This is a genomic window from Salinicoccus sp. Marseille-QA3875, from assembly GCF_054950095.1.
On sequence record NZ_CM143103.1, the window covers coordinates 1,725,804 to 2,648,549 of the forward strand.

General features: G+C 42.3%; 922 protein-coding genes, 1 tRNA gene, 3 other RNA genes, 3 pseudogenes, 6 riboswitches and 2 other annotated features (2 of these 937 running past the window's edge). Of the genes and pseudogenes, 767 read left to right on the forward strand and 162 right to left on the reverse strand.

Annotation, left to right across the window (positions count from 1 at the left end; genetic code table 11):
* The 10 genes from ACY8DT_RS08855 to ACY8DT_RS08900 form a co-directional block, all read left to right on the forward strand.
* Positions 1-957, forward strand: partial view of a DUF4097 family beta strand repeat-containing protein gene (locus ACY8DT_RS08855; RefSeq protein ID WP_462419945.1) — the 3' portion only. 240 nt of this gene lie to the left of the window's left edge; 957 of the gene's 1,197 nt are visible here — the last part of the coding sequence; the start codon falls outside the window, past its left edge; its stop codon occupies positions 955-957.
* Positions 958-1,054: 97 nt separating this feature from the next.
* Positions 1,055-1,993: an HPr(Ser) kinase/phosphatase gene (gene hprK / locus ACY8DT_RS08860; protein WP_462419946.1), complete on the forward strand. Its 939-nt coding sequence runs from the start codon at positions 1,055-1,057 to the stop codon at positions 1,991-1,993.
* Positions 1,983-2,879, forward strand: coding sequence for a prolipoprotein diacylglyceryl transferase (gene lgt, locus ACY8DT_RS08865; protein ID WP_462419947.1), 897 nt, complete (start codon positions 1,983-1,985; stop codon positions 2,877-2,879). Before hprK ends, lgt begins: the two co-directional genes overlap by 11 nt.
* A 2-nt stretch (positions 2,880-2,881) precedes the next feature.
* Positions 2,882-3,361: an acyltransferase gene (locus tag ACY8DT_RS08870; protein WP_462419948.1), complete on the forward strand. Its 480-nt coding sequence runs from the start codon at positions 2,882-2,884 to the stop codon at positions 3,359-3,361.
* A 1-nt stretch (position 3,362) separates the two neighbouring features.
* Positions 3,363-4,784: a tetratricopeptide repeat protein gene (locus ACY8DT_RS08875; RefSeq protein WP_462419949.1), complete on the forward strand. Its 1,422-nt coding sequence runs from the start codon at positions 3,363-3,365 to the stop codon at positions 4,782-4,784.
* An 83-nt stretch (positions 4,785-4,867) separates the two neighbouring features.
* The gene (trxB, locus tag ACY8DT_RS08880; protein WP_462419950.1) at positions 4,868-5,797 is read left to right on the forward strand and encodes a thioredoxin-disulfide reductase; all 930 of its coding nucleotides are present in this window, start codon (positions 4,868-4,870) and stop codon (positions 5,795-5,797) included.
* A gap of 223 nt (positions 5,798-6,020) precedes the next feature.
* Complete coding sequence (gene rapZ / locus ACY8DT_RS08885) at positions 6,021-6,878, forward strand: RNase adapter RapZ (protein WP_462422251.1); 858 nt, start codon at positions 6,021-6,023, stop codon at positions 6,876-6,878.
* Positions 6,865-7,860 carry a gluconeogenesis factor YvcK family protein gene (locus tag ACY8DT_RS08890; RefSeq protein ID WP_462419951.1) on the forward strand — a complete coding sequence of 332 codons (996 nt, stop codon included), beginning with the start codon at positions 6,865-6,867 and terminating at the stop codon, positions 7,858-7,860. Before rapZ ends, ACY8DT_RS08890 begins: the two co-directional genes overlap by 14 nt.
* 10 nt (positions 7,861-7,870) lie before the next feature.
* Positions 7,871-8,818, forward strand: a complete 948-nt coding sequence (whiA, locus tag ACY8DT_RS08895; RefSeq protein WP_462419952.1) for a DNA-binding protein WhiA — start codon at positions 7,871-7,873, stop codon at positions 8,816-8,818.
* Between the two features lie 169 nt (positions 8,819-8,987).
* Entirely contained in the window at positions 8,988-9,746 is a 759-nt protein-coding gene (locus tag ACY8DT_RS08900) for a SurA N-terminal domain-containing protein (RefSeq protein WP_462419953.1), read from the forward strand.
* 329 nt (positions 9,747-10,075) lie between these two features.
* Here the strand turns inward: ACY8DT_RS08900 and ACY8DT_RS08905 are convergent, their stop codons facing one another.
* Positions 10,076-10,990, reverse strand: a complete 915-nt coding sequence (locus ACY8DT_RS08905; protein ID WP_462419954.1) for a TIGR01777 family oxidoreductase — start codon at positions 10,988-10,990, stop codon at positions 10,076-10,078.
* 101 nt (positions 10,991-11,091) lie between these two features.
* The gene (clpP, locus tag ACY8DT_RS08910; RefSeq protein WP_462419955.1) at positions 11,092-11,682 is read right to left on the reverse strand and encodes an ATP-dependent Clp endopeptidase proteolytic subunit ClpP; all 591 of its coding nucleotides are present in this window, start codon (positions 11,680-11,682) and stop codon (positions 11,092-11,094) included.
* 158 nt (positions 11,683-11,840) lie between these two features.
* Between clpP and ACY8DT_RS08915 the strand changes: the two genes are divergently transcribed.
* The 10 genes from ACY8DT_RS08915 to eno all read left to right on the forward strand — a co-directional run bounded on the left by ACY8DT_RS08915 (position 11,841) and on the right by eno (position 20,587).
* A tRNA-Arg gene (locus ACY8DT_RS08915) sits at positions 11,841-11,912 on the forward strand.
* A 38-nt stretch (positions 11,913-11,950) separates the two neighbouring features.
* On the forward strand, positions 11,951-12,736 hold the full coding sequence (locus ACY8DT_RS08920; RefSeq protein WP_462419956.1) for a threonine/serine exporter family protein: 786 nt from the start codon (positions 11,951-11,953) through the stop codon (positions 12,734-12,736).
* Positions 12,737-12,748: 12 nt separating this feature from the next.
* Complete coding sequence (locus tag ACY8DT_RS08925; RefSeq protein WP_462419957.1) at positions 12,749-13,201, forward strand: threonine/serine exporter family protein; 453 nt, start codon at positions 12,749-12,751, stop codon at positions 13,199-13,201.
* Between the two features lie 22 nt (positions 13,202-13,223).
* Positions 13,224-13,472, forward strand: a complete 249-nt coding sequence (locus tag ACY8DT_RS08930; RefSeq protein WP_462422252.1) for a glutaredoxin family protein — start codon at positions 13,224-13,226, stop codon at positions 13,470-13,472.
* A gap of 107 nt (positions 13,473-13,579) precedes the next feature.
* Positions 13,580-14,596 carry a sugar-binding transcriptional regulator gene (locus ACY8DT_RS08935; RefSeq protein ID WP_462419958.1) on the forward strand — a complete coding sequence of 339 codons (1,017 nt, stop codon included), beginning with the start codon at positions 13,580-13,582 and terminating at the stop codon, positions 14,594-14,596.
* 19 nt (positions 14,597-14,615) lie between these two features.
* Positions 14,616-15,614: a type I glyceraldehyde-3-phosphate dehydrogenase gene (gap, locus tag ACY8DT_RS08940; RefSeq protein WP_462419959.1), complete on the forward strand. Its 999-nt coding sequence runs from the start codon at positions 14,616-14,618 to the stop codon at positions 15,612-15,614.
* 100 nt (positions 15,615-15,714) lie between these two features.
* Complete coding sequence (locus tag ACY8DT_RS08945; protein WP_462419960.1) at positions 15,715-16,902, forward strand: phosphoglycerate kinase; 1,188 nt, start codon at positions 15,715-15,717, stop codon at positions 16,900-16,902.
* A 21-nt stretch (positions 16,903-16,923) separates the two neighbouring features.
* Positions 16,924-17,676 carry a triose-phosphate isomerase gene (tpiA, locus tag ACY8DT_RS08950; protein WP_462419961.1) on the forward strand — a complete coding sequence of 251 codons (753 nt, stop codon included), beginning with the start codon at positions 16,924-16,926 and terminating at the stop codon, positions 17,674-17,676.
* Complete coding sequence (gene gpmI / locus ACY8DT_RS08955; RefSeq protein ID WP_462422253.1) at positions 17,673-19,205, forward strand: 2,3-bisphosphoglycerate-independent phosphoglycerate mutase; 1,533 nt, start codon at positions 17,673-17,675, stop codon at positions 19,203-19,205. The genes tpiA and gpmI overlap by 4 nt, the downstream gene beginning before the upstream one ends.
* A gap of 80 nt (positions 19,206-19,285) precedes the next feature.
* On the forward strand, positions 19,286-20,587 hold the full coding sequence (gene eno, locus ACY8DT_RS08960) for a phosphopyruvate hydratase (RefSeq protein ID WP_462419962.1): 1,302 nt from the start codon (positions 19,286-19,288) through the stop codon (positions 20,585-20,587).
* Between the two features lie 406 nt (positions 20,588-20,993).
* Here eno and ACY8DT_RS08965 read toward each other — a convergent pair whose 3' ends face one another.
* The gene (locus tag ACY8DT_RS08965) at positions 20,994-21,905 is read right to left on the reverse strand and encodes a nuclease-related domain-containing protein (RefSeq protein WP_462419963.1); all 912 of its coding nucleotides are present in this window, start codon (positions 21,903-21,905) and stop codon (positions 20,994-20,996) included.
* Positions 21,906-22,157: 252 nt separating this feature from the next.
* On the opposite strand from ACY8DT_RS08965, the gene secG reads away from it, so the two are divergent.
* From secG to ssrA, 5 genes are all read left to right on the forward strand, one after another.
* Complete coding sequence (secG, locus tag ACY8DT_RS08970; RefSeq protein ID WP_052255715.1) at positions 22,158-22,388, forward strand: preprotein translocase subunit SecG; 231 nt, start codon at positions 22,158-22,160, stop codon at positions 22,386-22,388.
* A gap of 112 nt (positions 22,389-22,500) precedes the next feature.
* Positions 22,501-23,250, forward strand: coding sequence for an alpha/beta hydrolase (locus ACY8DT_RS08975; RefSeq protein ID WP_462419964.1), 750 nt, complete (start codon positions 22,501-22,503; stop codon positions 23,248-23,250).
* Between the two features lie 13 nt (positions 23,251-23,263).
* Positions 23,264-25,543: a ribonuclease R gene (rnr, locus tag ACY8DT_RS08980; protein ID WP_462419965.1), complete on the forward strand. Its 2,280-nt coding sequence runs from the start codon at positions 23,264-23,266 to the stop codon at positions 25,541-25,543.
* 6 nt (positions 25,544-25,549) lie between these two features.
* Positions 25,550-26,014 (forward strand): SsrA-binding protein SmpB, encoded by a 465-nt coding sequence (gene smpB, locus ACY8DT_RS08985; RefSeq protein ID WP_462419966.1) that lies wholly within the window; start codon positions 25,550-25,552, stop codon positions 26,012-26,014.
* Between the two features lie 75 nt (positions 26,015-26,089).
* Positions 26,090-26,452: a transfer-messenger RNA gene (gene ssrA, locus ACY8DT_RS08990) on the forward strand.
* Positions 26,453-26,546: 94 nt separating this feature from the next.
* On the opposite strand, the gene ACY8DT_RS08995 is transcribed toward ssrA, so the two are convergent.
* The 5 genes from ACY8DT_RS08995 to ACY8DT_RS09015 all read right to left on the reverse strand — a co-directional run bounded on the left by ACY8DT_RS08995 (position 26,547) and on the right by ACY8DT_RS09015 (position 29,711).
* Positions 26,547-27,608: a site-specific integrase gene (locus ACY8DT_RS08995; RefSeq protein ID WP_462419967.1), complete on the reverse strand. Its 1,062-nt coding sequence runs from the start codon at positions 27,606-27,608 to the stop codon at positions 26,547-26,549.
* 10 nt (positions 27,609-27,618) lie between these two features.
* Positions 27,619-28,068, reverse strand: coding sequence for an ImmA/IrrE family metallo-endopeptidase (locus ACY8DT_RS09000; protein ID WP_462419968.1), 450 nt, complete (start codon positions 28,066-28,068; stop codon positions 27,619-27,621).
* Positions 28,069-28,332: 264 nt separating this feature from the next.
* Complete coding sequence (locus tag ACY8DT_RS09005) at positions 28,333-28,557, reverse strand: hypothetical protein (RefSeq protein ID WP_462419969.1); 225 nt, start codon at positions 28,555-28,557, stop codon at positions 28,333-28,335.
* Positions 28,558-28,656: 99 nt separating this feature from the next.
* Positions 28,657-29,295 carry a DUF4352 domain-containing protein gene (locus ACY8DT_RS09010; RefSeq protein ID WP_462419970.1) on the reverse strand — a complete coding sequence of 213 codons (639 nt, stop codon included), beginning with the start codon at positions 29,293-29,295 and terminating at the stop codon, positions 28,657-28,659.
* Between the two features lie 65 nt (positions 29,296-29,360).
* Entirely contained in the window at positions 29,361-29,711 is a 351-nt protein-coding gene (locus ACY8DT_RS09015) for a helix-turn-helix domain-containing protein (RefSeq protein WP_462419971.1), read from the reverse strand.
* A gap of 136 nt (positions 29,712-29,847) precedes the next feature.
* On the opposite strand from ACY8DT_RS09015, the gene ACY8DT_RS09020 reads away from it, so the two are divergent.
* From ACY8DT_RS09020 to ACY8DT_RS09270, 51 genes are all read left to right on the forward strand, one after another.
* Positions 29,848-30,075 (forward strand): helix-turn-helix domain-containing protein, encoded by a 228-nt coding sequence (locus ACY8DT_RS09020; protein WP_462419972.1) that lies wholly within the window; start codon positions 29,848-29,850, stop codon positions 30,073-30,075.
* A 15-nt stretch (positions 30,076-30,090) separates the two neighbouring features.
* Positions 30,091-30,867: a phage antirepressor KilAC domain-containing protein gene (locus tag ACY8DT_RS09025; protein ID WP_462419973.1), complete on the forward strand. Its 777-nt coding sequence runs from the start codon at positions 30,091-30,093 to the stop codon at positions 30,865-30,867.
* Positions 30,867-31,121, forward strand: a complete 255-nt coding sequence (locus tag ACY8DT_RS09030; RefSeq protein ID WP_462419974.1) for a hypothetical protein — start codon at positions 30,867-30,869, stop codon at positions 31,119-31,121. Before ACY8DT_RS09025 ends, ACY8DT_RS09030 begins: the two co-directional genes overlap by 1 nt.
* A gap of 157 nt (positions 31,122-31,278) precedes the next feature.
* Positions 31,279-31,785, forward strand: a complete 507-nt coding sequence (locus ACY8DT_RS09035; RefSeq protein ID WP_462419975.1) for a helix-turn-helix domain-containing protein — start codon at positions 31,279-31,281, stop codon at positions 31,783-31,785.
* Entirely contained in the window at positions 31,786-32,010 is a 225-nt protein-coding gene (locus ACY8DT_RS09040; RefSeq protein ID WP_462419976.1) for a hypothetical protein, read from the forward strand.
* Positions 32,011-32,163, forward strand: a complete 153-nt coding sequence (locus ACY8DT_RS09045) for a hypothetical protein (RefSeq protein ID WP_462419977.1) — start codon at positions 32,011-32,013, stop codon at positions 32,161-32,163.
* Complete coding sequence (locus tag ACY8DT_RS09050; RefSeq protein WP_462419978.1) at positions 32,160-32,372, forward strand: hypothetical protein; 213 nt, start codon at positions 32,160-32,162, stop codon at positions 32,370-32,372. The genes ACY8DT_RS09045 and ACY8DT_RS09050 overlap by 4 nt, the downstream gene beginning before the upstream one ends.
* Positions 32,365-32,565: a hypothetical protein gene (locus tag ACY8DT_RS09055; RefSeq protein WP_462419979.1), complete on the forward strand. Its 201-nt coding sequence runs from the start codon at positions 32,365-32,367 to the stop codon at positions 32,563-32,565. Before ACY8DT_RS09050 ends, ACY8DT_RS09055 begins: the two co-directional genes overlap by 8 nt.
* Positions 32,566-32,623: 58 nt before the next feature.
* Positions 32,624-33,571, forward strand: a complete 948-nt coding sequence (locus ACY8DT_RS09060) for a YqaJ viral recombinase family nuclease (protein ID WP_462419980.1) — start codon at positions 32,624-32,626, stop codon at positions 33,569-33,571.
* A 2-nt stretch (positions 33,572-33,573) separates the two neighbouring features.
* Positions 33,574-34,398 carry a recombination protein RecT gene (gene recT / locus ACY8DT_RS09065; protein WP_462419981.1) on the forward strand — a complete coding sequence of 275 codons (825 nt, stop codon included), beginning with the start codon at positions 33,574-33,576 and terminating at the stop codon, positions 34,396-34,398.
* Positions 34,388-34,885, forward strand: a complete 498-nt coding sequence (gene ssb, locus ACY8DT_RS09070; RefSeq protein ID WP_462419982.1) for a single-stranded DNA-binding protein — start codon at positions 34,388-34,390, stop codon at positions 34,883-34,885. Before recT ends, ssb begins: the two co-directional genes overlap by 11 nt.
* Positions 34,886-34,896: 11 nt before the next feature.
* On the forward strand, positions 34,897-35,703 hold the full coding sequence (locus tag ACY8DT_RS09075) for a putative phage replisome organizer (protein WP_462419983.1): 807 nt from the start codon (positions 34,897-34,899) through the stop codon (positions 35,701-35,703).
* A gap of 11 nt (positions 35,704-35,714) precedes the next feature.
* A complete protein-coding gene (locus ACY8DT_RS09080) occupies positions 35,715-36,506 on the forward strand; it encodes an ATP-binding protein (RefSeq protein ID WP_462419984.1) in 792 nt (263 codons plus the stop codon).
* Positions 36,506-36,733, forward strand: a complete 228-nt coding sequence (locus ACY8DT_RS09085; RefSeq protein ID WP_462419985.1) for a hypothetical protein — start codon at positions 36,506-36,508, stop codon at positions 36,731-36,733. Before ACY8DT_RS09080 ends, ACY8DT_RS09085 begins: the two co-directional genes overlap by 1 nt.
* Positions 36,730-37,233, forward strand: a complete 504-nt coding sequence (locus ACY8DT_RS09090; RefSeq protein WP_462419986.1) for a hypothetical protein — start codon at positions 36,730-36,732, stop codon at positions 37,231-37,233. The genes ACY8DT_RS09085 and ACY8DT_RS09090 overlap by 4 nt, the downstream gene beginning before the upstream one ends.
* A 22-nt stretch (positions 37,234-37,255) precedes the next feature.
* A complete protein-coding gene (locus ACY8DT_RS09095; RefSeq protein ID WP_462419987.1) occupies positions 37,256-37,726 on the forward strand; it encodes a hypothetical protein in 471 nt (156 codons plus the stop codon).
* Between the two features lie 97 nt (positions 37,727-37,823).
* A complete protein-coding gene (locus ACY8DT_RS09100) occupies positions 37,824-38,288 on the forward strand; it encodes a hypothetical protein (RefSeq protein WP_462419988.1) in 465 nt (154 codons plus the stop codon).
* Between the two features lie 97 nt (positions 38,289-38,385).
* The gene (locus tag ACY8DT_RS09105; RefSeq protein WP_462419989.1) at positions 38,386-38,568 is read left to right on the forward strand and encodes a hypothetical protein; all 183 of its coding nucleotides are present in this window, start codon (positions 38,386-38,388) and stop codon (positions 38,566-38,568) included.
* 1 nt (position 38,569) lies between these two features.
* Entirely contained in the window at positions 38,570-38,782 is a 213-nt protein-coding gene (locus ACY8DT_RS09110) for a hypothetical protein (protein ID WP_462419990.1), read from the forward strand.
* Positions 38,779-39,000, forward strand: coding sequence for a hypothetical protein (locus ACY8DT_RS09115; RefSeq protein WP_462419991.1), 222 nt, complete (start codon positions 38,779-38,781; stop codon positions 38,998-39,000). The genes ACY8DT_RS09110 and ACY8DT_RS09115 overlap by 4 nt, the downstream gene beginning before the upstream one ends.
* Positions 38,997-39,167 (forward strand): defense against restriction DarA-related protein, encoded by a 171-nt coding sequence (locus ACY8DT_RS09120; protein ID WP_462419992.1) that lies wholly within the window; start codon positions 38,997-38,999, stop codon positions 39,165-39,167. Before ACY8DT_RS09115 ends, ACY8DT_RS09120 begins: the two co-directional genes overlap by 4 nt.
* Positions 39,164-39,469 carry a MazG-like family protein gene (locus ACY8DT_RS09125; RefSeq protein ID WP_462419993.1) on the forward strand — a complete coding sequence of 102 codons (306 nt, stop codon included), beginning with the start codon at positions 39,164-39,166 and terminating at the stop codon, positions 39,467-39,469. Before ACY8DT_RS09120 ends, ACY8DT_RS09125 begins: the two co-directional genes overlap by 4 nt.
* Positions 39,469-39,657 (forward strand): hypothetical protein, encoded by a 189-nt coding sequence (locus ACY8DT_RS09130; protein ID WP_462419994.1) that lies wholly within the window; start codon positions 39,469-39,471, stop codon positions 39,655-39,657. The genes ACY8DT_RS09125 and ACY8DT_RS09130 overlap by 1 nt, the downstream gene beginning before the upstream one ends.
* Before the next feature lie 103 nt (positions 39,658-39,760).
* Complete coding sequence (locus ACY8DT_RS09135; protein WP_462419995.1) at positions 39,761-40,183, forward strand: RusA family crossover junction endodeoxyribonuclease; 423 nt, start codon at positions 39,761-39,763, stop codon at positions 40,181-40,183.
* 7 nt (positions 40,184-40,190) lie between these two features.
* On the forward strand, positions 40,191-40,610 hold the full coding sequence (locus ACY8DT_RS09140) for a hypothetical protein (RefSeq protein ID WP_462419996.1): 420 nt from the start codon (positions 40,191-40,193) through the stop codon (positions 40,608-40,610).
* A 275-nt stretch (positions 40,611-40,885) separates the two neighbouring features.
* Positions 40,886-41,302, forward strand: a complete 417-nt coding sequence (locus ACY8DT_RS09145; RefSeq protein WP_462419997.1) for a helix-turn-helix domain-containing protein — start codon at positions 40,886-40,888, stop codon at positions 41,300-41,302.
* Positions 41,286-42,542 (forward strand): PBSX family phage terminase large subunit, encoded by a 1,257-nt coding sequence (locus ACY8DT_RS09150; protein ID WP_462419998.1) that lies wholly within the window; start codon positions 41,286-41,288, stop codon positions 42,540-42,542. The genes ACY8DT_RS09145 and ACY8DT_RS09150 overlap by 17 nt, the downstream gene beginning before the upstream one ends.
* Positions 42,543-42,545: 3 nt before the next feature.
* Entirely contained in the window at positions 42,546-43,919 is a 1,374-nt protein-coding gene (locus tag ACY8DT_RS09155) for a phage portal protein (protein ID WP_462419999.1), read from the forward strand.
* On the forward strand, positions 43,900-44,838 hold the full coding sequence (locus tag ACY8DT_RS09160) for a phage minor head protein (RefSeq protein WP_462420000.1): 939 nt from the start codon (positions 43,900-43,902) through the stop codon (positions 44,836-44,838). Before ACY8DT_RS09155 ends, ACY8DT_RS09160 begins: the two co-directional genes overlap by 20 nt.
* An 81-nt stretch (positions 44,839-44,919) precedes the next feature.
* On the forward strand, positions 44,920-45,090 hold the full coding sequence (locus tag ACY8DT_RS09165; RefSeq protein ID WP_462420001.1) for a hypothetical protein: 171 nt from the start codon (positions 44,920-44,922) through the stop codon (positions 45,088-45,090).
* 14 nt (positions 45,091-45,104) lie between these two features.
* A complete protein-coding gene (locus tag ACY8DT_RS09170; RefSeq protein WP_462420002.1) occupies positions 45,105-45,299 on the forward strand; it encodes a hypothetical protein in 195 nt (64 codons plus the stop codon).
* A gap of 284 nt (positions 45,300-45,583) precedes the next feature.
* Positions 45,584-46,165, forward strand: a complete 582-nt coding sequence (locus ACY8DT_RS09175) for a DUF4355 domain-containing protein (RefSeq protein ID WP_462420003.1) — start codon at positions 45,584-45,586, stop codon at positions 46,163-46,165.
* A gap of 24 nt (positions 46,166-46,189) precedes the next feature.
* The gene (locus ACY8DT_RS09180) at positions 46,190-47,107 is read left to right on the forward strand and encodes a phage major capsid protein (RefSeq protein ID WP_462420004.1); all 918 of its coding nucleotides are present in this window, start codon (positions 46,190-46,192) and stop codon (positions 47,105-47,107) included.
* A 20-nt stretch (positions 47,108-47,127) separates the two neighbouring features.
* Positions 47,128-47,262 (forward strand): hypothetical protein, encoded by a 135-nt coding sequence (locus ACY8DT_RS09185; RefSeq protein WP_462420005.1) that lies wholly within the window; start codon positions 47,128-47,130, stop codon positions 47,260-47,262.
* Between the two features lie 5 nt (positions 47,263-47,267).
* Complete coding sequence (locus tag ACY8DT_RS09190; protein WP_462420006.1) at positions 47,268-47,645, forward strand: head-tail connector protein; 378 nt, start codon at positions 47,268-47,270, stop codon at positions 47,643-47,645.
* A complete protein-coding gene (locus tag ACY8DT_RS09195; RefSeq protein ID WP_462420007.1) occupies positions 47,632-47,976 on the forward strand; it encodes a phage head closure protein in 345 nt (114 codons plus the stop codon). The genes ACY8DT_RS09190 and ACY8DT_RS09195 overlap by 14 nt, the downstream gene beginning before the upstream one ends.
* Entirely contained in the window at positions 47,973-48,359 is a 387-nt protein-coding gene (locus tag ACY8DT_RS09200; RefSeq protein ID WP_462420008.1) for an HK97-gp10 family putative phage morphogenesis protein, read from the forward strand. Before ACY8DT_RS09195 ends, ACY8DT_RS09200 begins: the two co-directional genes overlap by 4 nt.
* Before the next feature lie 11 nt (positions 48,360-48,370).
* Positions 48,371-48,775, forward strand: a complete 405-nt coding sequence (gene gp17, locus ACY8DT_RS09205) for a tail completion protein gp17 (RefSeq protein WP_462420009.1) — start codon at positions 48,371-48,373, stop codon at positions 48,773-48,775.
* A 19-nt stretch (positions 48,776-48,794) separates the two neighbouring features.
* Positions 48,795-49,340 carry a phage tail protein gene (locus ACY8DT_RS09210; protein WP_462420010.1) on the forward strand — a complete coding sequence of 182 codons (546 nt, stop codon included), beginning with the start codon at positions 48,795-48,797 and terminating at the stop codon, positions 49,338-49,340.
* 61 nt (positions 49,341-49,401) lie between these two features.
* A complete protein-coding gene (locus ACY8DT_RS09215) occupies positions 49,402-49,905 on the forward strand; it encodes a tail assembly chaperone (RefSeq protein ID WP_462422254.1) in 504 nt (167 codons plus the stop codon).
* A gap of 137 nt (positions 49,906-50,042) precedes the next feature.
* Positions 50,043-50,255 (forward strand): hypothetical protein, encoded by a 213-nt coding sequence (locus ACY8DT_RS09220; RefSeq protein ID WP_462420011.1) that lies wholly within the window; start codon positions 50,043-50,045, stop codon positions 50,253-50,255.
* Between the two features lie 20 nt (positions 50,256-50,275).
* Entirely contained in the window at positions 50,276-53,575 is a 3,300-nt protein-coding gene (locus ACY8DT_RS09225; protein ID WP_462420012.1) for a phage tail protein, read from the forward strand.
* A 108-nt stretch (positions 53,576-53,683) separates the two neighbouring features.
* Positions 53,684-54,913: a phage tail family protein gene (locus tag ACY8DT_RS09230; protein ID WP_462420013.1), complete on the forward strand. Its 1,230-nt coding sequence runs from the start codon at positions 53,684-53,686 to the stop codon at positions 54,911-54,913.
* 41 nt (positions 54,914-54,954) lie between these two features.
* Entirely contained in the window at positions 54,955-56,637 is a 1,683-nt protein-coding gene (locus ACY8DT_RS09235) for a DUF4886 domain-containing protein (RefSeq protein ID WP_462420014.1), read from the forward strand.
* Between the two features lie 8 nt (positions 56,638-56,645).
* Positions 56,646-58,868, forward strand: coding sequence for a phage tail spike protein (locus tag ACY8DT_RS09240; protein ID WP_462420015.1), 2,223 nt, complete (start codon positions 56,646-56,648; stop codon positions 58,866-58,868).
* On the forward strand, positions 58,855-58,998 hold the full coding sequence (locus tag ACY8DT_RS09245; RefSeq protein ID WP_462420016.1) for a hypothetical protein: 144 nt from the start codon (positions 58,855-58,857) through the stop codon (positions 58,996-58,998). The genes ACY8DT_RS09240 and ACY8DT_RS09245 overlap by 14 nt, the downstream gene beginning before the upstream one ends.
* Before the next feature lie 36 nt (positions 58,999-59,034).
* Positions 59,035-59,466, forward strand: coding sequence for a hypothetical protein (locus ACY8DT_RS09250; protein WP_462420017.1), 432 nt, complete (start codon positions 59,035-59,037; stop codon positions 59,464-59,466).
* The gene (locus ACY8DT_RS09255; protein WP_462420018.1) at positions 59,442-59,834 is read left to right on the forward strand and encodes a hypothetical protein; all 393 of its coding nucleotides are present in this window, start codon (positions 59,442-59,444) and stop codon (positions 59,832-59,834) included. Before ACY8DT_RS09250 ends, ACY8DT_RS09255 begins: the two co-directional genes overlap by 25 nt.
* An 11-nt stretch (positions 59,835-59,845) precedes the next feature.
* Positions 59,846-60,142 carry a hypothetical protein gene (locus ACY8DT_RS09260; protein WP_462420019.1) on the forward strand — a complete coding sequence of 99 codons (297 nt, stop codon included), beginning with the start codon at positions 59,846-59,848 and terminating at the stop codon, positions 60,140-60,142.
* A 61-nt stretch (positions 60,143-60,203) separates the two neighbouring features.
* The gene (locus ACY8DT_RS09265; protein WP_462420020.1) at positions 60,204-60,344 is read left to right on the forward strand and encodes a hypothetical protein; all 141 of its coding nucleotides are present in this window, start codon (positions 60,204-60,206) and stop codon (positions 60,342-60,344) included.
* Positions 60,328-62,016 (forward strand): LysM peptidoglycan-binding domain-containing protein, encoded by a 1,689-nt coding sequence (locus ACY8DT_RS09270; protein WP_462420021.1) that lies wholly within the window; start codon positions 60,328-60,330, stop codon positions 62,014-62,016. The genes ACY8DT_RS09265 and ACY8DT_RS09270 overlap by 17 nt, the downstream gene beginning before the upstream one ends.
* A 78-nt stretch (positions 62,017-62,094) precedes the next feature.
* On the opposite strand, the gene ACY8DT_RS09275 is transcribed toward ACY8DT_RS09270, so the two are convergent.
* On the reverse strand, positions 62,095-62,268 hold the full coding sequence (locus ACY8DT_RS09275; protein ID WP_462420022.1) for a hypothetical protein: 174 nt from the start codon (positions 62,266-62,268) through the stop codon (positions 62,095-62,097).
* A gap of 237 nt (positions 62,269-62,505) precedes the next feature.
* Between ACY8DT_RS09275 and ACY8DT_RS09280 the strand changes: the two genes are divergently transcribed.
* The 3 genes from ACY8DT_RS09280 to ACY8DT_RS09290 all read left to right on the forward strand — a co-directional run bounded on the left by ACY8DT_RS09280 (position 62,506) and on the right by ACY8DT_RS09290 (position 65,363).
* Positions 62,506-63,957, forward strand: coding sequence for an ATP-binding protein (locus ACY8DT_RS09280; protein ID WP_462420023.1), 1,452 nt, complete (start codon positions 62,506-62,508; stop codon positions 63,955-63,957).
* Positions 63,944-64,636, forward strand: a complete 693-nt coding sequence (locus ACY8DT_RS09285) for a hypothetical protein (RefSeq protein WP_462420024.1) — start codon at positions 63,944-63,946, stop codon at positions 64,634-64,636. Before ACY8DT_RS09280 ends, ACY8DT_RS09285 begins: the two co-directional genes overlap by 14 nt.
* Before the next feature lie 526 nt (positions 64,637-65,162).
* Complete coding sequence (locus ACY8DT_RS09290; RefSeq protein ID WP_462420025.1) at positions 65,163-65,363, forward strand: cold-shock protein; 201 nt, start codon at positions 65,163-65,165, stop codon at positions 65,361-65,363.
* Between the two features lie 118 nt (positions 65,364-65,481).
* On the opposite strand, the gene ACY8DT_RS09295 is transcribed toward ACY8DT_RS09290, so the two are convergent.
* From ACY8DT_RS09295 to ACY8DT_RS09305, 3 genes are all read right to left on the reverse strand, one after another.
* Positions 65,482-67,515, reverse strand: coding sequence for a YehR family lipoprotein (locus ACY8DT_RS09295; protein ID WP_462420026.1), 2,034 nt, complete (start codon positions 67,513-67,515; stop codon positions 65,482-65,484).
* 260 nt (positions 67,516-67,775) lie between these two features.
* Positions 67,776-68,615: a serine/threonine-protein kinase gene (locus ACY8DT_RS09300; protein ID WP_462420027.1), complete on the reverse strand. Its 840-nt coding sequence runs from the start codon at positions 68,613-68,615 to the stop codon at positions 67,776-67,778.
* 18 nt (positions 68,616-68,633) lie between these two features.
* On the reverse strand, positions 68,634-70,514 hold the full coding sequence (locus ACY8DT_RS09305) for an ABC transporter ATP-binding protein (protein WP_462420028.1): 1,881 nt from the start codon (positions 70,512-70,514) through the stop codon (positions 68,634-68,636).
* Positions 70,515-71,160: 646 nt separating this feature from the next.
* Between ACY8DT_RS09305 and ACY8DT_RS09310 the strand changes: the two genes are divergently transcribed.
* The 3 genes from ACY8DT_RS09310 to aroD all read left to right on the forward strand — a co-directional run bounded on the left by ACY8DT_RS09310 (position 71,161) and on the right by aroD (position 74,213).
* On the forward strand, positions 71,161-72,483 hold the full coding sequence (locus ACY8DT_RS09310; protein WP_462420029.1) for a Na+/H+ antiporter family protein: 1,323 nt from the start codon (positions 71,161-71,163) through the stop codon (positions 72,481-72,483).
* Between the two features lie 106 nt (positions 72,484-72,589).
* Positions 72,590-73,003, forward strand: coding sequence for an organic hydroperoxide resistance protein (locus tag ACY8DT_RS09315; RefSeq protein WP_462420030.1), 414 nt, complete (start codon positions 72,590-72,592; stop codon positions 73,001-73,003).
* A 463-nt stretch (positions 73,004-73,466) separates the two neighbouring features.
* Positions 73,467-74,213: a type I 3-dehydroquinate dehydratase gene (gene aroD, locus ACY8DT_RS09320; protein WP_462420031.1), complete on the forward strand. Its 747-nt coding sequence runs from the start codon at positions 73,467-73,469 to the stop codon at positions 74,211-74,213.
* A 50-nt stretch (positions 74,214-74,263) separates the two neighbouring features.
* Here aroD and ACY8DT_RS09325 read toward each other — a convergent pair whose 3' ends face one another.
* Entirely contained in the window at positions 74,264-74,581 is a 318-nt protein-coding gene (locus ACY8DT_RS09325) for a thioredoxin family protein (RefSeq protein WP_462420032.1), read from the reverse strand.
* A gap of 151 nt (positions 74,582-74,732) precedes the next feature.
* Between ACY8DT_RS09325 and ACY8DT_RS09330 the strand changes: the two genes are divergently transcribed.
* From ACY8DT_RS09330 to sufB, 14 genes are all read left to right on the forward strand, one after another.
* On the forward strand, positions 74,733-75,086 hold the full coding sequence (locus ACY8DT_RS09330; protein WP_462420033.1) for an arsenate reductase family protein: 354 nt from the start codon (positions 74,733-74,735) through the stop codon (positions 75,084-75,086).
* 74 nt (positions 75,087-75,160) lie between these two features.
* Complete coding sequence (gene gcvH / locus ACY8DT_RS09335; protein ID WP_462420034.1) at positions 75,161-75,541, forward strand: glycine cleavage system protein GcvH; 381 nt, start codon at positions 75,161-75,163, stop codon at positions 75,539-75,541.
* A gap of 65 nt (positions 75,542-75,606) precedes the next feature.
* A complete protein-coding gene (locus ACY8DT_RS09340) occupies positions 75,607-76,014 on the forward strand; it encodes a toprim domain-containing protein (RefSeq protein ID WP_092987690.1) in 408 nt (135 codons plus the stop codon).
* Positions 75,962-76,273 carry a thioredoxin family protein gene (locus ACY8DT_RS09345; protein WP_462420035.1) on the forward strand — a complete coding sequence of 104 codons (312 nt, stop codon included), beginning with the start codon at positions 75,962-75,964 and terminating at the stop codon, positions 76,271-76,273. Before ACY8DT_RS09340 ends, ACY8DT_RS09345 begins: the two co-directional genes overlap by 53 nt.
* A gap of 45 nt (positions 76,274-76,318) precedes the next feature.
* Positions 76,319-76,419, forward strand: a riboswitch (SAM riboswitch).
* 78 nt (positions 76,420-76,497) lie between these two features.
* Positions 76,498-77,517, forward strand: coding sequence for a methionine ABC transporter ATP-binding protein (locus ACY8DT_RS09350; protein WP_462420036.1), 1,020 nt, complete (start codon positions 76,498-76,500; stop codon positions 77,515-77,517).
* A complete protein-coding gene (locus ACY8DT_RS09355; RefSeq protein WP_462420037.1) occupies positions 77,517-78,209 on the forward strand; it encodes a methionine ABC transporter permease in 693 nt (230 codons plus the stop codon). Before ACY8DT_RS09350 ends, ACY8DT_RS09355 begins: the two co-directional genes overlap by 1 nt.
* 45 nt (positions 78,210-78,254) lie before the next feature.
* A complete protein-coding gene (locus ACY8DT_RS09360; RefSeq protein ID WP_462420038.1) occupies positions 78,255-79,142 on the forward strand; it encodes a MetQ/NlpA family ABC transporter substrate-binding protein in 888 nt (295 codons plus the stop codon).
* 147 nt (positions 79,143-79,289) lie between these two features.
* The gene (locus ACY8DT_RS09365) at positions 79,290-79,625 is read left to right on the forward strand and encodes a DUF4870 domain-containing protein (protein WP_462420039.1); all 336 of its coding nucleotides are present in this window, start codon (positions 79,290-79,292) and stop codon (positions 79,623-79,625) included.
* Positions 79,626-79,769: 144 nt separating this feature from the next.
* Positions 79,770-80,672: a sulfurtransferase gene (locus ACY8DT_RS09370; RefSeq protein WP_462420040.1), complete on the forward strand. Its 903-nt coding sequence runs from the start codon at positions 79,770-79,772 to the stop codon at positions 80,670-80,672.
* Positions 80,673-80,928: 256 nt separating this feature from the next.
* Complete coding sequence (sufC, locus tag ACY8DT_RS09375; protein ID WP_462420041.1) at positions 80,929-81,714, forward strand: Fe-S cluster assembly ATPase SufC; 786 nt, start codon at positions 80,929-80,931, stop codon at positions 81,712-81,714.
* Positions 81,715-81,729: 15 nt separating this feature from the next.
* Positions 81,730-83,046 (forward strand): Fe-S cluster assembly protein SufD, encoded by a 1,317-nt coding sequence (gene sufD, locus ACY8DT_RS09380; protein ID WP_462420042.1) that lies wholly within the window; start codon positions 81,730-81,732, stop codon positions 83,044-83,046.
* Between the two features lie 22 nt (positions 83,047-83,068).
* A complete protein-coding gene (locus tag ACY8DT_RS09385) occupies positions 83,069-84,292 on the forward strand; it encodes a cysteine desulfurase (protein ID WP_462420043.1) in 1,224 nt (407 codons plus the stop codon).
* Complete coding sequence (gene sufU / locus ACY8DT_RS09390; RefSeq protein WP_462420044.1) at positions 84,282-84,719, forward strand: Fe-S cluster assembly sulfur transfer protein SufU; 438 nt, start codon at positions 84,282-84,284, stop codon at positions 84,717-84,719. Before ACY8DT_RS09385 ends, sufU begins: the two co-directional genes overlap by 11 nt.
* A 21-nt stretch (positions 84,720-84,740) precedes the next feature.
* The gene (gene sufB / locus ACY8DT_RS09395; RefSeq protein WP_462420045.1) at positions 84,741-86,138 is read left to right on the forward strand and encodes a Fe-S cluster assembly protein SufB; all 1,398 of its coding nucleotides are present in this window, start codon (positions 84,741-84,743) and stop codon (positions 86,136-86,138) included.
* Between the two features lie 131 nt (positions 86,139-86,269).
* Here the strand turns inward: sufB and cyoE (ACY8DT_RS09400) are convergent, their stop codons facing one another.
* Together cyoE (ACY8DT_RS09400) and ACY8DT_RS09405 are read right to left on the reverse strand one after the other, a co-directional pair.
* Positions 86,270-87,208: a heme o synthase gene (gene cyoE / locus ACY8DT_RS09400; protein WP_462420046.1), complete on the reverse strand. Its 939-nt coding sequence runs from the start codon at positions 87,206-87,208 to the stop codon at positions 86,270-86,272.
* Positions 87,209-87,414: 206 nt separating this feature from the next.
* Complete coding sequence (locus tag ACY8DT_RS09405) at positions 87,415-87,972, reverse strand: M15 family metallopeptidase (protein WP_462420047.1); 558 nt, start codon at positions 87,970-87,972, stop codon at positions 87,415-87,417.
* Between the two features lie 201 nt (positions 87,973-88,173).
* Here ACY8DT_RS09405 and ACY8DT_RS09410 point away from each other — a divergent pair, with 201 nt between their 5' ends.
* Both ACY8DT_RS09410 and ACY8DT_RS09415 read left to right on the forward strand, forming a co-directional pair.
* Positions 88,174-88,503: a PH domain-containing protein gene (locus ACY8DT_RS09410; RefSeq protein WP_462420048.1), complete on the forward strand. Its 330-nt coding sequence runs from the start codon at positions 88,174-88,176 to the stop codon at positions 88,501-88,503.
* Positions 88,504-88,565: 62 nt separating this feature from the next.
* Complete coding sequence (locus tag ACY8DT_RS09415) at positions 88,566-89,120, forward strand: thioredoxin family protein (RefSeq protein ID WP_462420049.1); 555 nt, start codon at positions 88,566-88,568, stop codon at positions 89,118-89,120.
* Between the two features lie 496 nt (positions 89,121-89,616).
* Here ACY8DT_RS09415 and ACY8DT_RS09420 read toward each other — a convergent pair whose 3' ends face one another.
* Genes ACY8DT_RS09420 through ACY8DT_RS09430 form a run of 3 tightly spaced genes read right to left on the reverse strand, consistent with a single transcriptional unit; the run spans position 89,617 to position 91,575 of the window.
* Positions 89,617-90,099 carry a hypothetical protein gene (locus ACY8DT_RS09420; RefSeq protein WP_462420050.1) on the reverse strand — a complete coding sequence of 161 codons (483 nt, stop codon included), beginning with the start codon at positions 90,097-90,099 and terminating at the stop codon, positions 89,617-89,619.
* Between the two features lie 10 nt (positions 90,100-90,109).
* The gene (locus tag ACY8DT_RS09425; protein WP_462420051.1) at positions 90,110-90,874 is read right to left on the reverse strand and encodes an ABC transporter permease; all 765 of its coding nucleotides are present in this window, start codon (positions 90,872-90,874) and stop codon (positions 90,110-90,112) included.
* Entirely contained in the window at positions 90,874-91,575 is a 702-nt protein-coding gene (locus tag ACY8DT_RS09430; RefSeq protein WP_462420052.1) for an ABC transporter ATP-binding protein, read from the reverse strand. Before ACY8DT_RS09430 ends, ACY8DT_RS09425 begins: the two co-directional genes overlap by 1 nt.
* Before the next feature lie 50 nt (positions 91,576-91,625).
* On the opposite strand from ACY8DT_RS09430, the gene ACY8DT_RS09435 reads away from it, so the two are divergent.
* The 5 genes from ACY8DT_RS09435 to ACY8DT_RS09455 all read left to right on the forward strand — a co-directional run bounded on the left by ACY8DT_RS09435 (position 91,626) and on the right by ACY8DT_RS09455 (position 97,188).
* Positions 91,626-92,474, forward strand: a complete 849-nt coding sequence (locus tag ACY8DT_RS09435) for a DUF72 domain-containing protein (protein ID WP_462420053.1) — start codon at positions 91,626-91,628, stop codon at positions 92,472-92,474.
* Positions 92,475-92,486: 12 nt separating this feature from the next.
* On the forward strand, positions 92,487-93,308 hold the full coding sequence (locus tag ACY8DT_RS09440) for a sulfite exporter TauE/SafE family protein (protein WP_462420054.1): 822 nt from the start codon (positions 92,487-92,489) through the stop codon (positions 93,306-93,308).
* A 12-nt stretch (positions 93,309-93,320) separates the two neighbouring features.
* Entirely contained in the window at positions 93,321-94,640 is a 1,320-nt protein-coding gene (locus ACY8DT_RS09445; RefSeq protein ID WP_462420055.1) for a bifunctional metallophosphatase/5'-nucleotidase, read from the forward strand.
* 45 nt (positions 94,641-94,685) lie between these two features.
* Positions 94,686-94,847, forward strand: a riboswitch (Lysine riboswitch).
* Positions 94,848-94,914: 67 nt separating this feature from the next.
* Positions 94,915-96,501 carry a Na+/H+ antiporter NhaC family protein gene (locus ACY8DT_RS09450; protein WP_462420056.1) on the forward strand — a complete coding sequence of 529 codons (1,587 nt, stop codon included), beginning with the start codon at positions 94,915-94,917 and terminating at the stop codon, positions 96,499-96,501.
* A gap of 120 nt (positions 96,502-96,621) precedes the next feature.
* Complete coding sequence (locus ACY8DT_RS09455) at positions 96,622-97,188, forward strand: YutD family protein (RefSeq protein WP_462420057.1); 567 nt, start codon at positions 96,622-96,624, stop codon at positions 97,186-97,188.
* 671 nt (positions 97,189-97,859) lie between these two features.
* Here the strand turns inward: ACY8DT_RS09455 and ACY8DT_RS09460 are convergent.
* Positions 97,860-98,147, reverse strand: a complete 288-nt coding sequence (locus ACY8DT_RS09460) for a DUF3055 domain-containing protein (RefSeq protein WP_462420058.1) — start codon at positions 98,145-98,147, stop codon at positions 97,860-97,862.
* Between the two features lie 86 nt (positions 98,148-98,233).
* Here ACY8DT_RS09460 and ACY8DT_RS09465 point away from each other — a divergent pair, with 86 nt between their 5' ends.
* The 5 genes from ACY8DT_RS09465 to ACY8DT_RS09485 all read left to right on the forward strand — a co-directional run bounded on the left by ACY8DT_RS09465 (position 98,234) and on the right by ACY8DT_RS09485 (position 101,356).
* On the forward strand, positions 98,234-98,653 hold the full coding sequence (locus ACY8DT_RS09465) for a DUF86 domain-containing protein (protein ID WP_462420059.1): 420 nt from the start codon (positions 98,234-98,236) through the stop codon (positions 98,651-98,653).
* Between the two features lies 1 nt (position 98,654).
* Entirely contained in the window at positions 98,655-99,416 is a 762-nt protein-coding gene (locus tag ACY8DT_RS09470; protein WP_462420060.1) for a TIGR01457 family HAD-type hydrolase, read from the forward strand.
* Position 99,417: 1 nt separating this feature from the next.
* Positions 99,418-100,377, forward strand: a complete 960-nt coding sequence (locus ACY8DT_RS09475; protein ID WP_462420061.1) for a 2-hydroxyacid dehydrogenase — start codon at positions 99,418-99,420, stop codon at positions 100,375-100,377.
* 19 nt (positions 100,378-100,396) lie between these two features.
* Positions 100,397-100,714 carry a cupin domain-containing protein gene (locus tag ACY8DT_RS09480; RefSeq protein ID WP_462420062.1) on the forward strand — a complete coding sequence of 106 codons (318 nt, stop codon included), beginning with the start codon at positions 100,397-100,399 and terminating at the stop codon, positions 100,712-100,714.
* Positions 100,715-100,813: 99 nt separating this feature from the next.
* Positions 100,814-101,356, forward strand: a complete 543-nt coding sequence (locus ACY8DT_RS09485) for a biotin transporter BioY (protein ID WP_462420063.1) — start codon at positions 100,814-100,816, stop codon at positions 101,354-101,356.
* Between the two features lie 46 nt (positions 101,357-101,402).
* Here the strand turns inward: ACY8DT_RS09485 and ACY8DT_RS09490 are convergent, their stop codons facing one another.
* From ACY8DT_RS09490 to ACY8DT_RS09505, 4 genes are all read right to left on the reverse strand, one after another.
* Positions 101,403-102,533 carry a YdeJ family lipoprotein gene (locus tag ACY8DT_RS09490; RefSeq protein WP_462420064.1) on the reverse strand — a complete coding sequence of 377 codons (1,131 nt, stop codon included), beginning with the start codon at positions 102,531-102,533 and terminating at the stop codon, positions 101,403-101,405.
* Between the two features lie 18 nt (positions 102,534-102,551).
* Positions 102,552-103,373 (reverse strand): hypothetical protein, encoded by an 822-nt coding sequence (locus ACY8DT_RS09495; RefSeq protein ID WP_462420065.1) that lies wholly within the window; start codon positions 103,371-103,373, stop codon positions 102,552-102,554.
* Entirely contained in the window at positions 103,363-104,049 is a 687-nt protein-coding gene (locus tag ACY8DT_RS09500; protein WP_462420066.1) for a helix-turn-helix domain-containing protein, read from the reverse strand. The genes ACY8DT_RS09495 and ACY8DT_RS09500 overlap by 11 nt, the downstream gene beginning before the upstream one ends.
* Before the next feature lie 194 nt (positions 104,050-104,243).
* Positions 104,244-104,552: a DUF1462 family protein gene (locus tag ACY8DT_RS09505; protein WP_462420067.1), complete on the reverse strand. Its 309-nt coding sequence runs from the start codon at positions 104,550-104,552 to the stop codon at positions 104,244-104,246.
* 95 nt (positions 104,553-104,647) lie between these two features.
* Between ACY8DT_RS09505 and ACY8DT_RS09510 the strand changes: the two genes are divergently transcribed.
* The 14 genes from ACY8DT_RS09510 (at position 104,648) to mnhG (ACY8DT_RS09575) (ending at position 115,338) form a co-directional block, all read left to right on the forward strand.
* Positions 104,648-104,890 (forward strand): NifU family protein, encoded by a 243-nt coding sequence (locus tag ACY8DT_RS09510; RefSeq protein WP_462420068.1) that lies wholly within the window; start codon positions 104,648-104,650, stop codon positions 104,888-104,890.
* Positions 104,891-104,952: 62 nt separating this feature from the next.
* Positions 104,953-105,219, forward strand: coding sequence for a YuzB family protein (locus ACY8DT_RS09515; protein ID WP_462420069.1), 267 nt, complete (start codon positions 104,953-104,955; stop codon positions 105,217-105,219).
* A 60-nt stretch (positions 105,220-105,279) separates the two neighbouring features.
* Positions 105,280-105,639 carry a HesB/IscA family protein gene (locus ACY8DT_RS09520; protein WP_462420070.1) on the forward strand — a complete coding sequence of 120 codons (360 nt, stop codon included), beginning with the start codon at positions 105,280-105,282 and terminating at the stop codon, positions 105,637-105,639.
* Positions 105,640-105,767: 128 nt separating this feature from the next.
* On the forward strand, positions 105,768-106,979 hold the full coding sequence (locus ACY8DT_RS09525; protein ID WP_462420071.1) for an NAD(P)/FAD-dependent oxidoreductase: 1,212 nt from the start codon (positions 105,768-105,770) through the stop codon (positions 106,977-106,979).
* Between the two features lie 61 nt (positions 106,980-107,040).
* Entirely contained in the window at positions 107,041-107,361 is a 321-nt protein-coding gene (locus tag ACY8DT_RS09530; RefSeq protein WP_462420072.1) for a YuiB family protein, read from the forward strand.
* Positions 107,362-107,372: 11 nt separating this feature from the next.
* The gene (locus ACY8DT_RS09535) at positions 107,373-108,854 is read left to right on the forward strand and encodes a leucyl aminopeptidase family protein (protein ID WP_462420073.1); all 1,482 of its coding nucleotides are present in this window, start codon (positions 107,373-107,375) and stop codon (positions 108,852-108,854) included.
* Positions 108,851-109,237 (forward strand): PaaI family thioesterase, encoded by a 387-nt coding sequence (locus tag ACY8DT_RS09540; RefSeq protein WP_462420074.1) that lies wholly within the window; start codon positions 108,851-108,853, stop codon positions 109,235-109,237. The genes ACY8DT_RS09535 and ACY8DT_RS09540 overlap by 4 nt, the downstream gene beginning before the upstream one ends.
* 307 nt (positions 109,238-109,544) lie before the next feature.
* On the forward strand, positions 109,545-111,962 hold the full coding sequence (locus ACY8DT_RS09545; protein ID WP_462420075.1) for a Na+/H+ antiporter subunit A: 2,418 nt from the start codon (positions 109,545-109,547) through the stop codon (positions 111,960-111,962).
* Complete coding sequence (locus ACY8DT_RS09550) at positions 111,959-112,390, forward strand: Na(+)/H(+) antiporter subunit B (protein WP_462420076.1); 432 nt, start codon at positions 111,959-111,961, stop codon at positions 112,388-112,390. The genes ACY8DT_RS09545 and ACY8DT_RS09550 overlap by 4 nt, the downstream gene beginning before the upstream one ends.
* Entirely contained in the window at positions 112,390-112,728 is a 339-nt protein-coding gene (locus tag ACY8DT_RS09555; RefSeq protein WP_462420077.1) for a Na(+)/H(+) antiporter subunit C, read from the forward strand. Before ACY8DT_RS09550 ends, ACY8DT_RS09555 begins: the two co-directional genes overlap by 1 nt.
* Positions 112,721-114,202, forward strand: coding sequence for a Na+/H+ antiporter subunit D (locus ACY8DT_RS09560; protein WP_462420078.1), 1,482 nt, complete (start codon positions 112,721-112,723; stop codon positions 114,200-114,202). The genes ACY8DT_RS09555 and ACY8DT_RS09560 overlap by 8 nt, the downstream gene beginning before the upstream one ends.
* 5 nt (positions 114,203-114,207) lie before the next feature.
* Positions 114,208-114,684 (forward strand): Na+/H+ antiporter subunit E, encoded by a 477-nt coding sequence (locus ACY8DT_RS09565; protein ID WP_462420079.1) that lies wholly within the window; start codon positions 114,208-114,210, stop codon positions 114,682-114,684.
* Positions 114,684-114,959, forward strand: a complete 276-nt coding sequence (locus ACY8DT_RS09570) for a Na(+)/H(+) antiporter subunit F1 (RefSeq protein WP_462420080.1) — start codon at positions 114,684-114,686, stop codon at positions 114,957-114,959. The genes ACY8DT_RS09565 and ACY8DT_RS09570 overlap by 1 nt, the downstream gene beginning before the upstream one ends.
* Positions 114,946-115,338, forward strand: coding sequence for a monovalent cation/H(+) antiporter subunit G (gene mnhG, locus ACY8DT_RS09575; RefSeq protein ID WP_462420081.1), 393 nt, complete (start codon positions 114,946-114,948; stop codon positions 115,336-115,338). Before ACY8DT_RS09570 ends, mnhG (ACY8DT_RS09575) begins: the two co-directional genes overlap by 14 nt.
* Positions 115,339-115,407: 69 nt before the next feature.
* Here the strand turns inward: mnhG (ACY8DT_RS09575) and mnhG (ACY8DT_RS09580) are convergent, their stop codons facing one another.
* The 7 genes from mnhG (ACY8DT_RS09580) to ACY8DT_RS09610 are packed head-to-tail and all read right to left on the reverse strand — an operon-like array spanning position 115,408 to position 121,261.
* Positions 115,408-115,797 (reverse strand): monovalent cation/H(+) antiporter subunit G, encoded by a 390-nt coding sequence (gene mnhG / locus ACY8DT_RS09580; protein WP_462420082.1) that lies wholly within the window; start codon positions 115,795-115,797, stop codon positions 115,408-115,410.
* Positions 115,772-116,071 (reverse strand): Na(+)/H(+) antiporter subunit F1, encoded by a 300-nt coding sequence (locus tag ACY8DT_RS09585; protein WP_462420083.1) that lies wholly within the window; start codon positions 116,069-116,071, stop codon positions 115,772-115,774. The genes mnhG (ACY8DT_RS09580) and ACY8DT_RS09585 overlap by 26 nt, the downstream gene beginning before the upstream one ends.
* Positions 116,068-116,547, reverse strand: a complete 480-nt coding sequence (locus ACY8DT_RS09590) for a Na+/H+ antiporter subunit E (RefSeq protein WP_462420084.1) — start codon at positions 116,545-116,547, stop codon at positions 116,068-116,070. Before ACY8DT_RS09590 ends, ACY8DT_RS09585 begins: the two co-directional genes overlap by 4 nt.
* The gene (locus ACY8DT_RS09595) at positions 116,548-118,044 is read right to left on the reverse strand and encodes a Na+/H+ antiporter subunit D (RefSeq protein WP_462420085.1); all 1,497 of its coding nucleotides are present in this window, start codon (positions 118,042-118,044) and stop codon (positions 116,548-116,550) included. It abuts the gene before it with no gap.
* Positions 118,034-118,378, reverse strand: a complete 345-nt coding sequence (locus ACY8DT_RS09600) for a Na(+)/H(+) antiporter subunit C (RefSeq protein WP_462420086.1) — start codon at positions 118,376-118,378, stop codon at positions 118,034-118,036. Before ACY8DT_RS09600 ends, ACY8DT_RS09595 begins: the two co-directional genes overlap by 11 nt.
* Positions 118,378-118,881 carry a Na(+)/H(+) antiporter subunit B gene (locus ACY8DT_RS09605; protein WP_462420087.1) on the reverse strand — a complete coding sequence of 168 codons (504 nt, stop codon included), beginning with the start codon at positions 118,879-118,881 and terminating at the stop codon, positions 118,378-118,380. The genes ACY8DT_RS09600 and ACY8DT_RS09605 overlap by 1 nt, the downstream gene beginning before the upstream one ends.
* Complete coding sequence (locus ACY8DT_RS09610) at positions 118,859-121,261, reverse strand: Na+/H+ antiporter subunit A (protein WP_462420088.1); 2,403 nt, start codon at positions 121,259-121,261, stop codon at positions 118,859-118,861. The genes ACY8DT_RS09605 and ACY8DT_RS09610 overlap by 23 nt, the downstream gene beginning before the upstream one ends.
* A gap of 186 nt (positions 121,262-121,447) precedes the next feature.
* Here ACY8DT_RS09610 and ACY8DT_RS09615 point away from each other — a divergent pair, with 186 nt between their 5' ends.
* The 20 genes from ACY8DT_RS09615 to ACY8DT_RS09710 all read left to right on the forward strand — a co-directional run bounded on the left by ACY8DT_RS09615 (position 121,448) and on the right by ACY8DT_RS09710 (position 146,829).
* Entirely contained in the window at positions 121,448-122,041 is a 594-nt protein-coding gene (locus tag ACY8DT_RS09615) for a peptidylprolyl isomerase (protein ID WP_462422255.1), read from the forward strand.
* Positions 122,042-122,357: 316 nt separating this feature from the next.
* Entirely contained in the window at positions 122,358-122,561 is a 204-nt protein-coding gene (locus ACY8DT_RS09620) for a hypothetical protein (RefSeq protein ID WP_462420089.1), read from the forward strand.
* A gap of 382 nt (positions 122,562-122,943) precedes the next feature.
* Positions 122,944-123,324, forward strand: coding sequence for a S1 domain-containing post-transcriptional regulator Ygs (ygs, locus tag ACY8DT_RS09625; protein ID WP_462420090.1), 381 nt, complete (start codon positions 122,944-122,946; stop codon positions 123,322-123,324).
* Between the two features lie 472 nt (positions 123,325-123,796).
* Entirely contained in the window at positions 123,797-124,990 is a 1,194-nt protein-coding gene (locus tag ACY8DT_RS09630; protein ID WP_462420091.1) for an ornithine--oxo-acid transaminase, read from the forward strand.
* Between the two features lie 77 nt (positions 124,991-125,067).
* Complete coding sequence (locus ACY8DT_RS09635) at positions 125,068-126,312, forward strand: Glu/Leu/Phe/Val family dehydrogenase (RefSeq protein ID WP_462420092.1); 1,245 nt, start codon at positions 125,068-125,070, stop codon at positions 126,310-126,312.
* Positions 126,313-126,484: 172 nt separating this feature from the next.
* Positions 126,485-127,729, forward strand: a complete 1,245-nt coding sequence (locus ACY8DT_RS09640) for a Glu/Leu/Phe/Val family dehydrogenase (RefSeq protein ID WP_462420093.1) — start codon at positions 126,485-126,487, stop codon at positions 127,727-127,729.
* Positions 127,730-127,797: 68 nt separating this feature from the next.
* Positions 127,798-128,017: a binding site (T-box leader), on the forward strand.
* A gap of 283 nt (positions 128,018-128,300) precedes the next feature.
* On the forward strand, positions 128,301-129,359 hold the full coding sequence (gene trpD, locus ACY8DT_RS09645) for an anthranilate phosphoribosyltransferase (RefSeq protein ID WP_462420094.1): 1,059 nt from the start codon (positions 128,301-128,303) through the stop codon (positions 129,357-129,359).
* Entirely contained in the window at positions 129,359-130,123 is a 765-nt protein-coding gene (gene trpC / locus ACY8DT_RS09650; protein ID WP_462420095.1) for an indole-3-glycerol phosphate synthase TrpC, read from the forward strand. Before trpD ends, trpC begins: the two co-directional genes overlap by 1 nt.
* Entirely contained in the window at positions 130,120-130,734 is a 615-nt protein-coding gene (locus ACY8DT_RS09655; protein ID WP_462420096.1) for a phosphoribosylanthranilate isomerase, read from the forward strand. The genes trpC and ACY8DT_RS09655 overlap by 4 nt, the downstream gene beginning before the upstream one ends.
* Entirely contained in the window at positions 130,735-131,943 is a 1,209-nt protein-coding gene (gene trpB / locus ACY8DT_RS09660; RefSeq protein ID WP_462420097.1) for a tryptophan synthase subunit beta, read from the forward strand.
* Positions 131,936-132,721 (forward strand): tryptophan synthase subunit alpha, encoded by a 786-nt coding sequence (gene trpA / locus ACY8DT_RS09665; protein ID WP_462420098.1) that lies wholly within the window; start codon positions 131,936-131,938, stop codon positions 132,719-132,721. The genes trpB and trpA overlap by 8 nt, the downstream gene beginning before the upstream one ends.
* Before the next feature lie 487 nt (positions 132,722-133,208).
* Positions 133,209-134,537 carry a glucose-6-phosphate isomerase gene (locus tag ACY8DT_RS09670; protein ID WP_462420099.1) on the forward strand — a complete coding sequence of 443 codons (1,329 nt, stop codon included), beginning with the start codon at positions 133,209-133,211 and terminating at the stop codon, positions 134,535-134,537.
* An 80-nt stretch (positions 134,538-134,617) separates the two neighbouring features.
* Positions 134,618-135,217, forward strand: coding sequence for a TVP38/TMEM64 family protein (locus tag ACY8DT_RS09675; RefSeq protein WP_462420100.1), 600 nt, complete (start codon positions 134,618-134,620; stop codon positions 135,215-135,217).
* 12 nt (positions 135,218-135,229) lie between these two features.
* Positions 135,230-135,763: a signal peptidase I gene (gene lepB / locus ACY8DT_RS09680; protein WP_462420101.1), complete on the forward strand. Its 534-nt coding sequence runs from the start codon at positions 135,230-135,232 to the stop codon at positions 135,761-135,763.
* A 51-nt stretch (positions 135,764-135,814) separates the two neighbouring features.
* Positions 135,815-139,309 (forward strand): PD-(D/E)XK nuclease family protein, encoded by a 3,495-nt coding sequence (locus ACY8DT_RS09685; protein WP_462420102.1) that lies wholly within the window; start codon positions 135,815-135,817, stop codon positions 139,307-139,309.
* A complete protein-coding gene (gene addA, locus ACY8DT_RS09690) occupies positions 139,287-142,742 on the forward strand; it encodes a helicase-exonuclease AddAB subunit AddA (protein ID WP_462420103.1) in 3,456 nt (1,151 codons plus the stop codon). Before ACY8DT_RS09685 ends, addA begins: the two co-directional genes overlap by 23 nt.
* Positions 142,732-143,844, forward strand: a complete 1,113-nt coding sequence (locus ACY8DT_RS09695; RefSeq protein WP_462420104.1) for a DUF418 domain-containing protein — start codon at positions 142,732-142,734, stop codon at positions 143,842-143,844. The genes addA and ACY8DT_RS09695 overlap by 11 nt, the downstream gene beginning before the upstream one ends.
* 49 nt (positions 143,845-143,893) lie before the next feature.
* Positions 143,894-144,796 carry a fumarylacetoacetate hydrolase family protein gene (locus ACY8DT_RS09700; protein WP_462420105.1) on the forward strand — a complete coding sequence of 301 codons (903 nt, stop codon included), beginning with the start codon at positions 143,894-143,896 and terminating at the stop codon, positions 144,794-144,796.
* A 75-nt stretch (positions 144,797-144,871) separates the two neighbouring features.
* Positions 144,872-145,258, forward strand: a complete 387-nt coding sequence (locus ACY8DT_RS09705) for a YisL family protein (protein WP_462420106.1) — start codon at positions 144,872-144,874, stop codon at positions 145,256-145,258.
* Between the two features lie 137 nt (positions 145,259-145,395).
* On the forward strand, positions 145,396-146,829 hold the full coding sequence (locus ACY8DT_RS09710; protein ID WP_462420107.1) for an alpha-amylase family glycosyl hydrolase: 1,434 nt from the start codon (positions 145,396-145,398) through the stop codon (positions 146,827-146,829).
* A gap of 274 nt (positions 146,830-147,103) precedes the next feature.
* Here ACY8DT_RS09710 and ACY8DT_RS09715 read toward each other — a convergent pair whose 3' ends face one another.
* Genes ACY8DT_RS09715 through ACY8DT_RS09725 form a run of 3 tightly spaced genes read right to left on the reverse strand, consistent with a single transcriptional unit; the run spans position 147,104 to position 150,128 of the window.
* On the reverse strand, positions 147,104-148,450 hold the full coding sequence (locus ACY8DT_RS09715) for a CoA-disulfide reductase (protein ID WP_462420108.1): 1,347 nt from the start codon (positions 148,448-148,450) through the stop codon (positions 147,104-147,106).
* Positions 148,451-148,453: 3 nt separating this feature from the next.
* Entirely contained in the window at positions 148,454-149,296 is an 843-nt protein-coding gene (locus tag ACY8DT_RS09720; RefSeq protein WP_462420109.1) for a DegV family protein, read from the reverse strand.
* 19 nt (positions 149,297-149,315) lie between these two features.
* Positions 149,316-150,128, reverse strand: a complete 813-nt coding sequence (locus ACY8DT_RS09725) for a Cof-type HAD-IIB family hydrolase (protein ID WP_462420110.1) — start codon at positions 150,126-150,128, stop codon at positions 149,316-149,318.
* A 109-nt stretch (positions 150,129-150,237) separates the two neighbouring features.
* On the opposite strand from ACY8DT_RS09725, the gene ACY8DT_RS09730 reads away from it, so the two are divergent.
* Positions 150,238-150,546, forward strand: coding sequence for a metal-sulfur cluster assembly factor (locus ACY8DT_RS09730; RefSeq protein WP_462420111.1), 309 nt, complete (start codon positions 150,238-150,240; stop codon positions 150,544-150,546).
* A 150-nt stretch (positions 150,547-150,696) separates the two neighbouring features.
* Here the strand turns inward: ACY8DT_RS09730 and pcp are convergent, their stop codons facing one another.
* Together pcp and ACY8DT_RS09740 are read right to left on the reverse strand one after the other, a co-directional pair.
* Positions 150,697-151,338 (reverse strand): pyroglutamyl-peptidase I, encoded by a 642-nt coding sequence (gene pcp / locus ACY8DT_RS09735; RefSeq protein ID WP_462420112.1) that lies wholly within the window; start codon positions 151,336-151,338, stop codon positions 150,697-150,699.
* 12 nt (positions 151,339-151,350) lie between these two features.
* On the reverse strand, positions 151,351-152,172 hold the full coding sequence (locus ACY8DT_RS09740; RefSeq protein ID WP_462420113.1) for an undecaprenyl-diphosphate phosphatase: 822 nt from the start codon (positions 152,170-152,172) through the stop codon (positions 151,351-151,353).
* 146 nt (positions 152,173-152,318) lie between these two features.
* On the opposite strand from ACY8DT_RS09740, the gene clpB reads away from it, so the two are divergent.
* On the forward strand, positions 152,319-154,910 hold the full coding sequence (gene clpB, locus ACY8DT_RS09745; protein WP_462420114.1) for an ATP-dependent chaperone ClpB: 2,592 nt from the start codon (positions 152,319-152,321) through the stop codon (positions 154,908-154,910).
* 423 nt (positions 154,911-155,333) lie between these two features.
* Here clpB and ACY8DT_RS09750 read toward each other — a convergent pair whose 3' ends face one another.
* The 5 genes from ACY8DT_RS09750 to ACY8DT_RS09770 form a co-directional block, all read right to left on the reverse strand.
* Positions 155,334-156,995 (reverse strand): glycerol-3-phosphate dehydrogenase/oxidase, encoded by a 1,662-nt coding sequence (locus tag ACY8DT_RS09750; protein ID WP_462420115.1) that lies wholly within the window; start codon positions 156,993-156,995, stop codon positions 155,334-155,336.
* A gap of 45 nt (positions 156,996-157,040) precedes the next feature.
* Positions 157,041-158,540: a glycerol kinase GlpK gene (glpK, locus tag ACY8DT_RS09755; protein ID WP_462422256.1), complete on the reverse strand. Its 1,500-nt coding sequence runs from the start codon at positions 158,538-158,540 to the stop codon at positions 157,041-157,043.
* A gap of 45 nt (positions 158,541-158,585) precedes the next feature.
* Positions 158,586-159,404 carry an MIP/aquaporin family protein gene (locus tag ACY8DT_RS09760; protein ID WP_462420116.1) on the reverse strand — a complete coding sequence of 273 codons (819 nt, stop codon included), beginning with the start codon at positions 159,402-159,404 and terminating at the stop codon, positions 158,586-158,588.
* A 147-nt stretch (positions 159,405-159,551) separates the two neighbouring features.
* On the reverse strand, positions 159,552-160,088 hold the full coding sequence (locus tag ACY8DT_RS09765; protein WP_462420117.1) for a glycerol-3-phosphate responsive antiterminator: 537 nt from the start codon (positions 160,086-160,088) through the stop codon (positions 159,552-159,554).
* An 82-nt stretch (positions 160,089-160,170) separates the two neighbouring features.
* Positions 160,171-160,356, reverse strand: a complete 186-nt coding sequence (locus ACY8DT_RS09770) for a DUF2929 family protein (RefSeq protein WP_462420118.1) — start codon at positions 160,354-160,356, stop codon at positions 160,171-160,173.
* A gap of 489 nt (positions 160,357-160,845) precedes the next feature.
* Here ACY8DT_RS09770 and ACY8DT_RS09775 point away from each other — a divergent pair, with 489 nt between their 5' ends.
* The 7 genes from ACY8DT_RS09775 (at position 160,846) to fabF (ending at position 169,601) form a co-directional block, all read left to right on the forward strand.
* Positions 160,846-161,910: an ABC transporter ATP-binding protein gene (locus ACY8DT_RS09775; RefSeq protein WP_462420119.1), complete on the forward strand. Its 1,065-nt coding sequence runs from the start codon at positions 160,846-160,848 to the stop codon at positions 161,908-161,910.
* On the forward strand, positions 161,900-162,835 hold the full coding sequence (locus ACY8DT_RS09780) for an ATP-binding cassette domain-containing protein (RefSeq protein ID WP_462420120.1): 936 nt from the start codon (positions 161,900-161,902) through the stop codon (positions 162,833-162,835). The genes ACY8DT_RS09775 and ACY8DT_RS09780 overlap by 11 nt, the downstream gene beginning before the upstream one ends.
* A gap of 6 nt (positions 162,836-162,841) precedes the next feature.
* Positions 162,842-163,804, forward strand: coding sequence for an ABC transporter permease (locus tag ACY8DT_RS09785; RefSeq protein ID WP_462420121.1), 963 nt, complete (start codon positions 162,842-162,844; stop codon positions 163,802-163,804).
* A gap of 218 nt (positions 163,805-164,022) precedes the next feature.
* On the forward strand, positions 164,023-164,934 hold the full coding sequence (locus ACY8DT_RS09790; protein WP_462422257.1) for an ABC transporter permease: 912 nt from the start codon (positions 164,023-164,025) through the stop codon (positions 164,932-164,934).
* 482 nt (positions 164,935-165,416) lie between these two features.
* Positions 165,417-167,288 (forward strand): oligopeptide ABC transporter substrate-binding protein, encoded by a 1,872-nt coding sequence (locus tag ACY8DT_RS09795; RefSeq protein WP_462420122.1) that lies wholly within the window; start codon positions 165,417-165,419, stop codon positions 167,286-167,288.
* A 113-nt stretch (positions 167,289-167,401) separates the two neighbouring features.
* Complete coding sequence (locus ACY8DT_RS09800; RefSeq protein WP_462420123.1) at positions 167,402-168,367, forward strand: beta-ketoacyl-ACP synthase III; 966 nt, start codon at positions 167,402-167,404, stop codon at positions 168,365-168,367.
* On the forward strand, positions 168,360-169,601 hold the full coding sequence (fabF, locus tag ACY8DT_RS09805) for a beta-ketoacyl-ACP synthase II (protein WP_462420124.1): 1,242 nt from the start codon (positions 168,360-168,362) through the stop codon (positions 169,599-169,601). The genes ACY8DT_RS09800 and fabF overlap by 8 nt, the downstream gene beginning before the upstream one ends.
* A gap of 280 nt (positions 169,602-169,881) precedes the next feature.
* Here fabF and trpS read toward each other — a convergent pair whose 3' ends face one another.
* The gene (gene trpS / locus ACY8DT_RS09810; protein WP_462420125.1) at positions 169,882-170,880 is read right to left on the reverse strand and encodes a tryptophan--tRNA ligase; all 999 of its coding nucleotides are present in this window, start codon (positions 170,878-170,880) and stop codon (positions 169,882-169,884) included.
* A gap of 301 nt (positions 170,881-171,181) precedes the next feature.
* Between trpS and spxA the strand changes: the two genes are divergently transcribed.
* From spxA to ACY8DT_RS09855, 9 genes are all read left to right on the forward strand, one after another.
* Entirely contained in the window at positions 171,182-171,580 is a 399-nt protein-coding gene (gene spxA / locus ACY8DT_RS09815) for a transcriptional regulator SpxA (RefSeq protein ID WP_097042729.1), read from the forward strand.
* A 200-nt stretch (positions 171,581-171,780) separates the two neighbouring features.
* A complete protein-coding gene (gene mecA, locus ACY8DT_RS09820) occupies positions 171,781-172,440 on the forward strand; it encodes an adaptor protein MecA (protein ID WP_462420126.1) in 660 nt (219 codons plus the stop codon).
* A 67-nt stretch (positions 172,441-172,507) separates the two neighbouring features.
* Entirely contained in the window at positions 172,508-173,470 is a 963-nt protein-coding gene (locus ACY8DT_RS09825; RefSeq protein WP_462420127.1) for a competence protein CoiA, read from the forward strand.
* A gap of 68 nt (positions 173,471-173,538) precedes the next feature.
* Positions 173,539-175,341 (forward strand): oligoendopeptidase F, encoded by a 1,803-nt coding sequence (pepF, locus tag ACY8DT_RS09830; RefSeq protein WP_462420128.1) that lies wholly within the window; start codon positions 173,539-173,541, stop codon positions 175,339-175,341.
* Between the two features lie 381 nt (positions 175,342-175,722).
* A complete protein-coding gene (locus ACY8DT_RS09835) occupies positions 175,723-175,881 on the forward strand; it encodes a hypothetical protein (RefSeq protein WP_462420129.1) in 159 nt (52 codons plus the stop codon).
* Positions 175,882-175,910: 29 nt separating this feature from the next.
* A complete protein-coding gene (locus ACY8DT_RS09840) occupies positions 175,911-176,381 on the forward strand; it encodes a cytochrome c oxidase subunit II (protein WP_462420130.1) in 471 nt (156 codons plus the stop codon).
* A gap of 4 nt (positions 176,382-176,385) precedes the next feature.
* A complete protein-coding gene (locus tag ACY8DT_RS09845) occupies positions 176,386-178,029 on the forward strand; it encodes a cbb3-type cytochrome c oxidase subunit I (protein ID WP_462420131.1) in 1,644 nt (547 codons plus the stop codon).
* A gap of 34 nt (positions 178,030-178,063) precedes the next feature.
* Positions 178,064-178,711, forward strand: coding sequence for an SCO family protein (locus tag ACY8DT_RS09850; RefSeq protein WP_462420132.1), 648 nt, complete (start codon positions 178,064-178,066; stop codon positions 178,709-178,711).
* A complete protein-coding gene (locus ACY8DT_RS09855) occupies positions 178,708-179,292 on the forward strand; it encodes a hypothetical protein (protein ID WP_462420133.1) in 585 nt (194 codons plus the stop codon). The genes ACY8DT_RS09850 and ACY8DT_RS09855 overlap by 4 nt, the downstream gene beginning before the upstream one ends.
* A 638-nt stretch (positions 179,293-179,930) precedes the next feature.
* On the opposite strand, the gene ACY8DT_RS09860 is transcribed toward ACY8DT_RS09855, so the two are convergent.
* From ACY8DT_RS09860 to ACY8DT_RS09875, 4 genes are all read right to left on the reverse strand, one after another.
* Positions 179,931-180,608, reverse strand: coding sequence for a Crp/Fnr family transcriptional regulator (locus ACY8DT_RS09860; RefSeq protein ID WP_462420134.1), 678 nt, complete (start codon positions 180,606-180,608; stop codon positions 179,931-179,933).
* Between the two features lie 150 nt (positions 180,609-180,758).
* A complete protein-coding gene (locus ACY8DT_RS09865) occupies positions 180,759-181,556 on the reverse strand; it encodes a DsbA family protein (RefSeq protein ID WP_462420135.1) in 798 nt (265 codons plus the stop codon).
* 39 nt (positions 181,557-181,595) lie between these two features.
* Entirely contained in the window at positions 181,596-181,982 is a 387-nt protein-coding gene (locus ACY8DT_RS09870) for a globin domain-containing protein (RefSeq protein ID WP_462420136.1), read from the reverse strand.
* Positions 181,982-182,566, reverse strand: a complete 585-nt coding sequence (locus ACY8DT_RS09875) for a CYTH domain-containing protein (protein WP_462420137.1) — start codon at positions 182,564-182,566, stop codon at positions 181,982-181,984. Before ACY8DT_RS09875 ends, ACY8DT_RS09870 begins: the two co-directional genes overlap by 1 nt.
* Positions 182,567-182,817: 251 nt before the next feature.
* Here ACY8DT_RS09875 and yjbM point away from each other — a divergent pair, with 251 nt between their 5' ends.
* The 4 genes from yjbM (at position 182,818) to fabI (ending at position 186,581) form a co-directional block, all read left to right on the forward strand.
* A complete protein-coding gene (yjbM, locus tag ACY8DT_RS09880) occupies positions 182,818-183,438 on the forward strand; it encodes a GTP diphosphokinase (RefSeq protein WP_462420138.1) in 621 nt (206 codons plus the stop codon).
* A 23-nt stretch (positions 183,439-183,461) separates the two neighbouring features.
* Entirely contained in the window at positions 183,462-184,265 is an 804-nt protein-coding gene (locus tag ACY8DT_RS09885) for an NAD kinase (RefSeq protein ID WP_462420139.1), read from the forward strand.
* Positions 184,266-184,287: 22 nt separating this feature from the next.
* On the forward strand, positions 184,288-185,664 hold the full coding sequence (gene mgtE / locus ACY8DT_RS09890; protein ID WP_462420140.1) for a magnesium transporter: 1,377 nt from the start codon (positions 184,288-184,290) through the stop codon (positions 185,662-185,664).
* Between the two features lie 149 nt (positions 185,665-185,813).
* Entirely contained in the window at positions 185,814-186,581 is a 768-nt protein-coding gene (gene fabI, locus ACY8DT_RS09895) for an enoyl-ACP reductase FabI (RefSeq protein ID WP_462420141.1), read from the forward strand.
* Positions 186,582-186,936: 355 nt separating this feature from the next.
* On the opposite strand, the gene ACY8DT_RS09900 is transcribed toward fabI, so the two are convergent.
* Positions 186,937-187,446 (reverse strand): 2'-5' RNA ligase family protein, encoded by a 510-nt coding sequence (locus tag ACY8DT_RS09900; protein WP_462420142.1) that lies wholly within the window; start codon positions 187,444-187,446, stop codon positions 186,937-186,939.
* Between the two features lie 63 nt (positions 187,447-187,509).
* Positions 187,510-188,235, reverse strand: coding sequence for an alpha/beta hydrolase (locus ACY8DT_RS09905; RefSeq protein ID WP_462420143.1), 726 nt, complete (start codon positions 188,233-188,235; stop codon positions 187,510-187,512).
* Positions 188,236-188,437: 202 nt separating this feature from the next.
* Here ACY8DT_RS09905 and ACY8DT_RS09910 point away from each other — a divergent pair, with 202 nt between their 5' ends.
* Both ACY8DT_RS09910 and ACY8DT_RS09915 read left to right on the forward strand, forming a co-directional pair.
* A complete protein-coding gene (locus ACY8DT_RS09910) occupies positions 188,438-189,547 on the forward strand; it encodes an AI-2E family transporter (RefSeq protein WP_462420144.1) in 1,110 nt (369 codons plus the stop codon).
* Positions 189,548-189,661: 114 nt separating this feature from the next.
* Entirely contained in the window at positions 189,662-190,429 is a 768-nt protein-coding gene (locus ACY8DT_RS09915; RefSeq protein WP_462420145.1) for a peptidoglycan DD-metalloendopeptidase family protein, read from the forward strand.
* A gap of 272 nt (positions 190,430-190,701) precedes the next feature.
* On the opposite strand, the gene ACY8DT_RS09920 is transcribed toward ACY8DT_RS09915, so the two are convergent.
* Positions 190,702-191,112 (reverse strand): hypothetical protein, encoded by a 411-nt coding sequence (locus tag ACY8DT_RS09920; RefSeq protein ID WP_462420146.1) that lies wholly within the window; start codon positions 191,110-191,112, stop codon positions 190,702-190,704.
* A 108-nt stretch (positions 191,113-191,220) separates the two neighbouring features.
* Between ACY8DT_RS09920 and tatC the strand changes: the two genes are divergently transcribed.
* Together tatC and galU are read left to right on the forward strand one after the other, a co-directional pair.
* The gene (gene tatC, locus ACY8DT_RS09925; protein ID WP_462420147.1) at positions 191,221-191,979 is read left to right on the forward strand and encodes a twin-arginine translocase subunit TatC; all 759 of its coding nucleotides are present in this window, start codon (positions 191,221-191,223) and stop codon (positions 191,977-191,979) included.
* A 55-nt stretch (positions 191,980-192,034) separates the two neighbouring features.
* On the forward strand, positions 192,035-192,931 hold the full coding sequence (gene galU / locus ACY8DT_RS09930; protein ID WP_462420148.1) for a UTP--glucose-1-phosphate uridylyltransferase GalU: 897 nt from the start codon (positions 192,035-192,037) through the stop codon (positions 192,929-192,931).
* Positions 192,932-193,063: 132 nt separating this feature from the next.
* Here the strand turns inward: galU and ACY8DT_RS09935 are convergent, their stop codons facing one another.
* Positions 193,064-194,254 (reverse strand): MFS transporter, encoded by a 1,191-nt coding sequence (locus tag ACY8DT_RS09935; RefSeq protein ID WP_462420149.1) that lies wholly within the window; start codon positions 194,252-194,254, stop codon positions 193,064-193,066.
* Positions 194,255-194,398: 144 nt separating this feature from the next.
* Between ACY8DT_RS09935 and ACY8DT_RS09940 the strand changes: the two genes are divergently transcribed.
* The 7 genes from ACY8DT_RS09940 (at position 194,399) to ACY8DT_RS09970 (ending at position 205,039) form a co-directional block, all read left to right on the forward strand.
* Entirely contained in the window at positions 194,399-195,886 is a 1,488-nt protein-coding gene (locus tag ACY8DT_RS09940) for a UDP-N-acetylmuramoyl-L-alanyl-D-glutamate--2,6-diaminopimelate ligase (RefSeq protein ID WP_462420150.1), read from the forward strand.
* A gap of 19 nt (positions 195,887-195,905) precedes the next feature.
* The gene (locus ACY8DT_RS09945) at positions 195,906-197,468 is read left to right on the forward strand and encodes a peptide chain release factor 3 (RefSeq protein WP_462420151.1); all 1,563 of its coding nucleotides are present in this window, start codon (positions 195,906-195,908) and stop codon (positions 197,466-197,468) included.
* A gap of 782 nt (positions 197,469-198,250) precedes the next feature.
* The gene (locus ACY8DT_RS09950; RefSeq protein WP_462420152.1) at positions 198,251-199,048 is read left to right on the forward strand and encodes a MeeY/MeeF family manganese export membrane protein; all 798 of its coding nucleotides are present in this window, start codon (positions 198,251-198,253) and stop codon (positions 199,046-199,048) included.
* Between the two features lie 55 nt (positions 199,049-199,103).
* Entirely contained in the window at positions 199,104-201,194 is a 2,091-nt protein-coding gene (locus tag ACY8DT_RS09955) for a S1C family serine protease (protein ID WP_462420153.1), read from the forward strand.
* 93 nt (positions 201,195-201,287) lie between these two features.
* Complete coding sequence (locus ACY8DT_RS09960) at positions 201,288-202,646, forward strand: TrkH family potassium uptake protein (RefSeq protein ID WP_462420154.1); 1,359 nt, start codon at positions 201,288-201,290, stop codon at positions 202,644-202,646.
* A 229-nt stretch (positions 202,647-202,875) separates the two neighbouring features.
* Complete coding sequence (locus ACY8DT_RS09965; protein ID WP_462420155.1) at positions 202,876-203,556, forward strand: bifunctional UDP-sugar hydrolase/5'-nucleotidase; 681 nt, start codon at positions 202,876-202,878, stop codon at positions 203,554-203,556.
* A 547-nt stretch (positions 203,557-204,103) separates the two neighbouring features.
* Entirely contained in the window at positions 204,104-205,039 is a 936-nt protein-coding gene (locus tag ACY8DT_RS09970; protein WP_462420156.1) for a nuclease-related domain-containing protein, read from the forward strand.
* A 102-nt stretch (positions 205,040-205,141) separates the two neighbouring features.
* Here ACY8DT_RS09970 and ACY8DT_RS09975 read toward each other — a convergent pair whose 3' ends face one another.
* Complete coding sequence (locus tag ACY8DT_RS09975) at positions 205,142-205,327, reverse strand: YkvS family protein (RefSeq protein WP_462422258.1); 186 nt, start codon at positions 205,325-205,327, stop codon at positions 205,142-205,144.
* A 104-nt stretch (positions 205,328-205,431) separates the two neighbouring features.
* Complete coding sequence (locus tag ACY8DT_RS09980; protein ID WP_462420157.1) at positions 205,432-205,941, reverse strand: LuxR C-terminal-related transcriptional regulator; 510 nt, start codon at positions 205,939-205,941, stop codon at positions 205,432-205,434.
* A 196-nt stretch (positions 205,942-206,137) separates the two neighbouring features.
* Here ACY8DT_RS09980 and ACY8DT_RS09985 point away from each other — a divergent pair, with 196 nt between their 5' ends.
* The 5 genes from ACY8DT_RS09985 to ACY8DT_RS10005 all read left to right on the forward strand — a co-directional run bounded on the left by ACY8DT_RS09985 (position 206,138) and on the right by ACY8DT_RS10005 (position 210,244).
* Positions 206,138-206,734: a competence protein ComK gene (locus tag ACY8DT_RS09985; protein ID WP_462420158.1), complete on the forward strand. Its 597-nt coding sequence runs from the start codon at positions 206,138-206,140 to the stop codon at positions 206,732-206,734.
* A gap of 82 nt (positions 206,735-206,816) precedes the next feature.
* On the forward strand, positions 206,817-208,394 hold the full coding sequence (locus ACY8DT_RS09990; RefSeq protein ID WP_462420159.1) for a hypothetical protein: 1,578 nt from the start codon (positions 206,817-206,819) through the stop codon (positions 208,392-208,394).
* Complete coding sequence (locus ACY8DT_RS09995) at positions 208,391-209,176, forward strand: hypothetical protein (RefSeq protein ID WP_462420160.1); 786 nt, start codon at positions 208,391-208,393, stop codon at positions 209,174-209,176. Before ACY8DT_RS09990 ends, ACY8DT_RS09995 begins: the two co-directional genes overlap by 4 nt.
* A gap of 75 nt (positions 209,177-209,251) precedes the next feature.
* Positions 209,252-209,668, forward strand: a complete 417-nt coding sequence (locus tag ACY8DT_RS10000) for a MarR family winged helix-turn-helix transcriptional regulator (protein WP_462420161.1) — start codon at positions 209,252-209,254, stop codon at positions 209,666-209,668.
* Positions 209,669-210,013: 345 nt separating this feature from the next.
* A complete protein-coding gene (locus ACY8DT_RS10005; RefSeq protein ID WP_462420162.1) occupies positions 210,014-210,244 on the forward strand; it encodes a hypothetical protein in 231 nt (76 codons plus the stop codon).
* A 155-nt stretch (positions 210,245-210,399) separates the two neighbouring features.
* Here the strand turns inward: ACY8DT_RS10005 and ACY8DT_RS10010 are convergent, their stop codons facing one another.
* The 3 genes from ACY8DT_RS10010 to ACY8DT_RS10020 are packed head-to-tail and all read right to left on the reverse strand — an operon-like array spanning position 210,400 to position 212,767.
* Positions 210,400-210,828, reverse strand: coding sequence for a GNAT family N-acetyltransferase (locus ACY8DT_RS10010; RefSeq protein ID WP_462420163.1), 429 nt, complete (start codon positions 210,826-210,828; stop codon positions 210,400-210,402).
* A gap of 8 nt (positions 210,829-210,836) precedes the next feature.
* On the reverse strand, positions 210,837-211,304 hold the full coding sequence (locus ACY8DT_RS10015) for a DUF2538 family protein (protein WP_462420164.1): 468 nt from the start codon (positions 211,302-211,304) through the stop codon (positions 210,837-210,839).
* 23 nt (positions 211,305-211,327) lie between these two features.
* On the reverse strand, positions 211,328-212,767 hold the full coding sequence (locus tag ACY8DT_RS10020) for an LCP family protein (RefSeq protein ID WP_462420165.1): 1,440 nt from the start codon (positions 212,765-212,767) through the stop codon (positions 211,328-211,330).
* Between the two features lie 154 nt (positions 212,768-212,921).
* On the opposite strand from ACY8DT_RS10020, the gene ACY8DT_RS10025 reads away from it, so the two are divergent.
* Positions 212,922-214,097 (forward strand): glycosyltransferase family 4 protein, encoded by a 1,176-nt coding sequence (locus ACY8DT_RS10025; RefSeq protein ID WP_462420166.1) that lies wholly within the window; start codon positions 212,922-212,924, stop codon positions 214,095-214,097.
* 29 nt (positions 214,098-214,126) lie between these two features.
* Here ACY8DT_RS10025 and ACY8DT_RS10030 read toward each other — a convergent pair whose 3' ends face one another.
* Positions 214,127-214,951 carry a glycosyl transferase gene (locus ACY8DT_RS10030; RefSeq protein ID WP_462420167.1) on the reverse strand — a complete coding sequence of 275 codons (825 nt, stop codon included), beginning with the start codon at positions 214,949-214,951 and terminating at the stop codon, positions 214,127-214,129.
* A gap of 137 nt (positions 214,952-215,088) precedes the next feature.
* On the opposite strand from ACY8DT_RS10030, the gene ACY8DT_RS10035 reads away from it, so the two are divergent.
* On the forward strand, positions 215,089-216,930 hold the full coding sequence (locus tag ACY8DT_RS10035) for a hypothetical protein (protein ID WP_462420168.1): 1,842 nt from the start codon (positions 215,089-215,091) through the stop codon (positions 216,928-216,930).
* A 55-nt stretch (positions 216,931-216,985) separates the two neighbouring features.
* Here ACY8DT_RS10035 and ACY8DT_RS10040 read toward each other — a convergent pair whose 3' ends face one another.
* Positions 216,986-219,421, reverse strand: a complete 2,436-nt coding sequence (locus ACY8DT_RS10040) for a GW dipeptide domain-containing protein (RefSeq protein WP_462420169.1) — start codon at positions 219,419-219,421, stop codon at positions 216,986-216,988.
* Positions 219,422-219,708: 287 nt separating this feature from the next.
* Here ACY8DT_RS10040 and ACY8DT_RS10045 point away from each other — a divergent pair, with 287 nt between their 5' ends.
* The 5 genes from ACY8DT_RS10045 to ACY8DT_RS10065 all read left to right on the forward strand — a co-directional run bounded on the left by ACY8DT_RS10045 (position 219,709) and on the right by ACY8DT_RS10065 (position 227,663).
* Positions 219,709-221,547: a hypothetical protein gene (locus tag ACY8DT_RS10045; protein WP_462420170.1), complete on the forward strand. Its 1,839-nt coding sequence runs from the start codon at positions 219,709-219,711 to the stop codon at positions 221,545-221,547.
* 251 nt (positions 221,548-221,798) lie between these two features.
* Positions 221,799-222,977, forward strand: a complete 1,179-nt coding sequence (locus tag ACY8DT_RS10050) for a glycosyltransferase family 4 protein (RefSeq protein WP_462420171.1) — start codon at positions 221,799-221,801, stop codon at positions 222,975-222,977.
* An 18-nt stretch (positions 222,978-222,995) separates the two neighbouring features.
* Positions 222,996-225,794 carry a glycosyltransferase gene (locus ACY8DT_RS10055; protein ID WP_462420172.1) on the forward strand — a complete coding sequence of 933 codons (2,799 nt, stop codon included), beginning with the start codon at positions 222,996-222,998 and terminating at the stop codon, positions 225,792-225,794.
* Positions 225,795-225,902: 108 nt separating this feature from the next.
* A complete protein-coding gene (locus ACY8DT_RS10060; RefSeq protein WP_462420173.1) occupies positions 225,903-226,715 on the forward strand; it encodes an ABC transporter permease in 813 nt (270 codons plus the stop codon).
* Positions 226,716-226,751: 36 nt separating this feature from the next.
* The gene (locus ACY8DT_RS10065; RefSeq protein WP_462420174.1) at positions 226,752-227,663 is read left to right on the forward strand and encodes an ABC transporter ATP-binding protein; all 912 of its coding nucleotides are present in this window, start codon (positions 226,752-226,754) and stop codon (positions 227,661-227,663) included.
* Between the two features lie 21 nt (positions 227,664-227,684).
* On the opposite strand, the gene ACY8DT_RS10070 is transcribed toward ACY8DT_RS10065, so the two are convergent.
* Positions 227,685-228,896 carry a DUF6270 domain-containing protein gene (locus tag ACY8DT_RS10070; RefSeq protein WP_462420175.1) on the reverse strand — a complete coding sequence of 404 codons (1,212 nt, stop codon included), beginning with the start codon at positions 228,894-228,896 and terminating at the stop codon, positions 227,685-227,687.
* A gap of 92 nt (positions 228,897-228,988) precedes the next feature.
* Between ACY8DT_RS10070 and ACY8DT_RS10075 the strand changes: the two genes are divergently transcribed.
* The 13 genes from ACY8DT_RS10075 (at position 228,989) to ACY8DT_RS10135 (ending at position 247,477) form a co-directional block, all read left to right on the forward strand.
* Entirely contained in the window at positions 228,989-229,507 is a 519-nt protein-coding gene (locus ACY8DT_RS10075) for a hypothetical protein (RefSeq protein ID WP_462420176.1), read from the forward strand.
* A gap of 12 nt (positions 229,508-229,519) precedes the next feature.
* Positions 229,520-230,155 carry a ParA family protein gene (locus ACY8DT_RS10080; RefSeq protein WP_462420177.1) on the forward strand — a complete coding sequence of 212 codons (636 nt, stop codon included), beginning with the start codon at positions 229,520-229,522 and terminating at the stop codon, positions 230,153-230,155.
* A gap of 31 nt (positions 230,156-230,186) precedes the next feature.
* Positions 230,187-231,440, forward strand: coding sequence for a nucleotide sugar dehydrogenase (locus ACY8DT_RS10085; RefSeq protein ID WP_462420178.1), 1,254 nt, complete (start codon positions 230,187-230,189; stop codon positions 231,438-231,440).
* Between the two features lie 71 nt (positions 231,441-231,511).
* The gene (locus tag ACY8DT_RS10090; protein WP_462420179.1) at positions 231,512-232,714 is read left to right on the forward strand and encodes a hypothetical protein; all 1,203 of its coding nucleotides are present in this window, start codon (positions 231,512-231,514) and stop codon (positions 232,712-232,714) included.
* A 26-nt stretch (positions 232,715-232,740) separates the two neighbouring features.
* Entirely contained in the window at positions 232,741-235,347 is a 2,607-nt protein-coding gene (locus tag ACY8DT_RS10095) for a glycosyltransferase (RefSeq protein ID WP_462420180.1), read from the forward strand.
* A gap of 150 nt (positions 235,348-235,497) precedes the next feature.
* Positions 235,498-237,132 carry a heparinase II/III domain-containing protein gene (locus ACY8DT_RS10100; RefSeq protein ID WP_462420181.1) on the forward strand — a complete coding sequence of 545 codons (1,635 nt, stop codon included), beginning with the start codon at positions 235,498-235,500 and terminating at the stop codon, positions 237,130-237,132.
* A gap of 18 nt (positions 237,133-237,150) precedes the next feature.
* Positions 237,151-238,245 carry a hypothetical protein gene (locus ACY8DT_RS10105; RefSeq protein ID WP_462420182.1) on the forward strand — a complete coding sequence of 365 codons (1,095 nt, stop codon included), beginning with the start codon at positions 237,151-237,153 and terminating at the stop codon, positions 238,243-238,245.
* Between the two features lie 32 nt (positions 238,246-238,277).
* Positions 238,278-240,890, forward strand: a complete 2,613-nt coding sequence (locus ACY8DT_RS10110) for a glycosyltransferase (protein WP_462420183.1) — start codon at positions 238,278-238,280, stop codon at positions 240,888-240,890.
* 58 nt (positions 240,891-240,948) lie between these two features.
* On the forward strand, positions 240,949-241,758 hold the full coding sequence (locus ACY8DT_RS10115) for a hypothetical protein (RefSeq protein WP_462420184.1): 810 nt from the start codon (positions 240,949-240,951) through the stop codon (positions 241,756-241,758).
* A 1-nt stretch (position 241,759) separates the two neighbouring features.
* Positions 241,760-242,278, forward strand: coding sequence for a hypothetical protein (locus ACY8DT_RS10120; protein ID WP_462420185.1), 519 nt, complete (start codon positions 241,760-241,762; stop codon positions 242,276-242,278).
* Position 242,279: 1 nt separating this feature from the next.
* On the forward strand, positions 242,280-243,155 hold the full coding sequence (locus ACY8DT_RS10125; RefSeq protein ID WP_462420186.1) for a GW dipeptide domain-containing protein: 876 nt from the start codon (positions 242,280-242,282) through the stop codon (positions 243,153-243,155).
* On the forward strand, positions 243,142-245,316 hold the full coding sequence (locus ACY8DT_RS10130) for a glycosyltransferase family 2 protein (RefSeq protein WP_462420187.1): 2,175 nt from the start codon (positions 243,142-243,144) through the stop codon (positions 245,314-245,316). The genes ACY8DT_RS10125 and ACY8DT_RS10130 overlap by 14 nt, the downstream gene beginning before the upstream one ends.
* Before the next feature lie 268 nt (positions 245,317-245,584).
* The gene (locus ACY8DT_RS10135; RefSeq protein ID WP_462420188.1) at positions 245,585-247,477 is read left to right on the forward strand and encodes a hypothetical protein; all 1,893 of its coding nucleotides are present in this window, start codon (positions 245,585-245,587) and stop codon (positions 247,475-247,477) included.
* A gap of 400 nt (positions 247,478-247,877) precedes the next feature.
* Here the strand turns inward: ACY8DT_RS10135 and ACY8DT_RS10140 are convergent, their stop codons facing one another.
* The gene (locus ACY8DT_RS10140; protein WP_462420189.1) at positions 247,878-249,191 is read right to left on the reverse strand and encodes an IS1380 family transposase; all 1,314 of its coding nucleotides are present in this window, start codon (positions 249,189-249,191) and stop codon (positions 247,878-247,880) included.
* 259 nt (positions 249,192-249,450) lie between these two features.
* On the opposite strand from ACY8DT_RS10140, the gene ACY8DT_RS10145 reads away from it, so the two are divergent.
* The 7 genes from ACY8DT_RS10145 (at position 249,451) to ACY8DT_RS10175 (ending at position 259,545) form a co-directional block, all read left to right on the forward strand.
* Positions 249,451-250,731, forward strand: coding sequence for a hypothetical protein (locus tag ACY8DT_RS10145; protein WP_462420190.1), 1,281 nt, complete (start codon positions 249,451-249,453; stop codon positions 250,729-250,731).
* 52 nt (positions 250,732-250,783) lie between these two features.
* On the forward strand, positions 250,784-252,382 hold the full coding sequence (locus tag ACY8DT_RS10150; RefSeq protein ID WP_462420191.1) for a glycosyltransferase family protein: 1,599 nt from the start codon (positions 250,784-250,786) through the stop codon (positions 252,380-252,382).
* A 43-nt stretch (positions 252,383-252,425) separates the two neighbouring features.
* The gene (locus tag ACY8DT_RS10155; RefSeq protein ID WP_462420192.1) at positions 252,426-253,997 is read left to right on the forward strand and encodes a glycosyltransferase; all 1,572 of its coding nucleotides are present in this window, start codon (positions 252,426-252,428) and stop codon (positions 253,995-253,997) included.
* Positions 253,998-254,062: 65 nt separating this feature from the next.
* Complete coding sequence (locus ACY8DT_RS10160; RefSeq protein ID WP_462420193.1) at positions 254,063-255,646, forward strand: glycosyltransferase family protein; 1,584 nt, start codon at positions 254,063-254,065, stop codon at positions 255,644-255,646.
* A gap of 80 nt (positions 255,647-255,726) precedes the next feature.
* Positions 255,727-257,043: a nucleotide sugar dehydrogenase gene (locus tag ACY8DT_RS10165; RefSeq protein ID WP_462420194.1), complete on the forward strand. Its 1,317-nt coding sequence runs from the start codon at positions 255,727-255,729 to the stop codon at positions 257,041-257,043.
* Positions 257,044-257,237: 194 nt separating this feature from the next.
* Positions 257,238-258,047, forward strand: coding sequence for a hypothetical protein (locus tag ACY8DT_RS10170; RefSeq protein ID WP_462420195.1), 810 nt, complete (start codon positions 257,238-257,240; stop codon positions 258,045-258,047).
* A gap of 22 nt (positions 258,048-258,069) precedes the next feature.
* Complete coding sequence (locus ACY8DT_RS10175) at positions 258,070-259,545, forward strand: polysaccharide deacetylase family protein (RefSeq protein WP_462420196.1); 1,476 nt, start codon at positions 258,070-258,072, stop codon at positions 259,543-259,545.
* Positions 259,546-259,933: 388 nt separating this feature from the next.
* Here the strand turns inward: ACY8DT_RS10175 and ACY8DT_RS10180 are convergent.
* From ACY8DT_RS10180 to ACY8DT_RS10195, 4 genes and pseudogenes are all read right to left on the reverse strand, one after another.
* Positions 259,934-260,106: pseudogene (locus ACY8DT_RS10180) on the reverse strand (IS4 family transposase); the annotation flags it as partial.
* A gap of 431 nt (positions 260,107-260,537) precedes the next feature.
* Positions 260,538-261,356: an alpha/beta hydrolase gene (locus ACY8DT_RS10185; protein ID WP_462420197.1), complete on the reverse strand. Its 819-nt coding sequence runs from the start codon at positions 261,354-261,356 to the stop codon at positions 260,538-260,540.
* 85 nt (positions 261,357-261,441) lie between these two features.
* Positions 261,442-262,893, reverse strand: a complete 1,452-nt coding sequence (locus tag ACY8DT_RS10190; protein ID WP_462420198.1) for a hypothetical protein — start codon at positions 262,891-262,893, stop codon at positions 261,442-261,444.
* 218 nt (positions 262,894-263,111) lie between these two features.
* Positions 263,112-263,543 (reverse strand): annotated as a pseudogene (locus ACY8DT_RS10195) (ATP-binding protein); the annotation flags it as partial.
* A gap of 22 nt (positions 263,544-263,565) precedes the next feature.
* Between ACY8DT_RS10195 and ACY8DT_RS10200 the strand changes: the two are divergent.
* Positions 263,566-263,979: pseudogene (locus ACY8DT_RS10200) on the forward strand (ATP-binding protein); the annotation flags it as partial.
* A 209-nt stretch (positions 263,980-264,188) separates the two neighbouring features.
* The gene (locus ACY8DT_RS10205) at positions 264,189-264,671 is read left to right on the forward strand and encodes a hypothetical protein (RefSeq protein WP_462420199.1); all 483 of its coding nucleotides are present in this window, start codon (positions 264,189-264,191) and stop codon (positions 264,669-264,671) included.
* A 71-nt stretch (positions 264,672-264,742) separates the two neighbouring features.
* Here ACY8DT_RS10205 and ACY8DT_RS10210 read toward each other — a convergent pair whose 3' ends face one another.
* The 4 genes from ACY8DT_RS10210 to ACY8DT_RS10225 all read right to left on the reverse strand — a co-directional run bounded on the left by ACY8DT_RS10210 (position 264,743) and on the right by ACY8DT_RS10225 (position 270,994).
* Positions 264,743-266,731, reverse strand: coding sequence for an acyltransferase family protein (locus ACY8DT_RS10210; protein WP_462420200.1), 1,989 nt, complete (start codon positions 266,729-266,731; stop codon positions 264,743-264,745).
* Positions 266,732-267,029: 298 nt separating this feature from the next.
* Entirely contained in the window at positions 267,030-268,235 is a 1,206-nt protein-coding gene (locus ACY8DT_RS10215) for a hypothetical protein (RefSeq protein ID WP_462420201.1), read from the reverse strand.
* A gap of 42 nt (positions 268,236-268,277) precedes the next feature.
* A complete protein-coding gene (locus ACY8DT_RS10220; RefSeq protein WP_462420202.1) occupies positions 268,278-269,474 on the reverse strand; it encodes a hypothetical protein in 1,197 nt (398 codons plus the stop codon).
* A gap of 320 nt (positions 269,475-269,794) precedes the next feature.
* Complete coding sequence (locus ACY8DT_RS10225) at positions 269,795-270,994, reverse strand: hypothetical protein (RefSeq protein ID WP_462420203.1); 1,200 nt, start codon at positions 270,992-270,994, stop codon at positions 269,795-269,797.
* 112 nt (positions 270,995-271,106) lie between these two features.
* Here ACY8DT_RS10225 and ACY8DT_RS10230 point away from each other — a divergent pair, with 112 nt between their 5' ends.
* Positions 271,107-272,285 (forward strand): ATP-grasp domain-containing protein, encoded by a 1,179-nt coding sequence (locus ACY8DT_RS10230; RefSeq protein ID WP_462420204.1) that lies wholly within the window; start codon positions 271,107-271,109, stop codon positions 272,283-272,285.
* Positions 272,286-272,505: 220 nt separating this feature from the next.
* Positions 272,506-273,183: a hypothetical protein gene (locus tag ACY8DT_RS10235; RefSeq protein WP_462420205.1), complete on the forward strand. Its 678-nt coding sequence runs from the start codon at positions 272,506-272,508 to the stop codon at positions 273,181-273,183.
* A 106-nt stretch (positions 273,184-273,289) separates the two neighbouring features.
* Here ACY8DT_RS10235 and ACY8DT_RS10240 read toward each other — a convergent pair whose 3' ends face one another.
* Positions 273,290-274,906, reverse strand: a complete 1,617-nt coding sequence (locus ACY8DT_RS10240) for an amidohydrolase (RefSeq protein ID WP_462420206.1) — start codon at positions 274,904-274,906, stop codon at positions 273,290-273,292.
* Positions 274,906-276,330, reverse strand: coding sequence for a sodium:solute symporter family protein (locus ACY8DT_RS10245; RefSeq protein WP_462420207.1), 1,425 nt, complete (start codon positions 276,328-276,330; stop codon positions 274,906-274,908). Before ACY8DT_RS10245 ends, ACY8DT_RS10240 begins: the two co-directional genes overlap by 1 nt.
* 196 nt (positions 276,331-276,526) lie before the next feature.
* Between ACY8DT_RS10245 and ACY8DT_RS10250 the strand changes: the two genes are divergently transcribed.
* The 8 genes from ACY8DT_RS10250 (at position 276,527) to ACY8DT_RS10285 (ending at position 281,540) form a co-directional block, all read left to right on the forward strand.
* Positions 276,527-277,336 carry a hypothetical protein gene (locus tag ACY8DT_RS10250; protein WP_462420208.1) on the forward strand — a complete coding sequence of 270 codons (810 nt, stop codon included), beginning with the start codon at positions 276,527-276,529 and terminating at the stop codon, positions 277,334-277,336.
* Positions 277,337-277,357: 21 nt separating this feature from the next.
* Positions 277,358-278,104 carry a sulfite exporter TauE/SafE family protein gene (locus ACY8DT_RS10255; protein ID WP_462420209.1) on the forward strand — a complete coding sequence of 249 codons (747 nt, stop codon included), beginning with the start codon at positions 277,358-277,360 and terminating at the stop codon, positions 278,102-278,104.
* A gap of 79 nt (positions 278,105-278,183) precedes the next feature.
* Positions 278,184-278,561 (forward strand): hypothetical protein, encoded by a 378-nt coding sequence (locus tag ACY8DT_RS10260; protein WP_462420210.1) that lies wholly within the window; start codon positions 278,184-278,186, stop codon positions 278,559-278,561.
* On the forward strand, positions 278,551-279,120 hold the full coding sequence (locus tag ACY8DT_RS10265) for a YdcF family protein (RefSeq protein ID WP_462420211.1): 570 nt from the start codon (positions 278,551-278,553) through the stop codon (positions 279,118-279,120). The genes ACY8DT_RS10260 and ACY8DT_RS10265 overlap by 11 nt, the downstream gene beginning before the upstream one ends.
* A 117-nt stretch (positions 279,121-279,237) precedes the next feature.
* Positions 279,238-279,651 (forward strand): RelB antitoxin-like protein, encoded by a 414-nt coding sequence (locus ACY8DT_RS10270; RefSeq protein WP_462420212.1) that lies wholly within the window; start codon positions 279,238-279,240, stop codon positions 279,649-279,651.
* A 162-nt stretch (positions 279,652-279,813) separates the two neighbouring features.
* The gene (locus ACY8DT_RS10275; RefSeq protein ID WP_462420213.1) at positions 279,814-280,065 is read left to right on the forward strand and encodes an AbrB/MazE/SpoVT family DNA-binding domain-containing protein; all 252 of its coding nucleotides are present in this window, start codon (positions 279,814-279,816) and stop codon (positions 280,063-280,065) included.
* Positions 280,059-280,391: a type II toxin-antitoxin system PemK/MazF family toxin gene (locus tag ACY8DT_RS10280; RefSeq protein ID WP_462420214.1), complete on the forward strand. Its 333-nt coding sequence runs from the start codon at positions 280,059-280,061 to the stop codon at positions 280,389-280,391. Before ACY8DT_RS10275 ends, ACY8DT_RS10280 begins: the two co-directional genes overlap by 7 nt.
* 114 nt (positions 280,392-280,505) lie before the next feature.
* Positions 280,506-281,540 (forward strand): LLM class flavin-dependent oxidoreductase, encoded by a 1,035-nt coding sequence (locus ACY8DT_RS10285; RefSeq protein ID WP_462420215.1) that lies wholly within the window; start codon positions 280,506-280,508, stop codon positions 281,538-281,540.
* A gap of 177 nt (positions 281,541-281,717) precedes the next feature.
* Here the strand turns inward: ACY8DT_RS10285 and ACY8DT_RS10290 are convergent, their stop codons facing one another.
* Positions 281,718-282,098, reverse strand: a complete 381-nt coding sequence (locus tag ACY8DT_RS10290; protein ID WP_462420216.1) for a type II toxin-antitoxin system HicB family antitoxin — start codon at positions 282,096-282,098, stop codon at positions 281,718-281,720.
* Complete coding sequence (locus ACY8DT_RS10295) at positions 282,082-282,351, reverse strand: hypothetical protein (protein ID WP_462420217.1); 270 nt, start codon at positions 282,349-282,351, stop codon at positions 282,082-282,084. The genes ACY8DT_RS10290 and ACY8DT_RS10295 overlap by 17 nt, the downstream gene beginning before the upstream one ends.
* 133 nt (positions 282,352-282,484) lie before the next feature.
* Between ACY8DT_RS10295 and ACY8DT_RS10300 the strand changes: the two genes are divergently transcribed.
* The 3 genes from ACY8DT_RS10300 (at position 282,485) to ACY8DT_RS14085 (ending at position 285,818) form a co-directional block, all read left to right on the forward strand.
* Entirely contained in the window at positions 282,485-284,254 is a 1,770-nt protein-coding gene (locus ACY8DT_RS10300; RefSeq protein ID WP_462420218.1) for a DUF2207 domain-containing protein, read from the forward strand.
* Positions 284,255-284,531: 277 nt separating this feature from the next.
* Complete coding sequence (locus ACY8DT_RS10305) at positions 284,532-284,963, forward strand: pyridoxamine 5'-phosphate oxidase family protein (protein WP_462420219.1); 432 nt, start codon at positions 284,532-284,534, stop codon at positions 284,961-284,963.
* Positions 284,964-285,563: 600 nt separating this feature from the next.
* The gene (locus ACY8DT_RS14085) at positions 285,564-285,818 is read left to right on the forward strand and encodes an AbrB/MazE/SpoVT family DNA-binding domain-containing protein (protein ID WP_510177642.1); all 255 of its coding nucleotides are present in this window, start codon (positions 285,564-285,566) and stop codon (positions 285,816-285,818) included.
* Positions 285,819-285,873: 55 nt separating this feature from the next.
* On the opposite strand, the gene ACY8DT_RS10315 is transcribed toward ACY8DT_RS14085, so the two are convergent.
* Positions 285,874-286,302, reverse strand: coding sequence for a GNAT family N-acetyltransferase (locus ACY8DT_RS10315; RefSeq protein ID WP_462420221.1), 429 nt, complete (start codon positions 286,300-286,302; stop codon positions 285,874-285,876).
* Between the two features lie 129 nt (positions 286,303-286,431).
* On the opposite strand from ACY8DT_RS10315, the gene ACY8DT_RS10320 reads away from it, so the two are divergent.
* The 6 genes from ACY8DT_RS10320 to ACY8DT_RS10345 all read left to right on the forward strand — a co-directional run bounded on the left by ACY8DT_RS10320 (position 286,432) and on the right by ACY8DT_RS10345 (position 298,627).
* A complete protein-coding gene (locus ACY8DT_RS10320) occupies positions 286,432-286,743 on the forward strand; it encodes a helix-turn-helix domain-containing protein (protein WP_462420222.1) in 312 nt (103 codons plus the stop codon).
* A 124-nt stretch (positions 286,744-286,867) separates the two neighbouring features.
* Entirely contained in the window at positions 286,868-290,248 is a 3,381-nt protein-coding gene (locus ACY8DT_RS10325) for an LPXTG cell wall anchor domain-containing protein (RefSeq protein WP_462420223.1), read from the forward strand.
* Positions 290,249-290,365: 117 nt separating this feature from the next.
* Complete coding sequence (locus ACY8DT_RS10330; RefSeq protein ID WP_462420224.1) at positions 290,366-290,659, forward strand: helix-turn-helix domain-containing protein; 294 nt, start codon at positions 290,366-290,368, stop codon at positions 290,657-290,659.
* Between the two features lie 681 nt (positions 290,660-291,340).
* Complete coding sequence (locus tag ACY8DT_RS10335) at positions 291,341-292,081, forward strand: tyrosine-protein phosphatase (RefSeq protein ID WP_462420225.1); 741 nt, start codon at positions 291,341-291,343, stop codon at positions 292,079-292,081.
* Between the two features lie 647 nt (positions 292,082-292,728).
* A complete protein-coding gene (locus ACY8DT_RS10340) occupies positions 292,729-296,220 on the forward strand; it encodes an LPXTG cell wall anchor domain-containing protein (protein WP_462420226.1) in 3,492 nt (1,163 codons plus the stop codon).
* A gap of 289 nt (positions 296,221-296,509) precedes the next feature.
* Positions 296,510-298,627, forward strand: coding sequence for a DEAD/DEAH box helicase (locus ACY8DT_RS10345; protein ID WP_462420227.1), 2,118 nt, complete (start codon positions 296,510-296,512; stop codon positions 298,625-298,627).
* Positions 298,628-298,709: 82 nt separating this feature from the next.
* Here the strand turns inward: ACY8DT_RS10345 and ACY8DT_RS10350 are convergent, their stop codons facing one another.
* Positions 298,710-298,919: a hypothetical protein gene (locus ACY8DT_RS10350; protein ID WP_462420228.1), complete on the reverse strand. Its 210-nt coding sequence runs from the start codon at positions 298,917-298,919 to the stop codon at positions 298,710-298,712.
* 90 nt (positions 298,920-299,009) lie between these two features.
* Entirely contained in the window at positions 299,010-299,228 is a 219-nt protein-coding gene (locus tag ACY8DT_RS10355) for a hypothetical protein (protein ID WP_462420229.1), read from the reverse strand.
* 180 nt (positions 299,229-299,408) lie between these two features.
* Here ACY8DT_RS10355 and ACY8DT_RS10360 point away from each other — a divergent pair, with 180 nt between their 5' ends.
* The 5 genes from ACY8DT_RS10360 (at position 299,409) to ACY8DT_RS10380 (ending at position 303,801) form a co-directional block, all read left to right on the forward strand.
* The gene (locus tag ACY8DT_RS10360; protein WP_462420230.1) at positions 299,409-300,395 is read left to right on the forward strand and encodes a thiamine pyrophosphate-dependent dehydrogenase E1 component subunit alpha; all 987 of its coding nucleotides are present in this window, start codon (positions 299,409-299,411) and stop codon (positions 300,393-300,395) included.
* 26 nt (positions 300,396-300,421) lie between these two features.
* Positions 300,422-301,441, forward strand: coding sequence for an alpha-ketoacid dehydrogenase subunit beta (locus tag ACY8DT_RS10365; protein WP_462422259.1), 1,020 nt, complete (start codon positions 300,422-300,424; stop codon positions 301,439-301,441).
* Between the two features lie 18 nt (positions 301,442-301,459).
* Positions 301,460-302,689: a dihydrolipoamide acetyltransferase family protein gene (locus ACY8DT_RS10370; RefSeq protein WP_462420231.1), complete on the forward strand. Its 1,230-nt coding sequence runs from the start codon at positions 301,460-301,462 to the stop codon at positions 302,687-302,689.
* 518 nt (positions 302,690-303,207) lie between these two features.
* Positions 303,208-303,531 (forward strand): AbrB/MazE/SpoVT family DNA-binding domain-containing protein, encoded by a 324-nt coding sequence (locus ACY8DT_RS10375; RefSeq protein WP_462420232.1) that lies wholly within the window; start codon positions 303,208-303,210, stop codon positions 303,529-303,531.
* Positions 303,532-303,534: 3 nt separating this feature from the next.
* Positions 303,535-303,801 (forward strand): type II toxin-antitoxin system RelE family toxin, encoded by a 267-nt coding sequence (locus ACY8DT_RS10380; protein ID WP_462420233.1) that lies wholly within the window; start codon positions 303,535-303,537, stop codon positions 303,799-303,801.
* 61 nt (positions 303,802-303,862) lie between these two features.
* Here the strand turns inward: ACY8DT_RS10380 and ACY8DT_RS10385 are convergent, their stop codons facing one another.
* Positions 303,863-304,171, reverse strand: coding sequence for a hypothetical protein (locus ACY8DT_RS10385; RefSeq protein WP_462420234.1), 309 nt, complete (start codon positions 304,169-304,171; stop codon positions 303,863-303,865).
* Between the two features lie 296 nt (positions 304,172-304,467).
* The gene (locus ACY8DT_RS10390) at positions 304,468-307,704 is read right to left on the reverse strand and encodes a DEAD/DEAH box helicase (protein ID WP_462420235.1); all 3,237 of its coding nucleotides are present in this window, start codon (positions 307,702-307,704) and stop codon (positions 304,468-304,470) included.
* Between the two features lie 275 nt (positions 307,705-307,979).
* Between ACY8DT_RS10390 and ACY8DT_RS10395 the strand changes: the two genes are divergently transcribed.
* A complete protein-coding gene (locus ACY8DT_RS10395) occupies positions 307,980-308,714 on the forward strand; it encodes an MBL fold metallo-hydrolase (RefSeq protein WP_462420236.1) in 735 nt (244 codons plus the stop codon).
* Positions 308,715-308,995: 281 nt separating this feature from the next.
* Here ACY8DT_RS10395 and ACY8DT_RS10400 read toward each other — a convergent pair whose 3' ends face one another.
* The 3 genes from ACY8DT_RS10400 to ACY8DT_RS10410 form a co-directional block, all read right to left on the reverse strand.
* Positions 308,996-309,862, reverse strand: coding sequence for a YsnF/AvaK domain-containing protein (locus tag ACY8DT_RS10400; protein ID WP_462420237.1), 867 nt, complete (start codon positions 309,860-309,862; stop codon positions 308,996-308,998).
* Between the two features lie 100 nt (positions 309,863-309,962).
* A complete protein-coding gene (locus ACY8DT_RS10405; RefSeq protein ID WP_462420238.1) occupies positions 309,963-310,289 on the reverse strand; it encodes a YrhK family protein in 327 nt (108 codons plus the stop codon).
* 62 nt (positions 310,290-310,351) lie between these two features.
* Positions 310,352-310,702, reverse strand: a complete 351-nt coding sequence (locus tag ACY8DT_RS10410; RefSeq protein ID WP_462420239.1) for a DoxX family protein — start codon at positions 310,700-310,702, stop codon at positions 310,352-310,354.
* A gap of 166 nt (positions 310,703-310,868) precedes the next feature.
* Here ACY8DT_RS10410 and ACY8DT_RS10415 point away from each other — a divergent pair, with 166 nt between their 5' ends.
* Positions 310,869-311,180 carry a type II toxin-antitoxin system Phd/YefM family antitoxin gene (locus ACY8DT_RS10415; protein ID WP_462420240.1) on the forward strand — a complete coding sequence of 104 codons (312 nt, stop codon included), beginning with the start codon at positions 310,869-310,871 and terminating at the stop codon, positions 311,178-311,180.
* Complete coding sequence (locus tag ACY8DT_RS10420; RefSeq protein WP_462420241.1) at positions 311,181-311,477, forward strand: type II toxin-antitoxin system RelE family toxin; 297 nt, start codon at positions 311,181-311,183, stop codon at positions 311,475-311,477.
* 281 nt (positions 311,478-311,758) lie between these two features.
* Here the strand turns inward: ACY8DT_RS10420 and ACY8DT_RS10425 are convergent, their stop codons facing one another.
* The gene (locus ACY8DT_RS10425) at positions 311,759-312,862 is read right to left on the reverse strand and encodes a YkvI family membrane protein (protein WP_462420242.1); all 1,104 of its coding nucleotides are present in this window, start codon (positions 312,860-312,862) and stop codon (positions 311,759-311,761) included.
* 227 nt (positions 312,863-313,089) lie between these two features.
* On the opposite strand from ACY8DT_RS10425, the gene ACY8DT_RS10430 reads away from it, so the two are divergent.
* The 14 genes from ACY8DT_RS10430 (at position 313,090) to ACY8DT_RS10495 (ending at position 330,555) form a co-directional block, all read left to right on the forward strand.
* Positions 313,090-314,253 (forward strand): Zn-dependent hydrolase, encoded by a 1,164-nt coding sequence (locus ACY8DT_RS10430; protein ID WP_462420243.1) that lies wholly within the window; start codon positions 313,090-313,092, stop codon positions 314,251-314,253.
* Between the two features lie 82 nt (positions 314,254-314,335).
* Positions 314,336-315,400, forward strand: a complete 1,065-nt coding sequence (locus ACY8DT_RS10435; RefSeq protein ID WP_462420244.1) for a YkvI family membrane protein — start codon at positions 314,336-314,338, stop codon at positions 315,398-315,400.
* 990 nt (positions 315,401-316,390) lie between these two features.
* Complete coding sequence (locus ACY8DT_RS10440) at positions 316,391-317,425, forward strand: tripartite tricarboxylate transporter substrate binding protein (protein ID WP_462420245.1); 1,035 nt, start codon at positions 316,391-316,393, stop codon at positions 317,423-317,425.
* Between the two features lie 36 nt (positions 317,426-317,461).
* Complete coding sequence (locus ACY8DT_RS10445) at positions 317,462-318,475, forward strand: mannonate dehydratase (RefSeq protein ID WP_462420246.1); 1,014 nt, start codon at positions 317,462-317,464, stop codon at positions 318,473-318,475.
* A 159-nt stretch (positions 318,476-318,634) separates the two neighbouring features.
* Positions 318,635-319,342 (forward strand): FadR/GntR family transcriptional regulator, encoded by a 708-nt coding sequence (locus ACY8DT_RS10450; RefSeq protein WP_462420247.1) that lies wholly within the window; start codon positions 318,635-318,637, stop codon positions 319,340-319,342.
* Between the two features lie 168 nt (positions 319,343-319,510).
* On the forward strand, positions 319,511-320,425 hold the full coding sequence (locus tag ACY8DT_RS10455) for a dihydrodipicolinate synthase family protein (protein WP_462420248.1): 915 nt from the start codon (positions 319,511-319,513) through the stop codon (positions 320,423-320,425).
* Positions 320,426-320,471: 46 nt separating this feature from the next.
* Complete coding sequence (locus ACY8DT_RS10460) at positions 320,472-321,908, forward strand: aldehyde dehydrogenase family protein (RefSeq protein WP_462420249.1); 1,437 nt, start codon at positions 320,472-320,474, stop codon at positions 321,906-321,908.
* A gap of 99 nt (positions 321,909-322,007) precedes the next feature.
* A complete protein-coding gene (locus ACY8DT_RS10465; RefSeq protein WP_462420250.1) occupies positions 322,008-323,174 on the forward strand; it encodes a mandelate racemase/muconate lactonizing enzyme family protein in 1,167 nt (388 codons plus the stop codon).
* A 29-nt stretch (positions 323,175-323,203) separates the two neighbouring features.
* Positions 323,204-324,550, forward strand: coding sequence for a TRAP transporter large permease subunit (locus ACY8DT_RS10470; RefSeq protein ID WP_462420251.1), 1,347 nt, complete (start codon positions 323,204-323,206; stop codon positions 324,548-324,550).
* A gap of 53 nt (positions 324,551-324,603) precedes the next feature.
* The gene (gene kdgD, locus ACY8DT_RS10475) at positions 324,604-325,527 is read left to right on the forward strand and encodes a 5-dehydro-4-deoxyglucarate dehydratase (protein WP_462420252.1); all 924 of its coding nucleotides are present in this window, start codon (positions 324,604-324,606) and stop codon (positions 325,525-325,527) included.
* Between the two features lie 203 nt (positions 325,528-325,730).
* Positions 325,731-327,032 carry an enolase C-terminal domain-like protein gene (locus ACY8DT_RS10480; protein WP_462422260.1) on the forward strand — a complete coding sequence of 434 codons (1,302 nt, stop codon included), beginning with the start codon at positions 325,731-325,733 and terminating at the stop codon, positions 327,030-327,032.
* Positions 327,033-327,224: 192 nt separating this feature from the next.
* Positions 327,225-328,214, forward strand: a complete 990-nt coding sequence (locus ACY8DT_RS10485) for a 2-hydroxyacid dehydrogenase (RefSeq protein WP_462420253.1) — start codon at positions 327,225-327,227, stop codon at positions 328,212-328,214.
* A gap of 290 nt (positions 328,215-328,504) precedes the next feature.
* Positions 328,505-329,047 carry a tripartite tricarboxylate transporter TctB family protein gene (locus tag ACY8DT_RS10490; RefSeq protein WP_462420254.1) on the forward strand — a complete coding sequence of 181 codons (543 nt, stop codon included), beginning with the start codon at positions 328,505-328,507 and terminating at the stop codon, positions 329,045-329,047.
* Positions 329,048-329,058: 11 nt separating this feature from the next.
* A complete protein-coding gene (locus ACY8DT_RS10495; protein WP_462420255.1) occupies positions 329,059-330,555 on the forward strand; it encodes a tripartite tricarboxylate transporter permease in 1,497 nt (498 codons plus the stop codon).
* 595 nt (positions 330,556-331,150) lie between these two features.
* Here the strand turns inward: ACY8DT_RS10495 and ACY8DT_RS10500 are convergent.
* Positions 331,151-333,013 carry a LysM peptidoglycan-binding domain-containing protein gene (locus ACY8DT_RS10500; protein WP_462420256.1) on the reverse strand — a complete coding sequence of 621 codons (1,863 nt, stop codon included), beginning with the start codon at positions 333,011-333,013 and terminating at the stop codon, positions 331,151-331,153.
* 350 nt (positions 333,014-333,363) lie between these two features.
* Between ACY8DT_RS10500 and ACY8DT_RS10505 the strand changes: the two genes are divergently transcribed.
* The 3 genes from ACY8DT_RS10505 to ACY8DT_RS10515 are packed head-to-tail and all read left to right on the forward strand — an operon-like array spanning position 333,364 to position 334,925.
* On the forward strand, positions 333,364-333,579 hold the full coding sequence (locus ACY8DT_RS10505; RefSeq protein ID WP_462420257.1) for a hypothetical protein: 216 nt from the start codon (positions 333,364-333,366) through the stop codon (positions 333,577-333,579).
* A 16-nt stretch (positions 333,580-333,595) separates the two neighbouring features.
* Positions 333,596-333,916: a DUF3219 family protein gene (locus ACY8DT_RS10510; RefSeq protein ID WP_462420258.1), complete on the forward strand. Its 321-nt coding sequence runs from the start codon at positions 333,596-333,598 to the stop codon at positions 333,914-333,916.
* Positions 333,917-333,926: 10 nt separating this feature from the next.
* The gene (locus ACY8DT_RS10515; protein WP_462420259.1) at positions 333,927-334,925 is read left to right on the forward strand and encodes an LLM class flavin-dependent oxidoreductase; all 999 of its coding nucleotides are present in this window, start codon (positions 333,927-333,929) and stop codon (positions 334,923-334,925) included.
* 158 nt (positions 334,926-335,083) lie between these two features.
* Here the strand turns inward: ACY8DT_RS10515 and ACY8DT_RS10520 are convergent, their stop codons facing one another.
* Positions 335,084-335,224, reverse strand: a complete 141-nt coding sequence (locus ACY8DT_RS10520; protein WP_462420260.1) for a hypothetical protein — start codon at positions 335,222-335,224, stop codon at positions 335,084-335,086.
* Between the two features lie 4 nt (positions 335,225-335,228).
* On the reverse strand, positions 335,229-336,413 hold the full coding sequence (locus ACY8DT_RS10525) for an amidohydrolase (protein ID WP_462420261.1): 1,185 nt from the start codon (positions 336,411-336,413) through the stop codon (positions 335,229-335,231).
* A gap of 330 nt (positions 336,414-336,743) precedes the next feature.
* Between ACY8DT_RS10525 and ACY8DT_RS10530 the strand changes: the two genes are divergently transcribed.
* The gene (locus tag ACY8DT_RS10530; RefSeq protein ID WP_462422261.1) at positions 336,744-338,264 is read left to right on the forward strand and encodes an SLC13 family permease; all 1,521 of its coding nucleotides are present in this window, start codon (positions 336,744-336,746) and stop codon (positions 338,262-338,264) included.
* A 188-nt stretch (positions 338,265-338,452) separates the two neighbouring features.
* Here ACY8DT_RS10530 and ACY8DT_RS10535 read toward each other — a convergent pair whose 3' ends face one another.
* Both ACY8DT_RS10535 and relB read right to left on the reverse strand, forming a co-directional pair.
* On the reverse strand, positions 338,453-338,719 hold the full coding sequence (locus ACY8DT_RS10535; RefSeq protein ID WP_462420262.1) for a type II toxin-antitoxin system RelE family toxin: 267 nt from the start codon (positions 338,717-338,719) through the stop codon (positions 338,453-338,455).
* On the reverse strand, positions 338,709-338,942 hold the full coding sequence (gene relB, locus ACY8DT_RS10540; RefSeq protein ID WP_462420263.1) for a type II toxin-antitoxin system RelB family antitoxin: 234 nt from the start codon (positions 338,940-338,942) through the stop codon (positions 338,709-338,711). Before relB ends, ACY8DT_RS10535 begins: the two co-directional genes overlap by 11 nt.
* 270 nt (positions 338,943-339,212) lie before the next feature.
* On the opposite strand from relB, the gene ACY8DT_RS10545 reads away from it, so the two are divergent.
* The 8 genes from ACY8DT_RS10545 to ACY8DT_RS10580 all read left to right on the forward strand — a co-directional run bounded on the left by ACY8DT_RS10545 (position 339,213) and on the right by ACY8DT_RS10580 (position 348,216).
* Positions 339,213-339,893, forward strand: a complete 681-nt coding sequence (locus ACY8DT_RS10545; protein ID WP_462420264.1) for a YveK family protein — start codon at positions 339,213-339,215, stop codon at positions 339,891-339,893.
* A gap of 13 nt (positions 339,894-339,906) precedes the next feature.
* Positions 339,907-340,617, forward strand: a complete 711-nt coding sequence (locus ACY8DT_RS10550) for a CpsD/CapB family tyrosine-protein kinase (protein WP_462420265.1) — start codon at positions 339,907-339,909, stop codon at positions 340,615-340,617.
* 2 nt (positions 340,618-340,619) lie between these two features.
* The gene (locus tag ACY8DT_RS10555) at positions 340,620-341,414 is read left to right on the forward strand and encodes a tyrosine-protein phosphatase (RefSeq protein ID WP_462420266.1); all 795 of its coding nucleotides are present in this window, start codon (positions 340,620-340,622) and stop codon (positions 341,412-341,414) included.
* A 19-nt stretch (positions 341,415-341,433) separates the two neighbouring features.
* Positions 341,434-342,297, forward strand: coding sequence for a penicillin acylase family protein (locus tag ACY8DT_RS10560; RefSeq protein ID WP_462420267.1), 864 nt, complete (start codon positions 341,434-341,436; stop codon positions 342,295-342,297).
* A gap of 317 nt (positions 342,298-342,614) precedes the next feature.
* Positions 342,615-344,291, forward strand: a complete 1,677-nt coding sequence (locus tag ACY8DT_RS10565; RefSeq protein ID WP_462420268.1) for a glutathione ABC transporter substrate-binding protein — start codon at positions 342,615-342,617, stop codon at positions 344,289-344,291.
* A gap of 96 nt (positions 344,292-344,387) precedes the next feature.
* A complete protein-coding gene (locus ACY8DT_RS10570) occupies positions 344,388-346,106 on the forward strand; it encodes an alpha/beta hydrolase family protein (RefSeq protein WP_462420269.1) in 1,719 nt (572 codons plus the stop codon).
* A 237-nt stretch (positions 346,107-346,343) separates the two neighbouring features.
* The gene (locus tag ACY8DT_RS10575; protein ID WP_462420270.1) at positions 346,344-347,042 is read left to right on the forward strand and encodes an NAD(P)-binding domain-containing protein; all 699 of its coding nucleotides are present in this window, start codon (positions 346,344-346,346) and stop codon (positions 347,040-347,042) included.
* A 280-nt stretch (positions 347,043-347,322) separates the two neighbouring features.
* Complete coding sequence (locus tag ACY8DT_RS10580; protein ID WP_462420271.1) at positions 347,323-348,216, forward strand: NAD(P)/FAD-dependent oxidoreductase; 894 nt, start codon at positions 347,323-347,325, stop codon at positions 348,214-348,216.
* Positions 348,217-348,452: 236 nt separating this feature from the next.
* Here the strand turns inward: ACY8DT_RS10580 and ACY8DT_RS10585 are convergent, their stop codons facing one another.
* The 4 genes from ACY8DT_RS10585 to ACY8DT_RS10600 all read right to left on the reverse strand — a co-directional run bounded on the left by ACY8DT_RS10585 (position 348,453) and on the right by ACY8DT_RS10600 (position 350,680).
* Positions 348,453-348,872: a universal stress protein gene (locus tag ACY8DT_RS10585; RefSeq protein ID WP_462420272.1), complete on the reverse strand. Its 420-nt coding sequence runs from the start codon at positions 348,870-348,872 to the stop codon at positions 348,453-348,455.
* A 315-nt stretch (positions 348,873-349,187) separates the two neighbouring features.
* The gene (locus ACY8DT_RS10590; RefSeq protein ID WP_462420273.1) at positions 349,188-349,514 is read right to left on the reverse strand and encodes a four-helix bundle copper-binding protein; all 327 of its coding nucleotides are present in this window, start codon (positions 349,512-349,514) and stop codon (positions 349,188-349,190) included.
* Positions 349,515-349,702: 188 nt separating this feature from the next.
* Positions 349,703-350,110 carry an ion channel gene (locus ACY8DT_RS10595; RefSeq protein ID WP_462420274.1) on the reverse strand — a complete coding sequence of 136 codons (408 nt, stop codon included), beginning with the start codon at positions 350,108-350,110 and terminating at the stop codon, positions 349,703-349,705.
* 399 nt (positions 350,111-350,509) lie between these two features.
* Positions 350,510-350,680 (reverse strand): hypothetical protein, encoded by a 171-nt coding sequence (locus ACY8DT_RS10600; protein WP_462420275.1) that lies wholly within the window; start codon positions 350,678-350,680, stop codon positions 350,510-350,512.
* Between the two features lie 219 nt (positions 350,681-350,899).
* Here ACY8DT_RS10600 and tcuA point away from each other — a divergent pair, with 219 nt between their 5' ends.
* Positions 350,900-352,396, forward strand: a complete 1,497-nt coding sequence (tcuA, locus tag ACY8DT_RS10605; RefSeq protein ID WP_462420276.1) for an FAD-dependent tricarballylate dehydrogenase TcuA — start codon at positions 350,900-350,902, stop codon at positions 352,394-352,396.
* Between the two features lie 195 nt (positions 352,397-352,591).
* Here tcuA and ACY8DT_RS10610 read toward each other — a convergent pair whose 3' ends face one another.
* Complete coding sequence (locus ACY8DT_RS10610) at positions 352,592-353,461, reverse strand: LysR family transcriptional regulator (RefSeq protein WP_462420277.1); 870 nt, start codon at positions 353,459-353,461, stop codon at positions 352,592-352,594.
* A 168-nt stretch (positions 353,462-353,629) separates the two neighbouring features.
* Here ACY8DT_RS10610 and ACY8DT_RS10615 point away from each other — a divergent pair, with 168 nt between their 5' ends.
* The 42 genes from ACY8DT_RS10615 (at position 353,630) to ACY8DT_RS10820 (ending at position 397,342) form a co-directional block, all read left to right on the forward strand.
* Entirely contained in the window at positions 353,630-354,745 is a 1,116-nt protein-coding gene (locus tag ACY8DT_RS10615) for a hypothetical protein (RefSeq protein ID WP_462420278.1), read from the forward strand.
* An 11-nt stretch (positions 354,746-354,756) separates the two neighbouring features.
* Positions 354,757-356,244: a tripartite tricarboxylate transporter permease gene (locus tag ACY8DT_RS10620; protein WP_462420279.1), complete on the forward strand. Its 1,488-nt coding sequence runs from the start codon at positions 354,757-354,759 to the stop codon at positions 356,242-356,244.
* Positions 356,241-356,684, forward strand: a complete 444-nt coding sequence (locus ACY8DT_RS10625; RefSeq protein ID WP_462420280.1) for a tripartite tricarboxylate transporter TctB family protein — start codon at positions 356,241-356,243, stop codon at positions 356,682-356,684. Before ACY8DT_RS10620 ends, ACY8DT_RS10625 begins: the two co-directional genes overlap by 4 nt.
* A 20-nt stretch (positions 356,685-356,704) precedes the next feature.
* A complete protein-coding gene (locus ACY8DT_RS10630; protein WP_462420281.1) occupies positions 356,705-357,892 on the forward strand; it encodes a 2-methylaconitate cis-trans isomerase PrpF family protein in 1,188 nt (395 codons plus the stop codon).
* Between the two features lie 252 nt (positions 357,893-358,144).
* The gene (locus ACY8DT_RS10635) at positions 358,145-358,315 is read left to right on the forward strand and encodes a hypothetical protein (protein WP_462420282.1); all 171 of its coding nucleotides are present in this window, start codon (positions 358,145-358,147) and stop codon (positions 358,313-358,315) included.
* A 22-nt stretch (positions 358,316-358,337) separates the two neighbouring features.
* The gene (locus tag ACY8DT_RS10640; protein ID WP_462420283.1) at positions 358,338-359,549 is read left to right on the forward strand and encodes a lipopolysaccharide biosynthesis protein; all 1,212 of its coding nucleotides are present in this window, start codon (positions 358,338-358,340) and stop codon (positions 359,547-359,549) included.
* 127 nt (positions 359,550-359,676) lie between these two features.
* Entirely contained in the window at positions 359,677-360,900 is a 1,224-nt protein-coding gene (locus ACY8DT_RS10645; protein ID WP_462420284.1) for an O-antigen polymerase, read from the forward strand.
* 85 nt (positions 360,901-360,985) lie between these two features.
* Positions 360,986-362,167: a glycosyltransferase family 4 protein gene (locus ACY8DT_RS10650; protein ID WP_462420285.1), complete on the forward strand. Its 1,182-nt coding sequence runs from the start codon at positions 360,986-360,988 to the stop codon at positions 362,165-362,167.
* A 140-nt stretch (positions 362,168-362,307) separates the two neighbouring features.
* On the forward strand, positions 362,308-363,432 hold the full coding sequence (locus tag ACY8DT_RS10655) for an O-antigen ligase domain-containing protein (RefSeq protein WP_462420286.1): 1,125 nt from the start codon (positions 362,308-362,310) through the stop codon (positions 363,430-363,432).
* A 501-nt stretch (positions 363,433-363,933) separates the two neighbouring features.
* Positions 363,934-364,911, forward strand: coding sequence for a polysaccharide deacetylase family protein (locus ACY8DT_RS10660; RefSeq protein ID WP_462420287.1), 978 nt, complete (start codon positions 363,934-363,936; stop codon positions 364,909-364,911).
* Complete coding sequence (locus ACY8DT_RS10665; RefSeq protein ID WP_462420288.1) at positions 364,904-365,671, forward strand: formyl transferase; 768 nt, start codon at positions 364,904-364,906, stop codon at positions 365,669-365,671. The genes ACY8DT_RS10660 and ACY8DT_RS10665 overlap by 8 nt, the downstream gene beginning before the upstream one ends.
* Positions 365,672-365,689: 18 nt before the next feature.
* Positions 365,690-366,742, forward strand: a complete 1,053-nt coding sequence (locus ACY8DT_RS10670; protein WP_462420289.1) for an NAD-dependent epimerase — start codon at positions 365,690-365,692, stop codon at positions 366,740-366,742.
* 106 nt (positions 366,743-366,848) lie between these two features.
* Positions 366,849-367,952, forward strand: coding sequence for a sugar-transfer associated ATP-grasp domain-containing protein (locus tag ACY8DT_RS10675; protein WP_462420290.1), 1,104 nt, complete (start codon positions 366,849-366,851; stop codon positions 367,950-367,952).
* Between the two features lie 20 nt (positions 367,953-367,972).
* Positions 367,973-368,647 carry a YveK family protein gene (locus ACY8DT_RS10680; protein WP_462420291.1) on the forward strand — a complete coding sequence of 225 codons (675 nt, stop codon included), beginning with the start codon at positions 367,973-367,975 and terminating at the stop codon, positions 368,645-368,647.
* An 18-nt stretch (positions 368,648-368,665) separates the two neighbouring features.
* Positions 368,666-369,373, forward strand: a complete 708-nt coding sequence (locus ACY8DT_RS10685) for a CpsD/CapB family tyrosine-protein kinase (RefSeq protein WP_462420292.1) — start codon at positions 368,666-368,668, stop codon at positions 369,371-369,373.
* 121 nt (positions 369,374-369,494) lie between these two features.
* A complete protein-coding gene (locus ACY8DT_RS10690; RefSeq protein ID WP_462420293.1) occupies positions 369,495-371,342 on the forward strand; it encodes a polysaccharide biosynthesis protein in 1,848 nt (615 codons plus the stop codon).
* Between the two features lie 67 nt (positions 371,343-371,409).
* Positions 371,410-372,585 carry a glycosyltransferase family 4 protein gene (locus ACY8DT_RS10695; RefSeq protein WP_462420294.1) on the forward strand — a complete coding sequence of 392 codons (1,176 nt, stop codon included), beginning with the start codon at positions 371,410-371,412 and terminating at the stop codon, positions 372,583-372,585.
* Complete coding sequence (locus ACY8DT_RS10700) at positions 372,551-373,906, forward strand: phenylacetate--CoA ligase family protein (RefSeq protein ID WP_462420295.1); 1,356 nt, start codon at positions 372,551-372,553, stop codon at positions 373,904-373,906. The genes ACY8DT_RS10695 and ACY8DT_RS10700 overlap by 35 nt, the downstream gene beginning before the upstream one ends.
* Positions 373,899-375,173 carry a nucleotide sugar dehydrogenase gene (locus ACY8DT_RS10705; protein WP_462420296.1) on the forward strand — a complete coding sequence of 425 codons (1,275 nt, stop codon included), beginning with the start codon at positions 373,899-373,901 and terminating at the stop codon, positions 375,171-375,173. The genes ACY8DT_RS10700 and ACY8DT_RS10705 overlap by 8 nt, the downstream gene beginning before the upstream one ends.
* A 2-nt stretch (positions 375,174-375,175) precedes the next feature.
* A complete protein-coding gene (locus ACY8DT_RS10710; protein ID WP_462420297.1) occupies positions 375,176-375,778 on the forward strand; it encodes a sugar transferase in 603 nt (200 codons plus the stop codon).
* 36 nt (positions 375,779-375,814) lie between these two features.
* On the forward strand, positions 375,815-376,969 hold the full coding sequence (locus ACY8DT_RS10715; protein WP_462420298.1) for a DegT/DnrJ/EryC1/StrS family aminotransferase: 1,155 nt from the start codon (positions 375,815-375,817) through the stop codon (positions 376,967-376,969).
* A gap of 34 nt (positions 376,970-377,003) precedes the next feature.
* The gene (locus tag ACY8DT_RS10720) at positions 377,004-378,245 is read left to right on the forward strand and encodes a GNAT family N-acetyltransferase (protein ID WP_462420299.1); all 1,242 of its coding nucleotides are present in this window, start codon (positions 377,004-377,006) and stop codon (positions 378,243-378,245) included.
* An 18-nt stretch (positions 378,246-378,263) separates the two neighbouring features.
* Positions 378,264-378,836, forward strand: a complete 573-nt coding sequence (locus tag ACY8DT_RS10725) for a YdcF family protein (protein WP_462420300.1) — start codon at positions 378,264-378,266, stop codon at positions 378,834-378,836.
* A gap of 48 nt (positions 378,837-378,884) precedes the next feature.
* Positions 378,885-379,409, forward strand: a complete 525-nt coding sequence (locus ACY8DT_RS10730) for a hypothetical protein (protein ID WP_462420301.1) — start codon at positions 378,885-378,887, stop codon at positions 379,407-379,409.
* 96 nt (positions 379,410-379,505) lie between these two features.
* Positions 379,506-380,693, forward strand: a complete 1,188-nt coding sequence (locus ACY8DT_RS10735; RefSeq protein ID WP_462420302.1) for a DUF5780 domain-containing protein — start codon at positions 379,506-379,508, stop codon at positions 380,691-380,693.
* 67 nt (positions 380,694-380,760) lie between these two features.
* Positions 380,761-381,192 (forward strand): pyridoxamine 5'-phosphate oxidase family protein, encoded by a 432-nt coding sequence (locus ACY8DT_RS10740; RefSeq protein ID WP_462420303.1) that lies wholly within the window; start codon positions 380,761-380,763, stop codon positions 381,190-381,192.
* A gap of 155 nt (positions 381,193-381,347) precedes the next feature.
* Complete coding sequence (locus ACY8DT_RS10745; RefSeq protein ID WP_462420304.1) at positions 381,348-381,878, forward strand: hypothetical protein; 531 nt, start codon at positions 381,348-381,350, stop codon at positions 381,876-381,878.
* A gap of 130 nt (positions 381,879-382,008) precedes the next feature.
* Entirely contained in the window at positions 382,009-383,229 is a 1,221-nt protein-coding gene (locus tag ACY8DT_RS10750; RefSeq protein WP_462420305.1) for a CynX/NimT family MFS transporter, read from the forward strand.
* A 291-nt stretch (positions 383,230-383,520) separates the two neighbouring features.
* The gene (locus tag ACY8DT_RS10755) at positions 383,521-384,630 is read left to right on the forward strand and encodes an XdhC family protein (RefSeq protein ID WP_462420306.1); all 1,110 of its coding nucleotides are present in this window, start codon (positions 383,521-383,523) and stop codon (positions 384,628-384,630) included.
* 86 nt (positions 384,631-384,716) lie between these two features.
* Positions 384,717-385,286 carry a nucleotidyltransferase family protein gene (locus ACY8DT_RS10760; protein WP_462420307.1) on the forward strand — a complete coding sequence of 190 codons (570 nt, stop codon included), beginning with the start codon at positions 384,717-384,719 and terminating at the stop codon, positions 385,284-385,286.
* Positions 385,249-387,672: a xanthine dehydrogenase family protein molybdopterin-binding subunit gene (locus tag ACY8DT_RS10765; RefSeq protein ID WP_462420308.1), complete on the forward strand. Its 2,424-nt coding sequence runs from the start codon at positions 385,249-385,251 to the stop codon at positions 387,670-387,672. Before ACY8DT_RS10760 ends, ACY8DT_RS10765 begins: the two co-directional genes overlap by 38 nt.
* Positions 387,672-388,127, forward strand: a complete 456-nt coding sequence (locus ACY8DT_RS10770) for an SRPBCC family protein (protein WP_462420309.1) — start codon at positions 387,672-387,674, stop codon at positions 388,125-388,127. The genes ACY8DT_RS10765 and ACY8DT_RS10770 overlap by 1 nt, the downstream gene beginning before the upstream one ends.
* Positions 388,128-388,158: 31 nt before the next feature.
* Positions 388,159-389,058: an FAD binding domain-containing protein gene (locus tag ACY8DT_RS10775; protein WP_462420310.1), complete on the forward strand. Its 900-nt coding sequence runs from the start codon at positions 388,159-388,161 to the stop codon at positions 389,056-389,058.
* Positions 389,045-389,545, forward strand: coding sequence for a (2Fe-2S)-binding protein (locus tag ACY8DT_RS10780; RefSeq protein WP_462420311.1), 501 nt, complete (start codon positions 389,045-389,047; stop codon positions 389,543-389,545). Before ACY8DT_RS10775 ends, ACY8DT_RS10780 begins: the two co-directional genes overlap by 14 nt.
* Before the next feature lie 5 nt (positions 389,546-389,550).
* Positions 389,551-391,104, forward strand: coding sequence for a class I adenylate-forming enzyme family protein (locus ACY8DT_RS10785; RefSeq protein ID WP_462420312.1), 1,554 nt, complete (start codon positions 389,551-389,553; stop codon positions 391,102-391,104).
* Between the two features lie 2 nt (positions 391,105-391,106).
* Positions 391,107-391,901 carry an enoyl-CoA hydratase/isomerase family protein gene (locus tag ACY8DT_RS10790; protein ID WP_462420313.1) on the forward strand — a complete coding sequence of 265 codons (795 nt, stop codon included), beginning with the start codon at positions 391,107-391,109 and terminating at the stop codon, positions 391,899-391,901.
* Between the two features lie 50 nt (positions 391,902-391,951).
* Positions 391,952-393,193, forward strand: coding sequence for a benzoate/H(+) symporter BenE family transporter (locus tag ACY8DT_RS10795; RefSeq protein ID WP_462420314.1), 1,242 nt, complete (start codon positions 391,952-391,954; stop codon positions 393,191-393,193).
* An 80-nt stretch (positions 393,194-393,273) separates the two neighbouring features.
* The gene (locus ACY8DT_RS10800) at positions 393,274-394,788 is read left to right on the forward strand and encodes a class I adenylate-forming enzyme family protein (RefSeq protein WP_462420315.1); all 1,515 of its coding nucleotides are present in this window, start codon (positions 393,274-393,276) and stop codon (positions 394,786-394,788) included.
* Positions 394,789-394,809: 21 nt separating this feature from the next.
* Positions 394,810-395,574: a helix-turn-helix domain-containing protein gene (locus ACY8DT_RS10805; RefSeq protein WP_462420316.1), complete on the forward strand. Its 765-nt coding sequence runs from the start codon at positions 394,810-394,812 to the stop codon at positions 395,572-395,574.
* Positions 395,575-395,882: 308 nt separating this feature from the next.
* Positions 395,883-396,056, forward strand: a complete 174-nt coding sequence (locus ACY8DT_RS10810) for a hypothetical protein (protein ID WP_462420317.1) — start codon at positions 395,883-395,885, stop codon at positions 396,054-396,056.
* 174 nt (positions 396,057-396,230) lie between these two features.
* The gene (locus tag ACY8DT_RS10815; RefSeq protein ID WP_462420318.1) at positions 396,231-396,581 is read left to right on the forward strand and encodes a hypothetical protein; all 351 of its coding nucleotides are present in this window, start codon (positions 396,231-396,233) and stop codon (positions 396,579-396,581) included.
* A gap of 155 nt (positions 396,582-396,736) precedes the next feature.
* Positions 396,737-397,342 carry a YdcF family protein gene (locus tag ACY8DT_RS10820; RefSeq protein ID WP_462420319.1) on the forward strand — a complete coding sequence of 202 codons (606 nt, stop codon included), beginning with the start codon at positions 396,737-396,739 and terminating at the stop codon, positions 397,340-397,342.
* A 277-nt stretch (positions 397,343-397,619) separates the two neighbouring features.
* On the opposite strand, the gene ACY8DT_RS10825 is transcribed toward ACY8DT_RS10820, so the two are convergent.
* The 3 genes from ACY8DT_RS10825 to crcB (ACY8DT_RS10835) form a co-directional block, all read right to left on the reverse strand.
* On the reverse strand, positions 397,620-399,029 hold the full coding sequence (locus tag ACY8DT_RS10825) for an aldehyde dehydrogenase family protein (protein WP_462420320.1): 1,410 nt from the start codon (positions 399,027-399,029) through the stop codon (positions 397,620-397,622).
* Positions 399,030-399,112: 83 nt separating this feature from the next.
* On the reverse strand, positions 399,113-399,469 hold the full coding sequence (gene crcB, locus ACY8DT_RS10830; RefSeq protein ID WP_462420321.1) for a fluoride efflux transporter CrcB: 357 nt from the start codon (positions 399,467-399,469) through the stop codon (positions 399,113-399,115).
* A complete protein-coding gene (gene crcB, locus ACY8DT_RS10835) occupies positions 399,466-399,852 on the reverse strand; it encodes a fluoride efflux transporter CrcB (protein ID WP_462420322.1) in 387 nt (128 codons plus the stop codon). Before crcB (ACY8DT_RS10835) ends, crcB (ACY8DT_RS10830) begins: the two co-directional genes overlap by 4 nt.
* Before the next feature lie 180 nt (positions 399,853-400,032).
* Here crcB (ACY8DT_RS10835) and ACY8DT_RS10840 point away from each other — a divergent pair, with 180 nt between their 5' ends.
* The 3 genes from ACY8DT_RS10840 (at position 400,033) to ACY8DT_RS10850 (ending at position 402,785) form a co-directional block, all read left to right on the forward strand.
* The gene (locus tag ACY8DT_RS10840; RefSeq protein WP_462420323.1) at positions 400,033-400,158 is read left to right on the forward strand and encodes a hypothetical protein; all 126 of its coding nucleotides are present in this window, start codon (positions 400,033-400,035) and stop codon (positions 400,156-400,158) included.
* A 184-nt stretch (positions 400,159-400,342) separates the two neighbouring features.
* Entirely contained in the window at positions 400,343-401,593 is a 1,251-nt protein-coding gene (locus tag ACY8DT_RS10845; protein ID WP_462420324.1) for a cytochrome P450, read from the forward strand.
* Between the two features lie 178 nt (positions 401,594-401,771).
* On the forward strand, positions 401,772-402,785 hold the full coding sequence (locus ACY8DT_RS10850; RefSeq protein WP_462420325.1) for a WD40/YVTN/BNR-like repeat-containing protein: 1,014 nt from the start codon (positions 401,772-401,774) through the stop codon (positions 402,783-402,785).
* 143 nt (positions 402,786-402,928) lie between these two features.
* Here ACY8DT_RS10850 and ACY8DT_RS10855 read toward each other — a convergent pair whose 3' ends face one another.
* Positions 402,929-403,945 (reverse strand): NAD(P)/FAD-dependent oxidoreductase, encoded by a 1,017-nt coding sequence (locus ACY8DT_RS10855; RefSeq protein WP_462420326.1) that lies wholly within the window; start codon positions 403,943-403,945, stop codon positions 402,929-402,931.
* Between the two features lie 113 nt (positions 403,946-404,058).
* Here ACY8DT_RS10855 and ACY8DT_RS10860 point away from each other — a divergent pair, with 113 nt between their 5' ends.
* The 5 genes from ACY8DT_RS10860 (at position 404,059) to ACY8DT_RS10880 (ending at position 409,289) form a co-directional block, all read left to right on the forward strand.
* Positions 404,059-404,973 carry an ABC transporter substrate-binding protein gene (locus tag ACY8DT_RS10860; protein ID WP_462420327.1) on the forward strand — a complete coding sequence of 305 codons (915 nt, stop codon included), beginning with the start codon at positions 404,059-404,061 and terminating at the stop codon, positions 404,971-404,973.
* Positions 404,974-404,991: 18 nt separating this feature from the next.
* Positions 404,992-405,816 (forward strand): ABC transporter ATP-binding protein, encoded by an 825-nt coding sequence (locus ACY8DT_RS10865; protein ID WP_462420328.1) that lies wholly within the window; start codon positions 404,992-404,994, stop codon positions 405,814-405,816.
* Positions 405,806-406,777: a FecCD family ABC transporter permease gene (locus tag ACY8DT_RS10870; protein WP_462420329.1), complete on the forward strand. Its 972-nt coding sequence runs from the start codon at positions 405,806-405,808 to the stop codon at positions 406,775-406,777. The genes ACY8DT_RS10865 and ACY8DT_RS10870 overlap by 11 nt, the downstream gene beginning before the upstream one ends.
* On the forward strand, positions 406,770-407,762 hold the full coding sequence (locus tag ACY8DT_RS10875) for a FecCD family ABC transporter permease (protein ID WP_462420330.1): 993 nt from the start codon (positions 406,770-406,772) through the stop codon (positions 407,760-407,762). Before ACY8DT_RS10870 ends, ACY8DT_RS10875 begins: the two co-directional genes overlap by 8 nt.
* A gap of 87 nt (positions 407,763-407,849) precedes the next feature.
* Positions 407,850-409,289: an APC family permease gene (locus tag ACY8DT_RS10880; RefSeq protein WP_462420331.1), complete on the forward strand. Its 1,440-nt coding sequence runs from the start codon at positions 407,850-407,852 to the stop codon at positions 409,287-409,289.
* A gap of 240 nt (positions 409,290-409,529) precedes the next feature.
* Here the strand turns inward: ACY8DT_RS10880 and ACY8DT_RS10885 are convergent, their stop codons facing one another.
* A complete protein-coding gene (locus tag ACY8DT_RS10885; RefSeq protein ID WP_462420332.1) occupies positions 409,530-410,612 on the reverse strand; it encodes a GGDEF domain-containing protein in 1,083 nt (360 codons plus the stop codon).
* A gap of 111 nt (positions 410,613-410,723) precedes the next feature.
* Here ACY8DT_RS10885 and ACY8DT_RS10890 point away from each other — a divergent pair, with 111 nt between their 5' ends.
* The 5 genes from ACY8DT_RS10890 to ACY8DT_RS10910 all read left to right on the forward strand — a co-directional run bounded on the left by ACY8DT_RS10890 (position 410,724) and on the right by ACY8DT_RS10910 (position 416,638).
* A complete protein-coding gene (locus ACY8DT_RS10890) occupies positions 410,724-411,122 on the forward strand; it encodes a response regulator (protein WP_462420333.1) in 399 nt (132 codons plus the stop codon).
* Complete coding sequence (locus tag ACY8DT_RS10895) at positions 411,119-412,123, forward strand: HEAT repeat domain-containing protein (RefSeq protein WP_462420334.1); 1,005 nt, start codon at positions 411,119-411,121, stop codon at positions 412,121-412,123. Before ACY8DT_RS10890 ends, ACY8DT_RS10895 begins: the two co-directional genes overlap by 4 nt.
* Positions 412,120-413,526, forward strand: coding sequence for a glycosyltransferase family 2 protein (locus ACY8DT_RS10900; RefSeq protein ID WP_462420335.1), 1,407 nt, complete (start codon positions 412,120-412,122; stop codon positions 413,524-413,526). Before ACY8DT_RS10895 ends, ACY8DT_RS10900 begins: the two co-directional genes overlap by 4 nt.
* Positions 413,526-415,652, forward strand: a complete 2,127-nt coding sequence (locus ACY8DT_RS10905) for a glycoside hydrolase family 113 protein (protein WP_462420336.1) — start codon at positions 413,526-413,528, stop codon at positions 415,650-415,652. The genes ACY8DT_RS10900 and ACY8DT_RS10905 overlap by 1 nt, the downstream gene beginning before the upstream one ends.
* 266 nt (positions 415,653-415,918) lie before the next feature.
* Positions 415,919-416,638 carry a hypothetical protein gene (locus tag ACY8DT_RS10910; RefSeq protein ID WP_462420337.1) on the forward strand — a complete coding sequence of 240 codons (720 nt, stop codon included), beginning with the start codon at positions 415,919-415,921 and terminating at the stop codon, positions 416,636-416,638.
* 90 nt (positions 416,639-416,728) lie between these two features.
* On the opposite strand, the gene ACY8DT_RS10915 is transcribed toward ACY8DT_RS10910, so the two are convergent.
* Positions 416,729-416,893: an SAS049 family protein gene (locus tag ACY8DT_RS10915; RefSeq protein ID WP_462420338.1), complete on the reverse strand. Its 165-nt coding sequence runs from the start codon at positions 416,891-416,893 to the stop codon at positions 416,729-416,731.
* A gap of 209 nt (positions 416,894-417,102) precedes the next feature.
* On the opposite strand from ACY8DT_RS10915, the gene ACY8DT_RS10920 reads away from it, so the two are divergent.
* A complete protein-coding gene (locus tag ACY8DT_RS10920) occupies positions 417,103-417,612 on the forward strand; it encodes a type 1 glutamine amidotransferase domain-containing protein (RefSeq protein ID WP_462420339.1) in 510 nt (169 codons plus the stop codon).
* Positions 417,613-418,064: 452 nt separating this feature from the next.
* On the opposite strand, the gene ACY8DT_RS10925 is transcribed toward ACY8DT_RS10920, so the two are convergent.
* Positions 418,065-418,811 (reverse strand): immunoglobulin-like domain-containing protein, encoded by a 747-nt coding sequence (locus ACY8DT_RS10925; protein WP_462420340.1) that lies wholly within the window; start codon positions 418,809-418,811, stop codon positions 418,065-418,067.
* Between the two features lie 4 nt (positions 418,812-418,815).
* Positions 418,816-419,229: an RrF2 family transcriptional regulator gene (locus tag ACY8DT_RS10930; protein WP_462420341.1), complete on the reverse strand. Its 414-nt coding sequence runs from the start codon at positions 419,227-419,229 to the stop codon at positions 418,816-418,818.
* Between the two features lie 165 nt (positions 419,230-419,394).
* Here ACY8DT_RS10930 and ACY8DT_RS10935 point away from each other — a divergent pair, with 165 nt between their 5' ends.
* The 3 genes from ACY8DT_RS10935 to ACY8DT_RS10945 all read left to right on the forward strand — a co-directional run bounded on the left by ACY8DT_RS10935 (position 419,395) and on the right by ACY8DT_RS10945 (position 422,799).
* Entirely contained in the window at positions 419,395-420,546 is a 1,152-nt protein-coding gene (locus ACY8DT_RS10935) for a globin domain-containing protein (protein ID WP_462420342.1), read from the forward strand.
* Between the two features lie 110 nt (positions 420,547-420,656).
* Positions 420,657-421,634, forward strand: coding sequence for a calcium/sodium antiporter (locus ACY8DT_RS10940; RefSeq protein WP_462420343.1), 978 nt, complete (start codon positions 420,657-420,659; stop codon positions 421,632-421,634).
* A 193-nt stretch (positions 421,635-421,827) separates the two neighbouring features.
* Positions 421,828-422,799 carry a nuclease-related domain-containing protein gene (locus ACY8DT_RS10945; protein WP_462420344.1) on the forward strand — a complete coding sequence of 324 codons (972 nt, stop codon included), beginning with the start codon at positions 421,828-421,830 and terminating at the stop codon, positions 422,797-422,799.
* 355 nt (positions 422,800-423,154) lie between these two features.
* Here ACY8DT_RS10945 and folD read toward each other — a convergent pair whose 3' ends face one another.
* Complete coding sequence (gene folD, locus ACY8DT_RS10950; RefSeq protein ID WP_462420345.1) at positions 423,155-424,006, reverse strand: bifunctional methylenetetrahydrofolate dehydrogenase/methenyltetrahydrofolate cyclohydrolase FolD; 852 nt, start codon at positions 424,004-424,006, stop codon at positions 423,155-423,157.
* A gap of 248 nt (positions 424,007-424,254) precedes the next feature.
* Here folD and purE point away from each other — a divergent pair, with 248 nt between their 5' ends.
* Genes purE through purD form a run of 9 tightly spaced genes read left to right on the forward strand, consistent with a single transcriptional unit; the run spans position 424,255 to position 434,517 of the window.
* Positions 424,255-424,740, forward strand: coding sequence for a 5-(carboxyamino)imidazole ribonucleotide mutase (gene purE / locus ACY8DT_RS10955; RefSeq protein WP_462420346.1), 486 nt, complete (start codon positions 424,255-424,257; stop codon positions 424,738-424,740).
* On the forward strand, positions 424,724-425,845 hold the full coding sequence (purK, locus tag ACY8DT_RS10960; protein ID WP_462420347.1) for a 5-(carboxyamino)imidazole ribonucleotide synthase: 1,122 nt from the start codon (positions 424,724-424,726) through the stop codon (positions 425,843-425,845). Before purE ends, purK begins: the two co-directional genes overlap by 17 nt.
* A 5-nt stretch (positions 425,846-425,850) precedes the next feature.
* The gene (gene purC, locus ACY8DT_RS10965; protein WP_462420348.1) at positions 425,851-426,555 is read left to right on the forward strand and encodes a phosphoribosylaminoimidazolesuccinocarboxamide synthase; all 705 of its coding nucleotides are present in this window, start codon (positions 425,851-425,853) and stop codon (positions 426,553-426,555) included.
* Positions 426,555-428,735 (forward strand): phosphoribosylformylglycinamidine synthase subunit PurL, encoded by a 2,181-nt coding sequence (gene purL / locus ACY8DT_RS10970; protein WP_462420349.1) that lies wholly within the window; start codon positions 426,555-426,557, stop codon positions 428,733-428,735. The genes purC and purL overlap by 1 nt, the downstream gene beginning before the upstream one ends.
* Positions 428,714-430,150, forward strand: a complete 1,437-nt coding sequence (purF, locus tag ACY8DT_RS10975) for an amidophosphoribosyltransferase (RefSeq protein WP_462420350.1) — start codon at positions 428,714-428,716, stop codon at positions 430,148-430,150. Before purL ends, purF begins: the two co-directional genes overlap by 22 nt.
* 2 nt (positions 430,151-430,152) lie before the next feature.
* The gene (gene purM, locus ACY8DT_RS10980) at positions 430,153-431,175 is read left to right on the forward strand and encodes a phosphoribosylformylglycinamidine cyclo-ligase (RefSeq protein ID WP_462420351.1); all 1,023 of its coding nucleotides are present in this window, start codon (positions 430,153-430,155) and stop codon (positions 431,173-431,175) included.
* Positions 431,168-431,752, forward strand: a complete 585-nt coding sequence (purN, locus tag ACY8DT_RS10985; protein WP_462420352.1) for a phosphoribosylglycinamide formyltransferase — start codon at positions 431,168-431,170, stop codon at positions 431,750-431,752. The genes purM and purN overlap by 8 nt, the downstream gene beginning before the upstream one ends.
* Positions 431,749-433,224 carry a bifunctional phosphoribosylaminoimidazolecarboxamide formyltransferase/IMP cyclohydrolase gene (purH, locus tag ACY8DT_RS10990; RefSeq protein WP_462420353.1) on the forward strand — a complete coding sequence of 492 codons (1,476 nt, stop codon included), beginning with the start codon at positions 431,749-431,751 and terminating at the stop codon, positions 433,222-433,224. Before purN ends, purH begins: the two co-directional genes overlap by 4 nt.
* 39 nt (positions 433,225-433,263) lie before the next feature.
* Positions 433,264-434,517, forward strand: a complete 1,254-nt coding sequence (purD, locus tag ACY8DT_RS10995) for a phosphoribosylamine--glycine ligase (protein WP_462420354.1) — start codon at positions 433,264-433,266, stop codon at positions 434,515-434,517.
* Between the two features lie 260 nt (positions 434,518-434,777).
* Here purD and ACY8DT_RS11000 read toward each other — a convergent pair whose 3' ends face one another.
* Complete coding sequence (locus tag ACY8DT_RS11000; RefSeq protein ID WP_462420355.1) at positions 434,778-434,939, reverse strand: hypothetical protein; 162 nt, start codon at positions 434,937-434,939, stop codon at positions 434,778-434,780.
* 200 nt (positions 434,940-435,139) lie between these two features.
* Here ACY8DT_RS11000 and auxA point away from each other — a divergent pair, with 200 nt between their 5' ends.
* The 11 genes from auxA (at position 435,140) to ACY8DT_RS11055 (ending at position 446,562) form a co-directional block, all read left to right on the forward strand.
* Positions 435,140-436,399 (forward strand): lipoteichoic acid stability factor AuxA, encoded by a 1,260-nt coding sequence (auxA, locus tag ACY8DT_RS11005; protein ID WP_462420356.1) that lies wholly within the window; start codon positions 435,140-435,142, stop codon positions 436,397-436,399.
* Positions 436,377-437,291: a formimidoylglutamase gene (locus ACY8DT_RS11010; RefSeq protein WP_462420357.1), complete on the forward strand. Its 915-nt coding sequence runs from the start codon at positions 436,377-436,379 to the stop codon at positions 437,289-437,291. The genes auxA and ACY8DT_RS11010 overlap by 23 nt, the downstream gene beginning before the upstream one ends.
* Positions 437,288-438,472, forward strand: a complete 1,185-nt coding sequence (locus tag ACY8DT_RS11015; RefSeq protein WP_462420358.1) for a class I SAM-dependent rRNA methyltransferase — start codon at positions 437,288-437,290, stop codon at positions 438,470-438,472. The genes ACY8DT_RS11010 and ACY8DT_RS11015 overlap by 4 nt, the downstream gene beginning before the upstream one ends.
* A 62-nt stretch (positions 438,473-438,534) precedes the next feature.
* Complete coding sequence (locus ACY8DT_RS11020) at positions 438,535-438,987, forward strand: hypothetical protein (protein WP_462420359.1); 453 nt, start codon at positions 438,535-438,537, stop codon at positions 438,985-438,987.
* Between the two features lie 116 nt (positions 438,988-439,103).
* Positions 439,104-439,370, forward strand: coding sequence for a phosphocarrier protein HPr (locus ACY8DT_RS11025; protein ID WP_462420360.1), 267 nt, complete (start codon positions 439,104-439,106; stop codon positions 439,368-439,370).
* On the forward strand, positions 439,370-441,097 hold the full coding sequence (gene ptsP / locus ACY8DT_RS11030; protein WP_462420361.1) for a phosphoenolpyruvate--protein phosphotransferase: 1,728 nt from the start codon (positions 439,370-439,372) through the stop codon (positions 441,095-441,097). Before ACY8DT_RS11025 ends, ptsP begins: the two co-directional genes overlap by 1 nt.
* A gap of 386 nt (positions 441,098-441,483) precedes the next feature.
* Positions 441,484-442,797, forward strand: coding sequence for an MFS transporter (locus ACY8DT_RS11035; RefSeq protein ID WP_462420362.1), 1,314 nt, complete (start codon positions 441,484-441,486; stop codon positions 442,795-442,797).
* A 99-nt stretch (positions 442,798-442,896) separates the two neighbouring features.
* On the forward strand, positions 442,897-444,246 hold the full coding sequence (locus tag ACY8DT_RS11040; RefSeq protein ID WP_462420363.1) for a cytochrome ubiquinol oxidase subunit I: 1,350 nt from the start codon (positions 442,897-442,899) through the stop codon (positions 444,244-444,246).
* Between the two features lie 5 nt (positions 444,247-444,251).
* Positions 444,252-445,277 (forward strand): cytochrome d ubiquinol oxidase subunit II, encoded by a 1,026-nt coding sequence (locus ACY8DT_RS11045; protein ID WP_462422262.1) that lies wholly within the window; start codon positions 444,252-444,254, stop codon positions 445,275-445,277.
* 135 nt (positions 445,278-445,412) lie between these two features.
* Positions 445,413-446,072, forward strand: a complete 660-nt coding sequence (locus tag ACY8DT_RS11050; RefSeq protein WP_462420364.1) for a potassium channel family protein — start codon at positions 445,413-445,415, stop codon at positions 446,070-446,072.
* 7 nt (positions 446,073-446,079) lie between these two features.
* Positions 446,080-446,562 carry a hypothetical protein gene (locus ACY8DT_RS11055; protein WP_462420365.1) on the forward strand — a complete coding sequence of 161 codons (483 nt, stop codon included), beginning with the start codon at positions 446,080-446,082 and terminating at the stop codon, positions 446,560-446,562.
* Between the two features lie 111 nt (positions 446,563-446,673).
* Here the strand turns inward: ACY8DT_RS11055 and rnjA are convergent, their stop codons facing one another.
* Positions 446,674-448,371: a ribonuclease J1 gene (gene rnjA / locus ACY8DT_RS11060; RefSeq protein WP_462422263.1), complete on the reverse strand. Its 1,698-nt coding sequence runs from the start codon at positions 448,369-448,371 to the stop codon at positions 446,674-446,676.
* Entirely contained in the window at positions 448,368-448,583 is a 216-nt protein-coding gene (locus ACY8DT_RS11065) for a DNA-dependent RNA polymerase subunit epsilon (RefSeq protein ID WP_462420366.1), read from the reverse strand. Before ACY8DT_RS11065 ends, rnjA begins: the two co-directional genes overlap by 4 nt.
* 285 nt (positions 448,584-448,868) lie before the next feature.
* Here ACY8DT_RS11065 and ACY8DT_RS11070 point away from each other — a divergent pair, with 285 nt between their 5' ends.
* Positions 448,869-449,132 carry a hypothetical protein gene (locus ACY8DT_RS11070; RefSeq protein ID WP_462420367.1) on the forward strand — a complete coding sequence of 88 codons (264 nt, stop codon included), beginning with the start codon at positions 448,869-448,871 and terminating at the stop codon, positions 449,130-449,132.
* A 24-nt stretch (positions 449,133-449,156) separates the two neighbouring features.
* Here the strand turns inward: ACY8DT_RS11070 and def are convergent, their stop codons facing one another.
* On the reverse strand, positions 449,157-449,708 hold the full coding sequence (gene def / locus ACY8DT_RS11075; RefSeq protein ID WP_462420368.1) for a peptide deformylase: 552 nt from the start codon (positions 449,706-449,708) through the stop codon (positions 449,157-449,159).
* 109 nt (positions 449,709-449,817) lie between these two features.
* On the opposite strand from def, the gene ACY8DT_RS11080 reads away from it, so the two are divergent.
* The 18 genes from ACY8DT_RS11080 (at position 449,818) to ACY8DT_RS11165 (ending at position 470,090) form a co-directional block, all read left to right on the forward strand.
* Positions 449,818-450,450 carry a YkyA family protein gene (locus ACY8DT_RS11080; protein ID WP_462420369.1) on the forward strand — a complete coding sequence of 211 codons (633 nt, stop codon included), beginning with the start codon at positions 449,818-449,820 and terminating at the stop codon, positions 450,448-450,450.
* A gap of 171 nt (positions 450,451-450,621) precedes the next feature.
* The gene (gene pdhA, locus ACY8DT_RS11085) at positions 450,622-451,728 is read left to right on the forward strand and encodes a pyruvate dehydrogenase (acetyl-transferring) E1 component subunit alpha (RefSeq protein WP_462420370.1); all 1,107 of its coding nucleotides are present in this window, start codon (positions 450,622-450,624) and stop codon (positions 451,726-451,728) included.
* A gap of 3 nt (positions 451,729-451,731) precedes the next feature.
* Positions 451,732-452,709 carry an alpha-ketoacid dehydrogenase subunit beta gene (locus ACY8DT_RS11090; protein ID WP_462420371.1) on the forward strand — a complete coding sequence of 326 codons (978 nt, stop codon included), beginning with the start codon at positions 451,732-451,734 and terminating at the stop codon, positions 452,707-452,709.
* Between the two features lie 29 nt (positions 452,710-452,738).
* Positions 452,739-454,037 (forward strand): dihydrolipoamide acetyltransferase family protein, encoded by a 1,299-nt coding sequence (locus ACY8DT_RS11095; RefSeq protein WP_462420372.1) that lies wholly within the window; start codon positions 452,739-452,741, stop codon positions 454,035-454,037.
* A 5-nt stretch (positions 454,038-454,042) separates the two neighbouring features.
* The gene (gene lpdA / locus ACY8DT_RS11100) at positions 454,043-455,449 is read left to right on the forward strand and encodes a dihydrolipoyl dehydrogenase (protein WP_462420373.1); all 1,407 of its coding nucleotides are present in this window, start codon (positions 454,043-454,045) and stop codon (positions 455,447-455,449) included.
* Between the two features lie 65 nt (positions 455,450-455,514).
* Positions 455,515-455,790: a UPF0223 family protein gene (locus tag ACY8DT_RS11105; RefSeq protein ID WP_462420374.1), complete on the forward strand. Its 276-nt coding sequence runs from the start codon at positions 455,515-455,517 to the stop codon at positions 455,788-455,790.
* Between the two features lie 133 nt (positions 455,791-455,923).
* On the forward strand, positions 455,924-456,973 hold the full coding sequence (locus ACY8DT_RS11110; RefSeq protein ID WP_462420375.1) for a DUF4064 domain-containing protein: 1,050 nt from the start codon (positions 455,924-455,926) through the stop codon (positions 456,971-456,973).
* 366 nt (positions 456,974-457,339) lie between these two features.
* Positions 457,340-458,329 (forward strand): bile acid:sodium symporter family protein, encoded by a 990-nt coding sequence (locus tag ACY8DT_RS11115; protein WP_462420376.1) that lies wholly within the window; start codon positions 457,340-457,342, stop codon positions 458,327-458,329.
* Between the two features lie 15 nt (positions 458,330-458,344).
* Positions 458,345-460,054, forward strand: a complete 1,710-nt coding sequence (ilvD, locus tag ACY8DT_RS11120) for a dihydroxy-acid dehydratase (protein ID WP_462420377.1) — start codon at positions 458,345-458,347, stop codon at positions 460,052-460,054.
* A gap of 681 nt (positions 460,055-460,735) precedes the next feature.
* Positions 460,736-462,481, forward strand: a complete 1,746-nt coding sequence (ilvB, locus tag ACY8DT_RS11125) for a biosynthetic-type acetolactate synthase large subunit (RefSeq protein ID WP_462420378.1) — start codon at positions 460,736-460,738, stop codon at positions 462,479-462,481.
* Positions 462,469-462,987, forward strand: a complete 519-nt coding sequence (ilvN, locus tag ACY8DT_RS11130; protein ID WP_462420379.1) for an acetolactate synthase small subunit — start codon at positions 462,469-462,471, stop codon at positions 462,985-462,987. Before ilvB ends, ilvN begins: the two co-directional genes overlap by 13 nt.
* A gap of 31 nt (positions 462,988-463,018) precedes the next feature.
* Positions 463,019-464,020 (forward strand): ketol-acid reductoisomerase, encoded by a 1,002-nt coding sequence (gene ilvC, locus ACY8DT_RS11135; RefSeq protein ID WP_462420380.1) that lies wholly within the window; start codon positions 463,019-463,021, stop codon positions 464,018-464,020.
* Between the two features lie 17 nt (positions 464,021-464,037).
* Positions 464,038-465,582, forward strand: coding sequence for a 2-isopropylmalate synthase (locus tag ACY8DT_RS11140; protein WP_462420381.1), 1,545 nt, complete (start codon positions 464,038-464,040; stop codon positions 465,580-465,582).
* Positions 465,583-465,601: 19 nt separating this feature from the next.
* On the forward strand, positions 465,602-466,669 hold the full coding sequence (gene leuB / locus ACY8DT_RS11145; RefSeq protein ID WP_462420382.1) for a 3-isopropylmalate dehydrogenase: 1,068 nt from the start codon (positions 465,602-465,604) through the stop codon (positions 466,667-466,669).
* Between the two features lie 26 nt (positions 466,670-466,695).
* Entirely contained in the window at positions 466,696-468,111 is a 1,416-nt protein-coding gene (leuC, locus tag ACY8DT_RS11150; protein WP_462420383.1) for a 3-isopropylmalate dehydratase large subunit, read from the forward strand.
* 14 nt (positions 468,112-468,125) lie between these two features.
* Complete coding sequence (leuD, locus tag ACY8DT_RS11155) at positions 468,126-468,719, forward strand: 3-isopropylmalate dehydratase small subunit (protein ID WP_462420384.1); 594 nt, start codon at positions 468,126-468,128, stop codon at positions 468,717-468,719.
* A 44-nt stretch (positions 468,720-468,763) separates the two neighbouring features.
* Positions 468,764-469,777: a threonine ammonia-lyase gene (gene ilvA / locus ACY8DT_RS11160; RefSeq protein ID WP_462422264.1), complete on the forward strand. Its 1,014-nt coding sequence runs from the start codon at positions 468,764-468,766 to the stop codon at positions 469,775-469,777.
* Between the two features lie 109 nt (positions 469,778-469,886).
* Positions 469,887-470,090: a hypothetical protein gene (locus ACY8DT_RS11165; RefSeq protein ID WP_462420385.1), complete on the forward strand. Its 204-nt coding sequence runs from the start codon at positions 469,887-469,889 to the stop codon at positions 470,088-470,090.
* 133 nt (positions 470,091-470,223) lie between these two features.
* Here ACY8DT_RS11165 and ACY8DT_RS11170 read toward each other — a convergent pair whose 3' ends face one another.
* Together ACY8DT_RS11170 and ACY8DT_RS11175 are read right to left on the reverse strand one after the other, a co-directional pair.
* A complete protein-coding gene (locus ACY8DT_RS11170) occupies positions 470,224-471,123 on the reverse strand; it encodes a nuclease-related domain-containing protein (RefSeq protein WP_462420386.1) in 900 nt (299 codons plus the stop codon).
* Positions 471,123-471,731 (reverse strand): YktB family protein, encoded by a 609-nt coding sequence (locus tag ACY8DT_RS11175; protein ID WP_462420387.1) that lies wholly within the window; start codon positions 471,729-471,731, stop codon positions 471,123-471,125. Before ACY8DT_RS11175 ends, ACY8DT_RS11170 begins: the two co-directional genes overlap by 1 nt.
* 82 nt (positions 471,732-471,813) lie before the next feature.
* On the opposite strand from ACY8DT_RS11175, the gene ACY8DT_RS11180 reads away from it, so the two are divergent.
* The gene (locus ACY8DT_RS11180; protein ID WP_462420388.1) at positions 471,814-472,626 is read left to right on the forward strand and encodes an inositol monophosphatase family protein; all 813 of its coding nucleotides are present in this window, start codon (positions 471,814-471,816) and stop codon (positions 472,624-472,626) included.
* Positions 472,627-472,789: 163 nt separating this feature from the next.
* A complete protein-coding gene (locus ACY8DT_RS11185; RefSeq protein ID WP_462420389.1) occupies positions 472,790-472,966 on the forward strand; it encodes a hypothetical protein in 177 nt (58 codons plus the stop codon).
* Here the strand turns inward: ACY8DT_RS11185 and ACY8DT_RS11190 are convergent.
* Both ACY8DT_RS11190 and ACY8DT_RS11195 read right to left on the reverse strand, forming a co-directional pair.
* Positions 472,935-473,489, reverse strand: a complete 555-nt coding sequence (locus ACY8DT_RS11190; protein ID WP_462420390.1) for a hypothetical protein — start codon at positions 473,487-473,489, stop codon at positions 472,935-472,937. The genes ACY8DT_RS11185 and ACY8DT_RS11190 overlap by 32 nt on opposite strands.
* Before the next feature lie 171 nt (positions 473,490-473,660).
* Positions 473,661-473,852 (reverse strand): DUF5325 family protein, encoded by a 192-nt coding sequence (locus ACY8DT_RS11195; RefSeq protein ID WP_462420391.1) that lies wholly within the window; start codon positions 473,850-473,852, stop codon positions 473,661-473,663.
* Between the two features lie 150 nt (positions 473,853-474,002).
* Between ACY8DT_RS11195 and typA the strand changes: the two genes are divergently transcribed.
* Positions 474,003-475,853, forward strand: coding sequence for a translational GTPase TypA (gene typA / locus ACY8DT_RS11200; RefSeq protein ID WP_462420392.1), 1,851 nt, complete (start codon positions 474,003-474,005; stop codon positions 475,851-475,853).
* Between the two features lie 6 nt (positions 475,854-475,859).
* Positions 475,860-476,222 (forward strand): YlaH-like family protein, encoded by a 363-nt coding sequence (locus ACY8DT_RS11205; protein WP_462420393.1) that lies wholly within the window; start codon positions 475,860-475,862, stop codon positions 476,220-476,222.
* A 35-nt stretch (positions 476,223-476,257) separates the two neighbouring features.
* Here ACY8DT_RS11205 and ACY8DT_RS11210 read toward each other — a convergent pair whose 3' ends face one another.
* Positions 476,258-476,740, reverse strand: coding sequence for a hypothetical protein (locus ACY8DT_RS11210; RefSeq protein ID WP_462420394.1), 483 nt, complete (start codon positions 476,738-476,740; stop codon positions 476,258-476,260).
* A gap of 149 nt (positions 476,741-476,889) precedes the next feature.
* Here ACY8DT_RS11210 and ACY8DT_RS11215 point away from each other — a divergent pair, with 149 nt between their 5' ends.
* From ACY8DT_RS11215 to ACY8DT_RS11230, 4 genes are all read left to right on the forward strand, one after another.
* Positions 476,890-477,183, forward strand: coding sequence for an Fpa/YlaN family protein (locus tag ACY8DT_RS11215; RefSeq protein ID WP_462420395.1), 294 nt, complete (start codon positions 476,890-476,892; stop codon positions 477,181-477,183).
* 32 nt (positions 477,184-477,215) lie between these two features.
* Positions 477,216-478,397 (forward strand): FtsW/RodA/SpoVE family cell cycle protein, encoded by a 1,182-nt coding sequence (locus ACY8DT_RS11220; protein WP_462420396.1) that lies wholly within the window; start codon positions 477,216-477,218, stop codon positions 478,395-478,397.
* Positions 478,398-478,499: 102 nt separating this feature from the next.
* Positions 478,500-481,940, forward strand: coding sequence for a pyruvate carboxylase (locus ACY8DT_RS11225; protein WP_462420397.1), 3,441 nt, complete (start codon positions 478,500-478,502; stop codon positions 481,938-481,940).
* 138 nt (positions 481,941-482,078) lie between these two features.
* On the forward strand, positions 482,079-484,019 hold the full coding sequence (locus ACY8DT_RS11230; protein ID WP_462420398.1) for an aconitate hydratase: 1,941 nt from the start codon (positions 482,079-482,081) through the stop codon (positions 484,017-484,019).
* Positions 484,020-484,882: 863 nt separating this feature from the next.
* Here the strand turns inward: ACY8DT_RS11230 and ACY8DT_RS11235 are convergent.
* Entirely contained in the window at positions 484,883-485,779 is an 897-nt protein-coding gene (locus tag ACY8DT_RS11235; RefSeq protein WP_462420399.1) for a COX15/CtaA family protein, read from the reverse strand.
* A 317-nt stretch (positions 485,780-486,096) separates the two neighbouring features.
* On the opposite strand from ACY8DT_RS11235, the gene cyoE (ACY8DT_RS11240) reads away from it, so the two are divergent.
* The 7 genes from cyoE (ACY8DT_RS11240) (at position 486,097) to ACY8DT_RS11270 (ending at position 492,677) form a co-directional block, all read left to right on the forward strand.
* Positions 486,097-487,017: a heme o synthase gene (cyoE, locus tag ACY8DT_RS11240; protein ID WP_462420400.1), complete on the forward strand. Its 921-nt coding sequence runs from the start codon at positions 486,097-486,099 to the stop codon at positions 487,015-487,017.
* Between the two features lie 28 nt (positions 487,018-487,045).
* Positions 487,046-488,224 carry a cytochrome c oxidase subunit II gene (gene coxB / locus ACY8DT_RS11245; RefSeq protein ID WP_462420401.1) on the forward strand — a complete coding sequence of 393 codons (1,179 nt, stop codon included), beginning with the start codon at positions 487,046-487,048 and terminating at the stop codon, positions 488,222-488,224.
* Positions 488,225-488,227: 3 nt separating this feature from the next.
* Positions 488,228-490,147, forward strand: coding sequence for a cytochrome c oxidase subunit I (locus ACY8DT_RS11250; protein ID WP_462420402.1), 1,920 nt, complete (start codon positions 488,228-488,230; stop codon positions 490,145-490,147).
* Entirely contained in the window at positions 490,147-490,773 is a 627-nt protein-coding gene (locus ACY8DT_RS11255; protein ID WP_462420403.1) for a cytochrome (ubi)quinol oxidase subunit III, read from the forward strand. The genes ACY8DT_RS11250 and ACY8DT_RS11255 overlap by 1 nt, the downstream gene beginning before the upstream one ends.
* Before the next feature lies 1 nt (position 490,774).
* Entirely contained in the window at positions 490,775-491,119 is a 345-nt protein-coding gene (locus ACY8DT_RS11260; RefSeq protein WP_462420404.1) for a cytochrome C oxidase subunit IV family protein, read from the forward strand.
* A 128-nt stretch (positions 491,120-491,247) separates the two neighbouring features.
* Positions 491,248-492,201, forward strand: coding sequence for a cytochrome c oxidase assembly factor CtaG (gene ctaG, locus ACY8DT_RS11265; protein WP_462420405.1), 954 nt, complete (start codon positions 491,248-491,250; stop codon positions 492,199-492,201).
* Positions 492,202-492,221: 20 nt separating this feature from the next.
* Positions 492,222-492,677, forward strand: a complete 456-nt coding sequence (locus ACY8DT_RS11270; protein WP_462420406.1) for a DUF420 domain-containing protein — start codon at positions 492,222-492,224, stop codon at positions 492,675-492,677.
* 145 nt (positions 492,678-492,822) lie between these two features.
* Here ACY8DT_RS11270 and ACY8DT_RS11275 read toward each other — a convergent pair whose 3' ends face one another.
* Positions 492,823-493,179, reverse strand: a complete 357-nt coding sequence (locus ACY8DT_RS11275; protein ID WP_462420407.1) for a YugN family protein — start codon at positions 493,177-493,179, stop codon at positions 492,823-492,825.
* 125 nt (positions 493,180-493,304) lie between these two features.
* Between ACY8DT_RS11275 and ACY8DT_RS11280 the strand changes: the two genes are divergently transcribed.
* Both ACY8DT_RS11280 and ACY8DT_RS11285 read left to right on the forward strand, forming a co-directional pair.
* Complete coding sequence (locus tag ACY8DT_RS11280) at positions 493,305-493,742, forward strand: YlbF/YmcA family competence regulator (RefSeq protein ID WP_462420408.1); 438 nt, start codon at positions 493,305-493,307, stop codon at positions 493,740-493,742.
* A gap of 57 nt (positions 493,743-493,799) precedes the next feature.
* Positions 493,800-493,925 carry a hypothetical protein gene (locus ACY8DT_RS11285; protein ID WP_462420409.1) on the forward strand — a complete coding sequence of 42 codons (126 nt, stop codon included), beginning with the start codon at positions 493,800-493,802 and terminating at the stop codon, positions 493,923-493,925.
* 396 nt (positions 493,926-494,321) lie between these two features.
* Here ACY8DT_RS11285 and ACY8DT_RS11290 read toward each other — a convergent pair whose 3' ends face one another.
* Positions 494,322-495,242 carry a glycerophosphodiester phosphodiesterase family protein gene (locus ACY8DT_RS11290; protein WP_462420410.1) on the reverse strand — a complete coding sequence of 307 codons (921 nt, stop codon included), beginning with the start codon at positions 495,240-495,242 and terminating at the stop codon, positions 494,322-494,324.
* A 97-nt stretch (positions 495,243-495,339) separates the two neighbouring features.
* On the opposite strand from ACY8DT_RS11290, the gene ACY8DT_RS11295 reads away from it, so the two are divergent.
* A complete protein-coding gene (locus ACY8DT_RS11295) occupies positions 495,340-495,603 on the forward strand; it encodes a DUF2129 domain-containing protein (protein ID WP_052256707.1) in 264 nt (87 codons plus the stop codon).
* Here the strand turns inward: ACY8DT_RS11295 and ACY8DT_RS11300 are convergent.
* Positions 495,600-495,971, reverse strand: a complete 372-nt coding sequence (locus ACY8DT_RS11300) for a DUF7147 family protein (RefSeq protein ID WP_462420411.1) — start codon at positions 495,969-495,971, stop codon at positions 495,600-495,602. The genes ACY8DT_RS11295 and ACY8DT_RS11300 overlap by 4 nt on opposite strands.
* 62 nt (positions 495,972-496,033) lie before the next feature.
* Between ACY8DT_RS11300 and rsmD the strand changes: the two genes are divergently transcribed.
* Together rsmD and coaD are read left to right on the forward strand one after the other, a co-directional pair.
* Positions 496,034-496,582 (forward strand): 16S rRNA (guanine(966)-N(2))-methyltransferase RsmD, encoded by a 549-nt coding sequence (rsmD, locus tag ACY8DT_RS11305; RefSeq protein ID WP_462420412.1) that lies wholly within the window; start codon positions 496,034-496,036, stop codon positions 496,580-496,582.
* On the forward strand, positions 496,579-497,064 hold the full coding sequence (coaD, locus tag ACY8DT_RS11310) for a pantetheine-phosphate adenylyltransferase (protein WP_462420413.1): 486 nt from the start codon (positions 496,579-496,581) through the stop codon (positions 497,062-497,064). The genes rsmD and coaD overlap by 4 nt, the downstream gene beginning before the upstream one ends.
* Here the strand turns inward: coaD and ACY8DT_RS11315 are convergent.
* Positions 497,051-498,196 carry a nucleotidyltransferase gene (locus tag ACY8DT_RS11315; protein ID WP_462420414.1) on the reverse strand — a complete coding sequence of 382 codons (1,146 nt, stop codon included), beginning with the start codon at positions 498,194-498,196 and terminating at the stop codon, positions 497,051-497,053. The two genes, coaD and ACY8DT_RS11315, sit on opposite strands and share 14 nt — an antisense overlap.
* 112 nt (positions 498,197-498,308) lie before the next feature.
* On the opposite strand from ACY8DT_RS11315, the gene ACY8DT_RS11320 reads away from it, so the two are divergent.
* Together ACY8DT_RS11320 and rpmF are read left to right on the forward strand one after the other, a co-directional pair.
* Positions 498,309-498,827 carry a YceD family protein gene (locus tag ACY8DT_RS11320; RefSeq protein ID WP_462420415.1) on the forward strand — a complete coding sequence of 173 codons (519 nt, stop codon included), beginning with the start codon at positions 498,309-498,311 and terminating at the stop codon, positions 498,825-498,827.
* Between the two features lie 2 nt (positions 498,828-498,829).
* Positions 498,830-499,003, forward strand: coding sequence for a 50S ribosomal protein L32 (gene rpmF, locus ACY8DT_RS11325; RefSeq protein WP_462420416.1), 174 nt, complete (start codon positions 498,830-498,832; stop codon positions 499,001-499,003).
* Between the two features lie 26 nt (positions 499,004-499,029).
* Here rpmF and ACY8DT_RS11330 read toward each other — a convergent pair whose 3' ends face one another.
* On the reverse strand, positions 499,030-499,497 hold the full coding sequence (locus tag ACY8DT_RS11330; protein ID WP_462420417.1) for an N-acetyltransferase: 468 nt from the start codon (positions 499,495-499,497) through the stop codon (positions 499,030-499,032).
* 110 nt (positions 499,498-499,607) lie between these two features.
* Between ACY8DT_RS11330 and bshC the strand changes: the two genes are divergently transcribed.
* From bshC to pyrE, 29 genes are all read left to right on the forward strand, one after another.
* Complete coding sequence (gene bshC / locus ACY8DT_RS11335) at positions 499,608-501,194, forward strand: bacillithiol biosynthesis cysteine-adding enzyme BshC (RefSeq protein WP_462420418.1); 1,587 nt, start codon at positions 499,608-499,610, stop codon at positions 501,192-501,194.
* 140 nt (positions 501,195-501,334) lie between these two features.
* Positions 501,335-501,766 (forward strand): division/cell wall cluster transcriptional repressor MraZ, encoded by a 432-nt coding sequence (mraZ, locus tag ACY8DT_RS11340; protein ID WP_462420419.1) that lies wholly within the window; start codon positions 501,335-501,337, stop codon positions 501,764-501,766.
* Positions 501,767-501,777: 11 nt separating this feature from the next.
* Positions 501,778-502,707 (forward strand): 16S rRNA (cytosine(1402)-N(4))-methyltransferase RsmH, encoded by a 930-nt coding sequence (gene rsmH, locus ACY8DT_RS11345; RefSeq protein WP_462420420.1) that lies wholly within the window; start codon positions 501,778-501,780, stop codon positions 502,705-502,707.
* A 12-nt stretch (positions 502,708-502,719) separates the two neighbouring features.
* Positions 502,720-503,103 carry a cell division protein FtsL gene (ftsL, locus tag ACY8DT_RS11350; protein ID WP_462420421.1) on the forward strand — a complete coding sequence of 128 codons (384 nt, stop codon included), beginning with the start codon at positions 502,720-502,722 and terminating at the stop codon, positions 503,101-503,103.
* 79 nt (positions 503,104-503,182) lie between these two features.
* A complete protein-coding gene (locus ACY8DT_RS11355; protein WP_462420422.1) occupies positions 503,183-505,261 on the forward strand; it encodes a penicillin-binding transpeptidase domain-containing protein in 2,079 nt (692 codons plus the stop codon).
* 9 nt (positions 505,262-505,270) lie between these two features.
* Positions 505,271-506,233, forward strand: a complete 963-nt coding sequence (gene mraY / locus ACY8DT_RS11360) for a phospho-N-acetylmuramoyl-pentapeptide-transferase (protein ID WP_462420423.1) — start codon at positions 505,271-505,273, stop codon at positions 506,231-506,233.
* The gene (gene murD / locus ACY8DT_RS11365; RefSeq protein WP_462420424.1) at positions 506,234-507,568 is read left to right on the forward strand and encodes a UDP-N-acetylmuramoyl-L-alanine--D-glutamate ligase; all 1,335 of its coding nucleotides are present in this window, start codon (positions 506,234-506,236) and stop codon (positions 507,566-507,568) included. It abuts the gene before it with no gap.
* Between the two features lie 21 nt (positions 507,569-507,589).
* A complete protein-coding gene (locus ACY8DT_RS11370) occupies positions 507,590-508,840 on the forward strand; it encodes a cell division protein FtsQ/DivIB (RefSeq protein ID WP_462420425.1) in 1,251 nt (416 codons plus the stop codon).
* A 107-nt stretch (positions 508,841-508,947) separates the two neighbouring features.
* Positions 508,948-510,408 carry a cell division protein FtsA gene (gene ftsA / locus ACY8DT_RS11375; RefSeq protein WP_462420426.1) on the forward strand — a complete coding sequence of 487 codons (1,461 nt, stop codon included), beginning with the start codon at positions 508,948-508,950 and terminating at the stop codon, positions 510,406-510,408.
* A 26-nt stretch (positions 510,409-510,434) separates the two neighbouring features.
* On the forward strand, positions 510,435-511,580 hold the full coding sequence (gene ftsZ, locus ACY8DT_RS11380; protein WP_462420427.1) for a cell division protein FtsZ: 1,146 nt from the start codon (positions 510,435-510,437) through the stop codon (positions 511,578-511,580).
* Positions 511,581-511,641: 61 nt separating this feature from the next.
* On the forward strand, positions 511,642-512,427 hold the full coding sequence (pgeF, locus tag ACY8DT_RS11385; protein ID WP_462420428.1) for a peptidoglycan editing factor PgeF: 786 nt from the start codon (positions 511,642-511,644) through the stop codon (positions 512,425-512,427).
* A complete protein-coding gene (locus tag ACY8DT_RS11390) occupies positions 512,420-513,052 on the forward strand; it encodes a YggS family pyridoxal phosphate-dependent enzyme (RefSeq protein WP_462420429.1) in 633 nt (210 codons plus the stop codon). The genes pgeF and ACY8DT_RS11390 overlap by 8 nt, the downstream gene beginning before the upstream one ends.
* Positions 513,049-513,684 carry a cell division protein SepF gene (locus ACY8DT_RS11395; RefSeq protein WP_462420430.1) on the forward strand — a complete coding sequence of 212 codons (636 nt, stop codon included), beginning with the start codon at positions 513,049-513,051 and terminating at the stop codon, positions 513,682-513,684. The genes ACY8DT_RS11390 and ACY8DT_RS11395 overlap by 4 nt, the downstream gene beginning before the upstream one ends.
* 11 nt (positions 513,685-513,695) lie before the next feature.
* Positions 513,696-514,007 carry a YggT family protein gene (locus tag ACY8DT_RS11400; RefSeq protein ID WP_462420431.1) on the forward strand — a complete coding sequence of 104 codons (312 nt, stop codon included), beginning with the start codon at positions 513,696-513,698 and terminating at the stop codon, positions 514,005-514,007.
* A gap of 59 nt (positions 514,008-514,066) precedes the next feature.
* Complete coding sequence (locus tag ACY8DT_RS11405) at positions 514,067-514,846, forward strand: YlmH family RNA-binding protein (RefSeq protein ID WP_462420432.1); 780 nt, start codon at positions 514,067-514,069, stop codon at positions 514,844-514,846.
* A gap of 23 nt (positions 514,847-514,869) precedes the next feature.
* Complete coding sequence (locus ACY8DT_RS11410; RefSeq protein ID WP_462420433.1) at positions 514,870-515,388, forward strand: DivIVA domain-containing protein; 519 nt, start codon at positions 514,870-514,872, stop codon at positions 515,386-515,388.
* Between the two features lie 264 nt (positions 515,389-515,652).
* Positions 515,653-518,394, forward strand: coding sequence for an isoleucine--tRNA ligase (gene ileS, locus ACY8DT_RS11415; protein ID WP_462420434.1), 2,742 nt, complete (start codon positions 515,653-515,655; stop codon positions 518,392-518,394).
* Between the two features lie 8 nt (positions 518,395-518,402).
* Positions 518,403-518,903 (forward strand): signal peptidase II, encoded by a 501-nt coding sequence (lspA, locus tag ACY8DT_RS11420; RefSeq protein WP_462420435.1) that lies wholly within the window; start codon positions 518,403-518,405, stop codon positions 518,901-518,903.
* Positions 518,875-519,783, forward strand: a complete 909-nt coding sequence (locus ACY8DT_RS11425; protein WP_462420436.1) for an RluA family pseudouridine synthase — start codon at positions 518,875-518,877, stop codon at positions 519,781-519,783. Before lspA ends, ACY8DT_RS11425 begins: the two co-directional genes overlap by 29 nt.
* A 714-nt stretch (positions 519,784-520,497) precedes the next feature.
* A complete protein-coding gene (pyrR, locus tag ACY8DT_RS11430; RefSeq protein ID WP_462420437.1) occupies positions 520,498-521,022 on the forward strand; it encodes a bifunctional pyr operon transcriptional regulator/uracil phosphoribosyltransferase PyrR in 525 nt (174 codons plus the stop codon).
* A gap of 10 nt (positions 521,023-521,032) precedes the next feature.
* Positions 521,033-522,352 carry a uracil-xanthine permease family protein gene (locus ACY8DT_RS11435; protein ID WP_462420438.1) on the forward strand — a complete coding sequence of 440 codons (1,320 nt, stop codon included), beginning with the start codon at positions 521,033-521,035 and terminating at the stop codon, positions 522,350-522,352.
* Positions 522,345-523,226 (forward strand): aspartate carbamoyltransferase catalytic subunit, encoded by an 882-nt coding sequence (locus ACY8DT_RS11440; protein WP_462420439.1) that lies wholly within the window; start codon positions 522,345-522,347, stop codon positions 523,224-523,226. The genes ACY8DT_RS11435 and ACY8DT_RS11440 overlap by 8 nt, the downstream gene beginning before the upstream one ends.
* Positions 523,226-524,497: a dihydroorotase gene (pyrC, locus tag ACY8DT_RS11445; RefSeq protein ID WP_462420440.1), complete on the forward strand. Its 1,272-nt coding sequence runs from the start codon at positions 523,226-523,228 to the stop codon at positions 524,495-524,497. The genes ACY8DT_RS11440 and pyrC overlap by 1 nt, the downstream gene beginning before the upstream one ends.
* Complete coding sequence (gene carA, locus ACY8DT_RS11450; protein ID WP_462420441.1) at positions 524,497-525,579, forward strand: glutamine-hydrolyzing carbamoyl-phosphate synthase small subunit; 1,083 nt, start codon at positions 524,497-524,499, stop codon at positions 525,577-525,579. The genes pyrC and carA overlap by 1 nt, the downstream gene beginning before the upstream one ends.
* Positions 525,580-528,756 (forward strand): carbamoyl-phosphate synthase large subunit, encoded by a 3,177-nt coding sequence (gene carB / locus ACY8DT_RS11455; RefSeq protein WP_462420442.1) that lies wholly within the window; start codon positions 525,580-525,582, stop codon positions 528,754-528,756.
* Positions 528,757-528,764: 8 nt separating this feature from the next.
* Positions 528,765-529,514, forward strand: coding sequence for a dihydroorotate dehydrogenase electron transfer subunit (locus ACY8DT_RS11460; RefSeq protein WP_462420443.1), 750 nt, complete (start codon positions 528,765-528,767; stop codon positions 529,512-529,514).
* The gene (locus ACY8DT_RS11465; RefSeq protein ID WP_462420444.1) at positions 529,511-530,425 is read left to right on the forward strand and encodes a dihydroorotate dehydrogenase; all 915 of its coding nucleotides are present in this window, start codon (positions 529,511-529,513) and stop codon (positions 530,423-530,425) included. The genes ACY8DT_RS11460 and ACY8DT_RS11465 overlap by 4 nt, the downstream gene beginning before the upstream one ends.
* Positions 530,426-530,442: 17 nt before the next feature.
* Positions 530,443-531,150 (forward strand): orotidine-5'-phosphate decarboxylase, encoded by a 708-nt coding sequence (gene pyrF, locus ACY8DT_RS11470; protein ID WP_462422265.1) that lies wholly within the window; start codon positions 530,443-530,445, stop codon positions 531,148-531,150.
* Positions 531,140-531,751 carry an orotate phosphoribosyltransferase gene (gene pyrE / locus ACY8DT_RS11475; protein ID WP_462420445.1) on the forward strand — a complete coding sequence of 204 codons (612 nt, stop codon included), beginning with the start codon at positions 531,140-531,142 and terminating at the stop codon, positions 531,749-531,751. The genes pyrF and pyrE overlap by 11 nt, the downstream gene beginning before the upstream one ends.
* 40 nt (positions 531,752-531,791) lie before the next feature.
* Here pyrE and ACY8DT_RS11480 read toward each other — a convergent pair whose 3' ends face one another.
* The 4 genes from ACY8DT_RS11480 to ACY8DT_RS11495 form a co-directional block, all read right to left on the reverse strand.
* Positions 531,792-532,010: an SND2/TMEM208 family protein gene (locus ACY8DT_RS11480; RefSeq protein WP_462420446.1), complete on the reverse strand. Its 219-nt coding sequence runs from the start codon at positions 532,008-532,010 to the stop codon at positions 531,792-531,794.
* Positions 532,000-532,572: a DUF488 domain-containing protein gene (locus tag ACY8DT_RS11485; protein ID WP_462420447.1), complete on the reverse strand. Its 573-nt coding sequence runs from the start codon at positions 532,570-532,572 to the stop codon at positions 532,000-532,002. The genes ACY8DT_RS11480 and ACY8DT_RS11485 overlap by 11 nt, the downstream gene beginning before the upstream one ends.
* Positions 532,573-532,856: 284 nt before the next feature.
* On the reverse strand, positions 532,857-534,503 hold the full coding sequence (locus ACY8DT_RS11490; protein WP_462420448.1) for a phospho-sugar mutase: 1,647 nt from the start codon (positions 534,501-534,503) through the stop codon (positions 532,857-532,859).
* A gap of 14 nt (positions 534,504-534,517) precedes the next feature.
* The gene (locus ACY8DT_RS11495; protein ID WP_462420449.1) at positions 534,518-536,212 is read right to left on the reverse strand and encodes an Rqc2 family fibronectin-binding protein; all 1,695 of its coding nucleotides are present in this window, start codon (positions 536,210-536,212) and stop codon (positions 534,518-534,520) included.
* A gap of 131 nt (positions 536,213-536,343) precedes the next feature.
* Here ACY8DT_RS11495 and gmk point away from each other — a divergent pair, with 131 nt between their 5' ends.
* From gmk to ACY8DT_RS11545, 10 genes are all read left to right on the forward strand, one after another.
* Complete coding sequence (gene gmk / locus ACY8DT_RS11500; RefSeq protein WP_462420450.1) at positions 536,344-536,967, forward strand: guanylate kinase; 624 nt, start codon at positions 536,344-536,346, stop codon at positions 536,965-536,967.
* The gene (rpoZ, locus tag ACY8DT_RS11505; protein ID WP_462420451.1) at positions 536,967-537,161 is read left to right on the forward strand and encodes a DNA-directed RNA polymerase subunit omega; all 195 of its coding nucleotides are present in this window, start codon (positions 536,967-536,969) and stop codon (positions 537,159-537,161) included. Before gmk ends, rpoZ begins: the two co-directional genes overlap by 1 nt.
* A 46-nt stretch (positions 537,162-537,207) precedes the next feature.
* Positions 537,208-538,410: a bifunctional phosphopantothenoylcysteine decarboxylase/phosphopantothenate--cysteine ligase CoaBC gene (coaBC, locus tag ACY8DT_RS11510; protein ID WP_462420452.1), complete on the forward strand. Its 1,203-nt coding sequence runs from the start codon at positions 537,208-537,210 to the stop codon at positions 538,408-538,410.
* A complete protein-coding gene (priA, locus tag ACY8DT_RS11515) occupies positions 538,410-540,791 on the forward strand; it encodes a primosomal protein N' (RefSeq protein ID WP_462420453.1) in 2,382 nt (793 codons plus the stop codon). The genes coaBC and priA overlap by 1 nt, the downstream gene beginning before the upstream one ends.
* 9 nt (positions 540,792-540,800) lie before the next feature.
* Positions 540,801-541,730: a methionyl-tRNA formyltransferase gene (gene fmt, locus ACY8DT_RS11520; protein ID WP_462420454.1), complete on the forward strand. Its 930-nt coding sequence runs from the start codon at positions 540,801-540,803 to the stop codon at positions 541,728-541,730.
* On the forward strand, positions 541,730-543,037 hold the full coding sequence (rsmB, locus tag ACY8DT_RS11525; RefSeq protein ID WP_462420455.1) for a 16S rRNA (cytosine(967)-C(5))-methyltransferase RsmB: 1,308 nt from the start codon (positions 541,730-541,732) through the stop codon (positions 543,035-543,037). Before fmt ends, rsmB begins: the two co-directional genes overlap by 1 nt.
* A gap of 2 nt (positions 543,038-543,039) precedes the next feature.
* On the forward strand, positions 543,040-544,143 hold the full coding sequence (rlmN, locus tag ACY8DT_RS11530) for a dual-specificity RNA methyltransferase RlmN (protein ID WP_462420456.1): 1,104 nt from the start codon (positions 543,040-543,042) through the stop codon (positions 544,141-544,143).
* Position 544,144: 1 nt separating this feature from the next.
* Positions 544,145-544,891, forward strand: a complete 747-nt coding sequence (locus tag ACY8DT_RS11535) for a Stp1/IreP family PP2C-type Ser/Thr phosphatase (protein ID WP_462420457.1) — start codon at positions 544,145-544,147, stop codon at positions 544,889-544,891.
* On the forward strand, positions 544,888-547,053 hold the full coding sequence (gene pknB, locus ACY8DT_RS11540; RefSeq protein WP_462420458.1) for a Stk1 family PASTA domain-containing Ser/Thr kinase: 2,166 nt from the start codon (positions 544,888-544,890) through the stop codon (positions 547,051-547,053). The genes ACY8DT_RS11535 and pknB overlap by 4 nt, the downstream gene beginning before the upstream one ends.
* Before the next feature lie 89 nt (positions 547,054-547,142).
* Positions 547,143-548,417, forward strand: a complete 1,275-nt coding sequence (locus ACY8DT_RS11545) for a cytochrome P450 (protein ID WP_462420459.1) — start codon at positions 547,143-547,145, stop codon at positions 548,415-548,417.
* Between the two features lie 50 nt (positions 548,418-548,467).
* Here ACY8DT_RS11545 and ACY8DT_RS11550 read toward each other — a convergent pair whose 3' ends face one another.
* A complete protein-coding gene (locus tag ACY8DT_RS11550) occupies positions 548,468-548,779 on the reverse strand; it encodes a rhodanese-like domain-containing protein (RefSeq protein ID WP_462420460.1) in 312 nt (103 codons plus the stop codon).
* A gap of 93 nt (positions 548,780-548,872) precedes the next feature.
* Between ACY8DT_RS11550 and rsgA the strand changes: the two genes are divergently transcribed.
* The 4 genes from rsgA to ACY8DT_RS11570 are packed head-to-tail and all read left to right on the forward strand — an operon-like array spanning position 548,873 to position 551,719.
* Positions 548,873-549,736, forward strand: a complete 864-nt coding sequence (gene rsgA, locus ACY8DT_RS11555; RefSeq protein ID WP_462420461.1) for a ribosome small subunit-dependent GTPase A — start codon at positions 548,873-548,875, stop codon at positions 549,734-549,736.
* A 1-nt stretch (position 549,737) separates the two neighbouring features.
* Positions 549,738-550,382, forward strand: coding sequence for a ribulose-phosphate 3-epimerase (gene rpe / locus ACY8DT_RS11560; protein WP_462420462.1), 645 nt, complete (start codon positions 549,738-549,740; stop codon positions 550,380-550,382).
* 3 nt (positions 550,383-550,385) lie between these two features.
* Positions 550,386-551,003, forward strand: a complete 618-nt coding sequence (locus tag ACY8DT_RS11565) for a thiamine diphosphokinase (RefSeq protein WP_462420463.1) — start codon at positions 550,386-550,388, stop codon at positions 551,001-551,003.
* Positions 551,004-551,017: 14 nt separating this feature from the next.
* The gene (locus tag ACY8DT_RS11570; RefSeq protein WP_462420464.1) at positions 551,018-551,719 is read left to right on the forward strand and encodes a DUF554 domain-containing protein; all 702 of its coding nucleotides are present in this window, start codon (positions 551,018-551,020) and stop codon (positions 551,717-551,719) included.
* Here ACY8DT_RS11570 and ACY8DT_RS11575 read toward each other — a convergent pair.
* Both ACY8DT_RS11575 and rpmB read right to left on the reverse strand, forming a co-directional pair.
* Positions 551,716-552,402 (reverse strand): hypothetical protein, encoded by a 687-nt coding sequence (locus ACY8DT_RS11575; RefSeq protein WP_462420465.1) that lies wholly within the window; start codon positions 552,400-552,402, stop codon positions 551,716-551,718. The genes ACY8DT_RS11570 and ACY8DT_RS11575 overlap by 4 nt on opposite strands.
* 70 nt (positions 552,403-552,472) lie before the next feature.
* Positions 552,473-552,661 carry a 50S ribosomal protein L28 gene (rpmB, locus tag ACY8DT_RS11580; protein WP_462420466.1) on the reverse strand — a complete coding sequence of 63 codons (189 nt, stop codon included), beginning with the start codon at positions 552,659-552,661 and terminating at the stop codon, positions 552,473-552,475.
* A gap of 353 nt (positions 552,662-553,014) precedes the next feature.
* Here rpmB and ACY8DT_RS11585 point away from each other — a divergent pair, with 353 nt between their 5' ends.
* The 6 genes from ACY8DT_RS11585 (at position 553,015) to ACY8DT_RS11610 (ending at position 559,317) form a co-directional block, all read left to right on the forward strand.
* Entirely contained in the window at positions 553,015-553,383 is a 369-nt protein-coding gene (locus ACY8DT_RS11585; protein WP_462420467.1) for an Asp23/Gls24 family envelope stress response protein, read from the forward strand.
* Between the two features lie 23 nt (positions 553,384-553,406).
* A complete protein-coding gene (fakA, locus tag ACY8DT_RS11590; RefSeq protein WP_462420468.1) occupies positions 553,407-555,059 on the forward strand; it encodes a fatty acid kinase ATP-binding subunit FakA in 1,653 nt (550 codons plus the stop codon).
* Between the two features lie 69 nt (positions 555,060-555,128).
* Positions 555,129-555,794, forward strand: coding sequence for an L-serine ammonia-lyase, iron-sulfur-dependent subunit beta (sdaAB, locus tag ACY8DT_RS11595; protein WP_462420469.1), 666 nt, complete (start codon positions 555,129-555,131; stop codon positions 555,792-555,794).
* Positions 555,795-555,812: 18 nt separating this feature from the next.
* Positions 555,813-556,685 (forward strand): L-serine ammonia-lyase, iron-sulfur-dependent, subunit alpha, encoded by an 873-nt coding sequence (gene sdaAA, locus ACY8DT_RS11600; protein ID WP_462420470.1) that lies wholly within the window; start codon positions 555,813-555,815, stop codon positions 556,683-556,685.
* Position 556,686: 1 nt separating this feature from the next.
* Entirely contained in the window at positions 556,687-558,657 is a 1,971-nt protein-coding gene (recG, locus tag ACY8DT_RS11605) for an ATP-dependent DNA helicase RecG (protein ID WP_462420471.1), read from the forward strand.
* Entirely contained in the window at positions 558,658-559,317 is a 660-nt protein-coding gene (locus tag ACY8DT_RS11610; RefSeq protein ID WP_462420472.1) for a class A sortase, read from the forward strand.
* Between the two features lie 58 nt (positions 559,318-559,375).
* On the opposite strand, the gene ACY8DT_RS11615 is transcribed toward ACY8DT_RS11610, so the two are convergent.
* Complete coding sequence (locus ACY8DT_RS11615) at positions 559,376-560,563, reverse strand: NADH-dependent flavin oxidoreductase (protein WP_462420473.1); 1,188 nt, start codon at positions 560,561-560,563, stop codon at positions 559,376-559,378.
* 166 nt (positions 560,564-560,729) lie between these two features.
* Between ACY8DT_RS11615 and ACY8DT_RS11620 the strand changes: the two genes are divergently transcribed.
* From ACY8DT_RS11620 to rny, 61 genes are all read left to right on the forward strand, one after another.
* Entirely contained in the window at positions 560,730-561,740 is a 1,011-nt protein-coding gene (locus ACY8DT_RS11620; RefSeq protein ID WP_462420474.1) for an LLM class flavin-dependent oxidoreductase, read from the forward strand.
* 21 nt (positions 561,741-561,761) lie between these two features.
* Positions 561,762-562,094 (forward strand): glycine cleavage system H family protein, encoded by a 333-nt coding sequence (locus tag ACY8DT_RS11625; protein WP_462420475.1) that lies wholly within the window; start codon positions 561,762-561,764, stop codon positions 562,092-562,094.
* 78 nt (positions 562,095-562,172) lie between these two features.
* Positions 562,173-562,946 (forward strand): protein-ADP-ribose hydrolase, encoded by a 774-nt coding sequence (locus tag ACY8DT_RS11630; RefSeq protein ID WP_462420476.1) that lies wholly within the window; start codon positions 562,173-562,175, stop codon positions 562,944-562,946.
* A gap of 16 nt (positions 562,947-562,962) precedes the next feature.
* Positions 562,963-563,844, forward strand: a complete 882-nt coding sequence (locus ACY8DT_RS11635; RefSeq protein WP_462420477.1) for an SIR2 family NAD-dependent protein deacylase — start codon at positions 562,963-562,965, stop codon at positions 563,842-563,844.
* 5 nt (positions 563,845-563,849) lie between these two features.
* The gene (gene lplA, locus ACY8DT_RS11640) at positions 563,850-564,872 is read left to right on the forward strand and encodes a lipoate--protein ligase (RefSeq protein WP_462420478.1); all 1,023 of its coding nucleotides are present in this window, start codon (positions 563,850-563,852) and stop codon (positions 564,870-564,872) included.
* A 132-nt stretch (positions 564,873-565,004) separates the two neighbouring features.
* Positions 565,005-565,577, forward strand: a complete 573-nt coding sequence (gene fapR / locus ACY8DT_RS11645; RefSeq protein ID WP_462420479.1) for a transcription factor FapR — start codon at positions 565,005-565,007, stop codon at positions 565,575-565,577.
* Entirely contained in the window at positions 565,570-566,547 is a 978-nt protein-coding gene (gene plsX / locus ACY8DT_RS11650; RefSeq protein ID WP_462420480.1) for a phosphate acyltransferase PlsX, read from the forward strand. Before fapR ends, plsX begins: the two co-directional genes overlap by 8 nt.
* Entirely contained in the window at positions 566,547-567,452 is a 906-nt protein-coding gene (gene fabD, locus ACY8DT_RS11655; RefSeq protein ID WP_462420481.1) for an ACP S-malonyltransferase, read from the forward strand. Before plsX ends, fabD begins: the two co-directional genes overlap by 1 nt.
* A complete protein-coding gene (gene fabG / locus ACY8DT_RS11660) occupies positions 567,439-568,182 on the forward strand; it encodes a 3-oxoacyl-[acyl-carrier-protein] reductase (protein WP_462422266.1) in 744 nt (247 codons plus the stop codon). The genes fabD and fabG overlap by 14 nt, the downstream gene beginning before the upstream one ends.
* Before the next feature lie 33 nt (positions 568,183-568,215).
* Positions 568,216-568,449: an acyl carrier protein gene (locus ACY8DT_RS11665; RefSeq protein WP_462420482.1), complete on the forward strand. Its 234-nt coding sequence runs from the start codon at positions 568,216-568,218 to the stop codon at positions 568,447-568,449.
* Positions 568,450-568,551: 102 nt separating this feature from the next.
* Positions 568,552-569,301 (forward strand): ribonuclease III, encoded by a 750-nt coding sequence (gene rnc / locus ACY8DT_RS11670; protein WP_462420483.1) that lies wholly within the window; start codon positions 568,552-568,554, stop codon positions 569,299-569,301.
* Positions 569,302-569,311: 10 nt separating this feature from the next.
* Positions 569,312-572,851: a chromosome segregation protein SMC gene (gene smc, locus ACY8DT_RS11675; protein ID WP_462420484.1), complete on the forward strand. Its 3,540-nt coding sequence runs from the start codon at positions 569,312-569,314 to the stop codon at positions 572,849-572,851.
* 27 nt (positions 572,852-572,878) lie between these two features.
* Positions 572,879-573,994, forward strand: coding sequence for a signal recognition particle-docking protein FtsY (ftsY, locus tag ACY8DT_RS11680; RefSeq protein ID WP_462420485.1), 1,116 nt, complete (start codon positions 572,879-572,881; stop codon positions 573,992-573,994).
* Positions 573,987-574,328: a putative DNA-binding protein gene (locus ACY8DT_RS11685; RefSeq protein ID WP_462422267.1), complete on the forward strand. Its 342-nt coding sequence runs from the start codon at positions 573,987-573,989 to the stop codon at positions 574,326-574,328. Before ftsY ends, ACY8DT_RS11685 begins: the two co-directional genes overlap by 8 nt.
* 2 nt (positions 574,329-574,330) lie before the next feature.
* A complete protein-coding gene (gene ffh / locus ACY8DT_RS11690; RefSeq protein ID WP_462420486.1) occupies positions 574,331-575,677 on the forward strand; it encodes a signal recognition particle protein in 1,347 nt (448 codons plus the stop codon).
* 101 nt (positions 575,678-575,778) lie between these two features.
* Positions 575,779-576,054 (forward strand): 30S ribosomal protein S16, encoded by a 276-nt coding sequence (gene rpsP, locus ACY8DT_RS11695; protein ID WP_462420487.1) that lies wholly within the window; start codon positions 575,779-575,781, stop codon positions 576,052-576,054.
* A gap of 5 nt (positions 576,055-576,059) precedes the next feature.
* Positions 576,060-576,287 carry a KH domain-containing protein gene (locus ACY8DT_RS11700; protein ID WP_462420488.1) on the forward strand — a complete coding sequence of 76 codons (228 nt, stop codon included), beginning with the start codon at positions 576,060-576,062 and terminating at the stop codon, positions 576,285-576,287.
* A gap of 584 nt (positions 576,288-576,871) precedes the next feature.
* Positions 576,872-577,366, forward strand: a complete 495-nt coding sequence (rimM, locus tag ACY8DT_RS11705) for a ribosome maturation factor RimM (RefSeq protein ID WP_462420489.1) — start codon at positions 576,872-576,874, stop codon at positions 577,364-577,366.
* The gene (gene trmD / locus ACY8DT_RS11710) at positions 577,363-578,028 is read left to right on the forward strand and encodes a tRNA (guanosine(37)-N1)-methyltransferase TrmD (RefSeq protein WP_462420490.1); all 666 of its coding nucleotides are present in this window, start codon (positions 577,363-577,365) and stop codon (positions 578,026-578,028) included. Before rimM ends, trmD begins: the two co-directional genes overlap by 4 nt.
* Positions 578,029-578,157: 129 nt before the next feature.
* Positions 578,158-578,505 (forward strand): 50S ribosomal protein L19, encoded by a 348-nt coding sequence (gene rplS, locus ACY8DT_RS11715; RefSeq protein WP_462420491.1) that lies wholly within the window; start codon positions 578,158-578,160, stop codon positions 578,503-578,505.
* Positions 578,506-578,600: 95 nt separating this feature from the next.
* Positions 578,601-579,470: a ribosome biogenesis GTPase YlqF gene (ylqF, locus tag ACY8DT_RS11720; protein WP_462420492.1), complete on the forward strand. Its 870-nt coding sequence runs from the start codon at positions 578,601-578,603 to the stop codon at positions 579,468-579,470.
* The gene (rnhB, locus tag ACY8DT_RS11725) at positions 579,454-580,221 is read left to right on the forward strand and encodes a ribonuclease HII (RefSeq protein ID WP_462420493.1); all 768 of its coding nucleotides are present in this window, start codon (positions 579,454-579,456) and stop codon (positions 580,219-580,221) included. Before ylqF ends, rnhB begins: the two co-directional genes overlap by 17 nt.
* A 70-nt stretch (positions 580,222-580,291) precedes the next feature.
* The gene (gene sucC, locus ACY8DT_RS11730) at positions 580,292-581,461 is read left to right on the forward strand and encodes an ADP-forming succinate--CoA ligase subunit beta (protein ID WP_462420494.1); all 1,170 of its coding nucleotides are present in this window, start codon (positions 580,292-580,294) and stop codon (positions 581,459-581,461) included.
* 20 nt (positions 581,462-581,481) lie between these two features.
* Positions 581,482-582,390: a succinate--CoA ligase subunit alpha gene (gene sucD, locus ACY8DT_RS11735; protein WP_462420495.1), complete on the forward strand. Its 909-nt coding sequence runs from the start codon at positions 581,482-581,484 to the stop codon at positions 582,388-582,390.
* A gap of 156 nt (positions 582,391-582,546) precedes the next feature.
* Complete coding sequence (gene dprA, locus ACY8DT_RS11740; protein ID WP_462420496.1) at positions 582,547-583,344, forward strand: DNA-processing protein DprA; 798 nt, start codon at positions 582,547-582,549, stop codon at positions 583,342-583,344.
* Between the two features lie 107 nt (positions 583,345-583,451).
* Entirely contained in the window at positions 583,452-585,521 is a 2,070-nt protein-coding gene (topA, locus tag ACY8DT_RS11745; RefSeq protein ID WP_462420497.1) for a type I DNA topoisomerase, read from the forward strand.
* 208 nt (positions 585,522-585,729) lie between these two features.
* Complete coding sequence (gene xerA, locus ACY8DT_RS11750; protein WP_462422268.1) at positions 585,730-586,611, forward strand: site-specific tyrosine recombinase/integron integrase; 882 nt, start codon at positions 585,730-585,732, stop codon at positions 586,609-586,611.
* Between the two features lie 4 nt (positions 586,612-586,615).
* The gene (hslV, locus tag ACY8DT_RS11755; protein ID WP_462420498.1) at positions 586,616-587,155 is read left to right on the forward strand and encodes an ATP-dependent protease subunit HslV; all 540 of its coding nucleotides are present in this window, start codon (positions 586,616-586,618) and stop codon (positions 587,153-587,155) included.
* A 13-nt stretch (positions 587,156-587,168) separates the two neighbouring features.
* Positions 587,169-588,542 carry an ATP-dependent protease ATPase subunit HslU gene (gene hslU / locus ACY8DT_RS11760; RefSeq protein WP_462420499.1) on the forward strand — a complete coding sequence of 458 codons (1,374 nt, stop codon included), beginning with the start codon at positions 587,169-587,171 and terminating at the stop codon, positions 588,540-588,542.
* A 21-nt stretch (positions 588,543-588,563) separates the two neighbouring features.
* Entirely contained in the window at positions 588,564-589,334 is a 771-nt protein-coding gene (codY, locus tag ACY8DT_RS11765; protein ID WP_462420500.1) for a GTP-sensing pleiotropic transcriptional regulator CodY, read from the forward strand.
* Between the two features lie 154 nt (positions 589,335-589,488).
* Complete coding sequence (gene rpsB / locus ACY8DT_RS11770) at positions 589,489-590,274, forward strand: 30S ribosomal protein S2 (RefSeq protein ID WP_462420501.1); 786 nt, start codon at positions 589,489-589,491, stop codon at positions 590,272-590,274.
* 86 nt (positions 590,275-590,360) lie between these two features.
* Positions 590,361-591,242: a translation elongation factor Ts gene (tsf, locus tag ACY8DT_RS11775; RefSeq protein WP_462420502.1), complete on the forward strand. Its 882-nt coding sequence runs from the start codon at positions 590,361-590,363 to the stop codon at positions 591,240-591,242.
* 69 nt (positions 591,243-591,311) lie between these two features.
* Positions 591,312-592,034, forward strand: coding sequence for a UMP kinase (gene pyrH / locus ACY8DT_RS11780; RefSeq protein WP_462420503.1), 723 nt, complete (start codon positions 591,312-591,314; stop codon positions 592,032-592,034).
* Positions 592,035-592,057: 23 nt separating this feature from the next.
* A complete protein-coding gene (gene frr, locus ACY8DT_RS11785) occupies positions 592,058-592,615 on the forward strand; it encodes a ribosome recycling factor (protein WP_462420504.1) in 558 nt (185 codons plus the stop codon).
* A 123-nt stretch (positions 592,616-592,738) separates the two neighbouring features.
* A complete protein-coding gene (gene uppS / locus ACY8DT_RS11790; protein WP_462420505.1) occupies positions 592,739-593,485 on the forward strand; it encodes an undecaprenyl pyrophosphate synthase in 747 nt (248 codons plus the stop codon).
* A 2-nt stretch (positions 593,486-593,487) separates the two neighbouring features.
* Positions 593,488-594,282: a phosphatidate cytidylyltransferase gene (locus tag ACY8DT_RS11795; protein ID WP_462420506.1), complete on the forward strand. Its 795-nt coding sequence runs from the start codon at positions 593,488-593,490 to the stop codon at positions 594,280-594,282.
* Between the two features lie 18 nt (positions 594,283-594,300).
* Positions 594,301-595,425, forward strand: coding sequence for a 1-deoxy-D-xylulose-5-phosphate reductoisomerase (locus ACY8DT_RS11800; RefSeq protein WP_462420507.1), 1,125 nt, complete (start codon positions 594,301-594,303; stop codon positions 595,423-595,425).
* 5 nt (positions 595,426-595,430) lie between these two features.
* On the forward strand, positions 595,431-596,720 hold the full coding sequence (gene rseP, locus ACY8DT_RS11805; protein ID WP_462420508.1) for an RIP metalloprotease RseP: 1,290 nt from the start codon (positions 595,431-595,433) through the stop codon (positions 596,718-596,720).
* Positions 596,721-596,731: 11 nt separating this feature from the next.
* Positions 596,732-598,423, forward strand: a complete 1,692-nt coding sequence (locus ACY8DT_RS11810) for a proline--tRNA ligase (RefSeq protein WP_462420509.1) — start codon at positions 596,732-596,734, stop codon at positions 598,421-598,423.
* A gap of 37 nt (positions 598,424-598,460) precedes the next feature.
* Positions 598,461-602,741, forward strand: coding sequence for a PolC-type DNA polymerase III (locus tag ACY8DT_RS11815; RefSeq protein ID WP_462420510.1), 4,281 nt, complete (start codon positions 598,461-598,463; stop codon positions 602,739-602,741).
* Between the two features lie 117 nt (positions 602,742-602,858).
* On the forward strand, positions 602,859-603,326 hold the full coding sequence (rimP, locus tag ACY8DT_RS11820; RefSeq protein WP_462420511.1) for a ribosome maturation factor RimP: 468 nt from the start codon (positions 602,859-602,861) through the stop codon (positions 603,324-603,326).
* Positions 603,327-603,366: 40 nt separating this feature from the next.
* A complete protein-coding gene (gene nusA, locus ACY8DT_RS11825; protein ID WP_462422269.1) occupies positions 603,367-604,401 on the forward strand; it encodes a transcription termination factor NusA in 1,035 nt (344 codons plus the stop codon).
* Positions 604,402-604,427: 26 nt separating this feature from the next.
* A complete protein-coding gene (rnpM, locus tag ACY8DT_RS11830; RefSeq protein WP_462420512.1) occupies positions 604,428-604,712 on the forward strand; it encodes an RNase P modulator RnpM in 285 nt (94 codons plus the stop codon).
* The gene (locus tag ACY8DT_RS11835; protein WP_462420513.1) at positions 604,709-605,017 is read left to right on the forward strand and encodes a L7Ae/L30e/S12e/Gadd45 family ribosomal protein; all 309 of its coding nucleotides are present in this window, start codon (positions 604,709-604,711) and stop codon (positions 605,015-605,017) included. The genes rnpM and ACY8DT_RS11835 overlap by 4 nt, the downstream gene beginning before the upstream one ends.
* Positions 605,018-605,021: 4 nt before the next feature.
* A complete protein-coding gene (gene infB, locus ACY8DT_RS11840; protein ID WP_462420514.1) occupies positions 605,022-607,109 on the forward strand; it encodes a translation initiation factor IF-2 in 2,088 nt (695 codons plus the stop codon).
* Between the two features lie 5 nt (positions 607,110-607,114).
* Entirely contained in the window at positions 607,115-607,450 is a 336-nt protein-coding gene (gene rbfA / locus ACY8DT_RS11845) for a 30S ribosome-binding factor RbfA (protein ID WP_462420515.1), read from the forward strand.
* A gap of 53 nt (positions 607,451-607,503) precedes the next feature.
* Positions 607,504-608,421, forward strand: a complete 918-nt coding sequence (truB, locus tag ACY8DT_RS11850; protein ID WP_462420516.1) for a tRNA pseudouridine(55) synthase TruB — start codon at positions 607,504-607,506, stop codon at positions 608,419-608,421.
* Positions 608,422-608,437: 16 nt separating this feature from the next.
* Positions 608,438-609,382 (forward strand): riboflavin biosynthesis protein RibF, encoded by a 945-nt coding sequence (gene ribF, locus ACY8DT_RS11855; RefSeq protein ID WP_462420517.1) that lies wholly within the window; start codon positions 608,438-608,440, stop codon positions 609,380-609,382.
* Positions 609,383-609,477: 95 nt separating this feature from the next.
* Complete coding sequence (gene rpsO, locus ACY8DT_RS11860; protein ID WP_462420518.1) at positions 609,478-609,747, forward strand: 30S ribosomal protein S15; 270 nt, start codon at positions 609,478-609,480, stop codon at positions 609,745-609,747.
* Positions 609,748-609,854: 107 nt separating this feature from the next.
* Positions 609,855-611,972, forward strand: a complete 2,118-nt coding sequence (pnp, locus tag ACY8DT_RS11865; RefSeq protein WP_462420519.1) for a polyribonucleotide nucleotidyltransferase — start codon at positions 609,855-609,857, stop codon at positions 611,970-611,972.
* The gene (locus ACY8DT_RS11870) at positions 611,972-612,229 is read left to right on the forward strand and encodes a hypothetical protein (RefSeq protein ID WP_462420520.1); all 258 of its coding nucleotides are present in this window, start codon (positions 611,972-611,974) and stop codon (positions 612,227-612,229) included. The genes pnp and ACY8DT_RS11870 overlap by 1 nt, the downstream gene beginning before the upstream one ends.
* Before the next feature lie 17 nt (positions 612,230-612,246).
* Complete coding sequence (locus ACY8DT_RS11875) at positions 612,247-613,923, forward strand: ribonuclease J (protein WP_462420521.1); 1,677 nt, start codon at positions 612,247-612,249, stop codon at positions 613,921-613,923.
* 56 nt (positions 613,924-613,979) lie between these two features.
* Positions 613,980-616,475: a DNA translocase FtsK gene (locus tag ACY8DT_RS11880; protein ID WP_462420522.1), complete on the forward strand. Its 2,496-nt coding sequence runs from the start codon at positions 613,980-613,982 to the stop codon at positions 616,473-616,475.
* A gap of 10 nt (positions 616,476-616,485) precedes the next feature.
* On the forward strand, positions 616,486-617,730 hold the full coding sequence (gene yfmF, locus ACY8DT_RS11885; protein WP_462420523.1) for an EF-P 5-aminopentanol modification-associated protein YfmF: 1,245 nt from the start codon (positions 616,486-616,488) through the stop codon (positions 617,728-617,730).
* Between the two features lie 4 nt (positions 617,731-617,734).
* The gene (gene yfmH / locus ACY8DT_RS11890; protein ID WP_462420524.1) at positions 617,735-619,036 is read left to right on the forward strand and encodes an EF-P 5-aminopentanol modification-associated protein YfmH; all 1,302 of its coding nucleotides are present in this window, start codon (positions 617,735-617,737) and stop codon (positions 619,034-619,036) included.
* Complete coding sequence (locus ACY8DT_RS11895) at positions 619,029-619,721, forward strand: SDR family NAD(P)-dependent oxidoreductase (RefSeq protein ID WP_462420525.1); 693 nt, start codon at positions 619,029-619,031, stop codon at positions 619,719-619,721. Before yfmH ends, ACY8DT_RS11895 begins: the two co-directional genes overlap by 8 nt.
* Positions 619,718-620,560 carry a DUF3388 domain-containing protein gene (locus ACY8DT_RS11900; protein WP_462420526.1) on the forward strand — a complete coding sequence of 281 codons (843 nt, stop codon included), beginning with the start codon at positions 619,718-619,720 and terminating at the stop codon, positions 620,558-620,560. Before ACY8DT_RS11895 ends, ACY8DT_RS11900 begins: the two co-directional genes overlap by 4 nt.
* A gap of 8 nt (positions 620,561-620,568) precedes the next feature.
* Positions 620,569-621,411: a helix-turn-helix domain-containing protein gene (locus tag ACY8DT_RS11905; protein ID WP_462420527.1), complete on the forward strand. Its 843-nt coding sequence runs from the start codon at positions 620,569-620,571 to the stop codon at positions 621,409-621,411.
* A 4-nt stretch (positions 621,412-621,415) separates the two neighbouring features.
* Positions 621,416-622,000: a CDP-diacylglycerol--glycerol-3-phosphate 3-phosphatidyltransferase gene (pgsA, locus tag ACY8DT_RS11910; RefSeq protein ID WP_462420528.1), complete on the forward strand. Its 585-nt coding sequence runs from the start codon at positions 621,416-621,418 to the stop codon at positions 621,998-622,000.
* A gap of 174 nt (positions 622,001-622,174) precedes the next feature.
* Positions 622,175-623,233 carry a recombinase RecA gene (gene recA / locus ACY8DT_RS11915; RefSeq protein ID WP_462420529.1) on the forward strand — a complete coding sequence of 353 codons (1,059 nt, stop codon included), beginning with the start codon at positions 622,175-622,177 and terminating at the stop codon, positions 623,231-623,233.
* 142 nt (positions 623,234-623,375) lie between these two features.
* The gene (gene rny, locus ACY8DT_RS11920; protein ID WP_462420530.1) at positions 623,376-624,935 is read left to right on the forward strand and encodes a ribonuclease Y; all 1,560 of its coding nucleotides are present in this window, start codon (positions 623,376-623,378) and stop codon (positions 624,933-624,935) included.
* A gap of 149 nt (positions 624,936-625,084) precedes the next feature.
* On the opposite strand, the gene ACY8DT_RS11925 is transcribed toward rny, so the two are convergent.
* Positions 625,085-625,306 carry a hypothetical protein gene (locus ACY8DT_RS11925; protein WP_462420531.1) on the reverse strand — a complete coding sequence of 74 codons (222 nt, stop codon included), beginning with the start codon at positions 625,304-625,306 and terminating at the stop codon, positions 625,085-625,087.
* Positions 625,307-625,403: 97 nt separating this feature from the next.
* On the opposite strand from ACY8DT_RS11925, the gene ACY8DT_RS11930 reads away from it, so the two are divergent.
* The 18 genes from ACY8DT_RS11930 to hfq all read left to right on the forward strand — a co-directional run bounded on the left by ACY8DT_RS11930 (position 625,404) and on the right by hfq (position 646,740).
* A complete protein-coding gene (locus ACY8DT_RS11930) occupies positions 625,404-626,162 on the forward strand; it encodes a TIGR00282 family metallophosphoesterase (RefSeq protein ID WP_462420532.1) in 759 nt (252 codons plus the stop codon).
* Between the two features lie 102 nt (positions 626,163-626,264).
* A complete protein-coding gene (locus tag ACY8DT_RS11935; RefSeq protein ID WP_462420533.1) occupies positions 626,265-628,028 on the forward strand; it encodes a 2-oxoacid:acceptor oxidoreductase subunit alpha in 1,764 nt (587 codons plus the stop codon).
* Positions 628,029-628,895 carry a 2-oxoacid:ferredoxin oxidoreductase subunit beta gene (locus tag ACY8DT_RS11940; protein ID WP_462420534.1) on the forward strand — a complete coding sequence of 289 codons (867 nt, stop codon included), beginning with the start codon at positions 628,029-628,031 and terminating at the stop codon, positions 628,893-628,895.
* A gap of 218 nt (positions 628,896-629,113) precedes the next feature.
* Complete coding sequence (locus ACY8DT_RS11945; RefSeq protein WP_462420535.1) at positions 629,114-630,016, forward strand: NERD domain-containing protein; 903 nt, start codon at positions 629,114-629,116, stop codon at positions 630,014-630,016.
* 436 nt (positions 630,017-630,452) lie between these two features.
* Positions 630,453-630,971, forward strand: coding sequence for a cysteine hydrolase family protein (locus ACY8DT_RS11950; RefSeq protein WP_462420536.1), 519 nt, complete (start codon positions 630,453-630,455; stop codon positions 630,969-630,971).
* Positions 630,972-631,089: 118 nt separating this feature from the next.
* A complete protein-coding gene (locus ACY8DT_RS11955; protein WP_462420537.1) occupies positions 631,090-632,811 on the forward strand; it encodes an ABC transporter ATP-binding protein in 1,722 nt (573 codons plus the stop codon).
* Positions 632,804-634,624 carry an ABC transporter ATP-binding protein gene (locus ACY8DT_RS11960; protein WP_462420538.1) on the forward strand — a complete coding sequence of 607 codons (1,821 nt, stop codon included), beginning with the start codon at positions 632,804-632,806 and terminating at the stop codon, positions 634,622-634,624. The genes ACY8DT_RS11955 and ACY8DT_RS11960 overlap by 8 nt, the downstream gene beginning before the upstream one ends.
* 51 nt (positions 634,625-634,675) lie before the next feature.
* A riboswitch (TPP riboswitch) is annotated at positions 634,676-634,767 on the forward strand.
* Positions 634,768-634,829: 62 nt separating this feature from the next.
* Complete coding sequence (locus ACY8DT_RS11965; RefSeq protein ID WP_462420539.1) at positions 634,830-635,411, forward strand: ECF transporter S component; 582 nt, start codon at positions 634,830-634,832, stop codon at positions 635,409-635,411.
* A gap of 5 nt (positions 635,412-635,416) precedes the next feature.
* Positions 635,417-636,823, forward strand: coding sequence for an ABC transporter ATP-binding protein (locus ACY8DT_RS11970; RefSeq protein WP_462420540.1), 1,407 nt, complete (start codon positions 635,417-635,419; stop codon positions 636,821-636,823).
* Positions 636,816-637,607, forward strand: coding sequence for an energy-coupling factor transporter transmembrane component T family protein (locus tag ACY8DT_RS11975; RefSeq protein ID WP_462420541.1), 792 nt, complete (start codon positions 636,816-636,818; stop codon positions 637,605-637,607). The genes ACY8DT_RS11970 and ACY8DT_RS11975 overlap by 8 nt, the downstream gene beginning before the upstream one ends.
* Positions 637,608-637,688: 81 nt before the next feature.
* Positions 637,689-639,227, forward strand: coding sequence for a tRNA (N6-isopentenyl adenosine(37)-C2)-methylthiotransferase MiaB (miaB, locus tag ACY8DT_RS11980; RefSeq protein ID WP_462420542.1), 1,539 nt, complete (start codon positions 637,689-637,691; stop codon positions 639,225-639,227).
* 1 nt (position 639,228) lies between these two features.
* Positions 639,229-639,660 carry a YlbF/YmcA family competence regulator gene (locus tag ACY8DT_RS11985; RefSeq protein WP_052256581.1) on the forward strand — a complete coding sequence of 144 codons (432 nt, stop codon included), beginning with the start codon at positions 639,229-639,231 and terminating at the stop codon, positions 639,658-639,660.
* Between the two features lie 77 nt (positions 639,661-639,737).
* The gene (gene thiW, locus ACY8DT_RS11990) at positions 639,738-640,223 is read left to right on the forward strand and encodes an energy coupling factor transporter S component ThiW (protein ID WP_462420543.1); all 486 of its coding nucleotides are present in this window, start codon (positions 639,738-639,740) and stop codon (positions 640,221-640,223) included.
* Between the two features lie 75 nt (positions 640,224-640,298).
* On the forward strand, positions 640,299-642,845 hold the full coding sequence (gene mutS, locus ACY8DT_RS11995; protein WP_462420544.1) for a DNA mismatch repair protein MutS: 2,547 nt from the start codon (positions 640,299-640,301) through the stop codon (positions 642,843-642,845).
* A complete protein-coding gene (mutL, locus tag ACY8DT_RS12000) occupies positions 642,838-644,718 on the forward strand; it encodes a DNA mismatch repair endonuclease MutL (protein ID WP_462420545.1) in 1,881 nt (626 codons plus the stop codon). The genes mutS and mutL overlap by 8 nt, the downstream gene beginning before the upstream one ends.
* 10 nt (positions 644,719-644,728) lie before the next feature.
* Positions 644,729-645,604, forward strand: coding sequence for an alpha/beta fold hydrolase (locus ACY8DT_RS12005; protein WP_462420546.1), 876 nt, complete (start codon positions 644,729-644,731; stop codon positions 645,602-645,604).
* On the forward strand, positions 645,594-646,526 hold the full coding sequence (gene miaA / locus ACY8DT_RS12010) for a tRNA (adenosine(37)-N6)-dimethylallyltransferase MiaA (RefSeq protein ID WP_462420547.1): 933 nt from the start codon (positions 645,594-645,596) through the stop codon (positions 646,524-646,526). The genes ACY8DT_RS12005 and miaA overlap by 11 nt, the downstream gene beginning before the upstream one ends.
* Before the next feature lie 16 nt (positions 646,527-646,542).
* Positions 646,543-646,740: an RNA chaperone Hfq gene (gene hfq, locus ACY8DT_RS12015; protein ID WP_462420548.1), complete on the forward strand. Its 198-nt coding sequence runs from the start codon at positions 646,543-646,545 to the stop codon at positions 646,738-646,740.
* A gap of 30 nt (positions 646,741-646,770) precedes the next feature.
* Here hfq and ACY8DT_RS12020 read toward each other — a convergent pair whose 3' ends face one another.
* Complete coding sequence (locus ACY8DT_RS12020) at positions 646,771-647,265, reverse strand: glutathione peroxidase (RefSeq protein WP_462420549.1); 495 nt, start codon at positions 647,263-647,265, stop codon at positions 646,771-646,773.
* A gap of 118 nt (positions 647,266-647,383) precedes the next feature.
* Here ACY8DT_RS12020 and hflX point away from each other — a divergent pair, with 118 nt between their 5' ends.
* Genes hflX through ACY8DT_RS12035 form a run of 3 tightly spaced genes read left to right on the forward strand, consistent with a single transcriptional unit; the run spans position 647,384 to position 651,290 of the window.
* On the forward strand, positions 647,384-648,634 hold the full coding sequence (gene hflX / locus ACY8DT_RS12025; RefSeq protein WP_462420550.1) for a GTPase HflX: 1,251 nt from the start codon (positions 647,384-647,386) through the stop codon (positions 648,632-648,634).
* Complete coding sequence (locus ACY8DT_RS12030) at positions 648,612-649,832, forward strand: methionine gamma-lyase family protein (protein WP_462422270.1); 1,221 nt, start codon at positions 648,612-648,614, stop codon at positions 649,830-649,832. The genes hflX and ACY8DT_RS12030 overlap by 23 nt, the downstream gene beginning before the upstream one ends.
* Before the next feature lie 15 nt (positions 649,833-649,847).
* On the forward strand, positions 649,848-651,290 hold the full coding sequence (locus ACY8DT_RS12035) for a protein adenylyltransferase SelO (RefSeq protein WP_462420551.1): 1,443 nt from the start codon (positions 649,848-649,850) through the stop codon (positions 651,288-651,290).
* 128 nt (positions 651,291-651,418) lie between these two features.
* On the opposite strand, the gene ACY8DT_RS12040 is transcribed toward ACY8DT_RS12035, so the two are convergent.
* Positions 651,419-652,300 (reverse strand): ketopantoate reductase C-terminal domain-containing protein, encoded by an 882-nt coding sequence (locus ACY8DT_RS12040; protein WP_462420552.1) that lies wholly within the window; start codon positions 652,298-652,300, stop codon positions 651,419-651,421.
* A gap of 74 nt (positions 652,301-652,374) precedes the next feature.
* Between ACY8DT_RS12040 and panB the strand changes: the two genes are divergently transcribed.
* The 3 genes from panB (at position 652,375) to ACY8DT_RS12055 (ending at position 655,131) form a co-directional block, all read left to right on the forward strand.
* On the forward strand, positions 652,375-653,193 hold the full coding sequence (gene panB, locus ACY8DT_RS12045; RefSeq protein ID WP_462420553.1) for a 3-methyl-2-oxobutanoate hydroxymethyltransferase: 819 nt from the start codon (positions 652,375-652,377) through the stop codon (positions 653,191-653,193).
* Positions 653,177-654,022 (forward strand): pantoate--beta-alanine ligase, encoded by an 846-nt coding sequence (gene panC, locus ACY8DT_RS12050; RefSeq protein WP_462420554.1) that lies wholly within the window; start codon positions 653,177-653,179, stop codon positions 654,020-654,022. Before panB ends, panC begins: the two co-directional genes overlap by 17 nt.
* 110 nt (positions 654,023-654,132) lie before the next feature.
* Positions 654,133-655,131 (forward strand): CAP domain-containing protein, encoded by a 999-nt coding sequence (locus tag ACY8DT_RS12055; RefSeq protein ID WP_462420555.1) that lies wholly within the window; start codon positions 654,133-654,135, stop codon positions 655,129-655,131.
* Between the two features lie 53 nt (positions 655,132-655,184).
* Here the strand turns inward: ACY8DT_RS12055 and lexA are convergent, their stop codons facing one another.
* A complete protein-coding gene (gene lexA / locus ACY8DT_RS12060; RefSeq protein ID WP_462420556.1) occupies positions 655,185-655,799 on the reverse strand; it encodes a transcriptional repressor LexA in 615 nt (204 codons plus the stop codon).
* Positions 655,800-655,940: 141 nt separating this feature from the next.
* Between lexA and ACY8DT_RS12065 the strand changes: the two genes are divergently transcribed.
* From ACY8DT_RS12065 to ACY8DT_RS12105, 9 genes are all read left to right on the forward strand, one after another.
* The gene (locus tag ACY8DT_RS12065; protein WP_462420557.1) at positions 655,941-656,186 is read left to right on the forward strand and encodes a hypothetical protein; all 246 of its coding nucleotides are present in this window, start codon (positions 655,941-655,943) and stop codon (positions 656,184-656,186) included.
* A 68-nt stretch (positions 656,187-656,254) separates the two neighbouring features.
* A complete protein-coding gene (locus tag ACY8DT_RS12070) occupies positions 656,255-656,491 on the forward strand; it encodes a DUF896 domain-containing protein (protein ID WP_462420558.1) in 237 nt (78 codons plus the stop codon).
* Between the two features lie 13 nt (positions 656,492-656,504).
* Positions 656,505-658,490, forward strand: a complete 1,986-nt coding sequence (gene tkt, locus ACY8DT_RS12075) for a transketolase (RefSeq protein ID WP_462420559.1) — start codon at positions 656,505-656,507, stop codon at positions 658,488-658,490.
* Between the two features lie 71 nt (positions 658,491-658,561).
* On the forward strand, positions 658,562-658,804 hold the full coding sequence (locus ACY8DT_RS12080; protein ID WP_052256561.1) for a YneF family protein: 243 nt from the start codon (positions 658,562-658,564) through the stop codon (positions 658,802-658,804).
* Between the two features lie 73 nt (positions 658,805-658,877).
* Complete coding sequence (locus tag ACY8DT_RS12085) at positions 658,878-659,036, forward strand: hypothetical protein (RefSeq protein WP_462420560.1); 159 nt, start codon at positions 658,878-658,880, stop codon at positions 659,034-659,036.
* A 136-nt stretch (positions 659,037-659,172) separates the two neighbouring features.
* Positions 659,173-660,954, forward strand: a complete 1,782-nt coding sequence (locus ACY8DT_RS12090; RefSeq protein WP_462420561.1) for an ABC transporter ATP-binding protein — start codon at positions 659,173-659,175, stop codon at positions 660,952-660,954.
* Positions 660,947-662,710, forward strand: coding sequence for an ABC transporter ATP-binding protein (locus tag ACY8DT_RS12095; protein ID WP_462420562.1), 1,764 nt, complete (start codon positions 660,947-660,949; stop codon positions 662,708-662,710). The genes ACY8DT_RS12090 and ACY8DT_RS12095 overlap by 8 nt, the downstream gene beginning before the upstream one ends.
* An 88-nt stretch (positions 662,711-662,798) precedes the next feature.
* Positions 662,799-663,503 (forward strand): cytochrome c biogenesis CcdA family protein, encoded by a 705-nt coding sequence (locus ACY8DT_RS12100; RefSeq protein ID WP_462420563.1) that lies wholly within the window; start codon positions 662,799-662,801, stop codon positions 663,501-663,503.
* Between the two features lie 14 nt (positions 663,504-663,517).
* Positions 663,518-664,003, forward strand: a complete 486-nt coding sequence (locus ACY8DT_RS12105; protein WP_462420564.1) for a CcdC family protein — start codon at positions 663,518-663,520, stop codon at positions 664,001-664,003.
* On the opposite strand, the gene ACY8DT_RS12110 is transcribed toward ACY8DT_RS12105, so the two are convergent.
* On the reverse strand, positions 664,000-664,494 hold the full coding sequence (locus ACY8DT_RS12110; RefSeq protein WP_462420565.1) for a DUF2621 family protein: 495 nt from the start codon (positions 664,492-664,494) through the stop codon (positions 664,000-664,002). The two genes, ACY8DT_RS12105 and ACY8DT_RS12110, sit on opposite strands and share 4 nt — an antisense overlap.
* 91 nt (positions 664,495-664,585) lie before the next feature.
* Between ACY8DT_RS12110 and ACY8DT_RS12115 the strand changes: the two genes are divergently transcribed.
* From ACY8DT_RS12115 to rbsK, 10 genes are all read left to right on the forward strand, one after another.
* Positions 664,586-664,786, forward strand: coding sequence for a DUF1659 domain-containing protein (locus tag ACY8DT_RS12115; RefSeq protein WP_462420566.1), 201 nt, complete (start codon positions 664,586-664,588; stop codon positions 664,784-664,786).
* Between the two features lie 22 nt (positions 664,787-664,808).
* The gene (locus tag ACY8DT_RS12120; RefSeq protein WP_462420567.1) at positions 664,809-665,021 is read left to right on the forward strand and encodes a DUF2922 domain-containing protein; all 213 of its coding nucleotides are present in this window, start codon (positions 664,809-664,811) and stop codon (positions 665,019-665,021) included.
* On the forward strand, positions 665,021-665,137 hold the full coding sequence (locus tag ACY8DT_RS12125; RefSeq protein ID WP_462420568.1) for a YvrJ family protein: 117 nt from the start codon (positions 665,021-665,023) through the stop codon (positions 665,135-665,137). The genes ACY8DT_RS12120 and ACY8DT_RS12125 overlap by 1 nt, the downstream gene beginning before the upstream one ends.
* A gap of 61 nt (positions 665,138-665,198) precedes the next feature.
* Entirely contained in the window at positions 665,199-666,308 is a 1,110-nt protein-coding gene (locus ACY8DT_RS12130) for a metallophosphoesterase family protein (RefSeq protein WP_462420569.1), read from the forward strand.
* The gene (locus tag ACY8DT_RS12135; protein WP_462420570.1) at positions 666,295-669,279 is read left to right on the forward strand and encodes an AAA family ATPase; all 2,985 of its coding nucleotides are present in this window, start codon (positions 666,295-666,297) and stop codon (positions 669,277-669,279) included. Before ACY8DT_RS12130 ends, ACY8DT_RS12135 begins: the two co-directional genes overlap by 14 nt.
* A 34-nt stretch (positions 669,280-669,313) precedes the next feature.
* Positions 669,314-670,732, forward strand: coding sequence for an MDR family MFS transporter (locus ACY8DT_RS12140; protein WP_462420571.1), 1,419 nt, complete (start codon positions 669,314-669,316; stop codon positions 670,730-670,732).
* Positions 670,733-670,837: 105 nt separating this feature from the next.
* Positions 670,838-671,452 (forward strand): SCO family protein, encoded by a 615-nt coding sequence (locus ACY8DT_RS12145; protein ID WP_462420572.1) that lies wholly within the window; start codon positions 670,838-670,840, stop codon positions 671,450-671,452.
* A 108-nt stretch (positions 671,453-671,560) separates the two neighbouring features.
* Positions 671,561-672,757, forward strand: coding sequence for a CynX/NimT family MFS transporter (locus tag ACY8DT_RS12150; RefSeq protein WP_462420573.1), 1,197 nt, complete (start codon positions 671,561-671,563; stop codon positions 672,755-672,757).
* A gap of 74 nt (positions 672,758-672,831) precedes the next feature.
* Complete coding sequence (locus ACY8DT_RS12155) at positions 672,832-673,770, forward strand: nucleoside hydrolase (protein WP_462420574.1); 939 nt, start codon at positions 672,832-672,834, stop codon at positions 673,768-673,770.
* Positions 673,763-674,653 carry a ribokinase gene (gene rbsK / locus ACY8DT_RS12160; protein ID WP_462420575.1) on the forward strand — a complete coding sequence of 297 codons (891 nt, stop codon included), beginning with the start codon at positions 673,763-673,765 and terminating at the stop codon, positions 674,651-674,653. The genes ACY8DT_RS12155 and rbsK overlap by 8 nt, the downstream gene beginning before the upstream one ends.
* Positions 674,654-674,914: 261 nt before the next feature.
* Here rbsK and ACY8DT_RS12165 read toward each other — a convergent pair whose 3' ends face one another.
* Positions 674,915-676,135, reverse strand: a complete 1,221-nt coding sequence (locus tag ACY8DT_RS12165) for a YeeE/YedE family protein (protein ID WP_462422271.1) — start codon at positions 676,133-676,135, stop codon at positions 674,915-674,917.
* 186 nt (positions 676,136-676,321) lie between these two features.
* The gene (locus tag ACY8DT_RS12170) at positions 676,322-677,512 is read right to left on the reverse strand and encodes an MFS transporter (protein WP_462420576.1); all 1,191 of its coding nucleotides are present in this window, start codon (positions 677,510-677,512) and stop codon (positions 676,322-676,324) included.
* A gap of 225 nt (positions 677,513-677,737) precedes the next feature.
* Between ACY8DT_RS12170 and ACY8DT_RS12175 the strand changes: the two genes are divergently transcribed.
* Positions 677,738-678,286, forward strand: coding sequence for a GNAT family N-acetyltransferase (locus ACY8DT_RS12175; RefSeq protein WP_462420577.1), 549 nt, complete (start codon positions 677,738-677,740; stop codon positions 678,284-678,286).
* Positions 678,287-678,404: 118 nt separating this feature from the next.
* On the forward strand, positions 678,405-679,301 hold the full coding sequence (locus tag ACY8DT_RS12180) for a YitT family protein (protein WP_462420578.1): 897 nt from the start codon (positions 678,405-678,407) through the stop codon (positions 679,299-679,301).
* A 51-nt stretch (positions 679,302-679,352) separates the two neighbouring features.
* On the opposite strand, the gene ACY8DT_RS12185 is transcribed toward ACY8DT_RS12180, so the two are convergent.
* Positions 679,353-680,267: a DUF5996 family protein gene (locus ACY8DT_RS12185; protein WP_462420579.1), complete on the reverse strand. Its 915-nt coding sequence runs from the start codon at positions 680,265-680,267 to the stop codon at positions 679,353-679,355.
* 241 nt (positions 680,268-680,508) lie between these two features.
* Between ACY8DT_RS12185 and ACY8DT_RS12190 the strand changes: the two genes are divergently transcribed.
* The 16 genes from ACY8DT_RS12190 (at position 680,509) to ACY8DT_RS12265 (ending at position 694,377) form a co-directional block, all read left to right on the forward strand.
* The gene (locus ACY8DT_RS12190) at positions 680,509-681,225 is read left to right on the forward strand and encodes a prepilin peptidase (RefSeq protein ID WP_462420580.1); all 717 of its coding nucleotides are present in this window, start codon (positions 680,509-680,511) and stop codon (positions 681,223-681,225) included.
* A complete protein-coding gene (gene radC, locus ACY8DT_RS12195; RefSeq protein ID WP_462420581.1) occupies positions 681,222-681,905 on the forward strand; it encodes a RadC family protein in 684 nt (227 codons plus the stop codon). Before ACY8DT_RS12190 ends, radC begins: the two co-directional genes overlap by 4 nt.
* A 12-nt stretch (positions 681,906-681,917) precedes the next feature.
* The gene (locus tag ACY8DT_RS12200) at positions 681,918-682,280 is read left to right on the forward strand and encodes a hypothetical protein (protein WP_462420582.1); all 363 of its coding nucleotides are present in this window, start codon (positions 681,918-681,920) and stop codon (positions 682,278-682,280) included.
* A gap of 338 nt (positions 682,281-682,618) precedes the next feature.
* Complete coding sequence (locus tag ACY8DT_RS12205; protein ID WP_462420583.1) at positions 682,619-683,113, forward strand: CarD family transcriptional regulator; 495 nt, start codon at positions 682,619-682,621, stop codon at positions 683,111-683,113.
* A 627-nt stretch (positions 683,114-683,740) separates the two neighbouring features.
* Positions 683,741-684,406: a GntR family transcriptional regulator gene (locus ACY8DT_RS12210; RefSeq protein ID WP_462420584.1), complete on the forward strand. Its 666-nt coding sequence runs from the start codon at positions 683,741-683,743 to the stop codon at positions 684,404-684,406.
* Positions 684,407-684,410: 4 nt separating this feature from the next.
* The gene (locus ACY8DT_RS12215; protein ID WP_462420585.1) at positions 684,411-685,583 is read left to right on the forward strand and encodes an iron-containing alcohol dehydrogenase; all 1,173 of its coding nucleotides are present in this window, start codon (positions 684,411-684,413) and stop codon (positions 685,581-685,583) included.
* Positions 685,576-687,057, forward strand: a complete 1,482-nt coding sequence (locus tag ACY8DT_RS12220) for an aldehyde dehydrogenase family protein (RefSeq protein ID WP_462420586.1) — start codon at positions 685,576-685,578, stop codon at positions 687,055-687,057. Before ACY8DT_RS12215 ends, ACY8DT_RS12220 begins: the two co-directional genes overlap by 8 nt.
* Positions 687,058-687,075: 18 nt before the next feature.
* Positions 687,076-688,233 carry a CaiB/BaiF CoA transferase family protein gene (locus ACY8DT_RS12225; protein ID WP_462420587.1) on the forward strand — a complete coding sequence of 386 codons (1,158 nt, stop codon included), beginning with the start codon at positions 687,076-687,078 and terminating at the stop codon, positions 688,231-688,233.
* A gap of 30 nt (positions 688,234-688,263) precedes the next feature.
* Positions 688,264-689,256, forward strand: a complete 993-nt coding sequence (locus ACY8DT_RS12230) for a DctP family TRAP transporter solute-binding subunit (protein WP_462420588.1) — start codon at positions 688,264-688,266, stop codon at positions 689,254-689,256.
* Positions 689,257-689,268: 12 nt separating this feature from the next.
* A complete protein-coding gene (locus ACY8DT_RS12235; protein WP_462420589.1) occupies positions 689,269-689,763 on the forward strand; it encodes a TRAP transporter small permease in 495 nt (164 codons plus the stop codon).
* A gap of 3 nt (positions 689,764-689,766) precedes the next feature.
* Positions 689,767-691,044, forward strand: coding sequence for a TRAP transporter large permease (locus ACY8DT_RS12240; RefSeq protein WP_462420590.1), 1,278 nt, complete (start codon positions 689,767-689,769; stop codon positions 691,042-691,044).
* A gap of 9 nt (positions 691,045-691,053) precedes the next feature.
* Positions 691,054-691,935: a hydroxymethylglutaryl-CoA lyase gene (locus ACY8DT_RS12245; RefSeq protein ID WP_462420591.1), complete on the forward strand. Its 882-nt coding sequence runs from the start codon at positions 691,054-691,056 to the stop codon at positions 691,933-691,935.
* 139 nt (positions 691,936-692,074) lie between these two features.
* The gene (locus ACY8DT_RS12250) at positions 692,075-692,584 is read left to right on the forward strand and encodes a YfiT family bacillithiol transferase (RefSeq protein ID WP_462420592.1); all 510 of its coding nucleotides are present in this window, start codon (positions 692,075-692,077) and stop codon (positions 692,582-692,584) included.
* A 112-nt stretch (positions 692,585-692,696) separates the two neighbouring features.
* Positions 692,697-692,802, forward strand: a riboswitch (SAM riboswitch).
* Positions 692,803-693,002: 200 nt separating this feature from the next.
* Complete coding sequence (locus ACY8DT_RS12255; RefSeq protein WP_462420593.1) at positions 693,003-693,269, forward strand: hypothetical protein; 267 nt, start codon at positions 693,003-693,005, stop codon at positions 693,267-693,269.
* Positions 693,270-693,552: 283 nt separating this feature from the next.
* Complete coding sequence (locus ACY8DT_RS12260) at positions 693,553-693,999, forward strand: reverse transcriptase domain-containing protein (protein ID WP_462420594.1); 447 nt, start codon at positions 693,553-693,555, stop codon at positions 693,997-693,999.
* Between the two features lie 6 nt (positions 694,000-694,005).
* Positions 694,006-694,377: a group II intron maturase-specific domain-containing protein gene (locus ACY8DT_RS12265; protein ID WP_462420595.1), complete on the forward strand. Its 372-nt coding sequence runs from the start codon at positions 694,006-694,008 to the stop codon at positions 694,375-694,377.
* Positions 694,378-694,722: 345 nt separating this feature from the next.
* Here ACY8DT_RS12265 and ACY8DT_RS12270 read toward each other — a convergent pair whose 3' ends face one another.
* The gene (locus ACY8DT_RS12270) at positions 694,723-695,964 is read right to left on the reverse strand and encodes an IS1182 family transposase (RefSeq protein WP_462420596.1); all 1,242 of its coding nucleotides are present in this window, start codon (positions 695,962-695,964) and stop codon (positions 694,723-694,725) included.
* Positions 695,961-696,158: a hypothetical protein gene (locus ACY8DT_RS12275; RefSeq protein WP_462420597.1), complete on the reverse strand. Its 198-nt coding sequence runs from the start codon at positions 696,156-696,158 to the stop codon at positions 695,961-695,963. The genes ACY8DT_RS12270 and ACY8DT_RS12275 overlap by 4 nt, the downstream gene beginning before the upstream one ends.
* Before the next feature lie 460 nt (positions 696,159-696,618).
* Here ACY8DT_RS12275 and ACY8DT_RS12280 point away from each other — a divergent pair, with 460 nt between their 5' ends.
* The 6 genes from ACY8DT_RS12280 (at position 696,619) to ACY8DT_RS12305 (ending at position 701,813) form a co-directional block, all read left to right on the forward strand.
* Positions 696,619-697,302, forward strand: a complete 684-nt coding sequence (locus ACY8DT_RS12280; RefSeq protein ID WP_462420598.1) for a GntR family transcriptional regulator — start codon at positions 696,619-696,621, stop codon at positions 697,300-697,302.
* Positions 697,303-697,313: 11 nt separating this feature from the next.
* A complete protein-coding gene (locus ACY8DT_RS12285; protein WP_462420599.1) occupies positions 697,314-698,339 on the forward strand; it encodes a DctP family TRAP transporter solute-binding subunit in 1,026 nt (341 codons plus the stop codon).
* A gap of 8 nt (positions 698,340-698,347) precedes the next feature.
* Positions 698,348-698,866, forward strand: coding sequence for a TRAP transporter small permease (locus tag ACY8DT_RS12290; RefSeq protein ID WP_462420600.1), 519 nt, complete (start codon positions 698,348-698,350; stop codon positions 698,864-698,866).
* Complete coding sequence (locus ACY8DT_RS12295) at positions 698,863-700,143, forward strand: TRAP transporter large permease (RefSeq protein WP_462420601.1); 1,281 nt, start codon at positions 698,863-698,865, stop codon at positions 700,141-700,143. Before ACY8DT_RS12290 ends, ACY8DT_RS12295 begins: the two co-directional genes overlap by 4 nt.
* 12 nt (positions 700,144-700,155) lie before the next feature.
* Positions 700,156-701,163 carry a proline racemase family protein gene (locus ACY8DT_RS12300; RefSeq protein WP_462420602.1) on the forward strand — a complete coding sequence of 336 codons (1,008 nt, stop codon included), beginning with the start codon at positions 700,156-700,158 and terminating at the stop codon, positions 701,161-701,163.
* A 140-nt stretch (positions 701,164-701,303) separates the two neighbouring features.
* A complete protein-coding gene (locus ACY8DT_RS12305; RefSeq protein WP_462420603.1) occupies positions 701,304-701,813 on the forward strand; it encodes a YfiT family bacillithiol transferase in 510 nt (169 codons plus the stop codon).
* A 238-nt stretch (positions 701,814-702,051) separates the two neighbouring features.
* On the opposite strand, the gene ACY8DT_RS12310 is transcribed toward ACY8DT_RS12305, so the two are convergent.
* Complete coding sequence (locus ACY8DT_RS12310; RefSeq protein WP_462422272.1) at positions 702,052-702,111, reverse strand: putative holin-like toxin; 60 nt, start codon at positions 702,109-702,111, stop codon at positions 702,052-702,054.
* Positions 702,112-702,507: 396 nt separating this feature from the next.
* A riboswitch (SAM riboswitch) is annotated at positions 702,508-702,613 on the forward strand.
* Between the two features lie 63 nt (positions 702,614-702,676).
* On the opposite strand from ACY8DT_RS12310, the gene ACY8DT_RS12315 reads away from it, so the two are divergent.
* The 4 genes from ACY8DT_RS12315 to ACY8DT_RS12330 are packed head-to-tail and all read left to right on the forward strand — an operon-like array spanning position 702,677 to position 706,307.
* Positions 702,677-703,690, forward strand: coding sequence for a methionine ABC transporter ATP-binding protein (locus ACY8DT_RS12315; protein ID WP_462420604.1), 1,014 nt, complete (start codon positions 702,677-702,679; stop codon positions 703,688-703,690).
* On the forward strand, positions 703,683-704,342 hold the full coding sequence (locus ACY8DT_RS12320; protein WP_462420605.1) for a methionine ABC transporter permease: 660 nt from the start codon (positions 703,683-703,685) through the stop codon (positions 704,340-704,342). The genes ACY8DT_RS12315 and ACY8DT_RS12320 overlap by 8 nt, the downstream gene beginning before the upstream one ends.
* Positions 704,343-705,146, forward strand: coding sequence for a MetQ/NlpA family ABC transporter substrate-binding protein (locus ACY8DT_RS12325; RefSeq protein WP_462420606.1), 804 nt, complete (start codon positions 704,343-704,345; stop codon positions 705,144-705,146).
* Between the two features lie 3 nt (positions 705,147-705,149).
* The gene (locus ACY8DT_RS12330; RefSeq protein WP_462420607.1) at positions 705,150-706,307 is read left to right on the forward strand and encodes an aminotransferase class I/II-fold pyridoxal phosphate-dependent enzyme; all 1,158 of its coding nucleotides are present in this window, start codon (positions 705,150-705,152) and stop codon (positions 706,305-706,307) included.
* Between the two features lie 310 nt (positions 706,308-706,617).
* Here ACY8DT_RS12330 and ACY8DT_RS12335 read toward each other — a convergent pair whose 3' ends face one another.
* On the reverse strand, positions 706,618-707,040 hold the full coding sequence (locus ACY8DT_RS12335; protein WP_462420608.1) for a universal stress protein: 423 nt from the start codon (positions 707,038-707,040) through the stop codon (positions 706,618-706,620).
* Between the two features lie 297 nt (positions 707,041-707,337).
* Between ACY8DT_RS12335 and ACY8DT_RS12340 the strand changes: the two genes are divergently transcribed.
* The 30 genes from ACY8DT_RS12340 (at position 707,338) to ACY8DT_RS12485 (ending at position 739,319) form a co-directional block, all read left to right on the forward strand.
* A complete protein-coding gene (locus tag ACY8DT_RS12340; protein ID WP_462420609.1) occupies positions 707,338-707,832 on the forward strand; it encodes a DUF3995 domain-containing protein in 495 nt (164 codons plus the stop codon).
* 14 nt (positions 707,833-707,846) lie between these two features.
* Entirely contained in the window at positions 707,847-708,725 is an 879-nt protein-coding gene (locus tag ACY8DT_RS12345; RefSeq protein ID WP_462420610.1) for a CPBP family intramembrane glutamic endopeptidase, read from the forward strand.
* Between the two features lie 149 nt (positions 708,726-708,874).
* Positions 708,875-709,330 carry a VOC family protein gene (locus tag ACY8DT_RS12350; RefSeq protein ID WP_462420611.1) on the forward strand — a complete coding sequence of 152 codons (456 nt, stop codon included), beginning with the start codon at positions 708,875-708,877 and terminating at the stop codon, positions 709,328-709,330.
* A 311-nt stretch (positions 709,331-709,641) separates the two neighbouring features.
* The gene (locus ACY8DT_RS12355; protein ID WP_462420612.1) at positions 709,642-711,381 is read left to right on the forward strand and encodes an ABC transporter ATP-binding protein; all 1,740 of its coding nucleotides are present in this window, start codon (positions 709,642-709,644) and stop codon (positions 711,379-711,381) included.
* Positions 711,374-713,125, forward strand: a complete 1,752-nt coding sequence (locus ACY8DT_RS12360; protein WP_462420613.1) for an ABC transporter ATP-binding protein — start codon at positions 711,374-711,376, stop codon at positions 713,123-713,125. The genes ACY8DT_RS12355 and ACY8DT_RS12360 overlap by 8 nt, the downstream gene beginning before the upstream one ends.
* A 286-nt stretch (positions 713,126-713,411) precedes the next feature.
* Positions 713,412-714,260 carry a rod shape-determining protein MreC gene (gene mreC / locus ACY8DT_RS12365; protein WP_462420614.1) on the forward strand — a complete coding sequence of 283 codons (849 nt, stop codon included), beginning with the start codon at positions 713,412-713,414 and terminating at the stop codon, positions 714,258-714,260.
* A gap of 1 nt (position 714,261) precedes the next feature.
* Positions 714,262-714,780, forward strand: a complete 519-nt coding sequence (gene mreD / locus ACY8DT_RS12370) for a rod shape-determining protein MreD (protein WP_462420615.1) — start codon at positions 714,262-714,264, stop codon at positions 714,778-714,780.
* A 42-nt stretch (positions 714,781-714,822) separates the two neighbouring features.
* Positions 714,823-714,895, forward strand: a sequence feature (ribosomal protein L21 leader region).
* A 14-nt stretch (positions 714,896-714,909) separates the two neighbouring features.
* On the forward strand, positions 714,910-715,218 hold the full coding sequence (gene rplU / locus ACY8DT_RS12375) for a 50S ribosomal protein L21 (RefSeq protein WP_462420616.1): 309 nt from the start codon (positions 714,910-714,912) through the stop codon (positions 715,216-715,218).
* Positions 715,218-715,538 carry a ribosomal-processing cysteine protease Prp gene (locus ACY8DT_RS12380; protein WP_462420617.1) on the forward strand — a complete coding sequence of 107 codons (321 nt, stop codon included), beginning with the start codon at positions 715,218-715,220 and terminating at the stop codon, positions 715,536-715,538. The genes rplU and ACY8DT_RS12380 overlap by 1 nt, the downstream gene beginning before the upstream one ends.
* A 10-nt stretch (positions 715,539-715,548) precedes the next feature.
* Positions 715,549-715,833, forward strand: coding sequence for a 50S ribosomal protein L27 (gene rpmA / locus ACY8DT_RS12385; protein ID WP_462420618.1), 285 nt, complete (start codon positions 715,549-715,551; stop codon positions 715,831-715,833).
* A gap of 121 nt (positions 715,834-715,954) precedes the next feature.
* A complete protein-coding gene (gene obgE, locus ACY8DT_RS12390; protein WP_462420619.1) occupies positions 715,955-717,235 on the forward strand; it encodes a GTPase ObgE in 1,281 nt (426 codons plus the stop codon).
* Between the two features lie 8 nt (positions 717,236-717,243).
* On the forward strand, positions 717,244-717,822 hold the full coding sequence (ruvA, locus tag ACY8DT_RS12395; protein WP_462420620.1) for a Holliday junction branch migration protein RuvA: 579 nt from the start codon (positions 717,244-717,246) through the stop codon (positions 717,820-717,822).
* 10 nt (positions 717,823-717,832) lie between these two features.
* Positions 717,833-718,837 (forward strand): Holliday junction branch migration DNA helicase RuvB, encoded by a 1,005-nt coding sequence (gene ruvB, locus ACY8DT_RS12400; protein ID WP_462420621.1) that lies wholly within the window; start codon positions 717,833-717,835, stop codon positions 718,835-718,837.
* Between the two features lie 26 nt (positions 718,838-718,863).
* Positions 718,864-719,913, forward strand: a complete 1,050-nt coding sequence (gene queA / locus ACY8DT_RS12405) for a tRNA preQ1(34) S-adenosylmethionine ribosyltransferase-isomerase QueA (protein ID WP_462420622.1) — start codon at positions 718,864-718,866, stop codon at positions 719,911-719,913.
* Positions 719,897-721,042: a tRNA guanosine(34) transglycosylase Tgt gene (tgt, locus tag ACY8DT_RS12410; RefSeq protein WP_462420623.1), complete on the forward strand. Its 1,146-nt coding sequence runs from the start codon at positions 719,897-719,899 to the stop codon at positions 721,040-721,042. The genes queA and tgt overlap by 17 nt, the downstream gene beginning before the upstream one ends.
* A gap of 18 nt (positions 721,043-721,060) precedes the next feature.
* Complete coding sequence (yajC, locus tag ACY8DT_RS12415; RefSeq protein WP_462420624.1) at positions 721,061-721,321, forward strand: preprotein translocase subunit YajC; 261 nt, start codon at positions 721,061-721,063, stop codon at positions 721,319-721,321.
* A 97-nt stretch (positions 721,322-721,418) separates the two neighbouring features.
* Entirely contained in the window at positions 721,419-723,698 is a 2,280-nt protein-coding gene (gene secDF, locus ACY8DT_RS12420; protein ID WP_462420625.1) for a protein translocase subunit SecDF, read from the forward strand.
* A 52-nt stretch (positions 723,699-723,750) separates the two neighbouring features.
* Positions 723,751-726,024, forward strand: coding sequence for a single-stranded-DNA-specific exonuclease RecJ (gene recJ, locus ACY8DT_RS12425; RefSeq protein ID WP_462420626.1), 2,274 nt, complete (start codon positions 723,751-723,753; stop codon positions 726,022-726,024).
* Entirely contained in the window at positions 726,014-726,532 is a 519-nt protein-coding gene (locus ACY8DT_RS12430) for an adenine phosphoribosyltransferase (RefSeq protein ID WP_462420627.1), read from the forward strand. The genes recJ and ACY8DT_RS12430 overlap by 11 nt, the downstream gene beginning before the upstream one ends.
* Positions 726,533-726,635: 103 nt before the next feature.
* Entirely contained in the window at positions 726,636-728,807 is a 2,172-nt protein-coding gene (locus ACY8DT_RS12435; RefSeq protein WP_462420628.1) for a RelA/SpoT family protein, read from the forward strand.
* Positions 728,808-728,816: 9 nt separating this feature from the next.
* Positions 728,817-729,269 (forward strand): D-aminoacyl-tRNA deacylase, encoded by a 453-nt coding sequence (dtd, locus tag ACY8DT_RS12440; protein WP_462420629.1) that lies wholly within the window; start codon positions 728,817-728,819, stop codon positions 729,267-729,269.
* Positions 729,269-730,015 (forward strand): N-acetylmuramoyl-L-alanine amidase family protein, encoded by a 747-nt coding sequence (locus ACY8DT_RS12445; protein ID WP_462420630.1) that lies wholly within the window; start codon positions 729,269-729,271, stop codon positions 730,013-730,015. Before dtd ends, ACY8DT_RS12445 begins: the two co-directional genes overlap by 1 nt.
* A gap of 306 nt (positions 730,016-730,321) precedes the next feature.
* Positions 730,322-731,581 carry a histidine--tRNA ligase gene (hisS, locus tag ACY8DT_RS12450; protein WP_462420631.1) on the forward strand — a complete coding sequence of 420 codons (1,260 nt, stop codon included), beginning with the start codon at positions 730,322-730,324 and terminating at the stop codon, positions 731,579-731,581.
* 2 nt (positions 731,582-731,583) lie between these two features.
* Positions 731,584-733,344, forward strand: coding sequence for an aspartate--tRNA ligase (aspS, locus tag ACY8DT_RS12455; RefSeq protein WP_462420632.1), 1,761 nt, complete (start codon positions 731,584-731,586; stop codon positions 733,342-733,344).
* A 460-nt stretch (positions 733,345-733,804) separates the two neighbouring features.
* Complete coding sequence (locus ACY8DT_RS12460; protein ID WP_462420633.1) at positions 733,805-734,077, forward strand: YciI family protein; 273 nt, start codon at positions 733,805-733,807, stop codon at positions 734,075-734,077.
* Between the two features lie 10 nt (positions 734,078-734,087).
* A complete protein-coding gene (locus tag ACY8DT_RS12465) occupies positions 734,088-734,963 on the forward strand; it encodes an NAD(P)-binding domain-containing protein (protein WP_462420634.1) in 876 nt (291 codons plus the stop codon).
* Positions 734,964-734,967: 4 nt separating this feature from the next.
* Entirely contained in the window at positions 734,968-735,648 is a 681-nt protein-coding gene (locus tag ACY8DT_RS12470; protein ID WP_462420635.1) for a GntR family transcriptional regulator, read from the forward strand.
* Positions 735,649-735,795: 147 nt separating this feature from the next.
* Entirely contained in the window at positions 735,796-736,851 is a 1,056-nt protein-coding gene (locus tag ACY8DT_RS12475) for a tartrate dehydrogenase (protein ID WP_462420636.1), read from the forward strand.
* 23 nt (positions 736,852-736,874) lie between these two features.
* Positions 736,875-738,182, forward strand: a complete 1,308-nt coding sequence (locus ACY8DT_RS12480) for a 2-hydroxycarboxylate transporter family protein (RefSeq protein ID WP_462420637.1) — start codon at positions 736,875-736,877, stop codon at positions 738,180-738,182.
* A gap of 15 nt (positions 738,183-738,197) precedes the next feature.
* Positions 738,198-739,319, forward strand: a complete 1,122-nt coding sequence (locus ACY8DT_RS12485; RefSeq protein WP_462420638.1) for a glycerate kinase — start codon at positions 738,198-738,200, stop codon at positions 739,317-739,319.
* 65 nt (positions 739,320-739,384) lie between these two features.
* Here the strand turns inward: ACY8DT_RS12485 and ACY8DT_RS12490 are convergent, their stop codons facing one another.
* From ACY8DT_RS12490 to ACY8DT_RS12500, 3 genes are read right to left on the reverse strand one after another with little or no spacing between them, the layout of a single operon-like run.
* Positions 739,385-741,064, reverse strand: coding sequence for a cbb3-type cytochrome c oxidase subunit I (locus ACY8DT_RS12490; protein ID WP_462420639.1), 1,680 nt, complete (start codon positions 741,062-741,064; stop codon positions 739,385-739,387).
* Complete coding sequence (locus ACY8DT_RS12495; protein ID WP_462420640.1) at positions 741,057-741,551, reverse strand: cupredoxin domain-containing protein; 495 nt, start codon at positions 741,549-741,551, stop codon at positions 741,057-741,059. Before ACY8DT_RS12495 ends, ACY8DT_RS12490 begins: the two co-directional genes overlap by 8 nt.
* Positions 741,552-741,566: 15 nt before the next feature.
* Positions 741,567-741,731 (reverse strand): cytochrome c oxidase subunit 2A, encoded by a 165-nt coding sequence (locus tag ACY8DT_RS12500; protein ID WP_462420641.1) that lies wholly within the window; start codon positions 741,729-741,731, stop codon positions 741,567-741,569.
* A gap of 120 nt (positions 741,732-741,851) precedes the next feature.
* Here ACY8DT_RS12500 and ACY8DT_RS12505 point away from each other — a divergent pair, with 120 nt between their 5' ends.
* Positions 741,852-742,547, forward strand: a complete 696-nt coding sequence (locus tag ACY8DT_RS12505; protein ID WP_462420642.1) for a Crp/Fnr family transcriptional regulator — start codon at positions 741,852-741,854, stop codon at positions 742,545-742,547.
* Positions 742,548-742,603: 56 nt separating this feature from the next.
* Positions 742,604-742,796: non-coding RNA, 6S RNA (ssrS, locus tag ACY8DT_RS12510), on the forward strand.
* 44 nt (positions 742,797-742,840) lie between these two features.
* Here the strand turns inward: ssrS and ACY8DT_RS12515 are convergent.
* Entirely contained in the window at positions 742,841-744,118 is a 1,278-nt protein-coding gene (locus tag ACY8DT_RS12515; protein ID WP_462420643.1) for a replication-associated recombination protein A, read from the reverse strand.
* Positions 744,119-744,207: 89 nt separating this feature from the next.
* Here ACY8DT_RS12515 and ACY8DT_RS12520 point away from each other — a divergent pair, with 89 nt between their 5' ends.
* Together ACY8DT_RS12520 and ACY8DT_RS12525 are read left to right on the forward strand one after the other, a co-directional pair.
* Positions 744,208-744,624, forward strand: a complete 417-nt coding sequence (locus ACY8DT_RS12520) for an RrF2 family transcriptional regulator (RefSeq protein WP_462420644.1) — start codon at positions 744,208-744,210, stop codon at positions 744,622-744,624.
* 23 nt (positions 744,625-744,647) lie between these two features.
* Complete coding sequence (locus ACY8DT_RS12525) at positions 744,648-746,330, forward strand: ABC1 kinase family protein (protein WP_462420645.1); 1,683 nt, start codon at positions 744,648-744,650, stop codon at positions 746,328-746,330.
* Positions 746,331-746,362: 32 nt separating this feature from the next.
* On the opposite strand, the gene ACY8DT_RS12530 is transcribed toward ACY8DT_RS12525, so the two are convergent.
* Positions 746,363-747,724 carry an aspartate kinase gene (locus ACY8DT_RS12530; RefSeq protein ID WP_462420646.1) on the reverse strand — a complete coding sequence of 454 codons (1,362 nt, stop codon included), beginning with the start codon at positions 747,722-747,724 and terminating at the stop codon, positions 746,363-746,365.
* Between the two features lie 147 nt (positions 747,725-747,871).
* Here ACY8DT_RS12530 and ACY8DT_RS12535 point away from each other — a divergent pair, with 147 nt between their 5' ends.
* From ACY8DT_RS12535 to thrB, 3 genes are read left to right on the forward strand one after another with little or no spacing between them, the layout of a single operon-like run.
* A complete protein-coding gene (locus ACY8DT_RS12535; RefSeq protein WP_462420647.1) occupies positions 747,872-749,074 on the forward strand; it encodes a homoserine dehydrogenase in 1,203 nt (400 codons plus the stop codon).
* Between the two features lies 1 nt (position 749,075).
* Complete coding sequence (thrC, locus tag ACY8DT_RS12540; RefSeq protein WP_462420648.1) at positions 749,076-750,152, forward strand: threonine synthase; 1,077 nt, start codon at positions 749,076-749,078, stop codon at positions 750,150-750,152.
* On the forward strand, positions 750,136-751,008 hold the full coding sequence (gene thrB, locus ACY8DT_RS12545) for a homoserine kinase (RefSeq protein WP_462420649.1): 873 nt from the start codon (positions 750,136-750,138) through the stop codon (positions 751,006-751,008). The genes thrC and thrB overlap by 17 nt, the downstream gene beginning before the upstream one ends.
* A gap of 92 nt (positions 751,009-751,100) precedes the next feature.
* Here the strand turns inward: thrB and ACY8DT_RS12550 are convergent, their stop codons facing one another.
* Positions 751,101-751,748: an endonuclease III domain-containing protein gene (locus ACY8DT_RS12550; protein WP_462420650.1), complete on the reverse strand. Its 648-nt coding sequence runs from the start codon at positions 751,746-751,748 to the stop codon at positions 751,101-751,103.
* 140 nt (positions 751,749-751,888) lie between these two features.
* On the opposite strand from ACY8DT_RS12550, the gene ACY8DT_RS12555 reads away from it, so the two are divergent.
* Positions 751,889-752,653, forward strand: coding sequence for a 2OG-Fe dioxygenase family protein (locus tag ACY8DT_RS12555; protein ID WP_462420651.1), 765 nt, complete (start codon positions 751,889-751,891; stop codon positions 752,651-752,653).
* A 264-nt stretch (positions 752,654-752,917) separates the two neighbouring features.
* Here ACY8DT_RS12555 and ACY8DT_RS12560 read toward each other — a convergent pair whose 3' ends face one another.
* Entirely contained in the window at positions 752,918-753,919 is a 1,002-nt protein-coding gene (locus ACY8DT_RS12560) for an LLM class flavin-dependent oxidoreductase (RefSeq protein ID WP_462420652.1), read from the reverse strand.
* 148 nt (positions 753,920-754,067) lie between these two features.
* Here ACY8DT_RS12560 and ACY8DT_RS12565 point away from each other — a divergent pair, with 148 nt between their 5' ends.
* The 24 genes from ACY8DT_RS12565 to ACY8DT_RS12680 all read left to right on the forward strand — a co-directional run bounded on the left by ACY8DT_RS12565 (position 754,068) and on the right by ACY8DT_RS12680 (position 775,660).
* Positions 754,068-755,204 (forward strand): cysteine desulfurase family protein, encoded by a 1,137-nt coding sequence (locus tag ACY8DT_RS12565; protein WP_462420653.1) that lies wholly within the window; start codon positions 754,068-754,070, stop codon positions 755,202-755,204.
* Between the two features lie 20 nt (positions 755,205-755,224).
* Positions 755,225-756,331, forward strand: a complete 1,107-nt coding sequence (gene mnmA, locus ACY8DT_RS12570; RefSeq protein WP_462420654.1) for a tRNA 2-thiouridine(34) synthase MnmA — start codon at positions 755,225-755,227, stop codon at positions 756,329-756,331.
* Positions 756,328-756,969 carry a tetratricopeptide repeat protein gene (locus tag ACY8DT_RS12575; protein ID WP_462420655.1) on the forward strand — a complete coding sequence of 214 codons (642 nt, stop codon included), beginning with the start codon at positions 756,328-756,330 and terminating at the stop codon, positions 756,967-756,969. The genes mnmA and ACY8DT_RS12575 overlap by 4 nt, the downstream gene beginning before the upstream one ends.
* Before the next feature lie 25 nt (positions 756,970-756,994).
* Complete coding sequence (gene recD2 / locus ACY8DT_RS12580; RefSeq protein ID WP_462420656.1) at positions 756,995-759,397, forward strand: SF1B family DNA helicase RecD2; 2,403 nt, start codon at positions 756,995-756,997, stop codon at positions 759,395-759,397.
* A 242-nt stretch (positions 759,398-759,639) separates the two neighbouring features.
* On the forward strand, positions 759,640-762,264 hold the full coding sequence (gene alaS, locus ACY8DT_RS12585) for an alanine--tRNA ligase (RefSeq protein WP_462420657.1): 2,625 nt from the start codon (positions 759,640-759,642) through the stop codon (positions 762,262-762,264).
* A gap of 60 nt (positions 762,265-762,324) precedes the next feature.
* Entirely contained in the window at positions 762,325-762,588 is a 264-nt protein-coding gene (locus ACY8DT_RS12590) for an IreB family regulatory phosphoprotein (protein WP_462420658.1), read from the forward strand.
* Positions 762,581-763,015 carry a Holliday junction resolvase RuvX gene (gene ruvX / locus ACY8DT_RS12595; RefSeq protein WP_462420659.1) on the forward strand — a complete coding sequence of 145 codons (435 nt, stop codon included), beginning with the start codon at positions 762,581-762,583 and terminating at the stop codon, positions 763,013-763,015. The genes ACY8DT_RS12590 and ruvX overlap by 8 nt, the downstream gene beginning before the upstream one ends.
* Positions 763,016-763,018: 3 nt before the next feature.
* Complete coding sequence (locus ACY8DT_RS12600) at positions 763,019-763,321, forward strand: DUF1292 domain-containing protein (RefSeq protein ID WP_462420660.1); 303 nt, start codon at positions 763,019-763,021, stop codon at positions 763,319-763,321.
* 68 nt (positions 763,322-763,389) lie between these two features.
* Entirely contained in the window at positions 763,390-764,517 is a 1,128-nt protein-coding gene (gene mltG / locus ACY8DT_RS12605; protein ID WP_462420661.1) for an endolytic transglycosylase MltG, read from the forward strand.
* A 102-nt stretch (positions 764,518-764,619) separates the two neighbouring features.
* Positions 764,620-765,240 (forward strand): O-methyltransferase, encoded by a 621-nt coding sequence (locus tag ACY8DT_RS12610; protein WP_462420662.1) that lies wholly within the window; start codon positions 764,620-764,622, stop codon positions 765,238-765,240.
* A gap of 9 nt (positions 765,241-765,249) precedes the next feature.
* A complete protein-coding gene (gene udk / locus ACY8DT_RS12615; RefSeq protein ID WP_462420663.1) occupies positions 765,250-765,876 on the forward strand; it encodes a uridine kinase in 627 nt (208 codons plus the stop codon).
* Positions 765,877-765,898: 22 nt separating this feature from the next.
* The gene (gene greA / locus ACY8DT_RS12620; protein ID WP_462420664.1) at positions 765,899-766,375 is read left to right on the forward strand and encodes a transcription elongation factor GreA; all 477 of its coding nucleotides are present in this window, start codon (positions 765,899-765,901) and stop codon (positions 766,373-766,375) included.
* Positions 766,368-767,084: a 5'-methylthioadenosine/adenosylhomocysteine nucleosidase gene (locus tag ACY8DT_RS12625; protein ID WP_462420665.1), complete on the forward strand. Its 717-nt coding sequence runs from the start codon at positions 766,368-766,370 to the stop codon at positions 767,082-767,084. Before greA ends, ACY8DT_RS12625 begins: the two co-directional genes overlap by 8 nt.
* A 190-nt stretch (positions 767,085-767,274) precedes the next feature.
* On the forward strand, positions 767,275-767,799 hold the full coding sequence (locus ACY8DT_RS12630; protein WP_462420666.1) for a YqeG family HAD IIIA-type phosphatase: 525 nt from the start codon (positions 767,275-767,277) through the stop codon (positions 767,797-767,799).
* A gap of 3 nt (positions 767,800-767,802) precedes the next feature.
* Positions 767,803-768,909: a ribosome biogenesis GTPase YqeH gene (gene yqeH / locus ACY8DT_RS12635; protein ID WP_462420667.1), complete on the forward strand. Its 1,107-nt coding sequence runs from the start codon at positions 767,803-767,805 to the stop codon at positions 768,907-768,909.
* Between the two features lie 2 nt (positions 768,910-768,911).
* Complete coding sequence (gene aroE, locus ACY8DT_RS12640) at positions 768,912-769,745, forward strand: shikimate dehydrogenase (protein ID WP_462420668.1); 834 nt, start codon at positions 768,912-768,914, stop codon at positions 769,743-769,745.
* On the forward strand, positions 769,717-770,013 hold the full coding sequence (yhbY, locus tag ACY8DT_RS12645; protein WP_462420669.1) for a ribosome assembly RNA-binding protein YhbY: 297 nt from the start codon (positions 769,717-769,719) through the stop codon (positions 770,011-770,013). Before aroE ends, yhbY begins: the two co-directional genes overlap by 29 nt.
* Positions 770,010-770,573: a nicotinate-nucleotide adenylyltransferase gene (gene nadD / locus ACY8DT_RS12650; RefSeq protein WP_462420670.1), complete on the forward strand. Its 564-nt coding sequence runs from the start codon at positions 770,010-770,012 to the stop codon at positions 770,571-770,573. Before yhbY ends, nadD begins: the two co-directional genes overlap by 4 nt.
* Positions 770,563-771,132, forward strand: coding sequence for a bis(5'-nucleosyl)-tetraphosphatase (symmetrical) YqeK (gene yqeK, locus ACY8DT_RS12655; protein WP_462420671.1), 570 nt, complete (start codon positions 770,563-770,565; stop codon positions 771,130-771,132). The genes nadD and yqeK overlap by 11 nt, the downstream gene beginning before the upstream one ends.
* 4 nt (positions 771,133-771,136) lie before the next feature.
* Complete coding sequence (gene rsfS / locus ACY8DT_RS12660) at positions 771,137-771,478, forward strand: ribosome silencing factor (RefSeq protein WP_462420672.1); 342 nt, start codon at positions 771,137-771,139, stop codon at positions 771,476-771,478.
* Complete coding sequence (locus ACY8DT_RS12665) at positions 771,450-772,193, forward strand: class I SAM-dependent DNA methyltransferase (protein WP_462420673.1); 744 nt, start codon at positions 771,450-771,452, stop codon at positions 772,191-772,193. The genes rsfS and ACY8DT_RS12665 overlap by 29 nt, the downstream gene beginning before the upstream one ends.
* A 111-nt stretch (positions 772,194-772,304) precedes the next feature.
* The gene (locus tag ACY8DT_RS12670; RefSeq protein ID WP_462420674.1) at positions 772,305-772,931 is read left to right on the forward strand and encodes a helix-hairpin-helix domain-containing protein; all 627 of its coding nucleotides are present in this window, start codon (positions 772,305-772,307) and stop codon (positions 772,929-772,931) included.
* A 12-nt stretch (positions 772,932-772,943) separates the two neighbouring features.
* On the forward strand, positions 772,944-773,408 hold the full coding sequence (locus tag ACY8DT_RS12675) for a ComE operon protein 2 (protein WP_462420675.1): 465 nt from the start codon (positions 772,944-772,946) through the stop codon (positions 773,406-773,408).
* A 74-nt stretch (positions 773,409-773,482) separates the two neighbouring features.
* Positions 773,483-775,660, forward strand: a complete 2,178-nt coding sequence (locus ACY8DT_RS12680) for a DNA internalization-related competence protein ComEC/Rec2 (RefSeq protein WP_462420676.1) — start codon at positions 773,483-773,485, stop codon at positions 775,658-775,660.
* Positions 775,661-775,663: 3 nt separating this feature from the next.
* Here the strand turns inward: ACY8DT_RS12680 and ACY8DT_RS12685 are convergent, their stop codons facing one another.
* Positions 775,664-775,807 (reverse strand): YqzM family protein, encoded by a 144-nt coding sequence (locus tag ACY8DT_RS12685; protein WP_462420677.1) that lies wholly within the window; start codon positions 775,805-775,807, stop codon positions 775,664-775,666.
* Positions 775,808-775,900: 93 nt separating this feature from the next.
* Here ACY8DT_RS12685 and holA point away from each other — a divergent pair, with 93 nt between their 5' ends.
* On the forward strand, positions 775,901-776,863 hold the full coding sequence (holA, locus tag ACY8DT_RS12690; RefSeq protein WP_462420678.1) for a DNA polymerase III subunit delta: 963 nt from the start codon (positions 775,901-775,903) through the stop codon (positions 776,861-776,863).
* Positions 776,864-776,894: 31 nt separating this feature from the next.
* On the opposite strand, the gene rpsT is transcribed toward holA, so the two are convergent.
* Positions 776,895-777,140, reverse strand: a complete 246-nt coding sequence (gene rpsT, locus ACY8DT_RS12695; protein WP_462420679.1) for a 30S ribosomal protein S20 — start codon at positions 777,138-777,140, stop codon at positions 776,895-776,897.
* Between the two features lie 159 nt (positions 777,141-777,299).
* Between rpsT and lepA the strand changes: the two genes are divergently transcribed.
* From lepA to recO, 26 genes are all read left to right on the forward strand, one after another.
* Positions 777,300-779,123, forward strand: a complete 1,824-nt coding sequence (gene lepA, locus ACY8DT_RS12700) for a translation elongation factor 4 (protein ID WP_462420680.1) — start codon at positions 777,300-777,302, stop codon at positions 779,121-779,123.
* Positions 779,124-779,168: 45 nt separating this feature from the next.
* Entirely contained in the window at positions 779,169-780,287 is a 1,119-nt protein-coding gene (gene hemW, locus ACY8DT_RS12705) for a radical SAM family heme chaperone HemW (RefSeq protein ID WP_462420681.1), read from the forward strand.
* Positions 780,288-780,374: 87 nt separating this feature from the next.
* Positions 780,375-781,361 carry a heat-inducible transcriptional repressor HrcA gene (gene hrcA, locus ACY8DT_RS12710; RefSeq protein WP_462420682.1) on the forward strand — a complete coding sequence of 329 codons (987 nt, stop codon included), beginning with the start codon at positions 780,375-780,377 and terminating at the stop codon, positions 781,359-781,361.
* The gene (gene grpE / locus ACY8DT_RS12715; RefSeq protein WP_462420683.1) at positions 781,354-781,968 is read left to right on the forward strand and encodes a nucleotide exchange factor GrpE; all 615 of its coding nucleotides are present in this window, start codon (positions 781,354-781,356) and stop codon (positions 781,966-781,968) included. The genes hrcA and grpE overlap by 8 nt, the downstream gene beginning before the upstream one ends.
* A 51-nt stretch (positions 781,969-782,019) precedes the next feature.
* The gene (gene dnaK / locus ACY8DT_RS12720) at positions 782,020-783,858 is read left to right on the forward strand and encodes a molecular chaperone DnaK (RefSeq protein ID WP_462420684.1); all 1,839 of its coding nucleotides are present in this window, start codon (positions 782,020-782,022) and stop codon (positions 783,856-783,858) included.
* Positions 783,859-783,941: 83 nt separating this feature from the next.
* Entirely contained in the window at positions 783,942-785,066 is a 1,125-nt protein-coding gene (gene dnaJ / locus ACY8DT_RS12725) for a molecular chaperone DnaJ (RefSeq protein ID WP_462420685.1), read from the forward strand.
* Between the two features lie 2 nt (positions 785,067-785,068).
* On the forward strand, positions 785,069-786,001 hold the full coding sequence (gene prmA, locus ACY8DT_RS12730; RefSeq protein ID WP_462420686.1) for a 50S ribosomal protein L11 methyltransferase: 933 nt from the start codon (positions 785,069-785,071) through the stop codon (positions 785,999-786,001).
* Between the two features lie 5 nt (positions 786,002-786,006).
* Positions 786,007-786,732 (forward strand): RsmE family RNA methyltransferase, encoded by a 726-nt coding sequence (locus ACY8DT_RS12735; protein ID WP_462420687.1) that lies wholly within the window; start codon positions 786,007-786,009, stop codon positions 786,730-786,732.
* Between the two features lie 78 nt (positions 786,733-786,810).
* Positions 786,811-788,163 carry a tRNA (N(6)-L-threonylcarbamoyladenosine(37)-C(2))-methylthiotransferase MtaB gene (gene mtaB / locus ACY8DT_RS12740; protein WP_462420688.1) on the forward strand — a complete coding sequence of 451 codons (1,353 nt, stop codon included), beginning with the start codon at positions 786,811-786,813 and terminating at the stop codon, positions 788,161-788,163.
* Between the two features lie 19 nt (positions 788,164-788,182).
* Positions 788,183-788,848, forward strand: a complete 666-nt coding sequence (gene deoC / locus ACY8DT_RS12745) for a deoxyribose-phosphate aldolase (RefSeq protein ID WP_462420689.1) — start codon at positions 788,183-788,185, stop codon at positions 788,846-788,848.
* Between the two features lie 100 nt (positions 788,849-788,948).
* A complete protein-coding gene (rpsU, locus tag ACY8DT_RS12750) occupies positions 788,949-789,125 on the forward strand; it encodes a 30S ribosomal protein S21 (protein WP_462420690.1) in 177 nt (58 codons plus the stop codon).
* Between the two features lie 136 nt (positions 789,126-789,261).
* Complete coding sequence (locus ACY8DT_RS12755) at positions 789,262-789,945, forward strand: NfeD family protein (protein WP_462420691.1); 684 nt, start codon at positions 789,262-789,264, stop codon at positions 789,943-789,945.
* 22 nt (positions 789,946-789,967) lie between these two features.
* Positions 789,968-790,978, forward strand: a complete 1,011-nt coding sequence (floA, locus tag ACY8DT_RS12760) for a flotillin-like protein FloA (RefSeq protein WP_462420692.1) — start codon at positions 789,968-789,970, stop codon at positions 790,976-790,978.
* An 11-nt stretch (positions 790,979-790,989) separates the two neighbouring features.
* Positions 790,990-791,688 (forward strand): hypothetical protein, encoded by a 699-nt coding sequence (locus ACY8DT_RS12765; protein WP_462420693.1) that lies wholly within the window; start codon positions 790,990-790,992, stop codon positions 791,686-791,688.
* Between the two features lie 91 nt (positions 791,689-791,779).
* Positions 791,780-792,058 (forward strand): GNAT family N-acetyltransferase, encoded by a 279-nt coding sequence (locus tag ACY8DT_RS12770; protein WP_462420694.1) that lies wholly within the window; start codon positions 791,780-791,782, stop codon positions 792,056-792,058.
* Between the two features lie 116 nt (positions 792,059-792,174).
* Positions 792,175-792,906, forward strand: a complete 732-nt coding sequence (locus ACY8DT_RS12775) for a YwiC-like family protein (RefSeq protein WP_462420695.1) — start codon at positions 792,175-792,177, stop codon at positions 792,904-792,906.
* A gap of 287 nt (positions 792,907-793,193) precedes the next feature.
* The gene (locus tag ACY8DT_RS12780) at positions 793,194-793,940 is read left to right on the forward strand and encodes a DeoR/GlpR family DNA-binding transcription regulator (protein ID WP_462420696.1); all 747 of its coding nucleotides are present in this window, start codon (positions 793,194-793,196) and stop codon (positions 793,938-793,940) included.
* Positions 793,941-794,843 carry a 1-phosphofructokinase gene (gene pfkB / locus ACY8DT_RS12785; RefSeq protein WP_462420697.1) on the forward strand — a complete coding sequence of 301 codons (903 nt, stop codon included), beginning with the start codon at positions 793,941-793,943 and terminating at the stop codon, positions 794,841-794,843.
* Positions 794,844-794,857: 14 nt separating this feature from the next.
* Complete coding sequence (locus ACY8DT_RS12790) at positions 794,858-796,729, forward strand: PTS fructose transporter subunit IIABC (RefSeq protein ID WP_462420698.1); 1,872 nt, start codon at positions 794,858-794,860, stop codon at positions 796,727-796,729.
* A gap of 82 nt (positions 796,730-796,811) precedes the next feature.
* Complete coding sequence (locus tag ACY8DT_RS12795) at positions 796,812-797,540, forward strand: SGNH/GDSL hydrolase family protein (protein WP_462420699.1); 729 nt, start codon at positions 796,812-796,814, stop codon at positions 797,538-797,540.
* Positions 797,541-797,734: 194 nt separating this feature from the next.
* The gene (locus tag ACY8DT_RS12800) at positions 797,735-798,673 is read left to right on the forward strand and encodes a PhoH family protein (protein WP_052256428.1); all 939 of its coding nucleotides are present in this window, start codon (positions 797,735-797,737) and stop codon (positions 798,671-798,673) included.
* A 9-nt stretch (positions 798,674-798,682) separates the two neighbouring features.
* Entirely contained in the window at positions 798,683-799,147 is a 465-nt protein-coding gene (gene ybeY / locus ACY8DT_RS12805) for an rRNA maturation RNase YbeY (RefSeq protein ID WP_462420700.1), read from the forward strand.
* 2 nt (positions 799,148-799,149) lie between these two features.
* On the forward strand, positions 799,150-799,497 hold the full coding sequence (locus ACY8DT_RS12810; RefSeq protein ID WP_462420701.1) for a diacylglycerol kinase family protein: 348 nt from the start codon (positions 799,150-799,152) through the stop codon (positions 799,495-799,497).
* Between the two features lie 13 nt (positions 799,498-799,510).
* The gene (cdd, locus tag ACY8DT_RS12815; protein ID WP_462420702.1) at positions 799,511-799,918 is read left to right on the forward strand and encodes a cytidine deaminase; all 408 of its coding nucleotides are present in this window, start codon (positions 799,511-799,513) and stop codon (positions 799,916-799,918) included.
* Entirely contained in the window at positions 799,918-800,823 is a 906-nt protein-coding gene (gene era / locus ACY8DT_RS12820; RefSeq protein WP_462420703.1) for a GTPase Era, read from the forward strand. Before cdd ends, era begins: the two co-directional genes overlap by 1 nt.
* 8 nt (positions 800,824-800,831) lie before the next feature.
* A complete protein-coding gene (gene recO, locus ACY8DT_RS12825; RefSeq protein ID WP_462420704.1) occupies positions 800,832-801,587 on the forward strand; it encodes a DNA repair protein RecO in 756 nt (251 codons plus the stop codon).
* A 133-nt stretch (positions 801,588-801,720) separates the two neighbouring features.
* On the opposite strand, the gene ACY8DT_RS12830 is transcribed toward recO, so the two are convergent.
* A complete protein-coding gene (locus ACY8DT_RS12830) occupies positions 801,721-803,097 on the reverse strand; it encodes a glycine--tRNA ligase (RefSeq protein WP_462420705.1) in 1,377 nt (458 codons plus the stop codon).
* Between the two features lie 289 nt (positions 803,098-803,386).
* On the opposite strand from ACY8DT_RS12830, the gene ccpN reads away from it, so the two are divergent.
* The 10 genes from ccpN to phnE all read left to right on the forward strand — a co-directional run bounded on the left by ccpN (position 803,387) and on the right by phnE (position 812,719).
* Positions 803,387-804,004, forward strand: a complete 618-nt coding sequence (gene ccpN / locus ACY8DT_RS12835) for a transcriptional regulator CcpN (protein WP_462420706.1) — start codon at positions 803,387-803,389, stop codon at positions 804,002-804,004.
* 11 nt (positions 804,005-804,015) lie between these two features.
* Positions 804,016-804,840, forward strand: a complete 825-nt coding sequence (locus tag ACY8DT_RS12840) for a pyruvate, water dikinase regulatory protein (RefSeq protein WP_462420707.1) — start codon at positions 804,016-804,018, stop codon at positions 804,838-804,840.
* A 5-nt stretch (positions 804,841-804,845) separates the two neighbouring features.
* On the forward strand, positions 804,846-806,591 hold the full coding sequence (dnaG, locus tag ACY8DT_RS12845; protein ID WP_462420708.1) for a DNA primase: 1,746 nt from the start codon (positions 804,846-804,848) through the stop codon (positions 806,589-806,591).
* Positions 806,592-806,615: 24 nt separating this feature from the next.
* Positions 806,616-807,725: an RNA polymerase sigma factor RpoD gene (rpoD, locus tag ACY8DT_RS12850; protein WP_462420709.1), complete on the forward strand. Its 1,110-nt coding sequence runs from the start codon at positions 806,616-806,618 to the stop codon at positions 807,723-807,725.
* 105 nt (positions 807,726-807,830) lie between these two features.
* On the forward strand, positions 807,831-808,232 hold the full coding sequence (locus tag ACY8DT_RS12855; protein WP_462420710.1) for a c-type cytochrome: 402 nt from the start codon (positions 807,831-807,833) through the stop codon (positions 808,230-808,232).
* 54 nt (positions 808,233-808,286) lie between these two features.
* Positions 808,287-808,970 carry a tRNA (adenine(22)-N(1))-methyltransferase gene (locus ACY8DT_RS12860; protein ID WP_462420711.1) on the forward strand — a complete coding sequence of 228 codons (684 nt, stop codon included), beginning with the start codon at positions 808,287-808,289 and terminating at the stop codon, positions 808,968-808,970.
* The gene (locus ACY8DT_RS12865) at positions 808,960-810,045 is read left to right on the forward strand and encodes a Nif3-like dinuclear metal center hexameric protein (protein WP_462420712.1); all 1,086 of its coding nucleotides are present in this window, start codon (positions 808,960-808,962) and stop codon (positions 810,043-810,045) included. Before ACY8DT_RS12860 ends, ACY8DT_RS12865 begins: the two co-directional genes overlap by 11 nt.
* Before the next feature lie 118 nt (positions 810,046-810,163).
* Entirely contained in the window at positions 810,164-811,108 is a 945-nt protein-coding gene (phnD, locus tag ACY8DT_RS12870; RefSeq protein ID WP_462420713.1) for a phosphate/phosphite/phosphonate ABC transporter substrate-binding protein, read from the forward strand.
* 1 nt (position 811,109) lies between these two features.
* A complete protein-coding gene (gene phnC, locus ACY8DT_RS12875) occupies positions 811,110-811,937 on the forward strand; it encodes a phosphonate ABC transporter ATP-binding protein (protein WP_462420714.1) in 828 nt (275 codons plus the stop codon).
* Positions 811,934-812,719 carry a phosphonate ABC transporter, permease protein PhnE gene (gene phnE, locus ACY8DT_RS12880; RefSeq protein ID WP_462420715.1) on the forward strand — a complete coding sequence of 262 codons (786 nt, stop codon included), beginning with the start codon at positions 811,934-811,936 and terminating at the stop codon, positions 812,717-812,719. Before phnC ends, phnE begins: the two co-directional genes overlap by 4 nt.
* Before the next feature lie 42 nt (positions 812,720-812,761).
* Here phnE and ACY8DT_RS12885 read toward each other — a convergent pair whose 3' ends face one another.
* On the reverse strand, positions 812,762-813,724 hold the full coding sequence (locus tag ACY8DT_RS12885; protein ID WP_462420716.1) for a 4-hydroxy-3-methylbut-2-enyl diphosphate reductase: 963 nt from the start codon (positions 813,722-813,724) through the stop codon (positions 812,762-812,764).
* Between the two features lie 141 nt (positions 813,725-813,865).
* On the opposite strand from ACY8DT_RS12885, the gene ACY8DT_RS12890 reads away from it, so the two are divergent.
* The 5 genes from ACY8DT_RS12890 to ACY8DT_RS12910 all read left to right on the forward strand — a co-directional run bounded on the left by ACY8DT_RS12890 (position 813,866) and on the right by ACY8DT_RS12910 (position 818,230).
* Positions 813,866-815,179 (forward strand): DEAD/DEAH box helicase, encoded by a 1,314-nt coding sequence (locus ACY8DT_RS12890; protein WP_462420717.1) that lies wholly within the window; start codon positions 813,866-813,868, stop codon positions 815,177-815,179.
* 18 nt (positions 815,180-815,197) lie between these two features.
* On the forward strand, positions 815,198-816,103 hold the full coding sequence (locus ACY8DT_RS12895) for a deoxyribonuclease IV (RefSeq protein ID WP_462420718.1): 906 nt from the start codon (positions 815,198-815,200) through the stop codon (positions 816,101-816,103).
* Positions 816,104-816,211: 108 nt separating this feature from the next.
* Positions 816,212-816,994, forward strand: coding sequence for a metal ABC transporter ATP-binding protein (locus ACY8DT_RS12900; protein ID WP_462420719.1), 783 nt, complete (start codon positions 816,212-816,214; stop codon positions 816,992-816,994).
* The gene (locus ACY8DT_RS12905; RefSeq protein WP_462420720.1) at positions 816,991-817,842 is read left to right on the forward strand and encodes a metal ABC transporter permease; all 852 of its coding nucleotides are present in this window, start codon (positions 816,991-816,993) and stop codon (positions 817,840-817,842) included. The genes ACY8DT_RS12900 and ACY8DT_RS12905 overlap by 4 nt, the downstream gene beginning before the upstream one ends.
* Positions 817,817-818,230 carry a Fur family transcriptional regulator gene (locus tag ACY8DT_RS12910; RefSeq protein WP_462420721.1) on the forward strand — a complete coding sequence of 138 codons (414 nt, stop codon included), beginning with the start codon at positions 817,817-817,819 and terminating at the stop codon, positions 818,228-818,230. The genes ACY8DT_RS12905 and ACY8DT_RS12910 overlap by 26 nt, the downstream gene beginning before the upstream one ends.
* A gap of 47 nt (positions 818,231-818,277) precedes the next feature.
* On the opposite strand, the gene ispG is transcribed toward ACY8DT_RS12910, so the two are convergent.
* Positions 818,278-819,393: a flavodoxin-dependent (E)-4-hydroxy-3-methylbut-2-enyl-diphosphate synthase gene (ispG, locus tag ACY8DT_RS12915; protein WP_462420722.1), complete on the reverse strand. Its 1,116-nt coding sequence runs from the start codon at positions 819,391-819,393 to the stop codon at positions 818,278-818,280.
* Positions 819,394-819,640: 247 nt separating this feature from the next.
* Between ispG and ACY8DT_RS12920 the strand changes: the two genes are divergently transcribed.
* From ACY8DT_RS12920 to ACY8DT_RS12970, 11 genes are all read left to right on the forward strand, one after another.
* Entirely contained in the window at positions 819,641-820,243 is a 603-nt protein-coding gene (locus ACY8DT_RS12920) for a superoxide dismutase (RefSeq protein ID WP_462420723.1), read from the forward strand.
* A gap of 110 nt (positions 820,244-820,353) precedes the next feature.
* The gene (locus tag ACY8DT_RS12925) at positions 820,354-822,546 is read left to right on the forward strand and encodes a peptidoglycan D,D-transpeptidase FtsI family protein (protein WP_462420724.1); all 2,193 of its coding nucleotides are present in this window, start codon (positions 820,354-820,356) and stop codon (positions 822,544-822,546) included.
* A gap of 144 nt (positions 822,547-822,690) precedes the next feature.
* Positions 822,691-823,752 carry a PstS family phosphate ABC transporter substrate-binding protein gene (locus ACY8DT_RS12930; protein WP_462420725.1) on the forward strand — a complete coding sequence of 354 codons (1,062 nt, stop codon included), beginning with the start codon at positions 822,691-822,693 and terminating at the stop codon, positions 823,750-823,752.
* A 69-nt stretch (positions 823,753-823,821) separates the two neighbouring features.
* Complete coding sequence (pstC, locus tag ACY8DT_RS12935; RefSeq protein ID WP_462422273.1) at positions 823,822-824,748, forward strand: phosphate ABC transporter permease subunit PstC; 927 nt, start codon at positions 823,822-823,824, stop codon at positions 824,746-824,748.
* Entirely contained in the window at positions 824,749-825,627 is an 879-nt protein-coding gene (gene pstA / locus ACY8DT_RS12940) for a phosphate ABC transporter permease PstA (protein WP_462420726.1), read from the forward strand. It begins immediately after the preceding gene.
* A 16-nt stretch (positions 825,628-825,643) separates the two neighbouring features.
* Positions 825,644-826,495, forward strand: coding sequence for a phosphate ABC transporter ATP-binding protein PstB (gene pstB / locus ACY8DT_RS12945; protein WP_462420727.1), 852 nt, complete (start codon positions 825,644-825,646; stop codon positions 826,493-826,495).
* 2 nt (positions 826,496-826,497) lie between these two features.
* Positions 826,498-827,142 (forward strand): phosphate signaling complex protein PhoU, encoded by a 645-nt coding sequence (gene phoU, locus ACY8DT_RS12950; RefSeq protein ID WP_462420728.1) that lies wholly within the window; start codon positions 826,498-826,500, stop codon positions 827,140-827,142.
* A 95-nt stretch (positions 827,143-827,237) separates the two neighbouring features.
* Entirely contained in the window at positions 827,238-827,795 is a 558-nt protein-coding gene (locus tag ACY8DT_RS12955; protein WP_462420729.1) for a 5-formyltetrahydrofolate cyclo-ligase, read from the forward strand.
* Between the two features lie 3 nt (positions 827,796-827,798).
* On the forward strand, positions 827,799-829,220 hold the full coding sequence (locus ACY8DT_RS12960; RefSeq protein WP_462420730.1) for a rhomboid family intramembrane serine protease: 1,422 nt from the start codon (positions 827,799-827,801) through the stop codon (positions 829,218-829,220).
* Positions 829,207-829,407 carry a YqgQ family protein gene (locus ACY8DT_RS12965; protein WP_462420731.1) on the forward strand — a complete coding sequence of 67 codons (201 nt, stop codon included), beginning with the start codon at positions 829,207-829,209 and terminating at the stop codon, positions 829,405-829,407. The genes ACY8DT_RS12960 and ACY8DT_RS12965 overlap by 14 nt, the downstream gene beginning before the upstream one ends.
* Complete coding sequence (locus ACY8DT_RS12970; protein WP_462420732.1) at positions 829,404-830,357, forward strand: ROK family glucokinase; 954 nt, start codon at positions 829,404-829,406, stop codon at positions 830,355-830,357. Before ACY8DT_RS12965 ends, ACY8DT_RS12970 begins: the two co-directional genes overlap by 4 nt.
* Before the next feature lie 27 nt (positions 830,358-830,384).
* Here ACY8DT_RS12970 and ACY8DT_RS12975 read toward each other — a convergent pair whose 3' ends face one another.
* On the reverse strand, positions 830,385-831,113 hold the full coding sequence (locus ACY8DT_RS12975) for an SDR family NAD(P)-dependent oxidoreductase (protein WP_462420733.1): 729 nt from the start codon (positions 831,111-831,113) through the stop codon (positions 830,385-830,387).
* A gap of 66 nt (positions 831,114-831,179) precedes the next feature.
* Positions 831,180-831,419 carry a DUF2759 family protein gene (locus ACY8DT_RS12980; protein WP_462420734.1) on the reverse strand — a complete coding sequence of 80 codons (240 nt, stop codon included), beginning with the start codon at positions 831,417-831,419 and terminating at the stop codon, positions 831,180-831,182.
* 91 nt (positions 831,420-831,510) lie between these two features.
* Here ACY8DT_RS12980 and ACY8DT_RS12985 point away from each other — a divergent pair, with 91 nt between their 5' ends.
* Positions 831,511-832,140 (forward strand): MBL fold metallo-hydrolase, encoded by a 630-nt coding sequence (locus tag ACY8DT_RS12985; RefSeq protein WP_462420735.1) that lies wholly within the window; start codon positions 831,511-831,513, stop codon positions 832,138-832,140.
* A 43-nt stretch (positions 832,141-832,183) separates the two neighbouring features.
* Here the strand turns inward: ACY8DT_RS12985 and ACY8DT_RS12990 are convergent, their stop codons facing one another.
* Complete coding sequence (locus tag ACY8DT_RS12990) at positions 832,184-832,423, reverse strand: DUF2626 family protein (protein WP_092986168.1); 240 nt, start codon at positions 832,421-832,423, stop codon at positions 832,184-832,186.
* Positions 832,424-832,652: 229 nt separating this feature from the next.
* Here ACY8DT_RS12990 and comGA point away from each other — a divergent pair, with 229 nt between their 5' ends.
* The 8 genes from comGA to gcvT all read left to right on the forward strand — a co-directional run bounded on the left by comGA (position 832,653) and on the right by gcvT (position 838,062).
* On the forward strand, positions 832,653-833,645 hold the full coding sequence (gene comGA / locus ACY8DT_RS12995) for a competence type IV pilus ATPase ComGA (RefSeq protein WP_462420736.1): 993 nt from the start codon (positions 832,653-832,655) through the stop codon (positions 833,643-833,645).
* Complete coding sequence (gene comGB, locus ACY8DT_RS13000) at positions 833,605-834,663, forward strand: competence type IV pilus assembly protein ComGB (protein WP_462420737.1); 1,059 nt, start codon at positions 833,605-833,607, stop codon at positions 834,661-834,663. Before comGA ends, comGB begins: the two co-directional genes overlap by 41 nt.
* A gap of 30 nt (positions 834,664-834,693) precedes the next feature.
* Entirely contained in the window at positions 834,694-835,005 is a 312-nt protein-coding gene (gene comGC, locus ACY8DT_RS13005) for a competence type IV pilus major pilin ComGC (RefSeq protein WP_462422274.1), read from the forward strand.
* Positions 834,983-835,414, forward strand: coding sequence for a prepilin-type N-terminal cleavage/methylation domain-containing protein (locus tag ACY8DT_RS13010; protein WP_462420738.1), 432 nt, complete (start codon positions 834,983-834,985; stop codon positions 835,412-835,414). The genes comGC and ACY8DT_RS13010 overlap by 23 nt, the downstream gene beginning before the upstream one ends.
* Entirely contained in the window at positions 835,371-835,676 is a 306-nt protein-coding gene (locus tag ACY8DT_RS13015; protein WP_462420739.1) for a hypothetical protein, read from the forward strand. The genes ACY8DT_RS13010 and ACY8DT_RS13015 overlap by 44 nt, the downstream gene beginning before the upstream one ends.
* Positions 835,633-836,067 carry a competence type IV pilus minor pilin ComGF gene (locus ACY8DT_RS13020; protein WP_462420740.1) on the forward strand — a complete coding sequence of 145 codons (435 nt, stop codon included), beginning with the start codon at positions 835,633-835,635 and terminating at the stop codon, positions 836,065-836,067. The genes ACY8DT_RS13015 and ACY8DT_RS13020 overlap by 44 nt, the downstream gene beginning before the upstream one ends.
* Positions 836,068-836,225: 158 nt before the next feature.
* Positions 836,226-836,732 carry a shikimate kinase gene (locus ACY8DT_RS13025; RefSeq protein WP_462420741.1) on the forward strand — a complete coding sequence of 169 codons (507 nt, stop codon included), beginning with the start codon at positions 836,226-836,228 and terminating at the stop codon, positions 836,730-836,732.
* An 83-nt stretch (positions 836,733-836,815) separates the two neighbouring features.
* Positions 836,816-836,905: riboswitch (glycine riboswitch) on the forward strand.
* A 74-nt stretch (positions 836,906-836,979) separates the two neighbouring features.
* Positions 836,980-838,062 (forward strand): glycine cleavage system aminomethyltransferase GcvT, encoded by a 1,083-nt coding sequence (gcvT, locus tag ACY8DT_RS13030; RefSeq protein WP_462420742.1) that lies wholly within the window; start codon positions 836,980-836,982, stop codon positions 838,060-838,062.
* 48 nt (positions 838,063-838,110) lie between these two features.
* Here gcvT and ACY8DT_RS13035 read toward each other — a convergent pair whose 3' ends face one another.
* The 4 genes from ACY8DT_RS13035 to ACY8DT_RS13050 all read right to left on the reverse strand — a co-directional run bounded on the left by ACY8DT_RS13035 (position 838,111) and on the right by ACY8DT_RS13050 (position 840,367).
* The gene (locus ACY8DT_RS13035; RefSeq protein ID WP_052256382.1) at positions 838,111-838,497 is read right to left on the reverse strand and encodes a rhodanese-like domain-containing protein; all 387 of its coding nucleotides are present in this window, start codon (positions 838,495-838,497) and stop codon (positions 838,111-838,113) included.
* 155 nt (positions 838,498-838,652) lie between these two features.
* Positions 838,653-838,877 (reverse strand): SA1362 family protein, encoded by a 225-nt coding sequence (locus ACY8DT_RS13040; RefSeq protein ID WP_462420743.1) that lies wholly within the window; start codon positions 838,875-838,877, stop codon positions 838,653-838,655.
* The gene (locus tag ACY8DT_RS13045; RefSeq protein ID WP_462420744.1) at positions 838,874-839,782 is read right to left on the reverse strand and encodes a DUF1385 domain-containing protein; all 909 of its coding nucleotides are present in this window, start codon (positions 839,780-839,782) and stop codon (positions 838,874-838,876) included. Before ACY8DT_RS13045 ends, ACY8DT_RS13040 begins: the two co-directional genes overlap by 4 nt.
* 18 nt (positions 839,783-839,800) lie before the next feature.
* The gene (locus ACY8DT_RS13050; protein WP_462420745.1) at positions 839,801-840,367 is read right to left on the reverse strand and encodes a hypothetical protein; all 567 of its coding nucleotides are present in this window, start codon (positions 840,365-840,367) and stop codon (positions 839,801-839,803) included.
* 102 nt (positions 840,368-840,469) lie between these two features.
* Here ACY8DT_RS13050 and ACY8DT_RS13055 point away from each other — a divergent pair, with 102 nt between their 5' ends.
* From ACY8DT_RS13055 to recN, 13 genes are all read left to right on the forward strand, one after another.
* The gene (locus tag ACY8DT_RS13055) at positions 840,470-841,525 is read left to right on the forward strand and encodes a M24 family metallopeptidase (RefSeq protein WP_462420746.1); all 1,056 of its coding nucleotides are present in this window, start codon (positions 840,470-840,472) and stop codon (positions 841,523-841,525) included.
* 19 nt (positions 841,526-841,544) lie between these two features.
* A complete protein-coding gene (gene efp, locus ACY8DT_RS13060; protein WP_462420747.1) occupies positions 841,545-842,102 on the forward strand; it encodes an elongation factor P in 558 nt (185 codons plus the stop codon).
* 94 nt (positions 842,103-842,196) lie between these two features.
* Positions 842,197-842,634 (forward strand): acetyl-CoA carboxylase biotin carboxyl carrier protein, encoded by a 438-nt coding sequence (accB, locus tag ACY8DT_RS13065; protein WP_462420748.1) that lies wholly within the window; start codon positions 842,197-842,199, stop codon positions 842,632-842,634.
* A complete protein-coding gene (gene accC, locus ACY8DT_RS13070; protein WP_462422275.1) occupies positions 842,634-843,980 on the forward strand; it encodes an acetyl-CoA carboxylase biotin carboxylase subunit in 1,347 nt (448 codons plus the stop codon). The genes accB and accC overlap by 1 nt, the downstream gene beginning before the upstream one ends.
* Positions 843,981-844,001: 21 nt before the next feature.
* Positions 844,002-844,352 (forward strand): Asp23/Gls24 family envelope stress response protein, encoded by a 351-nt coding sequence (locus ACY8DT_RS13075; RefSeq protein ID WP_462420749.1) that lies wholly within the window; start codon positions 844,002-844,004, stop codon positions 844,350-844,352.
* A gap of 18 nt (positions 844,353-844,370) precedes the next feature.
* Positions 844,371-844,781: a transcription antitermination factor NusB gene (nusB, locus tag ACY8DT_RS13080; RefSeq protein ID WP_462420750.1), complete on the forward strand. Its 411-nt coding sequence runs from the start codon at positions 844,371-844,373 to the stop codon at positions 844,779-844,781.
* Positions 844,768-846,108 (forward strand): exodeoxyribonuclease VII large subunit, encoded by a 1,341-nt coding sequence (xseA, locus tag ACY8DT_RS13085; protein WP_462420751.1) that lies wholly within the window; start codon positions 844,768-844,770, stop codon positions 846,106-846,108. The genes nusB and xseA overlap by 14 nt, the downstream gene beginning before the upstream one ends.
* On the forward strand, positions 846,098-846,307 hold the full coding sequence (xseB, locus tag ACY8DT_RS13090; RefSeq protein ID WP_462420752.1) for an exodeoxyribonuclease VII small subunit: 210 nt from the start codon (positions 846,098-846,100) through the stop codon (positions 846,305-846,307). Before xseA ends, xseB begins: the two co-directional genes overlap by 11 nt.
* Complete coding sequence (locus ACY8DT_RS13095; RefSeq protein ID WP_462420753.1) at positions 846,300-847,175, forward strand: polyprenyl synthetase family protein; 876 nt, start codon at positions 846,300-846,302, stop codon at positions 847,173-847,175. The genes xseB and ACY8DT_RS13095 overlap by 8 nt, the downstream gene beginning before the upstream one ends.
* 79 nt (positions 847,176-847,254) lie before the next feature.
* Entirely contained in the window at positions 847,255-849,144 is a 1,890-nt protein-coding gene (gene dxs, locus ACY8DT_RS13100) for a 1-deoxy-D-xylulose-5-phosphate synthase (RefSeq protein ID WP_462420754.1), read from the forward strand.
* Entirely contained in the window at positions 849,125-849,907 is a 783-nt protein-coding gene (locus ACY8DT_RS13105; protein ID WP_462420755.1) for a TlyA family RNA methyltransferase, read from the forward strand. The genes dxs and ACY8DT_RS13105 overlap by 20 nt, the downstream gene beginning before the upstream one ends.
* A gap of 84 nt (positions 849,908-849,991) precedes the next feature.
* Positions 849,992-850,444, forward strand: coding sequence for a transcriptional regulator AhrC/ArgR (gene ahrC, locus ACY8DT_RS13110; RefSeq protein ID WP_092984970.1), 453 nt, complete (start codon positions 849,992-849,994; stop codon positions 850,442-850,444).
* Positions 850,445-850,462: 18 nt separating this feature from the next.
* Positions 850,463-852,133 (forward strand): DNA repair protein RecN, encoded by a 1,671-nt coding sequence (gene recN / locus ACY8DT_RS13115; RefSeq protein ID WP_462420756.1) that lies wholly within the window; start codon positions 850,463-850,465, stop codon positions 852,131-852,133.
* On the opposite strand, the gene ACY8DT_RS13120 is transcribed toward recN, so the two are convergent.
* Entirely contained in the window at positions 852,130-852,390 is a 261-nt protein-coding gene (locus ACY8DT_RS13120; RefSeq protein WP_462420757.1) for a DUF2627 domain-containing protein, read from the reverse strand. The genes recN and ACY8DT_RS13120 overlap by 4 nt on opposite strands.
* Positions 852,391-852,543: 153 nt before the next feature.
* Between ACY8DT_RS13120 and ACY8DT_RS13125 the strand changes: the two genes are divergently transcribed.
* From ACY8DT_RS13125 to ACY8DT_RS13160, 8 genes are all read left to right on the forward strand, one after another.
* Complete coding sequence (locus ACY8DT_RS13125) at positions 852,544-853,434, forward strand: phosphate acyltransferase (protein WP_462420758.1); 891 nt, start codon at positions 852,544-852,546, stop codon at positions 853,432-853,434.
* Between the two features lie 27 nt (positions 853,435-853,461).
* Positions 853,462-854,556 carry a Leu/Phe/Val dehydrogenase gene (locus ACY8DT_RS13130; RefSeq protein ID WP_462420759.1) on the forward strand — a complete coding sequence of 365 codons (1,095 nt, stop codon included), beginning with the start codon at positions 853,462-853,464 and terminating at the stop codon, positions 854,554-854,556.
* A gap of 10 nt (positions 854,557-854,566) precedes the next feature.
* Positions 854,567-855,631 (forward strand): butyrate kinase, encoded by a 1,065-nt coding sequence (gene buk / locus ACY8DT_RS13135; protein ID WP_462420760.1) that lies wholly within the window; start codon positions 854,567-854,569, stop codon positions 855,629-855,631.
* 12 nt (positions 855,632-855,643) lie between these two features.
* Positions 855,644-857,059, forward strand: a complete 1,416-nt coding sequence (lpdA, locus tag ACY8DT_RS13140) for a dihydrolipoyl dehydrogenase (protein ID WP_462420761.1) — start codon at positions 855,644-855,646, stop codon at positions 857,057-857,059.
* A gap of 11 nt (positions 857,060-857,070) precedes the next feature.
* Positions 857,071-858,066 carry a thiamine pyrophosphate-dependent dehydrogenase E1 component subunit alpha gene (locus ACY8DT_RS13145; protein ID WP_462420762.1) on the forward strand — a complete coding sequence of 332 codons (996 nt, stop codon included), beginning with the start codon at positions 857,071-857,073 and terminating at the stop codon, positions 858,064-858,066.
* Complete coding sequence (locus ACY8DT_RS13150) at positions 858,059-859,042, forward strand: alpha-ketoacid dehydrogenase subunit beta (protein WP_462420763.1); 984 nt, start codon at positions 858,059-858,061, stop codon at positions 859,040-859,042. Before ACY8DT_RS13145 ends, ACY8DT_RS13150 begins: the two co-directional genes overlap by 8 nt.
* Positions 859,043-859,070: 28 nt before the next feature.
* Positions 859,071-860,321 (forward strand): dihydrolipoamide acetyltransferase family protein, encoded by a 1,251-nt coding sequence (locus ACY8DT_RS13155; RefSeq protein ID WP_462422276.1) that lies wholly within the window; start codon positions 859,071-859,073, stop codon positions 860,319-860,321.
* Between the two features lie 106 nt (positions 860,322-860,427).
* Complete coding sequence (locus ACY8DT_RS13160) at positions 860,428-860,859, forward strand: BrxA/BrxB family bacilliredoxin (protein WP_462422277.1); 432 nt, start codon at positions 860,428-860,430, stop codon at positions 860,857-860,859.
* 35 nt (positions 860,860-860,894) lie between these two features.
* On the opposite strand, the gene prli42 is transcribed toward ACY8DT_RS13160, so the two are convergent.
* Positions 860,895-860,996 carry a stressosome-associated protein Prli42 gene (gene prli42, locus ACY8DT_RS13165; protein WP_462420764.1) on the reverse strand — a complete coding sequence of 34 codons (102 nt, stop codon included), beginning with the start codon at positions 860,994-860,996 and terminating at the stop codon, positions 860,895-860,897.
* A gap of 82 nt (positions 860,997-861,078) precedes the next feature.
* On the opposite strand from prli42, the gene ACY8DT_RS13170 reads away from it, so the two are divergent.
* The 4 genes from ACY8DT_RS13170 to ACY8DT_RS13185 all read left to right on the forward strand — a co-directional run bounded on the left by ACY8DT_RS13170 (position 861,079) and on the right by ACY8DT_RS13185 (position 866,219).
* Positions 861,079-862,197: a M20/M25/M40 family metallo-hydrolase gene (locus ACY8DT_RS13170; RefSeq protein WP_462420765.1), complete on the forward strand. Its 1,119-nt coding sequence runs from the start codon at positions 861,079-861,081 to the stop codon at positions 862,195-862,197.
* 237 nt (positions 862,198-862,434) lie between these two features.
* Positions 862,435-863,238 carry a zinc ribbon domain-containing protein gene (locus tag ACY8DT_RS13175; protein ID WP_462420766.1) on the forward strand — a complete coding sequence of 268 codons (804 nt, stop codon included), beginning with the start codon at positions 862,435-862,437 and terminating at the stop codon, positions 863,236-863,238.
* Positions 863,239-863,259: 21 nt separating this feature from the next.
* On the forward strand, positions 863,260-864,723 hold the full coding sequence (locus tag ACY8DT_RS13180) for a TcaA second domain-containing protein (protein WP_462420767.1): 1,464 nt from the start codon (positions 863,260-863,262) through the stop codon (positions 864,721-864,723).
* 50 nt (positions 864,724-864,773) lie between these two features.
* Positions 864,774-866,219 carry a hypothetical protein gene (locus ACY8DT_RS13185; protein ID WP_462420768.1) on the forward strand — a complete coding sequence of 482 codons (1,446 nt, stop codon included), beginning with the start codon at positions 864,774-864,776 and terminating at the stop codon, positions 866,217-866,219.
* A gap of 59 nt (positions 866,220-866,278) precedes the next feature.
* Here ACY8DT_RS13185 and ACY8DT_RS13190 read toward each other — a convergent pair whose 3' ends face one another.
* Positions 866,279-867,121 (reverse strand): helix-turn-helix domain-containing protein, encoded by an 843-nt coding sequence (locus tag ACY8DT_RS13190; protein WP_462420769.1) that lies wholly within the window; start codon positions 867,119-867,121, stop codon positions 866,279-866,281.
* A 114-nt stretch (positions 867,122-867,235) separates the two neighbouring features.
* Here ACY8DT_RS13190 and ACY8DT_RS13195 point away from each other — a divergent pair, with 114 nt between their 5' ends.
* Positions 867,236-868,171, forward strand: coding sequence for an MBL fold metallo-hydrolase (locus ACY8DT_RS13195; protein ID WP_462420770.1), 936 nt, complete (start codon positions 867,236-867,238; stop codon positions 868,169-868,171).
* On the opposite strand, the gene ACY8DT_RS13200 is transcribed toward ACY8DT_RS13195, so the two are convergent.
* Together ACY8DT_RS13200 and ACY8DT_RS13205 are read right to left on the reverse strand one after the other, a co-directional pair.
* Positions 868,104-869,057, reverse strand: coding sequence for an alpha/beta hydrolase (locus tag ACY8DT_RS13200; RefSeq protein WP_462420771.1), 954 nt, complete (start codon positions 869,055-869,057; stop codon positions 868,104-868,106). The genes ACY8DT_RS13195 and ACY8DT_RS13200 overlap by 68 nt on opposite strands.
* On the reverse strand, positions 869,054-869,965 hold the full coding sequence (locus tag ACY8DT_RS13205; RefSeq protein ID WP_462420772.1) for an aldo/keto reductase: 912 nt from the start codon (positions 869,963-869,965) through the stop codon (positions 869,054-869,056). Before ACY8DT_RS13205 ends, ACY8DT_RS13200 begins: the two co-directional genes overlap by 4 nt.
* 154 nt (positions 869,966-870,119) lie before the next feature.
* On the opposite strand from ACY8DT_RS13205, the gene ACY8DT_RS13210 reads away from it, so the two are divergent.
* From ACY8DT_RS13210 to deoB, 4 genes are all read left to right on the forward strand, one after another.
* Positions 870,120-870,668 carry an NUDIX domain-containing protein gene (locus tag ACY8DT_RS13210; RefSeq protein ID WP_462420773.1) on the forward strand — a complete coding sequence of 183 codons (549 nt, stop codon included), beginning with the start codon at positions 870,120-870,122 and terminating at the stop codon, positions 870,666-870,668.
* A 105-nt stretch (positions 870,669-870,773) separates the two neighbouring features.
* Positions 870,774-871,235: a ferric iron uptake transcriptional regulator gene (gene fur, locus ACY8DT_RS13215; RefSeq protein ID WP_462420774.1), complete on the forward strand. Its 462-nt coding sequence runs from the start codon at positions 870,774-870,776 to the stop codon at positions 871,233-871,235.
* On the forward strand, positions 871,231-872,115 hold the full coding sequence (xerD, locus tag ACY8DT_RS13220) for a site-specific tyrosine recombinase XerD (protein ID WP_462422278.1): 885 nt from the start codon (positions 871,231-871,233) through the stop codon (positions 872,113-872,115). The genes fur and xerD overlap by 5 nt, the downstream gene beginning before the upstream one ends.
* A 6-nt stretch (positions 872,116-872,121) precedes the next feature.
* Positions 872,122-873,294, forward strand: a complete 1,173-nt coding sequence (deoB, locus tag ACY8DT_RS13225; protein WP_462420775.1) for a phosphopentomutase — start codon at positions 872,122-872,124, stop codon at positions 873,292-873,294.
* A 147-nt stretch (positions 873,295-873,441) separates the two neighbouring features.
* On the opposite strand, the gene ACY8DT_RS13230 is transcribed toward deoB, so the two are convergent.
* Positions 873,442-873,969, reverse strand: coding sequence for a DUF309 domain-containing protein (locus tag ACY8DT_RS13230; protein ID WP_462420776.1), 528 nt, complete (start codon positions 873,967-873,969; stop codon positions 873,442-873,444).
* 28 nt (positions 873,970-873,997) lie between these two features.
* Between ACY8DT_RS13230 and ACY8DT_RS13235 the strand changes: the two genes are divergently transcribed.
* The 9 genes from ACY8DT_RS13235 (at position 873,998) to ACY8DT_RS13275 (ending at position 882,445) form a co-directional block, all read left to right on the forward strand.
* The gene (locus ACY8DT_RS13235) at positions 873,998-874,705 is read left to right on the forward strand and encodes a segregation and condensation protein A (RefSeq protein ID WP_462420777.1); all 708 of its coding nucleotides are present in this window, start codon (positions 873,998-874,000) and stop codon (positions 874,703-874,705) included.
* A 5-nt stretch (positions 874,706-874,710) separates the two neighbouring features.
* The gene (scpB, locus tag ACY8DT_RS13240; RefSeq protein WP_462420778.1) at positions 874,711-875,253 is read left to right on the forward strand and encodes an SMC-Scp complex subunit ScpB; all 543 of its coding nucleotides are present in this window, start codon (positions 874,711-874,713) and stop codon (positions 875,251-875,253) included.
* Positions 875,243-875,968: a pseudouridine synthase gene (locus ACY8DT_RS13245; protein ID WP_462420779.1), complete on the forward strand. Its 726-nt coding sequence runs from the start codon at positions 875,243-875,245 to the stop codon at positions 875,966-875,968. Before scpB ends, ACY8DT_RS13245 begins: the two co-directional genes overlap by 11 nt.
* An 89-nt stretch (positions 875,969-876,057) precedes the next feature.
* Positions 876,058-876,603 carry a thiol-disulfide oxidoreductase ResA gene (gene resA / locus ACY8DT_RS13250; protein WP_462420780.1) on the forward strand — a complete coding sequence of 182 codons (546 nt, stop codon included), beginning with the start codon at positions 876,058-876,060 and terminating at the stop codon, positions 876,601-876,603.
* A complete protein-coding gene (locus ACY8DT_RS13255) occupies positions 876,603-878,249 on the forward strand; it encodes a cytochrome c biogenesis ResB family protein (protein WP_462420781.1) in 1,647 nt (548 codons plus the stop codon). The genes resA and ACY8DT_RS13255 overlap by 1 nt, the downstream gene beginning before the upstream one ends.
* A 14-nt stretch (positions 878,250-878,263) precedes the next feature.
* Entirely contained in the window at positions 878,264-879,451 is a 1,188-nt protein-coding gene (ccsB, locus tag ACY8DT_RS13260) for a c-type cytochrome biogenesis protein CcsB (protein WP_462422279.1), read from the forward strand.
* Positions 879,452-879,469: 18 nt separating this feature from the next.
* A complete protein-coding gene (locus ACY8DT_RS13265; RefSeq protein ID WP_462420782.1) occupies positions 879,470-880,180 on the forward strand; it encodes a response regulator in 711 nt (236 codons plus the stop codon).
* Positions 880,177-881,883 carry a HAMP domain-containing sensor histidine kinase gene (locus ACY8DT_RS13270; protein WP_462420783.1) on the forward strand — a complete coding sequence of 569 codons (1,707 nt, stop codon included), beginning with the start codon at positions 880,177-880,179 and terminating at the stop codon, positions 881,881-881,883. The genes ACY8DT_RS13265 and ACY8DT_RS13270 overlap by 4 nt, the downstream gene beginning before the upstream one ends.
* Before the next feature lie 10 nt (positions 881,884-881,893).
* A complete protein-coding gene (locus ACY8DT_RS13275) occupies positions 881,894-882,445 on the forward strand; it encodes an ECF transporter S component (RefSeq protein WP_462420784.1) in 552 nt (183 codons plus the stop codon).
* Between the two features lie 32 nt (positions 882,446-882,477).
* Here ACY8DT_RS13275 and ACY8DT_RS13280 read toward each other — a convergent pair whose 3' ends face one another.
* Positions 882,478-882,732, reverse strand: coding sequence for a ferredoxin (locus tag ACY8DT_RS13280; protein WP_462420785.1), 255 nt, complete (start codon positions 882,730-882,732; stop codon positions 882,478-882,480).
* Positions 882,733-882,904: 172 nt separating this feature from the next.
* On the opposite strand from ACY8DT_RS13280, the gene ACY8DT_RS13285 reads away from it, so the two are divergent.
* Together ACY8DT_RS13285 and ACY8DT_RS13290 are read left to right on the forward strand one after the other, a co-directional pair.
* The gene (locus ACY8DT_RS13285; RefSeq protein ID WP_462420786.1) at positions 882,905-883,951 is read left to right on the forward strand and encodes a LysM peptidoglycan-binding domain-containing protein; all 1,047 of its coding nucleotides are present in this window, start codon (positions 882,905-882,907) and stop codon (positions 883,949-883,951) included.
* A gap of 16 nt (positions 883,952-883,967) precedes the next feature.
* Positions 883,968-884,945: a YpdA family putative bacillithiol disulfide reductase gene (locus ACY8DT_RS13290; RefSeq protein ID WP_462420787.1), complete on the forward strand. Its 978-nt coding sequence runs from the start codon at positions 883,968-883,970 to the stop codon at positions 884,943-884,945.
* A 31-nt stretch (positions 884,946-884,976) separates the two neighbouring features.
* Here ACY8DT_RS13290 and ACY8DT_RS13295 read toward each other — a convergent pair whose 3' ends face one another.
* Complete coding sequence (locus ACY8DT_RS13295) at positions 884,977-885,930, reverse strand: asparaginase (RefSeq protein ID WP_462420788.1); 954 nt, start codon at positions 885,928-885,930, stop codon at positions 884,977-884,979.
* A 122-nt stretch (positions 885,931-886,052) separates the two neighbouring features.
* On the opposite strand from ACY8DT_RS13295, the gene cmk reads away from it, so the two are divergent.
* From cmk to nth, 32 genes are all read left to right on the forward strand, one after another.
* Complete coding sequence (cmk, locus tag ACY8DT_RS13300; protein WP_462420789.1) at positions 886,053-886,712, forward strand: (d)CMP kinase; 660 nt, start codon at positions 886,053-886,055, stop codon at positions 886,710-886,712.
* Position 886,713: 1 nt separating this feature from the next.
* A complete protein-coding gene (locus tag ACY8DT_RS13305) occupies positions 886,714-887,286 on the forward strand; it encodes a lysophospholipid acyltransferase family protein (protein ID WP_462420790.1) in 573 nt (190 codons plus the stop codon).
* 74 nt (positions 887,287-887,360) lie between these two features.
* Positions 887,361-888,644 (forward strand): 30S ribosomal protein S1, encoded by a 1,284-nt coding sequence (gene rpsA / locus ACY8DT_RS13310; RefSeq protein ID WP_462420791.1) that lies wholly within the window; start codon positions 887,361-887,363, stop codon positions 888,642-888,644.
* A 90-nt stretch (positions 888,645-888,734) separates the two neighbouring features.
* A complete protein-coding gene (gene der / locus ACY8DT_RS13315) occupies positions 888,735-890,048 on the forward strand; it encodes a ribosome biogenesis GTPase Der (protein ID WP_462420792.1) in 1,314 nt (437 codons plus the stop codon).
* Positions 890,049-890,110: 62 nt separating this feature from the next.
* A complete protein-coding gene (locus ACY8DT_RS13320) occupies positions 890,111-891,121 on the forward strand; it encodes an NAD(P)H-dependent glycerol-3-phosphate dehydrogenase (RefSeq protein WP_462422280.1) in 1,011 nt (336 codons plus the stop codon).
* A 3-nt stretch (positions 891,122-891,124) separates the two neighbouring features.
* Positions 891,125-891,322, forward strand: a complete 198-nt coding sequence (locus ACY8DT_RS13325) for a DUF2768 family protein (RefSeq protein WP_462420793.1) — start codon at positions 891,125-891,127, stop codon at positions 891,320-891,322.
* On the forward strand, positions 891,323-892,042 hold the full coding sequence (locus ACY8DT_RS13330; RefSeq protein ID WP_462420794.1) for a YphF family lipoprotein: 720 nt from the start codon (positions 891,323-891,325) through the stop codon (positions 892,040-892,042).
* Positions 892,023-892,433: a non-specific DNA-binding protein Hbs gene (hbs, locus tag ACY8DT_RS13335; protein WP_462420795.1), complete on the forward strand. Its 411-nt coding sequence runs from the start codon at positions 892,023-892,025 to the stop codon at positions 892,431-892,433. Before ACY8DT_RS13330 ends, hbs begins: the two co-directional genes overlap by 20 nt.
* A 60-nt stretch (positions 892,434-892,493) precedes the next feature.
* Positions 892,494-893,000 (forward strand): hypothetical protein, encoded by a 507-nt coding sequence (locus ACY8DT_RS13340; protein ID WP_462420796.1) that lies wholly within the window; start codon positions 892,494-892,496, stop codon positions 892,998-893,000.
* On the forward strand, positions 892,993-893,688 hold the full coding sequence (locus ACY8DT_RS13345; protein ID WP_462420797.1) for a demethylmenaquinone methyltransferase: 696 nt from the start codon (positions 892,993-892,995) through the stop codon (positions 893,686-893,688). Before ACY8DT_RS13340 ends, ACY8DT_RS13345 begins: the two co-directional genes overlap by 8 nt.
* 2 nt (positions 893,689-893,690) lie before the next feature.
* Complete coding sequence (locus tag ACY8DT_RS13350) at positions 893,691-894,644, forward strand: polyprenyl synthetase family protein (protein ID WP_462420798.1); 954 nt, start codon at positions 893,691-893,693, stop codon at positions 894,642-894,644.
* 63 nt (positions 894,645-894,707) lie between these two features.
* On the forward strand, positions 894,708-895,154 hold the full coding sequence (ndk, locus tag ACY8DT_RS13355) for a nucleoside-diphosphate kinase (protein WP_462420799.1): 447 nt from the start codon (positions 894,708-894,710) through the stop codon (positions 895,152-895,154).
* A gap of 70 nt (positions 895,155-895,224) precedes the next feature.
* Positions 895,225-896,391 carry a chorismate synthase gene (gene aroC / locus ACY8DT_RS13360; RefSeq protein WP_462420800.1) on the forward strand — a complete coding sequence of 389 codons (1,167 nt, stop codon included), beginning with the start codon at positions 895,225-895,227 and terminating at the stop codon, positions 896,389-896,391.
* A 2-nt stretch (positions 896,392-896,393) separates the two neighbouring features.
* Positions 896,394-897,446 (forward strand): 3-dehydroquinate synthase, encoded by a 1,053-nt coding sequence (locus ACY8DT_RS13365; protein WP_462420801.1) that lies wholly within the window; start codon positions 896,394-896,396, stop codon positions 897,444-897,446.
* The gene (gene aroA / locus ACY8DT_RS13370) at positions 897,443-898,729 is read left to right on the forward strand and encodes a 3-phosphoshikimate 1-carboxyvinyltransferase (RefSeq protein WP_462420802.1); all 1,287 of its coding nucleotides are present in this window, start codon (positions 897,443-897,445) and stop codon (positions 898,727-898,729) included. The genes ACY8DT_RS13365 and aroA overlap by 4 nt, the downstream gene beginning before the upstream one ends.
* Before the next feature lie 13 nt (positions 898,730-898,742).
* Entirely contained in the window at positions 898,743-900,014 is a 1,272-nt protein-coding gene (locus ACY8DT_RS13375) for a tetratricopeptide repeat protein (protein ID WP_462420803.1), read from the forward strand.
* Entirely contained in the window at positions 899,995-900,471 is a 477-nt protein-coding gene (locus tag ACY8DT_RS13380) for a YpiB family protein (protein ID WP_462420804.1), read from the forward strand. The genes ACY8DT_RS13375 and ACY8DT_RS13380 overlap by 20 nt, the downstream gene beginning before the upstream one ends.
* A gap of 4 nt (positions 900,472-900,475) precedes the next feature.
* Entirely contained in the window at positions 900,476-900,901 is a 426-nt protein-coding gene (locus ACY8DT_RS13385; protein ID WP_462420805.1) for a DUF2487 family protein, read from the forward strand.
* A 149-nt stretch (positions 900,902-901,050) separates the two neighbouring features.
* On the forward strand, positions 901,051-901,551 hold the full coding sequence (locus tag ACY8DT_RS13390; protein ID WP_462420806.1) for a Rieske (2Fe-2S) protein: 501 nt from the start codon (positions 901,051-901,053) through the stop codon (positions 901,549-901,551).
* Between the two features lie 12 nt (positions 901,552-901,563).
* Complete coding sequence (gene qcrB, locus ACY8DT_RS13395) at positions 901,564-902,238, forward strand: menaquinol-cytochrome c reductase cytochrome b subunit (RefSeq protein WP_052256318.1); 675 nt, start codon at positions 901,564-901,566, stop codon at positions 902,236-902,238.
* A gap of 21 nt (positions 902,239-902,259) precedes the next feature.
* Complete coding sequence (locus ACY8DT_RS13400) at positions 902,260-903,063, forward strand: c-type cytochrome (RefSeq protein WP_462420807.1); 804 nt, start codon at positions 902,260-902,262, stop codon at positions 903,061-903,063.
* Between the two features lie 46 nt (positions 903,064-903,109).
* On the forward strand, positions 903,110-903,697 hold the full coding sequence (locus ACY8DT_RS13405; RefSeq protein WP_462420808.1) for a DUF1405 domain-containing protein: 588 nt from the start codon (positions 903,110-903,112) through the stop codon (positions 903,695-903,697).
* 40 nt (positions 903,698-903,737) lie between these two features.
* Positions 903,738-904,436 (forward strand): zinc metallopeptidase, encoded by a 699-nt coding sequence (locus ACY8DT_RS13410; protein ID WP_462422281.1) that lies wholly within the window; start codon positions 903,738-903,740, stop codon positions 904,434-904,436.
* A 109-nt stretch (positions 904,437-904,545) separates the two neighbouring features.
* Entirely contained in the window at positions 904,546-904,923 is a 378-nt protein-coding gene (gene mgsA, locus ACY8DT_RS13415; RefSeq protein ID WP_462420809.1) for a methylglyoxal synthase, read from the forward strand.
* Between the two features lie 4 nt (positions 904,924-904,927).
* On the forward strand, positions 904,928-906,061 hold the full coding sequence (gene bshA / locus ACY8DT_RS13420) for an N-acetyl-alpha-D-glucosaminyl L-malate synthase BshA (protein WP_462420810.1): 1,134 nt from the start codon (positions 904,928-904,930) through the stop codon (positions 906,059-906,061).
* 2 nt (positions 906,062-906,063) lie between these two features.
* On the forward strand, positions 906,064-907,266 hold the full coding sequence (locus ACY8DT_RS13425) for a CCA tRNA nucleotidyltransferase (protein WP_462420811.1): 1,203 nt from the start codon (positions 906,064-906,066) through the stop codon (positions 907,264-907,266).
* Entirely contained in the window at positions 907,226-908,194 is a 969-nt protein-coding gene (locus tag ACY8DT_RS13430; RefSeq protein ID WP_462420812.1) for a biotin--[acetyl-CoA-carboxylase] ligase, read from the forward strand. Before ACY8DT_RS13425 ends, ACY8DT_RS13430 begins: the two co-directional genes overlap by 41 nt.
* A gap of 16 nt (positions 908,195-908,210) precedes the next feature.
* Complete coding sequence (dinG, locus tag ACY8DT_RS13435; protein WP_462420813.1) at positions 908,211-910,727, forward strand: ATP-dependent DNA helicase DinG, 3'-5' exoribonuclease type; 2,517 nt, start codon at positions 908,211-908,213, stop codon at positions 910,725-910,727.
* 44 nt (positions 910,728-910,771) lie between these two features.
* Positions 910,772-911,959: a pyridoxal phosphate-dependent aminotransferase gene (locus ACY8DT_RS13440; protein ID WP_462420814.1), complete on the forward strand. Its 1,188-nt coding sequence runs from the start codon at positions 910,772-910,774 to the stop codon at positions 911,957-911,959.
* 2 nt (positions 911,960-911,961) lie between these two features.
* On the forward strand, positions 911,962-913,251 hold the full coding sequence (asnS, locus tag ACY8DT_RS13445; RefSeq protein WP_462420815.1) for an asparagine--tRNA ligase: 1,290 nt from the start codon (positions 911,962-911,964) through the stop codon (positions 913,249-913,251).
* 77 nt (positions 913,252-913,328) lie between these two features.
* Entirely contained in the window at positions 913,329-913,946 is a 618-nt protein-coding gene (locus ACY8DT_RS13450; protein ID WP_462420816.1) for a DnaD domain-containing protein, read from the forward strand.
* Positions 913,939-914,601, forward strand: coding sequence for an endonuclease III (nth, locus tag ACY8DT_RS13455; protein ID WP_462420817.1), 663 nt, complete (start codon positions 913,939-913,941; stop codon positions 914,599-914,601). Before ACY8DT_RS13450 ends, nth begins: the two co-directional genes overlap by 8 nt.
* A 69-nt stretch (positions 914,602-914,670) precedes the next feature.
* Here the strand turns inward: nth and ACY8DT_RS13460 are convergent, their stop codons facing one another.
* Positions 914,671-917,124, reverse strand: a complete 2,454-nt coding sequence (locus ACY8DT_RS13460; protein WP_462420818.1) for a transglycosylase domain-containing protein — start codon at positions 917,122-917,124, stop codon at positions 914,671-914,673.
* Positions 917,124-917,735 (reverse strand): Holliday junction resolvase RecU, encoded by a 612-nt coding sequence (gene recU, locus ACY8DT_RS13465; protein WP_462420819.1) that lies wholly within the window; start codon positions 917,733-917,735, stop codon positions 917,124-917,126. Before recU ends, ACY8DT_RS13460 begins: the two co-directional genes overlap by 1 nt.
* A 92-nt stretch (positions 917,736-917,827) precedes the next feature.
* Here recU and ACY8DT_RS13470 point away from each other — a divergent pair, with 92 nt between their 5' ends.
* The 6 genes from ACY8DT_RS13470 to ACY8DT_RS13495 form a co-directional block, all read left to right on the forward strand.
* On the forward strand, positions 917,828-918,154 hold the full coding sequence (locus ACY8DT_RS13470; protein ID WP_462420820.1) for a hypothetical protein: 327 nt from the start codon (positions 917,828-917,830) through the stop codon (positions 918,152-918,154).
* Positions 918,151-918,693 (forward strand): SLOG family protein, encoded by a 543-nt coding sequence (locus ACY8DT_RS13475; RefSeq protein ID WP_462420821.1) that lies wholly within the window; start codon positions 918,151-918,153, stop codon positions 918,691-918,693. Before ACY8DT_RS13470 ends, ACY8DT_RS13475 begins: the two co-directional genes overlap by 4 nt.
* Before the next feature lie 11 nt (positions 918,694-918,704).
* Positions 918,705-919,031, forward strand: a complete 327-nt coding sequence (gpsB, locus tag ACY8DT_RS13480) for a cell division regulator GpsB (protein ID WP_462420822.1) — start codon at positions 918,705-918,707, stop codon at positions 919,029-919,031.
* A gap of 10 nt (positions 919,032-919,041) precedes the next feature.
* Positions 919,042-919,429, forward strand: an RNA gene (gene rnpB, locus ACY8DT_RS13485) — RNase P RNA component class B.
* 97 nt (positions 919,430-919,526) lie between these two features.
* The gene (locus ACY8DT_RS13490) at positions 919,527-920,648 is read left to right on the forward strand and encodes a THUMP domain-containing class I SAM-dependent RNA methyltransferase (RefSeq protein WP_462420823.1); all 1,122 of its coding nucleotides are present in this window, start codon (positions 919,527-919,529) and stop codon (positions 920,646-920,648) included.
* 3 nt (positions 920,649-920,651) lie between these two features.
* Positions 920,652-922,746 carry the 5' portion of a dynamin family protein gene (locus tag ACY8DT_RS13495; protein WP_462420824.1) on the forward strand. It continues 1,280 nt past the right edge of the window, so only the first 2,095 of its 3,375 coding nucleotides appear in the window; the start codon lies at positions 920,652-920,654; its stop codon lies off the right edge, out of view.

The window sequence follows — 922,746 nt, forward strand, 5'->3', positions numbered from 1 at the left end:
AACGAAAAATATAAAGATGTGAATGAAAGAGCGAACAAAACATACAAAGATGTCAGAACGAAGTTCGACAGCAGCCAGCAGGCATCGAATCTTTTTAAATCTGTTGAAAAAGCGTTTGACTCTGTTAAAACGACGAATTTCGACTCGATGTTTGCAGGCGGTGCGAAAAATCGTCTGATTGAGACGATTGATGAAGAGTATTCATCAATCTCACTGGATATTACAAACGGCAATATCAATATTGTTCCGACAGACCGTGTCCAGACAGCTAAATTTGAAGTCACACCTTTCTACAGAAAGTTGGACAAAAAAAGAAATTACTTCAAGGACATCATCTGTGAAGTGAAAAATGGCGAGCTGGTCATCGTCTCCGATATCAGGGCGGCCAAAGTCAATGTGGAATTGAACCTGAATCCTGAGACGATCAAACGCATGATCATCTCAGGCTCGAACGGTGATGTGACTTTAAACAGACAGGAAGTAAAAGATCTGACAATCGATCTGTTGAACGGTGATGTGAACCTTGAGGAGACGGTCACAGACCAGGCATATGTGCGGACGTCACGGGGGAACGTTACAGTTACCAAGGGTGCATACGGCAATGTGGAACTGGTATCGATGGTCGGAACGATCAACACTGATCAGTTCAATGCGAAAGATATTACTGTGTCAGCTAACGGTTCAGTGAATCTGACACTGCAGAGTTCAACTCAGTCTGCGACGATCAACACCAATATGGGAAGTATCAATCTGAGCATTCCCCAGGGCCGTGCACTGGAAGGCAGACTCTCCACCGTAGTCGGACAATTGAATTATCCGCCGGAAGTGGACGCAAGATTCATGAAGCATCAGGACTTCGGATTGAAGGAACTGATGCTGGTCAACGATACGGAAGAGCCGGGATTGTTTATAGAAGCCAGCACGAAGTTCGGAAGTGTAACTTTGCATAGAAGTTAACAGATTGTATAAAAGACCGGCGGATGCCGGTCTTTTTTTTGTTATAATGGAGATGAAGACAATTAATTATTAACATGGGAGTCGAAGAGGTGATTGAGTGTTAACTGTGCATGAACTCGTAGATCAATTTACATTGAAAGTGGCCGCCGGTAACGAAGGTCTGACGAATGAAATAAAAAATTACGACATTTCGCGGCCGGCATTGGAGATCGGTGGATATTTTTCACATTATTCCTCTGACAGGGTCCAAATACTCGGAATGACAGAAATCTCTTTCTTTGAAAGGATGCTGACAGAAAAAGAACGGGAAGACCGTTCCAACCGTCTCTGCCGTAAAGAGACACCGTGTATAGTGCTGGCCAGACAGATCAATCCGCCTCTTGAGCTGATAGAAGCATGTAACTCGAGTAAAACTCCTTTACTTGTCACGGATGCGAACACGACGACATTCTATTCGAGACTGTCGAGCTACCTGGAAAAGGCACTCGCACCGGAAACGAATATGCACGGCGTTCTGGTGGATGTGTATGGCATCGGTGTCCTCATTACCGGTGAGAGTGGTGTGGGTAAAAGTGAGACCGCACTTGAACTGGTGAAAAACGGTCACCGGCTTGTTGCAGATGATAATGTGGAAATAAAAGAAGTGACGGATAATGTCCTGATGGGCAGTGCACCGAAACTGATAGAGAATCTTCTGGAAATCAGGGGACTCGGCATTATAAACGTGATGACACTATTCGGCGCAGGCTGTATATTGGCTGAAAAAAGAATTATGCTGAATGTTAATCTCGAGACGTGGGAAAAAGGCAAAGCATATGATAGAGTAGGTCTCGACCGCACAAAACTGTCCATCTTGAATTCTGAAATAGAAAAAAGGACGATACCAATCCGTCCCGGACGGAGTTTGGCAGGCATCATAGAAGTTGCCGCAATGAATTACCGTCTGCAGAATATGGGATATGATGCAGCTGTGGAATTCAATGACCGCCTGAACAAGCAAATCAAAGTCAACGGAGGACTGGACAATGATCTTTAATATGCAACCGCTTGACCCTGTAATCGTATCACTCGGGCCCATCGATCTCAGATGGTACGGTGTCATCATCGCATTCGGAATGCTGCTCGGCTTTTTAATCGCAAGCAGGGAAGCCGATAAGAAGAAAATGCCTGAAGGAATGTTCATCGATCTGATGTTTTATATCATTTTATTCTCGCTGATCGGTGCAAGACTGTACTATGTATTTTTCAATCTGGATTACTACCTTCAGGATCCGATTTCAATAATAATGGTCAATGAAGGTGGAATGGCAATCCATGGGGGCATCATCGGCGGTATTCTGGCAGGGCTGATCTACTGTTACAGAAAAAACTTGAGCTTTTTCCAGGTGGCCGACATCGCAATACCGAGTCTGATTCTTGGACAGGCGATCGGCAGATGGGGCAACTTCATGAACCAGGAAGCCCACGGCGGCGAAGTGACGAGAAACTTCCTTGAATCATTGATGCTGCCCGAATTCATCATTGATCAGATGTACATAGACGGCGCTTATTATCACCCGACATTTTTGTATGAATCAGTGTGGAACATCATCGGATTCATCATTCTCATACTGCTCAGACCGAAGCTTAAAATCGGTCAGACGATGCTGCTCTATTTAATTTATTATTCAGTCGGAAGATTTTTCATCGAAGGCATGCGTACTGACAGCCTGATGATCGGTGACGTACTGAGAACGGCACAGGTCATATCCATCATAACGGTGGTCATTGCGATTGCGGTTTGGATCTATCGCAATAGAGCATATGACCTGCCGAAGTACGGCGATGTCGACGGTGTCTATGACCCGGACAACAAACGGAATAAAAAGCAGTCCAAAACTAAAGGCAGACCTGTAAATAAGAAACATAAAAGGAAGAAATGATCATGAGAAATGTCACGCGGTACAAAGTTGGAAAGTATAACCCGCTATGGAATCTATACCGGACGGTTTCCGTATTCAAAGTTGCAAAGAACTTTATTTTCATAGAAATCGGGCGTTTTTCACCGTCTACAAAAATGAAGCATTTTTTGTATCGTAAGTTTTTAAATATGAAATTGGCCGATAAAGTATCCTTTGCCTACAAGGCGATGCCGGATCTGATGCATCCGGAACGGATACATATTGGAAAGAACAGCATAATCGGTTATAATACTGTAATATTGACCCATGAGTATTTAGTTGATGAATACAGGCTTGGAGACGTTCATATCGGAGAGGACACGATGATCGGCGCCAACGTTACCATATTGCCCGGCGTCAAGATCGGCAGCAATGTGAGTGTCGGTGCCGGCGCTGTCGTGTCCAAGGACATCCCGGATAATTCAAGCTGTCATGGAAATCCACTTGTGATAAGGAGCAGATAAAATGTCTGGAAGAAAAGTAATACCCTTCAATCAAAGTGGTTCATTTTACTTCAATCAGGGATTAAAGAGAATAGAGCAGAAAAAGAAAAGAGATGCTCTCAAAAGCTTTGAAAGAGCATATGATATAGATAATAACAATTTAGCTTATTTGTCACAATATGTGTATCTACTAGCTGAAAATGGACGGCAGGCTGAAGCTGAATATCTATTGATAAATAAATTCATTCAGCATCAATATGATGCTGAATTTTATTTTATACTCAGCCAATTGTTTGTCATAACAAACGATCCGAACAAATCTTTTTTATTTGGAGTAGAGTATGCGAAGCATTTCCCGGAAGTGGGATATGATGAGGAACTGGAAAAAATGTTCGATCTGGCAATCGAGGATGAGGACGAAGTCGAGAAAGAATCAGAGCGCTTTGTCAGCCACCATATATTCCAGCATCTGTTCATGAATGCACGCATAGATGAAGCACTTGATTATTTATCAATGTTACCTGTTAACCTGCAGGAAGAACGAACGTTCAGAAACTTAAAAGCGATGGCATATTTATTTTTGAACAAGTTTGATGAGGCTTATGAAATTTTGGAGACTCTGCTTAAGGAAAATAAAACCGACATGCATGCATTAAGTCATCTGACCCTGCTTTACTATCATACAGGCCAGGAGAAAGAGTATGAATCATACTTGAAGAAATTAGAAGTTGTTGAACCTATGGATGACGACTCCAGATTCAAAGTCGGTCTCGTACTGAACTTCCTCAAACAATACAACCGGTCTTATGAGCTGTTGTTGCCGTTATATAAAAGCCAGCAGTTTATAAGTTTTCAGCTGCTGCATGCTTTAAGCCATGCAAGCTATCATATGGGAAACACTTCTGAAGCGGAAATGTTCTGGGAAAAGATGCAGAACTTCCATGCGGTGAATGAAATGTACAGTCCGTGGAAAAAGCAGGAAGCAGCTGATGCAATAACGGATATTGCACATGTGTATCTGCATGACGATGATGTCCATATGCGCCTGCTCGGCCTTTACAAGATCAATCTGATCAAGCCGAAAGAGGCGGTTCTCGGCCATCCGGTCTGGGATACGATTGAACAGTTGGATGATTATGAAAAATTATATGTTACTTTTCTGTTCCAGGGTGTTAAACTTGTCAGGCTGGGCAAAATGCATAACGGTTTGGAAATAATGAGAGCGGCCGGATATGAGAGTGAGGAAGACAGTCTGCAATGGATCGATACGTTCCATCTTCTGTATGAAAAAATCAAAGAGTATGAAGATGTTTCATCACTTGTTGCAGCAACATTGTATTTATATCCGAAAGACAGAAAAATTACGAAGAAAGCAATGACCGAACAATTTGAAATCACTTCATACCGTTTGAATAAAGCCATTGGCATCATTAAGCAAATTTAATGTAAAGAGAATGACTAACGCTTATAATGTGAATGATGTGGTATTGGAAGAATCAATAATAGTTAAATGTTAGGAGAAGAATAATGGCGGAAGAAAACATATATGATGTAGTAATAGTGGGTGCCGGACCGGCGGGAATGACCGCTGCAGTCTATGCATCCAGAGCGAATTTGAAAACGGTGATGCTCGAAAGAGGCGTCCCGGGCGGGCAGATGGCAAACACTGAAGATGTCGAGAACTTTCCTGGCTTTGATTTCATAACAGGACCGGACCTGTCATCTAAAATGTTCGAACACGCACAGAAATTTGGTGCCGAATATAAATACGGTGATCTTCAATCTGTGGAGGACCACGGGACTTACAAACTTCTCAAAACATCCTCGGAAGAATTCAAGACAAGAACGGTCATCATTGCAACGGGTGCTGAATACAAGAAAATCGGTGTACCAGGCGAGGAACTTCTTACTGGACGCGGTGTAAGCTATTGTGCGGTATGTGACGGTGCATTCTTCAAAGAGCGTGAGCTCGTCGTCATCGGCGGCGGTGATTCGGCTGTAGAAGAAGGTGTCTACTTGACCAAGTTCGCAAGCAAAGTGACCATCGTCCACAGACGTGCGGAACTCCGTGCTCAGAAAATACTCCAGGAACGCGCATTTAAAAACGACAAGATCGAGTTCATCTGGGACACCGAACTGCAGTCCATCAATGGTGACGGCAAAGTCGGCAGTGTCACTCTGCTCGATAAGAATACAGGCAACACATACGATTATGATACTGACGGAGTCTTTGTCTATATCGGCATGCTGCCTCTGACAAAACCGTTCAAAAATCTCGGCATTTTAAACGAATTGAATTACGTTGAAACAAATAGAGAAATGGAAACGAGTGTTCCCGGCATATTCGCAGCAGGTGATGTAATTGACAAAACACTGCGTCAAATTGTAACTGCAACCGGCGACGGCAGTATCGCAGCTGAAAATGCACAGAAGTATATTGAAACATTAGGAGACTGATTGATTCCGGAAGACAAAATGTAACGTTTTGTCTTCCTTTTTAATGTGTGCTGAATTACAGGGGGCTGTAGTGGCTCCGACGTATGATGTTGTAAAAAGTAATGAAATTTAGTATTATGATATATTGGCATTAACTTTAGTTCGATCTATTTGTGATGTAAAATAAAGTTAAGAATATGAACGGGATGTGAAGCCATTGAAGAATTTAATCATTCTAACAGGTATGAGCGGCGCCGGTAAATCGGTAGCCCTGGAAGCACTTGAGGATATGGATATTTTCTGTATTGATAATTTACCGCCGATCTTAATACCTAAAATTGCAGACTTGATGGAAACAACGGATGGCAGGATGGACAATGTCGGTCTCGGTATTGATTTAAGAGGAAAAGAACTTTTTGATACTCTTATTTCAGAACTGGAAAAAATCAATGCAAACGAGAAAATCGAACTTAAAATCATCTTTTTGGATACTACGGATGAAAAGCTGGTGGCGCGTTATAAAGAAACAAGACGTTCACACCCACTGGACCACGATATGAATGTGCTGCAGGCAATCAAAAAAGAACGTGAACTGCTTGATGAGTTGAAATACAGGGCGGATATACTCATCGATACGACAGAACTCAAACCGAAGCAGCTCCGTTCCAAAATGTTTGAAGAAATTACAGGCGATGGGGAAAGCGGCTTTCATGTCAACGTGCTCAGCTTCGGTTTCAAGCACGGGGTGCCGATAGATGCCGATTTATTATTTGATGTGCGTTTCTTACCTAACCCGCACTATATCAGTGATTTGCAGCCATTTACAGGGCTGGATCAGCCGGTGTATGACTACGTGATGAGTTCCAAGGAGACAAATATTTTCTACACTAAATTACTGGATATGATGCGTTACCTTCTGCCGCAGTATTTGAAAGAAGGAAAATCCCAGCTGGTCATCGGTATAGGATGTACAGGCGGCCAGCACCGTTCTGTATCGCTGGCAGAACGTCTGAGCAGGGACCTTACCGACTACTTCGATTTTAAAATAAAAGCAAAACACCGGGATGCTTATATAGAAGGCGTTAAACATGAAGAAAGTTAGAGTGACGATAATCGGCGGCGGTACGGGGCTCAGCGTATTGGCGCGTGGTTTAAGGCAGTATCCGGTTGAAATCTCAGCGATTGTATCAGTAGCCGACGACGGAGGATCTACAGGTATCATCCGCGACCAGATTGATATGCCGGCACCGGGGGATATCAGAAATGTGATGTCGGCACTGTCCGACATGGAATCGAAACTTGAAAGCCTGTTTAAATACAGATTCAAAAAGAATGAGATCAGCGGGCATTCGCTCGGGAATCTGATGCTTGCAGCGATGTATGATCTGACAGGTGATTTCGCTCTGGCGGTCGAAGAGCTGAGTGATATTCTGAATGTCCGGGGGACGGTGATCCCTTCCACTAATATCAGTCCGAAGCTTGCTGCCCGCATGCAGGATGATTCAATCATCATCGGTGAAAGCTATATACCCAAAGTGCAGCAGCAGATTTCCGAAGTGTTTCTATTGCCGAAAGATACAATCGCCACACCGGAAGCAATCGAAGCGATCGAAGAGGCGGATATTGTGGTGCTGGGGCCGGGAAGTCTGTATACAAGCATCATTCCAAATCTTTTGCCATCAGGAATGAGAGAGGCACTGATCCATTCGAAGGGTACTAAAATATATATATCCAATATCATGACTCAGGTCGGGGAAACGATCGGATATACCGCAACAGATCATCTGAAAGCAATCAATAAACATATCGGAGAGAATATATTTGACTACATCGTCCAAAATGAAAAGAATATCACATCCGATATTTCCAATTATTATAAAGAAAATGGCATGACTGTCGTAACCAGCGATAAAGATCAGCTGGACGAAATGGGCATCTCCATACTGACGAGGGATGACCTGGTCAGTGTGGATGTAGAAGGGGCAGTAAGACATAACAATGATGTCATTGCGGAAATTATTTATGATATTGCGCTGAAAGAAATCAGTACACTGCAATATCGTTTGAACAAAGATCAAAGTTAGGGTTGATGAAATGTCTTTTGCATCAGATATGAAAAATGAACTTACGCGTGTGGATGTCGATACATGCTGTCAAAAAAGTGAATTGTCCGCACTCATAAAGATGAACGGTGCATTAAGCTTTTTTAACGGCGAGTGGGTGATCAGCGTTCAGACGGAAAATGCGGCGATCGCACGTCGGATCTTCTCTTTAATAAAAAATCTTTACGGCGTTGATATCGAGCTGCTCGTACGCAGAAAGATGAAGTTGAAAAAGAATAACGTCTATATAAGCAGAGTGAAGAAAGATGCTCATAAAATGCTGTCGGATCTCAATATCATCAAAGATGGCATGATTACAAACGACATCAATGATGAGATCAAAAAGAAAGACTGCTGCATCCGCAGTTATCTGCGGGGCGCATTTTTAGCGGGCGGTTCGGTCAACAATCCGGAGACATCAGCCTATCATCTGGAAATCGCATCTTTGTATGAAGACCATGCAAGAGTGCTGACGGAGCTGATGAACGGCTATGAGCTGAATGCGAAATATATCGAGCGTAAACGCGGGGGATATATCACCTATTTGAAAGGTGCTGAAAAAATCGCCGAATTTTTAAGTCTCATCGGCGGCTATCAGGCACTGCTGAAATTTGAGGATGTCCGGATTGTCCGTGATATGAGAAACTCCGTGAACAGACTCGTCAACTGCGAAACGGCCAATTTGAATAAAACCGTCAGCGCAGCGATGCGGCAGGTTGAAAATATTCAGTTGATCGATGATGAAATAGGGATCGGCGAACTGCCGGAAAGGCTGCAGGAAATAGCGAGACTGCGTGTCGAACACCAGGATGTCTCCTTGAAAGAACTCGGTGAAATGCTGTCTACCGGGGCGATTTCGAAGTCCGGTGTAAACCACCGTCTGAGAAAACTCGACACCATAGCAGAGAAGATTAAAAGCGGCGAAGTGATGGAATTTTAATTTAAGAATGCAATCATTCCTGGTGAAGATATACTTGCCGGGGATTTTATATGTCACTAAATGGCCAAATATTGAAAGAAAGTATTCAGTTTGAGCCTTCTTTAAATTGAAATTTGAATACTACAGGAGTAGAATGACGGATTATAACGACATGGAGGTAATTATTAATATGAAAAAATGGTTAACAATGATATCACTCGCTGCCACAATGCTGACAGTAGCAGCATGTGGAGATGAATCAGCAGAAGGTGGCGATGGTGAAGGTGCAGAAAATGCCGGACAGAGCGCAGAAGAAGGCCAGGCTGCAGAAGCTCCGGAGCCGGATCTTGAAGACGTCCCTGACGTTGTCGCTGAAGTGAACGGTGAGGAAATCACTAAAGATGAATTCGAACAGGTATATACAGGCCAGTTCCAACAAGCTGCAATGATGGGTCAGGAAGTGAACCAGGATGAAATGAAGACACAGATTGCTGACGGAATGGTTTCAGAGAGATTGCTTGTACAGGAAGCTGACAATCGTGAGGTCAGTGCTTCTGAAGAAGACGTCGACGCCATGATCAGTGAAATCGTAGAAGCAAACGGCATGGAATCCGAAGACGAATTCTTTACGGCTATGGAAGAAAGCGGCATGTCAGAAGATGAAATCAGAACTGAACTTGAAAAACAGGTGAAAGTTGAAGCACTGATTGCTGAAGAAACGGGAGACATCGAACCGTCAGATGAAGAGCTTGAAGAAATCTATGACGAGCAGATCGCAGCACGTGAAGAAGCACAAAGCGAGGGTGAAGGCGAAGAAACTGAACCCCCTGCCTTTGAAGACGTAAAACCTCAGATTGAACAGCAGCTTATCAGTGAAAAACAGGCAGAAGCGGCACAGGGACTCGCTGAAGAGTTACGTGAAGATGCTGATGTGACGATCAACTTGTAATTGATGGTGGGAAGAAGAAGGCAGGGCTTTATGACACCCTTCTGCGCTACAACTCTGTAGTTTTCATACGAGTTATAGCGTCTGACACCCTTCTGCGCTACAACTCTGTAGTTTTCAGATGAGTTATAGCGCCAGACGCCTTTCTACGCTACAACTCTGTAGCTTCCATATGAGTTATAGCGCCAGACACTCTTCTGCGCTACAACTCTGTAGTTTTCAGATGAGTTATGGCACGAAAAAGAGTTTTTGATGAGTTTCGTGCTACCACACCCCTAAACACAAATAAAAAAATCCGCAGGCAATCACAAATTGTCTGCGGATTTTTATTTTCATTCGCCATAAATGTTGTCGAGTGCGACATCGAGTGTAGGGTAGTTGAATTTAAACTCATTGGCAAGCAGTTTTTCAGGGATGACCTTCTGTCCTCTGATGATCAGTATCGACTGGTCGCCCAGCACTGTTTTAAATAAAAAACCGGGTGCCTTCACAATTGTCGGTCTGCCGAGTGCCATGCCCAAATATTTCGCAAACTGTTCCTGTCTCAGCGGCACTGGTGAGGTCATATTCACCGGTCCGTCCATATCATCTACGGCAAGAACGTAGAGCAGTGAATTGATTAAGTCTTCCAGGTGGATCCAGCTGTAATACTGCTGTCCTGTGCCGATATTTCCGCCGGCTCCGAATTTAAAAGGCAATGCCATAAGCGGCAGTACGCCTTCATCTTTATCCAGTATGAGGCCGAATCTGCTGAGGACGACCCTTGTGCCGAGTTCCTGAAACTTGAGCGCTTCCTTTTCCCATGCACTCACCACACTCGCCAAAAAGTTCGACGGCTGGAATTCATCTTCTTCGGTAAAGCTGACACTTTCGCTTGTCGGGTAGTATCCGACTGCACTTGCATTGATCAAAACTCCAGGCTTGACGCCGGTATTCTCTGCCCAGTTATAAAGCAGTCTTGTCGTATTTATTCTGGAATCCATTATCGCTTCCTTATGGCTGTCCGTCCACATTTTTTGCAGGGAAGCGCCGGCGAAGTTGTAGACTGCATCTATATTGACAGGTAACTCATCTGCCCAGCTCAAATCATCAATGTCATTCGGGTTATATTTTACGTAATGTATGAAGGGATGGTCGTCTGAATGGTCGCTGCGGCTTAAAATGTATACATGGTTGCGTTCCTCGACTAAAACTTCTGTTAAACGGGAACCGACCATACCTGTGCCGCCTGTAATCAATATATTCATTAATGGAGGGCCTCCTTATATCCTTTACCTTCTTTACCCAAAAATGGCGAAAATAAAAGTGCTATATGCCTTTTTGACATATAGCACTCCTTTAAAATTCATTATTGAACTTTTTCAGGCTCCATCACTTCATCGATCAAACCGTATTTCTGTGCTTCTGCAGCAGTCATGAAGTTATCACGGTCAGTATCTTTTTCGATTTTTTCAAGCGGCTGGCCTGTTCTTTCAGATAAAATTTTGTTCAGTTTTTCTCGTGTTCTTAAAATGTGCTTGGCAGCAATTTCAATTTCAGTTGCCTGACCTTGTGCGCCGCCCAGCGGCTGGTGAATCATCACTTCAGCGTTCGGCAATGCAAAGCGTTTACCTTTTGCGCCTGCTGCCAGTAAGAATGAGCCCATTGAAGCAGCCATGCCGACACAGATCGTCTGCACGTCCGGTTTGATGTGCTGGATTGTGTCATAAATAGCCATGCCGGCTGTTACACTTCCGCCTGGTGAGTTGATATAAAGGTAAATATCTTTCTCAGGATCCTGTGCCTGCAGGAATAAAAGCTGACTCACTACCGAATTGGCAACATTATCATCAATGCCGCTGCCAATCATTATGATTCTATCTTTTAATAGTCTACTATAAATATCATAAGCTCGTTCTCCGCGATTCGTCTGTTCAATCACTGTAGGTATTAAATTCATAGTCTTAACCTCCATATATATCTGTAATTTGCTACTGTTTTAGTTATATCACATTAGTCAAACTAGGTCAAAGGATTAAACTATCTTTAAATTGTCATAAATATTTGATACAATTATGATGCTTTTCCTCACACGTTCAGGTTACAATATATAAGTATGCCCCCATGGTGTAATGGATAACACGTAAGATTCCGGTTCTTAAGATAGGAGTTCGATTCTCTTTGGGGGCGTTTTTTTATTTTCCATCAATAAAATGGCAGGTGAGGATATGCTGAATGATATTGAAATCATTGAGGAGCCGAATGATAATCTTAAAGAAGATTATGTGCGCGATGTCTTTTTCGTCGCTATTAACTGCGGCAAACTGTTGTTGGAAAGCGGTGCTGAAACTTACCGCATTGAAGATACCATGATGCGTATCTCTAATACATACGGCATCAGCAATCCTCAAGTTTTTGTCACACCCACCGTAATCATATTCTCTATGAATGAACATTCACTGACTCAGACTGTACGCATTGAAGAGCGTGCAAACGATCTCGGCATGGTTGATGTGATCAATAACTTATCCCGGGATATCGCACAGGGGCTGCCGATAAAGTCGGCAATCAAAAAAATCGAGAATATACACGAGGCGCTCGTTTTTCCATTTTGGTTAATGGTGCTGTGCGGCGGCATGGTCGGGTTCATGTTCCTTCTGTTGTTTGGTGGTTCTCTTGCAGATCTTCCGGCTGCAGCATTCGGCGGTGCACTGGGCGTATTCATCATGGAAGGCATTTTACGTTTTACGAAAGTGAAATTCTTTACAGAGTTCTTCGCATCATTCTTTATCGCCATTGCATCTCTTCTCTACGTCCAGTATGGCCCGGGTTTAAATATGGATTTGATCATCATCGCAGCAGTAATGCCGCTCGTTCCCGGTGTTTTGATCACCAACGCCATACGTGAAATGATTCGCGGGCATCTGCTTGCAGGCGTGATGAAAGGTGCTGAAGCGATGCTTACGGCATTTGCGATAGGTGCAGGTGTCGCATTGATCTTCATGCTCATTTAAGGAGGCTGTTACATGTTAACTTTACTTTATCAGTTCATCTTAAGCTTTTTTGCCTCCATGGGTTTTGGCATCTTGTTCAATGCACCGAGAAGGGCGTTGATGCAATGCGGCCTGACCGGCGCTGCCGGTTGGCTGACATACTACATATTCATCAATATGGATACTAATCAGATATTGGCAAGTTTCGCCGGCGGAATCATATTGACCGCTGTTTCAATTTTTAATTCAAGGAAAATGAAGATGCCGGTCGTCATATTCATCACATGCGGAATCATTCCGCTCGTCCCTGGCGGCACAGCCTACCAGGCGATGCGCAATGTCGTTCTGGAAGACTATCAGCTGGCATTTTCATTCGGCATGGAAGCGGCGCTCATAGCCAGTGCCATAGCACTCGGCATCATTACTTCAGAGATGGTCCACTCATTAATGAACACATTATTAATAAAATTAAAGACAGGTGAATAAGGTGTTAGTTTTAGATTATTATATGAGAAATCGTTGTGCACTTTGTGATGAAGGCATTCTTCAAATAAAGATCGCATTGTCGGAGCTCAGGGAAATGAATGTCAAAATCAATAAAATAAATATTGATGAAGATGATGAACTGCAGGAAGAGTACATGGTGAGAGTCCCGGTATTGAAAGACGAATCAACGGTCATCCAGGAAGGCGTCCTCGATTTTGTCCAGATATATGATTATTTAAAAGCAAACAAGGGTAAACATAATATGAATTAATTAAATTAATTGCATTGTTACATATATTTCTGATATATTAATAATGTAATTTTTTTGTCCCTGGTGGGACGGTAAATGTCTCACTATGATGAGAGGTGGTTGAACCAATGTGGCAGAGATTGATTGACATCCAGAAAAATATTGTACCTGATATTTTATCCCACATGCTTAAACGCCTGGATATATTAAGCTTTATTGAAGCAGAACAACCGATTGGAAGAAGGACACTGGCCAGACAGCTGGGGATGACAGAAAGAGTTTTACGCAGAGAAGTCGAAGATCTTTCGGGATTGAACATGATAAAGGTCGATGCGAAAGGCATTTCCATTTCAGAAAACGGCAGAGAGACTTTAAAGAATGTCGAACCATTTCTTACATTGATTGAGAGCCGCAACGACCTGGCATCACAGCTGAAAACAAAATATCCTTTGAAAGATATATTTGTTGTCAGAGGAGATGCCGATCAGAATGCAATGGTCAAAGAAGAATTGACGAGATTGATGGCGGAAGTACTGACTGAAAACCTGTTCAATGAAGCGGTTGTTTCAGTCGCCGGCGGTTCCACCATGGCATCGGTCAGCAAGTTTCTAAGACCGAAGCATGAAGGGCTGCTTTTCGTCCCTGCAAGGGGCGGGCTCGGTGAGGATGTCGCATTTCAGGCGAACTCGATAGTGAGCCATCTTGCACAAGCCACATCCGGGGAACACCGCATGCTCTATGCGCCGGACAGCATCAGCAAAGCATCACTTGAATCATTGAAAGAAGAACCGATGGTCAGGGAAATCATTGATCTGAACAAACGTTCATCGATGGTCATCCATGGTATCGGAGACGCACTTCAGATGGCCAAACGCAGAAATGTCACCGAGGAAGTGATGACCGGCCTCGTTAATTCAAATGCAGTCGGAGAAGCTTTCGGTTTTTATTTTGATGCTGAAGGGAATATCGTCCACAAGGTGAAAACGATAGGATTGCAGCTGGATGACCTTGGAAATAAAGAGTCCATCTTCGCAGTAGCAGGCGGAGAAAGTAAAAAAGGAGCAGTAAAAGCATATTTGAAATTAGCACCGCGAAATACGATCTTATTCATTGATGAAGTGGTAGCACAATATTTATTAGGATAAAACTAAGGAGGCCATTTTAATGGTTAGAGTAGCAATTAATGGATTTGGAAGAATAGGCAGACTTGCAGCAAGAGAGATTCAGAATTATGACGACATGGAAGTCGTAGCAGTAAACGATTTGACGGATGATGACTTTTTAGCACACTTATTCAAATATGATTCAACCCAGGGCCGCTTTGACGGTGATATCGAAGTGTTGGAAAACAGCTTCAAAATCAACGGCCAGGAAGTGAAATCATTCACTGAAAAAGATCCTTCCAACCTGCCTTGGGGCGATTTGGATATAGATATAGTTCTTGAATGTACAGGTTTCTTCACTGAAGAGAAAGATGCAAGAAAACACCTGGATGCAGGCGCTAAAAAAGTATTGATCTCTGCCCCGGGCAAAGGCGACATGAAAACAATCGTATACGGTGTAAATGAAAATACGATTGACGGTTCTGAAGAAGTTGTATCAGCAGCATCATGTACAACAAACTGTCTGGCGCCTGTCGTTAAAGTGTTGAACGACGAATTCGGCATCAAGCAGGGACTGATGACAACAATCCATGCTTATACAGGTGATCAGAACACATTGGATGCACCGCACGCAAAAGGCGACTACCGCCGTGCACGTGCAGCAGCGCAAAATATCGTACCAAACTCTACAGGTGCAGCTAAAGCGATCGGTCTTGTCCTGCCTGAACTTGAAGGCAAACTTGACGGTGGTGCACAACGTGTACCGGTAGCAACAGGTTCACTCACTGAAGTGACTGTATCATTGGATAAAAATGTGTCAGTTGAAGATGTTAACAGCGCAATGAGGAACGCAGTCAATCCTTCATTCGGCTACAACGAAGATGAGATCGTATCTGCTGATATCATCGGCATCAAAGAAGGGTCATTGTTTGATGCGACTCAGACGCGCGTACTTGACGTTGACGGCAAACAGCTCGTAAGAGCCGTTGCCTGGTATGATAACGAAATGTCCTATACTGCCCAGCTTGTACGTACTTTAAATCATTTGGTAACACAATAATCAACTTGACCAGGCGGGTGGATATTCCACCCGTTTTTTATTTTTTATGTGGAGCCAAATTGGGTATAATGAAGACAATGAATATTTTAGGAGGCAAGACATGAAGAAAACTGTTGAAGATATTGAATTAAAAGGAAAAAAAGTGCTCCTCAGAGCCGATTTGAATGTACCGATGGAAGACGGAAAAGTTACAAATGATAATCGGATCGTGCAGGCACTCCCTACAATAAAGTATATATTGGAACAGGGCGGCCGGGTCATTTTATTTTCACATCTTGGCAAAGTGAAAACAGAGGAAGATAAAAAAGATAAAACTTTGAAGCCTGTTTCTGATGAATTGAGCGGCCTGCTCGGCCAGACAGTTTTATTTGTGCCTGAAACCAGAGGAATTGAACTGGAATCGGCCATCGATGATTTAGAAGACGGAGAAATTCTATTGTTTGAAAATACCCGTTTTGAAGATGTGGACGGTAAGAAAGAATCCGGAAACGATGCAGAGCTCGGCAAGTACTGGGCAGCACTCGGCGATGTCTTCGTCAACGATGCATTCGGTACAGCACACCGCTCACACGCCTCAAATGTCGGCATTGCAGAAAATGTTGAAACCGTATCCGGCTATCTGATGCAAAAGGAGATTGATTTTATCGGCGGTGCAGTGGATGCGCCTAAAAAGCCTTTTGTTGCAATTTTAGGCGGTGCGAAAGTCTCGGATAAAATCGGTGTCATAGAGAACCTGCTTGAAAAAGCGGATAAAGTGCTCATCGGCGGCGGCATGGCTTACACATTCTTTAAAGCACAGGGCAAAGAAATAGGCACTTCGCTTCTTGAAGAAGACAAAATCAACCTGGCAAAATCACTGCTTGAGAAGGGTAAAGATAAAATCGTTCTGCCGACAGACGCTGTCGCAGCTGAGAAATTTGATAAAAATGCGGCACATAAAACGGTATCTGTGGATGAAATCCCCGGAGACATGATGGGTCTCGATATCGGGCCGGACACTGTCAAAGCTTTTGAAAGCCATCTGAAAGACGCAAAGACTGTGGTATGGAACGGTCCGATGGGCGTATTCGAATTTGAAAACTTTGCCCAGGGCACGATCGGTGTATGCAAATCACTTGCCGGACTGGACGACGCAATAACGATCATCGGCGGCGGCGACTCTGCTGCTGCTGCATTCGACCTCGGGTACGAAGACGACTTCTCCCACATTTCAACAGGCGGCGGTGCCTCCCTTGAATATTTAGAGGGCAAAGAACTGCCGGGACTTGCAGCAATCAATGATAAGTAAAGATATATAAGGAGGATAATAATGAGAACACCATTTATCGCAGGAAACTGGAAGATGAACAAAACGATTTCTGAAGGGGAACAATTTCTGGACAGCTTAAAGAATCTGCCGGCTAAAGACGAAGTGGAAAGCGCAATCTGTGCACCATTCATCCATCTGCCGTCATTAGTAGAGAAAGCAAAAGATCTGAATCTCGGCATCGGTGCCGAGAATGCCCATGCTGAAGACAACGGTGCGTTTACAGGCGAAGTTTCTGTCGCTATGCTCCAGGACCTCGGAGTGGACTATATCATCATCGGCCACTCCGAACGCCGTGAACATTTTAACGAAACAGATGAAACTGTAAATAAAAAGACGCTTGCCACTTTGAAAAATAATATCGTCCCGATTGTCTGCGTCGGTGAAACTGATGCTGAACGTGAAGACGGCAGACATATCGAGCGTGTTGAAAGCCAGGTTGAAAAGGCACTGCTCGAAGTGTCTGCTGAAGACGTGAAAAAAGTGGTCATTGCATATGAACCGATCTGGGCGATCGGCACAGGAAAATCGGCAACGAGCGAAGATGCAAACGAAATGTGCGGCACTGTTCGTAAAAAGATCGCTTCATTATACAGCGATGAAGTCGCTGATAAAGTACGCATCCAATACGGCGGTTCTGTAAAACCTGCAAATATCAAGGAGTATATGGCGCGTGAGCACATCGATGGTGCGCTGGTCGGCGGAGCGTCTCTTGAAGCGGACTCTTTCCTCGAATTGCTGGAAGGTGCTAAATAATGACTAAGCCGACAGCTTTAATCATTTTAGATGGTTTTGCGAACCGTGAAGAAACGAAAGGCAACGCGGTAAAAGCGGCTGATAAACCGAACTTCGACCGTTATTTCAACCAGTATCCCCATGGCGAACTGTCGGCGGCCGGCCTGGATGTCGGGCTGCCAGAAGGACAGATGGGCAATTCGGAGGTCGGTCACTTGAATATCGGAGCCGGCCGCATCGTATATCAGAGTCTGACACGCATCAACAAATCGATTGAAGACGGTGACTTCTTTAAGAATGAAGTGCTGCTTGATACGATGAAGCATGTCGAGGGTAATGGCAGCGAGCTCCATGTGATGGGACTGCTCAGTGACGGCGGTGTTCATTCGCATTATGAGCATTTATTTGCCATCTTGAAAATGGCGAAAAACGAGGGGCTGGAGCGTGTGTACGTTCATGCATTTTTAGATGGGCGCGACGTCGGGCAAAGTTCTGCACTCGAATTCATAGAAGAAAGCGAGCGCCGGTTTGAAGAAATCGGCATCGGTGAATTCGCCACAGTTTCAGGGCGATACTACGCGATGGACCGCGATAAGCGATGGGACCGCGGAGAGCCTGCATACCTTGCCATCTCAAACGGCCGCGGCCCTGTATTTGACAGTGCGGCCGAAGGGATTCAGGCGAGCTATGATGAGGAAGTTTACGATGAGTTTGTCGTACCGTTCGTGGTTAAAGGTTATGAGGATAAGGAAGGGACCGGCATCAAAAACGATGATGCAGTCATATTTTTCAATTTCCGTCCGGACCGCGCAGCACAGCTTTCCGAAATCTACACAAATGAGGATTTCATGGGCTTTGAAATGGACCGCAAATACAGCGGCTTAAAGTTCGTGACATTTACTAAATACAGTGAAGACGTCATAGCAGATATCGTCTTTGAGAAAAAAGACATCGTCAATACAATTGGTGAAGTTGTCGGAGATGCGGGTGGCAGGCAGTTAAGAATCGCAGAAACTGAAAAATATCCGCATGTCACTTACTTCATGAGCGGCGGGCGTCACAGTGAATTTGAAGGTGAGCGCAGGGTGCTTGTCGATTCGCCGAAAGTCGCGACATATGATCTGCAGCCTGAGATGAGTGCATATGAAGTCCGTGATGAGTGTCTGGCAGAACTCGACAGGAAGGATCTTGACCTGATCATTTTAAATTTTGCGAATCCGGATATGGTCGGGCACAGCGGTAAACTTGAACCGACGGTCAAAGCGATTGAAGCGGTGGATGAGTGTCTCGGACCGATAGTGGATGAAATCATTGCTCAGGGCGGTCATGCAATCATTACGGCAGATCACGGCAACTCGGATGAAGTGACAACTCCTGAGGGCAAGCCGATGACGGCCCATACGACAAATCCAGTGCCGATCATCATCACGAAAGAAGGCGTAGAAGTGAGAAGCGGCGGTATACTTGCAGACATCGCACCGACTCTCCTCGATCTGATGGAAATCAGTCAGCCGGAAGAGATGACCGGAAAGAGTTTACTGCAAAAGTGATAAGATTTTTATTTTCGTTGAAATTAATCTTTGTTTCACACATAATAAAATAGACAAATACAATTTAAGGAGATATTGATATGCCATTAATTATTGATGTTTATGCACGTGAAGTAATCGACTCCCGTGGCAACCCTACAGTTGAAGTGGAAGTATTAACTGAAAGCGGTGCGTTTGGTCGCGCTTTAGTGCCGTCCGGAGCGTCAACAGGTGAATATGAAGCGGTTGAATTGCGTGACGGTGACGATACACGTTTTTTAGGTAAAGGTGTAGAAAAAGCGGTGGAAAACGTCAATGAAGAAATTGCTGCTGAACTTATTGAAGGTGAATTCAGTGTGCTGGAGCAGGTGTCCATCGATAAGATGATGTGCGCGCTTGACGGCACTGAAAACAAAGCAAAATTAGGCGCGAATGCAATACTGGGTGTATCTATTGCAGTGGCTAAGGCAGCTGCAGATTTCCTTGGACAACCATTGTACAAATATTTGGGCGGATTCAATGCCGTACAGCTTCCGGTACCGATGATGAATATCATCAACGGCGGAGAGCATGCTGACAACAACGTCGACATTCAGGAATTCATGATCATGCCGGTTGGAGCTGAAAGCTTTAAAGAAGGTCTCCGCATGGGTACTGAAATTTTCCACAACTTGAAAAAAGTGCTGAGCGAAAAAGGTCTGAACACTGCAGTCGGTGACGAAGGCGGATTCGCACCAAACCTCGGCTCCAATGAAGAGGCGCTGTCAACGATTATTGAAGCGATTGAAAGAGCAGGCTACGAGCCGGGTACGGATATCCGTCTGGCAATGGACTCTGCATCCTCAGAATTCTATAATGCTGAAAAAGGCGTGTACGAATTAACGGGTGAAGGTAAAACATTCACATCTGAAGAAATGGTCGACTGGTATGCTGACATGGTGGATAAATATCCGATCATTTCCATCGAAGACGGATTGGATGAGAACGACTGGGAAGGCCACAAGTTATTGACTGACCGCCTCGGCGACCGCGTCCAGCTTGTCGGTGATGACCTGTTCGTGACGAATACTGAAAAACTTGCCCGCGGCATCGAAGAAGGCGTCGGCAACTCAATTCTGATCAAAGTGAACCAGATCGGTACATTGACTGAAACTTTCGAAGCCATTGAAATGGCCGGACGTGCCGGGTACACATCTGTCATTTCTCACCGTTCAGGTGAAACTGAAGATACGACAATCGCAGACATCGCAGTTGCGGTAAATGCCGGTCAGATCAAGACAGGCGCACCATCCCGTACAGACCGCGTTGCGAAATACAATCAGTTACTGCGCATCGAGGACGAATTATTTGAAACAGCTAAATACGAAGGACTTGATTCATTCTTTAACCTGGATGAAGTCTAGTCCGGGAGGATGACGAGGGACCCCGCTTCAGTCGAAGCGGGGTTTTTGGTGTATTTATGGCGCGGTAAAACATTTTACAATGAAGTTTAAAGATTGGCGCTATAAGTGTCGATCCGTCCTATGAGTTATAGCGCAGCAAAGGTCGTGGCGCTATAAGTGTCGGTCCGTCATATGAGTTATAGCGCAACAGAGGTCGTGGCGCTATAAGTGTCGGTCCGTCATATGAGTTATAGCGCAACAGAGGTCGTGGCGCTATAAGTGTCGATCCGTCCTATGAGTTATAGCGCAACAGAGGTCGTGGCGCTATAAGTGTCGAGCCGTCATATGAGTTATAGCGCAGCAAAGGCGGCCACGCTATAAGCTACCAAATATATCACCACATATAGCACGACGATACCACCCTAAATCAATAATCAATATTTCCATTTTGTTTTTGGCGTCTTATGTACGCACTGGAAATCTGATGGCCGCTGTACTTGGCTATAATAGAAGAATCCAGCTTCCAATCCCCATTCAACATCTTCAACTCATCAATTAACCGGCGGGTTACAGTAAGAAGGTCAAAATTTTCATTGCACTTCTGGCAGCGGTATCTACCTCGATTCACACGCTCCAGCTCCCGATAACACCCCGCACAATACACCCCGCCACCCAGCGCCTCCAAGTCTACATTCGCCTTCCCGTCGTACATCGATTTCGTCACCCGGCGTGATTCAAGAAATTCCAGCAGCCGGTCATAAGAATAATGGTTATCCCGCACAATCCGATCCAAAAACTTCTCCAGTCCGCTGTAAGTCAAAATATTTTTGCCGTAAGGCAGATTATAAATGGTCTGCTTCGGGTTAATAAACACCAGACAGCTGTATACTTCGAAGTCAGCTCCGAATTTCTTCAGCAGATGCCGAAGTGTATCATTATGCCGGGACACCTGCTGCATCAGATTTTTAAATTTATCTCCTCCGGTAAATGTCCATACAGTATCCGAATAAACTAAATCAAAATTATATTTCTTCACTTCAAAAGTGAAGATTCGATCGCCGGCGATTAAAATATTATCTATCTGCACCTCACTTGAACTCCTCGAAACTTTCAGGCTGTCACTGCCAGCCTGATCTAAAGAAAATCTGTAATCCTTCAGGTGAATGCAATTCCTTCCCCCGATTCTCTCATCAATCATCAAATCCAGTTCACCTTCTCCTTCCCAGCCCAGCTGCAAATTACCGAGCTCGTTCATTTCGTCACCCACGACCCCTGTCCGGCATTTCAAAATCTCCAGCTGTTCCAGTTTCAACGGCTTGTATCTTAATATCGCAACCATCCCCTTAAAATTGACTAAAACTTATTCCAACTTTAAAATCCGCTGAAATTGTTGTCAAATCGCAATAATTCGATAACTGCACAAACTGTCTCCCGAAATCCCAAAACCCGCCAGGGCAGAAATCCCAAAACTGCACAAAAGACCTCTTCAAAACACTAAATCTGTTGTCAGAGAAAAATTCAACCCTGCTTGCAATAGACCAACACATTTGTTATGCTTTCTAATGTTAATATTTATTGGAGGGACTACCACATGCAAACAGTTTTAATCGTTATGTTGATAATCGTTTGTATATCTTTAATTGCAGTGGTATTGCTTCAGTCAGGAAAAAGCGCCGGCCTTTCGGGTGCAATCAGTGGCGGGGCAGAGCAATTATTCGGTAAACAGAAGGCACGCGGAATGGATCTTGTATTACACAGAGCAACTGTGATCCTATCCGTACTATTTTTCTTAATTATGCTTTTACTCACATATGTGGGCTGAATTTAATGAAAATGACTGAAAAGAAAACCCTCGACAGCCAGGGTTTTCTTTTTCTTTTGTTTGATGAATTTTTAACGTACAATTGAGGTAACACACAAAAGGGATGTTGACGATGAACGTAAAATTGCCAGGAGAATTTTATTTTAACGAGCACTCTGATTACGCTGTCCTCCTCCTTCACGGCTTTACAGGAAACACATCGGATGTCAGACAGCTGGGCAGATTTCTTCAAAAGAAAGGCATCACCTCATATTCATTCAACTACCAGGGACATGCAGAGGCACCTGAAAACATTTTAAAGTCCTCACCGCATGTCTGGTACCGCCAGGTCACAGAAGCCTATGACTTCCTGAAGTCGGAAGGATACGACAAAATTTTCACAGCAGGCGTATCCATCGGCGGTGCACTCGGCCTGCTGCTCACACAAGACCGGGACGTCACCGGCGCTGCAACGATCTGCAGCCCGATGTTTATAAAGTCGCATAAAGAGTTATTGGAAAGCTATAAGACCTATGCTGCGAATTTCAAAAAGCGTTTTGAAAATAAAGACCGTCAGACGATTGATGACGAAGTCAACGCCAGTCTCGGAGACGCTGATGATATGCTCACAGACATCAACGCCATCATAAACAAGGCGGAGCAGTCTCTGGAAGATATATTTGTTCCGGTGTACGTTGCACAGGGGGCACTGGATGAAGTGATCAATCCGGAGTCCGCGAATGTAATCTACAACAATGTGTCCACTGAGGGTTCCGAAAAGCGGTTGAAGTTTTATGAAAACTCCGGCCATGTACTGACGATAGATAATGACAAAAACGAACTATTCAAAGATCTATATGAGTTTATAGAAGAAATAATATAATGGAGGTATTCTCATGAGTAACTACAGAGAAATGGTTTTGGAAATCATAAATAAAGAAGATTATAAACCGATGACGATTGACCATTTTATAAATGCGTTTGATGCCCATGATTCAGAGGATTTCAAAGAAGTGGTCAAAGTAATGGTTGCTCTTGAGGAAGAAGGCATCATTTTCCGCACCAAGAAAGACAAGTACATGAAGGTTGCTGAAACCAATCTCGTCAAAGGGAAGCTGTCGATGCATAAGAGAGGCTTCGGTTTCCTGCGGGTGGAAGATGAAGATATTGATGATATCTTTATTCCGCCCACTGGCATTAACGGCGCACTCGACGGCGACACCGTGCTTGTTGAAACATTCAACGAAAGTTCCGGCACCAACATGGAAGGGAACATTACGAGCATCCTGACACGCGGCATTACGAAAGTTGTCGGGGAGTACGTGGATAACAAGTCCTTCGGCTTTGTGCTGCCGGATTCGAAAACTTTCAAGACGGATCTCTTTATTCCAAAAGGGCAGAATTTAGGTGCGATCGACGGGCATAAAGTGCTCGTTGAAATCACAAAATATCCGGAAGATGAAAATGCAAATCCTGAAGGTCATGTAACTCAGATTTTAGGGCACAAAAATGATCCAGGCGTGGATATACTGTCCATCATCTTCAATCACGGCATCAACATCGATTTCCCCCAGGAAGTGTTGGATCAGGCAGAAAGTGTACCTGATACGATCCAGAAAGGGGAGCTCGCGGACAGAACGGATCTGAGGCATGAAAACACAATCACGATTGACGGTGCAGACGCGAAGGACCTTGATGATGCGATTGCTGTGAAAAAGCTCGATAACGGCAACTATGAGCTGACGGTCAGCATTGCGGACGTGAGCTATTACATCACCGAAGACTCGGCGATGGATAAGGAAGCATACGACCGTGCGACGAGTGTGTATCTTGTCGACCGTGTGATCCCGATGATTCCTCACAGACTGTCAAATGGTATCTGCTCATTGAACCCTGAAGTGGACCGTCTGACGATGAGCTGCCGCATGGAAGTGAACGCTGAAGGCCATGTAGTCAATCATGAGATTTTCCAGAGTGTCATCAACTCGAACAGAAGAATGACATACGATGCAGTGAACGGTATGCTTGAAGATGAGGATCAGGCGCTGATGGCAGAGTACGGCGATGTGGCCCCGATGATTATGGATGCGGGAGCCCTTGCCCAGATTTTAAGAAATAAAAGAGTGAAGCGCGGTGCGATGGACTTCGATTTCAAAGAGGCGCAAGTACTGGTCGGTGAAGACGGTACGCCTGAAGATGTCGTATTAAGAAACCGCGGACAGGGCGAAAAGCTCATTGAAGAGTTCATGCTGCTCGCCAACGAAACAGTGGCGGAACATTTCCACTGGATGGATGTACCATTCCTGTACCGTATTCACGAAGACCCGAAAGAGGAGAAGCTTCGTAAGTTCTTTGATTTTATTTCCACATTCGGAATCGTGGTCAAAGGTAAAGGCAATGAAATCCACCCGCACGCACTGCAGGATATTCTGGAGGAAATCGAAGGACGTCCTGAAGAACTCGTCATCAGTACATTGATGCTGCGTTCGATGCAGCAGGCGAAATATTCACCTGAAAGTATGGGGCACTTTGGTTTATCCACCGAATTCTATACGCACTTCACATCACCGATCAGACGTTATCCGGACTTGATTGTTCACAGACTCATCCGCAAATATCTGATTGAAGGCAGGACGGATGACAAGACAATCAGCAAGATTGATGCATTCCTGCCGGATGCAGCCGAACACACATCCGAAAGAGAACGCCGTGCGGTCGATGCGGAACGCGATACGGACGATCTGAAGAAAGCGGAGTACATGAAGCAGTATATCGGTGATACGTATGAAGGAGTCATTGCCGGTGTGATGAACTTCGGTATGTTTGTGGAACTGCCGAATACCATCGAAGGGCTTGTTCATATTTCCAATATGACAGATGACCACTATCAGTACCAGGAACGCCATATGGCGCTTATCGGTGAGCGGACCGGCAATGTCTTCAGAATCGGAGACCCGATTGAGATCAAAGTGGTGGATGTCAATGTCGAAGAACGACTTATCGACTTCCAGGTGATCGGCATGCCGGAGCGTAAAAAATCTGAAAGACGGTCAAGACCTGTGGAAATCAAAGCCAGGAAGAAAAAGCCTGAAGATCATAAAAAGGGCGGAAGTAATAAAAAAGGCAAAAAGCCGTTTTATAAATCAGTTGCCAAAAAAGGTAAAAGAAAGAAGTAATGTATTATGAAAAAACATCATACCAAGCCGCTTGCCCAGAACAGGAAGGCAAGGCACGATTATACAATTGAAGACACCATTGAAGCGGGCATTGCACTTAAAGGCACTGAGATCAAGTCCATCAGACGAGGGTCGGCGAACCTGGTGGATGCCTATGCAAAGACGTACAGAGGTGAGATGTATGTGTACAATATGCACATCGCACCTTATGAAGAGGGGAACCGCTTCAACCACGACCCCCTCCGTACGAGAAAGCTCCTTCTTCACAGAAAAGAGATCAACAAGCTGATGGGTCATATACAGGAGACCGGTAACGCTTTGATCCCCCTTAAGCTCTATATTAAAAACGGGGTGTGCAAAGTCCTCCTCGGCATGGCCAAAGGTAAGAAGAAATATGATAAGCGTGAAGATTCGAAACGTAAACAGATGAAACTCGAAGCAGACCGCGCGATGAAAGACCGTATGAGGTAGGCGGCACCGCTTGAAGTACAGCCTGATTCCTGTTATAATATACTTCACTCGAAAATATCGAGACCTTTTAAATCCGGGGACGTTCCGGATTCGACAGGGGCTGTTTGGGCATTTTAAGCGTGTCGGAGGTTGCGGCTTCGTCATCAACGCTACACAGTTTATAATAACTGGCAAACAAAACAATTTCGCAGTAGCTGCCTAAGAGCGCTCTGCATCATCCCATGAGCTTTCCTGTGGCCCATGACGATGATTCAATTTTAACAGGATATTCAAAGAGTCTGCCGTCTTAAGACTCTTTGAAGAAACCAATAAGACTAGCATGGACTTGACGGTTCGTTCATTACCATCATCCATGCGAAACTGAGAAATGAACTACACACGTAGAAAGAAATGTATCAAGGTCTCTGGACGCGGGTTCAACTCCCGCCGTCTCCATATACAAGGCTCTAACCCTAGTGGTTGAGCCTTTTTTTATTGTCGTGACCACCGTATGACCACTTAAAGACCACTGATAAGCCTGATTTGACGCATTTTACAATAAGTCTGCAGCGGATTTCTGAGTATCAGAATAGGGATTGGCATAGATTTCTTCAATGTAGTCCAGGTTGGAATGGCCGACCCGTTTCATAACAAGATCTTTACTCATATTTGCCCGAAAAATACAATCCGTAATATGTGAATGTCTGAATTCATGTATTTTTATCTTCGGCAAACCGGATAATTTATGATAACGATCATACCATCTATCAATCGTTGTCTCCCCAACCGCTTTATAAAAGCTGCCAAAAACCACATACGCCGCCTTGTAGGGTTTATTATCTTGATACCATGTTTGGTATTGTTTCAATACATTCATCGTATGCGCCGGCATATAGACAATCCTGACGGACGATTTCGACTTCGGTTCATGCACTTTCCCTTTGTAATTTGTTTTATCTACGTTAATATATGACTGCTCAAAGTTGACATCTTTCCATGACAGCGCTCGTGCCTCTCCCTTCCGAAGTCCGCTATAAAATAATAATCGAAACATGGCTTGATGCTCAATGTCATCAATCAAGCTGTAGAAGTGTTCAAATTGCTCGACTGTCCACACGTTATGAATGACTTTATCACTATCTTTAATATAACCAGCCAGGCTCGATGCGTTTAATTTTAAAGCGAAGAACCGAATGCCGTGCGACAACATGCCGGTCAGATGTGACTGCGCCTTGATGATGTAACTGGTCGATAAATCTTTATTGATCATATACTTTTGAAAGTCGAGTACATCTTGCGGTGTCATCTTGTGTACATTGATTTCTTTAAAGAACGGTCTCAGATTCACTTTGATGTGTGACTTTAATGAATTGGCACTCGATGGCTTATTCTTTTCTGTGTAATATGACAGATAGTGGTCAGCTAGTGTATCGAAGGGCAGCACATCGAATGTTTCCCCGCCTTTAATCAAGTCATGAAAATCTTCTTCCCACTTTTTGGCGTCCTTCCGTCGTTTAAAGTTGCGTTTGGTTTTATATCGCCGCACACCGTACTGATCAATGTAACTGGTATTCACATACCACGTCTGCCTTTTTTCATCTTTGTAAATCGCCATGTGATCCCTCCTAAAAATACAGCATCTGCGTTCTGGCATGATTCTTCAATAATTCCAAGCGATCCAATGCCAAAGGCTCTGTGACGTTAAAATGATGCATCAACGCCTGCGCATCAAATAACTCATGCTTACATATCAATTTCTCCGGCATCATCAGGAGCAGGGCAAATTTTCCCGCCTCCGCCTCCTGCATGACATTAAAGCCTTTCGGCATGACGTTCTGATTCGTTGCATGCAGAAACATGTGCGCAGACTCATGGCAAAAAGCATGAAACATTTCACGGCGTTTATCAAATTTCAATCCGACGATATCCACGCCGGCTTTCTGTACATAAAAGTTTGCTTCATGGTTATACAGGATGTGCACCCCGAAGACATACGACAGGTGCTCGATGTTCAAATCCATCGTATCAATGATGCAGCAATCTACAATTTGATTGACCTTTTCTTCAATTCTCATAAAATCCCCCTAATTTAGAACGTGTGTTCGGTTTAATGATTAAAATAATACTGACCACTCAAAAGGCCAGTGGTCAGCTGGTGTGCTATTATTAAGTTATATAGGATGCCGGGCGCTCGTGGATTAAGTTATTGCTTGTCTGCTCATTAATCTATGCGTTGCACTTTCTGATTACTTTCATGACATTCATCAGCTTAGCTCAAGGTTGCCATATCTTGCGACTTAGGTTTTCCTTGAATTCACCCGGTACTCGGCTTACTATTACTAATAAGCAGGGCATTTACTACCTAGGTCTAAATCACCGCATTCAGTGTTAACGATTGACTCTGCCATACGAGAGATATGCTCATCGAACTCATTCTTCATCTCTGGCATCTCTCCCATACGGTTTATTGTTTCTTCAATGCTTTTCGGAACTTCTATAACATTTTCAGTAAACGGCGTAATAGCGTCCTGTGAAAGACCAAACTTCAATTTTGTTACCGCCACGGTTTTTTATCCGTGGCTTCTTTATGTTTCCATAAAGTTCAGCATACTTGTTCATCCTATAAGTGCCGACCACCGTCACCAGTGGTCAGCTGGTTGTTACTATTGAATATCTACACTATAAATGGCTTTTTCGCCACTAAAGTTCATGAAAGGTGAGAACTCTAATTCAATTTCAGAAGGTTCACCCATAATAGCGAATGATTGTTGTCCTGAAATTGAACGTCCAGCAGATACGCCATCCATTAAAGTCGCTACTGGATATGTTTCGGCTTTGCTACCATCTACATACAATTGAATATCCATACCTACAGGGTAGTCCTGATCAGTGTCATTCTGAATTGTTACATCTAACATTAGAACATTATCTGGCTGAATTTCTGCAAACTGATTTCTTTCATCTGTGTAGTAAGCATCGTCTAATGTGAAAGTAATATCATCAATTGTTGCTGAATCTCCAATAGATAAGCTGCTTTCAGCAGTCTCTGTTTCTTCTTCAATCACTTCTTCGGTATCTGCTGTGTCACTTGATGAACTATCATTCGTTTCTTCTGTAGCTTCTTCTGTAGCTTCTTCTGTAGATTCTTCTGTAGATTCTTCTGGAGTTGTATTAGTGGCGTCATCCCCACCACTTAATAGTGCACCACAAGCGCCTAATAGAATGAGTACACCGAAAATGATTAATACCCATTTGAGACAGCCGCCACGTTTCTTCTGTTGCTTACGTTCTTCTTCTGACATTCAAAATCCCCCTCTAATTCTAATATATGTAATTGCAATCTATAAATAATAGGGCATAGCCCCAATTACTTATCTTTATTCTTTTGTTTATACGCAAGGAACTCTATCTTATCGTTAATCTCTTTTATCAATTCCTGTTTCACATCTTCTGGCAGGGCATCAAACGCTTCTTTATCCTCAAACATGAAAGCGTCGAAGTCGTCTGATGAATCGTGACGTTCCCTTCCATTAAGTTCATCGAGTGAAATGTCGAAGATATCCGCAATTTTTATTTGAGTATCGTTATCTGGAGTTCTAACTCCACTTTCATATCTTGATAGAACAACATTAGAAACTCCTATTTTCTCAGCGAACTCTTTTTGAGTGTAACCGTTGATAGTCCTGTAATGTTTAATCCTTTTAGCTATGTCACTCATGACACCACTCCCTTAACTTCATGTTACCATAATGGCAACGCTAAATTAATTTCCGTTTAGGTAATATTTATGCTTGACTTACCTTTATGGTAATGTAATAATAGAGTTACCGAAAAGGAAAGTGAGGTGCAGAACTATGGCAGGAGAAAAAATTGACATCAAACGTATTAAAGAGGCTCGTGAAGCGAAAGGCATAAGCGTTTATGAAATGTCTAAAGCGTTGGGGTATAAGAGTTATGTTGCTTACTACCGTAAAGAAGAAGGTACTAGAAAATTCAACACCAGTGATGTTGCTGGCATTTCGAAAATATTGGGGTTGGAACTCGACGATATTTTTTTAAATGATAAGTTACCGCAAAGGTAATAAAGGAGAGGAACAATGAATCGACTGCAAGTACTCGAACAAAGAAATGTATTGGATCAGGAGCTAAGGATTTACGGCACTCAAGAAGAGCCACTATTTATGGCGAAAGATATAGCGAATTGGATAGATCACAGTAATGTCTCAAAAATGGTTTCAGATGCAGACCTAGAAGAAAACGAAAAACAAATCCACAGAGTAAGCACACTAACTAACAGTTATAGCGCCCTATTTCTTACTGAAGACGGCATGTACGAAGTATTGATGCAATCTCGCAAACCAATTGCGAAAACATTTAAAAAGAGGATTAAAGAAATCCTGAAGGATATCCGAAAGCATGGCATGTACGCAACTCCACAAACTGTTGAAACAATGCTGAATAATCCAGATACGATGATCGAATTATTACAGAACTATAAAGAAGTGAAGGAGAAGCATGCTGCCGCTGAAATGCAAATTGCCAAAGATAAACCAAAAGTGCTTTTCGCAGAAGCTGTAGATGCCAGTGAATCATCAATCCTCGTCGGAGAACTCGCGAAGCTAATTGCTCAAAACGGTTACAAGATCGGACAAAATCAACTCTTCGATTGGTTGAGAGAGAATGGCTACCTTATTAAACGCAAGGGCGAGTCTTACAACTTGCCAACACAACGCAGCATGGACTTAGAAATCATGGACATCAAGAAGCGTGTTCACAACAACCCTGACGGCTCCATTCGGACGACTAGAACGACGAAGATCACCGGCAAAGGGCAGCAGTACTTCATTAATAAGTTTTTGGGAGGCAACGTGTAATGCATCCGCACACTTACAACCGACTGAAAGAGTTAATCGACCTGATGGAACAAGCGCGACTCAACAAAGAAAAAGTGTACACCATTCCCGAAGTATATAAGGGTGCAAAAATTGGAGTTCTAACAGATAGAGAAGGATTTTTGGAATATATCCTCACTCATGCTCAAAACGTCTTGATTGACGAAACAACTATGAAAGAACTAGAGGATGAAGCTCATAGAGGAAAGAGTATCACTCTATTAAAGAAGAAGTGATGCCAGTGAGCGACCAACTCACTGACATCTGCTATTAAATCAGTCTTCGACTGACTCAGCATGAACAATCAGTTATGCGACTAACTTTGTTCTAACTACAGTATAGAACTTAATTGAGACAACAAACAATAGATAAATCATGACAGGAGGACAACAAATGCTAACAACAATTGAGAAATTCAGAAAACGTACTGGACTCACACAGCAAGCCGTAGCAGACATGCTGCATACCGATAAATCATATATATCTCATATAGAACATAACCGCAGAGACATGACACAGACGATGTACAGCGCAGGTTTCAACAACGCCACAGACAGCCACCTGCTGAACGATATGGCGCATGAGGTGACTGCAGGACATACACCACCATCTGCCAGTAATCGAGTGTATGACGACCATCGTATGAGTATCAAGCACCGATTGAAAAGAGAGATACAGGAATTTATAGAAGTGACTTCAGACCACTGTTTAGACAAACGGCCTGAGTTCCTGACGCCGGACGAAAAAGAACTGATCGTGACACAGATTTCAGAACTACAAGACATCTTATTCGAGGGCAATCACTTCATCAGTCGAATCGTCGAAGATTACGACTTCATCAATCCGCAGCACCTGAAAAAGAATCGGGATGCCCGTTTGAAAATGGAAAGGAGAATCTAAATGAAGAAGTTTTATCAGCTGTACATCGCAAGGAATGAAGCTGGCGATTCACTCACTGCATCCGGTGAATTGATTGGCGTAAGCAAATCGAACTACTGGGAGAAGGAAAATGGCAATACACCATTCAAACTGCATGAGGCGTTCATCTTAGCGAGGCACTACAACATGAAGGTGGATGAACTATTCCCGGAGACACTGCTGATGCTTGAAAAGGAAGTGGTGTAAATGTGGGCATGGATCACTCTATTTTTAATCATCATGGGCGTTGCGTTAATCGGAATGGGGCAGACAACCGAAATCGTGATTGTCGGAATAATCGGCTTTCTGGCAGGCGTCACAACAATGGTATTAGGCGTTGAAAAGGAGGAATCACAATGATTCAGGAAAAAATCAAACGAATTATCAACCGTGAGCAGTCGAAAAAGCAGGCGATTATTACGATTACTGCAGCTGTTGATGTGGATGTAAACAGTTACGAATCAGTCGAAAGGCAAGCGGCTAGAGCCGTTTTGAAAGCTGATTCGGAAATTGATTCTATCGACGGTCTGGAATTTGAAGAAGTGATCGAGGTGAGGGCGCATGAGTAGGTTCACGATTGCCAGAGCGTTGTACGAATCAGAATATGAAGCGTTGAAGTTGAGAACTCGAATCGAATCGCTCGAAGAAGAAAATGCACGACTAAGGAAGCAGGTTTCCGACATCAAGAAAATCAAGATGGGCGACCATACAGATCTGTTGTTCGATGATGTGCCGCACATTTTCAAAAGAAAAGGCCTCTGACGGCAATCAGAGGCGAATAAGAAATATACCAACTAAATTATATCATAGGAGGGTTTTCATGGTAAGTGCACTCAATATTAAAAATATGACACATGAAGAATGGCTCCAGGAAAGAAACACTGGAATCGGTGGATCAGACGCTGGCACAATCCTTGGAGTGAATAAATGGAAGTCGAAAGCGCAGCTGTTTCTGGAAAAGACGGACCCAGAGCTGAGGCAAGAAATCAATAACGAATATATTTATTGGGGCAATGTCCTAGAGGATATTGTGGCAGATGAATTTGCAAGACGAACAGGAAAAAAAGTGAGACGAGACAACCGCATGCTAAGGCATCCGGAACATGATTTCATGCTGGCCAACCTGGATAGGGTGGTCGTCGGTGAAAAAGCGCTGCTCGAATGTAAGACCACCTCACAATACAACAAAGATCTTTGGGTGGATGATGAAATTCCGGCGCAGTACCTGTGTCAGGTTCAGCATTACATGGCTGTCACAGGCTATGAGAAGGCTTATGTTGCTGTCTTGCTCGGTGGTAATGAGTTCATCTGGAAAGAAATCGACCGGGATGAAGAACTGATTCAAATTATCATCGATGCAGAATATGACTTTTGGCATAACCATGTACAGGCCGGTGTGCTGCCCGAAATCGACGGCAGTGAGGCAATGACGAACTTTATCAATCACATGTATTCAGATATCGATGATGAAGAAATAGAGCTGAATGAGGATGCTGACACCTTAATCAAAGCAATCCAATCCTGCAAGGTATCTGTCAAAGAAACGACTGAAATGCAAAAGAAGTATGAGAATCAACTGAAAGACACACTGAAACATAACGTCAAAGGCACCAGCAAAAACTATCAAGTGACATGGAAGCCTCAGACTCGTCGATCACTGGATAAGAAATCACTGGAAGAGAAATATGGCAGGGACACACTGGAAGATTACTACAAGGAAACGGAATCTAGAGTATTACGCATTAAAGAAATCAAGGAGGAACAATAATTATGGCGACAAACGACAGTTTAAAAAATCATGTGGCAACAAAGCAGAAAAACGAGGTCAGCACTGGTAAAAAACCAATGACCATCAATGACTATATCGATCAGATGGCACCAGCAATGGCACAGGCGCTGCCAAAACACATGAGTATTGAACGTATGACGAGAATGGCGACCACAGTCATCAGAACGACCCCGCAACTCAAAGAGGCGGATGTTTCAAGCCTGCTTGGTGCAGTCATGCAATCGGCACAGCTCGGACTTGAACCGGGGCCGATGGGACACTGCTACTTCCTGCCATTCAGAAACAATAAAAAAGGTACGACGGAAGTCACGTTCATTATCGGTTACAGGGGGATGATTGACCTTGCTAGGCGTTCAGGTCACATCCAGTCAATTTACGCTCATGCAGTGTATGAAAATGACGAGTTCAATTATGAACTTGGCTTACATGCAGACTTGAAGCACAAGCCGGCAGAAGAGAATAGAGGACAGTTCAAAGGCGCTTATGCCGTCGCGCACTTCAAAGACGGCGGTTATCAGTTCGAGTATATGCCGAAATCAGAAATTGAAAAACGCAGAGCAAGAAGCAAGGCTGGAAATAGTAAGTATTCACCGTGGTCAACGGACTATGAAGAAATGGCGAAGAAAACAGTCATTCGTTACATGTGGAAGTATCTGCCGGTATCTGTTGAAATGCAGCAGGCAGTTGAGAATGACGAAGGCACAGGCAAGAACATTAAAGATATTACACCAGATGATGAAAGTTATGTGGATATGCCTGAATTAGTTGGTGAGTATCCAGAAGAAGGTGCGGCTGATGATCAATAGAGTCGTATTGGTTGGGAGATTGACGCGTGATCCAGAAATGCGCGTCAGTCAATCCAACGTCGCAGTCACAAACTTCAACTTAGCAGTTAATAGACCGTTCTCTAATAAAGACGGTGAGCAGCAAGCCGATTTCATCAATATCGTAACATTCCGTAAAACTGCAGAAAACGTCAATCAGTACCTCAGTAAAGGATCTCTATGCGGTATAGATGGTCGCATTCAGACAAGAAATTATGAAAATAAGGAAGGTCAGCGAGTGTACGTGACAGAAGTTGTCGCTGATTCAGTGCAGTTCCTGGAACCGAAAGGGAGCAACAATAATCAATCTAGCGGTACACCATCTAGCAATAGCAGTCAACGCTATGGTCCAACGCCCGGCGGTGAATCCAGAGGGCGAGCTGCACAAACTCAAAGTAAGCCGGTAGAGGAGAATCCGTTCCAAGGTGATACCCAGGTGAATGTCGATGATGATGATTTACCATTTTAAGGAGAGGTTCTATGACAGAGAATAAAAGATATTTCTGGCTGAAATTGAAGGAGGACTTCTTCAGCCAGAAAGAAATAAAGATGTTGCGAAAGATTGCAGGCGGAGACACTTACACAATCATTTATTTAAAAATGCTTCTGCTCAGTTTGAAAAATGACGGCAAAATATATTTCGATGGTATTGCTGATAACTTCGTTGAGGAGATTGCACTCGATATTGATGAGGAAATTGAAAATACACAAATCACATTCAATTACTTACAACAAAAAGGATTGATTGAATTTGACAGCGACAGCGAGCTAGACATGGTTAATATCGCCTCAATGATCGGTTCTGAGACTGAATCTGCAAGAAGAGTACGGAAACACCGAAATAAGAAAGCGTTACAAAGTAACAACGATGTAACCAGTCAGAAACACTTAGGTAACACAGAGATAGAGAAAGAGACAGAACTAGAGAAAGAGATAGACACAGAGACAGACAAAGAAGGTGTCGGTGTCGTCTTCGATAAGTATTCCGAATTGGGTTTCGGTGCAATGAACCCTTACAAAGCAGAGCAGATTCAAGACTGGCTAAAAACATTTGAACCAGGTGTCGTTATTAAATCTTTAGAGATTGCATCGAATAATAATAAAACGACGATGCAATATGTAAATGGCATTTTGAATAACTGGAAGCAAAGAGGGCTGACGACGGTTGAAAAAGTGGAAGCAGAAGAGCAAAAAGAGAAGGTGCAAAAATTTAAATCGGGCAACCGTTCATTTGGCACACCAAACGACGAAGAAACTCGAAATCAATATAAAGATCTAGGGTTTTAAGGAGGCTCACTATGGATAAAATCGCAGAGTTTATGGCAGAGCACAAAATGAAAGATACGAGAGTTGAACATCTTGGAGAAAGGTGTGAGGGGTGTGGACGAGATTTGCAAAGAGTAACCATCACATTTGAAGATGGCTCTGAAAAAGTAAATTTAGCCGGTTGCATGTGTGAGGCAAATCGTAAAGCGCAAGAAAGACAACGTGAACTGAACGCACGAGATTATGATCGGTTTTCTGTCATTCAAAATGAGTACCTGGAAAAATCATTCGATAATTATATTGTCAATAGCGATGATGAAGAACAAAAGAAGATGCAATCTGAAGCACTCAAATTCACTAAACACTATGCATTGAATTTCAGTTCGCATCTTAAAGAGAAACAGAATCTTTTTATTCAAGGCACGTTTGGAACTGGCAAGACACATCTTGCTGCTGCCATTCGAAATGAAGTATCAAAGCAAAATTATAAAGTGTTATTTATTTCACTGCCAAACTACATCGAAGCACTCAAGAAAGAGTTTCGAGATAAATCGAACCATCACTCAATTTATAAATGGGCAACTGAAGCCGATCTTTTAATTCTGGATGATGTGGGTGCGAATCGTATGAATGAGTTCGCAATATCAGAATTGTTCAGGCTCGTCGATGCTCGCATTGATAAATGTACTGTGTACACCACAAACATGACCAGTGAAGAATTTACGCAGACAAAAGAACTAAATAGAATCTTGTCTCGTATGGTTAACCGTGCAAAAGCGATTGTTATAAAAGGTACAGATTATAGACGAAAGGGATTGATGTAATGACCCAAACATTACAATCAGTCGAGATTCGGATTCAGCAATCGCCTGAATCCATTCTCACTGACAAATTACTGAATGACGTTCCCATCACTAAAACGGACATCGAAGCGCTCGACCTGTTCAACGATCACTATATCAACATGCTGATGCAGGACGAGCAGACGATGAAATATAAACTGGCTGAAGTATTAACGAGGCAGTCGATGACGGAGGTGAGATCGGAATGAGCCATCAAGTATTCACAGACGAAGAATATGCCATCGGCGCACAGAATGGCGTGACCCGACAGAACATGTGCCGCCGTTTAAGACGAGGGTGGAAATATGAAGACTGCTACACCGTGCCGGTGACGAAAGTCAGACAGACCCGACTGAAAGAGAATGAGAACCTGAACGGTAAAACGTTATGCGGTCAGTTTGTCAGCCATGAACAACTCAACACCGCCGAGGACAACGGCATCGCATATAACACGTTATGGACACGCCTTGAAAAAGGCATGGACTTAGCCACAGCCATCAGTCAACCGGTCGGCAGACGCCAGAAAGTGAAAGATAATCTGCCGTCGGAATTCGATGCACCGGAAATCAAAGAAATCGTATCTCGTATAAAAGCTCTAAATCAGCACGAGATGAAATCTTTTCCTGTTATGATACCGAAGCCCATAAAAGTAAAAATGGACCAACTAGGCATAAAATTTGAGGATATTAAGCCTATGACTAAGAGTTAGTCAGGATGAAAGGAGAAAATAAATGAATATTAGAGCATTGAACGCCTATGAATTTAAGATTGCAAACAAGCGTTACATCGGTTCAGTGGAGGATGTTGTTAAGGAATCGGGATTGACCGAAGACTATTTAAGAAAAATCATCGATGCACCGGACATTGAAACGTATGGCGAGCTGATTGGCAAGAAGTATCCCGTTTTTTACATGATGGATCGTGCCACAGACATGTTGCAGATGAAGGGCACACGTCACGAACTGGCACAGCAGTTGGACATTCAGATGGAATCGCTGTACAAGCATACGAAATATAAATTGATATTCGCAGATGAATACAAATTTGAAGCGATTGAACGTGTGCCGGCGGTCAAAGAACCGGTGAAACGAGTCAGGAAAAAGCAGTTGCTGCCGTTTGCAGGTCCCGTACCGTTTAGAGCCAGTCGATATGTAGAGTCGCTTTATCATTCGTATTTCAAAGGATGGAGTGATGTGAAATGAACCTATTCACATTATTACTCACGCTAATCATCATCAACATCATATTGATCGCTTTGTACTTTGCCTTTGAGATTTATAAATATTGGAGGTCTTATAAATGAAAATCAAGACAGTTAAAAAGATGAACCTGCCGGAATTGATCCAGTATGTGTGGGAGAACGATTTTTCAGTAAGGGGATTCATGGTTTTCAGGAGCGATTGTGACAATTTCGAAGTAAGGGTATCCACCCATATGCTAGATTACGTTTGGGACAAAACTTCAAAATTTTCGGGTGTTCCCAGACACACAACTTTCACAGTATCCACCGAAAAAGAACTAACGGAGGAAACGGAGTTTGAAGAGTTGTGGGAGGTTTACTACAACAAAGGTAGAAGCGATGTAGACTCTTACACAGATGGCAAAGTGAACGCAGTCACTTCAACAAGCGTTTCCCAGATATTGCAGGAAAATTCAATAGACTATGAAAACGTCACTTTAGCTATATTCCGCAAAGATACCCTCATCTGGAGCAAAGACACAGGCATCCCCGAGCATGGCATGGTGGAGGTGGAGGTGGAATGACCAAACAACCACAACCCGTCACACCGGAAGAACAGCCGAAGCGAGTGAGCAAGGAGAAACCAAAGCCGGTGCGCATTCATACAGGGAGGGATAAGTAATGCAAATCAAACAAGGCGACACATTCCATGTACAAACAGGTGGCACAATACGCATCGAACACATCGATGTAAACACAGTCAAGTTCCGTTACATTCAAGGCATGAGCAAGTCGGGAGAGATACACAGGGAAACGTTTAGTCAGTTTGTGGAGAATAAATACTTTGAAAAGGTGGAGGGCTGACGTGAAGATTCGTAAAACGACTATAAAAGAGCGGAGGGCGACATACTTCGGAGGTGCATTTCTTATGCTGCTTTTGCTATTGGGCCGGTCAATCACAAACTTCCACGATTGGCACACATTGTTACTGACAATTACAGCTCTGGTGTCACTGTACCTTTTCGACATCGAGGACAAAAGGATGTATCAAAATCCCAAAAGGGAGGATGACCAATGAACCAACTCACTATATTCGACACATTAGACCGTCCAACTGGTCTATTGCACCGCTGCCACCTGTACCATGGCGACCAGTTCATGTACACCGCCTTCCCGTCTCTCAAAGGCATGAAAGCGATTGGCATACGCAGTAGTGAGGTATATGACATGACGGCGGATGAGTATCGAGCATGGATTGACGAAAATGGATATGAGGAGAGGGGAGTGAAGCCGTGAAGTTACATTGGTATGAACTTACATTACGTGGTATTTCACCGGGATGTCAGCCAGATGGATTTAAAGATAAAGATTTTAACTATGGAAAATATGGAGCGGTCGCTTACGACAGACAATTACGTGATGAAGAGGTCTCGAAATACGAAATGAAGGAGATTAATAAATGAACATTACAGAACTAACAAGAAAAATAGAGGTGTGGGCGATAGATCGTAACTTGCACACGGCAGACAGCTCAAAACAAGCGTTGAAGCTCGGAGAAGAGTTCGGTGAACTATGCGAGGCGTTGGCAAAGGGTAATCGTAACATGCTGAAGGACAGCCTCGGTGACATGTATGTGGTGATGACTATCCTTGCCATGCAGGAGAGAGTAGATGTGAAGGCTTGCGTCGAGATGGCTTACGAAGAAATCAAAGACCGAAAAGGCAAGATGATTGACGGTGTATTCGTTAAGGAGGGTGACTATTGATGGCTAAACATACAGTAATTCTTAAAGAGGATGCGAAGAAGTATCTATCCATGAAATCGCAGTATCGTCTGAAAATGATGATTGATGCAATTAATTTAGGCAGAGAGTCGGACGGCAGAGAACCGATTGAGGCGCTGGAAGTCGATGATTATGAATACAGTCAATGGTTCGATAGGGGGCGACGTTGATGGATAATAATAAATTTACAAATTTGATGGCGCAGATTGTCGTCGGGTGCATTGCATTAGGCATTGTCGCACTTACAGTCTGGTTCATATTGTGGTTATTCTTATGATCGAATTTAAGGTGGAGGGGAGACCAGTACCGCAGCCACGTCCGAGAGTGTATACGACCCGGTCAGGGCAATCGAGGGCGGTCAACTCTTCCAAAAGCAAAGTGTATAAACGGTTGGTGAAGCTGACGGCGAAAAGTTACATGAACCGGGAACGAATTACCCTCACAGAAAAGCCGCTGTCCGTCGCTCTGACGTTCGTTTTCAAACCGCCGAAGTCTTATGCAAAAAGTAAATTAAAGGCTGTAGAAAGCGGAGAATTAAGGTATGTGAAGAAACCGGACTTGGATAACTTGGCAAAATCCGTACTGGATGCGCTTAATGAAACCATTTACAAAGATGATTCTCAAATTATCAACCTGAGTTTAAATAAAGAATATGGACACGACGACCACGTGTTAATCAAAATCAATGAGGTGTAGATGAATGATGAGTTATGCGACTAACGAAAGTTATACAACTGAAAAGATAATGGATTTAATCAATAATTATCCGTATTACATCTCAAGGATTAAAGAGTTAAGAAAAAGATATGACACATCAGTAGGTGGTGGCAACATCGGGCAGTATGGCATCGAGTCTACGCTGCCGAAACCGCAAGGCGGCAACACTGATCCCGTCCACAATGAGGTGCAGCGACTACTTAAAATGGACAAAGAATTGTCGAGACTGGAGTATAAGGCAAGGTACATTCAAAATCGATGGGATAGAATCGTCGATGAAAGAATGGCATTAGTATTCAATTTGAGACTGAGTGGTAAGACGTATCGAGAAATCGCAAAAGAAACGGATATGTCTAAATCACGGGTACATCAAGTAATGGATGAAGTATGTGAGTTACTTAAATAACTGGACAAACTGGACATGTTGGAAAGGTTAGGTGATTTATAAACTGAGATTGTACAATGGAAGGGAGGATAGGCGAGGCTAAAGCCCGCTGCATCCTTTCGACAGATTCTAGGCATGAATGTGTCCTCCTAATTAGAACGAACCGTACCTACTGGCCTGGGTGCGGTTTTTTGTTTATTGAAAACCGTTATCTACCACGAAGCAATTAATGAAACTCAGTCGGGTGATGTAGATGGCGGTTTTGAATGAATAAATTACAGAAAGGTGGTGATGAAGTGGCTAGAGTTAATGCGAAGGATTGGTTAACAGATGAGGGGCTCATATTGATTGAAGGTTGGGCGAGAGATGGCTTAACCGATGAGCAGATTGCGCATAACATAGGTTGTAGCGTGAAAACTTTATATAACTGGAAAAAGAAATACTTACCGATTTTACAGGCCTTAAAAGCAGGTAAGGAAGTAGTTGACAGACAAGTCGAAAATGCTTTACTGAAGAATGCACTCGGCTTTGATTATGAAGAAGAAGCAGTAACGAACCTGGGTGAAGTTGTGGAAGTTAAAAAGTACTCTAAGCCTAACATCACCGCCCAAATATTCTGGCTGAAGAACAGGAAGAAAGACGAGTGGCGCGATAAGACTGAGCAACAAGTTGAACATTCCGGTGGTGTGAATATATATGACGACTACAAATGATATTAAAATATCTGAAATTGTAGGAGAAGGATACAGGGACTTCTGGAATAACAAGAATAGATACAGAGTAATCAAGGGTGGTCGTGGTAGCAAGAAATCTACTACAGCCGCCCTTAATTTTATGTATAGACTGATTAAGTATCCTGAGGCGAATCTGCTTGTCCTCAGACAAGTGTTTAAAGATCATAAGGACAGCACATACGCGCAACTCAAATGGGCGGCGAGGCAACTTCATATATACGATGAGTTCGATTGGAGAGTATCCCCTCTAGAGGTCGTCAGACGCTCTACAGGACAAAAAATACTATTCCGTGGCTTGGATGACCCTATGAGTGTTACATCCGCCACAGTTGAAAATGGTTACTTATGCTGGGCATGGTTTGAAGAAGCATTCCAAGTCAGAAAAGAAGATGATTTCGACAAAATTGATATGTCCATCCGTGGCTATACAGGAGATGTATTCAAACAGATTACACTCACTTTCAACCCGTGGTCGGAAAAACATTGGCTGAACAAACGTTTCTTCAAGTCGGACAGCCCGAACGTTTTCACCAAGACGACTAACTACTTGTGCAATGAGTTTCTGGATGCGCAGGATATCGAGATATTCGAGGAGATGAAAGTAAAGTCCCCAAGACGGTATAAAATCGAAGGTCTGGGAGAATGGGGCATTGCTGAGGGTGGCATATATGAAAACTGGCATGAACGGTTGTTCGACCCACAGGAGATAGCGAAACGCCCTAAAGTTGAATCGGCATTCGGTCTGGACTTTGGGTACTCAGTCGATGAAACCGCCCTCTCTTGCTCTCTGGTAGACCCTGTAAACCGTGAAATATACATTTTTGATGAATTATATGAAAAAGCGCTACTCAATGACGAGATCGCTGAACGCATTGTAAACAAAGGATACGCCAAAGAATATATTGTGGCGGATTCCGCAGAGCCGAAGTCCATTGCAGATTTAAGGCGACACGGGATAAAGAAAGTTGTCAAAGCGGCGAAAGGTCCGGACAGCATCAAGCATGGCATTCAGTACATTCAACAGTACACGATATTTGTGCATCCGAAGTGTACGAACGCCATTAACGAGCTGTCCAACTATGTATGGGCGAAAGATAAAAACGACGAAACAATGAATAAACCGATAGATGAATATAACCACTTTTTAGATGCGCTCCGTTACAGCATGGAACACATCAGGAAAAAAGATAAATTCAAGAAAGTGAAAAGAGGTGCTTAACCGATGAACGAAAGAGAACTCATCCAGGACATCCGCAAACAGGGCGTGAAGCCGAAACATATAGAAACCTTAATCGAGATGCACAAGAATGACAGACAGCGCATGAAGCATATGTACGAACGGTATAAGTCGAACATTGATGCCGTCCCTGTATTCAAGCACGACCCACTCAAAGAGTATGAGGACTTTGAAACCGGCGGAAACGTGAGACGTGTGGATCACTTCGTAAACAACAAGCTGAACAATGCGTTTGATGTCGAGATTGTAGATACAAGGGTCGGTTACCTTCACGGTGTGCCGATTGTATACAAAGATGAAGATGAGGCAGAGTATAAGCTTATCAAAAGATTTAATCTGATGAATAACGTAGCAGATAAAGACTCCGAACTTGGGAAAATGGCTGCAATATGTGGGTACTCCTCCCGATTGGTGTATGTCGATAAAGAGGGCAATCCGAGAATCATCAACTTGAAGCCATATAATACAGTCCTTGTCGGCGATGATATGAGTGAGCCGGATTATTCGATGCACTATTACGATGAAGAAGATACGAGCACCGGGAAAACGACATGGTATGCAGAGTTTTATGACGGCGCTTATTATCACGTATTCCGCGGCGATGTGGACGCAATGCGATTTGAAGGACAGTACGAGCATCTATCTGATTACAATCCGCTATTCGGTGTACCGAACAACGAGGAATTGATCGGCGACGCCGAGCGTGTCATCCACCTCATAGATGGATATGATCGTACACTATCCGATGCATCATCTGAAATCAGCCAGACACGGTTGGCATATCTGGTATTAAAAGGCTTGGGGCTTGATGAAGAAGACATACAGGATGTCCAGAAGTCCGGGGCATTTGAACTGTACGACGAGAAACAGGATGTCAGTTATCTGACCAAAGATGTAAACGATACGATGATTGAAAACCATCTGGACAGACTGGAGAAAAATATCATGCGGTTTGCGAAGTCGGTCAACTTCAACAGTGATGAGTTTAACGGCAATGTGCCAGTAATCGGCATGCATCTGAAGCTGATGGCACTGGAGAATAAATGTATCACGTTTGAGCGTAAGATGACGGCTATGCTGCGCTACCAGTTCAAAGTGCTGTATAGCATCTGGAAACGTAAGAACGTGCTGACAGGCGGCGATATGGACTATCTGAACGTAACGTTCGGATGGAAACGCAATATACCAGTGAATAAGCTGGAAGAAGCACAGGTATTGTCCACATTGAATGGTCAGGTGTCCGATAAGACACGTTACTCACACTCGACACTTGTGGATGACGCAGAAGAAGAGAAAGAGTTAATGGATGCGGAGGGTATCGTGACTGGAGTTGGTATAGATGGTCCAGAATCAATCTGATATAGATAAGCACATCGACAAACTCATTGCCGAAGCCGAGCACGAAGCTGAGAAGATACTGGCGAAGCGATTAAAGCATATTAAACAGTCGTTTGCTGCCATGCTTGATAAGTATCAATCAGATGATCCCCATATCACATGGACAGAGTTCAACAAATACAACCGCTTTAAGAAAGAGCTTCAACGCATCGAGGAACTTTTGCAAGGCGATTACAGCGAGATAATCAATCTCATCGTATTCAGCCAGACGAAAATATATCTCGACAACTACATGCGACATATGTACCTGTTTGAACAGTCCTCACAAATACAAATGAGCTTTACTGTGCCTTCCACAGAGCAAATACGACAGGCTCTGGCGCAACCAATCGAATTGATTAAGCTGGCACCCACATTTGAAAGACACCGCAAGACAATCATTCAAAAGCTTCAGGGGCATATTGCCAACGGTATCATGGCGGGGAACAGCTACAATCAGATAGCGCATGAGATCAATAAAGATATGAAATGGGGCATGCATAAGTCACGGATGGTTGCACGGACGGAGGCGCACCGCAGTCAAACGCAGAGCGCTGACAAGGCGGCATCAGATGCAAAGTCATTCGGCGCACGAATAAAAGGTTACTGGGATGCGACACTGGACAGGCGCACACGGCTCAGTCATCAGAAGATGGACGGCAAGGCAGAGGATGAGAATGGCATGTTTAAAGTCGGATTATCCACTGGTCCAAGTCCGGGGAATCTAATCGGTGTGGATAGTGCATCGCAGAATATCAATTGTCGGTGTAAGAAACTGTACCGTGTCAACGGACAGCTACCAGAGGTCAGACGTGCGAGAAATGAGGATGGTAGCACGTCACTCATCCCATGGCAATCATACGAAGACTGGGAGCGTGATAAGCGTGCAAATAGCAATTAAGCCTATCAAGCGCAGTAATGGCACATACACGATTGTAAATCCGTTTGACGGCACAATTATTATTGTGAGGAGATGATAAGTGTGGACAAAGGTAAATACAAAGGTTCAATCAATATTTACGCCGAAATATATGAAGTAGATGAAGAATATGAGGAATACCTCGACACGCTGTCTCCCGAGGGATTGGAAGCAGAGCGGTTACAGTTGGAAATGCAGATGCTGGCATTAGATAATATGGAGTTTGACCACTGAGGGGAGTGATGGAAATGGATAAATCAGAGCGCTACTTAAAAGAGATAGCCAATAACACTGCTGAAATCGCTAAAGAGTTGAAGAAGATGAATCGGAAGTCTGTAGGTAATGATAAAAACGATCCAGAATTTGAACGGATTCGAGATGCGCTTAATTCTGCCCCTCCAATAGCGAGTGGCATCCAATCCGCACTCGACAACCGTAATTAATCAAAAGGGATGACGATATAACCTTACACCCATTTAAAGGAGGTGAGGATTACATGAGATTTTCTACTACCCGATATGGGAGAGAGGAGCAGTGATCCAAGCCTATGATGGCAGTATCTATGTAGCGATGGCTACCTTGTAACGTTTATCAATTACGGTAGGCGTATTTTTTCATGTCCAATTAACCAATGATGACTCTAAAAGCTTTGGTATTGCGTTTATTTGCGCAAATAACATGCAAACGTTGTGGACTATACGTACATGACGGTTGAGGAGGAAGAACAATGGATTTTGAAGAGTTCAAGCAGTATCTGGAAGATAACAAAGACAATAGCGATGTACAGTCTGCGATAAAAGGATTCACGACGGTCTCTAAAGAGGACGTGAGAAGCTTTTTAGATACAGATGAAGGCAAACAACTCATTCAACCGACACTGGATCGTTATCACTCGAAGTCTCTCGAAACATGGAAAGCAAACAACCTCGATTCTATCATTGAAGAAGAGGTAACCAAACGTAATCCGCAGGAGACGGAAGAACAGAAACGCATCCGAAAGTTGGAAGAGGAATTACAGAATCGAGATAAGGAAGCCAAGCGTAAGGATTTACAGAATAAGGCATTCAAGATGGCACAAGATAAAGGTGTACCAACTGATTTGGTTGATTACTTTATTGGCGAAGATGAGGAATCAACGTCTGCCAATCTCGATTCACTGAAAGAGCACTTCGACACTACAGTCAAAGCACAAGTGGAAAATCGTTTTAAAGAGTCTGGACGTGACGTTCAGCAAGGCGATGGTAAGGGCGGAGGCACTTCACAGTCCGTTCAGGATATCATCAACGATGCAAGCATCAGAAAAATATAAAACAATTTAAGGAGAGGTTATATTATGGCAATTCCAAATTATACTCCGGATAACGTACTGCTATCCGATGCGAAAACAGGGGTCATCCCACAAGAAGCAGGTAACTTAATTCTCAAAGACGTAACGCAAGGTTCTGCTGTCATGCAGCTCGCTAAAGGCGAACAGATGACGAAGCCGAAAAAGACATTCACATACCTAGCAGACGGCATTGGCGCTTACTGGGTATCTGAGACTGAGCGTATTCAGACAAGCAAGGCGCAATACCTCCAAGCTGAAATGGAAGCGAAGAAGCTGGGTGTTATCATCCCGCTTTCCAAAGAGTTCCTGCGCTATACAGCATCTGATTTCTTCAACGAAGTGAAACCACTGATTGCTGAAGCGTTCTACAAGAAATTTGATGCCGCTGCGCTATTCGGCATAGAAACACCATACGGCGCGTCCGGCACGTCCATTATGCAAGGTGCGACGACTGAAGGGAATACGATTGCAGACACTGGCAACCTGTATGAAGATGTAAACGGCGTCCTTTCCCTCATTGAAGAAAATGAACACGATCCAAACGGCATTCTCACTACACGTTCATTCCGCGGGAAAATGCGTGGTGCGCTTGACACTAATGGCCAGCCATTGTTTGATGGACAAAACGAACTGCTCGGACAGCCGATTGCATACACTGAAGGTGGCGCATTCGACAAGACGCAGGCGCAGGCACTGTTTGGCGACTGGGATTATGCCCGTTACGGCATCCTGCAAGGCATTGAGTACGCTATCTCTGAAGATGCGACACTTACAACGCTTTCTGCAGACGACGCTTCAGGACAACCTGTCTCCCTATTCGAGCGTGATATGTTCGCACTCAGAGCGACAATGCACGTTGGCTTCATGAACGTTAAGCCGGATGCATTCGGTGCATTGACACCAGCGGCAGACCCAGAAGTATAAATGATATAGGAGTGATATGAATGAAAGTTGAAAAAGACGGTCATACACTCGAAGTAACTGAAAAGGCGTATAGAGTAGTCTATGCGCCGAAAGGTTACAAAGAGGTTAAAAAGACCACTCGCAAATCAACAAAAAAGGACGATGACAAGGAGTGATGTGAATGTCACAAGCACTCATTACTGAAGTAACGGAAATACTGGAAGCAAGAGGCGTTAAAATTGACCCGGAGCATCAGGCGATTTTCTCTAAAGATGTGTTGAGCGTACTCAGTCATATCAAGTATCACACAGGCAATGAGTTCATTGATTATGTGGACGATGCAGGGGAGATTGTATATCCGTATGCCGTAGCGAAGTTCATTGCCGGCGCGATAGAACATCGCGAGCGCCCTGAAGTGAAAGGGAATCTGAAGTCACGATCCATGGGAAGTGTGAGTTACACCTTCAAAGACAGCGATGGTATTTATCCCGCTTATCTTTATAGTTTGCTGGATGAATTCATGCTAAGAAGGAAGGCGAAATTCCATGTATTCAAATAATAATTATATGGAAGAATTTCCCCACGACATCGACATCATCACACGGGTAGTCACTGAAACCGGCAGTTATCCGAACTACGAGGAAGTCGTACAGGAAACTGTCGTGCCGGTTAAAGGCTTCATGGACACGCCGAGTACGTCAGAGCGACTTGTCTATCACAATATGGATAAACAGCTCACACGAGCGTTGTATGTGCCTTACAGCGTACAGCCAAAGCATACGGACATCATCATGTACGATGCCAAAGAGTACGAGATTGTGGGCGATGTGGAAGACCAGGGAGGACAGCATGAAGTGAATCGCATACCTGTGAAGGAAGTGATGCCGTGAAGGATTTAGTAACGGCTTTGCAGGTGTATAGCGACAGGGTGCAGGAGGAAGCGGAGCAAGGCGTCAGTGAAACGGCAATGTTGCTTAATACTGAAGCGTCGAGTAAAGCACCTGTGGACGAGGGGAATCTCAAAAACAGCATACAGTCGGATATCGGTGGGCTTGAAGCCACAGTCAGTGTGGGCGCTTTTTACGCGCCATTCGTTGAATACGGGACCGGCATCCACGCGAGTGGACCGGGTGGCAGTCGTGCTAAAAAGATCCCTTGGACATATAAAGCAGCTAATGGTCAGTTTTATACAACGTACGGTAATCCCGCCCAACCGTTCTGGTTCCCAAGTATCGACGTGGCGCAGAAATACTTTAAAAACTACTTTAGTTAGGAGGTGGCTGGATGAATTGGGTATCGGCCGAGCCGGAATTATTTAACAACCTATTCAGACACATCGAACAGTCACCGCTGAAAGGTAAAGTGACTGCCATTGTCGATGGGGTAAGGAAAGACTTGACCACACCGTATATTGTGATTGGGGAGACGGATATTATTGAGTCTGTTGGCTCCCAATCCATGACGGAAGATATCGCTATACAGATGCACGTTTATGCGGATAGCAAGCCACTATGCAGAGAATTAAAGAAAGACTTGAAGCACTATGCAAAACAGCATTTTCCGCTTGAGCATTACGAAATAAAGAAAATCAGACTAAGCAACGAGCAGGTCATGACGGACATTGATCAGTATACATCCCACGGGGTGTTGCGGTTAGTGTACACCATCGACCATGCCGTTGCTTTTTAAATTATAAGGAGATGATTGAATGTCAGTAGAAAGATGGACGTTGATAGGTATTCCGGCAGATACTCCAGTTGCGGAGGCAACGGCCGAAGACTATGTATTCAGTGGCACTACAGAATTTTCGCATGAGATGGAATCTGAACTCATGGAGCGTATTGTCGGTAAAAAGAAAGACTGGAATCAGGGTGTGGTCGAGGAAACGATTAACATCACATTCAACTATGATAGAGAAATTAAAGGTGATCAGGCGCTGCTTGAATCCGTCAAAAATGGCAAGCAGATGCGTTTCTGGATTATCAATAATGCAGTGATTCAACTGTCGGACGGCACTTCTGAGGGGCACAATGCCACGTTTGCTTATGTGATGGCTGAATCCCCTAACTTATCTGTGGATGATGAATCTGAAACGATTGAGGGCGGATTCAAAGTGAAACTGAACTCGGCAGAAGGCGAAGAGCCGAAACTGCCCGACGTCATCCTTGACCCGTCACTCGCTGCAGCTGTCGTTTATGAAGAAATTGGCGCTGCTGAAGGCGACATGGAAGATGCAAGCACACAAAACGTATAAACACTCTGGGAGCTGAAATGCTCCCTTTTTTATTTATCTATTTTGAAAGGACTGTTTGAATATGGCAGAAAAAGTTGAAGGTATCACAGAATTAAGAATTAATGATCGGATTTATAAAGCGAAAGGCACGTATCTTTTCGGTAAGACTGCTCAGCAATATGCACAGAATGAAGTCAATGAAAAGACGGGGAAAGAACAAAAAGGCGATGGTGTCACATCCATCTTTATGGGTTTGATGCAGCAGGACCCGGACAAACTCATTGAGTTCTGGCATTGTGCAACGTCTCATTACGGTAAAGAAGCGCCTAAATTTGAAGCCGTATCAGGTACGTTGAGTGACATTGCTGAAAAAGAGGACTTACTCCCGTATTTTGTTGGTGCTTTGAGACTGCTCAATGAGGGTGGTTACTACAAGGGAAAGTTGCAAACGTTGTGGTTCATGATGAACACTTCTTCGAAACGAGCGAAAGAGGACGAGAAGGAAGACATGAAGGCGCAAATCGAAACGTTCAAGGACATGTACAAGATGATCACTGGGAATCCTCCGTATCAAAGCGAGGGCTAGATTTTGATTATGTCATTGAAAAGACCGTCCAGCTGATTGGCTATATTGCAATAGACGAGCTGGAACTACTCACACCGCATGAATGGGAACAAATGATCAAAGGTGCCCGTCATCGACGTTTAGACAACTTAGAGGACATGCGGACACAAGCCATCATGTTCGCTCATCTGAACAATGGCAAGAACGTTAAGAAAATTACAAAGCATATTGAAACTGAACGCAAGGCCATCAATGAAGCGAAAAACAGTTCAGACTATGAACATAAGAAGTCTAAGGCTTTTGATAAGCGTGTACGTGCTGTACAGCGTAAAGCGCTTCAGGAATGGCTCGACAAGAAACAAAATAGATAAATAAGAAAAGGGGTGGAGCGATGGATAATGTCAGCCGTTTTGTGGCACAGATACAAGCGAACATTCGGGATTTTGAAAGGAAAATCAATCGGGCGCAGTCTCAAGCTGCAAAAATGCCCGACGAAATAGAGACAGATGTGGATGCTGATATTTCAAAATTTCGTCGCGGGCTATTGCAAGCGGAAGCTATGGCTAAACGTTTTCAATCTAATGCGATAAGCAAGAAGATATTAGGTGACGCTTCGAACTTTAGAGAGGCAATATTCGGCGCAAAAAAGTCTGTCATAGACTTTGATAAACATTATCAAGATGCTAGAGGTCGATGGCATGACATTGACTCTGGGGCTTTCGTTAAAGAGTTCAAAACTATCGATAGCATGTTTACAAGAGTGAAGAATAAATTTTCTAGGCCGATAGTCGCTAGATTTAAAGTGAGGAGCAGGGGCTTTAGAAACTTTGTCACCGAAGTCGATAAAATGAACGACAACTTCCAACGTGAATTCATCCGACTGGCAAAAATGATTTCTGCAATCGGCGTTGTTATCAGTAATGTCATCGGCGGTTTCCTGATCGGGTCATTCATGGCACTCGTTCCAATCATTGCAGGTGCAACATCTGCGATTATGGCACTCGGTAACGCTCTGGGCATCACGGTGGGTAATGTACTGGCGTTTGTCGGTGCGCTCGGTGTGGCAGGACTTGGTGTGGCTGCATATGGTGGCTTGGTTGCATCCGTACTGCAAAGGTACAATGACGAAGCATTTGAAGCGACAGAGGCGAGTAATCGGTTCACCGAAGCACTCGAAGGTATCAAGTCATCATGGAACGGAATCGTCGATATGCATGAAGATGCAATATTCGAGCAAATGGCAACAGCAATTGATACAGCAAATTTCGCACTCAATGAGATGACGCCTTTTATTGATAATGTGGTCGGTGCAATGGGTCGAATGACGAATGAGTTGCAAACGTTCGTACAGGAATCTCCAACCATGCTAAGATTCTTTGATAACATGAACACTAAAGGATCAGATGTTTTTGAAAACTTAGTAAGGGGCATTGGACGATTCGGTCAAGGTATCATCGACACGATGAACGCTGCCTTTCCACTCATCGAATGGGTAGCTGAAGGATTTAACAATTTAGGTACTCAATTTGCTGACTGGGCAAATCGCATGGCTGAAACGAATGGCTTTCATGATTTTATCAACTATGTACAAGAGAACATGCCGAAAATCGGCAAGATATTCGGTGACTTCTTCTTAGGTGTCATCAATCTGTTTGCCGCTTTTGGTGAGAACAGCTCAACAGTTCTAGATGGTCTGCAAGATATGATGGCTCGATTCAGGGAATGGTCTGAAACCATCAAGCAATCAGACGGTTTTCAGCAGTTTATAGATTACATTCAGCAACATGGACCAACAGTAATCAGTTTAATCGGTAATATCGTTATGACATTGGTTAATTTTGGCATTGCCATTGCACCATTAGCCGGTAAGGTCTTGGAAGTTGTGAATGCTGTATTTGCATTTACGAATGAATTGTTCAGGAGCAATCCGATTGTCGGTCAAATAATTGGCGTACTTATTTCGTTATTTGGTGCATTTAAAATTCTCGCACCGCTTATCTTAGTAGTAACGCAGGTGATTGTGCCGTTTATCGGTATGTTAGTGCGATTATTTACTCAATCGATGCTAGTAAAAGGCGCAATTGCATTATTGAAAGGTGTATTCACATTACTTTCTGGGCCGGTCGGTATCGCAATCGGTGCTTTAACAGCACTATCTGCCATATTCATTGTGCTATATGACAATGTGGAATGGTTCAGAAACGCCGTAGATGCGGCATGGTCTTTCATTACCAACTTTATCAGTACGCAAGTTCAAACAATCATCGGTTGGTTCAATTATTTTAGAGATGAAGGAAATAATATATTTCATTCGGCGATGCTAGCCATTGCTACGACGATTGTGCAAGGATTAACAGAGGCGGCGGTGGCCTTTACGGTATGGATTTCAGGTGTACTTGCTCAAATTGTTGGATTCGGCGTTAGCTTGGCAACTAACATCATTAGTGCGCTCACGCAGTTCATTTCAGCAATTGCAATGAAGTTGGTCGAGGGATCACTCGCATTTACAAATTGGTTTGCCAGTGTCATCGCAAGTGTTATCACATTTGGTGCAAATTTAGTGTCAACAATCGTATCAGCAATTGCTAGTTTTACAATTTCGATTGTGACCGGTCTTGCAAGCGCATTGGCTGCGTTCACATCATTTGTGGCATCAGGTATAGCGACTATCGTCACTTTTGCAGCAGGTATCGTATCGAATATCATTTCAGCGATGACCTCATTTGTATCTACCATTGCAAGCGGACTAGCCTCGGCGTTCTCGTCTATAAGCTCATTTGTCGCTTCGGGAATATCAGCTATTGTCAGTTTTGTAAGTAGTGTTGTATCTTCAATCGCTTCAGGCATGGCTAGTTTCGTCAGTTCAATCGCTTCAGGTACAGCAAGTGCGATATCAGCAATATCATCATTTGTATCATCTGCGATTAGCTCGATAGCCAGTTTTGTATCAAGCCTAATCAGCAATATAAGCTCTGGGATGAGTAGCTTTGTATCGACCATCAGCTCAGGTGCGTCAAGCGCGATGAGTACGATCAGTTCATTCGTGTCATCAGCCATCAGTGCCATCGTGAATTTTGTGTCACAAATCGTGTCCAACATCACATCAGGAATGGCGAATTTTGTTTCGGCAATTGTTTCAGGTGGTTCAAACGCCGTTTCGGCAGTGAGCACTATGGGTAGTAATATCATTTCGACAGTCGGTTCATTCGTCGGTCAAATGGTGTCTGCTGGTGCAGATTTAATTCGAGGGTTGGTCAATGGCATTAAGAGTATGGCTAGTTCTGCCATTAGTGCTGCAAAAGGCGTCGTCGGAGATGCCGTAGCAGGTGCTAAAAATTTACTCGGCATTAACTCTCCATCCCGTGTATTCCGTTCATTCGGTGAGTACACCATGCAAGGTTTAGCGATTGGTATTCAACGGGATGCAGATAAAGCGATCGGTGCAGTGACAAATGTTGCTAAAGACATGACCAACTCATTTGCACCTGATTTAACTACGACGGCGGATATTGATAGTCAAATTGGCAATTTTGACAGGCAAATCAGAAGTACAGTGGATGCAGATATTCAGTCTGGAATCGAAACACAACGTCCACAAGTCAATGTGACTGTACGAAATGAAGGCGATGTTGAAATGATCCGTAGTTATATTCAGGAAGAAGACGGAATAGATGAAAGTTTAGCATTCTAGGAGGTGCTTTAAATTAAGACAGTCGATGCAGAATTAATTAAAAATGGCACGTCGTTTTTAGTGTCGGACAACAAATTGACAGGCACCTCACTAGAGGTGCTTTCTTTTATGTCTTCAGGCATTAAAAAACGGACAGGCAGTGAGTATTCAGATGGTCGACCTGGAAGAATTAATTACCATTCAGAAGACGAATACAGAACGATTACTTTATTAGTACAGTCAACAGCATACGATATACAAGATGTCGCACATTTAAGAGATGCGGTTAATGAATTGTTCGATGGAGAACTTATGCTACGTGAGATGCGTATCAAGAGTGTGGAAGTCGAATATGAAAGTCTAGGTCAACGCACAGGTGAAATGCAGTTAGGAATGCCTGAATACGTCAATGGTAAGCAAATCAAAGTGACTATGGTAAATAGTCCCGAAATAGATGATACAGCGCTTGTAAGTACGTTTACAGTCGAATTTGAAACAACTGAATCTCCTTACTTTGAAACGATTTACACAACTTTAGAACTACATGACAGTGGCTATTCCGCAACGGCTGAAAAGTACGGTCTGGTCGATAATATCGATGATGAAAAAGTGAAGTATCGATTTGAGCCACAGAACGCGTTTAATCCAAATTTGATTCCTTTGAACGAGGGGGATTGGGAAAACGGTTCACGGTGGTCTAGTGGCACTAATAATAATAATTCGAATGATATTCGTTTAAAGATGGAGGAAGCAATTCCGATAGTAGATGGTCGGAGGTACACTATCCACGACAGTTCAACTTATAATTCTAGACTTAACCAATTTATGGTGCATTGTTTTGATGACGAGGGCAATATGACTTACTATTTTATTCGCTTCCGTGGGTCAACATTTACATTTACTGCTAGAGGCACTAAATTAGTTATTTCGTTAACTGCGATCGATGGTTTTGCTATCCCACCAGATTATATAGAAGGCGACAGAATACGGATGAAATTGGAGGAGGGTGATAATCATACGGGTTTCGAACCCAGAACAGAAAACTTCACCGTCTACAACGCAGGTAATGTCACAGTCGAGCCGGAGAGTATGTTTTTGGAAATCCGTTTGCGTTATGCAACTATTCAAGAAAAATTGACAATCAGGAACAAAACGACAGGTGATGAATTTGAGTTTAGCAACACCCAAAATGAATTACACGTGGGCATCTTAGGTTTAAATGTTCGGTTGGGTGCGTTGAATGGATTTAGGTATTCCAATAGGAGGTTCATCAGCTTGGCGCCGGGTGATAACGAGTTCGAAATATTCGGCGGAACTTTTAACGAGTTCCGGATAGATTTTAAGTATTATTATAAATAAATTGAGAGTCGATAAGGTGGCTCTTTTAATGGGGTGAGGAATTGAAATTAAATAGAACACCTTCTCTTTATGATAGGCAGTGGCGAAATGAGGAGAATGAAAACTGGGAAGAAATTGAAAATGAATTCCATAGTTTCAGTAACATATCTGGAGAACTAAAAAGTTTCATCGATAATTTTAACGGTGAGAATTTGCTCGAAAAATCCTATAATCTATTCAATAAGGATGCGGTTGTAAAGGGTCGATTAAATGGCAATAACGGAGAGCTTATTGTAATCTCCGAAGAGAATTGGGTAACAAGTGAGTTCATTCCTGTAGATCCTGGCAAAAGGTTGCAAATAAAACCTGCAATGGGAATTACGGTGATGTATGATTCAGATTACAATTACGTGGGGCAAATACCTGCATCGTCTCATCCGATGATACTCCCGAATAATGCGAGGTATATCCGCAATACTATGAATGCGAACTCCGCTGAAGATAAGTATATTTATTTGGGGGATAACAACCTTCCATACGTTGAGTACGGATACAGCTATTCAGATAAACTGATCAGCATAATTCAGTCAATGATTGACTCACACGATGATGTCCCCGAATACGTCAACCTATTTGACAAATCTAAGGTGGTTTTGGGTCAATTGAGTGGCGGAGAGGTAGTGGAGTCATCCGGAACTTTCCATGTAACAGACTTTATCAGAGTGACTCCAGGTAAGCAATTGAACCTCTTGCCGAACTTTGGTATAACAGCGATGTACGACAGAGATTATAATTACATCAGAGATATCGGACTTTCAGAAAATCCGATCGTCTTGCCCAGCGATGTAAGGTATATCCGGAACACTATGTCTCAGGCATCTATAGATGGTAAGTATATTTATTTAGGCGAAGATTTTATGGGATACTTCCCTTACGGTGAAGGACCAGGCGCTTCTGAAAAAGACGACTCAAAACCATTGAAAGTCTTGATTATAGGCAACTCATACAGTGTCGACACATTTACGCACTTACACGATATATGTAAATCCGCAGGCGTTAATGCAGTAGTTGGAGTCGCTCATGATTCGGGTGGAAGTCTGAGGGATGCCATGACTAAAATAAGAAATAATGAAACGATCCATTCTTACTACAAATGGACTAATCAAAAAGGTTACGTCAGAGTTGCCAGTCCTTTGATTGACTATGCGATTGCTGATGAATCTTGGGACATCGTGTTGTTTCAACAAATGAGTTTTAACTCATTAGATTATACTACCTTCCAACCACATTTGAATGATTTGAAAGCTCATGTAAAAGCCAATGTCAGCAATCCTAATGTTCGTTTTGGCATTAATGCTATATGGTCAAGAGCGACAACGAGTTCGACTGTAGGGGATGAAGTTACTCAAATCGAACAATTCAACACAATCACAGAAAACTACAGGACTGCAATGTTTGATAGTGATTTAGAAATATTGATACCCACAGGCACAGCAATTCAAAATGGCAGGGCAAACGAATACTTATCTCAGATAGGTACAGAATTAACTAGAGATGGCTCACATTTAGATGAACCTGTTGGAAGGTATATTGCTGCGATGACTGTGTTCTATACCCTATTTGGAGAGAGTGCTTTCGGTGATGTATCATTCAAGACTGCCGGCACAAATGGATATTTAATATACCTCGCTAAAATGGTTGCTAAAAAAGCAGTGGACAATCCTTATAAAATCAGTGAACTGTAGGTGATTAAATGCTGACGGCAAGAGATTACACAAACAATGAGTATCCGTTACTCGCAACCAAAGTACACACTTCGGAATTAAACGGACAGGACGATTTGGAGTTAAAAATACCGCAACAGAAAAACAACAATCTAGATTTACTTTCGATTGATAAACTGTGGGAGTTCGATTACAACAACATCATATATAAAGCCGTGAATGTTAAACGGCAAACGAGAGGTAATAGTTTTAACTTAAACGTTAGAGCGATACCTCTTTTTTATTGGGAATTTTCCAAGTCGATTATTCACGAAAATCACGATGGTTCACATACGGCGAATAGTGCATTTAGAACGGTGTTTGAGGGTTCGGGGTTTAACTTTGTATTAGTTGATTTTAGTCCGTCTGTGGAGATTGAGGGATTCGGCAAGGGTGCGAACAGGTTGGAGTTGTTTAAACGACTGCTTGACCGTTACAATTACGAGTTTATCATTCAGGGCAGAACGGTCTACATGCACCATCGTATTGGTAATGATACGAACTTCATGTACAAGTACAAACTGAACGCCAGTAACGTATCAAGCACGACTGACGCGACAGAATACTTCACGCATATTAAAGGTTTTGGAGACTTTGAAGAAGGCGAAGAAGATTACTTTAATAATGCGAAGTTGAAACGTGAGTATACGCATCCACTTGCTGATGTGGTCGGTAAATGGGAAGGTCCGCCTGTAGTGGACGGTAGAGTGACGCAGACTTCCACACTGGACGAAGCAATGGCGAAAGCTGTTGAAGAATCCCTCGCAGTCACAATCGAAGGCACTCTACACGATGTCCGCAAGATATATGACATTGCCGTTCCTGTTAAAGGTGACAGAGTGTGGCTACACGATGAACGCATCGATTTAGAGCAAGAGATTCGCTTGCACAAGATCGTGACCACATACGATGAGAAAGATAATATTATCGCTTGTGATGTCACATTCGGAAGTCAGTCGATTGGAGAACGTCATAAGGCGAACATCAACAGTTTATCGAAAAGATTTGCCGACTTGCTCACAGGTAAATTAAAGTTACCGGTGATTAGCTTAGAAAAAATCGGCATGGATATGATCAATGCGATTCATGCAGCCAGTTCCGAGATTATATTCGGCGACTTCGGGATGCAAGCGATTAGTAAGACGAACCCGAACCATGTATTCGGATTAAACTCCGAGGGTTGGTATATCTCTCAAGATGGCGGAAGAACTCCGCGGACAATAGCAACCGCACAGGGAATATACGCAGATGCACTATTTGCAGGGACGCTGTGGCTGACGAATGACTTAAACATCGAGGGTATCGATGGATTTTTAAATATATCTTCACAACGCTTTACGATGCGAAATCATAACGGTACAAGTAGCACAGTCATTGAGCCTGGCCGATTGCAAATGAACCAATCCGACTTCGAGCTTGGTGGCGGGGCGGACATGCACTTATTAGACGCTGGGAACAGAATATATTATCAACGTGAAGATTCGCAAGGCTCTCAAATGCGGTCTGCAGGTGTGGGATTCGGTCGAAGTATTAACGATAGATTCCCTTTTGCTTATCTAGGAACATCTGATAGCGATCGTCCACATGCGGTTGATGAATATGACTTCACTGGTTTCATAACAAACACCTTAGAACGTTCGAAAGTCGACGGCATTGGGAACTCGGCGGTCGGGGATATATTCCACGTCAGGGATAATGCAGTGCTATTTAGCAAAGGATTTCTCTACAATCTCAATACAAGTGCTGATGTGGATGCTTATTTCAGCCCCATCAACACAGGATCTCACAGTTATCATTTAGGACGACCGAACAACCGTTGGGACGAAACGTACCTTGCCAATGAGCCGAATGTATTTTCAGATGAACGGTATAAAACGGGTATGACTGCCATTGATAAAGCAAGCGAGATTATCGAGCATTTGAAACCGATTGAGTATCGAATGAAGTTGACTAACAATGACTTGATTAAAAGAAATCAAAATATCAGAGCACGTGGACCGAATCAAACGCAGTTTGGCTTCTCGGCACAGCAGGTTAAGGAAACAATGGACCTTTTAGGCATTGACAGGCAGACAGTTGTGGAAGTCGATTCTGAGGGGCGCTACGGTCTTAAAACCGGTCAAATCATCCCTCTGTTAGTCGCTCATGTTCAATCATTATCAAAACGAATCGAGGTACTCGAAAATGCAGGACGAAAAAATGACGCCGAATAAAGATTATATTATCCAATCGTTGCAACAACAGTTATTAAACGCGAATATGATGGTCGCTGAACGTGAAGCGATTATCAGTCAGTTATATGATGAAATTGAGAAGTTGAAAGGTAAGGGTGCTGATAAATAATCAGTGCTTTTTTTAATTTCAGAAAGAGGTGGATCTATGGATAAGCGCATAAACTATGCTGAGATTATCGCTAGTGTTATGCTGTTCGGCTCCGGTCTATTATCGTTAGCAAGGGGCGTATTTTGGATATTTGAGAATCAGGAATCCGTTCAAGACTCAGCACTATACACAGCGCTCAATCATGCCATGCCGATTTGGGCTTGGGGGGTGATGTTCGCGGTCAGTGGCTTAATGGTCATTGGTGCAAGTTGGCATATGCCGAGGCGAATAACTGGCAAAAGTTTTGCGTGGCTTTTGTTAGTCGGTGGTTTAAGCTCATCAGTCGCTTATTTCATCATAGCAATTGCCGGCTTCGATAGTGCGTCGAATTGGATGACTCCTCTACAATACATTACGTTAAGTGGGATGAATGGTTTCCTGGCATTCATAGGGGGTGTCCGAGTTTGGGCAGCGAAAGATACGTATTAAAGCACGAATTTGAACAGACGAAAGGGAATATCCACAAACGCATTAACGAAGTTGACAACAAGCATGATGAAAAGCACAGCAATTTAAATTTGATATTGCATACATTTATCGAACAACAAAGACCTTTAGGAAAAACACTGAGCAGTATTGACGATGAAGTGAAGAAATTAAATGGCACGATGAGTGTTTATGATAAGCGTGTGACTGATATCGAATACAGCTATAAGGATCATAATCGACGACTCAGCGATATAGAAGATACACAAAAGAGCAAACAGAAATCGAACACACAAATCATTGTAGCGTTGATTGGATTGATTGGCGTATTGGGTTCCGCTGCATTCGGTCTGGCGCAATTCTTTTTTTAGGTGGTGAGTAAATGGATAGAAATCAAACAACTGTGAGTGAAGCGAAAATTAAAGAGCAAGTTAAGAATGATAAAGTAAAAGGCTTGATACACCAGATTCTAGGTGTCTTGCTTGCGTTTTCAGCGTTCGCAGGTGTGGCTGGATTCGGCTTAGATTGGTTAAACGAAGAACTAATCAATTCATTCGGATTATTGTTATACGCAATCGCGGGTTTTGCTTATACAGCGTATACGATTTATAAAAATCATTTTAGTGGCAAGAAAGCACAGGAGCAAAACAAGAAGCTAAAAGAAGAAGGCTTGAAATGAGGCAATTATTCGGGAATCCCGAAGGGTTGTTTTTTTAATTTATATAAAGGAGAGGTTAAAAATGGCGAAAGATAATGAAAAACAGTCCAACAAGAGAAATCAAAAGAAGGAACAAGGTAAAAAAGTAAGTATGGATCCAACTGTATTAAATCCCGAAACTAAATTCGGTGGAGGTGGTGGTACTGATGACGGCAAAAATTAATCCGATTACAGAATTGAAAGCTGATGGTCATCGCATTACGTCGAATCCTCATAAGTATTATGACGATTATGGACCACCTGCAAAAGGGAAGAGGCCATTTGGAGACCGTCGGCATATCGATGGTAACGGTAATCATGTAGACTCGTATTGTGGAGGTGATCATAATGCGTATGACACAAGCAAGGGGCACAGAGCGCCTATTCACGCTTTTGCACGCATGACGGTGCTTAATGGTACTGGCTGGAATACATTCGGTTGGACGTTTGTCGGTGGTTTTGTGGATGCGGACGGTAAACACAGGCAAGTGATTTATGGCCACCTTTATGACAACCCTTTGAAGCGTCTAAAAATAGGGCAAAAGTTGAATAAAGGTGACGTTGTTGGCTATCAGGGCGCATCAAATAATCTAGGTATTTCAATGGCTTCCCATCTGCATATTCAATTTCAGAATTATGGGGCTTTGGCTGCTAAACCATTTACCTGCAATGGTATCGATCCGTTAAAAATTGATGTAAGCAAAACGTGGCCAGATATGGAAAGTTATAATGCTGATAATGGTTCAGATGCAATGATTATTGATGTATCGCACCATCAACCTGTTAACTCTATCAACTATGCGACACTGTCCAAACACGTTAATCATGTAATTATCAGAACTATGGACGCAGATATGATTGATAATGCGTACAAGCAACATCATCAAAACTTTAGAAAACATGGCGTACCGACTGCAGCTTACGCATTTTTCCGTGCTCAAAACAATACTCATGTGAAAAACGAAGCGAAAATGTTCTGGGATCGTACCAAAGATTTAGACCCGACATTCTGGTGGATTGACGTAGAAACGTCGCCACATTCGAATATGAGGTCAGCAGTTAATCTGTATATTGACGAGTTGAGAAAATTGGGTGCTAAGAAAGTGGGCTTGTATATTGCACATCATCTGTATAAGCAACTTAATCTTGATACGTCCAAAGCTGATGCGGTGTGGATTCCGCATTATGGCTCAGGTAGCTCTAAACCGGACAGCAAGCCGAGCTTCCCGGCGGACATCCATCAATATACAGAGCATGGACGTTTACCGGGGTATAATAGTAATTTAGACTTGAACAGAATTATCAGCAATAAGGAATTAGAATTCTTTACTGATGGTAAAAAGTCCAAAAAGAAACCATCAGCGCCGTCTAAACCAAAACAGTCCAAACCAAAAAGTAATAAAATCACTGGTTCGACTTATACGGTTAAATCGGGTGATACGTTAAGCGGTATTGCAACCAGAGCGGGAACAACTACTAAGAAGCTTCAAAACTTAAATGGTATCAGCAATCCTGATTTGATTAAAGTCGGTCAGAAGTTGAAATTGAAAGGTTCTGCTACATCGACGTACACTGTTAAATCAGGTGATACACTTTCTGGCATCGCTTCACGTTTTAACACATCAACTAAAGCACTTCAAAACTTAAACGGCATTTCTAACCCTAACAAGATTTATGCAGGTCAGAAACTTAAAGTATCTGGAGCGGCTTCAACACAGTATCACACTGTTAAATCAGGAGACACTGTCAGTCATTTAGCTCAACGCTACGGATCAAGCCAGCGTAATATTGTTAGTTGGAATAACCTTAGAAGCGCTGATCAGATTTATGTAGGACAACGTTTAAGAGTCAAATAATCCAAGTCAATAACGCACCTTATTTTAATTTACCACGAACATGTTGTTTGTTATTAGGACGGCCTTACCACCCGTCCTTTACATATTTTCATGTCGTTTTACTTCCTCCAATATACTTTTTTCAGTCGTACTGGTACTTGCAGGTATTGCAATCCATTCACCATTGACTTTCACAACAACGATCTGACCATACTTATCAATGCGGCTTAAATCGACAACAACGTTTACTGTCTGCTTACTTCTGCGTATCATAAAATCATAACCTTCCAGTAGTTCATGTAATTTCATTGAGTTTAATGAAATAGTATCACTCCTATATAAATATTCCTTTAATTTACAGTATGATGTATATTTTAACTATTAGAGTCTAATTTATCTTAAATAGTCATCTTTTAATTTTATACATTGATTTTACCATTTTTAACTTTTGATGATTAAATGTTTTTACTATGATAAAATTGATTGACTATAATTAAGGAGTTTATAAACATGTATCCAAAAATAAATGTTAAAGGATTCGCCCATTTTGAAGAATTCTCACTAAACATTAGTCCATTCTCAGTTTTTAGTGGACAAAATGGAACTGGAAAAACCTTGCTCATTAAACTATATAATACTATTAAAGATTCTTTGTTTTCTCGAGAATTATCAAGTAATCCTAGTAAAGATTTCCCTAAGTTAGATTTTGAGATTGACAAAGTTTACTCTAATATAGAGACGGAAAAGATATTTAATAAATATATAGATTATCTTCTTGAACCGAATAGACTGCTAATAAATTCTTTTGGTCATTCCAATATTCAACTTAAAAGCGTTACAGTTTCGGGTATAGACACTTCCTCAATGAAACTCTCCACGCGAACAATTAAAAGTAATGATCAAATAACATTATACTTCAATATACATTTTAACGATGAAAATATAGAAGATATAAGTAATGAAATTAATTTCCGCGAGGAATCATATGACAATAGATTTATTAAAGAGGTGATATTGCCCACCCATTTGCCAAGTATAATGCGGGAAGCTTTAAATAGTTTGATTAACAGAAGCATGAAAGGTAAGATTTCTAAGAGTTCTGCACTATACTTTCCAGCCTCTAGGGAGGCATACATACGAGATTATGACCAGTTAATAAATGCTGTCGTTACGAAACAAAGGCAGGATATAAAGAAAGAAATACAAAATCTTTTTGATAACAAAACAGAAGAAGAATCTGCGAGCATGGTTGATACTTTTTTTCAATATGATCTTTTAAAATCAAAAAATAATTATAGTGATGATCCGTATATCGAAGCATTTTGTACTCACTTGGCGAGATTGACAAGTAAACGGAAGATGTATCGAAGAAACGACTTAGAATTAGAGTATTTTAAAAACGATATATTAAAATCTGAATTCTTCATAGAAGACGGTAATGTCACTTATAAATTGAATGATGATATAACTTATTCAGCAATAAACGCCTCTTCTCTTGAAAATGAATATTCAATTTTATATGAGAGTTTACAAAGAAGTGATAAGAATTCTTATATTATTGAAGAACCGGAAGCACATTTATCAATGATTAACTCTATGAAAATAGCATGGTATATGATTTCATTATTCATGAAAGGTTTTAATTTCACACTTTCTACTCATAGCACTGTCATAATTGACAGTTTAAATTATTGTTACTTGTTGTCTAAATTGGAGAGTCCAAAAAGATCAGAACTCATTAAGAAACACAATTTGCCAAAAGGATTAATTGACCTAAGTGAAGAATCGTTTAATAGCCTTAATGTTTATTTTATAAATCATAAGAGTGTCAAGATTATCACTCTTTCAGAGTATGGATATATTATGGAAGACTTCGTTAAACAAATAGGGAAAGTTAACGATTTGTTAATAGAAGTTGAACAACTGGCAAGTGAGAGTGAAATAAAAAATGAAGAGGAATAGATTCCTTACGAAGCGCTTAGCCGCTAATGTCCGACATCATTTTCATGAGATTAACCCTAATGATACCGTCATCACAGAAGATTTTAACGATGAAGTTATGGAGGCAGAACTAAAAGATGTAATAAAAATTCGAGATACTTCTAAATATTTCATTTATGGAAAAAAGAATAATGAACCATATAAGAATGAAGAGTCATATTTCAAAGATCTCAAGAATAGTCATTTCAAAAATAAAAGAGCTGATTTGACTATTTTAGAATTTGATGAAAATGAAAATGAAACCTTCGCCCATGTAATAGAAATGAAATCTAAGCTAGATTTAAAGAACTTTAAAACTGCGAGAGCACAATTATTAAACAGTTTATTAGATGTTGAAATAATTTCTCTAATTTCTTCTAATGGCGCATTTTCTATTGAGCCAAGTTTTCATTTGATTTGCAATAAAGAAGAAATCATTGAAGATAATTTTCTGAATAAAGTCAGTCGAGTATCAGCAACCGCAAGGCTTAGGAGAAGCGATGGTAAAGTGGCAGAGCCCGATGTCCTAGCTACTCAAGAGTATAGCAATAATAGAATTATTACAGATATGGATTTAGAAGATTATGAAGATAGGGAAAAGTACAGAGGTTTAGATAACCCAAGCTGTAGAGTTGTACAATTTAAAGTACATGTTATTTAATAAAGTCACAATGAGTCGGCAAAAGACATGTATGAAAATAAACGACCTGGTCATGAAGTGATCACTATGGATTTTACGGATGCTGATTTTGAACGTTTAACAAGTAGGCTGAATTTGACCACATAATGCACTTAAAAACATATGTAATTCGTTTCTCACAAAATAACCTATTTCATAAAACGTATCATATCAACCGTTTTAAGAATACATATAATAGTAGGAAACGAACAAATAGTCTCCCGCCGTCTCCATATAAAAAGGACTCCGACAATATAAGTCGGAGTCCTTTTTACTGGTTCTATAATTAATGTTATAGACTTTGAAATATCTTGTCTTTTAATGACAAGTTCACTTATTACAAATACTTTTGCTAATAGGGTTGACAGATTAGAGAAAGCAGTGTAGTATACTAAGAGTAGTTTAAATTAACACATTTTAATTTTTTCATTCATCTGAAAAACCCTTAAAACAACTTAATTTACAACGAACAAATATTTAAGTGCAAAAGCACTAGGAGGTTTTTTCTATGAATGAAGGAACAGTAAAATGGTTTAACGGCGAAAAAGGATTTGGCTTTATTACACAAGAACAAGGTGACGACGTGTTCGTACACTTCTCAGCTATCCAAGCTGACGGTTACAAGACTTTAGAAGAAGGTCAAAAAGTTAACTTTGATGTAGAAGAAGGTCAGCGTGGTCCACAGGCGACTAACGTTACACCAGTATAATCTACTGAAAATATAAAGCTAAAAGGGACGACTCCGGTCGTCTCTTTTTTTTTATACAAAAGATAAACTCTCTCCAGGTCATAGTAACCTGGAGAGAGTTTTATAATTGATATGAATTTTATTCCGGAGTAACATTGAATACTGCTGAATCTTCTGCGTCGAGTGGTGAAAACACCAACTCTATTTCAGAAGGATCTCCGGTAACCGCGTATGCGAGAGTACCTGTTGCGCTTTCTCCATCGGCTGTTTCATCCAGTATGATGTCTCCTACCGGATAAGTTTCGGCTGGTTCACCGTCCAGCATAACTTCCATATCACGACTGCCCATCAGGTAGGAATCTCCGGAGTTGTTCTCAAATGATAGTTCAAGCATGATGACTTCATCTGCTTCGACTTCTGCAAACTCATTTCTTTCATCAGTGTAACTCACATCTTCCACAGTCAACGTCATGCCGTTCAATTCAGCTGAATCACCGACAGTCAGTCCGTCCTGTGTAGAGCCGGATGACTCTTCTTCAGAACCGCTGCCGGATTCTTCTGTCTCTGTATCAGGAGCTGGATTTTCCTGCACATCGGGAACAGTCACGCCGCCGTCGTCATATTCACCATATTTATCAATTTGTTCAGCAATTTCTATATGCAGCGTTTCCTCCGGATTTTGCTGGCCTGGAGCGGTGGAGATATACGCTACATGCACAAGGTCACCACTTGATTTTTCAACGATTCCGACAACTGCGTTTTCCATTTCATCTGTGTTTGCACCTGTATATTCTACATTGAATATACTTCCGAACGTTTCATGCAATGATTCTTCATCTCCGATATTATGCAGGAAATAATAATCATCGTCTTCCGACACATCAATCACATCACTGTTTTCCATGAATGCTTCATGTAGGTTGGAGTAACTTCCATAGAACACTTCATCACTTTCAGCTGTTCCAGTCTGGTCGACCCATCCGGTACCGTCAAAAGCAGCGAATTGATCCGGATTGGCATAAATGTTTGGAAGGAGTTTTCCGGATTCCTTATCATATACTTGTGAAAATACTTCAAAACCATCCCTTTCATCGATTTCTGCGCTTAAACCAGCGACATCGGATTCAGCTGGTGTGTCAGATCCCGCCCCAAATGCATGTATGGCCATATAAGTTTCAGCGAAATATGTTGAGATTTCCTCTGAAGGTTTCAATACTTCTTCGATATCTGCATCGGATTCTTCAGCATTACCCAAAAGTTCCGCAATTCCGGAATTCCCTATGAACATCGAAGTAATCTCTGTATCATCACCTGTCAAAGTTTCCCCGGTTATTGTAGAAAAGTCGATACCGCCTGCAGAACTTTCTCCAGAAGAGCTTTCACTGTCTGAACCGCTGTCAGCATCCGAAACGGCTTCGCCTTCTACAAGCTCATAACCTGCATTTAACAGCTGTTCTTCGGAACGTTCCATACTGACGAATTCTGCAGATTCTTCGCCTTCAAAGTCAGCACCGTCAAGACCAGCAACTTCATTCAAATCTGCTTCATCATAATTAACTTCTGTTGTTTCAACAAAACCGTCTTCATTATATTCAATATTATGATCTACACCATCTGTATCAGTATATTCCTGGCTGGCATCAGCAAGTAGTTCTTTTGCTTCCTCTTCATTTGATGCACCGATTGCTTCGTAATCCATTTCAGTTACTGAAGTTTGTCTTTTCACTTCATCACCGACGTAATAGTAGACGAGTTCGTTATAAGTGCCGTTTTCTTCCAAAGCAAATGTTTTTGTTTGTTCTTCACCACTTGTGGCATCTTCAGATTCATCAGAAGCTTCTTCATCTACGTCTTCTTCATCTAAATCCTCTGTGCCGCCGATTCCTATAGAAGAATTATCTTCGTCACTGTCCACGTCAACAGAATCTTCACCATCACTGTCATCCCCGGAATCTGCGGAGTCGTCTTCTGAATCCGTGTCATCCCCGGAATCTGCGGAGTCGTCTTCTGAATCGCTGTCATCCCCAAAATCTTCTGATTCAGTGTCTTCTGTCTCTTCGGATGATTCTTCCTCAGAGCTGCCTTCTTCCTCTTCTCCATCTCCAAGCCCACATGCTCCAAGGAGAAGCATTGTTGAAAGTCCCCCTGCTAATAAATATTTTTTTAATGACATATAGTCGTCCTCCAGAATTTTAATATTTTAACACTTTTCTTTATAAATAATCAGAAAGATGAAATCTTCCGTTATTACTATTTATAAATATTTAATTTAATTTTTCATTAAGTCTGTAATATCTGTTTCTTTTATGAGGTTCAAAGAAGTTATAAGTACAGTATAAGTAACAATATATAATAATTCCACAAAATGTTCACAATTTGTACAAAAAATTTCAAAAAAATAAACTCCCACCGGCTGATGAGAGTTTTACGATATTACATATTTCTATGAATATATGTTTCACACATATTAAATATTTCTGTTGCTTCGGGTCTGTTTCCCGGATTTTTATCAAGACATCGGTTGATTATGCCGCTTAATGAAGGATCCATCTCACGCAGTGTTTCAACAGCTTCAGCGTCGCGTTCAAGCTGTTCGTAACGCTTTTCTTCATATGTTTTGAACGGCCTTTTCCCTGTGGCCATGAAAAACAGTACGACACCGATTCCCCAAATATCCGCAGCTGTGGTCAAAGGTTCACCAATTGCCTGTTCGGGGGACATATATGGCTTGGTGCCTGTACCTTTTCTGATTGTTCCGGGTTTAGTTGCGAGATTAAGGTCGAATAATTTAGCCAACGGTGGCTGTGAGATGATATTCGACGGCTTAATGTCTAAATGTATAATATTATTCTGATGCAGATAATTAACGACGGATGCAATCTGTTTTCCGAAATGTGCGAGCTGTATCAACGGAAGTTCTTCATCTCTTTTATAAGTATTTCTGATGAGATGTGAAATTGTTTCTCCTGTCAGCGTCTCCTGAATGACGATAGGGCGAGGTTCAGTATAAAGTGCGTATCCTCTTATAAGATTCGGATGTGACAGTGTTGTAATGGCTTCGCCTTCCTGGATCAGACGTTCTTTTGCGGCTGGTTTTTCCATAGCGAGCGGTTGAATCGTCTTACCGATACAGCTCGTCATGCGTTCCTCACTCCAAAGGTGATACAGATCGCAGTCTTTTCCGCGCCTTAAATGTTCAACGACAGTGTAGTCCATAATCAGCGTTTCTCCGCGTTCAAGTGGTGCTACTCTTATTTCTTCTTCAGTTTTCAATATCTCCGCCTCCTTTGTTTATCTTGCAGCCACGGGTTCTAGAGCCTTATCCTCTTTTTCTTCTTCTCCCTGCTGCGCAGTATAAAGCTTTTTATAATTACCGTTTTGGGAAATCAGTTCATCATGTGTACCGATTTCTGTAATGTTCTCCTTATCCAAATAAACGATCTTATCTGCAATGCTTGCGCTTCTTAAGTTATGTGTAATCATTAATGTAGCTGTGTTTTCCATCAGTCTCTGCATCGGCTGCATGACACGTTTTTCTGTCGCACCGTCCAGGCCTTCAGCGGGTTCGTCGAGTATGACGACAGAAGCTTTTCTGATCATTGCACGTGCGATGGCGACGCGCTGCTGCTGTCCGCCGGATAAATTTCTGCCTTTCTGGCCGACGTTTGTGTCATAGCCATCTGAAAGATTGCTGATAAACCCGTGGGCATCAGCTTTTTTAGCCGCTTCAATGATTTCTTCAGTTGTTGCATCCGGTTTACCGTATGCTATGTTTTCTCTTACGGTGCCGTCAAAAATAAGTGATTCCTGAAAGACGACTGCAATCTGATTGCGCAGTGACTGAAGGTCGGTGTCTTTCAGAGCATGCCCATTGAGGTAGACTTCTCCTTCAGACGGTTCATAAAATCGCATCAGCATTTTTACAATCGTCGATTTACCGACGCCGCTGGCGCCGACCAGGGCAACAGTTTCCCCGGGATTAACGTTGAACGACAGATCTGAAAGGACATGATGTTTTTTGCCGGGATAGGCAAATGATACGTCCCGGAAAGAGATGCTGCCTTCATTGTTGTTAATTTCTTCTCCATTCTCTGATATGACTTGAGGTTTCTGCTCCATGAACTCGATGACACGTTCAGCACTGGCTGAAGCTGAGTAAATGGTGTTAAGCAGCTTGCTCAAGCCTCTGACAGGACTGTACAGCCGTCTCAGCAGAGTGAGGAAGGCGACCAGCACACCGATAGTCACCTCATTCTGCATCAGTAGAAATGCACCGAAGACCATAACGGTCAGTGTCCCGCCGGTTTCTATCATCGAAACTGTCGGTGAGAAAGTGGCCTTCAGACGGACTTTCGTCATTTGGGCATCATATGCAGCAACGTTCTGATTTTGAAATTTTGAAGCTTCATGCTTCTCCTGGTTGAAAGCCTGCATCAGTGAAATATTTGAAAAACCTTCTTCGGCAAGGGAGTTTATTGCGCCCATACGCCTCGAACGTTCACGGGATGCAAGTTTCATTCTGACAGAGAAGTATCGTGTGACCATATAGAATAGTGGTACGACGATCAGTGAGACAAGCGCCAGTTTCCACTCCATGAAAAATAGCATGCCAATAAAAACAATAAGCTGGAAAATGTATGATAAAGCTGACGTTGCACCGCTGACAATCAATCTTTCAATGGAAGATATATCACCTGTCAGCCTTGCGATGATATCTCCGAGTTTACGTCCTTCAAAAAAGTGTAGCGACAAACTCTGCAGATGTTCGAACAAAGTCTTTCTTAATGACAGAACAAAATTCTGTCCGACCCAGTTGGACACGCATGTTCCGGCAAACGAGAATATGCCGCCTGCCAGACTGAGACCTAAGTAAAGGAGTACAATCCATAACAACGGACCGAGATTACGTGCATCCAGAACATTATCTATAAAAATCTGAAGCAGCCACACCGTACCTGACAGTGTGAGTGGTTTCAATGCGATGAATATCAGTCCGACGACAATCCATTTACGATAATTTTTTGTGTAGGGCCAAAACCATTTGAATATTTCTTTAAGCGGCACCGGCGGTGCTTCGCGAATAATATTGCCCTCGGTATTATTCAGTGCAAAAAATTGATCGATCTTTGCTTTCCAGGACTGATTTTTTTTAGCTCTGTTTAATCTCCTCATGACACTCGCTCCTTTCATATGTAAAAACAGACGACCACAACAGAATGGGCCGCCTGTTTAAAATTACTCTTAAGATTATACCCAAGATTATTATTAAAGCTAGTCGGAAGAGACACTTGATGCACTTGACGCACTGGATACACTTGAATCGCTTGAATATGAATCTGATGAAAAGTCGTTTGATGATGCCGGTTGGATATCTTCGAAATAAGTCATGGTTATTACCTCCTTTTCATTAATCTTCTTTTATGAGATCTAGTCAGAAGAAACACTTGATGCACTTGACGCGCTGGATACACTTGAATCGCTTGAAAATGAATCATTGGAAAAATCATTTGATGCTGCTGGTTGAATGTCTTCGAAATAACTCATGAATTTTCCCTCCCTTCGTTTTGTTAGTACCATCATTCCATTTGAAAATTAAAAAATAATTATCGGAATATTAAAAACTCATTAAAAAAACCTGAGATTACTAATATTATGTAAATAAATAGTAAATAATCGATATAACATTTACTTATTTGTATAAATATGTAACTTATAAGAGATTTTCATTATTAAATTTTGTACTCTCATTCTTATTTGTCTGATAGAATAGTGATATTGTTCCATCATTTTTACATTAATGGAAGAGGAGGCATGGAAAATGGATGTATTGCTCAATCCAGTCGTTATTTCGGTTCTTGTATTAATCGTTTTGAGTCTTTTAAAGATCCATGTCATTTTCGCATTGATCCTCGCTGCAATTTCAGCAGGGCTTCTTGCGGGGCTGCCACTCGGCGAGACTGTTACAGTCCTTGTTGAAGGTATGGGCGGGCAGTCCGAGACGGCGCTGAGCTATTTATTGCTGGGGATTTTTGCTTCAATGATTGCGATGTCCGGAATCGTTAAAGTACTGCTTAATTATTTGCTGAGAGTAATAGGGAAGCGGAAGTATCTTCTTATATTCATATTTGTAGGAATCGGGGTGCTTGCTGAAACGGTTGTACCTGTACATATCGCATTTATACCGATATTGATTCCGCCGCTGTTGATGCTGTTCAACAAATTGAAAATAGACAGAAGAGCGGTTGCGAGTGCTTTGACATATGGTCTGAAAGCCCCTTATATGTTGATTCCGGTCGGCTACGGTTTAATATTCCATGGCATTCTGGCAACAGAAATGCAGGATAACGGTCTGGATATCGCTTTGTCTGATATTCCTTATGCGATGCTGATACCGGTCCTCGGCATGACGGTCGGGCTGCTTGTAGCGGTTTTCATCACTTACAGAAAACCGAAGGACTATCAGGATATTGAAACAGTCGACTCCGACAGCATGGTTTCTGAACAGCTGACGGAAACACGCCAGACAGTGAACCATGTCATTACATTATTTGCGATTGTCGCTGCATTCGTTCTGCAGCTGTCGTTCGATTCGATGATCATCGGGGCGCTCGGAGGTATTACGATCATGCTTCTGAGCCAGGTTATCAAGGTGAGCAGAAGTGACGCTGCAGTCAAAGAAGGTGTTCTCATGATGGGTGCAATTGCCTTTATCATGCTGATCGCTTCGGGTTATGCATCTGTTCTGACTGAAACAAATGCAGTGGATAATCTGATCGGCACGGTTTCAGGCTGGTTCGACGGTACACCACGTGCGGTGGCAGCAGTCGTATTACTGCTGGTCGGACTTGTGATTACAATGGGTATTGGAACTTCTTTCGGCACGATACCAATCATTGCAGCGGTTTTCGTACCACTCTGTATGTCACTCGGATTCAGTCCGATGGCAACGGCGGCGCTTATCGGAAGTGCAGCAGCACTTGGTGATGCAGGATCTCCTGCTTCCGACAGTACGCTCGGTCCGACGTCGGGCCTTGCGGCTGACGGACAGCACGACCACATCTGGGACACGTGTGTTCCGACATTTGTGCATTACAACATTCCGCTGATCATATTCGGTACGATCGCGGCAGTCATACTATAGAAGACATCGTCCAGCCGGACGGTGTTTTTTCTTACAAATAAAAGATTAATATAATTATATTGGGGTAGAGAGGGTTGTAAGCATAATATTAGGAGGTAGTAAGATAATGGCACTTAAGTATGAGGTAACAGCAACCAACACAGGCGGACGCAAAGGACACGTTCAGACAGATGATAAGGCGATCGACTCAGCGGTACTACCACCGGATCAGGACGGCGACGGCGTCAACCCGGAACAGCTTTTCGCAGCAGGCTACGCTTCATGTTTCAATGGCGCATTCGATTTGATGCTGAAACAGGGCGGCGTTAAAAACGCGGAGCCTGAAGTGGATCTGACAGTCCAGTTATTGGATGATGAAGAAAATGAAGGTCCGAAACTCGGCGTTAAGATCAATGCGAAAGTTAAAAACATGTCTCAGGAAGATGCAGAGAAATATTTAGAGCAGGCACATCAGTTCTGCCCGTATTCAAAAGCGACGCGCGGCAACATTGATGTTGAATTGAACGTTACTGCAGAGTAATATAGAAAGTTTTACAGGCACGGAACCTTTAAATGGGTTTCGTGCTTTATTTGTTTTGGAGCGTGGCTGGGGAGGCGCTTTGTGCTATAAGTTGCGGTTTGGGACTTGAGTTATAGCGTAAAGAAGGGCGAGACGCTATAACCGGGAGAATAACTGCATTCCGTGCCATTCCGAGGTAATCAGCTGAATTTTAAATTAGCTATAAATGTCAATTAAGGGAATCATTGATTTTTCATAAGCAAACCTTATGGATCATAGTAACTTTTTCAGTGAAATAAAGTGAGCATCTTAACATTAACTTAATAATTAATGGGTATACTTTAAATATAAACATCATTTGACCATTCCCCTTTGGTCAAGTCCCCTTACCCGAAATCCTTCCCCTGGGATTTTGGGTACTTTTATTTTTATGGAAGTATGTGTACAATAAAGCAAATATCAACTTGACTGACGGGGGATAGGAATGAACATAAAAAATATTGAAATATTTGAAGGGCTTCCGAAAGTGGTGGTGTCCATAAGCGGAACGTCGCTTTCTGATATACAGAAGGAAATCACAAATGTTAAAAATAATATCGATTCTCTGGATATTGTGGAAATCCGCAGTGATGCGCTTGATAATATGAGCCGCTCTGAGCATTTGAGTCTAGTGAATGAAGTGTGTTCGGAATTAACCGACCTCCCGATCATCTATACATATAGAACGTCTCATGAAGGTGGCAGCGGTTCTAAATCATACGCCGAGTATAAGGACCTTCTGATGGATGTCATCATAAAGTGTGATATCGACATCATCGATATTGAATTTGTGACCGGGGGCAAAGTGATTTCGGAAATTGTGGAGTGTGCCGGGGAACATGGCAGGACGGTTCTCTTCAGCCATCATAATTTCAAGGAAACACCGAGGCTGGAAGAAATGCAGAAGATGTTATACAACATGCATTCGGCAGGCGGTGAGATTCTGAAGCTTGCCTTTTTGCCGAATGATGCCGATGATGTGGTCAACATGCTGAAGATAGTCAAGATCGGCAAGGAGGCCATCGGTAATAAAGTCATCGGCATCTCCATGGGAGAGCTGGGTAAAGTGACGCGTCTTGCAGGCGGTGATTTCGGATCATGTCTGACATACGGCTATATCACTAACAACAGTGCACCCGGACAGGTTCATGCATCCAGAATCAAAGATGCACTTAAAGCATATGAAATTTAAAAAAATGCCTGAGGATTCCACTTCAAAGAATCGTCGGGCATTTTTATGTTCTACAGATTTTCTTTTAAAAACTGCCTGACATCTCCCGGCGTTTTTGCGTGCACTGGATGGAGGTGGGCAGTCTTCCTGCTTTTATTAAAGATAAGGAGCCCGGGGATGCCCGTAACGTCATTTTCATCTGCTGCGGCAGGTACTTCATCACGGTTCAGTTCGTACCAGTCAATATATCTGTATTCTTTCATGATCGGCTTGATGAAATGGTCCAATACACTGCAGTCCGGACACCAGTCAGCATAAAATTTTATGATGATCTTATCGTTGCTTTTAATTATCTCTTTATAATCATTATATGTTCTGATTGCATCCATCATTATCCCTCCAGTCAGTTTTTATGAATCATCTTAATATTACCACTTAAAACTTAAATATTGTAGAATGGAAATAAGGGGAAAACTTAGTATGAATACCTGTCAGAGTATCGGGTATAGACTATAAACTGACTATCTATGGAGGTACCGGATGATTACTTTTTACGAATATTCCAAGTGTACGACGTGCAGAAAAGGGAAGAGGTTTTTAGAAGAGAATGGTGTGGACTTCGAAGCGCACGATATGGTGAAAGAACCGCCGTCAAAAGAAACGCTGAAACAGATCATTGAGAAATCAAATCAGGATATCAACAAATTTTTCAATTCAAGAGGGAAGAAATATAAAGAACTCGATTTGAAAAATAAGCTGCCCGAGATGTCAGATGCTGAAAAGATCGAGATCCTGTCTTCTGATGGAATGTTGATAAAACGTCCAATGGTCGATGCAGGAGAGCGTGTCCTGCTTGGGTTTAAAGAAGCGGAGTACAAGGAAGCGCTTTTATAAGTAATAAGCTTGAGAAACTATGTGAAATATGTCATTATGTAGTTGTATAGATTAATTTGAGGAGGTTTTCTATTATGGCATTACCAAACGACTTAAAGTATTCTGAAGATCATGAATGGGTAAAAGTTGATGGAAATACAGTAACAATCGGAATTACTGATTTCGCTCAAGGTGAGCTTGGAGACATCGTTTTTGTCGAGCTTCCTGAAGAAGACGATGAAATGACTAAGGGTGAATCTTTCGGCAGCGTAGAATCAGTTAAGACTGTTTCTGAACTGTATGCTCCATTAAACGGAAAGATCGTTGAAGTGAACGAAGAGCTTGAAGACAGCCCTGAGTTAGTAAACGAATCACCATATGAAGAAGCTTGGATGGTTAAAGTTGAACTTGAAGACACATCACAATTAGATGACCTGTTAGATGCTGACGGATACAAAGCAGTTATCGAAGCATAATTTAAAAACTCTAGACATTGTCTAGAGTTTTTTTAAAATAAAATAAAACTCCAAGGGTGATGAAAATGTATCTTTCTGATAAAGTACTCATTGTTGAGGGTAAAACTGACAAACGCCGTATCGAGGAAGTGCTTGTAGAACCTGTGCAGATCATATGCACTTTTGGTACAATGGGAGTTTCAAAACTTGATGAAATTTTGGAACAGCTTGACGGCTCTGATATTTATATATTATCGGATGCCGATAAAGAAGGCCGCAAAATCCGTAAATGGTTCAAAAAACATCTCAGTGAAAGTACCCACATTTATATTGACCCTAAATTTGGAGAAGTCGGCAGATGCCCAAGAGACTACCTCGCAAACCTCCTGATGCGTCATGGTTTTTATGTCGACACGAGCTTGATTATGAAAGGTAAGTTTTATGATGAAAGAGCAGTTAGAGACACAGGATATATACAATCTTATTCATTCTGAAGAAAAATTTATTCTGTACGGTTATGCGCCGATCTGTGCAAACTGCCAGATTGCGGAACGCATGTTGAATTTGACTCAGGAAATTATAGATTTTGAATATACAGCAATTGATCTGAATTACCATGTGGATTTTATCAATGATTATAAAATAACCTCCGCACCGGCGCTGTTGATATTTGAAAACGGTGAACTGAAAGAAAGTGTCTACCGTTTTGAATCCGTCACAAATCTGATGGATATACTCAGCCGTCAGTATTGACGGAAGTCCGGACTGATGGTATTATGATTCACAATCGAATAATAACTCTTATCAAGAGTGGTGTAGGGAAGTGCCCGTTGATGCCACGGCAACCGTCTCAAAGACAAGGTGCCAAATCACTGAATCAATCGATTCAAAGATGAGAGGCTGAAGATAAAAGAAGCCTACTCATTTCATAGCAAGTGAGTAGGTTTTTAAATTTATAATAGTTTGGAAGATGATTAATGATAGATATTTTAAATGTAAATAAAAACTACAGTACGAAATCAGCTGACATCACTGCAGTGGATGATGTCAGCCTGCATATAGAAAGCGGGGAAATCTTTGGCGTCATCGGATATTCAGGTGCCGGAAAATCGACATTGATCCGTCTCTTGAACGGTCTGGAAGCCCCGTCATCCGGCGAAATCATCATCGGAGACGATACCATCAACAAATTGTCTAAAAAGGACCTCAGGCAGAAGCGGCAAAAAGTTTCGATGATCTTCCAGCATTTCAATCTGCTCTGGTCACGGACGGTCGAGGAGAACATCAGCTTTCCATTAGAGATTGCGGGAGTCGCAAAAAAGGAACGGAAAAAACGGACCGGGGAACTGATTCAACTGGTTGGTCTCACAGGACGTGAGAAAAATTACCCGAGTGAATTGTCCGGGGGTCAGAAACAGCGTGTCGGCATCGCAAGGGCACTTTCAAATGAACCGACGGTTCTGCTCTGTGATGAGGCGACAAGCGCACTCGATCCGGAAACAACGGATGAAGTGCTCGAGCTTCTGCAGAGAATCAGGAAGGAAATGAACCTGACAATAGTGCTTATCACACATGAAATGCATGTCATCAGGAAAATATGCGACAGAGCCGCTGTCATGCAGAACGGCAAGGTCGTCGAGACGGGCAGAGTGCTGCAGCTGTTCCAGAACCCGTCACACAGTGTAACTAAAAGATTCGTCAAAGATGATATCAACGATGAAGAAACAGCGCTTGCCCTCGACGAAGTGAGAGAGCTGTTCCCGGATTCCAAAATACTTAAAATCGGCTTTGTCGGCACTAAATCCAAAACACCGGTCGTCTCCAGAGTGATCAAGCAGTTCGATCTGGATATGAACATTCTGTCTGGTAACATCAAACAGACGAACAACGAATCATACGGCCACCTTTATGTTGCGATGGACATTGACGGTACGACGCTTCAAAAAGTGATCGATGAGCTTGCCAATGAGGATATTACAGTGGAGGTGGAGAAGTAATGAATGAATTTTTCCAGGCCTTCAGAGATATGTTCAGTTTTGAAAACGTCAAATGGGATGTCGTTTGGGAAGCGACAGTCGATACAATCTATATGACGGGCATCGCAACTTTCTTTACATTGATGATCGGGCTTGTTTTAGGAATCATACTCTTTCTGTCCGATAAGAGCGACAATGCGGGGAGCCAGCCGGTTTACGGCGTTACGGCTTTTCTCGTCAATCTCTTCAGGGCGATACCGTTCATCATTCTGATCATTCTGCTCATCCCGTTTACAAAAGCGATTATGGGAACCATCATGGGTGTCCAGGGTGCACTGCCGGCGCTCATTATCGGTGCATCACCGTTCTATGCACGTCTTGTTGAAATTGCACTTAAAGAAATAGATAAAGGTGTAATAGAAGCGGCCGAATCGATGGGTGCAAACACATGGACGATCATATGGAAAGTATTGATACCGGAATCACTGCCTGCACTTGTTTCAGGCATCACAGTGACGGCCATCATGCTGGTCGGCTCGACTGCAATCGCCGGCGTCATCGGCGCAGGCGGCCTCGGGAACCTTGCCTACATGGTCGGGTTTACGCGGAATCAGAGTGACGTCACTTTAGTTGCAACAATAGTAATACTGATTATTGTTTTTATCATCCAGTTCGCAGGAGACTTCCTCGCAAAAGCTGTGGATAAGAGATAATAATCATATATTATAAATAGAATACCTAGAGAGGATTGGATGTATATGAAGAAATTTTTACTGTTTTTAGCTTTATCAGTTTTTGCAGTTGTTCTGGTTGCATGCGGCAGTGGCGAAGAAGGTGCAGAAGAGAGCGCTGATACAGGTGAAGAGTCTGCTGAAACTGAGCAGGGTTCATCTGAAGAAGCGTCAGAAGAAGAGGGCGGCACATTGTCAATTGCTGCATCCCCTGCACCCCATGCTGAAATTTTAGAAGAGGCTGCAACAATTCTTGAAGAAGACGGCATTGAGCTCGACGTTAACATCGTCAACGACTATACAACACCAAACCGTCTCCTTGCTGATGAAGAAGTGGATGCAAACTTCTTCCAGCACACACCATACCTGGATGGTGAAGTTGAATCACACGGCTATGATCTGGTATCGGCAGGCAACGTACATATCGAGCCGATGGCTGTTTATTCACAGGATCATGAATCATTGGAAGATGTCCCGGACGGTTCTACAATCCTTGTATCGAACAACCCTGCTGAAGAAGGCCGTTTCCTGTCATTCTTCGTCGATGCAGGCCTGGTTGAAATCGAAGAGGGCATCGATATTGAAAATGCGACGTTCGATGATATTACCGAGAACCCGCACGACTTTGAATTCAATAATCAGACAGCACCGGAATTATTGGTTGAAATGTACAATAATAATGAAGCTCCGGTCGTCATCATCAACTCCAACTTTGCCCTTGACGGCGGATTGAACCCGGTTGATGATTCTATCGCGATTGAAGACGGGGAATCTCCTTATGCAAACCTCGTTGCGGTGCGTTCAGGCGATGAAGAGAGAGAAGATATCAATAAGCTGATGGAAGTGCTTCAAGGCGATGAAATCAAACAGTTCATCGAAGATAACTACGAAGGTGCAGTCATCCCGGCAGAATAATAGTAATAAAGACCACGATAAATCTTATAAAATTTGTCGTGGTTTTTATTTTCAGCACGAACTTTCCCCGGAATAATCAATTGTACACAAAGTATATTAATGGTAAACTTACAATAAGGCTATAAAAAGAAAGGGGGAGGGTAATAAATGACACAGAACACTCAAACAGGTTACGATTCGTCACTCGTCCTTGTATCATATATTTTAGCGATTTTTACTATGATTGTCGGCCCCTTGCTTATTTGGGCATTAAAAAAAGATGATGACCCCGAAACTGCAGAGGCGTTGAGGCATGTGGCAAACTTTGGAATATCATATACGATTTACGCGTTTATCGCATGGGTATCAACAGTAGTATTGATCGGCTTCGTTCTGGGACCGATCATTCAGGTAGCAATGATTGTATTCATCGTCATCGGTATCATTAAAACATTGAATGGTGAATCATACAGACCGCCGTTCACAATGGATATCATCAAGTGAATAAAAGACGATTGAAAGCCGGATGCTAAAAAAGTATCCGGTTTAAATTTTTCAGTATATAAAAATCATATCTTTTTCATTGAATGAGTTTGTATGATATATTTAAATCATAGTAATTAAATATGATTTAAAGAGGTGCTTCAATTGTCAGATAAAAACACTGGATTTGTTTCAACAGAATGGTTAAACGAGCATTTGGAAGATGAAAATTTAAGAATCATAGATGCTACGACATTTTTACAGATTCCTGAAGCAGGCGGCTATTATGATGTATGGAGCGGTAAGGAAGAGTATGATAAAGAACATATTCCCGGCGCAGTATTCGCAGATTTGAAAAATGACTTCTCTGATGCGGATGCATCATATAATTTTGCCGTCATCCCTCATGATGAGTTCGTAGAAAAAATAAAAGAACTTGGAATTGATGATGATTCCTTTGTAGTGATTTATGACCGTGGAGCAATGGTGGGCGTCGACTTCGAAGCTTCCGACTGGGCATCGCGCTTCGCATGGCAGCTGAAATTTGAAGGGTTCGACAATTTTGCGATACTTGAAGGCGGCTATAATAAATGGAAAAAGGAAAACCGCCCGGTGACTGATGAAGTGAGTACACCAAAAAAAGGCGGGTTGAACATACAACGCAGATCTGAACTTTATGCGGACAAAGAAGATGTATTGAATGCAATAGACGATGACGGTGTAATCATATTGGACAGTCTGCAGCCTGAAAGTTATAACGGCACTGCAGACACTTATGCACGTCCGGGCCATATTAAAGGTGCGGTCAATGTATTCTTCGGTGATCTGGCTGACCCTAAAACCGGGGAAATCTACGATGACGAAAAATTAAAACGGAAATTTGATGAAGTTGGTGCACTTGATGAAGATAAGAAAGTCATCACTTATTGCGGAAGTGCAATCGCAGCGACCTGGACGCAGTATCTGCTGAATAGACTCGGACAGGAAAATGTCTCTGTTTATGACGGTTCATTATCAGAGTGGGCAGCAGATGAAAAATTACCGATGGAGACTAAAAATTCAAAATAATCTCTCTGGTTTTATGAGTGAATTATTACAACCTGAATGATTTCTGAAATCATTTAGGTTTTTTTATTCTCAAAGAAGACGAATTCAATTCAAGCTGGGAATCATACTTTAAGATGAGGGGATTCCCTTTAATATGTTTCATTTTTAAGGTATAATAAGACAGTGTGAAACATACTCCATATCTTTGACTATAGATTAGAATTATTATAAACTAGTGGAGTATGGAAATAATATTTTCTAATTGGAGGATAAGTAAATGACTTCTGTTCTAGAAATCAAAAACTTACATGTCGAAATAGACGGTAAAGAAATTTTAAAAGGTGTCGACCTGACACTTAAGCAAGGCGAAGTTCACGCGGTGATGGGACCAAACGGTACTGGTAAATCCACTTTGGCACAAGCGATTATGGGTCACCCTCGTTACGAAGTGACAAAAGGTGAAGTAATTCTTGATGGTGAAGATGTATTGGAAATGGAAGTGGACGAACGCGCACAGGCTGGTCTTTTCCTCGGGATGCAGTATCCATCAGAAATCTCAGGCGTAACGACTTCAGATTTCCTGCGTTCAGCAATCAATGCTCAGCGTGAAGAAGGCGACGAAATCAACTTAATGCAATTCATTAAGAAATTAGATAAAAACATGGAATACCTTGAAATCGATCAGGATATGGCTACACGTTACCTGAACGAAGGATTTTCCGGCGGTGAGAAGAAGAGAAACGAAATCTTACAGCTTATGATGCTGGAACCTAAGTTCGGTATTCTGGACGAAATTGACTCAGGTCTTGATATCGATGCACTGAAAGTTGTTTCCAAAGGTATCAACAAACTGCGCGGTGAACAATTCGGTTCATTGATCATCACTCACTACCAAAGACTTCTTAACTACATCTCACCTGACCATGTACACGTTATGATGAGAGGTAGAATTGTTAAATCCGGAGGCAAAGAATTAGCTGAACGCCTGGAAGCGGAAGGTTATGACTGGATTAAAGAAGAATTAGGTATTGATGACGTAACTGTAGAATCTGACGTTAATTAAGACAGGAGGATCATAATGGCTACTGTATCTAATGATTTTATTATAAATGCGGACGAAGTCATTCAGCGTGCAACAGAGCGCGGCGAATCAGACTTTTTAATCAATAAAAAGAAAGAAGCACTGGAACTGATAGAAAACATCGACATGCCTAAACCGGACAAGACGAACATCAAAAGATGGGATTTCTTCACAATGTCCGAGCCTGTTGTTGACAGCAGTGTTTACAACAGTCTTGAAGAACTGCCTGAAACGGTGAAAGAACTTCTTGATATCGATAACACTAAAAATATTTATGTACAGCACAACAACACGCCTGCTTACCTTCAAATCGATGAGAAATTACAGGATAAAGGTGTGATCATAGAGAACATTGTCGAAGCGACACACAATCACCCTGAATTAGTTAAAAAATATTTCATGGAAGATGGTGTCAAAGTTGATGAGAATAAACTCACAGCTTTCCACACTGCGATGCTGAATGGCGGATTGTTCGTCTATGTGCCTAAAGACGTGCTTATTGAAGACCCTGTACAGATGGTCTTACTTCATGATGATGAAAAAGCATCCATCGTCAATCATGTATTGATCGTTGCCGATCAAGGTTCAGAAATGACGTATGTAGAAAACTATTTATCCAACGTGGAAAACACAAGTGAACAGATCAACATCGTTTCAGAAGTGCTTGCACTGGATAATGCTAAAATCACATACGGTGCAGTGGATGTGCTTGCAGAAGGCATGACAGGCTACATCAACCGCCGAGGTATTGTAGGCAAGGACGCACGAATCGACTGGGCACTCGGCCTGATGAACGATTCGAACGTCATCAATGACAATACGACTTACCTGATGGGCGACCGTTCGAATTCAGATATGAAGACGGTCACAGTCGGACGCGGTGAGCAGAATCAAAACGTGACGACACAGATCATCCATTACGGCCAGGATTCCAATGGGCATATTCTGAAGCATGGCGTCATGAAAGACAGAGCGACAAGCATCTTCAACGGTATCGGTTACATCAAACATGGTGCGACACGCAGTGATGCACAGCAGGAATCACGTATCCTCATGCTGAGCGAACGTGCGCGCGGAGATGCAAACCCGATCCTTCTCATTGATGAAGATGACGTTACTGCAGGCCACGCAGCTTCAGTCGGGCGTGTGGATCCACTTCAGTTGTTCTATCTGATGAGCCGCGGCATTTCCCGGGAAGAAGCTGAGAGGCTTGTCATTCACGGTTTCCTGGATCCTGTAGTAAAGGCGCTGCCAATCGAATCGGTCAAGAAGCAGCTTACAGAAATCATAGAGATGAAAGTCTTATCGAAATAAGCGTTAAAGGGGTTTTTCCCATATGGATATAAATACTATCCGCAAAGATTTTCCAATCCTTAATCAAAAAGTTCATGGTAACCCTTTGATTTACCTGGATACTTCTGCGACGAGCCAATCACCTGTCCAGGTGGTTGACGCGATGAGTGAATATTACAATGAGTACAATTCGAACGTTCACAGAGGTGTCCACACACTGGGAACTAAAGCGACGGACGGCTATGAGCAGGCACGCATGAAAGTCAGAGGCTTCATCAACGCACAGCGTTATGAAGAAATCGTCTTTACACGCGGCACAACAGCTGCAATCAACCTGGTTGCCCGAAGCTTTGGCGATGCAAACATTTCAGAAGGCGACGAAATCGTCGTCACTGAAATGGAGCACCACGCGAATATTGTACCTTGGCAGGAACTTGCAAAGCGCAAAAATGCCAAACTTGTTTTCATTCCACTTGAAGAAGATGGAACGATTAAGTTAGAAAATGTCGAAGCGGTAATGACAGACAAAACGAAAATTGTCGCAGTTACACATGTCTCCAATGTACTCGGTACGATCAATGATATTAAAAGTATCGCAGAAATCGCTCATAAGCATGATGCCTTCATCATCGTAGACGGCGCACAGTCAGTGCCGCACATGAGCGTAGATGTACAGGATCTGGACGTGGATTTCTATGCGTTCAGCGGCCATAAGATGTTGGGTCCGACAGGTATCGGCGTGCTTTACGGCAAAGCTGAATTGCTTGATAATATGGAACCTATCGAATATGGTGGAGATATGATTGACTTCGTAGATTTAAGAGAATCTACTTGGACCGATGTACCGGTTAAATTTGAAGCGGGAACACCGATGATTGCCGAGGCAATCGGATTATCCGCAGCGATTGATTATATAGATGATGTCGGTGCTGATGAGATTCTTCGCTATGAACAAGAGCTGGTTAAATATGCCTATGACAAAATGTCTGAAATCGAAGGCATAGAAATTTACGGTCCAAAAGAAGAACGTGCCGGACTGATCACATTTAATTTAGACGGTGTACATCCACATGACTTGGCAACGGCGCTGGACTCAGATGGTATCGCAGTCAGGGCAGGGCATCATTGTGCCCAGCCGCTGATGAAGTTTTTGGGCGTGTCGTCCACAGCCAGAGCGAGTTTTTATTTATACAACACTAAAGATGAAATTGACTTTTTCATCGATTCACTGAAACGTACGAAGGAGTTTTTCACACATGAATTTTAACAATTTGAACCAGCTCTATCGTACAGTCATCATGGACCATTACAAAACACCAAGAAACAAAGGTGTTATAGACGATGGTACAATGACTGTAGATATGAACAACCCGACATGTGGAGATGCGATTCGTTTAACATTAGACGTTCAGGATGAAATCGTCCAAGATGCCAAATTCGATGGTGAAGGTTGTTCCATCTCACTCGCAAGTGCTTCCATGATGACTGAAGCCATCAAAGGGAAGTCCATAAAACATGCACTTGAGATGAGTGAAGAATTCAGCAAGATGATGCTTGGCGAAGACTACGATATATCAGAAGAAGATGGGGATATAGAAGCATTGTCCGGGGTCAGCCAATTCCCTGCACGTATAAAATGTGCGACGTTAACTTGGAAAGCACTAGAAAAAGGCGTTAAAGAATCCGGACAGTAATATTTAGAAGGAGTGTTAGTCATGGCTAAAAATGTACCTGAAATAGAAGATTATAAATATGGTTTCCATGATGAAGACGTTTCAATTTTCCGTTCAGACCGCGGTTTGACACCGGAAATTGTAAAAGAAATTTCAAAAATGAAAGAAGAGCCGCAGTGGATGCTGGATTACCGTCTGAAATCATTGCAGCATTTCTATGACAGACCGATGCCTATGTGGGGTGGAGATCTATCAGAGTTGAACTTTGATGAGATCACTTATTACGTTAAACCATCAGAACAGACAGAACGTTCATGGGATGAAGTGCCGGAAGAAATCAAATTGACTTTTGATAAACTCGGTATTCCGGAAGCGGAACAGAAGTATCTTGCAGGTGTTTCTGCGCAGTATGAATCAGAAGTGGTCTACCACAATATGGAGCAGGATCTTGCAGAAAAAGGCGTAATATTCAAAGATACGGATTCTGCACTTCGTGAAAACGAAGATCTGTTCAGAGAGTACTTTGGAACTGTAGTGCCGGCGACAGATAACAAATTCTCGGCATTGAACTCAGCTGTATGGTCCGGTGGATCATTCATCTATTGTCCGCCGGGAGTATCTGTCGATTCACCTTTGCAGGCTTATTTCCGTATCAACTCCGAAAACATGGGTCAGTTCGAGCGTACGCTGATCATTTGTGACGAAGGTTCAAGCGTCCACTACGTTGAAGGTTGTACAGCACCTGTTTATACAACGAACTCACTGCACTCGGCAGTTGTTGAAATTATTGTTAAAAAAGATGCTTACTGCCGTTACACGACAATCCAGAACTGGGCAAACAACGTTTACAACCTGGTTACAAAACGTACTTTCGTTGATGACAACGGTACTATGGAATGGGTCGACGGCAACCTGGGTTCTAAGATCACCATGAAATACCCTTCAATCTTCCTTAAAGGTGAAGGTGCACGCGGTATGACATTGTCAATCGCTTTAGCAGGTAAAGGACAGTTGCAGGATGCAGGTGCGAAGATGATCCACCTTGCACCGAACACATCTTCAACAATTGTTTCGAAATCCATCGCTAAAGGCGGCGGTAAAGTTTCTTACCGTGGACAGGTCCACTTCGGCAGAAAAGCTGAAAATGCCAGAGCGAACATCGAGTGTGACACTATGATCATGGATAACGAATCCACTTCGGATACGATTCCGTATAATGAAATCTTAAATGATAACATTTCACTGGAACACGAAGCGAAAGTTTCAAAAGTGTCAGAAGAGCAGTTATTCTACTTGATGAGCCGTGGGATTGGTGAACTCGAAGCGGTCGAAATGATCGTCATGGGCTTCATCGAGCCATTCACAAAAGAACTTCCAATGGAATATGCGGTAGAAATGAACCGTCTGATTTCATTCGAAATGGAAGGTTCAATCGGTTAAAAGATAAATTTAAAAGAGGCTGTGTCTTAAATGACAGCCTCTTTTTATATGCAGAAAATAAGTTATGTATGATATTTTTATGAATAAAATCCTCCTTACTGCGAATGAGCGGGTAAGGAGGTCTTTATTCATCAGACGGCAATGACCGGTGAAGTCAATATAATCATAGAGATGAGTATGACGATCAGATAGATTAATGAGTAACGGAGATTCAGCTGAGCCCATTTCTCAATGTCTTCAGTCCTCAGGCCGGTAACACCGAGGACGATCCAGCCTGCGGTGAGGATGAGAGTGATGACAAAGAAAATTGCGCCTATGGAATCGAGGAGCAGAAACGGGACGGGCAGGAGTGCGATGATGTAGATGAGTATTTGTCTTACACTCGCACTGACACCAGCGACGACCGGCAGCATGGCGACACCTGCACGTGTGTAATCATCAAGTCTTTTAATGGCAATCGCAAGTGTATGCGGTATTTGCCATATGAACAGCAGATAGAACAGAGTAATCGGTATGATATGGCTCGCCGGTGCAATGGCCGACCAGCCGATCAGCGGTGTGAAAGCACCGGATATACTGCCGATGATAGTGTTAAGAGTGTACCTTCGTTTAGACCAGAATGTATAGAGGACCACATAGAAGAACCAGCCGAGAAAAGAATAGATGGCCGCTTCGAAAGTGGTCAGCATCATAATGCCCATTCCAATGATTGTTGTGATGATGCCGGACCAGAGCACCGAACGCAACGAAAATGCTCCGGTCACAGTAGGACGGTTCCGGGTGCGGACCATTTTCTTATCGAGGTCGGCTTCGTACCAGTTGTTCAACATCAAGGCACCGGAGATGACGAGCGTACTGCCGGCCATGGTCAGTGTGAATGTTGCCAGATGATCCGTAAAAGATGCGCCTGTGAAATAGATGGCAAGCCAAAATGCTGTAAAGACAGGAAGCACATTCGCGATGAGTACTTTGCCTTTTAAAAGATTTTTTATATTCAGCAGAAAACCGGTTATGCCGGAAGTGTTTTCTGCCTCAGTTTTATGTTGAGATGATAGTTGTTCGTTATTCAAAAATATTCCCTCACAAAAAATATATTCGGCATGGCCGATATTGGAAATGTCCACTATACATTATACCAGTTGATAAGGCTTTTGGCTTGCCCGTAATATCACAAAAGGGAGAACAAACTTAACAAATATAAAAACACCCCGAAAGTTGGAGCTGCAGTCCGACTTTCGGGGTGTTTATCATTCATATTTCATTTTATCTTATAATGTTAATCGGCAAATTGGTAATAACCCTGATTATGCCAATGCTGCACGTCGGCGAGTGACATTCCATAATCCAATTGAAGGTGTGGGTAATCGACAAATTCTTCCCAGTCGCCACCCCATGTAAAGCCGACGCTTTTCGCAATGTTACCGACGTCTTCCCAGTCCGCTACGCCATTACCGTTGGCATCGCGCTCCAGACCCCACTGTGCATTACCGTATGCATCAGTGAGCACGAAGTCGATTGCCAGACCGAAGTTATGGTAGGATTGTCCGCTGCGTGCGTTGGTAACGATAGGACCCGGTGCAGTGCGTCCCTGTTCAAAAAGAGCATCCTGACTGTCAAAAGAGCGGTAGCCGTCAGTATATCTGATCAGTATACCCTGATTTGCTGCGATCTGTTTCACGAGTTCAGCTTTCTCTTTTACATCAGGATGTAATCCGTAATATACAGAATCGGATGATTCATCTGCTTCTGCTTTATTGCCGTATGTAAATGCTACGGCAAATAAAAGTGATAAACCTATAACAAGGCTTGAAAGTTTCCTGAATGAATATTTCAAAAATTATGTCCCCTTTCACAAATTTGTTACATTTCCACCCTAACACAGTGAACTTTTAATTTTTGCAATATTAACATGATGAAATTGAATTGTAATTTCGGTGTAATCTTTTAGTTAAATACAGTGAATATATGTCAGATTCTGCTAACTCAAGTATGTTATAATACCGACTATATATTTAATAATGAGAGGACGTTTATTTTGGCTGAGAATATCATAAAAAAAGGTACGGCTAATTACTGGTATGGCATCCATTCCGTGAAAGGACAGTTGTTCCTGACCGCAACACGCCTGCTCCATCAGCCGGGCTTAATGCAGGCGACAAGGGATGAAAGCATCATCATGCTGGAGGATGTCAAATCAGTGGAAATCGTGAATAATATGCTTGGTAAGATTCCCATTCCAAACGGTCTGAGAGTGACAACAAAAGAGGGTGAAGTATTCCAGTTCGTCGTCAACCGCCGTAAAAACTGGCTGAAAAAAATTGAGGAGGCAATATCAGTATTGCCTGAAGAAACTGAGGGCAGATAACTAAGAATTTAAAATGATTATGGTAAAATTAAAGTAATAAGAGTGATTTAGGAGGAATTACTGTGAATTTAAATGAATGGTTTGAGCGTGGCATCACTTACGGAGAGTATGAGGAAGGTCTGACAGATCATAAAGAAAATTACAATCTGATTTACGATAAATTTACACTTCCCAATGATGAAGAATTTTTTAATCAGCTGGATAACAGCAATTTGAGAGCAGTCATTATAGCAGAACCATGGTGTGGTCACTGTATGATGAACCTGCCGATATTCAAAAACCTTGCTGAAAAGACTAATTTGGAGACAAGAGTCAGTTTGAGAGATACACACACTGAGCTGATGGACGCATATGAAACAGACGGCAAGCGAGTGATCCCAATTTTCGTTTTCATAGATGAAGAAGGTAACGAAGTCGCAAAATGGGGACCGAGAGCTCCGGAAACGACCGAAATTCAAAAAGAGGTCCTGAAAGATATGCCTGAAAAAGGCGCACCGGATTACGATGAAATGTTCAAAGTCAAAGTTAAAGAACTCTCTGACACATTTGCAGGTAATGAAGACCTGTGGCAGTCGATCTATCAGGATATGAAGAAAAATATCAAGACAGCTTTATAAAAATAAAAAGTCACCCCCCTCACTTTATGATGTGAGTACGGGTGACTTTTTGATTTGATGATTGCCAACACTCATTGTAGAACTTTCCGGACAATTTTTGAGCTCAAATGATAAAGTTTTTGCAGTGGCCGATGATAAAGTGGCACTCTACACTTTATCCGGTCACTCACAGTTCCCAATGATCGACAACTTACTTTATCGAGTCACTCACAGTTCCCAGTGACCGACAATTTACTTTATCGAGTCACTCACAGTACCCAGTGACCGACAACTTACTTTATCGAGTCACTCACAGTACCCAGTGACCGACAATTTACTTTATCGAGTCACTCACAACTCTCAGTGACCGGCAACTTACTTTATCCAGTCACTCACAGTTCCCAGTGACCGACAACTTACTTTATCGAGTCACTCACAGTACCCAGTGACCGACAACTTACTTTATCCAGTCACTCACAACTCTCAGTGACTGAAATAGCACTTTACTTTACTCTTTCTACTCATACTTCATCTCCGACCCGTAAACATCGAGGTTATGGAAGTCCGTCTGCTCTGTTTTCACATAAAATACAGCCGGGTTTGCGACTTCAGTACAGACGATATCGTCCGGGTGGGCTTCGCCTGCTGCGACGGGTGTGAGCTCGAACATGAATTTCAGCAGTCCGTCATCGTCTTCGATGGATACGAGGCTGAAGCCGCAGCCATTTTCTGTGATTGATACTTCGAATAGGAGCTCTTCTTCAAAATTAATATCTTCCGGATCGATATCGACGCCGCTCGCTTCTGCTGATGTTTTCAGCATGTCCTCATCATGAATGAGTTCGGCGCCGTTTTGAAATCCTTCACCGGCGACTGCCTGTGAGCGATCGAGTACTTCGAATTCGATGTCTGTCTCCCACTCTGGATCATCTCCGGAGCAGCCCGCCAAAAACACCATCGTCAAGCTCATAAAACTGATAAATAAGAATTTTTTATTCATATAAAAGCACCTACTGTTCTGATTGTGTGAGTCCGACGTACTGGAGTCTTTCATTAAATAGTTTCGGATAGGATAAGTACCCGACCATGACGGATGCCATTGCGGCTGTCGTCAAGATGAGGAACAGGATCAATAGCTGATACATGACCGCTTCGAAAGGGTCGGCTCCACCGATGATCAGTCCGCTCATCATGCCCGGGAGCTGGACGAGTCCCATCGTTTTCTGAGCTTCGATCGTCGGTATCATGCTCGTTCTGATCGAAGACTTCAGACTTCTCGAAATGGCATCTTTCGGTTCACCGCCGAGAGACAGTATCAGTTCGATCACTTCTTCACTGTAGTTCAGCTCATCTTTGAGCTTATTCAAAAAGAGCAGTGACAGGACCATACAGTTGCCGATGACCATGCCGCTGATCGGTATGATCTGCTCGGGTTCTGCCGGGATGATGCTGAAACCGAGCAGTATGCCCATTGTCACGGCTTCGACGATGATGAGTGTAAATATGATGATGAGCGTAATGCCCGGGATGCCGGACCCTTTTTTAACAACGTTCTGGCTCGCTGCTGCGATCATCAGAAGGATCATTAAAATGATGAATATCACAGAATCACTTTCAAAGACGAATGTCAGTATGTATCCGACGATCAGCAGCTGGATGATCGACCTTACAGTCGCGATGATGATGTCCTTTTCAAGACCGAGTTTCAAATACAACGCGAGGGCAAGCGGAATGGCGACAAATATAAGGGATAGGGCAAGCTGTGCAAAAGACATTACTTCTCCCCCCTGACAAACGCCTGTATCTCAGGATTCTCCGATTTTTCGATGAACTCCGCCGGTCCCTGTTCGAGCAGTTCCCCGTCGCGGAGGAACCACATATCATGGCTCACTCTTTTAGCCTGCTCGAGGTCATGCGTCACCCAGATGATCGTGATGTCCATTTCGGACTGCATGCGTTGTACAAGTCTCTCGATTTCCCTCACCAGAACATAGTCCAGGCTGGCCGTTATTTCATCCAGCAGCAGCACTTCGGGTTCATGGACGCATGTCCGTGCAAGAGACACACGGCTTCTTTCGCCGCCGGATATATCCCTTACCCGGCGGTCGAGAAATGATTCATCCAGGTCGACAAGGCCGAGCAGACTTGCTGCACGTCCGCGGTCAAGTGTCTCGCCATGGATATCACTGGGCAGGTTCAGATTATCATAGACCGTACCGTCAATCATCGGAGAACTTTGGAATGCCATGCTTATACTCTTTCTGAGTTTCGTAATGTCATAATCAAAAATGTTTTTCCCTCTGAATAAAACTTCGCCCGTATCCGAGGAAAGCAGGCCGTTGATCATTTTCAGGCATGTCGTTTTGCCGGCACCGCTCGGTCCGACGAATGTGGTGATTTTACTCTCTCTCAGCGTGCCGGATATATTATGCAGAATGTCATTATGGCTGACATTCCTAAATTCTAAAATGTCCATTATAAGTTTCCTCCTATGAATATATGGTAAAATAATAGTAAGGTGATTTAATGATATATATCGGTTTGACAGGCTGGGGAGACCATGAGGATCTTTACACCCACCTGACTAATAAAAAAGATAAATTAACTACATATTCAAGTGTTTTCCCTATTGTTGAACTGGATGCCACATATTATGCAATTCAAAGGACATCAACGATAGACAAATGGTGCAAAGAAACGCCGGATGATTTTAAATTCATTGTAAAAGCGCATCAATATATGACGGGCCACAGTGATTACAGAACGGATTACACATCAATCAAAGAAGTGTTTAAAGCATTCAAAGATATGTTACACCCAATGGCAAAACAAAACAAACTCGGTTTCGTATTATTACAGTTTCCGCCATGGTTTGACTGTACAAGCGAAAATATACGCTATGTAAAATTTGCGAAGACGATGCTGGAGCCTTATAAAGTGTCTGTGGAATTCAGAAACCAGACATGGTTCAAAAGTGAATATAAAGAGGAGACACTTTCGTTTTTGTACAACAATGATATCATTCACAGCATATGTGATGAACCGCAGGCGGGCATCGGAAGCATCCCTTTCGTAAACCGTGTGACGGACAATACAGCTTTCATAAGGCTGCACGGCCGTAATGTCCATGGCTGGACCCAGAAAGATCTGACCTCAGAAGAGTGGCGGAATGTCCGCTACCTTTATGATTATAATAAGGAAGAACTTGAATGGCTGAAACGGCAGGTGGAAATTCTCAAACATAAAACCAAAGATATTTTTATTGTTTTTAATAATAACTCTGGAAGACATGCGGCAGGCAATGCACAGAATTTTATTGAAATGATGGACATCAAATACACAGGTCTGTCACCAAAACAAATGAAATTATTTTAAGGGGTAGTGCATATGGAGTATCTAATATTGATATTGATCGGCCTATTTGCAGCTGCTGTCGGTTCACTTGTCGGTATCGGCGGTGGCGTCATCATCGTTCCGCTCCTTGTCTTTTTCGGTATAGATAACGACATCATTTCAAATGTCACACCCCAGTCCGCTGTCGGTACTTCGAGTGTCGTACTGATATTCGTCGGACTGACAGCAATGATGTCCTACGGGCGCAGCAACCAGCTTGACCGGAAGAATGGAACTTTATTCCTCTTCGGCATCATTCCCGGGGCTCTCGCCGGCTCATACTTAAGTGATGTATTTACAACGGAAAGTTTCAAACTCTATTTTGGTATATTCCTGATATTTTTAAGTATCCTCTTAATAGTCAGGGACAGGATCAAACCGATGAATATTTTTCAGGATGAACGCTACGTCAGACCCCATGTCGATCATATGGGGAACGTGTATCACTACGGTTTTCCTCCTTATATCGCAGTTATTGCCAGCTTTATCGCCGGTCTGACGGCGGGGCTGTTCGGCATCGGGGGCGGCGCAATTATGACACCGATGATGCTGATGCTGTTCCGCATGCCGGCATCGATTGCCATCGGGACAAGCATGCTGATCGTCTTTTTCGGCGCTCTGGCATCCGGGACAGGGCACCTGCTCCAGAATAACGTGAATTTCTGGCATGCGGCATTTCTGGTGCCTTCTGCATTTGTCGGTGCTAAAATAGGGGTGTACCTCAACCAGAAATTCAATTCCGACACTGTGATCATTGCCCTCAGGACGGTACTTTTACTGCTCGGTCTATATATGATCATTGAATCTTTTCTTTAGGAGAGTGACAGCATGGAAATCAAACTCTTTCATACCAACGATATCCACAGTCATCTATATAACTATTTAAAAATAAAGAACTACTTGACGCATCAGAAGAAAAGATATCGTGAGAAGATGGTCTATCTAGACCTTGGTGACCATGTAGACCGCTCACATCCTTATACAGAAGCGACTCTCGGCAAAGGCAACATAAATCTGTTGAACCAGGCCGGATGTGATGTGGCGACACTTGGCAACAATGAAGGCATCACGCTTGAAATCAATGATCTTAAAACTTTATATGATGAAGCTGATTTTGATGTCGTCTGTGCAAATCTGCTTGAAGCGGGTTCAGACGAACCATATTTCAAGCCGTATACGATAAAAGAAGTAAACGGCATCAAGTTCGGTTTTATCGGCATTACAGTTGAGTTCACCCCTTTTTATAAAGCACTCGGATGGAATGTGTCCGACGCGTTCGAATGGGTGGAAAGATGTGTGGACCAGCTGAGAGGGCAGGTGGACTGCCTTGTGCTGATGAGCCATCTCGGCAAGTATGATGATGAAACACTGGCGAACCGCTTCCCTGAAATAGATGTCATACTCGGCGCCCATACCCACCATCATTTTGATTACGGCGAAAAAGTCGGTCCGGTGCTGATCGGTGCGGCGGGCCGTTTCGGAGATTATATCGGTGAAATCACTTTGACTTTCGAAGGGAAAAAACTGATTAATAAAAAGGCGCGCCTGATCGATACGGATCTGCTTGCGCATGTGGACGATCCTTATTATGAATACGGCCGAGATTTGATGAGAGAGAACGTCATCAAGTGGGATACACCGCCTGTTCCAAGGCATCTGTACCATACAAGCCGTTTCATCAGCCGTCTGGCGTATATGATCAGAGACTTTACGGAAGCAGATGCGAGCATCATCCATACCGGGCTGATCGCCAAAAGTTTTGAAGGCGGCACACTGTCTGAATACGAACTGCATAAAGTACTGCCCCATCCGATCAACGTGGTAAAGATCAAATTGACAGGCAGAGAGCTGAAAGAGATTTTCAACCAGTCGATGCGTCATGAATTCCGTGACGACGTCGTCAGGGGGATGGGTTTCAGAGGCGATATCTTCGGCACTTTCATCACCGACAATATCGGCTATGTGGAATCGAAACGTGAGTATTACATCGGCGAGGAGCCGGTAAAGGAACATCAGACCTATACTCTCGGCACACTTGACATGTATACATTCGGCAGAATATTTCCGCAGTTCAAATCAGCGAAGAAGATATATATGATGCCTGAATTTTTAAGGGACATCGTAAAACTGTACAATGAAGATCTATAGTTGCTGAAATCTGCAGTTATGCTATAATATTAATGTTAATTGAATATAAAAAGTAGAGGTTGCGATTATTATCAGTACAGATGACGAGCAGGCATGCGTCCGAGTCATTTGGAAAGGAATGATTGCCGAAGGGCGTTTTTGGCGGAAAACTTCCTGGGACCGGTTTGAATAGACCCGGTACTGTCATTATGATGCGCTACACGAATATATATTTTGTCACGCGGCTAATCATAATGTCACGTGACTTTTTTTAATTTTTTAGGAGGAAATACATATGGAAAGTTTTTTATCATGGGAATATATGCCGCTCATACCCCCGCTGTTGACACTTATACTCGTCGTTCTGACGCGTAAAGTCGGTATCAGTCTGGGTGCGGGCATCATCACTTCCGCCTTTGTTGTAGCCGGCGGCAGCATTATGGAAACAATCACTCTGCTGTGGGAAGCATTCATCGGCATTTTCATCGCTGACGGCAGCATCAATACATGGGAAGCATTCATTCTGATCTTCCTGACGATGCTCGGCATCATGACTGCGTTCATGAATATGTCAGGCGGTGCGAAAGCATTCACAAGCTGGGCACTGAATAAATTCAAAACAAGAAGAAGTGCCGGACTTGCAACAGGGTTTTTAGGTATCATCATTTTCATAGATGATTATTTCAGTGCATTGATCACAGGCCAGGTAGCAAGACCGCTTACGGATAAATATAATATTTCCCGGGCAAAGCTCGCATATTATGTGGATACGACCGCTTCACCGGTCTCGGTAATTGCGCCGATTTCAAGCTGGGGTGCCGGAATCATGGGACTTGTTGCACCGTTACTGCTTGCAGCAGGTTTGACATCCATTTCACCGTTCCAGGCATTTCTGTATATGATTCCAATGAACTTCTACGTCATTACTGCTTTGATCATGATGTTCATCGTCATACTGACCCGTTTCGACATCGGACCGATGCGCGAACAGGAAAGAAAAGCGATCGTTGACGGCGTGCTTGTCGACCAGATGAGGGAAGTTCCAGGAGATACGGACGAGGATCTGCCGTCTGTAAATAACAGTTCGGCACAGGCACTTTTAGTACCGATGATCGGACTTGCGGTGACAGTCATCATCATGATGTTCATCACAGGCGGACTTGAAGCGGGTTCATGGAATCTGTATTCCGTGCTTGAGAACACGATGGTTACACACAGTCTGATTGCAGGCGGCATCGTCGGTCTGATTTTAAGTCTGTTTTATTATTTCAGATACACCAAAACGAATGATGACTTTGGTTCGGACAAAATCTGGCTCGGCGTAAAGAGCGGATTTAAAGCGATGTTCCCGGCAATGTTGGTTTTGACACTTGCGTGGATGATTGGTAACCTGATCAGCCAGCTCGGCACGGGCGATGTGCTCGGTGCGATGGTTGAAAACTCCAATCTACCGGTGAGTCTATTGCTTGGCGTCGTGTTTGTCGTGGCCTGTATCATGGCGCTTGCGACAGGTACGAGCTGGGGTTCATTCGGAATTTTAATCCCGGTGACGGGTGAAATCATGATTTCACTCGGCGAAACTGACCTGCTGCTGCCGGCTGTTGCGGCAGTACTTGCAGGGGCGGTATTCGGAGACCACTGTTCACCGATTTCCGACTCGACCATCCTGTCATCGACAGGGGCGGGAAGCAACCACATTACACACGTCATGACACAGCTTCCGTATGCGGTGCTGTCAGCATCAATCGCTTTGGTCGGCTATATCGTACTCGGATTCACATCCAGCGTCTGGCTGTCACTGCTGATCATATTCATACTGCTCGCAGTCGTAGTCTTCGTGTCAAAGGCGATTTACAAACCGATTGAAAAACCAGCACAATAATAAATGAACCTCTTCTGATGAAGGGGTTTTTATTATACAGAAATACTCAGTGGTCAAAATTTGTGATAGTATAAAATAAATGCATATGTGCGAAGAATTATTGAGAGGTGGGCGTTGACCATGATTACGATTGATCATATGAATTTTGAACTGATGGAAAATTATCGTGATGCTTTTGATGAAGAGCAGTTCATGGGAAAATACAGCGAGGTTTTAAACAAATATGATTATATCGTCGGTGATATCGGTTATGAGAAATTAAGACTCGCTGGATTTTTCAGGGATAATAAGAAAAAAGTAGAGCGCGATAAAAAGTACAGCGCCATCGAAGACTATCTGAACGAATACTGCAACTTCGGCTGCGCATACTTTGTGCTGCGTAAAGTGACCAAAGCAGAGATGAAAGAAAAAGGTCTTGTCGCTGAAGAACCGGATGAAAAGCCGCAGGAAGAAGACGTTGCTGATGCGCAGGAGACACCGGCTTCGGGGCTTACGAAAGAGGTTGCCCGTGACGCGGAGACCCCAAAGCCTGAATCGGACAAGGATACTCTTGATGAAAGCGCGCCGGCGTCTGACGGAAAGAAATCAGACAGCCGGACAGAGAAAAATCAGAAGACCGAAAAAGGTAAGAATAAAAATGAAACACCACAAAATAAAACATTCGCTTCCTTCCAGAGGGATAGATAGTCATGTTAGAGGAAGAGAGAGCCGTGACACGGCTCTCTTTTTATGTTGCTTATAATTTGTCAGCATCTGCCCAGCTGCGGTGATGAGCAGATGTTCGTTGTGAAGAGAGTGAGTTTTAATATTAGCGTTTAGTTATACCGTTTTTCACGCCTATCTAAACGCCAACCGCCTTCAAACGTTTAGTCAGTCAAAGCTTCAGCAGCATCTAAACGGCAAACGAGGATTCGCGTTTAGTTATACCGTTTTTCACGCCTATCTAAACGCCAACCGCCTTCAAACGTTTAGTTAGCCAAAGCTTCAGCTGCATCTAAACGGCAAACGAGGATTCGCGTTTAGTTATACCGTTTTTCACGCCTATCTAAACGCCAACCGCCTTCAAACGTTTAGTCAGTCAAAGCTTCAGCAGCATCTAAACGGCAAACGAGGATTCGCGTTTAGTTATACCGTTTTTCACGCCTATCTAAACGCCAACCGCCTTCAAACGTTTAGTTAGCCAAAGCTTCAGCTGCATCTAAACGGCAAACGAGGATTCGCGTTTAGTTACGGCATTTTTCATGCCTATCTAAACGCCAACCGTCTTCAAACGTTTAGTCAGTCAAAGATTCAGCAGCATCTAAACGGCAAACGAACAAAAAAGCCGCACTCCCAATCCAGGGAAGCGCAGCTTAAATTTACTCCATATCTCCGAAGTCTGTGACGATGATGTCGCTTAAAAATTCGACGACTTCGTCTCCCTGTTCGGGTTCGAGCTCCAGAATGTGGGCGATGTAGCCTTCTTCTTCCAAATCGTCTGAACCGATTATGCCGAACCGGTTGCTCTGGGTATTCAACACGAGGGCTTTGCCGAAAAATCTGCCTGTCTGGATGATGACGAGGTCATATCTTCCATGATCGCCTACAAATCCAACGTATCTCGAGTGGTTGTCTTCAGTTTCATCATATAAGAAAAAGTCGAGCATCATTGTTCCTCCGCTTCTACTGTACTGTCAAAATTATGCTATCATAATATTATCATGACCACAAAGAATGTAGAGGAGTGTAGGCTTTGTATTTTGTAGATCGACGATTACTGGATGAGCGGCTCGATTATATCGAATCACTCACGAAAGAATTTAAAAATGCTGAAGGATTTGCACTGGAGCGTATTTGTCATATGCTCATCGAGTCCACTGTGGATGTCGGCAATATGATTATCGACGCTTTCATTTTAAGAGACCCGGGCACATATTTGGATGTAATGTTCATTTTAAAAACTGAAGGTGCACTGACTGAAGCGGATGAAGATGATTTTAAGGCAACATTCGAATGGAGAAATAAACTCAATCGTGAATACACGAAACTCGATCGCAAAAGCATGAAAGAAGATTTTAATAAACACATCGCTGCTTATGAAAATTATAAAGCGAGGATTTATGCTTTTGTAGAAAATGATGGTCAGTCTGTGACTGCCTTTAAAGGTGAATAAAATGAATTATAAAGGATATCTGATAGACCTCGACGGCACTTTGTACAGGGGGACTGAACTGATTGAAACAGCAAGAGACTTTGTCGGGAAATTGACAGCGAAGAATATCCCTTATGTCTTCCTGACGAACAACGCTACGAAATCACAGGAAGAAGCAGTGCAGAAAGTGCTGGACATGGGTGTAGAAACGACAGCCCGGAACATGTACACTTCTTCAATGGCAACGGCGGCCTATGTCAGGGAGCATCATCAGGGCAAGAAGGCGTATGTCATCGGCACCCCTTCCCTGAAAGGAATTCTGCTGGATGCGGGCATCGAAATGACGGAAGGGGAGGCTGATCTTGTAATCATGGGTCTCGACCTGGAAGTGAACTATGAAAAACTGAGCCATGCAGCATTGCTCATCGGCGGAGGCGCAACGTTCATCGCAACGAACCCGGATAAGCGGTTCCCCACTGAAAAAGGCATCGTTCCCGGAAATGGTGCCATCCAGCAGGTGCTTGTCGAGACGACAGGTGTCAAGCCGGTCACCATCGGCAAGCCGAGCGGATTCATTTTGGACGGTGCCCTGAAACAGCTGGGTCTGGCAAAAGATGAAGTGGCACTGATCGGTGACAATTATGATACGGATATTTTGACAGGCATCAATGGCGGTGTGGATACGATTCATGTCAATACGGGCGTAAGCCGGACCGGGGATGTGCTAAAAAAAGACATCCCGCCGACACATACTATAAATAATCTATCTGAATGGGGCGTTTAATATGACGAAAAAAGTGGTTGTTACAAGACAGATCAAAGAAGAACATTTAAAACAATTGAAAGAAAAATTTGAAGTTTTCATGTGGGACAGTGCGAATGATCCGCTGCCGAGAGAAAAATTTTTAGAAGAAATAAAGGACGCAGATGCGGCACTTACCATGCTGAGCGAAAAAGTCGATAAAGAGATGTTTGAAACCGCACAAAACTTGAAAGTCATTTCAAATCTTGCGGTGGGGTATGACAATATCGATCTTGAAACAGCAGAAAAAAATGACGTCACCATCACGAATACACCGGAAGTACTGACGGAGACGACGGCAGAACTGGCATTTACATTGATGCTGACATCTGCACGACGTGTCATCGAAGCGAACCGTGAACTGGAAGCGGGTGACTGGACAGGCTGGAGTCCGTACCATATGGCAGGCACTGATGTGTTCGGTAAAACGATCGGTGTATTCGGCATGGGCTCGATCGGTGCAGCATTTGCACGCCGCCTGAAAGGGTTCGACTGTAAAATAATCTATCATAACCGCAGTGAGTCAAAGTATGCGGCTGATCTGAACGCAGAGCTCGTTTCATTTGACGAGCTGCTCGAACAGTCGGATTTTGTATTATGTGCGGCTCCTCTGACAGATGAAACAAAATATAAATTCGATAAATCAGCTTTCGCCAAAATGAAGTCAGAAGCACACTTTATAAATATCGGCCGCGGCGGGCATGTTGTTGAAGCGGACTTGAAAGAAGCGGTGGAGACAGGTGAAATCGCTGCAGCGGCACTTGATGTCTTCGACGGCGAACCGATTTCAAAAGACCATCCGTTCATCGGCATGGACAATATGACACTGCTTCCGCATATCGGAAGTGCATCGGTTGCGACACGTGATAACATGGTTCAGCTGTGCGTGGATAATATAACGAACGTACTGGAAGGCAAGTCACCGCTCACTCAAGTAAAATAATTTTAAGGGAGAGATGACCATGGAAAAGAAATCTATCGCATCTGCACTTGAATTCAGTGAAGAACGCTTCACGAAAAACGATATTTTCAAAAGCAGGAACAGTTCGATGTTTACGCTGAATTTCACCCCTGGCCAGACGATGAAGTCACACAGCCACCCCGGAAAAGAACTGTATCTCCATGTCTTAAGCGGGCACGGAGAATTTACAATTGATGACGAGAAAATTAAAGTGATTGAAGATGATGTCATTCATCTGGAAGCAGACGAAATGATCGGTTTTGAAAATGGTAAAGAAAATACATCCATTTACGTCACGATGAACAAAATGCAGGATTAATTTTTAAAATACGGACCCTATTGTTAACCCTTTTAAATTATAGGTTAACAATAGGGCTTTTTCATGCTATGATATAAAAAACATCGAGGGGGTTTCATAATGAAGACAAAACACTTAATTTTCGTTGCACTGTTCGCAGCACTGATTGCAATCGGCGCACAAATCCGTGTACCGATCGGGCCTGTACCATTTACTCTGCAGATGCCGATGGTTTTACTTACAGCACTTATTTTAGGTTCCAGACTGGGCGCGTTATCGACGACGGTATATCTGCTGGTCGGCCTGATCGGCGTGCCGGTCTTTGCAGGAAGCGGCGGTATCGGCGCATTCATCTCACCAAGTTTTGGTTTCGTTCTCGGTTTCATACCTGCTGCATACATCGCAGGAATCGGAGTCAAAGAGGACCAGCCTCTGTATCAGTCGATCATCTATACATATCTGGCGATATTAGTGACATTCATATTCGGTGCATTATATTTTGTGCTTATCATGAATACACTCATCGGAACACCGGTGGGTATAACTGAAGCGTTGATGGTCACAGTAATACCTTTTGTCATCAAAGACCTGATCGTGGGCACGCTGACGGTAATGTTTGCACGGGTGTTGAAATCCAGGGGCATTTTAAGGATAGCTCATTAAAAATGACGAAAACCTCTGCTCTGAAAATTCAGGGCAGAGGTTTTGTTTATTCAACCATTACATTTAAAATATCACGGGTATACAGATGTTCCAAATCATCAACATGATAGACTTCGGACGAATTCAGTATGTTGGCTGATTCTTCTTTTGAAAACTTCGGGTCGTTCGTCCATCTTTGGTTCGAGAAGCGTGTTGGTGCATCATAAATTCTGAAAGAACCGTCTGCGTTCATGGTGAACACTACTATGCCACCGCCTGCAGTCGGTGATGATGATATGACAAAGGTCTGCGGTGGGTATGATACTGTTGCCTCAGGTTGATACGGGTTCACCGGATCAATGTGTATATCTAAATGAAGTGATTCTATACCTTCAGTGGATTCACTTTTAGCAAATGCCCAAATTTTTGCGGCAGTCTCAGATGTTACAGGCTGGTAGGTGGCGATTTCATTTGTAATGCTTATCTTGTCAGCCACCTGCTGAAAATTTGAATTGTTCCCGTGACGGTTATAGAGTTCTTCCAGATCAAGTTCAATGCCGTCTGATAAAATCTCGTCGTATGTCTGTACATTATATTGTGAACCATAGATGACAGCCGTCTCATCATTGAATCCTATTAACGAAGCGAAATTGCCGTAGCTTGGTGTAATGTTGTAGATGACCATGCCTTCAGGAAGGCCTGAAATGCCGTCGGCGATACCGTAATCCTGTAGCACAAGATCGAAAATCGCAGTCTGACTGTTTTCAGGTACGCCCGGCGCAATCAGTTCAAATCTTTGATTAATCAGTTCATCAGCAGAGAAAGTATAATCAGAACTTCTTTCATCCATCATGATCAGTGCAGTTTTCTCCTGATCGGAAAGATGTGCCACATCAGAGGCCAGCACTTTCTCTCCAACACTATCTTCTTCAATTTCTTCTTCAGTACTGTCAGAGTAAGTTTCATCAGAAGTCACATCTTCGGAGTCTTGCTCTTCGGCATCATTTGAATCAGTATTTTCCATCGAGTCATCTTCATATACTCCAGTTTCTGATTCTCCCTCCGTACCGGCTTCCTCTTTATATTCTTTCGCCACATTTTCAGAATTACCAACATCTGCAACTTCTTTTGCATTATCATTTCCGCAAGCCGCTAAAAATAATATCATTAATAAAGTGCTCAAAAAATGTTTTTTCATCGTTGTCCATCCTTATAATTATTTATAGTACTTTAAATCGTCGATGCTTTTACGGAGTTTATGTTCATACTGGGCCTTTTGGAGCTTCAACTCTTTAGACTTCCTTATTTCGTCCCTGTTCATCGCTTCTATGGTCAGCTTCAAATCTTCAATTTCCTGTTTCTGATTTTCAAGCGCCTTTTCTTTTTTTCTAAAGTTTTCTTCTTGCTCATACAGATTGATTGCTTCTTTCAGATTATCTGCTCTGCGGTTTGTTAAATAGCCTCTAATTTTTATCAGTGCTTTTTCAGTTCTATATGCCGGAGGGATATGGACTTCCTCATGATAAGTCCGGGTGGGAGCTGGCCTTCCGACAGCATTTTTCTTACGGTTTTCAGCCCTTCTTTCTGTTGCGGCTGTCAGCTTCTTCACATCAGGCTTTGCAGTCAGTTCTTTTAAAATTTTTATATCCTTTAAAACTTCCGCATCATTCTCCAGAAATCTTTTTTTCTTTTTAGAAAATGTCGGGATGAATCCGAAAATGAATTTTTTGTGTTCCCAATTATCCTTGCCGACTAAAGAAATGACAGAGACAGCTATAGAGAAGACCGGGAGCAATACAAATGCTAAGGATATTTCTACGACAATCCCGGGGTGGGGAAGAATATAGCTTTGGATATAGAACAATACAAGCAGTAACGACATGCCCAGAAGTGTATATGAAATCAATGTTTTTGCCATGAATGAATTGACTTGATTCGCAATGTTCATATTCAATTTGTTGATTCTTTCAATTTTATACCTGCTGTTCTGTATGGAAGCTAGCTCCTTATCAATCTGTGAAGTCAGATTACTCTTCATAGTTATCCCATCCTTCTTCTAATATGTATGAATGATAAATGTTCAGGACAATCCCTTCCAAGTCGATCAATGCTTCGTGATCGATTGAAAGCGAGTAGAGATAGACCTGCATCAGTCTCGGATCATCGTAAAGATTCATATCAATGTCACTCGGTGCTACTTCGAATATTTTTGAAGCTATCTTAATTTCCTTTAAACCGAGCGAGATTTTTGCCCGCAGTATATTTCCCATCTTATTCGGATTCAATTCAAGCAAATTCGATAATTTCATCTGATTATATCCAAAGACCCGCATATAATATTTCAGATTTTTGGCAGTATGGAAATCATCCCAGTCTAAACTGTGATTCCGGACTTCTTCATCGATGTCAAAATCCGTTTTTTTCAACAATCTAAAAACATGCTGTTTTTGCTCCTCATTGAAATATTTCATCGTTCTGAAAATCCGTCTTGTCCGTTCTTCCTTATCCAAGCTGAAATCAATGTGCTCCGGCATTATATTTAAAATTTCAGCAATCATATAAATTTTTTCAAGAGGAATTTCGCTTTTGCCATTTAAGTAATTATTTATTGTCATCCTGCTCACGCCAAGTTTTTCTGCCAGTTCTGTTTGAGAATACGGATTTCTATCCAAATGATATCTTAGATTTCTGCCGAGAGATTCCGCCCTTTTCATACATTCACCTCTTTCAATAAAATAAAATAACAAATAATATATTTTGGTTTACAAAAACTATATTATACCGTAAGAAACGATATGTAAAGTTAAATATATAAAATAATAAAAATTTTTATAAAATGCAGTATTTACTCTTCAAAAAACCGGAATATCATTAATATCCCTTCATCTTAGTTCTGCCTTCTGAATCATCATCGTTTCTTTTCCAGCCACCTTAAGATATACTCCACTTTTATATCACCATGGCTGACAATTTCATCGTTGATGGTAATCAGGGGAGACGACAGATCATCATTGTCAATCTGTTCTATAAGATTTTCATCATGGTCTGTTAAATTATCAACGGTATCCATATCTATATGGTTACAATAAAAATCATCTTCCGGAAATTTGTTTTGAAAGGTATGCTGAAGCTGTTTACAGACTGCCCTATAGTCAGGCATAACCGGATCGCCGGCAGACGGGACTTTCCGGCCGTACACATTCACTACATATTTCACAGCAACATCCTCCTTTAAGATGATGGATTTTTTCGTCCATATCTATTATAATACATATATAGAATCTGTATCATTAAGATTGGAGGAATCAACCGATGGCAACAACTCAAGATACGATGCAAGAACAGGTCGAAGTAGTCATAGAGAAGTTACGTCCGTTCCTGCTCAGAGATGGCGGGGACTGCGAATTGGTGGATGTGGAAGACGGTATTGTCAAACTGCGTCTGCTGGGAGCATGTGGTACATGCCCGAGTTCAACAATTACACTTAAAGCAGGTATTGAAAGAGCAATGCTCGAAGAAGTGCCGGGGTTCGTTGAAGTTGAACAAGTATTCTAAACCGATCGTTGGGACTCCGGGTTCCAACGGTTTTTTTATTTTTGAACGGAGGAGGGACGGATATGTACCCGATGAACCTTGTGGAGTTCTGCAGCGCGAATATGCAGAAGGGCTCTGATGAAGTGTACAGGCAATTAGATGAAGATGGAGACGTGGATGTGTTAGATTATGAGTGTACCAACAATTGCGGCATCTGCAGCAAAGCGACATTTGCCATCGTCAATGGCCAGCTCGTCGGTGCACAGTCTGCTCCCGATCTGCTGATCAAAATATATAAACAGATAGAAAAACAAGAGAACATGGAAGATCAATACGATTTTTTAATATAGACATAAAGATTGAGCTGTAAAAAAACTTCTTATATAATATAGGTAATGGAGGATGATGATATGACTCATATTGAACTCACAGAAAGTGCAGCTTACGAAGTGAAGGATATGCTTGAACAGAACGATATGCCGGAAGGATTTTTAAGATTCAAAGTCCAGGGCGGCGGTTGTACAGGTCTGACTTACGGCATGGCAGCTGAGATAGAAAAAAGTGAAAATGATGAAGAATATGAATTTTACGGTGTGAAAGTTTTGGTGGACAAGTATGATTCACCGGTCGTCGACGGTACGGTAATCGATTTTAAACAGTCGCTCATGGGCGGCGGTTTTACGATTGATAATCCAAACGCATCATTATCATGCGGATGCGGCGCGTCATTCAGGACGAAAACAAATGCAGGAGCTCCGGGAGATTGTTAAATAATTATCAAAAACTCTTGAAATATGTGAAGTAAATCGCTAATATTGATAATGATATTAATATTAGCGGTCTTATTTATGATGTAGATATATTTAATATAATTTATGAGGAAAAGGTGAAATTTATTATGAGTTTTGAGAGAAAGAAAATTCTAGTACTCGGAGCTGGTTACGCTGGGTTGACAACTGTGACCAAACTGCAGAAATCACTGGGTTTCCAGGATGCGGATATTACTCTGATCAACAAGAATGAGTATCATTATGAATCTACCTGGCTACACCAGGTCGCAGCAGGAACGATCCACTGGGAAGAGGCTACATACCCGATTACTAAAGTGATCAATACTCAAAAAGTAAGATTTGTACCGGCAGAAGTGACCGCCATCCACCGTGACGAGCAGCGTGTGGAAACAAATCAGGGTGAATTTGAATACGATATCCTTGTCGTTGCACTAGGGTTTGAAAGTGAATCATTCGGCATCGAAGGTATGGATAAGTATGCCGAAACGATTACAAGTCCACAGACGGCTGTCGCAGCACGTCAGGAAATCGAAAGAAACTTCATCAACTACAAAACTTCAAACGATCCGCGCGACCTTGCGATCCTTGTCGGCGGCGCCGGATTTACAGGTGTTGAATTTTTAGGTGAACTGATTGAAAGCATTCCTGAACTTGCAAAACAGCATAACATTGATTATAACGATGTTAAAATCACGTGTGTTGAAGCGGCGCCGTCAATGCTTCCGATGTTCAGTGATGAACTGACTCAATATGCGGTCGATTTCCTTGAAAGTAAAGGCGTTGAATTCAAAATAGGCACACCGATTGTTGCAGCGAATGACAAAGGTTTCGTCGTTAAGGTTGATGACGAGGAGACTCAGCTGGAAGCAAGCAGTGTGATCTGGACTGCAGGTGTACGCGGCAACAGACTGATGGAAGAATCGTTCGAAGGTGTCAAGCGCGGTCGTATCGTGACAAATGCCGACCTGACGATCGAAGGTTATAATAATATATTTGTAATCGGTGACGTTGCAGCAGTGATGAATGGTGAAGGCGAAAATGCCAGACCGCATCCGACGACAGCACAGATTGCAATGCAGCTGGGTGATCTGACTGCCAAGAACATCAAGAACAAACTGAATGGCGACAGACTGGAAACATTCACTTTTGATGATAAAGGTACAGTGTGCTCTTTAGGTGCTGATGAAGGTATCGGTGTTGTATTCGGCCGTGAAGTCAAAGGCGCAAGGGCAGCATTCTTAAAACGTGTCATCGATACGAGAGCGGTCTTCAAGATCGGCGGCCCGTTCCTCGCTTATTCCAAAGGTAAATTTTTATAAAAAGTAATGAACAGGCATGGGCGCTTTCTTGCCCATGCCTATTTTTTTGGAGGTTAAAAACGTGGCAATCATTATCCAACTGATCATCTCTATGGTTTTATTTTTCGTCTTATTCTACGGTATCAGCTTCATATTGAATATGATTTTAAAAACAACATGGCTCATGGTGGTGGTCTATCCATTCATCATCGTTCTGCTGATGGACGGGATATCCACTTTCAGTTACCTGACAAACCCTCTGCAATCGTTCGAGGCGGCATACGATGGCATTGCCGGCCTGGATGTGCCGAACATACTTATGCTGGGGAGCGGTTTTATAGGCGTCATTTTAGCAGGATTCACCATCAGATTTTTAAGAAACGCCGGATATAAAATGTTTTAGGGGAGGACACAATGAATATTAAGTATTTAGAGAGATATGAATTATCGCAGGAGCCGATCATCATCGGACTGCCGGACAATGTGCATGACCTGACAAATTTTGATGATGTGGATTCATTATTGAATGGTGTGCTGGAAGAATTGGTCAATCAGCGTGTATTATCGACCAAGTATGGAGAAATCACATCTACAGGTGTGACGATTCAGACTGAAGTGAGGAAAATTATCGCAATCGGTCTCGGCAGAGATGCGGACATGACCAGCCATAAACTGCATAAAGTTTTCGGCAGGCTGTTCCAGCATTTAAAAGGTAATGATGAGACGAGTGCACAGTTATTATTTGAAACATTCCCAGGCGACGTCAAAAAGACAGCTGAATCGATAGGCTATATGTCTCATGTCAGCGTCTATGAATATACCGGTAAAAAGCACCGCGATAAAGGACCGTTCCTTCGGGACTTCGATCTGACAGTCACTTCGAAAGAATCTGTGGAGGAACATGTCTCAAAAGGGATGGTCATCGGACGCAGTGTGAACTATGCGAGAGATATTTCGGAAACGCCGCCGAACTACATGACACCGGAAATATTTGCGGACAGAATTTCATCCACTTTTAAAGGGCGGAACCACGTCAGCATACAGATCAAAGACGAGTTCGATCTGAGTGACGAAGGATATGGCCTGATTACAGCCGTCGGTAAAGCGTCTGAAAATAAACCCCGTCTTGTAACAGTGGAATACCGTCATCCTGCGGCGCATGACATCAAACCGGTCGCACTGGTCGGCAAAGGCATTACATACGACTCCGGCGGCTACTCGATCAAGAGCAAGACAGGCATGCCGGGAATGAAGTATGACTTGAGCGGAGCAGCCAATGTCATCGGTATGATCAAAGGTATCGTTGAAATGGAGCTACCGGTCCATGTCGTTGCGACAGTCGTACTCGCAGAAAACATGATCAGCGGCAATGCAATGAAACCGGATGATGTATTCACTTCACTCAGCGGACAGACTGTAGAAGTGAAAAACACTGATGCCGAAGGCAGGCTGGTTCTTGGAGACGCAGTATTCCACGCATCACAGTACTCACCGCGCATTATTTTGGACTTTGCGACGTTGACAGGTGCAGTAATCGCAGCAATAGGCAGTGAACGGACAGGCGTATTTACAAATAAAGAGCAGGACCTCGTGTCACCGATTTTCGATCTGTCGCAGGAAGTGGGAGATGAGTTATGGAGACTGCCTCTTGGAGACATCGAAAATAATTCAGTAAAATCTTCAAAAGTGGCTGATTTGACGAATCATGTTGAAAAACCGGGCCGGGCCTCATTTGCTGCAGGTTTCATCCGTCAGTTTGTCAATGGCAGCCCATGGGCACACTTTGATATCGCAGGCACAGGCACACAGTCAAAAAGAGACGCATACGGCCCGAAAGGTGCAACCGGTGTTCTGATCAGATCAGTGATTAAAGCAGTGGAGGGTGATTTGATATGACACAGAAAGAACCGTCGAACTTTTTGGAATTTCTCGATATCAAAGTGGTCAGTGAATCTGAAGGGCGTATGGTAATGTCCATGCCGGTCACACCTAAAGTGCATCAGACTAAAGGATTCATCCACGGCGGTGCGAACGTGGTTCTTGCTGAAACTGCCGCTTCTGTCGGAGCATCGAGACTGATTGCGGAAGATGAGATAACTTTTGGCATGGAAATCAATGCCAATCATCTCCGTACGGTCACGGACGGCATGATCTATGCAACGGCAACCATGCGTCATAAGGGTAAAAGTACACAAGTGTGGGAAATAGATATTACTGATGAATATGAAAATTTGACGTGCGTTTCAAGATGTACCATGGCCGTCAAGAAAAAAAGATAACTACCATAAGTTTTCTTAACTTGGTATTCGACATCAATAGTGACATATTACACCGATAAGTTATATTTCAGTGTACAAAAGCGCTTTATTTTTGTTATGATTACTTCTATAGGAAATTTATAGTCGAATGTATGCGCTTTTGACTGAAAATTCACAATTGATCCAATTGAATAAAAGGATTTTAGGAGGAGTCTGTCACCAAGGCATAGCTATGCCCTTTTTGACAAGCACTCCTTTTTATTTTGGAATGCTTATTATAGAAAATCTGAAAAGTTTATTATTTATCGGAAATATTGGGGGATCGGACATGACTTTATTACATATTGCGGTATTGACACCTTTTCTGTTTGCAATACTGGTGCCTTTTCTATTTAAATATTTAAGGAAGGTTCATACGGGCTGGTTCGTAATGTTTGTACCACTCGTACTGTTCATCTATTTCTTGTCATATTTATCGACGACTGCCGGTGGCGGGACAGTGATGGAGAGGTTTGAATGGGTGCCTTCACTCGGCATCAACTTTGATTTATACGTAGACGGACTGAGTCTGCTGTTTGCATTATTGATTACGGGAATCGGAACACTGATCATCCTGTACTCGATCTACTACCTGGCAGATAAGAAAGAAAGGCTCAATCACTTTTACGTGTACATATTACTATTTATGGGTGCGATGCTCGGAGTCGTGCTCTCGGACAATATCATCGTCCTTTATGTATTCTGGGAAGTCACAAGTATTTCTTCAGCTCTGCTGATCAGCTATTGGTACACGAAAGATGCTTCTGTATACGGTGCACAGAAATCGATGTATGTCACTGTATTCGGCGGCTTGACGATGCTCGGGGGTTTTTCTCTTCTTTACGTGATGGCTGAAACATTCAGCATAAGGGAAATGATTGCCGCATCTGATGTGATTTTGAACCATGAGCTGTTTTTACCGGCAATGATCTTAGTGCTGGTCGGTGCTTTCACAAAGTCTGCACAGTTCCCTTTCCATATCTGGCTTCCGGATGCGATGGAAGCGCCAACACCGGTGAGTGCGTACCTCCACTCTGCAACAATGGTCAAGGCGGGGATCTATCTGGTGGCAAGAATGACGCCGGTATTCGGCGGCGGAGCGGAATGGTTCTGGATCATCACATCATTCGGTATTTTCACGATGCTGTGGGGCGGGGTGTCCGCACTCCGTCAAAAAGATTTGAAAGCGATACTCGCTTTCTCCACGATCAGCCAGCTGGGCATGATCATGAGTCTGCTCGGCGCGGGGTCAGCTGCGTTTTACTATATGGATGGTGACAATGCACTATATACCACGGCAATACTTGCCGCTGTCTTCCACCTCATAAACCATGCAACATTCAAAGGAAGCCTGTTCATGGTAGCAGGAATCATCGACCATGAAACAGGTACGAGGGATATAAGAAAACTGGGGGGACTGATGACGATCATGCCGATAACGGCGACAATTTCAGTCATCGGGCTTGCAGCCATGGCAGGACTTCCGCCATTCAACGGTTTCCTGAGCAAGGAATTATTCTTTACAGGAATTACAAATGTCGTACAGTATGATATGTGGAACGGCGATACGATCGGATTTCTCCTGCCAGTCATTGCCTGGATTGCGAGTATCTTTACATTCGTTTACAGTGCGATTATTTTCTTCAGGACATTCAGAGGGAAATTCAAGCCTGATCTACTGCCTGTAAAGAAAGTTCATGAAGCACCGATCGGTATGCTGATCAGTCCGATAGTACTCGTCATTGCAGTACTGGCAATCAGTATTTTCCCGAATATACTGGCATATTCAATAATAGAGCCGGCCATGATGTCCATTCTGCCGGGGATACTCAGTGAAGGAACGAATTTCGCGGTCGACATCTACCACTGGCACGGAATCAATCTCGAGTTGATGATGACAATCGGTGTGGTGATCATCGGGATCATCATATATATGACGATGGACAAATGGTCGAAACTGGGCATATATCAGAAAGAACAGGATGTTTTCACCACAATATACGATTACGGTTATGACGGGCTGATCAAAGGATCACAGTGGATTACACGCATTCAGATGACGGGACTGCTCCGTGACTATTTGGCTTATATGGTCGGGTTTATCGTTCTGCTCATGTTCTATGCGATGTTCAGGTTTGATGTGTTCCAATTCAGCATGGATAATACAAGTCGCATTCAACCGTTCATGTATTTGATCCTTGCGGTACTGATCATATCGGTCATCCTGCTGCCTTCGGTCAAAAGCCGGATGACGGGGATTATACTGGCAGGCTTTGCAGGATTTTTAGTGGCATTCATATTTACAGTATTCAGAGCTCCTGACCTTGCGCTGACACAGTTGATGGTTGAGACGGTGTCGGTCATCATGTTCATGGCGGTATTCTATCATCTGCCGAACTTGACGAAAGAAGATATCAAACCGCTGACAAAGGTGGTCAATGTTGTCATTGCAGCTGGAGCCGGTCTGATGGTAACGCTTGTTTCCATCAGTGTATTCACGTTCGGTCAGCTTGTACCATTCTCGACAATTGCCGAGTACTATCTTGAAAACTCGAAAACGTTAGCCGGCGGGTATAACGTGGTCAACGTTATTCTGGTCGACTTCCGTGGACTGGATACTTTGCTTGAAATACTTGTGCTGGCAATTGCGGCTTTCGGTGTCATTTCAATGATTAAATTAAGGTTGGGGGAGAGTGATGACGTATGATGAATAAACCGAATGATATGATGTTCCGTGTATTTATCAGATTGATTGTTATTGTCGTCGTCACCTTTTCATTTTATATTTTCTTTTCGGGACACAATGAACCTGGCGGCGGATTCATCGGAGGTCTGATGACCGCGATTGCGATACTGGTGTTATATCTGGTGTTCGGGCTTAAAACAATCAAGGCGGCACTGCCGTTCAATTACACTTATTTCATGGCAGCCGGGCTTCTTCTCGGCGGACTTACAGGGGTCATTTCAATGCTTGCCGGAGATCAGTATTTAAAACAGTATTTTGATTACTTCCAGCTTCCGATATTCGGAGAAGTCGAACTGACGACAGCGCTGATTTTCGACCTCGGTGTATATCTCGTTGTCGTGGGTACGGCGATGACATTAATATTAACAGTAGTGGAGGATGATTCTTAATGGAGATAGTGATGTCTATAGTCATCGGCATAATATTCGGAACTGCAGTATATCTGATGTTCTCCAACAACATCATCAGAGTGCTGTTCGGGACATTAATGCTGTCCCACAGCGTCCATCTGCTGCTGCTCACCATGGCCGGCCTTCAGACCGGCGCGCCGCCGGTCATTTCCCTTGAAGTGGAAAATTTCACAGACCCTTTGCCGCAGGCGATGATTCTGACGGCGATCGTCATCAACTTTGCAGTGACGGCATTCATGTTTGTGCTGGCATACAGAATTTATCAGGACCATGGCACATTGGATCTACAACAGTTGAGAGGAGCTAAAGATGAGTAATTTAATCATTCTACCCATATTATTACCATTTATCGCAGGCGCAGTACTCATATTTTTTGCGAAAAGCTCCAAAATACAGAGAATCATCAGTGCGGTCAGTGTGCTTGCATTGGTCGGTGTTGCAATCTATCTGGCAATTCTTGCGTTTCAGGGTACGATAGTCCTTGAAGCCGGCGATTGGGCTGCACCATACGGTATCATCCTGGTGTTGGATAACTTATCTGCCCTGATGATTCTGATTACCAGTATACTCGCAGCCTCGAGTCTGTTCTTCGCTTTTGGCACCATTTCGAAAAAGCGTGAGAAATTTTATTTCTATCCGTTCTACTTCTTCCTGCTGGTCGGGGTGAACGGTGCATTCTTGACAGGTGATATATTCAACCTGTTCGTATTCTTTGAGGTCATGCTGTTATCTTCCTACGTACTGATCGTTAACGGCGGCTCGAAGTATCAGCTGAGGGAGTCGTTCAAATATGTCATTTTGAACGTCTTTGCTTCGGCGTTGTTCGTCATGGCAGTGGCATGGCTGTATTCCGTTACGGGTACGGTCAACATGGCGCACTTGTCGGAGCGTGTGGCAGAGCTTGATCAGCCCGGTATACTGACCGTCATTGCGGTCATGTTCTTTATCGTCTTCGGCTCGAAGGGTGCTTTATTCCCTTTATACTTCTGGCTGCCGAGATCGTATTATGGACCGCCTGCCGCAATTGCAGCATTATTCGGTGGTTTACTTACAAAGGTCGGAATTTATGCGATCATACGGACGTTTACGCTGATTTTCTACCACGAGCCGCTCTTTACTCATAAAGGTCTTATTACAGTCGCCGCAGGATTGACGATGTTCTTAGGCGTACTCGGTGCAGTATCACAGTTTGACTTTAAACGGATATTATCCTACCACATCATCTCCCAGGTCGGGTACATGGTGATGGGTCTCGGGATATTCACACCGCTGGCGGTTGCAGGGGCGATATTCTATATCGTCCACCATATGTTCGTCAAAACGGCATTGTTCCTGCTGGCGGGTGCCACCGAGAAAATTACCGGCACCACGGATATAAAAGCGATGGGCGGACTCATAAAATCACATCCGGTTCTCACATGGTCATTTTTCATCGCAGCGATTTCTCTTGCGGGTATCCCGCCGCTGTCCGGATTTTTCAGTAAGTTTCCGATCATCTTATCCGGTTTCCAGGAAGGACAGTGGGTCATTGCGGCAGTTGCACTGCTGGTCGGTCTTTTGACTCTGTTTTCAATGATGAAAATATTCGGCTATGTGTTCTGGGGTGAAAATAAACTTACCGAAAAGCAGTATAATACATCTGTGACGAAATTATTGATTCCTATTGCACCGCTGGTTGCATTTTCAGTCGTACTGGGTTTCGCAGCAGAACCTATTTTTTCATACTCGCTTCATATTGCAGAACAGATTTTGGAGCCGTCGAACTATATAGATGCGGTACTTAAGGAGTAGATAATATGGTAGTTCAATTTATGATCAATTTATTGATCGCAGTCGTCTGGATGTTTCTGCAGGACAGTTACTTGATGAGTACATTCCTTTTCGGCTTCATACTGGGTGTGCTCATATTGTTCCTGCTCAGAAGATTTTTCGAGTTCGATTTTTATTTCAGAAGAGTCATTGCTTTTATAAAACTGATGATGCTGTTTTTGAGCGAACTGATAAAAGCGAATATAGACGTTATAAAAGTGGTCGTTAAACCGCATCTTGATAATCAACCGGGTATTATCGCAGTCGACACGAATCTGGAAACGGAAATTGAGATTGCAACACTTGCAGCATTGATCACATTGACGCCGGGAACAGTTTCAATGGATTTTTCGGCAGACGGTAAAACAATATTTGTCCATGCACTGGACGTTGATGACAGGGATGAAATGGTAGCAGATATTAAAGGATCGTTTGAGAAGGCTATTATGGAGGTGACGAGATAATGTTCGATATCATATTAAATATTTCATTGGTCATCACTTCGGTATCACTGCTTCTTGCACTGGTCCGTGCAGTGATCGGGCCGACGACCAACGACAGGATCATGGCGCTGGACACACTCGGCATGATGCTGGTTGCAATCATCGGTATGGTGATGATGCTGCATGAGACAGTCATATACGCGGATATCGCATTAGTTGTCGCAATCATAGGATTTGTCGGTACGATAACGATGTGCAAGTTCCTGGAAAAGGGTGATATCATTGACAATAACTGAGATAATAGTCAGTCTGTTCGTACTGACGGGATCGATATTGGTCTTTCTGAGTGCGATCGGCATACTGAGACTGCGTGATGTTTACTCTAGAATGCATGCTGCAGGTAAAAGTTCGACGCTTGGTGTGATGTCCATCATGACCGGCGCCGTCCTGTTCTTTCTCATAGACCAGGGCAACTTCAATTTCAAATTGCTTCTGACGATCATATTCATCTTTTTGACAGCGCCGCTTGCCGGCCTTGCAATCAACCGCTCGGCATACCGGACGCATGTGCCGATGTGTGAGAACAGCGATGTGGACGAGCTCGGAGATGCGATGGATATAGAGAGGGAGAAGAAACGGCTGAAGGAATTTGGTCAAAGTTACGATTACGATTAGAAAAAGCTCACTGGCAGAAATGATTTTGTTATCATTTCTGCCAGTGAGCTTTTTATTGTATGAATGATACTATTCCCCCAGGTCCCTGTCCGGATCATTTGCTGCATCCGGATTGGTTTCATCTCTTTTCAGGTCGTTCAGTACAGTTAACTGATAGGGTTTCACATCTGCGTGGAATGCACTTCTTGACAGCAGGTGGCTCGATGCCGGTGCTGTAAGCAGTATGAACAGGGCACCGAGCAGCAAGTTGGTTTCAATCAGTCCTTCTACATACCAGAAGTAGAGGAATGCGCCTGTCATGATCATAATGACACCCAGCGTCGTACTCTTGGTCGATGCGTGCAGTCTGGAGTACATATCCGGCAGCCTTAAAATGCCGATGACCGCAAGGGCGCTCATAACCGTTCCGCCAATCAGGCAAAAAGCAATCAAGCTATTCATCATTATCTCTATCATCATCTATAATCACATTCCTTTCTAAGTATTTCGAAAAGGCGATCGTTGACAGAAATGCGAGTGTACCAATGAGCAGGATGATCGGGATGAAGTAGATCGACCCGAGTGTAATCGCGGTCAATGCGATCATGCCCATCAGCATGATACCGAATGCATCCAGAGCGACTATTTTGTCATGCAGCGTAGGGCCGACGATGATGCGGTACGCAAGACCGATGAGTGACAGTGCAAATACGATACTGCTGATGATGACGACTACACTTAAAAATGTGGTCATGGCTTGCTCACCTCTACAATCAGCTTTTCAAAGCTGTTTTTAATCGTCGCAATCTCTTTATCCACATCAAGTGCATTTATACCATGAATGTAGATTGTTGAATAGTCATCTGAAATGGCAACAATCAGTGTTCCGGGTGTCAGTGAAATCAGAGCTGAGATCAGTGCGACTTCCCATTCTTCTTCAAGCTCGCATGGATAGGCAAAGAACCCGGGGTGGATGTCTATTTTAGGACTCAGGACAATTCTCGTCAGCTCATAGTTTGCTTTTATCAGTTCTTTCGTAAATACCAGGATGAGTTTTATCACATAGTATACTCTGATCAGATAAAATCGGCCGGGCAGAAATCTTCTGATGATATAGATTGGAATGATTCCTATAATATATCCCCACAATAAACTGCCGAGGGAGAGGTCGGAAACAATCAATACCCATATGAAAGCAAGGGTAATATTAATCAGAATCTGTAATGCCATTTATTCCACCTCCAACAGGTAACTAGAGTAAGATGCAGGATCATGCAGTGACTGCGCTGCACTTTCAAAGAGTGGATATACAATATCTGCACCGAAACCGAATATCACAACAATCGCTATCATGATGAATGATGAGAAGAGCAGCTTATCATAGCTGATCGGTTTTAATTTTGAAAAGTCCATGCTTTCGCCCCAGAATACCGAGATGAATATGCGCATGACCGAGTACAGTACAACGAGGCTTGAGAGCAGTACGATGACCGCTGCAATCAGGTGATCGTTGTCGATGAGTGATTCTGTGATGAACAGTTTTCCGTAAAATCCTGAGAATGGCGGTACACCCGCGATGCCCAGTGCGGCTATGAAAAATGTCCAGCCGACGACGGGGTGGATTTTGATCAATCCGCCGAGGCGGGTAATATCGCTTTCGCCCGTTCTGTATATGATGAAACCGATCAGGAAGAACAGTCCGGCTTTTATTATGATGTCATGTATCAGGTAATATGTGGCTCCGATTGTTCCAGCTTCGTCCATCATTGCGAATCCTGCAGTGATGACTCCGATTGCAATCAGAATATTGTATATGATGATTTTCTTCATATCGGTGTATGCAAGGGCACCGATCGACCCCATGACGATTGTCAGGATTGCAATGAACAGGAGCATCTGGTGTGTAAATCCGATGTTGTCTGTAAAAAATAATGAATAGGTTCTGGCAATCGCGTACACGCCGACTTTGGTCAGCAGTGCACCGAAGAATGCCATGATCGGTATCGGCGGTGCAAAATATGAGCCCGGCAGCCAGAAGTAAAATGGAAACAGCCCCGCTTTAGTTGCAAAGACGAACAGCATCACAACTGCGATGACGGTCAATATGGCTGTGTCACCTTCGAATGCGGCCAGTTTGTTGTGTATATCCCCCATATTCAGTGAACCGACAGACACATAAAGGTATGCAACTGCAAGTACAAAGAAGTTTGAAGATATGACGTTGACAAGATAATACTTGAAGCCTTCCTGCAGCTGAATCTTCGTTCCGCCGATCGTAATCAGCACGTAGGATGCAAGCAGGAATACTTCGAAGAATACGAACATGTTGAATATATCACCCGTGATGAAAGCGCCGTTGACTCCGGTAATCATGAACATGATCATCGGATAGTAAAAGTAGCGCTCTCTTGCGACACCGATGGATTGGAATGAGTAGACAACTACGGTGAAAGTGACAATTGCGGTTCCAAAGAGCAAAAGTGCAGCCAGCATGTCTATGACCATGCTGATGCCGTATGGTGCTTCCCAGTTCCCCATATGTGTCACGATCATCCCATTATCTGCTACATAGATAATGGTGATGATCGACACGATGACCAGAACAAGTCCCGATACGGATGCGATGACTCTTTGCAGATAGACGTTGTTCCTGCCTGTAAAGAGCATGATGATTCCGGAAATGATCGGAATCAGTATCGGCAGCAGAGGTATAATATCAGTCATCATCTCTAGGCACTCCTTTCATTTGTTCGACATTGTCTGTGCCCAGTTCTTTATATACACGGATTGCAATGACCAGCATATAGGCAGTCAGTGCAAAAGTGATGACGATGACAGTAAGAAGCATCGCCTGGGGCAATGGATCTGCATAGGATTGAACACTGTCATCCAGCACGGGGATGCCGCCGCGTTTCAGCCCGCCCATTGTAAGAAGCATGAGCAGAATGCCGTGGCTGAGTACACCTGTACCGATGATGATGCGTAAAAGGCTTTTCGACAGCATAAGGTAGACGGAGGCACCGATGAGAATGCCTGCAAGAATAATTACGAGAATTTCCATCAGTTTTTGTCCGCCCCTTCACTGTTTGACATCGCCTGTTCCGTTGCAAGTAGACTGATGATCAGCAGTGTTGTACCGGCTACTGTGATGTAGACACCGACATCAAAAAATACTGCTGAGTGAATCGGCACTTCGCCGAAGATCGGCAGGGTCAGATACAGAGCCTGATGTGTAAAGAACGGCTGGCCGAAAACCATCAGCAAAAGCGGGACAAGAATTGAAATTGCAAGTCCGAGCGCAATCATTTTTTTATGATCGACAGGAATCATCTTATTGATCGTTTTCAGATCATATGCAAGCAGCAGAAGTATGATCGCAGCCGCCGCAAGAAGACCGCCGACGAAACCGCCGCCCGGAGTGTAGTGTCCGGAGAAGAATAGATTGATGGAAAATGTAATGATGATCAGAAATACGACTTTGGCAGTGTATTTCAGGAATACATCATTCATCTGCTTATGGACTTTGGCATAACCGAGTTTTTTAAGCGTGCTCTTCAAATTCATTCTCTCCTTTCCTGTTCACTCTGAGTCTCAGCAGGATGAATACTCCAAGACCGGCAAGTCCGAAGACGAGTGTTTCAAATAAAGTATCCATTCCGCGGAAATCGACAAGTATGACGTTTACCATGTTGCCGCCTGAAGCGAGGTCGTATACATTGTCGATATAGTACTGGCTGATTGAATCAAACAGTCTGTTTGAATATGCGGCGATGCCGAAAATGATGGCTATGGCACCGACCAGTACAGAAATGATCATATTATTGAGTCTGAACCTTCTCCGTTCTTCGTGACGCGCACTTTTTGGCAGGTGGAAGAACGCGAGCAGGAACAGCGACGTAATTATGGCTTCAACTGAAAGTTGTGTCAACGCCAGGTCGACTGCACGGAAAAATACAAAGAGCAGTGACAGTGAGAACCCGATGACACTGAACATGATGATTGCCACCATTCTTGATGACGTAATCATGATGACGATAAGTGCGGCGAGGATGATCAGCATGATCGCCACTTCAGGAATTGCAACTGGTGAAACAGTGTCCCAGTTGAAAGTGATGTCAGTATTCAGCATCGTGATGACTGCAAGTACGATGAAGCCGCTGAAAGTGTAGACCAGGTAGGAACGGATGTAACCGCTCATATAACCATCCGTGATCTTCAGAGCACCGAGGCTGGAGTATATCAGGCCCTGATCGTATAAATGATTGATTGTAAATGTCTGGCTGCCCAGCCTGTACACAGGCATCCATGTATTTCTGAATAAATACATCAGAGTACCGATGACGATGATGGCTATTGTAGCCCACAGGGCCGGGGAATCCCAGCCGTGCCAGTGGGAAATCTGTGTATTCAGTGGTTCAGCCGTTCCCAGTATGCCCATTGCTGCCGGATCGATGATCGTACCTGACAGAATATTCGGGAACAGGCCGAAAACAACGACGAGAACCGCCAGGACAATCGGCGAGATCAGCATCAGTGCCGGAGCTTCCTTAGGTTCTTTCGGCGTCTTAGGCTGTACTTTGCCGAGGAAGATCCCTCTAATCAGAATAATTGAATATACCAATGTGAATATACTGCCCACAATCGCAAGTATCGGGAACAGTACACTTACATCGGCGAGAACACTGAAGTTCGCTTCACTGATTTCAAACATCGCTTCTAAAAACAGCTCTTTGGACAAGAAACCGTTGAAAGGCGGTATGCCCGCCATGGAAAGCGATGTGATGAGGGTCAATGTGAACGATACAGGCATGATGGCAGCGAGACCGCCGAGCTTTTTCAGGCTTCTTGTGCCTGTTTCATGGTCGACGATGCCGATGATCATGAACAGCGCACCTTTGAAGGTGGCATGGTTGATCAGATGGAACACTGCTGCGACTACGGCTATTGTAAAGATCTGTTCAGATGCACCGCTGTGTACACCTAAAGCGCCAATGCCGAGAAGTGACATGATGAGTCCGAGTTGTGAAACGGTGGAGAAAGCGAGCACCGCTTTCAGGTCATCCTGTTTGACGGCATTGAACGCCGCCCATACGAGCGTGATGAGGCCGACAAGTAAAATACTCCAGACCCATAATTCTGAAAAGGCGAATAATGGAGTAAATCTTGCGACGAGGTACAGACCAGCTTTAACCATTGTCGCCGAGTGCAGGTATGCACTGACCGGTGTCGGTGCCTCCATGGCATCCGGCAGCCAGACATAGAATGGAAACTGGGCTGATTTTGTGAAGGCTCCAAAAAGTATGAGAATCAAAGCGAACACTGTCAAAGGGCTTTCCTGGACAGCCGGCAGCTGTGTCATCATTTCCCTTATACTGAATGTATCTGTAATCAGGCTGAGGGAAAGGAAACCGCCCAGCATCAGAAATCCGCCGAACATCGTAATCAGCATTGATTTTTGAGCGCCGTATATCGAACGTTCCCTGGTGAACCAGAAGGCGATGAGAAGAAAGCTAGATATAGATGTAAGTTCCCAGAAAAGATAAAGCATCAAAACATTATCATTCAGGACGACACCCAGCATTGCTGTCATAAAGATTAACAGGTAGACATAGAAATTGCCGAGTTTCTCCTGGTGCGACAGATAGCCGATGGAGTATAGCACGACCAGAGCACCGATTCCCGATATCAAAATCGCGAACAAGAGACTCAGACCATCTATGTAGACATCAAAGTTCATACCGATTCTCGGCATAAACTGTAGTGATTCATAGATCACCTGGTTGCTGCTGACGGTTGGAATTAAAGTGAATAAATAAACGACAATGAGTACCGGAACCGGAAGCACAAACCAACCGAGATGCACATTTTTATAGTACCTGTATAATACGCCGATAAATACTGCGGCAATTATAGGTAACAGTATGGCGAAGTGAATTAGAGTCACTGGCTCTCCTCCTTCGTAATTTTCGCATTATAAAATTATTATACATTATTGATACATCGAAATAAATGTATAGAGTTTGAAATATGTGAACTTTTTATAGTAGTATGTATGAAGAGATTAACATTTTGACATTTATAAGTTTTTAAATTTAAAGTGTGAATTTGAAATTTTTGAAATCAGGAGGCTATTATGACTTACCCACAGTTAACAAAAACATTAAGTGAGAACGAAGTACAGGCAACAATAAAAACCAATCACGGTGACGTGACGGTTAAATTATTCAAAGATATTGCACCAAAAACAGTGGAGAACTTCACTACACATGCGAAGAACGGCTATTATGACGGACAGATCTTCCACAGAGTAATCAAAGACTTCATGATCCAGGGCGGCGACCCGACAGGTACCGGCATGGGCGGCGAAAGCATCTGGGGCGGCACTTTTGAAGATGAATTCTCAACAGAGGCATTCAACCTTTACGGTGCACTGTCCATGGCAAACGCAGGACCAGGCACCAACGGCAGCCAGTTCTTTATTGTCCAGCTGAAAGAAGTACCATCACAAATGGTTTCACAGCTTGAAGGCGCAGGCTACCCGGCAGAAATCATCGAAGCATACAAAGAGCAGGGCGGTACACCTTGGTTAGATCAGCGTCACACAGTATTCGGCCATGTCATCGAAGGACTGGACATCGTTGAAAAAATCGCTGAAGTCAAAACAGGCGCACAGGATCGTCCTGAAGAAGAAGTTAAAATCCAGACAATCGAAGTTTCAGAATAAACGACCGCTGCAATATTGGCGATTCGATAAGATAAACGGCCACCCCGATGGGCAGGCCGTTTTTTGATGAGGTTTGTGAAGTGATGACTCCGTAAGGCGGGACGGTTTGTTGGACACTGTACGGCTCATCCATGATGCCTGGATGGCCCGTCAGACATTTATATACTATCTCATACCTATGGGGTGATTGTCAGGAATGCGCCCCCTGCGCACCCCCGCGAAGCCTTTAAAAATTTCTCACAAAATAGTCATTAATCTGATGTTTATTTGTATTATGGGTTTGATATAATGACTTGGAAAAGGTGAGTGATTGAATATGATGGAATTTTTATATTTCCCAGATGATCCAACGGAATATATTCCAGCAGCGATAGCTATGATTATTTGTTTCCTGGTAGCATACTTTGTTTTTCGTTATATAAAAAAATATTCAAGAAACCAGGAACAAAAGATGAAGCACTTCGAGGAAGAAGTCATGAGAAAGCTCGAACAAGAAGAAAATAATGGGACCAGAAGGTAATATAGAGTTGTACAGATAGATTGAAGCCTGGAAGTTTTTAAGTTCTGATTGAAATTCCGGTTGAAGATATTTATCCTATGGTTGATAAGGCTCACCATATAATAGAAAAATATAAAAGCTGATTTTACACCCTGACTGTCCAGGGTGTTTTTTAATGAAATTTTTGGAGTTTTAAATGTTGCTGAATTTTATTTTGTTGAAAGCGTTTTTGATATGAAAAATCATTCTTCCGGATAAATACGTTCAATAACTGATGACCCGAAACCTTCCAAACCCTTGAACTCATAGTTTCACACTAAAGTTAATTTATTAACATTAGATAATATATATTGTGTGTGGTAAAATGACAATTGTATATAGCTAACGTAAGTGGGGTAATTATGTGACAAAAAAATACCGCAAAAACCAGTTTGTAAAAGTTAAAGTTACTGGTATCCAACCATACGGTGCTTTTGTCAGAACCCCTGATAATCAAGAAGGTCTCATTCATATTTCTGAAGTGATGAATGACTATGTTCACGACGTCAGTCAATATTTGACGAAAGGCCAGACTGTGAAAGCAAAAATAATCAGTATCGGGCCTTCAGGCAAATTGAATCTGACGTTGAAGGAGAACGAATATTTCAAGAACGAAGAGAAGAAGAAAGACAAGCGTTCCATAATAGAACAGATCCAGGAATCAGAGGAATATGGCTTTGAGACGCTCAGACAAAAGATGCCGCAGTGGATCCAGGAAGCTAAGATGCGGATGTACGATAAGTGAATGCACTTATAAAGATTAAAATCTACAGTTTTTGCTGTAGATTTTTTTAATTTCCGGCATTGAATATATATTCCGTCATATATGCATTCACCCCCTGTTTTCAAATTGCGTAATGAACTCTGTATTATATTCATCCAATTAAGTGTATACGGTTTCAAAATAAACGCCGGGAAAATTAATTACAGCGCAGTCACATGAATATTAATGCTTGAAAAACATCCTTAAAATTGTCATTATAAGGAGTAGAGAGTTTATCAATAATTTAGAGGGTATACATAGTCGGTAACTTGCTTACAGCGACGGTTTACGGATTTTCTGGATGGATGCCGTAAACGTCTGAATGTGTTTTCGGTATGATCAGGTTTTATTCGTGACAGTCTGCCGGTCATGACCGTGGAATTCAGAAAGATTCAAATGATTATCTATGAACCGCAGATAAAGATCTGCTGTTTTAAATGAAGGGATGAAAAATATGACAAAATCAACAGAAATTATTGAACAGACTAACCATTACGGTGCACCAAACTACAATCCGCTGCCAATCGTAGTATCGGAAGCGGAAGGCATTTGGGTGAAAGATCCTGAAGGCAACAAATATATGGATATGCTGAGTGCATACTCTGCAGTGAACCAGGGCCACAGACACCCTAAAATCATTCAGGCGCTTAAAGATCAGGCGGACAGAGTGACGTTGACTTCAAGAGCTTTCCATTCAGATAAACTCGGTCCCTGGTATGAGAAGGTCTGTAAACTTGCGGATAAAGAGATGGCTCTGCCGATGAACACAGGGGCGGAAGCTGTAGAGACAGCAGTTAAAGCAGCACGCCGCTGGGCATATGATGTCAAAGGTGTCGAAGACAACAAAGCTGAAATCATCGCGATGAAGCAGAATTTCCACGGACGTACACTGGTTCCTGTATCCATGTCGTCAGAACCTGATAACAGACGCGGCTACGGTCCACTTGTCGAGGGGTTCAAACTTGTTGATTTCGGTGATATCGAACAGATCAAAGAAGCGGTTACAGAAAACACTGCTGCTGTCATCCTTGAACCGATCCAGGGTGAGGCGGGCATCAACATTCCGCCGGAAGGTTTCTTAAAGCAGGTCAGAGAAGTATGTGACGAGCACAATGTATTGTTCATCGCTGATGAAATCCAGTCAGGGCTCGGCCGTTCAGGTAAATTATTTGCGTCGGACTGGGACGAAGTGACGCCGGATATGTACATTCTGGGTAAAGCACTCGGCGGCGGCGTATTCCCAATTTCATGCGTGCTTGCAGACAGTGAAATCCTGAGCGTCTTCAACGCAGGCTCCCACGGCTCGACATTCGGCGGGAACCCGTTGGCATGTGCTGTATCAGAAGCGGCGCTGGATGTCATGATTGATGAGAACCTGATTGACAAATCACGTGAACTTGGTGAATATTTCAAATCTGAACTTCAAAAGATAGATGACAAGAGAATCAAAGAAGTGCGCGGACGCGGTCTGTTCATCGGTCTTGAACTGAATGAATCCGCACGTCCATTCTGTGAAGCATTAAAAGAAGAGGGCATCTTATGTAAAGAAACGCACGATACGGTCATCCGTTTTGCACCACCGCTCATTATTGAAAAGAAAGATCTTGATCTCGCATTGGATAAAGTCAGAGCAGTTTTCGGTAAATAAATTTTTCAGCAGTGTCAGCAGTGATTATTGTGATATAATATTAATGAAAACAGTTTCAAAAAAGAGGCGAATATATAATGTCAGAGAATACAAACCTAGTTACTTCTACACAAGCCATTATTAATGAAGCATTAGACAAATTAGGCTTTGATGAAGGCATGTATGAATTAATTAAAGAACCAATGAGAGTACTCAGAGTACGTATTCCGGTCCGTATGGATGATGGCTCGGTACAGGTGTTCACGGGTTTCCGTGCACAGCATAACGACGCAGTGGGACCGACAAAGGGCGGTGTCAGATTCCACCCGGACGTGACCGAAGAGGAAGTCGTCGCATTATCGATGTGGATGACATTGAAAGCGGGTATCGTCGACCTGCCGTACGGCGGCGGTAAAGGCGGGATCATATGTGATCCCCGCGAGATGAGCATTGAAGAAGTCGAGCGTCTGTCACGGGGATATGTCCGTGCGATTTCACAGTTTGTGGGGCCGGCAAAGGATATTCCGGCACCGGACGTATTTACGAACTCACAGATCATGGCATGGATGATGGATGAGTACAGCATGCTTGACGCATTCAACTCACCGGGATTCATCACAGGTAAACCGATTGTTCTCGGCGGTTCCCAGGGACGTGACCGCGCCACAGCAATGGGTGTTGTACTGTGTCTCGGCTATGCCCTCGAAAAGCGCGGCAAGACATTCAAAGATGTGAGAATCGTCATCCAGGGCTTCGGTAATGCGGGAAGCTTCCTGTCGAAAATCCTTTATGACTACGGTGCTAAAATCGTGGGCATTTCAGATGCCAACGGCGGACTGCACGATCCGGAAGGGCTCGATATCGACTATCTGCTCGACCGTCGTGACAGTTTCGGCATGGTAACGAACCTGTTCGATGATGTCATCACCAACAAAGAAGTTCTTGAAGTCGACTGTGATGTATTGATACCTGCGGCAATCGAAAACCAGATTACCGGTGAAAATGCCGGCAGAATCAAAGCGGATATCGTTTGTGAAGCGGCAAACGGCCCGACGACATCTGACGCAACAACAATCCTTCATGAAGCAGGCAAACTGCTTGTACCTGACGTGCTTGCATCGGCAGGCGGTGTGACTGTGTCATACTTCGAGTGGGTACAGAACAACCAGGGTTATTACTGGGATGAAGATGAAGTGAATGAAAAGCTGGAGACGAAATTGAAAAAAGCGTTCAATGAAATTTATGATATGCATGAAAAACGCCAGATCGATATGCGTCTGGCAGCATATATCATCGGCCTGAAGCGTACTGCAGAAGCTGCAAGGTACAGAGGCTGGGCATAGTATTATAATTTAAGGAAGCCTGGATATCAACATATCCCGGCTTTTTTTCGTTGAAAATTATTAGAATATTTTGTGTACATTTCATGTAAAACATTGAAAATAGTCAAAAGCTATAGTAAGATTATATTTTAATATGTATGATTATTCACGAAAACCCAAGGGGGATAAAGGAATGGCAGAAACATCTAATTTGATACAATCCACTCAGAAAGTACTACATAAAGCATTGGACATGCTGGGGTATGATGAGGGGATGTATGACCTGATAAAAGAACCGTCAAGAGTACTGACTGTCCGCATACCGGTCCGTATGGACGACGGTTCCGTAAAAGTATTTACAGGATACCGCGCCCAGCACAGTGATGCTGCAGGCCCGACAAAAGGCGGTATCAGATTCCACCCGGATGTCGATCGTGATGAAGTGATCGCACTGTCGATGTGGATGACATTGAAAGCGGGCATCGTCAATCTGCCGTACGGCGGCGGTAAAGGCGGCGTCATCTGTAATCCGAAAGAGATGAGCGAGAGAGAACTGGAGGGTGTTTCAAGAGGCTATATCAGGGCGATATCACAGTTCGTCGGACCGCTTAAAGATATCCCGGCACCGGATGTATATACGAACGCACAGGTCATGTCCTGGATGCTGGATGAGTACAGTATGAAACATAGTGATAACCCTCTTGAGTTCATCACAGGTAAACCACTTGCACTGGGTGGTTCAAAAGGAAGATCGACAGCAACGGCGATGGGCGCTGTGATGGTGATTAAAAAAGCACTTGAGAAAAGAAATATCAAGATGGAAGATGCGAGAGTCGCTGTTCAGGGCTTTGGTAACGCCGGCAGCTTCATCTCTAAAATACTTCATGAAGAAGGCGCGAAAATCATCGGCATCTCAAGGTCGACCCACGCGTTATATGATGAAAGTGGTCTGGATATCAACTATATCATCGACAATAAAGATAAAGTCGACATGGCTGAAAAATTGGGCGCCCAGGTGATGACGAACCCGGAACTGCTTGAAATCGATTGTGATATATTGGTTCCTGCAGCAATCGCAAACCAGATCACTGAAGAGAATGCAGACAGAATCCAGGCGGATATCATCGTTGAGGCGGCAAACGGTCCGACGACTGAAAAAGCGACTGAGATGCTTACTGAAAAAGGCAAATTGCTTGTACCTGATGTGCTTGCATCAGCAGGCGGTGTGACTGTATCTTATTTCGAATGGGTACAGAACAAGACGGGATATTACTGGGAAGAGGACGAAATCCAGGAATTGCTCGAAGAGAAGATGAATAAATCTTTCGACGAAATTTATGATTTCCATGAAACGAGACAGGTGGATATGCGTCTCGCAGCCTACGTCATCGGCATCAGAAAGACGGCCGAAGCAATCAGATATCGTAACTGGGCATAAAAGAATTTATTTTATGCTTGCAATATTCAGACTTTTGATATAACATGAATTCCAACATCAAAAATAATTGATTTTGAAAGAAGAGTAGCAGACTTATTTTTTACAGAGAACCAGTGGCTGCTGTGAACTGGTAAAGTAAATTTGTGAATGGACTTTCATTTAAACCAATATTCAATGTATTGGCGCTTAACCGGCGTTATATGGACTTTCAACATTTTAAATGTTGTATATAAAGTGGACTGCATTACGCAGTCAATTAAGGTGGTACCACGGCTCCCCGTCCTTTTTACAGGATTTTGGGGAGCTTTTTTATTTTAAAAATTAATAATGATATCGATCAGAGTAAGTACACTTATATGAATTGTCACAGAGAGATGCCCGCAGGTGAGAGGGTGTCCGGTCATATTAGTGGAATGGGCCTGATAAAAGAAGGTATCACGTGTAGTTGACGTTATGAACTGTGAGTGAAGCATTAGCTTAACTGAGGTGGCACCGCGGAAATCCGTCCTCCATTGGTCTATTGACCGGTGGAGGATTTTTTATATCAAATATTAAAATGGAGGTTTTTATCATGACACAATCATTAGTGCAAATCACAGAGGACACAATTTCAGTTTATCCATATATTTTAAAATTATCCCGCAGGGAAGACCTGACGTTTGACGAGATGTACAAAGCGTTTGATGCAGTGCTCACGGGACAGGCGACGGACAGTGAAGTGGCATCACTGCTTGTCGGGTTGAAGGAAAAAGGTGAAACTGTCGAAGAGATTACAGCTCTTGTTACTGTACTGAAAGATCATGCAACAAAACTTCCACAGGATATACCGAATGTCATAGATAACTGTGGTACAGGCGGAGACGGCTCACACAGTTTCAACATTTCAACGACATCAGCATTCGTCATTGCAGGTGCCGGCGTTAAAATCGCCAAGCACGGTAATAAAAGTATTACGAGCCTGACAGGCAGTTCGGATGTTCTGACGGCACTCGGACTTCAAATGAAATATTCCCCGGGAAATATCTCGGACCAGATAAACGATATCGGCATCGCATTTTTATTCGCACCGTATGTCCACCCGAAAATAAAACAGATCATGAAAGTGAGAAATGATCTGAAAGTACCGACGGTCTTCAATATGATCGGGCCGTTGATCAATCCGGTCGATCTGGACTACCAGTACCTCGGCATCTATAAGCGGGACCAGGTCGAAACGATGGCACACGTCCTTAAATCGCTCGGCAGAAAGAGAGCGGTCGTCGTCAACGGTGCATACGAGATGGATGAAGCGAACCTTGCAGGTGAAAACCGCATCGCAATTTTAAAAGACGGACAGGTGACGACACACATACTGAAACCTGTTGATGTCGGCATGAAAGAATACGACATGGAGCAGTTAAGAGGCGGCGACGGTCACGTCAACAAGGACATCCTCTTGAACGTCCTTAAAAATAGAGCGACGGATGCACAAAGAGATACAGTGCTCCTTAATGCAGGCATCGGCCTGTTCGTTGCAGAAAAAGCACACTCCATCAAAGAAGGCATCGAACTGGCAAAAGACAGCCTCGCGTCAGGCAGTGCGGATGAAAAATTGACACAGCTGATCAACTATACGAATGAGGGAAAATAATGACTATACTGGATAAAATCGTAGCAGCAAAAAAAGAGACTTTAAAAGACTGCCCGGAAGTAATTGAAGCTTCATCAAAAAGAAAACCGGTCCCGTTTAAGGAACGGGTCGAAAAAGAAGAACGACTCAGCATCATCAGCGAAATAAAGAGAGCGTCACCGTCGAAAGGGGATATCAATACGGATATGACCCCGGCGGAACAGGCTGCCCTGTATGTCGAAGGCGGCACGACGGCAATCAGCGTACTGACAGAAGAGAAGTTTTTCAAAGGCTCGCTTGAGGACCTGGAAGCTGTGCGTAAGACAGTCGATGTGCCGATATTGAACAAGGACTTCATCATTGATGAACGTCAGATCACAGATGCATACAACCACGGTGCAGATATCATTTTGCTGATCGTTACGATACTGGATGATGAAAAACTCGAAACTTACTATGAAAAAGCGAAGTCGCTCGGCATGGAAGTCATCGTTGAAGTGCACGATGAAGAGGAATTGAAACGCGCACTCCGGATCAACCCCGACATCATCGGCATCAACAACAGAGATCTTAAAACATTCAAAGTCGATTTGGACAATACGGTCAGACTGATCGACAAATATTATGATGACAATATTCTTTTCATCGCGGAAAGCGGTATTGAGACAGCAGCGGACGCGGCGGAGATGGCTGAAGGAAAAGCACAGTGTCTGCTCGTTGGAGAAACGTTGATGAAGGCGGATCATCCAGCTGAAATGATCAGGGAACTGAAGGTGAAGAAATGACAAAAGTGAAAATTTGCGGCATGCAGACATTGGAAGATGCCGAATATGCGATTGATGCAGGGGCCGATTTCATCGGTTTCGTCTTTGCACCAAGCAAAAGGCAGGTTACATTCGAACAGGCGGCCGGCATTATAAAAAAACTGAACACTCAGCAGACGAAGACCGTCGGAGTATTCGTCAATCCGACAGCTGAAGAAGCGGCGGCTGCACTTACACAAACGGGTCTTGATTATATACAGTTCCACGGTGATGAAGAGGAAGCGCTCGTTGAACAATTCAAAGAGCGTTCGATCAAGGCATTTCCGAGCAACTCGGAATTATCCAATCGGGAGAAATTCAACTATCCATGCGAGTTTATTTTAATAGACAGTCCGAGGAAGGAATTTTACGGCGGTACCGGAACGGCTTTCGACTGGGAATCTTTTGACCGGGAAGGTTTGGATAAAAGACGTTTAGCACTGGCCGGCGGACTGAAACCGGACAATGTCAAAGAGGCGGTAACGACATTCAGGCCGGCGCTCGTGGATGTTTCAAGCGGCGTGGAGACTGACGGCAGGAAAGATCATAAAAAAGTAAGTGAATTCATAAAAAATGTTAAAGAGGTGCTTTAGATGGTGATGTCATATGAATTTCCGGACAAGAGAGGAAAGTACGGCGGGTTCGGCGGTAAATATGTCCCTGAAACTCTGATGGGGGCACTGGACGAACTTGAAGCTGAATACAATAAAGCGATCAGGGACGAAGAATTTTTAAAGGAACTGGATGACTATTTGACAGATTATGTCGGACGGACAACACCGCTGTATTATGCAGAGCATCTAACCGGGCATATCGGCGGCGCAAAAATCTATTTGAAGCGTGAAGATCTGAATCATACGGGTGCGCATAAGATCAACAATACAGTCGGGCAGGGACTGCTCGCAAAACGCATGGGCAAGAAGAAAATCATCGCAGAAACCGGGGCGGGACAACATGGTGTCGCAACCGCGACAATATGTGCAAACCTCGGCCTTGAATGCACAATTTTTATGGGCAGGGAAGACGTCAGACGACAGGAACTGAACGTTTTCAGAATGGAACTGCTCGGGGCGGAAGTCGTCAGTGTCGATGCGGGGAGAGGTACATTGAAGGATGCGGTCAACGCGACGCTCCGCCACTGGGTGGCGAATGTCGATGATACGCATTACATTCTCGGCTCCGTACTCGGGCCGCATCCGTTTCCCCAGATCGTCAGAGATTTCCAAAGCGTCATCGGCAGTGAAACGAGAGAGCAGATTATAGAAAAAGAAGGACGTCTGCCGGATACTGTTGTTGCATGTATCGGCGGCGGCAGCAACGCGATGGGCATGTTTTACCCATTCATCGAAGACACCGGTGTGGAACTGATCGGAGTGGAAGCATCAGGAAAAGGTCTTGATACGGATGAATATGCAGCATCGATTTCCAAAGGACGGGTCGGCGTGCTGCACGGTGCGAAGATGCATCTGCTGCAGGATGCGGCAGGGCAGATTGAAGAGGCATACTCCGTATCTGCCGGTCTTGACTACCCGGGCATCGGTCCGGAACACAGCCACCTTCATGAAACAGGGCGCGTCAATTATGTTTCCCGCACCGATTCAGAAGCACTGGATGCATTTACGCTGCTCAGTAAAAAGGAGGGCATCATTCCGGCACTGGAAAGTGCACATGCCGTGGCAGAAGCAATCGAAGCCGCAAAAGGAAAAAATGCTGATGAAGTCGTCGTCATCTGCCTGTCAGGCCGCGGCGACAAAGATGTCAGCGAAGTAAAACGTCTGCTCGGAGGTGAAGACAATGACTAAAACTAAAATCGATGAGGTATTCAATAAACTGAAAGAAACCGGTGATAAGGCGTTTATTTCGTATATTATGGCCGGCGACGGCGGACTTGATAAATTACAAAGCCAGATCAGGACGCTCGAAGAGTCAGGAGTGGACATCATCGAACTCGGCATCCCTTTTTCAGATCCCGTCGCAGACGGTCCGGTCATCCAACAGGCTGCAATACGTGCGCTAGAACAGAACATCTCATTACAAAATATTTTGGATGAACTGAAAAATATTAAAGATGAAATTACGGCACCGATTGTTCTGATGACATACATCAATCCTATTTTGAACATCGGCTATGCCGAATTTGCAAAATCGGCTTCAGAGTCCGGTGTTTCCGGCATCATTTTACCGGATGTTCCACTCGAAGAAGAGGAAGAGCTCAAAGTCCATTTTTCGGAGCATGATATAGCGCTGATCCGACTCGTCACGTTAACAAGTGACGAGAACAGAATTAAAGAACTGTCCGAAGGGGCGGAAGGATTCCTGTATGCCGTCACAATCAAAGGTACGACAGGCGGTAGAAAGTCATTCGATTCCGACACATACAGCCACCTGGAGAAAATCAAATCCATTGCGGATGTGCCCGTATGTGCAGGATTCGGCGTTTCCAACGTGGAAATGGCTGAAAAACTGGGCAGCTATTCAGACGGCGTCATCGTCGGCAGTAAAATTGTCGAACTCCTCCACCAGGGTGAGGATGATAAAATAAAAGATCTCATCCCTGAAAAGAGTACAGCAGTTAAATAATATTATGATATATGTGACCGGCAGAGTATGTCTGCCGGTCATACGCGTGTCTGCATGACCGATTGGTGGGCGCTGCCGGTCACTGAGAGTTGTGAGTGACCGGATAACGTGGCTTGCCGGTCACTGGGAGTTGCGAGTGACCGGATAACGTGGCTTGCCGGTCACTGAGAGGCGTGAGTGACTGGATAACGTAAATTGCCGGTCACTGGGAGTTGCGAGCGACCGGAAAACGTGGCTTGCCGGTCACTGAGAGGCGTGAGTGACTGGATAACGTAAATTGCCGGTCACTGGGAGTTGCGAGCGACCGGAAAACGTGGCTTGCCGGTCACTGGGAGTTGTGAGTGACTGGATAACGTGGCTTGCCGGTCACTGGGAGTCGCGAGTGACCCGGCAACCAGTCACCACCCTCGAAAATAGAGATATCATTTGAAAAGTTAACCGGATATTTTTACAATGAGAGTTATCAATGATTTAGAAGGATGGTTTGATGTCTGACAACTATATAGATTTAAACTTACAATATACAAACTCATTTATGAATGATCATGAACTGGAGCTTCTGAGCCCCTATGTAGAGGCGGCGCATGATCTCATATTTGATAAAACCGGTGCGGGTAACGAATTCCTCGGATGGACGGCGCTGCCGGAAACATATGACAAAGAGGAATTCCAACGCGTGAAAAAAGCGGCTGAAAAGATCAACGGACATTCTGATGTTCTTGTGGTCATCGGTATCGGGGGGTCTTACCTCGGTGCGAAAGCGGCGATGGAAATGCTGCAGCCGACTTTTGAAAATAAAGGGACTGAAATAATCTTTGCGGGGCATCATCTGTCCGCACATTATATGAACGAGCTGAAAAGCTATCTGAAAGACAAGGATTTTTCAATCAATGTCATCAGTAAATCAGGCACGACGACCGAGCCTGCGATTGCATTCCGTGTATTCAAGCAGCTGCTTGAGGAGAAATATGACGATGTCAAAGACCGCATATTCGTTACGACGGACAGTGAAAAGGGTGCGCTGAAAAAATTGGCGGACGCTGAAAACTATGAAACATTCACTGTGCCTGACGATATCGGCGGCCGTTTCTCGGTGCTGACTGCTGTCGGGCTGCTGCCCATGGCTGCAGCGGACATCAATATTGACGATGTCTTGCAGGGTGCAAAACAGGCAAAAGACGAACTGCACAGTAAAAATGCCGGTGAAAACCAGGCATACCTTTATGCTGCGGCCAGAAACATCTTATATAAAAAAGGATATGATACGGAACTATTCGTAAACTATGACGAACGTTTCAAATATTTCGCAGAATGGTGGAAGCAGCTGTTCGGCGAAAGTGAAGGCAAGGACAACAAAGGCATATTGCCGCACAGTGCGAACTTCACGACGGATCTGCATTCACTCGGCCAGTATATACAGGATGGCAGGAGAAGTTTATTTGAAACGGTTGTGACAGCCCGCACACCGTTGAGCGATATGACTATTGAAGAGGACGGCGGTAACCTGGACGGCCTGAATTATTTAGCCGGCATGTCTGTCGACGCGGTCAATAAAAAGGCGGCGGAGGGCACGGTGCTTGCCCACGTCGACGGCGGAGTGCCGAACATTCTGATCGAAGTGCCGGACCTCAGTGCCAGGACTTATGGCTATCTCGTGTACTTTTTTGAATTGTCATGTGCGATGAGCGGTTACCTGCTCGGTGTCAATCCGTTCGATCAGCCTGGTGTAGAGGCTTATAAGAAGAATATGTTTGCGCTTCTCGGCAAACCTGGATTTGAAAACTTACGGAAGGAATTAAATGACAGACTCCAATAAAAATAATATAATAATGAATAATGATATAATAGGCTATATTCTAGAAATATAGCCTATAATTTTTCAGGAGAGGTTTTTTATTGGAGCGGATTATTGAATTACTTACCACTGAAGAGGGGATTAGGACCATCTTCGAACAATTTGAACAATTTGGGATATTGGCAGGCTTTTCATTGATAATATTGGAAGCATTCGTTCCGATACTGCCTCTATTTGTCATTGTGATTTTAAATATCAACTCCTATGGTATAATCGTCGGCTTCCTGACGAGCTACACTGCTTCGGTGACAGGAAGTTTTCTTGTCTTTCTGGTCGTCAGATTTTTATTCAGGGACACGGCACAGAGATATATCCACAGGAGGGAAAAGTTGGAACGGTTACTCCGATTCGTGGATGACCGGGGTTTTACATTTGCATTCATCATGCTTGCCCTGCCTTTTACGCCCACATCGGTTGTCAATGTCATTGCTGCATTATCCAATATGAGGGCGAGAGTGTATCTGCTGATACTGGTAGTTGCAAAATTTATAATGATTGCCTCTATGTCTCTTGTGGGATATGATATTATCGGCTTTTTCGGTTCTCCGGCCCGTTTGGTCACTTCAGTCGTATTGCTCGTGGTATTGTATCTGTTCTCCAAATGGTATCAGCGTTATTTAAATAAGAAATTGAATAAATAGAGGTGCATCATTTTGAAAAAAGAAATTATGGAGTGGCTGGCGGCCATTGCGGTTGCTGTAATTTTAATAGTGGTTATACGGACATTTTTCTTTGTGTCCTATACAGTCGATGGATTGAGCATGGATCCGACGTTTAAAGACGGGGATCGTGTCGTTGTAAATAAAATCATGGATAATTTCCAGGATTATGAATATGAAGATGTCATCGTCTTCGACTCGGAAATGGGACCGGCATACGTTAAGCGCGTCATCGGCTCTCCCGGTGATACAGTGGAAATGGAAGATAAACAGGTGTATCTGAACGGAGAAGCCTTAGAAGAAGATTACGTCGTACATAGAGAAGATTCGTACATGGACAACTTCACGCTCGAACAATTGGGGGTGGAAGGCGACACCATCCCTGAAGACCATTATCTGGTGCTCGGCGATAACCGGCCGATTTCAAGGGACGGCCGTGATTTCGGGCTGATCCATGAAGACAGCATTGTCGGCGAAGTGGCTTTGAGATTCTGGCCGCTCAATGAAATAGCAATTAATTTTGATTGATGAAAAGACACCGGTGCGGTGTCTTTTATTTACTTATGAAGGAGTGAGACGATGGTCGTCAATATATGGACCGGCGTCAGCGGAACGGGTAAGACCGATCAGATGTTCCGGGAAATAGAAGCGGTTACGGCAGATGAGCCGCTGGGGCCGAATATTTATATCATCACACCGACACAGAACACGCTGCAGTATGAACGCATCATCACTGCGAAGACGAATGAGCATATCGTCGGCAGCCTGAGAGCGGGTGTATTCAGTTTCCAGCGCTTCATCTGGCATATTTTCAATGAGATCGGCCACGGCAGCCGTGAGACGTTGTCGGAAAGCGGCCAGGTGATGCTGCTGCATAAAATAATGAACGACATGAAATCAGGCTTTAAATATTATCAGGATTCGAGCCAGTATATAAAGTTTTCGAAAAAGGTGCTCGATATGCTGAAGGAGTTCAGAACGTACCAGGTCGGCGTGGATGATATCGGCCTCGTGACGTCTGAAAAGGAGCGTTATCAGGATAAGCTGTACGACTTGACACACATATATAAAACTTGGCTGGAGCAGATTGAACTTTACAATATTGAAGATCTGAACATCATCAATACTTTCATGAAAGCTTTGGATCTTCATCCGGATGTGAAATCTCTGAAGGACGCCGTCATTTATATCGACGGCTTCCATAACTTTACGGAAAGTGAATTCCAGCTCATTGCCAAGCTGTCGAAAAGGGTGAAGACAATCAACGTCCTTTTAACCCATAAGGGTGAAAATAAAACCCTCTTCAGAAAGACGGATGCGAGCATTGAAAGACTGCAGGAGCTGCTCGGTAGCGATGTTAAAATCGTCCACTTCGATGACCAGTTCAGACGTTCCGGCAAGATGGGGCTGATCCAGCTTGAGGAATATTTCTCAAACAGCCGCCCGATGACTCTTTATGACGGCATCAAAATCACCGAATCGCCGAACATCATCGATGAAGTCACGAATGTGGCGCGGGAGATTGAAAGGCTGACTGCAGCGGGAGATGTGAACTACAACGATATCGGCATCCTTTACCGCGACCAGGGTTATATTCAGCACATCCATTCGATTTTCAGACGGTTCGATATTTCTTATCACGTCGACCGGAAGGTCCCGATGTATTCCCATCCATTCATCCAGTTCATCATTGCGGTGCTGGAATGCTACATGCGGAAATTTGATTTCACTGCATTGATGGATGTTTTAAAGACCGAATATCTGACGGAGGATTCTGAACAGGATTTCATTTTTCAGTTCGAAAACTTCGCACTGGAGCGCGGACTGACGAGAGGCGCTTTATTCAAGGATGAATTATTCACTGTCAAAAAGATCCGCAGTGCCGAAGGGAAAATCATCGAAAAAGATGTGACCGAAGACGTGCAGGAACTGCTTGATTTTAAAAATAAAGTGCTCGGGCAGCTGTCGGAGCTGTATAACAGATTTGACGCGGCCTCTACGGTGAAAGAATATATCACCATCATCTACGGCTTTATCACCGAACGCGGCATCGATGTAAAAATTGAAGCGGAAATCGAGCATTTGGAACATACGGATGCCATCATCAAAAGGGATGAAACCGAACAGGCATACAACCAGTTCATCCGTCTGATGGATGATGCGTTTATCGTCTTCAAAGATGATGAAGTCCCGTTCGACATCTTTTATGAAACATTCAAGGACGGCCTTTTGAATGCAGAATTCAATCTGCTGCCGTCAACGATCGACCAGGTCATCATCGGTAACCTCGACCTTGCGAAAGTGGAGAACAAGAAATATGTCTTTCTGATCGGCATGAACAGAAATGTCATGCCGAAGGAAACGCGGTCGAACGCAATCATCAGGGAAGAGGAAAAAGAGCTGTTCGAAAAACATGACATCATTCTGTCGCCGAGTGCCAAAGTGCTCACACAGGACGAAAGGTTCGTCTTTTACCACGGCATTACACGTGCGACCGATGGTCTGTACATCAGCTTTTCCAATACGCTCGCAGGCGGGGAGACGACGAAGATCAGCCCGTTTGTGCAGGAAATCATTCCGGAGCAGGATCATCAGAAGGACCTGGTCTACAGCCGTACGTCACTGTATGAAAACTTCGAGCCGGAAAAACTGGTATCGTCGGCAAGAAGCATGGAACCGCTCATTCATCTGAAGATGCGGGAACTGCTCAACATAAATAATATTGCGGTGCAGGAAATCGCAAAGTACCCTGAGTTCAACACTTGGATCCGGCTGTATCAGATGATTAAGCGTTATGATACGACAGGCATGTACTCGAGAATCAAAGCGAGCCTGACGGATGACAACCGTTCGGAGCCGATTTCGCATGAGACGGCAGAAGCAATATACGGTGAATCAATGCTTGCAAGTGTGTCAAGATTCGAGTCATTCAACCGTTGTGAGTTCCAGCATTTTTCAAATTACGGACTCAGACTGAATGTCAGGCAGCCGTTCAAAGTGGCGCCGCTCGACCTCGGTAACCTGTATCACCACGTGCTTGAGCATGTGACGAGAGCTCTCGGTTTCACATTCCAGCATGAGAACGACCATATCGGACGTATCATTGAAACGGCGATTGACGAGGAAGCTGCGGCCATCCAGCACGGCATCTTCAACGAATCATTTTATAACGCTTCATTGAAAAGGCGTGCAAAAGATGCACTGGAGCGCCTGATCCACTTCATGCGGGATATTGAACGGCTCGGGGAATATAAGATTTCCCGCGTAGAAATGGCATTCGGCAAAGCGCAGGATGATCTCGGCGAAGTGACTCTCGAGAGTAACGATGGCCGAAAAATCGCCCTCCGGGGTAAGATCGACCGCATCGATGCGTATAATACCGGCGGCAGTTCATACGTCAATCTGATCGATTATAAGTCGAGTACAAGAAGCATCTCAAGGGCCGGCATCCTGAACGGTCTCGAGCTGCAGATGATCACCTATATGTATGTTCTCACCGAAAAGGGCGATAGTTTATTCGACGGGGAAATCAAACCGAACAGCATGCTGTTCTTCCCGGTTAAGGATCCGGTCCTCAATCTGAAAGAGGAGAAGGACCCGGAAGACATCATCAAAGAACAGAATAGACAGCTCAAACCCGACGGTGCGTTCATCAATGAACATCCGTCGTTCAATGAGTATCTTGACGAAACTTCCGTGGGCCTCGCCGGACTGCTCAGAGACCTCGATGACTATACGGAGTACGGAGAATATTATCCGATCACGGTTTCAAAAAAAGGCAAGATCAACGCACGGACGAAAGGGCGCTATTTCAGCCCGGCACTGTTCAGCCATTATGCGGACTATGTGATGGAACTGTATAAGACGGTGACAGATGACATATACAGCGGAGCGAATAAAGTGAACCCGATGGCGGTGAATGATGTCCTGCCATGTAATTTCTGTGATTTCAAATTTGCCTGCCGTGTGGATTATTTACTGAATGCGCGCGACATCCGCGAACAGGAGATGGATGAAACTGAAATCGGGAAATTTGAAAGTGAGGTGACGGATGATGGTGACATGGACGGATGAACAGTATGAAGCGATACATTACAGCGGCTCGGATATTCTGATTTCAGCCGCAGCCGGCAGCGGCAAGACGACGGTGCTTGTCGAACGGATCATCCAGAACATCGTCGGCGGCCGGTATTCGGTGGATGAACTGCTCGTTTCGACATTTACGAATATGAGTGCGAAAGACATGAAAGAGAAGATTGAAAAAGAACTCAGGAAAAAGTATATGGAAACCGGAGACGTGCGTCTGAACGAAGAGATTCTGAAGCTGAATGAAGCGCATATATCGACGCTTCACAGCTTCTGTCTCTATTTGATCAAGATGCATTACAACGTCATCGGCATTTCACCGGATATGCGGACACTGGCTGATATCGAGGGGCAGATCCGTCTGGAACGTGCAATCGACCAGGTGCTGGAACACTACTATGAGGAAAGTTCAGAAGCGTTCACAGAGCTGAATCTGATGACTGCCTCCGACAAGAACAACAGCGGGCTGAAAGACATCATCAAAAGTATGTACTACACCGCTGTCGCAAGCCCGGAGCCGCTTGTCTACCTGACTTCCCAGTCAGACCAGTATAAAGATGACAGTCATATGCAGAATATATTGGATGACTACAACGACATCATCAGACATAAACTGATTGCGCTGGAATCATCATTGGAAGACCTGCATAGGGATTATAATTCGGTATACCATGAAGAGTTGAAAGATACGCACAGAAGAGACGCCTTCGATGCACTTTCGGATATGATCCGTACGGTGGAATTTGCGCGGGAAGACAATCTGCGGGGCAGGGCGGTAACACTTCCGCCGTTCCAGTTGAAAGACGGCAGGACATCATTTTTCAAGAAGATCGCAGATCCTGACGCGAAAAAAGAATTGACCGCTTCGCAGAATAAAGTGAAAGATTCCTATAATGACTTGCGGGCGCTTTATGCATACACTTACGAAGAAGTGGAAAGTGAACTGTCGCCGATGAACCAGATGAATAATACTTTGGTCCAGATCGCGATAGATGTAATGGAACTTTTCAAAGAGAAGAAAGAAAGCAGAAATGAGATGGACTTTTCGGACTATGAACATTATGCGCTCGCAATTTTGAATGCGAACGATCATGAAGTCGCGAAAATCTATCAGGCACAGTTCAAGGAAATCATGATTGATGAATATCAGGATATCAACCGTGTGCAGGAAGCGATCATCTCACTGCTCAAAACAGGCGGTGAACATGACGGCAACCTGTTCATGGTCGGAGACGTCAAACAGTCGATATATAAATTCAGACAGGCGGACCCGTCCCTGTTCATAGAAAAAGCCAGCCGGTTTTCAGAACCCGGCAGCGGAAAGGTAATCCATCTGAACCATAACTTCCGCTCTAAAGGTGAAGTGCTGGATCTGACGAACAGTGTATTCGAACGGATCATGGATTCCACGGTCGGTGAAATCGATTATGACGAAGGCCAGAGACTGGTCCAGGGCAACTATCTGGATGCGCCGGAAATCCGACAGGAAGTGCATATTTTGGAAAATGCCGATGAGATTGACGGCAACACTGAAATCAGACATATCATCAATGTCATCAAAGAAAAGGTCCGTCAAGGTGCGAACTATAAAGATATCGTCATATTAACCCGCAACACGAGGGATAATGAAGACTACCGCAAAATGCTGAGTGAAGCGGAGCTGCCGGTCTACGTCAACAACCGGACGGGCTATTTGGATACTCTTGAAGTACGCACACTGCTCAGCATATTATCCATCATCGACAATCCTCTGCAGGACGACCACTTTGTCGGTACGATGCGTCTGCCTCAGTTTGATTTCAGCGAGGAGGATATTGCGAAGATCCGTTCTCTGTCGGATGCGGATTACTTTTACACAGCATGCAGTGAGTACGGCACGGAAGATGACTTGAAAAATAAAATCGATCAGTTCTTCATCATTTTGGATGAACTGAGGATGCAGGCGAGGTACTTGAGTGTGCCCGAGCTCATCGATGAAATTTATTATCAGTTCAATCTGCCGGAATATTTCTCCGGCCTTCCAGGCGGTGAGAACAGACGGGCGAATTTGAACGGCCTGATTGAAAAGGCGATGGAATTTGAAGAGATGTCCCATATTTCCCTGTACCAGTTCATTACGACGATCAGCCGGATGATCGAGGACGGCCAGGATTTCGGCGAGGAAAACACAGTGTCGCCGGATGATGATATTTTACGCGTCATGACAATACACGCTTCAAAAGGGCTGGAGTTCGAATATGTCATATACGCAGGCATTCACAGACGGTTGAATTTCAGGGATCTGCAGGCGAGGGTCATCGTCCATGCGGATTACGGCATCGGATTCAGACAGTTCAGGCCGGAGCATAATACGATCTTGCCGAGCATCCATTCGACCGTGATGCAGGAGTACATCAAAAAAGAAACGATATCGGAAGAGATGCGCCTGATCTATGTGGCGATGACCCGTGCAGTCGAACAGCTGATCATACCGGTCGTCTTCAAAAAAGAGGAAGACGAGAAGTATTTATATAATGGCGGCATGGTCCTGGCCGACCACAGGCTGAACATCACGACTGTGCAGCAGCTGCTTTATCCGATATTGAAATATCTGAATGAAGAAAACTTTGATTTCATCAAGATGGACAAAGTCACGCCCGAAGACGATGCAGAAGAAGAAAAGACGCATCATCTGACGCTGGAGATGCTTGAAGAAGTGGAGGCAGGGCGCTCAGAATCATTATATGAACGGTTCAACCACCAGTACCACAGCCCGAAACCGACAAAAGTCGTGCATAAGGAATCGGTGACTGAAATCAAGCGTAAAAACGACGCTCCGCCGGAGGACGCGAAAGTGATACGGCATACGAGACAGGTCAGTTTAAAAGAGCCGAACTTCAAAAGGGACCAGGTGGAGGCGCCGATTTTCGGGACGATCATGCACGAAGTGATGATGCACCTTCTGAATGACTGGAACGCGTTCAGTGCGCTTGAAAAATCGGACAGGGAAAGCCATGTCAAGCGGCTGATCCAGAATATGGAAGACAGGGAAACATTCCTGACAGAAGCCCATGTCAGGAAGATTCATGAAAATGTCCACCGTTTCATCAATGATGGCACGATGATGGCGCTTCTCGGCAGACAGAAGCAGATCCACACTGAAATCCCGTTCATCATGAATCAGCAGGCCATCGGCTACTCGGAATACGAATCGCAGATTGTCCAGGGAATCATGGACTGTCTGTTGGAAATCGACGGCCATTATACTATCATTGACTATAAAACCGACTGGATTCCACCGATGTTTACAGAACAAGATCTGGTGGACCGGTACAGGACACAGATGGACATTTACCGGCGTTCGGCCGAAAAGGCGCTGGGTACCGAAGTGACGGTATATCTCTATTTCTTTTCTTATGGAGCGATAAAAGTTGAAGACTGACAATAGACGACGCATATTTTTTATAATGGCCATTGCGATTCTTTTCCTCGGCCTGTCAAACGGCATGAGGTTTACAATACCGCTTGATGTGATCAATCCGTACGAGTACTTTTACGGCAACGAGCGGACACATTTTCAAATGATGAATATATTTCTGGGCGGTGCGGCGGTTCCATTCGCCGCCGTTGCCGGGGGCTATATGCTGATGACCTTCAAGGAACACCGGCTTCCGAATATCATTTTGACACTTGCCGTGATGCTGATCGTGTCGGTGCTGTCTGCACTGTTCCTCTTTGGATTCGATCCATTGCCGGGCATCATCCTGATGCTGATCACAGCGGCGCTTTTCATAAGGGCGGACAGAAAAATCGTGCTGGGCTCATTTGTACTGCTGCTGGCAGCCCATGTTACCGTCAACGGAGTAACCGTCGTTTTAAGCGGTCTGAATTCACCGGGGGACATCATATATTCGAGCATCCAGGAAGTGAACAGATTTTCAGGCACTTTCCGGAGCAGTGACTATTTTGCCATCATCGGCCTGAATCTGGAAGTGTTCTTCACTTACCAGCTGAGTGAGTGGTTCATGTGGATACTCGGCATTCTGCCGTGGGTCCTGCTCGGTATCGTGATGTACATGTTCAATGTGGCCGAACTGTTCAAAAACAACGGTCTTCTGATGATATTCATCACGATCGCACTGCTTGCGGGCGGCCTCGCCATCAAGATGATCGAAGTCATCTCGCTCGGCTCATTCACAGCGGCTGAATTTGCCGGACGCTTCGGCGGCCCGCTCCTCGGAACAGGATACTTCATGCTGATGTTCCTGATCTATGATATGCTGCCTGAAAAATTGTCGAAAGTATTCGGCGCGGCAGGCGAAAAGGGTCTGACTGTCTATGTGAGTTCCAATCTGATCATGGCAGTTGCATCATACGGCATCGGCTTCACACTGTACGGAGAAGTTTCAATCGGCAATATGATCTTTATTGTAATGATCATCTATGCAGTTTTGCTTGTCATCATGAACATTTTGAGGCATTATGGCGTAAAAACGCTTGAGGAATTAAGTGCTGTGACGATTGGAAATGAAAACATTAAGTGAGTATGTTTGTTATAATATATATAACTAAAATTTGCGAGGAGAGAATTCCATGAAATTTTTAACTTTTGAATATGAGAATGAAACTTATTATGGGGTAAAAGTAAAACGGGAAGAAAGTGCATGGATTTTACCAAAGTTATTTACGGATTTTGGAGAAGAGGACAATTATCCAAAGACTTTACTCGAAGGAATCTCAACTTATCACACACTGGATTTTCAGGAAATCGTCAGAAAGTTAGTGGAGAAGGCGACTGCATCGGAAAATCCTGAACGATATAAAGCACCTTTCAATGATATTAAATTTTTAGCGCCGGTGACGCCGCCGAACAACGTCATTGCTCTCGGCCGCAACTATAAAAAGCACGCTGAAGAAATGAACAACAAGGCGGACAGTCTGTATGTCTTCACGAAAGCGGCATCGAGCCTTGCGGGTGACGAAGCAGTCATTCCGAATCACAAGGATATTACGGATGAACTGGACTATGAAGGTGAACTTGCAGTCGTGATCGGTAAGCAGGCGTGGAAAATAGACAGTAACATGGCGCTTGATTACATCTACGGCTATACGATCATCAATGATATTACGGCGCGCGACGTGCAGAGGGAGCATGCACAGGCATTTTTATCCAAAAACCTGAAAGGTTCTTCACCGATGGGGCCGTTCATCGTCACAAAAGATGAGCTTCCGAATCCTGAAGAAACGTCCATCGTCACAAAAGTGAACGATGAAATCCGCCAGGATGGCTCAACGAGTGACATGGTCCTTAAAATTGCGGATATGATTGCCGAAATTTCCAAGTACATCACTCTTGAGCCGGGCGACGTCATCGCAACGGGCACTCCGAGCGGTGTGGGCGCAGGCATGAATCCGCCGCAGTACCTTGAACCAGGTGATGAAATCCGCATTTCCATCAATGGAATAGGCACACTTACGACACATATCGAAAAATAAAGGCTGAAAATATGTTGAATTTGGTGCTATAATGGAGCGGAAATCTTTATAAAAGAAATGAAAGAGGTAAGTTTAATGATACATTTACACTTGACTACAATCGTCCTTGCGGTTCTCCTGTATGTGATCGCCCTTGTCTTTTATCAGAAGAGCGGCCCGGGCAACACAGGTAAAATGACCCATATGATTTTACGTGCAGATTATATCTTCTTAATCTTCAGCGGTCTGATCGTCTATATCCAGAACATGGAAGGCATCAGTGCTTCAGACGGTCATATGATGTACGGACTTAAAGTGCTGTTCGGCCTGGCGGTCGTTGCGCTTATGGAAATGAGCCTGATTAAAACTCAAAAGAATTCAGGTTCTGCAAATACGCTCAAAATCATATCCTATATAGTAATCATTGTTACTATCGCGCTCGGTATTTATTTACCGCTTGGTCCTTTAAGCTCCATGTTTTAATTTAGGCAGTATGCTGCAGACCACTGATGGTCTGCAGTTTTTTTGTATATAATTTATGAACTTTTCATAAAAACCGACCGGAAAATATCTGAATCTAGTATACTGGTATGATATGAAACTAAAGGCAGGCATAGATAATGAAAATATTTAAGTTGATGATGGTAATGTTTATAACCGGTGCGGCAGTGCTGACACCATATACATATATATCCGCCAATAATCTGACGGATACGGATGCAGACAGAATATACAGCATTGTGGTGGACAGGTTCTTGAATGCGGATACCACAAGCGATGAAAATGTGACCGTGGATGAAGACCCTGAAATGCGCTTCGGCGGGGATTTCCAAGGAATCGAAGACAATCTCGACTATATAAAGAAAATGGGCTTTACAGCAATCCATCTGTCTCCGGTGTTCAAATTCTCGGATGATGATTATTTGGGCTATGACGTTGAAAGCTATGACGAAATCGATCCGGGTCTCGGCGGTGAAGAAGGTCTCAATGATCTGGTCGATGCCGCGCATGACATGGACCTTGAAGTATTCGTCGACCTTCCCGCAGTATCCGTGGATGGTGAAAATGCGGCTGAGGACGTGAACGTCAATGAAATATACGGAGATTACCTGAACGAAAAAGATATCGATATTCTTGATCTGACTGACGAATCGGTCCAGAGCGAGTATCAGGATATGGTCCAGACTTTCGTCGATGACTTCAATATTGACGGCGTATCGATGATGGTTGCGCAGGATGATGTGAATGCGTCTGAAATCCTCCCCGGAGGAATAAAGACTTATGGCTTTTTGACAACCGAAGATGCGGTTGCGGGCGGGTTTGATTATATGGCTATCGAGTCAATGAGAACAGAGCTTGCGGAATCATTCGCAACAGTCGACCGCGAAGTGCCCGAAATTCCGGATTCAGAAAATATGCTTCTTGTGGACCACTGGTTCAGTGAACGCTTCACTTCGCATGCAGTAGAAGAAAATATGTTCCCAGGCACACGGGTCAAGCAGGTCATGACATATATGTACAGCCATCCCGGCCCGGTCGGCATGCTGTATGGAACAGAAGTTGCCTTCAATGGTGAAGAGATGCCGACGATCCATCCACAGATGGATCTTTGGACCGACCAGGAAGTTGTGGAATATTTAGAGCATATCAATATGGTGTTCCAAGACCATAAAAATGTGCTGTCAGGCGAACTTGAAACACTGCATAACAACGATGGCCACTACATCACACGCTATCACACCAACGAAGTGGACTTTATTTTAAACGTCAATGATACGAGCGCGACGCACGGTGTCAACCTGGCGCTCGATGATGTAGAGGACAATCAGGTGCTCAGCGGCATGCTGATCGGCGATATGGTCAGAGCAACATCACCGGGAGAATACATCGTCGTCCTCGACCGTGAAGAAACAGAGCTTTACGCAGTCATCGAAGAGCAGGGCTTCAACAATGGCTACATCATTGCAAGCATCATCATCTTCGGCGGATTTGCAGTATTCATCTTCTTCGCAGCATGGAACGGCAGAAAGCATAAGAAAAAGAAACAATCATAATTTTGAGATGAGCCACTGAAAACCTTCGGGTTTTTGGTGGTTTTTTTGTTTTGATGGTGTTATAGGCGTGGGCGCGGCGCTATAAGTGGCGGCTCCGGACATGAGGTATGACACGAGCCAGGTGAAAATTTTGGTTTCGTGCCATCTGCATCTCCGGAATGGCACGAGTCAGGTGAAAAGTAGAATTTCGTGCCATCTGATGGACGATTCCCATCACTCCCCAACCACAAAAAAGCCACAGCGCACCGGTGAAGGGGGAGCTGTGGCAGCCAAATTACATTAATCCTCTTTTTTTCATTTCTTCGATTGTTTTGTATCCGACCATGTTCAGGAAACTTTTCGGACTTGAGAACGGCGGTGAATAGGCGACTTCGATATTGACGAGGTCCTGGGCTTTTCCGCCCATCCGTATATGTGTTGCCAAAGTATCCAGTCGTTTATCGGCACCGCGTTTGGAAATGATGGACGCCCGCAGGATTGTACCGTCATTTGCTATATAGATTTTGATTCTGATCTTCGACGCACCTTCCATATAGCCTGCTTTGAAATTTTGCTGATGGTCGATGACGAAATGTTCATAATCACGGACGGCTTCCTGTGGAATGCCGACTGAACCGACTTCATAATCGAAGAATCTCATTATATTCGTACCGAGAAGACCTTCGAATTTCACATCGTATTCACCATGAATATGGTTAGCGATAACGTAGGCGATGCGGTGGGCCGGCCAGGCAAGTTTAATGTTTGCCGGCACTTCCGGTACATGGAGATATTTAGTTTCCATGACGTCACCGAGTGTATAGACATTTTCCACGTTAGTCTGACCGTATTCATTAACAGGTATCAGCCCGCCGTCTGTCATCGTGATTCCCGATCCCTTTAAAAATTCAGTATTCGGATTGAGTCCGATGCCTTGAATGATCAGAGGTGCTTTGACCTTTTCATTATTCGTCAAATGAAGATACCCGTCCTCATAACGCTCGACTTCGGCATTCAGTTTCAGATCGATGCCGTTCTTCTCCATTTCCTGATGAAGGACCGCAACGATATCTGCCTCAATGTGTCCGTAAATATTTTCATTTCTATGGACGACGGTCACACCGATATCGCGCAACCTTAAATTCTCGGCCATCTCCATCCCAATGAAGCCGGTGCCGACGACAATGGCCTCCTGAACTTTATTCTCATCAATAAACGCCATGATTCTGTCCATATCTTCTATGTTATGAAGCGAGAGTGCTTCTTCGACATCTTCAAGACCGGAAACGATTCTCGCCCTGCCGCCCGGAGAAAGGATCAAATAGTCGTAAGTATCGTTGAATTCTTCGCCGGTTGTGATGTTTTTGACAGTGACAAACTGCTTGTCGGTATTCACGCCTGTCACTTCATGATAAGTAAACACGGACACGCTTTTCTCATTGAATGATTCAGGTGTCGCTGCAATAAGTTTACGGCGCTCGTCGACCTCGCCGCCGATATGGTAGGGCAGGCCGCAGTTCGCAAAACTGATATCGCGGTCTTTTTCGTAAATGGTAATGTCCAGTTCCTGGTTCAGGCGTCTCAGCTGAGACGCTGCGGTAGCACCGCCTGCGACACCGCCGACTACAATGACTTTTGCCATTAATTACACTCCTTCATTGAAGTAAAACATTGCGATTGTTCCGTTACCTGTGTGGCTGGAGATTGTCGGGCCGATCATGCTGATGTTGACCACTTTAACTTCAGTTTCCTCAAGTATTTTTTCCTTGAGCTGCTCAGCGGAATCCAGTGCATTTGATTGTGTGATGTGGATCTTGCCGGTGACCTGATCATCATTGATATGTTTGATCATACTTTTGAATACTTTTTTGACGCCGCGGTGTTTCTCGAGTGGAACGAGTTTGCCGTCCTCAACATGAAGGAGAGGCTTGATATTTAAAAGACCGCCGAGAAATGCACTGCCTTTGGATAGTCTGCCGCCTTTTGCCAAGTAGTCCAGGTCGTTGACCGTAAAGAAGTGACGGATATTTTTAATATTTCTTTCAGCATTTTTAATCACTTCGTCGTCTGAAAGGCCGTCTTTTATATCATCACTCGCACTTTCAACAATCATGCCGAGGCCGTAGCTTGCAGCATGTGAGTCGATGATTGTGATATCCGCATCAGGATAATCGTCCAGAATGGTGTCGCGTGCAATGACTGCACTTTGATACGTTCCTGATAACTCACTTGAAAATGCGATATAAAGGATGGATTCCCCTTTTTCAACGTGAGGTTTGAAACTTTCAACAAAATTTTCCGGGTTGATCTGGGAAGTTTTCGGACGCTCACCGTCAGTGATTGCCTGAAGTACTTCTTCACTGGAAATATCAATCTGGTCCTTATAGTCATTCTCACCGATATTGATTGTCAGAGGCAAAACTTCTATACCCCGTTCCTTACTGTCTTCCAACGTCATATCCGCACAGCTGTCTGCAATTAAAATCATAGTATACCCCTTTCGTATTTTATATTTTTAAATTAAAGTAATCTGCTAAAAATTTACCGACACCGTTATCGTTGTTCGATCCGGTGACATAATCCGCAACGGATTTAATATCTTCGATGGCATTGCTCATCGCGACGCCATGCTGCACATATTCAAGCATCTCGGTATCGTTGTCCTCATCGCCGAATGCGATGGTGTTTTTATGGTCGATGCCAAGATATCCGCGGACATAATCCACACCGACTGCTTTGTTGATGCCTTTTTTGATAATCTCAAGAACTGGATACGGTGCGCCCCAGCGTCTGTGTTCAATCGCTTGCGCGAACAGATCGTCCAATTCCTGTCTGATTGCCGGAATTTCTTTTTCTTCTGCCTGAATCAGGATTGTTGTCGGTCCTTCTTCCATCGTCTGAGTCAGCTCGCCGACTTTGATGACCGGCTCGCCCATGCTGAACGCGTCAAATAAAACTTCATCATGATAATGAAGGTAGACCGTGTCTTTTATTTCAGCGACTATATTTTGTATATTAAGATCAGGAATTCTCTTTGCAATCTCGATGGCAACATCAAGATCCAGCTCTTCATGGACCGTTTTGAAATCGAAGTCGTGCGGGTGGTGGACGAAAGCACCGTTGAAATTGACAACAGGCGTAGTCATACCCAGTTCTGTATAGTAAGGCTCACTCGCACGGTAAGGTCTCCCCGTTGAAATCATGATCTCATGGCCTTGACTTTTAAGTTCATTTAAAACCTTTTTTGTGTACGGACTGATTGTTTTTTCATCCGTCAATAGTGTTCCGTCTAAATCCAGACATATTAAATACTTCTCCATAGCTTTGCTCCTCTATAAAAGTTCACAATTCCATAATAGCATTTATATTTAAACCTTGTTAATAATTTGTTATTATAAAGATAAGTAATTCTCTAAAGGAGTGAGATGGATGGATAAGGAAATGGAAGAGAGCATGATGGGTGCAATAGAAAACGTCATCGACCCTGAGCTTGGTATAGATATTGTCAACCTGGGTCTGGTTTATGGCGTCAACCTTGATGAGGACGGTAACGCAGGTGTGGAAATGACATTGACATCGATGGGCTGTCCGATGGGACCGCAGATCGTTGACGGCGTTAAGCAGGCACTTGCAGAACTGCCGGAAGTAAAAGACACGGAAGTGAACATCGTCTGGAACCCGCCTTGGGACAAAGACAAGATGAGCCGCTACGCCAAGATTGCGCTCGGCGTAAGCTAAATAGATGATTGATTAACGAAGGGCCGTCACATTGTGACGGTCTTTTCTTTTTTTGAAATAAAACCCCCTCGGCCAAGTGGGGAGTAGTTTGACCGGCAGGCGTTCCAACCATACAAAAACAGACGGCCTCAGCCGTCTGCTCTCTATCAATCAATGTATTTCCCCGAACGGACTGTTGAGGTCGTCACCTTCCTCCACCATCGCTTCGACAGCCGCGTGCAGCCCTCTCGTGATATCACCCGGCGGCATCGCGGGCATACGGTTTTTATTTTCAACCTGGTCTTCTGAAAACGGCACATGGATGAATCCGAATTTCGCAGCGGGAAATTCGGTATCCACGAGGTTGCCGAGCTGATAGAAGACGTGGTTGCAGACGAACGTGCCTGCGGTGTTCGACAGGCGTGCCGGAATGCCTGCATCATCCATCGCCTGCACCATCTTCTTCACCGGCATATTGGAAAAGTAGGCGGCCGGTCCTTCCTGCTCAATCATTTCGTCGATGGGCTGGTTGTTCTCGTTGTCCGCAATTCGGGCGTCGTCGATGTTGAGCGCGACGCGCTCGACGCACATTTCACTTCTGCCGCCGGCGAGACCGACTGCGAGGATGAATCTGAAATCATCACTGAGCATCAAGTCACGTAGGACTTCTTTTGATTTGCGGAAGACGGTTGGGATTTCCGCTTTCACTACGTCGCAGCCCGCAATCGTATCCGGCAGGTTTTTCACAGCTTCGTAAGAAGGGTTGGTGTCTGCACCGTCAAACGGATCGAATCCTGTGACTAATATTTTCATCAAAACACTTCCTTAAAAAATGAGTTGGTAAAGAATCGCAAATGTTCCGAGTCCAAAACAATAATAGCTGAATATGATCAGGTTGCCGCGCTCCATCACGCCCTGCAGCCATCTGAGTGCATAGTAGGTCGCAATCAGCGATGCAATGAATGCCAGTACATAAGCGAACCATAAAGTATCGATGTTCGGGTCGCGTGCGATATCGGGTATACCGATCAGTGCCGTCCCGAGTGATACCGGAATATATAGCAGGAAGACGAATCTGAGCGCGTTTTTCTGATTCAATCCGACTGCCATCGCGCCGACGAGGGTCGCGCCGCTCCGGCTGACGCCGGGCGTCAGTGCGACGACCTGCGCGAGACCGACGATGACAGAGTCTTTGATGGTGAGTTCGCCGTCACGCTTCTGGCCGCGTTTATTTTTAATGAACCACAGCGCAAGCCCCGTGACAAGCAGCATCAAGCCGACGAAGCCCATCGAGATATTTTCACCGATGACGTCTTTAAGTAAAATTCCCATGATACCGACCGGGATCGTCGCGATGATCAGGTACATCGTATATTTGGCGTCCTTGATCGCCTGGGCGTCCCGCGCCCCCTGGAATAAAAACCTGAATAAGTTTGTAACGATGACGATGATATCGTTTCTATATATGAATAGAACAGCAAGCAGTGAAGCGGTGTTCAAAAATATTTCAAAGGACAGGCCGGTCGCTTCTATGCCGAAAAGCTCTCTTGCAATGACGAGATGTCCACTGGATGATACAGGAATCGGTTCTGTGATTCCCTGAAGCAGCCCTAAAAATATGTATTTGATCAGTTCCCAAAATTCCATTGATATGCCTCCTAAAAATCTAAACTATAGTATAAAATAAAAATCTCCCAAAAGCGATAAATAACTTGATAATAGGGTAAAAAGTAGTATAATTAAATTAAGGTCAAAAAAGGTCAAACTATTAAAAGTCATGTGAGGTGACATTTATGGATATTAATAAAATGACCTATCAAGTGCAGTCGATCATAGAGCGTGCCCAGAGCATCTCCGTGGACCTGAAACTGCAGGCGATAGAAGCTGAAGCGGTGGTAAAAGCGATGCTGACCATCGATGAAAGCATGTCGAGAGACATATTGGAACGCGTCAATATCGATGTAGACGCGCTCATTGGAAAATACGATGAGAAATTACAGAAATATAATGTTGTTACAGGCGAGAATGTCCAGTACGGACAGTACATGTCCAATGGATTTACAAGCATCATCAACCGTGCTGAAAAGTATATGGCTGAAATGGGCGATACTTTCATTTCCCAGGAACATATGCTGCTCGGTGCGATCCAGAACGACAATATAATGAAAGAAACCGTCGGAAACAAAGATGAAATTGTCAGAGAAGTCATAGAGAAAGTCAGAGGAGGGAATCATGTGACATCACAAAATCCTGAAGTACAATATGAAGTTTTGGAAAAATACGGCCGTGACCTGGTCGAAGAAGTCAGACACGGAAATGTCGACCCCGTCATCGGCCGTGATGAAGAAGTGAGAAGCACGGTGCGTATTTTAAGCCGTAAAAGAAAGAACAACCCGGTGCTGATCGGTGAGCCGGGTGTCGGTAAAACTGCCATTGTCGAAGGGCTCGCACAGAGGATCGTCAGACGGGACGTGCCGGACAGCCTGATGGATAAGACCATTTTTGAACTGGACCTGTCCGCGCTCGTCGCCGGTGCGAAATACCGCGGGGAATTCGAGGAGCGTCTGAAAGCCGTCCTTAAGGAAATAAAAGAATCCGAAGGCCGGATCATTTTATTCATAGACGAAATCCACATGCTTGTCGGCGCCGGCAAGACTGAAGGTGCCATGGACGCTGGGAACATGTTGAAACCGATGCTCGCAAGAGGCGAACTGCACTGTATCGGTGCAACGACTCTGAATGAGTACCGTGAATATATCGAAAAGGACTCCGCTTTGGAACGCCGCTTCCAAAAGGTGCAGGTCCCTGAGCCTGATGTTGAAGATACGATTTCAATACTGCGCGGACTGAAAGAGCGTTATGAAGTCCACCACGGTGTCAGGATCACCGACCGTGCACTTGTTGCGGCTGCAGAATTATCAGACCGTTACATTACGGACAGATTCCTGCCGGACAAGGCAATTGACCTGATGGACCAGGCGAGCGCAACGATCCGTACGGAAATGGGATCGAACCCGACCGAACTGGATCAGATCAACCGCCGGGTCATGCAGCTTGAAATCGAGGAACAGGCACTTAAAAATGAAGATGATTCCGTTTCAAGGCTGCGTCTCGATGAGTTGCAGAAAGAATTGTCCGAAGCACGTGAAGCGCAGGGAAGCCTGTCCCAGCGTGTGGAAAAAGAGAAAGAGCAGATCGGCCGTGTTAACGATAAACGTGCCGAAGTGGATAAGGCAAGGCAGGAGCTTGAAGAAGCGGAAAACAACTATGAACTGGAACGTGCCGCTGAACTCAGGCACGGCAGACTGCCTCAGCTTGAAAAAGAAATGGTCGAGCTCGAAAATGAGCTGCAGGAAGCGAGTGCCGGTGAGAACCGTATCATACGGGAAGTCGTGACCGAAGAGGAAATCGGCTATATCGTCAGCACATGGACGGGTATTCCTGTCAGCAAACTCGTTGAAACGGAGAAAGACAAGCTGCTCAAGCTGTCAGATATACTTCATGAACGTGTCGTCGGCCAGGATGAAGCTGTAGATCTGGTTGCGGATGCAGTCATCCGTGCAAGAGCCGGCATCAAAGATCCGGACCGTCCGATCGGGAGCTTTTTATTTTTAGGACCGACGGGTGTGGGCAAGACCGAGCTCGCAAAAACACTCGCATCCACGATGTTCGACTCCGAAAAGCACATGATCCGGATCGACATGAGTGAGTACATGGAGAAACATGCCGTGTCCAGACTCATCGGAGCACCGCCGGGATACGTCGGCCACGAAGAGGGCGGGCAGCTGACAGAAGCCATCCGCCGCCAGCCTTATTCCGTCATACTGCTTGATGAAGTGGAAAAAGCGCACAGTGATGTCTTCAACATTCTGCTGCAGCTATTGGACGAAGGCCGCCTGACAGATTCAAAAGGGCGTTCCGTCGACTTCAGAAATACCATCATCATCATGACATCCAATATCGGTTCCGGCCACTTGCTGGACGCAGTCGAAAACGACGGTGTGCTGACAGATGAAGTCAAAGATACAGTGATGGGCGAAGTCCACATGTACTTCAAGCCTGAAATCATCAACCGCATGGATGACATCGTCATGTTCAGCCCGCTGTCGAAAGACAATATGGGCATGATCGTCGACAAGCTGGTCGACGACCTGAACCGCAGACTCGAGAGCCAGCATATGAGCGTCGAAGTGACCGAAGCTGCGAAAAATTGGATTACGGACGAAGCATACGAACCCCAATTCGGTGCACGCCCGCTGAAACGCTTCATCACCAGACACATCGAGACACCACTTGCCCGTAAAATGATTGAAAGCGATCTGGTAGAAGGCCAGAACTTCAAAGTCGATTATGCAGACGGCGAACTCAAATTCGAAACACAATAATTAAATGGAAATAAAAATCATGCCCCGGAAGATGAGGACACTCTCAACTTCCGGGGCATCTTTTTGTATTTCAGGGCGTTCCGGGCACTCGCGTGCGTGGCGAGTACCTATTAAAGTTTCTGCAGGTATTCGTGAGTATGGCGAGTACCTATAAAATATATTTAACCCGTGTTCGCCGTCCGCGCGAGCATGCATTGGAGGTTTAAGACGTGTTCGCCAGCCGCGCGAGCATGCATTGGAGGTTTAACACGTGTTCGTCAGCCGCACGAGCATGCATTGGAGGTTTAACACATGTTCGTCAGCCGCGCGAGCATGTGGTATACGCTCCAACGGAGCTTCGATTCCAAAACGAAGCGCTGATAAGAAACAAACACAAAAAATCCCCTGCCATCTCCTGACAGGGGATCCAACCCAATTCAATATCTATTTAACAAACTCTCCGACTGCATTCTTTAAAGCGAATTCGAGCTCTTCCACCATCTGATCGTGGGTTTCATCGCTCCAGCCGAGTGTGCTCTGCATCAGGGCGACGACACCGTCCTGATATTTTCTGACAAGATCGACATCGAAATATAAGTCGCCTGTACGGCGCACGAAGTAGTCTGTCGGTTTTGCGGTCATTTCATTTTGAATGCTGTATATCACTTTGGCATACTCGACAGGCGGAAGACCTTGTTCGTTGTCTCGATCGACTGCGCTTGCGAGCGTGAATATTTCTTCAGCGTTACTGCCGTATTTCTCAGCAATATCGCGGCCTTCTTCTTTAGTCAGCCCGTAGGATTCAGCTTTCTCGGCAGCAGCTTCTATGAAGGCCTCGAAGTTATCACTGCCGCCCACATCTCCGCCGGAAATGACCTGGTTCTCCGTATCGCATGCTTTGAATTTCACACCGTACTCTTTCTTCAGTTCTTTCGCAACGCGGTCGACGATATCTTCAGCCATATGACGGTACCCTGTAAGTTTACCGCCGGCAATATTGATCAGCTTGCTGTCTGCCACCCAGATTTCATCTTTTCTGGATAATTCAGAAGGGCCTTTACCCGGCTGCTGAATCAACGGACGGATGCCTGCCCAGCTGGATTCAATATTGTCATCGGTCAGATCGAGTTCAGGGAACATATAGTTCACATTTTTCAGCAGATAATCGCGGTCTTCCTGTGTTGCAATCGGTTTTGCAATATTTTCATCATAAAAAGTATCTGTTGTGCCGACATAAGTTTTGCCGTTTCTCGGAATTGCGAACATCATTCTGCCATCATCTTTCGTATCAAAATAAATGGCCTGTCCGAGTGGGAAATCACTCTTATCGAAGACGATATGGACGCCTTTTGATAAGACGATATGCTTCTTGATCTCTTTGGATGCCGGATCTTCTTCTCGCACTTCGTCGACCCACGGGCCGGCGGCGTTTATTACCCGGCGGCCTAAAATCTGATATTCACGGCCGCCGAGTTCATCACGCGCGCGAATACCGACGATCTGCCCTTTGTCATATACGAAACCAGTTGATTTCATGTAATTGACGGGGTCTGCACCAAATTCCACGGCCTTTTTCATCACTTCAATCGTCAGCCTTGCATCATCGGTTTTGTACTCGACGTAATAACCGCCGCCGAGAAGGTCTTCCTGCTTGACGAGAGGTTCTTTATTTATAACGTCGTCGACTGAAAGCATCTGACGGCGTTCACTTTGTTTGACTCTTGCAAGTGCATCATATACTTTCAACCCGATGCTCGTCATCAACTCACCATATGAACCACCTTTATGAAAAGGCAGCAGCATCCATTCCGGTGTCGTTACATGCGGGCCGTTTTCATAAACGACTGCACGTTCGAGACCTGTGGATCTGACCACACCAATCTGCATCTGTTTCAAATAGCGCAGGCCGCCGTGCACAAGTTTCGTACTGCGGCTCGATGTACCTGCTGCAAAGTCCTGCATCTCCACCAAAGCGACTTTCATACCCCGTTTTGCTGCATCCAGTGCGACACCTGCACCGGTAATCCCACCACCAATCACCACGACATCATAATCGACTTTTTCCATATGCTCAAGTTGATCTTTTCTGGTTAACATATTCAACATGTTGCAAATCCTCCTAAAATGATTGGTATTCCTATATGAATAAACCTATTCTTCTTCTTTTAAACGTTTCGGCTTGAAAGACTGCGTCGCACTGACTGCCGCCTGCCAGCCTTCATATAACTCATCAATCTTTTCCTGGTCCATTTCCGGTTCGAATACGGAATCCGTATCCGATACCTGCTCAATTTCATCGACAGAAGACCAGAATCCTGAAGCAAGGCCTGCAAGGTACGCTGAACCGAGTGCAGTCGTTTCCAGCACTTCCGGACGCTCGACGCGGGTTCGGAGCAGGTCGGACTGGAACTGCATCAGGAAATCATTTTCTGCAGCGCCGCCGTCCACTCTGAGCATATCAAGATCTGTACCCGCATCCTTTTGCATTGCATCGAGAACATCTTTCGTCTGATACGCAAGCGACTCGAGCGTCGCACGCACAAAGTGTTCTTTCTCGGTACCGCGTGACAGTCCGAAAACTGCACCGCGCGCCTCTGAATCCCAGTAAGGCGCACCGAGCCCTGTAAATGCCGGAACGACATACACGCCTCCGGTATCATCGACACGTTCTGCATAATTTTCGGTCTGAGAAGAATCTGTAAACATTCTGAGGCCGTCTCTCAGCCACTGGATGGCGCTGCCTGCGACGAATATTGAACCTTCAAGAGCGTAATGCACTTTGCCGTCCAGTCCGTAAGCGATTGTCGTAAGCAGCCCGTTTTCACTCTTCATCGCTTCAGTACCCGTATTCATCAACAGGAAACACCCGGTACCGTAAGTGTTTTTCGTATCACCTTTGTCAAGGCACAGCTGGCCGAAAAGTGCTGCCTGCTGGTCGCCGGCGACACCTGCAATCGGTACGTTGATACCGAAGAAGTGTGCTTTGGTCGTTTCACCGTAGACTTCACTTGAAGATTTGACTTCCGGAAGCATGGACTCCGGCACCGTCAGATGTTCGAGCAGCTCTGAATCCCACTTCAGATCATGGATATTGTACATTAAGGTGCGGCTCGCGTTCGTATAATCCGTTACATGGACATTGCCTTCGGTAAAGCGCCAGATGAGCCATGTATCTATTGTACCGAATAAAAGGTCGCCGTTCTCCGCCTTTTCCCGGGCGCCATCCACATTATCAAGAATCCACTTGACTTTCGTCCCTGAGAAATACGGGTCAAGAAGCAGACCTGTGCGCTCCTTGAATTTCGGTTCGAGATCCTGGCTCTTCAGTTCTTCACAAATATCCGCCGTCTGGCGAGACTGCCAGACAATCGCGTGATAGACCGGACGGCCGGTATTCTTATCCCAGACGACCGTCGTTTCTCTCTGGTTTGTTATACCGATGGCCTCCACCTGTGAAGCCTTGATATCATTTTCCGACAACACTCCGGCGATGCATGCGAGCACCGAACTCCAGATTTCATTCGCATTGTGCTCGACCCAGCCGGACTCCGGGAAGTACTGTTTGAATTCCTTCTGGCTCGTTGCCACCACTTCCGAGTTTTTATTGAAAAGTATCGCTCTTGAACTTGTTGTCCCCTGGTCAATGGACATGATATATTTTTCCTCATATTTTTCCAATTTCAAATCCCCCTTGGATTACATTAATTTTGATGTTTCTTCTTTTAAGACAGCTTTGTTTAAGAATACCCCTAAAACGAGTACGGCAATCACAAAGATGATTGCGAACAATAAGTAGATGTCCGGTGCGCTCAAGAATACGAAATTGTAGACTGCGGCACCGAGAGCACCACCGGCAAGCGGTCCCAATATAGGTACCGGTGCATATTTCCAGTTTGAACCGCCTTTGCCTGGAATAGGCATCAGGAAATATGCAAGCCTCGGACCGAAATCACGTGCCGGATTGATTGCATATCCCGTCGTACCGCCGAGTGACAGACCGATTGCGGTCACAAGAAAACCGACAATGAGCGGATTCAGGCCTTCCGTGAACTCGTTTGCACCGATGAACAGCAGTCCCATCAACAGGATGAATGTGCCGATCATCTCACTCGTAAAGTTGGCGACGTAGTTCGGATAGACCGGACCGGTCGCATATACTCCGAGCTTAGTATCCGGATCTTCCTCTGCCTTGAAGTGCGGCATGAAGTGGAGCCACACGAGAAATGCACCAAGCATGGCGCCCAAAACCTGGGCGATGATGTACGGGATGACGTCCACCCATGGAAATACGCCGGCGAACGCAAAGCCGAGAGTCACTGCCGGATTGATATGGGCGTCAGAAAACTGACCGACCGCATACACGCCGAACGCGACGGCAAAGCCCCATCCAAATGCAATGACGATCCACCCGGCCCCTTTCGCAAGCGATCCTTTCAAATTGACGTTTGCAACAACGCCGGCACCGAATAATATCAGTACCGCAGTGCCGACAAACTCTGCAATGTAAACATTCATTACTTGATTCCCCCTTTGTATTTTGTTAATAGATATTAAAAAAGTCCACACTTATAGTAGGAACACTATAAATGCGGACTCTGATTCTCCATCGCTATTAACTTGTTTAAAATATAACCTCTCGATTTTAAAATGTCAAATTTAAACTTAATCAAACCACAGATTTATTTTTGAAGTGGTGACGAATTCGGCGCCAGCCTGGATCGCCTGTTCGACTTCCTGTTTCGTCTCGATCAGCCCGCCGGCAATGACATCGACATTTTGTGTATGCGTATAGAAATGAATCATCTTCGGCACGATGCCCGGCAATAATTCTATATAGTCCGGATTGGTCTGGTTGATCATATCTATACTTTTCTCCACAGATGAAGAGTCGATCAGAAAGACACGAAGAATCGTCTTAAGTTTCATCGCCGTCGCCTTGTTGACCAGCTTCCCGCGGGTCGTAATGATGCCGTACGGTTTGAACTTCTGGTGAATATATTCAAGCGCTTCATTATTGATGGCAAGCCCTTTGATCAGGTCCAGGTGGATGAACACCTGGAAACCATGGTCATGCATCACCTTCATATGGCTCGCAAGATTACCGATATGGATATCCAGTAAAACAACTTTCTTATACGGACTGCCGATCAATTTTTCAAAATCTTTCAATGAACGTATTGCAGGTAAAATATTAGTCATGCTGAACCTCGATCATCATTTATTAGGAAATAAAAACCCCCACCGCCGGATTACAGCAGGTGAGGGAAGGATTTCTGCTGCTCTATTCAGCAGCTTTGTCCGGATCTTTCATCATGATATCCAGAACGAAAACAGTCAGGGTAATCAATACCGCGAGCAGTATACCGCTCATAAAACTGTACGGTCCACCGCCGGCCAGACTGTTCAATATAAAGTTGACCATCTGTGACAGCATTAATGCCCAAACGAATGTAACGATATATTTCATGGAAGCGACAACTCCTAAACATATTTAGCTACTCTATATAATAATACAAACAGGATGAAAAGTATAGGTGCATGGCAATAAAATTATTCATTAAATAATTTTTTCACAAAGTCTTTGTGAACCCTCTACCAGTCAAGGGTTCTATTGTAATCGCTTTCATTCAGGGTTCATTCATTACAAATATGTTATTGAAAATAAATATTCAATGGTGTATATTTAAATCCGTCAAACCGTATTGTGCCAAAACGTTGAAGTTGCTATTGAAAATTCAAGATTGAATAATTACAATGAGAATAAGAAGTGATATTATTTAAAAAGTCCCGCAATTCCAAAATCACAAAGATAATGCAAGATTGTGAAAAACAAATAAAAGCATCTGAAGAACAGCCTAAAAGAATTTTTAAAAAGTGGTATAATTGTTAGAATTTTTCGACATTTTGAATATAACAGCATTTTAATAATAAATGAAGGAGAGATGGGTGATGGTTAATGGTTAAACATCTTCTGGAGGTCAATAACTTAACAACTTCATTCAAAATAGATGGTGAATATTATCCAGCTGTTGATGATGTAAATATGAAAATCCGTGAAAATGAAGTGCTTGCACTGGTCGGGGAATCCGGCTCGGGTAAAAGTGCAACGGCATTTTCGCTGATGGGGTTACATAGACACGCACGGGTGACAGGAGAAGTTTTATTCGAAGGGCAGGATTTGCTCAAAAATAATGAGCGTAAGATGAATAAAATAAGGGGCGGCCATATGGCAATGATCTTCCAGGACCCGATGACGGCGCTCAATCCGTTGATGAAAATCAAACATCAGATTTTGGAAACGCTGACAATACATAATACTAAAAGAAAAAGCGAGCGGGAAGCATATACTATAGAACTTCTTGACAGGGTGGGCATTCCGCGGCCGGACCGTGTGGCGAATTCGTACCCTCATGAATTGTCCGGGGGGATGCGGCAGCGTGTAGTTATTGCGATCGCAATCGCGAACCGTCCGAAGCTGCTTATTGCAGATGAACCGACGACGGCGCTCGACGTCACCATCCAGGCTCAGATTCTTGACCTGATCCGTGAGCTTCAGGACGATCTCGGTTCCGGGGTTTTATTGATCACACATGACCTTGGCGTCGTGGCGGAGATGGCGGACAGGGTAGCAGTGATGTACGCGGGGCAGATTGTTGAAGTCGCACCTGTAAAAGAGCTGTTCACCAATCCGCAGCATCCTTATACACGGTCACTCCTCAATTCACTGCCGACCGAAGAACTGCTCGGTGCAAAACTGCATGTGATACAGGGCGTCGTGCCGGCGCTCAACAAGATGGACCGTGACGGCTGCAGGTTCGCCCCCAGAATTCCATGGATCGGGGCGGATGAGCATGAGCATAAGCCGGAGCTCAGGGAAATTGCGCCCGACCATATGGTGAGATGTACATGCTATAAGAACTTTTATCTGGACAATTCAATGGACCAGAGAGAAATGGAAAGACGCGTTGAAGCCGGGCAGATGGATGGTAAGAAGGGGGCGTCGGTAAGCAATGAGTCATAAACTTTTAGAAATCAATGATTTGAAAATTCATTTTCCAATCAAGGGGGGCTTCTTTAACATGGTGAAAGACCATGTCAAAGCGGTTGATGGAGTGAGTATTTCAATTCCGAGAGGTACAACATACGGACTTGTAGGGGAGTCCGGTTCCGGCAAAACGACAACCGGAAAGGCAGTGATGGGCCTCAATGACATCACTGAGGGAGAAATTTTTTTCCAGGGGGAAAAGTTAAGTGGTAAAGGGAAGAAATTGGGCGTCAACCGGGATATCCAGATGATATTCCAGGACCCGTATTCTTCATTGAACGTACGTAAACGAGTATTCGACATCGTTGCGGAGCCATTGAAAAATTATGAGAAATATTCGAAGAACGAACTTATTGAAGAAGTGCTCAAATTACTGGAAAGAGTCGGTCTGCCGCCGGGTTCATTATATAAGTTCCCGCACGAATTCTCCGGCGGACAGCGCCAGCGTATAGGGGTCGCCCGCGCCATCGCACTGAGTCCGAAACTGATCATCGCAGATGAGCCGGTTTCAGCACTGGATGTATCGGTGCAGGCGCAGGTCTTGAACTTCATGCAGGAAATCCAGCAGGATATGGATCTGACCATGCTGTTCATCGCACATGACCTTGGTGTCGTACGCCACATGTGCCAGCATATCGGCATCATGTATCACGGACGCCTTGTCGAAGAGGGGACCGCCGAAGAAATATTCAACAATCCGCAGCATATATACACGAAGCGTCTGATTGCTGCGATACCGGATACGAATGTTGAAAAAGTGGAAAGTAATCTGAAACTGCGCCAGCAGATCAAAGAAGAGTACGACCAGCATTTCTCAGAGTATCTGGACGACGAAGGCCGGGCTTTTCCGCTCCAGGCAATTTCCGATACGCATAAAGTTGCGCTACCGGTGAAAGGTTGATGATCTATGATTAAATTTACGTTAAGACGGTTACTTATCACTTTCCCGCAGCTCATCCTGCTCAGTGTGCTTGTATTTTTCATGGGGTCACTGATGCCGGGGGATGCGCTGTCCGGTCTGATTGATCCATCGATACCGGCTGATGCGATCGAAGCGCGACGCGAAGCTTTAGGACTTAACGATCCTTGGTACATACAGTACAGGGACTGGGTCGTCGCCATGTTCCAGGGGGATTTCGGACAGTCGATATTCCACCAGAGACCGGTGATGGATGTTATCGGGGACAGGCTGATGAACACGATCTGGCTGTCTTTATTCTCTGTCATCATAATTTATGTCATCGGTATTCCATTAGGCCTGATTTCTGGCCGCTATAAGGACTCGATGCTCGATTCAGTGATTACAGGTTATACTTACTTAGGTTTTGCGACGCCGACTTTCGTGTTCGGTCTTGTGATGCTTTGGATTTTCGGTTATCATTTCGGCACTTTTCCGACAAATGGAAGTGTGGGCGCCGGACTTGAACCGGGATCGGTCGATTATATTTTAAGTAAAATAAACCACCTGATACTGCCGAGTTTCTCAATCGCCCTGATCGGGCTGGTCGGAACTGTACAGTACTTGAGAAGTGGTGTCATCGAAGCGCAGCAGAAAGACTACGTCATGCTTGCACGTGCCAAAGGGGTCAAGCAGGTATCATTATATCTTAAACATATATTCAGAAATGCCATCATACCGATTGCCGCTTTCTTCGGATATGAACTCGTCGGGCTGCTCGGCGGTTCCATATTCATCGAATGGGTATATGCATATCCGGGCATGGGCGCACTGTTCCTTGAGTCCATTCAGACGAGGGACTTCAGCGTTGCCAACGTACTGATATTATTCTACGGATTTCTGACCATCGTCGGTGCACTGTTATCCGACATCATTCTGAGTATCGTGGATCCAAGGATTCGAATCAAGTAGGGGAGGGATGTAAAATGAGTCAAAAAGATAAAGATTTGAACAATATGACAAATGAAGAGACGACTGATGCATCTCAGGAAGAAACCGAAAGGCAGAACCGCAGGGCAAGTGACGAACAGAGCACTTCCCGTGATTCGGACGGCAGGGACCCTTACGGAAATCGAGGGGATGAAAGGCTTCACGGCACTTCTGAAATGTCGACGCATATGAAATCGGATATGCCGCCGGGTGCCGGTGACCACGGCGGATTGGATTATAAAAATCTTCCGAAGAGTACACCGGGCTGGAAAGTATTGGTGCAGGAACTGATAGCGGATAAGCTGGCTTTATTCTCGTTGATTGTATTCGTCTCGATTACAGCCTACGTATTCGGCTTGACGATGTTCCTTGACCAGGCACAGATCGTATTCGTCGATCTGTTCGCGATACATCAGCCGCCGGGCGAAGAATTCAGGCTGGGTACAGACTACGGAGGTCGTGATATATTCGGCCAGCTGATCATCGGTACGAGGAATTCGCTTGCCATCGGTTTCCTGGTGACATTGATGAGTGTCGGCTTTGGTATCATATACGGATTGATTTCAGGCTACTTCGGCGGACAGATTGATAATGCTTTAATGCGTGTCGTCGACTTCTTCCTTGTACTGCCATTCCTGATGATCGTCATCGTTTTCGTTACAATTGTGCCATCTTATGATATTTGGACATTCAGTGCGATCATGGCGGCGTTCTTATGGATGGGCACGGCAAGGCTGATACGTTCATTGGCACTGCAGGAGAAAGAGCTTGATTATGTCAATGCATCCAAAACACTGGGGACACCACCCATTAAAATCATATTTTCACAGTTGATGCCGAACCTGGTCGGAATCATCATCGTAAACGGCACTTTATCACTCGCTGCAAATATCGGCATCGAGTCAGGGCTTTCATTCCTTGGCTTCGGTTTCCCGGAGGACTATCCGTCTCTTGGAACGCTGCTTTCTTATGCCACGCAGACTCAGACACTGCAGCACAGATGGTGGGTATGGCTGCCGGCGGCATTGATGATCTTAGTCCTGATGTTATGTGTGCGTAATATCGGTGAAGCATTGAGACGTGCCGGGGACGCAAGACAGAGACAGGCTTAATATGATTGGACAGCGGCTTTTACGGCCGCTGTTTTTTTAGAAGAAATATGACGAAATTTAAAAGAACAAGTATTGTTGAATTTTTACAATAACTTTGTTAAATGTTGTGAAAGCGCTTTACATACAAAATATAACAATTTATAATAGAGGGACAAACTGCATTCACTAAATGTTCAAGAAGACTGAAAATATCAGAATTAAATTACAAATATAAAATTATACATGGAGTAAAGAAACAGACCAGTTTTCAAGTGTCTGTAAAAATCATACAAGAGATTATACATAATGGTATAAATTTACATTTAACATGAAAATAAAGAATTGCATATTGTCTTTTCAGATAATTGTGATAATATTATTTTCAAAGGCATTTCATTTATAAAAATATAAAATGAAATACTTATCCAATTTCTGGTACTGAGTTTCAGGGGACTGGACTTTAGTATATATTCAGTTTAATTTTCTATAATGGGGGAGGAAAAATGATGACGAAATTTTCGTGGTCAAGATTAATGTTTTTTACGATGCTGATCTTTGTATTGGCACTCGCTGCCTGTGGTAACGGCGACTCTTCGGAGGATGATACATCTGAAGAAGGCTCGGATGCAGGTTCAGAAGAAGGTGGCGATTCAGAATCAGGTGATGACAGCGCTGCTGACGGCGGCGAAGTATACAACTATGAAGATTTCCCGCAAGTCGTTTCTAACGACGCTGATCCGACAGGGGAAGGGGAACTGACAGTCGGTTACGGTTCAGACACTCCTTTTGAAGGTACTTTGAACTGGGCGTTCTATCAAGGTGCTCCGGATGCTGATATGATGAGTTTCTTCGATGAATCAGTATTCACGTTTGATGAAAACCAGATTGCAACGAATGACGGTGCAATCACTTATGAAATGAATGAAGATGACAACACTGTGACATTCACTGTGCAGGACGGGGTGACATGGCATGACGGCGAGCCGCTCAAGATTTCCGACTATGTCGCTTCATACGAAGTCATCGGACATCCTGACTATGACGGCGTCCGCGGTACGACGGACGGATTCACTCTAATCGAAGGTTACAGTGAGTATCAGGCTGGTGAAGCGGATGAGATTTCAGGTATTGAAATCATCGATGAGCAGACAGCAGTATTTACTTATACAGAACTTGCACCTTCACTGACTAACGGTGGTTTCTGGTTCTATGCATTCCCGGAACACCATTATGAAGGTGTCGAAGTTGCAGATATGACAACAGCAGAACAGACACGTGAGAACCCGATCGGAATCGGACCGTACCAGGTGGAATCAATCACACCGGGTGAGGCGATTGTTCTGACTAAATATGAAGACTACTGGAGAGGCGAACCGAACCTTGACGGCATCACTGTTGAAGTCACACCGACTTCTTCGATTGCGAACGCAATGGAAAGCGGCAATATTGATGTAGCGATGAGCTTCCCGACCGACCAGTATCCGGATGTAGCGGATATGGAAGGTGTCGAATGGCTTGGACAGCTTGATGCAGCATACACTTACATCGGCTTTAAGCTGGGTAACTGGGATGCAGAAGAAGGACGTGTAAACTACACACCTGAAGAAATGAAGATGGGTGACGTTGAATTACGCCGTGCAATGTGGCATGCAATGGACAACGATGCAGTAGGCGAACAGTTCTACAACGGCCTGCGCTGGAAAGCGACATCACTGATTACACCTTACCACGCAGCATTCCATAAAGATGATCTTGATGTACCGGAATATGATCCTGAAGAAGCAGAAAGAATTCTTGACGAAGCAGGATACGAAGATACAGACGGCGACGGATTCCGTGAAACACCGGACGGCGAGCCGCTTGAAATCCAGATGGCATCCATGAGCGGCGGGGACGTTGCTGAACCGCTTACGAACTACTATATCCAGTCATGGAGAGAAGTCGGCCTGAACGTTGTTAAAACAGACGGCCGTCTGATCGAATTCAATACATTCTACGATATGGTTGAAAATGATGACGAAGGCATCGACATCTACCAGGGCGCATGGGGCGTAGGTACGGATGTTGACCCGGGTGGATTATACGGTCCTGAAGCACCGTTCAATTATCCGCGTTATGAAACAGAAGAAAGTTCTGAACTGATCCAAAGAGGTAACTCTGAAGAAGCACTTGATACTGATACGCGTACTGAAATCTACCACGAGTGGCAGGAACTGATGGTCGAAGACATTCCGGTTGCACCGACACTTTACCGTGCATATGTTACACCGGTAAATGAAAATGTCGTTGGCTGGAGTGAAGAATTCGGCCATGATTCAGAAGGTTATAACAGTCTTACAGGTGGCGGATTATACCAGGTCGGCTTCTCTGAATAAACACATCTTAGGACACTCACTTCAAAAGTGGGTGTCTTTTTTTATTTGTGAAATTACAGGTTTTATGATAAATTAGTACCAAGTTATAATATGAGATTATAAGGTGTGGTCAAATGAAAAATGTAGGCGTATTAGGTTTAGGTACCTATGTGCCCGATAAAGTATTCACCAATTTTGATTTCGAAAAAATTCTGGATACATCAGATGAATGGATTACAGAAATGACGGGAATAAAAGAACGCCGTTTCGCAGAAGACGATATGGAAACGTCTGATATGGCAGTGCTTGCTGCGGAGCAGGCACTCGAAGACTCCGGCGTCGATAAAGAAGATATAGATCTGGTCATCGTAGCGACTTCCACCGGGGACCACCGTTTCCCTTCTGTTGCCAATATTGTGCAGGACAGACTTGGGCTCTCCAACGTACCATCAATGGACCAGCTCGCAGCATGTACCGGTTTTATTTACAGTATGGTCACAGCGAGCCAGTTCATCGAAGCGGGCACATATAAGAATGTATTGATCGTCGGTGTGGACAAGCTGTCCAAGATCACTGATTTTACAGACCGCTCGACTGCAGTCCTATTCGGGGACGGCGCGGGTGCTGCTGTCATCGGTGAAGTGGGTGAGGGCTTCGGAATCAAGTCGTTTGAGCTCGGCAGTAAAGGCAGCGGCGGTCCTCATCTATATGATGATTCTGAAACCGGCAAGCTGCACATGAACGGACGCGAAGTATTCAAGTTCGCCGTCCGTCAGATGGGTGAATCCAGTGTGAACGTCACTGAAAAAGCAGGTTTCGAAGCAGATGATATCGACATGCTCGTACCGCATCAGGCAAACATCCGCATCATGGATGCGGCACGCGAGCGGATGAACATGCCAAAAGACAAAATGAGCTGTACAATAGATAAATATGGCAATACTTCTGCTGCCTCCATACCTCTCAGTATTCATCACGAGCTGAAAAATGGTAAGATAAAGGCAGGAGATAACCTTGTGTTGGTCGGCTTTGGCGGCGGCCTGACCTGGGGAGCAATTTGTCTGACTTGGGGTAAGAATAAGGAGGAGAAACATGACTAAGCGAAGAGTCGTAATTACGGGGATTGGTGCACTCACACCAATCGGAAACACAGCAAAAGAAACATGGGAAAATGCACTGGATGGTGTGAACGGTATTGATAAGATCACAAGGTTCGACAACAGTGAATTCAGCATCCATGTTGCTGGTGAATTGAAAGACTTCAACATTGAAGACTACTTAGATAAAAAAGAATCAAGAAGGATGGACCGTTTCACACAGTATGCGGTCGTCGCTTCTGATGAAGCGGTGAAAGACTCAGGTCTTGTAATAGATGAGAACAATGATACACGTGTAGGCGTGTGGATCGGTTCAGGAATCGGCGGCATCCAGGCACTTCAGGACGGTTTCAAAGTATTGTATGAAAAAGGGCCGCGCCGGGTGAGTCCATTTTTCGTACCGATGATGATACCGGATATGGCTAGTGGACAAGTGTCCATCCGCCATGGTGCAAAAGGACCGAACGGTGCAACAGTTACAGCATGTGCGACAGGTACAAACTCAATCGGTGATGCTTATAAAATCATTGAACGCGGTCAGGCCGATGTAATGATTTCAGGCGGTACAGAGTCACCGATCACTGAAATGGGCGTTGCAGGGTTCCAGGCGAACAGAGCCCTCTCCAAGTCGGAAGATCCGGATTATGCATCCGTGCCATTCTCCAAAGACCGTGACGGCTTCGTCATCGGTGAAGGTGCAGGCGTTGTCGTCATTGAAGAATTGGAACACGCACTTGCACGCGGTGCACACATCTATGCAGAAATCGTCGGTTATGGCATGACAGGCGACGCCTACCATATTACAGCACCAGCTGAAAATGGCGAAGGCGGCGCCCGTGCTATGGCAGAAGCATTGAAAGATGCAGAAGTTGAGCCGGAAGAGGTCGGGTACATCAATGCACACGGTACAAGTACAGGCTATAACGACCTGTATGAAACACTCGCGCTGAAAACAGTGTTCGGCGAACACGCACCGAACCTGCTGGTGAACTCGACTAAATCCATGACAGGACACCTGCTCGGAGCAACCGGCGCAGTCGAAGCGATAATCGCTTCATTGAGCCTGCAGAATGGTAAAGTCCACCCGACAATCAACCTGACCAACCCGGACCCGGAATGTGATCTCAACTACGTACCGGACGGTGTTGTCGAAAGCGACATCAAATACGCGATGAGCAACAGTCTTGGCTTCGGCGGACACAACGCATCACTGTTATTTAAGAAATATGAAAAATAATTGATTCGAACCTCTCTCCGGATACGGGGAGAGGTTTTTTATGGAATAAAGAGCTAGGCGGTGGGGGCGTTCTATCGGCCAAGTGAAGATTGGTTTGGCCGATGGGAACTGAATATAGCTTTGACGATTCTTTATTTCCTGCATCCCGCGCCCCGGGATGACGCGTCAACCACTAAAACCCACCAGCCAAAGCAAACCAACATAAAGAACCACACACTTCTCGCGGTGTGCGGCTCTTTATTCAAATATACATATTATAGTAGGAACTCGTCAGCAAAAATTATTTTCTCTTACGGCCGAGCCCCATCGCGCGCTCCATTTTTTCGACCATCTTATCGGCTTTCCTGCTCGCGCGCTCGCGTCCTTCGTCTAAAATGTCGTCAATGCGTCCACTCTCGACGTATTCGTTCACACGTCCTTGGAAGTCAGCCAGAAATGTCTCGACGACTTCGCCGAGTGCAACTTTGAAGTCGCCGTAGCTCTTTCCTGCATACTCGGACTCAAGGTCTTTGATGCTCTTATCAGTCAGTCCGCTGTAAATCGTCAGCAGATTCGAAATCCCCGGCTTATTATCTTTATCGAAAACAATTTCAGAACCTGAATCTGTCACTGCACTGCGGATTTTCTTCGCAGCGGTTTTCGGGTTATCAAGCAGTGAAATGAATGATTTCGCATTATCATCACTCTTACTCATTTTACGGGTCGGGTCGTTCAGGCTCATAATGCGGCCGCCGACTTCTGGGTGTTTCACTTCCGGCACTGTGAAGATGTCATTATATCTGTTGTTGAAACGCTCTGCGAGTGTGCGCGTCAGCTCAAGATGCTGGTCCTGGTCATCACCGACCGGTACGACGCTTGCGCTGTACAACAGAATATCCGCTGCCATCAAAGTCGGGTATGTAAGGAGTCCGACGTTGATGCCGTCCTTTGAGCTCTGCTTCTGCGCCTTATCCTTGTACTGCGTCATGCGCTCGAGCTCACCGATGTAGCTCACGCACTGCAGCATCCAGCTTGCCTTTGCATGTGCTGCGACTTCACTCTGGACGAAAAGAGTGATCTTCTCCGGATCGAGTCCTGACGCCAGGTAGATGGCTGCCAGAGTTTTCGTGTTGTCCCTTAATTTCAATCTGTCCTGCGGTACTGTGATTGCATGCTGGTCGACGATGCAGAAATAGGAGTCATATTCATGCTGAAGTTCAGTGAATTGTTTATAAGCGCCCAGGTAGTTTCCGATTGTCGGAATACCGCTCGGCTGTACGCCTGAGAATAATGTTTTCATTTTAGTTACCTTCCCTTTTGACTGTCGATTTTAGTCTTAATAATATAATGATAATAAAATTCGTACATAACTGCAATACAGCCGTACTTAAAATGACATGAAACCAAATGTGACAGAAATATAATTTTTCTAAATTTTTGTGTTTTATTAACGTTTTCTCATTTCATTTTAATGTTGGACCGTTATAATATGAATTGTAAGTTAGTTAGAGAACATAATCATTCTTAAGGATGGTTACATTTTGTCCCACATGGGGTATACTAATATTACAAATCTAATTGAGTATTGGAGTGTGATTTATATGGTAACATTGTTTACTTCTCCAAGTTGCACGTCTTGCCGAAAAGCTAAAGCGTGGTTACAAGAAAATGAAATTCCGTATACTGAAAGAAATATATTCTCTGAGCCATTAACTTTAGAAGAAGTTAAAGCCATTCTCAGAATGACAGAAGATGGTACAGATGAAATTATTTCAACTCGTTCAAAAACTTTCCAAAAATTAAATGTGGATATCGAGTCATTACCTATGAAAGAATTATACACGTTAATTATGGAAAATCCAGGTCTCTTGAGAAGACCGATAATCATGGATGAAAAACGTCTGCAGGTCGGCTACAACGAAGATGAGATCCGTCGTTTCTTACCTCGTAAAGTTAGAAACTTCCACCTTCTTGAAGCTAAAAGACTCGCAGAAATGTAAATCTTCCGCTAATAATTTAAAATTCAGTTTTATCCCCCCTTATATAAACTGATATATACTAATTGGAATGCCTGCAGATTTGTTGAAATCTGCAGGCATTTTCAGTATACTTTACAGAACAAAATCAATGTATTTGTTTTATTATTGTAAATGAAGGTATACTATAAGTAAGAATTCTCTTGTGAGAGGAAGTGAAATCAATGAGGATAGAACGTGTTAATGAGTCCACGATAAAATTCTTTATGACTTATGCAGATATTGAAAAGCGCGGCTTTGACAGGGATGAGCTGTGGATGAACAGAAAACGCGGCGAGGAATTCTTCTGGTCGGTCATGGATGAAGTCAACGTGGAACACGGTGAAGGCTTTGGCATGGAAGGTCCCTTATGGATTCAGGTGCATGCATATGACCGTGGTATCGAAGTCGTCGTTTCCAAGTCTCAAAATGGTGAGGAAGATTATTCAATGGACCAATCAAATATGAACGTCAATAACAACGATATAGAATCTTTTCTGAACAATGCCATAGATGAAACTGACAGCAGAGGGAAATCAAAGGTTGCCGAGCAGTTTGCATTGGTCAAATTTGATGATTTTGAAACTCTGATTGAATATGCCCACCAGGTCGATCAGGATGAAACGGTATATGAGGACCTGTTGCATGTCTACAATGATGAATACTATTACCAGGTTATTTTCGACAATCGTCTGTCAAAAGTCGAAATTGAAGGCATAGAGGCTTCTTTAACCGAGTATAGCAGTCCGTCAGACGTCGCACCGGCATTGATTGAGGAGTATGGTCAAATTATCATGAGCCACAACGTCCGTCGTCAAGTAAGAAGATTTTTCCAAGAAAAATAATTTATTTAACAATAAAATAAATCAAAAACCCCCTTTTTCGGCATATATATAAAAGGGGGTTTTTATTTTGATATCAGCAATGAACGACCAGGGTGAACAGATTACCGCCGAAAATGCCGAAAGAGGTCAGAAATATTTCTGCCCGGTCTGTAATTCACGTCTTACACTGAAGCGCGGCGGAGTCAAGGCAGCGCATTTTTCACATCTCCACATCATCGACTGCATGCGCTATTTGTATAAACGCGAGTCGGCCAAGCATCTGGAGCTGAAGCACGTGCTGTACCTCGAGCTCACACCGCACCATCATACGGCCATGGAATTTTATTTGCATGAAATTGAACAGATCGCGGATCTGCTTATAAATAAAAACCATGCGCTGGAAATACAGCTGTCCCAAATTTCACCGGCGCTGATTGTCAAGCGGACGAAAGGATATGCATCCCTCGGCATCGAGGCGACGTGGCTGCTCGATACGGCATCCATGAAACACGACGCCAATTATATGTATCCCACGCATTTTCAGCTGTCGACACAATCGGGCCACAAAATATACACCATCGATCTGAAAAGCCACGCCATTACGGTCTGGCACATCGGCAGCCATATGGGGTGCAACCGGTTCAATTACAGAAAAGAACATATCACTCCGAAAGAACTCATCGCAGGAGGCCCGGCACAAAAACACATCACCAATAGAAAGCTCTCCACCCGTGAATTGAAAAACATCATCGCACGGGAGAAAAGTCAGCGGACGGTCCAGAACTTGACGCTGACTTTTTTATATCATCTGGGGTTGACCGTGGAGACACTGCCGGAGTACTTGACGTACAGCACGCCGAATGACCGCTATGTGATGAATTCGCCGCTCGAGTGGAAGCTCTTCATCTACTACCATCTTGAGCGCGGGACGTTCAGCAAAACGCTGTTCAAGGAGATGCTGAAGCCGAGGATCATGTTTGACGCTCCCCGCATCGACGTGCTGTCAAACAGACTGATCGAAGAATACATCATGTTATACAATTCACAATAACGTCCGGAACTTGAAATTTATCAGAAAAATTGAGAAAATTGAAACATCATAAATATGGAGGGGTTAAAATGGCGGAAGTCATAACGAGAGATGAGCAGAAACTGGAAAATACGTGGGACTTGACCACGATTTTTGAAAGTGATGAAGCTTTTGATAAGGAATATGAAAAACTGGAATCACATCTAGGGGATGAAGAACAATTCAAAGGTAATATAGATTCTGCTGAAAAATTGGCGGAAGCGCTTGAAACAGAGCGAGAACTGGGGGACAGGCTCGGCAGATTATTCGTCTACGCACATTTGAAGCATGACCAGGATACATCGAACGATACTTACAGCGCACTGGAATCACGGGCAAGGACGCTCGCCGTCAAATACAGTTCGGCATGGAGTTTCCTGACGCCTGAAATCTTGAAGCTTGACGAAGAGACATTGAAAACTTTCATCCAGGATGATCGTCTGAAAGAATTCAAGTTCGATCTCGAAATTTTAAATGATGAGCGCCCGCATATACTGAGTGATAAAGAAGAAAAACTGCTGGCGCAGGCGGGCGAAGTCATGTCGACACCGTCTTCCGTATACGGCATGTTCAATAACGCGGATCTCGAGTTCGAGCCGGCTGTCGATTCAGAAGGTAACGAACATGCCCTTACGCAGGGGACATACATCGACCTGTTGAAATCGCCGGACAGAGCGCTCAGAAAATCCGCATATGAAAACTTATACAGCAAGTACGGCGCGTTCAAAAATACACTCAGCCAAACCCTTTCAGGTGTTGTGAATACGCACGTCTTCAGTGCGAATGTGCGCGGATATGAATCGAGCCGCCACCAGGCGCTGCAGAACAACCATATTCCGGAAAGTGTTTACGACCAGCTTGTGTCGACAGTCAATGACAACCTGCACTTGATGCACCGCTATATGGAGCTGCGCAAAAAGGTTCTGAAACTGGATTCACTTAAAATGTATGATATTTATACACCGCTGATCGAGGATGTCGACTTTGAAGTGTCCTATGATGAGGCGAAAGACTGGCTTAAGCGGGGTCTGTCACCGATGGGCGACGACTATTTAAGCATCCTGAACGAAGGACTGAACAACCGCTGGGTCGACATTTATGAAAATAAAGGGAAACGGAGCGGCGCGTATTCGTCCGGCACATACGGCACCAATCCTTTTATTTTAATGAACTGGCAGAATAACGTAGACAACCTGTTTACGCTTGCGCACGAGTTCGGCCATTCGGTGCACAGCTACTACAGCCGTAAAAACCAGACGTCGAACCAGGCGGGATATTCGATTTTCGTTGCGGAAGTGGCGAGTACTTTCAACGAGGCGCTGCTTGCAGACTACATGTATGAAAATCTGGATGATACGAAGAAGAAGCTTTATCTTCTGAACCAGCAGCTTGAAGGCTTCAGAGGAACTGTCTTCCGTCAGACGATGTTTGCCGAGTTCGAGCATGAAATTCACAGATTGAAAGAGGAAGGTGTACCGCTGACAGCATCGAAGCTCGACGAAGTGTACGGCGGACTCAATAAGAAATATTATGGCGATGCGGTGGACTACGATGAATTCATCGAAGTGGAGTGGGCACGCATCCCGCACTTCTATATGAACTATTATGTATACCAGTATTCAACAGGGTATGCTGCAGCAGCGACACTGTCGAAACAAGTGCTTGACGGCGGAGAAGAAGTGCGCGACCGTTATATCAATGAGTTTTTAAAGAAAGGTTCCTCAAACTACCCGATCGAAATTCTTAAAAATGCGGGTGTCGATATGACGACGAGAGAGCCGATTGACCATGCGATGAGAGTATTTGAAAGTCAGCTGGATGAGTTTGAAAGACTGCTCGAAGAAGCGGAATAAGCTGAAAAACGTCAACATGTACAGTCTTTAAATACAAGTAAGTATGTGAATACGTTTACATTATGAACAAATTGTGAAAAGCTGTTCATAATGTTGCTTGAAGCCAGCAGGGATGTTATATTTTATACATGAAAATTTTATCACTGAAAAACATACCCCTTTGTTAAACAGTGAAAAATTTCTCCCATCCCCTTTGTTTAAAGCAGCACACTATAGAAGGTGTGCTGCTTTTTTATGTCCTGATATATCAGAATATTGGGACTTATTTTTTTATTTCAATAAACTCCCAAGGTGTGACGTAAATCACAATACCTGTATCAAAGCAGTTATACAATAGAGACAAGTTAAAAACGAAAACAAATCAAACAGGAGGGTTTATCCATGGCAGAGAAATTAAGAGAAGAGGAAAAGCCGGTTGAAAGAAGCGCACCTGAAGATCTGACTTTGAAGGGGACTTTATTTTCAACATTGTTCTTCGTCGGCGGTTCGATTGTTTTATGGACCGGGGTATTGCTCGTATTATTCCTATTACGTTTCTAAAAACAGGTTAAGAAGGGAGTCTTAATACAATGAAAATGAACAAGATGGAAGAAATCTGGATGATCGTTGCGGTCGTCATCATCATCATTGCGATGGGTATTACAGGATACCAGGCATTCGCAATGGGCATGGCACCGCCGTCACATAAGGAGCATATCGATCCGCAGACGGTGGAGGAGCATCCGGAATTTTCGGAACCGGGCGTCTATGAAGTTGGCGATAATGAGTATGAAGTCATCATGACGCTGCAGGCATTCCAGTTTGAACCGAGTGAAATCTCGGTGCCTGAAGGCGCTGAAGTGACATTCAGAATGGCGACCAAAGACGTGGTGCACGGGGTCAACGTACCACACACAAACTTGAACACGATGGTAATTCCCGGCTATATCCAGGAAATCACACAGACGTTCCATGAAGCGGGCGAGTACATTATGGTATGTAACGAATACTGCGGTACCGGCCACCATATGATGTCTGCAACAATTACGGTAGAGGAGTGAGACGATGAAGAAACCACTTAGAATCGTCACTGCAAATAAACTGGCACTTACGAACATGGCAACAGCATTCGCTCTGCTCCTTGTCGGCGGATTTTTCGGACTGATCCAGGGGCTGAACCGCGCAGGCGTGCTCGAAATCGTCGGCGGCTTGAACTATTATGAAATATTGTCGCTGCACGGCATTTTACTCATACTGGCCTTTACGACATTATTCATGAACGGTTACTTATGGTCGGCGGTGGACTACGTCCTCGGCGGACTCACTAAAGGAATAAAGACCCTGGGATGGGTCGCATACGGTATTTTCATGGTCGGGGCGATACTCGTAGCGATCATGGTCCTCGCCGGAGAAGCGACGGTACTGTACACATTCTATGCACCGATGGCGGCGAACCCGTGGTTCTACATCGGACTCGTATTTGTCGTACTGAACATCTGGATGTCTGGAATCGGTGTATTCATCAGCGCATTCAGATGGAAGAAACAGAATAAGGGCAAGCATCTGCCATTGTTCGCATTTTTCGCAGTCGGCGTGTACGTACTGATCACATTCGGTACGGCATTCGTCGCAGCGGAAGTATTTTACATCATCCCGTGGACACTCGGCTGGATCGATACGATAAACGTCCTCTTGACGAGAACTTTATTCTGGGCATTCGGACATACGCTCGTCAACGTCTGGTACCTGGTTGCGGTTTCGGCGTGGTACATGGTCGTGCCTAAAGTCATCGGCGGCAAGCTGTTCAGTGACTCGCTCGCGAGAGCGGTCGTCATCCTGATCGTCGTACTGAACGTGCCGGGCGGGTTCCACCACCAGATTGTGGACCCGGGATTCACTGAAGGCTTGAAATTCATGCACTTGTTCATGAGTCTCGCGATCGCTGTACCTTCATTGTTGACGGCATTCGCACTGTTTGCGACTTTGGAGAGAACGGGACGCAGACGCGGCGGGAAAGGCCTTCTCGGCTGGTTCTGGAAACTGCCCTGGCATGACGTCAGATTCCTTGCCATCATGCTGGCGATGATTTCATTCATCTTCGGCGGAGCGGGCGGTATCGCCCAGACGAACAACCAGCTGAACCAGGTGGTCCATAACACGCTATGGGTCGTCGGACACTTCCACGTGACCGTCGGGGTCGCAGTCGTACTGACATTCTTCGGACTGGTCTACTGGCTGATTCCGCATCTGTCAGGAAGAGTGCTGACCAAGAAGATTCACAACCTCGGCATATGGCAGACGATGATCTGGACGGTCGGCATGCTGTTCATGTCGCTCTCCATGAGCTACGTCGGGCTGATCGGTTCACCGCGCCGTACGGAGTACACGACATACGGTGGACACGAGACCGCGCTTGCATGGGATCCGTACTTGATCTTCCTCGGCGCAGGGGGGACGCTGTTATTCGCAGGGGTCGTCCTCATCGTCTACATCGTGTTCCATCTGATGTTCCTTGCACCGAAAGGCTATACGGAATTCATGGTAGTCGAAGAACAGGAAGAAGATGCACACAAAACACCGAAATGGACGGAAAACTGGGGTCTCTGGGTCATCGTTGCGATACTGATCATCTCGATGGGTTACGTCGTACCGCTCGTCGACATCATCGGCAATGCACCGCCCGGATCACCGCCGATACGTACATTCTAACTTGATGAATAATATTTGAAGGAGGTTGCCGGAGATGAAAAAAGAACTCATAATCAGCGGAGTCATTCTAATCCTGGGCGGCCTCCTGCTTTTTTTCTCAACAAGCGGATTCAGCGCATTAACAATGGAAGCGCAGAGGCTGCAGAATCTGAAAGCACAGCCGCCTGAGTTCCCGAATATCGAAGTCGTTGACAATAAAGGCCGCGAGTACAATTTTGATGCGTTCGAAGGCAGGCACATGCTCATGACGTTTATTTACACATCATGCGCAACCGCGTGCCCGGAAATGTCATCGAATATGAAATATGTGTATGATATGATCGATATGGAGAAATACGGAGACGACCTGGTATTTCTCAGCATGTCGTTCGATACGGAACGCGATACGGTTGAAGTGCTGGACAGATACGCCGGTTACTTCGATGCCGACGGTGAGAGCTGGAGAATGCTCCGCGTGCCCGATGACGATGATTTAGAAGAGATTTTGAACATGTATGAAGTGACGGTCATTCCTGAAGGCGATGCAGATTTCCAGCATAATACATCATTTTATCTGATCGAACCCGACGGCCGTCTTGGTGAAGTGCTGGATTACCGCGAAGTCGATGAAGCAGCGGAGACGATTATTGAAGCGGTTGAATCGGATGATTCGGATGAGGAGGAGGAGGTTGCTGCACAATGAAACAATTCTGGTACGGCTTGGCATTATTCTTATTTTTAGCACTGCCGCCCGTGAGAGACCTGCTCGAGTCGGTAATGGCCTTTCACATGCATATGCAGATGCTGCTGCTGTTTGTTTCAGGACTTTTGATGGCGCCGTTCTTTCAGAAACATTTCGGGGGTGTGTTCGATAATTATAATAAAACCGGCCTGCCCGGCGTCGTGTTGTTCCTCGTCATCCTGCTCTACTGGATGCTCCCGCGCACGATGGACGAAGCACTCGAAATATGGTTTGTGGAACTATGGAAATTTGTATCGCTGCCGTTTCTCGCCGGTGTGCCCCTCAGGGACAGCTGGAAGAAAATCTCCCAGACATTCGAGATCATTTTGTTCTTGATTTTAATGTTCATCTTCTCAGTCATGACATATCTATATATATTTTCAGAAAGCACACTGTGCAACAACTATTTGATGATCGACCAGCAGACAGTCGGCTGGGGATTCGCATTCTTCGTGCTATGTATCATCATGTACATCCTGCTCGTGCTGTTCACCGACCAGAGCCAGTACTTCGGCGAAGACTCAGAAGAGTCCGGGGCATGAACGAAACTGAACCCGCATATCAAAGTTGACTTGATATGCGGGTTCTTTATGTATATACGAATGAATCGGATTCTATCGGCCAAGTGGCGGTTCGTTTGGCCGGAAGCGTTGTTCTATCGGTCAAGTGGAGATTGGGTTGGCCGGCAGCGACTGGATATATAGCTATAATAACGCATCCCGCCTCCCGGGACGACGCATTAAACGCCTCGCGATACATCCCGCTTCCCGGGACGAGCCGTTAAGCGTCTATTGGTTCATCCCGCTTCCCGGGACGAGCCGTTAAGCGTCTATTGGCGCATCCCGCTTCCTGGGACGGTCCGTTAAGCGTCTATTGGTTCATCCCGCTTCCCGGGACGAGCCGTTAAGCGTCTATTGGCGCATCCCGCTTCCTGGGACGGTCCGTTAAGCGTCTATTGGTTCATCCCGCGCCCCGGGACGAGCCGTTAACCGTCTATTGGGTCATCCCGCATCGAGGGACGAGCCGTTAACCGTCTATTGGGTCATCCCGCTTCCCGGGACGGTCCGTTAAACGTCTATTGGGTCATCCCGCTTCCCAGGACGAGCCGTTAAACGTCTATTGGTGCATCCCGCACCCGGGGATGCGTCATTAACGAGCAGCCAACATCAACCCTCACCAATCACAAATAGGTCTCCAGCTCCTCAAGATCCACAATCATCCGACCCGCACCGTCAATATCGATAATCCCGGTTTTCCGGAACATGGAAATATTGCGGCTGACGGTTTCGCGGGTCAGTCCGATCATGCTGGCCATCTCCTGCTTGGTCAGCTTCAGCGTAATCTCCCGGCGGCCGTCACCAAGCACGAGCCCGTGGGCATGGGCGAGCCGGCGGATCAGAAGCAGCACCTGCTCGTCGGTCGGTTTCAAGATTTTTTCCTGCAGCCTGTGCTGGAGGTCGATGATGATCTCACCTATGTATTTGAACAATTTAACCGCAATATCCGGCTGGCTCCGCACCAGGTCCTCGAATTCAGCTTTATCAATGACGATCACTTCGGATTTCTCGGTCGTCATCGCACTCGCCGGGTAGGGATCCGTCCTGAAAATGGCGTGATGCGGAAACATTTCCCGCTCTCCGAAGAAATTGATGATCTGCTCGCGGCCTTCCTCGTCGATTCTGTAAATCTTCACATTCCCGCTGACGACGAAGAAAAAGCTCGTCATCTCCTCACTCATATGGAACAGATGTGTATTCTTCTCAACATTCTTATGGAGCGCAATACCGGCAAGCGACTCGATTTCCGGTTCCGTCAACGCCTCAAAAATCTTCATGGATGATAAGTATTCTGCCAGCAACAATCTCTCCTCCTTTAAAAAACCATCTTCCAATATTAATATTAACATTAACTATCGAAAAAACCTGCGAAGCGGCGGTTTTCCACTCAGCAGGCTTAAAATTTATAAACTACTTGAAAATCATATTAAAAATAAAAACCGATCGTCCGCTCAATGCACATTATCCAGGACCCGGGTCCCGCCGCGGACCTGGTAATACGTTGCTTCATCCGTCGTGACTTCCTCGATCAGGCGCTGCAGCCTCAGTTTCTTCAATTCATTCAGCAGCAGCCCCGTGCGCCATTCGAAAACGGTTTTAAGCTCATGGAAGCTCACGACTTCAAATGATTCGATGTAATCATAAATGCTCGGCAGTGGTTTTTTCTCTATGTCCAGATCGAGCAGTTCATTGATGATATAGGTGAAAATATGATACGGGTATACACCTTCCACTTTGATGCCTTCGGAGTGTATATCACCGCTGAAGAACACCATCGAAGGGAGTTCCTCGATATCCATTTCACGGTATACGGCAAGGTCTCTTTTCAGCATGCTTTTAACAGTGCTGGAGTTTATTTCTTCGAAAAAGCTTTGTACGTCCAAACCGGCAAGCTGTGCACTTTTATACATGTGATCGTAAGTGCAGATGCTTTTTGTCGGCATGATACGGTTTAAAATATATCGCATGAATGCACGTGCCTTGTTACGGCCCTGTACTTCCGCTGCTTTGTAGGCAAGTGCGAGATTATCATGGTCTGAGGTTGACTGTGCCTGACATTTTGTCAAAACTGTCAGAGACGGGGCAAGTATCTTTTGAATGGTGACATATCCGCGGTACTCGATGATCAGTTTGTTGATGATCGGTTCCATTTCACGGCACTGTTCGGAAAACGGGTCGAAGAAATAGAATATCTCAACCTTCTGATCGGTCGGCTGCACCGTCGGCCATTCCTGTGTCATACGGTCCATCGAAGCTCCTCCTTACTCATAATCACACTTGACTGTAATTTAGTCCGGTGTATTCACCATATGGTTTGCTGTCATCGTATATCTTTGGAATAAAAAGTCACGCAGCTCCTCCGGAATCTCCACATCAAGCATCGCCTGGTACATATTCTCAAGCCATGCCTCTTTCGCATACGGCGTAATGACGAACGGCATATGGCGCGCCTTCATCATCGGGTGGCCGTATTCCTGGATATACAAGTTCGGTCCGCCCAGAAACTGGACTTGAAACAGCTTTTGTTTGAAGGCTGTCTCTTTAAAATCTCCCGGAAACAAATAGTTGATCCGGTCATCACGTTCAACATAGTAGTAGAAACGGTCGATCATTTCAAATAATTTCTCTGTACCGATGGCTTTATATGGGTTTGACAGCGGGTTCTTCTTGACCATTAAGACTCATCCTTTTCTTTCCTTAAGACCTGATAAAAGCGTTCACTCTTCGTCATTTCCGGACGGCGTTCGATTTTGTATTCTTCGAGCAGGTGGTCAAATCTCGTCTCACCCTGATCGTAGTCGGACACTTCATACTCGATTTCAAAATCGTCTGTATCCAGGTAGGCGCTCCGGTCGAGCACGAGCAGGCCGTCCTTGTAATCCGTTTCAAAACGTTCGGTCACAAGGCTGCCGTATATGATCAGTTCATCGTCATCGATGTTTCTTGTTTTCAATTCATGGGTAATGATTTCAGGAAGGTCGTCATACGACAGTTTCCGGACCGTCTTCAAATCAAAATCGACCTCTGCATTGAATTCCAAAACACCTTTTTCAATGGGTGCCTTCAAAGTCATCATCTGCTTACCTGATATCACGCGTATTCTGAGAAGCAGTGTATTTTTTCTGAGATCCAGATTTTCTGTATCTATGTAGTAGTTGACAAGGGATTGCTTTTTCTCCGATTTGAAGAAAGTGTTGTATAAAGTATCATGTTCTTTCGCTGTCAGCAAATTTTTAAATTCAATTTCCAACTCCGGCATTGTCTCACTCCTTAATACATATTATCTAAAATTTAAAATGGACTGTAAAGTAAACAGATTTAAGAGATTATCAAAGCCATGGTGTTATGGTAAAATAAAATGCGTCGGCAGCGGACGGAAGACTCTTCTGCTGCAAGGGGAAAACATGAAGAAAACATCATGAAATGCTATACTGAAAGGGATTAGAGAGAACGTTGGAAATGGCCCCCGAAATAATAATGAACCGAGTAGAAATAACTGGAGGCGTTTAGATGGATGGATGGGATGAATTTCTTGCGCCCTATCAACAATCAGTCGAAGAACTGAAGATCAAACTTAAGGGGATCCGTAAAGATTATCAGCTGAACCGTAAATACTCACCGGTGGAGTTTGTCACGGCACGCGTCAAACCGGTGCAGAGCATCATTGAAAAGGCAAGTACACGCAATATACCGTATGACAGGCTGCGTGAGGAAATGTACGATATCGCAGGTATCAGGATCATGTGCCAGTTCGTCGATGATATCGAACTGATCTGCGACCATATCAGAATGCGCGCAGATATGAAAGTCATCGAAGAGCGTGATTATGTGGAAAACACAAAGGAGAGCGGCTACCGTTCGTATCATCTGATCATCGAATATCCGGTGGAATCGATCGATGGTCCGGTCGTCATACTTGCAGAAATACAGATCCGCACACTCGCGATGAATTTCTGGGCGACCATCGAACATACATTAAACTATAAATATTCCGGCGAATATCCGCCGGAGATCAAAAGAAGATTGCAGAATGCTGCAGAAGCGGCGTTCCTCCTGGATGAGGAAATGTCAGAAATCAGGGAAGAAATCCAGGATGCACAAAAGTACTATTCAAAGAAACGCAATATATAAATGAGCAGGTCAGGTGGGATGTCATGAAATTTGTCATTGTGTCCAAAGGTGACACGAAATCGAATGCATTGAAAGACCGCATGGTGAATTACATGTCGGAAATGAAGATGGAATATGATGAAGCTGCACCGGAAATGGTCATTTCGGTCGGCGGTGACGGTACACTGCTGCAGGCATTTCACCGCTATCAGCATCTGCTGGATACCGCATCATTCGTCGGCGTCCACACCGGTCATCTCGGGTTTTACGCAGACTGGCTGCCGCACGAAGTGGAGCGGCTGATCATTTCGATCCAGAACGACGAGTATCAGCTGATCGAGTATCCGCTGTTGGAGATCATCATCACATACGAAAAGTTCGGCGCGGAATCCAGATACCTTGCGCTGAACGAATCCACTTTAAGGACGGATGACGGAACGACGCTCGTTTCCGATATCGATATACGCAACCAGCATTTCGAACGTTTCCGCGGCGACGGCATCTGTGTGTCGACCCCGTCCGGTTCGACCGCATACAATAAAGCCCTCGGCGGCGCGATCATACATCCGTCCATCGAGGCGCTGCAGCTGACGGAAATCGCGTCAATCAACAACAGCGTATTCAGAACCGTCGGTTCACCGCTCGTTCTGCCGAAGCATCACACGACACAGGTGCATCCGGTGAACAGCGAAATTTATAAGATGACTGTCGACCACATCAACCTGGTACATAAAGGTGTGCGTCAGATCCAGTTCAGAGTCGCGGATGAGAAAGTCAAATTCGCGAGATTCAGACCGTTTCCATTTTGGAAAAGGGTGCATGATTCCTTTATTTCAGATAGAAATTAAACATATTTAGGTGGTGGGCAGAATGCCGGATATAGAAGAAAAAACTGAAGTGGAAATTGAACATGAAGCATTGCTCACCCAGCTGAGAGAAAATGATATTGACAGCTTCAGAGAAGACTTCCTGGACCTCCACACATACGAGCAGAGCGAGTTTTACGCGGTGCTCGATGAAGCGGACAGAGATCTTTTGTATCATGTCCTGTCGCCGGAAGAGGTATCGTTATTTTTTGATAATCTTGAGATTGATGATGAAGATTATGATGAATTATTCGATCAGATGGACTCCCGGTATGCGGCAGAAATGATCGGGAAAATGCAGTACGATAACTCGGTGGATATTTTAAACGAGCTGCCGAAAGCGAAAGTGACGACATTTTTAGCACTGATGGACAAACAGGACGCAAAAGAAATCCGCGGCCTTCTGAACTACGAAGAAGACACGGCCGGCGGTATCATGACGACCGAGTTCGTCAGCCTGACGTCACTCATGACGGTCCGGGAAGCGATGCGCTATCTGAAAGAGGTCGCACCGACTTCCGAAACGATCTACTACGTGTTCATCGTCGATGAAGAACGTAAACTCGCCGGGATCATGTCCCTCCGTGAGCTGATCATTGCCGATGACGACGAGTATATCGGCGACATCATGAACGAGCGTGTCGTTTCTGTTCTCGTGTCCGATGACCAGGAAGAAGTTGCCCAGATCATGCGCGACTATGACTTCCTGGCGCTGCCGGTACTCGATTACCAGGATCACCTTGTCGGTATCATCACGGCCGATGACATCATGGACGTCATCGACGAAGAGGCAGGCGAAGACTATTCCAGGCTTGCCGGTATGAGTGATACCGAGAAAACGACGGACTCAGCACTTGAAACGGCCAAAAAAAGACTGCCATGGCTCATCGGCCTGACATTCATGGGAATGATCACCGCCGCCATGCTTTCCGTTTTTGAAGATACTCTTGCCCAGGTCGTGCTGCTCAGTGCCTTCATACCGCTCATTTCCGGAATGGCGGGTAACACAGGCACACAGTCACTGGCCGTTGCGATACGCGGTATTTCCACCGGAGAAATAAAAGAATCAAGCAAGATGAAACTGGCCGGACGTGAAATCGGTTCAGGCTTTTTGACCGGCCTTGCGTGCGGCATCACGATATTTGTCGTCATTCTGATGATGTATCAGGAACCGATCCTCGGCATCATCGTCTGCCTGAGCCTTGTCGCTTCAATGACAGTGGCCACGCTGATCGGTACAATCGTACCGCTCTTAATGGATAAGGTGGGCATCGACCCGGCAATCGCCAGCGGTCCGTTCATCACGACGGCAAATGATATCATCAGCCTGCTTATATATTTTGCGCTTGCGAACATGTTCATGGCATCGCTCCTTGCGTAAGGCGTTCAACCATCACGATTGTGATGGTTTTATTTTTATGACATACTGAATGTATTATTTGTTGCAATTTGGGATTATTATTAGTAAATTAGTAGTAGGTACTAATAACACACGATAATATTATTTATATTTATAAAGGAGACTTTACCATGAATTTAAAAGGCAAAACTTATGTCATTATGGGCGTTGCAAACAAGCGCAGCATCGCATGGGGCGCAGCGCGCGCACTTGACAGCATGGGCGCAAACCTCGTATTCACAATTTTAAACGAGCGTTTCCGGAGAGAACTCGATAAGCTGCTCGGCGACCTGGAAGGCGACCATGACGTCATCGTTGAATGTGACGTGTCAAAAGACGAAGAAGTCGAGCGTGCATTCACTGAAATCAAAGAGAAGACGGGCGGCGTCGACGGCGTCCTCCACGCCATCGCATATGCCAACAAAGAGGAGCTGAAAGGCGGCTACAGCGACACTACAAGAGAAGGTTTCGCATTGGCGCTTGATATCAGTGCATATTCACTTGCGATTGTTGCAAAACATGCGAAGACGGCATTCAACCCTGGCGCGAGCCTCGTCACGATGACTTACCTCGGCGGCGAACGCGCAATGCCGAACTACAACGTCATGGGCGTGGCAAAAGCAGCGCTCGATTCCAGCGTTCGCTATTTAGCGCTTGACCTCGGTGCAGAAGGCTACCGCGTCAACGCAGTTTCCGCAGGCCCGATCCGTACGCTCAGCTCATCCGCAGTCGGCGAGTTCAAGTCGATCTTCAAGGAAATCGAAGAGCGCGCACCATTGAAGCGCAACGTCGACCAGCTTGAAGTCGGCAACACGGTCGCATTCCTGCTGAGCGACCTCGCTTCCGGCATCACAGGCGAAATCATCCACTGTGACTCCGGCGCAAACATTACAGCATAATCTTATTTATATGAAAATAAAGACCGGCAGCACACCCGTTTTCGAGCGGCTGCCGGTTTTTTTGTGTACGGGCGGGCGCATCCCTGAGTTTGCGGCGCGTGATGGGAGTGTTCTAGAATCCTAACGGCTCATCCCGCCTCCGGGGACGGTCCGTTAAACGCTGTACGGCTCATCCCGCCTCTCGGGACGGTCCGTTAGACACTGCATGGCTCATCCCGCCTCCGGGGACGGTCTGTTAAACGCTGTATGGCTCATCCCGCTTCCCGGGACGGTCCGTTAACATCAACCAGACCCCCAAATTTCACACAAAAAACCGCAATCCCACGATTGCGGCCCTAAAAATAAAATATCAATATTACTCGCCGAGTCTGAAAGTTTCGGCGACCTGCCACATGCCGTTTTCGAGTTCGTAGGCCAGGCTGAGTTTGTATAAAGTTTCTTTATGGTCGATTCCAGCCATGGCAAGGTGACTGAAAGTGTCTTCGAATTGTTGTGAAGTCGTGCCCTGTGCAATTGTAAAGTGCGGCACGAATGAATGTTTATCTTTACCGTAGAAGTCCCCTTGGTTCAATGCTTCATGAATGGATGTCAAAGTTTCGTTCGGCTCCACTTTAAAGTAAATAACAGGTGAAGTGGGAGCGAAGCTGGAAACTTTTTTGATTTGGATTTCCGTCGGATTGTGATCTTTCGCCACTTGCTTCAATTTTTCAACAATCGCATCTTTGTCACTCTCATCTGCTTCAAATGATTCTTTAACAGTTATATGTGGTGGAATGAATGCATATTTTGAATCGTATCTTTTCCTGTAATTGTTTACTTTGTCCTGCAGTTCTTTTGATGGAAATAAAGCTACACCAAATTTCATGTTAATTCCTCCCAATGTCATTTCTTCAATTATATCAGATTGTACGTAAATTTCATACATTTGTCAGGCGAGATAGTGTCTGAGGATGCGCTCCAATTCCGGTTTCCACGTCTTCCAGATGTGGCCGCCATCAAGCTCCCGGTACTCATATTCAAGCGGTTCCGTCTCCAGGAACTCATTCAGTTTCCGGTTCGGCGTAAGGAAATCCGCCTGCTCACCCATTATGGTTTCAAAGTCGTCCTCTTCAAGCCCGATTGTATGATAAAGGTTGAGCTGCAGCAGATTCGGCTGCGTTTTGAATCTTTCGATGAAAGCGTCATCCACGAACGGACTGAAAGCGACCGCATTCGGAAATGTTGTCGGATACTGCAATGCAACACTGAACGCAAAACTTCCTGCGAGTGATTCTCCCATGAGCACCCGCGAGTTCGCCATGTTCAGCGTATTGAAATTGCTGTCGATCCATTTAAGCAGTTCACGCCCGACGAAAGTCACCATATTATCATGATGCCTGCCGTTTGGGCTGAAATAGTCGTTCCGCCATTCCACACTCGGATATGGCACCCCTACAATGATTGTCCGCCCGATTTCTTCATCGACGCGGAGCTTCTGGTAGATTCTTTCAATTTGACCGTATTTGAAAAAGTCCTGTGAATCAAAAGTGATGATTACATTATGTTTATACAGGTCAGTGAAATTTTTAGGCAAATAATACTGGATTTCAAATGTTTCATCACAAACTTCCGAATACACTTCAGTTGCATGGATTTTGCCGGCTGTCATTTCCATAAAATCCCCTCCTTGTTCATTATTGTACCAAGATATGAAATTTATTTATATAATTATCATCTTCTTTATAAGATAAACGTAAAAATTTCAGTTCCTATATTTTTGAAAATAAAGTGCATGACGCCGTTAAATATTTTCAGTAAAGTTATATTTTGTGATACAATTTATAAAAATACATTCATAAATTAAGGAGTAGTGGCAGATGGCGAATAAAGCATGGTTCCAATCCGGTATTGCGATCATCATCACACTGTTAATCATAATGCTGATCATCCAGGTGCAGGTCGTATTTGAGCCGTTCTTCACAATACTCGCAACGATATTTGTACCTGTCTTACTCGGCGGGCTGTTATATTACATCACACAGCCGATCCAGAGCTTTTTGGAAAAAAGGAAAGCGAACAGGCTCGTTGCCATCCTATCCATATTCATAATCATCCTGATTGTCATCAATATACTTGTCATGGTCATCGTTCCGGTCATTTCCGACCAGATTCAAACTCTGGTGCAGCGCATGCCGGCATTACAGCGCGATTTCCAGGGTGCGTTCGACTTTTTACTCACCCAGCGGGAACAACTGCCGTTTGATGTCGATATTGAAGGATTCACCCAGAACATTCTGGATCAGAGTGGAGAAATCGTCAGCAACATCATGAGCAATGCGATTTCGATTTTGACGAGTACAGTGAGTGTGCTGATCACATTGGTGCTTGTACCGTTCTTTTATTTCTTCATGCTGAAAGACCATGAAAAATTCGTTCCGGCGATGGTGTCACCATTTTCCGGCACATTCAAACAGTTTTTGACTGAATTATTATATGACATCGACCGGACGCTCCGTTCGTTCATCCAGGGGCAGGTGCTCGTCAGCTTCATACTCGGTGTCCTCCTGTACATCAGTTATACGGCGATCGGTCTGGAATACGCACTTCTCCTCGGTATGCTGGCACTATTCCTGAACGTCATTCCGTTCATCGGACCGTGGATGGCCTTTGCTCCGGCGGGACTGCTCGCGGTCATACAGAGCCCGATCATGTTCGTCTGGGTCGCAATCATCACACTGGTCGCCCAGCAGATTGAAAGTAACCTGATCACGCCGAACGTCATGGGACAGTCGTTGAAACTGCACCCGCTGACGGTCATCGTCGTGGTGCTCGCAGCAGGGAACATCGCAGGCTTCATCGGGATGCTCGTTGCGATCCCGACTTACGCGGTCATCAAGACGACCATACAGAACATCTGGCGCTACCGCATGACGATGAAAAATTCACTGCTTACGGACGTGCAGCCGTATATCAGGAAAGATGATTAAAATAATAATTGCTCTGCCTCACATGTGGGGCAGGCTTTTTTTATCGTAAAAAATAAGACTGACTTTGAATGTAAAGGCGTCGATATATGAAGTGACACACTTCAGGAGGTAATTATGAATCCAATCGACTATTTGATTTCTCAAGGTTTCAGGGTGACGTCGGATCCGACGAAATATGCGTCGGGCGTCTGGGGGAAGCGCAATTATACGGTGAACGGCTACAATCATGACAGCTACTGCGGCGGCTACCACCGGGCGTACGACCTGTCGAAATATCATCTTGCCCCCGTGCCGTCAGTGTGCGACGGCGTGGTGGCAGCAGGGACGCGTGCGTACGGCAATTTCGGCGGGACGGTCGTTATTGCGAATAAAAATCTCGGTATCCAGGTGATTTACGGCCATCTGAGCCGGAATATCCCGGTTAAAATCGGGAGGAAAGTGAAGCAGGGGGAGACTGTCGGATACCAATCCAGTACGAATTATCAGGGGGTGCAGATGAATTCCCATCTTCATATCCAATTTCAGAATTACGGCTATATTGCGAGTGAACGCAACTTCGTCTGCAGCGGGATCGATCCGTTGAAAATTGATATCGGCGGTGGTGCCGCGTGGCTGCGTGCGGGGAAGTTCAGGACGGATGCGAGAATCAATATGCGTGATTTTCCTGCATTGTCCGGGAGGAAGACCGGCGTGCTTGCGGCCGGCACGACAGTCGTTTTCGATAAATTATATGAACAGGACGGCCACTGGTGGCTGCGCGTGAGGCACCAGGGCGCGACCCGCTTCATCGCAGCAGGGAAGCGCGCATCCGGAGTGACATTTGCCAAAAGTAAATTGTGGGGGAAGATTCTTTCGCTGGATACCTCAGGCGGGAAGAAATAGGGTGGTTGCAGGAACTCGTGAACCCCGCGAGTGCCTGCAGAAAGTTTAATAGGTATTCGTGAGCTCCGCGAGTGCCTGCAAACGCTATCGGAGTCTCGATCTCAATTCGAAGCGGTGCTGGAACTCCATTGGAGGCTCGATCTCGATTCGAAGCGGCGTTGGAACCCCATCGGAGTCTCGATCTCAATTCGAAGCGGCGCTACACCCCGGATTCCATTCTACATAAAGCAAAAACGCACCCATCCGGGGCGCGCTCATCCAAAAATCAATCATTATTTTTTCTTCTGCTTCGGTGTGCCCTGGCTGCCTGTCAGATCTTTATCCATCTTATAAAGGACGCCGTTGATGATGCTCTGATTGTAGGCCTCGACCAGGAAGTAGGCGACAATGCTGTAGATGACGATGACGCCGACGAGCAGAATGTTATTTTGGACGACGCCGATGACGATCGCCGGCAGGAGTACGAGTCCGATGAACAGAATCAGCATGGCCACACGGTAAGTGTTGATTGCACCTTGTGCTGATTTAATTTGTGATGCATACTTATCATTGATTTCAGAATAATCAAGCGCTCTGTTATCTCGGTAGACGTTCGTAATCTTCAAGTCGCCGTCAATTGAATTTTCACGGTAACGCAGATCCATATGGGCATTATTCCAAGTCAGCATTTTAAAAAATGACATTTTCATGCACCTCGATATACAATGTATTTAACTTATATTATATAGTACAAATACAAATATTACAAAATTGTGAACTGAAATTTCAGAATTCATTAAGCGGGTGATACTTTGGCTCAAAATAATATTGAAAATAAAAAGCCGGGCGAAGAGGTCATCGTCGAATCCATCGACACATTTTCCGGCCACCTCGAAGCGCTGCGTGCCGTATTGATCAAATCGGCCATCACCATCGTCATCATATTCATCATCATTTTCTCCACGGTGAGCTGGTGGTTTTCATTCATCGGGAAGGGCGCCGATATCGTCGTCATGGGACCTTTCGAAGTCATACGGTTTTATTTCCGCACCTCAGGCGCAATCAGCATCGGCCTCTCAATCCCGTTTATGCTCTTTTACTTATGGCAGTTCGTGAAACCGAGATTAATTCCTAAAGAAATGAAGATCATGCACTCTTTGCTGCCGCTGATGATACTTTTGTTTCTCGCGGGCCTGTTGTTCGGCTATTTCGTCGTGCATCCGATCAGCTACTTCGCTCTTATCGGGATGGGTGAACAGAATTTTGACGTGCTGATCACGGCGGATGAGTATATGTCATTCCTGCTTGTCACGACGATTCCGCTGGGACTCGTCTTTCAGCTGCCGCTGGTGTTTTTATTTCTGAATTATCTTGAACTGCTGGATTCTGAAATTATGGGGAATGTCAGGAAGTTTGCGTATTTCGGATTGCTTGTGATTACGGCGCTGATTGCGCCGCCGGATATATTTTCACATCTTTTGACGCTCTCGCCGATGATCATTTTATATGAAGTCAGCATTATATTAGTGAAGCGGAAAGAAGCGGGAGACCGTGAGAAAGAGGATATTTAAAGATATAATGTGTTATTATCTAATTTAAAGTTTTTATTAGCAGGAGGCGTACATTGTGAGTCAGAAAGTGAGAAAAGCAGTTATACCGGCCGCAGGACTCGGAACGAGATTTCTGCCGGCGACAAAGGCGATGCCGAAGGAAATGATTCCGATTCTGGATAAGCCGACGATCCAGTATATTGTGGAAGAAGCGGTCGAGGCGGGCATCGAGGATATCATCATCGTCACGGGCAGACATAAACGTGCGATCGAAGACCATTTCGACCATCAGGTGGAGCTTGAAATGTCACTCCGCTCGAAAGGTAAATTTGAATTACTCGAGAAAGTTGAACATTCAACGGGACTCGCAAATATATTTTACGTCAGGCAGAAGTCGCCGAAAGGGCTGGGGCACGCGATTCATACGGCGCACCAGTTCATCGGCAACGAACCGTTTGCGGTGCTGCTCGGCGATGACATCGTCGACTACGGCGACGGCAAACCGGCAATCGGCCAGCTGATCGAGGAATTCGAGCGTAAAAATTCACCGATCATCGGCGTCAAAACCGTGCCGGATGAAGATGTGTCAAGATACGGCATCGCCGAGTACGACGGCTGTTCAGATGATTTGTATCATCTGACGAATGTATATGAAAAACCTGAGGCAGGCGAAACCGATTCGAGACTCGCGATCATGGGCCGTTACGTGCTGACCCCTGAAATTTTCGACCAGCTCGGCCGCGGCGTCATCGGCGCGGGCGGAGAAATCCAGCTGACCGATGCGATTGCGGAACTTATCAACGAAGGCAAAGACGTCTACGCCCTCGATTTCAAAGGCGACCGCTACGACGTCGGCCACATGCGCGGCTTCGTCAAAACGACCATCGAATATGCACTCCGTTCGGAGGATATCAAAGATGAAATCATCGAATACATGGAAAAAACTCTCGAAAATCTGAAAAATAAAGAGTAGCTGGACTCTATCGGTCAAGTGGCGGTTCGTTTGGCCGGTAGAGAAGCGGATCTCAATCAAATAATCCAAACACAAACAAAGCCCGTCCCGGCACATCATCAGATGCCGGAACGGGCTTTGTCATTTTCAAAATCATCTCGCAGCCAGTTTTTTCGCAAACATGCCCGCATAATAAATGGTCAGCACTAAAAATATCAGACCGCTGGCAACGAGCGTCGCGGTCACGGTACCGAAAATATCTGCGGTGAGCCCGCCGACGACGGGTCCGATCATCGCGCCCATCCCCTGCAGGCTGCTGATCAGCCCCCAGGATTCGGCTTTTTTCGCATCCATGATTGTACCGGCCAGATACTTATTCCATGCGGGCAGCATCACCCCGTAGCTGAGGCCGATAAATGCGACAATCAGGAAAATGATCCACACGGTCTGAAGCGTCGAGAACCAGATGATCCCGACTGCATAGACAAAGAACCCGGTGCAGATGATCAGCATCGTAAACTTCAATGAATAGCTGTCGAGCCCGCGGCTCAGCACAGTCATGCTGAACCCGACGAGCGCAAAAATCACCAGTATGAAAATCGTATATTCAAAAAAACTGAGCTCAAGGAGCCCTGTAATATAAGTCGGCAGCACCGGCAGCAGCATTCCGACACCGAGCGCCTGCAGCATGATGCCGGGAATATTTCCCATATGACGCCGCAAAATCAAAAACGTCTCCTTTAAAGGCAGCCGCTTCTTGCCGCGTTCCGGCCCCGAACGCCGACTGTCCGCCGCAACTTTGAACTTCCCCGGAATGAAGAGGTACATAAGAATATTCAGCACCACCGCACCGATCATCACGACGACAGCCGCTTCCCCGACCGCTCCGATGATGAAATTCATCAGCACCATACCGGAGCCGAGTCCTGAGAGCCAGCTGAAGAAAATAAAGCCCATGTCCTTGCCGCGGGTCGACTCATCCACATTGGCAAGCGCGAATATCCAGATCGGGCACACGCTCACGCCGAGCAGCGCGGAAGCGATGAGCAGCACGAAAAAGTCCTGTGACAAAATGATCATGCTCATCGCCGCGGCCATGAGCGTATATGTCCCGGCCATTGTCCACCTCGCGCCGATCTTTCGCATGATGAATCCGAGCCAGGCATTGGTCGCTGCGTCGAAGACGAAATGTACAGTGATGACGACGGACGCAAGCGTCAGCGAAATCGCTTCTATGGAGGGCAGTGCCGGTAGATAGCTCAGCACATACATGCCCCTGACGACTTCCGTCATGAACAGGATGATTGCATATTTCCAAAATAAAGTTTTACGTTTGTCTATCATTAGTTTTCACCATCTATTTTATAGCTTCTCAAAAAGAGATTCTATCACACCCCCCGTAAATTTGTGTAGATTTTTATTTGTTAATCTCTATTTTAAAGGCGTCGTTTATTGTATAATATAAAGATTGAAAGGTGGGGACGGTACTTGAATTCGAAAACACTGCTTTCTTTGTTGAAAATCAGGAAAACATACGGCAATTTCCCCGTAGCTGTCGAAAAGATTTCTACAGACTCACGCGAAATTGATGATAATAGCATTTTTGTGGCAATAAAAGGCCATCTCGCAGACGGTCAGGATTTCATACCGGACGTGCTGGAAAAAGGCTGCAGATTCATAATCAGTGACAGATATTACGATGTCGGCGACGATGCGGGCATATTGGTAGTGAAAGATCCTGCGAAAGTCGGCGCACTGTTTGCAGAATATATATATGATTTTCCGCATGAGGCGATGACGATGATCGGTGTCACCGGCACCAACGGTAAAACGACGGTGGCGACGATGATCCACAGTTTGAGCCGGGCGATGGGCAAGGAAAGCGCATATCTCGGAACGAACGGTTTCATGGTGAACGACGACCGGTACGTGAGCGTCAACACGACGCCGGAATCCGTCAGGCTGCATCACAGAATGAACCAGGCGGCGGAGGAAGGTGCGGAAGTGTTTGCGATGGAAGTGTCCTCGCACGGGCTGAAGCTCGGACGCCCTTACGGCATCAATTTCGATATCGCGATATTTACGAACTTGTCGCAGGATCATCTGGACTTCCACCCGACGATGGACGACTACGGCTATACGAAGGGTCTTTTATTTTCACAGATGGGGCAGGATGTGAAGGAGCGTAAATATGTCGTGCTGAACAACGATGACCCGTGGAGCGCACAATACAGCAGGATGACACCGCATGAGGTCATCACATACGGCATGACTGATGAAAGTGACTTCTACCCGGCGGACATCGACGGCAGTCTGGAAGGGTTCAACTTTACGCTGAACACGCCGGAAGGGGAATTTTACGTCAATTCACCGTTTATCGGCGAGTTCAATATCCAGAACCTGATGGCGGCGATCATCAGTGAATGGCTGCAGGGCTACGACCTCAAGAAGATCATCCGGGCGGTCGAAGTGATGGCACCGGTCGAAGGCAGGCTCGAAGTGCTCGACAAGTCGCTGCCGGTCAATCTCATCATCGACTTCGCCCACACGCCGGATGCGCTGGAGAAAATCATGGATACGATCCAGCCATTCGCGGCCGGACGGCTTTTATTCCTTGTAGGGATGACGGGGGAACGCGATACGACGAAAGCGCGCGAGATGGGCGAGATCGCCACGCGTGCCGACATTGCGATCTTTACGCCGGACAATCCGGCGAATGATGATCCGCAGATGCTGGTGGAACTGCTTGAAGCGGGGGCCGGAGGCGGCAACTACCATTCGTTTACGGACCGCGGCGAGGGCATCCGCCACGCGGTTGAAATCAGTGAGCCGGGCGACACGATCGTGCTCGCATGCAAGGGCCGCGAACCGTATCAGATTATGGAAAATTACGTGAAGGTGCCGCACCGGGACGATCTGATCGCGCTGGATGCGGCGTACCGCAAATACCGTCCGAAAGAATATTTGGAAGAATAAAGTATCAAGGAGATTTTTAATGACATTACAAGATGAAATAAAAAAACGTAAAACATTTGCCATCATCTCTCACCCGGATGCCGGTAAGACGACATTGACAGAAAAACTGCTGCTGTTCGGCGGCGCAATCCGCTCTGCAGGGACGGTCAAAGGCAAGAAAAGCGGCAAGTTCGCAACGAGTGACTGGATGAAAGTGGAGCAGGAACGCGGCATCAGTGTGACGAGTTCCGTCATGCAGTTCGATTTCGACGGCTATAAGATCAACATCCTGGATACGCCGGGGCACGAGGATTTCTCGGAGGATACATACCGCACATTGATGGCGGTGGACTCTGCAGTCATGGTCATCGATGCCGCAAAAGGCATCGAGCCGCAGACGCTGAAACTCTTTAAAGTCTGCCGCATGCGCGGCATTCCGATCTTTACGTTCATCAACAAGCTGGACCGCATGGGCAAGGAGCCTTTCGAACTGCTTGAGGAGATTGAAGAGACGCTTGAGATCGAAACGTACCCGATGACCTGGCCGATCGGCATGGGTCAGAGTTTCTTCGGCATCATCAACCGGAAGAATAAACAGATCAATCCTTTCAGAGAAGATGACATGCTTCAGTTGAACGACGATTACGAGCTGGAGACGGAACACGCAATCACTGAAGATGAGGCGTACCAGACGGCACTCGAGGAGTTCATGCTTGTCGAAGAAGCGGGTGACGAATTCGATAAGGAGAAAATCTCGAACGGTGAGCTGACGCCTGTATTTTTCGGTTCGGCACTATCCACGTTCGGGATTGAAGAGTTCCTGGATACTTACGTCGATTTCGCGCCGATGCCGACTGCCAGAAAGACGGAGTCCGGAAATGAAGTGGCACCGACAGATGAAGGCTTCAGCGGTTTTATTTTCAAAATACAGGCGAACATGGACCCGAAACACCGTGACCGCCTGGCGTTCATGCGCATTGTGAGCGGCAAGTTCACGCGCGGCATGGATGCGGTGCTCGCGCGCACGGGCAGGAAGACGAAAGTGTCCCGTGCCACGATGTTCATGGCCGATGACACCGAGACCGTCGACGAGGCCTATGCGGGCGACATCATCGGCCTGTATGACACGGGGAATTACCAGATCGGTGATACGCTGCATGCGAGCGGCGGCAGTAAGGTCGAGTTCGAAAACCTGCCGCAGTTTACGCCGGAACTGTTCATGAAAGTGTCGGCGAAAAACGTCATGAAGCAGAAGCACTTCTATAAAGGCATCGAGCAGCTTGTGCAGGAGGGCGCGATCCAGTATTACAAAACCCTTCATACCAACCAGCCGATTTTGGGCGCGGTCGGCCAGCTGCAGTTCGAAGTGTTCGAGCACCGCATGAAAAACGAGTACAACACGGATGTTGTGATGGAGCCGATCGGCAAGAAAATCGCCCGCTGGATCGAGAACGAAGAGGACATCAAGGAAAGCATGAACTCGCCGCGTTCGAATCTGGTTTTGGATCGTTACGATAACAAAGTATTCCTGTTCGAAAACGAATTTGCCACACGCTGGTTCAGCGATAAATTTCCGGAAATCAAATTGTACAGTCTGTTGTAGAGGGTTGGGCCACTATACGCCTGCGCCCGGCTGTCTCAGATTTGTGCCCGTTCGTCGATAATCATCGACCGAACGGGTATTTTTATTGGCGGCGGAGATGGATAGGGCTGCCGAAGCGTTTAACAGCTCGTCCCGGGTGTCGGGACGGACCGTTGGCAGTCTAACAGCTCATCCCGCGTGTCGGGACGGTCCGTTGGCAGTCTAACAGCTCATCCCGCGTGTCGGGACGGTCCGTTGGCAGTCTAACAGCTCATCCCGCGTGTCGGGACGGACCGTTGGCAGTTTAACAGCTCATCCCGGGTGTCGGGACGGTTCGTTGGAAGCGGAATCCACCCAATCCACCGATGTAAAACGTTTTCATTGATCATCCCCCTTTACAAGCGCGAAATTATCAGATATATTTAATTTATCAATGAAACGACAATTGAATAGATCCTTATCAAATGCTAAAATTTAGTTTTGAAAAAGGGGAGTAACCATAGTTTGTGCTGATCAGTAAAAATGGCTTGACGGCAGTAGTAAGAGCTGCATCCATTTACTGAAAACAACAGCAACAGACTATCATTACATCGTCATTACGGCTCCAGATTTCGGCTTTTATTTCATAAATCGGACCCGGTGTAGTGAACAACGAGCAACCCGGCAAGCGACATCAGCCGCCCACATTCGTTGGACCGTGAGACCTTTGGCAAAACGTACTAAAGAATATCTTTTGTACGTTCTGCGATGGGTCTCTTTTTTGTTGTCCTGAATTGATACAAAACAATAGGGGGTACACAATTATGGATATGGCAATATTATTGGAATATGGCTGGGTTCTGATTGTCCTGATCGTCCTCGAAGGGCTGCTTGCAGCGGATAACGCTGTGGTCCTCGCGGTACTCGTCAGACATCTGGAACCGAAAGAACGGAAGAAAGCACTATTTTACGGACTGGTCGGCGCGTTCGTCTTCAGGATGATCGCCATTCTGCTCCTCGTCTGGCTCGTGCAGTGGTGGTGGATGCAGGCAATCGGTGCACTTTACCTGTTATGGGTTTCAGGCTCGCATTTATACGACATTCTCAAGACGAATAAAAAAGACCCTGCGGACGAAAAAGCGGGTCTCGCCAAAGCGGATGAGACTAAAAAGGGCAGCGGCTTCTGGATGACGGTGTTCAAAGTAGAGCTCGCTGACATCGCATTCGCAGTCGACTCGATTCTTGCTGCTGCGGCAATCGCGCTCGCACTGCCTGAAATCGGCGGCGATTTCTTCGGCATCAACGCCGGGCAGTATACGGTGATGGTCGTCGGCGGACTTGTCGGTGTCATCATCATGCGTTTCTTCGCGACATGGTTCGTCGGCGTCCTTGCACGCCGCCCGGGACTTGAAGTCGCAGCTTTCATCATCGTCGGCTGGGTCGGGGTCAAACTGATGGTGCTCTCTCTCGCGCACGAAGCGGTCGGCATAATCCCGTACGAATTCCCGCATTCAACGACTTGGAAACTGATATTCTGGTCAGTGATGGTCATCGTTATCGTGGTCGGCTGGTTCAGCAGTAAAAATAAAAACCCGTACGACGGCGAATCAGTGGAAGTATAACGGAAATCATCTTATAATGTAGTATAGGCAAGTTGACAAGCTAGGAGGGAAAAGTGTGGAGAATGATAAAAAACATGTGATTCCTAGAGATCGGTACAGGCGCCGCCGCCGAGTCTTCACTGAAGACGGGCAGGAACCGATGGCGCCGTATGACTATTCTGCGGATGTTGATGACAACGATGCTACTGAAGAGATTAATAGAGACAGCAGAGAAAATCAGACAACAAAATCTGCAGCTGAAACGAGACGGGAATATATCGAAGAAGAAAGCGGACGTTCCCACGATCCGGTCTATGGATACGAAGATTTGGACATAGATGAAGAACAGCCGGCCGACGGTTACCAGGATGTCTATACATCAGGAAATTCAAATTTTGAGAACCGTGATGAACAGGAAGCGGCACGTGAACAACAAGCCGATGAAGTCCTGCGGGCAGAAGAACCAATTGAGGAACGCCCTGAAAATAAAGGACACGACGCCGGTAAGGAGCCGTCCCAGCCTGAAGGTTCGGGGCAAAAAGAGTCCCGTGTTGACAGTGAAGAACCTGCAACCGGAGAACAACCGGCACGTACAGTCACACCCGGGGAGGCAAAACAACCGGCTCAAAATGAAGAAGTCCAGCGTCCTGAAGCAGACGGAACGCAGCACGAATCGGAAGAACAGAAATCAGAAGATTACACACCGAAAAGTGGGATCTTTGGAGGTACGGCAGCGGCGGCAGCGGGTACAACAGCCGGTGCAGCAGGCGCATCAGTCAAAAATTCAGAGGACGGGAAACCGGACGAAACAGCCCGGCAAAATCCTGAATCCATGAAGCGGATCCAAAGGGATAGAAAGGGACGCGTCATCAAAGGCGACTCGGAATCATCCGATAACAAAAACAATTTCTACGGTACTGCGCCGCCCGCCGGCGGGTCGGGCAACGGCAATAACAACAACCGCGGTAAAAACGGCCCGGGCGGCGGTGGCTTTTTCCGCTCGTTCCTCATTCCGTTGATCGCCGGTATATTGGGCGCACTGCTCGTCCTGCTGCTGTTCAACGTCTTCAGCGGAGATGATCCGGAACAGACCGCAACGGATGAACAGGAAGCGGGCACCGGACAGGAAACAGAAGATCCGGCAGTCGGAGATGCTTCTGAAACCGAGGCGACACAGGCAATCGAAGCATCACGTGATTCCGTCGTTTCAGTCATCAACCTCCAAAGAGTCGATTCATTCCTGCCGGGCATTTTCGGTGAAGATGCCGAAACGCAGCAGACTGAACCTGAAGAAGCGGGCATCGGCTCGGGCGTCATCTACAAAACCGAAGGCGACACCGCATATATCGTCACGAACTTCCACGTCGTCGAAGGCGCTGAAGAGCTGCAGATCAATATGCAGAACGGTGAATCCGTCACGGCGAACGTCGTTGGTACGGACGTGTGGACTGACCTCGCGGTATTAGCCATACCAAGCGATCAGGCCGACGGTACACTCGATTTCGCCGACAGCGACGCACTGACGGTCGGACAAACGGCAATCGCCATCGGTTCACCGCTCGGCGAAGCATTCTCAGGCTCTGTGTCCCAGGGCATCGTCTCCGGACTTGACCGGTCGGTGCCGGTCGACCTTGACGGCGACGGCGGTTACGACTGGGAAGCGAACGTCATCCAGACCGACGCTGCCATCAACCCGGGTAACTCCGGCGGTGCACTCATCGACTCGGACGGTAATCTGATCGGCATCAACTCGATGAAGATCAGCATGCCGCAGGTTGAAGGCATCGGATTCGCAATACCGGCAAACGAAGTGCAAAAAGTCGTCACTCAGATCGAAGAGAACGGCGAAGTCCAACGTCCATTCCTCGGCGTGACACTGCAGGATCTGTACACCATCCCGCCTGAAGTTCTTCATAGCGAGATGAATCTGCCTGAAGACGTGAATTCCGGCGTCGTCATTTCGAGCGTCCAGCCGGGCTCACCTGCAGAAAATGTAGGCATGCAGCAGATGGATCTCGTGACCGCACTCGACGGCAACGACGTGGGCAGCATGATGGAACTCAGACAATATCTGTACTATGAAAAACAACCGGGTGACGAAATGACGATCGACTTCTACCGGAACGGTGAAGCTCAGACAGTCACAGTCACAGTCACACTGCAATAAGGAAATGAACAGCCGACTCAAAATTGGGTCGGCTTTTTCTATCCTTTTATAGTAAAATAAAATCATATTGCTTCTTGAGAGGAGATGCGGCGGATGTTTAGAAGGATGCTCGCGCGAATCAGGACCCAAAGTCCACAGCGGCTGATATTCTTTTATTATTTGATTGCCTTATCGCTCGCGACAGTGGTGCTCGCCCTGCCGGTATTCTACCGTGTAGACTATGGCACGATCGAATTCATCGATGTGCTGTTCATAGCGTCCTCTGCGCTCAGCGTCACCGGGCTCAGCACGATGGACATCGCAGAAACGTTCACTGTTCCCGGCTACGCGGTGATCATGTTCATCATGAACGTCGGCGGCGTCGGCATCATGTCGATGGGTACGATGATCTGGCTCATATTCAGGCAGAAGATCGGACTCCAGGAACGCATGCAGATCATGGTCGATACGAACCAGTATAAAATTTCAGGCGGTGTAAGGCTGATCATTGATATCATCGTCCTGATCCTCGTGATCGAGCTCATCGGTGCCATATATTATTTCGCGGTATTTCTGACAGAGTCGGGGGATTTCAATTACGCTCTGATGCACAGCATCTTCCTGTCGATCTCCGCGACGACGAACGGCGGCCTGGATTTATTTTCGTCATCACTGACCGCATACGACACGGCTTTTCATATCCAGGTGCCGGTGATGATCCAGATCGTGCTCGGCTCGATCGGCTATCCGGTACTGATTGAAGTCCGGAACTACTTGTCGGGACGTTACAGACATTTCCGGTTTTCTTTATTTACAAAAATTACGACCGCGACATACGGCGCATTGTTCGCCGTCGGTGCGGCGATGATATTCATCTCGGAATGGCAGGATTACTTCAAAGCGTACGGTTTCACCGGTGCCGTCATGAACAGCATGTTCCTGTCCGTGACATCACGGAGCGGCGGACTCACGACCGTGCCGATCGACCAGTTGAGCGAGGCGACGCAGATGTTCATGAGCGCGCTGATGTTCATCGGTGCGAGCCCGAGTTCGGCGGGCGGCGGGATACGCACGACGACATTTGCGATACTGCTCCTATTCCTGATTTCGTTCAGCCGCGGACATAGCGAAATCCATGTGTTCAAACGGAACATCGCGCGTGAGGATATCGAGCGCGCGTTCGCAGTCATCTCACTTGCGGTATTTCTCGTCTTTTCAGGCGTGACCGCCATCATATTCATAGAAAATGACAGATTTGACGTGGTGCATATTTTATTCGAAGTGACGAGTGCGTTCGGTACAGCGGGAACGTCGGCCGGCATTACGGCAGACTTATCGGCCATCAGCAAACTGATCATCATCGCATTCATGTTCATCGGCCGCATCGGATTCGTGTCATTCATCTTCTTTATCGGCGGCAGACAGAAGACGCATTCACATCAGTTCCCTGAAGAACGGATTATGGTAGGATAAATTGAAGGAGGGCTTTATTATGCAGGAATTTTTTACGGTAAAATTGATACTGACCCAGCATCTCGGCGGCAAGCTCGGCATGACGGACGACGTGTCGCTGTCCAAAGTTTCGAGGTACGCCGGCGGCATCAACCCCGATGACAATTATCACGTGCTGCTCGGCGATATGGGCGGGACGCTCGGCATCGACCAGGAACTGCGCGGCCGCCGCAACCCCGCGGTCACCGCGATGAATTATATGGGATATAACTTTGCGGTGTTGAATCACCGCGATCTCTCAAACGTTTCGAAGCTCCGCCGTGCGGTCGGTTTCGCACGCTATCCGTTCATGAACTGCAACATCGGCCACCCGAATACGAAGGAACCATTTTTCGGCGAGCCGTATCAGCTGATCGACTTGAACGGCATGCGCCTCGCATATGTCAGTGGATATGCAGGCGAATTCGACGCGGGCGATGATGATGTTTTCCATGTGACGGACATTACCGAATCCCTGCGCCGCACACTGCGATACATCTATGATAATAAAGACCCGGATTACGTGATTGTCTCCATCTCCGATTGGGACGAATCCATGCAGGAAGTCGTCAACAGCCTCGAAGGCGTAGGCATTGTCGTGACCGGCGCACCCCGGGTGTACGACGGCAGACTCGATGCGGGTGCGGATGGTGAAGCAGCTGCGGGTGTCGAGCTGCTTGATGGCAGGGAGACATACAAAGTCGACGAATCCAACCCGATTTCCATGTACCACCACAACCACGACGGATTCGTCATGTCCATCGACCTGAATTTCAAACGCCGCACCACCACATTCGAATACCTCGGCCACACTTTGAGCCATCTCGACAAAGAAATATCTGAGCTGACCGACGATATCCACCTGAACGATCTGATCTATTATCATTTTTAGATTTTATTAGTCTTATCGACCCATCCCGGGGCGCGGGATGACGCGTTAAACGCCTTGTGACGCATCCCGCGCCCCGGGACGACGCGTTAAACGCCTTGCGACGCTTCCCGCGCCTCGGGATGACGCGTTAAACGCCTTGCGACGCATCCCGCGCCTCGGGATGACGCATTAAACACCTTGCGACGCATCCGGCGCCTCGGGATGACGCATTAAACGCCTTGCGACGCATCCGGCGCCTCGGGATGACGCATTAAACGCCTTGCGACGCATCCGGCGCCTCGGGATGACGCATTAAACGCCTTGCGACGCATCCGGCGCCTCGGGATGACGCATTAAACGCCTTGTGACGCATCCCGAGCCCGGGACGACGCGTTAAACGTCTGTAGAACTTCCCTTAACCAATCACTTCCTGAAAATAATAGTAATATAACTCTATAAGAGTAATAATTCCAATAAAATATAAAAACAAAAAAATCAAAAACACTAATTTACTCCTAATATAATAAAGGGGATTTTTAAATCTCCTAAATTCCAAGGAGATGACTATATGTTTTTGACTGAAAGGTGTAAATCCAACGAACATATTTATCTTGAAACTTTATCGAAGCGTGCAATATTAACAAAAGAAGAAGAAAAGAAACTTTCCAGGCTGAATCGGGGGTTTGAAGGGGAGCAGCTCTATGACCAGATATTTGATGAAGTCGGGCATCAAAACTTGAACATATTCAGAGATATTTGGATTCAGGCAGACAAATCACTGACGCAGATTGATGCCCTGATTGTTACAGACGAGGCGGTTTTCATCAATGAAATCAAAAGTTACAGCGGGAACTACAAGTACGAAAACAATACGTGGCAGATTGGCAAGATTCAAATATCTGATGACCCCATCATTCAATCAAAGCGTGCGAGCTCGAAGCTCATAAAGATATTTCTTGAAAACAAAATTAACATCAAAACAGATTTCAATATAATATTCCCAAATCCATACTTTATATTATCGACCGACGACAACTATTGCCGTTCGAAAACGATTAAAAGAGAACTGATGAAACAGTATTTCCGTAACATTCAGCAGCTTACGGGCTGGAACCATACAGATCGCATTGTCCAGATTATACAAGATCACATCGTTTTGGAGCCCAAACACACACCGGACACGGATCCACCCCGACTCACTCTCGGCAGACAATGCCTGACATGCGCATCTTTCGATTTCACACCCAACCGCTATTCTACGACATGTAATATATGTAACCATAAGTCGTCAAATAAAGATCATGTCCTTTCTGCAATCAGAGATTATAGTGTATTGTTCCCGCTTGGAAATATTACAACTCGCAGCATCCGAGGTTTTATCAATAACGAAGTTTCTAAATCCACTGTAACCAGATATATCAATGAAATCTGCAGTTTAAACATTAAAGGTAAATATGCGACATATACAGTCAATCAAAATCACAAAACTCATCATTCAGTATAAACAGACTGGTGATGACCTCCAAGCCCCCAGCCATTAACCTCAAAAACCCCCGGCCTCACAATGAAGTGAACCGGGGGTTTCCACATCTATAAAATTTTATGCTTAGTTGATGATTTCATAGCGTCTATGGTTGACGACCGTCTTTTCAAACATTTCGTGTTCATCGAAATTATCGTTGATGGTGACATCGACAATCACAGAGTTATCATTCACTTTTTCAACTTTACCCTGCATACTCGGGTATACCCAGTCGAATTTCACGATATCACCAACATTAGCCGTGATAATATCCAAATCTTCTTCTTTTTTTGACATACAACAAACCTCCATACAATCATTGAGATACATTATACAAGAAAATTCCGCAAATGTAACTACCTATATGAAAAAATTCACTGACTGTTAACAAACGCTCTGACCTTCGCCCGGACTTTCAGCCGCACAGCCTTCACAGTCGACACACTGACATCAAGAATATGCGCAATCTCCGCCGTCGAATACCCCGACATCATCAGCTCGAGCCAACGCACCTCACGCTCCGTCAGAATTCCGCCAAGGTCCCCTTCAAAGAGCTCCACATACGACTCCCGCACCGACGCTGCACCGTCATCCTCCAGCCACTCGGTCAACTCCAGCCCCTTCGACACCCGCACACACTTCCGGATCTCATCAATCAGACGCTGATAAATCCGCGTATACACAAACTGCGATTCCGTCGCACCCCGAGCCTTGCTCTTGTCAAAACTCACCAGCGCCTGGTAGATCGCAATCCGTCCCACCTGCAAAAAATCATCCTTGTCATACAAAATACTGAGCTTCCCCATAATCGCATGAACCATCGGCTCATACTGCCGGATCTTCGCATCCAGCGCAGCCTCAGCACTCAAATTCGGTTTCTTCATATTCCATTCCCAGCGACTTATCGATAAATCATGTTTTTCCGGATACCCATAATCTAAACCCTTTTTAAAGAAATAAAAACCATCACAACCATGCGAAACGACACTTAACTTCGACTTATAGTTAACGAAGTTTAATTATCGTTAAATAAATGTGATGTCAAGTCAACTTATTGTATAATAAAGAGGCTTACACAATTTGACAGAATTTTTACATACACTTCTGCACCTGATCGGGGGACGGGTGCAGGAAAGTAAGCAAACATACATACATATAAAAGGGGCGTACGACTTGAAAAACTTCTCATTTTTACTGCACGACATCAAATATCTGGAACCTGTCCATCACCTGGAATTTCTATCACAGGCAGTTTATCCGCACCGTCATGAATATTCAATACTGCCTTCAGATGTGTGGCTCAATCAATTGCTGATCCATCAGTACGGCACGAGCTTGAAAGCAAGAAGGGAGCACCTCAGATATGTCCACAACATTCACAGGCTCGGACCGATTGTCATGGATGAACGGACGAATTTCGTGCTGTTTCCACTGACGTCAAGTGCACATAAGAATGCGTTCTGGATCAACCTCAGAACAACACTCAAGTTCACGACACCTGAAAACGGCCGATATAATACACGCATCCACTTCAGCGACGGCACTTTCAAAGACGTTTCGTACGATAAGAAGACATGTGAAAAGCAGTATCAGAAGACACTGACAGTGCTCGACCGGATGATGAAAATCAGGGAGTATCCGGCACTTTATTTCGATATGCATACACCCGGAAAGTAAAGTTTTCCTTGAAATCCAGTCAAGACACTTTAAATTTCCTCTGTAATTAAGGATAATTGGTAAGAGACGGGAGGGGATGCATGTGAATATACTGATCGCGGGCGGCACGTACATGAACAATATGACGAATGATACCGGCAGAAAACAATTTTCGATGGTCGGCGGCATCACGGTCGCACGCCTTCTCGGCAGATATTCGAAGCATGATATTTACCTCCATACAAATATGAGCAGTGAACAGACGAAGCTCACCAGCAGCCTGCAGAAATCGCTGCATAAGGATTATGTCAATACGGAGTATGTGGAAAAAGTCTCCGCACAATTCGGCATTCTGCATGACGACCGCATCGATGCATTCGGGAACACGTTTGAAAGCGCAAGGATCCATAAGAAGAACGATAAGTTCTTTCAGGATTTTGACGCGTTCATTTTGACGACGGACATGAACCAGCGGGACTTCCGCTATTTCAGAGCCTACGCACACAACAACGGTATACAGGTCATCATCATCACATTCGGCGAGTACAGAATTGCATCAGACCCGCTCGACACCGTCATCACACTGGAAAATGACGCGGATGACAAACTGCCGCTCTACCATCTCGAGCTCAAACGAATACATAAAGCGCTGCTGGAGATCAAGATAAAGGGCGCACCGCTCATCACGATGCAGGTGCTGGATAAGGAACCTTTGAAGCGGACGACTGTCAGACGCCAGTCGAAGCTCGCCCTGCAGATGGTTTTATTTGCCGGAATACTTGCACTGATCATCGTCGTCATTATGAGCATTTTCCAGTTTTTCAGCGGCGGTGGACCTTCCGAACAGGCGGAAATCGACTGGAATGCACCCGTCGATCATGCGGAATGTGAGACGGTCGAGGCGTGCACGGCACTCGGGGATGAGTATTTGGCCGAGCTCGAAGAGTATATCGATATTTCCGATGAGCCGTATATATTTTTTGAAAACCGGCCGAGGCGGACATATCAGGACTATGATGTGAACAGCGGACTCACACTCATCGAGGAGCACCGGGAACTGCCGGACAGTGCGGAACCCTACCTCGAATACTACGCAGAGTTCGAAGCGCTGTTTCCGGATGAATATACCGACACGATAGACACTTACCGCCTGTTCTCGGACGGGGAGGGCAATACGCTTGCATACGTTGACATCAGCGACGAGGAAATCATCTTCGCCATGGACTTCAGGGACAGCGGCAGCAAAGCCGCACGCTACCGCACGCTGATCCATGAGTTTGCGCATATATACTCGCTGCCGCCGGAAGATTTCGATTCGGACTGTGCACCTCAGACATCGATGGACTGCATGCTTGACGGTACGATGATGGCGGACTATACCGAGCGCTACTGGAGCCGCTACGGCGATGAGTGGACGGAAAACCGCTACAAGTCGCAATATGAGCGGGACGCATTTTTCTCACACAACATCAATGATTTCTACGTGCCGTACCAGGCGATGAATCCGAAAGAAGATTACGCCGTCACATTCACGATGTTCGTGACAAGGGAAATTCCGGCAGAGGACAGCACCGGACTGAACAACGTCAAAGTGAAGTCGATGTATGAGAGACCTGAAAACGTTGCACTGAGAGTCGACATATTAAAAAATCTGCTTGAGCTGGAAAGGGCATCGTCATGAGAATAAAAGTCAAAATCGCAGAAAAAGACCGACCGTTTGAAATCCATTATGTCGACGTTGAAGCGGAATCGAATGTGGATACATTTTTAAACAGGCTCGTCATGGAAAAGCTGATCCACGCGGGCGGTATGCATGATTATATGTGTGACGGGTATGAATACAGGGAGTTGAGAACTCAGAAATTGAGTAAACTGTTCTCCCGGGACAGGAAAATAAAGCTCATATCGCCCGCTGCCACATTGACGCTCACATTGAAACAGCATACCGAAGACCAGGTGCATCACTGGCTGCTGGACTATTCCGAGTTCATCAAGATGGCCCATTACTACTATGATACGACTGAAAATGCACATGTCGCCCCCGGCACGGTGTTCTTCATCCAGCATGATTATGATAAAGTGCTCATCCGTTATTCGAGGGGACATCTGGATTTTTATTATATGGATAATCATTTCAAAGAAATGCCGGCGGAACCGGATATGACACTATATTTCAAAAGCCGTGAACAGCTGACGAAGGAAGAACTGAAATGGATGCGCAGCATTTCTTTCCCGGACAAACTGCCGAAAAACCCGGTGCCGCGAGGCGGAGAGATAAGATCCCAGCAGAATATCGACGCGTCGACTGTGCTGCTGCACAGGGTCATCACCATCATCGGCCGCTTCCAGCGCGCAGGAGAACCGCTGGAGGAATCCGGAATGCACTTTCCATCTTACGTCCAGGTCGGGGAAGAGACCACAATCGGCTATGTCAGTCTGAAGCAGTTACAAAAATTGAATTAATGTATAAATAAATGTTGTGCGCAAAGTATTTATGTGTATAATGAAATTATGATGATAAAAGATAGGGTGTAATATATGAGTGGAGTGAATACTCGTCATGTATGTCGTCATATTTACCTGTTGAACGCAAAGATCGATCATCTGACATCGTTTAAGACAGATGAAGGTCGAGTGTCGCGGGAGCAGGTCTACATTCTTGAGATTATTGCTGAAGAGCCGGACATCACGCAAAAAGAATTAATATCGAAGATGAAAAAAGAACAGACAGCCGTATCACGGGCTGTACAGAAAATGGTCGACTTTGGATATATCCATAAATCCCAAAGCAAAGAAGATCTGCGGGCGACCTATCTGCAGATAAGTGATAGAGGTCTTGAACTGATCGATACTCTTGATGTTGAAATATGCGAGCTGACAGACGACTTGTTAAAAGACTTATCAAAAGAAGAAGTAAAAAGCTTAACTGAAATACTGGAAAAGATCCATCACTAATGAAAACAGAGGCCCGTGGAGGCCTTTTTTAATGTGAATAAAGAGCCAGCCTGCACCTCGGCCGGGGATTCATCGCACCTCTCTACTATAAAGCGTCTAACCGCTCATCCCGAGTGCCGGGACGGTCCGTTGGAAGCTGTACGGCTCATCCCGAGTGCCGGGACGGTCCGTTAGAAGCTGTATGGCTCATCCCGAGTGCCGGGACGGACTGTTGGAAGCTGTATGGCTCATCCCGAGCGCCGGGACGGACTGTTGGAAGCTGTATGGCTCATCCCGCGTGCCGGGACGGACCGTTAGAAGCTGTATGGCTCATCCCGCGTGCCGGGACGGTCCATTAGAAGCTGTATGGCTCATCCCGTGTGCCGGGACGGTCCGTTAGAAGCTGTATGGCTCATCCCGAGTGCCGGGACGGACTGTTGGAAGCTGTACGGCTCATCCCGCGTGCCGGGACGGTCCGTTAGAAGCTGTACGGCTCATCCCGCGTGCCGGGACGGACTGTTGGAAGCTGTACGGCTCATCCCGCGTGCCGGGACGGACCGTTGGAAGCTGTATGGCTCATCCCGCAGCCCGGGATGACGCATTAAGCACATATTAAGTACTTTCTTTTCGAAAATAAAAACCCGTACGTCAGCCATTCAGGGTCATCGCCCAAAATTGCCTAACGTACGGGTTCTCTTATCATCATTATTATCTTTCACAAAGTTCAATCAATCCCCAAGCCTCTCAAAAAATCACAATTCTCTCGTCATATACTTATGCGGAATACCGGCATCATCGAATTCATCGGAAGAAACGGCGTATCCCAGCTTTTCATAAAATGGAATCGCATGAACCTGTGCACCGAGTTTCGCCTTCTTATGACCGGCGCTTCTCGCATGGTCATGCACGCCTTCCATCAGATCATAGCCGTATTTCTTACCGCGGTGATCTTTCAAAACTGCCATTCTCTCGACTTTGATAAGACCATCATCCAAAGGACGATAACGGACCGTGCCGGCAGCTTCACCGGAATCATCATACAGCACGAAGTGCGTGCACACGTCTTCAAACTCATCGACTTCAATATCTGCCGGGACGTTCTGCTCATCGACAAACACTTTCATGCGTATATCGAGACATTGCTCATATAATTCTTTCGTATCTGCTAATTTTATTTCCATTTGATCACCTACATAGAATTTTTACGTCTGATTGCTGTAAACTGCCAGAATATCTGAAGATGTTCGAGGCTCCAGAACTCCAGGCCAAGCGACAGGGCAGGCTGCGTGTTGAACTTCATGTTCGAACTTTCTGCAGCTGCGAGTGCGATGTACTGGTAGTGCGGCTTCAGACTTTTGAATGCCTCACTCAAACGGCCTTCTTCGTTCTTTACCCAGTCCATCGGGTGGATCAGTTCAAATATATCCACTTTGTTGAAAATCTGCGGCAGGCTCAGTATATAACATGCCGCGTCAACTTCAGGATTCGTCAGTGCTTCGCTGAAATACCCTCTGACGGACAGGAAGTACTCCTTATGCGAATGGTCGTAGTAGTGATATGAATTTTCGATTTTCGGCTGATTGCTGTTTTTGATCTGGTCTTCCAGATAATCGAACATCTCATTGATGTTCGTTTCTTTATCGTAAGTCTTTCTCATACAACAACCTCCTCATTCATTAATTAGTAATTGCCCGCAGGTTCTTCGTAATAAGGATCGGCTGCCGGTTCCTCGTAGTACGGATCACCAGCCGGCTGATCGTAAACGCCCTGGCCCTGTTCATTTTGCGGGACCTGCTGCTGGGGTTCCTCATAATAAGGGTCGGCCGCCGGCTCATTATAACTTTCGTTAAAATTCTCCTGGCCTTCATTCACGCCGTTCCCATTTCCGTTCCCGTTATTGAACTCATCGCCCGAGCCATCTTCACCATCAGGGCCATCTTCACTTTCGGCACCATCTGACCCACCATCCAGATCATCTTCGCCTTCAACACCGATATCTTCATGGTCGAAGTCTTCTATATCAAAGCCGTCCCCAAATGGATTCTCATAATCATCAGACAGAGCTGGATGCGGCTGTTCCGGTTCAAAATCATCCAATAAATAATCTTCGACATATTGATACGGCTCGAAAATGCCGGCAAGCCTCAGATTGATCAAGTCATACGGTTCAGTTTCTTCTATATCCAATATATCACGTAAAGTGTTGGATATCGCGAGGAGATGCTCCGGGTCGGCGAGATAGAAATAGCCGCCGTTACGCTCATACCAGTAATCATCCCCGACAATCTGCGTATTTTCAAATTCAATCGAGTTGAACGCATAATACGAAGCAAGGTCGCGAATCGTCTTCGACGACATATCATGTCTGACATTGTCCGCAACGACTTCAATCAGATCATCAATCTTCGTCAGCGCACCGGTCGATTTCGCCTTCTGCATAATCGCTTCAACCATCTCAAGCTGGCGGTTGCCGCGGCCGAGGTCCGTATCGACATCCCTGTTACGGATGACGCCGAGCGCCTCTTCACCATTCAGCGTCTGCTCGCCTTCCTCGATCTCAATGGAACCTCTGTCGATGGAAGTCGGCGACTCCATATCAAAAGGCACATCGAACTCGACGCCGCCGAGCGCATCGACCACATCAACCACCGCAGGCATGCTCACCCTGATATAGTAGTCCACCGGCACATTGAGCAGGCTTTCCACCGCATGCATCGAACTCTCCGGCCCGCCGTTCCTGTGCGCGTGCGTAATCTTATCGAAATAATTTTCGTCAGGGAAATACGTCAGTGTATCCCTCGGAATGCTGACAAGTTTAATATCGTCTTCATCTTTGTCAAAAGTTGCGAGAATCATAGTGTCCGTTCTGAACCCGTCGGAATCAAGCCCTTCCGACTCAGTTCTCGTTTCCGACTCATCGATACCCATGATCAGCACGGTGAAGCTGTCGAGATTCGGATCCACTTCCTCCATTCGGAGATCCGAACGTTCACGGTCGGTGGCTTCATATGAATCCGAAACGCCCTGTTCAAACGTATTGAAAAGATTGAAAAGATAAATACCTACGGCAACAAGAGCGATGGTCAGTACGATGAACGCACCGATGATGAATTTTTTCATTAAAATAACCTACTTTAGTTTAAATTTATTGTGAATGACATAAAAAGACGAATAATCTATAATAAGCATAAGTATACCAATCATTTATTTTATAATCATTTATATATAATTACAATCAAAAATAACCACTTGTATAAAAATAGGGGATAAGTTTATGGCAAATGTGACGATGTTCGTATGGAACAATTTCATCAACGATGCGAGAGTGCTCCGTGAAGCAGCCGCACTCACCGAAATGGGCCATACCGTGACGATCATAGCGAAAAGGGAACTGGACGAACTGCACCTGAAGTCCGCTGAAAAAGTGAGGGACGGCATATATGTAAACAGAGTGACGAAAATTGAAGTGCCAAAGTTCATTTTAAGGAAAATAAAGTCTTCTGTCCTTTCGAAACACCTCCCGAATGCGTTTTTGATGTGCAAGATGGTAATGCTTGCGAGAAAGACAGATACTGATATTTACCACGCCCATGATCTGAATACGCTGATGCAGGGGATCATAAGCAGCAAGCTGAGATTGAAAAGGAAGCCGCTCATATATGATTCCCACGAAGTGCAGACTTCAAGAACGCATTATTCATTCGAGAAAATTTACAGGCTGGAGAAATTCCTGCTGAAATTCACCGACCATACGATTGTGGAAAATGATACAAGAGCGGAATATCACGTGGACCTGTACGGCACAAAACCGGCGGCGGTACATAACTACAGCGAATTGTACGACATCAACCTTGTCGATGAATTCCCGTTGAGGGAGACATACAAAATACCCGGGGATGAAAAGATCGTGCTGTATCAGGGCGGTATGCAGGAGGGCAGGGGACTTTTCAAACTGCTCGAAGCGTTTAAAGATATCGAAGGGGCAAGACTCGTCATGATCGGCGACGGCAAAGAACGGCTGAATCTGATCGATTACCATAAAGAACTTGGGATGGAAGACAGAGTCATCTTCATCGACAGAGTGCCGTATAAGGAACTCAGAAGATACACCAAGGCCGCCGACATCGGCATCCAGTTTCTCGAGAACACCAACTTCAACCATTATTCCGCATCATCCAATAAGATGTTCGAATATATCATGGCACATGTCCCCGTCATCGGGTCGAGATTACCCGAAATAGAAGCGGTCATCGACGGCCAGGCAGTCGGCCTGACCGTCGAACCCAGCGATACGGATGATCTTAGAGATAAGCTCCAGCAGCTGATTGATGATGAAAGCTTGAGAGATGAGTTCAAAGAGAATACCAAAGTGGCAAAACATATATATAATTGGGATAATGAAAAAGATGTGTTGAAAAAAGTGTACAGGAAAATAACAGATTATAAATGAATACTCTGAACGATGAAATACGATGCGATTTATGATTCAATCCGTCGGAAAACAGTATGAATCCATTTGAGTGTCATAGCTTTTGAAAAGGGTGCGTGACCCAGTCTTGGGTTATTGTATGGTTTAAACTGTATTTTTTCCTTATTAATTTCTTTTGATTTCATTTCTTTAATAAGAGGAAGATATTGCAGTTCATAATCTTCTTCAGAAGCGACATTATATAAATAGTAAATAGATGGCACATAGTTATTTTCTAAAAAACAGTCTGTTATGGAGAATCGACTGTTGTATTGGTTCAACAATTCATCCAAAGGCATGTCACTGAACATGTGACGTCTCAACCTATCTACAATAGTGCCGTCTTTATAATTTATTGCAAAAGCTTGCGGATTATTGGCCAATGCAGTAGTCCCCTGATGATAAGTGGAAAGCATTATTGACATGGTGCCTCCTGCCGAAGAACCATAATATACTATATTTTCTTTATCAAACTCACATAAATTTGCTATCTTTATGATGATATCGCTGATACTTTTTAGGTAATGATGTTCCGGATTACCTACTCCCCACCCGATAAATAGTTTATTATCATGTAAAGTAGGATCATCTATGAATATACAATTGGCATCTATATCTTTAGCCCAGGAACTTCTCATGAATATTGGGGGATTTTTTCTTCTTCTGTCAATAGCGCCATTAGACAAAATTAAAAGACGCTTATTTTTTTTATTGAGTTTCATATTGAAATAAAAAGCTTTATTATTTTTATTAATTCTATACACAGCTGAATTTTCTTTTTGTAACTTTTCCTTGGTCAAGTCATTGTAGTCTATATTTATATGTAGATCTTTCATTTCTTTACCTCCATGAGTAAGTTGTGCCAATCAAAATGATTTATAATTAAGCTGATGTTCATTTATTACCGTTAGAAGATAATATTATATCACGATTTATAATTGTAAAGTTAGTTACTAAGAGGTGTTGTTGCATTATGAAAATTAAACTTAAACCTTTATACAAAGCGTTCTTCATTACAGAATTAACAGAAGATTTTAATGGTTTTACAATTCATGATTTGCCGAGTAATAAGAAATTACATATCTCGGATGATTACAAATTTTCATATAAAAAGTCAATGAATAAAGAAATATATTTTCTGGGTTACTGTCTGGATATCAGAAACGGTTCATTATCGAATGACGAAATCGTTTTAAATCTTTTAAATACAAAAGATAGAGATGAACTATATGACGAAGTCGAATATTTAAATGGCAGATTCACTCTGATTTTTATTAATGACTCTGACGTTTTTATTTCAACGGATGCAACAAGTATGAAACCTGTTTTTTATAATATTGATAAATCACTTGTTTCAAGTCATGAATATATTATTAAAAAGCTGCTGATAGATGAGTACGAAGTGACTCTCAATCAAAATCCGTATTATCGTAAAGGATTTCTTGACTTCACAGTTCATAAGGAAATACTTAAGTTAAATCCAAGTCTAGAAATTAAACTTAATGACTTTAGTAAAAAACGTGTTTTCCCAAGGCGTGATAAAGGGGTTAATTCCATAGAAGAAGGCTATGAGATTTTGGTGCCATATTTTACAGAGACCATAAAATGGTTGAAGAACCAGCCGAATAAAATTTTCAGTCTTACAGGCGGTCAGGACTCAAGGTTAACTCTGGCAATTTTAAAACCATTGATTGATGAAATAGATTTTTTCACTTATTTAAAGCCAAAACAGTCTTTAAAAAAGAATAAATTTGCAAAAAAGCAGTACTCGAATGATGAAATGATTGTTGAACAGATAGTATATAATCTAAATTTAAAGCATGAGTTTTTCAAAATTCCAACTTTAAAATCGACTGATGAACATCATATGGCCATGCTGGAAACCATGACCTCGAATCATTCGTATGGATTAAGTAAATATTATGATGACAATCCAAAATTTCATGAAACACTTCACATTAAATCAACGATACAATCTGTGGCTAAATCTACATTTCCGCGAGATTTGTATTTGCGTAATGATATGCACAGTTTATCTGAAGCATTGCAGATGTGGTCCTTCCCTGTAGGTTCAAATGCTAAGAAGAAAGCGGCACTTAAAAATTGTGTACGGGATTATATGATTAGAAACGAATTAAGCTATGACAGTATTCATGATTATCATTTGTTGGACATTATGTTCCTAGAGGTAAGACTCGGTAACTTCCAAAGTAATATCACACAAGAAACTGATAAAATTATGGAAATATTCAATATAATCAATTCGCGAAAATTGATAGAGATATTTTTAAGTCCCAAATTGGAAGAGCGTCAAAAGCTTGCTCTGAATCAGGAAATAATTAATAAACATTGGCCGGTCCTCAACTTTTTTGGACTGAACGAAGAGCCGGAAGATATGTTTGAAAAAGTAAATCATCTGCAGGATGAAATAGATGATGCTTTAAATAATAACTTTATGATTAAAGAGAATTTGGAAATTGTGAAGAGGAATAATCTGACTGTATCAAGATCAAACAAAGGATTGATGATTAAGCCTAAAAAATCTCCTTTATTACCAGAAGAAGATTACCCTTTTAAAATCGTGAATAATAGTGAGAAAGCTGTTGAATTCACTTTGACTTCGACATATAAGAATCCTAAAGGTAAAGGTGTAATATCTTTAAAGACAGAGACTGAGAGCTATGATATTTTAAAATTTAATAAAGGTATGAAGTTCAAAGTGCCTGCAAAGAGTAGTGTGAAATTCGTTTATGATATCAAGCAGAAAAGGAGCAGTAGTTCGTGGTTGAATGCTGCAACTCTAATTATACGTTAATGATATTAAAATACCCGTTAGGCTTAAAAATCCTAACGGGTATTTTATGAAAATTTTAGAATGTATGTCTTGTAAAATATTGTCCTTTAATACCTAGTTGATTATAGTAGTTTTGAAGATTTCTGCCTGTAGCATAAGCCCAGTTTACATCTGTTGCATATTGATATGTTCCAGGATTACGCGGATTCCATCTCATTGAATATAACGTATTTTGTCCTCTGGCAAAGTAGTTGGAAGATACAAAGCCTGCACCGCCGATGATTGCTTTCTCAGGTGTATCCCATCCCATTCTCTGAGCATAACGCGCACCACCGAGCAATGCATTATGATCTACTGCACCAATGCCGTACATATTGTAGTAAGTTGTCCCATTATTGGATCTATTGCCATTGCGGTCTAGTTTAACACCTTGGGCCAGCTGGCTGCTGCCGTGACCTGTTTCTAAAATCGCATGTGAAATTAAATAGACTTCATTAATTCCATGTTGCTTAGCAGCCTGTGAAAATGCACTGCCACGGTTTGTCAAAATACCTTTATTGTTAAGGAGATTACGGTTTAAAACTGAACTGGATATACCTTGGCGCTGATTTAGATTTAAGAAGGTATAGTCCCAGGCGCCGCCTTTCTGATGGCTTGTATCAAGGAAACGTTTGACTTCACTGCGTGTGGCATTTCTCCAACCGCCACCGTTTACCCATGCCTGTGGTTTAGTTGATAATGACATCTGGGTGTTTAACACACTGCTCAAACTGCGGTTGTATTTCACAGTTTGAACTTTTGGAGAAGAAACAGGGGGTTTTGAAGCTGTATATTTAGTTAATGCTGCATCTGAAACCCAGCCTTTTTGTTTACCGAACCCACCATAGTAATGTGTAGTAGCTCCAATTTTTATACTCTTTTCTGCTTTAAAAGGTGTGTTTTTATAATTTTTCAAACTGCCAATCTTTTGTGATGAGTCTCCGTAAGGATCTGAAAACAAATCAAAGCTATCATGTTTTACAGTATAAGATCCACTATGATTTCTTACGTTTCCTAATCCGAATGTTTGTAAATCATTTGCTTTCATCCAACCCTGCATTGCACCATCTAATCCATTATGTATTTTATAATATGTAGTGCCGCTGTAATCTGCTTTTTCAGTGATAAATAAAGTACTGTTATTAAATCTCTGTGCGGAAACAGAATTATTGCTTGTTACTGGGCTGTATATACCTGAGTTATTATTATCGTTAGATATTCTTGCTGCGAATCTGGCTGAAGAATAGGCAGGCTGAGATTGTCTGGTTAATCTGGATTCGGATAACCAACCTTCAGAATTCCCTAGCGTACCGTAGTAAAATGTTACTGCGCCGATTTTAATGGTTTCTTTGGTCTTGAAAGTAGAGCTGCCAGTGTCTCTTATCTTTTTCACATGCTGTTTAGAAGTTCCGTAGGGGTCAGCAAATAAATAGTCATTTTTATAATTTGAATCAACGTAAAGTGTTTCGTTATGTTTTCGATGGTTATAAATCCCATATAAATCTAAATCACTTTGCTTCATCCATCCCTGCATCGGACCGTTGACACCTTTAAGAATTTTATAATATGTATTACCGTTTACTTTAGTTGATTCGGAAATAAATAAGGTTTGATTTAAAAATCGAGTGGCATTCTTACCTTTTTTATTCGTTACTGGGCTGTATAAGCCAGAGTTGTTTTCATTTTTGATTCGAGTTGCGTAGTTAACAGTTTTTATCTCAGGAGCCTTTTTCACTTCTGATTTTAAACTCATGGTTGAAAATGAAGCAACTTGTGAAGGTGCGGACAGAGTGCGAACTTTGCTTTCATGATTTTTTGGAGTAGGGAGTACATCCTTCTCGATCTCTGACTCTTCAAGAACTTCAACATCATTTGTGGTTATAGTCTCTGATGAAGTTTCTTGAGTACTGTGTTTGTAGGACTCTTTCGGTAGTGAATCCTCATTAATTTCATTATTAGTGTGTTCGATATCTTCTTCTTCTGATTTTTGTCTTGAAACTTGATCTATAGATTTATGATTAATCTCTTCCTCGGTAGTCTTTTGAAAAGTCTCATTTTCTAAAAGTTGCTCTTCCGAATCAGATTTTTCCAGTTCGGTGTTATTTGTTTCGAGAGTATCAATATTAGGGTTGTCATCTACTGTTATGAGTTCTTCGGTTTCGGTTATTATATCCTCTTCTTGTATATCTTCTGAATTTGATTCATTGACAGGCTCTTCTGCAATGTTTTTCTCATTATGTATTGTTTCTTCTGTAGAATCTGAATATGTTTCTAGAGCATCTGTTTCTTGATGTGAAACTTCATCAATATCAGAATCAGTAATCTCATGTTTAGTTTCTTGACTTACTATAATTTCAATTTCTTCTATATCAGAAGTTTCATCTGTAACTTCATCAGCATGTGCTACCAGTCCAGAAGTAAGTAATGAAGTTGTGATTAAAGTGGGTACAATTAATCTGTTCTTATATTTCATGGGGGCCTCCAAGATATTTACTATGTTTATAAATATTATATACAATTAGAATAATATGTCATTCTAATTTACGTGAATTTAATATAAATGTAACAATACATAATACATATATATTTAATTAGTATATAATTAGTGTTAATTTAATTTATAGTGTTTTCTATTAATAGGAATAGGTGGGTATTGATATTAAATCAAAACCTAAATAAAATAAACTTTTATAACTACTCATATATTAATGATGCGTACTATTCTATTTATCATTTTATAGACAAACAGGGGGAGTATCTATGTATAGCCTTTCTAATAAATTGCACAAAGCATTTTTCATCACGGATGTGACTTCCAATAATTATGATTTCATTAAAAGAGATTTACATGACAACAAATATTTGTATATTTCAAAAGATTATTTGTTTACCCATAAAAAAGTAGGGACAAAAGAAATTTATCTGTTAGGTTATTGTATGGATATTCGGAATGGGAGTATCTCGGTAGAAAACATTGTAGAGAATTTAATTGAATCAAATAAGTTGGAAGAATTTTATGATGAAGTTGAGTATTTAAATGGACGATTCACACTAATTTATAACGACGGTCGCGATGTGTATATTTCATCAGATGCCTCCAGTTTAAAACCAATATTTTACAATGAAAAGTATGAAATAATTGCCAGTCACGTGTACTTAATTAAAGATATTTTAATTAATGACTATAAAATCGAGCTTAGTAAGAATAAGTTTTTCCGTAAAGGTTTCTTAGATCATACCTATCATAATGAGATTTTCAAACTTAACCCTAGTAATGACGTTTCTATGAATAATTTTAAAATTTCCAGAATTTTTCCCAGAAGAAATAAGGATGAAAAAACTATAGATGAGTCGTTGAGCATACTGGAACCATATTTTGATGAAGTAATCAACTGGTTAAATAACCAGCCTAATAAAATATTCAGTTTGACCGGAGGAGCGGACTCTAAGCTTTCCTTAGCTTTAGTGAAGAACTTAAAAAAAGATATAAGGTTTTTCACTTATTTAAAATCAGAAGATGACCTAAATAAAAATCCAGCCTCTAAACCTATATATAAAACAGATGAGTTTATTGTTGACTCTTTGGTAAATAATCTAGACTTAAAACACGATTTTTTTGAAATTCCGAGTTTGAATAAAAATCACGATTATTATGAGTGGATGGACAGAACGCTTTCATCGAACCATTCCTATGCTTTGAGCAAGTACTTTTCAGATAATCAACAATACCATAACGGATTGCATATAAAATCAACAGTTCAAACTTTAGCCAAGTCTACATTCAGGAAAGAATTATATATGAAGAATAACTTTAACAGCATGATAGATGGTTTATTGAGATGGTCACCAGCAGTGGAATCTTTACCAGGTAAAAGAAAAGGATTAGATAAAGCAGTCAGAGAATATATGTATAGAACTGATTTAGATTTTGATAATATTTATGATTATAATATGTTAGATTTACATGCCTTAGAAATAAGGCTTGGTAATTTCCAAAGTATTATTACTCAAGAAACTGACAATGTTTTAGAGGTTTTTAATATTGTGAATTCACGTAAAATATTTGAAACTTTATTATCTCCAAAGCTTGACGAACGAAAAAACATGTCTTTACATACCGCAATAATAAACAAATATTGGCCTGTTTTAAATTTTTTTGGAGTGAATACAAGTGAGAATGCTTATCAAAAGTCCAATAGGTTGGAACATGCTCTAGCTAAATCCAGAGATCACAATTTCGTTATAAAAAAAGGTCTGGAACTTTTAAAACCTAATTTACTAAAAGCGCACTCAGAAGATGGCAATCTAATTTTAAAACCGAGAAGCAGTCCTATAGACCCTTTAAACGATTATAGTTTCGAAGTAATTAATAACAGTAGCAACAACTTAACTTTTAATTTAAGTACTATTTATAATAATCGTAAAGGCAACGGTATGCTTATTGTTAAAATAGATAACGAAGAATATGATGTACTGGATTTAAATTCAGGAAAAGACATTCAACTTCACTCTAAGTCAAGAATACGCATCAAACTTAATCCCGCAAAAGAATTGAAGAATAAATCTTGGCTTAATGCAGCAGTTTTGATAATTAAGTAAATTAACATGCTTGGATGCCAGAGAATCCAAGCATGTATCTTATACATACACATGAAACTTCATATAAAAATAGTCAGTTTTTTAAATTATTAAAGATAATTCGTTCTTTTATTTATAATGGTAATATAAATAAGAAGTATGTTTTGAATATAAAAAATCTTTATCAACAACATACATCAACTTCAAGTGTGTTAAAATTAAATATTATATACATACTTTGGACATATTTTTAAAAATGATGGGATACGACTATGAAAATTTTACTGATTACACAAAACTTTTATCCTGAGATCGGCTCCGGTGCCAATCGATTAAAAAACTTATATATACATCTTTCAAAAGATAATGATGTGGATGTGCTGACTACTGCACCCACATACCCTAACCAGAAGTTATATCAGGAAGAAAAGTACTGGGATGAGCCTAAAATTGATGGATCTCCAAATATTTTAAGACTAAAAATGAGAATTGATAAACAGTCGAAGTCTCTAAAGATGAGAGTACTGTACTATTTGGAGCTGGCCTACAAAGTTTGGTTATATGTAAAAAGATATCAATCCGATTATGATGTGATATACGTCACCTCACCGAATATATTTTTACCGTGGGCAACATTCTTTTCACAAAAGAGACATGCGGGCGTAAAAAAGGTTCTGGAAGTCAGAGATCTATGGCCGGACAGTGTCAAAGAGATTGAAAAGCTTAAAATCAATATGTTCTTTCCGATACTGAAGCTCATGGAAAAACAGATCTATAAACTGGCGGATAAAATTATTGTAAACAATGAAGAATTTAAGGATCACATACTGAGGATCACGCCTAAAAAGAAGATACTGTATTTACCGAACTCACTTCAAAGAAGTGAGATAGATTTTAAAGAAGCGAATGACAGCTTTAAAGTAATCTATACCGGTAATATTGGTTTGGCGCAGAATTATGAGCAGATTAAAGAAGTTGCAGATTATTTGGAAAAAAGCAAAATCACATTCAATATAATCGGGTATGGTGCATATGCGCATCAACTGAGAGATATCATAGAAGCACAAGATATGAAGTACGTCACTTTTTATGAGGAAAAAAGCAGGGAAGAGTGCCTGGAGTTGACAAGAAATCATAATGTGGCTTTATCACTCCTTAAGGAAAGCGAAGTATTCTTAAGAGTGCTTCCGGGTAAAGTGGTGGATGCAATTGGCTCCGGAGTGCCGGTGGTATCCAATTTGAGTGGTTATTCAGCAGACTTGATCAATCACAGCAATGTGGGATTCTCAAAAGCCAAAGCTACAACCGCAGATATCATCAGAATGATTAAAGAGATAAAAGCTAATCCCGATCTTGAAAAAGAAATGCGGTCGAATGCAAGGCAATTAACAGAAGATCTTTTCATATGGGAAAATAATATCGTATCTTTAAACGGATTTTTGAAAGACTGACAAACTAGGAGAATGAGTATGAACTATTTATATGGGTTCCTGTCATACATATCTTTCAAACTGAATATGCCGACTTTTGCGAGAGGCTTCTTTAAAAAGAGCCTGTCGATGAAGATGGGTGCTAAAGAACCTGGAATCAGTTTATATTTAAGAAGTTCAAATCATGCACCGGTTTTGGAAATAATTGAACGAAGCAATCTAAACAATCAGTATCAGGCTTATTTAAAGGCAACGGTGCACAGACATGAAAGAAACTATAAAAAAGCATATCAATATATTGCGAATGATAATAATCCGGATATTTTAAATCTGAAAGTCCGTCTGATGTATGACCTTAAAGATTTCAAGAGTATCGTAGCATTGTCAAAACAGGGCTATGACGTACTACAGAACTTAAATGACAGTCAACAACGTACTTTGGTTAAATATTTAATATCGAGAAATAATTTTGAAGGTGCAGAAAATCTTTTTAAAAATACATCCGTAAGAAATGAAGCACTATATGAAGATTTCGAAGCGGCTAAAGATGATATTTTTTATAAGTACAACTGGAGACAGTATAAAGATAAGATATTAGAATTGGATGAAACTGAATTTACAGATATTAAAGACTATAAAACACATATAGATAATCAAAATTATCAGGTGCAAGGTCTGGGTTATGTTTTGATTATTAATCAATTTTTTGAGAGAAATGAAATGGAAAATGCTCTGAATGAGAAATTTGTACCATACATAAATGCTGAACAGACTCTACTTCAATATATAAATCCCGCAGCAGTCTATAAATTAAACTTCAGTTTTGCCGACGAGTCAGATGAATCCATACAATTACAAAATGCTTTGAATCAAATGTACATTGGAGAACAGTCACAAAAGCTTATTCATGATATTGTTCAGAAGTTGCATAAAATACAATTAACACATCAACATATTTTTTCTATAAGAAGGTTAATCATTGAAAACCGCCTGGACTTAACCAACGATTCAGTGAGTGGTCTATTTAAGAATGGACGCAAGCTGGAACCAGTTTTTTATAATTTGAATTTATTTACGGATGCATCAAACAAAGAACAAGTGGATGAATTTGTGCACACAGAATTTGATAATAAGCAACAAAAGCGAATTTATAACATAGTTGTTAAACAATTGAACAGTATTGATGATGCGAATATTTTACCGAAATACATAATGCAATATTTAGAAAAGAATAATATTAAGATGTCACACAGCATAGTGTTGGCAAAACAGTATTATATGACTGGCCAGAACGAAAAAATCACATCACTATTTAAAAATAGACCGAAAGATTTCCAGTTTAAAATGCATGTGCAACTGGCTAAATTTTTGTTTAATACTAAAAGGTACCAACAGTCTTTGTATGAGTCAGAGAAAGCCTATGATATTAAACCAAATAATCCTGATGTATTAAGAGCCCTGATCAGAGCACACCATGTACTAGGGAACATTACTAAAAGATACGAATTTTTGACAAAACTTAAAAAAGTTAATCCGGCAAGAATATTTCCTGGAGAATTTAAAATGGCAGAGCAGGAGTATCAGCTTTTTAATCAAAATTGGGAACTACCAGCAGAATTAATTGAGACAAATATCGAAAAGGGCAATGATAAGATATTATTTGTTCTAAATAAAGCACTACCTGTAGTCAACGGTTACACAATACGCTCTAATGAAATTATCAAAAGAGTTAAGGAACGAGGATATGAACCAGTTGTAACAACAAGGTTAGGCTGGACACCTTTGCATGAAAGTTATGAGATTCCCAAAGAACCAATTAATGGAGTGCAGACGTATTATATCGATAAATCAGATAAATATTTAACTAATAAAACACCTGTTTTAGATTATTTTGATGAATATGCTAAAGAGCTTAAAAATATAATCAATAAAGAAAAACCAAGTATTATCCATGCTGCATCAAATTACCAAAATGCTTTACCGTCACTTCTGCTGGGTAAGAAGCTAGGCATTAAAACAATATATGAAGTTAGAGGAATGTGGCATCACACTCAAAGCTCCAAAATCAACGGCTTCCAAAATTCAGATCGTTTTAACTTACAGGAGCAGCAGGAATTTCATTGTTGTGAGGTTGCCGACAAAGTATTTTGTATCAGTGAGTCTTTAAAGACATATTTAATAGGGAATGGTATAGACAAGTCTAAAATCACAGTTATTCCAAATGGAGTGGATACTGCTTCAATTGCACCGATAGAAAAAGATGATGAGATTATCCAAAAATATGGTTTAAAGGACTATCATGTACTAGGTTTCATTGGATCCATCACGAGCTATGAAGGCTTGGATTTATTGATAAAAGCTCTGAAAGACTTAAATAATCGGATGGATTTAGATAAGAAGTTTAAGTTATTAATTGTTGGTGATGGGCAGTATAGAAGTTACTTGCAGTCTATAACTGAAGAATTAGAATTACAGGATTACGTTGTTTTTACTGGACGAGTCTCTCACGAAGAAATATCCAATTATTATTCTGTAATCGATGTAGCTCCTTTTGCAAGGACGAACGACCTGGTGTGCCAGCTAGTGACCCCATTAAAAACTTATGAAGCAATGGCAATGGCTAAAAAAGTAATTGTTAGTGATGTTGGTGCGTTGCAGGAGATGGTTATAGAAGATGAGACTGGTCATATATTTGAAGCAGAAAACCTTGAAAGTTTAAAAGAATCCCTTCTAAACATCATTGATAACAATGATATAGGAGAGAATGCAAGAAATTGGGTCGTTAAAAACAGGGATTGGACATCAATTATTTCAAAAATAGTTGTTACTTATCAATAGAAATTACTGAGCATTTAATAACTAAACAATTAGTTTTGTTTAGTTATTTTTCTTAAAAATTGTGTATAATCAAAAGTATAGAGATGATTAGAAAATTAGAGGTCTGAAATGAATAATATTTTAGCATTATTTAAAGAACAATGGGACAACAGAGTTTTAATTTGGAAACTTAGTCTTTACAATTATAAATCTGCTTATGCAAGGCATTATTTAGGTGTTTTATGGGTCGTTTTAATGCCAATACTGCAAGCTGCAGTCTTTTGGTTTGTTTTTGGTGTAGGAATTAGAAGACCAAGAGGAGACGTTGGTGATTTGCCTTTCATTGTCCATTTATTATCTGGGATTTTTCCGTGGACATTTATAACTGCTTGTGTCACAGGTGGAGCAATGGCTATATTATCAAAAGTAGGATTAGTTACAAAAATGAAGTTCCCTTCAAGTATATTAATTTCACTGACCATCGTTGGAAATATAATTTCGCTGGTTTTTACAACATTAGTAATATTAGTTATAAGTTTAGTCAATGGTTATTCAAGTCCTATTTATTATGTAGGGGTATTTTACTTTGTATTCGCTACTGTTGTGTTTACATTTGGATTATCCTTAATACTTTCTGCAGTGGTCATAATAATAAGGGATGTAAAAAACATTATACAAAACTTCATGAGATTATTTTTCTTTATGACTCCAATAATCTGGACTTTGGAAACGGCTACTCCTATGATGCAAATCGTTTCAGAATATAATCCATTCACATACTTGGTAATGACATACAGGACTTCGTTGGTATACTCTGAAGGGTTTGTATATGGTGATTGGTCAAATCATTTATATTTCTGGAGCTTAACAATACTTTTATTTTATGTCGGTGTCCAAGTGCATTACAGATTCAGGGATAAATTCGTTGATTATATGCGTTAGAGATGAAATACAAATAATAATACAAGGTGAGTTCTTATGGATTATAAAGTGAAAGTGGATAAAATTTATAAAGCATTTGATATGAATATAAGTAAAATAGATAAGTTATTATCCCTGTTCTCTTTAGGAACTATTAAGAAGGAAAAAAAATTTTATGCACTGAACGATATATCATTTACCGTTAATGAAGGAGACTCAGTAGGGATTATAGGTTTAAATGGCTCTGGAAAATCTACATTAACCGATTTACTTGCAGAAGTGACTCAACCTTCAAGCGGGACGATTGATATTAATGGAACGGTATCATTAATTGCTATCGGGGCCGGATTAGAGCAAGAATTGACCGGTGTTGAAAATATTAGATTGAAATGTCTAATGCATGGTTTAAATGATGAAAAAATCGATGAAATCTTTGATGATATCGTTGAGTTTAGTGAACTGGGAGAATTCATTCATCAACCAATACGTACTTACTCCAGTGGTATGAAATCCAGGCTTGGTTTTGCTATCGCTGTTCAAATGGATCCTGATATTTTAATTGTGGATGAGGCATTGGCTGTAGGGGATAAAACATTTTCGCAAAAAGGTGAAATAAAGATTAAAGAATTTCAAGAACAGGGTAAAACGATATTTTTTATATCTCATGCTGCTGGTCAGATAAAACAAACGTGTAATAAAGTTGCCTGGATACAATTTGGGAAACTGGAAAAGTTCGGTGAAACAGAGCCGATTTTAGAAGAATATGAGAGCTTTATAGAAAATTTTAATTTGCTGACTAAAGATGAACAAAAGCAGTATCGGGAAAAGATGATGGATGAGCAAAGTAAGCAGCCTGACATAAATTTTAAAAAGACTGATAAAGTCAGATTTTCTACGGTATTTACAACTTTCTTTTTACTGTTGTTATTCAGTGGATCAGTAATACTTCATACATTAAACATTCTATAGAAAAATCAGAATAGCTGTGAGCTATTCTGATTTTTTGTTTAAAAAGGTTAGGAAATCAAATATTACTGGATCAACCAGTTTTAAATGAGTATTGTCATTTATAAAATCATTGAACTCTTCTGTACTCATTTGTGAAACAGTACTAACAGCCATATTTAATAAATTTTCTTTTTTTGTATATTTTTTTTGAATTTCTTCCGGCAGGAATACATTATAACCTGCATATCCGTTAGGATGCAGGTATGCATTGCCTATCAATCCCAGTAACTCGTGCTTCTGCAGTATAATGTCTAACATCCACAAGTTTTGGAAGGATGGGATTTCTACATATTTTAGATCAATTTTGGCATCAGCAGTTTTAGCAGATGGGTTAAACTCATATGTCTGTGAAAATCTCGGATTGACTTCCTCATTGGTAAGATTGACTCTGATTCTATACTTAGCAGACTCATCTAACTTGAACTCAAAATATCTATTGGTTGTAGGTTCTGATGATTTAAATGGCTTTCCATTTTTGTACAGTTCATAGACATATTCTCTTTCTTCTACATGGTTTATATAGACTGAAAGTAAATTGTCTTGTAATGATTCATCAAACAACAATTGATTATAATAATTGTCAGAGGAGAATTTTCTTAAGTTATCATTCACTTTATTATAAAATTCAAGTGGTGCTTCTAAATTTTCATCCAAGCCCTCATTATCTACTGTGAGTATTAACTTTTGTTCAATATTTCCTTCTAAAATCTTATATAATCCTTCTATGAAATCTTTCTGTTCTTTTTCTTTAGGCAGTATTTTTATGAAGATTACTTTTTCATATCGATTCATCAACTTTAAAAATTCATCAATTCTCCTTTGTAAGGCTCTGAATTTCTCAATATTGGATAATGAATTGCTTTCCACATTCTCGTCTAGCAATTCCAATGAAGAAGTATTATAGAAAGAATGATTAAACTCAGAGATGTCATTCAACTCACTTAATAACTCAATAATCAAAATTTTTGAATCAGAATCTTTCAACTTGGAATACAGTAATTTGTTTAAATCACGATAGGCTACTGTGATATCGTTCAGATCAGTAGTATTGATGTCTTTCATTGTTGTTTCATATGGGTCAGATAGTAAAGAGAGTATACTTTGGCCTTCAACAATATTGTTCACTTCAAAACGGAAATTTTTAAATTCAGTGAGTTTCCTTGTAAATTTACTGCCTATTATATCGACTTTCATGTAAATGCACCTCGAAATTTAGTATCATTGTTTTATAATGATTTATAAAATAGTATAATGAAATTTGTATAATGATTAAGGGAGATCATACTATGTACTTTTTAAAGAAGAATGCTTTGAATGTCATCATTTTCGTTTTAATCTTCGGCGTCCTCGGTACTATCATTAATCTTGTAGTGCCTGCCGGGTCTTATGAGTACGAAGAGTATTATACAATAGATGGGGAGATTTCACCAAATACGAACGGTACTCTTAATGCATTGCTTAATGATAGTGTGAACAATCAGTTTGTCGAGAAGACTGCAACAATCAGTCAGCATCCAGATTCAAATATAATTCAATTGAACATAAGTACCAACAGCCGGGATGATATTAGCACTGTTAAATCACAGGTTGATAATATTATCGCAGATCAGGGTTACATAGTAAGCGAAACAAATGGAGCCAATAGTTATCAGACAGAAAACACGATTTTGAAAATATTCATAATCGTCCTATCGTTATTTATCGGCTTGATTATGGGTCTAGTCATTTCCTTGCTGAACAGAAGTATATCCAGTGATGAAGATTTTGAATATTATTTAGGTGAGAAAACTTTAGGCACTTTCTAGGAGGTTTATGCCATGCGTCGCAGTCAAAGTGATATGGTATCAAGAGTAATATCCGATGAAATTTTAAGTGATTTATACGAGACGGCAATCGTCATAAAAAATGGTGTTGATGAAAGACAATATGATTCGATGCTGGTCAGCTCCATTGACAATAGAAAGGCCGCCATAGAAGCTGCAGTACATATTGGTTATTTGCTGACACAGTTCAAGAAGAAGGTGCTGCTTGTCAATCTTGATCCGGAAAATATATATACTATTGATGAGTACTTGGATCCGGATAAAGAAGCTGATTTAATATCCCAGCTGAAGCACTCTTCATACATCAGTGAATCAATTTCACGCAGTCAATTTGAAAATTTTGATTCTGTGGGTGTTGAAAAAATTAATGAAGATGACTTTGCCACAACAGTAAATCAGTATGATTTAAAAAGTAAACTGCAGCCATTGACGAATTATTATGATTTGATGATTGTAGTCGGCCCGGAAGCTGATACTTTCAATTACTATGCAAATATATTGGAACTGGTTGACAGTGCATTGACTGTTGTCAACAAGAAGAGTAATGATAGAAAATTATTGAAAAAACACATAGACAAATTCAAGGTGTTCAATATAAGAAGTTTTGGTATAATAAGAAAAGATAATTAATAAATTACTAGAAAGCAAGGTGTCCTTTTAAATGAAGTTAACAACGATTGGTTTAGGTTATATTGGTTTACCAACGTCTATTATGTTCGCAAAATACGGTGTAGAAGTGGTTGGAGTCGACATTAAACAAGAAGCAGTAGATATGCTGAATGGTGGAGAAATCCATATTGAAGAGCCAGGTTTGCAGGCAGCGCTTGAGCAAGTGCTTGCAACAGGTAAATTCAAAGCTTCAACTAAAGCTGAAGAGGCAGATGCTTATATTATAGCTGTTCCAACACCGAACAAAGAAGATGAATTTAAATCATGTGATATTTCAATCGTAATGGCGGGTGTTGAAAGTATTGTGCCATTACTTAAAAAAGGTGACACAGTCATTGTGGAGTCAACAATTGCGCCAAGAACGATGGATGATCATGTTGCGCCATATCTTGAAGAGCAAGGATTTAAAATTGGCGAAGATATTTATTTGGTCCACTGTCCAGAGCGTGTATTGCCGGGTAAAATCATGGAAGAACTGATCTACAATAACCGTATTATTGGCGGTATGACCCCAGCGTGTGTTGAAGCAGGTAAAAAAGTGTACGGTACGTTTGTTAAAGGTGAAATGATTGAAACGAAAGCAAAGACTGCAGAGATGTCTAAGTTGATGGAAAATACATATAGAGATGTAAACATCGCTCTAGCAAATGAGCTTGCAAAAATTTGTAATCACTTAGATATAAATGTGCATGAAGTGGTTGAAATGGCCAACAAACACCCGCGTGTGAATGTACATACGCCAGGTCCAGGTGTGGGTGGTCACTGTTTGGCAGTAGACCCTTACTTTATTATTTCTGAAGCGCCTGAACAATCTCCATTAATTCAGCTCGCACGTAATATCAACGTATCAATGCCAGAATATGTAGTGGATTATACTAAACACATTCTAAACAAATTGGATGGTAAAAAAGTGACAGTATTTGGCTTGACCTACAAAGGTGATGTGGACGATATCCGTGAATCACCGGCCTTTGATATATATGAACTACTTAGAAAAGAAGAAAGTGTTGAAGTCAATGCTTATGACCCACATGTAAAGATGGATTTTGTAGAGAAAAATTTAGAAGAAGCGGTTCAGGATTCTTCTCTTGTACTTGTGCTGAGTGATCACAGTGAATTCAAAATGTTGACAGATTCTAATTTTGAAACGATGAAAGACAAAGTAATCTTTGACACGAAAAATGTCATGGGCGACGGCTTTAATGAAGTGAAATATTACAACTATGGTAATATTCAAAAATTCTAAAATTAATAAACCGAATAGCAAACTGCTATTCGGTTCTATTTTGATACAGTAATATTCTGGAGGGAATATAGATGATATCTCTAACAAGTATAATCTATCCAAAACAATACATATTTTTCGAAGATGATGATAAAAAGATTTATAAAGTCATTAACGATATTGAAAACGCAAAACCTGTAGACGAATATTTATGGAGTCCTATTACCACTATTTCAGAAAAGGAAGTAGATGGGATCGTCTATTCACTTATACAACATGAAGATGAAAGATTGGGATGGGTAAATTTAGATAAGTCCATTCAAATATTCAGACATGAACCTGTTTATTATAAATTCATAGATCAAGAATTTGAAAATCATGAACTGAATGTGAAAATGGGCAATGTAAAAGATTACAGAATTCAATTTAGCAATAAAATACTCACTGTTAAGTCAGAGATTGAATATAACGGAGAGATACTTCTAGGTGTGTTCATTAAAAATAAGTTTTCAGGTTTCCATTCCAAAAATTATTTTGAAAAAATGATTGAATGTAATATTGAAATACCAATAGATGTTATTAAAGATAAAGAGCTTTATAAACTCAGTAATTTAAATAAGATATACGATAATAAAGTAGCTTATGATCGACCAAAATTAATCACAATCTATAAACAAAATAATTTGGGTAGATTAAAAATCAATAACAAAGAATTCTTCTGGACTACACTAGATGGATTAGAGAATTACATTACTGATTACAATAACAATGAAGAATCACTTTCACCAGAGCAAAAATTATATGATGATATCGTATATGGGATTAATCTGGAAAGGCAACACAGTAAAGAAATGTTGAAAACTGTGTTGGATGCAAGGAAATATTTAAATTCAAAAAAAGCAAAAGAGAAAGATTTTAGAATCAAACGTTTAGAGTCATCTTTTAAAAATGCTAAAGCAAAAAATGAAGCATTTCAAAACACAATTTTAAAATTAGAAGAAGAAGTGAAAAATTTAAAGAAGGACAAGCCTATTACAAAGCAGCAGGATCTGCAACTGAACAAACCAAACCAAAAATTAAAAACTGAAAATAAAAATTTAAAAAATGAAATCCTTGATCTGAAAAGAAGTCTGAGAAAACTTGAAAATTCTAATGACCTAAGCAATAAAAGGCTCGAACACCAAAAAGAGTATAATGAGAGACTTGAAGCACAAAAGAATAAATATAAAAATAGAATGAATCTTGTTGAAGAAAGAATGAATAAGCTTATGCAGAAAAATGATTCAGTAGATTAATTTTTGAAAGGAGGTACTCACAAAATATGGATAGTAAAAAGCTTGAAAAAAAGCTTGAAAATTATTATGAGAAAATTAGCGGTAATTTTTCAATGACTTTAAATCAGATGATAAATGATTTAGATCCTTCAATCATGGCTAATGAATATAGTTCAACTTTCTCTAAAAGAGTCAGTGCTGACCCATTTTACTCTATGAAATTCGATGAAATGGGTCGGGAGTACGCACTGAATAAATTTAGGCATGCGCTAAGCAACATACCTGAAAGTAATGGCAGTCGCTTTTACAATAAGGTAAATTTACATGTGGGAATAATATCCGATGAGTTTCTGTTTAACTCTTTTAAAGATGTCGTAAATTTAGAATACATTTCCTGGAACAATCCACAAATCAAAAATTATGATTTTGTAATTTTTGCAACAACGTGGAAAGGCATTGACGGTTCCTGGGAGGGAGCTGGTCATCCAAATAATGAAAAACGTAGAGAAATGGAGAGACTGGTAGAAAGATTTAATGATAAAAATGTACCAACTGTTTTTTACTCTAAAGAAGACCCTGTGAATTATCATTTATTTAAATCTCTCGCTAAAAACTGTAAATATATTTTCACTACTGCTATGGAATCAGTAAAAAACTATCGTGAATTTACTGGCAATAACAACGTCAATGTTTTGCAGTTTGGAATTAACCCTAAAATACATAACCCAGTAGGCTCAAGAACAAAATATGCAAGTCAATTTAAAGATCATATTTTATTTGCAGGAAGCTGGTTGTCAAAGTACCCGGTAAGAATGAGTGAAACTAAGAAATTATTTGACTCTATACTGAGAGAGAAAGCACCATTTACAATAATAGATCGCAATTTAAGGTTGGAAAATCCCAGATACCAGTTCCCTTCAAAATATTTAGGGAATATTGCACCGCCTCTCCCACATGATGACTTAATGAAACTGCATAAGGTCATCAGATGGAGTATTAATATGAACTCAGTAAAGTATTCCGAAACAATGTTTGCAAATCGGGTATATGAATTACAGGCATTCGGGAACATATTACTATCAAATTATAATACCGGTATTAATAACTTGTTTCCAAATGTAAGAATCGTCAACACTGGTGAAGACTTCAATGTTATTTATAATACATCTGATAATGATTTGAAAGACTTGCAGGCAAAAGGTATAAGAAATGTATTTAAAGAGCACACGTCCTACCATCGCATCAGACAAATAGCATCTACAATTGGTCTGTATTTAGAAGAGGAAAATGATAAAGTTCTTGTGGTGTTAAATAAAGAATCGAAAGAGAATATTGATAACTACAAGAGACAAATTTATGAGAACAAGGATTATGTATCTATAGAAAAATTAAACACTCTTGATATAAAAAAATATGGATACATTACATTTTTTAATGATGATTATTTGTATGAAGAATATTACTTGGAAGATATGTTGAGTGGATTTAAATATACAGATGTGGATTTTGTTACTAAAGATGCTAGAAAAGAATTTCACAATTATACAAGTGAAATTGTTGATAAGTATAAAACGATGATTCATACACCGTCTTTTAATGGTATCGAGAAACTCCCACATTTGTCCAATGGTTATAACCTTGATGATGTAGAAATTATTGAAAATACTTTGGAAAAAGAGAGTAACGTATTCCCAGAGAAGAAACTCAGCGTAATCGTTCCTATCCATAATAATGGCACTTATTTGGAAGAGAAATGTTTTGCAAGCTTAAAACGGTCAAGCAGCTTTCATAAAATGGAAATTATATTTATAAACGATGGCAGTACGGATGAAACGACTTTGAAAATTATTAGTCGATTAAGAAGAAGACACCCTGATATTGTTTACATTGAAAACAAGGAAGGTTCGGGCAGTGCTTCAAAGCCGAGGAATCAGGGAGTTCGTGCAGCCACCACTGAATATATTACCTATCTCGATCCTGATAATGAAGCAACGGGTGACGGTTATCACTATTTATTGAATCTAATTCAGGAACAAAATGTAGATATGGTAGTAGGGAATATCATTAAAGAAGACAGCCACAGACGGGTAGGCGGAAAGTATACTGATATTTTAAAGAGGAATAATAAAGGGAAAATGTTCGTGTCTGATCCAAGAGACTTTTTAATTCGTTCTGATATGAGAGTACAAAGTATTCAGGCAGTTATTGTTAAAAAGGCTGTGATTATTGATAATGATTTAATCATGGTTGAAGGTGCCGCAGGACAAGATACAATGTTCTATCAAGAACTGGTATTAAATTCAAAGTCATTATTGGGAACAAATAAATATATCCACATATATTATGCGGCTGTCTCAGGCAGTGTAACAAATACAATTTCACATAAGTTCTTTGAGAAATATTATAAGTTAGAGTTGGAACGTATTCCTTATTTAAATAAATATGAGTTAATGGATACTTATTTAGAAGTTAGGTACAGCCCTTATGTAAAACAATGGTATCTTACAAGATTAGAAAAAGTAGCACCGGAACATAGAGAAGAAGCGATTAGGAAATTTTTAGATATAATCAGCTTATATGATGAATATGAACCAGAGTATGATTCTGAGTTACAAAATATATTGAAAGAATTGAAGGAAGAAGTCAATTATTAATATCATATAAATACTTAAAGGAGAAAGCGAATAATAGTCTTTCTCCTTTAAGTTTATAGTCTATATATAATATCAGAAATAGTTTGGTATAATAAAAATGTTATAAAAATAAGTGAAGAATTATTTTAAACATTAAAAGGTGGAAATATCTTGAAAACGATAGAAATCAAGAACGTAGATGTTTTTAAATTATTAAATCATAGTAAAAAAAGAACGGAATCAATCTCAAATAATGCATTAAAAAATATTATAATCCCTTTTCCGGGTTTTGATGCGACTAATTTTGATGAAAATATGTGGAACGAAACTAAGAAGAAAAAATATGGTAACACTTATATTTTATATATTCATACGCTTAGAGTGTGTGCTGAACTAATGAACCACTATGAAAAGACAGAAGAAATCGACTATTTTAATAAAGCAGAAGAAATCATTCATTCATGGATTGAATACTCCAAAAGAGATGAAGTACACGATATGGTGTGGTATGACCATACAACAGCGAACAGAACACAAGTAATAATCCAGTATTTAAATCTTGCCCAAAAATTAGAACGAGATTTGGATTATGGCATGATTGATGGATTACTGCATAAGCATGGGAATGTGATGATGGATGACAGCATATATAATCATAATAACCATGGGCTGATGATGGACAGATCATTGATGATTCTAGGTAATATTTTAAAAGATAACTTATATAAAGAAAAAGGTAAGTCCAGAGCAGTAAATACGTTTTGGTACTCATTCAGTCCGCAGGGTATACATTTAGAAAATTCTCCTCAGTACCATAATATGGTTGTCAGGATGTATTCAGATATCGAGAAATATTTGAATCATAGGGAGGACTCACTTGGTGATACAGTTAAAGAATATCTTAAATTGGCTAAAAAATACCCATCATATATATCTAGACCTGATAAAAGATTAGCAAGCATAGGAGATTCAGGATCTGAAGCCCAGAGAGTTCCAAAACGATATAAGAATATATATGATAAAGAAGCTGGTATCGCAATATTACAGTACGCAAAACCTTTGCCATTTTTCTTAACATTTATATGTGGGTACAGTTCCAGAGTGCATAAGCATAAAGATGATTTAAGCATTACTTTAAACTATAACAATGAAGATTTCTTTGTTGACCCGGGTAAATACAGTTATACGCGTAATAGCACCAGGAAATATATAACTTCAAAAGAAGCACACAGCAGTTATTACATGACTGAATTTGATTATACTATTAAGAATGAAAATAGATTTACTAGAAAAATCGCTCTAGAGAATTATTATGAGAATGAAAACTTTACTTTTGTAAAAGGTTTTAATAATGACTTTAACGGGAGTTCTGCTAAATTAACAAGACATATTGTTCAATTTAAAAATCAACCATTATTCATCTTGATTGATAATTTGGAAACCGACAGAAAACATGAATTAAAATTAACTCAGAAATTCAATCTAGCTTCTAATGTCACAGTTGAAGGTGAGGATGTAAAGAAGCTGACAGTGAATGATACTACTTTGAACCTTAAACAATTTAATGATGTGACTACTTTCGAAGTTATAAAAGGTGATAAACAAAAGCCGATTGCTGTAAATACTTCGGGTTTTGCCAAAGTCGAGGAAACTAAACAGTTGAAGTTTGAAAATGAAACGAACAAAGAAAATGTATTTTTAACAGCAGTATATGATGAAACACATATTACGAATTTATATTTAATTCTTGAAAATTCGACACTTAAAGTAAAGTTTAATGAAGAAGAATTTTATATATATATTTAGTTGAAAAGAGGCTGCATAATGGATGAAAAAATTAGTAACTATAAATATTCCAAGCAATTCATACTGATAGAAGATAAAGATAAAAAGCTTAGCAAAAGTCCTTACTTTGAAACTGAACTGGAAAATGTTGATGATTACCTATTCTCAGTAGTAACCTCAGTAATTCAAAAAGAGACAGATCATGGCTTAAAGCATTTAATACAATATGAGGATAAAGAAATAGGATGGATTAGTCTTGAGGATTCGATACCTGTTTATAGGTTTAAACCTATGCACTTCCAGGTGATAGAGGAGGACTTCCAGACAAACGAATTAAATCAGAAAATGAATATTGATAAGGATTTCATTTCACATTTTAAAGGAAAGTTATTGACTGTTAAATCAGAAGTCTGTTATAAAGACGAAACCTATTACAGTGTTTTCTTGAAAAATAAATTTCACGGGTTTCATCATGAAAGTCATTTAGATCCTTTATTTGATATTCATTTGCCACTATCTAAAGAAAATTTTGTTGAGATGCCGGAAATATATATGATTAGTAGCTTAACTAAACCTGTAGTCGCGTTACCAGAACTTTCAGAATCTGAATTAGTTTCAATATTTCCTAATAATAAGATAGCTAAAATAAAGGCTGAAAAATCGTTCTATTGGACGCATACTTCCCAATTGAAAAATTTAGATCTACCAGAGCTGAAAATTAGCTATAAATCCGAATCGCAGAAAATCATGGAAGATATTTTTCACAGTGTTCAAGTTGAAAGGGAGAAATCTAAAGAAATGGTGAAGTCAGTTTTATCTGCGAAAAATTATTTGAGCAACAAAAAAGGTGATGCTAATTTCTTAAATACATTAAAAAGAAATTCAAAAAATGATGCAGAAGAACTCACAGAGGAAGTTAACACCTATAAGAGTGAAAACTTAGATTTAAAACGACAGCTTAGAGTTTTAGAGAATGATTATAAACTTGCTCATAAACGTCTGAATCATCAAATAGATTACAAGAAAAGAGTAGAAGCACAACGTGATAAATATAAATCACGTATGAAAACAGTAGAAGAAAAACTGAAAAATTTAGACCAGAAATACAAAGCGCTACGTGATAAAAATAAGTAAGCACTCTTTGGGAGTAGAATGAGGTGAACTCTGTGGAAAGAAATGAATTGAAAGAACAGTTGAATATTTTTAAAGATAGCATTGATGAAAATTTTGAGCAGACTATCAATGAGATGGCAAACATTTTAAATCCAAGTGTAAATATTCATGAGTACAGTCCTAACTTTTTGTTTAAGCAGGATACGGATCCTTTTTACTATATGAAAATTAAGGATTTAAAGAGAGAGCAGGCTCTTGATAAATTTAAAGATATCATTGATGAGATACCAGTAAGTAATGGCAGTAGAATTTTTAAAAAGTTGAATTTGCATATAGGGATTATTGCCGATGAATTTCTATATAACTCATTTAAGGATGTCGCAAATGTAGAGTATATTTCGAGACATGAAAGAGAAAACTATAAAGATTATGACTTTGTTATTTTTGCAACCACATGGAGAGGAATAGATCAAAGTTGGGTTGGGGCTTCAACAGCCAATGGACCGATAAGACGACAGATGATTATGCTGGCTGAAGAGTATAATGATAGAGGAATTCCTACGATTTTTTATTCTAAAGAAGATCCTGTTAACTATAACCTGTTTAAAAGTCTTGCTAAACATTGTAAATACGTATATACATCAGCAAGTGAAGTTGTTGATACTTATAAGAAGTACACAGAAAATGAGAATGTAGATGTACTTCAATTTGGCGTGAATCCACATATACATAATCCAGTTGGAACAAGAACAAAATATGCTGAAAAATATAAGAATGAAATCCTCTTCGCGGGAAGCTGGCTGTCGAAATATCCAGTACGGATGACCGAAACAAGCAGGTTATTTAATTCAATAATTGAAGAAGAAGTACCTCTAACAATCATTGATCGAAATCTGGAATTGAAGGATCCCAGATACCAATTTCCAGAAGATTATATACCTTATATTACTCCACCGGTAAAACATAACTTTTTAATGAAGCTTCATAAAATATTCAGATGGAGTATTAATATGAACTCAGTTAAATACTCTGATACAATGTTTGCAAACAGAGTGTATGAACTTCAGGCTTTCGGTAACCTACTCTTATCTAACTATAATACTGGCATTAATAATATATTCCCAAATGTACGATTGATAAATGCTCCAGACGACTTTAAAGTAATATATAAAACTGATGAAAAAGATTTGAAAGAATTACAGGCGAAAGGTATCAGGTCTGTAATGAAGGAACATACTACCTTCCATAGAATTTTAAAACTGGCTGCAGATGTAGGCTTAAAAATACCTGAAATCAAAAAGAATATATTGGTAATATTAGAGAATGAATCTGTTAAAAAGGATTTTGACCGACAGATATATAAGACGTGTGATTACATCTATAAATCAGAACTAACACTTGAAAAGCTTAAAGATTTTGATTTTGTGACCTTCTTTAATAGCAATTATATTTATGAAGAATATTACCTTGAAGATATGATATCAGCATTCAAGTATACTGACGTTGATTTTGTAACTAAGAACAATGAAGTAGAAGCACATAATTATATTGATAATATATCAGATCTGTCAAAAGTGATGATAGATGTTGATGCTATTACAGATTTGGCTGATTTAAGTCAGTTGACCAATGGTTATAACCTCGATGAAGTAGAGATATTATCTAAAGATGAGTACGAGAAAAAAACGGAAAATTTACCTGCTGAAAAAGAATTGAGTGTAGTTGTGCCAATACATAATAATGGCACCTATTTAGAAGAAAAATGCTTTGCCAGCTTGAAGCGTTCAAGCAGTTTTGACAAGATGGAAATTATATTTGTTAATGATGGTAGTACTGATGATACAACGATTAAGATTATTAACCGACTTCTTAGAAGACATCCTGATATTGTTTATTATGAGTACCCTGACGGTTCAGGCAGTGCCTCAAGGCCAAGAAACAAAGGTGTGCGTTTGGCCACAACTGACTTTATTACTTACCTTGATCCAGATAATGAAGCGACTGGTGACGGATTTCATCAGATGCTTGAAATGATAAAAGAAAAAGATGTCGATATGGTTGTTGGAAATATAATAAAAGAAGATAATAATAAAAGAACGGCAGGAAAGTACACAGGGACCATTAAAAAGTATAACTTTGATAGATTATATATAAATGATCCGAAAGAATATATGGTGCGAGCAGCGATGCGAGTACAAAGTATTCAAGCATTAATTATTAAGAAAAACGTTATATTAGATAATGATTTAATCATGGTTGAAGGTGCAGCTGGTCAGGATACTATGTTTTTCCAAGAACTTGTTTTAAACACAAATAGTATACAAGGATTAAATAAATTTATACATGTTTATTATGCTGCGGTTGCTGGAAGTGTAACCAACACAGTATCGAAAACCTTTTTTGATAAATACTATAAGTTGGAGATTGAACGTATTCCTTTCCTGAAAAAGTATGATTTACTGGATGTATATTTAGAAGAGAGATTGAGTTTCTATATTAGAAAATGGTATATGCCTAGACTTGAACGTGTGGCAGAAGTAGATAAGCCTGATGCAGAGAGAAGATTTTTAGATATAATTGCGTTGTATGATGAGTATAATCCAAAGTATGAGTTAGAAGTTCAGGAATATCTAAAAGATCTGAAAAAAGAGCATAATCTTTCATAATATTAAAATGTGTGAGAGGCTTTATAATATTAGTTAATGTAATTAAAGGATGATTGAGATGATATTAAGTAATTTTGCAATAGATAGTTTTAATAATCACAAACCATATTTTTATTTACTAATCATAGAGAGCAATAATATAAATATATATCAAAACTATAACAAAACATTAATATTATCTCGGTCATCAGATGTTCAATATCAAATGTTGAAAGTTCATGAAATAAATCAATCTGAGGAAAGTATAAGTTTTAAAGTAGAGCTTCCGAATGATGAAAATGGGATTATTACTCCGGTAGATAGTGTGTTACTTATTCCTAAAATCAGGGAGCAAGTTAAAATTGACAGTGACACTACTTTAAAAAATGAACTGAATAATCACTTTGATATTGATTATGATTACTTTGAAGAAAATAGAAATAAAGTGGTGTATTCGAATCAGTACGTAGTTTTTAATAATAAGCTATATGAAGCATTGATTCTAGTGGACGAGATAATTGGTTTTATACAATCTGATCATATTAATAGAATGCACGCCTGCAAATCAGATTTTAAAATAATAAAAGATACAACGGTACATAAAAATAGTGGAATGACCCAACCTTATAAACTATTCAAAGCTTCAGAAAAACTATATAAAAGCATGTACATTATGCCATCAGAAAGTAAAATCAGATTTAAACACGGTAACAACAGCTTATGGATTGATAAACATGCGACTGATTTTAAAGAAGTAATAAGAGAGAAAAATTTTAAGGATATTAATGAAGTAGTATTAGATTCAATATTATTTCAATATCAACTTCAGGTTGAAAACTATCACACATACTACTGCAAGATAATTAAAGAAGAGTTGCGGAGGAGTTAAAATGGATATAATCAAATACAAATATGAATATGAAAAAGTATTTGAGAAAGAAATTAAACCGCATAATTTTTATTCTAAAATATCCAACAATGAGAAAAAATATAGCTATCCACTAGATGATGCACTTTTTTATTACCTTTCACCTCCATTAAAGAGTGAGTCATCAAAAAAAGGATTGAAGGTATCTGTCCAACAAAACAAAGTTAAAACTTTGTATTTATCTTATCTAACTCTAAACAATAAGTTTTCAGAAATGCCGGAGAAAACTTTTGTTGATACAAAGAGTATTACTGCATTTTATTTGGATTTGGGGATTGAAACCAGCAAGCATGTAGAAGTCATCCCATATATCATACATTATAATAATATGGGGAAAAACGGAATGACAAAAGTGGTAATGAGAAACCAACTAATAAGGCTGAAAAAAGATGATGTAAAATTACGTCTCACTTTCAAAATAAAAGGGTTTGGTAATTTTACTATAAAAAAAATTAGCCGAATAAATGTAGGTGTTAAATAAATTGGATCTGACTAATTTAAATATACAAGAAAAAGATATCAAGTATTCACAAAATAAATTATTTTTGTGCAATGAAAAAGGGACTAAGCTTATTTATGAAAATCTTGATACTCAAAAAGTAATAGGTTTAGTTAATCAACTGAACGGTAAAATTATTGAAGTTATCGGGAAAAGAAATTATAAAAACCGAATTTATTACAAAGTAAAGAATGATGGTATAGTACTTGGTTGGGTTTTATTAGATAATTCAATTCGTCTATATAGGATACCAAAAAAATTAGGCAAATTCACTCGCCTTTACAATATTCCCAACAGTTATTTCAAATATAGTAATTTAGAAAATCAATTTATAAATAAAATGGTTGAAGCCAGATACTATTTTGTTTACAAAGACACACAAGGAATTATAGTAAATATTATGGGTAATAGACAAAAATTTCTACCTGTATTAATTAATGACTTTTATCAACTTAGATCTGCCGATAAGAACATGAAGATAAAATTAGAATCTAATACAACTCTATATACAAATAACTACTTTGAAGAAGCAGCTGAAAAATTAGATGAACCGATTACTGTAAAAGTACTTGCGTATTATAAAAATCTTAATGAAGTTAAAATTAAGATAAAAGGTATGAATTATTGGGTCTATGGAGAAGTAGAAACTGATTCATCAAAAGAAAATGAGATTTACTTTGAAAATGAAGAGTTGTTAGATTTAATAATATTTCTAAAGGCTGAAAATAAATTGCTTAAAAACAAGTTGGCTAATGAAGTGAAAATTAAAAAAACTGTGAGAGATAATTTAAGTATTAGTAATGACTTGCAATCTTTATTTATAAAAAGGTATTTGGGTGATTTAAATGAAACTGAGTGAATTATTAGACCTGAATTATAATACTAATCAAACATTCAATAAGAAGTCTATTTTTTCTAAAGGTATGGATATTGCCAAGACGAAAATTTATACATTGGAAGGTTCAATAGTTAATGATGAAATATTTTTAATAGATAGTAATATTTCAGCTCATGAACTAAACAATGATGTTGATATAGTTATTTTAAGTGAGCCAAAATTTGATGAAATGACAGAAGAAGATTTAATGTCATATAAAAATACCTATGAAAATATATTGTCACAAGCTATAATTAAAGAAATTGAGATTATACACTTTGTTTCTAATTTTAAGTGGTATACACTTTTTCAGGAGCAGATTATTAAACATGAATTGCCTATCTATTTAACTGAAAATGACTATAAAAAATTAAAACATCTTTTAAGTAAAGAAGATAAGCATATCATTGATGATCTTCTTTATTTAAAAGATTTTAATTTATATTCTAATGACATTAATAGTAATATCATAATTGATTTGACTTTGTATGACGGTGTGACAAGTTTTTATAATAAGAATATTAATTCAATTTTAAATATGCTTCCAAAGTTTAATCATGTGACTATTTTAATTGAGAAAGATTCCTATTTTCCTGATATGGATTTTGAACATGTAAATATTATTGAAACGAATTTTATACCTTCCGAGCTGTTAGAAGAACATTCATATGTTTATTTATTTTCAAATAAAGCTTATGATACGAGTCAAATTTATAAATTGATATATTATGCTGCAAATTCTAAAGTTGTATTTTCAAATTATAATTTTAAAATTAATAATATGCTGCCCTCTGTGATATTAAATCTTACAGATAATTTAGACTGGATAGAACCGGCTGCTGAAGATGAGGCATTTGATATTATCAATGAAAATAGAAATACAGTCCTCTTCAAACATACGACACTAAATTTTTTAGAAAATATTTATAAAACAAGATTAAATGAAAAATTCATTCATTCTTATAATCTAGAAAAAGTGCTACCAAAATACGAAAGCAATCTCTATTTAAACAATGAAAATAAATTAGGTTCAGATCTTCATGGAGAGCTGAATGATTCCAGGTATGATTTAGAGGACACCTTAGCGTTTCCTATACTCTTTTTAGGGATGGATCAGGTGACTTATAAAGAATCTTTCTTAAAGCTCACAGAAGCATCTCAAGAGCTTGAAATACAATATAATAGGAACCTGATTCCATCTGTTACAAAGGATAAAAAGTTGAGTGTTATAGTACCAATACATAATAATGGTAAGTATTTGAAATATAAATGTTTCAGCTCTCTCAAAAGACTAAAGTGTTTTAATGAATTGGAAATTATATTTGTGGATGACGGAAGTACAGACAATGAAACTTTAAGAATCGTTGAAGATATAAGAGCAACACATGATATAGTTTACAAAAGGTTTGAAACTGGCTCCGGCAGTGCCTCCAGGCCAAGAAATGAAGGAGTACAACTAGCTACGACAGATTTAATAACTTATCTGGACCCGGATAATGAAGCGGTAGACGATGGTTACTCAGTTCTTTTGAACGAAATACATTCGGACCCGGAACTTGATATGGTAGTCGGTAATATCATTCGTGAAGATAATGAAAAAAGGAACTCAATCAGATATTCAACTAAAATAACCAGGGCTTTAAACAGTGATGTAATTACTAATCCGAAAGAAGCATTGATAAAAACAAATCTTACAGTTCAAAGTATTCAAGGGTTGATTGTAAAAAAGAATATTATAATAGAAAATAACATCAACATGGTTGAGCAAGCTGCAGGACAGGATACACTTTACTTCCAACAGCTATTGTTAAATTGTAAGAAAGTAAAAGTCGTCGATCATATGATTCATTCATACTATGCTTTTGTAGAGGGGTCTATTACAAACACAGTCACACATAAATTTTTTGAAAAGTTTTATAAAGTAGAACAAGAAAGAATAAAATTTTTGATCGAAGAGAATCTTATAGAGGAATATATGAATGTAAAATTTAATCCATATATTATCAATTGGTATATGGAGAAATATAAGTCAGTACCAGTATATGATAAAAAGAAATCTTATGAGTTAATTTTAAAAATTGTAGATCTTTACAGTGACTACTCTAAAGATTTTAGTGAAACTATATTAAAGTTTATAAAGTGATAAACTCTAACATTTGGATAAAATTATTATAAAAAGTAAGTGTTGTCTAAATTATTTAATTCATTTAGGTGCATCTATTAATCTGTATCTTGATTTATAGATGCACTTTTTATGTAAGTGAAGACTGTAAATTGAATGGTATTCATACAAACTGAAAGATTCTATAAAAACTTATAAATCACGATAAAATAAATGTTAAACTATAAATTATAGAAATAAAGGTGTGATTATTATTAATAAAATACGTTTATATCCAAATGGATTTATTTTGAGTGAAAAACAATTTGATAATATACCAGAATATTATAAGGTTAAAGAAGTTCTTAATAGGTATTATTACCATTATGATGAGAACTCTCAATATAATCTGACATCAGAAGATGATTACTTTATTATAATACACGGCCATTATATATATTTAGACTCTGATTATAATGAAAAAAATGAAGAATTACCTGGTATTTTATTAGAATATTATAAATTTGATTATGATAGGTTTTTGAACTTATTAGATTATATCGGTGGAAGATACACTATTATTATTGGAAACAAAGAGAAAGTGGAATTTTATCCAGATGCTACCGCAGCAAGAACTACGTATTATTCATTAAAAGAAAATATAGCATCCTCCCATGTCAATTTAATCAATGATTTATTACCGCATACTAAAGATCATATAGCTGAGAAAGCAGAGCTGTTAAAGTACCATTGGGATAGCACACCGTTTTCAGATATAAAGAGTATCAATCCAAATTATAAAATTGAATTATTAACAAAATCAAGAGAAAGATTTTTCCCGAGACGGGAAAATAAATATACTGAATTGAATCATGATGAACGATTGAATATAATTTCATCTCTTTGGGAAAATCAAGTAGATTATTATTGTAATAATTTTAAAAATATAATTTTTTCATTGTCAGGTGGAGCAGACAGTAGAGTATCTCTAGCTATGGTTAAAAATCATCTCGATGATCTAAAGTTTTTCACATATTCAACGACTGAAGGTGAAAATTACAAAAACCAATACACATCAGTTTTATCGAATGATCAATATATTGTAAAACAAATGCAACAAGACCTGAAGCTAAACCATGAATTTTTTTACTTTGATCAAAAGAAATTTACATTGAGTAAAGAAGAGAAGAATATTATCAGCAAGAATACTGTTAAACAACATGGTCGATTTTTAATTAATTTTTATTTGAGCTCTTTTCCTGAATCAAAAGTAATGCATATGAGAGGGACGCCTCTTGAGATAGGACAAGGATACTTTCTGGCGCGCGACAGAAATAATACAGTAAGTGAAGTCGAAAAAACATTCAATCACAATATGTCTAAATACCAAGATGAAATTTCTCAAGAATCTCTTAATGAACTATTCAATAATAGTGTTGAACTTTTTAATTACAATGATGATTTGTATAATTATCATAAATTAGATTTATACTATTGGGAAAATAGAATGGGGAGATGGCATTCTGAAATTTTAAATGAAAACGATGTATGTTTTGAAACTATTATGCCTTTTAATATGAGAGCTATGATTGATATTTCATTAGCATATAATAGAGTTCAGAGACGAGAGGGTTATGTATTTAATGAATTAATTAATAGACACTATCCTGTTTTAAATTTTTATGGAAAAAATACTAAGTTGAATCTTTATGAACAAAATAAAATAGAAAATAACGATGACAACAATATATTTAATAGCTTTGATGTGTGTAATGAGAAAGGAATTATTAGGACAGAAAATACGGATAACATAATATATATACCATACAGAGATCTGACTAGAAACACATACTCGACCGTGTCTTATAAATTCAATAAAACTATGGGTATTTTAAAAATCAATCTATTAAGTAAATATTATAATAAAAAAGCACCAGGATATTTAAAATATCAAATTTTAAAAAATAATAAAGTTTTATTAGAAGAAGATATTTCAAAATGGAATTTAAAAACGAATATCACCATCTTTAATCTCATTTTTGAAGATGTGATAACCATTAAAGTTGTTTCGTTGAAAAATATAGTAGGCGAATCATGGCAGGATGCTTCAAGAATAGAAATATTAGAACTTAAAGAGATTGGGACTAAAAAGACGAGTCCAATAAATGTTATATCAGATAGCCCTTTTTCAGATATACAATAGTAAGAACTATAATCGATACATTTAAATTAGTTATTAAATTGGAATGTGGTGACTATAATGAGTATAAAATCAGACAAGTATGCTGGTACAATTGTAAACTATTTCAGTGAACAGTTATTAAAAAGGGATTTTATTATCAAAAGAATTCCGTTTGAAAACTATTTTGAATACATTTCAGAGAACAATATAGATATACCTGAATTATTCATACTTCCCAGTTGAACCGTCAATTGCTTCAAAATTATATGATTCCTAATATTTTTCTATTTGCTTGGCAAAATCAAAGTGATTTTCTTGTTTTGAACAACATTTCAGAACGAATTTCTAAAACGGATCTGTTTTTGGACAGACTACACCCTTGGTCTAACATCAGTGTTTAAAAAATGGATGCCTGCCGCATTCACTCCAGTTTCAGTCTCTGAATCCGCCGGAGTACCTGGTCGAAAAAATCCTTGTATACAAAACTGCTGGACAATTTAAATTGAAGAGACCGGGCGGATTTCACGAGTTTACTGGCCACCTTGATGATGCGTATCCGGATGGTCTCAATCTGCATGGTCTGTTGGCCGTCTGGAAAGCAGAGGGTGCGCAGCCAGTTCGTCAGATTGTAGGCCAACAGACTGAGCATCATTTTCGCTGCATTGATCCGGAAGGTATGGCTGTCCATCTTGTCCATCCGGAAGCCATTCTTGGCTTCTTTGATGTAGTTCTCCATCGTACCGCGCTTGTTGTAAACCTTGACGATATTCTCTGGCGAAAAGGCATCACCAAGATTTGTGATGAAAAATGAATGCGTGAAAAACAGTTCATTCGCCGGGCGGACCGACTGAACAATCACTGTTCTCGGTTTGGACCAAGATTTCGCTTGATACTCCGTGGCTTCGAAATGATATTCCGTCTCTGTAATGTCAGACGCTGTGGCCGGAGACATTTCATCCGCGATTCGCTGAAGAATGGCATTGGATTTCAGGCGGATGATGTAAGCGACCGACTCCGTTTCACATAACTCATACAACGCCGGCACGGCGAAACCGCTATCCCCGCGGAGGAATGGTGTCGTTGCCGGAAACTTTTCATTGTAGTGAGCAATGAGCGGCTGTACAAAATCGACGACCCCATTGGAGGTATACACATTGCCCGACCGCAGTTTGACTTTGAGAAAATCCCCCGTCATCCCATCAAACGCAATGATAGGATGAAAACCGACCGTGTTGTAATGCGTGTTGTAGGCCGCATCCTCCTGGGCGCCATATGTATCCGCATGGGTGGAATCCAAGTCGATGATGAGCGCTTCCGACTGGCGGTGCGCATGGACTTTATCCAACAGTGTCTGATTGGCACGGTCCAGCTGCTCAATGCTTGTGTCATCAAAACGGGACCAGAACCGTGATAGACTGGGCTGAGACGCCAATGCATCGGACCCGAGGATTTGTGTAAACACTGGATCTGTCGTCAGATGGTCGGCACTATCATCTTCTGCATAGCCGGCGATTATTTGATACAGCTTCTGACGCAACAGATTTGCATTGGAATGGATGTGGTACAGCCGGTCGTCTTTCAAGTGCAGATGTTGGTTAATCGTCTTTGAGAATCCGATTGTTTCATCGAATTCCCGGAAGAGGAAACTGCCCGTATCCGATGACAGTGCACCGCCGTCGTTTGAAAGTTTGATCTTGCGATTGAAATCCAGTGAGATTTGCGGTAAAGTAGCCATTATAAGAACCCTTTCTGATGGTTATTTGGTAGTGCTTTAACCTTATCAGAATTGGGTTCTTTTTTCACTTTTCAAGTAAATGGCCATTCCCTTGAAAAGCCAGTGAAACCGGCATTAATTGCCTGTTAATGATTTTCTATGAATAATTCAGGATATAGTATTTATAGATAATTCAATTTATGAATCTGATCATCTATGGTTTGAAAAAGAAATAAAAACACTTCTATATTATTTAGAAAAAACATCGATAAAAGTTATAGTGATTAAGAATACAAGAGAGCAAATCAAACAATTATTCAAAGGCTTATTTGTCTGGGAAATAGGGAATAATGATAAGATATCATATTCACATAATCAACTAATAACACCAGTTCTCATTAATGAGTTTCTATACAATCCAATTAATACCCAAAAAGCAATAGATATATTACTAGTAAAATTTGATAAATCAATGAGTTTGAACAATGATTTTAAGATAAATAAAGCAACATTGAATGAAATGTCAATTAATAAAATTACCAGAGAGAAGTTGCAGGAGTTACTATTTAAAATTCGAAAGAGCAAGATTGTAGTTCTTGATTATAATGAAAATCTAGATTGCAATTTTATATTATATTTAGAAGCGATTGTTATTTTAACAAATGGTATATTTATTTTAGAAGAACAATATCAAACTCTCACAGAATATAATAATCAAGACAAAAAAAATTATATAAAAGCATTGTTAAATAGTGATGTTTTTATGCATAAAAACTGTATTAGTCAAAATCGAAAAAAGATGATTGAGAATACCTTAATAAATAAAAAGACATTGAATAGAGTTTTGAGTGGTGAAGTGCACAATGATAATATAGAGATTAGTATAATAACTTCTTCAATCAGAAAAAGTAGATTATCTTATTATGTAGAGCAATTGAATAGACAAAAACTTGTTAATATTGAAGCCACTATATTAACTCATAATTATATTTTAACTAATAAAGAAAAAGAAAGAATTAGAAATGTTGCTAAGTTTAAAATTAATATAATTGAAGGAGATAAATCTCAATCATTAGGGTTATGTCTAAATAAGTGTTTAAATTTCGCTTCCAAAAACTTTGTTACAAAGATGGATGATGATGACTATTATTATCCAAATTATTTAATTGATCAATGGATAGCTAAGAAGTATAGTCAAGCAGATGTAATAGGAAAAGGCGCACACTTTGTATATTTGGAAAATAATGAAACACTCATGCTAAGATCAGCAACAAAACAGTATAAATTTGTGAAGCAGGTTATTGGTGGTTCAATATTTTGTGAAACAGACTTTTTAAAATCGTATCAGTTTAATGACTTATCCAGTGGTGAAGACTCTGATTTTTTTAAAAGAATCACATCAGTTAATAAGTTAATATATGCGACTCATCCATATGAAATGTGTCTGTTTAGATCAAAGAATAAAGATAATCATACTTGGAAGATCGAAGAAATTAAATTGATAGGATCTTCAAAAATTGTGTCTTACGGGTCACCAGATAAATATTTAGAGGTAATCTAAAGCTTTTATAATTATTAGAATTAAAGATAGAATAGTTTATAGAAAAATTGAGGTGTTTGAACTGGATATACAAAATTATTACAAAAATTACCCAAATCTAACTCATGATGAAAATGTTGGGGTGATAACAAATTATGTTACAGAGCAAATGTTATCGTCTGATTTTAATACAATTACTATACCTAATGAAAATTATGAACGAACTTTACAAAAATACAAAATTAGGACACTGTTTATAGAATACGATATTTATGAAGTTGATCACCCTTGGTTTGAAAAGGAAATCGTTAGTATCATTAATCACTTTAATAACAAAGGTGTAAATATAATTATCGTTTCTATGATTGATGATATTTTACCGTATGAGATTCAAAAATTCCCTGAATTTATAATTGATTATCAAGCTCATCAGGCAAGTTATAAAAATAATAAATTAACAATACCTTTATGTTTAAATGAAACTCTATTTAATCCTCAAGATAACAAATTTGATACTGATATTCTATATTTTAAAGCGGGTAACTTAAAACATTATGATGAGCTTGTTGAATTCCATGAAAAGTTCCAACCTGTTATAAAAGAATCTACGGCAACAAGAATATCGCGTGAATTAATTAAACGACTATTACTAACTATAAAGGAATCAAAAATATTTTATATATATGAATCTCATGGGTTAAACAATACCTTATATAAATTTTTAGAAATTGCATCTATACTTCAAAATACTGTGGTTTTCTCAGAGAGAAAAAATAATAATTCACAGTATTCTATCCTATTTAATGATGCACAACAAACAGTAGATTATATAAGAGCATTGTTAAATAATAGATTATTTTGGGATAAACATATAATTAAAAAAACGCGAGAAGCATTCTTGAAATATACATTCATATTGAATGAGAATATTATAACTACATTAAGTGGTTCAAAAGAGAAACTTCAAGTGAAAAAAAATAAGATAGATATTAGTGTTATTGTCACTACTAAAAGAAGTGAAAATCTAACTAATTTAGTAAATGATCTGAATATTCAACAAAACGTGAATATGCAAGTAATCCTACTAACACATGGTTATATTTTAGATGAAAAATCTAAACTTATCTTATATAATCAAGCTGATTTTGAACTTTTAATCTTATCAGAAAGCGAAGATGTATCTTTTGGTAATTGCTTAAATGAATGTATTAATCATGTGAAATATGATTATGTTCTTAAAATGGATGATGACGATTATTATTTTTCAAATTTCATTATTGACATATATTTAGGAATTAAATACAGTGGCGCTACTTTAGCAGGAAAAAATGCCTTCTTTTTTTATCTTGAAGAAGATAATGTGGTTGGTGAAAGAAGAATGGACTTTCAATTCAAAGATGTTAAAGAAATAAAAGGAAACACATTATTATGTAGAACAGCTACTTTGAAAGAATATAAATTTGGCGATTTATACCGACATGTGGATTCTGACCTTATTATAAGACTGCGTGAAGATGGTAAGAGAATTTATAGTATCCACCCGTACGATATGTGTGTTTATAGAGCAGCCGATAAGACCGGCCATACTTTTCAAGTAAATGATAGTAGGTTTTTAAAAGATGCCAGAATATTATACTATGGACACCCTAATAAAACTGTTTCAACAGATTGATGAGACTACTTTGTTATTAGCAACATACTAGGAGTGATTAGAGATGCATGAATCTTATAGAGTCAATAAGAAACCATTATTAAATAAAGACCAAACAGTAGGAGTTATTGCAAACTTTTTTACAGAACAATTATTAAAAAGAGATTTTAAAACAAAAAAAATGCTAATAAATGATGTTCTAGATTTATTAGAAGAAAATATGATTGAAGTCGTTTTCATCGAGTGCAATATATACGAAGAAGATCATGACTGGTACGGCTATAGCTTTAAAGAGATGGCTGATTATATTGAAAAGTTCAATGTTAATGTAATAGCTGTAAATTCTGATCAACTTGAAAATTACAATGATTATTTTCAGTTAAATTTCAGTTCTAAACATAAAGAATGTGAAATTGAAGGGAATATAATTTCAATGCCTCTCATGCTGAATGAATATATGTTTAATCCAATCGAGACCCACAGAAAGAAGCACGATATATTGTTTTTTAGTTTAGGAGAGCCTGCTGAAGATAAAATTTTGAACCAATTTTTAAAAAGAGAAAAACCAAAATATGATGAAATTATTTCTCCTAAAATAACTAGAAGTACGTTAAAAGAACTTATCAGGAAAATAAAACTATCAAAAGTGTTATACATATATTATTCGGATGATTTTGACAAAAAACTTTTAAAGTACATAGAATTATCGGCAGTATTACAGAATACGATATTAATATTAGACCCGCATTTCACTTATCAAATGAATTACGCTTTTGTATCTCCAGATATAGAATCCAATGCAAATTATCTCCAAACTTTCATAAATGAAGGATTGTATACTGATAAAAAGATTATTAAATCTAATAGACAAGCGTTTTTAAATAACACATTAATGCAGTTACCATCACTCGATGAAATATTAAATGGTAATCTTGACAAGAAAAAAATAGAAGTTAGTGTTATTACTTCAACGAAGAGAAAATGGACAATCAATGAATATATTGAAAGAATAAATAAGCAAAGACATGTCGATATCCAGGTTATACTTTTGACACATGGGTTTGAGTTGAGTGTTGAGGAACAACAAAATATAGTTGAGAAGGCCAATTTTGAAATTAAAATAATAAATGAAGACTCAAGTGTGATTTTTGGAGTATGTTTAAACAAATGCATAGATTATGCTACAAAAGAATATTTTGCTAAGATAGATGATGATGATTTTTATTATCCTAACTACTTACTTGATTCCTGGATATCTCAAAATTATAGTAATGCTGATATTGTAGGTATATATTCACAGTTTGTTTATCTTGAGAGTGAAGATCTGACAATACAGCGGTTTAAATCTCATAAAAACCGATATTCAGAATATGTTGCAGGAGCAACTATCTTTTGTGAAACAGAACTAATTAAAAAATATATGTTTAGTGAAATACCAAAAGCGGTAGATTCTGATTTACTAAGAAGAGTATTGTCGAAAAATGGAAAAATCTATTGCGGTCACCCATATGAATTTTGTATCTTCAGAGCAGATGATAAAACAGCACATACCTGGACTGTACCAGACACTCATTTGCTTAGGTCATCTGAAATATTATTTTACGGTGACCCAACAGATTCTCTTTCAATTAATTAATTAAAATTTACTCGGTGGAGAGGGCAATACATTGCTTATAAATTAGAATAAAGGGATGTGTATATATGGAAGATATAATTCAGAGTCAAAAAAATTGGAACGATTTTCAAACTAATGGAAAAGTAGGTGTTATTACAACGCTTTTTTCTGAACAATTTTTGTCAGAAACATATGAGATAATTCCATTGTCATATGAAAATTATAGAGAAGACATAGAATTAAATGATGTAGATACCGTATTTATAGATAATGATTTATTTGAAACAGACCACGTATGGTATAGAAAAAATAGAGGGCATATCGTAAATTATTTGAAGAATAATAATAAAAATATATGTGTTATTAAAAACACGTCTTTAGATGTAGCACAAACTTTTAAAAAAGCATTTGTTCTTGAGATTGAGCCGGAGGGGATTGGATATAAATATTTAGGGTTGCTATTAAAAATGCCACTTACTTTGAACACAAAAACATATAATCCTATTAACACAGTAAAAAATATAGATATAACACATTTCTATATCGGCAAATCTACTACCACTTTAGACAATAAAAATTATAATCTGGATTTCATACCAAATGTGAAAATAAACTCCGTATTAAAGTTGAATAGAGTTTATCTTGAAGAGCTGATAAAAACTCTAAAAACCACAAAAATATTATATATAAACAAGAATAATGCAGTAGATATAGTTACTTTAAGATATATTGAATATATCGCTTACCTCAATTCCACCTATGTAATTTATGACCATAAATTTGAGTATAATTCACTATTTGAAAGTGATTCTACAGATTTTAAACTTAACAACAATATGATGACAGTTTTATTGAGAAATCCAGAGTATTCATTTAAAAAAACTTTAGCCAGACAAAGACATATACTTATAAACCATTCTATAGTTATGAAAGCTAATCTGAAAGAATTTTTAAAAGGAGAGAAATTAGAAAGAAACATCCCTAAAATAAGTGTAATAACATCAACCAATAGACGAGAAAATTTAGAATTTTATCTTGAGCAAATGAACTATCAAAGATATGTCTCACTTGAAATCAATCTGGTTACACATGGATTTGAATTATCAGAAACGGAAAAAGATAGTTTAAAAAAATCTTGTAAATTCGATGTAAATATTTTACATGCAGAAAGATTCGAAAATCTTGGTGCTTGTTTAAACAAATGTATCGAGTTATGTACACATCAAGTGGTTGCTAAAATAGATGATGATGATTATTATCTAGAGAATTATATGATTGATCAATGGTTGGCTTTAGAATATAGTCAAGCAGATGTCGTTGGAAAATCAGAATCCTATTATTATTTTGAAGCAGATGATTTAATAGGCTTAAGGAAAAAAGGTGAGCACTCAAAATATAGCAATTTCATAATGGGTGCAACAATAATGGCTAAATCAGATATTATAAAAGAACTGTTATTTGCTGATATACCTCGAGCAGTAGATACAAATTTCTTAAGACGAGTCGTCGAAAATGAAGGTACAATATATATAGGGAATCCCTATGAAATGTGTGTATTTAGATCAGCTAATACAGATGATCATACATGGCAAGTAAATAATCTGGCTATGTTAAAAAGCGCTGATATTGTAGGGTATGGAAATCCTGTCCCATATGTAAGTGTAAAATAGTTTATTTTGGTTTAGTTTAAAAAATAACACTTGAATATATGAAAAAGTATTAATATATCTAGTAGCTAGGAGATTATTATATGAAAGAAAAATTGCTTAATAAAGAAGCAAAACTATCTGTAATTGGTTTAGGATATGTAGGTTTACCTATTGCTATTGAGTTTGCAAAGTATGTAGAAGTAATTGGTTATGATAATAATGAACATAAAATTGAAGTATACAAAAATGGTAATGATCCAACTAAAGAAGTGGGTAATGAGATAATTCAAAACACTACTTTAAATTTCACATCTGACGTAGAGAAGCTGCAAGAAGTTGATTTTCATATTGTATCTGTGCCCACACCAATTAATACAGATAAAACACCTGATTTATCTCCTGTTGAAAGTGCAACTAGAGCTTTAGGTAAAAACTTAAAAAAAGGTGCTTATGTAGTTTTCGAATCAACAGTTTATCCTGGAGTTACCGAAGATATTTGTATACCAATTTTAGAAGAGGAATCAGGGTTAAAATGTGGAAAAGAATTTAAAGTGGGATACTCACCGGAAAGGATAAACCCGGGCGATAAAGTAAATACTTTAGATCAAATTGTTAAGATTGTATCTTCAGTGGATGATGAATCACTTGAGGTAATATCAGATGTCTATGAGATAGTTATTAAAGCTGGAACACATAAAGCAAACTCGATCAAAGTAGCAGAAGCAGCTAAAGTAGTAGAAAACAGTCAAAGAGATATAAATATAGCTTTTATGAATGAACTAGCTAAAGTATTTGATATGATGGAGATAGACACTAATGATGTAGTTACTGCAATGAAAACTAAATGGAATTCACTGCCGTTCACACCAGGATTAGTAGGAGGTCACTGTATTGGAGTGGATCCTTATTATTTCCTCTATCAAGCAGAAAAGCTAGGTTATCACAGCCAGATTATACAGGCAGGAAGAAAAATTAATGATTCAATGGGAAGTTTTATTGCTCAGGCAATTATTAAAAAGTTAATTGCAACTGATAAAATTGTTCGAAAAACAAATGTTGTAATGTTTGGTGTTACTTTCAAGGAGAATTGTCCTGACACTCGAAATTCAAAAGTTTTTGATATTGTAGAATCATTAAATGAATATGATATAAATGTAAAGTTTGTTGATGACCAAGCAGATAAAAAAGAAGCGAAAACATTCTATGATATTGATATCATTGACATGAAAGATATCGACGATGCTGATTGTTTAGTATTTTCAGTTGCACATAATGAATTTACATCATTGAGTATTAATGACCTAGACAAGTATTATAATGATAAACTACCACTAAATGAAAGAGTATTGATAGATATAAAAGGAATTTTTGATGTTAATGATTTAGAAAAATCTGGATTAGCATATTGGAGATTATAATTATTTGACTTAAATGAAATTTCAATAGTAATAATGATATTTTATTTTGTATAAAAGTATTCTAATCATTTATTTAGGATATCACTTTAAAAATTATATAAGAAACTAGACAGTTGCACCTGTTTAAATGAATATTTTGAATAGCTTATATCATTCGTTTAATCAATGAACTCTATTAAAGGTGGTTTAAAATAATGGAAATAAAATTACAAAATTTAAATTATAATATATTGTCTAACCTAAATTATGGTGAGATTCTAAAAATTAAAACTAATAACAATGAATTTTATTTCAAATTTTTTTTGAAAGAAAATTGCGAAAAACTATTTGTCCATAGTAATGGTGCAATTAATCGTGATATAAAAGAGCCACCTGTTTTTCATCGCTCTTCTTGGAGTGATGATATTGAGGGAAGCTGTATTTTTATTGATGATAAAACTATCCATAATACAGAATATAAAGCAGGGTGGGGTATTGGTACACGAGAAGAACATTATATTGAAAAATACTCTGAAATAATTAAATCATTTCAACAAATACTAGGAATTAAATCAAAGGATATTTTTTACTGGGGGTCAAGTGCCGGTGGTTTCATGTCACTCATGTTAGCAACGCGGCATATAGAATCCACTGCTATTGTTGGAAATCCACAGACAGATTTGAGAAGACATAATAAGACTAAACTGAAAAATTTGATTTTAAAAGGATATGGCCAGGTTGATGTTGATAATATAAGTCTGACAGATGGTTATCGATTTTCAGTTTTAGATTCAATATTGAAATTTCAATATATGCCTAAGATTGTTTATATACAAAATACTGTATTTAAACCAGATGTAAAAAAACAATTAAATCCTTTCATTAAAGAATTAAGAGAAAACAATATCTCTTGTAAATCACTCCATGTGATTAATTATAGAGACGATTATAGAGGTCATTTACCCTTGCCTAAGGATGATTATTTAAATTTCTTAAATTTAGCAATTAGTTTTAATGAATTTTAATATATTATAAGGAAGTTCTAATATGACAAATATTGATTATACACATATTAATAAAGAAGATCTTATAAAGAATGAAAAACAAGTATTTAATATTTATAAAAATGATAAATGTTATAAAACTTTAGTAAACCTCACGAAAGATAGAGAGAATATAGTTGTGTTCTTTTCAAACAACATTGAAAACACTCTACAAAATTGTAAGGAAAAAGAATCTATAAACCAATTATACTTTTCATATATCATTATAGAGGATCTTACAGCTACAGAAAATAATTTATTAGCTGGTTTTGGAATAGGTAATCAGAATATTCATTATGTAAGGGAATACAAAGAAATTATTGAAAAAATAACTGATGAAATAAACATTAGCAATAACAATGTTTATTTTTACGGTGAATATGAAAATGGTTTTATTTCTATTATATTGAGTATACTTTTAGAGAATTCTACAGCTATAGTACATAACCCTGTTAATTTTGTTCAAAGAATAGATGAGATGAATAAAAAAGAACTCTATAATACTTTATTTCCAAAACTTTCAAATGATGAAATAATAAAACAAAATCTAAAGAAATTTTCCACAACAGTTCATATGAGGAAAACTAATATCGCACCCCAAATTTTTTATCTACAAAATGAGTATGATCGGTCATATAAATCTCAATGTATTCCATTCTTAAGTAACTTAGAAAAATATAAAATCCATGATGGAAATATTATCAAGCTATTTTATAATAATGAGGATTCAGTTGGTCATAACTTATCATCTCATAAATTTCAAAATTTAATTTCTTCAGTCTTAAAAATAAACAATTTGCAGTATATGGATGATAATGTTTATTATAATTCTAAAGCTAGCTTAGTTTTATTAGATGATGATTGTAGAGAAGAAAGCTATAATATTTTGTATAAATATGGACAGAAAAATAAAATTCCTATAACTTTTGGTGTGAATTCCGGACATATTATTAATAAAACTAAAAAACGGATGAGTATAGAACAATTTGAAGAAATGGCTCATGATACTGAATATGTTGAATTTGTTAATCACACACATTCCCATGTTAAATTGACAGAGCTCTCAAATGATGAGATTGAAAAAGAAATTAAACTTTGCCAAGAGTTTTTAGAAAGCTATGGTATTTTCACACGTCATTTAATTTATCCTTTTGGTAAAGTTAATGAGGGTATAATTGACTTAGCTTCAAAGTATGTAGACAGTGGCAGCAAAACTGAAGGAAGAATAGTTAACCCAGAAGATAAACTTTTTAATCCTTTTCTCCTTAATAGAATAGCTTTTGAAAGCAATTTGGATAAAATAGAAAACAATATTCTAAAAGCGATAGATAGTAATGGTTTTGTAATAATCAATATACATTCTCAGTATGATACATTCTCTATAGAAAAATTAGAAAAAATTTTGCGGTTATGCAAAAAGTATAAAATAGATATTTTGCATTTATCTGAAGCAATTAAACGTTTAGATTTAATTAAATAATATTAGTTAATTTAGATAAAAATGTATCTCTTTATATAAGAGATTATCAAGGGAACCAGTTGAATGTAAATTGATTTCATTAGAAGCAGTAAATTCTATTTTTATTATAGTGTTTTTAACTTGAATATATTTGATTATTTTGACAAGATATGATTCGATACTTTTTCACATATTTTAACTCTGTAATGTTGCATGATTCGTGTTGGAATTTTCTGACATTAAACTTTTCTTAAAAGCGACAAAAAGTTAATACTTAAATAAAGATGAAATCACCCATTTGATTATTTACAATTAGACTTAAGAAAACAGTGTTTATTTGAGCGTTAGTAATCATCAATACCTCTTATGTCTCCGAGCCGGATATGTCAGATTTTCATATCGCAGGTCATAAGTATCGACTAATTTGTAAAGTTTCCCGTCGGCTATTCGTCTCGATTTTTATCAGCCCATGCAGGTAAAACAGAATTAGGGCAATGAATAGCAAGTTGTGAATGGTTCATTCGCTTTGATAGTAGACTTTTTGATGAGCAGATGCTTGATCCATTTGAAAAATAGTTCAATCGTACTTATCCGAATGTTCGGATTATCGCTCAGCGGTATTTATACATCTCTGAGTGCTTATGACGCTCAACTCAAAACGGTTTGTTATCATTGATCAAGTATTTCCATATTTAATGGTGAAAACGATTGCTCAGTAATGTTTTTAGTGTATTAATTCCTATATACTGGTCCTTAATTTTAGATTTTGACGGGTATTCACCTGACATATCTATTAATATTATTAGACACTTGTTAAATTATAAAAGCATTTTCTAATTTAAATTAAAATGTGATTCCCATTTGTAAATGGCAGTATTAAAATGTAGGAAATCGGCAATTTAAAATTGTTGGTTTACCTACATTTTTAAGTTGCCCTTGACACCCATTGTTATTTGAGTCAATGGGAATCACGTTTGTTATAGAAAAGGTACATTCAATATTAATATAGTGATTTATAAGTGTTTAAATGATAATATAGCATGCAAATATTCTAATGTTTTACTTTTTATAAGAGGTGAGTGACCACTTTCAGTATCATGGTATAACCAAAAAGTGATTTTATTGGTGTCCAATTTCAAGCTGTCAAGTTCATTAACAAAGGGAGTAAAGTGTCTTTTAATATCCGCTTTATGAGCATTATTTTGTATGTAAAATATCCGCGGTACATGATTCATTTTCTTCATCAATGCTGCTAAACTGAGTCGATGATATTGTGTTTTAATGATATCATCTTCAGTCATATCTGGAAATATATTTCTAAATAAAGCTTCCTTTCTTCTAGGATAATCGGTTAAAATATTAGTTTGAGGATTATTAGCAATGGCAGTAGTTCCTGAATGTAAAGTAGCTAAAGCAATGGATGATGTGCCACCAGCACTAGTACCCCAATAATAGACATCAGAATCCTCAATATCTAATGATCTCTGTACGACTTTAATAATTTCAGAATAATCTTCAACATAGTAACGATTTTTTGTACCCATTAGCCATGCAGTATTAAATGAGTCATCAGATATGTTATGCAACGTTTTGTCATCAATAAATATACAACTAGCATCTATAAGGTTTGACCAAGTTGATCTTTGATAAACTGGTGGAGTTTTTTTGTCGTACTTTAATGCACCATTTGTGTGCACTACAATTTTATTATATTGTTTATTTATATCAAATTTAAAGTAAAAATCTTCGTCATTATGTGTGATTATTACTTCCTCATCAGTAAGATTATCAAAAAAATTGTTATTAATATCTTTAGAGTCGATTCTAACCATATTATTTCCCCCTGAATTGTAATAATGTCATTAAAATAATGAATACATCATCATTATTTTCATCTGTTATTCATAATAATTCATTCTATTTGTCCTTTTCTTTAGATTGCTCATAAAGATTTTTAAGATTATTAATACCATAAAAATTTAGAATTGAAAAATTCCTATTAATTATTTCTTTAAACATATAGCCATCCCTTCTTTCTTCGTAATTAAAAGAAAGAGATAGACATATAAGTGCACGATGATTAAATGGATTAATAGTTCTAAACACAGAGTCGTGATTGTTAGAGACCTCACAAATCCAACGACCCATACGTAATTCCCAGTAAATCATATCTACAACATGATAATCATATGGTTTTTCTAAGAATTTGACATCTTTAGAAAAACTGTCATACAAGGATTCTAAATAATTCACATCTTTTGTTTGGGGTTTGTAAGCTTTGATATAGGCTTTTTTTGCCTCATCAAGATTACTAATTACTTTTTTTCTTCTGTGTAGATAAACTTGGCCTATCTCTAATAAATTGCCCCTGATATGTAGTAAATTTTTTCCAAATTCATTATAGACATATTTTGTTAACTGAGGTTTATGAGGACTAATTGTATTTTTACTGAGTATCTTCTTTTCTTCATTTGTTAAGACTATTGGGTTGTCATCTAAATAGAAGAATTTATGTTGCAAGCTGATGTCAGCGAGTATTTGACTTACAACTCCATAATCTTTAGATAGCATTTTTGATCTAGGCGTAGAATTGTCAATTTTATTTGTCAAAACATATGTGAAGAATTTTAACTCATGCATATGTTCTTTTGAAAGTGACAATGAGAAACGGCTATCTAAACCACCAGTAATAGAAAAAATAATATCACTAGAAGTTTTTGCATAATAGTCAATTTGTTTTTTCCAAAACTGTTCAACTAATCTCAGTTTTTTTTCTTCTGACATTTGAGTATATGGATTATTTTCACGTGGAAAAAATCTAGTGACATCACTTGTATTCAAATTAACATAATGATTAGGTAATGATGACTTAATATTTTCATATGGTGTTTCAAGCAATACATTCCCAAACACAGACTCTTTTTTTTCTTTTTTAATATCAAGTGTATCTGCAATTAATTTAGCATGTGAAGAAGCTAGTATTCTATTTTCTAAAAAGTAATTTGATCTGCCATTTGTAGCATCAGGATATAAATAGACATTATTGAAAGATTTAACAATTATAGTAAATCTTCCTCCTATAAAGTCAAGTGTATTTAGGAACTCATTACGATTATTGATAAATGAATTTAACAATATATCGGCTAAATCATTTATTGGGATATCATTAGATATCCCAATATGAACGTAATCACCGTGGATTATTAAAAAGTCTCCATCTTTTATACTTATGTCATAATTTATATCTTTGTCAACGTAATAGTAATAATCATTAGCAATAATATTCTCAGTATAGTGTGAAGGATACTTTGATAATTTATCTTCTGAAAATATGTATCCAAACGGGTACATTTTTAGTATGTCTTTCATAATGACTCTCCTTTAAAATACTTTTGAAACTATAAACTCTATTATACGTCATATAGAAATAGGATTCTATTTATTATAATATAAGATTAAAATATCAAGTGTCCAGAATTACTTGGTGAATACAAAATTATGTTTGATTGGAATGGAGTGTATTTAGTAAAAGCAATAAGATACAATAAATATAGAAAATTATGAAGTGTTGTAACCGTCAAGTAGAACTCAACACTTCTTTCTTCAAACAATGCTCTTCTGTATTTCATTCGGATACTGTCTTGATTTTCATCAAAGGTGATGATTTCACTTCTATGGAGGAGACGATCCAAGACTGCCGTGGTGAGTGTCGTATCTCCCAGAAACTTGCCCCATTCATTTGGGCCCTTATTCGATGTCAGGATGAACGCTGTTTTGTCATACATATCGTAGATGAACTGGAAGAACAGCTGTGCATCTTGGGGTTCATACGCCATATACATGATGTCATCGATGATGATTAAATCGGATGCGGCCATGCGTTTATACCGGGTTCTCGACTTACTGATATACTCCCGTGTTTTCAGTATGTACACCAGGTGGTCCATGGGGACGAACGAGACCTGATAACCCTGATTCACCGCGTGGATGCCGAGACCGGTTGAGAGGTGGGTTTTACCGTTATGTAAAGCTTTCTATAATGGAAAGAGCCACCTGGCGAGTGGTCTGGGGAGAAAAGCCTGTGAACACGGTTATGAAGTGCGGTTTTTCAGAGTCGCTGAATTGGTGGAACGATTGGAAACCGCATTACGGCAAGATAAATTATCAGCATTCAGAAAACGATTTGAGAAAGTGGATTTGATCGTCCTCGATGAAATGGGGTACCTGCCGTTTGGCAAGGAAGGTTCGGAGCTTTTGTTCCAGCTCATTTCCGAGTGGTATGAACAGAAGAGTCTGATCATCACTTCGAACCTGGAGTTTAGTCAATGGAACAGAATCTTTGTCGATGCCCGACTGACGGCTGCGCTGGTGGATCGGCTCATCCACCACGCTCACGTACTGTCATTTACCGGAGAAAGTTATCGCCTCAGTCATGCATTATCGAAATCACGTTAAATGGACAATACAGGGTGGCAACCCTCTGCATTTTTTCATTGCATTTCTATGTACTTTCTTATTGCGAAACACAAGTGTCTTTGAAAATATATTTTTAAGGTTGTAAATATATTTATTAGATGTAAAATTAAAGTTATTAAATTATCATTTTTATATGATTAAGTTGAGGCATTTTTAATTAAAAAGTTAAATAATGAAAGGAATTAATTATGAAAACAACAAAACTATTTCTTTTAGGTGTTAGTATGATGATTTTAGCAGGATGTGGTGGAGAATCTGAAGAAACCAATGAGAACTCAGAAGAAGGCATGGGAACATTGAGTGCTGAAACTGAAGAAAGTAACGAACCAGAAGCTGATAATACATCAGAAAGTGAAGCAGAATCAACTGAAGAGGATCCAACTCATGACACTGGCTTACTCGATTTAAGCGATAATGAAGAAGGATGGCTTAATTATGAAGGTGATGTCGGTGGAAATAATGAATATCGCATAACTCCAAAAATTGATTATAATCCAAATAAAAATTACGAAATAAATAAAGGTGCTTATGTAACATATTATAGTGGAGATGAATTTATTAAAACAGTTCAACAAGCCGAAGGCTTAATCGAGCAGGTCGAGAATGCTGACAATATACAAGTGAGCTATCATAATTCTTTTAGAAATACAATCTCACTTAGCGAACAATAGTTCATAATTTCAAATTAGATATAATTATTCTAAAAATCCAAGTCTACTACTGACTTGGATTTTATTGATTATCAATTATTACTTTCAATAATATGCATGACATCATCTTGTAATATTGGCCCTAAAGTTCTAGAGTAAGTATTGTTGATATGCCCACCATCATAATATATTAATACATTTCCTATGATTGGCTCATACTCACCGTTTACTTTAAAATACTCTGTGTAATCTACAGGATATATATTTGGGGATCTATAATCTACTAATTCCCATGGAAGTGTTTCATTGATAGGTTCAACATTCATCATTTTTTCTTTGGTGGATTCGTACCCGTACTGTTCTAGATGTTCAACTATATTAAATCCAAATCGTTGGTTATCCCTAATCGCCATCACTGGTAAACCGACTTCATCACCTATAATATTCAACTGTTCTGCCATACCTTCAGGTGGTACCGGTAGTTCTGCAACCCCTATATCAGATGTAGAAACAACTAAATCTAAATCTTCATGGTTTTCATGAAGATATGCAATTACTTTATCATTCCATCTTTTCTGAGATGTACCTTCTTCATGCTCAGTGGAGAAACGACTGCTGACTTGAATCATTGTTAATATACGTATATTCTCTTGTTCGGCAAACTGCTGAAGTGCGCCTAGCCAATGGGCAGAATGTGAACTTCCCACGAGAGCAATGGTATGGTCGTAATCTTCCAACACACCATATTCACCTATCCTGAGCTCTTCACTGGATTTTGCTGAAACATAACCATCATCGTATATATCAGCAAGGTTTTCCTTTGCCTGAGCAAATGAAGGTATAAACTCTTTTTGCTCAACTCTCACATCATCTGCAATGACTAGCGCACCAGGATGCCCGTCTATAATATATTCACCATCAATATCTGTAATAGTACTTTGGTGATAGAAATATAACCCGAATAGTACAACAAGAGTCAGTATCAAACCAGAGCCCAAGACTGCTATTGGTTTCTTACCAAGCTGCATTGATTTGACTGGATACTCGATAAATTCAGTCATCAGCCATGAAAGTACAAATGAGATAATTATGATAGCTAATCCCACAAAGAAGTCTGGAGTTCCTTCAAAATGATACTGATAGAAAGATAGTAAGACCCAATGCCATAGATAAAGTCCAAAAGCATAGCTGCCTGCCTTCATCATCCATTTCGAGCCAAGGAATGACTTCACCCCATACTTCGTATCAATATTGCCGGAAATGAGTATTGCTGATGCACAGAGCATCGGCCACAAAGCAACATAACCTGGGAACATTGTTGAGACATCAAAGACAATACCTGTTAAAAATAAGCCGATTAAGCCCATCCAGCCAAGAATATCACCGAAAAATGGATTGATCTTAATCCGTGCCAGATTCACTACGAGCAGTCCACCTAAAGAAAATTCCCAAACTCGGGTACCCACATCAAAATATGCCCATGGCTGATTCACACCAGTTAAGTAAATGGAATATAAAAATGATAGAACGAATAATGACCCAAGAAAAATATTCACTAATTTCATTCCGCTTATATTGTTTCTTTTAAGAATAAAAAATATGACTGTAAAAATTAAAAACCAAATGATATAAAACTGACCTTGTATCGACATTGCCCAAAAATGTTCGAAAGGAGTACTCATCTGCTCCTGATCTAAATAATCTGTGTTTGATATCGCCAGCTGCCAGTTCTGATAGTAAAGTAGTGATGCCACAGCTTCATTAAACGTCTTTTCAATAATCGACTTTGGCAATAAGAATATGCTGATTAGTGTAGTTGTAAAAACAACAACAATGATTGATGGCAGCAACCTTTTTAAAAGGTTAAATATGTATGGGAAAAACTTAAATTCACCAGTTCTATTATATTTAGATACGATTGACGTAGTAATAAGAAAACCGGATATTACAAAGAATACATCAACACCGCCTGAAATTCGGTTAAACCAGATATGATACACAGCAACTAACAGAGCTGCAACTATTCTCAAACCTTCTATTTCCGGCCGGAATTTTCTTTCCAATTCAATTTTGTTGTTCATTTGTTGTCCTCCTGCATCAATGCTTAAGCTTACTTAAATATACAACATTCTATTGTGATATGTAACAGGATTGGAAATATCTCAATCCAAAAAATATTCAGTTATTTTTTCATTAAGTAATTTCAAATTTTATGCGAGGACTTTGAAGTAGGGTTATACTCATTTTATTTGAATTCATAAAAAATGAGTTTGTCAAAATAGTTAACTATTGTATAGATGACATCGTACATATTATATTGATTTAAAAAGATGTGAAGCAGACAATTATAATCGTCGTCTTCACACCTCTAAGCTTTTACTACAAGCCAGTTTTATTTAAAAGAAAATCTATGTTATAACTGCTGAAAGTTCCAAAGTATTTTGTTTTCAACTCATTAAATTTAAAAATATTTGCTGCCTGTTTAAATTCAACTTCACTCAATGGGCGATCAGAGTTCAATTTATGTTTAACAAGCATTAAGTCGAGCCATTGATCTAAGGGATGGATGCCTTGCCCTTTATAAGTAAAGTAATTCAGGTTAAAGTTAGCACTTGCATTTATTTCAAGAATAATACCGGGATCATTGATAAAGTCAGGAGTGAGGATGTCCACCCCTGCCGTTGATAAGCCTGGGATGGAAGCTACACCCCTCAGACAATTTTCTACAACATCTCTAGAAATAACATGGGAAATATCTACACTTTCCCCGCCCGAAGTCAGATTGGAAATCTTTTGAAGAACAATAACTTCACCGGCTTTCGGTATACTTTGTAAGTGGTAATCGTGCTTTTTCAATGACATTAAAAGCTCATCATTTTTTTGAATAAGTTTACTTTTGAGATAAGGGTTTTGTTTTCTTAAAGCATTCTTATCATCAATGATTGTATCCACAGTATTTAAACCATCACCGACTATGTGTGCAGGTAATCTCAAGGTAGCTGAGGAAAATACGCCTTCGGTAACTGCTATTCGTATATCAAATCCACTGTTCAATTCTTGAATCAGACATTTCACTTCTTTATCAAAGTAAGTTCTTTGAGCTTTAATTGAATTATCCCATTTTGTATCAAAAGTGTCTTCATTCACATTGAATTCTAATCCTGTTCCACTGTTCAATGTCAGTGGCTTGATTAATAAATCTTTGTGATTGTTGTTTTTGACATACTCCAGTGCCTGATCTTTTTCTGTTTCTTTAAACATTTTTGAATTTGTTGTTTTTATATCAAACTGTTTTAGGTAATTCTCTGCAATCCATTTATTACCGCATATTCTGTTAGAATCTTTATGAGTCGTTCCGGGTCTCAATCTTCTCATCTTCCCGATTAATTCTTTTCCCCAATATATATTTGTATGTTTTTGTTTTGGGATTTTTGTTTGTAATCCTTTTTCAGAAGAAAGTCTTCTTAATACACCATGATAGCTGATTGAGTTTTTTTGATAATTTTGAACTTTGATATCATGAAGATCCAGTATTGTCTGTTTCAAAGAACTTGAATCTGAGAAACGGATATTTTCATTATTCATTTAATATAATTCCTTTCATTATAATCAAAATCAATCAGATATTCACATTAAATTTTTGATGCTTTCATCAGAAACTTTAATCTTATCTTTGACGAATTTAAATCGTTCGTTTAATATATTGAAATCTTCTGCGCTGAGGGAATTTAATTCAAGTCGGTTGTCCCTTATTCTCCTCTCCAAACGTGTAATATAAAATAATTGCTTCAAAGGAGTCTGCGGCTGTCCATACATAGGGAAATAGTTCATTTGGAAGTTTGGGCGCTGGTTCACTTCTATCACCGTGCCTGTTTCAGCTGATATATCATCTACGATAATATCCACACCAGCTGTTGATACTCCGGGTATGGCCAGGACTGCATCTTTTGCCTGCTGCAGTATACCAGGAGAGATATGGTCTGTTATTTCATAGTTTTCCCTTCCTTCAGCTACGCTGCTGTGGGTATACAAAATACATAATTCATTTTTTGGTAAAACAGTATTTAAAGAATTATTGGTGAACTTTAAATTGTCATTTAATTCCTCATTTATTTGAATGGAATTTTTCCGGTGAAAGGGATTCAATTCCCTTTCCTTGTTTTTAATATGAATCAATTCTTCAATTGTAGAATTGCCATCTCCTATCACATGGCCAGGGGCTCTGAAAATCACCGAATTTACTATTCCTTCAACAATTGTAATCCGCAATTCAAGTCCTGATACTTTCTTCTGAATTATGAAGGCAGGATTCGCAACTTTAAACTCTTTTTGTACTTTCAAAGATGAATTCCAGGAATTTCTAAAGTTTTCTTTGTTAATATTTATGAATACACCCCGTGCATGACTCAAGTCTTTGGGCTTCAGTACAAAGATTGAAGAATCGTTTTGAGATATAAAATCATATGCTTCATTGAATTCTTTTTCATTAAACACTTTCGTATCCGGTGTCTTGACATCAGAAAATTTTAAAAATCTTTCAGAAAGAATTTTGTCATTTGATATTAAGCGTCCTAAATCTGTGTTATTTGGATAGAAGCCTTTATGATAGTTCATTAAGGAATGCTCTTGATCAAATAAATTCAAATAATATTGGATTCTTCCAGCTCTGCGTTTTCTTTTTTGCTTTTTATTATATCTTATACCGAGTTCAGTCAGTTCCCGTTCAGTAATTTTCAGTAAATCAGTAGTTGTATTTTTTGGATATGTATTTTGAGAGATAAAATTAAATTTGTCTAATGTTTCTTTCAGTAAATTCTCTTCCATTGAGTCTAGTTCAATCCTTTATCTTATGTATTTTAGTATTCATTATCATAATGACTCATACTAAGCGGTATCATTTAAATCAATGTTGTTAATATAAGGCTGATATTCATAAATTATTATAACCTAAGTTTGAGTTGTATACATAGTCATTATGTAGATAGAAAATATGGAGGAACCATTACTGTGAACCGTACGATTATAATAATTTAGCTTGATTTAGTATTTTTTTCTAATTTAGAAATAGGTTATAAGACTAGATGTAAATGAAGCCATGAATCATAATGACGCATGGCTTCATTACAGTAAACTATTATTGAAATTTATTTATTTAATGAAGTATTTTTATAGATTAAATCTCTGAAATATTTTTGCTTTTCCTGGAATAACATGTAGTTTCGAATATATTCATTTTCGTTTTCTATTTTATATTTATCCTGAACATCATTAAGAAATTGATCCCTGGCATAGTATGAGTTTAAAAAATAAGCTTGGGGATCAGTAGACGGACCATATGTGGGGTAGATTGTCGATTGCAGCATTGGGAAAGCATTGATTTCTATGACAGCCGGGTTTTTATCCTCAAAATTCTCCATCATAATATCTACTCCTCCAGAAGGCATGTCAGGAAGAGCTGCCAATGCATCTACTGCTATTTCCTTGATTTCTGAACTTACAAAATTGGTGATATCCACCATTTCTCCACCGAGAGAAGTATTTGAAACTGAAAGTAACAAAACGTACTCATTATTATCCGGAACAGAATCTAAAGTATAACCTGAGTATTCTAAAAAAGATTCCATAGCTGGAGTGGCACTGGATTTTATAAGTTTCCTGCTTAAGTGAGCACATTTTTTCCTCTCAGTATTTTTTAGGTTAATCAAATCACTTATAGTATTTTCACCGTCACCTCGAACATAAGCAGGTACTCTTGCGACAATGGAGTTGAATTTCCCTTCAATTATAGTTGCCCTTGCTTCAAAGCCCTTCAAATAGTTTTGAACTAATATACTCTGACTTTGTTTTCTGCCATGTTTAATCATGGTATTACGGGTTAAGTTCCAAAATTTTTCAAATTCATCTGCAGAAATATTTACGTAGACGCCTCTACCTAAAGACATGTTATTTGGTTTTATAACTACAGTATCATCAAAATTTTTAAAGGAATCAATTTTGGCTTTTTTCATCTCATTACCTTTGTATACTTTAGATATCGTAGTTCTTATATCAGCTAAGGTGAGTATCTTTTCAGTTTCTATTTTGCTGATTGAAACCTTTCTGCCTTTTGCTGAATTTGAAGGATATACGGGACTTCTCAATGAACCTATCAGAGTGTCATCTTTTCTAAGCATATCCAGCTGTTTAAATCCTTTTTTTAAATTTTTAACGCTATGATTAAATCCTAGATTTTCAGCTTTAGTTATATACTGTTCCATAGTATTTATCGTTGTAATATCATCATAAATATTCATTTGTCCATAGGTTATATTGTTATATATGTATTCCAAGTCTTTGTTATCCATAATAAACTCCTAGTCTTTTCTTTAAATTATACATCAAGTTTGTTGTAATTGTTAAATCATTAATATGATAATATTGAATGTACACAAAATAAAAATTATAAAGAGGTATGAAATGAATAATCACGATTTAGAGTATCTTTTAAATAACAATCCATTCAAATATAAAAATTACTATAAAAATGTCCCCACATCGAATCTGGCAATTCAGGAAAGCTATTTAAAATCTTCAGTCATCAATTACAAAAAATTAAAGGCAAAAAAAAGTATTAGAAACAGATATCAAATATTAGATTTGAATGATAATTCGATTTTTGAACTTAGAGAGTTGCAGTACCCTAATAATGGAAGGAATATTAGGAAATTAGTTGAGGACAAGTTAAAAACGGAGAAATACATATCACAATTTGGGATTAACACACCTCAATCCAAGGTGTACCATATGAGTGAAAGAGAACTTGCAAAACAAGAAAGTTTTACAGAGAAAGAAAAAGTTGTTATAAAACCACTTTCTTCATCCAGGGGCAGGGGTGTACAAGTCAATGTCACAAAAGACAGGTTTGATATAAACTGGGATATTGTTAAAAGAGCTTTGAGATTAAAAAATGAATATATACTTGTTCAAAATGTGGTCGAAGGTTTTGAGGCCAGAGCAACCATAATAGAGGGGCAGCTGCTTTCGATCATAGTGAGAGTACCTCCATATGTAACTGGGAATGGCAAGAATACCATTAGTGAGTTAATAGAGATTAAAAATAAGGAGCGAGAAAAATGTGATTTCAGAAAAGATATGTTAATTACTCAATCTGAAACTAATCAGGAATTTCTAACAGCACAAGGTATGAACTTTGATTACATTCCTCCAGAAGCAGAAAATGTACTTTTAAATTCCATATCTAATATCGCTTATGGCGGCGAAACTATTGATATAACCAATCTAGTCTGTGAAGAAACAAAAGAGGCAGCTCTAAATGCGATGGCTTCTATACCGAACCTGAATACATGTGGTATTGATATCATGATGACATCTTTTGATGACATTAATCCAGTGATTTTGGAGATCAATTCGTATCCTTTTTTAAGTCTTCCATATTTACCAACTTATGGTGAAGGTAAAAACCCTACTGAATTATATGTTGAATCACTGGTAACCATGTATCAGAACATCAATCAGCCGTCTAAGAAGTATCACATTAAAAATGAGGATAAATATATTTCTAATTACTTCAGTTTAAACAAACGCAGACAAGATTTGATTAATAAAGTAATGAATAATCTCCCTGTCTATAAATAAACAAAATTTATTAAAACACAGATTGAAATCTCACAGTCTCTTACTTTAATAAGTGTAATAATCAAGTTATTATTTCCCTTAATATTTTGTTGTTTATCTACTTTTCATATTTAAGTCATCGGATTCTGTTCTTTAAGTTATTTCATTATCTAAAAGAAATGGGATGTATTATTATAAGAGTAAGAGGCTTTATATGAGGAAAATTTTCAGGAGGTAATATATGACAAACTCAAATGAATCTAGTATTCCACTTTACCTGGATATCAAATCACAAGAAGACAACCTGTATGCAGAATACGACGGCTCACGACCATGCCTTTATTACATAAACGGTATGATGTCGGAAGACGAACATGTTTTTACATTCTCCCAGGAAGCAGAGTTGATTCATCTGGACGGCAGGACTGTAATCGACAGTATCAACTCATTCGACGTAGACCATATGCTGGATCTTTATATCGCACTGTTCGAAGATGAATATATATGTGTCTCTCATTATGAGAGTAAGAAATTACGCAATCTTAATAAATTGGAGAATGGATTGTTCGAAGTTCCATTGACCAAAACTATATACATTGAAAATAAGGATATGGCCGAGCCATTGATGTACTATGTATATATGCCCTTATCTGAAATTGATCTTCAAGAACTGATTTATGAATGTAGGAAAGCATTCACTTATTTTAAGAAAGAAGCAGAAGCGGTTTACCAGGAAGGTATACTTTTCAATGAGAAATATGATGACTTCATGGAAGAGATTAATCATTTTATAAGAAAATACAAAGTCGAGTTTGAACAGTCGGAAGGTTCGGAAATGATTATCAGTACGATATATGTATTGAGGAAATATCTCAATCTTGACTGGAAACATGTTTATGAGCTGCTGAAAGAACAGTAGAATCGTTTAATCTGGACATATTATTGACGACATCCCAAACAGATTACAAATCAGAAAAGAATACATTCATGAAAAAATTCCGATGTGATTTTCACATCGGAATTTTCTATCTCTCATATACAATTCTGCCATCCACAATCGTCATCTGGATGAGTTCGTCCGACAATGTATTGGATTCTTTGAATGGGTTGTGGCTCAGCACGACAAAGTCTGCATATTTTCCGATTTCGACAGAACCTTCCATGTCTTCAGTGCCGTTCAGTCTCGCTGCATCGATTGTCATCTTACGGTAGGCTTCTTGTCTCGTTAATTTCTGAGTCTCTCCGAGTGTGTCACCGTTCCTCGTCTTCCTGTCGACTGCGATGCTGATGGAGTGGAGCGGGGAGATGTCTGTGACCGGGCAGTCGGAATGGATTGTGGATGTCATGCCCGCTTCTTCCGCCCACCTGACGGGTTCGAGGTTCTTGACTCGTTCCGGTCCTAAAAATTTCGCTTTATGGACATCGCCGAAATAGTATATATGGTTCATGAAGAACGAACCCCCGATATCGTTATCGACCATCTTTTGAATGTCTTTTTGGTTGACTGTCTGCAGGTGTTCCACACGGTTTTGGATATCTGTCTTCTTATATTCCTTCGTCTTTACATACGCACCGATGACCGCTTCAGCCGCCTTATCTCCGTTGGCATGTGTAATGAGCGGGTAGCCGAGCTTCTGGAAATGGGTGTACAGTTCCATCAGTTCTTCGTCGGTAAACTGTGTATCATCGGCTTTCGTGCCGTCATAGTAATCTTCTCTGAGGGCGGCTGTATGGATCTGGATGGAGCCGTCATTGAAGAACTTCGCGCCGCCGAGTGTGGCAAAGCCTTTGCTTAAACTTTCCAGTTTTTCCTTGATTGAATCGCCGTTTTCCCCTTCAAACGCTTCATCATTCAAAAGCAGCTTATAGTCGATCGCAAAGCGTGTTCTGAAGTGCTGCGGGCGTTTGAGATATTCCAGTACCGCATGCCAGTCGTTGATGCCGTTAAGTAAGCCAACGCACATTTCGGTGGCGCTGGTGATGCCACGTGACTGGTAATCTTTTATGCCGCCTTCGATATCATCGGCAAGGTCTTCCGCCTTGATTTCCGGCAGTACGGCTTTTGCCTTATCGAGTGCCGGGAATTCGAACAGGACGCCGTTGACCTGACCGTTCTCATCACGTTCGTAACGGCCGCCTTCGGGGTCCGCGTCCTCGAGGCCGACACCCATGATTTCGAGTGCTTTCGTGTTCACTGCACCCATATGGGCAGAGCTGTGCTGCACATAGATCGGTATCTCTGTCGACACCTTATCCAGATCGAAGCGGTTGGGGTGCCTTTGTTCCGCCAGTTCAAACTCATTGTAGCTGTAGCCGCGGAGCCAGCCGTCACGTAATATCTCATCTTTTTCTTCTGTGAACTTTTCTATCATCTCTTCGATGCTCGAGATGTTATCCGGCGAGCAGTTCAGCTGGCGTCTGAAGTTCGAGTACATCACCAGATGGCTGTGCGTATCAATGAACCCCGGTGACAGAAATTTCCCCTGTATGTCCAAAATATCTTTACCTTCTTCTACAGTGAAACCATCCTGGGCTTTGATATCAGAGATGATCCCATTTTCTATTTTTACCGTTGACAGTTCATGTGTACCCTTTTTAACATCAAGCACTTTCGCATTGATGATTGTCATATGTCTTGCCATTACAGTCTTTCCTTTCTTTCAAGTTTTTCAAAATATGCCGCCTGTACCGTCTCTGTAGGGGCATGTTTCGTAAACAGGCTCCCTCCGACGAGCAGGACGAATGAAACGGTGAAGCCGAACAGCGCATGGTCCATGCCGATCGGCAGGAACGGATAGGCGAGTACCAGTACCGCTGTCCCGATCATGCTGGTGAGTACACCCGCTTTTGTGACGCCTTTCCAGAACATCACGGCTAAAAACGGGAATACCATGATGGTTGCGGTCAGCCTGAGTGCCCACTGGTACGTCGTTGCGATATCTTCGATCGAGTAGGCGAAGATGCATGCGAGTCCCGTAATGATGAGAACTGAAATTCTCGATGATATGAGCATTCTTCTTGGACTCGCAGTTTTATTGATGAAGTTCTGATAGATGTCGACCGTCAGGTTGCTTGAGCCCTGCAGGATGAATGACGTCGCACCGGTCATGAGTGCCGCAAGCAGACCGAGGAAGACGACGCCGCCGACCGGGCTCGCGAGCAGTGTATCCGTCACGTAAGAGAATACCAGATCCGGATGCATGTCGAGCGGCACGAATTGGCGTGCCGACAGGCCGATCAAAAATGGCAGAAATGAAATCAGACCGGCGATGATGAAGCCGAGCGAGTTTGCGCCGATCGCCGTCTTCTCATCTTTCGCTGCGAAGATCCGCTGCCATGTCGACTGCCAGACCATATAGAACGGGCCAACAGATAATGCGTACAATAAAATTTCGCCCATGCCGTCCGGTCCTGTGAAGCTCACAAATTGCGGTTCACTGTTCGCGAAAAGCGCCCCGAGGCCGCCGACGTGGTTGATCGTGACGACTGCGAGCACGACGACACCAATGATGATGATGATCGATTGGATCGCATCCGTAAGAATCGTCGCCGGCAGTCCGCCGATGACCGTGAATATCAAAATGACGATGAACGACAGAAATATGCCCATCGGGATGCTCATGTTCAGCGTAATGTTGAACACCGAACTCATACCGACAAGCTGGAGTGCCGTCGTCGGCACCGAATAGATGAACGCCGACAGGACGGAAGGGATGATACCTGCTTTGCCGCCAAACCTTACCGTGAACAGGTCGGCGAGCGTAATCAGCCTCTGCCTCCGGAGCGGTTTTGCGAAACCAAGAATCAGTATCAATGAAAATACGATGGCGACGAAAGCGAATTTCCAGTAACCGGACAGGCCGACCGTAAAGCCGAGTCCCATCCAGCCGATGAATACCGCAGCGCCGCAAAACGTACTGATGACCGTCCCCGTGATTTTCCAGAAGCCGGTGTTCCAGCCGCTGATCAAATAGTCTTCATACGTGTGGATCCTTCTGAAATACCAGAAGGCGATGCCGAGCATGAAAATGAAATATAGTATGAAATAGGTGATGTACCAAGACATGAATTGACCCCTTTTTAAATCAGTATTATTTTTATATTGATTCATTATACAGAAAATTGGATGGAATGGGGGAGTGGCAGTGAATAAAATTTCATCTCCACCTTTGACTTTCACCTCTATTAATAAGAAGATGTATATTGTAATGATTAAATAATTTCTGGGGGTTATCACGATAAATTATAAGATGAGAGTTTTATTGACACTACCGTTATTATTCATACTCGCTGCCTGCGGTAATGGTGAAGATTCGCTGTTGAACGATGCAGAGATTGAAGAAGGCTATTACATCAACTATAACGGCGGGGAATCCGAGAACGAAGAGATGTATACTTCAGACTTCATCGAATACGATGCAGAGACGGACTATTCTTTGACACGTCCGGCATACATATCCTACTACAATGAAGAGGATTTCATTCAGACGAACCTGTACGTCGACAATATGCCAGTGCTGATTGAAGCAGTGCCGGAAGCGACACATGTCAAGGTCAGCTTCAATCAGAATAATGAAGATGCGATCATATTTACCGATGAAGCACTGGATGGTGCTGAAGCCGGGCATGAAAATGTGCCTGAAGAAGAAGCAGAGGCCGGGTCAGACGAAGCGGACGGATCAGAATCCGGGTCGGATAATGGCGGAGAAGCGGATGAATCTTCTTCCGAAGCGTTCGACTTTAGTTCTATAGAAGGCGAGGTCGTACTCGATACATCAGAATTTACAGATCAGGACCTGTTCATGTACCAGGGCATCAACGAAAATGGTGCATTCACTGCAATGGATGATATGGCCACCACCCGCGGCATTGCCTACGATGGTGATTTGGAATATGCCATCAACCAATCTGCGGTTATCGCGTATTACAGCGACAGTGAATTTCTTGAAATCCATTCCGTCGACGACGAGGGTTATATCGAAAATGTACCGGATGCCAATTTTATCAATATCACTTACAACCTTGACGACATGAACGATCTTGTAATGATTGAAGAAAACCAGACAGATTAGAAAACGAAAGAAGCGAATGCAATGGATATATTACCAATCTTAGCCATACTGATCGTCGGTATCGGTGTCGGTTTCATCAATATCGTCTCGGCCGGCGGCTCGATGCTGACACTGCCGATGCTGATTTTCTTCGGCCTGCCGTCGAATGTCGCGAACGGTACGAACAGAATTGCGATCCTGTTCCAAAATATTTTCGCGATGTATCAGTTTCATAAAAACGGCCACTTGAACTGGAAGCTCGGGCTGTCGCTCAGTGTACCGACGACGATCGCCTCCATTTACGGCGCACAGATCGCTGTCGATATCGCAGAAAACACGTTTGATAATCTGCTCGCGACATTCATGATCATATTTGCGGTGCTGCTCATCATAAAGCCGCAGCGGTTCATCAAAGAGAAGTTCAATCAGACGACGTCCATCATTTTATTATTCATCGCATTCATATTCATCGGCATATACGGAGGCGCCTTGCAGGCGGGCGTCGGATTCTTCATCATGCTGACGCTGCTGACACTTGTACCGAGAATACCGATGGCTGAAATGCACGGTCTTAAGGTGCTCGTAGTCACAATCTATATTTCAGTGTCCACATTCGTCTTTATAGCGAATGGCCTCATCAGCTGGGAATTTGCGATTGCGTTGTCCATCGGTTCAGCGACGGGCGGCTTTCTAGGCGGCAAGTATGCGAGTGTCCTGCCGGATAAGCTGCTTGAGAAGATACTGATTGCTGCAATCATCTTCTTTGCCGTCATCCTTTTGATGCGGTAATTGTTATTGATTGATTTTAAACGTTTGTAAGTTGTATCATTTAGCTGAAATTAAATAATGGATGACAGGAGGACAAAGTGTGTTTACTCAAATCATCAGACTGCTACTCGTGTCCTCGGTGCTCGTCATGAGTGCCTGTCAGGCTGAATCTGTAAATGAAAATCTGATTAATAAAGTCAACAGTATCGACGACAGCTGGATCAATTATGAAGGCGCGGAAGAGAACAACAACACGATGGTCCGCTCGCAGTTCATCCCTTACGATCCGGATAAGGCATACGAAGTGAATTACCCGACGTACATTGCGTACTATGACGGTGAGAAATTCCTTGAGACCATCCGTCATCAGGACACGCCGGCGACGGTAGAAACGGTGGAAGAAGCGGACGGCGTCATCGTCAGTTTCAATAAGAAGAATAAAAACGGCATGCAGATGGTGGTAACGGATGAACAGTAAACTTTATATCGTCATTCTGCTGCTCTTCATCTCAATGCTCGGACTTCTCATTGCCGACAGCTTTTACCATAACTACACCGATGAGCCGGAAGACAGTGACGTCATCATCGTCCTTGGCGGCGGTGACCAGGGCAGGATGGATAAAGCTGCTGAACTGTATCAGGCCGGTTATGCGGATACAGTAATCATGACACCGATCGGAGACAGATTCAGTGGAGAAGAGCTGAAGTCCATCGGTAGACATTACGGCATCGACGAATCGGATATCATAGTCGAGGAAGAATCTGACAGCACCTATACAAATGCAGAGGAATCAATCAAGATCATGGAAGAAGAAGGCTTCGATTCGGCGCTCGTCGTTACGAACGACTATCATACTAAAAGATCAAGACTCGCTTTCGACCGGGTAAACGAGGGCGATAAGACCTTTATTTTCATCAATGCCATGAACTTATCAGGTGAGAGATGGTATGAACGGGAAAACTCCGGTACCATTTGGCTGAATGAATTTGTGAAGACATGGGGTTACAGATTCGGATTGTATAATTGGTTCGGATGATAGGGAACAATCAGAAACCTCCCGGCAGTTTAGAAACTGCTGAGAGGTTTTTATTATGGCTTTAACAGTGTAATAAAATTCATTCGTAGTATAATCTACATAAAAGGGGTGGAGAACGTGAGACGTGTATTAAAAGCTGCAGATGTGAGGGAAGAGTGGGATGACTTCAATGATGACGTGATCGGTTCAGGACCTGCGTTCGTTGAAAAGGATGGAATGGAGTGGGTGGCCATAAGCACCAATCAGTTTGATGCCATCCTGAATTATTTTGTGCTGGAAGCGGAATATTTCAATGAAGAAGATGGTTCGGTGACTTTCTCCATGGTGGATCTGGACATTGCAGAAAACGGCGAGACGAAAGAGGCTGCGATCGAGATTCTTGTCGGTGAATTATTTGAATACGCAAAAGAATATCAGGAAAATTTTAATATGTACTTCAATTCTTCCAACCGGCAACATCACCTGCCATATGTGCTGAAGATCCTATCCTGCGACAATAAGGAGATTTTGAAAACGATAGTGAGGTACTGAGGGTATAGTTTAATTGATAGTTCTGTTTCTACTGCAAGAAAAGTTTACTGATTAATGACCAGGATGATTCATAATAAGAAATTATCAACAATAAAGAGACACACCTTTTGTATTTACATAAGTAAGTACATTTGTTACGATTATAAATGTGAGGTGTTGATTATGAGTTCTAAAAACGCAAAGGTTTTTAAGAGTGGTAACAGTCAGGCAATCAGTTTGAATAAGTCGGCTTTTAATGAAGCGGGTCTGTCAATAGGAGATGAACTAATTGTGGAAATTAAAGATGAGCAATTAACTTTCACCAAAAAACAAAAAGATATCAAAGATGAAATACAAGATTTTTACCGTCAAGGCGGAAAATATGATGAAAAAGAAATAGACTTCGGTGAATCTGTTGGTAAAGAACTATGGTAAAGCAGTTCGATATAGCATTAGTAGATTTCGATCCTGCTAAAGGAAAAGAAAAAGGAAAATACAGACCTTGTGTCATTATCAGTAATGATTTATTGAACAGCAGCAATACAATCAGTTGGGTCATGCCAATTACGAGCAGAAGTAAGCGGTTTCCATCTGATATTCCTTTAAAAACTAAGAACAACAAAGTGACGGGAATCATAGACACGGTTCAAATAAGGGCGATAGATCTATCAGTAGGAGATACGAAAATAGTTGATACTTTACAGGAACAATTGAAACATCAACTTTTAAGATCAATAGCTGCACATACAGAAGTAATATAAAAATATCGGTGGCGGATGAAAATTCTGTCAGCCGATTTTTTATTTCCAATAAAGTCCTTCTCAGTCTCAATCATTTGAGAGCACTCCCCAATAATGATACGGTGTTGGGTAGAATTGATACATAAAGGAGAACGGAATCACATGACAAAACGTATACCACTCAATCTGCTCGAACTGGTGGGCATCTCTGAAAACCAGACGGTCAGGGAAGCGATCGAAGCGGCGATGGAAAATGCAAAACTGATCGACAAATTGGGTTTCAAACGCCTCTGGTTCGCAGAACACCATAATACGAAAAACCTGGCTTCGGTTTCGACCGCGCAGCTGATCCAGATGGCGGCGGACCGGACGGAAAATATCCGTGTCGGCTCGGGCGGCATCATGCTGCCGAACCATTCACCGCTTCAGGTGGCGGAGAATTTCGGCACGATTGCACAGATGCATCCGGACCGGATCGACCTCGGTCTCGGACGGGCACCGGGGACGGATCAGATGACGTCCCAGCTCATTACGCGTTCCAGCAGTGATGCCCAGAATTTTGCGAATTCGATCTACGACATGATCGGCTGGTTCAGCGACGAAGGCCAGGGCAAGAGCGTCCCGGTCACTTCGACCGTCGGCACTGGGACGAACATCCCGATATGGGTGCTCGGTTCCAGCATGAACGGAGCGTCGATCGCCGGCCAGCTTGGCCTGCCATATTCCATTGCGACGCACTTCGTGCCGGATGACTACAAACAGAAAATTGAAACATACCGCTCGGCATTCACGACCTCGCAGCCGACGTCACAGATTTCGGAGCCTTACGTCATGGCGGGAATAAACGTCATCGTGGCACCGACGGACGAAGAAGCGGAAAAAATCTGGACGACATCCCAGCAGATGCTCGCAGATATACAGACGGGCAAGCAGCGTAAACTCCAGCCGCCGGTCGACCCTGCAGAACTTGGGTCAGAAGAGACGCGTGCGATGATGGACGGCATGTTCAGCCTGAAAGCCGTCGGTTCACCCGAAACGGTGAAGGCCAAACTGGAAGCTTTCGCCGAAGACTCCGGCGCGGATGAACTAATTGTCGTCACATACACTTACGACCCGGCTGATCGGAAGCGGTCGATGGAACTCTTGGCGGATCTGTGGTTCGAGGAGTAGAAGAAATTGATACTATCAACTAACTGACTCGCAGTTAATCTGATAGAAGCGTTCTATCGGCCAAGTGATGGTTGGTTTGGCCGGTAGGGCCGCTCTACAACTCAAATCCTGCAAAAAATAAATGATGCAAAAAGCCTCCAGAGCTTGCTGCTCCGGAGGTTTTCAGTATATATAAAATTATTTTGTAAGTCGTTCTTCCAGAAGGGATTTAGAAACCAATAAGTTGATGGCCTGGTTTTTTGAAACAGCTTCCTGTTTCATGTAAGCTTCAATTTCGCTATTAAGTGATTTGGGAATTCTATAAGTCATTTTAACAGGTTTTTGTTCTTCATAATCTCTTGGCAAGGGAATTTCATCTTTGTTTTCCAACATGACTTGAAACCAGATTTCTTTGGCAATATCCAAATCTTCAATCGCTTCTATTTTTGTATCTCCGACGCCTTCAAGGCCCTTCAACTCTTCATAGACAGCCACAAAATACTCGGTGTCATCAAAATCTTTTTTTGGAATGACAATCAGTTTATAGTTGAGATTCATGTAATCATTGGTCTTTTTCATAATCCATCACTTCCTCAATATCCTGAATCAGGGATTTAATAATATGGAGGCGCATTGGTTTTGTGAAATTCACTGTGCGTTGTCCCATGATTGAAACTGGTATTTTTCTATGCCGATAAACTTGGTGTCCGCCTTTTCCTTTTTTGGAATTCAATGTAAAACCGAACATCTTTAAAGCAGATTTGAATTCCTGTTCGCTTATATTTCTAGGGTTGTTTTTAAGTTTTTCATACATCTTTTCTCTTCTGGACATGTGCCACCACCCATGATGTCTTTCTATTATTATATACTTTATTATAAACTGTGTAAATAAACATGCCGGTAAATTTAAATGTCAATGGATTTCAATAGGTTATCGGTTTTTATTTTCTGAAAATAGTGGAATAATGGTAATAAGTATACATACGAAAGGGGAAGAGATGATGAAGCGACTGGGGATTGTTCTGGTGGTTTTGATGGCGGCTCTGACGTTCAGTCCGGATGTGTCTGCGAACGAGATCACCAATATGGAGATGGATATTGAAATAAATGAAGATGGCTCGGCGACTGTGACGGAAACGCGCCAGGCGGATATGACCGAGGGTACGGAAAATTATATCGTCTTCGATGAGGCGGACATGGATGCGGTCGAGGTCACGGATTTTTCCGTGGAAGGATTCACCGAGCAGCCGGACTGGGACCCGGATGCGTCTTTGGAGGAAAAAGCGGGGGAGTACGGTGTGATTGAGACGGATGACGGTATCGAACTCGTCTGGGGCATCGGCGAGTACGGCGAGCAGGAGTATGTCGTCAATTATACGCTTGAAAATGTCGTGAGGAATCTTGAGGACGGCCAGTCGCTGTACTGGAACTTCGATACATTTACCGGACTGCCGGTGGATGATTTCACGATGAATGTTTCTTCGGAAGTGCCGCTCGCAGATGAGCTGCAGTTCTGGGGGTTCGGCTTTGAAGGTGATATCAACCGGGGAAGTGACGGCGTCACGTGGACTGCGGATGAAACATTGACAGACGGTAACGATGCGGTGCTGCTCATGCATTTTCCGCAAGCCACATATAATACCGACGTGACGGATGACGGCACGCTGGAAGCTGAGGCCGAAGCGGCGATGGACGGCTCCATCTATGATGACGGCAGCATGAGCGGCTGGGCGATCGGCGGAATCGTCGGCGGAATCGGTGCCGCTCTCGCGTTGGTCATCATCTTCGTCCAGCAGTTCATTTCGCGCCAGCAGAAAGCGGGACACATCGATTCGGGTGCGACCATCCACCGTAGGAATAAAGGGCTCGAGGCCGAAAAGCCGCCCGCTGTTGAAGACTATGCAGGCATCGCGTTTGTCCTGATGCATCTCCGAATGGGGCATTTCGAAGAGACGTTCCAGGCCTATATGATGAAGTGGATGGACGAAGGCCGGATTTCGATCGAGATTGACCGGAAAGAGGGTCAGAAACTGGATAAGGGCGAAACTGAAATCATCATCCATGATTATGAAACATTGATCGAAGGCTATTCCCATTCATTCAAAGATGTGAAGGATCACCTGAAGCAGGAAGTGCCTGCAGGTGGTTACGAGCCGCTGTTATGGTGGATGCTTCTTGACGCGGCGGATGATTCGGGCTTTATTGATGATAAATCACTGACGAAATGGTCGAAGAAAAATGCGAAGGCTGTCGGTGCCGTTGCTGACGAAATTACGGTGTATTCCAAACGGTGGCTCGAGGCGAACGGCTATTTCGAGTTCAGGAAGGACAAGATATTCGGCATCACCGTGCCGATTTCGGTTCCGACCGAAAAAGGCGAGGCACTGCTCGATGAGCTCGTACAGTACAAAAATTATATCGAGGAAGATTACGGACGCATCTATGAGGATGACGACAATTACAGAAACGATATGATCTGGAGCGTCCTCGTCGGCGAAGGCGATGATATCAGGAAACATCTGCTGAAAGTGACGAAAGATGACGCGGACGGCGCCCATCCTGTCTGGATGCATTACTATTACGGGCCGATGCTGGCCTCACAAAGCTGGACGAAAGGGCTCGGCCAGGGCGGATTCCACTCGTCCGCATCTTCCGCCGCTTCAGGCGGCGGGGGCGCAACCGGTGCTGGCGGCGGTGCCGGAGCAGGCGGTGGAGGCGGAGGCGGTGCCAGGTGATGGTGTTGCCCCGGCAGCTGTCTGTTGTTTGTCCTGTTTAAGGTGAAATCCGATTATCTTTGTGGATTTTGCCGACTTGCTCGTTTTGGGCGGGTGAAATCCGAGCATACTCAGATTTCAGGCTGATTTGCTCGTTTTTGGTGAATGAAATCCGAGTATCTTCGTCAATCTCACCGACTTAATCGGTTATCAATTCAAATCCAGATGTCCTGGCACGGGCCGTGGATGTTTATTCGCCTGTAATTTGTGGAACACATATTATATAGAGGTGATAGTGATGGAAAGACAAAAAGTGATTGAAGAGATTGAAAATATACTGAATATATCCAGAGTTGGTGTGATGTCGACGATATCCGGCGACAAACCGAACAGCCGTTACATGATTTTCTATAATGACGGCCACACGCTCTACACGAAGACAGACGAAGCTACACCGAAAGCGGATGAGATCAAGCAGAATCCGAACACGCACGTGCTGCTCGGCTATGAGGAGACGTCGAATGACAGCTTCCTTGAAATCGACGGCAAGGTGGAAATCGTCGAAGATCAGGAAACACTCGACTGGCTGTGGCAGAATCAGGATAAGACGTATTTCGATTCCGAAAAGGACCCTGATTTCACAGTATTGAAAATAAACCCCGAATCCATCAAAGTGATGAACGACCAGGACAACGTCGGCAAATCGCAAGTGGTGGATTTCTCAAAATAACTGAATGGATAAAGCCCCGGTGAGTTGGACCGGGGCTTTTCGTATGGAGTTTTTTATTTCATCAATTTCAAAGTGTTGATAATTCTTTTGCCGAAAATTCATATAGCCGAAGTGCATTGAATAGATCCGTCGGCAACTTTCTCCTTAGCAATTATGCCAGCTTCCTTATCGATAAGATGTTGGAATGTATTCTGATTTACGCCATCGTCCTATTTGGTAATATTATTTATGAGATAGTTGTATAATATATATATTCGAATGAATAGACGAGATTATTAATGAGCAAAAAAGAGGGGCATAAACGAGGCAAAATAAAAACAGTGACCTCCAGAGTGGGTACTAAGACTCATCACTACAAGAGTAATCACTGTTTATTATTATATACATTACTATTATACCTACCTAAGTAAATATTATTCAAGTTTTTTAAAAATGAGAAGAAAACCTGACCATGTTGAAACCGATATTAATTAAACAATATAAGGGGGCGACTATTATGTCTCTGAAGCCAGTATCAGGTGAAGCGCAACAATTAAAAAAGTATCCGTCAGTTTAAACCATCAGATTACCATACCTGAAACATTCGTTGATGCACTCGGCATAGGTAACGAAGTCACAGTCGAACTTTTAAATGACCGTCTTATAATCAGACCTGTAAAAGAAGAATCTGAGGATTTTTCAGAAGAGATACTTTCCGATCTAGTTGATGAAGGCTACGAAGTAGAAGAGTTGAAGAAAGCTTTTTCAAAAAGAAGGGGGCAGATTCCTGACGCCATCGATAAACTGATTGAAGAAGCCCGCACTTCAAAGTCATACGAATCTTTCGAAGAAATGCTGGATGACACGAAAATCTGACCCAAATAAAAATGACAAGAACGATGACTTTCATCAGTTCTTGTCATTTTCATGACTACGGCGTATATTCCATGTCGAAATGGTCGTGACCGGCGATGTCGTATGTATCGGAAACGGCTTTGAAGCCGAATGACGAGTAGAATTCATCCAAGTACGCCATCGCAATGATTTCTATCTTTTTATTTGGATAAGCATCTTTTGCATAATCCATTGCATATTGGAACAGCTCACGGCCCGTACCGTTGCCCCTGTGGTCTTTATTCACGACGACACGGTTGATATTTACATTATCACCGACAAGGATCCGGCAGTAGGAAGTGATCACATTCCCCTCTTTCTTCATCAGGTGCGTCGCCTCCTGGTCCTTGCCGTCGATATCACTGAACAGGCTCTCCTGCTCGATGATGAAAATATCCTGACGCATTTTTAAAATCTGCTCCAGCTCAGTAAGGCTGAGTTCCTCAAACTTTTTCACATGCCACATACCATGACCCCTCTCATAAAATATGAATATATATACAGTTTAACATACTGTGATGAATTGTTTGCATTTTTCCAATAGAGGTAAAACATAATACTGACATACATAAATTTTCGGGGGAGGATGAACGGGATGAAAATTTTTGAGCACTTCAAAAACAGAGTGAAGAAGACTGAAGCCAAACAATCCGATGCAAATAAACTGAGCAAGTACAATGAGAATCTGCAGCTGCAGCTCATCGGCCTCCGCATCGGCCTCGGAATGACGCAGGAGGAATTTGCGGAACTGACCGGCGCCGAATTGTCGACGATTCGTGAACTGGATAAAAATATCGAAGACATTACCGTCGGCGAACTCCAGACCATTTTGGCGAACACTGAGACCGGCGCCAGGCTGGTCATCAAGAAGCGGGAGGACAGGTTCACGAGGTTTTATAGTAATTAGGAGTGGGGTAAATAAACTATATTTTAATTTGTTACACAATTGTAATAATTTAACACATAAATGGTATTGTAAAAATTTTCTAATGATGGATAATTGAAGTAATACAATTTTGGAGGAATTTTTATTGAACAGGAAACGTACGATACCATTTAAAAAATTATCCTTAGCAAGTGCTTTAAGTATTATCGCAGTTACACATATGGGAAATGCAGAAGCCAATGATGATGTTGAAAACGTCAATGTAGAAAAAAATGAATCCGTAGAAGTTGTTGAGAGCGTAGAAGAAGATAAAATAGTGGAAGATTTTGTTAAGGAGCCTGCAGTCGAAGAAGTCCCAGAAGTTGGACAGGATCCGGTTGAAGCTGACCGAGAAATAGTTGAAGAAATCGACGTCAACAATACTATGGAAGAGACAGCACCGGTAGTCGAAGAAGAAATTCCTAAAGAGTTCGAGGAACCAGTAACTTACCCTCAAGAAAATGATGAAACAGAAGTACTGGAGACTGAAGAAGATGTTATTACTGAGACAAATCAAAGTGACATCGAAAAACCTGAAAAAATCAGCAATGAAGTAGAAGAAATAATCAAAGATGAAGTGGTTGTTAATGAAGAACCAAATCCTGATGAACAAGTTGATATTAATAACGATGTATTAGAAGAGGCAATACATATAGAAGAGCCTAAGCAAGAAAATGAAAGTGCAGAAGAGAATCAACCTATTTCTTTAGAGAAAGAGGTAGTAATTTCTAAAAATGATGAAGAGATAGAATTACAAGATCAAAAACTAACAGAAACTGAAGATGAAGTTCAAGAAGTAAATCCTATGATGAGTACTGCCAGTATTGATGTGGATCCACCTGTGTTAGTTTCAGTGACCTCTGACAAATCTGTATATAATGCCGGAGAACAGATTCAGTTGAGAGTTGTGGCAGAAGATGAGACCGGTCTGGATTACGTAACTGTATCATTTTCAAATACAAGCGATGTTGGTCCAAGATCATTATCAGGATATGAACATCAAATTAGCAGGTTGGAAAATGGGAATTTTGAAGCAATAGTTTATGCAGATATTCCGGAAAGAACACCAAACAGTGTATATGATTTGAGTAATCTGTTCTTATATGAAGACGAATTTTCCAGCAGCTATTCTTCTTATCGAGATGAATTGGATTTATCAATAGAGGTGAGAAATAATAATACTGTAGATGTAGATCCGCCCACATTAGTTTCCGTTACATCAGATAAATCAGTTTATAATGCCGGAGAACAGATTCAGTTGAGAGTTGTGGCGGCAGATGAAACAGGCCTGGATTACGTAACTGTATCATTTTCAAATACAAGCGATGTTGGTCCAAGATCATTATCAGGATATGAACATCAAATTAGCAGGTTGGAAAATGGGAATTTTGAAGCAATAGTTTATGCAGATATTCCGGAAAGAACACCAAACAGTATATATGATTTGAGTAATCTGTTCTTATATGAAGACGAATTTTCCAGCAGTTATTCTTCTTATCGAGATGAATTGGATTTATCAATAGAGGTGAGAAATAATAATACTGTAGATGTAGATCCGCCCACATTAGTTTCCGTTACATCAGATAAATCAGTTTATAATGCCGGAGAACAGATTCAGTTGAGAGTTGTGGCGGCAGATGAAACAGGCCTGGATTACGTAACTGTATCATTTTCAAATACAAGCGATGTTGGTCCGAGATCACTATCAGGATATGAACATCAAATTAGCAGGTTGGAAAATGGGAATTTTGAAGCAATAGTTTATGCAGATATTCCGGAAAGAACACCAAACAGTATATATGATTTGAGTAATCTGTTCTTATATGAAGACGAATTTTCCAGCAGCTATTCTTCTTATCGAGATGAATTGGATTTATCTATTGAGGTACGGAATTCACTGGAGACAACGCCTGAAGAATCAGAGAATCAAGACGAACCTGAAATAAACGATGACTTATCTCCAGATTACATTAACGAAATTACATTATATGATTCAGAAACTACTAATGTTATTACCAGTGTAACTTTTGTTGGTCAGACTTTTGATGATCGTTTATTCCATTTGGTGCAGGATATTAACGAAGAACATGGCACTGAATATTCTGTTGAAAGGGAGAGATTAGACGGAAGGACAATCAACAGATCGACAGTTAATGGTGTGACGATTTCCAGAACTACAAGTAACTATTCTATATATCTATTGAATAACTCGGAAGTTGCACCACCGGTTATTGAGAGACCATTTATACCCGAGCACACATTATATGATAATAATAATAATGTGAACAATGAACTTAAAATCGTCACAATCGTGAATATTGAAGGCACTGAACTTTTTTCAGCTGAAACACAAAGCTACAGTACAATTGATGATGTTATCAGAAATGCAATGCAGAATATCGATTCAGAAGTTTATTATTATGATTCAGTAGATGTTTCACGAGGATGGACATCGAGGTTTTCGAATGGAAGTTATTATATCGGAAACTTTAATGATATTGAAGTATTGGTAGCAAATAGAAATGTGGAAGAGCCAGAGACGCCTGTTGAGCCGGAAGACCCGGAAACACCAGTCGATCCAGAAGAATCAGAGACACCGGTTGAACCTGAAGAACCAGAGACACCGGTTGAACCTGAAGAACCAGAGACACCGGTTGAACCTGAAGAACCAGAGACACCGGTTGAACCTGAAGAACCAGAGACACCAGTCGATCCAGAAGAATCAGAGACACCAGTCGAACCTGAAGAACCAGAGACACCAGTCGATCCAGAAGAATCAGAGACACCTGTAGATCCTGAAGAACCAGAGACTCCGGTTGAACCAGGAGAGCCGGAAACGCCGGTTGAACCTGAAGAGCCAGAGACGCCAGTTGAGCCTGAAGAGCCAGAGACGCCAGTTGAGCCTGAAGAGCCAGAGACGCCAGTTGAGCCTGAAGAACCAGAGACGCCAGTTGAGCCTGAAGAACCAGAGACGCCAGTTGAGCCTGAAGAACCAGAGACACCTGTTGAACCAGAAGAGCCGGAAACTCAAGTTGAGCAAGGAGAGTCAGATGCTCCTGATGTAATAGAAGCGTCTGAACTTGAAGAAGAACCAGAATCTACCGATACATCATCAGTAACTGATAAGATAGTAGAATCTGAAGATGAAATTTTGGTTGGTGTAACATCTGCCTCTTCTGTTTCAGGGGAAAAAAATGATGGTACAGATCAGTCAAGCAACACCGGATATGCTTTATCTGAACCTCAGGAATCGGTTCCTTTTGGTTCAAGTGTAGAACCTGATAACGAAGAGTTAAATACAGTGAATCTTTCAACTGATTCTGACGAGACAGAAGAAAATTCTATCAGTAAAGAATCTTATGAAAATGTTAGCAATGAGGAAGAGCTACCAAATACGGGTATTGCAACAAACAACCTTACTATACCTGCAGCACTAGCAGCTTTCTTTGGGGGTCTTCTGGTCTTTAAACGTCGTCGTTCCAAGTAATATTCAAACTAACTGACTGCTATTTTTAGCGGTCAGTTTTTCTATGTAAAAATACACATATTAGCCATTGTATAGTATAATAAATAAAATGATTATTCTTATGAAAAGGGTGACGACATGGATTTCTTAGATCGTTATATCAAAGACAGGTCTGAAAGAAGTCCTGAATTCAAATCGCTTATAGAAGATCCAGTCAGCAATATGAATGAGGGACTCAGAGCACAATTCATCAAATTGCGCTTGGATTTAAGTCTGACCCAAGAAGAATTTGCAAAGTCGACTGATGTGCCCGAAACATTGATTACAAACATTGAGAATGACATTCAGTACATCAGTATCGGAAGACTTCAATCTATACTTGCGAAGACAAATACCGGAGCGAGATTGAGTATAGAAATAAAAGAAGATTAGGTTTCCCAAAAATAGGGGATGATTTCAATAAAAAATTCTGAATTAGAAAACAAAACATATTATTACATTGATTTACAAAGATGGATTGAGAGATATGAAAAATTAGTATATGTCGTATCGATGGAGGTTTAGAAAAACATAGGAAAGAAAATGAAAAGTACAACCAAAAAGCACAGTGAAAAAAGAACCATTCATTATTAAATAAACCTATAGAAGACTGATATAGTTCGAAGCTGAAGATGAAATCATGAAAATGATGAGTCCTCAGCTTTTTTGATGTATGTTTAATCATACATCTCTCTATCCCGTCATCGAATCTAAACGATGTCGGGACCCCAAGATAATCCTCACCCATCACCAAAACCCATCTATTTTCCTATCATTCATGATAAACTATATTTAGAAAAATACATATCAAAAAGAATAACCAAGAAAAAGATAAAATTTATTATCCTGCCCTCACAGTCCTTGCACTCAGCGCTTGAGGCAAGGACGACCCCGATAACAGATCGATAAAGGCAATATGACCGAAGGCAACTGGGTTGGCTATAAAGGGGAAAGAGCGTGCAGACGAAAATGATGACGACGGATTTTATTCCCCTAAAAGGGGCCAAATAAGAAATTTTTCACATGACATGGTAGGATGAGGGTGTATTCAAATATGCATTGGAGCTGAATTTGATGATTGATATTCATAACCATCTGTTAATCAATATTGACGACGGTCCAACTTCAAAGAATGAGGCACAGGCTTTACTCGAGCAGGCGTCGGCGCAGGGGATCACAGACGTCTTCATCACCCCGCACCACAAGGTGGGCAATTGGTATACGCCGAAGCAAAAAGTGCTCGAGGAAATAAAGATCTTAAAAGCGATGATTGACGACAACAACATTCATATCAACGTCCATCATGGTCAGGAAATCCGCATCAACGAACATATTTTGGAGGAACTCCGTGACGGCATCAACACGACGTTGAATGACTCCAGTTATTTACTGGTGGAACTGCCATTCGGCGAGCTCCCGCCGTTTTACGGCGCGGTGATAGACGAGCTCGTTAGCCACGGCTATACACCGATTATTGCACATCCTGAAAGATGCCAGCCGATCGTGGATGATATCGATATATTATATGACCTGATTGCTCGAGGTGCTGTGGCGCAGGTGACCGCCGGGTCCATCACCGGCGACTTCGGAGATACGCTGCAGGAAATCGGCTTGAAAATGGTGGAGGATAAATTGATCCACGTGGTGGCGAGCGACGCCCACAATGCAGACTACAGACCATTCAAACTTGTGGAAGCTTTGGATTTAATCGAAGAAAGACTCGGGAAGAGTTATGCAGATAAGCTGATTAATAATACAGAGAAGATATTTAGAGATGAGAAAATAGACACAGTGAATCATCAGAAAATTAATTAAGATTGCCAGGGCCGGTTATCAATGGATGACCGGTCTTTTTATGAGCAAGGCCGGTGCAGATTTCATCATTATCGGCCAAACCGCCTCTCACTCGCCCGATAATCCACTTTATCGAGTCACTCGCGACTCTCAGTGACCGACAAGCCACGTTTTCCAGTCACTCGTGACTTTCAATGACCGACAACCGACTTTATTCGGTCACTTGCAACTCCCAGTGACCGACAATCCACATTATAAAGTCACTCACAACTCTCAGTGACCGATAACCCACGTTATCCAGTCACTCGCAATTCTCAGTGACCGACACTTTACGTTTTCCAGTCACTCGTGACTTTCAATGACCGACAACCGACTTTATTCGGTCACTTGCAACTCCCAGTGACCGACAATCCACATTATAAAGTCACTCACAACTCCCAGTGACCGACAATCCACATTATAAAGTCACTCACAACTCTCAGTGACCGATAACCCACGTTATCCAGTCACTCGCAATTCCCAGTGATCGGCAGCGCGTGTTTAAACTGTCCATTAAATTAATCGACTTTTTTGAATATTACAATTGTATTAAATTTTGTAAATTCCAACAATTTCGTGACATTAACATTTACAATGAAAGTTGTACAATTTATTAATGGAGGTTACTTATGAAGTACAAAAATCGTTTAATTGTTCCAACACTCGTTTCCACGGGTTTACTTGCATCAACAATAGTGGTTAACGCAGAAGAAGTAGAACAGGATGAACAGTATTCACAGCAGAATATCGCAGAATATTCTAATGCAGATCAGACATCAGAAACTGATTTGGACTTTATTGACTCAGATGAGCAAGAAGATACAGATGAAGAATCTCCGGAAGACAGCGATGAAGAAGACGAGGACTCCGACGAGGAATCAGAAGATGACAGTGAGGAAGAAGCATCAGATGAAGTAGAAGATGTGGATATCACTGATGAAGAAGAAAATGATGCAGAAACTGCTGAAGAAAATGAAGAATTAAGTGAAATTGAGGAAGAAGCATCAGATGAAGTAGATGAGACTGAAATAGTTGAAGAAGATGTTGAAGCTCCAGTCGAGGAGGAAACTGATACAGAAGTTACAGCTGAAGAAACTCAGGATGAAGAATCCGACACTGAAGAAGAAACATCAGAAGTTGTCGTTGAGGAAACTGATGCTATAGAAGAAGACACCGAAGCTGATGTCGTGCAGGAAGACTCGGTTGAAGATACAGATTCAGAAGATGACAGTGAAGAAGAACTCACGTCAGAAGAGTTGGAAGAAAATACAGACTCGGAAGAGAACACTGTAGATGGTGAAGAAGAACAGGAAGCACCATCTAAAGAAACTGCACCTGAAGAAAACAGTGAAGCAGATGCTGCTGAGGAATCTGAAGAGTCAGTTGAAGATGCAGATTCAGAAGAGCTGGAAGAAGACTCAGATGCTGAAGAAAACACTGTAGATACTGAAGAAGAGCAGGGAACTCCGGCAGAAGAAACTTCATCAGAAGATGACAGTGAAGAAGAAATCACTGACGAATCCGATGAACAGGAAGCTGTAGTTTCAGAAGAAGCTGAGGAAACGAACGAAGTTGAAGAAGAAGCAGCCGCCTCTGAAGAAGAAACTGAAACTGCCGAACTGGAAACTGAAGATATCGACACACAAACTGAAGAGACAGAGCCAGAAGAAGATACATATAACTACGATTCTGAATCTCTGGAGCAGGAACTTGAAAACTTATCTGAAGAAGAACGTACAGCGTTTTTAGAAGAGAATGCTGATGATATTGAAGCGGACGAAGAGATGCTGAATGAACTGACTGAAGCAATCTCAGAAGAGCACGGCATCGATCTTGCAGCAAATGAAGTTTATTCTGCAGATGTAAGTACAATGTCAATGTCTCAGGCGATTACTGACATCAATGAATATATCGCTGCGAACGATTTTGATGTCGCTGAAATCCAATATGATCTGATAGAAGGCTTGCCGCAATATGCGTTCGAGTCCAACTATGGATGGGAGCCGGAAAACGGCAAAGTCGGCCAGCCGTCGGGCGTTGTGCTGCATGACGTTGGGAATGAAAATTCCACGATCCATGGTGAAATCAGCTATATGTCAGAAAACTGGGATAATGCGTTCGTCCATGCGTTTGTGGATGCAGATAATATCATTCAAGTCGCGAATACGGATTATTTGGCATATGGTGCCGGAGAATTTTCCAATCAAAAGCATCTGCATGTAGAGCTCGTCCGCCATGACAATCAACATGATTTCGCAAAATCCATCAACAACTATGCGGACTACATTGCGAATCTGCTGTACAAATATAAGCTGCCTGCTGAGAGGGTGGATGCCTCGACAGAAGAAGGTACGCTCTGGTCTCACGTTGAAGTGTCCCACATAATGGGAGGCACGGCGTCACCAGACCCGTATGAATACTTCGCAAGTCACGGCTATGCATATGAAGACGTCATCAGTCTGATCGGCAGTCGTTATGACAATCTATATAATAAAGTGACTGCTCCGAGCATTTATATGCCGACATATGAAGGAGATACAGAGAATCTTGCAGGAGAGATCACGAATCAGAACAGAGGTCTGTACGAAAGTATCACTGATGTCAGAACTTATGATGCCAGTAATTACCTCGGTCAGGACTTGCATGTCGTTCGTTCTGAAATCTACAATTACGAAGAATATTATTTACTTGCGGATGCTGACGGCACTGAAATCGGCTGGATGTATGCAGGCGATGTCGTGACTTCTGCTTTGGATGTCGAGCCTGAAGAAGAAACAGATGCGCCTGAACCTGAGACTCCGGACGAGAATGAAACACCAGAAACGCCTGATGAAGGCAACGATGATCAGTCAGAAGAAACCCCAGATTCAGAGCCGGAAGACAACGATAATGAAGATTCAGATGATACATCAGGTAATGACAACACTGATAACGACGAGGGCTCAGACAACGAATCAGACGAAACTTCAGAAGATGATGGTTCTGATGAAGCGGACACTGACAGTGGTTCAGAAGATACATCAGGTAATGACAACGCTGATAACGACCAGGGCACAGACAACGAATTAGACGAATCTTCAAAAGATGATGGTTCTGATGAAGCGGACACTGGCAATGATTCAATTGAAACACCGGAAGAGAGTGACACTAGTGACGATCAGCAAACAGATTCAGAGTCGGATGATGATAACCAAAGTTCAGATGGAGGCTCTGAAGATTCTGTAGAACAGGAAGACACATCTAATGAAGGAACTGGAAATGCCGGTTCAAATGAAAGTTCAGAATCTGACGATGATACAACTGAGTCGACAGACACAAATTCAGACGAAACTGAAAGCAGTTCTGAAGAGGATTCAGATGAGTTGGAAGATGAAAATACTGAATCTGATGCCGAAAATGGCAGAGAGGAATCCGCAAGTTCCACAGACGCGGGCGAGGATGATTCATCAGGCGGAGCAACGGCTGATAGTGAGGATGGAGACGTTTATTCTTCACTCGAAGATGTTGAAACCGGCGTCAGAGTCGTCAGTAAGTCTGACGAGCTGGACGGCAAGTCGCTTGTGGTGACGGTGCTCGGTTCGTCGGATGCGATCGGTGCGGAACATGATCTTTACGACATCCATGTGCTCGATGAAAATGGCGCACTGTATGACCTGCAGAACCCGGTAACGGTTTATCTGCCGGCGGGTGGTTATGTGTCGAACGTCTATTATCTTGGTAATATCGGCGAGACGCTGGAAGCGGTGAACTTCAGAACCGAGGACGGCTACGCGGTATTAGAAACTGACAGCTTCAGCCAGTATGCGGTGGTCTACGGCACTGAAGACGCGGACAACACGACGGTTGCACCGGTTTCTGAGAATAAAGATCATTCAGCCGGCGAAAAGTCGACTGACCGTGCAAACGAGCATCCGGCTGTCTACACAGAAGAAGCGGATGATACTGAGGCGGCAGCTGCAGTGAGCGATTCCGGAGACGGATCAGCTGACGGCGCGGCGGCAGAGTCAGAAGTGCTTCCAAACACAGGTGTCGCAGAACAAAGCACGACAATATTCGCTGGAATTTTAGCGGCACTCGGACTTGGATTCCTCGTGAAGAGAAGAAAGCCGACAAATAAATAAGAGATCGGACAAGAGTACCTCCAGGGCTGAAAAGCTTTGGAGGTTTTTTGATGTGCCATGTCGGGAAACTGCCTCTGTCCCGACGTCGTTTTTGCGCCATGTCGGGGTAACGCCTCTCCCCCGACATCGTTTTCGTGCCATGTCGGGAAACCGCCTCTCTCCCGACATCGTTTCTGAGCCATGTCGGGAGGATTCAGATGATCAGTCCGAAATCAATCACTTCCATATTAATTCCTCCGGGTTTTCACTATAATTAAAGATAATCAGGCAGCGAGTATGGAGGGGCGGCATGTTAAGGAATAAAAAAGATGTTAAACGTTTGGAAAATGAACTAAATAGTATTGATAAACAGATCAGCGGTTATTCTGAGGAGAGTTTTGACAAGAACATCAAAAATCTGTGGCAGAAGCTGAAGATCCGCGCGGGAAATGCACAGCTGAAATCGATGCATATCGATACGATTTCCACTTTGGAAAAGGGGATGCCGATCAATCTGCTTGTGAACAACGGTTTTAGAACGATTTACGATGTGGCACCTTATGATGTGGACCAGCTGGCAAATATTAACGGCATCGGCGATACATATGCGGAGTCGATTCACGATGCCGTAACGAGAATAAAGGAATCGGTCTATCAGCAGGCGCATCCCAGAATGGATCCGGATAATCTGGCCGATCTTGATTTGACACTGATTGAAACGGTCCATAGGAAAAGGGAGATTCTGACCAAAGCTGAGAAGGCGGAAAAACTGCTTAAGCAGTATGAAACGGAAGTGAATCCTTACATATCCACCGCAAAGAAAAAGAAAAAATTTTTCGTGGGACTGTTCCAGTCGCAGGATGAGAAAGATAAGATTGACGAAGCATTCGATGCGTTGAATAAAAACCGATACCAGCTGGAAGAAATAAAAAACGAGATTCATGAGATCGAAAATTTCTCCGTATCTGAAACTGAGCTGATCCAGCATTTCATCAATAATAACGCAGCGTATTATATAGAAATTGAGAAAGTGACGGGGTATTCGCAGATGGAAACTGCGGGGGACATCCCATCTGAAATCGTCAAGGCGGTTGAGGCATTTCCGCTGGAGACGACCGGCCTGGACTTGACGCTCAGACACTATCAGGCATTCGGTGCGAAGTACGCACTGAGAAATAAACGGACGCTTCTCGGCGATGAGATGGGGCTCGGCAAGACGATCCAGGCGATGGCGATGATCAATCATCTGCGTCTTGAAGGTAAGAAGCATTCGATTGTGGTGTGCCCGCTCAGCGTGATTGCCAACTGGAAGCGGGAGATACAGAAATTCTCCGGGCTGAAGGTCTTTATTTTCCATGGGAACGGCCGGGATGAAGCTTTCGAGGGCTGGAAGAATGAGTCGGGTGTGATGCTGACGACGTATGGTCATGCCGGGAAGCTCGACAGGGACGAGATTCCGGATCTCAATGTGCTGATTGTTGATGAAGCGCACTTTGTTAAAAATCCGGGCGCAAGGCGTTCGCAAAGTGTGTATAAATTGGGTGAAAATACGGAGTATGTGCTGTATATGAGCGGGACGCCGCTTGAGAACAGGCTCGCTGAGATGAAACAGCTGATTCGCGTACTTCAGCCGGAGGTTGCAGACCGGCTGACGCAGGAATTGTATCTTCTTGAACCGAAGGAATTCAAACGGACGGTGGCGCCGGTATATTTGAGGCGGAACCGGGTGGATGTACTGGGTGAGCTGCCTGAATTGGATATCATTCCGAAGTGGACCGAATTTGGAGATGGTGAAAGCAGGTATTATAAGGAAGTCGTTTCAAACGAACAGCTGATGAAGATGAGACGGGCTGCCTGGACAGGCGGTACGCCTGAAAAATCGCCGAAGCTGGAAGTGCTGCTGGATATTTGTGAGGAAGCGGCTGATAACGGTCATAAAGTGCTGGTGTTTTCATATTTCAGAGATGTCATGAGCACGATTGAGCGCCATCTCGGAGATCGCACGTTTGAGCCGATCAGCGGCGACGTACCGAACATAAGGCGTCAGGAAATCATCGATGATTTCACAAAAGCGGAACCGGGTTCTGTGCTCATCAGCCAGATTCAGGCCGGCGGCGTCGGGCTCAATATACAGGCGGCGAACATCATCGTTTTGTGCGAGCCTCAGTGGAAACCATCGACCGAAGAACAGGCCATCAGCCGGGCATACCGGATGGGGCAGTCGAGGAAGGTCGTCGTGTACCGGCTGCTTACTGAAGACAGCATAGACGTCAGCATGCTTGAAATACTCGGCGAGAAATCCGAACTGTTCGACGTGTATGCAAGGGAATCCCAGGTGGCATCCATTGCGATGAACGAGTCGGATGCGTCCATTAAACAGAAGGTGATGGAAATGGAACAGCAGCGTGTGGCAGAGGTTGTGGTGTAATAATGAAATAAACCTCCCGGCCGGGAGGTTTTATTTGAGTGATAGACTTTTTTTAATAGGAGACAGTCATTACATGTCATCCTTATGGATTTTGAGCCAATTCTACCCATTCTTCAAATTCTTCTTTTTCCAATCTGTCTAAAATTTCCTGTTTGCCTTCAGTTTTTCTGGGAACATCAAATTTTCGTTTGCCAATCACAAAATCAGGGTCAACTTTTCGGACAGCTTTGATGGCTATCGGTCTTCTTTTTTTATTTTCTTTTTCTAAGTTTTTGATATTATAAACTTTCATAATATTTCCCCCCTATATATTAGTTGACTGACAAATAACTTCTTAATTACATTATACCCCCCTTTTTAAAATTTGATTCAATTTTACAAGTCAACGCCTCTGCCCCGACATCGTTTCTGCACCATGTCGGGAGACTGCCTCTGCCCCGACATCGTTTTTGCGCCATGTCGGGGTACCGCCTCTGTCCCGACATCGTTTCTGCACCATGTCGGGAGACTGCCTCTGTCCCGACATCGTTTTTGCGCCATGTCGGGGTAACGCCTCTCTCCTGACGTCGTTTCTGCGCCATGTCGGGAGAGTGTCGTGCAATAATAAGGGACCTCCCGTCACAACGGCCGGGTGGTTTTATTCTGTCAGAAATACTTTCCATTCGAGACATTTCGCTGTCTGAAAATTCTTTTATTTGTTAAAATGATTTATGAAAGCGCTTTACACAATGTTGCCAAAGCTTCCCGCCAGTCAGCACACTTTAAATAAGGAGGAAGTAAGATGTCAATTTCGACAGAAGAATTACATTGGATGTATGCGCACATGTACAAGATCCGCTATTACGAGGATAAGCTGGAAGAGGTATATATGGAAGGAAAACAGCCTGTGTTCAATATCGGTGCAGGGACTGTGCCCGGGGAAATGCATCTGTCGACCGGTCAGGAACCAGCGGCGGTGGGTATCAGCGTACACCTGCGTCAGGATGATATTGTGACGGCACCGCACAGGCCGCATCATCATGCGATCGCGAAAGGCATCGATCTGAACCGCATGACTGCTGAAATTTTCGGCAAAGTCACCGGTCTCAGTAAAGGGAAGGGCGGACATATGCATCTGTTTGATCCGAACGTCCATTTTTCATGCAGCGGCATTGTCGGTGCCGGTATTCCGCATGCAGTGGGCGGCGCGCTTGCTGCGAAGAAGCGGGGCAAGGATTCTGTTGCGGTCGCCTACATCGGTGAGGGTGCAGCGAACCAGGGGTCGTTCCACGAGTCATTGAACCTTGCGGCACTGTGGAATCTGCCCGTCATCGTCGTCGTTGAAAACAACAAGTACGGTATTTCTGTCGCTAGGGATGATTCAACGTCTGTTGCATCGAATGACCTCAGGGCAGGTGCATACGGCATTGAAGGCTACTATGTAAAGGATAATGATCTGCTTGAAATGTATAGAGTGTCGAAAGAGGCGGTGGACCGTGCGAGGGCAGGCGAAGGACCATCGATCATCGAGATTGAAACGTATCGTTATCTCGGGCATTTCCAGGGCGACGCTGAACAGTACCGTCCGGAAGATGAAGTGAAGGAACTGAGAGCGAAAGACCAGGTCAATATGTACCGGGATGTGTTAATAAAAGATCATGGCTTTGATGAAAACGAAATTGCCGACATCGAAAAGAAAGCGGCCGCAGAAGTGGACGAAGCGTACCAGTTCGCAAGGGACAGCGATTACCCTGACGAGACGGCTGCTTTAGAAGATGTATTCGTATAAATAATATTTGAAGGGAGCAAATGACAATGCAGGAAGTGAAGAAACGTTTATTGACGGGTAACAAAGCGATGGCTGAGGCAATTCGTTCAGAGATGAAGGATAATGAAGATGTGTTTGTGCTCGGGGAAGACATCGGAGCATACGGCGGTATTTTCGGTTCGACGGAAGGATTGCTTGATGAATTCGGACCGGAGCGGATCATGGACACGCCGATTTCGGAAACGGCACTGATCGGTGCGGCGGTCGGCGCGGCGACTGAAGGCATGCGGCCAATTGCCGAGCTGATGTTCGTAGACTTTTTCGGGGTCGCAATGGACCAGATCTATAACCAGATGGCGAAGATTCCATATATGTCCGGCGGCAATGTGAAAGTGCCGATGGTGCTGATGACTGGAGTCGGGGGCGGATATAATGATGCCGCGCAGCATTCCCAGACACTGTATGCGACGTTCGGCCATCTGCCCGGTATGAAAGTGGTGGCACCGACAACCCCGTATGATTTGAAAGGGATGATGATTTCAGCCATCCGCGACGATAATCCGGTGGTGTTCATGTTCCATAAGACGCTGCAGGGACTTGGCTGGATGGAACAGCTGGATACGTCCCAGGGCCATGTGCCTGAAGAATCCTATACGGTGCCGCTCGGCAAGGCGAATGTCGTTGAAGAGGGCACCGATCTAACGATTGTCGGAATGCAGATGACGACGCATTACGGTATGGGCGCGGTCAAGGAACTGAAAGAGCAGGGCGTGGATGCCGAGCTGATCGATCTCCGTTCCATCGTCCCGCTCGATAAAGTTACGATTTTGAAATCCCTTAAGAAGACCGGTCGTCTATTGATCGTGGATGAAGACTACAAATCATTCGGCGTGTCGGCTGAAATTGCCGCTATCGTTGCCGAAGAGGGTTTATTCGACTTGGAAGCGCCGGTGAAAAGACTTGCGCTGCCGGACGTGCCGATTCCATACAGCCGTCCGATGGAGCAGTATGTGATACCGACGACAGATAAAATTGTCAAAGCAGCACTTAAGTTGATGGATGAATAATCGAGGAGGGGAATCATCGTGGCAATGGAAATAAAATTACCCCGGCAATCCGAGAAATTGGATGAGAGCCTGATCACTTTCTGGCAGGTGTCAGAAGGTGACCCGGTCGAAAAAGGTGACGTACTTGTCGAGGTGCAGACGGAAAAGGCAGTGAGCGAAGTAGAGGCACCGGCGTCCGGCGTCATCAAGGAAATCGTCAAGAAGCGTGGAGATACTGTAACAGTCGATGAAGTGTTGGCAGTTTTAGAGAGCGGGCAGAAGGCATCCGATGACAATAAAAAAGCGGCACCGAGAGTGAAAAAGATAGCCAAAGAGCTGGGTGTCGATTGGAAATTGGTAAAACCTGAAAGGTCAGACGGCAAAGTGACCGAAGAAGACGTGCGGATGTTTGCGGAAAGTGACGGAGCAGAGTCGCAGGAGGAGAAACCTCGCCGACGAGTTTTATCAACACCTTCCGTCAGAAAATATGCCCGGGATAACGACCTGATGATCGATAATGCCACCCAGTCATACATTAGCGATGGACAGAATGACTACGGCACGAAAGATGCGGAGAAGCGGGTGCCGCTGACCGGCATAAGAAAAGTGGTCGTAAGAACGATGACACAGTCGGCACGGACGATTCCGCATGTCACCCATTTTGATGAGGCGAATGTTGAAAAGCTCGTAGAACTCCGGGAAATGCTGAAAAAGGATTTTGAAATTGAAGAAGTCAAGCTCACATATATGGCGTTCGCCGTCAAAGCATTCACCAATGTGCTTTACAACTATCCATATCTCAATGCAAGCTTTGATGAAGACAGTGAGGAAATCATATTGAAGGAACACTACCATATCGGTTTTGCGGCAGATACGGATCAGGGACTTCTCGTGCCTGTCGTGAGAAATGCAGATAGACAATCGCTGTTCCAGATCGCGAAAGAACTCCAGGACCTTGCGAATAAAGCCCGAAACGGCAATATTAGCACGGATGATATGACTGGCGGCACAGCGACGATTTCAAATGTCGGATCGGCGAAAGGTGCGTTCTTCACACCGATCATCAATCCGCCGCAGTCATCCATTTTAGGCATCGGCAGAATCGAGAAAAAAGTTGTTGCGACAGACGATGACGATATTGAAATCCAGCCGAGAATGGCATTGTCTTTAAGCTATGACCACAGAGTCTTGGACGGCGTCATGGCCCAGGAAGCAATGAACGAACTGAAGCGGTTATTGGAAGAACCGGGATTGCTGCTTGCTTATTAGGGTAAGGGGTTAAGTTAAAAAATATGAAAGTCAGGAACCGCAATCTTCGGATTGCGGTTTGTTGTGAGTGCGCCTCTTTTCTGAGCAGCTGGCCAGCGCCGCGAACATGTGATAGCGCTCCAACACATGTTGGCCAGCGCCACGAACATGTGATAGTGGTTTAACATATGCTGGCCAGCGCCGCGAACGTGTGATAACGGTTTAACACATGCTGGCCAGCGCCACGAACATGTGATAGTGGGTTAACACATGCTGGCCAGCACCGCGAACATGTGATAGCGGTCCAACACATGCTGGCCAGCGTCAGGGCTGTGGAAGTTGTTATTAAAGCTATGTTAAATATTTAAAAAAAGAGATTTAAGTTAATTAGAGAGAATGAGCCTTCGTTAAAAATCTGCTGAATAGTCCAGCTATAAAAATGATTGAAATTAGGCGACATTTTATTAATATGGTATAATAAGTTAGAAAGTTTAACTTTAGAACAGTTCGAAAAATAGGATTTTATAGGGGGCTGGATTGTGAATCAAACACAGAAAAAAGACAATGAGGCTTTAAAACCTGAGCATGTGAGGTTTAAAAAGAAGTCTCAAGTTACAGTACCGAGTAAAATTGTAGAAGCGTTAGACCTTAAGGAAGGTGACGATTTACAATGCCGTCTGGAAGATGGGAAAATCGTTCTGGTACCAACAATATCAATCCCCAAAGACCAAGCCTGGTTTTGGTCGGAACAGTGGCAAAAGGAAGAGCGGGAAGTCGAGCAGCAAATTAAAGACGGGAAGTTATCGGAAGCTAAAAACTTAGAAGATACTTTAAGTGATTTAGATAAGATTTCCAAGGACTAAAAGATGATGAATTTGCAAAGGACAGCACGTTTTGATACCAACTTTACAAAACTTGATCCGCAGGCACAAAAAGCTATAAAAAAAGCGCTGCGCTTTTTGGTCACTGACTTCAAACATCCCTCTCTCCGTATGAAAAAAATGGAGGGATGGGATTACATATTTGAAGCAGGTGCCAATATGGATATACGCATTACTTTTCACTTTGAAAAAACTGACACAATTGTTTTAAGGAATTGCGGACATCATGATAGAACTTTAAAAAATACCTGATTTACTAATAAAAATAACCCCCGATCTGCAAAAAAAGTGGATTGGGGGTTCGATTTTTATTTCATTCGATATAAAGCAGCAGTTTATTATCTTCCAAAGATTTCCTGTGAATATTCTTCTCATCATCCGTAAGGTCGAGTGCGTCCATCAGCTTTTCCTCGCGGCTTGTCGTTGAGAAGATGGAAATGAATTTAGCCAACGGGCCGAGGTCGGCACTTTTATTTTCGATGTGTTTAAACTGTGAGATGGTTTTGTCCAAACTGGAATTGGCGATCACCGTCATCTGTTCCTCTTTTAATCCTTCATCTTTCTTGGCCACGATGCTGTCAATCAGCGCCGCTTCCGTCTCATATACTTCAATTCTGCCCATAGTTGCCTCCTGCATAAATGCTTACTCAGTTTAATGATAACAGAGGACTTCTTTCAACATTTGTAAATAAACTCCAAATCTGTAAAATTCGGATTTTGGACATAAAAATACCGACCTGCCATGACTGGTGAGGTCGGTTCTGCTTGTGATGTCATATAATTTTAATATCTAATTTCGTAAGCCTGAATTACAATAGCACAAAGCTTACGAATCCGGCATCACGATCCCCACATGAACGAGGTACATTCCCGTGATTTCGTGCGATTCTGACGCCAGACGTACAACCACCAACACCTCTAGATCGACAGTATTTCCCTGATGTCTTCTTCTGACATGGAGGAGAGCTTGGCTTCGCCTGGCTGGATGATGGAGTCGATCATTTCTTTCTTCTGCTTCTGCATCTCGTTGATCTTCTCTTCGATCGTCCCCTGGGCGATCATGCGGATGACCTGCACGACATTTTTCTGGCCCATGCGGTGGGCGCGGCCGATGGCCTGTTCTTCAATCGCCGGGTTCCACCAGAGGTCGTAAAGTACGACGGTATCTGCACCGGTCAGATTCAGCCCCGTTCCGCCGGCTTTCAGCGAAATCAGGAAAATATCCTCTGCGCCTTCGTTGAACGCCTCGACCAGACGCACCCGTTCGGCGCCAGGTGTCTGGCCGTCCAGGTAGTAACTGCTGCGTCCGGACGCTTCCAGTTTTTCACGAATAATTCTCAGCATGCTTGGGAACTGTGAAAATATCAGCATACGCTGGCCGTTCTCCCGCGCATTTTCAATGATTTCAAACAGTGCTTCAAGCTTGCCCGACGCCCCCGAATAATCATCGATGAAGAGGGAAGGGTGGCAGCAAAGCTGTCTGAGGCGCGTGAGCCCCGCCAAAATTTTCAAGCGGCCCTTATTCAGCCCCTCGGTCGCAAGCGACTCCGCCGCCTCACTCTGAATTTTATTCAAATAGGCAAGATACAGCTTTTTCTGCGACTGATTCATCTCTGAATAATGCACCGTCTCGATCCGGTCCGGCAGCTCCGTCAGAACATCTTCCTTCAGCCTTCTTAAAATAAAGGGCTTGACCAATCTTGCGATCGTCTCCGGTTCCTGGTTGCGGAACGTCTTCTGGTCGAATAGAAACCCCGGCATGACGGCCTGGAACACTGCCCACAGTTCATCCATCGAGTTCTCGACCGGTGTACCGGATAGTGCGAATCGTTTCGGTGCCGTAATCAGTCTGACGGACTGGGCAATTTTTGTCCTGTAGTTCTTGATCGCCTGGGCTTCATCAAGAATCAGTGTATGGAACATCTGTCCGGTATACCATTTGATGTCCTGGCGCAGTGTATGGTATGACGTAATGTAGACGTCGGGTGTCACATCCGATTCCAAAACTTCCCGGCGTTCTTTTTTACTGCCTGCAGCCACCGCGACCTTCAAGCCCGGTGCAAATTTATGGAATTCATTTTTCCAGTTGTAGACGAGGGAGGCGGGCGCAACAATCAGGAAAGGCGCATCGGCGCCATCTTCGATTTCGGACAATATATAAGTGATGCACTGGATCGTCTTGCCGAGCCCCATATCATCTGCGAGAATGCCGCCGAGCCCGTATTCTGATAATGCCTTCATCCACTTGAATCCGGTCTCCTGATATTCCCTCAAGTCCGCTTCAAGTCCTGCCGGCAGCTCTATCTCTCTCTCTTCCGGCTGACGGATGGAATCGATAAATTCTCTGAAATTTTCACTGAAATCGGTCACTTGGAAATCAAGATCCTTCATCTGTTCATCGACAAGCATGCCGTGGTAGAGCGGCAGCGTCATCATGCCGTCCGCTTCACCTGCCGCTTTGTCCTCAAGCTGATGATGCATATCCGCCATCTCACCGAGCGCCTCGTCCTCGAGTGAAACGAACGCACCGCTTGGCAGACGGATATACCGCTTCTTCTCGACGACCGCCTGAAGGACGCGTGAAATCTCGTCCTGGTTGATGCCTTCCAAATTGAAGCTCACTTCGAGGAAATTGCCGCTTTCCGGTGCATTGACCGACACTTCGCCTTTCGGCGCCGCCGGCAGAATCATCGATTTTACGGACGGGGCGAGATAGATGTCTGCATAGTTTTCAAGCAGCGGCAGTGTGTCATGCAGAAATTCGAACAGTCCGTCTTCGGTATCTGCATACAGCCGTTCACCCGCCACTTTCAGGTCGGAGTTTTCAAGAACGGACATGATGGCCTGTTCACGCGCGTCATCCCGGATCAGTATTTTACCGAAAGGGACATTGACTTTCTCAGTGTTATCAAACGGATTGATGATGACCTGCCCATAATGATATTCAAGGCGGAGTTCGACACTGTAGTCCGTGCCGTCGACATAGATCTTTGCATCAAGTTCAGGATTGATGACATTATCCGTCACCGCCTCTGACAGTGTGACATCGCTGATCTGTTCGATTTTCGGCAGTGTGCTTGAAACGAACGGTCCCATCTGGTGCGCAGATATCGGAATGTCCGGCGATGTCCCTTCTTCCAAATACTCGGTGAAGGGTTTGAGCGCTTCGTTCTGGTCCGGTGTCAGTTTATACAGCACACCCTCTTCAGCGTACCAGCCGTATGTTTCATAATGGAAACCGCCTGAGTGGCCGGTAATCTTGAGATGATATTCATCCGTATCGCCTTCTTCCAATGAAAAGGAAAAAGGCAGGCTGTCAGTGCTGACGACGAGTTCTTTATATTTAAAATTTTCATTTTCAAACCGGCAGTTGACATGCTGGAGATCCGTAATCAGATCGTCCGCGGCGTAAGACGGAATCAGCAGTTCCTTGCCTTTTTTACGGGCAGGCATGTAGTCCACGCTGTTGTCATAGAAATTTTCCGTCCGTCTGATTTCAAGCAGCTTATCGATCACCGCCCGGTCCTCATCAGAAAAATAATGGAATTCCGGGTCGAAAGTGAAATTCTTCCCGAACATGAGCGCGTCATTACGCTCAACCGCATCCAAAAAATCGCGGATATCCCTCACCACATACAGCCGCTCTTCGCCGATTCTCATCTGAATATTGAACGATTCCTTCATCCGGAAATAAAAACCAGGCATGAACGTGCGGAGCGTAAATTCAGTTTTGAGCAGTCCCTTACCGCCGGAAGGGGCGGTCTGCGCCTCTTGCGCGCTTTCACCAAAGAAGCGGATCAGATGTGATGCGTAATTGTATCTCGAGCTGTCAGGGATTTTATTTTCAACAGGGCGGGACGGAGGACTTCCCATCTCCGCCTGCTGGGCACTCGAAATCGCAAAAAGTGTTGCGCACGTGTGTTTACACCTGCCGTATGTGTAATAGGCCGGACAGTTACAGTATTCCGATACATAAGTCGAATGGATGATGATGCGCGTCCGGTAAATTTTAGTTCCGATGACTTTGCCGGTCCATGTATCCGTTTCAGGCTCATGCTCAATCTTCTTCACTTTCCCGTCCAGATAGTATGCTCTGCCTCTGTTATAAATCGTCTCATTGTGTAAGTAGCGGATGAATTTCTCAGTCACTTGCATCTTTAACACTCCGTCTTTGAATATTCTCATAAAATAAATGTCTTCATCCAGTCAATTATACCGGACTTCTGTGTTTCTTCATATAATAGAGGATGAGGATTGTTATTTTTTAGTCTTGGGGATATTATAGATATCACAAGAATCAATTCCATAGTATCACCAAACCCCCAATCTATCTTTAGTAGATTGGGGGTTTATTAGTGTGGTTGAAGTTAGACTGGCAAATGGATAAAAGTATATAATGGAATTAACTTTAAAACATTGGGGTGTCTTCTATGATATGTACAATAGTAGGTATGTGGGGCGGGTTCCCGAAGAAGAATGAACCGACGTCGGGCTATCTCGTCGAAAAAGACGGATTTGCGATCCTGCTGGATGCCGGAAGCGGCGTTGCGGCACACGTCCAGAATTATATCGAGCTGAATAAACTGCATCATCTTTTTATTTCCCATTATCATTACGACCATTCGGTTGATCTCGGTGCGTTCATGTTCGGACGGATGATCGGCACATACATCGGCGGAACAAAAAAGCATCTGAACATTTACGGCCCCGCAGATGAGGACGTTGCGGGGCAGGTGGCAGAAACCGAGTTCAATACGTTCCATCCATATGATGAAACGAGCAAAATCAAAATCGGGCCGTTTACTGTGACTTTCCATAAAAATACCCACCCGGTGGAAACATACGCCATGAAAATTATGGATGACGAAGGGCAGATACTTGTCTATACTGCAGACACAAGTTATGAGGAGAGCCTCGCCCGTTTCGCGCAAAATGCCGATGTACTGATCACCGAATGCAGCCACTACGAAGGAGAAGACGCAGAAAGCCTCGGCCATATGAATGCTGAAGAAGCTGCGCTGCTCGCAGAAAAATCTGGAGCGAAAAAAGTGGTACTGTCCCACCTGCCGCATTACGGCGATTTGCAGGAACTCCTTCAGACGGTCAAGTCAGCAGGGATTGAAGAAGCGGTGCTGGCGGAAACCGGTATGGAGATAGAGATATAGCGGTATATTAAGTTAAAAAGTGGATTGCTGGTCACTCACAGCTCTCAGTGACCGACAATCCACTTTATCCAGTCACTCACAACACTCAGTGACCGGCAATCCACTTTATCCGGTCACTCACAACTCTCAGTGACTTGCAACTCACTTTATCTGGTCACTCGGAACTCTCAGTGACCGGCAACTTACTTTTTCTGGTCAATCAGCTGCACCAGTGACCATTAGACATACCCGGACAACATTCAAAAGTCGTCCGGGCATCTATATTCCACTTCATTTTTCATTTAAAACGGCTTTTCTAATCTCCGCTCTTCATCATCTTCATCTTTTCTCTCAATCACATTGATATCTTCATGTTTCACAACTTCGGAGATGTGTTTATTATCAGTAACTATCTTTTTCTTGACGATGATTTCTTCGGTTACGACTTGTTCCTTGACGATTTTGATCCGCTCTTTTGTGATCGGAATGCGCATGACGCCTTCTTCGTCATCTGAATCATCATGGCTGTATGTTTCAAAGAGCGGCTCGTCTTCGAGCTTGCGTCTTTCGACGGTGACATGTTCATGGTCGACAGGGACGTCAAAATCCTGAACTTCGGATTCAGTAAATTTATTGACAATGACTTCGCCGACCTGTTTCTTTTCTTTGTCTACCGACAGCTCTTCTTTTCTCAGATTAAAACTTTCTTCCTCGGTGTTTTCCGCGCTTCTAATCTCAGGCGTATCGGCCCAATCATTCCGTACGGTATGGTCGAGATTCGTGCGTCGGCGCGGATGTTTCTGATCCTTATAGCTGTATTCATCTTCAGGGTTCGTGAATCTGTAGAAGGAACGCTCGTCATAATCGATGTAAAGCAGCAACAGTCCCTCATAGAGCTGTGTTTTATATTCTTCCTTTTCCAAAGTGGTGAGTTCGAGAGTACTCATCACCTCTACCTCCCTGTCTTCACCCTGGAACCAGGCGACGATGCCGTCCCACGGATCTCTGTCCGTCCTTTTCTGCTTTACACCGACAAATCTCTCCTGGGTATCCGGCAGACCATAACCGGAAATTACCGTCATGCGGGATTCTTCCAAGCCATCCGATTTCAATTGTTCTATTCTGTCCATCAGTACGTTTTCAGTCGAAAATGATTCAATCCTGCCCATAATTTCAGCCTCCGTCTCTATTTACATATATCAATGTATGTATTCCCCATCTAAGCGGGTATAAACCACGCAGTAAAAAAGCAGGGATAACCATCATCAGTCATCCCTGCTTTCTATTCTCCTGAATTTCTTCTATGACGTCAGATGGATATTCTTCCAGCTGCTTCCCTGATTCTTTTCTAATAAAAAATGCATGAAGCAGTTTTAAAATCGGTCTGCCGAGCAGCTGGGCACTGCCGAGTATAAATAAAATCGTCCCTATAGTCTGAGTCTGGCTGAATAAAAATAGCACACTGCCGATCGTGAACCATATCCCGAGCATCAAATCATTGATGATCGCAAGCAGTTGATAGCGTTTATTGAAAAAGATTCCAAACTTGCCTATATCAAACTCAAAATAATTTTTATCTCTTTTAACCTTCGGCAATTTTTTCATCTCCCTTTAGGAAGTCATATACTGTACAATTACCCGGTTGATGTGACACTCATTCATTTCTTGATCTGCCCGAGCATTTTCGCCATCGGCCATTGCAGCGGCAGTCTCAAGGTCAGTGCCCACTTCGGAATGTATTGGAGACCGAGTTTATCTCGGTGGGTCAGCATGTAGATGTTTGCCGGGAAGACTGCCCAGAGAAACGCCTGAATGCCGCTCAGCTGCCAGTTTTTAAATTTGTTCGTCAGCAGCAGCATTCCGAAGATCAATTCCAATAGGCCGGTGAACAGTGCTAAGAACTTCTTGAACGGAATAAACCCCGGTATGATTTTCGCGAATCTGCCCGATGCCATAAAGTGGGCGGTGCCTGCAGTGGTGAAGAGGGCACCCATAAATATTCTCTTCATTATTATTCACTCCCATATTTTTCTCTACAAGTATATTACTGCAGGACAGTAATTACAATTATCCCCGATGGTCTGCTATAAATGTATGATGATAAATACTGAATTAAGTACTATATTAAGTCTTTTTTTATGATATAATAAAGTACATATATATGGAGGGATAAAAATGAAAATATTGGATGTACCACACACTAATATAACTGAAATGAAACAGTCCCCGAGCGCCGCCTTTGACAAAGCAAAAGAATCTAAATCCGGTGTATATGTGTTTAAAAATAATAAGCCTTATGGTGTCGTGATGACAACGGACCAATATGAAGCAATGTATAATAAAATCGAAATGCTCCAGGACAGTCTTGAAGAATATGTCATTAGAGAGCGTTTAGCAGAATCAGACTATAAAACTTATACTGAAAAAGAGGCGTTGGGCAATCGCTTAGATTCTGTCGCATATGATGAGAATGACGGGTGGGAGTAAATGGTATATGAACTACAGTTTACAGAACACTCTTTAAAAGAAGAGAGAAGTCTGGATGGAAACGAAAGAGTATTCGTTGATAAAGCATTTCAACGAATTAAGGAAAGAGGTATGGAAGCGGGCCAGCCACTAAAAGGTGATTTGAAAAATTGCCGAAAGTTGAAAAATAAAAAACACGGTCTCCGTATCGTTTTTCGTCAAATTGATAATAAGATAGAAATAATTGAAATAGCAGCGATGGGTAAACGTTCAAATAGTGAAGTTTACAATAATGCGATTAAAAGATTAAAAGGATAATTCCCGGACGATTAATTGACGTCTGGGAATTTTTCCGTCATTAAGTATAAATAACGCAGGGGCCCCGACATGGCGCGAAAACGATGTCGGGGCAGCAGCATTCTCCCGACATGGCGCAAAAACGATGTCGGGGCAGCGGCCTTCCCCCGACATGGCGCAAAAACGATGTCGCGGCAGGGGCGTTCCCCCGACATGGCGCAAAAACGATGTCGGGGCAGAGAAGAATAACCCACAGAAAAACCACCAAAAATCATCCGATTTCCGGTGGCTCCAATTCAATCTTATATCTGTTCTTCTTTCACGACTACTTTCGGCTTCTTGACTCTTTTGCCCGTCACTTTACTCCATATCCACACGCCGGTCAGCAGTACCGCAATCGCGATGCCCAAATACCCGAGGATAGGGTAGAAGAAGTTTACCAAGTCCACGAATCCGACGAGGCTCAGGAAGTAGCCGGCAACCACACTGATGACAAGTGCGACTTTATAGCGTCTGGAGTAAGGTGTCCAGAATCTCGTCAGGAACGGATACAACATGCCGACTGCTGTGTTATAGATGATCAGCAGCATGACAATCGTCAGTGCGAGTGCGAGAAGTGGATGGATCTCCCTTGCCAGCACCAATGTCGGCAGCTCGGCAGTAGAAGTCACATTAATCTGTGACAACAGACCGCCGTTCATCAGAAGCATCAGTACGAGCAGTATGATCCCTCCGAATAAACCGCCGCGTTTAGCGACTTTCATCGTGGACTGCGCGCCGACGATGGACAGGATGCTGAACGCCATCGCGAGCACGATGCCGCTGTAAGTGATGGCTTCCAGCCACCATATGCCCGTCGGTGTTTTGGTGATGTCCGTATACGTGCCGACTTCGGAAAGCGGCACTGACGGGTTTGTCATGTTCATAACCGCAATAATCATCACGATGATAATCAAAGCCGGTGTCACCGCGCCGAGTGCGACCAAGATTTTATCAAAGTCGAGGGTCAGTGTAATAAGCACCGCGATTGCCATGATCAGAGATCCCAGCCATGCAGGGACGCCGAAACTTTCCTGGAATGCCGATCCGCCGCCGGCAAGCATGATGATCATTACGCCGTATAGAAAGAATACAAGGACGTAGTCGACCGCTGCTCCGAGCTTTTCACCGAAAAGAAGTTTTGTCGGCTCGAGATGCGAATCAGCATCCAACCTGTTGCCGAGCTTTGCCGCCTGCCTGCCGATGAACATGATGACGACCGCTGACAATATGACTGCAGCGTAACTCATCGCGCCGAAGTTGGTGAAGAACTGTAAAATCTCCTGCCCCGTTGAGAATCCCGCACCGAGTACGACACCCACGTAGGCAAATCCTATTTTTATTGCGCTTCTGTTATCAGAACTCAAAAAATCATCTCCGTATGTATTTTTGTTATAATGTCCTTATAAAATATAATCACGTTTGCCCCAAAAACGGATCGAACAAGTTTTCATCCAGATACATTCAAATGTGAAAAATGAAACACAAGTATCATTGTAAACATACTTGCAGGTGACCTGTCAAAGTTGCCAGTGAATTCTGATAATATTAAAGCGTATACAATTTAGTGAAATCAAGGGAAGGGGAATTTTCTATGAAAATAAATTCTAAACGACTTTCAAACCACCTCGATGAGGTGAATCTGATCACCGCAGATGGTGAGGGAATGACGAGACCGGCGTTTTCTGAGCTGGAAGATCAGGCTCATGCGTGGTTTATTAAAAAGAGCAAAGAGTATGGTTTCCGCACACGTCAGGATGCGTTCGGCAACAGTTTTGCGACGATCGGACCGGAAGACAAGAAAGGGATACTGATCGGTTCACACCTGGATACGGTCAATGATGGCGGCAAATATGACGGCGCCCTCGGTGTGGTCACAGCACTCGAAGCTGCACTGACATTGCTTGACGGAAACGTAGAATTAACAAAACCGGTCACCGTCGTCGCATTCCGCGCTGAAGAGATCGGACTCATCGGCAGCAGTGTATTCACAGATCTGATCGACAGAAGTGAGGGCTTTGAGGACAGACTTACAGCAATGAACAGGACGGTCGCCACCGTCGATGACTCGATCGGCTATGAAGATTACACTGATTACGTCGAGCTCCATATCGAGCAGGGCAAGCACCTTGAGACCAACAATCTGAATATCGGTGTCGTAAGTTCCATCGCAAGCCTGAACCGCATGAATGTTACCGTCCACGGTGAAGCGGGACATGCCGGCACGATCAGAATGGAGGAACGGAAAGACGCATTGATGCACACGGCTAAAATACTGACCGAATTCGAACGCATCGTGAAATCATACGGCCACCCGAACGTCGGCACCGTCGGCCAGTTGGAAGTATTCCCGGCGTCATCCAATGTCATTCCCGGCAGAGTCGAGTTCTCCGTCGACCTCAGAGGAGACGATATGGACCAGCTGAACAAGATCAAAGAAGAATTCAGAAAATATGCTGAGGACAATCATACAGTGGATATCATCGAAAATCCGGCGAAGGAACCCGCGCACATGTCGGAGAAAATCATGGACTACATCAAAACATCCGCAGAAGAATCAGACTTCACTTTTGAAGTGATGACAAGCGGGGCGAACCACGACGCCAACCCGCTTTCCAGAAGAATGAACGCCGGCATGATCTTCATTCCGAGCAAAGACGGCATCAGCCACAATCCTGCAGAGTTTTCTTCGACGGAGGATATTGAAGCGGGGGCTGAAGTGATGCTCGGCACAGTGAAAAAATTACTGGCAGAATAAAATCCCTTCCATACAGATTTAACATTAATCAGAAAAATCGGTATAATAAAGTCTTATCTTGTAAAAAGAGGGGTTTTGAAAATTGAACAGGGAAGCTTGGAAAATTGCGTTTGCCTATACCGGCGTCGTGGTCGGAGCAGGGTTCTCCACTGGACAGGAAATACTCCAGTTCTTTACAAACCACGGCCTCTACAGTTATTTAGGCATATTATTATCAGGTTTGATGGTTTTATTCATCGGAAGACAGGCAACAAAATTCGGTTACCGCATTCAGGCGGAATCACATAAAGCCCCGATATTTACGATGTTCGGCAAAGTGTCGGGGACGATCATCGATTACTTATTCGTGTTCTTCCTGTACGGCATTGCCGTCATCATGTTCGCGGGCGCAGGGTCTGCGTTCAACGAAAGTTTCGGCGTACCGTACTGGCTCGGCACACTGATCATGGTAGTTCTTGTAGTTGTCACTTTGATGCTCGACTTCGATAAAATCGTCTCGGCACTCGGCGTGGTGACACCGTTTTTAATCGCAGTCGTAATCATCATTGCGATGTTCAACATATTCAATCCGCAAGTACCGCTCGATACGGTGAACGAGTATGCGAGTCCGGACCGTACGCCAAGCGGATTGTGGTTCCTGGACGGGGCGATGTATGCCGGGTTCACACTGGCGACCGCCTTCAGTTTCCTGTCCATCATGGGTGCAAACTCATCGAATCATAATACCGCCGCACGCGGCGGACTGCTCGGCGGCGTGATCATTACAATACTCATGCTGATGATCAACGCAGGTCTCATATCCAACATGGATATCGTGAACGACCTTGCACTGCCGACACTCGTTCTCGCACAGAACATCCATCCGGTGCTGCAGGTGGCACTGTCGATCGTCATGCTGCTCGTCATCTACAACACAGGCGTCGGCGTCATGTATCCGTTCCTGAAACGATACAGCGAACCGTACACGAAAAAGTATTACACAATACTCATCACAGCAGCAGTCATCGGGTATTTCCTGAGCTTCGTCGGATTCGTCGAACTCGTCGGCATCGTCTACCCGGCATTCGGCATACTCGGCCTCCTCATCGGCCTCGGTCTAGCCATCCGCTGGTTAATGAACAGACGCTCGAAGAAAAATTTAATATAGGGCCGATAATAAATAGCGACACTCCATTCAAACAGAGTGTCGCTATTTCAACATTATTTATTCATTTTCTCATAGACAAGTATTGCAGCAAATGTATCAAAGATAGTGATACCTACTGATTTGAAAATACTAGATTGATCCTGGGTTTCTTTTGATGCACCATTTTTAATGATCTGTTTTAAGTCAGGAGCCTCTCTTCTGAATATCTTAAATCTCTTCCAACACTCATCTCACCTCATTCTGAAAATGCGTCATAAGAATCACAGAAATATAATCAGCTTTCTTAATGATAGAAGTGGGTATCTCCTGCATATCAGCTTTGATGGCGGCTGAGCCTGAGAAGGGTTTATGTGACAAGTCTTCGTTCTTCAAATCACCAACTCAGTTCTGACAGGATTTTTATATAATGTAGGTTCAATTATCTTCCCATTTCTAGGAGCGATGCCTACCATTATTGCTTCGTAATAATTTTCATAAAATGAAGGCTTCATAGTTGCAGTATTATCATCATCATTGATAAATAGGCGGTCAAGTTACAGTGATTTTTTTCACCATCATTTAAATAATAATCTTCAGTAGTGTCGGCAATCCCTTTGACAGAAAGCAATTTTGTAATTTCTTTCTGTAAGACACTTCATGAATAAGAGCGCCTTTTAATTAATCTATCAAAATAATACTAATAGTGGTTATAACTACGAATCAAACTATATTATCACTACAGTTGTTTTACAAAGAGACATATTTTTTCTTTTATTAAAAATAATAAAAAAGCAAGACAAGTTATTGACAATACATATTATTTGTCTTACAATTATAAACACCAAATATTCAAATATTTTAAAGGGGATGAAGTCATATTTGATATGAATCATAAATTTTTTGATAGCGCTTACGTCACTTTAATTTTCTGAAGGAATTAGATTCAATTGAAAGGAATTCATACATAGTGGATTCATGAACTTGTTTTATCAATTAAACGGAGGGGTTAAGATGTTTGCAAAACAATTAGAATTTCCAAAAATATTTTTAATGCTTTTAACTGTAGTATTTTTAGCTGCATGTTCAGACAATGGATCTGAAGAAGCATCGGACGATGGATCAGATGAAGCTAATGGTGAAACAGTATCCAATGAGGAAGAAGAAGTTGATTATCCAACGCAGTCAATTGAAGTCATTGTTCCTGCAGGAGCAGGTGGCGATACGGATTTAAATACCAGGATTACAGCGAAATATCTTGAAGAAGAACTTGGAGAAACTCTTGTTGTTACTAACGTAGGTGGTGCTGGGGGCACGACTGCTATCAATGAATTTTTATCAAAAGAGTCCGATGGACACAGCGTATTGACTTATCATAATGCAATGCTGGTAAATAATATCTATGGTATTTCAGATATTACTTATGAAGATTTCCAATATGCAGGGATGGGGATTTTAGATCAGTCAAATACTTTTTTGATATCCAGTGAAGCGGAATTTGATGATTTAGAATCATTTATCGCATATGCACAGGAAAATCCAGGTGAAGTTGATGTTGCAACCGAGATTGGTGCGATGACTCACCTGCAATTATTGGAATTTGAACAAAAGGCAGATGTAGATTTGAATATTGTCGATGCAGGCGGGGCTTCTGAAAAGATCACAGCATTATTGGGAGGCAGAGTTGATGTCGTTCCTACATCTTTAGGTTTAGTGGAAGACTACTTGGAAGCTGGTGATTTTGAATCGCTGGGTGTTATAGCTGAAGAAAGACTGGAAGGCGCACCGGATATTCCGACATTTGAAGAACAAGGTGTAGACATGTCTATTGATAAAGTGTTTTATTGGGCATTTTCAGAAGATACACCTCAAGAGGTTGTAGATAAGTTCTCAGAAGCTCTTGAAAATGTGGTAGAAAATGAAGAGTTCCAAGAAGAGATTTCGAATAGCTGGTTAACACCGACTTATCTTGATAGTGATGAGACAATTGAAAAACTTGGGGAAATTGATGAGCAATATCGCGAAGTTTATGAAAATTCTGACCAGTAAATTCACTAAATATAGTATTTTTAGGAGTGTAGTTAATTGAAGGTTTCTGTAACTGTAAATACAACTGAACTGAGTGATCTGGACTTACAGCAGATGTCCCAATTGGGGATAGATCGTATTGATTTTGGTAACGGTAATGGATTTAAAGGTGTCGATGCCCAGGGATATCCTGATCTTGATGAGCTGCTTAAGCTTCAGAAACGGATCAGATCATGGGGCATGGACATAAACAGGGTGACTTTGCCTAACATCACATCTGCTTATATGAATAATGAAGAAAATGCTGAAATACAACTTCAGAATTCTATAAACGCGGTTAAAGTATTTGGCGAAGCAAATATAAAAATTGTCCGCCAGCGTTTTGAAGGCGACGTATTTGAAGGTCAGGCACAAGATTATAAGGCGATTCAAAGAGGCGGTGCAATCGCCCGTGGAGAAAGTGCTGGTTTTATGAAAAATAAAAATTCTACCCCCACGTTGGAAGAGAGTGAGAATTGGTGGAGCAGATTCCAGAGTGTTTACAAAGAAATTGTTCCTGTTGCACAAGATATGAATGTAAACATTGCTATGCATCCTTCAGATCCCCCTTATCCCGATTCTCCTTTTGGTGGAATTGGTTTGAATAGGATTATTGATGATTTTCCTAATGAAAATGTGGGCTTTGTATACTGTATAGGCAGCAGGGCAGAAGCAGGGGGGTCTCCTCTTGTGATTGATGAAATCAATCATTTTGGAAGGAAAGACAGAATTTTTCTAGTCCATTTCAGAAATGTCAGGGGCAGCATTCCGACTGCTGGCGCATTTGAAGAGGCCTTGCTTGACGATGGTGATTTAAATATGTTTAAAATTCTGCTTGAGCTCGACAAGGTCGGATATGACGGTTGTTTAAATCCTGATCATGTGCCTACATTTGCCGGCGACAGCCCTGATTTGGATCAAAGATGGGCGAATTCAAATATTGGATGGACAAATTCAAGCCTCGGTTTTTCATATTCCATTGGATATATAAAGGCGTTATTAACAGCATTGACAGAATTTAAAGGAAGATAATGTTTGATGATATAATAAAGAAAATGATACAGCGCCTTGGATGGTTTCTGTATCATTTTTTTTCAAGAGTTGAAAAATAGTAAAAAAATGGCTATAGTTAGTATAAATACTATGTTTTATAGTAAAACAATTAAACAAATATAGTTACCGTGAGATAGGATGAGAAGTATGTCGGATTTTAAAATTGACTCGGTCCAAAGAAACACTCTTTCGCAACAGGTGCTGGAAAAATTTATACATTCGTTGATGTCCGGAGAATTGAAGCCTGGAGATAAACTGCCTTCAGAATTAGTTTTAATGGATGTTTTTGATGTCAGCAGACCCGTTTTAAGAGAAGCATTCAGTTCGCTTGAAACATTGGAAATAGTCAAAAGACGACCACGAGGCGGCACATATATAAATGAAAAGATAGGACACAGCCCATTCAGGGCAATGCTTTCTTTATCAATCAATAATATACCAGCAATTATTGAAGCCAGAATGACACTGGAACTGGGTCTTGTAACGATAGCTGCTGAAAAAATTGATGAGGATCAGTTGCAGATGTTGAAGGATACAATCACTCAGATAGAGGAAAGTGCGGATAATAACTACGGATCATTGGATAAAAAATTCCATAGAATCATTGCTCAAAGTGCAAATAATCCGGTTGTTGAAGGAATGATAGATTCTTTACTTATCGCTCACGAGAAAACAGACAGCCTCATTCCATACCGTGATCCTGATATAACAGCACAACACCATAGAGATATATACCAGGCCTTAAAAAATCATGACCCGATGTCTGCTTTTGAAAGTATGTACAAGCACCTTAGTTTTGTCAGAGAAAAAATACTTTCAACTTTAGAAAATAAAGAAAACCTATAAATTAACCAATCACATTAGAGTGATTGGTTTTTTTCATGCAAAAAATCAAGCTGAAAACAAATATTTTCAATTTAATAATAATAAATCATCGGAATTATTAGATAACGTTGACTTTATAAATGATTTACTTTATATTTGTATTACAAATAGAAATAAGGGAGGAAGCAAATGTACAAATCTAAATTTTATGAGAAACTGAAAACGATTTCAGGTATAACTGTTACACCGTTTAATAATGATCAGGAAATAGATTGGCAGGGCGTCGAGGATAATGTTGAATACCTGGTTGATAAAGGCCTGGAAGTGATTGTTCCCTGCGGAAATACAAGTGAGTTCTATGCATTATCAATTGAAGAGGCTAACGAAGAAACTAAAAGAACTGTAGAAATTGTTAAAAAGAGAGCTATTGTCGTTGCCGGTGTCGGATATTCAGTAAAAACGGCTATCGATATGGGGCTGGAAGCTAAGAAAAATGGGGCAGAGGCAATAATGATTCATATGCCTGTACATCCCTACATCACTTCAGAAGGTGCAAAAAACTATTTTGAAGAAATAATTAAAGGTGTAGATATGCCAACCGTCATTTATTTTAAAGATTCACATTTGGATGATGAAATTTTACTTGAATTGGCTTATCTTGATAATTTTGTTGGTGTTAAATATGCGGTGAATGACCTTCCGCGATTTGCGAAAGCTGTAGAAATGCTTCCTGAGGACAGTAAAGTTGCCATGATTTGTGGTACAGCAGAAAAATGGGCACCATTTTATTTCATGGCTGGTGCTGTCGGTTTCACATCCGGTCTGGTGAATGTTTATCCGGAAAAATCATTTGAAATGCTGAACAGCTTACAAAATGATGATTATTCCAAGGCAATGAAAATATGGCATGAAATAGTTGAATTTGAAGATCTGCGAGAAAAGTATAATTCAGGTAATAATGTCGTTGTGATTAAAGAATCCATGGAACTGATTGGATTGAAAGCAGGTCCGACGAGAGCACCTGTGGCACCACTGGACTCAGAGGACAAAGAAAGTGTTTATAATCTGATGAAACGCTGGGAATTCGATCCCGTTTCAAAATAGATTTTAATGAATATATTGATTAATAAAAATAGCTAGGAGTGTTTGAATGGAAACAAGAAATTTTATAGGTGGCGAATGGAGCACACCAAATAAATCAACAGCAGATGTATTTAATCCGTCGGATTTAAGCGAAAAAATTGGTGTGATCAATGAAGGAACTGAAGAAGACGTTTTAAATGCTGAAAAAGCAGCGAAAAAAGCACAAAAAGAATGGGCTAGAAAACCAGGACCGCAAAAAGCTGAAATTCTTTATAACATGGCAAAAGCTTTGGAGAACAATCTTCAAGAAGTGGCTGAACTGGGCAGTAAAGAAATGGGGAAACAAATTGGTGAAATGAAAGGTGAAGTGACACGCGGGATTCATTTACTCCGTTACTATGCTGGAGAAGGAATCAGATCAAACGGTGATGTAATTCCAGCGAGTGATGTAGACGTTCTTCAATATTCTCAAAAAATCCCGCTCGGGGTGGTCGGCTTGATTACACCATGGAACTTCCCTGTAGCGATTCCAATCTGGAAAATGGCTCCGGCATTAATTTGCGGTAATGCTGTTATCTGGAAACCTGCAGGAAATGCCTCATTAACTGCAACAAAAATGGTGGAGTTATTCGAAGAAGCCGGACTGCCGGCAGGTGTTTTGAATCTTGTAGTCGGTAAGGGCAGCGTAGTCGGTAAAACATTGCTCGAAGAGGCAGATGTTAATGGCGTATCATTCACAGGTTCTGGAAATACAGGCAGTTATGTCGCTAAAACATGTGCAGCAAGAAATATTAAGTATCAAACAGAAATGGGCGGAAAAAATGTTGCTGTAGTCATGGATGATGCTAATTTGGACAAGACGATACCTATTATTTTAAGTGGTGCATTTAAATCAGCGGGACAGAAGTGTACTGCAACGAGCCGTGTTATTGTACAGGAAGGTATTTATGACGAAGTTGTCGAGCGTCTTCAAAAAGGTGTGGAAGATATCACATTGGACAATGCTTTGGATGAAAATGCTTATCTGGGACCAGTCGCTTCAAAAGATCAATTTGATAAAGTGAATTCCTACATCAAACTTGCACGCGACGAAGCCAATATCGTTGCTGAAAAGAATGTGGAGTCAGACAAACACGGATACTATGTTTCACCAATAGTCATTACTGATGCACCTTCAGATCATGCATTGGTAAAGGAAGAGATTTTCGGACCGGTTGCTTCATTACTCAAAGTTAAAAATTATGAAGAAGCTATTGAGCTAGCAAACGATACGGTATTTGGTCTGAGCGCTGCGATCTTTACAGAGAACTTGACACATGCTCATAGCTTTTTAGCAGACAGTGAAGCGGGAATGGTCAGAGTCAATCAGGAGACAGCAGGTGTTGAATATCAATCCCCATTTGGCGGACTGAAAGATTCAAGCTCCAATTCAAGGGAGCAGGGTCAGGCAGCACTTGATTTCTATACCAACACCAAAACTTGCGCGATAAAGTTCTTTCAATAATATAAAGACGTAGATTTTCCTCAGCTGCTTTAAGATGATGAAATTTAAAGCAGCTGGGAAAATAACGACGATAAATAAGTATGAAGGGCAGTAATTATTATGAAAATAAAAAAAGTCAGATTACATGCTGTAGGTATACCCCGTCATACAGGTTTCATTAATAAACATGTCATTGTCCGTCTGGAAACAGATGAGGGTGTGACTGGCATTGGTGAGATGTCGGACTTTTCACATCTGCCAAAGTATGCGGTCGATCTTAATGATTTAAATGTTACATTAAATAACCTGTTAATCGGTAGAAACCCTTTCGATATCATGGATATCAATAAAGAATTACTCGATAATTTCCCGGAAGCAATGTACTACTATGAAAAAGGCAGTTTTATCAGAAACGGCATAGATAATGCTTTATACGATTTATGTGGAAAAGCATTAGGTGTCTCAGCCGGTGACCTCCTTGGAGGCAGAACCAAATCAAAATTTAAAGTCTGTTATCCTATCTTCCGTCAGAGATTTATGGAAGAGGTAGAAGAGAACTTGCAAGTAGTGAGACAAAGATATGAAGAGGGCTTCGATGTATTCAGACTCTATGTCGGTAAAAATACAGAAGCGGACATTGAACTGCTAAAAGGAATCAAGGAAGAATTCGGCAGTAAAGTAAAAGTGAAATCATTTGATTTCAGTCACTTATTGAAATGGAAAGATTCACTGAGAGTAATAAAACAATTGCTCCCTCATGAACTGGGCTTGGAAATGATTGAAAGTCCAGCGCCAAGAAATGACTTTGACGGATTATATCAATTACGAACCAGAGTGGATTATCCTATCAGCGAGCATGTATGGAGTTCAATGCAGCAAAGTGAGATGCTTAAACAGGAATCTGTGGATATATTCAATATATCTCCGGTATTCATAGGTGGTTTAACTGCAGCAAGAAAAGCAGCATATGCAGCAGAAGTCGCCAATAAGGAAGTAGTTATCGGAACAACGCAGGAACTTTCAATAGGTACAGCCGCAATGGCACACCTGGGGGGTTCTCTTACCAATATTAATTATACTTCTGATCCAACCGGACCGGAACTGTATGTAGGTGATGTAGTAAAAAACAAAGTTGTTTATCAAGATGGCTTCCTTCATTTGCCGGACAGGGATATTCCAGGACTCGGCGTAGAATTGGATGAAGCATTACTCGCTAAGTATGAAGTGCCCGATCTTGGCTGGGGAGAAGTGACAGTACATCAATTGCAGGATAGAACGTCAACCTGATAATTAAAAAAGACGGAGTGTAGATCCATTTGAAACAAGCTTTAATGATTTTGATGATATTCACTTATCTCATCAGCGTGTTCACGGGCTTGGAATTGGTAACAGGAATACTATCAATACTGGCATTTATTACATTAGTATTCAGTTTTATAGGTTCAAATGCTTTTTCGAGAGTAATCAGTTCTTTATTACTCATTGGAAGTATACTGATAGCTGTTCTGTATGGTATTGATTGGAAAACCGTATTATATGGGATTAATCAAAATGTACCGATTTTGTCGCTAATACTGATGGCACCGATGATTGCGATTCCACTTAGATTGAAGGGTTACTTAACATCTTTGTTTAATGTTTTAAAGTCTTTAAGCGGCAATACAATTAAAGCATACAGTGGACTGATGACTTTCCTGTTCGTCATTTCACCGGTGTTCAATATCGGATCCATAAGGATCACGCACGACATTATATCAGAGATTGGTTTTTCAAAGCGTTTTCTGGCCAGGGCGTATATCCCTGCATACACTTCAGCAATAGTGTGGTCGCCTTATTTTGCCTCTGTTGCGACGATTCTGTATATGTTTGAAGATTTGTCTTTAAGTGATTATATCTTAATCGGTTTGCCGCTTGGAATTATACAGATTTTAATTAGTATTTTAATATTTTATATCTTTAGAAATAAAACTGATGTTGAACAAAATATTTCAATGGAAATAGATTCACATCAGCTCAAGAAAGATTGGAATAATATATATAAAGTTTTTATTTCCATCGCAGCTTTTATCGGATTAATCATCTTGATTGAATATATTACTAAAGGAAATATCATCACCATAATAATATTAACAGCGATATTCATACCGATTTTATGGGGTGTCCTCACAAGTAATATAAAACCTGTACTCAAAGAAATTATAAGAATCAGCGGGACTTTCCCCAACTTCAAAAATGAAACGATACTGTTTCTTTCAGCGGGGCTGTTGGCAAGTGTGCTGTCAGGTACGTCATTCGGAGGGATTTTGACACCATTACTGGTTGAAATATCCGATTATTCATACATATTGTTTGTTATAACAATACTGTTTTTGATTATTTCACTGACACTCATTGGCTTACACCAAATAGTTGTCGTGCCATTAATCATTATTCAAGTACCGCCGGAACTTGTCGGAATTGACCCACTAGTTTTGAGTTTCATATTCATACTGGGCTGGAGTGTATCTGTTGTCACATCACCAGTCAGCTTAACCAATCTTCTTGTTTCCAATTTGTTAAAAACAAAATGGTGGGAAATAGGATTTAAAATGAATGGTTTATATTTGATCATTCTATCTGTTGTCGGAATAATACTAGCGATAGTATTAAATTTTTTAATATAATGTAAGACAATTATAATGTAATTATATATAATAAAATATGAGGAGAATATACTATGAATAGAACATCACCAAAAGGAATTTTAGGATTTCCGGTCACACCAATGAAGTCAAATGGAGAAATTGATACAGAAGCGTTTGTTAAAAATATCGAATTTTTAGTGGAGGGTGGATTACAGGCTGTGTTCCCGGCATGCGGTGCAGGAGAATACACTAACTTGAATGATGAAGAGTACAAGACATTGGTTGACCTCGCCGTCAAGACAGTCAATGGTAAAGTACCGGTATATTCAGGTGTCGGTGGGAATATTGAAGAGGCAAAAAGAAGAGCGAAATTATCTGAAGAACTTGGTGCAGATGGTTACTTGATCATGCCGCCATACCTTATCATAGGTTCTCAAGACGGTATATATGAATATTTTGCACAAATAGCAAAAGCCAGCAATCTTAACGCAATCATTTATCAGAGAGATAATGCGATTTTAGAAGCGGACACATTGCGAAGATTAATTGAAGTCGAACAGATTGTAGGATTTAAAGATGGTTACGGAAATATGGAGCTTAACAGTGAATTCAGTCATAAATTTAAAGGGAAAGTTGATTTCCTGAATGGAATGCCGATGGCTGAAGTAACGATGTCAACTTACATGCCCCTTGGTTATGATTCTTATTCTTCTGCTATATCCAACTATATCCCTCATATTTCGAGAAAGTATTTTGATGCGATTCAAGAAGGGGATGACGAAGTAGCAGAGACCATTTATGAGAATGTCATCCTTCCGTTACATGCAATCAGGAAAAAAGAAAAAGGATATGCTGTTGCATTAATAAAAGCAGGTATGAATATCGTAGGGCTTCCAGTCGGGGCGACAGTAAGAGCTCCAGTAATTGAAGTTAAAGATGAACATTATAATGAGATGAAAGAAATATTAGATAAAGCTTTAGAACTCTATCCATCTGATTTATACAAAAACTTATAAAAGATTATTATACAAATAAAGAAACCAGAAACTAAGGAAAGGATAGAACCTATCATCAGTATTAATATCTTAAACCTTAGTTCTGTTTTTCTCTTTAATTTCACAAGTCTTGTAAACAATCAGAATGACATTTTATAGACTATTTAAATTTTTTGGAAAGAGGTTAGATAGTGAATAATTACAATGCGCCAAAAGTAGTTCAGATGTCTGTATACCCTGTGGCTGGTAAAGATAGCATGTTATTAAACCTCAGTGGTGCCCACAGTCCATTTTTTACTCGTAATATAGTTATTATTGAAGACGATAATGGTAATGTTGGAGTCGGTGAGGTTCCTGGTGGGGAAATGATAAGGAAGACATTAGAGGATTCAAAGAAGTTTATAGTTGGAACTTCATTAGGGAGATATAAAAAAACATTGAATTCAATTGCAGATGAATACAGGGATAAAGATTCTAAAGGTAGAGGAAAACAGACTTTTGATCAAAGAATAACTATTCATGTAGTTACGGCAGTTGAATCTGCACTGCTGGATTTACTTGGAAAAAACCTTGAAGTGCCTGTTTCAGAGTTGTTGGGCGATGGGCAACAAAGAACAGAAGTTGAAATGCTGGGTTATCTTTTCTATGTCGGTGATAAGAATAGAACGGATCTTCCATATGAAAGTGATGGAGATTCAAAAGATGATTGGTTCAGACTGAGACATGAGGAAGCTTTAACTCCGGAGGCTATCGTTAAGTTAGCTGAAGCAGCCTATGAGCGTTATGGTTTCAAAGATTTCAAACTCAAAGGCGGGGTCTTCAGTGCTGAAGAAGAAATGCAGGCAATAGAAGCATTGAAAGGAAGGTTTCCTGATGCAAGAATAACTCTGGATCCTAACGGTGGATGGCCATTGAAAGAGGCTATAAATAACTGTAAAGGGAAAAATGATATTCTTGCCTATGCAGAAGACCCTGTTGGAGCAGAAGGTGACTACTCTGCTAGAGAAATAATGTCAGAATTTAAAAAAGCAACAGGATTGTCTACAGCTACCAACATGGTAGCTACTGATTGGCGTCAGTTAAACCATGCGATTCAACTCAATTCAGTAGACATTATACTAGCAGATCCACATTTTTGGACTATGCAGGGCTCAGTGAGAGTAGCCCAACTATGCAATGACTTTGGCCTGACTTGGGGTTCCCACTCTAATAACCATTTTGATATATCACTGGCAATGTTCACACATGCAGCAGCTTCAGCCCCTGGTAATATTACTGCAATTGATACACATTGGATTTGGCAGGATGGACAGTTTTTGACTAAAAATCCATTAAAAATAGTTGATGGTAAAGTTCAAGTGCCAGATAAGCCGGGGCTCGGAATCGATATCGATCTAGAAGCGGTGAAGAAAGCAAGTAAATTATATTATGATGAAAAACTTGATGATCGTAATGATTCAATAGCAATGCAATACTTAATCCCTGGATGGGAATTTAATTCAAAAAAACCATCTATGGTTAGATAATGTTTTCTAAAAAGACTTCAAAAAATGATTGAATATATTAAGAAATAAATTTAAAAAGTTGAGTTCGTATCGAATATGATTTAGTGAATTGCATGGCTTGATATAAAAAGTCAGAATTATTAAATAAAAAATTGACATTCATATCTTTTTAAATTATATTTGTAATACAAATAAATAATGAAGGGATATAATGTGGGAAAAGAAGAAAAATTACCAAAAATCATTGTTTATACTTATTTATCAGAAAATCTGTTGGAAAAACTCCGTCAATCATATCAAATAAGTTACTATAATCAGTTAAACCCTCCTTCTGGAGAGGATTTTACGGATGATTTGAAAGATGCTGTCGGACTTATTGGGAGTGGATTGCATGTAGATGAACAGCTGCTGGATAATGCTCCCCGGTTAAAAATCGTTGTTAACATTTCTGTTGGTTATAATAATTTAAATATAGATGATCTAACAAGACGGAGAGTTATGGCAACCAATACACCCGATATATTAACAGAGACAACAGCTGATGCAATTTTTGGTCTGTTGGTTGCGGCAGCGCGTAGAATCCCTGAATTGGATTACTACGTTAAAAGCGGTAGATGGCAAGATAAGGTTGATGAAAAATTGTTCGGAATAGATGTTCATAATAAGATTATAGGCATAATTGGGATGGGTCGAATTGGCGGAGCAGTGGCAAAGCGGGCACATAAAGGTTTTAATATGAAAATTTTGTACCATAACCGTACCCAAAATGGTCAGTTGGAGAAGGAACTAAATGCTAAATACTGCAGTTTGAAAGAATTATTGAAAGAATCGAATTTTATCTGCTTGGTGGCTCCTTTAACACCGGAAACAGAGAACCTAATAGGAAAAGAAGAGTTAATGATGATGAAAAAAGATGCGGTATTAGTTAATGGATCTAGGGGAGAGCTTGTAAATGAAGAAGAATTGATAGCATCTTTAAAAAATAGAGAGATATATGCAGCAGGACTAGATGTGTATCAAAAAGAACCAGTTGATTTGGATAATCAACTATTGAAATTAAGTAATGTGGTGACACTACCGCATATTGGTTCAGCTACACTAGAAACAAGGTATGAAATGGCAAAATTAGCAATTAAAAATTTAACTGCAGGCGTGAATGGTGAAAGACCTCCAAACTTGATTAATCCAGAAGTCTATAAATGAATTTGTGGTGAAGGGAGAAATTATCATAATAAAATAGTTGCACATCTCAATATATGTTGAGAACAACTAATCGAACTGATCAAAATGACATATACTAATTCGACATAATGCCTTTGTAAGAAAACTTTTAATATTTGTAAGCGTTATCTAGATATAGATAAGATTGAAAGTAAGTTACCTGACTTGAAATATTGGCATAAAGAATACATTGATAAATTCAGTAACTTTATTTTAAAAAACCGATTTTATGAATCGTAGTTAACTTTAATGTAACAAAGGGGAGGGAGTCCATGGACTCAAGTAAAAAAGTAGATGTATTTTCCGGGATAATAATCCTGATTATTTCGATAACTTTATTCATATCTACATTTGGCTTTCAACAAATGACAGAATCTAGAGTAGGCTCAGCCTTTTTCCCTCAAATAGCATCAGTAAGTATGGCTGTTATGAGTGTCCTGCTAATTATTTCTCCATTTATTCAGAAGAAAATCAAAGAGAAAAATGCAGAAAGAAAAGATGAAGCTGAGAGTGATGAAAATGCAATGGAACAGTATCAAGTCAGCAAGTCAGAAAATGAAGAAAAAGAGAAGAAATACTATGGATTAGTAGTACTTACCATCGTACTCTTAATTACATGTGTTGCATTACTTCAACCATTAGGGTTCATTATTTCTACTACAATTTTTCTTTTTCTACAAATGTGTATCATGTCAAAGAAAAATAATAGAAAGTACATTACTTTCATTATTGTTTCAATAGCTACTTCCGGACTAATCTACTGGATATTCAAAGGTTTCTTTAATTTGATGCTTCCAGCAGGATTACTTGGGTAAGGGGGACAAGTATGGATTTATTTTTAGAAGGTTTTCAACTGTTATTTAATTTTCAATCGATATTAATTATTCTGGGTGGTGTAATACTAGGTTTAATATTTGGATCGATACCAGGTCTGACAGCCACAATGGCTGTAGCAATCTGTTTACCAATTACGTTTGGTATGGATCCCAGTAACGGGATGGCATTACTGATGGGACTTTATATAGGCGGGGTTTCTGGTGGTATGATTCCAGCGATTCTATTGAATCTTCCAGGTACTCCCTCAAGTATTTCTACCACATTTGATGGGTATCCGATGGCTCAAAATGGACAGGCAGGAAGAGCACTGGGCATATCAATCATTGCATCATTTACCGGTGGACTGATCAGTATTATTGTACTGATGCTTCTTTCACCACCTTTGGCAAGAGTGGCGCTTGAATTTGGTCCATTTGAATATTTTGCGATTACAATGTTTGCTTTGACCTTAATTTCAAGTTTATCTGACGGATCTCTCGTAAAAGGTGTAATAGCTGCTCTACTGGGGCTTACATTCTCATTCGTAGGCGCGGCGCCAATAGACTCCTATCCACGTTGGACTTTCGGCATGGACAACCTTAGTGCAGGTTTCCAATTACTTCCTGTACTTATCGGTATCTTTGCAGTTTCTGAGATGCTAAAAGTTATTGAAGAAAGAAAAGATAACCCCATCGAATCAAAAGACACAAAGGATAAAACAACAAAGGTTAATTTACCGTTTGCAGCAGTATTTAAAAAACCATATAACTTTATAAGATCGACATTACTTGGAATAGGTATTGGTATTTTACCAGGTATTGGTGGAGGAACAGCGAATATCATAGCTTATGTCACTGCCAAAAGACAATCAAAAACACCAGAAAAATTTGGTAAGGGTATAGATGATGGAGTGGTTGCATCAGAGTCATCAAATAACGCAGCTGTCGGTGGTGCATTGGTACCGTTAATTTCTCTAGGGATCCCAGGCGACACTGTAACAGCGATGTTATTAGGTGGTCTGATGATTCATGGCGTCCAGTCTGGACCATTATTGTTTGAAAATAATGGACCACTTGTATACAGTATCTTTGTTGCACTGTTGATTGCGAACGTATTTATGGCAATCTTACTTATCAGTGGTATGAAAGGTTTCGTAAAATTACTGAGTATACCAAAGCATTATCTTTACCCAGTGATTATAGTACTTTGCGTTGTTGGTTCAATAGGGGTTAATAACCGAATTTTTGATGCGGGCGCATTAATTTTCTTCGGTGTTATCGGTTACCTGTTAATCAAAGCGAAGTTTCCAATTACACCAATTATATTAGGGTTCATACTTGGTCCGATTGCTGAAGTCAATTTACGTAGAGGTCTGCAAATGACTGGGGGAGATTTCCTTCCATTTATTACTCAGCCAATCGCAGCTCTATTCTGGGTTATAGCTATAGGATCCGTTGTATTCAGTCTTTACAAAGATTATAAAAATGCTAAAAAGGTGGCCAGTTAGCGACTGTAAAAGAAATTAACACAATTTAAAAAAGAACAAAACTTTGTTTGAAAAAGGGTTTTGTTCTTTTTTTGCCTCAGCGGTAATTAGCTGTGACCCATCGGCCAAATAGAGAGAAGCCTCTAAAGTTAACCAAACAAAAATCCATCTACTTCTGTAAGAGCAGATGGATTTTTCGATTCGATTATACTAGGCTGACTTACTGAATTTATTTTCAATTGATTATCTTATATTTGAATGTGTTCGGTAATCCCATATATGGAATTGCTGTATCTTTAATTATAAAGAGTAAAATAGCCAAATACTAGTAATGTTAATTTACTTCTTGAATATAAATTTTCATTTATTTTTTAGGATGAGCTAATTCATTTTTACAGCGCATCCCGCATGCTGGGACGATCCGTTGGCAGTCTAACAGCGCATCCTGCATGGCGGGACGGTCCGTTACCACATTTAACAGCTCATCTACCGCAAAAGAATGAGTTATTAAACATATCCAGTCATATCAGTCACCATAAAAATGACAAAAACGAACCCCGCCTACAAAAGTAAGCGGGGTTTGCTATTTTTATCTATATATATAAGATTGGAAATATTAGTGAATGAAGTTATGGTTTGCTGCTTCTGAAGCGGATAGTGTTCTGAATGATTTTCCACCCAGGCCGTTGCTCCAGTTCATTTCTGAGATCATGATTGATCCGTCACCATTAACTTGCTCAACAACTCCAACGTGGCCGGCACCCCAAGCGCCATTTGACCAGGCGTTTGATTGGATGATTGCACCATGTGAAGGTGTGTTGCTTACTGATAAACCTTGTGCGCTTGCATTACCTGCCCAGCTGGACGCGTTGCCCCAGCTGCCGCTGACAGGTTTGCCAAGCTGCTGACGGCGTTCGAAAGCGTACCAAGTACATTCGCCAGTCTGGTACCAGTTAGTACCGTAAGATGCAGCAGGCGCTGCCGGCGCTTGTTCTTCAGGCTCAGCTTCAGGCTCTTCTTCAACGACAGGCTCTTCTTCAACAACCTCTTCGACTACTGGTTCTGGAGCAGGTTCAGGTTCTACTTCTTCAACTTCAGCCTCTTCCTCAACAACTTCTTCCTGTACCGGTTCAACTTCCTCTTCAACAACCTCAGGCGCTTCAACTTCAGCCGGACGGTTGTCTACAAGGTCAAGAACTTTACCAGGATAAATTAAAACCGAATCCATTTCGTTGTATTCCATAATGTTGTTGTAGCTGACACCCGCACGGTTAGCAATACTCGCAAGAGTGTCACCGCTTTGAACTGTGTAAGTGTCACCAGTAATGTTTTCAGGTTCAGGCGCTTCAGCCGGCGCTTCTTCGACGACTTCCTCTTCAACTGCTTCTTCTTCTACAGTTTCTTCCTCAGCCGGCGCTTCTTCGACAACTTCTTCTTCAACTGCTTCTTCTTCTACAGCTTCTTCCTCAGCCGGCGCTTCTTCAACAACTTCCTCTTCAACTGCTTCTTCCTCTACAGTTTCTTCCTCAGCCGGCGCTTCTTCAACAACTTCCTCTTCAACTGCTTCTTCCTCTACAGTTTCTTCCTCAGCCGGTTCTTCTTCGACGACTTCCTCTTCAACTGCCTCTTCCTCTACAGTCTCTTCTTCTACAGCTTCTTCAACGACTTCCTCTTCAACTGGTTCAGGCTCGACTTCTACCTCTTCAGTTTCAGCTTCAACAGGCTCCTCTTCGATGACTTCTTCCTCTACAGTTTCTTCTTCTGTAACTTCCTCTTCAACCTGAGCCACTTCTTCAACTTCCGGCTCTTCTTCTACAGTTTCTTCCTCAACAACTTCAACTTCTTCAGCTGCTTCGCCGTTAAGCTGTAAAACCTGTCCAGGGAAAATCAGGAAATCTGAAAGTCCGTTAGCGGACATCAATGCACGGTATGACATGCCATGTTCACCGGCAATACCGAAAAGCGTGTCGCCCGGTTGTACTGTATATGTATCTGCATCCGTCTGAACCGTTTCCTCTACAGCCGGTTCAACGTCCTCTTCAATCTCGACCACTTCTGCTTCATCCTCAACTTCAACCGGTTCAGTCTCTTCAACGACTTCTTCTTCAACTGCACCATTTAAAGTCAATGTCTGGTTAACCAGAATCAGATCACTCGATAAGCTATTCCATTCTTTCAACTGTTCAACAGAAATATTATTACGAAGGCCGATGCCCCAAAGCGTATCTCCTGCTTTGACCGTATATGTAGATGGTGTATTAGTCGCAATGCTTTGTCCGACTGTAATCGTATCCGAGCTCAAGTTATTATAATTTTTAAGCTGATTGACAGTCAGGTTATTTTCCTGGGCGATCTTCCAGAGTGTGTCTCCGCCTAAGACAGAATATGTAGCATTACCAGTGTTTGCAGATGCATCTTCTGCCAAACCGTATGTAGAAATCGCTGCTGTTGCTGTGAGTGCAGTAATGACCTTTTTCATAAAAGGAAATCCCCCTAATTTTTTATTATCAATTTTCTCGACGAATTGTCTGAATAATTCACTTTATTTATCAACAGCTCCTATACTAACAGAAAAGGTGAAGAAAGTTTCATTTGTAACAGAACTGTAATGTAACTAAAATATATGTAAAATAACATGCGGTTATTACACCAATTATTACAATGTCCGGTATATACAAGTGATAAAACCTTTGGAAAATAAAAACTGATCTGACACGGAATTTACCCAATATTAATATAGGAGAGAACCTCTCAAGCCGAAGTGGTTTTTGTGATGGACGATTAGGGGTATAATTTATAGTAGAAAGATTTCGTGAGGAGGGTGAAATGATGACCCAGAAAATGATAACGATATATAATGTCGGCGGCGATTCGACAGAAATCGTCCAGCCTGAAGCAGTGGAACATCTGGTCGGAGTATTTGAGAAACCAATCGATACGAATCAGTTTATACGTGTACCCCTGGAGCATGGCAGAACGCTGCTGCTCAACCCGAATCTGATTACGTCAATATCTATCCAGGAAATCCAAAACAGACAAAATTAAGTGAGTGTGATATTAAGTGGTAGAAAAGATTGTATTGAACAACAAGGAAATTGAACTGAACGATTACGAGGAGAAGCCCATCTACGCTGAAGGTGAGAAGTCGGGTGCCCGGGATGTGGAAGAGATTACCGTGAAGTTTGATGTAACGAAAGATGTCTACAGTGAAACGGCCAGTATATTATATGAAAAGGTGCTGGATGTGGAAGTGCCTGAGCGGAATCTCAAGTTCAAGGGAGAAATCATCAACTTCTACAGCGGCATCGTCAATCTGTACGAAGCAGAAGACAATACGACGGCGGATGAGTATACGGTGACGTTAAAAAATATTGGCAGATAGAGGGAATGTTATGAAACTCAGCATATTAGATCAGGCCCCGGTGTCGAAAGGCTCAAGTGCCTCTGAAGCCCTGGACAATGCGGTCACGCTCGCAAAGGCGGGCGAGGTGCTCGGCTACGGAAGGTTCTGGCTCGCCGAGCACCATTCGATGCCGGCATTCGCATCCAGCACGCCCGAGATTACGCTCGCTGCGATAGGCAGCGCGACTTCAAAAATTCGAATCGGTTCCGGTGCGACGCTTATTCCGTATTACAGTCCGTATAAAGTGGCGGAAAATTATCATACACTGGCGACGCTTTTTCCAGGCAGGGTGGACCTCGGCATCGGGCGCGCACCCGGCGGCCCCGCAGAAGCGACGGAAGCGCTGAACAAGGAATATCTTAAAAATGTCTATGCAAATGAAGAACGCGTCAGCGAGCTGATGGGCTTCATCCATCATAATAACCATACGGAAAAGATCAAGATAAGCCCGCTTGCAGACCCTTCGCCCGAAGTATGGATGCTCGGCACCAGTGTGAAAAGTGCCGAGCTGGCAGGATCACTCGGCATGAATTACTGCTTCGGCTACTTCATGTCGAACGCCGGGGATATGAAAGAAGTCATCGATACTTACAGGGATAACTTCAAACCAAGAGCAGAAGGGCAGAAACCGCAGGTGATGATCACCGTCACCGCCTTTGTAGCTGAAACAAAAGAAAAAGCAAAAGATATCGCCATGAGCACCCTCATCTGGGGCATCGAAAAAGAACGCGCTTTCGGTGAGAGTACTGAAGACGACGGTATCCCGAGCATTGAAGATGCGAAAAACTTCGAACTGACCGATGAAGAGCGGGTGAATGTAGAAAGAAGGCTCGGTTCAATGTTCGTCGGCACCCGCGAAGACGTTGCCGGCAGGCTTAAGAAACTCGCAGAAGCATATGATATAGAAGAAATCATGATTTCGACGAATACCCACTCTATAGAAGATAAGATAAAATCGTTTGAGATGTTGAAAGAAGCGATGGAATAGTCTATTACTACAAAAACGGAAGTTTAGAAGATAATATACAGTTTGAGGAACAGAAAATCCGTACGTTTTACTCCTAGGGGAATAGCATCAGCGTGAGACTTCAGGCTCACGAGATGCCCCAGGAAAGAAAACGTACGGATTATTTTTCTGCTGAATTTCTAAGACCCAGTCTCTTTCCGCCTGGCAATCTTCTTAATCATTTCTTCACGCGGAGTCGTTTCTTCACCGTTCAATCGCTGCGCTTCAGCAACCATCAGCTTCTCTTTAAGCTGAGCAATCGCTTCATCTCTCTTATCCATATCTCTACCCCTCATCCCCATTATAATCGAACACCGTGGCGATGAACATCTTGCCGATATTGATCATCGAGCGTTCATCGACGTTGAAGTTCGGATGGTGGTGGGGAAAGACGTCGCCTGAGTCCGGCATCGTACCGCCGACGATAAAGAAGCAGCCCGGACGCTCGAGCAGATAATAGCCGAAGTCTTCCATGCTCGTCTGCGGCGTAATATCAATGACGTTGTCCTCGCCCATGACTTCTTTTTGAAGCCTGGAAATGTGCGCCGTTTCTTCCGCATCATTCACAACCACCGGATAGCCCCGCGTGTAATCCACTTCGGCACTCATGCCGTACGCCTTCGCAATATTTTCCGTCATCTGCTTGATCTTTTTTTCCGCATTATCACGTGTCTCATCATCGAGCGTCCGGACGGTCCCTTTGATCTCAACCTTATCCGGAATGACATTGAAGTTCGCCTCGCCCGTATTGAATGTCGTGACGGACACCACACCGGACTTCAGCGGATCAGTATCCCGGCTGACGATCGTCTGCAGACTCTGGAACAGCGTCGTTGCGACAGTCAAAGGATCCTTATTATGCTGCGGCATGCCGGCATGACCGCCTTTACCCTGCACCGTAATTTCAAAAGTATCGCCGCTCGCCATGAACGGACCCGAAAGGGCACCGACCTTGCCGAAAGGCATCGTTGAAATGACATGCGCCCCGAAGACGCCGTCGACACCGTCGAGCGCCCCGTCCTCGATCATGAATTTCGCACCGCCCGGAATAACTTCCTCTGCGAACTGGTGCAGGAACACGACTTTACCCGGAAGCTTATCCTTATTGGCAAATAAAACCTTCGCAACATGGAGGAGCGTCGAAGTGTGGATATCGTGACCGCACGCGTGCATGACGCCGTCCACTTTGGACTTGTACTCCACATCCTTCGCATCCTGGATCGGCAGTGCGTCAAAGTCGGCACGGAGTGCGACCGTCCGGCCCGGCTTGCCGCCTTCAAGTGTTGCGACAACACCCCGTCCGCCGACTCTCGTCCTAACGTCCGTAACACCTAAATCCTTATAGAACTGCACAATCTTTTCAGGCGTCTTCTCCTCGTGGTGGGACAGTTCGGGATACATATGCATGTCCCTCCGGAAGTCGACCATGTTATCGAATTCTTCTTCCAATGCTTTGAATAATTTTTTCATATCAATCCAACCTCCTGATCATTAGTCACTGTCATTTTATCAGAAAAGTCTGTTTTACATGATAAAAACTGAAAGCTCTATCATGCCTATACCCGAACGACAACGCTTTCATTCCCGTCCTCCTTGGGACTTTAAATATATGTAGCATAAATATTCTGTGTATGGTAAATTCAGTTTATTGTACTTATTCAAAGAATCAGGAGTGATAATGTGAACGGCAAATCAAAGTTCGACAAAGAAGAAACATCTTTCGTCAAACAGAGTTATGACAAAGTATGGAAAGAGTCGAGGCGGACAAAGTCATTGCTCAAATTTTTCAGTTCAGAAGATATGAAAAAAACGGTGGAAAATGAACCGGAAGATGATAGCTCAGGCTACCCGCCGTATAATAGACTGCAGATGACGGGTCTGATCATGGGGCCTTTGCTTTTTGTTTTGACCTTATTATTTTTACAGACGGACGGCCTGGACAGAAGCGGAATATTCGTCGTGGCGTCAGCACTGTGGATCGCAACGTGGTGGATGACTGAAGCCATTCCGATTCCGGCGACTTCACTCATGCCTTTGTTTTTGTTTCCGATGGGCGGAGTCATGGGAAGCGACCAGGTATCCAGTGCCTATGGTGCAGATATCATCTTCTTATTCCTCGGTGGTTTCCTGCTCGCTGTGGCGATGGAGAAGTGGAATTTACATACGCGTGTCGCACTCACGATCATTCGTGCAATCGGTACCACGTCGGCGACGATCATGCTCGGCTTCATGATTGCGACGGCACTGCTGTCGATGTTCGTGTCGAATACGGCCGCTGTAATGATTATGATTCCGATTGGTCTCGCAATCATTAAAGAAGCACATTCTCTGTCGACTGAAGAGAGCGGGGGAGACGTCACGAAGTTTGAAAAGCAGCTCGTTCTTGGAATCGGTTACGCAGGGACCATCGGCGGTCTTGGAACATTGATCGGTACACCGCCGCTGATCATTTTAGCCGGTCAGATGAATGAAATCTTCGGTTACGATATGAGCTTCGCACAATATATGCTGATCGGTGTGCCGACAGTAATTCTTCTATTGATCATCGCATGGTATTTCATGACGTTTGTCGCGTTCAAACATGATTTGAAAGAATTGCCGGGCGGCGCTAAAATCATCAACCAGGAATTTGAAGCGCTGGGTAAGACGACAAAAGAGGAGAAACTGGTACTCGTCGTCTTCCTCTTTGCAGCGTCGATGTGGATACTGCGCGGCTTCGTCTTTGAACACTTTGCATTTTTAGAGTTGATGACCGACGGTTCCATTGCGATGCTTGCTGCGGTGCTGCTCTTCCTGATCCCAACGAGAAGACAGCAGGGTCGTCTGCTTGACTGGTCGGTGGCGAGAGACCTGCCTTGGGGCGTACTGCTTCTGTTCGGCGGCGGTCTGGCACTCGCTGCAGCGATCGTTGAAACAGGCGTCGACCAGTGGCTCGGTGAGCTGCTCGTCAATATCGAAGGCACGAACATTCTAATCATGATCGGAGTCGTATCACTGTTGATCCTATTCCTCACGGAGTTCACTTCGAACACCGCAACAGCGACGATGATCCTGCCGGTACTTGCAGGACTGGCGATGGCAGTGGATGTCCATCCGCTTGCATTGATGTTGCCGGCGGCAATGGCTGCAAACTGTGCATTCATGCTGCCGGTCGGAACACCGCCAAACGCCATCGTCTTCGGTACAGGAAAAATATCCATCCAGGAAATGGCAAAAGCCGGTTTCGGGCTGAACCTCATCGCGTTGCTTCTAATAGTGGTCGTTACGTACCTGCTCCTGCCAATCGTCTATGGGATTGATCTCAATGTCTATCCGTTTTAAAATTGAAAAATGAAAGAAATGGCATGGCTGTCGCGGCCGTGTCATTTTTTATGGGGTTTTTTACAGTTTCAGTGGAAGTTAAAAGAAGTACAGAACCGAAAATAGGTTCTGTACTTCTTTATGGTAAATATCTATATTCAACTGGATTCTAATGCATGAAATAATTGTTACCGGTATAAAGTCATCGATCATTTATAAACATCTTTTTTATGACCTAAATTTATTATTGATATCAAAATTTCATCATCTTTAATCATTGCGACAATCCTATAATCTCCGACTCTATAACGCCACAATCCTCTGTAGTCTCCTGATAAGGCTTTACCATGTTTTCTTGGATCATCAGTATCGACTAAGTTTTTGTTTATCCATGAGATGAGTAAAGCACTTCTGTTTTTGTCCATTTTTTTTAATTTTTTTAATGCTTTTTTCTCAATTTTTAATTTATATTTCATCTGTTATACCGAGTTCTTCCTTGGCTTCTTCCCATGAAACAAATTCAGTACCACTATCTTCTAACACCTTAACAGCTTTTTTGTACATTTCCCGGTCGATTTCTTCATCAATCTTTTCTGAAATGAGCGCTCTTACATAAACGGACATGTTTGTGTTTTTAGCTTCGACTATACCACGTAAAATTTCCTCTTCCTCTTTTTCCAAACGTATTGTAATACTCATAGCAACACCTCCGACTCCTTGTAAGACGATCGTAGCACAAAATATATATTTTATCAATTGGAAAGTGGAGAAACTAATCACAACCCCTCGGGATATAAAATTTACAATCTCTTTTATGAGAATGACCCCATTCACGAAAGTGTAAAATCATTCCCTGATTTGTCATAAATTTTTCAAGAAAGTCTACAACATTCACGTGTAAAATGTTACACTATATACTGTTGTACTTACATAAAGTAATTGGACTACATATAATTTGGAGGATGTCGCATGGAAGAAACGTTGAACCTGGAAGATATTCTGGGTGTTATTAAGAAAAACCTCATCATGATTATTTCACTTGGTTTACTGTTCGGGGCGGCCGCTGCATTTGCTACGGCACTCATCATGACGCCGCAGTATGAAGCGAACACACAGGTGCTGGTCACGCAGTCTCAGGAATCTTCTGATGGCGCAGTCAACAATCAGGACATACAAGCCAGCCTGCAGCTCGTCAATACATATCGGGATATTATTTTAAGTCCCACAGTTTTAGATGACGTGGTCGAAAACCTGGGCCTTGAACAAACTTCAAACGCACTCGCGAATCAAATCACAGTCAACAACCAGGACCAGTCGCAGGTGCTGACGATCACAGTCTCTGACGAATTCCCGGAAAATGCCGAAAAGATTGCGAACGAAGTGGCGGATGTGTTCCAGGAAAGAGTCGCAGATGTGATGAACGTAGATAACGTTTCAATACTTGCGACGGCGGATGTCGGGGAGAACCCGTCACCGGTTTCACCGCAGCCGCTCGTCAACATCGCGATCGGCCTGATACTCGGCGTATTGCTTGCGCTCGGCATCGCTTTCTTAAGAGAATTCCTCGACAAGAGAGTCAAAACGGAAGAAGAAGTGGAAAAGATTCTGGATTTGCCGGTACTGGGTACCGTGGCGAAATTTGATAAATAGGAGACTGGGATAAATGGCGAAAAGAAAACACAAACATTTAGATTTCAAAACAGATCCACGGGACCTGATGGTTCTTAAAGAGCCGAAGTCTCCGGTCAGTGAGCAGTACAGAACAATCAGAACGAACATTACATATTCAAGCATCGATTCGGAAATAAAATCCGTACTCTTCACGTCCGCCTTACCTGGAGCAGGTAAGACGACGACGGCTGCCAACGTGGCGATTGCCTTTGCACAGGCAGGAAAAAGAACGGTATTGCTGGATGCAGATCTAAGGCGTCCGACGACGCACTATACATTCGAAGTCCAAAACCAGAGAGGCTTGTCGACCGCAATCGTGAATGATATCCAGGCCGAAGAAGTCGTGAAGACGACAGAAGTGGAAAATCTCGATCTGATTACTTCCGGGCCCATTCCGCCAAATCCGTCGGAACTGCTCGCATCCAACAAAATGACACAGTTTTTCAAAGTATTATCCATGCAGTATGACATGGTCATCGTTGATTCACCGCCGATACTTGCAGTGACGGATGCGCAGCTGCTCAGCAAGATGGTGCACGGCACCATTCTCGTCAGCAACGTTGAGACGAACAACAGGGACAGCCTGCTGCAGGCTAAGGAATTGCTTGAAAAAGCGGATGCCAATATGCTGGGCGTCGTACTGAACAACAAGAGAATCAAGGACGAAGGCGACAGTTATTATTATTACTACGGGAGTGAATAATAATGATAGACATTCATAATCATCTGCTGATCGGCGTCGATGACGGGCCGCAGAATGAAGAGGAAGCACTGGCACTCATGAAACAGGCGATAGACAATGGAATCACAGACATCATTGTAACCCCACATCAGTATAGTGGGGATTTCATTAATCCTAAATGTAAAATTTTAGAAAAGATGGAAGAAATAAAAGCCCTTATAGATGAGCATGATTTCCCCCTCAATGTCTATCCCGGACAGGAAATCAGGATCAACGGTGAGCTGGTGCATGAGCTGGAATCGGACATCAACATCCCGCTCAACGAATCGCAGTATGTACTGGTCGAGTTTTCATTTACAGAACTAGCAAACTACACCGGGAAATTATTCTTTGATTTGCAGATGAAAGGTTACACACCATTGATTGCGCACCCGGAGAGGTGCAGACCGTTAATGAAGGAACCGGATAAGCTGTATGACTTGGTAGAAAAAGGTGCGCTTGGACAGGTGACAGCCACTTCAGTGGCAGGTGCACTTGGTGAGGGGCTGCAGGAGAAGAGTTTGAAATTGATTGAGTATAATCTGGTGCATGTCGTTGCCAGTGATGCACACCATGCAGCGAACAGACCGTTCATGTTGAAGGAAGCGTATCAGGTCATTGAAGAACAGTTTGGTGAAGAATATGTAGAACGGTTGAAATACAATGCAGAAGCAATTCTGCATAACAGAGATGTGAAAGTCAAACCACCGAAGAAGTGGACATCGGAAGATACTCACAGGAAGAAAAGAAAGAAAAAGAAGTTTTTAGGACTATTTTAATTTAGAAAGAAGCGTGGACGTGTATGGGAGCCATCCGCTTGGATTCGAATGGACCACACCATTCCGTTATCAACGTATTGAGCAGGTAATGGAAAACGTTGAGCAAATGGGTATTGAAGATTCACTTGAACTACAAACAGATTATACGTCGGTACCGGCACAACGCATTACCGCTCTGCTGGATGGTCTGGAATCTTCAGATGAGCAGGTAGACGAGGCTTTGAACATGTTACGGGAGTGGGACAACGACTTATCTGTTGAATCTTCTGCCGCTCCTTTATTTGAAATATGGTACCAGAATCATTTACGTTCTGCGGTTGTGCAGGCAATCATGTCTGAAGAGGCAGCAGAACACATTGGCTCTGGAGACCCTCTTGCCACCTTGAATCTATTAGAAAATCCAGATGAACGGTTGGGAGAAAATCCTGAAGAAGTACGCAATCAAATTCTGTTGGATACTCTATCTGATGCAATCGATGATGTAGTAGAACAGCTTGGTTCAGATATGGATGCATGGAGATGGGGAGATTTGAAACACTCCTATCTAGAACATCAATTGCCCGGTATCGTTGATGAAGGACAAGAGGAAAGAATGAATGTAGGACCGCTCCCTCGTGGAGGCAGTGGTGATACGGTCGGCGCTTCCGGCTATGATTCAGACTTCAATCAGACACACGGTGCAACCTTCAGATTGATAGTCGATGTTGGAGAATGGGATAACTCGATTGCCATGAACAGTCCCGGTCAATCAGGAGATCCAGACAGTAAATTCTACGACAATTTATTCGATGATTGGGCAAACGATGAAGCAATACCTTTATTGTATAGCCGCGACAAAATTGAAGAGGCAACAGACCATACGATACATTTAGTGCCTGAGTAAAATATTAGTGTACGCCCTAACGTTGAACTTTAAATTTAACTTTAGGGCGTGCTTTTTTTATGAATGGAAAATTAAAGAAGGTTGTTGTTTCATATTCATCTTTCTTTGAATGAATTAAAATCTTAACAAGACAATCAGCATCTAAAAGTGTTTATGATAAGGAAAGTTTTATTTCAATAGTTCTCTTATTAATGATTTTGTAAATAATACTTTTTACACATTCATTAAATTCAATATTTTCAGAGAATTAGATTGAATGAGTATTAATAATAGCGTATGATTATTTTAAGTGTAAAAAATCAATAAAGGGGGAAATTATGAAGGAAATCAAACAACTTTTTTTAGTCAGTATTTTGGTATTAGTATTAGCAGCATGTACAGATGATGATAATGTCGGTGAAGAAACGACTGGTGATGCTGAAACGTCAAACGGTGGGGATCTAACAGTCGCAATTCCGAGTGATGCGATTTCAATGGATCCACATGGTAATAATGATGTACCATCCGAGCAAATCAGAGATGAGATTTACGAACCATTGATAACTCTGGATGAGGATTTAGAATTGGTGCCGTTACTTGCTGAAGAGTGGGAAGAAATCGATGAAACAACATGGGAGTTTTCATTGAGAGAAGGGGTTACTTTTCATGATGGAAGTGAATTCAATGCGGAAGTTGTAAAAGCGAATATTGACCGTTTGTTGGATCCTGCTGTTGCTTCTCCAAGGGCCTTTTTATTGGAAGCGATTTCTGAGGTCAATGTTATTGACGACCATACAGTAGAATTTAAACTTGAATACCCATTCTCACCATTATTGAATAGCTTAACTCATGGGGCAGGAAAAATGATCAGTAAAGATTTGATCGATGCTGATTATGAAAATGCACTGTCAGAAGCTGGTGAAGATATGACGGTGGAGGAATATTATGAACTTCGCAGTGAGGGTGGCGAGGCTCATGAAGAAATAGCAAACGCAATAGGAAATGATGTCAGCACTTTAATCGAACAAGAGCCGGTAGGTACTAACTATTTGCAGTTTGAGTCGAGGAATCCTGGTGAAAATACTGTTTTGAATAAGTATGATGATTACTGGGGTGGTTCGCCTACAGTTGATAGTGTTACATACAAAGTTGTCAGTGAAACTGGATCTAGATTGGCTGAACTGGAAACAGGAACTTCTGATTTTATAGTATCTGTTCAAACGAATAACATAGACAGAGTTGAAAATAATGATGAGGCGACATTGTCTACAAATGAATCTATATCGTTAGATTATATCGGGTTCAATACTTCTAAAGAGCCACTTGATGATTCATTGGTGAGACAGGCGATTACACATGCGTTAGATAAAGAAGCTGTGTTGGAAGGTATATATAACGATTCCGGTGAACCGGCAATTGGTCCGTTGGCACCAGGTGTAATCGGCTATTCAGAAGATATTGAAGTGTTGGAGTATGATATGGAAAGGGCACAGGAATTATTAGATGAAGCGGGCTATTCTGATGGTTTTGATATAACACTTATGGTCCAGGATGATAACCCTGAACGTATTGATCTGGCGGTATTTTTACAGGAATCGCTGGCTGAACTTAATATCGATGTGACAGTGGAACAGGTCGAACTGGGGGCGTTTCTGGATGTTACTGCTGAAGGTGAGCATGACATGCTGGTATTGGGATGGTTCAATTTCACAGGTGGCCCGGATAATGGACTGGCGCCGTTATATCACTCCGAAAACTTTGGTGGTTCAGGAAATCGTACATTTTATGATAACGCGGAATTGGATGCTTTACTTGATGAAGGTAGACAAGTGAGTGATGAAGAAGAGCGTCAGCAGATCTATGAAGAGGCACAACAGCTTCTGGTGGACGATGCAGCAAGCATCTATATTAGATACGGCGAAAACCTGCATGCTAATAATAACAATGTGGAAGGTATCGATGTTGACAGATTCAACCTTTTCGATTTTAGAGAAGTGAATTTTACAGAGCAATAAACTAAGGTCCTGAATTACCGCTAAGAGAGGCAAACATTTCACTGCATTATTGTTTGCCTCTTTTTATATTATTCAATAAGCAAAGGAGAGAATTTGGTGAATCATTTCAACAAATATTTAAATATGAAGTATGATGAAAGACAAAATATTATTTACTATATCAGTGATGAGAGTGGCATCCACAATTTATGGAAGTATGATTTAGATAATGATGAAAAAGTTCAAGTGACAGATGAAGATCAGAATATAAACGACTACTGGTTGGAGCCAAATGATAATATTGTGGCAATTGACTATAATGGCAATGAACGGCATCAATTATATAGCTTGGAAAATCAAAATGATTTGAATCCATTAATAAAAGATGAGGAATATTTTCATCACTATGGAACATACGATGAAAATCAGGATGGTTATTATATAATCAGAAATCATCATGATTCATCAGCATTTGAACTGTGTCTGATAAAAAGAACTGAGGAACTAAAGGTTTTATATGATTTTGATGCGCCGGTCGTAATCTTATCTTCTATAGAAAATAACCAATTATTATTAACATATGAAAACAGTAATATTATGAAGCAGCTATACATTTTTAATACTGATTCATTGAAAGTTGAGAAGTTACCCATTGCACCTTCCAGGTTTCTCAGTTTTACTAATGTTGATGGAAAAGACTACGCATACTGCTTATCTGACTGGGAAACAGGCTTCATCAATGTTTATAAATTAAATCTTATCGATTGGTCTTATCAAAGATTGACATCATTTAGTTGGGACATTGAACATATTGTCTGGTCCGAAAGGTACGATCAGGCAACGGTTATAGTAAACGAGAACGGTTGTTCCAAATTATATAACTTTGATGTTGATACTGGTGATATTACAGAAATTGAATTCAGAAACGATGTTGTGATCCATTCAATCCAAAAGAGGGATGAAAATCAGTTATTAATTTTATTTTCATCTGTTGATGTACCGCACTGTATCGTAAACTATAACCTTCAGAGTAATACTTACAGCACTCTGGTGGAGAACAACGGTACAGCGGAAACAATCAACTGGAAAATGCATTCATATAAGTCGTTTGATGGGCTGGATGTGCCTTATTTTATGTATGAATCTGAAAATGTGGGTAAAGCACCGACTTTAATCTATATACACGGCGGTCCTGAGTCACAGGAGAGACCTGAATTCAAAGAATTATACTATCAACTACAGCAGCAGGGCATCTCAATTGTCATTCCTAATATAAGAGGCAGTAAGGGTTACGGCAGATACTATCTTGAATTGGATAATCAGATAAAGCGCCTTGATGCTATGAAAGATGTACTCTCTTTAAGAGAAAATCTAATCTCAAATCATGACTGTGATAAAGACAATATTTCATTAATGGGCATCAGTTACGGTGGTTTCATGACACTTCTTTTAATCACGCATCATCCTGAGTTATGGCGATCTGCTATAGATATCGTTGGAATATCACATTTAAAAACATTCCTAACGAATACCTCGCCATGGAGAAGAAAACAACGGTCTTCTGAATATGGGGTCCTCGGCAAGCATGATGAATTTTTTGAAGAGATATCACCGCTGCCGAGAGCGAAAGATATTCAAGTTCCTCTTTTGGTATTCCACAGTGTACATGATACAAGAGTACCTAATTCCGAATCCGTTCAATTAGTGGAATCAATGAAAAACAATAACCAACATGTGATGTTCACATCTTATGAAAATGAAGGCCATATATATAAGAGGAAAGAGAATTTGGATGATATGGAGAGGAAAATCAAGGAGTTTTTAGGGGTATATTGAATATAGGTAGTGGAAGAGACATGTGTGGGGGTCTGCTAAAACTAGACTAAGGAGATTAGATTTGTATGCTGAATCAATCTACTGATTCACCAACCGATCCTAATCTGTAAGTGAAATAAAATGAATACTCACTCTCGGAAGTTCTTTTTATAACCTTTGAAAACTACTATGTCAAGGATACCTATGGTAAAGTTTTATTATAGATAATTTTAAATTAAAATACATAAATAGGAGACGATGATATTGACTACATGCGGCGTTGCAGGGATCGGTCATTTAGGAGAAGCTTTGACAAAGCAGTTGGAAAGTAAAAATGTAAATGTTTTTGTTTATCATCCAGATTCAAATAGACGAAGCGAATTTGCCGGCAGGTTCGATAAAGTTGAATCTGTTGATTTTACTGAATTGCTAAAACAAAAAGTGGTTTTATTGGCATTACCATCTGAAGTGATTCGCAGTTTTTTAAAAGAAGCACAGAAAGAGATTGCTTCAAACGGCATAGCTCCGAATTTTGTTAATTTATCTACACTTATAGATACAAAAGAGTTGCAAAAAGAGTTTCCGGAACTTCAAATATACGGTGTAAAGATGGTTGGTCATGCAAATTATTTATATGAACATGGTGATGGTGTATTTATAACGGAAACCCCAATGGATACAGAGGGGTTTCAAAGTATCCGATTTTTATTTGAAGAGATTGGTAAACTATTTGAAGACAACGAAGACATTGTCAGGGAAGTTAATGGACTTGCGGTAAGAACAATAATTGAAGCATGCGTTCAATTCAAAGAAGAGACAAAAGATTATCGGGATGAATATAGTGAAAAAGCGATGGATACTATTTTCCCTAATTCGATGAGACTTTATAGAGAAGGCGATTTTGATGGATTTATGCTGAAAATAATGGAAGAGATCAAAGAGAAGAATAAATCATGATATTTCACTTTTAGCTCAATGCAATTTATAATTGCCTCTTAAAATGACGAAACGTACTGAATTTACGAATGCTTTTAGAAACTGAAATCACATCTATATTGCTATTGGAGTGTCCAGTAATGGGATTCTCTATTGCGACAGGATATATGAAAAATCATGTTCACCCATTCGGTGGATATGATTTTTTTATTATAGAGGGCATTAATATTCCATGAATCGGGAAGATAATATATATGTGAATGTAATTTATTTAACATATATAAATGAAGGTGGAATGAATATGTATGATGTAATCATCATCGGCGGCGGGCCTGCGGGACTGAGTGCTGCCCTGAATTTCGGACGCGGATTGAAACGGACGCTCATCATTGATAGAGGGAAGCCGAGGAACAGAGTGACGGAAATGTCAAACGGCTTTCTGACTCAGGATGGCACCAGTCCGGCTGAATTCAGGGAAAATGCACAGAGTGATGTGCTGAAGTATGAACATGTGACACTGGAAAGTGACAGGGTGACGGATATCGAAAAAGACGGGGAGGAATTCATCGTATCCACAACGTCGGATGAATTTAAGAGCCACCATGTCCTGCTCGCATCAGGGCTTAAGGAGAAGACGCCTGATATTGAGAACTTCGATCAGTTTTATGGCACTTCCGCATTCTACTGCCCGTGGTGCGATGGCTACGAAATGAGAAATCGCAGGCTTGCGGTCATGGTCGATGAAGACTCTATGCGTAACCTCGTCATGCTGATTGCCAACTGGAGCAGCGACCTCATCATATGCACGGATGGCGACAGTTTCCTGGACGATGAAGATAAAGAAATGCTCGAAAATAAAGGTTTTGATTATAATGAATCGGTCATTTCCAGTATGGAAGGCAGTGACGGCCTGGTGGAATCGCTCGTCTTCGCGGACGGCACGAGGGAGAACATTGAAGGCATGTTTGCCAAGATGACCTGGGACACCCGGTTTGACTTCCTGGAGACCCTGGACCCGGACAGGGAAGAGGACGGTGGACTGCGGATCAATCCGCTTGGTGAAACGTCAATACACGGCCTATTCGCTGCCGGGGAAACAGAGACGAACGTTTCCAGCCATCTGATCAATGCCGCCGCAAGCGGCTCAGATATTGCGAAAGTCATGATGAAGGATCTGATCAATAAGGATTTCTAAATTTGACAGGGAGATGGAATGGGATTGGCGAGATCAAATGAAACCACAAAAAAGTGACAGCGAAACAGATAAAAAAGGATTGTCATTCCAGGTTGAATGACAATCCTTTTTTAAGCGTTATTTACATAAAGTCAGTAAATATCATGATTGTTTGCAGCGGTCGGCAGGAGAAGGATGGCGGTCAATGCGGGCTTATATTCCGAGACATCGGCTTGAAATGATATTCCTGTAATTCCTCACTTTACGATGAGCACAGGAATATTCGCACGTTTTGCGATTTTTTGGGTGACATTTCCGAGCACATGTTTCAGTTCACGTTTGGAACGCCTGTTGCTCATGACGACAATATCATAGTCATGTCCATTGATTTCTTTCATGATTGTTGAACTGACCCGGCCGCTTTGAAACTTCACCTTCCAGTTCAGTTTCAGTTCATCGAGTTCCTGCAAGAATGGCGCCAGTTGTGATTCCTTCTGCTTTACGAGATCGGGATAATATCTCATTTCGAATATCACACTGTCAGAAACCTCGCCTTCCGGAATGACATGAAAAATGGTAATCAGATGGTCATCTGCAGGCGCAATGTTTTTTATCTGCTCGGACACATTTGAAAAAGAGTTGTCGAAATCGTACGGTAAAAGAATATTCTTATGCACACTGCCACGTCCTTTCGTGAGTATTGGCTATTATATTAAACGTACTAACAATTTTAACAAATGGCAAATCTAAAAATTAGAGTTGGAAATTTAATGGATAATGATGACATTTCACAAGATATCATGCGGATTTTTATCATAATCAATTATAGAAGCTGATTCGGAAACTTTTATAGTAGAGGTTACAGAATATGTAAATGAGATAAACAAAAAGTATAGAAGGCTGACTCTAGAGGATCAATCAAATATGAACAAAGAGCCGGATGAGAAAAGAGGCATATTTCATGTATGCCTCAGGTCTTTATTTTTTGGATTTTACGCTACTGCCTTACACTCTTCTGCACACTTGAAACACGCTTCCGCACATTTCTGGCAATGCTCATGGTCATGCTTCTGGCATTCATTGCCGCATGCCTCACAGATTGTTGCACATACACCGGCCAGTTCTTTTACAAATGGCGAATTTCTCGTCGCTGCCTGCTCGACATATGCACAGATATCGGCACATTCACGGTCCAGACGGATACATTCCGCCATCATCTTGACGTCTTCTTCCTGTAAGCATGCATCAAAACAATGATTGCACGCCTCCATACATTCATGTAACGCCTCAATCAGCTGATGGTGTTCTTTATGAGCCATTCAAATGACCTCCTGTAGATTTGAATTCACTATGTCATTTCCCTTAAATCCAATTTTAAAACTTCCGTTGTCTCCGAAAAAAACGGGCGCAACGACCCGCGTTCGGCTACAGGAAAAGTGATTGCTGGAATAAAATATTAAGTTTTTAGCAGTACTAGGAACGCCGGATAAGAATGACCATTTGTTCATCAATTTTTATGTTTAGCGATTTCGCTGACAAAGATAACGGTAGGGATGACAATGCCGAGAAAGCCTTCAAACAGTGAAATATACCGTACAGCACCAAGGGAGTTCAAGTCCCCGTAACCTATGGAAAGCAGTGTCACACCGCTGTAGTAGATCATTTCTGCAAAGTTGTGATTGGTCATTATTTCCCCCTGGTTGCTGTCGATCAAAATCGGCGTATCGAACGAAATGATATAATAGATTATCGCAAAAGTCAGAGTGAGCGAAAACATCACAGTGAAAATATATAGATAAAGCGGCCATTGCAATGAAAATTTATGTGTCTGTTTCATATCACCTCTTGTCTTCGCAAATGCGCCGATCTGGAACAGGAAAAAAATAATGAAAATTGTGAGAAATACTTCTGCCATCCAATCCCCCCAAAAGTGGTTCAAGATTCATCAGGCCGGATCAGAGATCCAGCCTGTATGGAGATGCACATACAATCGTTATCGGTTTTAATTTTTTAAAACAATAAAGTTCTACCAGCTTCGCCAGCATGATAGTCATTTCTCTGCATCGCATGCAACTGTTCGACCAGACACCTGTACTTTTACTTAATAATTTCCTTTTTATAATTATTAAAACATTTTATCACTACATTTGAGCAGTGCAGGCTGATGAAGTCTCTATTATTCATCGGAGATGAATATGAAATCCTGTCATCAGTATTATTACTGTTGACAGGATTTTCTTTTATCTTTGTGATTATTCATTTGTACAAAGATGAATTTCATCGTTATGTCACTAATTAAAAATTATGGATATATTTAAATGAACATTTGATTATGGAAGGTTTCTTGGTCAGCTTCCACATACTCAATGATATTTTCAGGAAGCATGGCCGCATTTCCAGCACGGTCTGCGGTCATAAACCAAATGATTACGAATGAAACAACGAGCAGCAGAAAAATACCGATCATCAATAATATTGCTTTCATCTATATCTCCTTTATGTGCTTTTTTTTCATTGTAGTGCAACTTGGCACCAGTGTAAATGCCATACTTTTTAGTGGACGAGATCATCATCAAATGATGTCAGCCCTTCAAATCAAGGTGTTATTAATAATTTCTATCATACTTTATACAAAAACAATATTTTACTTATCATGATGCTTGTCCTATTCTGAAGATACAAATCTTAAGTGAGGGGTATGAACATGACAAAACATAATTATGACGTTGTAGTCGTCGGAACTGGAAACGCGGCACTGAGTGCTGCAATCAGCGCAAACGAAGAAGGCTTGAAAGTTTTAATGGTGGAAAAGGGCCCGAAACATAAACGTGGCGGGAATTCATTCTTCACCGATGGTGCAATCAGACTGGCTTATCATGATAAAGAAGGGCTTGCCAATATAGTAGATGATCTCAGTGAAGATGAACTCGCAAACATTGAAATGCCTGAGTACTCCAAAGAGGACTATTACGGTGACATCATGAAAGTGACGCAAAATAAGAGTAATCCAGCCCTGGCTGACCATCTCAGCTCAAAATCCTACGAGACGATTCTCTGGATGAAAGAGCAGGGCGTGAAGTTCCAGCTGAATGAAAACCAGTACTTTGAGCGGGATGGCAAGAAAGTGTTCTGGGGCGGGCTGCCGATCAAAACAGTCGATAAAGGGATCGGGCTCGTCGAAGCGTTATTTGAAAAAGCGGATGAAAGCGGCATTGATATATGGTATGAATCACCGGCGGTATCTGTTGAAAAGACGGATGGTAAAATCTCGGGTATACAGGTCGACAGTAAAGCGCACGGTGAGGTGCGGGTCGAGTGCCGTTCTGTAATCTTGGCAAGCGGCGGTTTTGAAGCCAATAAGGAAAAACGTCTGAAATATTTGGGCAGGCAGTGGGAAAATGCAGTCGTGCGCGGCAGCGAGTACAATACGGGGGACGGCATTTCAATGGCACTGGAAGTTGGAGCTGCAAGGGCCGGACAGTATGACGGCTGTCACGCACATACGACGGATTACAACGCGCCGCGTACGGGAGATTACTCGAAGCCGGGGGATATCTATAAAAAGTCGTCTTATCCACTCGGTCTCATTGTGAATGTCGAAGGAGAGCGCTTTGTAGACGAAGGTCTGGATTTCAGAAACTATACTTATGCCAAATATGGTAAGGAAACTTTGAAGCAGACAGATCAGAAAGCATTCCAGATCTATGATTCACAAGTGAGACACCTGCTCAGGAAAGAATACGACCTTGATGAAGCGACAGTCATTGAAGCGGATACTTTAGAGTCTCTTGCAGAAAAAATGGACGTCGACAAGGACAATTTCCTGGAGACGATCGAAGGATATAACGCCGCTGTACAGGAAGGGGACTACAACCCGGGTGTAAAAGACGGCAAGTCCACTAAGGGGCTCATTCCCGAAAAGACCAACTGGGCATTGAAATTTGAAGAAGGGCCATTTTACGCATACCCGGTTACCTGCGGCATCACATTCACATTCGGTGCACTCAAAGTGAACGATCAGGCGGAAGTGCTGGATGAAAATGGTGAAAAGATAGACGGTCTCTATGCAGCAGGGGAAATGGTGGGCGACTTGTTCTACCATAACTATCCGGGCGGATCGGGGTTGATGTCAGGTTCGGTCTACGGCAGGACGGCAGGCGACTCTGTAAGGGAATATTTGAAACAGCCTGCAAAAATCTGATGGAAAGACAAATTATAGCGGATGGAACAAAAGTCCATAATAAAAGAAAGTGATAAATAATAATCAAAAATACCGTATGTTTTACTCCTAGGGGAAGCGCATCTGCGCAAGACTAAAGGCTTGCGCGATGCCCCAGGAAAGAAAACGTACGGTTATTTTATTTTGAGGATAGTTTTATCTTAGCCGCTATATTTGTCATTGTTCGACATTTCCCCACGTCCGGATATGTTCTATGAATTTGCTGACGATTGACAGATGTTCGACGTCTGCGTTATACATCAGCCACGAATCTCTTGTGACGGGCGTCCCGTCAGCCAGTCTGACTTCTTCTTTAAATACATTGTCTTCCGCTTTCAGGCAGATGGCCGGAACGACGGCATAACCGAGACCGCTTTTGACCAGTTCCTTGCTCGTTTCCAGACGGTCGACTTCCATCTCTACATTGGCAGGTGATGAATAACGGTCTGCCCACCAGCTGTCGATGATGCCCTTTAATGAAGCATCCGTCTTATATTCGATCTGTTTATATTCAGGCAGGCGGTTCAAGTTCAGTTTTTTCTGAGAGATGATATACAACGGTTCTCTGTTCAGTAATATCTTTTCTTTATGTCCAGGGTAATCTGTTCTTACGATCCCTACATGGATGGATCCTTTCAATAAGGCACCGTGGATGATTCTGCTCCATCCTGTAGTGACATTGAAATGCACTTTCGGATACTTCAATGAAAAAGATTTCAACAGGTCGGGCATGATATACTGCGCAAAGTTGCTCGATGCACCAATCTTCAAAGTGCCTGCGATTTCCTCTTCCATATTATTGATGTTATCTTTCATGATCTGCAGCTGTTTCAGCATCTCCTTCGAGTAGCTGACGAGATATTCCCCTTCAGCAGTAAACTCAATGCCTGTTTTGGTTTTTATTATCAGCCCCGTGCCGATTTCCTCTTCCAGATTTTTAAGCCTGTAGCTGAGGGACGGCTGGGAAACAAACAGTTTTTCTGCTGTTCTTGTGATGTTTTTTTCATCATATAGCACATTCAACATTTTCCAGTCTTTATTATCCATGAAATATCACCTTGAATTTTTTAAATATTTAGTCTATACGTAGTATATTATGCCTTTTAAAATCAATGTTATCAAATTATTCTATCACATAACATAAATATTCAATATTTCACTTATGCAGTGAAAGCGTTTACTGTAGAGAATATAACATTCGGGGGGATGATCAATATGAAAAAAACATTTGTGATGATAGTCATTATATTTTTATGTGGTGCATTGATGGCACTGAATCCATTGAACGATGATGGTGGTATCGCAAACCCTGGCGGTGATGATTCTGCCGGCCACGATTTACTGACATTTGTCGTACCGTTTGAAGCGGGTGGCGGGACTGATATATACGGCCGGTTCTTCACACCATACTTTTCTGAACATATGGATGCCAATCCTAAAGTGCAGGTAGAAAATATTCCGGGCGGGGCGAGTATTACAGGCACTAATGATTTTGCGCTCCAAAAGCCCCGTGACGGCAGCCATATACTGACATCAAGTGCATCATCACATATTCCATATATGCTTGACCAGTCTTCTGTAGAATTCGATTTGGAAAATTTCAAGCCGATTGTCGGGTCTCCAACAGGCGGAGTCGTCTATACGACGCCGGAAAATGCGGCACAGATGAATGAGGATTTGGCGAGTTTCGATGAAACGCTCTATTATGCAGGCATTTCACCAAGCGGACTCGACCTTGCGACACTTCTTTCATATGAAGTACTGGGACTCGATTTCGAGGCAGTATTGGGTTATGAAGGGCGCGGGCCGTCAAGAGTCGCTTTTGAACAGGGTGAAAGCAACATCGATTATCAGACGACGACAGCCTATAGCAATAATGTAGAGCCGATGGTGGAAAGAGGCAATGCTGAACCGTTATATTCTCTCGGTCAGATCGATGAAGACGGCAATCTCACGCGCGATCCGCAATTCCCGGATCTGCCAACGGTTGAAGAGGTGTATGTCGAGCAGTACGGTGAAAAACCTTCCGGTGAAACATGGGAGGCATTCAAGCAGATGGTGAACGCTTCTTATACATTGAATAAAGCCATCTGGGTCCATGAGGATGCACCAGAGGAAGAAATAGAAAAGCTGCAGGCCGGTGTCGAAGACATTAAAGGGGACGACGCATTTCATGAAAAATCTCAGGAAGTGCTGGAAGGCTATGATGTCTTGAGCGGAGAAGCACTTGAAGAACGCATCAACAATGCATTCAATATTTCCGACAGTAATAAAGCCCTGATACAGGAGTATCTGCTGGAAGAATATGAAATGGACATCACAGAGTTATAGGAGGGGTTTAAATGATAGAAAGCGCAATTGAAGCACTGTCAATCGTACTCGACCCCTCCAGGATGGTGTATATGTTCCTTGGAATCGGCGTCGGTATCATAGTCGGGCTGTTGCCTGGATTAAGCGGGACTGTCGGTATGGCACTGCTGCTCCCATTCGTTTTCGGCATGGATCCATACGTGGGGATGGCACTTCTGATCGGTATGGTTGCCGTCATCCACACAGGGGATACTTTCCCATCAATATTACTCGGCATTCCGGGCACTTCAGGCTCCCAGGCAACCATCATGGATGGGTACCCGATGGCTCAAAGAGGCGAAGCGGCAAAAGCGATGGGCGCTTCATTTTTCGCTTCGATGGTCGGCGGTGTCATCGGGGGTATTGCATTATTCCTGACGATTCCATTTGCTGAACCATTGATCACCTCATTCAGTTCACCGGAACTGTTCATGCTGACGATGCTCGGTCTGAGCATGACGGGCATGCTTGCCGGCAAATCGGTCTTCAAAGGGGTGCTTTCCGGGCTGCTCGGCCTGTTGATCGGAGCAGTCGGCAGCGCACCTGCAGTACCGGAATACCGCTATACTTTTGATACTTTATATTTGACGAATGGTATTTCGCTGCCAGTCGTCGCAATAGCGATATTCGCTTTCCCGATCATCATCACGATGCTGACCGACAAGAAGAAAGTGTCTGACAGTGAGAAACTGAAGGGCGGGGTGCTCGCAGGCGTAAAAGAAACGATTAAAAATAAATTTCTCGTCCTCAGAAGCGCCGTCGTCGGCGTACTGATCGGCTTCGTACCGGGGCTCGGCGGCAGTGTCGTCGACTGGATTGCATACGGCTTTGGTAAAAAGACAGTTAAAAACAACCGTTTCGGTGAAGGGGACATCAGAGGTGTCATCGCACCTGAAAGTGCGAATAACGCCAAAGAAGGCGGGTCTCTCGTACCGACACTTTTGTTCGGTATACCGGGGAGCGGGACGACTGCGATTCTGCTCGGCGGTCTCACTCTGATGGGGCTGGAGGCAGGCCCGTCAATGATCACGACAGATCTGGACGTTACATTATCGATTGTCTGGACGCTGGTATTTGCCAATATATTTGGTGCTCTACTCTGTTTACTGCTCGTCAGACCGATATCCAAAATCAGTCTGATCAAAGGTGAGAAGATCGTGCCGTTCCTGCTTGTGCTGCTGGTCATCGGTGCTTATCAGAGTAACTTGTCATGGGGCGACCTGGTCGTCTTTGTCATCATCGGTCTTCTGGGTTATGTCATGACCATTCTCGACTGGCCGAGACCGCCGCTTCTCATCGGTTTCGTACTGGCGATGGCAGCGGAAAGATATTACTGGATATCGATTGAAAGATACGGCTGGGAATGGATTACCAACCCGATGGTCATCGGTATCGCCATCATCATCGTCATGCTTCTTAGCGGAGGTGCTGTGATGAAGAAGTTCAGTAAAAAAGTGGAAAGCGGAGGTGACAGCCAATGAACAAGGCATTAGCGAATATTTTATTTACAGGCTTCATATTCCTGTTGTTCACAGTGGCATGGGTGGAAGCAACGACATTTTCCAGGCTGGCACAATTTTTCCCGCTGTACATTTCAATGGCCGGATCAATCCTCTCTTTAGTGTATCTGATCAAGACGATCATCGACTACAGAAAGGAAACGACGGCTGAAGAACGTGGAGAACATGTTTTAATACTCATGCCCTTCCGTTACATCGGATGGGTGATCGGTTACCTGATCATGATGTACATCTTTGGTTTTCTCATCTCAACATCGATATTCCTGTTCGTGTTCTTAATATTTGAATCAAAGATGAAAGTCATCGAATCAATGGTATCCGTCGCAATCGTTTTAGTCGTCGTGTCATATTTGAGCGCTGCAATCAATATTGCATGGCCCTCGAGCCTGCTGGGACTATAATATAGAAAGGAAATCATGATATGCATGAATTTGAAAAGATCCGTTCTGTAATCATCAGAGGCGGAACGAGTAAAGGTGTATATATAATGAAAAATGAATTGCCGTCGGACCCCGTCACACGGGACAAGGTCATTTCATCCATATTCGGCGGTGCTGATGAAAGACAGATTGACGGCCTTGGCGGTGCAAATTCATTGACGAGCAAAGTCGCCATAGTGAGTGTGTCGAAACGGGAAGATGCGGATATCGACTATACATTCGGCCAGGTGGATGTGACGACGGGAAACGTGGACTATAATTCAAACTGCGGCAATATACTGAGCGGTATCGGGCCGTTTGCGATAGACGAAGGCCTGGTTGAAATCGAGGAACCGGTGACAACGGTCAAAATCTACAATACGAATACTAACAAAGTGATCAATGCAGAAGTTCCTGTCTTCAATGGTAAAGCGGTAAGTGAAGGCGATTATTCCATTGACGGCGTCCCGGGAACGGGCTCTAAGATCGTTCTACATTTCATCGATGCAGCAGGTTCAAAAACCGGTCAGCTTTTCCCGACGGGAAAAAGAAAAGAGCGCTTTGATCTGGAAGACTTCAAAGACGTTGAAGTGAGTATTGTCGATGTCGCAACACCTGCCGTCTTTGTAAAAGCAGAAAGCATCGGACTGAATGGCACGGAATTGAGCAGTGAACTGTCACGATATCACTTGGATATTTTGGAAGAAATCCGCGGGACCGCAGCCGAAAGAATCGGTTTTGTAGAATATGCGGATGAAGCGGTCAATAAAACGCCGTCCTCACCGAAAGTGATCCTTGTATCCGAAAGACAGAACTATATTTCAGAAACAGAAGAAAAAATTTCAGCAGGAGATATCAACATTACAGGAAGAGCAATGTCCATGCAGAAAATGCACAAAGCCTTTCCCGTTACAGGTGGAATCTGTACAGCCAGTGCTTCACAGTTGAAAGGAACGATAGTGCATGATGTATATGAAAGTAACGGAAATACCGCCGACGTCACCATCGGCCACCCGACAGGAAAGATGAAATTCGTCATCGATATCGAAGATGACGGCAAAACAGCCATATTTCATAAAACAGCTGTTGCCAGAACATCGAGACGAATTATGGAAGGCAGTGCGTATGTGGCAAAACAGATTTTCTGGCAGAAACAAATCACCAGTGACAAGCGGAAAATGACAATATAAAAAAAATGATCAGTCCAAATCAACTATGGTTTGGGCTGATTTTTTATGCGGAGCTAATTGGTTATACATTTTTACTATATTCAATAACACTGCCATCTGTACAATCAAGCCTCCATGTGATGAAAGATGTAACATCCTATTACCCGTAAGAAATCTGAAAACAAACTGAATATATTGTAAATTTATATGAAAAGTTTAAAATTACCTTCCTAATTTTTAGAAATGATGATATATTTAAGTCAAATCAATTAAGTGAAAATTGTAAATATAATAAATGATGAGGTTGCTGTAGAGAGGAGAAATGAAGCTGAAAGGCTGATTAAATGGGTAATATTTGATGTTGAGGGGATAAGGTTCACCGGCAATAGACATGAAAATGAAATTGAAAAAAGCTTAAAGATCCGGGTCAGGATCACACTTTAGATTTCCAATCGGGGTCATGTCAATGAAAAATATATTTAGAAGTCTTTCATATGTATTTGTCGCTAATATCATAAACGCTCTTTCAAAGTTTCTGATTGTCATATTCATTGTGAAAATTCTGAGTGAATATGAACTCGGTGTATACACGCTTGCTCTGGCAATCACCGCACCTGTCACATTATTGTTCAATATGAAGCTGAGGTCGTATATCGTTTCCAATGACAACATCGACTTTCAAAAGTTCATGAAGTTCAGGGAAGTGTCCAATCTTTTCGCGTTCATTTTTGTTGTTCTGATTTCAGTGCTTTTCTATCCGGATATTGCAGTGATTGTCATACTGGTTGCCCTCATCAAAATACTGGATATCAATACTGAGTACTACCAGGCTTATCCGAACAAAGAGAAAAAATTCGATATACCTGCGATACTTCTCATAGTGAAAGTGACTGCATCAACCGTGATGTTCTTTTTAGTGCTTTACTTCACCGGGAGTCTGACCACTGCCCTCATAATCCAGACAATCTTTTTCTTTTTCTATCTGCAGATTGAAAAGAAAGTGAATTTATCTCTGGTGGACGTGGATAAATACAGATCGAACGTCAACCTTAAGCAATTGTTCATGATATTGATCCCGCTCGGGATGGTTCAGGCAATGCTGAGCTTCTCAAGCAATATTCCGAAATATCTGCTGGAACAGATGGCAAGTCTGGAAGCAGTGGGAATATTCGCAGGGATACTTTATATCATCACCATTTTCGATTTGCTGATGACTACTCTGAATCAGACATTACTGCCTTACTTAAAAGACATTTACGCCGTAAACATACACAAATTCAATAAGTTTTTGAATATATATATAAATATCCTTGCAGTAATCGTCGGCTTACTCTTCATCATCCCTTCTTATTTTTTTGGAGAGTTTCTATTGACGGTCTTATTTTCAGAAGAATTTGCTGAACACAGTTATCTGCTGTATATATTCAGTGCGGTCATTTCATTGAGCATGTCCGGCTGGTCATATGATTCATCACTTCTGATCAGTGGTGCTTTAAAACTTCAGCCGTTCATCCTTGCAGGTGTCTCCATCATCACTTTGGTCATCGGTTACGTACTGGTGGATGAATATGGTCTATTGGGCGCAGCATTGACGTTATTACTTCTGAGCGTTTTGAATACAGTGTCAAAAGCAGTTTATTACAATGTCCATGTGAGAAGGAGGGAGGCTTATCAATAAAATAGTATATGGTGTATTCGCTGCAGCGGCATTCTTCGTATCTGTTTACGTTTTTGTCAATAATGTTCATTACGGTTATGATAAAGTGTTTTTGCTGCCTTTTCTCTATGGTATCTTTGCGGTCATTATGAGCTGGTCCGGTTCGAAGAAGATTGTGATCAATCTGATATATTTCCTGTATTTTCTCAGGTTCGTCGTGCTGAATTTCATGGTAGTCTATACAGGCTGGTACACGGGCAGAGGACATATGCCCCCTGCAGAAAGCAGTTATGATATGGCTGTCGCTTTAATGGGAGTGGAGTTCATACTTATCAACATCTTCTACTTTTTATTTTTGAAGGACATGGATATCAATTTATACAGGACGAAACTGAATTTGAAGCTCAACCATCCATTCAGGGAATTCGTCTACATGTTATTCATCATATTCACGATTCTCGTATCTCCGCTCGTCTTTCATGAACTCAGTTTTTTGGGCCTGGGTGTTGACGAAAATGTCGGTGAGTCGAACCAGCTTCAAAACTTGATTTTCTTCTGCGTCTACATTTCAAAATATTTATTGATCGGCTTTGCGTTGAGTTATTTTTATAAACAGTATTCAAAGAGCAGACATGGTCTGTATGTTTTTTTTTCAGTCGTTTTTGTTCTTGCAGTGAATTCAATCTTCATCGGTGTCAACAGGATGGATGTCATACTGCCGTTCGTCGCATCTTTTCTTGTACTCAATTATTTGTATAAACGTAAAATGATCCTCTATAACTTCATTTCGGTATTTTTCCTCGTGACGTCCCTGTATCTCATTTCACAGATCAGAGGGACTTTCGAGTACAGGATCGTAGAAGACACGGCTGCTTTCATCACAGATAATCTGCAAGTCTATATGGGCGGGGTCTATAACGTGGCTTTAAGCATGGAACTGGACCCGCTTTCAAACCAGAATCCCATACTCACACTTCTCTATGATATAGTGAGACCGTTCCTGGGGCTGAATCTGCTGTGGCGGTCGGATACACTGGAAACCAGTACCGTATTATTCAATGAGAGGATATTTGGAGAGGGACATGTTTCACAGATTATTCCTTTCGTCGGGCAGTTCCATTATGCTTTCGGCATCGTCGGCAATCTGTTTTCGGTCATATTGTTCACTGCCACATTATATATTCTGTTGAAGTATTTGAAAGGTACTTATCTGTTCACTTCCCTGATCATCATAGTGATCATGCTAAGGATGTTGATCACACCGCTGCAAAATATCAGCATCTTTATAAATGAGTTTTCTTCGATCATACTAATCTTTGTATCTTTGAATATTTACGCCTTTCTGATACGCACAGGGGTTGAAAATGAGTAACTACTTGAAGTGGAAAATTAAGTTTCAAGTAAGGCACAGCTGTCCGTATGAGGATAAGTTGGTTATCATCAAAGGGGGAAGGGATATGAAAGTGACATTTATACATGATTTTCCGATTCATGCGAATGGTGAGGCAGTGTATCCGGAGGAAGAAATGGTGGCAAGTTTGAAGGAACGTTATTTATCCCATATTAGACAATTGGATATAATTTGCAGAAAAGAAGGGGCAGATCTGCAGAAAAATCATGGATTGAAAGCCCATCATGAAGACGATATCATTTTTAACCCGATTGAGAACTACAGCAGTTTAAGAGCATTGAAAAACAGAGGCTCGTCCCTCAGAAAAATGGAACCGGTCATAGAACAGTCGGATTTCATAATACTGCGGCTTCCTAGTATTTTAGGTGTAGATGCCTACCGTTACGTTCGGAAATTCAGGAAACCTTATATCGTGGAAGTCGTGGGGAACGGTTACGATACTTTATATTACAGAGGCGGCGCTCTGGGTAAGATCATAGCACCATACTATCACCGGAAAGTGAGAAATGTAGTGAAAAATGCGGGGTCGGTAATCTATGTGACTGAGCAATATTTGCAGGACATTTATCCCAATGATAACAATCAGTCATCCATATCCAATGTGACTATGGAAGTGGATTCTACACAGGTGACGGAAGAGAAGCAGAGAAGAGTGCAGCTGAAGGATTATCCATTGATAAGGGTCGGGTTCATGGGCGCAATGAATGTCTCATATAAAAATTTTTATAATGGTTTGAAATTTCTTCAGACGTATGCGAAAAAATACGGGAAACAATTTGAGTTGTCCATTGCAGGCGGTGGAGAACACAGCAGGATAGAGAAATTATACAGAAACAATCCTTCTGTAAAACTCATTAAAGAAGGGGAATTGAAAAGCAGGTCCGAGGTCAACGATTGGTTTAAAACTCTTGATCTGTTCATCCATCCAAGTTTGACCGAGGGGCTGCCGAGAGTGGTTTTGGAAGCCATGAACAATCAGATTCCGGTCATTGCGTCGAATGCAGGCGGCACGCCGGAAATTATCGAAGAGAGATTCATATTCGCCCCTGTAGAATATACGTCTTTTGAGAGGGCGCTTACCAACATATTGAATGAAAATCAGAAGGCAATCATCTCTTCAAATTCTGCCGCGCTTGGGAAATACGACCGATTGAAATTACAGCAAAAAAGAGATGACGCAATCTATAATTTCATTCAAAATGAAATCATCGGGACCGGTAAAAATTAATACATCCAAGTTTGAATGTGACTTTTAATATTCATGTATAATAACTTTTCGCTCCGAAAATCTTGCCGGAGCGAAAAGTTATTACCGGGCAGTAAAATCACTGAAGAAAAAGAAGACTTTATAATCTAGGGGATGGACAGATGGTAAGGATTGCGCCGGACCGTAAAATGTTTGATGCCACAGGCATATTCTTGACCTCGTTATTCACACTGATCTTCGTTGTTACAAACTTGATTATGATCGACTATCTTTCACTGCGGACCATTATCCAGGGGCAGGAACTATTTATGGGGTTGATGCTGTCCGCAATTCTCGCCTACCTTTACAAAAACTCTGTAATTGAACGGCCACTATCCACAATGAAAATCACTTTCTTCGCACTATGGTCCTTGTATGCACTGTCGATGTTCATCAGTATGATAGCGGCGCATCATTTCGTTCTGTTGGAAGCATTGATACTTATAATGATCATCCTGGTCTTTGTATTCAGAATGAGAAAGGAATTGCTGGTCTACCTGATTACAGCTGTGATTCTATCGACCCCGTCGTTGCTTTTAGCTGAATCAACATTGAATGAATCAGGATCTACACTGGTGCTTATATTTGCAGCCGGCTTTCTGATCATGCCGAAGTTGAGTAATTGGGTGCTGTTATATGGGCTCATCACTTTTGCCTTGCTGCTTGCAATAACGACGAGCCGAACAGCAATACTTACATTTTTTATCATCTTCTTCATCCACCTCGGGTTCATCTATATGTACCGGACTTTGAAGCGGCAAAAACTGATTTTCATCAGCGTAGTAACGTCCGGACTGATTGCAGTATTGATATTCTTTTTCAGACCGTTGTATCAATTCTTTACCGACGGCAGTGTAGGAAGAGACGGAATCGATTGGAACTTACTGACATCTACCAGGTATGAATTATGGGTCACTGTATTCCATAATAGAAAGTGGTTTGGGGATGGACATGACTATTTCAACTTCACAGATCTCCTTCATGCCTATAATATTCTTTTCGATACACTTGGACGCTACGGCATTGTGACTGGTATACTTTTCGTTTCCTTACTCCTTTTTACACTTGTTGCAGCAGCCAGATCAATAAAAACTCTGAGCAGTGCAGTATTTATAATCGCCTTCATTATAATCGGTATGTTCGAATACAGTTGGCTTTATATGTTCACTTACTTTTCCCCGATAGTATTGTACTTAGTAATCAGTTCTTACATGTTGAAAGACAAATGGAGTGAACCAGCAGAGTGAGAATTGAAGGAGCCAGAAATGATATACAGAGATGACAACCTTTTTGAATTGCTTTTAATTCAAATCGGTTATTTTTTTGTTTCATACAGGATAATTTTAACGTTAAAACTAAGAAAAATAAAAATATATTTTACATACATATTTCATTCATTTATAAACGGGAATAAAGCGGCTGAAACCACACTTGAAGTGCATGTTTAATGATGTGTTATACAGTTTAATGTTTTCATATATTATACATCGTTTATTCAATATATAAAGAATATAAGCTTTATAAACCCGATAACTTCTTTACATACACGGAAATATCAGTATTATACACAAATAATTCTGATAGTTGACTGTTTTGAATATTAACACAATGAATAATAAATATTATACTTGTATATTTACTTGTATGTGTATATAATGGATTTAATCATATTATGTGTAAATATAAACTAAAGTTATAATATAACATTTGATGTATTAGAGTGTACTCCAAAAAAAGTGGTGGTAAATATGAAAAATGGATCTTTTATCATTTCTTTAGATTTTGAGCTATTCTGGGGCGTATTGGACTGTGAAGATTATCGCAGAAACTTGAACAGGTTCAGACATACACGGTCAGTTATTGAAGATCTGATTGATGTATTTGAAAAAAATGCAATCAGAGTGACCTGGTCAACAGTGGGTTTACTCATGATGAATGATGCTATGGAATTGAAAAATATTCAGCCTGGTATACTTGCTCCTTCATATAAAAATGAAAAGCTTAACAATTATAAAACTTATTCAATTATACATGATACTGATGAATATACAGATGATGTATTTTTCGCGCGTGAACTGGTTACTATATTAAAAGAATCTAAGTACCAGGATATAGGTACTCACACTTTTTCCCATTATTATTCTCTGGAAGAGGGACAGACGATTGAACAGTTCAATAATGACCTGATGCTGGCAGGAAATCTCGCAGATCATATAGGGATTTCATTAACAAGCATCGTGTTCCCAAGAAATCAGTATGATTATAGTTACATAGAACAATTAGAAAATCATAATATTAATATTTTCAGGGGTAACCCTGAAAAATTCATATATAAAACAAGAAAGGAAGACAATTTCTTTATAAGAGCACTGCATTTAATCGACACCTACTTGAACATAGCGGGCAATATTACTCACACGAACGTTGGGTCTCATGAAAAAATCTTTAATATCAAAGCAAGTCGTTTTCTCCGCCCGGTAAATAGAACCAGTCATCCGTTCAAAAAACTTCAGCTAAAGAGAATCAAAGATGAAATGACACATGCAGCTAAAAATAATCATTATTATCATCTATGGTGGCATCCTCACAATTTTTCAAGATTTACTGAAGAGAATTTCATGTTTCTACAGAGCATCATAGAGCATTTCAATTATTTGAATAAAACCTATCATTTCAGTTCTGAGAGTATGGAATCATATGTTGAAAAGGTGAGGGCAGATGGATAAAATCATAATGATCTGCGGTGCGGGTGACAGTTCCAACTATGTATACAACAACGTTGAAAAGTCGTTTTATATTTCGAAAGTATTCATCGCAGGAGATGAAAAGAAAAGTGAGTTTTTGAAAAAACGGGTTAAACGGCTGGGATTTTGGAAAGTGGCTGGGCAAGTTTTATTCATAGTCTATTCGAAGTTGTTTTTAAGGGGAAGTGCTGATCGAAGAATCAAAGCAATCAACGAAGAATTTGGTATGAACAGGGAAGATATTCCTGCAGAAAAAGTAAAGTATATCGATTCTGTGAATTCGGTTCAAATGCAAGAGGAAATATCGAAGATGAAGCCTGATCTGGTGATCATCAACGGCACATCAATTATTAAAAGCCATATACTGGATGCTGCTGATTGTCATTTCCTGAATATACATGTCGGTATCACACCAAAATACAGGGGGGTGCATGGTGGATACTGGGCTTTGTATAACGGAGACACTGATCTGGTTGGTGTTACGACTCACTTTGTTGACACCGGTATAGATACGGGCCAGGTTCTGGACCAGACGACTGTAAGTATCAGTGAGAAGGATAATTTTTTGACATATCCGCATCTTCAGACCGGGGCAGCTCTGAGGAATCATAACGCTGTCATACGTTCGATATTGGATGGAAATATCGTTTATGAAACACCGCTTTCGGATGAAAGTCGTATTTGGACACATCCGACATTACTGCAGTATGCATATGGGAGGGTTTTTAAGAAAGTGAAATAGGGGCAGGGGGCCAATCTAATGAAAAGAACAATTTTAGTCACTGGTGTGGCTGGATTTATCGGTTCGCATTTGACGAAACGTTTATTTGACGAGGGGTATAATATCGTTGGCATAGATAACGTCAATGATTATTATTCACAAAAGTTGAAAGAAGACAGACTGCAGGTGTTATTGGATGGAAAGGTCAAAAATCATCGAATCGATCTTGAGGACAGCGGGGTGGTAATGGGGGTATTTGAAGAAGTTCAACCGGAAATTGTAATTAATCTTGCTGCGCAGGCAGGTGTGCGTTACAGTATGGAAAATCCGCATTCATATATTACGAGTAATTTAAATGGTTTTACAAGTATTCTTGAAGGCTGCAGACACTTGAATGTAAAACATCTGATTTATGCTTCTTCCAGTTCTGTTTATGGTGCCAACACATCACTTCCGTTCTCCACTTCTGACAATATTGATCACCCGGTCAGTCTGTATGCTGCAACCAAAAAAGCGAATGAACTGATGGCGCATACATACAGCCATCTGTATAATTTACCCACCACAGGTCTTCGGTTCTTCACTGTCTATGGGCCGTGGGGCAGACCGGATATGGCATTATTCAAATTTACAAGATCTATTTTAGAAAATTCACCGATTGATGTTTATAATCATGGAAATATGATGCGTGATTTCACATATGTGGATGATATCATCGAATCAATAGTCCGACTGGTTGATCATCCTGCTGAAAGCAATGAAAAATGGAGCGGTGAAAAACCAGATCCAGCATCAAGTGCTGCGCCATATAAGGTCTACAATATCGGAAATAATTCACCGGTGAGACTCATGTCTTTCATCGAAGCGATTGAAAAAAGACTGGGTAAAATTGCTGTTAAGAACTATATGGACTTACAGCCCGGAGATGTTCCGGCCACGTATGCAGATGTCAGTGATTTATACAATACGATCGATTTCAAACCATCAACTGATATACAAAATGGTATCAATAAATTTATAGATTGGTACATGGAATACTATGAGAAAGAGAGCCCGGCTGATTTGGACGAGAAAAAAGTATCGGGCTTTTAAACGTGCTTTAGATTCTGTCTTCAGTCAGCGATGGATAATTTTTTTAAAAATATATCTCGATTATGAGAAGTTAGGTTATGAGATTAATAACGAGGGGAGCAGAGTCATGAAAAATATTTTAAAGGCAGTAATAAAAGGCGGGATGAAATTTATTCTTTCCTTGTATCTTGTAAAGATTTTTATAGGAGAGTATTTCAATATTTTCAGAAAGAAACGACTATATAAAGATATTGAACTTGGTGTCCAGCAGGAAAAGGAAGTACAGCATTTCTGGAAGAGACATTACGGAAGAAAGATATCGACGAGATGGCACAGACTATATCAGAGTTACAACGGTGCATATAACAAGAAATATTTTCCGGAAATAATATTTACGACAAAACTTGAACGAAAGCTCAATAATAGAGAAATCGCAAAAATCATCAGTGATAAAAGTCTTTATCCGATTTACTATAAAGACATTGAAAACGTGCGGTTGCCGGATACTTATTTGATTAACAACAGTGGCATCTACTATAGCGGGGACAGAAAAATCATCAATCACGACGGGGCGATGGAAATACTTAAAAACATCGGAGAATGCATCATCAAACCGACATTGGATTCAAGCTCCGGAGATTCTGTTCATCTCTTTAACTTTAAGGGAGGCATCGACATTAAATCAGGAAAACCAGTTGCTGAAATATTAGAAGGATACAATCAAAATTTCCTCGTCCAGGAAAGAATCATACCCAGTTCGAAGATGAGTGAACTTTATCCGCATTCAGTAAATACTTTAAGAGTCATCACTTACTTAATCGATGATCATGTCGATCATGCACCGGTGACTTTGAGCATGGGAAGAGCTGGGAATCATGTAGATAATATTCAGGCGGGAGGCGTATCTGTAGCCGTTTCCGATGAGGGCGAGCTGAATAGGGAAGGGTATACGCATTTCAAGGAAATTTTCCGCTATCACCCGGACACAGGTACTGTATTTAAAGATTTAAAGCTTTCAAAAGTGCCTGAAGTCATCAGAGCCGCAAAAGAAATGCATGAAAAAACACCGCATATGAGAATCATTTCATGGGATTTCACAATTGATTCGAATGAAAAAATCGTGTTGTTGGAAATCAACATCTTTGGCCAGTCCGTCTGGTTTCCACAAATGGTCAGCGGCAAGCCAATTTTCGGTGACAATACAGAAAAAATGATGCTGCTAAGCAAATAACGAAAAGGGGGGAAATCAGTATGGTTGATTCATTGAATCTCGAGGCTGTTCTAAAGATTTTGCGGAAAAATGCATTTATGATTATTGCTTTAACGTTGTTAACAGGATTTTTCATGGCTCTAGTGACCTTCTTTTTATTAACACCAAAATATGAAGCAGAAACTCAAATACTCGTCAGTCAACCGGAAAATGCAGAAACTTTGAATAACCAGGGCATTGAAACGAGTCTTCAGCTGATTACGACATACAGAGACATCATCCTCAGTCCGATCATATTGGAAGAGGTGATTAATAATTTGGATCTGAACATGCCAATCAGAGATTTGTCCGAGCAGATCACTGTTTCAAATGAAGCTCAGTCACAGGTAATTACTGTCACTGTTACAGATGACAGTATCGGGGATGCGATAGTCATTGCAGATGAGATAGCTGATGTATTTCAAGAACAGGTCATTGAAATCATGGAGGTAGATAACGTATCTGTCCTTGCACCGGCAAGTTTGGAGGCGGATACATCTCCAGTTGCTCCAGATTCTTTCATCAATATAACATTGGGTCTTGTTGTCGGCCTGATGGCAGGTGTGACACTTGCATTTGGACGTTCATTCTTTGATAAATCAGTCAGGAATGAAGAGGATGTATCGAAACATTTATCTATACCTGTTATCGGTTCAATAGATAAGATAGAAAATTGAAAAGGCGTGGTGATACACATGGCAAAACGAAATAAAAAAGATACTTCAAGAAGAAGCCTGGTTGTCGGTACCAATCCGTCTTCGGTCGTAAGTGAACAATTTCGAAGTATACGGACCAACATAATGTATGCTGGAGTCGGGAAGGATATTACTTCGGTACTATTCACTTCGGATACACCAGTTGCAGGAAAGTCCACTGTCGCTGCCAATATGGCTGTTGCATATGCACAGGCTGGAAAAAAGACATTATTGCTCGATGCTGATTTGAGACGGCCGACCAGCCATCATACATTTGAAGTTACAAATAAGGTTGGGCTTTCCACTGCGATAGTCAACGAGATACCAGTCAGTCAGGTAATCAGTAAGACAAACTTTAATAATTTGGACTTACTGACTTCTGGTCCTGTTCCGCCGAACCCGGCAGAATTGTTATCTGTATCAAAATTTGATGCAATCATGATTCATCTGAAGACCGAGTATGACATGGTAATCATTGATTCTCCGCCGATACTTTCAGTGACGGATGCACAACTATTAAGCAAAAATGTAGATGGCGTCATTCTGGTCACGAATGTGGAGAAAAACAACAGGGATCGATTAAATGAAGCAATCGAACTTTTGAGGAAATCCAGTGCGAATATCATTGGTATTGTGTTGAACCAGCGGATGAAAAAGTCTAAGAAAGAAGATTATCGTTATTTCTATCAAGCATCAGCAGACGCTTGATTAATATATGATGTAAATGTAACAGGGGAAACTATGGGTGATTCATGTTTTTAAAAAGATATTACTTAAAGGAAGGAGAAGAATAGATTGTAAAAATAGAATTATGAAAGTAGAGGGTAATATGGGGGCTAAAAAAAGATACTTTTTCTTCGTGTTCATCGATTCACTTATCGTAACGCTATCTTTATTTATCGGCTACTACATTCTTATACCATATTTTTCAGAGTATTCATTGGCAGTGCTGGGTATTGCAGCGTTCATCATCCTAATCTGTCATCACATCTTTGCCTATATTTTCAATCTGTATCACAGAGCATGGGTGCATGCGAGTGTCAGAGAACTGGTTGCAGTGACAAAATCCGTGACTGCAACGATGATAGCCGCACCGATACTCATATATCTACTGATTGATATGACATTTTTCAGATTAATATTAATTACATGGATGATGCATCTCATACTGATCGGTGGTTCAAGATTGTCATGGAAATTGATTCATTACCAGTTCAAAGGTAAACGGACAAATGGAAAAGGCATGAAAAGAACTTTGGTCGTCGGTGCAGGTAGAGGGGGAACGCTTCTCATCAGGCAGATGCTTACCAATAAAAAAATGGGCATGCATCCGGTCGTCATCGTGGACGACAACCCTGTATTGAAAAATATGGAGGTTGCAGGAGGAGTGCGAGTTGAGGGGACAAGAGACGATATTGAGCAGCTGGTCCATAAATATGCAATTCAAAAGGTGGTGGTTGCCATACCATCATTGAGTAAAACGGAATTGAGGAAAATTCATGAGATAGCGAATATCGATGGTGTAGAAGTGATGACTATGCCAAACATTGAAGATGTACTTTCAGGACGGCTCAAAGTGAATATGCTGAAACATGTAGAAGTAGAGGATCTGCTTGGACGGGAACCGGTAGAGCTTGATGTTGTCGGGATAGAAGGTCAGGTGAATGACAAGACGATTTTAGTTACGGGGGCCGGGGGGAGCATCGGATCTGAAATTGTCCGTCAGATTGCAAGATTCAGACCGCGAACCATATTGCTTCTGGGTCATGGTGAGAACAGTATTTATACAATCCTCGAAGAAGTGCTGGAGAACAATCAAGAAAACATAAAATATATTCCTATCATTGCAGATGTCCAGAATCGTAAACGTATGTTTGAAGTGTTCGATAAATATAAGCCGGATATCGTCTATCATGCCGCCGCACATAAACACGTACCGATGATGGAATATAACCCGGTCGAAGCGGTACGCAATAATGTCGTCGGTACAAAAAATACGGCAGAAGCTGCCTGTCATTACAAAACTAAAAAATTTGTAATGATTTCAACCGACAAAGCTGTCAATCCCCCCAATGTAATGGGGGCGACAAAACGTCTTGCAGAAATGATTGTGCAGGCGCTTGATAAAAATAATGAAGATACCACTCTGGTCGCAGTCAGATTTGGGAATGTACTCGGCAGTAATGGTTCTGTAGTACCAAAGTTTAAAAAACAGATTAAGCAGGGCGGACCTGTTACAGTGACTGACCCGAGAATGACAAGATATTTCATGACAATTCCAGAGGCATCCAGGCTGGTGATCCAGGCCGGTACGATTGCCGAGGGCGGTGAAATATTTGTTCTGGATATGGGTGAACCGGTAAAAATAGTCGATCTGGCTAAAAATATGATCCGGCTGAGTGGATTTAATGAAGATGAAATTGGAATCGAGTTTGTCGGCATCAGGCCAGGTGAGAAACTTTATGAAGAATTGCTGAAAGAAAGTGAGATTCATCCAGAGCAGGTTTATGAAAAAATATACAGAGGCAGAGTATCAGAATCATCATTGTCAGTAATAGAAGAGAAGATAAACCTTTTCTTAAGTATCAACGAGCAGGAATTGAAAGAAATTCTCATCAATTTTGTATGTCAGGAAAAAGAGGTAGAGGAAAGGCTTGATCAAGTCCGTGCAAGCTGAAATTATGAATATTGTCTAGGTGTGATAGGGAGTAGAAATGCAAGCGGGTAAGGGGGTGTCGATGGGAATGAAGATGATACAGGGGGTTACTTCGTATTTGACTGTAGTTTTCATCAAAGACCAGGTTGATTTTATAAGGGATAACGGTTATGAAGTGAAAGTCGTCTGCAATAAAGACTTCGAATCGCCTTACGAAGGGCTTGAGGTGGAACATATACCGTTTGAAAGAGAAATCAGCCCTTTCAAAGATATAAAAACATTATTTCAACTGAGTAAATATTTGAGGAAAGAGAATCCGGATATCATACATTTCAGTACGCCCAAAGCGGGATTATTGGGGATGACTGCAGGATTTATATGCGGCATCAGAACACGAATATATATGATAAGGGGTCTGCGTCTAGAAACAGTGACTGGACTAAAAAAAATGATACTCAATACAACAGAGAAAATCGCATGTACTTTCAGTACGCATGTCATGGTCATTTCAGACAGCATGGAGCATGAAGTCATACGGCGGAACTTAACTCGGAAAAGTAAAATTGTAAGGATAGGCAGAGGGAGCAGCAGTGGTATCGATTTGAACAGATTCAATCCGTCAAATATTGATGACCAGCACTTAAATGGATTACAGGAAAAACTGGAGATTCATGACAAGGACTTCATCATAGGGTATGCCGGCCGTCTGACTAAGGACAAAGGCATCGATCTACTCATAGAATCTTTTCAAAAGTTGTATAAGGTGAACGGTGGTTTGAAATTACTTCTCATTGGAGATTTTGAGAGCAGTGATCCTTTGAAACAAGAAAATGCTGATCTCATCCATCAACACCGGGATATCATCTATGTACCTTATACGGACGGAATGGATTATTACTACAGCTTGATGGATTTATTCATCCTGCCGACCTACCGGGAAGGATTTTCAAATGTCAGTATCGAGGCTCAAAGTATGGGGGTGCCAGTGGTGACATTTGATTCTACAGGTGCAAGTGACACAGTAGAACACGGGAAAACAGGTTTGATCACTGAAAGTAAGTCCGTGGACGGACTTGTCAAAGCGATTGATGAGTTGATGAAAAATGATGCAAAAAGAAAAGAGATGGCAAGCGTTTCAAGGGAATTCATCGCTGAAAATTTTGATAGAGATATCATGCATCGGAAATTTCTGGATTTTTATGACAGCATCTGTAAACAGGGGGATGAAAATGCTGAAAAAGATCAAAACATTCAAAGTACATGACATATATTATAAGTCGCCGATATTCATACAGCATGTTATGACCAGCGCATACGGATATAAGCTGAAAAGGGAAAGATACAGAAAGATTTATCAAAATGCACTTAAAAAGTATGTTAAAGGAGATTTTGACAAAGAACAGAAACTGATACACTTTATGAATCATTTAAAGGATAACATCGCGGCTTATCAAAACATTGAAGTGGATGAAGATGATATTATGAAAAGTTTTTTCAAACTGCCGTTCACTGTGAAGAACGAATTAAGAAATGAGCTGGAGGAGCGCTCGTGGAAGGAAGGGATCATACGGATATCCAGGACGAGCGGGACAACCGGTGCCAACCTCATTGTCTATGACTCGGAATATGATCGTGAGGAACGCATGGCTTATCTTGATTACATTAAATATATTAATGGTGTGATGCCATTTTCAAAACGTGCTTCATTTACCGGGCAGGAGCTCACGCCGGTCGATCATAAAGATAAAATGTGGCGGTACAACCATCCAATGCGTCAAATGTTATATTCCACAGGCTGCATGAGACCTGATAATGTCGGGAAAATATATGAAAGTCTGAAGCGTTTCAAACCCGTATCTTTTGACGGTATGCCTTATTCGATGCATATGGTGGCACAGTATATCCTCAAAAATGATATTAAAGTTGATTGGGATGTTAAAGCGATATTCCCGACCGCAGAGACTTTGTTGCCATATATTAAAAAAGATTTGGAAAAGGCATTTAATACGGTCGTCATCGATCAGTACTCAAGTGCGGAAGGGGCACCATTCATATACGGCACCCGGGACGGCGGTTATAAAATTGGTGATGAGACCGGTCTTGTGGAGTTCTATAAAGTTTCAGGCCGGATATATGAAGGGGTAATGACAAGTTTCATCAATTATGCGACACCGATTGTACGGTATAAAATAGGCGATCTTTTTGAAGTCGACTCTGATAGGGAATACTTCAATTCATTTGAAGCAGACTTCAACATCGTGAAAATCATGGGAAAAGAAGCGGATTACCTATATCATACTGATGGACATAAGGTAATGACTAATATTGTTATGTTCCTTATGGACGGTCATGAAGAGGTTATAGTCCAGGCTCAGTTCATCCAGAAGGCCATGAATGAATTTGTGGTGAATATCGTAAAAGACAGTGGTTATACCGACATGGAGGAACGACAGATAAGAGAGAGAATGTACCGGATGCTCGGGGAAGATATTCAAATCACTTTCAACTATACAAATAATATTTCAAAAGAAAAAAGCGGTAAAGTAAGATTCATCATAAATGAAGTAGGTGATGTTGTTGCATAGAAAAGTGGGGGTAGTAGGTTTAGGTTATGTTGGTCTGCCGGTCGCTGTAGCATTCGGAAAATTGGACAGAGTGGTTGGATTTGATATCAACGAATCAAGAATTGAAGAACTGCAGAATGGATATGACAGAACAAGAGAGGTGGCCAGCAATGATTTAAAGAGCACGGACATCATGTTTACGACAAACAAAGAGGATTTGAAAGAAGCGGACTTCATCATTGTCTCGGTGCCGACTCCGATAAATATTCATAAACAGCCTGATTTGTTGCCACTTCACAAAGCCAGTGAAACAGTCGGGAGTATTTTGAAAAAAGGAATGATTGTCGTTTATGAATCAACGGTTTTTCCTGGAGCCACTGAAGAAGAATGCCTGCCGATTTTGGAAGCGTATTCAGGTTTGACGGGCGGAGTGGATTTTCATATCGGGTACTCACCGGAACGTATAAATCCGGGTGATGAAGTGAATACATTTGAAAATATCATTAAAGTCGTCAGTGGTCAGACTGATGAAGTGAGAAATGTTGTGGCTGAAGTTTATTCGACAGTTGTAAAAGCCGGGGTCTATGAAGCATCGAGTATAAAGGTGGCAGAATCTGCAAAGCTGATAGAAAATATCCAGCGTGATGTCAACATTGCTTTAATGAATGAACTTGCGGTTATATTTGAAATGGTCGGGGTCGATACGAAAGAAGTGTTGCAGACGGCGGAAACAAAATGGAACTTTTTAAAATTCTATCCCGGTCTGGTAGGCGGTCACTGCATCGGTGTCGATCCATATTATCTCACCCATAAAGCACAGTCACTCGGATATCATCCTGAAATGGTGTTAGCTGGGAGACGGATCAATGACAATATGGCAAAGTACATCTCACTGTCCATTGTGAAGGCGATGATTGAAAAAGGAATCGCGGTACGTGGTGCAACAATCAATATTCTGGGATTGACTTTTAAAGAGAACACACCTGATTTAAGGAATACAAAAGTCATAGAGCTGGTCGAAGAGCTGGAGGCATTTGGTTTTAACATCGTCGTCCATGATCCGCTGGCAGATGAAGAGGAAGCCAAATCTCTATATGATATTGATTTGGTAGAAAAAGAGTATCTTGGTGAAACCAATATACTTGTGTTTGCTGTCGGTCATAAAGAATATATAAGGAATCTCGGAGACTACATGAAACTATTGAATGATAATGGAATTGCCGTAGATATAAAAGGCATATTGGATGATGATTGTCTGACAGGCTATCAATCGATCTGGAGGCTGTAATTATGAAAAGAGCATTCGATTTAATCGTCTCAGTTACGGTACTGCTGCTTACTTTACCGTTGACAGGCATAATCGCAATTATTGTGATGTTGAAAATGGGCAGACCCGTGTTGTTCAAACAGAGAAGACCTGGTTTGTATGGTCAGCCATTTATTTTGTATAAATTTCGTACGATGACGGATGAGAAAGATGAACATGGACAGTTGCTGTCTGATACGGAGCGGTTGACTTCTTTTGGGATATTCATGCGTTCTTTAAGCCTTGATGAGCTGCCGCAGCTGCTCAATGTCATTAAAGGAGATTTGAGCTTAGTCGGTCCAAGACCGCTGCTTATGGATTATCTGGTGCTTTATAATGAGAAGCAGAAAAAAAGGCATACGGTTAAACCCGGTATTACCGGTTGGGCACAAGTCAATGGAAGAAATGCGATCACATGGGAAGAAAAATTTGAAATGGACGTATGGTATGCAGAAAACAGAACTTTTTTAACTGATATGAGAATCATTTTTATGACTGCTAAAAAAGTTATTGAGCGTGAAGGGATTACTGAAGAAGGGGAAAGTACAGCCACCGCATTTCAGGGGAATGATAAGACGGCTGTATAGAGACATTAGGTTATAAGGGCAAGGGGGCTAATTAATATGGGATTGGATAGGATATATTTATCATCTCCAAATATGGGTGGCAAGGAGCAAAATTATATTGAAGAAGCGTTTAAGAAAAATTGGATTGCACCGCTGGGTGAAAATGTTGATGAATTTGAAAAGGAAATTAAAGAATATACAGGTGCAAATGCAGCATGTGCCGTATCAAGTGGTACAGGAGCGATTCACCTTGCCTTGGATGTTCTGGGTGTTGGGAAGGGAGACATCGTCTTTTGTTCATCACTGACATTCGTAGCCAGTGCAAACCCGATTCTCTATCTGGGAGCGACACCAGTGTTCATCGATTCAGAGATGGAAAGTTGGAATATGTCACCGGCAGCATTGGAAAAAGCGTTAAAATTTCATAGGATGACGGATAGACTGCCAAAAGCGGTTGTCGTTGTAAATCTTTACGGCCAGTCTGCTAAAATGGATCAGATTTTAGAAATATGTCACAGATACAGTGTGGCTGTAGTCGAAGATGCTGCAGAATCACTCGGTGCCACATACCAGGGGCAGGCAAGCGGTACATTTGGAAAAATTGGCATATTTTCTTTTAACGGCAACAAGATAATTACCACTTCCGGAGGCGGCATGGTTGTCTCCGATGACGAGATTCTTGTTAAAAAAATATTTAAGAAAGCGACACAATCTAAAGAAGATACAATCCATTATGAACATTGCTCAGTAGGATATAATTATCGTCTGAGTAATATAAGTGCAGGGATCGGGCGTGGTCAGATGGAAGTGCTTGATGAGCGGATCAAACAGAAACGTAAAATATTCGAACGATATGTTGAAGGGTTGAGCGATATCATTGCAGTTGATTTCATGCCTGAAATCAAAGGTGCTTTCCATACCCGCTGGCTTACGACATTGACGATAGATCCCAGAAAAACGATTATCAGACCGAGAGATGTCATAACGCGCCTTGCAAAAAATAATATTGAGGCACGGCCGGTATGGAAACCGCTGCATCTTCAACCAATGTTTGAAAGCAATGCATATTTCGAAGAAGCCGGGGATAATTCCAAGTATCTATTTGCATACGGACTATGTCTGCCTTCGGATACGAACATGTCTGAAGAAGACGTAGACAGAGTTATTTTGTTATTCAGAGAGCTGCTGCCTGCAAGAAGAATTACAGCCTGAAACGGGCTAGCTCATTAGGGAGAGGTGTCAAGATATGACTCAAAACAGTATGGGTGCTGAACAGGGGACATTTAGAGAAAAACTTCTTGAACCGGAATTGATTGAACCTGCATTACACGATGATGCTGCTGTCACTAGAATAAGGGTGGCCAAGTTTAAAAGAAAAATGATGAGGAGTGTTTCAAACGACGGACCGGCTGAAGTGGATGCATTAGACATAAGAAATGAAAAGGAACCGGCACATTCATTAATGACTTATTTAAAAGTCATGGATCCTGCCAGGGATTCTGATGCCAGACAGAATATAGATGTTTACTTTACAAAGGAGTATGCCAAACTCAATGAACTGATTGAAAACGGGGAAGCCAAGTTTTTTGAGATCTGGAGCAAACATGGCCATGTTACCCACAGTGCCATCAAAAGGGAAATTCATACGACGATAGACGGTGAGAAATATTACGATCTGATTTCACCGTACGGATATGGCGGACCGGTCGTCCACAGTCATACCGATTTAAATAAAATCACATCCGAATTCAATGAATGTTTCAAACTGTATTGCCATAATAATAATATCGTTTCAGAATTTATCAGGTTTCATCCTGTTGAGCAGAATCAGTTGGATTTCAAAGATATATACGATACCACATATATGAGGAAAACTGTGGGCACCGACTTTAAAAAATTTGAGGATACATTCCAGAATGAATTCTCAAGGACTGCCCGGACGAAAATAAGGAAACGGCTCAGAGATGACCGGTTTTCATTTCACGTTGAAAAAGGTTTTGCAGATATAGAAACATTCATCGACATTTATAACACGACGATGGAACGTCATAATGCGGGACAGTTCTATTACTTCAACAAAGAATATTTCTATGCGTTGAAAGATAAGTTCCATGATGACATTTTGACCATCAGTGTAAAATTTGAAGATGAAATCATTGCCATGGGGCTTTATTTCTTATCGGGAGACATCATTCATGATCATTTGAACGGGACGAAGCCTGAGCATTTGGAGCTTTCACCTGCCTATCTGCTGAAGTATGCTTCGATGAAATGGGGCGTGGAAAACGGATATTCCAAGATTCATTATGGGGGTGGAGTATCCAATGCTGAAGACGATCCTGTGCTTCATTTTAAAAAGCGTTTCAGCAAACATACAGAGTTCGATTTTTATATCGGCAAGAAGATTTGGAATGAGGAAGTATATGACAAGCTGTGTAAGATGAGGGGGATGGATAAAGACAGATCATTCTTCCCTGCCTACCGGTGAACAGACTGAGGTGGCCAAATGAAGATTAGAATCATTATCATTGTAATTTGCATCATTTTACTGTTCATCGTTTTGGCAATCATCGACAGTTTCAACCATAGTGCAACAGACGAACCGGTGGAAGCGGATGTCATCATCATGCTCGGGGGAGATCAGGGACGGTTGCAAAAAGCGGCTGAGCTATATCACTCAGGTTATGCTGATTATGTGATGATTTCACCGATCATGGATGAATTTTATTCACAGAGCAGAGGGTTTGCCAATGTACTCGGTATTCCGGATGAGGCAATCATTGAAGAAACTGAGGCAACCAGCACTTATACAAACGCCACCTTAACACTGGAGATGATGGAGGAACTTGAAATGGACAGTGCTGTAGTTGTCACAAGCGACTGGCATTTAAAACGTTCAAAAATGATTTTTGAAAGGGTCAATGAGAATGATTTTGCTTTAACTTACGTTGCTGCGCTTAGTGATGAAGGGGAGAAGTGGCATGAAAGGTCATATGCCAGAATTCTCTGGTTCAGAGAATTTTACAAGATATGGGGCTACAGACTGGGACTGTACAAATTTATAGATATACCAGATTAGAAGAGTCAAAGAGTGTGCAGTGCATTTTGAAAGAAGTTGGTGATGACCGTGATTTCTTATCAAACTATGAATGATCATCTGAACAAAGTCGAACTGCCGCAGACGATTGAACAAGTATTAGATTCCAAATTTGATTTCACGAATGGAGAAATGGAATTTATCATTGGTGCCAACAAGTTTTTGAGAGAGTATGCTGGATATGAAAATTATAAGGTGAAGAAAGTCTACTGCATCGGAACATGCCTGTTCAATTTCACGCGAGTCGGGCTGTACTTTCTGCTGGATAATGAAATTGTGACGGTCAGCACATCTAATTTAAAAGAGATGAACGGTGCCGAACCCGACTGGCGGATCAATCATTTTCCTTTTGTAGTGATTGAAGCCCTCGATCTCGAGATGGTTGAAAATATCATTAATAAGAAATATGAGTCAGGGATACTCTATGTGAAAGTGAGAAATCATAAGGGGGTCAGCCGAACCCATGTACTTCACAACATAAATCCCGAACATATCGAATGCTTCAGAGATTTTTACTCAAACATCATGAATAACAGGAGAATAAGGGGTGCCTGAATATAAAGTTATAAATGTCAAAATTATGTACCAAAATCGGCCCTTAACTGTTAGATAATGGGATATGATTAAGATAATGGATGGGCAGCTTTTCAGATGCCAACAATCTGCGGAGCTGTCGATTTTTATTATAAGGAAGGGTTAGATGTAATGAAAAACTTTTTGTTGGGTCTCATTGCATTTGCGTTATTGGGTATATTTTTATTTTTAGGGGTTATTATATTCAGTTCTGACTCAAATAATGAAGTTGCAGAAATACCAGCTGAAGATACAGCTTCTGCTGAAACTTCTGAAGACGATGAAAGTCCTGAAAAAATTGAAGAAACAAGTTCCGATAATGAAGAAGCAAGGGAAGTAATTTCTGAAAAAGATGAGGAAGAAAATCTTCCAGCAGTAAAAAGTGATGATGAAACCTTAGATGCGGTTCAATTGGAACAGAAGTTACTAGAGCAGGATGTTGTCGTAGAAAATACTCAATATCTGATACAGGATACTGAGTATAAGGCGCTTTATCCTGACATGCTGTCAACTGTTATCAAAAACAATTCTGATACTGACATCAATAATATCACTTATGGTTATGTGGCCTGGGATGACAACGGTCTGCCAATCCGAATTCAGGGCGATTGGGATTTCAGCGGTGGTTCCTATCTATATACGGGTACGGGAGAAAGTGTAAATATAGCACCAGGAGAAACTCATGGCAGAAACTATGGATTCGAACTCACTGAAGAAATGGATGCGATACATTCCATTAAATCGATTGTAGTCGAATATGAAGGATTTAATGGAGAAAAGTTTGAAAACCCGTTATTGGATGACTTCTCAAAAATTTACGAAGGAAAACGACTTGCCGATATTGAAGGACATGAAGAAACTATATTCAATAGGTTTGAATCTACATCAAGAACAACACAATCAAGTGATGGCAGTGATTCTGATGACAGCAGCAGAAGAGAAGCAGAGATATTTATCACTGACTACTTATACTCTTTGGAAGAAGCTTATGCTTTAGGTGACTTTTCAATAATTGAAAGTGATTTAGTACCAAGGTCGGGAGCTTACAATCAGATGAGAGAAAATGTGCTAAATGATTATTTTCCAAATCTGACTATTTATTCTGTAGAAGTTGTGGAATATACTGAATCCGGCAATAATATTTATGTTGAAGTATTGTCTGAACGAACAAATGATAATTTAGATCAAATTTATGAATATAGAACAGGTTATAATATAATATTCGAAGATGGGTCATGGAAGATAGAAAAATTCACTGATTTGTAGAGTGTCTCATTGAAATTTATGTTTATCAATATTATATTGAAGGCATTTATATAAGAGGGTGGTAAACATGAAAAAAGAAGAAATCTGGAAGAAAATCGAAAAAATTTTTGAAACGCTAGAGAGAGGGATTGTATCCACTGCTTATGACAATGTCCCCTACAGCCGTTATATGCTTCTCTATAACGATGGTAAAAACCTTTATGCAAAAACAATAGCGGAATCGGTAAACGTCGATAAAATCGAAAAGAATAATCTTTCTTACATTATACTCGGGTACGATGCTGAGAGCGAGTCCAGCTATTTGGAGATTCTGGCAGAAACAGAAGTTGTCATGGAACAGGATACAATCGACTGGCTGTGGAAGCGGGAAGATCATCAGCGTTTTGATCTGGAAGAGGAAGAGGTACTTATCGTCTTGAAGTTCATGCCAAAAGAGATTAAATTGATGAATGCGAATGATGAGATCGATAAACCGGAAGTTATTGAATTTAATGGATGAGCTATGAAGGAGATAGTGTTCCTGAGGGAATTGCTATCTTTTTTATTTCCAATAAGTGTGCATTTGAAGCGGTATGAACACTGTGATTAATGACAGTTCATAGAGGGAAAGATATTAATATCTACCATTATATTGTAAATGAAGGAGGATGGACGATGATATCCTATCCCACATTGAATGAATATCTCGACAGCATCATACTGCCCAAAAGCATTGAGGAAGTTTTGGAATATAAATATGAACTGGAAGGCAGGGAACTGCAGTTCATACTCAGCGCGAATGACTCTCTGAAAAAATATGCATACTATGAAAGTTACCGGTCGGAAAATGCACACTGCATGGGGACGTGTCTGATGAATTTCACACGCGTGGGGATATATTTCCTGCTCGAAAAAGAAATCGTCACAGTCAGTACGTCCAATTTCAATGAAGACGTTGAAAAGTTGGATTGGAAAGTGACCCACTATCCATTTAAGAAAATTATAGAGCTGGATCTCGAGTTCGCTGAAAATGGAGAGAAGACACATTACGAAACGGGTGTCCTCTATGTAAAGGTGATCGATGACAAAGATGTGGTGCGCACGCATGTGCTGCACAATATGAATCCAAGACATCTGCACTGTTTCAGAGATTTTCACAGTAACATCGTAAACAATGTAGATGTTCCCAACACTTGTAAAAAATGATATTTATTACAATCAGAGGGATGGTTCCTATCGACAGGGATCGTCTCTTTTTTATTATAAGGATTGCATATTATCATTAAAAGATATAGCTTTAAAGTAAACTGATTATCAATTTGAAAGTGGTGCCGTTATGCAGAACATTCAACAATCACAGAAACTGAAAGATAATATAATACTGATCATCGGCATCATTGCAGTAGCTGCGATGCTCCGTGCACCGCTGACGGCAGTGGGACCGGTCATTAATGAAATCCGCGATGATCTGATGATTACGAACACGGTCGCAGGATTGCTCACCACGATTCCGCTTCTGACATTTGCTGCAGTGTCGCCATTTGTTTCCAAAGCAGTCGAAAAGTTTACGATGCCGGTGACGCTATTTTATGCGATCATACTTTTAGTCATATCACTATACATAAGGACTTTGGGGTCGCTTGAATGGTTCGTAATCGGGACGATTCTGCTCGGTGTCGCAATCAGTGTCGGCAACGTCACACTGCCGAGTTATGCGAAATGGAAATTCCCGCTTCAGATGGGATTCATCACGGCCATATACAGTTCGACGATGAACTTGACCGCAGGGCTTGGCAGCGGGGTCAGTGTCCCACTCGCTGAATTGAGCGGATTGGGGTACAAATTGTCGCTTTCGATATGGATTGTCATTGCGATTGTGGCGATGATCATCTGGATTCCGCAGCTGCGTGGTGCGGGGAAAGGACTGCAGGCAGCGAAGGGCGATGTCAGTGGTGCACCGAAACGTAAGATGCGGCAGTCCAAAATGGCATGGGCCATCGCCATCATGTTTGCCCTCCAGTCAACGACATTTTATACGAACGTCGCCTGGCTGCCGTCAATATTGATGGACAAAGGGTTTTCACCGGAAACAGCAGGATATTTCTTCATGTTCTGCCAGTTCGCCCAGCTGCCGATGACTTTTTTATTCCCGATACTCGCAAGTAAAGTCGAAAGCCAGAGAGTGATTGTGATGTTCATCACCGGATTGCTGCTGACCGGTTATCTGCTGTTATTTGCCGGATCCTTCGGATTGCTCGTCATCAGCATGATATTCATCGGGTTCGGTACAGGCGCTGCATTCAGCACATGCATGCTGCTGTTTTCATTGAAAGCAAGAACAGACTCGGGCAGCATTTCCTTATCAGGATTCGGACAGTCCATCGGCTACCTGCTTGCTGCCATCGGGCCGTTTTTGATCGGTTACTTATATGATGTGACTGATTCTTGGACACCGGCGTTATTCTTATATCTGCTCATTGTTGTGATGTTTTTTGGTGCAGGCATGGTCGCGACACGGAAGTTTTATATTGAAGACGAGCTGGAAAGCAGGGTCTAGGTGAGCTCATTTCGATGTGATTTTAAAACTGTAACTATTATTTTAAAAAATTTAAATTAATAAGAACAAAACGATTTTCCGTTATGAAAATCGTTTTTTTTTATGTTTAGTCGAATAAAAAACTTTAAATATATTGCTTTAATAATAATATAGTTAAGTTTTTTGGGGTTATTAACTGTTTAAATCATTTTTGGCAGAAAAATTTTAAACCTTGTTGACAGAATATTTAATCTATTCTGATTAGAAAGCATCTAGAATAAGATGCATAGTAAAAATAGCGAGGTGAATAAATTGCTTAAATTTGTGAAAGCGCTTAATAAGAACTGGGAAGAAAAGAGAAAAGTCGTAATAGCGACAATAATCAATACAGTAGGATCCACATATAGGCAAACGGGAGCAAAGAGTATTTTTTACGAGGATGGAAGTTATGAAGGCGTTCTGAGTGGTGGCTGTGTAGAAGGTGATATCTATGCACATTGTCAGGATGTATTTCAAACCGGTGAACCTAAGCACATATTCTATAACTTGGAAGACGACGATCCGATATTTGGTTTTGGAGTGGGTTGTGATGGCGGCATGGAAATTTTTCTGCAAATCTTTGATCCAATTACACAAAGTGAAGAAGCTAAAAATCTATTAGATATATACTCTTTTTCTTTGAATAGTCCAACTGAATATTGTGTGCTTACTATTTTAGAAAGTGAAGATGAAGCATATTTTTCACCAGGAGAATTAAATCTCCTTAACAATGATGCTGTAAGAATTATTCAAAGTAAAAATAATGAAAAGTTTTTAGTGACGAATATTGAAGGTGAGTTTAGTCATAATAATATACTTACTTTTTATGCTGAAGCTGAACATTTTGAAAAATTAATAGAGGTTAATTGTTTTGTAGAGATTATAAAGCCTATCTCTCAACTTATTATTTTAGGAGCAGGGCACGATGCAATACCATTAGCTGATCAGGCAAAAAATCTGAACTGGTATGTCAAAGTTGTGGATCACAGACCTGGGTATATAGAAGGGAATTATTTCTCAAATGCTGATCAAAGATTTTTATATTCAAATAAAAATGATTTAGAGAAAATTTCATTTGAGGGGGACGTAGCTGTAGTAGTGATGTCTCATCACTTTGAAAAAGATAAGATGTATCTTGAGCATTTATTTAAACACAATATAAACTACCTGGGTATTCTCGGCTCCAGAAAAAGAACAGAAAAATTACTGAACGCTTTAAATTTTTCTGAGAAAAGAGATGATATTCATTATCCTGTGGGACTGGACATTGGTGCTGAAGGTCCAGAAGAAATTGCCCTGAGTATCTTAGCTGAAATATTAAAAGTTAAAAACGGTAAAACCGCTACCTCATTATTAAATAAGGTTGGTGCTATTCATACTTAGAATTGAAACCGTTTTCCGTGAAGGTGGTTAAAATCAATATTTTAGTATTGGCAGCAGGCAAATCAGTGAGAATGGGAGAACCTAAGATGTCTCTTGATATTGGTGGTAAAACGCTGTTGCAGAAAACAGTTGAAAATGCTATTTCCAGTAAAGCTGAATATATTAATGTCGTCTTAAACAAGGATTATAAATTTTTAGAAGAAGATTTGAAAAATATTTCAACAAATATAATATGGAATGATGATTCGAACAGAGGCATGTCATATTCCATAGCCTTAGGAATAAGAAATTCACAACATCGTACAGAAAACATCATGATTTTATTAGCAGATCAACCTGGAATAACACCAGAATTGATAAATAGATTGATTTCACAGCATATGCGGAAGAATTTTCTAATTACCCAACCAAGATATCTGGATGGTCCTGGACATCCCGTCATTTTTAACAAGGTACTATTTGATGAATTACTGAAAGTGACAGGAGATAAAGGTGGAAGAGAAATCATTAAAAAATTTCACGACCAACGACAATTAATGGATGTCGATTTTAATCAGCCGATGGATTTGGATACGAAGGAAAATTATCAAAAGTACATCAAAAATGAGGTGAATGTTTATGAACAGCAAAATAGGCGACTCAAAAACGAGAGTTGAGGACGCACGATTAATGTCGGGAGAGGGAAATTATATAGATGATTTAACTCCATTTTCCCACATACACCATGCAGCTATATTAAGAAGTCCTTATTCTCATGCCAAAATCAAAAATATAAATATAGATAAAGCAAAAAAAGTTAAAGGTGTTGTCGGTATAGTGACCGGCAAAGATGTTGCAAGTCTGTCGAAACCTTTTCCGGTGGGTGTGTCCGAACCCGTGGAATATTATTCTTTAGCAGTTGATAAAGTTCGGTTTGTTGGTGAGGGCGTAGCAGTAGTAGTAGCTAAAGATAGATATATCGCAGAAGATGCATTAGACGAAATAAAGGTTGAATACGAAACACTGGAAACGGTGGTAGATATTGAAAAAGCAATGGAGCACGATGCACCTGTACTTCATGAAAACTTAAATACCAATGTAGTCAATCATCGATATTTTGATTATGGGGAAACAGATAAGGCATTTAATGATGCAGATTTAATTGTAAGCAGGAAATTTAAATATCCAAAGTACAGTGCAACACCTGTTGAGAATTATGGAGTCATAGCAGATTATACAAAAAGTGATGATCAGTACACAGTGTGGTCTAACTTTCATGGCCCATTCACATTACATTCAGTAATGACTTCCGCATTAAAAGTGAACGGTAATCAATTAAGGCTGCATGTCCCGAAAGATATCGGTGGAAGTTATGGTATAAAATCAGGAAGTTATCCTTATATTGTATTGATGTCCATCGTATCCAGAATTGTCGAGGTACCTGTCAAATGGATCGAAGATCGACAAGAGAATCTACTGGCGAGTTCGAGTGGTACCGATAGAGTAACCTGGATAGATGCTGCGGTGAATAAGGATGGGACCGTCACAGGTTTGAGAATGAAAATGGCTGATAATGTCGGAGGCTATATTAGAGCCCCGGAGCCGGCTAACTTGTACCGGACCCATTCCAATAGTACTGGAGCATACGACATTAAGAACTTGCAAATGGAAACAATTGCGGTAATGACCAATAAAAGCCCGACAGGATTAATCAGAGGCTATGGTGGTCCTCAGCTGTATTTCCCACTCGAGAGAATGATGGAGATAATCGCTAAGGAGATAGGTATGGATCCTGCTGAACTGATTAAGAAAAACCTGATACCAAAAGAAGCGTTTCCGTATAAAACTGCTTCCGGCGGAGTTTACGACAGCGGAGATTATCAGGGTGCACTCAACAAAGCACTGGAAACTGTGGATTATAAAAACTTTAGATCTGAACAAGAAGAAGCTTGGAAAGATGGAAAATATTTAGGTCTCGGGCTTGCATGTATCGTAGAGCCGTCAGGTTCAAATATGGGTTATGTAACCATCGCTTTAACACCTGAAGAACGGGATAAAGGATTACCGAAATCAGGTTCTGCTGAAGGTGCAACTGTAAGTATAGATCCAAGAGGCAGTGTGAATGTAAGAATAAGCACGGTGCCTACAGGTCAGGGCCATGAAACAGTGGCTACACAAATTGTTAGTGACGTTCTAGGAATTGATGACCAGTTAATTAAAGTACATGCCGAAATGGATACTGCCACCAGCCCCTGGTCAGTGGCTTCTGGAAGCTACTCCAGCAGATTTGGTCCTATCGGATCGAGTGCTGTATATGAGGCTGCGAAGAAAGTTAAAAATAAATTGTTGAAAATAGCAGAATACCAGATGAATACTTCTTCAGAAAATTTAAAAATCGAAGAAGGAAGAGTAGTAAATAAAAATGATAACGAGCAGAGTGTCTCGTTAAAAAGATTAATAGGAACAGCGCATTGGAATACTGAGGCATTACCTGAGGGTATGGAGGCCGGCATTCATGAAACTGCATTTTATAATATCGAAACTGCCAAAGCGCCTTCTTCGGATGATACTGTAAATGGTTCTGCTACTCATGGTTTTGTCGTAGATGCAGTAAAAGTTGAAGTGGATGTGGAAACTGGGGAAGTAAATATTTTAGATTATGTCACTGTACACGACGCAGGAACGTTATTGAATCCCAAAATAGCTGATGGTCAAATTTTGGGAGGTTTGGCACATGGTTTGGGTGGTGCAATGTTCGAAGAACTTGTTTATGACGATAAAGGTCAATTACTAACCGGAAGTTTTATGGATTATCTCTGTCCCACTTCAACAGAAATGCCGAAGATAACCATTCAACATCAGGAGACACCTTCACCTCTTACGCCTTTAGGAGCTAAAGGACTTGGAGAAGGTAATACGATGAGTGCTCCTGCTGTTATTTCCAACGCTGTCAATGACGCATTAAAACCATTAGAAATTGAGATAAACAAATTACCGCTTGCTCCAACTATGGTATGGAGCAAATTAAATGAAGTGATTCATAAAATTAAGGAGGAAGTTTAATGGAAGGGAAAGGAAAAATAGAATTACCTGGTAAAAAAGAGCAGGTATTTAAAGAGATGTTAGATTCAGAGCTGTTGGAGAAATGCATAATGGGTTGTGAGGAACTACATGTTGTAAGTGAAAATATATATAAAGCGGATTTAAAAGTAGGGATTGCTGCTGTAAAAGGAAAGTATGAAGCGGATATTGAAGTGAAAAATATAGATGAGCCAAACTCTTATACACTAGTCATTCATGGTGAAGGGAATCCAGGGTTAGTCGATGCCGAAGCACATATATACTTTGAGCAAAAAGACGATGAGACAACTCTTATAACGTATAAATATGAGGCAGATGCGGGCGGCAAAATAGCGTCTATCGGCCAAAGAATGCTAGGAGGAGTCGCCAAACTTGTGATCAATGACTTCTTTAAAAAAGCTAAAAATGAAATGAAGAAAAAACAGGATGCAGCATAATCCTTAAAATCTATATTTAAAGGAGCAATGTATGAAACCGGCAAAGTTTAATTATTATCAACCGCGAACTATTGATGAAACACTCAAACTTCTAGCAAATTACGGTGATGAAGGTAAGGTACTGGCAGGTGGACAAAGTTTTATACCAATACTTAATATGCGTATGTCCGAAGTTGAGTGTTTAATTGATATAAATAACGTTAAGGAATTGGATTTTATAGAGTTGGATGATGAACTGTTGAAAATAGGTACATTGACCCGACAGAGAAGTCTTGAAGATTCTGAAGAAGTTTATAAGAAAGTACCACTTTTAAGAGAAACATGTGGCTATATAGGTCATAGACAGACTAGAAATAGAGGAACAGTGGGAGGAAGCGTTGTTCATGCAGACCCCAGTGCAGAATTACCTTTGGTATTTTTATTACTGGAAGGGAAAGTGATAGTTCGTAGTGAACTAGAACAGCGAGAAGCTGATTTAAAAGAGTTTTTCCTGACATATATGACTACAGATATGATGCCGGATGAATTGTTAACCGAGATACATCTACCAATTAAAGATTTACCAAAAGGGTATGCTTTTGAGGAAATAAGTAGAAGGCACGGTGATTTTTCGCTAGTTTCAGCAACAAGTATGGTCGATTGCACAGAAACGGGTGAAATCTCCAGGGTGAAAATCGCAGTAGGTGGAGTAGATCATGTGCCACTACTTGCTGAAGAGGAAGACTTGCAACCGCTGATTGGCACTCAACTGGATGAAAACACAGTTGAAGATGTAGCCAATACTATTTTGGAAATGGCAGAACCCGATGGTGATTTACATGCCACCTCCGAATACCGATTTCACATGGCAAAAGTATTAATAAGGAAATCTTTGCGAAAAGCATATCAAAGAGCTCAGAAAGAAGGTGAATTTACAAATGCTGCAAATTAAAAGTAATGAAAAAGTGTCTATAAAAACTAAGATAAATGGGAAAGATTATGAGGCTGAAGTTGAAACACGCAAGCTATTAAGTGATTTCTTGAGGGAAGATGTTGCATTAAATGGGACCCATGTTGGTTGTGAACACGGAGTTTGCGGAGCTTGCACAATCATAGTTGATAATAAAGCGATAAGGAGTTGTTTAATGTTTGCGATTCAAATTGATGGAGCTGAACTTTATACAATTGAAGGACTTCAAAAAAAGGAATTAGGTTCATCACTTAAAGAAGCTTTTTCAAAACATCATGCGCTTCAATGTGGCTTTTGTACTGCTGGAATATTAATGTCATCCGTAGAATTTTTATATGAAAATAAAAATCCGACTGAAAGAGAGACCAGAGAGATGTTATCAGGGCATCTTTGCAGATGCACTGGATATGAAGGAATAGTTGAAGCGGTTATGGAAGTTTCAAGAGAAATTAATACCGGGGGGGAGTGAGTATTATGATTTTATCATCATTATTTGAATTCACTGTTAATCGCCATCCTAATGAAATTGCCATTAAAGAGGAGGATGAGCAGTACACATACAGGGAATTTGATCGAATGAGCAGCAGACTTGCACATGAGCTTCAAAAAATAGGTATTAAAAAAGGGGATAGAATAGTCACTCTGACAAAAAATAGACTTGAAATGGTTACCATGTATTGGGCTGTGCAGAAAATCGGAGGTATTTTTACTCCCATAAACTTCAGACTATCTTCAGGGGAGGTCAAATACTGTGTTGAAAATGCAGAAGCTGCGTTAGTACTCTATGAATCTGTAAGTGAAGAAGCGCTATTTGAAGCTGTGAATCAAGATAATAAACCAATACTGGTCAGTATCCACAATGATTCTGAAGCAGATGCTAACTTTGAATCACTTATTAGTGGCAGGAGTGAAAGTTATGAAAAGCCTGAACTGTCAGATGAAGATATATGTTTGATGCTATATACATCAGGGACAACAGGCAGACCTAAAGGAGTGCCTCGCACCCATAAGAATGAGTACAGCGCGAGTACAGCTCATATTATACAAAATGAATATCAATCTAAGGAAAAAACATTGGGGATTATGCCTCTTTACCACACCATGGGGATGAGATCGCTATTATCTATGACATTTTTAAATGGGACGATAGTAATGATACCTGATTTTAAACCTGATGAAGTTTTGAATATTATTGAAAAAGAAAAAATCAGTTGTGTCTATCTGGTGCCTACCATTATTCATGACTTACTGACATGTAATATTGATAACTATGATTTAACTTCATTGAAAAAAATTGGCTATGCTGGCGCAGCTATGACAAAACAATTGACAGAAGAAGTTTACAAAAGATTAAAGCCAGAGATATTTGTTAATCATTATGGAAGTACAGAGGTGTATACTTACTCAATCTGTAATTATTTGAATGAAAAACCTGGTTGTGCCGGCAGAGCCGGTTTTCATCAATATATCAGATTAGTTACTCCAGACCCTGAAAGTGATGTCAGTCCCGAAGATACAGTGCCACAGGGCGAATCCGGCGAAATAATTGTGAGTACTGATTCAATTGAGTCATTTCAAGGATATTGGAAGAGACCTGAAGCCACTAAAAAAGCATTGAGAGATGGATGGTATTTTACAGGAGATATGGGTGAGATTGATAAAGACGGAGATCTATATGTCGTCGGAAGAGTTGACGATATGATTATTTCCGGAGGTGAAAATATTCATCCGTTAGAAGTCGAAGATGTTTTAGCTAAACATCCATCGGTTGAGGAGGTAGTCGTTGTTGGAATAGAAGATGAAAAATGGGGAGAGAGAGTAGTCGCCTTTATTGTTTCTGATTCCCAAAAGATAAATTCTGAGATATTAGATGAATACTGTAAAAATGAACCGAAATTGACAAACTTCAAAAGACCGAGAGAATACGTGTTTATAAAAGAAATACCTAAAAGTCCTGTTGGAAAAATATTGAGAAATAAACTGAAAGAACAAAAAATAATGAAAGAACTCACAGAAGGAGTATCATAATCATGACACAGATCAATACACAAAAATGGGATCACATTTTAGTTGAAAAAGATGAAGAAAGAAAAAGAGCAACTATAATTCTTGATAGACCAGAAAAGATGAATGCACTAAGTTATGAAGGAAGAGCGCATTTAAAAGAAATATTTTTTGACCTCAACAAAGATGAAAATGTAAGAGTGATTGTTATTAAGGGGGCAGGAGAGAAAGCATTCACTGCGGGTGGAACGATAAGAGAATTTATGGACCGGACGCCCGAAGAGCTTTCATTATTACATGAGAATGTTGCGGCTCCTGAATTATCACCAAAACCTGTAATCGCACAACTGCAGGGCTACACTTTCGGAGTAGGACTGGAAATAGCCATGTCTTGTGATTTCAGAGTCGCTTCAGAAAATGTTCAACTGGCATTACCTGAGATGAATCTTGGAATGATTCCAGGCAGTGGAGGCACTCAGCGTATTGCAAAAATTGTGGGTATTGGCAGAGCCAAAGATATGATAATGCGTGCCAGAAGAATTAAAGCGGATGAAGCATTTCAATGGGGTTTATTGACTGAATTAGTCCCGAGAGAAGAGCTTGATGATAAGGTGGAAGAGTTCGTAGAAGAATTAGTGAAATTTTCGCCTGTTGCACAAAGAGTTTCCAAGAGAGTTTTAAACAGTGCTCAGGATACACCACTCAGTGCCGGCTTGGAGCTCGAAGGATACGCTTATGGATTATTACGCAGTACACATGATTTTAAAGAAGGCGTGGATGCTTTTTATGAAAAACGAAAACCTGAGTTTAAAGGGTATTAAAACAAGTTGTGAAAATTATATGTTGCTTTCATAAAAAGGGGGATTGAGTGATGAAAATTAAAGACACACTCAATATAAAAACTATTAGTGCAGGTACAATGGCAGCTATTTTCGGTTGTACAGGTCCTGCTTTGATTGTAATTGGTGGAGCACAAAATGGTGGCTTGACACAAGTTGAAACAATTTCCTGGTTGTTTGCCATTTACTTTTTTGGAGGTATCTTAGGTGTATTGTTATCCTTGAGATATCGTCAGCCGATAGCAGGAGCATTTTCTATACCTGCAGCAGTTCTAATCGCTGGAGCCTTGACATCCACTACATTGAGTGAAGCTACAGGTGCATATTTAGTAGCAGGTATAATAGTATTATTACTTGGTATAAGTGGAATGATCGGAAAAGTTATGAGATGGTTGCCAGGACCGATCGTTATGGCAATGATAGTTGGAGCCATGATTTCATTTGGAACAGATATGATACTATCATTGGAAGAAGCCCCATGGATTGCAGGTACAGCAATTGCCCTATATCTGCTATCGACCGCAATAACTAAAAAAATACCGGCTATTTTACCAGCTTTTATCGGTGCAATGATAGTAGCTGCTGCGATGAGCCAATTTTCATTATCAGGCTTTGAACCAGCTTTAGTGTTACCGCAAATGGTTGTTCCGAGCTTTAGTCTTGAAGCAATTGTCTCTATCTCTATTCCACTTGCATTATTAGTCATAGGAGCTGAAAATGCCCAGGCAACAGGAGTGCTTATGTCACAAGGGTATAAACCGCCGGTTAATAAGATGACAATAGTAAGTGGTATTGGCGGAATATTGACATCCCTATTTGGAGGTCATAATGCAAATATTGCAGGTCCCATGACAGCTATATGTGCATCTGAAGAAGCAGGAGAAGATAAAAATAAGAGATACGGTGCAGTTTTAGTGTGTGGAACGTTATTTGCTTTATTCGGTATATTTGCCGGTGTTGCAGTACCTTTTGTAACAGCGATGCCAGTAGCTCTCGTAGCTGTAGTCGCAGGATTGGCAATGATTGGAGTATTGCTTAGTTCATTACAAGCGGCATTTTCAGAATCGAAATTCCAGGTAGGATCGTTCTTTGCATTAATTATTGGTATCTCAGGTGTGACACTTTTTGGAATCAGTGCCCCTTTTTGGTCAATTATAGGCGGGGTAGTTGTTTCTTTAATAATTGAAAAAGATGATTTTAAAGAGACGGTACCAGAGACAATAAATATTAAAGAAAAAATCCCCGCTCTTGAAAGCGTATCCAGAACTGAATAGACTTATTTTAATTTGATGATTATAATTAGGACATACTTCATAGTATGTCCTAATTAGTAATAATATAAGGAGATGAAAAATTGCATCTTGTTCAGATGTTTAATAACTCATTACAAAGATCACCTGATACTCCTGCTGTGTTTATAAATAATCAATTCTATACTTTTAATTATATTGATTCTAAAGCTAATAAAGTTGCAGCTTCATTAATGAGAATAGGTGTAGAAAAACAAGACAGAGTCATAGTAATGTTAAAAAATAATATTGAGAACATAATTATATTTTGGGCAACCCAAAAAATTAATGCTGTTTATGTACCAATCAGTTTAGATATGCCCTCTGAATATATTAAGTATTGCATAAATGATGTTGAAGCCAAAATAATGTTCCTGCAAAATAAAAACAATAAAACGATAAACGAAATGAAATTAAACAGCGATTTAATATTGGTAAGTTTAGAAGGGGATACAGATATTAAATTTGAAGAAATGGTGAATAAAGATAGTGGAAAAGTACAGTCTTCTATAAAAGATGATGAAGATTTAGCGATAATATTATACACTTCAGGTACCTCAGGCAGGCCTAAAGGTGTACCACGGACGCACAAAAACGAATATGCATCCACACTTGCGCATATTATTCAAAATACATACAGGATTGGAGACAGCACTATAGGTGCAGTTCAACTTTATCACACCATGGGGATGAGAGCTTTTTTGAGTATGGTCTTTCTGGGAGGCTGTTACTATTCGAATCCGCAATTTGATGCGGACAATATTTTAAAACAGATACATGAATATAAGATAACAACTTTATTTTTAACTCCAACTCATTTTCATGAACTGCTATCATCATCAAAGCATACATATAATATGAATAGTATACGTGTGATTTCATATGCAGGGGCTCCAATGAGAACTGAATTAATTAATCAATGTAACGAATTTTTCAATCCAACAGAATTTATCAACCATTATGGAAGTACAGAAATTTATACTATCTGCAGTACGGATCAAGTAAGAGAAAAGCCATGGATTACTGGTAAAGCAGGTTTACATAGTCGGATCAAAATAGCACCTATAAAGGGGAAATATCGAATTGATTATGAAAGTGGCAAGGAAATAGGTGAAATAATAGTCAGTTTAGATTCGGATGAGGCATTCAAAGGTTATTGGAACAGACCTGATGAAACCGCTAAAGTTATAAAAAACGGCTGGTATCATACAGGTGATATAGGGAGAATATTAAATACCGGAGAGTTGATTGTTGTTGGAAGATTAGATGAAATGATATTATCAAGTGGTGAAAACATACATCCTGAACAAATTGAAAAAATACTTAACAATCATCCGGATGTCTTAGAATCGGCTGTAGTTGGGGAATCGGATGAGAGATTTGGAGAGATTATAACTGCCTATATTGTCAGTGAAAATTCGGACATTAATTTTCTGAGTTTAGATGCTTTTTGTAAAAAATCTGACTTAAGCAGTCAGATAAGACCAAGAAATTATAAATTTATAAAAAATCTTCCAAAAACAAAAAAAGGAAAATTAAATCGTAAACTGCTAAAAACCGGTGCTTTTGATAAATCTTAAAGAGGGAGGGGGAGACCCTTTATGATTATTCTCATAATTGATGATGACTTAGAAAGTAATAAAAGAATCAAAGACTTTTTAAGTCAATCGAAGCATTCGGATTTTGAAGTCTCAGAAGCTGAGAATGCAAATGAAGCTATTAAACTAGTTAAAGACATTAATCCGTCAATCATTATTACAGAGCTCTCTTTGAATGATTTGAATGGTTTAGAATTGGGCAAGAAGTTTCTCTCAGAATTAACAAGTATTGCAATCATAGCTATTTCACAATTAAAGATGTTTGATTTAGTGCAGCAATCTATTAACATAGGCTTCTCCGGTTTTCATCTGAAACCACTTGTTAAACATGAATTTCTTGAAACGATTGATCGTATCATTCTAAGCCATACGATACGGTCTGATTCTGAAACTTCTTTGTTTTTAACTGAAAATGAAACCTCTCATTTTGATCCTGATATTTCAAGACCCATCAAAACAGCAATAGAGTATATCAATTTAAATTACTACAAAAATATTAGCTTGAAAAATGTCTCTGAAAAAGTATATTTAAGTCCATCTCATTTCAGTAAATTATTTAAAGAAATGACAGAGACCAGCTTTATAGAATTTTTAACCGAGACAAGGGTGGAAAAATCTAAGTATCTGCTTAAATCAACTTCACTTCCTATAGAAGTGATTGCACATCAAATAGGATTTTCCAGTGCGACCTATTTTGCTACGACTTTTAAAAAATCTCAAGGAAAAACACCCCGAGATTACAGAAGTTTATATGTAAAACTGGAATGAGCGTCTATGTGATATTTCAGCTTAATCATAGAAATTACTAAGTACTTCCAATTTAAGAGATTCTAATTCATGTCAGAATGCCTCAAAAGCTGAAATTAAATTCAACTTTTGAGGCATTTTGAATTATTAAATTGAAAAAGAGAATTCAGGTCATTAATATCCGGAGACATTATTTTAACGTTATTATTGTAATTATCTGTAAATTTAACGAATGAAACTACTATATAATGTAAAGTCTTCTTCTAATTTATTGTACTATAAATATTTTACTGATAGACTTTTTTGTAAAATCAACCAGGCGGAATAGTATGAAGTGCCGGAACTGTGATGCAGAAGTTTTTGAAGGTAATAAGTACTGTAACGAATGTGGACATGATCTGGTGGATGACAACAAGAAGGAAGCGAAAGATGAGGGATTTCCGCCATTTATTAAAAATGCGATTGCATCACCATGGAAATCAATCGGCCCCCATATCGATTGAGAACAGTTTTGACAGCAGTAGGTTAATGTTAACTATAATTTTAACAGTCGGGGTTATGCAGATAATGGATGGATTAAGTGATTCAGCGGCCCAGGACTCGAGATTGTATTTATAGTCATTCCGAATTTCATCATTTTATCCGTATTCTTTTTAATTTCCTATGTAATTACAGTTGTGTTCCAAGGCATAGTTACAAAGAAAATTGAAGATTGGAAACAGGTCTTCATTGATTTTTCAAAGACGATGTTCTTACTTTACCTGGTATATATTTTATTTACTGTAACGATAATGAACCTGCCCGACAATGTGGAGCTGATTTTATGTCTCATCATTTACTTCCTGACCATATCCGTGACGGTATTCATCACGGTTAGATATGCTGGAAATGGCAACGCCATATTTGCAGCCGCCGCACTCGGCGTAGCACCACTTACCTTCCTGCCGTTTTTGTTTCTTGCATTCTTCACGTCTGTGTTTACCTTGTTGTATGGATGGACCGGGTTCACTATGCTGAAGATGGGATGAGGGAGAAGAGGAAGATTTAAAAAAGAAATGAAGAAATAAACTTGGGACTGCAATCTTATACAAGAGCGATACCATTTATCAAAAGTTTACCCGATTTTAATCTCTTCATGCTATCATGGTGGTCTATAAGACGTATTTAAAATTCGAGGTAAAAAATGAAAATCAGGCTAATTATCATTATCATATGCATCACTCTGATGCTGACGGTAGTATCTATCATAGAAAGTTTCAACCACAATAGAACCGAGGACCCGAAACAGGCGGACGTCATTATCATGCTTGGCGGCGGTGACACGGGCAGGATGCAAAAAGCAGCGGAACTGTATCACGCAGGATATTCCGACTATGTCATCATCTCACCGGCGATGGATGAACATTACGCACAGTCCAAGCAGTTTGCGCTCGATCTCGGCATTCCGGAAGAAGCGATCATCGAAGAAGTTGCTGCAACCAGCACATACACCAATGCTACAGAAACACTGGCAATCATGGAAGACCGGAGTTTTCAAAGTGCATTGGTCACGACGAGTGACTACCATTTGAAGCGGTCGAAACTGATTCATGACCGGGTGAATAAAAACCGTTATGACGGTCTTTTCGATCTCACATACATCGCAGCACCGGGCGCAGACGGAGAACCGTGGCATGAACAGAGTTATGCGAAAAATATATGGTTCAGGGAATTTGTGAAGATGTGGGGTTACCGGCTGGGACTGTATCATTTGATCGATATACCTGATGATACGGATGCCAAGGTGTAGTCCTAAAATTAAAAAGACCCTGGATTCTGAGTTATATAAACTCAGAATCCAGAGTGTTTTATAATCATCTTAGCCACTTTTGTCGAGCATGGTAAGGCAATAATCTCTGCTGTTTAGTTAGTAACAATTTCCAGTCTATCTGCGCAGCAAATGGTTCAGCTTATGAAAAAGTAATTGAAGCTTTAGATTTTTGAATGAAAAAACATCAATAAAATTGAAGAAGCCTCGAATCTGGATTCAGATTCGAGGCTTCACTTTAAATTACTGGATTTTTTTCTTAAACAAACAACGCCTTAACTTCAAGGTAATCTTCCACACCGTACAGTCCGTTTTCACGTCCCAGGCCGGATTGTTTATAACCGCCGAATGGAGCATGTGGTGAACGATCTCCACCGTTGATGAAGACGTTGCCTGTCCTGATCTGTTTGCCGACTCTCATCGCCGAGTCAAAGTCAGGGCCTGTCACTGCACCGGATAAGCCGTAATCGACATCGTTCGCAAGTTCGATGGCTTCTTCTTCGCCGTCATATGGCACGACAACGAGGACGGGTCCGAAGATCTCTTCCTGTGCAATGGTCATGCTGTTCTTGATATTCGTAAATACTGTCGGCTCGACGTAGTAGCCGGTTCTGTCGACTTTGCCGCCGCCGACGAGCACTTCCGCACCTTCATCCTTACCTTTTTGGATATAGTCGAGCACTGTTTTCATCTGGTTTTCATCGACCAGCGGACCGATATCCGTATCATAATCGGTCGGATCGCCGATTTTCACATCTTTATAATACTTTTTGATCTTGTCATTCACTTCATCCAGCTGTTCTCTTGGAACGAGCAGGCGTGTCAGTGCCGAACAGCTCTGGCCCTGGTTGTTGATGACGGTTTGTGCCGCCTGATCGATGGCCTGATCCAGATCGCCGCCTTTAAGATAGACGAGCGGTGATTTACCGCCGAGTTCCAACACTAATTTTTTGATGTTTACTGCAGCACTTTCATACATCTTCTGGCCGACTGAAGTGGAACCTGTAAATGATACGACGGACACATCTTTATGCTTCGTCAAATAGTCGCCGAGATCGCCGCCGCTGCCTGTGACAACATTGAACACGCCGTCAGGCAGGCCAGCCTCATCCACGATTTCAGCGAGAAGCATCGCCGTGAGCGGTGTCAGGCTTGCCGGCTTGACAACTACAGTATTACCTGCAAGCAATGCCGGTGTCATCTTTCTCTGAATCTGGTTCAGCGGATAGTTCCAAGGTGTAATGCATGCAACGACGCCGAAACCTTCTTTCTGGATGACTGTGCCGTCGTCCAGCTCGTCTTCAAATTTGAAATTCTTTATATCTTCGAGTGTTGCACTCATTTCTTTCAATGATAAAGGGACTTGTCCCTCTTCTGAGAAAGTCTGCGAGTTGCCCAGTTCACTGACCATGATGTCAGCGAGTTCCTGGCTTTTCGCTTCGATGCCTTCCATTATCTTTCTGACATATTCCGCTCTTTTTTCCGGAGAAGTTTTATTCCATTCCGGGAATGCATTTTTCGCAGCTTCGACCGCATTATCCACATCGTTATGGCTGCCTTTTGGAACTTTTGCGATGATTTCCTCAGTCGCAGGGTTCTCCACTTCGCTGAATTCGCCGGAATCGGAATTCTGCCATTTGCCGTTGTAGTAAATTTGATACTCTTTCACAAAAATCTCCTCCTGAATTTATATAATAAAAGTCGTTATCACTTTAATAGCGTCTTCTTATTAAGTGTACCCTTTGTCTGTTTTTAAAAAACATGTCCGGCACTAAAGCCGACAACCGCAGCAACGATTCCTGCCGCAACAGAGGTGAGTACATAACTTACAGCTGACTTTACTTTACTCTGTCTGAACAAATGAATCGTTTCAAAGCTGAAAGTGGAGAAAGTCGTATATGCGCCGCAAAATCCGGCACCGCCGAACAGCCACAGCCATTCACTGATTTGATCGGATAAATGAAGCTGGGCCAGAAAACCTAATAAAAATGAGCCGGTAATGTTGATCACCCAAGTCCATATGGGAAAACCATACCGGTTTTGTATATTACCAAGCATGAATCTCGCTAAGGCGCCTAAAGCGCCGCCTGTCCCAACCAGGAAAATCATATGCTGTCACCCCGTCTTTTCATTGGTGAGGCCAATTTATAACCTATGTAAGTCATCAACAGCCCAATTATTATAGAAACTGCCACATATATCATTGCCTGAAGTAAAAATCCTTGGCTGAATAAAGTCAAAGTTTCAACAGTGAAAGTGGAAAATGTTGTAAAGGAGCCGATGAATCCGGTGCCTATAATCAAAGCATATTCTGGTCTGATATTTGTCTTCCGGCTGATATATGTAAGAAGCCATCCAAGGGCGAAACAACCGGCCAGATTGACGAAGAGAGTCGGGAACGGAAAACCACCCGCCGTATGAAACCACTCACTGACAGCAAATCTGGAGATGGTGCCAAAGAAACCGCCGACCATCACGAATAAGTATTTCATTTTAATTCCCCTTTCCCACTTCTATACATTATAATTTTGTTATGTTTATTGATTAATTTCAATACGTATAAGGAATATTATTATAGTACCAGAATGCATTCGGTTTAAACGAGGACTTTATATAAATAACTGAATAAGTACTTTGATGATATCGAGCTTCCGAAAATAATCGAGGAAGTTTTGTCATATAAATATGAGCTGGACAATGAAAAGATCAGTTTTATAGACGGTTCCAATAAATTTCTGAGGGAACACGAAGACTATGAAACTGATAAAGGAAAAGAAGCCTACTGTCCACATGCTTGATGGAATTCACATGTGTCGGAGTCTGCATTCTATTGTCATAAAGCTTTTATACTACTACAAAAGAAAGTAAAGATATTACCAATCTCCAACAAAAAGGACCGGTTTTATTTCCTTCAATTATATATGCATATCACCTGTAGTTTAGGGTAGAGAGGGGTAATACATAAATTAAGGGAGTGTTCGAATGGATTCTAATATGCCGGAAGATAAGGGGTTCGATCAGACGCTGAATGTTCTGAAAGAGGGTTATGATTTTGTGATGAGCCGGAATAAAGCGCTTGGGTCCTATGTGTTCGAAACGCGCATTTTGGGTGAGAAGACGATTTGTCTCACCGGAAGCAGGGCGGCTGAACTGTTTTACGATCATACGCGTTTCAGACGGAGTGATGCGGCGCCAAAGCGTGTAGAGAAGACGCTGTTCGGTGAAGGCGGCGTGCAGGGTCTGGACGGTGAAGCGCATAGGCACCGGAAGGCGATGTTCATGGGGCTGATGGGGCCGGATGAAATGACGGAGATCGGCAATATGACAAAGAAATACTGGAAAGAGTATTTTGAAAAACGTGACCCGGATGAGCCGGTTGAGCTGTATGAGGCGACGAAAATTGTATTCCTCAATGTTGCGTGTGAATGGGCAGGTGTGAGTCTTTTTGGTGAGGATGTTGAAGCGCGTGCGGCTGAGATTTCCGACTTGTACGAATCACCGGCGGCACTTGGTTTACAGCACTGGCGCGGCAGACGGTCGCGGTCGAAGGCTGAGGACTGGATTGGCGGCGCAGTGAAAGATGTGCGTGCGGGGAAGATTGAAGCGGATTCCGGCCGTGCGTTATATCAGTTTGCCTGGCACAGGGATCTTGCCGGTGAGCTGCTGGATGAGGATATTGTGACGGTGGAGCTGCTCAATCTGGTCCGTCCGATGAATGCGAACAGTGTATGGGTTGCGATGATCGGCCTTGCGTTGAATGAGCACCAAGCGGAAGCGAGGAAGCTGAAAGATGCGGATTCAGAGCAGATGGAGTGGTTCATCCAGGAAGTACGGCGTTATTATCCATTCTTTCCATTTGCTGTTGCGAGAGTCGATATGGATTTCGAGTGGGAAGGATATACGTTTAAGGAAGGTAGGCTGACTTTATTGGATTTATATGGTACGAACAGACACCCTGATGATTGGGTGGACCCGGAGGTGTTCATGCCCGAACGCTTTGACGGATGGCAGCAGACGCCATTCAACTTTGTGCCGCAGGGCGGCGGCAGTTATGATTTCGGCCACAGATGTGCGGGCGAGTTCATAACCATTGTGATGATCCGGGAAACTTTGAACTTTCTGGTCAATGATCTCACGTTCGAATTCCCGCCGCAGGACTTCGGGTTCGAGTTCAATGATATCCCCGCCGTGCCGAATGATAAGATTCGGATAGAGAACTTCATGCTGAAATGAATGTAGCAGTAAAAGCTTGATATATAGACATAAACACGGCCTGGAAAGCTGTGTTTTTTTAATCAGAGAGCGATGTCAGGCTTATAGTGCGGGGTCGTTTCATATGGGGACGGTTTTTATTTAATGAATGATGTTAGAGGGTATATGGATATTAAGTAATTTAAAAGGAGTGGGAATGATGGTTTCAATCTATTTCGCGACGAAAGATAAGATATATAAAGCAGCGGGGGAAGAAGACCGTTGGACGCTTGAGACGATTGAAGGGCCGGAGGAGATCAGAAGCATTGCGTTTGATGAGATTTCGAACCGGCTTTTTGCTGGGACTTTCAATGATGGTTTGCTTGGCAGTGATGATGATGGCGAATCGTGGCAGCGGCTCGGTGAAGATGCCCTTAATAAGCGGGTGATGAGTATTGCGGTGAGTAAGACGGAGCAGCTTGGCGAGTTCAGTGTGATATGGGCAGGGACGGAGCCGAGCATGTTGTACCGGAGTGAGAACGGCGGCATGACGTGGACGGAATCACCGGCACTGCTCGATCTGCCTTCCGAGCCGGAGTGGAGTTTTCCGCCGCGGCCTGAGACGCATCACGTGCGGACGATCCAGCCAGATCTGCATGACACGTATAGGATTTTTGTCGGCATCGAGCTCGGCGGGGTGATGCGGAGTTTAGATAGCGGTGCCTCGTGGGAGGACCGGAAGCCCGGGTCTCATCATGACAGCCATTCGATTAAAGCGCACCCTTTTGTGCGCGGCCGGATCTATGAAGCTGCCGGTGAAGGATTTGCCGAGAGTATGGACGGCGGAGATTCATGGGCTAAATTTAATGACGGGCTCGGTGATTACACTTACATGGTGGATGTTGCTGCTGATCCGGGTGATGCAGATACGATGATCGCTTCCGTTGCAAAAGGGCCTTATGAAGCGTATATGCCGGAACGCGCAAATACCCGGTTGGTGCGCAGGACCGGCGGTGGAGACTGGACGTTTATCGATGAAGGATTGCCTGCGGCCGGCGGTTCATCAGTGTTTGCGCTATTGACAGACTCCGGACAGTCCGGCGTGTTTTATGCCGTGAATAATCTTGGAATTTATATATCGGAAGATGCGGGGGTTTCATTTGAGAAAGTGAATATCGAGTGGCCTGACGAAGTGTTGGAATCGCGGGTGCTTGATGCGGTGCTGGTGAAGTAGAAGGAAATATATATTAGGAGATACAACAGACCGTCCCGGGGCATGGGACGGTCTGCTGTGACTTTAACGGATCATCCGGCATTCGGGGAAGGACCGTTGGCAGTCTAACAGCTCATCCCGCTCCACGGGACGGACCGATAAGGTTATATCTGTTCAATCATCTCTTTATTCTTGCGGGCGAAGGCTTCATTATGGCTGGAGACGATGGCCTCATCCGGGGCTTCGCCGCCTGAGATGTAAGTTTTGGCAAAGTTTGCGGCCATGGCGGCTTCGGGGAAGCAGCTGGCGATGAGGTGGACGCGGTTGTCGTAAGTGATCTGGTCGCCGCACGCGAACAGGCCGGGGATGCCGGTTTCAACGGTGTTGACGGTCTCGATCATCTGATAGTCGTTCATTGGAATGTGCTCTTTGAGTTTTCCGATGAATTCGCTGTTGGCGTCGAACCCGTGATTGATGACGACGGCGTCTGTCGAAATTTCTGTACCGTCTGACAGCTGAACGCTTCTTATTTTATCTTCATCATCATTCGGAATGAGCGTATCGATTGATGCACCTTTGATGACACGGATATTGTCTTTATCCAGTTTGTCGACCATGGCTTCATGGCCTCTCAGCTCGCTTTTACGGCAGACGAGCGTAATGGAATTTGCGATGCCGCTTAAATCATGTGCCCAGTCGACCGCCGTATTACCGCCGCCGGAGATCAGTACATCTTTATCCTTGAACGATTTCAAGTCTTTCACAGTGTAATATAAATTCGACATTTCAAATTTTTCGGCGCCTGAAATATTGAGTTTGACGGGTGAATAAATACCGAGGCCAGTCGCAATGATGACGGATTTCGCTCTGAACTGTCCGTTTGTCGTACTCGCGATAAACTGTCCCTCTTCTTTTATGATGTCTTCGCATGTTGTGCTAGTGGAAATATCCGGATTAAACGTATATGCCTGTTCAATCAGCTGTTCTGCGATTTTATCGCCGGTATTTGCAGGCATGCCGCCGATATCCCAGACGAATTTTTCCCTGTATATATTGAGCTTTCCGCCGAGTGATGCATGATGCTCTATCAATTTGACCGACATCCCGCGGAGCCCTGCGTAAAATGCAGCATATAGGCCTGCCGGTCCGCCGCCGATAATAAGCGTGTCATAAGATTTCATAAATAATTCCCCTTTATGATTGTAAATTCATTTAATATGTTTTATTATAACTACATTGATAATGATTATCAATTGATAATTGTGAGCGATAAAAAATCAAAGGTGGATTACATATGAATAAGTACCGGTTTTTATTTTTAAGTATGGTTTTAGCAATTTTTTTAGCGGGCTGCGGCAACTCTCAGAGCAGTGAAGAATCTGAAGAAGTGGCGATGAAGGAATATACGACGGATGCGGGGGAGACGATTGAGATTCCAAAAGATCCGCAGCGGATTGTGGTGATGGCGACGAGTTATTTCGGCAATTTCAAGCAGCTGGATGCGAATATGGTCGGTGCGCATTCGGTCGTCACTGAAAGTGAAGTGCTTGAGCCGCTGACTGAAGATGTCGAGATGGTTGAAGAGGGGAATATCGAGCAGATTATGGCGCTGGATCCGGATCTGATCATCGCGTTTTCAACGGATGAGAATCTGGAGAAGTTTGAATCTGTGGCACCGACGATTCCGGTACAGTATGAGAAATGGAGTTATCTCGATATTCACGAGGAATTCGGTAAGATCATCGGCAAAGAAGATGAAGCGGCTGAGTGGGTAAATGAATGGGAAACGGCGCTCGAAGAAGATAAGACGTCCGTGGAAGAAGCGGTCGGCACGGACGTGACTGCAAGCGTGGTTGAACAGTATGCGAAAGATATTTATGTGTACGGGACCAATTGGGGCCGCGGCACGGAGATTATTTATCAGGGCCTTGGTTTAGGTGTACCTGAAGCGGTGGAATACGAAGTGGTGGAAACGGGATGGAAAAATATTTCTGCTGAAGAGGTCGGCAAGTTCGCGGGCGACTTCATGTTTGTCGGTACCGGCGACTCCGGTGCGGATAATGCATACCGGGAAACGAATGTATGGAAAGATCTTGATGCGGTGAAAAATGACCGTGTGATCGAGTTTGAATCACCGGTGTTCTATTATAATGACCCGTATTCACTGGAACACCAGAGAGAGATCATAGTCGGTGCGCTGACAGAATAAATTAAAGCAGGTGGTAATATGACGAGCGTCAAAATGCAGGACGTGGATCTTCATATCGATAAGAAGAAAATTTTGAACAATATAAATGTGGAACTGCTGTCGGGAAAAATTACGACGATCATCGGGCCGAACGGCTGCGGCAAGTCGACGATGCTGAAGACGGTTTCGAACATCCTTCATGTGGACGGCGGGGCGGTGTACATCAACGACCTCGATATCCGTCAGATGAAATCGAAGCAGCTGGCGCAGAAGGTGAGTATATTATCCCAGCGAAACCGTCTGCAGTATGATCTGAAAGTGATGGATCTTGTCAGTTTCAGCAGATATCCCTATTTGAAAAGGTTCCAGGGTTTGAAGCCCGATGACTACAAGATCATCCACTGGGCGCTCGAGGAGACAGGTGCGGATCAGTTCAAGGACCGCATGATGAGCGAGCTGTCCGGTGGCCAGGCACAGCGGGTGTGGATCAGTCTCCTGCTTGCGCAGGGTGCAGACGTGCTGCTTTTGGATGAACCGACGACGTACCTCGATATCCACCACCAGCTGGAAACACTGAACATCATCCAGCGTCTGAACCGGAAGACAAAACAGACCGTCGTCATGGTCCTCCACGATATTAACCAGGCGATTAAATATTCCGACCATATCGTCGTAATGAACGAAGGTCGGGTAATAAAGACCGGTACACCGTCTGAAGTGTTGACGAATGAAGTGTTGAACGAAGTGTTCAATATCAACGGCAAAATCATGACGGACCCTGTGAGCGGGAAACCGGTGCTGTCGGACTACGAACTTTTCTGTCATACGGTCGGCGGCAGTGATGTGGCTTACAATGAAAAATAAGTGGTTATTGATGCCTGTTTTTATAGCGGGCATCATTCTTTCGTTTACGGCTGCGATGATGTTCGGCGTTGAAAATTATACTGTCGGACAGGTATTTTCGAGTGTTTTTAATTATGAAGCCGGGGATTCCGTGTCGCAGATTTTGTATGAAATCCGTCTGCCGCGGGTCATTGCAGCATTCCTTGCGGGTCTCATGATCAGTATTGCGGGACTCATCATGCAGACGGTGACGCACAATGATTTAAGTGAGCCGAGCATTCTCGGAATCAATGCCGGGGCGAACTTTTTCATCGTCATCGGGGCACTGCTGATTCCGACGCTGTCATTTGTCGGCATGGTCATCGGCGGTTTTATCGGCGGGATGCTTGTCGGCTTCATCATTCTATTCGTCACGCGGTTCAAGTCGCCTATACATCTGATTTTGGCCGGGGCGGGGATTTCTTTATTCCTCTATGCTTTGACGGACTTTTTCGTCATTACGAATAATCTTGGGCAGTATGTCGCATTCTTTACGAGCGGCGGTGCGGCCGGTGTGTCGCTCGGTCAGATTATGATTATTGCACCTTTTGCGTTTGTCGTCATCGGGGTGCTGTACTTTTTGGCGAAAGAACTGGATATATTTCTGGTCGGGGATGAGATGTCGGCGTCACTCGGTCAGAAAAATGTGCTGTATCAGATCATTTCACTCGTGTGCGCGATCATGCTTGCGAGCATGAGTGTGGCGATTGTCGGCAACATCGTATTTTTAGGACTGCTTGTGCCGCATATCGTGAAAATGACGGTCGGCTATATGCATAAGTACACGATTCTTTACACGGGACTTCTCGGCGGGTCGCTGTTCATGTTGTCGGACATGGTGGCGAGGATGCTGAACGAGACGCCGGTCAATGCGGTTATTTCGATGATCGGACTGCCGTTCTTCATATACATCATCAGACAGAGAGGGCGTCAATATGCGTAATCCAGTTAAATTCATCATTATTTTTACGCTGCTTGCTGCCGTCATGCTGGCGACATTGTTTACGGGTACTTACAGTCTGACGTTCGGTGATATTATGTCTCTCTTAACTTTCAGTGCTGCTGACGACGTTGAGCTCGTGTTTTATGAATTCCGTATGCCACGCATGCTGATTACGATCATCTGCGGCGCGGCGCTGGCACTGAGCGGACTGATTTTACAAGTTTTGAGCCGCAATCCTTTGGCCGACCCGGGCATTATCGGAGTCAATGCCGGCAGTGGATTCGGTGTCGTGCTGTTCATCATGTTCGTCAGCGGTACTGGAACGATGAATCTGTACTCACTGCCGCTGATGAGTTTTACCGGCGGGCTGCTCACAGTGCTCATCGTATTCTTCCTGTCGTTTATCGGCGGACGCTTCAACAGCAACATCTTCATCCTGATCGGCATCGCGACCGCGATGGGTGTGACCGGCTTCCTCTACGTCTTCACATCGACGTTCGACGACAGCCAGATGACGATGCTGAACCGGTATCTCGCCGGCAACATATGGGGCGACTCTTGGGCATTCGTCATCGCCATCCTGCCGTACATTATTTTGGTTTCGGTGTTCGTCTGGATGAAGATCAATGAAATGTCGATGCTCAATTTGGAAGATGAAAACCTTTCAGCCCTTGGGATGAACGTCAACTTTGAAAAGATTGTTCTGATTATTTGTGCGGCACTCCTGTCGAGCGTCGCGGTCAGTGTCGCAGGCGCAATCAGCTTTATCGGTCTGATTGCCCCGCATATTGCCCGGCTTTTATTTCCCCGGAATATGAAATTGATCTTTCTAGGGACGGTGGGAATCGGAGCGCTGCTCTTGAGCGCAGCGGACCTGGCCGGCAAGCTGCTGCTCGCACCTGCGGTGATCCCGGCAGGCATTGTGGTCGCGCTCATCGGCGGACCGTACTTTATTTACCTGCTTATGACAGCGAGAAAAGTTTAGTCTTTTCCGCTGTTTTTTATGGAAACGGTTATAATTTGTTTAAATGTGGGTATAATAAGTTATTGAAATGAAAATAGGAGTGAAATTATGGCAGGAACGAAGAACCTCGAACGTCAGGAACTTGACAGCACGATGTCAAAACGTTTTATATGGGCGGTCGCTTACGGCTCATCCATCGGGTGGGGCGCATTCATATTACCCGGCGACTGGCTGGCATCATCCGGTACGCTCGGCGCGACACTCGGAATTACGATCGGCGGTCTGTTGATGCTGATCATCGCGGTGGCATACGGGGCATTGACGGCAAAATTCCCGGTCTCAGGCGGTGAATTCGCATTTACGTATGCCGGGTTCGGAAAGTATTTCAGTTTTATCGCATCATGGTTTTTAGTGCTCGGTTACATATGTATTGTTGCGCTGAATGCCAGCGCGTTCAGTCTTTTATTTAAATTTGTACTGCCCGATGTACTTGAAGTCGGCTATCTGTATACGATTGCCGGCTGGGATGTCTACATCATGGAAGTCATATTATCTACAGCCGTACTGGTGATTTTCGCGTATATCTCGTCCAAGGGATCGGGATTATCCGGTAATCTGCAGTTCATATTCTGTTTATTCATGGGACTGGTTGTTGCGGGACTTTTCGCGACATCGTTCTTTGTCGGTGACTTTTCATTTGAAAACGCACAGCCGGTGTTCAATGCGGAAAACGGTGTATGGACGTCGATCATCCTGATCGTTGCGATTGCTCCGTGGATGTATGTCGGATTCGACAATATTCCGCAGGCGGCGGAAGAATTCAAATTTCCGGCAGATAAGACGTTCAAACTGATTGTCTTCGGTATCATCGCCTCAATCTTGACGTATGTCGCAATGATTTTGATTACATCATGGATCTTTGCTGACCAGAATGCGATCGACGGCGCGATGTGGGTGACAGGCTCCGTCGTCCAGACATCGATGGGTACAATCGGCATGATTCTTTTGGCTTTCGCGATCACATTCGGTGTATTTACAGGGCTGAACGGATTTTATCTGTCATCATCCCGTCTGATATTCGCTTTGGGGCGTGCGAACTTCGTTCCGGCAATATTTGCCAAGATCCACCCGAAAAATAAAACGCCTTATGTCGCTGTATGGTTCGTCATGATTGTGACACTGGCAGCGCCGTGGCTCGGACGCACTGCACTGAACTGGATCGTGGACATGTCCTCGGTCGGTGTATCCGTAGCGTTCCTCGCAACGAGCCTGGTCGCAGTTAAATTCTTCAGCAAAGGTGCTGAGAAAAATATGGTCTACGTCGTGTTCGGCGTACTCGGTGCAATCATTTCAGTGGTATTTCTTGTGTTACTGCTGTTCCCGGGGTCGCCTGCAGCACTGACGATGCCATCACTGATTGCACTCGGTGCCTGGATCGTACTCGGAATCATATTCTTCATGACACAATTTAAAAAGATCAACTCGATGACAAAAGAAGAGCTGGACTACCTCATATTGAGACAAGGTAACGGCGATAAGATCGAGTAGGATAAGGCAGGCATCTCTTGTGAGATGCCTGTTTTTTTAGTGCAGAAAGGACTTCATCGGAGCCTCGATTGTGATTCGAAGAAGCGATAGCGCTCCATCGGAGCCTCGATTGTGATACGAGGCGGTGATAGGCTTCCAACGGAGCTTCGTTTGTGAATCGAGGCGGTGATAGGCTTCCAACGGAGCTTCGTTTGTGATACGAGGCGGCGATAGGCCGCTAACAATCAAAGAAACAGTCAATCATTCAACGATGATTGACTGTTTCTTTTCGCAGCAGACTTGGTTGCGGCCGAGTTTTTTGGCTATGTATAGATGTTCGTCGGCGAGGGCATATAAGTCATCGATGGAATCGGCCTGGCTAGGATAGCCGGCGACGCCGATGGAGATGGTGATTTTCAATATTTCATCTCCGATTATGATGTCCAAAGACTCGATGGATGCACGGATTTTTTCGGCAATGGATGTTGCCGTGTCCAATGTCTGGTCTCTTAATATGAGGGCGAATTCCTCGCCGCCTGTTCTTGCAACCGTCTCTTTTTCTGAACAGACGTCTCTCAGTGCAGCGGCGGTTTCTTTCAGAACGAGGTCGCCGACAGGGTGGCCGTGCACATCATTGATTTTTTTAAAATAATCGATATCTATCATCAACATAGACACCTCAGACCCCGGGTCCAGCTGATTGATTGTTTCCTCGAATGAGCGGCGGTTGGGCAGTCCGGTGAGGCTGTCATGGGTCGCTTCCATCGCCAGACGCTTATAGAGACGCACGTAATTTTGCTGGTAGCGGATGATGCCGATGGCCACTAACAGGCTGATTGTCGTCAGTCCAAGGTATATCAAAGCCGTCGTCACTGCGAAGTTCAATTCATTGCTGATGACATAGATGTTAAGGAAGAACATCAAAGATAGTATGAAAAGGGCAACGACGCCTTTTGTATGGATTTTGTAATCTTTGATGAATATATCCACGACAATAAAAACCAGACTGACCAATATGTAAACTTCCAATGAAAATGTCGGATCTGTATAAGTGAAAGCATAAGTCCATATACCTAACAAGGTATATCCGATCATAAAAGCCATGATGCCGCTGTAGAGAAGGCAGACGAGAAGTGCAGTGACTGCCAGCCCGAAGTTGATGTCAAAACTTGTTTCGATCGCATAGAAGCTTAAGATGACCGCCATCACTGCACTCACTGCACCGCTCACAATTTTTTCCCGGATGCTGTTTTTGAGGGCAAGCCCCATCATCAATTTGGCCTGATAATATATGTAGTGGATTGCAATCAGGACACAGATGAGTGTGAACATCTGAAACAACACAAGACAGAACCTCCTTAAAATTAACAAAACACACACATATTGAAACTTACAAAGTCAGTATATAGGTGTAAAATAAATAGTGCAATACATATAAATCCGGGAGTGAGTCAATTGTCTGAAAATATAGTGAATATTCATGTGCTGGAATCTGATACCCTTTTTTTGAAAGTGTTGCTTAGAACCCTGAAAGATATTGAAACCGACTACCAGATTCACATTGAATCCTATAGGGACGGCTACGATTTTATGGAAAAAATAAAACCGGAAGCTGGTCGAACGATCTATATCGTCAGTGACGTTCTGCCGAAAAAGAACGGTATTGAAGTCGCAAAATACATACGGACTTTCGATGAGACCGGCCTTATTTATTTTCTGACACGGTCTAATACCGAATCGGATATGATCTATGCTATCAACGCCGGGGTGGATAATTATTTCGTAAAACCACTCAATCTGAGTCTCTTCCAGGCACTCATCAAACGGCGGATCATCAGAGGTGATATGGTGTGATGAACGTATCGGAAGCAGTATGGTGGATCATCATCGTCCTGCTCGTTTTGCTCGCGGTGCTTGTGTCTCTCACGATATGGCGGGCGGTTTACCACCGAAACAGACAGGATAAAATCAGGTCGTATGTCGATGATCATTTTGACGAATGGTTTGATCATTTGTATTACGGTGCAGAGGTTCCGGCGTATGAAACGGGTGCGGATCATGAACAGATGGCGATTGAAAAGATTTTCTCGACATTTTTGAATAATGGCTGCTCGTCTGATATTAAACGTAGAATCACCGAGTTTGCGTCGGAAAAGTTTTCGGAGAAATACCGAAAAGACTTGGACTCTCCTTTATGGGCGAACCGTGTGAACGCGCTGAACAAGATTGCGGAATTTAAAGTGCCTGGGTTTACCGACATTTTCGATGACCGCAGAATATCCAAAATGACACGCTTTGAATTTTTCCTGTATCTGATTTACTTATCCTCTATGGACATGAGCGAGTTCAAAGAGAAATTCTTTTATAAATACTCACTCACGGAACATGAGCTGAAAAGAGTTTTTACGCGTCTGGATGATGAGCAAATCCTGGATATCCGCTCACTTTATGTCGTGATGTCGGAATCGGGTAAATATGCCTATATTGACAGAGTATCGAGAATGGCGGGTCTTCATCCGGTCAAATGGTTGGAATCTCTGTTAAAAGGCGACAATACCGAAATCAGGATCCGTTCACTGAAAGCACTGATGACGCTCCGACTTGTCAGCAATCCTTTTATTTACATGCGATTTTTCCAATCGGACGTATGGGAGGAGCGGATGATCGTCTCGAGACTTGCACCCTACATTGGAGTGTCTGCGGTTCCGGGCCTTAAAAAATGTGCGGATGATCCGAACCCGATGGTCCAGAATGCAGCGATTGAAGCGCTGAAGTATTTCCAGTACGAACAGATTGGCTGGTCGGTCGAGCTTGAACCGGTACTGCTGAAACAGAGAGAAGGTGTCACCGAATGATGCAGACATTAACGGATATACTCGGTATTGTGATCATCATCTATATGATGCTGATTATTACATTCTATATCGCGATGATGGCGATTGCCTATAATACGCTCGCCCGCAGGAAGAGGCTCGATCATGACTGGCTGGAAGATGAGCTTCAGATGAACCTTTTTACGAAGCCGGTGTCTATTCTGGTTCCCGCCTACAATGAAGCACTTGGCATCATCGAGTCGATGCATTCACTCATCACGCTAAGGTATCCGGAAACGGAAATCATCGTCATCGATGATGGCTCGAAAGACCAGACGTCGGAAGTGGTGATCGACGCGTTCCATATGGAGCGTACGGATAGATTGAAGCAGGGCGCACTCACAACTGAAAAAGTTCTCGGTGTCTACCAGTCGAAACTGCACCCGAATGTGTATCTGATCCAGAAGGACAATGGCGGCAAAGCGGATGCACTGAACGCAGGCATCAATTTTGCACGCTATCCTTACTTCTGTTCGATCGACGGCGACTCAATCCTCGACAGAAATTCGCTGCTCAAAGTCATGCTGCCGATCATCGCATCCGACGGCAAAGTCGTCGCAGCGGGCGGCAACGTCCGTATCGCGAACGGCAACGATATCCATTACGGTGCGATGGAACAGCGTGCGCTCGGCAATCATCCGATGGTGCTGATGCAGATTGTCGAATACTTGAGGGCTTTCATGCTCGGCCGGATTTTCTTTAGCCGTTTCAATATGGTGATGATCGTCTCCGGTGCTTTCAGTATTTTTAATAAAAAAATCGTCACCGAAGTCGGCGGGTATTCGACCGATATTATTGGCGAGGATATGGAACTCGTCGTTAAAGTCCACGGCTGGATCCGTGAAAAAGGGACAGATGAACGTATTGAATTCGTACCGGACCCGGTGTGCTGGACCGAGGCGCCGACGTCTGCGAAAATTTTGCGGCGTCAGCGCCGCCGTTGGTCGCAGGGGCTGTTTGAAAGTCTTTGGCGGCATAAGTATATGACACTCAACCCGAAATACGGCCGTCTCGGTTTTCTTGCATTTCCTTATTTCTGGATGTTCGAGGCGTTCGGTGCACTCGTTGAATTTGCGGGTTATGCGTATCTGATCGTCGCATTTTCGACGGGCTTTCTGAACACGGAATTTGCGGTGCTGCTGCTTCTCACATTCGTCATTTACGGCTCGATATTCTCTACATTGTCGCTGATGATCGAAGCATGGACGACGCACAATAATGCCCAGCCGAAAAGTATTTTGAAACTCGTGCTGATGTCGATTACCGAAACATTCTGGTACAGACCGATGATGATCCTATTCAGAATCGAAGGCATGATGCGCTTTATTTTCAAGAAACAGGAATGGGGCAACATGGAAAGGAAGGGACTCGGCAGAGGGACATGATGAAAAAATTATTATGGATTATGGTGCCGCTGGCGTTGGTTTTGGCCGGTGTGTTTGTGTTTGCAGGCGATAAAGAAAAGGAGGCGCATCAGATGCAGCCGGCGAGAGTGCACGATGGGAAAATAGAATTGAATTCTGCGGAAGGGTTTGCCCCGGTGACGGTAAAGGGGGTCAATATGGGCATGGCAAAACCGGGATATTTTCCGGGGGAAGCGGCCATTGACGAGGATGAATACCGCCGCTGGTTTGAGATGATCGGCGAGATGAATGCCAATACAGTGCGCGTGTACACGCTGCATCCACCAGGATTTTATCAGGCTTTGAAGGATTATAATAATAAACACCCGGAGCAGCCTGTATACGTGATGCACGGTTTCTGGGCGGATGAAAATAAGATGCATGCGGATCTCGATGCGTTCGATCAGGCTTTGAACGATGAATTTGAAGCGGATATACAGCACGTAATCGATGCGGTTCACGGCAATGCTGAGATTGAAGAGACGCCGGGCAAGGCGCACGGTTCTTATACGGCGGATGTGTCCGAGTATGTGGTCAGCTGGATTCTCGGTGTAGAGTGGTTCCCACCGTATGTGGTGAATACGAATGCGCTGCATGCGGATATCGGCGAGTTTTCGGGCGATTATTATTCGACAGATGATGGATCGCCGTTTGAACATTGGCTGGCGGAGAAGATGGAATTTGCGAGCGGCTACGATTATGTAACCTATGAGTCGCTCCGTCCGATGAGTTTTACAAATTGGGTGACGACGGACCTGCTGGATCATCCGGCGGACTCTTCGGATATGGAAGATCTAGTGACCGTCGATCCGAATAAAATTCATGTTGAAGGTGTCATGGAGGATGTCGGTCAGTTTGCTTCCTACCATATATATCCGTATTATCCGGACTTTTTGAACTATGAACCGGATTATGTGGAATTTGAGGACCATCGCGGTGAGAAGAACAACTATGCAGGGTATCTTCATGATTTGCACGAGGCACATGATATGCCGGTGCTGGTGGCGGAGTTCGGACTGCCGGCGTCCCGCGGAATGACACACAGAAATCCTTTCGGCTGGAATCAGGGCTTTATTTCCGAAACGGAGCAGGGCGAATATGTCTCGGCATTGTACGAGGATATTCTGCATGAAGGAATGATGGGCGGTCTGGTGTTTACGTGGCAGGATGAGTGGTTCAAACGTACGTGGAACACGATGGATTATGATAATCCGGATGCCCGTCCGTACTGGTCGAATGCACAGACGAACGAGGAGCAGTTCGGGATATTGAGTTTTGATACTCATAAAATTGGTGTCGACGGCGATGCGGATGACTGGAATGCGGATGTGCTGTATGAAGATGAATCGGCGCTGAAGAATTTCACGATGGATCATGATGAGCGGTATATGTATTTCAAGGTGGAACATGAGCCCGGATTTGACGGGGAGATCGAGATTCCGTTGGATATCGTGCCTGGTCAGGGCAATCATAATGTTGGTAGTATTGAGAGTATGGATGGGATTGATTTTGTGATCCGTATCAATGATGATAATTCGAGAGTGGTCGTTGATGATTATTATGACTTTTTCAAGATTCAGTATGGTCATACGCTTGAGATGATTGAGGTTGAAGGCGGTAAGCCGGAGAAAGATTCCGGTGAGTTCAATGAAATTCATTATGCGTTGAATAAAGCCCTTTATCTGCCGGACCGGGATGAGACGATTCCTTTTGAGTCGTATGAGACTGGACTGCTCCAAGAAGGCATGGCGAATCCTGAAGCCGAAGACTATGATTCATTGAACGACTACTACTGGAATCGTGAAGCGGGCGTGCTTGAAATCCGCATTCCGTGGATGCTGATCGGGGCGCGTGATCCGTCTGCACGTGAGTTCGTCGGAGATATCGTGACTGAGGGGCTCGAGGCGAGTGTTCATATTGATGGTGTGAAAGCCGGGGTTCTGTTGAAAGCCGGCGAATCCGTTGTAGACAGCTTTCCTGCTGTTGAGAGCGGGAAGCTTGGCGGCATGTCCACATTTGAATGGGAAGAATGGGACCTGCCAGAGTACGAAGAACGGTTGAAGCAATCATACGATATATTGAAAGAAACATTTGGTAAAGTCGAGTAGAATTTGTATGATTTGACGGTCCCCATTTCACTTCGGTGAAGTGGGGGTTTTTAGTTTTATGGGTGGATGTTGATAGCGTCCAAACTCACCCTATTTCCACCCGCTAAATCACCTCTGCCGTGCATCTCCGACCCCACCTGGGGATCTGAGTATTCAGTAATGTAAACCCTTTCATAAAATAGTATTTTATTTATATTACAAGTATGTTACAATAATTACGTTATATACATACACGAATTTACTCTATAAATTAGGAGCAATAATTTATGATTAACCGGAAAATAGTATGGTTAACAACTCTTGTTTTAACTATTGGCCTGGCGGGCTGCGGCGAAGCAGAGGGCGAAATTAAAATCACTGAAAATAAAAGTCATCATGCTTACGTGCATGAGGTAAATAAATTGTCGGATTTTGCGCTTGAGCGTGATAAGAGCGGATTGAAGATCGATGATAGTGCGGCTCCGGCAGCGCTTGAGTTCGACCCGGTCACTCTCGTAAACGGAGAACTGGTGAATACCAGTGAGAAAGTTGAAATTTTCGTCTCGGAACTGATTTCTGCTAAAAGTGCGGTCGGAGAAATTTGGGAAAACGACTTCAACAGCCTTTACTCAAATTATCTCAATCATTCCTACATAATCCAGGATGAAAATATGACGCTGAGTGAAGATCAGACTGAGGATATTGCGACCCGGATCGAGTCTCTGCATAACCAGTATGCTGAGCTTGAACAAAATCTGATGGCTCTGGAAGTGCCTAAATCCATGGCAGAAAATAATATGGGGACAGTGGAAGAGGCAATTGAAGAAATTATACGCGCTGTGGACAATCGGACGCTTGCCCTGATAGAATTCAAGTCGATTTATGACAAAGATGATTTCGGAAAGCACGAGGAACTCCTCACAATTCATGTAGAAAACAGCAATGATTATATAAATCAGGCGGATGAAAGCATCAATGATCTGATCACATCCGTCAATGACGAGTAAAGAGCAAAGCTGAACATTCAGCTTTGCTCTTATATGTTTTAATTACTGTAAAAGGATAATTCCGGTTACAGTGAATGAAAACCCATTATTTTATTTTTTATCTTTTTTGTCTTTACTGTCTTTCTTATCGTTGTCATTGTCGCCACGGTCAATCTTGTCAACGACGCTGTCACCTTTTTCCTTCACATTGTCCCATTTTTCGCCTGCATTTGATGCAGTGTCTTTTGCCTTATCAAAAAATCCTTTGTCAGCCATAATAAAACTCTCCTTTTTGTTTAGTGTTTCATTTTGCTTACACTGTCAATCTACCCGGTATATAAAGGAGTAAACATATAACGCACGAATTAATGTGGAAATGTCTCAGAATTTTAAATATGTATGTATTCAAAAGGCATGATGATGTTTATTCCAAATGGCAAAAGGGTAGTTATATTGATGTATCATAAAATAAGGAGAGATGTTTTGTGAGTAAAAAAGTAGCAGTCCTGATGGCTGATTATGTAGAAGAAATTGAATATACGAGTCCGAAAGAAGCAATAGAAGCGAAAGGCTATACGACTGAAGTCATTTCGCCGGACGGTAAAGAGATAAATGGCAAGAACGGTGAAAAATTCAACGCCGACAAAAGCATCGAAGATGCCAAAGCTGACGACTATGCAGCGATTCTGATCCCGGGCGGATTTTCACCGGACGTACTGCGCGGCAATCCTAAAAATGCTGAATTTGCCAAACATTTCCTTGAAAATAAAAAACCGACATTCTCGATCTGTCACGGCCCGCAGTTCCTTGTCGACACTGATCTGCTGAGAGGTTACGACATCACAAGCGTTGCCAACGTCAAAAAAGACCTGGAAAACGCAGGCGCAATCTATCACGACGAGTCAGTGATCGTGTCGGACAACCTGATTACGAGCCGTACACCGAAAGATCTGGAAGACTTCAACAATGCAATCCAGGAAGCATTGAACGAATAATAAAAACCGTCCCCTGTTCTTATGAGCAGGGGATTTTTGCGTCCGGAACGCTCATGCTTGTTGTTCCTGCTCACTCAGACGCATCTTCCAGCGTAAGTGAGAAGATTTTCTTCGGGGCTGCTCACTCAGACGCATCTTTCAGCGTAAGTGAGCAGGGTCAAAATTTTTATTGCTGTTTAGACAGCGCCGGATCATCGGCTATCTGCACGTTTCAAGACAGTGAATGTGCAGTCAACTGTAAAATCGACGTCATCTGCACAGCAAATGGCTTCAGCTGTTCAGATAGGGAGTGATTTCGGCTTATCTGCACAAAATTCGTCCTGCTCCGTTTACTTACTATAAATATGGGGCGCATCTGAACGGCGGCTTCCCAGCCGGTTCCAAACACCGCCCGCGCCCAGCAAAAACCCCGATATCCTCACAAAAGGACATAGGGGTTTATTTTATAAGGATTATTGAACTGTAATTGTGCGTGCATGGGCATGCGGGTTTTCGAACTGGTCGAAGACGGCGTATGCAATCGTGTACTCGCCGGGTGTTTCGGTGTCGACTTCGCCTGAAATGTAGGCGGTGTGTGTAATGTCGATGCCGTCCGTGTCGAGGATCTGTATGCCTTCTTTCGGATCGAAATCGGAACCGGCGCTGATCGATGTATCATCCATATTTTTGAACTGGACGTCGGATGTGCTGCCGCTGTCGTCCTCAGACGAAGATTCACCCGTCAGCTGTTCTTCAGTCGGCGGAACGAGTGGAATGGAGTCGCTCGCCGCGTTGGACACGGTGATCGGTCTCGTGTATTCGAACCAGCCGTTGCCGCTGTTTTCGACTCTGTAAGTGACGGTATAGCTGCCGGGGCTCGAAGTGTCAACATTGTTGTCCGACACCTGGATGTTTCCTGTGATGTTGCCGTCGGTATTATCCAGTGCGTAGACGCCGGCAAGCGGATCGAAGCTGTCGCCGACCTGGATGTTGATGCTGTCCATCCCTCTGATGGTCGGGGTGGAGCTTGAATATGCGGCGACTTCTTCTTCCATTGTCGGTCCGTCATAATCAGCATACCGTGAATCGGCTTCGCCGCCGTTCTCCGAGTCGTCTGAAACGCCTGTTTCATAAGCGGGGTCTTCATCAAGCATATCCGATGTGATCGGTGCGACGGGCAGCAGGCCCGCCATCAGCTTTACTATTAAACTTCCATTCATTCGCTCACCTCATTAGTGCTTTAGGTAATATATCCAACAGAGTATATTGGTCCAATGTTTTGATGTAGTTGTTCAGTGCATCGTTTAAAACATATTTAAGTCCGCAGACCGGTGTCAGTACACATTCGTTGTCGGGCCTGAAACATTCGGCGATATAGAAATTATCTTCCGTGTCTCTGACGATCTGTCCGACATTCATTTCTTCTGGTTTATATTTTAACATAATCCCGCCGCCTCGGCCACGTACAGTATGGACGTAGTCAAGCTTCGCCAGGTTATGTACCACTTTTGTCAGGTGGTTTCTCGAAATATTATAGTATTCGGATATTTCATCTATCTGAATTTTTTCGTCAGGGTCCCGTGTGCCGAGATACATCAGCACTCTCAATGAATAATCAGTATACATTGTCAACTTCATTTTATTCACCTCATACATATATATTACCACGAAATGGCCGGATTTCGAATAATTAATAAACTATGACATTTTTGTGAAAATTGTTACATATACTTGATATTAACACCTCCACCCTTTAGAATTAAAGATGTATAATATATATATCTTAAACAAGGGAGCGTTTTCATGGAATCTCATAAAAAAGAAATTATTAAAGCGACGGTACCGGCGCTGGAGCAGCACGGTACGACGATAACAAAAGTATTCTATCAGACAATGTTCAAAAAACACCCGGAACTTTTAAATATGTTCAACCAGACGAACCAGAAAGTCGGCGATCAGCCGAAAGCACTTGCATTCACAGTGCTGCAGGCGGCGCGTCACATTGACAATCTTGAAGCGATCGTACCGGCGGTCATCGGCATTGCGCACAAACACCGTGCACTGAATGTCCTGCCTGAACACTATCCGATCGTAGGGGAAAACCTGCTGATCGGCATCAAGGAAGTACTGGGCGACGCAGCGACGCCTGAAATCATGGACGCATGGGAAGAGTATTACGGCGAAATTGCGCAGATTTTCATCGACGTTGAAAACGGCATGTACCAGACGGCCGACTGGGACGGATTTGTTCCGTTCGAAGTGGTGAAAAAAGATCATCTATCCGATGATATCGTCCGCTACACAGTGAAGAACGACACTGTTGAATACGATCTGCGGGCCGGTCAGTACATCACTGTCAAAGTGGATCCGGAAGATTATCCGAACGAAGCGCTGCGCCATTATTCAATCTGTTCAATCTCGACTGACGAAGGTCTTCAGTTCGCAGTCAAAAAAGAAGGTGCGGGCGAAAAGTCCGGCGTCGTTTCCCACTATATGCATGACGATGTCAAAGTCGGCGACACGCTTGAACTGAGTGCACCGGCAGGCGATTTCCTGCTCAATCATGAAGAGGACAAATTCCTGTTCATCGCAGGCGGCGTGGGCGCGACACCTGTAATGGCGATGATCGAAGAGGCGATTGCGGCTGATAAGGACTCGAAGTTCATTTACAGCGTGCAGAACGAAGGCATGCACCCGTTCAAAGATGAGATGAAAGCATTTGGTGAAGAAATCGATGTGAAGGTAAAATATTCCGATACGGAAGGGTATCTGACCCACGAGGATTTCGAAGGGCTTTCGGACCGCAGCGTCTACATCTGTGGATCCATGCATTTCATGAACGCGATGATCAAAGTATTGTCAGAAGTCGGATTTAAAGAAGAGAACATCCACTTCGAACCATTCGGTCCGAAGATGAGTGTCATCGGCGAAACTGTCGCTTCGGCATCCAACTGATATTATACAGGCTTTATATGTTTGGCCTCCTGCGGACTTCATTCCGCCGGGGGCCTTTTAATTTTTCAGAAATGGGGTATAGAGGAAGAGACTATATGGGAGGGACTTCTATGACATATGTTTGGCTTGTGGTGGGGTTCGTGCTTCTGATCAAAGGTGCGGACTGGTTCGTGGACAGTGCCTCCGCGATGGCAAAGAAATTGAGGATTTCACCGATCATCATCGGGATGACGATCGTGTCGCTCGGAACGAGTGCGCCGGAAGTGGTCGTCAGCATCATCGCATCTTTAGAGGGCAACGGCGATATGGTCGCCGGTAATATCGTCGGCAGCAACATCGTGAACATCACTTTGATTCTCGGGCTGACCGTGGTCGTGTCGCCGATTGTCGTGGAGCGCAGTGTGGCGAACCGGGATATCGTCTTTTCAATCGGTGCGGCATTGTTGCTGCTGCTTCTGGTCAGTGAACGCTGGTTCGGCGGCTCGGGAGAAAGTGTACTGACAAGAATTGACGGACTGATATTTTTAGCGGCACTGGCTTTTTATATGTACTACATATTCAAAAAAGCGATGCGTACCCGGACATCGACGCTCGATGATGAAGCGATCGAAAGCGGAACGACACACGGAAGCGCATCCCGCGGCTGGGGCATGCTGTCAGTAGTTTTACTTGTCGGACTCGTCGGGATCGTCCTCGGCGGTGAACTCGTCGTATCCAGCGCCACGGATATTGCGATTGCCCTCGGAATGAGTCAGGCGCTGGTCGGGCTGACCATCGTCGCAATCGGTACTTCGCTGCCTGAACTGGTCACATCATTGATGGCCGCGTTTAAAGGCGAAACCGAAATGGCGCTCGGAAACCTCGTCGGCAGCGGCGTCTTGAATATATTATTCGTTTTAGGAATAGCCGGCGTCATCGCCCCGTTGGCGGTAAGCAGTACAATCATCATTGATATATTCATCATGATTTTGATCACCGTCACTGTGCTCGTCATGGCCAAAACCAGGTACCATCTCAACCGCACGGAAGGTATCGTGCTGGTTGTGATTTATGTGGTTTATATTGTTTATATTGTAATGAGAGGATAAGTTGTGCGGGATTTCAATGATTAGCTCTGTGTGGTAAATCCTGATAATTGACCTTGAAGGTTAATTATTTTACTCAAGAAATTTAATAAACCTGACATGAGAAAAATCAAATCTCCTGTTTTTCGGCATATATATTATGAGGGGTTCTTTTTTACCTTGAAAAATATATTGCCGGACAGGAGGTTTTTTTATTTTGAGAATCAAGACTTTGAATCATCAATGGTTACATATTTTGTGTGCGAGAGGCGGCGGCAGTGATAAAGATGTGCAGAATTTGAAGTGCCTCAGCGCGGGTTATGCGGGGGAGTGTGAATTCGACGACTGGATTTTGAACTACGGCCGCCCGCATTGGAAAATCTTCAAGGACATCTGGATCGACGCGGGCGGCACGACACAGATTGATACGCTGATTGTGACGGGCGAAGGGATTCATGTGTTCGATGTGAAGAACTATTCCGGGACGCTTGAGTATGTGGACGGGAAATGGTTCAGCGGAGGCAAACGTCTGGGGAAGGATATCTTTATTCAGCTGAAGCGGTCGATGGAGAAAGTGAATCTGATGCATTACTGGATGGGAAGATCAGGGGGTCTGTACAGTTCGATCGTATTCATCAATGAACATAATGATGTGAAGATTGTGGATGATGTGGATATCGAGGTGGTGATGCGTAATGATATTAAACGTAAAATCCATAATATTGCTGATGAGGAAAGATGGAATGAAAGTTTGGATATCGGAAAGGTGGCGAGCGCGATTGAAAAATTTATTATCCCGTGCCCATATAAGCCGCGCGAGTTGGATGAAGCGGAGTCGGGCCGTGTGAGAAGCGGCATCTGCTGCGAGAAATGTTCCGGATTTGATGTAGCGGTGCACCGGTATCATGTCAGATGCGGATGCAGCCATGCAGAATCGAAGGAGAAGGCGGTGCTCCGGACGATTTGTGAGTACGGGGTTTTGCGGCATGAGCGGGAGTTGAAACTGGAAGAGGTGCATCAGTTTTTGGGTGGAGTGATCTCAAAAATACGACTAAGTGAAATTTTGAGAAAGTATTTCAAGATTATTAAAATGGGACGTTATGCTGAATATTCAAATCCACGATTAGAATATGAATTCTTGTTTAAGGACCTTATTTTTCGATATGATAAAAATAAACAGTTAATGTAATGATTTGTAATTTGAAGAGACATGTAATATGCGTTTAACACATGCTGGCGGACTGCACGAACATGCGATAGACATTTAACACATGCTGGCGGACTGCACGAACATGCGATAAACGTTTAACACATGCTGGCGGGCTGCGCGAACATGTGATAGGCATTTAACACATGCTGGCGGCGCGCACGAACATGCGATAGACGTTTAACACATGCTGGCGGCGCGCACGAACATGCGATAGACGTTTAACACATGCTGGCGGCGCGCGCGAACATGTATTAACAGTAAATTAGCTGATAAATACTCAAATCACCCTCCAAACACAAATAAACCCCGGTCGCCTGACCGGGGTTTCAAACATTTATTCGAGTCCTTTATTCCATTTGGCTGCGAGGAGTGTGTTGTTCAGTACCATTGTGATTGTCAGTGGGCCGACTCCGCCTGGAACTGGTGTGATGTAGCTCGCGACTTTTTCTGCGGAGTCGTAGTCTACGTCACCTTTCAGTTTGCCGTCTACCATTGTATTGCCGACGTCGATGACGACTGCGCCTTCTTTCAGGTCGGAGCCTGTAACGAGTCCCGGCTGGCCGACGGCTGAGACGACGACGTCGAAGTTTTTCAATTTGGAAACCATATCTTTTGTGCGTGAGTGCATCAGTGTCACCGTCGCGTTTTCATTCGTGAGCAATTTGGCGACCGGCTGGCCGACGATGTGTGAACGGCCGATGACAGCAACTTCCTTACCTTCAAGTGAACCGGTGTGTTTCAACAGTTCCATGATTCCGAGTGGTGTACATGGCACGAATGTGCGCTGTCCTGTGTACAGACGGCCGATGTTGATCGGGCTGAATCCGTCCACGTCTTTTTCAGGTGAGATGGCTTCAAGCACTTTGTTCTCATCCACCTGTTTCGGCAGTGGTACCTGTACAAGAATGCCGTGTACATCGTCATCATTGTTCAGACGTTCAACTTCTTTAAGCACTTCTTCTTCAGTCGCATCTTCTTCCATATGGATGATGCCTGAAGTCATGCCGACTTTTTCAGCAGCTTTATTTTTAGATTTGACATAACTGAGTGAAGCACCGTCGTTACCGACGATGACTACAGTCAAGTTAGGTGTGATTCCTTGTGATTTTAGATTTTCTACTTCTTCTGCAAGTCCTGCGCGATAATCTTTGGCGATTTCGCGGCCGTTTAATATTTCAGCAGTCATAAAAATTTTCCTCCTAAGATATACTTTCTCTTCATTTATATTATGTACGATTGTGAGGAAAAATTCAATCAATACAAATTCACGAACTTTAACCATGCAAACTACCTGTCATCGTTCGTATATACAAACATTAAAAATAAAAATAATTAAAACGTTCGTGATTCGTGTTGAATTTGATTGATTTAATTGATAAAATGAAAGAGAACATTCGACTTTAACAACTTTAACAGTATACAGGAGGATGAATGATGGTCGTTGGCATTATTATGGGCAGTTCCTCGGACTGGCCGACAATGAAACTTGCAGCAGATATGCTGGACGAATTGGGTATTGAGTATGAGAAGAAAGTTGTCAGCGCACACCGCACACCAAAAGATATGATGAAGTATGCAGAAGAGGCGCGGGACCGCGGAGTCAGAGTCATCATCGCCGGCGCCGGCGGTGCCGCGCACCTGCCGGGCATGGTCGCGAGCATGACGAATGTGCCGGTCATCGGGGTACCGATCGAATCGAAATCGCTGAAAGGGATGGACTCCTTATTATCCATCGTACAGATGCCGGGCGGCATTCCGGTGGCGACGGTTTCGATCGGTGACGCCGGGGCGAAAAATGCCGGCATCCTCGCAGCTCAAATGCTTGCAATTTCGAGTGAAGATGTCAATCTGAAACTGACAGAATATAAGAAATCACTAGAGGACAAAGTGGAGGCTATGCAGAATGACCTTAACCAATAGAATTTATCCGGATCAGACGATCGGCATCATCGGCGGCGGCCAGCTTGGTAAAATGCTCGCCCAGAGCGCACTCCGCATGGGCTACAAAGTGGCGGTGCTGGACCCGTCGGCCGACGCACCCGCAAGTGCGACGAGCCACATGTTCATCAATGCAGCGTTCGATGACAGACAGGCCCTCAAACAGCTCGGGGACGCTTCAGACGTCATCACTTACGAATTTGAAAATATCGACGGCCCGCTGCTGAAAGAAATGGTCGACAAATATTACGTACCGCAGGGGGCGGACACGCTGCTCACTCTGCAAAACCGTGAAGACGAAAAAGACGCAATCAGAAATTCCGGTGCCAAAGTGGTGCCGTTCGACAAAGTCGAAAGTGACGAGGACGTCAAAAAATTCGCAGCAAAAGAAAATTATCCGGTCATCGTGAAGACGGCAACCGGCGGATATGACGGCAAGGGCCAGTATCTCATCGAGTCGGAAGCGGATCTTGAAACAGAGGATATTCCATACGGCCGCGCGCAGTTTATTGCCGAAAAGTATTTGGACCTTGAACGTGAAGTTTCATTAACAGTCGCGAGAAGTGCCGGAGGCGGGACCGTCATCTTCCCGCTGCAGGAAAATCTGCACAGAAATCAGATTTTGTACCGGACGATCGCACCGTCACGGGTCGACTACCAGAAAGAGGCGGAAGAAGAAACAGCTAAAATTATGAATAAACTTCATTTCACCGGCGTGTTCACAGTCGAATTTTTCATCGACAAAGCAGGCGGATTGTACGTGAACGAAATCGCACCGCGTCCGCATAACTCTGCACACCATACCATCGAGTCATGCAACATTTCGCAGTTTGATGCGCATATTCTTGCGGTGACGAATCAGCCGCTTCCTGAAATTGTCCAGCATCAACCGGCAGTCATGATGAATCTGCTCGGGCAGGATCTCGACCGTCTGAATGACGATCTGTTCGAACATCCGGAATGGAACGTTCATCTGTATGGCAAATCGGCAAGGAAGCCTGAGCGTAAGATGGGGCATGTCACGATGCTGACGGACGAAGTTGAAGCAGCCTTGAATCAATTAAAAACGGATTTTGAAAAGGAGTAGGCGACATGGAACTTCTATATGAAGGAAAATCGAAACGCATGTTTGAAATCGAAGATCCTTTCGTTCTGAAAGTCGAGTACAAAGATGAAGTGACCGCAGCAGACGGCAGAAAGCGCGAAAAAGCGCCGGGCAAAGGGCGGCTCAGCAACATCATCACTTCTGAAATGTTTGAAAAACTTGAAGCGGTCGGCATCCCGTCGCATTTCATCGAGCGGACGGGCGACACGACGCAGCTGGTCCGTAAAGTGGAAATCATCCCGCTTGAAGTGGTCGTCCGTAATCTTGCTGCCGGCAACATCACGAAGAGGCTGGGCTTTGAAAAAGGGGCAGAGTTCGCACCGCCGCTTCTCGAAATTTATTTGAAGGATGATGCGCTCGGAGACCCGCTCATCAACCGTGCGCATGCGATCCAGATGGACATTGCGACGGATAAGGAAATCAGCGAGTTGAAAAAGCGTGCGCATCAGCTGAACGTGGCACTCATCGGCATCATGGAAGAGATGGGGCTGCAACTGGTCGATTTCAAAGTGGAGTTCGGCAGGGATACGAGAGGCAATATTTTGCTGGCGGATGAAATTTCGCCTGATACATGCCGCATATGGGACCCGGAAACCGGAGAGAATTTTGACAAGGACGTGTTCCGCGAAGGGACCGGCTCTGTAGTGGATACTTATAGGAAATTTTATGAAAAAATGGAGGCTTTAAAATAATGAATAAGTTTGTTGAACCGACGGAACAGGACATTAAAAACGAAAAGCTGTATCAGAGCATGGGACTTACGGACGCTGAATATGAAAAAGTCAATGAAATCATGGGCAGGGCCCCGAACTACACGGAGACGGGCATTTTCGCCGCGATGTGGAGCGAACACTGTTCATACAAACATTCGAAACCATTCCTGAAACAGTTTCCTACTGAAGGCAAGCAGGTGCTTATGGGTCCCGGTGAAGGTGCCGGTGTCGTCGATATCGGTGACGGCCAGGCAGTCGTATTCAAAGTGGAATCCCATAACCATCCGTCAGCTGTCGAGCCTTTCCACGGTGCTGCAACAGGTGTCGGCGGCATCACGCGTGACATCGTCTCCATCGGTGCGAGACCGATCGGCCTGGTGAATTCACTGCGCTTCGGTGAACTGACGAATCCGAATAACCGCAGACTGCTCGAAGGCGTCAAAGACGGCATGAGTGATTACGCCAATAAAATCGGCATTCCTGCTGTCGGCGGAGAAGTGGAATTCGACGGCCACTATGACGGAAATCCCCTGGTAAATGCGATGGTCGTCGGTCTGATCGATCATGATAAAATTCAAAAAGGTACAGCAAAAGGTGTCGGCAACAAAGTGATCTACGTGGGTCTTGAAACCGGGCGTGACGGTATCCTCGGCGCCTCATTCGCTTCGGAAGAATTGTCAGAGGATGCTGATGTGGCACCGCCGACGGCACAGGTCGGCTATCCTGAAACAGGAAAAAGGCTGATGGAAGCGACGCTTCAGGCGATAGAATATCCTGAACTTGTGGGCATCCAGGATATGGGTGCTGCGGGGCTGACGTCTTCAAGTTCTGAAATGGCGGCCAAAGGTGATCACGGCATGACGCTGAATCTCGATAAAGTGCCTGTATCAGAAGAAGGCATTTCTCCATATGAAATGATGCTGTCCGAAACTCAGGAACGCATGCTGCTCGTCGTCGAAGACGGCTCCGAAGATAAGTTCCTGAAGTTATTCGAAGAGATGGATCTTGCGACTGCAGTCATCGGTGAAGTGACCGACAATGACAGACTGCTGCTCTATTTCGAGGATGAACTGTATGCGGATATTCCGGTCCAGCCTTTGAGCGAAGAAGCGCCTGTCTACATCCTTGAAGGCGAGAAGCCGGAACAGGATGAAGTGAAAGATGACTACTCGAATGAAGATCTTGGTGCAGCGTTCAAATCCCTCTTGAGCCATCCGACACTTGCAGGCAAAGGATTCATACACGATGCATTTGATCCGGGCTATCCGGAAACCACTCTCCAGAAATCCGGTTTCGGTGCGGGCATCGTGCGTATCGAAGGGACGGACAAAGCCGTTTCCATGACGCTTGACGGCAAGAGCCGCTACGTTTATGCGGACCCTTACAACGGCGGCAAGGAAGTGGTGGCACAGGCCTACCGTGAAATCATTGCAACAGGTGCGACGCCGCTGGCGATGACGGACTGCCTGAACTATGGTTCACCTGAAAAACCTCTGATCTACAATCAGCTGGATGCATCGACAAAAGGGATGGCAGAAGCATGTGACACGCTCGGCACACCTGTCGTTTCCGGCAACGTCAGCCTGTATAACGAAACGAAAGAAGGCGCGATTCTGCCGACACCGGTCATCGGCATGGTCGGTCTGATCGAAGACGTCAACAAAATAAAAGAAGACAAAGTGTCTGAGGGCGACGCGGTGTATCTTGTCGGCGGCCTGAAACCGCAGTTCCAGGGTTCCCAGCTTGAAAAACTGATCGACGGTGACATCCGCCATGCAGAACGTGCGATCGACCTGGACCTCGAATCCAAACGCGGCAGCATGCTGAAAGATCTGTATTTAAACGGCGAAATCCATAAGATCGCACCGCTCGGCCGTGGTGGACTGATCATGAAACTTGCACAGCTCGCAAGCTTCCATGACTCAGGCATGGATATCGATATCGACGTGCGCGGAGATCTTCTTTTCTCTGAAAGTGCATCGAACTATATCGTCGTCGCACCGGCAGGCATGGACATCGACGGTGCTGAAGAGATCGGTAAACTGACAGGGAAATCATTCAAAGTGCAGGCACAGAACTTTAATGCAGAATACGATATTGAAGAAATCAATGCGGCTTTGAAGGGGGCAATTCCGGAATGCATGAATTCGACGGACTAAAGGAAGAGTGCGGCCTGTTCGGCATCTGGGGACACCCGGAGGCGAGCGAACTGACGTATATGGCGATGCACAGTCTGCAGCACCGCGGCCAGCAGGGTGCGGGCATGGTGAGTTCGAGCGGGGAGTATCTGTTCGGCGCACGCGGCATGGGGCTTCTCACGGAAGCTTTGTCGAAGGAACAGCTTGATTCACTCAAGCCGTTCCCGCATGCCATCGGCCATACGCGCTATGCGACGTCAGGCGGCAGTGAACTTTCAAACGTCCAGCCGTTTTTGTTCAAAAGCCATACGGGCGACCTGGGACTCGCGCATAACGGCAACCTGGTGAACGCGATGAATCTGCGGCGTGCACTTGAAGATCAGGGGTCGATTTTCCAGACGACTTCGGATTCTGAGGTGTTCGCGCATCTTCTCCGCCGTGAAAAAGGTGCAGGTGCAGAAGGGCTTGAAAAGCGTAAGAGCAGAATAAAGAAAACCTTGAAACAATTGAAAGGCGCATTCGCTTTTATGATCATGCATGAGGACAGTCTGACTGTGGCTCTTGATGATCACGGCGTGCGCCCTCTGATGCTCGGCAGGAAGGATGATTCGTATTGTGTGGCGAGTGAAACGTGTGCGTTCACGGCAATCGGTGCGGAGTATATCCGTGATATTGAAGCAGGCGAGCTGATTACGATTACGGATGACGGCATCGATTTTGACTATTATACGGATAAGACCTACCCGAATATGTGCTCAATGGAATATATCTATTTTGCGCGTGCGGATTCCGAGTTCAGAAACACTTCGACTTACCGGATTAGAAAGGAGCTCGGCCGGGCGCTCGCTGAAGAGATGGATGTCGAGGCGGACATCGTCATCGGTGTGCCGGATTCGTCGCTTGCTGCGGCCAAAGGTTTCAGTGAAGCGATCGGCATCCCGCAGGAGCAGGGGCTTCTTAAAAACCGCTATGTCGGAAGGACATTTACAGAGCCCGGACAGGAAGCGCGGGAACGCGCGGTGCGGATGAAACTGTCGCCGGTGAGGGATATCGTTGAAGGCAAACGTCTGATCGTCATCGATGATTCGATCGTGCGCGGCACGACGAGCCGTTTTATTGTCAAAGCTTTGAGAAAAGCGGGCGCCGCCGAAGTGCATATGGGTGTCTCTTCACCGCCGCTTAAAAACCCGTGCTACTACGGCATCGACGTATCCACTCATGCGGAGATCATCGCAAGCAGGAAGTCGCCGGATGAAATACGTGATGAAATCGGTGCGGATTCACTGACGTATCTGTCAGTGGATAAGATGCATGACGTGTATCATGGTTTCGGTTCGAAAGGGCAGTGTGATGCGTGCTTTACCGGGAATTATCCGATTGATATAGAAGAGGCGATACTGCCTCAGGAAAAGGAACTCAAACAAAAAGGAGTGTAGTGATGAGCGAGCAGTATAAAAAGGCCGGCGTCGATATCGAGGCGGGCTACGAAGCTGTAGAGCAGATGAAGGGTCACGTCAAAAAGACGGCGCGTCCTGAAGTGCTGGGCGGTCTCGGCGGTTTTGGCGCGGGATTCGATCTGTCACAACTGGATTTGGAAAAACCGGTGCTTGTGTCCGGTACGGATGGTGTCGGTACGAAACTGAAACTGGCGATTGATTATGACAAACACGATACGATCGGTATCGACGCTGTCGCGATGTGCGTCAATGATATTTTAACGACAGGCGCCGAACCACTCTACTTCCTGGATTACATAGCGGTCGATAAAGTGGTGCCGGAACGTGTTGCAGATATCGTAAAAGGTGTATCCGACGGCTGTATCGATGCCGGATGTGCGCTGATCGGCGGTGAGACTGCCGAGATGGGCAGCATGTACGGTGAAGGTGAATATGATATTGCCGGGTTTGCGGTCGGTGCGGTCGAAAAAGATCTGTACATCGACGGCTCAGGCGCAAAACCGGGTGACAAGATCATCGGTCTGCCGTCGAGCGGTGTGCACTCCAACGGCTACAGCCTTGTGCGCAAATTGATTGCGGACAATGATATTGATGTTGAAACGGAAACTCTGGACGGCGATAAGCTGATCGACCTGCTTCTTGAACCGACGCGCATTTACGTGCGCCAGGTACAGAGTGTGATGGAGAAGGTCGATGTGAAAGCGATGAGCCATATTACAGGCGGCGGTTTCATTGAAAATATCCCGCGTGCGATACCGGAAACACTCGGTGCCGAAGTGACGACTGAAAACATCAGACTGCCGAAAATCATCGGTTGGCTGATGAAGCTTGGAGAGATTGATATTGAAGAGGCATATAACGTATTCAACATGGGTATCGGTTTTATTCTTGTAGTGGACGCTGAAGACGCGGATACGGCAATCGATCACCTCAATTCAATCGATGAAGAAGCGGTGCTGATCGGTGAAGTGACCGGCAATAAAGGAATCACTATACATGACTAGAACGCGTGTGGCCGTGTTCGCTTCAGGCGGAGGCACAAATTTTGAAAATCTGGTGAATAAACAGGAAGAGACGGGCATCGAAATCGTAGTGCTCATCTCGGATTATAATCCTGCGTATGCGATTCAGCGGGCGATCAATAAAGGGATTGACTACATTGTCGTCGAGCGGGAAAAATATGAAACAAAAGCGGATTTTGAAAGTGATGTTTTAAGTATTTTGAAGATGTACCGGGTCGAGTATATTCTGCTTGCAGGATATATGCGCATTTTGTCAGCGGACTTCATCGAAGAATATCCGAGACGGATCATCAATATCCATCCATCGATGCTGCCTGATTTCAAAGGGGCGAACGGCATCGAGGATGCGTTCAATGCAGGTGTAAGCGAGACGGGTGTGACGGTGCACTTCGTTGATGCAGGCATTGATACCGGTGAAATCATCGCACAAGTGCCGGTGGACATTGCGCCGGACGATACTCTCGCAGATCTGGAATATAAAATTCACAGTATAGAACATCAGCTTTACCCGCAGGCGGTTAAAATGGTTTTAGCTAAAGCAGAGGAGGACAAACAGTGAAAGCATTGATCAGTGTATCCAACAAATCAGGTTTGGAGAATTTTGTGAAAGGTTTGATTGAAGCAGGCTATGAAATTTATTCCACGGGCGGCACTTATGACAAGATAAAGAGTTTCGGTTATGAAGTGCACAGCGTGAGCGATCTGACACAGTTCGGGGAAATTATGGACGGGCGTGTGAAAACACTGCACCCGAAAGTTCACGGCGGCATTTTGGCGGACCGCGATAACGCGTCGCACGTCGAAGATATGAAAGCGAATGATATCGAGGCGATTGATCTTGTCGTTGTGAACCTTTATCCGTTCAGGGAAACGGTCGCAAAAGACGGTGTGACGGAAACAGAAGCGGTGGAAAACATCGATATCGGCGGGCCGACGATGCTCCGTGCAGCGGCGAAGAATTTCAAGCATGTGACGACCGTGGTCAACCCGCAGGATTATGATGAAGTGCTCGAGAAGATTGCGGACGGCGCATTGGATGAGGCGTACCGACGTCAGTTGAGCGTCAAAGTATTCAAACATACGGCTGAATACGATAATGCGATCGTGAGCTATTTTACCGGCAGCGAACGTACACTCCGCTACGGTGAGAACCCGCATCAGGATGCGAAACTTGTCAAGACGACGGATGACCGGAACACGATTTTGAATGCTGAAGTGCTTCAGGGCAAACAGCTCAGCTACAACAATCTGCGCGACGGAGACAGTGCGTTCGGACTTGCTAAAAAGTTCGATATTCCTGTGGCGGTTGCTGTGAAACATATGAACCCGTGCGGCGTCGGCACCGGCGAGACGATGGTCGAAGCATTCAACAATGCGTATGAAGCAGATGACCAGTCGATTTTCGGCGGCATCATCGCGTGTAACCGGCCGGTCGACAGAGCGGCGGCGGAAGCGATGAGCAAAATCTTTTTGGAAGTGGTCATCGCACCGTCATATACGAACGGCGCGCTGGAAGTATTTGATGATAAAGAAAACCTGCGTCTTCTTGCGGTGGACTTCACCGAGGACCTGGACGGTGACGAATTTGTCAGTGTGTCCGGCGGCTACCTTGTGCAGGACCGTGATACAGGCAGATTGAACCCGGCAGAAATCAACGTGGTGACCGAAGTTGAACCGACGGAAGCGCAGATGAAAGCACTGGCGCTTGCCTGGGAAGTTTCAAAACATGTGAAATCCAATGCGATCGTCCTTGCGAACGACAAGCAGACCGTCGGAATCGGTGCGGGACAGATGAACCGTGTCGGTGCATTGAAAATCGCAGCGGAACGTGCAATTCAGCTGGATGATAACGTTGTGCTGGCAAGTGACGGTTTCTTCCCGATGCCGGACTCGGTTGAACTTGCACACGAACATGGCATCAAGGCAATCATTCAGCCGGGCGGATCCAAGCGTGACCAGGAGTCGATTGATTTCTGTAATGCCCACGGCATTGCGATGGTATTTACCGGCATGCGTCATTTCAAACACTAAAAATTCACGAGCATTTTATTTTGTGATGGGGGTAGAAAAATGAAAGTAGCAGTAATAGGCAGCGGCGGCCGCGAACATGCGATTGTTAAAAAGCTGCATGAATCGCCGTCGGTAAGGGGCATCGTGGCGATTCCGGGCAACTATGCCATGAGAAATATTGCGACAGTGATCAACAAAGTGGGCGTCACCGACTTTGAGGAAATCGCAGGCATCTGCATCGATGAAAATGTGGACTGGGTGGTCGTCGGACCGGAAGCGCCTTTATCGGAAGGTCTGGCCGACTATTTGGAAGACGAATACGACATTAAAGTGTTCGGCCCGAGAAAGCTAGAAGCACAGCTCGAGTCCTCGAAAGCTTTTTCAAAAGATATTATGGCCAAGTATGATATTCCGACTGCAAAATATGAAACGTTCGAAGATTACGATGCGGCAGCTCAGTATGTGAAAAGTGAAGGCGCCCCGATCGTCATCAAGAAAGACGGTCTCGCTGCAGGTAAAGGTGTTGTCGTCGCGATGGAGCTGGAGGAGGCCCTCGAAGCGCTGCACGAAATGCTCGTCGAAAACAGCGGCCAGGTGGTGGTCGAGGAGTTTCTGGACGGTGAAGAGTTCAGTTTGATGGTGCTGGTCAATGAAGAATTCATCTATCCGTTCGAAGTCATGGCACAGGACCATAAGCGTGCATTCGAAGGCGATGCCGGCCCCAACACAGGCGGCATGGGTGCCTATGCACCGGTCACGCACATCAGTGAAGATGTGCGGCTTGAGGCGGTCCGTGAAATCGTTGAGCCGACCGCGAGTGCGATGGTGGAAGAAGGTCTCAGCTACTTTGGCGTGATGTATCTCGGCGCCATCGTCACTTCGGACGGCGTCAAAGTCATCGAGTTCAACGCCAGGTTCGGAGACCCGGAGGCACAGGTTCTGATGAGTCTCCTCGAATCCGACCTCGGCGAAGTGCTGGAGAATATGTACAATAAAAAACCGTTCACCCTCGAGTGGCGTCCCGGCTTTGTCGCTGGTGTGATGCTCGCGAGCAAAGGATATCCTGGCGAGTACGCGCGCGGCAGCTCAGTCCGCATTCCGGAAGATCTGACCGCCCAGTGTTTCATCAGCGGACTGGACCAGGATGCATCTGAAGCAGTCATCACTTCCGGCGGACGCGTTTTATTAGCCACCGGCTACGGAGAGACAATCAATGCAGCAGTGGATGCCGCATACGACTGCGTGGACCGCATCGAGTACGAGACCGATGCACTGTTCTACAGAAAAGACATCGGTTTCAGAGCGATGAAATAGATAGTCGAGGACACCCGCATGATCTGCGGGTGTTTTTTCGTGTGGTTGCAGGAACTCGCGGGGGTTGCGAGTGCCTGTTAAAAAGTTAATAACGGAGCCTCGATCCGGAAACGAAGCTCTGATAAAATTATTAATATTCCAAATCCACACAAAAACGGCACCCTCCGTATAAGGGTGCCGTTTTGCATAAAGCCAAATCCTGAATCTGTGAAGCCAAATGCCTGAAACTTGAATCTTAAAGCCAAATCTAAAATCTAATGCTATTCAAAAGCGTCGTTAAGGTCTTCTTTCGTCTTATCGACGCCTTGTTCCTGTTTGTCACCTGAATCTTTGGGTTCATCTTTTTTGTCGCGCTCTTTATCTCGTTCCTGTTCACGTTTTTCTTCTTCGAATACATCTTTCTTGTCTTTATCCAAAGCCAATTGAATCACTCTCCTGGGAGAATATCATTATATTATATTATCATCTGTACTCTATATATACCCAGCGGAATTCCATGTAAACATCAAAAACATAATTATTATAAATAAAATCCATCTGTCTGTAATATGAAAATGAATGACTTCATCAATGCAATATTCGGCAATTTAAACTATAATAGTTAAGGACTGAGGTGAACACAATGTTTAAAAAATTAAGAAGCCAGAGCGAGGTACATATCAGTTTATTACTCGGCTTATTCTTTGTGGTATTAGGTATTTTTATATTATTCAATACAGGAAGGATCCGCGGTACGGCTGACGGCAGTCCTGTAGATGAGGAGAGCATCGATACGATACTCGACCTGATCAATGCTTTTTTCCTTGAAGTGACAAACATGCTGTCGATTATCATTGGTGATTTCCCGATCATAGCCGGCATTCTTATTATTTTGTTTGGTGTCTTTATGTTCAAGGTCGGCCAGACTGTCAGGGATACGACCAAATACGACGGCTTCCTGTCATTTTTCTTCATGGGATTATCACTGCTGCTTTTTGTAGTGACGACAATTCTGATGATGCAGGTATACGGCTGGTGGGCGATTTTATTTTTCATCGCATTTCTGGTCCACCTGCTTTATAACATATATAATGAGTATTTGAATCCGCTGCACCGTAAGGAACATTATATGATCATCATGTTTTTCTACGGCATCGCTTATTTCTTTACGCAGAACGCGGTGTATTCGAATATTGATGAATCACTGAACCCGACTGATGTGCTCAGCATTAACATGTTTTTCGGTCTGATCTGGGTACTGTCCCTGCTTGCGCTCTGGGTGGGTGTGTTTCTTTCGAAATCTAAAAACCTGCTCAAGAAACCGAAAGTGAGAACAGAGGAAGAGATGTCACGGGCCTCTAAACGCGGCATCAACAAGTTGAATCCGAATCAGTATCTGGGGTTCTCGGAAAAGATCTACCAGTTCAGAAACCGCCTGCTCGAGAAGGCGAAGGACTTTATTGAAATAGGTATTCCGTCTTGGCTGAAGATCAATTACCTGGAGCTTTTGTTCGGATTTCTCGTACTGGTCTTCATCCTGGTCGAATTCAACAACAGGCAGGGTGTATTCACGGAAGGGTATTTCAGAATTTCGCAGATGAGCTATATCTATGAATGGATCAATCTGTTCCTCACGCTGTCGCTGGCTGTTTTATACATGGTTTTCACAGTGATGAATTCGTGGAGGAATGTCCACTACAACAGGCAGATGATCGTCATTGCCGGATTATGGCTGAAGCTTACGGTCAGTCTTTACATTACGATTTTCAAAGATGTTGAATTGTCGTTATTCATATTACCGTTCAATATCGTGCTCGTGATCCTTACGACGCCGCTGTTATTGTTCAGTATTTTTAAAGATTTTGATGGAGGGACAAAAATTGACAGAAATAAGAAAGCATAATATGGAAGCACGCATTGACAACCCGGATGTGAAAGACCGCATCCACCAGATCACTCAAGATTACGGTGAAAAGGAATCTAAAGATCCGTCGACGGTACTCCTCGGATTCAGTTCAGACGAAGGCGTGACGCGGAATAAAGGTCTCGCCGGCGCGGCGGAAGGGCCGTTCAGCGTGCGAGACAAACTGGCAGGCATGCCATATACGGACACGCTGTATGATTACGGTACCGTCATGGGCACGAAAGACTTGGAAAATTCGCAGGAAGCACTCGGCAGCGCAGTGGCTGATATTTTAAATGAAAAGGATTTTCCGCTCATCATCGGCGGCGGTCATGAAACTTTGTACGGCCACTATCTTGGTGTGAGAAAAGCGCATCCGGATGCGAAGATTGCAGTGCTCAACTTTGATGCGCATTTCGATATGAGAATTGAACCGGTGGCAACGTCCGGGACGATGTTCTATCAGATTTTGACGAAGGACGAAGATGTCGATTATTTCGTCATGGGCATTCAGCACAACGGCAACACGGGGGTGCTGTTCGATACGGCGGATGCGCTCGGGGTGAACTATGCGCTGATTGATGACATCCGTGATTCGAAGAAGGTTTCCGACTACATGTTCAAGGCACTGGAGAACTATGATTATGTCTTTGCGACATTGTGCATGGACTCGATAGCAGAATATGCGGCACCGGGTGTCAGCATGGCGACGCCGAATGGATTTACACCGGTGGAAATTCACGGGCTGATTGAACGTCTGGCAAAACTTGAAAATCTGATCAGTTTTGATATCAGTGAAGTGGCACCGGCTCTCGATGAAGGTGACCGTACAAGTGCACTCGCTGCCAGTATTATCCACAAGTTTTTAATTACGAAGGATGCTGTTAAATGAATACAATACAATTAAAAAAAGGGGTCGAGAGACCTTTTCATCAGGGCAGGCTTGATATCGGCCAGGATGATTTAAGCGATTCCGTCTTTTTGAAGGACGGCGAAATGGTCCGGTTGACTGATTATCTGGGCAGATTCATCGGGTATGCGATGATGAGCTTTGAACAGAAAGCGTACGGCTGGATTTTAAGTACCGATGAAAACGTCCCGATCGATGAGGGCTTTATTCGCAAACAGATCACTGCGGCAATCCATGACCGCACGCCGCTTTACAATCAGGACGACACAAACGTCTTCAGACTGTTCAACGAAATCGGGGACGGCATCGGCGGGTTGTCGATCGATAATTTCAACGGCCACCTGTTCATCACTTATTATTCAGCGGGGATCTATAAGATCCGCAACCTGGTCGTCCAGGTGCTGATTGAAGAATTGAAGCCCGAGTCGATTACTGAACAGACGAGGTTTTCAGCAGGCGGCAGGATGCAGATTCAGAATAATCATGTGACCGGCAATCAGGCGGGAACGATACAGGTCACAGAAAGCGGCATGCGCTTCAACGTCAATCTGAACGACGGCCCGATGACGGGACTGTTTTTAGACCAGAGGGAAACACGCAAATCCCTTCTTAAAAATAAACACTCGCACAACGAAACATTTTTGAACCTTTTTGCATACAGCGGTTCATTTTCCGTTGCAGCTGCACTGTCAGGCATGTCGACAACGAGTGTGGACCTTGCGGGCCGCACGACGGAACTCATCACAGACAACTTCAATGTCAACAACTTGAAGACGGACAACCACACCATCCACATCATGGATACTTTCGACTACCTTAAATTTGCGGAACGGAAAAATCATCAGTTCGATACGATTCTGATCGATCCGCCGAGCTTCAGCAGAAATAAGAAGAAAGTTTTCAAGGTCGAGCGCGATTATCCGAAGCTGATCAAGGAAGCGTTGAAGATTCTAAGTCCTGACGGACGATTGATCTTAAGCCAGAATCTGGAGACATCTTCTTTGAATCAATTTAAAAAGCAGATTGACAATACATTGAAAAGTATGAATACCTCATATACTTTAAAAGACGTCAAAGGGCTGCCGAAAGACTTTAAGACCGTTAAGGGATATAAGACCGGCAAGTATTTGAAAGTCGTGACGATCCAGCTCGGCAACGATTAAAATCAGAGATTACGGGTATTAGGAACATTAGATGAACATTAAAAGGAAAGTAGGGTTTATTAATGGTCCAATATCCTGTAACTACGGAAAATTTGAAGAATAAAGAGCAGGAAGCACAAGCGCTCGTCAAGAAAAAGGCGATGATTTCAAGTGTGGCTTCAGTGCTGCCGATTCCGCTCCTGGATATCGGAACGGATATGAAGCTGATGAATGATATCCACGGTGAAATCGAAGATATCTTTGAAATCGAGCATGAAGATGTTTCTTCAACCAATGATGATCTGATGACCCGCGGCTGGGTCATGGTGACGAGTATCGGAAGTGACGTTGTGCGTTCAAGGCTGACGCCGTTTCTTTTCAGAAGAATCAGTAAGAAGAAGAAATTCAGCCGTTTCGGTCTTGTCAGCATCGTCGGCAGAACACTCGGTGCGGCAGTCAGTTATTTCCTGATGAAAAAACTAGGCAATGACCATATCGCGCATTGCATGGCTTATTTAAAAGAAGAAACTGTTTAAATGGTGAAAAGCCGACATCTCGTTGGCTTTTTATCTGTTAATAATGATAAAATCAAAGAAAGTAAACTTACTTTAAATAATAAATTTATTCTATGATATGAAGGAGACAATCAGCAATGGAGCAAAAATCATATTTTATAACAGATGAAACAGGAATACATGCAAGACCGGCAACGATTCTGGTACAGACGGCATCGAAGTTCGATTCTGAGCTTCAGCTTGAATTCAACAGCAAGAAAGTAAACTTGAAATCAATCATGGGTGTCATGTCACTAGGTGTCGGCAAAGATTCCGAAGTGACTGTTTACGCAGAAGGCAATGACGAAAAAGAAGCACTTGAAGCAATCACAGAAACTTTGAGCAATGAAGGGCTGACTGGCTAATGTCTAAAATACTAAAAGGGATTGGGGCAAGTGACGGCATTGCGATTTCAAAAGTCTACTCACTTGTCGAACCCGATTTAAATTTTACCGAAACTTCCATTGACAGCAGTGCATCTGCAGAAGAAGTTCAAAAGTTTAAAGACAGTATTCATAAAACAAAAGTGGAAATTACGAAAATACGCAATCATGCGGAAGTTGCTGTGGGGCCGGAACATGCGGCTATTTTCGATGCGCACCTTCTAGTGCTCGAAGACCCTGAAATGATCAATCCCATCGAAGAGAAAATCACCAATCAGTCCTACAGTGCACCACAGGCGCTGGTGGAAACGCGTGATGAGTTTGTGCAGATGTTCGAAAACATGGACAACGAATATATGCAGGAGCGTGCAGCCGACATCAAAGATGTGGGCAAACGCATACTTGCAAATCTTCTCGACCGTCCGCTGCCGAACCCTGCAGGCATCGACGAGGAAGTGGTCATCGTGGCAGATGACCTGACGCCGTCCGATACCGCACAGCTGGATAAGCAGTTCGTCAAAGGGTTTGTCACTAACATCGGCGGCCGCACCTCGCATTCTGCGATCATGGCGCGTACGCTTGAAATTCCGGCAGTCGTCGGAACGAAAAGTGTGACTTCTGAGATCACCGAAGGCGATATGATCATCGTCGACGGTGAAAAAGGCGACGTCATTGTCGGCGCGACTGACAAAGAGATCAAAGCCTACGAAGTGAAATCTCAGGAACTCGAAAAAGAGAGACTTGAACTGCTTAAAATTAAAGACGATGAAACTAAAACTTCCGACGGCATCCAAGTCGAGCTCGGTGCAAATATCGGGACGCCTGAAGATGTCGAAATGGTGCTCGAAAACGGTGCGGAAGGCATCGGTTTATTCCGTACCGAATTCCTTTACATGGGCAGAAACGAACTGCCGACAGAGGACGAACAGTACGAATCATACAAAGCTGTACTTGAGCGCATGGAGGATAAACCGGTTGTCGTACGTACGATAGATATCGGCGGTGACAAAGAATTGTCCTATCTGGACATGCCGGAGGAACTCAACCCGTTCCTCGGTTACCGTGCCATCCGTATGGCTCTGGACAATAAAGAGCTGTTCAGGACCCAGCTTCGGGCGTTGCTGCGTGCGAGCGTCCACGGCAACTTGAAAATCATGTTCCCGATGATCGCGACTATCGAGGAATTCGAAGAGGCGAAAGCGCTTCTCATCGAATGCCGGAATGAATTGAAAGCGGACAAAGTCGACGTCAAAGATGATATCGAAGTCGGCATCATGGTCGAGATTCCATCCACTGCGGTACTTGCAGATGAATTTGCGAAAGTCGTGGACTTCTTCAGTATCGGCACAAACGATCTGATCCAGTATACATTCGCAGCAGACCGCATGAATGAAAATGTATCATATCTATACCAGCCTTACCATCCGGCGCTTTTACGCCTGATCCATAATGTCATCAAAGCGGCACACGACAACGGCAAATGGGTCGGCATGTGCGGAGAGATGGCAGGCGATAAAACTGCAGTGCCATTACTCATCGGTTTAGGTCTGGATGAGTTCTCAATGAGTGCAGGCAGCGTGTTGAAAGCAAGAAAGCAGATTGCAGGCCTTAAGAAAACGGACATGGAACAGCTGGCAGACGCAGCAATGCGTTCACCGAAATCAGAAACAGTCACTGCCCTTGTCAAAGAATATACCGAACGTTCCTAATCAAAGGACACATGGATTTCACATGGAAATATTGTGAATGTCCATGTGTCTTTTTTGACTGGATGAATGAGGAAGGGCCGTGTTAGCAGTCTTGTAGGAACTCGTGGGAGTTGCGAGTGCCTGTTAGAAGTCTTGTAGGAACTCGTGGGTGGTGCGAGTGCCTGTTAACACCTCCTTGAAATGGAAACGAGGCTCCGCTGGAAGTTTAACGCATGCTCGTGGACCGCGCGAACGTGTACTGGAGGTTTAACACATGCTCGTGGCCCGCGCGAACGTGTGCTGGAGGTTTAACACATGCTCGCAGCCCACAGCGAACGTGTGATCAACGAAAGCTCAATGCGAAATACAAATAACCTGCAGTGATTATGATTATTTTGGAGGTCCATATGGAAAAGACACGTAAACCGCTGGCTCTGTTTTTATCTCTGCCGATTCTGGCATGGGCATTTTTTGACTTTGCAAATACGATATTCTCGGCGAATATCGTCACTTTGTTTTTTCCGCAGTATATTACGGCAGTGGTGGGGGATAATCCCCAGCTTGAGCAGATTGCGTCGACGATCATCGCCTATGCCAACGCGGCTGCGGCGATTCTGCTGATATTGTTTTCCCCGCTTTACGGTGTTGTCATGGACCGGACGGGCAGGCGGAAGCATTTTGTCATGATCTTCACTCTGATTACAGTGACGGGCGCGATTTTAATGGGCATCTTCGGTGATATGAACACAGGTCTGATATTCGGACTGCCGAACGGCCTCGTACTCACCATCATTATTTTCGTCATCGCAAAATTCGGCTTCAGCTCAGGAAATGTGTTCTATGACGGCATGCTGTCGTCGCTCGGCAGGAAAAAGGAAATACCGCTGATATCGGGGTTCGGTGTGGCGCTCGGTTATCTGGGTACACTATTCGGTATCATCACGGTCATGTATGTCGTCGGTGACGCCGGCATCCACAACACATTCTGGCTGTCGGGGATTTTATTCCTGATATTTGCACTGCCGCTGTTTTTCATCAATAAAGACAAACATGTCAAGCAGGCAGCATCTTCATCAAAATCTTTTCTGAAGGGATACAAAGATATTTACCAGACCTTCAAAGAGGCGCGGAATTATCCCTCGATATTCTTTTTCATGATCGCCTACTTTTTTGTGAACGATGCGCTCGCGACGGCAATCGCGATGATGCAGCCGTACGCGACGACGGTCGTCGGTTTCAGCCCGTCGGATTTCCTGGTCGTCTTCATGGTGGCGACCGGTTTCAGCATCGTCGGCGCTCTCATATTCGGTTTTGTGAATAAAGCCCTCGGCTCCAAGAAAACTTTCTTAATCATTTCAATTTTACTCGGAGCCGCGATTACAGTCGCAGCCGTACCGATGCCGATGTGGACTTTCTGGATCGCAGCATCGATGTTCGGCATCGCGATGGGGTCTGTCTGGGTGGTATCAAGAACGATGATCATCGAACTGGCGCCGCCGGGACGTGAAGGGCAGTTCTTCGGGCTGTTCGCATTCAGTGCGAAGATGAGTGCGATCGTCGGACCGTTCATATACGGGACGATAACTCTGGCACTCAGCCAGTACGGGCCGCTCGCTTCACGAATTGCGATTACGAGCCTGCTGGTCATGGTGATCATTGGAATTATATTCCATACATTTGTCAAAGAAGATAGAGAAGCGGATGATATGGTGTCTGAGTAGTTTATTTGCACAATTTTTCACAATATTGTCATGTGATATCAATTGAAATCGACACATTTGAATATATAATATAGGGTACGCATATAAGGAGTGATTTAAGTGGATGAGGTTCTTTTAGGACGTATAATAACAGCAAGTACACTGGGTTTCCACATAATCTTTGCGACTATTGGTGTCGGTATACCGATTGTTATTATGGTCATGGAATTTTTGGGTATCAGAAAAAAAGACTCCCAATATCTTACGATGGCAAGAAGGATTGCCAAAGGGTTTACGGTGACTATCGCGGTCGGGGTAGTTACAGGGACCATCATCGGGCTCCAATTATCATTGATATGGCCCGATTTCATGAGGCTCGGCGGACAGATCATCGCACTGCCTCTGTTCATGGAAGTTTTTGCGTTTTTCTTTGAAGCTATATTTTTAGGTATTTTCTTATATACATGGGATCGTTTCAAAAATCCTTGGCATCACTGGCTTTTGAACATTCCGATCGTCATCGGTTCAACATTGTCGGCGGTGTTCATCACGTCGGTGAACTCATTTATGAACACACCGGCAGGGTTTGAACTGTCAGAGGAAATGTTCGTCAACATCGACCCGATCGCGGCGATGCTGAACCCGTCTGTCTATGTCCGCGTCTTCCACGTGGTGGCGACGGCTTACATGACGGCCGCATTCATACTCGGTTCGATCGCAGCATTCAAACTCATTAAAAATAAATTCGAAAAAGATGCGGAGTACCACAAGAAAGCATTGAAAGTGACGATGTCAATCGGTATCGTCACAGCGCTCCTCACAATTTTGGCAGGTGACTTCTCGGCTAAATTCCTGCACAATGAACAGCCCGAGAAACTGGCTGCGATGGAATGGCATTATGAGACCGAGTCGCATGCGGATCTGGTCTTATTCGGATTATTGGATGAGGAGAATCAGGAAGTCAACTACGCCCTCAGAATACCGTGGGCGCTGAGCTTCCTGTCCGGCAACTCGTTCGACACGGAAGTGACCGGTCTGAACGATATACCGGAGGAGGAACATCCGCCTCTGGTGATACACTACTTCTTTGACCTGATGGTCGTCTTCGGCATGTACGCCTTCGGGGTGGCATTGCTGTACTTCATCATCAAGAAGTTCACCAAGTTTAATGAACACCATCCGGCGCTGCTATACCTCTATTTCCTGGCTGGTCCATTGTCCATGATGGCAATCGAAGCAGGATGGTTCCTGGCGGAAATGGGACGGCAGCCGTGGATCATCAGAGGTTACATGCGGGTCTCAGAAGCCGTGACCAATGCGGACGGGCTCGGCATAGTGCTGGTGTCATTCATCGTACTGTACGCGTTGCTCGGCTTCACATGTGCCTACGTGCTGGTCAAAATGTTCAACAACAGTTCTGCTGAATCTTCACGCGAAGAATTTTACGGTGAAGGAGTGGATGCAAAATGATGGATTTGAACTTTGAAATGATTGGTATTACCGTGCTCTGGACGTTTCTGTATGGTTACGTGATTGTGGCATCGATTGACTTCGGTGCCGGATTCTTCAACTATTATGCGATAGAAACCGGGCAACACCAGAAAGTCAGTCATATTATCCAGCGTTATTTGAGCCCGGTGTGGGAAACGACGAACGTATTCTTCGTATTCTTCTTCGTCGGTATCGTCGGATTCTATCCCGATACGGCGTATTATCTCGGAACGACGTTGCTGATACCGGGGAGTATCGCACTGATATTACTGTCGATCAGGGGAAGCTATTACGCATTCAACTCGAGTGCGACGAAGCCGCGTAAATCATGGTCATTTTTATACGGTGTGACGGGACTCTTGATTCCTGCATCACTGTCCATCGTGCTTGTGATTTCTGAAGGCGGTTATATATATGAAGATGCCGGCGGCGTCCAGCTGCATCTGGAGGAGCTGCTGTTCAGTTCATATGCATGGACAGTCGTGTTTTTAGCGATTATTCTGGTCCTTTACGTGTCCAGCGGATTCCTCACTTATTACGCATCAAAAGCGAAAAATAAAAATGCGATGGAAACGTTCAGAAAGTGGTTTTTGATCTGGTCACTGCCGATGATTGTCATCAGCCAGTTCACATTCCTGAGCCTTCGGGAACATAACTTTGAACACTTCCAGTCCGCACAGGATTACTGGTATTTATTCGGATTTAGCCTTTTGTCAATGATCATCGCCATCTTCCTGATCTGGAAGAAACGCAATTTCGGTCTGGCATTCATCATGATCATGGTGCAGATTGCATTCGCGTTTTACGGCTACGGCATCAGTAAGCTGCCGTATATCCTGTATCCTTATATAGAAATCAACACGAGCGTCGTCAACGAATCGATGGCATTTGCACTGACGATTGTCTTCATACTCGGTCTTTTGCTGCTGATTCCGAGCCTGTACCTTCTGCTCAGACTTTTCATCTTCGATAAAGATTATGTTGAAGGTAAAGAAGGAGATGGATACTGATAATAAAGAAAGCCGCGGCCCCTGCGTGTGGGCCGAGGCTTTTATTTTGAAAAAATATGTGAAATTCCGGCCGGATAAGTTTATCATAGAGATGGTATATTTTAGTGAGTATAATTTGAATCGGAGTTGAGGCATGTGAAAAAGGAATTTGCAGTGATCGGGCTCGGCCGGTTCGGCGGGAGCATCGTCAATGAGTTGAGGGAACTTGACGTTGATGTGCTTGCGATTGATGTTGATGCCGAGCGGGTGAAGGAATTTCAGGATATCGCAACAAAATCAGTGATTGCCAATACGACAGACGAGCAGGTTCTGAAAGATCTCGGTCTCAGAAATTTCGATCATGTGGTGGTTGCAATCGGGGATAACATCCAGTCGAGTATTCTGACGACGCTGCTGCTGAAGGATATGGACGTGAAAAAAGTGACGGTCAAAGCGCAGAGTACATATCATGCACGGGTGCTTGAGAAAATCGGCGCAGATTTTGTCGTCCATCCCGAGCGTGATATGGGGCGGCGAATTGCGCACAAACTCGTTTCTAATTCAGTGCTGGATTATTTGGAGCTCGGCGGTGAGTACTCGGTTGTCGAGTACCTCGCGAATGAAAAGATGATCAACCGCTCCATTCTGGACCTCGATATCCGCGCGGAATACGGCATCAGCATCCTGGCGATCAAGCGCGATGACGACATCATCGTGTCCCCGGATCCCGCTGTAAAAATACTGACAGGGGACGTGCTGATTTCAATAGGCGATGACGACGACCTGACACATTTCGAGAAAAAGATGATGGGATAGCCGTTACGTGCATGTGAACCGACCTTCCTGCGGAGGTCGGCTTTTTGTCGATGAAAGAATGTGGGCGTTTGCTGTGCAGATGAGGCGTGGATTGTCTCCTACTAAACGGCTGCGGGCGTTTGCTGTGCAGATGGCATCAGAATTGTCTCCAACTAAACATCTGAGGGCGTTTGCTGTGCAGATGAGGCGGGAATTGTCTCCAACTAAACATCTGAGGGCGTTTGCTGTGCAGATGGCATCAGAACTGTCTCCAACTAAACATCTGAGGGCGTTTGCTGTGCAGATGGCATCAGAACTGTCTCCAACTAAACATCTGAGAGCGTTTGCTGTGCAGATGAGGCGGGAACTGTCTCCAACTAAACATCTGAGAGCGTTTGCTGTGCAGATGAGGCGGGAACTGTCTCCAACTAAACAGCTGAGGGCGTTTGCTGTGCAGATGGCATCAGAATTGTCTCCAACTAAACGGCTGATGCATAATATCTTATTATGAAATCCGACAATATCAACTGCGAACGCCGCATTCACACCGCCAAAAATTCATGCATCACAAAAAAGCCGCCCGGACATATTATCTGCCGGGCGGCCTCGCATAATCATGATTTTATTTTTTCTTCTGCAGTTTGTCGTCGTTGATTCTCATGATCATAGGAAGAATCATCGGGCTGCGTTTTGTTTTTCTGTATAGATGCTGGCTGAGTTCTTCGATGATCAGCTGCTTGATGTTGAACCACTCGACTTTGTCTTTGGAGTTGAGCAGTTTGTTCACGTCGTCCTTGATTTTCTTCTCGGCACTTCTGATGAGGCCGTATGATTCACGCATGTAGACGAAACCGCGTGAAATGATGTCCGGCCCGCTTAAAAGCTGCTTCGTCTTGAAGTCGATGGAGACGACGACGATTGCAAGTCCTTCTTCGGACAGGTCTTTACGGTCGCGGAGGACGATGTTGCCGATATCTCCGATACCGATGCCGTCGACGAAAACCGTTCCTGCCTGAACACGGTGGCTCATGCGGGCGGAATCACTCTTCAGAGCGAGTACGTCGCCGATTTCCATAAGGAAGACGTTGTCTTCTTCGACACCTGTTGAAATGGCCATCTGCTTATGAAGATCAAGCATGCGGTATTCACCGTGGATCGGCATGAAGTATTTCGGCCTGATCAGGCGGAGCATCAGTTTCTGCTCTTCCTGTGAACCGTGCCCGGAAGTATGGATATTGGACAGACGGCCGTGAATGACGTCAGCGCCTGCTTTGAACAGTGAGTTGATCGTACGGTTGACACTCAATGTGTTCCCGGGGATCGGTGATGAACTGAAAATTACAGTGTCATCAGGAATGATGCTGATCTGACGGTGTGTGCCGTTCGCAATTCTTGACAATGCGGCCATCGGCTCGCCCTGTGAACCTGTACAGAGGATCATTACTTTGTGCTTTTCAATCTTGTTGATCATTTTCGGCTCAATAAACGTCTCAGGCGGCGCTTTAATATAGCCGAGCTCCGTTCCGATTTTGATGTTGTTTTCCATGCTGCGTCCGAAAATGCAGATTTTGCGGTCGAACTTCACTGCAGCTTCAATGGCCTGCTGTACACGGTAGATGTTCGAGGCGAATGTTGCAAAGATGATTCTGCCTGTACATTTTCTGAAGATGTCTTCAACATTCTGACCGACTGATTTTTCACTGACTGTGAAGTTCGGGACGGTTGCGTTCGTTGAATCCGACAACAGGCATAGTACGCCTTCTTCACCGAGCTGTGCCATTTTGGCAATGTTTGCCGGCTCTCCGACAGGTGTAAAGTCAAATTTGAAGTCGCCTGTATGGACGATATTGCCTTCGGGAGTTCTCACGACGACGCCGTACGCTTCCGGTATGGAGTGCGTAACCAGGAAGAAATCGACACTCATATTGCCGAAGTTCAGTACACTGTCTTCATGGATTTCATTTAATTCTGCCGTGCGCAGCAGACGATGTTCTTCCAATTTGTTGCGGATCAGCCCAAGTGCAAGCGGACCCGAATATATCGGTACGTTGATCTCTTTCAGTAAATACGGGATGCCGCCAATATGGTCTTCGTGACCGTGTGTAACGACGACGGCTTTTATTTTCGACTGGTTTTCAATCAAATAACTGTAGTCCGGTATGACGTAGTCGATACCGAGCTGTTCATCGTCGGGGAATTTGATGCCCGCATCGATGATGATGATTTCGTCTTTGTATTCCACGCAGTACATGTTCTTGCCGATTTCACCAAGACCACCCAGCGCGTATACGCCAACTTCCTGTTTTTCAAGTGACATTATAAATTCTCCACCTTAAAATCGACATTATTTTCTTTTTCGTAATCCAGATGAGCATCGCTCAGCTTTTCCACCAATTCAATGTTATAACCTGAATCTTTCAAAAGCTGACGGATTTCCGTTTCTGATTCCGCCTCGAAATACTTTGTCTGCGTATCTTCACGAATGATACGATCTGTTAGATTTTCCTGATAGAACACTTTGAATACTGCCATGTTAATATCTCCTTTTATAGTATATTTGTTTTTGTTGGTTTTTATCAATATCATTAAAAAAATTGTGCTTAAAGACGTTCAAGCACAATTTCCGGATCAATCTTTCCTCGAGAATTCATTGCCTAATAAACCTTTTCTGCCGAGAATGCGTCTGAGTCTCTGCTTCCATCTTTGACGTAACCGTCTGAGCATATTGACCACATCCCATATATACTTAATTTTATTTTACAATATAGACGGCTGGCATGCAAAGACTTTATAATAGAAGTGATTGGAGGGAAGCTTGTGAAAGCACAAAGTCTATTATCTCAGATATTGCTGGAAAAAGAACGTGAGGACCGCAATTTTACCGGTTTGGAGTTCAATGTGCGTGACAAAGGGGTGGTCATGAATTATAAATATGACGACGATGCCGCTCATGTGGATGTCCATCGGCCGCGGTACGACAAAGATCCGGAGGTGTTGAATACCGATACTTTCGAAGAATTAAAACCGTTGCTTTATGAAAAAAACGTTCCATTTAAAGAACGTCGTGATGATTTTATGTAAAACCCGTGAATCCACGGGTTTTTATTATTCCAGCGGCTGTGCGCCTATTTTTGGATCATTTGGGAAATCCTTATCGATGCGGTCATAGAACATGATGCCGTCGAGATGGTCGATTTCATGCTGCAGAACGACTGCGAGCATGCCTTTTGCTTTAATCTCAATCTGTTTGCCGTCAATGGTCGTCGCACTGACACGTATTCTATTGTAGCGGTGGACAAGCCCTTCGATATCCTCGTCAACACTCAAACAGCCTTCTCCGCCGGGCAAATATGTTTCAGCAACCGAATGGCTTTTCACTTTCGGGTTGATCAGCATGTAGTCATATTCGACTTCGCCTTCAGTGTTTTCGATATATATGGCAAGCATGCGCTTGTCGAGACCGATCTGAGGTGCCGCAAGGCCGACGCCTGACCTTAATTTATATTTCTCTGCCATTTCCTCATTTTGAGAGTTTTTGAGATATTCTCTCATACTTTTCAATTGTGAAATTGTTTCTTCGTCAATCTCACTCACTTCCGCAGCCTTCTTCCTTAAAATAGGGGCCGGGTCGCGGACGATATCTTTCATTGTTAGCAAGGTAAACCCTCCTGTTTTTGTGTAAGAATATTTATAGTATACTATAAAAGAGTCGTGTATATCAGTACTAAGATTACATAAATTTTGATGTTGCGGAGGATTTTTATCAATGAAGAGAATTACAGCATTAATGTTGGGGCTGGTTTTTATTTTGTCGGCCTGTAATAACGAGATCGATGAACTGGAAACTTTTTATGTGAAGTTCCAGGAAACGCTGGATGTTGAATCTGAAATCAGTGAAATCAATGATAACTTCAACAGGCTTGAGAACAGACGTGGTCAGATTCAGGAAGACCTATCGACTGCAGAACGCAGCGAACTGAATGAGATGAGCGAATCACTGGCTGAAAATACATCTGAACGGCTTGAACTGATCAATGAGGAGTCGTCAGTGATGGAGGAGTCCAGGACGGCTGCGGAGGAATCAGAAGAGCTGATCGGGGATATCAGCAATGAAGATTACCGTCAGCAGGCAGAAGCACTGATTGCTGCAGCAGATGACCGTTATGCGAAACATGGCGAACTGATGGAATCGTTTAAAAATGTACTGGGCAGCGAAGAGGAGTTGTTCGAGTATCTGCAGGGAGCCGAAAATCTGAGCCAGGATGATATCGATGACCAGATCAATACACTCAATGAAGAATATGACGGGCTGACAGCGCTGCAGGAAGAATATTCCACAGCGACGGATCGGTTGAATGAAGTGAAGCGTGAAGTTTATGAAATTCTTGATGAATCTTAAAGTGTGCTATAACAGATTTTTCTGTTTCATTAAGTAAACGTTGTAGCATCAATGTTTCGGTCTATCTGTTTCGCAACTGCTGAATTTACTGTTGTAACAGACTGTGATAAAATTATTAATAAGAGCTACAAAATAAACATTAAAAAATGTGAAAGGTTCGGTGAACATTCAATGGCACCTAAAAAAGGATTCGATCCAGTCAAAACACTGGAAGAGATCGAAGGCAAATTTGAGATGTACCAGATTTTGAACGAAAAAGGGGAAGTAGTAAACAAGGGCGACATGCCCGACTTATCAGACGACGAACTTGTAGAATTGATGACGCGCATGGTTTGGACACGTGTCCTTGACCAGCGTTCAATCTCACTCAGCAGACAGGGCCGTCTCGGTTTCTACGCACCGACTGCCGGCCAGGAAGCTTCACAGCTTGCGAGCCAGTATGCGTTGGAGAAAGAGGACTACATCGTCCCGGGATACCGTGATGTACCTCAGCTGATATGGCATGGTCTTCCGCTGACACAGGCATTTTTATTCTCACGCGGGCACTTCAAGGGAAATCAGTTCCCTGAAGGTGTAAACGCTTTAAGTCCACAGATCATCATCGGTGCACAGTTTGTCCAGACTGCCGGTATTGCTCTCGGCATCAAGAAGCGGGGTAAGAAATCGGTGGCAATCACCTACACGGGTGACGGCGGTTCCTCACAGGGCGATTTCTATGAAGGCATCAACTTTGCGAGTGCATATCTGGCGCCGGCGATTTTCGTCATCCAGAACAACCACTACGCAATCTCTACGCCGCGCGAACTGCAGACGAATGCTAAAACACTTGCGCAAAAAGCGGTCGCGGTCGGAATTCCGGGCGTCTATGTAGACGGCATGGATCCGCTCGCTGTATATAAAGTGACCAAAGATGCACGTGACCGTGCAGTGGCTGGTGACGGCCCGACATTGATCGAGACACTCTGCTACCGTTACGGTGCACACACGATGGCGGGCGACGACCCGACGCGTTACCGTACGTCGGATGAGGATTCCGAGTGGGAGAAGAAAGACCCATTGGTGCGTTTCCGTCTATTCCTTGAAGGTAAGGATTTATGGAACGAAGATAAAGAAGAAGAAGTTATGGAACAGGCAAAAGAAGAAATTAAAAAAGCCATCAAGGAAGCGGACGGTGCTGACAAGCAGACTGTAACGCAGCTGATGGAAATCATGTATGACGATATGCCGTCAAACTTGAAAGAGCAGTATGAAGTCTACAAAGAAAAGGAGTCGAAATAAACAATGGCTGAAAAGACAATGATTCAGGCGATCACAGAAGCGATGGCCACTGAACTCAAAAATGATGAGAATGTCCTGGTCTTTGGTGAGGATGTCGGTGTCAACGGCGGCGTCTTCCGTGCGACTGAAGGCCTGCAGAAAGAATTCGGCGAGGAGCGCGTATTCGATACGCCGCTTGCAGAAAGCGGACTTGTATCACTTGGACTCGGACTGACGCTGGAAGGCTACCGCCCGGTAATGGAAATCCAGTTCTTCGGGTTTTTATTCGAAGCAATGGACGGGGTGGCGGGTCAGATCGCAAGACACCGCTTCCGTTCAGGTGCTTCAAAACCGATGCCGGTTGTCATTCGTGCGCCATTCGGCGGCGGTGTGCACACTCCTGAAATGCATGCGGACTCATTGGAAGGGCTGATGGCCCAGACTCCTGGTCTGAAAGTGGTCATTCCTTCAAATCCGGTGGATGCGAAAGGTCTTCTGATCGAAGCGATCCGATCAAACGACCCTGTCGTGTTCCTCGAGCATATGAAACTTTACCGTTCATTCCGTGAAGACGTGCCTGAAGAGGACTACACGGTTGAAATCGGCAAAGCGAATGTTAAAAGAGAAGGCACTGACGTGACATTGATTGCATACGGTGCGATGGTACAGGAATCAATCAAAGCTGCAGAAGCGCTTGAAGAAGACGGCATCTCTGCAGAAGTGATCGACCTTAGAACTGTATCACCGGTGGATTACGACACACTGGTCGAATCAGTCGAGAAGACGAACCGTGCAGTTGTTGTGCAGGAAGCACAGCGCCAGGCAGGTATTGCCGCAAACGTTGCAGCTGAACTGTCAGAGCGTGTAATCCTCAGCCTGGAAGCGCCGATCAAGCGTGTCACGGCTCCGGACACTGTATATCCGTTCACTCAGGCAGAAGAAGTATGGCTGCCGAACAAAGATGATATTGTTGAAAAAGCTAAAGAGGTTTACAATTTCTAAAATAAACACCATACAAAGGAGGAGTTACTGTGGCTTTTGAATTTAAACTGCCGGATATCGGTGAAGGTATCCACGAAGGTGAAATAGCAAAATGGATGGTTGCCGAAGGCGATGAAATCAAAGAAGATGACGTTCTGGTTGAAATCCAGAACGATAAAGCATTGGTTGAAATCCCGTCCCAGGTTGACGGTACAATCCAAAAAATCCATGTTGATGAAGGAGAAACGACGACTGTCGGTACTGTTATCGTAACTATCGACGACGGGTCGGAAGACAGCGGCGAATCTGAAGAACCATCTGAAAAAGAGGAGTCCAAAGATGAAAAGAAAGACGATTCTGAAGCAGATGACAAAGAAGCCTCCAAGTCCGAAGATGAGTCCGAAGAGAAGAAAGAAAAGAAATCTTCCGGCGGGCGCGTCATCGCCATGCCGTCCGTGCGCAAGTTTGCACGTGAAGAAGATGTGGACATCAACGAAGTGACAGGGTCAGGCAAAAATGGCCGTGTGACAAAAGAAGATATTGAAGCCTTCAAGAGTGGCGACGCACCGGCAGCATCCGAAGAAGCTTCATCTGAAGAAGAGACTCAGGAAGAAACTCAAGTTGCAGCAAGTGCTTCACAGGAGGGTTCACGCGAAACAAGAGAAAAGATGTCCGGCATGAGGCGTGCGATCGCAAAAGCGATGGTAAACTCAAAACAGACATCACCTCACGTTACTCATATGGATGAAGTTGTCGTGGATGATCTTTGGAATCACCGTAAGAAGTTCAAGGACATTGCTGCGGAGCAGGGTGTTAAACTGACATTCCTCCCTTATGTAGTTAAGGCAATTGTGTCAACATTGAAGAAATTCCCTGAACTGAATGCTTCAATCGACAACGAAACGATGGAAATAATTCAGAAACATTACTATAATGTAGGTATTGCCGCAGACACCGAACGTGGTCTGGTTGTACCTGTGATCAAAGATGCAGACACTAAATCAATGTTCGAAATTTCAAATGAAATTAACGAGCTTGCTGAAAAAGCACGTGACGGCAAGTTGTCAGGTGATGAAATGAAGGGTGGATCAATGTCCATTTCAAACCTCGGCTCAGCCGGCGGGTCTCATTTCACTCCGGTCATCAACCAGCCTGAAGTAGCAATACTCGGTATCGGCCGCATTGAAGAAAAAGCAATTGTAAGAGAAGGACAAGTTGTCCCGGCACGTGTTCTTGCGTTATCATTGAGCTATGATCATAGACAGGTTGACGGCATGAAAGCTCAAACTGCATTAAATCATATGAAGAGATTATTGAACAATCCGGATTTATTACTAATGGAGGGATAAGTAGAATGGTAGTTGGAGATTTTCCTATTGAAACAGATACTATTGTAGTTGGTGCAGGTCCTGGTGGGTATGTTGCGGCAATCCGTGCAGCCCAGACAGGCCAGAAAGTGACGATTGTAGAAAAAGAAGCTTGGGGCGGCGTCTGCCTGAACGTCGGATGTATTCCGTCAAAAGCGGTCATCTCATCATCACACCGTTATCAGGAAGCACTCAATTCTGAGGAAATGGGCGTTAAAACTGAAGGTGTCAGCCTTGACTTCTCTAAAGTACAGTCTTTCAAAGAGAGCGTCGTTGATAAATTGGTCGGCGGTGTCGAAGGTCTGCTGAAAGGCAACAAAGTGGACATGGTCAAAGGTGAAGCTTATTTCGTAGATAACAACACGTTGAAAGTGATGGATGAAAAACAGTCGCAGACTTACAAATTCAAAAATGCAATCATCGCAACGGGTTCACGCCCGATTGAGATTCCAGGATTCAAATTCGGCGAGCGTATCATCGACTCAACAGGTGCACTTGCTCTTGAAGAGAAGCCTGAGAAACTGGTTGTCATCGGCGGCGGCTATATCGGTACCGAGCTTGGTACTGCATATGCAAACTTCGGTACAGAAGTGACGATCCTTGAAGGGCAGAAAGACATCCTCGGCGGATTCGAAAAGCGTATGACTTCACTTGTGAAGCGTAACCTTAAGAAAAAAGGTGCGACAATCGTTACAAAAGCGATGGCCCAATCTGCTGAAGAAACTGAAAACGGTGTGAAAGTCACTTATGAAGCTAAAGGTGAAACGCACGAAGTTGAAGCGGACTACGTACTTGTAACAGTCGGCCGTAAACCGAACACTGAAGAAATCGGCCTGGATGAGCTCGGCGTCAAAAAAGATGACCGCGGCCTGATTGAAGTGGACAAGCAGTCAAGAACTTCAATCGACAATATTTTCGCAATCGGTGATATTGTTCACGGTCTTCCACTTGCACATAAAGCAAGCTACGAAGGTAAAATTGCTGCTGAAGCGATTGCCGGCGAGAAATCAGAAGTTGATTACATCGGCATGCCTGCAGTATGTTTCACAGAACCTGAACTTGCAACTGTCGGATTCAACGAAGCAGATGCAAAAGAAGAAGGCTACGAAGTTGTCACAGGACAGTTCCCGTTCGGTGCCAACGGACGTGCGCTCGGCCTTAACAAAACGGATGGGTTCGTCAAAGTGGTTGCCCGTAAAGAGGACGGGCTTGTACTTGGTGCTCAAATTGCCGGTGACGGTGCTTCAGACATCATTGCTGAACTCGGTCTTGCAGTTGAGACGGGCATTACTTTAGAAGACATTGCTCTGACAATCCATGCACACCCTACTTTAGGTGAAATTCCTATGGAAGCGGCTGAAGTTGCATTAGGCCGTCCGATCCACTCTATGTAATATGATTGAAGGCGTCTTTATGACGCCTTTTATTTTTGATTTATATTTGCGTGAGGTGAATAAAAGTGAATGAAGGATACAGCTATCCGCTGGATGATGACTGGTCGACCGAAGAGATAATCGCAGTCGTCGAATTTTTTGAAGCGGTTGAAACCGGTTATGACGAAGGCATCGGAGCCGGTCAGCTTAAAGACCATTATAAAAACTTCAAGAAAGTCGTGCCGACGAAAAGTGAAGAGAAGACACTGTTCAAAGAGTTTAAGGAAAGAAGCGGTTTTGAACCTTTCACTTTGACAAGACAATTGAAGGACTCTGGAGATGGAGACATCTTAAGACCATGATTTACCGCGGGATACAGCACCCGCTTTTTTAAAATCAAAAGGTATACTGTCAATTATCGTGATTAATATTTATAAACTTGGGTAATATTTAAAAGAGGACATATACAAAAAGACATATTTACAGGAGGTCCCTATGGCTAGACGAGAATATACTCAAACAATACGGCCGGTACGCCGGATTGCAGAAAAAATATTTGGCTGGCTGGCATGGCTAGGATTACTTTTAGTTGCCGGCGGACTTTTATTTTTCTCACTGGTAACAGTGAATGACCAGGCGTTTATCGATCAATTTACAACACAGATGGAACAATCCTTTGAAGCACAGAATGTAGAAGGGTTCACACCTGAAGAACTGACTCAGACTGCACTCAACATGCTGAACAGTTTCTGGATGATTGCATTATATTTGATTTTACCGTTGATTTTAGGTCTTTTTGGACTATTAACAATGAAGAGACGAATTTTGTCAGGATTTCTGATGCTGCTTGCAGGTATACTGTCGGCACCATTGGTAATCGGTGTCGTGACAGGTCTGATTCCTTTATTCTTCATCATCGCGGCAATACTTTTATTTGTCAGAAAAGATGAAGTGATCATGGATGACGGACTCGATCCGATGGACCGCGGCGGAGTGAGAGACCGTGCGGAAGACCCGAATGCCGGGCCTGTCAACCGCGAACGTGACCTGGACGGAGACCGCGACTTCGAGCGCAGAAATCAGCTCGAGCGCGACCGTGAATTTGAAAGAGACCGCAATGCGGGAGTCGCTGCACCGCTCGATGATGATGTACGTACCGACCGTGATTACAAAGATGACGGCCGACGCGATGCCCGTCGTGACGAAGATATCGAAGCGACACGAAAATTCAGCAAGATTGATGAAAAGGACTACAGAGATTCTGAAAAACGTGATAACTATGTCGACGGTAACATTGATTCATCCGACGCAGTTGAACCTGTTACAGATGATGAGTTCAACCGTACACACGGCATGGAAGTCGAAAATGAACGCGGTTCAGGAATTTCCCGCGAGCGCGGAGGAAGAAAGCGCGAAAGAGATAACGCACCCGCCTTCGATGCACGCGAAGAAGTCGACCGTAAAGGCAAGACCTACGGCTACGATAACGATGCTTCATCAGAGCGCCGTCAAAATGTAGACCGTCGCAACAATGATGAACTATAAAGTTTAATTTGAAAGCCCGCATTTTTGCGGGTTTTTTTTGTAATGATTATCATATTTGAGGTTTAATACATGTTCGCCAGCCGCACGAGCATGTGATGGAGGTTTAATACATGTTCGCCAACAGAACGAACATGTGATAAAGCATAATTTGGCCTGGCTTACTGAACTCCAGTGCAAAAAGTTACAAATTTTTCAAGGCATATATGGAATCGTTACCAATGTGATGAAATCAACATGGAAGAGGTACATGCAATTAATTGAAACGTTACAAGATTCTAAAAATTTAAAAATAAAGCTATTGACATTGCCCAAAATCTGATAATATAAGTTCTATTAAATAAAATTACATAGAATGGGGTCTTGTTTATGAATGCTTTAATTCGTTTCAGCCAGTTTGTCGGTAATACTTTTGCTGTGTGGGCACTGGTGTTTGCTGTTCTGGCATTTGTATTTCCATCCGGATTCAGCTGGATTGCACCTTATATTTCAATCCTGCTCGGTATCATCATGTTTGGCATGGGGCTGACTTTGAAGCTCGGTGACTTCAAAGAAGTGGTTAAGGCTCCGAAAGCCGTATTGTTAACAGTGGCTGCCCAGTATATCATCATGCCGGGAATCGCAGTACTTCTTGTGTGGATATTCCAACTGCCTGCTGAAATTGCAATCGGAGTCATTTTAGTCGGCTGCTGTCCGGGCGGTACTTCATCGAACGTTATGACATTCCTTGCAAAAGGCAACGTGGCATTATCCATTGCGGCAACTTCGATTTCCACGCTGCTCGCACCGGTCATCACGCCGATGCTTACTTTATTGCTTGCGAGTGCACTGCTTCCTGTATCATTTATGGATATGTTCATTTCAATCGTCCAGATTGTATTGATACCGGTTGTTGCGGGTGTAGTGGTCAACTACCTGCTTGGCGGTGAAAGAGTGGAAAAAGTGGTCGGGGTTTTACCATTGGTGTCAGTTGTTGGTATAATCGCTGTAATCACAGCTGTTGTTTCTACGAACGTTCAAAATATCATCGAAACTGGATTGTTGATCTTTGCTGTGGTCATCCTTCATAACCTGTTGGGCTACGGTGTCGGATTCCTTATCGGCAGACTGCTTAATTTCAAAGTCCAGGATCAGAAGGCGATATCAATCGAAGTCGGTATGCAGAACTCAGGGCTTGCGACAGCGCTTGCGACTGCTCATTTCTCACCAATTGCCGCTGTACCCGGTGCGATTTTCTCGGTATGGCACAACATTTCAGGTTCGCTTGTTGCGAACTGGTTGAGTAAAATGAAGAATGACGATGATGATAAGGCGACAGAAGTAGAAGAGACGGGTAAAACGGAAGAAATAATCACTTAAAAGGCGGGAGAATTTATGTCAGAGAAAAAAGATCTTAGAATTAACAGTAAAGTGTACACAGAAAGTAACGTCAAGGCGCCAAACCGTGCGATGCTGCGTGCGGTCGGTTTCACTGATGAAAAGTTTCAGATGCCGCAGATCGGTGTCGCAAGCAACTGGGCGGAGACGACGCCATGTAACATTCACCTGAACGACCTTGCGCAGTTTGCAAAAGAAGGCGTGAGCGCTTCAGGCGGGGTGCCGATCCAGTTCAATACGATTACAGTTGCTGATGGTATTGCAATGGGTACTCAGGGCATGCGTTTTTCACTGCCTTCAAGAGATATCATAGCTGATTCCATCGAGACGATGGTCGGCGGACAGAACCTGGATGCGTTAGTTGCAATCGGAGGATGTGATAAGAACATGCCGGGCTGTGCGATTGCAATGGCGAATTTGAACGTGCCTGCTGTATTCGTATACGGCGGTACGATTGCCCCGGGCAGACACAAGGGTGAGGATATCGATCTGGTAAGTGTGTTCGAAGGGGTCGGTAAATGGAATAATGGTGAAATTGATGACGAAGAATTAAAGGGGATTGAATGCAACGGCTGTCCGGGACCCGGCGGCTGCGGCGGGATGTATACGGCAAACTCCATGGCTGCAGCGCTTGAAGCGATGGGCATGAGTCTTCCGGGGTCGGCATCAAACCCGGCTGCTACAAAAGATAAAGAACAGGATGTCTATGAAGCTGGCAAGGCTGTATTGAATCTTTTGGAAAAAGATATCTATCCTAAAGATATCCTTACTAAAGAAGCTTTTGAAAATGCAATCACTGTCGTGTACGCCCTTGGCGGTTCGACGAATGCAATCCTTCACCTGCTTGCGATTGCGCACGCAGCAGAAGTTGAACTTTCCATCGATGACTTCAATGTGATGCAGGAAAAAGTACCGCATCTGGCCGATCTTAAGCCGAGCGGCAAGTATGTATTCCAGGATCTTTACAATGTCGGCGGAGTACAGGGTGTCATGAAGTACCTTTATGAGAACGGTCTGATCCACGGCGGCTGTCTGACAGTTACAGGCAGGACGATTGCTGAAAACCTTGAAGCGGTCGAGCATCTTAAAGAAGGTCAGGATGTTGTCATGCCTCTTGATAATCCTAAACGTGCAGACGGACCTCTGATTGTACTTAAAGGCAATCTGGCGCCGCTAGGTGCGGTTGCGAAAGTGTCCGGCGTAAAAGTGCGCCGCCACGAAGGGACTGCGAAAGTATTCGATACCGAGCAGGAAGCAATCGATGCGGTCATGGCGAATGATATCCAAAAAGGCGATGTTGTAATCGTAAGATACGTCGGGCCAAAAGGCGGACCGGGCATGCCTGAGATGCTGTCATTGTCCAGTCTGATTTCCGGTAAAGGGCTCGGCGAAGATGTCGCGCTCCTTACGGACGGAAGATTTTCCGGTGGTACGCGCGGACTTGTCGTCGGCCATATTGCACCTGAAGCGCAGGAAGGCGGACCGGTTGCGCTCGTCGAGACCGGAGACACTGTGACAATCGATCAGGATACTAAAGAAATTACGATGCATGTTTCCAATGAAGAGATGAAAGCACGTGCAGATAAACTCGAGCTGCCGCCTCTTTATAAGAAGGGTGTACTTGGGAAGTATGCACATATCGTGTCCAACTCATCCCTTGGTGCTGTAACGGATTTCCTGAACAGAGACGACCTGTATCAGAAGTAATGAAAATAAAACCCGGACGATAATTGAATCGTCCGGGATTTTTTATGTCTATTTTTCGCGATACGTAAATCATAATACATGAAAACAAGAAAAACTTGAAAAAAGTTTGAAAAACCGAACAATGCATCATGAAAGCATTGTAATCGTTTTCAATGACTAAAGATTTAGACAATTTAAAAATATTCGATAAAAAGAGTTGATTTCTTCCCGGAAAGGCTGTAATATAACTCTCAACATCATATTACAGAAATATCAGATTAATTCAGAACTGAATATTCTCAGAAAAAGCTTTGAAGGGAATTTAAAGTTACCACTATTGATTTAAAGAGAATGGGGCACGGCTGAAAACCCAGATCGATGTTAACTTTATGCTCATCCCTGAGCGTTGTGCTGAAAGGTATTCCACTTACTAGGCACAGCCGGGTGTCCGCCACTCGTTAAGTAAACGGACTGCATGGGGTAAGTCATAAATTAAATGGAATGACCGCCATAAATTAACTCCTTATTAACATTTACCTCTTCTTACACATGCAGTCCATAAGGTTGCTGCCGTGAGGCAGTGACAAACTTGGGTGGTACCGTGAGCAAATGAACTCTTTTCTCCCCATTGTTACTATGTAGCAGTGTGAGAAAAGAGTTTTTTTATTTAAATATCATGTGATTGAATGAGGAGGTTTTTCAATGAAGACAGAACTGGCAATAAAAGAAGCGCAGTTGAACAGTAGAATTGAAGAGGATTTTATAACGGGTGCGGATGTCTTAATTGAAGCATTAGTTAATCAAGATGTTGATACAGTTTTTGGCTATCCTGGAGGTGCTGTGTTACCGATTTATGATGCACTCCATAAGAGCGATGCATCATTCAATCATATTTTATGCAGACACGAACAAGGTTTGATACACGCAGCTGAAGGATATGCAAGAACGACCGGCAAAGCAGGCGTCGTAATTGCAACGAGCGGTCCGGGCGCGACAAACTTGATCACCGGAATTACGGATGCAATGATGGATTCATTGCCTGTCGTATGTTTCACCGGTCAGGTATCATCAGCAGTAATAGGTACAGACGCATTCCAGGAGGCGGATGTCATAGGGTTGACGACGCCTATTACGAAGTATAATTACCAGGTATCGGATATAAAGGATCTACCAAGAATAGTAAGAGAAGCATTCCACATCGCAACGACGGGCAGACCGGGTCCGGTAGTCGTTGATATCCCGAAGAACATTGCACAGGAAGTCGTAACAGAAACTTTTGATACAGACTTCCACCTTCCGGGATATCAGCCGACGGTCAATCCGAATCCACTGCAGATCAAACGCGTAATGAATGCATTGAAAACAGCAAAAAAACCAATGATTTTAGCCGGAGCGGGCGTACAGTTTGCAGGCGGCAGTGAAGAGCTGAGAGCGTTCGCTGAAAAGCATAAAGTGCCGGTGACGACAACACTGCTGGGTCTTGGAACTTTCCCGGGCACACACGAACAGTCTCTGGGCATGGCCGGCATGCACGGTTCTTACGCAGCGAACATGGCAATCTACGAATGCGATTTTCTGATCAACATCGGAGCACGTTTCGACGACAGGCTGACAGGTGCATTGCAGCACTTTGCTCCTGAAGCTAAAGTGGCCCATATCGATATCGATCCTGCAGAGATCGGCAAGAACGTGGAAACACACATCCCGGTAGTAGGTGATGCGAAAGAAGCATTGAAACGCATGCTTAATTCACCGGTTGAATGTGAAGACCACAGCGAATGGTACAAGAAGGTGATGGATAACAAAGAAGATTCACCGTTCTGGTATGAAAACAGTGACGAACTGATTTCACCGCAGTGGCTCATCGAACAGATATATGAAGAAACTGACGGCAAAGCGATTGTTACGACTGACGTCGGGCAGCATCAGATGTGGGCGGCACAGTTCTACAAGCTTGATCAACCAAACCGTTTCGTAACAAGCGGCGGACTCGGCACAATGGGCTTCGGTCTGCCGGCAGCAATCGGTGCACAGCTTGGAGCCAAAGATGACACAGTGGTAGCCATCGTCGGCGACGGCGGTTTCCAGATGACGATGCAGGAGATGCAGACATTGAAACATTATAATCTTCCTGTAAAAGTGGTCATCGTGAACAACGAAGCACTGGGCATGGTCAGACAGTGGCAGGAGAAGTTCTATGAAGAGCGTTATTCTGAATCGCTGCTTGATAAGAACCCTGACTTCGTAAAGCTTGCTGAAGCATTCGGCGCTGAAGCTTTCCAGGTTAAAGAAGAAAGTAAAGTGAAAGAAACATTGAGAAGTGCATTTGAACACGACGGTCCGGCACTGATCGATGCCAGAGTCGTCAAATTGGATCTTGTATTTCCAATGGTTGCACCAGGTAAAGGAAATCACGAAATGATAGGGGTGAAACCATGCGAAGAATAATTACAGCAACAGTTCAAAATTCCAGCGGGGTTTTGAACAGGGTGACAGGCCTGCTGTCACGGCGCGGTTTCAACATTGAAAGCATCACTGTCGGTGAGACGGAGCTTGAAGGCATTTCTAAAATCACATTTGTTGTGGATGTTGAAGAGTCACAAAAGATTGAACAGCTGACAAAGCAGCTCCACAAACAGATTGATGTACTGAAAGTGAATGACATCACCGACACGAACAAAGTGGCACGCGAACTGTGCCTGATCAAAGTGGTTGCCACACCCCAGAGCCGTTCGGAAATAAACGGCATCGTGGAACCGTTCAGAGCACGCATACTTGATATTTCAAAAGATTCGTTAATTGTTGAAGTTACCGGCAAACCGGATAAAATTGAAGCGATTATAGATTTACTGACACCATACGGCATCAAAGAGCTTTCGCGCACAGGCATTACAGCATTCACTCGTGGTAAACAGAACAAACAAGTTTCAGACTATCAAACATTAATAGTATAAATTCTTAAGGAATGAAAGGGAGAAAATTATTATGACTAAAGTATTTTATGACAAAGATCTTGACCAAGCAGTATTGAACGGGAAAAAAATTGCCATCATTGGTTATGGTTCGCAGGGACACGCTCACGCACAAAACTTAAGAGACTCAGGCAACGAAGTCGTTGTCGGTCTAAGAGAAGGAAAATCTTTTGATAAGGCAAAAGAGGACGGCTTTGAAGTCAAGCCTGTCAGTGAAGCGGTCAAAGATGCGGATGTCACGATGATTTTACTTCCGGATGAACACCAGCCTAAAGTATACAACGAAAGCATCAAGGACAATCTGAAACCGAACAGTGCATTGGCATTTGCCCACGGCTTCAACGTTCACTTCACTCAGATTGTACCGAGAGAAGATGTAGATGTATTTCTAGTTGCACCAAAAGGCCCGGGTCACCTGGTCCGCCGTACTTTTGAAGAAGAGGCCGGCGTACCGGCATTATACGGAATCTACCAGGACGTAACAGGTAAAGCGACACAGGTTGCAATGGCCTATGCAGGCGGCATCGGCGCAGGACGTGCAGGCATCCTTGAAACTTCTTTCCAGGAAGAGACTGAAACGGATCTGTTCGGCGAGCAGGCAGTATTATGCGGCGGTATGACATCTTTAGTCAAAGCAGGATTTGAAACATTGACAGATGCAGGATACCAGCCGGAAGTTGCATACTTCGAGTGTCTGCACGAATTGAAACTGATCGTTGACTTGATGTATGAAGGCGGACTTGAAAACATGCGCTACTCGATTTCCGATACAGCTCAGTGGGGCGACTTTGTAAGCGGGCCAAGAGTTGTAAACGACGAAACTAAAGAACGCATGCAGGAAATCCTGAAAGAAATCCAGGACGGTTCATTCGCAAAAGACTGGGTTCTTGAAAACCAGGCAGGACGTCCGAGATATAACGCCATCAATAATCAGGAATACAACCACCCGATCACGCAGGTTGGTAAAGATCTTCGCGACTTAATGCCATTCGTCGGAGAAGCTGTTAATAAATAATGAAAGGATGATTGGCAATGGCTGATATTCAAATTTTTGATACTACACTTAGAGACGGTGAGCAGTCACCTGGAGTCAATCTAAATAAAAGTGAAAAACTGGAGATCGCCAAGCAGCTTGAACGCTTAGGTGTAGATATTATAGAGGCAGGTTTCCCTGCAGCATCCGACGGGGATTTTGAAGCGGTGAAGCTCATTGCCGACACTGTCAAAGAATCATCAGTGACGGCACTCGCCCGTACGCACCGTAAAGATATCGACCGTGCATATGAAGCATTGAAAAACACTGAAAAACCGAGGATTCATATTTTCCTCGCAACATCTCCGATCCATATGGAATATAAGTTGAAGATGTCAGAAGAAGAAGTGTTGGCGAAATCCATTGAAATGGTAACATATGCTAAAACGTTGTTCCCTGAAGTGGAATTCTCAGCTGAAGATGCGACGCGTTCCGATATCGATTTCCTGATTAAGCTCATCGAGCAGGTTATCGATGCAGGCGCAACGGTCATCAACTTACCGGACACTGTAGGATTTACAACACCTCATGAATACGGCCGGATGTTCAAAACAATCAGAGAGAGAGTTCCGAACATCGACAAAGTCAATCTTTCATGCCACTGTCACGACGATCTGGGCATGGCAGTCGCAAACTCGATGGCTGCTGTTGAAAACGGTGCAACTCAGGTCGAGTGCGCCGTCAACGGCATCGGCGAGAGAGCAGGCAATGCGGCACTTGAAGAAATTGCGGTAGCTCTTGAAATCCGTAAGGATTTCTACCCGTATGAAACGTCACTTGTCTTAAAAGAAATCAAGCGGACCAGCGATATTGTCAGTAAACTGTCAGGCATGTACATCCAGGCAAACAAAGCGGTCATCGGCCGGAATGCGTACGCTCATGAATCAGGCATCCACCAGGACGGCGTACTTAAAAACGCTGAGACATACGAAATCATTACACCTGAACTTGTCGGCGTATCTGAGAACACTCTATTCCTTGGAAAACATTCCGGGCGTCATGCATTCAAAGACAAAGTGGCTGAGTTCAAACTTGAACTTTCAGAAGACGAAGTCACAACAGCATTCAAGAAATTCAAACTTCTTACAGACCAGAAGAAAGAAGTCACAGAAGATGATATATATACGATATTGATGGAAATAAAAACCGAAGACTCAGATATTCCTATGTATAAGATGGAGAATTTCCAGGTCAATTACGGTCCTGAAAATGGCACTGAAAGTGAAGTGTCACTAAAAACACCTGAAGGGAAGACCATTTCCAATACGACTATCGGTAACGGCAGCGTCGATGCACTTTACGGTACGATCAAGAGTCTGATCGAGATGGAACTGAACCTTATCGATTATCAGCTGAACTCTGTCGGCCGCGGTAAAGATGCACTTGCCGAAGCTCATGTACAGCTGAAAGTGGACGGCCAGGTCATGAACGGCCGCGGTACAGCACAGGACGTGATCGAAGCATCAGCGAATGCATACATCAACGCAGTCAACCGTTATCTGATCAAGAATACACAGGAAAAATCGATTTCGATCAGCAGCTGACGAAAAGGAGCCATTAAACATGAAAAAACACATAATGACACTTCCGGGCGACGGCGTCGGACCAGAAGTAATGGCTGGTGCAAAAGAAGTTCTAAAAAGAATCGCAGAAAAATATAATCATGAATTTACGTTTGAAGAAGGCCTCATCGGGGGTGCCGCATATGATGCGGATGGCACGCCCCTTGATGACAAAACTCTGGAACGGGCAAAACAGGCAGATGCCATTCTGCTCGGTGCAGTCGGCGGACCGGCGTGGGACGAGGTGGATAAAACTTTAAGGCCTGAACAGGGGCTGCTTAAAATCCGCAAGGAACTGGAGCTGTTTGCAAATCTCCGGCCGATCAAGGTTTTTGACAAGCTGATTCCTGCTTCCCCGCTGAAGGAACGGATCGTCGGCGGCACGGATATTCTATTCGTGCGTGAGCTGACGGGGGGTCTTTATTTCGGAAAGCCGAGTGAGCGGAGAGACGGCGGCAACTCAGTCGTCGATACACTCCAGTACACGCAAGAAGAGATAGAACGCATCGTTGAATACGGCTTTCAGGCTGCGACGCTGCGCAGCAAAAAGCTGACTTCCGTGGATAAGGCGAACGTTTTGGAATCCAGCCGCATGTGGCGTGAAATAGTGGATGCAAAAAGTGCCGATTATCCTGAAGTTGAAGTCGAGCACGCGCTCGTCGATTCGACAGCGATGAAACTGATTACGAATCCAAATCACTTTGATGTGGTCGTGACTGAAAATCTTTTCGGAGATATATTGAGTGACGAGGCATCGGTGATTACAGGATCGATCGGACTTCTGCCGTCGGCCAGTCTGAACAGTACCGGTTTTGGTCTGTATGAACCGGTTCACGGTTCTGCGCCCGACATCGCCGGTGAAAATAAAGTGAATCCGCTCGCAATGATTCTGTCGGCGGCGATGATGTTGAAATATACATTCCATCTGTCCGAAGAATCAGCGGCGGTTGAGAAAAGTGTGGATGCCGCATTGAAATCGGGCTTTCATACTATGGATCTGAATATCGAAGGCGGCAGGACCGTCTCCACTGAAGAGATGGTTGAAGTAGTTTTGAAAAATATTAAATAAAATGGATAAGTGAGTTGATATGAGGAATGGCTGAGAAAAAGACTATTATTGAGAAAATCTGGGAAGACCATGTTGTACATAGAGATGAGGGACAGCCGGATTTAATATACATTGATCAACATTTAGTTCACGAAGTCACTTCTCCTCAAGCATTTGAAGGGTTGCGGCTTGCCGGACGCAAAGTCCGCCGGCCTGACCTGACTTTCGCAACGATGGACCACAACGTCCCGACTAAGAACCGTGAAAATGTCAAAGATGAAATTTCAGCGAAACAGATGGATGCATTGAAGAAAAACTGTGCAGACTTCGGTGTCAAGCTTGCAGATATGTTCCACCCGGACCAGGGTATCGTGCACATTATCGGTCCTCAGCTGGGACTGACACAGCCCGGAAAGACGATCGTCTGCGGAGACAGTCATACGTCAACGCACGGTGCATTCGGTGCACTGGCATTCGGTATCGGTACTAGTGAAGTCGAACATGTCCTTGCGACACAGACTTTATACGGTGACCGTCCGAAAACGATGAACGTCAAAGTGAACGGACCTCTCGGAGCAGGTGTTACGGCTAAAGACCTGATCCTTGCGATCATCGCAAAATTCGGCGTCAAGTTCGGTGCGGGTTATGTGGTTGAATATACAGGAGAAGCTGTGCGTGACTTATCGATGGAAGGCCGTATGACGGTATGTAACATGTCCATCGAAGGCGGTGCAAGAGCCGGGTTGATTTCACCGGACCAGAAAACTGTAGACTTCCTGACAGGAAGGCGTTACGTTCCAAAAGATGAAGAAGAGTTTAGAGCATTGAGTGAAAAATGGCTGGCATATGCAACTGATGAAGGTGCAACTTATGATGAAACCATTGAAATCGATGCGACTGAAATCGAACCTCAAGTGTCATGGGGGACGAACCCGGGTATGGTTGTACCAATCAGCGGTGCCACACCGTCAGTCGATGGAGTGGACAACAAAGATGAAATTACACGTGCACTGACTTATATGGATCTGACGGAGAACCAGCCGATCACGTCCATCGAGATCGATCATGTGTTCATCGGGTCATGCACAAACTCCAGAGTTCCGGATTTGGAAAGTGCTGCTGAAATCATCAAAGGCAGGAAAGTGAAAGACGGTGTCAAAGCGATTGTTGTTCCCGGCTCTTTTTTAGTGAAGTCGGAAGCAGAAGAGCTTGGTCTGGATAAGATCTTCACAGACGCTGGATTCGAATGGCGTGACGCAGGATGCAGCGCGTGCCTCGGCATGAACGATGACATCATCCCTGCGGGCGGCCGCTGTGCATCAACGTCAAACCGTAACTTCGAAGGCCGCCAGGGCAACGGTGCAAGAACACATCTGGTCAGTCCTGAAATGGCTGCAGCAGCTGCAATCGAAGGACGATTCGTCGATGTCCGCAGTTATACGTTGGAAGAGAAAATTTCTTAGGAGGAGGATATCACATGGAAGCAATAGAGAAACATACAGGTAAGGTATATCCTCTGAACAGAGATAATGTGGATACCGACCAAATCATACCAAAACAATTTTTAAAGCGTATCGAAAGAACAGGTTTCGGGCAATTTTTATTTTATAACTGGCGCTTTGACGATGAAGGCAACTTGAAACAGGACTTTGATCTGGACAATGCGAAATATGAAGGTGCATCTGTAATGGTGGCAGGCGAAAACTTCGGCTGCGGCTCATCAAGGGAACACGCACCGTGGTCATTGCTGGACTTCGGTTTTAAAGTGATCATCGCACCGAGTTTTGCAGATATCTTCTACAGCAATGCCTTTAAAAACGGTATTATTGTAATTGAGGCAGACAAAGACAAAGTCGATGAGTGGCAGGACAAAGCACAAAGTGGAGACTTCCAATTGTCAGTTGATCTGGAGGAACAGACAGTGACTGCTGACGGTGAAGCATATAAATTTGACATCCCGTCATACCATAAGGAAAAACTTATCAACGGATGGGATGACATTTCGTTGACATTGCAGTTGGAGGATAAAATCAATCAATATGAGGAGAGTGGTCGCATGGGGATTTCTTAACCAGTGGATTAGTCCAGAATGCCTGGGAGGTACTCGGACATAAGATCCACAATACGCCTTTAGTCACATCGAATACTACGAACTTACGTACAAACAGAGATGTTTATTTGAAGATGGAGAATCAACAGAAGACAGGCGCATTCAAATTCAGAGGCGCAAGCTACAAGTTGATGAAATTATCTGCTGAGGAGTTATCAAAAGGAGTATTGACCGCATCTGCCGGCAATCACGCACAAGGCGTGGCACTTGCTGCAGCCCAGCTCGGTGCACAGGCGACAATATTCATGTCGGAAGCAACACCGACAAATAAAGTTGAAGCCACACGGGGCTACGGAGCAGAAGTGATTCTGGTGGGGGAGAGTTTTCAGGAAGCATATGATGCATCTCTTGAATACCAGCAGGAAACAGGGGCGACTTATATACACCCTTTTGATGACTACGATATTATGGCAGGTCAGGGAACGATTGCAATTGAAATGTTATCACAACAACCAGATCTGGATACATTGATTGTTCCTATTGGCGGGGGAGGCTTGATCAGCGGTATTGCCGTCGCTGCTAAAAGCATAAACCCGGATATACGCGTGATTGGTGTGCAGACTGACAGAGCACCATCAATGTTTAACGCTTATCATCAAGGACTGGTGGAACGATTGGAAAATGTATCAACGATCGCAGAAGGAATTGCAGTCAAAGAACCAGGTCAGTTGACATTGCCTATAATCAATAAGTATGTAGACGATGTAATTTGCGTATCGGAAGCAGAAATCGCTGATGCGATGATCTACCTTTTAGAAAGAAGCAAGACATTAGTTGAAGGTGCAGGTGCAGCAGCACTGGCATGCCTGCTCAGCCACCATGATGATATCAACTCCGATAAAACCGGTGTAATCGTCAGTGGAGGCAACATCGATATCTCGAAAATGCCCGACATCCAGAGCCTTGCAGCAGAACTCCGCAAAGAAGCGGGTTTAGCTGAAAAAGCATTCGGAGCACGATCAGGTGCATGTTCTCAATCGAGAGTCGATGCGAGAGCGAAATCAGCAGTATTAAGATGAAAGTCATAGATTGCAATGAGGCGCGCCCGGACTGTTCGGGCGCGTTTTTTGGCGTGGGGAGGTATTCAGCTGAGATGGTGGGTGTGGAGTTTAGTTATGAGTGAGATAGATGCTAACTAAACGTTTGAGGCCGTTTGCTGTGCAGATAGGCTTGGAATTATCGCTAACTAAACGCCTGAGACAGTCAGCTGTGCAGATAGGCTTGGAATTATCTCTAACTAAACGCCTGAGGCAGTCAGGTGTGCAGATAGGCTTGGATTTGACTCTAACTAAACGTCTGAGACAGTCAGCTGTGCAGATGAGCTTGGAATAATCTCTAACTAAACGCCTGAAACAATCTGCCGTGCAGATAGTCTGAAAATATCCACTATCTAAACGTCGAAAGGATAAAAAAATGTCCACTCAGCAACAATCACGTTACAAGTGAACATTATATAGAAATTTCATCAGAAATCGATGTAGCCTTTCAGCCGATATCTACGAATGGTTGAGCCACTGAAATGATTACCGCTGTATTTGGCTATCATTTCAGAATTGACTTGCCACGTCGAATTAAGAATGCGTAATTCTCTGATCAGCTGCTGGACGACTTCAGGTTTCGTCATCACATCACCGCACTCATCACAGACGAACTTATCCCGGTGCACGCGGCGCAGTCTGCTGTTGGCGCAATCGGCACAGAATACCCCGCCGGCGAGCTCTTCGAAGGTGACGTTGGCATCGCTGTCATAGGCAGACTTGAATATGCGTCTCGTGTCGAGCATCTCGACGAAGCGGCTGTAATCGTAACGGTTCGGCTTCAAAAGATACTTCAGACGTTTATTCAGATTGCTGCGGGTGTAGATGTTCGGGGGGTTCGGCAGATTGTAGATTGTCTGCTCCGGGTGAATGAACACCAGGTTGGCAGACAGATTGAACTGCATGTTGAAATCTTTCATCAGTGATGTCAATACGTTTCGGTGGCTGTCGACCTGGTTCATGGGATTGACGATTTCCCTGCCTCCGGCAAAGCGCCACGGCCGGTCGGCGTAATATTCCATGTCATACTGATAATTTTTGATCTCAAATGTATAGAGCTGATCATCTGTGATGATGATGTTATCTATCTGTACTTCTGACGGACCGTTCCCGACTTTTTTATCCCTGCCGGCAGAATCATCCAGCTGAAATCTGTAATCTTTCAAATGGACGACGGGGCAGGCGAGCATCTCGATTACAGAGTCAAACTGCAGCTCGCCCACGTGTCCCATCCGGCATTTATTGAAACTTTTCCTGTCTTCATCAGAAAGCATGGTGCGCCGGTTCAAAATCTCAAGCTGCATCAGCTTGACAGTTTTCGCTCTCATCAGTAAAACTTGATAAGTTCTGTCATCACTTTTTCTAAATCTTCGATGAATGCTTCATCTGTCTTCAGTTCCTCGTCCCCCGGCCGGTAGACTTTCCCGACTAAAAACTCGCCTTTTTTCACGTCACGCAACCTGATGAGGCCTGCTTCCAGATCTTCATCGGACAGTCCGGATAATTCTGGTTTGGCCGGTTTCATGTGGTCGAGGGAAATCGAATACTCCTGCGGAATTTCCCGGAACAGGTCCAGGTCATCCAGCCATTTCCCAGCTAGATTCTTCTTATCCGGTGACTCATATATCACGCCGTACATGCAGAAGGCGTGGTCGCCCCATAAGCCGATCTGGAAGTGGGGCATCATTTTGTAACCTCTTTTATTTGTGGAAAATGCAACCCATGTATCATCAGGCGGATTCACTTTGCGGCGGGCATGCATCGCAACGTGTGAAAACTGTTCGTCTCCGGTCAGGTCCGTAAGGAATCCTGAAAAGTGGCCGCCCAGATTGTACAGCTTCACGCGGGGACCTACTTTAATGCCCTCCATGCGTGCGTCCAGCCCGTCAATTTTGAAAGTGTCGAAATCTTTTTCAGTAAAGCGATATTTAGTCATATACTTTTTCCTTTCTAATAATATGCTTGTGAACTATGATAAAATAATAAAAGAAACCAATCAAACTTTTGAGGTGTATTTTATGGAAATCTATAAATTCGCACAAGAAACAGTTTTAGAAGCCGGGGAATTCATCCGCCGGCGCATGACTGAAGAATTCAGCATAAACAGTAAACAGAATCCGAATGACCTCGTCACGGATGTAGATAAAGAAACAGAAGACTTTTTGAACAACAGAATTAAAGAGCGTTATCCGGAACATAGGATCCTCGGCGAGGAAGGTCACGGCCGTGACATCACAGAGACCGGAGGTGTCATATGGATTGTCGACCCGATCGACGGCACGCTCAACTTCGTCCATCAGATGGAGAATTTCGCAATCTCCGTCGGGATCTATATCGACGGCAACCCATATGCCGGCCTGATACTGGATGTCATGAAAGGCGACCTTTATCACGCAGCGTTTGAGCACGGTGCCTATAAGAACGACGAGCTTCTGCCGGATATCGAGGAAACGAACCTTGCAACATCGCTCATCTCTACCAATTCGAACTGGCTGATCCGTGACGGCATAAACGTGCCATTCACCGACGTGGTCAAAAAGGCGCGCAGCACACGCTCACTCGGTTCGGCTGCGCTTGAATTCGTAAACGTGGTGCGCGGTACGAGCAGTGCAGCACTGTTCTACAGACTGCATCCATGGGACTTCGCAGGCGGCACCATCATCCTGACAGAAGTAGGCGGCATTACTACGACGCTGCTCGGCGACGAAATCAGACTGCTTGATACAAACAGCATTCTCGCCTCCAACAAGACGATTCACGGCGAAATCATAGAACACTTCAAAAAAGATGAGCCGTTCATCAGGAATCATAGGGAATTCCACCGCCTGTAAATTTATATTTCCGTGCTGACACTTTTTCAAAGAAATGTTCCGTAATCTTTTTGTAAGCATAATTATTCAAATGAAAACCGATATGCATATGGATGTCACTCCTCCGGAATTCTGCTGAAGGCTCCAATCTGCAAAGGCAGAAGAAATAGTCGCCGATCAGCTGATGAAGGCTGTCGATGGTGTGACAGACGCTGCACTGGATGATGTTGCTGTTGAACAGTGTCAGGTCGCTCGACCTGCATCCGGAACAGCGGAGGCCCGGAGTGAACATGTTCATATTGAAGCTGTACGTATGCTGCTGAAACAAGTCAGCCAGGCATGGGCGTATTTTTATTTTTAATGACGGCTGAATGTTCGATGGCTTTCAAATAGTATGGAAGGTTTTCTTTCGACAGGAAGAGATCGCTCTTACGCGTCTTCAATCGGAAGCGGTCGTTCATCATGACATATTTGACGATGATCGGGCGCTGGAATTCTCCTTCGTCGATCAGCTGGGACTTGAACATCTGATACAGCTTTTCGCTGCGGTTCAGATCCATGACAGCTTCATGACTGTCCGAGCACAATATGTTGAAAGGGTTGATGTAATGCCCGCCTTCCAGGTCATGAAGAATGAATATGTAGTAGCAGTAATCCGTGATCAATAGGACATGGACGAATTCAGAGCCGCCGTCAACGAAAACTTCAGAGTGCCAGTAAATATCCATGTTCGTCGTGTTTATGCCCTGTAAATACTGTTCGAATTCTTCTTCCAGGGCCTCGGAGCGGCACAGTGCCTGGTACTCCTTCGTTTCATCATCTGTGAATGGTAAGCGGTTGTACAAAAACTCATAAATTTTAAGCTTTTCATTCTTTTTGCGCATTTCATTTATCCCCCTTTTCTGTACTGTCTTTATTGTGCATAACAATCAAATTGTCGTCAAAATGCAACAATTTGATTTTGGGCATGAAAAAAGAACAGAAAATGGATTTCTGTTCTGCCGAAATACGGTTTCTGCCGGAAAAAAGCTGCAGAAATACGAAATTTGTAGTTTTTATAACCAGCCGTTTTCACGGTATTTTTTCTTGAGTGTAAAGCCGACGCCGAAAATACCGATAAATATTAAGACGGTCAGGAACGCCGGTATCCACATCGCTTCGGCTGCGAAGACAGAGAAGGCGACCATCATGGAAACGGCAAGAACAGCAAGTACCAGAAAGATCAGTTTTGATTTAGGTTTTTCCATTGCCACGTACTCCTTTAAAGTTCAATATTCTTCTGATTATAGCATAATCGCTTGTCATTTAATAGAATTACTGCTATATGATTCAGAGATTTATTGTGATATAATGGTACAGTTGAGGAAAGAAAAGATTCTAAAAACGAAGGGAAAGTCTTGATGAATTTAAGAGAAGATATCCGTAATATTGCAATTATCGCACACGTAGACCATGGAAAGACGACATTAGTAGACCAGTTATTGAAACAGTCTGGTATATTTCGTGAAAATGAGCATGTAGAAGATCGTGCGATGGATTCAAATGACATTGAAAAAGAACGCGGTATAACCATTTTGGCAAAAAACACCGCAATTGATTATAAAGATCACAGAATAAATATTCTGGATACGCCGGGACACGCAGACTTCGGCGGCGAAGTGGAGCGTATCATGAAAATGGTGGATGGCGTAATCCTTGTTGTGGATGCGTATGAAGGTACGATGCCCCAGACGCGTTTCGTGTTGAAAAAAGCGCTTGAGCAGGATTTGAAGCCGCTTGTGGTAGTGAACAAGATCGATAAGGATTCAGCACGCCCTGAAGCGGTCATCGACGAAGTGCTCGAACTGTTCATCGAGCTTGATGCAAATGATGAGCAGCTGGAATTCCCTGTCGCCTATGCTTCGGCAATCAATGGTACAGCAAGTCTTGAACCCGAACCTGAGAAACAAGAAGAGAACATGCAGTCCATCTATGACATGATTTTGGAATATGTGCCTGCACCGGTTGATAACAGTGAAGAACCGCTGCAGTTCCAGGTGGCACTGCTTGACTACAACGACTATGTCGGCCGTATCGGTGTCGGCCGTGTATTCCGCGGGGAAATAAAAGTCGGCGAGCAGGTTTCACTGATCAAAAACGACGGCAAGATAAAGAACTTCAGAGTGACCAAGATGTTCGGCTTCTTCGGTCTGAACCGTTTGGAAATCGAGCACGCCAAGGCGGGCGATCTGATTGCACTTTCCGGACTTGAAGATATCAACGTCGGAGAGACGGTGACACCGACGGACCATCAGGAAGCAATGCCGGTACTCAGAATTGATGAGCCGACACTTCAGATGACATTTTCCGTAAACAACTCGCCGTTCGCAGGACGTGAAGGCAAGTACGTTACGGCCCGTCAGATCCAGGAACGCCTGGATCAGCAGCTTGAGACGGATGTGTCATTGAAAGTTGAACAGACGGACCAGCCGGATGCATGGGTGGTTTCAGGACGTGGTGAACTTCATTTATCAATTCTGATAGAAAATATGAGACGTGAAGGTTTTGAACTTCAAGTGTCCAAGCCGATTGTTATCGTCAAAGAAATTGACGGCGTAAAATGTGAACCGTTTGAACGTGTCCAGATTGATGTGCCTGAAACAAATACAGGCGGTGTCATCGAATCACTCGGCGCACGTAAAGGCGAGATGCTGGATATGGTGAACACCGGAAACGGCCAGACGCGTATTACGTTTCTAGTACCTGCAAGAGGGTTGATCGGTTACAGAACTGAATTCATGTCCATGACGAGTGGATATGGTATATTAAACCATACATTCGAAGAATACCGTCCGGTGATTAAAGGGCAGATCGGCGGCAGACGTAACGGTGTGCTCGTATCGATTGATAAAGGTGCAGCATCGACTTATGCGATTCTGCAGCTTGAAGGCCGCGGTACGAACTTCATGGAGCCCGGTACGGATGTTTACGAAGGTATGATTGTCGGTGAAAATTCACGTGATAACGACCTGACTGTCAACATCACTAAAGTGAAAGCGGCAAACAACATCCGTTCTGCAACGAAAGAGCAGACTTCAACGATGAAAAAACCGCGCAGTATGACTCTTGAAGAAGCTCTGGAGTTTATTAACGATGATGAGCTTGTGGAAGTGACACCGGAAACTGTAAGGCTGAGAAAGAGTATACTGGATAAAAGCGCAAGAGAACGTTCACAAAAGAAAGAAAAGATAAGACTTGAATCGGAGTGAGTATAAGTGTTTCTCCCAGCTGTATTATCGAGTGCTTCAGTTAATGTAAATGAGCGCTTGACTTTTTTCGGCAGACTTTACGGCCTGGACACGAATCCTGAGACCGGAATGTGGCTGCTGTTCATCACAATATTCGCCTTATGCATACTCGTTTATGTACTCGGTTTTGCCCGTAAGATCAAACTGTGGCAAAATGTCATCGTCTATATTGCAATGTTCGCCGGCGCTTTAGTATTAACTTTCTTCGGTGCATTCCTGCCGGTTGCGGAAAGTTTGATCGTTGCTGCGATTGTACTTGGGCTGTACAGATTCAGACTGCACAGGGAACGTCGGGCAGGCAATATACCGCCAAAACAGAAAGAAAACTGATATAAAAAATCACGCCGGATTGTCCGGCGTGATTTTTAATTTATGGAGATGCCTGTGACATGCTGCAGTCTCGTTTCAATATTGTTATTTGAGAGGATGACCAGGTCGATCAGATTGTCATCATACATTCTCTTGCCGTCTTTACTGAACTGTGCGTAGTGTCTGCTCCGTTCATTGTACGGCAGAATTGTCGTGCCTTCGTCATGTGTATATGTAATCATCGCATCTTCGCCGCGTTCGGGCTCTGTGTACTCGAGGAAAGTATCCAGCTTGATGATGAATGTTTCTTCCAGCAGCTGTGAATTTTTATACTTCTTTTCTGACTTCAAAGTCGGCGGCTTGCTGCTGCCTTCAATGATCTCACGGTTCCATTCCGTATTATCGGAAAATGAAATGCCGTCGTCATCCTGTTCAGCTGCCAGCGCATCTTCCAAAGAAATTTTACGATCATCAAAAATCCATGTTGAAGGATCTAATGTAATTTGAAACTTGATATCTCCCAGAATCTGTATAACCATATAAAATCGCTCCTTATATTTCTCATTATATCAAAATATAGTTGGATATAATACGTCATTAATGAATTTCTAGTCTTTTGATTCCTTGCAATTTTCACGGTGGTGATATAAAATTTTTATTATAGTTAAAAGAGGGGGTAAGTGTGTCCATGAAAGAAGAATTGCGCCATCAGGCATATGAACAGCTTGAAGCAGACGCTGATCGTATTGTACAGCTGATTAAAGTTCAGATGGACAATTTGACGATGCCCCAATGCCCGGTCTACGAGGAAGTTTTAGACACCCAGATGTTCGGACTTTCCAAAGAAGTGAATTTCGCCGTACGTCTTGGGCTTGTTGATGCAGAAGATGGACGTGAGCTGTTGGAAAGCCTGGAAAAAGAAGTCTCGAAAGTCCATGATTTATATATGCAAGAGGAAAAACTTCAGTCTAAAGAAATTTAATCTTTAGACTTTTTTTAAATGAGGGGAACATTGTGAAATATGTCAAAGATTTTTTCAATTACGTCAAAGCTTATTCCAAATATGTAGATTTTACAATCATCATCATATATGTTCTGCTCAGTCTGACAGGGCTCGTCATGGTTTACAGTTCCAGCATGGTCATGGCTGCAAATAATGACAACATCTCTTCACCGGAGTACTTTTACATAAGACAGGGACTTTTCATCATCCTCGGCTTTTTCATAGTATTCTTTATGAGTTACTTCATGTCGGGTGAAATTTTAAAAAATAAAAAATTCCAGCTTACGGCAATTGTCATCATCATGCTGCTGCTGCTCTACACATTGTTTTTCGGTGATGTGGTCAACGGACAGAGAAACAGGATCGGAATCGGTCCATTCAGTCTGCAGGCGCAGGAATTTTTCAAAGTTCTGGTCATCATCTATATGGCATATATATATGATAAGAAGTTATCGCTTTCGAAAATGCAGAATCAGGATTACATTTATCCGCTGACATTCATCGGCGCATGTTCGGGTCTCGTACTGCTTACCGATTTCGGTACATGGATGGTTGTTGCAGCCATCATCATCGGTATCTTCATATACTCGGGTGTGCCGCTCAAATTCATCCTGAAAACAGGGCTTGTCATCACTGTAGCAGGCGGAGTGCTTATACTGATTTCCTACTTGTTCCAGGGTCAGATTTTATCGGATTACCAGATTGCACGTATAGAGACGTTCATGAATCCGTTTGTGGATCCGATGGGGGCAGGCTATCAGCTGACAAATTCATTGATTGCCATTTCCCACGGCGGTTTGACCGGCACGGGTCTCGGCGACGGTGTGATGAAGCTCGGTTATCTGCCTGAACCTCACACCGACTTCATTTTTGCAGTCCTCGCAGAAGAGCTTGGGCTCATCGGCGTATTTTTCATAATAATACTGTTCATGGTTTTAATATTCAAAGCTTTGAAATATGCTGCAGTATCCACGAACAAATTTTACAGTCTGATCTGTGTCGGTGTGGCACTGTATATCACACTTCAGCTTTTCGTCAATATCGGCGGGATTTCAAAGATCATTCCATTGACAGGGGTGCCGCTTCCGCTGCTCAGTTACGGGGGGTCTTCATTCCTCTCAGTTTCAATAGCGATCGGCCTTCTGATCATCGCTGCAAAACATGTAAAGAAAGAAAAAGAAGGGTTCGGGTAACCGGCAGTCAGTGATTGCCGGTTTTTATTTTTAAATTAATAGTGTGAATTTTATGATTTTTATTATATAATAAGTTCATTATGCTTTTGGGAGGAATTTTCTATGGACAAGATACATAAATTACTCGTTGCGAACAGGGGAGAAATTGCGACTCGTATTTTCAGAGCAGCAACAGAACTCAATATTACGACTGTCGCAATATACAGTAATGAGGATAAAGGTGCGCTGCACCGTTATAAGGCGGATGAAGCATATCTGGTTGATCCGGACTTATCGCCTACTGAAAGCTACCTTAATATTGAAGCAATCATCAAAGTGGCAAAGAAAGCAGGCGTGGACGCAATACATCCAGGCTACGGTTTTTTAAGTGAAAATAAAGAATTCGCAACGCGTTGTGCTGAGGAGGGCATCATTTTCATCGGACCTGAAGTGCGTCACCTTGAAATGTTCGGCGATAAAGTGCGTGCCCGTGAAACTGCAATCTCAACTGGTCTGCCGATCATTCCGGGCAGCAAGGATGCAGTCGGCGATTTCAGTGAAGTTGAAGAATTCATCGAAAAGAATGGTTATCCTATCATCATCAAAGCCATTTCAGGCGGCGGCGGTAAAGGGATGCGTGTTGTAAACGAAGATGATAATCTGAGAGACAGCTATGACCGTGCGAAGAGTGAAGCATTGAAATCATTCGGAAACGCGGAAATCTATCTTGAAAAATATATTGATCAGGCAAAACATATCGAAGTACAGGTCATCGGTGATACACACGGTAACATCGTGCACTTGTATGAAAGAGACTGCTCGGTGCAGAGACGTCATCAGAAACTTGTTGAAGTGGCGCCTTCAGTCGGACTGACAAAAGAGCTTCGTGAAGAGATCTGTGAAGCTGCAAGAGATATGTCTGAACAGATCGGCTACATTAATGCCGGAACGGTTGAATTTTTAGTCGCTGACGGCGAATTTTATTTCATAGAAGTCAATCCGCGTGTTCAGGTTGAGCACACGATTACGGAAATGGTTACCGGTGTGGATATCGTCAAGACACAGATCCAGGTTGCAGACGGTAAGAGTCTTTTCAGTGAAGATATCGGTATGCCGCAGCAGGAAGACATTCCGCTGATGGGCTTTGCGGTACAATGCCGTATTACAACTGAAGATCCGCTGAATGATTTCATGCCGGACACAGGTGAAATAATGGCTTACCGTTCAAGCGGCGGTTTTGGTGTCAGACTGGATGCAGGCGACGGTTTCCAGGGTGCTGAAATTTCACCATACTATGACTCACTTCTTGTAAAACTGTCCACGCACGGACTGACTTATAAAGATGCGAATGAAAAGATGGGACGAAGCCTTAAAGAAATGCGTATCCGGGGCATCAAGACGAACCTTCAGTTCCTTCTGAATGTTGTTGAGAACGAAGATTTCCTTAAAGGGGACTATTCGACGAAGTTCATCGATACGACGCCTTCATTATTCGAGTTTGAAAAACCGAAGGACAGAGGTACGAAGACGCTCGAATATATTTCAACGATTACGGTAAACGGATTCCCTGGTGTGGAAAAGAGGGAAAAGCCTCATTTCGATCCGCCGAGAATACCGGACTATACACCGGAGATTGTTGACGGTACGAAGCAGATTTTAGACGCACGCGGGCCTGAAGGTCTGAGCAAATGGCTGAAAGAGCAGGACGAGACGCTCATTACAGATACGACAATGCGCGATGCGCACCAGTCGCTGCTGACGACCCGTATCCGCACTTATGATATGAAGCAGATCGCACCATATACGGCCCATGATCTGAAAGATGCCTTCAGCCTTGAAATGTGGGGCGGCGCGACATTTGATGTTGCGTACAATTTCCTGAAAGAAGATCCGTGGAACCGTCTGGCAACACTCAGAAAAGATATTCCGAACGTACTGTTCCAGATGCTGCTGCGTGCATCAAATGCAGTCGGATATAAAAACTACCCGGATAATCTTGTTGAGAAGTTCGTCCAGGAGAGTGCAGAGAACGGTATCGATGTCTTCAGAATCTTCGATTCGCTGAACTGGCTGGAAGCGATGAAGCCTGCGATCCAGGCAGTTCTTAAAACAGGCAAAGTCGCAGAAGGCGCCATCTGTTATACAGGTGACATTTTGAATCCGGAACGTTCAAATGTCTATACTCTGGATTACTATAAGAACATGGCGAAAGAACTTGAAGCACAGGGTGTGCATATTTTAGCAATAAAAGACATGGCCGGCCTGCTGAAGCCTAAAGCAGCCTACGAGCTGATCGGCGAATTGAAACAGACTGTGAATATGCCAATCCATCTGCATACACATGATACGAGCGGTAACGGCGTATTCACCTACGCAAAAGCGATTGAAGCTGGCGTCGATGTCGTCGATACAGCCCTCGGTGCGCTGAGCGGCCTCACATCACAGCCGAGTGCGAACAGCCTGTCATACGCACTTGATGGTACGGAGAGAAACATCCGTGCAGATGTGGAAGGTCTTGAAAGACTGAGCCAGTACTGGGAAGATGTACGTAAATACTATGTGGACTTCGAAAGTGATATCAAGAGTCCACACACTGAAATCTACCAGCATGAAATGCCGGGCGGACAGTATTCAAATCTTCTGTCACAGGCTAAATCAATGGGTCTTGGCGAAAGATACGGTGAAGTGAAGAAGATGTACCAGAAAGTGAATATGCTTTTTGGTGATATCGTCAAAGTGACACCATCATCCAAAGTTGTCGGCGACATGGCGCTGTTCATGGTGCAGAACGAACTGGATGAGGAATCATTATTCAAACGCGGTGCACATCTGGACTTCCCGGATTCCGTAGTGAGCTTCTTCAAAGGCGAAATCGGTATTCCTGTGACAGGTTTCAATGAAGAACTGCAGAAACTTGTGTTAAAAGGTACCGAGCCGCTCAAGGAACGTGCGGGAGAATTGATGGAACCAATCGATTTTGATGCACTTCGGGAAGAAATTGCAGAGTTCCAGGAATCTGAAGTGACAGATCAGGATATACTGAGCTACGCCCTGTATCCGAAAGTCTACAAAAACTTTGTTACGACAAATGAGAATTTCGGTAACATGGACAGATTGGATACACCGACATTCCTGTTCGGTATGCGTAAAAATGAAGAGCTGGAAATCGTCATCGATAAAGGTAAGACGCTAATCGTCAACCTGTTATCAATCGGTCACGTCCATGAAGACGGATACCGCTGGATGTACTTTGAACTTAATGGTTTCCCCCGTAAAGTCAAGATCAAAGATGACAGCGTGGAATCAAAAGTTGCGAGACTTCAAAAAGCGGATCCGAAAGAAATCGGACATATCGGTGCACAGATGCCGGGTACGGTCAGCTCAATGAAATTCAAAGCCGGAGATACTTTTGAAAAAGGTGACATCATCATCATTACAGAAGCGATGAAGATGGAAAACTCCGTGAAAGCACCATTTGCCGGAACGGTTACGGAAGTATTTGTACAAGAAGGCGACAGTGTTGAATCGAATGACCTCATGGTCCTCGTTGAAAAGAAAGATTAATATAAGTGGAGACACCAGTCACATGAGTGGCTGGTGTTTTTTTATTGAAATAAAATACTGTTTTCAGTTTGTAAGTTTAACATCTCCAGTTAAGTGAATAATATTAATAAGGAAGAAATAACCATAGGAGGGTTAAAAATGAAGCTGAATGTTGCAGAGAAACTGATTCGGGACCATCTGGTGTCCGGTGAAATGAAGACTGGAGAATCCATCGGCCTGAATATTGACCAGACTTTGACGCAGGACGCTACGGGCACGCTGGTGATGCTGGAACTTGAAGCCATGAAGATTGATAAGGTGAGTACGGAAGTTTCCGCGCAGTATGTGGACCACAATCTGATCCAGGATGATTACCGGAATCCGGATGACCATAACTTTTTAAGGAGTGCTTCGAATAAATTCGGCATCCATTATAGTCAGCCGGGGAACGGGGTGAGCCACCCGGTTCATATGCAGGAATTTGCGAAGCCCGGAAAGACACTGCTCGGTTCGGACAGTCATACGTGTGCGAATGGTGCGATGGGGATGCTTGCGATGGGAGCAGGCGGGATTGACGTCACGCTTGCCATGACCGGTCAGCCGTATTACATCAAAATGCCGAAAGTCATGGGTGTGGAACTGACGGGCAGGCTGCCTGACTGGGTCAGTGCAAAAGATGTGATTTTGGAAATGCTGCGCCGCCATAGTGTAAAAGGCGGTGTGGGAAGAATCATCGAATATTATGGAGACGGACTGGATGATCTGTCTGCAATGGACCGTCACGTCATTGCGAATATGGGTGCCGAACTCGGTGCGACAGCATCTGTATTCCCTTCTGATGAAGCGGTGAAGAAGTTTTTGAAATCTCAAGGCAGGGAAGACGAATGGTTTGAATTGAAGGCGGACACGGGTGCCGGGTATGATGAACATGAACATATCAATTTGTCGGAACTGGAACCGTTGATTGCCAAACCGACGAGCCCGGACAATGTGGTACCGGTCAGTGAAGTGGCCGGGGATCCGATCTACCAGTCCTATATCGGTTCATCTGCAAACCCGGGGTATCATGATTTTGCGATTGCAAGTGAAATTGTGAAAGGCAGCGTCATTGCTCCAGGAACATCTTTCGATATCAACCCGACCTCAAGGCAGATGCTCCAGCAGCTTGTTGAAAATGGACATATCGCCAATTTCCTGTCAGCCGGTGCAAGGCTGCACCAGGCGGGATGCAACGGCTGTATCGGTATGGGGCAGGCGCCTGCAACAGGTCACAACAGTTTAAGGACGACGCCGAGAAACTTTCCCGGACGTTCCGGGACGATAGAAGATTCCGTATTTCTATGCAGTCCGGAAACTGCGGCGGCCTCAGCTCTTGCCGGTAAGATTACAGATCCGAGAACGCTGGATATGAAATATCCTGAAATACCCGATCCTGAACCTAAAATCGACCACTTTTTAATGGAAGCGCCACCTGAAGATAACAGCGGCATCGAACTCGATAAAGGTCCGAATATTACAGAGATACCAGACTTCGATGCCATCGAGGATAATTTTGACCTGCAGGTACTGCTGAAAGTCGGTGACAATTTGTCCACGGATGAAATACTCGCCGGCGGATCGAGAGTGCTGCCATTCCGCAGTAATATTCAAAAAATCAGTGAATTCACATTTGAAAGAGTCGACGAAACATACACAGACGATGCGAAAGAACTGAAGGAAAAGGGCGGTCATATGGTCGTCGGCGGCTACAACTATGCACAAGGATCCAGCAGAGAGCACGCCGCACTCGCACCAAGATATTTAGGGCTGCGGGTCGTGCTGGTCAAGGACTACGCAAGAATCCACCGCCAAAACCTGATCAATTTTGGCATCCTGCCGCTCACATTCGTCAATGATGATGAATATGAATTGATAGAGGCCGGCGCTGTGCTTGAATTCAGGAACATACACGAGAATATAAGGAATGACGACACATTCGAAGTGGAAATAAAAGGCACCGGCCAGACTGTCGAAGTCACGCACGGTCTGAATGACCGTCATAAAGATATCCTGCTGGCCGGAGGAATCATCAACTGGGTTAAAGAGAAGCAGGTAGAATAGCGCAGAAGATTTTTTAGTGAGGCAGTTGAGCTTATCCACAGCTCAGCTGTCTTTTTATTATGTGGTGTTGTTGGAGATGGCAGGGGGCTGCTCACTTGGGAGCTTTTTCGGAGCTGAGTGACCATTTATTTTTTCTCAGCGTTTAGTTGGGAAGGAATATGAGATCAACTAAACGCCTGCAGCCTCGAAACGTTTAGTTAGCATAAAAATTAACGTCACCTAAACACCTGCGACCTCGAAACGTTTAGTTAGCAACAAATATGAGATCAACTAAACGGCGGACATCTCTAAACGTTTAGTTAGCGTAAAAATTAACGTCATCTAAACGGCATCCGTCTCGAAACGTTTAGTTGGGAAGAAATATGAGATCAACTAAACGGCAGCAGCCTCGAAACGTTTAGTTGGGAAGGAATATGAGATCAACTAAACGCCTGCAGCCTCGAAACGTTTAGTTAGCATAAAAATTAACGTCACCTAAACACCTGCGACCTCGAAACGTTTAGTTAGCAACAAATATGAGATCAACTAAACGGCGGACATCTCTAAACGTTTAGTTAGCGTAAAAATTAACGTCATCTAAACGGCATCCGTCTCGAAACGTTTAGTTGGGAAGAAATATGAGATCAACTAAACGGCAGCAGCCTCGAAACGTTTAGTTGGGAAGAAATATGAAATCATCTAAACGCCTGCAGCCTCGAAACGTTTAGTTGGGAAGGAATATGAGAACAACTAAACGGCATCTTTCCTAAACATCCAATCAGCTTAAATCTCGACCATCGGATACCGTCTAATCATTTCCATACAAACAAAAAAATCCAGCCGGGCAACATATAGTCACCGGGCTGGATTCAAAATTCTAAATATCATTTTGTTCTCGACAATAACATGATGAAGTAGCACAGTAGTCCGAATAGTAATGTGATGAAGAGTGCGTGCATCAACGCAATGAAGATGTTGACCATTGTAAATACGCTGAGCAGCCCTGTGATCATCTGTAATACTATTAAAATAAATGCAATGATCCATCCGTAATGGAGTACGCGGTACTGGCTGTAATTTCTGATTGCGTGGATCATGATAAGGAAGATCCATATGATCGCGATTCCTGCGAGGGCTCTGTGTCCCATCTGGACTGCTTCGTAGAAGTTTGTCGGCATGATGTGCCCAGGTTTACAGTGGGGCCAGCTGAGACATGCGAGGGATGAGTCAGTGTGTCTGACCAAAGCCCCGGAATAAACAACGAAATATATGTAAATCGTTACAAATATCGTATTGTATCTTAAAAATGATCCTACTTTCAATTTGGTTGCGTCAAATTTTAAGTCGACCTCGAATACTAGTAATGTCAATAGGAATACTGCAGCAAAGCATATTAGCGATATACCGAAATGTGCTGCCAGTACAAAATCGCCTTCCCATATACCAACTACAGCAGCTGCCCCGATCAATGACTGGATGATGATGAAACCGAATGAAACTGCAACTAAAAATTTGGTTTCACGCTTTTCGGGTATTTGCCGCAATGCCATGATACATAGTATGGCAAGCAGTATAATGGCTATACCTGAAACGCCTCTGTGAGCGATTTCTATGATGGTATCTATCGGCCAGCTGCTCGGTATCAATTCACCGTGACACAGCGGCCAGGAATCACCGCATCCATCTTCGGAGCCTGTTTTGGTTACCAGCGCTCCGCCCACCTGGACGAAGACCATGGCTATAGTGGTTATGAGTGCCACAATTTTTAAGTTTTTGTACAATTGTCACACCTCTATTAAGACTTTAAGAAATTAACCTTGTGAATCCATAATATATATGAAAGAAGTTGTCATTGCAATATTATTATTTAGAATTACTCTTAACAATTCTTAAATATATGGTAAAATCAATATGTGAAACACTCTAAATAAGTATAAGTCAGTTTATCATTTATGACACATACTGTTCATGAAGATTTAATGAACAATCGATGAAACATATAAAATGTAACAATTTTATTGTGAAATTGTATAGTATTTGTGTCCCAACTAATTTATTATTAGAGTTAAATGTTTCTGTTATGAAAGGAGGCGTAGAGATGCAAGGTGATGCTTACAGTGAAATTGTAAAGCAGAATCCAAATGATATAACATTCAAAGCAGTTAAAACGTTATTAAAAGATGGGATAATAAAGTCCAATCTCATTCCAGCATTTGCTGCCGGATTTGTAGCTGTGATGTATTACAGCTTGTCATTTTTTCAGAACTTACCACTATTATTACTGATGACTGTAGCGACAGCTTTAGTCATAGGTGGAGTTTGTGCGCTGAATAATTTTTATGACAGAGACATAGACAGGATCATGGAATCAAAAAAGGATCGTCCAAGTATTGACGGAACGTTTACAGGAAAGCAGATTTTGCTGATTGGTTTCGGCTGCCTAGGCGTTGGGCTGATCATGTTATTCTCCATTAATCCAACTGCCGGAACGCTGGGTTTAGTCGCAGCATTTGGCTACACCGTCGTTTATTCGATGTTTGGGAAACGACATTTTGTTTCCAATACAATCATTGGGGCTGTGCCTGGAGCGATGCCGCCGTTGATCGGCTGGGCTGTCATTGACCCGGGACTTCATATGATTGCATGGGCGATGTTCATCGTGATGTTCATTTGGCAAATGCCGCACTTTTACGGATTAGCAATCAGAAGAAGCGAAGAATACAAGCTTGCTGCCATTCCAATGCTGCCATCTGTAAAGGGTAATGAAAGAACAAGACGCTCTATTGTGTTTTGGGTAACACTTCTTTTGTTCACACCTGTTTTAATGGTAGAACTTGGTCTATGGTTTGTGCTTCTTGCCACCGCATTAAATGTGGCCTGGCTGTACATATCATTGAACCGGTTTAAACCAATTGAAGACTATAACCGCTATGCCGGTCGGGTATTTGTCTTCTCACTAAATTACATCGTTATATTTTTTGTAATGATCGTGATTGCCGGCTTACTCGTGAATATATAAAGTTAGAGGATGAAAGAGGGGTTAAAACATGAAGAATCATTGGATGAAAGCTAAATGGATAGGATTGATCACTGTCCTTATGGTCTTTTTATCTGGTTGTGGGAAGAATCATTTGAGTGCTTTGAGACCGGCTGGTGAAGTGGGTCAAGAGCAGTTTAACTTAATGATACTCTCAATTATTATTATGCTTTTGGTAGTAGTAGTGGTTACAGTATTATTTACAATTGCAGTGGCTAAAAACCGTCGCAGTAAGAAAGGTGAAGATTTCGAACCGAAGGACGTGGCAACAAACCACACTTTGGAAATCATCTGGACATCAATCCCGATCATCTTACTTATCATTTTAACGGTTCCTACAGTGTATCTGGTATTTAAACAGGCGGATACTAGTGCAAGTGTGACTGACGAAGGTGAAGTGAATCCTGAGGAAAATGTCATCAACGTCCGCGCTTACCAGTACTGGTGGGAGTTTGAATATCCAACAGAACAAGTCGTCACTTCACAGGAAATGGTAGTACCGACTGATGAAAGAGTTTACTTCAACCTTATGGGTGTAGACGTAAAGCACTCATTCTGGGTGCCGGCAGCAGGCGGTAAGCTTGATACCAACGTTGACGGTATCAACAGTTTCTATCTTGTATTTGATGAAGATAGTGCACAGGAAAGTGATCGTTTATTCTACGGTAAATGTGCTGAGCTCTGCGGACCTTCACACGCTTTGATGGACTTTAAAGTTCAGGCATTGCCTGCTGAAGAGTACGACCAGTGGTTAGCTGACATGCAGGCTGTTGAAGAGCCGGTACAGGCATCATCAGAAGATGCACAGGCGGGAGAGGAAATCTTTGCTGACTCATGTATGGGTTGTCACGCAACGACTCCGACAGGTTCAGGCGCAATGGGCCCTAACCTGACGAACTTCGCAGACCGTGAACTAATCGCCGGTTATCTTGAGCACAATGAAGAAAACTTAGAAGAGTGGATCAGAGATCCTGAGTCACTTAAGCCTGGAAATAAAATGACAGGTGCTTATGAGTTGAATGACGAAGAGATCGAAGCAGTTTCAGCTTACCTGATGGAGTTGTCTGTTGAAGAAGGCTCTGGAGATGTCGAAGCGCTTGAAGAAACAAGACAGGCAAACACTTCAGAAGATGAAGGTTCTGAAGGCGAAGAAGAGTCTTCAGAAAATGATGAAGAGGAGGGGAACTAACACATGGCACAGACAAGTACTCAGAAAAAAGGTGTTGGTTCTGTAATCTGGGAATATCTGACAACGGTCGACCATAAAAAGATTGCTATCCTGTATTTGATCGCTGGTGGATTTTTCTTCGCACTTGGTGGTATAGAAGCGATGTTGATCCGCTTACAGCTTGCGGTTCCAAACAACGACTTCCTATCAGCAGGATTGTTCAATGAAATGATCACCATGCACGGTACGACCATGATTTTCCTGGCAGCCATGCCGTTACTATTTGCATTTATGAACGCAGTGGTTCCACTGCAGATCGGGGCGCGTGACTTAGCGTTCCCATTCCTGAACTCACTGGCAGTTTGGTTATTCATTCTTGGTGGTATCTTCCTTAACCTTTCATGGTTCATGGGCGGTGCACCGGATGCGGGCTGGACAAGCTACGCATCACTGTCAATCGACTCACCTGGACACGGCGTCAACTTCTACGCTCTTGGTCTTCAGATCACAGGTGCAGGTACATTGATGACTGGTATCAACTTTGCAACAACGATCATTACGATGAGAGCACCGGGTATGACTTACATGAGAATGCCATTATTCACATGGACGACTCTTGTAGCAGCAATTTTAATCGTATTCGCATTCCCACCGCTTACAATCGGTATCTTCCTGTTGATGTTTGACCGTATGTTCGGCTCAAACTTCTTCATAGTAGAAGCCGGCGGTAACACCATAATCTGGGAGCATTTATTCTGGATATTCGGACATCCTGAAGTGTACATACTGATACTTCCGGCGTTCGGAATATTCTCTGAAATATTCTCAGTATTTGCCCGTAAGAGATTATTCGGCTACTCAGCGATGGTATTCGCTACAGTCCTTATCGGTTTCTTCGGATTCATGGTCTGGGCGCACCACATGTTTACAGTTGGTCTTGGACCGACGGCAAACGCTATTTTCGCAGTAGCGACTATGGCAATCGCAGTGCCGACAGGTATTAAGATATTCAACTGGATCGCCACCATATGGGGCGGCAGCATAGAGTTTACAACGCCGATGCTTTACGCAGTTGCATTCATCCCTTCATTCGTAATGGGCGGGGTGACAGGTATCATGCAGGCAGCTGCACCGGCAGACTATCAGTACCATGACTCATACTTTATCGTGGCCCACTTCCACTACGTTATCGTTGGTGGTGTAGTATTCGGTCTCCTTGCAGGACTCCACTACTACTGGCCGATAATGTTCAATACGATGCTGAACGAAGTTCTCGGTAAGATTACATTCGTGCTGTTCGTGTTCGGTTTCCACCTGACATTCCTGATCCAGCACTTCCTTGGATTATGGGGCATGCCGAGACGTGTGTTCACTTTCCTGGACGGACAGGGTTATAACGCAGCCAACATGATATCCACCATCGGTGCCTTCTTCATGGCCGCCGGGGTGATCCTATTGCTGATCAACATTGTAATGACACTTGTGAAAAACGAAAGAGTTGGAACGGATCCTTGGGGAGACGGCCGTACGCTTGAATGGTCACTGCCACTGCCGGTTCCTTATTACAACTTTGCGCAGGTACCGCTCGTTCGTGGACTGGATGCATACTGGATCGAGAAGAAGCAGGGAGACGGCAAGATCATACCTGCAGAATCAGTCGGAGACTTCCATATGCCGAACAACTCGATCATTCCACTGATCATGTCACTCGGCCTGTTCATAGCATCGTTCGGTGCACTGTACTTTGCCGACGGCAAAGATTGGGCGATTGATGCAGTATCCGGCTTGGATGCAAAACCATGGGCACTGCCTGTTCTTGTAATCGGACTGGGTATCACATTCGTTTCGATGGGTGTGCGTTCATGGAAAGACGACCTCGGTTATTATGTAACTAAAGAAGAAATAGAGAAAGATCTTGAAGAATTGGAAAGGGGTGCGAAATAATGGCTAACTTGGAATACAATGTGCCTAGCGAAAGATGGCCGGTCCATCCCGAAACTGCTACGGCAGAAGGAAAGAATAAGTTTGTAGGATTTTGGATATTCCTTGCTGGTGAAACTGTTTTATTCGCATCGCTTTTTGCGACATATCTGGCGCTGAAAGACTCAGTACCGAGCGATGATCATTTATTGGCAGCAGAACTGTTCCACCTGCCGCTCGCATTTGTCATGACGATGTTACTTTTGACATCGTCCCTGACAAGTGTGTATGCGATATATCACATGAGAAACAACAATTTCCAGAAGATGCAGTTGTGGCTTGGAATTACAGCACTTCTTGGTGCAGGTTTCCTTGCACTGGAGATTTATGAGTTTGTGGAGTACGTCGGTCTCGGACACAGTTTCCGTACGAGTGCTTTCGGCAGTGCATTCTACTTCCTGATCGGTACTCACGGTTTCCACGTAATCGTCGGTCTGATCTGGGTGACACTGCTCATTTTACGTAATGCTAAACGCGGTATGTCCGTTTATACAGCAGCAAAGGTAAATACCTTTTCATTGTACTGGCACTTTATAGACGTTGTATGGGTATTCATCTTTACTATCGTTTATCTGTTAGGAGTGTTATAGTATGGCAGAAATGAATCAGGAAGTTATGACAAAAACCCAGCTTGAATACTTGAGGACAAAACGTACTAAAGAAATGCGCCATCAGTTGGTATCATTCGGTTTGATGATATTTCTGACATTCATGGCTTTCGGTCTGGCGGCATCGGATGTACCTGGGCAGTTTACGATTCCGATCGTACTCGGCTTTGCATTTATCCAGGTCATTCTTCAGTTCTATTATTTCATGCACATGAAAGACAATGGACATGATTTCGCCAAACTGCTGATTATGACAGGAATGTATTTCGCAATAGCATTCGTCGTGTGCTTCGTCTATATCGTCTGGATCGGGGCGCCAATCGAATAATATTAAAGACCAACACATCGTGTGTTGGTCTTTTGTCATTATATTGTCATGTAATGCACCCTGTATATATTGTTTAAAATGACAAAAAAACTTATAATATTGATAAGTGAAAAAAAAGGGTGATTTTAATGGAAAATTTATCGTCCATATCTATATTTGGATTTATGGCTAATTGGAGCCCTTACTGGTTTGTCTTCATCGTCATGGTCACAGTCGTTTATTTTCTGGTGACGAAAAGATGGTACCGTGAATTTGAAGGCGGACGTCCGATTACGAATAAAGAGTCGGCTATATTCATAACAAATATGGTTTTAATCTATATTTTATACGGCTCTCCCGTAGATCTTCTGAGCCACATACTTTTCAGTTTCCACATGCTTCAGATGGCATTTGGATTCCTGCTCGCAGCACCGTTATTCTATGCTGCACTGCCTGAATACCTGCAGAAATACCTGGTTGGTCTTCCTGTGATAAAACAGATATTTGCGATTGCAAAAAAGCCGTTGATCTCTTTGATTCTGTTCAATGGTGTATTTTCTGTTTACCACCTGCCAGTGGTGATGGACGGTTTGAAAATGAGCGCAGTCGCACATAATGCTGTAATCATACTTTTATTCGTACTGGCCCTGGTAATGTTCTATCCGATTTTCAACAAGGTGGAACCGAAGGAGAACCATATGGGCGGATTGTTCAAAATGCTGTATATATTCGGCATCGGTGTGCTCCTGACGCCGGCGTGTGCTTTGATAATATTCGCCTCAGAGCCGATGTTCAGTACATACACTGACGGCGATGCATGGCTCTCTGCGATGGAACTTTGTGTACCTGCGGGTACGCTGGACAGTCTGGTCGGACAGGGTATGATTTCAGGACCGGAGTACTTTACAGATTCAGAGCCGATCCACGATCAGCAGACGGGTGGAATCATCATGAAAGTGATGCAGGAAGTGTTCTTCGGCTTCATGCTCGCATTCATATTCTTCCGTTGGTACAAAGATGAAAGAAGAGATGAAGAAGAAGTGACACGCCGTTCTCTTGAAGAAGCGAGAGTCAGAAAAGAATTTCAGAACCAGTTCAGATAATAAGGAGTAGACATAACTATATGGAATTTTTATTGCCGACAATCAATACATTTTTTATCATCCTGAGTGCAGTATTCATGGCAATCGGATTGAAGCATATACGTGCCAGGCAGATTGAATTGCATGAAAAATGGATGAAGCTCGCAGCACTTGCTGCACTGATATTCTTTATAGGCTATGTTTCAAAAACCGTATTTATAGGAAGTACCCAATTCGGCGGCCCGGATAATCTGGTACCATTCTATGTAACGTTTTTAATCAGCCATATCATCTTATCCACAACAGGCGGTGTGCTTGGTGCATACCAGCTGTTTACAGGATCTAAAAGGAAGCTCGGAATACATCGTAAAGTGGGGCCGGTCGCAGCGATCATCTGGTTCTTGACAGCTATCACGGGTATCATGGTCTATGCTTTACTTTATATCATCTATCCAGGCGGCTCCACAGCAGGCCTGTTTGATGCGATCTTCCATTAAGGTGAAATACATGGGTTTATGACATTAAAACAGCACCAGAGCCGGATACAAGGCTTTGGTGCTGTTTTATTTTTATGGAATCAAGATTAAACGGTCGCAAACCTCGATTAAAAGATCTGCGGCCGTTCTTTATTGAATGTAAGTATTAGATCAACACTTTTAACTCTTTAGTTACTTTACGGATATTGTTTACAGCATGTTCAACGATTCTTTCAGGGAAATTCTCGTCAGAGCCATATTCAATACCTGTTGGATAGTAATGTTTACCCATATAAGGATCCATCAGCTGGAGTGTCGCGTTGTTCGCACCAACATCGCCGTCTACAGCGTAACCCGGCAGACGCAGGTAGTAGATACCTTCAGGTATCTCATATTTGAAATCAAAAGTCATACGCTCGTAATCCCAGGAACCACCAAGAACCCATCCGTTTTTATTCATAACATTTTGTAAGACATCTTGAGGTACAACAACTTTCTCAAGACCAGAGTTTTCGAAAATCATGAAATTTCCTCCCTAGCATTAATAACATTAATTCAATTTTAATCTATAAACTAAATAGTTGCAAATGGAATTTCACTCTCGCAAAGAAATCTGAAGTTTGTTACTATAAATTGAGAGGTGTTTTTATGACAACATTACAAGAATTAACACTGCTGGACCAGCTCGACAGACTGAATCACATGATTACACAGACCGAAGAATTTAAACATTACTGTAAATATAATCATCTTATAAATAATGATCCGGAAGTTCTCGAAATCATTTCTACATTCAAAAGGATGAAAGAAGACTTTGAAGAAGTCAGCCGTTTCGGCAAATACCATCCTGACTTTACAACAAAGAGACGGGAAGTCAACCAATATAAGAAAAAATTAGATTTACATCCGATTGTCATGGAGTTCAGACGCGCTGAATATCAGCTCCAGGCACTTCTCGACGAAGTGCTTTTCCATATGAGCGAAGACGTCAGCGAACATGTCAACATCGTCAGCGACAATCCATTCTTCACGAAAGATTCAGGCGGAGGCTGCTCCACAGGCGGCAGCTGTTCCTGCGCAGTATAAACTTTATAATAAAAACCGGACGCCCTTGATCATCTTCCGGAGATGGTTGAGGGTGTCTTGTGTTTTGGTGTGGCGGGTGGATGGGGCATAGCCGCTGCAGCTCTTACAGCATTTGCCGTGCAGATGACATGGAAATCGTCTCTAACTAAACGTCTGGAACTGTTTGCTGTGCAGATGGCGTGAGAATCGTCTCTAACTAAACGGCTGGGGCAGTATGGTGTGCAGATGGCATGGAAATCGTCTCTAACTAAACGGCTGAGGCTGTATGCTGTGCAAATGGCGTGAGAATCGTCTCTAACTAAACGGCTGGGTCAGTATGCTGTGCAGATGGCATGAAAATCGTCTTTAACTAAACGGCTGGGGCTATATGCTGTGCAAATGGCGTGAGAATCGTCTCTAACTAAACGGCTGGGGCAGTATGCTGTGCAGATGGCATGAAAATCGTCTCTAACTAAACGGCTGGAGCAGTATGCTGTGCAGATAGCGTGGGAATCGTCTCTAACTAAACAGCATCACCACCGCTCTGCCTCAAAATGACCACAAAAATACCCGGCTCAACTGAGCCGGGCTGATATTAACCTAGTATCTCTGTTTCATCAGGTGGTAGCTGATGTCGGGGAAGTCTGTAACGATTGTATGGGCGCCTTTTTGAATGAGTTCGTCCATCTTGTCCATATCGTTGATGACCCAGAAGCCGACGGCCACATTCATGTTTTGCAGGAATGCGATGAATTTCTCATTATCGAGCGGGTAGCCTTTAACGTTCACCGGAATCTGGAATGTGTCTGCGTTCGGCTGGTAAAGGTGTTTGAATCCTGTCTTGAAGCTGAAGTAAGCTTTTGTCACCTGGTCTTCACCGGCACCGAGTGCAATCTCGTCTCTGGAATAGAGTTTGAATCTGTTGATCTGTGCGTCGTGGAAGCTCGTGACGAGAACGCGGTCCTCTGCGCCGAGTTCTTTGATCAGACGGTAGAGTACTGTCGGCATCAGACTGCCTTCGTAAGTTTCCGGCTTATCTTTAATATCGATGTTCACCAATTTGTCCGGATAGTTTTCAAGCAGTTCCTTCAAAGTGAGGATCTTGGCGTCTGCATGTCCTCTGAAAGGTGTGTTGCCTTCGACATCCCTGAAATGGTAGCCGAAGTCGAGTTCCTTAAGTTCAGCGAGGGTCATGTTGCTGACGCGGCCTGCACCGTTTGAAGTGCGGTCGACATATGCATCATGCATGACGATGATTTCTTCGTCTTTTGTCAGACGGATATCGATTTCAAAACCTTCTACATTGAATTCGCCGGCTTTGTCGAATGCAAGCTTAGTATGTTCAGGCGCAAGTGCCATGCCTCCGCGGTGTGCGAAAATGTAAGGTGAGCGTCTTTTAAAGTAGGGCTTGATGTTCTGAACCTTTGTTTCTGCTGTCAGTTTCGTACCGATCCACAAACCACCGACAATGCCTCCGGCAACACCGATTGTTGTTAAAATTCCTTTGATACATTTTCTCATTTAAAATATCCTCCAATATGATTCTGTATGATACTGTTAAAAATCTGTTGCTGAAATGGTATGATATCCTTATACAAATTAGATGGGTGGGACAAACATGTTAAAGAAACGAATTGGTATTTATATTTATTTTAAACAAAATAAATTCATTAGACAATTAAAACGTTATGGCCATCTGATTTATGTAAATAAAGATAAGAAGTACTTATTATTATATATTAACGAATCAGATGTTTCTCAAACAATGAAAGAGCTGAATAAGCTTAAATACGTCTCAGATGTCATTGTCTCACAATATCCCAATATTAAAAGGGAATATGAACGTGAGAAGCATGAAGCGAAAGACTACAGAGTCATCTAAGTCATCGGCGGCAGCAGATGATTCAGTCTCAGCACGCCGATCATGTACTGGAAGTACTGTTCCGGATCATGGAAGTCACCGGGAGGTCTTGTAGTCATCTCCACTTTTTGAATGTCATATTTCTCGAGGCTTTCATTGATGATGTTATATTTTTGCCGATGTCTGCTTGTCATGGGAATACCTCTGTAGATCGTATAGAGTGCCTGGAAATTTCCACGAACGGGTTCCATGACGAGCACAAAGGTGGATGGTTCATTTTCAACGTGCAGGTATATGCCTGATTTTATACGCCGGTGATTGTAATTGATGAGTGCTTCGAGCTCGAAGATATCGCCGTAGCCGTCACCAAGCCGGATGAATTTTTGCATGTATGATCAACTCCTGTTATTCATCTTATCTCAAAACATCAAAAAATGGAAAGAGGATTTTTATGAGAATAATCAGCGGCTTTTACAAAGGTAGGAAAATCTCCGCTCTGTCACATCGGGATACAAGGCCGACCACGGATAAAGTGAGGGAAAACATCTTCAATATACTGGGGCCCGTCCACGGGGAGGTTCTGGATTTATTCGCGGGTACGGGTGCTCTCGGCATCGAAGCGCTCAGCAGAGGCGCCGAAGGCTGTATTTTCATCGACGGTGCGAAAGATGCGGTCGGGGTATTGAAGAAGAACACTGAAGGCATCGGGGAGCCGGTTGAAATATACCGCAATGACTACAGGCGCGCACTGAAGGCACTGGCCAAAAGGGGCAAGTCTTTCGACCTGATTTTCCTGGACCCGCCGTATGATAAGGATATGGTCTCCTTTGCCCTGTCGGAAATAAAGAGACTCGGCTTATTGAATGAAGACGGCCGGATTGTTGTAGAATCGGGGAAGGATGAATCATTCAAGAACCCGGGTTTTGACAATGTACGGGAGGTCGTTTATGGTACAGTTAAAGTAAATATATTGATTAATATTGAGGAGAAATCATCATGACAAGAGTAGCGGTTTGTCCGGGAAGTTTCGATCCGATTACATACGGGCATCTGGATATAATTGAAAGAACGAGCAAAGTGTTTGATAAAGTGTATATTTCGGTTCTCAGAAACTCTTCCAAGAAGGGTTTGTTCATGCCGCAGGAAAGGGTGGATATGATAGAAGAAGTGACGAGCCACCTGGATAATGTGGAAGTGAAACAGTTTGATGGTCTGCTTGTGGATTTTTGTAACGAAGTGGGTGCCAAAGCCATTGTCAGAGGTCTGCGTGCGGTCAGTGATTTCGAATATGAAATGCAGCTGACGAGCATGAACAGAAAGCTCGACAGTGACATCGAGACGATTTACATGATGACGAATAACAATTACTCATTCATCTCGTCTTCGATTGTCAAAGAAGTGGCAAAATACGGCGGCAAGATAGAAGATGTCGTACCGCCGCATGTTGCGAACCTGCTGCAGGAAAAATTCAGCGATCGATGATGACGGGCGTATTGAAGTCATTCTGATCTGAATTCTGTGCAATGTTATATACGTCTGTCGCCATGATCTCATCGCTGATATGGCGGCTGTTTTCTTTATTCACGTTTGTAATGATCTGGACGTCCGTATCTTTCAGAGTCTTTAAATATTCCCGGCCGGCACTGTTCATGGCGAGTACACGCACTGCATTAATATTCTGAACATCATGCGCATCCATATCGCTGTAGGTGATATTAAGGAGTATGCATGCCATCAGGCGGTTCAGACGCGTCCATGTGTAGCGCTTTGTTTTTATACGGTGCATGAAGTCATCGTAAGTATCCGCGCCGCGTATGTTGGATTTCAGCCGGTTTTCGAGGCCTTCTGTCATCATATAGATTTCCCTCAGCTCGCCGGGGCTCTTATGTGTGATGATCACCTTGAGCGTCTGAAAGAAGTCCGCATTGCTGACGGTTTTATTTTTAAAAATCTCATCTGCAAGTTCCGGCGGCATGAATGCTTTCACAGCTTCAAGGCTGCCGGCCGTAATGTTGTTCCGGATGCTGGTGGCGCTTGAAAATGTGCCGGCGGACAGGCCGGGTTCATTGTACCGGTTGCTCTGCCTTTTGATTGTGAGCGGTGTAATGCGGCTGCCGAGTGCTTCAATGGCGCGTATGTAGCTTAAGCCGAGTATGTTGTTCGAGCCGCTGATGTCGTCGCCCTCGAGCAGTTCTGAGAGTGCGCGCGGGTGGCTGTACCCCTGTTTGATCAGTGCGGACAGTTCGTCTTTGCTGACGTTGTCCCGGCTGTCGGTGTACAGCTGTTTCAAGGCGGTGATGTCGCCGGACTCGCTGCCGAATACAAGATGCGTGCTCTTTAGAAGTTCGGCGATCCTCACGCCGCCGAGTGCGAAATCGTCCGCAAAGCTGATGCTGTTTTTAAGCGGCAGCTCGACGACGAGATCGACGTGTTTTACGGCGTGGGCAGCTCTGATGAATTTATTCGTAATTGCCGCTTCGCCGCGCTGCGTAAAGTTGCCGCTCATGACCGCGATGACGATATCGGCATCTGAAACTTTACGGCTTTCATTGATATGATATATATGACCGTTATGGAATGGATTATATTCGGTGATGAGGGATGTGACATTCATTGAAAAAGCCTCCTTTATCCTGTATTGTATCAAATAATCTGTTAAGAAAATAACTTGACATAAGTCCCCATAAAATGTACAATATTTTTTGTGCTCATAAGAGGTGAAGAGTATGAAATGGACGTTGGCTCAACTAAGAAAATTCCATGATGAAGTGATCAAATTTGATGATGACCTGAAGCTTGAGAATTTGACGGACAGGAAGGATATCCTATCTGTCGCATCACTCAATGTCAAAGGCGAAATATTTGTGCGCAGCAGACAGTTCAATGCGCAGATAAATATCGATGCGATTATCAACATGCTCGACAGTCGAACATCTGAAGACATTCAAGTCCCGCTTCAAATTGAATCATTGGAAATCTTTGATGAAACGGTCCATGAAGATGATGATCTCGATGAAAATGTTCATCCTGTGACTCATACATTGGATTTAGAACCTGTTATCAGGGAACTCATCATTGTGAACCTTCCGAACGCTTATACGACAAGCGATGAACCACTTGGGAGTGGAAATGATTGGGAAGTCATCGATGAAGATGAGTTTGCTCACGAAAGTGAGGAAAAAACAGATCCCAGACTTGAAAAATTAAAAGCACTACTTGATAGTGATGAAGAAAAGGAGGATTAATCATGGCAGTACCTAAAAGAAGAACATCTAAAACTCGTAAAAATAAACGCCGTACGCATATTAAACTTTCAACGCCAGGAATGGTTGAATGTTCAAACTGTGGTGAAATGAAACTTTCACACCGTGTTTGTAAATCATGCGGAAGCTATAAAGGTGAAGAAGTAGTAAATAACTAAAAAGATGAGCCTGTGCTCATCTTTTTTTATTGCTGCAGAGAATATCCTTCAGGAAACCAGATCAGTGCGTTGTCTGCAAGATCTCTCTCAATATCATATTTTAAAGTTTCAAAACCGTGGTCTTCAAAGAAAGAGCGCGCGTTTTGGCGGCTGATCGCTTTGATTGGCATATTCTGCTCTTTTACATAATTGATCAGCGCTGAACCGAATCCTCTGCCCCGATATTTTTCCAGCACTTCAAGTTTCCATATGACAAGGTAGTCGTGAGGCGGATCGAAGATAGGACGGTCATCATCCTCTTTTTTATAAAGACACATGCGTGCAGCTAAATTTTCTCCGACGTATATACCGTAGAACGGCGAGTCTGTATCTGCATCAATCAAGTTCCCTTCAAGCTCTTCCATCATTTGCAATTCCTGGGTCCCGTACTCTCCAAACTTTTTAAAGTCCCCGGCAGTTTTATAGTTGATTGCCAGATGTTTGATTTCAATCATTAAAATCGCTCCTTTCATCCATTATATTATAATTGATAAACAGTTCAATTGTTTTATAAAATGAAAAAATCTATAATTTTAATTAATCACCGTGACAAAGGAGAAAGACAATGGAAATTGAATGTATGAAATTCTCTAAAGATGGTTATATTGATAAATTTAATCAGCAGCAAGAGGATGTTCTTAAATTTTATCAAAACCTCTCATTGAATGAAAACAGTATCAAGCAGGTGCTGGCGAGACCGGCGCATGACCATACAGAAAAACTTGCTGAGATCATAAAGGCTGATATGAAGAAAATCGGCTTATCGGATGCGCAGGAAAAGAACCTGCAATTGCTGGCGGACGGTCACCGTGCAGTCATCGGAGGACAGCAGGCAGGACTGTTCATGAGTCCGGCCTATATCGTCCACAAAATAATGTCCCTCATCATCGTGACAAAAGATATGAAAGACAAATATGATTATGATGCGGTACCTGTCTTCTGGGTAGCCGGAGAGGACCATGATTATGAAGAGATCAATCATACATTCGTCTATGACGACATGCACAGAAAAAAGAAGAAAATCAGTTATAAGCCGAATCTCAAAGTGAATATGAGTGTCGGTTTCTATGAATATGATAAACAGGCGATGAAGGAAACGCTCGATAAGATCATCGAAATGTGCGGAGACCGTTCGGATTTGAAAGCTTTGAAAGATAAAGTCGCCGGATTCATTGATGAACACACTTATTGGACTGAGCTGTTCCACGCGCTGGTGCATGATCTGTTCAAAGATGAAGGTGTGCTGATATTCAACAGCCATACACCCGAAGTGAGGCAGCTTGAACAATCGATGTTCAGATCGATGATAGAATCGCACGAAAAAATCGATGAGGCTTTCGTGAGCGGGCAGAAACAGCTGGTTGAAACACTCGATATTACACCGACGATTCATACGGACAATAACGTGCATCTCTTCATCAACGCACCGACGGTCCGTACATTGCTTGAAAAGAATGGTGAACACTTCAAAGCTGAAGATGCGGAATATACTGAAGATGAACTGCTCGGTCTCCTGGAGCAGTCACCAGAGATATTCAGCAATAATGTAGTGACACGTCCTCTGATGCAGGAGATGCTTTTCAACACTCTGATATTTTTGGGCGGCAGCGCCGAAGTGAAATATTGGGGCGAGCTGCATAAAGTGTTTGAAGTGATGGACGTGGATATGCCCATCATTTTAAAACGCATCGAGTTTGAATATTTATCACCGCGTCTTGAAAAACTGATGGACAGACATGAGCTTGAATTCAACCCGCAGTTCTATGATACTGTCGATAAACTTAAACGTTCGATGGTGGAGGATGGTGTCAATCCGGATTTCATAAATAAAATCCGGGACATTACGAGAAGCGCCGAAAAAAGTTATAAAGAACTGCACGACATCAACAGTCAGGATTTCATGACGGATATTGTCGAGTCGAACTTCAAACACCACCTGAAACAGCTGGATTATCTGGAACGCAGATACAAAACAGAAGTGAAGCGGCACAGAAGAAAAGAATTGGGCGACCTGAGCGAACTGCAGGAAAAATTACTGCCGGACGGCGGCCTGCATGAAAGAATGTACCATCCTTGGCAATATATGACTGATTTCAGGGATTTCCCCCCACTTTCCTACACAACGGATCTGGTCATCATCAAAACTCCATAGCATCAACATTCAGCCGGCGGCTTTCTAATTTTAGAAAGCCGCCTTTTTTATATTATTTAAAATCATGGCACTTTATTTATATAATTTGTGGTGAAAAGTGGTTGGATGTGGTAATTTATAAATAGAGGCAGGTGGATACCATGTTCATGGGAGAATTTAACAATAAACTCGATGCAAAAGGCAGAATGATCGTTCCGAGCAAGTTTCGCGAGGATCTATCGGAGCAGTTTGTAATTACACGGGGTCTTGATAAATGTCTCTTTGGCTACACACATGAAGAATGGTCCCGCATTGAAGAAAAGATGAAAAACCTGCCGCTGACAAAACGTGATGCCCGCAAATTCATGCGGTTATTCTTCTCAGGCGCAACTGCGGTCGAGGTGGATAAGCAGGGGAGGATCAATATCCCTCAAAATTTACGCACTTATGCAGGACTTTCAAAAGATTGCACAATAATTGGTGTTTCCAGCCGGATTGAAATATGGGATTCAGAAGAATGGTCAGATTTCTATTCGGATTCAGAGGAAAACTTTGAAGATATAGCAGAAGACTTAATAGACTTTGATTTATAGGATGTGACAATGTGTTCAGTCATGACACGGTATTATTAGAAGAAACAGTGGACGGTCTCAATGTTAAAGAGGACGGTATTTATGTGGACGCCACTTTAGGCGGCGGCGGTCACACTGAATATCTCCTCAGTAAAGTCACGACCGGCAGAGTGATTGCATTCGACCAGGATATTTATGCGATCGAACACGCACAGAAAAGATTTAAAGATGATGAAAGACTGATCCTTGTACATAGTAATTTTGAAAATCTGACGGCTGAACTCTCAGCTCTGGATATAGAAAAGATTGATGGAATCATGTATGACCTGGGTGTTTCAAGTCCTCAACTCGACATTACCGAGAGAGGTTTTTCGCATACGAGAGAAGCGAGGCTCGATATGAGAATGGACCAGTCCCAGTCTCTGGATGCGCATGAAATTGTAAACACGTATTCCTATGAAGCGCTTGTGGGAATTTTCTTCAGATACGGTGAGGAAAAGTTCTCCAAGCGCATCGCGAGAGAAATTGAAAGAAGAAGAAAAGAACGGAATATCGAAACGACGACAGAACTGACTGAAATAATAAAATCCCAAATACCGCACAAGTTCCGCCGCACAGGCGGCCACCCGGCAAAAAGGGTGTTTCAGGCGCTCAGAATCGCAGTGAACGATGAACTTGGAGTGTTTGAACGTTCACTCGAAGCGGCGATTGAATTATTGAATAAGGATGGCAGAGTGTCAGTGATCACATTCCATTCACTGGAAGACAGAATATGTAAGCAGATGTTCGTTGAATATGAAAAAGGTCCGGACCTGCCTAAAGGCCTGCCTGTAATTCCGGAAGAATATCAACCGGATTTAAAAAGAGTAAACCGTAAACCGGTTCTTGCGAATGAAGAAGAATTAGAAAATAATCCGAGAGCACGCAGTGCGAAATTAAGAATTGCAGAGAAACAAAAATAGGATGTGTTAAATATGGCAGTAGAGAGGTATCGCCAAGCAGTACCGAATACGAAACCGAATGATCAAAGCCGGGTGGAATCAAATCCTGAAACGCTGAAAAAAAGTAAAGTCGTCGGTATCAAACGTGGAGAAGCGCTTGTTTATGTAATGCTCATGATAATGATTACCATTGCTGCAGTATTTGTCCTTTCATCGAAGATGGAGGCCTATAAGATGCAGAGTGAAATCACGAATATCGAAAGTGAAATTGCGACGAAAAATGGTGAAATTGATGAGTTGAATACGGAAGTGACACATTTGGCATCCTATGATAGAATTTACGAGAAAGCTGCTGAGCTGGGTCTGGATTTGGACAACAGCAATGTAAAGGTTGTTGAAAGACATGGCAAAAATTAAAGTAAGGTTTATGAATAGAACGATATCATTTTCAGTAGGTGCGCTCCTAATATATCTAGGTATAGGAGTGCTTTTTCTTTTGATAATCTGGCAATTTTCATATTTGATGATCGGAAAATCATTGGAAGATGAAGATCTGGTCGCACACGGACATGAAAAATTCACAAGAACAGCAGTCAACAGTGCCGAAAGAGGCGATATCACCGACCGGGATAACAATATTCTTGCGAGTGATATGCAAGCTTACCGTGTCGCATTGATTATTGATGAAGACTATCCGAATCACGTGGATGATAAGGAAAAAGTGGCATCTGTACTTAATGAAGTGCTGGATATGGAAGAAGCTGAAGTGATTGAAAAGATAGATCAGGGAATCGAAGATGAGCGCTTCCAGGTGGAGCTTGGAAGAGCGGGCATGGATATTTCCTATAATGAAAAACTGAAACTTGAAGAAATACAGGCGGATCCCGATTCAGGAGTCAGCGGTTTTTATTTTGTCGGAGAGACTAAGCGTTTTTATCCGAACGGTAATTTTGCCTCGCATCTTGTCGGTTATGCCGAGCAGGATGAAGAGACGAATGAGCTGTTTGGCCAGATGGGTCTGGAACGTGCGTATGATGATGTGCTTTCGGGAGAATCCGGATCGACCGGATATACTCAGGATGTCTGGGGATACATAGTGCCGAATACACAAAATCAGGTCAAGGCGCCTGAAGATGGTGCGGATATCCAGCTGACGATCGACTCGAATATTCAGCTGTATGTGGAAGATTCCCTCGATACGATGGAAGAGCATTTTGAACCTGAAGAATTGTTTGCGGTCGTTGCAGATGCTGAAACCGGTGAGATTCTGGGTTCCGGACAGAGGCCGTCCTTCAACCCGAGGACGCGTGAAGGTTTCGGCAACAGCTGGCTGAATATGCTCTATCAGTATTCATTCGAGCCGGGCTCCACTTTTAAAGTATTCAGCCTTGCAGCTGCGATTGACGCGGGCGAATATGAGCCGGATATGACGTTTGAATCCGGGGAGTTTGATGTTGGTGGACACACAATCTATGATTGGGAGCCTGAAGGCTGGGGAAATATCACTTATAATGAAGGTATGCAGTATTCTTCCAACGCACTCATGATGATTCTGCAGGATAAAGTCGGCGAAGATAAGATGCTTGAGTACTATCAGGACTTTGGTTTCGGAGAGACGACCGATTCCGAGTTCCCTCGTGAAGTGCCGGGTGTCATTGCGTGGGATGAGGAACTGCAGCGCAAAACAACATCCTTCGGACAGACTTCGACGGTGACCCCGATCCAGATGATTCAGGGGATGACTGCCATCTTGAATGGCGGCGAGATGAAAAAACCGTATGTCATCGACTCGATTACCGATCCGAATACGGATGAAGTGCTGTATGATGGTAAAGAGTCTGTCGTCAGACAGGTGATCAGTCCGGAGGCCGCTGAAAAGACACAGCAGGAAATCAATACATTTGTAGACGGCTCGATGGAGAGAAACCCGCAGTATCAGCTTGATGATTATGAAGTGGCCGGTAAATCCGGAACCGCACAGATCATCGATCCTGAAAACGGCGGGTATATGAGTGGCGATTATGAGTTTTTAACTTCGTTCATCGGCTATGCACCGGAAGATGATCCTGAAGTCATCATCTACTACGGTATCAAGCTTGCTTCAAAAAATAAGGAAGACACTTGGGACTACGGTGTAATGCACGGTTTCAACCCATTGATGGAACGTACACTCAAATATTTGGAAGTCGGTTCACAGGATGAGGAACAGACTGCTGAACTCGTTCCTGTCGAAGATTATACCGGTAAAAGTATGACAGAAGCGGCGCTGCCTGAAGATGAAACGATTCATCAGCTTGTGATCGGTGAAGGTGAAATCATCGAGGATCATTACCCGAAAAACAGCGCGCTGCTGCCGTATGACACATTATTCGTCAAAACAGAGGGGCAGGCGACAATGCCGGACCTCAGCGGCCTGTCAAAACGTGAAGCAATAATTTTTGGAGATTTTGCGGGTGTGGAAGTCACTTTAGAAGGTGAAGGTTACATCACTGAACAGTCGGTCGAGGCCGGTGATGCGATTGAAGAGGGCAGTGAAATCAACATCACATTATCGTCAAATGATCCAAATGACTAGGAGGACATGATGAATTTTATATTTTTATTACTCGCATTTGCATTTACTGCACTATTAGTGCCGATTACCATACCGCTGTTGAAGCGCATGAAGTTCGGACAATCGATCAGAAAAGAGGGGCCCGAATCCCATATGGCGAAGACCGGCACCCCGACAATGGGTGGTCTGACGTATCTGATTCCGACGATACTGCTCGCTTTTGCGGCACTGTTTTTTGTCGATGATATATACAAGATGCTTGTACTGATCATCGTAACGATCGGTTTCGGCCTGATCGGTTTCATCGATGACTATATCATCGTTGTAAAAAAAGATAATACAGGTCTCTCTTCAAAGCAGAAATTCATTGCCCAGATTGCAGTATCGATCATCGTCTACATCATAATGGCCAACTGGATTCCTGACATTTCAAACAGCATCCACATACCCGGGACGGAATGGTCGATTCCGCTCGGATTCCTGTTTGTGCTGTGGATTATATTCTGGCTGGTGGGCTTCAGTAACGCCGTCAACCTGACGGATGGACTGGACGGTCTTGCGACGGGTCTGTCCATCATTGCATTCGGTGCGTTTCTGACCATCGCATGGATGTATCATGAATACGAAATTGCTTTGTTCCTGTGCATCATCATCGGTGCACTGATCGGTTTCCTTATTTATAATAAATACCCTGCTAAATTGTTCATGGGAGATACGGGATCGCTTGCTCTCGGCGGTTTGATCGGCATTGTGTCGATCATGATCAATAACAGTCTGCTGCTGCTCATCATCGGCGTTGTTTTTGTTATAGAGACGGCGTCAGTCATACTGCAGGTGGCGTCATTCAAACTCACAGGAAAAAGAATATTCAAGATGACACCGATCCACCACCATTTCGAACTGCTCGGATGGAGTGAACGGAAAATTGTCGCTGTATTCTGGACGACAGGCGCAGCAGCCGGTGTGATTGGAATTCTGCTGGGAGGACTTTAAATGAGTCATATTAAATACAAAGATAAAAAAGTCATCGTTCTCGGATACGGCCGGAGCGGCAGGAGTGCCGTCAACACGATGATCCGTTTCGGAGCGAACGTCGTTTTGACGACGAACGAAATATTCGCGGATGAAAGCATCAGACAGCTGCTGAAAGGACAGGGTGTCGAAATCGTCGACGGTCATCATCCTGTCAGCCTTTTGAACGATGCTGAACTGATTATCAAAAACCCGGGAATACCTTACAAGATTGAATTCATCCAGGAAGCACAAAGACGCGGCATTCCCATCATTACCGAAGTCGAGCTGACGAAAGACATCACTGATGCAGGAATCATCGGCATCACAGGAACGAACGGCAAAACGACCGTTACCCATCTAATCGGAGAAATGATGACCAATGATAATAAAAAACCGATCCTATGCGGCAATATCGGCTATCCTGCGAGTGAAGCGGCGTTTGAAGCTGACGAGGACAGCGTACTCGTGATGGAATTGTCATCATTCCAAATGATGGGTGTGAAGCATTTCAAACCGGATGTCGCAGTGCTGACAAATATTTATGAAGCGCATATGGACTACCATTCTTCAAGAGAGGAATATGTAAATGCCAAGCTGTCTTTATTAGATAATCTGGACGCATCGGATATGATCGTTTTCAACGCGCAGCAGAAATCATTTCTGGATACTTACGACGGTCCGGCGGAAATCAAATATTTCACCGGGGAAGGACGAGCGGATGCATACATCGAAGACGGGTACATCTGTTTTGAAAATACGAAACTGATGAATATCGATAACGTTCTTCTGAGAGGCAGCCATAACTATGAAAATATTTTGGCAGCGATCATAGCGGTCAAACAGTTCGGCGTGTCAGACAGTGCGATTGTCAAAACATTGAAAGCGTTTGGCGGTATTCCTCACCGTATGGAATATCTCGGCATTATAGACGGCGTCAAATATTACAATGATTCGAAGGCGACGAACAATCTGGCGACATCATTTGCCTTGGACAGCTTCCGGGTGCCGACGGTCTGGATTGCCGGCGGGCTCGACAGAGGCCAGCCGTTCGATGATTTGAAAAATCATGTCGGCCATGTCAAACATCTGGTGGCCTACGGCGAAACAGCGGAGCGGTTAACAGAGTTTGCCAAAATAGAAAACATTGAAGTGAGTTTCGCTGAAAATCCGTATCATGCAGTTCTTGCAGCGAAAGAACTTGCCAGTGCCGGTGAAATCGTGCTGTTTTCACCCGCATGCGCGAGCTGGGATCAATATAAAGATTACGAAGCACGCGGCGATCATTATAAAGAAGGCTTCCATAAAATCTACTGAAAAAGGCGGTGAGCCATCAAGATGAGAGATGAAGAAGAAATTTCAAAACTGAGGGATAAACTACGCCAGAACCGTAAGACGTTCTCGCAGACATCAATAGAGTCCCGTCTTTACGGCTCACCGGAAGATGATGCGGGTGATGATGAAAAATCCGGAGCAGGCAATGAAGCCCCTTCAGAAGGGATGAAGGATCCACAGGCGGATGAACATGAGTTTCCGGAAGAAGAATATTTGGACGAGTCGCTCATAGAAAAAAATGAATGGGCGGAGGAAGCGCAGTCTGAAAGTCCTGATGATAAGAAGGCTGTGAATGAAAAGACGACAGCTGAAGAGAAGTCCCGTAAATCTGAGAAAACATTTGGAAAAACAGCAAAGATGAAAAAGGGCGGAAAGAAAAAAAAGCCGAAGCGCCAAAAAAATCCGAAGAAATATACAAAGCTGACGACTTTAAAAGAAAACATCATGCTGATTCCAAAATACATACTGATTCCCGCCGTCATTTTATTCCTTTTATTTGCATCACTCATCTGGTATGTATCAACAGATGCAAGTGATCTGAAGGAAATTGATATCAGCGGCAACGAAATCATCACCGAAGAAGAAATTGAAAGCCGGCTTGATTTTTCTGCAGGTGATAAGATGTATAGTATAGACATAGGCACCGCAGAGGAAAATATCTCGCTGCTCCCGATCATCGTGGATGTCAATGTGGAGCGCAACTGGTGGAATGGTGTCACAGTCAGCATCAGTGAACATGATGTGCTCGGCTATATCGAGAACGAAGGCAGCTATAACCCTGTGCTCGAAAATGCAAGAATATTGAGAGGCTATCATGTCAGTCCGGTAAACGGGCCTCTGATCTATTTTTTTGAAGGCGAGGAAATGGACGATCTTGTTCAAAACCTTAATGACATCGAACCCGAAATAAGAGCGGGCATATCAGAAATTTATTTCAGACCGACAGAGAATTCGCTCGGCAGAATTCATCTTCTGATGAATGACGGCCAGGAAATTGTGGCGGATTACCGTGACTTCGGGGAAAAGATGAATCATTATATCGGCATGAAAGAAGAAATCGGTGACGATACGGAAGGTATCATCGATATCGAAATAGGCAGCAGCTTCCTGCCTTATAATTCAGATGAAGCCCGTCAGATCAAAAGTGGTATATACAACTCACCGGAAGCCACCGGATATGTCAACGAGTTGAACACCTCATTGAATAGTGTCAAAGATACACTGAATCAATTCGGGGAATATGAGGAAGAATAAAGTATCCAGGTTAAATTTTTGTATAATTCTTGTAAATAGTTCACAATTAACCTGTGATAATGTAAACTGATAATAGTAAATTGATAGCTCGCTAGGAGGCAGATGACTTGAAGGAACATTACTATGTAGCCCTTGATATAGGCTCATCAAGTGTTAAAACAGTCGTCGGTGAGAAGTTTCATGATGGGGTAAACATCATCGGAATCGGTCAAACTTTCACTGACGGTATATCTAAAGGGATGGTTACAGATTTTGAGCTTGCTAAAAGTGCAATTAAAGATACAGTCAAAAAAGCAAGTATTTCATCTGGCGTAGAAATTGATGAAGTATTTTTAAAAATGCCGATTACTGACTCGGAAGTGAAATTCAGTGAAGAAGCGATCAGGTTCGGCGGAGAGTCAACAGAAATCAATGGTGAACATATAGAGTCCCTGTTGGAATCATTAAGAGAAAAAGAAATGGCCGGGGACAAAGAGGTCGTCACAGTCTTTCCTGTCCATTTCATCGTGGATGATCTTCATGAAGTGGATGACCCGAAAGAGATGGTCGCAACACAGTCACTTGCTGTCAAAGCAGGCGTTGTCCTGATCAATCGCACACTGCTGATCAATGCAGTGAAATGTGTCGAGGCGTCCGGTCTGACGATACTCGATGTATATTCAGATGCAGTGAACTACGGACATGTCCTGACAGATGCAGAAATAGAACTCGGCGGCGTTGTAATAGACATCGGTGCCGATCTGACACAGTATGCATACTTTGAACGCGGTGCCCTGAAATATGCTTCAAGTATCCCGGTGGGCGGCAATCTGATCAGCAATGATCTGACCGAGGCATTCAACATGCCGTTCGATCATGCCGAGAAAGTCAAAAACCAATATGGACATGCATTCTTCGATATGGCAAATGATGAAGATATCATCCGCCTGAATCAGGTCAACTCACAAGATGCAATTGAAGTGACACCAAAGGATTTAGCAGATATCATTGAACTGAGAGTGGAAGAGCTGCTGCTTGATGTATTCGAAGACCTCCAGCGCCAGTCCATCACCAAAGTCAGCGGCGGATTCGTCGTCACCGGCGGTACTGCAAATATGCTCGGTATCAAAGAGCTGATGCAGGATATGGTGTCTGAAAAAGTGCGTATTCATGTCCCGAACCAGATGGGTGCAAGAAAACCGGAATTCGCAAGTGCAATTTCTACAGTAAGCAGTGGAATTTCATTTGATGAGTTACTGGAATATGTTACAATTGATAATTATGACACAGCAACAGAACCTGTCGCTTCAGAAACTCCGGAGGATGCCGATTCAAACTTCTTCAGTGGCTTATTCAAGAACAGAAAAGATAAGAATGAAGCAGAAAATATATCGACTGAAAATACACCGGTGCAGCAGGAAGAGCCAGATGAAAATGTTGTTGAAACTCCGGAGTATGAAGAATATACGGAGTATTCATACGATGATGATGAGAAAGTCAACGAAGCGAAAACAGAGCAGAACCGGCCGAAAGAATCGAAAGATGTGGGCGGTTATATGAAAAAGTTATTTAAGAATCTTTTTGAATAAGATGAATCATTGGGAGGAAAAACAAGATGTTGGAATTTGAGCAAGGTTTTAACCATTTGGCAACTTTGAAAGTTGTTGGTGTAGGTGGCGGCGGTAATAACGCAGTCAACCGCATGATTGATGACGGCATGCAAAATGTTGAATTTATAGCAATTAATACAGATGGACAAGCTTTGAATCTATCAAAAGCAGAATCCAAAATACAAATTGGAGAAAAATTGACGAGAGGACTCGGCGCTGGTGCAAACCCTGATATCGGTAAAAAAGCGGCTGAGGAATCCCGTGAACAGATCGAAGATGCACTGCAGGGTGCTGATATGGTCTTCGTAACAGCAGGCATGGGCGGCGGAACCGGTACAGGAGCTGCTCCAATCGTTGCTAAAATTGCGAAAGAGATGGGCATCCTTACAGTAGGTGTCGTCACTCGTCCATTCTCATTCGAAGGCAGAAAACGCCAGACACAGGCAGCAGCCGGCGTCGATGCCATGAAAGCGGCAGTAGATACACTGATTGTAATTCCTAATGATCGTTTATTGGATATTGTTGATAAATCAACACCTATGATGGAAGCGTTCAAAGAAGCGGATAACGTACTTCGTCAAGGTGTTCAGGGTATTTCGGATTTGATCGCTGTAAGCGGTGAAGTGAACCTTGACTTTGCAGACGTTAAGACAATCATGCAGAACCAGGGGTCAGCGCTTATGGGCATCGGTATTTCAGCTGGTGAAAACCGTGCAGTCGAGGCAGCTAAAAAAGCTATTTCAAGTCCTCTGCTTGAAACTTCAATCGTCGGTGCACAGGGTGTCCTGATGAACATTACGGGCGGAGAGTCATTATCACTGTTTGAAGCACAGGAAGCAGCAGACATCGTACAGGATGCGGCGGATGAAGATGTAAACATGATCTTCGGTACTGTCATCAACCCTGAACTTGAAGACGAACTTATCGTTACTGTCATCGCTACAGGTTTCAATGAAAAAGGTGTGAACCGTACGCCTGAAAGGCCTGCTGCTGAAGAAAAGAGAGAATCATTCGGTTTCTCAAGTAACGACGAAGAGCCGAAAAGAACACGCAGCTTCCAAAGAGATGAAGATACCGGCGTAAACAGCTCACAGGACGATGATTATGAAGTGCCGACTTTCTTAAGAAATCGTAATCGTCGCAGACGCTAATAATTATTTAGATCAAAGTCAGAGAGGCGCGCCTTTCTGACTTTATTTTTGGGGTGGGAATATGAGTCAGTTTTCTTTTCAGCCGCATCGGCACTTTTACGGTAATAAAGAAGGTGATTGCCTTTTTGGTTACACAAAAAGGACAGATGGTCTGAGTGATTATCCAAAAGACAGTTTCAATATGGCTTTATATATCGGCGACGATACGGATAATGTAAACAGGCACCAGGACATGCTGGCAAGTGAAATCGACATCAGCCCTCTAAATTGGGTGCTCCCCATTCAGACGCATGGCAGCAGGGTAAAAGAAGTCACTTCAAATGACCGTGGAACCAATGTCCGTGAATTAACCGCCGGATTGAATGATATCGATGCGATATATACTTATGATGAAAATGTGCTTCTCACGATGAATTATGCTGATTGTGTGCCTGTTTATGTCTACAGCAGGATCAACAGCTTTACAGCTCTGGTGCATGCAGGATGGAAGGGTACTTCTAAAGACATATTAAAAAACACGCTGAATGAATATGACGGCCATCCGTGCGATCTAACCGTCATCATCGGCATCAGCATCAACCAGTCCCATTATGAAGTGGATGAAAAAGTCATTGATGCTTTAGATGACCGGTACTTAAAAGATGCGGTCGTTGAAACGGACAGCGGTTATCAGCTTGATCTTAAAACAGTCAATAAAAACCAGGCACTCGATTTCGGTGTGGACGAGAATGATATCCATGTCACACCGCTGGGTACGGAAGATACGGATGAGTTTTTCTCCTATCGTCTTGAGAAGGGAAAAACAGGCCGTGCATTAGCATTTATAGGGAGAGTATCAAATGATTAAAGAAAATTTTAATGCGATAAAAGAAGAATTGACCGATGATGTGAATATTATAGTTGTGACTAAATATCACACTGTTGAAGAAACGCTGGAAGCATATTCAGCCGGCGTCAGAGACTTTGGTGAAAATCGTATTGAAGGATTTTTGGAAAAAAGAAAAGCATTGCCGGAAGATGCGAATGTACATTTCATAGGCACACTGCAGTCCAGAAAAGTGAAGGACATCGCAGGATCCATGACACATCTCCATTCACTTGACAGAGAAAGTGTCGCCAAAAAAATTGAACAACATGCAGACGATGAGGTAAAATGTTTTATACAGGTAAACGTATCTGAAGAATCGTCAAAACATGGATTATCTGTGGATGAAGTGCAGCCGTTCATAGAGAATCTGACGCCATACGGCAAAGTTAAAATCATCGGACTGATGACGATGGCACCTCTCACAGAAGACAGTGAAGTGCTGAATACGACGTTCGGCCGTCTGAAAGAACTGAGAGATGAATTACAGCAGACTTACCCGGAGATTACCGAACTGAGCATGGGGATGAGCAACGATTATAAAATCGCACTGGATTACGGTGCGACTTATATTCGAATCGGCTCCAAAATTATGGGAAGCAGGTGAATTTTATCGCTATAAAAAACTTTTTTAAAGATTTGATAGTCGTCGAAGTCGAAGAGGAAGTTTCCGAAGATACCGGTAAAAAAGTAAGGGAGCCGGCAGACAGACCGAAGGGAAAAGCCGGTCCTGAGTCAAATGATACTAAGAACAAAGTGACACAGCTTGATTTATCCAGAAATGAAAAGAGTTCATCTGAAAATAAGAAGGCTCGTGAAAATACTTCTGCATCTCGGGATAAAAATAGATCACAGGGGTCTTTCTTTAAAAAAGAGCGCCAAAAACCTGCAGACAACAATACGACAGGACGACGAAAGAATTCACCACACAGTCATAAGGAGACCACTTTGATGAATGCTGATAACATGAATGCCAAAGTTCATTTATTTGAACCGAGGGTCTTTTCTGAAACACAGGACATTGCAGATGAACTTAAAAACGAACGTGCAACTCTGGTCAATTTATCTAAAGTAGATTCAGGTCCTAAAAAGAGGATCGTGGACTTTTTAAGCGGTACCGTCTATGCATTAGATGGAGATATCCAAAAGGTCGGCAATGATATTTTCCTTTGCACACCAAAAAGTGTTGTCGTTGAAGGTGAAATCTCTTCAGATAAAGAATACCCAGAAGAAATGTAAGGAGAATTATTTTGGATAAATCACTACTGCTCAATATAGTTTCAATAATAGCGGATATTTCGTTTATAGCTTTACAATTATTAAGATGGGGGCTCATCATATATATTTTAAGCTCCTGGCTGCCGGCTCTCCGGGAATCGAAATTCGGTGAGTTTTTAGGAAAGATTTTTGAACCGATACTTGAACCGTTCAGAAAAATCATTCCGCCGCTTGGAGGCATGCTTGATCTGTCTCCGATCATATTATTCATCGTTTTATGGTTGTTCCAAAGTGGCCTGGTGGCAGTTTTCAATGCATTAGCGACATTTATAATACAATTTTAATGCATTATCACGGTGATATTCATTTATCTCCGTGATTTTCAAATTAAGGAGCATTTATCGTGAAGGAAATCTTTCAACACTTCAGACCTGAAGAAAAAGAGACGATCATCAAACTGAACAGCCGCTTTGAAATTGCTGAACGTGACTACTACCCTGTGCTTCTTGATTTTCTTGATCCGAGAGAGCAGAGCATCGTCCGCAGCCTTTCCGGCTATTATCCCGATTTGAAAATAGAATTTTACGGCGGAGGCGAGTCACGTGAACGGATGCGAGCGATGCTGATTCCGGAAATGCTGGAAGTTTCAAAGGATGATTTCGAAGTGATGGTGCTTGAACTTGACTATCCCGAAAAATTTGTTAATCTTGAGCATCGGAATATTTTAGGTGCCATCATGAGTGTCGGCTTAGACAGAAATCTGATTGGTGATATAGTTATAGGTGACACCATTCAGTTTGCGATCGCGAAACCTTACTTTCATATTTTTGAAGCTGAACTCAAGACGATTAAAAATGCGCCTGTGACTTTAAGTGAAGTGCCGCATACGGAGTTTATCGACAATGTCGATGACGGTATTTCACAGACGATACTGATTTCGAGCTTCAGGCTGGACACTGTCACGAGCGACCTTTTAAAAGAGGGCAGGGCGAAATCCAAAGACAGAATCGAGAAAGGCAAAGTGAAAGTGAATCACACGGTCATAGTGAACCCGGCCTTTATTCTCGAAGAAGGTGACGTTGTATCGGTTCGTCATTTCGGACGTTATAAAATTGATGAGATGTTACATGAAACTAAAAAAGGGAAATACAGAGTAAAAGCCAAAGTTTATAAAAGTAAATAAAAAGTCAATAAGAGGTGAAAAATATGGAAGCGAGTGAAAGGACAGACAGAAAGTTTGCCACTGTCTACCGGGGCCTTGATGAAAAAGAAGTGCGGAATCACCTGCGGAGAATCGAAGGTGAGATCGAAGATCGCGACAGGAAAATCGCACAGCTTGAAGAGATGCTGAAGGAACGTGATGAAAATCTGAACAGCTTCAGATCAGTCGAAACGAGCATCAATGAAGCGATACTGACTGCACAAAGAGCAGGCGACGATACAAAGAAGGCTGCATCCGAGCGAGCCGAAGAAATTATCAGAAGCGCTGAAGCTGAGCGGGACATCATCATCGATAAAGCGTTGAACCAGGCACGTCATATTGGCAGCCAGACTGAAGATATGAAGCGCCAGTCCAAAGTTTTCAGAGCGCGTTTCAGAATGCTTGTACAGGCGCAGCTTGACCTGCTCCAGTCGGATGACTGGGATTATCTGCTCGATTACGATTTGGACAATGAGGACAAAGTACGCGAAATTGAAAACGAGTATGGAAATAATGAAGAGTAAATATTGACGAAACGTGATTATTTTAGCATAATATATATATTGTTAGACAAGCAGAATGTGAGATAATTTAAAGCGACCGGAAGATGGTGAGAGTTCCGGAGTCACAGCATTTTGATATCACTAATGATTGATAATGAATACTATTAAGAAGAGATGGCTCTGACTGGGAGTCAATAAGGGTGGTACCGCGGAATTTTTCGCCCCTATTGATTCAGTTAGAGTTTTTTTATTTTAAAATAATTTATTGAAACGGGAGAGTAGAGAATGGATTATAAAGATACGTTATTAATGCCGAAAACAAAATTTAAAATGCGTGGCGGTCTGATCAACAAAGAACCTAAAATGCAGGAAGAATGGCGTGAAATGGATTTATATGAAAAGAAACTGAAGCAGAACGAAGGTAATACACCATATATTCTGCATGACGGCCCGCCATATGCAAACGGTGCGCTCCATATGGGCCACGCACTGAACAAAATCATCAAGGATATCATTATCCGTAATAAACAGATGCAGGGCTACTATGCACCTTACGTACCGGGCTGGGATACACACGGTCTGCCGATTGAACAGGCACTGACGAACAAAGGTGTGGACCGTAAGAGCATGACGATCGAGGAATTCAGAAACAAGTGTATCGAATTTGCGAACACTCAGATCGATGCTCAGCGTGAAGGTTTCAAACGCATGGGTATCGACGGTGAGTGGGACAATCCTTACTTGACTTATAAACCTGAATTCGAAGCATCACAAATCAGAGTATTGAAAGACATGGTCGAGAAAGATTTAATCTATAAAGGCAAAAAGCCGATCTACTGGTCTCCTGCAAGTGAATCGTCTCTTGCGGAAGCTGAGCTTGAATATAAGGACAAACGTTCACCGTCCATCTATGTATCATTTGAAGTGGAAGACGGTAAAGGTGTTCTTGACACAGGTGTCGGCCTTGTCATCTGGACGACGACGCCTTGGACGATTCCTTCGAACATGGCGGTTGCTGTGCATCCTGAGTTGAACTATGTCCAGTTCAACTATGATGGCAAAGAGTATGTCGTAGTGGAAGACCTGCTGGATCACCTCTGTGAAGAAGCAGGCTTCGATAAGGAGAAGGTGACACATACGAAGGAAGTCAAAGGTTCCGAGCTTGAATATATTGAAGCGAAACATCCATTGTATGACCGCACGAGCCTTGTTGTACTCGGTGACCATGTAACGACGGATGCAGGTACAGGTCTTGTACATACTGCACCGGGCCATGGTGACGATGACTTCATCATCGGACAGAAATACGGTCTGCAGGTGCTGAGTCCTGTGGATGACAAAGGTGTATTCACAGATGAAGCAGGCAAATATTCAGGACTTTTCTATGATGATGCGAATAAAGAGATCACCGAAGATCTTGACAGCGCAGGCGTTTTATTGAAACTGAACTTCTATACGCACTCGTACCCGCATGACTGGCGTACGAAGACACCGGTAATCTTCCGTGCGACACCTCAGTGGTTCGCGTCGATCAACGGTGTCCGCGATGATATTCTGAAGGCGGTCGACGATACGAAGTTCCAGGTCGAGTGGAATAAGAAGCGCATGCACAACATGATTAAAAACCGCGGCGACTGGGTGATTTCACGTCAGCGTGTATGGGGTGTGCCTCTGCCGTTCTTCTATGCTGAAAATGGTGAGGAAATCGTCGATGTCGATGTCATCGAGCATGTTGCGAAATTATTCGAAGAACACGGTTCCAACATCTGGTTCGAGCGCAATGCGGAAGATCTTCTGCCTGAAGGTTATACACATCCCGGTTCACCAAACGGCAAGTTCTCCAAAGAGACCGATATCATGGACGTCTGGTTCGACTCCGGTTCGACGCACCGCGGTGTGCTTGACTACCGTGACTATTTGACGTATCCGGCGGACCTCTACTTCGAAGGTTCAGACCAGTACAGAGGCTGGTTCAACTCTTCAATCATCACAAGTGTTGCGACTAAAGGGCACTCACCGTATAAGGAGCTTTTAAGCCACGGTTTCGTCATGGACGGAAAAGGCAAGAAGATGTCCAAGTCACTCGGCAACGTCATTCTGCCTGAAAAAGTGATGAAGCAGATGGGTGCAGATATCATCCGCCTGTGGGTCATGTCTTCTGATTTTGAAGAGGACGTACGCATTTCCGATGATATCCTTAAACAGGTGTCAGAAGTTTACCGTAAAATCCGCAACACATTCCGTTTCATGCTGGGTAACGTTGCGGACTTCAATCCGCGGGAGGATGCCGTCCAGTACGATGATCTGTATGAAATAGACCAGTTCATGTACCAGAGGTTCAATGAAGTCATCAACATGGTGCGCGACTGCTACGAGCGCTATGACTATGTGACGGTTTACCAGTCACTGCAGAACTTCATCAACGTCGACCTGTCCAACTTCTATCTGGATTACGGTAAAGACATCCTTTATATTGAAAAAGAGGATGCGCCGATCCGCCGCAGCATGCAGACAGTGCTCTACAAGATCCTGACCGATCTGAATAAACTGCTTGCACCGATTCTTGTGCATACTGCTGAGGAAATCTATCAGCATACGCCGCATACAGAAAAAGAGAGCGTGCACCTTGAGTACCTGCCTGAAGTGGCAGAAGTGGATACTGAACTCGTTGAAAAATGGCAGTACTTCCTGAAAGTGCGTGATGATGTATACCGTGCGCTTGAAGTGGCACGTAATGAAAAAGTCATCGGTAAGTCACTGGAAGCGAAAGTTTATGTGACAGAGCCTGAAGAAATGAAATTCGATGATCTGCATGGCAATCTGGAACAGTTATTCATCGTTTCACAGGTGGAAGTCGTGGACAGTCTGAAAGATGGCACGAAGTACGATACTGTAAGTGTCAAAGTTGAACATGCAGAAGGTGAGCGCTGTGAGCGCTGCTGGAACTTCTCCACTGCAGAGAGTCTGACGAGCGGCGAAGACGATATTTGTCCAAGATGCCGAACTGTCGTTGATTCGTTATCGTAGGTGGTATGATGAAAAAATTCAGAATTGCGCCGATGCTCGGCATCGGTGCAGCCGTCTTAGCCATCGACCAGATTACAAAATACCTTGTTGTAAGAAATATGGAAATCGGTGAGTCCATTACGATAATCGGTGAGTTTCTTCAGTTGACCTCCCACCGGAACTCAGGCGCTGCCTGGGGCATGTTCCAGGGACAGATGCTTTTCTTTTATATAGTAACGTTAATTGTCGTTGCACTGCTGCTGTACATTTATAAAAAAGAGGCTGAAGACAACTTTTTGATGCAGCTGTCAATTACACTGCTGCTCGCTGGTGCGGTCGGGAACTTTATTGACAGAATCCTTTTCCAGGAAGTCGTGGACTTTGTGGACACTTTGATTTTCGGTTACGATTTTCCGATTTTCAATGTCGCGGACAGTGCACTTACGGTTGGTGTCATACTGATGCTGATCGAGTTTTTCTTCACAGGACGGAGTGGTGATAATGAACGAAATAACAGTAGGCAAAAATAATGAAGGCGAGCGTCTCGACCGGTTTTTGAGCACGGTCGTTGCGGATTCATCGAGAAGCGATATACAGGGCCGCATCAAGGATGGTATTGTGACAGTGAACGGAGAACAGGTGAAGCCGAACTATAAAGTTAAGGCGGATGACGAGATTGTCGTGGAAGAGCGTGAGCTCGTAGAAGCGGATATCGAGGCTGAAAACCTGAATCTGGATATCATCTATGAGGATTCCGACGTTGCCGTAGTGTATAAACCAAAAGGCATGGTCGTCCATCCGTCTGCCGGCCATTACGGCGGCACGCTGGTGAACGGGCTGATGTACCAGCTGGATGAATTGTCCGGGATAAACGGCGAGCTCCGTCCGGGCATCGTCCACCGTATCGATAAAGACACGAGCGGACTGCTGATGGTGGCGAAGCACGACGTCGCCCACCGGGACCTTGTCGAACAGCTCGTGGATAAAAGTGTGACGAGAAAGTACACGGCCTTTGTCCACGGCGTGATTCCGCATGACAAAGGTACCATCGAAGCACCGATCGGACGCAATCCGAGAGAACGCCAGGAGATGGCGGTCGTGGATGACGGCAAAGATGCCGTCACACACTTCAACGTTCTGGAACGTTTCAAGGATTACACGCTGGTCGAATGTATTTTGGAGACCGGGAGAACCCACCAGATCCGTGTCCATATGAAATACATCGGCTACCCGATTGTCGGCGACCCGAAATACGGACAGAGAAAGACGATGGACACCGGCGGCCAGATGCTTCACGCAGGTATCGTCGGATTCACACATCCCGTGAGCCGGGAACGTCTCGAGTTCAAAACGGGACTGCCGGACTACTTTGAAGAAATTTTGGAAGATTTGAGAATGAGAGAGAAGTAGCTTGTTATTGATTGGCAGACGCAAAATCCCTGTTTGAGGGGTTTTGCGTTTTTTTGTTGTGGGGGGTGGTGCGTACTGTTTAGATAGATAAGAATTTGATGCTATCTAAACGTTTGAGACTGTTACGTGTGCAGCTGGAAGTAATTTTGATGCTAACTAAACGTTTGTCCGTCCCAGCCGTTTAGATGTTGATGAATTTTTTGCTAACTGAACGTTTGTCCGTCCCAGCCGTTTAGTTGCTGATGAATCTTTTGCTAACTAAACGTTTGAGACGTATTCCCGTTTAGTTGAGGAAGAATATTTTACTATCTAAACGTTTGCAGCCGATAAGTGTTTAGTTGTGAGGATTTTTTATGCTATCTAAACGTTTGCAGAAACAAGACTGCTCACTTAGCTTTATTTTCAGTTTCAAGTGAGCAGGCCTCGTTCCAATCAAGTGTAAAACCTCCCTCCATTAAACCTTGACAATGAATTTCAACAAGGCTATGCTTATTAACAATACAAATGACAATCAAATATTGATCATTAATGTCTTTAAAACCGGTCCTGTGAGGCCGGGAAGGCATGATATAAACGAGGACAAGTCTGTCTGTTAACGCTACAAGTGTACCTGTCGGTCACTTTTTTTACAGACAGTCTGTTTCAAGGGATACGTATATACTCATGCCGGCTGGCATGGGTATTTTTTTATGGAAAATAATTGGAGGCGTAAAGATGAAACAACGGACTATTCTGGACGAGGCGCAGATCAGCCGGTCACTGACGCGGATGGCGCACGAGGTACTGGAGCGGAACAAGGGTACTGAAAATATAATTCTTTTGGGAATAAAGACCCGCGGGGAGTTTTTAGCTGACCGGCTGCAGGATAAGATCAGTCAGATTGAATCGGTAAATGTTCCGACGGGCACGATCGATATCAGCAACTACCGGGATGACAAAGCGGGTCAGACATTGAATGACGAAGATATTGTCATCGATACGGACTTGAACGACAAGCATGTGGTGCTCGTCGACGATGTATTGTTCACCGGCCGCACCATCCGGGCGGCGATGGACGCGATATTGAACTCGGTGCGGCCGTCCAAAATTTCGCTCGCAGTCCTGATTGACCGCGGACACAGGGAACTGCCGATACGTGCAGATTACGTCGGCAAAAATATTCCGACGGCTAAAGGTGAAATCATCAATGTGGCACTTATGGAAGTGGATAATGAAAACGCAGTGACTTTAACGGAATAGGAGAAAAATCATGAGAGAGAAACTACCTACAGACAGTCTTTACAAAAGAAGTTTTGAACCGAAGCTTGATGTTCATGAAAAACCGAAAATGTCACAGTGGGCGCTGCTCAGCTCCCAACACCTGTTTGCAATGTTCGGTGCGACGGTACTGGTCCCGTTTCTGACAGGTCTGCCGGTCAGTGCGGCGCTCATTGCGAGCGGTATCGGAACGCTGCTTTACATATGGATTACGAAAGGTCAGATTCCTGCGTATCTCGGCTCAAGTTTTGCATTTATCCTGCCGATCACGATAGCGCTCGGTGCGAACACTCTGGGGGAGGTCCTGACTGCGTTATTCTTCAGTGGGATACTGTACGTTGTGATCGGCCTCATCATAAAGGTCTTCGGTACAAACTGGCTCATCAGCCTGCTGCCGCCGATCGTCGTCGGGCCGGTCATCATGGTTATCGGCCTCGGACTTGCTCCGGTTGCAGTGGATATGGCGATGTACACGGACTCGGGCAACCAGGAAGGTTACAGTTTGACTTTCATCACGATAGCAGTCATCACACTGCTCATTACTATAGGTGCCTCTGTATTCCTTAAAGGTGTGCTGTCACTCATTCCAATACTGATCGGAATTGTGGGCGGCTACATTACGGCAATGATTTTCGGAGTGGTGGATTTCACGCAAATCCGGGAGACGGGCTGGTTCGTCCTGCCGGATGTGCATCTGCCGGTCATCTCTTACGAACCGAGCATCAATGTCGGACTGTTCATCGTCATGCTGCCGATCGTTTTCGTGACAGTGTCCGAACATATCGGCCACCAGGTTGTCATCAATAAGATTGTCGGCCGGGACTTCTTCAAGAAGCCTGGGCTCCACCGGTCACTGATCGGTGACGGGGCGGCGACGATGTTCGCCAGCATGATCGGCGGCCCGCCGACAACGACTTACGGCGAGAACATCGGTGTGCTGGCAATTACAAGAGTGTTCAGCATATGGGTCATCGGCGGTGCTGCGGTATTTGCGGTCGTACTCGGATTTGTCGGGAAATTCACCGCACTGGTCCAGTCGATTCCATCACCTGTCATGGGCGGGGTTTCGATACTGCTTTTCGGAATCATCGCAGCAAGCGGGCTCAGAATTCTGATTGATGCACAGATTGACCTGGATAATAAAAGGAACCTCGTAATTGCATCCGTCATTCTTGTGATAGGGATTGGCAAGGCGCACCTGGACTTCATGATCGGGGATATCCCATTCAACCTGGAAGGCATGGCGCTCGCAGCGCTTGCAGGTATTGTACTAAACGCAGTATTACCGAAGGAGGAAGCGGTTAATGAATGATCTGCTGACAGTGGAGTCACTCAGTAACACTGAAATCATGACACTGATCAAACGAGCACTGACTTTTAAAGAAGGGGAACTGCCCGAAAAATTCCGGGATAAAACCGTAGTCAACTTGTTTTTTGAAAACTCGACACGGACACGGCTGAGCTTTGAAATGGCCGAGTTCAAACTGGGAATACATGCCATCCCTTTTGATGCGGATACAAGTTCTGTACAAAAAGGTGAAAGTCTATACGATACATGCAAGACGCTTGAAGCGATCGGTGCGGACGTGCTGGTCATACGGCACGGAGACAACCGATACTTCGATACACTGGAAAACATCAATGTACCGATTGTCAACGGCGGTGACGGCAGCGGGTCCCACCCGACCCAGTGTCTCCTTGATCTGATGACGATATATGAAAACTTCGGACGGTTCGAAGGATTGAAAGTGGTGATCTCGGGAGATATATTCCACTCGAGAGTTGCCCACAGCAACTTTCAGGCGCTCACCCGCCTGGGGGCAGAAGTTTATTTCTCAGGGCCTGAAGACTGGCAGGATCCGGGTTATGAAAATGCATATATGGATTTCGATGAAGCGATTGAGACGTGCGATGTCATCATGCTTCTCAGGGTGCAGCATGAGCGGCACTTTGTCCAGATGACATTTTCAAAAGAAGGGTACAATAAAGAGTACGGACTCAATATGGAGCGTTATGAAAAAATGAAAAAGGATGCAATCATTATGCATCCGGCGCCGATGAACCGGGACGTGGAAATTTCGTCTGAACTGGTCGAGGCGGGTAAGAGCAGAATTTTCAGCCAGATGGAAAACGGCGTGTATATGCGGATGAGTATTTTGGAAAACATTTTAAAGGAGAGTCAATAATGTTATTAAAAAATGGTGTTGTACTTCACAATAATGAGTTTGTTGAACAGGATGTTTTAATCGAAGCGGGGAAAATAAAAGCGCTTGGCACAGATCTGGAAGCAGGTTCTGCCGAAGTTGTGGACTTACAGGGTAAGCTCGTCACGCCGGGACTGATTGATGTCCATGTGCACTTGAGAGAACCGGGATTCGAACATAAGGAAACGGTCGAGTCGGGCACGAAAGCGGCGGCAAGAGGTGGTTTCACATCCATCTCACCGATGCCGAACACGAACCCGATCATCGATACGGTGGAACGACTCGAAAAATTGAATAACATTATTGAACGAGATGCACATATAAAAGTAAGACCGTATGCTTCAATAACGGAAGGTCTGAAAGGTGAAGCTCTCGCAGATTTTGAAGGGTTGAAAGCGTCCGGTGCATTCGCATTTACAGATGACGGTGTCGGCGTGCAGAGTGCAGACATGATGTTTCGTGCGATGGAGAATGCTGCAAAGCTTGATATGGCGATTGTTGCGCATACGGAAGAAAATACGCTGATCCGCGGCGGTGCGATCCATGACGGCAAAACAAGTGAGAAGCTCGGCATACCTGGCATTCCTGCAGTGACTGAATCCGTTCAGATTGCAAGAGACGTGCTGCTTGCTGAAGCGGCGGACTGTCACTATCATGTGTGCCACGTATCGACTAAAGAGAGTGTGCGTATCATCCGTGACGCTAAACGTGCAGGGATCAGAGTGACCGGCGAAGTGACACCTCACCATCTGGTACTGGATGAAAATGATATTACGGACAGTGACCCGAACTTCAAGATGAATCCGCCGCTTAGAGGCTCGGACGACCGCGAGGCACTGATTGATGGACTGCTTGACGGGACCCTTGATTTTATCGCGACGGACCATGCACCGCATCAGGATTCAGAAAAAGCGGCAGGCATTGAAAAAGCACCGTTCGGCATAACAGGCATCGAGAATGCATTCCAGCTGTGCTATACGAAACTGGTTAAAACCGGCGTGTTCACGCTGCAGCAGCTTGTGGACTGGATGACGGTGAAACCGGCAGAAGTATTCAATCTGGACGGTGGTGTTTTACTGCCGGGCAGTGACGCGGATATTACGGTCATCGATCTCAACAAGGAATATACACTTGATAAAGAAGCATTTTTATCAAAATCAAAGAACACACCATTTGACGGTGAGCAGCTGACATCGGATATTTATCTGACGGTTGTGAACGGCGAAATTAAATATCAGGCGGAGGGACAGTAATGTTAAATGACAAGAGATATTTAGTATTGGAAGACGGTTCTGTGTACGAAGGATACAAACTTGGAGCGGACGGTGAATGTCCGGGCGAAGTCGTGTTCAACACTGCAATGACCGGCATGCAGGAAATCATCAGTGACAATTCATATACAGATCAGATCATCACTTTCAGTTATCCGCTCATCGGCAGCTCGGGATTCAATACTGAAGACAGCGAATCACTGCTGCCGACAACGAGTGGTATCGTCGTGCGTGAAGCGGTGGAATATCCATCGAACTTCAGATCGGTTGAAAATCTGGATACTTACTTGAAAAGACACGGCATCGTCGGTATCAGCGGCATCGATACGAGAAGCATTACAAAGAAAATCCGCAAAACGGGTGTGATGAAAGGGCAGATTACTGATTCATCCGACCATGATCAGACAGCCCGTGCATTGAAGTCACATGAGTTTCGAAAAGACCAGGTGAAACGTGTGTCGACAAAAACACCTTATATTTCAACAGGCAGAGGACACAGAGTCGCACTGCTCGATTTTGGTAAAAAGGAAAACATCGTCCGTTCATTGAATCAGCGCGGCTGTGATGTCACAGTGATGCCGCATGATTCAACAGCAGAACAGATCATGCAGCTGAAACCGGACGGCGTCATGCTGTCGAACGGCCCGGGCAACCCGGAAGATGTCACCGAAGCAATCGACATGCTTAAAAATCTGATCGGACATATACCGATTTTCGGTATATGTCTCGGCCACCAGCTGATTGCTCTTGCCGGTGGTGCCAGCACTTACAAAATGAAATTCGGCCACAGAGGCGCCAATCAGTCAGTCAAGAACCTGTCGTCCAATAAAGTTGAAATCACTTCGCAGAACCACGGGTACACAGTGGATGCGGAGTCATTGAAAAATACGGATTTTGAAATCACTCACATTGCGATCAACGATGACACGGTCGAAGGCATCAAACATAAGACGGAACCGGTTTTCAGTGTCCAGTACCACCCTGAAGCTGGTGCCGGACCCCATGAATCATCTTATTTGTACGATCAATTCATCGATCTGATGACGACTAAGGAGGAAGTATAAATGCCTAAACGTAAAGATATCAACACAATTCTTGTCATAGGAAGCGGTCCGATCATCATCGGACAGGCGGCGGAATTCGATTACGCGGGCACCCAGGCGTGTCTGTCATTGAAAGAAGAAGGTTACAAAGTCATTCTCGTAAACTCCAACCCTGCAACAATCATGACCGACCAGGAAATCGCTGATGTTGTCTACATAGAGCCGCTGACACCTGATTTCTTAAGCCGCATCATAAGGAAGGAACAGCCTGATGCACTGCTGCCGACACTAGGCGGTCAGGTCGGACTCAACATGGCTGTGGAACTCGACCGTTTAGGCGTACTTCGTGAAAACGACGTTGAATTGCTCGGTACGAAACTGGATTCAATCAAGCAGGCGGAAGACCGTGATCTGTTCAGGAATCTGATGAATGATATGGGTGTTCCGGTACCCGAATCCGATATCATCAATACGCTTGATGAAGCATCCGCGTTTGTTGAAAAGGTCGGCTACCCGTTTATTGTGCGTCCGGCATTTACGATGGGCGGTACAGGCGGCGGCATCTGCTACAATGAAGAAGACTTGAAGGAAATCGTTACGAATGGTTTGAAGTACTCACCGGTCAGCCAGTGTTTATTGGAAAAATCAATTGCAGGATTCAAAGAAATTGAATATGAAGTGATGAGAGATTCAAATGACAACGCAATCGTTGTGTGTAACATGGAAAATATCGACCCTGTCGGCATACATACAGGAGATTCGATCGTTGTTGCACCGAGCCAGACGATGACGGACAAAGAGCATCAGATGTTGAGAGATGTATCTTTAAGCATCATCAGGAAGCTTGAAATAGAAGGCGGCTGTAACGTTCAGCTTGCACTCGATCCGCACTCGTTCGACTATTACATCATAGAGGTGAACCCGAGAGTATCCCGTTCAAGTGCACTTGCTTCAAAAGCGACGGGCTACCCGATTGCGAAGCTCGCTGCGAAAATTGCTGTCGGCATGACGTTGGATGAAATGATCAACCCGGTGACAAATACAAGTTACGCAGCATTTGAACCGACACTGGATTATGTCGTTTCCAAAATACCGCGTTTTCCGTTTGATAAATTCGAAAAAGGTGAGCGTACGCTCGGCACACAGATGAAGGCGACCGGCGAAGTGATGGCAATCGGACGTACTTATGAGGAATCATTGCTCAAAGCGATCCGTTCACTGGAGTACGGGGTCCATCATCTCGGCCTGCCGAACGGCGATGACCATTCACTGGAATACCTGATCCATTCAATAAAAGCACAGAGCGACGAGCGACTGTTCTTCATCGGAGAAGCGATCCGTCGCGGTGTGACGCTCGAGGAAATTCATGACTGGACGAAAATCGACTTTTATTTCCTGAATAAGTTCAAACATATCATCGATATAGAAAGAGAACTTAAAGAAAATCCGGGCAGTGTCGACTACTTGAAATGGGCGAAGAAATTCGGCTTCAGCGACCGTGTCATCGGCCACCGATGGGAAATGTCGGAAGACGAAGTGTTCAAGATCAGAAAAGAAGCGGGCATCATGCCTGTCTATAAGATGGTGGACACATGTGCCGCGGAATTCGAATCGAACACGCCTTATTTCTACGGCACATATGAAACAGAGAATGAATCATTGCCGGGTGATAAGGAGAAGATCCTTGTACTTGGAAGCGGTCCGATCCGCATAGGACAGGGTATTGAGTTCGACTATGCGACTGTTCACGCCGTATGGGCGATTCAGGAAGCGGGTTACGAGGCGATCATCGTCAATAACAACCCGGAAACGGTATCGACCGACTTCTCAATTTCAGACAAGCTTTATTTTGAACCGCTTACTCACGAAGATGTGATGAACATTGTCCATAATGAAAACCCGAAAGGTGTCGTCGTCCAGTTCGGCGGACAAACTGCCATCAACCTGGCGGACAGACTATCCGAAAATGGCGTTCAGATTTTAGGTACAAGCCTTGACGATATCGACCGTGCAGAGGACAGAAAACGTTTTGAGGCACTGCTTCAGGAAATAAAGGTCCCGCAGCCGCATGGTAAGACGGCGACGAATGAAGATGAAGCACTGGCGAATGCACAACATATCGGCTTCCCGGTACTTGTGCGCCCAAGTTATGTTCTCGGCGGCCGTGCGATGGAAATCGTCTATGACGAATCAGAATTGAAGAACTATATGCGTAACGCAGTTAAAGCATCACCTGAGCATCCGGTGCTGATAGACAGCTATTTGACAGGCAAGGAAATCGAAGTGGATGCGATCTGTGACGGGGAAAGTGTCATAATTCCAGGAATCATGGAACATATTGAAAGAGCGGGTGTGCACTCCGGAGATTCCATGGCAGTGTATCCACCTGTAAATCTGTCGCAGGATGAGATCGATACGCTCGTTGATTATACGGAAAGACTGGCTAAGGGGCTGAATATCATCGGCATCATCAATATCCAGTTCGTTCTATCTAAAGAGGGCATCTTCGTCCTTGAGGTGAATCCGAGATCGAGCCGTACGGTACCGTTTTTAAGCAAGATTACAGAAGTGCCGATGGCACGACTTGCCATGCACGCGATTCTCGGCACTAAACTTAAAGACAGCAGGTTCCCACTCGGACTGCAGCCTGAGAAAGATGGATTCTATGTGAAAGCGCCGGTCTTCAGTTTCTCCAAGCTGAAAAATGTGGACATTACACTCGGGCCGGAGATGAAATCAACCGGTGAAGTCATGGGTAAAGATGAAACATTGAACAAAGCACTTTATAAGAGTCTCGTCGCAAGCGGTCTGGATGTCAAAGACCACGGCACTGCGCTGTTTACGATTGCAGATAAAGATAAAGATGAAGCGGTCGAACTGGCCAAAAGGTTTTCACAGTGCGGCTACCGTATCCTGTCGACCAGCGGCACAGCGGAAGCACTTAAAAAAGACGGCATTCCGGTCGTCATAGTGGACAAGATCGGCGAAGGCGACAATACGCTGCTCCGTTCAATCCAGAATGGCAATGTCCAGATCGTAGTGAACACGATGACCAAAGGTAAAGAAGTTGCACGTGACGGCTTCAGAATCCGCCGTGAATCCGTCGAAAACGGCGTGCCATGTCTGACGTCGCTAGATACAGCGAGAACGTTGATCGAAGTCATTGAAAGCATGACATTTAATATGAATGAAATGTAGGTGTAAGTATGAAAAAAATAATGACTGTCGTCTCTCAGGAAAATATCGCTGATAAAATTTATGAAATGGTGCTCGAGGGAGATATTACAGACAGCATGAAGACCCCTGGACAGTTTGTGCATATCAGGGTAGGCGGCGGGACATCGAATGTTCTGCGCAGACCGATATCGATTTCTGATATCAACCTGGAAAAATCACAGTTCACAATCACTTACAGAGCAGACGGCGAGGGCACGAGGAAGCTCACGGAATATCAGTCAGGGGACAGCATCGATATTCTTTCACCGCTGGGCAACGGCTATCCGGTCGAAAAAAGCGGGCATGTACTCATCATCGGCGGGGGCATCGGTGTCCCGCCGCTCTATGAGCTCGCGAAACAGCTGAACAGCATCGGTGTAAAGACGACTCATGTACTCGGCTTCAACTCGGCGAAAGACATTTTTTATGAAGAGAAGTTCAAAGCACTTGGGGAGACTTTTATTGCCACTGCGGATGGGAGCTATGGAACGGAAGGGTTCGTCACGGATGTGACCAGAAATCTGACAGCAGAATTTGACCGGTTTTATGCATGCGGTCCTAAAGTGATGTTGAGGGCGGTCAGCGATGAGCTGGATATTGACGGTTACGTATCTTTGGAAGAAAGAATGGGCTGCGGCTTCGGTGTCTGCTATGCATGTGTCTGCGACAGGACCGACGGCACGCAGGCGAAAGTCTGCACCGATGGACCGGTATTCAGGAAAGGTGAGGTCGTACTATGACAAATTCAAAACTGCATGTACAGCTTCCCGGTCTTGACTTGAAAAATCCGGTCATGCCTGCCTCCGGCTGCTTCAGTTTCGGCAAGGAATTTTCTGAGTTATATGATCTGTCAAAGCTCGGTGCCATCATGATAAAGGCTGCAACTGAAGAAGAGCGCAGCGGGAATAAAACACCGCGGGTTGCGGAGACTGCGAGCGGCATGCTGAATGCCATCGGCCTGCAGAACCCGGGTGTCGATCATATCATCGAGCATGAATTGAAATATCTGGAACAATACGATGTACCGATCATTGCGAATGTGGCCGGTACAAAAATAGAAGATTATGTGAGTGTGGCCAAAAAGATATCCGCGGCGCCGAATGTCAATGCACTGGAGTTGAATATTTCATGCCCAAACGTCAAAGAGGGCGGCATACAGTTCGGTACGGACCCTGAAACAGCAAGAAAACTCACTTATGAAGTAAAAAATGTATCTGAAGTACCCGTTTATGTTAAACTATCACCAAATGTCACTAATATTGTGGATATGGCTAACAGTGTCGGAGATATGGCAGATGGTCTGACGATGATCAACACGCTCGTTGGAATGCGCCTGGATAAATTCGGGAAACCGATTTTGGCGAACATTACCGGCGGACTCAGCGGACCGGCCATCAAGCCTGTATCTCTGAATATGATCTACCAGATCAGGCAGCATTTAGCTGATATCCCGATAATCGGAATGGGTGGCATTGCAACAGTGGATGATATTTTTGATTACTTATCAGTCGGCGCGGATGCGGTCGCGGTGGGCACATTGAATTTTACCGACCCGTACATATGCCCGACACTGATTGATGATCTGGAAAAGCGAGTGGAAAGTCTGAGCCTGAATCATATACATGATTTGAAAGGCAGAGCATATTCATAAGAAAATAGGGGGAAAATATTATGAACGTACCAATTATTGCACTTGATTTTCGAGAGTTTGACACGATGAAAGATTTTTTAGGTCAATTTGATGAGAAATTATTCGTCAAAGTAGGAATGGAACTTTATTTGTCAAATGGTCCTAAAGTGGTCGAAGAAATTCGTCAAATGGGGCACGATATATTTTTGGATCTGAAACTGTATGATATTCCGAACACTGTCGGGAAGTCGATGGAAAGTCTCGGCAGGCTGGATATACAGATGACGAATGTACATGCCCAGGGCGGTACTGCGATGATGAAACGTGCGGTGGAATCATTCAAGGATGGCAACCCGGACGGCAAGTTGATTGCAGTAACACAGCTCACATCAATGAGTGATGAAATGGTACAAAAAGAACAGCAGACTGTTCTCTCCCTGACTGACAGTGTTGTACATTATTCAACACTTGCCAAAGAAGCGGGACTTGACGGAGTCGTATCTTCTCCGCTTGAATCTGAAATCATCCATGAAAAACTGGGACCTGAATTTCTGACTGTGACACCGGGCATCCGCCTTGCGGAAGACTCCAGGGATGACCAGGTGAGAGTAGTGACACCGGTCGATGCCAGAGACATGAAGTCTGATTATATCGTTGTCGGCCGTTCAATTACGCAGGATGAAAACCCGGCAGAGAAATATAAGAGAATCAAAGATCTGTGGGAGGGAACTGCAGTTGAACAGTGAGAACGTCGCCAGAGCATTGCTGAATATCGGTGCAGTGAAAATACAGCCGGATGATCCATTTACATGGGCGAGCGGCATAATTTCACCGATCTATTGCGATAACAGACAGATTATCGGCAATGTTGAAGCAAGAAAAGAAATTGTACAGTATTTTGTTGAAAAGATTAAAGAAATATCACCGGACGCAGAAGTCATTGCCGGAACTTCTACTGCAGGCATTCCTCATGCGGCTTTCATCAGCGATGCGATGGATCTGCCGATGAGCTACGTCCGCGGCAGTAAAAAGAAACACGGCACCGGCAGACTGATTGAAGGTGCTGCTGTGAAGGGCAGGAAAGTCGTGCTGATCGAAGACTTGATCTCAACAGGCGGTTCAAGTATTGAAGCGGCTGAAATTTTGAAAGAAGAGGGTGCAGAAGTGGAAATTGTACTCGCCATCTTCAGCTACCAGCTCGAAAAAGCACATGATAATTTTGAAAGCTCCGGATTTGAATATGAAACACTGTCCGACCTTGATACTTTACTTGATGTAAGTATTAAAGACAGTCTGCTGACTGAAGAAGAGCGGGAAGAAGTCGTCAGATTCAGAGACGGTCTATAGATTGAAAAACGTGGATGACCGAGAGGCGTCCACGTTTTTTTTACCGGCTTTTTATGTCATCCCGTAAATCCTTATACGTCGGGAACTTTTTATTTAAAAATCTGCTTAAATAATATTGGATGATCAGAAATGGAATGAGAGTTGTTACAAATCTCAGAATAAAACCCCACGATTCAGGATAGGGGAAGAAGACTATAAAAATTAAAAATATTACAGGTACAATCATACTGATCCATGCTTTCTTATTTTCATTCGACATGATAATCACCTCGCTCTTTCAGTTCAGGATAAACAACTGTATGGTCTTCCTCGATAATCGGCATCGCACCCCACCTGCCAAGTTGATGGGTGTCGAGTTCAACACCTTTGGCACGGTGGATGATGTGGCAGACATCGTGACCGTGCGCTGCGAGCCAGTTGCTGATGATCAGCCTGTGACATCTGGCAGGGTGGCTTTCAGAACACATATAGGCGACGTTCTGCTTCTTTGCCTTTTTTGTGAGTGCTTTGATGCCTTCCTTATAATCATCGGACAAAGTATAATCCGCATAATTATGAAACGACTGGTTGTCCCAGCCGTCGTTCAGCGTTGGTCCGACTATTGATGAAGTGCCGCGTCTGCCGCCAAGATGCGGAAAATGTTCATATGATATATCTGCTTCCCTCAGCCATTCTTTCAATTCATCACCGTTGAACTGAGGATGCTTTTTACTGTATGGAAAAGCACGCACATCTGCAATGGATTTAATTTCTGCATGATGCAGCATTTCAAGAAACTCTTCTTTAGTGTGGTTGGAATGACCGATTGTATAGATTTTCATATTATCACCGTTTTTAATTATCAATACCACTTTGTGAGAATAAAAAAACCATCCGTATGGATGGGGGGAACATGTGTCAGCACATGATCGTGAGCCCCGCGAACGTGTGTTAACGTTCCAGCACATGCTCGTGACCTCCGCGAACATGTGTTAACGTCCCAGTACATGCTCGTGACCTCCGCGAACATGTGTTTACGTCCCAGTACATGCTCGTGACCTCCGCGAACGTGTGTTAATGTTCCAGCACATGCCCGTGAGTCCCGCGAACATGTGTTGACCCTGTCTTACACGCCAAACACCATGTCATTGATGATTTTTGCCTCTTCATCGATGTGGTTGGTATCGAGTGATACATAAAGTTTGATTTTCGGTTCCGTACCTGATGGCCTGAGGGCGATCCAGCCGTCTGAGAAATGGATTTTGATGACATCTGCTTTTGGCAGGCCGATCGTTTCGGTCTCACCTGATGACAGGCGTCTTTCTCTGTTTTTAAAATCTTCGACACAGATGACTTTCCGGCCTTCGATCTCTGTCGGTGTATTTCTTCTGAACTGGTCCATGATTTCTGCAATTTTCTCTTCGCCTTCAATACCTTCAAATTTATGGCTGATCATCTTTTCCATACGCCGGCCGAATTCTTCGTAGATGCCGTTCAAGTAATCGACGAGTGTCGAGTTCTCATTTTTAAGACTGCCTGCGAGTTTGACGATGGCGGGAACGATCTGGATGGCGTCTTTATCCCGGACGAAGTCGCTGATGAGATATCCATAGCTTTCCTCGTAGCCGAAAGCGAATTCTCTTTTTGTGTCTTCTTCCAGTTCCAAAGCGACCTGACCGATGTATTTGAAACCTGTCAGTACTTCGATGACTTCTGCACCGAATTTCCTGGCAATCTTCTTGCTCAGATCACTGGTTACGACAGATTTTACAACAACCGGTGTTTTCTCAAACTTTGTCTTATCCAGACGGTTGTATAAAAGTATTGCGCCGAGCTGATTGCCGTTCAGGTGGACATACTCACCCTCATGCCACACTTCGATGCCGATTCTGTCCGCATCCGGATCTGTCGCTATAAGCAGGTCGGCATTCTTATCTTTACCGAGTGCCCTCGCACCGGTAAACGCATCGGTATCTTCCGGGTTGGCACTCGTGACATTGGTAAAGTAACTGTCCGCTTCACATTCCTTATCGACAAGCATCAAATTGTCGAATCCGAGCGACTCGAGCAGATACTGTGTGAGCGGCAGTGCCGTGCCGTGCAGGCTTGAAAATACGACCTGCAGATCTGATTCAGGTATCTGTCCGGACAAAGTTTTCACTTTCTGCTGGTAATCTCCATAATGTTCATAGTCGATATGTTCAACTCTGCCGTCGGCAAGTGCTTCATCAAAATCAACGGATCCGATATTGAAGAAATCATTGATGGCGTTGATTTTACTGCTGAGTTCCTCTGCCGGCACATCAGTGATCTGTGCACCGTCGGAACCGTAAACTTTTATGCCGTTATATTCCGGCGGGTTGTGGCTTGCTGTAATCATGATTCCAAAATCCGCATCATGGCTTCTTGTGAAAAATGACAGCTCGGGTGTAGTAATATAACCTTCCGATAAATAAACTTTCATACCATTATTCACGAGTACAGAAGCGATCGTTTCCGAAAATTCTCTGGACAGGTGCCTGATGTCATAGCCGATGACAACAACATCCTGCCCGCGTTCTTTCATAGACTTTGCGAGTCCGAGGGCAACGCGCTCCACTGTATATCTGTTCAGGCGGTTCGGTCCGAGACCGATTTTACCGCGGATGCCCGCCGTACCGAATTTAAGGTCGGCAATATAGGCATCTTCATGGTCTCTATCACTGGCTGATTCATACATGTCATCAGTAATCAGACTGTTATCAATATGTTTTTCCCAAATCTTTTCAGACAATCCTCTCACCTCATCTATTTGATCACTTTCATCTTATCAACATCTTTTTCAACCGGGGTAACAAAAACTGTTTTCTGATTTGTATACGTGACAAAACCCGGTTTTGCCCCTGATATTTTATGGACGTGTTTAATATCAGTATAATCCACAGGCACTGATTCAGAATTTCCGGCTTTCGAATGGAATGCCGCAATCATCGCTGCTTCCAAAATATCCTCATTTTCTATTTCGTGTGCTGCATGTGTAATTACGACGTGCGAGCCCGGGATGTCTTTCGTGTGGAACCACAGATGGTTGTTCTGTGCTTTCCTGGATGTCAAATAATCATTCTGTTTATTATTTTTGCCGACAAGCACCGTCAGGCCGTTTGACGTCTTGAACTCATGCAGCTGGATTTTATTCTTCTTTTTCTTTTTGTTCGACTGCTTGAATTTAAGGATGCCTTCTTCGACAAGTTCTTCCCTGATTTCCTCAACTTCATCCGAAGTCGTGATCGCATCCATCTGATGCAGGAGGTTCAAAAAGTATTCCCGGTCCGAATACGCTTTATCAAGCTGCCTGCGTGCAGTCGTTTCACGGACTTTCAGCTTGTTGTATTTGCGGTAATACCGCTGAGCGTTGTCGTTCGGTGCGATTTCCGGATCGAGGGGGATCGCAATTTCCTCGTTCGTGTAATAGTCGAAAACAACGGCTTCTTTGTCGTACCGTTTGATTTCATGCATATAGGCCGTAATGAGTTCTCCGTACTTCTGATACTCATCCTTGACTTCCGCTTCCTTCAGATCTTCTTTCAGCTTGTCGATCTTCCGTTCGACGCGTTCATATTCCCTGTCGATGACATGGACGTAATCATGCGCTTTCTGCCTGATCATATTATTTTGGAAACGGTTATGATAATAATCATCCAGCAGACCGCTCAGAGAATCATATTCAACCGGTGCAGCTTCCATATGTTCAAGCTTTGTAAAATAGAAGACATCTTTCTCTTTCTTATATAGAACCGGGGTGATTTCCCGTGATTTTTCCAATGTCTCCCGAATGCTGGCGACGATATTCTGCATTGTCAGATGTCCGGCGTGATACGCCACTTCTTTTATGAATAAAGGGCTGAAGCCTTCTACGGCCTTCAAAATCTGACGGTTGATCTTTCCGCTGTTGAAATCGATGTGTTTTGGCAGTTCATTCAGCTCGTCCGTCCGCGGATTCAGTTTCTTATCGGTCGGAGGCTGTTCATACAAATAGCCCGGCATGATCGTGCGCACGTTATTGTTCGGCGTCAGATGCTTGATGCCTTCAATAATTTTATAGTCCGTATCTGTTATGATGATATTGGAATGTTTCCCCATGATTTCCAAAATGAGAATGCGGGTGATATCATCGCCGATTTCATTTTTGGAATTGATCCTGATGTGGACCTGCCTGTCGTTGCCGACCTGTTTTATGGAATCTATGATGCCGCCTTCTATGTGTTTTCTGAGTACGCGGGAAAACATCGGCGGGTCGAATGGGAATTCATACTTATGGTCAGTCAGATGAAAACGGGCATACATGGGATGTGCACTGATCAGCAGCTGGTGGTTCCTGCCCCTGCTGCGGATCTTAAAAATCAGTGATGTATCATCCATCTGCTGAATCTTATTGATCTTGCCTGATTGTATCGTTTCGAGTTCATCACACAGTGCATGAACAAAATTACCATCAAATGCCATTTTTGTCTCTCCTTCTATATGCTACTAGAATATTTTAACACGAACTATTACAATTCAATACTTTTTAAGATGAATTCTCCCTTTATTTATGATACATTAAGAGATAATCACAAAAAGAAAGGTAACTCGCTATGACTTCAGATAAAGGACTTCTAATCGTACTTTCAGGCCCTTCAGGCGTTGGTAAAGGCACGGTGAGAAAAGCTATTTTCGAGGATCCTGATACGGGATTCGAATATTCAATTTCAATGACGACACGCAAAAAGCGCGAAGGCGAAGTGGATGGTGTTGATTACTTTTTTAAAACAAGGGAAGAGTTTGAATCTCTTATAGAACAGGATAAATTCATAGAGCATGCTCAGTACGTAGGCAACTACTATGGTACACCAGTTGATTATGTAGTGGAAACGATGGAAAAAGGACACGATGTCTTTTTGGAAATAGAGGTGGAAGGTGCAAAGCAGGTACGGGAGAGGTTCCCGGAAGCTCTGTTCATCTTTTTGGCGCCGCCGAATCTCGCGCAGCTGGAAGAGCGTCTGATCGGCCGGGGCACGGATTCAATGGAAGTCATCAGACACCGGATCAGAGAGGCGAAAAGGGAACTCACCCTCATGAACCTTTACGATTATGTGGTCATCAATGATGATGTACAACTGGCGAAACGCCGTGTACAATGTATAGTCGAAGCTTCCCACATGAGACGTGCACGCGTAGAATCAAAATTAAGAAAGTTATTATTGGAGGTCAACAATTAATGTTATACCCACCGGCACATGAATTGAAGAAGAACGTTGATTCAAAATATCTCGTAGTTACTCTTGCGGCAAAGAGAGCAAGACAACTGCAGGATTATCCTGACAGCACAATTTTGGAAAACTATAACTCTGTTAAAACAGTAGGCATGGCATTCGAAGAGATTGCTGAAAATAAAGTAAGGGTAAAAAAGTAGCTGACAAAGTATTGTCAGCTTTTTTTAAAATTGGGGTGAATTTATAATGGCGAATATTGTCATCGGTGTGACCGGCAGCATCGCAGCTTATAAAGCTGTGGATTTGACAAGTAAATTGATTCAGAACGGCCATGAAGTGAAGGTGGTACTGACAGATAATGCGGGAGAGTTCATCACACCGCTTGCCTTTCAGGCAATAGGCAGAAATCATGTATATACGGATACTTTCAAAGAAGAGGACCCATCGGTCATTTCCCACATCAATATCGGGGAGTGGGCGGATCTGATCATCGTTGCGCCCGTTTCCGCCAATACGATCAGCAAGCTTGCATGCGGCATATATGACAACATGCTGCTCAATGTTCTTGCAGCTAATACAAAGCCGGTACTCCTCGCACCTGCCATGAATGTACACATGTACGAACAACCTGCGATTCAGCGTAATATTGAACAACTTCTGGAAGAAGGCTACCAGGTGCTTGATGCGGAATCCGGATTTTTAGCGTGCGGATACAATGCAAAAGGACGCATGGCAAACGTTCCGGATATAATGGGCTACATTGAGGATTTCCTCGGCAGTAAAGATGATAAGCCGCTGAAAGGCAAAAAGGTGCTGATCACGGCCGGTCCGACGCGGGAATCACTCGATCCGATCCGCTACATCACCAACCATTCGAGCGGCAAGATGGGATACAGCCTCGCTAACAGTTTCAAAGGGCTGGGGGCGGAAGTCGTGCTCGTCAGCGGACCGGTGGAACTCGCACCGCCGAACGGCGTACAGACGATCAATGCCGTATCGACTGAAGATATGTTCAACAGTGTCAAAGAACATATGGATGCGGATATCGGCGTTTTTTCTGCAGCGGTCAGTGATTATACACCTGTCACATATTCTGAAGGCAAGATGAAAAAGACGGATGACAGTGATACTCTCGTCATCGAAATGAAGAAGACGACGGATATTTTGAAATATGTGGGTCACAACAGTGAAAATATGACTGTCATCGGTTTCGCAGCGGAAACGGATGACGTGAAAAATTATGCGCTGAAAAAGCTGAAGGAGAAAAATGCGGACTGCATCATCATGAATGATGTATCAAATCCTGAAATCGGCATGAACAGCGATGACAATGAGGTGGCCATACTGTATAAGGACGGCACGGAAACGTATTTGAAAAAGGCATCGAAAGTACAGCTTGCGAACCAGATTGTGCAAAATCTGGCGGACCATAATGGGTGGCGTTCATAATGTTCGCTTCGATTATAGTCAGCGTTTCAGCAAGCGACGTCAACAAAGTATTCGAATATAAAATCCCTGACGGACTGACCGATTTCATCGCGGTCGGGCACAGGGTGCTCGTACCGTTCGGCCCTCGCCAGATCCAGGGGTACGTCATCGATATTAAAGACGAAGTCGAATACGACCCTTCGAAAATAAAACCGATTACCCGCGCGCTGGATGTGAAGCCGGTTTTGACAGCTGAGCTGATCCAGCTGGCGAAGCATCTTGCGGATTACTATATCACTTCATATATATCGGTGATAGAAACGATTTTACCCGCAGCACTGAAGAGCAAGTCGAAAAAGATGCTGTCACTGGATGAAGACAGTACAAAAGAGGCGGAAATGATCTGGCAGAGCATGAACCTTCCGCCTGAAATCGAAGTCAAAACACTGTCGACGGCGCAGCTTTCTGAATTGAAACCGTTGATCCGCACCGGAGAAGTGAAGGAAGAAACAATCGTCACGCAGCATACGAAGAAGAAATATGTCCGTGCGCTGAAGCCGACCTTCATACCGAGAAGGGATTTCGGCCGTGCATACAAACAGCTGGAGCTGCTGGATTTCATCGAACAGTATGACGAGCATGTATTACAGTCGGAAGTGATTGATAACGGTTATACTCAAGGTACGATCAATGAACTGGTCAAAAAAGGCTATGTTGAAAAGATGGATGTCGTGAGTGAAAGGGATCCTTATAAATCGAGAGTGTTTGAAGAGGATCTGCCGAAGGATTTAAATCCGGAACAACAAAATGCATATGATAAAATAAGCCATTCAGTAGATCATGATCTAGCTGAAACTTTTTTACTTCACGGGGTTACAGGGAGCGGAAAAACAGAAGTTTATCTGCAGGTCATCCAGAAAGTGCTGGAAAAGGGGCGAACCGCTCTGATGCTTGTGCCGGAAATTGCACTCACACCTCAGATGGTGAACCGCTTCAAAGCCCGTTTCGGTGATGATGTAGCTGTTCTCCATTCGGGGTTGTCCCATGGTGAAAAATATGATGAGTGGCTGAAAGTGAAAAATCAGCAGGCGGATGTCGTCGTCGGTGCACGGAGCAGTGTCTTCGCGCCGGTTGAAAACCTCGGCGTCATCATAGTGGATGAAGAGCATGAAACGACTTACAAGCAGCAGGACAGACCGATGTATCATGCGGTTGAAGTTGCGAAATACCGCAGCAGGCATTATAATTGTCCGGTGATTTTAGGTTCGGCGACACCTTCCCTTGAAAGTTATGCAAGAAGTGAAAGGGGCGTTTATACAAGGCTCGAGTTGAATCACAGGGCAGTGACGAAAACCCTGCCTGAAACGAAGACGGTAGACATGTCCGATGAGCACCGGAAAGGCAATACTTCAATCGTTTCCGAAGCGCTGCAAAAAGCGATCGAACTGAGAATTGAACGCGGTGAGCAGACCGTGCTGCTGCTCAACCGCCGGGGATATGCGAATTTCCAGATATGCCAGAGCTGCGGACATGTACCGAATTGTCCGAACTGTGATATTTCACTGACGTACCATAAGATGCAGCATTCATTGCTGTGCCACTACTGCGGATATGAAGATGGTGTGAAGCGGGAATGTGATAATTGCGACAGCAATGATGTAACATTCCGCGGAACGGGTACTGAAAAAGTCGAAGAAACTTTAAGGGACTTATTCAATGTGGACATCGTCAGAATGGATAATGATACGACGAGCAGAAAAGGCATGCATGAAAAATTATTGAATACATTTGAACATGAAAAGATTCCGATACTGCTCGGCACGCAAATGATTGCAAAAGGGCTCGATTATCCGAATGTGACATTGGTCGGCGTATTGAACGCGGATACGATGCTGAACCTGCCGGACTTTCGGGCGAATGAAAAGACGTACCAGCTGCTGACGCAGGTTGCAGGAAGGGCCGGCAGACACGAGCTGTCCGGCGAAGTCATATTCCAGACATACAACCCGGAGCATTATGCGATTGAACTTGCAGAGTCGAACGATTACCGGGCATTTTATGATAAAGAGATGGCGTTTAGAAGACTGGCGCGCTATTCCCCTTATTATTTCCACGTCCTGTTCACGGTATCACATGAACAGGTCGGAAAGTGTCTGGAAGCGACGACGCATATCCATAAGGAACTCGTGGACAGCGTCACCGACAAGGCGATCATCGTCGGACCGTCACCGAGCCCGATCGAGCGGATCAACAAGCAGTACCGGTTCCAAATATTGCTGAAATATAAGTCGGAACCGAATCTGATGGAAGTGCTTCACAAAATAAATGAATATTATAATGAACAATATAAGAAGGATAAATTATCATTAAAGATCGATGTAGATCCGAAGTATATTATGTAGGAGGATATCATGCCCAATATTATTTTTATGGGGACGCCGGATTTCTCGGTGCCCATCTTGAAAGATTTACATGAAACATACGGTGTGGACCTGGTTGTCAGCCAGCCGGATAAACCTGTCGGCAGAAAGCGGGTCATGACGCCCCCGCAAGTTGTGTCTGCTGCGAAAGAACTGGATATCAAAGTGTTCCAGCCATCCAACATCAAAGACGCTTCTTCCATTGAAGTATTGAAAAAGATGGAGCCGGACATCATTGTGACTGCAGCATATGGACAGATTCTTTCAAAAGAACTGCTTGAACTGCCAAAATTCGGCGCTATCAATGTCCATGCATCCCTCCTGCCGAAATTCCGGGGCGGTGCGCCGATCCATCATGCGCTCCTTGCAGGTGAGAAGACGACGGGCATCACCATCATGTACATGGCTGAAGGTCTGGACAGCGGAGATATCATCGCCCAGTCCGCAATCGATATTAAAGACGAAGACGATACCGGCATACTGCATGACAAACTGAGCCTGCTCGGCAGTGAACTGCTGCTTGACACCCTGCCTTCGATATTTGAAGGTGAAAATAATAAAACCGCACAGAATCATGCGGAAGCGACATACAGTCCGAACATCTCAAAAGAGGATGAGCTGCTCGATTTCAACAGAACCGCTGTGGAAGTGTTCAACCATATACGCGGATTGTCGCCTTTTCCGGGCGCCTATACGATGCTCGAAGACAAAAGGTTCAAAATATACGGTGCGAAACTGACGGGTAACAAGACGGGCAGGCCAGCAGGTGAAATACTGTCGATTGATGAAGACGGGATTCATGTTGCAGCAGGTGACGAAACAGTGTTGATTACGGAAGTACAGCTCGCAGGAAAGAAAAAAACAGCTGCAAATGATTTTGGCCGGAACCGCCAGGATTTGACCGGCACGGTGTTAGGATGATGAATATGACAGTAAGAGAAGCTGCATTCGAAGCTTATCTGGATATCATGGATGATAAAGCATACAGCAACATCGTCATCGATGAAGTATTGGATGCGGGAGAGCTTTCCGAAAAGGACAAGGGTTTATTTACCGAACTGGTTTACGGTACAGTTGCGAACAGACTCACTTTGGAGTTTTATCTGCAGCCGTTTTATAAGACGAAGGTCAAGCAGTGGCACAGGCATCTGCTCAATATGGCGGTCTATCAGTTGGAGTACCTTGACCGTGTGCCCGCATATGCAGTGATTAACGAGACGGTTGAAATCGCCAAGGATTACGGCGGACTGCAGGCAGGGAACGTAACGAATGGAATACTCAGAAATTTCATGAGGGAACCGCTGAGAGACCCGGGATCGATAAAGAATCCGGTGAAACGGCTGTCCATAGAGACGAGCATTCCCGCCTGGATCATCGAGCACTGGAAAACGCATTACAAGATGGCGGGTGCTGCAGAAATTGCGAAAAGTCTGAGTGAGAGACCCGGGATGTATATACGGGTGAATTCAAGTCAGACGGATCCGGATGCTTTACTCGGGGCGCTGGCAGAAGAAGGGCATGAAGTCGAACCGACGGATCTCCATCCCGATGCACTGGTTGTCAATACAGGGGCGAGCATCATGGAAACAGAAGCTTACAGAGAGGGGCTTTTCAGCGTACAGGACGTGAGCTCGATGTTTGTCAATACTGCACTCGAGCCTGATGCAGACGACATCATACTCGATGCCTGCAGTGCGCCTGGAGGAAAAGGTCTGCATGCGCTGGAGAAACTGACGACGGGGCGTGTCGACCTCAGCGATATATACGACCATAAAGTCAGAACGATAGAGCACAATGCCGAGCGGCTGAAATTGAAAAACTATACTGCTTTCAAAGCGGATGCCGCATCGCATGAGTATCCAGAGATGTACGACCGGATCATCGTCGATGCACCGTGTTCAGGTCTCGGCGTCATCAAAAGAAAACCTGAAATAAGGTATGAAAGAAATAGCAATGACATCGATAATCTAGTAGAATTACAATTGTCCATATTGGAGCATGTCAAGCAGTTTCTGAAACCGGGCGGTATACTGATTTATGCAACGTGTACCATCCATCAGATGGAAAATGAAAACGTGGCATATACATTCAAGAAGAATAATGATAATTTTGAATTTGACGATTTTCACATTCCCGCACTTGATTTTACCGGCCCTTACCGCCAAATATTACCATATGAATTAAATACCGATGGATTTTTTATCGCTCGGTTTAAAAAGGATGTTTAAAAATGATTAAAAGACCACCTCAAAAACCAATCAAGGATTTATTCCAGCCGGAATTCGACACACCGTCGATCTACTCCTTGTCCAAAGAAGATCTGACAAATCTCATGACAGGATGGGGAGAAGACGACTACAGGGGAAGCCAGGTATTCGAATGGCTTTATAACCACCGTGTGGACGATTTCGACGAGATGAAAAACCTGCCGAAAGCATTGCGTGAAAAATTAAAGGAACAATTCAGCATTGAACCGCTTGAAACACTCGTCAAGCAGGAGAGTGTCGACGGTACGATGAAGTTTCTCTTCAAACTGAGAGACGGCTATACGATTGAAACGGTGCTCATGAGACATGATTACGGCAACTCCGTCTGTGTCACGACACAGGTCGGCTGCCGTCTGGGCTGTACGTTTTGTGCGTCGACTCTCGGTGGACTGAAGCGTAATCTGGAAGCGGGTGAAATCGTTTCGCAGGTGGTGCAGATACAAAAAGTGCTTGATGACACTGACGAAAGAGTTTCAAGCATCGTCATCATGGGAATCGGTGAACCGTTTGAAAACTATAACCCGATGATGAAATTCATCCGTATCATCAACCACGATGACGGACTGAACATCGGCGCACGCCATATCACTGTCTCAACAAGTGGCATCGTACCGAGAATTTACGACTTTGCCGATGAAGATATCCAGATCAACTTTGCGGTCAGCCTGCATGCCCCGACTAACGAGCAGCGTTCAAAACTGATGCCGGTCAACAAAGCTTTTGATATTGAAAAGCTCATTCACGCACTGGAATACTACCAGCAGCAGACGAACCGCAGAATTTCATTCGAATATGGTCTGTTCGGCGGCGTCAATGACCGCCGGGAAGATGCGCTTAGACTGGCTGAATTGATTAAAGGCATCAAATGCCATGTCAACTTGATTCCGGTCAATCATGTGCCGGAAAGAAATTATGTGCGTACTAAGCGTGATGATATTTTCGAATTTCTGGAAACATTGAACAACCAGGGTGTCAACGCAACTGTCAGACGTGAACAGGGCACGGATATCGATGCCGCATGCGGCCAGCTGAGAGCCAAAGAATCAAAAGAAGAGACGAGGGGTTAATTTGGAAATCATTGACAAGAGTATTCGCGGGGAGTTTCGTGAGCTGAATGAAGATAGATCTGGCGTTTTTTATAATAAAACCAATCAGGTTTTGTTTTTAGTGGCCGATGGTATGGGCGGTCATGCGCATGGGGATGTTGCATCCAAATTTGTCAATGATGAGATACAGAAAGCCTGGGAGCAGGAAAACCTCATCAAAAGAGACTATGCCGAAGAGTTTTTACGGGACCTCGTCATAAAGACGAACCGTCAGCTGTATGATCTTCAAAATGCGCATGATGAATACAGCGGCATGGGCACCACTCTCGTGCTCGCATCGGTCATCGAAGATACGATTTTCATATTGAACATCGGGGATTCGAGGGCTTATGTAATGAAGCGCCGGACGATAGAGCAGGTGACGACGGACCATTCTTTCGTCAATCTGCTGGTCGAGTCGGGCGAAATCACAAAAGAGGAAGCCATCAATCATCCTAAAAAGAATGTCATCACAAAAGCGATGGGCAGTGATCGTCTGATCCAGCCTGATATTTTCAGACTGCGCAATAAGCAGTATGATTATATACTGCTTGCCTCGGACGGCCTCACGGATGTACTGCGTGAAGACAGTATACACACCACGGTCTATCAGAAAAATTTAACTTTGCAGGAGCGGTTGGACTCATTAATACATCAGGCGGAAGAAAATGCCTCCAGAGATAATATCAGTATTTGCCTTGCCGACTTGAAGGCGGGTGCTACAATGTGATCGGTCAATTACTTTCTGATAGATATAAGGTACAGAAATATCTCGGCGGCGGCATGAGCTCTGTCTATTCAGCCGAAGACATCATTTTAAACCGTGATGTAGTTGTAAAAATGATTAAAGTTGATGTTCATAATAAAGACAAGTCACGTCAGCGGTTTCAACGGGAAGTTGAAAGTACGATACAGCTTTCGCATCCGAACATCGTCAACGTGCTTGATGTCGATGAAACCGATGAATATCAACTGCTCGTCACCGAAATGGTCGACGGGCCGACTTTAAAGCAGTATATCGATGAAAATCATGAGATTTCCATCGATGAGGCGGTTGAACTGTCCGTCCAGATTTTAAAAGGGATTGAGCACGCTCACGAACGGGGCATCATCCACCGTGACATCAAGCCGCAGAACATACTGCTTGATGCGGAAAAGAAAGTAAGGATTACGGATTTCGGCATCGCGAAAGCACTCAGTGAAACACGGATGACCGAAACCAACCAGGTGATGGGTTCTGTACAGTACATTTCGCCTGAACAGGCAAAAGGGCAGAATACCGACGAGAGAACAGATATTTATTCCTTCGGCATCGTCCTGTTTGAATTGCTCACCGGACAGGTGCCGTTCAAAGGGGAAACGCCGGTATCGGTCGCTTTGAAGCAGATTTCAGAACATCTGCCGGACATCGATGACTTCAGGGAAGTGCCGCAGGGTTTGAAGAACATTCTTTTAAGATGTACAGAAAAGAATCCGGACGACCGCTACAGATATGTGGAGACAGTACTTGAAGATTTAAAGAAGTACCGGAGCAACACGACACCTTACGTCAGTGACAATAAGAATCATGAGGATAAGACGATTGTCACCAAAGCGGTGGCACCGGACGCCGGAATGGCTGATGCTGCCGAAGAAAACGATGTGCCTGAAGAAGCGCCTCACGGAGAAAAAGAACCGAAGAAAAAATTGAAGGCCCTATGGCTTATACCGATACTGTTCCTAGTACTCGGGACGGGGCTCCTCATCTATATGTTCTTCCAGCAGAATGAAACGGTGACGATGGATATGCCGGACCTTGCCGGTATGACTCTTGAAGAGGCTGAAGAGCGTCTGATTGAACACGATCTGGAATCAGGTGCAGTCACCGAGGACTACAGTGATACTTTCGAAGAGGGGCAGGTAATTGAAACGACACCGGCAGTCGATGAATCGATTGAATCGGGAAGTACGGTGGACTTCTTAGTATCAAGCGGACTGGAACCATACTCAATGAGTGATTTTACGGGGGAATTCTACGTTGATATCATGGATACTTTAAATAATCTGGCCTTCAACAGTGTGACCCTCGTTCCTGAAAACAATGAATCACCGCCGGGTACTGTGACCAGCCAGTCGATAGACAGCGGCGAAGCGGTCTATCCTGAAGATCATGATCTGGAACTCGGTGTCGAAACATACACTGTTCCGGACTTTACAGGGAGTGGATACGACAGTGCAGAGGAAACTCTGAACAATGTCAACTTCAACGAAATCAACCGTGAAGATTCTTATCATGATGAAATTGAAGAAGGTACAATCATCAGCCAGACTGTAGAAGCCGGCACAGAAGTTTATCCGCACGAAGGTTCGATAACATTGAACGTCTCCAGGGGGCAGGAAGCGATAGAAATCGTCGACTACTCAGGTGAGTCTGCAGAAACAGCGCGTAGTGAACTCGAACAGGCCGGCTTCAATGTAAATATTGCTGAAGAGCTGTACAATGACAGTGTGGAAGAAGGTAACGTCATCAGCCAAAGTCCGAACTACGGCAATTTCCTTCCCGGCTCGACGATTGACCTGATTGTGTCCCGGGGCGAAGAACCGCCGCAGAATATGCAGTATGCGACGACGGTCAACATCCCGTATGGTGAAGAAGAAACGGATTCAGAAGAAGCCGGCTCCGGAGAAGATGATGAAGACGGCGAATCGGAGCCGGAAAATGAACCGAAGACGGTCAAAATCTATTTGGAAGATGCAAATAACAGCATAGAAGATGTATATGATACACTCGAAATCACTGAAGATACGAATGAGACGATCCGTCTTGAAATTGAGCCGGATGAAACCGGAATGTTTATGGTTGAAGTCGATGGGGAAGAAGTTATCAATGAAGAGATTCCGTATAATGAGTAAAATAACAGAAAAACATTGAGTAAATATTGGTAATCGCACGTTGGTTTATAATATACTAGACTAGAAAACAGTTAATTGGAGGATGTCTCATGGCTACTATTAAAAAAGATAAAGGGTTGGATAACTCGGTTAAATTGATGAAACAGGGTTATTTATACACTACGAACCAGAGAAAACGTCTCGGTGTAACAGACGGCGTATTTGAAACACGTGCTTTAGGCGGTAAGAGAATCATCGTACTGTCAGGCAAAGACGGTGCCGAACTTTTCTACGACAACGACAAAATCGAACGTTCAGGCACGCTGCCGAAACGTATCGTCAATACTTTATTCGGTAAAGGTGCCATCCATACGACGACCGGGAAAGTGCACATCGACCGCAAAGCACTATTCATGTCACTGATGACAGAAGGAAACCTGAAATACTTAAGGGAACTGACTCGTAACCTGTGGCAGACAAATACACAGAGAATGGAAAGCATGGACCAGGTCAATGTCTACCGTGAATCGATTGTACTGCTGACTAAAGTGGGTACTAGATGGGCCGGTGTTCAGGCACCTGAGAAGGAAATTGAAAATATCGCAACAGATATGGATATCATGATCGATTCATTCAAAGCAGTCGGCAGCGCGTTCAAAGGCTACAGAGCGTCTAAAGCTGCACGCCGACGTGTTGAAGACTGGCTTGAAGACCAGATCATCCAGACGCGTAAAGGCAAGATCCATCCGCCAAAAGGCACTGCACTTTATGAGTTCGCCCACTGGAAAGACTATAAAGGCGAGCCGATGGATTCAAGACTGTGCGGCATCGATCTGATGAATACATTCCGCCCGTTGATCGCAATCAACAGATTCGTCGCTTTCGGTGCGCTTGCAATGTATGAAAACCCTGTGGCAAGAGAGAAAATCAAGCAGGATGACGACTATGCTTACATGTTCGCCCAGGAAGTGAGACGTTTCTACCCGTTCGTACCTTATCTGCCGGGTAAAGTGAAAGAAGATTTCCAGTATAAAGGTTATGACTTCGAAAAAGACACGATGCTTGCGCTGGATATTTACGGTACGATGCATGATCCGGATGTCTGGGAAAACCCGAATGAGTTCTATCCTGAAAGATTCAAAGACTGGGACGGGAGCCCGTTCGACCTTATCCCTCAGGGCGGCGGAGACTACCACACGAACCACCGTTGTGCCGGTGAGTGGATGACAGTGATCATCATGGAAGAGACGATGAAATACTTCGCTTCACGCATCAACTACGACGTACCTGAACAGGATCTGACTGTGGATTTAAACAGCCTGCCAGGTTATATCAACAGCGGTTTCATCATTGAAAATGTACAAGAGAATGTAGACAGAACCTAATGTAACCATAAATAAACCTCCCCGATTTTTAATCGGGGAGGTTTTCATTATCAAAGTTCTTCTCTGTCGCCTTCGTATTCCAGAATGCCGCCTTCGACGTTGACAGCATCATAGCCTTCGTCAATCAGCATGTGCTGTACTCTTTCGGAGCGCTTTCCGCTTCTGCACATCACATATACCGTGCCGCCTTTATGTTCCCTGAGATCTTTATCATCTATATCAAATGTGGTCAGCGGCAGGTGGATTGCACCCGGCACGTAACCGGTCTCTTTCAATTCATCGGTCTCTCTCACATCAATAAGAACCGTGCCATCATCTTTCAACACGTTGTTAATGTCACTTACATGTACTGTCTTAGCCATAATACCCAACCTTTCAATAATGTTTTGATAATAATATTTTACCACAACCTGCGAACTGTTATAATTGATGTATTATAGTATTTGGGGTGAGTTATGAAGAAAGGTCAGATTATAAAAGCATTGAGTGGATTTTATTATGTAAAATCGGAAGATGAAATATTTCAGACGCGCGCACGCGGTCTGTTCAGGAATACTTCCGAATCGCCGCTCGTGGGGGATATCGTTGAATTCCAGATTGAAAATGAGACTGAGGGCTACATCACTTCGATTGATGACAGGAAGAATTTCCTCAACCGTCCATCTGTCGCAAATATCGACCAGGTGTTGATCACCATGAGCCTGTTCTCCCCGAAGTTCAGCTTTTATCTGCTGGACCGTTTCATCGCCTATGCCGAAGTGCACGATATCAAACCGGTCATCATTGTGACTAAGACCGATCTGTCGGAGGATCCGGCGCTTGTCGGGAAGATAAAGGAAACATATTCGATGTATCCCATCTATTTTACGGATAAGATCAATGTGAATGAAGAGTTACTGCCTATTTTTAAAAATAAACTGAGTGTCCTCGCCGGTCAGTCAGGTGTCGGAAAATCGACGCTGATCAATACGATTCTGCCGGAAGCGGAACTGATTACAGATGAGATTTCCGACAAGCTGAACCGGGGCAAGCATACAACACGGCATGTCGAACTGATTGAAATCGCGGACGGCCTTATTGCAGACACTCCGGGCTTCAGCACGATTGATTTCTCGGCGATCGATAAATATAACCTGATGTTCTGCTTCATCGATTTCAACCAGTACAGCGATAATTGCAAGTTCAGGGAATGCCTGCACATCAATGAGCCAAAGTGTGCAGTGAAGAATGCGGTGGAATCAGGAGAGCTCGCACAATCAAGATATGACAGCTACAAACAGATATTTGAAGAAATTGAATCCAGAAAAGAGAGGTATTGACATGAATAAAGTACTCCCGTCATTATTAGCAAGTGATTTTTCCAAACTAGGTGAAGAGATAAAAATCATGGAAGATGCAGGTGCGGATATTTTCCACCTGGATATTATGGACGGCCAGTTTGTGCCGAACATTTCATACGGACTGCCGGTTGTGGAAGCGATCAGCAAATCATCCAGCATTCCATTGGATGTGCACCTGATGACCCTGAACCCGGATCAGTTCGTCGATGAATTCAAATCATACGGTGTCGACATGCTGTCATTTCATATTGAAGCGACGGATCATCCGCACAGAGTGGTTCAGCTGATCAAGAGTAAAGGCATGAAAGCCGGTATCGCACTGAACCCGCACACTCCGGTCGTAAGTGTGAAGCACCTCTTGAATGACGTGGATTTTGTGCTCATCATGACTGTTAATCCCGGCTTCGGCGGACAGAGCTTTATTGAGGAAGGTCTGGAGAAGATTACAGAACTGAACGCGGTTAAAAAAGAGAAGAATCTTGGATTTGATATTGAAGTAGACGGCGGCATCAACAATGACACTGCAAAACTGTGTAAGGCAGAGGGAGCGAATCTGCTTGTCAGCGGTTCATTCCTGTTTAAGGCAGAAGATAAGAAAACGACCATCGAGGAGCTTAGAAGCTGAACCATGCATATCAATGTACTGGTCAGAGAAACACAAAATCCGATTGAAAATATTACAGAAACTCCGTGGGCAGGTGTCGACCACGGCGTTTATCTGCTGCTCAAAGAGGGAATCATTCCGGAGTACACATACGGTGACTTTGACTCCATTACGGAAGAAGAACGGCAGTTCATTGATGAGAAACTTGATATTGATCCGGTCGAGAGTGAAAAAGATGATACGGATCTTGAGATTGCGCTTTTAGACCTGACGTCGAGAGGGTATACTTCAATCGATGTGTACGGTGCCACCGGCGGCAGGCTGGATCATCTTCTCGGCAATACGCAGATGCTGCTGCATGAAAAATTGACTGACGTTAAAATCAGAATCATCGATAGACAGAATGTGGTGGAGCTGTTGGATAAAGGCCGCCACGCGGTATTTAAAAACAAGAAGATGAAATATGTTTCATTTCTTCCGATGTATGACGGCACGATGCTCACTTTGGAAGCGTTCAAATATCCGCTGGAGAGGTCAGAGCTTTTCCTCGGCTCGACTTTGACAATCAGCAATGAATTTACGGGGGATAAAGGTTTTGTGGAAACAACAGACCCGATTTTAATGATTCAATCAATTGACTAGTTGGAGGTGCCATCATGATATTACTCGGTGCTATAGTGAACGCCCTCGCCATTATCGTCGGGGGGTTGCTTGGTCTTGTTTTTACATTCATACCAGATACGATAAAAGACTCCATTATGAAAATCCAGGCGCTGGTCATCATGACACTGGGTATTCAGATGGTCGTCGGTGCTGAAGCAATCATCGTCACACTGCTCAGCCTGATCATCGGGACGATCATCGGGGAAATCATCCAGTTGGAATCACTCCTTAACAGGTTTGGCCACTGGATGGAAATCAAACTCGGGGACAAGCACTCCGGTAATCTGTCGCAGGGTTTCGTCTCCGGTACACTGGTGTTCATCGTCGGTGCCATGGCCATAGTCGGCGGTCTCGACGCCGGACTGCGCGGATCGAATGATGTACTTTATACGAAAGCGATGATGGACTTTTTCATCGCAGTTGTAATGACCACGACATACGGTCTCGGTGTCATCATATCAGGCGTGCCGACACTGATCTACATTTCGATCATCATACTGTCAGCCCAGGGCATCGCAGTCGTCGTGCCCGATGAAATTCTGCAGCAGGTCATTTTCCAGGTCAGTGCCACAGGCGGGGTCATCCTCCTTGCGATCGGCATGAACATGATGAACATCACGAAAATGCGTGTCGGAAACATGATCCCGGCAATTTTTGTCGGCATGATCATGGTTTATATTATTAACATCATCTAATATACAGTCTGGAAAGAACAGCAGCCGGCGGCTGCTGTTTTTGTATGACTCAGCCGTTTAGTTGGAGATATTTCTGATGCCATCTGCACAGCTGAGTGCCTCAGGCGTTTAGTTGGAGACAATATCACGTCTATTTGCACAGCTGACAGCCTCAGGCGTTTAGTTAGAGACAATATCACGTCCATCTGCACAGCTGACTGCCTCAGGCGTTTAGTTGGAGACAATATCACGTCTATCTGCACAGCTGACAGCCTCAGGCGTTTAGTTGGAGACAATATCATGTCCATCTGCACGGCTGAGTGCCTCAGGCGTTTAGTTGGAGACAATATCATGTCCATCTGCACGGCTGAGTGCCTCAGGCGTTTAGTTGGAGACAATATCACGTCCATCTGCACGGCTGACAGCCTCAGGCGTTTAGTTGGAGACAATATCACGTCCATCTGCACAGCTGACAGCCTCAAACGTTTAGTTGGAGACAATGCCACGCTTATCTGCACAGCTGACAGCCTCAGGCGTTTAGTTAGAGACAATGCCACGCTTATCTGCACGGCTGACTGCCTCAGGCGTTTAGTTAGAGACAATATCAAGTCCATCTGCACAGCAAACGGCCACAGCCGTTTAGTTGGAGAAATACCACGCTTATCTGCACAGCTGACGACACTTCCGATACTGTACAACAACACACCAACAAAAAAACCCCTCCGCCTGCTGAATCAGTGATCCAGCCAGGGGGAGGGGATTTTATTTTAAAAATTAAACGCGTTCAACAAGACCTGATTTCAAAGCACGGGCAGAAACCCATACTCTTTGTGGTCTGCCGTCGACCATAACTCTTACTTTTTGCAGGTTTGCACCAAAACGTCTTTTGCTTGCGTTCAAAGCGTGTGAACGGTTGTTGCCTGTTCCACTTTTACGTCCAGTGTAATAGCACTGTTTAGTCATATCGTACATCTCCTTTATTAACAAAGTTCATTTTAATTTGATTGTATCTTCATCAACATACTACAATATAATACATTAATTACTGCGCTGTGTCTAGTGGGAATCGCTGTATGTCAATGATTGTTGTGGCTTAAAACCCATGCTTTTTCAAATAAAAACCCCGGAATGACGGTGAATAAAGTCATCAATAATGGGATAAATGCCGATTATGCTTTTAACTTTGACTGCAATAAATTATAATAGATGTATATGCTCATATAAATCAGAATGGAAATTCGTAATAAAATACTTTTATATCTTGTAATTCACAGATGTTATTGATTATAATTAAATGATGTATTGGAGGCGAAGTAATGACACTCGAAATTAAAAACGAACTTGGATCCATAGATATTGCGATAGATGTCATCGCAAATATCGCCGGCGGTGCTGTAGTGGAAAGCTACGGTGTAGTCGGTATGGCGTCAAAACATCAGGTAAGAGACGGCTTTGCCGAACTTCTCGGGAAAGAGAACTACTCCCGCGGAGTGGTTGTAGAGAACAGCGATGGACTTTTGGATGTTGATTTATACATCATAGTAGGATATGGTGTAAAAATCTCGGAAGTCGCGAATAATATACAGACAAGTGTGAAATACAGACTTGAAAAAACTTTTGGATTGACTATAAATACGATTAACATTCATGTACAAGGTGTCAGAATGATTAATACGGACGAGTAAGCTGGGAGGACTTAGACGATATCATGAATACGATAGATGGTGTACTTTTCAAAGATATGATTTTGAGCGGTGCTGACAATTTAAGGCAGCACGCTGATTATGTTGACTCATTGAATGTTTTCCCGGTGCCGGACGGCGACACTGGAACGAACATGAATTTATCAATGACTTCGGGAGCAACTGAAGTCGAAGACAAGGATATAAAGCACATTGGAGAAATGGGCAAGCATTTTTCGAAAGGATTGCTGATGGGCGCAAGAGGCAACTCCGGTGTCATTCTTTCACAATTGTTCAGAGGATTTTCCAAAGCGATCGTCGACGAGGAAACGGTGGATGCAAAAGTTTTCGTGAACGCATTGGACCAGGGTGTGAAGACCGCATATAAAGCAGTGATGAAACCGGTTGAAGGTACAATTCTGACAGTGGCGAAAGACTCGGGTGAAAAAGCGCTTGAATCGGCAGAGGATGCCGAATCTCTCATAGAAGTCATGGAAGCTGTGGTCGAGGAAGCGAAAGCTTCACTGGAACGGACGCCTGACTTACTTCCTGTACTGAAGGAAGTGGGCGTTGTGGACTCAGGCGGGCAGGGGCTCGTCTATGTTTATGAAGGTTTTCTTGCCGCTTTAAAAGGTGAGAAGGTTGAAGTGTCCAAAGGCGCGGTGGATACTGACACTTTTGTGAACGATCACCATGAATTTGATGATTTCATGACAGTTGAAGATATCGAGTACGGTTTCTGTACCGAGTTCATGGTACGGTTCGAAGATGGCAAACGCAGTTTCGACGAAGAGGATTTCCGCAACGAGATGAGTGAATTCGGAGACTCTCTGCTTGTGATTTCCGATGATGAAATCGTCAAAGTCCATGTGCATACTGAAACACCCGGCGAGGCAATGACGTACGGTTCATCATACGGAGAGCTGATCAAGATGAAAATCGAGAATATGCGCGAGCAGTTCAGAGATATCCAATCTAAAAAGCAGAGCAAAGGCATTGAGAAAAATAAAGAACGCCAGTCCTATGATACTGCAATCATCACTGTCTCCTCAGGCGACGGAATCAGAACGTTGTTTGAAAGCGTCGGCGTGACTCACGTCATCAACGGCGGTCAGACGATGAACCCTTCCACTGAAGATATCCTGAACACGATCAGAGATGATGATGTTAAGCAGGTCATCATTTTACCCAATAATAAAAACATCATCATGGCAGCGGAACAGGCACAGCAGATGCTGGATATCCCGGCAATTGTCATCCCGACGGTTTCAATACCCGAAGGACTGTCAAGCATGCTGATGTTCTCACCGGATGCGACGCTCGATGATAACAAGGAATCGATGAACGCAGCACTTGAGCATGTCAAGACCGGACAGGTCACCTATGCTGTCCGCGACACATCGATTGACGGCGTCAAAATCAAGAAAAATCAGCATATGGGAATCAATGATGGTAAGATCAACTTAGCAAGTGATTCAAAGAGTGAAACATTGGAAAGTCTGATTGTCAATATGCTGGATGAAGACAGTGAAATAGTGACGATCATCATCGGTGATGAAGGATCGGAAGATGAAGTATCTTCAATCATCGGAAAATTGGAAGATAGTTATGACGATATAGAATTTGAAGTGCATGATGGACAACAGCCAGTATACAGTTATTTGGTTTCTGTTGAATAGATGCCGGATTGTTCGTATGCCACATCAGTGAGAAACTGATGTGGCATTTTTGCAAATGGAGGTTATATTATGAAATATAAAAGTGTTTTTGATATTATCGGCCCGGTGATGGTAGGCCCATCTTCTTCACATACAGCCGGCGCAGCGCGCATCGGCCTGCTTGCAAGAAAATTGTTTGGTGACACACCGGATCATGTGGAAATTCATTTATACGGCTCATTTAAAGATACTTACCAGGGGCACGGCACCGACGTTGCTTTGATTGGCGGCCTCCTCGGATTCGATACGGATGACAGCCGTATCATCAAAGCGAAAAAATATGCAGAAGAACAGAGGCTGAACGTGAATTTCACTCTGCATGAAGAAGAAAGAAGCCACCCGAACACCGCAATCGTCGATCTGGTGAAGGGTGATGACCGACTCAAGCTTGAAGGGATTTCCATCGGCGGCGGTAAAATCGAGCTTGTGAGCATCAATGATTATGAAATCAATATTTCAGGAAATTATCATTCACTGCTCGTTTTCCATGAAGATACATTCGGAACGATTGCCCGCGTGACGACAGTGCTCGGGAATAATGAGATCAACGTCAGCCAGATGAATGTATCGAGAAAAGAAAAAGGCGATATTGCCCTGATGACGATCGAGTTGGATGAAGAAATCAGTGAACAGGTCATTCAGGAAGTGATGAACATAGACGGTGTGGAACGTGTAATTGAGATGGCTGACGATTAATAATCAGGAGGTAATATTATGTTTAATAGTATTGCACAATTAATAGACATGGCAAATTCCGAAAATAAATCCATCAGTGAAATTATGATGGAGCAGGAAATGAGAGTTTCGAAACGTTCATATCTGGAGGTGTATCAGGATATGGAACGCAACCTTGATGTTATGCAGAACGCGGTCGATGAAGGTCTCGGCGGTGTGGCGAGCAAGACCGGCCTGACAGGCCATGATGCAGTGAAAATGAAGAAATATATCGAGAGCGGCAAAGGTCTCAGCGGCGATATGAACCTGCTTGCCATCGCCTATGCGGTCAGTACGAACGAAGTGAATGCGGCGATGGGCAAAATATGTGCGACACCGACAGCGGGTTCTGCCGGCGTGGTGCCAGGTGTCTTGTTTGCGCTGAATGAACAGAGAAACTTGACAAAAGAAGATATGGTCAGATTTTTATTCGCCTCGGGCGCATTCGGTTTCGTCGTTGCCAACAACGCGAGCATTTCCGGAGCAGCGGGCGGCTGCCAGGCTGAAGTCGGCAGTGCGAGTGCAATGGCTGCAGCAAGTCTCGTTGAAGCGGCAGGCGGCACGCCTGATCAGTCCGGACACGCTTTTGCGATCGCTTTGAAAAATATGCTCGGTCTCGTCTGTGACCCTGTCGCAGGGCTTGTCGAAGTACCTTGTGTCAAAAGAAACGCAGCCGGTGCATCAAATGCACTGACAGCAGCGGACATGGCACTCGCGGGCATCGAGTCAAGAATTCCTGCAGATGAAGTGGTCGAGGCGATGTATAAGATCGGTCTCACAATGCCTTCTGCGTTACGTGAAACAGGACGCGGCGGTCTTGCGGCAACGCCTACAGGAAACCGTCTGATGCAGGAAATTTTCGGAGAAGGATAAAATGAGCGCGATGTATGAAGTCATCACATCAAAAACAAGTGTCAGTCAACTGAATGGAGTGGGTGAAAAAACTGCAGAGAAACTTCATGCGCTCGGTATACATGATGTGAACGATGTCGTCTTTCATCTGCCGACCGGCTACGTAAACCAGTCGGTGGTGGATTTGAGGGAAGCGCCGCATGAGTCTTCCATAACAGTGGAAGGCACTGTCGTGACCGAACCGAAACTTGCCTTCTTCAGACGCGGCATGAGCCGGCTGACATGTTTCATGGATATTAACGGCATCCATACGAAAGTCGTCTTTTTTAACCAGCCCTACTTGAAGGAAAAGCTGGTCATCAATGAATTTGCACGGCTCTACGGCAAGTTCAACAAGAACAAACTGGAAATAAACGGCCAGAAGCTGATTTATGATACCTCTCCAGGTTATACAGTACGCTACAGCCTGAACAAAATGATGCATGCCAGGACGTTCAGCAAATTTGTGAAGGAAGTCTTTGAAAACTATGACTTCAACCATGATCTGCCGGAAACGCTCAAAAGCAAGTATCAGCTCATTCCGCTCAGGGAAGCGTTGTACCGGCTGCATTTTCCATCGGATTCAGACAGTCTGCATCAGGCGAGACGGACCGTTAAATTTTATGAGCTGTATCAGTTCCAGTTGAAGCTCATGCATAAAAGGCAAAAGGAACGCGTGAGAAATGAACATTACATCATCGACTATGATATCGAAGCTTTGAAAAGATTTATACGCACACTGCCGTTTGAATTGACGGGAGATCAAAAGACGAGCGTCAATGACATATGCAGAGATTTCAAGCAGAACGTATCGATGCACAGACTGCTGCAGGGTGATGTGGGGAGCGGCAAGACCATCGTTGCCGGGATTTGTGTCTATGCGGTCAAAACGATTGCTGAACAAAGTGTGGTCATGGTGCCGACTGAAGTGCTCGCCAATCAGCACTATGATTCTTTCAAGGATACTTTCAAAGACGAATTGACGATAGAGAAGCTGACGGGGACGACGTCGAAAAAAGAGAAAGCCCGCATTTTAGAGGAGCTTGCTCTCGGCAATATCGACTTATTGATCGGCACGCATGCATTGATTGAAGACGATGTCATATTCAACAGATTATCGTTCATCATCATAGATGAACAGCATCGTTTCGGTGTAAACCAGAGACAGAAGCTCCAGAAGAAATCTTTCCGTAAGAACATACTATACATGACTGCGACGCCGATTCCGAGAACATTGTCAATTACGACATTCGGTGATATGGATGTATCCATCATCCGTGAAATGCCGAAAGGCCGGAAACCGGTCATCACTTCATGGCATACATTTGATGAACTCGACTATGTCATGAGTGAAGTGAGAGCTGCCCTCAATGAGGGCCACAGTACTTACGTGGTCGCCCCCCTGATTGAGGAATCAGAAACGCTGGACTTGAAAAATGTCAGTGAAATCTATCAGACGTTTGTCACTGCCTTCGGTGAAGATACAGTGGAACTTGTCCATGGCAGGATGAAACCGGAAGAGAAGAACAGCGGTATGCAGCTTTTTGAAACACTGCAGAAGAAAGTGTTGATATCGACGACGGTCATCGAAGTCGGCATCAATGTGCCGAACGCGACGATGATGGTCATCTTCAACGCCGAACGTTTCGGTCTGTCGACGCTGCATCAGCTGAGAGGCCGTGTGGGGCGCAGTGACAAACAGAGTTACTGTCTGCTTGTCAGTCAGCCGCAGACGGATAATGCCAAGCTGCGTATGGAGATCATGACTTCGACATCCGACGGCTTCGAACTGAGTGAAAGAGACTTGGAAATGCGCGGCCCGGGTGATTTTTTCGGTGTCCGTCAAAGCGGTCTGCCGCAGTTCAAAGTGGCAGATCTGACAGAGGATTACCGCATGTTGGAGTATGCGAGAAAAGAAGCGGTCAGTGTATTTGAACATATGGGAGGTGCCTAGATGAGAATGATCATGAGAACCACCGGCGTGCTGCTCATAGCAGCAGCTGTTGTGTTGTTTTTCTGGCAGGATATACGTGAACATTTTACTGACAGGGTCAACGACCGTGTAATTGAGGCATTTCAAAACGGCGACGAGGATGTTGAAGTCAATTCCGTTGAAAGTTTCATCACCGGAATCGAACCGGATGCTTCAGCGAACACTGAAGACGAAGCAGATAATCTGGATAACAGAGGCATCAACATCAGTGACGATATGGCTGGTGTATTGAATATCGACAGTGCAGAAATCAGTGAACCGCTGTACTACGGACCTGTCACAGAAGCCAAAATGCGCAACGGTATTTCATTTGTACACGAAGATGACCATCTGGATATGCAGAACATGCCCATTGCAGGCCACCGTGTGGAAGGTGCCGGCATACGATTCAATTACTTGGACCGTGCGGAAATCGGTGACACGATAGAACTCGTGACAAGGAACAACGTCAGGGAATATGAAATCACTGAAATTTTCAATGTGGATCCCTCACAGGTTGAAGTGATGGATCAGAACGGGGATAACCCCCAGGAACTGACACTGATCACATGTGATTCGTATAATCCCGATACTCTGTTGTTCGAAGAGAGGATGATTGTCAAGGCAAAAATCATAGAGTAAGCCACAAATATGAAACAACCCCGATTCCAGGATGGTATCGGGGTTGTTTCCATCTATGCTATTTTTCTTCTGCGAGTTCTCTCAGCTCATCTCTCGTCTCTTTCGGCAATCCCTCACCGTAATCCATCATGCGTACGATGTCCTTAAATGCCGCCCGAGGTATTTTCAAGTCATCCAGCTCATCGATGGTGAACTGCAGGTCGATTTCGTCCTCCCGGCCTTCTTCAAGCTTGTTCACAAAATCGGGTTCTGTAATGAACGGGCTGGACGCACCGACCATATCTGCATGGTCCAGCGCTTCAAGCGCTTTCTCCGGGCTGTTGACTCCGCCGGTAGCCATCATCGGGATTCTGCCCCTGACATGTTCATAGACGACTTCGTTGACGAGCCTGCCTTTGTTCGGGCCCTCTGCGCGCACTTCGTTTTGATAAATATTGCGGCCCCAGCTGGCGATTGCGAGATAGTGGATATCTGTAATCTCTTCTGCACGGTCCACAAACTCCAGAAACTCATCGACAGTATAGCCGATTTCACTGCCCCGTGTTTCTTCCGGTGTCCCTCTGAAGCCGAAGATGAAGTCTTCCGGTGCTTCTTCTTTTATGACATCACTCACTGCCTTGATCACTTCAAGACCGAAGCGGGATCTGTTTTCAAGCGTGTCCGGGCCGTATTCGTCCTCGCGCTGGTTCGAAAACTTGGAGAAGAAAGTCTGAATCAGAAGACGCTGTGCTGCTGAGACTTCGACACCGTCGAATCCAGCTTTTATTGCGCGTCTTGCTGCATCGGCATACTGCCTGACGACTGCATCTATTTTACGTTTCGACATCGGCAGCACCTGGTGTCTGACCGGTACGTTCAGTTCCATGAAGCTCGGTCCGTAGACGACGCCGAGGTCCAGTATTGCCTGGTTGGAGAACCGTCCGGCATGCGTCAGCTGCAGTATTGCCTTGGAACCGTCCTTTTTCATGGCATCTGCAAGCTTTGTAAGACCGGGTATCGTCCGGTCATCACTCACGCTGAAGCCGTATTCGAAAAGCTGGCCGTAAGGTTCGATGTAGGCTGCGCCCGTCACCTGGATCGGTGCAGAATCTGCACGGCGTGCATGGTAGAGTTCATCTTCTTTTGTCACATGGCCGTCCGCCGTGGACGAATTCGTAATCATCGGGGAAAGGACGAAGCGGTTTGCAAGTTCAATTCCGTTCTTTAATTTTAAAGGTTCGAATAATGGTGCGTATTTACTGTTCATTTCCTGGCTCCTTAATCAGCTTGCTGACAAAATTCATTATATTAAAATTAGCAATAGAACAGCTTTGTGTCAATGAATGGGAAGTTCATACCATTGACGGTGAATTTTACGGAAGCTATAATAAGTATGTTAAATATTTGCATTGAATGCCAAAGGATTTGTGTGAATGGTAAAACTTAATGTACTTGACTATGCAGTAGTGGATGAAGGCAGAACACCGAAAGAAGCAATCGCGGAAACTGTTGAACTGTGTCAAAAAGCCGAGGAACTGGGCTACTACAGGTTCTGGATGGCGGAACATCACGATGTCAGTGCTTTTGCGAGCAGCAGCCCTGAAATGCTGATGATGCATCTGCTCGGAGAGACAAAGTCGATCAGACTCGGTTCAGGAGGTGTGATGATTCCACACTACAGCCCGCTGAAAACCGCTGAGAATTTCCGGATGCTGGAAACGATATATCCCGGCCGTGTGGATCTCGGGGTCGGCAACACGATCGGTACGAAAATCGTCAACCGTGCGTTGAATGAAACACGGCGCAGAAAACAGCGCTACGAAGATAATATCAGTGACATCATAAAGTATGTCACCAACACGGATGATCCGGAACACCGGTATAACGGCCTCAAGGCGAATCCGGTGAGCCCCGGCAACCCGGAAATGTGGATGCTGAGCACAAGCGTCCGTTCCGCAGAGACAGCTGCCCGGCAGGGCACGGGCTACACATTCGGGCTGTTCCCCTATGCTTCAGAAGATAAGACAGAAGTCGGCAGGGAAGCAGTCCGTATATACAGGGAGAATTTCCAGCCGTCTGCAGTCATGAAAGAGCCGACTGTCATGGTTGCCCCTTTTGTTGTCGCGGCAGAAACTGAAGAAGAAGCCGATCAGCTTGCACGGCCGCTGGATCTGTGGCTGCTCGGCAAAGATAATTTCAGTGAGTTCGACCGGATGCCTTCGGTTGAAACTGCTGAAAATTATCCTTATACTGAAACAGACAGAAAAAATATAGAGAGCAACCGCACGCGCATGGTCGTCGGGGATAGAAAAAGTGTCGCATCACAACTATCATCAATCATAGAAACATTCGGCGCAGATGAGCTGATGCTCATACCGCTCATCCCGGGCGCAGAAAACAGACAGCGTGCACTGGAAACAATCGCTACAGAATTGATAATATAAATTGCAGAAAGTGGGATCAGAATGAAAAAATTGGCGAATTATTTATGGGTTGAAAAGAACGGTGAGGAATACACACTGATTATGACACCGGAACTGCAGGATGATGTGGGAACGGTCGGATTTGTCGAATTCACGGAAAATAAAACCGTGGCAAAAGATGATTCACTGCTTGAGCTTGAAGGTTCAAAGACTGTGCTGGATCTAACATCTCCGCTTTCTGGTGAGATTGTTGCAATCAATGAAAAAGCTGAAGATTCACCCGAACTGTTGAACTCTGCAGACCCTTCAGAAAGCTGGGTAGTGAAGTTGACAGCTGTTGATGAAGCTGATTTTAATGCACTTGAAAATGTATAAGTGTCAGTAAATTTAAATTTTAGCTTGCATTCATGTGTCACAACATGGAATGTAAGCTTATTTTTTAGAAATCAGGTGATGGTCATGTCCCAACAGGAAAGACTGAATTATTTAATTTCATATATGAAACGTGAAAAGAATGAGGAAGAATCAATGCCGGAAGATTTTGACGAAAGATTCGAAGTTTTCCGCGGACTTGCCAACGCACGTCCGGCTGAACCGGTCACGGAGGAATTCATTGAAATCCAGGACGCTTTTTTAAAAGAGGATAATGGTGAAGGTGTTACAGATCTTAAGACACTGACACCGGTTTCCGGCAGCCTGTATTTATGGCAGGGAGACATTACGAAGCTCAAGGCGGATGCAATCGTCAATGCCGCCAACCCGGATATGCTGGGCTGTCTTATACCGAACCATAACTGCATCGATAATATCATCCATACGAAAGCAGGCGTGGAACTTCGTCTGGAATGTGCAGAGATGATGGAAGCGCAGGGCAGAAAGGAAGCGGTCGGCAGAGCGAAGATCACTTCCGGTCATAATCTGCCGGCGGATCACGTCATTCACACCGTCGGCCCGTATGTCAGAGACGGCAAAGTCTCTCCCATGAAGAAAGACCTTCTCAAAAAGTGCTACACCAGCTGTTTGAAACTTGCCGATGAGAAGGGCCTTTCAAATATCGCTTTTTGCAGCATATCGACGGGTGTTTTCGGTTTTCCGAAAGAAGCGGCGGCGGAAATCGCTGTTGATACGGTCAAAAAATATTTACAGAATACCAAAACTGGACTCGAAGTCATCTTCAATGTATATGATGATGAAGATCTGGAAATTTACAGGAGACATCTAACATAAGGAAGGTCGAATTTCTATGAAAAATTGGAAGACGTTAGAAACAGAGAATGATGAAAGCAGACTGCTTGAGGGGCTGATCGATGAGGCGGATGCAATCGTGGTCGGAATCGGGGCCGGTATGTCCGCAGCAGACGGATTTACATATATCGGTGACCGGTTCAAAAAGAATTTTCCGGACTTTATTGAAAAATATAACTGGTTCGATATGCTGCAGGCGAGCCTTTTCGAGTTTCCTTCAAGGCAGGAATACTGGGCGTTCCAGAGCCGCTTTGTCGAGTTGAATTATCTTGATCAGCCGGCGGGGGAAGCATACATCGCACTCAGGAAGATGATCGAGGATAAGAACTATCACGTCATTACAACAAATGCGGACAATGCTTTTTACGCAGCGGACTACGATATGGATAAAGTATTTTATTACCAGGGGGAATATATATTATGGCAGTGTTCCAACTTCTGTCATCAGCAGACTTACCGCCATGATGATAAAATCCGTGAAATGGTGCGTGCGCAGAAAGACATGGAAATCCCGTATGAGCTCATTCCATACTGTCCAAAATGTGACGCGCCGATGGAAATCAATAAGCGCACCGCGGACAAAGGGATGGTCGAAGACGGTGATTTCGAGGCGGACCGCGCGAAGTACGAAGCATTTCTCGAAGAAAACAGTTCAGGCAAAGTGCTCTACCTTGAAATCGGTGTCGGTTATACGACACCCCAGTTCATCAAGCATCCGTTCTGGAGAATGACCCGCAGCAACGAAGATGCACTGTACGTGCCGATGAACCAGAAATCCTACAGGACGCCGAAAACTGTCAGACCACAGACCGTGGCGCTCGCCGGCGATATTCAAAAGAACATTTTAAATGCACATAAACAATTAACATATGAAGGATGATTTCAATGTATCTGATCGAACCATACAGAAACGGTGAATATATTACAGATGGTGCGTATGCTACTGCACTGCAGGTGCATGTCCAGCAAAATATATTTCTGGATGATGGCATCATCTTTCCATACTACTGCGATCCAAAACTTGAAATCGGCAGATTCCAGAACGCAGCAGCTGAAGTGAACCAGGACTATCTGGATGAGAACGGCATCATGCTGATGAGAAGGGAAACCGGCGGCGGTGCAATTCTTGTCGATGATGGTGCAGTGAACATCTGTTTTTTAGTTTCTGAAGACAGCGGTCTGTACGGCGACTATAAAAAAATGTACGAGCCGGTCATACAGGCGCTTAAAAATCTCGGCGTCCGCAACGTGGAGCAAAGCGGCAGGAACGATCTCGTCATCGACGGAAAGAAAGTGTCCGGTGCGGCGATGACACTGACCAAGGGCCGTGTATACGGCGGTTTCTCACTGCTGCTCGACATCAACCCGGAGGCGATGGTTGCGGCACTCAATCCGAACCGCAAAAAAATCGAATCCAAAGGAATAAAGTCCATCCGTTCTCGTGTAACCACCATTCGTGAACATCTGGCACCGGAGTATAAGGATGTGACGACGTCGGAGTTCAAAGATCTCATGATCAAAGAACTGCTCAGCCTGAAAGATATGGATGATGCAAAACGTTATGCGCTCACCAGTGAAGACTGGCAGTCGATTGACAGACTTGTTGAAGAAAAATATAAAAACTGGGACTGGAACTACGGCAAATCCCCGCAGTATTCATATAACCGGGATGCACGCCTCACTCCGGGAACAGTGGAAGTGTCACTCGAGATCAGATCCGGTAAAATCCGCAGCTGTTCAATCTTCGGAGATTTCTTCGGCCAGGGCGACATCAAAGATGTGGAAGAGTCGCTGATCGGTTCACGTGTTGAAAGAAGTGAACTGCAGTCGGTGCTGGGTAAGCTCGACCTCAATCATTACTTCGGCAAAATCGAAGCGGAAGAGCTTGTAAACCTCATATTAAGTTAAAAACATACTCTTGGAGTACTTTCTAAATGAAAGTGCTCTTTTTATTTTCTGAAAAACTTATAAAATCATTTGAAATCCTAAATACACTTATATATACTGATTTTAGTACCAACTACTAAATGAGGTATCAGTATGTCAAAATATAAAAAAAGTGAACGGCAGGAAATACTGGTTGAGAGAATCAACGAAGATCCCTTCCTTACCGATGAGAAGCTTGCAGAAATCTTCAATGTCAGCATTCAGACCATCCGTCTGGACAGACTGGAGCTCGCCATACCCGAGCTCAGGGCGCGCATTAAGAATGTTGCGACAGAAGAAGTGGACAAGATCAAAAGTCTGTCGCTGCAGGAAGTCACCGGTGAGATTATTGATATTGAACTGAATTCACAGGCATTGAGTCTGTTCATCATTGAAGAAGGACATGTATTTGAAAGAAACCAAATTGCAAGAGGCCACTTTTTATTCGCACAGGCGAATTCATTATGTGTTGCTGTAATCAATGAGCCGCTGGCTTTGACCCGGAGTGCCGACATCGAATTCATAAGACAGGCAAAATTAAATGACAAAGTCATATCGAAGGCGGTTGTAAACGATATGGATAATAACAACGCATCCATTACGGTCGAATCCAAAGTGGACGGCAGATTGATATTTAAAGGACAGTTTGAAATGTACTATTCGAATGAGGGTGATAATATTGGTTAAAATTGCGGTCGATCTTATGGGCGGCGATAATGCACCGGAGGCGATCGTCGACGGTGTGATGAAGGCAGTGGAAGAGGACGGCTCCATTGAGGTTCTGGCTTACGGATTAAAAGGCAGTTACACCGGTTCGCACCCGAGAGTCCAATTCATCGAAGTCACTGAAAAAGTGGAGTCTGAAGACGATCCGGTGAAGGCTGTCCGCAGAAAGAAGGACAGTTCTTTAGTCCGCGCGGCAAAAGCGGTCAAAGACGGTGAAGCACATGCCTGTGTATCCGCAGGCAACACAGGTGCAATAATGAGTGCGGGATTATTCGTTGTCGGCAGAATAAAAGGCATCGAACGCCCGGCAATCGCGTCAATTATCCCGAACACTACCGGTAAAGGAATCATGCTCCTTGATATGGGCGCGAATTCCGACAATAAGCCGAAACATCTGTACCAGTTTGCTGAAATGGCAAGCATCTACATGGAAGGCATTGAAAACAGACATAATCCTGAAGTCGGTCTGATCAATATCGGCAGTGAGGAAAATAAAGGAAATGAAGTGACGAGAGGCGCTTTTGAACTGCTGAAAGAAAGCGACCTGAATTTCGCGGGCAACTTCGAAACACGGGACATCATTTCCGGCACGATCGATATTGCGGTGACAGACGGTTTTACAGGAAATATCGTACTGAAGACGATTGAAGGCACTGCAAAATCAATGATGACAGAAGTGAAAGATATATTTTTAAAGAGTACGAAAAACAAGCTGGCCGCAGGCGTTCTGAAAAAAGATTTCGGCAGTATAAAAGATCTGCTCGATTACAGAAAGGTCGGCGGTGCACCGCTGCTCGGCCTGGACGGCTACGTTCTGAAAGCGCATGGCTCAAGTGATGCGTTCGCATTTCATAATGCTGTCAAGCAGGCAAAACGCATGGCAGAGAGCGGCGCACTGGAAAAAATCAAGGAAAAGGCGGGTGAGGAATAATGGCTGAAATCATTTTATTCCCTGGGCAGGGCGCCCAGTACAGCGGAATGGCAAAAGATCTGTATGAGAACAACCCGGGTGCAGAAGAAGTTCTGGATGAAATTTTCAATGAACTGGATTTCGATTTGAAATCGATCATGTTTGAAGAAGATGAGCGTCTGAACCAGACAGAGTTCACGCAGCCCGCCCTGTTTGCACATTCTCTCGCTGTCATTGCCGCAGCGGACATCAAAGGCGACTTCGTGCTCGGCCACAGTCTCGGAGAGCTTCCGGCTTTGGTACACGCGGGTGTGCTGTCTATGTCCGACGGTGTGAAAATCGTGCAGAAACGCGGGGAGCTGATGAGCCGGTCGGAAGGCGGTAAAATGGCGGCGGTCATCGGTATGGACTATCAAGATCTGATTGAACTGTGTGAATCCGTATCAGATGATTCGCTCAAAGTCTCACCGGCAAATATCAATGCGCCTGACCAGGTGGTCGTTTCCGGTGATGCAGAAGCGGTCGACAGTTTTTCAGAGAAGGCGAAAGAACACGGTGCGAGACGTGTCATGCCATTGAACGTTTCCGGAGCATTCCACTCACATCTGATGAAAGAAGCACAGGATGAATTCAGAACTTTCATTGATAATATCGAATTCAAGAATGCAGAAATCCCTGTCATCCAAAATGTCAGCGCCCAGCCTGAAACAGACGGCGAGACAGTGAAAAGACAGCTTGTCGAACAGATCACAAGCCCTGTAAGATTTGTCGAATGCATTGAAACAGCTGCTGAACACGGAGTGACAGCAGGAATCGAAGCCGGACCTAAAAAAGTGTTGAAAGGTCTGGTGCGTAAAATCGATAAATCAATATCAGTACAAAATATTGATACATTAGATCAGGTAAAGGAGTATTCAGATGACTAAAACAGCATTAGTAACAGGATCGTCAAGGGGTATCGGCAGAGGTATCGCTCTTGAACTTGGCAGGGAAGGATATCATGTCTTCGTCAATTACTCAGGGTCCGAAGATAAAGCGAATTCAGTTGTCGAGGAGATAAAGGAAGCGGGCGGCAGTGCAGAGAGCTATCAGTGCCACGTGGAAATCTATGATGATGTAAAAGCGATGATCAAACATATTACAAGTGCACACGGGTCGATCGATGTAGTCGTCAACAACGCCGGTGTGACAAAAGACGGTCTGTTGATGAGAATGAAAGAAGCGGACTTCGACCGTGTGATCGATGTAAACTTGAAAGGGACTTACAATGTCATTCAAAACGTCACGCGCCCGATGCTGAAACAGAAGTCAGGCAAAATTATCAATATATCAAGCATCGTTGCATCACTCGGCAATGCGGGACAGGCGAACTACGTCGCTTCAAAGGCGGCGGTGGACGGGCTGACGAGATCCGTCGCCCGTGAACTGGCTCCAAAAGGGATTACAGTCAACGCGATTGCTCCCGGTTTTATAGAGAGTGAGATGACTGATGTACTGTCTGATGAAATAAAAGACGGCATGCTCAGCCAGATTCCGCTTCAACACTTCGGAAATGTGCAGGATATTGCAGATACTGTGAACTTCCTTGCGAGCGGTAAGGCGGACTATATTACCGGCCAGACAATTCACGTCAACGGCGGTATGTACATGGGATAACCGCTGTGATATTATTAAAGGGAGGTGAGATATATGGCAAACTTTGACAAAGTAAAAGACATCATTGTCGACAAACTTGGAATTGATGAAGAGAAAGTCACTAAAGACGCATCTTTCAAAGATGATCTGGGTGCAGATTCATTGGACATTGCAGAACTTGTAATGGAACTTGAAGATGAATTCGAAATGGAAATTCCTGATGAAGAAGCTGAAAAGATTCTTACAGTCGGCGATGCTCTTGACTATATCGACAAATTAGAAAAATAATTAAAAGAGATAAAATCCACTTGAACAAGTGGATTTTATTTATGAATTTCTTTTCCAAATGAAATATTTTGGATAAAATGGAAAGACAGGGGTGAGTGATAGATGAAGGCAATCTCGAACAAGGTGAATAAAGATAAATATGCCCTCGATAAGATTGACAGTTTCAATAAATTGTTCAAAGATTTTCAAAAACGTATCAATCTTGAGCTTGGTGAACATCAGATATACCAGCAGGCATTTATGCACAGTTCCTTCATAAATGATCTGAACTTGAATAAAATTTATAATAATGAGCGCCTCGAATTTCTCGGCGATGCTGTACTAGAATTGATGGTGTCAGACTTCATTTACAAAAAGTTCCCGGAATTACCTGAAGGGGACCTGACGAAACTCAGAGCAAACATTGTGTGTGAACCTTCACTTGTAGTATTCGCAGTTAAATTGAAAATGCCGGAGCTCATCATCCTCGGCAAGGGTGAGGAAAAGACGGAAGGGCGCAGCCGGCCGTCGATCATTTCTGACACATTTGAAGCATTTTTAGGTGCGCTTTATCTTCAGGAAGGGCATGAGACGGCAGAACGCTTTCTACAGGAGTACATCTTTGTAGACATCAAAGATGCCCACTATAATGCAGTCGTGGATTATAAAACTTTATTGCAGGAAGAGACGCATAAAAAGTATAATAAAGAACTTCAGTATAAATTGCTGAAAGAATCAGGGCCGAGCCACAATAAGAGTTTCGAAAGCGGCGTCTTCATAGACGGCAGGCAGCTGGGGACCGGACACGGCCGTTCAAAAAAGGAATCAGAGCAGCGTGCTGCCGAAAACGCATTGTTCGCGATTCACGACTAGGAGCAGGAATATGGTTTATTTAAAATCAATAGAAGCGGATGGTTTCAAATCATTCGCCAATAAAGTGGATATAAAGTTTGACAGCGGCCTGACGGCGGTCGTCGGTCCGAACGGCAGCGGTAAAAGTAATATTACTGATGCAATCCGCTGGGTGCTCGGTGAGCAGTCTGCGAAATCGATACGCGGTGTCAAAATGGAAGATGTCATCTTCAACGGCACAGATTCAAGAACACCGATGAACGCTGCCAAAGTCAAGCTGCAGCTGGCAAATGAAAGCCGTACGCTGCCTGTGGATTCGGATGAAGTGAATATCATGCGCAAACTGTACAGAAATGGTGACAGCGAGTATTTCATCAATAACGAACGTACACGTTTAAAAGAGATTACTGAGCTGTTCCTTGATTCGGGGCTCGGTAAAAATGCCTACAATATCATTTCCCAGGGAGAAGTGGAGTCACTGCTGAAAGCACGGGCAGATGAGAGAAGAACGCTTATCGAAGAAGTTGCCGGTGTAATGAAATATAAAAAACGCAAGAAAGAATCGGTGAAAAGGCTTGAGGAGACGAAAGACAACTTAAACCGCATCAACGATATCATCCAGGAACTGTCATCCAGAGTAGAAAAGCTTGAAATTGAAAGTGCCAATGCACAAGAGTATCTCGCATTGAAGGAAGAGATGAAAAAGGCGGATATCGAGGTCAATATTTACGATATCAACCATCTTCTCCAGCGTCTTGAAACCGAAAACAAAACTGTTTCTGATTCTGAAGACCAATTGAAGAAATACCAGCTGCAGACTGCAGATCTCGACCGGGAACTATCTGAACTCAGTTCGAACCGGGACGCGGAAGATACGACCTCGAGAGCGCTCAACAGAAAAATCATTGAAACATCGAAGAAACTTGAACAGCTGAACGGGAAAATCGCGCTTTTCGAAGAGCGGAAATCCAATAAAGGGCAGATGAAAGAAGATTTATCCGAACGTCTGGAAACGAGGCATGCCGAGCGGGAAAAGCTGGACGGTCTTGTCAAGGAATTAGGGGAAGAACTGGCAGAATATGACAGCATGATTAAATCACTGAAAGAAAGTCTGAAGGAAACAGAGCAGAAAAGAATATATTTAAGCGAAGATAACAGCGATGAGATAGAAAGTCTGAAAGATGACTATTACGAACTGATGGTTGAAAAAACCACGCTTGAAAATGAACAGAAAAGAAATGCAGAAATATTAAACGATCAAAATTCGCACTACAGCCAGCAGAAACTGCGTCTTCAGGAGCTTCAAAAAGAAGTTGCCGAATATGAAAGAGAGTTGACCGGCAGACAGGCTGAGCTTAAGAGCAGCGAAGAAAAGTTAAATACATTGAGGGAAACTTATAAAAGAAAGACAGCTGACAGGGACAGCCTGAATCAATCCTACCTTGAAGAAAATGCCAAGCTTGAAAAAAGCATCCAGTATTACAATCAGCAGAAATCAAAACACGATATGCTGAAAACAGTACAAAATGAGTACAGGGGCTATTTTCCGGGTGTAAGAGCCGTCTTGAAAAATGACGGACGATTGAATGGTGTAGTCGGTGCGGTCGGTGAACTGATCGATGCAAAGAGCAAATACGTCACAGCACTCGATACGGCACTTGGCGCAGCGAGTCAGAACATTGTCATGCAGAATGAAAATGACGCTAAAAAGGCGATACAGTACTTGAAGAATCTGAAACGCGGTTTTGCAACATTTCTTCCGCTTGACGTCATTAAAAGGCGTCAGCTGAATCAGCAGATTCAAAATACGGTGAACAATTCACGGATTAAAGCAGAAGTGCTGGCTGATGTAGTCGATACCGATCCGGCATATGAAAACATCATATGGCATCTGCTCGGGACGACGCTTGTCGTCGATACGATTGATGACGCGAGTAAAATTGCCGGAGAAGCGGGACACCGGGTGAAGATTGTGACGCTTGAAGGTGAAACTGTATTTCCGGGCGGCGCAATGAGCGGGGGTTCAAAGCAGTCAAAAGGGTCCGTTTTGGAAACTAAAAATGAAATTGATGAAATCAGTAAAAAACTGTCGGAATATGGCGGTCTGATTGAAGCCCAGAAGAAAAAGGTAGGAGATTTGAGCGAAAGCATTACAGATATTGATATGAACGTTCGGAAACTGGAAGATGAGGGCAGAGAACAGGGTGACCGGTTCGATGAGCTGAAACGGCGTGTATCGTCCATCAGCTACCAGCTCGAGTCAAGACAGGAAACACTGCAGATGATTACGGATGAACTGTCTTCAAGACAGCAGCAGACCGATGATGCAGATTACAGTGAACAGATTGAAAAGAAAAATCAGGAACTTAAAAATCTGGATGAACGCATCCGTCTGATCAGCACATCAGATAAAGATAAGAAGACAGAATTGAAATTGTTATCCGACGAATATAATGCAATCCAGAATGAGATGACAAAAACGACTGAACGTCACAACTACAAAAAGAGCGAGCATGCCAGGCTGAACGAACAGCTGCAGGAAGTCACCGAAGATATAGAAGAGATCGAAAACGAGCAGGAAATCGTATCACTTGATCTGACGACTCTGGATGTCCGGGCGCTTGAAACCGAGCAGAAGGAACTGGAGACGGCACTCGATGCACTTTATGAAGAGGCCGATGATATTTCAGAGAAACAGCACGGCCTGAAAGTGAGCTATCAGGAAAAGAGTTCAGAAAGAGAAGAAATATACCGTCAGTCCGAAACACTGCAGGATACGCTCCGTCAAGCGACGGGCCAGAAAGAAAAATTGGATGCCCAGCTGGAACAGAAACTTGAGTATTTATCGGATAATTATAAGACGACTTATGAACATGAAAGCAGTAAATATACCGAGTTCACAGATATTGATAATAAAAGACTTCAGATCAATTTGAATAAAAAGAGCATCGAAGAACTGGGGCCTGTGAATATCGGAGCGATTGAAGAGTTCAAAACGGTGGATGAGCGGTATCAGTTCCTTAAAGTTCAGGAAGAAGATCTGCTTGAAGCGAGAGAGACGCTGCTTGATGTCATTGCGGAGATGGATGATACGGTGGCAGAACGCTTCGAGACTGCCTATCATGAAGTAAACCGCCACTTCGGTGAAGTATTCAAAGAAATGTTCGGCGGCGGTCTTGCTGAACTGAGACTGACTGAAGAAGATGACTATTTAAATTCCGGCATTGAAATCTATGCGCAGCCGCCGGGCAAGAAATTATCCAGCCTGTCGTTGTTATCCGGCGGGGAGCGGGCTCTGACGGCCATCAGTCTTTTATTCAGCATGTTGAAAGTGAGAGTCAGCCCTTTCATCATCTTGGATGAGGTTGAAGCGGCGCTCGATGAGACGAATGTGGTGCGTTATGCACAGTATTTGAAAAAGCTTTCCGAGGATATACAATTCATTGTGATTACGCATAGAAAAGGTACAATGGAAGAGGCGGACAGACTGTTCGGCGTGACGATGCAGGAGCGCGGAGTCAGCCAGCTGATCAGTGTGGATCTGAAAGAATATGAAGAAACCAATGTTTAAGATTGATTAATATAGAGGTGCATATAAATGGGTATTTTTGATCGTTTTAAAAAGAAGTTCAGACCTGAGAAACAGACAGAAGATCTGCCGTCGGCCGAACGTCAAAATGAGAAGCTCGATGATGGTCTGATCAGTATTGATGAATTCGAGGAATGGGAACAGGAACAGCTTGCCTACAAGTTCAAAGCGGGACTTGAGAAGAGCCGTGAGAAATTCCAGTCCGAGATCAATCAGCTGATGTCGATGTACCGTAAAGTGGACGAGGACTTTTTCGAGGCGCTGGAAGAATTGCTGATCGGCGCAGATGTCGGTTTCAACACAGTGATGGAATTGACCGACGAGTTGAGACAGGAAGCGAAAGTCAAAAACATTACTGAAACAGAAGATTTAAAAGAGACGATCGTTGAAAAGATGGTTGAGATTTATGAGCGCAATGACGATCTGGCGGAAGAAGTGAATATCCAGGCAGACGGTTTGACAGTCATTCTTGTTGTCGGTGTGAATGGTGTCGGTAAAACGACAAGTATCGGTAAACTGGCACACAAATATAAAAATGAAGGCAAATCCGTCATGATGGCAGCAGGCGATACATTCCGTGCCGGTGCAATCAACCAGCTGCAGGTGTGGGGTGACCGTGTCGGTGTTGATGTGATCAGGCAGGCTGAAGGCAGTGACCCTGCGGCGGTGATGTTTGATGCAGTCAATGCGGCAAAACGCAGAGGCACGGATGTTTTAATCTGTGATACTGCAGGGCGTCTGCAGAATAAAGGGAATCTGATGAATGAACTCGGCAAGATGAAAAAAGTCATTCAGAAAGTTGTGCCTGCGGCACCGCACGAAGTACTGCTGACATTGGACGCAACTACGGGCCAGAATGCTCTGATCCAGGCGAAATCATTCAAAGAAGTGACAGATGTTACGGGTATCGTGCTCACGAAACTTGACGGCACTGCAAAAGGCGGTATCGTTCTTGCGATTAAAAATGAGCTCGGCATTCCGGTTAAATTCGTCGGTCTCGGCGAACAGCTGGATGACCTTCAGGAATTCGATGCTGAAAACTATGTCTACGGTCTGTTTGCCGATATGATTCACCAGTCAGAAGAGTTGAACGCAGCAGAAGAGACAAGTGATGACAATGACTGAAGAACTTGAAAGAACGACCCGGATCAATTATCTATATGACTTTTATCATTCACTGCTGACTGATAAACAGCGCGCTTATGTAGAACTTTATTATTTGGAAGACTACACATTCAGTGAGATTGCAGAAACTCTGAATGTGACAAGACAGGCTGTTTATGATAATTTAAAACGTACTAAAGATCTGCTTGAAGACTATGAAAAGAACTTGGAGCTCTATCATGATTTCATGAAGAGACAGCAGTATTACCGGCAGATCAAAGAGTATGCACAAAAAGGAAATGTCAGTAAAATCAACGATGTTATAAATGAACTTGAAACTCTGGAGGAGGAGTAGCAATGGCTTTTGAAGGTTTAGGAGAACGACTCCAGGCCACGATGGACCGTGTGAAGAGTAAAGGCAAGGTCACTGAGTCGGATGTTAAAGTGATGATGCGCGAAGTGCGTCTCGCACTGCTTGAAGCCGATGTCAACTTTAAAGTGGTCAAACAATTTATAAACCAGGTGCGTGAACGCGCGCTCGGCAGTGATGTCATGCAGTCACTGACACCCGGCCAGCAGGTCATAAAAATTGTAAAAGAAGAACTCACGGCACTTATGGGCGGAGAGAATCAAAAAATCAATCTTGCCCAGAAACCGCCGACGGTCATCATGATGGTGGGTCTGCAGGGTGCAGGTAAGACGACGACAGCAGGTAAACTCGCACTGCACCTGAGAAAGAATTTCAATAAGAAACCATTGCTTGTCGCAGGCGACATCTACCGTCCGGCTGCGATCGACCAGCTGGAAACAGTCGGTAAACAGATAGACGTTCCTGTATTCAATATGGGCGATAAAGTGAAGCCCCAGGAAATCGCGACCAAAGCAATGGCACATGCCAAAGAAGAGCATCTGGACACTGTCATCATTGATACGGCAGGCCGTCTGCATGTCGATGAAGACTTGATGAACGAGCTGAAAGATATCAAAGAGATTTCAAAACCTGATGAGATCATGCTTGTCGTCGACTCCATGACCGGTCAGGACGCGGTCAATGTTGCAGAGTCCTTCAACGACCTTCTGGACATTACCGGTGTCACTCTGACAAAACTCGACGGGGATACACGGGGCGGGGCGGCGCTCTCCATCCGTTCGGTTACAGAAAAGCCGATTAAATTCATCGGTGTCTCAGAGAAGATGGACGGACTTGAATCATTCCACCCGGACCGCATGGCACAGAGAATACTCGGTATGGGCGACATGATGTCCATCATCGAAAAGGCACAGTCGAATGTGGATATGGACGAGCAGAAGAAACTGGAGAAGAAGATCAAAGATCAGAGCTTCACTCTCGATGACTTCCTCGAGCAGATGGACCAGGTGAAAACTCTCGGCCCACTCGATGAGCTGCTTAAAATGATGCCCGGCGCGAATAAGATCAAGGGCCTTGATAAGATGCAGATGAGCGGTAAGGAGATTGACCACGTCCAGGCGATCATCCGTTCAATGACGATGGAAGAGCGTGAAAAACCTGAAAAACTCAATGCGAGCAGAAAGAAGAGAATCGCAAAAGGTTCCGGGCGTTCCCTGCAGGAAGTGAACCGGCTGCTGAAGCAGTTCAACGATATGAAGAAGATGATGAAGCAGATGACAGGCGGCAAAGGCAAGAAGAAAAATCCATTTGGAAATATGCAGCTGCCTTTCTAAAATAAAGAAATTAAAACTTGTAAAGGAAAAACTCTTTACAAGTTTTTTATTATCTGTTATAGTAATAAAAGTGAAATTGAAGACAGAAAGGAGTTATTCAGATGGCTGTAAAATTAAGATTGACACGTATGGGTTCCAAGAGAAATCCTTACTACCGTATTGTAGTGGCAGATTCAAGAAGCCCGAGAGATGGTCGTATCATCGAGCAGATCGGTTCATACAATCCAGTTTCTAAAGAAGAAGAAAACATCACTTTAGATGAAGATAAAGCAATTGAGTGGTTAAAAGATGGTGCCAAACCGAGCGACACAGTTCGCAACATACTGAGCCGCAAAGGTGTCATGGAAAAATTCCACAATGAAAAACTTGGGAAATAGGCACTATGGAAAATTTATTACAAACAATTCTTAAACCGATGCTCGATCATCCGGAAGACTTGGAAATCTCTGTTGAAGAATCAAAGTACAATATTTCTTACAAAATATCAGTACACAGTGATGATGTCGGACGTGTAATTGGTAAACGCGGACGCGTAATCAAGGCGATACGCATTATCATGTCCAATACAAATCACGACAGTTCCAAGAAAGTGTTTGTTGATGTAGATTAAATTTTGAGGACACGCCCCATGAGGGTCGTGTCTTTTTTATGTTTGGTGCCCGGGCCGGCGTTTTGATGCATCTTGCCGTTCATGTCGTTTAGTCAGCGACAATATCAATGCTATCTGCACAGCCAACGCCAACAGCCGTTTAGTTAGAGACATTTCTGATGGCATCTGCACAGCAAACGCCCACAGCTGTTTAGTTAGCCTCTGATTTCTCGCCATCTAAACGTTGGACGTCCTCAGGCGTTTAGTTAGCCTCTGATTTCTCGCCATCTAAACGTTGGACGTCCTCAGGCGTTTAGTTAGCCTCTGATTTCTCGCCATCTAAACGTTGGACGTCTTCAGGCGTTTAGTTAGCCTCTGATTTCTCGCCATCTAAACGTTTGACGCCCACAGCCGTTTAGTTAGAGACTAATCCGACGCCATCTGCACGGCCAACGTCTAATCATTCAGACCCCACAAAATTCCAATCGATTTTAATGGTTGTCTGCCTGTCGGCAACGGGTATATAATAGATGATGCCAGGCAGGGACGGGTCTGCCACAGTAAAGGCTCATCATGTATGTATTTATTTTTAAGGTGGTTATAAAATGATTTCTATAGGTAAACTTGTCGGTTTTCACGGGGTCCGGGGTGAAGTGAAGATTATGAGCAACTCTGACTTCACTGCGGAGCGTTTTCAACCTGGGCAGATCGTTCATATAAAAAATAAAGAATTCACAATAGAGAAATACCGTATGCACAAGAAGTTTCATCTTTTAAAATTCGAGGGCGTCGCAAATATCAGTGAAGTCGAAGCTTTAAAAGATGAAGATGTTCTGCAGGATACAGAAAGTGTGGAACTTACTCTGGAAGAGGGCGAATTTCATTTCAGTGAAATCATCGGACTGTCCGTATTCACAGATGAAAATAAAGCACTCGGCAAGGTGACGGACATTTTCCAGACGGGCGCGAATGATGTATGGGCGGTCCGTGATGAAAATAATAGAGAATATATGATCCCGTATATTGAAGATGTCGTTAAGGAGATCGATCTGGAAAATGGGAAAATAATCATTACACCGATGGAAGGGCTGTTGGAATGAATATCCATTATTTGACTTTGTTCCCGGAAATGTACGAAGGGGTGCTGAATTCCTCGATTTTAAAACGTGCAAAAGATAAAGGGATTGTCGATTATAATATGATAGATTTTCGCGATTACTCCGAAGATAAGCACAATAAGGTGGATGATTATCCATACGGCGGAGGTGCGGGGATGGTTTTAAAGCCGGAGCCGATCTTCAACGCGATGGATGCTCTGGAAGTTGAGAATCCGAGGGTGGTACTGCTGTGTCCGCAGGGTGCGCCGTTCAATCAGAAAATGGCTGAAGACTTGAGCACGGAGGAGGACATTGTCTTCATCTGCGGCCACTATGAAGGCTACGATGAGCGGATCCGCACTCTGGTGACTGATGAAGTCTCCATAGGTGATTATGTATTGACAGGTGGGGAACTTGCGAGCATGACGATGACTGATGCGATTGTCAGGCTGATACCGAATGTCATCAGTAACCAGGAAAGCCATGAGCAGGATTCATTTTCAACAGGTATGCTGGAGCATCCGCACTATACACGTCCGAGGGAATACCGCGGGATGAAGGTGCCGGAAGTACTTTTAAACGGAGATCATAAGAAGATTGACGAGTGGCGGTACAGCGAAAGTCTGAAGCGTACGAAAGAGCGCAGGCCGGATTTATTGGATTAATATTTTTATTTGGCGAAAAGAATTGAAAGAGCGGACTGTATATGGTAATATTATACGAGTGTTTAGGCACTAATCACAACTATCCGCTGCTATGATCGGCAAGATAGTTGGAAGAAGGAGAAGATATCAATGTCACAACAATTAATTAACGATTTGACGAAAGAACAGCTCAAGTCAGATCTTCCGGAATTCAAAGCCGGAGATACTGTAAAAGTTCACGTACGTATCATCGAGGGAAGCCGTGAAAGAATCCAGGTCTTTGAAGGTGTAGTAATCAAAAGACGCGGCGGCGGCATTTCTGAGACGTTTACAGTACGTAAAATCTCATATGGTGTGGGTGTAGAGCGTACATTCCCTGTACACACGCCAAAAATTGAGAAAATTGATGTTACTCGTCGTGGACGTGTACGTCGTGCGAAACTTTACTACTTACGCAATCTGCGTGGTAAAGCGGCGCGTATCAGAGAAATTAGATAATTTGATGAAAACTCGGACATCACAACTTGATGTCCGAGTTTTTATTTTGGTATGATTGTCTGGATATAAAATATTATGACAGTGAGGGAAGAACTGTGAGTATAAACTGGTTTCCGGGTCATATGGCCAAAGCGAGAAGAGAAGTTGAAGAAAATTTAAAGAAAATAGATGTCATCATAGAAATTCTGGATGCGAGAATCCCATATTCCAGCCATAATCCGATGATGGATGAAATCACACAGCATAAGCCGCGCGTGGTTGTTCTGAATAAGATGGATATGGCCGATGAGAGTGAAACGGACCGGTGGATCAGCCATTTCAAAGGTCAGGGTAAGTTTCCTGTGGCGATTAACGGCCGCAGCCATCAGATCATCTCGAAAATAGAGCCGCTTGCTTCTGAAGCGACAAAAGAGATTTTTGAAAAGATGGAGAGTAAAGGGATAAATAAAAGAGCGATCAGAGCCATGATCATCGGTATACCGAACGTCGGCAAATCGACGGTCATCAATAATATTGCCAAAAGGAAGATCGCGAAAACGGGGAACACACCGGGTGTCACCAAAGCACAGCAATGGATAAAAGCCGGAAAAAATATGGAGCTGCTGGATACGCCGGGCATCCTCTGGCCGAAATTCGAAGACGATACGGTTGGAAAGAAACTTTCTCTGACGGGTGCGATAAAAGATTCAGTAGTGCCGCTGGATGAAGTGGCTATTTTCGGTCTCACGTTTCTACAGGAAAATCATCTGGCTGACCTGAATCGATTTTATAATGTATCAGTCGAAGAAGAGAGTGGTGTCATCGATATTTACGATGCAATCGGCAGGAGCCGCGGCCTTAAGATGAGCGGCAATGAAATCAATTACGAAGCGGTGACCGACAAAGTCATCTACGATATCAGAAATGGCAAAATCGGCAGGTATACATTGGATAAAGTGAGTGGTTTCAATGGCGACAGTCAGTGAAATAACAAGTGAAATCAAACTGATTGAGTCACTGGATGCACTGGCATCATGCCCGCATCATGAAGACGGTCGGGCGGGAGTCAGAAAAGCACTGCTCCAACATAAGACACACCTTGAAAGACAGGCTGTTCTGCTGGAAAAGTACGAGTATATGAAAAGATATGAAAATGAACATCAAGGAAAGATTGTCGCTGGAATCGATGAGGCGGGCCGCGGTCCAATCGCCGGTGAAGTGATTGCCGCTGCAGTCATTCTGCCCGAAGACTTCGTACTCCCGGGGCTGGATGATTCAAAGAAACTGTCTCTGAAAAAAAGACTGGCATTCCGTGAATTCATCATGAAACATGCAGATTTCGGTATCGGTAAAGCAACGGTCGAGGAAATCGATCAATATAATATTTATCAGGCGACAAGGATGGCGATGAGGCGGGCATTGGAAAATCTGACGGAGCGGCCGGAGCACTTATTGATAGACGCAATGATGCTCGATACCGACATTGAACAGACCTCAATCATTAAAGGCGATGCAAATTCCAATTCAATTGCGGCGGCAAGCGTGCTTGCCAAAACAACTCGTGATATGATGATGGATAGTTATAGTGAGGAGTTCCCAGGCTATGATTTCGAAAATAACAAAGGCTATGGAACTAAGAAACATCTCGACGGCATAGAGAATTTCGGTGTAACAAGAATACACAGGAAAACTTTTGAACCGGTTAAAAGTAAAATTAGTCAGAAAACATTGTTTTGACAGTTTACTTTAATATTTACCTTTTCTATAATTGAACTGTAAGGATTATAATTATCTTAGGAGGAAGAACATGAATATTCATGAGTATCAAGGGAAAGAAATTTTTCGCTCTATGGGTGTAAACGTTCCAACAGGCAGCGTTGCCTATACACCGGAAGAGGCTGTGAAGGCAGCAAAAGAGCTTGACTCGGATGTCTATGTAGTAAAAGCTCAAATTCATGCCGGCGGCAGAGGCAAAGCCGGCGGAGTCAAAATTGCCAAAACGATCGATGAAGTAAAAGAGTATGCCAAGGAATTACTTGGAAAAGTATTAGTGACTCCACAGACAGGGCCTGAAGGCAAAGAAGTTAAAAGACTGCTTGTCGAAGAAGGCTGCGATATTCAAAGTGAATATTATATCGGTTTTGTCATTGACCGCGCAACTGACAGAATAGTTCTGATGGGCTCCGAAGAGGGCGGAACTGAAATTGAGGAAGTTGCAGCAACTAATCCTGAGAAAATATTTAAAGAAGTTGTTGATCCGATTGTCGGCTTAATGCCTTATCAGGCAAAACGACTGGCATTCAATATCAACATTCCTAAAGAATCTGTAAACAAAGCAGCAAAATTGATGCTTTCCCTTTATAATGTTTTCATTGAAAAAGATGCTTCAATCATCGAAATCAACCCGCTTGTAACTACAGGCGAAGGTGACGTCCTTGCACTCGATGCAAAAGTGAACTTCGATGAGAACGCACTGTTCAGACAGAAAAATGTTGTTGAACTGCGTGACCTTGATGAGGAAGATCCAAAAGAAATCCAAGCTTCAAAATATGATTTATCATACGTTGCGCTGGACGGCAACATCGGCTGTATGGTTAACGGTGCCGGTCTTGCAATGGCAACGATGGATACCATCAACCACTTCGGCGGAAAGCCTGCCAACTTCCTTGACGTAGGGGGCGGCGCGACTGCTGAGAAAGTTACCGAAGCATTCAAAATCATCCTTGGCGACGAGGGCGTAAAAGGTATTTTCGTCAACATCTTCGGCGGTATCATGAAATGTGACATCATTGCACAGGGTGTAGTAGAAGCTGTTGAGAATGTAGGACTTGAAATTCCATTGGTCGTACGTCTTGAAGGTACGAACGTCGACGAAGGTAAAAAGATTCTGAAAGATTCAGGTCTTGATATCACTCCTGCGACTACAATGGCTGAAGGTGCTCAAAAGATTATTGCAGCAGTAGAAGAAAATAAATAAATTTAACGGAGGAATTCACTGTGGGTGTTTTTATTGATAAAGATACGAAAGTATTAGTACAAGGAATCACTGGCTCGACTGCGTTGTTCCATACAGAGCAGATGCTTGAATATGGCACTAAGATCGTTGCTGGTGTAACACCAGGTAAAGGTGGCCAGGAAGTTCAGGGTGTTCCTGTTTTCAATACAGTAGAAGAAGCTAAAGAAGAAACTGGTGCAACAGTATCAGTTATCTATGTTCCGGCACCGTTTGCAGCAGATGCAATCATCGAAAGTGCGGATGCGGAACTTGATCTTGTCATCTGCATTACGGAGCATATTCCAGTAATCGATATGGTAAAAGTAAAACGTTATCTGGAAGGCAAGAAAACACGTCTTGTCGGTCCAAACTGTCCAGGTGTCATCACTGCTGATGAGTGTAAAATCGGCATCATGCCTGGATATATCCACAAAAAAGGCCATGTCGGCGTAGTGAGCCGTTCAGGTACATTGACTTACGAAGCGGTTCATCAGCTGACTCAGGCGGGAATCGGCCAGACGACTGCAGTCGGTATCGGCGGAGACCCGGTAAACGGCACGGACTTCATCGATGCGCTTAAAGCATTCAACGAAGATCCTGAAACCGAGGCGGTAGTCATGATTGGTGAAATCGGCGGTACTGCTGAAGAAGAAGCGGCTGAGTGGGTCAAAGAAAATATGACTAAGCCGGTCGTCGGATTCATCGGCGGTGTCACAGCACCTCCAGGGAAACGCATGGGCCACGCTGGTGCGATCATCTCAGGTGGTAAAGGTACAGCTGACGAAAAAATCAAAACCATGAATGCATGCGGTATTGAAACTTCAGATACACCATCAGAAATCGGTGAAACTCTGATCAACCGTATTAAAAAAGAAGACGGCTTGTATGAAAAGTGCTTAACTGTAAAATAAACTTCATATTCACAGCTATCTAATTAAAAACAGTGCTATTCCATTTGCGGATAGCACTGTTTTTGTCTTTAATTTCCAATTTTTGAATTGATATTGTAAAATTTAAAAGGTGATTTATAACATATAATTAAAGTTATCATATAAAGAGGTGATGACTTGAACTTTTTAGCGCTGTCTTATGCTGGAGTCACTGTGCAGGAATACCGGGAGATTAAAACAGTGCAGTCCGAATTCAGACTGACACAGAAAATACAAAGCAAGCTCTCTGCCGCCAACCGCCTGGATACCGAGCTGATAAATAAAGAGCTCCTCCGCCGGAATATAACATTCATAACAATCGATGATGAGGATTATCCGGTACTGCTGAGAGAGATACATGATCCGCCGTATATACTTTATCTGAAAGGGCAGCGTAGTCTGTTGAAAAGACCAATGCTTGGCATAGTCGGCAGCCGTAAAGCGACCCGGTACACTTCGGAATCATTGGATAAAATCATTCCTGACTTGAAAAATCTATCAATTGTTTCAGGTCTTGCATACGGAGCGGATGAAATCGCACATAAACTGTGTCTTTCTTATAACGTACCGACGATCGGCGTTCTGGCATTCGGCCATGATCTGCATTATCCAAAATCTACATATAGTGTACGGGACAGGATGGAACAGGCCGGTCTCACAATCAGTGAATATCCGCCGCATGCTTCGATTGAAAAATGGCGCTTTATCGCACGCAACCGTATCATAGCAGGCTTATCAAACGGTGTTCTCGTCACAGAAGCTGAAGAGAAAAGCGGCAGTCTGATCACTTTGGAAATGGCAATGAATGAAAATCGCAACACTTACTGTCTGCCGGGAAATATCACTTCATTGTTATCAAAAGGAACGAATTCGCGTATTCAGGAAGGCGCTGAAATAGTACTCTCGAGTGATGATATTCTAAAGGATTATTTTTAGAAATTTCCAGTATTTTACCAATGTGAATAACCTTAAAGAGTTGACAAAAGAAATAAATGCAATTAGTATTTGATTTTGAAACTACAACCGAAGGAGGCAAACGCATCGTGGCTGACAATTTAGTAATAGTGGAATCCCCTGCGAAAGCTAAAACGATTGAGAAATATTTAGGCAAAAGATATAAAGTCGTGGCTTCAATGGGACACTTGCGTGATTTGCCCCGCAGTCAAATGGGAATTGACACTGAAAACAATTACGAACCAAAATATATTACAATTCGAGGCAAAGGTCCGCTTTTGAAAGATTTGAAGAAAGAAGCGAAAAAAGCCAAGAAAGTGTTTTTAGCTAGTGACCCGGACCGCGAGGGAGAAGCGATTGCATGGCATTTATCACATGCTCTCGGTGAAGATAATGAATACTATCGAGTCGTATTTAATGAAATAACAAAAGAAGCAGTTAAAGAAAGCTTTAAAAACCCAGGTAAAATCAATCAGGAATTGGTCGACGCACAGCAGGCCAGACGTTTACTGGACAGACTGGTGGGCTATAATATATCACCGGTGTTATGGAAAAAAGTTAAAAAAGGATTATCTGCCGGACGTGTACAGTCTGTTGCACTCCGTCTGATCATCGATCGTGAGAATGAAATACGCAAATTCAAACCGGAAGAATATTGGACGATTGAAAGCGACTTTAAGTATAAGCGTTCAGAATTCAAAGGTAAATTCAATTCTGTCAATAATAAAAAAGTGAAATTGAAAACGAGAGAAGATGTCGATAAGGTACTTGAACAGCTTTCAGGCGATGAGTTCAATGTCGATAAAGTTGAGAAAAAAGAGAAGAAACGTTTTCCTGCAAACAGTTTTACAACTTCTTCACTGCAGCAGGAAGCTGCAAGAAAATTAAACTTCAAGACCAGAAAAACAATGATGGTTGCTCAACAATTATATGAAGGCATCGATATTAAAGGATCTGGAACAGTCGGTTTGATCACTTATATGAGAACTGACTCCACCAGAATTTCTCCGGTCGCAAAAGCAGAAGCGGCGGATTATATTGTTGAAACCTTCGGTAAAGAGTTCCTGGGCTTTCAAAAGAAGCAAAAAGAAAGTGCACAGGGCCAGGACGCTCACGAAGCTGTCAGACCGACTTCAAGTGCGAGAACACCCGCAAACATGAAGCAGTATCTGACGCGTGACCAGCACCGTCTGTACAAACTCATATGGGACCGTTTCATAGCGAGTCAGATGGCGCCTGCGGTATTGGATACTGTCAGAATGGACATGTCGAATAACGGTGTAATCTTCAGAAGTAACGGTCAGACGATCAAGTTCAAAGGTTTCATGCAGATTTATATTGAAAGTAAAGACGATGAGGAAGAGGAATTGAATAACCGTCTTCCTGAAATCGCTGAAGGTGAGAAGGTCAAGAGCCTGAAGATCGATCCGAATCAGCACTTTACCCAGCCGCCGCCGAGATTCACTGAAGCAAGACTTGTCAAAACATTGGAGGAACTGGGCATCGGCCGTCCGTCAACATACTCTCCGACAATCGATACCATTCAAAAGCGTAATTATGTCCGCATGGACCAGAAACGTTTCATGCCGACGGAAATCGGTGAGATCGTCCACCAGTCCATGGAAGAATACTTCCCGGACATAATAGATGTTGATTTTACGAAGACGATGGAAGCAAACCTTGATAGTGTGGCAGATGGTGATGCATCATGGAAAAAAGTCATCGATGATTTCTATAAGGAGTTCGAACCGCGTGTTGAACGTGCGGAAGAAGAGATGGAGAAAATAGAAATCAAAGATGAGCCGGTGGGAGAAGACTGCGAGAAATGTGGTTCTCCGATGGTTTATAAGATGGGCCGATACGGTAAATTCAAGGCATGTTCCAATTTCCCTGAATGCAGAAATACGAAAGCAATCGTCAAATCAATCGGCGTGACTTGTCCGAAATGTAAAAAAGGCGATGTCATTGAACGCAAATCCAAAAAGAACCGTATATTTTATGGATGCGATCAGTATCCTGAATGTGACTTCATCAGCTGGGACAGGCCTATAGGCAGAAATTGTCCGAAGTGTGACCATCATCTTGTCGAAGCGAAAAAAGGTAAGAATGCCCAGGTTAAATGTTCAAACTGTGATTATACGGAAAAAGTGAATAATTAACTTTTAATCTACCTATGACATTAGGTAGATTTTTTATGGACTGTTTGATTAGAGGATTATTGATAATATTCATATTATTGTGTGCAATTCTGGGTAAAATATATTAAAATACTGAATGGGCACTTAATTATGCTTTTAACCATACAGTAAAATTATTGAAAGGCTATTTGGAATTGTGATAAGATTCTGATAAAAGGAGGTAAATCCAATCGTTTTTAAACAACGTTTTTTGGACCGTTTGCTTTATCAGAGAAATTTATCGGAACACACAATTAAAAGCTATGCTAAAGATCTAGATGAATTTCATGATTTTTTAAAGAGTGAAGGTTTGAATATAAGTACTTTTAAATATATGGATGCGAGAAACTATCTGGCAATGTTGTATGACAAGGGACTAAAACGATCGACTGTATCCAGAAAGATTTCTTCACTGCGCAGTTTCTATCATTATCTTATCGAAGAGGAAGCTGTGGAAAATCATCCATTTTTAAATTTGCCTTTTCCAAAAAAAGAGAAAGCATTACCTACCTTTTTATATGAAAATGAAATCGATGCACTTTTTGATTCCCTGGATCAGAGCAGCAAAATGTACATGAGGGATAAAGCCATCCTTGAATTGCTGTATGCTACAGGAATCCGTGCATCAGAATTGATTTCTTTAAAAATAGAGCGAATAGATTTTAATCATATGATTATTAAAGTATACGGAAAAGGGAACAAAGAAAGAATAGTGCCTTTTAATGAGAGTACAAAATCGAGTTTACAGGAATATATCAGACATTTTAAGAAATTCATTGACGAAAATGGTTCGCTCTGGCTGAACTACCGGTATGAACCATTGACAGTGAGAGGTCTCAGACATGTGCTTGATATGATGGTCAAACGGAGTGCACAAAATTTTGATCTCCATCCTCATAAACTGCGGCACAGCTTTGCTACCCATCTGCTTAATAATGGAGCGGATATAAGAGCAGTCCAGGAATTACTTGGACACGAATCATTACAGACAACTCAGAAGTATACACATATTTCAAAAGAACAACTCAGAAAAACATATTTGGATACACATCCTGGAAGTCAGAAGAGGTGAAGAAATGGCTATAAAAGGTACTACGATATTTGCGATTCAGCATAACGGCTCCCGGGCCATTGCAGGTGACGGGCAGGTGACACTCGGCAATCAGGTCGTAATGAAACACACCGCTAAGAAAGTACGCAGATTGTTTGATGATAAAGTTGTTGCCGGTTTTGCGGGAAGTGTGGCAGACGCATTCACTTTATTTGAAAAGTTTGAAGCGAATCTGTACTCCTATAATGGCAACCTGCAAAGAGCTGCAGTCGAACTCGCAAAAGAATGGCGGGGAGATAAAATGCTGCGTCAGCTTGAAGCAATGTTAATCGTAATGGACAAAGATACATTATTACTTGTCTCAGGGACAGGTGAGGTCATTGAACCCGATGACGGCATACTCGCCATCGGCAGCGGAGGGAATTACGCACTCAGTGCCGGCCGTGCATTGAAGAGATACAGCAGTGAATTGTCAGCGAAGGAAATAGCATATAACAGTCTGCTCATTGCCAGTGAAATATGCGTATTCACCAATGACAATATAATAGTAGAATCTATCGATTAAAGGAGCGTTCATATTGAAACAAAATTTGACTCCAAGAGAGATTACATCGAAGCTGGATGAAGACATCATTGGACAAGATGAAGCAAAAAAGAAAGTGGCAATAGCAATGCGCAACCGGTTCCGGCGTATGATGCTGGATGATGATCTTCGTGATGAGGTCATTCCTAAAAATATATTGATGATCGGCCCGACAGGTGTCGGCAAGACAGAAATCGCACGGCGTATGGCCAGACTCACGGGTTCCCCGTTCACTAAAGTGGAAGCGACCAAGTTCACTGAAGTCGGCTACGTCGGACGTGATGTTGAAAGTATGGTCAGAGACCTTGTTCAGGCAAGTGTCAAACTGGTCAAAGATGAAAAGATGATCCTGGTGAAGGAAGATGCAGAAGATCTTGCAAATGAAAGATTGATTGCACTCCTGGCGCCAGGATTTAAAAAGGAAAAGACGACGACAAATCCATTCGAAGCTCTGATGAATCAGCAGGGCGGAGAAGAACCGGAGGAAGAAATTACTCCGGAAGTGAAAGACAAGCGCAGAAACCTCCGTTCAAAACTGCTCAATGGTTTTCTGGAGGATGAGAAAGTCAGCATAGAAGTTCAGGAAGAACAGAACGCCATGGGCATGATGATGCCGGGGATGGAAGAGTCCGGCATGCAGGATATGTTTAAACAGTTCATGCCGAAGAAAAAACATAAACGCACCATGACGGTCAAAAAAGCACGGGAATATCTGACCCGGGAAGAAGCAGAAAAAATCATTGATACCGATAATGTGAATGATGAAGCGATTCATCTGGCAGAAACGATGGGCATCATTTTTATCGATGAAATGGATAAGATTGCGCGTGGCGGCCAGAACTCGGGCGATGTTTCGAGGGAAGGCGTCCAAAGAGATATTCTGCCGATTGTCGAAGGCAGCCGGGTTCAGACCAAATACGGCTCCATTGATACAGAGCATATATTATTCATCGGCGCCGGAGCGTTCCACGTTTCCAAGCCGAGCGATCTGATTCCTGAGCTTCAGGGCAGGTTCCCGATCAGGGTTGAACTGGATAAACTGACCGACAAGGATTTTGAAAAGATATTGAAAGAGCCTAAACGTTCTCTGATCAGACAGTACGAAGCTTTGCTTCAAACCGAAGAGGTTACAATCTCATTTACGGACGAAGCTATTGCAGAACTTGCCAAAACGGCACATCAGGTCAATACGGATACGGATGACATCGGCGCCAGAAGACTCCATACAATATTGGAGACGCTGCTCGAGGAACTGCTGTATGAAGCGAGCAATATGCAGGGCGCACATGTAGAAATAACAAAACAGTATGTAAACAGTAAATTATCCTACATTCAGGACGATAAGAAATTAAGTCAATTCATATTATAAAATAATAAGGGAGAATTCTATATGAGTACACTATTACAAAAAACAAGAGAAATTAATACATTGATCCAAAGTATTGCTGGCGTTAAAGTAGATTTTAATGAAGTTTCGGAAAAAGTGAGCCGGGTGTTGGAATGTAATGTTTTCATCGTATCACGTAAAGGCAAACTGCTCGGTTTCGGTGTTAATCACAAAATTGAAAATGAGCGTATTATTGAAATGCTGGAAAATCGCCGTTTTCCGGAAGAATATGTCAACAAAATTATGAGAGTCAGCGAAACTACAGAAAACATCGAATTTGGAAACGAACTTACAATTTTCCCTACCGAAGATTCATTCCAGGATTCTGAAACGACCATTTTGCCAATATACGGCGGCGGAGAACGTCTTGGCACGTTGGCGCTCGGCAGAGTGACAGAGCCGTTCAGCCAGGATGATCTTGTTCTTGCTGAATATGCAACAACTGTAGTCGGTATGGAAATCTTAAGAGAAAAACATGAAGAGATTGAAAAGAAAGCCCGTGACAAAGCCAGTATTGCTATGGCAATACGTTCATTATCGTATTCAGAAAGAGAAGCGATCGAGCATATCTTTGATGAACTGAACGCAGATGAAGGGCTTCTTGTCGCATCCAAAGTGGCGGACAGAGTGGGCATCACACGTTCTGTCATAGTCAATGCGCTCCGTAAACTGGAAAGTGCCGGTGTCATTGAATCACGTTCACTGGGTATGAAAGGTACTTTCATAAAAGTGAAAAAAGAAGACTTCCTGCCTGAATTGAGAAAAGACAACTAATTTTACATTTGATTTATATGTATATATATGGTATATTATTTAACGGCAAAAAAATTGCCGATTACGCACAATGTTATGCAGAATGAAATCGGTGCTCATCACTGAGTGGTTTCATTCAGTAGCATTGGAGGTAACAACAAAAGGAGGAAATATCATGGCAGTAATTACAATGAAACAATTACTTGAAGCTGGTGTACACTTCGGTCACCAGACACGTCGTTGGAATCCTAAGATGAAGAGATACATCTTCACGGAAAGAAACGGCATCTACATCATCGACCTGCAAAAAACAGTTAAGAAGGTTGCTGAAGCATACAACTTTGCTAAAAGCATTTCTGAAGACGGCGGTAAAATCTTATTCGTCGGCACTAAGAAACAGGCTCAGGATGCTATCAAAGAAGAAGCGGAAAGAGCTGGACAGCTTTACGTCAACCAAAGATGGCTGGGCGGTATCTTAACTAACTATAAAACAATTTCAAAGCGTATCAGACGCATTGACGAAATTGAAAAAATGGAAGCGGACGGAATTTTCGAAGTCCTTCCTAAAAAAGAAGTTGTTGAGATCCGTAAGGAATACGACCGTCTAATCAAATTCCTGGGCGGTATCCGTGACATGAAAGAAATGCCGAAGGCATTGTTCATCGTTGATCCCCGTAAAGAGCGAAACGCAATTGCGGAAGCTCATAAACTGGGCATTCCTATCATCGCAATGGTTGATACAAACTGTGATCCGGATGAAATAGACTATGTCATCCCTGCAAACGACGATGCAATCCGTGCAGTCCGTCTTATGACAGGTAAAATGGCAGACGCTGTTTTAGAAGGCAAGCAAGGTGTTTCTGATGATGAAGTAGCAGCAGAACAGAACATTGATTTGGAAGAATCAGCTGAACCTGCTCCTGCTCAAGAAGAAAAAACGGCAGAAACTAAAAGCGAATAGTTTTTAATAGATTAAATGTTTAATATTGGTGATAAGTAAATTCTCTTATCACCTTTTTTAAAATATGAATCCAGGAGGATTAAGTAATGGCTACTATTTCAGCAAAATTAGTAAAAGAACTACGTGAAAAAACAGGTGCAGGGATGATGGACTGTAAAAAGGCGCTTCAGGCAACAGACGGAGACCTTGATGCAGCAGTTGATCATTTACGTGAAAAAGGCATTTCAAAAGCAGCTAAAAAATCAGATCGTATCGCAGCAGAAGGTCTTGTACACGTTGCTTCCAAAGGTAACGACGGTGTAATTGTCGAGATCAACTCAGAAACTGACTTTGTTGCGCGTAACGAAGATTTCCAAAAGCTTGTTCAAGATATTGCAAACCACATTCTTGATGTTAAGCCTGAAAATGTCGATGCTTTAAATAAATCAGAACTTGACGGCCAGACCGTTGAAGATAAGATTACAGAAGCAGTATCGAAAATCGGTGAGAAGCTGACTTTAAGAAGATTCGTTCTTGCTGAAAAAACTGATGATGGTGCGTTTGGCGAGTATCTGCACATGGGCGGACGCATCGGTGTTCTTTCTGTAGTGGAAGGTACTACTGACGCTGAAGTTGCCAAAGGTGTAGCAATGCACGCGGCAGCACTCAACCCTAAATATGTTTCTTCAGACCAGGTTCCTGAAGAAGAGCTTAATCATGAAAGAGAAATCCTCAAACAGCAGGCGCTTAACGAGGGTAAACCTGAAAAAATTGTTGATAAAATGGTGGAAGGCAGAATGCGTAAGTATTTAGAAGAAATCAGCATTGTAAACCAGCCATTTGTCAAAGACTCAGATATCACTGTAGAAAAATATTTGCAGCAGCACGATTCAAAATTAGTTGATTTTGTTCGTTTTGAAGTTGGAGAAGGTCTTGAGAAGAGAGAAGAAAACTTCGCTGATGAAGTTATGGGTCAGGTTAATAAGTAATGAAAAAGACACTTCGGTGTCTTTTTTTCAAAAATAAGCTCATCAAATATCATAAGTGAGGGAATTATAATGGCTGAATCTTCAACGTACAAAAGAATCGTGTTAAAACTGAGCGGCGAAGCATTGGCAGGCAATGACGGCTTCGGCATCAACCCTGAAGTCATCAAAAATGTTGCTGCCCAAGTTTCAGAAGCAAAAGACCTGGGAGTAGAAATTGCAGTTATCGTCGGCGGCGGTAATATATGGAGAGGTAAAGTGGGCAGTGACTTAGGCATGGACCGCGGAACAGCGGACTACATGGGTATGCTTGCAACCGTGATGAATTCACTGGCCCTTCAGGACAGTCTTGAACAGCTTGGCTGCGAAACGAGAGTACTAACTTCAATAGAGATGAAGCAGGTTGCAGAACCATATATCCGCAGACGTGCGATCAGGCATCTGGAAAAAGGCCGAATTGTCATCTTTGCTGCAGGAATCGGCAACCCATACTTTTCTACTGATACAACCGCGGCACTCAGAGCTGCTGAGATAGAAGCAGATGTAATATTGATGGGTAAAAATAATGTCGACGGTGTTTATTCTGCAGATCCTAAACTGGACACCGAAGCATTTAAATATCATACTTTAACATATATGGAAATGCTCCAGGAAAATCTGCAGGTGATGGATGCGACAGCATCTTCATTCTGTATGGACAATGACATCCCGCTTGTGGTATTTTCAATTACAGAGCAGGGCAATATTAAACGTGCAGTTTCCGGAGAAACAATTGGTACGACGATTACTAAATAAAAAAATCAGTAGGAGAGAATCATATGAGTGATGCAATTTTAAAAGATGCTAAAAACAGGATGCAGAAAACTGCAGAAAGTCTGCAGAGAGAACTTGCAGGCATCCGTACAGGTCATGCAAACGCAAACCTTTTGGAAAGAGTGACTGTTGATTACTACGGGGCGCCGACACCGGTCAACCAGCTGGCAACAATCGCTGTACCAGAGGCGAGAATGCTGACTGTTACTCCTTATGACAAAGGCTCGGTTGATGATGTCCTTAAAGCGATACAACAGGCTGATCTTGGCATCAACCCTACAAGTGACGGGACGATGATCCGTATCACGATACCGCAGCTTACTGAAGAACGACGTAAAGAATTTGTCAAAGATGCAAGAAAAGAAGGCGAAGATGCAAAAGTTTCTGTAAGAAACATCCGTCGTGAAGCCAATGATAAGTTGAAGAAACAGGAAAAAGACGGAGATATTTCAGAAGATGAACTGCGCACTTATACAGAAGATGTGCAAAAGCTCACTGATGACTCGATTGCCAAAATTGATCAGCTTTGCGATGAAAAAGAAAAAGATATTTTGGAAGTTTAGCCAAAACAGGGCAGGTTGAACCTGCTCTTTTTTTTTGTGTCCGGAATTTATGGTACAATAAATTAATTGAGTCAACATAACTATAGATGTATACTATTAAATATAATTCTTGTGGAGGACCATATGTTAGGCAGAAAAAAAGAAGCAGATAAAACGAAGGACTTACCCTTACATATAGCAATGATCATGGACGGTAACGGGCGTTACGCAAAGATGAAGAAACGGCCGCGTGTGCATGGTCATTATGAAGGTATGCAAAATGTAAAACGAATCACGAGACATGCCTCCGATATCGGGATTAAATATTTAACTTTGTATGCATTTTCGACAGAAAATTGGAGCAGACCAAGCGCTGAAGTGAGTTATTTAATGAAATTGCCGGGAGACTTTCTAGGGTCTTTCCTTCCGGAGCTGATTGAGAAGAATGTTAAAGTGACGACGATAGGCAATATGGATGATCTTCCGAAGCATACGATAAAGGCAGTCTCGAAAGCTGTGGATGACACAAAAGATAATACGGGCCTCAATCTGATATTTGCACTGAATTACGGCGGCAGGGACGAGCTGATACAGGCGTTTAAAAAAATGCATGAAGATATCAATGGCGGAAAGCTTCAGGCTGAAGACCTCGACGACGGAATGATTAAGCATTATTTGATGACTTACAACATACCGGATCCTGAAATGATAATAAGGACCAGCGGTGAATATAGATTGAGCAACTTTTTATTATGGCAGTCCTCATACAGTGAACTGTTTTTCACAAACACTTTATGGCCGGAATTCGGCCCGGATGAAATGGACGAACTCATCATACAATACAGAAAAAGGGATAGACGTTTCGGCGGACTAAATGACAGGGAGGTATAAATATGAGAACAAGAACTATTACGGCGATCATTGCACTAATAATTTTCATACCGATAGTTGTCATCGGATCTTTGCCGATGCTCATTGCAGTATACCTTCTCGCTCTTACCGCACTGTATGAAATACTCAAAATGAACCGTATACATATATTTTCAATACCGGGAATACTTTCCCTTATTGCATTATCCATTGTGATCATGCCCAGGGCGGATTATTCGTATATAACGGTCATTACCGAATCCCAGGTGGATATGATCATCGTCATGGCGCTGTTGATGCTCAGCTTCACCGTCATCAGCAAAAACAGGTTTTCATTCGTTGATATGGGATTTTGTGTACTTGCTGTTGCTTATATCGGCATCGGATTCATGTACTTCTATGAGACGAGAGAAGCCGGTATAATATTCATACTATATGCTTTACTGATTGTCTGGATGACCGATACCGGTGCTTATCTTGCCGGCAGAACTTTCGGCAAAAGGAAATTATGGCCGCAGATCAGCCCAAACAAAACGGTCGAAGGATTCGTCGGCGGAATTTTGTCGAGCGTGCTGCTCGCAGTCATATTCAGCGCATTCGGATTGATCGACAACGTGCCGATCTATCTGCTGATCATATATACGATGGTCTTAAGTGGTGCAGGCCAGCTCGGAGACCTTGTGGAATCCGCCTTGAAACGTCATTTCGATGTCAAGGATTCGGGTAACCTGCTGCCGGGACACGGCGGCGTACTGGACCGTTTCGACAGCTTTATATTCGTCTTGCCACTGATGAACATCCTGCCATTGGTGAGCTAGATTTTTGGAGTGAAAAACATGAAAAGAATTTCTATTTTAGGAGCGACAGGCTCCATCGGTACACAGGCAATCGAAGTGCTGAAAAATAATCAGGAAAAGTTTAAGCTGGTGGGTTTATCTGCCGGCAGAAACATTGATAAATTACGTGAAATTTTAAAGTCGGTGAATCCGGAACTCGTCTCTGTCATGGATGAGGGAGACAGAACAGCGCTTGAATCCGAATTCCCGGCCATCACATTTGTCAGCGGCAAAAGCGGACTGGATGCCATTGCATGCGACGACAGTGATATTCTGCTTACAGCCGTTATGGGAAGTGTCGGTCTTTCGCCGACTTTAAAAGCGATTGAGAACGGCAAGGACATTGCCCTCGCGAACAAGGAAACACTGGTTGCTGCAGGCGGGCTGGTGATGGCTGCTGCAAAGAAGAATAATGTGAACATCATCCCCGTCGATTCAGAGCATTCGGCGATTTTTCAATGTTTGCGCGGAGAAAAACATTCTGAAATCAAGCAGCTGATCATTACTGCCAGCGGCGGCTCTTTCAGAGATCTGACAAGATCAGAGCTTGATGAAGTGACACTGGCCGATGCGCTGAACCATCCAAACTGGTCCATGGGACAGAAGATTACTATTGATTCTGCGACCATGATGAATAAAGGACTTGAAGTCATTGAAGCCAAATGGCTTTTTGATTTGGAAATCAATCAGATTTCAACACTCCTCCATAAAGAAAGTACCGTCCATTCAATGGTGGAGTTTGTGGACAACAGCATCATCGCACAGCTGGGAAATTCAGACATGAAATTACCGATCCAGTTCGCATTCAGCTATCCTGAGCGTCTGCCGATGAATAATCCGCTGGACTTGGATACAATGAGTCAGCTGAACTTCAAACCGATGGACTTTGAACGTTTCAGAATGCTGGGACTGGCATATGAGGCAATCAAGATTGGCGGCACGATGCCGGCAGTGATGAATGCTGCGAATGAGTATGCCGTTGATAGATTTTTAAAAGGTGAGATTTCTTTCCTTGATATAGAAAAGATAGTAGAATTACGGATGAACGAACATAAAGTGATTGGTCAGCCGGACCTGGAAACCATCCTTTATTATGATAAACTTTTTAAATCAAATATGAGGTGATAGATTTGACCGGCATTTTAGCTTTTATAGTAGTATTCGGCGTGCTGGTCACTGTTCACGAACTTGGCCACTTAATAGTTGCAAAACGAGCAGGTATAATGTGTCCCGAGTTTGCTATTGGAATGGGACCAAAAATTTTTTCTTATAAGTTCAATGATACAGTTTACACGATACGCCTGCTCCCGGTCGGCGGATATGTCAGAATGGCTTCGGCAGATATGGAAATCAATCCCCTCAATCCGGGAATGCGTGTCCAGCTTAAATTGAATGACCTCGGTGAAATCACTCATATATTGCTTGATGACAAACACAACTTTAATGATATTGAAGAGATAGAAATCGTCGACTCGGATATTCAGAAGGCAATGACTGTGAGGGCGATGCGTACATATGACAATGTGGAGACCTCTTATAAAATAGCGCATGAAGCTTATTATGTACAGGACTCGGAGCTCGAACGCATTGCTCCGGCGTCGGCACGTTTTGAATCGAAGTCGGTGATGGCAAGATTCTGGACTTTATTTGCGGGACCGCTTATGAACTTTGTCCTTGCATTCGTACTGTTTACATTATTATTTTATATTAACGGCAAGCCGGTTGATGATCCGATTGTCGGCATGGTTGCAGAAGATACGCCTGCTGAAGAAGCGGGCCTCACCGAAGGTGACAGACTGATGACCATCAATGATACTGAGGTCGACAGCTGGGATCACATGTCCGCCCTCATCCAGGAGGAAGGCGAGACGACGCTTGATATCGAAGTCGAGAATCAGAACAGCGGTGAAGTGAGGGAAGTCGAAATGACGCCGGTGATAGATGTGACAGAATTGCCGGACGGTGAAACGGTCGAACGTCTGATCATCGGCATCGGCGCAGCTTCAGAAGAAGGGACTGTCGCACCGCTGTGGTGGGGGGTCCAGCAGACCTATGAAATGAGTACTCTGATTTTTGAACTGGTAGTTCAATTATTCATCAGTATATTTGAAGGAACATTCTCTTTTGATATGCTGAACGGTCCTGTCGGCATTTATAAAGTCACTGAAGAAGTGGCGGCACAGGGGCTTTTGGTATTGATGAACTTTACGGCAGTGCTGAGTGTCAATCTCGGCATCATGAATCTGCTTCCGATTCCGGCGCTGGACGGCGGACGCATACTCTTTGTCCTGTACGAAGGTATATTCAGAAAGCCGCTGAACAAGAAAGTGGAAATCAATATACAGCTGCTCGGGGTATTGTTCTTACTGATTATAATGGTATTGGTTACATGGAATGACATAAAAACATTTTTCCTATAGGAGTGAGTTGAATGAGACAGTCGCAAATGTTTATCCCAACATTAAGAGAAACACCGCAGGATGCTGAAAGTCTTAGCCACCGTCTGATGCTGAAGGCGGGTATGATCAAGCAGATGGCGAGCGGTATATATACTTATTTACCGATTACAAAGCTTGTACTCAATAATATTGAACAGATCGTCCGTGAAGAAATGAATAAAATCGGCGGCGTGGAAATTCACATGCCTGTCCTCCACCCGAAAGAATTATGGGAAGAGTCCGGCAGATGGGAAGCCTACGGCAGTGAACTCATGAGAATGAATGACCGTCACGGCAGAGAATTTGCACTTGGACCGACACATGAGGAAATGATTGTCGCACTGCTCCGTGATGAGCTGAAAAGCTATAAAAAGCTGCCGCTTACTTTATTCCAGATACAGACTAAATTCAGAGATGAATTAAGGCCGAGATACGGACTGCTCCGCGGCAGGGAATTCATCATGAAAGATGCGTACTCATTCCATACAAATGATGAGTCACTTACTGAAACGTACAGGGATATGTATGATGCGTATTCAAGAATATTCAAACGTGTGTGTCTGAATTACCGTGCTGTTGAAGCGGATTCTGGTGCGATCGGCGGCAGCCATACACATGAATTCATGGCACTTGCCGATATCGGCGAGGACACCATTGCCTACACTGAAGAGAGTGACTATGCAGCGAACATAGAAAAGGCTGAGTGTCATCCGGCAGAAAAATCGACTGCTGATATGAAGGACATGTCGAAAGTTGAAACACCTGGTGTCACAACATGCCAGTCGCTTGCGGATCACCTGGATATACCATTACAAGAAACAACGAAGACGATGGTCGTCAAGGTAAATGGCGGGTTCATCATGATTCTTGTGCGCGGAGACCAGGAACTGAATGATGTCAAAGTCAAAGGGTTCTTCAATGCTGAAGAAGAAATTGAATTTGCGACTGAAGAAGAAATCATGGAAAACTTCAATGCGACACCGGGAAGTCTCGGACCGGTAGGTACGGATATCCCGGTCTATCTGGATTATCAGGTGGATGCGATGGTAAATTATCCGACAGGTGCCAATGAGACGGATTACCACTTCATCAATGTGAACCACAACCGTGATTTTGATATCAAAGGTGTCGGGGATTTCAGATTCATCAACGAAGGTGAAATGGCAATCGACGGCAGCGGCAAAGTGAAGTTCATGAAAGGTATAGAAGTGGGGCAGGTATTCAAGCTCGGCACGAAGTATTCCGAATCCATGGGACTCAATGTCCTGGACGAGAACGGCCGCAGCGTGCCTGTTATGATGGGTTGTTACGGTGTCGGTGTTTCAAGGACGCTTTCTGCGATTGTTGAAAGCCACCACGATGACCGTGGCATCATCTGGCCAAAATCAGTCACGCCATTTGATGTGCACATCATCACTGCAAACAATAAAGATGAAACGATTCTGAACACAGCAGAACAATTATATGAATCATTGGAGAATGAATATAAAGTTCTATATGATGACCGCGCCGAGCGGGCGGGCGTCAAATTCGCAGATTCCGATCTGATCGGACTGCCTTACAGAATTGTTGTCGGCCGCGGCGCCAAAGACGGCATGGTGGAAATTAAGAAACGTACCGATGAAACATCTGTCGATGTAAATATTGCTGATGTTTTAAGCTTTATAGCAGAGGATTCAAATTAGCCCAACGATAGTGTTTAAAGTTCTAGGAGTGTTGTAAATGCAAGGGCATGAGCAATTTAAAGTATTATTATCACAAGCAAAAATAGAAATGAATGAGCACCTCGCGAGCGGGGTGCTTAAAAAAGTTATTGTGGATGATGAAGAACGCCTTTTCCAGTTCCACATACACTTTGATAATGTAATACCCGCATCTTTGAGACAGCTGCTGATCAACAGCATCAAAAGTGCTTTTGCTGAAATCGCGGATATTGAAGTGAAACTTTACAGCGATAATTTTTCAGATGACAATGTGATCGACTATCTGGAAGATATTTTAGTTTATCTGAACATTAACGACAACGTCAGATTCCAGCTGCTGAACTGTAAAAAAGAGTACAGTGACGGCAAATTGATATTTAATGTCCAAAATGAAATTACAAGAGCGCATTTCAATAAACACGTCAACGGTAACCTGAAAGCCGCGTATCATGATTTCGGCATGCCGATCGGGGATATCGAATTTACTGTGGATGCGGATCTTGATGCAGAAAAGAGAAACAGTCTGGAAACACGTCTGCAGGAAGAAAGGACAGAATTGGTACAGAACTTCATCACCCATCAGGAAGAGATGAAAGAACAGCAGAAGAACGGCGAAGAACATGTTGAGAAACAGATCGGAAAATATGTGACATTCGACGGTGCGAGACCGCTCAGCAATATCTTTGATGAAGAGTACAATGTAAAAGTTGAAGGTGTCATTTTCAATAAGGATGTCAAAGTGCTGCGGACGGGCAGACAGATCCTGAACATTAAAATTACCGACTACGGTGATTCGATCAGTGCGAAAATGTTTTCCAGGAACAATAAGAATGATGAAGCGGTATTTGAGGCACTCAGTGAAAATGACTGGGTCGTCATAGAAGGTCATGTGGAATATGATGATTTCGTCAAAGACCTTGTGCTGAACATCAAAAACTTAACAGCAGTAAAAAAGCCGCCTAAACGGGATGATATGGAGGAAAAACGTGTTGAACTCCATCTCCATTCTGCCATGAGCCAGATGGACGGTCTGAATAACATCGGCGAGTTTGTCAGACGGGCGGGTGATTACGGACATAAGGCTATCGCCGTTACGGATCACAACAACGTGCAGGCATTCCCGGATGCATACTACGCATCCCAGGATACCGGTGTGAAAGTGATTTACGGCATGGAAGGTCTGCTTGTCGATGACGGTGCTAAAATAGCGTACAAGCCGCAGGACATCGACCTTGAATCACATGAATTTGTCGTCTTTGACGTGGAGACCACCGGGCTTTCCTCCAAATACGATAAAATCATCGAGCTTGCAGGCGTCAAAGTCAAAGGCGGCGAAATCATCGACCGCTATGAAGCGTTCAGCAACCCTGATGAGCCGCTGACTGAGACGATCAAGGAAATCACCGGCATCACAGATGATATGCTGGTCGATGCACCGCCGATCAGTGAAGTGATTACAGAATTCAAAGAATGGGTCGGCGATGCAATCTTTGTTGCCCATAACGCAAGTTTTGATATGGGCTTCATAGAAGCCGCCTATCAGAAAGAGAACCTTGGAAGTTATGAGAACGGCGTCATCGATACACTCGAACTGTCGAGAACAGTCAATACGGATTTTAAAAAGCACGGCCTGAACATACTTGCCAAAAAATATAATGTCGAGCTTACGCAGCATCACCGGGCAATCTATGATGCGGAGGCGACGGCATACATTTTCATCAAGATGCTGTACCAGCTGAAGCAGCTGAATGTCACGAACCATAAAGATATCAATGAAAAGCTCATGACCCGGGATGCATACAAGCGTACGATGCCGAGCCATGTGACCCTGCTTGTGAAAACGCAGGAAGGGCTTAAAAACCTGTTTAAAATAGTGTCCTATTCACTGACGGACAACTTCTATAAAATGCCGAGGATCCGTAAAGATGTTCTTGAGGAATACAGGGGCGGCATTCTGGTCGGCAGTGCATGTGACCAGGGTGAAGTATTCACTGCGATGATGCAGAAGCCCTATGAAGATGCCAAAGAAATTGCTGAGTTTTATGATTATCTGGAAGTATTTCCAAAAGCCCTGTACAGAAGGCTTCTTGACCGTGAGATCATAAGAAGCGAAGAGACGCTGGAAGAAATCATCTCCAATATCATCAAAGTCGGTAAAGAGCTGGATAAGCCGGTAGTTGCGACAGGGAACGTCCACTATCTGGATGAATGGGATAAACTGTGCCGTGAAATCCTTGTGAAAAGTAACCCGGGGAATCCACTCAGCCGCGGCAACCTGCCTGAAGCACATTTCCGTTCGACTGCTGAAATGTATGAAGACTTCGCTTTCCTTGATGAAGAAACACGGAAAAAAATCGTCATTGACACACCGAATGAAATTGCTGACAGCATCGATGTCGTCAAACCGATCAAAGATGACCTGTTCACCCCGAACATCGAGGGTGCGAATGATGAAATCAGGGATATGAGCTACAGCAATGCCAAAGCACTGTATGGCGAAGACCTGCCTGAAATTGTAGTGGAAAGAATAGAGAAAGAACTGGACAGCATCATCGGCAACGGCTTCAGTGTCATTTACCTGATCAGTCAGAAGCTCGTAAAACAGTCTCTGGATGACGGCTATCTTGTAGGGTCCCGCGGTTCAGTCGGTTCAAGTTTTGTCGCAACCATGACGGAAATTACGGAAGTGAACCCGTTGCCGCCGCACTACATCTGTCCAGGCTGTAAAGACACGACGTTCTTTACGGACGGCAGCGTATCTTCGGGATATGACCTGCCTGACAAATCATGTGACCACTGCGGTGCCGAACTCATTAAGGAAGGCCAGGACATTCCGTTCGAAACTTTCCTTGGGTTCAAAGGTGACAAAGTACCGGATATCGACTTGAACTTCAGCGGAGATTATCAGCCGAAAGCACATAACTACACAAAAGAACTGTTTGGTGAAGATTATGTGTTCAGGGCAGGTACAATCGGTACCGTGGCTGAAAAGACGGCTTACGGCTATGTCAAAGGTTATATGAATGACCATGGCATCACAAAACGCGGCGCTGAAGTCGACCGTCTGGTCAAAGGTTGCTCAGGCGTCAAGAGGACGACCGGGCAGCACCCAGGGGGGATCATAGTAGTCCCGGATGATATGGAGATATTCGACTTTACACCGATACAGTTTCCGGCAGATGATATCGAAGCAGAATGGAAAACGACACATTTCGATTTCCATTCGATTGATAACAACCTGTTGAAGCTGGACATACTCGGTCACGATGACCCGACAATGATCCGCATGCTTCAGGACTTGTCAGGCATCGACCCGAAAACACTGCCGACGGACGATGAAGAGACGATGGGGCTGTTCAGTTCCCCTGAAACACTCGGTGTCACAGAAGATGAAATCGTCTGTAAGACAGGCACGCTCGGTGTACCGGAGTTCGGTACAGGTTTCGTCCGCCAGATGCTGGAAGACACGAAACCGACTACGTTCAGTGAACTGGTTCAGATTTCGGGACTGTCACACGGAACGGATGTATGGCTCGGCAACGCACAGGAACTGATCCGGAGCGGCACCTGCGACCTGTCGAACGTTATCGGATGCCGTGACGATATCATGGTCACATTGATGTACAAAGGCCTTGAGCCATCACTTGCCTTCAACATCATGGAGAAAGTGAGAAAGGGCAAAGGGCTGACTGAAGAACATGAAGCGGCGATGAGGGACAACGGCGTTGAAAACTGGTATATCGAGTCATGTAAGAAGATAAAATACATGTTCCCGAAAGCGCACGCTGCAGCCTACGTATTGATGGCTGTCCGTATCGCATACTTCAAAGTACACTACCCGCTTTATTACTATGCGAGCTACTTTACAGTCCGTGCATCCGATTTCGACCTTCTGACGATGGTCAAGGATAAATCGACGATCCGTCACAGAATCAAAGAGATGAACAGCAATTTCCATGAACTGTCCAAGAAAGAAAAGGATACACTGGTTGTTCTGGAAATCGCGAATGAGATGGCCCACAGAGGATTTAAAATGCATCCGGTGGACATTGAGAAGTCTGAGGCGTTTGAATTCAAGATTACTGAAGACGGGCTCATACCGCCGTTCATCGCGGTGCCCGGCCTCGGCGCGAACGTTGCCAGACGCATTGTTGCCACTCGTGAAGAGGAACCTTTCATTTCAAAAGAGGATCTGAATAAACGCGGCGGGGTCGCCCAGAAAGTCGTTGAATATCTGACAGAGCTCGGCACGCTTGGACACCTGCCGGATAAAGCGCAGCTGTCGATATTCGACATCTGATGAATTTGCATAACAATTTCAATTATGGTATCATATTAATGATATTAATACTCACTGCACATGGAGAAGAACGGGTCCGCCCGTTCTTTTCTTACGTTTAAAGGAGGCGATTTGAACATGAATCATACTGAAAGAAAGGTTTTTGACAATGCAGCTCCATTAGTGGAGAAACTGAATTTTAAATTGATTGAAGTTGAGTTCGTCAAAGAAGGTAAAGATCACTTTTTAAGATTATATCTGGATAAAAAAGGTGGCATCACTTTAGAGGACTGTGCTGCTGCAAGTGAAGTGGTCAGTGAAAAACTGGATGAACTGGAGATTATTAAAGGCGCATACTTTCTAGACGTTTCCTCACCGGGCGCCGAACGTCCCATAAAAAATGATGATGATCTGGAGCTGACTCTGGATAATGGCATCTATGTGAAGACATACCAGCATATCGGTGGCGAAAAAGAATGGACAGGCGTATTGAAATCATACGACGATGAAACTGTCACGGTCGAATATAAAGATAAAGCCAAAAAGAAGACGATCTCTATTGAACGGAAAAAAATCGCTACTTTAAGAAAAGCAGTATTAATCTGATTGGAGGAGATAGGTTGTGAATCAAGAATTATTGAATGCTATGGACTATCTTGAAAAAGAAAAGAGCATTCCCAGAGAAATACTGATAGAAACAATTGAGGCAGCACTGCTCACTGCTTACAAAAAGAATTATACCCAGCATAAAAATGTCAAAGTGGATTTGAATTTGACGAACGGCAGCTACCGCGTCATTTCAAGAAAAGATGTGGTGGAAGAAGTTGAGGATGATACGGCGGAAGTCGACCTGGAAACAGCACGCACAGTGAATCCTGCATATGAAATCGGCGACCCGTACGATGAAGATGTGACACCGAAAGATTTCAACCGTGTAGGTGCCCAGGCTGCGAAGCAGGCAGTGATGCAGAGACTGAGAGATGCTGAACGCGGCATTCTTTATGAAGAGTTCGTCGACAAGGAAGATGAAGTCATGACAGGTCTGATCGACAGGGTCGACCACCGCTTCGTATACATCCAGCTTGGCCGTACAGATGCCGTACTGAGTGAATCGGAAAGAATTCCGAATGAGGTATACCGTCCTAACGAACGTCTGAAAGTCTATGTGAATAAAGTCGAACAGACGACGAAAGGCCCTCAGATATTTGTTTCACGTACACATCCGAATCTGCTCAAACGTCTTTTTGAAAAAGAAGTGCCTGAAATTTATGACGGTACAGTTGAAATCATGAGTGTGGCGCGCGAAGCGGGCGAACGTTCCAAAATCAGTGTCCACGCTGAAAATACAGATGTTGATGCTGTCGGTTCATGTGTCGGGGCCAAAGGTGCAAGGGTTGAAGCCGTTGTGAATGAGCTTTCCGGTGAGAAAATCGATATCGTCCTATGGGATAATGATCCGAAAGTATTCGTGAAAAATGCACTGAGCCCGTCACAAGTCGTCGAGGTCCAGGTTGATGAAGAAAACCAGGCTACTGTAGTCATTGTTCCGGATAATCAATTGTCACTGGCAATTGGTAAAAAGGGACAGAATGCAAGACTTGCAGCAAAATTGACCGGTTGGAAAATCGATATAAAAAGTGAATCGGACGCAAAAGAAGAAGGCATCATTGAAGAAGAATAAAAACATTAATTTTAATGGGTGATAACATGGCAAGAAAAGTTCCACTTAGGAAATGTATATTGACCAATGAAATGTATCCAAAGAAAGAACTGCTCCGTATTGTAGTAAATAAGGAAAATGAAATTTTCGTCGACCCGACAGGCAAGAAAAACGGACGCGGCAGTTATGTCGTCAAAGATTTGAAGAAAGTCGAAACGGCCCGCGAAGAGAAGGTTCTTGAAAGAAAGCTGAACCATTCGAGTGAGGAGATGGCACCCATATACGATGAGATCATCAGGCTCATATACAGGGAGGACATTCCAAAACGATGAGAGACCCGATTTTGAACCTGCTCGGTCTGATCACCAAGGCCGGCAAACTCGTAAATGGTGAAGAGCGCACAGTGGAAGCGATCAGAAATAAAAAAGCTAAAGTCGTTTTCATAGCTGAAGATGCAGGGACCTCAACATTTAAAAAGGTTACCGACAAAGCTGCATTCTATGAAGTTTATTTAATAAAAAATTATAATAAAAGAGAACTGAGCATAGCTACAGGAAGTGAAAATCGTGTAGTACTAGCTGTCACAGATAAAGGTTTTGCCAATAAGTGCATCGACCTTTTTGAGAAAGGAAAGTGATTCAATGAGTAAAATCCGAATTCATGAATATGCCAAAAATAATAATTTGACAAGTAAAGAAGTGATGGAATTTCTGCGCAAAAAAGGTGTGGAGGTAAACAGCCACATGCGCTCTTTGGAAGACAACGAAATTCCAATGCTGGATAAGCACTTTAAAAAATCATCAAAAGAAAACAACTCCGGCACTGGCAGTAAGCCGCAGGATAATGTCCAGTCAGGCAGAAAAAACCAGAACAACAAACAGAAAAAGAACCATAATAATAAAAATAAGCAGAAGAAACAGAATCAGCAAAAAGATTCCAGGAAGCAGGAAGTCAAAGAGAAGCAGGATACTGGATCAGAAAAAAAAGTGTTCACGTATGAAGAAGGCATTTCAGTAGGAGAACTTGCAGAGAAAATCGGCACTGATGCATCTACGGTAATCAAAGATCTGTTCATGCTTGGCGTCGTTGCAAACATCAACCAGTCTCTTGAGAAAGAATCGGTTGAAGTCATTGCAGACAATTACGGATTTACTGCTGAACAGGAAGTCAACGATGATGCGGCTGACCTTGAGAATTACTTTGAGCTTGATGAAGAATCACTGACTGAGGAGAGACCGAGTGTCGTGACGATCATGGGGCACGTCGACCATGGTAAGACCACACTGCTCGACTCAATCCGTGAAACGAAAGTGACGGCCGGCGAAGCGGGCGGCATCACTCAGCATATCGGTGCATACCAGATTGAATCGAATGGCAAAAAAATCACGTTTTTAGATACACCGGGACACGCGGCATTTACAACAATGCGTGCACGCGGTGCGCAGGTGACAGACATTACGGTATTGGTTGTTGCGGCGGACGATGGTGTAATGCCTCAGACGATTGAAGCACTCAACCATGCTAAAGCAGCTGGAGTACCGATCATTGTCGCTGTCAACAAAATTGATAAACCGACAGCAAATCCTGATCGTGTAATGACTGAGCTTGGTGAACACGGCCTCTACCCGGAAGACTGGGGCGGCGATACGATCTTCGTTCCACTTTCTGCTTTAAGCGGAGACGGCATCGAGGATCTATTGGAAATGATCGGTCTTGTCGGAGAGATGCAGGAGTTGAAAACTCACAGTGACCGTCCGGCAGTCGGAACAGTCATTGAAGCTGAACTGGATAAATCCAGAGGGCCGGCAGCATCACTCCTTGTACAGCATGGCACTTTGAATATCGGCGACTCGCTTGTTGTCGGCAATACTTACGGTAAAGTGCGTGCGATGGTCAACGATCTCGGCCAGAGAATCAAGAGTGCTGGACCGTCAACCCCTGTTGAAATTACAGGGCTGAACGAAGTACCTCTTGCAGGGGACCGTTTTGTAGTGTTTGCAGATGATAAGAAAGCACGTTCAATCGGAGAATCCAGACAGAGCGACCAAATTGTCCGCGATCGTGAACAGACTCAGAAAGTCAGTCTTGATAATCTGTTTGAACAGATGAAAGAAGGAGAAATGAAAGATCTGAACATCATCATCAAAGGTGATGTACAGGGTTCTGTCGAAGCACTGAGTGCCTCTCTTTTGAAAATAGATGTTGAAAGTGTCAATGTCCGTATCATCCACACAGGGGTGGGCGCAATCAACGAGTCGGACGTGACTCTGGCAAATGCTTCCAACGCAATCATCATCGGCTTTAACGTCCGTCCGGATACAAATGCAAAGAAAGCGGCAGAACAGGAAAAAGTCGATATGAGATTACACCGGGTCATCTACAAAGTGATCGAAGAGATCGAACAGGCGATGAAAGGGATGCTCGACCCTGAATATGAAGAGCAGATCATCGGTAATGTAGAAGTGAGACAAATTTACAAAGTGTCCAAAATCGGTACGATTGCAGGTTCTTACGTGACTGACGGTAAAATCACCCGTGATTCAGGTGTTAGAATCATCAGAGAGGGTATAGTCATCTATGAAGGTGAGCTGGACACCCTGAAAAGATATCAGGATGATGCCAAAGAAGTGGCTGCAGGCTATGAGTGCGGCATCACCATTAAAAATTTCAATGATATCAAAGAGGGCGACCAGATCGAACCTTATATCATGGTAGAGATTGAAAGGTGATATAGATGTCCAACAGAAATGAAAGAGTTGCTGAAGAAGTAAAGAAAGTAGTCAGTGAAGCGGTGAGAACGAAAGTTGACGATACTGATATCGGCATGGTGACAATCACAGAAGTCGAAGTGACCAAAGAACTCGAAACTGCAACGATCTACTATACTTCATTGAACGATAACAAAGAGCAGGTCGCAGAGGGATTGGACCGGGCAAAAGGGCTGATCCGCTCTGAAGTAGCCAAAGAAATACGATTGAGAAAAGCGCCGGAACTGGAATTCAAATATGACAGTTCGATAGAATACGGCAATAAAATCGAGTCACTGCTAAACGAAATTAAAGATAAATAAAATTAATGGCAAACCAGTATGGTTTGCCATTTTAACTTATACGGGTGATGAAAATGTATAATGGTGTATTTCCAATATTTAAGGAAAAAGGGCTCACGAGCCATGATGTCGTCTATAAAATGCGCAAAATATTACATATGAAAAAAGTGGGGCATACCGGCACTCTGGACCCGGATGTCACAGGCGTGCTGCCAATTGTGGCCGGTGAGGCCACGAAGCTGACAGAATACATGCAGAACAAAGATAAGTCCTACAGTGCAGAAGTAACCCTCGGGATTTCTACAGATACTGAAGATGCACAGGGAGTAGTGACAGAAACCATGCAGATGAATCGGCTGCCCGATGATACGATTGATGAAGCAGTCCGGTCTTTCACAGGAGAATACCATCAGCAGGTGCCTCTGTATTCTTCTGTCAAAGTGGATGGAAGAAAACTGTATGAATATGCCAGAAGCGGCGAACCGGTTGAACGACCTGTCAAAACGGTGTATATCAGAGATATTGAAAGGACAGGAGAAATTGAATTCACAGGTTCAGCAATAAAATTCAATATTAATGTGACCTGTTCAAAAGGGACGTATATCCGCACACTTGCTGTCGATATCGGGCGTGCTCTCGGGGTGCCTGCACACATGTCCCATCTTGTCAGAACAGCTTCGTGCGGCTTCAATATCAGTGACACAATCACTTTGGACGAACTCAGAATGCTAGAGGATGATAAGAAAGAGAAATATCTTCAGCCTGTAAAAGATATAATCAGTGAAGAAAATCTATTGGAAATTGACGATGAACAGCTGCTTTTCAAAGTTCAGCATGGGCAGAAACTGATCAAATCTGATATTATGGAAATGGTCAGCCAAAAGGATAAGTACATCGTATTTCTCAAAGAGGGCAAACCTATCGGGATGTACCATCAGCATCCAGAAAAAGAATCTGAATTAAAACCTTATAAGATGTTCAATAGACTATAGTTAAGAGGCGATTGTAATGGAGATTATTCAACTGAATTATACAGATGATGCAGGTATCGAAGAGATAGAAAAAACCGCAACAGCGATCGGTTTTTTTGATGGTCTTCACCGCGGACATTTAAAAGTGATCAACAGAATGACTAAAATTGCTGAAGAGAAAAATTTGAAAAAAGGCATTATGACATTTGATCCGCACCCATCGGTGGTTTTGAATCCCAAATTTCAGAGAACGACTTATCTGACACCGCTGGAAATCAAGCTTGAGATGTTTGAATCCATGGGAATAGACTATGTTTTTGTCATCAATTTCTCAAGTAAGCTTGCTAAACTCGAGCCGGATGATTTTGTCAGAAAATATATCATCGGGGCCAATGTGAGTGAATTGATTTCAGGATTCGACTATACATATGGCGCAAGAGGACGCGGAAACACCACCAATCTGACCGGGTATACCGAGTTCAACACGACGATTGTCGGCAAATATGCCTTCACGGATGAAAAAGTATCGACGACACATATTCGCACAAGTCTCTCAAACGGACAGCTTGAAGATGCGAATAAAGCGCTCGGCCGTACGTATACAATTTCGGGTGTAGTGGTGCAGGGTGAAAAACGCGGCCGGACAATCGGTTTCCCGACAGCGAATATTGAAGCGGATTTCAGGTACTTCCTGCCTAAAAATGGTGTCTATTCTGTAACGCTCAAAGTACACTCTACAGAGGAGATTCATAAAGGTGTCGGCAACATCGGTGTGAAACCGACATTCCATGATGACATAACGAAGCCGATCATTGAAGTGCATCTCTTTGATTTCAATGAGAGCATTTACGGTGAGTCGGTGACGATCTACTTCCATCATTATATTCGCGGCGAAGTGAAATTCGACGGTGTGGATGAACTTGTGGAGCAGATGGAAATTGACCGGGAAGATGCGATAAAACTACTTGAAGATATAGATTGAGATGTGTATAATGATTTAAGTACCTTATCTTGGCTGTCAGACACTCCAACTGCTGCTCGGATACAGGTGAATAAAAATAAAGGAGGCGTTTCTTAATGGCTATATCACAAGAGCGCAAAAATGAACTGATTCAGGAGTTCCGTGTACACGAAACAGATACGGGTTCTCCGGAAGTACAGATTGCTGTACTTACAGATGAGATTAACTCATTGAACGAGCATTTGAAAATGCACAAGAAAGATCATCACTCAAGACGTGGTCTTTTGAAGATGGTTGGTCGTCGTAAACACTTACTGACTTACCTTCGTGGAAAAGATGTTCATAGATACCGTGACTTAATCGGAAAGCTTGGCTTGCGCCGTTAATCACATGTGGCATATCCTACAAGGATATGCCCTTTTTTTATATATATTTTAAAGTAAAAGTGATATGATTATTAATAAGTAGGCATACTAAGGAGAGAATATTGAACATGACAGGATCAGAAAAAAAGATATATGAAACGACAATGGGTAAACATGATTTAATAATAGAATACGGTGAAATGGCAAAGCAGGCCAGCGGTTCGGTACTCGTCAGATACGGTGACACTGTTGTACTGTCAACGGCAACAGCATCTAAAGGCCCGAAAGACATCGGCTTTTTTCCGTTAACAGTAGCATACGAAGAGAAATTATATGCTGTAGGCAAGATTCCCGGCGGTTTCAATAAGCGGGAGGGCAGACCGAGTGAAGAAGCGACTTTGACAAGCCGGCTGATCGACCGTCCGATCCGTCCGCTGTTCCCTGAAGGATACAGAAGAGACGTCCAGGTCATCTCGATGGTAATGTCCGTAGACCCGGATGCTTCACCACAGATGGCAGCAATGCTCGGTTCATCCCTGGCGCTCAGTGTAAGTGATATTCCTTTCGAAGGTCCGATCGCAGGCGTGACAGTAGGTCTGGTTGACGGCAAGTTCATCATCAACCCTTCAGCTGATGAAATGGAAAACTCAGAGCTTGATCTGCAGGTTGCAGGTACTAAGGACGCTGTAAACATGGTTGAATCGAGTGCAAAAGAAGTGACAGAAGATGTCATGCTGGAAGCAATTCTGTTCGGTCATGAAGAAATCAAGAAACTTGTCAGTTTCCAGGAGGAAATCGTTGCAGAGATTCAGCCTGAAAAGCATGGGGCAGATTTGGAAGAGGAAAGTGAAGGCTTAAGAAGCGACATCGAAGAAAAAGTGAAGACGCACGGTTTGTACGATGCGATCCAGGAAGTCGACAAATTAACCCGTGAAGAAGGCATTACAAGTGCAAAAGACAGCATACTCGAAACTTTCGACGAAGAAAGTGAAGGCTATGAAGAAACAATCAAAGAAGCGAATAAAATTATCGATGAACTGTTGAAAGCGGAAGTGCGACGTCTGATCACTGAAGAAAAAATACGTCCCGACGGACGTAAGCCGGATGAAATCAGACCGCTTGACTCACAGGTCGGACTCCTTCCGAGGGCGCACGGCTCCGGTTTATTTACACGCGGCCAGACACAGGCGATAACTGTAGCTACATTGGGCGGTCTTGGTGAATACCAGATTATTGACGGTCTTGGTGCCGAAGAGCAGAAACGTTTCATGCACCAGTATAACTTTCCACATTTCTCCGTCGGTGAAACAGGTCCTATCCGTGGACCCGGCCGCCGTGAAATCGGTCATGGCGCATTGGGGGAGAGGGCATTGCTTCAGGTGATTCCGAGTGCCGAGGAGTTCCCGTACACGATCCGTGTCGTTTCAGAAGTGCTTGAATCGAACGGTTCATCTTCACAGGCATCAATCTGTGCTTCTACACTGGCATTGATGGATGCAGGTGTGCCTATTAAAGCGCCAGTAGCCGGTATTGCGATGGGTATGATTAAAAAAGATGAAAATTATACGATACTTTCCGATATCCAGGGTATGGAAGACGCGCTTGGAGATATGGACTTTAAAGTTGCAGGATCAGAAAAAGGAATCACTGCAATCCAGATGGATATCAAGATTGATGGTCTTGATGAAAGCATTCTGAAAGAAGCGCTTGAGCAGGCAAGACTGGGCAGACTTGCAATACTGGACAATCTGGTGGCAACAATCAATGAGCCGAGAGAGACATTATCCAGATATGCTCCGAAAGTGGAAGTTATGAAAATCAAGCCGGATAAAATCCGGGATGTCATCGGTCCGGGCGGTAAAAAGATCAACGAAATCATTGATGAAACAGGTGCTAAACTGGACATTGAACAGGACGGCACGGTCTACATCGGCCACAGCGATCCCGAAATGATTGCCAAAGCGAGAAAGATCATTGAAGATCTGACGCGTGTGGCAGAAGTTGGAGAAGTATACATGGGAGAAGTGAAACGCATTGAGAAATTTGGTGCTTTTGTTCAAATATTCCCAGGTAAGGATGCTCTCGTTCATATTTCCAACATGGACACAAAACATGTCAAAAATGTTGAAGATGTCGCAAAAATCGGTGACCAGTTCCTTGTCAAAGTAACCAATATCGATAATCAGGGGCGCGTAAATGCTTCCAGGAAAGCGATGATGGAAGATAAGAAACAGGAGGATAAATAATGATTTTTGATACTGTAATTTTGAATGACAGAGAATTTGACGTTGAAGGACAGCTTAGAATCAAAGAAAATAATGAAGTGAAAATCATTTTTGAAGATTTGAATTTAGGAACATACTTGAAAGAACTGCCTGCAGATGACCGGGATATCGAACATCTGGAACTCCGCAATATTCAGGAGACAAGATATGATACAAAAGGAGTGGAGCTCACTCACATTACGATAGATGGCAAGCATTATCATGCCACGTTCAAGTGATACTAGGAGGTAAAGTTTTGAATTCATCAAAAACAGACAGAGGAAATATCAAAATCATTCCACTCGGCGGTGTTGGTGAGATTGCCAAAAACATGTATGTCGTCGAAGTGGATGATGAGATGTTCATCTTAGATGCAGGACTGATGTTTCCGGAAGATGAAATGTTAGGTGTCGATATTGTCATCCCTGATATTTCCTATATAAAAGAAAATAAAAACAAATTAAAAGGAATTTTTCTAAGCCATGGCCATGAAGATGCCATCGGTGCGATACCCTATATTGTCGGAGAGTTGAATGTGCCGATCTATGGTTCCAAATTAACATTGGCACTTGTCAAAGACCGTCTTAAGCAAAAGGGTGTCAATAAGAAAGTCAAATTCTATACCATTAACAGTAAATCAAAAATGAAATTTAAAAACGTTGCGATGAACTTCTTTGAAGTGAGTCACAGCATTCCGGATGCATACGGTGTGAGTCTTGAAACTAAATACGGCTCAATCGTCTATACCGGAGAATTTAAATTCGACCAGAGTTTGACGGGAGACTACCGTTATAATATGGCTAAAATGTATGAAATTGCAGGTGAAGATGGCGTGCTGGCATTGATCAGTGACTCCACCGAGGCCGAGAAACCGGGGTACAATACTGCAGAAAATGTGGTGGAAGACCAGATATTGGACGGTTTCTATAAAGCGAATGGACGCATCATCGTGTCGTGTTACGCTTCCAACTTTGTAAGGATACAGCAAGTTTTAAACAATGCTGTTAAGACAAAGCGTAAAGTATCATTTTTAGGGCGAACTTTGGAAAGTTCATTCAAAACAGCGAGAAATCTGGGATATTTCGATATTCCTGAAGGATTGCTTGTACCGATACATGAGATTAAAGACTATCCTAAAAATGAGACGGTCATCATTGCCTCAGGTTCACAGGGTGAACCGATCGAAGCGCTCGGACAGATGTCGCGGGGCAGCCATGATGTGACGAATATTAAAGAAGGCGATACGGTCTTTATTTTGACGACACCGTCTTCAAATATGGAAGTCATTTTATACAGTACGTTGAACGATTTGGTGAAAGCAGGGGCGAACGTAGTGACGCCTTCCCAAAACACTCATGCTTCAGGACACGGTCTGAGCGAAGAATTGAAAATGATGCTGAATGTTATGAAGCCCAAGTACTTCATACCTGTGCAGGGCGAGTTTAAAATGCAGATTGCGCACGCAAAACTTGCAGCAGAGACAGGTGTGGCGCCTGAGAACATCTTTTTATTGGAAAAGGGTGATGTTGCATCATATGACGGCAGCACAATGATCAGTGCTGAAAAAGTGACAGCAGGAAATACTCTGATAGACGGCAGCGGCGTCGGCGATGTTGGTAACATTGTGCTCAGAGACAGAAGACTTTTAAGTGAAGACGGAATTTTCATTGCAGTCATCACAATTGATCCTGTCGCCCGTACAATCGTGGCAGGGCCGGAACTTCAGTCACGCGGTTTCGTCTATGTCAAAAAGAGCGAAGATCTGCTGAATGAAGCAGAGAGCAGAGTCACTGACATTGTCAATGACGCACTCATGGAAAAAAAATTGGACTGGAGTACAATCAAACAGAGCATCCGGGATGACTTAGGCAAGTACTTATATGACAGTACGAAACGCCGCCCGATGATCATACCAATAATATCTGAAATATAAACTATAGTGAGACTGCCATTTTGGCAGTCTCATTATCAATCGAAAGAGGAGTTTTTATGACTTCAAAGCGTAAAAAAAGTACAGCCAGCAGAAAAAAACAAAAACAAAATAATAAAACTTATTACTCACTGTTAACTTTTGCGTTCATTGTGATAATAATCATTGCAATTTTACGACTCGGTGCAGTTGGTGCTTTTTTAGATGCTGGTGTTGCATATATTTTAGGAACGAGTCGTTATTTTACATATATCATTGCGATTTTAGCCGGTATCTACATCATCAGGGAACTAAAGATACCGCTTACTAAACGCATGTCCGGTTATTTGCTGTTTCAGTTCGGGCTGCTGTTTTTACTGCATTCCATTTTGTATTTGTCAAATCAGCCGAGAACAGAAAACTACTTCACTTTCAATGAGATTTTTACAATCATCCGTGAACCGGGCAGTTCGGAATTTTTCGGCGGCGGTGTGTTTGGCCAATTGCTCTTTGCATTTTCTTCCACAGGCATATCACTGATCGGTACGCTGCTTCTCAGCATGATATTCATCTATTTCAGCATTTTAATGATCACTCATAGAAATATTGCGGATTCACTGACTGCGCATACCAATAAGGTCGTTGAAGTCGTGAGAGCCATAGGCCTTGCAGTCGTGCGCATGTTCGTATGGATTTATAAAGGCATTGAAAACGGCATCGCAAGCCTTCTTGATAACAGGAAGAAAGCGTCCGTTGAAAGCAGCAGTACAAAAAAGCCTGCTAAAAAGGAAAAAGCGGTTGCCGCCAATAAAAAATCAGATGCAGACGAAGTTGCATATGCTGAACCGAAACAATTGGACGACTTCTCTCATGATGAGACGATCATAGAAGATATGTACAGCTATGAACGCGAAGATGAAGAAGCAAATGAGAAAGCGCTTGAAGAGCTGGCCGGCAGTCTTGACCGTGAGGAAAATATTCAGGAAGAAAAAGAGCCTGCAGACGAAGCTGCAGGGCGTGAACCTGAGAGAGAAAGCGCACTTGAAATAGCCGAAGCGGAAGAAGAACCTCAGCAAATTGAATATGAGAGCGAGGACTTCACCGACACTGTCGCCCCGGCAGAGACTTCAGGCGAAAATGAAGTGGATGAATTCGATGATGATGAACTGAAGCAGTTGAAACAATATGAACTGCCTTCAATCAACATTTTGGATGATGTGGAAGTTTCAGAGAAAATGGATAATAAAGAAGTTTTAAAACAGGGTAAAATTTTGGAAGAAACACTGCTTAACTTCGGTGTCAATGCGAAAGTTTCCAAAATCAGGATCGGTCCTGCTGTTACACAGTTTGAAGTGCAGCCGGACATAGGGGTGAAGGTAAGTAAGATCATCAACCTCCAGAATGATATTGCCCTGAGTCTTGCAGCGAAGGACATACGTATTGAGGCACCGATACCGGGTAAATCTGCAGTCGGCATAGAAGTGCCGAACTCGGTAGTCAGCATGGTCACCGTCAGGGAAGTACTGAAGCGGAAATCATCGGAGAATCCGCTTGAAGTGGTGCTCGGTAAAGATATATCTGGTGCGCCTATCTTAGCTGAACTGAACAAGATGCCCCACCTGCTTGTTGCAGGGGCTACCGGCAGTGGTAAGTCAGTCTGTATCAACGGCATCATAGTGAGTCTGTTGATGAATGCGAAGCCGCATGAGGTCAAACTGATGATGATCGATCCCAAGATGGTTGAACTGAATGTCTATAACGGCATTCCGCATCTGTTGTCACCGGTTGTGACGAATCCTCAAAAGGCGAGTGACGCCCTGAACAGGATCGTTTCAGAAATGGAACGGCGCTATGATCTGTTCTCACATTCACATACTAGAAACATTGAAGCTTATAACCAGTATCTGGAACGTGAAAGCGACAATCCGGAAAAAGTCCAGAAACTGCCTTATATCGTCGTCATCATCGATGAGCTGGCAGACTTGATGATGGTGGCTTCTAAAGATGTTGAAGCGAGCATTACAAGGATTGCACAGATGGCAAGAGCAGCAGGGATCCATCTGATCATCGCGACCCAAAGACCATCGGTGAATGTCATCACGGGAATCATCAAGGCGAACATACCTTCAAGGATTGCATTCAGTGTGAGTTCACAGATCGACTCAAGAACAATCATCGACTCACAAGGCGCCGAAAAACTACTTGGAAGAGGAGATATGCTGTTCCTCCCTTCAGGAAGATCCAAGCCGCTCCGCGTGCAGGGTGCCTTCCTTTCAGATAACGAGGTTCAGGATGTGGTTGACTTCATCACCAGCCAGATGAAGGCGAACTATGAGAAATCTATCATGAATAAAGAACCCCAAACAGAAGAAGTTGAATCTGAAGATGAATTGTATCCGGATGCCAAATGGTTTGTGATTGAAGAGCAGCGTGCGAGCGCATCTCTTCTGCAGAGACAGTTCCGTATCGGCTATAACCGTGCCGCACGGCTGGTGGATGATCTGGAAGCAAACGGCATCATCGGTCCCGCCAGCGGCAGCAAGCCGAGAAACGTATTAGTCGAAAACGATGAGTAAGGAGTTAATTATGTATAATGTGCAATTAAAAACGATAGACAATATCCCAACGGTCTTTATTCATACGGAAAAATTCAAGACGATCAATTTGAAAGTACAGTTCAGAAGCGGACTTGAAAGGGAGCGGGTGTCCAAAAGATATCTGCTCAGCCGTATGATGGTTAAGAAAACCGGGTCATTTGAAACTGAAAGTGACTTCTTAAAATATTTGGCGCATCATTACGGTGCACACCTCACTTCAGGCGTAACTAAAAAAGGGCGGGATCATCTGGTGTCCTTCAATCTGGAGTTCATCAATTCCAGGTTCGTCAAAGAAGACTTGAACCTTCTTCGGAAAATGTCTGAAGTATTGAAAGATGTACTGAAGACACCATTTGATTATGGTGAGAAAGACATTCAATTTTTCGAACGGGAAAAACGTCTATACATCAACCGGTTGAAAGGTCTTAAAGATAACAAAGGCCAAAAGAGCTTTGAAAATCTATTGAATATCATGTTCGAAGATGAGCCGTATAAATATTTATCCCATGGTGTCCTTGAAGATATCGAGAATATCACATTGGAAGATATTAAAGATGAACATCAGGAAATGATGAAAAATGACGAAGTGGTCATTCTTATTGCAGGACACCTGGATGAAGTGGCGGATGACAGCCTTGAAGGTCTTATCATCCGTGATGAAACGATCCGCCTGCCATATGAGGGCTATGATTTCAAAGAAGTGACAGCTAAAGAACAGACGGACAAGGAAAGCCTCGAACAGGCGAAGCTCAATATCGGTTTCAGGGCGGACTTGAAATCTTCAGAAGAAAGAATGGCCCTGAATGTTGCCAATCAGATGTTCGGTGGCGGTGCGACGAGTTATTTATTTAAAAATATCCGTGAAAAAGAAAGTCTGGCCTATCAGATTCATTCGCAGACAGATATAAAAAATGGTTTCCTCTTTGTCCTGGCGGGCATTTCCCCCGACCAGGCCGAAAAGGCGAAGAATGCAGTGCTGCATGAGCTCGAGAGAATCAAGGACGGAGACTTCACAGAGGAATTCCTGTCTGAAACGAAACATCTGATGCAGGTGAACAGAAATGAAATTGTCGATAAGCCAAAAGGTCTGATTGCACTTGTCTACAATCAGTACTTGAACGACAGTACCGAGGGTGACTGGGAAAAATCATTGAATGAAGTCGATCATGAGCTGATCGTTAAAGTTGCCAATCAAATTTATCTGGATACGGTATATACATTAACAGGGAAGTGATTGAATGAGACACATAGAATATAAAGAGATTGATGAAAATGTTTATCAGGAGACTTTGGATAACGGTCTTCAAGTGTTCATTATTCAAAAATCAGGATATAACAAAAAATTTGTGACCTATACGTCAAAATACGGTTCAATCGACAACCATTTCAAAGTCGATGACAAAGAGTATGAAGTACCCGACGGCATCGCACATTTTCTGGAGCATAAGATGTTTGAAAAAGAACACGGCGATGTCTTTGATCTGTTTGCCAAAGGCGGCGCAAACGCCAATGCATTCACCTCGTATGACAGAACATCCTATCTATTCAGCACGACGGAAGATTTCTATAAAAACCTGATCCTGCTGATGGAGATGGTCGAAAAGCCGTACTTTACAGAAAAAACGGTGGCAAGGGAAATCGGCATCATCAATGAAGAAATCAAGATGTATCAGGACAATCCCGGCTACAGACTGTACTTCGATACAATCGGCCAGATGTATCACGAGCTGCCTGTAAAGATAGACATTGCAGGAACGCTGCCTTCAATCAGCGAGATTACTAAAGATCACTTATACTTGTGCCATGAGACATTTTACCATCCATCCAACATGGTGCTCATCATGGTCGGTGATTTCGATGTGGAAGAAACGATGACATTTGTCAAGGAACATCAGAACGCCCGTGGAGAAATAAAACCGCTGGATGTTGAAAGAATCCTGCCTGATGAGAAGCGTGACGTAGTGAAACAAAAGCACAACCTGTATCTCGATGTTGCCGAAACAAAAGTGATGCTCGGTTTTAAAAATGAAAAAATCGATTCCGATTCGGAACGTCTGACACGGGATCTCGCGATGATGTTCGGCCTGGACATGGTTTTCGGTGAACAGTCCGAATACTACTATCAGATGCTGGAAGAAGGCATCATAGATGATTCATTCAACTTCGCACACAATGAGGAGAAGGATTTCGCCCATATACTCATGACGACTCAGACCGATGATCCGGAAAAGTTTACACAGACCATTCTGCAGATCATAGAGGATATTAAAAATAAAGATATTTTCGAAGAAGAGAAACTGAACAATCAGAAGCGCGAAGTGCTCGGAGATTATTTATCCAGCCTGAACTCACCTGAGTATATCGCAAATCAATATACAAAATATCATCTGGACGGCTATGATCTATATAAGCTGCCTGAAATCATTGAGAAGATCACTGTCCTGGATATTAAGAAATATATATTCCATGCTTTGGATCCTGAATATATGGTCGAGTGTGTGCTGCAGCCGGAAGATGAAAAAGTGAGTGCTGATGGCTGATAAGACGTATCTCATCGTCGGCGCTTCCGGAGACATCGGACAGGCAGTCCACAATGACCTGCAAAGTGAAAACATTGTATCAGTATCGAAGATACGGCCGCCGAAATATAAAAGTGAACATCATTACCTTGATCTGTCACAACCGCTCACTGAAGAAGATGTCCACGCAATTACACGCCGCTTAGATGTCATTGACGGACTGATATGGTCACCGGGGGCCGAACTGTTCGGGATGTTCCAGGATACGAGTCTGAAATCCGTGGATGAACAGTATAATATTTCAATCCGCTCACTGATCATTTTTATAAAAGTGATATTGCCAAAACTAAAAATGAGCAAAAGTGGTAGAATAATAGTAATTACTTCTGTATGGGGAGAAGCAGGCGCCAGTTTTGAAAGCATCTATGCGACGATGAAAGGTGCTCAGAACACCCTGGTGAAATCTCTTGCCAAAGAACTAGCAGCGACAGATATTACTGTAAATGCAGTGGCTCCGGGTGTGGTTGAAGGCAGTATGACGCATGCACTCGAAGAACAAGATCTGCAGGCGGTTATGAGTGAACTTCCCCAGCAGAGACTGATTGAACCTTCTGAAGTCAGCAGTTCGGTCTGTTTCATATTGAAAGACAGCTCGAAAAGCATCAATGGTGAAATACTGAATATAAACGGAGGATGGTACACATGAGTGAATCAAAAGATATATATCATGAAACTGATTTAGAGCAGTACCCAGAACGTAATATAGAACAGTATTTGGAGTATGAGAACGTGGTTAACAGAGCAGGTCTGCTGGGCGATATATCTTCTCTGCTCGGTAACCTCGGCATCAGTATAAACACGATCAACGGTGTAGAAAAAACACGACGCGGGCTGATTGTCCGTACAGATAATATCGATAAACTCAGACGTTTCGTCTATATCAGCCAGTATGTGGATGATATCAATATCATCAAAGTCAGAACGCCGCAGGTCAGAGACCGTCTTGCAGTCAGGCACGGCCGGTTCATAAAGAGGGACGAAGATAAGAAAACATACAGATTCACCCGCGATGAAATTGGTATTCTTGTTGATTTTCTTGGAGAAATATTCCTTGAGAACAAACACCGCCTGATCGGTATTCGCGGAATGCCGCGGGTAGGCAAGACGGAGTCGATTGTTGCCGCGAGTGTCACTGCTAAGAAAAAATGGCTGTTTTTATCGAGCACCCTTATAAAGCAGACAGAACGTAAAAGTCTTCTGAAAGGTGAGTATAACGATGGCAACGTCTATATCATCGACGGGGCGGTAACTGCCAACTCAACCAACAGAGAACATAAGAACCTCATCAGGGAACTGATGAGTTTCCCTGCAGTGAAGGTTGTTGAACACCCGGATCTGTTCAATGAGGATATGAAATATACCATGGATGACTTCGATTACATCATTGAACTGAGAGAGCATGAAAATCAGAAGATCACATATGAAAAACATAAGAAGAAACATTGGTTCGAGAATGAGGATATGGACTTCTTCAGTGGGTTTTAGGAGGCATTATGAAACTAGGAGCGTATTTAAGAGATAAACGTGAAAAAGCCGGCGTTACCTTAAAAGAAATGCAGGAAAAATCAGGCATCAGGAAAAGTATAATAAAAATTATCGAAGCGGATGATTTCAGTAAATTACCCGAACAGAATCATGTATACTTTTTAATTGGAAAATACGCTAAAGTCTTAGGACTTGATGCAGATCATTTGTTTTCAAGGTTCTCTGACGATCTTCCTGAAGAGAATGGACAATCAAAAAAAAGACAGCAGTCAGAGAATGAAGACTTTAAATATTTAAGAAAAGTATTGATCAGTTTCGCTGCAATGATCGGTATTTTATTTGTACTATGGCTGATTTTGCTGCAGATAGGTTCTGAAACGGATATGTTCGAACAGACACCGATCTACGAATCAACGGCATTCGATATCGAATCTTACGATACTGAAGAAGAATCTTCAGACGAGAATGAAGAGGAGACCGGTGACCAGGCAGAAGATGAGGAAACTTCTGAAGAAGAGGGCGGCTCTGAATCAGAATCTGCAGCGGATATCAGCTATATCGGCATGGACAATAATACATTATATTATGACGTCACAGTGAGCGGTAATCTGGAAGTGACTCTGGCAGGAGAAAATTCATGGGTCAGCCTGTCGGATGATGCAGGAAACACTTATGCGTACGAGGAACTTTCCGAAGGTGAATATGATATAGCCGAGGATGCCCAGGCACTGTATCTGACCATTGGCAACGCGCCGGCCCAGGAACTGACTGTCGGCGGAGAAACCGTGTCAAGCAGTGAATCGACAGATGCAATCACAGTGCATTATGAATTTAACATTGTAAGGGAGTGATAGTATGAACATACCAAATCAGCTCACAGTTTTCAGAGTTGTTCTGATACCTGTCCTGATGGTATTCGCTCTGGCCGATTTCGGTTTTGGCGATATGGAATTTCTCGGCGGGGAACTTATCAGAGTGGAACAGTTCATATCAGCGGTTATTTTTGTTGTAGCAACATTTACAGATTTTCTTGACGGCTATCTCGCACGTAAATGGAACATGATTACGAATATGGGTAAATTCCTGGACCCGCTGGCCGATAAATTACTGGTCACTGCAGGTCTGATTGTTCTGGTGGAATGGCATACCATATCCTCCTGGATTGCAGTCGTCATCATAGCCAGGGAATTTGCAGTCACCGGACTGAGGCTTCTGCAGATCGAGCAGGGCTTTGTCAGCGCAGCATCGAATCTCGGAAAAGTGAAGACGACATTCCAGATGCTCGCACTGATCTTTTTACTGTTCGGAGATATATTCACACAGTTCTTACCATTTTCATTAGGTATGCTGCTGATGTATATCGCAGTGTTCTTTACTGTTCTGTCCGGTATCGAGTATTTTTACAAAGGACGGGAAGTCTTCAAGGCAAAGCCTGAATAAAATCTTTGCTGCAGGCAGTCCCATGCAGAAATGCGATTTCAGACATGTAAAAGCGTTCAAATCATTGTTCAGCGTCACAAAAATTTAATTTCTGCAGAGCAAAAGCGAATATATGTTCGCTTTTTTGTTTTCTACATGATATAATATTTTCGAAGTAATATTTGGAGGGATAACATGGACGAAAGACAAAAAGCATTAGATACTGTAATTAAAAATATGGAGAAATCTTTTGGTAAAGGTTCCGTCATGAAACTTGGTGATGATACCGGGAGAAACGTATCTACAGTTTCCAGCGGTTCAATCACATTGGACAAAGCACTGGGTGTAGGTGGTTATCCGAAAGGAAGAATCATCGAAATTTACGGTCCTGAATCCTCTGGTAAAACGACAGTCGCATTACATGCGATCGCAGAAGTGCAGAAAAATGGCGGCATCGCCGCATTCATAGATGCAGAACATGCCCTGGACCCTGTATATGCAAAAAATCTGGGTGTAGATACGGAAAACTTATATTTATCACAGCCGGACCACGGTGAGCAGGGACTTGAGATTGCTGAAGCATTCGTCCGGAGCGGTGCTGTTGATATTGTTGTCGTCGACTCTGTCGCGGCACTCACACCGAAAGCTGAAATCGAAGGTGAGATGGGCGATACACACGTCGGCCTGCAGGCACGCCTGATGTCACAGGCGCTACGCAAGCTCTCTTCAGCGATTGCAAAAAGTAATACAACAGCAATTTTCATCAACCAGATCCGTGAGAAAATCGGTGTAATGTTCGGCAACCCGGAAACGACACCGGGTGGACGTGCCCTTAAGTTCTACAGTTCTGTCAGACTCGAAGTACGCCGTGCAGAACAGCTGAAGCTTGGACAGGAAATCGTCGGTAACAGAACGAAGATCAAGGTTGTTAAAAATAAAGTGGCACCGCCGTTCAGAGTTGCAGAAGTTGATATGATGTACGGTAAAGGTATTTCCAAAACCGGTGAAGTCGTCGATCTTGCATCAGAAGCGGAAATCGTCCAGAAGAGCGGTGCATGGTATTCATATAATGGTGAACGTTTAGGCCAGGGTAAGGAAAATGTAAAAGAACATCTTGAGCAAAACCCTGAATTGTTTGCAGAAATCCAGGGAAAATTGAGAGATCATCTCGGCTTTGGCGAAGGCGGTAATGAAGAAGTCCCTGAAGATTCTGCTGCGGATGAAAATTCGCTTTTCGAGGATGAAGATCAGTAAATAATGGAATATCAGCACCAGCTCATATAAATATGAAGCTGGTGCTTGATTTTATTCAGGTTTATATTTAGAATTGTTATATATAATATTTTAATAACTATATTATATATATTAGCTTGAGCCTTTTAAGGAGGTGTTTATTGTGGATTTGATAGACATTCTCTTAATCTTGCTCGGCATAATTCTAGGCGTTGTAATCGGATATTTTATAGTAAAATCAATTTTGACTAAGCAACAGCAGGAAGCGCGCTCTTCAGCTGACCATATTATTGGTGAAGCTGAAAAAGAAGCGAACAGTATCAAGAAAGAAAAGCTGTTGGAAGCAAAAGAAGAAAACCAAAATCTCAAAGATGCCATGGAACGTGAAGTTGATACTCAACGTGACGAACTGAGGGCATTTGAATCCAGACTGCTTCAACGAGAACAGAGTCTTGACCGTAAAAGTGAAAATTTGGACAAGAAAGACGAAGCATTGGATGCAAAAGAGGCGAAAATTGAAGAAAAACAGCAATTGGTTGATGCCGAGGATGGAAAGATTAAAGAAATAATCAATCAACAAGAAACAGAATTATCCCGCATCTCCGGTTTAACACGTGTGGAAGCACGCGAAGAACTATTCTCTGAACTAGAGAAAGAACTGTCACATGATATGGCTGTTATGGTAAAAGAAAAAGAAAACCAGATGAAAATGGATGTAGACAAAGATGCTAAGGAACTGCTCGCATTGACAGCACAGAGATACGCTGCCGAGTATACTTCCGAGTCTACCGTCTCCGTTGTGAATTTACCAAATGATGAAATGAAGGGACGTATAATAGGTCGTGAAGGACGGAATATACGTACACTGGAAACTCTTACAGGTGTAGATTTGATCATTGACGATACACCAGAAGCGGTGATTTTATCAGGATTTGATCCAATACGTCGGGCAATTGCCAAAAACGCATTGGAATCACTGGTACAGGATGGTCGCATCCACCCTGGAAGAATTGAAGAAATGGTGGATAAAGCAAAACGTAATATGGAATCGGATATTCGCGATGCAGGTGAAGCTGCAGCATTTGAACTCGATATCCATAACCTGCACCCTGAATTTGTCAAACATCTTGGAAAGATGAAGTATCGTCTGAGCTACGGCCAGAATGTATTGAAACATTCGGTTGAAGTCGGATACCTTGCAGGGATGCTGGCAAGTGAACTGGGTGAAGACGTTGCGATCGCACGCCGTGCAGGCTTGTTACATGATATCGGCAAAGCCATCGACCATGAAATTGAAGGCAGTCACGTGGAAATTGGCGTGGAGCTGGCGAAGCGCTACAAAGAATCGGAAACAGTAATCAATGCGATTCATTCTCATCACGGTGACGTTGAGCCGAATAATGTAATATCAATTCTGGTTGCAGCAGCAGACGCTTTAAGTGCTGCAAGACCAGGTGCACGTCGTGAAACACTGGAAAATTATGTGAAACGCTTAGAGCGTTTGGAAGAAATTGCAGATAACCATCCGGGCGTTGAGAAAACGTTTGCAATACAGGCAGGCCGTGAAATCAGGGTGATGGTTGCACCTGATAGCATTGATGACCTGAATGCACATAGATTGGCCAGAGACATCAAGAAACAAGTGGAAGATGAACTGCAGTATCCAGGACACATTAAAGTGACAGTTGTCCGCGAGATGAGGGCAGTGGAATATGCCAAATAAAAAATTCCCGAACTTTATGAGTTCGGGTTTTTTAATGTCTTCTTTTACATGCAAGTTGATGTATAATAGATTAAATAATAAAAATTGTAACCGTTTTGTCTTTAAAATCGTCCTGAACATGTACAAGTTCAGGGCTTTTTCATGTATAATTACATTTTGGAATCATCGGCTTTCAGCATCTGAAGGATTTCAGCGGTCTCCTGAGTATTATGAGTGGTTGCTAATCTTTCATATTTTTCAGCCAGACGATATGCTGTCAAGTATAGTTCCAATCCTTCCATCGCTTTTTCATCAACGGTTGACAACGAATCGGAAGGGTTGGCCATCAGGACGGATTTTGCAAATTCTTTCGGATCGATTGATAGTGACAATTTATTCACTCCTAAATTTTTTATATTAAATCATACCCAGCGAGTTATACAATAAACACAAAATTTAATAAAAATTAACACAGTAAGGATGAAATTGATGCGGATCTTATTCATAGGTGATGTTGTCGGTAAAATCGGCAGAAGAATGGTGAGAGAACATTTATTAAAATTAAAAAGAGAGCACGGCGCCCAGATTGCGATAGTGAACGGTGAGAATGCTGCGCATGGGAAGGGGATCACGGAAAAAATATATAAAGAACTGCTGGGTTACGGCGCGGACTTTATTACACTGGGGAATCATGCATTTGCCAAAAGTGATGCTTATGAACTTCTGGACAGAAATGTCAATATGATCAGACCTTTGAATTATCCTGAAACGGCACCGGGCCGGGGCTTTAAGACCATCAACATCAATAATAAAAAGCTTCTGATCATCAATTTGCAGGGCAGAAGTTTCATGCCGGCCATCGACTGTCCGTTTAAAGCGGCGGATAAAGTGCTTGAGGAGAATGAACATGACTATGCATTTGTCGATTTTCACAGCGAAACGACAAGTGAGAGTCTGGCGATGGGTTGGTATCTTGACGGCAGGGCAACTGCAGTAGTCGGTACACATACGCATGTGCAGACGAATGATGAACAGATTCTCCCAGGAAAAACTGCGTATATTACAGATACAGGAATGACAGGTTACAAAGACGGCATTCTCGGCATCCGCAAAGAGGAAGTCATCGAGCGCTTTTTAAACCAGCTTCCTGTAAAACATGATGTGCCTGACGAAGGTAAAGGCATCTTATCCGGGGTTCTGATTGATACAGACTATAAAAAAATTGAAAAGATAAAAATAACAGAGTGACAAGCTCGGACTCAAGTATGATTTTGAGTTGAATCGGCAGTCTCATCATGCTTAAAGACTGTTTTTCTGATATAGTTTTAATTGAATAAGGAGGCATTTATTATGAAAGAACAGTTGTCCTGGAAAGTCGGCGGACAGCAGGGTGAAGGAATCGAGTCGACTGGTGAGATATTCTCGACCACGCTTAACCGTCTGGGTTATCACCTTTACAGTTACCGTCATTTTTCCAGCCGTATAAAAGGTGGACATACAAACAACAATATACGGATTTCAGTGGATGAAGTCCGTTCAGTTGATGATAATATAGATATTCTTGTGGCATTTGACCAGCAGACGATAGATGTGAACAGCCATGAACTTTTCGAAGGCGGCATTATTCTGGCCGATGCCAAATTTAAGCCGACAGTGGATGAATCATTGAATGTCACTCTAGTAGTGATCCCATTTACTGAAATTGCTAAAGAGCAGGGCAGCCAGTTGATGAAAAACATGGTCGCAATCGGTGCAAGTGCGAGACTCATGAACCTGCCGATGGTACCATTCAAAGATATGATCCACACGATGTTCATAAGAAAAGGTGAAGAGATTGTAAACAGCAACCACAATGCACTCCGTCTTGGATTTGAAGCGATGGATGAGCAGTATAATGAACTGGATATCAGCGGCGATTTTGAACTCGGTCGATCCGACGGTACCGAGAAACTTTATCTCATCGGAAACGATGCGATAGGGTTTGGTGCGGTCAATGCCGGTGTCCGTTTTATGCCTGCCTATCCTATTACACCGGCAAGTGAAATCATGGAATATATGATCAAGCATCTGCCTAAACTCGGCGGAACTGTCATTCAGACAGAAGACGAAATCGCTGCAGTGACGATGGCAATCGGTTCAAACTATGCAGGTGCAAGAAGTTTTACGGCATCTGCCGGGCCGGGGCTGTCATTGATGATGGAATCAATCGGTCTGTCAGGGATGACAGAAACACCGCTCGTCATCGTCAACACGATGAGAGGCGGCCCGTCGACGGGACTGCCGACCAAGCAGGAACAGGCAGACCTGAATCAGATGATTTACGGTACTCACGGCGACATTCCTAAAATTGTACTTGCCCCGACCGATGTTGAAGATGCCTTTTATTCGACAATCGATGCATTCAACCTGGCTGAATATTATCAGGTGCCTGTCATCTTACTGTCGGATCTGCAGATGTCTTTAGGTAAACAGACATCCGAACCGTTTGATCTTTCCCGGGTTGAAATCAACCGCGGCAAGACAATACTTGAAGATATCGAACGCGAAGAGGATGATACGGATTACTTCGAAAGATACGGCGACAGCGATGACGGTATTTCAGAACGTCCGATTCCCGGCTTGAAAGGTGGTATACATCATGTAACCGGTGTGGAACACAGCCCGATCGGGACGCCGAGCGAAACAGCCGACAACCGTCAGGTCATGATGGAAAAAAGAATGCGTAAACTGAATCACTTTGTAATGGATGAGCCGTTCAAAGTGAACGGCGGGAAAGAAAGCGATCTTCTTGTCATCAGTTTCCTGAGCGTCAACGGTGTCGCAGCAGAAGCGATCAGTCGTTTCGACGAAGAAATCGTGGGCGACATTACACATGTTCAGCTGAAACAGCTGCATCCGTTCCCGGCGGAAGCCTTGTATCCGTACCTGGAAGGTGCAAAAGACATCCTTGTCATTGAACAGAACTACAGTGCACAGTTATTTAATATTGTGAAAATGAACTACCATATGCACAGCAAAATGAAGTCATTCACAAAATATAATGGAACGCCGTTTAAGCCGAATGAGATTGAAAAGTATATCAATTCGATTTTAAAAATAAAGGAAGTTTTATAAATGGCTACTTTTAAAGATTTCAGAAATAATATCAAACCCAACTGGTGTCCGGGCTGCGGCGACTTCAGTGTACAGGCTGCAATTCAAAAAGCCTGTGCAGGCAACGGACTGGAACCGGATGAGCTTGCAGTCATCACCGGAATCGGTTGCAGCGGCCGATTGAGCGGCTACATCAAATCATACGGTTTTCATGCGACTCACGGGCGCAGTCTGCCGGTGGCACAAGGTGTCAAGATGGCGAATAAAGATCTCACGGTCATTGCTTCAGGCGGTGACGGAGATGGATTCGCGATAGGCATGGGACATACAGTCCATGCCCTGAAACGTAATATCGACATTACTTACATCGTCATGGACAACCAGATTTACGGTTTGACAAAAGGTCAGACGAGCCCCTCGTCTTCTAAAGGTTTCGTGACCAAGTCAACACCGAAAGGCTCGATCGAACAGCCGATCCAGCCGATCAAAACTGCACTTGCGAGCGGTGCAACGTTCGTTGCCCAAAGCGTGAGTTCGGACATCAAGGAATTGACTTCCATCATCCAGCAGGCGATTGCACATAAAGGATTCAGCTTTGTGAATGTATTCAGTCCCTGTGTGACATACAACAAAGTGAATACTTATGACTGGTTCAAAGAGAATCTGATTCCGATCGCCGAGCTTGAGGGATATGATGTTCATAATGCGACAGGCGCGATGAACTCGATCATGGAAAATGATGGACTGTTAAAAGGCATCATCTATCATAATCCGGATGCACCTTCTTATGAAGAGCATATTGAAGGATATGATGAACAGCCGCTCATCTCACGTGAAATGAGACTTGAGAGAGATACTTTCGAAGATATGATGGCAGAATTTAAATAGTAATATGGCGAGATGCCCGGGACTTGTTACTCAAGTCACGGGCATTTTTTGATTCAATTACAGATTTTGTAATTCTGCGGGCGGAAACTGGATTACTGTTCAGTTTTAAATCAGATTTTATATTTTAGTGGATGATTCCATACAAAATTTGAATTGCTGCGATATGACAACAATTCAAAACCGGTTTATGCTGAAAATAAAGACCGGAGGCATGTGATTTGAGAGAAAAAACAAGGCGGCATCAACAGCTGGAGATTTTGAACTGTCGGTATAAACTGTCATCTTATGAAAAAGAGGAACTGCAGAAACTTGAAGCAGGTTATAAAGGTGAGTTGATTTTTGATGAACTGATCGAAGGTTTTATACGCGAGTCCAACATCGTTCATCTGAAAGATTATAACTTTTACCCGGAAGATATCGACCAGCAGCTTTTGACCCGGTCGAAGGAGGACGCGGCACACGTACAGATTGATAATTTGATTTTGGCTAAGGACTTTTTATATACATTTGAAATCAAGAACTACAGTTTCGACCTTAATTATGTGGATGCCAAGTGGTATTTTGAAAATGGCAATGAGTTCTCGGATCCATTGATACAAGTGGTGAAACAGCGGGATATGCTGGGCAGGCTGCTTGGCAGTTTCGGGCATAGGATCAGGATGTTCAATTTAGTGGTTTTTATTAATGAAAACCAGACGATCTTTAATCTGCCTGCAAGAAATGAAATCATAGTCAGAAGTAATTTGAAGAAGAAATTGTCCAAAGCCATGGTCAACAATCATTATGATCACAGCAAGCTCGTGGATAATCTTGAGTCCCGGCGTTTATTCGACTTGAAATACCAGGGCGATGCGGTTGTGGATTTTCAGAGTCTGGAAAAGGGTGTGTTCTGTGTAGGATGCGGCGAACGGTTGGTGCGATTGAACCGGTACTGGTTTAAATGTGGTGTATGTAGTGAGACGGTACATATACTTGAAGCAGCCCGCCGAGTAATTGAAGAAATGAAAATATTGAACCGGTGTTGGTCACTGAACCCAGTATCAGTCCAGAAATTTTCAGGAGGACAAATCAGTGATTTCTACATAAGAAAGCATATGAAGAATAAAATGTTGGAGCTCTGACCCATGAAAGGACAATTACCTTGAAAACGTATGTTTTTAAGTCTTTAAGTATGAGCAAGCTATCGTAAATCCTGGCTGTGCTCGGATTCCTGTCGTCCAAAACGAGCGAGCCGCTGAAATTCCTGGCTATGCTCGTATTCCTGTCGTCCAGAACGAGCGAGCCGCTGAAATTCCTGGCTATGCTCGTATTCTTGTCGTCCAAAACGAGCGAGCCGCTGAAATTCATGGCTGTGCTCGTATTCCTGTCGTCCAAAACGAGCGAGCCGCTGAAAATCATGGCTATGCTCGGATTCTCGCACTCCGAAACAAGCGAACCATCGAAAATAACTGGTTTACGTCGCTTTCTCCACAACCAGCCAAGCTCAAATAAATGACCACGCCCGCATAAAATAGTAAAATCAGTACATAATAGACTAAATTAATAGGGGGTCTACCGATGCTTGTAGCTATTGATCTGCAAAATGATATTTTTGACGGCAGAGGTTCAGGTTATGCCAAATGGACAAACAAGATAAATGACGGTATCGAGGCCAGAATTAAAAAGGCCATAGAGGAAGATGAGCCGATCATATATACGAGAAATCTGTATCCTGAATTCGAGTACGAAAACCGCTCGGAAGAGAGCATCCATTTTGATGAAGCCATCTATCCACAGTTTAGAGAGCTTCTTGAAAGTCACGGAGATGAATATACAAAAACATTTTACGGCATTCCGCCGGATGAGGCAAAAAGCCTTCTTGAAAAGTACAGGTATGATGTTGAAAACAATCGTCCAATCGAGTTTGTCGGGGCCGAGACGAACATATGCATCCTTGCGAATATAATGGTGATTCAAAATATCTTCCCCCAGGCCGAAATCATGTTAAATAAAAGGCTGGTTGCCAGTACGAGTGATAAACTCCATGATATGACGATCGAGGTGCTTTCCAATATGAATGTGACAATTACCGGTTAGGCCGGCTGTTCATCAGCAGCCGGTTTTATTTTTTTGAAAAATCGGACTACTAATCATCACGAAATTGTGTCATAATATAACCAATACTTCGGTACTCGAAAGAAATGTGGTGTAGCAATTGTTCAAGATTTTTAAGAAGTCTTTTAAATATAAATGGTTTATGGCGATAGCTCTGTTATGTATGTTGACAGAGCTCACAGTAGAGCTGCTGCAGCCATTTTTCATATCAAAGGTAATTGATGACGGAATTGTCATGCAGGAAATCGATGTCGTCTGGTTATATTTGGGCGTCATGCTGTCACTCAGCTTACTGTCATTCATCGCAGGAATCATCAACTCGTATTTTGCGAGTTTCGTTGCTACGAATTTCAGTTATGATCTCAGAATGGCGATTTTTAAAAGGATTCAGAACTTCACTTTGACTACGCTGTCCAAGTTTCCGACTTCGAGTCTGATTACGCGACTGACGCAGGACGTCCTGATGACTGAGATGCTGTTATATATGTCTCTGCGTATTGTACTCAGGGCACCGCTCCTTGTCGTCGGATCGCTGGTCATGTCGTTCGTGGTAAATCCGACGCTCGGTTTTTATCTATCCCTGCTGACGCCTTTCCTTCTGATATTTTTATACATAGCGGCAAAACACGGGGCAAAAATATTTTTACGTGTCCAAAAGCGTCTGGATAAGCTGAACAGATTCATCCAGCAGAATTTGGAGGCGGTGCGCCTGATCAAGGCGAACGACCGTGCGTCATTTGAAAACGATAAATTTTTCGGTGTGGCCGGCAAGCTTAAAAATGATACTGTCAGCGGCCTGAGGCTGATGGAGTCGATTTTACCCGTACTGCTTCTCATAATGAACACGAGTCTCCTGATTGTCATATGGGCATCATCAGACCTGCTGTCAACGGGCAATGTTCAGATTGGTGAAGTGGTTGCCGTAATCAACTACGGCCTCAGAATGCAGGGTGGATTCTCGATGTTTGCATTCATCATCATTGCCTACTCCCGTTCGAAGGCGAGCAGCGAGCGTATGAATGCGGTGCTTGATTCACCGGTTACAGAGAATAATCATGAGGCAATCTACAAAGAGGCGAAAGCGGGTTCTGTACGCTTCAGCAATGTGTCTTTCAAATATCCGGGTTCCACAAGATATGTATTGAAAGATATCACTTTTGAAGTGGCTGAAAATGAAAATCTTGTAATCATGGGAGGGACAGGCTCAGGCAAAAGTACTTTAATCAGTTTGATTCCAAGGATGTATGATGTAATCGAAGGAAATGTTTACGTCAATGACATAGACGTCCAGGACTGGAATGAAGAAGATCTCAGACAGACGATCGGCTACGTACCCCAGTCGGCAATCCTGTTTTCGGGCTCGATCTATGAAAACCTGTTATGGGGGGACGATGAAGCGCTGCATACGGATATTGTCGCATCGACTGAAAAAGCACAGATTCATGAAAATATCGAAGACTTCGATCATCAATATAAAACGATTGTCGGCCAGCGCGGTGTGACACTTTCAGGCGGCCAGAAACAGCGGTTGTCAATTGCGCGGGCGCTCGTCCGACGTCCTTCGATACTGATATTGGATGACAGCACTTCTGCGCTCGATATTAAAACTGAATCGGCGCTGTGGGACGCTCTGAATGAAGAGAAGGCGACCCGTATCGTCATTACACAGAAGATTGTCACGGCACAGACTGCAGACAGAGTCATCCTCCTTGATGACGGCAGGATCAGTGCAACCGGCACCCACACGGAACTGCTGGAAAGATCAGAGCTGTACCGACGTATCAACGCATCCCAAAATGAGGGGGGGCATATCGATGATTGATAAAATAAAAAGACCGTTCGGCTATGAACCGATCTTAACCAAGGAAGATCTTAAAGGTAAGAAGAAAAAAGAGGATCAGCGGGCCAATGATTTCTGGGGGACGCTGGTCCGCCTATGGCAGTTCATGAGGAATGAGCGGAGATTATTGTACTTCATCATCTTCGTGGTGATGATAACGAGTCTGTTGACAATAGCGGGACCGTTCCTTGTCGGACAGACTGTCGACAATTATCTCGTCGTCCAGGAGTTCGACGGACTGATCGGGGTGCTGGTCTTCATATTCTTCATCTATCTGCTGTCATCGGGGACCCAGTACCTTGCCTCCTTCTTAATGGTGGGACTGGCACAGAGGACGATCTACAATTTGCGGGTCCGTTTATTTTCACATATGCAGGAACTGTCGGTCAGATTTTTTGATAAGAGACAGCACGGTGAACTGATGAGCCGGATGACGAATGATATTGAAACATTGTCTCAGACGATGAACTCATCGTTCATCCAGTTCACAACAAGCATAGTGACGCTGATCGGTACAGTTTCTGTAATGTTATATTTAAGCCCGCTTCTGACGCTGCTCACGATGACCATCGTCCCGGTGCTCATTTTCGGTGTGGCATTCGTAACAAAAAGGACCGGTCCCCTTTATAAGCAGAGACAGCGGAGAACCGGGGAACTGAACGGATATATCGAAGAGATAGTCTCCGGACAGGAAATCGTCAAAGTTTTTTCACAGGAGGAAAGGACGATAGCGGCTTTCGATGAACGGGCATCAAAACTGAAGCATGTCACTTTCTGGGCGCTGCTTTATGCCGGTTTCATCCCTAAGATAATGAATATGCTGAACAACATCAGCTTTGCGATCGTCGCCGGTGCCGGCGGCCTGATGGCGCTATATACAGACGGCCTTGTTACAATCGGAACCATCGTCATCTTCGCAGAGTTTGCGAGACAGTTCACCCGTCCGCTTGCAGACCTTTCGAACCAGTTCAACCAGGTGCTGTCTGCGATTGCGGGAGCCGAGCGTGTGTTCCAGATCATCGATACAAAAGAGGAATCTGACGATGGAACGATTGAAGATAAGACAATACAAGGCAAAATCGATTTTAAAAATGTCTATTTCTCTTATGATAAAGAACAGTTTGAACCGACGATACAAGATCTGACATTCTCGATCGATGCAGGTGAGTCCGTCGCACTGATCGGTGCGACGGGTGCAGGTAAGACGACTGTCATGCAGCTTCTCGCCCGTTTCTATGAAGTGGACGGCGGTGAAGTGCTGATCGACGGAACGAATCTGACTGAATACAAACGCCATAATGTACGTTCACAGACAGCATTTGTCCTGCAGGACCCGTACTTGTTCGAATCGACCATCAGAGAAAATATCAGATACGGAAAACTGGATGCCACGGACGAAGAAGTGGTTGAAGCGGCGAAGCTTGCGAATGCACATGATTTCATCGTTCAGCTCGAAGATGGTTATGACACGGTGCTCGAACTGGATGAAGGGTTTATTTCACAGGGGCAGAAGCAGCTGATTTCGATCGCCCGTGCACTGATCACAGATCCAGCGATTCTACTTCTGGATGAAGCGACATCAAGCATTGATACGGTGACCGAGCTTAAAATCCAGGAAGCGCTTGAACATCTGATGAAAGGAAGAACGAGCATCATCATTGCACACCGTCTGAATACGATCAAAGCGGTGGACAGAATATTTGTGCTGGAAGACGGCCGGATGCTGGAATCCGGGTCGGAAGCGGAGCTGCTCGCTAAAGAGGGACGCTACTATGAAATGATAAATGCCAAATGACTTCACAAACAGCATCAAGTGTACTATCATACTAGTTAACTGAATAATAAACACATCCACTAGGGGTGCCCCGTGCGGGCTGAGATTCACCCTTAATACCTGATCTAGATTATGCTAGCGTAGGAAAGTGGCATATTTCAATATATGCACACCGTACGTTTGCGGTGTGTTTTTTATTTGGAAATATATTTTTAGGGGTTTTGTTATGGCAGAAAGAAAAGGTCTGACGTTGACAGATGTACTGATAACAGTTGTAATCGGTTTTGTATTTGCAGTGATCTATTCGCTGTGGGGAGCAATCTACACGGTTCTCCAGCCGCTCGGACTGCACTTGAATGAACTGGCTTACGGCATGTGGTTCATCGCAGCTGTCGTCGCTTATTTAATATTGAGGAAGCCGGGTGTTGCACTGCTTGCTGAGTTTGCGGCAGGGGCGGGGGAAACAATCGTCACTTTGCAGTTTGACGTATTCTTAATCGTTTATGCTCTGCTTCAGGGGCTCGCATGTGAAATCATCTTTGCTCTCTTTAAATATGAAAGCACCAGGATGATGACGGCAGTTTACGCAGGTATCGCAGCAGCACTGATCACACTGCCGATCGACTGGTTCTACGGTTATCTGGCCGAAGTGGCCACATGGAATATTGTGTTGATGTTTTCGTTCAGAATCATCAGCGGTGCATTGATTGCAGGTGTGCTCGCGCACTTGATCTATCAGGCGCTCCGTGAGACCGGCGTATTGAAATTCGTCGGCAGCCGCAAATTAAATCATGATGAAGGATTGTAGAAGATTTGGCTATTGAAATAAAGAACCTCAGACTGAAGTTTCCTGAAACGGATAAAAGACAGTTCAGCAATTTAAATATAAATATAAAGACGGGCGAGAAGGTGCTGATGCTCGGCCCTTCAGGTTCGGGGAAAAGTACACTTCTCAATATTCTCGGCGGTAATATACCGAGAAGTATGGATATCCCTTTTAAAGCGGATGTCCTGGATGTCGATACAGAAGCTGCCTACGTGTTCCAGGACCCGGATTCACAGTTCACGATGCCGACTGTCGTTGAAGAGCTCGCGTTCATTTTGGAAAACAGAAATGTACCGCGTAGGGAAATGGACCGGATGATACAGGATGCTCTTTTTAAAGTAGGCTTGAAAACAGACTTGAAGATGCCCATCAATAATTTATCAGGAGGGATGAAACAGCGTCTCGCGATCGCTTCGGCACTGCTTCAGGGCAGTGGAACTTTATTGCTTGATGAACCGACAAGCATGCTGGACGAAGCATCGGTCGGCGGCCTGTGGCAGACACTTGAAAATATCTGGGAGGACAAGACCGTAGTCATTGTGGAACACCGCGTGAACGAGATATGGGATAAGGTCGACCGCGTCGTCTTAATGAATGCAGAAGGCGAACTTATCATGGACGACAGCCCCCACAGCATTATGGATAACTACATTGAACTGCTGAACGAATACGGTGTATGGCACCCATATTCATGGGACTATGCGCCGGTTTTCACTAAAGTTGAGCCAGAAGATGAAACGCTCATAGAAATAAATGACATGACGCTCGAAAGAGGCAGAGAGACACTTTTGAACATTGACAATTTAATAATCAAAAAAGGTGAATGGCTGACAATTGAAGGAGAAAACGGCACCGGAAAAACGAGTCTGATGCTGGCGCTGATGAAGCTGGTCAAAACGGACGGCATCATCCATGTGAATGGCAAAAAAGTCAGGAAGACAAAAGATATTGCGGGCACCGTCTACCCTGTATTTCAAAACCCGGAACTGCAGTTCATTACGAACAAAGTTTACGACGAAGTGTTCATCAACCTGGAGATGCATTATCCACAGGATGCAGCGCATGAAAAATGTGAGGCGCTGCTCGGCAGAATCGGTCTGGATCATGTGGGTCATCTGCATCCGCTTGAAATTTCTACGGGGCAGAAGCGCCGCCTTTCTGTAGCGACAGCAACCGGCGGTGTGCCGGAAGTCATGATTTTTGATGAGCCGACATTCGGTCTTGATCAGAAGCTTTCATACGAACTGCTCAAGATGTTCCATGAACGCGTCGAGGAAGGCGTCACTGTCATCATGATCACTCATGACCGCGGCATTACAGAAAGATATCCGACGAGAAGACTGATACTTGAGAATAAAGGGATTACGGAAGTCCGGGGTGACGGTCATGCTTGAACAGATAAAAAATTATCATACATTCGTTGACAGGACGAATCCACTCACTAAAATTTTTATAGGCATACTGTTATTTCTGTTGGTCGTATTGATGCACAATCCGAATCAACTGTTTTATCTATCATTCATCATGCTGATCACCATGATCATTTTATCGGGCATACGACTCCGGTATCTGGCTGTGGTGCTGGTATTGTTTTTCGTGTTTGGTCTATTTTCAGCGATGTACATGATATTTTACGGCGCCGGGTCGACGACTTTATTCCGCCTTGGGCTCATTCATATAACCGAAGAGAGTCTGATCAGGGGGATCCACATCATGATGCGCGGTTTGACGCTGTCATTTTTCGGTGCGCTCGTCATTTTCACTACAAAGCTGACGGATGTATTTTACAGTCTGATGATCCAGCTTAAATTAAAGCCGAAATTTGCGTACTCGTTCATGGCGGCAATCCGCATGGTGCCGATTATTGCAGGTGAGTATATGATGCTGAGACAGGCAAGAAAGGTAAGAAAACCGCTCATTCATAAAAAGCATATTTCAGGTATTAAAGGGTTCATCACGACGGTGATCACTTTATTGTCACAAAGCATCAGACGTGCATACCGTCTCGGTGTTGCGATGGAGGCGAAACAGTTCGATGACGGACCGAGAACTTACTATTATCAGACTGCATTCTCGAAATATGATGTTTTATTTGTACTGATGATCATTGTAATCGCTTCTGCTTCTCTCTTCCTCGGAACGGCATTTAATCTGATTAATGTCACCGATGCGAGGTAATCAATCAAATGTACTTTAAATTACTGATGAAAACCGATATACTATATAAAGATATTTCAATGGAGTAAATGGGGTTTTAAGATGAATGAAGAACAGAGATTGGATGCTTCAAAAGTCAAGCAGAAAACAGAAGAAAAAGACTACAGTCAATATTTTCAACATGTCTATCAGCCTCCGAATCTAAGAGATGCAAGAAGGCGCGGAAAGACGGAAGTTGAGTATCATAAAGATTTTGAAATTGATGAACGCTTCATGGGCCTCGGCAAAGGGCGCAAATTTTTCATCAGGACCTACGGCTGCCAGATGAATGTGCATGACACGGAAGTCATCGCCGGCATATTTACGGCACTCGGGTACGAGCATACCGATACGACGGATGATGCAGATGTCATCTTGCTGAACACGTGTGCAATCCGTGAGAATGCGGAGAACAAAGTGTTCAGTGAAATCGGTAACTTGAAACATGTGAAGCAGAATAATCCCGAAGTACTGATCGGAGTCTGCGGGTGCATGGCTCAGGAAGAGTCGGTCGTGAATAAAATCCTTAAATCATATCAGAACGTTGATATCATTTTTGGTACTCATAACATTCACCGTCTGCCGAATATACTGGATGAAGCATACATGTCCAAAGAGAAAGTGATAGAAGTCTGGTCCAAAGAAGGCGACGTTATTGAAAACCTGCCCAAAGTCCGTGAAGGCGGCACGAAGGCATGGGTCAACATCATGTATGGATGCGATAAGTTCTGTACATACTGCATCGTACCTTTCACACGCGGTAAAGAGCGCTCAAGAATGCCTGAAGACATTCTTGAAGAAGTCAGGGATCTCGCTGCAAGAGGCTACCAGGAAATTACGCTGCTCGGCCAGAATGTCAACTCATACGGTAAAGACCTGAATCTGGACTACAGCTATGATCTTGGCGACCTTATGAGCGATGTGGCAAAGACCAATATTCCACGCGTGCGCTTTACAACAAGCCACCCATGGGATTTCACGGACAACTTGATTGATGTGCTTGCGACGGGTGAAAACCTGATGCCGCATATCCACCTGCCTGTACAGTCCGGTAACGACGATGTGCTTAAAATCATGGGCAGAAAGTATACGAGAGAAGCCTACCTCGAACTTGTCGGTAAAATCAGAGCGAAAATGCCTGATGTAGCGCTCACGACTGATATTATCGTCGGGTATCCGAATGAGACCGAAGAACAGTTCCTTGATACGATGTCACTTTATCAGGAAGTCGGTTTTGAGCATGCCTATACGTACATCTACTCGCCGAGAGACGGTACGCCGGCAGCCAAAATGGAAGACAATGTAAGTGATCAGGATAAAAAAGACCGTCTGCAGCGACTGAACCGTCTGGTGACGCATTACACGCGTGACGCGCTGAGCAAATACCAGGACGAGTATGTGAACGTACTTTGTGAAGGTACAAGCAAGAAGCGTGACGATATTTACGCAGGCTATACAGATAAAAGTAAACTTGTGAATTTCACAGCACCTAGTGACGATGTCATTGGTAAAATAGTAAAAGTAAAAGTCACGGAAACAAGGAATTTTTCTCTAATGGGTGAATTTGTAGAAGTGCTTAATGAAGAAAAGGTGGAAGCGTAATATGTATACAAAGCAGGAAATAGTTGAAGAAGCGAAAAAGTTGGGCAAGATGATGGCTGAAACGGAACAGGTTGAATTTTTTAAAAAAGCGGAAGCCAAAATTCACGAAAACAAAGATGTCCGTGAAGGCATGGCGAGCTTGAAGAGTCTGCAGAAGCAATCCGTCAACTTCCAAAACTACGGTAAGGAACGTGCCTACCAGATGACGGAAGAAAAAATAAAGAAAATCCAGGATGAACTGGATGAAATGCCGATTGTGGAACAGTTCAAAGATTCCCAGCGCCAGATGAATGAATTGCTGCAGCTGGTATCACATGCAATCAGCAGAACGGTCACAGAAGAAGTCATCACATCTACAGGCGGAGACCTGCTGATGGGTGAAACAGGTGCGGCAGTGGAAAACAGACCGAACCAAAATAATGAAGAACTATAAATATAATTTCAAAACCGGCTGTACATCTTTTATTGATGTGCAGCCGGTTTTAATTTAACTAAAAGGGGAGTTTCATTATGGCAAGAAAGTTGACATTGACAAGCATACTCGTCGCATTGAATGTAGTACTCGGCATGATCGTAACCATACCGCTCGGCGCAATACGGGCAGCACCGGTTCAGCATCTGATCAATGTCCTCGGGGCGGTATTTACCGGTCCGTGGGTTGTGCTGCAGGCTTTTGTTTCATCGACGATCCGGATTCTGATGGGGACCGGAACACCGTTTGCATATCCCGGGAGCATGGTGGGGGCACTCTTTGCATGGCTGATGTACCGACAGTTCAAAAAGCTGCACTATGCCGCCATCGGTGAAGTGGCCGGCACAGGAATCATCGGTGCACTGATGACCTACCCGCTCATATTGGTGCTGGGGCTGGAAGGCGAGTTCTTCTTTGTACTGGCCCCGGCGTTTATTATAAGCAGTCTGCTCGGTGCTGTCATATCATGGTTCATATTAAAGCAGCTGGAAAAGCGCAATGTACTTCACAAAATGCAGGATTGACCCTTATTTCTTCAATCATCACTTTGAATAATGATATAATTGAAGAGATAAAATTATTAATTTGGAAGTGTTATTATGGCCGCGTCAACAACGCCGATGATGAAACAATACCTGTCTATCAAAGATGAGCACCCGGATGCTCTTCTATTTTTCAGACTGGGTGATTTTTATGAATTATTTTATGATGATGCAGTCACAGCAAGCAAAGTGCTGGAAATTACATTGACTGCACGGGATAAAAAGAAAGACCCGATACCGATGTGCGGGGTACCGCATCATTCTTCAAGAAACTATATAGAAAAACTGATTGAAAATGGTTTTAAAGTGGCTATCTGCGAACAGATGGAGGACCCGAGAGAAGTTAAAGGGATGGTCAAGCGTGCAGTAGTGAGAGTCATCACTCCCGGCACTCTGATCGATGATTTCGGTATGGATGACGGCAGAAACAACTATCTGCTTGCATTACATACTGATGGTCATCATTACAGCGCGGGCTATGCTGATATATCTACAGGAGAATTGTACTCATTCCAGACAACCGACACTAATGAGCTGAAAAGTGAAGTGGAAAGAATCGGCCCTGCAGAAATCGTGGTCGATAAAGACAGTGAGCCTTTAATTGAATTCATCTATAATGATCCGCCGCTTTACACGGTCTATGAGAACGTTCAGGAATATAATGTGGAAAAGGAAGAGAATGTTCATGAGGATGATGTCATCAACCTTCTTTTATCCTACATCACAGCAAATAATATGAAGAGCCTGATGCACTTCAGACCTGTAAAGAAGCACAATATCAGCGGAGCGATGAAATTGAACAGCACCGCGATTTCAAACCTGGAACTGCTCAGCAACATCCAGACGAAAAAGGAAAAAGGTTCATTATTCTGGTATTTGAACCGCACCGAAACACCGATGGGGAAAAGAAAACTCAGGTCCTGGATAGAGCGTCCGCTGATGAATGTGACGCACATCAAAGCAAGACATGATGTCGTCAATATCTTTCTGGATAATTTCATTGAGAGAGCAGACCTTCTCAAACTGTTGAATCAGGTTTATGATATCGAGCGTCTTGTCGGCCGTCTCAGCTTTGGAAACATTGATGCGAAAGATTTGGTCCAGATCAGGGATTCACTGGAAGGACTGCCTGATATTAAACGGATTCTTTCCGAGCTGGATCTGCTGGACTTCCGTATTTTCAAAAACTTTGATGCACTTGAAGATGTCTTTCATATTCTGAATGAGAGTCTGCTGGACCCGCCGCCGAAAACGGTACGTGACGGAAATATATTCAAATCGGAATATAATGAAAAACTGTCGGAACTCAGGTATATACAGGATCATGCAAGAAGCTACCTGAATGAATATCTGGAATCTGAACGTGACAGGACAGGCATTAAAAACATTAAGATCGGTTTTAATAAGGTTTTCGGTTATTTCATTGAAATATCCAAAGTGAATGCGATGAATTTTGATGCGGAAAAGTTTGAATACAGCAGAAAACAGACTTTGACGAATGCAGAACGTTTCATTACGCCCGAGCTTAAAGAGATGGAAACTAAAATTCTTACAGCAGAAGATGAAAGTATCGTTTTGGAATACCGTCTGTTCACTGAACTGCGGACAGAGATGGAAGGATATATCGAACGGTTACAGAAGACAGCGGAGATGATTTCCTCACTCGATTGTCTGCTGTCGTATGCTGAAGTGTCAAACACATACCGCCTGACTGAACCGGACTTCAATAAGGATAAATTTGAAATTGAAGAGGGCAGACACCCGGTTGTAGAAAAGGTGATCGGAGAAAACACATATGTACCGAATGATTTGAAAATGGACCAGTCAGACTTCATGTACTTGATCACCGGTCCAAACATGTCAGGTAAAAGTACTTATATGCGTCAGGTGGCAATCATCAGCATCATGGCCCAGATGGGCATGTTCGTCCCTGCGAAAAGTGCAACACTGCCGGTGTTTGATGCAATATTCACGAGAATCGGTGCCAGCGACGATCTGTCCAGCGGTAAATCGACTTTCATGATTGAAATGATGGAAGCGAATGATGCTCTAAGAAAAGCGACGGAGAACAGCCTGCTGATATTCGATGAAATCGGCCGTGGAACGTCGACTTACGACGGGATGGCGCTGGCTGAAAGTATGCTGGTGTACATTCATAACTTCATCGGGGCGAAAACTTTATTCTCCACACATTATCATGAACTGACGAAGCTCGATGCAGAACTGGACGGTCTCTCAAATTATCATGTGAAGGCCACTGAATATGACGGGAAGCTGGTGTTCCTTCATAAAGTGAAACCGGGTGCTGTAGAGAAAAGTTACGGTATACACGTGGCACGGCTCGCTGAACTGCCTGAGGAAGTGACTTCATACGCAAGAGAAAAACTCGCCTCCCTCGAGTCTGGCAGACGCACGCCCGGCCGGACGGACACTTATCAGCTGGAACTGCCACTTGATGATATGGAAACCCGGGAACGGAGTGATGAAGCGCAGAATGTCATGGATAAATTGACGTCGATAGATGTCAACAGTATGACACCACTCGAGGGACTGCAGGCTTTAAATGATTTAAAACACATGTTAAAAGGTGATCTGAATGAGTAAAATCAAAATTCTGGACCCAAAGATACAAAATAAAATAGCCGCCGGTGAAGTGGTTGAACGGCCGAGCTCTGTCGTGAAAGAGCTGATTGAGAACTCGATTGATGCCAATGCCACGGAAATCCAGGTGAATATTGAAGAATCGGGCATGAAAGAGATCAGAATCATCGACAATGGAGACGGCATTGAAGCAGATGATGCAAAACTTCTGTTCGAACGTCATGCGACTAGTAAAATCAATGACGATTATGATCTTTTCCAGATCCGTTCACTCGGTTTCAGGGGAGAGGCACTGGCAAGTATCGGCGCAGTATCCAAAGTGACACTGGAGACGATGAATGAAAATTCCGAACCGGTCAGATTACAATACGAAGGCGGTACAGAGACGAAAAATGAACCGGGCAAAGCAAGGCCGGGGACTGATATTATTATCCGGGAACTGTTTTTCAACACCCCTGCCAGATTAAAATATGTCAGTTCACTTAGAACGGAAGCGGGGAAAGTCATCGGCATCATCCAGCGCATGGCGCTGAATTACCCGGAGGTCAGTTTCCGTCTTATGATTGACGGTAAAGAAAAGCTGCGCACAAGCGGCAAAGGGGATTTGTTGGCGGTCATCGCTGATATTTACGGCATTAATATCGCTCGGCTCGCAATTCCGCTTGAAGACTCATCACCAGACTTTGAAGTGAGCGGTTTTGTCATCCGTCCTGAAATAACGAGAAGTCACCGGAATTATATCAACCTGTCCGTCAACCAGAGATTCATTAAAAACTTCCGCCTTTCCCAGAGTGTCATCAAGGGGTATCACACTCTACAGCCGAAAGATAAATTTCCGATTGCTGTAATCAATATAGATATGGATCCTAAAATAGTGGATGTCAATGTCCATCCGGCAAAAACAGAAGTAAGATTTTCTAAAGAATCTGAACTGAATCAGCTTGTCGAAGGTGCAGTGAGAAAAGCGCTGCGGGATGAAACACTCATACCGGACGTTGAACAGAAGACAAAAACCAAAGAGAAAATAGAGCAGTCACAGTTCGATTTTATGAATGACCCGGCGGGGCGCGGTGAAAGAATTGAAACAAATGATTTCCGCCGGCGGGAGAATGTCTCGGAGGCAGCGACTGAAGACAAAACAGAGCGCCCGGCTATAAACACAGGGAATTCTTTCATCAAAACAGAAGATACATCTGACTACGAAAGAAAGAAACGAGCCCCGGATGCGAAGAAAAATCCTTTCCGGCAAACACGGGCAACTTCAGTACAGGATATACCGCCGTTAAAAAAAGAGAAACTGCCTTACTTGGAAATTATCGGTCAGCTGCACGGCACTTATATACTGATGCAGAATGACACGGGCATGTACATGATGGATCAGCACGCTGCACAGGAAAGAATAAAATATGAGTACTACTATGAAAATATTCAAAATGAGGGTGACGGTGTACCATTGCTGATTCCTTATACATTCGAATTTCCATTGGATGACGTCATTACAATCGATGAAAAGATGACGGATCTGAAAGGACTTGGATTTGATATTCAAAAAACAGGCATTAAAAACTATTCGATCTCCCGTTATCCGAACTGGATCAGAACGGACGACCCTGAAGAAGATATTGCATCACTGATCGATTTCATATGCCATAAAGAGCACTTCAGCGTCAATGACTACCGGGAGGAGATGTCCATCATGATGAGCTGTAAACAATCGATCAAAGCAAATCATTATCTGGATAAGACTCAGATGGAAGCACTCCTTAAAGAACTGAATGAATGTGACAGTCCGTATACGTGTCCGCACGGCAGACCTGTAATCATACACATGACGACTTATGAGATAGAAAAGATGTTCAATAGAATAATGAAATAGGGGGGATAAGGTGATTTCTTACGAAAAGGTATATAATGGACATTATGAAATAGAGGCGAAAGTATTCAGGCCCGACCGGCCGGTTGCAGCCATCCAGATTCTCCACGGCATGGCAGAACATCTGGAACGGTACAATGAATTTTGTACATGGCTGATGGCGAATGATATACATGTTGTCATCCATAATCACAGAGGACACGGAAAAGGTGCGGAAAACCCGGGTCACTTTGAAAGGTTCAATGATCTCATCACCGATGCTCTGGCCGTCAAATCACTGCTTCCCAAAAACTTGAAAACTTTTATACTTGGTCATTCCATGGGTTCCATCGTAGCGAGACGACTCCTTGCGACACATGAATATGATGCGGGCATCGTCATCGGGACGGGCAATAAGGACGGCATTATGGACGGACCGCTGTCACTTCTGATGAATATGACCAAACGCTTAAAACCTCAGATGAAGGGTGAACTTCTGACGGACCTGGCCTTTTTGGGCTATGATAAGCACTTTCCTGAAACGCTTGAAAACCGTTGGCTGTGCAGTGACATGGAAGTGGTTCAAAGCTATAATGAAGATGAATACTGTGGCTGCCATATGTCGTTCAACGCCCTTGCCGAAATAGTGAAGAGCATCAGGCTGACAAACAGTAATCATGTACTGGGCAGGTATCAGACAGATATTCCGATATTGCTGGTCGGCGGCAAACAAGATCCATTTTCCGATTTCGGCAAAGATATCAGGGAGCTCGCTAAAAATCTGATCCGCTATACGGATTCTGTAACGGTCCAGCTGTATGAGAAGAGCCGTCATGAAGTGCTGAATGAGAAAAACAGGGAACAGGTGTATCAAAAACTTTTGGAGTGGGTGATGTTACGTGTCGACTAATGAAAAATTAATTGTTCTGATCGGACCGACTGCAGTCGGGAAAACATCTTTATCAATAGATATAGCGGAAAAATTTGATTTTGACATCATCAGCGGTGATTCCATGCAGGTCTATCAGGATATGGATATTCTGACAGGGAAAATAAAACCCGAAGAAACAAAAGGGATCATCCATCATATGATTGATATCAAAAAGCCAAGCGAAAGCTTCTCCGTCCATGATTTTAAACTTGAAGTGGATGATCTGATAGATACTTACCATGAAGATGATAAGATTCCTTTCATCGTCGGCGGGACCGGTCATTACATCCGTGCGCTGATTTATGATTATGACTTCCATGATGAAGATGACCAGGAGAAAAGGGATCTGATGGAAAAGTTCGATAAATTGAGCACGACAATATTATATGGAAGATTAAAAGAAATATCCGAAGAACTCGCAGCGGGTGTACATCCGAATAACAGACAAAGAATTTTGCGGCAGCTGATAAAATTCGAGCTGTCCGAAAGAATCAGCCAGCGCATGACCGGCAAGGACTCAAACTATGAACAGATGCCCAAATATGATACATTTATAATAGGATTGGAGCGTGAACGCTCTGTATTATACGATAGAATCAATCAGAGAGTGGAAGAGATGTTCGAGGCGGGTATAGAGGAGGAAGCTCTGAAGTTATATAAGGAGCACAGCTTGTCGACGACCGCCAAAGGTGCTATAGGATATAAGGAATTCATACCTTATTTCGAAGGTGGATGTACTTTGGATGAAGTCAAAGAAAAGATTCAGCAGAATACAAGACAGTTTGCCAAAAGACAGCTGACATTCTTCAGGAATCAACTGAATGTTGAATGGTATGATCTGGATGGAAAAGAGAGTACAGAAAAAATATTTAAAGATATATCTGAATTTCTGAATAAATGAAGAGGGGAAATGCAAAATGAGCAACTTAAATCTGCAGGATGAGTTTCTGAATGGTATTAAAGACGCGGACGAAGAAGTGACGGTAATACTGCAAAATGGTTATCAGATGAAGGGCAAAGTCAAAAAATTTGATAAGTATGTCATCAAAGTCGAATCCGGCGGCAAGACTCATCTGATCTACAAGCATGCTATCAGTACATTCGTAAAACAATAAAACCCATCCCATCACCGGGTGGGTTTTATTTTAGCCGCTCAGCAGCTCTTCAATTTCATCTTCAAGCTGCATTACAGATTTCTGGGGTGCGTATCTTGAAACAACCCTGCCCTCGCGCGAGACGATAAATTTTGTGAAATCCCATTTGACTTTATTGATGAATAAGGCGGATTTGCCTTCTGTCAAATATTGAAAAACCGGATGGATATCCTGTCCCCGGACGTGTACTTCTTCCATTAGGGGGAAAGTAGGATTATAGGGTATTTTATCGCCATTATCGTCATTGTTTTGAAGCAGGTTTTGGATGTGCGGTTTTTTGTTGAAATCATCGGAAGGAAAACCAAGGACTGCGAGTCCCTGATCTTTATATTTCTCATATATATAATCGACTTCGGTCAACTGATCATTTTTTTCAGTTTCAACCGGGGTGTTGAGTATTAAGATTACTTTACCTTTATAAGACTCCATTGACTGCTCTTCGCCTTGTGCATTGTTGAACCTCAAGTCATAGAAATGAGTTTTCACCTGAAGGGCCCCTTTCTGGTTAACAAAAAATCTCTCTATATAAATCATGTACACAATTTATAATAATTTCAAACATTTATTTTATGAAAATTTATACCGGTGGAGGTGTTTTGACAATATGTCTGAGAATTTTAAAGGCATTATCATTGCTGTGAATACATTCGAAGTGAAAGATATCGAATCAGAGATAGAAGAATTGAAAAGTCTCGCCGTTTCAAGCGGTATCGAGGTCATCGGATCACATGTACAGAACAGAAATTCGATGGATCCGAAAAGCTATGTCGGGATAGGATTTTTAGAGTCTGTTGCCGAAAGCTATGATGAAGAGATCGACTACTGTATTATCAACAATGAAATCACTGCCAGTCAAAACAGAAAGATAGAATCAGTTATGGATACTAAGGTGATTGACCGTACACAGGTCATTCTGGATATATTCAGTTTAAGGGCTCAGAGTAAAGCCGGTCAGCTGCAGGTCGAACTGGCACAGCTCGAATATCTGGTGCCGAGGCTGAAAGGGCAGGGGATCAACCTGTCGAGGCTCGGTGCAGGAATCGGTACAAGAGGACCGGGTGAGACGAAGCTTGAGACGGACAGGCGTCATATCAATACACGCATAAAAGAGATTAAAAATCAGTTGAAGACAATCATCAACCACCGTGAAAGATACCGTGAACAGCGGAAGAAGAATCAAGTGGTCAAAGTGTCTCTGATCGGTTATACGAACGCCGGGAAATCTACGTTGTTCAATGTCATGGCTGACAGCAATACTTTGGAGCAGGATAAATTATTCGCAACACTCGATCCGAAGACGAGAAAACTGGAAATGCCGAGCGGGTTCAACTGTGTCCTGACGGATACGGTCGGATTCATTCAAAATCTGCCGACGACGCTCGTTGAAAGCTTCAAGTCCACTCTGGAGGAAGCGGGCGACAGTGATTTCATCATTCATGTAATCGACAATGATGCAGATAATATTACGACACATTACGATACTGTCAAAGGTCTGATGAAGGAGCTGGATATGACTGACATCCCCCAGATCATCTTCTTCAATAAGACGGATCTCAATGATGAACTGAATCTCATTCCGGCAGAACACAGCGTATACGTTTCAAAAAATACACCGCAGGAAGAAATGAACAGGCATCTGGAAGATTTCATGAAAAAAGAATTTGAAGATTACAAAGTTGAATTACCGGCTGAAGATATGCATCTGTATTATTCGCTCAAGAGCGCAACCATTATCGAGAGCAGTGAAATGGATGAAGAGACCGGCATATTAAAAGTAGAAGGCCATTCACCCGAAGGTGGATGGGTTGAAAGGATTGTAGGCAGTGACGACATTGGCGGTACAAAACCTGATTGAAGAATCATTGGATGAAATAGAACCAATCATTAAAGAAAATAAAAAGCTCGGCTATAAGAACTTTTCAAAAGTGATGGCGGCTTTTCTCGAGAATGAAGTGACGGACACGGACTTCTCCGGGACGACCGGCTACGGGTATAATGATATCGGCCGGGATAAGCTTGAAGATATTTACAGATACGTGTTCAAAGCTGAAGATGCACTTGTGAGAACCCAGATCATTTCAGGGACACATGCTATCAGCCTGACACTACTGTCTTTATTAAAGCAGGGGGATGAATTGTTATATATTACAGGCACGCCCTATGACACATTGGAAAAGGTCATCGGCAGCAGTGAAGAGGATATCGGCAGCCTGTATGAGGAAGGCGTGTCCTACAGAGAAGTGGAGCTGAAAGATGATACGTTTGATATCGATGGAATTTTAGATGCAGTTTCAGATAAGACGAAAGTCATCGGCATCCAGAGGTCGCGGGGATACTCACTGAGAGCATCGACGACGATTGATGAGATAGAACATGTCTGCCGGAGTATTAAAGAAAGACATCCCGAAATCATCATTTTCGTAGACAACTGTTACGGTGAATTTGTCGAGGATAGAGAGCCGCTTGAAGCGGGTGCTGATATTATTGCAGGAAGCCTTATTAAAAATCCCGGCGGCGGTCTTGCGAAAATGGGTGGTTATGTCGCTGGACGGGCAGATCTTGTTGAGCGAGTCAGCTACCGTCTCACAGTCCCCGGAATAGGGAAAGAGATGGGCGCGAGCCTGAATGCCCTGACAGATATGTTCCAGGGATTCTATATGGCACCGCATGCGGTAGTGGAAAGTTTGAACGGTGCTGTTCTGACAAGTCATGTACTGGCAAAAATCGGTATGACGACAGATCCCGCACCGGCAGATAAACGGACCGATCTGATCCAGACAGTGAGCTTCAATAGTGAAGAGGAGATGATCAAATTCACTCAGATGATACAAAAAGCAAGTCCGGTGAATGCGAAATTCATGCCGATCCCGGACCTCATTCCGGGATATCAGAATCCGGTAATCATGGCAGCCGGGACATTTGTGCAGGGTGCATCCCTTGAGCTGAGTGCGGATGGACCGATCAGACCCCCTTACACGGTATTTGTCCAGGGCGGGCTCGTGATGGAGCATGTAATATACGCACTGCACATGGCTTTGGAAGAACTTATTTAAAATGGAGATGAGAGAATGACATTTGGTTTCAATTTTGAAACGACGTATAAGAATTTATCGTCACATTTTTATACTGAAGCGGAACCCGAGAAATCAAGCAACCCGGAAATCCTATTGTTCAACGACCGTCTTAGTGACAGTCTTGGTCTGGATAAATCGGCACTCAATTCAGACGACGGTGCCGGAGTACTGGCCGGCAATAAAATAATCAAGGATACACCGCTTGCGATGGCTTATGCAGGCCATCAGTTCGGACAGTTCACGATGCTTGGCGACGGGAGAGCACTGCTGCTCGGTGAGCATATGCATCATGGTGAAAGATATGATGTGCAGCTGAAAGGTTCAGGACGGACTCAATATTCCCGTTCAGGTGACGGACGTGCACCGCTCGGACCGATGCTGAGGGAATATATCATCAGTGAAGCCATGCATGCACTCGGCGTTCCGACGACGCGGAGTCTTGCTGTCACTTTAACCGGTGATTCCGTCATGCGGGAGCAGGCATTGAAGAGTGCGGTGTTGACACGAGTGGCGAGCAGCCACTTGAGAGCAGGCACTTTCCAGTATGCAATCATTGAAAGTGAAGAAGCTGTAAAAGAACTGGCTGATTACGCAATCGAGCGTCATTATCCGGATTTTTCTGATAAAGAAAATAAATATGAATTATTTTTGGAAGCTGTGGTCCATGCCCAAAGTTATTTGATTGCCAAATGGCAGTCGATCGGTTTTATCCACGGTGTAATGAATACGGATAATATGGCTATCAGCGGTGAAACGATCGATTACGGGCCATGTGCATTCATCGATTATTATGACCCGAAGACGGTGTTCAGTTCAATTGATGTACAGGGCAGATATCAATTCAGGAACCAGCCGGGAATTGCACAGTGGAACCTGGCCAAATTTGCAGAAACACTGATTCCGCTGCTTCATGAAGATCAGGATAAAGCGATAGAAATAGCGCAGGAAAAACTGGATCACTATAAAGATCTGTACCAGACCTACTGGCTGACAAATATGGTGAATAAATTGGGTATTGTACAACCGGAGGAAAGTGATGTTGAGCTCGTTCTTGACTTCCTGGAAATTCTGGAAAAAGAGTCACTCGACCATACATCAACCTTCAGAGCATTGTCACTGGACCAGGCATCTGATATTAAAGTGAAAGACACGGAAACATTCAATGCATGGCTTGAAAAATGGCAGACTGCGCTTGAAAATAAAGACCAGTCCGCCGATGATGCATTCAGACTTATGAAAAGCGTCAATCCAGCTGTCATTCCGCGTAACCACCTTGTCGAAGAGGCTTTATTCTATGCGGTGAAGACAGACGACATGACCAAAGTTGAGAAACTGGTGGAGATATTCAAAAATCCATACAGTGACGAACACGATGAATATTATAAAAGACCGCCGAAAGATGAAGAGATGATTCAAAATACATTTTGCGGTACGTAAAAAGCTGTCCGGCACTGATTTGTGCCGGATAGTTTTTTGATAATATAAAATGTTTTACGACTGGCGCTGTAAGTGTGGGTGGTTTGACTCGAGTTATGGCGTCAAGCCCTGCTGTCAATTTAGTTTTATCAATTGTTCCCACGGGTGAACCCATATGAATATCCCTTCAGTAATGTGTAGATGACATCGAGTACAGGGGTGCTCAAATCGCCTTTATTATCGTGGAAGTATTTCTGGATAAATTCATATTCAGTCTCTTTCTGATCCATCACATCGTAATACATACTTGTGCCCATATGGTCCGGATAACTTTGGAAAAGCTTTACCGACTCGTCGATGAAATCATCGGTTATTATGTCAGATTCCTGATTAATAATTTTCTGGCCTTCTTTCAGCAGCTGCTTTGTCAGGTCAACGACATCCGCGTCCTTGAAGATTTGTGCAGTATTCTGTGATAACGCCGTCATCGTATTCACGCCCAGGTTAATCAGAAGTTTTTCATAACGCAGTTTTTCAAACTTGTCATTTTTGATGATTTCAAGTTCCACATCCTGGTCTGATTCAAGCTGCTCGATCAATTCATCAAGGTGACGGTATTTTTTATTTTCGATGATCAGTCTGCTGTCCCTGAAATGTTCTATGTAATCGTGTTTTTTCTGGCCGCTGATATAGACGACTGCCGGTATGCTGTTTTTGAACCAACTATCATAACCCATGCCATTTTCACACAGTATGATATCCGTGTCATCATGGGAAATTTCCGAGATGGTACTAACTAAACTTCTTAGAGCTGTTGCTTTTGTGGAAATAAAAATTATATCAAATTTCGTTTCATCATGATTGTCAATCGATTGAATAAAATAATCGTAATCAATATATTCATTGTTTTCCAATATGGTAAAGCCGTTCCTTTCAGTTCTTGAGAATAGAGTGATGTCCAAATCCATTGATTTTAATTCTCTGGCAATGATGCTCCCGACCGCTCCGATGCCGATACAGGCAATTTTCATAATATTCCTCCGAATGATTTTATATTAATATGGTAAAATAATTATAACTTATCTGACATACAGGGGGAAGATTAATGAAATCTACAATGGATTTTATCGAAATGAAACAAAATAAAGAAAAAATTACGATGCTGACGGCGTACGATTACCCGAGTGCGCGCCAGGCGGAGGCGGCTGGTGTGGACGTGATACTCGTCGGTGACTCACTCGGCATGACTGTGCTGGGCTACAATTCGACTATAGAGGTGACTCTTCAAGATATGATCCATCATACGAAAGCTGTGAGAAGAGGAGCGCCCGATACATACATTGTTGTGGATATGCCGTTTGGCACTTACCATGTGAGCAGTGAAGAAGCGGTGGGAAATGCAATCAGACTCTATCAGGAAAGTGGTGCAGATGCTGTTAAGATAGAAGGCGCACACCTTAAGAATTTTGTACATATATTAGTCGAAGCCGGTGTTCCTGTTGTCGGGCACCTGGGGCTGACACCGCAGTCTGTGGGTATCACAGGTTTTAAAATGCAGGCATCTTCAAGGGAGGAGGCGGAAGAATTATTGGCTGCACTCGAGACATTTGAAACGCTTGGTGTGGTCATGACCGTTCTCGAAGCGATCCCGAGTGACCTCGCGGTAAAGGCTTCAGGGAGGGTGGATATTCCGCTTATCGGCATCGGTGCTGGTGTCGGCACTGACGGACAGGTACTTGTCTATCATGATATTTTAAAATATGGCTCGGACAAGCCGCCTAAATTCGTAAAGCAGTATGGAGATATGGATGAAATTGGGGTAAAGGGTATTAAGCAATATGTGCAGGAAGTGAAAGAGGGTAAATTCCCGGACGAAAAGACTACTTATAAAAAGAAGGTTTATGAGGATGAAGACAACAAGTAAAATAAATGAAATAAGAGAATTTTTAAGTGCTGAAAATATAGGTGAAATAGCCCTGGTTCCGACTATGGGCTATTTGCACAGCGGCCATTTGAAGCTGGTCGAGGCAGCCAAAAAGCATGGTGATACTGTAGTGGTCAGCATATTTGTCAATCCTCTGCAGTTCGGTCCTGATGAAGATTTTGACAACTACCCCAGGAACCTGGATCAGGATCTTAAACTGCTGAAGGAAAATGGGGTTGACTATGTGTTCCATCCTGAAGTGCATGAGATGTATCCTGAAGAAATGGAACTCGAAATCTCGTTGAAAAGTATGGCAGACGTACTTGATGGTGTTAAGCGCCCGGGACACTTCGAAGGCGTCGTGACCGTGGTCAATAAACTGTTTAATATCATCAAGCCGCATTATGTCACCTTTGGCGAGAAGGACAGGCAGCAGCTGATGATTGTCCAGAAGATGATAGAAGATTTCAATCATGATATAGAGATTCTGGCAGTGGAAACAGAACGTGAAGAAACAGGACTTGCCAAAAGCAGCAGAAACACGAACTTGAATGAGCAGGAATTGCTCGAAGCTCCTCATGTTTACAAAAGTTTGCAGCTCGGCAATAAACTGATTCAGAGCGGCGAAAGGGATGTTGAAGAAATATTGAAACAGATCACCGCTCACATTAATGAAAATACTTCGGGTACGGTGGATGACGTTCAAATTTTAAGCCATCCCGATCTGGGAATAATGACGTATGTTGTCTCGAATGTTATAATATTCATTGCTGTACAATTTGAAAGAGCGAGATTAATCGATAATCTGATGGTGAAAATAAATGAATAGAATTATTAAGAGAATGATATTGTTGATGAAAATTACACGGAATAAGAGCGACAGGATATTTTTGATGAATTGATTTTTAATCAATACTGAAGACTGAAGCAGGTGAAGCCATGTTTAAAAAAACAATCGCATTTTTAATGTTACTGCTGGTTTTATTTTTCTTGTACCCAGCCGTTGAGTCATATAATTTTAAAAATGGATTAAATAAGAGTTATGCCAACGAATGGTTGAATCTGTATGTGCTGCCAAACTATGATACTTCTAAAATAGAGCAGGTCAACAGTACACAGTCATATTCGATTGAATACAATATTGGGGAAAGATTTGAAGCTGAAGCTGAAGATGTCAATGCTGTCATCGACAGTGAATTTTCCGGAGAATTTCATATCATGGATAAAAATGATATCTTTCATATTCTTCTAGTGAACGACAGAGAAATTACAGGACTTTATACTAATGATGATGAAGTGACCATCGACTCTATCAATATAGAAGATATGGACCGTGAAACTATAAGAGAAATTTACGATCATCCTGTAAAAACGGTTGATAAGGGCGGAAAACATCTGGTAGTGGAAAATGAAGAATATGATGTTTTTGAAATCAATGATAAGTATGTCTATTTCTTTTATGATGTGTATGAGGAAGATGCAGTCAACGGGCTTCTGACAGTGGATAAATCAGAGATGAAGCACAGCGACACAATGTATAATCATCCGCCTGAAAAAGATAACGAACGATTAAACTATCATCTGATCAATGCGACAAGGGAAAAATATGGTGTGGCCCCATTGGAACATGAGGACTTGGTCAGTGAAGCAGCCGGAGGGCACAGCAGAGATATGTCGGAAAATGACTTTTTTTCCCACGAGTCACCTGACGGAAGTACTTTAAAAAGCAGAATTGAATCTTTGGAAGTATCTTATAGACTCGCAGGAGAAAATATTGCCATGGGCCATACTTCGCCAATATTTTCACATCACAGTCTGATGAACTCTAAAGAACACAGAGTGAATACGCTGAATGATAAATATACACATTTGGGTATCGGTGTTGAATATAATGATGAAGAGGTCCCTTATTATACAGAGAATTACATTAAAAAATAGATTCGTCCGGATTCTCCGGACGAATCTATTTTTATTATAATGATTTTTAAATTTTAAAATTCTCTGAACAGACCGACCACTTTTCCAAGGACAGTCACACTGTCGAGGTAGATCGGTTCGAGTGCAGTATTTTCAGGCTGCAGACGATAATATCCTTTTTCCTTATAAAACCGCTTAACAGTCGCTTCGTCCTCTTCGGTCATTGCTACGATGATATCACCATTATGGGCGATGTTCTGTTTCCGGACGATGACCCGGTCCCCATCAAAGATGCCGGCATCGATCATACTGTCCCCGGCTACATTGAGCAGGAATATTTCACTGTTATGGTTTGCTGTAAAATGTTCAGGTAAAGGGAAGTATTCATCAACATTTTCAACTGCCGTAATAGGGAGACCTGCTGTGACCTTACCTAGGACAGGCACCTGAATTACTGGAGTATGTGCCTGATTTTCCGCCTGGACGATTTCAATCGCCCTCGGTTTAGTCGGATCTCTTCTGATATAGCCTTTCTCTTCCAACTTTGCGAGGTGTCCATGTACGGTGGAACTGGACTGCAAACCTACTGCATTTCCAATTTCCCTGACACTCGGTGGATAACCTTTTTCTTGAACTGTTCTTTTTATATATTGATAGATCTGTTTCTGTCTGTCACTGATTTCTTTCATAGTAAGACCTCCAGCCCTTTATTATTTATAATGATAGCATAAGTTCGGACATCTTACAAACGTTTGTTCGCTAAACACTTGACTGAGAACAAGTGTTCTGTTAATATTTGATTACAAACAAATGTTCGAGGAGGATGACTGATGTTTAAAGAAATCAAAGGTTTTTCTTTATTATTCATAGCAGTAGTGATGATCGGCACAATATATATCTATTCTAACAATTATGGAAAGAACGCACATTCTGATAATATATATACACAAGAAGTACACAATGAAACAATGGCAATCGAACACGATACGAACGCATTAGATGAAATTATTGAAGAAAAGATGTTGACCACCGAGGAAATTGATAGTGATATGAAGTCCGTCACTATGGGAAAATAATTATTTAAGTATGAGAATGTACTCATACTTTTTTTTGTGTTAAATTATATAGGAAAGGATTGATTTTCATGCTTGAAAAGAAAAAACTCGATCGCATCAATGAACTTGCGAAGAAAAAGAAAAATGGTACTCTGACTAAGCCGGAAGCAACTGAACAACAGGAATTAAGACAAGAGTATTTGAAAACTTTCCGCAAATCATTCAAAGCCCAGGTTGAACAGACTAAAGTCATCGACCCCGAAGGCAGTGACGTGACTCCGGAAAAGTTAAAATCAATTCAACGAGAGAAAAATATTAGAAAATAGAGGAGATATTAAGATGGCTTTTGATAATACTGATCAATTAGCAATTAACACTATCCGTACACTTTCAATTGATGCAATTGAAAAAGCAAATTCAGGTCACCCTGGACTGCCGATGGGTGCTGCACCTATGGCATACACATTGTGGAGCAAACATCTGAACTTCAATCCGAATTCAATGGATTGGTTCAACCGTGACCGCTTTGTGCTCAGTGCGGGGCATGGATCAATGCTGATCTACAGTTTACTTCATTTATCAGGTGGACTTGAACTTGAAGAAATTAAAAACTTTAGACAATATGAGTCCAAAACACCAGGACATCCTGAATTCAAACACACTGAAGGTGTGGAAATTACAACGGGGCCTCTGGGGCAGGGCTTTGCTATGAGTATCGGTATGGCTATGGCTGAGAAGCATCTCGCCGCTAAATATAATACTGAAGATTATAAAGTGGTTGATCATTACACTTATGCACTTGTGAGTGACGGTGATTTAATGGAAGGGATTTCTCACGAAACAGCTTCGTTCGCAGGTCATTTGAAATTGGACAATCTGGTTGTCCTTTATGATTCCAATGATATTTCACTTGATGGCGACTTGGATAAAAGCTTCTCCGAAGATATTAAAAAGAGATTTGAAGCATACGGCTGGGATTATCAGCTGGTAAAAGACGGTAACGACCTGGAAGAGATCGACCAGGCGATAAACAATGCCAAAAAAGCGGATAAGCCTGCAATGATCGAAGTGAAAACTGTCATCGGATACGGTGCGCCCAACAAATCCGGTAAGAGTGATGCACATGGTGCGCCGCTCGGCAGTGAAGAACGTCAGGCTGCATTTGAATATTACGGTTTAGATCCTGAGAAAACTTTCCATGTTGAGGAAGATGTTTATAAACGCTTTAATGAATCATTGAATAAGCGCGGCAATGAAACTCAGGAGGCATGGGAAAATCTTCTTGAGGAATACAGTAAAGATGAACCGGAAAAACATGCTGAATTCATCGCAGCAATCAACGAAGAAGTACCTGCTGATTATGACGCAGAGCTGCCAAAATATGATGCAGGCACTAAAAAAGCGACACGCGGCACTTCAGGAGACATGATTCAGGCATTGTCCAAATCAGTCCCATCATTGTTCGGCGGTGCAGCTGACCTTGCCGGAAGTAATAAAACTTCTGTCAGCGGTGAAGAAGATTTCAGCAAAGATAATTATGCCGGTAAAAATATCTGGTTCGGTGTGCGTGAATTCGCAATGGCAGCCGCATTGAACGGCATGTCCGCACATGGCGGCATCAAGCCTTACGGCGGAACATTCTTTGTATTCAGCGACTATTTAAAACCGGCAATCCGTTTAAGCGCACTGATGAAACTTCCTGTGACCTATGTATTGACGCATGACTCCATCGCAGTGGGCGAAGACGGTCCGACACATGAACCAGTCGAACAGCTGGCCGGTTTACGTGCAATTCCGAACTTGAATACAATACGTCCGGCAGACGGCAATGAAACAAGAGCTGCATGGAAAGTTGCCATTGAATCCACAGATACACCGACTGCATTGATTCTGACACGTCAGGATGTTGAAGTGACTGATGTGGATTACAAAGCAGTCGATGAAGGTGTCAAACGCGGCGGTTATATCATCTATGATAAAGGTGATGATGCAATCGTCTTCGCTTCAGGAAGTGAAGTTTCACTTGCAGTGAACGCAGCGAAGAAGTTGGAAGAACAGGGCGTTAACATCAAAGTCGCTTCCATTCCTAATATGCAGGCATTCATGAAGCAGGATCAGGATTATATAGATAGTGTTCTGAACAAAGATATTAAAAACAGAACAGCTGTAGAAATGGCTGCGAGCCTCGGCTGGCACAAATTTACAGGCATTGACGGCAAATTATTGACGATTGATACATTCGGAGCAAGTGCCCCTGGTGACATCGTAGTTGAAAAATATGGTTTCACAGTAGAACAAGTGATGAGAACCGTTTTAGAAAAATAGTTTGTTGAAAATTTAATGATTTTAAGATAAACTATATAATGGTTTATGTACGGAGAAAGAGGTGAAGTCGCTTGGCTACATGGATTTGGATACTCATCGTTATCGTTGCACTTGTTGGTGGTTTAGCTTTAGGATTCTTTCTTGCGAGAAAGTATATGATGGATTACTTGGAGAAAAACCCGCCGATAAATGAAGATATGCTACGCATGATGATGATGCAGATGGGTCAGAAACCATCGCAGAAAAAAGTGAATCAGATGATGAGTATGATGAATAAAAACGCAGGCTCTCAGAAAGAGCGCGCTAAAAAATAACGATAGTATTTGTGAACCGCTGGTCTACGAAAGAGGATCGGCGGTTTTTTGTGTTTTTGGATTCGAGTTCGATTTGAAGTTGGAATTTGGCATTGTCAAATCGAATTCGATGTGTGATTTCGATTTGAAGGTCAATTTCGGCACCGTCAAATCTGATCGGAAGTGGGTCAGGGACATCGACATCGCTCCGACCGGCGGAGTCAGATTCGATAAAGTGTCATTCTCCGAGTAGAATAAAATACAGGCATGCTGTGAAATTTACAGCATGCTTTTTTATGTTTACGACTTTGTAAGTATTTCATATTTCGAAATATATGGTAAAATTTTAGTGGGAGAGATGTGGATGTAAGGCAAATGGGGGATTAAGAATGAAAGTCTTTAAAAAATTGTGGTGGTTTTTTAAACAGGAGAAAAACAGCTATATATTCGGTATATTCATGCTGATACTTGTTGCATTGATGGAGCTGATACCGCCTCAGATCATCGGAATGGTGATAGACGGCATTACTGAAGATACGCTGACGCCAAGGGGTTTGACGATATTTATCGCTGTATTATTGGTTACAGCAGTTTTTACATACATATTCAGATATTACTGGAGAATTTTGATTTTCGGTGCGAGTCACCGGCTGGGCAAAATATTACGTAAAAGAATGTATGATAAGTTCTCTCATATGAGTCCTTATTTTTATCAGAAGCGGAGGACGGGGGACCTGATGGCTCATGCGACCAATGATATCCGTGCTGTTCAAAATACGGCCGGGCCCGGTATTTTGACCATAGCGGATTCAATCATAACAGGCGGGGCGGTACTGATCACCATGGCCATCACTATCAGCCCGAAGCTGACTTTGATTACAATGATACCGCTGCCTTTCATGGTCGTTTTGACAAGTTACTACGGAAAGCTTTTAAACAGAGGATTCAGAAAAGCACAGGCTGCTTTCAGTGAATTGAATGATAAGACTCAGGAGAGTATTGCGGGCATTAAAGTGACTAAAACATTCGGTTACGAAGAGAGTGACCAGAAAGATTTCAAAGCACTCAGCGATGATGTTGTAGAAAAGAATTTGAAAGTGTCAAAGATTGATGCACTGTTCGATCCGACGATTACGCTTGTTATCGGAACCAGTTATTTTCTTGCAATCATCTTTGGTGCCCAGATGGTTCTATCTGATGAAATCACTTTGGGACAGCTGATTACGTTTACCACTTATCTTGGAATGATGGTATGGCCGCTACTTGCGCTGGGTATGTTTTTCAATCTTGTGCAGCGCGGACGTGCTTCATATGAAAGAATCGAAGAAATCATGCATACACAAAATGATATCGGTCATGATTATCTGATCGAGGACGCTCCCGACGGGGATATCAGATTAAATATAGGTTCGTTCAACTTCCCGGGAGACAATGAAGTAGCGCTTCGCGATGTCGACTTTGACATAAATAAAGGGCAGACGGTGGGTATTGTCGGCAGGACCGGTTCAGGTAAGAGTGCCATCATCAGACTGTTACTGCGTGAATTTGATACGAACAATCCGAATGATATCACATACGGTGATGTAAGTTTAAAGGACTATAACATTAAAAATCTACGTGCGCAGTTCGGATATGTACCGCAGGATCATTTCCTCTTCTCGACAACTATCAGGGAAAACATTGCGTTCAGTAATCCTGATCTGGATGACGAGGTCATTCATGAAGCAAGCAGATTGAGCAATATACACGAAGATATACTCGGCTTTTCTGAAGGCTACGGAACTGTTGTAGGGGAGCGCGGTGTATCATTGTCCGGCGGACAGAAGCAGCGGATTTCCATCGCAAGAGCGCTCATCACGGATCCGGAAGTGTTGATTCTGGATGACTCGCTGTCTGCAGTCGATGCCGAAACAGAAGTTAACATTTTACAAAATATCTCAAAAGTCAGAAAAGGCAAGACGAATATCATCACAGCACACAGAATCAGTGCAGTATCGAAGGCGGACCTGATCATTGTCATGGATCGAGGGACCATCGTTGAACGCGGCACCCATCAGGAGCTGTTGGATGCGGGCGGCTGGTATTATGAAACGCATAAACAGCAGGCACTCCGTCAAAACTTGACGGATGAATTAGATGATTTAGTGAAGGGGGATGAGTCATATGAATGATACAGTCAACTTGACTGCACGCGATCAACTGAAGGTCCTCCTCCGGCTGCTCACATATACCTTCCCTTTCAAAGGCATCATCGCGTTGGCATTTGTGATGCTCGTCCTGTCCACTGTCGCAGGGATGGTCGTTCCGTACCTGGTAATGGTGTTCATTGATGATTATTTGACACCGGCCGTATTTCCCGAGCGGGATATGACTGTGCTTATTGCAATATTTCTTATCGTGCAGATTGTCGGTGCTATCACGACCTACATGAATATATATTTATTTCAGTATTTGGCATTCAAAGTGATTCAGCAGCTTAGAATCGATGCTTTCAATAAGATAGGTAAACTAGGCATGAAGTATTTTGATAAAGTGCCCGGTGGGAGCATCGTGTCTCGTCTTACGAACGACACTGAAGCGATAGTGGAGATGTTCATCGGTGTGTTTGCCACATTTCTAATGGCATTTTTCATGATGGCCTCAAGCTATGTAATGATGTTCGTGCTGGATGTGAGGCTGGCATTCATAGCCCTTATATTCATGCCGCTGATATTTTTGATCATGCTGGTCTACCGTAAGTATTCAGCGATATTCTTTTCTCATGCAAGACAGTTATTATCTGATTTAAACGCAAAGTTATCGGAATCCATTGAAGGTATGAAAATCATTCAGGTGTTTAATCAGGAAAACAGATTGCAGGAAGAATTCAGAGAAATCAATGAAGACCATTATGAATATAATATGAAAACCGTGCGTCTGGATGGGTTATTATTAAGACCGGCAATCAGCATGATCCAAATACTGGCCATCGCAGTCATTTTAGGCTATTTCGGACTGCTCAGTTTTGAAGGGTCCATTACAGCAGGCTTGATTTTTGCATTCATCCAGTACATGGAACGGTTCTTTGAACCGATCAATCAGGTGAGTCAGAATTTGAGTATATTCCAGCAGGCATTAGTCGCAGCGAGCCGTGTGTTCAGACTGATTGATGACGGTACACTGGAGCCTGCCCAAAAGGAAAATCCGGATAATAAAATTATCGACGGCCGGATTGATTTCAACAACGTCACTTTCAGCTATGACGGTAAAGTGGATGTGCTGAAAAACATCAGTTTTACAGCCATGCCCGGGGAAACGATTGCTCTGGTCGGTCACACGGGTTCCGGAAAAAGTTCCATAATCAATCTTTTCATGCGGTTTTATGAATTCGAGCATGGTGAAATTTTGATTGATGGACAGTCCATTAAAGAGATGCCGAAGTCCGAACTGAAAGAAAATATCGGTCTCGTGCTTCAGGATCCATTTATATTTTACGGGACGATCGAGTCCAATATTAAGCTCTATCATCCGACGATGACTTTTGAGCAGGTCAAAGCGGCAGGTGAATTTGTCAGAGCGGACAGCTTCATCGAGAAACTGCCCAATCAGTATCACCATAAAGTTTTGGAGAAGGGCAGCACTTTCTCAAGCGGGGAAAGACAGCTGATCGCGTTTGCCAGAACCATCGCTGTGGAGCCGAAAATTCTGATTCTGGATGAGGCGACGGCAAACATAGACTCGGAAACTGAAGAGGAGATTCAAAAGTCACTCAATGTGATGAGAAAAGGGCGGACGACACTTGCGATTGCCCACAGACTTTCAACCATACAGGATGCCGATCTGATTCTTGTTCTGAACAAAGGGGAAATTGTCGAAAGAGGGACTCACGAGGAACTTCTGGAGACGGCAGGCATCTATCATAAGATGTATCTGCTTCAAAACGGATAAGTCCATTCAAATGTCATAATTTATTCTAAATAAAACCCCCTAAACCGCTGTATCTCTGATAAAATACAGTTGAATAGGGGGTATTTATGTGGGCAGTGAAGTGACCTTTTTACTGGCATTCGGAGCAGGCGTACTAAGTTTTGTATCGCCTTGTGTGCTACCCGTCTTCCCGGCTTTCGTTTCATACATAACCGGGATGAGTTACAACGAAGTTGAAAATCAGAAATTTAATGCCCGTGCCATATTCCATACGTTATTTTTCCTGATAGGGTTCAGTTTAATATATATTGCGCTTGGATTCGGAACTTCCTTTTTTGGCGGAATATTCATAGAATACGGCAACCTGATCAGACAGATCGGTGCAATATTGATTGTAGTGTTCGGCCTGGTCATCACAGGTGTACTGAAGTTTGAATTTTTAATGAAAGACAGAAAAGTCAACTTCAAAAACCGGCCGGCGGGATTTTTTGGTTCCATTTTGATCGGTATGGCTTTTGCGGCCGGTTGGACACCGTGTAACGGCCCGATCATCGGTGCGATATTTGCAATGAGTGCAACAGAACCGAGTAATGCACTCGTGTTGATGATTGTTTATTGTTTAGGTTTTGGAGTCCCATTCTTTGTCCTCAGTTTCTTTGTTTCAAAAACACGCTGGATGCTCAAATATTCAAACGCCATCATGAAAGCAGGCGGCGTTGTGATGATTTTGATGGGAATCCTGCTGTATTTTGACGGACTGACTCAGATTATTATTTGGTTACAGCCATTATTTGGTGATTTCCAAGGATTTTAAGAAGGTATGATACATTGAATATTGATATAGAAATGCTTTTATTCACACTGGCTTCAATCATGGCAGTCTTTATGGGCATCGGTGTCATATTCGTCCGGCAGAAGGCTTCAAAAAGTCCTTTGTCGGTTAAAAAGATATTGATACCGCCTGTGATGATGTCGACCGGTGCATTGATGTTCGTCTTTCCATATTTCAGGCTGTCAGCTACAGAGATACTTGAAGCGCTTATAATCGGCCTTATTTTCTCAGTGCTGCTTGTCGTTACAACGAAGTATGAACAGAAGGACGACCAGCTCTTCGTCAAACCTTCAAAATGGTTCATCGGTATTTTACTGGCCTTATTGATCATCCGGACATCTTTGAAGTCGATATTATCGATGACGATTTCACCCGGTGAGATCGGCGGCATGTTCTTTCTTCTTGCGTTCGTCATGATCGTCATATGGAGACTGTCCATGTTTATAAAATTTAAGCAATTTAAAAAGCAGCAGGCTGTCTAGCCTAGCTGCTTTACTTTTTCTGTCTGTTCAAATATGGAGAATTTTTCTTTCTCATCATCTGCATATTCGAACAGTGCTTCATATGGAGTATAATCTATCTCAAGCTGATCGAGTTTTTTCTTCATGAATCTGTGGTCTTTCTTCGGTGTTGCGATGATATAACCCTTCATTATCTGATCGAGTTCTATCTTTTTCACACCTTCATCCAAAGCTACCTTGGAAATTCTTCCGGCGATTCTTTCTTTCGCCACCTGCCTGAACAGCTCCGGCACGGGGCTTACAAGCTCATTCAACAGCGCTTTTGTATCATCATCCCAAAGCGGCAATCCTTTTTCTATATAGTAATCCTGCCAGTCGAGTTCACTGTATCCGTCTTCTTTCGGCATTCTTCTTAAAAATTTCCTGAACATAAAAAATCCGCCTATGAATAATGCACCGACCATTATGAACATCCACAGGGTAATTCCCCACATGAACAACGTATCAGTCATACCCTTCACCTCGTATACCATTATATTCAAAAAAAAGAAATATGTCCATAAACGAATTTGTGACGATATATAGTGTGAGGAGGTGAAGAGCATGCATAAAAGTACAAGTGCAAGATTTTACTACATGACGACAGATGCAGAAGGCAAAGAGATTTTACGTTATCGTTCAGTACCGAATATCAATGTGGCATCAAGTGACAACGAAATCAATCAGGTGATGGAAGTATTTGAAACATTGACACTGGATTCATATGCGTTAGTTGAAAAACTGGAAACATACGTCATTGGATAATTAAAATCAAGGAGGATTTCAAATGGAGAAAAGACTGGTTTTTGTTTTTAATACTAATGCAAACAGACGTTTTACGATGAACTTCCGTAATCCGAATGAAGCGGTCACTGAAGCCGAGCTGCTGGAAGCTGCACAGAAATTGATCGACTCGGATGCACTTGACCCGATGCAGGGGAAACCCATCGGTGTTCATTCGGCCAAAGTGGTCAGCACTGATACACAAGTCATCATCTAATGGACTGGATACCACTCGTGAGTGATGTCGGTTTCCCGGTAGTGATCACTTTTTTCCTGCTTCACCGCATGGAAAGGAAATTGGATGACCTCATCATCACTATCCGACAACTCTAAAATAGGGCGCCCTGATTTTTATCAGGGCGTTTTTTTAGTATAATTGATTTGAGGTGTTGAAATGAAAATTTTACATACTGCCGACTGGCATATCGGAAAGAAACTGAATGGCAGAGATTTAATAGAAGATCAAAAATTTATCCTGGAACAATTAATGCATCATATAGAAAAATTGAAGCCGGATATCATTGTGCTTGCAGGAGATCTGTACGACCGGAGCAATCCTTCAAAAGAGGCGCTGAATATGGTTAATCATTATCTTTACAAAATGAATAAGGAGATGGCACTGCCTGTGCTCATGATCAGCGGCAACCATGATTCTAAAGCACTCCTTGATTACGGTTCTGAGTGGTTCAAAGATTCGGACCTTCATATCCATACTTCTCTTGAAGGTATTTTGGAACCTGTCAACATCAGAAATCACAATTTTTATCTCATTCCGCATATTGATGTACTTGAAGCACGGCACTATTTTGATAATAAAGAGCTCCGGACCCATCATGATGTCTATGAACACATTGTGGAACAGCTCAAGCTGGATGAAAGCACGACAAATATACTGATCGGACATCTGTTTATCCAGGACGGTAAAGAGAGTGAATCTGAAAGGGCACTTTCGATCGGTCTATCTGAAGAGGTGAACAGTGAAATATTTCAGCCTTTCGATTATGTGATGCTCGGACATTTACATCATCCATTCGCCATCAACCATGACAAAATATTTTACAGCGGCTCACCTCTCAAATATTCGTTCAATGAAGTGAAACAGCCGAAAGGGTTCAGGTGGATCGATACTGATGAAAATTCGGTTAAATTCATCCCCTTGAAACCTGTACACGATATCGTAGAGTATGAGGGCAGCTATGATGACATCATCAATGAGAAAATCGATTTTGAAGATAAGGAAGCTTACTTTAAATTCGTACTGTCCGATTTAAGACATGTGAAAGAACCGATGTCGAAAATTAAAATGATTTACCCGAATACATTGGAACTGAAAGTGACGTCTGAAAACAACGATTTTAATATGACGACGATAGATATGAAAGAAACAAGCGATTATGACATATATTCATCATTCATAGAGGAAATCGGCCAGAGGCCGCCGACGGCCATTGAAACAGAGTTATTTGAACAGCATTTTGGAGGCAGCAATAATGAAACCAGTTAAACTGCATATGGAATATTTCGGTCCATTTAAAAATGAAACAATTGATTTTACACATGCTGACGGTCAGATGTTTCTCGTCAGCGGTAAAACAGGTTCGGGAAAGACGATGATTTTTGATGCCATCACTTTCAGTCTGTACGGCCAGACTTCGACGACCGACCGTGATGAGTATTCAGTCAGAAGCCAATTTGCTTCTGACAGTGATATTTCAAAAGTCAGCCTGGAGTTTATCGTAGGAAAAAAATGTTACACAGTTGAAAGGGAACTCAGCTTCAATAAAGAGGGCAGAAAGTCGAAAGTACCGTCGAAAGCTGCACTTTACGCCGCTGACGGCAGTGTCCTCGAGAGCTCCGTCACAGGGGTTACCGGCAAAGTGATCGATATCATCCAGCTGACTGCGGACCAGTTCAGGCAGATATTGATACTGCCCCAGGGGGAATTCAAAAAACTGCTTGTCTCGACGAGTGAAGATAAACAGAAGATACTCCGGACTTTATTCCAGACAGAACGTTTTGTCGACTTCGAAAACAAGTTGAAAGAACTCGAGAAAAGCGACAGGGCGGGACTTCACCAGCTGGAGGCGAAAATTGGCGAGCAGCTCAGTACGCTCGAGGATAATGAGGAGCATCCGAGCTTCAACCATCAGATTGAATCACTGAAATCAAGAATTGAGAATGTGAAGAAAGAAGCCGGAATTCTGGAAAAAAGAATCATTGCATCCAGAGAAAAACGTAATGTTCTGCAGGAGGAGCTGAAGAAGAAAGACGCCCATAATGATAAAGTTGCACAGCTTGAAAAGCTGCTGGAACAGCAGACTGCACTGAATGCTCATGCTGGAAATATCAAACTGATGGAAAATGATATTGCCGACTACAACATGGTCAAGACAATCGATTTTGAGCTCAGACGGGAAGCAGAACTGACAGAGACGATAGGCAAGCTCGAGAAAAATGAGGCAGAACTGAATTCCCGGTATGAAAATTTACAAAAAGAGTATGATCAGCTGACGGAACAATTGAATGAACTGAAACAAAATGAAGCAGAAATTTTTGAGAATGAAAAATATATAACAAGAAATGAACGTTATCTGACGGCGAAATATGAAGAAATACCGGAAGAAATCAGACTTGTCAAAGAAAAGATGGAAACTCTGGAACAATCCGCTCAAAAACTGAAAGAGGCTCACGATTCCTATACTGAAGAACTGGAAAGCATCACCGCTTCTAAAAATGAAGAGGATGAACTGACAACGAGGAAACACCGTCTGGAACTCGACCAGAATGATATCAAAAAGAAACTTGATGATGAGAAGAAATACATGGGCTACGATAATCACCTTGAAGAGATTGACGGTCTGATCAATACGAATGAAAAAAATCGTGAACAGTGTGAAACATCTCTTAAAGAGCTTAAGTCGTCTGTACAAAGTAAATATGGAAAAGAGGACCAGCCGCATATTGAACATCTCCTCGGCCATCTGACAGTCGGCGAAGCATGCCCGGTCTGTCAGAGCACGGTGGAAACAATTCCTGACAGCATCGCATACTTGAGTGAAAGTGAAGAAAAAGATATCAGTCGTTTAAATGAACAGCTTGAAGAGTTGGAAGACGAAAGCAAGACTTTGGAAAATGATTCTAAACTCTATAAAACACTGCTGAATGGAACGGAGCGTCATTCATATGATGGATTGTCCCAGTCGTTTGCTGATGCGGAAGAAAAGATTGTAAAGATCTCTGACAAAATCGTATCAGTGAAAAAAGCGCTCGTCAGAAAAGATCTGCTCGACAAAGAGCTGTCAAAAAATTCAACACAGATACAGCAGTCAAGATTTGCCCATGAAAAAAACAATGATAAACTTGCTCAGCTGAAAGAGCTGCTGGATGAATTCAAGGCGGAGACTTCATTTGAAAACTATGCAGAATTCAGAAATTACATGGAAAAACAGAAAGAAGCTGTCACACGATTTAAAATGAAGAAAGACCAGCTGGAAAAAAGACAGAATGTGCTGAGTAAAGAGCTTACCACAGTCAGCCAGTCTCTTAAACACAGCCGTGAAAGCATAGAAGAGAATCAAACAGCTATGATCGCCCAGAGTGAAGTGGTTGAGGCTTTCCTACTAAAAGAACCGTTCTTGGACCGCAGCGAATTGAGACAGATTTTAAACCGGACGGATATAGAAACCAAGGAAAAAGAAGTCAACGCATTTCATCAGGAAAAAAGTTCAACAGAAAAGCGAATTGGTGAAATAGAAAAAGAATTGGTTCAAAATGAGTTTTACAACACTGCTGAAGATGAAGAGAAAATAGAATCAGCAGAAACGGCACTCGATCAATTCCAGCGGGAGCTTGCAGTACTGAACAATAACATCAGACAGTATGACAGGGTTCTCGCTACAGTGTCTGAATATATCGGTGAATATGAAGAGAAGAAACAGCATTTTGAAGCGGTCAGCGATCTCGTTCAGAAAGTTGGCGGCAATAATGAAAGCAGGGTGTCGCTCGAGCGTTATGTATTGATGTACTTTTTAGAGAAGATATTGAATATAGCAAATGAAAGACTGTTGGATATGACGAACCACCGTTACGCACTGATCCGCAGCCAGGCTAAAATCAGCAGGAAAACAGGGCTCGATATTGAAGTGTTCGATTACTATAACAACTCCGCGCGGCACATCTCTTCTTTATCCGGCGGTGAAACGTTCCAGGCTTCATTGTCTCTTGCACTCGCACTCAGCGAAGCAGTCCAGCAGGAAGCGGGCGGTATCAGTCTGGATACGATGTTTATCGATGAAGGGTTTGGTACACTGGATAAAGAAACACTTGAAATAGCGATTTCGACTTTAATAGATCTGCAGTCAAACGGTAAGACAATCGGCATCATTTCACATGTCAGTGAATTGAAAGAAAGATTAAATTACATTTTGGAAGTGACATCGACTGATGAGATTAGTACAGCTGATTTTAATTTTTAATATTTTATTTCTGATTTAAGAGAGTAGTGTCAATATGAATACTAAACAATCAAAGTTTTTTAATGAGAGAAATTTTGTGGTCGCCAATCTGATCATCGGCGCTTTCATCACGATATTGAACCAGACGCTGCTGGTTACAGCAGTGCCTTCGATAATGGCTGACCTGGACATACCATTCAGTACCGCCCAATGGCTGACAACAGGGTTCTTTCTGGTGAATGGCATCATGATTCCTGTCACTGCATTTCTGATCAATAAATTTACGACGCGTAAATTATATATTTTCGCAATGACGCTGTTTACTGTGGGAACGCTTATTTCAGTCGTATCTCCGGTATTTACACTTCTCCTCGCCGGCAGGATTGTCCAGGCAGCCGCTGCAGGCATCATGATGCCGCTGACGATGGTGGTGCTGCTTAAGATGTTTCCTGCTGAAAAACGGGGACGTGCAATGGGTTTATTCGGACTGATCATAGGTTTTGCCCCGGCCATCGGACCTTCCCTGTCCGGTTACATAGTTGAAGTATGGCCATGGAGAACATTATTCATCATTGTCGCGCCATTTGCCGCGTTGAATATTCTATTTGCGTATAAATTTATGCGGAACGTCACAGAAACGACGGACCCGCCGGTGGATTACTTATCAATAATATTATCGACACTGGGCTTCGGCGGAATGTTGTATGGTTTTTCTGTTGCGGGTATCAGTGGGTGGACCTCTCCTGAAGTACTTATCCCGATCACAGCCGGTGGAATCATAGTAGCCATTTTCGTACGCAGGCAGCTCAGACTGGAAATTCCGATATTACAGCTGAGAGTATTTAAAAATAAATATTTTCTGATCAGTTCTCTGATCGGGGTGATCGTATTCACTTCGATGGTCAGTGCCAATAATATTCTTCCAGTCCTGATGCAGGATATGCTCGGGTATACAGCGTTCGAATCAGGACTATCATTGTTACCGGGCGCGGTTTTAATGGGTGCATTCGGTTTGATCGCAGGCGTTCTGTTTGATAAATACGGCATTAAAACACTGACATTCACATCGATGGGCATCATATTGGTGACGTCTATATTGCTGTCTGTGCTAAATGAAAATACTTCATGGACATATATCACTGTCGTGTATACATTCCGCCTGCTCGGGACGGGTCTATCCATGATGCCGCTGACGACTTTTGCGATGAATGCATTGAAAGACCACCTGCTGCCGCACGGTACATCGATCAATAATACGATGAGGCAGATCGGCGGTTCTTTATTTACGGCACTGCTCATTACCGTGATGACCGGATTTGCCATAAGTGTATCCGGCGGGAGCTCACCGACTAATGCAGAGGAAATCATGGGTGTAAATGTATCCTTCATGGTCTCAGCGGTTCTGGCATTTATCGGACTGGTCATGGCGTTCTTTTTAAAAGAGCAGAAGTATATAAGTAAAGAAGAGCGGTAATTTGATTCCGTTGACATAATAATTTCACAATAAAATATAAAAAGCATCACAATATCCAATTTTTATTTGATATATTAAGATGAGTTGGACATGGAGGGTGTTATTTTGAAAAATTTTATCTTGTTTGGTCTGTTTTCTGTATTATTTTTAAGCGCCTGCAGTGATTCCGAAGTGGAAACCATGAATCAATTCGGCAATGAAATACAGGAGTACTCGGTCACCAACCAGAATGATGAAACAGTTACAGACGAGGATATGGAAGGCAAGGTCTGGCTGCTGGACTTTATTTTTACAAACTGTGCAACGGTGTGTCCGCCTATGACGGCAAATATGACACACTTGACCCAGGAACTTGAAGATCAGGGAATTGAAGATTACGGCGTGCTCAGTTTCAGTGTAGATCCAGAAAGAGACACACCTGAAGAATTATCCCAATATATAAGTTACTATGAAGTGCCCGAAGAGACGGAGTGGCATCTCGTTACAGGTTACGATCATGATTTCATCCGCAGTTTTGCAGAAAAGAATTTTAAAACAATTGTTGCACCTGCTCCGCAGGGCAGTGACCAGGTGACACATGCGACAAGTTTTTACTTAATTGATTCAGAAGGTACGATCAGAAAATCCTATCCGGGTCTCGATCAGGGAGATAAAGGGTTTCCGGTTACAGAGATTGTAGATGATGTCGCTGCACTGACAAGCGAAATTGAAAAGGAATAAACCAGCATTTAAGAGCAGGCAACTGCTCTTTTTTTTTGAGCAAAAGGGTTCAATCTCAATTGTTATCCATGATATGATGTTGAATTTATGAGAAGGGAGTTGGAAAATATGTCTGTTCGTAAAGAACGCTATTACATCGCTTTATTACTGCTTGTTATTATCTTTGTCGGAGCTTCACTCCGCTCGCCGATTTCTTCAATAGGGCCGCTGGTGCCTTTTTTCAGTGAAGAGCTGGAAATCAGCAACACGACAGTCGGTCTGTTAAACACACTCCCTTTACTTGCCTTTGGCCTGTTCTCGCCATTCATACCAAAAATGGCACGTAAGTATGGTATGGAAGTACCACTGCTGGTTGCCATGATATTTTTAACTGCGGGTATTTTAATGAGGGGGATGGATGGTACATTCATGCTGTTTTTAGGCACTGCAATAATCGGCATGTCCATTGCGGTCGGCAACGTCCTGTCCCCTGGACTGATTAAAGCGACATTCCCTTTTAAAGTCGGAATCATGACCGGCCTGTATTCCTTTTCGATGAATATCGTGAGTGCATTATCAGCAGGACTGTCAGTGTCGGTAGCAACCAGTCCGGATTTTGATTGGCGCACAGCGCTTGCAATGTGGGGTATATTTCCGTTGATGGCAGTTTTGGTTTTAATTTTAAGAATGCCGAGAACTTTGGAAGAGCGAAAAAAAGTATTTAAGGAAATAGACGATGTCCCATCTGAAAAATTATGGAACTCCCGTCTGGCATGGGCAGTGACGCTCTACATGGGACTGCAGTCTTTAGTACCATATACTCTGTTTGCATGGCTGCCTGCTATTTTAATAGAAAAAGGATTCAGTCAGACCACGGCCGGCTGGCTGATGACGATCTATCAGCTCGGCGTGCTGCCGACGACATTCATCGCACCGGTCATTGCATATAAATTTGCCGGACAGAAAGGGCTCGGCGCAACGAGCGGTCTGATGTGGGCCGTGGGCCTGATCGGTATAATGTTGATGCCGAACCACTGGATGATCATTCCGTTCCTGATCGTTACCGGTGTCGGTGCCGGGACGACATTCAGTCTTGCGATGATGTTCTTTGTTCTGCGCACGAAGACTGTCGAGCAGTCTGCACAATTGTCCGGCATGGCACAATCAGTCGGTTATGTGCTTGCAGCAACAGGACCGTTGTTTCTTGGTATGATTGCAGAGTATACAGGCACATGGAATATCTCATTGATGATTTTGATCGCCGTTTCATTTCTCATTGCATTTTTTGGCTACTTTGCAGGAAGCAACCGTACAATATCTGACTGAAAGTCCTCTTTTTAAGAGGACTTTTTTTTATCCTTTGTGCTACGATTAGTTAAAAAGGTTGAAAAGGTGATTTGATGAGAAATGTTATTTTAGATTGCGACCCGGGACATGATGATGCGATTTCCATCATTATCGGTGCTTCAAAGAGAAGTGGGTTGAACATACTCGGAATTACAACTGTCGCAGGAAATGTTGAAGTGGAAAAGAATACAGTGAATGCATTGAAAGTATGCGAGTTGATCGGACTGGATGTGCCTGTAGTGGAAGGTGCTGTACGGCCCCTGGTAAGAGAAAGCGAGATTGCACCTGAAATTCATGGTGAAACAGGCATGGATGGTCCTGTATTGGACATGCCGTCAAAAGAAAAGATGCCCGGTCATGCGGTGGATTTTATTATTGAACAGGTTAAGAACAGCCGGGAAAAAGTGACGCTGGTGCCGACGGGTCCGCTCACGAACATTGCACTCGCTTTAATAAAAGACCCCTCGATAAAAGAAAACATTGATGAGATTGTACTGATGGGCGGCGGCACGTTCGGCAACTGGACCCCTGCAGCCGAGTTCAATATTTATGTCGATGCAGAAGCGGCAAAGGTCGTTTACGAGAGCGGTCTCCCTGTGACGATGTTCGGTCTGGACGTGACACATCAGGTCATTGCCGATGCGGCAGCCATTGACAGAGTATCAAAACTGGATAATGACATTGCCGTGTTCGTCAAAGAATTGCTTATATTCTTTGCTGAAACTTACAAAAATCATTTTGGTTTCCCAGGTGGACCGATCCACGATGCCTGTACGACGATGTACTTGATAAACCCAGACATGTTCACGTTTGAAGATGTCAATGTCACGATTGAAACTAAAGGTGAAGCGACATACGGCATGACTGTCGTTGATCTTCTGAAGACGACAGGCAGGCTTGAAAACGTTAAATTTGCAACAGGTGTAAATACTGAAACGTTCTGGAATATCTTCCAGGATGTACTGGCTTCTTATGGTGAGGCAGATGAGTAGACCTAAAATCACCATCGTCGGCAGTATAAATATGGACCTGATCACAGTGACAGAGCAGGTGGCGAACGCCGGTGAAACTGTTGCGGGAAAAGACTTTGAAACGTTGTTCGGCGGCAAAGGCGCAAATCAGGCGGTCGCAGCGGCGAGACTCGGAGCAGATGTATCAATCATCGGCAAAGTCGGTGATGATGCATTCGGCATCGAGATGATTAAAAACTTCGAAGAAAATGATGTCGATACTTCCGGAATTGCGGTTGAAGAAAAAACACCGTCCGGCATTGCCAATATCATCGTATCCGACAACGACAACCGCATCATAATCATCGCCGGAGCAAATGATAAAGTGGATAAAAAACATGTCGATCAATACGCTTCGGTGATCGAAGACAGTGACATGGTATTGCTGCAGTTTGAGATTCCGATGGATACCATCAGGCACACACTTGATATTTGTATGAAAGAGAATGTACCGGTAATCATAAATCCGGCGCCTGTGGCGGAGCTCGAACAAAAATATCTGAAGGCGGCAACTTATATTACTCCGAATGAACATGAAAGAACCCAGCTGTTTAAAATGCAGGAAGACGGACTGCCTGAGTATTATGAAAAACTGATCACCACACAAGGCGGCCAGGGCGCTTCATATTTTATGGACGGCAAAGAAATCATCATTCCGCCGAAAAGTGTTGATGTCGTCGACACCACCGGTGCAGGGGACACTTTCAATGCTGCATTCGCAGTGGGAATCGCCGAAGGCATGACAGTCGAAGATGCAATCTACTTTGCCAACGATGCTGCAGGACTTGCAGTGAGGAAACTCGGCGCCCAGAGCGGCATGCCGGAGAGGGATGAAATGGATAATAAGAACAGCCGTGATGTTTAAAATTCTGGAATAGTGGAATATATGCACTATGATTATAATTCAATTGTCCCTTTCAGCGGTTTCTCCAGCTTTTGGGTAACAACGGTGTATGTAGTCGGTATACTGTTCATCATTATTAATATCGGCATTTATTTATACCTCAGAAACAAAAAGATAAAGCAATAGGCCAAAGAGTCAGGGCGGATTGATTCTACAATAAAACCCGGACGGTATCTCAAGTAAAGAGATACCGTCCGGGTTTTTAAAGTCATTTTTAATGGGTCAGCATACAGAATCATTCGATTTTGGTACGGATAACCCGAACAAAGGTCTGAGGTACAGTGCAAGGAATGTACCGCCGATTGCGACGATCCCCCAAATATAGCCGTGAAGACTGAACGACGCGATGCCTCCGAAATATGCTCCGATGTTACAGCCGAATGCGAGACGGGCGCCGTAGCCCATAAGGAGTCCTCCGATGACCGAAGCCATGAAGTTGCCTCTGGTAATTTTAGTGAATTTGAACAGCCCGCCTGCAGCTGACGCTAAAAATGCACCGAGTATGACACCGAAGTTAAGAACTGTAGTGGAGTCGGCAAAAATGGAAGAGTTTAGAGCTGTTGCCGCCTCTCCCTGCCAGTAACCCCAGCTGGCGACGTCAAATCCGATGAATTCTGCGACTTTGGAACCCCATAGTGCAAATGCTGAAGTGATACCCCATGGTTCACCGCGTGTCATCAGAGTCAAAGCATTTAATACTGCAAGAGCGACTGCTGCAACCATTAAAGGCCATGAACCTCTGAAGATTCTCTTCCAGCCGTGTGCACTTGGCAGAGGTGCAATTTTAGGAGAGTTTCTCTTTTTCTCAACGACTTTACTGATGAAGGCGATTAAACCGAATATCAATAACGATACGACTAAAGCACCGCCGTAGCCAAGACCAGTGGAAGTTGCGAGTGAAAATTCACCCATTGATGGCAGCTCTTCTGTCCAGAACGGTAAGTGTGCGGCACCGATTGTCGTACCGATGATGAAGAAAATCAAAGTGATGAACATTACAGAACGTCCGCCGCCGATGGCATACAGTGTACCTGACGCACACCCGCCTCCGAGCTGCATACCGATGCCGAATAAAAATGCACCGACAACAAGACTGACACCGACCGGTGAAACGTATCCTGTAACTTCAGCACCGAAAAATGAAAGGCCGAGCGCTAAAATCGGTGCGAATAACAGAGTTGCTGTGCCAAGCATCACCATATGAGCGCGTATTGCTTCACCGTTGCCGACAGACATCAGACGTCTGAAAGCTGAAGTGAAACCGAAGCGTGCGTGAAACAACGTATAACCGAGCAGTAAGCCGATGACCATAAGAACCGGCTGCATGATTGACTGCGTGATTACTAAATATATAAATAAGACCAGACTGACTAGAATTCCGCCGCCAATAAGCAACTTTTGCGGATCTTTCAGAGCATCAGCATGACGATGTACCGGATCCATAGCTTTACTAACAGTATTTATATTACTGACCAAATAAATCCTCCTATACCTTAGTTAATTAGTATGAATTCATCATTATAGGAGCATCAGAAGGAATTGTCAAAGGAAATTATTCAAAAAGAAAAGCAATGCTCGTCATGTCAAGCACTGCTCATTCCAATATTGAATTTAAACTGCCGTACTGATTCATGTGTGCAGTCTTTTTGCACGTATATACAGAAAGATATAGATGATCATGGACATGGCGACTGAACCGGCAGATGCGACATAAATTGAAGCATAACCGAATATGAAAGCCATTTGTCCGAAGAGGATCGCGCCGAGACCGATACCTAAATCGAAGAAAGAGAAAAACGTTGCGTTTGCCATACCACGTCTGTTGGCCGGTGAATTTTCTACCGACCATGCCTGCAGGGCAGGCTGGACACTTCCGAAACCGAGTCCGTAAAGTGAGGCAGCAATAAGCAGAACGGCGGTATTCGGCAGCCATGCGAGCATAAGCATGGCGATGAATATTGAGAAAGCCCCCGGCATGAATACATATAGATGGCCTTTCTTATCGTAAATCCTTCCTGCGAAAGTACGTGATATCATAAGAAACGCTGCATAAAGCAGAAAATATAGTTCTATGCCTGGAATTTCTTTTTCTATGGCATAGATCGGCAGAAATGTAGCAATACCTCCGAAAGACGCTGTAATGAAAAATAACAGGACGGATGGCTTTATCGCAGTTTTTTCAAAGATATCAAACTTCAGCTTCGCTGATCTTGTTTCAGCTTCTTCCACTTTTTTATAACGGATTTGTGATGCGAACAACAATGCAACCAATCCACAAGCAGCACAAATTAAAAACAGCTGTGGAAATGAAATGACACCGACTAGTGTCAATCCAAGAGTCGGGCCGAGTGCGAGCGCTACGTTACCCGACAGACCGAAGTATCCGAGCCCTTCACCACGTCGCTTGGGCGGAACGATATCGGTGGCGATTGTGCCCCCTGCAGTTGTTGAAAATCCCCATCCCATACCCTGGACAATTCTTAATAGAAATAAAAATAAAATACTTGAAATAAAACTATAACTGGCTATTGATAGTACAAAAACAACAAGTCCTGTCTTATAAACAAACCCACGGCCTTTCGACTCTAACGCATGACCCGCATAAGGTCTGAGCAGTAAAGCTGAAAACGTAAAGATACCGACGATAAGACCGACGAGCTGGTCATTCCCACCCAGTTCTTTCAAGAACAAAGGAAGAGTCGGCAGTGTCATCTGGAAGCCGAGGAAGACAAAAAAGTTAGCCAGACAAACAAAGATAAAATCACGAGTCCAAATTCTGTTTTCTAAATGAGCACTTTGTTCATGCGGCTCTGAATTCATGACTAGACCCCTTTTCTTCTCATAGTTGATTACCATTATACAGATTTAAGATGAGAGTCACTAGAGGAAGAACTTAATAGGAGTGATTAATATATTGAAATAATATTTTATAGAGAAAATAAAGGTATAGCCATTCTTTTTTGATGTCACGAGAAGTCTGGTACAGGATAATCTACTATAATGATAATAAGAAAAATATTAATTCTGTAAAGCAGGTGTTATCAAATGGAGAGAATTAAACTACAGATGATAAGAACAACTTCCAATGACATTCCTAAGTACGAATTACCGGAAGGATTCGTATTCAGAATGTTCAGGGATGGAGATCAAAAGCTGTGGGCGGACATTGAAACCAGAGTGGATGAATTTGAGACTGAAGATGACGCACTTAAAAGATTTTATAGTGAATTCGGAGATTCTATCGATGAAATGGAAGAGAGGTGTGTATTCATAGAAACAGCAGAAGGTGAAGCTATAGGCACAACCACCGCATGGTATGGAGATTTAAAAGGAGATGGCCGCATACTTGGAAGAATTCACTGGGTCGGCATCGTGCCTGAATACCAGGGCAGGGGATTGGCCAAACCAATGTTGAGTAAGGCGATGTATATGCTGGCAGCCCGACATGAGGAATTCTATCTGACTTCACAGACTACAAGCTGGCAGGCGATAAATATGTACCTGAATTTTGGCTTTAAACCGGTATATACGGATGAAAATTATGATGCTGCCTGGTCAATGATGGAAGAGATGCTGGACAGGAAGATCAGATGATATATCGATTTAAAAATACTCAATATTAGGAACATTAATAAAAGAGTTGTAATTGGCAGCCATTCTCTTATATCATTAATCAGCGGTATATAACCCCTGTTCAAAAGGAGGATAATTAATGAAGAAAAAAAGAAATGTTAAAAATATAAATTTTGAAAAGATAAAGCTATCCATGACTCCCAGAATCACTGCACAGACACTCTTGAATATATTATCAGTCATAGCTGGCTCATTCATTTTCGCGGTCGGTATCAACGTATTCATGATTTCAGGTAATCTGGGTGAAGGCGGCGTTACAGGTCTGTCCATCATCTTTTTATACGCCTTTGATATACCTCTTGCGATCTCCACATTGATTCTGAATGGTCTTCTTCTGATCATCGGTTTCAGGTTCCTGTCTAAAAGAGCGATGTACTATACGATTTTTGCGGTCATACTGATGTCAATGTTTCTTGGCCTCACCCAGTCATGGGGAATCGAAAATGATGAAATCATGCTGAATGTATTATTTGGTGGTCTGTTCATCGGACTGGGCAACGGCCTTGTAATCAGAATCGGTGCAACCACCGCAGGGTCGGCAATCATCGGCAGAATTGCCAATAAGTATCTTGATATGAAAATTGCAAATGCAATATTACTGGTCGATCTGTTTGTGATACTGCTCAGTCTTACAGTTCTGTCAGTCCAGCAGGTGCTGCTTACAATCGTCGCCATGTTCACCGCAGTCAAAGTGATGGATTTTGTAATAGAAGGACTGAATCCTAAAAAGGCCATCACAATCGTCTCCTCAAAACCCGAGGCACTCGGCACGCTGATCAACAGTGAAATCGGCCGGGGAGTGACGATGGTCAATGGACAGGGATTCTACTCAAGAGAACAGTTTGATATCCTTTATGTGGTTATCAACAAATCGAAGCTCGTCAGATTGAAGCGTCTGATCAAGAAATATGATGAAAATGCTTTTGTCGTTGTGAATGATGTGAACAGTGTGCTTGGGAACTCGTTTCCACAGTAATATAATTACCCCGGACTCAATATCCAATTTTGAGTCCGGGGTAATTTTTTCTTAGTGTCCATTATTTCTAAAGTTCTTTTCCATTTTTAATTTTTTATAGCAGTAATCCACTCCCTGCCATTTGAGATACTTGGCTGATTTATCAAACGAGGCATCGAAAAACCGGATGATATCTTCAGGATTTATGTTTTCAACTTCATCCATCATTTCAATCAGATACTCTGCCATCTGTTCACTGAAATAACTGCCTTCAGGAAAATCATCAGTGACTGCAAGCTTTGTTCCGCTGACAAATGGATATGGCAATACAAAGAAAGTGGGGTGTTCTGAATTATCATCACCCAGCCAGAATCCAAATTCCACCATATGTTCATCAAATGCAGCCCTCTCGATCACTTTGGAATCATCAGGAAAAGGCTCGTGTTCTTTATACACCAATATACAGGAGACATCAAAGGTGCCCCAGAATAATCCGGGATATACTTTTCTCTTTCTCATCGGGGCGATAAACTTCATTTCCACGTCATTTGCGAACTGGAACCATTTAAGAATCTGTGCGGCAGTTTCTCTGTTGTAATGATGGTGTTCAGTATCTTTTTCAAATGGTATCGTCGTTTCCATCTCCTGCGGTCTGGTGTTCATTTTGATATTCAGTCCAAGGTCCTGGGTGACCGTGATGATTTCGTAGTAGTAATCACGGACAGTTTTACCGTCGATCAGCTGTATATTATTTTCGTTATCTGTTGTTCTTATCGTGATGACATTATTCGTCAAGTTGGCTTCAATATCAAAATAAATACCATTGCACCTTAAAGTCCCGGTTGAAAAACCTCTGGTTGTGATATCCAAAATGACATGCGCCCACTGAGGTTCCTGAGGGGCGTAGTTCAATTTAATTTTCCCAAGTATTTGTGAAATTAATTGCAGCGTAAGTATTTCCTTCTTATTATTTTTATAAAAGCTCATCAACATCACCTCTTAATTTCCATTATATAGAATATTTCCGACTGTAATAAGTAATTTGATTGTAAAGAATTTGAAAATATACAGAAATTATAAAACTGCATTCAGATATTGGAAAACTGTTCACTTTTAATACAGTTATTCCATTTTGGTAATAATAACTGTGCAGATTTTAAATTGTTGCGATTTTACAACAATTCGACTGCGAAGTATGATGACTTTAGTTATTTAAGGAGGGAGTTAAATGACTATATTAATCCTGCTGGGCGGTGTTTGTGCATCATTCATCTTTGCACTTACATCTGCTGAAAACTCATCTTTTCTATTTAGAAGAAGCCGGTGCGATAGTTGCATGAGATCACTTAAGTGGTATGAACTATTTCCAGTGTTAAGCTTCATATTTCTAAAAGGCCGCTGCCTTACTTGCAAAAGCAAGATACCTATATCTAATATTGTCGTAGAAGTTTTAATGATTGTATTATTCATCAGTCCAATTTTCATAGAATTAAGCTTAGCAGATTTGACACTTTACTATCTGATAATCACTTTTCTTGTACCACTTTCTGTTTTCGATTTTGAAACGTTAACTATACCCAACCATATAAACTTAATATTTTTATTCACCGGATTGTATTTAACAAATTTACAATATATAGAACCAGCTGGAGATTTGGCTGTAATCATGACACTGCAAATATTTTATTTTCTGTTTCATGGATCGGTTGGCTATGGGGATATTAAATTATTTACAATATTGACCTTGATCACACCTTTGAATTTTTTCTTGTACGTTGTAATGTTCACATATTTGATAGGCGGCCTATTTGTAATACTAATAAACTTATACAAAAATGACAGAGTTGATAAAGTCCCGCTGGTCCCTTTTATTACAAACGGCGCACTGATTGTTTTCTATTTATATGATGAGATACATTTAATATATACCGGAGGGTTTTTATGACATTGATGATCAGGGAAATGCATGCTTCAGATAAACCGCGAGAAAGACTGATGACTTACGGGGCAGATAAATTAAATAATCAGGAATTACTGGCAATAATCATCAACACAGGCAGCAGGGACGAATCAAGTTTGACTTTGGCAAATAGAATAATAAAGGATTTTAAAACAATCAGAGATTTGAGAGATATAACATATCAGGAATTGACCAGTTTAAAAGGGATTGGCAAGGTCAAGGCGGTCACCATATTGGCAATGGTGGAACTTGCCGTCAGGATGCATACACATTCGTTAGAGGAAGATGTTTATATAAAAAGTCCTGAAGATGTATCGTTGTTATTAATGGAAAAGTTGAGATATTACCATCAGGAGCATTTTGTCGTATTATATCTTTCAACTAAAAATATGGTTATCCATCAAAACACATTATTTAAAGGTTCCTTGAATACTTCGATTGTACATCCAAGGGAAATCTATAAAGAAGCTGTAAAAAGGAGCGCTGCAGCTATAATTTGTGCTCACAACCACCCAAGCGGAGATCCGACACCATCTCAGGAAGATATCGAGGTGACACAAAGGTTGAAAGAGTGCGGGGAATTGATTGGAATAGATTTTTTAGACCATATCATCATAGGTTCAGGAAAATATCTTAGTCTTAAAGAAATGAACTATATCAATTAAAGGGGTTATATTATGGGGCTGGATGCATATTTATATTTAGAAGATAAAGAAACATCAGAGATAATCGAATATAGCTATTATAGAAAATTCAATGCATTACAAGGATATTTTGTAGAAAAATTTGATATACCAAATTGCGGTAAAGTTCAGCTGTCAGATGAAATTTTAGAGGATGTGTATCAAATATTGAATGATATAAGATACAATAGAGAAAAAGCAAATCTATTGTTACCAACACATCCAGGTCCATTTTTCGGATCATATGACTACGGCAGAATCTATCACACATATATTGATCAGGCAGCATCAGATTTCTATCATGCTAAATTTCTGGACTTCAATAAATACAACTTTTTTTATACCTCGAACTGGTGAAAAGTCCAATCGTGCCACAGTATGATGCTGATAAGGAAAGAAGAGTACGAAGTAACTTGAACATAGCAACAGACATGAACTATTCAAAAATACCTAAATAATAAACATTGGAAAATCCATTTTGAGCAATCAATCTGGATTTTTAATATTTTCATGGACAGATGACAAAAGGATTATTTGGAGATCCAAGATAGAGACTGCAAACCTGACGGATTTACTTATGTTAATCAAATGATTAAATCTATTGACATTATATTGATGAAGGTGTTAAGATTAAAAGTTTTATTAATTTATATAAAAGTGTTATACTTAAAGAGAGAAAAGATGGAGGCGGTACTTTGTATCAAGTAGGAGATAACATATTTTATCCAATGCATGGTGCAGGCAAGATAACGGCGATTGAAGAAAAAGAAGTATCAGGAGAAAAACAAAAGTATTATATTATCAATATGATAAATGATAATATGCAGGTAATGATTCCGAAAAATAAGATCTCTAAAACGAATATCCGTCCGATTACGGACTTGGAGACTGTTAAAGAAATTGCAAAGATGATTGGTACAGTGGAATCTGATAAAGACCTGTCATGGAAGAAGAGAAACAAGCTGAACAATGATATGATCAAAACAGGCAGCTTAAAAGCGTGTGCTGAAGTGATTTACGGATTATCAAGCATGAAGAGAGAAGAAAAATTGAATTCGAGTGAAAGAAATCAACTTAAACAGGCACAAAGCTTCTTGATGAGTGAATTGAAACTGGTGGAAGGTTTGAACAGTGACAAGAAGGACAGATTCATATCTAAACTAACAGAGGATCAAAAAATCATATCATAATAAAAGATATATTTGAATCTGTTCCAATGTATGAGAAAACCTTCAGACAGCGGTTTATGCCATATTTTCATTTGGTAAACAATATTACAATCAGGTTACAAATTAAGAAAATAGGTTTAAACCCTTGAAATGAGAATCAGATTAAAATATAATGAATATAACATAACAAGGACGTCAACGAAGTATTTCGTTATATATTATTTGATTTCATCGACGCCTTCCGATAGAGTGACACTGCTTGTCCTCTAGATATCATATATTATATTATTTATCTGTGAATGAGGCCGGAAATATCCGGCCTCATTTTTTTATGGCTCTACGTCAAATCAGGTTGATGGGCGTTTGATACTTTTAAACATTATTAATAAGATATGGACGGTTTCGTTATTACAGAAACATTTTATATGGTGTGTAAGTTTAGATTGGTCTATTTATTCATTTCTTATAAAATAAAATATATTTCGATATTACAGATGACTTAATTAGAAGTATGAGTCATCTGTTTTTTTTAATATCTAAAAGTATAAATATTTGGAATATTATTTATTTTTAAAAATGACATTGCATAAAACGTTTTCATGTGTTAATTTACTTGTAGACCGAATACTGTCGACAGACTACAGAGAGGTGATTAAAATTAGTGAAATAATCAAATCAGCACCTTTATATGAGCAACTTTACAGAGTATTAAAAACTAAAATACTTAACGGTGAGATTGAAGCTGGAACAAGAGTCGTTGATTCTAAGTTAGCTGAAGAATTTGGGACAAGTAGAAGCCCCATTAGAGAAGCTATAAGAATGCTAGAAAATGAAGGTCTAATAATTAATGTTAAAGGCACTCTGTTTATTTACGAGCCTTCACTGGAAGATTTAATTGAATTGTATAAAGTGCGTGCAGGTCTGGAATATTCTGCCGTATATTGGGGCACAAGTAATATTACTCAGGAACAATTGAACAAAATAGAGGTTTTATTGAATAAGACGAAGAACGATATTAAAGAGAATAGTTATGAAAATATTGTTGAACAAAACACAGAGTTTCATGATGAGATTTTGTTTAGCTCTAATAATTCAAGATTAATAAAAATGATGGAAGATATAAGGTCTTTAATCATTTATTATAGAAATATTTTATTCCTTGAGTTTAATAATGATTATGATTTTATAGATGATCATATAAATGTATTTAAAGAAATTAAAGAAGGTAATGCTAAAGAAGCAGCGCAATTGATGGTCGAACATATCAATAATGATATGAAGTACTTTACAAAATTATTTAATGATAGGGGATAGAAAAATGAGTCATTTATCAAGTTTTCCAGAAAGATTACTATTCGGAGATAATGCACTAGAAGATGTAAAAGGTGTTTTAAAAGAATTTCAATCTAAGAATGTTTTAATAGTCACAGACAAGGGCCTTGTTAAAGCAGGAGTTGTTGAAAATGTTCTAGATGTATTAAAAAGTGAGGAGCTTAATTTCCATATTTTCGATAATACAAATCCAGAACCAACAATTTCAAATTTTAAAGAGGCATTGGAAGAAAATAGATCTAATGAAATTGATTTAGTAATTGGTCTTGGAGGAGGAAGTCCTATTGATCTCGGCAAAGCAGTGGCTTTATTTTTAAAGCACGATGCAGAATTTCTTGATTATGTTGGCGTCAATAAGGTTCCTTCAAAAGGTTTACCAACTATTATGATATCAACAACATCGGGTACTGGTTCAGAAGTGTCAAAATTTGCAGTTTTAACTGATGAGAAAACAAAACTGAAAAGTGTCATAGCAAGCCCTAATATTGTGCCTACAATATCAGTAGTAGACCCACAGTTAACTGCTTCATTGCCACCACACATTACAGCCAACACAGGTATAGATGCACTTGTACATTGTATCGAGGGTTACTTGGCTGTTAGAAATTCAAACTTATCAAATGAATTGGCGCTCGTTGGCTTGGGTAAGATTTGGAATAACTTACAGGCTGCATATGATGACGGCGGTAACAAGGATGCAAGATATGAAATGTCTCTAGGAAGTATGCTTGGTGGTTTAGTGTTGAACACTACTGATGGGGCTGGAATGGTGCACGGTTTGGCATTCTCATTAGGAGTATATTGTAATCTACCACATGGTCTATCTAACAGTTTAGTACTGCCTTATACACTAGATTATTTAAAACCACATGCCATTGACTCATTAAATACTTTAGCAATAAAAGTAAATATTGAAGGCTCTTCTAAAGAGGAAAAAGTGGATAACTTTATTAAGGAAATATTTGAACTTCAAAAGAATTTAAACATTCCTGTCACTCTTGAAGAAATGGAAATCAACAAAGAATTAATTCCAAAGCTTGCTGAAAGTAGCAACACTCAAGAGAGATTACAAACTAACTCACCTAAAAGGTTAGAAGTTCAAGAAATCGAACACATATTTACTAATGCGTTTGAAGGCAAGGTGAGTTTTAATGACTAATCTTATTGAAAAGAAATTAGATGATGTAAATGACTTATTAAAAAAATATGATATTGATGGTCCCGTTCCTAATTTAATAGGAGGGAGTTATAGAAGTAATGAAAATATAAAAGATTTAAAGTTCGCTTTCAATGATGAAGATGTACTGCAGTACTCGATTGGTGATGGAAAGGATGTTAAAGAGGCTATTGAGATTGCTGATAAAAGCTTAAGTGACATGAAACAATTAACTTCTTATGAGAAAAGCTTAATCCTAGATGAAGTCGCTTCGAAACTTGATGAAAATAAATTAAGTTTAGCTTCGTTAATAGTTTTTGAAACAGGAAAACCAATTAATGATGCCATTGGAGAGGTAGAACGATCTATTTCTACTTTAAAATTTACTTCAATAGAAGTAAAACAAATTAAAGGTGAAACTTTAAACTTAGATTCTCTGAAAGACAGCAGTAAAAGATTAGCTTTTACTAAAGTAGAGCCACTTGGAGTAATCGGCGCAATCACTGGCTTCAACTTCCCTTTACTGCTTGGGATTCATAAAATCGGTCCAGCACTTGGTGCGGGAAACACTGTAGTTTTAAAACCATCACCAAAAACACCGATTTCAAGTATTTTATTAGGTAAATTATTTATAGAAGCGGGTCTTCCTGCTGGTGCATTATCAGTAATTAATGGTGATGAAGAAGTAGGTAAAGAAATAATAGATTCAGAGAAGATAAAAGCAATTAGCTTTACTGGAAGTAGTAAGGTAGGAAAAATCATCAGTGGCGAAGCAAAGTTTAAGAAAGTTCTATTAGAACTAGGATCTAACGCTGCAACAATTATTGATACGAATAAAGATATCAAGCAGTTTGCCAAGCTATTAGTAAAAGGCGGTTTAAGTACTAATGGACAATCCTGTATTTCCGTTCAAAGAGTAATTGTCAAAGAAGATTTTAAAGATGAACTTATAAAAGAACTTCAGAATGAATTAGAAAATATTAATGTTGGAAATCCGTTTGATGAGAATGTTTCTGTATCTGCTTTGATAGATCCGAATGCAAACAAAAGGATTTTATCATGGATTGAGGAGGCTAAAGCACAGGGCGCAGATATTAACTTTGGTGGAGAACTAACAGATAAGGCACTACAGCCAACACTATTATCAAATGTGACCAAAGATATGAAAGTGTTCTTTGAAGAAATCTTTGGACCAGTAATTACGGTCAGTACTTACAAGGATTTTAATGAAGCAATAGAATTAACTAATCACTCAGAGTATGGATTACAAGTCGGTGTTCATACAGAATCACTTACAAATGCATTGGAAGCGATTGAAAGAATAGAAGCAGGTAGTGTGCATGTAAATGAAACTTCAAATTTCAGACCTGACCATATGCCTTATGGAGGCGTGAAAGACAGTGGAATAGGTAAAGAAGGTCCGAAATACGTAATTGATGAATTAACTTCAAAAAAAGTTATAACAATGAAATTATAAAAATTTAGGGGGATATATATGTCAAGGCAAGCTCTAGAAGGATTAAGAGTACTTGAGTTAGGGTCGCTGATTGCTGGACCATTCGCAGGAAGAATATTTGCTGATTTTGGAGCAGAAGTAATTAAAGTTGAAAATGATAAAACTGGTGATCCACTCAGAGTGTGGAGAGAAATGGAAGATGGAACGAGCTTATGGTGGTACGTACAATCCAGAAATAAAAAGTCAATCACTTTAAATTTAAAAGAAGATGAAGATCAAAACTATATAAAAGAATTAGTTAAAGATATAGACATTATTATTGAAAACTTCCGACCAGGGAAACTAGAGGAATGGAATATAGGTTATGAGGATTTAAAGAAAATAAATCCTAAAATTGTTTTTGTCAGAATTTCTGGATTTGGTCAAGATGGGCCAATGAGTCAATTCCCGGGCTTTGGATCAATCGGAGAAGCAATGGGTGGTTTAAGATATTTAACTGGTTACCCGGATAGACCGCCAACAAGAGTAGGTTTGAGTATCGGAGATTCCATTGCAGCACTGTATGCAGTAATAGGAGGTATGATGGCAATCTATCATAGAGATAATTCCCCTGAAGGCAACGGCCAGTGTATCGATGTTTCTTTATATGAATCGATTTTCAGTTTAACAGAAAGCATGGTTCCAGAATATGATAGAAAAGATGTTATCAGAGAAAGAACAGGTAGCACTTTACCAGGGATTACTCCTTCAAATTCATATGTATGTAAAGATGGCGAATATATTGTTGTAGGTGCGAATGGTGATTCAATATTTAAAAGACTGATGAATTTAATAGGCAGAGAAGATATTGCCAAGGATGAACAGTATTCTTCCAATGAGAAGCGTTCTTTACAAGCTGATTATTTAGATGGCTTGATTTCAGATTGGACGAAGTCAATGAACATTGATGAAGCGGTTGAAACTTTAAATGATAACGGTATTCCAGCTGGGAAAATCTATAGTGTGAAAGATATTGTTGAGGATGAACATTACAATTTCAGAAATATGATATTAGATGTTGAAACTGCAATAGGTTCCTTAAAAATGCCAGGAATTGTACCTAAAATGAGTGAAACTCCTGGAGAAGTGAAATGGGCAGGTCCAAAACTTGGAGAACATAATGAAGAAGTTAAAAATAACAGTGATAGAGATGATTAATATTTAATTCATGAAGGGGGATGAGGCATAATGAAGAGATATAGTCTTTTAGTTTTAGTTTTCATATTCTTTATCAGTGCATGCAGTAATTCCACAGCAAGCTCTGAGAAAGAAGTATACGAACTGGAAGTAGCACATGTTGTTGCTTCTGATCATTCGTATCAATATGCTTTGGAAGAGTTTGCTGAAAATGTTCAGGAAAGATCTGAAGGGAGAATAGAAATAAATATTTTTCCAAGTGCACAACTTGGTAATGAAAGAGATTTAGTTGAAAGCGTTTCGATGGGTACAGTTGATATGGCATTGTCTAACTCTGCAAATTTATCAGCTTACACAGATTCTTATATGATATTTGATTTACCATTTCTATTTAGGGACCATCAGCATGCCCATGATGTACTGGATAGTGATATAGGTGAAGATGCACTAAATTCCTTAGATGACATTGGAGTAAAAGGTTTGGCGAACTGGGAGAATGGTTTTTTTAATACATGGAATGCCACACGTCCCATTGAAGAACCAGAAGATTTTAATGGTCTTATAATCAGAGCCAATGATAATCCAATTCACATTGATTCATACGAAGCGCTGAATGGTGGTGCTGTCACGATGGGTTGGAGTGAAGTATATACAGGTATCCAAAATGGAACTGTGGATGGTGTCAGTGTTTCAATTCCTTCTATGTATACCAGTAATATTCATGAAGTCGCTCCCTATATATCAACCAGTCAAGAGTTTTATGTATCAGCTATTTTAATGATGAACGATGATTTATTTAATGATATGCCAGATGATCTACAGACTATATTAGAAGAAGAGGCCAAAAATGCTACTCAATTCCAACGAGATTTAAATAAAGAAATTGAAGATGAAGCATTGGCAGATTTAGAAGAACAGGGGTATGAAATAACTCATCCAGATACTGAGGTATTCAGGGAAGAAGTCTGGGAAGATATTTCTACGCAATATGAAGATAATCTAGATCAGGAAAAGTTGGAAAGAATCTTAAATGATTTTGAATAAAGGGGGGATTGCATGTTAGATAAAATTATTATCAAATTTGAGGACTATGTGACTATATTTTGTTTTACTATGATGAGTGTTATTACTTTGTTGGCAGTTATATATCGATACATTTTTTCAAGCCCACTGATTTGGAGCGAAGAATTAGCAAGGTACTTAATGGTTTGGGGCGTTTTTATAGGTATAAGTATTGTTACCAGGAAAAATGCTCAATTGGCATTGGATTTATTAGACTCTTTTGCACCAGAAAAAATCAAAACTTTTATGAGAGGGTTTTTTAGGATTTTTCTAATCATCTCTTTCTTAACATTATTTTTACTATCTGTTCAATTTGTATATTACATGTTTAATATTGGTCATGTGACACCAGTTTTAAGAATAGATTTTTGGATTATCTATACTGTAATTCCTTTAGGTTTCTTATTATCAGCTTATCATTCAATAAAAATATTTATCAAACATCGAACTAAAGAGATTAACAGTTCCGATATAGAAAGTGGGGTTTAAAATATGCCTTTATTTCTATTCGCAGCACTGATAATTCTAATTTTAATTGGAGTACCAATTGCCCTCAGCTTACTCGTATCTTCAGGATTCAGTTTATTATTCTTTACTGATACTGACCCTGTTGCTCTTATACAAAGAATGTTTGTTTCGATCGACTCTTTCACTTTGATGGCCTTGCCCTTCTTCATGATTGCGGGTGGTGTTTTTGAAAAGGGTGGAGTGTCAAAAAGACTGGTTGATTTTGCAAATTCTATAGTTGGTGGAATGCACGGTGGACTAGCGATAGTTGCATTCATTGCCTCAGCATTCTTTGGTGCTATATCTGGTTCGTCTACAGCGACTGTTATAGCAATCGGGGCACTTGTATTACCAACCATGCTCAAGGAAGGATACGATTTAAAGTTCAGTGTTACTACACTTGCAACAGCAGGAATTTTAGGGACTATAATTCCACCGAGTATTCCGATGATTACTTATGGTGTTACTTCTGGAGCATCAATTGGTGATCTATTTGCAGGTGGGATTATACCTGGTATTATGCTGACTTTAATTATGTCCTCATATGCGTATTTTTATGGAAAAAAGAACATAAAAAATAATTTTTCATTTTCTTTTGGAAATGTATTGAGCACATTCAAAGCAGCAATCTGGGCTTTACTTATGCCTATAATTATTATTGGAGGTATATATAGTGGATTCTTTACCCCTACTGAATCTGCAGTTGTCGCTATATTCTACGGACTGATTATAAGTATATTTATTTATAAAGAAATGACAGTCAATAAATTCCTTGATTTAATGAGGACCGCAGTGATAAATTCATCGATGATACTATTTATAGTTGGAGCTGCGGGTGCCTTCGGATTCGTAATGACAAAGGCGGAAATCCCATTAATGATATCAGATTTGATTTTAAGTACTACTGATAACCCTATAATCTTATTATTACTGATTAATATAATGTTATTAATTATCGGGATGTTCTTGGAAACGAACGCAGCGATTTTAATTGTTGCACCTATATTATTACCAATAGTGACCGAACTAGGAGTTGATCCTGTTCATTTCGGTATCGTGATGATTGTTAACTTGAGCATTGGATTAATTACACCTCCGCTAGGCGTAAACCTTTTCGTTGCAACGAGGTTGCATGATGGTGTAAAAACAACCGATGTACTGAATAAACATTTAGTGATATACATAGCTTTAGGACTTGTAGTGTTGCTCTTAATAACATACATTCCAATATTGGTTATGTTAATACCTAATTTACTAGGATAGGATGATAAAATGAAACATATTAATATAGTTGAAGTCGGTCCAAGAGATGGATTTCAAAATTTAGATGATTATATAGAATTAGATGAAAAGTTTAATATTATAAAAAAGTTGGTTAAAGCCGGAGTTAAGAACATACAGCATACTTCGTTTGTAAGTCCTAAAGCTGTTCCACAAATGAAAGATGCTAGAGAACTGTCAAACCTATGTCTCGAGAATTTCCCTGAAGTGAACTTCTCTGCACTCGTTCCAAATTATAAAGGTGTAGAAATTGCTTATTCAGTAGGATTAAAAGAGGTTGCTTATGTAGTATCTCTGAGTGAATCACATAACAAAGCTAATATAAATAAAACTCACGAACAATCCCTTGAGGAATTCAGAAAGATTAAAAGTGATTTTCCAAAAATGGAAGTCACACTGGATTTATCCACTACATTTGGTTGTCCTTTTGAAGGAAAGAAAAATACAGATAAAATTGTGGATTTCATTCAGCCTTATGTTGAATTAGGTGTTAAAGATTTAAATTTATGCGATACCATTGGTGTTGCTAACCCGAAAGAAATCAGAAATATAATAAATATGGTAAAGAAAGCATACCCATCATTAGATTTACAAATTCACATACATGATACTAGAAATATGGGAGTTGTGAATACTTACGCTGCTATAGAAGAGGGGGTTGAAAAAATTCAATCTACTCTTGGCGGCCTTGGTGGTTGTCCATTTGCTCCAGGAGCTTCTGGAAATCTGTCTACTGAAGACATGGTTTATATGTTAAATGATATGAATTATAAAACGAATGTTGATTTTAATAGGTTGAAAGAAGCTGCATTGTATCAATTGGAGATAATACCGAATGGTAATTACAGTGGTCATCACCAATTTATAAAATAAAAAGAAATGAGATCGGAGTTCTCTGATCTCATTTCTTATTATGTGTTCATTTAAACGTCTGCCATATATATTTCAGCTTTGTATGGACTTATAGTATATTGGAATTGAGCAGATTCTATTACGGAAAGGGAGTATTAAGATGGATGTTAAATTTCCTATTGGAGAACTGGACGTACCTGAAAATGTAACACTTGAAGATATTCAGAAGTGGAATGGACAGACAGCTACATATACGAAAAGGTTACGTGAAACGGTCGACAACTTAAGTGAAGATGAGTTGAACAAAACTTACCGTGAAGGTGCCTGGAATGTCCGACAGCTTGTGCATCACATTGCGGATTCCCAATTGAATATGTATCAGCGGCTGAAACTCGCTTTGACTGACGATGCTCCGACAGTGCCGGGATTCCTCCAGAATGAGTGGGCTGTGCAGCCGGACACTGAGCTTTCCGTGGAAAGTTCAATTAAAATACTGGAAGGTATCAATGAAAGGATCGTTGCGCTGGGTAAAAGCCTGACTGAAAATCAGCTTGAGCGTTATTTCATTCATGAAGCGAACGGTAAAGTAACAGTTGCAACAAAGGTTGCGAAGCTCGCATGGCATGAAGAACATCATTTAGAACATATTAAAATCGCATTATCGAAGTAAGGTGATATAAAGAATGATGTGAAATCTATAAAAGATCGTTTCATATCACAAAATGTAATCCTTCCTTGCAAATTATACTGATTTACTATATTATTGATTTCAACTAAATATCCAATTATTCAGAGTAGACTGAGGGATTTGGCCCGGGGATGTCTCAGCAGCGGACTCATTTCGAGTACTGTGCTAATTCCAACAAGCAGATGCTTGAACGATAATCAGTTTAGTCATCTGTGCAGTGCAGATGGCTTTTTTATGTTTGCCCAGCATGGGCGTATTCTAACGGGTGGAAGTCCCGAGTGTGACCCGGTAGTGGTAAACACATAGCCAAAAGCCAGGGTGTCCAACGTGAGGTGGAATCTGAAGGCAGCTCGAGGCAAACCTCCGGTCCGACGCACAGAAACCATATAAGAGGCAACGTATGTGGATGAAGCTGCATAAGAAGCTGAGGTCCGATAACTACCCTGAACCATACGGTGTAAATATGGCGGATAGATGGAGGTCTCACGTCTCTGTACCAAAATTTTGTAGTGATATAAGACTGGAACGTGAGAAGTCAGCCGAAGTCGTAGTAGTGAAGATGTCCGGCGAAAGCCGGAAAGAGCGAAGGACTGAACAATTTTATCGTTACGGAACGCTCGATTGGAGACCGGCGCAGACCACTGGCACAGAGCGGAAAAGTGGATAGCGGACTCTCGAGAAAGAAAGGAAGTAACACGCATCAATACAGATAAATTACTGGATAGAATCCTGAGTCGGGACAACTTGAACCAGGCTTATAAACAAGTGAAGAGAAATCAGGGCGTCGCCGGTGTGAATGGTATGACCGTGCACGAGATGAGCAGCTACATGACTGGGAAGAAGGACGCAATCATTTCCCGAATTCGGCAGAGGAAATACCAACCCGACCTGTACGCCGGGTCGAAATACCGAAACCGAACGGCGGAGTGCGTCTCCTAGGCATCCCAACGGTGAAGGACAGACTGATCCAACAAGCAATCGCCCAAGTACTGTCACCTGTGTTCGATCGACACTTCAGTGAATATAGCTATGGTTTCAGGCCCAATCGATATGCAGAGATGACAATCCTTCAAACACTAGAATATCTGGATGAAGGCTATGACTGGATTGTGGATATTGATTTAGAACGTTTCTTTGATACAGTCAACCATGACCGTCTGATGAATCTCATGTCCAGAACCATTGACGATGGGGATGTCATCTCCCTGGTCCGTAAATTCCTGGTCAGCGGCATACAGACTGATGATGAATACAAAGCAGCCATCATCGGTACACCCCAAGGCGGCAACCTGTCCCCACTGCTCAGCAATATCATGCTTAAAGAGCTGGATATCGAACTGGAAAAACGTGGACTGCGCTTCGTGAGATACGCTGATGACTGTATCATCATGGTCTAAAGCGACATGGCAGCGAGACGGGTCATGCGGTCGGTGACCGCATTCATCGAGAATAAGCTCGGATTGATTGTCAATGCGACGAAATCGAAAGTGACCCGTCCCGATGACCCGGAGATGAAATTCCTCGGATTTGGCTTCTATAATGATTACCAGGCCAAGGAATATAAGGCGAAACCACACAAGAAATCCGTGGAAAGTTTTAAGTTCAAACTGAAACAGCTGACCCGGAAAAACTGGAGCGTCGACACGAAGTATCAGGTCGAGCGCATCAACCAGGTCATCCGGGGTTGGGTGAACGACTTCAAAGTCGGTAAGATGAAAAAGGTACTTAAGGGCATTGACTCACATACGCGAATGCGCCTCAGAATGTGCATTTGACAGAAGTGGAAAACTGCCAGAAACCGACGGAAGCATCTCATCACACTGGGCGTGGACCAATACACCGCCTATAAGTACAGTCACACCAGTAAGGGGACCGTTCGCATTGCGTATTCGTGGATACTGACGACGACCATTACAAATAAGAGACTCGCCCGTTTCGGACTCGTCTCTTATGTATCACATTATAACAAAGTACATGTGTAGTATAAAATTGAACCGCCGTATACGGAACCGTACGTCAGACTGTCTAACAAACAATCAAATCTCAGAACTCAAAGGTAGGTTATCCTCATTTTCTTAAAAATCTTCTGAAAATGAAAATATCAAAGGTTTTCGGTGGGGTCAAGTTCTTAATAACCCAACAATTTCGGAAACCTTTTTGATTTTCGTTATTCTTTTGAAGTTATAGGCAACGCCAATTAGAGCTGCCTCTACGTTGACAGAATCCAGCCCTTTTCCTAAAAAATATGTGTAGCCGAACGATCGCTTGATTGTGCCAAAAGGATGTTCTACAATCTGTAATCGTTTCTTATAGATTTCATGATGGTTCTCGGTATCTGCTTTCAGCATTTCGAGAATTTCTTCATGTTCCCACCGTTGGATGTTTCTGCCTCTTTTCGCTTTTGTACACACGCCATATACAGGACAAGATAAGCAAACATCGCCCCCAATATATTTTTTATACTTCAAACCATTCTTAGAAGTGTTCTCCTCGAAAGGAAGTGTTTGTCCCTGAGGACAAAGGTAAGTATCTGTTTCTTTTTGATATTGAAATTTATCTTTTGAATAATCAGAATCCCCTGACACACTTTTCTTTTTTTGAGGTTTTAAATATAATGTATTTCCCTCAACCAAACAATCTTTTATCTCTTTCGCATTATAGTATCCCGTATCCGCTAATATGACTCTCTTTTTGTTTTTGGATAATATTTCATTTGTTTCCGAAACCATAGGCGTCAATTGGCTCTGGTCGTTCACATCATTCACTACGTCTAGAGTAATAATGAGTTTATGTTTATTATCGACGGAAGACTGCATATTATAGGCGACATCTATTTTCCCATTTTTCTTCATCGCCCTGGATTCAGGGTCTGTGATGGTTAATTGTTTCTTTTTTCCTTTATCCATTTCTTGCTTTAACTCTGACATATGCGCTTTTTTCTTCTGATATTTATCAATTTTTGTTTCGATAGAGGCAACAGTCTCTTCCCCCAATTCATCCTCTTGCGCCACTTCCTCTAGTCGCTGAAGGTACTGTTCAATCTTTTCATCAAAATACGCCATCTTCTTTGTGAGCCCATTGGGTGTAATATAATTACTCTTACTATTTTGCGCACGTATTTTTGTACCATCAATCGCAATGAGCGCACCATCAATTAGCCCCCAGCCTTTAAGCAAGCCTGTGAATGTCTGCATCACTTTCTTGAAGCTCTTACGATTTTCTTTTAGAAACAATGAAATAGTACCATGATCCAGACGAATACCGTTTATTAACCACATTAATTCAATATTTCTTTTACATTCTGTTTCTAATGCACGAGAAGATCGAATCTTATTAAAATACCCGTAGATAAAAAGCTTCAATAAATCTTTTCGATTATAAGGTTGCTGCCCAGGGTTATTTCTTTGATATTCAAGGATCTCTGCATTTCAGACAAGCAGAGTGAGCCAACGAAGGCATCGATTGCTCGGACAGGATTTTCTGTATCAATCATTTCATCTAAAGATATGAACTGGAAACTCACTTGATCCCTTGAAAAACCCTGAACGTTACTCATTTGAATAATCTCCTCTACATATTAAATTATTTATATTATACACTTTTACCGATTATTTGTTAGACAGTCTGACGTACGGTGGTGTGAGGGGACGGGAATTTAATTATTCCCTCCTACTCGATTAGAAGTATTATTTGGCTCTACGTCAAATCAGGTTGATGGGCGTGGAGATCTTTGAGTCTAGTTCGCATAAAGCGAGCTAGACTCTTTTTTTGTTTTCGGTTGGTATAACCGGGTCATTAATAATATATAATCTCTAAAGTGCGCAAAATAACGCTCACTACTAATTACTAACTTAATCATTAGAAAGCGTTATTTTGCTAGACTGTTATATATATATTTAAAATTTTAAATTTCATATATATTTTTGACAAAATTAATAAAGTCATTCTTGCAACTTGAACTGGGATACAGTATACGTTATAATGAAAAAAACTAATTAAGAGAGGAGGAACAGTTCATGGTTCAGGATATAAATAATATGCCAATCAGAGAACAAGTATTTAAAAAGTTAAGACAGATGATTCTTAGTTACGAATTGAAGCCTGGTGATAAAATTATTGAAGGCAAGTTAGCGCAAACATTAGAAGTAAGTAGAACTCCAGTTAGAGAAGCACTTCATCGATTAGAAGAAGAAGGATTAATAGAAATATTTCCTCGTCGACATTGTCTTGTAAAAGGGATTACTATCGACTCAATACATGAAATAAACTTAATCAGAGCTAAGCTAGAACCAGAAGCTGCAGTTATAGCCACAGATAAACTTTCTCGGAAAGATTTAAAGTTTCTTGAAAGCGTTTTACTAAGGTCTCGAGTGGCATTTAATAAGAATGACATAAAGACAATGATTGAATTAAATGACGAATATCATAATGTAATTATTAATTCAGCAGAATTACCGAGAATTGAAAAAATGCTTGAAAACTTACAAGATTATTTTATGGCTTTTCGTTATGCTTTTATGGGGAAAAGAGAATTAGCCGAAAGAACCTTGAAAGAACATGAAGATATTCTAGAAGCTTTGAAATCCAGAGATAAAGATGTCGTTAAAGAAATTTATGAAAAACATGTTTATGGTATTTTGGATTATGAATATGTGGCAGATATTGATAACAAGAACTATATAAATTTAGTAAATAAATAAGGGGGATGAATATGAAGAAGAAAAGCTATACTTTATTTCTATCTTTGATGTTCATATTACTAGTTCTTACTGCTTGTGGAAATGAAAGTGGCAATGGCGAATCTAATAATGATAATAGTGTTACTTTGACATTGGCGAATGAGTTACCGGAAAGCCATCCATGGGGGCAAAGCGCTGAAGAATTTAAAACTATTGTTGAAGAACAAACAGATGGAGAGATTTTGATAGAAGTACATAATGGAGGATCTCTTGGAAGTTCAGGGGGAGAAATTCAAGAAGGTACTTCTTTAGGAACAATAGATATAGGTATATCATCTACACCGTTAGCTCAAATTTTACCAGAAGTCGAAATTTTCTCTTTACCTTATTTGTTCAATAATCGTGAAGAGGCTTGGGAAACAGTAGACAGTGAAATTGGGACAGATATCGCATCAGGGTTAGAAAACGAAAATTTAAAACATCTAGCTTATTGGGAAGATGGATTTAGACAAGTTACTAACAGTAAAAGACAAATCAAAAGCCCAGAGGACTTTGAAGGGTTAAGAATAAGAGTTCCAGAAAGCAATCTTAGAATTGAAACGTTTGAAGCACTTGATGCAAGCCCTTTACCTATGTCATTCTCAGAAGTGTTTACTTCGTTGCAACAGGGGACAATTGATGGTCAAGAAAATCCATTATCCGTCATCGAGAATTCATCTTTTTATGATGTCCAAGATTATCTTACTGTAACTAACCATGTATATTCTCCAGCTTCATTATTTGTTAATTTGAATACATGGGATGAGTTAAGTGAAGAACACCAAGATGTACTCATACAGGCTGCGGAAGCTGGAAGAGATTTAAACAGAGAATTGAATGAAGAAGAGGATACAGAAGCAATTAAGTCATTGGAAGAACAGGGAATGGAAGTATATGAACTTTCTAATGAAGATATGACAGTATTCCAAGAGGCCACTTCAACGGTTTATGATAGTTTGATTGAGGATTTAGGTGGAGACAGTGAGGAAGTTATTAATTCAATTTTAGAAAGAAATTAGGGGTATATATGAAAAAAGTTAGAGCTTGGATTTACAATTTTATATTGTATTCAAATGCTGTTGTGCTCTTTTTCATGTTTCTGATTTTATTAGTGCAAGTAATTTATAGAAAGTTCCTGAATGATCCACTTTCATGGTCAGAAGAAATCGCTCTATTATCCATGATATGGGTTACTTTTGTAGGAGCTTATCAGTGTACAGCTGAAGACAGTCATCTAAAAATGTCATTTTTAGAAAACGCTTTACCCAAAACAGCTTCAATAATATTTAAGGTTATTACAAAATTAATAATAATAGCATTCTTAATTATAGCAGCTGTGGCGGGCATTCCTTTATTAGAAAGTTCTGTGTCTAAAACTTTACCAATTACTGGTCTAACGATGCTCTTGCCTTATGCAATTATTTGGGGTTCGATTGCTTTGATGTTGTTAGAAACTATTATTCAAATCATTGTAGAAATAATGGACTTTTTAAATCCCAAAAAATCTGATGAAAGTAATACATCAGAAGAAGGGAGCAGTATATGACAATAATAATTATGCTTGCTCTAGTACTACTTCTACTTACGCTAGGGGTTCCAATTGCTTTTGCATTAGGTATTACAGCTGTGATATTTCTTTTCCTACTAACTGATTTACCACTTAGTTTGATGATTCAACAGCTTTACTTGGGAATTAATAGCTTCCCATTACTTGCTATCCCATTGTTCATACTCGCAGGTTCACTAATGAATACAGGGGGCATGTCAGTTAGACTAATTAATTTTGCATTGTCTTTAATTGGAACTGTAAAAGGAGGACTTGCATACGTCAATGTCCTTACATCTGTATTTTTTGGAGCAATAACAGGTACTGCAGCAGCGGCAAGCGCAGCTGTTGGTCAAATAATGATTCCCGCAATGATTGAAAAAAAATACGACAGAGGTTTTGCTGCTGCAACAACATCTGCAGGGTCAACGCTAGGAATTTTAATACCACCGAGTGTTCCAATGATATTATATGGTTCGATAGCAAGCATATCAGTAGCAGATTTGTTTATCACAGGTATTTTTGTGGGATTAGCTGTTGCAATAGGGTATACGATTGTGGCGTATTTTATGTCGAAAAGTCAAAACTATGAGATGGAAGAAAAAGCCTTCAGTTGGAAATTGGTTTTTGAACAATTTTACTCTGCTATACCGGCTCTATTAATTCCTGTGATTATCATGGGAGGTATACTGACTGGGATAGTAACACCAACTGAATCAGCAGCTTTAGCTGTACTAGCAGGTATTATTGTAGGCTTTCTAACTAAAGAGCTTACAATTAAAAAATTAATGTTTTCGTTAGTTGATAGTGTTCGAAATACAGCATTGGTTATGTTTATAGTAGCAACTGCAACTATATTAGGTTTTTCATTTTCAAGTTTGGGAATTGGTCAACAAATGATGCAACCATTTATGCAATTCGCTGATAATCCAATCATGATCATGTTTATGGCAAGCTTTATACTTTTGATTGGTGGATTTATTTTTGATGGAACCGTTATGGTGGTAGTTTTGGTACCACTCTTTTTACCAATAGTTGCAGCGACAGCTATTGACCCCATTCAATTTGCCATGATAGTTATTATAGTTTGGGGGATAGGACAACAAACTCCGCCGGTCGCCAGTGGTTTATATATTACAACAGCAATAGCTAAAGTAAGTATGTTACATGCTAGTAAATACAACATATGGTATATCTTAGTTTTAATAGTAGCATTATTACTAATGATTTATTTACCAGATATCATGTTGTATTTACCAAGGTTAATAATAGGATAAAGGGAGATAAATATGATATTTAACAAAACATTAAATGTAATAGACACACATACTTTTGGAGAACCAACAAGAATCGTTAATGGAGGTCTGTTTAAAGTAGAAGGTAAGACAGTGGCAGAACAAAGGGACTATATTGCAGAAAATTATGACTGGCTCAGAGGCGCTCTAATACAAGAGCCAAGAGGTCATAGAGACATGTTTGGAGCAATATTATTGCCACCACTTAGTGATGATGTAGACTTCGGAGTAGTGTTTATGGATAATGGAAACTTCTTAAATATGTGTGGGCATGCCACTATTGGTATTTCTATGGCTATTGTCGAAACTGGAATGGTAGAAGCAGATGGGCCGGAAGTTAAGTTAGTATTAGAAACTCCAGCTGGGAAAGTTTATCCAACTGTAAAAATGACAGCTGGGAAAGTAGATTCAGTTACTTTTCAAAACGTTCCTGCTTACCTTGAAGCTCGAGACTTCAAAGTTACAATACCTGATTATGGTGAAATAAATACAGACATTAGTTTTGGTGGTAATTATTTTGCATGGGTAGATGCCGACAAGATTGGTTTGAAAATAGACAAAATGAACACAAAAGAAATTAAAAGAGTTGCTGCATTAATAAAGAAAGAAGTTAATGAAAATTATAAAGTCCAGCATCCTACAAATGATTATATCAATTATATTGACATCGTCACTTTCTTTTCAAAGCCAACTTTAGAGGAAGCTGATTATAAGAACGTTCATATTTTTAGTGATAATCAAGCAGATCGTTCTCCTGGAGGCACCGGTACGACTGCAATGGTGGCTAGAATGGTAGGTAGAGATGAACTTAAACTGAACGAAGGAATCGTATGTGAAGGTTTTGTAGGAGGAACGTTCAAAGGTGTTGCTACAGAGGAAGTAAAGCTTGGAGATAAAAATGGTGTAATTACAGAAATAACCGGAAAAGCATTTATATCTGCTATCTCAAATATCTTTATTGATCCTGATGACCCATTCAAATACGGTTTTATCGTGGAGTAATTATAAATTTCAATTTAAAGACAGGGATAATCCTGTCTTATTTTTTATTACATCGAGCTGCATGCATCTTGTTTAAGGTTTCTTTGAAGTTATAGTATATTTATAATAGAGAACACTTATTACGGAAAGGGATTATTAAGATGGATGTTAAATTTCCTATTGGAGAACTGGACGTATCTGAAAATGTAACACTTGAAGATATTCAGAAGTGGAATGGACAGACAGCTACATATACGAAAAGGTTACGTGAAACGGTCGACAACTTAAGTGAAGATGAGTTGAACAAAACTTACCGTGAAGGTGCCTGGAATGTCCGACAGCTTGTGCATCACATTGCGGATTCCCAATTGAATATGTATCAGCGGCTGAAACTCGCTTTGACTGACGATGCTCCGACAGTGCCGGGATTCCTCCAGAATGAGTGGGCTGTGCAGCCGGACACTGAGCTTTCCGTGGAAAGTTCAATTAAAATACTGGAAGGTATCAATGAAAGGATCGTTGCGCTGGGTAAAAGCCTGACTGAAAATCAGCTTGAGCGTTATTTCATTCATGAAGCAAACGGTAAAATAACCGTGGCGACAAAAGTTGCGAAGCTCGCATGGCATGAAGAGCATCACCTTGAACATATCAAAATGGCACTTTCAAAATAAACACTGACACCATTCAGCAGCGCCATTGAATACAATAATATTTTCAGAAGCATGGGTAACGAAGTCGTAAAACTGTAAGAAATTAAGGTATAATGAAAGAGAAAAAGCCCATGCAGATAACACGGACTCTTGGCAGTACCGCTCAAGACAGTGACATAAAGACGAAAAATAACCATCTTCTGTCAAAGTGAGATGGTTATTTTTGTAATATTTTAATTATCGCAACCATCACAGCAATTCAAGTGAGTATGAAAATCCCAAAACTCATCATTAGCTGCAATGATTCTACAGTGCTCATCACATATGAATATCCTTCCTGAAGATTTTCTGAATGCTTTTATAAGCACCACCTCTTCCTTTAAGGGTGGCCACCATCTTTTCACTTTTCTACCATGTTACATACATAATATTTTGAAATTCCGGGTATTGTGAAGTGAGGTGATATTATGACTTTCAGATTTATAATCGGCATTGTGGTTTTAATCGTATTTGCCATACTTTTCTCAACGAAAATCCGTGGGAGAGATGGAAAGATTTCCCCATGGAGCATCTTTTTTGTCGTGTTGTCAGTAATATTACTGATTTTTATGATTAGTATGTTGTATATGGAACTTTCTTAAAATATATGAATCAATTGAAGTCATGGCTTGCAAACCGCTCATTTTTACTATATGATTAATCACAACTTAATAACCAATTATCCAGAGCAGACGGAGGGACTTGGCCCGGAGATGTCTCAGCAGCGGACTCAGGGAGAGTACTGTGCTAATTCCAACAAGCAAGGGCTTGAATGATAATCACTCCAGTCATTTGCATTAGTGCAGATGGCTTTTTTATTATTAGAAAGTAAAAGGAGGATTTACATGAGTATAGTTTTCAAAGATGTTTCAAAAACCTATTTACATAAAGGTAAAGAAATCAATGCTTTAAGACCGACCAGCCTGACAATCAATGAAGGAGAAATATTCGGTCTGATTGGTTTCAGCGGCGCGGGGAAGAGTACGCTTCTGCGTCTGATCAATTTGCTTGAAGCGCCGACGACTGGAACAATCCATGTCGGAGATGATGAAGTGACTGCTTTAGATCAAAAGGATTTGCGGGTGAAGCGCCAGAAGATCGGGATGATTTTCCAGCAGTTCAATCTGATTGAATCAAAGACGGTCGCAGATAATATCGCATTTGTCCTAAGGGCGGCTAAATATCCAAAATCTAAAATTGATGGCCGTATCGATGAACTGCTTGAACTTGTCGGACTGACCGACAAGAAGACGGTGTTTCCTAAAAACCTGAGCGGCGGACAGAAACAGCGTGTGGGTATTGCAAGAGCCCTTGCCAATGACCCTGATGTGCTTCTCAGTGATGAGGCGACGAGTGCGCTGGATCCGGAAACGACAAAGACCATATTGAATCTTTTGAAGAGGATCAACAAGGAACTCGGTATTACGATTGTGGTGATCACTCATGAGATGGAAGTCATCAAGGAACTTGCAGAGCGCGTCGGTGTCATGTCAAATGGTGAAATCATTGAGATGGACGATGTCTATAAAATATTCAGTGAGCCGTCCCACGAAGTGACTAAGGGGTTTGTCCAGGATATTTATGATTTCCAGATTCCGGAATACATAATTGAATCAGATGACAATAAGATCATCACCATCAAATTCCTGCAGGAAAGTGCTGAAGAGAGCTATTTGAATAAACTTTACAGGGAATTTGATCTGTCCATCAGCATACTGAACGGCAGAATCGAATATATCAACGGCATACCCCTCGGCATTCTTATGCTGCAGGTGACGGGCGAGCCTTCAGAAATAGACAGGCTGACCCGGAACATCAACGACACTCCAGGTATAGAAAGGGCTGAGATATATGAATAGTTTAACGAATTTATGGCCATTACTTTACAAAGCATTTTTGGAAACGACTTTAATGGTTTCGATTTCCATTTTCTTTGCTGTGTTGGTCGGGCTGCCGCTCGGTGTCTTATTATTCATTACTCAACACCACTTACTTTTTAAAATGAAACCGTTGAATCAGGTTCTCGGTGCGCTTGTGAACGTCATCCGTTCATTTCCATTCATCATTTTAATTGTTGCAATCATGCCGTTTGCGACTTGGCTTGTCAACGCTTCTCATGGTCCGGTCTTTGCGAGTGTCGCACTGTCGATTGCCGCGGTACCTTTATTTGCACGACTGGTCGAGTCGAGTTTCAACAGTATTCACAGCGGTGTCATTGAAGCGAGCATTGCAGGCGGTGCACCAATACTCATGATAGTGACGGATGTGCTGATTCCTGAAGCCAAAAAAGGCCTTATCCAGGCAATTACGCTGACAATCATTACAATTATCGCATTCAGTGCGACTGCCGGTGTTGTCGGCGGGGGCGGTATCGGTGACCTTGCCATCCGTTACGGCTATTACCGTTATGACACTTTGACGATGGCCATTACGGTCATCCTGCTGATCATCATTGTCCAGCTTGTACAATTAATCGGTGACTTTTTAAGCCGTCGTGAGGAGGGGAAATAGATGCGTGGTATTATATTATTCTTACTTGGCACTTTAGGTGTCATTATCATCTCGAGCGTACTTTTATATGAAGATGAAGGCGAAGTGATCACAATAGGTGCATCTACAGGCCCTTTCAGTGATATGGTCAACTTTGCGTTGAAGCCGCCGCTTGAAGAGATGGGGTATTCGGTTGAAATCGTCGAGTATACAGACTATGTCCAGCCGAACAATGCACTCCATAATGGCGACCTTGATGCGAACCTGTATCAGAACTTGACATTCATGGAAAACTTCAACGAAGAGAACGGCACGGACCTGCACGGTCTTATCCAGGTGCCGACAGCGCCGATGGGACTTTATTCGAGCGAATTTGAATCGTTGGAAGAAATAACGAATGGCAGTGAAGTTGCTCTGCCACTGGACCCCGTCAACTCTTCACGCGGATTTTTAACGCTCGAAGAAGCGGGACTCATCACGATCAGTGAAGATGCCAATATGTTCGCGATTGAAGAAGCGGACATTACCAGCAACAATAGAAACCTCGAGTTTGTCTTCCAGGATGCGGGTCAGCTGCCGAGAAGCGTGGATCAGATCGGCCTGTCGCTCGTGCCCGGAAATTTTGCATTGGCCAGCGACATGAATCTTGAGGATGCATTGGTGCTTGAGAGCATGAATGAGTATTTCAGAAACAGGATCGTCGTCAATACGGATGACAAAGATTCTGACCTTGCCGGAGATTTGATAGAAGCAGCCCAGTCTGAATATTTTGACCAGGTCATTGATGAAGACTTCCAGGGATTCGATAAGCCGGAGGAGGAGTAAACGATGAATGAGTTATTGAAATCTGTGCCGGAAAGCTACTTTGCGAGCGTCAGCACTTTAAATGAAGATTTGGAGATCGGTGAAAAGCCGCTGATCAATCTTGCTGTCGGTGTGCCGGACGGCAGTGCGCCGGAAAGTGTAAAGAAAGCAGTGAAAAATGCGGTTGATATTACTGAAAACCACAAGTATCCGGGTTTCCGAGGACGTCCGTCCTTCAAAGCTGCAATCATAGACTTCTATAAACGGCATTACGATGTGGATTTGAAAGATGAAAATATCGCGATTCTTTACGGCACAAAAAGTGCGCTCGTCCAGTTTCCCATGATATTCATCGAACCGGGAGAAGGCGTCTTTCTCCCAAACCCGGGGTATGCGGACTACTCGGCAGGTGTGAGCCTTGCGAAAGGTATTGAGTATGAGCTGCCGCTTCTTAAGGAAAACAATTATATGCCGGATTACGATGCACTGGATCAGAAAGAACTGGATAATGCACGTCTGATCTACTTGAATTACCCTTCCAATCCGCTCGGTACTGTCGCATCAAAGTCATTTTTTGATGAAACGATCAAAAGGTTCAAGGGTACCAACATTAAAATCGTACATGATTTTGCCTATGCAAGTTTCGGATTTGAAGGCAAACATCCGAGCATCCTTGAAAGTGATCCGGATCTATCGACGGCGATTGAAATATATTCATTTTCAAAAAGTTATAATATGTCCGGTTTCCGTGCGGGATTTGCGGTCGGCAATAAAGAGATGATAGAAGCAATCAATATTTATCAGGATCATACCCAGACAGGCATGTGGGGTGTGCTGCAGGAAGCGGCGACCGATGCTTTGAATAATGAAGATGACTTTTTAATTGAGCAGAGGGATATTTTCAAAGAGAGAAAGAATCTTCTTGTCAGTGAACTTTCTGAAGCGGGTATCCCGGTTGAGCCGATCCAGGGCGGCATATTCGGCTGGATCAGAGTGCCGAAAGTATTTGACGGTGAAAGTTTTGTCAAATATCTGTTGAAAGAAGAATCCATTCTTGCCACACCCGGAATTCCGTTCGGCTCCAGAGGCAGAAACTTCATCCGTATTTCCATGGCAATCGAAGATAAGCAGCTTAAAGAATGTGTTGAGAGGCTGAAGAACATTGCACATTTGTGGGAATGATCAGCCACTAATAAAATTAATCAATAATCTGAAAAGGCATTGGAATAACCATCTATAAATGAAAGTCTCAATGAAACGGTAATTTGTTTCATTGAGACTTTTTATTTGTGACTTATATTTTCCATACTTAAACGAGCGTAATTTTTCTCTTTGCTATGTATTTGATGATCAATGCGACTAACGGTACCAGCGGCATAAATGTAAAACCGCTGATAAAGTATATCAACGGAATGAAGAAAGACATGAGACCGAGGAAGAAAAAGATGCTTTTTGTCACTTAATCAAAAGGCATCTTACGCGTGAGATATAATTATTTAACTATAACGACAGGTGTATTTACACGTTTTGCGATTTTATGAGTGACATGACCGAGTACATGCTTGATTTCTCTTTTAGAGCGTTTGTTACTCATGACAACAATATCATAGTTATTATTATTTATTTCTTTCAAAAGTGTCTTCATGATAAGGCCGGATTCAAATTGTATCTGATAATTCAAACCAAGTTCTTCGAGCTGGTCGGTAAAAGGTTTCATGAAGCTTTTCTTTTCCTCAACAAGAGTATCGAAATGTTTCCCTTCGTATCTGACACTGTTGGCATGTTCACTTTCTGAAATGATGTTGAAAATTGTAATCATATGATCCGGATTTTCTCCGACGAGCTTTTTCAATTGTTCCGGAACGTTGCTGAAAGAGTTGCCAAAATCGTATGGTAATAATACATTTTTATACATGGTCACACATCCTTTTATATACATATAATATGGTTCTATTAAAAATACTAGGTTTATATGAAATACGCAATCACTAATTTTTATAAAAACATAAATCTTCGAGTATTTTTATACTATTGTTGATGGAGGAAATTTTGACAGAAAATATGAGCAATGAACAATGAAGAATAGAATATATATCAGAAGAGGAATTTAGTTACAAATGTAATGGCCTCACATTACATTTGTAACTATTTTTATTTTTAGAGCTATTTTACACTGTTAATACGTACATTATTAGAAAAGGAGGGGTTTTCTATGGAAAGTAATAAATTATTCATTACTTTGGGCATTGTATGGACTTTAATTTTTGCGATTATGAGTTTCTACTGGGCAATTGGGGGAATGGTCGGTGTCAGATCTCTTGGGGGAGAAATCTATGAAATATCATTGAATCCTGAACTATCATTTATCATCGTCGTATGGATGACGGGTTTTATAAAATTATTGGGTGTAATACTGCTGCTGATGCTGCTGGTGAAGTGGAGAAGCACTCTTAAAGTTAAAATTCTCTATAACATTACAAAATCTGTCGGCATATTACTATTTCTATATGGACTGCTCAACTTTTTTACAATTTCACTGAGCACTTTCAATATATTGAATTTTAATCTGGATGGCTACGCGACATTTTGGAGATTGGTTTTTTGGGAACCATTTTGGATGATTGGCGGGTTATTTTATTTTTACTCGGTTAAAAAAGTTGAAGATAAGTCTCGATATATTAATTTGTCATCAATTGACTCGACATAGAAAGGGGTTAAAAAATGAATGAAAACATTAGAATGAATAGATACAACTGGGTTGTTTACAGTGGTCTGACACTTATAATTTTATCAGCAGTCTGGATCATCTTTCAAAATGACGGAATGATTGAAGTCAGTGCAGATCACGATTCAACAGTTCCATTTTGGCATAACTGGATTATTTCAGGGATATTGATTTTATTGATGATAGTCCTGCCCACGAAATATACGAATCGTAATCCATTTAAGTTATTGGACAGAAAGATGGTGGTCAGGCAGTCTGTAATACTTATGACATTGGCTGTTCTTTTTACTGTCACACTGCTGGCTCTACCTTTTGAATCTGCAATCATATATTTCCCTCTGCTTAAAATTTTTTTGCTGATGATCGGTCCGATTATCATGTTCTACTACTTTGAACATAAAGGGTTGAATAATAAAATATCGGATCACTCTTATTTGGAGAACAATCAGTGGATTTTTCCTGGTATGGTTACGTTCACCTGGATAATCTTATATTTTTTCAGTCCGCTCGGTTCACCGGATGGACCCGAGTATCAAATGAGCTTTTTAACACTTGCTGTCGGTGCACTGTTTTCATTTCTTCTGAACAGTGTACTTGAAGAATTATTTTACAGAGTGTGGCTGCAGACGAGGCTCGAAGCTTTGCTCGGGACATGGCCGGCCATCATGATTGCCTCTGTACTATGGGCGGTCTGGCATATGGCGATTCAGGGCGGGGACTCTGCAGACATTGCATTTTCAAATGTAATGATCAACCAGGGTGTCCTTGGACTATTTTTAGGATTTTTATGGGCGAAATACAGGAATGTATGGGTACTTATCATCATCCATGGATTGATGAACTTTCCAGTGCAACTGATTACAGGTTACTTTTAGAAAGAGTGGAAGAAAATTGCTTGATGCAGGCTGGTTGCAGAGAATGGATAGGACTATTTACGTATTGATAAATCAGACGGTAGGTCGATGTGATCATAATGGATCAATATTATATTAAAAGTGTAACAACAATAAAGGGGACATGCGTCATGATTAAAGGAATGTATGAATCTCATCTGCCGGTCAGCAACCTCGAGACGTCAATCGAGTTTTATAAAAATCTGGATCTGGAGATTGCCTACCGACAGAAGAATCTGGCATTTTTCTGGATTGAAAAAGATAAAAGCTGGCTCGGGCTTTGGGAAACGGACAGGGTGTATGCGCCTTATCATCCCTCGATGCGGCATATTGCATTGCAAATAGATTTGGAAGATATGAAGAATGACAAAGACTGGTTGAAAAAACGGGGAATAAATGGTTCTGCCAACTTTGATTTTCTGCCTGAAGGAACTCTGCATGATCTATCAGCAGTACCCAAGGCACATGCGGCAGTTTATTTCAAAGATCCTGATGGGAACAGCATCGAATTGATTGCACCATTAAGACTGGACGCCAAAGAAGAATTGACAATGGCTTCTTTGGAAAATTGGGATCATGAACTATAAATAGAAAACATAATAGAATATTTAAAATTATATTGAATTTTTACATCACATGAAGTATACTGAAAATATCATTCAGAAGGAGGACAAAACTATGCTCAACATTATTGCAGCGAATTTAAACAACGTAGAATTGAATATCGCCTCCCTGCATGGTTATTTTTAAACATGATGATCATTGATGACCAATTCAGATATTTGTAACAGGGGAGGTGTATACCTCCCTGTTTTTATGCCTTAATTCAAGTGCGCACAAAAATGGTGTGCACTTTTTTTATTGCAAAATTTACTCAACATAAGAAAGTTGGTTAATCATGATTGATTTTATTTATAAACTTAAATGGTATTTTTCAGAACATAAATTGAAATATTTAATCATTGTCATATTGGCTGTGATGTCGAATTTGCTTGAAGTGGTTCCGCCGCAGCTGATCGGTCGTACAATCGATTTGATCAATACGGGTGAAATGACTGTGCAATCTATGTGGCTGATATTCTTTTTATTCATCATCGTCATCATCGGCACGTATGTAATGCTCTTCTCATGGTTTTATCTGTTGTTCGGAAGTGCGTATAATATTGAAAGCATTTTAAGAATGAGGTTGATGCAAAAGTTTCTAACATTATCTCCAAGTTTTTATGAGCGTAACAAGACCGGAGACCTGATGGCAAAAGCGACGAATGATATGCGGAGTATCAACAGGGCGATGGGCTTCGGCATGATCACTCTGCTTGATGCGAGCACTTTCCTCACTACAATCGTATTGGTCATGGCTTTTACCATTAATCTGGAATTGACCTTTTTTGCGCTCTTGCCATTACCTCTCTTGATCATCATTGAAGTCGGCCTCGGGCGACTGATCAATAAACGTCATACCGAGAGCCAGAAGTCCTTCGGCGTGATGAATGATTCTGCACTTGAAGTCGTTGAAGGCGTGAGGTTGACGCGGAGCTATGTACAGGAAGAGGCGGAAGCAGAAAGTTTTAAAGGAAAGACAAACGATTATTTGAGCAAGTTTATGAAAGTCGAAAAACTGGATGCGCTATTCCAGCCGCTGACGATTTTTGTCGTGTCTATCAGTTTCATCATCGCATTCGGTTACGGTGCGGTTCTGGTAAATGCAGGTGTAATGACGGTCGGAGAAGTCGTGACATTCAATATATATTTGAATATGTTGATATGGCCGATGTTTGCTATGGGGATGCTGTTCAATATAATGCAGCGGGGCAATGCTTCACTGAACCGTATTGAAGATGTGCTCCAGGCAGAAGATGATGTAATCGATGCCGGGGACGGAGTCACAGAATCGAGTGAAATTGATTTTGAAAAAGTATCTTTCAGCTATCCTTCGAGCAGCAGGAAAAATCTGAATGAAATCAGCATTCGTCTGAAAGCGGGAGAGACTTTAGGTATCGTCGGTAAAACAGGCAGCGGAAAAACAACTTTGATCAGGCAGCTCTTGAAAATGTATCCTGCAGGTGCAGGCAGTCTTATCATTGATGGGATTAATATCACTCAACTCAGTAAAAAGGAATTGAGACATAAGATTGGTTATGTATCCCAGGAGAATATACTGTTCTCAAGAACCGTCAGAGAAAATATTCTTTTCGGCAATCCCGCGGCGACGGATGAGGAGCTGCGACAGGCAATAGAAGTCAGTGCACTTGACTCGGATGTTGCGCTCATGCCGAAAGGACTCGAGACGATGGTCGGTGAAAAAGGGATCGCTCTGAGCGGGGGTCAGAAACAAAGAATATCAATCGCGAGAAGTCTGATTAAAAATCCGGATATTCTGATATTTGATGATACACTCAGTGCTGTAGATGCAAAAACAGAGCAGCGGATCATCAATAACATCAAACGTGAGCGGAATGAAAAGACCACTGTTATAGTGACCCACCGTCTGTCTGCCGTCAGACATGCAGAGGTTATTGTCGTACTTGAGGACGGCAAGATTGTTGAAACCGGCAGTCATGATGAACTGATTCAAAATGACGGCTGGTACAAAAGACAGAATCAGTACTACAGGACTGGCGGTGATGAAAATGAGTGAGATCAAAAGACTTTTAAAATACTCCCTGAATTATAAATGGTGGTTCACCGTGGGCAGTGTAATGATGGTACTGATGGTATGCCTTGAGCTGATTGGACCGCTCATCATCATGACGGTGCTGGATGATCATATCAGACTCGGTGCAGGTAATATCAATGTTGAAGCGGTCTTCCTGCTTCTGGCAGTGTATGCATTCATTAAATTGTTTCATGCAGTGGCGGCATATTTCGCTCAGATTATTCTGCAGTCGACTGGAGCAAAAGTCGTTCAAAGTATCCGTCACCAGGTTTTTGAGCATATTCAAAGACTGCCGATCAGGTACTTTGACAATCTGCCAGCAGGCAAAGTCGTTGCCAGAATCACAAACGACACCGAATCGATGCTTGAATTTTTCACATATGTACTGCCGATGTTCCTTGTGAATGGTCTGACGATGCTGGCAATTACCGTTGCAATTTTTATCGTCAATATATATGCAGGCATGATCATGCTGATTTTTGTACCGGTCATTTTACTATGGATCATTCTTTACCGTAAATATTCGAATGAATATAATCATCTGAAGCGTGAAAGAAACAGTGATATGAATGCGGCAATCAATGAATCTATAAACGGTATGACGACAATTCAAGTATTCAACAGAGAGAGACAGATTGAAAGTGAGTTCAAGAAGTTAAATGATGAATATAGGGAAAGTGCAACCAAACTGGTAAAATTAAATGGGATTACAGGAGATAATCTCGCAAGCGGAATGCAGTCATTTGTCTTTGCGCTTATGGTCATAGTATTCTCCCTCGCATTTTTAAGTCCTTCTGAAGCGCTGACTGTCGGAACAATGTACTTGCTTGTGGACTATATCACACGCTTTTTCAATCCACTTTATGAAATCGTCGGACAGATTGAAATATTTGAACAGGCGCGTGTTGCTGCGGTAAAAGTATTTGAGATGATTGATGAAGAGGAAGAAGTTGATGATGACGGACATATGAATCATTTCCACGGAGATATCCACTTCAAAAATGTATCATTTTTCTATAAAGAAGGGCATCTGGTGCTGAAAGATATTGATCTGAATGTGGGACGGGGCGAAACCATCGGTCTGGTCGGCCATACGGGTTCCGGAAAAAGTTCGATCATCAATCTTCTGATGCGTTTCTATGATCCGACGGACGGACGGATTTTATTTTCCGGGAAGGATACAAAGGAAATTAATAAAAAAGATTTAAGGAAGCATATATCTATTGTACTTCAGGATCCATTCATCTATGCAGGTACGCTGCTTTATAATATCCGACTCAACAATGAAGATATTTCGCGTGAATCTGCTGAGCAGGCTTTGATGGAAGTCGGCGGCAGGGAGCTCATGGAAAAGCTGGATGGAGGGCTGGATACTTATCTGCCTGAAAGGGGAGCGACGTTATCCCTGGGTGAACGTCAGTTGATTTCATTTGCAAGGGCGCTTGCATTCGATCCGAAAGTGCTGGTATTGGATGAGGCGACGAGCAATGTGGACAGTGAAACTGAACAGATGATCCAACATGCCATGAAAGTTGTCAGCGAAAAGCGCACGACATTCATCATCGCGCACAGGCTGTCCACGATCCAGCATGCTGACCAGATCATCATACTGGAAAAGGGTGATATAATCGAACGCGGGACTCATCAGAAACTGATGAAAATCAACGGGGTTTATGCTGAAATGTTCAACATGCAGATGCCAGGTAAAAGTATGCACAATGCATGAGTGGTGTAATATGTACACTAAATGTCCGGAAATGACCTTGATTCATGTTGAATAAATCGTTACCATATAATTATAATGACTTTAACATAACAAGGTCACTTGTTTAGTCAACAAAACCTTTTGATAGAACTCTCGTTCTAGATATCATATATTATATTATTATCTTTTTAACAGGGGCCGGTAAATCCGGCCCCTCTTTTTGTAAAATTTTCGTTATAAAGATATTTCTTAACCATATTAATATATGGTATTCTGTTATATACACGGTTTACTGGAGGAGTGCTCAGTGAATAAACTTTTTAACAGAAATAAAATGCTTCTTATTTTATTCGGTATCATAATATTGATTTTATTTATCGGCTTTTCGATGACTGATAGAGAATCAACGACTAAAGCTGAACAATTTACCGGCGACACTGTGGCTGCTTCCCAGTCCATCATCGGTGCACCTGTTCAATTCGTTTCCAATGTATTCAGTAATTTTACAGGTCTTTTCGGTGCCTCTAATGAAAACGAAGTGCTGAAATCCCAGCTCGAAATGGTGCCGCAGATGTACTCTGACATTGAACGTCTCGAAGCAGAAAATGAGAAACTCAGGGATGCACTTGAAGTCAGCTCTAAAAGAGAATATGACACGATCAATTCAAGGGTGATTTCCCGCTCTCAGGATCAGTGGCTGAACAATTTCACAATCGATAAGGGTGAGAATGACGGTATAGAAGAGGGCATGGCTGTCATGACTCCTGAAGGTCTGGTGGGAATGATCAAAAGGGTCAACGGCAATTCGAGCTTTGTAGAGATGATTACGACAAATGTCTCTCAAAATAACCTGTCGGTGGAGATCCGGCATGAAGATGAAACGGTTTACGGTGCAATCGATCACTATGACAGTGAGAGAGGGCTGCTTGTCATAGATAATATAAAAAATAATGCGACGGTGGAAGCCGGAGATGAAGTATTTACAAGTGGACTGGTCGGTGACTTTCCTGAGGGGCTGATTGTCGGTGAGGTAATGGAAGTTGAAAATGATGAGCACGGCCTGAGTCAGAATGCTTTCATCCAGCTTTCAAGTGATCCATCCGATGTTGATGTCGTTTTTGTTCTGGAACGGAATCCGGAATCAATGGGAGATTAATATGAGGATAATTGTGATATTCATAACGGCCCTTCTATTAATGTACGGTGATTTTTTATTCGCAGAATTCAGTCCTTTTGAAATCAGTCAGCTGACGGTTTATACCGTACCTAAATTACTGCTGATGTATATATTGCTGTTATCAATTTACGTTAATCCATCAATCAGCGGTTTCATTGCGATTGTATTCGGGGTATTGATAGATATATACAGCGGTCTTGTCTATGGTGTACATACTTTTGGCATGGTTGCATTTGTATTCTTCATGCACACTGCATTCAGAGTCTTCTATAAAGACTTTGTTGCGATGGCATTTGTCGTCCTTTCGTTGACTTTTTTGTATGATGCCTATGTATATCTGATCTACAGCATACTGGGGCTGGTCAACATGCCGGTGTTTGATTATATGGCTCTCAGGGCGGTGCCGAGCCTGATCATCAATGCGCTGTTGTTTATGCTTGTATTCGTGATCACTTTGAAGAGTTCGAAAGTACGTAAAAACTTCCTGCCAAAACATTGACTTAAATCAGGCGGGTTGCTATAATCTAGAAGTTGATGATTTAACAGACATCAACCGCACAATCATGGGTCAAAGTGACTTGTTCCACCTATGGATGGCGTGTCTTAATTAAAATCAGGAGGTGTAAGTATGTTTGCAATCATCGAAACAGGCGGTAAGCAGGTTAAAGTAGAAGAAGGCCAGACTATTTTTGTTGAAAAGATAGAAGCAGAAGAAGGCGCAACTTTTACTTTTGACAAAGTACTTTTAGTTGGTGGAGACAGCGTTAAAGTCGGCGCACCAACAGTTGAAGGTGCAACTGTGTCTGCGAAAGTTGAAAAACACGGTCGCGGTAAGAAAATTACAGTTGTCAAATTCAAGCGCAGAAAGAACTATAAGCGTAAACAAGGTCATCGTCAGCCTTATACAAAATTGACTATCGAAAAGATTGAAGCTTAATGATTGAAGTCAATATTCGGGAAAATGATGCTGGACAGGTTGTATCTTTTGATATGAACGGCCATGCTGACTTTGATGAATATGGGAAAGACATTGTTTGTGCCGGAGCTTCAGCAGTCGTTTTTGGAAACGTCAATGCCATCATCTCGATGACGGATGCAGATCCGGATATAAAATTGGATGATGACGGCGGATATTTGGAATTCAGTGTTGAAAATCCAAATGATGAAAAACTGCAGACGCTTCTGAAGGCAATGGTCATTTCATTAAAAACTATTGAAGAAGAATATAACGATTATATAAGAATAGAATATATGTGAGGTGAGTAACATGCTAAAGTTAAACTTACAGTTTTTCGCATCGAAAAAAGGGGTTGGGTCAACAAGAAACGGCCGTGACTCAGAGTCAAAACGTTTAGGTGCGAAGAGACAGGATGGTCAATTCGTTTCAGGTGGATCTATTTTATTCCGTCAGCGCGGTACTAAAATTCATCCGGGTGAAAATGTTGGTCGCGGTGGCGATGATACATTATTTGCAAAAATTGACGGCGTAGTTAAATATGAACGTTTTGGTCGCGACAAAAAACGTGTTTCTGTTTATCAGGAAGCAAAATAATTTTGTTACTAAAAGCATCAGCTACTGCTGGTGCTTTTTATTTTGAATGAATTGCAGGATGATATATTGATACATAGTCTTTATATCAGTGATATAATATTAAAGTAATTGAGGTGAAAATATGTTCGTAGATCAGGTCAAAATATTTTTAAAATCAGGTGACGGCGGTAATGGTTTAGTCGCCTACAGAAGAGAGAAGTATGTTCCGATGGGTGGACCGGCCGGCGGTGACGGCGGTGACGGAGCAAGCATTATTTTCGAAGTGGATGAAGGATTGAGAACTTTGCTGGACTTCCGTTATCAGCGTCATTTTAAAGCGAAACGCGGAGAAAACGGCATGAGTTCCAATATGCACGGTAAAAACAGTGAACCGCTTATTTTAAAAGTGCCGCCGGGTACTGTCATAAAAAAAGCGGAAGATGATGAAACAGTTGCCGATTTAACTACACATGGCCAGCAGGCAGTGGTCGCTAAAGGCGGCCGCGGGGGCCGCGGCAACTCACGCTTCGCATCCAGCAGGAATCCTGCACCGGATTTCGCGGAAAACGGTGAACCGGGCGAAGAGTTCGAAGTGACACTTGAATTGAAATTGATGGCAGACGTCGGTCTCGTCGGTTTCCCGAGTGTAGGGAAGTCGACGATTCTAAACAGTGTATCGAGAGCAAAACCGAAAATCGGCGCGTATCATTTCACGACGATTGCACCTAACCTGGGTGTGGTCCAATCCGGTGACGGGCGTTCTTTTGTCATGGCAGATCTGCCGGGTCTGATTGAAGGTGCAGCAGAAGGTTCCGGCCTGGGTCACCAGTTCCTGAGACATGTGGAGAGGACGAAAGTCATCGTGCATGTGGTCGATATCAGTGAGTCTGAAGGCCGTGACTCTGTACAGGACTACCATACGATCAGGCAGGAACTTGGAGAATATAACCCGGCACTGCTGGAACGTCCTGAAATTATCGTTCTGAATAAGATAGATTTACTTGAAGATGAAGAGGTCATCGATCTCTTCAAGCAGGAAGTGGGCGAAGATAAAGAGATTTTTGCAATTTCTGCAGCAACAAGCGGTAATCTTCAGCCGCTGCTTTATAGAGTGGCGGATGTTCTGGATGCAAGCGATGAGGAAGAAGTAGCGCTCGATGAAACGGAAGAGCGTGTCGTCTACCGTCATGAAAAAGATCCTGATGCATTCAAGATCAGCCGTGATGATGACGGTGCCTTTGTAGTCAGTGGACCGACGATTGAAAGAGTATTCATAATGACAGACTTTAACAGAGATGCAGCAGTTCGAAGATTTGCCCGTCAAATGCGCTCAATGGGTATTGATGACGCACTTAGAGAAAGAGGTATCCAGACAGGAGACACTGTAAGGATACTTGGCGGAGAATTTGAATTTGTAGAATAGGTGAGGAAATGTATCAGTATATAGAAGGTACAATTGAAACTGTATCCCCGCACAATATCACAGTCGATGTGTCGGGTGTGGGCTATCTAATTCATGTCCCGAATCCTTTTCGTTTCGAAAAAGATAAAGGCACTAAATTGAAAGTATATACAGAGCTGATCGTCAGGGATGACAGTCATACTTTGTACGGCTTTAAAAATATGGAAGAAAAGCAGCTGTTTCAAAATCTGCTCAAAGTAAAGGGAATCGGTCCGAAAAGTGCACTTGCCATATCGGCGGCGAGCACTCCGGATGAAGTCATTACGGCGATAGAAAACGAAGATCAGACCTACATGAGCAAATTCCCGGGTATCGGCAAAAAAACTGCCAGTCAGATCATACTTGATTTGAAAGGCAAGCTTGCTGCGAGCGGTAAAATGGCAGTATCCACGTCGGATAATGATTATGTCAAAGAAGCGATGCTTGCACTTGAGGCACTCGGCTACAGTAAGAGAGAACTGTCAAAAGTGGATAAGAAACTGCAGACGGAGAGTTTTGAATCTGTCGATGCAGCAGTGAAATCAGGATTGAAATTATTAGTTCAATAGAGGTGTTATTATGTCAGAGCATGATGACAGAATTTTAGATGAACATCAAATGGATGAGGATCTGGAAGTTGAAATGTCACTCCGTCCCGAGTACTTAAAACAGTATATCGGGCAGGATGCGATGAAAAACAACTTGCAGGTTTTCATACAGGCTGCCAAAATCCGGGAAGAAGCTTTGGACCATGTCATTTTACATGGCCCGCCCGGTCTTGGGAAGACGACTTTATCTAATATCATTGCGAATGAAATGGAAGTCAATATCCGGTCTACTTCAGGTCCGGCAATAGAAAGAGCGGGTGATCTCGCTGCGATATTATCCAGCCTGGAACCGGGGGATGTTTTATTCATCGATGAGATTCATAGAATTCCCCGCGCAGTCGAAGAAATTCTTTATTCGGCGATGGAAGATTTCTTCATCGATGTCATCATCGGTAAAGGTGAAGAAGCGAGAAGTATCCGCATCGATCTGCCGCCTTTCACACTGGTGGGGGCGACGACGCGCTTCGGCAGTTTGAGCGCGCCGCTCCGTGACCGTTTCGGTGTTCAGTTAAGACTGGAATACTATGATCTGGACAGCCTGATTACGATAGTTGAAAGAACATCGGAAATCTTTAATGTGGATATTGATTCCGACAGCGCTGTCGAACTGGCGAAACGGTCGAGAGGGACGCCGAGAATCGCAAACAGGCTGCTGCGCCGTGTCAGGGACTTTTCAATCGTCAAAGACGAAAAATCCATTTCAATGGAAACGACAAACCATGCGCTCCGAGTACTGGAAGTCGATTCGATGGGACTCGACCCTGTTGACCACCGTATAATGAATACGATCATCAATACATACGGCGGCGGGCCCGTCGGGCTGGAGACAGTGGCTGTATCCATAGGTGAGGAAGTGGTCACCCTGCTTGATGTATATGAACCATTTTTAATCCAGCAGGGCTTTCTTGAGCGTACACCCAGAGGGCGGAAAGCAACAGCAAAAAGCTATGAATATTTTAAAGATGACAGCAAGTAGATTTTCTTTAGAAATGAGGAATGATTTTGAAGCTTGAGGAATTTGATTTCGATTTACCGGAAGAATTGATTGCCCAGACGCCGCTTGAAGACCGGTCAAGCAGCCGTCTCCTGGCTCTGGATAAGACAGACGGACAAATAGAAGACAATACTTTCAATGATGTTTTAAAGTATTTCAAGGCAGGAGATGTACTGGTATTGAATGACACTAAAGTACTGCCTGCCCGCTTGTATGGCGTTAAAGAAGATACCGGCGCAAAGATTGAAATGCTGCTCCTCACACCTGTGCAAGAGGGATATGAAGTATTGATCCGTCCCGCAAAAAAGGTGAAAGTGGGCACTAAAGTTGTATTCGGCAATGGTGAACTTATTGCTGAATGTACAGGTGTTTTCGAAGAAGGCATACGTCATATGAAATTACATCATGACGGCATTCTTGAAAACGTACTGGATGCTCTCGGCGAAATGCCGCTGCCTCCGTATATTAAAGAAACACTGGAAGATAAAGACAGATACCAGACGGTATATGCGAAAGAGACTGGTTCTGCCGCTGCCCCGACTGCCGGTCTTCATTTTACAAATGAACTGCTGGATGAAATAAAAAATGCCGGTGTGAAAATCGTGACGATAACTCTTCATGTGGGATTGGGCACATTCCGTCCCGTCAGTGCAGAAACGATCGAGAATCATAAAATGCATTCAGAGTACTATATGATGTCTGATGAAACTGCAGATGTACTGAATAAGGCCAAAAAAAATGGCGGCAAGATCATCAGTGTCGGAACGACAAGTACAAGAACGCTTGAAACGATCATGGATAGACATGATACATTCAAGGCTTCCAGTGGATTTACGGATATTTTCATCTATCCTGGGTTTATATATAAGGCGGTGGATGTGCTCATTACCAATTTCCACCTGCCGAAATCTTCACTCGTCATGCTGGTAAGTGCTTTTTGTTCCAGAGAGATGATTTTGAAGGCCTATCAGCATGCTGTTAATAATCATTATCGTTTCTTCAGTTTTGGAGATGCGATGATCATTCATGGAGGTGCCGAAGATGGCAATTCGTTATGAACATATTAAAACTTGTAAACAGACGGGCGCACGTCTGGGTAAACTGCATACACCGCACGGTGTAATCGATACCCCGATATTCATGCCTGTCGGAACACTGGCGACCGTAAAATCTATGACACCTGAAGAACTCGCAGACATCGGCAGCCAGATTATTTTGTCCAACACATATCATCTGTGGCTGCGCCCCGGTAATGATATAATCAGAGAAGCGGGCGGCCTTCATAAATTCATGAACTGGAACAAACCGATTTTAACTGATTCCGGCGGTTTCCAAGTATTCAGTTTGAGTGACTCGCGTGAAATCAAAGAAGAGGGTGTCCATTTCAGAAGCCATCTGGACGGCTCAAAACTGTTTTTAAGTCCTGAAGGTGCGATGGATATCCAGCATGACCTCGGTTCGGACATCATGATGTCATTTGATGAGTGTCCGCCCATTCCTGCTGAATACAGTTATGTCAAAGATTCGCTTGAAAGAACTTCGAGGTGGGCTGAAAGAGGGCTCGAGCACCATTTGAAAAAAGGTCATGACAAGCATCAGGCGCTGTTCGGCATCGTTCAGGGCGGCGAGTATGAAGATCTGCGTGCACAAAGTGCCAAAGATCTTGTGAGTATGGACTTTCCGGGCTATTCAATCGGCGGCCTTTCCGTCGGTGAACCAAAACCGGTCATGTACAGAATGCTTGAACATACAATACCTTTACTGCCTGAAAATAAACCCCGTTATCTGATGGGAATCGGTTCGCCTGATGCACTGATTGAAGGCGTCATCCGCGGGGTGGACATGTTTGACTGTGTCCTGCCGACAAGAATCGCAAGAAACGGCACGACGATGACTTCACAGGGAAGGGTAGTCGTTAAAAATAAAAAGTTTGAAAGAGATTTTACACCGCTTGATCCGAATTGTGATTGCTATACATGTAAAAATTACAGTAAAGCATACCTTCGTCATCTTATAAAAGCGAATGAAATACTCGGACTCAGACTTACTACTTATCATAACTTGTATTTTCTGTTAAAATTGATGGAAGATGTTCGAAGTGCGATTTTAAATGATAGTTTATCAGATTTTAAAGAAGCGTTTTTCGACTCATATGGATTGAATGTAAAAAATCCGAAAAACTTTTAGAGGAGTGTTTGAGAAAGAATGGAATTTCTAATGCCATTATTACCTTTTATTGCAATCATCTTAGTGATGTACTTTCTGATGATCCGCCCGGCACAAAAGAAACAGAAGCAAGTCCAGGAAATGCAGGCGGGACTTCAAAAAGGAGACGACGTCATTACTATCGGCGGCGTACACGGCCGTGTCGAGTCATTTGACCAGAAACATATGTATATTCTTACAGATGACCGGGGCACCGTACTTAAATTCGAAAGAGTTGCATTAAAAGAAGTAGTTCAATAACACAAAGTCGACACCTGGTGTCGGCTTTTGTATTTTAATTTGATATTATTAACGTTATAATAGTAATGTTAAGTTGTGAAAAATAGAGGTGTCATATTTGAGAAATAAAATAAGCTACATATTAATTGCTTTAGCTGTGAGTATCGGGCTGATCACCGTTGTTGCTTTGACGGCAGACGATGTCGGTGAAGATGTCAACCTCGGTCTCGACCTGCAGGGCGGTTTTGAAGTTTTGTATGAAGTCGAACCCCTGAACGAAGGGGACGAAATCGATGATACTGCTGTCAGCAGTACCGCCAGTACTTTGGACTCCAGAGTAAACGTACTCGGAGTGTCGGAACCGAATATACAGATTGAAGAAGGCAACAGGATCAGGGTCCAGCTCGCGGGTGTAGAAGACCAGACTGAAGCGAGAGAACTTCTCAGCACACAGGCGGAACTGACAATACGCGACGTTGAGGATAACGTTCTGTTATCCGGTTCGGATCTCGTTGAAGGCGGAGCTTCCCAGAATTTCGATGAATTCAATAATGCGATGGTCACTTTGGAACTTCAGAGCGCTGATAAGTTCAGAGAAGTCACCGAAGAGATATCCGAAAGACCACAGGGTGAAAACATGATGGTCATCTGGATGGACTTCGTCGAAGGTGAAGACTCATTCAGAGAAGAAGCACAGAAAGAAAATCCGAAGTTCGTATCCGCTCCGACCGTAAGTGAACCGATCAACTCGAGCGAGGTCATGATCTCCGGTGGATTTGACGGTCAGGAAGGTGTTGAGCGTGCACAAAACATTGCATCATTGCTGAACTCAGGTTCTCTGCCTGTTGAATTGAATGAAATCTATTCGACGTCGGTAGGGGCACAGTTTGGTGAGCAGGCTCTGCAGGAAACGATTTTTGCAGGTGCCATCGGAATAGCACTTGTTTTCATTTATATGATCGCCTTTTACAGACTGCCGGGTGTCGTTGCGACTGTGACTTTATTCGTCTACATATATCTGACAGTTTTCGGGTTCAACATGATTAACGGTGTTTTGACACTGCCGGGTATCGCAGCATTGATTCTCGGTGTCGGTATGGCTGTTGATGCGAACATCATCCTTTATGAGCGGCTGAAAGACGAGCTCAGAATAGGCAGGAGCATCAAGAAGGCATATAAAAAAGCGGCACAGAATTCGATATGGACCATTTTGGATGCGAATATCACTACATTGATTGCCGGTCTTGTATTGTTTGCATTCGGTACGAGCAGCGTCAAAGGTTTCGCGACAATGCTGATACTGTCAATTGTGATGAGTTTTGTAACAGCTGTTTTCCTGACACGGGTAATGATGAGGCTGCTCATCCATTCGGGGTTCCTTAATAATAAATTATGGCTGTTCGGCATAAAGGAGAAAAGCAGATACAAACTGAGTGAAGGAAAAGATATAGAAGATCTGACCACACCATGGGACCGTTTTGATTTTGTGAAGCATACTAAAAAATTCTTCGCTTTCAGTATTGCATTATTAATACTGGGTTCAGGTGCGCTTGCCATATTCAATCTGAATCTCGGTGTTGATTTTACGAGTGGTACACGGGCGGATATAGAAATATCCGATGAAGCGGATGTCGATGAGGTGGAAGATACATTGACGGAGCTCGGCATCGAACCGGAAAGTATTACGACATCGGGTGAAAATACTGTCGTTGCGAGATATACTACTGACTTATCACAGGAAGATGTCACCGCAATGCAGGATACGTTCGATGAAATGTACGGTGCAACACCTATGATCAGTACAGTGAGTCCTGTTATCGGTAAGGAACTCGCCCAAAATGCAGCGCTGGCTCTATTGATTGCATCTCTTGGAATCATCGCCTATGCGACCATCCGTTTCGAATGGCGCATGGCACTGCCTGCAGTAGTTGCTCTGATGCATGATGTATTCATCATGATTGCAGTATTTTCCATCTTCAGAATAGAAGTGGATATAACAATCATCGCCGCAGTGCTGACCATTGTGGGTTACTCCATCAATGATACGATTGTGACGCTCGACAGAATCAGGGAAAACCTGCGCAAGGTCAAGGTGATTAAGAGCGAGGAAACGATAGATATAATTATCAACCGTTCTCTCAGACAGACTGCGACACGTTCGATCAATACTGTACTGACAGTAGTAATCGTCGTATTGCTTCTTGTACTGTTCGGGAGCAGCGCGATATTCGGCTTCAGTCTCGGCCTTCTTATCGGCCTGGTCAGCGGGGTCTATTCCTCTTTCTTCATCGCCATTCAATTATGGGGTATCCTGAAGAAACGCCAGCTTAGAAAAAATGGCGGCGAACTGGTCGTCCATGAAGAGACGAAAACGAACGATGAAAAAATATTAGTATAATATTATTTTAAAATGCCTGGATTTTCCGGGCATTTTTTAAAGGGTGTTTATTATGTTTAAGTCAAAATATGAATGGAAAGTCCGTAAAAGTGACGATGATATGCCACAGGAACTGATTGATAAATACCGTCTTAATGAACTTGAACAGCGTATTCTTGAAAACAGGGGGTACGTCACCGACCAAGACCTTGTCCAGCTTTACGATACTGAAATTTATGACTTCCATGCCGTTTATCATATAGACCGGGCTGTGAAAAGAATTGAAGATGCTTTGAACAGTGATGACCGCATTCTTATTTACGGAGACTTTGATGCAGATGGAATCACCAGTACCGCGATTTTATATATGGCGCTTAAAAAAGCTGGTCAAAATGTGGATTACCTTATCCCTAACCGGATCGATGACGGCTACGGCCCGAACATCAGACTCTTTGAAGAACAGGTTGTGGGTCTTTATGATCTGGTGATTACGGTGGACAACGGTATTTCCGCAGTGGATGAAATAGAATATTTAAGACAGCAGGGCACAGACGTCATCGTCGTGGATCATCATGAATTTGGCGAAACACTGCCGGACGCAATCATTGTCCACGCGGCTCATGGAGAAGGAGACTATCCTTTTAAACATCTGGCCGGTGTCGGCATCACATACAAACTGATCTGTGCACTCGGGCTGGAGGATGAAGAGATGCTCGGTCTTGTCGCAATCGGAACGGTCGCAGACCTCGTCAGCATCATCGATGAGAATAAAAGGCTCGTCATCGATGGTCTGAAACAGATCAATTCCAACCCTTCAACCGGCATACAGACTTTATTGTCCGTCTCCGGACATAGTGGGCTTGTGGATGAGGAAACAATCGGTTTTGGAATTGCACCAAGACTGAACAGTTCAGGACGCATTGCAGACGCTTCAATCGCAGTCGAACTGCTGCTTACAACAGATAAATCAGAAGCTTTCGAACTCGCATCGGAACTGGAGCAGTTGAACAGTGAGCGAAAACTGCTTGTTCAGGAAACATTCGAAGATGCAGATACGAAGTATAAAGAAAGTGAAGATGTCATCATCGTCTACAGCGATGACTATCACCCGGGTGTCATTGGCATCGTCGCATCAAAGTTGAATGAGGCCTATGGTAAACCGGCAATCGTTCTGACGCTGGACGGTGAAACTTACAGGGGATCTGCCCGCTCAATTGAAGGCCTCGATTTTCTGCAGATCATCAGGGACACTGATACGTTTGTCAGGAAAGCAGGCGGGCACTCTCAGGCGTTTGGTATAGAAGTATCTAAAGATGAAATCGAGGCTTTCAGCCATTCCATTGAACAATATTTCAAAGATCAGGGTTTATCACTCAGACCGGTAAAATATATTGATCTGATGGTGGAAAAAGATGAGTATAAAATTGCGGAGTTTGAACGATTTGAAAATCTGAAGCCTTTTGGTCAGGCTTTCAATCGTCCAATTTTCATGATCAATCAGGGACGTATAAAAAGTCTGAAGCAGGTCGGCAAGGATAAAAACCATATTAAAATCACTTTTCAGAATATATCCATCGATACGATAGGCTTCAATTTCGGACATCTGTTCCATGAAGTATCCGTTGGAGACACAATCAGTCTTGTCGGCACCGTCAATATCAATGAGTTCAATTCAAAAAGATCATTGCAGATGATCATTCAGGATGCGGAAATATCCAATGTCCAGATCATTGATATGAGAAGTAAAGTGAATCAGAATTTCTCTATGATATCCTCGGAAGACTATTTCATGATCAGAAATGGTGCTGAGAAAAAAGGCCCGAACTATTATCATTATGGTGAAAAACTGCCCTTTGCCATAGAGACTCTGGTTTTGAGAGACCTGCCCGACTCACTGGAGCGACTCAGACTATCATTGAAAAATATACATGTGTCAAAAATCATCATGATATTCAACAACAGAGAAGAGCTTTATTTCACTGGTTTACCGGATTTTGAACTGATTGAAGGTGTCTATGATCTCATCCGTAAGCGGGACAGCGGGACAATCAATTTAATCGAAGATGCGGGCAGATGGGCAGATCATTTCAGTATCAGTATGAAATTACTTAAGATGGTCACTGATATACTTGAAGAACTTGAGAAAATAGAAGTGAAAAATGGTATAATAATAAAGAAGGACACCGATGATGAAATTGTTCAGAGTGATATGGAAAACTCGAAAGTCAAATTTGCAATAGAACATAAAATACAATCGGAATCAAAACTCAAAATGTCTTCAAATCAGGAATTAAAAACTTATATTAAAAGGTTAATCGCAGATGATGGAGGAAATAATGAATCTTAAAGATTATGTATCAGAAGTACCAAATTGGCCAAAAGACGGCGTGAGCTTTAAAGATATTACAACAATTATGGACAGCGGGGACGCATACAGATATGCGACCGATCAGATTGTCGACTTTGCGAGAGAAAAAGAGGTGGATATCATTGTCGGACCGGAGGCCCGCGGATTTATCATAGGATGCCCGGTTGCATACAGCATGGGCATCGGATTCGCACCTGTCAGAAAAGACGGCAAGCTGCCGCGCGAAGTGATCAAGTATGAATATGATCTTGAGTACGGATCAAACGTACTGACAATGCACAAGGATGCGATCAAGCCGGGACAGCGTGTGCTCATTACGGATGACCTGCTTGCTACAGGCGGCACCATCGTAGCAACGATCAAACTCATCGAGGAACTGGGCGGCATAGTGGTCGGCATTGCCTTTTTAATCGAATTGAAGTATTTGAATGGTATGGAAAAACTGAAGGAATATGATACCATATCATTAATCTCATATGATTCTTAAGAAAAGTCTGTTAAATCAGGCTTTTTTTAATAGCGGCGTTTCTTTGTTTTATAAATTGTAGTATGATGGGTCTATCTATTTTATTGTGGAAGGTGGTGAGCCGATGGGCAGAGAGTATCCATATACTAAAGACGATGTGTTTAAGATGTGTAAAGCTTATTTGTCGGAAAACGACCTGAATATGATTAAAAAAGCTTATGGGCTGGCATTTGAAGCACATGATGGACAGTTTAGAAAAAGCGGCTTGCCTTACATACTTCATCCGGTGCAGGTCGCGGGTATTTTAGCTGAGCTGAAACTGGACGGACCGACGATCATTGCAGGCTTTTTGCATGATGTTGTCGAGGATACGGTCTACACACATGATGATCTTGTTGAAATGTTCAACGAAGAAGTTGCCATCATTGTTGACGGTGTAACTAAATTGGAGAAAGTGAAATATCGCTCTCAGCAGGAACAACAGGCGGAGAATCACAGGAAGCTGTTTGTTGCAATTGCAAAAGATATCCGGGTGATATTGGTAAAGCTCGCAGACAGACTGCACAATATGCGGACTTTAAAAGCGATGCCGGAAGAAAAGCAATATCGGACATCTCTTGAAACTTTGGAAATCTATGCACCGCTTGCTCACCGTCTGGGTATCTCAAGCATTAAATGGGAACTCGAAGATACGGCACTCAGGTATATTGAACCGAAACAATATTTCAAAATCGTCAGCATGATGAAAAAGAAACGCAGTGAACGTGAAGAAGTCATCAATGAAGCTATTGATAAGATTGAAACAGAAATGGATAAGACAAAAATAGAAGGTACCTTGTCAGGCAGACCGAAGCATATATACAGCATATATAAAAAGATGAAAAAGCAGAGCAAACAGTTTGATCAGATTTTCGATCTGCTGGCTGTCAGAGTGCTTGTTGAAAATATTAAAGACTGCTACGCAGTCCTCGGCGTCATCCATACGATATGGAAGCCGCTGCCCGGCCGTTTTAAGGACTATATAGCCATGCCTAAGCCGAATATGTATCAATCTCTTCATACGACGGTAGTCGGGCCGCAGGGGGATCCGCTTGAAATACAGATCAGAACGCATGAAATGCATGAAATCGCAGAGCATGGGGTTGCAGCACACTGGGCCTATAAAGAAAACAAGGATGTTAAAGTGAAAGATTCCAGGATCAACTGGTTCAAAGATCTGGTTGATCAGGAAACGTCTTCACCGGATGCTGAAGAATTCATGGAAGCGTTAAAGACTGATCTGCTCAGTGATAAAGTATATGTGTTTACCCCAAACGGCGATGTTGTCGAACTGCCTAAAGGTGCAGTACCGATTGATTTTGCCTATCAGGTCCACTCGGAAGTCGGGAACCATATGATCGGCGCCAAAGTGAATGGTAAAATCGTTACGATCGATCACACTCTCGAAACCGGCGATATCGTAGAAATCAGAACGAGTAAGCAGTCATATGGTCCAAGTCTGGACTGGCTGAAACTGGTCAAATCCAGCAGTTCTAAAAATAAAATCAGGTCTTTTTTCAAAAAGCAGGACAGAGCGAGTAATATTGAAAAGGGGCGGTTCGGTGTTGAAGCGGAAATTAAAAAACGTGAATATAAACCGGACGATATTCTGAAAGATAAATTTATCGAGCCCGTGTTGGACAGATACAACCTGAATAATGAAGATGATCTATTTGCAATGATCGGTTTTGGCGGTGTAACTGCCCAGCAGGTGACCAACCGGCTGATGGAGAAATTCAAAGCTGCCGAGGGCACGACTGCAAATGAGATCGAAGAAATCGACCGCAGCCATCATTATAAGGAAATATCAACAGAATCCGGGGTTTATGTAGAAGGTATGGATAATCTTCTGATCAACTTGTCCAAATGCTGCAACCCGATACCCGGTGATGATATAACAGGCTATATTACAAAAGGGCACGGTGTTAAAGTTCATGTTTCGAACTGTCCGAATATCATCAATGAAACAGAACGGATTATCGATGTTGAATGGGTTAAAAATAAAAATAAAGATCGTAAATATCAGGCTGATCTTGAAATCAAAGGTTTTGACCGTACCGGCCTGGTCAATGAAATATTGAATGTCATAGCAAGCACGAAATTTCCAATCACACACGTGAACGCAAAGAGTGATGTAGATAAATATGCAAGAGTCAACATATCTGTAATGGTGCAGAATACGACGGATCTGTACCGGATAGTTGATAAGATCAAGCAGCTGAAAGATATTTACAGCGTGGAACGCGTATTTAAATGAGGTGAAAAAATGAGAGTGGTTTTACAGAAAGTTTCTGATGCACGGGTCGTTAAAAGTGATCTATTCAATGAGATCAACAAAGGCTATTTATTACTTGTAGGTGTAAGTGAAGATTCCACTTCAGAAGACGCCAGGAAATTGGCAGAAAAAATTGCAAAATCAAGAAACTTTGAAGATGCTGATGGGAAAATCAACCTGTCCATCAGCGATGTCCAAGGTGAAATTTTAAGCATATCACAGTTCACACTTTATGCTGATACTAAAAAGGGGAATCGCCCGAGTTTTACAAAAGCTGCAAAAAGTGAGAAGGCACTCAGCCTATACAAGGAATTCAACGAGGTTCTCAGTTCTTTCGGAATAACCGTAAAAGAGGGTTTCTTCGGAGAACATATGAATGTACAGATTAATAATGACGGGCCGATTACAATAATTTATGAATCCAGGGACGGAAAAATTATCTGATGAATATGATTAAAGAATGGATGAAAAAAGTATTCGGAGCAACAATTAAATTTTTAAAATACAAAAAATCACTTTATATGATTCCATTGTTTTTCATGGTTTCCGCTGTTTTAATTGTTACAGTATTATATTTTATATTTCAGTCAGGCATATTCAGTGATGAAAATGGACGGGCGGCGGAATCAGAATCCATAGTCATTGATTTCGACCAGAAACCAGACGTTTCTTTTGAAGGAGAAACGATCATAATCGATCCGGGACATGGTGGAAAAGATCCGGGGGCACCGAGTGTATCAAGTAAGACAGAAGCGGAAATTGTTTATACGATTGCTGAAAAAACAGCGGATATACTTGAGACGAATGGTGCCAATGTAGAATTTACGAGAGGCGACGGTGAATACGCTTCACTCGATGATCGAAAAGCCGAAGGTGATCTGTTCATAAGCCTCCACAGTGATGCCATGGAAGATCCATCGATTACTGGATTCACGACTTTTTATACTTATGATAACCAGAAAGAATTTGCTGAGACGATGAATGAAGCTCTGGATAAATATTCAAATTTTCGCAACCGGGGAACGAAGCAGTCCAATTATCAAGTAACCTGGCAGTTGGATTATCCGGCGACTTTGATAGAACTCGGTTATTTGAGCAATGAAATTGATGACAGGATGCTGTCATCTGAAGATTATCAGGATTTGATGGCGCAGGCGATTACTGAAGGCATTCATAATTATTTGAATTGATTCTCTTGACTTTGAATAACGAAATGACTATCATAAAAATGAATATGAACGAAATTCGATTTATCCGAAGAGAATATATCATACGGGGTCACAGAGAGTTTACACTTGCTGAAAGTAAACGCCTTTAAAATATATTTGCTGACACTTTGGAGATGAACCTGTTAATATCAGGCGGTGGCAATCGTTATCATGTTAGAGGATTGTTTCTTAAAGGAATGATCAAATTAGGGTGGCAACACGACGATTTCGTCCCTTATACCATAACAGGTATAAGGGGCTTTTTTTATTTAATAAGGAGTGAATATTATGATTCAGATACCAAGAGGTACACAGGATATTCTGCCCGGCGAAAGTTATAAGTGGCAGATCATAGAAGATAAACTGAGAGAGATTGCGTCAAATTATAATTATCAGGAAATCAGAACGCCGATTTTCGAATCTACTGAATTATTTGTCAGAGGTGTCGGCGGTTCAACCGACATAGTGAATAAGGAAATGTACACTTTTGAAGATAAAGGTGGACGCAGTATAACTTTAAGACCTGAGGGAACAGCGCCGGTAGTAAGAAGTTACATTGAAAATAAAATGCAGCATGATGTGAATCAGCCGGTAAAGGTATTTTATAAAGAACCGATGTTCAGATATGAAAGAAGACAGAAAGGCAGATATCGTCAGTTTGTTCAGTTTGGTGTTGAAGCGATCGGTGTCGAGAATCCGCTAATCGATGTGGAAGTACTCAGCATGCTGATGCATATCTATCAGTCATTCGGTTTGAGAAATCTGAAGCTTTACATCAACTCGATCGGAGACCACGACAGCAGAAAAGCATATAATGATGCTTTGGTCGAACACTTCAAACCGCGCATTGATGAATTCTGTTCAGACTGTCAAAATAGAATTGATACGAATCCGATGAGAATTCTGGATTGTAAAAAAGACAGAGATCATGAATTGATAAAAAATGCACCGGTCATGTATAACTTTTTAAATGATGAATCAAAAGAGTATTTTGAAACAGTGAAAGAGAAACTGACTGAAATCGGCATTGATTATGAAGTCGATTACAATCTGGTCAGAGGTCTGGACTATTACACCCATACAGCATTTGAACTGATGAGTAATGCTGAAGGATTCGGGGCGATAACAACCTTATGCGGCGGCGGCAGATACAACGGTCTGCTTGAACTCCTTGACGGCCCGAAAGAAACGGGCATCGGCTTCGGGATGAGCATTGAACGACTGCTCCTGGCGCTTGAAGCAGAAGGCATCGAACTCGAACAGCCAGAGGGCATTGACCTGTATGTCTGCACTTTGGATGAAAATTCATTCAATAAGGCGGGGACTTTATTGCATGAACTCAGAACTGAAGGCATCAGTGCAGATATGGATTATAAGCAGAGAAAGTTAAAAGCCCAAATGAAAGATGCGGACAGAAAAAGAGCACAGTATGTAATCGTGCTCGGAGATCAGGAATTTGAAACAGGACAGGTAGAACTGAAAAATATGCAGAATGGTGAAACACAAACCGTTCAGATCAGTGAACTAGTAAAATATTTGGAGGATTAATGATGACAAGAATATTTGTATCCGAAGTGATTGAGAAAGACATAAATGAATCGATCCATCTGTCAGGCTGGGTTCAGAGACGACGTGATTTAGGTGGATTGATTTTCATCGATCTGCGTGACCGCAGCGGCATCATTCAAATCGTTTTTAATCCTGAAATTTCTAAGGAAGCTTTAAAGATTGCTGAAGATATCCGCAGTGAATATGTCATTGATGTCAAAGGGACGATTTCACAAAGAGACGAATCACAGGTAAACGATAATATCGATACAGGAAAGATTGAAATCATCGTTGAAGAAGTGGAAGTCATTTCAAAAGCGAAAACACCACCGTTCCATATTCAGGATGAAACGGTGACAGAAGATGTCAGGTTGAAATATAGATATTTGGATCTGAGACGTCCAAAGCTTCAAAATACTTTAAAACTGCGCCACCAGCTTAAACAGAGTGTTCATTCGTTTCTGGGGCAGGAAGGTTTTATTGATGTAGAGACACCCGTATTGAGCAAATCAACGCCTGAAGGCGCAAGGGACTACCTTGTACCATCACGTGTCCATGAGGGTGAATTCTTTGCATTGCCGCAGTCGCCTCAGATCTATAAACAGTTATTGATGCTGTCAGGCATGGAAAAGTATTATCAGATTGTAAAGTGCTTCAGAGATGAAGATCTACGTGCTGACAGACAGCCGGAATTCACTCAGATCGATATCGAACAATCATTTGTTGATCAGGAAGATATCATTGCACTGAATGAAAGATTGATCACTCGGGTGATGAAGGACATTAAAGGTATCGATATTACTGCACCATTCCCGAGAATCACTTATGATGAAGCGATGGCCAAATACGGTGTGGACAAGCCGGATACACGTTTTGACCTGCATCTTCAGGATATTACAGAATTCAGTAAAACAGTCGACTTCAAAGTTTTTAAAGCGACAGCCGATAGCGGCGGTCTGGTCAATGCAATCGTTGTGCCGGATAAAGCAGATGCCTACTCAAGAAAAGATATTGACAAACTTGAGAGCTTTGTCAAGATTCATGGTGCAAAAGGACTCGCATGGATGAAGTCGACAGACGATGGATTTTCAGGGCCGATCGCCAAGTTTTTCGACGGTGATAAACAGGATGAACTCAAGAAATTCCTGGATATCAATTCCAATGACTTAGTTCTGTTTGTTGCAGACAAGAAAAAGGTTGTTCATGCAGCACTTGGAAATCTTAGAAATAAATTGGCAAAAGACCTGGAACTACTTGATAAAAATCAGTACAACTTCATTTGGGTTACAGACTGGCCTTTATTTGAATATGACGAAGACGAAGACAGATATTCAGCAGCACACCATCCATTCACATCTCCTAAAAAAGAAGATGAGGATAAGCTGGAAACTGCACCTGAAGAAGTTAAGGCGAATGCATATGATATCGTTTTGAACGGCTATGAGCTCGGCGGCGGTTCAATACGTATTCATGACAAAGAACTTCAGGAAAGAATGTTCAGAGCACTTGGCTTCACCGATCAGGAAAGAGACGAACAGTTCGGATTCCTTCTCGAAGCATTCACATACGGTGCACCGCCGCACGGCGGCATCGCCTACGGCTTCGACCGTTTCGTAATGCTCCTTGCAGGAACAGATAACATCAGAGACGTCATTGCATTCCCTAAAACAGCAAGCGCAAGCGATTTGATGATGAATGCACCGTCATCAGTTTCGGAAGAGCAGTTGAAAGAACTGCATATCGATCTGGATATAGAAGAATAATTGATCATGAACTGCTCATTCAGTGTGAATGAGCAGTTTTTCGAATGTATGAATATATTTTGCCGTTTAGTTGTCCATGGGATTGTCGCTAACTGAACAGGAAAGGACATTCAGCGTTTAGTTGTCCTTGGAATTGTCGCTAACTGAACAGGAAAGGACACTCAGCGTTTAGTTGTCCTTGGAATTGTCGCTAACTGAACAGGAAAGGACACTCAGCGTTTAGTTATCTTTGGAATTGTCGCTAACTAAACGGCAAAGGACATTCAGCGTTTAGTTGTCTATGGAATTGCATCTAACTAAACGGCAAAGGACACTCAGTGTTTAGTTGTTCATGGAATTGTCGCTAACTAAACAGTAGGGCTATCCTCCTGAGATATTTCATTTAAACAACGTTATAACATGACATGTTTAAAAAAACTGAAAAGTTTGATAGTATTATATTAAAATGGAGGTAAATGATATGAAATACTTTGCAGTATTTTTACCGATGCTGGATGAGCAGAAAAGCAAGGATTACAGAGATGAACATTTAAAGTTCCTTGAAGATTTAAGAGAAAAAGATGTCATCATCATGAATGGCAGGTTCACGGATGGGGCAGGGGGTCTTGTGATCTACAAAGGAAAAGACCAGGCTGAAATAAAAGAACTCGTCAAACAGGATCCTTACATTGTGAATGGTGCGCGTTATTATGAAATGCATGAATGGGAAATGGTGTCCAACTACGAAATCTAGGAGTGATTCAATGAACATCGGATTTATCGGTCTTGGAATAATGGGTAAACCAATGTGTGTCAATCTGTTAAAGAACAAACAGAATGTCTATATCAGCAGTTCAAATGATGATACGAATGATGAATTATCTAACTACGGAGCCAATGTTCTAGCTGATTACGGAGAAGTTGCAGAAAAGTCGGATGTTATCATTTTAATGCTGCCTGATTCTGCAGAGGTCAGAGAAGTTGTAATCGGCAGCGGATTATATAAAAAATTCAATCCGGAAACAATTGTCATTGATATGAGTTCGATCAATCCTGAGACAAGTAAAGAAGTATTCAATACTATTAATAAGGATGGACATCAATATATCGATGCCCCGGTGAGCGGCGGAGAAGAAAAAGCGACAGATGGTACACTTTCGGTAATGGCCGGCGGAGACTCGTCTACTTTCACTAAAATAAAACCGATTTTGGAATATATGGGTGCGAGTATTGTCCATACTGGTCCGGTCGGGTCGGGCAACTCGGTGAAGCTGGTCAATCAAGTAGTGGTTGCAAATAATATCATTGCACTTTCAGAAGGTATCACCCTTGCGAAAGAATTGGACCTTGACCTGGATACGGTCTATAATGCAATCAGCGGAGGTCTTGCAGGCAGTACTGTGATGGATGCGAAATTCAAAAAGATGATGGAAGAAGAATATGAACCGGGCTTTAAGATGAAACTGCATATGAAAGATTTGAATAATGCATTTGAAAGTGTGGATGAAAACTTTGCTAAGAACATTCCGATTACAAATCAAACAAAAAAGATCATGAGAGAGTTGCTTGAAAGTCCTGACATCCATGAAGAAGATCACAGTGCACTGTACAAGTATTATAAAAATAAGATTAAGAGGTAAAATTGTGACAAACTTATTGGAGAAAAATGAACCTTATTATTTAAAGATTTACAGTATTATAAAAGAGAAGATTTTCGATGGCACTTTTCAGCCAGGTGAAAAAATCGTTGAATCTCAATTAAGTAAAGAGTTTAAAGTGAGTAAAAGTCCTGTTAGAGAAGCAATTCGTATACTCGAAAATGAAGGATTAATCGTGGTTAAGAATACAAGACTATTTGTCTACGAAGCATCAGTAAAAGATATAAAAGAAGTGTATGCTTTTAGGGCTGCAATTGAATCTTACACTACCAGATACTTCACAGAGTTTGCTACAGATAAAGATATAGAAGAATTAAAAAATAGTCTAGTGCAAGTAGAAAAGCTTATTGAACAAGAAGCGTCGAATATCAGTATTATAGAGGAAAATATTAAATTTCATAGAATTATTCTTAACAAGAGTGGAAATGAAATTTTGATAAGGCATTATAAAATTATCAATGCACTTATAAATTACTACAGAAATAAAAATATCTCTGGTGAAAAGAGACCGAATGAGATTTTAAAACAACATAAAGAAATATTTGATTATATTAAAAATAGGGATTCTAATAAAGCAGAAAAAAGAATGATAGAACATTTAAAACAAGATGTTGAACATTTATTTGAAATATTAGAGATAGATAGCACTATAGAGACCATAATTTAGTAAAAAAGAAATTGCACTATGAGAAAAAAACTCTCATAGTGCAATTTTTTTGTCAAAAAACAGAATATTATTGAAATTAATACTTTTATGATATAAAATGTAGACATACTAACGACAGTCGACTGTCGAACATATGGAGGAAGAATGATGAAGAAGTTAAAATTAGCAGTTATTCCTGGTGACGGGATTGGAGAAGAAGTAGTGCCTGAATCTTTAAGGGTTTTGGAAGCGATTTCTGAAATTCATGGAGGATTGAAATTTGAATATGAAGAATTTCCTTACAGCTGCGATTATTATTTGAAACATGGAACAATGATGCCTGAAGAGGGTTTGGACAAATTAAGCCAATTCGACAGTATTTTTTTAGGAGCAGTAGGTGATATTAATAAAGTGCCGGACCACATTTCTTTGTGGGGGTTGCTTATAAAATTAAGAAGAGAATTTCAACAAGAAATTAATGTAAGACCTGCTAAGTTGCTCAAAGGAGTACCGTCGAAACTTTCAGATCCAAAAGATTTTGATTTAATGGTGGTAAGAGAAAACAGTGAAGGAGAATATAGTTCAGTCGGAGGGAGAATATTTCATGATGAGAACGAAATAGCAATTCAAAATGCGATATTTTCAAGAAGAGGTACTACTCAAGCTATGGATTTCGCTTTTGATTTAGCGAAATCAAGAAGAGGTCATGTTACTAGCGCGACTAAGTCAAATGGTATTTATCATACCATGCCATTTTGGGACGATATTTTTAAAGAAGTTTCTCAAAAAAATCCAGAAATTACCACTGACTCCCAACATATAGATGCGCTGGCTGCTTTCTTTGTTACTCATCCAGAGAAATTTGATGTAATTGTAGCAAGTAATTTATTCGGTGATATTCTAACAGATATTGGAGCCGCAATTATGGGAAGTGTAGGAATAGCTCCAGCTGCCAATTTAAACTTGAACGGAAAATATCCATCAATGTTCGAACCGGTTCATGGATCAGCACCGGATATAATTGGTAAAGGAATTGCAAATCCAATCGGTCAAATTTGGACTGCGAAAATGCTATTGGAATTCAATGGAGAAGAAAAAATTGCTGAACATTTACTTAATACAGTTGAAAGTGTAACTGCTGATGGATATCAGACGCCGGACCTTGGTGGTAATAAAACTACTTCTGAAGTAACTGATGAAATTATAAAAAGACTTTACAAATAGATGAATTAAAGGGGATGAATTTAATGGGGGAAAGAAAATCAAACTACTCACTAGATAAGACTATTGGTGGAATGCATTTAAAGTTATTCTTGCCAATGTTCGCAGTTATTGTTATAGCGATGTATTTAGAAGTTTTGCCTGTTAACTTTGCAGGGGGATTAATTGTTGCTATGTCAATGGGCCTATTTCTTATGTGGTTAGGGAATCAGATACCTATTTTCAACACATTTGGTGGAGGAGCTCTACTATGTATATTAGTTCCTGCAGTTTTTATCCACTTTAGTATATTGCCAGAATCTGTTGCTGATCTAACTGATACATTTTATAATGATTTAGGATTTTCAGATTTTGCGGTTACAGGAATCATCGTTGGTAGTATTTTAAGTATGGACAGAGATATGTTACTGAAAATTGGAGTTAGATTTTTTATCCCACTGATAACTACTATTGTTTTTACACTATTATTAGGAGGAGTAGTTGGTCATTTGATGGGATTTGGCTTTTCTAATGCTTTATATTATGTAGTAGGTCCTATTATGGGCGGGGGGATGGCAGCCGGAGCTGTGCCTTTATCAGAAGTTATGTCATCTGCTTCTGGTGAATCCGCTGGAGATATACTTGGTCAAATTGCTCCGGCAGTAATGGTTGCTAACATCATTACCATATTGGCAGCTGCGATCCTTAATGGATTAGGGAAGCAAAAATATATGCCTACAAATTTTTCTGGTGAAGGAGATATTTTAAGAAAAAAATCAAGTATAAAATTTGGTGAAAAAGAAATCGAAATTCCTTTCAGTATTAATGCTTTAACTGTAGGTATGCTATTGGCAACAACAATCTTCGTTTTTGGTCAGATTATGGCTAGCATTGTACCAACATTTCATTACTACGTATGGATAATTTTAGGTGCAGCCGCTTTGAAGTTATTTAATATTCTTCCTCGTACCGTCGAAGACTCGACAGAAGGTTGGTATGATTTTATAACAAAAGCGTGGGTACCTGCTATTTTAGTTTCTATCAGTGCAGGCATGATCGATTTCGTAGCAGTAATTGATATTGTAACAAATCCCACTTATATTAGTCTGACGATTATTACAGTGACAATTGCAGTCTTAGTGGCAGGTTTTGCTGGTCTACTAGTAGGTTTTTATTTTGTAGAATCAGCAATATCCTCGGGTTTAGGTCTGGCAGATATGGGTGGATCAGGAGATGTCGCAGTGTTGAGTGCTTCTGAAAGAATGGGATTAATGCCATTTCTTCAAATTTCATCTAGAATTGGTGGAGCAATAATACTAGTTATTTTATCAGTACTTGCACCATTTCTCTTATAAAGAGAGGGAATATATATGAAAATTATTGTAGCTCTTGATTCATTTAAAGGAAGTATGAGTTCCAGTGAATTGAATGCAGTGGTAAAAAAAAGGTTGAAAAAGCAGATCGACGATTTAGAATTAGTTGAAATTCCCATTTCAGATGGGGGGGAAGGTTTTTTAGAAAGTTATTCTCATAATAGTGAATTTAAAACTGTTGAGGTTATGGCCCATAATCCTCTAATGAAGAGAATAAAAACAACATATCTATTGAATAAGAACACTGGTATCGCAATTATAGAGTCTGCTGAAATTATCGGATTAGATAAGGTCGATAAACTAGAACCTCTTGAAGCTTCTTCCTTTGGGTTAGGAGAGGTCGTTTTAGATGCGGTAAGTAATGGTGCAAAAGAAATATTATTGGGTTTAGGTGGATCGGCAACTAATGATGCAGGAATAGGAATGTTGAAAGCTCTTAATTATGAATTTTTTGATGAAAACGATAATTTTATTGATATATGTCTATCTAATATGCATCTAGCTGCTTCGTTAAAATCGAAAGATAATAAATTAGATGAAGTTAATTTTAAAGCTATTACAGATGTTAAAAATATTTTTACAGGTGAGAATGGAGCATCAAATATATTTGGTCCACAAAAAGGATTAAGTGATAAAGATATTGAATATGTAGATAAACAATTTAAATTTTTTAATATGCTTTTGAAGAATGAATTAAATATTGATTTGGATAAAATAGAAGGAACTGGAGCTGCAGGAGGGATTAGTGGCTCTATGAAAGCATTTCTCGATGCAGAAATTCTACCAGGTATAGACTTTATATTAGAATCAGTAAATTTTGAAAAACATTGTGAAGACACCGATTTTATAATAACTGGGGAAGGAAGAATAGATCATCAATCCTTTTTCGGAAAAGTTATACAAGGTGTATCAGAAAAAGCCAGTCTGTATAATATACCGGTTATAGCCCTAGGTGGGAGTGTTGATACTCAGATGTTAAAACAAACTGAAGTATATCCAAGTATATTTTCTATTGTAAATGGACCTATAAACTTAGAAGATGCCATGGCAAAAGAAAACACTAGAACTAATCTTGATTTTACTGTTAAAAATATATGTATTTTAATGAATTTAAAATAATGATATATCATCATATAAATTAAGACGAAGATACCTATGAAATTGAGTATCTTCGTCTTAATTTTTTACCAGAGCTTAAAGCCTTTGGCCCCGGGTATATTTTCTGTAAACATCTGCGTAATAGGCACTGTATAGGCGATCAGCAGCAGGAAGACTGTAATGATGATCAGAACTCTCCAGTTTTCAACCCACTTGGTGGTTGGAACACTCTGGTCCATCATGGATGCTACAGGGAACTCCTCCACTTCTTCTGTTTTGAGTCCGGTCATCAGCTGGATGAACAGGATGACTGCAATGACGATGGCGACGAAGAGGAATATACCGCCGACTGCCTGCAAGATCTGATAGGTGATCCATTCCTCTGCGATGCCTGCTCCCCCGTACTCTGAGAAAGTTGAACGTCTTGGCGCACCTCTTAAACCTGCAAAGTGCATTGCTGCTGACATCAATCCCATTCCGAATGTCCATGTATATCCAAGATAGAGTCCCATATTATTCAACTGTTTTGTTATTTTGCGCCCTGTGATGTGAGGCAGCAGGAACATCATTATTCCGAAGTAAGTCAGTATAACCGGTGCACCGACAGTGATATGGAAGTGTCCGACCACCCAGATGGTATTATGCACCAGCTGGTTCATCTGTCCAGAAGCGTTAATGATACCGCCGATGCCACCTGGAATGAAGAACAGCATGCCGAGGAACGGCAGTACAAACCTGGCGTCTGTCCATGGCAGTTTTTTAAACCAATCCAGAATGCCTGTCGCACCCAGCTTACGGCCGTGTGTCTCAAATACAGCGAATAAACTGAATGCTGTCATCAGGGAAGGAACAATAACTGCGAAAGTCAAAACGACCTGCAATCCTTTCCAAAATGCATCTATACCCGGCTCAGTCAACTGGTGGTGTATACCAACAGGAATACTGAAGAATAAAAACAGCACGAAACTCATACGTGCAAGATTATCTGAAAATCCTTTCGTTCCAAGTACTTTAGGAACGACTACATACCAGGCCATATAAGCGGGCAGCAGCCAGAAATATACAAGAGCATGACCGAACATCCAGAACAGTGTACGGCTCAATGAAACGTTGATGGTTTCCACTATGCCGAGTGACCACGGGATGTACTGGAAGATGACTGACATTGAAACACCTATGGTACAGACGAGCCACATGACATTGTTCACTGATGCCATAAAGCTGAGAAGCGGTGTTTTGTGACCTTTGAATTCTTTTCTCCATCTGAAGTATCTCATCAATTGACCTGCAACCGAGAACCATGTCCCGACAATGATTACAGCAAGTGCTATGTAATAGAGTGCATGTGCCTGAAGCGGCGCGTAGAACGTATAAAGTACAGATGCTTCATTCGTTGCTATCATTGCTGCGGCAACGAGAGTACCGGCAGACATCATCCAGAAGCCGATCCAGCCCAGCTTTCTTTCCCTGTCGTTGAAAGCACCGGCAGAACGTGAAAGTGATGCGATCTGGAAGCCCATTATAAAGAAGAAAGTCAATACAAGCGCGAGAATCACTCCGTGTAAAGTGAGAAGCTGATAATAGCCGATTCCAAAAGGCAGTTCAACCATACCTGATCGGACGAGTGTCTGCAGCATTCCTGCAGTCCCTCCGATAAACAACGCGAAAATGACCCATATCATATTTGCAAGAACTAATTTACCATCTTTTGCATCCACCCGATTGTTGAGGGAAAATAAATTGTCCGGATGTATATTTTTACTCATTGTCTTCAGCACCTCCATCGACGACTTTTATTGTGGATGTCATATCAGTATGTCCGACACCGCAATATTCATTACAGACAATCAGAAATTCACCGGTCTTATCAAAGTTAGCACCATATGTAGAAACAAGTCCGGGTTCCACCATCATATTGATGTTTGTATTGACGACCTGGAAGCCATGGACAACATCGGTCGTTACGACTTGCACTTTCACTCTCGACCCTTGTGGAATCTCGACTTCAGCCGGTTCATAACGGAAAGCACTGGCTACAAAATATAAATTATAGTCGTATTCATCATCCTCAGATTCATGAAGTCCCGGCTCTGCAAATCTTGCATCATCTCTTACATATTCAGGGTTGATCGTCTCAATCCCACTTGCTGCAGGGGTATGTCCCGCGTGTACAGCAGAAACACCAAGGATGACGAGGAAAATAATCAGAGATCCGGTTCCCACACTCATCCATATTTTTTCAAACTTATGCATTTTTAATCATCCTCTCTACATTCTTCCTAAAAATAGTATGAAAGCACCGAACCAGCTGACGAATATCAGACCGCCGAGAAACATTACCATCATAAATGTTCCCCGCAGATCCAGTTTTGAGTGATCTACATCGTGAGTTTCAAGGTTATCATGGCTTTTTTCAACATTTTTATCAGTCATTATTTCACTCCTAAATAATAATTAATCTTAATTAAGATGTTAAATAAAATTGTCAAATAAAAAAGTGATAAAAGTCACAATTTATGATAATATTTTAATTAAGAAGGCGGGGCGGTTGATGTGAAGACTGAACTTACATTTAAACCTGAATCAGTAGTGAGACTGTTAAAGGAAAAAGGCAAAAGGATGACTTTAGAGAAAGGTGAATATGTTTTCCACCCGGGGGATCCTGCGAGATATGTCTATTGTTTGGAAGAGGGCGAAGTTTTCATCAGCAGAATGCAGGAAGACGGCCGGGAGATGGTCACGAATTACTTGTCGGATGATGCAGTTTTTGGAGCTCTGACTCTTCATTCTTTGAATAAAGAACACACTACTTACGCAAAAGTGAAAAAAGACTGCATATTGTATAAATACGAAAAAAGACAATTTGAACAGTTCATATTCACCAATGAAAATATTAAGATGGAATGGCTTCAGTGGCTGGATATCGACAGAGACAGAAATTCCTCAAAGATGAGAGATCTTCTGCTGTACGGGAAACAGGGCGCATTGCAGTCAGTTCTGATACGGCTGACGAATTCTTTCGGTGTGAATGTTGAAGATGGCATACTGATCAATACACAGTTGACCAATCAGGAACTTGCAGGGTTATGCGGTACTTCAAGAGAAGTGGTCAATAGAATGCTGTCAGATTTGAAGAAGCAGAAAGTGATTAAAGTGGAACGTAAATTCATAACCGTTCTTGATATGGATGTTCTGCGGAGTAATATCAACTGTGACAGATGCACCATTGATATCTGTCAGATATTTTAATAAAAAATCATTTTGCTTCTCAAAATTTCAGAGGTATGGTATAGTATATTTAATAGAAATATCTGAGAGGTTCGTGATGTGTTGAATTAAATTTTGACCTAACACCTTTTAAATCGGGAGTCTAATAGGTTTTCCTTCAAAAAACACGCCTAGACATTTAGGACGTTTGGAGTTGGAAACAGGACACCCACCTGCACTTAGCAGGCCAAAATTATCAGCTGAAACACACGGCTTTAGCTTGGATATTTCGAAAATTAAGCACCGGCTGCATCTGCGGCCGGTGCTTTTTTATACTATTTTTTATTAAAGAATGATTTTGTTTTTGAGTATATCTCGTTCAGCTGCGCTTCGTACTTAGTGTTTTTCGTCGGCATGAAATATTCTCTGTTCATAAGAGTGTCAGGTAAATATTGCTGTCGGACGATGTTGTTGGGGAAATTGTGCGGGTACTGATATCCGACGGCGTTGCCCAACTTTTCCGCACTTCTGTAATGCCCGTCTTTCAGGTGCTTCGGGACGGTGCCGGATTTACCTTTTCTGATGTCTGCGAGAGCATTGTCGATACTCTTATATGCGCTGTTGGATTTTGGAGACAGTGCAAGTTCTATTACAGCATTTGCGAGCGGTATTCTGGCTTCAGGAAAACCCAGACGTTCGGCGGAGATGATCGCATTCAAAGTACGTGTAGCAAGCTGCGGGTTTGCGAGGCCGATATCTTCATAGGCGATGACCAGGAGTCTCCGTGCGATTGTAACGAGGTCGCCTGCTTCTATCAGTCTCGCCAAATAGTGGAGACTTGCATTCACATCGCTTCCTCTGATCGATTTCTGGAAGCCGCTCATCACGTCATAATGGGCATCTCCGTCCTTATCGTGTAGAAATGCAGTCTGCTGCATACAGGCTTTCGCATCATCCAGTGTAATGTGCACGACATCATCAACAGGCTTTGTGCTGAGCGCAGCGAGTTCGAGAGCATTGAGTGCACTTCTTACATCTCCCTGGGAAGATAAAGTGAAATGATCCATGGCATCCTCATCAATTTCAATATTCAAATTGCCGAGCCCGCGTTCACTGTCTTCGAGTGCCCGTGAAACCGCAAGTTTCACATCCTCTGTATCCAGCAGATCCAGTTCGAATATCTGCGTTCTCGATCTGATGGCAGGATTGATTGCGTGATACGGGTTGGAAGTGGTGGCACCAATTAAAATAATGGTGCCTTTTTCCAGATGCGGAAGGAGAAAATCCTGTTTCGCCTTATCAAGACGATGGATTTCATCCAGCAGAAGTATTACCGTTCCGCTCATCTTCCCTTCTTCGACAATCTGCTGCATATCTTTTTTTGTATTTGAAACTGCATTCAAAGTTCTGAACATGTATTTTGTAGAACCCGCAATGGCACTTGCAATACTGGTTTTTCCGATTCCGGGAGGGCCGTATAAAATCATGGAGGAGAGCCTTTTGGCATCCACCATGCGTCTGATGATACCGCCTTCTCCTACCAGATGTTTCTGTGAAATCACTTCATCTATTGTTCTTGGACGCATGCGATAACTTAATGGTTGTGTCGTCATATTTTCACCCAACTGTTTTATTATGATATATTTAATATATTACAACAAAAATCAACTTATTAAAAAGTTTAGATATTTAGAGGTGTATTATGAAAATATCAACACGTGGCAGATATGGACTATATTTTATGCTGGCACTTGCCAGAGACTACGATGAAAAAAGAAGAAGTGTGAAATCTGTAGCAACTGAACGAGGAATCAGTGATTTATATTTAGAGCAGATTGTAGCCAGTTTGAAGAAAGATGATTTGGTGAAGAGTACAAGGGGAGCGTATGGCGGTTATGAGCTCAACCATCCTCCTGAAGAGATTACTGTAGGACAAATTTTTAAAACGGTCGAAGAAAACATCGTTGCTGTAGAAAGTGATGAAAAAGACAGTAAGAATGAAAGATTTTTATGGGGCAGAATCAGAGATGCAATCAGTGATGTACTGGACCATACGACTTTAAAAGATATGGTGGATTATGACGGCGAGGGGCTTGACGATTATATGTTTCATATTTAAATAATTATTTCTGGAGTTTTTATATGATAATAAAAAAACGTATTGAATATATAAACCGGTACAGGGAAATTGCCATTAATTTCTCATCCGCCGGATTTGGCTTTCTTGTTGAAGAGCTTGGACTGGATGAGCTGTTAAGCCTGCCAAAAAGGATCATATTAAGACAGGCTAAAAGCGATGATGAAAAATCCAGAGGCGAACGCATACGCATTTTCATTGAAGAGATGGGCACAACTTTCATAAAGCTGGGGCAGATTGCCAGTACAAGGCCGGATCTGATACCGATAGACATCATCGACGAACTCGAAAAACTTCAAAGTGATGTTCCACCTTTCAATTTCGAAGATGTGAAGAAAGTGATAGAGGACTCTTTAGACGTTAAAATTGAAGATGTCTTCCTGTCGATCGAAGAAACACCGATTGGTTCAGCATCAACGGGCCAGGTGCATAAGGCGGTGACCATAGAAGGCGAGACGGTGGCAGTCAAAGTCCAACGCCCGAATATAGAGAGAAGGGTCCGTACAGACCTGGAAATACTGCATCACCTTGCAACGCTTGCTGAGCAGCGTATGGAATGGGCGAGACGCTATCATCTTACCGATATGATCGAAGAGTTTTCAGAAGCGATTCTTGATGAGCTTGATTATACGATTGAAGCGAATAATGCGGATAAAATCCGAAAGCAATTTGAACACGACAGTCAGATTAAAATTCCGGAAATGATGAGGGAGTTGTCAACGAAGAATGTCCTTGTCATGGAATTCATTGACGGCATACCCATCAACCACCACACGGAACTGGAGGCGCGTGGCTACTCCAGGGAAGTGCTGGCAGAGCGGCTCACAAATGCAGTCTTTCATCAGATTATCATCGAAGGCTTCTTTCACGGCGACCCGCATCCGGGGAACGTCAGCGTGCTTGAAGATGAGACAATCGCCCTCATGGATTTTGGAATGGTCGGCAGACTTTCTCAGGATATGAAATACAATTTCGGAACACTGCTGATCGGGATGATGAGAAAAGATGCCTCAGGCGTCGTCAAAGCCATTGTTAAAATGGGGGTGGTGCCGACGGGGGTCGAGATGAATGTACTGAACCGTGATGCCGAAAAATTGAGAGATAAATATTACGATATTCCGCTCAGTTATTTGAACATCGGTGAAGCGGTCCAGGATATTTTCCAAATCGCAAATAAACACCGGATCGGCCTGCCGCAGGACTTCACAATTCTCGGGAAATCAATCATTACATTGGAAAGTGTGGTCAGCAGCCTGGATCCGGAGTTCAGTATCATGGATGTCGCCGAACCATTCGGCAGACTGCTGGTAAAAGAAAAATATGATCCGCGGAACATTGCTTCCAGAGCATATAATAATTTGCAGGATGTCAGTGATACTGCTGTGGATGTATCAAATAATCTGAAGATTTTTTCAGACTCACTGCGTGAGAAGAAAGTGCCTGTTCAACTGTCACTAAGACGTTTTGAAGAACTGTTCAGAAGGATGGACCGGATCGGTAACAGACTATCTTTCAGTATCGTCCTGCTGTCTTTCAGCATCATAATGGTCGGCTTGATTGTCGGCGCTGCAATTGCAGGACAGACGACGGTGATATGGCAGATACCGGCGATTGAAATCGGCTTTGTACTTGCGGTTTTTTTATTTCTCGGACTGTTGTATTCGATATTCAAGTCCGGACGGTTTTAAAAGAGGTATCCAAAATTTGGATACCTCTTTTTCTAATCTATATCAGTGAAATACTCATTATATACAGCATTCAATGCTTTTTGATATTCACTCATTTTCACTGCGAACACCATACTCGATTCAGAAGATCCCTGATTCATCATTCTGATATTGATGCCATTTTCGGTCAATGCTTTAGTCGCTTTGTTTGCGAGACCGACAGTATACTCCATGCCTTCACCTACAATGACGAGCAGAGCAAGATTTTCTTCTATTTCCACCCATTCTGGTTCAAGCTGATCATTGATATCTTCCAAAAGCTGCTTGGTTTTAGTTTTTCCGCCCAGATTTTTACCACGGACGATGATTGAGATGTTATCAATACCTGAAGGCATGTGCTCCACCGATACTTGGTGATTTTCAAAAATCTGCAGAAGCTTTCTGATATAGCCGACCTGTCTGTTCATCAAGTAGTCTTTAACCGAAATTGCAGTAAAATTCACATCACAGCTGATGCCTATGACAGGTATATCTTTTAAAAGTTCTCTTTTGGCAACAATTTTTGTACCTTCGATTTCAGGTGCATTCGTATTTTTAATCATGACCGGAATCTGCACCTGGTAGAGCGGTTCCAGGGCTTCATCGTGAAATATACCGAATCCTGAATATGACAATTCACGCATTTCACGATATGTCAGTTCCTCGATTGCATGCGGATTGTCGATGAATCCGGGATGGGCGGAGTAAATGTGGCTCTGGTCTGTGTAGTTTTCATAGATTTCAGCTCCAAGACCACGCGCGACGATTGCGCCGGATATATCTGAGCCGCCTCTCGGGAATGTCACTATATTATCATATCTCGAGATGCCGAAGAATCCGGGTATCACTACAACTTCCTCTGAATTTTTCAACTTGCCGATATTATCATAAGATTCATTGATCAGATGGGCATTGCTCGGCTCATCAGTCACTAGTATACCTGCATCTTTTGGTGAATAATATTTTGCAGGTGTGCCCTGCAGTGTCAAGTATTGTGCGAGCATCTGGGCATTGAAGTCTTCACCACATGATTTCAATGCATCGAGCAGTCTGTCATTATCCGGGATATTCTCAAGATATGAAAGGATCGTCTTTCTGAATTTATCAAGAAGGTCGAAGTCGATTTCCAGACCGGTGATGATTTCCTCATAGCGGCTCAATATTGCATCGAGTGCTTCATTGTATGGTAATCCCGTTATTTTGTTGGCATGAAGCGCAATCAGTAAATCGGTCACTTTAATATCGTCTTCAAATCTTTTGCCCGGTGCGCTGACGACGACGGCACCGATATCACTGTCATTCTGAATGATTTTGGAAACTTTTTTGAGTTGTGTTGATGATGACAGGGAACTGCCACCGAATTTTGCTACTTTCACATGCAGACATCCTTTAACTGAATTTTAGAACTAATAATACATTAAAAGTCAGGAATTGTGTAGACTAAATCATTATTTTCTTGAATTTTTCAACTTTTCACTCTAATATGGATAGTTATAAAGTATTTAAATGGAGGATTCTAGCTTATGAAAATTGCTGTCTTGGGAATGGGCACTGTGGGAACTGGTGTCGTTAATGTATTGAATACTAATAAAGAGAAAATTAAATCATTACTTGGTGAGGATGTGACGATCACCCACGTACTTGCAAAAAATACTGACAAAGCACGTGATATTGATCTATCAGGTATTCACCTTACAGATGATGTTGAAGAAATTTATAATGCGGATATTGATGCCGTAATAGAAGTGATGGGCGGTATTGACGATACCTATGAAATCATACTTCAATTTTTGAAAAATAGAATCCATGTTGTCACTGCCAATAAAGATCTGCTTGCCGAAAGAATCGACGATCTTGTTGCAGTTGCAAACGATAATGATGTTCATTTGAATTATGAAGCAAGTGTAGCGGGCGGAGTACCGATCATCAGGACGATTGAAAACTCCCTCAATGCAAACCAGATTTCAGAAGTGATGGGTATTTTAAATGGTACAACCAACTATATACTCACTAAGATGACCATCGATGGATGGACATATGATGATGCTCTGGAAGATGCAAAAGCAAAAGGGTATGCAGAAGCCGATCCGACAAATGATGTCGAAGGTATCGATGCACTGAGAAAAATCGTTTTATTATCAAGATTATCCTTCAATAAAAAAGTCGATATTAATAATGTACCGAGCATCGGGATTTCAAAAGTCGAAAGCGTGGATATCCAAATTGCGAAGGACCTCGGCTATATTATGAAACTTGTCGGCATAGGCAAGTTCAGTGACAGCCTGAGTGCGAGTGTGGAGCCCATCTTTTTCAAAGCAGATCATCAGCTTGCATCTGTGAACTATGAAAAGAACGCAGTGTATGTCATCGGTAACGCAGTCGGAGAGACGATGTACTACGGACCGGGTGCCGGAAGTCTTGAAACGGCAAGTGCGGTTGTTTCCGACTTGATAGATGTCTTAACATCGCCAGTGAGAGGCAACTTCGCACCTTCAGAAGAAGCGGTCATTCAAAATGAAGACGTCGAATACCAGTATTATCTGCGTTTCAATGACGATGAAGATGCAGTGACAACTGCTTTGAATAAAGCGGGCATAGACTACGAAATCAACAATGAAAATGAAAATATTGTTGCAATCACTGGGAAAGTGAATAAAAATCAATTGGGTGAAGCACTCGGCAGTTTGGAAGTCGCGGCTGAATATCCTGTCATAGGAGATGAATAGAATGGCGTACTGGAAAGGTTTACTAGAAGAATTCAAAGAGTATTTGCCGGTTACAGAAAATACACCGGAATTATCATTGCAGGAAGGCAATACGCCATTGATTCCACTGAATTCAATCAGTGAGCAATATAACATCAATGCCTTTGCAAAATTCGAAGGCTTGAATCCCACCGGATCATTCAAGGACCGCGGCATGGTACTTGCAGTCGCAAAAGCGAAAGAGGAAGGTGCACACACCGTCATCTGCGCTTCTACGGGTAACACATCCGCTTCAGCAGCCGCTTATGCATCCAGACTCGGGCTGAATACAATCGTCGTCATTCCTGAAGGGAAGGTTGCACTGGGTAAAATTGCGCAGGCGATCATCTATGGTGCAAAAATCGTGTCCATTCAGGGGAACTTTGATGATGCACTTAAAATCGTGCGCAGAGTCGCAGAGAACAATGAAGGCATCACTTTGGTAAACTCTGTGAACCCATACAGAATCGAATGTCAGAAGACATCGTCATTTGAAATTGTCGATGCACTGGATGATGGGCCGGACTATCTCTTTATTCCTGTCGGCAATGCGGGGAATATATCAGCTTATTGGAAAGGTTTTAAAGAGTATAATGAGAAAAAAGGGTCCAAACTGCCTAAGATGTTCGGTTATGAAGCAGAAGGCTCTGCAGCGATTACCAGGAATAAGATTATAGAAGCCCCTGAAACAGTGGGGACGGCTATAAGAATCGGCAACCCGACGAGCTGGAATCTGGCGACGGATGCGCGTGATGAGTCCGGCGGAATCATCGACTCAGTGACAGATGATGAAATTTTAAGTGCATACAGCATGCTTGGCCGTAAAGAAGGTATCTTTGCAGAGCCGGGTTCAAACGCAAGTATCGCAGGACTGCTCAAAGCACTCTCTGAAGGTAAAGTGGAAGAGGGCAGCACAGTTGTTACAGTATTGACGGGTAACGGTCTTAAAGACCCGCAGACTGCCATGGACGAAGCAGCTGTCCAGCCTAAAGTGCTCCCGAATGATGAAGAAGCAGTCATCGAATATATTGAAAGCCTGAAAAATGATGAAACAGATTAATTTAAGCATCCCGGCGACAAGTGCCAATCTTGGACTGGGGTTTGACTCCATCGGTGTTGCAGTCACAAAGTTTTTAAAGATCAGAGCGTATGAAAATCATGAATTCAAAGTCGAATTTTTAAACCCTGAGTTGGATATACTGCCGCCGGGCGAGGATAATCTGGTGATTTCAACTGCGAAGAGCATCGCCCGTAAATATAATAAAGAGATGCCGCCTGTAAGAGTGGAGATGGACAGTGAAATTCCACTTGCCCATGGTCTTGGCAGTTCATCATCCGCAATTGTTGCAGGGATCGAAGTGGCAGCTTATTTCTGTGATCTGGATTTATCAGACCATGATAAGATCATGCTCGGCTGTGATATTGAAGGCCATCCGGATAATATCGGGCCATGCATTACAGGCGGTGTATTCGTCGGTTATTATAATCAGGGTGAACTATATTATCATGTACTGAATGATATCGATTTTTCCCTCATCATTTCCGTTCCGAACTATATGATCAACACGAACGAGGCGAGAAAGGCACTGCCGGATTCATATTCAAGAGAGACGGCGGTGAATCAGAACGCAATTAACAACGTTATGTTGTTCTCTTTATTCAATAAAGAATATGTGGAGATGGGCAGACTGATGATGAAAGACCAGTTCCATGAAATCTACCGCAGACCTCTGATCAAGGAATTTGATGATATTAAAGAGGGTGCACTCCGAAAAGATGCGTATGCCACTGTCATCAGCGGTGCAGGGCCGAGCGTCATGACACTTTGCGCCAAAGAGGATGTACAGGAGATCATTGCGGAATTGAATAAAATCGACAATGTCGAACATGAAGAACTTGAAATCTATACAAAATAACAGGCGGAGTGCCTGTTATTTTTATTTGTACGGAGTTTTGATTGTGGCTTTCAAGTAAATTGGGATTTCAATATAAAAATGACTGTCCATCATCATTTCTTCGTGTCGTCTTCAGTATATTCCAAGTCTTTATAGAGTTGAGGATACTTTCTGCAGTCCGGATTTCTCGGTGTACAGACTTCACGGCCGAAGGAAATCATGGACTGATGAACACGACCCCAGTATTCAGACGGGATTATTTCAGTTACCCGTGCTTCGATTTGGGCTGGTGTGGCATTTTCCGGGACGATTTTGTGATGCCTGCACACCCGTGCGACATGTGTATCCACAGCAAAAGCATCTTCGCCGAACGCCACGCTCAGCATGATATTTGCAGACTTTGGTCCAATACCGGACAGAGTCCGCAGTTCCTTTTTCGTCATTGGCACTTCTCCGCCAAAGTTTTCAAGCAGCTGCCTGCTGCTTGAAAAAATGTAGCGGGCTTTATTTTTATAAAGTCCGACTGACCGGATGTACGTTTCAATTTCCTCAGGTGAGGATTGGACGACCGCTTCCGGATCTGGATAGCGTTCAAAAAGACGATCCCTGATTTTCCGGATGGAAGCATCGGTCGCCTGGGCGCTTAAAATAACGACCATCAGCAGTTTGAATGGATGATCATAGCGCATGCTCGGTACTGCGTCCGGATACAGTTTCATGATTTCATAAATAACATGCTGTGCAGATTCATCAGTGAGCATGTCTTTCACTCCTTTAATATTTTATGTTCAATATAGCACCGCGGGTTTAATTGCGATGTGTTTATCATCACGCATTCGGTTTATTTTCATTTTATGATAAAATGATTTATCGACAACACATTGTAAAGGGACGATTAAATATGAGTCAGTTAAAAGATAAAGGTTATGCAATATATGATTATATGGATGCCCTCCACTATGAGGGGATTGAAAAGGACTATGAGGAAATACTCAGCTATTTTGAAGGCTTGCCGATCGACGACTACGCACCTGAACTCAATCGTTACAGAAGATATTCACGTGCGCTTGTACTGCCTTCATCGGGCAATATAGAGTGGTTGCCGAATGTGAACCGGGACGGCAATGAGTATGCCGCTTACTTCCAGGGCAAATTCAATCCTGAGCATCCAGGTTCTTACCGTGAATTTCATTCAATCGATTCAGATATACGTGAAAATAAACTGCTTAAGGAAATCATCATGGCAAATTATCATGAAACGTTTTGGCAGGAAGAAGATAAGATCATGCCGATACACGTCGGTGTGCATTTTGTGAAACTTATGGTGGATAATGATGAAGATAAAGCGGTATCCTCACCCGACTGTCTGCATCAGGACGGTGAACCCTTTACATTCGCTCATCTGATTGAGAGGAAGAATGTCAAAGGCGGCACCAATGCGATAGGTATACCCGAAGTCAGAGGCGAACAGCCGTACGAAGTCGATGGCAAAGACTTACATGAGGTTTTCGAAATTTCCAAACCGCTCGAAACATATGGGGTGGATGACTCAGCAGTCAGCCACTATGTCGGACCGGTCATGAAAGGTCCGGAAGATGGCGCAGCAGTCAGGTCAGTCATTCTGATTGATTATCAGCTGACGGTCGTAGCCGATATGGATGAGTAGAATAAAAAGCTGCAGGCGACTGATTAAAGTCGTCTGCAGCTTTTTTTGATATTGTAAAAGTCTTTTTGGAACGAGTATATGTTGGATTTTATATCCTTGACTCGTTTTTGTGCTGGAAATCCGAGCACAGTCTGATTCTAGGTGGACATGCTCGTTTTAAAGCTCAAATTTCCGAGCATGCCCATGTTTTCAGGTGACTTACACGTTTTCAAGCTCCGAGTTCCGATTACAACCTTATTTCAAAGCAGCATACTCGTATCCAGACTACTCTGCATTAAATTTTTCAACGAGTTCTTCGAATAAATCATAAGACTTCTTCAGGTCATCCATGTCATATATGTATGACACAGCCATGATTTCATCGACATTGAACTGGCTCTGGAACAGTCTCAGTTCTTCCATTGCTTTTTCCTTGCTGCCGGAAAACGCAATTGGGAATTGTGACTTAACTGCCTGTTCTTCTCTCGGTGACCATCTGTCTGCCATGTTTTCTACCGGTTTAGGCAGCTGGCCGCGTGTGTTTCTGATCAGGTTCAGGATATTTTGGTAGTGGGTTGTTTTAATGAACTCCGCTTGTTCGTTCGTATCTGCCATGATGACGTTCAGACTCGCCATCTTATATGGCTTATCCAACTGGTTGGAAGGTTTGAAGTTGTCTTCATATATTTTAAAAGCATTTTCCATCTGTGCCGGTGCAAAGTGTGCGGCGAATGCATAAGGCAGGCCGAGGTCTGCAGCGATGTGTGCAGAGTCCGTTGACGATCCAAGTACATATAATGGGATTTCCGTCCCCTGTCCCGGATAGGCGATAACATGTGTCGGCACCGTAGATAAATATCTTTTCAACTCTTCAATTTCACTTTTAAAGGAGAATACGCCGTCATGGTTGCTTCTCCGGATGGCGTTTGCCGTTGCCATGTCCGTCCCCGGGGCACGTCCGAGTCCGAGGTCCAGACGGTCTCCGTAAATGGCATGCATCGTTCCGAATTCTTCTGCCACAACGAGCGGTGCATGGTTTGGCAACATGACACCGCCGCTCCCGACTCTGAGATTTTTCGTATGTTCCAAAATATGTTTGATTAAAATTCTTGTAGCAGATGAAGCGATTGAAGTCATATTATGATGTTCAGAAATCCAGTATCTCTGATAATTCGACCCATCGATGTGCGCTGCGAGCTCGACCATGTCCTCAATGGCTTGTGTTGCGTTGGTTCCTGCCCTGACGGGAACCAGATTGAGTGCTGAAATATTTAACTTTTTAGACATTCTTTCATCTCCTGTTTTTATTATCTATTAAAAGTGTACAAATATATATGCATTTTAGCTAATGATTGATTTCAAACATTATAATTTTATATTGAAACATGTTAGAATATATTAGTTAATAATTTAATTGTTGATAAGGGTGAATAAAATGTCAGTTTATGTCGATTATGCAGCCACTACGCCATTTGATAAAGAGATACTCGAAGAAGTCGCGGGTAACGCAGAAAGTTTCGGAAATCCTTCAAGCATCCACCGTATAGGCAAAGATGCCAAGGCGGACCTGCAGAAGCACCGCAGGAAGATTGCGGAGTCCATCAATGCGAAACCGAATGAAATCATTTTGACCAGTGGGGCGACGGAAGCAAATAACCTTGCGATTAAAGGGATTGCCGCACAACATGATAAACCGCATTTTATTACAACTGACATTGAACATGCTTCCGTAAGGACCACTTATCAGAATTTAAGTGAAGAATATGACGTGACGTTCCTGTCTGCAAAAGAAAATGGACAGATTGATGCTGAAGAGTTGAAAAGCAGCCTGAAAAGTAATACAGTATTGGTCTCGATCATGATGGTAAACAATGAAACCGGCAGCATGCAGCCTGTCTTTGAAATTGCCGAAGCATTGAAAGAGAGTAAAGCTCTGCTTCATGTAGATGCTGTACAGGGCTTCGGACACATGGACATCGATGTCGAGACTATCGGAGCAGACCTTCTGACGCTGAGCGGGCATAAGATATACGGGCCGAAAGGCATCGGTCTTCTGTATTTGAAAGAAGGCATAAAACTGTCCGCGCAGATGACCGGCGGGTCACACGAATTATCCAGACGTGCCGGCACTGAGAATATTATGTGGATACATGCATTCAGCCTTGCTCTGGAGAAGGCAGCCGCCGAGCGTTCAAAAAGAACGATCAAGGAGATGCAGTTGAAAGAGCGGTTTTTAAACGAACTGACTGAGAAAAAAATCCCTTTTGAAGTGAACGGGGATGTCAATAATCAATCGAGTCACATTATAAATATATACTTCCACTGGACCGAAGCTGAATTTCTGCTGACGGCGCTCGACATGGCAGGCATTTATGTATCAGCAGGTTCTGCGTGCAACGCGGGGACAGTACAGCCGTCCCATGTAATACAGTCGATGTACAAAAATGAGAATAGAGCGCTGCAGTCCATCCGCTTCAGTTTTTCACATTTGATGGAAGAAGAAGATATATCAGAAATTGTAAACCAGCTGGAGAAGATTTATCACAGGCTGTATGAAAGAGAAATGATCTAGATAAGAAAGGAATGTATTGAATGGATCCGTCAAAAACAACAGTTGTCGTTGGTATGAGTGGAGGTGTAGACTCCTCCGTCACGGCACAATTGTTAAAAGAGCAGGGCTATAACACAATCGGCATTTTTATGAAAAATTGGGATGATACAGACGAATTTGGAGTGTGTACAGCAACAGAGGACTACGAAGACGTCAGACTGGTTGCAGAACAGATCGGCATCCCTTATTACTCGGTCAACTTTGAGAAGGAGTATTATGACCGTGTGTTCAGATACTTTTTGGAGGAATATGAAAAAGGCCGCACACCGAACCCCGACGTCATGTGTAACAAAGAAATAAAATTCAAAGCATTTTTAGATCATGCGATGAAACTCGGCGCGGACTATGTGGCGACAGGCCACTACGCACGAGTCACTCACGATGGTAATTCCGTGACGATGATGAGAGGCGTCGACAATAATAAAGACCAGACGTATTTTTTAAATCAGCTGTCCAAAGATCAGCTGTCTAGAGTAATGTTCCCGCTCGGTCATATGGAGAAGCGGGAAGTGAGGGAACTTGCACACAAGTATGATCTTGCAACGAAGGACAAGAAAGATTCAACGGGCATCTGTTTTATCGGTGAACGTGACTTTAAAGAATTCCTGAGCGGTTATCTGCCTGCAAATCCCGGACGTATGATCAACCTGGATACAAATGAAGATATGGGACAGCACGACGGTCTGATGTACTATACGATCGGCCAGCGCCAGGGCCTTGGCATCGGCGGAGAAGGCGGACCGTACTTTGTTGCAGGTAAAAACCTGGAAACGAACGAATTATATGTCGTTTCACAGTATGAGAATGATTCATTGTATTCAACAAAATTGATAGCTTCAGATATCAATTTCATCAATGAGCAAGGTGATTCATTCAGCTGTACAGCTAAATTCAGATACCGTCAGGAAGATGTTCCTGTCACTGTCAATAAACTCGGTGAAGGTGAAATTGAAGTCATATTTGATGAGCCGGCACGTGCGGTGACGCCGGGACAGGCCGTCGTTCTTTACGATGGGGACATCTGTCTCGGCGGCGCTACGATTGATACTGTCTACAATGAAGAAAAAGTGTTGGAGTATCTCGGATGAGCCTGCCATACGAAGATGCATTGAAAAACGGCAGACAGGAAGAAGCGCTGAAACAGATATTTGACAGTATCGAAGAAGAACCGGAAGTTGAAGTGCACTATATCAACGGCGGCAATCTGCTGCACAGCCTCGGCCGTGATGAAGAAGCGGAAAAATTCCTGCAGAAGGCGATCGACCTGAATTCACAGAGCACGAGTGCGTTTTACAGCCTTGCGAACATTTATTACAACCATGAACGATATGAAGAGGCAATCAGACTTTATCTGATTGCCTACAGCAGAAATGAAAAAGATGCAGATCTTAACTTCATGCTGGCGATGAGTCATATCAATACACAGCAGCCGAAAGCTGCACTGCAGTTTTTTGAAGTGGCACACCAGCAAAACCCGGATGATATTGAAATTTGTTTTCAATACGGCCTGCTGTGCTGTCAGCTCAGCCTGTTCGACCCTGCTGAGAAACTGCTCACGAAAGTGGTGGACAAGAAGCCGCATGCTGATGCACAATATAATCTAGGGTTATTAAAACTTGTACGTGATGATGATAAAGTACAGGCTAAAGAACATTTCCAAAAAGCGATTGATGTACAAAAAGATCATCATCTTGCACATCATGCATTAAAAAAGATTTCAGAGTAGTATATTTTTTCCGGCGGTGAAGAAAATGGAACAGTCGTCAATTTACGATGAGAAATATATTATAGGTGAAGTCGAGCGTGTTATTTTTCAAAGCGAAAAAACACGCTTTTTTGTATTGAAAGTCATCATAGATGAAACCAATACCCACTTCACTTTTGATACCATTGTCACAGGATATTTCCATGACATCACAGAAGGCGATACATACAGGTTCAGTGGTGAAATCAAATCACATCCAAGATTTGGTGAACAGTTCAATGCGACCCAGTTCAAGCAGGAGCTCCCGAAGACAAACCAGGGCGTCATCCAGTACCTTTCAAGTGATACATTCAAAGGCATCGGTTTAAAAACAGCTGAAAAAATAGTGGATAAGCTGGGTCACAATGCACTGCAGATCATTTCAGATGATAAAAATTCACTGAAGCAGGTGGGCGGCCTGTCCAAAGCTAAAATTGATATGATCCACCATACTATTTTGGAAAACAAAAAAACCGAAGAAATCATCATCCGTCTGAACGATCTCGGTTTCGGTGCCAGAATGAGTGCGAAAATATTAAGGTATTACGGCGACCATACGCTGAAAATACTGGAAAGCTCGCCATACCGCATGGTTGCGGATATAGACGGTATCGGTTTCAATACTGCGGATAAAATAGCACTTGCCCAGGGGATTGAGCCTTCTGATACAGGCAGATTGAAAGCGGGTCTTCTTTATATCGTTGAAGATATCACACTTTCTACAGGACACACTTTCATTGAAAAAAACATGCTTGCGGTCGAAGTGAAGAAACTGCTGATGTTCAACAATCAGGATCAATTCAATGATGAAGAAATCGACGGGGTGGTCAGAGAACTCCATGAAGATGAGAAGCTGGTCATATTCGATGAAAAGATCTATCTGCCGACAATATTTTATGCAGAACATAAATCGGCGGATGAAATTTACCGTATCATCAAGCATTCGGATGCGGATCAATTCACTGATGAGGAAGTCAACGAACAGATAAAAACCATTGAAAAAAATGAGCACATCAAATATAACTCCGAACAGATGACAGCGATAGACCTTTCGATGAATGAAAAGATTTCCATAATTACCGGGGGGCCTGGAACCGGTAAGACGACAATAGTAAAAGGGATCATCGGCTGTTATCATGAACTGAATGAACTGGAAAACATCGAGGATTATGAAGAAGGGGAATACCCGATCAAGCTTGTTGCTCCGACAGGGCGTGCAGCGAAGCGTCTAAATGATTCCACAGGTGTCGAAGCTTCAACGATCCACCGGCTGATCGGCTGGGGACAAGATACGGAAAAAGATGACTTCATAGATGTCGAACTGAATGCGAAACTGATCATCATCGATGAAATGTCCATGGTGGACACATGGCTTTTCTATCAACTGCTCCGCAATGTGCCGAGTGATACAAAACTTGTGTTTGTCGGTGACAGAGATCAGCTGCCCTCTGTGGGGCCGGGGAAAATATTCAATGACCTGATCGAATCGGATGTCATGAAAGTGACTGAACTGACTAAAATCTACCGGCAGGGTGAAGGCTCCTCCATCATCAAACTCGCCCATGAAATAAAAGAAGAGAAATCCATTGATATCCGTGAGAAATTTAAGGACCGGGTATTTATACAGGCAAATATCAGCCAGATATCCGGACTGGTAGATAATATTGTGACAAAAGCGGTAGCCAAGGGTTATGATATGCGTGACATTCAGGTGTTGGCACCGATATACCGTGGTAATGCCGGCATTAATAAACTGAATCAGGTGCTTCAGGAAATTCTGAACCCGCTGGATGAAGACAAAAGGGAAATACAGTTTGGCGATATCTTTTTCCGTACCGGTGATAAAGTGCTTCAGCTGATCAACAGGCGGGAAGATAATATATTCAACGGTGACTCCGGCATCATTGATGAGATCATTCTCAAAGAAGATGATGACAGTACAGATAAGGATATCATCGTAGTGGATTATGACGGCAAACATATCTCATATGAGCGCAGGGATCTCAGTGAACTGGCCCATGCATATTGTACAAGCATCCATAAGGCTCAGGGGAGTGAGTATCCGATTGTCATCATGCCGCTTGTAAAGAGCTACCGTCATATGCTGATTAAAAATATCATTTATACCGGCATAACAAGAGCGAAGGAATCCTTGATCTTATGCGGTGATGAAAATGCATTTTATGATGCACTGGGCAATGAGGGGATCACAAGAAACACAACGATGATCCAGTCGCTGCATGACAAATTCAATATTGTACGTCAGAAGAAGGAAAGCCGGGATCTGCCAGCTGAAGCCTCCGAACCTTCGATGGCTGAAGTTGACACACCGGTGCATTTAACAGAAGACAACCTGTTCAGAATACCGGCAATGATCAACGTCGAAAAAACACCGTATGATTTCATTTGACAGCAGTGTGTTAAAATTTTATAATCAGTAACAATTAGACTCAGAAGTGATCGAGTGTATATATCATGCTTGACAGAGACATTGTGGCAGGTGGAAACAATGACTGGTATATACATGTGCTGCACTTTATTTAAAGCGAATATTTAGAGTGATGGCTATGCCATAACCTGGGTGGTACCGCGGAAACTTCCGTCCCTATTTTTTAGGGGCGTTTTTTTAATTTAATTTTAGGAGTGGTTCTTATGAAACAACTGACAGGTAACGAGATAAGGGATTTATTTATAAAGTTTTTTAAAGAAAAAAATCATATGGTGGAACCGAGTGCCCCGCTTGTTCCGATCGACGATGATTCTTTACTCTGGATCAACTCTGGTGTTGCAACTTTGAAGAAATATTTTGACGGCCGTGTGATTCCTGATAATCCAAGAATAGTGAATGCACAGAAATCCATCAGGACAAATGATATTGAAAATGTCGGGTTCACTGCGAGACACCATACTTTTTTTGAAATGCTCGGAAACTTCTCCATCGGCGACTATTTTAAAAAAGAATCCATTGAGCTCGCTTGGGAATTTTTAACGAGTGCCGACTGGATGGACTTCGATGAATCTTTGCTTTATATTACGGTTCACCCTGAAGATACGGATGCCTATAACATCTGGCGCGATGACATCGGTCTGAGCGAAGATCGTATCATCAGAATCGAAGGTAACTTTTGGGATATTGGTGAAGGGCCGTGCGGGCCGAACAGTGAGATCTTCTATGACCGCGGTGAAAGCTACGGTGTGGACGACCCTGCTGATGAAATGTACCCAGGCGGTGAAAATGAGAGATACCTGGAAGTCTGGAACCTCGTATTCAGTGAGTTCAATCATAACAGTGACGGTTCTTACACACCGCTGCCCAAGAAGAATATTGATACGGGCATGGGACTGGAAAGAATGGCAAGTATTGTTCAGAACGTACCGACAAACTTCGATACGGACCTGTTTACGCCGATTTTGAAAAGAATAGAAGAAGTGTCAAACAAGTCATATGGTGTAAGCGATAAGCAGGACGTTGCATTCAAAGTGATCAGCGACCATGTGAGAACTGTCAGCTTTGCGATCGGGGACGGTGCACTGCCGTCAAATGAAGGGCGCGGCTATGTACTGCGCCGTCTGTTGAGACGTGCAGTCAGATTTGCAAAAGAGCTCGGCATCAACGAAGCATTCATGTATTCACTTGTGGATACCGTAGGGGATATCATGAGAGACTTTTATCCAAACGTACAGGAAAAGTGCGGCTTCATTAAAGAAGTTGTGAAAAAAGAGGAAGAACGATTTCTCGCAACATTGGATGAAGGCATACGCATTTATGAATCTTTTAAAGCGGCGGTACAGGACACAACGGGTGTGATTACCGGGGAAGATGCGTTCAAACTTTATGACACATATGGATTCCCTTATGAACTGACTAAGGAATACGCAGAAAATGACGGTTTGAAAGTGGATGAACAAGGATTCTTTGAAGAGATGACCAAACAGAAAGAGCGGGCTAGAAATGCGCGTAAATCCAGTGAGTCGATGCAGGTGCAGTCCAAAGTGCTGTCCGACTTTACTACACCGAGTCTTTTTACAGGCTATGCGTCCCTGAAAGAAGAAGCGGAACTTCTTTTACTTGTCAAAGATGATGAATCACTTGAATCCTACGACGGCGGTGAAGTCGTTGAGCTGATATTTGATAAGACGCCTTTCTATGCAGTAAGCGGCGGCCAGATCGCTGACTACGGAACAATTAAAAGTGATACTGCTGAGCTTGAAGTTGAAGCGGTATACAAAGGGCCGAATAAACAGAACGTCCATCTTGCAAAAGTTGTGAGCGGTACGGTAGAAACCGGCGCAGCATACAAATTGAATGTGGATGCTGAAAAACGGAATTTCATCGTCAAAAATCATTCGGCGACGCACCTTATGCATCAGGCACTCAAAGATACGATAGGCGAGCATGCCAATCAGGCGGGTTCATTGGTCGAAGCTGAAAAACTGCGTTTTGATTTCTCACATTTAAATCCATTGACTGAAGAAGAAATCAAAACGATTGAAGACTCGGTAAATGAGAAAATATATGAAGGTCTGAAGGTGGAGATTTCTGAAATGCCAATTGCTGAAGCCAGGGAAAAAGGTGCGATGGCCCTGTTCGGTGAAAAGTACGGCGATATCGTACGAGTAGTTGATATGGATGATTATTCAGTGGAACTTTGCGGCGGCATACATGTCGGGAATACTTCAGATATAGGATTATTCAAAATTGTTTCAGAAACAGGAATCGGCGCAGGTATCAGAAGGCTCGAAGCAGTAACGAGCAAGTATGCTGTGGCGTACTATCAGCAAAAGGAAAACCAGTTACAGGAGATAGCTGATCTGCTTAAAGTCAAGGAAGATAACATCATCAGGAAAATAAACCAGGTGAATGATGAAAAGTCCGAACTGAAGCAGGAAATTAAAGAATTGAAGTCTGCATCTTCAAAAGATAAGCTGTCTAATGTCGAAAATATCAAACAGACAATCGATGGAGTAGATGTGATATCAACCGAAGTCGATGCAAAAAATGCAAAAGAGCTGAGATCGATAATGGATGATATTAAATCTGCAAACCAAAATGCCATCATTGCACTCGGCAGTATCAATGAGGGCAAAGTTTCCCTGGTCGTAACAGTGCCGAAGGAACTGACCGGCCGCTTCAAAGCCGGCGAAATCATGAAAGGTATGGCCGAACGTGTAGATGGAAAAGGCGGGGGCCGTCCGGATATGGCTCAGGGCGGAGGTACAACCCCTGCCAATTTAACAATTGCATTACAATTCGTTAACGAGTACATTACTATCTAACTTATACGGGGTATAAATGGTATAATGGTGACAAATCAATAGGGAGTTAGGAGTGCTTTTGTGGGACAATTTGATGAGACTGTTAAATTTAATGTAGATGAATCCCGTGCCAAACACGTAAATGAGATACTGACCAATGTGTATAAGACTCTTGAGGAAAGAGATTATAATCCGGTCAACCAGCTGGTCGGCTATCTTCAAAGTGGTGACCCTGCGTATATTCCCCGTCAAAATGAAGCGAGAAACCAGATCCGTCATGTTGACCGTGATGAAATTATCGAAGTGCTGGTAAGAACTTATATTGATCGTGAGATAAATGACTAAAACTTTAGGCCTTGATGTCGGAACGAAAACGATAGGTGTAGCTATCAGCGACGCATTTGGCTGGACTGCACAAGGACTGACGACTTTAAAAATCGACTATCACGATCAAAAGTACGGGCTGGAAGAGCTGAGTAGGATAGCAGAAGAGAACAATGTGTCATCAATCGTTGTCGGCCTGCCAAAAAACATGAATAATTCCATTGGTGAAAGTGGTGAACGTTCATTGAATTTCGGTGAAATACTTGCGAAACACATGCCAAGTGTTAAAATAATCATGTGGGATGAACGTTTGAGTACTGTTGGTGCGGAACGGACATTGCTCGAAGCAGATGTATCGCGCAAAAAACGCAAGGCTGTAATAGATAAGATGGCAGCAGTCTTTATTTTACAGGGTTATTTAGACCAGCCCAATAAAGGAGAGCTATAAACTATGTCTCATGAAATGAATTTTAATCACGATGAAGAACTTTTAACTTTATTCGATGAAGACGAGAACGAAGTATTATATCGAAAAATGCTTGAATTCCATCATCCGGAGTTCAACAAGGATTATATAATCCTTGCTGAAGAAGGCAATTTCAATGATGAAGATGGAGACATCGAGCTGATCCCGATGATCAACGTACCTGATGAAGATGGTGACGGTGGGAAGTTCCTTCCTGTAGAGACAGATGAAGAGTGGGACATGATTGAAGAAATTGTAAATACTCAAATGGATGTACCGGAAGAGTAAAAATACAGATGATTCAAAATAGCTTCCAATACTGATTGGGAGCTATTTTTAAAGAATAGGAGTCTTTTATGAGTAGATATGATGACATTAGATTTTCAAAAAATGTATCTTCTTATCTGTCATTAATTATTATTGGTGTTTTAGCAATCGGTGTTATCATCATTTCCATAATTGCATACTTTTATATAACATCGATAGGTGACCCCTTGGATGCCAATTCTGAAGAGACTGAGGAAATTGTAATTGACTCAGGTACGTCAGCAGGTATGATTGGTGACCAGTTGGAAGAACAGGGAATCATAGATAACGGCAGAATGTTTGAAGTATACTTAAGATTGAACAGCATCACAAATTACCAGGCGGGCGAATATGAATTGTCTCCTGCCATGGATTTTGAACAGATCGCCCGTACACTGGAGACCGGTACCATCTACCAGGAAGTGCTGCACAGAGTGGCGATACCTGAAGGGTATTCGGTTGAACAGATAGCTGAACAGTTCAGCCAGAACCTTCCAGTTTCTGAAGATAGATTTTTGGAACTGATGACAGATGATGAATTTATAGAATCACTTATTGAAGAGTATCCGGAAATGCTGTCCGATGAAATATTGGACGAAGATGTAAAATATCCTTTGGAAGGATATTTATTCCCGGCGACTTATGACATTACTGAAGAGGAACCGGAAATTGAAAGTCTGATCAGACAGATGTTGGATGCAACGAAGATCAACACTTTCCCGATATATAATTCAGTGGATGAGTATACGATCGATTTTGAAGGCGAATCCCAGGCACTCACATTCCATGAATTCCTGACTTTCTCATCACTGATTGAGATGGAAGCAACGTCGCTTGCCGACCGTTCGATGATTGCCAGCGTATTCTTAAACAGGATGTCAGAACAGCCGGCAATGCCGCTGCAGACTGATCCGACAGTACTATATGCTCTGGGTGAACATCAGGAACGTACATTATTTGAAGACTTGGAAGTTGAAGACCCTTATAATACGTATATACATTCCGGGCTGCCGCCAGGTCCGATCGCATCTCCCGGCATTGAATCGATTCAGAGCACATTAAACCCGAGCAATACGAACTATTACTACTTCCTGGCAGACAGTGAAGGGAATAATCATTTTGCAGAAACATTCGAAGGGCATATCGAGAACAGGGAAGAATATATCAATAATCAATAAAATAATCTTTTCAAGTAAAGAATAATATGTTAGTATATTTATTAATGAATACACAACTGATAACTCTTGTTATCAGTTGTATTTTTTGTATGTGGTGATTATATGAATATTGGGCAGTATGTAAGAGACTTGAATGCTGTAGAGGAGTTGTATCCGGAAATATACAGCTATGCAGCGGATAACCATGTGCCTATCATTGACGGTGATGCTTTATCAGTACTCAAGCATCTTATCAGGATGACAGGTGCCCGGACATATTTGGAAATTGGAACTGCAATCGGTTACAGCGGTCTTCATCTTCTTTCGGTCTATGAAGATTCAAGATTGATAACCATTGAAAAACAAAGCGGAATGTTCGATATCGCCAAACAGAACTTTGAAAAATATAAAGTGGATGATAGAGTCGATGCTTATATGCATGATGCAAAAACATTAGATCTATCCATTGATGAGCAGTCGGTGGATCTATTATTCATCGATGCATCAAAAGGTAATAATCAGTATTTCTTCGATAAATACAGTCCTTACGTTAAAGAAAACGGTTTAATCGTCGTTGATAATATACTTTTACGCGGATTGGTCGTCGATGACAACATAGAAAATAAAAACAAAAGGAAATTAAAAGAAAAAGTGTCTTCATTTAATCAAAATATGAGTAACAGCAACTATGCGACATCCTTTCTACCGATAGGTGACGGTCTATTAGTTATTTCAAAAAGTTAGGTGTAGAAAATGAATAAGCCGACAATTATTGGCATCGCAGGAGGTACCGGTTCCGGTAAGACTTCTGTCACCAAAAAAATTATATCTTCACTGGAAGAGCACGATATTATTTTGATTGAACAGGATTATTATTATAAAGATCAAAGTCATAAGACGATGGAAGAGCGGTTGAAAACAAATTATGACCATCCGTTCGCTTTTGATAACGATCTATTGATCCAGCATGTTAAATCATTGATCAACAACGAAAGTGTAGAACTGCCGACGTATGATTACGTGAATCACACAAGAAGTGACAAGACGATCAATCTTGAGCCAAAAAACGTAATAATCATTGAAGGTATTTTTGCGCTGGAAAATGAGCAGCTGAGAAATCTGATGGATGTAAAAATCTATGTCGATACCGATTCCGATATCCGGATACTGCGGCGGATGTCAAGAGATATCAAAGAGCGCGGACGGTCCATGGATTCTGTCATCAGTCAATATCTGTCTGTTGTAAGACCGATGCATCTGCAATTCATCGAACCGACAAAACGCTTCAGTGACATCATTATCCCTGAAGGCGGCGAAAATATTGTGGCAATAGATATTATCACCACAAAAATTAGAAGTATAATTAAAAAATATAAGTGAAAGTTTTACGGAGGTTTTATTAATGACAACACAAAAAGAATACCCAATGACGGAAAGCGGATATAAACAGTTACAGGAAGACCTTGAATATCTCATTACAACAAAGAGACCTGAAGTCGTAGAGAAAATCAAAGTTGCAAGAAGTTTCGGAGACCTTTCCGAAAATTCTGAATACGATGCTGCAAAAGATGAGCAGGGCTTCGTGGAACAGGATATCACGAGAATTGAAGAGATGATCCGACACGCAAAAATAATCGAAGATACAGGTGATAACAATTCGGTACAGCTTGGAAAAACTGTTACATTTAAGGAATTGCCTGACGGCGATGAAGAGCAGTATCAGATTGTCGGCAGTGCCGAAGCTGATCCGTTCGAAGGCAAGATCTCAAATGAATCGCCAATTGCCCAGTCTTTACTTAACGCTAAACTGGAGGAAGAAATTGACGTACCTCTGCCAAACGGCTCAACTATGAAAGTGAAGATTGTTTCAATTGACTGATCACCGTAAAGAGACAGTTGTCGGTGTCATCGGAGCGATGAAAGAGGAAGTAGAAATATTGAAAGAATGGATGGATATTTCCAAAACCGAATCCATTGCCCACACTGAAGTATATATCGGCACGCTCGATGGTCCACAGCGGATCATCCTGGTGGAAAGCGGTATCGGCAAAGTGAATGCAACGCTGATCACTTCTTTGCTGATTGACAGATATGATGTTGACCTGATTGTTAATACAGGTGTCGCCGGTGCTTTATCAAATGAACTCGAGGTAACCGACATGGTGGTTTCAACAAGTGTTGTCCATCACGATGTGGATGCGATGGAATTCGGCTATCGATTCGGTCAGGTTCCGGGCATGCCCGCTGCATACGGTGCAGATGAAAAACTGATTGAAGCAGCGATGACAATACTGGACCGTAATAAGAGCATAAAATGTTTCAGCGGTCTCATTGCAAGCGGAGATTCCTTTATTGCTGACAGCAGTCAGAAATCATCCATCATCGTCAATTTTTCCGGGGCACTTGCAGTCGATATGGAGTCTGCCAGCATCGCACAGACATGCTATCAGTTTGATGTGCCGTTTATCATCATCCGCTCAATATCGGATAAGGCAGATCAGGCTGCAGATATGACTTATGAGGAATTTTTAAAGAAAGCTTGTATAAATTCTTCTGAAGCTGTAAAATTATTGTTACAAGAACTGTAATGTGGAGGGACCTTAATGACTATACTGATGGTATTATCGATTATAGCCACTGTTGTAATTGGATATCTTATTTACCGGGATACTGAAACTGAAGATAATGATATTATTGAATAAATAAAAGCACCTTAAAATTTTAAGGTGCTTTTATTAATGTGATAAACTATAATAAATCAGTTAAGAGAGGACAACATTGAAATTGATAAAAAAATATTTCTTACCAACTTCCTATGTTGATAATTTTACAAATATAACTCCTGCCAGACTAAAACAATTAGGTGCCAGGGCTGTAATTATAGATTTGGATAATACTTTGGTCGGCTATGATGAAATGAATGCCAATGACAAAGTTATAAACTGGTTCAAGCTCATGAATGAAAATGATTTTAAAGTGACGATTGTTTCAAATGGCAAGAAAAAGAGAGTGAGCAATTTCGCCGCCCCTCATAATATTGATTATATATTCAATGCACAAAAACCTTTATCAAAAAATTATAAAAAAGCGATCCGGTTGATGGGTGTGCCAAAAAATGAAACTATCATGGTCGGTGATCAGCTGATGACTGACATTTTTGGTGCAAACCTGATCGGTCTAAAAAGTATTCTGGTGATTCCTGTAAAGAGTAAGGATGGTTATGCGACACTGTTGAACAGAAGAATTGAAAGCATGATCATGAGATACTTTAGAAAAAAAGGGTTGCTGGTCAAGGAGGACTAATTATTGACTGAAGTAAAATGTATAGGCTGTGGAGCCGTATTACAATCTGTAGATAAAGATCAAAAGGGTTATATACCTGCAAGTGGACTGAACAGGGAAGACGCAATATGCAAAAGATGCTACCGTCTGAAACATTATAATGAAATCATGGATATTGATATGGATTCCGGCGATTTCCTCACAATGCTGAATTCACTGTATGAGGTGGACGGGCTGATTATCAAAGTGATTGACGCATTCGACTTCAACGCGAGTCTCATACCATCATTCAATCGTATCGTCGGTGATAAAAAAGTCATTGCCGTCATCAACAAAATTGATCTACTCCCTAAATCCACCAATACGGCGAGATTAATTCACAGGGCGAAACATATGCTTAAAGAGAACGGTATTACGGCAGTGGATACGATTGCAATCAGCGCCATTAAAAATGACGGTCTGGACAGGCTGATATCCCTGATGAAGAAACATTCGAAAAATCAGGATGTCTATGTTGTCGGGACGACGAACGTCGGTAAATCGACGCTTATTAACCAGCTGATCAAGCTGACCAGTGGTGAGGGCAACGTGATCACTACGAGCAGATTTCCGGGTACGACACTCGATCTGATCGATATCCCGATGGATGATGATACATTCATATACGACACTCCGGGCGTGATCGTTCCAAGCCAGATGGCACATTTTGTGAATGCTGACGACTTGAAGTATATTACACCTTCGAAGGAAATAAAACCGATGACTTTCCAACTGGAGGACCAGCAGACTTTATTCCTGTCCAATCTCGCAAGGATTGATTTTGTCAATGGTGACAAGAGCAGTTTCACAATATACTCATCCAATCAGATCAAAGTTCACAGAACAAAATTGTCCAATGCAGATGAGTTTTATGAAAAGCATTACAACGGACTGCTTGGACCTCCAGAAATCGGTGGACCGGTCCTGTTAAATGATATGAAAGAATATACATTCAAAGTAACAGAGGACAGTGACATTGAAATCAGCGGTTATGCTTTCATAAATGTACAAACCGGTGTTGAAGTGACGGTACATGTGCCTAAAGGTGTGGAAGTCAACATCAGGCCGACAATATTCAAAGGTGGTTTATAAAGATGAATTTTGCCGTAATTGGTTCTCCAATTGAACACACGTTATCTCCGGCGATACATCATGCCAATTTTAATTCATTGGAATTAGACGACACTTACCGGGCGCTTCATGTTGAACCGGAAGAACTGAATCATATTGGAGATATTATCAAAAATTATGATCTCAACGGTTTTAACGTCACTATTCCCCATAAGGAAAAAATCATGGAGCATCTGGATTTTATTGACCAGAGAGCGCTTGAAGTGAATGCCGTCAATACAGTTCTGGTCAAAGATGATAAGTTGTACGGCTACAATACTGATGTCACAGGGTATAAACAGGCTTATACGGATCGTTTTGGCACCTGTAAGCGTAATGTACTCATACTGGGAGCAGGCGGCGCGTCAAAGGCTGTTTACCGCGCTCACAGAGAGCTTGGAGATGACATTACGATTTATGCAAGACGTGAAGCAAGCTTTGAGACATTCAAAGAACAGAAATTTGAAAAGTTATCTTCTCTTGAAAAGTTGAAAAATTTTGATGTCATCATCAATACAACGCCTATCGGCTTGAAAAATGAAGATTTATATCAAGTGATGTCTCTGCCTGTTGAAAATATAACTGAAGAAACTATAGGAATAGATCTGATTTATAATCCTCAGAAAACACGGTTCCTCCATGAATTTGAAAATGAGAATGCCATGAACGGTTTATCCATGCTGGTGAACCAGGCGGTACATGCTTTTGAGATATGGTATGACAATCGGTATGCAGGGGATTATGATGCTGTTTATGCAGCTTTAAATAAAAAATTGGGGGTGCCAGGAAATGACCACATTATCATCAAAAAACATTAAGCAGTTAAAAAAAGAATCTCACCATCTCAATCCCATTTTCCAAGTAGGGAAAAATGGGGTGACGGATAATTTTATCGAACAGATCAATGATGTCCTCGAAAAAAGGGAATTGATCAAAATCTCCGTCCTTCAGAACTGCCTGGAAGATAAAGATGATATTGCTGAAGACATCAGCAAGAGTACTGACAGTAATATTGTTAACATCATCGGAAATACAATTATCATTTACCGTGAATCAAAAAGTAATAAGCAGATAGAGCTGTCATGAAAATAGGGATTTTCGGCGGAACTTTTGATCCAATTCATATTGGACATATCATTTCCGTATTTGAAGTTAAAATTTCCTTCGGACTGGATAAGGTGATTTTCATCCCTGTAAGGCAGTCCCCGCATAAGGAAACTATGCCGACAGGCAATACTGAACGTCTTGATATGATACACAAAGCGATTGCCCGCTTTGAATGTTTTTCATTGGATACTTTTGAACTGAACAGGGATGGTAAGAGTTTCACCTATGATACTGCAAAATATTTGAGGGATAAATATCCACATGACGAGCTTTATTTCCTAATGGGCACTGATCAGTATGAAAGTTTTGATAAATGGTATAAACATGATGAATTAATCAGCATGATGAATTTTATCGTAATGATGAGGCACAGTGATGATATGGAAATATCAGCACCTTTTATACGGGCAGATCAGCTTGTTGTGGAAGTTTCTTCGACACTCGTTCGTAAACGGATCAAAGAAGGCCTGCCTTATAAACATTTTCTTAATGAGGACGTGTATGAATATATTAAGGAGAATGCATTATATGAAGCATAAAAAAGCACTTAAACTGATTGAAGACAAATTACCTGAAAAAAGATATGCCCACTCAGTCAGAGTGGCTGAAACAGCTGTGAGGATGGCGGAAATATTCAAGGCCGACAGTGATAAATGTTACCTTGCAGGCATACTTCATGATTTCTCTAAATATGATGACCTGGGTGATATGTATCAGTATGTCACCAAATATAATCTGGATCCGACACTGCTTGCCTTCAACTCAGAGCTGCTTCACGGACCGGTAGCAGCTACAAAAATGAGATTTGAATACGGCGTAAAAGACGAAGAAATATTTTATGCGATTTCCAGCCATACTTCCGGACGCGCCCAGATGCTCTTGATAGAGAAGATAATTTATGTGGCGGACTTTATCGAACCTGAACGCACTCAAAAGGGAGTGGACAGGATCAGGGAAATAATCTTTGAGGACAAGAAATTGGATTTGGCCATATATGAAATAACAAGATTGACTTTAAAGAATCTATTGAAGAAAAACCGGCCGATTTATAATAGGACGATTGAATGTTACAACTATTATAATATGGTTAAGGAGTGAAAGAATGAATAGTGAAGCACTACTCGAAAAAATGGTCGAAGCATGTGATGATAAGCGTGCTGAAGATATCATGACTTTTGATGTGAAGGAAACAAGTACAGTTACAGATTACTATATCATCTGCCACGGCAACTCAGACCGCCAGGTTCAGACGATTGCCGATGAAATTAAAGAACAGGCAAAGGAACTGGATATAGACCCTCTTGTCGAAGGCTATAATGAGGGCAAGTGGATATTATGCGATCTGAACAATGTCATCGTTCATGTATTCCACGGTCCTGAACGGGAGTATTATAATCTGGAGCGGTTGTTTAAAAATGGTGAGTATATTGACAACAGACAGTAACAAGGAAATTCTTGGTCACTTCTATAATGAACTCACCTATGATATCCCTTACAATCTCTGGCTCGATATAATCAACCATTTTAAAAATAAAGATGAGTCAGTTCTCGATATCGGCTGCGGTACAGGCAGTCTGACAAGTCAGCTGGATTTTAAAAAGAAGTTTGGAATGGATATATCCGAAGCAATGCTGGAAATTGCCCGCAACAAGAATGATGGAATCAATTATTTCAGGGGAGATATGAAAAATTTCACGCTGGATGAGACATTCGATATGATTGTCGCTACAGTTGATGTTTTAAATTACCTGCAAGATGAAAATGAGTTTATAGAAACATTGAAAAATGTTAATGACCATTTAAATGATGACGGTGTTTTTATATTTGATATACACAGCAAATATAAAATGCAGAATGATTTCAACGATATGCTCTATACGGATGATACGGAACACGTCACATACATCTGGCATGCACTGGCAGGAGAAACGCCTCTTTCCGCAGTGCATGAGATGACGTATTTTGTGAGAAATGATAAAGGCATGTACGACAGAGTGGACGAAGTATACACTCAAAGGTCATACGAACATAAGGATGTCATTAAAATGATAGAGAAGGCAGGATTATACCTCGACACTGCATTCAGTGATTTCGATATAGATCATTCTGTAACCACGGTTTGCGACAGAATTTTCTACATCGTTAAAAAGGCTTTGTAACTCATAGTTGCAAAGTTTTTTTGAATTAATTAATTTATTTGAAGAAAAAATAAATCAAAAACGGCATTTTGCTCCTAATAATAGTAAAGGGATATTTTAAGGAGAGATAAAATGCTGAAACATTACTATGAGAAATACAAACAATTCATTCCGCTCATCGGTATTGCTTTTGTGATTGTCGTTATTGCGGTATTCGCCGTCAATCTGGTGACTTCTGATAATGCAGTGACAATTAATGAACCGCCGGTGAATGCTTTGGAAGTAATTGAAGAAGTTGAGGAAGATGCTGAGCCGGCTGTCAATATTTCAGATCACGTATTTGTAGAGGTGAAGGGGGCAGTTAAAAACCCGGGTGTATATGAAGTGCCTGTGGATGCGAGGGTGACTAACGTTCTAAGTTTGGCCTTAGTGTCAGACACTGCCGACCTGTTAACCGTAAATCAGTCTGAAAAGGTTAAGGATGAGATGGTCATCTATGTACCTGAAATTGGCGAGGTTGAGAATGTGAACATGATATCAGCAGAATCTGATTCCGATGATGAGATGCAGGTGAATATCAACACAGCAACACTTGAAGAATTAACCCAGCTTAATGGTATCGGTGAAAAGAAAGCACAGTTAATCCTGGAATATCGCGAGCAGAATGGGCTGTTTATGACTAAAGAGGATTTGATGAATATATCAGGCATCGGTGAGAAAACTTTTGACAGTTTGGAGCCTTATATTACAATAGATTAGAAGGTGGGATAATTGATGAGAATTGACTGGCATGAATATTTTTTAGCACAAAGCCATTTATTGAGATTAAGGTCTACATGTGAACGCTTGAAAGTCGGAGCCCTGATCGTCAAGGATAACAGAGTGATTGCAGGAGGTTATAACGGCTCGGTGTCAGGTGAAGACCATTGTATCGATGTCGGATGCTATGTAGAAGACGGGCACTGTATACGGACAATCCACGCAGAAACCAATGCGTTGCTGCAATGCTCAAAATTTGGTGCTTCCACGGAAGGCGCAAGTGTTTATGTGACTCACTTCCCCTGCATTCACTGCACCAAATCAATGATTCAGGCGGGGATTAAAAACATCTTCTATGCTGAAGATTATAAGAATCATCCTTACGCGATGGAGTTATTGGATAAAACGAAAGTTAACTATACTAAAATTGAACTTGATTTACATAAAGTAGCCAGTTATTTTGAAGATTTTAAATGATGATGTTTTTCGTCTTTTTATCCATCATAATAGGATATATATTAGCGGTAAGCCCAATTTTGGGCTTATTTTTTTTGCTTATATTATGTCTTATCTGCCATAGAAAGCTTGAGAAAAAAGTTCTTATATTTCTATTTTTAATTATAGTGGCAGTCAGTATGCTGTTTGCTGCCAAGTCTGTGACATCCGGAGACCTGCGTCACATAGAGGAATTCACTATCATCGATTATAAGTATTACCGTGATGAAATTCATTATTTGGCAGAAAGTGGCGGGCTTACATTTGAATTGTTTGTAGAGGAGGACGGGAGAGTTGATATCGGTACAAAATGCACAGGAAATTTTAATGTGGCTGATATAAGCAGGCAGAGAAATATTTTAAAGAGCAATGATCATCTTAAGTTGACAGTAAATCAAATCAGTGGACGCATTTACGAAGATACACTGGACGGCAAAAATTGTGCAGTCGTAAAAAAGACTGTGAAAATGAAACTTGCCTTTTTGAGGTACTTATATATGGACAGGCTTCTGAACTATACTTCATTTGATTATAGATTTGATCTTTTGACGCTCAGTATAGGCAATAAAAGTTACATCGAAAGTGATTTTTTTGATTCACTGCAGAAACTGGGCATATACCATCTGTATGTCATTTCAGGAACACATGTGGCCTTTATCAGTGCATTTCTATACTTTCTATTCAGAAAAATGAGGCTGACATTGAGAACAATCAAAATACTGTTGATCATCTCACTGTTGCTTTTCCTTTTAATTAATATTTTCAGTCCAAGTGTTTTCAGAGCTGTCTTCATGGCAGTGCTGCTTATCGTTTCATCATTTTTCAATAAAAAGCCGTATTTGACGATCGTCTCTTTATCTGCCATTACACAAGTTTTGTTCAATCCTTATATCGTATTCCATGCCGGATTTCAATTATCCTATATCACCACTTATTTCATTCTCCTTGCCAGACCGTTCATACAGGGACAGAAAGCACTTGTACAACTGTTTCAAATCACTTTGATTTCAGAAGTTTCAACGCTGTTGGTCATACTTATACAGTTCAATGAAATCAGCATCAGCGGCGTAGTTATGAACTTGTTTTTCGTACCATTATTCTCAATGGTCATATTTCCAATGGTGATTCTTTTCCAGGCAGTGATGATTTTGCCGAAAATCGAACTGATAGACAATTTCTATCATATCGTTTTTACATTTCTGCAGGAGATGATATATTGTTTGGCCAATCTGATAAAACATCGTTTTTCTGTTAAAAATCTCCCAGAGGCGGTTTATATGCTCATTGCCGCACTGACATTCCTGATTGTCCGCAGCGTATGCAAGCTGAATTATACTAAAGTGGTTGTATACAGCCTGGTACTAATGGTCATAGTTTATGGAGCGAATGTCACCGACAGTGAGGATTTTACTTTTACAATGATTGATGTCGGCCAGGGTGATGCATTTTTAATTGAAGATCATAAAAGTGACAGGACGGTGATGATTGACACCGGCGGTGTATTTAACTTCGGTAACAGGGAGTCAATGCTAGCTGAGAAGACCGTTCTGCCCTATTTGAAAGAACGGGGGATAGACGATATAGATCTTTTGATCTTAAGCCATATGGATATAGATCATGTCGGTGAAGCGAAGGATGTCATAAGTAAGAAAAACGTGAAGAATTTGATGGTGAACATGAATGATCCGAAATTGAAAGAATGGTCGGAAAACAATATAGAAAATTTCAAAGGGAATGTAATAACTTCTGAAGAAATTGCAACAATGAGTGTGGGGAACATGGTTATTGAAAACCTTGATGTAAATTACGCTGATTCAAGAGAAGATTCGAATGAGAATTCGATTGTCTTGAAAGTGACACTCGGTGACTATAAATTTCTGATGACCGGGGATATGACAGTGGCAATGGAAGAGTATCTGGTGCAGCAGAGGAATGATATTAAAGTGGATGTATTAAAGCTCGCGCATCATGGCTCCGATACTTCTACAGGAAGTGCAATCGTTGATGCGGCGGGACCGTCATATGCACTAATATCTGCTGGTGCAGAAAATCAATACGGACATCCTCATCAGGAAGTTCTGGACAGACTGGAAGGCATAAAAATATTAAGTACAAAAGATGCCGGGATGGTACAATTGAATATTAAAAGTGATAGACTGTGTGTCCGGACGAAGTTGGATGTATCATTAAATGACTGCACAAAAAAAGAGCTGAACCATCAGCTCTCTAAATAAAATTTACCCGAACATTCTACTGACGATCTCAAAAGCATGAGCAACGACGTAGATTGCTGTAAGACCGAGGAAACCGACTACAAAAGCCAAACCGGAGTCCACAATGTCATTATTTTTTGATTGTACATTTTTTTCGAACTTATTCATTTAGAAAACCCCCTAAACTATTCAACATCTATTATAGGATAATTCTTAAATAAAAGCTATAATATATTTATGATTTAATGTGGAGTGAACAAAATGAACTTAATCCAAGTGATTTATGGAACGAATATTATAAGAATAGAAGAGGAAGCCAGGAAAATGGCAAAAGATTTTTTGGGAGAGATAGATGAATTCAGCCTGGTTTCTTTAAATTACAAAGATACACCGGTTGAAAGCATAATTGAAGAAGCCCAAACATTGCCTTTTTTATCGGATAAAAAGACGATTATAATAAATGATGCATATTTTCTTACAGGCGCAAAAACTAAAAGTGACGTTGAACATGACATTGATATGTTCATAGACTATCTCAAAAATAAAAATGATGATACCTTGCTGATTTTTAAAGTGTTCAACGAGCAGCTGGATAAGAGGAAAAAGGTCACTAAACTCATTCAGAAAGAAGGTGTGGTCACTGAAGTGAAGGAAATGACGGAACCTGAGATAAGGACCTTTATTTCTGATTATCTGAATGAAGAAAATATGAGCATTGATAATATGGCTCTGGATATGTTTCTGGAAAGGACCGGTATAAATTATTCCAATGTTAAAAGTGAACTGGATAAAATCATCCTCTATGCGGAAAATAACATTACTGCTGATGATGTGGATGACGTGGTCAGTATCAGCATGGAACAGAATATATTCAAACTTACAGAGTTTGTACTGAACGGCAGAAAAGAAGAAGCAGTCAAACTGGTCAGGCAGCTGATCCTGCAAAAAGAAGAGCCGATGCAATTGTTACATCTGATCATCAGTCAGTTCAGGCTGCTGTACCAGGTTAAATTACTTTCAAGCGAAGGTTTTGCACAGGATTATATTTCTAAGAATCTGAGGGTTCACCCATACAGAGTGAAGCTTGCATTGAGAGAAGTAAGAAAGCACCGTCAGGATAAATTAGAGGAGAAAATGGTCATATGTCGAAATATGGATTACAAATTTAAATCCAGTTATTTGAACCGGAAAACGTTATTTGAGCTTTTTGTAATGGAAATTTAGAAAAGAAAAAACCTTCTTGAAAAAGAAGGTTTTACTTAGTCATTAATTTTGATTTCATACGTGATGCTTTATTTGCATGAATTAAGTTTTTCTGACTTGACTTGTCTACATGTTTAACTGCGTGAGCAATAAGTGCATCCGCATTTTCAGCATTTTCAGCTTTAGCAGTTTCTGCACGCTTTACAGCAGTTCTCATCGCATTCTTCTGAGCAATGTTTGCATCTCCCGCTTTTTTGCTGGAGTTCACTCTTTTAATAGCAGATTTAATATTAGGCATAACGTCACCTCCACAATTTAGTTGTACAACTTTAATTGCAACAAGAAATATTTTACCAAATTAGAGTGTGTTATGCAATATAAAGCCGGAAATGAATTGAAGATAATATCGATAATTGGTATAATATGAACATTCGAGCGTATAGAAAGTTGGGTATTAATGAATGATAATGAGCGTATAGCAAGGCAAGAAAAAATTAGGAATTTTTCAATTATTGCCCATATTGATCACGGTAAGTCCACTTTGGCCGACCGTATATTAGAAAATACAAAATCAGTGGCTGACAGAGATATGAAAACACAGCTGCTGGATTCAATGGATTTGGAAAGAGAACGCGGTATTACGATAAAGTTGAATGCCGTACAGTTAAAGTATACTGCCAAAGATGGGGAAGATTATATATTCCATCTTATAGATACGCCCGGACACGTCGACTTCACCTATGAAGTGTCGCGTTCACTTGCTGCATGCGAAGGGGCTATTTTAGTCGTCGACGCAGCACAGGGCATCGAGGCACAAACATTGGCAAACGTATACCTGGCACTGGATAATGATTTGGAACTTATGCCTGTGATCAACAAAATCGATCTGCCTGCAGCAGATCCTGAGCGTGTCGCTCAGGAAGTCGAAGATATTATTGGTTTGAGTAAGGAAGATGCTGTTCTTGCATCAGCAAAATCTAATATAGGCATTGAGGATATATTGGAAACGATCGTCGATATGGTGCCGCCGCCGGACGGAGATGTGAATGCGCCTCTGAAGGCACTGATATTCGATTCCATGTATGACCCGTACAGGGGGGTCATCTCTTCAATCAGAATTGTAGACGGTGTAGTAAAGCCGGGGGATAAAATCCAGATGATGGCAACAGGCAAAACTTTCGAAGTGGCTGAGGTGGGAATCAATACACCCAAGCCGATGCCGGTAGAAGAATTGTCGGTCGGAGATGTCGGCTATATTGTTGCAGCCATTAAAAATGTCGGTGATTCACGTGTCGGTGATACGATCACACACGCAGACAACCCGGCGGCAGAACCTCTGGAAGGTTATAAGACAATGAATCCAATGGTGTTCTGCGGGATGTACCCGATAGATTCAAATCAATATAATGATTTGAGAGAAGCATTTGAAAAACTGGAACTGAATGATTCATCATTACAATATGAACCTGAAACTTCTCAGGCTTTAGGATTTGGTTTCAGAACAGGGTTTTTAGGGCTGCTTCATATGGAAATCATACAGGAAAGAATAGAAAGGGAATTCGGCATTGATCTGATTGCGACTGCACCTTCAGTTATTTATGAAGTATCCATGACTGACGGATCAACTGTCAGAGTGGACAACCCTGCACAGATGCCGGATCCCCAAAAGATTGATCGTATAGAAGAACCTTATGTCAAAGCACAGATTATGGTTCCGAATGATTATGTCGGTGCTGTGATGGAACTCAGCCAGAAGAAGCGCGGTAACTTCATTACAATGGATTACCTCGATGATATAAGGGTAAATATAATATATGAAATCCCGCTATCCGAAATCGTTTTTGATTTCTTTGATCAACTTAAATCGAACACTAAAGGATATGCATCTTTTGATTACGAAATTATCGGTTATAAAGAAAGTAAACTGGTCAAGATGGATATCTTATTAAATAATGAAACAGTGGATGCCCTGAGCATCATCGTTCATCGGGATTTTGCCTATGAGCGCGGAAAGATCATCGTGGAAAAGCTGAAGAAGCTGATTCCGAGGCAGCAGTTCGAAGTCCCGGTCCAGGCCGCTATCGGACAGAAGATCATCTCAAGGACGAACATCAAGTCGATGGGTAAAAATGTACTAAGTAAGTGTTACGGCGGGGATATCAGCCGTAAGCGTAAACTGCTTGAAAAACAAAAAGAAGGTAAAAAGAAAATGAAATCCGTTGGTTCAGTAGAGATACCGCAGGAAGCATTCCTGTCCGTATTGAAAATGGATGAAGATTGATAAAGCCACATTTTGTGGCTTTTAATTTTGTAGGGAAGTGTTAATATGAAAAGTTTATACATCCATATTCCTTTTTGCAATCGTATTTGTACTTATTGTGATTTTACAAAAGTACTCATTAAAAACCAGCCGGTTGATGAGTACATAGATGCATTGATTATGGAGCTTAAAACTTTGGAGTATAAAAATTTTGAAACGATATATGTAGGGGGCGGCACTCCGACTGCGCTCAGTTTAAAACAACTTGAAAGATTATTATCTTTCATAGCAGACAGTTTCACAGTTTCAACCGAGTATACCTTTGAAGCGAATCCGGATGAGGTGACGACAGAGAAGTTGGATCTTCTTAAAAACTATGGGGTGAACAGAGTCAGCCTAGGAGTTCAGTCCTTTAACGACGACATTTTGAAAGTTTTAAACAGAAGTCATAATTTTGATGATATATTCAGAAGCATTAATCATCTTGAGAAGATCGGTCTTTCAAATTATTCTATGGACCTGATGTATAATCTGCCGGGGGAAACGATGAACGATATTGAGACGAGCCTGAAATATGTCGATGAACTGAAACCGAAACATATCTCGTGGTATTCATTAATCATCGAACCGCATACCGTATTTTATAACCAGATTAAAAAAGGTGCTCTTAAAATTGCCGATGATAACGTTGAAGCAGATAAATATAATCGTGTGATTGAGGGACTGCAGCAGCTGGGGTACCCCCAGTATGAAATTTCAAACTTCTCAACTCCCCAGTTTGAATCCATGCACAATAAAACATACTGGCTGAACGAACATTATTATGGCACTGGCGCCGGCGCGCATGGATATGTCGGCAATCAGCGCTATTATAATATCAAACCGGTACCGCACTATATCAAATCGATGAATGAAAAAAATACAGTCGTAAAAGAAACAATATCTTTAACTGAGGTCGAGCAGATTGAAGAGGAAATGTTTTTAGGTCTCAGAATGACAGACGGTGTTTTGAAAAGCAGGTTCCAGGATAGATATGACAAGAGTCTTGATGATTATTATAAGGATGAATTGAATTATCTGAAGGATAAAAAATGGATCAATGACGATGGTATCAATGTATCCCTGACAGAAAACGGCCGGATGGTCGGCAATGAAGTTTTCATGTCTTTTTTAAAGTCCACATAAATTGAGTTTAATGATTGACATACTTTGACCAATTTGATAAATTATATTTAGCACTCGGAGATAAGGAGTGCTAAAGAGGTGAAGTCAATGCTTACAAATAGGCAAGAGCTCATCTTATTTTTAATTGTGGATGAATTTTTAGCCGCCATGGTTCCCGTTAGTTCGAAACAAATTATTCAAAAATATCGATTAGATATTTCCAGTGCTACGGTCAGAAACGAAATGGTTATACTTGAGGCATCAGGCTTTTTAACAAAACCGCATACTTCAGCAGGAAGAATCCCATCAAGAGAAGCACTCAAGTTCTATATTAAAAGGTTAAATGAAAAATTAGATGAAGATTCAAAACCTGAACCTGTTCATCTCAATTTACAAAATCATCACTCACCGGAAGAATTATCCGGAAACATTGCTGGAAAAATCAGTACATTGACTAATTATTTGACTGGAGTATCGTTTCTTGGTAAAGATGAAATAGTCAAAGCGATTTATTTCACACCATTAAGTGATATAATGCTGCTGGTAATCATAGTTCTTGATTCCGGTAATATTAAAAAAATCCCGGTTAAAATGGATTATAATGTTTCATTGGAAACGTTGAAAATGCTGACTAATTATTTTAATCAAATTGTCATTGACACACCTTTGCATGAGTTATCAAGGTTGCTGCGTTCATCATTGAAAAACTCGGAACTGCAGCATATGATCATGAGTGTCGCAGACAATATCAGCATGGATGTCGACGGACCGAGGAAGTTCACCGGTTATTCAGGATTCAACCATTTAATCCATCAGATCAGTGAGGATACAATGACGCTTCAATTACTTTATGATGATCTCGAATCCAATCAGCTGGACAATATCGTTGGTGTATCTGAAGAATCAGGAGTCGATGTTTATCTGGGTGACGAATTGCCTGAAGATTATCACTCTATTTCAATCATAACCACCAACCTCAGAATTGCCGGTTTAGAAGGAAATCTGATGATTATCGGACCTGAGATGATGGGTTATAAAAAAGTGATCAAACTATTACATGCTATCAATAATCAGAGCACAAAAGGAAGTGAATGATTTGTTCGATAATGAAAAAGAGCAACAGCCGGATGAAAATCTGGTAAATGAAGAAAAATCAGATGATAATTCTTCAGTATCGACTGAAACTGCTGAGAATGAGATTGAGTCAGAAAGCAGTGCTGTTTCAGAAGAGACAGTAGATGAAATTGATCCGCATCAGCAGGAAATCGACAATTTAAAAGATGAGGTAAAAATCCAAGAGGACAAATATTTGAAACTCTATGCAGAATTTGAAAATTTCAAACGCCGTAACAGGCAGGAAATTGACTTGAACAACAAGTACAAAGAACAGAAGTTTGCAGAAGATCTGCTGCCTGTGCTGGACAATTTGGAAAGAGCTATGGACATCGAAGGAGAAACCGCAGCATTTACTTCTCTGAAAAAGGGAGTAGAGATGGTTTACAAAGATTTCCTCAATATATTCAGTAAACATGAAATTACGGTGATTGAATCAACCGGTAAAGAGTTCGATCCGAATGTACATCAGGCAGTAATGACTGAAGCATCAGAAGAAGGATCAGGAATAGTAATCGAAGAATTCCAAAAAGGTTATATGTTGAAAGACCGTGTGATTCGTCCGTCTATGGTTAAAGTCAGCGAGTAACAGGTATAAAATCAATATGATAAATAATTTAATATATGGAGGCTATTTTATATGAGTAAAGTAATTGGTATCGACTTAGGAACAACAAACTCTGTAGTATCCGTTCTTGAAGGCGGAGAAGCTAAAGTAATTCAAAACGCTGAAGGCAACCGTACAACACCTTCTGTCGTTTCATTCAAAAATGATGAGATTCAGGTTGGTGAAGTTGCTAAACGTCAGGCAATCACAAACCCTGATACAATAATGTCTGTAAAGAGACATATGGGTACTGACCACAAAGAAAAAATTGGTGATAAAGAATATACACCTCAGGAAATTTCAGCGATGATTCTTCAAAACTTAAAAGAAACTGCTGAAAGCTATTTAGGTGAAAAAGTAGAGAAAGCAGTTGTCACTGTACCTGCCTATTTTAATGACTCTGAGCGTCAGGCAACAAAAGATGCCGGTAAAATTTCCGGACTTGAAGTTGAGAGAATCATAAATGAGCCGACTGCTGCAGCACTAGCTTACGGCCTTGACAAGCAGGAAGTTGACCAGAAAGTATTAGTTTTCGACCTTGGCGGCGGTACTTTTGACGTATCCATCCTTGAACTTGGTGATGGCGTGTTTGATGTACTTGCAACTGCAGGTGATAACCGTCTTGGCGGTGACGACTTTGATGATGTAATCATTGATTATCTGGTTGATACATTCAAAAAAGAAAATGGCATCGACTTATCAAATGACAAAATGGCAATGCAGCGTTTGAAAGATGCAGCTGAAAAAGCTAAGAAAGACTTGTCAGGTGTATCTTCAACCCAAATCTCATTACCATTCATCTCTGCTGGAGATGCAGGTCCACTTCACCTTGAAACTTCACTTACTCGTGCAAAGTTCGAAGAACTTACACACGACCTTGTGAAACGTTCAATGGAACCGACTAAACAGGCGATCAAAGATTCAGGCATCAGCAAAAATGAAATTGATGAAGTCATTCTGGTCGGCGGGTCTACAAGAATTCCAGCTGTACAAGAAGCAATCACAAAAGAAATTGGCAAAGAGCCTAACCGCAGTGTGAACCCTGACGAAGTCGTAGCAATGGGTGCTGCAATCCAGGGCGGTGTGTTATCCGGAGACGTTAAAGATGTTGTACTTCTTGACGTAACTCCATTATCACTTGGTATCGAAACTATGGGTAACGTGTCAACTGTTCTTATTGAAAGAAACACAACAATCCCGACAAGCAAGTCAGAAACATTTTCAACTGCAGCAGACAATCAGCCTGCTGTGGACATTCACGTGCTGCAGGGTGAACGTCCGATGGCAAGCGACAACAAAACACTCGGCCGTTTCCAATTGACGGATATACCACCAGCTCCACGCGGTGTCCCTCAAATCGAAGTCACTTTCGATATTGATAAAAACGGTATTGTCAACGTAACTGCAAAAGATCAGGGGACAGGCAAAGAGCAGAAGATTACAATCCAATCTTCTTCAAACCTGACTGATGATGATATCGACAGAATGGTCCAGGAAGCTGAAGATAACGCAGAGGAAGACAAAAAGCGCCGTGAAGAAGTAGAAACACGCAACGCTGCTGACCAGCTGATCTTCTCTACTGATAAAACAATTGAAGACTTAGGCGATAAAGTGGAAGCAGAAGAGAAAGAAAAAGCAGAAGCTGCCAAAGAAGAGCTTAAAACTGCATTGGAAGGCGAAGACCTGGAAGAAATCAATGCTAAGAAAGACGCACTTGAAGAAATACTTCAAGGTATGTCAATGAAGCTTTATGAACAAATGGCGCAGGAACAACAAGCTGGTGAAAACGCAGAAGGTAATGAATCCACTGAAGATGATGTAGTGGATGCAGACTTCAAAGAAGTCGAAGATGATGAAGAAGATAAAAAATAATCTTTGAACTCAAAGTCAAAGCCAATAGCATTTGGCTTTGACTTTTTTAAATGTTATGATTTGGAAGTTGGAGGGATATTTGGATGGCTAAAAGAGATTATTATGAAATACTTGGTGTAGAAAAAAGTGCATCTAAAGATGAAATTAAAAAAGCATATCGTAAATTATCAAAAAAATATCACCCGGACATAAACAAGGAAGAAGGTTCGGATGAGAAGTTCAAAGAGGTTGCAGAGGCATACGAAGTATTATCAGATGAAGATAAGCGCTCCCAATATGACCGCTTTGGTCATGAAGGGATGAAATCACAATTTGGAGGCGGCGGTGGCTTCCAGGGTTCAGGTGGTTTCGGCGGCTTCGAAGACATTTTCAGTTCATTCTTCGGCGGCGGACGTCAAGCTGATCCAAATGCTCCCCGTAAAGGTGATGACCTGCAGTACACTATGACAGTGGATTTTGAAGAAGCTGTGTTTGGTGTCACTAAAACGATAACAATAAAAAAGGAAGTCACATGTGATACATGTGACGGCAATGGTGCCAAACCAGGCACATCCAAATCAACCTGCAGCATGTGCAGCGGTGCAGGCCGTGTAGCAGTGGAACAGAATACACCGTTCGGGCGTATTCAGACTGAGCGCACATGCCCGACTTGTCAGGGTACTGGTCAGGAAATCAAAGAACCTTGTAACAAATGTAAAGGTTCTGGAACAGTTACGAAAGATGTGGATATCGAAGTTACAGTGCCAGAAGGCGTAGATAATGGCCAGCAGATCCGTGTTCAGGGCCATGGTGAACCAGGTGTGAACGGCGGACCTTCAGGAGATCTATATATCGTTTTCCGTGTCAGACCGGACTCAAGATTTACCCGTGACGGCGACGATATTCACTATGAACTGCCGATCACTTTCGCACAGGCTGCATTAGGTGATGAAATCAAAGTACCTACAATCAGCTCAGAAGTCGTATTGACAATTCCGGCAGGTACACAGACCGGCAGAAGATTCCGACTGAAAGAAAAAGGTGTCAAAAATGTACACGGATACGGTTACGGCGATCAGTTCATCACTGTTAAAGTGGTCACACCGACTAAGCTTTCTGACGAGGAAGTTGAAATCTTCAGGAATTTGGCCGATCAGGGCGGCGAAAAGATCAATGAGCAGCAGGAGAATATTTTCGACCGGACTAAACGTTTCTTCAAAGGAGATTAAAGATGAAATGGCATGAAGTTGCAATTCATACCGTTGAGGAAAATGAAGAGGCACTTTCCATTTTCCTGAACACTATATCCAAAGGTGTCTCCGTAGAACATTCAATAGATATACTGAAACAGAAAGTAGACGATTTTGACGAGAAGTTCAGACTTGATCCAAAAGATTATCCTGAATCGAATATCAGGTTGGTCGTTTATTTTGATGAAACTCAGAATATTGATGATCGTTTGAAGGAAATCAATCAGCATATTACTGAGACAGGACTCGTACAAAAAGATGATATAAGCATAGTCCATAAAATCATAGAAGAATCGGACTGGGAAAATGAATGGAAAAAATATTTTCACAGCTTCAGAGTTTCAGATACATTTGTAATAGTTCCGTCATGGGAAATGGAAGATTACAACTATGAAGAATCAGATCGTCTGATCAAACTGGACCCGGGAATGGCTTTTGGGACCGGTGACCATCCGACAACGAGCATGTGCCTGAAATTTATAGAAGGAATCGTCAAACCTGAGCATAAAATAATCGATGTAGGTACAGGTTCCGGCATATTGTCCATCGCTTCACACTTGATGGGGGCTAGGTCCATCAAAGCGACAGACATAGATGAATTATCCATTAAAGTCGCCCATGATAACTTCTCAATCAATAACTGTCAAAAAGATATCATTTTGGAAACTGCAGATCTATTGAAGGATGAGCTGGGCCGGTACGATATAGTCATTGCTAATATCCTCGCCCACATCATTGAAGAGATGATTAGTGATGCCTATGATATATTAAATACAAATGGCCATTTTATCGCGTCTGGCATCATCGTAGAGAAACGAGATGAAGTAGTTAATAAAATGTCGGAAACAGGTTTCATAATCAAAGACATTCTGGAAGATGGCGGCTGGGTAAGTATATTAGCAGAGAAGGTATGATTGCCATGCAGAGATATTTCACACGGGATCAATTGAATATTCGTGAAACTTTTGAAGCACTTAACGAAGATACGCATCATATGATAAATGTGATGCGTTTTCGTGTTGATGATACATTTGAAATGGTGGACGTGGATAAAAACATCTTTCTATGTAATATTGTAAAATTTGAGGGGCAGACAGTCATTTACCAGCCGATTGAAAAATATGAATTCAGCCCTGAAATGCCTTTAAGGATTACAATCATTTGTCCCATGTTAAAAGGTGAAAAATTCGAGTGGATGCTTCAGAAATCCACAGAGCTCGGAGCTTTTGAATTTATCATTTATGAAGCCGACCGGAGCATCGTCAAACTGGATGATAAGAAAAAAGAAAAGAGACTAACGCGCTACAGAAAAGTGATAAAAGAAGCAAGTGAACAAAGCAAGCGTACGGTAATACCTGAAATATATTTTGACCGCAAATTAAAGCAGCTCGATTTTTCCGGCTTTGACCATACCATCATTGCTTATGAAGGCAATGCAACTAACGAATCATTGTCTTTGAACAGGCTTGAAAGGTTCAAGGATGATGATTCACTCGCATTCATCTTCGGTCCCGAAGGCGGACTCACAGAGAGTGAAACAGGATTTGACGGGAGTTTACAGCATGTCAGACTGGGTCCAAGAATACTGAGGGCAGAATCCGCACCGTTATATTTTCTATCTTCAATGAGCTGTATATATGAATAGGCCTGATTGAAGGACCATATATATTATGATATTATATTTAAAGCTATCATAATATTTTTTAAGAGAGATTTGATATATATGAATGAGAAGACAATCGCCTTCCATACGCTTGGCTGTAAAGTAAATCATTATGAAACAGAAGCGATGTGGCAGATATTTAAAAATGATGGATATGACCGTATAGATTTTGAAAAAAATGCAGACGTGTATGTCATTAATACATGTACAGTGACGAATACCGGTGATAAGAAAAGCCGTCAGGTGATCCGCCGTGCAATCCGTAAAAACCCGGATGCTGTCATTGCCGTTACAGGCTGCTATGCACAGACTTCACCGAAAGAAATCATGGATATAGCTGGCGTGGATATAATCATCGGTACTGAAGACAGAGATAAGCTTCTCGGATATGTCAACCAGTACCATGAAGAGCGCCAGCCGATCAATGGTGTCAAAAACATCATGAAAAAGCGTACATATGAAGAAATGGATGTACCGTATTTCACTGACCGTACAAGGGCAACTTTAAAGATACAGGAAGGCTGTAATAATTTCTGTACTTTCTGCATCATCCCCTGGGCACGTGGATTAATGCGTTCAAGAGACCCTGAAAAAGTGATTCAGCAGGCTCAGAATCTGGTTGACGAAGGATATAAGGAAATCGTCCTTACTGGTATCCACACAGGCGGATACGGCGAGGATCTGAAAGATTACAATCTCGCTCAATTATTGAGGGATCTGGAAGAAATCGATGGTCTCAACCGTCTGAGAATATCCAGTATCGAAGCGAGCCAGCTGACTGATGAAGTCATTGATGTAATAAGGGATTCGAACAAAATAGTAAGACATCTTCATGTACCTATACAGTCTGGAAGTGATACTGTATTGAAACGCATGAGAAGAAAATACACTATGGAATTCTTTGAATCCCGCATAGTGAAGCTGAAAGAAATCATGCCGAATGTTGCAATAACAAGTGATGTAATTGTTGGATTTCCAGGTGAAACTGAAGAAGAGTTCCAGGAAACGTATGACTTTATCAATAAACACCACTTTTCAGAATTACATGTTTTCCCATATTCCATCCGTACGGGAACTCCTGCAGCTAAAATGAAAGACCAGATTGATAATGATACGAAGAATGAGCGTGTCCAGAGACTGATTGATTTATCAGACCGTCTCGCATTGGAATATGCCGACGGCTTCAAAGATGATGTTCTAGAAATCATCCCCGAAGAAATCAAAGATGGAAAACTTGTAGGCCATGCAGATAATTACATGAAAATAGCAATCGATGGTGACGAATCATTAACCGGAGAACTTGTGAAAGTAAAAGTGACAGAACCAGGCTATCCATTAAGCCATGGTGAAATTGTCAAAGTGCTGGAAAAGCCGATGGTTAAAAACTACGCTTATCTTGAGCGTACTATATAGTTTATTTGGAGGTAAGATTATGAAAGTTTCAAAATATATCGACCATACATTATTGAAACCTGCCGTGACTCAGGATGAAATTTTCCAGTTATGCAAGGAAGCAAAAGAATACGATTTTTTCAGTGTCTGCATCAACCCTGCATGGGTTCAGACTGCATCAGATCTCTTAAAGGACAGTGACGTCAAAGTATGTACCGTCATCGGTTTCCCGCTTGGTGCAACAACTTCTGAAGTGAAAGCATTCGAAACAATGAATGCAGTTCAGAATGGTGCGGATGAGGTGGACATGGTAATCAATATCGGTGCCTTGAAATCTGGAAACCATGATCTGGTATTCAACGATATTAAAGCGGTCTGCGATGCTGCTGGAACAGATGCACTTGTTAAAGTAATCATCGAAAGCGCTCTGCTCGACAGTGATGAAATTGTCAAAGCATGTGAACTGAGCAAGAAGGCGGGGGCAGATTTCGTTAAAACTTCTACAGGTTTCAACGGAGCAGGTGCATCTGTTGAAGCTGTGACTCTAATGCGTATGACTGTCGGAGAAGAAATGGGCGTCAAAGCAAGCGGCGGCGTCCGTTCGGCTGATGATGCAATGAAAATGATTGAAAGCGGTGCAACGCGAATCGGTGCATCGAGCGGTATTGAAATAGTGACAGGCGGCATATCTGAATCTAATTATTAAAATTGAGTTGACCAAAAAAGTTACTTATATTATAATATTTGAGTACATAGTAATGCTATGTTTAGATTAGCCTTTTGTTTATTCGGAGGGAGGGAAATTTATGACTAAAACAAACGTTAAGAAGAACGAACCTATTGAAGATGCACTACGACGTTTTAAGCGTAATGTCTCAAAAAACGGCACAATCCAGGAAGCCCGTAAAAGAGAATTTTATGAGAAACCTAGTGTTAAGCGTAAGAAGAAGTCTGAAGCAGCAAGGAAACGTAAATTCAAATAATATATCCTCCCTCGGATAAATTATCATATTTGAAAGACAGTACTATTTTATGTAGTACTGTCTTTTTCATATGTAACAGCAGAGTATATTTATTTTTGCGTCTTTTATATGTATAATGAAATTGGAGGGGATTTACATGGCGATAATTGATACATTTTTGATAGGGAATATTGTGAATACATTCAGGGATGCTATTACTATGCCTGTAATTGCCTTTATATTACTAGCTGTCTTCATAATTGGACTGGTAATGCAACTGTTTTCTGAACAATTCAATTTTTATGGTTTACTTTCTATTGCCGCCATTGTTCTATTTTTCTCCGGGCATTTATTAATAGAAGGCAGTAATCTTATTGCGCTCTCGTTATTTGTACTCGGGGCCTTTTTGATTATTATCGAGTTTTTTGTAATCGGTACCTTTTTGGGAATACTGGGTGTCATTCTATTATTGCTCAGCATTGTTTTAGTCAGTGGAAATATGATAATGTATTCAATCTTCCTGCTGATTATAATTATTATTGCATCTTTTATGGTGGTGGGTCTTATCAAATCTAAGAAAAGAAAAATACCGTTTTTGAACAGGTTGATCCTGAGTGATGCGACAGATACAGAATCCGGTTATACGTCTTTTGATGACCGTTCACATTTACTTGGTGAAACAGCAATTACTGTCACACCTCTCAGACCGTCAGGAACTATCCGTTACGGAGAAGAAAGAATTGATGCTGTTGCAGAAGGATCTTATATTACAGCGGATATGAAAGTTAAAGTCATACATGTTGAAGGAACCAGAGTAGTTGTCCGTCCTATTGAAGAATAACTAATTTAAAGGAGAGTTTTACATGGATTTAATGTTTATATCCGGAGGATTACTAACAGTTATATTTTTAATTGTTGTAATTTTTATCGTATTGTCATTTATCCTGTCATTTGTCCCGGTCGGTCTATGGATTTCAGCAATTGCTGCCGGAGTCAAAGTAGGAATATTTACACTGGTGGGTATGCGTCTCAGACGTGTTAAACCAAAACGCGTAATTGAACCGATGATCAAAGCCCATAAAGCAGGGCTTGACCTGAGCACAAACCAGCTTGAAGCACACTTCCTTGCCGGTGGTAATGTAGACAGAGTAGTGGACGCTTTAATCGCAGCCCAGCGTGCGAATATCAATTTAACTTTCGAACGTTGTGCGGCCATCGATCTTGCCGGTCGTGATGTACTTGAAGCAGTGCAGATGAGTGTAAATCCAAAAGTTATTGAAACACCATTTATTTCAGGTGTAGCCATGGATGGTATTGAAGTCAAAGCGAAAGCGCGTATCACGGTTCGTGCAAACATCGACCGCCTTGTCGGTGGTGCCGGTGAAGAAACAATCGTAGCCAGAGTCGGTGAAGGTATAGTTTCAACAATCGGTTCTTCAGAAAAACATTCTGGCGTTCTAGAAAACCCTGACTCGATATCACAGACAGTACTTTCAAAAGGGTTGGATTCAGGTACGGCATTCGAAATTTTATCCATAGATATCGCAGATGTGGATATCGGTAAAAATATTGGTGCCGATCTTCAGACTGAACAGGCTGTTGCAGATAAGAACATTGCACAGGCAAAAGCTGAAGAGCGTCGTGCAATGGCTGTCGCACAGGAGCAGGAGATGAAAGCGCGTGTTCAGGAAATGAGAGCCAAAGTGGTTGAAGCTGAATCCAAAGTACCGCTTGCATTCTCTAAAGCGCTTGAAGACGGTAATATTGGTGTCAGTGAATATTACGACCTGAAAAATGTCGAAGCAGATACCAATATGAGAGATTCTATCAATAAGATGACTAATCCGACTCGTTATAATGAAGATGAAGAATAGGTCGTGATATTATGGAAGCGTTACTGCCCCTATTAATATTTGCAGGCGGCGTAATATACTCTGTCATAGCCAGCAAAGGCAGCAATGAGAAAGAAAAAAGAAATATCGACCCCAGTAAAATGGAAAGGCCCGGCCGTTCGGCACCGAGGCGGCGTTCTGCTAATTCGGAGACACAGAGAGAGCAGGGGTCCGGCGGTCTTTTTGACGAGTTAAAACGCGAATTTAAAAAAGAATACGACAAAGCGATGGGTGAATCTTCATCAGAGACTAAAGATCAATCACGTAGAATGTCTCAGGAAAATATAAAAAAGCGTGTTGAAGAAGAACGCCGGAAACTGGAAGAAAAAAGACAGCAGGAAAAAGAACAGGCCTCGATGCGTCAAAGATCACGCAACCAGACATATAAAGATAAAAAACCTGTTGAAAGAAGACAGAGTGAAAGAGCGTCGAGGGCAAGAGAAAGTGTTTATACCGGTGCTCATGATGCCGCAAGCGATATTGAAATTGCAGATGCTTCAAAAGGTATCGGCAGAGAAATCACTGAAAGAGTACGCTATTCATATGGTGATGATCGTACGGAAATACATGAAAGAGGCAGAGCCAAAGATAAAGCAATTACAACAAAAGATCTGACTTTTGATAAAAGTGCAGTGGTTAACGGTATCATTTTTAATGAAATATTAGGGAAACCCAAATCGCGAAGAAAATAATACAGACACATATCAATTTTATTGATATGTGTTTTTATGTTTTAAATAGTACAATGAAGAGAATATAAGTATTAAGCAGGAGGTGTGAATGATGGACATAGATATTAAGAAAGGCGAAAATATGTTTTTCGTAGGTGAGGATGAATTAAACCCCGAAGCTTACGTTTCTTATATAGTCGATGATGAAGGTGACCTGATCATCGATAGTACAGAGGTTGCAAACCAGCTGAGCGGGCAGGGCATCGGCAGTACGCTTGTCAATATGGTTGTCGAGTATGCGAAAGATGAAGATAAGAAGATTGTCCCCCAGTGCCCATTTGCAAGAGCTGTCATGGAGCGTGAGGAAGAAACGAAACAAATGATAAAGTAGAAGAATAAGCTCATTCATTGAGCTTATTTTTTATGTTTAATTATTCACAAAAATGTACCAAAAGCATTACTGTCAGTTGTTATTTATAACTTATAATAGTGCTAAGAGGTGACATTATGAAGTTCAAAAAACAAAATCAACACGGTGCATGGGCGATGGTCTTCATGCCGCTTATACTTGGCATCGCTGCAGGGGGATTTCACCCGTCACAATTGTTTTATGCATCAGGATGGCTACTCATGTTCTTTGCGGCAGATCATGTTTTGATGTTCATCAAAAGGATGAAAAGAAAAAAGGATTATGGTTATTTAAAAGCGGCCTTGATGTTTGGAGTCATTGCTATTCTGCTATTTATCTATCCTTTGTTTATTGAGTACAGAATCATCTACTTTTTCTTAGCGATGATACCGCTTGGAGCAATAACGAGTTACTTCTCCATGATTAAAGATGAGCGGAACATCATTAATGATATCGTTGCCATTTCAATATTTTCAATTGCAGGGGGCGGTATTGCATTTTTAAACACTCATGAATGGACGCTTGGCATCACAGTTGTAATTTTAGTCAGTCTGTTCTACTTTGTCGGTTCGGCGTTGGTTGTCAAAACAATCGTCAGGGAACGGAAGAATATCAATTACAGAAATGCATCCTACATATATCATGCAGTGTTATTCCTTGGCATGCTGCTCTGGCATTTCACGCTGGGCATAGCATTCCTGATAGGAATCATCAGAGCGGTAGGTGTTTATGACAGAGGATGGACACCAAAAAAGCTGGGAATTATGGAAATATTCCATATTGTGTGGATCAGTACATGGGTAATTATATATTTGGTCGTGGTGATTTGAAAGGGCCCCCGAGGGGGCCTTTTTATCTTGATGATACTGTGATTTTGGAATCTGGCTGGATTTTATTTCTGATGCCGCTTATTTCACTGCAAGTAATACTGATCATTACCATCTCAGCGACAAAATTGATTTTGATATTGAGCATCTCCAATTTTTAATAAAAGAACATTGTTTTATTACTTATGCTGTGCAGATATTTACTGCACAGCTTTTTAATTTTGATTGATACTGATTGTTTTTGATTGAATTAGATTGATAATTATATTATTCTATAAGTGGTGATGAATATGATAACGACACAAAGATATGAATTGATATTAAATTTTTTGAACGAATACGGTAACGGCACCATCAATGATTTTGTAGATTTGACGGGCACAAGCAGTGCGACGATCCGCCGGGATCTGACGCATCTGGAAGATGAGGGACTGCTTTCCCGTATACATGGGGGCGCAACGATAGACCGCATAGAAAGTGAGAAGAGTTATACAGATAAGTCGGTTATGAATTTGAAGGATAAAATTCATATTGCCAAAACTGCTGCCGCTCTGATTGAAGACGGTGATACACTTTTTATCGATGCAGGCACGAGTACATATGAAATGCTGCCATTTATCAATAAGAAGAATTTAACGATAGTTACCAACAGTGTCACATTAATCAGTTCCCTGGTCAAAGACGGTCATCTTGTGTATCTCCTCGGGGGTAAAGTTAAACCGACGACGTATGCGATCATAGGAACTGAAGCAGTTGAGAAACTGAATAATCTGTCGTTTGATAAATGTTTTATCGGAACGAACGGCATAGATATAGAACACGGCTTTTCGACTCCGGACAGTGATGAAGCAGCGGTGAAACGCACCGCATTGAAGCGGTCGAAAGCAAAATACATATTAGGCGACACTTCTAAATTTCATAAGACAGCTTTCGTCAAATTTGCCGAACTCAGTGATGCGGAATTAATTACTAATGATACAAAATCAGATTTAATTAAAGAGATCAGTAAGGAAACGACAGTGATTGGAGAGGTGTAAATGATATATACCGTAACTTTTAATCCATCGGTGGATTATATTATGAGGGTGGATCAATTTAAAGAAGGCGAGTTGAACCGTACGGCACGCACGGAAAAATATCCGGGAGGAAAAGGTATCAATGTTTCAAGAGTGTTAAAGGAACTGGGTGCAAATACAACAGCACTGGGTTTCACAGGCGGATTTACAGGAGATTATATTAAATCCGAACTTGACAGAAGAAGCATCTTGCATGACTTCATAGAAGTTTCAGGCGAGACAAGAATCAATGTGAAACTTAAAACATCGTTGGAATCGGAAATAAATGCTGACGGGCCCAAAATTTCAGATGATAAATTCAAAACTTTGGAAGAAAAGTTGTCACGTCTGAGGCCGGAGGATCACGTGATATTTGCAGGCAGTGTGCCTGGGGGTCACAAAGACGCCTACAAAAGATTAGCCGGAAGATTATATGAAAACGGGATTCCATTCTCCATAGATTCAGAAGGTGAGAAACTGACATCGACACTGCCTTTTGAACCTTATCTGGTCAAACCCAATCTTTTTGAACTTGAACAGATGTCCGGTAAAGCTTTGAAGTCTGTAGAGGAAATTAGAAAAGCTGCGGAATCGTTATTAGAACGGGGTGCTCAAAATGTACTGGTCACATTGGGAGGGGATGGTGCGATGTTTGTTAGTGCAGAGTGTGCAATGAAACTGACACCGCCTGAAGGAGAACTGGTCAACTCGGTCGGTGCAGGAGATTCAACAGTTGCCGGTTTTATCAGTCAGCATGGTAAAGGTGTTACAGAACAAGTGAAGTACGCGGTTGCTGCAGGGAGTGCCACAGCTTATAACAGTGATCTCGCATCACGTCAGGATATTATTTCTTTATTGGATAAAGTGAAGATCGAAAAAATTTAATCGGGGTGAAATATATGAGAATTACAGAACTGCTTACTAAAGACACCATTAAGATGAATATTGAAGCGAAAGATAAGGACAGTGTGATAAAGGAACTCGTCAGTGAACTGGACAGAGCCGGTATAATTACCGATGCGGACAAATTTGAGTCGGCTATTCAAAAAAGGGAGTCGCAGAGTACTACCGGTGTAGGTGACGGCATCGCCATACCGCATGCCCAGACCAAGGAAGTTAAAAAGCCTGCCATAATGTTCGGACGCAGTGAAGAGGGGATTGATTACGATTCGTTGGACGGGCAGAATGCACACCTGTTCTTTATGATTGCTGCCCCGGACGGCCAGGCGACGACACATCTGGATGCTCTGGCGAAACTTTCAGGTATATTGATGAATCCTGAAGCAAAGGAACGTCTGTTAAAGGCACAGAATGCTGATGAAGTGTTAAATACCATTGATCATTATGATGAATCAGAACCGTCAGAAGAGACGGCTGAAACTGTCGTTAACAATGAAGACAAGGCATATATTATTGCAGTCACAGCTTGTCCTACGGGTATAGCACATACTTATATGGCAGCGGATGCACTGAAAAATAAGGCTAAAGAAATGAATGTGGATATCAAGGTGGAGACGAACGGTTCCGGCGGTGTGAAGAATCCTTTAAGTGAAGCGGATATAAAGAATGCTTCAGGCGTAATAGTAGCTGCCGACACTAAAGTGGAAATGGACCGTTTTAATGGAAAACGACTTTTGGAAGTACCGGTATCAGATGGGATTAAACGACCGGAAGAACTCATTCGGTCCACTCTCGATGAGCAGGGTGACGTATATGAAGGTTCAGGTGGCAGCAGCACTCAGAGCAGTTCATCTAAAGGAATGCCGTCAATCTATAAACACTTGATGAATGGTGTTTCCAATATGCTGCCATTCGTTGTAGCCGGCGGTATACTGATTGCAATCAGCTTTTTTTGGGGTATAGAATCCGCAAATCCGGATCATGCAGATTACAGTCCGATAGCTGAGATGATTAACTTCATAGGAAGCAATGCATTTGAACTGATGGTTCCTATACTCGCCGGTTTCATAGCGATGAGCATCGCAGACAGGCCGGGATTTGCACCGGGCATGGTCGGCGGTCTTATGGCTGCAACGATGGGCTCCGGCTTCTTGGGCGGTCTTATTGCGGGTTTTCTTGCCGGGTATTTGATGATTGGAATTAAAAAGGTGACGGAAAATCTTCCTCAAGCACTCGACGGAATCAAACCGGTATTGATATATCCTTTACTCGGTGTATTTTTAACTGGTGTCATCATGTATTATATAGTCGATCCGCCTGCGACAGCTTTGAATGAAGCACTCAATTCATTCCTAGAAAACCTGAGCGGCACAAATATCGTCATACTTGGAGCGATTCTCGGTGGTATGATGACGATTGATATGGGCGGTCCGATTAACAAGGCGGCGTATGCGTTCAGTATTGCGACACTGACAGCAGGAAATCCTGAACCGATCACAGCTGCCATGATAGGTGGAATGGTGCCGCCGCTCTCGATTGCACTTGCTACAGTGGTATTCAGAAACAAGTTTACTCCTGTAGAACGTTCATCCGGACCGACAAACCTGGTGATGGGGCTTTCGTTCATAACTGAAGGGGCAATACCTTTTGCTGCAGCAGACCCGTTGCGTGTCATACCTTCGATGATGGTAGGTTCGGCAGTTGCTGGTGCGATGGCGCTTGGACTCGGTGCGACAATACCAGCTCCGCACGGTGGTATTTTCGTAGTCGGTGTTGGTGATAATGTGCTGATGTTCCTGCTGGCACTTCTTGTCGGTACGATTGTCAGTGCGATTCTTTTAGGACTTTTGAAAAGAAAAGAACAGATATAATAGGAAGGACGGACAAGAATTATATTTGTCCGTCTTTTTTTAATTTATGATATGATTTTGATTAATAAAAAGGAGTGAAGTGATGAAATTAAGTCGTCTAATCAGCAGTTTTGTAAAGAATGATAAAAAGATGATTAAAAACGAATTTGAGATTCTTACAAATAACCCTCAATCAAGGCCATTAAACATCAGTTTTTTAGGAGACTCAATTTCAACATTTAAAGGATGGATACCACCGAATGCGAAGTTCTGGTATTCAGATGCTGCAAGCAAAGGAACTGAAGTACTCAATGTTAATCAAACATGGTGGCATTTATTCTTGATGCAAACCGGTAATAAACTGATGACCAACGACAGCTGGAGCGGTTCGACTATATGTAATAAAACCGGTAATGGTGAAGATGAGAGTTACAGAAGTTTCATAAACAGATTTGATAAAACGATGGGAAAAGATAATGTTCTTGAATTAAAACCGGATGTAATCATTGTCTTTGGCGGTACAAATGACAGCAGTAAAAACTCGCCGATAGGCACTGTTAAATACAGCGACTGGACTAAAAGTGATTTAGACACTTTTGGTGGTGCTTATTCAAAACTGATGAGTGATTTGCAGTATTGGAATCCATCGATAAGAATTATAAATGTCCAAAGCAGTTTATTGAAACGTGATTATGCATCGATTATGGAAGAAGTCACTTCCACTTTAGGGATAGAAAATGTTTTAATCCCTTCTTATTCAGGCGTTGGCGTGCATCCTGATGTTCAGGGAATGAGAACTATCGCAAACACTTTAATAAAAGTCATAGATTAAAAATGAATTTTAAAAAGGGGCGCAGACACCATCGCGCCCCTTTTCTGCCTTTGAAAGGCACATGTACTTTATTTGTCAATTATACAGCTGTGCGGCCAAATTAAAAGATGAAAGAACCTTACGAAATCATTGCAGTCAGGTTTTGATAATGGTAAATTTAATGTAATTACAATATAATTTAAAGGGGTTTCTAAATGCCTAACATAATAAGTATAGATAGTCTCGAAGAGGCTCAGGCACTCATCGGGGCAAATGATGCGCATATCACATATCTAGAAGATGAGTTCGACGTTACGATTCACACGTTGGGAAATGAAATTACAGTAGGTGGATCGGATGATGACAATGTTGAACTCGCAGAAGATGTGCTCATTCATCTGCTGAAAATCATCCAGCGAGGGATGAAAATAAACTTAAGAGATGTTCAATCTGCATCAAGCATGGCTAAAAATGGCACGATTGAATATTTGTTAGATCTATATAATGAAGTGATTGCCAAAGATACGAAAGGCAAAGGCATCCGTGCAAAAACCACCGGACAGAGAATATATATCGAAAATATAAGACGACATGACCTGACTTTCGGCATCGGACCGGCAGGTACAGGGAAAACTTTTCTTGCTGTCGTACTTGCGTGCCAGATGCTGCGTGACGGTCAGGTAAAAAGAATTGTTTTGACCAGGCCTGCAGTTGAAGCAGGTGAAAATTTAGGGTTTCTGCCCGGTGATTTAAAAGAAAAGGTCGATCCTTATTTAAGACCACTGTATGACGGACTTCATACAGTGCTCGGCACAGAACAGACAGACCGTCTGATTGAGCGCGGTGTAATAGAAGTCGCCCCCCTTGCTTACATGAGAGGACGTACACTGAATGACGCATTCTGTATTTTGGATGAAGCTCAAAATACTACTGAGATGCAGATGAAGATGTTTTTGACACGACTCGGTTTCGGTTCGAAAATGGTGGTTACCGGAGATGAAACTCAAATTGACCTTCCGGGTTCTTCAAAAAGCGGTCTGATTGAGTCTGTGAGAAGGCTTGAGAAAGTGAAAGGTATTGCGGTCAACCGCATGGATGAAACTGACGTCGTCAGACACCCGCTTGTTTCAAAAATAATAAAAGCATACGAATAGAGGTGCACTATGCTTACAGTCGATTTTATAGATGATGGCGGCTATACATCATATGATGAACAGCAGGAAATCAGCCGTTTATTGAACTTTGCATATGAAAAATTAGAATCTGATTCAAATGCTGAAATCAGTGTGTCATTTGTGGACAGTGAATCAATCCGTGACATCAACAGTCAGTACAGGGATAAAGATGAAGTGACCGATGTCATTTCATTTGCCATGGAAGATGATGAATTCAATCTGATTCATGAAGATGCTCCGAGAACTCTCGGTGATATCATCATTTCGACAGACCGTGCCAAAGAACAGGCTGAGGATTATGGACACAGCTACCGCCGTGAATTACTATTTTTATCACTTCACGGCTTTTTACATCTACTGGGTTATGATCACATGGATGATGCAGAAGAGAAAGAGATGAACTTGACTCAAGATGAAATTTTGGATGCATTTGGTGTCACAAGAGATGAGTAGCGATGGAGAGATTTAAATATGCCTTCGAAGGTATCAGAGCATTATTTATAAAGGATTTTCATTTTGCGGGCCATCTGATTATCGCATTTGCCGTAATGATATTTGGATTTTTATTTGGCTTGAATTCAACTGAATGGCTTTTTATCGTCAGCGCAATTTTCATAGTGCTGATTACTGAAATCATCAATACAAGCCTTGAGTACACTGTCGATCTTGTGACGGATGATTATCATGAGCTTGCAAAATATGCCAAAGATACATCAGCACTTGCCGTATTTCTGGCATCATTTTATGCAGCTATTACAGGATTGATAATTTTCCTTCCAAAATTAATTGAGTTATTCACTTAGGAGTGTGACATATATGAACGATGGAATTTTTAAAGATGAATGGTTAAAAGAAGTGACTGAAGCACAGAGCCGTGCTTATACACCGTATTCAAAATTTAATGTCGGCGCTTTGCTGGTTACTGAAGATGATGAATACATTTACGGGGCAAATATAGAAAATGCTGCATATCCCGCATCCATATGTGCTGAACGCAGTGCATTGGTGAGTGCTTATTCAAATAATATCACTAAGTTTAAAGCACTTGTCGTCGTCACAGATGCAGACTGGCCGGCGAGCCCATGCGGTGTCTGCCGTCAGGTGATGAAAGAGCTGTGTGATGATGATATGCCTGTTTATTTAACAAGTAAGTCTGGAGAAGTGATCAAGCGTACTGTAGATGATTTATTACCACTCGGTTTTTCAGGGAAGGATATGGAGTAATGTCAGAAAATAATTTTAAATCCGGTTTTATCAGTATTATCGGCCGGCCGAATGTGGGGAAATCTACATTTATGAATAAAGTGCTTGGACAGAAGATAGCGATCATGTCCGATAAACCTCAAACAACCCGGAATAAGATACAGGGTGTATACACGACCGATGATTCCCAGATGATATTCATTGATACACCAGGCATTCACAAACCAAAACATCAGCTCGGAGAGCATATGATGAAGGTTGCAAGAAACACATTAAAAGAGACTGAAGTGATCCTATTCATCATCAATGCTTCTGAGGAAATCGGCAGAGGTGATGAGTTCATCATTGAGATGCTGAAGAATACAAGAACGCCGATTGTTCTTGTACTGAATAAAATAGACCTTGTACATCCTGATGATCTGCTGAAACAGATAGATGTCTACAAGGACAAACTGGAATTCAGTGATGTCGTGCCTATTTCTGCACTGCAGGGGAATAATGTGGAAACGCTTCTGGATATAATAAAGAAATATCTGCCGGAAGGCCCGATGTACTACCCTGAAGACAGGGTCACCGACCACCCGGAACACTTTATAGTCAGTGAACTCATCCGTGAAAAGGCCCTGCATCTGACAAGTCAGGAAATCCCTCATGCCATCGGTGTTGAAGTTGAAAAGATGAAAGCTGATAAAGGTGAGAAAATCCATGTTCAGGCAGTCATCTATGTTGAACGTGAATCTCAAAAAGGCATGGTGATCGGCAAAGGCGGAAAGATGTTGAAAGAAGTGGGAAAACTGGCCAGAGCCGATATAGAGAATTTACTCGGAAACAAAGTCTATCTTGAACTTTGGGTGAAAGTGCAAAAAGACTGGCGCAACAAATCCAACTTTATAAGATCACTTGGATATAAAGATGATGAATACTAGGTGATGAAATGATATACCAGCAAAAAGGCATCATGATCCGGCAGACAAACTACAGTGAGTCCAGCCGGATCATTACTATTTTAAATGAAGATGGTGTCATGGTCCCCCTGATGGCCCGGGGGTTCAATAAGACCAAAAGCCCGTTTATCGTTTTAAGGCAGGGGTTCAAAGAAGCATTATTTACTTATAACCGGTTTAAAGGCATGGGCACTCTGAACGAAGTCGATGTCATCTCACATTTTAAAGGCATCAACAATGATTTTGATTTATTTGCATACGGCAGTTATATAATGGAGTTCGTCACGAGAATATTGACTGATGAAGATGTCACACCTAAAAACTTCGAACTTCTGATGAAATGTTTCAGACTGCTCGAAAAGAAGGAAGAAAATGAGAAAAATGCAGTTACAGCACTGGCTGCAATCAAATTGATGCCGCAATACGGCATTGAAATCAATGTTGATGAATGTGCACTTTGCGGAAGCAGAGACTACAATACTTTCAGCCATTATTCATTCATGTACCACAGTGTCATCTGTGATCATTGTGCGAATGAGGACACACTCGAACGAGCGGTAAATATCGGCAACAGGAGCATTTACCTCGCAGCATATATGAAAAACGTCAAACTGGATTTGATCAATTCCGTCAAAACCAGTCCTGAAAATGGCAGAGCACTGCTTAACTTTATAGAAATGCTCTATGATGAATACGCAGGTGTCTACTTTAAAGCGAGAAAACTTGTAAAAGATATACAAGATTGATTACATGCATAAGATCGAAATTCAGTAACATTTGACAAAACATAAATCATAAATTCAGAATTACAAATAAAAAAAACGGGTATCCGGATTTTAAAAAGAATCCAGGTACCTGTTTTTATATGATATGTTTCCATTAGAATTTAATTCTCTCTTTTAAGAAGCTATTCACTTCGTCAATAGGCATTCTCTTCTGTTCCATCGTGTCTCTCTCACGTACTGTCACCATGTTGTCTTCCAATGAATCAAAGTCGAAAGTGATGCAGTATGGTGTGCCGATTTCGTCCTGACGGCGGTATCTCTTACCGATCGACTGTGATTCGTCAAACTCGATATTGAAGTCAGGGGCAAGTTTTTCATACACTTTAAATGCATCGTCACTTAACTTTTTGGACAACGGCAATACTGCAGCTTTGAATGGTGCCAGGCTCGGATGGAATCTCATGACAGTTCTTGAGTCACCGTTTTCAAGCTCTTCTTCGTCGTAGGCATCGCTCATGAAAGCAAGTGTCACCCGGTCAAGACCTAAAGCAGGTTCAATGACAAACGGGATGAATTTCTCTCCTGTTTCCTGGTCATGATAAGTGAGATCTTCTCCTGAATGTTCCATATGCTGTTTAAGATCAAAGTTTGTACGGCTCGCAATACCCCATAATTCACCCCAGCCGAATGGGAATTTGAATTCGATGTCTGTTGTTGCATTGGAGTAGTGGGATAGTTCATCTTCATCGTGGTCACGCATGCGCAGGTTATCTTCTGCAAGACCTAAGTTCAAAAGCCAGTTCTGAGCGAAATCTTTCCAGTATTTCTGCCATTCCACTTCCGTACCCGGTTTACAGAAGAATTCAAGTTCCATCTGTTCGAATTCTCTTGTTCTGAAAATAAAGTTCCCCGGAGTAATCTCGTTACGGAATGATTTACCGATCATACCGATGCCGAACGGCAATTTTTTGCGCATCGTTCTTTGGACGTTTTTATAGTTTACGAAAATACCCTGAGCAGTTTCCGGTCTGAGGAAAATTTCGTTTGTTGATGATTCTGTTACACCCTGGAATGTTTTAAACATCAAGTTGAACTGACGGATTTCAGTGTAATTCTGAGCACCGCAATTTGGACACGCGATATTGCGTTCTTCGATGATGTTCTTCATTTCGTCGAAGCTCAAACCATCCGCAACAAAAGTGTCGTCTTCTTTTTGAAGGATGTTTTCAATGAGTTTATCTGCACGGTGACGGCTCTTACATTCTTTACAGTCGATCATCGGATCATTGAAGTTGTTTAAATGGCCTGATGCTTCCCAAGTTTTCGGGTTCATCAAAATCGCTGCGTCGACACCTACGTTATAAGGTGATTCCTGGATGAATTTTTTCCACCATGCTGCTTTGACGTTATTTTTAAGTTCAATACCAAGCGGTCCATAATCCCATGTATTTGCCAGACCGCCGTAAATCTCACTGCCCGGAAATACAAATCCTCTTGCCTTTGATAAATTTACAATCTTGTCCATATCCATAATAAAACACTCCTTTAAATAATTTGTTTCGGCATATAAAAAGTCCCAGGATAGCTCAGCTATCCTGGGACGGGTCTATACCCGCGGTTCCACCCAAATTAGTGTTTCCACTCAACTTTTAATATAGTCATCTTTTAATATTTTATATGCCATTTAACATGTTAAGCTCACACCGTCCTTAACTCGCTTAAGTCTCATTATATAAAATGTAATTTGAAAGTGCAAATGTTTCATTGTATTTCTTTATCTTATCAGATGTATTATAATTATTATTATTGGGAGTGAGGCCATGGAACTGAACAGCAGGCAGGAAAAGATACTGAAGATTGTAAAACAGCATGGACCGATAACCGGCAGCAAGATTGCAGAACAGCTGTCTTTGACTAGAGCGACATTAAGACCGGACCTTGCAATTTTGACTATGAGTGGTTATCTGGATGCCCGTCCGCGGGTCGGATATTTTTATACCGGCAAAGAACCGGCTGAAGTATTGACTAATAAAATCAGAAATATTTTAGTCAGGGATGTCCAAAGTTTGCCGATATTGATAAAAGAGGATACATCCATCTACGAAGCGATTGTAAAGATGTTCCTGGAAGATGTGGGTACATTGTATGCAATAGATGACGACAGGGATCTTGTCGGAGTCATTTCAAGAAAAGATCTGCTAAAAGGTACGATGGGTAAAAACGATATAGAACGCACACCTGTCAGTATCATCATGACGAGAAAGCCGCATATCACTACATGCTATCCAAACGATCTATTGATTTATGCAGCGAATCAGCTCATAGAGAAGCAGATTGATTCGATACCTGTAATAGACAAAGAGGCCGATAAAGATATAGTCATCGGGCGTATAACGAAAACAAATATTACAAAAGTATTTGTTAATCTAATGGAATAAGGAGTGTCTGGATGTCTAACATAAAAGTAATCATAGCATCTGATTCTGTAGGTGAAACCGGGGAGCTTGTAGCTAAAGCATCTCTGGCACAATTTGATATAGACAGTACATCGGATGTGTTAATAAGGTACCCGTATATTGACTCTGAAGATAACGTGGATGATGTAGTGGATCTCGCAAAGAGTAAAGGAGCAATCGTCGTTTATACGATTATCACCCCTAAATTCAGAAATTATATTAAAGAAGAACTCAGAAAAGAAAACATACCTTCGGTCGATGTGATGGGACCCCTGATGTCAATACTTGAAGGAAAGACTGAAGAAACACCGTATTACGAACCGGGCCGCGTCCATAAGCTCGACGAGGATTATTTCAAAAAAATCGAAGCTATAGAATTTGCGGTCAAATATGATGACGGCAAAGATGCGAGCGGACTCAACAAGGCTGATATTGTACTAATCGGCGTTTCAAGAACGTCTAAAACACCATTATCACAATTTTTGGCGCTTAAAAAGTACAAGGTCATGAACATGCCTCTGGTTCCTGAGGTGACACCTCCGAAAGAACTGTTTGAAATTCCGGCCTCCAAATGTATAGGATTGAGAATAAAATCCTCTTCACTGAATAAAATCAGAAAAGAGAGACTGACTCAGCTCGGACTGAAAGATACAGCAAGCTATGCAAAAAATGAAAGGATTCAAGAAGAGCTGGAATACTTTGACATAATTATAGAAAAAATAGGTTGTCCTGTGATTGATGTATCTGAAAAAGCCATTGAAGAAACAGCAAATGAAATCATGAAGTATGTAGATGGTAAAATAGATATTAAAGGGTGATAAGTGTGAATATCCCACAGCAGACAATTGAACATGTAAAAGACAGGACCGACATTACAGAGCTCGTTTCCGGGTACATAAAACTTGAGAAACGCGGGCGAAACTACGTCGGTCTTTGCCCTTTTCACAATGAAAAAACCCCGTCCTTCAGTGTGAGTCCCGAAAAGCAGATTTGTCACTGTTTCGGCTGTAAAAAGGGTGGCAATGTCTTTCAGTTCCTGATGGAAATTGAAAATATATCCTTCTCTGAATCTGTGAAAAGACTTGGGAAGCCGCTTGGAGTCGAAATTGCAGCAAATGAAAGCAGAGTGGATGATAATGATATGCAGTTCATCAAAATGCATGAGCATATCACAGATCTTTTCCACCACATATTGATTCACACAAATGAAGGTGAAGCAGCATTAAGCTATTTAATCGAAAGAGGATTTACAAGTGACATTATTAAAAAAGAAAAAATAGGGCTCGCTCCAAAAATGTCATCATTCACTAAAAACGCAATTCTTGAAAAAGGGTTTACGGAAGAAGCGGCATTCAGTGCAGGTCTGCTTTCACGTAATGAAGAAAACTTTTCATATTATGACCGGTTCGTTAACCGTATCATGATTCCGATTAAAAACCATCAGGATTATGTCATAGGGTTTACCGCAAGGAGCATAGACGGCTCTGAACCAAAGTATTTGAACACACCGGAAACCAAAGTTTTTCAAAAACGTCATTTATTATTCAATTTGAGTGACGCCAGGAAATCGATCAGACAGCAGGACGAAGTCATACTGATGGAAGGGCATCTCGATGTTCTAAAAGTGAAATCGGTCAATGTTGAAAACATTGTAGGACTGATGGGGACTGCTTTAAGTGATGAAAATATAAATCTTCTGGACAGGCTGGCGACGAACGTAACCCTGATGTTCGATGGTGATAACGCCGGTGCCACCGCAACGATGAGTATCGGTGAACAGCTCCTCAAGCATGGACTGAACACATTTGTCATCCAGTTGCCGCGGGGCATGGATCCTGATGAGTTTATCGTTGAAAATGGAGAAGAGGCTTTCCGCAACCTCGTTAAAAATGAAAAACGCCACTATGTACACTTTTTATCCGAGAAACTTTTAAATGAAAGTATGCATAATGACCTGGCGTACTCTCAAAACTTAGGCACATTGATCGATGCATTGAAGTATGTCAACGATGGTGCGATAAAATCCAGGCTCATAATGCATATCAGTGAAAGATATGATATCGAAAAGTCTCAAATAGAAAATAAACTTCCTGTTAGAACTACGGTAAAAAGGGAAAGTGGTATACAACAGATAGAAAGACTTTCCATCCGTGAGAAAAAAGAACGTTATTTTTTAAAAGCACTGATAAATGATAAAAGCCTGTTCGAATATTGCAGAGATCTAATAGATGATGAAGTATTAACTTCACAGCAATATTATGGTATATTTAAAGGGTTGTGCAGTTATTTTGACGACCATGATACATTTGAAGTATCATCCTTTATCCAACAGATACCGAATGAATTATTAGAAGTTGTAATTAATATTGATAATTTGAAGATTCAAAGTGATGTGTCCCGGGATGAAATAGATGATTACCTGAATGACTTAAGTGGTAAAAGAAATAGTAACAGGGAGAAAAAAATATTATTTGCGCGACTTGCTGAGGCCGAAGCGGACAATGATATTGATCTGCAGGCCAGTATAATGCAGCAATTGTTGGAGATTAACAGCAGATATAAAAGTTAGTCAATATAATTAGGAGGTACATTTATGTCTGAAAATAAAGTAGGAGCAACTGAGACAAAAGATGAAGAGTTGTTTACTTCTGTTGAACAGGTGAAACAGGCACTCCTTGAAAAAGGGAAAAAAGAAGGACATTTATCACATGAGGAAATTGCAGACAAATTATCTAATTTCGAATTAGATGCCGATACAATGGATGAATTCTTCGATGAACTGAATGAAAATGACATACAATTAATAAATGAAAAAGATGCAACAGATACAGACTCAAAACTGAATCTGCATGATATGAGTGCGCCGCCGGGAGTGAAAATCAACGATCCGGTCCGTATGTATCTAAAAGAAATCGGGCGTGTAGATCTCCTGAGTGCGAAAGAAGAAGTCGAGCTTGCTAAAAGAATTGAAAAAGGCGATGACTTTGCGAAAAGCAGACTGGCTGAAGCGAACTTAAGACTTGTTGTCAGTATAGCGAAAAGATATGTAGGACGCGGCATGCTGTTTTTAGATCTGATCCAGGAAGGGAACATGGGTCTTATCAAAGCAGTTGAGAAATTCGACTTTACAAAAGGATTCAAATTCTCCACTTATGCTACATGGTGGATCCGTCAGGCGATTACGAGAGCAATCGCCGATCAGGCAAGAACAATCCGTATTCCTGTGCATATGGTGGAAACGATCAATAAACTTATAAGGATACAGCGTCAGTTACTGCAGGATCTGGGCCGTGAACCAATTCCTGAGGAGATCGGTGAAGAAATGGATTTGCCTGCTGAAAAAGTACGTGAAATCCTTAAGATTTCACAGGAACCTGTATCACTTGAAACACCTATCGGTGAAGAAGATGACAGTCATCTTGGAGACTTCATAGAAGACCAGGAAGCACAGAGCCCTTCCGACCACGCAGCATACGAGTTGTTGAAAGAACAATTGGAAGATGTCCTTGATACATTGACCGATCGGGAAGAGAATGTTCTTAGACTGCGTTTCGGTCTGGATGACGGTCGCACTCGAACATTGGAAGAAGTTGGAAAAGTATTTGGTGTAACTAGAGAAAGAATCCGTCAAATCGAAGCCAAAGCACTTAGAAAACTGCGCCATCCAAGCAGAAGTAAAAGGTTAAAGGATTTTATGGATTAAGATGATATGAAAGGTGTAATTTTATAACTAAAATCATTTTGACATTATGTATTTTTAATATACAATTATAATTGTATATGCTTTTATATAAGGGAGGGTCAACATTTGAATAAGAATCCAATTATACCATTTTTACTTATCATCTTTTTAGGTGTGGGTCTTGTCTTCTTACTATCTTCACAAGGTGCGAACCAGGAAGAAGAAGGAGAAGAAGTTGCTACTGAAGAAGGATCTGAAGGTGGCGGCGAGGAAGGCTCAGAAGAAGGCGGAGACGGTGCATCATCTGGCGACGTAGACGCAGAAGGCATTGCTCAAAACAGCTGTGCATCATGTCACGGTGAAGACTTTTCTGGAGGTATGGGACCGGCACTTGCTGGCACGAGCCTTGGTGAAGACGAATTCACTGATATCGTGAGAAACGGTCAAGGTTCAATGCCTGCATTTGATGAAAGTCAAGTGAGCGACGAGGAAATGACTGCACTTTACGAATTTTTCTCAGAACAATAATTGATAATGGAACCTCCACAGATGTGGAGGTTTTTATTTTAGAGGATGGTAAAGATGATTGATGAGCGTTTAAAATATGCTGCAAATTATATAATTGGAGATAAAATGGTGGATATCGGTTCGGATCATGCTTATCTCCCGATATATTCAATTCAGAATGACATTGTTAATACTGCGATATGCGGTGAAGTGGTGGAAGGGCCCTATCATTCCACGTTGAAGAATATTGAAGTGTATAATATGTCTGATAAAATCGAGGGAAGACTCGGAGATGGTTTAAAGATTTTATCAAAAGAGGATAAGGTGGATACAATAACAATATGCGGGATGGGCGGACCATTGATTGCAAGCATAATAAAAGAGGGATACGACAATGTAGCCGGTTACCCACGGCTGATTCTACAGGCGAATAATTTCACTTATCCGATCAGGAAAACAATCACTGGTTTAAACTACGCCATTACACATGAGAAAGTCCTGAAACTTGGTAAACGTTACTATGAAGTGATCGTCTGTGATTATTCGGAAGATAAAATATCTTTAACCGAGAAAGAAATGACTTTCGGTCCTGAAAACTTGTCTGTCCGTGATGATGAGTTCATCAGTAAAGTAGAATGGGAACATGAACATTTGGTCAGTATATATAATGGTATCAACAGTGAAAAAAGCAGCGGTAAAAAAGGAGAAGTAAAATCTAAAATAAAAATGCTGGAAGAGGTGCTGAACGATGAAAATTAATGAACTGATGAAGCAATTGGATGAAATCGCTCCATTTAAAGACAGTGAGGAATGGGACAACACCGGGCTTCTTGTCGGTGACAATGAAGCTGAAGTGACAGGTATATTGACTGCGCTGGATTGTTCACTTGCCACTGTGGAAGAAGCAATTGATAAAGGTTTAAATACGATCGTCTCACATCATCCGCTCATATTTCCAAAAGTGAACAGTATAACCGATCATTTTTACGGTAGAATCATACGAAAACTGATCAGAAATGATATCAACCTCATTACGATGCATACTAATTTGGATCACCAGCCAAACGGTGTCAGCCACATGATAGCTGAAGCTCTGGGCTTTTCTGATACTGAGATTTTGATACCAAAAAAATATGAACTGAAAAAACTCAGAGTGAATATACCAAAAGAAGATAAAGAAAAATTGAAGAAAGATCTGTCTGAAGGCGGTGTCGGTAATCAGGGAGATTACAGCGAATGCTTTTTTGAGTATCCGATAACAGGTCAATTCAGACCGAATGAAAATGCGAATCCTCATATTGGTACCAACAATGAACTGGAAATTGTTGATGAATATATTGTTGAAGCTGTTTTTGATTCCGATCAGCAGGATGATGTGATTGATGCATTGCTCAAAGTTCATCCGTATGAAGAACCGGCGTTTGATATTTTCACAATCAACAATGTGCCTAATAAAGGACTCGGTGTGAAATTCAGTTACGAAGGTACTTTGGATGATCTTACCAAGTTATTGGAAGATAAGATGGATTATCCTGTTGTCAACGTTGTAAAGGGCAATGATGAAAAGATTTCGACAGTCGGAATCATCGGAGGCTCCGGCATGAGCTACTCAAATGAAGCTTTCAAAGCAGGTGTCGATGTTCTGATAACAGGAGATGTTAAGTATCACGAAGCATATGATGCAAAACTTCTTGGGAGAAATGTCATCGATGCAGGACATTATCTTGAAATGTTCATGAAAGAAGGACTTGAAACTTTAATCAGGAAAAAGATTGATTTAGACGTCGTTTCAAGCAAAGTGAATACAAATCCATTTCAAAGTAAAATCAAATGACCAGAATTTTTTTAACATTAAATTAACATCATACTCATATAAATTTACAACCTCCTAATATTAGGTTAATAAACTGGTGTTAGTATTTATGACAGTTACAATATTAGGAGGATACATAATGAAAAAATGGTTATTATTGTTAATGAGTTCTTTAGTGGCAGTCGCTTTAACTGCCTGCGGCGGTGCGTCCGAAGCTGAAGAGACTTCTGAAGAAACAGAAGACAATGCAGTAGCCGGCGAAGAGAGTGCAGAGGAGGAGCGCGGAGAGAATTGGCCGGAATCTGTATCATTTGCTGTAGCTGGCATGGAAGGCCAGGAAGAATTGATCCAGCGTTTTGAAGAATTCGAAGTGACTATGGAAAACCTGTTGGATACTGATGTAGAACTGTTCGCATTATCGGACAGAACAGTATCTTCAACTGCACTTGAGTATGATCAGGTAGATATCGTACTCTCGGGACCGTCAGAATATATCCTTTCAAAAGAGGCAAAGCCGGAAATCGAACTTGCCGGCGGAGTTCATCGTGCTGATGGACATTACCACGTTGTATTCATAGCAAGCGAAGAAAGTGGTATTGAAAATCTGGATGATGCAGTGGGAGAAACCATCGCAATGAAAGACACTGGCTCAACTTCAGGGCATATCGGGCCAAGTGGTGTATTGGTAGAAGAAGGATACGACCTGGATAACGACTTTAACATTGAATTACTTGGTGATGCATCACTCGAAGCACTATTAAGTGGCGAAGTCGATGTAATGGCAGACGGAGTCAAACATTGGCATACAATCCAGGAAGAAGGGCTTGAGGACGAATTCAGACTTATATATGAAGGAGAACCGCTTCCAGCAGATCCATTTATTCTGAACGATACTCTGCCCCAGGAATTTAAAGATGAATTTTATAATATTCTAATGGAAAACGAAGAAGAGATATTAGATGCGATATTATCGAGTGAAGATAACGATAAATACGAAGACGGCGGTATTATCGAAGTATCTGATGACGACTATGCAAACATGAGAGAAACTTATGAAATTCTAGGCCTGGAGATCGAGGAGTAGAATGAACGTCATTGAAGTGGATGAACTCACTAAAGTTTTTAATAAAAGTGATGTTGCTTTAAATAATGTTTCTTTCAATATTAAAAAGGGGGAAAAGGTGGTTATCCTTGGACATAATGGTTCAGGGAAATCCACCCTTTTCCGTACTATAGCCGGTTTTGAAGAAGCTACAGAAGGGTCTGTTAAAATATCAGATGAAGAAATAAACCCTAGAAACAAACTCCGATTACGTGAAACGAGAAAAAAAGTAGGGATGGTCTTCCAATATTTTGGACTGGTCGAAAATGTCTCAGTCTTTCAAAATGTGTTGTTCGGAGCCTTAGGTCAAGTTAAATTTGCTCCTTCTACATATAATATATTTGCAAGCCAGACACTGAGAGAGCGGGCAATGGAATCCCTTAACAGGGTGGGTCTTGTACATTTGGCTAAACGAAGGGCTGATCAGTTGTCTGGAGGACAAAAGCAACGTGTCGCGATTGCCAGAATGCTGATGCAGGAGCCTGAAATAATTTTAGCTGATGAACCAATTGCCAGTCTGGACCCAAAAGCAGGCAGAGAAGTGATGGAATTGCTTACGGGTATTGCTAAAGAAAGAAATATAACTTTGCTTATGATCTTACACCAGCTGCCTGTCGCGGAAAAATATGGTGAACGTGTGATTGCATTAAAAAACGGGGAACTGTTTTTAGATAATGATGTATCTGTCATCGATGAAGATTTTGAAAGGGTTCTATTCGGCGATTCTAAAACCGAAGAACACTCAAAAAAGAAAAATGAACAAGAACATCAGAACCTAACCAAGTTCAATGAGGAGGCCGAGAACTTATGACTCCAAAGCCTCCAAAAAGGTATGAAATGCCGTCTATATGGTCTTTTGTACTAATTTTAATCACCGTGACATTTTTAGTGACCGGTATAAATAATGCTGATATTACATTTGAACGAATTATAAATGGTGTCCAGAATATCGGTGATTTTATATCACAGGCCTTTCCTCCTGATTTCAGCCGTATTGGTCCAATAACAATCGCTATCATTGAAACATTTGAAATGGCTTTGGTTGGAACTTTGGCCGGAGTGATACTGTCCATTCCGATCGCTCTGTTATCATCCAGGTCGACTAACTCAATATCTTTGGTCCGTTCCATATCTAAAGGTGCCGTCACCATGATGAGAACAATTCCGGATCTTGTATGGGCACTGTTGTTTGTAATCGCAGTCGGTCTCGGGCCGTTCGCCGGTATACTGACAATCACAGTGGACACCATCGGATTTTGCGCCAGATTTTTCTCTGAAAGAATCGATGAATTGGATAAAAAGCCGAAAGAAGCACTGGAATCGACAGGGTCAGGATATTTTGGAGTAATTACAGGAGCAATTCTACCTCAGGCCACGCCGTCATTTGTAGGTACAAGCCTGTATGCTCTTGAAAAATCAATAAGAGGGGCGACAGTGCTTGGCTTGGTCGGCGCCGGGGGAATCGGAGTTGAACTGAGTTCTCAAATGTCTCTGCGTAATTTTGATCAGGCTCTGATGATTATACTCATCATACTTATTCTTGTGCTGGTAGTTGAAAATATTTCGCAGCGGATACGTACAAAATATATTTAATATGAAGAGAGCACTTATCCGGATGGATAAGTGCTCTCTTTTTTAGTCCATTATTTTAACCGGTTTCGGTTTTCTGATTTTCGGAAGTATCTTGTCTTTTGGTACACTTGAAACAGGCTTTTCAGCGAGTTCTTCATTGTACGCGTTCAAATACTCGATAACTTCTCTTACTATCGGCGTCGGAGTTGAAGCGCCCGCTGTTACAGCCACTGAGTCGATTCCATGTAACCATTCTGTCTTCAATTCGCTTAATGAACTGATTCTGTATGCATTAGTGTGTGCAATTTCTTTTGAAACTTGTGTCAGCCTGTTGGAGTTGTTGCTTTTCGGATCGCCTACGACAATAAGCAGCTCTGCCTGGTCTGCCTGTTCAGCAACGGCTTCCTGACGGACTTGTGTTGCCATACATATTTCCTGCTGCACTTCAATGTGTTTATATTTAACTTTAAGCTCGTCCATCAGATGACCGACGTCCCACTGACTCATAGTCGTCTGGTTTGTAACAATAAGTTTTCTGTCATGCAGCACTTCAGGTAACTCCTCGATGTCATCCATCGTCTCGATCAGATGCACATGTTCAGGATTTACACCAACAGCACCTTCCGGTTCCGGGTGTCCTTTTTTACCGATATAGACGACATCATAGCCTTTCTCTGTTTTGCTGCGAATCAAGTCATGTGTCACCTGCACGTCAGGACAAGTCGCATCGATACAAGTCAGCCCTTTTTCTTTTGCACGTTTCTTCACTTCAGGGGAGACACCATGAGCTGTAAAGATTACAGTTCCTTCGTTGATATCCTCTAATATTTCCAATCTGTTGGGACCATCCAATGTTACAATGCCATCCTCTTCAAAAGCATCTGTCACATGTTTGTTATGCACGATCATTCCTAATATATATAATGGTCTCGGCAGTGATTTGTCCATCGCTGCATTCCTTGCAATCACCATAGCATCAACAACACCATAACAATAACCTCTCGGTGTAATTTTTATAATATCCATAGAGTCCATTCCTCCTCAATAATCATTATATCTAATATCGTTTATAATTAAAATCATCATGAAGCCCGAAATTACATTATAGCATGTACCGCACTTTTCAGTTATAATTGAATTCGAATTTAATAATGAAAAGGTGATATTATGAGTCACGCATTTAAACGATTTAACTTTGATGATAAAATGCTCGATGCAATAAAATCGATAAACTTCACTCATCCGACGTTAGTTCAGGAAAGGGTCATTCCGAAAGTCCAAAGGGGAGAGAACGTGGTGGCAATGAGTGAGACCGGCAGTGGAAAATCACATGCATTCATCCTGCCGATACTTGAAAATATCGATGTCGATAAACACTCGACTCAATCTATAATTCTAGCACCCACAAGAGAACTTGCAAGCCAACTGTTTCAAATGACTGATGAACTGATTGGAAATTATAAAGATATCAAGACAAATCTGTTCATCGGCGGCACCGATTTCAGTAAAGATGCTGAAAAAGCTAAGAAATCTCCGCAGATCATCATCGGCACACCGACAAGAATCAATGAGCTGATGAAAGACGGTTCTCTTAAAATCAATCAGACCCGGACCATCGTCATCGATGAAGCCGACCTGATGATTGATCTTGGTTTCCTCAATGATATAGATACACTTGCAAACACTCTCCAGCAGGAAGCACAATTTCTAGTATTTTCAGCGACAATTCCTGAAATACTTCAGCAATTCCTTCAGAAATATATTGGCAATGTCGAAACGATCATCATTGACCAGCCTAAAAATAAAGCTTCCATCAAATATTCACTTGTACCTGTCAAAGGTGAAGATAAGATGGGTAAAGTCAAAGAGTTGACTGAAGTGATCAATCCGTACATCGGTATCATTTTTGCCAATTCAAAAGCACGGGCAGACGATTTGTATGATTACCTGAGACAGCATAATATGAACATTGGTATATTTCATGGCGGTTTGAAACCGCGTGAGAGAACTAAAGAAATAAAAAATATACGCGAATTGAAATATGAATGGGTCATAGCAAGTGATCTTGCCGCCCGTGGGCTGGATATAGACGGGGCTTCTCATGTAATCAACTTTGATATCCCTAAAGATATCGAGTTCTTCACTCACAGAGTCGGCCGTGTAGGACGTGGACAATACGAGGGTGTTGCGATAACAATATATACGCCTGAAGAGCATTATTTAATCGACCAGCTTGAGAAGAAGGGCTATCATTTTGAAGATGAAGATGTCAGGCAGGGTGAATTGAAGCCTGTCAAGTCAAGAACTTCCCGTGTCAGCAGAAAGAAAGTCGAAAAAAATGTGGCCCAGAATTTAAATTATAAAGTAAGAAAACCGAAAAAAGTAAAGCCGGGGTACAAGAAGAAGATGTCAAAAGAACTCGACGATCTTAAGCAGCAGGAGAGACGCAAGTATTCGAAATCAAAAAGAAGAAAAAAATAAGTTAATAAGGATGGTATTATGTTAATAGGATCACATGTATCGATGAGCGGTAAAAAAATGTTGGAATCTGCAAGTGAATCAGCTGCAGGCTTTGGAGCAAATACTTTTATGATATATACAGGTGCTCCTCAGAATACAAGAAGAAAAAAGATTGAAGACCTGAATATTGAAGCAGGTCAGGCACACATGAAAGAGCATGGGATATCAAACATTGTTGTTCATGCGCCTTATATCATCAATATTGCTAATACTGTCCGTGACGGGGTCTTCGACCATGGTGTGGAGTTCCTTCAGGAAGAAATTGTGCGTACTGAACATTTAGGGTCCAAACAGATTGTCCTGCATCCGGGAAGCCATGTGGGGGCAGGAGCGGATAAAGGTATCGAATCCATTATAAAAGGTTTGAATGAAACATTCGGCAACGATAACGAAGTGCAGATTGCACTTGAAACGATGGCTGGAAAAGGGACTGAAATCGGCAGGAACTTTGAGGAACTGGCGCAAATTATTGACGGCGTGGAAAATAACGAACGTCTGAGCGTCTGTTTTGACACTTGTCACGTCCATGATGCAGGTTATGACATCGTTAATGATTTTGACGGTGTACTGGAACAATTCGATAATATTATCGGGCTGGACCGTATCAAAGTTGTGCATGTGAATGACTCGAAAAATCCGGTCGGTGCACATAAAGACCGGCATGAAAACATCGGTTTCGGTCATATCGGCTTTGATACATTGACATACATCATCAATCATCCAGAATTGAAAAATGTACCGAAGATTTTGGAAACACCATTTGTCGGCACCGACAAGAAAAATAAAAAAGCGCCATATAAACATGAAATCGAAATGATCAAAGAAGGTAAATTCAATCCGAACCTGCTTACAGACATTAACCCTTTAATGGCTGAAGATGAATAGTTGTAAGCCACAGTAAATGCTGTGGCTTTCTTTCGTAATCATTCCTATTTACAAATCGTAATGATTACTTTATAATAAATTGATTATATTTTTAAAGGAGCGAAATAAATGTCTGAACCAATCTTTGAATTAAAGAACATTTCATATACTTATAAAGATAAATTAGAACATACACCGGCGCTGAAAAATATTAATTTAAAGATTGATAAAGGTGATTTTGTTGCTCTGGTGGGCCCGAATGGTTCGGGAAAAACCACATTGATCAAATTGATTTTGGGAGTGATCAAGCCCCAGCAAGGTGAAATTTTTATAAAAGGGGATAACTATCAAAAATATGCAAGCTGGCAGGAAATTGGATATGTATCCCAAAAATCGAACAGCTTTGCGAAAGGTTTCCCAGCTTCGGTAAGCGAAGTGATTTTAAGCGGTCTGACAAAGCAGAAAGGACTGTTCAACAGATTTTCCGGAAATGATAAAAGACGACTTGAGGAAGTATTGGAACTGTTGGACATAGTAGATTTGAAAAATAAGAATGTCTCTTCGTTATCCGGTGGACAGACCCAGCGTGTATTCATTGCAAGGGCATTGATAAATCAGCCCTCCATACTTGTTCTGGACGAGCCGACAGTCGGCATCGACAGCCAGCATGTCAAAGAATTTTACGAGGTACTTTTAAAACTGAAAGAGCAGTCTGTAACAATACTTTTGGTTACTCATGATATTGGAGTGGTGGTAGATCATGCGAATGAAGTTGCTTGCCTCAACGGTCATCTGCATTTTCATGGCACCAACCATGAATTCAAAAATCTCGGAGAGGCGGAACTTTCTAAAATTTATGGTTTCCCTCTGCAGCTCGTCAGCCATGATCACGATAGGGAGTGCTGTGTATGATTCAGGCCTTGCTCGAATATGAATTCATAAGATATTCATTTATCAGTGGTGTCATCGCCGGGCTGATTGCTCCATTGGTCGGGACTTTTATTGTAATAAGAAGGTTATCTTTGATCGCGGATGCCCTCAGTCACGTTACTCTGGGCGGAATTGCATTTGGTGTTTATCTGTCCTCAATATTTGCAGTCACCATCAACCCGTTAATTACGGGAATCATCTTTTCAATATTTGGTGCGCTGGGGATAGAGAGGCTCAGATCCGTCTATAAACATTATGAAGAGCTGGCAATTCCGATTATAATGAGTTTCGGCATAGCGGTCGGAATTGTTTTCCTTTCCCTGGCCGATGGTTTCAACCAGGATCTCTTTGGATATTTGTTCGGCAGTATCAGCGCTGTAAGCATCAACGATCTTCTGTTGATTGCAAGTATCGGATTAATAGTCATCCTGTTCATATTTTTTCTATATAAAGAATTATTCATGGTCTCCTTTGACGAAGAGTATGCAAATGTCATGAATATAAATAAATGGATTTATGTCGCTTTCATCATTGTTGTTGCACTGGTAATCAGTGCATCTATGCGCATTGTCGGTATATTACTGGTCAGTGCACTGATGACACTGCCGGTGGCAAGTGCGATGAGGATTACTTCCAGCTTTAAACAGCTGATGATCGTCAGTGTGATATTCGGTGAAATAGCTGTGATCATCGGTTTATTTCTAAGTTTCCACTTGAATATCTCACCAGGCGGTACGATTGTTCTAGTTTCAATATTAATCTTGCTCGGTACAATCATTTTAAATCGATTAGGGGTGAGTAGAAATGGCAGCAGAACTCAAGAAGTATAAAACGAAATTGAGAGAACATGGTTTAAAGATAACCGAAAAAAGAATGACGATGATCGAATTATTTTTGAAGGAAAACCGTTATTTAAGTGCCAAAGAAGTGCAGGAGCAGCTCCATGATATTTATCCAACTTTGAGCTACGATACTATTTATCGTAACCTTTACACATTAAAGGAAATAGAAGTGCTGGAAAATACGAACTTCGAAGGTGAGATGCAGTTTAAAATTTCGTGTTCAGATCATCATCACCATCATTTCATCTGCGAAGAGTGCGGCAATACTAAAGTGATACATTATTGTCCGGTCGATACCTGGCAGAGTGAGCTTGACGATGTAGAAATCACAAATCATAAAGTTGAACTGTACGGCCTGTGCGCCGGCTGTAAATAAAAATAACGGGTATTCCTTGTATGGAATACCCGTTATTTTTTGTATAATTATTTACCTGCAGCTTCTTCTTTCTCTTTACGTTCTTTTTCGAAGTGTGCTTCAGCAAGAATATCAATTTCTTTCTTAAGCTCATCAACCATTGTTTCTTCAGGTACTTTCCTTACGGTTTCCCCATGCATGAAGAGCAGCCCTTCATCACGTCCACCTGCAATTCCGATATCCGCTTCACGCGCTTCACCAGGGCCGTTGACCGCACAGCCGAGTACTGCAACTTTGATTGGCGCTTTAATTTTCGAAATGTACTCTTCAACTTCGTTGGCGATGGAAATCAAATCAATCTCTATACGTCCGCATGTAGGGCAGGCGATCAATGTAGCCGCATTACTTGCAAGACCGTATGATTTCAACAGTTCTTTTGCAACTTTAACTTCTTCGACAGGGTCTGCGGAAAGTGAAATTCTGAGTGTGTTCCCCATGCCCTGTGAAATGATGGCACCGAGTCCTGCAGCACTTTTAACTGTTCCCGCAAATAGAGTACCACTTTCAGTAATACCTAAATGCAGCGGGTAATCAAATGCTTTTGCAGCTTTAGTATATGCTTCGATTGCCAGATTGACATCTGAAGCTTTCATCGAAACGATGATATCGTGGAAATCAAGATCTTCAAGTATCTTGATGTGGTGCAGTGCACTCTCCACCATACCGTCTGCAGTCGGGAAACCATGTTTTTCAATGATGTGTCTTTCAAGACTTCCTGCGTTTACTCCGATACGGATTGGAATTCCTTTGGCTTTACATGCTTTTACGACTTCCTCGACACGCTCACGGCGTCCGATGTTGCCAGGATTGATACGGATCTTATCCGCTCCGCCCTCAACAGCAAGAAGTGCAAGCTTATAGTCAAAATGTATATCTACTACTAATGGTATGTTTATCTGTTTTTTAATTTCAGGGATTGCTAAAGCATCCTCTTCTTTCGGGCATGCCACTCGAACAATCTGACATCCGGCTTCTTCTAAACGGTGTATTTCTGCAACCGTCGCTTCCACATCATGTGTTTTCGTCGTTGTCATACTTTGAATGACAATCTGGTCTTCACCGCCAATAGTCAAGTCGCCGACTTTTACCTGTCGTGTTTTAGTACGATGTATAATTTCAGACATATCCAAACTCCTTAATATAAATACTTTCTTAAATCATTTGTTATTATACTAAATATAAACATGAAATGTAACTACTTCGCTTTATTAAATTATATTTTATTATATCAAAGCGGCATAGTCTCTTCAGAATGTTTAAGATAATTCAAACAAAGGTATGATTATACCAGCAGGGTAAACAATTCATTTGTTATTCTACCTTTGAATTGTTATATTTAATATGTAAAATATTATTGGAGGCGAATTAACTATGGCTTTTGAACTACCAGAATTACCATATGCATATGATGCATTGGAACCACACATTGACAAAGAAACTATGGAAATTCACCATTCTAAACACCATAACACTTATGTCACGAAGTTGAACGATGCAGTGAAAGGCACAGATTTAGAATCAAAAGATATTGAAGAAGTTATCAAAGGTTTGAATTCAGTACCTGAAGATATCAAAACTGCAGTTCGAAACAATGGTGGTGGACACTACAACCACTCATTATTCTGGCAAATGTTAACTCCTGATGCTGCTGAAGCTAATGGGGAAGTAAAAGATGCAATCGAAGCTAAATTCGGTTCATTGGATGCTTTCAAAGAAAAATTTGAAGCAGCAGGTGCTGGTCAATTCGGTTCAGGCTGGGCTTGGCTGGTTGTCAACAACGGAGAACTTGAAGTTGTTGGAACTCCAAACCAGGACAACCCGATCACAGATGGTAAAACACCAATTCTTGGTGTGGACGTATGGGAACATGCGTATTATCTCAAGTATCAGAACAAGCGCCCTGAATACCTCAAAGCATTCTGGAACGTTGTTAACTGGGACAAAGTGAACGAACTTTACAAAAATGCAAAATAATAATATCTTATAAAAAAAGACGGGACTCGTTCCCGTCTTTTTTATATCTATAAATCATCTGCTGTGATAAAATGACGTTAGTATTTTTATGGGTTAAGGAATGAAGTCTATTGAAAAGAGCAAAAGTTAAAAGCCTGGAAGCAATTAACAGGCAAACTTTAAAAAGCAGAATCAATCTTGTCATCATAGTCATATTCATTTTATGTCTTCTGCTTATACTAAGGTTGGGTTATCTGCAGATTGTTCAAGGTGAAGAGTATCAGGAAGAAATTGAGAATGCGCAATATGTAGAGATAAACCAGAGTGTGCCGCGCGGGGAGATTTATGACCGCAATGGCAATCTGCTTGTAGGTAATGAGTCCAAACCTGCAATATATTTTACAAGACACAGAAATATGAATACTTCACAAATCATGGGTGTTGCTGATGAACTCAGCGAATACATACAGATGGACATCGAAACGATTTCCTTAAGAGATAAACAGGATTTCATCATCAATAACTACCCTGATGAAATGGATACTCTCATGAGTGATGAATCTACTTTATTGGAAGACGGGAACATCAGCCATTCAGAATTTAATGAAGAATTTTACAATAGAGCAGACGAGGAATATGTGGATAGCATCTTATCTGAGGAAGATTTGAATACTTTGGGTATATACGTAGAAATGGCCAACGCTCCGGAATTGAACCCGGTGGTCATTAAAAATGAGGATGTCACTGAAGAGGAGTTTGCAAGTGTCAATTCAGCACTCGAAGAACTTGAAGGTATTTCCACCGGCATGGACTGGGATAGATATTATCCTTATGACAACACTCTGAAAACTATATTTGGAGAAGTGTCTTCGCCGGATGAAGGGCTGCCGAAAGAGCTGGTGGAAGACTATCTGTCGAGAGGGTATTCGAGAAACGACAGAGTCGGTAAAACATATCTGGAATATCAATATGAAGATGTCCTCCAGGGTGAAAAAGAGCAGGTGAAGTATTCAACGGATAAATCAGGACGTATTATCAGCCAGGAAACCGTGGAAAACGGCAAGCCGGGAGATGATCTTTATTTATCAATCGATATTGAACTTCAGCTTGAACTCGAAGAACTTGCAGAGCATCATCTGACATCACTCAGACAACTCGCTGAAGAAATCACCGAAAGAAATGAAGTTACAGGCGACATAGATTACACCATCATTCCTGAACATCTTGACACAGTACTGCTGGCAGTCCAGGACCCTGATAACGGTGATGTGCTTGCCATGGTGGGCAAACAGATAGATGATGATGGAGAAATTGTGGATTATCATTACGGCACTCTTACTTCCACTTTCGTACCGGGGTCTTCCACTAAGGCCGCAACAATAATAACAGGCTATCAGGAAGATGTGCTGGAAGCTGGCGAAGTCATGCTGGATGAACCGCTTAATTTCAGTGGTGACAGTAATCCAAGAACATCATTCTTTAACAGAGATTCAAGTATTCCGATAGATGACCAGGAAGCGCTCATGGTATCTTCCAACGTATATATGTATAAGACAGCTCTGCGTATTGCAGGGATGGAGTATGTGGATAATATGTCATTGCCGCACGATATTTCACAAGCAGGGCAGACTTTGAGAAACGGTATGAATCAATTCGGCCTCGGTGTCTCTACAGGTATTGACCTGCCGAATGAAGCGACCGGTCTGTCGCCGGACTTCGGACAGTATCCGGCGAGTAATTACCTATACCTGGCAATCGGCCAATACGATACATACTCTGCATTGCAATTGAGCCAGTATGTATCAACCATTGCCACGAGAGGTGAAAGAATGAAACTGAATCTGGCAAAAGAAGTTCGTGGAAGCAATACGAATGAAGAAGGCCCCGTTCTGAAATCGTTCAATCCGACAGTGCTGAATACCGTGGATATTTCTGATGAGGAATGGGATCAGGTCCAAAACGGTTTTTATGATGTGTTCAACACACATGATCAGTCGACGGACAGATATGGTACAGGCTGGGATGCCTATCATGAACTGGAACCGAAAGCTGCCGGTAAAACAGGAACGGCAGAAACATACAAGGAAGGTACAGATGTATTCAACCAGACTTATTTAGGGTACGCACCTTACGATGATCCTGACATGGCATTTTCAGTGATATTCCCGAATATGCCGTATACCATCCCATTCTTCCCTGCACAGTATTTCGGTGCAGACGTAATCAACAAATTTTATGAACTTGAATATGGGCATGATGAAGAGGAACCTTTCAGTTACGATACAGACTGGTTCTATCCACAATTAGAATACGGAGAATACTAACCTTTTAGAAGAAATTCTAAAAGGTTTTTTTATGATTCTTCACATTTACACAATCTTTACAATTAGTTAATTACACATTTACATTCAACCGTTATTGTATATATGTAACACCAGTTACTACATTGACATTGGAGGAATTATAGTATGAAGAAGAGCTTGTTTCTATCAGCTTTACTTATGAGCTTAATGTTCATTCTTGCTGCCTGCGGCGGTGGCGGGTCTGAAGAGTCTGCAGAAGATACTGGAGACGACGCTTCTACAGAAGAATCAACTGAGGAAGACGCTTCAACAGAAGAATCTACTGAGGAAGAAGGTTCTGAAGACGAAAGTGCTTCAAACGGCAGCGAACTCACTGTAACAGGTGAAGTTAACGAAGATGATGAACAGATTGTTGGTGAAGGTTCATCTACAGTATTCCCTATTTTAAACGTATTGGTTGAAGATTTTAATGCTGATCATGGTATTCCTGTAGAACTTGGTGGGAACGGTACAGGTTCTGGTTTCAGTGCATTGATAGATGGTTCAGCACAGTTTGCCAACGCATCCCGTGGAATTGCTGAAGAAGAAGAACAGCAGCTTGCGGATGCAGGTGTCGATTACAGCGAAATTTTAATCGCTACTGATGGTTTGACTGTCGCAGTCAACCAGGAAAACGACTTCGTAGATTCATTGACTTTTGAAGAATTGAACACTATCTACAGCGGTGAAGCTTCAAGCTGGTCTGATGTACGTGAAGATTTCCCGGATGAGCCTATCACAGCTTACGGTCCAGACCAGTCACACGGTACACATGATTTCTTCAATGAAGAAGTTATGGATGAAGAAGGTGTAGAAGGTCAGCTGATCCAGGATACTAATCAGGTTGTTTCATCTGTAGTCGGCGATCCTAATTCAATCGGATTCTTTGGTTATGCATTCTACCTTGAAAACCAGGACACTTTAAAAGCAGTATCAATTCAAGGGCCTGACAGTGAAGAAGCGGTGGAACCGACTAGCGAAAACGTTATGTCATTCGAATATCCACTTGCACGTCCACTTTACTCTTATGTAAGCAATGAAGCTCTTGAAAACAATGAAACACTTCATACTTTCTTTGAGTATGTGATTGTAAACTCGGGAGAAGCTGCAGAAGCAGTTGGTTATGTTCCACTTGAAGCAGAAGCTCAGCAGGAACAATATGATAAATTACCAAACACAGGTAACTGATTTTAACAATAAAGAATTATATCAGTGGACGGGGTACTTGCCCGTCCTTTTTGACTGAAAGCGAGGCTAATCATGAGCAATTATAATATTCAGGAAATGATTCAAAAAAATAAATCAAATAAAGGCGCCGGTTTTGAAAAACTGATTCCTGTCATACTATTAATCATAACTTCTATTTCCGTTCTTGCCACTATCGGTATCCTTTATACTTTGATTTCACAGTCACTGGAATTTTTCAGCAGAGAATCTTTTGTCCAGTTCTTCACTTCTGCATCCTGGCAGCCATACAGTTCGGAACCTGAGTTTGGTATATGGGCACTGGTGATGGGAACATTGAAAGTTGTTGTTATTGCAACAGTATTTGCTGTTCCAATCGGCTTGGGTGCAGCAATATATCTGAGTGAATATGCATCAGACCGTGCAAGAAAAATAATAAAACCCATCCTTGAAGTTTTGGCAGGCATTCCGACGGTTGTATACGGCTTCTTCGCCATCAACTTTGTAACTCCGGTTTTGCAGTCACTTTACAGCGGTATATCATTATATAATGCAGTAAGTGCCGGACTTGTTGTCGGAATCATGATCATCCCTATGATCGCAAGTTTAAGTGAGGACGCAATGAGTTCAGTACCAAATTCCACTCGTGAAGGGTCACTAGGACTCGGTGCTACTAAATTGGAAACAACATTTAAAGTGGTGCTTCCAGCAGCGGTTTCTGGAATTATCGCATCAGTCGTCTTAGCTGTTTCAAGAGCAATCGGTGAAACGATGATCGTTTCCATCGCTGCCGGAAGTACACCGAATGCAAGTCTGGATATTACATCCTCTCTGCAGACAATGACAGGTTTTATCGTACAGATCACTTCAGGTGATGCTGCTTACGGTTCATCTTTATACTTCAGTCTGTTTGCAGTGGGCATGACTTTATTCCTGTTTACATTTGCGATGAACATTATTTCCCAGTGGGTATCTAAAAGATTTAGGGAGGAATACTAGATGCAACTTATCGATAAGGAACTGATTGCAAAAAAACGGTCGGGACGTCTGACATTCAATCAGGTCATGAAGTGGTTATTTTTTCTTTGTACAATGATCGGTCTAGTCGTTCTGATAACATTGATTGTTGATACTCTCAGTGATGCAATCGGTTATTTAAACCTTGATTTCTTAACAAATTTCAGCTCTTCCCGTGTTGAAGATGCCGGTTTCTATGGTGCCATAGTCGGATCACTCTGGCTGATGGTCGTCACTGTACCAGTAGCAATATTCGTATCAGTTGCAACTGCGCTCTATCTCGAGGAATATGCACCAAAAAACAGAGTGACAGATTTCATCAAAGTTAACATTTCAAACTTGGCTGGCGTGCCGTCAGTTGTATTTGGTCTTTTAGGCCTTGCAATGTTCGTACGCGCGATGGCTATGGGGAACTCCGTTCTTGCTGCAGGACTGACGCTCGCTCTGATGATCTTGCCGGTCATTGTCGTATCATCCCAGGAGGCGATACGTTCAGTGCCTTCGACAGTACGTGAAGCATCGATAGGAATGGGGGCGACAAAATGGCAGACTGTGTCACGCATTATTCTGCCTGCTGCCATCCCGGGTATAATTACCGGAATCATACTTGCAGTATCACGTGCAATAGGTGAAACAGCTCCGCTTGTTGTCATAGGTGTTCCAACGACACTATTGGTCACGCCGGACAGTGTACTGGATTCCTTCCAGGCGATGCCGATGCAGATTTACGCATGGATCAAGATGCCGCAGGAAGAGTTCCAATATTTAGCTGCAGCTGGAATAATCGTGCTGCTTGTAATACTATTGTTAATGAATTCTATAGCTATATTCATTCGTAATAAATTCTCAACCCGTTATTAATTTGGAGGTATAATAAATGGCTAATATAAAAGAAAGAAACGTAATCAGAAAACCTGTAGATACTGCTGCTTTAGAAGATGCGACACAAGGTGAAACAAAAACAGAAATTATAAGGGAACCTATTTTCAAAACAAATAATTTTAATCTTTGGTATGGTGATAACCATGCATTGCAGGATATCAACCTCACTTTCAATAAAAATGAAATTTCAGCAATCATCGGACCTTCAGGGTGCGGTAAATCAACATTTGTAAAAGCTTTGAATCGTATGGTCGAACTTGTGCCGATAGTCAGAACAGAAGGTGAAATCCTTTACCGCGACCAGGATATCTTTGAAAAGAAATTTACGGTCGAAGAACTGAGAACTAAAGTAGGTATGGTTTTCCAAAAGCCGAATCCTTTCCCTAAATCAATCTATGATAATATTGCCTACGGCCCGCGCGTCCATGGAATCCGTAAAAAGAAGGTACTTGACGAAGTTGTTGAAAAAAGTCTGCGTGACGCAGCGATATGGGATGAAGTGAAAGACCGTCTGCATGATAACGCAATTGGTTTATCCGGCGGCCAACAGCAGCGCATCTGTATTGCAAGAGCGCTTGCAACAGAGCCTGACGTCATTTTAATGGACGAACCGACAAGTGCTCTTGACCCGATATCGACTACCAAGGTAGAAGATTTGATGCAGGAATTGAAGAAGAACTACAGCATCGTCGTAGTTACTCATAACATGCAGCAGGCTGCAAGAGTTTCTGATACTACAGCTTTCTTTTATCAGGGTTATGTGATTGAGCATGATGAGACAAAAGTCATCTTCGAAAATCCGAGAGATCAGAGGACTGAAGACTACGTATCCGGCAGGTTTGGATAATAATGCCCTATAGAGAAAAGTATACCGGTGAGCTGCAATCACTTGTAAATGAAGTTATCGACTTGGGTGAAATTTGTTATGACCGCCTGCAGGGCGTCACGAGTCTTCTGAGTATGGATGATATTGGACCTGCAAGAGAATTGGTTTCGGGAGATGTTGAAGCCAATAGGAAAGAGTATAATATCAACACACAGGCTGTAACTTTAATAACGACACAAGCACCTGTAGCAACTGATACAAGAATCATCATATCAAGTATTAAAATCGCTTATGACTTAGAGAGAATCAGTGATAACATCAGTAACTTGGCAGAGGTAAGGAAACGTGTTAAAATCACTAATGAAAAATTACTCCTTCGTTTAAGAACAATGGAGCAGCTGGCTTCATTGATGCTTAAAGATGTCTATACAGCTTATCTCAACCAGGATACTTCATTATGTAAAGAGGTATATGAACGTGATCAGGATATCGACAGTCTGTTTGTACATGTAACGACTTCTGATATATTTGAAGACACTGACTTGTTTGTATCAGGGCAAAGTCAGTTATGTGCTAAATATCTTGAGAGAATAGGCGATCATGTGAAGAACATTGCTGAACATGTTTATTTTGTAATAACTGGTGAAAAGATCGAGAAATTAGAATAGTTTCGAATAAAAGTATCCCTGGGGATACTTTTATTTTGTTATAAACTTATGTATATTGATACTTGAGGTATAAATGAAGAAAGTAGGGACAGCATATGTCTAAAAAAGAATCTCGTAAAAATATGATCAACACTTTATCTGAAATGGATGAAGGTTATAAATCGGAAAAGGAAGATATACTAAAACAAGAATTGCTCGATTATATAAAGATTAATAATTTTAAATCAGTGGGCATCGTCTTATCAATGCCGCATGAAATGGATACGGATGGCATCATATCGAGTCTTCTGGAAGATGGGATCAAAGTATATAATCCGGTAGTTGATTATAAAGCTAAAGTAATGAACTTTTATCCGTTCACAAATATGGAAGATATTCTAAAAGATAAGAAAGGTATCAGAATACCGCCGACAACAGTAAAAACCAATAACTTTGAGCTTGTGGTGGTGCCGGGACTTGTATTTGATGAGCAGGGCTATCGTATCGGTTACGGCGGTGGATACTATGATAAGTTCCTTGCTGAATTCGAAGGGCAGAAAGTATCTGTGATTTTCGATGAACAGTTCGGCACTGTTGAACATGAATCTCATGATATTCCTGTCGATTACATCATTACACCAACTAGAAAATTAGATGCTGAAGCAGGTCGTTAATCCATGTCTGATATATGGAAATCAGCTTATGAAGTGATACGTTTTACCGATTATTCTTTTTTTAATTATGATGATCATAATAAAAGCATCTGGCTTAAGAATAAAAAAAGGCAGTCGGTAATGCTCATAAACCCGGAGCCTCTTTCAGAAGAAAGAAGGAAGATGTTGTCTGACAACATCCTTGAAAGACACCATGAATTTTCTAAAATGGCAGGCTTCAATATTAAAAATATCAGAAGTTACTATAAAACAGTTGAGCCATTTAAAGAGAAATATAAAAATGACAAAATGAAAATCGTTCATAAAGGAATCGCCAGCTTTACAAGTCTGATCAATCACCCGTTTTATAAAATGGAAATGAATCAGAATTCCAACAAAGGCAATAATTATTACGCAAAAAAAGTAATGTCCAGCCATCCGCTGGAAACGCATTTGAGCAAGTACACTCCGATGACTTATCTGCTCCTTGCGGTAAATCTGGTCATCTTTTTAGTAAACTTATTCTATCTTTATATACTAGGCTCGTTACAGGTCACTGATAACCTGGCGGTAAGCTTTCATGCAGTTGCCAACGGTGACTATTACCGCTTATTGACGAGCGCGTTTTTACACAGCGGAGTCGAACATTTTCTGTTCAATATGACAGCTCTGTTTGTCCTGGGTAAATTTGTAGAGTCGCTGTACAGTAAATGGCACATGCTTGCAGCTTACATATTGACAGGAACGCTTTCCAGTCTTTTTTCACTGATGTTTCTTCGTGATGCGGTTTCTCTCGGAGCAAGCGGTGCCATATACGGGCTGCTCGGCATCATCATCGTTCATCTGATGCTCAGTAAGAAGCTCAGCTACAAGCTGCTCGTACAGGTCGGTTTAATTTTTATCGTCATCGCGGTCTTATCTTCACTCTTCAGCAATGTAAATCATTACGCCCACATCGGCGGACTGATTTTCGGGCTGTTGCTGGGATTGATTTTCAATCCTGATAGATTACTGAAGAAATGGTTTTTCGGATCCATCGCTGTATTTGTAATCATCGCGGTTCTGCCGGTGTTCTTCATTCAACCAGAAGATGGAGAACCACAGGCGATGGATACAGAGGTGCTGAATGCCATTGAAAAGGGCGAGTATGAGGATGCGCTCGATATGGTAAATCAGACTTTCGCGATGAACAATGAGACGGGTCTGACATATTACGCTCTCGGATCACTGTATCAGCATGCAGGAGACGAGGAAAAGGCAAAAGAGTATTATGACTTGAGTTTTCAAATCGATCAGCAGAGTGATGTTATTGTAAAGCACAGACTGATAGAATTACGTAAAAATCAACAGTTTGAAGATATGAAAACTGTCGTCAACCAGTATAACGGTGATGTGAGCGATCCGGACCTTGCACTTATCATTGAGGAGTTGGATGAAATTGAATAAAGATCTGACATATATTAATGATATACTGCTGCGGTTTGGAAGCTACGTCTATGATAAAGATATGAACAACCGTCTCGAACTGATGAAGATGGAAATTCAGGAACTCTACAGAAATAAATTGATCGGTAAAGAAGAGTATCTGAACTCCCTTCTCATAATCAACAAAAGGATGAGTGAAGAAGAATGATACTGGCAGTGGATATTGGAGGCACGGCCTGTAAGCTGGGGCTGTTTGATTCATCTTTAAAATTAATAGAGAAATGGCAGATACCGACAGATACAACTGAAGATGGGAAAAACATCCTGGGTGATATCCATGTTTCTTTCAAAGATAAATTGTCAATGCATAAATCATCGTTCGATGATTGTACAGGTGCGGGAATCGGTGTGCCCGGGCCTGTTGATTTTGAATCAGGAACAGTAAACGGAGCCATCAATTTAAACTGGCACGGTCCTAAAGATATTAAGAAAGAATTTGAAGCACTCAGTGGACTGTGGACCATCGTCGATAATGACGCAAACCTGGCAACTTTGGGTGAACAGGCTTTCGGAGCGGGTCAGAACAAGAAAGATGTCGTCATGTTCACCCTTGGTACGGGCGTCGGCGGCGGTGTGATCATAAACACTCTTCTCGTACACGGTGCGGGTGGTGCTGCCGGAGAAATCGGCCATATGAAAGTCGCGGTGGAAGAAAATTTGAAATGTAATTGCGGCGGCATAGGGTGTCTTGAGTCCGTTGCTTCCAGTCTGGGGCTCAGGAATCTAGCCGGTAAATATCAGAATGCATTTGGACAATCAGTACTGGACGATAGGATATCCTCCGGGTCACTGAATGCGAAAGCCGTTTTTGAGAATGCTGAAAATGGTGATACACTGAGTCTCCATCTTGTTGATAAAATGGCTGCATATCTGGCTATCGGAATGAGCAATATAGCTGCGACAGTTAATCCTTCCCATATTATATTAGGGGGCGGTCTGAGTCAGGCAGGAGAATTTCTCCGCTCCAGAGTAGTGGAGCAGTTCCACGATTACGTTTTTCCACCTGCAGCAGACAGTACTGAGATCGTCTTTGCATCTCTCGGCAATGATGCCGGAATCTATGGCGCGGCAAAAATAGTTTCCCAATATAAAAAGTAACAGCTGACGGCTGTTACTTTTATTTGTTTATAAGAAATCGCTGATACTGAAACTTTCACTGAAAGCAAAATTATCCGATGTAATCACTCTTTTTAATACGTAGGCGACTGTTTTCTTATTATATAATTTGTTTGTATCCTTAAACTTTTTAAAACGTTCGACATCAGGGAATTGCTCCGCTTCGGATGCTCTGATATCGCTCTGCATATCCGTATCTATGACACCCGGGCGGAACGTTGCGCTGAAGATCGGATACTTCAGACGGTCCATTTCAAGTCTTAAAACATCACTGACCATATTTACAGCAGCCTTGGAACTGCAGTAGGCCGCCCATCCCTCGGTCGGATTCAATGCCGCGCCGCTTGATACCGTAAGTATGCGTTTAGCACCCTGATGATCTTTAAATTTGTTTACAAAGCCTTTCATAAACAATGCAGGTGCGAGTACATTCACTTTATAATTATTCAGCAATTCTTCCGCTTCAAGATTTGAAACGGATCTCACCGGATCAACAACACCTGCGTTATTGATGAAAAATATATCATCTCCCGGTTCCGCCTCTATGGATTCAAAAATTTCCTCTATAGAATTTTCCAGCTTTTTCTCATCAAGAAAATCAATGTAAAACTCTTTATATAACGGATATTCTGTCTCGACTTTGCTTCGTGAAATACTGATGACCCTGTCTTCCTCGAACATTTCCAGTAATGCATTTCCCAACCCTCTGGATGTTCCAGTAATAAACACATATCTCATGGAATTCTCTCCTCCTGTTAAATATAAAAAAGAGATTAGGATATCCTAATCTCTATAAATTACAATTTAAGCTCCAAGTTCCGGATAGCCGTATGTAAGTATTGTGGCCACCGTAAAGAAGCCAAAAGTAAGAGTTGCGCCAATACTCATGAGTACAGCTAATAGATTTCTTGCTTTAAGTGCACCTACGATGCCCCAGATTGAAAAGGCAGTAACAATGATCATTAATAATGACAGAGCATTAATACCTAAGCGAATCGTGATGCCGCCAATTTCAAATAATTCTCCTGTGTCTAAGAAAGGCATGTTTTTTAACCCCCCATATTTCTCTTTAAGCTCAATATTATTGTATAATTAATATCGGACCTTGTCTAGAAGAATTTTTAGGAGTGATTGAATGAACGTAAAAACTTTAACGTTGGGATTGCTTGATACGAACTGTTATATACTGTCCAACGGAAAAGAAGTACTGATTGTCGATCCTGCTGCGGAAGCAGAAGTGATCATACAGACAGTCGATGAAATCAATCTGCCGGTAGCCGGCATACTGCTGACTCATGCCCATTATGATCATATCGGCGCACTTGATGAAGTACAGGAAAAATACGATACTGAGGTTTATATGGCTGATGAAGAAAGGGAATGGATCAGTGATCCGAACTTGAATATGTCGGTTAAACGCGCTTCAATGGGAATAAAACTGATTGAAAGTGATATCGAACCGGTCATACTTCAGACAGGAGATTACTCGATCAGCAGTTTCAACTTTGAGATTTTTCATACGCCTGGCCACTCACCTGGCAGTTTAAGTTTTTATTTTAAAGAAGACGGGAAAATTTTCTCCGGAGATGTACTATTCAGCGGTGGAGTCGGTCGTACAGACCTTCTCGAAGGCAGCTTCGATGTACTGATGGACTCAATCAAAAATAAACTGTTTCAGCTCGACGATGCAACGGCAGTCTACCCAGGTCACGGCAATGAGACATCGATTGAGAAAGAAAAGAAAACAAATCCATATATAATCTGAAGCGAAATAAAAAAAGTTCAAACCATGTGGTTTGAACTTTTTTTTAGCCGAATGCCGGCTCCATTATAAATGTTGTGTAGTATGTAAATCCAACGAAGAAGAATACTAAATATGCTGCAAATACATACATATACATTCTCTCAGTCAATTTCATATATCCAAGTAAAACAAAGAATCCTGTTTGGGCAAGGAAGAATAGTGTCATCATCATCATATCGCCCACATAGAACAGAATACTAAACATCGCTGTCCAGAAACCTAAAGTTTTAAATACCTTATCCATCGGACCAGTCCTTTCATCGAAGTAAATATTTATAAACATTTCATCACTACTAATTATAGATAAACTATTTCTTAAAGTAAATAGCCTTTATATTAAATTTCATGGTAATAAATTACATTATACTGTAATACCTCCGTTTTGTGTATACAGAAATGCAAAAAGTGTGAAATTAAGTGAGAAAAAATCAAAAGTGCACTTTTAAGGATTATATATAGTAGGAGGGAAATTTATGAAAAATAAAATTATTACTATCTTAGAAAGTGCACAGGAAAATAATGCCACTGATATTCACATAATACTTGAAAGTGAGTGTGGCAGGATAAAATTTCGGCAGAAAGGCAAGATGGAAAATTTTCAGGAAATCTCAAAAGATGAATTTAAACGATTAGTAAATTTTTTAAAATTTATCGCTGAACTCGATATCAATGAGCATAAAATCCCTCAGAGCGGAAAGACGACTTTAAAAGTCTATAACCAGGAACTTGCCTTGAGAGTCAGCACATTACCAGTAACACTGATGGATGAAGTCGTTGTGATCAGGATTCTGGATTCACTGGATAAGCGGCCTGTCAAATCATTATTCATAAATGATAAAGAATTCGATTTCTTTAAAGATTATACGGAGCTGTCACAAGGTTTGATTTTATTTACAGGACCGACAGGCTCAGGAAAATCCACATTGATGTCCAATCTTATAAATGAAGTCATTAAAGAAGGATCAAGGCAGGTGATCAGTATAGAAGATCCAATTGAATATGAAATAGATGGGATGGTGCAGGTGGAGATCAATGATAAGGCAAATATATCCTATGAACCTTTATTGAGAGGGGCATTGAGATGTGATCCCGATGTTTTGATGTTTGGTGAAATAAGAGATAGTACCATCGCGAGGGAACTCATCCGCGCAAGTTTATCGGGGCATCTCGTATTCAGTACATTCCACAGTAAATCTGCAGTCAGCACAATCAGCCGCCTTAAAGATTTTGATCTATACGATGAAGAACTTAAGCAGAGTATATCTTTAATCGTGAACCAGAGAATAATTCATACAGAGTTGAAAAGTTTCATCATCTATGAATATTTAACTGCTGAAGACATCAATGAGCATTTACTCGGCAGGCCTGTGAATTACAGAACACTTGACGACAGATTACTGACACTTAAAAATGAAGGGCATTTAAATGATGAAGAATTTTCTTATTACAACCAAAAATTCAAATAAACTACGCACTTATGATGGTCATTTTTTATTGAAATTAAGTACTCTGATGGAAAATGGCTTCACTATGTACAATGCTTTAAGGTTCCTGCTCGAACAGTATGATGTTTTAAAAACAAATACTAAAGAGGCAGCCGGGCGGATGATTGATGATGGTGAAAAGCTCAGCAGCATTTTAGAGATTCTCGGCTTTAGAAAATCCATTATCATTCAGGTCACCTTTGCAGAGATTCATGGAGAAATGATCAACAATCTGAAAGAATCAGCGCTCTATCTTGAAAATAGGCGTAATACCTTTTCGAAATTGATTAAATCAATACAGTATCCGCTTCTGCTGGTCAGCATCTTCATTGTCATGTTAATCATATTGAATTATACAGTCATTCCGCAGTTCCAATCCCTCTACAATTCCATAGGTACAGAAGCAGAAGGGATTGTCAGTGTACTGACAGTGATGCTTGAGCTGCTGCCGAACATTGTCATCGGAATAATTATAGCTCTCGCCATTTCCGTACTGATTGTCATTTTGATAATCAAATTTGCTCCGGTCGATATACAGATCAAAATCTTGCTTAAAGTGCCCCTTGTGAAATTTTATGTTGTCCATTATCACACATACAGATTTTCAAGAGAATTCGGTTACTTTATAAATAATGGTCTGGAAGTGAAGGAGATTATTGCACTGTTTAAAAATCAATCATTGAGCACATATTTGAATTACATTGCTATTAAGATAGAGCAGAAACTCAATCAGGGATACTCAATGTCTGCTGCTGTGAAAAATATTCCAATACTTGATGAAAAACTATCGGTATTCATCAGCCACGGTGAACTGAACAGCGAAGTAGGAAAAGAGCTTGTTATTTTCAGTGAATACACGTTGGAGAAAATAATAATGCGTATAGAAAATTTAACTAAAAGAATACAACCTGTCATATTCAGCATTTTGGGAGTGCTGATCGTCTGTCTGTATCTGGTCATCATGCTGCCGATATTTCAGATGATGTCCACATTAAATTAAAAAAGGGGATTTACAATGAGAAAATTATTCATGAAAAAGTTTGTCAACAATGAAGATGGATTTACGCTGATTGAGATGCTTCTTGTACTGCTCGTCATATCAGTACTGATCATACTTATCATTCCAAATATCGCCGCACAGAGCTCAAATGTCCAGGACACCGGATGTGATGCTCAAGTACAAATGGTCCAGAGCCAGATCCAGGCTTATAAATTAAATACAGGATCAGATCCTGCCAATATCGGTGCTCTTGTATCGGGCAATTATATAACAGAAGATCAGACCAGCTGTGCCAATGGAGTCGAAATAGGGATTGCCAATGGACAAGCTGTCAGACAATAACGGATTTACAATGTTGGAGATGATGCTGACACTTTCTGTCGTCGGCATCATCTTACTCATATCAGTCAACTCGATACCTGATTTCAATGCCGGTGATAAGGAAAATGAAATCAATAATATTGCATATTTCTTTAAAGCTGCTCAAACCAGGAGTATCCATAAGGAGATTGCACATACTGTCCTGATGGATCATACAAATAATAAATTAATTGCCCGTTCACTGGAACGGGAAGATGTTTATGAGTATGCACTGACAACATGCAGGCTCCATAGCAGCGGCCTTAAAAGATTCAATTATCTTTCTTCTGGCAACACCAATGCATTTGGCACTGTAATCTTTAATTGCGGCGGGGAGGATGTACGATTTGTTTTTCAAATTCAAAAAGGGCAGTTCAGGATTGAACGATGAAGGATTTTTACTGGCGGATTCCCTATTGTCATTGATGACACTTTTAGTCATCACCAATGTACTGCTGCCTGCGCTGCTTGTACTTGTGCAATTTGACAGTGTCACTCAATCGCAGTTGAGATTCAACAGGGAGTTGTACATTTCGCTTTCAGGTTACGAAAACTTTGAAGATTTTAAAAGCAACAATGATAAATTTCTGGTGGGGCAGGGTGAGATATGTGACAAGACTAGAAAAGATTTGTGCATCAGCATCAAAGAATGACGGCTTCACCTATTTGGAAACACTATTTTCATTATCTGTCATCAGTCTGATTGCATTTATTTTACCGGCAACGTTCAGTGTATTTTCACAGTTTGGAATGATAGACACTGAGCTGGACGGTGATATTTTCATAATGGATATTATTGAAACCTCAGAGTCTTCTGATGAAGTAAAGAAAAAAGGAAAAAATTCCCTCATTTTTTTAACAGAACGCGGCAAAATAGAATATCAGCTGAATAATGCAAGAATTATTAAAAGCATAGATGATCAGGGATTCATCACAATGTTGTTTGACGTTTCAACTTGGGAGATTACAGAAGATGAGCGTGTTATAAAAATAAAAATTAAAACCAATGGAGAATTTTATGAAGAAATTACTATTAAAAAATGAGGGTTTTATCAGCTTTTCATTGTATATTATATTGATATATTTGATATCTGTTTACTACCACTTCTATAATAGATACATGATGGTGATTGAAATCAGAACAAATCTAATATTAATTTATGAGAATTACATCAATAAAATAATCGGGACAGGGTGAAAAGATGATTTTAACAGGTTTTATGGGCAGTGGTAAAACGACTGCAGGTGAACGGGTCTCTGAAATAACAGGTAAAGAATTTATAGATCTCGACCATTACATTGTGGAAGAGACCGGACAGTCGATCAGCTCTATTTTCGATAGTCAGGGTGAGAGTGGATTCAGGGAGATTGAAAGGGATGCACTGAAAAAAGTGATTGGCGATGCCGGGGCTGTAATCTCGACAGGCGGCGGCATCATTACATATGAAGAGTCGAGGAAACTTCTGAAAAATAATGAAAATCATAATGTCTACTTTCTATCAGCTTCTTTTGAATTGTTGTACGCGCGCATAAAAAATGACAAAGGGCGTCCAATGCTGAAAAATGGTTACGATGCCACTAAGGATTTATATGAATCCCGTTTAAAATATTATGAAGAAACATCACATTATAAAGTGGATGCGAGTCTCGAAGTCGAGGAATTAGTGACTACATTGCTGCAATTGGAAGCTGCTGACAGCAGCAGGTGACGATTCAACTTAAAAACTTGCCTAACAATTCCACTTATTGATATAATGAGAACGTATATTGTTGGAACAACAAAATTTTGCGTAAGATCAATACTGGAGAGCACGTTAAGTCGTCGCCGAAGGAGCAAACCTTTACAGGTGAATCTCTCAGGCAAAAGAACAGTGTTGTGACGCGTTCCTGAAGGTTACTCAACAGGGCAACGGATCGGTTGTTCTGTTTCATTTATTTTAAGGAGGAAAACAATTTATGGCTGATTTAAAGAAAACACCATTGAATGAGTATTATCATGAAAGTGGTGCAAAACTTGTTGACTTTGGTGGTTGGGAAATGCCCGTACAATTCACGAGCATCAAAGAGGAACACAATGCAGTAAGAGAAGATGTTGGAATCTTTGATGTGAGTCACATGGGTGAGATCAAAGTTTCAGGTAAAGAGGCTGTAGAGTTTTTAAATCATGTTCTTACAAATGATATTACTAAACTCACTGATGTAAAAGCACATTATACTTTCCTGTGTAATGAACAAGGCGGAGTAATCGATGATTTAGTAGCTTATAAATTAGGTGAAGATGAGTACATTCTTGTTGTTAACGCCGGCAATACGGACAAAGATCTTGAATGGTTGACTTCAATTGAAGGATTCGATGCAAAAGTTGAGAACGTCTCTCCTGAATACGGGCAGATTGCTGTACAGGGGCCAAATGCAAGAGCAATGGTTCAAAAGCACGTTGAACAAGATATCAGCGACTTGAAAATGTTTGAATTCAGACAGGACGTTGCAGTAGATGGTAAAGAAGTCATTCTTTCCCAGACTGGTTATACAGGTGAAGACGGATTCGAACTTTATTGTAAGAGTGAAGATACTGTAGCACTTTGGAAACTGTTCAAAGAAGAAGGTGCGGTAGAATGTGGTCTTGGTGCACGTGATACTTTAAGACTTGAAGGCGGACTTCCTCTTCACGGTCAGGATCTTACTGAAGAGATTACGCCTATCGAAGCTAAAATGGGCTTCGCTGTTAAAGTCGACAAAGGTGATTTCATCGGTAAAGATGTATTAAAGAAACAAAAAGAAGAAGGCGCAAAACGCAAACTTCAAGGCTTTGAAATTACTGGTAAAGGAATTGCACGTACTGGTTACGAAGTCTTTGACAACGAAGGCAACCAGGTTGGTGTCGTTACAAGTGGTACACAGTCACCTGCCACAAAACGTTCAATCGGTTTTGCAATGGTTGATACAGACTTCCATGAACTTGAAAAAGAATTCATCATCAAAGTTCGTAACAAAGATGTAGAAGCTAAATTCGTTAAAGCACCTTTTCATAAAAACTAATTGAAGCAGATATAAAAAAGCAATTCTCCATTAATTGGAGAATTGCTTTTATTTATTTTTAGATTTAATTTTACCCGTCCATTTACTGATTCCATTTTTTAGCATGTATACATCTGTGTATCCTTTTTTCTTCAGCATTTTGGCAGCTCTGATAGAAAGTCTGCCTGTCTGGTCATATAGATAGATAGGTTTGTCTTTCCTTAATGACCCCATTTTAATCGACAGGTTCATCATGGGTATATTTCTTGCTCCCAAAATATGACCATGTTCATATTTTTCTTTTTCACGCAGATCGACCAATTGTACTTTTCTCATATCTTTTTTAAATTCGTCTTCCGGCAATGACTTAACATTTCTCATGTTAAGAAGACCATTTACTAATAATAGAGCGATAAGCACAACTAATACGATCAGTATTATTAACCAAGTATCCAATTTACGTCCTCCTCATAAATACATGCATACTTAACATTATAATTAACTTTTATATAATTTAAAAGAGGGAAGTGGGTGAAGAAGTTTCATAATGGAGAAATGGACCGCGTTTCAGGTTTTGACAAACAAAAAAGCATCCCTCTGGATGCTTTTAATCATTTCTTTCTGCTTCGGTATCTTCTTTTGGATTTTCTCAGTGCCTTTCTGTACTTCCTCTGGCTTGGGGTCAATATAAAGAAGTAGTATATTCCATATACGACAGCCCCGAGCACCAAAATGAAAATGACTGAGCTTAAAATCATATTCATGACCATGTCCAGATTAAATATCAAACCGATGATGGCAATGGCTATAAATAGGTAGAGCAAAATTTTCTTCAAGCTTTATCCCTCCGTAATAATTGGTTGAATGAGTGGATTGCTACTTCAACCTGGTCATTTTCGGGCTGCTTTGTCGTCAAATATTGTAACCACAATCCCGGCAGTCCCAACCATTTCAATACCGGAATATCCCTTAATTTATTGGTCAGCTGCAGCACTTCAAATGATAATCCCAAAACGACCGGAATTAATAGTATTCTGTTTAAAATCCTTACATAGAAAGGCTCTACTGGAACGAACATGTAAACGACAAAGCCGACCAGGACTGTGAATAAAATAAATGAGCTGCCGCATCTGTAATGCAGCCTTGAGTGGTCCTGTACATTATCGACTGTAAGTTCTTTATCTGATTCGAATGTGTTGATCACTTTATGTTCTGCCCCGTGATACTGAAATAATCGTTTGATCATCGGTGTAAAGGAAATTGCATATATATATCCTAAAAGAAGTAATAATTTGAAAAATGTCTCCAGAGCAACTTGACCGAAATGGCTGGTTATTATGCCCGAAAACAATGCTGCGACAAATACAGGAATCAAAGTGAATAGGAATTTACCTATTAGGAAAGATAAGATGCCGACAAGTACAGTGGACAACACAATTTTAGTCATGTTCGCCGACTGTTTTTCGGTTTCTATATTCGCATCATCTTCCGGATTTCTTTCATAACGGTCCGTCGCATATTCCATATGCTTCATTCCGAAAATACTGGATTCGATAATTGCGACGTTTCCACGTAAAACAGGTATCTTTTTTAATTTCTGTACCCAGTTTTTCTGAGGGCGTTCCATTTCAAAGTATTCAATTTCATCGTTGTTTCTGCGTATTGCCGTGACCATGTCGTTTCCGGATTGAAACATGACACCTTCTACGACAGCCTGGCCGCCAAACTTAGTTTTTCCCATTTTCTCGCTACTTTCCTTTTAATAGAATTCACTTATGCTGTTTAAAGCAGTGATGCCGTCTTGAACAGTTTTATTGTCATTATTTGCAGCACCGGTTTTTATTTGTTCCAAAGCCCCGGTCATATCTGCATGTGCAACTTCCAATGAGTTATGCCGTCTCATCAGAGTTTCGTTCAATTCCAGATTATTGACTTCCGTCTCATAAGTACTGATTATGTCATCAATATTTTCAATGATCGTATCGATATTTTCATTAAGATTATTGTAATTATCCGAGCTGTAATCTTCGTTGATCATCTGATTGAGAGATTCCAATTCAGTGACCAATGATTTTGTATATTCATCAATGGTATCTATATAGAGCTGGACATTTTCATCATTTTGTGAGGTTTCTGCCTGAGAAATTTCATTTTCCAATGTTTCAAGTTTCATGGAGTTTCTTTCGAGCTTAACCGTTTCGGTCTGTAGCAATTCTTCCAGTTCTTCTTTCTCGGCCTCTGCAGATGACAGCTGTTCTTCTGCAGATGGACTGCCGCAGGAAGCGAGAATAAAACTAAAAGTGAATAAAAAGATTAAATTTTTCATATTTTATCTCCCTAACATCATTTTATTATTTTAACACGTTATGTCATACTTATAAATGAAAAAGGATGTTTAATACTGTAAAATATATTTTGAGGTGAAAAGATGATTAAATACGAAAAAGTACGTGATCTAATTAAGAAAGAGAAGTTAGATGCATTGCTGGTAATGAGCCCTTACAACAGGAGATATCTATCAGCGTTCACCGGCTCAAGCGGTGCAGTCATCATAACTGAAAATGAGAGATATTTAATATCGGATTTCAGATATAACACTCAGGCACAAGAAGAGGCTCGAGACTTTGAATTTGTCCTGCAGCAAAAAGGTCTGATAGATTTCCTCATCAAATTTTTAAAAGAGAAGAACCTTAAAACTGTAGGCTTTGAAGGTGCTCATGTAAACTTCAATACATACAGAGCTTTTTCTGATAACTTCGAACTTGTTCCACTGACAAATGAAGTGGAGAAAATCAGAATGTTTAAAACAGCTGAAGAATTGGAATTGATTAAGAAAGCATGTGAAATTGCCGATGAATCCTATGAGTATATTATAAAGTATGTACAGCCGGGTATGAGTGAGATGCAGGTCAAGAACGAACTTGAAGGTTACATGACTAAACTGGGTGCAAGCGGTGCGAGTTTTGACACGATTGTTGCGAGTGGATACCGTGGTGCATTGCCACATGGTGTCGCTTCGGATAAAATAATAGAAGTCGGCGATATGGTCACTTTGGATTTTGGCGCATACTATAAAGGATATGCCTCGGACATTACTCGTTCATTCGGTGTCGGTGAGGTTTCCGATGAAATGGAAAAAATCTATAATATAGTTCTTGAGTCACAATTGAAAGCATTGGATGATATCAAAAATGGGATGACTGGTTCAGAAGCTGATAAAGTTGCACGGGACGTCATCACTTCCTACGGTTACGGAGATAATTTCGGACATTCACTCGGTCATGGCTTCGGGCTTGAAGTTCACGAAGGTCCGGCACTTGCCAAAAGCAGTGAAACAATACTTGAAGAAAACATGTGCGTTACAGTTGAACCGGGTATATATGTCGACGGCGTAGGCGGTGTCAGAATAGAGGATGACTGTCTGGTGACGGATGAAGGACTTCGTAAACTGACCCACAGTTCAAAAGATCTTTTTATTATATAAACACGAGGAGGAAGATACAGTGATTTCAGTAAACGATTTGAAAACAGGATTAACGATTGAAACAGACGGCAGCATATGGAGAGTTGTAGATTTCCAGCATGTAAAACCAGGTAAAGGTGCTGCTTTTGTACGCAGTAAATTAAGAAACCTGAGAACAGGTGCCATTCAGGAAAAGACTTTCAGAGCCGGGGAGAAAGTTGGGAAGGCTCAAATAGATAACAGAAAGATGCAGTATTTATACGCTGATGGGGACAGTCACGTCTTCATGGACAATAATACCTACGATCAGGTAGAGCTTCAGACTGATCAACTGGAACATGAGCTGCAGTTTTTACAGGAAAATATGAATGTTACAATCATCATGTATGAAGGGGAAACTTTAGGCGTGCAGTTGCCGAAGACGGTTGAACTGAAAGTTACAGAGTCAGAGCCTGGAATCAAAGGCGATACAGCAACAGGTGCTACTAAAGAAGCTAAGCTTGAGACAGGTTTGACAATTCAGGTTCCACTTTTTGTCAATCAAGGTGATGTTTTAGTAATCAATACAGATGAGGGTGCGTATGTATCCAGAGCATAAAAGCAGAGTTTTCTCTGCTTTTATTATTTTTACTTGAATTGGTAGGACCACTGAAGTAAAATTATATGAAGAAATTTCCTTAAGGAGTATTGCTATGAATATTGAGAATCTTGATAAATTAATTGAACGTATGGAAAAAGCATCTTTATCTGAACTGTCTTATAAAGACGGTGAGGTTGACATCAAATTGAAAAAAGAGGCACCTCGTGAAGTAATGGAAGTACCTGCTAAAGAGACGGCTAATATCAGTCCACAGCAAAACATCCCTGCGTTTGAAAATGAAACGGTCGAAAAAGAAGGCACGCTGATCAAAGCACCAATGGTGGGTACTTTTTACAAAGCTCCTTCTCCTGAGTCAGAGCCTTTCATAAGTGTCGGCGATAATGTATCCAATGACTCTGTAGTATGTATTTTAGAAGCGATGAAATTATTCAATGAAATCCAGGCAGAAACTTCCGGTGAAATTGTAGAGATACTCGTTGAAGATGGAGATATGGTTGAATACGATCAGCCATTGTTCAGAGTCCTATGATAAAAAAAGTGTTGGTTGCCAACCGTGGTGAAATTGCAGTAAGAATCATTCGTGCATGTAGTGAGCTCGGAATCGAATCAGTCAGCATTTATTCTGAAGCGGATAAAGACAGTCTACACCGGAAACTTGCGACGGAATCTTACTGTATAGGACCTAAGCTGTCTAAAGACAGCTACCTGGATATGATCAGCATCATCACTATCGCCAATAAAACAGGGTGTGACGCAATTCATCCCGGTTATGGTTTCCTGGCGGAAAACAGTGATTTTGCCGAGATGTGCGAAGCTTCAAATTTGATATTCATTGGCCCGATGTATGAAACCATCTCTTTGATGGGAGTCAAGGATGTCGCCAAGAATACTATGGAAAAGGCAGGCGTTCCTACAGTGCCGGGAAGTGACGGTGTCGTCCAATCAGTTGATCATGCTAAAGAAATTGCATCATCTGTCGGCTACCCGGTCATTATTAAGGCGAGTTACGGCGGAGGAGGGAAAGGCATCCGCGTGGCCCGTAATCAAGAAGAACTGGTGCAGAACTATAAGATGACGGAACAGGAAGCTGAAAGTGCCTTTGGCAACAAAAGCTTATATATAGAAAAGTATATAGAAAACTTCCGTCATATAGAGATTCAGGTGCTGGGAGATTATCACGGTAATGTTGTTCACCTTGGTGAGCGCGACTGTACCATACAAAGAAGAATGCAAAAGCTCGTTGAAGAGGCACCGAGTCCGATTCTGACGGATGAGAAACGTAAAGCGATGGGCGACACTGCAGTAACTGCAGCGAAAAGCATTGATTACATCGGTGCGGGAACAATAGAATTCATCTATGATCTGAATGACGATAATTTTTATTTCATGGAAATGAACACCCGTATACAGGTGGAACATCCGGTGACCGAGATGATCACCGGCATAGATCTGGTTAAAATGCAGATCAGAATTGCCATGAGGGAAGAAATACCTTTTAAACAGGAAGACATAACTTTCCGCGGTCATGCGATCGAGTACCGTATCAACGCGGAAAATCCATCTAAAAACTTCATGCCTTCGGCAGGTAAAATAACAAACTTCATCACCCCTGGCGGTTTTGGTGTCAGAATGGATACTGCGTGCTACAGCGGTTATACTATTCCGCCGTATTACGACTCCATGATTGCCAAATTGATTGTTCACGGTGAGTCGCGTGAAGAGGTCATTCACATTTCAAAACGTTCACTTGGTGAATTCATTATTGGCGGAATCGATACGACGATCCCTTTCCATATGAATCTGTTGAAAAATGATGATTTCAATAATAATAATTACAACACAAACTTTTTAGCCTTAAATGATATCATGTTATAATAATGTCAAGAGGTGATGATAGTGAAGATTTCAACAAAAAATTCCAATTTAGGCGTTATTAATATTTCTCCTGAAGTGATAGAAGTGATAACAAGCATCGCAGTCACAGAGACACCCGGAGTTCACAGTTTACAAAACAATTTTGCAAGTGGTAATATAGAAAAGCTTGGCAAGAAATATCGTGGCCGTGGTGTGCGCGTCGATATAAAAGACGAAGAAGTAATTCTATCGGCTTACGTAGTATTAAAAGAAGGTGTAAACGTTCATAAAGTTGCTGAGAACATCCAGTTTAATGTCAATCAAACTTTACACACTATGTTGGAGCAGCAGGTTAAAGAAATAAATGTTCACATTGTGAATATCATTAAATAAAGATGGATTGGTGTTTTTATGAACAGACATGAACAGCGCAAAAAAATTTTTCAATTACTATTTCAAATAGATCATGAGGTTGTGGCGTTGAATGAAGCTGCATTTTATGATTTTCTTGATGATTATTCCTATATAAAAGATGTTGTCAGCTATTATGAGCATAATAAAGAGAATGTCGATGACTATATCAGCAAACATCTTAAAAACTATACACTGGAGAGAATTTCCAAATCGGAAAGAAATGTTTTAAGAATGGCTGTATCTGAATTATTGTTACAAGATTCCCCTCCGAGAGTAATCATTAATGAAGCGGTTAAAATCATTAAATTATACGGTGACAAAGACAGTTACAAATTTGTAAATGGTGTGCTTAAGAACTTTCCTGCATTATTAGAAGGAATGGATGATAATAGTGATGGAAAACAATAAATATTTATCCGTAAAAGCTTTAACAAAATATTTAAAATATAAATTTGACCAAGACCCGTATTTACGACGGGTCTTTGTTACAGGCGAATTATCCAATGTCAAGCTGCATTCAAGCGGGCATCTTTATTTTGCACTCAAAGATGGACATTCTGTAATCAGAGGAATAATGTTCAGATCTGCTGCGAGCAAGCTTACATTCAAACCGGTAGAAGGTCAGAAAGTACTTATCTCGGGCAGGGTGAGCATTTTTGAAAACACCGGTCAATATCAGGTTTATGCCGAAGACATTCAAATAGACGGCATCGGCCAGCTTTTTGAACAATTGGAGAAAGATAAGAAAGAACTTGCACAAAAAGGCTATTTTGATCAAGAGTATAAAAAATCCATACCTGAATTCCCTGAAAATGTTGTTTTGATCAGTTCTGCAACGAGTGCTGCCGTAAAAGATATGATAACCACTTTTAAGCGGCGTTATCCTCTTGTCACACTGCATGTCTTAAATACTCTGATGCAGGGACCTGAAAGTAAAGATGATGTGATCGACCAGTTGGAGTATGCAGACACATTGAATGCCGACCTGATTATACTCGCACGTGGCGGGGGATCTATCGAAGATTTGTGGACATTCAATGAAAAGGCCGTAGCACTTGCAGTCTTTGATACGGATACGCCTGTCATAACCGGTGTCGGCCATGAAACGGACACTACACTGGTGGATTATATTTCCGATCTAAGAGCACCGACGCCGACTGCAGCTGCAGAACTTGCCGTCCCTTTTTATCAGGATATCCTGCACAGACTGAAGGAGACTGAACTGAAAATCACACGTGATATTATGCAGAACATACAATTCAAGAAGCAGTCATTAAGCGGACTTGCAGGCTACTATAAATTTAAGACCCCTTCCTTACTGTATGATCAGCAGACAGAGAGACTCATTAATCATAAAGATAAATTAATTAATAACTTTAATAATTCCTTTAAAGAACATACATATGGATTGAAACATCTGCAATCCAGTTTAAATCATCTGTCCCCGATGCCAGATATCAGTATGTATAAAAATCAGCTGTCAGGTCTTTATGAAGATTTGAACCATTCAATCCTCCAGATTAACAAAGATGTCAGAAGAAATTTATTCAATAAAATTGATATGCTGGATTCATTAAGTCCGACAGCAGTATTAAAACGTGGTTATTCATATACTACAAAAGATAGCCAGGTCATTAAAAATGCCATGAACATTAAAGAAGATGAAATGATCACGAGTCATTTTCATAAAGGCAATATAATATCCAAAGTAATAGAGGTGAACAATGATGAATGAAGAAAAAAATGAATCCTTTGAAGAAAAGATGACTAAGCTGGACGACATCGTAAAAGAATTGGACAATGATGAAGTATCATTGGAAAAATCTCTTGAACTCTATAAAAAGGGTGTAGAGCTGTCGCGTGAATGCGAAAAAATATTAAAAGATGCAGAGTTGAAAGTGGAAACTCTGAATAAGGACAGTAATAATGAATAATATCGATTATCATATTGAAAAAATTGACGATGTAATACTCAGGCACCTTGAAGAAAATCATGTTTCAAAGACGATAATGGAAGCGAGTAAATACTCTGTCAAGTCCGGAGGAAAAAGATTCAGACCATATTTGCTTTTTGCTGCTCTGGAGGCATTCAATGTCCCGCTGCAATCAGGATTGAAGACAGCGAGTGCGATCGAAATGATCCATACATACTCTCTTATACATGATGATCTGCCAGCAATGGACGACGATGACTTGAGAAGAGGAAAGCCCACCAATCATAAAGTTTTCGGAGAGGCCGCCGCAATACTGGCGGGAGACAATCTGCTTACCGAGAGCTTTGCTCTAATTGCTAATGATAAAGAACTGTCTACTGGTAATAAATTGGAACTCATACAGATGATTTCAAAATCTGCCGGACAAAATGGTATGATAGGTGGACAAATGCTGGATATAGATGCTGAGAATAAAGAAATTTCATTTGAAGATCTTGAACAGATTCATGCCTACAAAACGGGTAAACTGATCAGTGCACCGGTAAAAGCCGCAGCAATCATTGCTGAAGCAGATGAAAAAACAGCATTCCATCTTTTGAAATTCGCTGATTATCTTGGCATCATCTTCCAAATCAGAGATGATATTCTCGATGTCACCGGTGATGTGAGAATCACAGGTAAGAATACCGGCAGTGATGCCCGCAAGGATAAAGTGACTTATGTCAGTACCTTCGGTCTGGAAGGTGCCAAGGAAGAGATGGACAGAAGAGCCAGTCTGGCCCTTAAAGAACTGAACGCTGTGAAAGATGTTATCAATGTCAATGAACTTAAAAATGTACTTAACAAATTTACAGTAAGAGATAATTAAAATACAAGAGCTAACTGTATCTTAGATACTGTTTATAATGTTATAATTAAAAACAGTAAATTCAAAGGTTGGATGTATTATGAATCTTTTTAAAATCGAAGACCCGAAATTCTTAAAAAAATTAAATATAAATCAATTGGAATCCCTTGCTCAGGATGTCAGGGAATTTCTGATACAGTCATGTTCACAGACCGGTGGACACATAGGTGCCAATCTCGGTGTTGTTGAACTTTCTATAGCACTCCATAAGCATTTCGATTCACCTGAAGATAAGTTTATTTTTGATGTCGGACACCAGGCATATATTCATAAAATTTTAACCGGCCGAATCGATCAGTTTGATACGCTGAGACAGTATAAAGGCTTATGCGGATTTCCTAAATTAAGGGAGTCTGAACATGACGTGTGGGAAGCCGGTCACTCAAGCACGTCTTTATCCGCAGCGATGGGCATTGCTAAAGCGAGAGACATCAAAGAGGAAAATTATCAGGTCGTACCTATTATCGGTGACGGCGCTTTGACAGGCGGAATGGCTCTGGAGGCTCTGAACCATATCGGTTCCGATAAGACGGACATGACAATCATTTTGAATGACAATGAGATGAGTATTGCCCCGAACGTCGGAGCAATGCACAATATGCTCGGCAGAATCAGGACGAATACCAATTACAACCGAATCAAGTATGATATTGAAGATGCTATTCAAAAAATGCCGCAGGTCGGATCAAGATTAAGAGATGTTGCCGACCGTATAAAAGACAGTCTGAAATATTTGGTAGTAGAAGGCGTTTTCTTTGAGGAGCTCGGAATAAAATATATCGGACCTGTAGATGGTCATGATTTTGAAGACCTTGAACAGGCGATCCAGTCTGCAAAAGACTATAAAGGTCCTGTAGTTGTGCATGTAATTACTAAGAAAGGCAAAGGATATCATCCTGCAGAGGATGATAAACTCGGCACATGGCACGGTCTTGGGCCGTATAAAATAGAGACCGGTGAAGTTCTTGGCAGTAAACCGACAGTGTCGTGGAGTGAATTCATGTCAAACTCTGTACTGGACAAAGCTAAAGATGAAAAAACGATTGTTGCAATTACGCCGGCAATGCCTGTCGGAAGCAAGCTGACAAAGTTCCAGAATGAATTGCCGAATCAATTTTTTGATGTGGGCATCGCCGAGCAGCATGCTGTGACAATGTCTGCAGGACTGGCTACCAATGGTATGAAGCCTTACCTTGCGATATATTCAACATTTTTACAAAGAGGATATGACCAGCTGCTTCATGATGTAGACCGTCAAAATCTCAATGTATTCATCGGTATCGACAGAAGTGGATTGGTCGGTGCAGACGGTGAGACCCATCAGGGTGTATTCGATATAAGTTTTATTTCTCCGCTGCCGAATACAACATTAATGATGCCGAAGGACGAGTATGAAGCAAAACAGATGATTGATCTTGCTTTCAGCCATGACGGCCCGATCGCACTGAGATATCCAAGAGGAAATGTTAAAGGTGTGGATATGACCGTTCCGAGAGAACCTTTAGAAATAGGTCAATGGGAAACCTTGCAGGAAGGTTCGGATGTACATGTGATTTCATTCGGGCCGACTGTTTCACTTGCAGAAGAAGCAGCGAATGCACTTCAACAAAAAGATATTGAAGCGGGTGTAGTAAACGCAAGATTCATAAAACCGCTCGATGAAGAATATCTCCATAAAATCGGACACGCAGATACTCCGCTTATCGTCGTTGAAGAGTCCATGCTGACCGGCGGTCTTGGCAGCATGATAGCTACATTTCTGAGTGATAATCACTATACCAATAAGATCAAGAGAATAGGTATAGACAATGAATATATTGAACACGGAGATGTGAACCTGTTACTGGAGGATATCGGCATCACTGCTGAAAATATTACACAGCAGGCTGTAAGACTAGTGGGAACAAAACATGAAAAAAGTACGTATTGATGATTTTTTGGAAGCTAACTTCAACATAGGCACATTGGATGAAATAGGCAGGATTATAATGGCGGGCAAAGTTTTGAACAACAATGAGCCCGTCTATAAGCCATCTGAAATGATACGGCCTGACAAAGCTGATATCAGATTTAAAAATATCAAACCTTTTGTATCCAGAGGCGGATTGAAATTAAAGCATGCGATTGAATCCTTCGACATCGTGCTGGAAGATAAAGTCATGATTGATATAGGCAGTTCTACCGGCGGTTTCACTGACTGTGCACTGCAAAATGGTGCATCAATGATCTATGCAGTGGATGTCGGTACGAACCAGCTGGATTATAAGTTAAGAATCCATCCTGATGTCGTCGTTAAAGAGCAGACAAATTTCAAAAGTACCGTGAGCGAAGATTTTAATCCTCCGCCTGATCTGATGACGATTGACGTGTCTTTTACATCAATCGTGCCCATATTGAGACATATCAGCGAATTATTTTATCATTCTTTTGAAATCATTGCGCTGATCAAGCCACAATTTGAAAGTTTTCTTGAAGAGCGTGAGGAAAATGGCATCATTACATCGATTGAAACCCATAAAAATGTAATTGAGCGTGTCATTGAAGAATGCCGTGATCTGAGATTCCACCCGGAAGCTGTCGTCAAGTCGAAAGTGAAGGGGACGAAAGGGAATCAGGAATATTTATTGTATTTAACTCATGAAAAAAGTATAAAAAACCATATTACTGATGAAGACATTCAATCTATTTTGTAGATGCATGTCTTTTTTAGTGCACTTTTATTGTGAGCTGTGATATTATATGTATAAATATACATGTTTTAAATATGGGGGATAACGATGTCAAACAAATCAATCAGACAGATAAAGATCAGAGAAATCATTACAAATAACAAAATTGAAACACAGGAAGACCTCGTAACAATGCTCAATGATTATAATTTTAATGTTACACAGGCAACAGTTTCAAGAGATATTAAGGAATTGCAGCTCATAAAAGTGCCGACGCCTACCGGTGCCTATGTATACAGTCTTCCTAAAGACCGCAAGTATCATCCTTTGGAAAAATTGGGCAGGTATTTGATGGATAGTTTCGTCAAACTCGATTATACTGAGAACCTCCTTGTTTTGAAGACGCTTCCCGGCAACGCACAATCAATTGGTGCAATCATCGACCAGCTGGAATGGGAAGAAGTCATTGGCACGATATGCGGGGATGACACATGCTTATTGATCTGCCGTAACGAAGATTCACAAAAAGCAATCAGAGATCGGATATTCAATCTGATCTGATAAATTGGAGTGTTGTAAGTGCTCTTACGTTTAAATATTAAAAACTTTGCAATATTGGAAAATATAGAACTCGATTTTCATAATGGACTGACAGTAATCTCTGGGGAGTCCGGCGCCGGTAAAAGTATGATCATCGAAGCGATAAATTATCTGTATGGCAAAAGAGCTTCACATGAGGATATAAGATATGATACAGAAGGCTCCCTGATAGAAGGTGTATTTGATTTTCCGGATACGCCGCGTGTCAGTGATTTATTGGATCAGTTTAATATCGTCCAGGATGAGCTTTATATCGTCCGACGTGAAATAATGCAGAACAAAAAAAGTATTATTAAAATCAACAATCATATGATCACTTTGAGCCAGCTCCGGACAATAATGGAAGAGGTTGTGAGTATTTTTGCTCAATCCTCACAACAGGATGCTCTGGATAAAGGGAAGCATATACTTTATCTGGATAAGTTTTTGGATATTCAGAACGAAGCTATATTTGACAGTTATCAAAAAGATTATAATGATTATTTATCAATTACAGAAAAGATAGATGAACTGGAATACAGAGACCGTAACAGAATTGAATCGCTGGAGCTGTATCAGCACCAATTCCAGGAAATTTCTGCCCTCGAACTGCAGCAGGACGAAGAAAGTCAACTTGAAGAAGAACTTGAATATTTGATGAATTTTGAGAAAGTTTATGATTCATTGAGATTTATAAAGGATATTCTGTCTTCAGAGAAAAGCCCGCAGGGAACCCTGTATGATCTGAATCAGCAGCTGGAATCCCTGTCCCAATATAATTCAGAATTTAAAGAGTACGGACCGACAATCATGGACAGCTATTTCATCATTCAGGAACTGGAATCACATATTACGTCCAGTATCTCATCCATGGATTATGATGAACAGAGACTGAATGATATTCAGGCGAGATTGAACAGCATCAACTTTCTGAAGAGGAAGTACAACAAAACATATGAAGAATTGATATTATATATGGATGAGCTGGATGGAAATATTAAAGAACTGGAAAATATATCCCATTCATTTGAAAAATTAAATTCCGAAAAAGAGGCACTGCTGGACAATATGGAACAGAATGCCAATGCACTTCATAACTTCAGGAATGACCGGAAGCATTTTTTGGAAAGCAGAATTCAAAAGGAACTCATGGATTTGGAAATGAACCAGGTTGATTTTGAAATAAAAATCAAACAGGGGAAATTCCATCAATTAGGGTATAGTGATATACAGTTCATGATATCAACCAATAGGGGCGAACCATTAAAAGAGATGAATAAAGTCGCATCAGGCGGTGAGATGTCCAGAGTCATGCTTGCGATCAAATCAATATTTACAGAGTATGATCAGCAGTCTCTGCTCATACTGGATGAAATCGATACTGGCGTCTCCGGCGGTGTTGCTACAAAAATGGCAGAAAAGATGAAAATACTTTCACGCGGCAGGCAGGTTCTGGTCATTTCCCATCTGCCGCAGGCAGCAGCCATTTCCGACCAGCATCTTTACATCTCCAAGGAAAGTGACAAAGAGCGTACGATTACAAAGACTGAATATTTGAAAGATGATGATCATGTTTATGAAATCGCAAGAATGCTGAGCGGTCAGGATGTTACCGAAGCAGCACTGCTCAATGCACGTTCATTAATAAAAACAAACACAACCGTTGATTAATCTTTATCAACAGTTGTGTTTTCTTTTTTCTGGAAACGTTCAGCAGCACGCTTATTCTTTTGTTCACGGTGCAAAATATACCCGCCGATAAACCATATACCTGCGATGGATAATACAAGTCCGACAATGAACTGTACTGCAGTCATAGTGAATGGATCATTGATGACTCCAAACATGCTGTCCCGCATTAGTTTTACACCCACACCAGCAAGTACCGCCGGTATCACCAGTATTAACAGTGCAATGAATTTCTGCATTCTACTCACCCAATCTTAATGTCTCTGTCATTATACATTGTACGATTAATTTGTTCAATTCAACAAAAATTCTTAATATTCCACATATCGGCTTTTTTGTGTAATTTCCGGTTTGAGTATGTATAATAAAAATTGAAGGGGGAAAGGTACTTAATGAAATTCGATGAAATTTTCAGTCAATTAAATACTGAAATGATTGCGCTTTCAGTTTCCAGAGCGGCATCTGAAGATGTGCTCCGGCCGGTATTGAAGCTGGTGGATGATTACGGAATAACCGCTCATCTCGTAGATGATGAAAAAGAGCTCAAGGAACTGATTGGATCTATAGATGAGGGATACTTGGATCATCCTGATATTATTATACATAATGTTCTGACTGATCAGGAGGCGGCATCATACTCAGTAAAATTAGTGGCAGACAATACGTGCAATATATTGATGAAAGGACTGATTCCGACATCTGTCATTTTGAAAGAAGTGTTAAATAAGAAACACAATTTGATCGTCAGTAAATTGCTCAGTCATGTTGCAGTGTTCGATCTGCCCAACTATCATAAACCCGTTTTACTTACAGATGCTGCAATGAACATAGCGCCGGGGGTTGAAGACAAGAAACATATCATAAATAATGCAGTGGATTTTGCACATAATCTAAACATTAAAAAGCCTAAAGTTGCAATGCTTTCTGCAATTGAAAAGATTAATCCTAAAATCTCAAGTACTTTAGAGGCTGAAAATATTATTAATAGTTATAATAGAGATGATTCACATATAGATGGGCCGCTTCAATATGATCTGGCTGTCTCTAAAGATGCTGCAGCAACAAAAGGGATTCAGTCTGAAGTCGCTGGTGATGCAGATATACTTGTTGCACCACAAATTGAAGCTGGAAATATATTGTACAAGTCTTTGGTCTTTTCTGCGGGTTCCAGGGTGGCTGCTGTAATTTTGGGAGCTAAAGTACCAATAGTTTTAACGTCCAGGGCTGATAGTGCTGAAGATAAATATAACTCAATATGTCTGGCTATGAAATCTATATCTTAATTTATTATCTACAAGGAGTGTTTTTAAATGATATTTGAAGAAATGGAACAAAATGATTATGAACAACTTGTTTTTTGTTACGATGAGGTTAGTGGTTTAAAGGCAATTATCTGTATACATGATACTACTCTCGGCCCTGCACTCGGCGGTGCGAGAATGTGGAATTATGAAACTGAAGAAGAGGCTGTCACAGACGTTTTAAGACTGGCAAAAGGCATGACTTATAAAAATGCTGCAGCCGGACTTAATCTGGGCGGCGGTAAAACGGTGATAATCGGTGATGCTAAAAAAGACAAGTCGGAAGCATTCTTCAGAGCGCTTGGCAGATACGTAAACAGTCTGGGCGGCCGTTATATTACTGCTGAAGATGTCAATACGACAGTTCAGGATATGGACCTCATATATCAGGAAACACCATATGTCTGCGGTATCAGTGAATCTTTCGGTTCCGGCGGCGACCCGAGTCCTAAAACTGCATTAGGTGTCTACATGGCGATGAAACGAACAGCTAAAGAAGCTTTCGGTGACGACTCTCTGAAGGGCAGGACTATTGCAGTTCAGGGCGTAGGTAACGTCGCATATACTATGTGCGGACTACTGCATGAAGAAGGCGCAAAACTTATCGTTACAGACATCAACCAGGAAGCTGTCGACAGAGCTGTCAAAGATTACGGCGCAACAGCTGTCGGTCTTGATGAAATTTACGGCGTTGAAGCTGACATTTTCGCACCATGTGCACTCGGCGGTATTCTAAACGAGGAAACCATTCCTCAAATGAAAGTGAAAGCAATTTGCGGCAGTGCAAACAACCAGTTGCAGGATGACGTAAAACACAGTGAGATGCTTGCTGAAAAGAATATTGTATATGCACCTGACTATGTTGTTAACAGCGGCGGTGTGGTCAATGTTGCCGATGAACTGGAAGGATACAATGAAGACAGAGCCGTTCAAAAAGTCAAAGATATATATAACCAGATGGATAAAATTTTCAGCATCGCAAAAGAGGAGAACATTTTCACTGCTGAAGCTGCGGATCGTCTGGCTGAAAAGCGTATCAACCAAATGATGCGTGTGAAGAGCACATTCTCTTTGAATGAAAAGAATCAATTTAATAAAGGATAATAAAAGACTTATGACTGTAAAAATATTAGTATTAAACTTGGGCAGTACATCTACAAAAGTTGCATACTTTGAAAATGTTGAAGAAATCAGCAATGATACTTTAAGACATTCCACGTCACAGGTCCGATTGCCGCTGATGGAGCAGGTTCCTTTCAGATTGAAATCGATTTATAACTTTTTAGATGATAATGATATCGATATAAATAAAATCGATGTCATCAGCGCCAGAGGCGGGTTGCTCAGACCGATCGACGGCGGTACTTACGGGGTCAATAAATTAATGCTGGACGAATTAAAAAGCTTCACCAATGGAGAGCACGCATCTAACTTGAGTGCAATCATTGCTCACGAAATCGGCAGGGAATATAATATTCAGGCAACGATTACCGACCCTGTAGTCGTAGACGAGTTGATCGATGAAGTCAGAATGACCGGCTTAAAGGATATTAAAAGAATTTCTATATTTCATGCTCTTAATCAAAAAGCTGTTGCACGTAATTATGCAAAAGCAGTCGGCAGAAATTACAATGATATCAATGTAATCGTTGTTCATATGGGCGGCGGGATTACAGTCGGTGCCCATGAGCGGGGCAGAGTCGTTGATGTAAATGACGGACTGTACGGAGATGGGCCGATGAGCCCGACACGAAGTGGTGCATTACCGAACAGGGCATTTGCAAAATACATCTTCGATAACCAGTTGACTTTACATGACATAAATACACTGATCAGTAAGCAGGGCGGATTCATATCACTGAAAGGGACAGAAGATGCTTTGAAAATAGAACAGGAAGCACTGGAAGGAGACCAATATTCAATGGATATCTACCGTTCGCTCAGTGTTCAGATTGCCAAGGAGATCGGTTCCAGAGCCGCTGTATTAAAAGGTGAGGTCGATGGTATTTTATTTACCGGCGGGCTGGCATACAGTAAATACCTTATTGGTCTGATCAGACCATACATTGAATTCCTCGGCGATATAGAAGTTTATCCCGGTGAAGAGGAAATGCAGGCACTTGCAGAAGGTGCGTACCGGGTACTTTCCGGTGAAGAAAGACTGAAAGAATATAGCTAAGGGGGACAAAGGATGGCAAATCAATATGATTTAGTCGTTTTAGGCGGCGGAACTGCAGGGTACGTTGCAGCAATCAAAGCCTCTCAACTCGGAATGAAAACAGCAGTAGTTGAAAGCTCCAAACTGGGCGGTACATGTTTACATAAAGGATGTATCCCGACGAAATCATTTTTAAAATCAGCGGAAGTAGTATCTGTCATGAAAAATGCTGAAATATTCGGCATCGATAGTGAAAGTCCGACGTTTGAAATGCAAAACATTGTCGACAGTAAAAATAAAACCGTCGATCAGATGTATAACGGCATTCAATATTTAATGAAAAAGCATAAAATAGATATCTTTGAAGGTCACGGCAGGATTTTAGGACCGTCGCTGTTTTCGCCGATGGCTGGCACAATTGCAGTAGAAGATCCCTATGATGATGAAGCTGAGAGTGAAATATTAGTCAACCAGAATGTTTTGATCAGCACAGGGTCTGCGCCGCGCGAATTGTCATTCCTGCCATTTGATCATGACCTGGTACTATCAAGTGATGATATGATGGAGTTACAGGACATTCCTAATAGTATTGCCATTATCGGCGGCGGTGTCATCGGACTTGAGTTTGCGAGTATGTTAAATGACCTGGGTTCAAAAGTGACAGTGCTGGAAGCAGGTGACAGTATCCTGCCGAACGAAGACAGAGATGTGAGCAGCACTCTGAAGAAATCTTTAACGGATAAAGGCATTCATTTTGAAACGGGTGTGAGTCTGGATGAAAATAATGTCAATTTGTCAGATGGCTCTGTGAAGATCAATTTAGATGCTGAAATGGTTTTTGATAAAGTTCTTGTTGCAGTGGGCAGAAGTCCGAACATTGATGATATCGGCTTGAGTAATACCAAGATTGAAGTGGAAAATGGTTTTATTAAAACAAATGAATATTATCAGACGAAAGATAATCATATTTATGCTGCAGGAGATTGTATCGGAAATCTTCAACTTGCCCACGTGGCAACAAAAGAAGCGATCAATGCTGTCACTCATATGGCTGACACGGAACCATACAAGCTGAATTACAATCAAGTGCCAAGATGCATTTATACTTCTCCGGAAGTGGCGGCAATCGGCCGGACTGAAGCACAGCTGAAAGAACTCGATATTGCATTTAAATCACATAAAATACCATTGAATGCGATTGGTAAAGCTGTCATTCAAGGTAATAGGAACGGGTTTGGCAAGATTCTGGTCGATCCGGCGACTCAGGACATTTTAGGTGTAAGCCTGGTCGGTCCGAATGTAACGGAATTGATTAATGAAGTTGCACTGGCACAATTTTTAGATGCCTCGGCATTGGAACTTGGAACGAGTGTTCATGCACACCCGTCGATTTCAGAAATCCTGATGGAACTTGGACTGGATGCTGAAGGAATGGCTATACATGTTTAAGGAGGTAAAGCATGAGAAATCATGAAGAAGTCGGCTTAACAGCGGATGATGTTAAAGAAATATACCGTACGATGTTACTGTCCAGAAAGATGGACGAGAGAATGTGGCTGTTGAACAGAGCAGGAAAACTGCCATTTGTAATATCCTGTCAGGGACAGGAGGCAACCCAGGTCGGGGCTGGATACGCACTGAACAAAGAAGAAGATATCCTGAGCCCATACTATAGGGATTTGGCATTGGTCACTCATTTCGGTATGACACCACTGGAGACGATGCTGTCGGCATTTGCTAAAGAAGGTGACGTACAAAGCGGCGGGCGTCAAATGCCTGGACATTTCAGTAAAAAAGTGAATAACATTTTAACGCAGGGTTCGTCAGTGACTACGCAGGTGCTCCATGCTGTAGGCGCAGCCTATAAGTTTAAATTAGATAATGAGAAAAGAGTCGCGCTTACAACCTTAGGTGAAGGTTCAACAAGCCAGGGGGATTTTCATGAAGGGTTGAACTTCGCGGGCGTCCATAAATTGCCTGTCATCTGCCTGATTGAGAATAATAAATATGCAATCAGTGTGCCCTCGCACCTTCAATATGCCGCAGAGAAACTGTCAGACCGTGCAATCGGCTATGGTATACACGGCGAACAGGTGGACGGCAATGATCCGTTCGCTGTTTATGAAGCGGTTAAAGCAGCAAGGGAAAGAGCAGTTAATGGAGATGGTGCGTCTTTAATAGAAGCAATGTCTACAAGGCTGACAGCACATTCATCTGACGATGATGATTCCTACCGTGCGATTGAAGAACGTGAAAAGAATAAAGAATCGGATTGTGTCGTCCACCTTAAAGAATATATGGTTGAAAATGAAATAGCTGCAGAGTCATGGTTTGTGGAAATTGAAGAGGAACTTAAAGAAATTATTAAGGATGCAACCAAAAAAGCGGAGGCTGCACCTTATCCAAAACCGGAAGATGCACTTAAGAATGTGTATGAGGAGGTAAACAATGGCTAAACTATCTTATCTCCAGGCCATTCACAATGCATTGGATTTTGAAATGGGTAAAAACGACGACGTTTTCATTCTAGGTGAGGATGTCGGCAAAAAAGGCGGAGTGTTCAAAGTGACGGACGGCCTGCAGGAAAAATACGGCGAACTACGTTGTCTGGATACACCTCTTGCTGAATCGAACATTGTCGGTACAGGTATCGGTGCAGCAATGATGGGTAAGCGTCCTGTAGCAGAGATTCAATTCGCAGAGTATATTTTACCGGCAACAAACCAGATTCTCAGCGAAGCGGCAAAAATCAGATACCGTTCAAATGGCGATTGGAATTGTCCTATGGTTATTCGCGCGCCTTTTGGAGGCGGGATCCACGGCGCACTGTATCATTCACAGTCAATTGAAACCATCTTTGCCTCAACGCCTGGGCTGAAAGTTGTCATCCCCTCAACACCAAGTGATGCCAAAGGTCTGCTGATCTCCGCAATAAGAGATAATGACCCGGTACTTTATTTTGAACATAAGAAAGCATATCGTCTTTTAAAAGAAGAAGTGCCCGAAGGTGATTATACGGTACCAATTGGAAAAGCCGATGTTAAACGATCCGGTGAGGACATCACAGTCATTACTTACGGTCTGTGTGTTAATTATTCACTTCAGGCAGCAGAAAGATTGTCGAAAGATGGTCATGATATTGAAATTCTGGATTTGAGAACCGTCTATCCTCTGGATAAGGAAAGCATCATAGCATCCGCTAAAAAAACCGGAAAAGTATTGCTGGTCACCGAAGACAATCTTGAAGGAAGTATAATGAGTGAGGTTTCTGCCATCATCGCAGAAAACTGTTTATATGATTTGGATGCGCCAATTATGAGACTTGCCGGGCCTGACGTACCTGCTATGCCTTATTCACCGCCGATGGAAGATTTTTTCATGGTGAATCCGGAGAAAATAGAAGAGAAAATGCTGGAATTAATAGAGCACTAAAGGAGGGGACACAGTGACAGAAATCAAGATGCCGAAACTTGGAGAGAGTGTTACTGAAGGTACGATAGAAAAATGGCTCGTCTCACCGGGAGATACCATTGAAGAGTATGATCCGTTATGTGAGGTCATTACAGATAAGGTCACAGCAGAAGTTCCATCAACTTTTGAAGGTACAATCGACGAAATACTTGTTAATGAAGGAGAGACCGTTGAAGTCGGCATAGCGATATGTACGATAAAGACCGACGGTAAGTCTGTTGAAAATGAAGACACAACAAAAAGCCCTGTAGAAAATGAGCCTGAGACGAATGAAAATAAAACTGCAACGCGACAGAAAACCGTTAAAGCGGACAAACCAAAAGATGCGCGCATTTCACCAGTTGTGATGCGCCTTGCAGGTGAACATGACATTGACTTGAATCGAGTCACAGGCACCGGATTTAACGGCCGTATCACTAAAAAAGATATTTTAAAAGTGATTGAAGATCCATCAGTGACAGCAGGGAAAGTTGACAGTGCACCTGAACCGGCTGAACGTGAGACAGCAGAATCTTCTCTCCCAGAGGGCACTGAGGTGACTGCCGGTGAAGAGATACCGGTAAGCGGTGTAAGAGCTGCAATTGCTAACAAGATGGTTCAATCGTCCACTGAAATCCCACATGCATGGCTGATGATGGAAGTGGATGCAACAAATTTGGTGGATACGCGGAATCAATTAAAGAGCAAGTTCAAAGAAACGGAAGGTTTCAATCTAACGTTTTTCAGCTTCTTTGTAAAAGCTGTTGCGGAAACTCTGAAAGAATATCCGATGCTGAACAGTTCATGGCAGGGTGATAAAATTGTTGTCAATAAAGATATTAATATATCGATAGCAGTCGCAAGTGATGATAAGCTTTATGTACCTGTCATTAAAAATGCGGATGAACTGACAATTAAAGGCATTGCAAAACAGGTGAATGAACTTGCATCTCTTGGCAGAGAGCATAAATTGACGAGTGCGCATATGTCAGGCGGAACATTTACCGTCAATAATACAGGCGCATTCGGTTCTGTACAGTCGATGGGTATCATCAATCATCCGCAGGCGGCTATTTTGCAAGTCGAATCTATTGTTAAGAAGCCTGTAATAATTGATGATATGATTGCAGTACGACACATGGTGAACTTATGTCTGTCAATAGACCATAGAATTTTGGATGGTCTTGTTGCCGGCCAGTTCCTGAAAACTGTAAAAGAGAAAATAGAAAAGATTTCATCTGAACATACTTCGGTGTATTAGCCTTTACAAAGCTTATTTTTAAAGATAAACTAAATTTAAAGTAAATATTATAAACCTTATCCTGAGATAAGGTTTATTTTATAAGGAGAGATTCGATATGAGTAATATGGATTTTAATTTATATATGAACGACATTGTCACTACAGCACGCAGTGAAATGCGTGAATCCGGATACACTGAGCTTACGACACCTGATGAAGTTGATCAGTATTTAAATAAAGAGGGGACGTCGCTTGTGATGGTGAACTCGGTATGCGGCTGTGCCGGTGGAATCGCCCGACCTGCTGCAAAACACGCATTGAACTATGACAAACTGCCAACGCAGCTGCTTACTGTATTTGCAGGTCAGGATAAGGATGCGACGGAGCATGTACGTGATAGAGCGCCGGAATATCTGCCATCTTCACCGTCGTTTGCACTGTTTAAAGACGGCAAGGTCGTCGATATGATTGAAAGACATGAAATCGAAGGTCATGAGACTATGAGCGTGATTACAAACTTACAGGCATGGTTCGAAGAACACTGCGAAGAAGTATAAAAAAAGAGGTCCTTTAAAGGACCTCTTTCATTTAATCAGACACCTGTAAGCATGCTGATGCCGAACAATAGACCGGATACGACAATCAGAAATACCATAAACCAGATAATGAATAGTCTTACTTTCTTGTTTTGCATTAATATCATCCTCAAATAAATTACTATAAATAGTATATTACACTCGTTTATGACAATCAATAATTATTGGAGAGGGACCGTTATGAATAAGGACCGTTTGATCACTCAGTTTTTCGAAATGTTAAAAGTAGATTCAGAGTCAGGAAATGAAAGAAAAATCGCAGATTATTTAAAAAAGTATTTTAAGAAATTTGATGTGGAAGTCATCGAGGACGACACTGCTGGAGTAACCGGCCATGGAGCCGGGAACCTTCTTATCCGGTTAAAGGGTGACCCGGATGTCGAACCGGTATATTTTACCGTGCATATGGATACTGTTACACCAGGCGTTGGTATCAAGCCCCAAATTGAAGACGGATACATTGTATCTGACGGTACAACAATACTGGGCAGTGACGACAAAGCGGGCATTGCAGCAATTATAGAAGCGCTTCATATCATCAATGAAAATGACATGCCTCACGGAGATGTTGAAATCGTCATTACTGTCGGTGAAGAATCCGGCCTGGTGGGGGCAAAAGCATTTGATACAAGCCTGCTGAAAAGCAGGTTCGGTTATGCAATCGATTCGACAGGCAAAGTCGGCACCGTCGTAACCACTGCGCCGACACAAAGTAAAATAGAGGCGCATCTCCATGGTAAAACCGCTCATGCCGGAGTGGCTCCTGAAGAAGGCATCAGCGCAATCAATATTGCTGCCAAAGCCGTCAGTCAGATGACACTGGGGAGAATTGATGAAGAAACCACGGCCAATATCGGCCGTATTGAAGGCGGCAGTGCAACCAATATCGTTGCTGACTATGCTTATGTACTGGCGGAAGCTAGAAGTTTAAATCCGGAGAAGATGGATCAGCAGGCAGCACATATGAGAGAAGCTTTCCAAAATGCTGCAGAATCACTCGGCGGCAGGGCGGAAGTCAGCATAGAGCTGATGTATGATCACCTTCATGCTGAATTAGATTCAGAAGTGGTGACAACTGTGCAAAAAGCGATTGAAAATATTGACAGAACGGCCGACTTCATTTCACTCGGCGGAGGAAGCGACGGAAATGTCTTTAACGGTAAAGGTATCCAGACAGTTGTTTTAGGTCTGGGATATGAAAATATTCACACGACTGCTGAAAGGATACCTGTCGAAGAATTGATTAAAGCTGCAGAATTAGTTGTAGAAATCATAAAAGTACAGCATCAGAAAAAATAAATATTCATATCTTTATTTTACGAACCTCGATGATATTATATAATCGGCCAGGCAGGAATTCATGAAAAATATGAATTCCTGCTTTTTTAATTGTATTTCCATACTTGTCACTTAAAATATTAATTATCTGATAATTTAATATTTAAAATACATTATTGAATTTAAACTTTATTTACATATTGCTCTGTAAATATTTTACTGGTATACTTTATCATGAATTAAATAAGGAGGAATAGTATGAAATGCCCTAATTGCGGTGCTCAAGTATTTGAAGAGGACAAGTTTTGTGGTGATTGTGGACAAGATCTCACTAAGATGAAACCACTTGCAGGGGATCCTGAACCTGTACTAAATGATGTAAATCAGGACCCATATTTAAAAGAATCTGAAAAAAATAATAATTATAACTCTTCGTCAAATCAGGGAAATGAAAAAGCGAAAACATATTTTACTGAAGTTCTTTCATTTTTCAAAGATGCAGTGCTCTCACCAGGCAGTTCAATTGGACGTCGATATGATATTTCAATTGTTGCAGGTACAATAGGTTTACTGTTATTGATTGGTTCATTAATTACTTTCGTACAGATGAGATCTGCACTTGGTGATGTTGTCATTCCATTTTCAACATTATTTGAATATCTTATCGCTATGATAATATTGTTCGGGGTTTTCTTTGGTATTACATATTTGCTGGTTCTCATCGTAATTAGAGAGAGTAAGCACTGGAAAGATATTTTTAATGATTTTTCTGTTCCGGCCGTCATTGTATTTACATTATTTATATTAGCTTCTTTACTGAATTTGATCACACTTTATGAACTTGGATTTTTAGTGAGCCTGGTCGGTTTTCTTTTATTCATCACTGCACCGGTCTACATATTTCTCAGATATGCTGAAAATAATAATGTGAAATTCGACAGTTTTTATGCATTGATAATCTACTATGTTCTTGCTGCAATTGTTTTTTATATCATGGGCAGACTGGTAGTCGGCATGTTTTTGGAAAACTTTATTTATGAATTAAACAACATGATGTTTTAACTGGGAAAAGAGGAAAATCAAATGAAATTTTGTAAAAATTGCGGAGAAGAAATTCGCCCAGAAGCAAAAGTCTGTACAAACTGTGGCCACAAAGTAGAGGCCTCCGCGACAAATACTGCTCAGAGACAGCAGCCTGAACCGAGTAAACCGATGGATCCGGCAAAGAAAAAACTGTTGATCATTTTTGCAGCAGGCTTCGCTATGGTGGCAGTAATCATAGCAATCGTATACAGCCTGGTCGCAGGTGCCCTGTCCCCGGATAATAAGCTGGATACTATTGCTGAAGCCGTGACAGAGGAAGATGCAGAAGCATTGAAGAAAGCTGTGGACAATGACATTACACTTGAAGAGGCACAAGCCTATATTGCTTATGTCGATCAGGTATCCGGATTGTCGAAATATAATTCATGGGTCGGAGATGTAAAAACGGCTCTTGGTGATGGGGCGCCGGGATCTGACATATTTGATGGTATATACACACTATTATCTGTTAACAAAGATGGTTCTCAATATTTAGTTTTTGATGACTACAGTTTCACGATACCCAGAACCAACGTTTATATGTCAGAGTCATATGATATGGATAAATTCGTCTATACTATGGATGGAAACGACTACGAGTGGACTTCAGGCAGTGAGAAATTTGCTGAACTGATACCGGGAAAATATCAATTTGACGGCTTTGCTGTAATTGATGAGAAAGAATATGATTCCTCCATAAATGTCGACTTTCAAAACAGCGAGTCTGCAGTTCTGGATCCTGGGTACTTTTATTTGACAATCAGTGAATCCGTGACTTCCATGTACTATGAGGATGTTTCCGAGGATAGTCTTATTGTCACCGTCGGTGGGGAAGAAGTTGAAGTCAACACGAATGATTACTCTGATAGACTCGGCCCTTATCCGTTTGAAGAAGAGCTGGATGTCAGCGCGACAGTTACACACGCAGGGGAAACTTTTGAAAGTAAAAACGAGCCGCTTAATCTGAGTTATGATGAAGTAGGTATGGATTATTCTACAGGAGAAGCTGCGCCCGTACACTTTGTAGAGCTCGAATTTGATACAGATGCCATCTATGATGCCGGTGAAGCTGAACGTAATGCAGCACAACTGGAAGAAGAGCGTGAAGCTTTCGAAGATGACATGGAAGATAACGTTGAATCATTTTTGACTGACTATCTTTATGCTCTTGAAATGATGTACATGTTTGAAGATATCGATCAAGTTGAAGATTATGTCAATGATGAAACAGATGCATATGCGGCACTGGAATCCAACATTGATTCAGGTACATTTGAAGGCATGTATATTACAGACATACAATACTCGGATTTTTCCCGTGATGGCAGTACAATAACGGTTAATGTGAGTAGTGAGAGAGATTATGATCTTCTCGATGAACCTGCAGAAATAATTACAAAATATACGCTTGAATATGATCCTGAAGAACTGGATTTTGAAATTACAGGCTTCCAGGACGTTTAATGATTGGCACCGGAGTTTTTACTCCGGTGCCATTTTATAGGAGGGAAAATATGAAATATCTATTGATGCTTGCGGTACTTCTGCTGTTGTCAGGCTGTGGAAGTGATGATGGAAACAAAGAAGTAGTCGTGGTTGGAAATGACAGCAGTTCGGAAACTGGGCAGAATGAACCGGAAGAAGAGAATGTCGATCATGTCGCGGAAAACGATACTGATGCAGATGAAACAAAAGCTGAAGAAGAACCTTCAGAGGAAGAGACAGAAGAAGATGACTCACTGATCAGTAATCTTGAAACGAATAAAATCGCTCAGCTGGTCAATGAAGAAAGCTTCGAAATCGTTTCAGAAGAAGATCGGGATTATTATGAACGTATTACAGATATTGACGGGGACGGCACTGATGAAACAGTTCAAATATTGAACAACACCCGAGTTGACGAAGATGAAGTTAAGCTCGGTCATTATATACTTGCCATCTTTGACAGTAATCAAGAAGCAGTTTACGCGGAATATACATATGATTTTTACGGTGGATCCACACCGAGGATTATGGATGTGATAGATATGGACGGAGATGGCATCAGTGAAATCATCATGGAGAATCTGATGTCATCTACAGCAACAGCAGCTACCGGACTGCAGTCTCCTTCACGTTTCATTTATAAATATGATGAATTGATAGGACAATTCAACACGGTGCCAACTCTTGGAAGATTTCTTCAGAATGAAGCAGTTGATACTTATGAAATCAACGTCAACGACTTCATAACAGGCCTGGATTATAATTTTTCATATGCTCCAGCTGTGGAGATGGAGGAAAGTGAGGGGCATTTAAGAGATTTGATTGATTATGGAATTATGGATGAAGCGTCGGGTGGTTTTGCGGATGGCTTTGTCGAGAATACCCATGGCAACCATCGTTATCAGCACCCATCCTACTTGATGCAGCTGGATGGAATGTCGAATCTTGGTCTCGTCTACAATGATCCGGTATTTTCTGCACGGTGGCTGACATTGAATGCGACTTCGCTTTATGAATATAACTCTGATTATAACTGGATGGAAATGGTTGGCATAGACGGTGAATTTGAAACAGAAGCTGCGGTGAATAAAGAACGGGAACCTTTTACTGTTTCAGAATTCAGCAGCAGGTTCGATACTGACGGTGTGTCAAAGGATGATTACATGGGTGAATGGACAATGGTCATAGATGGCAGAATCCAGGAGTTCAATTACATGACAGTCGATATCAGTGAGGAGAAGATTACTGAAACCCACGTCGAGAGCGGAGATGCAGCGGGCCATAACAGCGAAGTTGTTGTAGATTCTATTGAATTGTCCAATAATACGAATCAGTTGAAAGTATCAGGAGAAGTTACAGATAATGATGCAGCGGAAGTGAATAACTCTTATCACAATACTTTTACAATCATCTACATTGAAGGTACTGAACACATGATGGATAAGTATGGTAATTTATATTTGCAATTGGAATGATCAAATAAAAATCCTGTTATAAATGTTGTATTCCAGCATTTATAACAGGATTTAAATATTTATTCCAATGATTGCCATACTTGTATTTTGGATTCAGAATAGTCAACGTCAAACGGGCTTTTAATCACTTCGATGGAGAAGTTGCAGTTTAAGTCTCTATTCATTTTGAAGCGCCATCTCCTGAAAATATACTGATAAATGTCTTCAATCAGTGTACCGGCTCTGCCGACACCTTCAAATATCGTGAAGTCGCTTGATTCAGTATAGGTTTCGTTAAATGGAGTCGCGTCTACAGAACTCACACCAATCATCAGCTCCATCTCATCTTTGACGATTCTTTCATGGAGAATGATTCCCTTTATCAAACCCGTGTTGTAATTCAACAATTCATCAACTACACCATTTTTTTCGAGTTTTTTTAATACTGCCAGCTTTTTTTCCCGGCTGTAATCATTGATTGAAAAATATTGAGTGATTCCAATGATTCTGAAGCTGTCGGCATATATAGTCCTTGTCGGATATTTAGGGGTGTCCACCGGGACTATTTCAAATGTGATTCTTTCCAGCAGGTCCAGATGTCTGATGTGTCTTTCTGTTTCATAAGGGGAGATGCCCATAGTCTGTCTGTACAATTCTTTGAATTCATCGACGTTACTGTAGCCGTAATACTTGGCAATGTCTATCAGTCTGCGGTGACCTTCATAAAGCTCATATGCAATTTCAGTCATTCTTCTTTTCTGCTGGTATTCATAAGGTGTCATACCAACCAGCGAAGTGAAAATGGTTATAAAGGATTTAGGCTCTACACCGAGATCATTAAGTGCTTCACTATAATCTATCTGTTCTCTCAAGTGATCTTCTATATAAATTATAAATTTTTCAATGAAATTTACAGTTTCCATACTGCCTGATGCCACCTTCACAATACTTTTTCTCTTATAATTATTATTTCACTGTCACCTTAAAAACACAATAATTATGATATAATTGACCAATCAATATAAAAAGGTGATTTTATGCAGTTTACAGTTCTCGGGTCAGGTGCAGGCTTGCCTTCTAAGAAAAGCAATACACAAAGTTATATTTTGGATGTCATTGATGAAATCAATCAATACATACTCATAGATGCTGGTGAAGCCCTTCAGCACCGGATGTTACATACAAATATTAAACCATCAAAAGTTAGAAATATTTTCATTACACATTTACATGGAGACCATATATATGGTTTACCTGGATTTCTATCATCCCGGGCACACCAGGGCGGAGAGGACCTGCCTCTTACGATCTACGGGCCTAAAGGTTTGAAAGAATGGCTGGCTGTGACATTTGAAATCAGCAGTTCCAGATTGAACTATCCTTTGAGTATTATTGAAGTGGAGCATGACTCCCAAATAAAAATCGATAAGTTTAACATCAGCGTATACTTATTGGACCATACTATCGACAGCTACCTTTATGTTTTCATCGAAGAAAATAAAAAAGGTGCTTTAAATACAGAGAAACTTAAAAATTTAGGGATAAAGCCGGGACCGGTTTATGCAGATATAAAAAATTCCTCCGTCTTCGAATATGATGGGGTTTCTTATAATACAGAAGAATTCATAGGACCGGAAATCAAAGGACGGAAAATATCTGTGCACGGGGACACACGTATCGTTTCAGACAGGGAATATTTATCCCTGATCGATAACAGCGATCTGATTGTCCATGAAGCGACCTACCTGGATAATGAAAATGAAAAAGCACACCAGTACTTCCATTCGGAAATATCAGATGTGCTGAATAATTTCAGCAGTATCAGTTATGAACACCTGCTGCTGTCTCATTTAAGCAACCGTTATGAAGATGATTATCTGAAAGAACTAAAAGCAAGACTGCCTTCTAATGTTTCTCTTGCCCATGATTTTTTTCAACTTCCCATTTCACATAATTCTCGAGGAAGTAAGTGACTTTTTCGATATAAGCCTCCTGGTTGCGGTTGAAACTTTCGACGTGGCCGCCGCGTCCGGGGTACCATGAAACTTTGGGCCCCTTCTTTTTATTATATAGTTCTTCAGTCTGCTGATAAGGTATGAACCTGTCATTCTTAGAGTGGATGAACAAGATCGGCTGTTTAATTTTATCAACCACTCTTATCGGCGAGACTTTGTATAGTGAGAATTTACTTCTGAATCTGAAAAACAGATTCGTAACGAGCAGTACAAAAGGTGAAGCTATTCTGGAGTATTGCCCGAAAATAAATGTCAGTTGATCTGCGAATTTAGAGAACGAAGCATCTGAAATATAAAACTTCGCTTTATTTGAAAGTTCTCCGGCATAAAGCAGCATAGTGGCCGCACCCATGGATTCTCCGTGAATGCCGAATTCGATGTCTTGACCGTAATGTGAATGAAGATAATCAACGACCGTTTCAAGATCATACTTTTCATAAAAACCGTAAGTAGAGTGAATACCGCCGGTATTGCCGTGTCTTCTGGCATCATAGATTACACAGTTATAGCCCATCTCTACAAACATATTTAAATATTTGATGGAGCTCACCTTGTTTTCTGTGACTCCGTGGCAGAGGACCACCCATTTATTCGTCTCATTCGGATAGACGAATATCGCGTTTATACTGTAATTGAATCTTGAGGGAATCAACTTATCATCCTGCGGCAACTTATTAAATTCATCGAGGTTAATTCTTTTCGCTCTTGTTTCCCTGCGTTTAATGACTTCGACATCACGCAGTTTAAAAAATAATGTCTGAGTTGAAGCGTAATAAGCCAATGAAACTACGATTGTAATGATTGACAGGATACCTGTCCAAATCCATATTCCTAAATTTCTCATATTCTATGTTCCTCATATCTTTGCTTTTTAAAATTTTGAAATGTCTCCGGAAAATCTTCACTGTTCATTTCCAACGCTTTCCTGTAACTGTCCATATTATTCTCAAGCTGCTTCAGACTGCTGACTCCGCTTACGATAATATCAGCTGAATCAAGAATGTATCTATAGGACAAAGCGCTCAGATCTTCAGATGTTTCAAATATTTCATTTAAAATAGACTTCAATTCTTCAGATGAATAGTTAAACATACCATCAGGGAATTTTTGTTGCAAGACTTTCTCGAATTTCTTCGTAAATAAACCTTTCATCAAAGACCCCCTTGCCATCACAACAACATTTTCGAGTGAATTTATCAGCTCAAGAGGCCTGTTGTCAATCGGATTAAATTGTAGCATCAATGTATCGATATTACTGTTGTTAATGTAGTAGTCTATGACATTCGGCCGGATGGAGGAGAGACCATAACCTCTTATGATCCCCTGTGCATTTAAGTCTTCGAATGCAGCAATCGTTTCTTCCATATTGTCTTCGATGGTCCCGCCGTGCAGCTGATACAAATCTATACTGTCCACCTTCAACCTGTGAAGTGACTCTTTAACTTGATCCCTGATATACCTGCTGGTCGCATTCCAGCCGATTTTCTGCTGAAGATGTTTATCGAACTCATTGCCGACTTTTGTACCAATCATAAAATCATGGCGGCTGCGGTATTTGTCCAGTATTTTTCCCACTACTTTCTCATTGCTGCCAAACTGGTATAAATCCGCTGTATCGAAGTAATTAATATTCTCTGCCAGAGCATATTCTATAATTTCCTCAGTCCTTATTTCATTTTCCAGCGGTAAATTCATACAACCCAAAGCAACTTGAGAAAACCTGAGATCATTATTGGATTGGATATTTTTCATTATTATATAACTCCTTCATTTGATTCAATATGACAATTATATCAATACTTCATAATAAATTTGAATAATTTCATTGAATTTTATTTTTCCTGTCTTTTTAAAGCATTATACTTAGTGGTATAGTTAAGAAAATAAACAGTCTAGGAGCTAACATATGAGTAATAATGAATCTTTTGATCATCTTAGGGAAAAGGTGATGCATTCAACTGAAATATTTAACGGTAACATTATAAAAGTGACACATGATGATGTACTGCTTCCGAACGGCAGTACTTCCAAAAGGGAAATAGTGCATCATAACGGGGCGGTTGCCATCATTGCTGTACATGATGACCATCTGTTCCTTGTCCGCCAGTATAGAACACCGACGGAAGAGGTTATTCTGGAAATCCCGGCAGGGAAGGTGGAAAAGGACGAAGAGCCTTACGAAACTGCGAGGAAAGAATTGAAAGAAGAAATTGGTGGTGTCAGTTCTGATATCAGGAAGCTGTATGAATTTTATACAGCACCAGGCTTTGCCAGTGAATTGATTCATATGTACATTGCCGAGGATCTCAAACTTGAAGAACAGGCGCTTGAAAATGATGAGTTTTTGGATGTTGTAAAAGTACCCATTGATTTATTGGAAGAACATCTTAAAAAAGGGCATTTTCGTGATGCTAAAACCATAATTGCTGTACAATATATATTATTAAATTTATAATTCTCAATTAGAAGAAAGTTTATTTATAATTATTATTAATAACTTTTAATCCATTTGAAAGTTTTGTATAATATATATTGATAAAAGATTAAAGTAGGTGGCGTTGTGGAAAAAAGAATACAGCATATAAAAGAAGCCCTTCATGATGCGCGATATAAATTGACACCCCAGCGTGAAGTGACTCTGCGTGTATTACTTGAAAATGAAAGTGATCATTTAAGTGCTGAAGATGTATTCATGAAAGTTAAAGATAAATACCCTGAAATCGGGCTTGCCACTGTATATCGTACATTGGAACTCCTCAATGAATTGAAAATATTGGATAAAATCAATTTCGGTGACGGCGTTTCAAGATATGACCTCCGCAAGGAAGGCGCTGAACATTTTCATCATCATCTTGTATGTATCAACTGCGGATCTGTTGAAGAGATTGAAGAAGACCTGCTTGGTGAAGTGGAAAAAAAGGTTGAAAATGATTTTCAGTTTAAAATTACAGATCATCGTTTAACTTTTCATGGCATATGCAGAACCTGCACATCAAATTCGGAGAACAAGGAAAATGATTGATGTATACGTGGATGAATATATTACTTTTTTGAAAATTGAAAAGGGACTGAGTGCAGCTTCGCTCAACTCATATAGACAGGATTTAAAGCATTACTCAAATTATTTGGCAGACGAGGAAATTACTTCTTTAGATAAAGTGGACACTGAATTATTGATCCAGTTCATTAAATTTCTGTCAGAAAAAGGGCTGAGTGCAAAGACCATCTCAAGAACCCAGTCCACATTAAGAAATTTCCATCAGTTTTTACTTAATCAAAATATAATTGAAATGAACCCGGCGGTGAAACTGACTGCAGTCAGAAGTGAGAAAAAGCTGCCGGAGTATTTGACTATAGAAGAAATGGAAATTTTACTCAATACACCTGATAACTCTCCGGCTGGAATGAGGGACAGCACGCTGATGGAAGTGTTATATGCTTCAGGAATCCGCGTGAGTGAACTGATCAGTATAAAAAGAGCTGATGTTAACACTGAGATGGGCTTTATTCGTGTAAGCGGGAAAGGCAGCAAAGAAAGAATTGTTCCCATCACCGATTTTGTCGCCAAAAAGCTGGATCATTATGTGACAGATATCAGACCTCAGCTTCTTAAAGGAGATGATAATGAAGATTTATTCATCACAAACAGGGGGCGGGGATTCACCCGTCAGGGATTGTGGAAGACGATAAAGAAATACGAAACGTTAAGTGGCATCAGTAAAAATATAACCCCCCATACTTTCCGCCATTCTTTCGCAACCCATCTGATTGAAAATGGTGCAGACTTAAGGGCTGTTCAGGAAATGCTCGGGCATTCGGACATCAGCACCACTCAAATATACACTCAAATATCAACGACTAAAATTCGTGAAATGTATAAACAATTTCACCCCAGAAAGTAGGATTATATGTTTAAAAGAATACATTTAATAGTATTGGATTCGGTAGGCATTGGTGCTCAGCATGATGCAAAGGAATTTGGAGATGAAGGGACACATACGCTTAAACACCTTCTGGAAGACTCTGCAGTAACGCTGGGAAATTTAGAGAAAATGGGGCTTGGCTGTATCGATGAACTGCCTGGAGTCGGCTGCCCTGAAACAACTCATGCATTTTACAGTAAGATGGCAGAACTGTCTCAGGGAAAAGACACCATGACCGGTCACTGGGAAATTGCAGGACTTCATATCGAAAAGCCATTCAAAGTATATCCACAAGGCTTTCCCGAAGAGTTACTGGATAAAATCAGAGAAGTGTCTGGCCGTGGTATAGTAGGCAATATCCCTGCAAGCGGAACTGAAATCATTAAGGATTATGGTGAGCATCAGCTGGAAACAGGAGATCTTATCATTTACACTTCTAATGATCCGGTGCTTCAAATTGCCGCTCATGAAGAAGTGATTCCTCTTGAGGAACTTTATGAAATCTGTGAAAAAGTAAGAGAGATGACCAAAGAGCCTGAATTCCTGGTTGGCAGAATCATTGCAAGACCGTTTGTCGGAACGAATAAAATGGATTTCACAAGAACAGAAAATAGACATGATTATGCATTGGAGCCGTTTGGAAAAACAGTACTGAATGCATTGGAAGAAAATAACAAAGATGTTATCGGCATCGGAAAAATCAATGACATCTTTACCGGCTCGGGTATTACAGACTCTGTCAGAACTAAAAACAACGATGATGGTGTAGATAAACTGCTCGAAGTCATGGATCGTGATTTTGAAGGAATGTCATTTTTAAACCTTGTCGATTTTGATGCACTCTACGGACACAGAAGAGATCCGGCAGGTTATTCAAATGCTTTAAAGGAATTTGATGAACGTCTACCTGAAATAACAGCTAAACTGCAGGATGATGATCTTCTCATCATCACGGCGGACCATGGGAATGACCCGACGCACACGGGTACCGATCATACAAGGGAATATGTGCCTTTACTTATGACTTCAAAAAGGCCTTTGAACTATGGTCCTCTGCGTAACAGTGATACGTTCAGCGACCTGGCAGCAACCATCGCAGAAAACTTCAATGTGCACTACGAATCAAAAGGCAAAAGTTTGCTAAGTGAGTTGAAGTAATATGAGAAACAGAAAGCTTGTTTTTATTCTGATATTGATATTTGCTTTGGTTTGGGGCATTTCGTATTGGGTATTTTTGGTATGATAAAATGAAAGACTGCGGACAAATAACTGTTGTTTGTCCGCAGTCTTTCATTTGTGGGGCAGTCAATCTTTGTCACGCTTTTTCATACGCTTCGCATTTCTGACATCGATTATCTCCCTACGGTCCCGCAAACGATGCTTTTCAACCAGCATTATGCTTGTTTTATGAAGTGATTTTATGTAGTCGAGGAAGTACTCAAATGAAACATCCGGCATTGCAAAAGAGTGCAGTGATTGATACATGTCCTTTGTAAGAGGCAGCTGCAAAGGTTTGAAGTTTACATAAGAAATATTATGTAAACGATTTTCAATCAGTGTCTTCATCTCACTTTTTAAACCGTATTTTTTATAATCAATCGGTGATATGTTCAATCTTTTGACAGCGCGATTGTATATTTTTTGGGCACCGTACAGGTTGCCCCTGCGGTAGTGGTATTCAGCAGTGGACACTTGAATGAAAAACACTTCATCAAGATCCTTTGTAAAGTTTTCTTTTGATTTCCATGAGTCTTCCATGATTTCATGGCATTCAAAGTAATCTTGTTTTATAATAAATTCGTTGTAGTATTTTAATAAAGTGATTTTATCCATAATCATTCTCCAAAATTGAGGTTTTAATATGCTTACCTATGAGGTTAGATTAGATATCTTTGAAGGCCCTCTGGACTTGCTGTTACACTTGATCAAAGAACTTGAAATTGATATATATGATATTCCCATGGCAACATTGACCGAGCAGTACATGGAGTACATAAATCAGATGAAAGGGTTGGAAATCAACATAGCAAGTGAATATTTAGTGATGGCCAGTGAACTGCTGAAAATTAAGAGTGTCATGCTGCTGCCGGAACCTGCAGCTGTAGAAGAGGATTATGAAGATCCAAGAGAACAACTGCTGGAACAGCTGCTGGAATACCAGAATTATAAAGAGTATGCTGAGGAACTTCACAACCTTAAGCTTGAAAATGATAAAACTTTTATCAAACCGCCTCATGACCTTGAGGAAACTGATGATAATAACGAAGATCTTTCACTAAATTTATCACATTTGATTGAAGCGTACCAGAAAGTTAAAATGCGGGTGTCATTGAACCAGCCACAGACTGTAACGATCAGAAGGGAAATCGTTTCGAAGGAACATGCAGAACAATATATATACAATAGGTTTGAAACAAAGAATTCACTCGGGTTCCTTGATTTGTTCAGTCTGGATGAATCAAAGCCGATGATTGTAGCAGTTTTCATAGTCATCCTTGACTGGGTGAAATCACATAAGATGATGATTCACATTTCAGATGATGGAGATTATCAATTTGAAAGGCAGTAATATTCATGGAAAAAATAGATATAATTGAAGGTCTGCTGTATATCGCAGGCGATGTCGGGCTGACTGAGGAGCAGCTGATCATGCATGTGCCGATTACCAGGCAGCAGCTGGGTCATGAGATAGAGCAGTATAATAAATCACATTTGACGATCAGCCGGCACGATCAGCGCTACTTTTTAAAGACAACGGCAGAAATGGAGAAGTATATCGATAGAATACTTCAGGATAAACCTAAAAATAAACTTTCACAGGCATCACTGGAAGTGCTGTCCATCATCGCATACAACCAGCCGGCATCCCGTGCCATGATAGAAGAGCTTCGCGGCGTCCAATCAGACGGACCGATTACTACACTGATGAATAAAAATCTTATATTAAAGAAAAGCCTGGAGAACGAACGTGCAGCACACTTTGTTACCGGCGAAACATTTTTACAAGTTTTTGGACTGGAAAGCTTGGATGATCTGCCGACCCAGGACGACATTAAAGAACAGGAAGAAATCGATCTGTTCTTTAATAATTTGAAGGAGGAAGAATATGACAAATGAAGTACGGTTACAAAAAGTTATATCTAACAGCGGCGTGACTTCACGACGTAAGGCTGAACAATTCATAATTGATGGCAGAGTAAGTGTAAACGGTACGATTGTAACGGAGCTGGGTACGAAAGTGACCGACAGCGATAAAGTAGAGGTAGACGGTATACCTTTAACAAAGGAAGAAAAAGTATATATTCTCTATTACAAACCATCAGGTGAAATATCTACGGTTGATGATGATAACAACCGCAGAACCGTAACATCGAGATTTGCCGGGCTGAACTTAAGAATCTACCCTGTCGGAAGACTGGATTATGACACCTCAGGTGTTCTGCTTCTGACCAATGATGGTGATTTTACACAATACATGACCCATCCGAAATTTGAAGTCACGAAGACATACAGAGTTAAAGTGGACGGAATACTTAAGAGACACCAGCAGAAAGAAATGACCAAAGGCATACAACTCGAAGACGGTATGACTGCTCCTGCAGACATTGAAATCATCCGTGATAAAAAAGACAGGAATATGATTTTGGATGTCACGATCCACGAAGGCAGAAACCGCCAGATCCGAAGAATGTTCGAGTATTTCGACCTTGAAGTGCTCAAATTGACACGTACCAAATATGACTTTTTAAACCTGGATAATCTGAGTGAAGGCGAGTACAGATTCCTGAAGCCGCATGAAGTTAAAAAACTGATTGCCAATGCGAAGGGTTAACGCTTGAATTGTCATAATACTGTCAAACCGTACTAATATATGAATGCTATAATAATAAGAAGCTAAAATTGTTACGGCAGGTGAAATTTATGAAGAAAAGAACCAGGAATATACTTCGTATAAGTATCATTTCAAGTATTGTCATATTATTAGGCGTTACACTATGGTTTAACCTGACCTCCGATTCGAAAGCGATACAAGTAGGAGATGAAGCAGTTGATTTCCAACTTGAAACTTTAGATGGTGAACAGATCCAGTTGTCTGAAATCAACCGGGATAAAGGTGTAATATTGAATTTCTGGGGTACATGGTGTGAACCTTGTCGTGAAGAAATGCCGGATATGAACGAAATTTATAATGAAGGTCATGAAGATTATGAAATTGTTGCTGTCAACGTTTCTGAAGGTAATCAGCAGATCAACCAGTTTCTATCGAGTCTTGATGAAGACTTGAGTTTTCCAATTGTGCTGGACAGTAATAGAGATGTGACCAAAGCTTATCAGGTCGGTCCTTTACCGACGACCATCGCAATAGATAAGGACGGAGTTGTGGTTGAAAAACAGGAACATCAGCTGACCACGGACGATATTTATAACTTTATAGAACAATCGACTTCGGAACAGGATGAAAATTAATGGAATTAAAAGAAATAAAATGTGAATCCTGTGGTCATGTAAACCCGCCGGGTACCCAGCTGTGCCAATCCTGTGGGAAGATGATCAACAGTGACTATGATAAAAAGAAAATAAAAGATCTTATGCGCTATGACGGCAGTGCAATACGTTCTAAAACCCGTTCCAAAAGTATTTTTGATAAAATATGGATGTTCTTTACTTCCATAAAGGTAGGAGTCTCCATTATACTGATCATTGCAATATCAGCATCAATCGGGACTCTTTTTCCTCAGGAATACTTTATACCTGTCGGAGTCGAGCCCTTACAGTATTATACTGATAACTATGGAACATTAGGCCGCCTTTATTACGAACTGGGTTTTCATAATTTATATTCTTCATGGTGGTTTATCATCCTGATAGGAATGCTTGCTTTATCCATAATTGCTGCAAGTATTGACAGGGGGCTCCCTTTACTTAAATCATTAAGAAATCAAAGGGCAAAAAAACACCCATCTTTCTATAAAAGACAGCGTTTAAATTTACATCAGACAGATGCAGGCAATACTGAAAGTGTCATCGAAGATCTTAAGAAAAAAGGATACAAGCATAAAGCGGATAACAATCATCATCTTCTTGAAAAAGGATGGCTCTCCAGATGGGGGCCTTACATAAACCATACCGGTCTGATTATCCTGTTATTCGGAAGTATGCTCAGGTTTTTCCCGGGTATGTATGTGGATGAACTTGTCTATATCACTGAAGGAGAGACTGTTCAGCTTCCTGAAACAGAGGGTCAGTATTATGTTGAGAATAATGATTTCATCGTAGATATGTATGATGAGAATGCAGGTTCTGTATTTGATGAAACGCTTCAAAATTCAAATGAGACGGTAACTAGCAATTACCAGACCGATATCACATTCTATGAAAATCAAAACAAAGATGTTATTGGTTCTTCACCTGATTTGAAAGAAGTTGAAGATTACAGTATACGTGTCAACCATCCATACAGATTCGACCAGTTTGAACTTTATCAGTCGAGTTATGATAACTCACAGATGAAGTCGATGACTTTCCAGCTGGAAGACTCGAGTGGGGAGGTCATAGGTGAACAGTTCACAGTCGATCTTGATAATCCTGATAAATCTTACGATATTGGTGAAGGCATGGAAGTGAACATGCGGGCTTATGCTCCTGACTTTGTGGAAATTGATGATAACGGATCTTTGATTTCCAAAACTCCGGTTGCAACGAACCCGGCATTTGTCTTCGAAGTTACTGATGGAGAATCAAGTGAACTCAGTCTGCTTCAGGTCATGCTGTCAACCGACATCACACAGGATAATGAATACAGTGTCAAGTTCGTTGAAAATGAAAATCACTGGGCAACGGTGCTGACTTTGAAGAAAGATCTGACGCTGCCGTTCATAGCAACCGGCTTCATCATATTTTTAATCGGTCTTGCCATCGGTTCATATATTAACCATAGACGTATATGGATCAATGACGAAGATGGGTTGAATATCAGTGCACATACGAATAAGAACTACTTTGGATTGAAAAAAGAGCTCAATCCGATATTAGAAAAAAATGGATATGAACACATCTTTGACAGAGACGCCAAAGATCAAAATGAAGGCGTCAACACTGATGAGGAGAAATAATTATGGAATCAACAATGTTATCGATAAGTAATGGGCTGATTACAGCGGCTTTCTTTATTCTTTTAGTAGCGCTGGTACCACTTGCAATCAGTATCAAAAGTAAAAAGAAAAGATCAGAATATATCGCCATTACAATGACTGTAGTAGCTTTTATTATGCAAATTGGGTATTTTATACTAAGATGGATAGCAACAGGACATGCTCCCGTATCCAATATGTATGAATTCATCGCAACGTTTTCAATAATGTTAATTTTAGGTTATTTAATCACCTACCATTATTACAAAACCAAAGTTTTAGGTTTATTCGCCATTCCTGTCTCATTATTACTGATTGCGTACGGCAGTTTATTTTCAACGGATGCGAACCCTTTAATACCTTCGCTGCAAAGTAACTGGCTGGCAATACACGTAATTACAGTAACTGTTTCATACGGTATCTTATCTATGAGTGCTGTTGCCGGTTTAATATATTTACTGAAAGCCATTCCGGAAAATGAAAAATCATTGAGAGCACGGACGCTTGAAATGATTATGGCGGGTATTGTCATTGTGCTGGTTTATATTGGAACCACACTGGTCATGCAGGGAGCAGTAGGATACAGTGATGAATTCATGTATACCGATCAGCGGGGAGAAACCATGATTGCGGATTACCATCTGCCAAGCCTGATCAACTACGCTGACGCAATCCCTGTGGATCACCTCGGCGACAATCAATATGAGGAAGCAGATCATTTCCACACAGGAATCAATCTGCCGCCTGTAATCAACTCGCAGTCACTGAATACAGTTATCTGGTCAATCATACTGGGGTCCATTGTTTACGGGATACTCCGCCTGGTACTCAGAAAACGCTTGATGGCGTTTGTCAAGCCGTTTGCGAGCAGGGCTAATTTAAACTTGATGGATGAAATCGGATACCGCTCAGTAATTATCGGTTTTCCATTATTTGCTCTTGGAGGCATCTTCTTTGCAGCTATCTGGGCTCAAATAGCGTGGAGCAGATTCTGGGGCTGGGATCCAAAAGAAACCTGGGCTTTCATCACATTCATGTTCTATACGGTTTTCCTGCACTTAAGATTAAACCGGGGATATGAAGGAGAGAAATCTGCATGGCTTGCAGTGCTTGGTTTCATACTGATACTCTTTAACCTGATTGCAATAAACTTGATTGTTGCTGGACTTCACTCATATGCATAGCTAGAAAAGAGGGTTGAAATGACTGAAAAAATACTAATTGTTGATGACGAAGAAAGAATAAGAAAGTTATTGAACATGTATCTGGTCCGCGAGGGCTACGATATTACAGAAGCAGAGGACGGCGAGGAAGCGCTCGAACTCGCAATGGAAAATGATTACAGCTGTATACTGCTGGATCTGATGATGCCGAAGATGGATGGTATTGAGGTGGCAGGCAGATTGCGCCGCACAAAGTCGACTCCGATCATCATGCTGACCGCCAAAGGTGAAGAAAATAACCGGGTGGAAGGATTTGAAGTCGGAGCGGATGACTATATCGTCAAGCCATTTTCTCCGAGGGAGGTTGTTTTACGCGTTAAAGCGATACTGCGCCGTTCTTCTGAAACGGCGTTCATCAATCAGGAGGCGACAGCGAAGGATGTCATCGTCTATGAACATTTGGTAATAGATAATGATGCGCACCGCGTTCTTGCTGATGATCATAAAGTTAATCTGACGCCAAAGGAGTATGAACTTTTATTATTTCTTGCAAAAAGTCCCGACAAAGTCTTCGATCGTGAAGAGTTGTTGAAAGAAGTCTGGCATTATGATTTCTACGGCGACTTAAGAACGGTGGATACACATGTAAAACGTTTGAGAGAGAAGTTGAACAAAGTATCACCGGAAGCAAGCCGCATGATTCATACTGTGTGGGGCATCGGTTATAAGTTTGAGGTAAATGAATCGTGAAATCATTAAATAGTCTTGTTTCTAAACTGTGGTTGACCATTATTTTAATGGTGACTGCAGTTTTAATTATATTAACTCTCGCTTTAATATTTTTCTTCAGAAGTTATGTATTCAATTCGACTGAAACAATTTTAGAAGAAGATATTGAAAGAGTGGAAGAAGTACTGCTTACCGAACATGATATCAATGCATCCTCAGTCAGCAATGCGAACCTTCTGCTGGAGGATAATCTTCTTATCCTTTATGACAATGAATCAATTTTGCCGTTGTCCGCCCTGGATGAAGAGATTTACAACCGGATAAATATTGATGACATGCCTGAATCAACATTTATAATGGATGATTTATACGACAGTATGTATATGATTAAAACCTCAAATTTAACCAGGTACTTTGATGAAGATATTAAAATCATAAAATACCGTGACCTTGATGCAGTAAACCAGTCCATCAGCACAATCACGATGATAATGTTCATAACAACCGGAATATTGATCATCGGTACGACAATTTTCGCATTCTTATTACTTAACAGAATTACCCAGCCGCTCACTAAATTAAAGACTGCTGCATATAACACTTCCCAGGGTAAATACAAACCTTTGAAAGTCCGCAGCAGAGATGAAATAGGCGAGCTGACATTGGCTTTCAATAAAATGAACCAGGATATTAAAAATAATATCGAAGCTGTACTTCATGAGAAAAATCTCAGAGAAGAAATTTTCTCTTCCATGGAAGAGGGCGTACTTTATTTTGATACTGAAGGAAAGCTGATATACAGCAATGCAAAAGGCAACGTAATCTATCAGACTTTAACTTCAAAAGAACATGAAAAAGAATTGTTCATGGATAGTGTACTTAATATTGTTGAATCGAAAACATCACACATAGAAAGATTGAACATTACGAACAAACACTATCAAGTATCATATACAGCTGTAGTCAGCGACAATAAAACATACGGTGCCATCGTTCTGATCCGCGACATCACTGAAATCGTCAAAACGGAAACGATGCGCTCAGATTTCATAGCCAACGTCTCACATGAACTTAAAACACCGATGGTCATGCTCAGTGGCTATTCTGAAGCGATTCTGGATGAAATCGTCACTGAACCGGAAGAAGTCAAGGAAATGATAAAAATCATCAAAGACGAATCTGACAGAATGAACAAACTTGTAAATGAATTGATTACGATTGCAAGAATGGACAGTGGCGCAGATCTTTTGAATATTGCAGAAAATGATATTATGATCCTGGTCAATGAAATCAGTTTCAAGTTTAAACATGAAATGAATGATAAAGAGGTATCATTTAAAGTCGATGTTGAAAAAGACAGTATAATATTCGACTTTGATTATGGTAAAATAGAACAAGTCATAAATAATCTGCTCGATAATGCAATCCGTTATACAAAGCCGCATGATACAATTACCTTGAAGGTTCGTGACGATGGAGATGAAATTTTAATTTCAGTCGGAGACACAGGAATCGGTCTTAAAGAAGAGCATCAAAACCGTGTTTTTGAGCGCTTTTATAAAGTAGATGAATCAAGAACCCGCGGGAAGCACGGTACAGGTCTCGGCCTGTATATCGTTTCTTCGATTATAAAAAGACATCATGGAACTATTGATCTGAATAGCGAATATGGTGTGGGCACGGTATTTGATATCACCCTGCCAAAAAATCACAGTAAGGAATAGAGGGATGCCAATGGACAGAAACCGTTTAAGAAAATTAATCATCATCAGCATACTTTCGGCAATTTCATTCGTGCTGCTGCTTCTGCAGTTCCCGATACCGTTCCTGCCTCCTTATCTGACTGTGGATTTATCTGATATTCCTGCTTTCATAGGGTTTATGATGTACGGAGGAGCAGTTGGATCACTGATTATCGTTTTAAAAATAATAATCTACGGCCTGCTTGCTGCAAGTGAACCCATAGGGCCGCTTGCAAATCTGATCGCATCATTTGCATTGCTGCTGCCGGTTTTTTTCATTTATATGAGACATAGGACTACAAAATCTTTAGTTATAGGATTTATAGCCGGAACGCTCGTTTTAACGATAATACTTTCGGTTTTCAATTATTTTATACTTTTGCCGCTTTACGGGATGATTGTTGATCAGACGGATATAATTGAAAATTTGAGAATAATTATTACTGCTGGAATCGTTCCTTTTAATATTATTAAGGGAATCATCGTAGGACTGGTGGCATTTGTCATTTATAAGAAATTACTTCCAAAATTGAATAGGTTATAAAAAAAGAGGCGGGTCGTCACCGCCTCTTTTAACTATTCATATCTTAAAGGATCTCCGTCAAACCGCTCTTCAGCCAATTTTATTGAATCTGTCGGACATCCGTTAAAAGCATCGTTCAAATCATCATATAGTTCTTCTGGTACTGCAGCTGTTCCCTTATTGTCATCTAAAATTACATAGGCAATACCGTCATCATCGTAATCATATATATCGGGAGCAGAGGCCCCGCATGCTCCACATGCAATGCACGTATCCATATCAACGATGGTATATTTTTTTACAGTCATGCTTTCACCTCATAACAAAAGACTTCTACATAATTTTATGATGAACGTGAATCTTTATCAAATAAATGACTTTTATTTTGAACAAAACATACTTTGGGCGGATAATGCTTTAAAATTCACACAAATAATAATATAATATACATGTAAGATTTAAGTTTGAGGAGAATGTCTAATGAAAGACGATTTTTATAAAGATATTGAACATAAACGTTCGCATGAAGAAACGGCACAATCCAAAAAGAAAACTAAAAATAATGAGAAAAATGATAATATCAAAAATGAAGATCCTGCTATGAAACGGACTGCCAAATATAAAGAGAAAGAAAATACAAGTAATCAACCCAAGCAATTCTCCAATAAAGTTAAAAGTTATTTCAACAAGGATAATTTAAATAAAGGCCGTGCATTTTTTGCCGGTAAATTTTCCACCTACAATAAACGGTTCAATGATGAATTGAAAGTCACAAAGGAAAAATTGAATGAACTGAGAAAAAAACCGAAAAATCAGAATGACTCTTCTTCAGGTGAAAATCCGGAAGATGAAGAATCAAAGAAAAAAGGCCTCTTACCGATGATAATCGGCGGAATCGTCATAGTGCCGATTACAATATTCCTCGCATTTCTGATCATCGGCAATTTCTGGCCGTCAAATGATGGAATGGAACTTGCAACCGATGAAAGCAGCAATGAAGAAAATCAGGATGAGGAGGAAGTCAGCGAGGATTTGGACGAGCAGCGCTTTGAAATGGAGAAACGTCTGGCAGAATCGAGAGAAGAAGAGAGCGGCGAATCAGAGGAAAGCCAGTCGGACGGCGGTGAAGGTTCAGACGAATCCGGAAATTCTGACAGTGACCTTGCTACAGGAAATATAGAAGCTGATTATAGTGATGAAGAAGTTTCAATGCTGGAAGATGCTGCTGGTGATGCAATTGATGATAAAGAAAATGAAGAGTCAGAAGATGAAAACACCCAGACAGATGAGTCTGCAGAAGAACAGCAGTCTGAAGAAGACTCTGAACAGGAGCAATCATCAGAGGAAGAGGAAACTGATGAAGAAACGACAGGCACAACTCATGTCGTCACGGATCAGGATAACTTATTTCAAATTGCAAAAAGATACTACGGTGACGGCTCTGCAGAGTATGTACAGAGAATCCGTGATGCGAACGGTATCAGCGGCAACAATATAAACGAGGGACAAGAACTTGTAATCCCTTGATGAACGGAACAGTGAAATGAAATATTATGAAACCATTATTGTCGGTGCGGGACCGTGCGGCCTCTCTGCAGCAATTGAACTGGAGCAGAACGACATTGAGTATCTCGTGATTGAAGAGGGCAACATAGTGAATGCCATCTACAATTATCCGACACATCAGACGTTTTTCTCTTCTTCAGAAAAGCTGGCAATCGGAAATTTCCCTTTTATCACAGAAGCTCACAAACCAAAAAGAAATCAGGCACTTGTATATTACAGGGAAGTGGTTAAACACTTTAATCTGAATATCAATACTTATGAAAAAGTCACTTCCTCGAGAAAGACGGAAGACGGCTTTACGGTAGAGACTTCAAAAAGCCAGTATATGTGTAAATATCTGATTGTAGCCACCGGTTATTACGGTCAGCCCAACACGCTGGATGTCCCGGGGGCAGACAAGGATAAGGTATTCCATTATTTTAAAGAGGCCCATCCTTTTTTTAACCAGCATGTACTGATCATAGGCGGTAAGAACTCCAGTGTGGATGCGGCCCTCGAGCTTGAAAAAGCGGGCAGCCATGTCACTATCATCTACCGGGGGAATGATTACTCCAAGAGCATCAAGCCATGGATACTGCCTCAGTTGAAATCCTTGATCAGGCATGGAAAAGTTGATCATTATTTCAATGCGGACATGATTGATATCAAAGATGAATCTGTCATTTTCAGTACAGACGGCGGAACCGTTGAAATAAAAAATGATTTTGTTTTTGCGATGATCGGCTATCATCCTGATTATTGTTTTCTCAAGTCACTCGGCATTGAACTTGAAGAATATGGCAATGGCCTGTCACCGGTACATGATCCGGACACGATGGAAACCAATGTGGACGACCTGTATATTGCCGGGGTCATTGCTGCAGGTCATGATGCCAACATGATAGTCATTGAAAACGGCCGTTTCCACGGCGAGCGGATCATTAAAGATATTTTGAAAAAGAAAGCGCAGAAATAAAAGAAGTCCGAAAAGTTTCGGGCTTCTTTTTTTATGATACAAATGCATTTTTAATATCTTCTTTTTCCAGGTTGGAAAGTGCAAGCATCAGCTTCAGCCTCGCCTTCGGTCCATTCAGGCCGTTTGAAAATATGATGCCTTTTTCCTTCAGTTCATATCCGCCGCCATGATAATCATAGTAACTTCCTACAATACCGTTGAAAGATCTGGAGACGATGACAGTCGTAATATCCGCTTCTGTCACAGCATCCAGTCCTTCCATGGCACTTGGCGGAAGATTGCCCTGGCCCAATGCCTCTATGATCAGTCCGTCATAGCCGGCCTGAACGATGGCATTGAAGAATGTTTCGTCCAGGCCGACATGGGCTTTTATAAGGGCCACTTTAACAGCACTGTTGACGCTTGAGTATTTATCCTGATGCTTAATGGTGTGGTGGTAATATACTTCGGCTTTCGTCAAAAATCCGATCGGTCCATGATTCGGACTTTGAAATGTCGCAACATTTGATGTGTGTGTTTTTGTGACAAAACGAGCTGTATGTATTTCATCATTGAATACTACTAGCACGCCTCTGTCTTTGGATTCAGGGCTGAGAGCAACACGCAGTCCTGATAAGTAGTTGTACATACCGTCGCTGCCGAGTTCGTTAGATGAGCGCATGGCGCCGGTAATGATGACAGGCTGTTCGACATTTAAAGTCAAGTCGAGGAAAAAGGCAGTTTCTTCAAGTGTATCCGTCCCGTGTGTAATGACAAACCCTTCATACCGGCCTTTATTGTCTGAGATGATTTTTTTAATTTCATTCATATCATCAACAGTGATGTGGGGAGAGGGTTTTTTAATAGGATAAATTTCCGTGATGTCCACATCACCATCCAAATGACCTTCAATCTTCAAAGGGTTTTCTTCGTTCTCACTGATTATTCCGTCGGTCTCAGACATGCTGATTGTGCCGCCTGTATGTATCGCCAGAATTTTCTTCAAATTTTATGCACCTCGTAACTGTATTTATTTGAAAAATAATAAAAGCATATCTTTTATTAAGTTAATGTATGAATCTATGATAAAATAAACAAGAATAATGAATCAAGGCAGGTATACATCTTATGAATAATAAAATTAATATAGCTATTGACGGGCCGGCCGCTGCAGGTAAAAGCACAATCTCCAGGCGCGTCGCCGAACAGTTGAATTACATCTACATTGACACTGGTGCGATGTACAGAGCGATAACATTATTATACATAGAAAATGGAAAAGATATAATCAATAATCTCAATAATGTTGAGATCACTTTCAAAAGAGAAGATACAAACCGTGTATTTTTGAACAGTCGGGATGTAACTGATGAAATACGGTCACAGGAAGTGACTGGAAAAGTCAGTGAGGTCTCAAGCTTTGAAGTGGTCAGAAGTTATCTGGTCGCAATGCAGCAAAAAATAGGTCTTGAAAAAGGTGTAGTAATGGATGGCCGCGACATCGGCACGACAGTGCTTCCGGATGCAGAGTTGAAGATATTCATGCAGGCATCTCCGAGGGTGAGGGCAGAACGCCGTCTCATCGAAGAAACAGCCAGAGGAAACCATATCAACCTGGATCAGCTCACTTCACAGATCATCAAGCGTGATGAACTTGATATGAACCGTGAAATCTCACCACTGGTACAGGCTCGGGATGCGATTCTTCTGGATACTACTGAATTATCCATTGAAGAAGTCGAAGCCCATATTTTACACCTGGCAAAGCAGAAGATAGGAGTAGAGTAGCATGCTATATAAAGTTGTTAGAGGGATTGTCAAAAGGTTTTATCATACAAGATTTAAAGTGAATGTCATAGGGGAAGAAAGAATACCGGAATCCGGACCGGTTTTAATATGCAGCAACCACATGTCGGAGTTTGATCCGCCACTTGTTGCAATCAGTACAAAGCGGGAAATGTCTTTCTTTGCAAAATCGGAACTTTTTAAAATACCACTTCTTGGCAATCTGATCAGCCGTCTGAATGCCATACCGGTGGACCGGGGCAAAGGTGACCGTCAAGCATTGAAAAAATCTGTCGAGGCTTTGAAAGAAGGCAATATGCTTTTGATCTTCCCTGAGGGCAGCCGCACAAAAGATGGTAAACTCCAGGATCTTCAACAGGGTGCAAGTTTTATGGCGGTCAAGGGCGGGGCGAAAATAGTTCCCGCAGCCATCAAAGGTAAATATAACCGTCAAAAAGGTGTTACACTTGTATTTGGCAGACCGATTGATGTGAACGAATTAATCGCACAGGGCAAAAACCGTAAAGATATAACAATAGAATTGAAAGAAGAAATTAATAATTTGCTATTATCATAACAATTACTTGACAAATCAGCATATTTATAAGAAGTTAGGTATATAGTCTATAGTAATGTAATGGAGGCAGGCACATGACGACAGATAATATCTTGAACGAAGAAAACAACGAAGAAGAGAATTCACAGGTCGAAGAAAACTCACCTGAGGAAGAGAATGAGGTTTCACAAGAATCACAGGGAGAAACGTCAAATTCAGATGAATCGGCTGACCAGGAAGCATCAGTCAGCAGCTTTAATGAAGGTGATAAAGTAACCGGAACTGTGTTTAAAGTCGAGGATAAGTTTGTTAGGACCCATATTGATGGTACTGACTTTGAAGGTATTATTCCTATCAGTCAAGTGACTAACAAAAGAATCGAACATCCTGATGAAGTCGTCGCAGAAGACGATACAATCGAGGCTGTTGTTATTAAAGTGGAAGATGAAAGTGAACGTCACAACCTTATACTTTCAATCAGAAAACTGGAAGAAGATAAAAGCTATGATGATCTGATTGCATCCAAAGAGAACGATGAAACGATTTCGGGGACTGTAATGGAAGTTGTTCAGGCCGGACTTGTAGTGGATGTCGGTGTAAGAGGCTTCATTCCTGCATCACTGCTGTCAGATGAGTACGTAGAAGATCTGGAGCAGTTTGCGGATCAGACTTTGGAAGTTAAAGTCGAAGATATCGATAAAGATAAAAACCGGGTCATCCTGAACCGCAAGAAAATCATTGAAGTTGAAAAAGAAGCAGACCGCAAAACACAGCTTCAGAAACTTGAAACTGGTTCCATCGTTGAAGGTGAAGTTGTCAGAACCACTAATTTTGGTGCATTCATCAATTTAGGTTCTATTGACGGCCTGGCTCATATTTCCGAGCTGAGCTATGAGAGAGTTGAAAACGTCGAAGATGCAGTTAATATCGGAGACAAAGTTGATGTTAAGATTCTTGATGTGGATGTTGATAACGAACGAGTCAGCCTATCCATCAAACAGGCTCAGGAGAGTCCGTTTGAATTATTCATCAAAGAACATAACAGTGGTGATACTCTTGACGGCCTTGTTAAAAGACTTGTCGATTTCGGGGCATTCGTACAAGTGGCTCCCGGGGTGGAAGGTCTGGTTCACGTATCCGAAATCAGCCATGACCACGTCGCTCACCCTTCTGATGTGCTTGAAGAAGGACAGGAAATCCAGGTCAAAATCTTATCTTTGAGCGAGGACAGCGGCAAAGTTTCATTATCAATCAAAGAAACGACAGAACCGGCTGAAAAATCTGAACAATCATCAAAAGTCTACAGAGATGAAACTGATGAAGATCAACCAACATTAGGTGATGTGTTTGGTGATAAATTTAAGAATTTAGATTTATAAACCGATAAAACATTCGATGATAAAGGGCGATGAAAATCGCCCTTTATTTTATTTTTATGGTAAAATAATTTAAGGTAAGGAGGCGAAATCATGTATAAACCGACAATTGCTGTTGTTGGCCGTCCGAACGTAGGAAAGTCAACTTTATTTAACAGGATCATAGGTGAAAGAAAAGCGATTGTGGAGGACACGCCTGGAGTGACACGTGACCGACTATACGCAGATGGTGAATGGTTGAATCATGAATTCAATGTCATCGACACCGGTGGTATCGAAATAAAAGATGAACCTTTTCAAGAGCAAATTAAAATGCAGGCTGAAATTGCCATATTGGAAGCTGACGTCATACTGATGATTACAAACGGTAAAGAAGGTGTGACGAAAGATGATATGCATGTGGCCCGCATACTGCAGAAATCAGAAAAACCGACTATATTACTAGTCAATAAAATAGATAATTTCGAAATGCGCAATGAAATTTATGACTTTTATCAATTGGGTCTTGGTGACCCGCATCCTGTTTCAGGTTCACACGGACTTGGACTTGGCGATGCTTTGGATGCAGCAGTGGAGCACTTTAAAAACTTGGAAATTGATATACAGGCAGATGATTCCATAAAGGTTTCCCTTATCGGGAGACCGAATGTCGGAAAATCCAGTCTGATCAATGCGATATTGAATGAGGACAGGGTCATCGTCTCAGATATTGCCGGAACAACGAGAGACGCGATAGACACAGAATATACTTTTGACGATGATGAATATACATTGATAGATACTGCCGGTATGAGAAAACGCGGCAAAGTATATGAATCGACTGAGAAATATGCAGTCTTAAGGGCCACACGCGCGATCGAACGTTCAGATGTTGTAGTTGTTGTAATCAATGGTGAAGAAGGCATCATAGAGCAGGACAAGCGTATAGCCGGCCTTGCGCATGAAGCAGGCCGTGCAATTGTCATGGTGGTCAACAAATGGGATGCTGTTGAAAAAGATGATAAAACAATGAAGAAGTTCGAAGATGATATCCGTCAGCAGTTCCAGTTCCTGGATTATGCACCGGTCACTTTTTTATCTGCGAAAACAAAATCACGTCTGACCACACTCTTTCCACTTATTAAGCTGGTGAATGACTCTCATAAGAAGCGTATTCAATCAAGCACTCTCAACGAAGTCATCGTCGACAGTGTGAGCATGAATCCGACACCGACAGATAAAAACGGCCACCGTTTGAATATCTTCTACGGTACTCAGGTCAGTGTAGGCCCGCCCACATTCGTCATGTTTGTCAATGACACTGAATTAATGCACTTCAGTTATAAGCGATATTTGGAAAATCAGCTGAGACGGGCATTTGATTTCCATGGAACGCCTATCCACATCATCAGTCGAAAACGAAATTAAAGGAGCGTGTACTTGTGAACATTTCAGTTTTAGGTACTGGAAGCTTTGGTACAAGCCTGGCAATGGTCTTAACAGATAATAATCACGACGTACAAATGTATGGGAGAAATAATGCTGTTGTCAAAGAAATCAATGAAAAACATACAAATCAACATTATTTAAATGATATACAGCTGCCAGCAGCCTTACGGGCTACGGACGATTTGACGGCAGCAGTCGACCATGCCGAGCTTCTTGTTATTGCAGTACCTGTCAAAGCAGTGAGAACAATTACGAAAGATATACAGAAAATATTAGTTGAGAAAAATAAAAAAGTGCTGATTGTTCATGTCGCCAAAGGACTTGAGCTGAACACCTATTTAAGAGTTTCAGAAGTGATAGAGCAGGAGACCACGCCTGAAACAGTCGAGGATATATGTGTGCTGAGCGGACCGAGCCACGCTGAAGAGGTTGCCTTGAAATCTCCGACGACGGTCAGCACCGCATCCCTCCATAATAAGGGAGTCTCGACAATACAGGACGTATTCATGAGTAAATACTTCAGAGTATATGTAAATGAAGACCTTGTCGGTGTGGAAATCGGAGGTGCTCTGAAAAACATCATCGCCCTTGCAGTCGGTACTTTACATGGCTTGAAATTTGGTGATAATGCAAAAGCGGCGATCATCACCCGTGGACTGCAGGAAATTGCCAGACTCGGTACGAAAATGGGTGCGGACCCTTTGACTTTCCTTGGTCTTTCGGGCATCGGCGACCTGATAGTCACGGCAACAAGCCACCACTCCCGTAACTTCAGATGCGGTATCATGCTTGCAGAAGGTTTGAGCCTGACCGAAGCGGAAGAAAAGATGGGAATGGTAGTAGAGGGCGTAAATACGACACGGGCTGCATTTGAATTAAGCGAAAGCCATGGTGTTGAAATGCCTATTACAAAAGTACTGCATCAATATCTGTTTGATGATATCAGTGAAGATGAAGCGTTTTACAAATTGATGATGAGAGAAAAGACTTCCGAGTCGATCGGTTTGAAAGAGCTTCTCAACGAGCAATACAAAGATTGGAGTAATCAATAAGCTATGTTTGGAATATCTGCAATGGATCTTATGTGGTTGTCCTTTATATCGATGGGTTCAATGGCGGTTGCCGCGGTATTGATCTATGTGGCACGCTATGTCATAAAAATAAGGATTATAAGCATCATCGTCTCTATATTTGCATGGGGACTGCTGCTTCTTGCATTTCTTCTTATGATACCTGTTTTAGGGGGCAGCTAAATGAAAGACAATTTTAAACTTTTAACAGTTCTTTTCTCAGTTTTATTTTTAAGTGCCTGTATGTATCCCGAATCTGAACGGCCTGACCAGATGCCGAGTGAATACCAGATTGAAATGGTTCAGCAGGCTGTCGAGGAGTATCAAGAAGATACTGATGGTCTGTTACCGATTAAAACTGTTTCTGAAACGCGTGAATACTTCGAATACCAGATTGATTTCGAAAAACTTGTTCCGGAATATCTTGATGAAAGACCGCAGATTGCCTATGAAGCAGGCGGCTATTATCAATTTGTAATTCTGGATGCAGAAGAAAATCCGACCATCAAGTTGGCTGACTTGAGAATTACTGAAGAAATCCGTTCTTTACAGCTTAGAGTCAACGGTATGGGGGACCATGTCGAATTTGAAGAAACGATTGGTCCAAATGTATACAAGCTGGACCTGGACTTTTATAACCTGAATGAAAATCCGACTGTGGCCAGTCCATATTCAGGCGGGGCACTTAATGTCTACTACAGCGGCGGTGAGAATTTCATCGTTGACTACAGGGAAGAAATCGGCAGAATTATCGAGGATAACGATTTGGAGTTTGAAACTGGTGATGATGTCCGTGAAGTATTATATGAATATACTCCGATTGTCCCGATATATTCACCCGAGATAACAGTGGATGAAAATAATGATCCGATTTTTATGACAAATGTGCATAAAAGTGCATAGGAAAGCCATTTTTCTGACGAAAAACTACAAAATTCATTGCAGTGGTCAATCTACTGTGTTAAAGTCAAAACATAATGATAAAACTTATCATTATACTCATTATGGGAGGTGGAATAGTATGAACAAGACTGATTTAATCAATGCTGTCAGCGATAAAGCTGATCTAACTAAAAAAGAATCAGGTGCTGCTGTTGATGCAGTATTTGAATCAATTCAAGATTCCTTAAAAAAAGGTGAAAAAGTGCAACTGATCGGTTTCGGTAACTTTGAAGTCCGCGAACGCGCTGCACGTAAAGGCCGCAATCCACAATCTGGTGAAGAAATAGAGATTGCAGCTTCAAAAGTACCAGCTTTCAAAGCAGGTAAAGCACTTAAGGATGCAGTAAAATAATTAATGAATTAGGCCTAACGGTTGATGTTAGGTCTATTAATTTATAAGGTGATATTTTCCATGGAAGCTCTTATACAGCAAATAGAAAAAGATCTGATTAATAACAATTTGAAATTACATAATGAGCCTTTCTTCACCTTCTTTACGGATGAAGAAAATATCATTCGGGATGCACACATCTGTCATGCTGTTTTATTTTTTAATAAAGCATTACAGATTCTGGACGAAGAACCAGAAGATACAGATAGGGAAGAGCATGTTTTGACCGGCGATTATTTTTTCAGCCAGTTTTATAAAATTTTAGCATTACATAATGAGTATAAAGTGATAAATGATGTGTCCAGTATTTCCAAAGAAATCACTTCGATCAAATCAGCTTATGCCGCATCTGCTAACAACCCCTCTTATGCTGAATTAAAAAGTCTTTTATTTGCACCTCTTATTTATCTTGTAGATAATGGTTATGCACATAACAACTTATTACAGTTAATCAATCAATATATAGACAGTATCAATATTGAGAATTTACCATATATAACAAAGAGTACGGGTGACAATAATGGATAAAGAACAACGTGTACATAAAATATTCAACACCATATCAGAAGATTACGATCATATGAATAACATCATAAGTTTCAATCAGCACACACTGTGGAGAAACAAGACCATGTCCCACATGTTTTTAAGCAGTGACATGAATGTTCTCGATGTATGCTGCGGGACAGGGGACTGGACGATTCAGCTTGCTGCAAGCGGTGCAGAGACAACCGGTCTTGATTTCAGCGAGAATATGCTTGAAGTCGCAAAAGAAAAAACTGCGGCAATGGATAATATATCTTTAATTCACGGCAATGCAATGGACCTTCCGTTCGAGGATGGTCAATTTGATTATGTGACCATCGGATTCGGATTAAGGAATCTGCCTGACTACAGCGCGGCGATTGCGGATTTTTACCGCGTATTGAAACCGGGCGGCACATTGGTCATTTTAGAAACGTCCAGGCCGGAAAATAATCTGATCAATTCTGGATTTGAACTTTATTTCGGTAAAATCATGCCTGTGCTCGGCGGCATCATCGCCAAAAAGAAGAATGAGTACGCATGGCTTCATGAATCCACAAGTTCATTCCTTTCAAAAAAGGAGCTTAAGGCAATGCTGTTCTCTACCGGGTTTACAAATATTAAAATAATTCCCCACACTTTAGGTACAGCAGCCAGTCATTTTGCCATAAAGCCGATAGATGGGGATTAACGATGGTATCTTTTAAAAAGTACCTGGCACCTGATTTTATAAAAGTCGACAGATTGATAAAAGAGAACTTAAAACCGAGTGGTGTGCTTTCCAATGATCTGAGTCTTGACTTGTATAAATCGGGAGGTAAAAAATTACGGCCGACTTTATCTATTCTTGCGGGCAGGCTGGGGGACCCCGATAAGATAAATGATGTCTACAAAGTGAGTGCGAGTCTGGAACTGCTTCATATGGCAACTCTAGTGCATGATGATATCATCGATGACAGTGAACTCAGAAGAGGCAAGCCGACGGCATATTATAAGTATGGCTACTTCCAGGCAGTTAATACAGGGAATCTGCTCTTATCGACCGCCGTTCAAATGGTCAGTGATATTGAGCATGGAGAATTTCATAAAACGTACTCTGCTGCCATAGAGCAGATTGTGAGCGGTGAACTGCTTCAGTTCAACCATCAGTTTGATGAAAACCAGACTTATGACGATTACTATAAGAAGATTTATCGTAAGACGGCTTTGCTGATTGTTCTGAGTGTCGAGCTAGGCAGCTATGCCAGCCATCTGGATGAGAGCACTATGAAACATCTGACTGAATTCGCACGTCATATCGGTGTGAGTTTTCAAATCATGGACGACTGTCTGGACTTTACCGGCAATGAGTCAGAACTAGGCAAACCGAAATTTTCCGACCTGGCCAACGGTCATTATACTTTACCTGTACTTCTGCTCAGGGATAAGGATGAGTATTTCAGGCAGCAGTTGGCACACTTTAAAAACAAGCCTGAACAGCTCGCTTCACTGATCGATCAAATATTGTCTTCAGATGTTCTTGAAGAATCTCTGAAAATCAGCTCAGACCATTATGACATTGCCATAGAGCATTTAAGTGATATTGAGCAGCCTATTAAAGGATATTTACTCGAAATAGCAGAAAGATTGAAAAAACGTCTGAAATAAATTAACAATAAAATTAATTAATGATAATATAAGGACATAACTAATTTATAAGGAGATTTAATAATGGAAAAAACTTTTCTAATGATTAAACCTGATGGAGTACAGAGAAATCTTATCGGGCCGATTGTTTCAAGACTTGAAAATAAAGGTTTCAAAATTGCGGGTGCAAAATTGATGAATGTGTCTGAGGATCTTGCTAAAACCCATTATCAGGAACACCAGGACAAACCTTTCTTCGGAGAACTGGTTGACTTCATTACTTCAGGTCCGGTTTTCGCAATGGTATTGGAAGGTGAGAACGTAATCTCTACAGCAAGATTAGTAGTAGGTTCCACGAATCCTCAAGAAGCAGCACCTGGAACTATCAGAGGCGATTTTGGTTTAACTGTTGGAAAAAATATCATCCATGGTTCGGACTCACCTGAAAGTGCTGAAAGAGAAATCAATCTTTTCTTTGATAAAGCTGAAGTACTTGACTACAATCTGATCAACAAAGATTGGATCTACTAAACAAAAAAACAAGGAGCTGGGTTATTTACTCAGCTTTTTTTAATATAATTTTAGAGGAGAAGGTGGAATTATGAGATTTTTAACATCAGGCGAATCACATGGTCCAAAACTAACTGCTATAATTGAAGGTTTTCCATCAAATATGCCCATAGATAAAGACCGCATGGAAGCAGAACTGCTTAAAAGACAAGGCGGATACGGCCGTGGCCGCAGAATGAAAATCGAAAAGGATACTTTCACATTTGGTGCAGGCGTCCGTCATGGTAAAACTCTGGGCAGCCCGATAATGATCGAGCTTGCAAATGATGATTTCAAGAGCTGGACGACGATCATGGGCAGTGAGCCGTTGACTCCCGAGGAAGAAGAGAAGATGAAACGTGTAATCACAAAGCCGCGCCCCGGTCATGCTGACCTTGTCGGAGGCATTAAATACAACGCACGTGATCTGAGAAACGTTCTTGAGAGATCTTCAGCACGGGAAACTGCTGCACGAGTGGCTGTAGGAGCACTATGTAAAGAGCTGCTGCACTCATTGGGTATAAATATGACGAGCCGTGTGACTCAAATAGGTGAAGTTAAAGATGAGGGCGAATACTCATACGAAGAAATTGCCAAAGGTGCAGATGAATCATCAGTGCGTATGATTTCAGATGAGCAGACTAAGAAAACAGAAGAACTGATTGATACAGCAAAGAAAAATGGCGATACTATCGGTGGAATTGTTGAAGTCATCATCGAAAACCCACCGGTCGGCCTCGGTTCATACGTTCATTATGACAGAAAACTCGACTCTAAAATTGCAGGCAGCGTAGTCAGCATCAACGCCTTCAAAGGTGTGGAGTTCGGTATGGGCTTCAAGCTGGCACATACCCCGGGTTCACAGGTTCAGGATGAGATCCTTTACAGCAGTGAAGAGGGTTATACTCGTAAATCGAATAATTTGGGCGGCTTTGAAGGCGGCATGTCTACAGGAATGCCGATTGTTGTCCGTGCGGTGATGAAACCCATCCCGACATTATATAAACCATTGATGAGTGTAGATATCAATACTAAAGAACCGTTTAAGGCAACAGTGGAACGCAGTGATGCCTGCGCTGTACCGGCAGCTTCCATCGTCTGTGAACATATGGTTGCCATTGAAATGGCGAAAGCGGTATTGGATAAATTCCCACATGATAACTTTGAAGAATTGAAACAGGCTGTTGACGACTATGATGACAGAGTTAAAAACTTCTGATCATGAACAAGTTCAAAACGACTTATACAGCTAATAATTACACCGTCCATGTGGGACATGATATTTTCAATGAAGTGATGAAGTTGTATACATCAGAATATGAGGAAGTATTTTATATAGTTGATGAAACTGTATACGGACATTTTAAAGATGGACCATTAAAAGGAATTGAAGACCCGATTATTATTGACAGCGGTGAATCGGCAAAATCCTTCAATTCTTTCATTGATCTTACTGAGAGTCTGCTTCAAAAAGGGATTAAACGCTCCAGTCTCATTGTTGTCATCGGCGGGGGTGCTGCAGGAGATGCCGGCGGTTTTGCAGCTGCAGTAACTTTAAGAGGCGTCGATTTCATCCAGGTACCGACGACCGTTCTTGCACACGATTCTGCAATAGGCGGTAAAACTGCGATCAATTCTGGCCATGGAAAAAATCTGATCGGGTCATTTCACAGACCGGCTGGCGTTATTTATGATTTGGATTTTTTGGACACATTACCGAAAAGTGAAATTTTGAGCGGATTCGGCGAAGTATTTAAGCATGCACTTTTAAACAGTGAGAAAGCTGTTAGTGAGCTGATGAAAAAAACTGCGTCTGGAATCAGTGTAGATGGTATTGAAGAGAGCATTATCAACGGCATCAAAACCAAAATGGACTATGTGACCGCTGATGAATTCGAATCGGGTTCCAGAAAGTTTTTAAACTTGGGCCATACTCTGGGTCATGCAATTGAATATCAATATAAAATACCGCATGGCCAGGCAGTTGTTCTCGGTTTATATGCAATGATGTTCATTTCGAATCAGATTGCGGAAAAAGAAATTTTCGATCTGAATAAATATCGTAAGTACTTTGCCGGCCTGGACTATCCCGTCGGATTATTGGGTGAACTGGATACAGAAAGGATGATCAGCCTTATGAAGCATGATAAGAAAAATATTAAAAATGAAGCGATCGGTTTTGTTCTGGTTGATGAAAGTTTTTCTCCTTATTTTACAGAATTGAATATCAATGCACTTGAAAATTATTTGAATGAAATAAAGGAGTCCATATGAAATCATTATTAAATCATAAGTTTGTCGGTAATATACAAGTACCGGGCGATAAATCAATTACACACCGCGCTTTAATGATGGCGTCCCTTGCTGAAGGAACCTCCACAATAAAATCTCCTCTTAAAAGCGACGATACTTACAGAACTTCCGAAATCATGTCTCAGCTCGGTGTCAGGATCACTGATGAAAAAGGGCAGATAACAGTCGACTCCCCAGGAGCTGAAAATTTCAAGGTGCCGGGAGATGTCCTGTACACTGGGAACTCAGGAACAACTACCCGGCTGCTGATGGGGCTGATCTCAGGGCTCGGTATCAATGCAACGATTGAAGGTGATGATTCAATAGCCATCAGACCGATGGACCGTGTTTCTGGTCCGTTAGGTAAAATGGGTGCGGATATCTCCTTGAAAGAGGGCAGGTATCCGCCGATAAAAATTAAACCATGCACATTAAAAGGTATTGAGTATAATATGCCTGTTGCGAGCGCACAGGTGAAAAGTGCCATTTTATTTGCCGGTCTGTTTGCAGAAGGCGAAACGATTGTACATGAGGAATTCAAATCCCGTGACCATACTGAAATCATGCTTGAGCAGTTCGGAGTCGATATCGCAGTTGATGGTTTGACCGTCAAGCTGCAAGGCAACCAGAAATTGAAGCCTCAGGATGTCCTGGTGCCGGGAGATATATCGTCAGCAGCATTTCTAATGGTGCTCGCAGCGATAACGGAGGGATCAGATATCTTTATAAAAGATGTTTCCCTCAATGAGTCCAGATCAGGAATCATTGATGTCTTCAGACAGATGAACGCAGATATTGAAGTGGATAAAACTTCAACGGACGGTGAAGCGATCGGCAACGTCAGAGTGAAACATTCAAAAGAATTGACTTCATTTGAAATATCCGGTGACATCATCCCGAGATTGATAGATGAGATTCCGGTACTTGCTGTCCTCGGCGCTTTTGGCAGTTCCCCAAGTATCATCAAAGATGCGAAAGAATTGCGTTTCAAAGAAACTGACAGGTTGAGGGCAGTCATCGAGGAGCTGAGTAAATTTGGCATCCAATTCGAAGAGTTCGATGATGGCTTTATCGTTCATCCAGTTTCAGAAATCCGATTGACTGATAATGATTTCAACGGATATCACGACCACCGTATCATCATGATGCTGCTCGTCATGGGCATTGCAGCCGGTAAAGATATTAACATCGATGACCCTTCTGCAATCAGTATTTCCTATCCTGAATTTTTAAAGGATCTGGAAAAGCTAAAACAGGCTAGATGAAAGGATATAAATAATGCAGGAACAAATTTATCAAGCCATTGATTTTTTAAATAAGGGTGAATACCCTGAGCGAAAACTGAATACCATCATTAATAATCTGCCGCAGATTCATGAAGGCGACGATCTTGATGCATTGTTCATACTAGGAGATGCTTTAATTTCAAGCGGTCTTCATAACTATGCTGAAAAGGTGTATGTCCATCTTTATCACCAGACGGAACATGATGATGAAATACTTGCCTACCTCACTGATCTGATGATTACTGATAATCGTCTGGACGAGGCACTCAGTCTGATCAACAGCTCTGATAAAACGGCAACTGTCATGATGCTGAAAGCAGAGATATTCCAGCAGTTGAATATGAATGATATCGCTGTAAAAGCATTATTTGATGCAAAGGAAATGACTGATGATCCAATTATCGACTTTGCGATTGCCGAACTATATTTCCATGATGGAGATCTGACAGAAGCGAACAGACACTATCAATTGATGCTGAATCAGGAGATCGAGCAGGTGAATCAGGTGGATATTAATCTGAGACTGGCAGAAATCAATATGAATATTCTCAACATGGAAGATGCCAGGGCATATTTCAAAGCAGCTGATAATGATAATTTTACCAATGATGACTGGTACCGTCAGGCACTTTTGGAATATCAACTGCAGGAATATGACCATGCAGTTACGCTGTTGGAGAAAGTGCTTGATAATGAGCCGTATTACATGAATGCATATATTTTATTGATGAATGTTCATGAAACCCAGCACGATCTTCCAAAAGCAATTGAAATCATGCAGAAATATCTGACGGAAAATGATAAGAACCCGCTCGTATATTTCCATCTCGGACGACTTCATTTTAGGACGAACCAGCCTGAAAATGCTCTGAAATATTTTGAACAGGCGATTGACATCGATCAGGATTATGATGATGCCTATCTGATGCTTTTTGAAACACTGCTGAAGCTGGATGCCACTGAAGACATCGGGGATTATATTAAAAATTTCGATTATCATGCATTGTCCGGAGAATCTCTGTATCTTCTTGCCAAGATTTACTCGATCAATGAAGACGATGAAAAAGCGATGAAGTATTATAGAGAGGCATCGCCGCTTATCGGGGATTCACTGGAATTCTACGAAGACTACTTTTATTATTTGAGTGAAATCAGACATCCACTGCAAAAGGAAATCCTTGATAAACTTTTAGAGCTTGAACCGGACAATATGAAATGGCAGGATGAAAAGGAGCGTTTGATAGATGAGGACGAAGAACCATAAACGTGATTTTATAGATTATGTACTCTATCACTTTAATTTTGAAGACAGAATTGCAGTGTGGATTTTAAACTTCATCAAAGCGCATCCGACCATCATCGAGTTTGTATCATTCAGTGACAGGACTATTGACCGTAAACTTAGAATTGCTGAAGAGAGCACCGGACGCCCGGCACTCGTGTTTGAAAAAGGTGCAATTGTAACTACCGACGGTGAAGTCATACTGCATGAACTGAACAGTAATGATACGGAACCGGTATTTCTTGAATTTGTTTTCAGCACACTCAATAAGCGCTATGAAGAAATGAAAAATAATGAATATGACAATAGGCACAGTCGTATTCATCACCAAGTTAAAGAACTTGAAGAACAGATCGATACAGCCCTGCTGACCAATGACAGAGATCTATTTTACAGATTGACTGAAGAACTTAAGAAAAGAAGCGCATCTGAAAGGTGAAATCATGTTATATAATTTTAATGATATAAAAAATCTGAAAGAACAGCTCGAATTTGTCGATACTGTCGTCATTCCATTCATCAGTGCCGATATGGATGATCAGTCTTTGTCGAATGCAAATGATATTGAGCTGGTCCAGCTTGTTACCATTCAGCTGGAGAAACAGTTCAAAGGAAGAATATTCATCACTCCGTCAATGGCAACTGTCTCGTCTGATACAAGTGTTTTAAAACAGTATCAGGAACAGCTTCATGATTACGGCTTTAAAAATGTTGTCATACTCACACACTTGAATTTGGATGATGAATTCAAATCGATAAGGCTGAATCAGATTCCATTACAGGATATGAGTAACGATATTAAATTTGATCTCGTCAATGATGAAGTCAAAAAAGTGATGAAATCCATAATTTCCATTTGGAACAGTTAACTTTGAATACTTTTTACACAATTATCACATAAAGCGTGCATGAAAAATTGTGAAAGCTTATTGACCGTCGTAATTTAATAGGCTAAAATTAATATGTCCTAGTTATATTTAATGTAAAAGAACGCATGTGTTTGAGGGGGGAAATTAAAATGTCGCAAAAAGTTACAAGACGTCAGTTCTTGAACTATTCCTTAATGGGTGTTGGATCATTCATGGCGGCTGGTATGATACTTCCAATGGGAAGAATGGCACTGGATCCGTTGTTCCAGGACGAGTCAGAAGGGTCAATGATAACGACAAGTGTTACAATTGATGAAATCACTGAAGAACCGATGCAGGTCGATTTCACTTTTGAACAGGAAGATGCTTGGTATACAAGCGAAGTTACAGATTTTGCCTGGGTCTATAAAGACGGTGAAGAGGTCATTGCTTTCTCACCGGTGTGTAAACATCTTGGTTGCACAGTTACATGGGCTGCTGATGATAATAATCCAGATAGATTTTTCTGCCCATGTCATAACGGTTTATATGAGAAAAATGGAGATAACGTACCAGGAACTCCTCCAACAGGACCATTGGATCAATTTGAAGTTGGCGAGTCCGATGGTTATCTTACAATAGGCCAAGTATTTCCAAACGAATTAGTATAGGAGGGAAACTAAATGTTCAATAGAATTTATGATTGGATAGATGACCGCATGGATATCACTCCTATTTGGAGAGATGTTGCAGATCATGAGGTGCCGGAGCATGTTAACCCTGCCTATCACTTCTCTGCGTTTGTCTATTGCTTTGGAGGTCTGACATTTTTCATTGTATTAATTCAGATTTTATCAGGTATGTTCTTAACAATGTATTATGTACCCGATATCGTTAATGCTTGGAATTCTGTCTACTATCTTCAACATGATGTAGCAGCTGGTTTGATTGTCAGAGGTATGCACCACTGGGGTGCAAGTTTAGTTGTTGTAATGATGTTCTTACATACTTTAAGAGTATTCTTTACAGGTGCTTATAAAGCTCCGAGAGAGTTGAACTGGGTTGTCGGAGTGCTATTGTTCGCAACAATCCTCGGTCTTGCATTCACAGGATATTTATTACCTTGGGATATGAAAGCATTATTTGCAACTAAAGTAGGACTGGATATTGCAGGCAGTGTACCGTTTATCGGTGATTGGATTCAGACACTGCTAGCTGGTGATGATACAATAATCGGTGCACAGACACTGACAAGATTCTTCGCTATCCATGTATTCTTCCTGCCTGCTGCATTGTTTGTATTGATGGCAATTCACTTCATCATGATACGTAGACAAGGTATCGCAGGTCCACTATAGGAGAAAGGGAGGTAAAAATATATGAAAAGTGGAAAAGGACTGACATTTGTCGGTGATTCCCGAGTACAGAAATATGATAAACCAAAGCTCAATCGCGACTATTCAGAATTTCCCGGGCGCACAGAAGAATTTTACCCGGACTTTCTTCTTAAAGAATGGATTACAGGAGCGGTATTCCTTATAGGATTCTTATGTCTCACAGTTGCACACCCGGCACCGCTTGAACGTGTTGCCGATGCGACTGATACAGGATATATTCCTTTACCGGACTGGTACTTCCTATTTTTATATCAAATACTGAAATACACTTACGCATCCGGGCCATTTAACGTCATTGGTGCCATCGTAATACCAGGTATCGCATTTACTGCATTATTACTCGCACCCTGGCTGGATAATAAGAAAGACCGTCACTGGAAAAGACGCCCAATCGCAAGTGGACTGATGCTTGTGACAGTGGCAATCATTTTCTATACAACATGGGAATCAGTTGCCTACCATGATTGGGAACAACAGGATGCCCAGGGGCAGATCGTGTTCTCAAATCTGGATGCTGAAGACCCGGTTTTCAATGAACTGATACGTACCAACTGTACTAGTTGTCACGGCGGTGAACTCGCAGGCGGTTCAGGCCCTAACTTGATTGAGCCTGAATACGACGCTGCAACTGTGGAAGCATTTGTAAGAAACGGTGTTGGAGATGTAATGCCGGCATTTGAAGATCAGTTGACTGATGATGAAATTGTAGCGATTTCAGAATTCGTTGCAAATCTTGAAGAAGTTTCCGATGATGAAGCACAGAACACACCGGACTCTGGAGAATAAACTTTTAACCCCCCTTATATAAGGGGGGTTTTTCTTAGGTGATCATATGAATAAAGTAATTGAACTGATGTACAATAAGTGGTTTTTAATATTATTACTGATCGGCAATTTCATCGGCACGATATACGGCTATTACTGGTATGGCGGTCAGCTTGCAGACACAGCATGGTACTTTATTCCGTTTGTGCCTGACAGCCCGACAGCGACTCTGTTTTTAAGCATATTGATCGTCCTTATATTAATGAATAAAAAATGGGGACTGATAGACGCGCTCGCATTTACTACATTGATTAAATACGGTGTATGGGCGGTAGTTATGAATCTTCTTACGTTTATGGAGACCGGGTTCATTTCGTGGATCGGCCTGATGCTTGTCGCTTCACACGGGATAATGGCTGTACAGGCTTTTTTATTCCTTCCATATTTGGAAATAAAACCGATACACCTTTATATTACTGCAATATGGCTTTTTCATAATGATGTGATAGATTACGTCTATGGCCAGTATCCGGTTTATGGTCAGCTTGCACAGTATAGTGATCATATCGGATATTTCGCTTTCTGGTTGACAGTGTTGGTCCTGGTTCTGCTTTATCAGCTTGTTCCCAGAAGTAATTCGTTGACGAATGAGTGAAAATTAAAGTAAAATATAAGAAGATATATTATAGGAGGGAATTGATTTAATGGGTATCATCATTTATTTTGTATTATTGATGATTGTTCCAATGCTTGCCCAGATGAACGTTAAATCCACTTTTAACAAGTATTCCAGAGTACGCTCTACAAGTGGTTTGACAGGGAGAGAAGTAGCAGAGGAAATTTTACATGAAAATGGTATTTACGATGTTGCAGTGGAAAGAGGTCAAGGTTTTTTAAGTGACCATTATGACCCGAAAAACAAAGTAATACGTCTTTCACCACACAACTTCGATAAACCCAGTGTAGCAGGCACAGCTGTTGCTGCGCACGAAGTCGGCCATGCGATACAGCATGCAACCGGATACAAGTTTTTAAGTTTCAGATCAGCATTGTTCCCTCTTGCACAGTTAGGCAGTAACTTTTCTTACTTCTTAATCATCGCCGGTATGTTACTGACAATCGGTATGAATACAGAGTTCGGAGGATATCTGTTATGGGCTGGTATTGGTCTGATGGCATTTGCCGTCCTGTTCCAGCTTGTGACGCTGCCGGTTGAGTTTGATGCTTCCAGCCGGGCGATGAAGCAGATAGAGTCGCTGAATATTGTGAATGAAAAAGAGTACAGACATGCTAAAAAAGTTCTGAATGCAGCTGCAATGACTTACGTGGCAGCAACAGCAGTGGCGGTCGCAGAGCTTGTAAGATTCATTTTAATCGCAAGAAGCCAAAGCTAGCCATCATAAACACAGCCGGGTAGATTCCGGCTGTTTTTTTTATTTCTAATATTTCACATAACAAAGCATTTTATCTATAATGGTAATATAATAACTTTTGGGGGACATTATGAAAATCGCCTTGATTGCACACGATAAGAAAAAAGAAGCACTGATAACATTTGTAGAAGCGTTTCTTAATACTTTTAAAAAACATGATTTGTATGCTACAGGAACCACCGGCAAAAGACTGATGGAGGAGACAGGTCTGGAAATTCACCGTTTCAAATCAGGTCCGCTTGGCGGCGATCAGGAAATCGGATCAATGGTTGCAAACAATAATATTGATATCATCATTTTTTTCAGAGATCCACTTACAGCACAACCCCATGAACCAGATGTATCTGCACTGCTGAGACTGTCGGATGTCTATGATGTCCCTCTTGCTACAAATGAAGGGACTGCCAGTGCAGTCATTCATTATCTTAACCACATAGATCGAGAGTGATAATATGAAAATTGGAATTACATGTTACCCGGGTGTCGGGGGCAGTGGTATCATAGCAACAGAACTGGGTATTCAAATGGCGAAAAGAGGGCATGAAGTCCACTTTATCACTTCCAAAGTACCATTCAGGCTGACCATCGACCATCCTAATATATACGTACATCAGACAGATGTGAACAGTTACAGTGTCTTCCAGTATCCGCCCTATGATATTACCATTTCCAGCAAGATTGCTGAAGTGATCAAATATTATGATTTAGACGTCATACATATGCACTACGCTGTACCACATGCCGTCTGCGGGATATTGGCCAAACAGATGGCAGACAGTGATGTTAAGATCATCACGACCCTTCACGGGACAGATATAACAGTACTAGGCCATGACATGACGTTGACAAGCGCCATTAAATTCGGCATCGAATCTTCGGATATCACCACATCAGTTTCAAACAGTCTGAAGGATGATACTTATCATCTGATTAAACCTGATAAGGAAATAACAACTGTCTATAATTTTATTGACGAAACTAAATTCAATATGAATGACAAGGATATTATTTCATCGGAACTTAAAGAACGCTACGGTATTGATGAAAATAAGAAAGTAATCATGCACACATCGAATTTCAGGGCGATCAAAAGAATTGAAGACATTATCAGAGCCTTCAATATTGCGGTTTCCGAAATTGACTCTGTACTTGTGCTTGTCGGGGACGGTCCGGAAATGAACCGTATGAGACAGCTCGTTTCAAATCTTGGATTGGATGATAAGGTCATTTTCGCAGGCCAGCAGTCTGATGTCGTGCGATTTTATAAAATGTCCGATTGTTTCATGCTGTTAAGCGAACAGGAAAGCTTTGGGCTTGCTTTACTTGAGGCGATGAACTGCGGGGTGGTGCCAATCGGTTCCACAGCAGGCGGAATCAGAGAAGTCATCCAGCATGAAGAAACCGGCTATATAACGGAAGTCGGGGACTTCAAAAAAGCTGCACAATATATTGTAGAGTTACTGAGTGACGATGATAAACATAAAGAGATGCAGCAGAAAATGCTGAATGAAATTGAATCCAGGTTTAAAAGTGATAATATAATCAATCAATATGAAGATCTGTACATTTCATTAAAAGAGGACTAATGATGATGGAACTATTCAAAGTCGGGGAAAAGATAATTAAAACATTGAACAATAATGGATTTGAAGCATATTTTGTCGGCGGCTGTGTCAGGGATTACTATATGAACCGGCAGGTGCACGATGTCGATATCACTACTGACGCAAAACCGGATGAAGTTGAAAAGCTTTTTTTGAAAACAATCGATGTCGGTACAGAGCATGGCACTATAATTGTTATGGCTGAAGATATACCTTTTGAAGTGACCGCATACAGGACAGGCGCAGCAGATGATGATCACAGTGTCGCAGCTCATGTTCTTTTCAGCAGCCGGTTGAATGAAGATTTACAGAGAAGAGATTTCACAATGAATGCAATGGCAATGACTAAAGAGATGTCATTATATGATCCTTTTTCTGGAAGAGAGTCAATCAAGAATAAGGAAATTGCTACGGTGGGGGATCCGGACGAAAGATTCGCCGAGGATCCCCTCAGAATCATCAGGGCAATCCGGTTCATGTCGGTTTTAAAATTTTCAATAGAATCATCCTCAGAAAATTCAATGATTCAAAATGCACATACTGTGGAACAAGTTTCTGTCGAACGCATCGTTACAGAACTTAAAAAGACATATTCCGGTAACGGTTTGAAACAGGCTAAAGAAAAGATCGTTCAGACCCGTCTGATGGATCATATCCCATTTTTAAAGTATATCAATCACAAAAATTTTCTGAATACCCATGCCTGTGAGTTTTTGGATGAGCTCATCTTACAATGTATAAAAGATGGTTCATTGGCCGGAAGAATCAAAGTTTTAAAGCTGTCAAATGCGGAAAAGAACCTTCTTAAAAATGCCTTGACCCTGCACGAAGCCATCATCAAAGGTGTTTCTCCGAGAATCATCGCCTATCAGTTTGACGGGGAAGTAATTGACCGGCTCATCAGACTGAATAAGGATAATAATTTAATAAAAGACATATCCGCTTTGAAAGAGGGACTCACTTTACAACCTTCACTTATGATAAGGAGTAAAAAAGATCTCAAGATAAATGGCAGACATCTCATTGAACTGTATGGAATAAAGAGCGGTCCCTGGATAAAGGAATGCCTGAATATAATAGAAATGGAAGTACTCTTTGAAAGAATAAATAATAATCATAACGATATTATCAATTGGGTGAAAAAACATGTTGAAGTTGGACCAGAAAGTATTAAAGTTATTAAATAAAGAGCAATTTTTATCCGGACAAAAAATGGCAGATCATCTTGGCGTCTCGAGGACAGCTGTGTGGAAGTCCATTCAAAATTTAAAGAAAGACGGATACAAAGTGGACTCTGTTACAAATAAAGGCTATATGCTGACCAAATCATCTGATAAGCTGAATGAGACACTGTTGTCCTCGATGATTTCACAATCCGATTTATTCACAGATATCATCTACCGTGAATCCGTCGATTCAACACAAAAAGTTGCATTTCAAAATATCACCGAAAAACATCATCCGTTCATCGTCGTTTCCAATGAACAGACTGAAGGACGCGGCCGGTTCAACAGAGAGTGGCTCTCACCGAAAAGTTCAGGGCTCTATATGTCAGCAGTATTGAAACCGGATATCAGCATAGGTGAAATCATCAAATTCAATCTGTTTATTTCATTAGCCATTGCACATGCCATTGAAAAATCCTTTGATTTGAATGCTGTTATCAAATGGCCGAATGATATTTATATAAACAATAAAAAAGTATGTGGATTTTTGACTGAAGTAATCAGCGAAAACAGTATGATCCAGACTATCATATGCGGTATCGGCATCAACCTTTATGAGACCGACGCAGTAAAAGAAATAGAAAATGCCACTTCAATAGAGAGTGAACTGTTCAAAAATGATAGAATGGATATTGATATGGAATTGTTTTTAAATCATTTGATCAATGAGATTGAGCATTATTATGAATTATTTTTATCCGTTCCATTTTCATCGGTGAAAAATGACTGGATTTCAAAATCTATCATTTTTGGTAAACAGATGAGGATTTCTGAAGTCAACCGTACTTTCATGGGAAAGCCGGTTGATATTACTGATGACGGTTTTTTAATCGTAGCAGATGAAACAGGCGAGATACATAAAATCATAAGTGCTGACATTGAATTTTAAAAATTGGTGATATTTAATGATTAATCAGAAGTTTGCTGTTGTGGATTTAGAAACAACAGGTAATAACAAAAATAAAGACAGCATCATCCAACTTAGTATCGTATTTATAAATAACAGAAAAATCGTTGAACAGTATTCCACCTTTTTGAGTGATAATACCGACCTTTCGGTTTTTATTCAGGAACTGACAAATATCGATGAATCCATGTTAAAGGATGCTCCCGCCTTCAAAAATATCGCGGCGGACCTCTATGAGAAGCTGCATGATCATGTATTCGTTGCACACAATGTCGATTTTGACCTTGCATTCCTGAAAAATCATTTCGGGAAATGTCAATTAGACTATTCACCAGATCTTTCAATTGATACAGTCGAGCTGGCAAAGATATTTCTACCGACTGAAAGCAGTTTTCAATTAGCTGAAATCACTTCGACAATCGGCATCAATTTATCAAATGCACACAGGGCGGATGAGGATGCGTATGCCACCGCAGAGCTGTTTTTATATTTGCTGGATAAGATGGAGCATACAAACAGCGAGACATTGAAGCAGCTGTATCACTTATCCAAGCACTTGAGGTTCAGTCTTGCAGATCTGATATTCAGCCTGTTGTCAGAATCAAATCTGGAAAAACCTGTACAGGGTTTAAAATTGTATAATGATTTTTATATCAGACAGACTCATCCCACTGATTATAAAATACCGGCAGTCACTGTGCGGGAGCTTTATGATAAGTATGTGAGTTACAGAAACATCGAAAGCAGAGAAGACCAGTTTAAACTCGCAAATGAAATATTCAGCCATTTTGAAAATGGCGAACACCTTGCGATTGAAGCTTATACCGGTGTCGGAAAGACAAGTGCACTTTTAATCGCTGCCATCAGCTTTCATTCTTTGTATGATGAACAAATTCTTGTTTCCACTTCAAGAAAAATACTTCAAAATCAGATGGTGAATAACGAGCTGCGTAAGTTGACAGAAGCGATTGATCTGAATATTGACTACGTGAATCTGAAAGGCCGTGAAAATTATCTGGACTTGAATGCTGTCAGTTCTTTGTTGGAAACCGAAGACAACAATCCGGAAGTTGTACTGCTGAAAATGAGACTGCTCACGTGGCTGCTTGAAACTGAGACGGGAGATCTGTCGGAAATCGGTCTCAAAGGGCCTGAAGAGGCTTATTATAAAACCATGCTGATACAGACCGGTAAAACTCATGAAAATTATTATTTTGACCTTGCATTTAAAAAGGCGGCCAATGCACCTGTCGTTTTCACCAATCATTATTTCATACAGGACTGTTTAGAGCTTTTGACCAACTCAAAGTATCTGATCATTGATGAAGCACATCAGCTGAACACGTCTTTGAAACAGAGAACAGTAACCGAATACAATTATCAGAGTATGAAATTTTTTGTAGGCCAGGTCGGTACACCGAGACAGAACCGGCTTCTCAGTTCTTATATTGAAAACAATGATTTCAAGTCTGCATATTTACTGGAAGAATTGATGGAAAAGCTCAACCAGCATGTGGATATGCTTTTTGATGCCATTCAGGCATATAATATTAAAAGTATAGAGACTATCATCAACCGTTCGAAAGAATTCTGTTCTATATTTCTGGGGACCATCCGCGGTACAAATCAATATCAGGCTTTATACAATCATATACACTATTTTCAAATGACATTGAATGATCTGCACAAAGCATTAGAAAATGGAAACTACAGTATAGTGAATGATAAAAATATACAGCGGGTCAAATTCATCGTATCCAATCCGAAATTCAAGCTGCTGCATGACAATCATCATATAAGATCGCTGATCATGATGTCAGGCACTTTGGAAGTGAAGGGATCGTTCAAACATCTGGATCATGTATTCGGCAATACAGAATTCAACACCTCCATCATCAAAGATGAAACACTTTTCAACAACACCAAATTATTCATTCCGGATGACATACCGGCATATGATCAGAATGATGATGAATATTTGTATGCGCTGGTGGATTATCTGTCCATGTATCTGACTGAAACCAACAGCAAACTGCTTGTCATTTTCTCGAACTACGAGCTGCTCAATAAAGTGTATGATCTTACCAAGGAAATCGAACTGTTCAATGATTTCGTCGTACTAAGGCAGAACCGTTCAGCATCCCATGATAAACTGCTTCTGCAGTACAATCAGCTGGAGAACGTGCTGCTGCTCGCAACTGCGAGCTTCAGTGAAGGCATCAATACTGAAGGCACAGATGATAAATGCATCATGCTGTCTAAATTGCCTTTCCCCATTCCAAAGTACGATGACTTCAAATACTTCTACAATGAAGATCTCCCGCAGGCGGTGTTCCAGTTCAGGCAGATGATCGGCCGTGTCAAAAGGAATAAAAAAGATAATGGCCTGGTGCTGCTGCTTGATAATAGAATTTTATCAAAACCTTATAGAAATGCCTTTTTAAAATATTTTCCGGAAGAAAATATAATTAAAGGTTCACGCAATACTTTCAAACAGTACTTGAGTCATTTATAATTATTATATCCAAATAAAATAACATAATTAAAAGGAGCAGAAATATGGAACTCTCTCAACGCGTTCAAAATTTAACACCGAGCCAAACATTGGCCATTACTGCAAAGGCAGCAGAGTTGAAAGCAGGCGGTGTTGACATCATTGGTCTTGGAGCAGGTGAGCCAGACTTTAACACACCTGAGGAAATTATAGAAAAGGCATTTGAAGCTGTTAAAAAGGGTGCTACCAAATACACACCTGCAGCAGGCATTCCAGAGTTGAAAGAAGCGATATCCAAAAAAATGATGCGTGATCATCAGCTTGAGTACGGACTCGATGAAATATTCGTCGCTTCCGGCGCAAAACATGTATTGTATAATGTTTTCCAGGCTTTGATCGACAACGGGGACGAAGTTATCATTCCATCTCCTTACTGGGTGAGTTATACTGAGCAGGTTAAACTTGCTGAAGGTACACCTGTGCTTGTATATACTGATGAATCGACTTCATTCAAGCTGACTCCGGAACTTCTGAAAGAAAATATCACTGATAATACAAAAGTGCTTATGCTGAATTCACCGAATAACCCGACAGGAATGGTGTATTCGAAGAAGGAACTTGAAGCGATTGCCGAAGTCGTTGTCGAAAATGATCTGATCGTTGTTGCCGATGAAATATATGAAGTGCTGGTATACGACGCTGAGCATCACTCAATTGCTTCTGTCAATGAAGATATGAAAGCACGTACGGTTGTCATCAATGGTGTGAGTAAGTCACACGCGATGACAGGATGGAGAATCGGCTATGCATGTGGTGACAAAAATCTGATCAAGGGATTGACAGGACTCGCGAGCCAGTCGACTTCGAATCCGTCAACACCGTCACAATGGGCTGCAGTTGCAGCCTATGAAATGGATCTGTCATTTTTGACTGAATTCAATAAGACTTTTAAGCATAGAAGAGACCATGCTTACAATCTGCTGAAAGAAATCCCTTACACTACTTGTATCAAGCCGGAAGGCGCATTTTATCTTTTCCCTAATTTTAAAGAATGTACGGATAAGATGGGATACGATACTGTAGATGATTTCGTAAAAGATCTCCTTGAGAATGCACATGTTGCTGTTGTGCCCGGGTCCGCTTTCGGCCTGGATGATAATATACGTATCAGCTATTCAACGAGTGAAGAAGTAATGACAGATGCAATTACACGAATAAAAAATTTTGTTACAGAAAGATTAGAAGGAGTTTAAGAATGAAGATTACGATTAAAGAATCACCGAAATATGAAGGTCAGGAAGTGACAATCGGCTGCTGGCTGCTGCAGAAGCGGGGCAGCGGCAAACTTCAGTTTTTACAGCTTAGAGACGGGTCCGGCTTTATGCAGGGCGTCGTAGTTAAAGCGAATGACGAAGATCTGTTTGCAGTCGCAAAAGGACTCAATCAGGAAACTTCAATGTATGTTACAGGAATGATTAAAAGCGATGACCGCTCGTCATTCGGTTATGAAATGGAAGTCAGCAATATTGAAATCATACAGGCTGCTGAAAGTTATCCTATCACACCTAAAGAGCACGGTCCTGAGTTTTTACTTGATAACCGCCACCTTTGGTTACGTTCAAGAAAACAGCATGCTGTGATGAATATCAGAAATCAGATCATTAAAAGTACACATGACTTCTTCTTTGAAAATGGATTTAAGAAGATTGATTCACCAATATTGACGAACAGTTCGCCTGAAGGGACGACGGAACTGTTCCATACGAAATACTTCGATGAAGATGCATTTCTTTCACAGAGCGGCCAGCTTTATGCGGAAGCTGCTGCAATGGCACATGGTAAAGTATTTACTATGGGACCGACTTTCAGAGCTGAGAAATCCAAAACACGCCGTCATCTGATCGAGTTCTGGATGATCGAGCCTGAGATGGCATTTTATGAACATGATGACAGCATGGAAGTACAGGAGCAATATGTTGAATATGTCGTTCAAAATGTACTCGAACACTGTAAATTAGATCTTGAAGCATTGGGTAGAGACACTTCCGTATTAGAGAAAATTAAAGCACCTTTCCCAAGAATTACCTACACCGAAGCAATCGACCTTCTGATTGAAAAAGGTTTTGATGATATCGAGTGGGGCGATGATTTCGGTGCACCGCATGAGACTGAAATTGCGAGTCACTATGAAAAGCCGGTCTTCATCATCAACTATCCAAAAGCAATCAAATCGTTCTATATGGAAGAAAATCCGGAAGACCCTCGTACCGTTCTGTGTGCAGACTTGATAGCACCTGAAGGATACGGAGAAATCATCGGAGGCAGTGAGCGTATTCATGACTACGATACTTTAAAACAGCGCATTGAGGAATCCGGTCTGAATGCCGATGCATATGAATGGTATCTTGACTTGAGAAAATACGGCAGTGTGCCGCACTCAGGATTCGGACTTGGTCTGGAAAGAACCGTCGCATGGTTATCCGGCGTTCAGCACGTACGTGAAACTTCACCGTTTCCGAGACTGTTAAACCGGCTGTATCCTTAATAAAAACATGTAAAATGAGAGCAGTGTGCATCAATCCAATTGTGCACACTGTTCTTTATTAGAAAGAAGGTTCATTTGTGGTTGATAAATATATACGCAATATCACTTTGCCGGTCAATAAAATACTTTTTGACCATTACAGTGAGCTGGAACTGGATGAAAGTGAACTGATCATATTAATTAAACTGATGCAGCATCATAGTGACTCTCAACCACTGCCGGATATTACACGGCTGATTGAAGGAACGACATTGACGACCAAATCCATCAATATGATCATACAGCAGCTGCTCACTAAAGAATTTATAAAAATATATAATGAAACAGACGGGGAGCAGCATTCTGAACTGTTGAGCGTTGAACCTGCGTATAAGAAACTCGAAGAGTTTCTGTCACCTGAAAAGAAGTCCGCTGCCGACTCTTCACAAATTCAGGAACTGTTCTCATTCATAGAAAATTTATACGGCAGAGCGCTGTCTCCGAATGAATTTCAAAGGATGAACAGCTGGCTGGATGATTCCGGATATTCAGTGGATATGATAAAGGAGTCAGTCAATCTTGCCTATAAGAATCAGATCACTTCACTGCAGTATGTTGAACGAATATTAAACAATCTGAATCACACGCCGCTTGAACCGAAAAAAGAGCGGCCGCCGATCAGAAATTGGCTCAAAGGAGAAAGTTTGGATGATTAGTGGTAAAAAGACTGTTGAAATGCTGGATGTCATCGACTCCATGTTCCCGGATGCCGAAGCGGAATTGAATCATGATAATACATTTGAACTGACCATCGCTGTACTGTTGTCGGCACAGGCAACCGATAACCACGTCAACAAAGTGACAAAAAGCCTTTTCAAAAAATATAAAACACCTGAAGATTATATAGCGGTCCCGCTTGAGGAAGTCCAAAATGATATCCGCACAATCGGCCTTTTCAGAAACAAGGCTAAAAACATCCAGAAATTATGCAGGGATCTAATCGATAAATTTGATGGGGAAGTACCTGGTAACTACGAAGATCTCGTCAGCCTCGCCGGTGTCGGCCGTAAAACGGCGAATGTCGTCCTTTCTGTAGCATTTGATGTACCGCGAATCGCTGTGGATACGCATGTTGAGCGTGTGAGCAAGCGACTTGGTATTACCAGATATAAAGATAATGTCACTCAGGTTGAAGAAACATTGATGAAGAAAATACCAAAAGACAGATGGAGCAAAGCACATCATCAGCTGATTTTCTTCGGACGCTACCACTGTCTTGCAAGAACACCTAAATGTGAGACGTGTCCTTTGCTGGATGATTGCAGAGAGGGGCAGAAACGGATGAAAAGAAAACTGAAAGAGCAGAAATGACCGGAACCCACCGTGTCACAAATAAAAGGTCCAAATCCTTATGTACAGGATTTGGACCTTTTATTTGTGTCAGGCAGCGTCATCTTCCGCTTCTTCGGTAGTGCCGCCGTTATTCTCAGATTCAGCCGGTTCCTCCGTCGGGGTCTCTTCTGTTTCTGTCTGTGTATCCTCTGGGCTGTTCTGTGACTCTTCAGCCGCTTCTTCTTCTCCGTCGCCATTTTCAGCAGGCTCGGTTTCCTGAACAGGCTCTTCCGTCGCATTTTCTTCCGATGCATTCGGATCTTCGCCGGTTACGGGTGTTTCTTCTTCTGAGTCATTATAAGATTCTTCCGTGTCGTTGTTGTCGTCACTGTTCCAATACCAGTTCCAGCCGTTGGAGTCATTTGAACCACTGTCCGAGCCGTTATCAGAGCCGCCCTGTGATTCATACTGCTCGATATCTTCGCTGCCCTGGACTGCGAGTTCTCCGTTACTCAGTCTGATTACACTGTCCGGCTGTTCGAAGTCCTGTCCGTTATAAGTGCTGATTGTCTGCATGATGTCTCTGAAAAACCACTGCGGCGTAATATGTTCATCAGTACCGACAAATGATGTTTCTCCGCCATCAGATGTCGTGTTGAACCCAGTCCATACGCTCATTGTATATTCAGGGGTGTAGCCCACAATCCATGCATCTTTTGCTGCATTATCCGGCAGATTCTGTTCTTCGCGTAATTCTCTTGAATATGAAGTCGTACCCGTTTTCGCTGCGATATTCAAACCATCCATTGAAATGTAATCTGCGCTTCCATATGGTTGGAATGTATCTTTCAGCATATCTGTCAGCATATAAGCTGTATAGTCTTCCATCGCCTGATGCGATTCATGTTCAAATTCCACTTCATCCCCATCATTGGTAACAATATGCCTCACTGCGTGTGCCTCATTATATTCACCGTTATTACCGAGCGTTGAATATGCTTCAGCCATCTCGAGCGGTGTGAACGCTGATTGGTTGCCTCCGAGTACATCATTGAAGGACACATCATATTCACCTTCGGCTTTATCGGAGTAATCCAGTCCGACCTTTGATGAAAATTCTTCAGGTGTACTGTCATTCGTTTCATCCTTGACAGTCTCGTATGCTTTCACCGCCGGGATATTGTAACTTCGGCTGAGTGCATTGCGGAGAGTCACCTGACCGTGATCCTGCATATCATAGTTATATATGCTGATCTGGTCGAAACCTTCAGGTGAATATTCGTACTCATCATCGATTGTCTGATCGGTACGCCATTCAAGTTCTTCTATCCCTGGCCCGTAAGCCAGAAATGGCTTCATCGTGGAGCCTGTATTTTTCGGTACAAGTGCCTGGTTATGATCAATCACTTCCTGATAGTCGCGACCGCCGGAAATTGCCACAAGTTCACCTGACTGAGTGTCTAAAATAGTAGAAGCAATATCAAAACCATCATCCTGGAATTTCGGATTATAATAATACTCCCTGTTATCTGTCAGGTCCTGCAGGTTTCTCTGCACATTGGCATCCATATTTGTATAGATTTGAATGCCGCTTGCCATCAATTCGCTGATATCCCTGTCACTGAAACTCTCATGTTGTGAAATTTCATTTTTAACAAAGTTGATGTATGAAGCATATTCCGGATCTTCCGGTTCTGTAGATGCTCTCTCATCATCACTCCGGTCTACAAGGTTCGCATATAAATCCTGATTTTGTGCTTCTTCGTATTGTTCCGGGGTGATGCGCTCATGTTCATTCATCAGTCTGAGCACTATTTGCGCCCTGTCAGAGCCGCGGTTGTCTTCGACATACAGATTGTATCTGTTCGGCAGCTGCGGCAATCCGGCAAGATATGCAGACTCTGACAAGTTCAGCTCATCCAGTTCTTTGTCAAAATAATACAGACTGGCTGTTCTGATGCCGTAAATACCATCTGAATAATAGATTTTATTCAAATACATTTCCAGTATTTCATCTTTGGAATATTCCTGTTCGAGTCTGTATGCAAGATATGCCTCCTGGGCTTTTCTCTCAATCGACTTGTCATCAGTCAAAAATGTCCTTTTAACCACCTGCTGGGTGATCGTACTCGCACCTTCAGAACCAAAACCGTCAAATACGTTGCTGAGTACTGCAGATCCGAGTCTCCAGAAGTCGATTGCCCCATGTTCATAGAAACGGTTGTCCTCAACCGCAAGCACCGCATCGATTACATGGTCCGGCACATCTTCTATATCGATGAGTTCACGTTTTTGTCCCTGATAGACAGTGGTCACAAGTTCATCATTCCGGTCATATATCTGAGCCGGCACCGGGTCTCTCAATTTTTCATCACTGAACGCAGGAGCTCTTGAAGCGTAGTAGGCAAAGAGCATCGATCCGAGCACTAAAAAGACAAGACCGATCAGAACCGTAAATATGACGACTCTTTTAATTATTGATTTTTTACTCAGCTTCTCTTTACTGCCACGCTTTTCCCGGCGTCCTTTGGACCCAGTACTTCGTTTATAGTTATCTTTCATTAAAATTCTCCATTCCGAAAATAAATTTCATCCACAGCTGCCAAATAATCAATGCGGGGATTCATACTTTGTCTGAGTATGTAGCCGCCTGATTTGATATCGTCGTAGGCAATTGATTTGCGCTGTCCATTCAAGTAATTTTCCCAATGTGTTAAAAATGTCCCGAAAGGTACCAAGTAAGTCTCATCAAAGCTGGAAAAGCGTATAATGAGAAATACGATGCCCCCGTGTTCATAACACTGTTTCATGTGAGTCACCTGATGTTCATGGATATTGATAAAAGGGAAGCGCGTCTTGTTTTTCGTTTCTTTTGCTTCAAAGTCTATATATCGTGCTTTATAAATTCCGTTATAATCACTTGTCGAGGGTGTTTTGAAATACGCTTCATCAATCTTCGCCTTATTTCTCGACGGGTAGTCCACATGAACGACTTGTACCGGTGTCGGTTTCTTATGGATGACCGCACGTGAAACCTGCAAATAATAATTGTTGGTTATATCCAAATCCTTTTCAAGGGTCATGCCACGCTGACCGTATTTTACTTTGCTGTCAGTTTTTGATTTACGGCTGTTAAAGTATTGTCCCGGCTTAATACCTTTTGGATACTTCATGTACATCGCCTTTCATTATAATATATGTCATAATATTATACATTAATTAACACAGATTAAACCAATGAAATATTATAAGGAGTGTGACATTTTTGTCAAGTAATCATACTAGCAGTGAGTATGTTCAATTAATGGACACGATTTATGAAAGATATCATAAAGCCCTGGACGGGTACGAATTCGATTTTGAGTCCGAAATCATACCATTTTTGAAAGCGAATAAAGATCTCGCTTCAAATATACTGAATTTCGATACAGATTCAAGGTTCCACAATAGCACAAGGGAAAAGACTTCCGGTGAATTGATGGAGCTTTTGATGGCGTGCCATACTTCCAGGTTCCGGGAGAGACATTTTTACGAAAAATATAAATTCATAAATCTCTGGCTGAGACATGCTGAAGAAGAGGGATTGATGTGAGGATTCTGATCAGCGGCTACAGGCCGTACGAACTCGGTATATTCAAGTCCGACCAGGATGAGGTGAAGGCGCTGAAAACGTTCATCCGTTCAAAGCTGCTTGAGTATATAGATGAAGGGGCAGAGTGGTTCATCATCCAGGGTAACACGGGTATAGAACTTTACGCTGCCGAAGAGATTCTTGAGCTGAAAAAAGATAATTACGATGTTAAGCTTGGGGTATTGATGCCGTTCCATCAATATGACGAGCGATTCAATGAAAGTGACCAGGCTGTCCTGCAGTCGGTTTTGTCGAATGCCGACTTCAAGGATTATATTTACAAGAAACCGTACAGTAATCCCGGCATGTTTAAACACATCAACCGTTTCCTGATTTCCAATACAGATGGTGCAATAATCGTATATGATGAGGAGGCCGATTCAAAAGTACGTTTTCTTTACAACCAAATACTTGAATTCCTCGGAGAAAATCCTTATAATATTGAAAGAATACAATTTGATGAGATAAACAGCTATATTGATTCCAGGTTTGATAATTAAGAGGTGAGGCAATGAGTGAAACGACTTTAAAATTGTCCGCAAAAGACATTTTTGAAAAAGAGTTCGAGAAATCGGTCAGGGGTTTTAAACCCATCGAAGTGGACAGCTTCCTTGATGATGTCATCAGTGACTATCAAAAGATGTCAGACATGAATAATAACGTGAAACGTCTGGAAGAAGAAAATGCTCGCTTAAAAAAAGAAGTCGAGGATTTAAGAATACGGGTCGCAACAAATTCCCGTTCCCAGGAAAACCAAAGTCAAAATCATCAAATTGATATTTTGAAACGATTGTCAAGCTTAGAAAAGAAAGTCTTTGGCCAATCAAAAGTAAATTAAATTAATTCGGTATCTCGGATAATCGCTATATCTTTCAAGATATAGAGGAAAGTCCATGCTCACACGCACCTGAGACGGGCGTAGTGTTCGTGCCTGATGAAACAATAAGTCAGGGCAGTTCGTGAATAACGGCTGACGGCAGTGAAAGGACCTAAGTATCATTATACGGTCGGATTAGCTATAAAGTGCCACAGAGACGAGCTTATCATGAAAGTGATAAGGTGGAACGCGGTAAACCCCTCGAGTGAGCAATCCAAACAAGGTAGGAGCACTCTCTGCCGGGAATTCAACCCAATGAGAGATATTACAAATGTAATATAGACAGATGATTATCACCAATGTGCGAGTGTGACTAGTACACGTCTGTAGCACAGCGGGACAGAACATGGCTTACAGAGATACCGGACTAGAGACAAGCTCTCCATTTTGATGGAGAGCTTTTATTTTATATAATAAAATTAAAGCAATATAAATCAGTTAGTCGGAGGATAAATTATGAATTTTAAACTGCTCGCAAACACACCCATGGGCCTGGAAAAAGTCGTAGCGAATGAAATTGAAACACTGGGGTATGAAACAACTCTTGAGAATGGCCGTGTATATTTTGAAGGAGATGAAACGGCAATTGTCAAAGCGAACCTGATGATGCGCACTGCAGACCGTTTCAGAATCATCATCGGGGATTTCAATGTGGATACATTTGATGATCTGTTTGAAATGACGAAAGCCCTCCCATGGTCGGACATACTCGGCCCGGATGCAGAATTCCCGGTTACCGGCCGTTCGCATAAATCGACTTTATACAGTGTGCCTGACGTCCAGCGCATCGTTAAAAAAGCAATCGTCGAACATCTTAAAGATGCATTCAGCCTGAGCGGCAAACTGAGTGAAGCCGGAGCGCGCTATAAAGTCGATGTCAACATATTGAAAGACAGAGCCGTCCTCACGATTGATACAAGCGGCGATGCACTTCATAAAAGAGGATACAGAAGAGAGCAGGGCGAAGCACCGATCAAGGAGACGCTTGCCGCCAGCATGCTGAGACTGGCAAACTATGACGGCACGAAGCCACTGTATGATCCATTCGCCGGTTCCGGTACGATTGCAATTGAAGCGGCATTGATCGCTTTGAATATCGCTCCGGGCGCAAACCGCACTTTTGACAGTGAAAGCTGGGATATCATTCCTGAAGAACTGTGGGAAGAAATGCGGATGAAGCTTGAGGAAGAGGCACTGTACGATAAAGATGTCGTCATCCATGCCTCCGACATCGATCCGCATATGATAGAAGTCGCTAAAACAAACATTATGGAAATAGGCTTACAGGATAATATCAGGCTAGCGATTACTGACGTACACGACTTATCAATTGACCATGATAATGTACAGCTCGTTACAAACCCGCCTTACGGCGAACGTATCGGCGAGGCAAAAGAAGTTGAGGAAATGTACCGCAGAGTCGGTGAGTTGATGTCCAAGCATCAGGATATGAGTGTGTATTTAATGACATCCAACAAAGAATTTGAACATATTGTTGGAAAAAAAGCGACAAAGCGCAGAAAATTGTTCAACGGTTATATAGAAACGACTTTTTATCAATATTGGGGGAAGCGGTAAACAGTGAGTGAAGAATTAAAAACACTTAATATTTTATACAAATTAAAAAAAGAAATTCTCAAATCACAAAATGACACTCTGGTATCTCAGATTGACCACGCCATTTTAAAGACATACAAGGATCAGCTGGTATTATCATTCATCGGCCATTATTCTGCTGGAAAGTCTTCATTGATCAACTATTTGCTGGAGCAGGATATTCTGCCGTCTTCCCCTGTGCCGACGACAAGTAATACTGTGGCAGTACAGATTGGCGACGCTGCGGAAATCAGCGCATTTTTAAACCAGTATCAATATGTCGCGGTGAAAGACTACGAAGAACTCCGTTCATTGAATACTAAGGATATCGATATCAGTGCGATCAATATAGATGTCCAGCACGGTGATTTCAAAAATAATACGGTCCTCCAGGATACTCCGGGTGTCGATTCAAATACAGACAGCCACAGGGAATCCACGAACCGTTTTTTACTTAACAGTGACTTCATATTCTTTACAGTGGAATATAACCATGTCGAGAGCGAGCATAACATGGTGCTTCTTAAAGAATTGTCAATGATGGGTATACCTCTGATATTGATCATCAACCAGATAGATAAACATGATGACCAGGAAATCACCATGGATACATTCTTATCAAAAATCAAAAACACGCTGAAAGACTGGAATATCACCCTGCACGAAATATTCACGACAAGCATCTACGAATCACCGTACAACCAGGTTGGGGAGCTGAAATCATTCATCCACGAACTGGAAAGAAAGAGACATGAACTTCTGGATGCATATTTCAACAGAATCACTCAAACGATAGAGAACAGCCAATTGGAATACTTGAAGGACGAACTGGCAGATCATGAGAGCGATGAGGAGGAAATCGATACGCGCAGTATCGATGAGGTCAAACGTCATATCAAATTTCTCAATCAGGAAATAGAGAAATCGAAAGTGGAATCCCTTCATCAGGATGAAACGCTATTAAATAATCATGTGAAAGACTCGGTAAGAAAGATTGTAAAAGACAGTTATATCTTCCCGCATGAGGTCAAGAGTTCTATAACGCACTATTTAAACATCATGGCCGGTGAGGTCAAAGTACCGGGATTTTTCAGCAGGAAGAAAAAAGAAGCGGAAATGATCCATCAATCCAAAGTGGAGATCGAACGGAATTTAAACAATATTTTCAAAACTGAAATCAATGCGCCGATCAACAGCTTTTTCGGCGGTCTCGGCCTGACCGGGGAGCCTTTCAAATACAATTTCAATAATGATCTGCTGATCGAGGAAGAGATCACTCATCTGAACAATCAGTTCATCTTGAATTACCTGGATAAGTTTAAAGCGAAGATCGTCAGCGATGCCGCAAATGCGGTTATGAACCATCTGCCTTCTATGGAAAAGTCCGATGCAGGTGAGCTCAAGGAACAATCCCAGCTTGATGATGACCTGAAAAGATATGAAAATATATTGAAACTGCTCAGTCTGCAGACTTCCATAGAAAGTACAAGCTACCGTCATTTCTATATCCATATCGATGATGAGATTGATAAATTGAATCTCGTCGAAGAAGTCGAATTGAATAATGATTCAGAAACTGCCGGAACTGGGGAAATTCTGAGGGACGACTTTAAATTCATCAACGAAGGCGGAGTCGATCTTGATTACTATTATGAAGTCACAGGACACCTTAAAGACAAAAAGCGTTACAGTGATTTCCACAGAGTGATCGAAGATAAGCTGGAACGTATCAGAAAAGGCAGGGCGAACATCAGTGTTTTCGGCGGATTCAGCGCAGGGAAGACAACTTTCATCAATGCGCTGTTGAATAAAGCCCAACTCGCAATGAGCCCGAACCCGACGACGGCCACCATTACAGAAATCAATGACAATGAGTCCAGCGAGATACTATTTAAAACTGAAGATGATTTGATAGGTACGCTTGAGATGCTCTCGAACCAGAAGCATGATTCAGTTGAAGGCTACTTCAAATGGATTAAAAGAGAGCGGCAGAATGTACCTGAAACATATAAGCCATTTCTTGACGGGATTCTGAACAAGTATGAAGATTACAAATCAGATCTCGGCATGAAGAGGAAAA

What these genes read in the sequence shown, in the direction of transcription:
- lgt (WP_462419947.1), top strand. Translation starts at nt 1,983, where the DNA reads ATGATCTTTAATATGCAACCGCTTGACCCTGTAATCGTATCACTCGGG.
- ACY8DT_RS08870 (WP_462419948.1), top strand. Translation starts at nt 2,882, where the DNA reads ATGAGAAATGTCACGCGGTACAAAGTTGGAAAGTATAACCCGCTATGG.
- ACY8DT_RS08875 (WP_462419949.1), top strand. Translation starts at nt 3,363, where the DNA reads ATGTCTGGAAGAAAAGTAATACCCTTCAATCAAAGTGGTTCATTTTAC.
- trxB (WP_462419950.1), top strand. Translation starts at nt 4,868, where the DNA reads ATGGCGGAAGAAAACATATATGATGTAGTAATAGTGGGTGCCGGACCG.
- rapZ (WP_462422251.1), top strand. Translation starts at nt 6,021, where the DNA reads ATGAGCGGCGCCGGTAAATCGGTAGCCCTGGAAGCACTTGAGGATATG.
- ACY8DT_RS08890 (WP_462419951.1), top strand. Translation starts at nt 6,865, where the DNA reads ATGAAGAAAGTTAGAGTGACGATAATCGGCGGCGGTACGGGGCTCAGC.
- whiA (WP_462419952.1), top strand. Translation starts at nt 7,871, where the DNA reads ATGTCTTTTGCATCAGATATGAAAAATGAACTTACGCGTGTGGATGTC.
- ACY8DT_RS08900 (WP_462419953.1), top strand. Translation starts at nt 8,988, where the DNA reads ATGAAAAAATGGTTAACAATGATATCACTCGCTGCCACAATGCTGACA.
- ACY8DT_RS08905 (WP_462419954.1), bottom strand. Translation starts at nt 10,990, where the DNA reads ATGAATATATTGATTACAGGCGGCACAGGTATGGTCGGTTCCCGTTTA.
- clpP (WP_462419955.1), bottom strand. Translation starts at nt 11,682, where the DNA reads ATGAATTTAATACCTACAGTGATTGAACAGACGAATCGCGGAGAACGA.
- ACY8DT_RS08920 (WP_462419956.1), top strand. Translation starts at nt 11,951, where the DNA reads ATGCTGAATGATATTGAAATCATTGAGGAGCCGAATGATAATCTTAAA.
- ACY8DT_RS08925 (WP_462419957.1), top strand. Translation starts at nt 12,749, where the DNA reads ATGTTAACTTTACTTTATCAGTTCATCTTAAGCTTTTTTGCCTCCATG.
- ACY8DT_RS08930 (WP_462422252.1), top strand. Translation starts at nt 13,224, where the DNA reads ATGAGAAATCGTTGTGCACTTTGTGATGAAGGCATTCTTCAAATAAAG.
- ACY8DT_RS08935 (WP_462419958.1), top strand. Translation starts at nt 13,580, where the DNA reads ATGTGGCAGAGATTGATTGACATCCAGAAAAATATTGTACCTGATATT.
- gap (WP_462419959.1), top strand. Translation starts at nt 14,616, where the DNA reads ATGGTTAGAGTAGCAATTAATGGATTTGGAAGAATAGGCAGACTTGCA.
- ACY8DT_RS08945 (WP_462419960.1), top strand. Translation starts at nt 15,715, where the DNA reads ATGAAGAAAACTGTTGAAGATATTGAATTAAAAGGAAAAAAAGTGCTC.
- tpiA (WP_462419961.1), top strand. Translation starts at nt 16,924, where the DNA reads ATGAGAACACCATTTATCGCAGGAAACTGGAAGATGAACAAAACGATT.
- eno (WP_462419962.1), top strand. Translation starts at nt 19,286, where the DNA reads ATGCCATTAATTATTGATGTTTATGCACGTGAAGTAATCGACTCCCGT.
- ACY8DT_RS08965 (WP_462419963.1), bottom strand. Translation starts at nt 21,905, where the DNA reads ATGGTTGCGATATTAAGATACAAGCCGTTGAAACTGGAACAGCTGGAG.
- secG (WP_052255715.1), top strand. Translation starts at nt 22,158, where the DNA reads ATGCAAACAGTTTTAATCGTTATGTTGATAATCGTTTGTATATCTTTA.
- ACY8DT_RS08975 (WP_462419964.1), top strand. Translation starts at nt 22,501, where the DNA reads ATGAACGTAAAATTGCCAGGAGAATTTTATTTTAACGAGCACTCTGAT.
- rnr (WP_462419965.1), top strand. Translation starts at nt 23,264, where the DNA reads ATGAGTAACTACAGAGAAATGGTTTTGGAAATCATAAATAAAGAAGAT.
- smpB (WP_462419966.1), top strand. Translation starts at nt 25,550, where the DNA reads ATGAAAAAACATCATACCAAGCCGCTTGCCCAGAACAGGAAGGCAAGG.
- ACY8DT_RS08995 (WP_462419967.1), bottom strand. Translation starts at nt 27,608, where the DNA reads ATGGCGATTTACAAAGATGAAAAAAGGCAGACGTGGTATGTGAATACC.
- ACY8DT_RS09000 (WP_462419968.1), bottom strand. Translation starts at nt 28,068, where the DNA reads ATGAGAATTGAAGAAAAGGTCAATCAAATTGTAGATTGCTGCATCATT.
- ACY8DT_RS09010 (WP_462419970.1), bottom strand. Translation starts at nt 29,295, where the DNA reads ATGTCAGAAGAAGAACGTAAGCAACAGAAGAAACGTGGCGGCTGTCTC.
- ACY8DT_RS09015 (WP_462419971.1), bottom strand. Translation starts at nt 29,711, where the DNA reads ATGAGTGACATAGCTAAAAGGATTAAACATTACAGGACTATCAACGGT.
- ACY8DT_RS09020 (WP_462419972.1), top strand. Translation starts at nt 29,848, where the DNA reads ATGGCAGGAGAAAAAATTGACATCAAACGTATTAAAGAGGCTCGTGAA.
- ACY8DT_RS09025 (WP_462419973.1), top strand. Translation starts at nt 30,091, where the DNA reads ATGAATCGACTGCAAGTACTCGAACAAAGAAATGTATTGGATCAGGAG.
- ACY8DT_RS09030 (WP_462419974.1), top strand. Translation starts at nt 30,867, where the DNA reads ATGCATCCGCACACTTACAACCGACTGAAAGAGTTAATCGACCTGATG.
- ACY8DT_RS09035 (WP_462419975.1), top strand. Translation starts at nt 31,279, where the DNA reads ATGCTAACAACAATTGAGAAATTCAGAAAACGTACTGGACTCACACAG.
- ACY8DT_RS09040 (WP_462419976.1), top strand. Translation starts at nt 31,786, where the DNA reads ATGAAGAAGTTTTATCAGCTGTACATCGCAAGGAATGAAGCTGGCGAT.
- ACY8DT_RS09045 (WP_462419977.1), top strand. Translation starts at nt 32,011, where the DNA reads ATGTGGGCATGGATCACTCTATTTTTAATCATCATGGGCGTTGCGTTA.
- ACY8DT_RS09050 (WP_462419978.1), top strand. Translation starts at nt 32,160, where the DNA reads ATGATTCAGGAAAAAATCAAACGAATTATCAACCGTGAGCAGTCGAAA.
- ACY8DT_RS09055 (WP_462419979.1), top strand. Translation starts at nt 32,365, where the DNA reads ATGAGTAGGTTCACGATTGCCAGAGCGTTGTACGAATCAGAATATGAA.
- ACY8DT_RS09060 (WP_462419980.1), top strand. Translation starts at nt 32,624, where the DNA reads ATGGTAAGTGCACTCAATATTAAAAATATGACACATGAAGAATGGCTC.
- recT (WP_462419981.1), top strand. Translation starts at nt 33,574, where the DNA reads ATGGCGACAAACGACAGTTTAAAAAATCATGTGGCAACAAAGCAGAAA.
- ssb (WP_462419982.1), top strand. Translation starts at nt 34,388, where the DNA reads ATGATCAATAGAGTCGTATTGGTTGGGAGATTGACGCGTGATCCAGAA.
- ACY8DT_RS09075 (WP_462419983.1), top strand. Translation starts at nt 34,897, where the DNA reads ATGACAGAGAATAAAAGATATTTCTGGCTGAAATTGAAGGAGGACTTC.
- ACY8DT_RS09080 (WP_462419984.1), top strand. Translation starts at nt 35,715, where the DNA reads ATGGATAAAATCGCAGAGTTTATGGCAGAGCACAAAATGAAAGATACG.
- ACY8DT_RS09085 (WP_462419985.1), top strand. Translation starts at nt 36,506, where the DNA reads ATGACCCAAACATTACAATCAGTCGAGATTCGGATTCAGCAATCGCCT.
- ACY8DT_RS09090 (WP_462419986.1), top strand. Translation starts at nt 36,730, where the DNA reads ATGAGCCATCAAGTATTCACAGACGAAGAATATGCCATCGGCGCACAG.
- ACY8DT_RS09095 (WP_462419987.1), top strand. Translation starts at nt 37,256, where the DNA reads ATGAATATTAGAGCATTGAACGCCTATGAATTTAAGATTGCAAACAAG.
- ACY8DT_RS09100 (WP_462419988.1), top strand. Translation starts at nt 37,824, where the DNA reads ATGAAAATCAAGACAGTTAAAAAGATGAACCTGCCGGAATTGATCCAG.
- ACY8DT_RS09105 (WP_462419989.1), top strand. Translation starts at nt 38,386, where the DNA reads ATGCAAATCAAACAAGGCGACACATTCCATGTACAAACAGGTGGCACA.
- ACY8DT_RS09115 (WP_462419991.1), top strand. Translation starts at nt 38,779, where the DNA reads ATGAACCAACTCACTATATTCGACACATTAGACCGTCCAACTGGTCTA.
- ACY8DT_RS09125 (WP_462419993.1), top strand. Translation starts at nt 39,164, where the DNA reads ATGAACATTACAGAACTAACAAGAAAAATAGAGGTGTGGGCGATAGAT.
- ACY8DT_RS09130 (WP_462419994.1), top strand. Translation starts at nt 39,469, where the DNA reads ATGGCTAAACATACAGTAATTCTTAAAGAGGATGCGAAGAAGTATCTA.
- ACY8DT_RS09135 (WP_462419995.1), top strand. Translation starts at nt 39,761, where the DNA reads ATGATCGAATTTAAGGTGGAGGGGAGACCAGTACCGCAGCCACGTCCG.
- ACY8DT_RS09140 (WP_462419996.1), top strand. Translation starts at nt 40,191, where the DNA reads ATGAGTTATGCGACTAACGAAAGTTATACAACTGAAAAGATAATGGAT.
- ACY8DT_RS09150 (WP_462419998.1), top strand. Translation starts at nt 41,286, where the DNA reads ATGACGACTACAAATGATATTAAAATATCTGAAATTGTAGGAGAAGGA.
- ACY8DT_RS09155 (WP_462419999.1), top strand. Translation starts at nt 42,546, where the DNA reads ATGAACGAAAGAGAACTCATCCAGGACATCCGCAAACAGGGCGTGAAG.
- ACY8DT_RS09160 (WP_462420000.1), top strand. Translation starts at nt 43,900, where the DNA reads ATGGTCCAGAATCAATCTGATATAGATAAGCACATCGACAAACTCATT.
- ACY8DT_RS09170 (WP_462420002.1), top strand. Translation starts at nt 45,105, where the DNA reads ATGGATAAATCAGAGCGCTACTTAAAAGAGATAGCCAATAACACTGCT.
- ACY8DT_RS09175 (WP_462420003.1), top strand. Translation starts at nt 45,584, where the DNA reads ATGGATTTTGAAGAGTTCAAGCAGTATCTGGAAGATAACAAAGACAAT.
- ACY8DT_RS09180 (WP_462420004.1), top strand. Translation starts at nt 46,190, where the DNA reads ATGGCAATTCCAAATTATACTCCGGATAACGTACTGCTATCCGATGCG.
- ACY8DT_RS09185 (WP_462420005.1), top strand. Translation starts at nt 47,128, where the DNA reads ATGAAAGTTGAAAAAGACGGTCATACACTCGAAGTAACTGAAAAGGCG.
- ACY8DT_RS09190 (WP_462420006.1), top strand. Translation starts at nt 47,268, where the DNA reads ATGTCACAAGCACTCATTACTGAAGTAACGGAAATACTGGAAGCAAGA.
- ACY8DT_RS09195 (WP_462420007.1), top strand. Translation starts at nt 47,632, where the DNA reads ATGTATTCAAATAATAATTATATGGAAGAATTTCCCCACGACATCGAC.
- gp17 (WP_462420009.1), top strand. Translation starts at nt 48,371, where the DNA reads ATGAATTGGGTATCGGCCGAGCCGGAATTATTTAACAACCTATTCAGA.
- ACY8DT_RS09210 (WP_462420010.1), top strand. Translation starts at nt 48,795, where the DNA reads ATGTCAGTAGAAAGATGGACGTTGATAGGTATTCCGGCAGATACTCCA.
- ACY8DT_RS09215 (WP_462422254.1), top strand. Translation starts at nt 49,402, where the DNA reads ATGGCAGAAAAAGTTGAAGGTATCACAGAATTAAGAATTAATGATCGG.
- ACY8DT_RS09220 (WP_462420011.1), top strand. Translation starts at nt 50,043, where the DNA reads ATGCGGACACAAGCCATCATGTTCGCTCATCTGAACAATGGCAAGAAC.
- ACY8DT_RS09225 (WP_462420012.1), top strand. Translation starts at nt 50,276, where the DNA reads ATGGATAATGTCAGCCGTTTTGTGGCACAGATACAAGCGAACATTCGG.
- ACY8DT_RS09230 (WP_462420013.1), top strand. Translation starts at nt 53,684, where the DNA reads ATGTCTTCAGGCATTAAAAAACGGACAGGCAGTGAGTATTCAGATGGT.
- ACY8DT_RS09240 (WP_462420015.1), top strand. Translation starts at nt 56,646, where the DNA reads ATGCTGACGGCAAGAGATTACACAAACAATGAGTATCCGTTACTCGCA.
- ACY8DT_RS09245 (WP_462420016.1), top strand. Translation starts at nt 58,855, where the DNA reads ATGACGCCGAATAAAGATTATATTATCCAATCGTTGCAACAACAGTTA.
- ACY8DT_RS09250 (WP_462420017.1), top strand. Translation starts at nt 59,035, where the DNA reads ATGGATAAGCGCATAAACTATGCTGAGATTATCGCTAGTGTTATGCTG.
- ACY8DT_RS09260 (WP_462420019.1), top strand. Translation starts at nt 59,846, where the DNA reads ATGGATAGAAATCAAACAACTGTGAGTGAAGCGAAAATTAAAGAGCAA.
- ACY8DT_RS09265 (WP_462420020.1), top strand. Translation starts at nt 60,204, where the DNA reads ATGGCGAAAGATAATGAAAAACAGTCCAACAAGAGAAATCAAAAGAAG.
- ACY8DT_RS09270 (WP_462420021.1), top strand. Translation starts at nt 60,328, where the DNA reads ATGACGGCAAAAATTAATCCGATTACAGAATTGAAAGCTGATGGTCAT.
- ACY8DT_RS09275 (WP_462420022.1), bottom strand. Translation starts at nt 62,268, where the DNA reads ATGATACGCAGAAGTAAGCAGACAGTAAACGTTGTTGTCGATTTAAGC.
- ACY8DT_RS09280 (WP_462420023.1), top strand. Translation starts at nt 62,506, where the DNA reads ATGTATCCAAAAATAAATGTTAAAGGATTCGCCCATTTTGAAGAATTC.
- ACY8DT_RS09285 (WP_462420024.1), top strand. Translation starts at nt 63,944, where the DNA reads ATGAAGAGGAATAGATTCCTTACGAAGCGCTTAGCCGCTAATGTCCGA.
- ACY8DT_RS09290 (WP_462420025.1), top strand. Translation starts at nt 65,163, where the DNA reads ATGAATGAAGGAACAGTAAAATGGTTTAACGGCGAAAAAGGATTTGGC.
- ACY8DT_RS09295 (WP_462420026.1), bottom strand. Translation starts at nt 67,515, where the DNA reads ATGTCATTAAAAAAATATTTATTAGCAGGGGGACTTTCAACAATGCTT.
- ACY8DT_RS09305 (WP_462420028.1), bottom strand. Translation starts at nt 70,514, where the DNA reads ATGAGGAGATTAAACAGAGCTAAAAAAAATCAGTCCTGGAAAGCAAAG.
- ACY8DT_RS09310 (WP_462420029.1), top strand. Translation starts at nt 71,161, where the DNA reads ATGGATGTATTGCTCAATCCAGTCGTTATTTCGGTTCTTGTATTAATC.
- ACY8DT_RS09315 (WP_462420030.1), top strand. Translation starts at nt 72,590, where the DNA reads ATGGCACTTAAGTATGAGGTAACAGCAACCAACACAGGCGGACGCAAA.
- aroD (WP_462420031.1), top strand. Translation starts at nt 73,467, where the DNA reads ATGAACATAAAAAATATTGAAATATTTGAAGGGCTTCCGAAAGTGGTG.
- ACY8DT_RS09325 (WP_462420032.1), bottom strand. Translation starts at nt 74,581, where the DNA reads ATGGATGCAATCAGAACATATAATGATTATAAAGAGATAATTAAAAGC.
- ACY8DT_RS09330 (WP_462420033.1), top strand. Translation starts at nt 74,733, where the DNA reads ATGATTACTTTTTACGAATATTCCAAGTGTACGACGTGCAGAAAAGGG.
- gcvH (WP_462420034.1), top strand. Translation starts at nt 75,161, where the DNA reads ATGGCATTACCAAACGACTTAAAGTATTCTGAAGATCATGAATGGGTA.
- ACY8DT_RS09340 (WP_092987690.1), top strand. Translation starts at nt 75,607, where the DNA reads ATGTATCTTTCTGATAAAGTACTCATTGTTGAGGGTAAAACTGACAAA.
- ACY8DT_RS09345 (WP_462420035.1), top strand. Translation starts at nt 75,962, where the DNA reads ATGATGAAAGAGCAGTTAGAGACACAGGATATATACAATCTTATTCAT.
- ACY8DT_RS09350 (WP_462420036.1), top strand. Translation starts at nt 76,498, where the DNA reads ATGATAGATATTTTAAATGTAAATAAAAACTACAGTACGAAATCAGCT.
- ACY8DT_RS09355 (WP_462420037.1), top strand. Translation starts at nt 77,517, where the DNA reads ATGAATGAATTTTTCCAGGCCTTCAGAGATATGTTCAGTTTTGAAAAC.
- ACY8DT_RS09360 (WP_462420038.1), top strand. Translation starts at nt 78,255, where the DNA reads ATGAAGAAATTTTTACTGTTTTTAGCTTTATCAGTTTTTGCAGTTGTT.
- ACY8DT_RS09365 (WP_462420039.1), top strand. Translation starts at nt 79,290, where the DNA reads ATGACACAGAACACTCAAACAGGTTACGATTCGTCACTCGTCCTTGTA.
- sufC (WP_462420041.1), top strand. Translation starts at nt 80,929, where the DNA reads ATGACTTCTGTTCTAGAAATCAAAAACTTACATGTCGAAATAGACGGT.
- sufD (WP_462420042.1), top strand. Translation starts at nt 81,730, where the DNA reads ATGGCTACTGTATCTAATGATTTTATTATAAATGCGGACGAAGTCATT.
- ACY8DT_RS09385 (WP_462420043.1), top strand. Translation starts at nt 83,069, where the DNA reads ATGGATATAAATACTATCCGCAAAGATTTTCCAATCCTTAATCAAAAA.
- sufU (WP_462420044.1), top strand. Translation starts at nt 84,282, where the DNA reads ATGAATTTTAACAATTTGAACCAGCTCTATCGTACAGTCATCATGGAC.
- sufB (WP_462420045.1), top strand. Translation starts at nt 84,741, where the DNA reads ATGGCTAAAAATGTACCTGAAATAGAAGATTATAAATATGGTTTCCAT.
- ACY8DT_RS09420 (WP_462420050.1), bottom strand. Translation starts at nt 90,099, where the DNA reads ATGAATAAAAAATTCTTATTTATCAGTTTTATGAGCTTGACGATGGTG.
- ACY8DT_RS09425 (WP_462420051.1), bottom strand. Translation starts at nt 90,874, where the DNA reads ATGTCTTTTGCACAGCTTGCCCTATCCCTTATATTTGTCGCCATTCCG.
- ACY8DT_RS09430 (WP_462420052.1), bottom strand. Translation starts at nt 91,575, where the DNA reads ATGGACATTTTAGAATTTAGGAATGTCAGCCATAATGACATTCTGCAT.
- ACY8DT_RS09435 (WP_462420053.1), top strand. Translation starts at nt 91,626, where the DNA reads ATGATATATATCGGTTTGACAGGCTGGGGAGACCATGAGGATCTTTAC.
- ACY8DT_RS09440 (WP_462420054.1), top strand. Translation starts at nt 92,487, where the DNA reads ATGGAGTATCTAATATTGATATTGATCGGCCTATTTGCAGCTGCTGTC.
- ACY8DT_RS09445 (WP_462420055.1), top strand. Translation starts at nt 93,321, where the DNA reads ATGGAAATCAAACTCTTTCATACCAACGATATCCACAGTCATCTATAT.
- ACY8DT_RS09450 (WP_462420056.1), top strand. Translation starts at nt 94,915, where the DNA reads ATGGAAAGTTTTTTATCATGGGAATATATGCCGCTCATACCCCCGCTG.
- ACY8DT_RS09455 (WP_462420057.1), top strand. Translation starts at nt 96,622, where the DNA reads ATGATTACGATTGATCATATGAATTTTGAACTGATGGAAAATTATCGT.
- ACY8DT_RS09460 (WP_462420058.1), bottom strand. Translation starts at nt 98,147, where the DNA reads ATGCTCGACTTTTTCTTATATGATGAAACTGAAGACAACCACTCGAGA.
- ACY8DT_RS09470 (WP_462420060.1), top strand. Translation starts at nt 98,655, where the DNA reads ATGAATTATAAAGGATATCTGATAGACCTCGACGGCACTTTGTACAGG.
- ACY8DT_RS09475 (WP_462420061.1), top strand. Translation starts at nt 99,418, where the DNA reads ATGACGAAAAAAGTGGTTGTTACAAGACAGATCAAAGAAGAACATTTA.
- ACY8DT_RS09480 (WP_462420062.1), top strand. Translation starts at nt 100,397, where the DNA reads ATGGAAAAGAAATCTATCGCATCTGCACTTGAATTCAGTGAAGAACGC.
- ACY8DT_RS09485 (WP_462420063.1), top strand. Translation starts at nt 100,814, where the DNA reads ATGAAGACAAAACACTTAATTTTCGTTGCACTGTTCGCAGCACTGATT.
- ACY8DT_RS09490 (WP_462420064.1), bottom strand. Translation starts at nt 102,533, where the DNA reads ATGAAAAAACATTTTTTGAGCACTTTATTAATGATATTATTTTTAGCG.
- ACY8DT_RS09495 (WP_462420065.1), bottom strand. Translation starts at nt 103,373, where the DNA reads ATGAAGAGTAATCTGACTTCACAGATTGATAAGGAGCTAGCTTCCATA.
- ACY8DT_RS09500 (WP_462420066.1), bottom strand. Translation starts at nt 104,049, where the DNA reads ATGAAAAGGGCGGAATCTCTCGGCAGAAATCTAAGATATCATTTGGAT.
- ACY8DT_RS09510 (WP_462420068.1), top strand. Translation starts at nt 104,648, where the DNA reads ATGGCAACAACTCAAGATACGATGCAAGAACAGGTCGAAGTAGTCATA.
- ACY8DT_RS09515 (WP_462420069.1), top strand. Translation starts at nt 104,953, where the DNA reads ATGTACCCGATGAACCTTGTGGAGTTCTGCAGCGCGAATATGCAGAAG.
- ACY8DT_RS09520 (WP_462420070.1), top strand. Translation starts at nt 105,280, where the DNA reads ATGACTCATATTGAACTCACAGAAAGTGCAGCTTACGAAGTGAAGGAT.
- ACY8DT_RS09525 (WP_462420071.1), top strand. Translation starts at nt 105,768, where the DNA reads ATGAGTTTTGAGAGAAAGAAAATTCTAGTACTCGGAGCTGGTTACGCT.
- ACY8DT_RS09535 (WP_462420073.1), top strand. Translation starts at nt 107,373, where the DNA reads ATGAATATTAAGTATTTAGAGAGATATGAATTATCGCAGGAGCCGATC.
- ACY8DT_RS09540 (WP_462420074.1), top strand. Translation starts at nt 108,851, where the DNA reads ATGACACAGAAAGAACCGTCGAACTTTTTGGAATTTCTCGATATCAAA.
- ACY8DT_RS09545 (WP_462420075.1), top strand. Translation starts at nt 109,545, where the DNA reads ATGACTTTATTACATATTGCGGTATTGACACCTTTTCTGTTTGCAATA.
- ACY8DT_RS09550 (WP_462420076.1), top strand. Translation starts at nt 111,959, where the DNA reads ATGATGAATAAACCGAATGATATGATGTTCCGTGTATTTATCAGATTG.
- ACY8DT_RS09555 (WP_462420077.1), top strand. Translation starts at nt 112,390, where the DNA reads ATGGAGATAGTGATGTCTATAGTCATCGGCATAATATTCGGAACTGCA.
- ACY8DT_RS09560 (WP_462420078.1), top strand. Translation starts at nt 112,721, where the DNA reads ATGAGTAATTTAATCATTCTACCCATATTATTACCATTTATCGCAGGC.
- ACY8DT_RS09565 (WP_462420079.1), top strand. Translation starts at nt 114,208, where the DNA reads ATGGTAGTTCAATTTATGATCAATTTATTGATCGCAGTCGTCTGGATG.
- ACY8DT_RS09570 (WP_462420080.1), top strand. Translation starts at nt 114,684, where the DNA reads ATGTTCGATATCATATTAAATATTTCATTGGTCATCACTTCGGTATCA.
- mnhG (WP_462420082.1), bottom strand. Translation starts at nt 115,797, where the DNA reads ATGATGATAGAGATAATGATGAATAGCTTGATTGCTTTTTGCCTGATT.
- ACY8DT_RS09585 (WP_462420083.1), bottom strand. Translation starts at nt 116,071, where the DNA reads ATGACCACATTTTTAAGTGTAGTCGTCATCATCAGCAGTATCGTATTT.
- ACY8DT_RS09590 (WP_462420084.1), bottom strand. Translation starts at nt 116,547, where the DNA reads ATGGCATTACAGATTCTGATTAATATTACCCTTGCTTTCATATGGGTA.
- ACY8DT_RS09595 (WP_462420085.1), bottom strand. Translation starts at nt 118,044, where the DNA reads ATGATGACTGATATTATACCTCTGCTGCCGATACTGATTCCGATCATT.
- ACY8DT_RS09600 (WP_462420086.1), bottom strand. Translation starts at nt 118,378, where the DNA reads ATGGAAATTCTCGTAATTATTCTTGCAGGCATTCTCATCGGTGCCTCC.
- ACY8DT_RS09605 (WP_462420087.1), bottom strand. Translation starts at nt 118,881, where the DNA reads ATGAATTTGAAGAGCACGCTTAAAAAACTCGGTTATGCCAAAGTCCAT.
- ACY8DT_RS09620 (WP_462420089.1), top strand. Translation starts at nt 122,358, where the DNA reads ATGATGGAATTTTTATATTTCCCAGATGATCCAACGGAATATATTCCA.
- ACY8DT_RS09630 (WP_462420091.1), top strand. Translation starts at nt 123,797, where the DNA reads ATGACAAAATCAACAGAAATTATTGAACAGACTAACCATTACGGTGCA.
- ACY8DT_RS09635 (WP_462420092.1), top strand. Translation starts at nt 125,068, where the DNA reads ATGTCAGAGAATACAAACCTAGTTACTTCTACACAAGCCATTATTAAT.
- ACY8DT_RS09640 (WP_462420093.1), top strand. Translation starts at nt 126,485, where the DNA reads ATGGCAGAAACATCTAATTTGATACAATCCACTCAGAAAGTACTACAT.
- trpD (WP_462420094.1), top strand. Translation starts at nt 128,301, where the DNA reads ATGACACAATCATTAGTGCAAATCACAGAGGACACAATTTCAGTTTAT.
- trpC (WP_462420095.1), top strand. Translation starts at nt 129,359, where the DNA reads ATGACTATACTGGATAAAATCGTAGCAGCAAAAAAAGAGACTTTAAAA.
- ACY8DT_RS09655 (WP_462420096.1), top strand. Translation starts at nt 130,120, where the DNA reads ATGACAAAAGTGAAAATTTGCGGCATGCAGACATTGGAAGATGCCGAA.
- trpB (WP_462420097.1), top strand. Translation starts at nt 130,735, where the DNA reads ATGGTGATGTCATATGAATTTCCGGACAAGAGAGGAAAGTACGGCGGG.
- trpA (WP_462420098.1), top strand. Translation starts at nt 131,936, where the DNA reads ATGACTAAAACTAAAATCGATGAGGTATTCAATAAACTGAAAGAAACC.
- ACY8DT_RS09670 (WP_462420099.1), top strand. Translation starts at nt 133,209, where the DNA reads ATGTCTGACAACTATATAGATTTAAACTTACAATATACAAACTCATTT.
- ACY8DT_RS09685 (WP_462420102.1), top strand. Translation starts at nt 135,815, where the DNA reads ATGGTCGTCAATATATGGACCGGCGTCAGCGGAACGGGTAAGACCGAT.
- addA (WP_462420103.1), top strand. Translation starts at nt 139,287, where the DNA reads ATGATGGTGACATGGACGGATGAACAGTATGAAGCGATACATTACAGC.
- ACY8DT_RS09700 (WP_462420105.1), top strand. Translation starts at nt 143,894, where the DNA reads ATGAAATTTTTAACTTTTGAATATGAGAATGAAACTTATTATGGGGTA.
- ACY8DT_RS09705 (WP_462420106.1), top strand. Translation starts at nt 144,872, where the DNA reads ATGATACATTTACACTTGACTACAATCGTCCTTGCGGTTCTCCTGTAT.
- ACY8DT_RS09710 (WP_462420107.1), top strand. Translation starts at nt 145,396, where the DNA reads ATGAAAATATTTAAGTTGATGATGGTAATGTTTATAACCGGTGCGGCA.
- ACY8DT_RS09715 (WP_462420108.1), bottom strand. Translation starts at nt 148,450, where the DNA reads ATGGCAAAAGTCATTGTAGTCGGCGGTGTCGCAGGCGGTGCTACCGCA.
- ACY8DT_RS09720 (WP_462420109.1), bottom strand. Translation starts at nt 149,296, where the DNA reads ATGATTTTAATTGCAGACAGCTGTGCGGATATGACGTTGGAAGACAGT.
- ACY8DT_RS09725 (WP_462420110.1), bottom strand. Translation starts at nt 150,128, where the DNA reads ATGGAGAAGTATTTAATATGTCTGGATTTAGACGGAACACTATTGACG.
- ACY8DT_RS09730 (WP_462420111.1), top strand. Translation starts at nt 150,238, where the DNA reads ATGGATAAGGAAATGGAAGAGAGCATGATGGGTGCAATAGAAAACGTC.
- pcp (WP_462420112.1), bottom strand. Translation starts at nt 151,338, where the DNA reads ATGAAAATATTAGTCACAGGATTCGATCCGTTTGACGGTGCAGACACC.
- ACY8DT_RS09740 (WP_462420113.1), bottom strand. Translation starts at nt 152,172, where the DNA reads ATGGAATTTTGGGAACTGATCAAATACATATTTTTAGGGCTGCTTCAG.
- clpB (WP_462420114.1), top strand. Translation starts at nt 152,319, where the DNA reads ATGGATATTAATAAAATGACCTATCAAGTGCAGTCGATCATAGAGCGT.
- ACY8DT_RS09750 (WP_462420115.1), bottom strand. Translation starts at nt 156,995, where the DNA reads ATGTTGAATATGTTAACCAGAAAAGATCAACTTGAGCATATGGAAAAA.
- glpK (WP_462422256.1), bottom strand. Translation starts at nt 158,540, where the DNA reads ATGTCCATTGACCAGGGGACAACAAGTTCAAGAGCGATACTTTTCAAT.
- ACY8DT_RS09760 (WP_462420116.1), bottom strand. Translation starts at nt 159,404, where the DNA reads ATGAATGTTTACATTGCAGAGTTTGTCGGCACTGCGGTACTGATATTA.
- ACY8DT_RS09765 (WP_462420117.1), bottom strand. Translation starts at nt 160,088, where the DNA reads ATGACTAATATTTTACCTGCAATACGTTCATTGAAAGATTTTGAAAAA.
- ACY8DT_RS09770 (WP_462420118.1), bottom strand. Translation starts at nt 160,356, where the DNA reads ATGAAATATATCGTTACATTCGTTTGGGCATTAATGCTGTCACAGATG.
- ACY8DT_RS09775 (WP_462420119.1), top strand. Translation starts at nt 160,846, where the DNA reads ATGGTTAAACATCTTCTGGAGGTCAATAACTTAACAACTTCATTCAAA.
- ACY8DT_RS09780 (WP_462420120.1), top strand. Translation starts at nt 161,900, where the DNA reads ATGAGTCATAAACTTTTAGAAATCAATGATTTGAAAATTCATTTTCCA.
- ACY8DT_RS09785 (WP_462420121.1), top strand. Translation starts at nt 162,842, where the DNA reads ATGATTAAATTTACGTTAAGACGGTTACTTATCACTTTCCCGCAGCTC.
- ACY8DT_RS09790 (WP_462422257.1), top strand. Translation starts at nt 164,023, where the DNA reads ATGCCGCCGGGTGCCGGTGACCACGGCGGATTGGATTATAAAAATCTT.
- ACY8DT_RS09795 (WP_462420122.1), top strand. Translation starts at nt 165,417, where the DNA reads ATGATGACGAAATTTTCGTGGTCAAGATTAATGTTTTTTACGATGCTG.
- ACY8DT_RS09800 (WP_462420123.1), top strand. Translation starts at nt 167,402, where the DNA reads ATGAAAAATGTAGGCGTATTAGGTTTAGGTACCTATGTGCCCGATAAA.
- fabF (WP_462420124.1), top strand. Translation starts at nt 168,360, where the DNA reads ATGACTAAGCGAAGAGTCGTAATTACGGGGATTGGTGCACTCACACCA.
- trpS (WP_462420125.1), bottom strand. Translation starts at nt 170,880, where the DNA reads ATGAAAACATTATTCTCAGGCGTACAGCCGAGCGGTATTCCGACAATC.
- spxA (WP_097042729.1), top strand. Translation starts at nt 171,182, where the DNA reads ATGGTAACATTGTTTACTTCTCCAAGTTGCACGTCTTGCCGAAAAGCT.
- mecA (WP_462420126.1), top strand. Translation starts at nt 171,781, where the DNA reads ATGAGGATAGAACGTGTTAATGAGTCCACGATAAAATTCTTTATGACT.
- pepF (WP_462420128.1), top strand. Translation starts at nt 173,539, where the DNA reads ATGGCGGAAGTCATAACGAGAGATGAGCAGAAACTGGAAAATACGTGG.
- ACY8DT_RS09835 (WP_462420129.1), top strand. Translation starts at nt 175,723, where the DNA reads ATGGCAGAGAAATTAAGAGAAGAGGAAAAGCCGGTTGAAAGAAGCGCA.
- ACY8DT_RS09840 (WP_462420130.1), top strand. Translation starts at nt 175,911, where the DNA reads ATGAAAATGAACAAGATGGAAGAAATCTGGATGATCGTTGCGGTCGTC.
- ACY8DT_RS09845 (WP_462420131.1), top strand. Translation starts at nt 176,386, where the DNA reads ATGAAGAAACCACTTAGAATCGTCACTGCAAATAAACTGGCACTTACG.
- ACY8DT_RS09850 (WP_462420132.1), top strand. Translation starts at nt 178,064, where the DNA reads ATGAAAAAAGAACTCATAATCAGCGGAGTCATTCTAATCCTGGGCGGC.
- ACY8DT_RS09855 (WP_462420133.1), top strand. Translation starts at nt 178,708, where the DNA reads ATGAAACAATTCTGGTACGGCTTGGCATTATTCTTATTTTTAGCACTG.
- ACY8DT_RS09865 (WP_462420135.1), bottom strand. Translation starts at nt 181,556, where the DNA reads ATGGACCGTATGACACAGGAATGGCCGACGGTGCAGCCGACCGATCAG.
- ACY8DT_RS09870 (WP_462420136.1), bottom strand. Translation starts at nt 181,982, where the DNA reads ATGGTCAAGAAGAACCCGCTGTCAAACCCATATAAAGCCATCGGTACA.
- ACY8DT_RS09875 (WP_462420137.1), bottom strand. Translation starts at nt 182,566, where the DNA reads ATGCCGGAGTTGGAAATTGAATTTAAAAATTTGCTGACAGCGAAAGAA.
- yjbM (WP_462420138.1), top strand. Translation starts at nt 182,818, where the DNA reads ATGGATGGATGGGATGAATTTCTTGCGCCCTATCAACAATCAGTCGAA.
- ACY8DT_RS09885 (WP_462420139.1), top strand. Translation starts at nt 183,462, where the DNA reads ATGAAATTTGTCATTGTGTCCAAAGGTGACACGAAATCGAATGCATTG.
- mgtE (WP_462420140.1), top strand. Translation starts at nt 184,288, where the DNA reads ATGCCGGATATAGAAGAAAAAACTGAAGTGGAAATTGAACATGAAGCA.
- fabI (WP_462420141.1), top strand. Translation starts at nt 185,814, where the DNA reads ATGAATTTAAAAGGCAAAACTTATGTCATTATGGGCGTTGCAAACAAG.
- ACY8DT_RS09900 (WP_462420142.1), bottom strand. Translation starts at nt 187,446, where the DNA reads ATGAAATTTGGTGTAGCTTTATTTCCATCAAAAGAACTGCAGGACAAA.
- ACY8DT_RS09905 (WP_462420143.1), bottom strand. Translation starts at nt 188,235, where the DNA reads ATGGAAATGACAGCCGGCAAAATCCATGCAACTGAAGTGTATTCGGAA.
- ACY8DT_RS09910 (WP_462420144.1), top strand. Translation starts at nt 188,438, where the DNA reads ATGGCGAATAAAGCATGGTTCCAATCCGGTATTGCGATCATCATCACA.
- ACY8DT_RS09915 (WP_462420145.1), top strand. Translation starts at nt 189,662, where the DNA reads ATGAATCCAATCGACTATTTGATTTCTCAAGGTTTCAGGGTGACGTCG.
- ACY8DT_RS09920 (WP_462420146.1), bottom strand. Translation starts at nt 191,112, where the DNA reads ATGTCATTTTTTAAAATGCTGACTTGGAATAATGCCCATATGGATCTG.
- ACY8DT_RS09935 (WP_462420149.1), bottom strand. Translation starts at nt 194,254, where the DNA reads ATGATAGACAAACGTAAAACTTTATTTTGGAAATATGCAATCATCCTG.
- ACY8DT_RS09945 (WP_462420151.1), top strand. Translation starts at nt 195,906, where the DNA reads ATGACATTACAAGATGAAATAAAAAAACGTAAAACATTTGCCATCATC.
- ACY8DT_RS09950 (WP_462420152.1), top strand. Translation starts at nt 198,251, where the DNA reads ATGGATATGGCAATATTATTGGAATATGGCTGGGTTCTGATTGTCCTG.
- ACY8DT_RS09960 (WP_462420154.1), top strand. Translation starts at nt 201,288, where the DNA reads ATGTTTAGAAGGATGCTCGCGCGAATCAGGACCCAAAGTCCACAGCGG.
- ACY8DT_RS09965 (WP_462420155.1), top strand. Translation starts at nt 202,876, where the DNA reads ATGAATTATATGGGATATAACTTTGCGGTGTTGAATCACCGCGATCTC.
- ACY8DT_RS09970 (WP_462420156.1), top strand. Translation starts at nt 204,104, where the DNA reads ATGTTTTTGACTGAAAGGTGTAAATCCAACGAACATATTTATCTTGAA.
- ACY8DT_RS09980 (WP_462420157.1), bottom strand. Translation starts at nt 205,941, where the DNA reads ATGAAGAAACCGAATTTGAGTGCTGAGGCTGCGCTGGATGCGAAGATC.
- ACY8DT_RS09995 (WP_462420160.1), top strand. Translation starts at nt 208,391, where the DNA reads ATGAGAATAAAAGTCAAAATCGCAGAAAAAGACCGACCGTTTGAAATC.
- ACY8DT_RS10000 (WP_462420161.1), top strand. Translation starts at nt 209,252, where the DNA reads ATGAGTGGAGTGAATACTCGTCATGTATGTCGTCATATTTACCTGTTG.
- ACY8DT_RS10005 (WP_462420162.1), top strand. Translation starts at nt 210,014, where the DNA reads ATGGCTCATCCCGTGTGCCGGGACGGTCCGTTAGAAGCTGTATGGCTC.
- ACY8DT_RS10010 (WP_462420163.1), bottom strand. Translation starts at nt 210,828, where the DNA reads ATGGAAATAAAATTAGCAGATACGAAAGAATTATATGAGCAATGTCTC.
- ACY8DT_RS10015 (WP_462420164.1), bottom strand. Translation starts at nt 211,304, where the DNA reads ATGAGAAAGACTTACGATAAAGAAACGAACATCAATGAGATGTTCGAT.
- ACY8DT_RS10020 (WP_462420165.1), bottom strand. Translation starts at nt 212,767, where the DNA reads ATGAAAAAATTCATCATCGGTGCGTTCATCGTACTGACCATCGCTCTT.
- ACY8DT_RS10025 (WP_462420166.1), top strand. Translation starts at nt 212,922, where the DNA reads ATGGCAAATGTGACGATGTTCGTATGGAACAATTTCATCAACGATGCG.
- ACY8DT_RS10030 (WP_462420167.1), bottom strand. Translation starts at nt 214,951, where the DNA reads ATGAAAGATCTACATATAAATATAGACTACAATGACTTGACCAAGGAA.
- ACY8DT_RS10035 (WP_462420168.1), top strand. Translation starts at nt 215,089, where the DNA reads ATGAAAATTAAACTTAAACCTTTATACAAAGCGTTCTTCATTACAGAA.
- ACY8DT_RS10040 (WP_462420169.1), bottom strand. Translation starts at nt 219,421, where the DNA reads ATGAAATATAAGAACAGATTAATTGTACCCACTTTAATCACAACTTCA.
- ACY8DT_RS10045 (WP_462420170.1), top strand. Translation starts at nt 219,709, where the DNA reads ATGTATAGCCTTTCTAATAAATTGCACAAAGCATTTTTCATCACGGAT.
- ACY8DT_RS10050 (WP_462420171.1), top strand. Translation starts at nt 221,799, where the DNA reads ATGAAAATTTTACTGATTACACAAAACTTTTATCCTGAGATCGGCTCC.
- ACY8DT_RS10055 (WP_462420172.1), top strand. Translation starts at nt 222,996, where the DNA reads ATGAACTATTTATATGGGTTCCTGTCATACATATCTTTCAAACTGAAT.
- ACY8DT_RS10060 (WP_462420173.1), top strand. Translation starts at nt 225,903, where the DNA reads ATGAATAATATTTTAGCATTATTTAAAGAACAATGGGACAACAGAGTT.
- ACY8DT_RS10065 (WP_462420174.1), top strand. Translation starts at nt 226,752, where the DNA reads ATGGATTATAAAGTGAAAGTGGATAAAATTTATAAAGCATTTGATATG.
- ACY8DT_RS10070 (WP_462420175.1), bottom strand. Translation starts at nt 228,896, where the DNA reads ATGAAAGTCGATATAATAGGCAGTAAATTTACAAGGAAACTCACTGAA.
- ACY8DT_RS10075 (WP_462420176.1), top strand. Translation starts at nt 228,989, where the DNA reads ATGTACTTTTTAAAGAAGAATGCTTTGAATGTCATCATTTTCGTTTTA.
- ACY8DT_RS10080 (WP_462420177.1), top strand. Translation starts at nt 229,520, where the DNA reads ATGCGTCGCAGTCAAAGTGATATGGTATCAAGAGTAATATCCGATGAA.
- ACY8DT_RS10085 (WP_462420178.1), top strand. Translation starts at nt 230,187, where the DNA reads ATGAAGTTAACAACGATTGGTTTAGGTTATATTGGTTTACCAACGTCT.
- ACY8DT_RS10090 (WP_462420179.1), top strand. Translation starts at nt 231,512, where the DNA reads ATGATATCTCTAACAAGTATAATCTATCCAAAACAATACATATTTTTC.
- ACY8DT_RS10095 (WP_462420180.1), top strand. Translation starts at nt 232,741, where the DNA reads ATGGATAGTAAAAAGCTTGAAAAAAAGCTTGAAAATTATTATGAGAAA.
- ACY8DT_RS10105 (WP_462420182.1), top strand. Translation starts at nt 237,151, where the DNA reads ATGGATGAAAAAATTAGTAACTATAAATATTCCAAGCAATTCATACTG.
- ACY8DT_RS10115 (WP_462420184.1), top strand. Translation starts at nt 240,949, where the DNA reads ATGATATTAAGTAATTTTGCAATAGATAGTTTTAATAATCACAAACCA.
- ACY8DT_RS10120 (WP_462420185.1), top strand. Translation starts at nt 241,760, where the DNA reads ATGGATATAATCAAATACAAATATGAATATGAAAAAGTATTTGAGAAA.
- ACY8DT_RS10130 (WP_462420187.1), top strand. Translation starts at nt 243,142, where the DNA reads ATGAAACTGAGTGAATTATTAGACCTGAATTATAATACTAATCAAACA.
- ACY8DT_RS10140 (WP_462420189.1), bottom strand. Translation starts at nt 249,191, where the DNA reads ATGGCTACTTTACCGCAAATCTCACTGGATTTCAATCGCAAGATCAAA.
- ACY8DT_RS10155 (WP_462420192.1), top strand. Translation starts at nt 252,426, where the DNA reads ATGCATGAATCTTATAGAGTCAATAAGAAACCATTATTAAATAAAGAC.
- ACY8DT_RS10160 (WP_462420193.1), top strand. Translation starts at nt 254,063, where the DNA reads ATGGAAGATATAATTCAGAGTCAAAAAAATTGGAACGATTTTCAAACT.
- ACY8DT_RS10165 (WP_462420194.1), top strand. Translation starts at nt 255,727, where the DNA reads ATGAAAGAAAAATTGCTTAATAAAGAAGCAAAACTATCTGTAATTGGT.
- ACY8DT_RS10170 (WP_462420195.1), top strand. Translation starts at nt 257,238, where the DNA reads ATGGAAATAAAATTACAAAATTTAAATTATAATATATTGTCTAACCTA.
- ACY8DT_RS10175 (WP_462420196.1), top strand. Translation starts at nt 258,070, where the DNA reads ATGACAAATATTGATTATACACATATTAATAAAGAAGATCTTATAAAG.
- ACY8DT_RS10185 (WP_462420197.1), bottom strand. Translation starts at nt 261,356, where the DNA reads ATGGTTAGAATCGACTCTAAAGATATTAATAACAATTTTTTTGATAAT.
- ACY8DT_RS10190 (WP_462420198.1), bottom strand. Translation starts at nt 262,893, where the DNA reads ATGAAAGACATACTAAAAATGTACCCGTTTGGATACATATTTTCAGAA.
- ACY8DT_RS10205 (WP_462420199.1), top strand. Translation starts at nt 264,189, where the DNA reads ATGAAAACAACAAAACTATTTCTTTTAGGTGTTAGTATGATGATTTTA.
- ACY8DT_RS10210 (WP_462420200.1), bottom strand. Translation starts at nt 266,731, where the DNA reads ATGAACAACAAAATTGAATTGGAAAGAAAATTCCGGCCGGAAATAGAA.
- ACY8DT_RS10215 (WP_462420201.1), bottom strand. Translation starts at nt 268,235, where the DNA reads ATGAATAATGAAAATATCCGTTTCTCAGATTCAAGTTCTTTGAAACAG.
- ACY8DT_RS10220 (WP_462420202.1), bottom strand. Translation starts at nt 269,474, where the DNA reads ATGGAAGAGAATTTACTGAAAGAAACATTAGACAAATTTAATTTTATC.
- ACY8DT_RS10225 (WP_462420203.1), bottom strand. Translation starts at nt 270,994, where the DNA reads ATGGATAACAAAGACTTGGAATACATATATAACAATATAACCTATGGA.
- ACY8DT_RS10230 (WP_462420204.1), top strand. Translation starts at nt 271,107, where the DNA reads ATGAATAATCACGATTTAGAGTATCTTTTAAATAACAATCCATTCAAA.
- ACY8DT_RS10235 (WP_462420205.1), top strand. Translation starts at nt 272,506, where the DNA reads ATGACAAACTCAAATGAATCTAGTATTCCACTTTACCTGGATATCAAA.
- ACY8DT_RS10240 (WP_462420206.1), bottom strand. Translation starts at nt 274,906, where the DNA reads ATGGCAAGACATATGACAATCATCAATGCGAAAGTGCTTGATGTTAAA.
- ACY8DT_RS10245 (WP_462420207.1), bottom strand. Translation starts at nt 276,330, where the DNA reads ATGTCTTGGTACATCACCTATTTCATACTATATTTCATTTTCATGCTC.
- ACY8DT_RS10255 (WP_462420209.1), top strand. Translation starts at nt 277,358, where the DNA reads ATGGATATATTACCAATCTTAGCCATACTGATCGTCGGTATCGGTGTC.
- ACY8DT_RS10265 (WP_462420211.1), top strand. Translation starts at nt 278,551, where the DNA reads ATGAACAGTAAACTTTATATCGTCATTCTGCTGCTCTTCATCTCAATG.
- ACY8DT_RS10275 (WP_462420213.1), top strand. Translation starts at nt 279,814, where the DNA reads ATGAGTTCTAAAAACGCAAAGGTTTTTAAGAGTGGTAACAGTCAGGCA.
- ACY8DT_RS10280 (WP_462420214.1), top strand. Translation starts at nt 280,059, where the DNA reads ATGGTAAAGCAGTTCGATATAGCATTAGTAGATTTCGATCCTGCTAAA.
- ACY8DT_RS10290 (WP_462420216.1), bottom strand. Translation starts at nt 282,098, where the DNA reads ATGAAAAAGACCAATGATTACATGAATCTCAACTATAAACTGATTGTC.
- ACY8DT_RS10295 (WP_462420217.1), bottom strand. Translation starts at nt 282,351, where the DNA reads ATGTCCAGAAGAGAAAAGATGTATGAAAAACTTAAAAACAACCCTAGA.
- ACY8DT_RS10300 (WP_462420218.1), top strand. Translation starts at nt 282,485, where the DNA reads ATGGTAATAAGTATACATACGAAAGGGGAAGAGATGATGAAGCGACTG.
- ACY8DT_RS10305 (WP_462420219.1), top strand. Translation starts at nt 284,532, where the DNA reads ATGGAAAGACAAAAAGTGATTGAAGAGATTGAAAATATACTGAATATA.
- ACY8DT_RS10315 (WP_462420221.1), bottom strand. Translation starts at nt 286,302, where the DNA reads ATGTGGCATGTGAAAAAGTTTGAGGAACTCAGCCTTACTGAGCTGGAG.
- ACY8DT_RS10320 (WP_462420222.1), top strand. Translation starts at nt 286,432, where the DNA reads ATGAAAATTTTTGAGCACTTCAAAAACAGAGTGAAGAAGACTGAAGCC.
- ACY8DT_RS10330 (WP_462420224.1), top strand. Translation starts at nt 290,366, where the DNA reads ATGGATTTCTTAGATCGTTATATCAAAGACAGGTCTGAAAGAAGTCCT.
- ACY8DT_RS10335 (WP_462420225.1), top strand. Translation starts at nt 291,341, where the DNA reads ATGATTGATATTCATAACCATCTGTTAATCAATATTGACGACGGTCCA.
- ACY8DT_RS10340 (WP_462420226.1), top strand. Translation starts at nt 292,729, where the DNA reads ATGAAGTACAAAAATCGTTTAATTGTTCCAACACTCGTTTCCACGGGT.
- ACY8DT_RS10345 (WP_462420227.1), top strand. Translation starts at nt 296,510, where the DNA reads ATGTTAAGGAATAAAAAAGATGTTAAACGTTTGGAAAATGAACTAAAT.
- ACY8DT_RS10350 (WP_462420228.1), bottom strand. Translation starts at nt 298,919, where the DNA reads ATGAAAGTTTATAATATCAAAAACTTAGAAAAAGAAAATAAAAAAAGA.
- ACY8DT_RS10360 (WP_462420230.1), top strand. Translation starts at nt 299,409, where the DNA reads ATGTCAATTTCGACAGAAGAATTACATTGGATGTATGCGCACATGTAC.
- ACY8DT_RS10365 (WP_462422259.1), top strand. Translation starts at nt 300,422, where the DNA reads ATGCAGGAAGTGAAGAAACGTTTATTGACGGGTAACAAAGCGATGGCT.
- ACY8DT_RS10380 (WP_462420233.1), top strand. Translation starts at nt 303,535, where the DNA reads ATGATGAATTTGCAAAGGACAGCACGTTTTGATACCAACTTTACAAAA.
- ACY8DT_RS10385 (WP_462420234.1), bottom strand. Translation starts at nt 304,171, where the DNA reads ATGGGCAGAATTGAAGTATATGAGACGGAAGCGGCGCTGATTGACAGC.
- ACY8DT_RS10390 (WP_462420235.1), bottom strand. Translation starts at nt 307,704, where the DNA reads ATGCAAGTGACTGAGAAATTCATCCGCTACTTACACAATGAGACGATT.
- ACY8DT_RS10395 (WP_462420236.1), top strand. Translation starts at nt 307,980, where the DNA reads ATGATATGTACAATAGTAGGTATGTGGGGCGGGTTCCCGAAGAAGAAT.
- ACY8DT_RS10400 (WP_462420237.1), bottom strand. Translation starts at nt 309,862, where the DNA reads ATGGGCAGGATTGAATCATTTTCGACTGAAAACGTACTGATGGACAGA.
- ACY8DT_RS10410 (WP_462420239.1), bottom strand. Translation starts at nt 310,702, where the DNA reads ATGAAGAGAATATTTATGGGTGCCCTCTTCACCACTGCAGGCACCGCC.
- ACY8DT_RS10415 (WP_462420240.1), top strand. Translation starts at nt 310,869, where the DNA reads ATGAAAATATTGGATGTACCACACACTAATATAACTGAAATGAAACAG.
- ACY8DT_RS10420 (WP_462420241.1), top strand. Translation starts at nt 311,181, where the DNA reads ATGGTATATGAACTACAGTTTACAGAACACTCTTTAAAAGAAGAGAGA.
- ACY8DT_RS10430 (WP_462420243.1), top strand. Translation starts at nt 313,090, where the DNA reads ATGAAAATAAATTCTAAACGACTTTCAAACCACCTCGATGAGGTGAAT.
- ACY8DT_RS10440 (WP_462420245.1), top strand. Translation starts at nt 316,391, where the DNA reads ATGTTTGCAAAACAATTAGAATTTCCAAAAATATTTTTAATGCTTTTA.
- ACY8DT_RS10450 (WP_462420247.1), top strand. Translation starts at nt 318,635, where the DNA reads ATGAGAAGTATGTCGGATTTTAAAATTGACTCGGTCCAAAGAAACACT.
- ACY8DT_RS10455 (WP_462420248.1), top strand. Translation starts at nt 319,511, where the DNA reads ATGTACAAATCTAAATTTTATGAGAAACTGAAAACGATTTCAGGTATA.
- ACY8DT_RS10460 (WP_462420249.1), top strand. Translation starts at nt 320,472, where the DNA reads ATGGAAACAAGAAATTTTATAGGTGGCGAATGGAGCACACCAAATAAA.
- ACY8DT_RS10465 (WP_462420250.1), top strand. Translation starts at nt 322,008, where the DNA reads ATGAAAATAAAAAAAGTCAGATTACATGCTGTAGGTATACCCCGTCAT.
- kdgD (WP_462420252.1), top strand. Translation starts at nt 324,604, where the DNA reads ATGAATAGAACATCACCAAAAGGAATTTTAGGATTTCCGGTCACACCA.
- ACY8DT_RS10480 (WP_462422260.1), top strand. Translation starts at nt 325,731, where the DNA reads ATGTCTGTATACCCTGTGGCTGGTAAAGATAGCATGTTATTAAACCTC.
- ACY8DT_RS10490 (WP_462420254.1), top strand. Translation starts at nt 328,505, where the DNA reads ATGGACTCAAGTAAAAAAGTAGATGTATTTTCCGGGATAATAATCCTG.
- ACY8DT_RS10495 (WP_462420255.1), top strand. Translation starts at nt 329,059, where the DNA reads ATGGATTTATTTTTAGAAGGTTTTCAACTGTTATTTAATTTTCAATCG.
- ACY8DT_RS10500 (WP_462420256.1), bottom strand. Translation starts at nt 333,013, where the DNA reads ATGAAAAAGGTCATTACTGCACTCACAGCAACAGCAGCGATTTCTACA.
- ACY8DT_RS10505 (WP_462420257.1), top strand. Translation starts at nt 333,364, where the DNA reads ATGACCCAGAAAATGATAACGATATATAATGTCGGCGGCGATTCGACA.
- ACY8DT_RS10515 (WP_462420259.1), top strand. Translation starts at nt 333,927, where the DNA reads ATGAAACTCAGCATATTAGATCAGGCCCCGGTGTCGAAAGGCTCAAGT.
- ACY8DT_RS10520 (WP_462420260.1), bottom strand. Translation starts at nt 335,224, where the DNA reads ATGGATAAGAGAGATGAAGCGATTGCTCAGCTTAAAGAGAAGCTGATG.
- ACY8DT_RS10525 (WP_462420261.1), bottom strand. Translation starts at nt 336,413, where the DNA reads ATGAAAAAATTATTCAAAGCATTGGAAGAAGAATTCGATAACATGGTC.
- ACY8DT_RS10530 (WP_462422261.1), top strand. Translation starts at nt 336,744, where the DNA reads ATGAAAAAAACGGTGGAAAATGAACCGGAAGATGATAGCTCAGGCTAC.
- ACY8DT_RS10535 (WP_462420262.1), bottom strand. Translation starts at nt 338,719, where the DNA reads ATGAAATATAAATTAAAAATTGAGAAAAAAGCATTAAAAAAATTAAAA.
- relB (WP_462420263.1), bottom strand. Translation starts at nt 338,942, where the DNA reads ATGAGTATTACAATACGTTTGGAAAAAGAGGAAGAGGAAATTTTACGT.
- ACY8DT_RS10545 (WP_462420264.1), top strand. Translation starts at nt 339,213, where the DNA reads ATGGAAGAAACGTTGAACCTGGAAGATATTCTGGGTGTTATTAAGAAA.
- ACY8DT_RS10550 (WP_462420265.1), top strand. Translation starts at nt 339,907, where the DNA reads ATGGCGAAAAGAAAACACAAACATTTAGATTTCAAAACAGATCCACGG.
- ACY8DT_RS10555 (WP_462420266.1), top strand. Translation starts at nt 340,620, where the DNA reads ATGATAGACATTCATAATCATCTGCTGATCGGCGTCGATGACGGGCCG.
- ACY8DT_RS10565 (WP_462420268.1), top strand. Translation starts at nt 342,615, where the DNA reads ATGAAGGAAATCAAACAACTTTTTTTAGTCAGTATTTTGGTATTAGTA.
- ACY8DT_RS10575 (WP_462420270.1), top strand. Translation starts at nt 346,344, where the DNA reads ATGATATTGACTACATGCGGCGTTGCAGGGATCGGTCATTTAGGAGAA.
- ACY8DT_RS10580 (WP_462420271.1), top strand. Translation starts at nt 347,323, where the DNA reads ATGTATGATGTAATCATCATCGGCGGCGGGCCTGCGGGACTGAGTGCT.
- ACY8DT_RS10590 (WP_462420273.1), bottom strand. Translation starts at nt 349,514, where the DNA reads ATGGCTCATAAAGAACACCATCAGCTGATTGAGGCGTTACATGAATGT.
- ACY8DT_RS10595 (WP_462420274.1), bottom strand. Translation starts at nt 350,110, where the DNA reads ATGGCAGAAGTATTTCTCACAATTTTCATTATTTTTTTCCTGTTCCAG.
- ACY8DT_RS10600 (WP_462420275.1), bottom strand. Translation starts at nt 350,680, where the DNA reads ATGAAAGCAATATTATTGATGATCGGTATTTTTCTGCTGCTCGTTGTT.
- tcuA (WP_462420276.1), top strand. Translation starts at nt 350,900, where the DNA reads ATGACAAAACATAATTATGACGTTGTAGTCGTCGGAACTGGAAACGCG.
- ACY8DT_RS10610 (WP_462420277.1), bottom strand. Translation starts at nt 353,461, where the DNA reads ATGGATAATAAAGACTGGAAAATGTTGAATGTGCTATATGATGAAAAA.
- ACY8DT_RS10615 (WP_462420278.1), top strand. Translation starts at nt 353,630, where the DNA reads ATGAAAAAAACATTTGTGATGATAGTCATTATATTTTTATGTGGTGCA.
- ACY8DT_RS10620 (WP_462420279.1), top strand. Translation starts at nt 354,757, where the DNA reads ATGATAGAAAGCGCAATTGAAGCACTGTCAATCGTACTCGACCCCTCC.
- ACY8DT_RS10625 (WP_462420280.1), top strand. Translation starts at nt 356,241, where the DNA reads ATGAACAAGGCATTAGCGAATATTTTATTTACAGGCTTCATATTCCTG.
- ACY8DT_RS10630 (WP_462420281.1), top strand. Translation starts at nt 356,705, where the DNA reads ATGCATGAATTTGAAAAGATCCGTTCTGTAATCATCAGAGGCGGAACG.
- ACY8DT_RS10640 (WP_462420283.1), top strand. Translation starts at nt 358,338, where the DNA reads ATGAAAAATATATTTAGAAGTCTTTCATATGTATTTGTCGCTAATATC.
- ACY8DT_RS10645 (WP_462420284.1), top strand. Translation starts at nt 359,677, where the DNA reads ATGAGCTGGTCCGGTTCGAAGAAGATTGTGATCAATCTGATATATTTC.
- ACY8DT_RS10650 (WP_462420285.1), top strand. Translation starts at nt 360,986, where the DNA reads ATGAAAGTGACATTTATACATGATTTTCCGATTCATGCGAATGGTGAG.
- ACY8DT_RS10655 (WP_462420286.1), top strand. Translation starts at nt 362,308, where the DNA reads ATGGTAAGGATTGCGCCGGACCGTAAAATGTTTGATGCCACAGGCATA.
- ACY8DT_RS10660 (WP_462420287.1), top strand. Translation starts at nt 363,934, where the DNA reads ATGAAAAATGGATCTTTTATCATTTCTTTAGATTTTGAGCTATTCTGG.
- ACY8DT_RS10665 (WP_462420288.1), top strand. Translation starts at nt 364,904, where the DNA reads ATGGATAAAATCATAATGATCTGCGGTGCGGGTGACAGTTCCAACTAT.
- ACY8DT_RS10670 (WP_462420289.1), top strand. Translation starts at nt 365,690, where the DNA reads ATGAAAAGAACAATTTTAGTCACTGGTGTGGCTGGATTTATCGGTTCG.
- ACY8DT_RS10675 (WP_462420290.1), top strand. Translation starts at nt 366,849, where the DNA reads ATGAAAAATATTTTAAAGGCAGTAATAAAAGGCGGGATGAAATTTATT.
- ACY8DT_RS10680 (WP_462420291.1), top strand. Translation starts at nt 367,973, where the DNA reads ATGGTTGATTCATTGAATCTCGAGGCTGTTCTAAAGATTTTGCGGAAA.
- ACY8DT_RS10685 (WP_462420292.1), top strand. Translation starts at nt 368,666, where the DNA reads ATGGCAAAACGAAATAAAAAAGATACTTCAAGAAGAAGCCTGGTTGTC.
- ACY8DT_RS10690 (WP_462420293.1), top strand. Translation starts at nt 369,495, where the DNA reads ATGGGGGCTAAAAAAAGATACTTTTTCTTCGTGTTCATCGATTCACTT.
- ACY8DT_RS10695 (WP_462420294.1), top strand. Translation starts at nt 371,410, where the DNA reads ATGAAGATGATACAGGGGGTTACTTCGTATTTGACTGTAGTTTTCATC.
- ACY8DT_RS10700 (WP_462420295.1), top strand. Translation starts at nt 372,551, where the DNA reads ATGCTGAAAAAGATCAAAACATTCAAAGTACATGACATATATTATAAG.
- ACY8DT_RS10710 (WP_462420297.1), top strand. Translation starts at nt 375,176, where the DNA reads ATGAAAAGAGCATTCGATTTAATCGTCTCAGTTACGGTACTGCTGCTT.
- ACY8DT_RS10715 (WP_462420298.1), top strand. Translation starts at nt 375,815, where the DNA reads ATGGGATTGGATAGGATATATTTATCATCTCCAAATATGGGTGGCAAG.
- ACY8DT_RS10720 (WP_462420299.1), top strand. Translation starts at nt 377,004, where the DNA reads ATGACTCAAAACAGTATGGGTGCTGAACAGGGGACATTTAGAGAAAAA.
- ACY8DT_RS10725 (WP_462420300.1), top strand. Translation starts at nt 378,264, where the DNA reads ATGAAGATTAGAATCATTATCATTGTAATTTGCATCATTTTACTGTTC.
- ACY8DT_RS10735 (WP_462420302.1), top strand. Translation starts at nt 379,506, where the DNA reads ATGCCAACAATCTGCGGAGCTGTCGATTTTTATTATAAGGAAGGGTTA.
- ACY8DT_RS10740 (WP_462420303.1), top strand. Translation starts at nt 380,761, where the DNA reads ATGAAAAAAGAAGAAATCTGGAAGAAAATCGAAAAAATTTTTGAAACG.
- ACY8DT_RS10745 (WP_462420304.1), top strand. Translation starts at nt 381,348, where the DNA reads ATGATATCCTATCCCACATTGAATGAATATCTCGACAGCATCATACTG.
- ACY8DT_RS10750 (WP_462420305.1), top strand. Translation starts at nt 382,009, where the DNA reads ATGCAGAACATTCAACAATCACAGAAACTGAAAGATAATATAATACTG.
- ACY8DT_RS10760 (WP_462420307.1), top strand. Translation starts at nt 384,717, where the DNA reads ATGTCTCTTGATATTGGTGGTAAAACGCTGTTGCAGAAAACAGTTGAA.
- ACY8DT_RS10765 (WP_462420308.1), top strand. Translation starts at nt 385,249, where the DNA reads ATGAACAGCAAAATAGGCGACTCAAAAACGAGAGTTGAGGACGCACGA.
- ACY8DT_RS10770 (WP_462420309.1), top strand. Translation starts at nt 387,672, where the DNA reads ATGGAAGGGAAAGGAAAAATAGAATTACCTGGTAAAAAAGAGCAGGTA.
- ACY8DT_RS10775 (WP_462420310.1), top strand. Translation starts at nt 388,159, where the DNA reads ATGAAACCGGCAAAGTTTAATTATTATCAACCGCGAACTATTGATGAA.
- ACY8DT_RS10780 (WP_462420311.1), top strand. Translation starts at nt 389,045, where the DNA reads ATGCTGCAAATTAAAAGTAATGAAAAAGTGTCTATAAAAACTAAGATA.
- ACY8DT_RS10785 (WP_462420312.1), top strand. Translation starts at nt 389,551, where the DNA reads ATGATTTTATCATCATTATTTGAATTCACTGTTAATCGCCATCCTAAT.
- ACY8DT_RS10790 (WP_462420313.1), top strand. Translation starts at nt 391,107, where the DNA reads ATGACACAGATCAATACACAAAAATGGGATCACATTTTAGTTGAAAAA.
- ACY8DT_RS10795 (WP_462420314.1), top strand. Translation starts at nt 391,952, where the DNA reads ATGAAAATTAAAGACACACTCAATATAAAAACTATTAGTGCAGGTACA.
- ACY8DT_RS10805 (WP_462420316.1), top strand. Translation starts at nt 394,810, where the DNA reads ATGATTATTCTCATAATTGATGATGACTTAGAAAGTAATAAAAGAATC.
- ACY8DT_RS10810 (WP_462420317.1), top strand. Translation starts at nt 395,883, where the DNA reads ATGAAGTGCCGGAACTGTGATGCAGAAGTTTTTGAAGGTAATAAGTAC.
- ACY8DT_RS10820 (WP_462420319.1), top strand. Translation starts at nt 396,737, where the DNA reads ATGAAAATCAGGCTAATTATCATTATCATATGCATCACTCTGATGCTG.
- crcB (WP_462420321.1), bottom strand. Translation starts at nt 399,469, where the DNA reads ATGATTTTCCTGGTTGGGACAGGCGGCGCTTTAGGCGCCTTAGCGAGA.
- crcB (WP_462420322.1), bottom strand. Translation starts at nt 399,852, where the DNA reads ATGAAATACTTATTCGTGATGGTCGGCGGTTTCTTTGGCACCATCTCC.
- ACY8DT_RS10845 (WP_462420324.1), top strand. Translation starts at nt 400,343, where the DNA reads ATGGATTCTAATATGCCGGAAGATAAGGGGTTCGATCAGACGCTGAAT.
- ACY8DT_RS10850 (WP_462420325.1), top strand. Translation starts at nt 401,772, where the DNA reads ATGGTTTCAATCTATTTCGCGACGAAAGATAAGATATATAAAGCAGCG.
- ACY8DT_RS10855 (WP_462420326.1), bottom strand. Translation starts at nt 403,945, where the DNA reads ATGAAATCTTATGACACGCTTATTATCGGCGGCGGACCGGCAGGCCTA.
- ACY8DT_RS10860 (WP_462420327.1), top strand. Translation starts at nt 404,059, where the DNA reads ATGAATAAGTACCGGTTTTTATTTTTAAGTATGGTTTTAGCAATTTTT.
- ACY8DT_RS10865 (WP_462420328.1), top strand. Translation starts at nt 404,992, where the DNA reads ATGACGAGCGTCAAAATGCAGGACGTGGATCTTCATATCGATAAGAAG.
- ACY8DT_RS10870 (WP_462420329.1), top strand. Translation starts at nt 405,806, where the DNA reads ATGAAAAATAAGTGGTTATTGATGCCTGTTTTTATAGCGGGCATCATT.
- ACY8DT_RS10875 (WP_462420330.1), top strand. Translation starts at nt 406,770, where the DNA reads ATGCGTAATCCAGTTAAATTCATCATTATTTTTACGCTGCTTGCTGCC.
- ACY8DT_RS10880 (WP_462420331.1), top strand. Translation starts at nt 407,850, where the DNA reads ATGGCAGGAACGAAGAACCTCGAACGTCAGGAACTTGACAGCACGATG.
- ACY8DT_RS10900 (WP_462420335.1), top strand. Translation starts at nt 412,120, where the DNA reads ATGATGCAGACATTAACGGATATACTCGGTATTGTGATCATCATCTAT.
- ACY8DT_RS10905 (WP_462420336.1), top strand. Translation starts at nt 413,526, where the DNA reads ATGAAAAAATTATTATGGATTATGGTGCCGCTGGCGTTGGTTTTGGCC.
- ACY8DT_RS10910 (WP_462420337.1), top strand. Translation starts at nt 415,919, where the DNA reads ATGATTAACCGGAAAATAGTATGGTTAACAACTCTTGTTTTAACTATT.
- ACY8DT_RS10915 (WP_462420338.1), bottom strand. Translation starts at nt 416,893, where the DNA reads ATGGCTGACAAAGGATTTTTTGATAAGGCAAAAGACACTGCATCAAAT.
- ACY8DT_RS10925 (WP_462420340.1), bottom strand. Translation starts at nt 418,811, where the DNA reads ATGAATGGAAGTTTAATAGTAAAGCTGATGGCGGGCCTGCTGCCCGTC.
- ACY8DT_RS10930 (WP_462420341.1), bottom strand. Translation starts at nt 419,229, where the DNA reads ATGAAGTTGACAATGTATACTGATTATTCATTGAGAGTGCTGATGTAT.
- ACY8DT_RS10935 (WP_462420342.1), top strand. Translation starts at nt 419,395, where the DNA reads ATGGAATCTCATAAAAAAGAAATTATTAAAGCGACGGTACCGGCGCTG.
- ACY8DT_RS10940 (WP_462420343.1), top strand. Translation starts at nt 420,657, where the DNA reads ATGACATATGTTTGGCTTGTGGTGGGGTTCGTGCTTCTGATCAAAGGT.
- folD (WP_462420345.1), bottom strand. Translation starts at nt 424,006, where the DNA reads ATGACTGCTGAAATATTAAACGGCCGCGAAATCGCCAAAGATTATCGC.
- purE (WP_462420346.1), top strand. Translation starts at nt 424,255, where the DNA reads ATGGTCGTTGGCATTATTATGGGCAGTTCCTCGGACTGGCCGACAATG.
- purK (WP_462420347.1), top strand. Translation starts at nt 424,724, where the DNA reads ATGACCTTAACCAATAGAATTTATCCGGATCAGACGATCGGCATCATC.
- purC (WP_462420348.1), top strand. Translation starts at nt 425,851, where the DNA reads ATGGAACTTCTATATGAAGGAAAATCGAAACGCATGTTTGAAATCGAA.
- purL (WP_462420349.1), top strand. Translation starts at nt 426,555, where the DNA reads ATGAATAAGTTTGTTGAACCGACGGAACAGGACATTAAAAACGAAAAG.
- purF (WP_462420350.1), top strand. Translation starts at nt 428,714, where the DNA reads ATGCATGAATTCGACGGACTAAAGGAAGAGTGCGGCCTGTTCGGCATC.
- purM (WP_462420351.1), top strand. Translation starts at nt 430,153, where the DNA reads ATGAGCGAGCAGTATAAAAAGGCCGGCGTCGATATCGAGGCGGGCTAC.
- purN (WP_462420352.1), top strand. Translation starts at nt 431,168, where the DNA reads ATGACTAGAACGCGTGTGGCCGTGTTCGCTTCAGGCGGAGGCACAAAT.
- purD (WP_462420354.1), top strand. Translation starts at nt 433,264, where the DNA reads ATGAAAGTAGCAGTAATAGGCAGCGGCGGCCGCGAACATGCGATTGTT.
- auxA (WP_462420356.1), top strand. Translation starts at nt 435,140, where the DNA reads ATGTTTAAAAAATTAAGAAGCCAGAGCGAGGTACATATCAGTTTATTA.
- ACY8DT_RS11015 (WP_462420358.1), top strand. Translation starts at nt 437,288, where the DNA reads ATGAATACAATACAATTAAAAAAAGGGGTCGAGAGACCTTTTCATCAG.
- ACY8DT_RS11020 (WP_462420359.1), top strand. Translation starts at nt 438,535, where the DNA reads ATGGTCCAATATCCTGTAACTACGGAAAATTTGAAGAATAAAGAGCAG.
- ACY8DT_RS11025 (WP_462420360.1), top strand. Translation starts at nt 439,104, where the DNA reads ATGGAGCAAAAATCATATTTTATAACAGATGAAACAGGAATACATGCA.
- ptsP (WP_462420361.1), top strand. Translation starts at nt 439,370, where the DNA reads ATGTCTAAAATACTAAAAGGGATTGGGGCAAGTGACGGCATTGCGATT.
- ACY8DT_RS11035 (WP_462420362.1), top strand. Translation starts at nt 441,484, where the DNA reads ATGGAAAAGACACGTAAACCGCTGGCTCTGTTTTTATCTCTGCCGATT.
- ACY8DT_RS11065 (WP_462420366.1), bottom strand. Translation starts at nt 448,583, where the DNA reads ATGGCAGTATTCAAAGTGTTCTATCAGGAAAATCTAACAGATCGTATC.
- ACY8DT_RS11080 (WP_462420369.1), top strand. Translation starts at nt 449,818, where the DNA reads ATGAAGAGAATTACAGCATTAATGTTGGGGCTGGTTTTTATTTTGTCG.
- pdhA (WP_462420370.1), top strand. Translation starts at nt 450,622, where the DNA reads ATGGCACCTAAAAAAGGATTCGATCCAGTCAAAACACTGGAAGAGATC.
- ACY8DT_RS11090 (WP_462420371.1), top strand. Translation starts at nt 451,732, where the DNA reads ATGGCTGAAAAGACAATGATTCAGGCGATCACAGAAGCGATGGCCACT.
- lpdA (WP_462420373.1), top strand. Translation starts at nt 454,043, where the DNA reads ATGGTAGTTGGAGATTTTCCTATTGAAACAGATACTATTGTAGTTGGT.
- ACY8DT_RS11110 (WP_462420375.1), top strand. Translation starts at nt 455,924, where the DNA reads ATGGCTAGACGAGAATATACTCAAACAATACGGCCGGTACGCCGGATT.
- ACY8DT_RS11115 (WP_462420376.1), top strand. Translation starts at nt 457,340, where the DNA reads ATGAATGCTTTAATTCGTTTCAGCCAGTTTGTCGGTAATACTTTTGCT.
- ilvD (WP_462420377.1), top strand. Translation starts at nt 458,345, where the DNA reads ATGTCAGAGAAAAAAGATCTTAGAATTAACAGTAAAGTGTACACAGAA.
- ilvB (WP_462420378.1), top strand. Translation starts at nt 460,736, where the DNA reads ATGAAGACAGAACTGGCAATAAAAGAAGCGCAGTTGAACAGTAGAATT.
- ilvN (WP_462420379.1), top strand. Translation starts at nt 462,469, where the DNA reads ATGCGAAGAATAATTACAGCAACAGTTCAAAATTCCAGCGGGGTTTTG.
- ilvC (WP_462420380.1), top strand. Translation starts at nt 463,019, where the DNA reads ATGACTAAAGTATTTTATGACAAAGATCTTGACCAAGCAGTATTGAAC.
- ACY8DT_RS11140 (WP_462420381.1), top strand. Translation starts at nt 464,038, where the DNA reads ATGGCTGATATTCAAATTTTTGATACTACACTTAGAGACGGTGAGCAG.
- leuB (WP_462420382.1), top strand. Translation starts at nt 465,602, where the DNA reads ATGAAAAAACACATAATGACACTTCCGGGCGACGGCGTCGGACCAGAA.
- leuC (WP_462420383.1), top strand. Translation starts at nt 466,696, where the DNA reads ATGGCTGAGAAAAAGACTATTATTGAGAAAATCTGGGAAGACCATGTT.
- leuD (WP_462420384.1), top strand. Translation starts at nt 468,126, where the DNA reads ATGGAAGCAATAGAGAAACATACAGGTAAGGTATATCCTCTGAACAGA.
- ACY8DT_RS11165 (WP_462420385.1), top strand. Translation starts at nt 469,887, where the DNA reads ATGCTAACTAAACGTTTGAGGCCGTTTGCTGTGCAGATAGGCTTGGAA.
- ACY8DT_RS11170 (WP_462420386.1), bottom strand. Translation starts at nt 471,123, where the DNA reads ATGAGAGCGAAAACTGTCAAGCTGATGCAGCTTGAGATTTTGAACCGG.
- ACY8DT_RS11175 (WP_462420387.1), bottom strand. Translation starts at nt 471,731, where the DNA reads ATGACTAAATATCGCTTTACTGAAAAAGATTTCGACACTTTCAAAATT.
- ACY8DT_RS11180 (WP_462420388.1), top strand. Translation starts at nt 471,814, where the DNA reads ATGGAAATCTATAAATTCGCACAAGAAACAGTTTTAGAAGCCGGGGAA.
- ACY8DT_RS11185 (WP_462420389.1), top strand. Translation starts at nt 472,790, where the DNA reads ATGAAGGCTGTCGATGGTGTGACAGACGCTGCACTGGATGATGTTGCT.
- ACY8DT_RS11190 (WP_462420390.1), bottom strand. Translation starts at nt 473,489, where the DNA reads ATGCGCAAAAAGAATGAAAAGCTTAAAATTTATGAGTTTTTGTACAAC.
- ACY8DT_RS11195 (WP_462420391.1), bottom strand. Translation starts at nt 473,852, where the DNA reads ATGGAAAAACCTAAATCAAAACTGATCTTTCTGGTACTTGCTGTTCTT.
- ACY8DT_RS11210 (WP_462420394.1), bottom strand. Translation starts at nt 476,740, where the DNA reads ATGGTTATACAGATTCTGGGAGATATCAAGTTTCAAATTACATTAGAT.
- ACY8DT_RS11215 (WP_462420395.1), top strand. Translation starts at nt 476,890, where the DNA reads ATGAAAGAAGAATTGCGCCATCAGGCATATGAACAGCTTGAAGCAGAC.
- ACY8DT_RS11225 (WP_462420397.1), top strand. Translation starts at nt 478,500, where the DNA reads ATGGACAAGATACATAAATTACTCGTTGCGAACAGGGGAGAAATTGCG.
- ACY8DT_RS11230 (WP_462420398.1), top strand. Translation starts at nt 482,079, where the DNA reads ATGAAGCTGAATGTTGCAGAGAAACTGATTCGGGACCATCTGGTGTCC.
- cyoE (WP_462420400.1), top strand. Translation starts at nt 486,097, where the DNA reads ATGCAAGGTGATGCTTACAGTGAAATTGTAAAGCAGAATCCAAATGAT.
- coxB (WP_462420401.1), top strand. Translation starts at nt 487,046, where the DNA reads ATGAAGAATCATTGGATGAAAGCTAAATGGATAGGATTGATCACTGTC.
- ACY8DT_RS11250 (WP_462420402.1), top strand. Translation starts at nt 488,228, where the DNA reads ATGGCACAGACAAGTACTCAGAAAAAAGGTGTTGGTTCTGTAATCTGG.
- ACY8DT_RS11255 (WP_462420403.1), top strand. Translation starts at nt 490,147, where the DNA reads ATGGCTAACTTGGAATACAATGTGCCTAGCGAAAGATGGCCGGTCCAT.
- ACY8DT_RS11260 (WP_462420404.1), top strand. Translation starts at nt 490,775, where the DNA reads ATGGCAGAAATGAATCAGGAAGTTATGACAAAAACCCAGCTTGAATAC.
- ctaG (WP_462420405.1), top strand. Translation starts at nt 491,248, where the DNA reads ATGGAAAATTTATCGTCCATATCTATATTTGGATTTATGGCTAATTGG.
- ACY8DT_RS11270 (WP_462420406.1), top strand. Translation starts at nt 492,222, where the DNA reads ATGGAATTTTTATTGCCGACAATCAATACATTTTTTATCATCCTGAGT.
- ACY8DT_RS11275 (WP_462420407.1), bottom strand. Translation starts at nt 493,179, where the DNA reads ATGATTTTCGAAAACTCTGGTCTTGAGAAAGTTGTTGTACCTCAAGAT.
- ACY8DT_RS11280 (WP_462420408.1), top strand. Translation starts at nt 493,305, where the DNA reads ATGACAACATTACAAGAATTAACACTGCTGGACCAGCTCGACAGACTG.
- ACY8DT_RS11290 (WP_462420410.1), bottom strand. Translation starts at nt 495,242, where the DNA reads ATGAGAAAATGTATCAAAGGAATTTTAACAACAATCGGTGTTGCCGGA.
- ACY8DT_RS11295 (WP_052256707.1), top strand. Translation starts at nt 495,340, where the DNA reads ATGTTAAAGAAACGAATTGGTATTTATATTTATTTTAAACAAAATAAA.
- ACY8DT_RS11300 (WP_462420411.1), bottom strand. Translation starts at nt 495,971, where the DNA reads ATGCAAAAATTCATCCGGCTTGGTGACGGCTACGGCGATATCTTCGAG.
- rsmD (WP_462420412.1), top strand. Translation starts at nt 496,034, where the DNA reads ATGAGAATAATCAGCGGCTTTTACAAAGGTAGGAAAATCTCCGCTCTG.
- coaD (WP_462420413.1), top strand. Translation starts at nt 496,579, where the DNA reads ATGACAAGAGTAGCGGTTTGTCCGGGAAGTTTCGATCCGATTACATAC.
- ACY8DT_RS11315 (WP_462420414.1), bottom strand. Translation starts at nt 498,196, where the DNA reads ATGAATGTCACATCCCTCATCACCGAATATAATCCATTCCATAACGGT.
- ACY8DT_RS11320 (WP_462420415.1), top strand. Translation starts at nt 498,309, where the DNA reads ATGAAATGGACGTTGGCTCAACTAAGAAAATTCCATGATGAAGTGATC.
- rpmF (WP_462420416.1), top strand. Translation starts at nt 498,830, where the DNA reads ATGGCAGTACCTAAAAGAAGAACATCTAAAACTCGTAAAAATAAACGC.
- ACY8DT_RS11330 (WP_462420417.1), bottom strand. Translation starts at nt 499,497, where the DNA reads ATGATTGAAATCAAACATCTGGCAATCAACTATAAAACTGCCGGGGAC.
- bshC (WP_462420418.1), top strand. Translation starts at nt 499,608, where the DNA reads ATGGAAATTGAATGTATGAAATTCTCTAAAGATGGTTATATTGATAAA.
- mraZ (WP_462420419.1), top strand. Translation starts at nt 501,335, where the DNA reads ATGTTCATGGGAGAATTTAACAATAAACTCGATGCAAAAGGCAGAATG.
- ftsL (WP_462420421.1), top strand. Translation starts at nt 502,720, where the DNA reads ATGGCAGTAGAGAGGTATCGCCAAGCAGTACCGAATACGAAACCGAAT.
- mraY (WP_462420423.1), top strand. Translation starts at nt 505,271, where the DNA reads ATGAATTTTATATTTTTATTACTCGCATTTGCATTTACTGCACTATTA.
- murD (WP_462420424.1), top strand. Translation starts at nt 506,234, where the DNA reads ATGAGTCATATTAAATACAAAGATAAAAAAGTCATCGTTCTCGGATAC.
- ACY8DT_RS11370 (WP_462420425.1), top strand. Translation starts at nt 507,590, where the DNA reads ATGAGAGATGAAGAAGAAATTTCAAAACTGAGGGATAAACTACGCCAG.
- ftsZ (WP_462420427.1), top strand. Translation starts at nt 510,435, where the DNA reads ATGTTGGAATTTGAGCAAGGTTTTAACCATTTGGCAACTTTGAAAGTT.
- pgeF (WP_462420428.1), top strand. Translation starts at nt 511,642, where the DNA reads ATGAGTCAGTTTTCTTTTCAGCCGCATCGGCACTTTTACGGTAATAAA.
- ACY8DT_RS11390 (WP_462420429.1), top strand. Translation starts at nt 512,420, where the DNA reads ATGATTAAAGAAAATTTTAATGCGATAAAAGAAGAATTGACCGATGAT.
- ACY8DT_RS11410 (WP_462420433.1), top strand. Translation starts at nt 514,870, where the DNA reads ATGGAAGCGAGTGAAAGGACAGACAGAAAGTTTGCCACTGTCTACCGG.
- ileS (WP_462420434.1), top strand. Translation starts at nt 515,653, where the DNA reads ATGGATTATAAAGATACGTTATTAATGCCGAAAACAAAATTTAAAATG.
- lspA (WP_462420435.1), top strand. Translation starts at nt 518,403, where the DNA reads ATGAAAAAATTCAGAATTGCGCCGATGCTCGGCATCGGTGCAGCCGTC.
- ACY8DT_RS11425 (WP_462420436.1), top strand. Translation starts at nt 518,875, where the DNA reads ATGAACGAAATAACAGTAGGCAAAAATAATGAAGGCGAGCGTCTCGAC.
- pyrR (WP_462420437.1), top strand. Translation starts at nt 520,498, where the DNA reads ATGAAACAACGGACTATTCTGGACGAGGCGCAGATCAGCCGGTCACTG.
- ACY8DT_RS11435 (WP_462420438.1), top strand. Translation starts at nt 521,033, where the DNA reads ATGAGAGAGAAACTACCTACAGACAGTCTTTACAAAAGAAGTTTTGAA.
- ACY8DT_RS11440 (WP_462420439.1), top strand. Translation starts at nt 522,345, where the DNA reads ATGAATGATCTGCTGACAGTGGAGTCACTCAGTAACACTGAAATCATG.
- pyrC (WP_462420440.1), top strand. Translation starts at nt 523,226, where the DNA reads ATGTTATTAAAAAATGGTGTTGTACTTCACAATAATGAGTTTGTTGAA.
- carA (WP_462420441.1), top strand. Translation starts at nt 524,497, where the DNA reads ATGTTAAATGACAAGAGATATTTAGTATTGGAAGACGGTTCTGTGTAC.
- carB (WP_462420442.1), top strand. Translation starts at nt 525,580, where the DNA reads ATGCCTAAACGTAAAGATATCAACACAATTCTTGTCATAGGAAGCGGT.
- ACY8DT_RS11460 (WP_462420443.1), top strand. Translation starts at nt 528,765, where the DNA reads ATGAAAAAAATAATGACTGTCGTCTCTCAGGAAAATATCGCTGATAAA.
- ACY8DT_RS11465 (WP_462420444.1), top strand. Translation starts at nt 529,511, where the DNA reads ATGACAAATTCAAAACTGCATGTACAGCTTCCCGGTCTTGACTTGAAA.
- ACY8DT_RS11480 (WP_462420446.1), bottom strand. Translation starts at nt 532,010, where the DNA reads ATGTCGAATGAAAATAAGAAAGCATGGATCAGTATGATTGTACCTGTA.
- ACY8DT_RS11485 (WP_462420447.1), bottom strand. Translation starts at nt 532,572, where the DNA reads ATGAAAATCTATACAATCGGTCATTCCAACCACACTAAAGAAGAGTTT.
- ACY8DT_RS11495 (WP_462420449.1), bottom strand. Translation starts at nt 536,212, where the DNA reads ATGGCATTTGATGGTAATTTTGTTCATGCACTGTGTGATGAACTCGAA.
- gmk (WP_462420450.1), top strand. Translation starts at nt 536,344, where the DNA reads ATGACTTCAGATAAAGGACTTCTAATCGTACTTTCAGGCCCTTCAGGC.
- rpoZ (WP_462420451.1), top strand. Translation starts at nt 536,967, where the DNA reads ATGTTATACCCACCGGCACATGAATTGAAGAAGAACGTTGATTCAAAA.
- coaBC (WP_462420452.1), top strand. Translation starts at nt 537,208, where the DNA reads ATGGCGAATATTGTCATCGGTGTGACCGGCAGCATCGCAGCTTATAAA.
- priA (WP_462420453.1), top strand. Translation starts at nt 538,410, where the DNA reads ATGTTCGCTTCGATTATAGTCAGCGTTTCAGCAAGCGACGTCAACAAA.
- fmt (WP_462420454.1), top strand. Translation starts at nt 540,801, where the DNA reads ATGCCCAATATTATTTTTATGGGGACGCCGGATTTCTCGGTGCCCATC.
- rsmB (WP_462420455.1), top strand. Translation starts at nt 541,730, where the DNA reads ATGAATATGACAGTAAGAGAAGCTGCATTCGAAGCTTATCTGGATATC.
- rlmN (WP_462420456.1), top strand. Translation starts at nt 543,040, where the DNA reads ATGATTAAAAGACCACCTCAAAAACCAATCAAGGATTTATTCCAGCCG.
- ACY8DT_RS11545 (WP_462420459.1), top strand. Translation starts at nt 547,143, where the DNA reads ATGGCTACTATTAAAAAAGATAAAGGGTTGGATAACTCGGTTAAATTG.
- ACY8DT_RS11550 (WP_462420460.1), bottom strand. Translation starts at nt 548,779, where the DNA reads ATGGCTAAGACAGTACATGTAAGTGACATTAACAACGTGTTGAAAGAT.
- rsgA (WP_462420461.1), top strand. Translation starts at nt 548,873, where the DNA reads ATGAAGAAAGGTCAGATTATAAAAGCATTGAGTGGATTTTATTATGTA.
- rpe (WP_462420462.1), top strand. Translation starts at nt 549,738, where the DNA reads ATGAATAAAGTACTCCCGTCATTATTAGCAAGTGATTTTTCCAAACTA.
- ACY8DT_RS11565 (WP_462420463.1), top strand. Translation starts at nt 550,386, where the DNA reads ATGCATATCAATGTACTGGTCAGAGAAACACAAAATCCGATTGAAAAT.
- ACY8DT_RS11570 (WP_462420464.1), top strand. Translation starts at nt 551,018, where the DNA reads ATGATATTACTCGGTGCTATAGTGAACGCCCTCGCCATTATCGTCGGG.
- rpmB (WP_462420466.1), bottom strand. Translation starts at nt 552,661, where the DNA reads ATGACTAAACAGTGCTATTACACTGGACGTAAAAGTGGAACAGGCAAC.
- ACY8DT_RS11585 (WP_462420467.1), top strand. Translation starts at nt 553,015, where the DNA reads ATGACACTCGAAATTAAAAACGAACTTGGATCCATAGATATTGCGATA.
- fakA (WP_462420468.1), top strand. Translation starts at nt 553,407, where the DNA reads ATGAATACGATAGATGGTGTACTTTTCAAAGATATGATTTTGAGCGGT.
- sdaAB (WP_462420469.1), top strand. Translation starts at nt 555,129, where the DNA reads ATGAAATATAAAAGTGTTTTTGATATTATCGGCCCGGTGATGGTAGGC.
- sdaAA (WP_462420470.1), top strand. Translation starts at nt 555,813, where the DNA reads ATGTTTAATAGTATTGCACAATTAATAGACATGGCAAATTCCGAAAAT.
- recG (WP_462420471.1), top strand. Translation starts at nt 556,687, where the DNA reads ATGAGCGCGATGTATGAAGTCATCACATCAAAAACAAGTGTCAGTCAA.
- ACY8DT_RS11610 (WP_462420472.1), top strand. Translation starts at nt 558,658, where the DNA reads ATGAGAATGATCATGAGAACCACCGGCGTGCTGCTCATAGCAGCAGCT.
- ACY8DT_RS11615 (WP_462420473.1), bottom strand. Translation starts at nt 560,563, where the DNA reads ATGAACAGTAAATACGCACCATTATTCGAACCTTTAAAATTAAAGAAC.
- ACY8DT_RS11620 (WP_462420474.1), top strand. Translation starts at nt 560,730, where the DNA reads ATGGTAAAACTTAATGTACTTGACTATGCAGTAGTGGATGAAGGCAGA.
- ACY8DT_RS11625 (WP_462420475.1), top strand. Translation starts at nt 561,762, where the DNA reads ATGAAAAAATTGGCGAATTATTTATGGGTTGAAAAGAACGGTGAGGAA.
- ACY8DT_RS11630 (WP_462420476.1), top strand. Translation starts at nt 562,173, where the DNA reads ATGGTCATGTCCCAACAGGAAAGACTGAATTATTTAATTTCATATATG.
- ACY8DT_RS11635 (WP_462420477.1), top strand. Translation starts at nt 562,963, where the DNA reads ATGAAAAATTGGAAGACGTTAGAAACAGAGAATGATGAAAGCAGACTG.
- lplA (WP_462420478.1), top strand. Translation starts at nt 563,850, where the DNA reads ATGTATCTGATCGAACCATACAGAAACGGTGAATATATTACAGATGGT.
- fapR (WP_462420479.1), top strand. Translation starts at nt 565,005, where the DNA reads ATGTCAAAATATAAAAAAAGTGAACGGCAGGAAATACTGGTTGAGAGA.
- fabD (WP_462420481.1), top strand. Translation starts at nt 566,547, where the DNA reads ATGGCTGAAATCATTTTATTCCCTGGGCAGGGCGCCCAGTACAGCGGA.
- ACY8DT_RS11665 (WP_462420482.1), top strand. Translation starts at nt 568,216, where the DNA reads ATGGCAAACTTTGACAAAGTAAAAGACATCATTGTCGACAAACTTGGA.
- rnc (WP_462420483.1), top strand. Translation starts at nt 568,552, where the DNA reads ATGAAGGCAATCTCGAACAAGGTGAATAAAGATAAATATGCCCTCGAT.
- smc (WP_462420484.1), top strand. Translation starts at nt 569,312, where the DNA reads ATGGTTTATTTAAAATCAATAGAAGCGGATGGTTTCAAATCATTCGCC.
- ftsY (WP_462420485.1), top strand. Translation starts at nt 572,879, where the DNA reads ATGGGTATTTTTGATCGTTTTAAAAAGAAGTTCAGACCTGAGAAACAG.
- ACY8DT_RS11685 (WP_462422267.1), top strand. Translation starts at nt 573,987, where the DNA reads ATGACTGAAGAACTTGAAAGAACGACCCGGATCAATTATCTATATGAC.
- ffh (WP_462420486.1), top strand. Translation starts at nt 574,331, where the DNA reads ATGGCTTTTGAAGGTTTAGGAGAACGACTCCAGGCCACGATGGACCGT.
- rpsP (WP_462420487.1), top strand. Translation starts at nt 575,779, where the DNA reads ATGGCTGTAAAATTAAGATTGACACGTATGGGTTCCAAGAGAAATCCT.
- ACY8DT_RS11700 (WP_462420488.1), top strand. Translation starts at nt 576,060, where the DNA reads ATGGAAAATTTATTACAAACAATTCTTAAACCGATGCTCGATCATCCG.
- rimM (WP_462420489.1), top strand. Translation starts at nt 576,872, where the DNA reads ATGATTTCTATAGGTAAACTTGTCGGTTTTCACGGGGTCCGGGGTGAA.
- trmD (WP_462420490.1), top strand. Translation starts at nt 577,363, where the DNA reads ATGAATATCCATTATTTGACTTTGTTCCCGGAAATGTACGAAGGGGTG.
- rplS (WP_462420491.1), top strand. Translation starts at nt 578,158, where the DNA reads ATGTCACAACAATTAATTAACGATTTGACGAAAGAACAGCTCAAGTCA.
- rnhB (WP_462420493.1), top strand. Translation starts at nt 579,454, where the DNA reads ATGGCGACAGTCAGTGAAATAACAAGTGAAATCAAACTGATTGAGTCA.
- sucC (WP_462420494.1), top strand. Translation starts at nt 580,292, where the DNA reads ATGAATATTCATGAGTATCAAGGGAAAGAAATTTTTCGCTCTATGGGT.
- hslV (WP_462420498.1), top strand. Translation starts at nt 586,616, where the DNA reads ATGGCTATAAAAGGTACTACGATATTTGCGATTCAGCATAACGGCTCC.
- codY (WP_462420500.1), top strand. Translation starts at nt 588,564, where the DNA reads ATGAGTACACTATTACAAAAAACAAGAGAAATTAATACATTGATCCAA.
- rpsB (WP_462420501.1), top strand. Translation starts at nt 589,489, where the DNA reads ATGGCAGTAATTACAATGAAACAATTACTTGAAGCTGGTGTACACTTC.
- tsf (WP_462420502.1), top strand. Translation starts at nt 590,361, where the DNA reads ATGGCTACTATTTCAGCAAAATTAGTAAAAGAACTACGTGAAAAAACA.
- pyrH (WP_462420503.1), top strand. Translation starts at nt 591,312, where the DNA reads ATGGCTGAATCTTCAACGTACAAAAGAATCGTGTTAAAACTGAGCGGC.
- frr (WP_462420504.1), top strand. Translation starts at nt 592,058, where the DNA reads ATGAGTGATGCAATTTTAAAAGATGCTAAAAACAGGATGCAGAAAACT.
- uppS (WP_462420505.1), top strand. Translation starts at nt 592,739, where the DNA reads ATGTTAGGCAGAAAAAAAGAAGCAGATAAAACGAAGGACTTACCCTTA.
- ACY8DT_RS11795 (WP_462420506.1), top strand. Translation starts at nt 593,488, where the DNA reads ATGAGAACAAGAACTATTACGGCGATCATTGCACTAATAATTTTCATA.
- ACY8DT_RS11800 (WP_462420507.1), top strand. Translation starts at nt 594,301, where the DNA reads ATGAAAAGAATTTCTATTTTAGGAGCGACAGGCTCCATCGGTACACAG.
- ACY8DT_RS11810 (WP_462420509.1), top strand. Translation starts at nt 596,732, where the DNA reads ATGAGACAGTCGCAAATGTTTATCCCAACATTAAGAGAAACACCGCAG.
- ACY8DT_RS11815 (WP_462420510.1), top strand. Translation starts at nt 598,461, where the DNA reads ATGCAAGGGCATGAGCAATTTAAAGTATTATTATCACAAGCAAAAATA.
- rimP (WP_462420511.1), top strand. Translation starts at nt 602,859, where the DNA reads ATGAATCATACTGAAAGAAAGGTTTTTGACAATGCAGCTCCATTAGTG.
- nusA (WP_462422269.1), top strand. Translation starts at nt 603,367, where the DNA reads ATGGACTATCTTGAAAAAGAAAAGAGCATTCCCAGAGAAATACTGATA.
- rnpM (WP_462420512.1), top strand. Translation starts at nt 604,428, where the DNA reads ATGGCAAGAAAAGTTCCACTTAGGAAATGTATATTGACCAATGAAATG.
- ACY8DT_RS11835 (WP_462420513.1), top strand. Translation starts at nt 604,709, where the DNA reads ATGAGAGACCCGATTTTGAACCTGCTCGGTCTGATCACCAAGGCCGGC.
- infB (WP_462420514.1), top strand. Translation starts at nt 605,022, where the DNA reads ATGAGTAAAATCCGAATTCATGAATATGCCAAAAATAATAATTTGACA.
- rbfA (WP_462420515.1), top strand. Translation starts at nt 607,115, where the DNA reads ATGTCCAACAGAAATGAAAGAGTTGCTGAAGAAGTAAAGAAAGTAGTC.
- truB (WP_462420516.1), top strand. Translation starts at nt 607,504, where the DNA reads ATGTATAATGGTGTATTTCCAATATTTAAGGAAAAAGGGCTCACGAGC.
- ribF (WP_462420517.1), top strand. Translation starts at nt 608,438, where the DNA reads ATGGAGATTATTCAACTGAATTATACAGATGATGCAGGTATCGAAGAG.
- rpsO (WP_462420518.1), top strand. Translation starts at nt 609,478, where the DNA reads ATGGCTATATCACAAGAGCGCAAAAATGAACTGATTCAGGAGTTCCGT.
- pnp (WP_462420519.1), top strand. Translation starts at nt 609,855, where the DNA reads ATGACAGGATCAGAAAAAAAGATATATGAAACGACAATGGGTAAACAT.
- ACY8DT_RS11870 (WP_462420520.1), top strand. Translation starts at nt 611,972, where the DNA reads ATGATTTTTGATACTGTAATTTTGAATGACAGAGAATTTGACGTTGAA.
- ACY8DT_RS11880 (WP_462420522.1), top strand. Translation starts at nt 613,980, where the DNA reads ATGACTTCAAAGCGTAAAAAAAGTACAGCCAGCAGAAAAAAACAAAAA.
- yfmF (WP_462420523.1), top strand. Translation starts at nt 616,486, where the DNA reads ATGTATAATGTGCAATTAAAAACGATAGACAATATCCCAACGGTCTTT.
- yfmH (WP_462420524.1), top strand. Translation starts at nt 617,735, where the DNA reads ATGAGACACATAGAATATAAAGAGATTGATGAAAATGTTTATCAGGAG.
- ACY8DT_RS11895 (WP_462420525.1), top strand. Translation starts at nt 619,029, where the DNA reads ATGGCTGATAAGACGTATCTCATCGTCGGCGCTTCCGGAGACATCGGA.
- ACY8DT_RS11900 (WP_462420526.1), top strand. Translation starts at nt 619,718, where the DNA reads ATGAGTGAATCAAAAGATATATATCATGAAACTGATTTAGAGCAGTAC.
- ACY8DT_RS11905 (WP_462420527.1), top strand. Translation starts at nt 620,569, where the DNA reads ATGAAACTAGGAGCGTATTTAAGAGATAAACGTGAAAAAGCCGGCGTT.
- pgsA (WP_462420528.1), top strand. Translation starts at nt 621,416, where the DNA reads ATGAACATACCAAATCAGCTCACAGTTTTCAGAGTTGTTCTGATACCT.
- recA (WP_462420529.1), top strand. Translation starts at nt 622,175, where the DNA reads ATGGACGAAAGACAAAAAGCATTAGATACTGTAATTAAAAATATGGAG.
- ACY8DT_RS11930 (WP_462420532.1), top strand. Translation starts at nt 625,404, where the DNA reads ATGCGGATCTTATTCATAGGTGATGTTGTCGGTAAAATCGGCAGAAGA.
- ACY8DT_RS11935 (WP_462420533.1), top strand. Translation starts at nt 626,265, where the DNA reads ATGAAAGAACAGTTGTCCTGGAAAGTCGGCGGACAGCAGGGTGAAGGA.
- ACY8DT_RS11940 (WP_462420534.1), top strand. Translation starts at nt 628,029, where the DNA reads ATGGCTACTTTTAAAGATTTCAGAAATAATATCAAACCCAACTGGTGT.
- ACY8DT_RS11950 (WP_462420536.1), top strand. Translation starts at nt 630,453, where the DNA reads ATGCTTGTAGCTATTGATCTGCAAAATGATATTTTTGACGGCAGAGGT.
- ACY8DT_RS11960 (WP_462420538.1), top strand. Translation starts at nt 632,804, where the DNA reads ATGATTGATAAAATAAAAAGACCGTTCGGCTATGAACCGATCTTAACC.
- ACY8DT_RS11965 (WP_462420539.1), top strand. Translation starts at nt 634,830, where the DNA reads ATGGCAGAAAGAAAAGGTCTGACGTTGACAGATGTACTGATAACAGTT.
- ACY8DT_RS11975 (WP_462420541.1), top strand. Translation starts at nt 636,816, where the DNA reads ATGCTTGAACAGATAAAAAATTATCATACATTCGTTGACAGGACGAAT.
- miaB (WP_462420542.1), top strand. Translation starts at nt 637,689, where the DNA reads ATGAATGAAGAACAGAGATTGGATGCTTCAAAAGTCAAGCAGAAAACA.
- ACY8DT_RS11985 (WP_052256581.1), top strand. Translation starts at nt 639,229, where the DNA reads ATGTATACAAAGCAGGAAATAGTTGAAGAAGCGAAAAAGTTGGGCAAG.
- thiW (WP_462420543.1), top strand. Translation starts at nt 639,738, where the DNA reads ATGGCAAGAAAGTTGACATTGACAAGCATACTCGTCGCATTGAATGTA.
- mutS (WP_462420544.1), top strand. Translation starts at nt 640,299, where the DNA reads ATGGCCGCGTCAACAACGCCGATGATGAAACAATACCTGTCTATCAAA.
- mutL (WP_462420545.1), top strand. Translation starts at nt 642,838, where the DNA reads ATGAGTAAAATCAAAATTCTGGACCCAAAGATACAAAATAAAATAGCC.
- hfq (WP_462420548.1), top strand. Translation starts at nt 646,543, where the DNA reads ATGAGCAACTTAAATCTGCAGGATGAGTTTCTGAATGGTATTAAAGAC.
- hflX (WP_462420550.1), top strand. Translation starts at nt 647,384, where the DNA reads ATGTCTGAGAATTTTAAAGGCATTATCATTGCTGTGAATACATTCGAA.
- ACY8DT_RS12035 (WP_462420551.1), top strand. Translation starts at nt 649,848, where the DNA reads ATGACATTTGGTTTCAATTTTGAAACGACGTATAAGAATTTATCGTCA.
- ACY8DT_RS12040 (WP_462420552.1), bottom strand. Translation starts at nt 652,300, where the DNA reads ATGAAAATTGCCTGTATCGGCATCGGAGCGGTCGGGAGCATCATTGCC.
- panB (WP_462420553.1), top strand. Translation starts at nt 652,375, where the DNA reads ATGAAATCTACAATGGATTTTATCGAAATGAAACAAAATAAAGAAAAA.
- panC (WP_462420554.1), top strand. Translation starts at nt 653,177, where the DNA reads ATGAAGACAACAAGTAAAATAAATGAAATAAGAGAATTTTTAAGTGCT.
- ACY8DT_RS12055 (WP_462420555.1), top strand. Translation starts at nt 654,133, where the DNA reads ATGTTTAAAAAAACAATCGCATTTTTAATGTTACTGCTGGTTTTATTT.
- lexA (WP_462420556.1), bottom strand. Translation starts at nt 655,799, where the DNA reads ATGAAAGAAATCAGTGACAGACAGAAACAGATCTATCAATATATAAAA.
- ACY8DT_RS12065 (WP_462420557.1), top strand. Translation starts at nt 655,941, where the DNA reads ATGTTTAAAGAAATCAAAGGTTTTTCTTTATTATTCATAGCAGTAGTG.
- ACY8DT_RS12070 (WP_462420558.1), top strand. Translation starts at nt 656,255, where the DNA reads ATGCTTGAAAAGAAAAAACTCGATCGCATCAATGAACTTGCGAAGAAA.
- tkt (WP_462420559.1), top strand. Translation starts at nt 656,505, where the DNA reads ATGGCTTTTGATAATACTGATCAATTAGCAATTAACACTATCCGTACA.
- ACY8DT_RS12090 (WP_462420561.1), top strand. Translation starts at nt 659,173, where the DNA reads ATGAAAGTCTTTAAAAAATTGTGGTGGTTTTTTAAACAGGAGAAAAAC.
- ACY8DT_RS12095 (WP_462420562.1), top strand. Translation starts at nt 660,947, where the DNA reads ATGAATGATACAGTCAACTTGACTGCACGCGATCAACTGAAGGTCCTC.
- ACY8DT_RS12110 (WP_462420565.1), bottom strand. Translation starts at nt 664,494, where the DNA reads ATGACTGATACGTTGTTCATGTGGGGAATTACCCTGTGGATGTTCATA.
- ACY8DT_RS12115 (WP_462420566.1), top strand. Translation starts at nt 664,586, where the DNA reads ATGCATAAAAGTACAAGTGCAAGATTTTACTACATGACGACAGATGCA.
- ACY8DT_RS12120 (WP_462420567.1), top strand. Translation starts at nt 664,809, where the DNA reads ATGGAGAAAAGACTGGTTTTTGTTTTTAATACTAATGCAAACAGACGT.
- ACY8DT_RS12125 (WP_462420568.1), top strand. Translation starts at nt 665,021, where the DNA reads ATGGACTGGATACCACTCGTGAGTGATGTCGGTTTCCCGGTAGTGATC.
- ACY8DT_RS12130 (WP_462420569.1), top strand. Translation starts at nt 665,199, where the DNA reads ATGAAAATTTTACATACTGCCGACTGGCATATCGGAAAGAAACTGAAT.
- ACY8DT_RS12135 (WP_462420570.1), top strand. Translation starts at nt 666,295, where the DNA reads ATGAAACCAGTTAAACTGCATATGGAATATTTCGGTCCATTTAAAAAT.
- ACY8DT_RS12140 (WP_462420571.1), top strand. Translation starts at nt 669,314, where the DNA reads ATGAATACTAAACAATCAAAGTTTTTTAATGAGAGAAATTTTGTGGTC.
- ACY8DT_RS12150 (WP_462420573.1), top strand. Translation starts at nt 671,561, where the DNA reads ATGTCTGTTCGTAAAGAACGCTATTACATCGCTTTATTACTGCTTGTT.
- ACY8DT_RS12155 (WP_462420574.1), top strand. Translation starts at nt 672,832, where the DNA reads ATGAGAAATGTTATTTTAGATTGCGACCCGGGACATGATGATGCGATT.
- rbsK (WP_462420575.1), top strand. Translation starts at nt 673,763, where the DNA reads ATGAGTAGACCTAAAATCACCATCGTCGGCAGTATAAATATGGACCTG.
- ACY8DT_RS12165 (WP_462422271.1), bottom strand. Translation starts at nt 676,135, where the DNA reads ATGGATCCGGTACATCGTCATGCTGATGCTCTGAAAGATCCGCAAAAG.
- ACY8DT_RS12170 (WP_462420576.1), bottom strand. Translation starts at nt 677,512, where the DNA reads ATGAATTCAGAGCCGCATGAACAAAGTGCTCATTTAGAAAACAGAATT.
- ACY8DT_RS12175 (WP_462420577.1), top strand. Translation starts at nt 677,738, where the DNA reads ATGGAGAGAATTAAACTACAGATGATAAGAACAACTTCCAATGACATT.
- ACY8DT_RS12180 (WP_462420578.1), top strand. Translation starts at nt 678,405, where the DNA reads ATGAAGAAAAAAAGAAATGTTAAAAATATAAATTTTGAAAAGATAAAG.
- ACY8DT_RS12185 (WP_462420579.1), bottom strand. Translation starts at nt 680,267, where the DNA reads ATGAGCTTTTATAAAAATAATAAGAAGGAAATACTTACGCTGCAATTA.
- ACY8DT_RS12190 (WP_462420580.1), top strand. Translation starts at nt 680,509, where the DNA reads ATGACTATATTAATCCTGCTGGGCGGTGTTTGTGCATCATTCATCTTT.
- radC (WP_462420581.1), top strand. Translation starts at nt 681,222, where the DNA reads ATGACATTGATGATCAGGGAAATGCATGCTTCAGATAAACCGCGAGAA.
- ACY8DT_RS12200 (WP_462420582.1), top strand. Translation starts at nt 681,918, where the DNA reads ATGGGGCTGGATGCATATTTATATTTAGAAGATAAAGAAACATCAGAG.
- ACY8DT_RS12215 (WP_462420585.1), top strand. Translation starts at nt 684,411, where the DNA reads ATGAGTCATTTATCAAGTTTTCCAGAAAGATTACTATTCGGAGATAAT.
- ACY8DT_RS12220 (WP_462420586.1), top strand. Translation starts at nt 685,576, where the DNA reads ATGACTAATCTTATTGAAAAGAAATTAGATGATGTAAATGACTTATTA.
- ACY8DT_RS12225 (WP_462420587.1), top strand. Translation starts at nt 687,076, where the DNA reads ATGTCAAGGCAAGCTCTAGAAGGATTAAGAGTACTTGAGTTAGGGTCG.
- ACY8DT_RS12230 (WP_462420588.1), top strand. Translation starts at nt 688,264, where the DNA reads ATGAAGAGATATAGTCTTTTAGTTTTAGTTTTCATATTCTTTATCAGT.
- ACY8DT_RS12235 (WP_462420589.1), top strand. Translation starts at nt 689,269, where the DNA reads ATGTTAGATAAAATTATTATCAAATTTGAGGACTATGTGACTATATTT.
- ACY8DT_RS12240 (WP_462420590.1), top strand. Translation starts at nt 689,767, where the DNA reads ATGCCTTTATTTCTATTCGCAGCACTGATAATTCTAATTTTAATTGGA.
- ACY8DT_RS12245 (WP_462420591.1), top strand. Translation starts at nt 691,054, where the DNA reads ATGAAACATATTAATATAGTTGAAGTCGGTCCAAGAGATGGATTTCAA.
- ACY8DT_RS12250 (WP_462420592.1), top strand. Translation starts at nt 692,075, where the DNA reads ATGGATGTTAAATTTCCTATTGGAGAACTGGACGTACCTGAAAATGTA.
- ACY8DT_RS12255 (WP_462420593.1), top strand. Translation starts at nt 693,003, where the DNA reads ATGTGGATGAAGCTGCATAAGAAGCTGAGGTCCGATAACTACCCTGAA.
- ACY8DT_RS12265 (WP_462420595.1), top strand. Translation starts at nt 694,006, where the DNA reads ATGGCAGCGAGACGGGTCATGCGGTCGGTGACCGCATTCATCGAGAAT.
- ACY8DT_RS12275 (WP_462420597.1), bottom strand. Translation starts at nt 696,158, where the DNA reads ATGAGTAACGTTCAGGGTTTTTCAAGGGATCAAGTGAGTTTCCAGTTC.
- ACY8DT_RS12280 (WP_462420598.1), top strand. Translation starts at nt 696,619, where the DNA reads ATGGTTCAGGATATAAATAATATGCCAATCAGAGAACAAGTATTTAAA.
- ACY8DT_RS12285 (WP_462420599.1), top strand. Translation starts at nt 697,314, where the DNA reads ATGAAGAAGAAAAGCTATACTTTATTTCTATCTTTGATGTTCATATTA.
- ACY8DT_RS12290 (WP_462420600.1), top strand. Translation starts at nt 698,348, where the DNA reads ATGAAAAAAGTTAGAGCTTGGATTTACAATTTTATATTGTATTCAAAT.
- ACY8DT_RS12295 (WP_462420601.1), top strand. Translation starts at nt 698,863, where the DNA reads ATGACAATAATAATTATGCTTGCTCTAGTACTACTTCTACTTACGCTA.
- ACY8DT_RS12300 (WP_462420602.1), top strand. Translation starts at nt 700,156, where the DNA reads ATGATATTTAACAAAACATTAAATGTAATAGACACACATACTTTTGGA.
- ACY8DT_RS12305 (WP_462420603.1), top strand. Translation starts at nt 701,304, where the DNA reads ATGGATGTTAAATTTCCTATTGGAGAACTGGACGTATCTGAAAATGTA.
- ACY8DT_RS12315 (WP_462420604.1), top strand. Translation starts at nt 702,677, where the DNA reads ATGAGTATAGTTTTCAAAGATGTTTCAAAAACCTATTTACATAAAGGT.
- ACY8DT_RS12320 (WP_462420605.1), top strand. Translation starts at nt 703,683, where the DNA reads ATGAATAGTTTAACGAATTTATGGCCATTACTTTACAAAGCATTTTTG.
- ACY8DT_RS12325 (WP_462420606.1), top strand. Translation starts at nt 704,343, where the DNA reads ATGCGTGGTATTATATTATTCTTACTTGGCACTTTAGGTGTCATTATC.
- ACY8DT_RS12330 (WP_462420607.1), top strand. Translation starts at nt 705,150, where the DNA reads ATGAATGAGTTATTGAAATCTGTGCCGGAAAGCTACTTTGCGAGCGTC.
- ACY8DT_RS12335 (WP_462420608.1), bottom strand. Translation starts at nt 707,040, where the DNA reads ATGTATAAAAATGTATTATTACCATACGATTTTGGCAACTCTTTCAGC.
- ACY8DT_RS12340 (WP_462420609.1), top strand. Translation starts at nt 707,338, where the DNA reads ATGGAAAGTAATAAATTATTCATTACTTTGGGCATTGTATGGACTTTA.
- ACY8DT_RS12345 (WP_462420610.1), top strand. Translation starts at nt 707,847, where the DNA reads ATGAATGAAAACATTAGAATGAATAGATACAACTGGGTTGTTTACAGT.
- ACY8DT_RS12350 (WP_462420611.1), top strand. Translation starts at nt 708,875, where the DNA reads ATGATTAAAGGAATGTATGAATCTCATCTGCCGGTCAGCAACCTCGAG.
- ACY8DT_RS12355 (WP_462420612.1), top strand. Translation starts at nt 709,642, where the DNA reads ATGATTGATTTTATTTATAAACTTAAATGGTATTTTTCAGAACATAAA.
- ACY8DT_RS12360 (WP_462420613.1), top strand. Translation starts at nt 711,374, where the DNA reads ATGAGTGAGATCAAAAGACTTTTAAAATACTCCCTGAATTATAAATGG.
- mreD (WP_462420615.1), top strand. Translation starts at nt 714,262, where the DNA reads ATGAGGATAATTGTGATATTCATAACGGCCCTTCTATTAATGTACGGT.
- rplU (WP_462420616.1), top strand. Translation starts at nt 714,910, where the DNA reads ATGTTTGCAATCATCGAAACAGGCGGTAAGCAGGTTAAAGTAGAAGAA.
- ACY8DT_RS12380 (WP_462420617.1), top strand. Translation starts at nt 715,218, where the DNA reads ATGATTGAAGTCAATATTCGGGAAAATGATGCTGGACAGGTTGTATCT.
- rpmA (WP_462420618.1), top strand. Translation starts at nt 715,549, where the DNA reads ATGCTAAAGTTAAACTTACAGTTTTTCGCATCGAAAAAAGGGGTTGGG.
- obgE (WP_462420619.1), top strand. Translation starts at nt 715,955, where the DNA reads ATGTTCGTAGATCAGGTCAAAATATTTTTAAAATCAGGTGACGGCGGT.
- ruvA (WP_462420620.1), top strand. Translation starts at nt 717,244, where the DNA reads ATGTATCAGTATATAGAAGGTACAATTGAAACTGTATCCCCGCACAAT.
- ruvB (WP_462420621.1), top strand. Translation starts at nt 717,833, where the DNA reads ATGTCAGAGCATGATGACAGAATTTTAGATGAACATCAAATGGATGAG.
- tgt (WP_462420623.1), top strand. Translation starts at nt 719,897, where the DNA reads ATGGCAATTCGTTATGAACATATTAAAACTTGTAAACAGACGGGCGCA.
- yajC (WP_462420624.1), top strand. Translation starts at nt 721,061, where the DNA reads ATGGAATTTCTAATGCCATTATTACCTTTTATTGCAATCATCTTAGTG.
- recJ (WP_462420626.1), top strand. Translation starts at nt 723,751, where the DNA reads ATGTTTAAGTCAAAATATGAATGGAAAGTCCGTAAAAGTGACGATGAT.
- ACY8DT_RS12430 (WP_462420627.1), top strand. Translation starts at nt 726,014, where the DNA reads ATGAATCTTAAAGATTATGTATCAGAAGTACCAAATTGGCCAAAAGAC.
- ACY8DT_RS12435 (WP_462420628.1), top strand. Translation starts at nt 726,636, where the DNA reads ATGGGCAGAGAGTATCCATATACTAAAGACGATGTGTTTAAGATGTGT.
- dtd (WP_462420629.1), top strand. Translation starts at nt 728,817, where the DNA reads ATGAGAGTGGTTTTACAGAAAGTTTCTGATGCACGGGTCGTTAAAAGT.
- ACY8DT_RS12445 (WP_462420630.1), top strand. Translation starts at nt 729,269, where the DNA reads ATGAATATGATTAAAGAATGGATGAAAAAAGTATTCGGAGCAACAATT.
- hisS (WP_462420631.1), top strand. Translation starts at nt 730,322, where the DNA reads ATGATTCAGATACCAAGAGGTACACAGGATATTCTGCCCGGCGAAAGT.
- aspS (WP_462420632.1), top strand. Translation starts at nt 731,584, where the DNA reads ATGACAAGAATATTTGTATCCGAAGTGATTGAGAAAGACATAAATGAA.
- ACY8DT_RS12460 (WP_462420633.1), top strand. Translation starts at nt 733,805, where the DNA reads ATGAAATACTTTGCAGTATTTTTACCGATGCTGGATGAGCAGAAAAGC.
- ACY8DT_RS12465 (WP_462420634.1), top strand. Translation starts at nt 734,088, where the DNA reads ATGAACATCGGATTTATCGGTCTTGGAATAATGGGTAAACCAATGTGT.
- ACY8DT_RS12475 (WP_462420636.1), top strand. Translation starts at nt 735,796, where the DNA reads ATGAAGAAGTTAAAATTAGCAGTTATTCCTGGTGACGGGATTGGAGAA.
- ACY8DT_RS12480 (WP_462420637.1), top strand. Translation starts at nt 736,875, where the DNA reads ATGGGGGAAAGAAAATCAAACTACTCACTAGATAAGACTATTGGTGGA.
- ACY8DT_RS12485 (WP_462420638.1), top strand. Translation starts at nt 738,198, where the DNA reads ATGAAAATTATTGTAGCTCTTGATTCATTTAAAGGAAGTATGAGTTCC.
- ACY8DT_RS12490 (WP_462420639.1), bottom strand. Translation starts at nt 741,064, where the DNA reads ATGAGTAAAAATATACATCCGGACAATTTATTTTCCCTCAACAATCGG.
- ACY8DT_RS12495 (WP_462420640.1), bottom strand. Translation starts at nt 741,551, where the DNA reads ATGCATAAGTTTGAAAAAATATGGATGAGTGTGGGAACCGGATCTCTG.
- ACY8DT_RS12500 (WP_462420641.1), bottom strand. Translation starts at nt 741,731, where the DNA reads ATGACTGATAAAAATGTTGAAAAAAGCCATGATAACCTTGAAACTCAC.
- ACY8DT_RS12515 (WP_462420643.1), bottom strand. Translation starts at nt 744,118, where the DNA reads ATGACGACACAACCATTAAGTTATCGCATGCGTCCAAGAACAATAGAT.
- ACY8DT_RS12520 (WP_462420644.1), top strand. Translation starts at nt 744,208, where the DNA reads ATGAAAATATCAACACGTGGCAGATATGGACTATATTTTATGCTGGCA.
- ACY8DT_RS12525 (WP_462420645.1), top strand. Translation starts at nt 744,648, where the DNA reads ATGATAATAAAAAAACGTATTGAATATATAAACCGGTACAGGGAAATT.
- ACY8DT_RS12535 (WP_462420647.1), top strand. Translation starts at nt 747,872, where the DNA reads ATGAAAATTGCTGTCTTGGGAATGGGCACTGTGGGAACTGGTGTCGTT.
- thrC (WP_462420648.1), top strand. Translation starts at nt 749,076, where the DNA reads ATGGCGTACTGGAAAGGTTTACTAGAAGAATTCAAAGAGTATTTGCCG.
- thrB (WP_462420649.1), top strand. Translation starts at nt 750,136, where the DNA reads ATGATGAAACAGATTAATTTAAGCATCCCGGCGACAAGTGCCAATCTT.
- ACY8DT_RS12550 (WP_462420650.1), bottom strand. Translation starts at nt 751,748, where the DNA reads ATGCTCACTGATGAATCTGCACAGCATGTTATTTATGAAATCATGAAA.
- ACY8DT_RS12555 (WP_462420651.1), top strand. Translation starts at nt 751,889, where the DNA reads ATGAGTCAGTTAAAAGATAAAGGTTATGCAATATATGATTATATGGAT.
- ACY8DT_RS12560 (WP_462420652.1), bottom strand. Translation starts at nt 753,919, where the DNA reads ATGTCTAAAAAGTTAAATATTTCAGCACTCAATCTGGTTCCCGTCAGG.
- ACY8DT_RS12565 (WP_462420653.1), top strand. Translation starts at nt 754,068, where the DNA reads ATGTCAGTTTATGTCGATTATGCAGCCACTACGCCATTTGATAAAGAG.
- mnmA (WP_462420654.1), top strand. Translation starts at nt 755,225, where the DNA reads ATGGATCCGTCAAAAACAACAGTTGTCGTTGGTATGAGTGGAGGTGTA.
- ACY8DT_RS12575 (WP_462420655.1), top strand. Translation starts at nt 756,328, where the DNA reads ATGAGCCTGCCATACGAAGATGCATTGAAAAACGGCAGACAGGAAGAA.
- recD2 (WP_462420656.1), top strand. Translation starts at nt 756,995, where the DNA reads ATGGAACAGTCGTCAATTTACGATGAGAAATATATTATAGGTGAAGTC.
- alaS (WP_462420657.1), top strand. Translation starts at nt 759,640, where the DNA reads ATGAAACAACTGACAGGTAACGAGATAAGGGATTTATTTATAAAGTTT.
- ruvX (WP_462420659.1), top strand. Translation starts at nt 762,581, where the DNA reads ATGACTAAAACTTTAGGCCTTGATGTCGGAACGAAAACGATAGGTGTA.
- ACY8DT_RS12600 (WP_462420660.1), top strand. Translation starts at nt 763,019, where the DNA reads ATGTCTCATGAAATGAATTTTAATCACGATGAAGAACTTTTAACTTTA.
- mltG (WP_462420661.1), top strand. Translation starts at nt 763,390, where the DNA reads ATGAGTAGATATGATGACATTAGATTTTCAAAAAATGTATCTTCTTAT.
- ACY8DT_RS12610 (WP_462420662.1), top strand. Translation starts at nt 764,620, where the DNA reads ATGAATATTGGGCAGTATGTAAGAGACTTGAATGCTGTAGAGGAGTTG.
- udk (WP_462420663.1), top strand. Translation starts at nt 765,250, where the DNA reads ATGAATAAGCCGACAATTATTGGCATCGCAGGAGGTACCGGTTCCGGT.
- greA (WP_462420664.1), top strand. Translation starts at nt 765,899, where the DNA reads ATGACAACACAAAAAGAATACCCAATGACGGAAAGCGGATATAAACAG.
- aroE (WP_462420668.1), top strand. Translation starts at nt 768,912, where the DNA reads ATGAATTTTGCCGTAATTGGTTCTCCAATTGAACACACGTTATCTCCG.
- yhbY (WP_462420669.1), top strand. Translation starts at nt 769,717, where the DNA reads ATGACCACATTATCATCAAAAAACATTAAGCAGTTAAAAAAAGAATCT.
- nadD (WP_462420670.1), top strand. Translation starts at nt 770,010, where the DNA reads ATGAAAATAGGGATTTTCGGCGGAACTTTTGATCCAATTCATATTGGA.
- yqeK (WP_462420671.1), top strand. Translation starts at nt 770,563, where the DNA reads ATGAAGCATAAAAAAGCACTTAAACTGATTGAAGACAAATTACCTGAA.
- rsfS (WP_462420672.1), top strand. Translation starts at nt 771,137, where the DNA reads ATGAATAGTGAAGCACTACTCGAAAAAATGGTCGAAGCATGTGATGAT.
- ACY8DT_RS12665 (WP_462420673.1), top strand. Translation starts at nt 771,450, where the DNA reads ATGGTGAGTATATTGACAACAGACAGTAACAAGGAAATTCTTGGTCAC.
- ACY8DT_RS12670 (WP_462420674.1), top strand. Translation starts at nt 772,305, where the DNA reads ATGCTGAAACATTACTATGAGAAATACAAACAATTCATTCCGCTCATC.
- ACY8DT_RS12685 (WP_462420677.1), bottom strand. Translation starts at nt 775,807, where the DNA reads ATGAATAAGTTCGAAAAAAATGTACAATCAAAAAATAATGACATTGTG.
- holA (WP_462420678.1), top strand. Translation starts at nt 775,901, where the DNA reads ATGAACTTAATCCAAGTGATTTATGGAACGAATATTATAAGAATAGAA.
- rpsT (WP_462420679.1), bottom strand. Translation starts at nt 777,140, where the DNA reads ATGCCTAATATTAAATCTGCTATTAAAAGAGTGAACTCCAGCAAAAAA.
- lepA (WP_462420680.1), top strand. Translation starts at nt 777,300, where the DNA reads ATGAATGATAATGAGCGTATAGCAAGGCAAGAAAAAATTAGGAATTTT.
- hemW (WP_462420681.1), top strand. Translation starts at nt 779,169, where the DNA reads ATGAAAAGTTTATACATCCATATTCCTTTTTGCAATCGTATTTGTACT.
- hrcA (WP_462420682.1), top strand. Translation starts at nt 780,375, where the DNA reads ATGCTTACAAATAGGCAAGAGCTCATCTTATTTTTAATTGTGGATGAA.
- dnaK (WP_462420684.1), top strand. Translation starts at nt 782,020, where the DNA reads ATGAGTAAAGTAATTGGTATCGACTTAGGAACAACAAACTCTGTAGTA.
- dnaJ (WP_462420685.1), top strand. Translation starts at nt 783,942, where the DNA reads ATGGCTAAAAGAGATTATTATGAAATACTTGGTGTAGAAAAAAGTGCA.
- prmA (WP_462420686.1), top strand. Translation starts at nt 785,069, where the DNA reads ATGAAATGGCATGAAGTTGCAATTCATACCGTTGAGGAAAATGAAGAG.
- ACY8DT_RS12735 (WP_462420687.1), top strand. Translation starts at nt 786,007, where the DNA reads ATGCAGAGATATTTCACACGGGATCAATTGAATATTCGTGAAACTTTT.
- mtaB (WP_462420688.1), top strand. Translation starts at nt 786,811, where the DNA reads ATGAATGAGAAGACAATCGCCTTCCATACGCTTGGCTGTAAAGTAAAT.
- deoC (WP_462420689.1), top strand. Translation starts at nt 788,183, where the DNA reads ATGAAAGTTTCAAAATATATCGACCATACATTATTGAAACCTGCCGTG.
- rpsU (WP_462420690.1), top strand. Translation starts at nt 788,949, where the DNA reads ATGACTAAAACAAACGTTAAGAAGAACGAACCTATTGAAGATGCACTA.
- ACY8DT_RS12755 (WP_462420691.1), top strand. Translation starts at nt 789,262, where the DNA reads ATGGCGATAATTGATACATTTTTGATAGGGAATATTGTGAATACATTC.
- floA (WP_462420692.1), top strand. Translation starts at nt 789,968, where the DNA reads ATGGATTTAATGTTTATATCCGGAGGATTACTAACAGTTATATTTTTA.
- ACY8DT_RS12765 (WP_462420693.1), top strand. Translation starts at nt 790,990, where the DNA reads ATGGAAGCGTTACTGCCCCTATTAATATTTGCAGGCGGCGTAATATAC.
- ACY8DT_RS12770 (WP_462420694.1), top strand. Translation starts at nt 791,780, where the DNA reads ATGGACATAGATATTAAGAAAGGCGAAAATATGTTTTTCGTAGGTGAG.
- ACY8DT_RS12775 (WP_462420695.1), top strand. Translation starts at nt 792,175, where the DNA reads ATGAAGTTCAAAAAACAAAATCAACACGGTGCATGGGCGATGGTCTTC.
- ACY8DT_RS12780 (WP_462420696.1), top strand. Translation starts at nt 793,194, where the DNA reads ATGATAACGACACAAAGATATGAATTGATATTAAATTTTTTGAACGAA.
- pfkB (WP_462420697.1), top strand. Translation starts at nt 793,941, where the DNA reads ATGATATATACCGTAACTTTTAATCCATCGGTGGATTATATTATGAGG.
- ACY8DT_RS12790 (WP_462420698.1), top strand. Translation starts at nt 794,858, where the DNA reads ATGAGAATTACAGAACTGCTTACTAAAGACACCATTAAGATGAATATT.
- ACY8DT_RS12795 (WP_462420699.1), top strand. Translation starts at nt 796,812, where the DNA reads ATGAAATTAAGTCGTCTAATCAGCAGTTTTGTAAAGAATGATAAAAAG.
- ACY8DT_RS12800 (WP_052256428.1), top strand. Translation starts at nt 797,735, where the DNA reads ATGCCTAACATAATAAGTATAGATAGTCTCGAAGAGGCTCAGGCACTC.
- ybeY (WP_462420700.1), top strand. Translation starts at nt 798,683, where the DNA reads ATGCTTACAGTCGATTTTATAGATGATGGCGGCTATACATCATATGAT.
- ACY8DT_RS12810 (WP_462420701.1), top strand. Translation starts at nt 799,150, where the DNA reads ATGGAGAGATTTAAATATGCCTTCGAAGGTATCAGAGCATTATTTATA.
- cdd (WP_462420702.1), top strand. Translation starts at nt 799,511, where the DNA reads ATGAACGATGGAATTTTTAAAGATGAATGGTTAAAAGAAGTGACTGAA.
- era (WP_462420703.1), top strand. Translation starts at nt 799,918, where the DNA reads ATGTCAGAAAATAATTTTAAATCCGGTTTTATCAGTATTATCGGCCGG.
- recO (WP_462420704.1), top strand. Translation starts at nt 800,832, where the DNA reads ATGATATACCAGCAAAAAGGCATCATGATCCGGCAGACAAACTACAGT.
- ACY8DT_RS12830 (WP_462420705.1), bottom strand. Translation starts at nt 803,097, where the DNA reads ATGGATATGGACAAGATTGTAAATTTATCAAAGGCAAGAGGATTTGTA.
- ccpN (WP_462420706.1), top strand. Translation starts at nt 803,387, where the DNA reads ATGGAACTGAACAGCAGGCAGGAAAAGATACTGAAGATTGTAAAACAG.
- ACY8DT_RS12840 (WP_462420707.1), top strand. Translation starts at nt 804,016, where the DNA reads ATGTCTAACATAAAAGTAATCATAGCATCTGATTCTGTAGGTGAAACC.
- rpoD (WP_462420709.1), top strand. Translation starts at nt 806,616, where the DNA reads ATGTCTGAAAATAAAGTAGGAGCAACTGAGACAAAAGATGAAGAGTTG.
- ACY8DT_RS12860 (WP_462420711.1), top strand. Translation starts at nt 808,287, where the DNA reads ATGATTGATGAGCGTTTAAAATATGCTGCAAATTATATAATTGGAGAT.
- ACY8DT_RS12865 (WP_462420712.1), top strand. Translation starts at nt 808,960, where the DNA reads ATGAAAATTAATGAACTGATGAAGCAATTGGATGAAATCGCTCCATTT.
- phnD (WP_462420713.1), top strand. Translation starts at nt 810,164, where the DNA reads ATGAAAAAATGGTTATTATTGTTAATGAGTTCTTTAGTGGCAGTCGCT.
- phnC (WP_462420714.1), top strand. Translation starts at nt 811,110, where the DNA reads ATGAACGTCATTGAAGTGGATGAACTCACTAAAGTTTTTAATAAAAGT.
- phnE (WP_462420715.1), top strand. Translation starts at nt 811,934, where the DNA reads ATGACTCCAAAGCCTCCAAAAAGGTATGAAATGCCGTCTATATGGTCT.
- ACY8DT_RS12885 (WP_462420716.1), bottom strand. Translation starts at nt 813,724, where the DNA reads ATGGATATTATAAAAATTACACCGAGAGGTTATTGTTATGGTGTTGTT.
- ACY8DT_RS12890 (WP_462420717.1), top strand. Translation starts at nt 813,866, where the DNA reads ATGAGTCACGCATTTAAACGATTTAACTTTGATGATAAAATGCTCGAT.
- ACY8DT_RS12895 (WP_462420718.1), top strand. Translation starts at nt 815,198, where the DNA reads ATGTTAATAGGATCACATGTATCGATGAGCGGTAAAAAAATGTTGGAA.
- ACY8DT_RS12900 (WP_462420719.1), top strand. Translation starts at nt 816,212, where the DNA reads ATGTCTGAACCAATCTTTGAATTAAAGAACATTTCATATACTTATAAA.
- ACY8DT_RS12905 (WP_462420720.1), top strand. Translation starts at nt 816,991, where the DNA reads ATGATTCAGGCCTTGCTCGAATATGAATTCATAAGATATTCATTTATC.
- ACY8DT_RS12910 (WP_462420721.1), top strand. Translation starts at nt 817,817, where the DNA reads ATGGCAGCAGAACTCAAGAAGTATAAAACGAAATTGAGAGAACATGGT.
- ispG (WP_462420722.1), bottom strand. Translation starts at nt 819,393, where the DNA reads ATGTCTGAAATTATACATCGTACTAAAACACGACAGGTAAAAGTCGGC.
- ACY8DT_RS12920 (WP_462420723.1), top strand. Translation starts at nt 819,641, where the DNA reads ATGGCTTTTGAACTACCAGAATTACCATATGCATATGATGCATTGGAA.
- ACY8DT_RS12930 (WP_462420725.1), top strand. Translation starts at nt 822,691, where the DNA reads ATGAAGAAGAGCTTGTTTCTATCAGCTTTACTTATGAGCTTAATGTTC.
- pstA (WP_462420726.1), top strand. Translation starts at nt 824,749, where the DNA reads ATGCAACTTATCGATAAGGAACTGATTGCAAAAAAACGGTCGGGACGT.
- pstB (WP_462420727.1), top strand. Translation starts at nt 825,644, where the DNA reads ATGGCTAATATAAAAGAAAGAAACGTAATCAGAAAACCTGTAGATACT.
- phoU (WP_462420728.1), top strand. Translation starts at nt 826,498, where the DNA reads ATGCCCTATAGAGAAAAGTATACCGGTGAGCTGCAATCACTTGTAAAT.
- ACY8DT_RS12955 (WP_462420729.1), top strand. Translation starts at nt 827,238, where the DNA reads ATGTCTAAAAAAGAATCTCGTAAAAATATGATCAACACTTTATCTGAA.
- ACY8DT_RS12960 (WP_462420730.1), top strand. Translation starts at nt 827,799, where the DNA reads ATGTCTGATATATGGAAATCAGCTTATGAAGTGATACGTTTTACCGAT.
- ACY8DT_RS12965 (WP_462420731.1), top strand. Translation starts at nt 829,207, where the DNA reads ATGAAATTGAATAAAGATCTGACATATATTAATGATATACTGCTGCGG.
- ACY8DT_RS12970 (WP_462420732.1), top strand. Translation starts at nt 829,404, where the DNA reads ATGATACTGGCAGTGGATATTGGAGGCACGGCCTGTAAGCTGGGGCTG.
- ACY8DT_RS12975 (WP_462420733.1), bottom strand. Translation starts at nt 831,113, where the DNA reads ATGAGATATGTGTTTATTACTGGAACATCCAGAGGGTTGGGAAATGCA.
- ACY8DT_RS12980 (WP_462420734.1), bottom strand. Translation starts at nt 831,419, where the DNA reads ATGCCTTTCTTAGACACAGGAGAATTATTTGAAATTGGCGGCATCACG.
- ACY8DT_RS12985 (WP_462420735.1), top strand. Translation starts at nt 831,511, where the DNA reads ATGAACGTAAAAACTTTAACGTTGGGATTGCTTGATACGAACTGTTAT.
- ACY8DT_RS12990 (WP_092986168.1), bottom strand. Translation starts at nt 832,423, where the DNA reads ATGGATAAGGTATTTAAAACTTTAGGTTTCTGGACAGCGATGTTTAGT.
- comGA (WP_462420736.1), top strand. Translation starts at nt 832,653, where the DNA reads ATGAAAAATAAAATTATTACTATCTTAGAAAGTGCACAGGAAAATAAT.
- comGB (WP_462420737.1), top strand. Translation starts at nt 833,605, where the DNA reads ATGATGAAGAATTTTCTTATTACAACCAAAAATTCAAATAAACTACGC.
- comGC (WP_462422274.1), top strand. Translation starts at nt 834,694, where the DNA reads ATGAAAAAGTTTGTCAACAATGAAGATGGATTTACGCTGATTGAGATG.
- ACY8DT_RS13010 (WP_462420738.1), top strand. Translation starts at nt 834,983, where the DNA reads ATGGACAAGCTGTCAGACAATAACGGATTTACAATGTTGGAGATGATG.
- ACY8DT_RS13025 (WP_462420741.1), top strand. Translation starts at nt 836,226, where the DNA reads ATGATTTTAACAGGTTTTATGGGCAGTGGTAAAACGACTGCAGGTGAA.
- gcvT (WP_462420742.1), top strand. Translation starts at nt 836,980, where the DNA reads ATGGCTGATTTAAAGAAAACACCATTGAATGAGTATTATCATGAAAGT.
- ACY8DT_RS13045 (WP_462420744.1), bottom strand. Translation starts at nt 839,782, where the DNA reads ATGGGAAAAACTAAGTTTGGCGGCCAGGCTGTCGTAGAAGGTGTCATG.
- ACY8DT_RS13050 (WP_462420745.1), bottom strand. Translation starts at nt 840,367, where the DNA reads ATGAAAAATTTAATCTTTTTATTCACTTTTAGTTTTATTCTCGCTTCC.
- ACY8DT_RS13055 (WP_462420746.1), top strand. Translation starts at nt 840,470, where the DNA reads ATGATTAAATACGAAAAAGTACGTGATCTAATTAAGAAAGAGAAGTTA.
- accB (WP_462420748.1), top strand. Translation starts at nt 842,197, where the DNA reads ATGAATATTGAGAATCTTGATAAATTAATTGAACGTATGGAAAAAGCA.
- nusB (WP_462420750.1), top strand. Translation starts at nt 844,371, where the DNA reads ATGAACAGACATGAACAGCGCAAAAAAATTTTTCAATTACTATTTCAA.
- xseA (WP_462420751.1), top strand. Translation starts at nt 844,768, where the DNA reads ATGGAAAACAATAAATATTTATCCGTAAAAGCTTTAACAAAATATTTA.
- xseB (WP_462420752.1), top strand. Translation starts at nt 846,098, where the DNA reads ATGATGAATGAAGAAAAAAATGAATCCTTTGAAGAAAAGATGACTAAG.
- ACY8DT_RS13095 (WP_462420753.1), top strand. Translation starts at nt 846,300, where the DNA reads ATGAATAATATCGATTATCATATTGAAAAAATTGACGATGTAATACTC.
- dxs (WP_462420754.1), top strand. Translation starts at nt 847,255, where the DNA reads ATGAATCTTTTTAAAATCGAAGACCCGAAATTCTTAAAAAAATTAAAT.
- ACY8DT_RS13105 (WP_462420755.1), top strand. Translation starts at nt 849,125, where the DNA reads ATGAAAAAAGTACGTATTGATGATTTTTTGGAAGCTAACTTCAACATA.
- ahrC (WP_092984970.1), top strand. Translation starts at nt 849,992, where the DNA reads ATGTCAAACAAATCAATCAGACAGATAAAGATCAGAGAAATCATTACA.
- ACY8DT_RS13120 (WP_462420757.1), bottom strand. Translation starts at nt 852,390, where the DNA reads ATGCAGAAATTCATTGCACTGTTAATACTGGTGATACCGGCGGTACTT.
- ACY8DT_RS13125 (WP_462420758.1), top strand. Translation starts at nt 852,544, where the DNA reads ATGAAATTCGATGAAATTTTCAGTCAATTAAATACTGAAATGATTGCG.
- ACY8DT_RS13130 (WP_462420759.1), top strand. Translation starts at nt 853,462, where the DNA reads ATGATATTTGAAGAAATGGAACAAAATGATTATGAACAACTTGTTTTT.
- buk (WP_462420760.1), top strand. Translation starts at nt 854,567, where the DNA reads ATGACTGTAAAAATATTAGTATTAAACTTGGGCAGTACATCTACAAAA.
- lpdA (WP_462420761.1), top strand. Translation starts at nt 855,644, where the DNA reads ATGGCAAATCAATATGATTTAGTCGTTTTAGGCGGCGGAACTGCAGGG.
- ACY8DT_RS13145 (WP_462420762.1), top strand. Translation starts at nt 857,071, where the DNA reads ATGAGAAATCATGAAGAAGTCGGCTTAACAGCGGATGATGTTAAAGAA.
- ACY8DT_RS13150 (WP_462420763.1), top strand. Translation starts at nt 858,059, where the DNA reads ATGGCTAAACTATCTTATCTCCAGGCCATTCACAATGCATTGGATTTT.
- ACY8DT_RS13155 (WP_462422276.1), top strand. Translation starts at nt 859,071, where the DNA reads ATGCCGAAACTTGGAGAGAGTGTTACTGAAGGTACGATAGAAAAATGG.
- ACY8DT_RS13160 (WP_462422277.1), top strand. Translation starts at nt 860,428, where the DNA reads ATGGATTTTAATTTATATATGAACGACATTGTCACTACAGCACGCAGT.
- prli42 (WP_462420764.1), bottom strand. Translation starts at nt 860,996, where the DNA reads ATGCAAAACAAGAAAGTAAGACTATTCATTATCTGGTTTATGGTATTT.
- ACY8DT_RS13170 (WP_462420765.1), top strand. Translation starts at nt 861,079, where the DNA reads ATGAATAAGGACCGTTTGATCACTCAGTTTTTCGAAATGTTAAAAGTA.
- ACY8DT_RS13175 (WP_462420766.1), top strand. Translation starts at nt 862,435, where the DNA reads ATGAAATGCCCTAATTGCGGTGCTCAAGTATTTGAAGAGGACAAGTTT.
- ACY8DT_RS13180 (WP_462420767.1), top strand. Translation starts at nt 863,260, where the DNA reads ATGAAATTTTGTAAAAATTGCGGAGAAGAAATTCGCCCAGAAGCAAAA.
- ACY8DT_RS13185 (WP_462420768.1), top strand. Translation starts at nt 864,774, where the DNA reads ATGAAATATCTATTGATGCTTGCGGTACTTCTGCTGTTGTCAGGCTGT.
- ACY8DT_RS13190 (WP_462420769.1), bottom strand. Translation starts at nt 867,121, where the DNA reads ATGGAAACTGTAAATTTCATTGAAAAATTTATAATTTATATAGAAGAT.
- ACY8DT_RS13195 (WP_462420770.1), top strand. Translation starts at nt 867,236, where the DNA reads ATGCAGTTTACAGTTCTCGGGTCAGGTGCAGGCTTGCCTTCTAAGAAA.
- ACY8DT_RS13200 (WP_462420771.1), bottom strand. Translation starts at nt 869,057, where the DNA reads ATGAGAAATTTAGGAATATGGATTTGGACAGGTATCCTGTCAATCATT.
- ACY8DT_RS13205 (WP_462420772.1), bottom strand. Translation starts at nt 869,965, where the DNA reads ATGAAAAATATCCAATCCAATAATGATCTCAGGTTTTCTCAAGTTGCT.
- ACY8DT_RS13210 (WP_462420773.1), top strand. Translation starts at nt 870,120, where the DNA reads ATGAGTAATAATGAATCTTTTGATCATCTTAGGGAAAAGGTGATGCAT.
- deoB (WP_462420775.1), top strand. Translation starts at nt 872,122, where the DNA reads ATGTTTAAAAGAATACATTTAATAGTATTGGATTCGGTAGGCATTGGT.
- ACY8DT_RS13230 (WP_462420776.1), bottom strand. Translation starts at nt 873,969, where the DNA reads ATGGATAAAATCACTTTATTAAAATACTACAACGAATTTATTATAAAA.
- ACY8DT_RS13235 (WP_462420777.1), top strand. Translation starts at nt 873,998, where the DNA reads ATGCTTACCTATGAGGTTAGATTAGATATCTTTGAAGGCCCTCTGGAC.
- scpB (WP_462420778.1), top strand. Translation starts at nt 874,711, where the DNA reads ATGGAAAAAATAGATATAATTGAAGGTCTGCTGTATATCGCAGGCGAT.
- ACY8DT_RS13245 (WP_462420779.1), top strand. Translation starts at nt 875,243, where the DNA reads ATGACAAATGAAGTACGGTTACAAAAAGTTATATCTAACAGCGGCGTG.
- resA (WP_462420780.1), top strand. Translation starts at nt 876,058, where the DNA reads ATGAAGAAAAGAACCAGGAATATACTTCGTATAAGTATCATTTCAAGT.
- ACY8DT_RS13255 (WP_462420781.1), top strand. Translation starts at nt 876,603, where the DNA reads ATGGAATTAAAAGAAATAAAATGTGAATCCTGTGGTCATGTAAACCCG.
- ccsB (WP_462422279.1), top strand. Translation starts at nt 878,264, where the DNA reads ATGTTATCGATAAGTAATGGGCTGATTACAGCGGCTTTCTTTATTCTT.
- ACY8DT_RS13265 (WP_462420782.1), top strand. Translation starts at nt 879,470, where the DNA reads ATGACTGAAAAAATACTAATTGTTGATGACGAAGAAAGAATAAGAAAG.
- ACY8DT_RS13275 (WP_462420784.1), top strand. Translation starts at nt 881,894, where the DNA reads ATGGACAGAAACCGTTTAAGAAAATTAATCATCATCAGCATACTTTCG.
- ACY8DT_RS13280 (WP_462420785.1), bottom strand. Translation starts at nt 882,732, where the DNA reads ATGACTGTAAAAAAATATACCATCGTTGATATGGATACGTGCATTGCA.
- ACY8DT_RS13285 (WP_462420786.1), top strand. Translation starts at nt 882,905, where the DNA reads ATGAAAGACGATTTTTATAAAGATATTGAACATAAACGTTCGCATGAA.
- ACY8DT_RS13290 (WP_462420787.1), top strand. Translation starts at nt 883,968, where the DNA reads ATGAAATATTATGAAACCATTATTGTCGGTGCGGGACCGTGCGGCCTC.
- cmk (WP_462420789.1), top strand. Translation starts at nt 886,053, where the DNA reads ATGAATAATAAAATTAATATAGCTATTGACGGGCCGGCCGCTGCAGGT.
- ACY8DT_RS13305 (WP_462420790.1), top strand. Translation starts at nt 886,714, where the DNA reads ATGCTATATAAAGTTGTTAGAGGGATTGTCAAAAGGTTTTATCATACA.
- rpsA (WP_462420791.1), top strand. Translation starts at nt 887,361, where the DNA reads ATGACGACAGATAATATCTTGAACGAAGAAAACAACGAAGAAGAGAAT.
- der (WP_462420792.1), top strand. Translation starts at nt 888,735, where the DNA reads ATGTATAAACCGACAATTGCTGTTGTTGGCCGTCCGAACGTAGGAAAG.
- ACY8DT_RS13320 (WP_462422280.1), top strand. Translation starts at nt 890,111, where the DNA reads ATGGTCTTAACAGATAATAATCACGACGTACAAATGTATGGGAGAAAT.
- ACY8DT_RS13325 (WP_462420793.1), top strand. Translation starts at nt 891,125, where the DNA reads ATGTTTGGAATATCTGCAATGGATCTTATGTGGTTGTCCTTTATATCG.
- ACY8DT_RS13330 (WP_462420794.1), top strand. Translation starts at nt 891,323, where the DNA reads ATGAAAGACAATTTTAAACTTTTAACAGTTCTTTTCTCAGTTTTATTT.
- hbs (WP_462420795.1), top strand. Translation starts at nt 892,023, where the DNA reads ATGTGCATAAAAGTGCATAGGAAAGCCATTTTTCTGACGAAAAACTAC.
- ACY8DT_RS13340 (WP_462420796.1), top strand. Translation starts at nt 892,494, where the DNA reads ATGGAAGCTCTTATACAGCAAATAGAAAAAGATCTGATTAATAACAAT.
- ACY8DT_RS13345 (WP_462420797.1), top strand. Translation starts at nt 892,993, where the DNA reads ATGGATAAAGAACAACGTGTACATAAAATATTCAACACCATATCAGAA.
- ACY8DT_RS13350 (WP_462420798.1), top strand. Translation starts at nt 893,691, where the DNA reads ATGGTATCTTTTAAAAAGTACCTGGCACCTGATTTTATAAAAGTCGAC.
- ndk (WP_462420799.1), top strand. Translation starts at nt 894,708, where the DNA reads ATGGAAAAAACTTTTCTAATGATTAAACCTGATGGAGTACAGAGAAAT.
- aroC (WP_462420800.1), top strand. Translation starts at nt 895,225, where the DNA reads ATGAGATTTTTAACATCAGGCGAATCACATGGTCCAAAACTAACTGCT.
- ACY8DT_RS13365 (WP_462420801.1), top strand. Translation starts at nt 896,394, where the DNA reads ATGAACAAGTTCAAAACGACTTATACAGCTAATAATTACACCGTCCAT.
- aroA (WP_462420802.1), top strand. Translation starts at nt 897,443, where the DNA reads ATGAAATCATTATTAAATCATAAGTTTGTCGGTAATATACAAGTACCG.
- ACY8DT_RS13375 (WP_462420803.1), top strand. Translation starts at nt 898,743, where the DNA reads ATGCAGGAACAAATTTATCAAGCCATTGATTTTTTAAATAAGGGTGAA.
- ACY8DT_RS13380 (WP_462420804.1), top strand. Translation starts at nt 899,995, where the DNA reads ATGAGGACGAAGAACCATAAACGTGATTTTATAGATTATGTACTCTAT.
- ACY8DT_RS13385 (WP_462420805.1), top strand. Translation starts at nt 900,476, where the DNA reads ATGTTATATAATTTTAATGATATAAAAAATCTGAAAGAACAGCTCGAA.
- ACY8DT_RS13390 (WP_462420806.1), top strand. Translation starts at nt 901,051, where the DNA reads ATGTCGCAAAAAGTTACAAGACGTCAGTTCTTGAACTATTCCTTAATG.
- qcrB (WP_052256318.1), top strand. Translation starts at nt 901,564, where the DNA reads ATGTTCAATAGAATTTATGATTGGATAGATGACCGCATGGATATCACT.
- ACY8DT_RS13400 (WP_462420807.1), top strand. Translation starts at nt 902,260, where the DNA reads ATGAAAAGTGGAAAAGGACTGACATTTGTCGGTGATTCCCGAGTACAG.
- ACY8DT_RS13405 (WP_462420808.1), top strand. Translation starts at nt 903,110, where the DNA reads ATGAATAAAGTAATTGAACTGATGTACAATAAGTGGTTTTTAATATTA.
- mgsA (WP_462420809.1), top strand. Translation starts at nt 904,546, where the DNA reads ATGAAAATCGCCTTGATTGCACACGATAAGAAAAAAGAAGCACTGATA.
- bshA (WP_462420810.1), top strand. Translation starts at nt 904,928, where the DNA reads ATGAAAATTGGAATTACATGTTACCCGGGTGTCGGGGGCAGTGGTATC.
- ACY8DT_RS13425 (WP_462420811.1), top strand. Translation starts at nt 906,064, where the DNA reads ATGATGGAACTATTCAAAGTCGGGGAAAAGATAATTAAAACATTGAAC.
- ACY8DT_RS13430 (WP_462420812.1), top strand. Translation starts at nt 907,226, where the DNA reads ATGTTGAAGTTGGACCAGAAAGTATTAAAGTTATTAAATAAAGAGCAA.
- dinG (WP_462420813.1), top strand. Translation starts at nt 908,211, where the DNA reads ATGATTAATCAGAAGTTTGCTGTTGTGGATTTAGAAACAACAGGTAAT.
- ACY8DT_RS13440 (WP_462420814.1), top strand. Translation starts at nt 910,772, where the DNA reads ATGGAACTCTCTCAACGCGTTCAAAATTTAACACCGAGCCAAACATTG.
- asnS (WP_462420815.1), top strand. Translation starts at nt 911,962, where the DNA reads ATGAAGATTACGATTAAAGAATCACCGAAATATGAAGGTCAGGAAGTG.
- nth (WP_462420817.1), top strand. Translation starts at nt 913,939, where the DNA reads ATGATTAGTGGTAAAAAGACTGTTGAAATGCTGGATGTCATCGACTCC.
- ACY8DT_RS13460 (WP_462420818.1), bottom strand. Translation starts at nt 917,124, where the DNA reads ATGAAAGATAACTATAAACGAAGTACTGGGTCCAAAGGACGCCGGGAA.
- recU (WP_462420819.1), bottom strand. Translation starts at nt 917,735, where the DNA reads ATGAAGTATCCAAAAGGTATTAAGCCGGGACAATACTTTAACAGCCGT.
- gpsB (WP_462420822.1), top strand. Translation starts at nt 918,705, where the DNA reads ATGAGTGAAACGACTTTAAAATTGTCCGCAAAAGACATTTTTGAAAAA.
- ACY8DT_RS13490 (WP_462420823.1), top strand. Translation starts at nt 919,527, where the DNA reads ATGAATTTTAAACTGCTCGCAAACACACCCATGGGCCTGGAAAAAGTC.